The organism is Pseudooceanicola sp. NS-SX9, from assembly GCF_057380705.1.
Genome location: NZ_CM170818.1, coordinates 795,871 through 1,689,549 on the forward strand (window position 1 = coordinate 795,871; position 893,679 = coordinate 1,689,549).

General features: G+C 67.5%; 841 protein-coding genes, 9 tRNA genes and 11 pseudogenes (2 of these 861 cut by a window edge). 461 read left to right on the top strand and 400 right to left on the bottom strand.

The genetic code is table 11. The features are described 5' to 3' along the window. Together AC2ITM_RS03760 and AC2ITM_RS03765 are read left to right on the top strand one after the other, a co-directional pair. Positions 1–350, top strand: partial view of a TRAP transporter large permease gene (locus tag AC2ITM_RS03760; protein ID WP_486468494.1) — the 3' portion only. Its footprint begins 955 nt before the window's first position; 350 of the gene's 1,305 nt are visible here — the last part of the coding sequence; the start codon falls outside the window, past its left edge; it ends in the stop codon at positions 348–350. A gap of 36 nt (positions 351–386) precedes the next feature. Next, the gene (locus AC2ITM_RS03765; protein WP_486468495.1) at positions 387–1,193 is read left to right on the top strand and encodes a DeoR/GlpR family DNA-binding transcription regulator; all 807 of its coding nucleotides are present in this window, start codon (positions 387–389) and stop codon (positions 1,191–1,193) included. Between the two features lie 397 nt (positions 1,194–1,590). On the opposite strand, the gene AC2ITM_RS03770 is transcribed toward AC2ITM_RS03765, so the two are convergent. Beyond that, positions 1,591–1,917, bottom strand: a complete 327-nt coding sequence (locus AC2ITM_RS03770; protein ID WP_486468496.1) for a hypothetical protein — start codon at positions 1,915–1,917, stop codon at positions 1,591–1,593. Continuing rightward, the gene (locus AC2ITM_RS03775; RefSeq protein WP_486468497.1) at positions 1,914–2,852 is read right to left on the bottom strand and encodes a DnaJ C-terminal domain-containing protein; all 939 of its coding nucleotides are present in this window, start codon (positions 2,850–2,852) and stop codon (positions 1,914–1,916) included. Before AC2ITM_RS03775 ends, AC2ITM_RS03770 begins: the two co-directional genes overlap by 4 nt. Positions 2,853–3,102: 250 nt before the next feature. Between AC2ITM_RS03775 and AC2ITM_RS03780 the strand changes: the two genes are divergently transcribed. The 3 genes from AC2ITM_RS03780 (at position 3,103) to AC2ITM_RS03790 (ending at position 7,011) form a co-directional block, all read left to right on the top strand. Then, positions 3,103–4,701: an OpgD/OpgG family glucan biosynthesis protein gene (locus AC2ITM_RS03780; RefSeq protein ID WP_486468498.1), complete on the top strand. Its 1,599-nt coding sequence runs from the start codon at positions 3,103–3,105 to the stop codon at positions 4,699–4,701. A 180-nt stretch (positions 4,702–4,881) separates the two neighbouring features. Then, complete coding sequence (locus tag AC2ITM_RS03785) at positions 4,882–5,589, top strand: GntR family transcriptional regulator (protein ID WP_486468499.1); 708 nt, start codon at positions 4,882–4,884, stop codon at positions 5,587–5,589. Positions 5,590–5,610: 21 nt separating this feature from the next. Beyond that, entirely contained in the window at positions 5,611–7,011 is a 1,401-nt protein-coding gene (locus AC2ITM_RS03790) for a M20/M25/M40 family metallo-hydrolase (protein ID WP_486468500.1), read from the top strand. A 38-nt stretch (positions 7,012–7,049) separates the two neighbouring features. Here the strand turns inward: AC2ITM_RS03790 and AC2ITM_RS03795 are convergent, their stop codons facing one another. The 7 genes from AC2ITM_RS03795 to AC2ITM_RS03825 are packed head-to-tail and all read right to left on the bottom strand — an operon-like array spanning position 7,050 to position 14,778. Further along, the gene (locus AC2ITM_RS03795; protein ID WP_486468501.1) at positions 7,050–8,234 is read right to left on the bottom strand and encodes an aminotransferase class I/II-fold pyridoxal phosphate-dependent enzyme; all 1,185 of its coding nucleotides are present in this window, start codon (positions 8,232–8,234) and stop codon (positions 7,050–7,052) included. 16 nt (positions 8,235–8,250) lie between these two features. Next, positions 8,251–9,228 (bottom strand): ABC transporter ATP-binding protein, encoded by a 978-nt coding sequence (locus tag AC2ITM_RS03800; RefSeq protein WP_486468502.1) that lies wholly within the window; start codon positions 9,226–9,228, stop codon positions 8,251–8,253. Further along, on the bottom strand, positions 9,215–10,198 hold the full coding sequence (locus tag AC2ITM_RS03805; RefSeq protein WP_486468503.1) for an ABC transporter ATP-binding protein: 984 nt from the start codon (positions 10,196–10,198) through the stop codon (positions 9,215–9,217). Before AC2ITM_RS03805 ends, AC2ITM_RS03800 begins: the two co-directional genes overlap by 14 nt. After that, on the bottom strand, positions 10,195–11,088 hold the full coding sequence (locus AC2ITM_RS03810) for an ABC transporter permease (protein ID WP_486468504.1): 894 nt from the start codon (positions 11,086–11,088) through the stop codon (positions 10,195–10,197). Before AC2ITM_RS03810 ends, AC2ITM_RS03805 begins: the two co-directional genes overlap by 4 nt. Next, entirely contained in the window at positions 11,085–12,056 is a 972-nt protein-coding gene (locus AC2ITM_RS03815; protein ID WP_486468505.1) for an ABC transporter permease, read from the bottom strand. Before AC2ITM_RS03815 ends, AC2ITM_RS03810 begins: the two co-directional genes overlap by 4 nt. Continuing rightward, entirely contained in the window at positions 12,056–13,204 is a 1,149-nt protein-coding gene (gene argE, locus AC2ITM_RS03820) for an acetylornithine deacetylase (protein ID WP_486468506.1), read from the bottom strand. The genes AC2ITM_RS03815 and argE overlap by 1 nt, the downstream gene beginning before the upstream one ends. After that, complete coding sequence (locus AC2ITM_RS03825) at positions 13,201–14,778, bottom strand: ABC transporter substrate-binding protein (protein WP_486468507.1); 1,578 nt, start codon at positions 14,776–14,778, stop codon at positions 13,201–13,203. The genes argE and AC2ITM_RS03825 overlap by 4 nt, the downstream gene beginning before the upstream one ends. A gap of 273 nt (positions 14,779–15,051) precedes the next feature. Between AC2ITM_RS03825 and AC2ITM_RS03830 the strand changes: the two genes are divergently transcribed. The 9 genes from AC2ITM_RS03830 (at position 15,052) to AC2ITM_RS03870 (ending at position 25,751) form a co-directional block, all read left to right on the top strand. Then, a complete protein-coding gene (locus AC2ITM_RS03830) occupies positions 15,052–15,600 on the top strand; it encodes a DsbA family protein (protein WP_486468508.1) in 549 nt (182 codons plus the stop codon). A gap of 57 nt (positions 15,601–15,657) precedes the next feature. Then, positions 15,658–16,731, top strand: coding sequence for a tRNA 2-selenouridine(34) synthase MnmH (gene mnmH, locus AC2ITM_RS03835; RefSeq protein WP_486468509.1), 1,074 nt, complete (start codon positions 15,658–15,660; stop codon positions 16,729–16,731). Then, a complete protein-coding gene (selD, locus tag AC2ITM_RS03840) occupies positions 16,728–17,789 on the top strand; it encodes a selenide, water dikinase SelD (RefSeq protein WP_486468510.1) in 1,062 nt (353 codons plus the stop codon). Before mnmH ends, selD begins: the two co-directional genes overlap by 4 nt. Before the next feature lie 752 nt (positions 17,790–18,541). Next, the gene (locus AC2ITM_RS03845) at positions 18,542–19,798 is read left to right on the top strand and encodes a capsular polysaccharide export protein, LipB/KpsS family (protein ID WP_486468511.1); all 1,257 of its coding nucleotides are present in this window, start codon (positions 18,542–18,544) and stop codon (positions 19,796–19,798) included. Then, positions 19,795–20,937, top strand: coding sequence for a polysaccharide biosynthesis/export family protein (locus AC2ITM_RS03850; protein WP_486468512.1), 1,143 nt, complete (start codon positions 19,795–19,797; stop codon positions 20,935–20,937). Before AC2ITM_RS03845 ends, AC2ITM_RS03850 begins: the two co-directional genes overlap by 4 nt. 77 nt (positions 20,938–21,014) lie before the next feature. Further along, positions 21,015–23,087, top strand: coding sequence for a capsular polysaccharide biosynthesis protein (locus AC2ITM_RS03855; RefSeq protein ID WP_486468513.1), 2,073 nt, complete (start codon positions 21,015–21,017; stop codon positions 23,085–23,087). A gap of 4 nt (positions 23,088–23,091) precedes the next feature. Then, positions 23,092–24,306 (top strand): KpsE/RkpR family capsule polysaccharide export protein, encoded by a 1,215-nt coding sequence (locus tag AC2ITM_RS03860; protein ID WP_486468514.1) that lies wholly within the window; start codon positions 23,092–23,094, stop codon positions 24,304–24,306. Next, the gene (locus tag AC2ITM_RS03865) at positions 24,306–25,085 is read left to right on the top strand and encodes an ABC transporter permease (RefSeq protein WP_486468515.1); all 780 of its coding nucleotides are present in this window, start codon (positions 24,306–24,308) and stop codon (positions 25,083–25,085) included. Before AC2ITM_RS03860 ends, AC2ITM_RS03865 begins: the two co-directional genes overlap by 1 nt. 3 nt (positions 25,086–25,088) lie before the next feature. Continuing rightward, entirely contained in the window at positions 25,089–25,751 is a 663-nt protein-coding gene (locus AC2ITM_RS03870; RefSeq protein WP_486468516.1) for an ABC transporter ATP-binding protein, read from the top strand. A 4-nt stretch (positions 25,752–25,755) separates the two neighbouring features. Here the strand turns inward: AC2ITM_RS03870 and AC2ITM_RS03875 are convergent, their stop codons facing one another. The 9 genes from AC2ITM_RS03875 to AC2ITM_RS03915 form a co-directional block, all read right to left on the bottom strand. Continuing rightward, a complete protein-coding gene (locus tag AC2ITM_RS03875; RefSeq protein WP_486468517.1) occupies positions 25,756–26,226 on the bottom strand; it encodes a DMT family transporter in 471 nt (156 codons plus the stop codon). 172 nt (positions 26,227–26,398) lie between these two features. Beyond that, entirely contained in the window at positions 26,399–26,902 is a 504-nt protein-coding gene (locus tag AC2ITM_RS03880; RefSeq protein WP_486468518.1) for a CHAP domain-containing protein, read from the bottom strand. A 308-nt stretch (positions 26,903–27,210) separates the two neighbouring features. Continuing rightward, complete coding sequence (locus tag AC2ITM_RS03885) at positions 27,211–28,677, bottom strand: mannitol dehydrogenase family protein (RefSeq protein ID WP_486468519.1); 1,467 nt, start codon at positions 28,675–28,677, stop codon at positions 27,211–27,213. Between the two features lie 115 nt (positions 28,678–28,792). Beyond that, positions 28,793–29,797 (bottom strand): ABC transporter ATP-binding protein, encoded by a 1,005-nt coding sequence (locus AC2ITM_RS03890; protein ID WP_486468520.1) that lies wholly within the window; start codon positions 29,795–29,797, stop codon positions 28,793–28,795. A gap of 11 nt (positions 29,798–29,808) precedes the next feature. Further along, positions 29,809–30,639 carry a carbohydrate ABC transporter permease gene (locus AC2ITM_RS03895; RefSeq protein WP_486468521.1) on the bottom strand — a complete coding sequence of 277 codons (831 nt, stop codon included), beginning with the start codon at positions 30,637–30,639 and terminating at the stop codon, positions 29,809–29,811. 3 nt (positions 30,640–30,642) lie between these two features. Next, positions 30,643–31,515 (bottom strand): carbohydrate ABC transporter permease, encoded by an 873-nt coding sequence (locus tag AC2ITM_RS03900; RefSeq protein ID WP_486468522.1) that lies wholly within the window; start codon positions 31,513–31,515, stop codon positions 30,643–30,645. 75 nt (positions 31,516–31,590) lie between these two features. Next, complete coding sequence (locus AC2ITM_RS03905; RefSeq protein ID WP_486468523.1) at positions 31,591–32,904, bottom strand: ABC transporter substrate-binding protein; 1,314 nt, start codon at positions 32,902–32,904, stop codon at positions 31,591–31,593. 145 nt (positions 32,905–33,049) lie between these two features. Continuing rightward, entirely contained in the window at positions 33,050–34,009 is a 960-nt protein-coding gene (locus AC2ITM_RS03910; RefSeq protein ID WP_486469387.1) for a sugar-binding transcriptional regulator, read from the bottom strand. 1 nt (position 34,010) lies between these two features. Beyond that, entirely contained in the window at positions 34,011–34,715 is a 705-nt protein-coding gene (locus AC2ITM_RS03915; protein ID WP_486468524.1) for an HAD family hydrolase, read from the bottom strand. A 144-nt stretch (positions 34,716–34,859) separates the two neighbouring features. Between AC2ITM_RS03915 and AC2ITM_RS03920 the strand changes: the two genes are divergently transcribed. The 4 genes from AC2ITM_RS03920 (at position 34,860) to AC2ITM_RS03935 (ending at position 38,439) form a co-directional block, all read left to right on the top strand. Continuing rightward, the gene (locus AC2ITM_RS03920) at positions 34,860–35,129 is read left to right on the top strand and encodes a DksA/TraR family C4-type zinc finger protein (protein ID WP_486468525.1); all 270 of its coding nucleotides are present in this window, start codon (positions 34,860–34,862) and stop codon (positions 35,127–35,129) included. Between the two features lie 286 nt (positions 35,130–35,415). After that, on the top strand, positions 35,416–36,717 hold the full coding sequence (locus tag AC2ITM_RS03925; protein WP_486468526.1) for a DEAD/DEAH box helicase: 1,302 nt from the start codon (positions 35,416–35,418) through the stop codon (positions 36,715–36,717). A gap of 217 nt (positions 36,718–36,934) precedes the next feature. Further along, on the top strand, positions 36,935–37,615 hold the full coding sequence (locus AC2ITM_RS03930; protein ID WP_486468527.1) for a GntR family transcriptional regulator: 681 nt from the start codon (positions 36,935–36,937) through the stop codon (positions 37,613–37,615). Continuing rightward, positions 37,612–38,439, top strand: coding sequence for a GNAT family N-acetyltransferase (locus AC2ITM_RS03935; protein WP_486468528.1), 828 nt, complete (start codon positions 37,612–37,614; stop codon positions 38,437–38,439). The genes AC2ITM_RS03930 and AC2ITM_RS03935 overlap by 4 nt, the downstream gene beginning before the upstream one ends. Before the next feature lie 364 nt (positions 38,440–38,803). On the opposite strand, the gene AC2ITM_RS03940 is transcribed toward AC2ITM_RS03935, so the two are convergent. Beyond that, complete coding sequence (locus AC2ITM_RS03940; RefSeq protein ID WP_486468529.1) at positions 38,804–41,008, bottom strand: NADP-dependent isocitrate dehydrogenase; 2,205 nt, start codon at positions 41,006–41,008, stop codon at positions 38,804–38,806. A 229-nt stretch (positions 41,009–41,237) separates the two neighbouring features. Then, the gene (locus AC2ITM_RS03945) at positions 41,238–42,131 is read right to left on the bottom strand and encodes a LysR family transcriptional regulator (RefSeq protein WP_486468530.1); all 894 of its coding nucleotides are present in this window, start codon (positions 42,129–42,131) and stop codon (positions 41,238–41,240) included. Between the two features lie 185 nt (positions 42,132–42,316). Here AC2ITM_RS03945 and AC2ITM_RS03950 point away from each other — a divergent pair, with 185 nt between their 5' ends. The 4 genes from AC2ITM_RS03950 (at position 42,317) to AC2ITM_RS03965 (ending at position 46,487) form a co-directional block, all read left to right on the top strand. Then, positions 42,317–43,597, top strand: coding sequence for a gallate dioxygenase (locus AC2ITM_RS03950; RefSeq protein ID WP_486468531.1), 1,281 nt, complete (start codon positions 42,317–42,319; stop codon positions 43,595–43,597). Between the two features lie 100 nt (positions 43,598–43,697). Next, entirely contained in the window at positions 43,698–44,672 is a 975-nt protein-coding gene (locus AC2ITM_RS03955; RefSeq protein ID WP_486468532.1) for a TRAP transporter substrate-binding protein, read from the top strand. Beyond that, positions 44,669–45,190 (top strand): TRAP transporter small permease, encoded by a 522-nt coding sequence (locus AC2ITM_RS03960; protein WP_486468533.1) that lies wholly within the window; start codon positions 44,669–44,671, stop codon positions 45,188–45,190. The genes AC2ITM_RS03955 and AC2ITM_RS03960 overlap by 4 nt, the downstream gene beginning before the upstream one ends. Then, complete coding sequence (locus AC2ITM_RS03965) at positions 45,183–46,487, top strand: TRAP transporter large permease (protein ID WP_486468534.1); 1,305 nt, start codon at positions 45,183–45,185, stop codon at positions 46,485–46,487. Before AC2ITM_RS03960 ends, AC2ITM_RS03965 begins: the two co-directional genes overlap by 8 nt. A gap of 122 nt (positions 46,488–46,609) precedes the next feature. Here the strand turns inward: AC2ITM_RS03965 and AC2ITM_RS03970 are convergent, their stop codons facing one another. The 11 genes from AC2ITM_RS03970 to chvE form a co-directional block, all read right to left on the bottom strand. After that, positions 46,610–47,608: an aldose epimerase family protein gene (locus AC2ITM_RS03970; RefSeq protein ID WP_486468535.1), complete on the bottom strand. Its 999-nt coding sequence runs from the start codon at positions 47,606–47,608 to the stop codon at positions 46,610–46,612. 3 nt (positions 47,609–47,611) lie between these two features. Continuing rightward, complete coding sequence (locus AC2ITM_RS03975; RefSeq protein WP_486468536.1) at positions 47,612–48,478, bottom strand: SMP-30/gluconolactonase/LRE family protein; 867 nt, start codon at positions 48,476–48,478, stop codon at positions 47,612–47,614. Further along, on the bottom strand, positions 48,475–49,092 hold the full coding sequence (locus AC2ITM_RS03980; protein ID WP_486468537.1) for a 2-dehydro-3-deoxy-6-phosphogalactonate aldolase: 618 nt from the start codon (positions 49,090–49,092) through the stop codon (positions 48,475–48,477). Before AC2ITM_RS03980 ends, AC2ITM_RS03975 begins: the two co-directional genes overlap by 4 nt. Continuing rightward, a complete protein-coding gene (locus tag AC2ITM_RS03985) occupies positions 49,089–50,003 on the bottom strand; it encodes a 2-dehydro-3-deoxygalactonokinase (protein ID WP_486468538.1) in 915 nt (304 codons plus the stop codon). Before AC2ITM_RS03985 ends, AC2ITM_RS03980 begins: the two co-directional genes overlap by 4 nt. 3 nt (positions 50,004–50,006) lie before the next feature. Then, positions 50,007–51,530, bottom strand: a complete 1,524-nt coding sequence (locus AC2ITM_RS03990) for an aldehyde dehydrogenase (NADP(+)) (RefSeq protein WP_486468539.1) — start codon at positions 51,528–51,530, stop codon at positions 50,007–50,009. A 12-nt stretch (positions 51,531–51,542) separates the two neighbouring features. After that, the gene (locus tag AC2ITM_RS03995; protein ID WP_486468540.1) at positions 51,543–52,460 is read right to left on the bottom strand and encodes a dihydrodipicolinate synthase family protein; all 918 of its coding nucleotides are present in this window, start codon (positions 52,458–52,460) and stop codon (positions 51,543–51,545) included. A gap of 30 nt (positions 52,461–52,490) precedes the next feature. Then, positions 52,491–53,414 carry a Gfo/Idh/MocA family protein gene (locus AC2ITM_RS04000; RefSeq protein WP_486468541.1) on the bottom strand — a complete coding sequence of 308 codons (924 nt, stop codon included), beginning with the start codon at positions 53,412–53,414 and terminating at the stop codon, positions 52,491–52,493. Then, complete coding sequence (gene araD, locus AC2ITM_RS04005; RefSeq protein WP_486468542.1) at positions 53,414–55,159, bottom strand: L-arabinonate dehydratase; 1,746 nt, start codon at positions 55,157–55,159, stop codon at positions 53,414–53,416. The genes AC2ITM_RS04000 and araD overlap by 1 nt, the downstream gene beginning before the upstream one ends. Before the next feature lie 139 nt (positions 55,160–55,298). Further along, positions 55,299–56,495, bottom strand: a complete 1,197-nt coding sequence (gene mmsB / locus AC2ITM_RS04010; RefSeq protein ID WP_486468543.1) for a multiple monosaccharide ABC transporter permease — start codon at positions 56,493–56,495, stop codon at positions 55,299–55,301. Positions 56,496–56,508: 13 nt separating this feature from the next. Further along, the gene (gene mmsA / locus AC2ITM_RS04015) at positions 56,509–58,038 is read right to left on the bottom strand and encodes a multiple monosaccharide ABC transporter ATP-binding protein (protein ID WP_486468544.1); all 1,530 of its coding nucleotides are present in this window, start codon (positions 58,036–58,038) and stop codon (positions 56,509–56,511) included. Positions 58,039–58,101: 63 nt separating this feature from the next. Beyond that, entirely contained in the window at positions 58,102–59,157 is a 1,056-nt protein-coding gene (gene chvE / locus AC2ITM_RS04020) for a multiple monosaccharide ABC transporter substrate-binding protein (protein ID WP_486468545.1), read from the bottom strand. A 158-nt stretch (positions 59,158–59,315) separates the two neighbouring features. On the opposite strand from chvE, the gene AC2ITM_RS04025 reads away from it, so the two are divergent. Together AC2ITM_RS04025 and AC2ITM_RS04030 are read left to right on the top strand one after the other, a co-directional pair. After that, positions 59,316–60,233 carry a LysR family transcriptional regulator gene (locus tag AC2ITM_RS04025; RefSeq protein WP_486468546.1) on the top strand — a complete coding sequence of 306 codons (918 nt, stop codon included), beginning with the start codon at positions 59,316–59,318 and terminating at the stop codon, positions 60,231–60,233. A gap of 11 nt (positions 60,234–60,244) precedes the next feature. Further along, on the top strand, positions 60,245–61,066 hold the full coding sequence (locus AC2ITM_RS04030; RefSeq protein ID WP_486468547.1) for an HTD2 family dehydratase: 822 nt from the start codon (positions 60,245–60,247) through the stop codon (positions 61,064–61,066). 189 nt (positions 61,067–61,255) lie between these two features. Here AC2ITM_RS04030 and glpK read toward each other — a convergent pair whose 3' ends face one another. The 7 genes and pseudogenes from glpK to AC2ITM_RS04065 all read right to left on the bottom strand — a co-directional run. Beyond that, positions 61,256–62,740, bottom strand: a complete 1,485-nt coding sequence (gene glpK / locus AC2ITM_RS04035) for a glycerol kinase GlpK (RefSeq protein WP_486468548.1) — start codon at positions 62,738–62,740, stop codon at positions 61,256–61,258. A gap of 30 nt (positions 62,741–62,770) precedes the next feature. After that, positions 62,771–64,327 carry a glycerol-3-phosphate dehydrogenase gene (gene glpD, locus AC2ITM_RS04040; protein ID WP_486468549.1) on the bottom strand — a complete coding sequence of 519 codons (1,557 nt, stop codon included), beginning with the start codon at positions 64,325–64,327 and terminating at the stop codon, positions 62,771–62,773. Between the two features lie 81 nt (positions 64,328–64,408). Then, on the bottom strand, positions 64,409–65,053 hold the full coding sequence (gene gph / locus AC2ITM_RS04045) for a phosphoglycolate phosphatase (RefSeq protein WP_486468550.1): 645 nt from the start codon (positions 65,051–65,053) through the stop codon (positions 64,409–64,411). 142 nt (positions 65,054–65,195) lie between these two features. Further along, positions 65,196–66,041: an amidohydrolase family protein gene (locus tag AC2ITM_RS04050; RefSeq protein ID WP_486468551.1), complete on the bottom strand. Its 846-nt coding sequence runs from the start codon at positions 66,039–66,041 to the stop codon at positions 65,196–65,198. A gap of 40 nt (positions 66,042–66,081) precedes the next feature. Further along, on the bottom strand, positions 66,082–66,273 hold the full coding sequence (locus AC2ITM_RS04055; RefSeq protein WP_486468552.1) for a hypothetical protein: 192 nt from the start codon (positions 66,271–66,273) through the stop codon (positions 66,082–66,084). Continuing rightward, positions 66,270–67,031 (bottom strand): ABC transporter ATP-binding protein, encoded by a 762-nt coding sequence (locus tag AC2ITM_RS04060; RefSeq protein ID WP_486468553.1) that lies wholly within the window; start codon positions 67,029–67,031, stop codon positions 66,270–66,272. The genes AC2ITM_RS04055 and AC2ITM_RS04060 overlap by 4 nt, the downstream gene beginning before the upstream one ends. A gap of 151 nt (positions 67,032–67,182) precedes the next feature. After that, a pseudogene (locus AC2ITM_RS04065) lies at positions 67,183–67,389 on the bottom strand (ABC transporter permease); the annotation flags it as partial. Here AC2ITM_RS04065 and AC2ITM_RS04070 point away from each other — a divergent pair. Further along, positions 67,292–67,588: a hypothetical protein gene (locus AC2ITM_RS04070; RefSeq protein WP_486469460.1), complete on the top strand. Its 297-nt coding sequence runs from the start codon at positions 67,292–67,294 to the stop codon at positions 67,586–67,588. The pseudogene AC2ITM_RS04065 and the gene AC2ITM_RS04070 overlap by 98 nt on opposite strands. A gap of 249 nt (positions 67,589–67,837) precedes the next feature. Here AC2ITM_RS04070 and AC2ITM_RS04075 read toward each other — a convergent pair whose 3' ends face one another. From AC2ITM_RS04075 to AC2ITM_RS04105, 7 genes are all read right to left on the bottom strand, one after another. Continuing rightward, on the bottom strand, positions 67,838–68,086 hold the full coding sequence (locus AC2ITM_RS04075; protein ID WP_486468554.1) for a hypothetical protein: 249 nt from the start codon (positions 68,084–68,086) through the stop codon (positions 67,838–67,840). Next, complete coding sequence (locus AC2ITM_RS04080; RefSeq protein WP_486468555.1) at positions 68,083–68,235, bottom strand: hypothetical protein; 153 nt, start codon at positions 68,233–68,235, stop codon at positions 68,083–68,085. Before AC2ITM_RS04080 ends, AC2ITM_RS04075 begins: the two co-directional genes overlap by 4 nt. Before the next feature lie 26 nt (positions 68,236–68,261). Beyond that, positions 68,262–68,642, bottom strand: a complete 381-nt coding sequence (locus AC2ITM_RS04085) for a hypothetical protein (RefSeq protein WP_486468556.1) — start codon at positions 68,640–68,642, stop codon at positions 68,262–68,264. Further along, a complete protein-coding gene (locus AC2ITM_RS04090) occupies positions 68,585–69,565 on the bottom strand; it encodes an ABC transporter substrate-binding protein (RefSeq protein WP_486468557.1) in 981 nt (326 codons plus the stop codon). The genes AC2ITM_RS04085 and AC2ITM_RS04090 overlap by 58 nt, the downstream gene beginning before the upstream one ends. A gap of 72 nt (positions 69,566–69,637) precedes the next feature. Then, a complete protein-coding gene (locus AC2ITM_RS04095) occupies positions 69,638–69,763 on the bottom strand; it encodes a hypothetical protein (protein WP_486468558.1) in 126 nt (41 codons plus the stop codon). Between the two features lie 53 nt (positions 69,764–69,816). After that, positions 69,817–70,782: a LacI family DNA-binding transcriptional regulator gene (locus AC2ITM_RS04100; protein WP_486468559.1), complete on the bottom strand. Its 966-nt coding sequence runs from the start codon at positions 70,780–70,782 to the stop codon at positions 69,817–69,819. 126 nt (positions 70,783–70,908) lie between these two features. Next, positions 70,909–71,469, bottom strand: a complete 561-nt coding sequence (locus tag AC2ITM_RS04105) for a phosphatase domain-containing putative toxin (protein ID WP_486468560.1) — start codon at positions 71,467–71,469, stop codon at positions 70,909–70,911. A 117-nt stretch (positions 71,470–71,586) separates the two neighbouring features. Here AC2ITM_RS04105 and AC2ITM_RS04110 point away from each other — a divergent pair, with 117 nt between their 5' ends. Next, the gene (locus AC2ITM_RS04110) at positions 71,587–72,525 is read left to right on the top strand and encodes a LysR family transcriptional regulator (RefSeq protein ID WP_486468561.1); all 939 of its coding nucleotides are present in this window, start codon (positions 71,587–71,589) and stop codon (positions 72,523–72,525) included. On the opposite strand, the gene AC2ITM_RS04115 is transcribed toward AC2ITM_RS04110, so the two are convergent. The 4 genes from AC2ITM_RS04115 to AC2ITM_RS04130 form a co-directional block, all read right to left on the bottom strand. Next, complete coding sequence (locus tag AC2ITM_RS04115; RefSeq protein ID WP_486468562.1) at positions 72,519–73,448, bottom strand: NAD(P)-dependent oxidoreductase; 930 nt, start codon at positions 73,446–73,448, stop codon at positions 72,519–72,521. The two genes, AC2ITM_RS04110 and AC2ITM_RS04115, sit on opposite strands and share 7 nt — an antisense overlap. 101 nt (positions 73,449–73,549) lie before the next feature. After that, positions 73,550–75,115: an ABC transporter substrate-binding protein gene (locus AC2ITM_RS04120; protein ID WP_486468563.1), complete on the bottom strand. Its 1,566-nt coding sequence runs from the start codon at positions 75,113–75,115 to the stop codon at positions 73,550–73,552. Between the two features lie 76 nt (positions 75,116–75,191). Further along, entirely contained in the window at positions 75,192–76,637 is a 1,446-nt protein-coding gene (locus AC2ITM_RS04125; protein WP_486468564.1) for an amidase, read from the bottom strand. Further along, a complete protein-coding gene (locus tag AC2ITM_RS04130) occupies positions 76,634–77,962 on the bottom strand; it encodes an aspartate aminotransferase family protein (protein ID WP_486468565.1) in 1,329 nt (442 codons plus the stop codon). The genes AC2ITM_RS04125 and AC2ITM_RS04130 overlap by 4 nt, the downstream gene beginning before the upstream one ends. Before the next feature lie 414 nt (positions 77,963–78,376). Between AC2ITM_RS04130 and AC2ITM_RS04135 the strand changes: the two genes are divergently transcribed. From AC2ITM_RS04135 to AC2ITM_RS04150, 4 genes are all read left to right on the top strand, one after another. After that, positions 78,377–79,585 carry an ABC transporter substrate-binding protein gene (locus tag AC2ITM_RS04135; RefSeq protein WP_486469388.1) on the top strand — a complete coding sequence of 403 codons (1,209 nt, stop codon included), beginning with the start codon at positions 78,377–78,379 and terminating at the stop codon, positions 79,583–79,585. A gap of 78 nt (positions 79,586–79,663) precedes the next feature. Then, on the top strand, positions 79,664–81,562 hold the full coding sequence (locus AC2ITM_RS04140) for an ABC transporter permease (protein WP_486468566.1): 1,899 nt from the start codon (positions 79,664–79,666) through the stop codon (positions 81,560–81,562). Next, positions 81,546–82,322: an ABC transporter ATP-binding protein gene (locus tag AC2ITM_RS04145; RefSeq protein ID WP_486468567.1), complete on the top strand. Its 777-nt coding sequence runs from the start codon at positions 81,546–81,548 to the stop codon at positions 82,320–82,322. The genes AC2ITM_RS04140 and AC2ITM_RS04145 overlap by 17 nt, the downstream gene beginning before the upstream one ends. Further along, complete coding sequence (locus AC2ITM_RS04150) at positions 82,315–83,016, top strand: ABC transporter ATP-binding protein (RefSeq protein WP_486468568.1); 702 nt, start codon at positions 82,315–82,317, stop codon at positions 83,014–83,016. Before AC2ITM_RS04145 ends, AC2ITM_RS04150 begins: the two co-directional genes overlap by 8 nt. Positions 83,017–83,055: 39 nt before the next feature. On the opposite strand, the gene AC2ITM_RS04155 is transcribed toward AC2ITM_RS04150, so the two are convergent. Continuing rightward, positions 83,056–84,729 carry a tannase/feruloyl esterase family alpha/beta hydrolase gene (locus AC2ITM_RS04155; RefSeq protein WP_486468569.1) on the bottom strand — a complete coding sequence of 558 codons (1,674 nt, stop codon included), beginning with the start codon at positions 84,727–84,729 and terminating at the stop codon, positions 83,056–83,058. Between the two features lie 211 nt (positions 84,730–84,940). Then, positions 84,941–85,672, bottom strand: a complete 732-nt coding sequence (locus AC2ITM_RS04160; protein WP_486468570.1) for a sulfite exporter TauE/SafE family protein — start codon at positions 85,670–85,672, stop codon at positions 84,941–84,943. A 188-nt stretch (positions 85,673–85,860) separates the two neighbouring features. On the opposite strand from AC2ITM_RS04160, the gene AC2ITM_RS04165 reads away from it, so the two are divergent. The 7 genes and pseudogenes from AC2ITM_RS04165 to AC2ITM_RS04195 all read left to right on the top strand — a co-directional run bounded on the left by AC2ITM_RS04165 (position 85,861) and on the right by AC2ITM_RS04195 (position 91,805). Further along, positions 85,861–86,346: a MarR family winged helix-turn-helix transcriptional regulator gene (locus AC2ITM_RS04165; RefSeq protein WP_486468571.1), complete on the top strand. Its 486-nt coding sequence runs from the start codon at positions 85,861–85,863 to the stop codon at positions 86,344–86,346. Positions 86,347–86,522: 176 nt separating this feature from the next. Then, positions 86,523–87,593: an aromatic ring-hydroxylating dioxygenase subunit alpha gene (locus AC2ITM_RS04170; protein WP_486468572.1), complete on the top strand. Its 1,071-nt coding sequence runs from the start codon at positions 86,523–86,525 to the stop codon at positions 87,591–87,593. A 27-nt stretch (positions 87,594–87,620) separates the two neighbouring features. Then, the gene (locus tag AC2ITM_RS04175) at positions 87,621–88,676 is read left to right on the top strand and encodes a sugar phosphate isomerase/epimerase family protein (RefSeq protein WP_486468573.1); all 1,056 of its coding nucleotides are present in this window, start codon (positions 87,621–87,623) and stop codon (positions 88,674–88,676) included. Positions 88,677–89,047: 371 nt separating this feature from the next. Beyond that, on the top strand, positions 89,048–90,259 hold the full coding sequence (locus AC2ITM_RS04180; protein ID WP_486468574.1) for an ABC transporter substrate-binding protein: 1,212 nt from the start codon (positions 89,048–89,050) through the stop codon (positions 90,257–90,259). A 285-nt stretch (positions 90,260–90,544) separates the two neighbouring features. Next, positions 90,545–90,685 (top strand): annotated as a pseudogene (locus tag AC2ITM_RS04185) (IS481 family transposase); the annotation flags it as partial. Positions 90,686–90,735: 50 nt separating this feature from the next. Next, positions 90,736–91,479, top strand: a complete 744-nt coding sequence (locus tag AC2ITM_RS04190; RefSeq protein ID WP_486468575.1) for a hypothetical protein — start codon at positions 90,736–90,738, stop codon at positions 91,477–91,479. After that, positions 91,476–91,805, top strand: a complete 330-nt coding sequence (locus AC2ITM_RS04195; RefSeq protein WP_486468576.1) for a hypothetical protein — start codon at positions 91,476–91,478, stop codon at positions 91,803–91,805. Before AC2ITM_RS04190 ends, AC2ITM_RS04195 begins: the two co-directional genes overlap by 4 nt. A gap of 165 nt (positions 91,806–91,970) precedes the next feature. Here the strand turns inward: AC2ITM_RS04195 and AC2ITM_RS04200 are convergent, their stop codons facing one another. The 4 genes from AC2ITM_RS04200 to AC2ITM_RS04215 form a co-directional block, all read right to left on the bottom strand. Then, positions 91,971–92,321, bottom strand: coding sequence for a cupin domain-containing protein (locus AC2ITM_RS04200; protein WP_486468577.1), 351 nt, complete (start codon positions 92,319–92,321; stop codon positions 91,971–91,973). 374 nt (positions 92,322–92,695) lie between these two features. Next, positions 92,696–93,004 carry a hypothetical protein gene (locus AC2ITM_RS04205; RefSeq protein WP_486468578.1) on the bottom strand — a complete coding sequence of 103 codons (309 nt, stop codon included), beginning with the start codon at positions 93,002–93,004 and terminating at the stop codon, positions 92,696–92,698. Positions 93,005–93,195: 191 nt separating this feature from the next. Then, a tRNA-Gln gene (locus AC2ITM_RS04210) sits at positions 93,196–93,270 on the bottom strand. A 126-nt stretch (positions 93,271–93,396) separates the two neighbouring features. Then, positions 93,397–94,044: an SH3 domain-containing protein gene (locus tag AC2ITM_RS04215; RefSeq protein ID WP_486468579.1), complete on the bottom strand. Its 648-nt coding sequence runs from the start codon at positions 94,042–94,044 to the stop codon at positions 93,397–93,399. A 111-nt stretch (positions 94,045–94,155) separates the two neighbouring features. On the opposite strand from AC2ITM_RS04215, the gene AC2ITM_RS04220 reads away from it, so the two are divergent. Beyond that, entirely contained in the window at positions 94,156–95,145 is a 990-nt protein-coding gene (locus tag AC2ITM_RS04220) for a 2-hydroxyacid dehydrogenase (RefSeq protein WP_486468580.1), read from the top strand. A gap of 133 nt (positions 95,146–95,278) precedes the next feature. Here AC2ITM_RS04220 and AC2ITM_RS04225 read toward each other — a convergent pair whose 3' ends face one another. The 4 genes from AC2ITM_RS04225 to AC2ITM_RS04240 form a co-directional block, all read right to left on the bottom strand. After that, entirely contained in the window at positions 95,279–95,857 is a 579-nt protein-coding gene (locus tag AC2ITM_RS04225; protein ID WP_486468581.1) for a cob(I)yrinic acid a,c-diamide adenosyltransferase, read from the bottom strand. A gap of 3 nt (positions 95,858–95,860) precedes the next feature. Further along, positions 95,861–96,058, bottom strand: coding sequence for a twin transmembrane helix small protein (locus tag AC2ITM_RS04230; protein WP_486468582.1), 198 nt, complete (start codon positions 96,056–96,058; stop codon positions 95,861–95,863). Between the two features lie 70 nt (positions 96,059–96,128). Further along, a complete protein-coding gene (locus AC2ITM_RS04235; protein WP_486468583.1) occupies positions 96,129–96,968 on the bottom strand; it encodes an SDR family NAD(P)-dependent oxidoreductase in 840 nt (279 codons plus the stop codon). A gap of 54 nt (positions 96,969–97,022) precedes the next feature. Next, the gene (locus AC2ITM_RS04240) at positions 97,023–97,670 is read right to left on the bottom strand and encodes an SH3 domain-containing protein (RefSeq protein ID WP_486468584.1); all 648 of its coding nucleotides are present in this window, start codon (positions 97,668–97,670) and stop codon (positions 97,023–97,025) included. Positions 97,671–97,817: 147 nt separating this feature from the next. Between AC2ITM_RS04240 and AC2ITM_RS04245 the strand changes: the two genes are divergently transcribed. Continuing rightward, positions 97,818–100,142, top strand: a complete 2,325-nt coding sequence (locus AC2ITM_RS04245) for a DNA topoisomerase IV subunit A (protein ID WP_486468585.1) — start codon at positions 97,818–97,820, stop codon at positions 100,140–100,142. 130 nt (positions 100,143–100,272) lie between these two features. Here the strand turns inward: AC2ITM_RS04245 and AC2ITM_RS04250 are convergent, their stop codons facing one another. Continuing rightward, entirely contained in the window at positions 100,273–101,637 is a 1,365-nt protein-coding gene (locus AC2ITM_RS04250) for a cytochrome P450 (protein WP_486468586.1), read from the bottom strand. Between the two features lie 153 nt (positions 101,638–101,790). Here AC2ITM_RS04250 and AC2ITM_RS04255 point away from each other — a divergent pair, with 153 nt between their 5' ends. The 8 genes from AC2ITM_RS04255 (at position 101,791) to rplA (ending at position 107,556) form a co-directional block, all read left to right on the top strand. After that, positions 101,791–102,438, top strand: coding sequence for a hypothetical protein (locus AC2ITM_RS04255; RefSeq protein ID WP_486468587.1), 648 nt, complete (start codon positions 101,791–101,793; stop codon positions 102,436–102,438). 190 nt (positions 102,439–102,628) lie between these two features. Continuing rightward, positions 102,629–103,804 carry an elongation factor Tu gene (tuf, locus tag AC2ITM_RS04260; protein WP_486468588.1) on the top strand — a complete coding sequence of 392 codons (1,176 nt, stop codon included), beginning with the start codon at positions 102,629–102,631 and terminating at the stop codon, positions 103,802–103,804. A 115-nt stretch (positions 103,805–103,919) separates the two neighbouring features. Then, the gene (locus AC2ITM_RS04265; RefSeq protein WP_486468589.1) at positions 103,920–104,891 is read left to right on the top strand and encodes a zinc transporter ZntB; all 972 of its coding nucleotides are present in this window, start codon (positions 103,920–103,922) and stop codon (positions 104,889–104,891) included. Between the two features lie 186 nt (positions 104,892–105,077). Continuing rightward, positions 105,078–105,153, top strand: a tRNA-Trp gene (locus AC2ITM_RS04270). 156 nt (positions 105,154–105,309) lie between these two features. Further along, on the top strand, positions 105,310–105,501 hold the full coding sequence (secE, locus tag AC2ITM_RS04275; protein WP_486468590.1) for a preprotein translocase subunit SecE: 192 nt from the start codon (positions 105,310–105,312) through the stop codon (positions 105,499–105,501). Positions 105,502–105,728: 227 nt separating this feature from the next. Then, positions 105,729–106,262, top strand: coding sequence for a transcription termination/antitermination protein NusG (gene nusG / locus AC2ITM_RS04280; protein WP_486468591.1), 534 nt, complete (start codon positions 105,729–105,731; stop codon positions 106,260–106,262). Positions 106,263–106,432: 170 nt separating this feature from the next. Beyond that, a complete protein-coding gene (gene rplK, locus AC2ITM_RS04285; protein WP_486468592.1) occupies positions 106,433–106,858 on the top strand; it encodes a 50S ribosomal protein L11 in 426 nt (141 codons plus the stop codon). Then, positions 106,858–107,556 carry a 50S ribosomal protein L1 gene (gene rplA, locus AC2ITM_RS04290; RefSeq protein ID WP_486468593.1) on the top strand — a complete coding sequence of 233 codons (699 nt, stop codon included), beginning with the start codon at positions 106,858–106,860 and terminating at the stop codon, positions 107,554–107,556. The genes rplK and rplA overlap by 1 nt, the downstream gene beginning before the upstream one ends. Before the next feature lie 187 nt (positions 107,557–107,743). Here rplA and AC2ITM_RS04295 read toward each other — a convergent pair. Continuing rightward, positions 107,744–108,079: pseudogene (locus tag AC2ITM_RS04295) on the bottom strand (transposase domain-containing protein); the annotation flags it as partial. Between the two features lie 276 nt (positions 108,080–108,355). Beyond that, complete coding sequence (locus tag AC2ITM_RS04300) at positions 108,356–109,105, bottom strand: YkgJ family cysteine cluster protein (RefSeq protein WP_486468594.1); 750 nt, start codon at positions 109,103–109,105, stop codon at positions 108,356–108,358. 423 nt (positions 109,106–109,528) lie between these two features. Here AC2ITM_RS04300 and rplJ point away from each other — a divergent pair, with 423 nt between their 5' ends. The 14 genes from rplJ (at position 109,529) to AC2ITM_RS04370 (ending at position 127,918) form a co-directional block, all read left to right on the top strand. Beyond that, positions 109,529–110,053, top strand: coding sequence for a 50S ribosomal protein L10 (rplJ, locus tag AC2ITM_RS04305; RefSeq protein ID WP_486468595.1), 525 nt, complete (start codon positions 109,529–109,531; stop codon positions 110,051–110,053). A gap of 74 nt (positions 110,054–110,127) precedes the next feature. Next, positions 110,128–110,505, top strand: a complete 378-nt coding sequence (gene rplL / locus AC2ITM_RS04310) for a 50S ribosomal protein L7/L12 (RefSeq protein WP_486468596.1) — start codon at positions 110,128–110,130, stop codon at positions 110,503–110,505. Between the two features lie 244 nt (positions 110,506–110,749). Beyond that, complete coding sequence (gene rpoB / locus AC2ITM_RS04315) at positions 110,750–114,886, top strand: DNA-directed RNA polymerase subunit beta (protein WP_486468597.1); 4,137 nt, start codon at positions 110,750–110,752, stop codon at positions 114,884–114,886. A gap of 74 nt (positions 114,887–114,960) precedes the next feature. Beyond that, positions 114,961–119,193: a DNA-directed RNA polymerase subunit beta' gene (gene rpoC / locus AC2ITM_RS04320; RefSeq protein WP_486468598.1), complete on the top strand. Its 4,233-nt coding sequence runs from the start codon at positions 114,961–114,963 to the stop codon at positions 119,191–119,193. 137 nt (positions 119,194–119,330) lie between these two features. Then, positions 119,331–120,236, top strand: coding sequence for a DMT family transporter (locus tag AC2ITM_RS04325; protein WP_486468599.1), 906 nt, complete (start codon positions 119,331–119,333; stop codon positions 120,234–120,236). Continuing rightward, positions 120,233–121,066: a glycosyltransferase gene (locus AC2ITM_RS04330; protein WP_486468600.1), complete on the top strand. Its 834-nt coding sequence runs from the start codon at positions 120,233–120,235 to the stop codon at positions 121,064–121,066. The genes AC2ITM_RS04325 and AC2ITM_RS04330 overlap by 4 nt, the downstream gene beginning before the upstream one ends. Positions 121,067–121,461: 395 nt before the next feature. After that, positions 121,462–121,833: a 30S ribosomal protein S12 gene (gene rpsL / locus AC2ITM_RS04335; protein WP_160897199.1), complete on the top strand. Its 372-nt coding sequence runs from the start codon at positions 121,462–121,464 to the stop codon at positions 121,831–121,833. Positions 121,834–121,845: 12 nt separating this feature from the next. Further along, positions 121,846–122,316: a 30S ribosomal protein S7 gene (rpsG, locus tag AC2ITM_RS04340; protein ID WP_486468601.1), complete on the top strand. Its 471-nt coding sequence runs from the start codon at positions 121,846–121,848 to the stop codon at positions 122,314–122,316. 21 nt (positions 122,317–122,337) lie between these two features. Further along, complete coding sequence (gene fusA / locus AC2ITM_RS04345; protein WP_486468602.1) at positions 122,338–124,461, top strand: elongation factor G; 2,124 nt, start codon at positions 122,338–122,340, stop codon at positions 124,459–124,461. An 81-nt stretch (positions 124,462–124,542) separates the two neighbouring features. After that, a complete protein-coding gene (gene tuf, locus AC2ITM_RS04350) occupies positions 124,543–125,718 on the top strand; it encodes an elongation factor Tu (protein ID WP_486468588.1) in 1,176 nt (391 codons plus the stop codon). A gap of 247 nt (positions 125,719–125,965) precedes the next feature. Then, on the top strand, positions 125,966–126,271 hold the full coding sequence (gene rpsJ / locus AC2ITM_RS04355; RefSeq protein ID WP_486468603.1) for a 30S ribosomal protein S10: 306 nt from the start codon (positions 125,966–125,968) through the stop codon (positions 126,269–126,271). Between the two features lie 14 nt (positions 126,272–126,285). Next, entirely contained in the window at positions 126,286–127,011 is a 726-nt protein-coding gene (gene rplC / locus AC2ITM_RS04360; RefSeq protein WP_486468604.1) for a 50S ribosomal protein L3, read from the top strand. Further along, positions 127,008–127,625 carry a 50S ribosomal protein L4 gene (rplD, locus tag AC2ITM_RS04365; RefSeq protein ID WP_486468605.1) on the top strand — a complete coding sequence of 206 codons (618 nt, stop codon included), beginning with the start codon at positions 127,008–127,010 and terminating at the stop codon, positions 127,623–127,625. Before rplC ends, rplD begins: the two co-directional genes overlap by 4 nt. Next, entirely contained in the window at positions 127,622–127,918 is a 297-nt protein-coding gene (locus AC2ITM_RS04370) for a 50S ribosomal protein L23 (protein WP_486468606.1), read from the top strand. Before rplD ends, AC2ITM_RS04370 begins: the two co-directional genes overlap by 4 nt. Before the next feature lie 65 nt (positions 127,919–127,983). Here AC2ITM_RS04370 and AC2ITM_RS04375 read toward each other — a convergent pair whose 3' ends face one another. After that, positions 127,984–128,958 carry a hypothetical protein gene (locus AC2ITM_RS04375; RefSeq protein ID WP_486468607.1) on the bottom strand — a complete coding sequence of 325 codons (975 nt, stop codon included), beginning with the start codon at positions 128,956–128,958 and terminating at the stop codon, positions 127,984–127,986. A gap of 401 nt (positions 128,959–129,359) precedes the next feature. Between AC2ITM_RS04375 and rplB the strand changes: the two genes are divergently transcribed. The 30 genes from rplB (at position 129,360) to AC2ITM_RS04525 (ending at position 149,040) form a co-directional block, all read left to right on the top strand. After that, positions 129,360–130,199, top strand: a complete 840-nt coding sequence (rplB, locus tag AC2ITM_RS04380; protein WP_486468608.1) for a 50S ribosomal protein L2 — start codon at positions 129,360–129,362, stop codon at positions 130,197–130,199. A gap of 3 nt (positions 130,200–130,202) precedes the next feature. After that, on the top strand, positions 130,203–130,481 hold the full coding sequence (rpsS, locus tag AC2ITM_RS04385; RefSeq protein WP_160892467.1) for a 30S ribosomal protein S19: 279 nt from the start codon (positions 130,203–130,205) through the stop codon (positions 130,479–130,481). A gap of 3 nt (positions 130,482–130,484) precedes the next feature. Further along, positions 130,485–130,865, top strand: coding sequence for a 50S ribosomal protein L22 (rplV, locus tag AC2ITM_RS04390; RefSeq protein ID WP_486468609.1), 381 nt, complete (start codon positions 130,485–130,487; stop codon positions 130,863–130,865). Beyond that, positions 130,865–131,590, top strand: a complete 726-nt coding sequence (gene rpsC / locus AC2ITM_RS04395; protein ID WP_486468610.1) for a 30S ribosomal protein S3 — start codon at positions 130,865–130,867, stop codon at positions 131,588–131,590. Before rplV ends, rpsC begins: the two co-directional genes overlap by 1 nt. Positions 131,591–131,602: 12 nt before the next feature. Beyond that, entirely contained in the window at positions 131,603–132,016 is a 414-nt protein-coding gene (rplP, locus tag AC2ITM_RS04400; protein WP_486468611.1) for a 50S ribosomal protein L16, read from the top strand. Between the two features lie 734 nt (positions 132,017–132,750). Then, the gene (locus AC2ITM_RS04405; RefSeq protein WP_486468612.1) at positions 132,751–133,374 is read left to right on the top strand and encodes a 2OG-Fe(II) oxygenase family protein; all 624 of its coding nucleotides are present in this window, start codon (positions 132,751–132,753) and stop codon (positions 133,372–133,374) included. A gap of 117 nt (positions 133,375–133,491) precedes the next feature. Further along, entirely contained in the window at positions 133,492–133,965 is a 474-nt protein-coding gene (locus AC2ITM_RS04410; RefSeq protein WP_486468613.1) for an acyl-CoA thioesterase, read from the top strand. A 190-nt stretch (positions 133,966–134,155) separates the two neighbouring features. Beyond that, on the top strand, positions 134,156–134,938 hold the full coding sequence (locus AC2ITM_RS04415; protein WP_486468614.1) for a prephenate dehydrogenase/arogenate dehydrogenase family protein: 783 nt from the start codon (positions 134,156–134,158) through the stop codon (positions 134,936–134,938). A 132-nt stretch (positions 134,939–135,070) separates the two neighbouring features. After that, a complete protein-coding gene (gene rpmC / locus AC2ITM_RS04420) occupies positions 135,071–135,274 on the top strand; it encodes a 50S ribosomal protein L29 (protein WP_486468615.1) in 204 nt (67 codons plus the stop codon). 11 nt (positions 135,275–135,285) lie between these two features. After that, a complete protein-coding gene (rpsQ, locus tag AC2ITM_RS04425; protein WP_160892451.1) occupies positions 135,286–135,516 on the top strand; it encodes a 30S ribosomal protein S17 in 231 nt (76 codons plus the stop codon). A 113-nt stretch (positions 135,517–135,629) separates the two neighbouring features. After that, positions 135,630–135,998, top strand: coding sequence for a 50S ribosomal protein L14 (rplN, locus tag AC2ITM_RS04430; protein WP_009574016.1), 369 nt, complete (start codon positions 135,630–135,632; stop codon positions 135,996–135,998). Beyond that, a complete protein-coding gene (rplX, locus tag AC2ITM_RS04435; protein WP_486468616.1) occupies positions 135,998–136,309 on the top strand; it encodes a 50S ribosomal protein L24 in 312 nt (103 codons plus the stop codon). Before rplN ends, rplX begins: the two co-directional genes overlap by 1 nt. Continuing rightward, a complete protein-coding gene (gene rplE / locus AC2ITM_RS04440) occupies positions 136,302–136,865 on the top strand; it encodes a 50S ribosomal protein L5 (RefSeq protein WP_486468617.1) in 564 nt (187 codons plus the stop codon). Before rplX ends, rplE begins: the two co-directional genes overlap by 8 nt. Before the next feature lie 19 nt (positions 136,866–136,884). After that, the gene (rpsN, locus tag AC2ITM_RS04445; RefSeq protein WP_486468618.1) at positions 136,885–137,190 is read left to right on the top strand and encodes a 30S ribosomal protein S14; all 306 of its coding nucleotides are present in this window, start codon (positions 136,885–136,887) and stop codon (positions 137,188–137,190) included. Between the two features lie 13 nt (positions 137,191–137,203). Continuing rightward, positions 137,204–137,596: a 30S ribosomal protein S8 gene (rpsH, locus tag AC2ITM_RS04450; protein WP_486468619.1), complete on the top strand. Its 393-nt coding sequence runs from the start codon at positions 137,204–137,206 to the stop codon at positions 137,594–137,596. 11 nt (positions 137,597–137,607) lie between these two features. Beyond that, positions 137,608–138,141 (top strand): 50S ribosomal protein L6, encoded by a 534-nt coding sequence (gene rplF / locus AC2ITM_RS04455; protein ID WP_486468620.1) that lies wholly within the window; start codon positions 137,608–137,610, stop codon positions 138,139–138,141. Between the two features lie 11 nt (positions 138,142–138,152). After that, positions 138,153–138,512, top strand: coding sequence for a 50S ribosomal protein L18 (gene rplR / locus AC2ITM_RS04460; RefSeq protein ID WP_486468621.1), 360 nt, complete (start codon positions 138,153–138,155; stop codon positions 138,510–138,512). Positions 138,513–138,687: 175 nt separating this feature from the next. Beyond that, complete coding sequence (gene rpsE, locus AC2ITM_RS04465; RefSeq protein WP_486468622.1) at positions 138,688–139,260, top strand: 30S ribosomal protein S5; 573 nt, start codon at positions 138,688–138,690, stop codon at positions 139,258–139,260. 12 nt (positions 139,261–139,272) lie between these two features. Continuing rightward, entirely contained in the window at positions 139,273–139,458 is a 186-nt protein-coding gene (gene rpmD, locus AC2ITM_RS04470; RefSeq protein ID WP_486468623.1) for a 50S ribosomal protein L30, read from the top strand. A 540-nt stretch (positions 139,459–139,998) separates the two neighbouring features. After that, positions 139,999–140,748 carry a gamma-glutamylcyclotransferase gene (locus AC2ITM_RS04475; protein WP_486468624.1) on the top strand — a complete coding sequence of 250 codons (750 nt, stop codon included), beginning with the start codon at positions 139,999–140,001 and terminating at the stop codon, positions 140,746–140,748. Further along, a complete protein-coding gene (locus AC2ITM_RS04480; RefSeq protein ID WP_486468625.1) occupies positions 140,741–141,019 on the top strand; it encodes a hypothetical protein in 279 nt (92 codons plus the stop codon). Before AC2ITM_RS04475 ends, AC2ITM_RS04480 begins: the two co-directional genes overlap by 8 nt. 165 nt (positions 141,020–141,184) lie before the next feature. Further along, positions 141,185–141,655, top strand: coding sequence for a 50S ribosomal protein L15 (rplO, locus tag AC2ITM_RS04485; protein WP_486468626.1), 471 nt, complete (start codon positions 141,185–141,187; stop codon positions 141,653–141,655). 106 nt (positions 141,656–141,761) lie between these two features. Further along, positions 141,762–143,126: a preprotein translocase subunit SecY gene (gene secY, locus AC2ITM_RS04490; RefSeq protein ID WP_486468627.1), complete on the top strand. Its 1,365-nt coding sequence runs from the start codon at positions 141,762–141,764 to the stop codon at positions 143,124–143,126. Next, positions 143,123–143,764 carry an adenylate kinase gene (locus AC2ITM_RS04495; RefSeq protein ID WP_486468628.1) on the top strand — a complete coding sequence of 214 codons (642 nt, stop codon included), beginning with the start codon at positions 143,123–143,125 and terminating at the stop codon, positions 143,762–143,764. The genes secY and AC2ITM_RS04495 overlap by 4 nt, the downstream gene beginning before the upstream one ends. Positions 143,765–144,027: 263 nt before the next feature. After that, positions 144,028–144,396, top strand: coding sequence for a 30S ribosomal protein S13 (gene rpsM, locus AC2ITM_RS04500; RefSeq protein ID WP_486468629.1), 369 nt, complete (start codon positions 144,028–144,030; stop codon positions 144,394–144,396). 15 nt (positions 144,397–144,411) lie between these two features. Further along, positions 144,412–144,804, top strand: a complete 393-nt coding sequence (rpsK, locus tag AC2ITM_RS04505) for a 30S ribosomal protein S11 (RefSeq protein WP_486468630.1) — start codon at positions 144,412–144,414, stop codon at positions 144,802–144,804. 114 nt (positions 144,805–144,918) lie between these two features. Continuing rightward, a complete protein-coding gene (locus AC2ITM_RS04510) occupies positions 144,919–145,935 on the top strand; it encodes a DNA-directed RNA polymerase subunit alpha (protein WP_486468631.1) in 1,017 nt (338 codons plus the stop codon). Positions 145,936–146,201: 266 nt separating this feature from the next. Beyond that, entirely contained in the window at positions 146,202–146,624 is a 423-nt protein-coding gene (rplQ, locus tag AC2ITM_RS04515) for a 50S ribosomal protein L17 (RefSeq protein ID WP_486468632.1), read from the top strand. Positions 146,625–146,718: 94 nt separating this feature from the next. After that, complete coding sequence (gene map, locus AC2ITM_RS04520; RefSeq protein WP_486468633.1) at positions 146,719–147,471, top strand: type I methionyl aminopeptidase; 753 nt, start codon at positions 146,719–146,721, stop codon at positions 147,469–147,471. Between the two features lie 159 nt (positions 147,472–147,630). Further along, a complete protein-coding gene (locus tag AC2ITM_RS04525; RefSeq protein ID WP_486468634.1) occupies positions 147,631–149,040 on the top strand; it encodes a trypsin-like peptidase domain-containing protein in 1,410 nt (469 codons plus the stop codon). 116 nt (positions 149,041–149,156) lie between these two features. Here AC2ITM_RS04525 and AC2ITM_RS04530 read toward each other — a convergent pair whose 3' ends face one another. After that, positions 149,157–149,945 (bottom strand): hypothetical protein, encoded by a 789-nt coding sequence (locus tag AC2ITM_RS04530; protein ID WP_486468635.1) that lies wholly within the window; start codon positions 149,943–149,945, stop codon positions 149,157–149,159. Positions 149,946–150,154: 209 nt separating this feature from the next. Here AC2ITM_RS04530 and crcB point away from each other — a divergent pair, with 209 nt between their 5' ends. From crcB to AC2ITM_RS04570, 8 genes are all read left to right on the top strand, one after another. Further along, positions 150,155–150,541, top strand: coding sequence for a fluoride efflux transporter CrcB (crcB, locus tag AC2ITM_RS04535; protein WP_486468636.1), 387 nt, complete (start codon positions 150,155–150,157; stop codon positions 150,539–150,541). Beyond that, on the top strand, positions 150,538–151,590 hold the full coding sequence (locus tag AC2ITM_RS04540) for an RluA family pseudouridine synthase (protein WP_486468637.1): 1,053 nt from the start codon (positions 150,538–150,540) through the stop codon (positions 151,588–151,590). Before crcB ends, AC2ITM_RS04540 begins: the two co-directional genes overlap by 4 nt. Continuing rightward, a complete protein-coding gene (locus tag AC2ITM_RS04545) occupies positions 151,587–152,285 on the top strand; it encodes an HAD-IA family hydrolase (RefSeq protein WP_486468638.1) in 699 nt (232 codons plus the stop codon). The genes AC2ITM_RS04540 and AC2ITM_RS04545 overlap by 4 nt, the downstream gene beginning before the upstream one ends. A 32-nt stretch (positions 152,286–152,317) precedes the next feature. Next, positions 152,318–153,034 (top strand): ATP12 family chaperone protein, encoded by a 717-nt coding sequence (locus AC2ITM_RS04550; RefSeq protein WP_486468639.1) that lies wholly within the window; start codon positions 152,318–152,320, stop codon positions 153,032–153,034. Positions 153,035–153,266: 232 nt separating this feature from the next. After that, on the top strand, positions 153,267–154,286 hold the full coding sequence (locus AC2ITM_RS04555) for an amino acid ABC transporter substrate-binding protein (RefSeq protein ID WP_486468640.1): 1,020 nt from the start codon (positions 153,267–153,269) through the stop codon (positions 154,284–154,286). A gap of 129 nt (positions 154,287–154,415) precedes the next feature. Continuing rightward, a complete protein-coding gene (locus tag AC2ITM_RS04560) occupies positions 154,416–155,672 on the top strand; it encodes an amino acid ABC transporter permease (RefSeq protein WP_486468641.1) in 1,257 nt (418 codons plus the stop codon). Position 155,673: 1 nt separating this feature from the next. Next, positions 155,674–156,990, top strand: a complete 1,317-nt coding sequence (locus AC2ITM_RS04565; protein WP_486468642.1) for an amino acid ABC transporter permease — start codon at positions 155,674–155,676, stop codon at positions 156,988–156,990. A 13-nt stretch (positions 156,991–157,003) separates the two neighbouring features. Then, entirely contained in the window at positions 157,004–157,795 is a 792-nt protein-coding gene (locus AC2ITM_RS04570) for an amino acid ABC transporter ATP-binding protein (protein ID WP_486468643.1), read from the top strand. A gap of 80 nt (positions 157,796–157,875) precedes the next feature. On the opposite strand, the gene AC2ITM_RS04575 is transcribed toward AC2ITM_RS04570, so the two are convergent. From AC2ITM_RS04575 to argB, 3 genes are read right to left on the bottom strand one after another with little or no spacing between them, the layout of a single operon-like run. Further along, the gene (locus AC2ITM_RS04575) at positions 157,876–158,394 is read right to left on the bottom strand and encodes a SixA phosphatase family protein (RefSeq protein ID WP_486468644.1); all 519 of its coding nucleotides are present in this window, start codon (positions 158,392–158,394) and stop codon (positions 157,876–157,878) included. Then, on the bottom strand, positions 158,391–159,095 hold the full coding sequence (locus AC2ITM_RS04580) for a ferredoxin (protein ID WP_486468645.1): 705 nt from the start codon (positions 159,093–159,095) through the stop codon (positions 158,391–158,393). Before AC2ITM_RS04580 ends, AC2ITM_RS04575 begins: the two co-directional genes overlap by 4 nt. Then, the gene (gene argB / locus AC2ITM_RS04585) at positions 159,064–159,930 is read right to left on the bottom strand and encodes an acetylglutamate kinase (RefSeq protein ID WP_486468646.1); all 867 of its coding nucleotides are present in this window, start codon (positions 159,928–159,930) and stop codon (positions 159,064–159,066) included. Before argB ends, AC2ITM_RS04580 begins: the two co-directional genes overlap by 32 nt. 361 nt (positions 159,931–160,291) lie before the next feature. On the opposite strand from argB, the gene AC2ITM_RS04590 reads away from it, so the two are divergent. From AC2ITM_RS04590 to AC2ITM_RS04620, 7 genes are all read left to right on the top strand, one after another. Then, positions 160,292–160,882 (top strand): outer membrane protein, encoded by a 591-nt coding sequence (locus AC2ITM_RS04590; protein WP_486468647.1) that lies wholly within the window; start codon positions 160,292–160,294, stop codon positions 160,880–160,882. Between the two features lie 439 nt (positions 160,883–161,321). Then, a complete protein-coding gene (kdpF, locus tag AC2ITM_RS04595) occupies positions 161,322–161,408 on the top strand; it encodes a K(+)-transporting ATPase subunit F (RefSeq protein ID WP_486469389.1) in 87 nt (28 codons plus the stop codon). 11 nt (positions 161,409–161,419) lie between these two features. After that, the gene (gene kdpA, locus AC2ITM_RS04600) at positions 161,420–163,123 is read left to right on the top strand and encodes a potassium-transporting ATPase subunit KdpA (RefSeq protein ID WP_486468648.1); all 1,704 of its coding nucleotides are present in this window, start codon (positions 161,420–161,422) and stop codon (positions 163,121–163,123) included. A gap of 61 nt (positions 163,124–163,184) precedes the next feature. Beyond that, positions 163,185–165,206: a potassium-transporting ATPase subunit KdpB gene (kdpB, locus tag AC2ITM_RS04605; RefSeq protein ID WP_486468649.1), complete on the top strand. Its 2,022-nt coding sequence runs from the start codon at positions 163,185–163,187 to the stop codon at positions 165,204–165,206. 21 nt (positions 165,207–165,227) lie between these two features. Then, positions 165,228–165,818, top strand: coding sequence for a potassium-transporting ATPase subunit KdpC (gene kdpC, locus AC2ITM_RS04610; RefSeq protein ID WP_486468650.1), 591 nt, complete (start codon positions 165,228–165,230; stop codon positions 165,816–165,818). Then, positions 165,818–168,541, top strand: a complete 2,724-nt coding sequence (locus AC2ITM_RS04615; protein ID WP_486468651.1) for an ATP-binding protein — start codon at positions 165,818–165,820, stop codon at positions 168,539–168,541. The genes kdpC and AC2ITM_RS04615 overlap by 1 nt, the downstream gene beginning before the upstream one ends. Next, complete coding sequence (locus AC2ITM_RS04620; RefSeq protein WP_486468652.1) at positions 168,538–169,218, top strand: response regulator; 681 nt, start codon at positions 168,538–168,540, stop codon at positions 169,216–169,218. Before AC2ITM_RS04615 ends, AC2ITM_RS04620 begins: the two co-directional genes overlap by 4 nt. Positions 169,219–169,358: 140 nt before the next feature. Here AC2ITM_RS04620 and parE read toward each other — a convergent pair whose 3' ends face one another. After that, the gene (parE, locus tag AC2ITM_RS04625; protein WP_486468653.1) at positions 169,359–171,317 is read right to left on the bottom strand and encodes a DNA topoisomerase IV subunit B; all 1,959 of its coding nucleotides are present in this window, start codon (positions 171,315–171,317) and stop codon (positions 169,359–169,361) included. Between the two features lie 219 nt (positions 171,318–171,536). On the opposite strand from parE, the gene AC2ITM_RS04630 reads away from it, so the two are divergent. Continuing rightward, positions 171,537–172,946, top strand: coding sequence for an MATE family efflux transporter (locus AC2ITM_RS04630; RefSeq protein ID WP_486468654.1), 1,410 nt, complete (start codon positions 171,537–171,539; stop codon positions 172,944–172,946). 6 nt (positions 172,947–172,952) lie between these two features. Here AC2ITM_RS04630 and AC2ITM_RS04635 read toward each other — a convergent pair whose 3' ends face one another. Next, the gene (locus tag AC2ITM_RS04635) at positions 172,953–173,366 is read right to left on the bottom strand and encodes a hypothetical protein (RefSeq protein ID WP_486468655.1); all 414 of its coding nucleotides are present in this window, start codon (positions 173,364–173,366) and stop codon (positions 172,953–172,955) included. Between the two features lie 24 nt (positions 173,367–173,390). Further along, positions 173,391–174,593 carry a pyridoxal phosphate-dependent aminotransferase gene (locus tag AC2ITM_RS04640; RefSeq protein ID WP_486468656.1) on the bottom strand — a complete coding sequence of 401 codons (1,203 nt, stop codon included), beginning with the start codon at positions 174,591–174,593 and terminating at the stop codon, positions 173,391–173,393. Positions 174,594–174,688: 95 nt separating this feature from the next. On the opposite strand from AC2ITM_RS04640, the gene AC2ITM_RS04645 reads away from it, so the two are divergent. The 3 genes from AC2ITM_RS04645 to AC2ITM_RS04655 all read left to right on the top strand — a co-directional run bounded on the left by AC2ITM_RS04645 (position 174,689) and on the right by AC2ITM_RS04655 (position 175,992). Beyond that, positions 174,689–175,084 carry a helix-turn-helix domain-containing protein gene (locus AC2ITM_RS04645; protein WP_486468657.1) on the top strand — a complete coding sequence of 132 codons (396 nt, stop codon included), beginning with the start codon at positions 174,689–174,691 and terminating at the stop codon, positions 175,082–175,084. Then, on the top strand, positions 175,077–175,361 hold the full coding sequence (locus AC2ITM_RS04650; RefSeq protein WP_486468658.1) for a succinate dehydrogenase assembly factor 2: 285 nt from the start codon (positions 175,077–175,079) through the stop codon (positions 175,359–175,361). Before AC2ITM_RS04645 ends, AC2ITM_RS04650 begins: the two co-directional genes overlap by 8 nt. Positions 175,362–175,491: 130 nt before the next feature. Further along, complete coding sequence (locus tag AC2ITM_RS04655; RefSeq protein ID WP_486468659.1) at positions 175,492–175,992, top strand: MarR family winged helix-turn-helix transcriptional regulator; 501 nt, start codon at positions 175,492–175,494, stop codon at positions 175,990–175,992. 1,177 nt (positions 175,993–177,169) lie between these two features. Here the strand turns inward: AC2ITM_RS04655 and AC2ITM_RS04660 are convergent. Further along, positions 177,170–177,898, bottom strand: coding sequence for a DUF1194 domain-containing protein (locus AC2ITM_RS04660; RefSeq protein WP_486468660.1), 729 nt, complete (start codon positions 177,896–177,898; stop codon positions 177,170–177,172). Further along, entirely contained in the window at positions 177,892–178,320 is a 429-nt protein-coding gene (locus tag AC2ITM_RS04665) for a VOC family protein (protein ID WP_486468661.1), read from the bottom strand. Before AC2ITM_RS04665 ends, AC2ITM_RS04660 begins: the two co-directional genes overlap by 7 nt. A gap of 204 nt (positions 178,321–178,524) precedes the next feature. Here AC2ITM_RS04665 and thyX point away from each other — a divergent pair, with 204 nt between their 5' ends. From thyX to AC2ITM_RS04685, 4 genes are all read left to right on the top strand, one after another. Continuing rightward, positions 178,525–179,430, top strand: a complete 906-nt coding sequence (gene thyX / locus AC2ITM_RS04670; protein WP_486468662.1) for an FAD-dependent thymidylate synthase — start codon at positions 178,525–178,527, stop codon at positions 179,428–179,430. A 58-nt stretch (positions 179,431–179,488) separates the two neighbouring features. Continuing rightward, complete coding sequence (locus AC2ITM_RS04675; protein ID WP_486468663.1) at positions 179,489–179,692, top strand: type I restriction endonuclease; 204 nt, start codon at positions 179,489–179,491, stop codon at positions 179,690–179,692. 39 nt (positions 179,693–179,731) lie between these two features. Continuing rightward, a complete protein-coding gene (locus AC2ITM_RS04680) occupies positions 179,732–180,664 on the top strand; it encodes an IS5 family transposase (RefSeq protein WP_486468664.1) in 933 nt (310 codons plus the stop codon). A 212-nt stretch (positions 180,665–180,876) separates the two neighbouring features. Continuing rightward, on the top strand, positions 180,877–181,278 hold the full coding sequence (locus AC2ITM_RS04685; protein WP_486468665.1) for a DUF2177 family protein: 402 nt from the start codon (positions 180,877–180,879) through the stop codon (positions 181,276–181,278). 75 nt (positions 181,279–181,353) lie between these two features. Here AC2ITM_RS04685 and AC2ITM_RS04690 read toward each other — a convergent pair whose 3' ends face one another. After that, positions 181,354–181,560 (bottom strand): cold-shock protein, encoded by a 207-nt coding sequence (locus AC2ITM_RS04690; protein WP_097145690.1) that lies wholly within the window; start codon positions 181,558–181,560, stop codon positions 181,354–181,356. A gap of 195 nt (positions 181,561–181,755) precedes the next feature. On the opposite strand from AC2ITM_RS04690, the gene AC2ITM_RS04695 reads away from it, so the two are divergent. Together AC2ITM_RS04695 and AC2ITM_RS04700 are read left to right on the top strand one after the other, a co-directional pair. Beyond that, positions 181,756–182,070, top strand: coding sequence for an arsenate reductase family protein (locus tag AC2ITM_RS04695; protein WP_486468666.1), 315 nt, complete (start codon positions 181,756–181,758; stop codon positions 182,068–182,070). A 15-nt stretch (positions 182,071–182,085) separates the two neighbouring features. After that, a complete protein-coding gene (locus tag AC2ITM_RS04700; protein WP_486468667.1) occupies positions 182,086–182,454 on the top strand; it encodes a hypothetical protein in 369 nt (122 codons plus the stop codon). Here AC2ITM_RS04700 and AC2ITM_RS04705 read toward each other — a convergent pair. The 4 genes from AC2ITM_RS04705 to AC2ITM_RS04720 are packed head-to-tail and all read right to left on the bottom strand — an operon-like array spanning position 182,405 to position 184,959. Then, entirely contained in the window at positions 182,405–183,019 is a 615-nt protein-coding gene (locus tag AC2ITM_RS04705) for a DoxX family membrane protein (RefSeq protein WP_486468668.1), read from the bottom strand. The genes AC2ITM_RS04700 and AC2ITM_RS04705 overlap by 50 nt on opposite strands. Beyond that, complete coding sequence (locus AC2ITM_RS04710; RefSeq protein ID WP_486468669.1) at positions 183,016–183,759, bottom strand: HvfC/BufC family peptide modification chaperone; 744 nt, start codon at positions 183,757–183,759, stop codon at positions 183,016–183,018. The genes AC2ITM_RS04705 and AC2ITM_RS04710 overlap by 4 nt, the downstream gene beginning before the upstream one ends. Next, on the bottom strand, positions 183,756–184,604 hold the full coding sequence (gene bufB / locus AC2ITM_RS04715) for an MNIO family bufferin maturase (RefSeq protein WP_486468670.1): 849 nt from the start codon (positions 184,602–184,604) through the stop codon (positions 183,756–183,758). Before bufB ends, AC2ITM_RS04710 begins: the two co-directional genes overlap by 4 nt. Positions 184,605–184,653: 49 nt before the next feature. Then, positions 184,654–184,959 (bottom strand): BufA1 family periplasmic bufferin-type metallophore, encoded by a 306-nt coding sequence (locus AC2ITM_RS04720; protein ID WP_486468671.1) that lies wholly within the window; start codon positions 184,957–184,959, stop codon positions 184,654–184,656. A gap of 165 nt (positions 184,960–185,124) precedes the next feature. On the opposite strand from AC2ITM_RS04720, the gene AC2ITM_RS04725 reads away from it, so the two are divergent. From AC2ITM_RS04725 to AC2ITM_RS04735, 3 genes are read left to right on the top strand one after another with little or no spacing between them, the layout of a single operon-like run. Next, entirely contained in the window at positions 185,125–185,694 is a 570-nt protein-coding gene (locus AC2ITM_RS04725) for a sigma-70 family RNA polymerase sigma factor (RefSeq protein ID WP_486468672.1), read from the top strand. Then, positions 185,681–186,319, top strand: a complete 639-nt coding sequence (locus AC2ITM_RS04730; protein WP_486468673.1) for an NrsF family protein — start codon at positions 185,681–185,683, stop codon at positions 186,317–186,319. Before AC2ITM_RS04725 ends, AC2ITM_RS04730 begins: the two co-directional genes overlap by 14 nt. A gap of 52 nt (positions 186,320–186,371) precedes the next feature. Continuing rightward, positions 186,372–186,806 (top strand): EamA family transporter, encoded by a 435-nt coding sequence (locus AC2ITM_RS04735; RefSeq protein WP_486468674.1) that lies wholly within the window; start codon positions 186,372–186,374, stop codon positions 186,804–186,806. A gap of 167 nt (positions 186,807–186,973) precedes the next feature. Here the strand turns inward: AC2ITM_RS04735 and AC2ITM_RS04740 are convergent, their stop codons facing one another. Both AC2ITM_RS04740 and thrS read right to left on the bottom strand, forming a co-directional pair. Continuing rightward, positions 186,974–187,882 (bottom strand): DUF429 domain-containing protein, encoded by a 909-nt coding sequence (locus tag AC2ITM_RS04740; protein WP_486468675.1) that lies wholly within the window; start codon positions 187,880–187,882, stop codon positions 186,974–186,976. Between the two features lie 13 nt (positions 187,883–187,895). Beyond that, on the bottom strand, positions 187,896–189,842 hold the full coding sequence (thrS, locus tag AC2ITM_RS04745) for a threonine--tRNA ligase (protein ID WP_486468676.1): 1,947 nt from the start codon (positions 189,840–189,842) through the stop codon (positions 187,896–187,898). A 220-nt stretch (positions 189,843–190,062) separates the two neighbouring features. Between thrS and AC2ITM_RS04750 the strand changes: the two genes are divergently transcribed. Together AC2ITM_RS04750 and AC2ITM_RS04755 are read left to right on the top strand one after the other, a co-directional pair. Continuing rightward, positions 190,063–191,214 (top strand): MFS transporter, encoded by a 1,152-nt coding sequence (locus tag AC2ITM_RS04750; protein ID WP_486468677.1) that lies wholly within the window; start codon positions 190,063–190,065, stop codon positions 191,212–191,214. A gap of 102 nt (positions 191,215–191,316) precedes the next feature. Next, complete coding sequence (locus AC2ITM_RS04755; RefSeq protein WP_486468678.1) at positions 191,317–192,066, top strand: alpha/beta hydrolase; 750 nt, start codon at positions 191,317–191,319, stop codon at positions 192,064–192,066. 61 nt (positions 192,067–192,127) lie between these two features. On the opposite strand, the gene AC2ITM_RS04760 is transcribed toward AC2ITM_RS04755, so the two are convergent. The 4 genes from AC2ITM_RS04760 to fsa form a co-directional block, all read right to left on the bottom strand. Further along, on the bottom strand, positions 192,128–192,826 hold the full coding sequence (locus tag AC2ITM_RS04760; RefSeq protein ID WP_486468679.1) for a CDP-alcohol phosphatidyltransferase family protein: 699 nt from the start codon (positions 192,824–192,826) through the stop codon (positions 192,128–192,130). 51 nt (positions 192,827–192,877) lie between these two features. Beyond that, a complete protein-coding gene (locus AC2ITM_RS04765; protein ID WP_486468680.1) occupies positions 192,878–193,801 on the bottom strand; it encodes a tyrosine recombinase XerC in 924 nt (307 codons plus the stop codon). Then, on the bottom strand, positions 193,798–194,499 hold the full coding sequence (locus tag AC2ITM_RS04770) for a DUF484 family protein (RefSeq protein WP_486468681.1): 702 nt from the start codon (positions 194,497–194,499) through the stop codon (positions 193,798–193,800). Before AC2ITM_RS04770 ends, AC2ITM_RS04765 begins: the two co-directional genes overlap by 4 nt. Positions 194,500–194,645: 146 nt before the next feature. Then, a complete protein-coding gene (fsa, locus tag AC2ITM_RS04775) occupies positions 194,646–195,299 on the bottom strand; it encodes a fructose-6-phosphate aldolase (protein ID WP_486468682.1) in 654 nt (217 codons plus the stop codon). Between the two features lie 97 nt (positions 195,300–195,396). Here fsa and AC2ITM_RS04780 point away from each other — a divergent pair, with 97 nt between their 5' ends. From AC2ITM_RS04780 to AC2ITM_RS04795, 4 genes are all read left to right on the top strand, one after another. After that, positions 195,397–197,595 (top strand): primosomal protein N', encoded by a 2,199-nt coding sequence (locus tag AC2ITM_RS04780; protein ID WP_486468683.1) that lies wholly within the window; start codon positions 195,397–195,399, stop codon positions 197,593–197,595. 257 nt (positions 197,596–197,852) lie between these two features. After that, the gene (locus AC2ITM_RS04785; protein ID WP_486468684.1) at positions 197,853–198,047 is read left to right on the top strand and encodes a hypothetical protein; all 195 of its coding nucleotides are present in this window, start codon (positions 197,853–197,855) and stop codon (positions 198,045–198,047) included. Positions 198,048–198,202: 155 nt separating this feature from the next. Beyond that, the gene (locus tag AC2ITM_RS04790; RefSeq protein ID WP_486469390.1) at positions 198,203–199,438 is read left to right on the top strand and encodes an MFS transporter; all 1,236 of its coding nucleotides are present in this window, start codon (positions 198,203–198,205) and stop codon (positions 199,436–199,438) included. A 92-nt stretch (positions 199,439–199,530) separates the two neighbouring features. Beyond that, positions 199,531–200,406: a 50S ribosomal protein L11 methyltransferase gene (locus AC2ITM_RS04795; protein ID WP_486468685.1), complete on the top strand. Its 876-nt coding sequence runs from the start codon at positions 199,531–199,533 to the stop codon at positions 200,404–200,406. Between the two features lie 170 nt (positions 200,407–200,576). Here the strand turns inward: AC2ITM_RS04795 and AC2ITM_RS04800 are convergent, their stop codons facing one another. Beyond that, positions 200,577–200,774, bottom strand: coding sequence for a DUF1127 domain-containing protein (locus AC2ITM_RS04800; RefSeq protein ID WP_486468686.1), 198 nt, complete (start codon positions 200,772–200,774; stop codon positions 200,577–200,579). 332 nt (positions 200,775–201,106) lie between these two features. Here AC2ITM_RS04800 and ruvC point away from each other — a divergent pair, with 332 nt between their 5' ends. The 15 genes from ruvC to AC2ITM_RS04875 all read left to right on the top strand — a co-directional run bounded on the left by ruvC (position 201,107) and on the right by AC2ITM_RS04875 (position 215,019). Next, on the top strand, positions 201,107–201,604 hold the full coding sequence (gene ruvC, locus AC2ITM_RS04805; protein WP_486468687.1) for a crossover junction endodeoxyribonuclease RuvC: 498 nt from the start codon (positions 201,107–201,109) through the stop codon (positions 201,602–201,604). Next, positions 201,601–202,284: a Holliday junction branch migration protein RuvA gene (gene ruvA / locus AC2ITM_RS04810; protein ID WP_486468688.1), complete on the top strand. Its 684-nt coding sequence runs from the start codon at positions 201,601–201,603 to the stop codon at positions 202,282–202,284. The genes ruvC and ruvA overlap by 4 nt, the downstream gene beginning before the upstream one ends. 45 nt (positions 202,285–202,329) lie before the next feature. Continuing rightward, a complete protein-coding gene (gene ruvB / locus AC2ITM_RS04815) occupies positions 202,330–203,370 on the top strand; it encodes a Holliday junction branch migration DNA helicase RuvB (protein WP_486468689.1) in 1,041 nt (346 codons plus the stop codon). Between the two features lie 283 nt (positions 203,371–203,653). Beyond that, positions 203,654–204,301 carry a hypothetical protein gene (locus AC2ITM_RS04820; protein ID WP_486468690.1) on the top strand — a complete coding sequence of 216 codons (648 nt, stop codon included), beginning with the start codon at positions 203,654–203,656 and terminating at the stop codon, positions 204,299–204,301. A 243-nt stretch (positions 204,302–204,544) separates the two neighbouring features. Continuing rightward, positions 204,545–204,934: a tol-pal system-associated acyl-CoA thioesterase gene (gene ybgC, locus AC2ITM_RS04825; RefSeq protein ID WP_486468691.1), complete on the top strand. Its 390-nt coding sequence runs from the start codon at positions 204,545–204,547 to the stop codon at positions 204,932–204,934. Between the two features lie 124 nt (positions 204,935–205,058). Beyond that, the gene (tolQ, locus tag AC2ITM_RS04830) at positions 205,059–205,754 is read left to right on the top strand and encodes a protein TolQ (RefSeq protein ID WP_486468692.1); all 696 of its coding nucleotides are present in this window, start codon (positions 205,059–205,061) and stop codon (positions 205,752–205,754) included. A 1-nt stretch (position 205,755) separates the two neighbouring features. After that, a complete protein-coding gene (gene tolR, locus AC2ITM_RS04835; RefSeq protein WP_486468693.1) occupies positions 205,756–206,244 on the top strand; it encodes a protein TolR in 489 nt (162 codons plus the stop codon). Positions 206,245–206,251: 7 nt separating this feature from the next. Next, entirely contained in the window at positions 206,252–207,655 is a 1,404-nt protein-coding gene (locus tag AC2ITM_RS04840) for a hypothetical protein (RefSeq protein WP_486468694.1), read from the top strand. Continuing rightward, positions 207,652–208,998, top strand: coding sequence for a Tol-Pal system beta propeller repeat protein TolB (tolB, locus tag AC2ITM_RS04845; RefSeq protein ID WP_486468695.1), 1,347 nt, complete (start codon positions 207,652–207,654; stop codon positions 208,996–208,998). The genes AC2ITM_RS04840 and tolB overlap by 4 nt, the downstream gene beginning before the upstream one ends. 101 nt (positions 208,999–209,099) lie before the next feature. After that, positions 209,100–209,651: a peptidoglycan-associated lipoprotein Pal gene (pal, locus tag AC2ITM_RS04850; protein WP_486468696.1), complete on the top strand. Its 552-nt coding sequence runs from the start codon at positions 209,100–209,102 to the stop codon at positions 209,649–209,651. Between the two features lie 82 nt (positions 209,652–209,733). After that, entirely contained in the window at positions 209,734–210,636 is a 903-nt protein-coding gene (gene ybgF, locus AC2ITM_RS04855; protein WP_486468697.1) for a tol-pal system protein YbgF, read from the top strand. Then, positions 210,633–211,877 carry a tRNA lysidine(34) synthetase TilS gene (gene tilS, locus AC2ITM_RS04860; protein WP_486468698.1) on the top strand — a complete coding sequence of 415 codons (1,245 nt, stop codon included), beginning with the start codon at positions 210,633–210,635 and terminating at the stop codon, positions 211,875–211,877. The genes ybgF and tilS overlap by 4 nt, the downstream gene beginning before the upstream one ends. Before the next feature lie 79 nt (positions 211,878–211,956). Continuing rightward, positions 211,957–213,867, top strand: a complete 1,911-nt coding sequence (gene ftsH / locus AC2ITM_RS04865) for an ATP-dependent zinc metalloprotease FtsH (RefSeq protein ID WP_486468699.1) — start codon at positions 211,957–211,959, stop codon at positions 213,865–213,867. A 232-nt stretch (positions 213,868–214,099) separates the two neighbouring features. Beyond that, a complete protein-coding gene (locus AC2ITM_RS04870) occupies positions 214,100–214,705 on the top strand; it encodes an MOSC domain-containing protein (protein ID WP_486468700.1) in 606 nt (201 codons plus the stop codon). Beyond that, positions 214,702–215,019 (top strand): DnaJ family domain-containing protein, encoded by a 318-nt coding sequence (locus tag AC2ITM_RS04875; protein ID WP_486468701.1) that lies wholly within the window; start codon positions 214,702–214,704, stop codon positions 215,017–215,019. The genes AC2ITM_RS04870 and AC2ITM_RS04875 overlap by 4 nt, the downstream gene beginning before the upstream one ends. A 354-nt stretch (positions 215,020–215,373) precedes the next feature. Here the strand turns inward: AC2ITM_RS04875 and pdeM are convergent, their stop codons facing one another. The 3 genes from pdeM to AC2ITM_RS04890 are packed head-to-tail and all read right to left on the bottom strand — an operon-like array spanning position 215,374 to position 219,017. Then, entirely contained in the window at positions 215,374–216,024 is a 651-nt protein-coding gene (gene pdeM, locus AC2ITM_RS04880; protein ID WP_486468702.1) for a ligase-associated DNA damage response endonuclease PdeM, read from the bottom strand. After that, a complete protein-coding gene (locus tag AC2ITM_RS04885) occupies positions 216,021–218,426 on the bottom strand; it encodes a ligase-associated DNA damage response DEXH box helicase (protein ID WP_486468703.1) in 2,406 nt (801 codons plus the stop codon). The genes pdeM and AC2ITM_RS04885 overlap by 4 nt, the downstream gene beginning before the upstream one ends. Before the next feature lie 9 nt (positions 218,427–218,435). Further along, the gene (locus AC2ITM_RS04890; protein WP_486468704.1) at positions 218,436–219,017 is read right to left on the bottom strand and encodes a MarR family winged helix-turn-helix transcriptional regulator; all 582 of its coding nucleotides are present in this window, start codon (positions 219,015–219,017) and stop codon (positions 218,436–218,438) included. A 180-nt stretch (positions 219,018–219,197) separates the two neighbouring features. On the opposite strand from AC2ITM_RS04890, the gene AC2ITM_RS04895 reads away from it, so the two are divergent. Next, on the top strand, positions 219,198–220,742 hold the full coding sequence (locus AC2ITM_RS04895) for an MDR family MFS transporter (RefSeq protein ID WP_486468705.1): 1,545 nt from the start codon (positions 219,198–219,200) through the stop codon (positions 220,740–220,742). A gap of 80 nt (positions 220,743–220,822) precedes the next feature. Here AC2ITM_RS04895 and AC2ITM_RS04900 read toward each other — a convergent pair whose 3' ends face one another. From AC2ITM_RS04900 to tldD, 5 genes are all read right to left on the bottom strand, one after another. Further along, positions 220,823–221,446, bottom strand: coding sequence for a 3-oxoacid CoA-transferase subunit B (locus AC2ITM_RS04900; protein WP_486468706.1), 624 nt, complete (start codon positions 221,444–221,446; stop codon positions 220,823–220,825). Next, positions 221,446–222,150: a CoA transferase subunit A gene (locus tag AC2ITM_RS04905; RefSeq protein ID WP_486468707.1), complete on the bottom strand. Its 705-nt coding sequence runs from the start codon at positions 222,148–222,150 to the stop codon at positions 221,446–221,448. Before AC2ITM_RS04905 ends, AC2ITM_RS04900 begins: the two co-directional genes overlap by 1 nt. Positions 222,151–222,292: 142 nt before the next feature. After that, positions 222,293–224,977, bottom strand: coding sequence for a type I DNA topoisomerase (topA, locus tag AC2ITM_RS04910; RefSeq protein ID WP_486468708.1), 2,685 nt, complete (start codon positions 224,975–224,977; stop codon positions 222,293–222,295). 136 nt (positions 224,978–225,113) lie between these two features. Then, a complete protein-coding gene (dprA, locus tag AC2ITM_RS04915; protein WP_486468709.1) occupies positions 225,114–226,244 on the bottom strand; it encodes a DNA-processing protein DprA in 1,131 nt (376 codons plus the stop codon). A gap of 148 nt (positions 226,245–226,392) precedes the next feature. Further along, the gene (tldD, locus tag AC2ITM_RS04920) at positions 226,393–227,826 is read right to left on the bottom strand and encodes a metalloprotease TldD (RefSeq protein ID WP_486468710.1); all 1,434 of its coding nucleotides are present in this window, start codon (positions 227,824–227,826) and stop codon (positions 226,393–226,395) included. 218 nt (positions 227,827–228,044) lie between these two features. Here tldD and coxB point away from each other — a divergent pair, with 218 nt between their 5' ends. The 9 genes from coxB (at position 228,045) to AC2ITM_RS04965 (ending at position 235,494) form a co-directional block, all read left to right on the top strand. Next, the gene (gene coxB, locus AC2ITM_RS04925; protein WP_486468711.1) at positions 228,045–228,887 is read left to right on the top strand and encodes a cytochrome c oxidase subunit II; all 843 of its coding nucleotides are present in this window, start codon (positions 228,045–228,047) and stop codon (positions 228,885–228,887) included. Positions 228,888–228,970: 83 nt separating this feature from the next. Beyond that, on the top strand, positions 228,971–229,918 hold the full coding sequence (gene cyoE, locus AC2ITM_RS04930; RefSeq protein WP_486468712.1) for a heme o synthase: 948 nt from the start codon (positions 228,971–228,973) through the stop codon (positions 229,916–229,918). After that, positions 229,909–230,085 (top strand): cytochrome C oxidase assembly protein, encoded by a 177-nt coding sequence (locus tag AC2ITM_RS04935; protein WP_486468713.1) that lies wholly within the window; start codon positions 229,909–229,911, stop codon positions 230,083–230,085. The genes cyoE and AC2ITM_RS04935 overlap by 10 nt, the downstream gene beginning before the upstream one ends. Before the next feature lie 3 nt (positions 230,086–230,088). Further along, complete coding sequence (locus AC2ITM_RS04940) at positions 230,089–230,646, top strand: cytochrome c oxidase assembly protein (protein WP_486468714.1); 558 nt, start codon at positions 230,089–230,091, stop codon at positions 230,644–230,646. 22 nt (positions 230,647–230,668) lie between these two features. Continuing rightward, positions 230,669–231,469, top strand: coding sequence for a cytochrome c oxidase subunit 3 (locus AC2ITM_RS04945; protein WP_486468715.1), 801 nt, complete (start codon positions 230,669–230,671; stop codon positions 231,467–231,469). 113 nt (positions 231,470–231,582) lie between these two features. Beyond that, complete coding sequence (locus tag AC2ITM_RS04950) at positions 231,583–232,260, top strand: SURF1 family protein (protein ID WP_486468716.1); 678 nt, start codon at positions 231,583–231,585, stop codon at positions 232,258–232,260. Continuing rightward, positions 232,257–233,645, top strand: a complete 1,389-nt coding sequence (gene thrC / locus AC2ITM_RS04955; RefSeq protein WP_486468717.1) for a threonine synthase — start codon at positions 232,257–232,259, stop codon at positions 233,643–233,645. The genes AC2ITM_RS04950 and thrC overlap by 4 nt, the downstream gene beginning before the upstream one ends. Beyond that, positions 233,642–234,904 (top strand): M16 family metallopeptidase, encoded by a 1,263-nt coding sequence (locus tag AC2ITM_RS04960; protein WP_486468718.1) that lies wholly within the window; start codon positions 233,642–233,644, stop codon positions 234,902–234,904. The genes thrC and AC2ITM_RS04960 overlap by 4 nt, the downstream gene beginning before the upstream one ends. Continuing rightward, entirely contained in the window at positions 234,904–235,494 is a 591-nt protein-coding gene (locus tag AC2ITM_RS04965; protein WP_486468719.1) for a GNAT family N-acetyltransferase, read from the top strand. The genes AC2ITM_RS04960 and AC2ITM_RS04965 overlap by 1 nt, the downstream gene beginning before the upstream one ends. 85 nt (positions 235,495–235,579) lie before the next feature. On the opposite strand, the gene AC2ITM_RS04970 is transcribed toward AC2ITM_RS04965, so the two are convergent. Together AC2ITM_RS04970 and AC2ITM_RS04975 are read right to left on the bottom strand one after the other, a co-directional pair. Next, complete coding sequence (locus tag AC2ITM_RS04970) at positions 235,580–236,377, bottom strand: EcsC family protein (RefSeq protein ID WP_486468720.1); 798 nt, start codon at positions 236,375–236,377, stop codon at positions 235,580–235,582. A 185-nt stretch (positions 236,378–236,562) separates the two neighbouring features. Then, positions 236,563–237,048 carry a GNAT family N-acetyltransferase gene (locus AC2ITM_RS04975; protein ID WP_486468721.1) on the bottom strand — a complete coding sequence of 162 codons (486 nt, stop codon included), beginning with the start codon at positions 237,046–237,048 and terminating at the stop codon, positions 236,563–236,565. Between the two features lie 79 nt (positions 237,049–237,127). Here AC2ITM_RS04975 and AC2ITM_RS04980 point away from each other — a divergent pair, with 79 nt between their 5' ends. Continuing rightward, positions 237,128–237,733, top strand: a complete 606-nt coding sequence (locus tag AC2ITM_RS04980) for a flavin reductase family protein (protein ID WP_486468722.1) — start codon at positions 237,128–237,130, stop codon at positions 237,731–237,733. 30 nt (positions 237,734–237,763) lie between these two features. Here the strand turns inward: AC2ITM_RS04980 and AC2ITM_RS04985 are convergent, their stop codons facing one another. Then, the gene (locus tag AC2ITM_RS04985) at positions 237,764–239,374 is read right to left on the bottom strand and encodes a SulP family inorganic anion transporter (protein WP_486468723.1); all 1,611 of its coding nucleotides are present in this window, start codon (positions 239,372–239,374) and stop codon (positions 237,764–237,766) included. Positions 239,375–239,943: 569 nt separating this feature from the next. Between AC2ITM_RS04985 and AC2ITM_RS04990 the strand changes: the two genes are divergently transcribed. Then, a complete protein-coding gene (locus AC2ITM_RS04990) occupies positions 239,944–240,474 on the top strand; it encodes an adenine phosphoribosyltransferase (RefSeq protein ID WP_486468724.1) in 531 nt (176 codons plus the stop codon). Between the two features lie 273 nt (positions 240,475–240,747). Here AC2ITM_RS04990 and AC2ITM_RS04995 read toward each other — a convergent pair whose 3' ends face one another. The 10 genes from AC2ITM_RS04995 to betI form a co-directional block, all read right to left on the bottom strand. Then, the gene (locus AC2ITM_RS04995; RefSeq protein WP_486468725.1) at positions 240,748–242,163 is read right to left on the bottom strand and encodes an FAD-binding oxidoreductase; all 1,416 of its coding nucleotides are present in this window, start codon (positions 242,161–242,163) and stop codon (positions 240,748–240,750) included. A gap of 8 nt (positions 242,164–242,171) precedes the next feature. Beyond that, complete coding sequence (gene ptsP / locus AC2ITM_RS05000; RefSeq protein ID WP_486468726.1) at positions 242,172–244,415, bottom strand: phosphoenolpyruvate--protein phosphotransferase; 2,244 nt, start codon at positions 244,413–244,415, stop codon at positions 242,172–242,174. A gap of 240 nt (positions 244,416–244,655) precedes the next feature. After that, positions 244,656–245,894: an aspartate kinase gene (locus AC2ITM_RS05005; RefSeq protein WP_486468727.1), complete on the bottom strand. Its 1,239-nt coding sequence runs from the start codon at positions 245,892–245,894 to the stop codon at positions 244,656–244,658. Positions 245,895–246,012: 118 nt separating this feature from the next. Next, the gene (locus AC2ITM_RS05010; protein ID WP_486468728.1) at positions 246,013–246,660 is read right to left on the bottom strand and encodes an SDR family oxidoreductase; all 648 of its coding nucleotides are present in this window, start codon (positions 246,658–246,660) and stop codon (positions 246,013–246,015) included. 9 nt (positions 246,661–246,669) lie between these two features. Next, positions 246,670–247,083: a DUF1178 family protein gene (locus AC2ITM_RS05015; RefSeq protein WP_486468729.1), complete on the bottom strand. Its 414-nt coding sequence runs from the start codon at positions 247,081–247,083 to the stop codon at positions 246,670–246,672. Positions 247,084–247,170: 87 nt separating this feature from the next. Next, a complete protein-coding gene (locus AC2ITM_RS05020; RefSeq protein WP_486468730.1) occupies positions 247,171–247,659 on the bottom strand; it encodes an NUDIX hydrolase in 489 nt (162 codons plus the stop codon). Positions 247,660–247,887: 228 nt separating this feature from the next. Beyond that, positions 247,888–249,549 carry a choline dehydrogenase gene (gene betA, locus AC2ITM_RS05025; protein ID WP_486468731.1) on the bottom strand — a complete coding sequence of 554 codons (1,662 nt, stop codon included), beginning with the start codon at positions 249,547–249,549 and terminating at the stop codon, positions 247,888–247,890. Positions 249,550–249,559: 10 nt separating this feature from the next. Beyond that, the gene (gene betB, locus AC2ITM_RS05030; protein WP_486468732.1) at positions 249,560–251,014 is read right to left on the bottom strand and encodes a betaine-aldehyde dehydrogenase; all 1,455 of its coding nucleotides are present in this window, start codon (positions 251,012–251,014) and stop codon (positions 249,560–249,562) included. A 1-nt stretch (position 251,015) separates the two neighbouring features. Further along, on the bottom strand, positions 251,016–252,503 hold the full coding sequence (betC, locus tag AC2ITM_RS05035; RefSeq protein ID WP_486469391.1) for a choline-sulfatase: 1,488 nt from the start codon (positions 252,501–252,503) through the stop codon (positions 251,016–251,018). A gap of 19 nt (positions 252,504–252,522) precedes the next feature. After that, positions 252,523–253,116, bottom strand: coding sequence for a transcriptional regulator BetI (gene betI, locus AC2ITM_RS05040; protein WP_486468733.1), 594 nt, complete (start codon positions 253,114–253,116; stop codon positions 252,523–252,525). A 103-nt stretch (positions 253,117–253,219) separates the two neighbouring features. On the opposite strand from betI, the gene choX reads away from it, so the two are divergent. From choX to choV, 3 genes are read left to right on the top strand one after another with little or no spacing between them, the layout of a single operon-like run. Next, entirely contained in the window at positions 253,220–254,143 is a 924-nt protein-coding gene (gene choX, locus AC2ITM_RS05045; RefSeq protein ID WP_486468734.1) for a choline ABC transporter substrate-binding protein, read from the top strand. A gap of 57 nt (positions 254,144–254,200) precedes the next feature. After that, positions 254,201–255,037: a choline ABC transporter permease subunit gene (gene choW, locus AC2ITM_RS05050; RefSeq protein WP_486468735.1), complete on the top strand. Its 837-nt coding sequence runs from the start codon at positions 254,201–254,203 to the stop codon at positions 255,035–255,037. Further along, a complete protein-coding gene (choV, locus tag AC2ITM_RS05055; RefSeq protein ID WP_486468736.1) occupies positions 255,034–256,080 on the top strand; it encodes a choline ABC transporter ATP-binding protein in 1,047 nt (348 codons plus the stop codon). Before choW ends, choV begins: the two co-directional genes overlap by 4 nt. 89 nt (positions 256,081–256,169) lie before the next feature. Here the strand turns inward: choV and speB are convergent, their stop codons facing one another. Further along, positions 256,170–257,132 carry an agmatinase gene (speB, locus tag AC2ITM_RS05060; protein ID WP_486468737.1) on the bottom strand — a complete coding sequence of 321 codons (963 nt, stop codon included), beginning with the start codon at positions 257,130–257,132 and terminating at the stop codon, positions 256,170–256,172. A 343-nt stretch (positions 257,133–257,475) separates the two neighbouring features. Between speB and nadA the strand changes: the two genes are divergently transcribed. From nadA to nadC, 3 genes are read left to right on the top strand one after another with little or no spacing between them, the layout of a single operon-like run. Continuing rightward, complete coding sequence (gene nadA / locus AC2ITM_RS05065; RefSeq protein WP_486468738.1) at positions 257,476–258,528, top strand: quinolinate synthase NadA; 1,053 nt, start codon at positions 257,476–257,478, stop codon at positions 258,526–258,528. Beyond that, complete coding sequence (locus tag AC2ITM_RS05070; RefSeq protein WP_486469392.1) at positions 258,528–260,078, top strand: L-aspartate oxidase; 1,551 nt, start codon at positions 258,528–258,530, stop codon at positions 260,076–260,078. Before nadA ends, AC2ITM_RS05070 begins: the two co-directional genes overlap by 1 nt. 2 nt (positions 260,079–260,080) lie before the next feature. After that, positions 260,081–260,929, top strand: coding sequence for a carboxylating nicotinate-nucleotide diphosphorylase (nadC, locus tag AC2ITM_RS05075; RefSeq protein ID WP_486469393.1), 849 nt, complete (start codon positions 260,081–260,083; stop codon positions 260,927–260,929). 104 nt (positions 260,930–261,033) lie between these two features. Here the strand turns inward: nadC and AC2ITM_RS05080 are convergent, their stop codons facing one another. Both AC2ITM_RS05080 and AC2ITM_RS05085 read right to left on the bottom strand, forming a co-directional pair. Then, entirely contained in the window at positions 261,034–261,672 is a 639-nt protein-coding gene (locus AC2ITM_RS05080) for a GntR family transcriptional regulator (RefSeq protein WP_486468739.1), read from the bottom strand. 302 nt (positions 261,673–261,974) lie between these two features. Then, positions 261,975–263,168, bottom strand: a complete 1,194-nt coding sequence (locus AC2ITM_RS05085; protein WP_486468740.1) for an AGE family epimerase/isomerase — start codon at positions 263,166–263,168, stop codon at positions 261,975–261,977. A gap of 434 nt (positions 263,169–263,602) precedes the next feature. On the opposite strand from AC2ITM_RS05085, the gene AC2ITM_RS05090 reads away from it, so the two are divergent. Then, positions 263,603–264,658 carry a DUF475 domain-containing protein gene (locus AC2ITM_RS05090; RefSeq protein ID WP_486468741.1) on the top strand — a complete coding sequence of 352 codons (1,056 nt, stop codon included), beginning with the start codon at positions 263,603–263,605 and terminating at the stop codon, positions 264,656–264,658. A gap of 308 nt (positions 264,659–264,966) precedes the next feature. On the opposite strand, the gene AC2ITM_RS05095 is transcribed toward AC2ITM_RS05090, so the two are convergent. Next, positions 264,967–265,740, bottom strand: coding sequence for an IclR family transcriptional regulator (locus AC2ITM_RS05095; protein ID WP_486468742.1), 774 nt, complete (start codon positions 265,738–265,740; stop codon positions 264,967–264,969). A 565-nt stretch (positions 265,741–266,305) separates the two neighbouring features. On the opposite strand from AC2ITM_RS05095, the gene AC2ITM_RS05100 reads away from it, so the two are divergent. Beyond that, a complete protein-coding gene (locus tag AC2ITM_RS05100; protein WP_486468743.1) occupies positions 266,306–267,133 on the top strand; it encodes a sulfurtransferase in 828 nt (275 codons plus the stop codon). An 834-nt stretch (positions 267,134–267,967) separates the two neighbouring features. Here the strand turns inward: AC2ITM_RS05100 and AC2ITM_RS05105 are convergent. From AC2ITM_RS05105 to AC2ITM_RS05115, 3 genes are read right to left on the bottom strand one after another with little or no spacing between them, the layout of a single operon-like run. Next, a complete protein-coding gene (locus AC2ITM_RS05105; protein ID WP_486468744.1) occupies positions 267,968–269,692 on the bottom strand; it encodes a sensor histidine kinase in 1,725 nt (574 codons plus the stop codon). Between the two features lie 56 nt (positions 269,693–269,748). Beyond that, complete coding sequence (locus AC2ITM_RS05110; RefSeq protein ID WP_486468745.1) at positions 269,749–270,303, bottom strand: RNA polymerase sigma factor; 555 nt, start codon at positions 270,301–270,303, stop codon at positions 269,749–269,751. Next, on the bottom strand, positions 270,300–270,407 hold the full coding sequence (locus tag AC2ITM_RS05115) for a NepR family anti-sigma factor (protein ID WP_486468746.1): 108 nt from the start codon (positions 270,405–270,407) through the stop codon (positions 270,300–270,302). The genes AC2ITM_RS05110 and AC2ITM_RS05115 overlap by 4 nt, the downstream gene beginning before the upstream one ends. 155 nt (positions 270,408–270,562) lie before the next feature. On the opposite strand from AC2ITM_RS05115, the gene AC2ITM_RS05120 reads away from it, so the two are divergent. After that, positions 270,563–271,375 carry a response regulator gene (locus tag AC2ITM_RS05120; protein ID WP_486468747.1) on the top strand — a complete coding sequence of 271 codons (813 nt, stop codon included), beginning with the start codon at positions 270,563–270,565 and terminating at the stop codon, positions 271,373–271,375. A gap of 74 nt (positions 271,376–271,449) precedes the next feature. Here AC2ITM_RS05120 and AC2ITM_RS05125 read toward each other — a convergent pair whose 3' ends face one another. The 3 genes from AC2ITM_RS05125 to AC2ITM_RS05135 all read right to left on the bottom strand — a co-directional run bounded on the left by AC2ITM_RS05125 (position 271,450) and on the right by AC2ITM_RS05135 (position 273,591). Further along, complete coding sequence (locus AC2ITM_RS05125; RefSeq protein ID WP_486468748.1) at positions 271,450–271,653, bottom strand: DUF1328 domain-containing protein; 204 nt, start codon at positions 271,651–271,653, stop codon at positions 271,450–271,452. A 199-nt stretch (positions 271,654–271,852) separates the two neighbouring features. After that, positions 271,853–272,866 carry a 5-oxoprolinase subunit C family protein gene (locus AC2ITM_RS05130; protein WP_486468749.1) on the bottom strand — a complete coding sequence of 338 codons (1,014 nt, stop codon included), beginning with the start codon at positions 272,864–272,866 and terminating at the stop codon, positions 271,853–271,855. Next, positions 272,863–273,591, bottom strand: coding sequence for a 5-oxoprolinase subunit B family protein (locus AC2ITM_RS05135; protein ID WP_486468750.1), 729 nt, complete (start codon positions 273,589–273,591; stop codon positions 272,863–272,865). The genes AC2ITM_RS05130 and AC2ITM_RS05135 overlap by 4 nt, the downstream gene beginning before the upstream one ends. A gap of 224 nt (positions 273,592–273,815) precedes the next feature. Between AC2ITM_RS05135 and AC2ITM_RS05140 the strand changes: the two genes are divergently transcribed. The 4 genes from AC2ITM_RS05140 to AC2ITM_RS05155 all read left to right on the top strand — a co-directional run bounded on the left by AC2ITM_RS05140 (position 273,816) and on the right by AC2ITM_RS05155 (position 279,600). Beyond that, entirely contained in the window at positions 273,816–275,018 is a 1,203-nt protein-coding gene (locus tag AC2ITM_RS05140) for an N-acetylmuramoyl-L-alanine amidase (protein WP_486468751.1), read from the top strand. A gap of 193 nt (positions 275,019–275,211) precedes the next feature. Then, the gene (locus AC2ITM_RS05145; protein WP_486468752.1) at positions 275,212–277,734 is read left to right on the top strand and encodes a penicillin-binding protein 1A; all 2,523 of its coding nucleotides are present in this window, start codon (positions 275,212–275,214) and stop codon (positions 277,732–277,734) included. A 165-nt stretch (positions 277,735–277,899) separates the two neighbouring features. Then, positions 277,900–279,021: a peptide chain release factor 2 gene (prfB, locus tag AC2ITM_RS05150; RefSeq protein ID WP_486468753.1), complete on the top strand. Its 1,122-nt coding sequence runs from the start codon at positions 277,900–277,902 to the stop codon at positions 279,019–279,021. Positions 279,022–279,318: 297 nt separating this feature from the next. Next, on the top strand, positions 279,319–279,600 hold the full coding sequence (locus AC2ITM_RS05155) for a hypothetical protein (RefSeq protein ID WP_486468754.1): 282 nt from the start codon (positions 279,319–279,321) through the stop codon (positions 279,598–279,600). 129 nt (positions 279,601–279,729) lie between these two features. On the opposite strand, the gene AC2ITM_RS05160 is transcribed toward AC2ITM_RS05155, so the two are convergent. Both AC2ITM_RS05160 and AC2ITM_RS05165 read right to left on the bottom strand, forming a co-directional pair. Next, positions 279,730–283,881, bottom strand: a complete 4,152-nt coding sequence (locus AC2ITM_RS05160; RefSeq protein WP_486468755.1) for a translocation/assembly module TamB domain-containing protein — start codon at positions 283,879–283,881, stop codon at positions 279,730–279,732. Then, entirely contained in the window at positions 283,881–285,695 is a 1,815-nt protein-coding gene (locus tag AC2ITM_RS05165) for an autotransporter assembly complex protein TamA (protein ID WP_486468756.1), read from the bottom strand. The genes AC2ITM_RS05160 and AC2ITM_RS05165 overlap by 1 nt, the downstream gene beginning before the upstream one ends. 701 nt (positions 285,696–286,396) lie before the next feature. Between AC2ITM_RS05165 and AC2ITM_RS05170 the strand changes: the two genes are divergently transcribed. The 9 genes from AC2ITM_RS05170 (at position 286,397) to urtE (AC2ITM_RS05210) (ending at position 297,039) form a co-directional block, all read left to right on the top strand. Then, complete coding sequence (locus tag AC2ITM_RS05170) at positions 286,397–287,824, top strand: circularly permuted type 2 ATP-grasp protein (RefSeq protein WP_486468757.1); 1,428 nt, start codon at positions 286,397–286,399, stop codon at positions 287,822–287,824. 5 nt (positions 287,825–287,829) lie between these two features. Further along, positions 287,830–288,765: an alpha-E domain-containing protein gene (locus AC2ITM_RS05175; RefSeq protein WP_486468758.1), complete on the top strand. Its 936-nt coding sequence runs from the start codon at positions 287,830–287,832 to the stop codon at positions 288,763–288,765. A 4-nt stretch (positions 288,766–288,769) separates the two neighbouring features. Then, positions 288,770–289,573 (top strand): transglutaminase family protein, encoded by an 804-nt coding sequence (locus AC2ITM_RS05180; protein WP_486468759.1) that lies wholly within the window; start codon positions 288,770–288,772, stop codon positions 289,571–289,573. Between the two features lie 49 nt (positions 289,574–289,622). Then, positions 289,623–290,369 (top strand): proteasome-type protease, encoded by a 747-nt coding sequence (locus AC2ITM_RS05185; protein ID WP_486468760.1) that lies wholly within the window; start codon positions 289,623–289,625, stop codon positions 290,367–290,369. 601 nt (positions 290,370–290,970) lie between these two features. Next, on the top strand, positions 290,971–292,254 hold the full coding sequence (urtA, locus tag AC2ITM_RS05190) for an urea ABC transporter substrate-binding protein (RefSeq protein WP_486468761.1): 1,284 nt from the start codon (positions 290,971–290,973) through the stop codon (positions 292,252–292,254). A 72-nt stretch (positions 292,255–292,326) separates the two neighbouring features. Then, entirely contained in the window at positions 292,327–294,279 is a 1,953-nt protein-coding gene (gene urtB, locus AC2ITM_RS05195) for an urea ABC transporter permease subunit UrtB (RefSeq protein WP_486468762.1), read from the top strand. Positions 294,280–294,442: 163 nt separating this feature from the next. Continuing rightward, positions 294,443–295,603 carry an urea ABC transporter permease subunit UrtC gene (urtC, locus tag AC2ITM_RS05200; RefSeq protein WP_486468763.1) on the top strand — a complete coding sequence of 387 codons (1,161 nt, stop codon included), beginning with the start codon at positions 294,443–294,445 and terminating at the stop codon, positions 295,601–295,603. Then, positions 295,600–296,340 carry an urea ABC transporter ATP-binding protein UrtD gene (gene urtD / locus AC2ITM_RS05205; RefSeq protein ID WP_486468764.1) on the top strand — a complete coding sequence of 247 codons (741 nt, stop codon included), beginning with the start codon at positions 295,600–295,602 and terminating at the stop codon, positions 296,338–296,340. Before urtC (AC2ITM_RS05200) ends, urtD (AC2ITM_RS05205) begins: the two co-directional genes overlap by 4 nt. A 3-nt stretch (positions 296,341–296,343) precedes the next feature. After that, entirely contained in the window at positions 296,344–297,039 is a 696-nt protein-coding gene (gene urtE, locus AC2ITM_RS05210) for an urea ABC transporter ATP-binding subunit UrtE (RefSeq protein WP_486468765.1), read from the top strand. 104 nt (positions 297,040–297,143) lie between these two features. Here the strand turns inward: urtE (AC2ITM_RS05210) and AC2ITM_RS05215 are convergent, their stop codons facing one another. The 4 genes from AC2ITM_RS05215 to AC2ITM_RS05230 form a co-directional block, all read right to left on the bottom strand. Continuing rightward, entirely contained in the window at positions 297,144–298,196 is a 1,053-nt protein-coding gene (locus AC2ITM_RS05215) for an FUSC family protein (protein ID WP_486468766.1), read from the bottom strand. A gap of 52 nt (positions 298,197–298,248) precedes the next feature. After that, on the bottom strand, positions 298,249–298,686 hold the full coding sequence (gene dtd / locus AC2ITM_RS05220; RefSeq protein WP_486468767.1) for a D-aminoacyl-tRNA deacylase: 438 nt from the start codon (positions 298,684–298,686) through the stop codon (positions 298,249–298,251). 66 nt (positions 298,687–298,752) lie between these two features. Next, positions 298,753–299,712, bottom strand: coding sequence for a DUF2927 domain-containing protein (locus tag AC2ITM_RS05225; protein ID WP_486468768.1), 960 nt, complete (start codon positions 299,710–299,712; stop codon positions 298,753–298,755). 156 nt (positions 299,713–299,868) lie between these two features. Then, the gene (locus tag AC2ITM_RS05230) at positions 299,869–301,197 is read right to left on the bottom strand and encodes a pseudouridine synthase (RefSeq protein ID WP_486468769.1); all 1,329 of its coding nucleotides are present in this window, start codon (positions 301,195–301,197) and stop codon (positions 299,869–299,871) included. Between the two features lie 83 nt (positions 301,198–301,280). Here AC2ITM_RS05230 and AC2ITM_RS05235 point away from each other — a divergent pair, with 83 nt between their 5' ends. Beyond that, positions 301,281–301,730: a nucleoside deaminase gene (locus tag AC2ITM_RS05235; protein WP_486468770.1), complete on the top strand. Its 450-nt coding sequence runs from the start codon at positions 301,281–301,283 to the stop codon at positions 301,728–301,730. Between the two features lie 186 nt (positions 301,731–301,916). Here AC2ITM_RS05235 and AC2ITM_RS05240 read toward each other — a convergent pair whose 3' ends face one another. After that, a complete protein-coding gene (locus tag AC2ITM_RS05240; protein ID WP_486468771.1) occupies positions 301,917–302,933 on the bottom strand; it encodes a ribose-phosphate pyrophosphokinase in 1,017 nt (338 codons plus the stop codon). A 108-nt stretch (positions 302,934–303,041) separates the two neighbouring features. Here AC2ITM_RS05240 and AC2ITM_RS05245 point away from each other — a divergent pair, with 108 nt between their 5' ends. Both AC2ITM_RS05245 and AC2ITM_RS05250 read left to right on the top strand, forming a co-directional pair. Continuing rightward, positions 303,042–303,644: a DsbA family protein gene (locus tag AC2ITM_RS05245; RefSeq protein ID WP_486468772.1), complete on the top strand. Its 603-nt coding sequence runs from the start codon at positions 303,042–303,044 to the stop codon at positions 303,642–303,644. Beyond that, a complete protein-coding gene (locus AC2ITM_RS05250) occupies positions 303,644–304,459 on the top strand; it encodes an alpha/beta fold hydrolase (RefSeq protein ID WP_486468773.1) in 816 nt (271 codons plus the stop codon). The genes AC2ITM_RS05245 and AC2ITM_RS05250 overlap by 1 nt, the downstream gene beginning before the upstream one ends. A gap of 275 nt (positions 304,460–304,734) precedes the next feature. Here AC2ITM_RS05250 and AC2ITM_RS05255 read toward each other — a convergent pair whose 3' ends face one another. The 4 genes from AC2ITM_RS05255 to glyA are packed head-to-tail and all read right to left on the bottom strand — an operon-like array spanning position 304,735 to position 308,527. Then, the gene (locus AC2ITM_RS05255; RefSeq protein ID WP_486468774.1) at positions 304,735–305,772 is read right to left on the bottom strand and encodes a threonine aldolase family protein; all 1,038 of its coding nucleotides are present in this window, start codon (positions 305,770–305,772) and stop codon (positions 304,735–304,737) included. Further along, the gene (locus AC2ITM_RS05260) at positions 305,772–306,248 is read right to left on the bottom strand and encodes a YcgN family cysteine cluster protein (protein WP_486468775.1); all 477 of its coding nucleotides are present in this window, start codon (positions 306,246–306,248) and stop codon (positions 305,772–305,774) included. Before AC2ITM_RS05260 ends, AC2ITM_RS05255 begins: the two co-directional genes overlap by 1 nt. After that, positions 306,245–307,183 (bottom strand): bifunctional riboflavin kinase/FAD synthetase, encoded by a 939-nt coding sequence (locus AC2ITM_RS05265; RefSeq protein WP_486468776.1) that lies wholly within the window; start codon positions 307,181–307,183, stop codon positions 306,245–306,247. The genes AC2ITM_RS05260 and AC2ITM_RS05265 overlap by 4 nt, the downstream gene beginning before the upstream one ends. Positions 307,184–307,243: 60 nt before the next feature. Further along, positions 307,244–308,527, bottom strand: a complete 1,284-nt coding sequence (gene glyA / locus AC2ITM_RS05270; RefSeq protein WP_486468777.1) for a serine hydroxymethyltransferase — start codon at positions 308,525–308,527, stop codon at positions 307,244–307,246. A gap of 208 nt (positions 308,528–308,735) precedes the next feature. Between glyA and AC2ITM_RS05275 the strand changes: the two genes are divergently transcribed. Further along, entirely contained in the window at positions 308,736–309,491 is a 756-nt protein-coding gene (locus AC2ITM_RS05275) for an NAD kinase (protein WP_486468778.1), read from the top strand. 113 nt (positions 309,492–309,604) lie between these two features. Next, positions 309,605–309,802, top strand: coding sequence for a CsbD family protein (locus tag AC2ITM_RS05280; protein WP_486468779.1), 198 nt, complete (start codon positions 309,605–309,607; stop codon positions 309,800–309,802). Positions 309,803–310,334: 532 nt separating this feature from the next. Here the strand turns inward: AC2ITM_RS05280 and AC2ITM_RS05285 are convergent. Then, the gene (locus AC2ITM_RS05285) at positions 310,335–312,236 is read right to left on the bottom strand and encodes a propionyl-CoA synthetase (protein WP_486468780.1); all 1,902 of its coding nucleotides are present in this window, start codon (positions 312,234–312,236) and stop codon (positions 310,335–310,337) included. 314 nt (positions 312,237–312,550) lie between these two features. Here AC2ITM_RS05285 and AC2ITM_RS05290 point away from each other — a divergent pair, with 314 nt between their 5' ends. Beyond that, complete coding sequence (locus AC2ITM_RS05290) at positions 312,551–313,021, top strand: hypothetical protein (protein WP_486468781.1); 471 nt, start codon at positions 312,551–312,553, stop codon at positions 313,019–313,021. A 38-nt stretch (positions 313,022–313,059) separates the two neighbouring features. On the opposite strand, the gene AC2ITM_RS05295 is transcribed toward AC2ITM_RS05290, so the two are convergent. After that, complete coding sequence (locus tag AC2ITM_RS05295; protein ID WP_486468782.1) at positions 313,060–315,339, bottom strand: NADP-dependent malic enzyme; 2,280 nt, start codon at positions 315,337–315,339, stop codon at positions 313,060–313,062. A gap of 175 nt (positions 315,340–315,514) precedes the next feature. Here AC2ITM_RS05295 and AC2ITM_RS05300 point away from each other — a divergent pair, with 175 nt between their 5' ends. Genes AC2ITM_RS05300 through AC2ITM_RS05325 form a run of 6 tightly spaced genes read left to right on the top strand, consistent with a single transcriptional unit; the run spans position 315,515 to position 321,126 of the window. Next, positions 315,515–315,952, top strand: coding sequence for a cytidine deaminase (locus AC2ITM_RS05300; RefSeq protein ID WP_486469394.1), 438 nt, complete (start codon positions 315,515–315,517; stop codon positions 315,950–315,952). A 3-nt stretch (positions 315,953–315,955) separates the two neighbouring features. Beyond that, positions 315,956–317,260, top strand: a complete 1,305-nt coding sequence (locus AC2ITM_RS05305) for a thymidine phosphorylase (protein ID WP_486468783.1) — start codon at positions 315,956–315,958, stop codon at positions 317,258–317,260. Then, positions 317,257–318,462: a phosphopentomutase gene (locus tag AC2ITM_RS05310; RefSeq protein WP_486468784.1), complete on the top strand. Its 1,206-nt coding sequence runs from the start codon at positions 317,257–317,259 to the stop codon at positions 318,460–318,462. Before AC2ITM_RS05305 ends, AC2ITM_RS05310 begins: the two co-directional genes overlap by 4 nt. After that, positions 318,459–319,475, top strand: coding sequence for an adenosine deaminase (locus AC2ITM_RS05315; protein ID WP_486468785.1), 1,017 nt, complete (start codon positions 318,459–318,461; stop codon positions 319,473–319,475). Before AC2ITM_RS05310 ends, AC2ITM_RS05315 begins: the two co-directional genes overlap by 4 nt. Continuing rightward, the gene (gene upp, locus AC2ITM_RS05320; RefSeq protein ID WP_486468786.1) at positions 319,472–320,110 is read left to right on the top strand and encodes a uracil phosphoribosyltransferase; all 639 of its coding nucleotides are present in this window, start codon (positions 319,472–319,474) and stop codon (positions 320,108–320,110) included. The genes AC2ITM_RS05315 and upp overlap by 4 nt, the downstream gene beginning before the upstream one ends. Before the next feature lie 59 nt (positions 320,111–320,169). Further along, positions 320,170–321,126 (top strand): SPOR domain-containing protein, encoded by a 957-nt coding sequence (locus AC2ITM_RS05325; protein WP_486468787.1) that lies wholly within the window; start codon positions 320,170–320,172, stop codon positions 321,124–321,126. Between the two features lie 10 nt (positions 321,127–321,136). Here the strand turns inward: AC2ITM_RS05325 and AC2ITM_RS05330 are convergent, their stop codons facing one another. After that, a complete protein-coding gene (locus AC2ITM_RS05330; protein WP_486468788.1) occupies positions 321,137–322,165 on the bottom strand; it encodes a hypothetical protein in 1,029 nt (342 codons plus the stop codon). A gap of 141 nt (positions 322,166–322,306) precedes the next feature. Here AC2ITM_RS05330 and AC2ITM_RS05335 point away from each other — a divergent pair, with 141 nt between their 5' ends. Beyond that, the gene (locus AC2ITM_RS05335; protein ID WP_486468789.1) at positions 322,307–322,933 is read left to right on the top strand and encodes a sulfotransferase family 2 domain-containing protein; all 627 of its coding nucleotides are present in this window, start codon (positions 322,307–322,309) and stop codon (positions 322,931–322,933) included. A gap of 291 nt (positions 322,934–323,224) precedes the next feature. Then, positions 323,225–323,884 carry a TetR/AcrR family transcriptional regulator gene (locus AC2ITM_RS05340; RefSeq protein ID WP_486468790.1) on the top strand — a complete coding sequence of 220 codons (660 nt, stop codon included), beginning with the start codon at positions 323,225–323,227 and terminating at the stop codon, positions 323,882–323,884. Positions 323,885–323,939: 55 nt separating this feature from the next. On the opposite strand, the gene AC2ITM_RS05345 is transcribed toward AC2ITM_RS05340, so the two are convergent. The 6 genes from AC2ITM_RS05345 to AC2ITM_RS05370 all read right to left on the bottom strand — a co-directional run bounded on the left by AC2ITM_RS05345 (position 323,940) and on the right by AC2ITM_RS05370 (position 331,490). Next, on the bottom strand, positions 323,940–326,105 hold the full coding sequence (locus AC2ITM_RS05345) for a 3-hydroxyacyl-CoA dehydrogenase NAD-binding domain-containing protein (RefSeq protein ID WP_486468791.1): 2,166 nt from the start codon (positions 326,103–326,105) through the stop codon (positions 323,940–323,942). Between the two features lie 12 nt (positions 326,106–326,117). Next, positions 326,118–327,329, bottom strand: a complete 1,212-nt coding sequence (locus AC2ITM_RS05350) for an acetyl-CoA C-acetyltransferase (protein ID WP_486468792.1) — start codon at positions 327,327–327,329, stop codon at positions 326,118–326,120. Between the two features lie 106 nt (positions 327,330–327,435). Next, positions 327,436–328,065, bottom strand: coding sequence for a glutathione S-transferase family protein (locus AC2ITM_RS05355; protein ID WP_486468793.1), 630 nt, complete (start codon positions 328,063–328,065; stop codon positions 327,436–327,438). Positions 328,066–328,400: 335 nt separating this feature from the next. Next, the gene (locus AC2ITM_RS05360) at positions 328,401–330,179 is read right to left on the bottom strand and encodes an acyl-CoA dehydrogenase C-terminal domain-containing protein (protein ID WP_486468794.1); all 1,779 of its coding nucleotides are present in this window, start codon (positions 330,177–330,179) and stop codon (positions 328,401–328,403) included. Positions 330,180–330,228: 49 nt separating this feature from the next. Then, positions 330,229–330,636 (bottom strand): MerR family transcriptional regulator, encoded by a 408-nt coding sequence (locus AC2ITM_RS05365; protein WP_486468795.1) that lies wholly within the window; start codon positions 330,634–330,636, stop codon positions 330,229–330,231. Positions 330,637–331,115: 479 nt separating this feature from the next. After that, positions 331,116–331,490 carry a MerR family transcriptional regulator gene (locus tag AC2ITM_RS05370; RefSeq protein ID WP_486468796.1) on the bottom strand — a complete coding sequence of 125 codons (375 nt, stop codon included), beginning with the start codon at positions 331,488–331,490 and terminating at the stop codon, positions 331,116–331,118. A 96-nt stretch (positions 331,491–331,586) separates the two neighbouring features. On the opposite strand from AC2ITM_RS05370, the gene AC2ITM_RS05375 reads away from it, so the two are divergent. Genes AC2ITM_RS05375 through AC2ITM_RS05385 form a run of 3 tightly spaced genes read left to right on the top strand, consistent with a single transcriptional unit; the run spans position 331,587 to position 333,864 of the window. After that, positions 331,587–332,030, top strand: a complete 444-nt coding sequence (locus AC2ITM_RS05375; protein WP_486468797.1) for a PaaI family thioesterase — start codon at positions 331,587–331,589, stop codon at positions 332,028–332,030. Beyond that, a complete protein-coding gene (locus AC2ITM_RS05380; RefSeq protein ID WP_486468798.1) occupies positions 332,027–332,545 on the top strand; it encodes a PaaI family thioesterase in 519 nt (172 codons plus the stop codon). Before AC2ITM_RS05375 ends, AC2ITM_RS05380 begins: the two co-directional genes overlap by 4 nt. Before the next feature lie 2 nt (positions 332,546–332,547). Beyond that, entirely contained in the window at positions 332,548–333,864 is a 1,317-nt protein-coding gene (locus AC2ITM_RS05385; RefSeq protein ID WP_486469395.1) for an MATE family efflux transporter, read from the top strand. A gap of 124 nt (positions 333,865–333,988) precedes the next feature. On the opposite strand, the gene arsC is transcribed toward AC2ITM_RS05385, so the two are convergent. From arsC to AC2ITM_RS05400, 3 genes are read right to left on the bottom strand one after another with little or no spacing between them, the layout of a single operon-like run. Then, the gene (arsC, locus tag AC2ITM_RS05390; protein WP_486468799.1) at positions 333,989–334,330 is read right to left on the bottom strand and encodes an arsenate reductase (glutaredoxin); all 342 of its coding nucleotides are present in this window, start codon (positions 334,328–334,330) and stop codon (positions 333,989–333,991) included. Continuing rightward, the gene (locus tag AC2ITM_RS05395) at positions 334,327–335,379 is read right to left on the bottom strand and encodes a quinone-dependent dihydroorotate dehydrogenase (protein WP_486469396.1); all 1,053 of its coding nucleotides are present in this window, start codon (positions 335,377–335,379) and stop codon (positions 334,327–334,329) included. Before AC2ITM_RS05395 ends, arsC begins: the two co-directional genes overlap by 4 nt. A 38-nt stretch (positions 335,380–335,417) precedes the next feature. Continuing rightward, entirely contained in the window at positions 335,418–335,756 is a 339-nt protein-coding gene (locus AC2ITM_RS05400; protein ID WP_486468800.1) for a DUF952 domain-containing protein, read from the bottom strand. 265 nt (positions 335,757–336,021) lie between these two features. Between AC2ITM_RS05400 and AC2ITM_RS05405 the strand changes: the two genes are divergently transcribed. Further along, entirely contained in the window at positions 336,022–336,576 is a 555-nt protein-coding gene (locus AC2ITM_RS05405; RefSeq protein WP_486468801.1) for a MarR family winged helix-turn-helix transcriptional regulator, read from the top strand. A 181-nt stretch (positions 336,577–336,757) separates the two neighbouring features. Next, positions 336,758–338,155, top strand: a complete 1,398-nt coding sequence (gene murD, locus AC2ITM_RS05410; protein WP_486468802.1) for a UDP-N-acetylmuramoyl-L-alanine--D-glutamate ligase — start codon at positions 336,758–336,760, stop codon at positions 338,153–338,155. Between the two features lie 14 nt (positions 338,156–338,169). Here murD and AC2ITM_RS05415 read toward each other — a convergent pair whose 3' ends face one another. Together AC2ITM_RS05415 and AC2ITM_RS05420 are read right to left on the bottom strand one after the other, a co-directional pair. Continuing rightward, positions 338,170–339,348 carry a BaiN/RdsA family NAD(P)/FAD-dependent oxidoreductase gene (locus tag AC2ITM_RS05415; protein ID WP_486468803.1) on the bottom strand — a complete coding sequence of 393 codons (1,179 nt, stop codon included), beginning with the start codon at positions 339,346–339,348 and terminating at the stop codon, positions 338,170–338,172. 51 nt (positions 339,349–339,399) lie between these two features. Then, positions 339,400–339,915, bottom strand: a complete 516-nt coding sequence (locus AC2ITM_RS05420) for an SRPBCC domain-containing protein (RefSeq protein ID WP_486468804.1) — start codon at positions 339,913–339,915, stop codon at positions 339,400–339,402. A gap of 212 nt (positions 339,916–340,127) precedes the next feature. Between AC2ITM_RS05420 and ftsW the strand changes: the two genes are divergently transcribed. The 13 genes from ftsW to AC2ITM_RS05485 all read left to right on the top strand — a co-directional run bounded on the left by ftsW (position 340,128) and on the right by AC2ITM_RS05485 (position 356,682). Then, the gene (gene ftsW, locus AC2ITM_RS05425) at positions 340,128–341,306 is read left to right on the top strand and encodes a putative lipid II flippase FtsW (protein WP_486468805.1); all 1,179 of its coding nucleotides are present in this window, start codon (positions 340,128–340,130) and stop codon (positions 341,304–341,306) included. Continuing rightward, positions 341,303–342,415 carry an undecaprenyldiphospho-muramoylpentapeptide beta-N-acetylglucosaminyltransferase gene (murG, locus tag AC2ITM_RS05430; protein WP_486468806.1) on the top strand — a complete coding sequence of 371 codons (1,113 nt, stop codon included), beginning with the start codon at positions 341,303–341,305 and terminating at the stop codon, positions 342,413–342,415. The genes ftsW and murG overlap by 4 nt, the downstream gene beginning before the upstream one ends. A 1-nt stretch (position 342,416) precedes the next feature. After that, complete coding sequence (gene murC / locus AC2ITM_RS05435; RefSeq protein WP_486468807.1) at positions 342,417–343,832, top strand: UDP-N-acetylmuramate--L-alanine ligase; 1,416 nt, start codon at positions 342,417–342,419, stop codon at positions 343,830–343,832. A gap of 233 nt (positions 343,833–344,065) precedes the next feature. Next, on the top strand, positions 344,066–344,332 hold the full coding sequence (locus AC2ITM_RS05440) for a DUF2484 family protein (RefSeq protein WP_486468808.1): 267 nt from the start codon (positions 344,066–344,068) through the stop codon (positions 344,330–344,332). 84 nt (positions 344,333–344,416) lie between these two features. Then, positions 344,417–345,385 carry a UDP-N-acetylmuramate dehydrogenase gene (gene murB / locus AC2ITM_RS05445; RefSeq protein WP_486468809.1) on the top strand — a complete coding sequence of 323 codons (969 nt, stop codon included), beginning with the start codon at positions 344,417–344,419 and terminating at the stop codon, positions 345,383–345,385. A 116-nt stretch (positions 345,386–345,501) separates the two neighbouring features. After that, positions 345,502–346,416, top strand: coding sequence for a D-alanine--D-alanine ligase (locus tag AC2ITM_RS05450; protein WP_486469397.1), 915 nt, complete (start codon positions 345,502–345,504; stop codon positions 346,414–346,416). Continuing rightward, positions 346,404–347,300, top strand: coding sequence for a cell division protein FtsQ/DivIB (locus AC2ITM_RS05455; RefSeq protein WP_486468810.1), 897 nt, complete (start codon positions 346,404–346,406; stop codon positions 347,298–347,300). Before AC2ITM_RS05450 ends, AC2ITM_RS05455 begins: the two co-directional genes overlap by 13 nt. Positions 347,301–347,393: 93 nt before the next feature. Continuing rightward, on the top strand, positions 347,394–348,731 hold the full coding sequence (gene ftsA / locus AC2ITM_RS05460; RefSeq protein ID WP_486468811.1) for a cell division protein FtsA: 1,338 nt from the start codon (positions 347,394–347,396) through the stop codon (positions 348,729–348,731). A 174-nt stretch (positions 348,732–348,905) separates the two neighbouring features. After that, the gene (gene ftsZ / locus AC2ITM_RS05465; protein WP_486468812.1) at positions 348,906–350,705 is read left to right on the top strand and encodes a cell division protein FtsZ; all 1,800 of its coding nucleotides are present in this window, start codon (positions 348,906–348,908) and stop codon (positions 350,703–350,705) included. 398 nt (positions 350,706–351,103) lie between these two features. After that, complete coding sequence (gene lpxC / locus AC2ITM_RS05470; RefSeq protein ID WP_486468813.1) at positions 351,104–352,024, top strand: UDP-3-O-acyl-N-acetylglucosamine deacetylase; 921 nt, start codon at positions 351,104–351,106, stop codon at positions 352,022–352,024. Positions 352,025–352,183: 159 nt separating this feature from the next. After that, entirely contained in the window at positions 352,184–353,035 is an 852-nt protein-coding gene (locus AC2ITM_RS05475; protein WP_486468814.1) for an outer membrane protein assembly factor BamD, read from the top strand. Positions 353,036–353,105: 70 nt separating this feature from the next. Next, complete coding sequence (gene recN, locus AC2ITM_RS05480) at positions 353,106–354,758, top strand: DNA repair protein RecN (RefSeq protein WP_486468815.1); 1,653 nt, start codon at positions 353,106–353,108, stop codon at positions 354,756–354,758. Positions 354,759–354,993: 235 nt separating this feature from the next. Continuing rightward, positions 354,994–356,682, top strand: coding sequence for a chloride channel protein (locus AC2ITM_RS05485; RefSeq protein WP_486468816.1), 1,689 nt, complete (start codon positions 354,994–354,996; stop codon positions 356,680–356,682). A 184-nt stretch (positions 356,683–356,866) separates the two neighbouring features. Here the strand turns inward: AC2ITM_RS05485 and AC2ITM_RS05490 are convergent, their stop codons facing one another. The 8 genes from AC2ITM_RS05490 to AC2ITM_RS05525 all read right to left on the bottom strand — a co-directional run bounded on the left by AC2ITM_RS05490 (position 356,867) and on the right by AC2ITM_RS05525 (position 364,928). Then, positions 356,867–357,208, bottom strand: a complete 342-nt coding sequence (locus AC2ITM_RS05490) for a DUF427 domain-containing protein (protein ID WP_486468817.1) — start codon at positions 357,206–357,208, stop codon at positions 356,867–356,869. Positions 357,209–357,319: 111 nt separating this feature from the next. Continuing rightward, positions 357,320–359,131 (bottom strand): aminopeptidase P family protein, encoded by a 1,812-nt coding sequence (locus AC2ITM_RS05495; protein WP_486468818.1) that lies wholly within the window; start codon positions 359,129–359,131, stop codon positions 357,320–357,322. Positions 359,132–359,176: 45 nt separating this feature from the next. After that, positions 359,177–359,833 (bottom strand): class I SAM-dependent methyltransferase, encoded by a 657-nt coding sequence (locus AC2ITM_RS05500; protein WP_486468819.1) that lies wholly within the window; start codon positions 359,831–359,833, stop codon positions 359,177–359,179. Positions 359,834–359,857: 24 nt separating this feature from the next. Beyond that, a complete protein-coding gene (cobT, locus tag AC2ITM_RS05505; protein WP_486468820.1) occupies positions 359,858–361,729 on the bottom strand; it encodes a cobaltochelatase subunit CobT in 1,872 nt (623 codons plus the stop codon). A 76-nt stretch (positions 361,730–361,805) separates the two neighbouring features. Next, positions 361,806–362,279: a hypothetical protein gene (locus AC2ITM_RS05510; protein ID WP_486468821.1), complete on the bottom strand. Its 474-nt coding sequence runs from the start codon at positions 362,277–362,279 to the stop codon at positions 361,806–361,808. Continuing rightward, on the bottom strand, positions 362,276–362,656 hold the full coding sequence (locus tag AC2ITM_RS05515) for a hypothetical protein (RefSeq protein ID WP_486468822.1): 381 nt from the start codon (positions 362,654–362,656) through the stop codon (positions 362,276–362,278). Before AC2ITM_RS05515 ends, AC2ITM_RS05510 begins: the two co-directional genes overlap by 4 nt. 182 nt (positions 362,657–362,838) lie before the next feature. Beyond that, on the bottom strand, positions 362,839–363,822 hold the full coding sequence (gene cobS, locus AC2ITM_RS05520; protein ID WP_486468823.1) for a cobaltochelatase subunit CobS: 984 nt from the start codon (positions 363,820–363,822) through the stop codon (positions 362,839–362,841). Between the two features lie 473 nt (positions 363,823–364,295). Next, positions 364,296–364,928 (bottom strand): J domain-containing protein, encoded by a 633-nt coding sequence (locus tag AC2ITM_RS05525; RefSeq protein WP_486468824.1) that lies wholly within the window; start codon positions 364,926–364,928, stop codon positions 364,296–364,298. A 77-nt stretch (positions 364,929–365,005) separates the two neighbouring features. Between AC2ITM_RS05525 and AC2ITM_RS05530 the strand changes: the two genes are divergently transcribed. Beyond that, positions 365,006–365,263 (top strand): BolA family protein, encoded by a 258-nt coding sequence (locus AC2ITM_RS05530; protein ID WP_486468825.1) that lies wholly within the window; start codon positions 365,006–365,008, stop codon positions 365,261–365,263. 4 nt (positions 365,264–365,267) lie between these two features. On the opposite strand, the gene AC2ITM_RS05535 is transcribed toward AC2ITM_RS05530, so the two are convergent. Together AC2ITM_RS05535 and AC2ITM_RS05540 are read right to left on the bottom strand one after the other, a co-directional pair. After that, positions 365,268–365,702: a DUF4177 domain-containing protein gene (locus AC2ITM_RS05535; protein ID WP_486468826.1), complete on the bottom strand. Its 435-nt coding sequence runs from the start codon at positions 365,700–365,702 to the stop codon at positions 365,268–365,270. 102 nt (positions 365,703–365,804) lie between these two features. Continuing rightward, complete coding sequence (locus tag AC2ITM_RS05540) at positions 365,805–366,272, bottom strand: thioesterase family protein (protein WP_486468827.1); 468 nt, start codon at positions 366,270–366,272, stop codon at positions 365,805–365,807. 114 nt (positions 366,273–366,386) lie between these two features. Here AC2ITM_RS05540 and AC2ITM_RS05545 point away from each other — a divergent pair, with 114 nt between their 5' ends. Both AC2ITM_RS05545 and argC (AC2ITM_RS05550) read left to right on the top strand, forming a co-directional pair. Next, positions 366,387–367,274 carry a cation diffusion facilitator family transporter gene (locus tag AC2ITM_RS05545; RefSeq protein ID WP_486468828.1) on the top strand — a complete coding sequence of 296 codons (888 nt, stop codon included), beginning with the start codon at positions 366,387–366,389 and terminating at the stop codon, positions 367,272–367,274. Positions 367,275–367,344: 70 nt separating this feature from the next. Next, the gene (argC, locus tag AC2ITM_RS05550; RefSeq protein ID WP_486468829.1) at positions 367,345–368,262 is read left to right on the top strand and encodes an N-acetyl-gamma-glutamyl-phosphate reductase; all 918 of its coding nucleotides are present in this window, start codon (positions 367,345–367,347) and stop codon (positions 368,260–368,262) included. Between the two features lie 325 nt (positions 368,263–368,587). Here the strand turns inward: argC (AC2ITM_RS05550) and gatB are convergent, their stop codons facing one another. Together gatB and pepN are read right to left on the bottom strand one after the other, a co-directional pair. Further along, a complete protein-coding gene (gatB, locus tag AC2ITM_RS05555; protein ID WP_486468830.1) occupies positions 368,588–370,102 on the bottom strand; it encodes an Asp-tRNA(Asn)/Glu-tRNA(Gln) amidotransferase subunit GatB in 1,515 nt (504 codons plus the stop codon). A gap of 230 nt (positions 370,103–370,332) precedes the next feature. Continuing rightward, complete coding sequence (gene pepN / locus AC2ITM_RS05560) at positions 370,333–372,897, bottom strand: aminopeptidase N (RefSeq protein WP_486468831.1); 2,565 nt, start codon at positions 372,895–372,897, stop codon at positions 370,333–370,335. A 136-nt stretch (positions 372,898–373,033) separates the two neighbouring features. Between pepN and AC2ITM_RS05565 the strand changes: the two genes are divergently transcribed. The 6 genes from AC2ITM_RS05565 to AC2ITM_RS05590 all read left to right on the top strand — a co-directional run bounded on the left by AC2ITM_RS05565 (position 373,034) and on the right by AC2ITM_RS05590 (position 380,329). After that, complete coding sequence (locus AC2ITM_RS05565) at positions 373,034–373,237, top strand: hypothetical protein (protein WP_486468832.1); 204 nt, start codon at positions 373,034–373,036, stop codon at positions 373,235–373,237. A 137-nt stretch (positions 373,238–373,374) separates the two neighbouring features. Then, entirely contained in the window at positions 373,375–374,154 is a 780-nt protein-coding gene (locus AC2ITM_RS05570; RefSeq protein WP_486468833.1) for a gamma-glutamyl-gamma-aminobutyrate hydrolase family protein, read from the top strand. Between the two features lie 437 nt (positions 374,155–374,591). Continuing rightward, positions 374,592–376,166, top strand: a complete 1,575-nt coding sequence (locus AC2ITM_RS05575) for a Re/Si-specific NAD(P)(+) transhydrogenase subunit alpha (RefSeq protein WP_486468834.1) — start codon at positions 374,592–374,594, stop codon at positions 376,164–376,166. 13 nt (positions 376,167–376,179) lie between these two features. Then, positions 376,180–377,613, top strand: coding sequence for an NAD(P)(+) transhydrogenase (Re/Si-specific) subunit beta (locus AC2ITM_RS05580; RefSeq protein ID WP_486468835.1), 1,434 nt, complete (start codon positions 376,180–376,182; stop codon positions 377,611–377,613). Positions 377,614–377,799: 186 nt separating this feature from the next. After that, positions 377,800–379,074, top strand: a complete 1,275-nt coding sequence (locus tag AC2ITM_RS05585; protein ID WP_486468836.1) for a DUF3422 family protein — start codon at positions 377,800–377,802, stop codon at positions 379,072–379,074. A 91-nt stretch (positions 379,075–379,165) separates the two neighbouring features. Further along, the gene (locus AC2ITM_RS05590) at positions 379,166–380,329 is read left to right on the top strand and encodes a M20 aminoacylase family protein (protein WP_486468837.1); all 1,164 of its coding nucleotides are present in this window, start codon (positions 379,166–379,168) and stop codon (positions 380,327–380,329) included. A 189-nt stretch (positions 380,330–380,518) separates the two neighbouring features. On the opposite strand, the gene AC2ITM_RS05595 is transcribed toward AC2ITM_RS05590, so the two are convergent. The 6 genes from AC2ITM_RS05595 to glmU are packed head-to-tail and all read right to left on the bottom strand — an operon-like array spanning position 380,519 to position 387,852. Next, on the bottom strand, positions 380,519–381,562 hold the full coding sequence (locus tag AC2ITM_RS05595; RefSeq protein WP_486468838.1) for a glycosyltransferase family 4 protein: 1,044 nt from the start codon (positions 381,560–381,562) through the stop codon (positions 380,519–380,521). A 27-nt stretch (positions 381,563–381,589) separates the two neighbouring features. Beyond that, entirely contained in the window at positions 381,590–382,903 is a 1,314-nt protein-coding gene (locus tag AC2ITM_RS05600; protein ID WP_486468839.1) for a 3-deoxy-D-manno-octulosonic acid transferase, read from the bottom strand. After that, the gene (gene moaA / locus AC2ITM_RS05605) at positions 382,900–383,907 is read right to left on the bottom strand and encodes a GTP 3',8-cyclase MoaA (protein WP_486468840.1); all 1,008 of its coding nucleotides are present in this window, start codon (positions 383,905–383,907) and stop codon (positions 382,900–382,902) included. The genes AC2ITM_RS05600 and moaA overlap by 4 nt, the downstream gene beginning before the upstream one ends. Before the next feature lie 51 nt (positions 383,908–383,958). Beyond that, positions 383,959–384,636, bottom strand: coding sequence for a DNA alkylation repair protein (locus tag AC2ITM_RS05610; RefSeq protein WP_486468841.1), 678 nt, complete (start codon positions 384,634–384,636; stop codon positions 383,959–383,961). A 30-nt stretch (positions 384,637–384,666) separates the two neighbouring features. After that, entirely contained in the window at positions 384,667–386,490 is a 1,824-nt protein-coding gene (gene glmS / locus AC2ITM_RS05615; RefSeq protein ID WP_486468842.1) for a glutamine--fructose-6-phosphate transaminase (isomerizing), read from the bottom strand. A 15-nt stretch (positions 386,491–386,505) separates the two neighbouring features. Then, positions 386,506–387,852 (bottom strand): bifunctional UDP-N-acetylglucosamine diphosphorylase/glucosamine-1-phosphate N-acetyltransferase GlmU, encoded by a 1,347-nt coding sequence (glmU, locus tag AC2ITM_RS05620; protein ID WP_486468843.1) that lies wholly within the window; start codon positions 387,850–387,852, stop codon positions 386,506–386,508. A gap of 192 nt (positions 387,853–388,044) precedes the next feature. On the opposite strand from glmU, the gene AC2ITM_RS05625 reads away from it, so the two are divergent. The 27 genes and pseudogenes from AC2ITM_RS05625 to AC2ITM_RS05755 all read left to right on the top strand — a co-directional run bounded on the left by AC2ITM_RS05625 (position 388,045) and on the right by AC2ITM_RS05755 (position 412,031). Beyond that, on the top strand, positions 388,045–388,722 hold the full coding sequence (locus AC2ITM_RS05625; RefSeq protein WP_486468844.1) for an HAD-IA family hydrolase: 678 nt from the start codon (positions 388,045–388,047) through the stop codon (positions 388,720–388,722). 96 nt (positions 388,723–388,818) lie between these two features. Further along, positions 388,819–390,012 carry a DegT/DnrJ/EryC1/StrS family aminotransferase gene (locus AC2ITM_RS05630; protein ID WP_486468845.1) on the top strand — a complete coding sequence of 398 codons (1,194 nt, stop codon included), beginning with the start codon at positions 388,819–388,821 and terminating at the stop codon, positions 390,010–390,012. Continuing rightward, entirely contained in the window at positions 390,009–390,512 is a 504-nt protein-coding gene (locus AC2ITM_RS05635; RefSeq protein WP_486468846.1) for an O-acetyl-ADP-ribose deacetylase, read from the top strand. Before AC2ITM_RS05630 ends, AC2ITM_RS05635 begins: the two co-directional genes overlap by 4 nt. Positions 390,513–390,625: 113 nt before the next feature. Beyond that, entirely contained in the window at positions 390,626–391,318 is a 693-nt protein-coding gene (locus tag AC2ITM_RS05640; RefSeq protein WP_486468847.1) for a glutathione S-transferase family protein, read from the top strand. A gap of 350 nt (positions 391,319–391,668) precedes the next feature. Next, complete coding sequence (locus AC2ITM_RS05645; protein WP_486468848.1) at positions 391,669–392,034, top strand: NADH-quinone oxidoreductase subunit A; 366 nt, start codon at positions 391,669–391,671, stop codon at positions 392,032–392,034. Beyond that, on the top strand, positions 392,034–392,558 hold the full coding sequence (locus AC2ITM_RS05650) for a NuoB/complex I 20 kDa subunit family protein (protein ID WP_160892020.1): 525 nt from the start codon (positions 392,034–392,036) through the stop codon (positions 392,556–392,558). Before AC2ITM_RS05645 ends, AC2ITM_RS05650 begins: the two co-directional genes overlap by 1 nt. 12 nt (positions 392,559–392,570) lie before the next feature. Beyond that, positions 392,571–393,179: an NADH-quinone oxidoreductase subunit C gene (locus AC2ITM_RS05655; RefSeq protein ID WP_486468849.1), complete on the top strand. Its 609-nt coding sequence runs from the start codon at positions 392,571–392,573 to the stop codon at positions 393,177–393,179. Then, positions 393,179–394,393 (top strand): NADH-quinone oxidoreductase subunit D, encoded by a 1,215-nt coding sequence (locus AC2ITM_RS05660; RefSeq protein WP_486468850.1) that lies wholly within the window; start codon positions 393,179–393,181, stop codon positions 394,391–394,393. The genes AC2ITM_RS05655 and AC2ITM_RS05660 overlap by 1 nt, the downstream gene beginning before the upstream one ends. Next, complete coding sequence (locus AC2ITM_RS05665; protein ID WP_486468851.1) at positions 394,393–394,704, top strand: hypothetical protein; 312 nt, start codon at positions 394,393–394,395, stop codon at positions 394,702–394,704. Before AC2ITM_RS05660 ends, AC2ITM_RS05665 begins: the two co-directional genes overlap by 1 nt. Positions 394,705–394,833: 129 nt before the next feature. Beyond that, positions 394,834–395,538 (top strand): annotated as a pseudogene (gene nuoE, locus AC2ITM_RS05670) (NADH-quinone oxidoreductase subunit NuoE); the annotation flags it as partial. A gap of 106 nt (positions 395,539–395,644) precedes the next feature. Beyond that, a complete protein-coding gene (locus AC2ITM_RS05675) occupies positions 395,645–395,875 on the top strand; it encodes a DUF5337 domain-containing protein (protein ID WP_486468852.1) in 231 nt (76 codons plus the stop codon). Positions 395,876–395,878: 3 nt separating this feature from the next. After that, positions 395,879–397,183 carry an NADH-quinone oxidoreductase subunit NuoF gene (nuoF, locus tag AC2ITM_RS05680; protein ID WP_486468853.1) on the top strand — a complete coding sequence of 435 codons (1,305 nt, stop codon included), beginning with the start codon at positions 395,879–395,881 and terminating at the stop codon, positions 397,181–397,183. Between the two features lie 13 nt (positions 397,184–397,196). Continuing rightward, the gene (locus AC2ITM_RS05685) at positions 397,197–397,544 is read left to right on the top strand and encodes a hypothetical protein (protein WP_486468854.1); all 348 of its coding nucleotides are present in this window, start codon (positions 397,197–397,199) and stop codon (positions 397,542–397,544) included. Positions 397,545–397,615: 71 nt separating this feature from the next. After that, complete coding sequence (locus AC2ITM_RS05690; RefSeq protein ID WP_486468855.1) at positions 397,616–398,041, top strand: DUF5333 domain-containing protein; 426 nt, start codon at positions 397,616–397,618, stop codon at positions 398,039–398,041. Between the two features lie 6 nt (positions 398,042–398,047). Further along, positions 398,048–400,063 carry an NADH-quinone oxidoreductase subunit NuoG gene (gene nuoG, locus AC2ITM_RS05695; RefSeq protein ID WP_486468856.1) on the top strand — a complete coding sequence of 672 codons (2,016 nt, stop codon included), beginning with the start codon at positions 398,048–398,050 and terminating at the stop codon, positions 400,061–400,063. A 276-nt stretch (positions 400,064–400,339) separates the two neighbouring features. Next, a complete protein-coding gene (gene nuoH / locus AC2ITM_RS05700; RefSeq protein ID WP_486468857.1) occupies positions 400,340–401,380 on the top strand; it encodes an NADH-quinone oxidoreductase subunit NuoH in 1,041 nt (346 codons plus the stop codon). 3 nt (positions 401,381–401,383) lie between these two features. Next, positions 401,384–401,878 (top strand): NADH-quinone oxidoreductase subunit NuoI, encoded by a 495-nt coding sequence (gene nuoI, locus AC2ITM_RS05705; RefSeq protein ID WP_486468858.1) that lies wholly within the window; start codon positions 401,384–401,386, stop codon positions 401,876–401,878. Between the two features lie 9 nt (positions 401,879–401,887). Next, positions 401,888–402,307, top strand: a complete 420-nt coding sequence (locus AC2ITM_RS05710) for a hypothetical protein (RefSeq protein WP_486468859.1) — start codon at positions 401,888–401,890, stop codon at positions 402,305–402,307. After that, the gene (locus AC2ITM_RS05715) at positions 402,304–402,711 is read left to right on the top strand and encodes a carboxymuconolactone decarboxylase family protein (protein ID WP_486468860.1); all 408 of its coding nucleotides are present in this window, start codon (positions 402,304–402,306) and stop codon (positions 402,709–402,711) included. The genes AC2ITM_RS05710 and AC2ITM_RS05715 overlap by 4 nt, the downstream gene beginning before the upstream one ends. Further along, positions 402,708–403,316 (top strand): NADH-quinone oxidoreductase subunit J, encoded by a 609-nt coding sequence (locus AC2ITM_RS05720; protein WP_486468861.1) that lies wholly within the window; start codon positions 402,708–402,710, stop codon positions 403,314–403,316. The genes AC2ITM_RS05715 and AC2ITM_RS05720 overlap by 4 nt, the downstream gene beginning before the upstream one ends. Positions 403,317–403,448: 132 nt before the next feature. Next, positions 403,449–403,754 (top strand): NADH-quinone oxidoreductase subunit NuoK, encoded by a 306-nt coding sequence (gene nuoK / locus AC2ITM_RS05725; RefSeq protein ID WP_486468862.1) that lies wholly within the window; start codon positions 403,449–403,451, stop codon positions 403,752–403,754. 4 nt (positions 403,755–403,758) lie between these two features. After that, positions 403,759–405,756 (top strand): NADH-quinone oxidoreductase subunit L, encoded by a 1,998-nt coding sequence (gene nuoL / locus AC2ITM_RS05730; protein WP_486468863.1) that lies wholly within the window; start codon positions 403,759–403,761, stop codon positions 405,754–405,756. Beyond that, positions 405,756–407,321 carry an NADH-quinone oxidoreductase subunit M gene (locus AC2ITM_RS05735; protein WP_486468864.1) on the top strand — a complete coding sequence of 522 codons (1,566 nt, stop codon included), beginning with the start codon at positions 405,756–405,758 and terminating at the stop codon, positions 407,319–407,321. Before nuoL ends, AC2ITM_RS05735 begins: the two co-directional genes overlap by 1 nt. A gap of 20 nt (positions 407,322–407,341) precedes the next feature. After that, complete coding sequence (gene nuoN, locus AC2ITM_RS05740; RefSeq protein WP_486468865.1) at positions 407,342–408,781, top strand: NADH-quinone oxidoreductase subunit NuoN; 1,440 nt, start codon at positions 407,342–407,344, stop codon at positions 408,779–408,781. 11 nt (positions 408,782–408,792) lie between these two features. Beyond that, entirely contained in the window at positions 408,793–409,548 is a 756-nt protein-coding gene (locus tag AC2ITM_RS05745; RefSeq protein ID WP_486469398.1) for a biotin--[acetyl-CoA-carboxylase] ligase, read from the top strand. Between the two features lie 30 nt (positions 409,549–409,578). Further along, complete coding sequence (locus AC2ITM_RS05750) at positions 409,579–410,358, top strand: type III pantothenate kinase (RefSeq protein WP_486468866.1); 780 nt, start codon at positions 409,579–409,581, stop codon at positions 410,356–410,358. Next, positions 410,355–412,031: a ribonuclease J gene (locus tag AC2ITM_RS05755; RefSeq protein ID WP_486468867.1), complete on the top strand. Its 1,677-nt coding sequence runs from the start codon at positions 410,355–410,357 to the stop codon at positions 412,029–412,031. Before AC2ITM_RS05750 ends, AC2ITM_RS05755 begins: the two co-directional genes overlap by 4 nt. Here the strand turns inward: AC2ITM_RS05755 and AC2ITM_RS05760 are convergent. The 6 genes from AC2ITM_RS05760 to AC2ITM_RS05785 all read right to left on the bottom strand — a co-directional run bounded on the left by AC2ITM_RS05760 (position 411,971) and on the right by AC2ITM_RS05785 (position 420,107). Next, positions 411,971–412,363, bottom strand: a complete 393-nt coding sequence (locus AC2ITM_RS05760; RefSeq protein WP_486468868.1) for a PilZ domain-containing protein — start codon at positions 412,361–412,363, stop codon at positions 411,971–411,973. The two genes, AC2ITM_RS05755 and AC2ITM_RS05760, sit on opposite strands and share 61 nt — an antisense overlap. Positions 412,364–412,502: 139 nt before the next feature. Beyond that, positions 412,503–414,224 (bottom strand): DEAD/DEAH box helicase, encoded by a 1,722-nt coding sequence (locus AC2ITM_RS05765; RefSeq protein WP_486468869.1) that lies wholly within the window; start codon positions 414,222–414,224, stop codon positions 412,503–412,505. A 174-nt stretch (positions 414,225–414,398) separates the two neighbouring features. Next, positions 414,399–415,331: a glycosyltransferase family 2 protein gene (locus AC2ITM_RS05770; protein ID WP_486468870.1), complete on the bottom strand. Its 933-nt coding sequence runs from the start codon at positions 415,329–415,331 to the stop codon at positions 414,399–414,401. Further along, complete coding sequence (locus AC2ITM_RS05775; RefSeq protein WP_486468871.1) at positions 415,328–417,049, bottom strand: glycosyltransferase family 2 protein; 1,722 nt, start codon at positions 417,047–417,049, stop codon at positions 415,328–415,330. Before AC2ITM_RS05775 ends, AC2ITM_RS05770 begins: the two co-directional genes overlap by 4 nt. A 108-nt stretch (positions 417,050–417,157) precedes the next feature. After that, the gene (locus AC2ITM_RS05780; protein WP_486468872.1) at positions 417,158–418,765 is read right to left on the bottom strand and encodes a peptide chain release factor 3; all 1,608 of its coding nucleotides are present in this window, start codon (positions 418,763–418,765) and stop codon (positions 417,158–417,160) included. 355 nt (positions 418,766–419,120) lie between these two features. After that, positions 419,121–420,107, bottom strand: a complete 987-nt coding sequence (locus AC2ITM_RS05785) for a Hint domain-containing protein (protein WP_486468873.1) — start codon at positions 420,105–420,107, stop codon at positions 419,121–419,123. Positions 420,108–420,223: 116 nt separating this feature from the next. Here AC2ITM_RS05785 and AC2ITM_RS05790 point away from each other — a divergent pair, with 116 nt between their 5' ends. The 6 genes from AC2ITM_RS05790 (at position 420,224) to AC2ITM_RS05815 (ending at position 425,610) form a co-directional block, all read left to right on the top strand. Further along, complete coding sequence (locus AC2ITM_RS05790) at positions 420,224–421,003, top strand: SDR family oxidoreductase (RefSeq protein WP_486468874.1); 780 nt, start codon at positions 420,224–420,226, stop codon at positions 421,001–421,003. Positions 421,004–421,060: 57 nt separating this feature from the next. Continuing rightward, entirely contained in the window at positions 421,061–422,887 is a 1,827-nt protein-coding gene (locus tag AC2ITM_RS05795; RefSeq protein WP_486468875.1) for a hypothetical protein, read from the top strand. Between the two features lie 178 nt (positions 422,888–423,065). After that, entirely contained in the window at positions 423,066–423,281 is a 216-nt protein-coding gene (gene tatA, locus AC2ITM_RS05800) for a twin-arginine translocase TatA/TatE family subunit (RefSeq protein ID WP_486468876.1), read from the top strand. Positions 423,282–423,287: 6 nt separating this feature from the next. Continuing rightward, complete coding sequence (gene tatB, locus AC2ITM_RS05805) at positions 423,288–423,893, top strand: Sec-independent protein translocase protein TatB (protein ID WP_486468877.1); 606 nt, start codon at positions 423,288–423,290, stop codon at positions 423,891–423,893. A gap of 2 nt (positions 423,894–423,895) precedes the next feature. Next, a complete protein-coding gene (gene tatC, locus AC2ITM_RS05810; RefSeq protein WP_486468878.1) occupies positions 423,896–424,774 on the top strand; it encodes a twin-arginine translocase subunit TatC in 879 nt (292 codons plus the stop codon). Next, positions 424,771–425,610, top strand: a complete 840-nt coding sequence (locus tag AC2ITM_RS05815; RefSeq protein WP_486468879.1) for an ATP-binding protein — start codon at positions 424,771–424,773, stop codon at positions 425,608–425,610. Before tatC ends, AC2ITM_RS05815 begins: the two co-directional genes overlap by 4 nt. 150 nt (positions 425,611–425,760) lie before the next feature. On the opposite strand, the gene AC2ITM_RS05820 is transcribed toward AC2ITM_RS05815, so the two are convergent. The 24 genes from AC2ITM_RS05820 to AC2ITM_RS05935 all read right to left on the bottom strand — a co-directional run bounded on the left by AC2ITM_RS05820 (position 425,761) and on the right by AC2ITM_RS05935 (position 449,866). Then, complete coding sequence (locus AC2ITM_RS05820) at positions 425,761–427,026, bottom strand: peptidoglycan DD-metalloendopeptidase family protein (protein ID WP_486468880.1); 1,266 nt, start codon at positions 427,024–427,026, stop codon at positions 425,761–425,763. 67 nt (positions 427,027–427,093) lie between these two features. Next, positions 427,094–427,750: a protein-L-isoaspartate(D-aspartate) O-methyltransferase gene (locus AC2ITM_RS05825; protein WP_486468881.1), complete on the bottom strand. Its 657-nt coding sequence runs from the start codon at positions 427,748–427,750 to the stop codon at positions 427,094–427,096. 101 nt (positions 427,751–427,851) lie between these two features. Beyond that, positions 427,852–428,637, bottom strand: a complete 786-nt coding sequence (surE, locus tag AC2ITM_RS05830; protein WP_486468882.1) for a 5'/3'-nucleotidase SurE — start codon at positions 428,635–428,637, stop codon at positions 427,852–427,854. A gap of 96 nt (positions 428,638–428,733) precedes the next feature. Beyond that, positions 428,734–429,396, bottom strand: a complete 663-nt coding sequence (locus AC2ITM_RS05835) for an SDR family NAD(P)-dependent oxidoreductase (RefSeq protein WP_486468883.1) — start codon at positions 429,394–429,396, stop codon at positions 428,734–428,736. A gap of 31 nt (positions 429,397–429,427) precedes the next feature. Further along, on the bottom strand, positions 429,428–429,856 hold the full coding sequence (locus AC2ITM_RS05840) for an iron chaperone (RefSeq protein WP_486468884.1): 429 nt from the start codon (positions 429,854–429,856) through the stop codon (positions 429,428–429,430). A gap of 39 nt (positions 429,857–429,895) precedes the next feature. Beyond that, positions 429,896–430,165, bottom strand: a complete 270-nt coding sequence (locus AC2ITM_RS05845) for a hypothetical protein (RefSeq protein ID WP_486468885.1) — start codon at positions 430,163–430,165, stop codon at positions 429,896–429,898. Positions 430,166–430,297: 132 nt separating this feature from the next. Further along, positions 430,298–430,849, bottom strand: coding sequence for a DUF2199 domain-containing protein (locus tag AC2ITM_RS05850; protein WP_486468886.1), 552 nt, complete (start codon positions 430,847–430,849; stop codon positions 430,298–430,300). 83 nt (positions 430,850–430,932) lie between these two features. Then, a complete protein-coding gene (gene purF / locus AC2ITM_RS05855; protein WP_486468887.1) occupies positions 430,933–432,426 on the bottom strand; it encodes an amidophosphoribosyltransferase in 1,494 nt (497 codons plus the stop codon). Positions 432,427–432,669: 243 nt separating this feature from the next. Next, positions 432,670–433,248, bottom strand: a complete 579-nt coding sequence (locus tag AC2ITM_RS05860) for a CvpA family protein (protein ID WP_486468888.1) — start codon at positions 433,246–433,248, stop codon at positions 432,670–432,672. A gap of 29 nt (positions 433,249–433,277) precedes the next feature. Beyond that, on the bottom strand, positions 433,278–434,645 hold the full coding sequence (radA, locus tag AC2ITM_RS05865; RefSeq protein ID WP_486468889.1) for a DNA repair protein RadA: 1,368 nt from the start codon (positions 434,643–434,645) through the stop codon (positions 433,278–433,280). Positions 434,646–434,805: 160 nt separating this feature from the next. Further along, a complete protein-coding gene (locus tag AC2ITM_RS05870; RefSeq protein ID WP_486468890.1) occupies positions 434,806–435,585 on the bottom strand; it encodes a DNA repair protein in 780 nt (259 codons plus the stop codon). 170 nt (positions 435,586–435,755) lie between these two features. Continuing rightward, on the bottom strand, positions 435,756–436,103 hold the full coding sequence (locus AC2ITM_RS05875) for a hypothetical protein (protein WP_486468891.1): 348 nt from the start codon (positions 436,101–436,103) through the stop codon (positions 435,756–435,758). Continuing rightward, positions 436,100–436,846, bottom strand: a complete 747-nt coding sequence (locus AC2ITM_RS05880; protein ID WP_486468892.1) for an ABC transporter ATP-binding protein — start codon at positions 436,844–436,846, stop codon at positions 436,100–436,102. Before AC2ITM_RS05880 ends, AC2ITM_RS05875 begins: the two co-directional genes overlap by 4 nt. Next, on the bottom strand, positions 436,843–437,628 hold the full coding sequence (locus AC2ITM_RS05885; RefSeq protein ID WP_486468893.1) for an MlaE family ABC transporter permease: 786 nt from the start codon (positions 437,626–437,628) through the stop codon (positions 436,843–436,845). The genes AC2ITM_RS05880 and AC2ITM_RS05885 overlap by 4 nt, the downstream gene beginning before the upstream one ends. Continuing rightward, positions 437,628–438,671: an alanine racemase gene (gene alr, locus AC2ITM_RS05890; RefSeq protein WP_486468894.1), complete on the bottom strand. Its 1,044-nt coding sequence runs from the start codon at positions 438,669–438,671 to the stop codon at positions 437,628–437,630. Before alr ends, AC2ITM_RS05885 begins: the two co-directional genes overlap by 1 nt. A gap of 246 nt (positions 438,672–438,917) precedes the next feature. Then, positions 438,918–439,817 (bottom strand): DUF1194 domain-containing protein, encoded by a 900-nt coding sequence (locus AC2ITM_RS05895; RefSeq protein WP_486468895.1) that lies wholly within the window; start codon positions 439,815–439,817, stop codon positions 438,918–438,920. Positions 439,818–440,047: 230 nt separating this feature from the next. Beyond that, on the bottom strand, positions 440,048–441,532 hold the full coding sequence (locus tag AC2ITM_RS05900; RefSeq protein ID WP_486468896.1) for a replicative DNA helicase: 1,485 nt from the start codon (positions 441,530–441,532) through the stop codon (positions 440,048–440,050). A 279-nt stretch (positions 441,533–441,811) separates the two neighbouring features. Then, positions 441,812–442,489, bottom strand: coding sequence for an orotate phosphoribosyltransferase (locus tag AC2ITM_RS05905; RefSeq protein WP_486468897.1), 678 nt, complete (start codon positions 442,487–442,489; stop codon positions 441,812–441,814). Between the two features lie 138 nt (positions 442,490–442,627). Then, positions 442,628–443,665, bottom strand: a complete 1,038-nt coding sequence (gene pyrC / locus AC2ITM_RS05910) for a dihydroorotase (protein ID WP_486468898.1) — start codon at positions 443,663–443,665, stop codon at positions 442,628–442,630. 40 nt (positions 443,666–443,705) lie between these two features. After that, positions 443,706–444,647, bottom strand: coding sequence for a phosphoadenosine phosphosulfate reductase (locus tag AC2ITM_RS05915; protein ID WP_486468899.1), 942 nt, complete (start codon positions 444,645–444,647; stop codon positions 443,706–443,708). Between the two features lie 104 nt (positions 444,648–444,751). After that, the gene (locus AC2ITM_RS05920; protein WP_486468900.1) at positions 444,752–445,789 is read right to left on the bottom strand and encodes a glycosyltransferase family 2 protein; all 1,038 of its coding nucleotides are present in this window, start codon (positions 445,787–445,789) and stop codon (positions 444,752–444,754) included. Then, on the bottom strand, positions 445,789–448,182 hold the full coding sequence (locus tag AC2ITM_RS05925) for a glycosyltransferase family 2 protein (protein WP_486468901.1): 2,394 nt from the start codon (positions 448,180–448,182) through the stop codon (positions 445,789–445,791). Before AC2ITM_RS05925 ends, AC2ITM_RS05920 begins: the two co-directional genes overlap by 1 nt. Further along, positions 448,179–448,811, bottom strand: coding sequence for a sulfotransferase (locus AC2ITM_RS05930; RefSeq protein WP_486468902.1), 633 nt, complete (start codon positions 448,809–448,811; stop codon positions 448,179–448,181). Before AC2ITM_RS05930 ends, AC2ITM_RS05925 begins: the two co-directional genes overlap by 4 nt. Beyond that, positions 448,808–449,866: a glycosyltransferase family 2 protein gene (locus AC2ITM_RS05935; RefSeq protein ID WP_486468903.1), complete on the bottom strand. Its 1,059-nt coding sequence runs from the start codon at positions 449,864–449,866 to the stop codon at positions 448,808–448,810. Before AC2ITM_RS05935 ends, AC2ITM_RS05930 begins: the two co-directional genes overlap by 4 nt. Positions 449,867–449,999: 133 nt before the next feature. Here AC2ITM_RS05935 and AC2ITM_RS05940 point away from each other — a divergent pair, with 133 nt between their 5' ends. The 5 genes from AC2ITM_RS05940 to AC2ITM_RS05960 all read left to right on the top strand — a co-directional run bounded on the left by AC2ITM_RS05940 (position 450,000) and on the right by AC2ITM_RS05960 (position 456,492). Continuing rightward, a complete protein-coding gene (locus AC2ITM_RS05940; protein ID WP_486468904.1) occupies positions 450,000–450,908 on the top strand; it encodes an AAA family ATPase in 909 nt (302 codons plus the stop codon). A 144-nt stretch (positions 450,909–451,052) separates the two neighbouring features. Beyond that, a complete protein-coding gene (locus AC2ITM_RS05945; protein WP_486468905.1) occupies positions 451,053–452,321 on the top strand; it encodes a vWA domain-containing protein in 1,269 nt (422 codons plus the stop codon). A gap of 106 nt (positions 452,322–452,427) precedes the next feature. After that, positions 452,428–454,389 (top strand): OmpA family protein, encoded by a 1,962-nt coding sequence (locus tag AC2ITM_RS05950; RefSeq protein WP_486468906.1) that lies wholly within the window; start codon positions 452,428–452,430, stop codon positions 454,387–454,389. A gap of 118 nt (positions 454,390–454,507) precedes the next feature. Next, a complete protein-coding gene (locus AC2ITM_RS05955; protein ID WP_486468907.1) occupies positions 454,508–455,476 on the top strand; it encodes an XdhC family protein in 969 nt (322 codons plus the stop codon). Continuing rightward, entirely contained in the window at positions 455,473–456,492 is a 1,020-nt protein-coding gene (locus AC2ITM_RS05960) for a molybdopterin-binding protein (protein ID WP_486468908.1), read from the top strand. The genes AC2ITM_RS05955 and AC2ITM_RS05960 overlap by 4 nt, the downstream gene beginning before the upstream one ends. 367 nt (positions 456,493–456,859) lie before the next feature. Here AC2ITM_RS05960 and infC read toward each other — a convergent pair whose 3' ends face one another. From infC to AC2ITM_RS05995, 7 genes are all read right to left on the bottom strand, one after another. Beyond that, entirely contained in the window at positions 456,860–457,354 is a 495-nt protein-coding gene (gene infC / locus AC2ITM_RS05965; protein WP_486468909.1) for a translation initiation factor IF-3, read from the bottom strand. Positions 457,355–457,551: 197 nt separating this feature from the next. Further along, a complete protein-coding gene (locus AC2ITM_RS05970; protein ID WP_486468910.1) occupies positions 457,552–458,403 on the bottom strand; it encodes a ferredoxin--NADP reductase in 852 nt (283 codons plus the stop codon). A gap of 57 nt (positions 458,404–458,460) precedes the next feature. Further along, on the bottom strand, positions 458,461–458,844 hold the full coding sequence (locus AC2ITM_RS05975) for a DUF934 domain-containing protein (protein ID WP_486468911.1): 384 nt from the start codon (positions 458,842–458,844) through the stop codon (positions 458,461–458,463). After that, on the bottom strand, positions 458,841–459,602 hold the full coding sequence (locus tag AC2ITM_RS05980; RefSeq protein WP_486468912.1) for a phosphoadenylyl-sulfate reductase: 762 nt from the start codon (positions 459,600–459,602) through the stop codon (positions 458,841–458,843). The genes AC2ITM_RS05975 and AC2ITM_RS05980 overlap by 4 nt, the downstream gene beginning before the upstream one ends. After that, complete coding sequence (locus AC2ITM_RS05985; RefSeq protein WP_486468913.1) at positions 459,592–461,265, bottom strand: nitrite/sulfite reductase; 1,674 nt, start codon at positions 461,263–461,265, stop codon at positions 459,592–459,594. Before AC2ITM_RS05985 ends, AC2ITM_RS05980 begins: the two co-directional genes overlap by 11 nt. A gap of 4 nt (positions 461,266–461,269) precedes the next feature. Further along, positions 461,270–461,569: a DUF2849 domain-containing protein gene (locus AC2ITM_RS05990; RefSeq protein ID WP_486468914.1), complete on the bottom strand. Its 300-nt coding sequence runs from the start codon at positions 461,567–461,569 to the stop codon at positions 461,270–461,272. A 1-nt stretch (position 461,570) separates the two neighbouring features. Beyond that, on the bottom strand, positions 461,571–462,569 hold the full coding sequence (locus AC2ITM_RS05995) for an NAD(P)-dependent oxidoreductase (protein ID WP_486468915.1): 999 nt from the start codon (positions 462,567–462,569) through the stop codon (positions 461,571–461,573). 145 nt (positions 462,570–462,714) lie between these two features. Here AC2ITM_RS05995 and AC2ITM_RS06000 point away from each other — a divergent pair, with 145 nt between their 5' ends. After that, positions 462,715–463,176: an Lrp/AsnC family transcriptional regulator gene (locus AC2ITM_RS06000; RefSeq protein ID WP_486468916.1), complete on the top strand. Its 462-nt coding sequence runs from the start codon at positions 462,715–462,717 to the stop codon at positions 463,174–463,176. Positions 463,177–463,342: 166 nt separating this feature from the next. Here the strand turns inward: AC2ITM_RS06000 and AC2ITM_RS06005 are convergent, their stop codons facing one another. Continuing rightward, positions 463,343–464,527, bottom strand: a complete 1,185-nt coding sequence (locus AC2ITM_RS06005) for a cytochrome P450 (protein ID WP_486468917.1) — start codon at positions 464,525–464,527, stop codon at positions 463,343–463,345. Positions 464,528–464,598: 71 nt separating this feature from the next. Here AC2ITM_RS06005 and AC2ITM_RS06010 point away from each other — a divergent pair, with 71 nt between their 5' ends. The 5 genes from AC2ITM_RS06010 to AC2ITM_RS06030 all read left to right on the top strand — a co-directional run bounded on the left by AC2ITM_RS06010 (position 464,599) and on the right by AC2ITM_RS06030 (position 471,015). Beyond that, positions 464,599–466,362: a sensor histidine kinase gene (locus AC2ITM_RS06010; protein WP_486468918.1), complete on the top strand. Its 1,764-nt coding sequence runs from the start codon at positions 464,599–464,601 to the stop codon at positions 466,360–466,362. Positions 466,363–466,380: 18 nt separating this feature from the next. Beyond that, entirely contained in the window at positions 466,381–467,610 is a 1,230-nt protein-coding gene (locus tag AC2ITM_RS06015; protein ID WP_486468919.1) for a sigma-54-dependent transcriptional regulator, read from the top strand. Positions 467,611–467,843: 233 nt separating this feature from the next. After that, the gene (locus AC2ITM_RS06020; RefSeq protein ID WP_486468920.1) at positions 467,844–468,854 is read left to right on the top strand and encodes a DctP family TRAP transporter solute-binding subunit; all 1,011 of its coding nucleotides are present in this window, start codon (positions 467,844–467,846) and stop codon (positions 468,852–468,854) included. Positions 468,855–468,948: 94 nt separating this feature from the next. Continuing rightward, entirely contained in the window at positions 468,949–469,617 is a 669-nt protein-coding gene (locus AC2ITM_RS06025) for a TRAP transporter small permease (protein WP_486468921.1), read from the top strand. A gap of 3 nt (positions 469,618–469,620) precedes the next feature. After that, on the top strand, positions 469,621–471,015 hold the full coding sequence (locus tag AC2ITM_RS06030; RefSeq protein ID WP_486468922.1) for a TRAP transporter large permease: 1,395 nt from the start codon (positions 469,621–469,623) through the stop codon (positions 471,013–471,015). A gap of 121 nt (positions 471,016–471,136) precedes the next feature. On the opposite strand, the gene tpiA is transcribed toward AC2ITM_RS06030, so the two are convergent. The 4 genes from tpiA to AC2ITM_RS06050 all read right to left on the bottom strand — a co-directional run bounded on the left by tpiA (position 471,137) and on the right by AC2ITM_RS06050 (position 473,248). Beyond that, the gene (gene tpiA, locus AC2ITM_RS06035; RefSeq protein ID WP_486468923.1) at positions 471,137–471,886 is read right to left on the bottom strand and encodes a triose-phosphate isomerase; all 750 of its coding nucleotides are present in this window, start codon (positions 471,884–471,886) and stop codon (positions 471,137–471,139) included. 109 nt (positions 471,887–471,995) lie between these two features. After that, positions 471,996–472,376, bottom strand: coding sequence for a TfoX/Sxy family protein (locus AC2ITM_RS06040; protein ID WP_486468924.1), 381 nt, complete (start codon positions 472,374–472,376; stop codon positions 471,996–471,998). A gap of 14 nt (positions 472,377–472,390) precedes the next feature. Beyond that, positions 472,391–472,744, bottom strand: a complete 354-nt coding sequence (locus AC2ITM_RS06045; RefSeq protein WP_486468925.1) for a HesB/IscA family protein — start codon at positions 472,742–472,744, stop codon at positions 472,391–472,393. 141 nt (positions 472,745–472,885) lie between these two features. After that, positions 472,886–473,248: an SUF system Fe-S cluster assembly protein gene (locus AC2ITM_RS06050; protein ID WP_486468926.1), complete on the bottom strand. Its 363-nt coding sequence runs from the start codon at positions 473,246–473,248 to the stop codon at positions 472,886–472,888. Positions 473,249–473,450: 202 nt separating this feature from the next. Here AC2ITM_RS06050 and AC2ITM_RS06055 point away from each other — a divergent pair, with 202 nt between their 5' ends. Continuing rightward, positions 473,451–474,053, top strand: coding sequence for an OmpW/AlkL family protein (locus tag AC2ITM_RS06055; protein ID WP_486468927.1), 603 nt, complete (start codon positions 473,451–473,453; stop codon positions 474,051–474,053). A gap of 57 nt (positions 474,054–474,110) precedes the next feature. Here AC2ITM_RS06055 and tgt read toward each other — a convergent pair whose 3' ends face one another. Next, positions 474,111–475,241 (bottom strand): tRNA guanosine(34) transglycosylase Tgt, encoded by a 1,131-nt coding sequence (gene tgt, locus AC2ITM_RS06060; RefSeq protein WP_486468928.1) that lies wholly within the window; start codon positions 475,239–475,241, stop codon positions 474,111–474,113. Between the two features lie 443 nt (positions 475,242–475,684). On the opposite strand from tgt, the gene lon reads away from it, so the two are divergent. The 8 genes from lon to katG all read left to right on the top strand — a co-directional run bounded on the left by lon (position 475,685) and on the right by katG (position 483,850). Further along, positions 475,685–478,096, top strand: a complete 2,412-nt coding sequence (gene lon / locus AC2ITM_RS06065; protein ID WP_486468929.1) for an endopeptidase La — start codon at positions 475,685–475,687, stop codon at positions 478,094–478,096. 182 nt (positions 478,097–478,278) lie between these two features. Further along, positions 478,279–478,353 (top strand) — tRNA-Val (locus AC2ITM_RS06070). A gap of 81 nt (positions 478,354–478,434) precedes the next feature. Further along, positions 478,435–479,496 carry a lysine-2,3-aminomutase-like protein gene (locus AC2ITM_RS06075; RefSeq protein ID WP_486468930.1) on the top strand — a complete coding sequence of 354 codons (1,062 nt, stop codon included), beginning with the start codon at positions 478,435–478,437 and terminating at the stop codon, positions 479,494–479,496. Positions 479,497–479,574: 78 nt separating this feature from the next. Further along, positions 479,575–480,339, top strand: coding sequence for a peptidoglycan-binding protein (locus AC2ITM_RS06080; protein ID WP_486468931.1), 765 nt, complete (start codon positions 479,575–479,577; stop codon positions 480,337–480,339). Beyond that, the gene (locus AC2ITM_RS06085) at positions 480,336–480,527 is read left to right on the top strand and encodes a hypothetical protein (protein ID WP_486468932.1); all 192 of its coding nucleotides are present in this window, start codon (positions 480,336–480,338) and stop codon (positions 480,525–480,527) included. Before AC2ITM_RS06080 ends, AC2ITM_RS06085 begins: the two co-directional genes overlap by 4 nt. Further along, a complete protein-coding gene (locus tag AC2ITM_RS06090) occupies positions 480,524–480,892 on the top strand; it encodes a hypothetical protein (protein ID WP_486468933.1) in 369 nt (122 codons plus the stop codon). The genes AC2ITM_RS06085 and AC2ITM_RS06090 overlap by 4 nt, the downstream gene beginning before the upstream one ends. A 177-nt stretch (positions 480,893–481,069) precedes the next feature. Beyond that, entirely contained in the window at positions 481,070–481,381 is a 312-nt protein-coding gene (locus AC2ITM_RS06095) for a hypothetical protein (RefSeq protein ID WP_486468934.1), read from the top strand. Positions 481,382–481,678: 297 nt separating this feature from the next. Next, the gene (gene katG, locus AC2ITM_RS06100) at positions 481,679–483,850 is read left to right on the top strand and encodes a catalase/peroxidase HPI (RefSeq protein WP_486468935.1); all 2,172 of its coding nucleotides are present in this window, start codon (positions 481,679–481,681) and stop codon (positions 483,848–483,850) included. A gap of 388 nt (positions 483,851–484,238) precedes the next feature. On the opposite strand, the gene AC2ITM_RS06105 is transcribed toward katG, so the two are convergent. The 4 genes from AC2ITM_RS06105 to AC2ITM_RS06120 all read right to left on the bottom strand — a co-directional run bounded on the left by AC2ITM_RS06105 (position 484,239) and on the right by AC2ITM_RS06120 (position 488,433). Continuing rightward, the gene (locus AC2ITM_RS06105) at positions 484,239–484,961 is read right to left on the bottom strand and encodes an HAD-IA family hydrolase (protein WP_486468936.1); all 723 of its coding nucleotides are present in this window, start codon (positions 484,959–484,961) and stop codon (positions 484,239–484,241) included. A 123-nt stretch (positions 484,962–485,084) separates the two neighbouring features. Next, on the bottom strand, positions 485,085–486,572 hold the full coding sequence (gene ggpS / locus AC2ITM_RS06110; RefSeq protein WP_486468937.1) for a glucosylglycerol-phosphate synthase: 1,488 nt from the start codon (positions 486,570–486,572) through the stop codon (positions 485,085–485,087). 1 nt (position 486,573) lies between these two features. Next, on the bottom strand, positions 486,574–487,356 hold the full coding sequence (locus AC2ITM_RS06115; protein ID WP_486468938.1) for an HAD-IIB family hydrolase: 783 nt from the start codon (positions 487,354–487,356) through the stop codon (positions 486,574–486,576). A 3-nt stretch (positions 487,357–487,359) separates the two neighbouring features. Beyond that, positions 487,360–488,433: an NAD(P)H-dependent glycerol-3-phosphate dehydrogenase gene (locus tag AC2ITM_RS06120; protein ID WP_486469399.1), complete on the bottom strand. Its 1,074-nt coding sequence runs from the start codon at positions 488,431–488,433 to the stop codon at positions 487,360–487,362. A gap of 357 nt (positions 488,434–488,790) precedes the next feature. Between AC2ITM_RS06120 and AC2ITM_RS06125 the strand changes: the two genes are divergently transcribed. After that, the gene (locus AC2ITM_RS06125) at positions 488,791–491,295 is read left to right on the top strand and encodes a CHASE3 domain-containing protein (RefSeq protein ID WP_486468939.1); all 2,505 of its coding nucleotides are present in this window, start codon (positions 488,791–488,793) and stop codon (positions 491,293–491,295) included. Position 491,296: 1 nt separating this feature from the next. Here the strand turns inward: AC2ITM_RS06125 and AC2ITM_RS06130 are convergent, their stop codons facing one another. Next, on the bottom strand, positions 491,297–491,857 hold the full coding sequence (locus AC2ITM_RS06130; protein ID WP_486468940.1) for a nucleoside 2-deoxyribosyltransferase: 561 nt from the start codon (positions 491,855–491,857) through the stop codon (positions 491,297–491,299). 228 nt (positions 491,858–492,085) lie between these two features. On the opposite strand from AC2ITM_RS06130, the gene AC2ITM_RS06135 reads away from it, so the two are divergent. Then, positions 492,086–493,255, top strand: coding sequence for an amidohydrolase (locus tag AC2ITM_RS06135; protein WP_486468941.1), 1,170 nt, complete (start codon positions 492,086–492,088; stop codon positions 493,253–493,255). Between the two features lie 121 nt (positions 493,256–493,376). Here AC2ITM_RS06135 and AC2ITM_RS06140 read toward each other — a convergent pair whose 3' ends face one another. Together AC2ITM_RS06140 and AC2ITM_RS06145 are read right to left on the bottom strand one after the other, a co-directional pair. Next, positions 493,377–494,825, bottom strand: a complete 1,449-nt coding sequence (locus tag AC2ITM_RS06140; RefSeq protein WP_486468942.1) for a sensor histidine kinase — start codon at positions 494,823–494,825, stop codon at positions 493,377–493,379. A gap of 3 nt (positions 494,826–494,828) precedes the next feature. Continuing rightward, on the bottom strand, positions 494,829–495,554 hold the full coding sequence (locus AC2ITM_RS06145) for a response regulator transcription factor (protein WP_486468943.1): 726 nt from the start codon (positions 495,552–495,554) through the stop codon (positions 494,829–494,831). Positions 495,555–495,799: 245 nt separating this feature from the next. On the opposite strand from AC2ITM_RS06145, the pseudogene AC2ITM_RS06150 reads away from it, so the two are divergent. The 11 genes and pseudogenes from AC2ITM_RS06150 to modC form a co-directional block, all read left to right on the top strand. Then, positions 495,800–496,096 (top strand): annotated as a pseudogene (locus tag AC2ITM_RS06150) (IS110 family transposase); the annotation flags it as partial. Between the two features lie 423 nt (positions 496,097–496,519). Beyond that, entirely contained in the window at positions 496,520–497,767 is a 1,248-nt protein-coding gene (locus AC2ITM_RS06155; protein WP_486468944.1) for an ABC transporter substrate-binding protein, read from the top strand. 61 nt (positions 497,768–497,828) lie between these two features. Then, on the top strand, positions 497,829–498,701 hold the full coding sequence (locus tag AC2ITM_RS06160) for a carbohydrate ABC transporter permease (RefSeq protein WP_486468945.1): 873 nt from the start codon (positions 497,829–497,831) through the stop codon (positions 498,699–498,701). Further along, on the top strand, positions 498,694–499,602 hold the full coding sequence (locus AC2ITM_RS06165; RefSeq protein ID WP_486468946.1) for a carbohydrate ABC transporter permease: 909 nt from the start codon (positions 498,694–498,696) through the stop codon (positions 499,600–499,602). The genes AC2ITM_RS06160 and AC2ITM_RS06165 overlap by 8 nt, the downstream gene beginning before the upstream one ends. Positions 499,603–499,606: 4 nt before the next feature. Continuing rightward, a complete protein-coding gene (locus AC2ITM_RS06170; RefSeq protein ID WP_486468947.1) occupies positions 499,607–500,704 on the top strand; it encodes an ABC transporter ATP-binding protein in 1,098 nt (365 codons plus the stop codon). A 229-nt stretch (positions 500,705–500,933) separates the two neighbouring features. After that, entirely contained in the window at positions 500,934–501,827 is an 894-nt protein-coding gene (locus AC2ITM_RS06175; RefSeq protein ID WP_486468948.1) for a glucokinase, read from the top strand. A gap of 125 nt (positions 501,828–501,952) precedes the next feature. Further along, the gene (gene cysK / locus AC2ITM_RS06180; protein WP_486468949.1) at positions 501,953–503,023 is read left to right on the top strand and encodes a cysteine synthase A; all 1,071 of its coding nucleotides are present in this window, start codon (positions 501,953–501,955) and stop codon (positions 503,021–503,023) included. A 144-nt stretch (positions 503,024–503,167) separates the two neighbouring features. Next, on the top strand, positions 503,168–503,539 hold the full coding sequence (locus AC2ITM_RS06185) for a winged helix-turn-helix domain-containing protein (RefSeq protein ID WP_486468950.1): 372 nt from the start codon (positions 503,168–503,170) through the stop codon (positions 503,537–503,539). A 65-nt stretch (positions 503,540–503,604) separates the two neighbouring features. After that, positions 503,605–504,384 carry a molybdate ABC transporter substrate-binding protein gene (gene modA, locus AC2ITM_RS06190; RefSeq protein ID WP_486468951.1) on the top strand — a complete coding sequence of 260 codons (780 nt, stop codon included), beginning with the start codon at positions 503,605–503,607 and terminating at the stop codon, positions 504,382–504,384. Between the two features lie 6 nt (positions 504,385–504,390). After that, positions 504,391–505,083: a molybdate ABC transporter permease subunit gene (modB, locus tag AC2ITM_RS06195; RefSeq protein ID WP_486468952.1), complete on the top strand. Its 693-nt coding sequence runs from the start codon at positions 504,391–504,393 to the stop codon at positions 505,081–505,083. Next, positions 505,080–506,165, top strand: a complete 1,086-nt coding sequence (gene modC / locus AC2ITM_RS06200) for a molybdenum ABC transporter ATP-binding protein (protein ID WP_486468953.1) — start codon at positions 505,080–505,082, stop codon at positions 506,163–506,165. The genes modB and modC overlap by 4 nt, the downstream gene beginning before the upstream one ends. A 117-nt stretch (positions 506,166–506,282) precedes the next feature. Here modC and AC2ITM_RS06205 read toward each other — a convergent pair whose 3' ends face one another. Continuing rightward, on the bottom strand, positions 506,283–507,527 hold the full coding sequence (locus tag AC2ITM_RS06205) for a saccharopine dehydrogenase family protein (RefSeq protein WP_486468954.1): 1,245 nt from the start codon (positions 507,525–507,527) through the stop codon (positions 506,283–506,285). A 72-nt stretch (positions 507,528–507,599) separates the two neighbouring features. Next, positions 507,600–508,691 carry a carboxynorspermidine decarboxylase gene (locus AC2ITM_RS06210; protein WP_486469400.1) on the bottom strand — a complete coding sequence of 364 codons (1,092 nt, stop codon included), beginning with the start codon at positions 508,689–508,691 and terminating at the stop codon, positions 507,600–507,602. 208 nt (positions 508,692–508,899) lie between these two features. Between AC2ITM_RS06210 and AC2ITM_RS06215 the strand changes: the two genes are divergently transcribed. Beyond that, positions 508,900–509,781 (top strand): hypothetical protein, encoded by an 882-nt coding sequence (locus tag AC2ITM_RS06215; protein ID WP_486468955.1) that lies wholly within the window; start codon positions 508,900–508,902, stop codon positions 509,779–509,781. 96 nt (positions 509,782–509,877) lie between these two features. On the opposite strand, the gene AC2ITM_RS06220 is transcribed toward AC2ITM_RS06215, so the two are convergent. Genes AC2ITM_RS06220 through AC2ITM_RS06240 form a run of 5 tightly spaced genes read right to left on the bottom strand, consistent with a single transcriptional unit; the run spans position 509,878 to position 515,208 of the window. Beyond that, on the bottom strand, positions 509,878–511,569 hold the full coding sequence (locus tag AC2ITM_RS06220) for a glycosyltransferase (RefSeq protein ID WP_486468956.1): 1,692 nt from the start codon (positions 511,567–511,569) through the stop codon (positions 509,878–509,880). Further along, positions 511,520–512,539: a glycosyltransferase family 2 protein gene (locus AC2ITM_RS06225; protein WP_486468957.1), complete on the bottom strand. Its 1,020-nt coding sequence runs from the start codon at positions 512,537–512,539 to the stop codon at positions 511,520–511,522. The genes AC2ITM_RS06220 and AC2ITM_RS06225 overlap by 50 nt, the downstream gene beginning before the upstream one ends. Further along, a complete protein-coding gene (locus AC2ITM_RS06230) occupies positions 512,536–513,744 on the bottom strand; it encodes a KpsE/RkpR family capsule polysaccharide export protein (protein ID WP_486468958.1) in 1,209 nt (402 codons plus the stop codon). Before AC2ITM_RS06230 ends, AC2ITM_RS06225 begins: the two co-directional genes overlap by 4 nt. A 7-nt stretch (positions 513,745–513,751) precedes the next feature. Next, positions 513,752–514,444: an ABC transporter ATP-binding protein gene (locus AC2ITM_RS06235; protein ID WP_486468959.1), complete on the bottom strand. Its 693-nt coding sequence runs from the start codon at positions 514,442–514,444 to the stop codon at positions 513,752–513,754. Next, the gene (locus AC2ITM_RS06240) at positions 514,441–515,208 is read right to left on the bottom strand and encodes an ABC transporter permease (RefSeq protein ID WP_486468960.1); all 768 of its coding nucleotides are present in this window, start codon (positions 515,206–515,208) and stop codon (positions 514,441–514,443) included. The genes AC2ITM_RS06235 and AC2ITM_RS06240 overlap by 4 nt, the downstream gene beginning before the upstream one ends. Before the next feature lie 196 nt (positions 515,209–515,404). Here AC2ITM_RS06240 and AC2ITM_RS06245 point away from each other — a divergent pair, with 196 nt between their 5' ends. The 7 genes from AC2ITM_RS06245 (at position 515,405) to AC2ITM_RS06275 (ending at position 531,473) form a co-directional block, all read left to right on the top strand. Further along, on the top strand, positions 515,405–522,409 hold the full coding sequence (locus tag AC2ITM_RS06245; RefSeq protein ID WP_486468961.1) for an SDR family NAD(P)-dependent oxidoreductase: 7,005 nt from the start codon (positions 515,405–515,407) through the stop codon (positions 522,407–522,409). Then, positions 522,406–523,758, top strand: coding sequence for an aminotransferase class I/II-fold pyridoxal phosphate-dependent enzyme (locus AC2ITM_RS06250; RefSeq protein WP_486468962.1), 1,353 nt, complete (start codon positions 522,406–522,408; stop codon positions 523,756–523,758). Before AC2ITM_RS06245 ends, AC2ITM_RS06250 begins: the two co-directional genes overlap by 4 nt. Continuing rightward, positions 523,759–524,931: a UDP-galactopyranose/dTDP-fucopyranose mutase family protein gene (locus AC2ITM_RS06255; RefSeq protein WP_486468963.1), complete on the top strand. Its 1,173-nt coding sequence runs from the start codon at positions 523,759–523,761 to the stop codon at positions 524,929–524,931. Beyond that, complete coding sequence (locus AC2ITM_RS06260; RefSeq protein WP_486468964.1) at positions 524,928–526,793, top strand: glycosyltransferase; 1,866 nt, start codon at positions 524,928–524,930, stop codon at positions 526,791–526,793. Before AC2ITM_RS06255 ends, AC2ITM_RS06260 begins: the two co-directional genes overlap by 4 nt. Next, positions 526,790–528,847, top strand: a complete 2,058-nt coding sequence (locus AC2ITM_RS06265; protein WP_486468965.1) for an SDR family NAD(P)-dependent oxidoreductase — start codon at positions 526,790–526,792, stop codon at positions 528,845–528,847. Before AC2ITM_RS06260 ends, AC2ITM_RS06265 begins: the two co-directional genes overlap by 4 nt. Further along, positions 528,844–529,761 (top strand): hypothetical protein, encoded by a 918-nt coding sequence (locus AC2ITM_RS06270; RefSeq protein WP_486468966.1) that lies wholly within the window; start codon positions 528,844–528,846, stop codon positions 529,759–529,761. The genes AC2ITM_RS06265 and AC2ITM_RS06270 overlap by 4 nt, the downstream gene beginning before the upstream one ends. 140 nt (positions 529,762–529,901) lie before the next feature. Then, positions 529,902–531,473 (top strand): bifunctional metallophosphatase/5'-nucleotidase, encoded by a 1,572-nt coding sequence (locus AC2ITM_RS06275; RefSeq protein WP_486468967.1) that lies wholly within the window; start codon positions 529,902–529,904, stop codon positions 531,471–531,473. Between the two features lie 16 nt (positions 531,474–531,489). Here AC2ITM_RS06275 and AC2ITM_RS06280 read toward each other — a convergent pair whose 3' ends face one another. After that, positions 531,490–531,999, bottom strand: a complete 510-nt coding sequence (locus AC2ITM_RS06280) for a DUF4405 domain-containing protein (protein WP_486468968.1) — start codon at positions 531,997–531,999, stop codon at positions 531,490–531,492. Positions 532,000–532,159: 160 nt separating this feature from the next. On the opposite strand from AC2ITM_RS06280, the gene AC2ITM_RS06285 reads away from it, so the two are divergent. Genes AC2ITM_RS06285 through AC2ITM_RS06300 form a run of 4 tightly spaced genes read left to right on the top strand, consistent with a single transcriptional unit; the run spans position 532,160 to position 533,955 of the window. After that, the gene (locus tag AC2ITM_RS06285) at positions 532,160–532,468 is read left to right on the top strand and encodes a DnaJ family domain-containing protein (protein ID WP_486468969.1); all 309 of its coding nucleotides are present in this window, start codon (positions 532,160–532,162) and stop codon (positions 532,466–532,468) included. A 4-nt stretch (positions 532,469–532,472) separates the two neighbouring features. Then, entirely contained in the window at positions 532,473–533,180 is a 708-nt protein-coding gene (locus AC2ITM_RS06290; RefSeq protein WP_486468970.1) for an SOS response-associated peptidase, read from the top strand. Positions 533,181–533,220: 40 nt separating this feature from the next. Further along, positions 533,221–533,577: an ElaB/YgaM/YqjD family protein gene (locus tag AC2ITM_RS06295; RefSeq protein ID WP_486468971.1), complete on the top strand. Its 357-nt coding sequence runs from the start codon at positions 533,221–533,223 to the stop codon at positions 533,575–533,577. Positions 533,578–533,583: 6 nt separating this feature from the next. Beyond that, positions 533,584–533,955 carry a phage holin family protein gene (locus tag AC2ITM_RS06300; RefSeq protein ID WP_486468972.1) on the top strand — a complete coding sequence of 124 codons (372 nt, stop codon included), beginning with the start codon at positions 533,584–533,586 and terminating at the stop codon, positions 533,953–533,955. A 56-nt stretch (positions 533,956–534,011) separates the two neighbouring features. On the opposite strand, the gene AC2ITM_RS06305 is transcribed toward AC2ITM_RS06300, so the two are convergent. From AC2ITM_RS06305 to AC2ITM_RS06320, 4 genes are all read right to left on the bottom strand, one after another. After that, positions 534,012–534,085 (bottom strand) — tRNA-Gly (locus tag AC2ITM_RS06305). 113 nt (positions 534,086–534,198) lie between these two features. Further along, positions 534,199–535,497, bottom strand: a complete 1,299-nt coding sequence (locus AC2ITM_RS06310) for a TRAP transporter large permease (protein WP_486468973.1) — start codon at positions 535,495–535,497, stop codon at positions 534,199–534,201. Positions 535,498–535,513: 16 nt separating this feature from the next. Continuing rightward, positions 535,514–536,050: a TRAP transporter small permease gene (locus AC2ITM_RS06315; protein ID WP_486468974.1), complete on the bottom strand. Its 537-nt coding sequence runs from the start codon at positions 536,048–536,050 to the stop codon at positions 535,514–535,516. Then, positions 536,047–537,069, bottom strand: coding sequence for a TRAP transporter substrate-binding protein (locus tag AC2ITM_RS06320; protein ID WP_486468975.1), 1,023 nt, complete (start codon positions 537,067–537,069; stop codon positions 536,047–536,049). Before AC2ITM_RS06320 ends, AC2ITM_RS06315 begins: the two co-directional genes overlap by 4 nt. Before the next feature lie 161 nt (positions 537,070–537,230). Here AC2ITM_RS06320 and AC2ITM_RS06325 point away from each other — a divergent pair, with 161 nt between their 5' ends. Then, entirely contained in the window at positions 537,231–537,707 is a 477-nt protein-coding gene (locus AC2ITM_RS06325; protein WP_486468976.1) for a MarR family winged helix-turn-helix transcriptional regulator, read from the top strand. 5 nt (positions 537,708–537,712) lie between these two features. On the opposite strand, the gene AC2ITM_RS06330 is transcribed toward AC2ITM_RS06325, so the two are convergent. From AC2ITM_RS06330 to AC2ITM_RS06390, 13 genes are all read right to left on the bottom strand, one after another. Then, positions 537,713–538,210, bottom strand: coding sequence for a flavin reductase family protein (locus AC2ITM_RS06330; protein WP_486468977.1), 498 nt, complete (start codon positions 538,208–538,210; stop codon positions 537,713–537,715). Positions 538,211–538,212: 2 nt separating this feature from the next. Beyond that, positions 538,213–539,163, bottom strand: coding sequence for a PDR/VanB family oxidoreductase (locus tag AC2ITM_RS06335; RefSeq protein ID WP_486468978.1), 951 nt, complete (start codon positions 539,161–539,163; stop codon positions 538,213–538,215). 240 nt (positions 539,164–539,403) lie between these two features. Continuing rightward, on the bottom strand, positions 539,404–540,162 hold the full coding sequence (locus AC2ITM_RS06340) for an SDR family NAD(P)-dependent oxidoreductase (protein WP_486468979.1): 759 nt from the start codon (positions 540,160–540,162) through the stop codon (positions 539,404–539,406). Then, a complete protein-coding gene (locus tag AC2ITM_RS06345) occupies positions 540,162–540,656 on the bottom strand; it encodes an aromatic-ring-hydroxylating dioxygenase subunit beta (RefSeq protein ID WP_486468980.1) in 495 nt (164 codons plus the stop codon). The genes AC2ITM_RS06340 and AC2ITM_RS06345 overlap by 1 nt, the downstream gene beginning before the upstream one ends. Then, on the bottom strand, positions 540,653–541,930 hold the full coding sequence (locus AC2ITM_RS06350) for an aromatic ring-hydroxylating oxygenase subunit alpha (RefSeq protein WP_486468981.1): 1,278 nt from the start codon (positions 541,928–541,930) through the stop codon (positions 540,653–540,655). The genes AC2ITM_RS06345 and AC2ITM_RS06350 overlap by 4 nt, the downstream gene beginning before the upstream one ends. Before the next feature lie 9 nt (positions 541,931–541,939). Then, positions 541,940–542,467 carry a nuclear transport factor 2 family protein gene (locus AC2ITM_RS06355; protein WP_486468982.1) on the bottom strand — a complete coding sequence of 176 codons (528 nt, stop codon included), beginning with the start codon at positions 542,465–542,467 and terminating at the stop codon, positions 541,940–541,942. Positions 542,468–542,471: 4 nt separating this feature from the next. Beyond that, positions 542,472–542,831, bottom strand: a complete 360-nt coding sequence (locus tag AC2ITM_RS06360) for a hypothetical protein (protein ID WP_486468983.1) — start codon at positions 542,829–542,831, stop codon at positions 542,472–542,474. 93 nt (positions 542,832–542,924) lie between these two features. Then, positions 542,925–544,073 (bottom strand): acyl-CoA dehydrogenase family protein, encoded by a 1,149-nt coding sequence (locus AC2ITM_RS06365; RefSeq protein ID WP_486468984.1) that lies wholly within the window; start codon positions 544,071–544,073, stop codon positions 542,925–542,927. After that, positions 544,070–545,236, bottom strand: a complete 1,167-nt coding sequence (locus AC2ITM_RS06370) for an amidase (protein ID WP_486468985.1) — start codon at positions 545,234–545,236, stop codon at positions 544,070–544,072. The genes AC2ITM_RS06365 and AC2ITM_RS06370 overlap by 4 nt, the downstream gene beginning before the upstream one ends. A gap of 143 nt (positions 545,237–545,379) precedes the next feature. Continuing rightward, complete coding sequence (locus AC2ITM_RS06375) at positions 545,380–546,150, bottom strand: class II aldolase/adducin family protein (protein WP_486468986.1); 771 nt, start codon at positions 546,148–546,150, stop codon at positions 545,380–545,382. Beyond that, entirely contained in the window at positions 546,150–547,163 is a 1,014-nt protein-coding gene (locus tag AC2ITM_RS06380; protein ID WP_486468987.1) for a ketopantoate reductase family protein, read from the bottom strand. The genes AC2ITM_RS06375 and AC2ITM_RS06380 overlap by 1 nt, the downstream gene beginning before the upstream one ends. Positions 547,164–547,385: 222 nt before the next feature. Beyond that, complete coding sequence (locus AC2ITM_RS06385) at positions 547,386–550,721, bottom strand: molybdopterin cofactor-binding domain-containing protein (protein ID WP_486468988.1); 3,336 nt, start codon at positions 550,719–550,721, stop codon at positions 547,386–547,388. A gap of 87 nt (positions 550,722–550,808) precedes the next feature. Beyond that, positions 550,809–551,300, bottom strand: coding sequence for a (2Fe-2S)-binding protein (locus AC2ITM_RS06390; RefSeq protein ID WP_486468989.1), 492 nt, complete (start codon positions 551,298–551,300; stop codon positions 550,809–550,811). A 317-nt stretch (positions 551,301–551,617) separates the two neighbouring features. Between AC2ITM_RS06390 and AC2ITM_RS06395 the strand changes: the two genes are divergently transcribed. Further along, positions 551,618–553,417, top strand: coding sequence for an ABC transporter transmembrane domain-containing protein (locus AC2ITM_RS06395; RefSeq protein WP_486468990.1), 1,800 nt, complete (start codon positions 551,618–551,620; stop codon positions 553,415–553,417). A 246-nt stretch (positions 553,418–553,663) separates the two neighbouring features. Further along, complete coding sequence (locus AC2ITM_RS06400; RefSeq protein ID WP_486468991.1) at positions 553,664–555,553, top strand: acyl-CoA synthetase; 1,890 nt, start codon at positions 553,664–553,666, stop codon at positions 555,551–555,553. A gap of 628 nt (positions 555,554–556,181) precedes the next feature. Here AC2ITM_RS06400 and AC2ITM_RS06405 read toward each other — a convergent pair. The 3 genes from AC2ITM_RS06405 to ahpC all read right to left on the bottom strand — a co-directional run bounded on the left by AC2ITM_RS06405 (position 556,182) and on the right by ahpC (position 559,461). After that, positions 556,182–557,144 (bottom strand): LysR substrate-binding domain-containing protein, encoded by a 963-nt coding sequence (locus tag AC2ITM_RS06405; protein WP_486468992.1) that lies wholly within the window; start codon positions 557,142–557,144, stop codon positions 556,182–556,184. A 41-nt stretch (positions 557,145–557,185) separates the two neighbouring features. Further along, positions 557,186–558,763, bottom strand: a complete 1,578-nt coding sequence (ahpF, locus tag AC2ITM_RS06410) for an alkyl hydroperoxide reductase subunit F (protein ID WP_486468993.1) — start codon at positions 558,761–558,763, stop codon at positions 557,186–557,188. Positions 558,764–558,897: 134 nt separating this feature from the next. Then, positions 558,898–559,461 (bottom strand): alkyl hydroperoxide reductase subunit C, encoded by a 564-nt coding sequence (gene ahpC / locus AC2ITM_RS06415; protein WP_486468994.1) that lies wholly within the window; start codon positions 559,459–559,461, stop codon positions 558,898–558,900. A gap of 128 nt (positions 559,462–559,589) precedes the next feature. On the opposite strand from ahpC, the gene AC2ITM_RS06420 reads away from it, so the two are divergent. Further along, on the top strand, positions 559,590–560,075 hold the full coding sequence (locus AC2ITM_RS06420) for a GNAT family N-acetyltransferase (RefSeq protein WP_486468995.1): 486 nt from the start codon (positions 559,590–559,592) through the stop codon (positions 560,073–560,075). Here the strand turns inward: AC2ITM_RS06420 and AC2ITM_RS06425 are convergent. From AC2ITM_RS06425 to minC, 4 genes are all read right to left on the bottom strand, one after another. After that, the gene (locus AC2ITM_RS06425; protein WP_486468996.1) at positions 560,072–561,061 is read right to left on the bottom strand and encodes a sensor domain-containing diguanylate cyclase; all 990 of its coding nucleotides are present in this window, start codon (positions 561,059–561,061) and stop codon (positions 560,072–560,074) included. The two genes, AC2ITM_RS06420 and AC2ITM_RS06425, sit on opposite strands and share 4 nt — an antisense overlap. Positions 561,062–561,308: 247 nt before the next feature. After that, the gene (gene minE / locus AC2ITM_RS06430) at positions 561,309–561,617 is read right to left on the bottom strand and encodes a cell division topological specificity factor MinE (protein WP_486468997.1); all 309 of its coding nucleotides are present in this window, start codon (positions 561,615–561,617) and stop codon (positions 561,309–561,311) included. Continuing rightward, positions 561,614–562,465, bottom strand: a complete 852-nt coding sequence (gene minD, locus AC2ITM_RS06435) for a septum site-determining protein MinD (RefSeq protein ID WP_486468998.1) — start codon at positions 562,463–562,465, stop codon at positions 561,614–561,616. Before minD ends, minE begins: the two co-directional genes overlap by 4 nt. Continuing rightward, a complete protein-coding gene (minC, locus tag AC2ITM_RS06440; protein WP_486468999.1) occupies positions 562,462–563,175 on the bottom strand; it encodes a septum site-determining protein MinC in 714 nt (237 codons plus the stop codon). The genes minD and minC overlap by 4 nt, the downstream gene beginning before the upstream one ends. 467 nt (positions 563,176–563,642) lie before the next feature. On the opposite strand from minC, the gene AC2ITM_RS06445 reads away from it, so the two are divergent. Then, positions 563,643–564,074: a MarR family winged helix-turn-helix transcriptional regulator gene (locus tag AC2ITM_RS06445; RefSeq protein ID WP_486469000.1), complete on the top strand. Its 432-nt coding sequence runs from the start codon at positions 563,643–563,645 to the stop codon at positions 564,072–564,074. Between the two features lie 181 nt (positions 564,075–564,255). Here the strand turns inward: AC2ITM_RS06445 and AC2ITM_RS06450 are convergent, their stop codons facing one another. Beyond that, the gene (locus AC2ITM_RS06450; protein ID WP_486469001.1) at positions 564,256–564,873 is read right to left on the bottom strand and encodes a TetR/AcrR family transcriptional regulator; all 618 of its coding nucleotides are present in this window, start codon (positions 564,871–564,873) and stop codon (positions 564,256–564,258) included. A 263-nt stretch (positions 564,874–565,136) separates the two neighbouring features. On the opposite strand from AC2ITM_RS06450, the gene AC2ITM_RS06455 reads away from it, so the two are divergent. Together AC2ITM_RS06455 and AC2ITM_RS06460 are read left to right on the top strand one after the other, a co-directional pair. Beyond that, complete coding sequence (locus AC2ITM_RS06455) at positions 565,137–566,408, top strand: MFS transporter (RefSeq protein WP_486469002.1); 1,272 nt, start codon at positions 565,137–565,139, stop codon at positions 566,406–566,408. A 98-nt stretch (positions 566,409–566,506) separates the two neighbouring features. Beyond that, positions 566,507–568,987: a beta-glucosidase gene (locus tag AC2ITM_RS06460; protein WP_486469003.1), complete on the top strand. Its 2,481-nt coding sequence runs from the start codon at positions 566,507–566,509 to the stop codon at positions 568,985–568,987. Positions 568,988–569,162: 175 nt separating this feature from the next. On the opposite strand, the gene AC2ITM_RS06465 is transcribed toward AC2ITM_RS06460, so the two are convergent. Then, positions 569,163–570,464, bottom strand: coding sequence for an NAD(P)/FAD-dependent oxidoreductase (locus AC2ITM_RS06465; protein ID WP_486469004.1), 1,302 nt, complete (start codon positions 570,462–570,464; stop codon positions 569,163–569,165). Then, positions 570,464–571,813 (bottom strand): glutamine synthetase family protein, encoded by a 1,350-nt coding sequence (locus AC2ITM_RS06470; RefSeq protein ID WP_486469005.1) that lies wholly within the window; start codon positions 571,811–571,813, stop codon positions 570,464–570,466. The genes AC2ITM_RS06465 and AC2ITM_RS06470 overlap by 1 nt, the downstream gene beginning before the upstream one ends. 115 nt (positions 571,814–571,928) lie before the next feature. Here AC2ITM_RS06470 and AC2ITM_RS06475 point away from each other — a divergent pair, with 115 nt between their 5' ends. From AC2ITM_RS06475 to AC2ITM_RS06485, 3 genes are all read left to right on the top strand, one after another. Continuing rightward, a complete protein-coding gene (locus AC2ITM_RS06475) occupies positions 571,929–572,597 on the top strand; it encodes a GntR family transcriptional regulator (RefSeq protein WP_486469006.1) in 669 nt (222 codons plus the stop codon). A 108-nt stretch (positions 572,598–572,705) separates the two neighbouring features. Next, positions 572,706–576,116 carry a hybrid sensor histidine kinase/response regulator gene (locus AC2ITM_RS06480; RefSeq protein WP_486469007.1) on the top strand — a complete coding sequence of 1,137 codons (3,411 nt, stop codon included), beginning with the start codon at positions 572,706–572,708 and terminating at the stop codon, positions 576,114–576,116. Further along, positions 576,109–577,008 carry a response regulator gene (locus tag AC2ITM_RS06485; RefSeq protein ID WP_486469008.1) on the top strand — a complete coding sequence of 300 codons (900 nt, stop codon included), beginning with the start codon at positions 576,109–576,111 and terminating at the stop codon, positions 577,006–577,008. The genes AC2ITM_RS06480 and AC2ITM_RS06485 overlap by 8 nt, the downstream gene beginning before the upstream one ends. A gap of 146 nt (positions 577,009–577,154) precedes the next feature. Here the strand turns inward: AC2ITM_RS06485 and urtE (AC2ITM_RS06490) are convergent, their stop codons facing one another. The 6 genes from urtE (AC2ITM_RS06490) to AC2ITM_RS06515 form a co-directional block, all read right to left on the bottom strand. Then, positions 577,155–577,874, bottom strand: coding sequence for an urea ABC transporter ATP-binding subunit UrtE (gene urtE, locus AC2ITM_RS06490; protein ID WP_486469009.1), 720 nt, complete (start codon positions 577,872–577,874; stop codon positions 577,155–577,157). A gap of 4 nt (positions 577,875–577,878) precedes the next feature. Further along, positions 577,879–578,643, bottom strand: coding sequence for an urea ABC transporter ATP-binding protein UrtD (gene urtD, locus AC2ITM_RS06495; protein WP_486469010.1), 765 nt, complete (start codon positions 578,641–578,643; stop codon positions 577,879–577,881). Next, positions 578,640–579,707, bottom strand: coding sequence for an urea ABC transporter permease subunit UrtC (gene urtC, locus AC2ITM_RS06500; protein ID WP_486469011.1), 1,068 nt, complete (start codon positions 579,705–579,707; stop codon positions 578,640–578,642). The genes urtD (AC2ITM_RS06495) and urtC (AC2ITM_RS06500) overlap by 4 nt, the downstream gene beginning before the upstream one ends. Positions 579,708–579,711: 4 nt before the next feature. Next, a complete protein-coding gene (urtB, locus tag AC2ITM_RS06505; RefSeq protein ID WP_486469012.1) occupies positions 579,712–580,605 on the bottom strand; it encodes an urea ABC transporter permease subunit UrtB in 894 nt (297 codons plus the stop codon). Positions 580,606–580,682: 77 nt separating this feature from the next. Next, the gene (urtA, locus tag AC2ITM_RS06510) at positions 580,683–581,876 is read right to left on the bottom strand and encodes an urea ABC transporter substrate-binding protein (RefSeq protein ID WP_486469013.1); all 1,194 of its coding nucleotides are present in this window, start codon (positions 581,874–581,876) and stop codon (positions 580,683–580,685) included. A 138-nt stretch (positions 581,877–582,014) separates the two neighbouring features. Further along, positions 582,015–582,659, bottom strand: a complete 645-nt coding sequence (locus AC2ITM_RS06515; RefSeq protein WP_486469014.1) for a TetR/AcrR family transcriptional regulator — start codon at positions 582,657–582,659, stop codon at positions 582,015–582,017. A gap of 319 nt (positions 582,660–582,978) precedes the next feature. Between AC2ITM_RS06515 and AC2ITM_RS06520 the strand changes: the two genes are divergently transcribed. Then, positions 582,979–583,818 (top strand): aldo/keto reductase, encoded by an 840-nt coding sequence (locus AC2ITM_RS06520; protein ID WP_486469015.1) that lies wholly within the window; start codon positions 582,979–582,981, stop codon positions 583,816–583,818. Positions 583,819–583,879: 61 nt separating this feature from the next. Here AC2ITM_RS06520 and AC2ITM_RS06525 read toward each other — a convergent pair whose 3' ends face one another. After that, on the bottom strand, positions 583,880–584,236 hold the full coding sequence (locus AC2ITM_RS06525; protein WP_486469016.1) for a DMT family protein: 357 nt from the start codon (positions 584,234–584,236) through the stop codon (positions 583,880–583,882). Between the two features lie 502 nt (positions 584,237–584,738). Beyond that, complete coding sequence (locus AC2ITM_RS06530; protein ID WP_486469017.1) at positions 584,739–585,206, bottom strand: MarR family winged helix-turn-helix transcriptional regulator; 468 nt, start codon at positions 585,204–585,206, stop codon at positions 584,739–584,741. A 117-nt stretch (positions 585,207–585,323) separates the two neighbouring features. On the opposite strand from AC2ITM_RS06530, the gene AC2ITM_RS06535 reads away from it, so the two are divergent. Continuing rightward, a complete protein-coding gene (locus AC2ITM_RS06535) occupies positions 585,324–586,952 on the top strand; it encodes an MFS transporter (RefSeq protein WP_486469018.1) in 1,629 nt (542 codons plus the stop codon). Positions 586,953–587,005: 53 nt separating this feature from the next. Here the strand turns inward: AC2ITM_RS06535 and mntR are convergent, their stop codons facing one another. Then, a complete protein-coding gene (mntR, locus tag AC2ITM_RS06540) occupies positions 587,006–587,464 on the bottom strand; it encodes a manganese-binding transcriptional regulator MntR (protein WP_486469019.1) in 459 nt (152 codons plus the stop codon). A gap of 226 nt (positions 587,465–587,690) precedes the next feature. Here mntR and AC2ITM_RS06545 point away from each other — a divergent pair, with 226 nt between their 5' ends. From AC2ITM_RS06545 to AC2ITM_RS06565, 5 genes are all read left to right on the top strand, one after another. Further along, on the top strand, positions 587,691–589,001 hold the full coding sequence (locus AC2ITM_RS06545) for an Nramp family divalent metal transporter (protein ID WP_486469020.1): 1,311 nt from the start codon (positions 587,691–587,693) through the stop codon (positions 588,999–589,001). Positions 589,002–589,301: 300 nt separating this feature from the next. Beyond that, the gene (locus tag AC2ITM_RS06550) at positions 589,302–590,522 is read left to right on the top strand and encodes an MFS transporter (protein WP_486469021.1); all 1,221 of its coding nucleotides are present in this window, start codon (positions 589,302–589,304) and stop codon (positions 590,520–590,522) included. Between the two features lie 112 nt (positions 590,523–590,634). After that, positions 590,635–590,711, top strand: a tRNA-Asp gene (locus tag AC2ITM_RS06555). A gap of 179 nt (positions 590,712–590,890) precedes the next feature. Next, positions 590,891–590,967, top strand: a tRNA-Asp gene (locus tag AC2ITM_RS06560). Positions 590,968–591,130: 163 nt separating this feature from the next. Beyond that, positions 591,131–591,207 (top strand) — tRNA-Asp (locus AC2ITM_RS06565). A 181-nt stretch (positions 591,208–591,388) separates the two neighbouring features. Here AC2ITM_RS06565 and AC2ITM_RS06570 read toward each other — a convergent pair. Beyond that, a complete protein-coding gene (locus tag AC2ITM_RS06570; RefSeq protein ID WP_486469022.1) occupies positions 591,389–591,796 on the bottom strand; it encodes a hypothetical protein in 408 nt (135 codons plus the stop codon). A gap of 50 nt (positions 591,797–591,846) precedes the next feature. Then, on the bottom strand, positions 591,847–593,220 hold the full coding sequence (locus AC2ITM_RS06575; protein ID WP_486469023.1) for a M20/M25/M40 family metallo-hydrolase: 1,374 nt from the start codon (positions 593,218–593,220) through the stop codon (positions 591,847–591,849). A 605-nt stretch (positions 593,221–593,825) separates the two neighbouring features. On the opposite strand from AC2ITM_RS06575, the gene hemA reads away from it, so the two are divergent. From hemA to ispG, 3 genes are all read left to right on the top strand, one after another. Then, positions 593,826–595,049, top strand: a complete 1,224-nt coding sequence (gene hemA / locus AC2ITM_RS06580; protein ID WP_486469024.1) for a 5-aminolevulinate synthase — start codon at positions 593,826–593,828, stop codon at positions 595,047–595,049. Between the two features lie 389 nt (positions 595,050–595,438). Then, positions 595,439–596,716 (top strand): helix-turn-helix domain-containing protein, encoded by a 1,278-nt coding sequence (locus AC2ITM_RS06585; protein WP_486469025.1) that lies wholly within the window; start codon positions 595,439–595,441, stop codon positions 596,714–596,716. A gap of 148 nt (positions 596,717–596,864) precedes the next feature. Then, a complete protein-coding gene (gene ispG / locus AC2ITM_RS06590) occupies positions 596,865–597,995 on the top strand; it encodes a flavodoxin-dependent (E)-4-hydroxy-3-methylbut-2-enyl-diphosphate synthase (RefSeq protein WP_486469026.1) in 1,131 nt (376 codons plus the stop codon). Between the two features lie 542 nt (positions 597,996–598,537). On the opposite strand, the gene AC2ITM_RS06595 is transcribed toward ispG, so the two are convergent. Beyond that, positions 598,538–599,257 carry a thioredoxin domain-containing protein gene (locus AC2ITM_RS06595; RefSeq protein WP_486469027.1) on the bottom strand — a complete coding sequence of 240 codons (720 nt, stop codon included), beginning with the start codon at positions 599,255–599,257 and terminating at the stop codon, positions 598,538–598,540. 3 nt (positions 599,258–599,260) lie between these two features. Continuing rightward, positions 599,261–600,025 (bottom strand): DsbA family protein, encoded by a 765-nt coding sequence (locus tag AC2ITM_RS06600; RefSeq protein WP_486469028.1) that lies wholly within the window; start codon positions 600,023–600,025, stop codon positions 599,261–599,263. Positions 600,026–600,236: 211 nt separating this feature from the next. On the opposite strand from AC2ITM_RS06600, the gene AC2ITM_RS06605 reads away from it, so the two are divergent. Then, positions 600,237–601,388, top strand: coding sequence for a pyridoxal phosphate-dependent aminotransferase (locus AC2ITM_RS06605; protein ID WP_486469029.1), 1,152 nt, complete (start codon positions 600,237–600,239; stop codon positions 601,386–601,388). Here AC2ITM_RS06605 and AC2ITM_RS06610 read toward each other — a convergent pair. Further along, positions 601,363–602,172, bottom strand: coding sequence for a helix-turn-helix domain-containing protein (locus AC2ITM_RS06610; RefSeq protein WP_486469030.1), 810 nt, complete (start codon positions 602,170–602,172; stop codon positions 601,363–601,365). The two genes, AC2ITM_RS06605 and AC2ITM_RS06610, sit on opposite strands and share 26 nt — an antisense overlap. A gap of 242 nt (positions 602,173–602,414) precedes the next feature. Here AC2ITM_RS06610 and AC2ITM_RS06615 point away from each other — a divergent pair, with 242 nt between their 5' ends. Then, positions 602,415–602,828, top strand: coding sequence for a hypothetical protein (locus AC2ITM_RS06615; RefSeq protein ID WP_486469031.1), 414 nt, complete (start codon positions 602,415–602,417; stop codon positions 602,826–602,828). 104 nt (positions 602,829–602,932) lie between these two features. Here the strand turns inward: AC2ITM_RS06615 and ilvN are convergent, their stop codons facing one another. The 5 genes from ilvN to AC2ITM_RS06640 form a co-directional block, all read right to left on the bottom strand. Then, positions 602,933–603,496 carry an acetolactate synthase small subunit gene (ilvN, locus tag AC2ITM_RS06620; protein WP_486469032.1) on the bottom strand — a complete coding sequence of 188 codons (564 nt, stop codon included), beginning with the start codon at positions 603,494–603,496 and terminating at the stop codon, positions 602,933–602,935. Positions 603,497–603,820: 324 nt separating this feature from the next. After that, positions 603,821–605,575 (bottom strand): acetolactate synthase 3 large subunit, encoded by a 1,755-nt coding sequence (locus tag AC2ITM_RS06625; protein ID WP_486469033.1) that lies wholly within the window; start codon positions 605,573–605,575, stop codon positions 603,821–603,823. A gap of 394 nt (positions 605,576–605,969) precedes the next feature. Beyond that, on the bottom strand, positions 605,970–606,929 hold the full coding sequence (locus AC2ITM_RS06630; protein WP_486469034.1) for a delta-class carbonic anhydrase: 960 nt from the start codon (positions 606,927–606,929) through the stop codon (positions 605,970–605,972). Between the two features lie 126 nt (positions 606,930–607,055). Continuing rightward, the gene (locus tag AC2ITM_RS06635) at positions 607,056–607,706 is read right to left on the bottom strand and encodes a response regulator transcription factor (protein WP_486469035.1); all 651 of its coding nucleotides are present in this window, start codon (positions 607,704–607,706) and stop codon (positions 607,056–607,058) included. After that, positions 607,703–609,133 carry a cache domain-containing protein gene (locus AC2ITM_RS06640; protein WP_486469036.1) on the bottom strand — a complete coding sequence of 477 codons (1,431 nt, stop codon included), beginning with the start codon at positions 609,131–609,133 and terminating at the stop codon, positions 607,703–607,705. The genes AC2ITM_RS06635 and AC2ITM_RS06640 overlap by 4 nt, the downstream gene beginning before the upstream one ends. A 281-nt stretch (positions 609,134–609,414) precedes the next feature. Between AC2ITM_RS06640 and AC2ITM_RS06645 the strand changes: the two genes are divergently transcribed. The 3 genes from AC2ITM_RS06645 to AC2ITM_RS06655 all read left to right on the top strand — a co-directional run bounded on the left by AC2ITM_RS06645 (position 609,415) and on the right by AC2ITM_RS06655 (position 613,878). Next, a complete protein-coding gene (locus tag AC2ITM_RS06645) occupies positions 609,415–610,497 on the top strand; it encodes a TRAP transporter substrate-binding protein (protein ID WP_486469037.1) in 1,083 nt (360 codons plus the stop codon). 115 nt (positions 610,498–610,612) lie between these two features. After that, complete coding sequence (locus AC2ITM_RS06650; protein WP_486469038.1) at positions 610,613–611,506, top strand: TRAP transporter small permease subunit; 894 nt, start codon at positions 610,613–610,615, stop codon at positions 611,504–611,506. 14 nt (positions 611,507–611,520) lie between these two features. After that, positions 611,521–613,878 carry a TRAP transporter large permease gene (locus tag AC2ITM_RS06655; protein ID WP_486469039.1) on the top strand — a complete coding sequence of 786 codons (2,358 nt, stop codon included), beginning with the start codon at positions 611,521–611,523 and terminating at the stop codon, positions 613,876–613,878. Between the two features lie 82 nt (positions 613,879–613,960). Here AC2ITM_RS06655 and AC2ITM_RS06660 read toward each other — a convergent pair whose 3' ends face one another. The 11 genes from AC2ITM_RS06660 to edd form a co-directional block, all read right to left on the bottom strand. Continuing rightward, on the bottom strand, positions 613,961–614,401 hold the full coding sequence (locus AC2ITM_RS06660) for a DUF1236 domain-containing protein (protein WP_486469040.1): 441 nt from the start codon (positions 614,399–614,401) through the stop codon (positions 613,961–613,963). Between the two features lie 294 nt (positions 614,402–614,695). Beyond that, positions 614,696–615,514, bottom strand: coding sequence for an arginyltransferase (locus AC2ITM_RS06665; protein WP_486469041.1), 819 nt, complete (start codon positions 615,512–615,514; stop codon positions 614,696–614,698). Between the two features lie 101 nt (positions 615,515–615,615). Then, positions 615,616–616,077 carry an RDD family protein gene (locus AC2ITM_RS06670; RefSeq protein WP_486469042.1) on the bottom strand — a complete coding sequence of 154 codons (462 nt, stop codon included), beginning with the start codon at positions 616,075–616,077 and terminating at the stop codon, positions 615,616–615,618. A 66-nt stretch (positions 616,078–616,143) separates the two neighbouring features. Further along, positions 616,144–616,590, bottom strand: coding sequence for a DUF2852 domain-containing protein (locus tag AC2ITM_RS06675; protein ID WP_486469043.1), 447 nt, complete (start codon positions 616,588–616,590; stop codon positions 616,144–616,146). A gap of 107 nt (positions 616,591–616,697) precedes the next feature. After that, a complete protein-coding gene (locus AC2ITM_RS06680) occupies positions 616,698–617,165 on the bottom strand; it encodes a YbaK/EbsC family protein (protein ID WP_486469044.1) in 468 nt (155 codons plus the stop codon). A 59-nt stretch (positions 617,166–617,224) separates the two neighbouring features. Beyond that, positions 617,225–618,706: an inorganic phosphate transporter gene (locus tag AC2ITM_RS06685; protein WP_486469045.1), complete on the bottom strand. Its 1,482-nt coding sequence runs from the start codon at positions 618,704–618,706 to the stop codon at positions 617,225–617,227. A 30-nt stretch (positions 618,707–618,736) separates the two neighbouring features. Then, on the bottom strand, positions 618,737–619,246 hold the full coding sequence (locus AC2ITM_RS06690) for an NUDIX hydrolase (RefSeq protein ID WP_486469046.1): 510 nt from the start codon (positions 619,244–619,246) through the stop codon (positions 618,737–618,739). Between the two features lie 170 nt (positions 619,247–619,416). Further along, positions 619,417–619,683 carry a hypothetical protein gene (locus AC2ITM_RS06695; RefSeq protein ID WP_486469047.1) on the bottom strand — a complete coding sequence of 89 codons (267 nt, stop codon included), beginning with the start codon at positions 619,681–619,683 and terminating at the stop codon, positions 619,417–619,419. Next, positions 619,680–622,487 carry a [protein-PII] uridylyltransferase family protein gene (locus tag AC2ITM_RS06700; protein WP_486469048.1) on the bottom strand — a complete coding sequence of 936 codons (2,808 nt, stop codon included), beginning with the start codon at positions 622,485–622,487 and terminating at the stop codon, positions 619,680–619,682. The genes AC2ITM_RS06695 and AC2ITM_RS06700 overlap by 4 nt, the downstream gene beginning before the upstream one ends. Before the next feature lie 104 nt (positions 622,488–622,591). Then, the gene (gene eda / locus AC2ITM_RS06705; protein ID WP_486469049.1) at positions 622,592–623,236 is read right to left on the bottom strand and encodes a bifunctional 4-hydroxy-2-oxoglutarate aldolase/2-dehydro-3-deoxy-phosphogluconate aldolase; all 645 of its coding nucleotides are present in this window, start codon (positions 623,234–623,236) and stop codon (positions 622,592–622,594) included. Positions 623,237–623,248: 12 nt separating this feature from the next. Further along, positions 623,249–625,051: a phosphogluconate dehydratase gene (gene edd / locus AC2ITM_RS06710; protein ID WP_486469050.1), complete on the bottom strand. Its 1,803-nt coding sequence runs from the start codon at positions 625,049–625,051 to the stop codon at positions 623,249–623,251. A 218-nt stretch (positions 625,052–625,269) separates the two neighbouring features. Between edd and AC2ITM_RS06715 the strand changes: the two genes are divergently transcribed. From AC2ITM_RS06715 to AC2ITM_RS06725, 3 genes are all read left to right on the top strand, one after another. Further along, complete coding sequence (locus AC2ITM_RS06715) at positions 625,270–625,929, top strand: DUF6778 family protein (protein ID WP_486469051.1); 660 nt, start codon at positions 625,270–625,272, stop codon at positions 625,927–625,929. A gap of 331 nt (positions 625,930–626,260) precedes the next feature. After that, positions 626,261–627,469: an RSP_2647 family RNA methyltransferase gene (locus AC2ITM_RS06720; RefSeq protein ID WP_486469052.1), complete on the top strand. Its 1,209-nt coding sequence runs from the start codon at positions 626,261–626,263 to the stop codon at positions 627,467–627,469. Next, on the top strand, positions 627,466–628,020 hold the full coding sequence (locus AC2ITM_RS06725) for an RSP_2648 family PIN domain-containing protein (protein WP_486469053.1): 555 nt from the start codon (positions 627,466–627,468) through the stop codon (positions 628,018–628,020). Before AC2ITM_RS06720 ends, AC2ITM_RS06725 begins: the two co-directional genes overlap by 4 nt. Before the next feature lie 235 nt (positions 628,021–628,255). On the opposite strand, the gene AC2ITM_RS06730 is transcribed toward AC2ITM_RS06725, so the two are convergent. Beyond that, a complete protein-coding gene (locus AC2ITM_RS06730) occupies positions 628,256–629,275 on the bottom strand; it encodes an LLM class flavin-dependent oxidoreductase (RefSeq protein WP_486469054.1) in 1,020 nt (339 codons plus the stop codon). Continuing rightward, positions 629,272–629,976: a M48 family metalloprotease gene (locus AC2ITM_RS06735; RefSeq protein WP_486469401.1), complete on the bottom strand. Its 705-nt coding sequence runs from the start codon at positions 629,974–629,976 to the stop codon at positions 629,272–629,274. The genes AC2ITM_RS06730 and AC2ITM_RS06735 overlap by 4 nt, the downstream gene beginning before the upstream one ends. Positions 629,977–630,177: 201 nt before the next feature. Between AC2ITM_RS06735 and AC2ITM_RS06740 the strand changes: the two genes are divergently transcribed. Continuing rightward, positions 630,178–631,755, top strand: a complete 1,578-nt coding sequence (locus tag AC2ITM_RS06740; RefSeq protein WP_486469055.1) for a peroxidase family protein — start codon at positions 630,178–630,180, stop codon at positions 631,753–631,755. 99 nt (positions 631,756–631,854) lie between these two features. Here the strand turns inward: AC2ITM_RS06740 and AC2ITM_RS06745 are convergent, their stop codons facing one another. From AC2ITM_RS06745 to AC2ITM_RS06765, 5 genes are all read right to left on the bottom strand, one after another. Next, positions 631,855–632,280 (bottom strand): OsmC family protein, encoded by a 426-nt coding sequence (locus AC2ITM_RS06745; protein WP_486469056.1) that lies wholly within the window; start codon positions 632,278–632,280, stop codon positions 631,855–631,857. 65 nt (positions 632,281–632,345) lie between these two features. Then, a complete protein-coding gene (locus tag AC2ITM_RS06750) occupies positions 632,346–633,530 on the bottom strand; it encodes a vWA domain-containing protein (protein ID WP_486469057.1) in 1,185 nt (394 codons plus the stop codon). Between the two features lie 27 nt (positions 633,531–633,557). After that, the gene (locus tag AC2ITM_RS06755; RefSeq protein WP_486469058.1) at positions 633,558–633,725 is read right to left on the bottom strand and encodes a hypothetical protein; all 168 of its coding nucleotides are present in this window, start codon (positions 633,723–633,725) and stop codon (positions 633,558–633,560) included. A gap of 12 nt (positions 633,726–633,737) precedes the next feature. After that, complete coding sequence (locus tag AC2ITM_RS06760) at positions 633,738–635,183, bottom strand: DUF2927 domain-containing protein (protein ID WP_486469059.1); 1,446 nt, start codon at positions 635,181–635,183, stop codon at positions 633,738–633,740. 79 nt (positions 635,184–635,262) lie between these two features. Further along, positions 635,263–636,108, bottom strand: a complete 846-nt coding sequence (locus tag AC2ITM_RS06765) for an AAA family ATPase (RefSeq protein ID WP_486469402.1) — start codon at positions 636,106–636,108, stop codon at positions 635,263–635,265. 492 nt (positions 636,109–636,600) lie between these two features. Here AC2ITM_RS06765 and dksA point away from each other — a divergent pair, with 492 nt between their 5' ends. Further along, entirely contained in the window at positions 636,601–637,023 is a 423-nt protein-coding gene (gene dksA, locus AC2ITM_RS06770) for an RNA polymerase-binding protein DksA (protein ID WP_160891730.1), read from the top strand. Between the two features lie 168 nt (positions 637,024–637,191). Continuing rightward, positions 637,192–638,373, top strand: coding sequence for an FAD-dependent monooxygenase (locus AC2ITM_RS06775; RefSeq protein WP_486469403.1), 1,182 nt, complete (start codon positions 637,192–637,194; stop codon positions 638,371–638,373). A gap of 314 nt (positions 638,374–638,687) precedes the next feature. On the opposite strand, the gene xth is transcribed toward AC2ITM_RS06775, so the two are convergent. Next, the gene (gene xth / locus AC2ITM_RS06780; RefSeq protein ID WP_486469060.1) at positions 638,688–639,497 is read right to left on the bottom strand and encodes an exodeoxyribonuclease III; all 810 of its coding nucleotides are present in this window, start codon (positions 639,495–639,497) and stop codon (positions 638,688–638,690) included. 250 nt (positions 639,498–639,747) lie between these two features. Next, positions 639,748–640,065: a HesB/IscA family protein gene (locus tag AC2ITM_RS06785; RefSeq protein ID WP_486469061.1), complete on the bottom strand. Its 318-nt coding sequence runs from the start codon at positions 640,063–640,065 to the stop codon at positions 639,748–639,750. An 88-nt stretch (positions 640,066–640,153) separates the two neighbouring features. Here AC2ITM_RS06785 and AC2ITM_RS06790 point away from each other — a divergent pair, with 88 nt between their 5' ends. Both AC2ITM_RS06790 and gloA2 read left to right on the top strand, forming a co-directional pair. Then, entirely contained in the window at positions 640,154–641,383 is a 1,230-nt protein-coding gene (locus AC2ITM_RS06790) for a deoxyguanosinetriphosphate triphosphohydrolase (protein ID WP_486469404.1), read from the top strand. After that, positions 641,380–641,769: an SMU1112c/YaeR family gloxylase I-like metalloprotein gene (gloA2, locus tag AC2ITM_RS06795; protein ID WP_486469062.1), complete on the top strand. Its 390-nt coding sequence runs from the start codon at positions 641,380–641,382 to the stop codon at positions 641,767–641,769. The genes AC2ITM_RS06790 and gloA2 overlap by 4 nt, the downstream gene beginning before the upstream one ends. A gap of 51 nt (positions 641,770–641,820) precedes the next feature. Here gloA2 and AC2ITM_RS06800 read toward each other — a convergent pair whose 3' ends face one another. From AC2ITM_RS06800 to hisA, 4 genes are all read right to left on the bottom strand, one after another. Continuing rightward, a complete protein-coding gene (locus tag AC2ITM_RS06800; RefSeq protein ID WP_486469063.1) occupies positions 641,821–642,141 on the bottom strand; it encodes a phosphoribosyl-ATP diphosphatase in 321 nt (106 codons plus the stop codon). Continuing rightward, the gene (gene hisF / locus AC2ITM_RS06805) at positions 642,138–642,899 is read right to left on the bottom strand and encodes an imidazole glycerol phosphate synthase subunit HisF (RefSeq protein WP_486469064.1); all 762 of its coding nucleotides are present in this window, start codon (positions 642,897–642,899) and stop codon (positions 642,138–642,140) included. The genes AC2ITM_RS06800 and hisF overlap by 4 nt, the downstream gene beginning before the upstream one ends. Before the next feature lie 31 nt (positions 642,900–642,930). Beyond that, on the bottom strand, positions 642,931–643,413 hold the full coding sequence (locus tag AC2ITM_RS06810; RefSeq protein ID WP_486469065.1) for a DUF2867 domain-containing protein: 483 nt from the start codon (positions 643,411–643,413) through the stop codon (positions 642,931–642,933). 86 nt (positions 643,414–643,499) lie between these two features. Beyond that, positions 643,500–644,222 carry a 1-(5-phosphoribosyl)-5-[(5-phosphoribosylamino)methylideneamino]imidazole-4-carboxamide isomerase gene (gene hisA, locus AC2ITM_RS06815; RefSeq protein ID WP_486469066.1) on the bottom strand — a complete coding sequence of 241 codons (723 nt, stop codon included), beginning with the start codon at positions 644,220–644,222 and terminating at the stop codon, positions 643,500–643,502. A 154-nt stretch (positions 644,223–644,376) separates the two neighbouring features. On the opposite strand from hisA, the gene AC2ITM_RS06820 reads away from it, so the two are divergent. Beyond that, positions 644,377–644,790 (top strand): DUF2147 domain-containing protein, encoded by a 414-nt coding sequence (locus AC2ITM_RS06820; protein WP_486469067.1) that lies wholly within the window; start codon positions 644,377–644,379, stop codon positions 644,788–644,790. 91 nt (positions 644,791–644,881) lie between these two features. Here AC2ITM_RS06820 and hisH read toward each other — a convergent pair whose 3' ends face one another. The 3 genes from hisH to AC2ITM_RS06835 form a co-directional block, all read right to left on the bottom strand. Then, positions 644,882–645,526, bottom strand: a complete 645-nt coding sequence (gene hisH, locus AC2ITM_RS06825) for an imidazole glycerol phosphate synthase subunit HisH (protein ID WP_486469068.1) — start codon at positions 645,524–645,526, stop codon at positions 644,882–644,884. Between the two features lie 22 nt (positions 645,527–645,548). Further along, positions 645,549–646,136 (bottom strand): imidazoleglycerol-phosphate dehydratase HisB, encoded by a 588-nt coding sequence (hisB, locus tag AC2ITM_RS06830; RefSeq protein ID WP_486469069.1) that lies wholly within the window; start codon positions 646,134–646,136, stop codon positions 645,549–645,551. A gap of 76 nt (positions 646,137–646,212) precedes the next feature. Further along, the gene (locus tag AC2ITM_RS06835; protein WP_486469070.1) at positions 646,213–646,956 is read right to left on the bottom strand and encodes a sensor histidine kinase; all 744 of its coding nucleotides are present in this window, start codon (positions 646,954–646,956) and stop codon (positions 646,213–646,215) included. A 164-nt stretch (positions 646,957–647,120) separates the two neighbouring features. Here AC2ITM_RS06835 and AC2ITM_RS06840 point away from each other — a divergent pair, with 164 nt between their 5' ends. After that, positions 647,121–647,825 carry a response regulator gene (locus tag AC2ITM_RS06840; RefSeq protein ID WP_486469071.1) on the top strand — a complete coding sequence of 235 codons (705 nt, stop codon included), beginning with the start codon at positions 647,121–647,123 and terminating at the stop codon, positions 647,823–647,825. A gap of 568 nt (positions 647,826–648,393) precedes the next feature. Here the strand turns inward: AC2ITM_RS06840 and AC2ITM_RS06845 are convergent. After that, positions 648,394–648,807 carry a response regulator gene (locus AC2ITM_RS06845; RefSeq protein WP_486469072.1) on the bottom strand — a complete coding sequence of 138 codons (414 nt, stop codon included), beginning with the start codon at positions 648,805–648,807 and terminating at the stop codon, positions 648,394–648,396. Continuing rightward, on the bottom strand, positions 648,804–650,327 hold the full coding sequence (locus AC2ITM_RS06850; protein ID WP_486469073.1) for a sensor histidine kinase: 1,524 nt from the start codon (positions 650,325–650,327) through the stop codon (positions 648,804–648,806). The genes AC2ITM_RS06845 and AC2ITM_RS06850 overlap by 4 nt, the downstream gene beginning before the upstream one ends. Positions 650,328–650,587: 260 nt before the next feature. Between AC2ITM_RS06850 and phnC the strand changes: the two genes are divergently transcribed. From phnC to AC2ITM_RS06875, 5 genes are all read left to right on the top strand, one after another. Continuing rightward, positions 650,588–651,397 (top strand): phosphonate ABC transporter ATP-binding protein, encoded by an 810-nt coding sequence (gene phnC, locus AC2ITM_RS06855; protein ID WP_486469074.1) that lies wholly within the window; start codon positions 650,588–650,590, stop codon positions 651,395–651,397. 51 nt (positions 651,398–651,448) lie between these two features. Next, a complete protein-coding gene (gene phnD / locus AC2ITM_RS06860) occupies positions 651,449–652,354 on the top strand; it encodes a phosphonate ABC transporter substrate-binding protein (protein ID WP_486469075.1) in 906 nt (301 codons plus the stop codon). A gap of 69 nt (positions 652,355–652,423) precedes the next feature. Continuing rightward, positions 652,424–653,296 carry a phosphonate ABC transporter, permease protein PhnE gene (gene phnE, locus AC2ITM_RS06865; RefSeq protein ID WP_486469076.1) on the top strand — a complete coding sequence of 291 codons (873 nt, stop codon included), beginning with the start codon at positions 652,424–652,426 and terminating at the stop codon, positions 653,294–653,296. Then, positions 653,293–654,609 (top strand): phosphonate ABC transporter, permease protein PhnE, encoded by a 1,317-nt coding sequence (phnE, locus tag AC2ITM_RS06870; RefSeq protein WP_486469077.1) that lies wholly within the window; start codon positions 653,293–653,295, stop codon positions 654,607–654,609. Before phnE (AC2ITM_RS06865) ends, phnE (AC2ITM_RS06870) begins: the two co-directional genes overlap by 4 nt. Before the next feature lie 78 nt (positions 654,610–654,687). Beyond that, the gene (locus AC2ITM_RS06875; protein ID WP_486469078.1) at positions 654,688–655,305 is read left to right on the top strand and encodes an LbetaH domain-containing protein; all 618 of its coding nucleotides are present in this window, start codon (positions 654,688–654,690) and stop codon (positions 655,303–655,305) included. Positions 655,306–655,375: 70 nt separating this feature from the next. On the opposite strand, the gene AC2ITM_RS06880 is transcribed toward AC2ITM_RS06875, so the two are convergent. After that, positions 655,376–656,563: an alpha-D-ribose 1-methylphosphonate 5-triphosphate diphosphatase gene (locus tag AC2ITM_RS06880; RefSeq protein WP_486469079.1), complete on the bottom strand. Its 1,188-nt coding sequence runs from the start codon at positions 656,561–656,563 to the stop codon at positions 655,376–655,378. Positions 656,564–656,659: 96 nt separating this feature from the next. Continuing rightward, positions 656,660–657,382: a phosphonate metabolism transcriptional regulator PhnF gene (phnF, locus tag AC2ITM_RS06885; RefSeq protein WP_486469080.1), complete on the bottom strand. Its 723-nt coding sequence runs from the start codon at positions 657,380–657,382 to the stop codon at positions 656,660–656,662. Positions 657,383–657,511: 129 nt separating this feature from the next. Between phnF and phnG the strand changes: the two genes are divergently transcribed. From phnG to AC2ITM_RS06925, 8 genes are all read left to right on the top strand, one after another. Then, positions 657,512–657,928: a phosphonate C-P lyase system protein PhnG gene (gene phnG / locus AC2ITM_RS06890; protein WP_486469081.1), complete on the top strand. Its 417-nt coding sequence runs from the start codon at positions 657,512–657,514 to the stop codon at positions 657,926–657,928. Beyond that, positions 657,928–658,509 carry a phosphonate C-P lyase system protein PhnH gene (phnH, locus tag AC2ITM_RS06895; RefSeq protein ID WP_486469082.1) on the top strand — a complete coding sequence of 194 codons (582 nt, stop codon included), beginning with the start codon at positions 657,928–657,930 and terminating at the stop codon, positions 658,507–658,509. Before phnG ends, phnH begins: the two co-directional genes overlap by 1 nt. Next, positions 658,509–659,621 (top strand): carbon-phosphorus lyase complex subunit, encoded by a 1,113-nt coding sequence (locus AC2ITM_RS06900; protein WP_486469083.1) that lies wholly within the window; start codon positions 658,509–658,511, stop codon positions 659,619–659,621. The genes phnH and AC2ITM_RS06900 overlap by 1 nt, the downstream gene beginning before the upstream one ends. Positions 659,622–659,709: 88 nt before the next feature. Then, positions 659,710–660,564, top strand: a complete 855-nt coding sequence (locus tag AC2ITM_RS06905; protein ID WP_486469084.1) for an alpha-D-ribose 1-methylphosphonate 5-phosphate C-P-lyase PhnJ — start codon at positions 659,710–659,712, stop codon at positions 660,562–660,564. Beyond that, complete coding sequence (gene phnK / locus AC2ITM_RS06910) at positions 660,561–661,343, top strand: phosphonate C-P lyase system protein PhnK (protein ID WP_486469085.1); 783 nt, start codon at positions 660,561–660,563, stop codon at positions 661,341–661,343. The genes AC2ITM_RS06905 and phnK overlap by 4 nt, the downstream gene beginning before the upstream one ends. Positions 661,344–661,414: 71 nt before the next feature. Further along, positions 661,415–662,098: a phosphonate C-P lyase system protein PhnL gene (gene phnL, locus AC2ITM_RS06915; protein ID WP_486469086.1), complete on the top strand. Its 684-nt coding sequence runs from the start codon at positions 661,415–661,417 to the stop codon at positions 662,096–662,098. Beyond that, positions 662,095–662,640, top strand: coding sequence for a phosphonate metabolism protein/1,5-bisphosphokinase (PRPP-forming) PhnN (gene phnN / locus AC2ITM_RS06920; RefSeq protein ID WP_486469087.1), 546 nt, complete (start codon positions 662,095–662,097; stop codon positions 662,638–662,640). The genes phnL and phnN overlap by 4 nt, the downstream gene beginning before the upstream one ends. Positions 662,641–662,672: 32 nt before the next feature. Beyond that, entirely contained in the window at positions 662,673–663,845 is a 1,173-nt protein-coding gene (locus AC2ITM_RS06925) for an alpha-D-ribose 1-methylphosphonate 5-triphosphate diphosphatase (RefSeq protein WP_486469088.1), read from the top strand. A 101-nt stretch (positions 663,846–663,946) separates the two neighbouring features. Here AC2ITM_RS06925 and AC2ITM_RS06930 read toward each other — a convergent pair whose 3' ends face one another. Continuing rightward, positions 663,947–664,108, bottom strand: coding sequence for a hypothetical protein (locus AC2ITM_RS06930; protein ID WP_486469089.1), 162 nt, complete (start codon positions 664,106–664,108; stop codon positions 663,947–663,949). A gap of 152 nt (positions 664,109–664,260) precedes the next feature. Between AC2ITM_RS06930 and AC2ITM_RS06935 the strand changes: the two genes are divergently transcribed. Beyond that, positions 664,261–664,650 carry a carboxymuconolactone decarboxylase family protein gene (locus AC2ITM_RS06935; RefSeq protein ID WP_486469090.1) on the top strand — a complete coding sequence of 130 codons (390 nt, stop codon included), beginning with the start codon at positions 664,261–664,263 and terminating at the stop codon, positions 664,648–664,650. Between the two features lie 140 nt (positions 664,651–664,790). After that, the gene (locus AC2ITM_RS06940) at positions 664,791–665,360 is read left to right on the top strand and encodes a pseudouridine synthase (protein ID WP_486469091.1); all 570 of its coding nucleotides are present in this window, start codon (positions 664,791–664,793) and stop codon (positions 665,358–665,360) included. Between the two features lie 361 nt (positions 665,361–665,721). On the opposite strand, the gene AC2ITM_RS06945 is transcribed toward AC2ITM_RS06940, so the two are convergent. Beyond that, complete coding sequence (locus AC2ITM_RS06945) at positions 665,722–666,459, bottom strand: hypothetical protein (protein ID WP_486469092.1); 738 nt, start codon at positions 666,457–666,459, stop codon at positions 665,722–665,724. Further along, positions 666,456–666,893: an NUDIX hydrolase gene (locus tag AC2ITM_RS06950; protein WP_486469093.1), complete on the bottom strand. Its 438-nt coding sequence runs from the start codon at positions 666,891–666,893 to the stop codon at positions 666,456–666,458. Before AC2ITM_RS06950 ends, AC2ITM_RS06945 begins: the two co-directional genes overlap by 4 nt. 326 nt (positions 666,894–667,219) lie before the next feature. Between AC2ITM_RS06950 and AC2ITM_RS06955 the strand changes: the two genes are divergently transcribed. Beyond that, positions 667,220–667,894 (top strand): TetR/AcrR family transcriptional regulator, encoded by a 675-nt coding sequence (locus tag AC2ITM_RS06955; protein ID WP_486469094.1) that lies wholly within the window; start codon positions 667,220–667,222, stop codon positions 667,892–667,894. Between the two features lie 68 nt (positions 667,895–667,962). Here the strand turns inward: AC2ITM_RS06955 and AC2ITM_RS06960 are convergent, their stop codons facing one another. Further along, the gene (locus AC2ITM_RS06960; protein WP_486469095.1) at positions 667,963–668,745 is read right to left on the bottom strand and encodes an IclR family transcriptional regulator domain-containing protein; all 783 of its coding nucleotides are present in this window, start codon (positions 668,743–668,745) and stop codon (positions 667,963–667,965) included. Positions 668,746–668,843: 98 nt separating this feature from the next. Between AC2ITM_RS06960 and arsH the strand changes: the two genes are divergently transcribed. After that, positions 668,844–669,557: an arsenical resistance protein ArsH gene (gene arsH, locus AC2ITM_RS06965; protein ID WP_486469096.1), complete on the top strand. Its 714-nt coding sequence runs from the start codon at positions 668,844–668,846 to the stop codon at positions 669,555–669,557. Between the two features lie 129 nt (positions 669,558–669,686). Continuing rightward, a complete protein-coding gene (locus AC2ITM_RS06970) occupies positions 669,687–671,078 on the top strand; it encodes a phosphomannomutase (RefSeq protein ID WP_486469097.1) in 1,392 nt (463 codons plus the stop codon). Here AC2ITM_RS06970 and AC2ITM_RS06975 read toward each other — a convergent pair. The 4 genes and pseudogenes from AC2ITM_RS06975 to AC2ITM_RS06990 form a co-directional block, all read right to left on the bottom strand. Continuing rightward, complete coding sequence (locus AC2ITM_RS06975) at positions 671,045–671,911, bottom strand: metal ABC transporter permease (protein ID WP_486469098.1); 867 nt, start codon at positions 671,909–671,911, stop codon at positions 671,045–671,047. The genes AC2ITM_RS06970 and AC2ITM_RS06975 overlap by 34 nt on opposite strands. Then, a complete protein-coding gene (locus AC2ITM_RS06980; protein WP_486469099.1) occupies positions 671,908–672,753 on the bottom strand; it encodes a metal ABC transporter permease in 846 nt (281 codons plus the stop codon). Before AC2ITM_RS06980 ends, AC2ITM_RS06975 begins: the two co-directional genes overlap by 4 nt. A 469-nt stretch (positions 672,754–673,222) precedes the next feature. Continuing rightward, positions 673,223–673,985: pseudogene (locus AC2ITM_RS06985) on the bottom strand (manganese/iron ABC transporter ATP-binding protein); the annotation flags it as partial. Then, a complete protein-coding gene (locus AC2ITM_RS06990) occupies positions 673,982–674,866 on the bottom strand; it encodes a metal ABC transporter substrate-binding protein (RefSeq protein WP_486469100.1) in 885 nt (294 codons plus the stop codon). The pseudogene AC2ITM_RS06985 and the gene AC2ITM_RS06990, both read right to left, overlap by 4 nt. 124 nt (positions 674,867–674,990) lie before the next feature. On the opposite strand from AC2ITM_RS06990, the gene AC2ITM_RS06995 reads away from it, so the two are divergent. Continuing rightward, positions 674,991–675,416: a Fur family transcriptional regulator gene (locus AC2ITM_RS06995; protein WP_486469101.1), complete on the top strand. Its 426-nt coding sequence runs from the start codon at positions 674,991–674,993 to the stop codon at positions 675,414–675,416. Between the two features lie 12 nt (positions 675,417–675,428). Here AC2ITM_RS06995 and AC2ITM_RS07000 read toward each other — a convergent pair. Together AC2ITM_RS07000 and AC2ITM_RS07005 are read right to left on the bottom strand one after the other, a co-directional pair. Further along, a pseudogene (locus AC2ITM_RS07000) lies at positions 675,429–676,293 on the bottom strand (IS5 family transposase); the annotation flags it as partial. Between the two features lie 29 nt (positions 676,294–676,322). Further along, positions 676,323–676,529: a hypothetical protein gene (locus AC2ITM_RS07005; protein ID WP_486469102.1), complete on the bottom strand. Its 207-nt coding sequence runs from the start codon at positions 676,527–676,529 to the stop codon at positions 676,323–676,325. A gap of 157 nt (positions 676,530–676,686) precedes the next feature. Between AC2ITM_RS07005 and dusA the strand changes: the two genes are divergently transcribed. After that, complete coding sequence (gene dusA, locus AC2ITM_RS07010; RefSeq protein ID WP_486469103.1) at positions 676,687–677,700, top strand: tRNA dihydrouridine(20/20a) synthase DusA; 1,014 nt, start codon at positions 676,687–676,689, stop codon at positions 677,698–677,700. Positions 677,701–677,850: 150 nt separating this feature from the next. Here the strand turns inward: dusA and AC2ITM_RS07015 are convergent, their stop codons facing one another. From AC2ITM_RS07015 to AC2ITM_RS07035, 5 genes are all read right to left on the bottom strand, one after another. Continuing rightward, positions 677,851–679,359, bottom strand: coding sequence for an ABC transporter substrate-binding protein (locus AC2ITM_RS07015; protein ID WP_486469104.1), 1,509 nt, complete (start codon positions 679,357–679,359; stop codon positions 677,851–677,853). Between the two features lie 128 nt (positions 679,360–679,487). Continuing rightward, on the bottom strand, positions 679,488–681,134 hold the full coding sequence (locus AC2ITM_RS07020; protein ID WP_486469105.1) for a glycoside hydrolase family 3 protein: 1,647 nt from the start codon (positions 681,132–681,134) through the stop codon (positions 679,488–679,490). 57 nt (positions 681,135–681,191) lie between these two features. Beyond that, positions 681,192–682,028, bottom strand: a complete 837-nt coding sequence (locus AC2ITM_RS07025; RefSeq protein WP_486469106.1) for an ATP-binding cassette domain-containing protein — start codon at positions 682,026–682,028, stop codon at positions 681,192–681,194. Continuing rightward, complete coding sequence (locus tag AC2ITM_RS07030; RefSeq protein ID WP_486469107.1) at positions 682,025–683,791, bottom strand: dipeptide/oligopeptide/nickel ABC transporter permease/ATP-binding protein; 1,767 nt, start codon at positions 683,789–683,791, stop codon at positions 682,025–682,027. The genes AC2ITM_RS07025 and AC2ITM_RS07030 overlap by 4 nt, the downstream gene beginning before the upstream one ends. Beyond that, on the bottom strand, positions 683,788–684,729 hold the full coding sequence (locus tag AC2ITM_RS07035) for an ABC transporter permease (RefSeq protein ID WP_486469108.1): 942 nt from the start codon (positions 684,727–684,729) through the stop codon (positions 683,788–683,790). The genes AC2ITM_RS07030 and AC2ITM_RS07035 overlap by 4 nt, the downstream gene beginning before the upstream one ends. A 196-nt stretch (positions 684,730–684,925) precedes the next feature. Here AC2ITM_RS07035 and AC2ITM_RS07040 point away from each other — a divergent pair, with 196 nt between their 5' ends. From AC2ITM_RS07040 to AC2ITM_RS07060, 5 genes are all read left to right on the top strand, one after another. Then, the gene (locus AC2ITM_RS07040; RefSeq protein WP_486469109.1) at positions 684,926–685,873 is read left to right on the top strand and encodes a LysR family transcriptional regulator; all 948 of its coding nucleotides are present in this window, start codon (positions 684,926–684,928) and stop codon (positions 685,871–685,873) included. 105 nt (positions 685,874–685,978) lie between these two features. Beyond that, positions 685,979–687,532: a sulfatase family protein gene (locus AC2ITM_RS07045; protein ID WP_486469110.1), complete on the top strand. Its 1,554-nt coding sequence runs from the start codon at positions 685,979–685,981 to the stop codon at positions 687,530–687,532. A 587-nt stretch (positions 687,533–688,119) separates the two neighbouring features. Further along, positions 688,120–689,025 (top strand): sulfite exporter TauE/SafE family protein, encoded by a 906-nt coding sequence (locus AC2ITM_RS07050; protein ID WP_486469111.1) that lies wholly within the window; start codon positions 688,120–688,122, stop codon positions 689,023–689,025. After that, entirely contained in the window at positions 689,022–689,780 is a 759-nt protein-coding gene (locus AC2ITM_RS07055) for a TIGR02186 family protein (protein WP_486469112.1), read from the top strand. The genes AC2ITM_RS07050 and AC2ITM_RS07055 overlap by 4 nt, the downstream gene beginning before the upstream one ends. 5 nt (positions 689,781–689,785) lie before the next feature. Further along, positions 689,786–690,760, top strand: coding sequence for a formylglycine-generating enzyme family protein (locus tag AC2ITM_RS07060; protein ID WP_486469113.1), 975 nt, complete (start codon positions 689,786–689,788; stop codon positions 690,758–690,760). Positions 690,761–691,147: 387 nt separating this feature from the next. Here AC2ITM_RS07060 and AC2ITM_RS07065 read toward each other — a convergent pair whose 3' ends face one another. The 3 genes from AC2ITM_RS07065 to AC2ITM_RS07075 form a co-directional block, all read right to left on the bottom strand. Next, positions 691,148–692,761 (bottom strand): chemotaxis protein CheW, encoded by a 1,614-nt coding sequence (locus AC2ITM_RS07065; protein ID WP_486469114.1) that lies wholly within the window; start codon positions 692,759–692,761, stop codon positions 691,148–691,150. Next, positions 692,754–695,507, bottom strand: a complete 2,754-nt coding sequence (locus AC2ITM_RS07070) for a PAS domain S-box protein (RefSeq protein ID WP_486469115.1) — start codon at positions 695,505–695,507, stop codon at positions 692,754–692,756. The genes AC2ITM_RS07065 and AC2ITM_RS07070 overlap by 8 nt, the downstream gene beginning before the upstream one ends. A gap of 113 nt (positions 695,508–695,620) precedes the next feature. Then, positions 695,621–696,799, bottom strand: a complete 1,179-nt coding sequence (locus AC2ITM_RS07075; RefSeq protein WP_486469116.1) for a multidrug effflux MFS transporter — start codon at positions 696,797–696,799, stop codon at positions 695,621–695,623. A gap of 213 nt (positions 696,800–697,012) precedes the next feature. Between AC2ITM_RS07075 and AC2ITM_RS07080 the strand changes: the two genes are divergently transcribed. Further along, the gene (locus AC2ITM_RS07080; RefSeq protein WP_486469117.1) at positions 697,013–697,834 is read left to right on the top strand and encodes a sulfite exporter TauE/SafE family protein; all 822 of its coding nucleotides are present in this window, start codon (positions 697,013–697,015) and stop codon (positions 697,832–697,834) included. Here AC2ITM_RS07080 and AC2ITM_RS07085 read toward each other — a convergent pair whose 3' ends face one another. The 4 genes from AC2ITM_RS07085 to AC2ITM_RS07100 all read right to left on the bottom strand — a co-directional run bounded on the left by AC2ITM_RS07085 (position 697,835) and on the right by AC2ITM_RS07100 (position 700,420). After that, on the bottom strand, positions 697,835–698,080 hold the full coding sequence (locus AC2ITM_RS07085) for a DUF1289 domain-containing protein (RefSeq protein ID WP_486469118.1): 246 nt from the start codon (positions 698,078–698,080) through the stop codon (positions 697,835–697,837). It lies immediately after the preceding gene. Next, positions 698,077–698,547: a Holliday junction resolvase RuvX gene (gene ruvX, locus AC2ITM_RS07090; protein ID WP_486469119.1), complete on the bottom strand. Its 471-nt coding sequence runs from the start codon at positions 698,545–698,547 to the stop codon at positions 698,077–698,079. The genes AC2ITM_RS07085 and ruvX overlap by 4 nt, the downstream gene beginning before the upstream one ends. A gap of 14 nt (positions 698,548–698,561) precedes the next feature. After that, positions 698,562–699,821: a c-type cytochrome biogenesis protein CcmI gene (ccmI, locus tag AC2ITM_RS07095; protein WP_486469120.1), complete on the bottom strand. Its 1,260-nt coding sequence runs from the start codon at positions 699,819–699,821 to the stop codon at positions 698,562–698,564. A 152-nt stretch (positions 699,822–699,973) separates the two neighbouring features. Continuing rightward, positions 699,974–700,420 carry a hypothetical protein gene (locus AC2ITM_RS07100; protein ID WP_486469121.1) on the bottom strand — a complete coding sequence of 149 codons (447 nt, stop codon included), beginning with the start codon at positions 700,418–700,420 and terminating at the stop codon, positions 699,974–699,976. An 808-nt stretch (positions 700,421–701,228) separates the two neighbouring features. Between AC2ITM_RS07100 and AC2ITM_RS07105 the strand changes: the two genes are divergently transcribed. Then, the gene (locus tag AC2ITM_RS07105; protein WP_486469122.1) at positions 701,229–701,828 is read left to right on the top strand and encodes a superoxide dismutase; all 600 of its coding nucleotides are present in this window, start codon (positions 701,229–701,231) and stop codon (positions 701,826–701,828) included. Positions 701,829–702,379: 551 nt separating this feature from the next. Here the strand turns inward: AC2ITM_RS07105 and AC2ITM_RS07110 are convergent. Beyond that, entirely contained in the window at positions 702,380–702,931 is a 552-nt protein-coding gene (locus AC2ITM_RS07110) for an LOG family protein (RefSeq protein ID WP_486469123.1), read from the bottom strand. A 98-nt stretch (positions 702,932–703,029) separates the two neighbouring features. Here AC2ITM_RS07110 and AC2ITM_RS07115 point away from each other — a divergent pair, with 98 nt between their 5' ends. Then, complete coding sequence (locus AC2ITM_RS07115) at positions 703,030–704,166, top strand: LysM peptidoglycan-binding domain-containing protein (protein ID WP_486469124.1); 1,137 nt, start codon at positions 703,030–703,032, stop codon at positions 704,164–704,166. A 310-nt stretch (positions 704,167–704,476) separates the two neighbouring features. Here the strand turns inward: AC2ITM_RS07115 and AC2ITM_RS07120 are convergent, their stop codons facing one another. Continuing rightward, entirely contained in the window at positions 704,477–704,830 is a 354-nt protein-coding gene (locus AC2ITM_RS07120) for an ArsR/SmtB family transcription factor (protein WP_486469125.1), read from the bottom strand. An 80-nt stretch (positions 704,831–704,910) separates the two neighbouring features. Here AC2ITM_RS07120 and AC2ITM_RS07125 point away from each other — a divergent pair, with 80 nt between their 5' ends. The 5 genes from AC2ITM_RS07125 to der all read left to right on the top strand — a co-directional run bounded on the left by AC2ITM_RS07125 (position 704,911) and on the right by der (position 712,115). Next, on the top strand, positions 704,911–706,734 hold the full coding sequence (locus AC2ITM_RS07125; protein WP_486469126.1) for an ABCB family ABC transporter ATP-binding protein/permease: 1,824 nt from the start codon (positions 704,911–704,913) through the stop codon (positions 706,732–706,734). Positions 706,735–706,940: 206 nt separating this feature from the next. Continuing rightward, complete coding sequence (locus AC2ITM_RS07130; protein WP_486469127.1) at positions 706,941–708,029, top strand: hypothetical protein; 1,089 nt, start codon at positions 706,941–706,943, stop codon at positions 708,027–708,029. Between the two features lie 274 nt (positions 708,030–708,303). Then, entirely contained in the window at positions 708,304–708,966 is a 663-nt protein-coding gene (locus AC2ITM_RS07135; protein WP_486469128.1) for a hypothetical protein, read from the top strand. Positions 708,967–709,079: 113 nt separating this feature from the next. Continuing rightward, positions 709,080–710,471, top strand: a complete 1,392-nt coding sequence (locus AC2ITM_RS07140) for a PQQ-like beta-propeller repeat protein (RefSeq protein ID WP_486469129.1) — start codon at positions 709,080–709,082, stop codon at positions 710,469–710,471. A gap of 96 nt (positions 710,472–710,567) precedes the next feature. After that, complete coding sequence (gene der, locus AC2ITM_RS07145) at positions 710,568–712,115, top strand: ribosome biogenesis GTPase Der (RefSeq protein WP_486469130.1); 1,548 nt, start codon at positions 710,568–710,570, stop codon at positions 712,113–712,115. Between the two features lie 89 nt (positions 712,116–712,204). On the opposite strand, the gene AC2ITM_RS07150 is transcribed toward der, so the two are convergent. The 3 genes from AC2ITM_RS07150 to htpX form a co-directional block, all read right to left on the bottom strand. Next, positions 712,205–712,924 (bottom strand): hypothetical protein, encoded by a 720-nt coding sequence (locus AC2ITM_RS07150; RefSeq protein ID WP_486469131.1) that lies wholly within the window; start codon positions 712,922–712,924, stop codon positions 712,205–712,207. An 88-nt stretch (positions 712,925–713,012) separates the two neighbouring features. Continuing rightward, positions 713,013–714,305, bottom strand: a complete 1,293-nt coding sequence (gene serS / locus AC2ITM_RS07155; RefSeq protein ID WP_486469132.1) for a serine--tRNA ligase — start codon at positions 714,303–714,305, stop codon at positions 713,013–713,015. Positions 714,306–714,383: 78 nt separating this feature from the next. Then, a complete protein-coding gene (gene htpX / locus AC2ITM_RS07160) occupies positions 714,384–715,343 on the bottom strand; it encodes a zinc metalloprotease HtpX (RefSeq protein ID WP_486469133.1) in 960 nt (319 codons plus the stop codon). A gap of 329 nt (positions 715,344–715,672) precedes the next feature. Between htpX and yajC the strand changes: the two genes are divergently transcribed. The 9 genes from yajC to AC2ITM_RS07205 all read left to right on the top strand — a co-directional run bounded on the left by yajC (position 715,673) and on the right by AC2ITM_RS07205 (position 722,118). Continuing rightward, positions 715,673–715,966: a preprotein translocase subunit YajC gene (yajC, locus tag AC2ITM_RS07165; RefSeq protein WP_486469134.1), complete on the top strand. Its 294-nt coding sequence runs from the start codon at positions 715,673–715,675 to the stop codon at positions 715,964–715,966. A 36-nt stretch (positions 715,967–716,002) separates the two neighbouring features. After that, positions 716,003–717,655, top strand: a complete 1,653-nt coding sequence (gene secD / locus AC2ITM_RS07170) for a protein translocase subunit SecD (RefSeq protein WP_486469135.1) — start codon at positions 716,003–716,005, stop codon at positions 717,653–717,655. A 1-nt stretch (position 717,656) separates the two neighbouring features. Next, positions 717,657–718,619 (top strand): protein translocase subunit SecF, encoded by a 963-nt coding sequence (secF, locus tag AC2ITM_RS07175; RefSeq protein WP_486469136.1) that lies wholly within the window; start codon positions 717,657–717,659, stop codon positions 718,617–718,619. Between the two features lie 122 nt (positions 718,620–718,741). After that, on the top strand, positions 718,742–719,104 hold the full coding sequence (locus AC2ITM_RS07180) for an Mth938-like domain-containing protein (RefSeq protein ID WP_486469137.1): 363 nt from the start codon (positions 718,742–718,744) through the stop codon (positions 719,102–719,104). 271 nt (positions 719,105–719,375) lie between these two features. Continuing rightward, positions 719,376–719,993 (top strand): heme ABC exporter ATP-binding protein CcmA, encoded by a 618-nt coding sequence (gene ccmA, locus AC2ITM_RS07185; protein WP_486469138.1) that lies wholly within the window; start codon positions 719,376–719,378, stop codon positions 719,991–719,993. Beyond that, the gene (gene ccmB / locus AC2ITM_RS07190; RefSeq protein WP_486469139.1) at positions 719,990–720,646 is read left to right on the top strand and encodes a heme exporter protein CcmB; all 657 of its coding nucleotides are present in this window, start codon (positions 719,990–719,992) and stop codon (positions 720,644–720,646) included. Before ccmA ends, ccmB begins: the two co-directional genes overlap by 4 nt. 41 nt (positions 720,647–720,687) lie before the next feature. Then, positions 720,688–721,419 carry a heme ABC transporter permease gene (locus AC2ITM_RS07195; protein WP_486469140.1) on the top strand — a complete coding sequence of 244 codons (732 nt, stop codon included), beginning with the start codon at positions 720,688–720,690 and terminating at the stop codon, positions 721,417–721,419. Further along, complete coding sequence (gene ccmD / locus AC2ITM_RS07200; RefSeq protein WP_486469141.1) at positions 721,416–721,589, top strand: heme exporter protein CcmD; 174 nt, start codon at positions 721,416–721,418, stop codon at positions 721,587–721,589. The genes AC2ITM_RS07195 and ccmD overlap by 4 nt, the downstream gene beginning before the upstream one ends. Next, complete coding sequence (locus tag AC2ITM_RS07205) at positions 721,579–722,118, top strand: DsbE family thiol:disulfide interchange protein (protein ID WP_486469142.1); 540 nt, start codon at positions 721,579–721,581, stop codon at positions 722,116–722,118. The genes ccmD and AC2ITM_RS07205 overlap by 11 nt, the downstream gene beginning before the upstream one ends. Before the next feature lie 276 nt (positions 722,119–722,394). Here the strand turns inward: AC2ITM_RS07205 and acnA are convergent, their stop codons facing one another. Continuing rightward, complete coding sequence (gene acnA, locus AC2ITM_RS07210; protein ID WP_486469143.1) at positions 722,395–725,142, bottom strand: aconitate hydratase AcnA; 2,748 nt, start codon at positions 725,140–725,142, stop codon at positions 722,395–722,397. Positions 725,143–725,434: 292 nt separating this feature from the next. On the opposite strand from acnA, the gene AC2ITM_RS07215 reads away from it, so the two are divergent. Next, a complete protein-coding gene (locus tag AC2ITM_RS07215) occupies positions 725,435–726,301 on the top strand; it encodes a DUF1223 domain-containing protein (protein ID WP_486469144.1) in 867 nt (288 codons plus the stop codon). Positions 726,302–726,850: 549 nt separating this feature from the next. On the opposite strand, the gene AC2ITM_RS07220 is transcribed toward AC2ITM_RS07215, so the two are convergent. From AC2ITM_RS07220 to AC2ITM_RS07285, 14 genes and pseudogenes are all read right to left on the bottom strand, one after another. After that, the gene (locus AC2ITM_RS07220) at positions 726,851–727,741 is read right to left on the bottom strand and encodes a lysophospholipid acyltransferase family protein (RefSeq protein WP_486469145.1); all 891 of its coding nucleotides are present in this window, start codon (positions 727,739–727,741) and stop codon (positions 726,851–726,853) included. Positions 727,742–727,744: 3 nt separating this feature from the next. Further along, a complete protein-coding gene (locus AC2ITM_RS07225; protein WP_486469146.1) occupies positions 727,745–728,644 on the bottom strand; it encodes a DMT family transporter in 900 nt (299 codons plus the stop codon). Between the two features lie 94 nt (positions 728,645–728,738). Beyond that, positions 728,739–729,920, bottom strand: a complete 1,182-nt coding sequence (locus AC2ITM_RS07230) for an MFS transporter (RefSeq protein ID WP_486469147.1) — start codon at positions 729,918–729,920, stop codon at positions 728,739–728,741. Positions 729,921–730,120: 200 nt separating this feature from the next. After that, on the bottom strand, positions 730,121–730,429 hold the full coding sequence (locus AC2ITM_RS07235) for a hypothetical protein (protein ID WP_486469148.1): 309 nt from the start codon (positions 730,427–730,429) through the stop codon (positions 730,121–730,123). A 201-nt stretch (positions 730,430–730,630) separates the two neighbouring features. After that, positions 730,631–731,314 (bottom strand): aspartate/glutamate racemase family protein, encoded by a 684-nt coding sequence (locus AC2ITM_RS07240; RefSeq protein ID WP_486469149.1) that lies wholly within the window; start codon positions 731,312–731,314, stop codon positions 730,631–730,633. Next, positions 731,290–732,237 carry a hypothetical protein gene (locus tag AC2ITM_RS07245; RefSeq protein ID WP_486469150.1) on the bottom strand — a complete coding sequence of 316 codons (948 nt, stop codon included), beginning with the start codon at positions 732,235–732,237 and terminating at the stop codon, positions 731,290–731,292. The genes AC2ITM_RS07240 and AC2ITM_RS07245 overlap by 25 nt, the downstream gene beginning before the upstream one ends. Continuing rightward, positions 732,234–733,559, bottom strand: coding sequence for a TRAP transporter large permease (locus tag AC2ITM_RS07250; protein ID WP_486469405.1), 1,326 nt, complete (start codon positions 733,557–733,559; stop codon positions 732,234–732,236). The genes AC2ITM_RS07245 and AC2ITM_RS07250 overlap by 4 nt, the downstream gene beginning before the upstream one ends. A 138-nt stretch (positions 733,560–733,697) precedes the next feature. Then, positions 733,698–734,141 (bottom strand): annotated as a pseudogene (locus AC2ITM_RS07255) (TRAP transporter small permease); the annotation flags it as partial. 640 nt (positions 734,142–734,781) lie between these two features. Then, a complete protein-coding gene (locus AC2ITM_RS07260) occupies positions 734,782–735,753 on the bottom strand; it encodes a TRAP transporter substrate-binding protein (RefSeq protein ID WP_486469151.1) in 972 nt (323 codons plus the stop codon). A gap of 147 nt (positions 735,754–735,900) precedes the next feature. Continuing rightward, positions 735,901–737,547 carry a flavin monoamine oxidase family protein gene (locus AC2ITM_RS07265; protein ID WP_486469152.1) on the bottom strand — a complete coding sequence of 549 codons (1,647 nt, stop codon included), beginning with the start codon at positions 737,545–737,547 and terminating at the stop codon, positions 735,901–735,903. Between the two features lie 18 nt (positions 737,548–737,565). Beyond that, positions 737,566–738,978: a hypothetical protein gene (locus AC2ITM_RS07270; RefSeq protein WP_486469153.1), complete on the bottom strand. Its 1,413-nt coding sequence runs from the start codon at positions 738,976–738,978 to the stop codon at positions 737,566–737,568. A gap of 82 nt (positions 738,979–739,060) precedes the next feature. Continuing rightward, positions 739,061–740,290, bottom strand: a complete 1,230-nt coding sequence (locus AC2ITM_RS07275; protein WP_486469154.1) for a pyridoxal phosphate-dependent aminotransferase — start codon at positions 740,288–740,290, stop codon at positions 739,061–739,063. Positions 740,291–740,302: 12 nt separating this feature from the next. Then, positions 740,303–741,298, bottom strand: coding sequence for a D-2-hydroxyacid dehydrogenase (locus AC2ITM_RS07280; RefSeq protein WP_486469155.1), 996 nt, complete (start codon positions 741,296–741,298; stop codon positions 740,303–740,305). Between the two features lie 128 nt (positions 741,299–741,426). Next, the gene (locus tag AC2ITM_RS07285) at positions 741,427–742,845 is read right to left on the bottom strand and encodes an NAD(P)/FAD-dependent oxidoreductase (RefSeq protein WP_486469156.1); all 1,419 of its coding nucleotides are present in this window, start codon (positions 742,843–742,845) and stop codon (positions 741,427–741,429) included. Positions 742,846–743,047: 202 nt separating this feature from the next. On the opposite strand from AC2ITM_RS07285, the gene AC2ITM_RS07290 reads away from it, so the two are divergent. Then, positions 743,048–743,971: a LysR substrate-binding domain-containing protein gene (locus AC2ITM_RS07290; protein WP_486469157.1), complete on the top strand. Its 924-nt coding sequence runs from the start codon at positions 743,048–743,050 to the stop codon at positions 743,969–743,971. A 422-nt stretch (positions 743,972–744,393) separates the two neighbouring features. Here the strand turns inward: AC2ITM_RS07290 and AC2ITM_RS07295 are convergent, their stop codons facing one another. Next, positions 744,394–745,740: a glutamine synthetase family protein gene (locus tag AC2ITM_RS07295; RefSeq protein ID WP_486469158.1), complete on the bottom strand. Its 1,347-nt coding sequence runs from the start codon at positions 745,738–745,740 to the stop codon at positions 744,394–744,396. Between the two features lie 276 nt (positions 745,741–746,016). Between AC2ITM_RS07295 and AC2ITM_RS07300 the strand changes: the two genes are divergently transcribed. Beyond that, a complete protein-coding gene (locus AC2ITM_RS07300) occupies positions 746,017–746,340 on the top strand; it encodes a hypothetical protein (protein WP_486469159.1) in 324 nt (107 codons plus the stop codon). A 702-nt stretch (positions 746,341–747,042) separates the two neighbouring features. Here AC2ITM_RS07300 and AC2ITM_RS07305 read toward each other — a convergent pair. Further along, positions 747,043–747,792, bottom strand: a complete 750-nt coding sequence (locus AC2ITM_RS07305) for a class I SAM-dependent methyltransferase (protein ID WP_486469160.1) — start codon at positions 747,790–747,792, stop codon at positions 747,043–747,045. 123 nt (positions 747,793–747,915) lie between these two features. On the opposite strand from AC2ITM_RS07305, the gene AC2ITM_RS07310 reads away from it, so the two are divergent. From AC2ITM_RS07310 to AC2ITM_RS07320, 3 genes are read left to right on the top strand one after another with little or no spacing between them, the layout of a single operon-like run. Then, positions 747,916–749,046, top strand: a complete 1,131-nt coding sequence (locus tag AC2ITM_RS07310) for an ABC transporter substrate-binding protein (RefSeq protein ID WP_486469161.1) — start codon at positions 747,916–747,918, stop codon at positions 749,044–749,046. A gap of 54 nt (positions 749,047–749,100) precedes the next feature. Continuing rightward, on the top strand, positions 749,101–750,177 hold the full coding sequence (locus AC2ITM_RS07315; RefSeq protein ID WP_486469162.1) for a FecCD family ABC transporter permease: 1,077 nt from the start codon (positions 749,101–749,103) through the stop codon (positions 750,175–750,177). Then, positions 750,171–750,926: an ABC transporter ATP-binding protein gene (locus AC2ITM_RS07320; RefSeq protein WP_486469163.1), complete on the top strand. Its 756-nt coding sequence runs from the start codon at positions 750,171–750,173 to the stop codon at positions 750,924–750,926. The genes AC2ITM_RS07315 and AC2ITM_RS07320 overlap by 7 nt, the downstream gene beginning before the upstream one ends. Before the next feature lie 610 nt (positions 750,927–751,536). On the opposite strand, the gene AC2ITM_RS07325 is transcribed toward AC2ITM_RS07320, so the two are convergent. Continuing rightward, a tRNA-Leu gene (locus AC2ITM_RS07325) sits at positions 751,537–751,620 on the bottom strand. 80 nt (positions 751,621–751,700) lie between these two features. After that, positions 751,701–753,287, bottom strand: coding sequence for an NAD(P)H-hydrate dehydratase (locus AC2ITM_RS07330; RefSeq protein WP_486469164.1), 1,587 nt, complete (start codon positions 753,285–753,287; stop codon positions 751,701–751,703). 138 nt (positions 753,288–753,425) lie between these two features. Between AC2ITM_RS07330 and AC2ITM_RS07335 the strand changes: the two genes are divergently transcribed. Together AC2ITM_RS07335 and glnA are read left to right on the top strand one after the other, a co-directional pair. Next, a complete protein-coding gene (locus AC2ITM_RS07335; RefSeq protein WP_486469165.1) occupies positions 753,426–753,764 on the top strand; it encodes a P-II family nitrogen regulator in 339 nt (112 codons plus the stop codon). A gap of 60 nt (positions 753,765–753,824) precedes the next feature. Then, positions 753,825–755,231 (top strand): type I glutamate--ammonia ligase, encoded by a 1,407-nt coding sequence (glnA, locus tag AC2ITM_RS07340; protein WP_486469166.1) that lies wholly within the window; start codon positions 753,825–753,827, stop codon positions 755,229–755,231. A 52-nt stretch (positions 755,232–755,283) separates the two neighbouring features. Here glnA and AC2ITM_RS07345 read toward each other — a convergent pair whose 3' ends face one another. From AC2ITM_RS07345 to AC2ITM_RS07355, 3 genes are all read right to left on the bottom strand, one after another. Then, positions 755,284–756,018, bottom strand: a complete 735-nt coding sequence (locus AC2ITM_RS07345; protein WP_486469167.1) for a heme-dependent oxidative N-demethylase family protein — start codon at positions 756,016–756,018, stop codon at positions 755,284–755,286. Between the two features lie 123 nt (positions 756,019–756,141). Beyond that, positions 756,142–756,744: a biotin transporter BioY gene (locus tag AC2ITM_RS07350; RefSeq protein WP_486469168.1), complete on the bottom strand. Its 603-nt coding sequence runs from the start codon at positions 756,742–756,744 to the stop codon at positions 756,142–756,144. Positions 756,745–756,811: 67 nt separating this feature from the next. Further along, entirely contained in the window at positions 756,812–757,231 is a 420-nt protein-coding gene (locus AC2ITM_RS07355; protein WP_486469169.1) for a DUF6314 family protein, read from the bottom strand. Positions 757,232–757,361: 130 nt separating this feature from the next. Between AC2ITM_RS07355 and purB the strand changes: the two genes are divergently transcribed. The 5 genes and pseudogenes from purB to AC2ITM_RS07380 all read left to right on the top strand — a co-directional run. Continuing rightward, complete coding sequence (gene purB / locus AC2ITM_RS07360; RefSeq protein WP_486469170.1) at positions 757,362–758,669, top strand: adenylosuccinate lyase; 1,308 nt, start codon at positions 757,362–757,364, stop codon at positions 758,667–758,669. Between the two features lie 212 nt (positions 758,670–758,881). Next, the gene (locus AC2ITM_RS07365) at positions 758,882–759,943 is read left to right on the top strand and encodes a flagellar motor switch protein FliG (protein ID WP_486469171.1); all 1,062 of its coding nucleotides are present in this window, start codon (positions 758,882–758,884) and stop codon (positions 759,941–759,943) included. Between the two features lie 96 nt (positions 759,944–760,039). Next, positions 760,040–760,912 carry a type IV pili methyl-accepting chemotaxis transducer N-terminal domain-containing protein gene (locus tag AC2ITM_RS07370; RefSeq protein ID WP_486469172.1) on the top strand — a complete coding sequence of 291 codons (873 nt, stop codon included), beginning with the start codon at positions 760,040–760,042 and terminating at the stop codon, positions 760,910–760,912. Positions 760,913–761,095: 183 nt separating this feature from the next. Continuing rightward, complete coding sequence (gene tig, locus AC2ITM_RS07375) at positions 761,096–762,424, top strand: trigger factor (RefSeq protein ID WP_486469173.1); 1,329 nt, start codon at positions 761,096–761,098, stop codon at positions 762,422–762,424. Positions 762,425–762,575: 151 nt separating this feature from the next. Next, positions 762,576–762,722: pseudogene (locus AC2ITM_RS07380) on the top strand (IS5/IS1182 family transposase); the annotation flags it as partial. Positions 762,723–762,917: 195 nt separating this feature from the next. Here the strand turns inward: AC2ITM_RS07380 and AC2ITM_RS07385 are convergent. Further along, positions 762,918–763,386 (bottom strand): annotated as a pseudogene (locus tag AC2ITM_RS07385) (ATP-binding protein); the annotation flags it as partial. A gap of 197 nt (positions 763,387–763,583) precedes the next feature. Between AC2ITM_RS07385 and AC2ITM_RS07390 the strand changes: the two are divergent. Continuing rightward, complete coding sequence (locus AC2ITM_RS07390) at positions 763,584–764,396, top strand: glycosyltransferase (protein ID WP_486469174.1); 813 nt, start codon at positions 763,584–763,586, stop codon at positions 764,394–764,396. Positions 764,397–764,449: 53 nt separating this feature from the next. Here the strand turns inward: AC2ITM_RS07390 and rplI are convergent, their stop codons facing one another. From rplI to rpsF, 3 genes are read right to left on the bottom strand one after another with little or no spacing between them, the layout of a single operon-like run. Next, a complete protein-coding gene (gene rplI / locus AC2ITM_RS07395; RefSeq protein ID WP_486469175.1) occupies positions 764,450–765,040 on the bottom strand; it encodes a 50S ribosomal protein L9 in 591 nt (196 codons plus the stop codon). 11 nt (positions 765,041–765,051) lie between these two features. Continuing rightward, entirely contained in the window at positions 765,052–765,279 is a 228-nt protein-coding gene (gene rpsR, locus AC2ITM_RS07400; RefSeq protein ID WP_010139260.1) for a 30S ribosomal protein S18, read from the bottom strand. Between the two features lie 29 nt (positions 765,280–765,308). Next, positions 765,309–765,662, bottom strand: a complete 354-nt coding sequence (gene rpsF, locus AC2ITM_RS07405) for a 30S ribosomal protein S6 (RefSeq protein WP_160896951.1) — start codon at positions 765,660–765,662, stop codon at positions 765,309–765,311. Between the two features lie 296 nt (positions 765,663–765,958). Here rpsF and AC2ITM_RS07410 point away from each other — a divergent pair, with 296 nt between their 5' ends. Continuing rightward, positions 765,959–766,537 (top strand): YceI family protein, encoded by a 579-nt coding sequence (locus tag AC2ITM_RS07410; protein WP_486469176.1) that lies wholly within the window; start codon positions 765,959–765,961, stop codon positions 766,535–766,537. Between the two features lie 225 nt (positions 766,538–766,762). Here the strand turns inward: AC2ITM_RS07410 and AC2ITM_RS07415 are convergent, their stop codons facing one another. Further along, complete coding sequence (locus AC2ITM_RS07415) at positions 766,763–767,983, bottom strand: cytochrome b/b6 domain-containing protein (RefSeq protein WP_486469177.1); 1,221 nt, start codon at positions 767,981–767,983, stop codon at positions 766,763–766,765. 236 nt (positions 767,984–768,219) lie between these two features. On the opposite strand from AC2ITM_RS07415, the gene fabD reads away from it, so the two are divergent. From fabD to AC2ITM_RS07540, 25 genes are all read left to right on the top strand, one after another. Then, positions 768,220–769,161, top strand: a complete 942-nt coding sequence (gene fabD / locus AC2ITM_RS07420) for an ACP S-malonyltransferase (RefSeq protein WP_486469178.1) — start codon at positions 768,220–768,222, stop codon at positions 769,159–769,161. Positions 769,162–769,262: 101 nt separating this feature from the next. Continuing rightward, positions 769,263–770,000: a 3-oxoacyl-[acyl-carrier-protein] reductase gene (gene fabG, locus AC2ITM_RS07425; RefSeq protein WP_486469179.1), complete on the top strand. Its 738-nt coding sequence runs from the start codon at positions 769,263–769,265 to the stop codon at positions 769,998–770,000. Positions 770,001–770,285: 285 nt separating this feature from the next. Continuing rightward, complete coding sequence (locus AC2ITM_RS07430) at positions 770,286–770,519, top strand: acyl carrier protein (protein ID WP_119840776.1); 234 nt, start codon at positions 770,286–770,288, stop codon at positions 770,517–770,519. A 267-nt stretch (positions 770,520–770,786) separates the two neighbouring features. After that, the gene (gene fabF / locus AC2ITM_RS07435) at positions 770,787–772,046 is read left to right on the top strand and encodes a beta-ketoacyl-ACP synthase II (protein ID WP_486469180.1); all 1,260 of its coding nucleotides are present in this window, start codon (positions 770,787–770,789) and stop codon (positions 772,044–772,046) included. A gap of 1 nt (position 772,047) precedes the next feature. Beyond that, positions 772,048–773,202 carry an endolytic transglycosylase MltG gene (gene mltG, locus AC2ITM_RS07440; protein ID WP_486469181.1) on the top strand — a complete coding sequence of 385 codons (1,155 nt, stop codon included), beginning with the start codon at positions 772,048–772,050 and terminating at the stop codon, positions 773,200–773,202. A gap of 208 nt (positions 773,203–773,410) precedes the next feature. After that, positions 773,411–773,740 (top strand): hypothetical protein, encoded by a 330-nt coding sequence (locus AC2ITM_RS07445; RefSeq protein ID WP_486469461.1) that lies wholly within the window; start codon positions 773,411–773,413, stop codon positions 773,738–773,740. Continuing rightward, on the top strand, positions 773,622–775,016 hold the full coding sequence (locus AC2ITM_RS07450; protein ID WP_486469182.1) for a DNA-packaging protein: 1,395 nt from the start codon (positions 773,622–773,624) through the stop codon (positions 775,014–775,016). The genes AC2ITM_RS07445 and AC2ITM_RS07450 overlap by 119 nt, the downstream gene beginning before the upstream one ends. 118 nt (positions 775,017–775,134) lie before the next feature. Then, positions 775,135–776,328, top strand: a complete 1,194-nt coding sequence (locus AC2ITM_RS07455; RefSeq protein WP_486469183.1) for a phage portal protein — start codon at positions 775,135–775,137, stop codon at positions 776,326–776,328. Further along, the gene (locus AC2ITM_RS07460; protein ID WP_160896960.1) at positions 776,321–776,548 is read left to right on the top strand and encodes a GTA head formation protein, RCAP_rcc01685 family; all 228 of its coding nucleotides are present in this window, start codon (positions 776,321–776,323) and stop codon (positions 776,546–776,548) included. The genes AC2ITM_RS07455 and AC2ITM_RS07460 overlap by 8 nt, the downstream gene beginning before the upstream one ends. Before the next feature lie 15 nt (positions 776,549–776,563). After that, positions 776,564–777,136, top strand: coding sequence for an HK97 family phage prohead protease (locus AC2ITM_RS07465; RefSeq protein ID WP_486469184.1), 573 nt, complete (start codon positions 776,564–776,566; stop codon positions 777,134–777,136). Positions 777,137–777,168: 32 nt separating this feature from the next. Beyond that, positions 777,169–778,353, top strand: coding sequence for a phage major capsid protein (locus AC2ITM_RS07470; protein ID WP_486469185.1), 1,185 nt, complete (start codon positions 777,169–777,171; stop codon positions 778,351–778,353). Between the two features lie 169 nt (positions 778,354–778,522). Then, on the top strand, positions 778,523–779,122 hold the full coding sequence (locus AC2ITM_RS07475) for a head-tail connector protein (protein WP_486469186.1): 600 nt from the start codon (positions 778,523–778,525) through the stop codon (positions 779,120–779,122). Next, a complete protein-coding gene (locus AC2ITM_RS07480; protein WP_486469187.1) occupies positions 779,119–779,454 on the top strand; it encodes a head-tail adaptor protein in 336 nt (111 codons plus the stop codon). The genes AC2ITM_RS07475 and AC2ITM_RS07480 overlap by 4 nt, the downstream gene beginning before the upstream one ends. Continuing rightward, complete coding sequence (locus tag AC2ITM_RS07485; protein WP_486469188.1) at positions 779,451–779,855, top strand: DUF3168 domain-containing protein; 405 nt, start codon at positions 779,451–779,453, stop codon at positions 779,853–779,855. The genes AC2ITM_RS07480 and AC2ITM_RS07485 overlap by 4 nt, the downstream gene beginning before the upstream one ends. A gap of 21 nt (positions 779,856–779,876) precedes the next feature. Continuing rightward, positions 779,877–780,290: a phage major tail protein, TP901-1 family gene (locus AC2ITM_RS07490; RefSeq protein WP_486469189.1), complete on the top strand. Its 414-nt coding sequence runs from the start codon at positions 779,877–779,879 to the stop codon at positions 780,288–780,290. After that, positions 780,290–780,613: a gene transfer agent family protein gene (locus AC2ITM_RS07495; RefSeq protein WP_486469190.1), complete on the top strand. Its 324-nt coding sequence runs from the start codon at positions 780,290–780,292 to the stop codon at positions 780,611–780,613. The genes AC2ITM_RS07490 and AC2ITM_RS07495 overlap by 1 nt, the downstream gene beginning before the upstream one ends. Then, the gene (locus AC2ITM_RS07500) at positions 780,610–780,807 is read left to right on the top strand and encodes a rcc01693 family protein (RefSeq protein WP_486469191.1); all 198 of its coding nucleotides are present in this window, start codon (positions 780,610–780,612) and stop codon (positions 780,805–780,807) included. The genes AC2ITM_RS07495 and AC2ITM_RS07500 overlap by 4 nt, the downstream gene beginning before the upstream one ends. A gap of 30 nt (positions 780,808–780,837) precedes the next feature. Beyond that, complete coding sequence (locus tag AC2ITM_RS07505) at positions 780,838–781,458, top strand: phage tail tape measure protein (protein WP_486469192.1); 621 nt, start codon at positions 780,838–780,840, stop codon at positions 781,456–781,458. Positions 781,459–781,468: 10 nt separating this feature from the next. Then, the gene (locus AC2ITM_RS07510) at positions 781,469–782,098 is read left to right on the top strand and encodes a phage distal tail protein, Rcc01695 family (protein ID WP_486469193.1); all 630 of its coding nucleotides are present in this window, start codon (positions 781,469–781,471) and stop codon (positions 782,096–782,098) included. Continuing rightward, positions 782,098–782,982, top strand: a complete 885-nt coding sequence (locus tag AC2ITM_RS07515) for a DUF2163 domain-containing protein (RefSeq protein ID WP_486469194.1) — start codon at positions 782,098–782,100, stop codon at positions 782,980–782,982. Before AC2ITM_RS07510 ends, AC2ITM_RS07515 begins: the two co-directional genes overlap by 1 nt. Continuing rightward, on the top strand, positions 782,979–783,419 hold the full coding sequence (locus tag AC2ITM_RS07520) for a C40 family peptidase (RefSeq protein ID WP_486469195.1): 441 nt from the start codon (positions 782,979–782,981) through the stop codon (positions 783,417–783,419). The genes AC2ITM_RS07515 and AC2ITM_RS07520 overlap by 4 nt, the downstream gene beginning before the upstream one ends. Further along, positions 783,420–787,340, top strand: a complete 3,921-nt coding sequence (locus AC2ITM_RS07525) for a baseplate multidomain protein megatron (RefSeq protein ID WP_486469196.1) — start codon at positions 783,420–783,422, stop codon at positions 787,338–787,340. It begins immediately after the preceding gene. 94 nt (positions 787,341–787,434) lie between these two features. After that, positions 787,435–788,238: a serine O-acetyltransferase gene (gene cysE / locus AC2ITM_RS07530; protein ID WP_486469197.1), complete on the top strand. Its 804-nt coding sequence runs from the start codon at positions 787,435–787,437 to the stop codon at positions 788,236–788,238. 187 nt (positions 788,239–788,425) lie between these two features. Then, the gene (locus tag AC2ITM_RS07535) at positions 788,426–789,067 is read left to right on the top strand and encodes a hypothetical protein (protein WP_486469198.1); all 642 of its coding nucleotides are present in this window, start codon (positions 788,426–788,428) and stop codon (positions 789,065–789,067) included. A gap of 60 nt (positions 789,068–789,127) precedes the next feature. Continuing rightward, a complete protein-coding gene (locus tag AC2ITM_RS07540; protein WP_486469199.1) occupies positions 789,128–789,751 on the top strand; it encodes a hypothetical protein in 624 nt (207 codons plus the stop codon). A gap of 413 nt (positions 789,752–790,164) precedes the next feature. On the opposite strand, the gene AC2ITM_RS07545 is transcribed toward AC2ITM_RS07540, so the two are convergent. The 6 genes from AC2ITM_RS07545 to AC2ITM_RS07570 all read right to left on the bottom strand — a co-directional run bounded on the left by AC2ITM_RS07545 (position 790,165) and on the right by AC2ITM_RS07570 (position 796,920). Next, positions 790,165–791,484, bottom strand: coding sequence for a pyruvate dehydrogenase complex dihydrolipoamide acetyltransferase (locus tag AC2ITM_RS07545; RefSeq protein ID WP_486469200.1), 1,320 nt, complete (start codon positions 791,482–791,484; stop codon positions 790,165–790,167). Between the two features lie 14 nt (positions 791,485–791,498). After that, on the bottom strand, positions 791,499–792,872 hold the full coding sequence (locus tag AC2ITM_RS07550) for a pyruvate dehydrogenase complex E1 component subunit beta (RefSeq protein ID WP_486469201.1): 1,374 nt from the start codon (positions 792,870–792,872) through the stop codon (positions 791,499–791,501). Positions 792,873–792,886: 14 nt separating this feature from the next. Continuing rightward, complete coding sequence (pdhA, locus tag AC2ITM_RS07555; protein ID WP_486469202.1) at positions 792,887–793,903, bottom strand: pyruvate dehydrogenase (acetyl-transferring) E1 component subunit alpha; 1,017 nt, start codon at positions 793,901–793,903, stop codon at positions 792,887–792,889. A 280-nt stretch (positions 793,904–794,183) separates the two neighbouring features. Further along, the gene (locus tag AC2ITM_RS07560) at positions 794,184–794,483 is read right to left on the bottom strand and encodes an FtsB family cell division protein (RefSeq protein WP_486469203.1); all 300 of its coding nucleotides are present in this window, start codon (positions 794,481–794,483) and stop codon (positions 794,184–794,186) included. A gap of 206 nt (positions 794,484–794,689) precedes the next feature. After that, a complete protein-coding gene (locus AC2ITM_RS07565; RefSeq protein WP_486469406.1) occupies positions 794,690–795,604 on the bottom strand; it encodes a fructose bisphosphate aldolase in 915 nt (304 codons plus the stop codon). A gap of 146 nt (positions 795,605–795,750) precedes the next feature. Next, positions 795,751–796,920: a phosphoglycerate kinase gene (locus AC2ITM_RS07570; RefSeq protein ID WP_486469204.1), complete on the bottom strand. Its 1,170-nt coding sequence runs from the start codon at positions 796,918–796,920 to the stop codon at positions 795,751–795,753. 126 nt (positions 796,921–797,046) lie between these two features. On the opposite strand from AC2ITM_RS07570, the gene AC2ITM_RS07575 reads away from it, so the two are divergent. Together AC2ITM_RS07575 and AC2ITM_RS07580 are read left to right on the top strand one after the other, a co-directional pair. Beyond that, a complete protein-coding gene (locus AC2ITM_RS07575) occupies positions 797,047–797,553 on the top strand; it encodes a peptidylprolyl isomerase (RefSeq protein ID WP_486469205.1) in 507 nt (168 codons plus the stop codon). Next, a complete protein-coding gene (locus AC2ITM_RS07580) occupies positions 797,546–798,100 on the top strand; it encodes a peptidylprolyl isomerase (protein ID WP_486469206.1) in 555 nt (184 codons plus the stop codon). Before AC2ITM_RS07575 ends, AC2ITM_RS07580 begins: the two co-directional genes overlap by 8 nt. A gap of 280 nt (positions 798,101–798,380) precedes the next feature. On the opposite strand, the gene AC2ITM_RS07585 is transcribed toward AC2ITM_RS07580, so the two are convergent. Both AC2ITM_RS07585 and AC2ITM_RS07590 read right to left on the bottom strand, forming a co-directional pair. Next, positions 798,381–799,196 (bottom strand): TPM domain-containing protein, encoded by an 816-nt coding sequence (locus AC2ITM_RS07585; protein ID WP_486469207.1) that lies wholly within the window; start codon positions 799,194–799,196, stop codon positions 798,381–798,383. After that, positions 799,196–800,020, bottom strand: a complete 825-nt coding sequence (locus AC2ITM_RS07590; RefSeq protein ID WP_486469208.1) for an isocitrate lyase/PEP mutase family protein — start codon at positions 800,018–800,020, stop codon at positions 799,196–799,198. The genes AC2ITM_RS07585 and AC2ITM_RS07590 overlap by 1 nt, the downstream gene beginning before the upstream one ends. Before the next feature lie 105 nt (positions 800,021–800,125). Between AC2ITM_RS07590 and AC2ITM_RS07595 the strand changes: the two genes are divergently transcribed. From AC2ITM_RS07595 to AC2ITM_RS07615, 5 genes are all read left to right on the top strand, one after another. Next, complete coding sequence (locus tag AC2ITM_RS07595) at positions 800,126–800,905, top strand: metallophosphoesterase family protein (RefSeq protein WP_486469209.1); 780 nt, start codon at positions 800,126–800,128, stop codon at positions 800,903–800,905. Between the two features lie 223 nt (positions 800,906–801,128). After that, complete coding sequence (cysS, locus tag AC2ITM_RS07600) at positions 801,129–802,541, top strand: cysteine--tRNA ligase (protein WP_486469210.1); 1,413 nt, start codon at positions 801,129–801,131, stop codon at positions 802,539–802,541. Between the two features lie 136 nt (positions 802,542–802,677). Beyond that, positions 802,678–804,306: a citramalate synthase gene (gene cimA, locus AC2ITM_RS07605; protein WP_486469211.1), complete on the top strand. Its 1,629-nt coding sequence runs from the start codon at positions 802,678–802,680 to the stop codon at positions 804,304–804,306. A 9-nt stretch (positions 804,307–804,315) separates the two neighbouring features. Next, a complete protein-coding gene (locus tag AC2ITM_RS07610; protein WP_486469212.1) occupies positions 804,316–805,305 on the top strand; it encodes an alpha/beta hydrolase in 990 nt (329 codons plus the stop codon). Continuing rightward, positions 805,280–806,080 (top strand): squalene/phytoene synthase family protein, encoded by an 801-nt coding sequence (locus AC2ITM_RS07615; RefSeq protein ID WP_486469213.1) that lies wholly within the window; start codon positions 805,280–805,282, stop codon positions 806,078–806,080. Before AC2ITM_RS07610 ends, AC2ITM_RS07615 begins: the two co-directional genes overlap by 26 nt. Positions 806,081–806,084: 4 nt before the next feature. Here AC2ITM_RS07615 and cutA read toward each other — a convergent pair whose 3' ends face one another. The 4 genes from cutA to cobA form a co-directional block, all read right to left on the bottom strand. Beyond that, complete coding sequence (gene cutA / locus AC2ITM_RS07620; protein WP_486469214.1) at positions 806,085–806,399, bottom strand: divalent cation tolerance protein CutA; 315 nt, start codon at positions 806,397–806,399, stop codon at positions 806,085–806,087. Next, positions 806,396–807,622 carry an MFS transporter gene (locus AC2ITM_RS07625; RefSeq protein WP_486469215.1) on the bottom strand — a complete coding sequence of 409 codons (1,227 nt, stop codon included), beginning with the start codon at positions 807,620–807,622 and terminating at the stop codon, positions 806,396–806,398. Before AC2ITM_RS07625 ends, cutA begins: the two co-directional genes overlap by 4 nt. 147 nt (positions 807,623–807,769) lie before the next feature. Then, positions 807,770–809,059, bottom strand: a complete 1,290-nt coding sequence (locus AC2ITM_RS07630; protein WP_486469216.1) for a cobyrinic acid a,c-diamide synthase CobB — start codon at positions 809,057–809,059, stop codon at positions 807,770–807,772. Further along, on the bottom strand, positions 809,056–809,904 hold the full coding sequence (gene cobA / locus AC2ITM_RS07635) for a uroporphyrinogen-III C-methyltransferase (protein WP_486469217.1): 849 nt from the start codon (positions 809,902–809,904) through the stop codon (positions 809,056–809,058). The genes AC2ITM_RS07630 and cobA overlap by 4 nt, the downstream gene beginning before the upstream one ends. A 165-nt stretch (positions 809,905–810,069) precedes the next feature. Between cobA and AC2ITM_RS07640 the strand changes: the two genes are divergently transcribed. The 5 genes from AC2ITM_RS07640 to AC2ITM_RS07660 all read left to right on the top strand — a co-directional run bounded on the left by AC2ITM_RS07640 (position 810,070) and on the right by AC2ITM_RS07660 (position 813,806). Next, positions 810,070–811,107, top strand: a complete 1,038-nt coding sequence (locus tag AC2ITM_RS07640; protein ID WP_486469218.1) for a cobalt-precorrin-5B (C(1))-methyltransferase — start codon at positions 810,070–810,072, stop codon at positions 811,105–811,107. After that, positions 811,104–811,835 carry a precorrin-6A/cobalt-precorrin-6A reductase gene (locus tag AC2ITM_RS07645; RefSeq protein ID WP_486469219.1) on the top strand — a complete coding sequence of 244 codons (732 nt, stop codon included), beginning with the start codon at positions 811,104–811,106 and terminating at the stop codon, positions 811,833–811,835. Before AC2ITM_RS07640 ends, AC2ITM_RS07645 begins: the two co-directional genes overlap by 4 nt. Further along, positions 811,832–812,464, top strand: coding sequence for a DNA-3-methyladenine glycosylase family protein (locus AC2ITM_RS07650; RefSeq protein WP_486469220.1), 633 nt, complete (start codon positions 811,832–811,834; stop codon positions 812,462–812,464). The genes AC2ITM_RS07645 and AC2ITM_RS07650 overlap by 4 nt, the downstream gene beginning before the upstream one ends. Next, positions 812,461–813,126, top strand: a complete 666-nt coding sequence (locus tag AC2ITM_RS07655) for an alpha/beta hydrolase (protein WP_486469221.1) — start codon at positions 812,461–812,463, stop codon at positions 813,124–813,126. Before AC2ITM_RS07650 ends, AC2ITM_RS07655 begins: the two co-directional genes overlap by 4 nt. Positions 813,127–813,242: 116 nt before the next feature. After that, positions 813,243–813,806 carry a MarR family winged helix-turn-helix transcriptional regulator gene (locus AC2ITM_RS07660; protein WP_486469222.1) on the top strand — a complete coding sequence of 188 codons (564 nt, stop codon included), beginning with the start codon at positions 813,243–813,245 and terminating at the stop codon, positions 813,804–813,806. Here AC2ITM_RS07660 and AC2ITM_RS07665 read toward each other — a convergent pair. Beyond that, positions 813,737–814,165 carry a VOC family protein gene (locus AC2ITM_RS07665; RefSeq protein WP_486469223.1) on the bottom strand — a complete coding sequence of 143 codons (429 nt, stop codon included), beginning with the start codon at positions 814,163–814,165 and terminating at the stop codon, positions 813,737–813,739. The genes AC2ITM_RS07660 and AC2ITM_RS07665 overlap by 70 nt on opposite strands. 267 nt (positions 814,166–814,432) lie before the next feature. On the opposite strand from AC2ITM_RS07665, the gene AC2ITM_RS07670 reads away from it, so the two are divergent. Further along, positions 814,433–815,020, top strand: a complete 588-nt coding sequence (locus AC2ITM_RS07670) for an HNH endonuclease (protein ID WP_486469224.1) — start codon at positions 814,433–814,435, stop codon at positions 815,018–815,020. Between the two features lie 119 nt (positions 815,021–815,139). Then, a complete protein-coding gene (locus tag AC2ITM_RS07675) occupies positions 815,140–817,128 on the top strand; it encodes a PHA/PHB synthase family protein (protein WP_486469225.1) in 1,989 nt (662 codons plus the stop codon). Positions 817,129–817,493: 365 nt separating this feature from the next. On the opposite strand, the pseudogene AC2ITM_RS07680 reads toward AC2ITM_RS07675, so the two are convergent. The 6 genes and pseudogenes from AC2ITM_RS07680 to AC2ITM_RS07705 form a co-directional block, all read right to left on the bottom strand. Then, a pseudogene (locus AC2ITM_RS07680) lies at positions 817,494–817,625 on the bottom strand (transposase); the annotation flags it as partial. Between the two features lie 183 nt (positions 817,626–817,808). Continuing rightward, positions 817,809–818,354 carry an RES family NAD+ phosphorylase gene (locus AC2ITM_RS07685; RefSeq protein ID WP_486469226.1) on the bottom strand — a complete coding sequence of 182 codons (546 nt, stop codon included), beginning with the start codon at positions 818,352–818,354 and terminating at the stop codon, positions 817,809–817,811. A 46-nt stretch (positions 818,355–818,400) separates the two neighbouring features. Beyond that, a complete protein-coding gene (locus AC2ITM_RS07690; RefSeq protein WP_486469227.1) occupies positions 818,401–818,931 on the bottom strand; it encodes a bactofilin family protein in 531 nt (176 codons plus the stop codon). Continuing rightward, a complete protein-coding gene (locus AC2ITM_RS07695) occupies positions 818,921–820,249 on the bottom strand; it encodes a DUF5930 domain-containing protein (protein WP_486469228.1) in 1,329 nt (442 codons plus the stop codon). Before AC2ITM_RS07695 ends, AC2ITM_RS07690 begins: the two co-directional genes overlap by 11 nt. Positions 820,250–820,443: 194 nt before the next feature. Then, positions 820,444–821,283, bottom strand: coding sequence for a ferritin-like domain-containing protein (locus AC2ITM_RS07700; RefSeq protein WP_486469229.1), 840 nt, complete (start codon positions 821,281–821,283; stop codon positions 820,444–820,446). 98 nt (positions 821,284–821,381) lie between these two features. Beyond that, positions 821,382–821,843 (bottom strand): peroxiredoxin, encoded by a 462-nt coding sequence (locus AC2ITM_RS07705; RefSeq protein ID WP_486469230.1) that lies wholly within the window; start codon positions 821,841–821,843, stop codon positions 821,382–821,384. 130 nt (positions 821,844–821,973) lie between these two features. Between AC2ITM_RS07705 and AC2ITM_RS07710 the strand changes: the two genes are divergently transcribed. The 7 genes from AC2ITM_RS07710 (at position 821,974) to uvrA (ending at position 834,584) form a co-directional block, all read left to right on the top strand. Further along, on the top strand, positions 821,974–825,324 hold the full coding sequence (locus AC2ITM_RS07710) for a YhdP family protein (protein ID WP_486469231.1): 3,351 nt from the start codon (positions 821,974–821,976) through the stop codon (positions 825,322–825,324). Between the two features lie 60 nt (positions 825,325–825,384). Next, positions 825,385–826,431: a tRNA preQ1(34) S-adenosylmethionine ribosyltransferase-isomerase QueA gene (gene queA / locus AC2ITM_RS07715; RefSeq protein ID WP_486469232.1), complete on the top strand. Its 1,047-nt coding sequence runs from the start codon at positions 825,385–825,387 to the stop codon at positions 826,429–826,431. 78 nt (positions 826,432–826,509) lie between these two features. Beyond that, entirely contained in the window at positions 826,510–827,790 is a 1,281-nt protein-coding gene (locus AC2ITM_RS07720) for an MFS transporter (protein WP_486469233.1), read from the top strand. Between the two features lie 90 nt (positions 827,791–827,880). Beyond that, entirely contained in the window at positions 827,881–828,459 is a 579-nt protein-coding gene (locus AC2ITM_RS07725; RefSeq protein ID WP_486469234.1) for a DUF924 family protein, read from the top strand. Between the two features lie 299 nt (positions 828,460–828,758). After that, on the top strand, positions 828,759–830,153 hold the full coding sequence (lpdA, locus tag AC2ITM_RS07730; RefSeq protein WP_486469235.1) for a dihydrolipoyl dehydrogenase: 1,395 nt from the start codon (positions 828,759–828,761) through the stop codon (positions 830,151–830,153). Positions 830,154–830,360: 207 nt separating this feature from the next. Then, a complete protein-coding gene (locus AC2ITM_RS07735; RefSeq protein WP_486469236.1) occupies positions 830,361–831,563 on the top strand; it encodes an MFS transporter in 1,203 nt (400 codons plus the stop codon). A 165-nt stretch (positions 831,564–831,728) separates the two neighbouring features. Next, a complete protein-coding gene (gene uvrA, locus AC2ITM_RS07740) occupies positions 831,729–834,584 on the top strand; it encodes an excinuclease ABC subunit UvrA (protein ID WP_486469237.1) in 2,856 nt (951 codons plus the stop codon). On the opposite strand, the gene AC2ITM_RS07745 is transcribed toward uvrA, so the two are convergent. From AC2ITM_RS07745 to AC2ITM_RS07760, 4 genes are all read right to left on the bottom strand, one after another. Continuing rightward, positions 834,585–834,911 (bottom strand): hypothetical protein, encoded by a 327-nt coding sequence (locus tag AC2ITM_RS07745; RefSeq protein ID WP_486469238.1) that lies wholly within the window; start codon positions 834,909–834,911, stop codon positions 834,585–834,587. 51 nt (positions 834,912–834,962) lie between these two features. Next, the gene (locus tag AC2ITM_RS07750; RefSeq protein WP_486469239.1) at positions 834,963–835,349 is read right to left on the bottom strand and encodes a hypothetical protein; all 387 of its coding nucleotides are present in this window, start codon (positions 835,347–835,349) and stop codon (positions 834,963–834,965) included. Positions 835,350–835,461: 112 nt separating this feature from the next. Continuing rightward, positions 835,462–835,866, bottom strand: a complete 405-nt coding sequence (locus tag AC2ITM_RS07755; protein ID WP_486469240.1) for a hypothetical protein — start codon at positions 835,864–835,866, stop codon at positions 835,462–835,464. A gap of 250 nt (positions 835,867–836,116) precedes the next feature. Next, complete coding sequence (locus AC2ITM_RS07760; protein WP_486469241.1) at positions 836,117–837,616, bottom strand: CoA-acylating methylmalonate-semialdehyde dehydrogenase; 1,500 nt, start codon at positions 837,614–837,616, stop codon at positions 836,117–836,119. 91 nt (positions 837,617–837,707) lie between these two features. Here AC2ITM_RS07760 and AC2ITM_RS07765 point away from each other — a divergent pair, with 91 nt between their 5' ends. The 3 genes from AC2ITM_RS07765 (at position 837,708) to coaD (ending at position 840,006) form a co-directional block, all read left to right on the top strand. Beyond that, complete coding sequence (locus AC2ITM_RS07765; RefSeq protein WP_486469242.1) at positions 837,708–838,601, top strand: LysR family transcriptional regulator; 894 nt, start codon at positions 837,708–837,710, stop codon at positions 838,599–838,601. Between the two features lie 64 nt (positions 838,602–838,665). Continuing rightward, positions 838,666–839,100, top strand: coding sequence for a CBS domain-containing protein (locus AC2ITM_RS07770; protein ID WP_486469243.1), 435 nt, complete (start codon positions 838,666–838,668; stop codon positions 839,098–839,100). A gap of 405 nt (positions 839,101–839,505) precedes the next feature. After that, a complete protein-coding gene (gene coaD / locus AC2ITM_RS07775; RefSeq protein WP_486469244.1) occupies positions 839,506–840,006 on the top strand; it encodes a pantetheine-phosphate adenylyltransferase in 501 nt (166 codons plus the stop codon). 3 nt (positions 840,007–840,009) lie between these two features. Here coaD and AC2ITM_RS07780 read toward each other — a convergent pair whose 3' ends face one another. The 5 genes from AC2ITM_RS07780 to tkt all read right to left on the bottom strand — a co-directional run bounded on the left by AC2ITM_RS07780 (position 840,010) and on the right by tkt (position 845,874). After that, positions 840,010–840,945 carry an alpha/beta fold hydrolase gene (locus AC2ITM_RS07780; protein ID WP_486469245.1) on the bottom strand — a complete coding sequence of 312 codons (936 nt, stop codon included), beginning with the start codon at positions 840,943–840,945 and terminating at the stop codon, positions 840,010–840,012. Between the two features lie 13 nt (positions 840,946–840,958). Then, a complete protein-coding gene (locus tag AC2ITM_RS07785; protein ID WP_486469246.1) occupies positions 840,959–841,102 on the bottom strand; it encodes a hypothetical protein in 144 nt (47 codons plus the stop codon). Between the two features lie 94 nt (positions 841,103–841,196). Continuing rightward, on the bottom strand, positions 841,197–842,201 hold the full coding sequence (gap, locus tag AC2ITM_RS07790; RefSeq protein ID WP_486469247.1) for a type I glyceraldehyde-3-phosphate dehydrogenase: 1,005 nt from the start codon (positions 842,199–842,201) through the stop codon (positions 841,197–841,199). 238 nt (positions 842,202–842,439) lie between these two features. Next, the gene (gap, locus tag AC2ITM_RS07795; protein ID WP_486469248.1) at positions 842,440–843,444 is read right to left on the bottom strand and encodes a type I glyceraldehyde-3-phosphate dehydrogenase; all 1,005 of its coding nucleotides are present in this window, start codon (positions 843,442–843,444) and stop codon (positions 842,440–842,442) included. Between the two features lie 414 nt (positions 843,445–843,858). Then, a complete protein-coding gene (gene tkt, locus AC2ITM_RS07800; RefSeq protein ID WP_486469249.1) occupies positions 843,859–845,874 on the bottom strand; it encodes a transketolase in 2,016 nt (671 codons plus the stop codon). Positions 845,875–846,168: 294 nt separating this feature from the next. Between tkt and AC2ITM_RS07805 the strand changes: the two genes are divergently transcribed. The 3 genes from AC2ITM_RS07805 (at position 846,169) to AC2ITM_RS07815 (ending at position 848,113) form a co-directional block, all read left to right on the top strand. After that, positions 846,169–846,762 carry a hypothetical protein gene (locus AC2ITM_RS07805; RefSeq protein WP_486469250.1) on the top strand — a complete coding sequence of 198 codons (594 nt, stop codon included), beginning with the start codon at positions 846,169–846,171 and terminating at the stop codon, positions 846,760–846,762. Beyond that, a complete protein-coding gene (locus tag AC2ITM_RS07810) occupies positions 846,759–847,223 on the top strand; it encodes a cell division protein ZapA (RefSeq protein ID WP_486469251.1) in 465 nt (154 codons plus the stop codon). The genes AC2ITM_RS07805 and AC2ITM_RS07810 overlap by 4 nt, the downstream gene beginning before the upstream one ends. Positions 847,224–847,663: 440 nt before the next feature. Beyond that, a complete protein-coding gene (locus AC2ITM_RS07815; RefSeq protein WP_486469252.1) occupies positions 847,664–848,113 on the top strand; it encodes an MliC family protein in 450 nt (149 codons plus the stop codon). A 7-nt stretch (positions 848,114–848,120) separates the two neighbouring features. On the opposite strand, the gene grxD is transcribed toward AC2ITM_RS07815, so the two are convergent. From grxD to AC2ITM_RS07840, 5 genes are all read right to left on the bottom strand, one after another. Beyond that, a complete protein-coding gene (gene grxD, locus AC2ITM_RS07820; RefSeq protein WP_486469253.1) occupies positions 848,121–848,486 on the bottom strand; it encodes a Grx4 family monothiol glutaredoxin in 366 nt (121 codons plus the stop codon). A gap of 181 nt (positions 848,487–848,667) precedes the next feature. Continuing rightward, positions 848,668–848,904: a BolA/IbaG family iron-sulfur metabolism protein gene (locus AC2ITM_RS07825; protein ID WP_486469254.1), complete on the bottom strand. Its 237-nt coding sequence runs from the start codon at positions 848,902–848,904 to the stop codon at positions 848,668–848,670. A 117-nt stretch (positions 848,905–849,021) separates the two neighbouring features. Next, on the bottom strand, positions 849,022–851,181 hold the full coding sequence (purL, locus tag AC2ITM_RS07830; protein ID WP_486469255.1) for a phosphoribosylformylglycinamidine synthase subunit PurL: 2,160 nt from the start codon (positions 851,179–851,181) through the stop codon (positions 849,022–849,024). 153 nt (positions 851,182–851,334) lie between these two features. Continuing rightward, complete coding sequence (locus AC2ITM_RS07835; RefSeq protein ID WP_486469256.1) at positions 851,335–851,826, bottom strand: hypothetical protein; 492 nt, start codon at positions 851,824–851,826, stop codon at positions 851,335–851,337. Between the two features lie 391 nt (positions 851,827–852,217). Next, a complete protein-coding gene (locus AC2ITM_RS07840; protein WP_486469257.1) occupies positions 852,218–853,135 on the bottom strand; it encodes a LysR family transcriptional regulator in 918 nt (305 codons plus the stop codon). Between the two features lie 522 nt (positions 853,136–853,657). Here AC2ITM_RS07840 and AC2ITM_RS07845 point away from each other — a divergent pair. From AC2ITM_RS07845 to AC2ITM_RS07870, 6 genes are all read left to right on the top strand, one after another. Continuing rightward, entirely contained in the window at positions 853,658–854,470 is an 813-nt protein-coding gene (locus AC2ITM_RS07845) for a glutamate racemase (RefSeq protein ID WP_486469258.1), read from the top strand. A gap of 96 nt (positions 854,471–854,566) precedes the next feature. After that, on the top strand, positions 854,567–855,604 hold the full coding sequence (gene argC, locus AC2ITM_RS07850; RefSeq protein WP_486469259.1) for an N-acetyl-gamma-glutamyl-phosphate reductase: 1,038 nt from the start codon (positions 854,567–854,569) through the stop codon (positions 855,602–855,604). Positions 855,605–855,619: 15 nt separating this feature from the next. Then, complete coding sequence (gene ccmE / locus AC2ITM_RS07855) at positions 855,620–856,066, top strand: cytochrome c maturation protein CcmE (RefSeq protein WP_486469260.1); 447 nt, start codon at positions 855,620–855,622, stop codon at positions 856,064–856,066. Positions 856,067–856,259: 193 nt separating this feature from the next. Continuing rightward, on the top strand, positions 856,260–858,224 hold the full coding sequence (locus tag AC2ITM_RS07860) for a heme lyase CcmF/NrfE family subunit (protein WP_486469261.1): 1,965 nt from the start codon (positions 856,260–856,262) through the stop codon (positions 858,222–858,224). A 29-nt stretch (positions 858,225–858,253) separates the two neighbouring features. Next, positions 858,254–858,700 (top strand): cytochrome c-type biogenesis protein, encoded by a 447-nt coding sequence (locus tag AC2ITM_RS07865; RefSeq protein WP_486469407.1) that lies wholly within the window; start codon positions 858,254–858,256, stop codon positions 858,698–858,700. A 57-nt stretch (positions 858,701–858,757) separates the two neighbouring features. Then, entirely contained in the window at positions 858,758–859,531 is a 774-nt protein-coding gene (locus tag AC2ITM_RS07870; protein WP_486469262.1) for an enoyl-CoA hydratase-related protein, read from the top strand. Between the two features lie 316 nt (positions 859,532–859,847). Here AC2ITM_RS07870 and gltA read toward each other — a convergent pair whose 3' ends face one another. Next, positions 859,848–861,143 carry a citrate synthase gene (gene gltA, locus AC2ITM_RS07875; RefSeq protein WP_486469263.1) on the bottom strand — a complete coding sequence of 432 codons (1,296 nt, stop codon included), beginning with the start codon at positions 861,141–861,143 and terminating at the stop codon, positions 859,848–859,850. Between the two features lie 75 nt (positions 861,144–861,218). Then, on the bottom strand, positions 861,219–862,631 hold the full coding sequence (gltX, locus tag AC2ITM_RS07880; RefSeq protein ID WP_486469264.1) for a glutamate--tRNA ligase: 1,413 nt from the start codon (positions 862,629–862,631) through the stop codon (positions 861,219–861,221). Between the two features lie 79 nt (positions 862,632–862,710). Between gltX and AC2ITM_RS07885 the strand changes: the two genes are divergently transcribed. Next, a complete protein-coding gene (locus AC2ITM_RS07885) occupies positions 862,711–864,777 on the top strand; it encodes a ComEC/Rec2 family competence protein (RefSeq protein ID WP_486469265.1) in 2,067 nt (688 codons plus the stop codon). An 803-nt stretch (positions 864,778–865,580) separates the two neighbouring features. Here the strand turns inward: AC2ITM_RS07885 and lexA are convergent. The 6 genes from lexA to trpD form a co-directional block, all read right to left on the bottom strand. Further along, a complete protein-coding gene (gene lexA, locus AC2ITM_RS07890; protein ID WP_486469266.1) occupies positions 865,581–866,270 on the bottom strand; it encodes a transcriptional repressor LexA in 690 nt (229 codons plus the stop codon). Positions 866,271–866,353: 83 nt separating this feature from the next. Then, positions 866,354–867,532, bottom strand: a complete 1,179-nt coding sequence (locus tag AC2ITM_RS07895; RefSeq protein WP_486469267.1) for a molybdopterin molybdotransferase MoeA — start codon at positions 867,530–867,532, stop codon at positions 866,354–866,356. Then, positions 867,529–868,002, bottom strand: coding sequence for a cyclic pyranopterin monophosphate synthase MoaC (gene moaC / locus AC2ITM_RS07900; RefSeq protein ID WP_486469268.1), 474 nt, complete (start codon positions 868,000–868,002; stop codon positions 867,529–867,531). The genes AC2ITM_RS07895 and moaC overlap by 4 nt, the downstream gene beginning before the upstream one ends. 1 nt (position 868,003) lies before the next feature. After that, positions 868,004–868,816 (bottom strand): indole-3-glycerol phosphate synthase TrpC, encoded by an 813-nt coding sequence (gene trpC / locus AC2ITM_RS07905; RefSeq protein ID WP_486469269.1) that lies wholly within the window; start codon positions 868,814–868,816, stop codon positions 868,004–868,006. After that, on the bottom strand, positions 868,816–869,490 hold the full coding sequence (locus tag AC2ITM_RS07910; RefSeq protein WP_486469270.1) for a uracil-DNA glycosylase: 675 nt from the start codon (positions 869,488–869,490) through the stop codon (positions 868,816–868,818). Before AC2ITM_RS07910 ends, trpC begins: the two co-directional genes overlap by 1 nt. Beyond that, positions 869,487–870,503, bottom strand: coding sequence for an anthranilate phosphoribosyltransferase (trpD, locus tag AC2ITM_RS07915; protein WP_486469271.1), 1,017 nt, complete (start codon positions 870,501–870,503; stop codon positions 869,487–869,489). Before trpD ends, AC2ITM_RS07910 begins: the two co-directional genes overlap by 4 nt. Positions 870,504–870,695: 192 nt before the next feature. On the opposite strand from trpD, the gene AC2ITM_RS07920 reads away from it, so the two are divergent. Then, positions 870,696–872,159: a hypothetical protein gene (locus AC2ITM_RS07920; protein ID WP_486469272.1), complete on the top strand. Its 1,464-nt coding sequence runs from the start codon at positions 870,696–870,698 to the stop codon at positions 872,157–872,159. Positions 872,160–872,586: 427 nt separating this feature from the next. On the opposite strand, the gene AC2ITM_RS07925 is transcribed toward AC2ITM_RS07920, so the two are convergent. The 5 genes from AC2ITM_RS07925 to fabI form a co-directional block, all read right to left on the bottom strand. Continuing rightward, positions 872,587–874,443: a peptidyl-prolyl cis-trans isomerase gene (locus AC2ITM_RS07925; RefSeq protein WP_486469273.1), complete on the bottom strand. Its 1,857-nt coding sequence runs from the start codon at positions 874,441–874,443 to the stop codon at positions 872,587–872,589. 154 nt (positions 874,444–874,597) lie between these two features. Beyond that, a complete protein-coding gene (locus tag AC2ITM_RS07930) occupies positions 874,598–875,764 on the bottom strand; it encodes an aminotransferase (RefSeq protein WP_486469274.1) in 1,167 nt (388 codons plus the stop codon). Between the two features lie 261 nt (positions 875,765–876,025). Beyond that, positions 876,026–876,532, bottom strand: coding sequence for a xanthine phosphoribosyltransferase (gpt, locus tag AC2ITM_RS07935; protein ID WP_486469275.1), 507 nt, complete (start codon positions 876,530–876,532; stop codon positions 876,026–876,028). Positions 876,533–876,578: 46 nt separating this feature from the next. After that, the gene (locus tag AC2ITM_RS07940) at positions 876,579–877,211 is read right to left on the bottom strand and encodes a LysE family translocator (protein WP_486469276.1); all 633 of its coding nucleotides are present in this window, start codon (positions 877,209–877,211) and stop codon (positions 876,579–876,581) included. A gap of 107 nt (positions 877,212–877,318) precedes the next feature. Continuing rightward, a complete protein-coding gene (gene fabI, locus AC2ITM_RS07945) occupies positions 877,319–878,125 on the bottom strand; it encodes an enoyl-ACP reductase FabI (RefSeq protein WP_486469277.1) in 807 nt (268 codons plus the stop codon). A 131-nt stretch (positions 878,126–878,256) separates the two neighbouring features. On the opposite strand from fabI, the gene pdxH reads away from it, so the two are divergent. The 4 genes from pdxH to AC2ITM_RS07965 all read left to right on the top strand — a co-directional run bounded on the left by pdxH (position 878,257) and on the right by AC2ITM_RS07965 (position 880,166). After that, positions 878,257–878,862: a pyridoxamine 5'-phosphate oxidase gene (pdxH, locus tag AC2ITM_RS07950; RefSeq protein WP_486469278.1), complete on the top strand. Its 606-nt coding sequence runs from the start codon at positions 878,257–878,259 to the stop codon at positions 878,860–878,862. Between the two features lie 102 nt (positions 878,863–878,964). After that, the gene (locus AC2ITM_RS07955; protein WP_486469279.1) at positions 878,965–879,501 is read left to right on the top strand and encodes a cold-shock protein; all 537 of its coding nucleotides are present in this window, start codon (positions 878,965–878,967) and stop codon (positions 879,499–879,501) included. A 61-nt stretch (positions 879,502–879,562) separates the two neighbouring features. Continuing rightward, positions 879,563–880,036, top strand: a complete 474-nt coding sequence (locus AC2ITM_RS07960) for a DUF192 domain-containing protein (RefSeq protein WP_486469280.1) — start codon at positions 879,563–879,565, stop codon at positions 880,034–880,036. 53 nt (positions 880,037–880,089) lie between these two features. Continuing rightward, positions 880,090–880,166 (top strand) — tRNA-Pro (locus AC2ITM_RS07965). 71 nt (positions 880,167–880,237) lie between these two features. Here AC2ITM_RS07965 and AC2ITM_RS07970 read toward each other — a convergent pair. The 7 genes from AC2ITM_RS07970 to AC2ITM_RS08000 all read right to left on the bottom strand — a co-directional run bounded on the left by AC2ITM_RS07970 (position 880,238) and on the right by AC2ITM_RS08000 (position 883,560). Beyond that, a complete protein-coding gene (locus AC2ITM_RS07970) occupies positions 880,238–881,476 on the bottom strand; it encodes a recombinase (RefSeq protein WP_486469281.1) in 1,239 nt (412 codons plus the stop codon). Positions 881,477–881,508: 32 nt separating this feature from the next. Then, a complete protein-coding gene (locus AC2ITM_RS07975; protein WP_486469282.1) occupies positions 881,509–881,769 on the bottom strand; it encodes a hypothetical protein in 261 nt (86 codons plus the stop codon). Next, a complete protein-coding gene (locus AC2ITM_RS07980) occupies positions 881,762–881,893 on the bottom strand; it encodes a hypothetical protein (RefSeq protein WP_486469283.1) in 132 nt (43 codons plus the stop codon). Before AC2ITM_RS07980 ends, AC2ITM_RS07975 begins: the two co-directional genes overlap by 8 nt. Before the next feature lie 2 nt (positions 881,894–881,895). Continuing rightward, positions 881,896–882,045, bottom strand: a complete 150-nt coding sequence (locus tag AC2ITM_RS07985; protein ID WP_486469284.1) for a hypothetical protein — start codon at positions 882,043–882,045, stop codon at positions 881,896–881,898. A 231-nt stretch (positions 882,046–882,276) separates the two neighbouring features. After that, complete coding sequence (locus tag AC2ITM_RS07990; protein ID WP_486469285.1) at positions 882,277–882,621, bottom strand: hypothetical protein; 345 nt, start codon at positions 882,619–882,621, stop codon at positions 882,277–882,279. Between the two features lie 103 nt (positions 882,622–882,724). After that, positions 882,725–883,012: a hypothetical protein gene (locus AC2ITM_RS07995; RefSeq protein ID WP_486469286.1), complete on the bottom strand. Its 288-nt coding sequence runs from the start codon at positions 883,010–883,012 to the stop codon at positions 882,725–882,727. A 221-nt stretch (positions 883,013–883,233) separates the two neighbouring features. After that, positions 883,234–883,560: a helix-turn-helix domain-containing protein gene (locus AC2ITM_RS08000; protein WP_486469287.1), complete on the bottom strand. Its 327-nt coding sequence runs from the start codon at positions 883,558–883,560 to the stop codon at positions 883,234–883,236. Between the two features lie 68 nt (positions 883,561–883,628). Between AC2ITM_RS08000 and AC2ITM_RS08005 the strand changes: the two genes are divergently transcribed. The 12 genes from AC2ITM_RS08005 to AC2ITM_RS08060 form a co-directional block, all read left to right on the top strand. Next, positions 883,629–883,889 (top strand): hypothetical protein, encoded by a 261-nt coding sequence (locus AC2ITM_RS08005; protein ID WP_486469288.1) that lies wholly within the window; start codon positions 883,629–883,631, stop codon positions 883,887–883,889. A 75-nt stretch (positions 883,890–883,964) separates the two neighbouring features. Next, positions 883,965–884,435, top strand: a complete 471-nt coding sequence (locus AC2ITM_RS08010) for a hypothetical protein (RefSeq protein WP_486469289.1) — start codon at positions 883,965–883,967, stop codon at positions 884,433–884,435. Then, positions 884,425–884,934, top strand: a complete 510-nt coding sequence (locus AC2ITM_RS08015) for a DUF1937 family protein (protein WP_486469290.1) — start codon at positions 884,425–884,427, stop codon at positions 884,932–884,934. Before AC2ITM_RS08010 ends, AC2ITM_RS08015 begins: the two co-directional genes overlap by 11 nt. Continuing rightward, positions 884,931–885,701: a helix-turn-helix domain-containing protein gene (locus AC2ITM_RS08020; RefSeq protein ID WP_486469291.1), complete on the top strand. Its 771-nt coding sequence runs from the start codon at positions 884,931–884,933 to the stop codon at positions 885,699–885,701. The genes AC2ITM_RS08015 and AC2ITM_RS08020 overlap by 4 nt, the downstream gene beginning before the upstream one ends. 2 nt (positions 885,702–885,703) lie before the next feature. Beyond that, positions 885,704–886,282, top strand: a complete 579-nt coding sequence (locus AC2ITM_RS08025) for a hypothetical protein (protein ID WP_486469292.1) — start codon at positions 885,704–885,706, stop codon at positions 886,280–886,282. Further along, positions 886,279–887,160, top strand: coding sequence for a hypothetical protein (locus tag AC2ITM_RS08030; protein ID WP_486469293.1), 882 nt, complete (start codon positions 886,279–886,281; stop codon positions 887,158–887,160). Before AC2ITM_RS08025 ends, AC2ITM_RS08030 begins: the two co-directional genes overlap by 4 nt. 96 nt (positions 887,161–887,256) lie before the next feature. Continuing rightward, positions 887,257–887,988, top strand: a complete 732-nt coding sequence (locus tag AC2ITM_RS08035) for a hypothetical protein (RefSeq protein ID WP_486469294.1) — start codon at positions 887,257–887,259, stop codon at positions 887,986–887,988. Positions 887,989–888,130: 142 nt separating this feature from the next. Then, positions 888,131–888,736: a hypothetical protein gene (locus AC2ITM_RS08040; protein WP_486469295.1), complete on the top strand. Its 606-nt coding sequence runs from the start codon at positions 888,131–888,133 to the stop codon at positions 888,734–888,736. Beyond that, the gene (locus AC2ITM_RS08045; protein WP_486469296.1) at positions 888,736–890,763 is read left to right on the top strand and encodes a phage terminase large subunit family protein; all 2,028 of its coding nucleotides are present in this window, start codon (positions 888,736–888,738) and stop codon (positions 890,761–890,763) included. Before AC2ITM_RS08040 ends, AC2ITM_RS08045 begins: the two co-directional genes overlap by 1 nt. Beyond that, positions 890,763–890,972 carry a phage head-tail joining protein gene (locus AC2ITM_RS08050; protein ID WP_486469297.1) on the top strand — a complete coding sequence of 70 codons (210 nt, stop codon included), beginning with the start codon at positions 890,763–890,765 and terminating at the stop codon, positions 890,970–890,972. The genes AC2ITM_RS08045 and AC2ITM_RS08050 overlap by 1 nt, the downstream gene beginning before the upstream one ends. Continuing rightward, complete coding sequence (locus AC2ITM_RS08055) at positions 890,972–892,513, top strand: phage portal protein (RefSeq protein WP_486469298.1); 1,542 nt, start codon at positions 890,972–890,974, stop codon at positions 892,511–892,513. Before AC2ITM_RS08050 ends, AC2ITM_RS08055 begins: the two co-directional genes overlap by 1 nt. Beyond that, positions 892,503–893,679, top strand: partial view of a head maturation protease, ClpP-related gene (locus tag AC2ITM_RS08060; protein ID WP_486469299.1) — the 5' portion only. The gene runs 917 nt beyond the window's last position; 1,177 of the gene's 2,094 nt are visible here — the first part of the coding sequence; the start codon lies at positions 892,503–892,505; its stop codon lies off the right edge, out of view. Before AC2ITM_RS08055 ends, AC2ITM_RS08060 begins: the two co-directional genes overlap by 11 nt.

Genomic DNA, 893,679 nt, shown 5'->3' on the forward strand with positions numbered 1-893,679 from the left:
GGCTGTCGCCCTATGGGGTGCTGCTGATCCTGGCGCTGCTTTATGTTGTGCTGGGGATGTTCCTGGATGGCACCTCGATGACGGTGATGACGGTGCCGATTGCCGTGCCGCTGATCCAGCAGGCGGGGTTCGATCCGCTGTGGTTCGGCATCTATCTGGTCATCATGATCGAGATGAGCGCCCTGACGCCCCCCGTCGGGCTGAACCTTTACGTTCTGCAGGGGCTGACCGGGCGCACCCTGGGCCAGACCACCCGTGACGCCGCGCCCTTCTTCGGGCTGCTGTGCCTGGGCACGATCATCCTTGCGCTGTTCCCGCAGATCGTGTTGTGGCTGCCCGGCCTCCTGTAAATCCCCTGCGGGGCGCGGTGCCGAGAAGGACCTGAGATGACCGACCTGAACGAGTTCTCGAACGACGAAATGCTGCCCGCCGAGCGGCGCCAGCACCTGATCGAGTGGTTCAAGCTCAACCAGGCGGGGTCCAGCCAGGATCTGGCGCGGATGTTCGGGATCTCGGTCTCGACCATCCGGCGGGATCTGGATCTGCTGGCCTCCGAAGGATTGGTGCGGCGCACCCATGGCGGCGCGGTGGCGATTCGCTCGCGTGCCACATGGGAGCCCTCGACCGACCAGTCCCGCCGCACCGCGGTCGAGGAAAAGCAGGCCATCGTCGCCGAGGCGCTGAAGATGATCGAGCCGCACCAGTCGCTGCTGATCGACACCGGCGCCGTGGTCTGCCACATCCTGGCGGACGAGATCGCCCGGCTGGACATCCCCCTGACCGTGGTGTCGAACGACCTGCACGTGGCCAAGGCGCTGACCTACCGGGAAAACATCACGCTGATCGTGCCGGGGGGGGCGTGCCGGTTCGGTTCGTTCAGCCTGCTGGGGGAGCCGGGGCAGAGCTTTCTTCGGGATCTGCACTGCGACATCTTCTTCATGTCGGCGGCGGCGGTGGACGAGGCGGGCGTGTCGGAAACCCATCTGGAGCTGGTGCATCTGAAGCGCGCCATGATCGAGGCCGCGACCGAGGTCGTGCTGCTGGCCGACAGCAGCCGCTTCATGTCGCGGGCGCTGCACCGCACCGCGCCGATCGAGGCGATCTCGACCGTGATCACCGACAGCGGCCTGAGCGCCGAGGACCGCGCCCGCTTCCCGGTGCCGCGCCCCGCCTTCCGGCTGGCGCAGGTCTAGGGGGCGACGGGCGCGATCCCTTTGCGGGAGGGCCCGCAGGGCCGGGCCTGCATGGCCTGCAGACCGGCCGTTGTGCGGGGCGGGCCGGTGGCCCGCAGGCGGCTGGCCGTTGTACGCGGCAGGGCCGGTGGATCGCGGAAGGCTGGCCGTTGTGTGGGGCAGGGCCGTTGGATCACAGGCGGCAGGCCGTTGTGCGGGGCGGGGCCGTTGGGCTGCAGGAGGCTGGCCGTTGCACGAGGCAGGGCCGGTGGCCCGCAGGCGGCTGGCCGTTGTGTGGGGCAGGGCCGTTGGATCACAGGTGGCAGACCGTTGCACGAGGCAGGTCCGGTGGCCTGCAGGAAACGGGCCGTTGCCCCGGGGCGCGGGACATGACCTGATCCGGGCCTCCGGCGTGGCGTTACAGCCGGTCGAGGATGCGCGCGCGGATCTCTGCGGGTTCCTGGCCCAGGGCCTGCATCAGGGCGGCCAGATCTCCGCGGGTGCCGTGCAGCTGGTCGATCAGCTGCATCACCATCTCCAGCGCCTCGTCGGCCAGACCGAAATCGTCGCACAGGTCGCACAGCAGTTCGGCCCGGGCGATGTCGACGGGACGATAGACCGGGGCCGCGCCATCGCTGGCCGGGCGGATCATCCGGGCCGAGACGAAATGCGTCAGCCGCGTCTGATCCAGCCGCCCGACACGGGCGATGACCTCGGCTTCGGTGTAGGAACGGGTGCTGGTCATGCGCTGCCTGCCTTGCGGGGATCGTAGGGATGGGCCTTGGCCCAGCTTTCCATGAAGGTCTTCAGGTCGTCATCGACCTCTTTCGGCAGCACGACGCGCAGGGTGATGCGCTGGTCGCCCGCCGGGCGGTTCGCCGCCGCGATGCCCCGGCCGCGCAGCCGCAGCACCTGGCCGCTGGTCGCCCCCGGCGGCACCGCCACCTTGACCGGCCCGGCGATGGTCTGGGCCTCGATCCTGGCACCCAGCACCGCCTCGTAGAGGGTGACGGGCAGGGTGGTCTCGATATCGTCGCCGTCGCGGGTGAACTGGGGATGCGGCTGCACCTGCAGCGTCACATAGGCATCGCCCGCAGGCCCGCCGCCGATCCCCGCGCCGCCCTTGCCGCGCAGCCGCAGCACCTGGCCGTCGGGGGCGCCCTTGGGGATCTTCACCTCCAGATCGCCGGTGGGCAGGCTGATCCGCAGCGTGCCGCCATTCGCGGCCTCAAGGAAGGGGACCTGCAGCGTGTAATGGGCATCCTGCCCGCGGGCGCGGAAACCGCCCTGCGTGCCGCCGAAACCATCGCCAAAGCCGCGGGCCCCCTGGCGGCGCAGGAATTCGGCAAAGATGTCGGCCTCGTCGCCGCTGGCCTCGTAGCGGGTGTTCTGGCGGTAGGGGTTGCCGGGCGCATCGGCGTAATCGCGGTAGAAGGGGCGCTCGCGCGGGCGTTCCTGCCCCGTGGCGTCGATTTCACCGGCATCGAAGCGGGCGCGGGTCTCGGGGGATTTCAGCAGGTCGTAGGCGGCGCCTGCGGCCTTGAAGCGCGCCTCGGCCGCAGCATCGCCCGGATGCAGGTCCGGGTGGCTGTCCTTGGCGATCCGGCGATAGGCCTTCTTGATGTCATCCGCGCTGGCCGTCTTCGATACGCCCAGCACCTCATAGGGATCGTCGCTCATCGCCTGTGCCTTCCCGAGTCTTCGCGCGCAGTAGAGACCCATCGCCCCGCCGCCGCAACCGCCGCCCGCCCGACATCTTGACGCGGCCCGGCGGTGATCCGCCCGCCCCGCCGCGCGGGTGAGGCGGCATTGCACCGTCGGCGGGGATCCGTTCACGGCTTCGTGGGGAAGTCATTGAGGTTTCGGCGCGCCGTGCCATATCGTCGGCCCGACATCCCATTCCACAGGCACAGGCCCGGAACCGACCGAGATGATGAACAGACGAGCCCTTCTGCGCGGTGCGACCCTTCTGGCGGGGGGGCTGATGCTGCCCTCCCTGCCGCTGCGGGCGCAGGCCGCCGACCAGCCCTTCAGCTTCGATGCCCTGACCGAGCGCGCCCGTGCCATGGCCGGCGCCCCCTATGCCGCCCCGCTGCTGCCCGACCCCGAGATCGTCCAACAGATCACCTACCAACGCAAGGGCGAGCTGGTCTTCCGCACCTCGACCGCGCGGTTCTCGGGGCAGCCCGGCACCGGCGACATCAAGGGCTACCCGCTGGAGTTCTTCCCTCTGGGCATGTACGCCCCCAAGCGCGTGCGCATGTATGTGGTCGAGAACGGCAGCGCCTCGGAGGTGCATTACGACCCCTCGATCTTCGACATGCCCGAGGACAACCCCGCCCGCAAGCTGTCGGCCGATGCCGGTTTCGCGGGCTTCCGGTTGCAGGAATGGTACAGCCAGGACGACTGGGTGAAACAGGACTGGGTCGCCTTCCAGGGCGCCAGCTATTTCCGCGCGATCGGGGCGGATGGCCAGTACGGCCTGTCGGCCCGTGGCATCGTGATCAACGCAGCCCTGCCCGACGCCCCCGAAGAATTCCCCGATTTCAAGGAGTTCTACATCGAGGAACAGCCCGGCGCCACGCCCGACACCCCGGTCACGGTCTATGCGCTGCTGGACGGGCCCAGTGTCACTGGCGCCTACCGGATCCGCATGACCCGCGGCCTCGACCGCACCAAGGGCGTCCAGATGGAGGTCGAGGCCAAGGTCTTCCTGCGCGAGGACGTGGGCCGCCTTGGCCTGATGCCGATGACCTCGATGTTCTGGTTCGGCGAATACGGCCGCGAGCGGCTGACCGACTGGCGCCCCGAGGTCCACGACAGCGACGGTCTGGCGATGTGGGCGGGCTCGGGCGAGCGCATCTGGCGGCCGCTCAACAATCCCGACGGCACGCGGGTCTCGGCCTTCGGGGACGAGAACCCCAAGGGCTTTGGCCTGCTGCAGCGCGACCGCAACTTTGACCACTACCTGGACGGCGTCTATTACGACCGCCGGCCCTGCCTGTGGGCGGAACCCGTCAAGCCGCTGGGCAAGGGCGCCATCCAGCTGATGGAAATCCCCACCGACGACGAGATCAACGACAACATCGGTGCCTTCTGGGTCCCCGAGGGCAATGCCACCAAGGGCAGCAGCTACGACCTGCACTATCGCCTGTACTGGCAGAACACCGAACCCTTCGTGGCCACCAACATCGCCCAGACCCGCGCCACCCGGATCGGCCGCGGCGGCCAGCCCGGCCATGCGCGTCCGGCGGATGTCTACCACTTTGCCGTGGAATTCGACCGCCCCTCGGTGATGCAGCAGATCCCCTACGGCGTCTTCCCGAAGGTGATGGTGACGACCTCGGCCGGCGAGATCAGCCGCACCTTCTCGGTGCCGGTGCCCAACGGCAATGTCTGGCAGGCGAATTTCGACCTGGCGTTGCAGCCCGGCCAGCTGGCCGATCTGCGCATGTATCTGGAACTGGACGGCAAACCGCTGACCGAAACCTGGATGTACCAGTTCAAACCCGACTGGGCCTTCCGCTGATCCCGGCCCGCGCGGGGGGCCATCCCCCGCGCGGACGTCCAGAAATTCAGCAGCCCCGGGCCCTGCGGGCTGCAGAATGGGGCAGAATGATTGCCTGGGCGCGCGATCTGGACGTTTCCGTTTGATCAAAAGATCTTGGCCGGCAATCTGGTCGGACCGAAGCAGCCGACCGAGAGAGACATGCCCCTGGCCCCGGAATTCCGCCCTGTCAGCCAGCGCCACACCGTGCAGGACCAGGTTCATGCCCAGCTGCGCGAGGCGCTGATCAACGGCGTCTTCGGCGCCGGCCAGACCTTCACCATTGCCGCCCTGGCCGAGACCTTTGCCACCTCGCACATGCCCGTACGCGAGGCGCTGCGCCGTCTGGCGGCGCAGAATGCGCTGCGGATCTCGCCTTCGGGGACGGCCTATGTGCCCGATCTTGACCCCGACGAGCTGGCGCAGATCACCGAGGCCCGCCTGATCGTCGAACCCGCCACTGCGGAACTGGCCTTCGACCGGCTGAGCCGCCTCGACCGGGCCGAGCTGGAGGTGATCAACCTGCGCCATTCCGCCACTGCGGAAACCGGCGACATCACCGCCATGCTGCAGGCCAACCGCGACTTCCACTTCCGCCTCTATGCCGCCGCCGGCAACGACGTTCTGTTGTCGCAGATCGAGAACCTCTGGCTGCGCTCGGGCTGCTACGTGCGTTTCCTGTCGGACCGGATGAGCGAGCTTTTGAAGACCAGCTACCGCCACCACCTGAACGAACACCATACCGAGATGCTGGCGGCCTTCGATGCCGGTGACCGGGTGGGCTTTCGTGCGGCGATGGCTGGCGACATTTCCTCGACCCGTGACCTGCTGACGCGCTTCCTGCGCGCGGCCGAGACCGCGGATCGCTAAGCCCCCACGAAAGGCTCCCTGATGACTGTGCACCCCTCCGGGCGGCAGGCGGCGATTGCCGCTGCGCTGGACCAGATCGACAATGGCCGCTTCGAGGCCGACCTGGCGCGCCGCGTCGCCATGCCCACCGTCTCTCGCGAGCAGGCGCACTGGCCCGACCTGGACCGCTTCCTGACCGAAGAGATGATCCCGCTGTTTGACCGTCTGGGCTTCAGCAGCCGGGTGCTGCGCCACGAAGGCGCCCCGGGGCCCTTCCTGCTGGCCGAGCGGATCGAGGACCCCGCGCGCCCGACGGTGCTGATGTATGGCCATGGCGACGTGGTGACGGGCCTTGACGGTGCCTGGGCCGAGGGGCTGCACCCGTTCGAGATGACCCTGCGCGAGGGCCGCTGGTACGGTCGCGGCACCGCCGACAACAAGGGGCAGCTGTCGGTCAATCTTGGCGCGCTGGAGGCCGTGCTGCAGACCCGCGGCCACCTGGGCTTTAACCTGAAATACCTGGTCGAGATGGGCGAGGAATACGGCTCTCCCGCGCTGGATGCGATCTGCCGCGACAATGCCGATGCGCTGGCGGCCGACCTGCTGATCGCCTCGGACGGGCCGCGTATGGGGCTGGAGGAACCGACGGTCTTCCTGGGCTCGCGCGGGGGGATCAACATCCACCTGGAAATCACCGCCCGCGAGGGCTACCACCATTCCGGCAACTGGGGCGGTCTGATCGCCAACCCCGGGGTGGAACTGTCCCATGCCATCGCCAGCCTGATCGGGCCGACCGGCGAATGCCTGGTGCCGGAACTGACCCCGGGCACTATCCCCGAAAACGTCCGCGCCGCCCTGAAGGACTGCGTGATCGAACCCACCCCCGACGATCCGCCCCTTGATCCCTGGTGGGGCGCCCCGGGCCTGAGCGCCCCCGAGCGCGTCTATGCCTGGTCCACGCTTGAGGTGATGGAGATCGAGGTCGGCAATATCGCCAAGCCCCTCTATGCCATTCCGCCTTGGGCGAAATGCCGTCTGCAGCTGCGCCATCCGGTGGGGGTCGATACCGATGACGTGCTGCCCGCGGTGCGCCGCCATCTGGATGCCCATGGCTTTCAGCGGGTGCAGATCGTGCCGTCGCCCGATGCCTCTTTCCCGGCCAGCCGGGCCGATCTGGACGGGCCCTGGGTGCGCTTTGTCATCGGCTCGATGACGGAAACGGCAGGAAGGGCGCCGGTGGTGCTGCCCAATATCGGGGGCTCGCTGCCGAACTGGATCTTTACCGACCTCCTGAAGATGCCGACGATCTGGGTGCCGCATTCCTATCCCGGCTGCCGCCAGCATGGCGCCGATGAACACCTGCCGGTGTCGATCGCCCGCGAAGGGCTGGCGCTGATGGCGGGGATCTTCTGGGATCTGGGATCCGACAGGATCCCCGCCTGAAAGTAGGGTCCCCGCCTGACCGGCGGGGCCCCCCCTGATCACAGCGCCGCCAGCACCCGTTCGCAGGCGGTCTCGATCTTGTGGGTCTCGCGGGCGATGCACATGCGCACGTAGCCGCGGAAGGGCGCGCCGAACAGGCCGCCGGGCGCCAGGCCCACATGGGCCTCGGTGACCATCTTGGCACAGAAGGCGGTGGCGTCGGGCTCGTCCTCGATGCGGAAGAAGGCATACATGCCGCCGCCCGGTTTCGCGGGCAAAACGATGCGCTGCGACCGGCCGAGGATCTCGTAGGCGGCATCAAGGCCCGCGCGGCAGCGGTCGCGCACCGTGGCCACGGTCTCTTCGCCCTGTTCCAGTGCCGCAACCGCACCCGCCTGCACGAAGGGCGAGGTGCCCGAGTTCAGGTATTGCGTCATCGCCCGCACCGTGGGGGCGACGGATGCGGGATGGTTCAGCCAGCCGATCCGCCAGCCGGTCATCGCCCAGGCCTTCGAGAAGCCGTTGATGCACAAGGCCAGATCATCCGGCCCCGCCGATTGCAGCAGCGAGGGCGCGGCCTGGCCCGGCACCAGGCGGGCATAGACCTCGTCGCTGATGATCCAGATGCCGGTGCGGCGGGAAAACGCGACCAGCTCGTCGTAAAGCGCGCGGTCGGCCATCCAGCCGCAGGGGTTCGACGGAGACGAGAACACGATCGCCCGGGTCCGTGCATCGCAGGCATCGAAGACCTTCTGCAGGTCCAGCTGCCAGTTGCCCTCGACCATGTCCAGCGCCACGGGGCGGGCCTCGGCGCCGGTCATCAGGATCGCCTGACGGATGTTGGGCCATTGCGGTTCGACATAGACGGCGTTGGTGCCGGGCTCCAGCATCAGGGCCATGGCCAGGTGCACCGCCTGCATCCCGCCGGGGGTGACGGTGCTGCGCTCGGTCCCCAGGTCGATGCCGTGCAGGCGCGACTGGTAGGCCGACAGCGCCGCCGACAGGTCCGGGCGGCCCGCCATCTGCGGCACATAGAAGGTCTCGCCCCGGGTCAGGCTGTCGATGGCGGCCTGGCGGATGTGCAGGGGCGTCACCAGATCGCCCTCGCCATACCAGAGCTGGATCAGGTCATCGATGCCGGCGGCGCGTTCCGCCAGCAGGGCGATGTTCTCGGTCTCCAGGTCGACAAGGGCGCCGCGCACGCGGGCCAGGGCGCTGGCGGGATCAAGGTCGGATCGTTTCATGGGGTCTTCCTGAGGGTCAGAGGGGCGCCTGCGCGGCCCCGTCGGGGGCGCTCAGGTCCAGATCGTAATGGCAGCGCAGTTCGCGTCCGGCGTCGCGGCGCATGGTCGGGCGTTCCCGGGCGCACAGTTCGGTGGCGAAGGGGCAACGGGTGCGGAAGGTGCAGCCCGACGGCGGGTTCGAGGGATCGGGCAGATCGCCCGGGATCGGGAACAGCCGCCGGTCGCTGGCATCCAGATCCGGCGCCGCCCGGATCAGCAGCCGGGTATAGGGGTGGCGGGGGCTGGCAAAGATCTGCTCGGCCGGGGCCAGTTCGACCAGCTCGCCCAGATACATGACGCCGATGCGGTCGGCCATCAGCCGCACCACCGGCAGGTTGTGGGTGATGAAGAGCGAGGTCAGGTTCAGCCGCGTCTGCAGATCCTTCAGCAGCGTCAGGATCTGCGCCTGAACCGACACATCCAGCGCCGAGGTGGGCTCGTCCAAAATCAGGAAATCGGGTTCCCCCGCCAGCGCCCGCGCGATCGAGATCCGCTGCCGCTGGCCGCCGGAAAAGGCCTGCGGGAATTTCTCGGCATCGGCGGCCGAAAGGCCCACCTGTTCCAGCAGTTCCGCCACCCGGGCCGCGATCTGCGCGGGCGGGCGCAGGCGGTGGGTGCGGATGGGTTCGGCCACGATGTCGCGCACCCGCCAGCGCGGATTGAGCGACGAGAACGGATCCTGAAAGATCATCTGTTCGCGCAGGCCATCGGGGCCGCGGCCGATGTCGCCGCCCGAAGGGGGCATCAGCCCGGCGGCAATGCGCGCCAGCGTGGACTTGCCGCAGCCGCTTTCGCCGACCAGCCCCACGACTTCGCCGCGATGGATGGTCAGGCTGACGTCACGCACCGCGCGCAGGCCGGGGCGGGTCTGCCCGGTCAGCCGTTGCAACGCCGAGGCGCGGCCGCCGAAGGTCTTCGAGACCTCGTGCAGGACTAGGACTTCAGGCTGGCTCATGGCGGGCCTCCGGGCGGGGCAGGGGGTGAAGGCAGGCTGCGCCCTGCGACAGCTCGGGCCGGGTCAGGGCGCAGTCGGGGTGGGCATGGGCACAGCGGGGATGGAAGGCGCAGCCCGAGGGCAGGGCGCCAAGGCCGGGCATGGCGCCGGGGATGGCCTGCACCTGCATCCGCCCCCCGGGCCCTTCGGTGGGCGTCGCGGCCATCAGGCCCGCGGTATAGGGATGGGCGGGGGCGGCCATGACCTGCGCCGTCGGGCCGGTTTCCACCAGCCGCCCGGCATAGACCACCGCCACCCGGTCGGCCATCTTGGCAATGACCCCCAGGTCATGGGTGATCAGGATCATCGAGACGCCGGTTTCCCGGTGCAGATCGCGCAGCAGTTGCAGCATATGCGCCTGCACCGACACGTCGAGCGCGGTGGTCGGTTCGTCCGCGATGACCAGTTCCGGTTCCGCGCAGAGCGCAAGGGCGATGACGATGCGCTGGCGCTGGCCGCCCGACAGCTCGTGCGGGGCGGCGGCAAAGACGCGGGCGGGATCGGGCAGGCCCACCCGGGCGATCCAGGCAAGCGCCCGGGCCTTCGCCTCGGCCCGGGTCAGGGGCAGGTGGCGGCGCATGGTGTCGCACAATTGCCGCCCGATCGACAGCACCGGGTTCAGGCTGGTCATCGGGTCCTGGAAGATATAGCCGATGCGGCCGCCGCGGATCCGGCGCATCTCTTTCGGCGTCAGCGTGTCCAGCCGCGTGCCCGCCAGGGTGACGGTGCCGCCGCTGCGCCGGATCGGCGGCACGATCAGGTCGATCACGGCCGCACCGGTCATCGACTTGCCCGCGCCGCTTTCGCCGACGATGCCCAGCACCTCGCCCCGGTGCACGTCGAAGGAAACGTCGCTCAGGACCGGCAGGGCGGAGCCGTCGCGGGTCAGGGTGACAGAGAGGTTCCTGACCTCAAGCAGGGTATCGGTCATGCGCGCCCCCGGATCTTGGGGTTGAAATGGTCGCGCAGGTGGTCGCCCAGCACGTTGACCGAGATCACCAGCACCACCAGCACCAGGCAGGGCCAGGCCGAGATCCACCATTCCCCCGATTGCAGGAAGTCGTTGCCGTTGCGGATCAGCGCCCCGAGCGAGGGATAGGTGGGCGGAATGCCGATCCCCAGGAACGACAGCGTGGCCTCGGTGATGATGGCCAGGCCCAGGTTGATCGTGGCGATCACCAGCACCGGCGCCATGACGTTGGGCAGGATGTGGCGCAGCAGGATCGCGGTGCCCGAGCGCCCGGTGATGCGGGCGGCGGCCACATAGTCCTGTTCACGCTCGACCATGACCGAGGATCGGATGGTGCGGGCATATTGCACCCAGAAGGCGATGCCGATCGAGAAGACGACGATGGCGATGGCCACGCCCACGGGGCGTTGCTGGCCCATCACCGCCGAGGCCACGCCGTCGATCACCATGGCCAGCAGCAGCGCCGGATAGGCCAGCTGCACATCGGCCGCGCGCATGATCAGCGCGTCGATCCGGCCGCCGCGGAAGCCCGCGATCAGGCCAAGCGCACCGCCGATCACCAGCCCGATCGCGACCGAGGCAAAGCCCACCAGGATCGAGGTCCGCAGCCCGTAGGCCAGTGCCGAGACCATGTTGCGCCCCTGGTCATCGGCGCCCAGCGGCATTCCGGGCAGGGCATCGGCCATCCAGAAGGGCGGCGCGAAGGCGTTCAGGATCGACATGCCCGACAGCTGGAACGGATCGGCCATGACCAGCGGTGCGACCAGCGCATAGGCCACCAGCAGCAGCAGCAGGATCGCGGCGGCCTGCGGCCCGCGAGCGCCTTTCAGGGCGTCCAGAAGGGATCTCATGCGGATTTCCCCTTCAGGCGCGGGTCGATCAGCGGATAGGCCAGTTCGACCAGCAGGTTCAGGATCATGAAGACGGCCCCCACGAAGATCAGGTAGATGGCGATGACCGGAATGTCGGCGGCCTGCACGGATTGCAGGAACAGCGATCCGACGCCGGGCCAGGCAAAGACCCCCTCGGTCACGACGGAAAAGGCGATGACGTTGCCCAGTTGCAGCGCCAGCATGGTGACGGTGGGCAGCAGCGCGTTGCGCATGGCATAGCTGAACCAGACCTGGGTTTCCGACAGGCCGCGGGCGCGGGCAAAGCGGATGTGTTCGGACTGGCCGACCTCCATCAGCTGGGTGCGCAACATGCGGATGACGAAGGTGACCTGGAAGGCCGCCAGCGTGATCGCCGGCAGGATGATCGCGCGCCAGCCCGACAGCGTCAGCAGGCCGGTCTTCCAGCCGCCGATCATCACCGTGTCGCCGCGCCCGAACGAGGGCAGCCAGCCCAGCTGGGTCGAGAACACGGCGATCAGCAGGATGCCGACGACGAAGTTCGGCAGGGTGATCCCCGCGATCGAGGTCAGCATGACCCCGCGCGCGGCCCAGGACTGCGGTCGCACGCCGCACAGGATCCCCAGCGGGATGCCGATCAGGACGGTGATCACCAGGCTGGCCAGGGCCAGTTCGATGGTGGCGGGCAGGCGCTCGGCGATCATGGTGCCGACGTTTTCCTGCGTCCGGTAGGAAATGCCGAAATCGCCATGCAGCAGGCCCACCAGGAAATGCCAGAAGCGCAGCATCAGCGGCTGGTCCAGGGCCAGGCGGTGGATCATGTCCTGGCGTTCGGCCATGGTGGCATCGGGGGGCAGCAGCGTGCCCAGCGGATCGCCCAGCACCGCCACCAGAAGGAAGGCGATGAAGCTGATGATCAGCAGGACCACAAGGGTCTGCACGATCCGCTCGAGGGAATGAAAGAGCATCAGGTCAGTGTCTTGCAGAGGGAAAGAAGGAAGGCGCAGCAGGCGGCCATCTGGGCGGTGTCGATGCCCTCGTCCGGCTGGTGCGCGTCGCGGATGTCGCCGGGGCCGATGACCACCGAAGGGGTGCCGGCGGCGGCAAAGATCCCGGCCTCGGTCCCGTAAGAGACCGCGCGGGGGGCGTCCTGACCCAAAAGCGCCAGCAGCTCGGCCTCAAGGCTCGCATCTCCCGTGGGCCCCAGCGGCGGGATGCGGGCCAGGATCTCCAGGCGGATGCCGCAGGCGGGATCGACGGCCTTCATCGCGGGTTCCAGCGCGGCGATGCGCGCGCGCATCCGTTCCAGCACGGGGGCGTCGGTCTGGCCCGGGATCAGGCGCATTTCCCAGAAGAATTTCGCGTGTTCAGCCAAGATGTTGCCATGGCTGCCGCCCTGCATCTGGTTGACCTGCAGGGTGGAATGCGGCGGGGCGAGCGCATCAAAGACCGGCCCCGCCTGCATGTCGCGATAGGTCAGGGTCAGGTCGTGGATCAGCTCGGCCGCGATCATCACCGCATTGACCCCAAGCGCAGGCTGCGAGGAATGCCCCGGCTTGCCGGTGACATGGGTCCAGCCGATGCAGCCGCCCTTGTGGGCATTGACCAGCTGCATCGACGTGGCCTCGCCGATCACCGCAAGGCGCGGCGACAGGTGGGCGCCGACCCATTCGGCCATGGGGCCCACGCCGGTACAACCGACCTCTTCGTCATAGGAAAAGGCCAGGTGCAGCGGGCGCTTCAGTTCCAGCCGCGCGATCTGCGGCAGCACCGCCAGACAGCAGGCCAGAAAGCCCTTCATGTCGGTGGCGCCGCGCCCGGTCAGCCGGGTGCCGCTGTCGCGCAGCACCCAAGGGTCGCCGGTCCAGGTCTGGCCCTCGACCGGGACCACATCGGTATGCCCGGACAGCACGATGCCGCCCGGGGCCTCGGGGCCGACCGAGACCAGCACGCTGGCCTTCGTCCCCGAGGCATCGGTGAACCGCCGGACCCGCCCGCCCGCCTGCGCGGCCAGCCCTTCGACATGGGCCACCAGATCAAGGTTGCTGACCGCGCTGACCGAGGGAAAGGCCACCAGTTGCGCCAGGTGGCGGGTAAATTCCGGCTGATGCGTCATTTGTCGACCGAGAACCAGGCCAGCGGATAGGTCAGGTCGGCCTGCTGGACCACCTTCACCCCGTCGCGCACCCCCCACAGCGTCTGCAGCTGGTGAATGGGCAGGAAGGCGTAGTCGTTCTTGATCAGCGTCAGGGCCTGGGTCATCAGGGCCATGCGCTTGTCGGGATCGGTCTCGGCGCCGATTTCGTCGGTCAGCTTGTCGACCTCAGGGTTGGAATAGCCGCCGATGTTGAAGACGCCGCGCCCGGCCTTGGCATCGCGGGTGACGGCCAGACCCTGCAGGAACTGGTGCGCGTCATAGGTATTGGGCGAATAGCTGACCATCGTCAGAGAGGTGTTGTAGCCCGGCGGGTTGATCTGCGCCGCCCATTTCGAGGTCGTCTGGATGCGCGGCGTGATCTTGATGCCGATCTGGCCCAGGAAAGACCCGATCGCCATGCAGGTGGCCTCGTCGTTCATGAAGCGGTCCGAGGTACAGTCCAGCGTCACCTCGAAACCGTCTGGATAGCCCGCTTCCTTCATCAGTTCCTTGGCCTTGGCCAGGTCGGGGGTGATCGGGGTGTTCAGCGCCGGGGTGGATCCGGTGACCTCGTTGGCGATGGGCAGGCCCAGCGGCGTGGAATAGCCGCGCATGATGCGTTTCTGGATGGCCTTGGTGTCGATCACCAGCGCCATCGCCTCGCGGACGCGGACATCCTTGAAGGGATTGCCCTTGGCCTTGCCCCAGATCAGCTCGTCCCGGGCGACGTCGGGCTGCAGGTAGACCGCCCGCAGCGAGGGCGTGGCCACGACCGAGACCCCCTCGGCCTTCTCAAGCCGCTGGGTGTCCTGGGGCGGCACGTCGTCGATCATGTCGACCTCGCCCGACAGCAGCGCTGCCACCCGGGTCGAGGCATTGGCGATGACGTGGAAGGTGGCCTGGTCGATATTGCCGGTGCGATCGCCCCACCAGTCCTTGCGGGCGGTGAAGACGGTCTTCACGCCCGGGTCGCGGTCGGTGATCGTGTAGGCGCCGGTGCCCATGGCGTGGCGCGTGGCATAGCTTTCGGCGGAATTGTCGGCCTGGCCGGGATCGACGGCATTGTTGGCCTCGGCCCATTCCTTGTCCATGATCAGCCAGTTGACGATCTGGTTCGGCAGGATCGGGTTCACCTGCGGCGTGGTGATGCGCACGGTGTAGTCATCGACCTTCTCGATGGCGCTGGCCCCGGCAAGGTAGCTTTTCATGCCCCCCTTCTTGGCGCGCTCGAACGAGAAGACCACGTCGTCAGCATTGAACACATCGCCGTTCGAGAACGTCACGCCCTGGCGCAGCTTGAACTCCCAGTGGGTGGGGTCGACCTGGGACCATTCGGTCGCCAGACCCGGTTCCAGCTTCAGGTCGGGGCCGCGTTCCACCAGGCTGTCGTAGACGTTGTGCAGCAGCGCGAAGACCAGCGTGTTCGAGATCGCATGCGGGTCCAGCGTGTAGGCGTCGAGCGGTCCGGCAAAGTCGAAATCCGCCGCCGGGGCGGCCAGTGCCGTGCCGGCCAGAAGGGCTGCGGCCAGCGAAGTCGTCTTGAGGAATGTCATCGGAAGTCCCTGTCGTTGCCCCCGGCTCGGGGCCGGGTGTGATGTCGCCAGGGCAGGGACGCGTATTCGCACAGGGCGCGCAAGATCCTTTGATCAAATGAGCGAAGATATTTTAAGTTTGCAATAAATTCCTCCGCCCCGCGCGGTGTCCTGCCCAAAAATCAGCCGAGGCAGGCGCCGGAACGTGATCGCCGGGCGCTGGCCGCGGCCGGCCGGATGGCCCAGACTGGCCCGACGGCCCTGAACGGCAGCCGACATTGCAAAGGATCCGCCATGCACGCGCTTGAATACCCCGCCACCCTGCTGAGCCTCGGCCACGGCCCCCGGCTGCTGGAGGTTTTCCTGGAACCCACCTGTCCGCATTCCGGCCGCGCCCTGGCCAAGCTGCCGACCCTGCTGGAGGCCGCCGGGGCGGACCGGCTGACCATCCGGGTGCGGCTGCAGTCGCAGCCCTGGCACCTGTTCTCGGCCATTGTGTGCCGGGCGGTGGTGGCGGAATGCGCCCTGGGCGACGGGTTGGCGCTGATGCACAAGATCCATGAGCGGCGCGAGGAATTCGTCGCCGAGGACCATTGCAAGGGCCCGAACCTGGACCATGCGCCGCGGCAGGTGCTGGCGCGCCTCAGCGCCCTTGCCGGCCATGATCTGACCCCCGCCTTCGAGGCGGACGCGGTTACGAAGGTGCTGAAATGGCACGCCCGCTATGCCCGCCAAAACGGTATCCATGAATCGCCCACCTTCATGGTCGACGGCATGGTGAACCCGAAGATGGGCAGCCGGGACGAGATCGCCTCCTGGATCACGGCCATCGGCCTGGGCTGACCGGCCCGCGCCACCGAGACGCTTTCCGTAACGCGGCGGATCGGCTATCTGCGGGGCATGGTCTACACGCTTTCGTCCCTGTCCCAGCTTCTGGATCACGGCTTCGATGACATCATCGACGTCCGCACCCCGAACGAATTCGCCGAGGATCACCTGCCCGGCGCCATCAACCTGCCGGTCCTCGATCAGGAAGAGCACGCCCGCGTTGGCACGCTCTACAAGCAGGTCTCGCCGTTCTCGGCACGCAAGCTGGGGGCGGCGCTGGTGTCGCGCAATGCCGCGCGCCACCTTGAGGGGCCGCTGGCGGATCGTGACGGCGGCTGGAAACCCCTGGTCTACTGCTGGCGCGGCGGCCAGAGGTCGGGTTCGTTCGAGGTCATCCTGAAGATGATCGGCTGGCGGGTCGACCGGATCGATGGCGGCTACAAGCGGTTCCGCGGGCTGGTGGTCGATGCGCTCTATGACCGGCCCTTCCCGGCGCCGGTGGTGCTGCTGGACGGCAATACCGGATCTGCCAAGACCGACCTGCTGAAACGCCTGCCGGCCCTTGGGGTGCAGATGCTGGATCTTGAGGGGCTGGCCAACCACCGTGGATCGCTGTTCGGGGCGATGGGGGCGCAGCCGCAGCAGCGCGGCTTCGAGACCGCGCTGGCGATGGCGATGCAGCGCCTCGATCCCTCCCGCCCCGTGGTGGTCGAGGCCGAAAGCGCCAAGGTCGGCAATTGCCGCATCCCGCCCGCGCTGTGGAAGGCAATGCGCGACGCCCCCCGGATCGAGATCGCGGCCCCGCTGGATGCGCGCGCCGACTACCTGACCCGCGCCTATGCGGATGTCGCCGCCGATCCCGCCCGCCTGCACGACACGATCGACGCGCTGCGCCGCTACATCTCGGCCGAGCAGATCGCGCTTTGGCATGTGCAGGCCGATGCGGGGGACATGCGCCCGCTGGCGCGCTCCCTGATGGAGCTGCGCTATGACCCCACCTATACGCGCCACCGCGCCCGGATGGACCCGCAGCAGGTCACCGTGCTGCAGGCCGACAGCCTGTCCGAGGCCGCCCTGCCGGGGCTGGCCGCGCGCCTGGCCGAAACCGTCACCACCCTGACCCTGCCGGAAGGACCCCGCCCATGACCGATCGCCCGAAAGCCCCGCTGGAACCCCGCCTGACCTCGCTCAGCCATGGGGGCGGCTGCGGCTGCAAGATCGCGCCGGGCGTGCTGTCGGGCCTGCTGCAGGGCACCCGGGCGCTGCCTGTCCCGCCCGAGCTTCTGGTGGGCATCGGCAGTTCCGACGACGCGGCGGTCTACCGGCTGTCCGATGATCAGGCCATCGTCGCCACGACCGATTTCTTCATGCCGATCGTCGACAACCCCGAACATTTCGGCCGCATCGCCGCCACCAACGCGATTTCCGACGTCTATGCCATGGGCGGCACGCCGCTTTTCGCGCTGGCGGTGGTGGGGATGCCGGTCAACAGCCTGTCGCCCGAGACCATCGGCAAGATCCTGGAAGGCGGCGCCAGGGCTGCGGCCGATGCCGGCATTCCGGTGGCCGGCGGCCATACCATCGACTCGGTCGAGCCGATCTATGGCCTTGTCGCCATCGGCATCGTCGATCCCAAACGGATGAAGCAGAACGACAAGGCACAGGCGGGCGACGTGCTGATCCTGGGCAAGCCGCTGGGCGTCGGGATCTATTCCGCCGCGTTGAAGAAGGAACTGCTGGCGGCCGATCTTTACGACACGATGATCGACACGATGACCCGGCTGAACACGCCGGGCCCCGAACTGGCGCGCATCGAGGGTGTCCATGCGATCACCGACGTCACCGGTTTCGGCCTGGCGGGCCATACGCTGGAGGTCGCGCGGGGATCGGGCCTGCAGGCGGTGATCGACTGGTCGGACGTGCCGCTGCTGGCGCAGGTCCGCGAACTGGCAGGCGCGGGGCATATCACCGGTGCTTCGGGGCGCAACTGGGCCAGCTACGGCGCCGAGGTGGCCCTGGAGGGGCTTGACGATATCGACCGGGCGCTGGCCTGCGATCCGCAGACCAGTGGCGGGCTGCTGGTCGCCTGCGCCCCCGAGGCGGCCGAGGCCGTGCTGGCGGTCTTCCGGGCCCATGGCTTTGATGCGGCGGCGCAGGTGGGCGCAATGGTCGCGGGGCAGGGGGTGCGTCTGCGTTCGGCATGATGCCGCCCGTGCCGGGCTCTGCCACAGCGTGTAGGGAAACGGGGCGTGAAATAATCGGAAACAAATTTCGGACCTTCCCTGCACCGCCCCGCGGCCGGGGCAGCGGGGGTCAGATTGGTTAACCTTTGCCGCGCGGCGCAGGGGACGCCTCCATGCGAGATCTGCCCGTTTTCCGGGCATTCTCTCTGGGGGATCGGGGCGCCGGGGGGGTGTTTTGCGGGTCTGCGGGGGCCTTCGTGGCCGGATCTCGCGGCGCTCCGGGGCGTTTTCGATCCGAAAAGAGGCCCAGAGTCAGGCAATTGCCCTGAACGGGTCCGGGCCGGTCGGGACATTTCTTAATCAGGCTGCCTGTTGGGGGGCAAAACGACCCATCGGCGGGGCGGCCCCTTGCCCGCTGCCGGGTTCGGGGGCTAGAACCATGTCAACAGATCGTGAAAGATGCCCCGCAATCCAGGATTGTGCGGATGGGCCGGCCCGGGACCGGCCGGGGGGCGAAACCACGGCAGTCGCGGAGGTTCGCCTGCCCTTCCGGCGGCGAACTGCCGAGACAGGTGGTCGCAGGCGCGGGTTTCCTTGAGAACCATGGTGCAGTTCTCTAACTCTCTGCTGTCCGCCCAAGGCAGGCCAAGATCCCGCAGGGGACGAGCGAGCAACAGGAACCAAGAGTGGCAGAGCAACGGCTTAAGCAGAAAGACAGGGCCCCGGCAACGGTGTCTCGGGTCGGGGGCGACAGCACGGCGCGGCCGTCGCGCGTGTTGCTGCTGCAGGGGCCCGTCGGGCCCTTCTTCAAGCATCTTCAGGCGGCGCTGACCGCCGATGGCATCGAGACCTGGCGGGTCTGTTTCAACGTCGGCGACATGCTGTTCGCCGCGCGCCGCCGGATGATCCGTTTCTTCGGGGGTGCCGATGCCTGGAAGGACTGGCTGACGGCGCTGCTGGCGGATGGCCGCTTTGACACGGTGGTCCTGTTCGGCTCGGACCGACCGGCGCATCGCATCGCCCGACAGGTCTGCCGAGAGCTGGGCGTGCGGGTGATTTCCCTCGAAGAGGGCTATATCCGCCCCGGCTACATCACGGTGGAAGAGGGCGGCAACAATGCCACTTCGCCCCTGGCGGGGCACCTGCCGCCCCCGGGCGCCGAAATCCGCACCCCGGCCCCGGCGAAATCCGGCCCGAACCTGCGCCGCATGAGCCTGTTCGGCGCTGCCTATTACACCGTGCGCGGCCTGTGCGGCCTGGGCCCGCAACGCGAGCTGTACCACCGCCGCATGACGCTGCTGAGCGAGGCCTTTTTCTGGACCCGCAATGCGACGCGGCGGATCCTGAAGGGCGAATGCGATTTCCGCCGGATCGAGCAGCTGCTGGAACGCCATGACAACGGCTATTACATCGTGCCGTTGCAGGTGGCGGCGGACAGCAACATGGGCTCTGCGGCCTGCGGCTGGAACTCTCCGCGGCTGATCGCCGAGCTGATCCCCTCGTTCGCGCGCCGCGCGCCCGAGGACGCGATCCTGGTCTTCAAGACCCACCCGATGGAGCGCGGCCACAACTGCCTGACGCCGCTGATCCTGGACACGGCCGCAGCCTGCGGCGTCGAGGACCGGGTCTGCGTGATCGACACCGGATCGCTCGGGCTGCTGGCGCGCCACAGTGCCGGGATGATCACCATCAACTCGACCTCGGGGTTGTCGGCAATCGCCCATGGCCGGCCGCTGATGGTGCTGGGCCGTGCGGTCTATGCGCATCCGGCGCTGGCCACCTGCGCCCAGGGGCATCCCGATTTCGACCGCTGGTGGACCGGCGGTCACGTGGCCCCGGCACCGCTGCGCAAGCAGTTCCTGGCCTGGCTGAAGTCCGAAGCCCTGGCGCCCGGCGATTTCTACGCCCGTGCCGGGATGCAGGCGGCCTGTCACAGCGTTTGCCGGGCGGTCCGCACGCTGCCCCAGATCGAATTGCCCGCGGCCCGCGCCGCATCGGACTATGCACTCCCCCGGAAGGTCGGTACATGACGTCAACTGCGGCGCTGCGAGCGCTTTGCCTTGTCCTGTCGGTGGCCGGTTGCTCGACGCTGCCCGCCACCGGCCCCAGCAAGGTGGACCTGGCCCTGACCAATAATGACAATGCCCAGGCGCTGGCCCGGGATTTTGCCATGGTCACGCTGACGCCCGCGCTGGCCGACCAATTGGGCGAACCTGTGGCCCAGGCCCTGCCGCGTGCCTTCCAGGGCAATGCCCCCTCGCAATCGGCGCGGATCATCGGGGCGGGGGACCAGCTGTCGATCGCGGTCTGGGAAAGCTCTCCGGACGGGCTGTTCTCGACCACTGACAGCAAGAATGCGGCGATCACCACCACGGTGGGCAGCGATGGCACGATCTTCTTCCCCTATGTCGGGCAGATCAAGGTTGCCGGGCGCTCGGTCGGGGATGCCCGCAAGGCGATTGCCGACGGGCTGGCCGGCAAGGCGGTCGAACCCCAGGTCCAGGTCGAGCTGACCGGCAAGGTCGGCCGCGAGATGTCGGTCGAGGGCGACGTGACGCGCTCGGGGCGGTTCGAGGTGCCGGTGAACGGGATGCGGCTGCTGGATGCGGTGGCGCTGGCCGGTGGCCCGGCGCAGCCTGCCTTCGACACGGAACTGACGCTGCTGCGCCAGGGCCGGACCGCCGACATCCGGCTGGATTCGGTGGTGCGGCAGGCCTCGAACAACGTCTGGATCCATCCCGGCGACGTGGTGCAGGTGTCGAACCAGCCGCGCAGCTTCATGGCCTTCGGCGCGGTGCGCCAGCAAAGCCTGAACCAGCTGAAGACCCGCCATGTGACGCTGGCGCAGGCGCTGGCGCAGGTGGGGGGGCTGAACGACAACCTGGCCGATGCCGGGGGCGTCTTCCTGTTCCGCTATGAAACGCCGGCGCGGCTGAAGGCGGCGGGCATTGCGCTGCCTGCGCATTGGCCTGCGGCCGGGGTGCCGACGATCTACCAGATCGACTTCAGCTCGCCGAAGGCGTTCTTCCTGGCGGGCGATTTCGCCATGCAGGACCAGGACATGATCTATGTCGCCAACGCACCGGCGGCCGAGCTGCGCAAGTTCATGGACATCATCCTGTCGCCCTTCGTCACCGCGGCGGTCAAGGTCGACGATCTGAACAACTGAGCCATGCAGGACCCCGCCATGCCAGATCCGCTCTGCCCCTCGGGGGGCCGGGCGCTGCCTTTCCGAAGGCCCCCCGCATGAGCCGTGCGGCACTGATCCTGCGCCGCATCGGCGGCGCGGGGGTCTGGGCGGGTTCGCTCTGGCGGCGGCTGGGGGGGGACCGGCCAGCCCGCACCGCCACCTCGATCGAGCTCTGCCGGACGCCTGCCATGGCCGCCATCCTGGGGGCGCCGCCGCAGGTGCAGACCCGGCTGTGGCCGGGCCACCCCGAGGTGATCTATGGCTGGGGCCAGCGCCGCTCCGGCAGGCGGGCGCTGGCTGCGGCGCGGCGCTGCGGCGCGCAGGCCCTGCTGGTCGAGGACGGCTTTCTGCGCTCGGTCGGGCGGGGCGATCCGTCGGTGTCGCTGGTGTTCGACGATGCCGGGATCTACTACGACGCTGCGGCGCCCTCGCGGCTGGAACGGCTGATCGCGGCGCCCCTGTCATCGGCGGATCAGGCGCGGGGGCTGGCGCTGGCGCTGGCCTGGCGGCGGGCCGACGTGTCGAAATTCAACAGCGCCCGCGACTATGACGGCCCGCTGCCTGCGGATTACGTGCTGGTGGTCGACCAGGTGGCAGGTGATCTGTCGGTGCCAAGGGGCGGCGCCGGGCCGCAGGATTTCCAGGCCATGCTGCAGGCCGCGCTGGACGAAAACCCCGGCGCCGAGATCCTGGTCAAGGTGCATCCCGATGTCTTCACCCGCGCCCGCGCCGGGCAGTTCGACCTGACGGCGCTGCAGGCGCTGCCGCGGGTGCGGGTGATCGGCACGCCCTGCCATCCGGTGCGGCTGATCCGGCAGGCCCGCGCGGTCTATACCGTGACCTCTCAGATGGGGTTCGAGGCGCTGCTGCACGGCATTCCGGTGCGCTGCTTCGGCATGCCCTTCTATGCCGGCTGGGGCCTGACGCAGGATGCCAAACCCGCCCCCGACCGGCGCGCCGGCGGCGCCGGGCTGGCCCAGCTGGCCCATGCGGCCCTGGTCGCCTATCCCGCCTATGCCGACCCCGAGCGCGGCTGCCCGGCCGCCCCGGAAGAGGCGATCGCCCGCATGGCGCTGCAACGGCAGATGCGCACCGCCCTTGCCCCCCGCATATACGCCCTGGGCTTCAGCCCCTGGAAGCAGCCGGTGCTGCGCGATTTCCTGCAAGGGTCAGAGGTGATCCACCTGCGCGATCCGCACGCCGTGCCCGCGGGGGCGACGGTGGCGCTGTGGGGCAACCGCACGCCCGCGGGTCTGCCCGCGGATGCCCGCATCCTGCGGATCGAGGACGGCTTTCTGCGGTCCTCGGGGCTGGGGGCGGATCTGGTGCGGCCGCTGTCCTGGGCGGTGGATGACAGCGGGATCTACTATGATGCAACGCGCCCCTCGCGGCTTGAGGCGCTGATGCAGGCGGGCCCCGATCCGGCGCTGCTGCCGCGGGCGCGGGCGCTGCGCGCGGCCATCGTGCGGGCAGGGGTGACCAAGTACAACCTGGCCGCCCGTCCCTGGCGGCGTCCCGGCGGGCTGGTGCGGGTGATCCTGGTCCCCGGCCAGGTCGAGGCCGATGCCTCGCTGGAATATGGCGCCCCCGGCATCCGCCGCAACATCGAGCTGCTGCAGGCGGTGCGCGCCGCCCATCCCGAGGCCTATATCCTTTACAAGCCGCACCCGGACGTGGTGGCGGGGCTGCGCCGCTCGGGGCGGGGCGAGGACGCGGCGGCGCGCCATTGCGACGAGGTGCTGACCAGCGCCGATCTGGTGTCGCTGCTGGGCCAGGTGGACGAGGTGCACACAATGACCTCGCTCATCGGGTTCGAGGCGCTGCTGCGCGAGGTGCCGGTGACCTGCTACGGCCAGCCGTTCTATTCCGGCTGGGGGCTGACGCATGACATGGCTCCCAATCCCCGGCGCACCCGGCGCGGCACGCTGGAGGAGCTGGTCGCCGTTGCCCTGATCGCCTATCCCCGCTACATCAGCCGCACCACCGGCCAGTTCACCACGCCCGAACGCGCCGTCGAGGAACTGGTGGCATGGAAACAGGCCGGGTCGGCCCAGAACGGCCCCCTGCGCCGGGCCAAACGGGGGCTGCTTCAGCTGTGGCTGAAGTCCGGCCTCAAGAAGAACGGATGAGCCGATGGCCGAAAGCAAGGAAACCCAGCCCTCTGAGGCACCCGCGTCCAAGCCCGCATCCCAGGTCGTCGAGCTGACCAAGGCCCCGGGCACGGGCGGCAAGGCGCGCAGGCGTCCGCAGGCCCGCCGCAGGCTGTGGCTGGCGGCGTCCTTCGTGATCTGCGTGGTGATCCCGGGGCTGATCGGATCGGCCTACTATGCCTTCGTGGCCTCGGACCGCTATGTTTCGACAGCGGGCTTCTCGGTGCGCAGCATCGAGGGCGGCGTGTCGATGGATGGGCTGGGGGCGCTGACCGGGCTGGCCAGCGCCGGTTCGACGACCTCGGACAGCTATATCATCCTGCACTACCTCAAAAGCCGCGACCTGGTCGAACTGCTGCAAAAGGACCTGGGCCTGAAGGCGCTTTACCAGGCGCGCAGCATCGATCCGCTGTCGCGCCTGCCCGCCGATGCCCCAATCGAGGACGTCGTGCAGTACTGGGACAAGCGGATCACCACCAGCTACGACAATACCTCCAGCATGATCACCTTCCAGGTCCAGGCCTTCCGGCCGGGGGATGCCGACAAGATCGCCTCGACCATCCTGGGCCATGTGAAGGAGCTGGTGAACGACCTGTCGGAAAGCGCCCGGCAGGATGCGCTGCGCTTTGCCCAGAACGAGGTGACCCGCAACGAGGACCGGCTGCGCGACTCGATGTCGAAGATGCGCGCCTTCCGCGAGAAGGAGCGTTCCATAAACCCCACCGCCAGCGCCCAGATGGATATCGAGCTGCTGGGCAACCTGCAGGCCAAGCTGGTCGACATCCGTGCCCGCATCGCGGCCCTGGCCGGCGACGTGGAACCCGACGCCCCCTCGCTGCAGGCGCTGCGGCGGCAGGAGCAATCGCTGCAGGAACAGATCGACAAGTATTCCGGCGGCATCTCGGACGATCCGTCGGGCAAGAAGATGTCGGACCTGCTGGCGGAATATGAAACGCTGGAGGTCGACAAGACCTTCGCCGAGAAAAGCTATGCCTCGGCGCTCAGCTCGCTTGAGCAGGCGCGGATGGATGCCGACCGGCAGCAGCGCTACCTGGCGGTCTACAGCCAGCCTATGGTGGCGCAGCAGGCGATGTATCCGCGTCGCGGCCTCAGCATCGTGCTGCTGCTGTCGGTCCTTGCGGCGATCTGGGGCATCGGCGCGCTGATCGTCTATGCGGTGCGGGACCACCTGACCTGATGCGGATGACCACCGGCCAACTGCTGGCGCTGCAGGTCCGGGTGATCGGCGCGCTGGTGCTGCGCGAGACCCGGGCGACCTTCGGCTCGTCCCAGATCGGCTATCTGTGGGCGATCATCACGCCCGCGGCCAGCGTCGCGATCCTGGTCTTCATTTTCTCGCTGGTGGGGCGCAGCCCGCCCTTCGGCAACAGCTTTGCGCTGTTCTTCGCGACCGGCGTGCTGACGCTGGAATATTTCAACAAGATGACCGACGGGCTGATCGGGGCGCTTAGTGCCAACAAGGCGCTGCTGACCTATCCGGTGATCAAGGTCACCGACACGCTGTTTGCGCGCGCCATCCTGATCACCGCCACCTATATCCTGATCATGCTGGTGTTCTACGGCGGGCTGATCGCCCTTGGGATGGCGCAAAAGCCCGCCTATCCCGACCAGCTGATCGAAGCCGTGGCCGTCACCGGCTTTCTGGGCTTCGGCTTTGGCACGGTGAACGCGATCATCATCAGCCAGTGGGAAAGCTGGCGCCATATCGAAAAGATCCTGACGCGGCCGCTGCTGTTCGTCTCGGGGGTGTTCTACGTGCCGTCGCTGCTGCCGACCTCGGCGCAGTCGGTGCTGTGGTGGAACCCGGTGATGCATCTGGTCGAATGGTTCCGCAATGGCTACTACGGCAATTACAACAGCATGATCCTGGACGGCTGGTATCCCCTCGGGGTGGGGCTGGGGCTGGTGCTGCTGGGCCTTGGCAGCGAACGCCTGACCCGCAAGAGGCGCGACTGAGCGATGATCGAACTGGTCGATGTCTGCAAGGGCTATACCCAGAAGGGCGTGCGCAAGTCGCTGATCGAGGACCTGACCTTCACCTTCCCCGACGGCCGCAACGTCGCCATCATGGGCCATAACGGGGCGGGCAAATCGACCCTGATGCGGATGCTGGCGGGGACCGAACCGCCCGACAGCGGCCGCATCTACCGCTCTAGCCGGGTCAGCTGGCCGCTGGGCTTTTCCGGCGGGTTCAACGGCACCATGACCGGGATCGAGAACGTCCGCTTCCTGGCCCGCATCTACGGCGCCGATACCGAGGAGGTGCTGGAATTCGTCCAGGACTTCGCCGAGATCGGCGCCTCGATCCGGCTGCCGGTGCGGACCTATTCCAGCGGCATGAAGGCGCGGCTGGCCTTCGGCGTCTCGATGGCGATCGACTTTGACTGCTACCTGATCGACGAGATCACCGCCGTGGGCGACGAGAACTTTCGCCTGAAGTCGAAGAAGGTCTTCACCGAAAAGCTGGAGCACAGCAACATCATCATGATCTCGCATTCGGTGTCAGAGATCCGCACCTATTGCGACTGCGGGCTGTTCCTGACGCGCCAGGGCATCCGCTTTTACGAGGATGTCGAGGCGCTGATCGAGGATTACCGCAGCACCCTGCGCGAGGGGTTCTGAGGCGTCAGTTCCAGCTGCGCAGCAGCCGGTCGCCGAAGGTGAACAGCGCCAGCCCGCCCAGCATCACGCCAAGGCCCGCGAATTTCCACCACGGCAGGGCGCGCACGGGCATCTGGAACAGGCCCAGCCCGTCGATCAGCATACCCATCACCAGCTGGCCCACGATGAACAGGAACATCGCATTGGTGACCCCGACGCGCGGCGCCAGGAAGACCGAGGTGAAGACAAAGCAGGCGCCCAGCACGCCACCGCTGAAGCGCCACCAGCTTTGCTGTGGCAGGCCGCTGGCCACCGGTGCCCAGTCGGCCTTCAGCAGCGCGACGGCGCCCAGGAAGACGGTGCCGACGGCAAAGGACAGGAAGGCCGCGACGATGGGCTGTTGGCCCAGGTCGGCGCCCAGCCGGCCGTTGATGGCTGCCTGCACCGACAGCATGGCCCCGGCGCAAAGCGCCATCGCCAGGTAAAGGATGTTCATGGGGGCCTCCGGGGTCTTCTGGGATCGTCCGGCGGCACGCTGTCAGGGACGCGGGCGGGGGGCCAGTGCCCGCGCTGCATCCGCGCCTTTGCGCAAGACCTGCCGCAGGGGGGCAGCATGCGCAAACGCCCGGAAGCCGAGGGGCCTGCCGGGCGTCAGAAGGGGGATGGGATCAGCTGTTGGCCTGCTGGGGAAGGATGAAACCCTCGACCGGGTAGACCGAACCCAGTGCGCCGGGATTGCTTTCCAGCCGCACGGCGGTCCAGTCGTTGTTCTTGGACACGTCGACGACCTTCATGTTCATCGAGATCCGGTTCTTTTCCCAGTTGGCGTGATCCACCAGGATCTCGCGCTTGCTGATGACCTTGGAAACCACCGCAACATGGCCCAGCGGCAGGCGCTTCGTGGCCTTGAAGGTCATCACCGCACCGGTGACCGGCTTGTTGGCCTGCGGGAAGAAGGCGGCCTTCGCCTGTTTCCACCAGGTGCGCGCATCGCCGTGCAGGTCGATGCCGCTGATGTTGCGCGCGAAGGGCACGCACCAGACGCGCTGGCCCTTCGAATGCAGGTCACTGACCTCGGCAAAGGCCAGGGCCTTGCGATCCGGGTCGATCCCGGAAAAGCTCATTTCCTGGGCCGTCTGCGGTGCCGTGCAGGCGGCGGTGGCTAGTAGCATCACGCAGGCAACCGGCAGTCCAAACCGGCGCGCGTGGGCGCTTTTCACGCTCATTTAGTCCCTCGGTATTACTCGCTGTCCCGGCCCCGATTGTTATCCCCACGGGGTCCGAAGGCACCTTCCACGATCACTTGCCAGAAACAAAGCGTTCATTTTCGTGATCGGAGGAAACTTGCCGGTTTTCCCTGCGTCGCCGTATTGCCGAGCATGCGCCTGCCCCAACGGAAGCCGTGAAATGAAGGAATGCCCGGGCCTTACGGGCCGGGCATTCCAACGGTTGAGCAGCTTTCGAGGCAGGGAGGGAGGAGTCAGCTGCCCAAATATTGACGCAGTGCGGTGCTGAGGCCCTCTTTTTCGATCACGCCCATCCAGCGTTTGAAGGCATCCGCAAAGCGCGGCGCGTCCGCCAGATCGCCATAGAGGACGCGGTTTTCCAGCCAGACGCCCGGATCGGTCACGGCTTGCCGCGCGCGGGGCTGCAGATCGGCCCAGAACGGGTCATTGGGCTCGACCGTGGTGCCGTTCTCGCGGGTGCCGGTGCAGTAGCGCGCCCAGGCGGCGCTGACCAGCGCCAGGCCCTCGACCGGGGTGCCGGCGGCCAGGCCGTCCCGCACCGACGGCAGGATGAAACCGGGGTGCCGGGACGAGCCGTCGAAGGCCACGCGGCGGGTGGTGTCGACGATCTTCGGATTCGAGAACCGCGCATGGATCAGCGTCACGTAATCCGCGGGGGTGAATTCCGGCACCGCATGGACATGGGGCATGATCTCTTCGCGGTGCACCTTGTCCAGCAGCCCCGCGATCAGCGGATGCTCCATGCAGCCCGAGATCGATTCGACGCCCAGAACCTCGCCCGGATCGGCGATGACCTGGTGGCCGCCGTTCAGGATGCGGATCTTCATCGTCTCGTAGGCGTGCACGTCCTCCGAGAAGGTCGCCCCCGCACGGTCCCAGTCGGGGCGGCCGGCGCAGAAGGCATCCTCGATCACCCATTGGCGGAAGTTCTCGTGGGTGACGGGGGCGGCGTCCTCCAGGCCGAAGATCTTGACCAGCTCCAGCTCTTTCGGGCCGGTGGCGGGGACGATGCAGTCCACCATCGAGTTCGGGAAGGTGCAGTGGGTGTCGATCCAGTCGGCCAGATCCGGGTCCGACAGGCGTGCCAGCGACACGACGGTCTGGCGCAGGATGGCGCCGTTGCCCTGCAGGTTGTCGCAGCTTTGGCCCGTGAAGGGGCCGACACCGCGATCACGGCGCAGCTTCAGCGCCGCGATGATGGCGCCAAAGGCGGTGCGCGGCGTGCCGGGGTTGGCGGCATCATGCGCGATGTCGGGATGGCTGGCGTGAAAGCCCTTGGTGACGGGGTCGATGTAATAGCCGCCCTCGGTCACGGTCAGCGCGACGATGCGGATGGCGGGATCGGCCATCGCCTCGATCAGCGGGCCGTTGCCCTCCTCGATGGGCAGGTAGCCGATCATCGAACCGACGACCTCGGCCTTGCTGCCCTTGGGGTCCAGCTCGATCAGGGTGGTCAGGTAGTCCTGGGCGGCCAGCCGGTCACGCATGGCGGCATCATAGGGCCGCACGCCGGCGCCCAGGATGGCCCAGTCTTGGGCCAGGCCCTGCTGCATCAGGCGGTGCAGGTACCAGGACTGGTGCGCACGGTGGAAGTTGCCCAGACCGATGTGGACGATGCCGGGGGTCAGGGCGCTCCGGTCGTAGGACGGGCCCTCGATGCCTTCGGGCAGGTCCTTGAGGGTGGCATTGGACAGTTTCATTTCGGTGTCTTCCGTATGACGGGTTTATCTTCCGGGTGGCGGCCGCCCAGAGGGGCAGGCGACCCATCGGGCCGCACGGGGGCGGGGGTGGAGGATCCCCCGCGCCCCCGTGCCCTCAGGCGAGGCGCAGACCGTCCTGGCCGAAGCGGTGGATCTTGTCCGCATCCGGCGTCAGATAGACGGTGTCCCCGTGATGGAGCGAGAATTCACCGCCCACACGGACGGTCATCGCCTCGCACAGACCGGTGTCGTGCACATGCAGGAAGGTATCCGAGCCGAGGTGCTCCGACACGCCGACGCGGCCCTTCCACAGCCCCTCGGTGGCCGAGGCGGCAATGTGTTCGGGGCGCACGCCGATGGTGTGGGCGCCATGCTTGGCGGCCTCGGCGCCCTCGATGAAGTTCATCTTCGGAGAGCCGATGAAGCCCGCGACGAACTTGTTGCGCGGCGTTTGGTACAGTTCCAGCGGCGCACCGACCTGTTCGATGCGGCCCGCCTGCAGCACCACGATCTTGTCGGCCATGGTCATGGCTTCGACCTGGTCGTGGGTCACGTAGATCATCGTGGTCTTCAGGCGCGCGTGCAGTTCCGAGATTTCCAGCCGCATGCCGACGCGCAGCGCCGCATCGAGGTTCGAGAGCGGTTCGTCAAAGAGGAAGGCCGAAGGTTCGCGCACGATGGCACGGCCGATGGCGACCCGCTGGCGCTGGCCACCCGACAGCTGGCCCGGCTTGCGGTCCAGATAGTCGGTCAGGTTCAGCGCCTTGGCGGCGCCGGCGATGCGGCGTTCCTGTTCGTCCACCGGCAGGCCGGCCATCTTCATCGGGAAGGCGATGTTCTTCTTCACCGACATGTGGGGGTACAGAGCGTAGCTCTGGAACACCATGGCCAGTCCGCGCTTGGCGGGGGGCAGGGCGGTCGCGTCCTCGCCGTCGATGCGGATCTGGCCGCCGCTGACATCTTCAAGACCGGCGATCAGGCGCAGCAGGGTGGACTTGCCGCAGCCCGAGGGGCCGACGAAGACGACGAACTCGCCATCCTCGATGGTCAGGTCCAGCGGGGGGATGACCTCCACGGGGCCGAAGGTCTTCTGAACCTTGTCGAGAGTGATACGTCCCATAGTCGTCGTTCCTATTTCACCGCGCCGAAGGTCAGGCCGCGGACAAGTTGTTTCTGGCTGAACCAGCCCATGATCAGGATCGGCGCGATGGCCATGGTCGAGGCGGCCGAGAGCTTGGCGTAGAACAGGCCTTCGGGGCTGGAGTAGCTGGCGATGAAGGCCGTGAGCGGGGCCGCCTTCGAGGCGGTCAGGTTGAGGGTCCAGAAGGCTTCGTTCCAGGCCAGGATGACGTTCAGCAGCAGGGTCGAGGCGATGCCCGGAACCGCCATCGGGGTCAGGACGTGGAGGATCTCGTTGCGCAGGCTGGCGCCGTCCATCCGCGCGGCTTCCAGGATCTCGCCCGGGATTTCGCGGAAGTAGGTGTAGAGCATCCAGATGATGATCGGCAGGTTGATCAGCGTCAGGATGACCACCAGCGCGGTCTTGGTGTCCAGCAGGCCCAGGTTGCGGCAGATCAGGTACATCGGCACCAGAACGCCCACCGGCGGCAGCATCTTGGTGGACAGCATCCACATCAGCAGGTCCTTGGTCCGCTTGCCCGGCACGAAGGCCATGGCCCAGGCGGCGGGAACCGCGATGATCAGCCCCAGCACGGTCGAGCCCACCGACAGCACAACCGAGTTCCAGAAGTGCAGGAAGTAGTTCGAGCGCTCCTGGACGGTGACGTAGTTCTCCAGCGTCCAGTGGAAGTTGAACCACAGCGGCGGGTCGGCGATGGCGTCGGCCTCGGTCTTGAAGGACGTCAGGACGGTCCAGAAGATCGGGAAGAAGATCGCGAAGCCCAGCACCCAGGCCACGGCGGTGACCAGCACCTTGCGTTGGGTCGTGACAGCTCGTGCCATGGGTCAGGCCTCCAGGTTCTTGCCGATCATCCGCATCAGGAAGATCGCGACGATATTGGCGAGGATGATCGCGACGACACCACCGGCCGAACCGCCACCCACGTCGAACTGCAGCAGGGATTGCATGTAGATCAGGTAGGTCAGGTTGGTGGATGCCGTGCCGGGGCCGCCGTTGGTGGTCACCAGGATCTCGGCGAAGACCGACAGCAGGAAGATGGTCTGGATCAGGATCACCACGGTGATCGCCCGCGACAGGTGCGGCACCATGATGTGGATGAAACGCTTGATCCAGGGGGCACCGTCCATCTCGGCGGCCTCAAGCTGCTCCTGATCGAGCGATTGCAGCGCGGTCAGGATGATCAGCGTGGCGAAGGGCAGCCATTGCCAGCTGACGATGCCGATGATCGAGGCCAGCGGCGCCTGCGCCAGGAAATCGAAGGGTTGCAGCCCGAGGGCCTTGAACAGATGCGCGAACAGGCCGTTCACCGGGTTCATGAACATGTTCTTCCACACCAGTGCCGAAACCGTCGGCATGACGAAGAAGGGCGCGATCACCATGATCCGCACGATGCCCTGACCCCACATCGGCTGGTCCAGCAGCAGTGCAAACAGCGTGCCGCCAACGACGGTCACGATCAGCACGCCGACCACCAGCACCAGGGTGTTGATCAGGGCAGAGAAGAAGGCTGGATCGGTCAGGAAGTACTCGTAGTTGAGGAAGCCGGTCCATTGTTCCATCCCCGGCGACATCAGGTTGTAGCTGAGGAAGGAGAAATAAAGGGTCATCGCCAGCGGGATGATCATCCAGGCCAGCAGCAAGAGAACCGCCGGTGAGATCATGATCCGCGCGGCGGCACGGGAATGTTTCGTGGCCATCGGGTATCTCGGGAATTTTTCCGCGGAACAGACAGGCCCGGGTCGTCGCCCGGGCCTGCGAAGGGGCGGAGGGGGTTACTTGTAGTAGCCGGCTTTCTTCATCTCGCGCTCGGTCAGCGACTGCGCGTTCTTCAGAGCCTGGTCGGCCGTGATCTGGCCGGCAAGTGCGGCCGAGAACTGCTGGCCGACGGCCGTGCCGATGCCCTGGAATTCAGGGATGGCGACGAACTGCACGCCGACATAGGGCACGGGGTCCACGGTCGGCTTCTGCGGGTCGGCGGATTCGATCGCATCCAGCGTCATCTTGGCGAAGGGCGCGGCATCGAGGTACTTCTGGTTTTCATAGAGCGAGGTACGGGTGCCCGGAGGCACGTTCGCCCAGCCTTCCTTGGATGCGACCAGTTCGGTGTATTCCTTGGAAGTGGCCCATTCCACGAAGGTCTTGGCGGCTTCCGCGTGCTTGGTGCCGGCGGGGATGCCGAGGTTCCAGGCCCACAGCCAGTTGCCGCGCTTGCCCTTGCCGGCATCGGGGGGCATCGCATAGCCAACCTCGTCGGCGACCTGGCTGTCCTTGGGGTTGGTGATGAAGGATGCCGCGACGGTCGCGTCGATCCACATGCCGCACTTGCCGGTCTGGAACAGCGCCAGGTTCTCGTTGAAGCCGTTCGAAGACGCGCCGGGCGGGCCGTAGTTGTTCATCAGGTCCAGATAGAAGTCGAGCGTCTCTTTCCAGGGCGCGGTATCGAACTGGGGTTTCCAGTCCATGTCGAACCAGCGCGCGCCAAAGCTGTTGGACATGGCGGTCAGGAAGGCCATGTTCTCGCCCCAGCCGGCCTTGCCGCGCAGGCAGATGCCGTAGACCTCGTGTTCCTTGTCGGTCATCTTGGCCGCGGCTTCCTTGATGAAGTCCCAGGTGGGGGCTTCGGGCATGTCCAGCCCGGCCTTCTTCATCAGGTCCTTGCGGTACATCACCATCGAGCTTTCGCCGTAGAACGGCGCCGCATAGAGGTGGCCATCCATGGTCAGGCCGCTGCGGATCGCCGGCAGCAGGTCGTTGACGTCCCAGGATGCGGGCAGGTCGTCCAGCGGCATCAGCCAGCCGCGCTCGCCCCAGATCGGAACCTCGTAGGTGCCGATGGTCATGACGTCGAACTGGCCGCCCTTGGTCGCGATGTCCTGGGTGACGCGCTGGCGCAGGACGTTCTCTTCCAGGGTGACCCATTCGACCTTGATGTCGGGGTGCTTCGCCTCGAAGTCGTCCATCAGGCCCTGCATGCGGACCATGTCACCGTTGTTCACGGTCGCGACAGTGATGGTTTCGGCGTGGGCAGCAACGGCAAGCGCGGAAACGGCGCACGCCCCCATCAGGGCGCGAAGTGTGCTATTCATGATGTCCTCCCATGTCATGATGAGCAATTGCTCAACACGTGAGCCAATGCTCACTTAACTTTACGGAAGAGTCAACCCACTTCATGGTCGCGCGAGCGGCCGTGAGCGGAGTTTGTGGCGAGTGTTTTAATGAATGGTTAACGTTTTACGTGTGCAGCAGGGACCGCGCCGTCAGTTCGTCGACGAACAGCCCGTGCAGCAGATTGCCCTTCAGGGCGGCGCGCAGGCCAGGCATCTTGGTCTTGCCGCAGGCGACGGCGTAGATCGGCATCATCTGCGAGGACACCCGCACCCCGGTAACCCGCTGGTTGATCGGGTGTTCCAGATAGCGCCCCTCGGCATCGTAGACATGGCCGCAGATCTCTCCGACGGCACCGGCCTGTTGCAGGGCGGCCAGTTCCTCGGCGGTCAGGAAGCCGTCGACATGCAGCGGCGCGTCGTCGCCCATCTGGCCGATGCCGACGATCGCCAGATCGGCCGACTGCGCCAGCGCGCGCGCCGCGCGCACATGCGGCAACGAGCGGAACAGCTCCAGCTCCTCGCGGTTGCGGGCCGCGACGGGGATCGACATCGGGTAATGCTTGGCACCGGTGATCTCGGCAAAGCGCATGATCACCTCGAAGAACGAGGCCGAGCCGTCGGGCGCCACGTTGCCGATCAGCGACACCAGCCGGTTGTGGGCGCCTTCCAGGGGGCTCATCTGGTCGACGACCATGCGCAGGGTGCGCCCGGTGCCCAGGGCGAAGGTGCGCCCCGGCTCGCTGCAGAACATGCGTTCCAGCACCGGGGCGGCAAAGCGTGCCAGCCCCAGCATCGGGTCGGCCCCATCCCCCAGTGACGGCGACACCCAGGCCTGGGCCAGGTCAAATCGGGCCTTCAGCGCGCGTTCCAGCTCCAGGCATTCGGCAATCGGGTGTTCGATACGGACGCGAATCAGGCCCTCCTGACCGGCGCGCGCCACCAGCCGCTGCGCCCGCTGGCGGGAAATCCCCAGCTCGGCTGCGATCTGGTCCTGGGTCAGGCCGCCAACGAAGGACAGCCAGGCGGCGCGGGCGGCCAGGTCCCGGGCCGAGGTATCGCGGTCGTCGGGGGGCAGGTGGGTCATCTCAGGCATGCTCCGTCCGGGGGTGGGCGGGCCAGTCGTGGAAGGCGGCGAAATCGTCGAAGCGGCGGTGCGGCCGGACGTCCTCGGGCAGCGGCAGATCCAGGCCGCGCAGGTGGCTGGCACCGGTGAACTGCCAGACGGTCATCCCCGCCGCCAGGCCCGCGCGCAGGCCCGGCAGGCTGTCCTCGATCACCAGGCAGCGGGCCGGATCAACGCCCGCACGCGCCGCCGTATGCAGGAACAGATCCGGCGCGGGCTTGCCGTTGGCCACTTCGGACGCGGTGGTCCAGCGCCCCTCGAACAGCCCGTCCAGCCCGACGATCTGCAGCGATTTCTGCAACCTTCCGGGGCTGGAACTGGTGGCCAGCCTGTAGGGCAGGCCCAGCCCCTCGATCACCTCGCGCACGCCGGGGACGATCTTCAGTTCGGCCTCGAAGGCGGCAATCAGCGCGGCCCGGTAATCGGCTTCGAACTGCGGGGTCAGCGCCAGGCCGAAGTCGCGGCGGATCTGGTTCATCACCGTCGGATAGCTGCGGCCCAGGAAATGCCGGGCCACATAGGCCAGGTCGATCTGCACGCCGCGCTTGCCCAGTTCCGCCACCAGCATCCGCGCCGAGATCACCTCGCTGTCGATCAGCACGCCGTCGCAATCGAAGATCACGAGGTCGAAACCGGCAAGGGCGGGCGAGGGGGCGGCAGGGGTCATCTGGGGGATCCGGGGGTTTCGGGTCTGCCCAACCTACCGGCAAAGCCCGCGCTTGCAAAGGGCATCGACGGTCGTGATCCGGTGTCTGCCCCTTGTCGTGCGGGCGTTACGTGGCCATGTTAAACTGGTAAGGGAGGGCCCGCCATGGCCGGAGGCTGGTCGCGCGACGGCGCGGTGAACGAACAGATCGAGGCGTCCATCCAGGACGAGCTGCAGCGCCTGAAGGGCCGCCGCGCCCTGCAGGGCGACAGCCTGAGCCACTGTGCCGAATGCGATGAACCCATCCCCGAGGCCCGCCGCATCGCCCTGCCGGGGGTCAAGCTGTGCATCGACTGCCAGCAGGACCGCGATGCCCGGCCGCAGCTGCGCGGCGGGATCAACCGGCGCGGGTCCAAGGACAGCCAGCTGAAATAGTCATTTGCTTGACAGCGGCACGTTTTTGCTGCATCTCGCGACCATCTTTGCTGCCGCGTGAGGCAGCCGCGCGGCCGCATGACGGACCTGCGCACCTCACACTTCCCCAGTTTCCCCATCACGCAGGGCGGCTGACGCGGGCGCGCGCTGATGTCCCTCTCCCGGGTCGGGTTTCCGATCCATGGATGGCCAGGCCCCGTTGCAACCTTGCCGGTCCGTGGCGCGCCGCGACCTGCCGATCCCGTATTGCCGGCACAGGTCCGGGCGGGATCCGAAAGGATATGACGTGTCTTCATTCGACACCCTGGGGCTCTCTGATGCCCTGCTCAAGGCGCTGGCCGATGGCGGCTTCGAAACCCCGACCCCGATCCAGGAACGGGCGATTCCGCTGGCGATTGCCGGCCGCGACGTTCTGGGCCTGGCGCAGACCGGCACCGGCAAGACGCTGGCCTTTGGCCTGCCGCTGATCGACCGGATGCTGGCCCAGCCCGGCCGCCCGGCGCCGCGTACCGCCAAGGCGCTGGTGCTGGCACCGACGCGCGAACTGGTCAACCAGATCGCCGACAACCTGAAGGCCATTGCCGGCAAGACCCGCATCAAGGTCTCGACCGTGGTGGGCGGCCAGTCGCTGAACCGCCAGATCGCCATGCTGGAAAAGGGCACCGACATCCTGGTCGCCACCCCCGGCCGCCTGATCGACCTGATGGACCGCCGCGCGGTCGACCTGTCGAAGGTCGGCAACCTGGTGCTGGACGAGGCTGACCAGATGCTGGACATGGGCTTCATCCATGCGCTGCGCAAGATCGCCCCGGCGCTTGGCACGCCGCGTCAGACCATGCTGTTCTCGGCCACCATGCCGAAGCAGATGGAGGAACTGAGCCGCGCCTATCTCGATAACCCCGAGAAGGTTCAGGTCACGCCCCCCGGCAAGGCCGCCGACAAGGTCACCCAGTCGGTGCATTTCCTGTCCAAGGCCGACAAGCCCGCCATGCTGCGCGAGATCCTCGACAAGGAACCCGACGCGCTGACGCTGGTCTTCGGCCGCACCAAGCATGGCTCGGAAAAGCTCAAGCGCCAGCTGGAAAAGGACGGCTACAACGTCGCCTCGATCCACGGCAACAAGAGCCAGGGCCAGCGTGACCGCGCCATCGCGGGCTTCCGCTCGGGCGAGATCACCATCCTGGTCGCCACCGACGTTGCCGCCCGCGGCATCGACATCCCCGGCGTGGCCTATGTGATCAACTACGACCTGCCCGAGGTGCCCGAGAACTACGTCCACCGCATCGGCCGCACCGCGCGCGCCGGCCGCGAGGGCGAGGCGATCGCCTTCTGCACCGTCGAGGACGTCGACCTGCTGCGCCAGATCCAGCGCCTGATGAAGATCGACATCCCCGTGGCCTCGGGTCCGAACCTGCTGGGCCAGTCGCATGACGCGCCCTCGAAGGGGCGTTCGGGCAATGGCGGCAACGGTGGCGGGCGTCGTCGCGGCGGCGGCGGTGGCGGCAACGGGGCGGCCAAGCCCGATGCGCGCAGCCAGCCGCAGGCCAACCGCCGGCGCCGCCGGCCGCGTCGCGCACCGGCGGCCTGAACGGGCCCCCGGGCGCTGACCCGGGGCGCGCTGACGATGCGGCAGGGCTGGAGGGTGCTTGACCTCTCCGGCCCTCCGGGAAAAAGGTATCGCGAAAAGGGACTTGGACCGCGCTGCCTGCCCCGTCAGGGCCCGGTTCCGGAGGCGGCAGAACACGTCTCTTGAACGGAAAGGGCATCCCGGTCACTCTGGCTTGGCGGAAAGGGATGTGCGGCACATGACGGGTGAGACGCAGGAAGTCACCAGCGACAAGGTTGCGGGCGAGCTGGCGGATGCCATCCACGCCCATCGGCTGGCCCCCGGCACCAAGCTGAACGAGGACGAAGTCGGCGCCATTTTCGGCGTCAGCCGCACCGTGGCGCGGGCTGCCCTGCAAAGCCTGGCGCATATGCGGCTGGTCGACCGCCGTCCCAATCGCGGTGCCTTCGTGGCCCATCCCGACACAGACGAAGCGCTTGAGATCATGGAGGCGCGCGCCCTGCTGGAGGCCAGCATCGTGCGCACTGCCGCCCTGCGCACCACCCCCGAGGACGCCGCCCGCCTGCGCGCCCTGGTCGAGGACGAACACCGCGCCGAGCAGCAGGGCAAGCATGGCCATGGCGTCTATCTGTGCGGCCGCTTCCATGTCGAGATCGCCCGGATCTCGGGCAAGCGGACCCTGCAGGATCTGCTGGAGCCGCTGGTGGCGCGCTCGTCGCTGATCATGGCGCTTTATGGCCGGGGCGGCCGGGCGCCCTGTCTGAATGCTGCGCATCTGCGGCTGGTCGATGCGCTGGCCGCGCGCGATGCCGATCTGGCCGAGCGGCTGATGCTGGGCCATCTGGAGGTTCTGGTGGCCAGCCTGGACCTGGATCGTCGTACCCGTCCCTTCAGCCTGAAAGAGGCCCTGACCCTATGACCATGCCCCGCTTTCGCACCGCTTGTGCCCAGGATGTCGACTGGATGGTGGCGCGCGCCGCGGATGAGGGCTGGAACCCCGGGCTGGAGGATGCAGCAGCCTTCCATGCCGCCGATCCGCAGGGCTTTTTCCTGGCCGAGGTCGCGGGGCAGAAGGTGGCCTGCATCTCGGTCGTCACCCATTCCGCCGATTTCGCCTTTCTGGGGTTCTACGTCTGCCTGCCAGAGTGGCGGGGGCAGGGCATCGGCCGGGCGCTGTGGGATCATGCGCTGGCCCATGCGGGCGGGCGCACCGTGGGCCTGGACGGCGTGGCCGCCCAGGAGGCGAACTATGCCGCCTCGGGTTTCGTGCGGGCCGGGGCCACGTGCCGCTACGCGGGCGGGCTGACGGCCGTGGAGGATGCCGATATCCGCGATGTCGGGCCGGATGACCACGCGGCGCTGCTGCGGGTGGATCTGGCGGCCACCGGTGTGGCGCGCCCCGCCTTCCTGACGGCCTGGCTGACCCGCCACGAGACCCGCGCCAGCGTCATGCTGCCCGGGGCCGCGGGCTTTGCCACCATCCGCCGCTGCGGCGAGGGCGTGAAGATCGGCCCCATCGTGGCCCCCGACGTGGAACAGGCGCTGCGGCTGGCGCGTGCGGCGCTGGCCCGGATGCCCTCGGATCGCGTCTTTGTCGATGTGGCCCCCGGCAATGCCGCCCTGGCGCAGGCGCTGCGGGATCTGGGATTCGTGGAAACCTTCGCCACCGCCCGGATGTATCGCGGCCCGGCCCCGGTGACGGGGACGGGCCTGCAGGCCATCGCCTCGATGGAACTGGGCTGAGCGCCGAGGCAGTGGGGGCTGAATCGGTTGATCCGGCCCTGAGACACTGAGCAGAGCACGCCGGGTTGAAGACGCGCAGCCGGTCAATCTGGCCCAGAGACGCTGAACCGGGTGCGCCGGGTTGAAGACGCGGAACTGCTCGATCTGGCCCGGAGGCGGCGATCTGGGTGCGCCGGGCCGAGAAAGCCGAAGCGCGCGCAGGATGAAGGACATGAACAGAAGCTGCCGGGCCTGCCGGCCAGCCGACCCGCCCCGGGAGCGATCCGCAGATGCGGGGCCCTGAAATGCAGACCCGCCGCCGGATCGCTCCGGCGGCGGGTCGCGTTTGGGCGGAAGGGGCGGGGCGTGATCCCCGCCGCCTGCCTCAGCCGATGATGCCGTTCAGCGTGGCCGAGGGGCGCATGACCGCCGCGACCTTCTCGGGGTCGGCGTGGTAGTAGCCGCCCAGATCCGCGGGCTTGCCCTGCACGGCCTTGATCTCGGCCACGATGGTGGCCTCGTTCTCGGCCAGCGCCTTGGCGATGGGGGCGAAATGCGCCGCCAGTTCCGCATCGTCCGACTGCTCGGCCAGGGCCTTGGCCCAGTACATGGCAAAGTAGAAGTGGCTGTCGCGGTTGTCGGGCTCGCCCACCTTGCGCGAGGGCGAGCGGTCGAAGTCCAGGATGCCCTGCGTCGCGGCATCGACCGCGTTGCCCAGCACCTTGGCCTTGGCGTTGCCCTTGGCCGAGGCCAGGAACTTGAACGATTCGCCCAGGGCGCAGAATTCACCCAGAGAGTCCCACCGCAGGTGGTTCTCTTCCACCAGCTGCTGGACGTGCTTGGGGGCCGAGCCGCCGGCGCCGGTTTCGAACAGGCCGCCGCCCTGCATCAGCTTGACGATCGACAGCATCTTGGCCGAGGTCGCCAGTTCCAGGATCGGGAACAGGTCGGTCAGGTAGTCGCGCAGCACGTTGCCGGTGATGGCGATGGTGTTGCCGCCCTTGGTGATGGTTTCCAGCGAGGCGATGGTGGCTTCGCGGGGGGCCATGATCTCGAACTTGTCGGCAACGCCTTTCGCCTCGAGGATCGGCTGGACCATCTTGATCAGCTCGGCGTCATGGGCGCGGGCCGCATCCAGCCAGAAGATCGCGCGGTAGCCGGTGTCGGCCTGACGTTCGATGGCCAGGTTCACCCAGTCCTCGATCGGCGCCTTGCGGGCCGAGGCCGAGCGCCAGATGTCGCCCTTTTCGACGGTGTGCGAATGCAGCACGGTGCCGTCTTCCAGGATCATCTTGACCACGCCGTCGGCGGGGATCTCGAAGGTGGTGGGGTGGGAACCGTATTCCTCGGCCTTCTGCGCCATCAGGCCGATGTTCTGAACGGTGCCGGCGGTGGCGGGGTTCAGCTTGCCGTTGGCCTTGAAGAATTCGACCGCGGCGTCATAGACCGGCGCGTAGGAATTGTCGGGGATCACGCAGTTGGTGTCGTGTTCCTTGTTGTCCGGGCCCCAGCCCTTGCCGCCGGCGCGGATCAGCGCGGGCATCGAGGCGTCGATGATGACGTCCGAGGGGACGTGCAGGTTGGTGATGCCCTTGTCGGAATTCACCATGTACATCGGCGGACGCTCGGCAGAGCAGGCGTCGATGGCGGCCATGATCTCTGCATCGTCCTTGACGCGCGCCAGCAGGTCGCCCAGGCCCGAGTTCGGGTTGACGCCAAGTGCGGCCAGCTTGTCGCCGAAGGCTTCGAACACCGGGGCCAGCCAGGCCTTGACGGCGTGGCCGAAGATGATCGGGTCCGAGACCTTCATCATCGTCGCCTTCAGGTGGATCGAGAACAGCGTGCCCTCGGCCTTGGTGGCTTCGATCTGCTCGGCCAGGAAGGCATCCAGCGCCTTCGCGGACATGTAGGTCGCATCGACCACGGTGCCCGCGGGATAGGACACGCCGGCCTTCAGCACGGTTTCACCATCTGCGGTTTCCAGGACGATCTTGGCCTTGCCGGCAGCCGCCAGCGTCGCCGAAGTCTCGTTCGAGAAGAAGTCGCCGCCCGACATGGCCGACACGCGGGTCTTGGACGCGGCGGTCCATTCCCCCATGCGGTGCGGATGCGACATGGCGTAGTTCTTGACGGCGATGGCGGCGCGGCGGTCCGAGTTGCCTTCGCGCAGCACCGGGTTCACGGCCGAACCCTTGATGCCGTCATACTTGGCCTGGATCGCCTTTTCCTCGTCCGTCGCGGGGGCGGTCGGGTAGTCGGGCAGGGCATAGCCCTGGGCCTGCAGTTCCTTGATCGCGGCGACCAGCTGCGGCACCGAGGCCGAGATGTTCGGCAGCTTGATGACGTTGGCTTCGGGGGTCTTCACCAGATCGCCCAGCACGGCCAGGTCGTCGCTGATCTTCTGCGCGTCCGTCAGGCACTCGGGGAAGGTGGCGATGATGCGGCCCGCCAGCGAGATGTCCTTGGTGCCGATGGTCACACCGGCCGGAGCCGCGAAGGCGCGGATGATCGGCAGAAGCGAGGCCGAGGCGAGCTCGGGCGCTTCGTCTACCTTGGTATACACGATATCGGGCGTGTTCGAAGGAGCCATGTTGTTTTCCCCTTTTACGTCTTCGGAAAGGTTACGACCGCTGCACGCGGCCTCTCTGTTGGGCGGCGCCCCGTCCCGCAGGCAAACCTGCGGGCTGGCGGTGGCTTGGGTCCGCGTCCTCCTGCCAATCCACTAGAGGGGCTTTGCGGCGATATCAACAGCCAGAAGGCCGCGGTAGCGCGAACGGCACGGAATTGTCCGCCCCGGCGTCACTTGCGGGTTTTGCCGGTCATATCCGGCAGATGGTATCCAGGAACTCCAGGAAGGCGCGGACCTTGGGCGACATCAGCCGCCGCGTCGGATAGACCACCGACAGCTTCGAGATCTCGGGGTCGAAGGTGACATGCTGGCAGACCTCGACCAGTTCTCCGGCGCGCAGCTGCTGGTAGCAGTAGAATTCCGGCAGCACCGAGATCCCGGCGCCATGCTGCACCGCGCGCCGTACCGCCAGCGGATCGTTGACATGGGTGACGCCGCTGGCCAGGTCCAGCACCTCGGCATGGCCCTGGACCAGCACCGGCATCCGGCGGTGGCCATAGCGCTTTTCGCAGATCTGCACATGGCGCTCGATGGCGTGCAGGTCGGGGCCGATGTCATGGGTCTCCAGGTAGGCGGGACTGGTCACCCATCGCAGCGCCCCCGACACCAGCGTCTTCGAGATCATCTCGGAATCATCAAGGGGGCCGACCATGACGGCGGCGTCCAGCTGTTCGCGCACCAGATCGACATGCCGGCTGGTGATGATCAGCTCGAATTCCAGGTCCGGATAGCGGTTTCGGAAGCAGGCGAGATTCGGTGCCAGGATCTCCTGGCAGAAGGCCGGGGGCAGGGCGAGGGTCAGCCGCCCCGAGGGAACCGAGTTCAGCCCCGCCATGGCTGCGTCGGTTTCGCGCACCTGTTCGAGGATCAGCAGCGACTGGCGATAGAAGGTTTCGCCCTCGCTGGTGACGCGCAGGTTGCGGGAATTGCGGTCCAGCAGACGCAGGCCAAGCGCGGTTTCCAGCCGCGTAAGTGCCGCCGACACCGTGGATTTCGGCATGTCGAGGACCCTGGCCGCCGCCGTGATCCCGTTATGGTCGACCACCGCCACGAAGACGGGAACGTCGTCTATGTTCCATTTCAACTGGCACACCTCCGTTCATATTTCTGAACGCTTTGTCCATATCGGCCAAATTGTCCAACAGATAATCCCTTGTATAGTCACCGTTCACTAAGGACAGGAACAGGGTTCGTGCCCCCGAACCCCAAGGAAACGCCGCTTCGATACGTGCCCCGGCACGACACAGCCATTCGACTGAGGAGACGAACATGGCCCACATCATCGGAGGGATCGGCGCATCCCATTCCCCCACCATTGGCTTTGCCAAGGATACCAACAAGCAGAACGATCCGGCCTGGGCGCCGATCTTCGCCGGTTTCGCCGAAGTGCGCGACTGGGTGAAGCGCAAGGAGATCGACGTTCTGTTCATGATCTACAACGACCATATCACGTCGTTCTTCTTCGACCACTATTCGGCCTTCGCGCTTGGCATCGACGCGGAATACCTGCCCGCCGATGAAGGCGGCGGCCCGCGCGACGTGGCGCCGGCCAAGGGCCATCTGGGCCTGTCGCAGCACGTCGGCGCGGCGCTGGTCGCGGATGAATTCGACATGTCGTTCTTCCAGGGCAAGCCGCTGGATCACGGCTGCCTGTCGCCGCTGTCGATGATGGGCGACGAAAACGGCCCCTGGGGCGGTACCATCGTGCCGCTGCAGGTCGGCGTGCTGCAGTTCCCCGTCGTCTCGCCCAAACGCTGCTACAAGCTGGGCAAATCGCTGCGCAAGGCGATCCAGAGCTACCCCGAGGACCTGCGCGTCGCCATCGTCGCCACCGGCGGGCTGTCGCATCAGGTGCACGGCGAACGCGCGGGCTTCGTCAACGAGGCCTGGGACCAGGAATTCCTGGAGCTGATCGAGACCGCCCCGGAAAAGCTGGTCGAGAAGCGCCTGGCCGATTACGCCGTGCTGGGCGGCATGGAAGGCGCCGAGGTCATCATGTGGCTGATCATGCGCGGCGCGCTGTCGGACAAGGTGAACAAGGTGCATTCCCAGACCTATGCGCCGTCCGTCACCAACATCGCCACCGTGGTCTACGAGGACCTGGGCGATGCCCCCTCGGCGCAGGAGCTGGAAAGCTACCGCGCCCACATGGGCTATCAGCTGGCCGGCGCCGATGCGCTGGAAGGCACCTATCCGTTCACGCTGGAACGCAGTCAGCGCAACTTCCGGCTGAACGACTTCCTGCACCGGCTCATCGAACCCGCGCATCGGCACCGTTTCGTCACGGAATTTGAAACACTGGCTGATGAATACGACCTTCCCGAGGAAGATCGGGTTCTGGTAAGGGAACGTAACTGGATCGGCATGATCCGCCGTGGAGTCTCGTTCTTCGTGCTCGAGAAGATGGCCGCCGTGACCGGCGTTTCGAACCCCGAAGTCTATGCATCCATGCGCGGAGAAACGCTGGAGGAATTCCTCGCCACCCGGAAAGTCGCGATCACCTATTCGGTGGCCGGCAAGGACAAGGTGACCGAGATGGACAAGGCCTGACGACCAGGCCCGCCCGGGCTGCACCCGGGCAACAGGAGTGAAATCCGAAGGGGCGTTCCGGCCGGTCCGGGCCGCCCCGCAACTTACCCGGGAGGAAATAATGGGTATCTTCAAAAAGGTTACCGGTGCGGCTCTGGCGCTTGGTCTTTCCGTCGTGGCTGCCAATGCGGAAGAGCTGAAGTTCGCCAACTTCATGCCCGCCGGCCACCCCTATGTGGCGGGCACGTTCCAGCCCTTCGCGGACATGGTGAAAGAGAAATCCGGCGGCGACGTCACCGTGCGTCTCTACAATGGCGGCGAACTGGGCCCGGGCCCGGTCGAGCAGTACAGCCGCGCCCTGGACGGCGTGGCCGACATGTCGATCAGCCTGCCGGGCTACACTGCCAACACCTTCCCGCTGACCCTGGTCGCCGAACTGCCCGGCGTGCTGGACGAGGAAACCGGCACCAAGACGATCTGGGACAACATCGACCTGTTCAAGCCCGAATACCGCCGCGTCCAGCTGGTGGCGCTGTGGTCCTCGGCCAAGAACTACATCTTCGCCAACAAGCCCGTGCGCACCCTGGATGACGTCAAGGGCCTGAAGATCCGCGTGCCCTCGCGCAACACCGGCCTGATGGTCCAGGCCTGGGGCGCCACCCCGGTGTCGATGCCCGTCTCGGATGTCTACAATGCTCTGCAGACCGGCGTGATCGACGCCGCCATGATCGACGGCACCGGCGTCAACGCCTTCAAGCTGGGCGAAGTGTCGAAATACCTGACCGTGGGCATCGATTCGACCAACTCTCCGTTCTTCATCGTGATGAACCGCGATGCGTTCAAGGCGCTGTCCGACAAGGACCAGAAGGCCGTTCTGGACGCCGGCAAGGAAGCCTCGCAACTGGGGCAGGACACCCAGCTGAAGGTCGCCGCCGCCGGCATCAAGGCCTTCGCCGAAATGCCCGGCCACGAAGTCATCACCCCGGCGCCCGAAGCCGTTGCCGCCTTCAACAAGGCCTCCGAAAGCATCGTCCCCGGCGTGCTGAAAGAGGTGAAGGGTGGCCAGCAGCTCTATGACGCCCTGAAGGCCGAGTGAGCCCCGTGACCAACACCCGCCGCTTTGCAACCCTCTCGGTGATCACCGAGAGGGCCACGCACGTCCTGTCGATCATCTCCGGCATCCTGCTGCTGGCGATGGTGCTGGTCGTCGCCGTGGGCGTCATCATGCGCTTTGCCTTCGCCATGCCGATCCTCGGTCTGAACGAGATCGTCCAGCTGAACGCGGTTGCCCTGGCGATGCTGGCGCTGCCCTATGCCACCGCCTCGGGCGTGCATGTGCGCGCTGACATCTTCGACCCGGTGATCGGCCATTTCGGCCGCCTGTTCGGCGATCTGCTCACCCGCGTGCTCTCCTGCGTGGTGCTGTGGTACATGACCGGCCGCGCCTGGGCCAAGGCCATGGACGCCCTGGAATACCAGGACACCACCAACATGCTCTCTCTGCCGCTGTGGCCGTTCTACGCGCTGATGGCCTTCGGCATGGCGGTCTGCATCATCGTCTTCATCGTGCAGATCATCGACATCATCGCGAACGGAGGCGTGGCCGATGAGTGAACTTCAAATCGGCATCTCGGGCTTCGTCGTTCTGTTCCTGCTGATGATCCTGCGCACGCCGATCGCCTTCGCCATGCTGATGGTCGGCTTCTTCGGCACCTGGATCGTCGAGGGTCTGCACCGCTCGGGCGCCCTGATGCTGACGGAAAGCTATTCCGCCATCTCGAACTACAACCTGATCGTCGTGCCGATGTTCATCCTGCTGGGCAACGTCTCGTCCGAGGCAGGCTTCTCGCGCGGGCTTTATGACGCGGCCCATGCCTGGGTCGGTCGCTTCCGCGGCGGGCTGGCCACGGCCTCGGTCATCGGCTGCGCGGCGTTTTCCGCCGTGTCGGGCTCTTCGGTGGCGACCGCCGTCACCATCGGCAAGGTCGCCATCCCCGAGATGAAGCGCCTGGGCTACGGCAATGGCCTGGCAACCGGTTCGGTCGCCGCCGGCGGCACGCTGGGCTTCCTGATCCCGCCCTCGACCGGCTTCGTCATCTACGCCATCCTGACCGAGGAATCGATCGGCCGCCTCTTCATGGCCGGCATCCTGCCGGGCATGCTGATGATGCTGCTGTTCATCTGTGCGGTCTACATCGTCTCGGTCATGGACCCCAAGGCAGGTCCCCGCGGCCATGCCGTGCCCTTCGGCGAACGCTTCCAGCTGCTGGTCAAGTCGATGCCGTTGCTCCTGGTGATCCTGGTCTCGATCGGCGGCATCTACGTCGGCGTCTTCACCCCGGTCGAGGCCTCGGGCGTCGGCGCGGCGCTGACGGTGCTCTTGGCCTTCGGCACCCGGGCGATGGGCATGGCGGGCTTCAAGCGGGCGGTGATGGACACCGTGCGCACCTCGGCCATGCTCTACATGATCGTGATCGGCGCCAACGTGCTGAACCCGTTCCTGGCGCTGACCAACATCCCCGACGCCCTCGGCGACACGCTGGCGGCGCTTGGCCTTGGCAGCTACGGTACCCTGGCGATCATCCTGCTCAGCTACGTGGTGCTGGGGATGTTCCTTGATGGCCTGGCGATGCTGGTGATCACGGTGCCGATCTACTACCCGGTGATCAAGGCGCTCGGCTTCGACCCGATCTGGTTCGGCGTCATCGCCGTCATCGTGATCGAGATGGGCATGATCACGCCCCCCGTCGGCCTGAACGTCTTCGTGGTGCGCAACGTGGCGCAGAACGTGCCGCTCTCGACGGTGTTCCGCGGCGTCACGCCCTTCATCATCGCGATGCTGATCTGCCTGCTGCTGATCATCCTCTTCCCCGACATCGCGCTGCTGATCCCGAACTCGATGTACGGCTGATCCGGCCCCCGCTGAAAATCGCAAGGGCCCGCCTTTCCCAAGGCGGGCCCTCTGCTTTCATCTTTCCCCAAATATGTCGGGGGAGGCGCGCAGCGCCGGGGGCAGAGCCCCCCGCACCGCCCTCAGCCCGCCTGACGCAGCCCGTATCGCACCACATGGCGATAAACCTGGCCCGCCCGCAGCACGCTGCCCGGAAAATCCGGCCGGTTCGGCGCATCGGGCCAGCCCTGGGTCTCCAGCGCCAGGCCCGCCCGGGCATAAAGCCGGTCGCCGTCGCGCCCGTTCACCCGCACCCCGCCCAGATGGCCCGCATCATAGACCTGCAGCCCCGGCGCATCGCTTTCCACCACCAGCGACAGCCCCGTCCGCCCCGAGGCGATGGCCATCAGCCGCAGCAGCCCCTCCGAGGGCTCGAAGGCAAAGCAATGGTCGATCCCCTCGGTGCCGATCAGCCGCGGCCGGCGAAAATCGAACCGCGTGCCGGCGACCGGCGCAGGCGCCTCGGGCAGGGGGATGTTGCGGGCATCGACCGGCAGGTAGGCGGCGGCCGCCACATGCAGCCGGGTGCCCGCCACGTCGCCGCTGTCGTCCAGGCAGAAATACGAATGATGCGCCATGTTCACCGGCCCGTCGGCAGTGCCATGGGCGGTCATCTCGATCACCAGGGCGGTGTCTTCCAGCCGGTAGGTGACGCTGGCCTCCAGCGCGCCGGGAAAGCCCATGTGCCCCTCGGGTTCGTGCAGGGTGAAGGTGGCGCTTTCGGCCCCGGCCTCGGCCAGGGTCCACAGGCGATGCCCCATCCCTTCCGATCCGCCGTGCAGGCAGGTTTCGCCGCCCTCGTTGCGGTCCAGCGCGAACCGCTGCCCGTCGAGGGTGAAACCGCCGCCCGCGATCCGGTTGGCATAGCGCCCCACGGTGGCGCCGAAATGCACCATCGGGCCCAGGTAATCCTCCAGCCGTTCCGAGCCCAGCACCAGCGACGGCCCGGTGCCCGCCAGCCGCAGGTCCTGCAGCCGGGCGCCATGGGTCAGAAGGGTGGCCGTCAGCGCACCGGTGCCGATGCTCACCGCCTGCACGACCTCGCCCGAGGGCAGGGTGCCGAAATCCCGGATCCGGGGCATGTGTTACAGCCTCACTCTGTGTTCCGCCTGACCCTTGATACCGGTTTCCGCTACGTAGACCAGACCCTGATCGGCATCCGGTGCCGTGATGTTCTCCAGCGCGGTGGTGATGAACAGGGTTTCGAGCGAGGCTCCGCCGAACGCCGGGCAAGAGCTGTGCCGCCCGGCGGTTTCCACCACCCGCTCCAGCGTGCCGTCGGGACGATAGCGCGCCACCCGCCCGGCGCCCCATTGGGCGTTCCACAGGTGCCCCTCGGCGTCGATCACCGCGCCATCGGGGTTCAGCCCCTCGGCGCTCAGGTCCAGGAAGACCTCGGGGTCGCCCGCAGGCCAGCCCTCGGCATCGAGTGCAACGCGGAAGATCCGCCCCTGCACGGTGTCGGCGAAACAGGCGCTGCCGCCGTCGGGGGCAAAGCAGATCGCATTGGGGATCGTCAGGCCGGTGAAAAGCGTCCGCAGCGCTCCGTCGTAAAACCGGTGGATGGCGCCCAGCCCCGGTTCCGCTGCCTTGCCCATGGTGCTGACCCACAGGCCGCCTTGCGGGTCGGCGCGGCCGTCGTTGCTGCGGGTGCCGGGCTGGTCGGCCTGCAGCGCCACGATGCGTTCCCGGGCGCCGCTGGCGATGTCAAAGCGCCAGATCCCGGTTTCCGAGGCCAGCGCCAGCGTGTCCTCGTCCACCCAGCCCGCGACCGAGAAATGCTCGTCGAACTGCCAGTGCAGGGGGGTGTCGCCCTGGCGCGACAGCAGCCGCTTGTGGATGATGTCGAACCAGAACAGCTGCTGGCGCAGCGGGTGCCACAGTGGGCCCTCGCCCAGGAAACAGGGGCGGGCATCATGGACAGAGGCGGTCAGGCAGGGCGCAGAGGTCATGCGGATCTTTCACTGAAACAGGCATCGCAGGTGGCGACGATGGCCACCGCCCGCGCCGCCACCGTAGCGGGCGCATCCCCGGGACGGTAGAGGGCGGTGCCGATGCCGAAGCCATCCGCCCCAGCGGCCACCCAGTCGGCAAAGCTGTCGGGCCCGGCGCCGCCCACCGCATAGACCGGCACCGTGGCGGGGATCACCGCGCGCATGGCCTTCAGCCCGGCGGGGCCGATCTGGGCGCCCGGAAACAGCTTCAGCCCCGTGGCACCGGCGCGGATCGCCTGAAAGGCTTCGGTCGGGGTCATGAAGCCGGGCCAGCTGTGCAGCCCGCGCGCGACCGCCTCGGCGATGACCGGCAGATGGGTGTCGGGCGAGACGATCAGGCGGCCGCCCGCCCCGGCGACGGCGGCGACCTCGGCGGGCTCCAGCACGGTGCCCGCGCCGATCAGCGCGGCACTGCCGAAGGCGCGGGCCATGCGGCGGATCGAGACCAGAGGCTCGGGCGAATTCAACGGCACCTCGATGCGGGTGATGCCCGCCTCGATCAGCACTTCGGCCACGGACAGGGCATCATCCGGGGGCAGGCCGCGCAGGATGGCGATCAGGGGGCGGCTCATGTCGTTTCCTTTCGCGGATAGAGGCGGGCATGGGCGGCGCGCAGCCCGGCAAGGGCCAACGCCGGGGCAACGGGGGGATGCAGCCGGGCCCCCGCCGCCTGCAGCGCCTCGGCATAGCGGCGGGCGGGCCCGTCCGAGCCGATGATCGCCACCGGCAGGTCCTGCCACCAGGGCGCCGTGCCCGACAGTTCCGACCCGATCAGCAGCCCCGACAGCCGCGCGCGGGCCACGCCCGGGCCGGGCGCGCCCAGCAGCGCCGCCGGACGCAGGCCGAACAGATCGCCCAGCAGCCCCTCGGGGGCATGAAGGCCACGGGCCAGCGCGGCCTCGAATGCCGCATCGTCCCAGCCGTCATCCAGCGCGTGCCGCAGCACCGAGGCCGAGGACAGCAGCGCGAAGACCTCTCCGGTCATCACGGTGCGGAAGGCGGTGATGCGGCCGCCCGTCACCCGCACCCATTTGGTATGGGTGCCGGGCAGGCACAGCGTACCGTCAAAGCCCGGCTCCTGCGCCAGAAAGCCCGCGATCTGGGTTTCCTCGCCGCGCATGACATCGGGGGGATCGGTCTGGGCCACGCCGGGCAGGATCTGCACCGACAGGCGCGGGTCGCGGGTGGGGGCGGTGACGGGGGCCAGACCGCCAGGCGCGCAGGGGGTCATGGCATAGGGCGCCTCGGTCCAGCCCTGCCGGGCGCCCGCCATGCCGCAGACCAGCACCCGGGTGCGGCGGTCGGGCGCCAGCAGGTCGGCGCAAAGATCCAGCAGCGCGGCCTCGAACGCCTCGGGGGCTAGCCGCCCCATCCCCTGGTCCGAGCTCCGTTCCGCCCGCACCGTGCCATCGGCCGCCAGCGCCCACAGCCGCAGGTTCGAGGTGCCCCAGTCCACCGCAATCCACAGATCCGAGGGGCGCATCCCTCAGATCCCCTGCAGATCGCCGGGCAGGATCGCCCCGGGCAGGTTCTGATAGCAGACCGGTCGCAGGAAACGCCGGATCGCCAGCGTGCCGACCGAGGTGGCGCCGAAGTTGGTCGAGGCCGGGAACGGCCCACCATGGACCATCGCGTCGCAGACCTCGACCCCGGTGGGAAAGCCGTTGGCCATGACGCGCCCCGCCTTGCGTTCGAGGATCGGCATCAGCTGCCGGGCGGCATCGGTGTCGGCCTCGTCCATCATCAGCGTGGTGGTCAGCTGGCCGTGCAGGCTGCGCGCCACCGCCAGCATCTCTTGGAAATCGCGGACCACGATGGCGATGCCGGAGGGGCCGAACACCTCTTCCGAGAGCGCCGCGTTGGCCAGCCATTCGGCGCCGGTGGTGCGGAAGACATAAGGCGCCGCGTTGCGCAGGTCGCAGGTCGAGGTCATGACCGCCTGCACGCCGCTCTGCGCGGCAATGGCGGCGGTGCCCCGGCGGTAGGCATTGGCGATGCCCTCGGTCAGCATCGGCTGGGGGGCGACCTGTTGCAGGGCCTGGGCGGCGGTTTCAAGGAAGGTCTCGGTCTCCGGGCCCTCGATCATCACCAGCGCGCCGGGGTTGGTGCAGAACTGGCCTGCGCCCATGGTCAGCGATCCGGCCCAGCCCGTTGCCATGTCGGCGGCGCGGGTGGACATCGCAGCGGGCAGCAGGAACATCGGGTTGACCGAGCCCAGTTCCCCGAAGAAGGGGATCGGTTCGGGCCGCGCGACGCAAAGATCGAACAGCGCCTTGCCGCCCCGGTAAGAGCCGGTGAACCCCACCGCCCGGATCAGCGGATGCTGCACCAGCGCCGCGCCCACCGCGTGGCCCATGCCGCCGTGGATCATCGAGAAGACGCCCGGATGCAGGCCGCATGTCCTGATGGCGGCATGGATCGCCTCGGCGACGATCTCGGCGGTGCCGGGATGGGCCTCGTGACCCTTGACCACCACCGGGCAACCCGCCGCCAGCGCCGAGGCCGTGTCGCCCCCGGCGGTGGAAAACGCCAGCGGAAAGTTCGAGGCGCCAAAGACCGCGACCGGGCCGATGGGCCGTTCGATCATCCGCAGGTCGGGGCGGGGCAGGGGTGCCCGGTCGGGCAGCGCCGGATCGTGGCGGATGTCGAGGTAATCGCCCTTCAGGATGTGATCCGCGAACAGGCGCAGCTGGCCGGTGGTGCGGCCGCGTTCGCCTTCCAGCCGCGCGGCGGGCAGGCCGGTCTCGGCGCTGCCGATCTGGGTGATCAGGGGGCCGCGGGCCTCGATTTCCTCGGCGATGGCGGTCAGGAAGGCGGCGCGTTCGGCGCGGGTGGAATAGCCATAGGACCAGAAGGCATCCTCGGCCGCCTGCACCGCGCGGTCGATCAGATCGACCGTTCCGGCGGAAAACTCATGCGCCGGGCCGGTCACGGGGGCCGAGGCGAAACGGCTGTCGGTGGCCACCCAGTCACCGGCGATCAGGTGCTTGCCATGCGGTTCGAATGTCATGTGAAATCTCCCTTACTTGCCCCAGCGAAGCGCGATCAGGTCCAGTTCGCCCGCCAGTTGCAGCAGCCGGTCCTTCGTGCGCGGCGACAGCGGTTTCAGCGGATGGCGCACGGTATCCGATCCGATCACGCCGCCCGCCGCATAGACCGTCTTGCAGGCGCGCAGGCCGCATTGGCGGTTCTCGTGGTTGATCAGGGGCAGGCACAGCTTCCACTGTGCCAGGGCCGCGTCAACATTGCCGGCCAGATAATCTATGACGATGGGACGAATCCGTTCGGGGAACATCCCCGAGGTCATGGTACCGGTGCAGCCCGCATCCAGATCCGCCAGCAGCGTCACCGCTTCCTCGCCGTCGAAGGGGCCCAGGATGTGATCGCCGCCGGCCTCGATCAGGGTGGCCAGCTTGTCGGCGGCAAAGGGGGTCTCGATCTTGAAATAGCTGACCTGCTCCAGCTCCTGCGCCATGCGCACCAGCAGCGGCACCGGCAGGCTGACGCCCGACAAGGGCGCGTCCTGGATCATGATCGGGATGGTGATGGCCTGCGAGACGGCCGCGAAATGTTCAAAGATCGTCTCGGGGGCGGGGATCATGCCGACGCCGTGGTAGGGCGGCATCATCATCACCATGGAGGCGCCCAGGGCCTGGGCCTCGATCGCGCGTTTGACCACGATGTCGGTCGAAAAATGGCTGATGGTGACGATGATCGGCACCCGGCCCGCGCAATGTTCCAGGCTGGTGCGGGTCATCAGGGCGCGTTCCTCGTCCGACAGCACCATCTGTTCGGAATAGTTCGCCAGGATGCAGATCGCATCGACGCCCTGGTCGATCAGGCAGTCGATGACGCGGCGCATCCCCGGCACATCCAGCGTGCCATCGGCATGGAAGGGGGTGGGGGCGACAGGCAGGATCCCGGTCAGAGGGGTTTTCACGGCAACGGTCCTTTCGGTCTTGGCAGACGTTCAGAAATGGAAGGGGGCGGTGGTGTCCCGGCGCCCCAGAAGGAAGGCATCGGCGACATGGGTCATCGGGCGCAGGTCCATGTCCTGCCCGCCACGCTGCACCAGCGCCGCCATCTGCGCGTAAAGCCGGGGATATTCCCCCGAGAGGCCATCCTGCGACGCCCCCTGTTCGATCCCGTCGACGAACATCCGCGCGCCGCCATGGGTCAGCTGCAGGGTGCCCGCATCCGTCAGCGCCTCGATGGCCCAGGTCTGTTCGCCCTCCTGCCGGAAATCGAGGCTGGCCTGGACCTGCGCATGGGGGTGGAAGAACGTCACCTCGGCCGCGATCGGGGCCTGGCGGTTTTCCGGAAAGACCAGCGTGGCGTCGCGCACGTGGATCTCTTCGCGCAGGATATGGGTCACGATGGACAGCGCGTTGATGCCGGGATCAAAGACACCAAGGCCCCCGGGCGCAAAGATCCAGTCCTGGCCGGGATGCCAGCGGCGGACGTCCTCTTTCCAGGTGACGGTCAGCGATTTCAGCCGCTTGTCGGCCAGCCAGGCCTTGGCATCGGCCACCTTGTCGGCCTGCCGCGAATGCCAGGTGGCATAAAGCGACACGCCCTTGTCGGCGGCCATCCGCATCAGCGTGTGGCATTCCGCCAGCGTCGCCCCGGGGGGCTTTTCCAGCATCACGTGGCGCCCGGCGGCCAGCGCCTTCGCGGCGTAATCGAACCGCGGCACCGGCGGCAGGCACAGCGAGAGCACCCGGATATCGGGCCGCGTCGCCAGCAGGTCGTCGATGTCGGTGAAGGCGGGCACCCCCGCCACCGTGCCCGCGCGCGAGACGGTGGCGGCAAGCTCCCAGTCGGGAGAGGCGGCAATCGCCGGGACATGCTGGTCGAGGGCGATCTTGCCGATGCCGATGAGGGCGATCTGCATCAATGCGCGTCCTTTCCGACCGGGGAACCCCGGCACCCTTTCAGGAAATCCAGATCCGCCCCGGTATCGGCACCCTGCACATGCTGCTGGTGCAGCCAGGCATAGCCCGAGGGCGGGATCTCGTGGGTGGGGGCCCAGGCGGCCAGGCGTGCGGCCAGTTCCTCCTCCGGGATGTCCAGGTGGATGCGGCGGTTCGGCACGTCCAGCTCGATCATGTCGCCGTTCTTCACCACCGCCAGCGGACCACCGGCGGCGGCCTCGGGCGAGGTGTGCAGGACCACGGTGCCATAGGCCGTGCCCGACATGCGCGCGTCCGAGATCCGCACCATGTCGGTGATGCCCTTCTGCAGGACCTTGGGCGGCAGACCCATGTTGCCGACCTCGGACATGCCGGGATAGCCCTTCGGCCCGCAGTTTTTCAGCACCATCACGCAGGTCTCGTCGATATCCAGGTCGGGGTCCTCGATCCGGGCCTTGTAGTCGTCGATATCCTCGAAGACGACGGCGCGGCCGCGGTGTTGCAGCAGGTGTTCCGAGGCGGCCGAGGGTTTCAGAACCGCTCCGCCCGGCGCCAGATTGCCCTTCAGCACCGCGATGCCGCCATGGGCGGTCAGGGGGCGGTCGGCGGGCAGGATGACGTCCTCGTTCCAGTTCACGACATCCTTGACCTCGTCCCAGATCGTGTCGCCGGACACGGTCAGCGCGTCCCTGTGCAGCAGGCCCTGTTCGCCCAGCCGTTTCAGCACGACAGGCAGGCCGCCGGCATAGAAGAACTCTTCCATCAGGTACTTGCCCGAGGGCATCAGGTTGACGATGGTCGCCACGTCGCGGCCGCAGCGGTCCCAGTCGTCCAGGGTCAGATCGACGCCCTCCAGCCGCCCGGCGATGGCCAGCAGGTGAATGACCGCATTGGTCGATCCGCCGATGGCGCCGTTGGTGCGGATGGCGTTTTCAAAGGCCTGCTTGGTCAGGATGTCGCTGGGCTTCAGGTCGTCCTTGACCATCTGCACGATGCGCCGCCCCGACATCTGCGCCATGACGCGGCGCCGTGAATCCACCGCCGGGATCGCGGCATTGCCCGAAAGCGCCATGCCCAGGGCCTCGGCCATCGAGGCCATCGAGGAGGCCGTGCCCATGGTGTTGCAGGTCCCGGTCGAGCGCGACATGGATTGTTCGGCCTCAAGGAATTCGGCCTGAGTCATCTTGCCCGCCTTCACATCCTCCGAGAACTTCCACAGATGGGTGCCCGATCCGACGCGCTCGCCGCGGAAATAGCCGTTCAGCATCGGCCCGCCGGTCACCACGATCGAGGGCAGGTCGCAGCTGGCCGCCGCCATCAGCAGCGAAGGCGTGGTCTTGTCGCAGCCCACCATCAGCACGCAGCCGTCGATGGGCTGGCCGCGCATCTGTTCCTCGATCGACATGGCCGCCAGGTTGCGGAACATCATCGCGGTCGGGCGGAAGGTGTTTTCCGAGGCGCTGAACACCGGGACCTCGACCGGGAAACCGCCGGCCTCCCAGATGCCGGCCTTCACCTTTTCCGCCAGTTCGCGCAGGTGGCCGTTGCAGGGGGTCAGGTCGGACCAGGTGTTCATGATCCCGATGACCGGGCGCCCGTCGAACAGGTCATGCGGGTAGCCCTGGTTCTTCAGCCAGCCGCGATGGTAGATCGTGTCGCGAGAGGTGCCTCCGTACCATTCCTGCGAGCGCAGCTTGCGGGGCCATTCGGCGGGTTTGAACGTCATTTCCTTGAACCTTGTCCTGAGACGGGAGGCGCGCGGCGCCGGGACAGATGGCGCGCGGGCGCGCCGGGGCTCCGGGCGGCGGTCAGGCCGCCGCCCGGATCGGTGGTGGCGGGGGAGGGAGGCCCGCCCGGAGGAACCCTCAGCCCTTGTTCTTCTGGTAGACGTCGAAGAACACGGCGGCGAGCAGCACCAGGCCCTTGATGACCTGCTGGTAGTCGATGCCGATCCCCATGATCGACATGCCGTTGTTGAGCACACCCATGATGAAGGCGCCGATGACCGCGCCCATGATCTTGCCCGAGCCGCCCGACATCGACGCGCCGCCGATGAACACGGCCGCGATCACATCGAGTTCAAAGCCGAAGCCCGCCTTGGGCGTCGCGGTGTTCAGCCGGGCGGCAAAGATCATGCCCGCCAGCGCCGCCAGCAGCCCCATGTTGACGAAGGCCAGGAAGGTCAGCCGTTCGGTCTTGATGCCCGAAAGCTTCGCCGCCTTCTCGTTGCCGCCCAGGGCGTAGATCCGGCGGCCCAGCACGGTGTTTTCCGTGATGAAGGCGTAGATCACCGTCAGGATCGTCATCGAGATCATCACGTTGGGCAGCCCGCGGAAACCCGCCAGCTTGTACATGACATAGAACAGCGCGCCGCAGATCACCGCCGTGCGGATGGCAAAGAACATCGCCGGTTCCCCGTCCATGCCGTAGCGGGCATTGGCGGCACGCTTGCGCAGGCCCAGCCAGATCACCAGCATCACCGCGATTACGCCCGCCGCCAGCGCCGTGCCGTTCGGACGGCCAAGGCCGAAGACATCGGGGATGAAGCCCGTCGACAGCGACTGGAAGCTGCGGTCGAAGGGCCCGATCGACTGGCCTTCCAGCAGCCACAGCGACAGGCCGCGGAACACCAGCATCCCTGCCAGCGTCACGATGAAGGCCGGGATCTTCCAATAGGCCACCCAGTAGCCCTGCGCCGCCCCGATCACCACGCCGGTCAGCAGGCAGGCGGGGAAGGTCAGCCAGACCGGCCAGCCCCAATGCACCATCATCACCGCCGCCAGCGCGCCGACAAAGCCCATGACGGATCCCACCGACAGGTCGATATGGCCCGCCACGATGACGATCAGCATCCCGAGCGCCATGATGATGATGTAGCTGTTCTGCAGGAACAGGTTGGTGATGTTGACGGGTTTCAGCAGCGTGCCGCCCGTGACCACCTGGAAGAAGACCATGATCGCGATCAGCGCCACCAGCAGGCCGTAGTCGCGCAGGTGGGCCGCCAGATAGGGCCCGAGCCTCGGGCCGCCCTGGCCCGGATTGTTCTGTTCTGCCAATTCCAACTTCCTCACTCCCTCATTCCACGACTTCGGTCACGATCATCGACATGATGCGTTCCTGGCTGGCCTCGGCCGCCGTCAGCTCGCCCACCAGGGCGCCCTCGTTCATGACGTAGATCCGGTCGCACATGCCCAGCAGCTCCGGCATCTCGGACGAGATCATCACCACGCCCTTTCCCTGGGCCGACAGCTCGTTGATGATGCCGTAGATCTCGAATTTGGCGCCGACATCGATGCCGCGCGTCGGCTCGTCGAGGATCAGCACCTCGGGACCCGAGAACAGCCATTTCGACAGCACCACCTTCTGCTGGTTGCCGCCCGACAGGTTCATCACCTTCTGGAAGACCCCCGGCGTGCGGATGTGCATGGCGCGGCGGTACTGTTCGGCGATGCGGGTTTCCTCGGCCTCGTTGATGACGCCCGCCTTCGAGACCGCGCCCAGGTTCGCCAGCGTGGTGTTGCGCTGGATCGTTTCCTCTAGGATCAGGCCCAGCGACTTGCGGTCCTCGGTCACATAGGCCAGGCCCGCGTCGATGGCGCGCCCGACGCTGGAGGTATCGACCGGTTGCCCGTGCATCTTCACCTTGCCCGAGATGTTGCGCCCGTAGCTGTGGCCGAAGATCGACATCGCCAGTTCCGTCCGCCCCGAGCCCATCAGCCCCGCGATCCCCACCACCTCGCCGGCGCGCACGTTGAAGGCGGCGTTGCGGATCACCTGACGGGCCTTGTGTTCGGGGTGCCAGACGTTCCAGTCCGAGACCTCCATCAGCATCTCGCCCGCGCGGGGCGTGCGCGGCGGATAGCGGTCCGACATCGAACGGCCCACCATGTCGCGCACGATGCGGTCCTCGGTGATCTCGTCGGCATGGGTTGACATGGTGCTGACCGTGGCGCCGTCGCGGATCACCGTCACGCTGTCGGCGACGCGCTTCACCTCGTTCAGCTTGTGGGAAATGATGATCTGGGTGACGCCCTGGGCCTTCAGCTCCAGCATCAGGTCCAGCAGGGCCTGGCTGTCATGTTCCGACAGCGCCGCCGTCGGTTCATCGAGGATCAGCAGGCGCACGTCCTTGGACAGGGCCTTGGCGATTTCCACCATCTGCTGCTTGCCGACGCCCAGGCTTTCGATCTTTGTGCCGGGGGCCTCGTTCAGGCCGACGCGGGCCAGCAGATCCTCGGCGCGGCGGAAGGTGTCGCGCCAGTCCAGCACCCCGCGCGCGGCGCGTTCGTTGCCCAGAAAGATGTTCTCGGCGATCGACAGCAGCGGCACCAGCGCCAGTTCCTGGTGGATGATGATGATCCCCAGATCCTCGCTGTCGGTGATGCCCGCGAACTGCGCGAGGCGGCCGTCATAGTGGATCTCGCCGTCATAGCTGCCGGCCGGGTAGACCCCCGACAGCACCTTCATCAGGGTGGACTTGCCGGCGCCGTTTTCGCCGCAGATGGCGTGGATCTCGCCCTCGGTCACGGTCAGGTTGACGTTGTCGAGGGCCTTCACACCGGGGAATTCCTTGGTGATGGCGCGCATTTCAAGCAATGAAGCCATGGCCTTGCCCTTCTGCAATCGGGGAAGGGGACCGGAACGCGCAGGTTCCGGGCCCCCGCGGTTTCACTGGAAGTTCGACATGTCGTGGTAGCCGCTGTCGACCACCAGTTCCTTCCAGTTCGACTTGTCCACCAGCTTGGGCTGCAGCAGGTACGAGGGCACGACCTTGACACCGTTGTTGTAGGTGGTGGTGTCGTTGATCTCGGGTTCCTTCTTCTGCATCAGGGCGTTGACCATGTTGACGGCGACGCCTGCCAGTTCCCGGGTGTCCTTGAAGACGGTGGAATACTGCTCGCCCGCGATGATCGACTTGATCGAGGGGATCTCGGCGTCCTGGCCGGTGACGATGGGCATCGGCGTGTCGCCCGAACCATAGCCCACCCCCTTGAGCGAGCTGAGGATGCCGATCGACAGCCCGTCATAGGGCGAGAGCACGCCGTTCACATGCTTGTCGGTGTAATAGGCCGACAGCAGGTTATCCATGCGGGCCTGGGCCACGGCGCCGTCCCAGCGAAGGGTGCCGACCTTGTCCATGCCTTCCTGGCCCGACACCACGTCGACCGAACCGTTGTCGATCAGCGGCTGCAGCACCGACATGGCGCCGTTGTAGAAGAAGTAGGCGTTGTTGTCGTCCGGGCTGCCGCCGAACAGTTCGACGTTCCAGGGCTTGGTGTCGGGGAAGCGTTCCTTCAGCCCGTCCACCAGCGAGGTCGCCTGTTCGACCCCCACCTTGAAGTTGTCGAAGGTGGCGTAATAGCTGACATAGGGCGTGTCGCGGATCAGCCGGTCATAGGCGATGACGGGGATATTGGCGAAATGCGCGTTCTCAAGCGCATTCGACAGGGTGGTGCCGTCGATCGCCGCGACCACCAGCACGTCGACGCCGCGGGTGATCATGTTCTCGATCTGCGCGACCTGGTTGGGGATGTCGTCCTCGGCATATTGCAGGATGGTGTCATAGCCGGCGGCCTGCAGCTGCTTTTGCATGGAGTCCCCGTCCGAGATCCACCGCGCCGAAGATTTCGTCGGCATGGCGATGCCCACCAGACCGCCCGCCTGGGCGACACCGGCAGACAGCACGAAGGCGGCGGCCGCAAGGGCCGCGAATTTCCTGAACATCTAGATCTCCTCCACTCATGCCCCCGGGCGCTCTCCTGGCGTGGGGGATGTCCCTGGTTGTTCTCCTCAACCACCCGTGTGGGTAAACGTCCGTATCATACCTGTAAAATGCTATTTCTGATGAAATGCATATCGAATCTGGTATGATGTGGCGCAGCATGGACCTGTTTCGCCGCCTCAAACCCATTCACCTGCGCCTTCTGTCCGAGATCGCGCGCCGTCAGAAACTGCAACTGGCCGCCGAGGCGCTGGCGATGTCGCAGCCTGCCGCCAGCCGGATGCTGGCCGAGATCGAGGCCGATTGCGGCGCGCCGCTGTTCATCCGCCATCCCCGCTGGATGGAACCCACGCCGCTGGGCCGGGCCTTCCTGCGTCATGTCCGCGTCATCCTGTGGGAGATGGAAAGCCTGCAATCCGAGGTCGAGGGCATCACCAGCGGCCAGAAGGGCGAGGTGCGCGTGGGCGCCGTCACCGGCCCCGCGATGGGCTATCTGATGCCGGCGCTGCAACACATCAAGGAAACCGCGCCGCAGATCGAGGCCACGGTCGAGGTCAGCCCCTCGGTGCAGCTGGTGCGCGGGCTGGAGGAGGGGCATTTCGATTTCATCATCGCCCGTCTGCCCTCCGAACATGACCGGCGCGACCTGCACATCTACCCCGCGCGCTCCGAGGAGGTCGCGCTGCTGGTGCGCGATCTGCATCCGCTGGCGGGGCAGGCGCAGGTGCCGCTGGAGGCGCTGACACGTTACCCTTGGGTGGTGCAGGAGCGCGGCTCGCCCATCCGGCGCGCGGTCGAGGACGGCTTTCTGGGCACCGGCATCGACGTGCCGCGCAATGTCTACAACTCATCCTCGCTGCTGGTGGTGCTGTCGCTGCTGGCGGGCGGAGACGTGATTTCCCCGCAATCCCGCGAGGTGGCCGAGATCCTGACCGGCGATGCCCTGGGCGCCCGGCTGGTGGCGCTGGACGTGGCCTGCCGCTTCACCGTGTCGCCCTATTTCGTGATCACGAACCGCGGGCGGCAGTTGCCTCATGCCGCGCAGGTGGTACTCGAGGAAGTGTTGCGGCGGATCTGAAGGGGAAGGCGATGGAGATCACCGACTGGATCGGGCGTCGGGAAGAGGCCACGGATCATCTGGCCGCGGGGCCGCTGGTGCGGCTGTCGGCGCTGCTGGACCGCGATGATCCCCCGCCGTCCGAGGTGCCGCCGCTGGCGCATTGGTTCTGGTTCCTCGATGCCGCGCCGCAGGCCGGGCTTGGCCCCGACGGCCATGCCGCGCGCGGCGGCTTCCTGCCGCCCACCGGCGATCTGCCACGGCGGATGTGGGCGGGCAGCCGGCTGTGGTTCCCGGCGCCCCTGCGGCTGGATCAGGGGGCGCGCCGGGTCTCGACCATCGCCAACGTGGCGCGCAAGCAGGGCCGCACCGGGGCGCTGGTCTTCGTCACCGTGCGCCACGAGGTTTTCGATGCCGACGGCACGCTGTGCGTGGTGGACGAGCATGACATCGTCTACCGCGGCCTTGATGCCCCCGCCGGGCGGCCCATCGCGGCCCCCGGGCAGGCGCAGGTGTCGCGGGTGGTGATGCCCGATCCGGTGATGCTGTTCCGCTTCTCGGCGCTGACCTTCAACGGCCACCGCATCCATTACGACCGCGATTATGCCATGGGGGTCGAGGGCTATCCCGGCCTGATCGTCCACGGGCCGCTGATCGCGACGCTGCTGGCCGATCTGGTGCGCCGCACATACCCCGAGCGGATGCTGCGTTTCGCCTTCCGCGCCTTCACCCCCGTCTTCGAGGGCGACAGCGTGACGCTGAACGCGGCACGCGACGGCGATCAGGTGACGCTTTGGGCCAGCCGCGGTGACGGCGGCGTCGCCATGACCGCCGAGGCCGAGCTGGCCGGTTAGCCCCCGCCTTGCCACCCCCGCGGGCCCCTGTCCGGCGGGCCTGCGGGGGGCTGTCCGGGGGCCACCGGCGGTCTCCTGTCCGGCACGCCTGCGGAGGCCCTGCCCGGGGGCAATCCGGCAGTCTCCTGTCCGGCAGGGCCGGTCCCTTGCCCGGCGTCGGGCTGGGCCGGTCCTGTCAGCGCCCCGTGCCTAGTAGGCCTGGGCCGCTGCCACCGCGCGTTTCCACTTGGCGTAAAGCGCATCGGCCCGGGCGCGGTCCATGGCGGGGGTAAAGGTGCGCTCCAGCGCCCAGGCGCGGGCAAAGCCCTCGCGGTCGGGATAAAGGCCCGCCCGGTGTCCGGCCAGCCAGGCCGCGCCCAGGGCCGTGGTTTCCACCATCCGGGGGCGGTCGACCGGGGCGCCGGTGACATCCGCGAGGAACTGCATCGTCCAGTCCGAGGCGCTCATGCCGCCATCGACGCGCAGGGTGCGCGCCGCGCCTGCCGTCCAGTCGGCCTGCATCGCCTCCAGCAGGTCGCGGGTCTGGAAACCCACAGATTGCAGGGCGGCCCGGGCAAAGTCCTCGGGGCCCGAGTTGCGCGTCAGGCCAAAGACCGCGCCGCGGCAGTCGGGGTTCCAGTAGGGCGCGCCAAGGCCGGTGAAGGCGGGCACCAGGATGACGTCCTGGTCAGGACCGGCGGCCTGGGCCAGGCGCTGGCTGTCGCCGGCACGCCGGATCAGCCCCATGCCGTCGCGCAGCCATTGCACCACCGCGCCTGCCACGAAGATCGACCCTTCCAGCGCATAGGCGGTCTGCCCGTCCAGCCGGTAGGCAATGGTGGTCAGCAGCCGGTGCTGTGAGCGCACCGGCTGGTCGCCGGTGTTCAGCAGCGCAAAACATCCGGTGCCGTATGTGCTTTTGAGCATCCCCGGTTCGAAACAGGCCTGGCCGATGGTTGCGGCCTGCTGGTCGCCCGCGACGCCCAGGATCGGGATCTCTCGGCCGAACAGATCGGGGCGGGTGACGCCGAAATCATCGGCACAGTCGCGGATTTCGGGCAGCAGCGACATCGGGATGTCGAGGAGGGCGCACATCTCTTCCGACCAGGTGCCGGTGCGGATGTCGCACAGCATGGTGCGCGCGGCATTGGTGATGTCGGTCACATGGGTGGTGCCGCCGGTCAGCTTCCATATCAGGTAGCTGTCGACGGTGCCGAAGGCCAGATGGCCGTCGCGGGCCCGGGCGCGGGCGCCGTCGACCGTATCCAGCAGCCACTTCAGCTTGGTCCCCGAGAAATAGGGATCCAGCAGCAGGCCGGTGATCTCGGTCACGCGATCCTCGTGGCCGGCCGCGCGCAGGTCGTGGCACAGTTGCGCGGTGCGCCGGTCCTGCCAGACGATCGCGTTGTAAAGCGGCTTGCCGGTTTCGCGGTCCCACAGCACGACGGTCTCGCGCTGGTTGGTGATGCCGATGGCGCGGATCTGGTCGGGATGCAGGCCGGCTTTCTCGATGGCGGCCCGGCAGGTGGCGGCGGTCGAGGACCACAGGTCCGCGGGGTCATGTTCCACCCAGCCCGAGCGCGGGAAATGCTGCGGGAATTCCTGCTGGGCCGAGGCCGCGATCTGCATGTCGGCGTCGAACAGGATCGCCCGGCTGGATGTCGTGCCCTGGTCGATGGCAAGGATATGGGTCATGGGGCCTCCCGCGGGTTGCTGGCGCAAGGGTTATCTGGCGCGTTCCATCCGCGCTTCCAGCCGGGCGACCTGGGCGGCATCCAGCCGCAGTCCCAGCTTGGTGCGCCGCCAAAGGACATCCGCTGCCGTATGGGCGAATTCATGGGTGATCAGCCATTGCACCTCGGCCTCGGTCAGGCCGGCGCCATAGTCGGTGCCCAGGTCCTGCCAGCTGCGCGCGGATCCCAGGATCTGCCCGGCCTCCAGCCCGTAGTGGCGGAACATCCGGCGCGCCTGCTTCATGCCCAGGAACGGATAGGCCTGGCACAGCGCGGCAGTCCGCTGGGCGGTTTCCCCGACCGGGAAATCGCCGCCCGGCAGCGGCACGCCGGCGGTCCAGGGCTGATCCTGCTGGCCAAGGGCGGGGGAGATCTTTTGCATCGCATGTTCGGCCAGGCGCCGGTAGGTGGTGATCTTGCCGCCGAAGACCGACAGCAGCGGCGCGCCGTCGCGGTCCAGCTTCAGCACATAGTCGCGCGTCGCGGCCGAGGCGCTGGCCGCGCCGTCATCATAAAGCGGCCGCACCCCGGAATAGGTCCAGACCACATCCTGACGGCTGATGGGCCGCGCCAGGTAATCGTTGGCGAAGGCGATCAGGTAGTCGATCTCGGCCTCCGAGGCTTCGGGGCGCAGGTCGGGATCGGGGTGGTCGGCATCGGTGGTGCCGATCAGGGTAAAGTCGTCCTCGTAGGGGATGGCGAAGATGATCCGCCCATCGGCGCCTTGCAGGAAATAGCATTTCTCATGCGCAAAGAGGCGCCGGGTGACGATATGGCTGCCGCGCACCAGCCGGACCCGGGCGCGGGTCTGCAGATGCAGCGTGTCGGCCAGAACCTCGCCCACCCAGGGGCCGGCGGCATTGACCAGCAGCCGCGCGGTGACGCGCCGGCCGGATGACAGGGTCAGCGTCCAGCCGTCGGGGCGGCGTTCGGCGGCGGTGACGCGGGTGCGCGGCAGGATGGTGGCGCCGCGGGCGCGGGCGTCGCGGGCGTTCAGCACGGTCAGCCGGGCGTCCTGCACCCAGGCATCGGAATATTCGAAGGCGCGGGTGAAGGTGGGCTTCAGCCCGTCGCCCTCCGGGGTGCCTTGCAGCGACAGGTTGCGGGTGCCGGGCAGGGTGCTGCGGCCCCCCAGCCGGTCGTAGATCGCCAGCCCCAGCCGGATCAGCCAGGCCGGTCGGCGCCCCTTCATCCAGGGCATCAGCAGCCCCAGCAGCCGCGAGGTGGGCGTGTCGCTGGCAAAACGCATCTCCGGGTGCAGCGGCAGCACGAAGCGCATCGGCCACGAGATATGCGGCATGGCGCGCAGCAGGCGCTCGCGTTCGCTCAGGGATTCGCGGACCAGCCGCAGCTCCCAGTATTCCAGATAGCGCAGCCCGCCGTGGAACAGCTTGGTCGAGGCCGAGGACGTGGCGCCGCCCAGGTCGCCCATCTCGGCCAGGATCACCTTCAGGCCACGCCCGGCCGCGTCGCGGGCGATGCCGCAGCCGTTCACCCCGCCGCCGAGGATGAAGATGTCGCAATCATGCGCTGCGCCTGAGGGGGCCATGGGCTGTCCTTCCGGGCCGGGACCGTGATCCTGATAGGGCGCAGGAAACAGGCCCCGGCCCGGAATGTCAAAGACTTGCCGTCAGCCAAGCGCCGCGACCAGCCCGGGCAGGCGGGCGTAATCGGCAAAGGCGGCGTGCCAGCGCATGGCGGCCACGTCGCCCTTCCGGTAGCCCTCGGTGTAAAGCAGGAAGGGGATCTGCGCGGCCTCGGCGGTGGCGGCGTCGACCTCGCTGTCGCCGACATAGATCGAGGCCCCCTCGGGCAGGGCGGCGAAGGCGGCGTGCAACGGTTCGGGGGCGGGCTTGCGCTGCGGCAGGCTGTCGCCGCCGATCACCACGGCAAAGCGGTCCAGCAGCCCGAGGTGCTCCAGCACGGCGCGGGCGGGGGCCTGGGGCTTGTTGGTACAGATGCCCAGCACGTGACCGGCCTCGGCCAGCGCATCCAGGGCGGGCAGCACGCCCGGGTAGATCCGGGTCAGCCCGACGGCGCCTTCGTAGCGGGCCAGGAAGGCCTGCTCCAGCGCGGGGTGGCGGCTGGGTTCCATGTCGCGGGCGGCGATCATCTTGTGCAGGAAGGCCGGGGTCCCCTCGCCGATGAAGGCGCGCGTCTCGCGCATCGAGAGGGGCGGCAGGCCTTCGTCCTCCAGCAGGGTGTTGGCGATCTCGCGGATGTCGGCGGCACTGTCGATCAGCGTGCCGTCCAGGTCGAAGACGATTCGGGCCATGGTGGTTCCTTTCCTGGGGTCGCGCAGGGGAAAGGCACGCCCGCCCGAAGCCTAGCGGCCGGGGCGACGGAACGGAATGGCGCCGGGCGCTTTGGGTCCGGGGGCGTGGCGCGGCTGCCCCAGGGGCGGGCGGATCAGGCGATCACGCAGGTTTCCAGGATGGGGCCCTCGCAGACCACGACCAGGCCCTGTCGCTGAGGCGCGGACCGGCGTTGCAGGCCAGCGAGGCCCCGAAGGGCACCTTGAAGACCAGCGGCGGCGGCCAGTCGACCAGCACGTCGAGGCGGTCCCGCAGGGCGGTGAAGGCGGCAGCCCGTGGGACATCGCTGAGCAGACCGGCGCCGGGCAGGGCCAGATGCGCGACGACGGCGCCCCGGCAGCCACCGCCAGCCCGAGGGCATGGTCGCAAAGCCGCCTCGACGATGCTGGTGACGCGCGGATCGCCGTCCAGAAGCGGATGCATGGTCATCAGCTCGGCCGCGCCATGGGTGTCGGGGCGGGCCGGCCAGCGGTCGATGACCTTGGGGGGGAAACGGCTTTGTTCATAGCCCGGCACCGAGGGCACGCAGGTGGGCACCAGCAGCCGCAGCGGCAGGCCGCGGGCGATGCTGCAGGCGTGCCCCAGCCCGGTTTCGCCTGCGACATTGGTCTGCCCGTGCGGGTCCCACAGGGCGGTCGTCTGGCCGCGCGGCGCTATCGCCGCGGCATAATCCGGCGCCGTCACCATCGAGCTTTCGACATGCATATGCGTGTCGATGAAGCCCGGAACCACGGGGGCCGCCGCGGCCGTCGAGCACCTGCAGGGCGGCGCACTGCGGGGCGGGGGCAGCCCGACCATGCCGATATCGGCCCTCCGCAGCCGCCCGCTCACGATGTCCAGCAGCTGTGCGCCGGTGACCGGCAGGTCCAAGGGGGCCCGGCCAAGGGCCGCCCGGACCGCCCGCGCCCTGAGGCTGGGGGCGTTGAGATCGGCGGGAAAGGCCATCATGTCACCCAGTTCCGGTTCGCCCGGGGCGCGATAGGGAGGATCAGCCGACCAGCGGATGCGCGATGTCGTGCGGCAGGTCGAAGGCCGGGGGCACCGACGGCGATTTCCGGCAGGTGATGCTGGCGCGGGCATGGATCTGACCGATGCGGGCCCCGATCAGGTCGTCGCGGTGCGATCCGGCAAAACTGGAGGCCAGCACCCGGCCCTGATGCGGCCCGCGCCCCACCGTCACCGCAGCCGCCCGCCAGGCCAGGATCGGCGCCTCGGGGCGGTAGCCCAGGTCCAGTGTGCTTGCGGGGAAACCACCCGGTCGCCCTGAACGTGGAAGATGTGCTTGAAGCCTATGAACGCGGCCGCGAGGGCGGTGGCGGGGCGCGAACAAAGATCCGCCGGGGTGCCCAGCTGCGCGATCCGGCCCGGTTTCATCAGCACGATGCGGTCGGCCCGCGCCAGCGCCTCGGACGGGTCATGGGTGACAAAGACCATGGTGGCGCCGGTTTCCTTCTGCACGCGCTGCAGCGCGTTGCGCATTTCAAGGCGAAGGCGGGGGGCCAGGTTCGACAGCGGCTCGTCCAGCAGCGGCACCTTGGGGCGCATCACCAGGCTGCGGGCCAGAGCCACGCGCTGCTGCTGGCCGCCAGACATCTCGGCGGGCCAGCGCGCCTCAGGGCCCAGCAGGCCGGCGGTGGCCAGGGCGTCCTCGGGGCGGGTGTGGATCCGGGCGGCGGGCAGCTTTTGCGGGCGTAGGCCGAAGGCGACCTTCGCGCAGGCATTCAGATGCGGGAAGAGGGCACTGGGCTGCAACACCAGCCCGTTGTCGCGCTTGTTGGCGGGCACCGGCGTCACGTCGCGCCCGTTGATACGGATCCGCCCCGCAGCGGGCGCCAGCAGCCCGGCGATGGCGCGCATCGTGGTGGTCTTGCCGCAGCCCGACGGGCCCGGCAGCGCGATCAGCTCTGCCTTGCGGATCGACAGGTCCAGATCCGGCACCGTGATGTTTTTCCCTTAGGTCAGCGTCAGGTTCGACAGGTCCACCCAGGCATCGGACATAACGAGAGACCCCCGGTGCACGTTCGGCAAGGAAGACAATGGCCAGCGACAGCGCCGCCAGCAGGGCAGAGAGCGCCACGGCCGAAGGATCGAAGGTGGCCTCCATGTAGGCCAGCATGTCGAGGGGCAGGGTGTGGACGCCCGGTCCCGACAGGAACAGCGACACCGGCAGCTGGTTGAACGAGGTGACAAAGCCCAGGATGAAGGCCGCCAGCACGCCGCCGCGGATGTTCGGCCGCGCCACCCTGGCGAAGGCCTGCCAGCGGCAGCAACGCCGCAGTACGGCGGCTTCCTCCATGTCGGGTCGCGGGTTCGTCATGGACGCGGACACGACCCGCTCCGCTTTGGGCAGCACCAGCGCGGTATGGGTCAGCCGCAGCGCCAGCCGCACCGGCACGACCATGCAGCCCAGCAGCGCCGGCCCAACGATGATGCCCGGCAGGATGATCGGGGCGGCGACGATGGTATGGATGGTCTCGGCGCCGGGCAGGCGGTAGCGGTTCAGCACATAGGCCGCGCGCGCCCCATCAGCAGCGCCGCCCGCGTGCCGAAGACCGCCAGTTCCAGCGACAGCAGAAAGGAGCCGCAGAGGCTTTCGATGGTGAAGACCTTCAGATACCATTTCAGCGACAGCCCCTCGGGGGGAAGGCCGGCGTCGGCCCGGCCGAGGCGCCGGTGCGGAGGATGATCAGGAAGGGCCCAGGACGGTCAGGGTCAGGCCCGGGATGGCCCAGGGGCAAGGCGCTTCACGGCGATCCTCTCTGGGCGGTGGCGCTGCGCCTGAGCGCCAGGTTGGCCGGGAACGACATCACGATCACGCTGGCGGATGCCATGTCGTTGGACAGGTTGATCTTCTGGTGGGGCAGCGTCTTCGGCATCAGTACCTTCGAGCCGCCCCGGATCGCCGGGGTGGTATAGGCGGTCAACGCACCGGTGAAGACCAGCGTGCCGCCGATCACCAGCCCCTCGCGGGTCAGCGGCAGGATCACCTTCACGAAGACCGCCCGCCAGCTGGCACCAGGGCGGCGGGGATGACACCGCGGGGGCTGGTCTTCATCGCGGAGACGAGGGCGATGTTCATCAGCGGCAGGAACAGGTGCAGCAGCCCCAGGCAGACGGCGGTTTCGGTGAACAGCAGCTGCACGGGCCGGGGGCTCAGGCCCAGCCCCGTCAGCGCGTCGTTGACGATGCCGGTGCGCCCCGGAATGACGATCCAGGCGTGGGTGCGGGCACCGGAGAGATCATCAGCGGCAGCGCCACCAGCCCGAAGACCTGGCCACGCGCCCGGGCGCCAAGGCCGACGATGCAGAAGGCTGCCGCATAGCCGATCACCGCCGCACTGCCCGCGACCCGCGCGGCAAGCTTCAGCGAGCGCAGGAAGACGGGAACGTTCAGCCGGTCGGCGAAGAAGCCCGCATGGCCCACCCGCGACCAGCCGCCCTGGGGGCCCGTCCGCCCCGAGGGCAAAAGGATCGCCACCGGCACGGGAAAGATCAGCGCCGAGAAGATGGCCGCCGGCAGCCCCAGCCCCCGGCGGGTATTTCGGACCATCGGCAGGTCCTTCGGCGGCACGGGGGAAAGAAGGGACCGGGTGCCGCGAAGGGGCAGGCCGCACCCGGCAAGGTCACGCGCGGACAGGCGGCCGCGCGCGGCATGGCTTGCCTGATCACCCCGGCATTCCACCGGGGGCTCCAGTCGGCGCGGTGGTCGACGATGTCGGTGGCATCCATGATGTTCAGGCCGTTGACCGTTTCGGCGCCGCAGGTCAGCTTGTCGGCAGCCGCGGTTCTGACCTCGACCGTCTTGTCGGCGGGGCTGTCGATGCCCATCCGGGCCAGCTTCGACTGGACCACGGGGGACAGCCCGTACTCTATGAAATGAAAGCTCAGGGCCTCGTGGCCGCTGTCCCTGGTCAGCACCATCACGTTCATGCCGCCGGCCTGGCCTTCCCCGGGGGTGGCCCAGGCACGGGGCATGCTGCTTTCGGCAAAGCTGGCCCAGACATGGCGCCCGACGGGGGCGGCGATGACCTCCTGCTGGTTCATCCGCTGCACCTGGTCCGAGGTGCGGGAATAGAAGGGCACGATGTCATCCGCCTTCTGGCCGATGGCCGCGATCACCGGCGCCATGTCGCCATCGCCGCCCATCGCCTTGCCCGGCATCATCAGCGTCAGCGGCCCCTGGGTACCGGTGATGTTCGGCGGCGCCTGACCGGCCAGCTTGGGGGGCAGCAGGTCGTCCCAGCTGTTGATCGACACCAGATCCTTGCGGCAGACGATCGAGGGTCCGCAGAAGGTATGGCCCACCGTCATGTACTCCCCTAGCGGGTCCTGCGCGGCATCATACAGCTGGTCGAAATGCGACAGCCTGGCGGGGGCGATCGCCTGGGGCCTGCCCTTGCAAGCAGGCGCCCGCGCATCCTGGGTCGACAGCACCGCCCTTTCGATGACGGGGCGGGCGGCATTGGCCTCCATCTTGGCGGCACGCTCGACGCGGTTGCCGGTCTGGGCCGCCAGCCTGCAGCCACAGGCCGCCTCGAAGGGCTTCTAAAGCGCCTCGGCATCTTCATCCTGCGACAGCGCGCAGACCGAGATCGTCAGGGTCCTGTCCCGCGCCATCGCCTGGGTTGCCAGAACGCAGCCAAGCGCCAGCGCGGAGAGAGAGGTCTTCATCGGGGACACCATGTCGGAACGGCGTGAGGTCGTGAGGGCAGGGCCGCGCGGATCTAGCCGCGCCGTCCCATGGAGGCCGGCGCGGCCGAGCGGCGCTGGACCAGGTGCACCGGCATGGCGCGGGGTCCGGCCGGGTCGGGCGCGCCGGTGATGCGCGCCACCAGCACGTCCAGGGCGCGGGCGGCGATGGCGCCGACATCCTGCGCGATGGTGGTCAGCGCCGGGTGCATGACGCTGGCCAGCGGCAGATCGTCAAACCCCGTGAGGCTGACATCATCGGGCACGGCAAAGCCCGCGCGGCTCAGGGCCGACTGCACGCCAAGCGCCAGCAGGTCCGAGGTGGTCATCACCGCGGTGGCGCCACGGGCAACCTCGCCGACGACCTCCTCCAGCCCCGCGGGCCCCCACAGCATCAGGCAGCGGACCCCGGGGCCAAGGCCCGCCTGCATACCGCGGATGCGGTCGCCCTGCACCTCCGAGACCGCATCGCCCCCCAGCAGCACCACCCGGCGGTGGCCCAGCCGGGCAATGTGTTCGCCGATCAGCCGCCCGCCGCCATGGTGGTCCGAGGCGACCAGCGAATTCGGGTCCGAGGCGGTGTTGATGACGATCGCCGGGACCTCGGTCACGGTGGGAGAGGTGCCCTTTTGCGGCACGATCACCAGACCGTCGACGCCGCGGTCGACCAGCCGGGAAATCGTCTCGGACTGGCGGGCGGCATCGCCGCGGGAATCGCCGATCAGGATGCCCAGGCCGCGCTGCTCGGCGGCGATCGACAGCTGCTGGGCGATGCGCGGGAACAGCGGGTTCGTCAGGTCCGGCATCACCAGCCCCAGGATGCCGCTGTGCCCGCTTTTCAGGGCCCGCGCGGCGGTGCTGGGCCGGTAGCCCAGGGCCCTGGCATGGGCGCGGACCCGCTCGGCCAGATCCTCCGAGATGCGGCCCTTGCCGGTCAGCGCATTCGACACCGTGGCGGTCGACACGCCCAGATCCTGCGCGATCTTCTTGAGGCTGGCCATGAGCATCTCCTTTGATGAAACGATTAAGCTGGCTGGGAACCTTCGGTCAATTGCCGACTTAATCGATTAAGCAGGGAAAGCTGCGGCAGGGTGTCGGTGCCCGGGAAACGGGCAGCTGTCGTCGGATCAGCGGCGCGTGGCCGGGCAGCGGGCGATCCAGGCCTCCTGGGCGGGGGTCTCGATGGCGCCGGGGCGCAGGGCGCGGATCTGGGCGATGGCACGGGGGGCGGGCAGGCCCGCGCGGCACAGCAGCGCCGCCGCCAGGGTGCCGGTGCGCCCCAGGCCCGCGGCGCAGTGGATCACCGTGCGGCCCCCCGGTGCCAGCGCCGCCGCCAGCGCCGCGCGCTGGCGGACCAGCCCGGCGCGGAAGGCCCGGCCCGGCAGGCCGAAATCGGGGATCGGCAGGCGCAGCGCCGTCAGCCCGGCCGCGGCCAGGCGGTCGAAATAGTCGGGCACGCCCTGGGATGCGGGCTCGTGATCCTCCAGCAGCACGATCACCGCCCCGGCGCCCCAGCCCTGCAGCGCCGCCAGGTCGCAGGCGATGTCGCGCGCCCAGACCCGGCCGCGCCCGTCGGTCAGCCGTCGCCCCGGCATGTGCGACAACAGCAGCCGCGCGCCCTGCACCTCGATCTGCGCCGACAGGTCCAGCGGCGCGCCCCGGCGGTAGCTTTCGGATGGTGTGGTCATGCCTGTCTCCTGGCCGGGGCCGTGCCGGGCCATGCTAGCAGCCGCCGTCCCGCCGGGGGAGGGCTGGAACCCCGTGACGTTCCGTGAAATCCTGAAGACCCGCCCTCAGGACCCGCCATGCAGCCCTTGCCATCCCTCCAGCCCCAGGACATCCGCAACCTGCGCGTCTTCGTGGCGGTCGCCGAAGCCGGCGGCATGACCGCGGCGCAGGCCGGGCTGAACATGAACCTCTCGACCATCTCGACCAGCATCTCCTCGTTCGAGAAACGCTTCGGCATCACCCTGTGCCACCGCGGCCGGTCGGGGTTCGAACTGACCGAGCAAGGCCGGATGATGCGCCAGATCGCCCGAGACCTGCTGGCACGGCTGAACGTGGCGGAAAGCCAGATCGCGCATCTGGGCGGGCGGCTGGGCGGGCGGCTGACCATCGCCGGGCATGGCGGCGATTTCACCCATCCTGAATATCTGATCCCCGAGGCGGTGCACCGCTTTCTGTCGCGGCCGGGCAACCACGCCAGCCTCTGCATGGAGATGGGCTCGCAGAGCTTCATCGCCAAGGGCGTCATCACGGGCGAGATCGACATCGGCATCGGCAACTTTGCCCAAGCTCGTGAGGGGGTGCGGCGGATCCGCCTTTATGACGAGACATCAAGCCTTTACTGCGCCCGCACCCACCCTTTGCACGATCGCCGAGAGGTGGTGGACGCGCAGGTGCTGTCGCAGCACGATTTCGTCCTGCGCAGCGAGGCGACGCCGCTGCGTGACCAGATCCCGGGCCTGCGGATGCGCGCCATCGCCCCCACCCAGGAGGCCCGCGCGCTGATGATCCTGTCGGGGCATCTGATCGGCTTCCTGCCCGATCACGTGGCCCATCGCTGGGTGGCGCGCGGCCAGATGAAGCGGATCGGCGGCCCGGCCTTCAGCTATGCCACCGGGATGGAGATCATCACCCGCGACGGCGCCCGCAGCAATCCGCTGGTCGAGGCCTTCGTCGCGGATTACGCCGCTGCCGCGCTGGCGGCGACGGGGCGGGCGCTGGCGGACGTGCCTCAGTAACCCCGCGTCGGATCGTAGAGATGCCCGGGCAGATCGCCCCGGGCCAGCCGCGTCAGCCCCTCGGACAGCCGTTCCCACAGGGCGTCCTGCAGCTGGCCGCCGGACCAGGCGACATGGGGCGTCACCAGCACCTGCGGATGCGACAGCAGCGGATGGCCCGGCGGCAGCGGATCGGGCAGCGTCACGTCCAGCGTGGCGTAGGACAGCGCGCCTGTGTCCAGCGCCTCGGGCAGGGCGTCCTGGTCGATCATCTCGCCGCGCGAGATGTTGACCAGATGCAGCCCCGGCCGCGCGGCCAGCAGCCGCTCGCGGGTCAGCAGCAGCCGGGTCTGCGGGGTCAGCGGGGCGGCCAGCACCAGATGGTCGGCCCAGCCGGTCAGCTCCTCGATCCGGGTGACGCAGTCGATCCCTTCGGTCGTTCTGGCCGAGCGGCGCAGCACCCGGATCTGCATCCCGAAGGCCTGTGCGCGCTGCGCGACCTGCTGGCCGATGGCACCAAACCCCACCAGACCCAGCCGCTGGCCGCCGATCGTCCCCAGCAGGCGCTGGCCCTCGAGGCCGGTCTTCAGCGCCACCGCATCAAGCGGCTTGGCGCGGCGCAGGATCGCGGCCAGCACGTAATCGGCGATCTGCGGCGCGGTCAGCCCGCTGCCGGTCGAGACGGGCCGCCCCTCGATCAGCCAGCGGGGGTAGATGTCGGTGCCGGCGGACAGCAACTGGATCCAGCGCAGCCCGGCCACGGCTGCGGGCGCCTGCGCGGGGGCTTCGGCCCAGGCATGCAGGGCGCGGGTGACCAGGATATCGGTGCCCTCGGGGATGTCCCAGGGGGTGGCGGGTTCGGTTCGGGTCAGGACCTCGGGGGCGGTGGGATGGGCGGCAAGCCGGGCGCCCAGTTCGGCGCCGAGGTGGTTCAGGATGCGCATGGCGGGCCTTTCCAGGCAGGGCAGCCGCAGCGGGATCCTGCGGCCGGGCCGTGTTGGGGGGGGCGGGGCCGGGCAGGGGAACCAGGCCGCCCCCGGACCTATCACTTGCCGATCCAGGTGTCGCGCAGAGAGTTGCCGACGCCGTTTGCGGTGGTGATCACGTTATGGACCTTGCAGTCGTAGATCGTCGGAAAGCTCAGCTCTTGCAGCCAGGCGACCGGCACGTCGGTTTCCAGCTTGGTCTGGATCTGGTCGTACAGTTCCTGGCGCTTGCTGTCGGGCACGGCCACGGCGGCCTCGGCGAACAGCTTGTCGATCTCGGGGTTGGAATAGCCCTCGACGTTGTTGAAGGGGTTGCCCTTCTGGATCTGGCTCGAGATGTAGTTGCGCGCCACGCCGATCTCCGGGTCGCCGTTCTGCGCCACGAAGGTGAAGGCCAGGTCGTAATCCCATTGCGCGGTCTTCTGGTTCCAGCCCGCCACGTCGGTGGCTTCGCTTTCGACCGGGATGCCCACGTCCTTCAGGTTCTGCTTGACCACCTCGGCCCAGCGTTGCCAGGTCTCGCCGTAGGGCAGGGGCAGCAGGTGGATCGGCGTGCCGTCGTAGTGGATTTCCTTCAGCAGCGCCTTGGCCTTGGCCGGGTCATGCGTGTAGGTCGGGCCGGCCTCCGAGAAGAACGGCGTGGTCGAGGCGATCGGCCCCTTGGCGACCTTGCCGAAGCCGTTCCAGACCACCTTCAGCGCCTGTTCGCGGTTCAGCGCATACATGATCGCCTGACGGAACTTGGGGTTGTCCATCGGCGCCTTGCGGTTGTTGATCCACAGCCAGGCCATGGGCGAGGAATACTGCCACCCGCCCTGGTCGATGCAGGTGCCCTTTTCCTTCGACAGGCGCACGATGTCGAAGTTCTCGATCGTGCCGCCGGGCAGGACCTGCAGCTGGCCCTGTTCATAGGCGGTGGCGCGGGCGGCCGCATCGGGGATGATGTGGTAGACCACGCTGTCCAGATGCGGCAGGCCCTTGATCCAGTAGTCGGGGTTGCGCACCAGCTCGATGTACGAGCCATGCTCCCAGCGGCTGAACTTGAACGGGCCGGTGCCGATCGGGGTGGCGTTGGCGGGGTTGTTGCGGAAATCGGTGCCTTCGTAGATATGCGCCGGGATGATCGGCGCGGTCTTGTAGGCGAAGGCGCGGATGAAGGGGCCGAAGGCCTGCTTCAGCTTGAAGACTACGGTCAGGTCGTCGGGGGCCTCGACCGAGGCGACCTTGTCCATCAGTGCGCGGTGGCGCGGCTGCATCTCGGTCAGGAACTTGGTGAAGGTGAAGACAACGTCATGGGCGGTGAAGGGCTGGCCGTCGTGCCACTTGACGCCGTCCTGCAGGTGGAACGTGTAGGTCAGGCCGTCGGGCGAGATTTCCCAGCTTTTGGCCAGCGAGGGTTCGGAGTTCAGCTTCTGATCATAGCGCAGCAGGCCCTCGTAGATGCCGCCCGCCACCAGGTTGGTCGCCGCATTGGTGATGATGCCCAGCATCAGGCTGGAGGGTTCGGGCTGCACCAGCAGGTCGAGGCGGCCGCCGTCGACGGGGGTGGTGGTGTCCTGTGCCGCTGCGGCCGAGGCCAGGCAGATGCTGCCCAGCAGCGCGGCGGAAAGGCATTTCCGGATCATGTCGTGTTTCCCTGTTGCTGTCTTCTGTTGGAAACCCGGGGGTCTTGCTGCCCCCGAGGGTCGTGGTGCGGGGCGCTCAGCAGTGCGGCGGCAGGCGGTCCTTCCAGGGCCGGGCCAGCTCCAGCTGGCGGGCCAGGCGCAGCAGCAGCCCGTCCTGACCGGGGGCGGCGAAGAAGTGGCTGCCCAGCGGCAGGCCCTCGCGGCTCCAGGCCAGGGGGACGGACATGCCGGGGGCCCCCATGTGGTTCATCAGCGGCGTGTAGCTGAAATAGTCGCGCTGGCGGATGTGGACGGTCTGCGGGTCCTCGGTTTCGGCGTTCAGCCAGCCCAGGCGCGGCGGCCCGCCGGCGGCCATGGGCGACAGGAAGACATCGATGCCCTCGGCCTCTTGCCAGCGGGCGACCTGGGCGCAGGTGACCTGCAGCTTGTTCAGGCTGGCCAGGTAGTCGAAGGCGCTGACCGAGCGCGACTGTTCCCACAACAGCTGCACGTAGCGGCCGGCATCGGCGATGGCGCCGGGGCGGCCGCGGCGCTGGTCGATGCGGTGGATCGCGGTGCCGATGCTGACCGCCCAGTGCAGCCAGATCCGTTGCAGCGTCTCGGCATGGTTGATCGGCAGCTCGACCTCGACGATCTCGTGGCCGAGGCCCTCGCAGAGGGCGGCGGCATCTTCCAGCGCGGCGATGACCTGGGGATCGGGTTCGATATCGGCCAGCGGGCGGCGGATCAGGCCGATCTTCAGCGGGCCGGGCGCGACCTCAAGCCCCGCCAGCAGCGACACGCCCTGGTTCACCGCCGGGTACAGGGCCCCGGTCATCGGTGCGGACACCGCGTCCAGCATCGCGGCATTGTCACGCACCGAGACCGAGGTGAACCCCGAGGTCGTCGTGCCCCCGGGGCTTTCCAGCGGGTCCGGGCCCATCGGCACCAGCCCGCGGCTGGGCTTCAGCCCGAAGACCCCGTTGAAGGCCGCAGGCACCCGGATCGAGCCCGCACCGTCACCGGCATGTCCCGCCAGCACCATCCGTGCCGCAACCGCAGCCGACGCCCCGCCCGAGGACCCCCCGGTCGAGAACGCCGGGTTCCAGGGGTTGCGCGTGGCGCCGTAGCGCGCGGTGTCGGTCTCGAACATCGCGCCGAACTCGGCGCTGGAGGAGCGCGCCAGGATGGTCATGCCGGCGGCCTTCATGCGCGCCACCAGCGGCGCGTCATGGGCGGCGACATTGGCCTTCATCACGTTCGAGCCCTGCGTCATCTCCTGACCCGCGATCGGGGTCTGGGCATCCTTGACCATCACCGGCACGCCGCTGAAGGGGCCGGGGGGCAGGGGGGCGTCGGCCTCGGCCAGGGCCGCCTCGAAGAAGCGGATGGGGGCGGCGTTGCAGACCGGATCCAGCGCCTCGATCCGGGCGATGGTGGCTTCCAGCAGCTCGCGGCGCGAGATCGTCCCGGCGCGCAGCATCCCGGCCAGTTCAAGGCAATCGGCGGCGCCGAACAGCGGAGAGGTATCCTTGGGGGTCAAAACGCAGCTTCCTTGCACAGGTCATCGAGGACGGTCAGCAGTTCGGCACGCTCTTGCGGGCCATGCGCCAGCGACAACGAGCGCCGCCCGTTCGGCATCACGAAGATGCCCCGGTTCAGCAGCGCCCGGTCCAGCCGCTTGGCGCGGTCCAGATCGGCCTTCAGATGCTCCTCGTAGGTGGTGGGCTCCTGCCCGGCGAAGGTCACATGCCAGAACGAGGCCTCGCCGCCAACGGTGGCCTCGATGCCGTGGCGGTCGAAGATCGCCTGCATCTCGGTGCGCAGGGTCTGGCCGTTATGCGCCAGCGCCGGGTGGAAGGCCGGGCGGTCGATGTAATCGAGCGTCGCCAGCCCGCCGACGCAGGCCAGCACGTTGCCGTTGAACGTGCCCGAGGTCGCGACGGCGGTGCCGGGGGCGCGGGCGCCCGCATCGGCCATGTCCATCAGCGCGGCCGGGCCGGCCACGGCCCCGAGGGGCAGGCCGCCGCCGATGATCTTGCCATAGGCCGCAAGGTCCGGGCTCACGTCCCAGAAGGCCTGCGCGCCGCCGGGGGCCAGGCGGAAGCCGGTGACGACCTCGTCGAAGACCAGCAGCACGCCGTATTGATCGCACAGCGCCCGGAGGCCGCGCAGATAGGCGGGATCGGGTTTCAGCCAGCGTTGCAGCGGGTCGATCAGGATGCAGGCGATGCGGTCGCGATGGGTCTTCAGGCAGTCCTCGACCCGGGCCAGATCGCCGCGCGGCACGGCATGGACGGTGGCGGCGCTGCCCGCAGGCACGCCCGCCGCATCCGCCATCCCGCTGTTGCGCCCCGCGGGCGAGGTCATGCCCACCAGAGCCACGTCATTGGTGCCGTGATAGGCGCCGGTGAATTTCAGCACGTCCTCGCGGCCGGTGGCGGTGCGGGCGATGCGGATCGCCTGCTGGATCGCGTCGCTGCCGGTCGAGGTGTAGATCAGGCGCTCGGCCACGGGGATGGTGGCCTTCAGGCGGCGGGCGAATTCCAGCGCCGGGGCATGAAGGATCTGGTAGTAATGCGTGCCGCGCGCCACCTGGGCCTGCATCCGCGCCACCACCTGCGGTGCGCAATGCCCCAGGATCAGGGCGCTGCCGCCCATCACGAAGTCCAGCATTCGTGCCGGGCCGCCAGAGCCCTCGATGTCCAGCCAGGCGCCCGCGCCACCGCGGATCAGTATCGGGCAGAGCGCCCGCATCGCCGCATCGCTGGGGCCGATGCCGCCACCCGGAAAAAGCTGCCGCGCCAGATCGGCAAAGGAAAGGCCGGGCGCGGGGTCGGCAAGGCGAAGATAGTCCGTCGTGATCATGGGCAGGCTGGTCCGGTTCTTTGTTCAGGGCCAGATCACACCCGCTTCCGGTTCGGAAAAATTGCAAAGATGGCAAGTAAACTTCGGGATTGGAGAAGTGTCGGCCGGGACTCGGGGCAGAGGGGCGAACCGGGTGGCCGGGCGCGGCCTTGCCATGCATTCGCTTCGGCCCGCGCCGCATTTTCATGCACAGCCTGTCGCCGCATCGCAAAGCCCGCGCCGCCCGCGTGAAGGCAATTGACAGTGCGGGAGGGGGCTCAATACCGTTTGTGTGCAAATGACAAAACGGTCCAGCGGCCGTGGCCTTGTTTCAGGGCCTGCCCCCGGATCCGGTTGCCAGAACGGAAACCGCCAGCAAGGCGGAGCCAGAAAAATAAAGAATTCAACAGTTTGTGGATCGGAGGTCCTCCCATGATCAACAGAAGAACGCTGCTTTCCTCGATGGCTGCCCTGGGGGCCGTCAGCGCGCTGCCCGCCCGGCTGATGGCACAGGGTGCCACGATCAAGATCGGCGACATCAACTCTTACACGGCGCTGCCGGCCTTCACCGAGCCCTACAAGAAGGGCTGGACGCTGGCGATGGAGGACATCAACGCCAAGGGCGGCGTGCTGGGCAAGCAGATCGAGGTGATCAGCCGCGACGACACGGGCGATCCCTCGACCGCGATCCGCATCGCCGAGGAACTGGTCAGCAAGGACGGCGTGGCGATGCTGTTCGGCACCTACCTGTCGAACATCGGTCTGGCGGTGTCGGACTTTGCCAAGCAGAAAGAGGTGTTCTTCCTGGCGTCCGAACCCCTGACCGATGCGATCATCTGGTCCAAGGGCAACAAGTACACCTACCGGCTGCGTCCGGCGACCTACACCCAGTCCTCGATGCTGGCAGAGCAGGCGGCCAAGCTGGATGCCAAGAAATGGGCGACGGTGGCGCCGAACTATGCCTATGGCAAGGATGCGGTGGCGGCCTTCCAGGCGGCGCTGAAGAAGCTGCGTCCCGATGTCGAGTTCGTCGAGGAACAATGGCCGCCGGTCTTCAAGATCGACGCCGGTGCCACGGTGCGCGCGCTGGAAGCGGCCAAGCCCGATGCGATCTACAACGTCACCTTCGGCGCGGATCTGGCGAAATTCGTCCGCGAGGGGTCGCTGCGCGGCCTCTTCGATGATCGTTCCGTGGTGTCGCTGCTGACCGGTGAACCCGAATATCTGGATCCGCTGGGCGCCGAATGCCCCGAGGGCTGGATCGTCACCGGCTACCCGGCCGCCGACATCAAGACCCCCGAACACGAGGCCTTCGTCGCCGCCTATCAGAAGCGCTGGAACGAGATCCCCAAGACCGGCTCGATCGTCGGCTACAACTCTCTGTTGTCGGCCATCGCCGCCATCGAGAAGGCCGGGGCCACCGACACCGACAAGATGCTGTCGGCCATGGACGAGCTGCATGTGAAGGCGCCGAGCGGAGAGTTCTACTTCCGCGCCGCCGACCACCAGTCCACCATGGGCGCCTGGGTCGGCAAGACCGCCCTGGTCGACGGCAAGCCAAAGATGGTCGACTGGACCTACGAGGACGGCGCCAAGTACCTGCCCTCCGAGGAAGAGGCCGCCAAGCTGCGGCCCGCGACCTGATCCAGCGGTCCTGAGCGGCGGGGCGCCCCGGTCGGGTGCGCCCCGCCTTCCGACGTTCTTCCAGAAGGGAGACCCACCATGGGTTTCTATCTCGCGCAGCTCCTGACGGGGTTGGCCAATGCGTCCTCGCTGTTCCTGATTGCCTGCGGCCTGTCGATCATCTTCGGGGTGACGCGGATCGTGAACTTTGCCCACGGGTCCTTCTACATGCTGGGGGCCTATCTTTCGTACACGCTGGTCACGCATCTGAGCGGCCTTGGCGCGCTTGGCTTCTGGGGGGGCGTGCTGGTTTCGGCGCTGCTGGTGGGGGTCATCGGCCTGGTGATCGAGATGGTCGTGCTGCGGCGCATCTACCGCGCCCCCGAGATGTTCCAGCTGGTCGCGACCTTCGGCATCCTGCTGATCATCCAGGACGCGGCGCTGGCGATCTGGGGGGCACAGGACCTGCTGGGCCCGCGCGCGCCCGGCCTGTCGAAGGCGGTGCGCATCCTGGGCGAACCCATTCCGCAATATGACCTGGCGCTGATCTGCATCGGCCCGGTCGTGCTGGGGCTGATCTGGCTGATCTTCCACAAGACCCGCTGGGGCGTGCTGGTGCGCGCCGCCACCCAGGACCGCGAAATGGTTGGCGCCCTGGGCGTCAACCAGGCGCTGCTGTTCTCTTCGGCGTTCTTCCTGGGTTCTTTCATGGCCGGGCTGGGGGGCGCGCTGCAGATCCCGCGCGAGGCGGTGAACCTGAACATGGACCTTTCGGTCATCGGCGACGCCTTCGTCGTGGTGGTGATCGGCGGCATGGGCAGCGTCAGCGGCGCCTTCATCGCGGCGATCCTGATTTCGGTGCTGAATGCCTTCGCGGTGCTGGTCTTTCCGCAGATTTCCCAGGTGCTGCCCTTCATCGTCATGGCGCTGGTGCTGATCTTCCGCCCCTATGGCCTGCTGGGCAAACCCGGCAGCGAGACCGGCGCCCCCACGGCCGCCGATGCGCCGCTGAAGGCGCTGTCGCGTTCGGGCAAGCTGGCGATGGGCGCGCTGGTGGTGATCCTGGCGCTGGTGCCGCTGGTGTCGGCCGATTTCACCATGATCCTGCTGGTCGACATCCTGATCGCGGTGCTGTTCGCGGCCTCGTTGCATTTCATCATGGGGCTGGGGGGCATGGTGTCCTTCGGCCATGCCGCCTATTTCGGCGTCGGGGCCTATGCGGCGGCGCTGCTGGTCAAGTGGCTGGGCCTGCCGATGGTGCCCGCGATGATCGTGGGGCCGGTTGCGGCGGGGCTGTCGGCGCTGATCTTCGGCTGGTTCTGCGTGCGCCTGTCGGGCGTTTACCTCGCGATGCTGACCATGGCCGCCGCCCAGATCGTCTGGGGCGTCACCTACCAGTGGCAGGATGTGACCGGGGGCGACGACGGCATCATCGGCGTCTGGCCGGCCAAATGGGCCAGCTCGGAAACCGCCTATTACTACATCGCGCTGGTGCTGGTGGTGGCGGGGGTCTGGCTGCTGCGCCGCGCCGCCCATTCGCCCTTCGGCTACATGCTGCGCGGCATCCGCGACAGCGAAACCCGGGCCGAGGCGATCGGCATCGACACCCGGTTCCACCAGTGGATGGCCTTCACCCTGGCCGGTACGCTGGCGGGTCTGGCGGGGGTCGTGTCGGCCTTTGCCAAGGGCTCGGTCTTTCCGGACGTGCTGAACATCTCGAATTCGATCGACGCGCTGATCATGGTGCTGCTGGGCGGCATCCACGCGCTGGCAGGCCCGATCCTGGGCGCCTCGGTCTTCGTGCTGATCGAGAACTGGGTGACGCGCCTCGACTACTGGCGCTTCATCTTCGGCCTGATCATTCTGGCGGTGGTGCTGATCGCCCCCGATGGTCTGGCAGGGGCCCTGTCGCGGCTGGGCGCGGTCCTGCGCCGCCGCGGGGCCAAGGATACGGGCAAGGATACCGGGAAGGAGGCGCTGCATGAGCAACGTTCTTGAGGTCCGCAACCTGGCGAAAAGCTTTGGCGGCATCCAGGCGGTCAAGGAAGTCAGCTTTGACCTGAAACGGGGCGAGTTCCTGGCCCTGATCGGCCCGAACGGCGCCGGCAAGACCACCTGCTTCAACATGCTGAACGGCTATCTGCGGCCCGACCGTGGGTCGGTCAGGCTGCTGGGCAAGGAGCTGGTGGGGATGCGTCCGCGCAAGGTCTGGCGGATGGGTGTCGGCCGCACCTTCCAGATCACCGAGACCTTCCAGTCGATGACGGTGCTGGAAAACGTCCAGATGGCGCTGATCTCGCACCATCGCAAGGTCTACAACCTGTTCACCCGGGCGGCCGACATGTACGTGGCGGAATCGATGCAGCTGCTGGAGCTGATCGGCATGGCCGATCACGCCGCGCGGCCCTGTTCGGAACTGGCCTATGGCGACCTGAAGCAGCTGGAACTGGCGATCGCGCTGGCGCATGACCCGGACCTGCTGCTGATGGACGAACCCACCGCCGGCATGGCGCCCAGCGAACGCATCGCCCTGATGCAGCTGACCGCCGACATCGTGGCCAAGGGCCATGTCAGCGTGATCTTCACCGAACACGACATGGACGTGGTCTTTGCCCATTCCCACCGCATCCTGGTGCTGAACCGTGGCGCCCTGATCGCCGAAGGCACCGGAGACGAGATCCGCGCCAATGCCCTCGTTCAGGAGGTCTATCTGGGCGGCGGGTCCCTGTTCGAGGAAAAGGAGGCCGCCCGTGCTTGAGGTCCGCAACCTGAATTCGCGCTATGGCGGCGCGCATATCCTGCATGGCGTCTCGATGCGGCTGGAGCCGAACGAGGTCGTGGCCCTGCTGGGCCGCAACGGCGCGGGCAAGTCGACGACGATGAAATCCATCATGGGGATGGTGCGGCAGAAAAGCGGCTCGGTCAGCTATGAGGGGGTCGAGATCCTGGGCCGCCCCAGCCACGTCATCTGCCGCGCGGGCGTGGGGTATGTCCCTGAGGAACGCCGCATCTTCAAGGAACTGACGGTCGAGGAAAACCTCGAGGTCGGCCGCCGCGAGAAACGCGCGGGCGCCCCGGAATGGACGCTTGATCACCTCTACACGCTGTTCCCGAACCTGAAGGAGCGCCGCAAGAACCTGGGCAAGCACCTGTCGGGCGGCGAGCAGCAGATGCTGACCATCGCCCGCACGCTGATGGGCAACCCCAAGGTGGTGCTGCTGGACGAACCCTCTGAAGGCATCGCCCCCGTCATCGTCGAGCAGTTGGCCCATGTCATCGCGGAACTGAAACGAGAGGGGCTTTCGGTGCTGATCTCGGAGCAGAACCTGCACTTTGCGCGGCTGGTCTCGGATCGGGCCTATATCATCGAAAAGGGCCAGATGCGCTACGAGGGCACCTTTGCCGAGCTTGACGCCCAGCCCGAGGTCAGCGCGAAATACCTGGCCGTCTGACCGGCTGTCCCCGGGCGGCGCACCGCCCGGGGGCTGTCGCTACTGGGTGGGCTCGCCCGCCATGCGCATCCCGGCGGCAATGCCGACGCTGCCCATGTGCAGCAGCTCCTGCCCGCCAGAGCAGTGCCAGTTCGCCCCGTCCATCAGATCGCCGGTGCCGCTGTATTTCGCTTCGGCCGGATAGACGCAAAGCGGCATGGAGCGCGTGACCTCACCGGTCTTGGCGATCTTCTGCGCCATCAGGCTGTCGGGGGCGGTGCCGTCCTCGACCCAGGCCTGCAGGGCGGCCAGGGTGTTGAAGCTGTCGGGCCCGGATCCGCCGCCGCAATGCGACATGCCCGGCACCATGAACAGCCGCGCCGAGGCATCGAGCGCCTGATACCCGCCATCCCGCCGCGCCAGGTCATCGACAAAGCGCACGGTGCGGAAGGGCGACAGCGCATGGTCGCCCCAGCCGTGATACAGGATCATCTTGCCGCCGCCCTGCAGATAGGCCAGCGTCCGGCCCAGGTCGGATCCGTTGCCCGCCTCGGTCGCGGCGACGAATTCCTGCACGACCTTGGCGGGGATCGTGCCGTCGGCGCCGATGCCCAGCTTGCGCACATCGTACTGCGGGTCGTGCTTGACCATGTCCTGGATGATGTGATCCGAGAACGCCCATTCCAGCGGCGCGGGGGAATAGCCGCCATTGCCCCAGGGTTCGGCGGCGGTCACGTCGGTGGCCTTCTGCGCGCCGCCCTGGAACAGGGTGAAACCGTCCGACATCTCGACCGGGGCATAGCCCGGATAGACCAGCTGGCCGTCATCGGTATGCACGGCGGTGAAATAGGCGCGCAGGGCCCGGGCCTGGCCGGTGGTCAGGCAGCTGTCGGTCTCGGCGCCGGTGCAGATCATGCTTTCGGGCTGGAAGGTGCAGGCGGCGGGGTTCTGGATCAGCCCGTCCTTAACCCCGTCCAGCGCATCGCAATTGGCCAGCACCGCAGCATTGATCGCGGGCAGCTTGGCGGGCAGCAGCTGCGCATCGGCCGAGGCCAGCTGGTTGATCTGGAAATGCTGGATCTTCAGCATCGAGGAAATGTCCATGAAGGCCGCCCCCGAGATCACCCCGTCGAAATCCTTGGGGTAATGGGTCACCGCCACCTGCGCCATCCGCCCGCCGGTCGAGCATCCCGTCAGATAAGAGCGGTCCGGATCGCGGCCATAGACGGCGTGGCTGATGTCCTTTGCCAGCTGCGTCACGTCATGCGAGGCACGGTAGTAGTAATCCGCCAGCGCCGCCTGGTTGACGCTGCCATCGGCGTTCAGCGCGAAAGAGGCATCGAGGCCGCTTTTCGCGCTGTGCCCCAGGTCGGTCATCGCGGTGACATAGCCCGTTTGATCGGCATAGGCGACGTCGACCTTGTTGGCTGACACCGCGACGCTGCCTGCCAGCCCGCCGTTGCCCAGCATGGCGAAGCGGCCGTTCCAGCTGTCGGGCAGGCGGATGCGAAAGCCCGCCTGGCCATCGGGGGCGCCGTCGCCCGATGTGACCACCGTGCCGTCCACCAGGCAGGCGGGGGCGCCATCGGTGGCACGCGCCACCTGGGTCACGCTGACGCCTTTCAGACCCAGGGCGTTCACCGCCTGGGCCGTGCAATCCATCGCCTCGGCCGCCGTCCCGGAAAGGATCTGCACCCCCCCGAGCGAGGCCAGGACAAGCCATCGTTTCTTCATCTCGTTCTCCGGAAATATTCGATGTTTCAACAGGCTGCAAAGACCCACCCCGGGGCGGCAGGGCCTGTCCCGGGCACGCGCGAGGCCAGGCCCCCGTGCCAATGTGATCGTTTGCATGGAAACAATGTCCGGGCACCGGACCTCAGGGAATGAAAATGCGCGGCCCCAGGGTCAACTTTCCCCGGCCTGCCGCATTTTCGACCAGCGGTCCTCAGGCCATCAGGCCACGCAGGCCTGCCAGCACCGCCGAAACCAGCATCACCGCCAGGGCGACGTGGCGGTAATGCCCGGCCTGCATCCGCAGGAAGGCCTGTCCACCGATCCAGGTGCCGCCCAGCAGCGCCGGCAGGCACAGGGCGGTCAGGGCGATTTCGTGCCAGCCGATGGCGCCGGCCAGCGCCAGCCCCGGGGTGGCCATGACCGAGGTGACGAAGAAGAAGATCATCAGCGTCGCGCGGGCCAGCGCGGGGGCGGTCTCGGTCGCCAGCAGGTAGGCGATCGCGGGCGGCCCGGGCATCGCCGCCAGCCCCGAGAACACCCCCGACAGCGCCCCCACCGCCGCACTGCGCGCCCCGGATTGGCGCAGCGGGCGGTCGGGCTTGCGCAGCAGGAACAGCATCCCCAGCAGCACCACGGCGGCAATCGTCACCCGCGCCGTGTCGGGATCCAGCGTGGTGATCAGCCAGATGCCCACCGGCGTCCCCGCTAGCGCGCCCAGCGACATCCTCAGCACCATGGCGCGGTCGTACTGGCCATGCAGCCGCACCATGTCGCGCGCCCCGATCGCCAGTTGCAGCAGCACCGCCACCGTCACCGCCTGCACCGGCGTCAGCACCAGCGACAGCACCGGCACCGCCGCCAGTGCAAAGCCGAACCCCGTCAGCCCCCGGATGAAGGCCGAGGCCAGCACGGCCAACATGACAAGGATACCCGCTGCGATCATGACGTTCTCCGTTCGATATCTTCTCTATCGGGGGCAGGCAGGGCGCTGACACGGTCCAGATGCGCCCCTCTGATAGGTCCAGATCGGCGGGCCGCGCTATGTTGAACCCGCCGGGCCAGATCAGGTAAGGGTGGGGCGGTCCCGGGCCTGTGCCGGGGCCGGGCAGCCTCCGGAACGGGACGAGGGACATGGACGAACATTCCGGCGATCACGCGGGCGCCTTCGACGCCAAGGCCATCGCCGCCTACGATGCCCGCAACCATCCCGCGCAGCTGGTCCGCCGGGTCCACCAGCGCGGCGCGCAGCTGTTCATGCAGGGGGTGCTGGTGCCGAACCTGTCGGTGACCCAGTTCGTCGCCCTGGTCACGCTGCTGCGGGTCGGGCCGGTGGCGCAAAGCCAGCTGGGGCGGCTGACCTCGATGGATCCCTCGACGACGACGGTGGTGGTGCGCAAGCTGGAAAAGGACGCGCTGATCGTCAAGAGCCGCAGCACGGAGGACCAGCGGGCCTCGGTCATCGCGCTGACGCCGGCCGGCCGCGACCTGGCGCAGGCCCATATCCCCGTCAGCCTGCAGGCCGGGGCCGATCTGCTGGCCCCCCTGACCCCGATCGAGCAGACCCTGTTCCTGGAGCTGCTGCGCAAGGTCCTGTCCGCCCAGGACGAGGAGAAATAACTTCGTACTGAAATTTAAATGAGCCATCTGTCGGGGCCGTTTCCGACCGCGAAGCCCGTTTCCTGTGCGCCAATGGGAATATCCGGTATCTGAAAGCCATCTTTCCCGATTTCCCCTTGGGAGAATCATTCGAGTACGCACTAACTTTCCCAAAGCCATCCTGAGGGAGAGTGGAAATGACGACATTGGTCCGCAATGCCTGGTATGTCGCCGCATGGTCGTCCGAGGTCGATGATGCGCTGCGTCGCTTCGTCATCCTGGGGGATGCGGTGCTGCTGTTCCGGCGCAGCGACGGCACCGTCGCCGCCCTGCAGGACCGCTGCCCGCACCGGCTGCTGCCGCTGTCGAAGGGGCGCCGGATCGGCGATGCGGTGCAATGCGGCTATCACGGGCTGACCTTCGGGGCCGACGGCAAATGCGTCCGCGTGCCCGGGCAGGACATCATCCCGCCCGCCGCCTATGTCGAGGCCTACCCCGTGGTCGAGCGTCACGGCATCGTCTGGATCTGGATGGGCGATGCGCATCGCGCCGATCCGGACGCGATCTTTGATATGCCGCAGTTCACCGATCCCGGCTGGCACGCCCATCACGGCGACGCGCTGCACATCCATGCCAACTACCTGAACGTGGCGGAAAACCTGGTCGATCCGGCGCATGTCAGCTTTGTCCACCCGACCACCTTGGGCAATTCCGCCTCCGAGAACGTGCCGGTGCATGTCTCGACCGAGGGGCCCGCGATCACCGCCTGGCGCTGGATCCGCGATGCCGAACCGGTGGGTTTTTTCAAGGCCTTCGGCGATTTCACCGGCAATGTCGACCGCTGGCATTACTACCACCTTTACGCGCCCTCGATCGCGGTGATCGACTTCGGCTCGGCCGATGCCGCCCGCCAGATCCCCGAGGCGGACCGCGACAGCGGCAACCGCATCTTCGCGCTGCATTTCATGACCCCCGTGTCCGAGACCCACACGATCGACCGCTGGATGCACCTGCGCAACACCGCCATCGAGACCGAGGAGGCCTCGGAGCGCATCGACGCCATGTTCCGCATCGCCTTCGATGAGGACAAGGCGATCCTCGAGGCGATCCATGCCGAAGAGGCCGTGCCGCAGAAACGCCGCCCGATCCGCATCGCCATCGACCGCGGCCCGATGATCTATCGCAAGCGCATCACCGAGATGCTGGAGCGCGAACGCACCGAAGATGCCTCGGCCGCGCCCAACCCCTCGTTCGTGTATCACGACTGAGGCCGCGCGGGGCAGGAGGGCGCCACGATGAGATCCGTTCCGATCGGCTGCAACGGGCGGGGGGCGCAGGCGTCCTCGCCCGACAGGCCGGTGTCGTTCCGCGAACCGCCGCTGGAGGATCAGTTAGCCATGGTCGCCGGGGCCGGCGTCTTCGACTTCTTCGACCGCCTGCCGCTGGAGGGCGAGGTCGATGCCTTCCGCCGCCTCAGTGCCGCGCATGACCTGCCTGTCACCACCGCCAGCGGCGTCTATGCCCTGGGTCCGGGCTATCTGCCGGCGCTGCGGGCCAACATGCAGCGTGCGGTCGCGGTTGGTGCCCGGCTGCACAACATGATGCTTTTTCGCTGGCATTCCGAGGGCCGCTGGGCCACCGATACCGAGGTCATCCGCGCCTGGGCCGAGGCCTGGGAGATGGGCGAGGCTCTGGGGATTGAACCCTGCTTCGAGCTGCATGTGAACATGTGGAGCGAGGACCCCCGCCGCATCGCCGTGGTGGCCGGGGCCGCCGACCGCCTGGGCATCCCGTTCAACCTGACGCTCGATTATTCCCATGTCCTCTTCAAGATGGGCGACCCGCAGGAACTGGAGGTCTCGGGGATTGCCGGGGACGTGGCCGCGGGTCGGCTGATCCTCGATCCCTACGAGGACGGCAATCTGGTCGACGAATGGCTGGGGGCGGGGCTGGTGCGCTGGTTCCAGCTGCGCGCCGTGACGCCCGCGGGGCCGCGCAACCTGTGGTCCCGCCACGACAGCGCCAATGGCGCGGCGGCGGTGCCCGACGATCCCTGGCAACGCGCGCGCGAGGGGACGTTCGGGCGCGCGATCCTCTATCCCTTCACCCGGCCCGCGCCCGGCGAATGGCATTCCCCCTGGGAGGCCTGGCGGCTGGAGCCCTGCAAGCATGTCGCCCGCAAGGTGCTGCGCCACCACGCCGAACACCCCGACAGCCGGCTGGCGGTGATCACCACCGAGATGATCAACCTGACCGATTACGCCGACGGGGCCAAGTTTTCCCTGATCGGCCAGAACGCCGCCATCGCGGCCTTCCTGCGCGCCGAGATGGCGGCCCTGGGCCTCCCGTGAGGGGTCGGGGGCTGAGCGGCCGTCAGCGCCTTCCCTTCTGGCGCGGGGGGGCTTTGAGGGAAAAGTGGTTCGTGTTCGCAATGGAATCCCTGGATGGATGCAGCCGATGTGGGTCAGAATTTCAGCTTTGCAGTGGTGCGAAGTGACAGACATACGGGCCTGTTCCGCAAAGGTGGCGGAGAGGTCGGAAGGATCGTTGACAGGCTGAAATGGTCGAAATTACGATTTGAGTACGCATTAAAATCCGCGACACAGCGGAAGGCCGGGTGCCCCGATGGGGCGTCCCGATCAGGGAAGAAGCCGCCGGTCCGGGCGGCCCGAGATCACGACACCCAATGCCCATCCAACAGGTATCCGACTTGGAGATCCCCATGATCCACAGAAGAACGCTCATCTCTTCGCTGGCCGCGATGACGGCGGCCAGTGCCCTGCCGCGCCGCCTGATGGCGCAGACCGACACCATCCGCATCGGCGAGATCAATTCGTACTCGGCCTTGCCGGATCCGACGGGGGCCTACAAGAAGGGCTGGACCCAGGCCCTGGACGAGGTGAACGCCAGGGGCGGGGTGCTGGGCAAGCCGCTGGAATTCGTCAGCCGCGACGACACCGGCGATCCCGCCGCCGCCATCCGCATCGCCGAAGAGCTGGTCAGCAAGGACGGCGTGGTGATGCTGACCGGCACCTTCCTGTCGAACATCGGGCTGGCGGTCTCGGATTATGCCAAGCAGAAGCAGGTGTTCTACCTTGCTGCCGAACCGCTGACCGATGCGATGATCTGGTCCAAGGGCAACAGGTATACCTACCGGATGCGGGCCTCGACCTCGATGCAGGCCAAGATGCTGGCCGAGCAGGCCGCGCAGCTGAACGTCACGAAATGGGCCACGGTGGCGCCGAACTATGCCTATGGCAAGGACGGGGTCGAGGCCTTCAAAGCGGCGCTGAGCGCCCTGAAGCCCGAGGTCGAGTTCGTCGAGGAACAATGGCCCCCCGCCTTCAAGATCGACGCCGGCGCCACGGTGCGCGCGCTTGAGGCCTCGAAGCCCGAGGCGATCTACAACGTCACCTTCGGCACCGACCTGCTGAAATTCGTCCGCGAGGGGTCTTTGCGTGGCCTCTTCGACGACCGCCCCGTGGTATCGCTGCTGACCGGCGAGCCGGAATACCTGGATCCCCTGGGCGAGGAATGCCCCGACGGCTGGATCGTCACCGGCTATCCCAGCACCCAGATCAAGACGCCCGAACACGAGGCCTTCGCCAATGCCTATGTCGCCCGCTGGGGCGAGGCGCCCAAGATCGGCTCGCTGGTTGGCTACAATCTGGTGCTGTCGATTGTGGCGGCGCTGGAAAAGGCGGGCTCGACCCGGACCGACGCCATGTTGGGCGCGATGGAGGAGCTGCACGTCAAGGCCCCGAGTGGCGAGTTCTACTATCGCGCCGCCGACCACCAGTCGACGCTGGGGGCCTGGGTGGGCAAGACCGCCCTTGTTGACGGCAAGCCCGCGATGGTCGACTGGGCCTACAAGGACGGAGCCAACTACCTGCCGCCCGAGGCCGAGGCCGCCAAGCTGCGCCCGGCCGGCTGACCCGGTGCCGCCGGGCGCAGCCCGTCCGGCGGTATTGCGAAGCGTCTGGCAAGGGGCCGCCGCATACAACAAAGTCATTTCCCGCTTGCTATGCAGGAGCCATCGACACAGGACATTCTGCCAGGATAGCGCCCCTGGATGCGGCGGGAGCCGCACAGAGGGCAGAGAACCGACCTTCAATGTGGGTTCGGAGACGCAACTGGCCGCAGAGGCAAGCGACGTAGTGGTCCTAAAGTGTCCACTTAACCTTCTTTCCGTTCTATTTTGGGAAAGGAGGATCGGCTCATGGATCGGCCCTCGAAAGGAAAGACCCCGCGGAAGCGGGATGCGGATACCAAGCTTGCTCAGAACCGGCTGAGCGTCCTGGAGCTGGCGAAGGAGCTCGGCAATGTCGCCAAGGCCTGGCGGGATCAGGCAGCCTCGCGCTGATTGTCCGCAGCGTCGAGGCAACCCAGGACGGGCATTCGATCCTGCACATGGTGGATGAGACGGCCATCATCGACGAGCTGCTGGCCCAGGACCAGCTGCCCGCCTGGTCGGGCCGCGTCGGTGCCGAGATCGACGAGACCCTCTCGCAGCCTTCCGCACCGCGCTTCACCTCGGTTCGAACCACGTCCGGCCCGCTGGTCGACGTTCTGATCGAACCCGGCAGCGGCGTCATCGCGACGGCGCGGTACACGCTCTATCACCGGCGGCTGGGCGAAACCGCATGGTCCTCGCTGACCCTCCAGGCCGCGAGCGGCGGTGGCGCGATCAGCGGCTACGCCCTTGCCGACACGGTCGAGCTGCAGGCCGAGGCGGTGTCGCCTGCTGGCGTCACGGGCCCTGTGACGGCGGTGCTGTCCTTCGTGGTGGGCTCGGATCAGGCCGCGATCCCGGCCGCCCTCGATGTGACCTCGATCGACATCACACCGTTCCTCGGCGGCGCGCGGATCGAGGTCGGGACCGGAGGAGACAGCGCCACCGATCAGATCCAGATCTATCGCGCGCTGTCTTCGACGCTGGACCGCGAGACCGATGCCGTCGGCAAGCCGGTCTCGGTCTCGCGGTACTACAGCTGTTCGGTGACCCTTGGGGACATCACGCGCAAGGAGGTGATCTCGGGCGGTGACATGGCCAGCGCTGGTGACTGGACGGCCGAGGGCGGATGGACCATCGCCGAGGGGGCGCCCTGCACACCACAGGCAGCGCGGACAGCCTGTCGCAGGCGGTGGTCATGACATCCGGCCAGTTCTACCGCATCGCCTTCACTGTCAGCGATTGCACCACCGGCACCGTGACGCCCCGCCTGACGGGTGGATCGGTTCGGCCCGGAACGGCAGTCGGTACCGACGGCACGCATCGTGATCGTATCCAGGCGGTGACCGGCAATGACACGGTCGAGGTCCTGGCAAGCGCGGATTTCGACGGCGCGATCGACGACATCCAGGTCTACCTGGAAACCGACGCCTGCCTGGTTCGGGGGACACATTTCATCTGGATCGAGCCACAGAATGCCAATGGCGTTCCCGGCCCCGTCAGCGGGCCCTTCAGCGTAACGATTTGACGGAGGCCACGCCATGAGCGGTATTCGCAGCCCCAATCTGACAGAGATGCAACTGATCGACACGCTGGTCGGAAACCGGGACGCCGGACCGGTCCAGGTGTCCCTGGCGGATCTGACTACCCAGCAGCTGAACACCGCACCCCTGAAGGATCTGGTGAGCCGCACCTACGGATCCGTCAGCGACTTGCTGGTGAGCGACGAGGCCAAGCCATGCTGCATGACTTCGTCGAAGGTTGTGTGCGCGATGAAATCAAAATGCCCTGCGAGGATCGACGTCGATCCCCCGCCGCCCAACTTGATGATGCCTCCGGAACCTCCGAGCTCCCTCAGCTTATCATAGGCTGCAGCAGGCCCGTCCGGCGTTTCCGAGATCACCAGACTGTGGCCCGTCGGAAGCAGGGCGCAGTCGCCTGTGTTGATCATCACCGGCGGTTTCCCAGCCACGCGCAGCCATCCTGAACCGGACAGCAGCGCATAGGCGTAATTTTCCCGACCAGAGGCAATTTCTCTGATCAAAAAGGCAGAACTATCTGGTGCTTCTCAAAACGGAGGCGAGCTGCCCTTGCGGGATCGAACCTCCGAGGTCTTGCTCACCATGCGATCGCTCAACCAGCTGGTCCGAGATGCCACCCGCTCAATTGGTCTACGGAAGCTCGTGTCCATGTTCGACATCTGCCCAATGCTTGTTAACCGGCATACGGGCTGCCCGCTTTGCTATTTCTCCAATCTGGATCGGTCGAAAATCCCACTGGCCGACACCGACATTTATGCTGTTTCGCGAGCCTGCCCATTGCTCGTGAACGTGGCCGAACATCTGTAGGGCGCCCCTGCGTGCGCCGTTCCAAGTGATCTTCGGATGGTGGCACAGGACGAGGCTATGTTCGCCGTCCTTAATCGCGGCCATGTACTCTGTGCTGGCCCAGGGGGGGCGAGATGACTGCTTCGTCGTCGTGGTTGCCGATGATCAGATGCTTGCGACCAGGGAGGCTGTGAAACCAGCTCTCGAACTGTGCCGTATCATCAGCGCGGCCGAAGGCGAAATCTCCCAAGTTCCAGAGGTCATCATCGTGGGCGACGCAGGCCTGGAAGTTGGCGATCAGGGTCGCGTTCATCGCCGCGGTTGAGGCGAAGGCGCGCTTGCAGAAGTCGATGATGCGGTGATGGCCGAAGTGCAGGTCGGCCGAATACCAGTTGGCCATGCCTGTGCCCTCCGTGTTCGTTGTCCCTCAGTTTAGGGACGACATCATAAGGGAGCAAATGTCTGTCAGTTCAGAGGGATTCTGGACGGTGAGACGTTTGGAAAATTAGCAGATGCCAGTCTTGCCCGGGCAAGATGCCAAGTAGAACCGGATAGGTTCCAATCTTCGGCGAACGTCACAAGCGGAAGGAATGGCTGGGGCGGTAGGATTCGAACCTACGGTGCGCGGTACCAAAAACCGGTGCCTTACCACTTGGCTACGCCCCATCCGTGAGGCGTTCTCTAATGGTATGCTCCGGGGCACGCAAGTCCTAAATGACGGAAAATGCGACCTCTCGTTGGGTCAATCGAAGGGGGCCGCCGGGCTGCCTTCGATTGACCCGCAGGGCGGGGTCAGTTGCGGATCTCGTCCGCACCAGCGCCCCAGAACCCGCTCTTCGGAGCCCAGCCCCGGTAGCCGCTGACTGACAATTCGCACCAGTTCTGGCTGCAGGCGCCCAGGTCGGCGATCACGCCCTGCTGCAGCTTTGCCACCACGCGCGAGGTTTCGTCGGCACGGGCATGCAGCTCCAGCATGTCCTGTTCCACCAGTGCCGTGCGATTGCCCGAGATCAGCGCGTAATGCACCCAGCCGCCGGCACCGTCGTGGTCGCGAATCTGCCGCCAGTGGCCATATTCGGCGATCACTTCGACAGGCATGCCGCGGCGCAGGAACTGCCAGTCGATCTTGTTGGTGGTCGAAGGGCCGCGCCGCACGTTGGCCTCGCTCGATTTCATCGACACGAAGCGGGGCAGGGGCAGGCCGGTGACCGGGCCCACGTCCGGCGGCCGGGCCGCCTCGGGCAATTGCGCCGGGGCGGCTGCCGGCGGCGCGGGAGGGGGAAGGGTGCTGGTGTCGGTGCCAGCCGCCGCGAGTGCCGTGGCTGCGACATCTCCGCCCAGCCCCGCCTGTTCGGCATTGCTGGCTTCCTGCGCGGCAACACCGCCGACACCGCTCAGGAAAAGGAGAATGGCACCCGTGCGCCAATGCAGGAGTCTCATCTGCTCGTGCCTCATACTGCCTTGGGAAAGCGCCCCGGTTCTTGTGCCGGGCACCGCTTTGCGTCACCCTGCCGTCGTTCGCCCGGAAAGGGAAGCCGCAGGAGGATCCGCATGCCATCTCGTCGTCTGAGTGTTGTTGTCACGCGACGGCTGCCGGAGCGGGTGGAAACCCGCATGGCAGAGCTTTTTGACTGCCATTTCGGCCCCGCCGATGCCCAGATGAGCAGCGACGAGATCGCGGCCTTGTTACCGGGGGCGGACGTTTTGGTGCCGACCCTCAGGGACCGGATCGACCAGGCGCTGCTGGCGCGGGCAGGCGAGCGGCTGGGGCTGATCGCGAATTACGGCATGGGGGTCGACCATATCGACGTGGCAACGGCCCGCCTGCGCGGCATCCTCGTCTCCAACACGCCCGACGTGCTGACGGAAGACACCGCTGACATGACCATGGCGATGATTCTCGCGCTGCTGCGCCGGATGCCCGAAGGCATGGCGCTGATGAAAGGCGACGCCGCCTGGGAAGGCTGGAGCCCGACGGGCATGTGTGGCACCCGCATCGCCGGCAAGCGGCTGGGGATCCTGGGGATGGGCCGCATCGGCCAGGCGCTGGCGCGCCGTGCGCAGGCCTTCGGGATGCAGGTAAACTACCACAACCGCCGCCGCCTGCGCCCGGAAACGGAATCCGAGCTTAAGGCGCGTTACTGGGACAGCCTCGACCAGATGGTGGCGCGCGCCGACGTGCTGGCGATCACCTGTCCGCATACGCCCGCCACCTTCCACCTGATGAATGCCCGCCGCCTGCGCCTGATGAAGCCCGAAGCGGTCATCGTGAACACCTCCCGCGGCGAGGTCGTCGACCAGAACGCCCTGACCCGGATGCTGCGCGCGGGCGAAATCGCCGGCGCCGCCCTCGATGTCGTCACCCCCGAGGCCGAGGGCAACCCCCGCCTGCGCGAGCTCGACAATGTCATCTTGCTGCCGCACATGGCCTCGGCCACCCACGAGGCGCGCCTGGAAATGGGCGAGAAGGTGATCATCAACATCAAGACCTATGCCGACGGCCACCGTCCGCCGGATCTGGTCCTGCCGGGAATGCTGTAGAAATCGGCCTGTCGGCCGATGCCTCCGGCGGGAGTACTTATGGTCAGATGAAAGAACCGGTTCTTCATCATCTGACCGGAAATACTCCGGGGGAGTCTCCGTGAGGAGACGGGGGCAGAGCCCCCCGCCGCCGTCAGCCTTCCCGCGTGGCGCCGGGAACCCAGAGCACGTCGCCCGCGCCATTGCGGTTCGCGGCACGCGAGGCGACGAAAAACCAGTCAGACAGGCGGTTGAGGTAGCGCACCGCTTCGGGGTTGCAGCCCTCTTCCGCCTTCAGGGCCACCGCGAGGCGCTCGGCCCGGCGGCAGACGGTGCGGCACAGGTGCAGATGCGCCGCCAGGGCCGAGCCCCCGGGCAGCACGAAGCTGCGCAGCGGCGCGAGGTCGGCGTTCATCGTGTCGATTTCGGTTTCCAGGCGGCTGACCTGGGCCGCGATGATGCGCAGCGGCACGTAGGGCGCCTCGCCGTCGCGGTCCATGTTCGGGCGGCAGAGGTCGGCGCCGAGATCGAAGAGATCGTTTTGGATCCGCGCCAGGGCCGTGTCCATCTCGGCATCCGCCGACAGCCGTGCCAGCCCGATGGTGGCGTTGGTTTCATCGACCGTGCCGTAGGCCTCGACCCGGAGAGAGGGTTTCGGCACGCGCGAGCCGTCGCCAAGTGCTGTTTCGCCCGCATCGCCCGTGCGGGTGTAGATCTTCGACAGTACGACCATGGTTCAGTGTCCCCGGGTGATCATCGCAGCCAGCGCGATCAGCAGCACGGCGCCCAGCTGCGCCATGATGCGCCACTGCATCAGCTTGTTGGATTTGCGCGGATCGCCCGCCTTGGCGAAATTGGCGATGCCCTTCACCAGGATCACCGCCACGACCAGCACGGCCACGGTGGCGATGAAGAAGATCGGATTGCCGGTCATGATCGTACCTCCCTGCGCTTTGCTCCTGAATACGCCGAAAGCGCCGCGAAGGCGACTCCGGTTTCGGGCCTCAGCTGTTGCGCATCATGCGCTCGATCGCCCGGGCCGGGAACAGGCGGCGCATCGTGGCGGCCAGGTAGGTGGGCGTCGTGACGTAGTAGCGCGGCTTCGGGCGCGGGTCTTCCAGCGCGCGGATCAGCCTGGCCGTCACCGCCTCGGGGCCCAGTTCATAGCGCGCCTCCATGCCGCTGCGGGTGCCGCGCTTGTAGAGCTTGTCGAGCAGCCCGTTGCGGTAGTCCTCGACCCGGGCCGAGCGTTCCCAGTCCACCCAGGTTTCAAAGGCCTTGATGGCGTTCTTGCGGAAATCGGTGCGGATCGGCCCGGGTTCGATCAGGATCACGTCGATGCCGCTGCCGCGCAGCTCCATCCGAAGGGTGTCGCTCAGGCCTTCCATGGCGAATTTGGTGGCAACGTAGCTGCCGCGCCAGGGGGCGGCCACCAGCCCCAGCACCGAGGAACAGTTGACGATGCGCCCGAAGCCCTGCGCCCGCATCCGGGGCAGCACCGCGCGCGTCAGGGCATGGGGGCCGAAAAGGTTGGCCTCGAAATTGGCACGCAGGGCCTCTCGGGGGATGTCCTCGGTCGGGCCGGGGATGGCGAAGGCGCCGTTGTTGAAGATCGCGTCGATGCGCCCGCCGGTGGCCTGCAGCAGGGCAGCGACGGCGGTCTCGATGCTGGACTGGTCGGCATAGTCGAGATGCAGCGCCTCCAGCCCCTCGTCGCGCAGGCGCGCCACGTCGGCCGCCTGCCGGGCCGAGGCGAAGACGCGCCAGCCATGGGCCGTCAGGCCATGGGCGGCATCATGGCCGATGCCCGAGGAACAGCCGGTGATCAGGATCGAACGTGTCATGGTCCCGTTGTGGCGAAGGTGCGCGGCCCAGGCAATGGGCGACGTGCCCCCCCCTCAGTTCGAGGCAGTCACCAGCCCGGAATACATCCAGCCCGTGACGCTGCTGCCATCGGTGGTGCGCAGCTTCAGCCAGCCGCCCTTCTGGTCGACCACCTGCACGTGGGTGCCGCCGGTCAGCTGGTCGACGACGCCATAGCCCGTGCCCGGCCCCGAGCGCATGTTGACCAGCGCGCCCGCGACCTGACGCAGGTCCTGCGCATCGGCGTCGGTTGCGGGGCCCATGGCGCGGGCGATGGCCTGGCGTTCGGCCTGGCCCTGATCCTCGACGTTGCGCGACGCGGCCGAGCTGACCCGGGGCTGCGTGGCCGCAATGGCGATGTCGCCGTCCTGCGTCCGCAGTGCCGCCTGGCTGAGCGTCGCGATCGGCAGATCCTGCACCGAGGGGTCGATGGCGTCGCTGGCGGTCTCGGCCGAGGCCAGCTGCACTACCCCGCCCGCAGCCCGGGCGGACTGCTCGGCCTGGGCCTCGGTCTTCCGGGCGTCGGCCTGCTGCGCGACCACCTGTTCGGCGCCTTTGCGGGCAGCGGCATCGGCTTCGGCCATCTGCGTGCCCAGGGGTTTGAAATCGAATCCGCCGCTCATCTGGAAGAATGCCAGAAACAGCAGGAAACTGGTCGTCATGATGAAGATGAAGCGGAACATGGCTCTCCTCCGGGCGGGCATGGACAGATGGCTTGTCAATGCAACAGGGCAGGGCGGCCCCCGGTTCCCGGATTTCCGCCGATTTCCCGCCCGGCCTGCGCAAGCTGCCGCTTTACCGGGCGCCGGGGGGCGGCTATCACCTGATCCATGACGGACACGCCCGAAGATACCCCAGATCTCACGGCCGGCGGCACCCTGCTGGCCGAGCCCCTGCGCCGCGCGATAGGTGAGCGTTACCTGACCTACGCGCTTTCCACGATCATGAACCGCGCCCTGCCGGATGCCCGCGACGGGCTGAAGCCGGTGCACCGCCGCATCCTTTATGCGATGCGAGAGCTGCGCCTGGGCCCCAGTTCGCGGTTCCGCAAGTCCTCGAAGATCTCGGGCGACGTGATGGGCAACTACCACCCGCACGGCGACACGGCGATCTACGATGCCATGGCGCGCCTGGCGCAGGACTTCAACGTCCGCTACCCGCTGGTCGACGGGCAGGGCAACTTCGGCAATATCGACGGCGACAACCCGGCGGCCTCGCGCTACACCGAGGCGCGTTTGACCGCCGTGGCCGAGGCCATGATGGAAGGCCTGAACGAGAACGCCGTCGATTTCCGCGACAATTACGATGGCACGCTGCAGGAACCGATCGTGCTGCCGGCGGCCTTCCCGAACCTGCTGGCCAACGGCGCCTCGGGGATCGCGGTGGGCATGGCCACCAACATCGCGCCCCACAACATCGTCGAGCTGTGCAATGCCTGCCTGCATCTGATCAAGGCGCCCGATGCCGCGGATGACACGCTGCTGAAATACATCCCCGGCCCCGATTTCCCGACCGGCGGCGTGCTGGTGGAAAGCCCCGAGAACATCGCCCGCGCCTATGCGACGGGGCGCGGCGGCTTCCGCCTGCGCGCCAAATGGGCGGTCGAGGACCTGGGCCGCGGCACCTGGCAGATCGTTGTCACGGAAATCCCCTACCAGGTGCAGAAATCCAAGCTGGTCGAGCGCATCGCCGAGCTGATCCAGACCAAGAAGATCCCGATCCTGGCCGACATCCGCGACGAAAGCGCCGATGACATCCGCATGGTGCTGGAGCCGCGCTCGAAGAACGTGGATCCGGACGTGCTGATGAACATGCTGTTCCGCAACTCGGACCTCGAGGTCCGCTTTGCATTGAACATGAACGTGCTGATCGACGGCGTGACACCCAAGGTCTGCTCGCTGAAAGAGGTGCTGCGCGCCTTCCTCGACCACCGCCGCGAGGTTCTGGAACGTCGCTCGGTCTTCCGGCTGGAAAAGATCGACCACCGCCTTGAGGTGCTGGAAGGCCTGGTGATCGCCTTCCTCAACCTCGACCGGGTGATCGACATCATCCGCTATGACGAGGACCCGAAGGCGGCGCTGATGGCCGAGGACTGGTCCAGGAAGCGCCCGCGGGCCGCCACCGAGGCCGCCTATGTCTCGCCGATCGCCCAGGGCGATACCGGCGAGCTGACCGAGGTGCAGGCCGAATCGATCCTCAACATGCGGCTGCGCAGCTTGCGCCGCCTGGAGGAGATGGAGCTGCTGCGCGAACGCGACGCCCTGATGGAGGAACGCGCGGGCCTGCAGGATCTGCTGGCCCATCCCGAGCTGCAGTGGAACCGCGTCGCCGAACAGATCCGCGAGACCCGCAAGACCTTCGGCAAGGATTACGAGGGCGGCGCGCGCCGCACCCTGATCGAGGCCGCGGCCGAGGTCGAGGACGTGCCGCTGGAGGCGATGATCGAGCGCGAACCGGTGACGATCGTGTGCTCCAAGATGGGCTGGATCCGCGCGATGAAGGGCCATATCGACCTGAGCCAGGGCGACAAGCTCAAGTTCAAGGACGGGGACGAGGGCCGCTTCGCCTTCCATGCCGAGACGACCGACAAGATCCTGATCTTCGGCTCGAACGGGCGCTTCTACACGGTGCAGGCGGCGAACCTGCCGGGCGGGCGCGGCATGGGCGAACCGCTGCGCCTGATGGTCGATCTGCCCAACGAGGCCGAGATCATCGACATGCGCATCTACCGCGCCGGTGAAAAGCTGATCGTGGCCTCGGATGCGGGGGATGGCTTCATCGTCCCCGAGGACGAGGTGCTGGCGCAGACCCGCAGCGGCAAGCAGGTCCTCAACGTCAAGGACGAGGTCCGGGCGCTGCTGGTGAAACCGATCTGGGGCGATCACGTCGCCGTGGTGGGCGAGAACCGCAAGGTGCTGGTCTTCCCGATCGAGGAGCTGCCGGAAATGTCGCGCGGCAAGGGCGTGCGCCTGCAGAAGTTCAAGGACGGCGGTCTGTCCGATCTCACGACCTTCGCGCTGGCCGACGGCCTGTCCTGGCACGATCCCGCGGGCCGCACCCGTACGGAAAACAATCTGGAGGAATGGCTGGGCAAGCGCGCCTCGACGGGCCGCATGGCGCCTCGTGGCTTCCCCAGGGATAACAAGTTCAACTGAGGCCGACCGCCTTCATTTTCTTGTTCTGAAATACCTCCCGCGGAGCGTCGCCCCGGACCATCGGTCCGGGGCGATTTCGTTGCTGAGCAACGAAGCCTTCGGCGAAGGTATTTAAGAACAAGAAAATGAGCTAGGAAAGAGCCTCGGCCTGCAGCCAGATGCCACCTTCCGGACGCAGGGTCAGGATCATTACAGGGCGGGGCGCGTGGCCCTGAACCGCGGTGAAGCGGAAACGGGCCAGCAGTGTAGCCAGGAGGATGATCGCTTCCTGCATGGCGAAACTGGCGCCGATGCAGACCCGCGGGCCGTCGCCGAAGGGCAGGTAGCCGTAGCGCGGGATGCTGCGGCGATCCATGAAACGGTCTGGGTTGCAGGCGTCGGGGGCCTGCCACAGGAGCTGGTTCCGATGCAGGGCGTAGATAGGCAGGATCACCGTGTCGCCGGGGCGGATCTGGCGGCCGCAGAGCGTGTCGGGGCGACGGGCGGTGCGCGACAGGAGTGCGGCAGGCGGGTAGAGGCGCAGCGTCTCGTCGACCAGGCGGCGCAGGAACGGCAGATGCGGCAGATCGGCGGCCGTCGCCGTGCGGGTGCCGAGGAGCGCGCGGGCCTCGGCGCGGGCGCGCTCCTGCAGCGCCGTGTCGAAGGCGCACAGGTACAGGGCCCAGCCAAGCGTCAGTGCCGTGGTTTCGTGGCCGGCAACGATGAAGGCCAGCAGGTTGTCGGCGAGCTCGGCATCGTGCATCCGGCGGTGGCTTTCGGGGTCCGAGGCGGCAAGCAGCAGGTCCAGCAGGTCGGGGGCTATTCCACGTTGGCCATCGGCGCGGCGGGCGGCGATGGCATCGTCGGCCACTGCCTTCATGCGCCGGATCACCGGTCCCGAGCGCAGCCGTGCCGGGCGCGGCACCCAGTCCGGGGCGCCCAGCATGTCAAGGATCGAGACCCGGCCGGCCTCGGCGATGTAGCGGTCGATGGCGCGGTGCACGGCGGCGCGATCAAAGCTCTTGCCGCCCGAGAAGGTGACCTCGGAAATGACCTGGAACGTGGCGCGGGTCATTTCGTCGGCCATGTCGCGGGGGGCGCCGCCGGCGGCGGCCAGCCGGGCGCAGGCATGATCTGCCGCAGCGCTCATCACCGGGCCCAGGTCGCTTACGTGGCGGTGCGAGAAGACCGGCGCCGCCGCCCGCCGTTGCCAACGCCATTGGGCCCCCTCTGCGATGAACAGCGACCGGCCGATCACCGGGCGCAGCAGGGTCTTGGTGGCCAGGCTCTTGGGGTAGTCCTCGACCCGTTCCAGCAGTACCCGGCGGATCGCGTCGGGATCCATCAGCATGTGCCAGCGGATGCCCATCTTGCCCGAGACGATGGGTTGCTGCACGGCCAGTTCGGGCAGGATCTCCAGAAGGTTGCGGCGGGCGCGGCGCAGTGATCCCAGCAGGCCGACCGGCTGGCGGACCAGCGGTACGCGGACGGGCAGGGGGGCGGGATCGTTGGTCATCGGGGTCCGGCAGGCCTTTGGGACGCGGCAGGCGCATTGTGGGGATCATATCACTATGGGGTCCGGGCGAAACCCCGTGGCCTGCCCCCGGAATTGAAACGTGGCCCTGCTTCGGCTATCCGGGCGACACCCGGCCCGCCCGAAGGAGGCTCCATGACTGCCCTGACGACCCCGCGCCGCCTGGCGCCCGCCCTCGGGCTTACCGCGAGCCTGCTTCTGGCGGGCTGTGGCGCGCAAAAGCCCGAGGACAGCCATCCCGATCTGGGCCATTTCAAGCTGGGCTGGGACGTTGTCGTGGCCGAGAAGATGCAGCGCGGCCCGCTGTCGCGCGAGGCCAAGCCCGAGGAATTCGAGACCGCCCTGAAGGCGGCGGTGGAAAAGCGCCTGCGGCCCTATGACGGCGATCAGCTGTACCATCTGGGGATCTCGGTCGAGGGCTACGTGCTGGCGGCGCCCGGCATCCCGGTGCTGCTGGCGCCGAAATCGATCCTGATGGTCAAGGTCACCGTCTGGGACGATGCCAAGGGCGGCAAGATCAACGACGAGCCCAAGCTGCTGGTCGTGATGGAAAAACTGGGTGCCCACAGCATCATCGGATCGGGCTACACGATGACCCGCGAAGAGCAGATCACCGAGCTGTCCGAGCGCGCCGCCCAGAAGATCGAGGACTGGCTGGCCGAGAATCCGGCCTGGTTCGCCCAGCACGACCCTTCGGATATCGCGCAGAAACCGGCGGCGGCGGCGGGCGAAAAGGCCGTGGGCAAGACCGCGGCCAAGGCGCAATCCGGCCAGGGCAGCTGAGGCCCCGGCCGCAGCCCTTCGGGGCGGTGGATCTGCCGCTGCGTGACCCTTTCGTGACAAGGCGTTTCGCCGATGGCACAGGGGGGCGGTGTTGCCGAAGTGGCGCTTGATTTTCCCCTCCGGACAAAATAAATCGCGGCCCCAGTGAAATCGGGCCGCGAGGGCCCCCAAACCACAGAGGCGCCTGACGATGGCAAAGGAAAAGTTCGCGCGCGGCAAGCCGCACTGCAACATCGGCACGATCGGTCACGTTGACCACGGCAAGACGACGCTGACGGCTGCGATCACCAAGTACTTCGGTGAATTCAAAGCCTACGACCAGATCGACGGCGCGCCCGAAGAAAAAGCACGTGGCATCACGATCTCGACCGCACACGTGGAATACGAGACCGAAGCCCGTCACTACGCACACGTCGACTGCCCCGGCCACGCCGACTATGTGAAGAACATGATCACCGGTGCCGCCCAGATGGACGGCGCGATCCTGGTGGTGAACGCAGCTGACGGCCCGATGCCGCAGACCCGCGAACACATCCTGCTGGGCCGTCAGGTGGGTATCCCCGCCATGGTCGTGTTCATGAACAAAGTGGACCAGGTCGACGACGAAGAGCTCCTGGAGCTCGTCGAGATGGAAATCCGCGAACTGCTGTCGACCTACGACTTCCCCGGCGACGACATCCCCGTCATCGCAGGCTCGGCTCTGGCCGCGCTGGAAGGCCGTGACGCCAACATCGGCGAAGACAAGATCCGCGAGCTGATGGCCGCCGTTGACGCGTACATCCCCCAGCCCGCACGTGCGATCGACCAGCCCTTCCTGATGCCGATCGAAGACGTGTTCTCGATCTCGGGCCGCGGCACCGTGGTCACCGGCCGCGTGGAACGCGGTGTGGTCAACGTTGGCGACGAACTTGAAATCGTCGGCATCAAGGCCACCAAGAAAACCACCTGCACCGGCGTGGAAATGTTCCGCAAGCTGCTGGACCGTGGGGAAGCAGGCGACAACATCGGCGCCCTGCTGCGCGGCATCGACCGTGAAGGCGTGGAACGTGGCCAGGTGCTGTGCAAGCCCGGCTCCGTGAAGCCCCACACCAAGTTCGAAGCCGAAGCCTACATCCTGACGAAGGAAGAAGGCGGCCGTCACACGCCGTTCTTCGCGAACTACCGTCCGCAGTTCTACTTCCGCACGACCGACGTCACCGGCACCGTCCAGCTGCCCGAAGGCACCGAGATGGTCATGCCCGGCGACAACCTGAAGTTCACCGTCGAGCTGATCGCGCCGATCGCCATGGAAGAGAAGCTGCGCTTCGCTATCCGTGAAGGTGGCCGCACCGTCGGTTCGGGCGTCGTCTCGAAAATCCTCGAGTGATCCTTCGGGAATGCACGACAGGGTGACGCAAGTCATCGCGAACGGCGGGGATCTTCCCCGCCGTTTCCGTTTCCGGCGTCTGGATCTTTTCGCCCGCCCGCCTATCATCCCGGCCATGACGCACCCGATCCATTTCGCCTATGTTCTCGAAGGCCCCGCGCGCTGCCAGCGCCTGGCGGGCCACGAGGTGCAGGACATGCTGCTGTCGCCGACGCTGGCATGGGCGCATCTCGATGCCATGCACGACGATGCCCAGGACTGGGTGGCGCAGAACCTCTCCTATCTCGACGAGACCGTGACCGAGGCCCTCACCCAGGCCGAGACCCGCCCCCGCGCCACCGCCATCGGCGAGGGGCTGCTGGTGATCCTGCGCGGCGTCAACCTGAACCCCGGCAAGGATCGCGAGGACATGGTGGCCGTCCGCGTCTGGGCCGATGCCCACCGCATCGTCACGCTGTCGCGTCAGCGGGTGCGCGCGATCGACGACATCGCCGCCGAGATCGAGGCCGGCGAGGGCCCCCAAACCGCCGGCGACTTCATCGCCACCCTGGCGGACCGGCTGAGCGACCGGATCGAACCCTTCGTGACCGAGCTCGACAGCGATGTCGACGGCCTCGAATCCGAGATCATCCAGAGCCCCTCCAAGGAGCTGCGCCGCCGAATCGTCGCCCTGCGCCTGTCGGTGGTGGAACTGCGCCGCCACGTGCCGCCACAGCGCGAGGCGATGAAGCTGCTCGGCGCCTCGAAATCGCCGCTCTTCCAGGATCACGACCTGCGCCGCCTGCAGGAGAATCACGACCGCCTGATGCGCCTGGCGGAAAACCTGGACGAGCTGCGCGACAATCTCGGCGTCCTGCGCGACGAACTGGCCGGCCTGCTGGCCGATCAGCTGAACGGCCACATGTACGTGATCGCGATGATCTCAGGGATCTTCATGCCGCTGGGCTTCCTGACGGGGCTCCTGGGCATCAATGTGGGGGGGATTCCCGGGGCAGGGGACCCCTGGGCCTTCTGGACCTTCTGCGGCCTCCTGGCGGCCCTTGCCGGGGGCCTGCTGCTGGTCCTGCGGCGCCTCCGCTGGGTCTGAACGCGCCCGTTCCCTGTCATCTGGCCAAAAATACTCCGGGGGGGCCTTCCGCAGGAAGGCGGGGGCAGCGCCCCCCTGCGCCAGGACCACCCGGTCCTGCCCCATGGTCATGCGGAAAATTCGCGCCCTGCCGAAACTCGGCGCTTGATCTTCCCCGCGCCCTGCCATAATCACCCCTCACGGCATAGGGGTATAGCTCAGTTGGTAGAGCATCGGTCTCCAAAACCGAGGGTCGCGGGTTCGAGTCCTGCTGCCCCTGCCAGTTTCCATCACGACATCGCCAGCACGTCACGCCAGCCCGATTGGGATGGGCCCGACCTGCGCCGGGCGGGTTGAAAAACCCTTTCGTCCCGCGTAAGGGAGAGCACCCGCGGGCCTGACGGCCCGGCTCAGAGACATCCCAGGTGAGGATCCCGCCATGGCGAACCCGCTCCAGTTCATCCAGCAGACCCGCGCCGAGATCGGCAAGGTCGCCTGGCCCTCGCGTCGCGAAGTGGCCCTGACCACGGTCATGGTCCTCGTGATGGCGGCGCTGACATCCGTCTTCTTTGCCCTTGTGGATCTCGCGATCCGCTCGGGGCTGCAGGGCGTCCTCAGCCTGTTCAACTGACGGCGGGGGCAAAATGCCCCGGGGTCTTGCACATCGGGGCCGAGTTTTGTAACTCACGCCCCATTCCCCCTGATCTGGCGCGCGGCGATTCGGCCCCGCGCCGATTTTCTATGGGGGAGGGGCCTTTCGCGTTCCCCGGAACGGGCGAAACCCCTCAGGAATATCCGCCGCGACCGCCCGTTCGGGGCCCGCGGCACCAGAGTGGAACTAGCAAGGGTCGTTGCGACATGGCGAAACGGTGGTACTCGGTCTCGGTCCTCTCGAACTTCGAGAAGAAGATCGCCGAGCAGATCCGGCAGAGCGTCGAAGAGAAGGGTCTTCAGGACCAGATCGACGAAGTGCTCGTGCCGACCGAGGAAGTGATCGAGATCCGCCGCGGCAAGAAGGTCTCGACCGAACGGCGCTTCATGCCCGGCTACGTGCTGGTTCACATGGAGATGTCGGATCAGGGCTATCACCTGATCAACTCGATCAACCGGGTGACCGGTTTCCTGGGCCCGCAGGGGCGCCCGATGCCGATGCGCGACGCCGAGGTGAAGGGCATCCTGGGCCGCGTCCAGGAAGGCGAAGAAACGCCGCGCACGCTCATCCACTTCGAGGTGGGCGAGAAGGTCAAGGTCAACGACGGTCCGTTCGAGGACTTCGACGGCATGATCGAAGAGGTCGACGAGGACAACCAGCGCCTCAAGGTGTCGGTCTCGATCTTCGGCCGGGAAACCCCGGTCGAGCTGGAATTCACCCAGGTCACCAAACAGGTGTGATCCGGGTCACGCGCGCCGCAGGGCGCGTCCGCCGGGGCAGGGCCGGCATTCATTCGTGGGAGGCGAGGGGCGCGCGCGCACCGGACCACACCACGCAGACCGGCGGGCGCGACGCGTCGTGATCCGCCAGGGCACATCGCAGATGTGCCGGTGAACCAAGGAGAAGGCCAATGGCCAAGAAACTGATCGGCAGCCTGAAGCTGCAAGTCGCGGCTGGCAAAGCCACCCCGTCCCCGCCTGTCGGCCCGGCACTGGGTCAACGCGGCATCAACATCATGGAATTCTGCAAGGCGTTCAACGCCAAGACGCAGGACATGGAAGTTGGCGCACCCTGCCCGACCGTCATCACCTACTACCAGGACAAGTCCTTCACCATCGAGATCAAGACGCCCCCCGCGTCCTACTATCTCAAGAAGGCCGCGAACCTGAAGTCGGGCTCCAAGACCCCCGGCAAGGCCACCGCAGGTACGGTGACCGTTGCTCAGGTCAAGGAAATCGCGGAAGCGAAGATGAAAGATCTGAACGCCAACGATATCGAAGCGGCGATGCAGATCATCCTGGGCTCGGCCCGCTCCATGGGCATCGAGGTGAAGTGATGGCTAAGCTCGGTAAACGTACCCGCGCCGCCCGCGAAGCCTTCGCCGGCAAGGAAAACATCTCGGTCGAGGACGCCGTTTCGCTGATCAAGGCGAATGCCAAGGCCAAGTTCGACGAGACCGTCGAGATCGCCGTGAACCTGGGCGTCGACCCCCGCCACGCAGACCAGATGGTCCGCGGCGTGGTCGGCCTGCCGAACGGCACCGGCAAGGACGTGCGCGTTGCCGTCTTCGCCCGTGGCGCCAAGGCTGACGAAGCCAAGGCCGCCGGTGCGGACATCGTTGGCGCCGAAGACCTGATGGAATCCATCCAGGGCGGCAACATCGATTTCGACCGCTGCATCGCCACCCCGGACATGATGCCGATCGTCGGCCGTCTGGGCAAGATCCTGGGCCCGCGCAACCTGATGCCGAACCCCAAGGTCGGCACCGTGACCATGGACGTGAAAACGGCCGTGGAAGCAGCCAAGGGCGGCGAAGTCCAGTTCAAGGTCGAAAAAGCAGGCGTCGTGCACGCTGGCGTCGGCAAGGTCTCGTTCGACGAGGGCAAGCTGGTCGAGAACATCCGCGCCTTCGTGGAAGCGGTGTCCAAGGCCAAGCCGGCCGGTGCCAAGGGCACCTACATGAAAGGCATCTCGCTGAGCTCGACCATGGGCCCGGGCGTGTCGGTCGCCGTCGAAAGCGCAACCGGCAACTGAGCCGCGGACCGCTGGAAATTCTGAAAGGGGCGTGCCTTCTGGCGCGCCCCTTTTGCGTTTGGGGCTGGGGCCGAAGGGGCGGTGCCCCGGCCTTGCGGCTGCGGGCGCGGCAGCCTCGGGCGCGTGCCCGGATGGCGGCGCGCCCGCGCCCGGCCGACCGTAAGCGCTGTCTGCGCCCCATGGGGGATCAGGTTGACTTGGTGAAGTTCCAGAGAAGGAGCTCATCGATCCTGGAGTTCGGGTGGCCAGCTGCGATCGCCTCCAAGGTCGCTTTGAGATAAGCGAATGGCTCCACGCCGTTGATCTTCGCGGTCGCGATCAGGGAGGCGATGCGGGCCCAGGTGCGGCCGCCCTCGTCGTGGCCGGCGAAGAGTGCATTCTTTCGCGTCAGGTCAATCGGACGGATCAAGTTCTCGATGGAATTGGAGGCCATCTCGACATGGCCGTCGTGGAGGAAAGCCTGCGGCCCGCCCCACTGGCGGTGGATGTAGGTCAGCTTTTCGCCAAGGCGCGACTTGGCTGACGGGCTGCGCCCCGTCCCTCGGGGCGGCCGTGAAGACGGGCGGGCGGTGCGTCCGGGCTTTCTGTCGGGACCGGTGATTGCGCCCGATCCCGTGGCGGAGCGGTCGGGGCGGGACACTGGCCTGACGCGGCCTGCGGCCTTGGGGCCCGCGCTTGTCCTGCCGGCCCCCGCGCGCCTCGGACGGTGGGGTAATCCACCCGGCCTGGGCGAGCGTGATTGCCGTCCCGGCGAAGGCTGTCGCGCGCCCCGAAGGGCGCGTGGCCCGGCGCGCGCGCCTCAGGACGGAGAGTTGCCGATATCCTCGCAGGTCTCTTCCAGCTCGGAGGTCGGGTGGCGGGCGGCGGCCAGGGCGCCGTCCAGGTCGGCCCCGTCGCAGGCGGCCCGTGCCAGGGCCTCAAGGCTGTAGGTCTGCAGCAGGGCGGTGCCGCGCATCACCTCGCGCGACAGGGCCATCACCGTCAGGTAGTCGAGGTGGTTCCCCAGCATCCCCGATCCGTCCTCGTCGCCGCCCTCGGCATTCTCGCGGCAGGCCTCGACATCGACCGACAGGAAACTGCGGCAGACCATCGGGCGGGCGTCATAGACGCGGCACTGGCGCGTCGCGGGATCAAGCGCGGCACAGGCATGGGGGGTCCAGGCGCGGCCGTCGGGCTGGCCGGCCAGAGGCGCCAGCGCACCGTGCAGGGTGGTGGCCTCGGCCTCGGTGATCAGGCCGCCGTCTCCCTCCAGCAGGATGCAGCAAAAGGCGCAGCCAGGGGCGCAGACGGCCTCGACCAGGGCGGCCGGGCGTTCGGCACGGATCTGGGCGCCGGTGATCTCGGCGATCTCGCGGGCGGCATCGCCCGAGGCCAGGCGCGCCAGCGTGCGGGGCAGGGGGCGGCCCTCGGCCTCGGATGTGGCCAGCCAGGCATCCAGCAGACGGCGGCCGCGGTCCTCGAGGAAATCGGGCATGCCGCGGGCCCGCGCCTTGCCAAGCTTGCGGCGCAGGCCGGGGTAATCGCGCGTGTCGCGGGCAGTTCTGCTCATGGCTGGGATCTTTCGCTTCGATATTGACGGGACCACTGGCGTGAGGCCGGGTTCGAGAGTATAAGGAGGGCATAGTGACGTCCAGCAGGGCAGGGGCCCGGGCGGACGCGCGCAAAGGTCCGGCGTTTCGACGTGCGGCTCCTTCACGCATTTTTTGCACTTCACATCCGCTGAAAGAACGCTTAGAAGCCGTCTGGTCAGGCCGTCCGGATTCGGGTGGTCTCGACGATTCGTCCGAGACGGTGGGTGATCCCCTGGGGTCATAATTCCTGCCTGAGATGGGAAAGAACCAGATTTCTTCGGGCCCGCGCAAGCGGCTCCCCGGGGCGACCTTGGACGGACCCGTTACGGACCCGCTAGCCGGGACGTTCGTTCCGGCAGAACTGAGCCGGAGGGTCACACCTCCCTGATTGGAGTGAAACTGTGGATAGAGCCCAGAAAGAGAAAGTGGTCGAGGAACTCGGCCAGATCTTCGAAAGCTCTGGCGTTGTGGTGGTTGCCCACTACACCGGTCTCACGGTTGCTGACATGCAGTCTCTGCGCGCCAAGGCCTCTGCGGCCGGCGGTAGCGTGCGTGTCGCCAAGAACAGGCTCGCCAAGATCGCCCTGGAAGGCAAGCCCTGCGCAAGCATGGCCGATCTTCTGACGGGCATGACCGTGCTCACCTATTCCGAAGACCCTGTCGCTGCAGCCAAGGTCGCGGAAGATTTCGCCAAAGAGAACAAGAAGTTCGAAATTCTCGGCGGCGCAATGGGTGAAACCGCACTGGACCGAGCCGGTGTCGAAGCCGTGTCGAAGATGCCGTCGCGCGAAGAGCTTATCGCTCAGATCGTGTCGTGCATCGGCGCACCCGCCTCGAACATCGCCGGTGCCATTGGCGCGCCTGCTTCCAACATCGCCTCCATCCTGTCCACGATCGAAGAAAAGTTCGAGGACAAGGCGGCGTAAGCAACCTCGGGACCGATGTAGGGTCACAATCCCTCACGTTGGAACACATCTAGAGATACGGAAAGAGTCACAAAATGGCTGATCTGAAGAAACTGGCCGAAGAGATCGTCAACCTGACGCTGCTCGAAGCACAAGAACTGAAAACCATCCTGAAAGACGAATACGGCATCGAGCCCGCCGCTGGCGGCGCCGTCATGGTCGCAGGTCCGGCAGCTGCCGCTGGCGAAGCCGAAGAAGAGAAAACCGAGTTCGACGTCATCCTGAAGTCGGCCGGCGCTTCCAAAATCAACGTCATCAAAGAAGTCCGCGCCATCACCGGCCTGGGCCTCAAAGAAGCCAAAGAGCTGGTGGAAGCCGGCGGCAAGGCTGTCAAAGAAGGCGTGTCGAAAGACGAAGCAGAAGACATCAAGGGCAAGCTGGAAGCAGCTGGCGCCGAGATCGAAATCAAGTAATCCGGCGCTCCGGGTTACCCGGAAGCAAGGATTTCCAAGGCTGGACGCGGGGAGACCCGCGTTCAGCCGAACCTGTCTCAGAGAGGGCTTTTGCGAAAGCCCTGCCTAAGGCGAGGTTCGCGGATCGGGAGGTCACCATTGGGACGGTGGCCAGGCATGGATCCGAACCCCCCTGTCTCGAGTGGGCGTTGCGCCGGGGCCCGACGGCACGCGACCCGTAGAGAAACGAAAGGTGAGACCCGTCATGGCTCAGACCTACCTTGGTCAGAAACGTCTTCGCAAATATTTCGGCAAGATTCGCGAAGTCCTTGAAATGCCGAACCTCATCGAGGTTCAGAAGTCCTCCTACGAACTGTTCCTGAATTCCGGCGACGCAGCGGAACCCGCTGACGGCGAAGGCATCAAGGGTGTTTTCCAGTCGGTTTTCCCGATCAAGGATTTCAACGAGACCGCGGTTCTCGAGTTCGTCAAGTACGAGCTGGAGCGTCCGAAGTACGACGTTGACGAATGCATGCAGCGCGACATGACCTACAGCGCCCCGCTGAAGGTCACGCTGCGCCTGATCGTCTTCGATATTGATGAAGATACGGGTGCAAGATCCGTCAAGGACATCAAGGAGCAGGACGTCTTCATGGGCGACATGCCCCTGATGACGCCGAACGGCACCTTCATCGTCAACGGCACCGAACGGGTCATCGTGTCCCAGATGCACCGGTCTCCGGGTGTCTTCTTCGACCACGACAAGGGCAAGACGCACAGCTCGGGCAAGCTGCTCTTCGCCTGCCGTATCATTCCGTACCGTGGTTCGTGGCTCGATTTCGAATTCGACGCCAAGGACATCGTGTTCGCGCGCATCGACCGTCGCCGCAAGCTGCCGGTGACGACGCTTCTGTACGCCCTGGGCCTGGACCAGGAAGCGATCATGGACGCGTATTACAACACGGTGGACTACACCTACCGCAAGGGCCAGGGCTGGGTGACCAAGTTCTTCCCCGAGCGCGTCCGCGGCACCCGTCCGAACTTCGACCTGGTCGATGCGGATTCGGGCGAGATCATCGCCGAAGCCGGCAAGAAGGTGACCCCGCGCGCCGTCAAGAAGCTGATCGACGAAGGCACGGTGAAGAACCTGCTGGAGCCGTTCGAGCGCATCGTCGGCAAATATGTCGCCCGCGACATCATCAACGAAGATACCGGTGCGATCTATGTCGAAGCCGGTGACGAGCTGACGCTGGAATACGACAAGGGTGGCGACATCATCGGCGGCACCGTGAAGGAGCTGCTGGAAGCCGGCATCACCGACATTCCGGTCCTCGACATCGACAACATCACCGTCGGCGCCTACATGCGCAACACGATGGCGGCAGACAAGAACATGAACCGCGACACCGCGCTCATGGATATCTACCGCGTCATGCGCCCGGGCGAACCGCCGACCGTCGAGGCGGCCTCGTCGCTGTTCGACACGCTGTTCTTCGACAGCGAGCGTTACGACCTGTCGGCCGTCGGCCGCGTCAAGATGAACATGCGTCTCGACCTCGACAAGCCCGACACCCAGCGGACGCTGGACCGTGACGATATCGTCAAGTGCATCAAGGCGCTGGTCGAACTGCGTGACGGCAAGGGCGAAATCGACGACATCGACCACCTGGGCAATCGTCGCGTCCGCTCTGTCGGCGAACTGATGGAAAACCAGTACCGCGTCGGCCTGCTGCGCATGGAACGCGCGATCAAGGAACGCATGTCCAGTGTCGAAATCGACACCGTGATGCCGCAGGATCTGATCAACGCGAAACCGGCTGCTGCTGCCGTGCGTGAATTCTTCGGCTCGTCGCAGCTGTCGCAGTTCATGGACCAGACCAACCCGCTGTCCGAAGTGACGCACAAACGCCGTCTTTCGGCGCTTGGCCCGGGCGGTCTGACCCGCGAACGCGCAGGCTTCGAAGTGCGCGACGTTCACGCCACGCACTACGGCCGCATGTGCCCGATCGAAACGCCGGAAGGTCCGAACATCGGCCTGATCAACTCTCTGGCGACCTTCGCCCGGGTGAACAAGTACGGCTTCATCGAGACCCCCTACCGCACCGTCAAGGACAAGCAGGTGACCGATGAGGTCCACTATATGTCCGCGACCGAGGAACAGCGGCACGTCGTGGCCCAGGCCAACGCCGAGCTGGACGTGGACGGCAAGTTCGTCAACGAGATGGTCAACACCCGTCAGGCCGGCGAATACACCCTGACGCCCACCGAGGCCGTGGACCTGATCGACGTTTCGCCCAAGCAGCTGGTGTCGGTCGGCGCCTCGCTGATCCCGTTCCTGGAAAACGACGACGCCAACCGCGCCCTGATGGGTGCGAACATGCAGCGTCAGGCCGTTCCCCTGCTGCGCGCGGAAGCGCCTGTCGTGGGCACCGGCATCGAGGGCAAGGTCGCAATCGACTCGGGCGCTGCCATTCAGGCCAAGCGTGCCGGCATCATCGACCAGGTCGATGCCCAGCGTATCGTGATCCGCGCCACCTCCGACCTGGAGCTGGGCGACGCGGGCGTGGACATCTACCGTCTGCGCAAGTTCCAGCGCTCGAACCAGAACACCACCATCAACCAGAAGCCTCTGGTGAAGGTCGGTCAGACGGTCGGCAAGGGCGAAGTGATTGCCGATGGCCCCTCCACCGACATGGGGGAACTGGCGCTCGGCAAGAACATCATCGTCGCCTTCATGCCCTGGAACGGCTACAACTACGAAGACTCCATCCTGATCTCGGAACGCATCTCGCGTGACGACGTCTTCACCTCGATCCACATCGAGGAATTCGAAGTCGCCGCCCGTGACACCAAGCTGGGCCCGGAAGAGATCACCCGCGACATTCCGAACGTCGGTGAAGAAGCGCTGCGCAACCTCGACGAGGCTGGCATCGTCTACATCGGTGCGGATGTGGAACCGGGCGACATCCTGGTCGGCAAGATCACCCCGAAGGGCGAAAGCCCGATGACGCCGGAAGAAAAGCTTCTGCGCGCCATCTTCGGCGAAAAGGCATCGGACGTGCGCGACACCTCGCTGCGTGTGAAGCCGGGTGATTACGGTACCGTCGTCGAGGTCCGCGTCTTCAACCGCCATGGCGTGGAAAAAGACGAACGTGCCCTGCAGATCGAACGCGAAGAAGTCGAGCGCCTGTCGCGCGACCGCGACGACGAGCTGGCGATCCTGGACCGCAACATCTACGCCCGCCTGAAGGACATGATCCTGGGCAAGGTCGCGGTGAAGGGTCCGAAGGGCATCAAGGCCGGGTCGGAAATCACCGAAGAGCTGCTGGGCACGCTGTCGCGCGGCCAGTGGTGGCAGCTGGCGCTGGAAGACGACAAGGAATCCCAGATCGTCGAAGCCCTGAACGAGCAGTACGAGGCGCAGAAGCGCGCGCTCGATGCCCGTTTCGAGGACAAGGTCGAGAAGGTCCGTCGCGGCGACGATCTGCCTCCGGGTGTGATGAAGATGGTCAAGGTCTTCATCGCGGTGAAGCGCAAGCTGCAGCCGGGCGACAAGATGGCCGGCCGTCACGGCAACAAGGGTGTGGTGTCGCGCGTCGTTCCGATGGAAGACATGCCGTTCCTTGCCGATGGTACCCCGGTCGACTTCTGTCTGAACCCGCTGGGCGTGCCCTCGCGCATGAACGTCGGTCAGATCCTGGAAACCCACATGGGCTGGGCATCGCGCGGCCTGGGCATCAAGATCGACGAGGCCCTGCAGGACTACCGCCGCACCGGTGACATGACCCCGGTCCGCGAGGCCCTGCGCATCGCCTATGGTGACGAAGTCTATGAAGAGGGCTTTGTCGGCATGGACGAGGAGCACCTTCTGGAAGCGGCGGGCAACGTGACCCGCGGTGTCCCGATCGCGACCCCGGTCTTCGACGGTGCCAAGGAAGAGGACATCAACGAGGCGCTCAGCCGTGCAGGCTTTGACACCTCGGGTCAGTCGGTCCTGTATGATGGCCGCACCGGCGATCAGTTCTCGCGCAAGGTCACCGTGGGCTTCAAGTACCTGCTGAAGCTGCACCACCTGGTGGACGACAAGATCCACGCGCGCTCGACCGGCCCGTACTCGCTCGTCACGCAGCAGCCGCTGGGTGGTAAGGCGCAGTTCGGTGGTCAGCGCTTCGGGGAGATGGAGGTCTGGGCTCTGGAAGCTTACGGCGCCGCCTACACCCTGCAGGAAATGCTGACGGTGAAGTCGGATGACGTCGCCGGCCGGACCAAGGTCTACGAAAGCATCGTCAAGGGCGAGGACAACTTCGAAGCGGGCGTGCCCGAGAGCTTCAACGTGCTCGTGAAGGAAGTCCGCGGCCTCGGCCTGAACATGGAACTCCTGGACGCGGAGGAGGAGGAGTAAGCGCCCCCCGCTTGCTCCGGGGCGGCAGCGCGCCGCCCCAACCTCTCTCCCCGACCTGTCATTAGGAAATGAACATGAACCAGGAACTGACGAACAACCCGTTCAACCCGCTGACCCCGGCCAAGGCGTTTGACGAGATCAAGGTCTCTCTGGCGTCGCCCGAACGGATCCTTTCGTGGTCCTACGGCGAGATCAAGAAGCCCGAGACCATCAACTACCGCACCTACAAGCCCGAGCGGGACGGCCTGTTCTGCGCGCGCATCTTCGGTCCGATCAAGGACTACGAATGCCTGTGCGGCAAGTACAAGCGGATGAAGTATCGCGGCGTCGTCTGCGAGAAATGCGGCGTCGAAGTCACGCTGCAGAAGGTCCGCCGCGAGCGTATGGGCCATATCGAACTGGCGGCCCCCGTCGCCCACATCTGGTTCCTGAAATCGCTGCCCTCCCGCATCGGCCTGATGCTGGACATGACGCTGCGCGATCTGGAACGCGTCCTGTACTTTGAAAACTACGTCGTCATCGAGCCGGGTCTGACCGACCTGAAATACGGCCAGATGATGACCGAAGAAGAGTTCATGGATGCCCAGGACACCTTCGGCATGGACGCCTTCACGGCGAACATCGGTGCCGAGGCCATCCGCGAGATGCTGGCGCAGATCGATCTGGAATCCGAAGCCGAGAACCTGCGCGCCGAACTGGCCGAGGCGACCGGTGAACTGAAGCCGAAGAAGATCATCAAGCGCCTGAAGGTCGTGGAATCCTTCCTGGAATCCGGCAACCGCCCCGAGTGGATGATCATGACCGTGATCCCGGTCATCCCGCCGGAACTGCGTCCGCTGGTGCCGCTGGACGGTGGCCGCTTCGCGACCTCGGACCTGAACGACCTGTATCGCCGCGTGATCAACCGGAACAACCGCCTGAAGCGTCTGATCGACCTTCGCGCGCCGGACATCATCGTGCGCAACGAAAAGCGGATGCTGCAGGAATCCGTCGATGCGCTGTTCGACAACGGCCGTCGCGGCCGCGTCATCACCGGCGCCAACAAGCGCCCGCTGAAGTCGCTGTCGGACATGCTGAAGGGCAAGCACGGCCGCTTCCGTCAGAACCTTCTGGGCAAGCGCGTCGACTTCTCGGGCCGTTCGGTCATCGTGACCGGGCCGGAACTGAAGCTGCACCAGTGCGGCCTGCCCAAGAAGATGGCGCTCGAACTGTTCAAGCCCTTCATCTACTCGCGTCTGGAGGCCAAGGGCCTGTCCAGCACCGTGAAGCAGGCGAAGAAGCTGGTCGAAAAAGAGCGCCCCGAGGTCTGGGACATCCTGGACGAGGTGATCCGCGAACACCCCGTGCTGCTGAACCGCGCCCCCACGCTGCACCGTCTGGGCATCCAGGCGTTCGAACCGCAGCTGGTGGAAGGCAAGGCGATCCAGCTGCACCCGCTGGTGTGCTCGGCGTTCAACGCCGACTTCGACGGTGACCAGATGGCCGTGCACGTCCCGCTGAGCCTCGAGGCACAGCTGGAAGCGCGCGTGCTGATGATGTCGACGAACAACGTTCTGTCGCCGGCTAACGGCGCGCCGATCATCGTTCCGTCGCAGGATATGGTGCTGGGTCTCTACTACACCACCATCGAACGCGAAGGCATGAAGGGCGAGGGCATGACCTTTGCCTCGATCGACGAGGTGCAGTACGCCCTCGACGCGGGGATCGTGCACCTGCACGCCAAGATCACCGCGCGGATCCTGCAGATCGACGAGGAAGGCAACGAGGTCTACAAGCGTTACGACACGACCCCCGGTCGCGTGCGCCTGGGTGCCCTGCTGCCGATGAACGCCAAGGCCCCGTTCGAGCTGGTCAACACCCTGCTGCGCAAGAAGGACGTCCAGCGCGTCATCGACACCGTCTACCGCTACTGCGGCCAGAAGGAATCGGTCATCTTCTGCGACCAGATCATGTCGATGGGCTTCAAGGAGGCCTTCAAGGCAGGCATCTCGTTCGGCAAGGACGACATGGTGATCCCCGATAACAAGTGGACCATCGTCGACGAGACCAAGGAGCAGGTGAAGGACTTTGAACAGCAGTACATGGACGGCCTGATCACCCAGGGCGAAAAGTACAACAAGGTCGTGGACGCCTGGTCGAAGTGCAACGACAAGGTGACCGAGGCGATGATGTCGACCATTTCGGCCGTGCCGCGCAATGCGGATGGCTCGGAAGGCGAGATCAACTCGGTCTACATGATGGCGCACTCGGGTGCGCGTGGCTCGGTCACGCAGATGAAGCAGCTGGGCGGGATGCGCGGCCTGATGGCGAAGCCGAACGGCGACATCATCGAGACGCCGATCATCTCGAACTTCAAGGAAGGTCTGACCGTTCTTGAATACTTCAACTCGACCCACGGCGCCCGTAAGGGTCTGTCGGATACCGCACTGAAGACCGCGAACTCGGGCTATCTGACCCGTCGTCTGGTGGACGTGGCTCAGGACTGCATCGTGCGCGAGCCCGATTGCGGCACCGACCGCGCCATCACCGTGGGCAACGCCGTCAACGACGGTGAAGTCGTCGCCACCATCGGCGAGCGCATCCTGGGCCGTGTCGCGGCCGATGACGTGCTGCGCCCCGGCACCGACGAGATCCTGGTCAAGCGCGGCCAGCTGATCGACGAACGCATGGCGGATTCGATCCAGGACGCCAACGTCCAGTCGATGCGCATCCGTTCGCCGCTGACCTGTGAAGCGGACGACGGCGTCTGCGCGGCCTGCTACGGCCGTGACCTGGCCCGTGGTACGCAGGTCAACATCGGTGAAGCGGTCGGCATCATCGCCGCCCAGTCGATCGGTGAACCCGGCACCCAGCTGACGATGCGGACCTTCCACATCGGCGGCGTGGCGCAGGGTGGCCAGCAGTCCTTCCTGGAGGCTTCGGCCGACGGCACCATCGCCTTCGAGGCGACCAACCTGCTGGAAAACGCGGTTGGCGACGTGCTGGTCATGGGCCGCAACATGAAGCTGCGGATCATCGACGCCCATGGCGAGGAACGTGCCAGCCACAAGCTGGGCTACGGCACCAAGCTGTTCGTCAAGGAAGGCCAGCAGGTCAAACGTGGCGAGAAGCTGTTCGAATGGGACCCCTACACCCTGCCGATCATCGCCGAGAAGGCCGGTAAGGCCCGCCTGACCGACCTGATCACCGGTTTCTCGGTCCGCGAGGACACCGACGAAGCCACCGGCATGACCCAGAAGATCGTGTCCGACTGGCGCACCGCGCCCAAGGGCAACGAGCTGAAGCCCGAGATCTTCATCGTCGATGAAGACGGTGAACCGGTGCGCAACGATGCGGGCAACCCCGTCAGCTACCCGATGTCGGTGGACGCGATCCTTTCGGTGGATCACGACCAGGACGTGAAGGCCGGTGACGTGGTGGCGCGTATTCCGCGCGAAGGTGCCAAGACGAAGGACATCACCGGGGGTCTGCCGCGCGTGGCGGAACTCTTCGAAGCCCGTCGTCCGAAGGACCACGCCATCATCGCCGAGATCGACGGCTACGTGCGCTTCGGCCGCGACTACAAGAACAAGCGTCGCATCACGATCGAGCCGGCAGACGACACCCTGGAGCCCGTGGAATACATGGTGCCGAAGGGCAAGCACATCCCCGTGCAGGAAGGCGACTTCGTGCAGAAGGGCGACTACATCATGGACGGCAACCCCGCGCCGCATGACATCCTTGCCATCATGGGTGTCGAAGCGCTGGCGAACTACATGATCGACGAAGTCCAGGACGTGTACCGACTGCAGGGCGTGAAGATCAACGACAAGCACATCGAGGTGATCGTTCGCCAGATGCTGCAGAAGTGGGAGATCCTGGACTCGGGCCAGACCACGCTGCTGAAGGGCGAACATGTCGACAAGATCGAGTTCGACCAGGCGAACGAGAAGGCGGAAGCACGCGGCCAGCGTCCGGCAACGGGCCAGCCGATCCTGCTGGGGATCACCAAGGCCTCGCTGCAGACGCGTTCGTTCATCTCGGCCGCCTCCTTCCAGGAGACGACCCGCGTGCTGACCGAAGCGTCCGTGCAGGGCAAGCGCGACAAGCTGATCGGCCTGAAGGAAAACGTCATCGTGGGTCGCCTGATCCCCGCCGGTACGGGTGGTGCCACCGCCCGCGTCCGTCGGATCGCCGGCGATCGCGACAACGTGGTTCTGGAAGCCCGCCGCGACGAGGCGAATGCCGTGCTGGCGGCGCCGAAGGCCGACGACTTCGCAGCCGATGTCTTCGACAACCTGGTCGAGACCCCGGAAAACCGCGACTGATCCTGCCTCGGGCCGGAAAATGCGAAAGGGCTCCCCTCGGGGGGCCCTTTTTCGTTTCCGGGGCTGCAGAATTGCGCTCTGGTCAAAGCGGGCAGGGCGGGTCATCACAACGCCGTGTCTGCCGCAAGGAACGCATGATGACCGAGAATACCCGCGCCGCCGCCATCATGATGGGGGCGTTGCTGCTGCTGAGCTTCAGTGACGCCATGCTGAAGGCCCTGCTGGTGGTAGTACCCATGACCCAGGTGATCCCGATCCGAAACGGGCTGATCGCGCTGGTGCTTGTGCTGGTGCTGCTGCGGCGCCCCGGGGCCTGGCGGCTGCCGCGTCGCGACTGGGGGCTGATGGTGCTGCGCGCCATCTGCGAGGCGGGCGCGGCCTGGTTCTATCTGGTCGCGCTGATGAAGATGCCCTTCGGATCGCTGGTGGCGGTGCTGCAGTCGGCGCCGCTGGTGGTGACGCTGGCGGCGGCGCTGTTCCTGGACGAGGCCGTCGGCTGGCGGCGCCTGCTGGCGATCCTGGCGGGCTTTCTGGGCGTGCTGATGATCGTGCGGCCGGGCGGCGCCGGTTTCGACGCCTCGGCGCTTTATGCGCTGACCTCGGTGCTGTTCATCGCGGTGCGCGACATCACGACCCGGCGGCTGTCACGGCAGGTCTCGGCGCTGACGGTGACGGCGCTTTCGTCCTCCTTCGTGATGGTGCTTTTCGTGGTCGTCGGGCTGGATGTGCCCTGGGTGCCGCTCAGCGGGGTGCAGACGTCGATGATCCTGGCCTCGGCGGGGCTGGTGCTGGTCAGCTACATTGGCACTGTGCAGGCGATGCGGATCGGGGACGTCGCCTTCGTCTCGCCGTTCCGCTACACCAACCTGATCTGGGCGCTGATCCTGGGCCTGGTGCTGTTCGGCGAATGGCCGGTGCCGATGACCCTGGCGGGGGCGGGGGTGATCGTGGCCTCGGGCCTTTTCACCCTTTGGCGGGAAACCCGACTGGGCCGCCTGCCCAAGGTCGTGCCCGGCGCCCCGGACGAGGCGGGACCCGCATGACCTGCCGCGAGGGGATCCAGCTGCTGGGGTTGTGCCGGTTCTCTTACCCGACGGCCGGAGACGGCTTTCAGGACGCCGCCGAAGGGCTGCAGGCGAACCGAGACCGCCTGTACGATCCCGACCGGCTGGCGCTGCGCTTTTGGTGGTTCGAGCACCTCTGTCTGCCGACGCTGGCCGCGCAGGAGGATGGCGATTTCACCCTGCTGCTGGTGCATGACGCGGGCCTGCCGCAGCCCTGGGCGGACCGGCTGGCGGCGCTTTGTGCCCGGGTGCCGCAGATCCGCCGTCTGGCCGAACCGGCAGGGCAGGGGCACCGGGATCTGTGCCGCCGCCTGATGCAGGCGGCCCGCGATCCCCATGCCCGGGTGGTGGGGGAATTCACCCTGGATGACGACGACGGTCTGGCGCGCGATTTCACGGCCCGCACCCGGGCCGATTTCGCGCATCTGGGGGCGCTTTTCGCCGAAGGCGGCCGCGCCGCGCTGGATTACAGCGCCGGAATCGTCGTCGAGGGGACCCGCGCACTGGAGCTGATCGCGGTTCAGGCCCCGCAATGGGCCCCGGCGCTGACGGTGTTCTGTCGGCCGCGCTCCAGCCGCAGCGTGCAGGATTTCAATCACCGTCGCGTCTGGAGCCGGATTCCCACATTGACGCTGCCCGCCCCGGCGATGTACCTGCGCGGGGTGCACGGGACGAACGACAGCAGCGTCTCGGGCCTGCTGCCACGCGCCCTGCCCGGCAGGGAAAGCCCCCGCGATGCCGTGTCGCGGCGCTTCGGACTGGATCCGGACGGGTTGGAAAAGGCGTGGCACACCCGCCGGATACGCTGAAAAAGCCGGTTCCGGGCAAGCGGGGCAGGGGTCCGACGGGGCCCGCGCGTTCAGGGCTTGTTGACAACCCTCCCGACTCCCCCTATACGCGCCTGCAATCAGGCGAGGGGGCCGCCCCTTGGCCTTCCAGAATGAAGTGGTCAAGATCCGGGCTCGCGCCCCGATCCTCTGGAAAACCCACCGCGTCGATCCCCGTGTACGTGGGGTCGAGTGCGGTTTTTTACGTTGCGCGTTAGTGTGACGGACCATTCGGGGCCTCGGCCCCACACGAGATCCGCACCCATGGTGCGGGGAGCAACCGGGCCCGGCGGACGCGCCGAGGACCATTTGGAAGGAAACGCATGGGGACACGGCCCCTCATGCAACACTAGTGTTAGAGACGGGAATATAACCCTATGCCTACGATCCAGCAGCTGATCCGCAAGCCGCGGCAGCCCAAAGTAAAACGCTCGAAGTCGATGCACCTGGAGCAATGCCCGCAGAAACGCGGCGTTTGCACCCGCGTCTACACCACGACCCCGAAGAAGCCGAACTCCGCAATGCGGAAAGTTGCCAAGGTCCGCCTGACCAATGGCTTCGAGGTGATCTCCTACATCCCCGGTGAATCGCACAACCTTCAGGAACACTCCGTTGTCCTGATCCGCGGCGGCCGTGTGAAAGACCTTCCGGGTGTCCGTTACCACATCCTGCGCGGTGTGCTGGATACCCATGGCGTCAAAGATCGTAAGCAGCGCCGCTCCAAGTACGGCGCGAAGCGTCCGAAGTAAGAGGATACACAGATGTCTCGCCGTCACGCCGCCGAAAAGCGCGAAGTCCTGCCCGACGCCAAGTATGGCGATCGCGTGCTGACCAAGTTCATGAACAACCTGATGATCGACGGCAAAAAGTCGGTCGCAGAGAAAATCGTCTACAACGCCCTCGACCGGATCGAATCCAAGGTCAAGCGCGCCCCCGTGGAAATCTTCCACGAGGCTCTGGACAACATCAAACCGTCCGTCGAAGTGCGTTCGCGCCGCGTCGGTGGTGCCACCTACCAGGTGCCCGTCGAAGTGCGTCCCGAGCGTCGTGAAGCCCTGGCGATCCGCTGGCTGATCAACGCTTCGCGCAACCGCAACGAGAACACGATGGAAGAGCGCCTCGCAGGCGAGCTGCTCGACGCCGTGAACTCGCGTGGTTCCGCTGTCAAGAAGCGTGAAGACACCCACAAGATGGCCGACGCGAACAAAGCGTTCAGCCATTACCGCTGGTAATCTTTCAGGAAGGCAGGCCCAATGGCACGCGCATATCCGCTGACCCGGTATCGTAACTTCGGCATCATGGCTCACATCGATGCTGGCAAGACCACGACGACCGAGCGTATCCTCTACTACACCGGCAAGTCCCACAAGATCGGCGAAGTCCACGACGGCGCCGCTACCATGGACTGGATGGAGCAGGAGCAGGAACGCGGCATCACGATCACCTCGGCTGCCACGACCACTTTCTGGCAGCGCCAGGAAGATCCGACGCTCGAAGGGACCGATGAGACGAAGTTCCGCTTCAACATCATCGACACCCCCGGACACGTCGACTTCACCATCGAAGTCGAGCGCTCGCTGGCCGTTCTTGACGGCGCGGTCTGCCTTCTTGACGGTAACGCCGGTGTTGAGCCCCAGACGGAAACCGTCTGGCGCCAGGCCGACCGTTACAAAGTTCCGCGGATCGTGTTCGTCAACAAGATGGACAAGATCGGTGCTGACTTCTTCAACTGCGTGAAGATGATCAAGGACCGTACCGGCGCGACCCCGGTTCCGGTGGCTCTGCCCATCGGCGCGGAAGACAAGCTGGAAGGCATCATCGACCTCATCACCATGGAAGAGTGGGTGTGGAAGGGTGAAGACCTGGGCGCTGCCTGGGTGCGTCAGCCGATCCGCGAGGACCTGCAGGACCTGGCCGATGAATGGCGCGCAACCATGATCGAGAACGCCGTCGAAATGGACGACGCGGCCATGGAAGCATACCTGGAAGGCAACGAGCCCGACATCGACACCCTGCGGTCGCTGATCCGCAAGGGCTGCCTGACGCTGTCGTTCGTGCCCGTCCTGGCTGGCTCGGCCTTCAAGAACAAGGGCGTGCAGCCCCTGCTGAACGCCGTGATCGACTTCCTGCCGGGTCCGCTCGACGTTCCCGCGTACATGGGCTTCAAGCCCGGCGACGAAGAAGAAGTTCGTAACATTGCCCGTTCGGCAGATGACGCACAGCCCTTCGCCGGCCTGGCCTTCAAGATCATGAACGACCCGTTCGTCGGCTCGCTGACCTTCACGCGTCTCTACTCGGGCGTCCTGAAAAAGGGCGACACGATGATGAACTCGACGAAGGGCAAGCGCGAACGCGTCGGCCGGATGATGATGATGCACGCGATCAACCGCGAGGAGATCGAGGAAGCCTTTGCAGGCGACATCATCGCACTGGCAGGTCTGAAAGAAACCACCACGGGTGACACGCTGTGCGATGCCGCCAACCCGGTGGTTCTGGAAACCATGACCTTCCCGGAGCCGGTGATCGAGATCGCGATCGAGCCGAAGACCAAGAACGACCAGGAAAAGATGTCTGCAGGCCTGCAGCGTCTGGCGGCTGAAGACCCCTCCTTCCGCGTCGAGACCGACCTCGAGTCCGGTCAGACGATCATGAAGGGCATGGGCGAACTTCACCTCGACATCCTCGTCGACCGTCTGAAGCGCGAATTCAAGGTCGAGGCGAACATCGGTGCGCCGCAGGTGGCCTACCGCGAAACGATCGGCCACGAGATCGAGCACACCTACACCCACAAGAAACAGTCGGGTGGTTCGGGTCAGTACGCAGAAGTCAAGCTGGTCATCACCCCGACCGAGCCTGGCGAAGGCTACTCGTTCGCGTCGAAGATCGTTGGTGGTTCGGTTCCGAAGGAATACATCCCCGGCGTCGAAAAGGGCATCAAGTCGGTCATGGACTCCGGTCCGCTGGCAGGCTTCCCAGTGATCGACTTCAAGGTCGCGCTGATCGACGGTAAGTTCCACGACGTCGACTCCTCGGTCCTGGCATTCGAGATCGCTGCGCGTATGTGCATGCGTGAAGGTCTGCGCAAGGCCGGTGCGAAGCTGCTGGAACCGATGATGAAGGTCGAGGTCGTGACCCCGGAAGAATACACCGGTTCGATCATCGGCGACCTGACGTCGCGTCGTGGCCAGGTGTCCGGTCAGGACAACCGCGGCAACGCCGTTGCGATCCAGGCCTTCGTCCCGCTGGCGAACATGTTCGGCTACATCAACAACCTGCGCTCCATGTCCTCGGGCCGCGCGCAGTTCACGATGCAGTTCGACCACTACGATCCGGTGCCGTCGAACATCTCGGACGAGATCCAGGCGAAATACGCATAACCGCCAGGCGGGGGAGACCCCGCCGGCATTCCACGCTTGGCGGGCCCAATGCCCGCCGACCGCCAATGCAAGGAGGCCATCATGGCAAAGGAAAAGTTCGCGCGCGGCAAACCGCACTGCAACATCGGCACCATCGGTCACGTCGACCACGGCAAGACCACTCTGACGGCTGCAATCACCAAATACTTCGGTGAATTCAAAGCCTACGACCAGATCGACGGCGCGCCCGAAGAAAAAGCACGTGGCATCACGATCTCGACCGCACACGTGGAATACGAGACCGAAGCCCGTCACTACGCACACGTCGACTGCCCCGGCCACGCCGACTATGTGAAGAACATGATCACCGGTGCTGCCCAGATGGACGGCGCGATCCTGGTGGTGAACGCAGCTGACGGCCCGATGCCGCAGACCCGCGAACACATCCTGCTGGGCCGTCAGGTGGGTATCCCCGCCATGGTCGTGTTCATGAACAAAGTGGACCAGGTCGACGACGAAGAGCTCCTGGAGCTCGTCGAGATGGAAATCCGCGAACTGCTGTCGACCTACGACTTCCCCGGCGACGACATCCCCGTCATCGCAGGCTCGGCTCTGGCCGCGCTGGAAGGCCGTGACGCCAACATCGGCGAAGACAAGATCCGCGAGCTGATGGCCGCCGTTGACGCGTACATCCCCCAGCCCGCACGTGCGATCGACCAGCCCTTCCTGATGCCGATCGAAGACGTGTTCTCGATCTCGGGCCGCGGCACCGTGGTCACCGGCCGCGTGGAACGTGGTGTGGTCAACGTTGGCGACGAACTCGAAATCGTCGGCATCAAGGCCACCAAGAAAACCACCTGCACCGGCGTGGAAATGTTCCGCAAGCTGCTGGACCGTGGGGAAGCAGGCGACAACATCGGCGCCCTGCTGCGCGGCATCGACCGTGAAGGCGTGGAACGTGGCCAGGTGCTGTGCAAGCCCGGCTCCGTGAAGCCCCACACCAAGTTCGAAGCCGAAGCCTACATCCTGACGAAGGAAGAAGGCGGCCGTCACACGCCGTTCTTCGCGAACTACCGTCCGCAGTTCTACTTCCGCACGACCGACGTCACCGGCACCGTCCAGCTGCCCGAAGGCACCGAGATGGTCATGCCCGGCGACAACCTGAAGTTCACCGTCGAGCTGATCGCGCCGATCGCCATGGAAGAGAAGCTGCGCTTCGCTATCCGTGAAGGCGGCCGCACCGTCGGTTCGGGCGTCGTCTCGAAAATCCTCGAGTGATCCCCGCCAGGGCGCCGCAAGGGGCCCTGACAGGTCACCCGAAACGGGTTGGAACGGCCGGGGAAACCCGGCCGTCTCTCATCCCGCAGAAAGGGAAATTAGGGGCTGGACAACTGCGTCCGTCCCGAGTATCCCGCGCCAATTCCAAGACGGCGGGTTGCCCCTAGGGTCCGCCGCTGGGTTCGACGAGGGACAGAGGTGAGCTCTGTTCGTCCTATCAACTCCTACGCCGCGAAAGGCTGACACAATGAGCCAAACCATTCGCATCCGGCTGAAGGCATTTGATTACCGCGTGCTGGATGCCAGCACCCAGGAAATCCTCAACACGGCCAAGCGCACCGGCGCTCAGGTCCGTGGCCCGATCCCGCTGCCCAACAAGATCGAGAAGTTCACGGTTCTCCGTGGTCCTCACATCGACAAGAAATCCCGCGATCAGTTCGAGATCCGTACGCACAAGCGTCTGCTCGACATCGTCGACCCGACCCCGCAGACCGTGGACGCGCTGATGAAGCTCGACCTGGCCGCCGGTGTCGACGTCGAGATCAAGGTGTAAGGGAGGCAACGGATATGCTGCGTTCCGGTATCATCGCTAAAAAGGTCGGCATGACCCGTCTCTTCATGGAAGACGGCAAGCAGATCCCCGTGACCGTGCTGCAACTCGACAACCTGCAGGTTGTTGCTCAGCGCACCGTCGACGCCAATGGCTACACCGCCGTCCAGCTGGGCGCCGGCACTGCCAAGGCAAAACGCACCTCGAAAGCCATGCGCGGCCACTTCGCCGCTGCAAACGTCGAGCCCAAGCGCAAGGTCGCCGAATTCCGCGTCGACCCCGAAGCACTGATCGAAGTTGGCGCGGAAATCTCCGCTGACCACTACTTCGCAGGTCAGTACGTCGACGTCGCCGGTACCTCGATCGGTAAAGGCTTTGCCGGTGGCATGAAGCGCCACAACTTCGGCGGTCTGCGCGCCTCGCACGGTGTGTCGATCTCGCACCGTTCGCACGGTTCGACCGGCCAGTGCCAGGACCCGGGCAAGGTGTTCAAGGGCAAGAAGATGGCAGGCCACATGGGTGCCGTCCGCGTGACCACGCAAAACCTGCAGGTCGTCAAGACCGACGCAGAGCGCGGCCTGGTCTTCATCAAGGGCGCCGTCCCCGGCTCCAAGGGTGGCTGGGTCACCGTCAAGGATGCCGTCAAGAAGCCGTTCCCCGAGAACGCGGTTCTGCCGGCAGCTCTGAAAACCGCCGCCGCTGTTGAAGCGCCCGCGGCCGAGCAGAAGGAAGGCCAAGAATGAAACTCGACGTGATCAAACTGGACGGCTCCGCTGCCGATTCCGTCGATCTCGACGACGCGATCTTCGGCCTGGAACCCCGTGCAGACATCCTGCACCGCGTGGTCCGCTGGCAGCGTGCAAAGCTGCAGCAGGGTACCCACAAGGTCCTGACGAAGTCCGAGGTCTCCTACTCGACCAAGAAGATCTACCGCCAGAAGGGCACCGGTGGCGCACGTCACGGTTCCCGCAAGGCGCCGATCTTCCGCAAGGGTGGTGTCTACAAGGGCCCGACCCCGCGTTCGCACGAGCATGAGCTGACGAAGAAATTCCGCGCTCTGGGCCTCAAGCACGCGCTGTCGGCCAAGGCCAAGGCCGGTGCTCTCGTGATCATCGAGAACGCCGAGTCGGAAGGCAAGACCAACGCTCTGGCGAAACAGGTCAAGAACCTGGGCTGGAAGCGCGCACTCGTGATCGACGGCGCAGCCGTCAACGAGGGCTTTGCCCGCGCCGCTGCCAACATCGATGGTCTGGATATCCTGCCGTCGATCGGTGCAAACGTGTACGACATCCTGAAGCGTGACACCCTGGTGCTCACGAAGTCGGCTGTCGAAGCTCTGGAGGCTCGCCTGAAATGACCGCCAAGGCAGAACATTACGACGTGATCCGCAAGCCGATCATCACCGAGAAATCCACCATGGCTTCCGAAGCCAATGCCGTGGTTTTCGAAGTGTCGATCGAAGCCAACAAGCCGCAGATCAAGGAAGCCGTCGAGACCCTGTTCAACGTCAAGGTGAAGGCCGTGAACACGACCATCACCAAGGGCAAGGTCAAGCGTTTCCGCGGCATGCTGGGCAAGCGCAAGGACGTCAAGAAAGCCTACGTGACGCTCGAAGAGGGCAACACGATCGACGTCTCCACCGGTCTCTGATCGGCGGACGCATCAAGTAGCGGCAGGGCCCTCCGGTTTCCGGGGGGCCCTGTTGCATTCGGGGGTCAGCGTTTCGCCAGCCTGTCCCGCAGGGACGCGGCATCGGTCATGGTGGCATAGAAGATCTGTGTGCTGAGGGCCTCTTTCTGTGCCTGGGGCAGGGGGATCATTTCGCCGTCCGGACTGCCGAAGCTGCCCTGGTTTTCGTTGGCCCGGGCCATTTGCGCATAGGCGTCCAGGGCAATCTCTGTTTCCGCGCCGATTGACGTCGCAGTCTTGACCGAGCCTTTGATCGCCGCGGCAATCGCAGCCGAGACATTGCTATCGGCGAAATAGACCAGGTTCTTGGTGCTCATGGTCAGGGTGGCGATCTTTGTCCCGGCGGGCAGGGCGGTCAGGGTGCTTCCATAGGTTCCCGGGTCGATCAGCAGTTGGGATGTTTCCAGCCCGCCCACGATGACGACGCCGCTTTGCGCCTTTTCGCCGGCTGACTGCAGGCCGATGATGTCTCCGGCATTTCCGCTCGCCCCCGCCTTGGACGTGCTTGTCCAGCGGAAGACGAAGATATTCTCGCTGGCGGCCGTTGCCAGAAGGCCCTTCAGGTCTGACGTGATGGTCTGCGTGGCCGCGACGGTCTTTGCATTGTCGGCCGCCGTAGCGGCAGCGGTCACGGCGACCAGATTGGCGCTGAGGGCCTGGAGGTTGGTCTTGACCGCCAGCAATCGCTCGGTGCCGCCTTCATACGGGTATGTGCGCCGCAGCACCTCGGTGCCCGTTGCCGGCGGAGTTGCGAAGCATATCAGGGCGTTCGCGGGCCGGTTGCTGCTGGCCCAGCATGGCGAACCGACCGCGGGGACGGGCAGTTTGCCATTGATGGCGAGGATCCGGGTTTGGTGTGGATAGCTGAGATTGATCGGCTTTGACCACCAGCCGTCATTCGCGGTGCTGACGGTCAGATTGTCGAATGTATTGATCTCCTGCTGGCCACAGGCTGCTGTCAGCAGGGCCATGGCCATGGCAATTGCGCTGCGTCCCTTCATGTCGTCTCCCGTGTTGTCATTCGCTGAAATCACCCCAGGATTGTATGCTCGTGGGCCTGATGCCAGGCCCTGGAAATGCCGATGGGCCGGTCCTTTTCGGTACCTTTGACCGGATCCGGGCAACCGGTTCGCTAGGGGGCAATCGGGGGCGCTGCATGCCAGTTCCGGAAAGGCCGGAAGGGGCAACTGAAGGCTGGACGCTACGTAGCGGGGCTGCTATACGCGCCCAATCCCACAGGCCCCGGATTCGCTCCGGGGCCTGTGAGTATTGAGCCTGGGGACCTTCGGGGCCCTATAACACGGGTAGTCTGTCAGCGGCGGTTTTCCGGCCGTCCGGCAAATACCCTTCCATAGCGGCCTCCTGCTTTGAGGTCGCGCTTGCTAAACGGAAGACAGAAAGCATGGCACTCAAGTCGTACAAACCGACGACGCCGGGCCAGCGCGGGCTGGTGCTGATCGACCGTTCGGAGCTGTACAAAGGTCGCCCCGTCAAAGCCCTCACCGAGGGTCTGACGAAGTCGGGTGGCCGGAACAACACCGGACGGATCACCTCTCGCCGCCGTGGCGGTGGCGCGAAGCGTCTCTACCGGATCGTCGATTTCAAACGCACGAAGTTCGACGTTGAAGGCATCGTCCTGCGGATCGAATACGACCCGAACCGGACCGCCTTCATCGCCCTGATCCAATACGTCGATGGCGAAAAAGCCTACATCCTGGCACCGCAGCGTCTGGCTGTCGGCGACAAGGTCGTGGCTGCCGCCAAGGCAGACATCAAGCCCGGTAACGCAATGCCCTTCTCGGGCATGCCGATCGGCACGATCGTCCACAACATCGAGCTGAAGCCCGGCAAGGGCGGCCAGATCGCACGCGCAGCTGGCACCTATGCCCAGTTCGTCGGCCGCGACGGTGGCTACGCTCAGATCCGCCTTTCCTCCGGGGAACTGCGGATGGTTCGTCAGGAATGCATGGCCACCGTCGGTGCCGTGTCGAACCCCGACAACTCCAACCAGAACTACGGTAAAGCCGGTCGTATGCGCCACAAGGGCATCCGTCCGTCGGTCCGTGGTGTCGTCATGAACCCGATCGACCACCCCCATGGTGGTGGTGAAGGCCGTACCTCCGGTGGCCGTCACCCGGTTACCCCCTGGGGTAAACCCACCAAGGGCGCAAAAACCCGGCATAACAAGGCAACGGACAAGTACATCATCCGTAGCCGTCATGCGAAGAAGAAGGGTCGCTAACCTATGGCACGTTCTGTTTGGAAAGGCCCCTTCGTTGACGCTTACGTCCTGAAGAAGGCGGAAGCGGCTCGCGAATCCGGCCGTAATGAAGTCATCAAGATCTGGTCGCGCCGCTCGACGATCCTGCCCCAGTTCGTGGGTCTGACCTTCGGCGTCTACAACGGCCAGAAGCACATCCCCGTCAACGTCACCGAGGACATGATCGGTCAGAAGTTCGGTGAATACTCGCCGACCCGTACCTACTACGGGCACGCTGCCGACAAGAAAGCGAAGCGGAAGTAAGTCATGGGTCAGGAAAAGAATCCCCGCCGCGTGGCTGACAATGAAGCAATGGCAAAACTGCGCATGCTTCGCACCAGCCCGCAGAAGCTGAACCTTGTCGCGGCCCTGATCCGTGGCAAGAAAGTCGATCGCGCCCTGAACGACCTCACCTTCTCGAACAAGCGTGTGGCCCAGGACGTCAAGAAGTGCCTGCAGTCGGCCATCGCCAACGCTGAGAACAACCATGGTCTCGACGTCGACGATCTGATCGTTGCAGAAGCCTTCGTCGGCAAGAACCTGGTGATGAAACGTGGCCGTCCGCGGGCACGTGGTCGTTACGGCAAGATCATGAAGCCGTTCTCGGAAATCACCATCAAGGTGCGTCAGGTCGAGGAGCAAGCCTAATGGGTAACAAGGTCAATCCGATCGGCATGCGCCTCCAGGTCAACCGCACCTGGGATTCGCGTTGGTACGCCGACAGCAAGGATTACGGTGATCTTCTTCTGGAAGACATCAAGATCCGTGAATTCATCAAGACTGAGTGCAAGGCCGCCGGCGTTGCCCGCGTGATCATCGAGCGCCCCCACAAGAAGTGCCGTGTGACCATCCACACCGCACGTCCGGGCGTGATCATCGGCAAGAAAGGCGCGGACATCGAGGTGCTTCGCAAGAAGCTGGCCAAGATGACCGACAGCGAGCTGCACCTGAACATCGTCGAAGTCCGCAAGCCCGAGCTCGACTCGCAGCTGGTGGGCGAGTCGATCGCTCAGCAGCTGGAGCGCCGCGTGTCCTTCCGTCGTGCCATGAAGCGCGCCGTGCAGAACGCAATGCGCATGGGCGCCCTGGGCATCCGCGTCAACGTGTCCGGCCGTCTGGGCGGTGCAGAGATCGCGCGTACCGAATGGTACCGTGAAGGCCGCGTGCCGCTGCACACCCTGCGTGCCGACATCGACTACGCGCATGTCGAAGCCACCACTCCCTACGGGATCATCGGGATCAAGACCTGGATCTTCAAGGGCGAGATCATGGAGCACGATCCGCAGGCCCGTGACCGCAAGGCACAGGAACTGCAGGACGGTCCGGCTCCGCGTGGTGCAGGCGGCAACCGCCGCGGCGATCGCGACCGGTAAGGAGACAGAAAGATGCTTCAACCGAAACGCACGAAGTTCCGCAAGCAGTTCAAGGGCCGGATCAAGGGCGAGGCCAAAGGTGGCTCCGACCTGAACTTCGGTACCTTCGGCCTGAAGGCGACCCAGCCCGAGCGCGTCACCGCGCGCCAGATCGAGGCTGCTCGTCGTGCCCTGACGCGTCACATGAAGCGCCAGGGTCGTGTCTGGATCCGTATCTTCCCCGACGTTCCCGTCACCTCGAAGCCCACCGAAGTTCGTATGGGTAAAGGTAAGGGTTCCGTTGACTACTGGGCATGCAAGGTCAAACCCGGCCGCGTCATGTTCGAGATCGACGGCGTCGCAGAAGACATCGCCCGCGAGGCCCTGCGCCTGGCGTCGATGAAACTGCCGATCAAGACCCGCATCGTGGTCCGCGAAGACTGGTAATCGGGTCGGGCGGTTCCGCCGCCCAGCCTGGATATCGAAACCCCCGTCGGGCAACCGGCGGGGGTTTTCCGTTCGGGCGGGGGCAGGGGGCGCTGCCCCCTCTTGAGCCCGGGACGGGCTCAATTCACCCCCGAGGTATTTCGAACAAGAAAATGTGTCTTGGCCCATCTGAATCTGCTCATCTGAAAGCCTCGGCCGGCGTGGGCATGGCAAGAGCCTGGTGAGGGCGGAGGTTGTTGTAGAAAGCTGATCCAGTCCCCCATGAGGAGGGTCGCGTGTTGAAGGCAGTCGAAGTGATGGCGGTGCCGGTGGCCCAGGATCTGCTATCGTGTTGGCATCCGGGGCTTGGGGGGGCATCGGGAGCACGTGAGTGAGGGCAAACCGGGCGACAACAGTGGGCCGCGAGCCCGTGCCGTTATATGGTGTCCCCTGAGGCGCGCCCGGATGTGGCGCTGAGCACGGATCTGTCAATGCCGCGTGCCCGCCTGCTCCCTCCTGGCTGACAGGAGGAGTGCGCAATGCGCATCATTGGACTGGATACCCACGGCGTCTTTGCCGAGGCGGTGGTCCTTGAAGACGGAACAACGCGATGACTTGCATCTCCGTCGTAGCATGAGCAGGTTTTCACTGGTTTGATGCAAATGAACGGGAGAGGTGCGGCGGGATGGGGGCTTTCGCCGCGCGGGGGCGCGGGGTATTGGGGCGCGGAAACCCTTTCGTGACCGAGGTCCGCCATGTCCGCCGATATCCGTTCGCTGTTTGCCACCCGTCTCTACCGCGCCAAGCTGGACCTGTCCGGCGCGGTGATCGATGCCGATGAGCTGGAGGCATCGTGCTATTCCATCGCTGAGGATGACGAGGCGGGCCAGGAATGGTGCGAGGAGAACGGCTATCCGGGCTATACCTCCTATGCGTCGCTGACCGACCTGGCCTGGCGGTTCCCGATCTTTGCCGAGGTGGTCAAGCTGATCGACCAGCATGTCATGGCCTTTGCGAAGGATCTGGAGTTTGACCTGGGCGAGCGCGAGCTGAAGCTTGAGGATCTGTGGATCAACATCCTGCCCGAAGGCGGCACCCATTCCAGCCATATCCATCCGCATTCGGTGATTTCGGGGACGACCTATGTGGCGATGCCCGACGGGGCCTCGGCGCTGAAGCTGGAGGACCCGCGGCTGCCGATGATGATGGCGGCGCCGACCCGGGTGAAGGGCGCCCGAGAGGAGCTGAAGAGCTTTGTCTACGTGGCACCCGAGGTGGGCGACGTGCTGCTGTGGGAAAGCTGGCTGCGCCATGAGGTGCCGATGAACCAGTCCGAGGACGACCGCATCAGCGTCAGCTTCAACTATTCCTGGAACTGACGGCTTACCCGGTTGCGGTGCGTGCAAGGCCGCTATGTTGCGCATTCCGGTACTGGAAGGCGCGCCGCATCCGGTGTCTTACTGCGGTTTGACAAGACCCCCAAGGAGTGCCCCAGGATGGATCACCGCAAGCTGGAAATGACGGTTCTGATGACGCCCGACATGGCGAATTTCAGCGGCAAGGTGCATGGCGGCGCCCTGCTGAACCTGCTGGACCGGGTGGCGTTTTCCTGCGCTTCGCGGTTCTCGCAGCATTATGCCGTCACGCTGTCGGTGGATCAGGTGACCTTCAAGGAGCCGATCAACGTGGGTGAGCTGGTGACGTTCCGCGCCAGCGTCAACCATGCCGGGCGGACCTCGATGGAGATCGGCATCCGCGTCGAGGCGCAGGAGATCCGCTCGGGCAAGTCGCGGCATACCAACTCGTGCTACTTCACCATGGTGGCGGTGGATGAGGGCGGCACGCCGGTGCCGGTGCCGCGTCTGGACGTGCTGACCGCCGAGGAGGAACAGCGCGAGCGCGCCGCCCAGGCCCGCAAGAAGCTGCGCCGGGAATTCGCCGAGCAGATGCATCAGGCCAGCAACGGCTGAGGCTTGACCCGGGGGCGCGGCGGGCGTAGGCAGGCGTCATGACGTTGACCCGCCGCCCCCTTTTCGCACGGTATTATCCGCTGAGCTGATCAGCGGTCGCGTCTTCCCGTTCCCGCTGCCTTCCCTGCCAGCGGTCGAACGATCCCCCGATACCCGGACCCTGGCCTTATCTCCTTCCCAGGATCAGGACATGTCCGTTACTTCCTTCCCCGAGATTTCCCGCGCCGTGGCGCTGTTTGGCTTTGGTGCCTTCGGTCAGCTGGTGGCGCGCAGCCTGCTGCCGGACATGCCGGTGGTGGTCTGCGATCCCGATCCTGCCGCCCAGGCGCGGGCGCGGGCCCTGGGGGCGACCGTGTTGCCGCCCGAGGCCGCGGCGCGTGCCGGCATCGTTTTGCTGGCCGTGCCGGTGCCGCTGCTGGAGCGCGTCCTGCGCGACCTCGGCCCGCATCTGCGCCCCGGTCAGCTGGTGATCGAGACCTGCTCGGTCAAGGAGGAGCCCGCCCGGCTGCTGCGGGCGCTGCTGCCCGAGGGGGTGGAGGCGCTGGCGACCCATCCGATGTTCGGCCCCGCCAGTGCGGCGCGCGGGCTGAGGGGCTGCCAGATGGTGCTGTGCCCGCTGCGGGGGACCCGCTGGCGGCGCGTGGCGGCCTTCCTGCGGGCGCGTCACGGGCTGCGGCTGTTGCGCGCCACCCCCGAGGAGCACGACCGTCAGGCGGCGCTCAGCCAGGGGCTGACGCATCTTCTGGCCCATGCCATGGCGCGGCTGGGGCCGCAGCCCGCCATCCGCACCCGCAGCTACGAGCTGATGATGGAGGCCTTCGCCATGGTGGCCGACGATGCCCCCGAGGTCTACGAGGCGATCACCCGTCGCAACCCCCATGTGGCCCCCCTGAGCGAGGCCCTGGTGGCCGCGCTGCGGCACGAATCCGGCACCCGGACCGAGCCCGCGCCGAGCCTTGAAAATATGGGCTGAGGCACGCCTTTCCCCTGTTGACCGGTGGGGATTCCCCGTGTATTGGGAGCGCTCATTGTTCTGACATAACCCACCGGATTCGCAGGTCACCCCCAAAGGGGCCTCCCGGTGCCAGGAAGGAAAGGAAGCGCCATGAGCGCCAAAGAGCTTCGTGAGAAGACTCCGGACCAGCTTCGCGATGAGCTGGTCGAGCTGAAAAAAGCCCAATTCAACCTTCGTTTCCAGCAGGCCACCGGCCAGCTCGAGAACGCTGCCGAGATCCGCAAGGCCCGCCGTCAGGCCGCCCGCGTTCTCACCGTTCTGAACGAAAAAGCTGCTGCCGCAGCTGCTGAATAAGGAGCTTTTCGATGCCCAAACGTATCCTTCAAGGCGTCGTCTCCTCTGACGCCAACGCTCAGACCGTCACCGTCGTCGTGGAACGTCGTTTCACGCACCCGGTTCTGAAGAAGACCATCCGTAAGTCCAAGAAGTACCGGGCTCACGATGAGAACAACACCTTCAAAAAAGGTGATGAGGTCCGCATTCAGGAATGCGCACCCAAGTCGAAGACCAAACGCTGGGAAGTGATCGCCAGCTGATGGGGGCAGGGCGGTAACGCCCTTCCATTCAGCAGCCGGGCAACACGTCTCGGTTCAATCGAAACCGCGGCTTCGGGTTGATCATCCCGGGGCCATAGGTCGGGAGAAACCACATGATCCAGATGCAGACCAATCTGGATGTCGCTGACAACTCCGGCGCTCGCCGAGTTCAGTGCATCAAGGTCCTGGGTGGCTCGCACCGTCGCTATGCGTCGGTGGGCGACATCATCGTCGTCTCCGTCAAGGAAGCCATTCCGCGCGGTCGCGTGAAGAAGGGTGACGTCCGCAAGGCCGTTGTCGTTCGCACCGCCAAGGAAGTCCGTCGTGAAGATGGCACCGCGATCCGCTTTGATCGCAACGCCGCCGTCATCCTGAACAACAACAACGAGCCCGTCGGTACGCGTATCTTCGGCCCGGTTGTTCGCGAGCTGCGCGCCAAGAACTTCATGAAAATCATTTCGCTGGCGCCGGAGGTGCTCTGATGGCTGCGAAACTGAAAAAAGGTGACAAGGTCATCGTTCTGACCGGCAAAGACAAGGGCAAGACGGGTGAAATCACCCTCGTCGATCCCAAGGCCGGCAAGGCCGTCGTCGAAGGCCTGAACATGGCTCTGCGCCACACCCGCCAGACCCAGACCTCGCAGGGCGGCCGCCTGGCCAAAGCCATGCCGATCGCGCTGTCGAACCTCGCGTTCGTCGATGCAAACGGCAAGGCAACCCGCGTCGGCTTCAAGATTGAAGACGGCAAGAAGGTCCGCTTTGCGAAGACCACGGGGGACGTGATCGATGCTTGATACCTCGAACTACACCCCGCGTCTGAAGGCTCAGTATGTCGAGACGATCCGCGCTGCTCTGAAAGAAGAGTTCGCGTATAAGAACGACATGCAGATCCCGCGCCTGGACAAGATCGTCCTGAACATCGGCTGCGGTGCAGAAGCTGTTCGCGATTCCAAGAAGGCGAAGTCGGCCCAGGAAGACCTGAGCACGATCGCCGGCCAGAAAGCTGTCGTCACCAAGGCGAAGAAGTCCATTGCAGGCTTCCGCGTCCGTGAAGACATGCCGCTCGGCGCCAAGGTCACCCTCCGCGGCGACCGCATGTACGAATTCCTTGACCGTCTGATCACGGTTGCAATGCCCCGCATCCGCGACTTCCGCGGCGTGCCCGGCAAGTCGTTCGACGGCCGTGGCAACTATGCCATGGGCATCAAGGAACACATCGTTTTCCCCGAGATCAACTTCGACAAGGTCGATGAAGTCTGGGGCCTCGATATCGTCATCGCCACCACCGCGAAATCCGACGCAGAAGCCAAGGCGCTGTTGAAAGCATTCAACATGCCCTTCAACAGCTGATCGCGCGAGGGAGTTACCAATGGCTAAAAAATCCATGATCGAGCGCGAGAAAAAACGTGCGAAGCTGGTTGCCCAGCACGCCGCCAAACGCGCTGCCCTGAAAGAGGTCATCTACGACCAGGCCAAGCCGATGGAAGAGCGTTTCCGCGCTACCATGAAGCTGGCCGAACTGCCGCGGAACTCGTCCGCGACCCGTCTGCACAACCGTTGCCAGCTGACCGGCCGTCCCCACGCTTACTACCGTAAGCTGAAGGTTTCGCGGATCATGCTGCGTCAACTCGGCTCCAACGGCCAGATCCCTGGCCTGGTCAAGTCGAGCTGGTAAGGAGAGATACGAGATGAACGATCCCATCGGCGATATGCTCACCCGTATCCGCAACGCCTCCATGCGTGGCAAGTCGACCGTGTCGACCCCCGCTTCGAAGCTGCGCGCATGGGTCCTGGATGTTCTGGCTGACGAAGGCTACATCCGCGGCTACGAAAAAGGCACCGATGCCAACGGTCACCCGACCCTGGAAATCGGCCTGAAATACTACGAAGGCGCCCCCGTCATTCGCGAGCTGAAGCGTGTTTCCACGCCCGGCCGTCGTGTGTACATGGGCCGCGATGACATCCCGCAAGTCCGTCAGGGCCTGGGTGTGTCGATTGTCTCCACGTCGAAAGGCGTGATGTCGGATGCAGCAGCTCGTAGCCAGAACGTTGGCGGCGAAGTTCTCTGCACCGTCTTCTAAGGAGGTCTGGAATGTCTCGTATTGGTAAGAAACCGGTCGAGCTGCCCGCCGGCGTCACCGCGACGCTGACCGGTCAGACCATTGAAATGAAGGGCCCGAAAGGCACCCTGACTTTCACCGCGACGGATGACGTGACGATCGAAATCGGCGAATCGTCGGTTGCCATCACCCCCCGCGGCACCTCCAAGCGCGCCCGTCAGCAGTGGGGCATGTCCCGCTCGATGGTTGCGAACCTGGTGCAGGGCGTGACCACCGGCTTCAAGCGCGAGCTTGAGATCACCGGTGTGGGTTACCGGGCTGCAGCACAGGGCAGCACCCTGAAGCTGAACCTGGGCTACTCGCACGACGTGGACTTCGCGGTTCCGGCTGGCGTCACCGTCACCACCCCGAAGCCCACCGAAGTGATCATCGAGGGCATCGATCCGCAACTCGTCGGTCAGGTCGCGGCCAACATCCGCGAATGGCGCCGTCCCGAGCCCTACAAGGGCAAAGGGATCAAGTACAAAGGCGAGTTCATCTTCCGTAAGGAAGGTAAGAAGAAGTAAGGAACGCAAAAATGGCTACCAGCAAACGTACCCTGTTTCTGAAGCGCCGTATGCGCGTTCGGAACAAGCTGCGGTCGGTCAACGCCGGTCGTATGCGTCTCTCGGTTCACCGTTCGAACAAGAACATCAGCGTCCAGCTGATCGACGACGTCAACGGTGTCACCCTGGCTTCTGCCTCCTCGCTGGAGAAAGACCTGGGCTTCGTCGGCAAAAACAACGTCGAAGCGGCTGCAAAGGTCGGTGCGGCGATTGCCGAGCGCGCCAAGAAAGCCGGTGTGGAAGAAGCCTATTTCGACCGTGGCGGTTTCCTGTTCCACGGCTCGATCAAGGCCCTGGCAGACGCGGCCCGCGAAGCAGGCCTGAAGATCTGAGGCTTGGGGCGGGGGGCTTTCCCCCGCCCATCCTCGCCTCCGCCTCGGCGGAGATTGCGGGCCCGCAAGGGCCCCGATGATCCGGGAGCGTCCCGCCCGAACTTCGGTTCGACAGGGCCTCACCTGGATTGGATCCCCCCAAGGGCGTTCGCGCCCATGAGTGAAGGAAGCCAATATGGCAAGAGAAGAGAACCGGGGCCGTCGCGAACGCGAAGAAGCACCGGAATTCGCAGATCGCCTGGTCGCGATCAACCGCGTTTCCAAGACCGTCAAGGGTGGTAAACGCTTCGGCTTCGCAGCCCTCGTGGTCGTTGGCGACCAGAAGGGCCGCGTCGGCTTCGGCAAAGGCAAGGCGAAAGAGGTCCCCGAGGCCATTCGCAAAGCCACCGAGCAAGCCAAGCGCCAGATGATCCGCGTGCCGCTGCGCGAAGGCCGCACGCTGCACCACGACATCGAGGGCCGTCACGGCGCAGGCCGCGTCGTCATGCGCACTGCCCCCGGTGGTACCGGGATCATCGCGGGTGGCCCGATGCGTGCCGTCTTCGAGATGCTGGGCGTTCAGGACGTGGTCGCCAAGTCGATCGGTTCGCAGAACCCCTACAACATGATCCGCGCAACGCTGGACGGCCTGACCAAGGAAGCATCCCCGCGTCAGGTGGCACAGCGCCGCGGCAAGAAAGTGGCCGACATTCTGCCGAAGCGCGACGAGGCACCCGCCGAGTCGAGCCAAGTGGCCGAAGAGGCGTAAGGAGTCATTCTCATGGCAACCATCGTCGTCAAGCAGATCGGCTCGCCGATCCGTCGCCCCGCCAAGCAGCGCGCGACCCTCATCGGTCTGGGCCTGAACAAGATGCACCGCGAGCGTGAGCTCGAGGACACCCCCTCCGTTCGCGGCATGGTGAACTCGATCCCGCACCTGGTGAAGATCATCGAGGAGAAGGCGTAAGCCTTTTCCCCGGTCATCGGGACAGTGATGAACCCCCCGGTCTTCGCGACCGGGGGGTTTTTCGTTGCGCGGCGGGGGCCTGGCGGACATGCCTCGGAGACCGGAGACCGGAGACCGGAGACCGGAGACCGGAGACCGGAGACCGGAGACCGGAGACCGGAGACCGGAGACCGGAGACCGGAGACCGGGCTTCTCCCGTGGGAGTATCCCCCTCTCGCAGTAGAAGACCGAAGCCAGAACTGGGCGCACTGAAGAACGGGGGCTCGGTGGGGGGGCAGGTCAGGACCCTTGCCCCCTGGGGCCGCCGTCGGGCATCGGACCAGGCGGCGTCAGAGGGCGTGATGGTGCCTCCGTGCGGCAGGGCGTTCTGCCAACGGATCTGCAGGCGCTGCGGCACAGCTGCCGCCCCCGATAGCTGCCGGTTTTTACAGCAGGGTCGGGGGGCGTAATCTGTGCGGTCACGCACGGCCAGTGGCTTCGGCCGCGCCTTTCGTTCGCACGCGGGCAGGCGTAGCATCGGTCATCTCCCAAGAGGTCCCCATGCCGCTGTCTCCCGATGCCTTCCGTCACCACCCGCGCCTTGCCGCACAGATCCGTGACCCCGAGGGCTGTCTGTTCCGCCACATGCAGCCCTGTGACCACGATGCCCGGATGCAAGAGCTGGGCTATGGTCCCGACTGGCGCTACGACGATGCGACCCGCGATGCGATGTTGCAGCGGGCGCTTGCGGGGCGCTGCGACCGCGACCTGTGGGTCTTTGCCTATGGCTCGCTGATGTGGAACCCGGGGATCTATTTCTCCGAGGTGCGCCGCGCCCGGATCGAGGGGTTGCACCGCAGCTTTTGTCTGGTCGACGAGATGGGCGCGCGCGGCACGGTGGGGGCGCCGGGGCTGATGGCGGCGCTGGATCTGGGCGGGGCCTGCGACGGCCTGGCCTTCTGTATCCCCGCCTGTGATGTCGCGCGCGAGGCCGATCTGCTGTGGAAGCGCGAGATGATCGCGCCGGGCTATATCCCCGTCTTCGTCACCGCCGCCACCGATCTGGGCCCGGTCGAGGTGCTGACCTTCCGCGCCGATCACGATGTGGACAGCATGGATCCGACGCTCGATCACGCGACCAAGGTGCGCTACATTGCGACCGGCCAGGGGTTTCTGGGCACCAGTCGCGAATATCTGGAAAACGTCGTGGCCCATTGCCGGGACATGCGCATCGCCGACCCCGAGCTGGAGCGCCTGATGGCCGATGTGGCCGCCTATCCCGTCCCCCCACGAGAACGTGATCATGCCTGAAATGACCCGACCCCTCTGCCGCCTTCTGCCCCTGGGCCTGCTGATCGTGCTGCCTCTGGCGGCCTGCGCGCCGCCGCCGGCGTCGCAGTCGGGGCAGGGCGACAGCCCGAAGACCTCTGCGGTGCACGGTCAGGCGACCGTCGGCATGGCTTCGGGGCGGGGGGGCGCGCATGCCATCGCGGGCACCTCTGTCTGCACCGGCACCAGCAATTTCCGCCTCGGGATCGGGGTCTCGACGGGCTATGGCCGCCACCAGGATCCCGACTGCTGAGGCACAGCGCCAGCCGCGCCCTGAGGCGCCTGCAGGCAAGCCTTGCATCGCGGGGGGCGTTTGTCCTATACGCCCCCGGTGGCCTTGGGTCACGGAATCACAACCAAGAAAAGCCGTGTGCGTCCCAACCCGCTTCGGGGACGGTTCCGGCGATGGAGAAGCGACATGAAACTGAACGAACTGCGCGACAACCCCGGCGCCGCACCGAAACGTACCCGCGTTGCACGCGGTCCGGGTTCGGGCAAGGGCAAGACTGCCGGCCGCGGTATCAAGGGTCAGAAATCCCGCTCGGGCGTGGCCATCAAGGGCTACGAAGGCGGCCAGATGCCCCTGTACCAACGTCTGCCGAAGCGCGGCTTCAACAAGCCGAACCAGAAATCCTACGCTGTCATCAACCTGGGCCTGATCGCCAAGTTCGTTGAAGCCGGCAAGATCGACGCCTCCGCTGTCGTGACCGAGGACGTCCTGGTCGCATCCGGCCTGGTCCGCCGCAAGCTGGACGGCATCCGCGTCCTGGCAAAAGGCGAGATCGCAACCGCGATCAACCTGGAAGTCACCGGTGCTTCCGCTGCTGCCGTCGCGGCAGTCGAGAAAGCCGGCGGCTCGCTCAAGGTGGCAGCAGCCGCCGCGGAATAAGGTTGTCGGCGGCGGAAACGCCGCTTACACCCTTCCCAGAGTTATCCTGACGCCGCCGAAGCCGGGAATACGGCCCCGGCGGCGTTTTCGCATCAAGAGAGAGCCTATGGTATCTGCAGCAGAACAGATGGCGGCCAACACGTCTTGGGCCGCGCTGAGCAAGGCGACCGAGCTCCGCAAGCGCATCTTCTTCACCATCGGCCTGCTGATCATCTGTCGGCTCGGTACCTACATCCCGGTTCCCGGGATCGACGGCTCCGCGCTGCGTGACTTCATGCAGGGTGCCGGTCAGGGTATCGGCGGCATGCTGTCGATGTTCACCGGCGGTGCGCTCGGACGCATGGGGATCTTCGCCCTGGGCATCATGCCCTACATCTCCGCCTCGATCATCGTCCAGCTGATGACGGCCCTGGTGCCGGCGCTGGAAAACCTGAAGAAGGAAGGCGATGCGGGCCGCAAGAAGATCAACCAGTACACCCGTTACGGCACCGTGCTGCTGGCCGCGCTGCAGGCATATGGCCTGGCCGTGTCGCTGGAAGCCGGCGACCTGGTCTCCGATCCCGGCCTGTTCTTCCGCGTCGAATGCCTGATCACCCTGGTCGGCGGCACGATGTTCATGATGTGGCTGGGCGAACAGATCACCGCCCGCGGCATCGGCAACGGCATCTCGCTGATCATCTTCGTCGGCATCATCGCCGAGGTCCCGACCGCGCTGGCACAGTTCTTCGCCTCGGGCCGTTCGGGCGCGCTGAGCCCTGCGGTGATCATCGGCGTGATGGTCATGGTGATCCTGGTGATCGCCTTCGTGGTCTTCATGGAACGCGCGCTGCGCAAGATCCACATCCAGTACCCGCGCCGCCAGGTCGGCATGAAGATGTACGATGGCGGATCCTCGCACCTGCCGATCAAGGTCAACCCGGCGGGCGTGATCCCGGCGATCTTCGCCAGCTCGCTGCTGCTGCTGCCGACCACGATCTCGACCTTCTCGGGCGCCAGCACCGGCCCCGTCATGTCGACGATCCTGGCCTATTTCGGCCCCGGCCAGCCGCTCTACATCCTGTTCTTCGTCGCGATGATCGTCTTCTTTGCGTATTTCTACACGCATAACGTCGCCTTCAAGACCGAGGACGTGGCAGACAACCTGAAGAACCAGAACGGCTTTGTCCCCGGCATCCGCCCGGGCGCCAAGACCGCGCAGTACCTGGAATACGTGGTCAACCGCGTGCTGGTGCTGGGCGCCGCCTACCTGGCCGCCGTCTGCCTGATGCCCGAAATCCTGCGCAGCCAGTTCCAGATCCCGTTCTATTTCGGCGGGACCTCGGTGCTGATCGTCGTTTCCGTGACCATGGACACGATCCAGCAGGTGCAATCCCACCTTCTTGCGCACCAGTACGAAGGCCTCATTGAAAAATCCCAGCTGCGCGGCAAGGGTAAGCGGCGCACTCGCAAGGGAGGACCGTCTCGTCGATGAATATCATTCTGCTTGGCCCGCCGGGCGCCGGTAAAGGCACCCAGGCCCGCGTGCTCGTTGAAGAGCGCGACATGATCCAGCTTTCCACCGGTGACATGCTGCGCGAAGCGCGCAGCTCGGGCACCGAGATGGGCAAGATCGTTGCCGATGTCATGGACCGGGGCGATCTGGTCACCGACGAGATCGTCATCGGCCTGATCCGCGAAAAGCTGGAAGGCGACAAGAAGGGCGGCTTCATCTTCGACGGCTTCCCCCGCACGCTGGCCCAGGCCGACGCGCTGGAGGCCCTGCTGGCCGAAGAAGGCGAAAAGCTGGATGCCGTGATCGAACTGCGCGTCCGCGATGAGGTCCTGGTGGACCGCATCGTCGGCCGCTCGACCTGCGGCAGCTGCGGCGAGGTCTACCACGACAAGACCAAGCCGATCCCCGCGGATGGCCATTGCACCAACTGCGGCGGCACCGAGTTCAAGCGCCGGGCGGACGACAATGAGGACAGCCTCAAGAACCGCCTGATGGAGTACTACAAGAAGACCTCTCCGCTGCTGGGTTACTACCACGTCAAGGGCAACCTCAAGCGCGTGGACGGCCTGGCCGAGATGAAGGTCGTCAAGGCCTCGATCGCGGCGATCCTGGACTGATCCCGGGACGGTTGTTTCGACGAAGGGCGTGGCCGCTGGCTGCGCCCTTCGGCATTTCGGCGGGGCAGGGTGCCGGAACCGGGTAAAGAGGGGGTTGACGCCTGCGGGAAAGGCAAATACCCATCCCTATCTCGGTCGCGCGGTGATTCCGTCGCCCCGGCCGTGCCCACCGTAACTTTTGGCCCGCTGCAATGAGTGCTTCGGGTCAGATGTTGTGAAAAAAGGATCTGGTGCTACGGATCCGCAACTCAAGGAAGTGACCATTGGCACGTATCGCCGGCGTTAACATCCCGACCGCAAAACGGGTTCCCATCGCCCTCACCTACATCACCGGCATCGGTCCGGCCTCCGCAAAGGCAATTTGCGAAGCGCTGAACATCGAAGCCACCCGCCGCGTCAACGAACTGTCGGACGCCGACGTCCTCGCCATCCGCGAGCACATCGACGCCAACTACAGCGTCGAAGGCGACCTGCGTCGTGAAACGCAGATGAACATCAAGCGCCTGATGGACCTGGGCTGCTACCGTGGCCTGCGTCACCGTCGCAACCTGCCGGTTCGCGGTCAGCGCACCCATACCAACGCCCGTACCCGCAAGGGCCCGGCGAAGCCGATCGCCGGCAAGAAGAAGTAAGGGGAGCACTGAAACATGGCACGTGATACCCGCCGTACGCAGAAGAAAAAAGTTTCCAAGAACATCGCCGCTGGCGTTGCTCATGTGAACTCGTCCTTCAACAACACCAAGATCCTGATCTCGGATGTGCAAGGCAACGCGATCTCCTGGTCGTCCGCCGGCACCATGGGCTTCAAGGGCTCGCGCAAGTCGACCCCCTATGCCGCCCAGATGGCTGCCGAAGACGCAGGCCGCAAGGCACAGGAACATGGCGTGAAAACCCTGGAAGTCGAAGTGCAGGGCCCCGGTTCGGGCCGTGAATCGGCGCTGCGCGCGCTGGCTGCCATCGGCTTCAACATCACCTCGATCCGTGACGTGACGCCGATCGCCCACAACGGCTGCCGTCCGCCGAAACGTCGCCGGGTCTGATCCCCCGACGGTGCTACGAGAGGCTGCGCTTTGCGCGGCCTCTCTTTCGTCATTTAAACCTCGGGAGTTCCGCTCTTTGGACATGGGAACGGGACAAGCATTGAGGAGACACGCATGATCCACAAGAACTGGGCCGAACTGATCAAGCCCACGCAGCTTGAAGTGAAACCGGGCAATGATCCGGCACGTCAGGCGACCGTGGTCGCGGAACCGCTTGAACGCGGCTTCGGCCTGACGCTGGGCAACGCCCTGCGCCGCGTGCTGATGTCGTCGCTCCAGGGCGCTGCCATCACCTCGGTGCAGATCGACAATGTTCTTCACGAGTTCTCCTCGGTTGCCGGTGTGCGTGAAGACGTCACCGACATCGTTCTGAACCTGAAGGGCGTCGCGCTGCGCATGGATGTCGAAGGGCCGAAACGCCTGTCGGTTTCCGCCAAGGGCGCCGGTGCCGTCACCGCGGCCGATATCGCCGAGACCGCAGGCATCGAGGTCCTGAACAAGGATCACGTGATCTGCCACCTCGACGAAGGTGCGGAACTGTTCATGGAGCTGACCGTGAACACCGGCAAGGGCTATGTCCCCGCCGACAAGAACAAGCCCGAGGACGCCCCCATCGGCCTGATCCCGATCGACGCGATCTATTCGCCGATCAAGAAGGTCTCCTACGACGTGCAGCCCACCCGCGAGGGCCAGGTGCTGGACTATGACAAGCTGACCCTGAAGGTCGAGACCGACGGTTCCGTTTCGCCGGATGACGCCGTGGCCTATGCCGCGCGCATCCTGCAGGACCAGCTGTCGATCTTCGTCAACTTCGAAGAGCCCGAATCGGCCACCCGCCAGGACGAGGACGACGGTCTGGAATTCAACCCGCTCCTCCTCAAGAAGGTGGACGAGCTGGAGCTTTCGGTCCGTTCCGCGAACTGCCTCAAGAACGACAACATTGTCTACATCGGCGATCTGATCCAGAAGACCGAGGCAGAGATGCTGCGCACGCCGAACTTCGGCCGCAAGTCGCTCAACGAGATCAAGGAAGTGCTGTCGGGCATGGGCCTGCACCTGGGCATGGATGTCGAGGACTGGCCGCCGGACAACATCGAGGACCTGGCGAAGAAGTTCGAAGACCACTTCTGAGCCGATCCTTTACCGGACGAACGGGGGCAGGGCGCAAGCTCTGCCCCTTTTCCTTTGGGGGGCCTGTTTTTCAAGGCTGCGAGGGCCGAATCCCCTTGCGCGACGCCCCGTCCTCCCTTATGGACCCGCCATCGCGAACGGTCTCCGCCATCCCGGGGGCCGGGCGCGTGTTCCATGGGCATCCGCCCCAAGGAGAGCGGCCCGCATCCGAGGGTCGCCGGACAAAGCAAAACCGCCCGCAAAGGGCCACATCTGGAGATAGACCCATGCGTCACGCACGCGGCTACCGTCGTCTGAACCGCACCCACGAGCACCGCAAGGCGCTCTTCTCGAACATGGCCGGCTCGCTGATCGAGCACGAGCAGATCAAGACCACCCTGCCGAAGGCGAAGGAACTTCGCCCGATCATCGAAAAGATGATCACCCTGGCAAAGCGTGGCGAAGGCGATCTGCACGCCCGTCGTCAGGCCGCATCCAAGCTGAAGCAGGACGCTCTGGTCCAGAAGCTGTTCGACGTGCTGGGCCCGCGCTACAAGGACCGTCAGGGCGGCTATGTCCGTATCCTGAAAGCCGGCTTCCGCTATGGTGACATGGCGCCGATGGCGATCATCGAATTCGTCGACCGCGACGTTGCGGCCAAGGGCGCAGCCGACAAGGCCCGCGTCGCCGCCGAGGAAGCCGCAGAGTAATCTGCACCCTCGACGCTGCACGGCATCGACCAGACCCCTGTCCGCACCGCGGGCAGGGGTCTTTCGTTTCTGACACCCCCCGGGAGGGACCCCCATGACGATCACCCAGGAAGACGAGCTTCTGGCGATGAAAGAGATCGGCCGCATCGTCGCCAACACTCTGCGCGGCATGGCCAAGGCGATGGAGCCGGGCATGACCACGGCCGAGCTCGACGCCATCGGGCGCCAGTTCCTGGAACGCGAGGGGGCGGTCTCGGCGCCGGAATCGGTCTATGGCTTTCCGGGTGCCACCTGCATCAGCGTCAACGAAGAGGTCGCCCATGGCATCCCCGGCCCCCGCGTCCTGGCCGAGGGCGATCTGGTCAATATCGACGTTTCTGCCAGCAAGGGGGGCTATTTCGCCGATACCGGCGCCAGCTATCCGCTGGGGCGCAGCCGTGGCGGGATCGAGAAGCTGTGCAAGGATGGTCGCAAGGCGATGCAGCTGGGGGTCCGGCAGGTGGGCAGCGGCCGGCCTCTGGCGGGCATCGGCCAGGCCATCGGCCGCTTTGCCAGCCAGAACGGCTATACGCTGATCCGCAACCTGGCCAGCCACGGCGTCGGGCAATCGCTGCACGAATACCCCGAAGAAGTCCCCACCTGGCCCGAACGCAGCGAGCGTCGCCGGATCACCCGCGGGCTGGTGCTGACGGTGGAACCCTTCCTGTCGCAGGGCAGCGTCTGGGCCGATCAGGACGAAGATGACGGCTGGACCCTGCGTGGCGTGCCCTCGGCGCCCTGCGTGCAGTATGAACACACGGTCGTCGCGACCGACAACGGCCCGCTGATCCTGACCCTGCCGGGGTAGGGGGCGATTGTTACAGGGCGCTCGCGCGGGGCGCACGCGCGCTCCGGAAAAGGTGACAGCCCGTGCACGCTGGGGTGGTTGTGTGATTTTCCAAATGGTTCCATATCACAGGAGAACCGCAAGGTTCGGGATATTTCTTCCTGACAGGAAAGGCGTGTCATGCTCCCCAGCCCGCTTCGCTCTGCCCTTCTGGCCACCGTGGTGGCCGTCACGACGCTTGGTCCGGCTTGCGTCCTGGCGGATACGAAGGTTCCCCAGAGCGAGGCGGAAATATCCCTGGGCTTCGCGCCCGTCGTAAAGATGGCCGCCCCCGCGGTGGTCAACATCTATGCGAAGCGCATCGTCGAGACGCGAAGCTCTCCCTTTGCCAGCGACCCGTTCTTCTCGCAGTTCTTCAACTCGGTCGGGCCGACGCGCCCCGAGGTGCAGAACTCGCTCGGATCGGGCGTGATCCTGACGTCGGACGGCTACGTGGTATCGAACTACCACGTGGTCGGCGACGCGGATGAAATCCGCGTGGTCCTGAACGACCGCCGGGAATACAAGGCCAAGGTCCTGCTGGCCGACAAGCAGGCGGACCTGGCGATCCTGAAACTGGATGGCGCCAAGGACCTTGCCCATCTGGAGCTGCGCGACAGCGACAGCGTCCAGGTGGGCGAGCTGGCGCTGGCCATCGGCAACCCCTTCGGCGTCGGCCAGACCGTCAGTTCCGGGATCGTCTCGGGGCTGGCGCGCTCGGGCACGGCGGCGGGCAGCGAACGCGGCTACTTCATCCAGACCGATGCGCCGATCAACCCCGGCAACTCGGGCGGGGCGCTGATCGACGTGAACGGGCGGCTGATCGGGGTGAATACCTCGATCCTGACGCGCTCGGGCGGGTCGAACGGCATCGGCTTTGCCATCCCCGCCGCCATGGTCAAGCAGTTCCTGAGCGAGGCCGAGGCCGGCAAGACCCGGTTCGAGCGTCCCTGGGCCGGGCTGACCGGCCAGGCCGTCGATGCCGACATGGCGCAGGCGGTGGGCCTTTCGGTGCCGCAGGGCATGGTGATTTCCAACATCGACGCCAAGAGCCCCTTTGCCGCGGCGGGCTTCAAGCCCGGTGACGTGGTGCTGGCGGTCGACGGTGTGCCGGTGTCGGGCCCGGCCGAGGTGCTGTACCGGATGTCGATCACTGGGCTGGGCAAGACGGCCCAGGTCACCCGGCTGCGCGACGGCAAGCGGCAGGACATCACCGTCAGCATGATCGCCGCCCCCGAAGAGCCCGCGCGAAATCCCGTCACCACCGGCAAGGATTCGACCCTGCCGGGGCTGAACCTGATCACCGTGAACCCCGCCGTTGTGGCCGAAAAGCAGCTGCCGCTTGCAACCCAGGGCGCCATGATCGCCGACCCGGGCAGCCTGGGCAGCCGCGCCGGGCTGCAGGAAGGCGACGTGATCCTGTCGGTGAATGGCCGCGATACCGTGACCTCGGAAGATGCCGAGGACGCTTTGTCCAACCTCCAGGGCCACTCCCTCGAGCTGGTGGTGCTGCGTCAGGGCCGCACGCTCAACCTGCGCTACCGGCTGTGAGCCCGGAGGACAGGGTGGGCGTGTCCTGACGCGCCCATCCGGGACCGGCCAACCTCCAGTGGACCGTAAAAGCTGCCCCGGGCGTTCCGCGTCCGGGGCAGCGTCCCGTTCGGGCGTCACTCGGTCGCGGGCACCGTGGTCGCGGGGGCTTCGGTGGACGTGGCCGGAGGCATGGCGGGGGCCTCGGTCGTCGAGGTTTCCGTGGTGGTCGCGGGCTCGGCCGCAGTGGCTGTTGCCGTCGTTTCGGTGGTGGTCGTGGCTGCGGTTGCAGTGGCCGCCTTGGCCGTGGCGGTGATCTGGCCGATCAGGCCCAGGGTGGTGTCGCGCCCGGCGCCATGCGCCTTCAGCACGCCGTTCTGGATATAGAGGTCCTTGACCGCGTAATCCTGCGTCTTTCCGTCGGTGCCGGGGCTGCGCACGCTGACGCGGGCATCCTTGGCGCCGGTCGCGGTCGCGGGGGTGTAGACATAGCTGTTCGAAGGCGCGGTCACGGCGATGTCGCGCACGATGGCATCGACCTCGGCATAGTCGGTGACGCGCTTGCCCATGAAGTAGCAGGCGCCCTCGAAGGCGCTGGCGCCGACGGCGGTGACGGCGCCCGCGATCATCGCGGCGGGGGCGGTGATCACCGCGATGGCCGATCCCAGCATTCCCGTGGTCCCGGCCAGCTTGCGCGCCGATCCGACCGGATCCTGCGCCCAGGCCTGGGCGGTGACGGGCACGCCGGTGGTGGCGCTGACCAGGGTGTAGACGCCGGTGGACTTGGCGGCGCTGCCGGTTGTGGCCGCGGCCGAGGCGGCGGGCTTCAGCAGTTGGCTGGGCCGGTAATCGCAGGCCCCCGCATGGGCCTGCTGGGCAAGGACGGCAAGGGGAAGGCAAAGCGCAAGGCGACGGAAGGCGGACAAGGATGCACCTGTATGAAAGCGCCCCGGGATCGGGGCTCCGCCTTCGCTAGGCCGATTCCCGGCACTGTACAACGGGGCGTGCGGGTAGGGGGCTTTCGGCGCACGCTTCCGCCGGACAGGCCCCCCGGACCCCGCGAAACCGCACCCAGCAAGGGCTTTGAGGCCCGGCGTGACTTGACAGGCGGGCGCAGGGGGGCCACAGGACGGAGATGTTTCTGACCGTTCTCCAAGTTGCTGCGGGCGGGGCCATCGGGGCCACGCTGCGCTACCTGTCGGGTGTGGGCCTTGTCCGCATCTTCGGCTCTGGCCTGCCGATTCCCGTCGGCGTCATCTTCGTCAACATCCTGGGCTCTTTCCTGATGGGCTGCGCGGTGGTCCTGATCGGGGCGAAAAGCCTTGGCCACTGGAACCCGTTCATCGCGACCGGGATCCTGGGCGGCTTCACCACGTTCTCGTCCTTCTCTCTGGAAACGCTGACCCTTTGGGAACGCGGAGAGCCGGGTCTGGCCGCCACCTATGTGGCGATCAACGTGATCATCTCGCTCGCCGCGATCGTGGTGGGCACCTATGCAATGCGCGCGATGGTGGCAGCATGAGTGGCGTTCAGACCCTGACCGTAGGACCCGAAGACGCGGATGTGCGGCTGGACCGCTGGCTGCGCAAGATCTTCCCGCATCTGACCCAGGGCCGGATCGAGAAGATGTGCCGCAAGGGCGAGCTGCGCGTCGACGGCGCCCGGGTGAAAAGCAACCACCGCCTGGAGGCGGGCGTTTCGGTCCGCATCCCGCCGGTGCCCGCCCCTGGGACCGAACCCGAGCGTCCCCGCTATTCCCGCGTCAGCGAGGCGGATGCGAAGATGATCCAGGCCAGCGTCATCTACCGTGATGACGACATCATCGTGCTGAACAAGCCCGCGGGCCTGGCGGTGCAGGGCGGCTCGAAGCAGACGAAGCACGTCGACGGCCTGTCCGAGGCGCTGAAGTTCGGCTATGACGAAAAGCCCCGTCTGGTGCACCGCCTCGACAAGGACACCTCGGGCGTGCTGGTTCTGGCGCGCACCGCCGAGGCCGCGCGCAAGCTGACCGCCAGCTTCCGCCACCGCGAGACGCGCAAGATCTACTGGGCGCTGGTTGCCGGTGTGCCGCATCCCTACATGGGCACGGTCAAGTACGGTCTGGTGAAGGCGCCGGGCCATGGCAAGGACGGCGAGGGCGAGAAGATGTACTGCATCCATCCCCGCGATGTCGCCACCACCGAAGGTGCCAAGCGCGCCGAGACGAACTATTCCGTGCTGTGGCGCCTCGGGCAGCGCGCCGCCTGGGTGGGGCTGGAACCCATCACCGGGCGCACCCACCAGCTGCGCGCCCACATGGCGGAACTGGGCCACCCGATCATCGGCGATGGCAAGTACGGCGGCTCCAGCCAGGAGAACATGGGCGACGGCTGGGGCGCGCAGATCGGCGGCGACGTCTCGCGCAAGCTGCACCTGCATGCCCGCCTGCTGCGTCTGGAACACCCCGGCACCGGCCAGATCTTCGAGATCGAGGCGCCCTTGCCCGAGCACATGAAGCGCAGCTGGGAAAACTTCCAGTGGAACGAGAAGGACGTCCGCAAGGATCCCTTCGATCTGGAGGAACCGCTGTGAGCGCAGCGCCGGGCCCGGACGACCTGCGGCTGGTGATCTTCGACGTCGACGGCACCCTGTCGGACAGCCAGGCCGAGATCATGGCCGCGATGGAGGCGGGCTTTGCCGCCGCAGGCCAGCCCGCGCCCAGCCGCGCGGCGGTGAAATCCATCGTTGGCCTGTCGCTGGACATCGCCATCGCGCAGCTGGCGCCCGCGGCGGATGCCGCGGCGCAGGCGGCGATCGTGGCGGCCTACAAGGACGCCTACCGGACCCATCGCCTGGCCGCCGGTGCCAGCCATTCGCCGCTGTTTCCCGGCATGGCTGATCTGGTCGCCGAACTGGCCGCCCAGCCCGCGACGCTGGTGGCCATCGCCACCGGAAAATCCCGCCGGGGGCTGGATGCCTTGCTGCAAACCCACGGGATCGCAGGGCATTTCGTGACGACCCAGGTGGCCGACGATCACCCGTCCAAGCCGCATCCCTCGATGATCCTGACTGCGCTGGCCGAGACCGGCGTGGCGCCCGCCCGGGCGGTGATGATCGGCGACACGACCTTCGACATCGACATGGCGCAGGCCGCAGGCGTCGCCTCGGTCGCGGTCGACTGGGGGTTCCACCCCACGCAGACCCTGGCCCATGCCTCGCGAATGGTTTCGGATGTGGCGGGGCTGCGCGCCGCCATCGACCAGCTGCTGCCGCCCTGCGCGGCCTGATTTCCCAGACAGACAACCGACGGAGAGCATCCATGGCCGAGTGGAAGGCGAAGCGTTTCTGGAAGGCCGCGACCGTGGCCGAGGCCGAGGGCGGCCATACCGTGCTGCTGGACGGCCGCGCGGTAAAGACCCCCGCCAAGGCGCCTCTGGTGGTGCCAAGCCGCGCGCTGGCGCAGGCGCTTGCCAAAGAATGGGACGCCCAGACCGAGGTGGTGAACCCCGCCACCATGCCGGTGACGCGCACCGCCAATTCCGCCATCGACAAGGTGGCTCCGCAACATGCCGACGTGGCGCAGATGCTGGCCGATTACGGCGACAGCGACCTGCTGTGCTACCGCGCTACCCATCCGGCGGAACTGGTTGCGCGCCAGCAGGACGCCTGGGACCCGATGCTCGACTGGGCGGCCGAGGCGCTGGAGGCGCGGCTGGAACCGCGCTCGGGGCTGATCCACGCCGCACAGGATGCGGGCGCGCTGCGGGCGCTCAATCAGCGCGTGCATGCCCTGACGCCTTTCGAACTGGCGGCCTTCCACGATCTGGTCAGCCTGACCGGCTCTCTGGTGCTTGGTTTCGCGGCATTCCACGATGTCCACCCGCTGGAGCGCCTGTGGGAGATCTCGCGCATAGACGAGACCTGGCAAGAGGAACAATGGGGCGTTGACGACGAGGCACGTGCCGTTTCCGCGCTGAAAAGAGACGCCTTTGATCAAGCGGGACGGTTCATCCGCCTGCTGCACGCGACAGACTGATGCGGGGGCCCTTCGGGGCCCCTTCTTCTTTTGCCGTTCCTGATGGCGGGGCCGCGACCGTTTCGACCGAATGGTTCAGATTCCGTTATGATAGCCTTGACCGAACGCGATGAATCCGCTCAACCTTTGGGCATTGTTAAGGGGGAGCAACCCTGACACACCGCTTCGGCCCGTCACTCCGGGCTGACAAAACCGCCGACCGGAACCGGCGGACAATCAGGAAGAGGTAAACATGAAAAAAACCGTATTTCTTGGCGCGCTGACCGTCGCCGCGCTGGCGGCTGGCGCTGCCGGTGCCTCGACGCTGGACGACGTCAAGGCCCGCGGCAAGCTGAACTGCGGCGTGTCGACCGGCCTCGCAGGCTTCTCCTACCCGGATGCAAGCGGCGAATGGCAGGGCTTTGACGTTGCGATGTGCCGTGCTGTGGCCGCCGCTGTTCTGGGCGACCCGAAAGCCGTCGAATTCGTGCCGACCACCGGCAAGACCCGCTTTACCGCCCTCGCCTCGGGCGAGATCGACATGCTGGCGCGCAACACCACCTGGACGCTGTCGCGCGATGCCGACCTGAAGTTCACCTTCACCGGCGTGAACTACTATGACGGCCAGGGCTTCATGGTGCCGAAATCGCTGGGCGTGACCTCGGCCAAGGAACTGGACGGCGCCACCGTCTGCATCCAGACCGGCACCACCACCGAGCTGAACCTGGCCGACTTCTTCCGCTCCAACAACATGACCTACGAGCCGGTCCCGATCGAGACCAACGCCGAGGCCAATGCCCAGTTCCTGGCCGGCGCCTGCGACGTCTACACCACCGACGCCTCGGGCCTGGCCTCGACCCGCGCCACCTTCGAGAACCCGACGGATTACATCATCCTGCCGGAAATCATCTCGAAAGAGCCGCTGGGTCCGCTGGTCCGTCAGGGCGATGACCAATGGGCCGACATCGTGCGCTGGACCCTCTATGCGCTGGTCGGTGCCGAAGAGCTGAACATCACCTCGGCCAACGTCAAGGATCTGGCCGCGACCCCGGGCGACAACCCCGAGATCAACCGCATGCTGGGCACCGAGGGTGACCTGGGCGCGATGCTGGGCCTGTCGAAGGACTGGGCCGTCAACGCGATTGCCGCCGGCGGCAACTACGGTGAAGTCTTCGAGAAGAACATCGGCGAGAAGACCCCGATCGGCCTGGCGCGCGGTCTGAACGCGCTGTGGATCAACGGCGGCCTGCAGTATTCCCCGCCGTTCCGCTGACCCATCGGCGGAGGGCGCGGGAAACCCCCGTGCCCTCCTGCCATTCCCCGCGAAGCCGGGGACAATAATCAACCGGCCCCGCGCGCAGAAGACGCCTCAAGAACGGACCGGACCTAGGGGAACACATCCATGACCACCATTTCAGATCCGCCAGCGGAGTCCTTCAAGCTATCCATGCTTGTCTACGACACGCGCTATCGGGCGATCACCTTCCAGATCATCGCCCTGATCGCCTTCCTGTCGCTGTTCGGCTGGCTTTATTCCAACACCGCGCACAACCTGCACGAGCTGGGCAAGGATCCGTCCTTCGGCTTTCTGGAAATGCCGGCAGGTTACGACATCAACCAGTCGCTGATTGCCTACAACAACCAGGACACCCATCTGCGCGCGGCCTTCGTGGGCTTGCTGAACACGCTGCTGGTGGCCTTCATGGGCTGCGTCACCGCCACCATCATCGGTGTCATCGTGGGCGTGCTGCGCCTGTCGAAGAACTGGCTGGTGGCGCGTCTGATGACCGTCTACGTGGAAACCTTCCGCAACGTGCCCGTCCTGCTTTGGATCATCCTGTGCATGGCGATCCTGATCGGCGCGCTGCCGGCGCCCTCGGCCTTCCGTGGTGCCAACCCCGAGGCCAGCATGAAGCTGTTCGACAGCCTGGCCTTCACCAACCGCGGCATCTATATGCCCGAGCCGCTGTTCTCGCGTCCCTTGGGCAATATCAACGTCTTCGGCGCCTTCGAGATCAGCATTGAACTGCTGGCGATCCTCGTCGTGCTGGGCGTCTCGATCTGGGGCGCGCGCCGTCTGGGCCGCAGCGCCGATGCCAAGCAGAACGCCACCGGCGTCCGCCCGCGCACCTGGCCCGTCCAGCTGGCGGTGATCGTGCTGCCGACGGTGATCCTGCTGGCGGCGCTTGGCTTCCATCTGGGCTATCCGGCGCTCAAGGGCTTCAACTTTGCCGGCGGCATCTACATGCGCAACTCGCTGATCGCGCTGTGGCTGGCGCTGTCGCTTTATACCGCCGCCTTCATCGCCGAAAACGTGCGCGCCGGGATCCTGGCGATTTCCAAGGGCCAGACCGAGGCCGCATCGGCCCTGGGCCTGCGTCCGGCCAAGGTGATGCGCCTGGTGATCCTGCCGCAGGCGCTGCGCATCATCATCCCGCCGCTGATCTCGCAATACCTGAACCTGACCAAGAACTCGTCCCTGGCGATTGCCGTGGGCTACATGGACCTGACCGGCACGCTGATGGGGATCACCCTGAACCAGACCGGCCGCGAGCTGGAGACGGTGCTGCTGGGCATGATCGTCTACCTGACCATCTCGCTGCTGATCTCGGGCGTGATGAACGTCTACAACAACCGCGTCAAACTGGTGGAGCGCTGAGATGTCAGATACCCACGCAGAAACCGTGCTGTTCGTCCGCGACACCATGCTGCCCCAGCAGGAGCCGCCGGTTTCGACCACGGGCGCCCTGGGCTGGGCACGGCAGAACCTGTTCTCGGGCTGGCTGAACACGATCATCACGCTTGTCGTGGCGGTGTTCGTCGTCTCGCTGCTGGTGCATATCGTGCCCTGGTTCATCTCTCCGACCTGGAACGCCACATCGCTCAGCCAGTGCCGAGAGATGCTGACCGCTGCCGCCGGGCATACCGATGGCGCCTGCTGGGGCGTGCTGCATGAACGCTGGAAGCAGCTGCTGTTCGGCTTCTATCCGCCGGAACTGTACTGGCGCCCGGTGCTGGCGCTGATCCTGCTGTTCATCGCCATCGCGCCGGTGCTGTTCGCGCAGATGGTCAGCCGCAAGCTGCTGATCGTCACCGCAGCCTTCCCCTTCGTGATGCCCTGGCTGCTGTGGGGCGGCACGATCTGGACGCCGGTCATGGCCGCCTTCGGCTTCGTGCTGGCGGCCATCGTCTTCCGGGTCCTGGCGGCGCGCACCGCAGCGGGGCTGGCGGCGGTGGTCGCGGCGGTCGTTGCCATCGTCTGGTGGCTGCTGCTGTCGGGGCTGGTGGCCGATGCCTTCGCCTCGGTGCTGCCGCTGGCGCTGGAGCCGGTGCAGTCGCGCGCCTTCGGGGGCTTCATGCTGTCGATCACCATCGGCGTCGCGGCCATCGGCTGTTCGCTGCCCATCGGCATCCTGCTGGCGCTTGGCCGCCAGTCGAACCTGCCGCTGGTCAAGTACATGTGCGTCTGCTTCATCGAGTTCATCCGCGGCGTGCCGCTGATCACGCTGCTGTTCGTCGCCTCAACCCTGCTGAACATCTTCATGCCGCCGGGGACGAATTTCGACATCATCCTGCGCGTCATCATCATGGATACGCTCTTTGCCTCTGCCTACATGGCCGAGGTGGTGCGCGGGGGCCTCGCGGCCCTGCCCAAGGGCCAGTACGAGGGCGCGGATTCGCTGGGTCTGAACTACTGGCAGGCGCAGCGGCTGATCGTCATGCCGCAGGCGCTGAAGATCTCGATCCCGGGGATCGTGTCGACCTTCATCGGCGTCTTCAAGGACACCACGCTGGTGTCGATCATCTCGATGTACGACCCGATCGGCCTGTCGAACGCGATCCGCGCCAACCAGAGCTGGAACGGCGTCTACTGGGAGCTGTTCATCTTCATCGGGGCGATCTTCTTCGTCTTCTGCTTCTCGATGTCGCGCTACTCCATGTACCTCGAGAAGAAACTGCAAACCGGGCACCGCTGAGGAGGCCAATCCAATGACCGATACCGCATTCCACTCTGCGCCCGCGCCGTCTTCGCTGAAGGTTTCCGACGAGGTCGCGATCGAGATCGTCAACATGAACAAGTGGTACGGGAATTTCCACGTGCTGCGCGACATCAACCTGACCGTCAACCGCGGCGAGCGGATCGTCATCGCCGGGCCTTCGGGTTCGGGGAAATCGACGATGATCCGCTGCATCAACCGGCTGGAGGAACACCAGTCCGGCAAGATCATTGTCGATGGTACGGAACTGACCAGCGATCTTAAGAACATCGACAAGATCCGCTCCGAGGTCGGGATGTGCTTTCAGCACTTCAACCTGTTTCCGCATCTGACGATTCTGGAAAACTGCACGCTGGCGCCGATCTGGGTCCGCAAGATCCCCCGGAAAGAGGCCATCGATACCGCGATGCACTTCCTGGAAAAGGTGAAGATCCCCGATCAGGCCAACAAGTACCCGGGCCAGCTGTCGGGCGGCCAGCAGCAGCGGGTGGCCATCGCGCGTTCGCTGTGCATGAAGCCGCGGATCATGCTGTTTGACGAGCCGACCTCGGCGCTGGACCCCGAGATGATCAAGGAAGTGCTGGATACCATGATCCAGCTGGCCGAAGAGGGGATGACCATGCTGTGCGTCACCCACGAGATGGGCTTTGCCCGTCAGGTGGCGAACCGGGTGATCTTCATGGACCAGGGCCAGATCGTGGAACAGAACGAACCCGAGGAATTCTTCAACAACCCGCGCTCGGAACGCACCCGGCTGTTCCTCAGCCAGATTCTCGGGCACTGAAGGCGGCCCTTGCGGGCCCCGCGTAACGACAGCGAAACCGCCCGGCGCGATCACGCCGGGCGGTTTTCTGTTTCAACGGATCACGCGTTTCGCAGGGTCGCGTTGGTCTGCAGCTCTCGGGGGGTGGTGAAACCGGCGACGCTGCCGGTGCCGGGGCGGATCTGGGACCACAGATCGACATCGAAATCGCAGATCAGCGTCGCCCCGGTGGGGTAGTCGAAGAACCGCGGATGCGGTGGTGGCAGGCGCAGCAGGGCTTCGGCGAACTGGCCGATGCCGGGGTTGTGGCCGATCATCAGCAGGCTGCCGGCGGCGGGCGAGGCGCCCTGCAGCACCTGCAGCATGCGCGCGGCAGGGGCCTCGTAGAGGGTGGGCATCAGGGTGGGATTGGGCACCAGCCCCAGGCCTGCATAGGTCTCGCGGCAGCGCACCGCGCTGGAGACCAGCGCCTGGTCGATCTGCTGGCCGCTCAGGTGCAGCCAGTGGCCCAGCACCTGTGCCGCCTCAAGGCCGCGCCGGTTCAGTGGGCGTTCGTGATCGGTCAGGGCGGGGTTCGACCAGCTCGACTTCGCGTGGCGCATGAGGATCAGGCGTTTCATCGCACTTCCGGATCGGGGGGCCCGAGGAACTGGGCCATGTGATAGGCGGCATGCGCGGGCAGACGCGCGGCGGCGGGATTGGCGGGGCAGGCGCGGCGGGCCAGACAGCCCCGGGTCAGGCAGTCATGGCCCTTGGGGCTGCGCAGATGGCTGCGGCAGGACGCGACCTCGTAGCCCTCAGGCCCCAGGGCGGCGACGGGGCAGGTCGTCGCACAAGGTGCCGCGCAGGTGCTGCAGGGCGAGGGGGCAGGGGGCGGTACCGGCATGTCCTGGCGGAAGGCCAGCGCGCCCCGGAACGAGGTCCACAGGCCGGCATCGCGTCCCACCAGCATGCCGACCGGCGACCCATGCACCCGCCCCGAGGCCAGGGCCCAGCGGATGAAGGGGGCCCAGGGCGGGCCGCCAAAGGGAAAAAGCGCCGTCGCCCCATGGGTTTGCGCCAGCGCGCCCAGCACGCGGGCCGACCAGCGGTCGATCGGATCGGGCGCGCCGTCCTGCCATTCGGAAGAGGTGGTGAACTGTGGCCAGAAGGCCGGTTCGTCGGGCGAAAGCAGCCACAGGCTGCGGGTGCCTTCGGGCAGGCCGGGCATGTCCCGGCAGCCGCCCGCGTCCAGCCCGGCTGTGACGCGCAGCGCTGCGTCCTGCAGCGCTGCGGTCAGGATCGCGGCCTCAGGCCTTGCGGATGAGCGAGCCTGCGCCATGTTCGGTGAACAGCTCCAGCAGCACGGCATTGGGGGCGCGGCCGTCCAGGATCACCACGGCGCGCACGCCGCCTTCGATCGCATCCAGCGCGGTTTCGGTCTTGGGAATCATCCCGCCCGCGATGGTGCCGTCCTCGATCATGTCGCGGATCTGCTGCGAGCTGAGCGAGGTCAGCACATCGCCTTCCTTGTTCTTCACACCCGAAACATCGGTCAGCAGCAGCAGGCGGTCGGCCTTCAGCGCGGCGGCAATGGCACCGGCGGCGGTGTCGCCGTTGATGTTGAAGGTCTCGCCCTCGCGGCCCATGCCGATGGGCGCGATCACCGGGATGATCGAGCTGCGGAACAGCGAATGCAGGATCGTGGTGTCGATTTCGTCCGGGGTGCCGACCAGGCCCAGATCGGGATCGGTCTGCACGCAGGTCATCAGGTTGGCATCCTTGCCCGACAGGCCCACGGCCTTGCCGCCCTGGTCGTTCAGCGCCTGGACGATGCGTTTGTTGACCTGGCCCGACAGAACCATTTCAACGACTTCCATGGTCTTCTCGTCGGTGACGCGCTTGCCGCGGACGAACTCGCTCTTGACGTCGAGTTTCTGCAAAAGCTCGTTGATCATCGGCCCGCCACCGTGCACGATGACCGGGTTCACGCCAACCTGACGCATGAGCACGATATCGCGGGCAAAGGTTTCCATTGCTTCGCTGTCGCCCATGGCATGTCCGCCGAACTTCACGACGACGATCGCTCCTTCGTAGCGCTTCAGATAGGGAAGCGCCTCGGAGAGCGTGCGGGCGGTTGCGATCCAGTCTCGGTTCATGGCGGTCTGCTTCTTCATCGGCATGTCCTCTGTTCAGGAGGGTGATACGCGCTGACAGGGACCATGCCAAGCCCGCGTGCGGGATCGGGCCGGGAAACCGGCGTTCTTAAGGGTCCGTACAAAATTACAAGGGGGCCTGCTGTCACGTTTCGGGCATGTTTCAGTGTTTGGCAGAACGTCGCCGGTGATACGGGCCTTGGCAGGCGCCTTGCAGCCCATGCCGTCAGGGAACGCACATGACCGATGGAACTTTCCCCGGAAAAGATCAGTTGATGCATCGAACGCGACAATGATCGCGTTGCCAGTGTTCCGGTCCCGCCCGTGTCAGGCGGTCCCGGAGGTAGGGGCCGCAGCCCCGACTATAACGAAGGAGAGCATTATGCTTCGCAACAAACTGATCGCAGCAGCTGCCGTCGCATCCACCGCAGCCATCGCAGCCCCCGCCTTCGCAGGCAACCCGGCGCCCGCACCGGCTGATCCCATCATCACCGCACCGGCACCCGCTCCGGTCGTGATGGGCCATGACTGGACCGGCGCATATGCAGGTCTGAACCTGGGCTACGGCAAGTTCAAAGCCGCTGGCGACAAGGGCGACGGCACCATCTACGGCGTGCAAGCCGGCTACAACTACGACTTCGGCACCTTCGTGCTGGGCGGCGAAGTGGCATATGACGGCGCAGACGTCGACACCTTCTCGGGCATCGACATCGACCACACCGCCGCTCTGAAAGTCAAAGCCGGCTACGACCTGGGCTCGACCCTGGTGTACGCAACCGCCGGTGGCGAGCGCGTTGCAACCAACATCGGCGACGACACCGGCTGGGTTGCCGGCCTGGGCGTCGACCACATGATCACCGACAAAGTCTCGGTCGGCGCAGAGTACCTGCACCACCAGATCAAAGACTTCAACAGCACCGGCGAGAAACTGCAAGGTGACTCGATCGTCGCGAAAGTGGACTACCACTTCTGATACCGCAGCCCTTCGGGGCACGGTTTCTCGCGCGCTGATGGAAAGGCCCGGACAGTTGTCCGGGCCTTTTTCACGTTCACGGTCCAGAACGGGCAGGGGCCAGAGCGGGCGGGGGCCAGAGCGGGCGGGGGGGCCGGAAAGGGGGAGTGCGCGCGCGCCCCGGGTCGTGGCGGGGCCTGATCTTTACGCGGCCTTTACGCCTGGCGTGCGGCTTCCACATGGCGCCTTTACGCGCCCCGGCGGCAGACAGGGGGCATCCCGGAACTGGAGATGCCCATGACACATCCAATCCCGATCCTGCGCCCCGATGGGGTGTGGCCGATCCCGCACCCCAAGTGGGGGCGATCAATCCGGTGCCCCGAGCGGGCGCGATCGATCCCAGACATGTCCCCCCCAGCGTGGCAGCGGGTCCCGGCCCGTCGCCGCGACGGAGGCTGCCATGTTTGATGCGATCCTTGGCCTGGCGGTTGCCGCCGGCCTCTTCGTCTTCCTGGTCCTGGCGCTGCTGCGCCCGGACCGGTTCTGAGGGAGGCCCGCATGCGCATGACCGACCTGGCCGGGCTGGGCCTGTTGCTGGCGGTGCTGCTGGCGGGGTCGCTGGCCCTGGCGGCGCTGATGCAGCGCATCTACGCGGGGCAGCCGCCGCGCCTGCTGCGGCCCCTGGCGCCGCTTGAGGCGCTGCTGCTGCGCCCGCTGGGGGCCGCCGCCCGGATGCCGCAGGGCGCCCGGGCCTACGCCCTTTCGGTGCTGGCGTTCAATGCGGTGGGGGCGGTGCTGCTGTTTGCGCTGTTCCGCCTGCAGGGGCACCTGCCGCTCAATCCGCAGGGGCTGGGGCCGATGTCGCCGGCACTGGCCTTCAACACTGCCATCAGCTTTGTCACCAATACCGACTGGCAGGCCTATGCGGGGGAAACCGCGCTTAGTCCGCTGTCGCAGATGCTGGGGCTGACGGTGCAGAACTTTGCTTCGGCTGCCACCGGCATGGCGGTGGCCGTGGCGGTGATCCGCGGCTTTGCCGCGCCGGCCGGTCCGGCGGCATCCGCGGGGCTGGGGAACTTCTGGCAGGATCTGGTGCGCAGCATCGTCTACGTGCTGCTGCCGCTTTCGGTCGCGATGGCCCTGCTGCTGAGCGCCCAGGGCGTGCCGCAGAGCCTGGCGGCCCCGGTCCATGCCGTCACGCTGGAGGGCGCGACACAGCTGATCCCGCTGGGTGCCGTGGCATCCCAGGTGGCGATCCGGCAGCTGGGCACCAATGGCGGCGGCGTCTACGGCGTCAATGCCGCGCATCCGTTCGAAACCCCGACCATTGCCGCCGACCTGCTGCAGACCCTGGCCATCCTGTTGATTCCCATGGCCTTCTGCTTTCTCTTCGGGCGCATGGCAGGGGACCGCAGGCAGGGTCGGGCGATCTTTGCCGCCATGGCGGTGATGTTCCTGGCCGGTCTGGCCGTGATCCTCTGGGCCGAAACCCAGGGCAATCCGCTGCTGGGGCCGGGCGCCAATATGGAGGGCAAGGAACAGCGCCTGGGCGCGGTGCTTTCGGGGCTCTGGGCGGCGGCGACGACGGCGGCCTCGAACGGTTCGGTCAATGCCATGCACGACAGCTTCATGCCGCTGTCGGGGCTGGTGATGCTGGTCAACATGCAGGTCGGAGAGGTGATCTTTGGCGGTGTCGGTGCCGGGCTTTACGGCATGCTGCTTTACGTCGTGCTGGCGGTGTTCCTGGCCGGGCTGATGGTCGGGCGGACGCCGGAATACCTGGGCCGCAAGATCGAGGCCCGAGAGGTGACGCTGGCCATGCTGGCCTTTCTGGCGATGCCGCTGTGCCTGCTGGCGGGCGCCGCGCTGAGCGTCACCCTGCCCGCCGCCCGCACAGCGATCACCGCCGCCGGGCCGCATGGCCTCAGCCAGGTGATCTATGCCTATGCCTCGGCCACCGGCAACAACGGTTCGGCCTTCGCGGGTTTCGGGGCGGATCACCCCTGGCAAGAGATCGTCCTGGCCCTGCTGATGCTGCCCGGGCGCTACGCGGTGATCGTGCCGATGCTGGCGATCGCCGGTTCGCTGGCGGCCAAGCCGCGGCTGGCGCCCACCGCCGGCAGCTTCCCGACCCACGGTCCGCTTTTCGTGGTGCTGCTGGTGATGACCGTGCTGGTGCTGGGGGCGCTCAGTTATTTCCCGGTGCTGATGCTGGGACCGCTGGCCGAACAGGCGCAGCTGGCGGCCGGTCACGGCCTGTGATCCCCGGGTCGGCCCCGAAGGGGGCCGCGCCCTGCTTCCCTTTCCAAGCAAGGATACCGTGATGTTTCCTGTCCTGCGGGCCGACACCGGTCCCGTCATTCTGGCCCTGCGTCAGGCGCTGCGCAAATGCGATCCGCGCCGGCTGGTGGCCACCCCGGTGATCTTCGTCACCGCCATCGTTGCGCTGCTGACCAGCCTGCTGGCCCTGCGCGACCTGTGCCTGGGCGCGCCTCAGGCCGGGGTTTCGGTGCAGATCGCGCTGTGGCTGTGGATATGCGTGCTGTTCTCGAACTTCGCCGAAGCCCTGGCCGAGGGGCGTGGCAAGGCCCGGGCCGATACCCTGCGTGCCACCCGCAGCCGCACGATGGTCCGCCTGCTGGCCCATGAGGACGATCCCGAGCCGCGTCAGGTGGCCTCGGAAACGCTGCGCCCGGGCCAGCTGGTGCTGGTCACCGCCGGAGAGCTGGTGCCAACCGATGCCGAGGCGGTGCGCGGCGTCGCCTCGGTCGATGAAAGCGCGATCACCGGCGAAAGCGCCCCGGTGATCCGCGAGGCGGGCGGCGACCGCTCGGCGGTGACCGGGGGGACGCGGATCGTCTCCGACAGCCTGGTGCTGCGGATCACCGCCGAACCGGGACGCAGCTTTCTGGAACGCATGATCGCGCTGGTCGAAGGGTCGGCCCGGCAGAAGACCCCGAACGAGGTGGCGCTGAACATCCTGCTGGCCGGGCTTAGCCTGATCTTCCTGGTGGTGGTGGTGACGCTGGCGCCCTTCGCGCAGTTCGCCGGGGCGACGCTGCCGGTGGTGACGCTGGCGGCGCTTTATGTGACGCTGATCCCCACCACCATCGGCGGGCTGATGTCGGCGATCGGCATCGCCGGGATGGACCGTCTGGTGCAGGCCAATGTGGTGGCGCGTTCGGGGCGGGCGGTCGAGGCGGCGGGCGATGTCGATACGCTGCTGCTCGACAAGACGGGCACCATCACCTTCGGCAACCGCATGGCCGATGCCTTCCTGCCCGCGCCGGGCATCCCTGAACACCGCCTGCTGCAGGCCGCCCTGGGGGCCTCGCGCGCCGATGACACGCCAGAGGGGCGCTCGATCGTCGATCTGGCCCTGCGCCTGCTGTCCGATGCGGCGGCGCTGCCCGAAGGCGGCACGCCGGTGGCCTTTTCGGCGCAGACCCGGCTGTCGGGGATGGACCTGCCGGGCCGGCAGCTGCGCAAGGGGGCCGTCGATGCGGTCGAACGCCTGACCGGCCAGCCCCTGCAGGGCCCGCTGCGCAGCAGCGTCGAGGCCATCGCCCGGTCCGGCGGCACGCCGCTGCTGGTGGCCGAAAACTCGACCGTTCTGGGGGCCATCCACCTGCGCGACGTCATCAAGCCCGGCATCCGCGAGCGTTTCGCGGCGCTGCGCGCGATGGGCATCCGCACGGTCATGATCACCGGCGACAACCCCCTGACCGCCGCCGCCATCGCTGCCGAGGCGGGCGTCGACGACGTGCTGGCCGAAGCCACACCCGAGATGAAGCTGGACTATATCCGCCGCGAACAGGCGGGGGGGCGACTGGTGGCGATGTGCGGTGACGGCTCGAACGACGCGCCGGCGCTGGCACAGGCCGATGTCGGCGTGGCGATGAACACCGGCACCGCCGCCGCCAAGGAGGCGGCGAACCTGATCGATCTCGACAGCGATCCGACCAAGCTGATCGAGGTGGTGATGGTGGGCAAGCAGTTGCTGATCAGCCGCGGCGCCCTGACCACTTTTTCGATCGCCAATGACGTGGCCAAGTATTTCGCCGTCCTGCCGGCGCTGTTCGTGGGCGCCTTCCCGGGGCTGGCGCGGCTGGATGTGATCGGGCTGCATAGCGCCGGCAGTGCCATCCTGTCGGCGGTGATCTTCAACGCGCTGATCCTGGTGGCCCTGGTGCCGCTGGCGCTGCGCGGGGTGCGCTATCGTCCGGCCCCCGCCGGCGTGCTGCTGCGCCGCAACCTGCTGGTCTATGGCCTGGGAGGGCTGGTTGCCCCCTTCGTCGGGATCAAGCTGATCGACCTGGCCGTAACGGCCCTTGGCCTGGCCTGATGGCCGAAAAGGAGACCCCGCATGATTGCCTGTCTGCGACCCGCCCTTGTCCTGACCCTGATGCTTGGCCTGCTGACCGGGCTTGTCTATCCTCTGGCGCTGACCGGCGCCGCGCAGCTGCTGTGGCCGCAGGCCGCCGGTGGCAGCCTTCTGTCGCGCGATGGCCGGGTGGTGGGCTCGGCCTTGCTGGCGCAGGGCTTCGATGCGCCCGGCTACCTGCATCCGCGGCCCTCGGCCGGGGACTGGCAGACGCTGCCGGCTGCGGCCTCGAACCTGGCGCCGGGGGCTGCGCAGCTGCGCGCCGAGGTGGCCGGGCGGCGCCGCGCCTGGGCCGCGCAGAATGACGGCCCGGCGCCGGTCGATGCGCTGAGCACCTCGGCCTCGGGTCTGGATCCCGATGTCTCGCCCGCCAATGCCCGTGGTCAGGCGGCGCGCATCGCCCGCGCCCGCGGCCTGCCCGAAGCCCGGGTGCAGGCGCTGTTCGACCGGCTGCAGCAGGGCCGCTGGCTGGGCCTTTACGGTCAGGCCCGGGTCAATGTGCTGCGGGCCAACCTGGCCCTTGACGCGGCCTTCCCGGCCACGCCTGCTGCGGGCAGCGACGGAGGACATTGATGCCCGACCACTCCCGCCCCGACCCCGAGGCCCTGCTGCCCGAAGCGCGCCGCGAAGGCCGTGGCCGGCTGCGCATTTTCCTGGGCGCCGCCCCCGGCGTCGGCAAGACCTATGCCATGCTGGAGGCCGCGCGGGCGCGCGCGTCCACCGGGGCGGCGGTGCTGGCGGGCGTGGTGGAAACCCACGGCCGCCCGGAAACCGAGGCCCTGCTGCGCGATCTGCCGGTGCTGCCGCGCCGGCCTTTCTACCACCGTGGCCGCATCCTGCACGAAATGGACCTGGACGGGCTGATCGGTTCCCGCCCGGATCTGGCGCTGATCGACGAGCTGGCGCATTCGAATCTGTCGGGCACCCGGCACCAGAAACGCTGGCAGGATGTCGAGGAGGTCCTGGCCGCCGGCATCGACGTCTTCACCACGCTCAATGTGCAGCATCTTGAGACGCTGAACGACACCGTGGCGCGGATCACTGGCATCCGGGTCCGGGAAACCGTGCCCGACCGGGTGCTGGAGGCTGCGGACGAGATCACCCTGGTCGACCTGCCGCCGGACGAGCTGATTGCGCGTCTGCGTGCGGGCAAGGTCTATGTCCAGGACCAGGCCGCGCGGGCGGTGGCGAATTTCTTCGCCAAGGGCAATCTGACCGCCCTGCGGGAACTGGCGATGCGCACCGCCGCCGACCGGGTCGATGCCCAGCTGCGCGAACATATGGCGGTCCATGCCATCGAGGGGCCCTGGCCCACGCAAGAGCGCGTGCTGGTGCTGCTGCCCGAGGGCGCCGAGGGGCGCGATGCGGTGCGCATCGGCAAGCGTGCCGCCGACCGGGCGCGGGTCGAATGGCTGGCGCTGGGGCTGATGGCGCTGGATGGCGGGGGCCCGGGGCGCGACCCGGCCGCCGGGGCCGGGCGGCCGGCGGCGGCGCTGCGGCTGGCGCACCGGCTGGGCGCCGAAGTGGCCAGCCTGCAGGTCGATGACCGGCCGCTGGCCGACGTGCTGGCCTTTGCCCGGCAGCGCAATGTCCGGCGTATCGTGCTGCCGCGTCCACCCCGGCGCAGCCTGCCGCTGCGCTGGCTGCGCCCGCGCCCGCACGAGCGGCTGTTCCGCGATCTCTGCGCGGCTGCCCCGGGGTTCGAGCTGACGCTGGTCGATGACGGCCCGGCGCCCGCGCGGCCCGCCAGGGGCCCGGCGGCCGCGACCGGGCAGACGACCGGGCAGGTGGCGGCGCAGGCCTACTGGCTGCGTCCGGCGCTGTCGGTTCTGGCGGCAGTGGCGCTGACCACGCTGCTGGCGGGGCTGGTGGACCGGGCGCTGCCGGTGGTCAGCCTGTCGCTGCTCTATATGACGGCGGTGGTGGCCATCGCCGCGCGGCTGGGGCCGGTGGCCTCGGTTGCGGCGGCGGGGCTCAGCTTTGTCGTCTACAACTTCTTCTTCACCAGCCCGCGCCTGACGCTGCGGGTCTGGGACCGTGGCGAGATGCTGACGCTGATCCTGTTCCTGGTGGTCTCGATCGTGACCGGCAGCCTGGCGGCGCGGCTGCGTGGCCGGGTCATCGCGCAGCGGGCCATCACCGCGCGCACCGCCGGTCTATATGCCTTTGCGCGGCGTGCGGCCTCGGCGGCGACGGTGCATGACGTGGTGCGGGCGGCGAGGGATCACGTGGCGGCGGTGCTGGGCGCCGAGGCCCTGGTGCTGGTCCCCGACGAGGCCGGTCAGCTGATCGCGCCGGGGGGCGAGGCCGCGCCCGGCGGCCTGTCGGTGCGCGAGATGTCGGCGGCGCGCTATGCCTTCGAACATGGCGAGGCCGCGGGGCAGGGCTCGGGGACGCTGCCGGCGGCGCGCTGGCTGTTCCTGTCGCTGGGCGGTGCCGAGCGGCGCCTCGGCGTGCTGGGCATCGCCTATGCCGACGGCACCGCGCCCGCGCCGGACCTGCACAGCCTGCTGGAGGCGCTGGCCGACCAGGTGGCGCTGGCGCTGGAACGCATCCGCCTCTCCGAGGATCTGGCCCAGAGCCGCGTCGCGTCAGAGGCCGAACGGCTGCGTTCGGCGCTGCTGTCCTCGGTCAGCCATGACCTGCGCACGCCGCTGGTGACGATCCTGGGGGCGGCCGAGGGGCTGGAGCTGGCCGGCCTTGCGCCGCCGCAGCGGCAGGCCCTGACCGGCCTGATCCGCGAGGAAGGCGAACGGCTGGACCGCTACATCCAGAACCTTCTCGACATGTCGCGGCTGGGGCACGGAGCGCTGCGGCCGCGGGTGCTGCCCTGCGATCTGGCCGAGCTGATCGGGATGGCGCGCCACCGGCTGCGCGGGCCGCTGGCACGCGCGCATGTCGCGGTGACGCTGGCGCCGCAGTTGCCGCCGGTGCGGGTGGATCCGGTGCTGATCGAACAGGTGCTGGTCAACATCCTCGACAATGCGGTCAAGTTCGCCGGTCCCGAAGGGCGGATCACCCTGGGCGCGCGGCTGCAGGGCGCCGGGGCGCAGCTATGGGTCGAGGACAACGGGCCGGGCCTGCCGGAGGGGGCCGGGGACAGGGTTTTCGACATGTTCTGGCGGGCGGGGCAGGGCGATGGCAGCCGCGCGGGCACGGGCCTGGGTCTGGCCATCTGCCGCGGCATCGTCGAGGCCCATGGCGGCAGCATCCGCGCCAGCGGGCGGGCCGACGGTGGCCCTGGCACCCGGATCACGCTAGAACTGCCGCTGGACAACCCGGAGGCCCCCTTATGACCGCCCGCATCCTGATGATCGAGGACGAGGCCCCAATTCGCCGATTCCTGCGCGTGGCGCTGGAAAGCGAGGGCTACGGCGTGATCGAGGCCGCCTCTGTCCGCGAGGGGCTGGCCTGCGCCACCCGCGAGGATCCGGCGGCGGTGTTGCTGGATCTGGGCCTGCCCGACGGCAGCGGCATGGAGGTCCTGCGGACCCTGCGCGGCTGGTCGGCGGTGCCGGTGCTGATCCTGTCGGTGCGCGATGACGAGGCCGGCAAGGTCGCGGCGCTGGATGCCGGGGCGCAGGACTATGTGACCAAGCCCTTCTCGACGGCCGAACTGCTGGCCCGGCTGCGGGGCCTGCTGCGCGACCGCCCGGGCGAGGCGGGCCAGTCGCTGCGCCAGCTGGGCACGCTGCAGATCGACGCCGCCGCGCATCAGGCAAGCCTTGACGGGGTGCCGCTGGCCCTGACGCGGCGCGAATTCGACCTGTTGTGGCTGCTGGCCTGCCATCCGGGGCGGCTGCTGACCCAGGAGATGATCCTGAGCAGCCTGTGGGGCGCCGCGCATCTGGAGGACACCCAGTACCTGCGCGTCTACATCCGCCAGCTGCGCGCCAAGCTGGGCGACGATGCCAGCAACCCGCGCTGGATCTTCACCGAGCCCGGCATCGGCTACCGCATCGCCGCGCATTAACCCGCGCCCCCCGGCCTGCACCGGACAGCGCCCGCGGGCGCCTTTATCGGATCGCGCCATCGGACACCGCTATCAGGCCCTTTCAGGGGCCGCTTCACCAGACGGGGCCCGCAGGTGGGGCCGGGCCCCGGACTGCGGGATCAGATGTCCAGTTCTTCCACGAAACGGGCATTTTCCTGGATGTACTGGAAACGCAGCTCGGGCTTCTTGCCCATCAGCCGTTCCACCAGGTCGCCGGTCTCGCCGGGTTCGTCCTCGTCGATGGTGACGCGGATCAGCTTGCGCGTCGTCGGGTCCATCGTGGTTTCCTTCAGGTCCTTGGCGTCCATCTCGCCCAGGCCCTTGAAGCGGCTGACGTCGATCTTGCCCTTGCCGCCGATGCCCTTGGCGAGCCACTGGTCACGCTCTTCCTCGGTCTGGACATAGAGTCGATGCGCGCCCTGCGTCAGGCGGAACAGCGGCGGGCAGGCCAGATACAGGTGCCCGCGGTCGATCATCGGCCGCATCTGGGTGAAGAAGAAGGTCATCAGCAGGGATGCGATATGGGCGCCGTCCACGTCGGCATCGGTCATGATGATGACCTTGTCATAGCGCAGGTCGTCGACGTTGAACTTGGTCCCCATGCCGACGCCAAGCGCCTGGCACATGTCGGCGATTTCCTGGTTGCCGCCGATCTTGCCCGAGGCCGCGCCCAGAACGTTCAGGATCTTGCCGCGCAGGGGCAACAGGGCCTGGGTCTTGCGGTTGCGGGCCATCTTGGCAGAACCACCGGCCGAGTCGCCCTCGACCAGGAACAGCTCGGTGCCATCGCGGGAATTGTTGGAACAATCCGCCAGCTTGCCGGGCAGGCGCAGCCGCTTGGTGGCGGACTTGCGCTGCGTTTCCTTCTCGGCGCGGCGGCGCAGGCGTTCCTCGGCGCGCAGCACCAGGAAATCCAGGATGGACCCCGCGGATTTCGTGTCCGAGGCCAGCCAGTTGTCGAAGCGGTCACGCACCGCGCCTTCGACCAGACGCTGCGCCTCGACCGTGGCCAGGCGGTCCTTGGTCTGGCCGACGAATTCGGGTTCGCGGATGAAGCACGACACCAGCGCGCAGCCCCCCGTCACCAGGTCGTCGCGGGTGATGTTGGCGGCCTTCTTGTTGTTCACCAGCTCGCCATAGGCGCGGATGCCCTTCAGGATCGCCGCCCAGAAGCCTGCCTCGTGCGTGCCGCCTTCGGGGGTGGGCACGGTGTTGCAATAGGACTGGATGAAGCCATCGCGCGAGGGCGTCCAGTTGATCGCCCATTCGACGCGGCCCGGCACGCCAAAGCGTTCCTGGAATTCCACCTTGCCGGAAAACGGCTGATCGGCATAGGTCGAGGCCTTTTCCAGCGTTTCCGTCAGATAGTCCGACAGGCCGCCGGGGAAGTGGAACACGGCTTCGGTCGGCGTTTCGCCATCGTCGATTGCGGTCTTCCAGCGGATTTCCACGCCCGAGAACAGATAGGCCTTCGAGCGGATCGACTTGAACATCCGCGCCGGCTTGAACTTGTGGCTGCCGAAGATTTCCGGGTCGGCATGGAAGGTGGTCGAGGTGCCGCGCCGGTTCGGTGCCGCGCCGATTTCCTGCACCGGCCCCTGCGGCACGCCGCGGGAAAACCGCTGTTCCACCAGCTTGCGGTCGCGCGCCACCTGCACCACCATGGAATCCGACAGCGCGTTCACCACGGATGCGCCGACGCCATGCAGGCCGCCCGAGGTCTCGTAGGCCTTGCCGCTGAACTTGCCGCCCGCGTGCAGGGTGCAAAGGATCACCTCAAGCGCGGATTTGCCGGGGAACTTGGGGTGCGGATCAAAGGGCATCCCGCGGCCGTTGTCGCGGATGGTGACGGAATAGTCCGCGTGCAGCTCGACCTCGATGCGGTTGGCGTGGCCGGCGACGGCCTCGTCCATCGAGTTGTCGAGGATCTCGGCCACCATGTGGTGCAGCGCGCGCTCGTCCGTGCCGCCGATATACATGCCGGGGCGCTTGCGGACCGGCTCCAGCCCTTCCAGCACCTCGATCGAGGACGCGTCGTAGGTCTGCGGTTCGGTGCCGTTCAGAAGGTCATCTGCCATGTGGTGCGGACTGCTCTTATCTTTTCTATGATCGGGGCATTATGGCATCGCGCGCGGCCCGGGAAAAGGCCCGAGCCGGGGCAGCGGCGGCGGCCTGCGAGGCCATGCTGTAGCATACATGCCGCGAGGTGCGGTTTTCCGTAGCGGTGTCAAGGAATTGCTCTCAGCCGTCTTGCCCGGTGCCGCGCTGCGCAGTATGCGCTAACAATGATCCCTCGCATGACATATCGCCAGCATCTGCGGGCCATCCTGGTGCTGGGCCTGCCGCTGGCGGGTTCGCAGCTGGCTCAGATGTCGCTGAGCCTGGTCGATGCGGTCATGCTGGGTTGGTACGACACCACCGCCTTTGCTGCCGAAACGCTGGGCGGATCGCTGTTCATGGTGCTGTTTCTGGCCTGCACGGGCTTTGCTGCGGCGCTGACGCCACTGGTGTCGGCGGCGGAAGGGCGGGGCGAACACACCACCGCCCGCCGCGTCACCCGCATGAGCCTGTGGCTGTCGTTGCTGGCAGGCGCCGCCTGCATGCCGATCCTGCTGAATGCCGAGCCGATCTTTCTGGCGCTCGGCCAAAAGCCCGAGATCGCGAAGCTGGCGGGCGAATACCTGCAGATCCTGTCCTGGAGCGTCTTTCCCGGCCTGACCAGCATGGTGCTGCGCAGCCATCTGGCCGCGCTGGAGCGCACCCGCGTGGTGCTGGCCGCGATGCTGGTGGCGGTGCTGGTGAACGGGGCGGGCAACTATCTGCTGATCTTCGGCCATTTCGGCCTGCCGGAACTGGGGATCCGGGGGGCTGCCATCGCCTCGCTGGTGATGCATTTCGCCACGATGATCTTCCTGGTGGTCTATATCCAGAAGACCCTGCCGGAACACGAGCTGTTCGTGCGCATCTGGCGCCCCGACTGGGAGGCCTTCTTTGAGGTGTTCCGCCTGGGCTGGCCGATCGGGCTGACGCTGGTGGCCGAGGTGGGGCTGTTCTCGGCCACCTCGGTGATGATGGGCTGGGTGGGGGAAACCGCGCTGGTGGCCCATGGCATCGCGCTGCAGATCACCTCCTTCACCTTCATGGTGCATCTCGGGCTCAGCCAGGCGGCGGCGGTGCGGGCGGGGCGGGCGCATGGCCGTGGCACCATGACCGATCTGAAGCGCGGCGCCCGCATGGCGCTGGTGCTGTCGGTGCTGACGGTGGCGGTGACGGTGGTGGCCTTCGTCACCCTGCCGGAGGATCTGATCGGCCTGTTCCTGGATCCCGACGACCCGGCGCGCGATGCGGTGATCGCGGTGGGCCGGGTGCTGCTGCTGGCCTCGGCGGTGTTCCAGCTGGCGGATGCCATGCAGGTGATGGCGCTTGGCCTGCTGCGCGGGCTGCACGACACCCAGCGGCCGATGCTCTATGCGGCGTTCAGCTACTGGTGCGTCGGCGTGCCCTGTTCGTATTTCCTGGGCATCGTGCACCACTGGGGCGGCGTCGGCATCTGGCTGGGGCTGGCCCTGGGGCTGGCGCTGGCCGCGACGCTGATGATGCGGCGCCTGTGGTGGTCCGTCATCCCGCGCATCACCTCCGAGGTCTATGCCCGGCTGGGCCTGAACCACATGATCCCCGCGTCCGAGCGCAGCCGCCGCCAGTCCTGAGCGCCCTCAGCCATCGCCCCGCCGCGCCATCAGCTGATCGGCCCGGCGCCGCACCAGCGTGGTGCGCAGGTCATGCATGGCCAGCAGCAGGGCATCGGTGACGGCATCGGCCTCGGGGCCCTCGGCGCGGGCCTGGGCCCATTGGGCGGCGATGTTCAGCTGATCGACGGTGCGCCAGATGTCGTCCATCTCGCGCCTGGCCAGCAGTGCCCGGCGGTCTTCCATCCAGGCGGCGATGGCGGTCTGGTCGTCTTCGGACAGGATTTCGTCGCCATGCGGCTTCACGCTGCCGTTTCTCAGGTTCACCGTGGCGATCTGGGCCATGGCGATGCGGCGCTGGCGGTCTTCCGTGTCCACGCGAAAGACGAAAGCGCCATTGTCGCGGACACGGAAAAAATACGGGGGTAGCTGGTCAGACATGGGGGCCCTCCTGGGCCCCCGGTCTTACTTCAAACCCTTGCAGAATTCCTGAATGCGCTTGCAGGCTTCCGTCAGGATTTCCTCGGAGGTGGCGTAGGAGATGCGGAAGTAGGGCGACAGGCCGAAGGCCTCGCCGAAGACCACGGCTACGTTCTGCTCTTCCAGCAGGGCGGTGGCGAAGGTCGCGTCATTGTCGATCAGCGTGCCCGCAGCCGAGGTCTTGCCGATCAGCCCCGCGATCGAGGGGTAGACGTAGAAGGCGCCATCGGGGACGGGGCAGGTGACGCCCTCGATCTCGTTCAGCATCGACACGACCAGATCGCGGCGGCGCACGAACAGTTCGTTGTTGGGCGCGATGAAGTCCTGCGTGCCGTTCAGCGCCTCGACCGAGGCCCATTGCGAGATCGTGCAGGGGTTCGAGGTCGATTGCGACTGGATCTTGCGCATCGCGCCGATCAGGTTTTCCGGGCCCGCCGCATAGCCGATCCGCCAGCCGGTCATCGCATAGGCCTTCGACACGCCGTTGACCGTCAGCGTGCGGTCATAAAGCGCCGGTTCGACCTGCGCGGGCGTGCAGAACTTGAAGTCGCCATAGGCCAGGTGTTCGTACATGTCATCCGACAGGATGTAGACATGCGGATGGCGCAGCAGCACGTCGGTCAGCGCCTTCAGCTGGTCCCAGCTGTAGCCCGCACCGGTGGGGTTCGAGGGGCTGTTGAAGATCAGCCACTTGGTCTTCGGCGTGATCGCGGCCTCAAGCGCCTCGGGGGTCAGGCGGAAACCGGTTTCCAGGCCCGCCTCGACGGTGACGGGGGTGCCGCCTGCCAGCAGCACCATGTCGGGGTAGCTGACCCAGTAGGGCGCGGGCACGATGACCTCGTCGCCGGGGTTCAGAGTCGCCATCAGCGCATTGTAAAGGACCTGCTTGCCGCCGGTGCCGACGGTGACCTGGCTGGGCTTGTAGCTCAGGCCGTTGTCACGGGCGAACTTGGCGCAGATCGCCTGTTTCAGTTCGGGCATCCCGTCGGGGGCGGTGTATTTCGTCTTGCCCGCCTCGATCGCGGCGATGGCCGCGGCCTTGATGTTGTCGGGGGTGTCGAAGTCGGGTTCACCCGCGCTCAGGCCGATGACGTCACGGCCCTGGGCCTTCAGCTCCTGCGCCTTGGTGGTCATCATGATCGTCGGAGAGGGTTTCACACGGGCCAGCGTGTCAGAGAGGAAAGCCATGGGACCGGGTCCTTGGTTTGTCATTTCACGCGGACCGTCTTAGGCTTGACCCAAGGACGTCGCAAGGCGGATCGGAGCCGCGAAAGGATTGCCCCATGACGGATGACTGGTACAGTGCCGAAAGTGCCACCTTCGGAGACCGCATCGAGGCCGCGCGCTTGGCTGCGGGCATGACCCAGGGCCAGCTGGCCAAGCGGCTGGGGGTCAAGCTGGGCACCCTGCGCGGCTGGGAGGAAGACCTGGCCGAACCCCGCGCCAACCGGTTGCAGATGCTGTCGGGAATGCTGGGGGTGTCGCTGCCCTGGCTGCTGACCGGCGAGGGCGAGGGCGTCGCCCCCCCCGATGACGACAGCCCCGCGCCCGATCCCGGCGTTCTTGCGGCATTGCAGGAAATGCGCCAGATCCGCACCCAGATGGCTGGCATGGCGGACCGGCTGGCGCTATTGGAGAAGCGCCTGAGAAGTGCCCTCAAGGAGCCCCAGAATGAGTGAACCTATCCCCACCGGCGAAGCCCGCCCCGTCCGCCTGAAACGTCTGCACATGCGGTCGATGCGCCGTGGCATCAAGGAGATGGACATCATCCTGATGCGCTTCGCGGCGCTCGAGATGGAAAAACTGACGGATGCCGAGCTGGACCTTTACGACGCCGTGCTGTCGAACAATGACCAGGACCTGTACCAGTGGGTCTCGGGGCAGCAGCAGCCGCCCGCCGCGCTGGCGCCGATGATCACCCGCATCGCCGAGGTCAATGACCGCGCGCTGGAGTGATCCTCCATACGGTCCCGTTGTGATTAACGGGGCCGTTAACCACAGGGACGATCTATCCATTTGGAATTAACCTGATTTTCGGGAATTTGGCTCAATTCTCCGGTCCATCAAGGAATGGACGGAGAACGGGATGAGCATTCAGAGAGCCATCGGTGCCAAGGCCGCGCCGGAAGAGTTCATGGCAGGCTATCTAGATGCGCTGGCGCTGGTCGAGCGGCTGCACAGGCTGCTTCTGGATGTCATCAAGGATGAATTCGAACGCGTCGGTGTGCTGGAAATCAATGCGGTTCAGGCGCTGCTGCTGTTCAACATCGGCGAGAACGAGGTGACCGCGGGCGAACTGAAGTCGCGCGGCTATTACCAGGGCAGCAATGTCAGCTACAACCTGAAGAAGCTGGTCGAGATGGGCTACATGCACCATGAGCGCTGCGAGATCGACCGCCGCTCGGTCCGGGTGCGGCTGACGCCCAAGGGACGCGAGATCCGCGGCGTGGTTTCGGGGCTGTTTGCCCGCCATGCGGAAGGGCTGCAGGGCCGCGACGTGCTGGATCTGCACGGTCTGGCCGATGTCACTTCGGTGCTGCGTCGGGTTGAACGTTTCTGGAGCGACCAGATCCGCTACATCTACTGACCGGGCCGCCCCCGGGGCGGGTGATCTAGTGCCTGTCGCGGGTTCCGGGTGCGGGACGCGGAGGCCATCTGACCCGGTGGTTGGTGGCTGGAAAGCGTGCGGTGCTGGCAAACGGACGGGTGGCCTGATGGCGGACCGGACCTCGCCCGGTGATTGGGTGAGCCCTGGGAGGCAGTTTTCTGAGGTCAGGTCCTGTGGATTGGCCGACAGGACAGTTTTAACACTGGGCGGATGCGTCGACCAACCGGGGGAGGCCGGGCGGGAGGGCGTCCTTACAGGCCGGGGCCAAGCTTTCCCGCCAAGGCCTTGGGCTGGTCGAGGGGGCTGTCGCGCAGCCGGCGGTTTCCGTGCTGTTCTTCGCGCGGGTCGTGCCAGCTGGCGCGCGGCTGGCATCATGCATTCATCGGGTGCAAAAACGCCAGTCGTTCCGGGCGCCGCCGCCCGGGCTGGGGCGAGGGTGTGATCCCCGTGTTTAAAGTCGGTTTGAAAGGGGCGTGCTGCCTGGCTGGGCTGGAAGCTGTATTTTGCCCTTGCCGTCAGATAGATGCTTGGGACACTTTTCGTCGGCACGTCGGCACGTCGGCACGTCGGCACGTCGGCACGTCGGCACGTCGGCACGTCGGCACGTCGGCACGTCGGCACGTCGGCACGTCGGCACGTCGGCACGTCGGCACGTCGGCACGTCGGCACGTCGGCACGTCGGCACGTCGGCACGTCGGCACGTCGGCACGTCGGCACGTCGGCACGTCGGCACGTCGGCACGTCGGCACGTCGGCACGTCGGCACGTCGGCACGTCGGCACGTCGGCACGTCGGCACGTCGGCACGTCGGCACGTCGGCACGTCGGCACGTCGGCACGTCGGCACGTCGGCACGTCGGCACGTCGGCACGTCGGCACGTCGGCACGTCGGCACGTCGGCACGTCGGCACGTCGGCACGTCGGCACGTCGGCACGTCGGCACGTCGGCACGTCGGCACGTCGGCACGTCGGCACGTCGGCACGTCGGCACGTCGGCACGTCGGCACGTCGGCACGTCGGCACGTCGGCACGTCGGCACGTCGGCACGTCGGCACGTCGGCACGTCGGTCCGGGGCGCGCCAAAACCTGCCGGGCGGTTCGGCGGCAGACCTTGCCCGGCCGCCTTGCAGTCGCATCCGCACCTGGCTCTGTCACCCGTCAGCCGGCATCCTCGGGGCGCTGGGGCAGGGCTCCCAGCTGCATGTCGTTGGTTTCCCGATACAGCTTCATCGTCATGGCGCGCAGGAAGTCCTCGAACCCCTGGGCGATCTCGACGAAGGCACCGGGGCCATGGCGGACCTCGGTCTGGTAGAAATGCAGCACGCCCTGGTCCGGGCCCAGGATCGCCAGCCCATTCACCGTGATGTCGTCAAAGGGAAAGTTCTGGTAGGCCAGCTGTGGCCCGAAGCCCTCGTTGTTGATGCCGTCGCCCGAGACGTCGATGACCTTGCGCAGGCAGGGCGGCGCCTGTTGCATCATCCCCGCGCCATAGCCCAGGCCATAGCCTGCGGCGGTCGGAAAGCCCACGTTCACCCGGTGGCTGCGGGCGATGGTCGCCACCGCGGCATCCAGCGCCGCGGGGCTGTCGATCAGGATCCAGGGCAGGATCACCGCCTGCTGCTGCCGGCCGCTCCATTCATAGGCCCCCAGGGCCACCGGCCCGCTGCCCTCCAGGATCGCCCGGCGCACGTCCGGATCCATCAGCGCCGCCGCCGTGCCGTCGCGCTGCAGCTGGTATTCCTGCGCATCGACCGAGGCCGAGACATCCATCGCCAGCAGCAGCGCCAGACGGCAGGTCTGGTCCTGGGCCTGCGCCGGCAGGCCCAGCCCGAGGGCCAGCGCCCCCGTCAGCGCCGCGAAGGCGCCACGGAGGCCGCCCCTCACCAATGCCCGGTATTTTCCATGCTGGCCCAGGGCTCCTGCGGCGGCAGAGAGTCTCCGGCCTGCAGCAGCTCGATCGAGACATTGTCGGGCGAGCGCACGAAGGCCATGTGACCGTCGCGCGGCGGCCGGTTGATCGTCACGCCCGCCTCCATCAGCGCCTGGCAGGTGGCGTAGATGTCGTCGACCGCATAGGCCAGGTGGCCGAAATGTCGGCTGTCCGACGGCAGCCCCGCGTCGCCGTCCCAGTTGTAGGTCAGTTCGATCGGGCATTCGGGCTGGCCCTCGGGGGCCATGAAGACCAGGGTGAAACGGCCGCCCTCGTGGTCGATCCGGCGGGTCTCCTTCAGGCCCAGCAGGGCATAGAAGGCCATCGAGGCCTCAAGGTCCTTCACCCGGACCATGGTGTGCAGGTAGCGCAAAGTCATCACGTCGTCCTTCCTTCCGGCGGGCCCGTGCCGGCGGCGCGGACCCCTGTTGCGGGAAAGGGTAGCAGCCCCGTGCCGCATGTCGATCCCCCATCTTCCGGGGGCCGATGCAGAAATCGCGTGGACCGTCCCCGGAAGGGGATGAAAGCCCGCCCCCGTGGTTGTAAAGGAGAGACCGAACCAGATCTTCCGAGAGGACCCCCCATGCCCCTGTCCCCCGACCAACAGGCCGAGATCGCCGAGCTGCGCTCGGCCCCCCAGCAGACCCTGCGGGCGACCGTTCCCGGCATGGAGGCGCATCTCTACAAGGCCTATCCGGTGCTGGACCACGGTTTCGTGCGGGTCATCGACTACATGGGCGACGACGCCGCGATCTGCCAGGCGGCGCGGGTGTCCTATGGGCGCGGCACCAAGTCGGTGCAGAATGACGAGGGGCTGATCCGCTACCTGATGCGGCACTGGCACTCGACCCCGTTCGAGATGTGCGAGCTGAAGCTGCACGTCAAGCTGCCGGTCTTCGTGGCGCGCCAGTGGATCCGCCACCGCACGGCGAACGTCAACGAATACTCGGCCCGCTATTCGATCCTGGACCGGGAATTCTATATCCCCGCGCCGGAAAACCTGGCGGCGCAGTCGCAGATCAACAACCAGGGCCGCGGAGAGCTGCTGGAAGGCGCCGAAGCCGCCCGCGTGCTGGAGTTGCTGAAGGCCGATTCCATGCGCGCCTACGACCATTACCAGGACATGATCAGCCAGGATGGCCAGCAGGGTCTGGCGCGCGAACTGGCGCGGATGAACCTGCCGGCGAACATCTACACCCAGTGGTACTGGAAGGTGGATCTGCACAACCTGCTGCATTTCCTGCGCCTGCGCGCCGATGCCCATGCGCAATACGAAATCCGCGTCTACGCCGAGGCGATGTGCAAGCTGGTCGCCGACTGGGTGCCCTTCGCCTACAAGGCCTTCGAAGATTACCGCCTGGGCGCGGTCACCATGTCGGCGCAGATGGTCGACTGCCTGCGCCGGATGCTGGCGGGCGAAGAGGTGACCGAGGAAAACTGCGGCATGAGCAAACGCGAATGGCGCGAATTCCAGGGCGTGCTCTCGTAATCGGAATTCCTTGACAGCGGCCACCCTAATTCGCCTCATGGTGGAAAAGGGGGTGGTCATGTCCAACTTGGAAATGTCGATGCGGGCGCTGGCAAAGCGCGTCGAGGATTACTCGGAAACGATACAGACGGAGGAGGCAGTGAAGACCTCCGTCATCCTGCCGTTCCTTCAGGCGCTTGGGTACGACGTCTTCAATCCCGCCGAGGTGGTGCCCGAGTTCACCGCCGATGCCGTGGGCGTTGTTGCAGAACTCAGCCGGTGAAGGATTCACATCGGGAATCCATGCGGTTAGACGCGCTGCATGAGCAAGCCCAAGCCCGCCCGCTACCACACGACAAACTGGTCTACCTACAACGATGCGCTCAGGAAGCGCGGGTCACTGCTGATCTGGCTGAACAAGGAGATGGCCTGGCACGCGCCGCATGAGGGACGCCCAGGGCGCCCGCCAGTTTTCTTGGATGCCGCGATCCAGTTCTGCCTGTCGATCAAGGTGCTGTTCAAACTGCCGCTCAGACAGACAGCCGGGATGGTCGCGAGCCTCCTGCGGCTCGCAGGACTGGACTGGCCCATTCCCGACTACTCGACGCTGTGCCGTAGGCAGAAGACCCTCAAGGTGCAGATCCCCTATCGTCGTGCCGACGGGCCGCTGAATCTGCTGGTGGACAGCACCGGCATCAAGTTTCTTGGCGACGGCGAATGGCAGGCCCGCAAGCATGGTGTTCAGGGTCGTCGCCAATGGCGCAAGGTGCATCTGGCAATGGACACTACCACTTCGGATATCCGGGCCGTTGAGTTCACCCCCAGCCGGGAAGGCGACAGCCCCATCCTGCCAGACCTGTTGGGCCAGATCCCCGAGGACGAGGACATCGGCACCGTGACTGCGGATGGCGCCTACGATACCCGCCGATGTCACAGCGCCATCATCGCACGCGGCGGCTCGGCAATCATACCGATCCGAAGGAACGGTCGGGCTTGGAAAGAGGACTGCCCGGCTGCCAAGGCGCGCAACGAACCCCTGCGCGCCACACGTCACTACGGCCGGGCGTTCTGGAAACGGTGGACCGGATACCACGCTCGCAGCCGCGTGGAGGCCAAGATGCGCTGCATCAAGTCCTTCGGCGAGCGCATCGCTGCAAGGGACCCCGATCGCCAAACCGCCGAAATCCACATCCGCGTCGCTCTTATCAATCGCTTCAACGCGCTCGGCACCGCCGAGGTTGTTCGCGTGGCCTGAGCCTGAACGGGAAAGGGGCACTCACGTCTCAGGCCGCCTTTCTGCAACAACGCCGGCGATGCCGAGGAGCGCATGGAAATCGCGACGCTGGACGACATGTTCGACTTTCGCGAGCGTATCCTGGCCACGGCATCAAAGTACTGAAGCATTGAACGACTGATCCACCGGGCTCCGGGGGACGTATTCCCCGGTGGATATCGCCCGGAGGCCCCATGCAGACCGTCACGCTTTACCTTGTCACCGCCGTCGTCTTCCTGGGCCTTGATGCCGTGATGCTGAAGACCGTGATGCGGCCGCTGTTCGAGACCCGGCTGGCGGAGCAGCTGCTCGACACGCCGCGGATGGGGCCGGCGGCGCTGTTCTACCTGTTCTACGTGGGGGCGCTGTTGTGGTTCGTCTCGGTGCCGGCGCTGGCGCAGGGGGGGGCGATGCGGGCCTTGCTGAACGGCGCGCTGCTGGGCGCGCTGGCCTATGGCACCTATGAATTCACCAACTACGCCACCCTCAGGGCCTGGTCGCCGCTGATGGTCGCCATCGACCTGGGCTGGGGCACGCTGCTGACCGGGATCTCGGCCGCGGCGGGCGTGGCACTGGTGCAGCGCATCTGGGGATAATACCCCGACAGGAGAACCCGGAAACCGCGGTCCCCGGGTTGGTTCTGGCATTTCGAAATGTCGTGGAACAGGCTATCAGAGAAGTTTCAGATCGCCCGCCATCTTGCGACCGTCACGGCCTTCGGTCAGCTCGTAGCCGACCTTCTGGTTGTCCGCGAGCCCCGTCAGCCCGGAACGTTCCACCGCGGAGATATGGACGAAAACGTCCTTGCCGCCCTCCTCGGGTTCGATGAACCCGTAGCCCTTCGTCGTATTGAACCATTTTACGGTGCCTACAGGCATTCCGTCTCTCCTCTTGCCGTTCCCGCCCCGCAAACGAGGCCTTCGCTGCACGGCGCCCCTGTTCCGGAACTTACGGTGCGTAAACGCCCTGCGACCCTTCAAGGATTGCATTGCCTCTGTAAAAAGCAAGCAAAACACGTTTCATGCTGCACCACAGCACAGCATTTGAGCGATTGGCCACGAAAGGGGGCACCCATGCGCGTCTACGGAATCAAGACCTGCGACACCTGCCGCAAGGCACTGAAAGATCTTCCTGAATCTGATCTTTTCGATATTCGGAACGATGGCCTGCCGGAAGACGTTCTGCGCCGCGCTGCCGAAACATTCGGCAATGCGCTTATGAATACGCGCTCGACCACATGGCGGGGATTGCCCGAGGCCGAGCGTGAAAAGGACATGCTGACGCTGTTGCGCGATCATCCGCTGTTGATGAAGCGGCCCCTTATCGAAGCGGGGGATGCGCTCTATCTGGGATGGGGAAAGGACGTGCAGGCAAAGCTTCTGGGCTGAGCCGGAGGAGAGGCAATGCGCAACGCGGCAATGATACTGGGGCTGATCGGCGGGCTGATGGCGCTGGTGGTGGGGCTGGGGGCCTATGGCTACACGGCGGCGATTTCCACCTGGGGCGAGGTCGACGGGCTGTTCCTGCAGGTCCAGGACCCGGACCGGGTGCGTCTGACGGCGCTGGTGGTGCCGATCCTGGCGCTGGCCGGCGCCGGCATGAGCCGCGCCCGCGCGCTGTGGGGCGGTCTGCTGATGCTGGCCTCGGCGGTGGGGTTCTACCTGGGCTACGGGGTGAATTTCTTTACCCTGTTCCCGATGGCCTTCATCGGGGCGGCGGGCGTCATGGCGCTGGCGGCCGGACGCCCGGACGAGGAAAAGGCGCATTTCTGAAGGTCAGCCGGTCCAGCGACAGCGGACCGGCGCCCTTCACCGCCAGCACCAGCAGCAGGAAGACCCAAAGCGCGCGCTGATCGGCGATCAGCCCGTCGGGGGCGCGGTCGAACCAGCGGCCGACGGTGTCGGGCTGGTGGATCAGGCCATGGCCGAAAAGATCGGTCAGGGTCTGCACCGCGACAAAGCCGGTCATCGCCAGGGCTGCGGGGCGGGTCAGCAGCCCCAGCACCAGCAGCGCCGGCAGGGTGAATTCCGCGCCCGTGCCCGCCAGCACCACCAGCCGCGCCAGCAGGCCCATGCGGTCGGGGTCATAGCCTGCGGCCTCGAAGGCGCGGGGGAAGATCTGCGCCCAGGCCCCGGCCGAGGGCTGCCAGGGCGCAGGCCCCAGCTTGGTCAGCGCCGAGGTCCAGAAATACCTCAGCAGGATGGCGGCAAACAGCAGCCGTGCCAGCAGGGGCAGCAGCGAGTCCAGACGGTCCGGCGTCTGCCGGAAGGGGGCCAGAAGGGTTGGGGCCAGCCGGGCAAGGGGCAGCCGGGCAAGGCGGCGTGTCGGATCGGTCATGCGTCCTCCGGGGCGGTCAGGGCCTGCAAGGACAGAAGGCGGCCCAGCAGGCGGGGCAGGTCAAAGGCAGGGGCTTCGGACAGGGCGGCGTCCAGGGCGGTTCCGGCGGTCTGGCCGTGCCGCAGGGCCGCCAGGAAGGCCGCATCGCCCGGCGCCAGGGCCTCGCACAGGGGATCGTAGCCGGGGCGGGCGATCAGCACGTCCTGGGGCCCGGCACCGGGGGGCGGGCCATCGTGATGCGCCAGCTGCCAGATCCCGTGCAGCGGCCAGTCCGAGCGGATCACCTGCACCGCGGGCGCAAGCCCCAGCCGCAGCTGCGGCAGCGCGTCCTGCGGCAGCAGCGCCAGCGCATCGGCGCTCAGCGGCGGGGCATCGGCGGCGTGGTAGGCGCGGCGCAGCGCCAGGTCCAGCCGCGCGACATCGGGCAGATAGCCCATCGGCGCCAGCGCCTCGATCCCGGCGATGAAACCGGGCAGGGCCGCGCCATATTGCACCAGCAGGGGGGATCGCGGCGGATGTGCTGCGATGAACATCCGGGCCAGCCGCTGCAGGCTGCCCGCGCCCAGCAGCGCCCCCAGCGTTGGGAACCCCGCGATCACCGCTTCGCTCAGCGAGACGGCGACGTTGTTGCGATAGACGGCAAAGCGCCGCGGCGCGGGCCGGCCGCGGCCGTCGTGCAGCCCGGCGGGCAGCGGCGCGTCGGGATCGCGCAGGGCGTCCAGGAAGGCGGCTTCGGTCATCGCACGGCCTCCAGCGCGCGGGTGGCGCGGGTGGCCTCGGCGCGCAGGACCGGCCAGTCGGGCACGTCGGTGTCCCATTCGATCAGCACCGGGCGCGGCCCCGACAGCGCCAGCACGTGGTCCAGCAGCGCCCAGACGGGATCGGCCACCGGGCAGCCGTGGCTGTCGATCAGCAGCGGCCGGCCGGCCTCGTCTTGGTCGGTGTCATGGCCGCCCAGGTGGATCTCGGCCACCAGCGACAGGGGTAGGGCCTCGACATAGGCGCGGGGGTCATGGCCAAGGTTCGTGGCCGAGACGAAGACGTTGTTCACATCCAGCAGCAGCCCGCAGCCGGTGCGGCGGGCGACCTCGGTCAGAAAGGCGTTCTCGGGCATCTCGCTTTCCGAGAACGCCAGGTAGGACGAGGGGTTTTCCAGCAGCATCCGACGGCCCAGGGTCTGCTGCACCTCGTCGATGTGATCACAGACCCGGGCAAGGGTGCGCGCGGTATAGGGCAGCGGCAGCAGGTCGTTCAGGAAGGCGCCTTCGTGGGTCGACCAGGCCAGGTGTTCGGAAAAACTGGCGGGCCGCAGCCCGTCGCAGAGCTGTCTCAGGCGGTGCAGATGTTCGGCGTCCAGCGGCGCCGCACCGCCGATCGACAGGCCCACGCCATGCACTGACAGGGCAAAGCGTTCGGCAAGGGCCGCCAGCTGCGCACGGGGGCGGCCGCCGGCGCCCATGTAGTTCTCGGCGTGGATCTCCAGCCAGCGGACGGGGCCGGGGTCCTGCATCAGGGCCTCGAAATGCTGCGGCTTGAAGCCGGTGCCTGCGGCCAGCGGCAGGCGGGGAAGTGGGGCGTCGAACATGGGGCTCTCCGGGTTGGGCCGGGCGCGCACCGGGCGCGCCCGGGGGGCGTCACTTCATCGGCAGGTCACGCTCCAGCGCGCTCAGAGAGCCCATGCGCGGCGTGCCGTCGGCGGCCGCGGGCAGCTTGATCATCGTGCACTTGCCCTCTTCGACGAAGCTCCAGGAATTGCCCTGGTAATCGACCTTCGAGGTCCCGGCGCAGGTGGTGCCGGGGCCGGCCGCGCAGTCGTTCTTGCCGGCCATGGCGACGCCAAAGCATTTCTCCTGCCCGGCGGCGGCAGCGGGGACGGCCTGGGCGGTCAGGGCGGCGGCAAGGGCGGTGGCCAGGGTCAGGGCGGTGGTGGTCTTGGTCATGGGATCCTCCCGGGGGGTTGCGGGCGCCGTCATGGCGTCCCGATGCCTGTCCCTTCGCGGCGGCAGGTCCCTTCGTTACGCCGCTCACGAACTGGTGATCGGGGGGCAGAATTTCCTCGGCTTGGGTGTAACGTTTTGCCATTCTGCAGCGAACGGAGGGGCAGGATGACGGACAGGCACATGCATTGGGGCGACTTGCTGCGCCGCGCGCGGCGCGGTGACCAGGCGGCCTATGCGCGCTTCCTGACCGAGGCCACGCCGGTCATCCGCACCATCGCCCGGTCCCGTGCCCGCGGCGATGATGCCGCGGTCGAGGATATCGTCCAGGAGGTTCTGCTGGGCCTGCATGCCAAGCGCCACACCTGGCAGGAAGACATGCCCGTGACGCCCTGGCTATATGCCATCGCGCGCTACAAGGCGGCGGATGCGGTGCGCCGCCGCCGCCGCGCCCCGGCCGAACCGCTGGAGGATCACGCCGATCACCTGGCGGACGACCGGGCGGGCGACGTGACGGCGGCGCGCGACCTGGGGCGGCTGCTGGACGGCATCGACAGCCGCTCGGCCGGGATCGTGCGGGCGGTGGGCCTTGAGGGCGAGACCGCCGGAGAGGTCGGCGCGCGTCTGGGGCTAAGCGAGGGCGCGGTGCGGGTGGCCTATCACCGGGCGATGGGGCGGCTGCGGGCGCTGGTGGCGCCGGGGCATTTGCCGAAGGATGGACGTGATGAAGACAGATGACCTGATTGCCCGGCTGGCACAGCAGCCCGTCCCGGCCGAGGGCGGTGTCGAGGCGCGCCTGACGCCTTTTCTGGTGCTGGGGCTGATGGTCTCGGTGGCGGGGTATTTCGCGGTGCTGGGGCCGCGGCCCGACCTGTGGCAGGTGGTGCAGGCGCCGGTGGTGGCCGCCAAGACCGCGTTGCCGCTGGTGCTGGCGCCGATGGCGCTGGTGCTGGCGCGGCGGGCGGCCCGGCCGGGGGCGCGGCCCCGGGCGATGGGGCGGATGATCTGGGTAATTCCGTTGGCCGCCGTGGCGCTGTTCGTGGCGGCTTATGCCACGACCGATCCGATCCTGCGCTTTGGCCTGTTCATGGGCCATTCGATCCCGGTCTGCATGCCGGCGATCACCGCGCTGTCGCTGCCGATGCTGGTGGCGCTGCTGCTGGCGCTGCGCCGGGGCGCGCCCGAGCATCCGGCCCGCTGCGGCGCCTGGGCGGGGCTGGCGGCGGCGGCGCTGGCCACCGTGGTCTACTCGACCTTCTGCACCGAGGATTCACCGCTGTTCTACAGCGTCTGGTATTCGGCAGGCATCCTGATCGCCACGGGCATTGGCGCATTGGCGGGCGCGCGGGTCCTGCGCTGGTAGGGGCGGGGCTGGCGGGCTAGGGTGCTTTCGACACAAGGGAGACCTCATCCTCATGGCGGCACTGGCGGCAAGCTGGCAACTCTGGGCTATTCTGGCGGCGGTCTTCGCGGCGCTGACGGCAGTCTTCGGCAAGATCGGCGTCAGCCGCATCGACAGCGACTATGCGACCTTCCTGCGGACCTGCGTGGTGCTGGTGGTGCTGGGCGTGATCCTGGCGGTGACCCGCAAATTCGAGCCCCTGCGCACGATCCCGCCGCGCAGCGCGCTGTTTCTGGTGCTGTCGGGGCTGGCGACGGGGGCGTCGTGGGTCTGCTATTACCGGGCGCTGCAGATGGGGCAGGCCTCTCAGGTGGCGCCGGTCGACAAGCTGAGCGTCGTGCTGGTGGCGATCTTCGGCGTGGTCTTCCTTGGGGAACATCTGTCCACCACCGGCTGGATCGGCGTCGCGCTGGTCGGCGCGGGGGCGGTGCTGATGACGCTGGGCTAGGCTGGGCTGTCCGCTGTCACGGGGCTGCGGATGGGATGCCGGCCTCTGCCTGCAGGGCGGGGCCGGACCTGCGCGCAGCCTTTGGCGTACCGCCGGACGGCCACAGGGATGGCGCCGCAGATCCTGACATCGGGGGACCGCCCGCCAGCGCCAGTGCATCAGGGCGTCTAGGGTTGCTGGCCCAGGATCCAGCCTTCCCAGCGGTGGACCTGCGCCAGGTCGGGCGCGCCTTCGGGCAGATGGCCCTGCACCACGTCCAGCATGGCGCAAAGGCCCGCAAGGGCGTCGAACTGGTCCTCGCCCTCGGGGCCACTGGCGAAACCTGCCTCGATCCCGGCCCGCAGCGCCGGGGTCATGGCGTGGCCACGCCGGGCGATCCAGCCCAGCAACGGGCCGCTGGCATGGGGGCGGCGGTGGTCCCGGTTCCGCTTGCTCCACCGGCGGGTCTTGGTGATGCCGATGCGGGCATAGGCTTCGGCGGGGTAGGTTTCGGCCACCACTGTATCATGACGGGCCAGCAGGTCGTGCAGGCGGCCCTGAAAGGGCCAGAGGCCGAGGCGCGGCAGGTTCGGCTGCAGCACCTCCTGCCAGCCGGTGATCGCGCCCTTGCCCACCTGGTTGCCGCCCAGCGTCCAGAACAGGGCGCAGGCGGCGGCGCGGGTGGGGGTCCTGCGGTCGCAAAGCCGCAGCAGGGCGTCAAAGTCGGGCATGTCCAGGCCGGCCGCCAAGTGGTCGCGTTTCCGCCCGCCCGGCGCGTGGGGATAGAAGGGGCGGCGCAGGGAAATCTGCGACCTGTCGCGGCAGACGGAGAACCAGTCCGCCCAGTCCCCCGACCCGAACCCCGCCAGCGCCGAGGGGAAATCCGCAAAGCCCGTCCGGGCGCCATAGGCGGCTGGAAGGCCGATGGGAAAGTCGAACCCCAGCAGCAGCGGGCCGCAGCCCCGCATCCGCGCCAGCAGCGTCGCGGTGTCGCCCACCGGTTCCGGGGCGCCCAAAAGGTAACGGCCGCCCCTTGGCAGGGCGGCCGTCATCCAGCGTTTCCTCGGATGCAGGCTCCAGTCGCAATGCACGATCACCGGAGCCCTCATCTTACAGCAGGTCGGGGGCCGTGGCCTCCAGCGCCAGCTGGGCGACGATCTCGTCCAGGGTCTGGGTCTTCGTCTGCTTCTCGCCCAGGCGACGGGTGCTGACGGTGCGGTCCTCGACCTCTTTCATGCCGCAGGCCAGGATATAGGGCACCTTGCCGACGGAATGTTCGCGGACCTTGTAGTTGATCTTCTCGTTGCGCAGGTCGGCCTCGGCGCGCACGCCCCGGGCCTTCAGCGCCTCGACGACCTCAAGGCAGTAGTCATCGGCATCCGAGACGATGGCCGCGACGACCACCTGGCGCGGCGCCAGCCACACCGGCAGCTTGCCTTCCGAGTTCTCGATCAGGATGCCGATGAAGCGCTCGAAGCTGCCCAGCACGGCGCGGTGCAGCATGATCGGCATGTGCTTTTCGCCGTCCTGGCCGATGTAGCCCGCGCCCAGGCGCTCGGGCAGGTTCGGGTCCACCTGCAGCGTGCCGCATTGCCATTCGCGGCCGATCGCGTCGGTCAGCGTGAATTCCAGCTTGGGTGCGTAGAAGGCGCCTTCGCCCTCGAGGATCTCGTAGTCGTAGCCCGCCGCGTGGCAGGCATTGCCAAGCGCGGCCTCCATCCGGTCCCAGCTTTCCTCGCTGCCCACGCGCTTTTCGGGGCGGGTCGACAGCTTGATCGTCCAGTCGGTAAAGCCCAGATCGGCGTAGATTTCGGCCAGGAAGGCGATGAAGGTCTTGGTCTCTTCCTCGATCTGCTCGAAGGTGCAGAAGATATGTGCGTCATCCTGGGTGAAGCCGCGCACCCGCATGATGCCGTGCAGCGCGCCCGAGGGCTCATAGCGGTTGCAGGACCCGAATTCGGCCATGCGCAGCGGCAGGTCGCGGTAGGACTTCAGGCCCTGGTTGAACACCTGCACGTGGCAGGGGCAGTTCATCGGCTTCAGCGCGTTGATGGTTTTCTCGCGGGCATGATCCTCGTCCACTTCGACGATGAACATGTTCTCGCGGTAGTTGCCCCAGTGCCCCGAGGCTTCCCACAGCTTGCGGTTCACCACCTGGGGGGTGTTGACCTCGACATAGCCGCCGCGGCGCTGCTTGCGGCGCATGTAGTCCTGCAGCGTGGTGTAGATGGTCCAGCCGTTCGGATGCCAGAAGACCTGACCGGGCGCTTCCTCCTGCATGTGGAACAGCGCCATCTCGCGGCCCAGCTTGCGGTGGTCGCGCTTGGCGGCCTCCTCCATCATGGTTTCCCAGGCCTTCAGTTCCTGACGGTTCTTGAAGGCCACGCCGTAGATGCGCTGCAGCATCGGGCGGGTGGAATCACCCAGCCAGTAGGCGCCGGCCACATGGGTCAGCTTGAAGGCATCGGCGGGCACCTGGCCGGTGCTTTGCAGGTGCGGGCCGCGGCACAGATCCTGCCAGTCGCCGTGCCAGTACATGCGCAAAGGCTCATCCCCGGGAATGCGGTTGACAAGCTCGATCTTGTAGGGTTCGCCGCGTTCTTCGTAGTAGCGCAGCGCATCCTCGCGCGACCAGACCTCGGTGCGGACGGGATCGTTGGCGTTGATGATTTCCTTCATCTTCGCCTCGATGGCGCCCAGATCCTCGGGGGTGAAGGGTTCTGCGCGGTCGAAATCGTAGAACCAGCCCTTGTCGCGGACCGGACCGATGGTGACCTTCACGTCCGGCCAGATCGCCTGCACCGCGCGTGCCATAATATGCGCAAGGTCGTGGCGAATCAGCTCATAGGCCTGCGCATCGTCTTTCATCGTGTGAATCTCGACGGTGGCGTCCTCGGTCAGGGGCCATTGCAGGTCCCAGTGCTGTCCATTGACCGTCGCGCTGATGCTTTTTTTGGCAAGTGAACTGGAAATCTCGGCTGCGACATCAGCGCAGGTGATCCCTTCGGCGAATTTTCGCTGACTGCCGTCGGGGAAAGTGAGGGTAATCAATGACATAGGTCCTTCTCGTCGGTTTGGCGCCCACGGAACGCCCGGTTGCGGGTTTTGTGCAATGCGTTAATTGGTTGAAGCAGTGTAACTAGTCAAGGCGGTGTGGCCTATGTCCGTAGCTGACAACTACGCATCGAAACCTGTACCCGTCGGTCAGGTTTCGGGCGGTAAATCGTATTCTCAAACCGAAGATCGCAACCACGCGAAGCTTGTCGCGGCCCTGTCGATGAGCCGGATCAGCGACAGCCTGCTGGAGCCCAAGCTGGTGCTCAGCTGGCTGCTGACCGGGCTGGGGGCGCCGGGCTGGATGATCGGCGCGCTGGTCCCGATCCGCGAGGCCGGGTCGCTGCTGCCGCAAAACGGCATGGCCAACCTGATGGAGCGCCTGGCGCGCCGCAAGTGGATGTGGGTGGCCGGATCGGTCGTGCAGGGCGTGACGACGCTGGCCATCGCGGCCAGCGGGGTCGCGCTGGACGGCTGGATGGCGGGCGGGGCAATCTGCCTGGCGCTGCTGCTGCTGGCAATCGCGCGCGCCGCCTGCGTCGTGTCCTTCAACGAGGTCCAGGAAAAGCAGGGGCGCGGCGTGCGGCGTGGCACGGTGGGGCCGCTGTGGACGATCGCGGTGGCGGTCTTTGCCGGGATCCTGATGACCGGCCTGTTGGAAGACCGCCTGGCGATCGGGCTGGGTGTCGGCCTGTCGGGGCTGCTTTCGATCCTGGCCGCGGTGACCTTCGCCGGTCTTGAAGAGGCACCCAGCGAAGAGGGCGAGCCCCTGGGCATCGACTTCCGCCGGATCTGGGGCGAGGACTGGCTGCTGCGGCGCTTCATCGTGGTGCGCGGGCTGCTGGCCTCGACCACGCTGGCGCCGCCATTCCTGGTGATGCTGGCGACGCGGCAGGGCGAAGGCACGCTGCAGGTGCTGGGGGCGATGCTGCTGTCGGCGGCGGCGGCGGCGCTGCTGGGGCCCTATGCCTGGGCGCGGCTGGCCGATCGTTCGGCCCGTCTGGTGCTGGGGATGGCCGGTCTGCTGGGGGCGCTGAGCATGGCGGCCATGGTCGCGGTGGCGGTGCTGGCCCCGAATTCGCTGGCATGGACGGCTCCGGTGATCCTGTTCGCCCTGATGCTGGCCTATCACGGCGAGGCCCAGGCCCGCGGCATCTACCTGGTCGGCATGGCGCCGAAGGACTTCCTGGGCAATTACGCGGTGATCGCCAATATCTCGGTCGGCATTGCGCTGTGCCTGATCGGTGCCCTGGGTGCGGTTCTGGTGATGCTGGCCCCCGAGGTCGCGCTGGTCGCCCTGGCGGCGCTGTCGCTGCTGGGGGCGGTGATGGCCTCGACGCTGTACTCGGCCGAAAGGGCTGCCGAGGGCCAATGATCTGGGACCAATGATCTGGCGCCCGTGATCAAGGGCCAGTGATGTTGCGCCTGCGGGCGGCCCGTGCCAAGCAGCAGGGGCCGCATCGCACAGGAGACCCCCATGACCGACCGCTTTACCTCGCCGCAGGGCCGCAGCCTGGCCTATCACCAAAGCACGGGCGCGGGGGATGGCCGACCCGGGGTGGTGTTCCTGGGGGGCTTCAAGTCCGACATGGGCGGCACCAAGGCGGTCTGGCTGGAAGACTGGTGCAAAGCGCAGGGGCTGGCGTTCCTGCGCTTTGACTATTCCGGGCATGGCGAAAGCTCGGAACCTTTCACGGCGGGCTGCATCGGTGACTGGGCCGAGGACGCCCAGGCGCTGATCAGCGCGCTGACCGAGGGGCCGCAGATCCTTGTGGGCTCGTCCATGGGCGGGTGGATCTCGTTGCTGATGACGCAGCGGCTGGGGGCGAAGGTGGCGGGTCTGGTGACCATCGCCGCGGCGCCCGATTTCACCGAGGACAGCATGTGGGCCAGCTTTGACGCGGCCCAGCGGGCCGAACTGGCCTCGGGGCAGGTCGCCCTGCCGTCGGACTATGGCGAACCCTATATCATCACGAAACGCCTGATCGAGGACGGCCGCAGCCACCTGCTGCTGCGCGATCCGATCCCGCTGGGCTTCCCGGTGCGCTTCCTGCACGGCACGGCGGATGCCGATGTGGCGCTGTCGGTGGCGCTGCGGCTGATGGAGCGGGCCGAGGGGCCGGACATCCAGCTGCGGCTGGTCAAGGGCGCGGATCACCGGTTCTCGAGCCCCGAATGCCTGGCGCTGATCGGCACCTCCATCACCGAGGTCCTGGCGGCACTGTAACGGCGCCGAAACGATAAAGGCCGCCCCGGGGGCGGCCTTTTGCATGGGCATGCGCGCGGTGTCAGGCGCGGCGGTCGGGGATGATCTGCTGGGCGATGCCCACGAACAGCAGGTAGAGGCTGACGATGATCAGCAGCACCTCGGCCACGCCCGGCAGGTTGAACCTGGTCAGCGTCGCCCAGAGCGCCAGCAGCACCCAGATCCCCGCCATCGGCAGCGACAGCTTGCGCCAGCGCTTGGTGCGCACGGGGTGGATGAACTTCAGCGGCACGAACATGGCGATGGTCAGCAGCGCGATCATCAGGACCATGGTTGCGGGCGCGGGCTGCACCGCGAAGAAGACCAGCACGACCATGTTCCAGCAGCCCGGGAAGCCGGAAAAGCTTTTGTCGGCGGTCTTCATCCGGGTGTCGGCGAAATAGATCGACGAGGCGAAGGCGATCAGCAGCACGCCGAACCAGCCCCACCAGCCCGGCAGCAGCCCCGACTGGTAGAGGGCATAGGCGGGGATGAAGACATAGGTCAGATAGTCGATGATCAGGTCCAGCAGCACGCCGTCGATCTCGGCGGCATGTTTCTGCACATCGAACTTGCGGGCCAGGGGGCCGTCAAGCCCATCGACGGCGAAGGCCACAACCAGCCACAGGTACATGCCTTCCCAGTGCTGCTGGGCTGCGGCGATGATCGCCAGCATGGAGAAGATGGCCCCCGTCGCCGTCAGCAGATGGACGGAGAGGGCTCGGATACGCTCTATTTTCATTGTGCAACCTAGGCATGAGAAAGGCGGGGCGGCAAGATCCCTGAGGGGAGTTCAGCCACGCGGATGCGCCTTTCGGTAGACTTCCATCAGCCGTGCCTGATCCACAGCCGTATAGGTCTGGGTGGTGGCAAGGCTGGCGTGACCCAGCAGCTCCTGGATGGCGCGCAGGTCGCCTCCGGCGTTCAGCAGATGGGTGGCGAAAGAGTGCCGCAGCGCGTGCGGTGTCGCGGTCGAGGGCAGGCCCATCTGGGCGCGCGCCGCAGCCATGGCCTTCTGGATGCCGCCCGGGCCCAGCGGACCGCCCTTGATGCCGCGAAAGATCGGCTGGCCGGATTCCATCGGGTGGGGGCAAAGCTCCAGATAGGTTTCCACCGCCTGGCGGGCGGGCGCGATCACCGGGACCACGCGTTCCTTCTTGCCCTTGCCGTGGATGCGCAGGCTGCTGCCCAGCGGCAGGTCATCCGCGGTGATCGAGAGCGCCTCGGAAATCCGCAGCCCGCAGCCGTAAAGCAGCGTCACCACGGCGGTATCGCGGGCGGAAACCCAGGCGCGGTCATCCTGTTCGCCCACCTGTTCCAGCATCCTTGCCGCGTCGACCTCGGAGAGGGGGCGGGGCAGCTTGCGCTGGAAACGGGGGCTGCGGGTCGACAGCACGGCGGTCGGATCAAAGCCTTCGCGTTCGGCCAGCCAGCGATAGAAGCTCTTGACCGACGAAAGCCTGCGCGCCAGCGACCGCGCGCTGACGCCGCGGGCGCGCTGGTTCGCCATCCAGCTGCGCATGTCGGCCACATCGACCGAGGCAATGGCGCCCAGCCCCTGGCTTTCGCCCTTGTGCAGGGTGATGAAGGTCAGGAATTCCACCAGATCGGCCCGGTAGGCCTCGATCGTGCGGTCGGATCGGTCCAGCACGCTGGCCAGCCCGTCCAGCCAGCGCCCCATCGCGTCGCGCGCGGCCTCCGACAGTGCCAGGCTCATGCCAGCCAGCGCCGCATGGCGCGTTCGAAGACACCGGCGAAGAAGGCCAGCAGGTCGGTGGCGTGCTGGGCGGTGAACTGGTCGGCCTCTTCCGAGCCCAGCAGCAGCATCCCGGGCAGGCGGCCGGGGCCGAAATCCAGCCGCAGGCAGGCCTCGGAGGCGATCTGCGGCGCCTGCGGGCCATAGAAGTAGTCGGGCGCATAGCCATCGGTGCGACGCAGGATGACGCTGCGCGGCGTGCCGGTGCGCCCGGCCTCCATGTAATGCGCCACGGCGCCCGGATCGACGATGGCCAGCAGATGGCCGAAGCGTTCCAGCACCGGATCGTCCTGTTCCTGCGCGGTTTCCAGCACCAGCCGCAGCCGGTCCACGCCCAGGATGTCCGAAACCTCGCCGCCCAGGTCGCGCAGGAAATCGTCGAATTTCTCGGCATCCAGCAGCCGCAGCACCGCGCGGTGGATCTGGTTGGTGCCCGCAAGGTTGTCGTAGGCGGTGGCGATGACCGTCTTGTGGGTGTCTTCCAGCCGGTCGAGGCGTTCCTCCAGCCGGGCCATGGCGATGCCGCGCAGGTCCACCACGTTCGATCCCATCGCCTGCGCATTGGCGGCGATCAGGATTTCCATCAGGGCGGTGTCCTCGAGGATCACGTCGGGCTGCGCGATGATCTTTTCGCGCAGGGTACTGTCCAGTCCGGGCATTCTGCTCTCTCTGCCTCTGTATGGATATGTATGTTTTTCCATACAGTAACAGAAAACGAGGAAGCCCCGCAGCGATTTTCCGGAAAAAACCGCAAACGGGGCTTCGGGTGTGTCCTGGTCGCGCGCGGGGCGCGCTCAGGGCCGGATCAGAGGATCTTGATGCCGGCGTCGGCGATGTCCTTCAGGAAGGCCTCAAGGCCCTTGTCGGTCAGCGGGTGGCTGGCCAGCGCCTTGATGACCGAGGGCGGCGCGGTGATCACGTCGGCGCCGATGCGGGCGCTTTCGGCGACGTGGTTCGCGGTGCGGATCGAGGCCGCCAGGATCTCGGTCTCGAAGTTGTAGTTGTCGTAGACGGTGCGGATGTCCTCGATCAGCTGCATGCCGTCCAGGTTGATGTCATCCAGGCGCCCGATGAAGGGGCTGATGAAGGTCGCACCGGCCTTGGCGGCCAGCAGTGCCTGGTTGGCGCTGAAGCACAGCGTCACGTTGACCATCTTGCCCTCGTCCGACAGGACCTTGCAGGCCTTCAGCCCGTCCCAGGTCAGCGGCACCTTGACGGCGATGTTCGGCGCGATCTCGGCCAGCTTGCGGCCCTCGGCGATCATCTGCTGGGCTTCGGTGGCGACCACCTCGGCCGAAACCGGGCCCTCGACCAGCTCGCAGATTTCCTTGATCACTTCCAGGATGTCGCGGCCCGACTTCTTGATCAGAGTGGGGTTGGTGGTCACGCCATCGACCATGCCCAGCTCGTTCAGCTCGGCGATGGCGGCGACGTCGGCGGTATCGACGAAGAATTTCATGGGGGCCTCCGGGGCGGATGATAGCGTTAGCGTTTTCCTGCCCCGATTTAGCCGATAGAGTGGCGCTCCGAAACCCCGATCCGACGCGGAGAGGCATTTGGCAGATCTGCCCGACCACTATCCCGAAGGCACCCTTGTTGCGGTGCAGACCGCGCAGCCCATCGACCGCACGCTGGACTATCGCGCCCCCGAAGGCGGCTGTTACCTTGGCGCCTACGTGCAGGTGCCGCTGGGGCCGCGCCAGGTGCTGGGCGTGGTCTGGGGGCCGGGGCTGGGCGGCTTCGACCTGAAGAAGGCGCGCCACATCGTCAAGGTCTTCGACGTGCCGCCGATGCGCGCCGAAATGCGCAGTTTCCTTGAGAAGATGGGCGATTACACCCTGACGCCGATGACCGCGATGATGCGGCTGGCGACCCGGGTGCCGGGGCTGTCGGACCCGCCCTCGATGCGCAGGATCTACCGGCTGGGGCAGGCCGAACCGGACCGGCTGACCGATGCCCGCACCCGCGTCCTTGAGGTGCTGAAGGACTACGGCGGTCTGGCCTTCACCCTGAAGGAGCTGTCGGATACCGCGGGCGTGTCGGCCTCGGTCGTCAAGGGGCTGGTGCAGCAGGGCGTGGTGATCGAGGAAACGACGCCCCGCGATCTGCCCTTCCCGCATCTGGACCCCGATCTGCCGGGCAAGCCGCTGGCGGGGGGGCAGATCAGTGCCGCCGAAAGCCTGCGCGAGGGGGTGCGTTCGGGGCGCTACGGCACCACGCTGCTGCGCGGCATCACCGGATCCGGCAAGACCGAGGTCTATCTGGAAGCCGTGGCCGAATGCCTGAAACAGGGCCGTCAGGCGCTGGTGCTGCTGCCCGAGATCGCCTTGTCGGCGGAATTCCTGACCCGGGTGCAAAAGCGCTTTGGCGCGAAGCCCGCCGAATGGCATTCCGGCGTCACCATGACGGAACGCCGCCGCACCTGGAAGATGGTCGCCACCGGCGAGGCGCAGCTGGTGGTGGGCGCCCGTTCGGCGCTGTTCCTGCCGTTCCGCGACATGGGTCTGGTGGTCGTGGACGAGGAACACGACAGTTCCTACAAGCAGGAGGACGGGGTTCTTTACAATGCCCGCGACATGGCGGTGCTGCGGGCCTCGATCGCGGGGGCGCAGGTGGTGCTGGCCTCGGCCACGCCCAGTCTGGAAAGCTGGGTGAACGCTCAGGCGGGCAAGTACCGGCGCCTCGATCTGGTGGAACGCTTCGGCACTGCCGTCCTGCCCGAGATGCGCGCCATCGACATGCGCGCCGAGGACATGCTGGCGGGCACCTGGATCTCGCCCAGGCTGCAGGATGCGGTGCGCGCCCGGGTCGAGGCGGGCGAACAGGCGCTCTTGTTCCTGAACCGGCGCGGCTATGCCCCGGTGACGCTGTGCCGGGCCTGCGGCAAGCAGCTGGAATGCAGCCATTGCGACGCCCGGCTGGTCGAACACCGCTTTCTGAAACGGCTGGTCTGCCACCAGTGCGGCGACGAACAGCCCATCCCCGAGGCCTGCCCCCATTGCGGGGTCGAGGGCAAGCTGGCGGCCATCGGCCCCGGTGTCGAACGCCTGACCGAGGAAGCCCAGGCGGTGTTCCCCGATGCGCGCATCGCGACGCTGTCGTCGGATCTGTTCACCTCGGCGCGGGCGCTGAAACAGGCGGTCGAGACCATTGCCTCGGGCGGGGCGGACATCGTGATCGGCACCCAGCTGGTGGCCAAGGGGCACAACTTTCCGCTGCTGACGCTGGTGGGGGTGATCGACGCCGATCTGGGGCTGCACGGATCCGACATGCGCGCGGCCGAGAAGACCTTTCAGCTGATGCGCCAGGTGGCGGGGCGGGCAGGGCGCGCCGACCGCCCCGGCGAGGCGTTGATGCAGACCTTCCAGCCCGAACACCCGGTGATCCGCGCCATCCTGTCGGGCGACGAGGAGGATTTCTGGAACGCCGAGGCCGCCGCGCGCGAACAGGCGGGGATGCCGCCCTTTGGCCGGATGGCGGGGATCATCCTGGCCTCGGAGCGCGAGGGCGAGGCGATGGCGGCGGGCAATGCGCTGGCACGCGCCGACGGGCCGATCCGCGCCGCGGGGGCGATGGTCTATGGCCCGGCCCAGGCGCCCATCGCACGGATTCGCGGCTGGCACCGGGTGCGGCTGCTGGTGAAGGCGCCCAAGGGCGTCATGCTGCAACGTGCGGTTGCGGACTGGATCGCCGGTGTCACCCTGCCGCGCGGGCTGCGCCTGTCGATCGACATCGATCCGCAGACCTTCTTCTGATCCGCCCAAATCCGACCGTTTCCGAGGGAAAACGCCAACCCCTGTCTTTGCAGGGGTTTGGCTTTTTCCGACTGTTTCGCTTGGTTGGAATTAGTCTAGAAAAACAGTCAAGTATTTGATTTTATTTAAAAAAGTTCTTGAAACCCCAAGGCGCGCGCGCCATATTCAGATCCAAGCGACGCCAGCCAGACAGGCAGCCACCGGCCACCGATCCAGCCCGCCCGCATTTGAGACACTTCACAATCAAGGAGCGCCCCATGTCCGCGACCTGCAAAGCCTGCGCCTTCTACGAAGACCACCATTCGAACAGCACCGCGGAACTGTCGGCAGCCGGCCTGTGCCGTGCCAACCCGCCGGTGAACCAGTCCGCTCCCGACACCCGTGGCCTGTGGCCGTTGGTGAAATCGGACGACTGGTGCGGCAAGTTCGCCACCGTCTTCCCGGCCGAGTGATCGGCCCCACGCCCTGACCCGGTCCCCCTCGGGCCCTCATGAGGGGGAGAACGGTTCCAGACGCAGCCCGCCGGCATGAAAATGCACGGCGGGTTGTTCGTTCCGGCAGGCAGAAAACATGTCGCGTTTTCGTGAGGTCGGGATAAAGCATGATCATGACACGCATCATGCCCCTTTCCCAAGCTGCCCATCTGCCGGTCTGGCGTCGCCCTGCGGCGCTGCTGCTGCTGACGGCCGCCGCCCAACCCGTTGCCTATGCCACCTGGCAGGCTTTGCTGAACAACTTCGTCATCGAGGCCGCGGGCTTTGACGGCCATGACATCGGCTGGCTGCATACCGTGCGCGAGATCCCCGGTTTCCTGTCGGTGGGCGTCATCGCGCTGGTGCTTTTGATCCGCGAACAGGTGGTGGGGCTGGTGGCGCTGCTGCTGCTGGGCGTGTCGACCGCGATCACGGCGTATTTCCCCAGCATGGGCGGCATCCTGACGATCACCATGCTCAGCTCGATCGGGTTCCATTACTACGAGGCGGTGAACCAGTCGCTGCAGCTGCAATGGCTGACGCGCGAGGAGGCGCCGAAGATGCTGGGCCGGCTGCTGGGGGCAGGGGCCGGGGCGACGCTGGTGTGCTACGGGCTGATCGTCGTGCTGTGGGAGCCGCTGCATCTGACCTACACGATGGTCTTTCTGGCTTCGGGCGGGTTCGCGGCGTTCTGCGCGCTGCTGGCGCTGGCGATCTTCCCGCATTTCGAGGCCCCGCATCCGCAGCGCCGCCGGATCGTGCTGCGCCGGCGCTACTGGCTGTATTACCTGCTGCAGTTCTTCTCGGGGGCGCGGCGGCAGATCTTCGTGGTCTTCGCGGGCTTCATGATGGTCGAACGCTTCGGCTTCGACGTGCACGAGGTGACATCTCTGTTCCTGATCACGCTGGTGCTGAACATGGTCACCGGGCCGCTGATCGGGCGGGGCGTCGCGGCCTTCGGGGAACGGCGGGTGCTGCTGTTCGAATACCTGATGCTGACCGGCGTCTTCAGCCTGTATGGCGGCATCTACTATTTCGGCTGGGGCGTGGTGCTGGCCTCGGGGCTCTATATCCTCGACAATGTGCTCTTCGCGCTGTCGATGTCGCTGAAGACCTATATCCAGAAGATCGCCGATCCGCAGGACATCGGGCCGACCTCGGCGGTGGCCTTCACGATCAACCACATCGCGGCGGTCTTCCTGCCGGCGGTGCTGGGCTACATCTGGCTGTATTCGCCGGGGCTGGTCTTTGGCCTGGCGGCGGGGCTGGCTGTGTGTTCCTTCCTGGCGGCGCTGATGGTGCCGCGCCACCCCGGCCCGGGAAACGAGACGATCTTTACCCGGATGGCGGCGCCGCAGCCTGCGGAATAAGGCCCGCGGATAAATGCGGGGCGGCACGGGGCGCGCTTGACGGGGCGGGGGGAAGGCCTTACGCCCCCTGCAACCTGAAACGCGAGGATCCCATGGCCACCTGGACCGCCCTGACCACCCTTTCCACCAAGGCCGATGCAGAGGCGCTTGGCGCCGCGATGGAGGATCTGATCCCCGAACCCACCGGCGTCGGCGTCTTCGAGATGGAAGACGGCTCGGGCCTGTGGGAGGTCGGCGTCTATTTCGAGGAAAAGCCCGATATCGCGGCCCTCGAACTGCTGGCGGCGATCAACCATGCCAAGCCCTTCGCCGTCTCGGAACTGCCCGAGACCGACTGGGTGGCGCATGTGAAGCGCGAACTGGCCCCCGTCGTGGCCGGCCGCTTCTTCCTCTATGGCTCGCATGATGCCGACAAGGTGCCCGCCGAGGGCGTCGTGCCGCTGCTGATCGAGGCCGCCATGGCCTTCGGCACCGGCCACCACGGCACCACTTCGGGCTGCCTGAAGGCGCTGGACCGGCTGGACAACGAAGGCTTCCGCACCGAGCGCACCGCCGATATCGGCTGCGGCACCGCGGTGCTGGCGATGGCGGCCGCGCAGATCTGGCCGGGCACGCCGGTTGCTTCGGACATCGACCCGGTGGCGGTGGACGTGGCCGTGGCGAACCTGGCGGCCAATGACATGGCCGGCCGCGTCACCTGCCTTGAGGCCACCGGTTTCGACCATCCGGTGCTGCATGACGGCGCGCCCTACGGGCTGATCTTTGCCAATATCCTGATGGGGCCGCTGATCGCGCTGGCGCCCGACGTCGCGGCCCACCTGGCGCCCGGCGGCTACACCATCCTGTCGGGTCTGCTGAACGAGCAGGCCGACGACGTGCGCGCCGCCTACGAGGCCCAGGGCCTGACCCTGCATTACGCGGAACAGATCCGCGAATGGACCACCCTGACGCTGCACAAGCCCGCCTGAGCAGGGCCCGTCTGAAGCCGCCTGTCGGATGGATCTGAAGGAAGCCGGAGCAATCCGGCTTTTTTCATGCCCGGCGGTCCGCAAACCCATGTGCCGGATACGAAAAAGGCGCCCCGAAAGGGACGCCTGTCTCGCTTCGCCGGATGCCGCATCAACCTGCGGCGAAGGGGTCAGCGGCGGGCAACGGCCTCGATGTCGCCGCGGTTCAGACCGATGTCGGCCAGTTCGCGGTCGTCCAGACGGGACAGGGCCTTGCGCGTTGCGCGGGCATCGTTCCAGTCGGTGATGGCGGTCAGCAGGTGGGTGATGGCCCAGGCAAAGGCCGGCATGTGGGGAGCGGAGTTGTGACGTGCGTCATAGGCGTTCATGGTCGTTTTCCTTGAATTGGCGTAGCGGGACAGGCCCGATTTCTGTAGTCGCAGGTAAAGTTTTCAAAGCGCCCAAACAATCACCATTTAGGCATGGAATGTATGCGCCCATTGCATGGCTCTTCTGCTTTGGTCAAAAAATGACGGAATGATGAAAAATTGACTTGCGAGGTGCCGCGATTTGGTGTGCGGACGTCGCTTTTCGTCTGTGGCGGCCCCGTCTGACGGCAGGATCTGCCGTGCCGTTGGCTTTGCGCATGTTCTCCTTTCGTGCTAGCCATGGGAAAAGCCCCGCCGAAACAGGGGCGCAGAGGCATCCCGAGGGGCGGAAAATGCGAATTCTGGGAATCGATCCGGGGCTTCAGAACCTCGGCTGGGGCGTGATTCGCGTCGAGGGCAACAAGATCAGCCATGTCGCGAACGGAATCTGTCACGGCACGGGCGAGGGGCTGCCGGAACGTCTGCTGACGCTCTACAGGGGCCTGACACAGGTGATCGAGGCCCATGCCCCCGACGAGGCCGCGGTGGAACATGTCTTCGTCAACCGCGACGGGGCGGGCACGCTGAAGCTGGGGCAGGCGCGCGGCATCGCGCTGCTGGTGCCGGCGCAGTTCGGCCTGCCGGTGGGCGAATATGCCCCCAACAAGATCAAGAAGACGGTCGTCGGCGTCGGGCATGCGGAAAAGCAGCAGATCCAGCACATGGTCAGGCTGCAGCTGCCGGGGGTGGACCTCGCGGGTCCCGACGCGGCGGATGCACTGGCGGCGGCGCTGTGCCACGCCCATTACAGAAGCTCGGGCCTGGCCCGCGCAATGCGGAGCATCGCATGATCGGCAAGATTTCCGGACGGGTCGACTACAAGGCCCTGGACCATGTTCTGGTGGACGTGCGGGGGGTGGGCTATCTGGTCTATTGTTCCGACCGGACGCTGGCCACGCTGCCCGGCCCCGGCGAGGCGGTGGCGCTATATACCGACATGCTGGTGCGCGAGGACCTGCTGCAGCTTTTCGGCTTCACCTCCCTGGAAGAGAAAGAGTGGTACCGCCTGCTGCTGAGCGTGCAGGGCGTGGGGGCGAAGGCCGCCCTGGCGATCCTGTCGGCGCTTGGTCCCGACGGGGTGGGGCGCGCCATCGCCCTGGGCGACTGGAACGCGGTGAAGGCCGCCAAGGGCATCGGCCCCAAGACCGCGCAGCGCGTGGTGAACGAACTGAAGGACAAGGCGCCCAGCGTCATGGCCATGGGCGCGACCCCGGCCGCCCGCCCTGATCCCGACGCCCTGATCGAGGACACGCCCGTCCCCGCGCCCGTCCGCAACAGCCGCGCCAAGGCCGATCCCGGCCCCAGGGTCGATGCGGCGGCGCGCGCCGATGCGCTTTCGGCGCTGACCAACCTGGGCTATCAGCCCTCCGAGGCGATGCAGGCCGTCGCCCAGGCGCTGGATGAAACCCCCGATGCCACGACCTCGGCGCTGATCCGCGCCGCCCTGCGCCGCCTTGCCCCCAAGGACTAAGCCGCGCATCCTGCCCAAGATCCAAGGCCCGCCAAGGAGCCCGCAATGACCAGCCCCGATCCGACGCTTCGCCCCGATCCCCTGCCCGAGGACGTGGCCGAGGACACCCGTGCCCTGCGCCCGCAGACCCTTGATGCCTTCATCGGCCAGGCCGAGGCGCGCGCCAACCTGAGGGTCTTCATCCAGTCCGCCCGCCAGCGCGGCGAGGCGATGGACCACACGCTGTTCCACGGGCCGCCGGGCCTTGGCAAGACGACGCTGGCGCAGATCATGGCGCGCGAGCTTGGGGTGAACTTCCGCATGACCTCGGGGCCGGTGCTGGCCAAGGCGGGGGACCTTGCCGCGATCCTGACCAACCTGGAGGCCCGCGACGTTCTGTTCATCGACGAGATCCACCGCATGAATGCCGCCGTCGAAGAGGTCCTTTACCCCGCGATGGAGGATTTCGAGCTGGACCTGGTGATCGGCGAAGGCCCCGCCGCGCGCACCGTGCGGATCGAGCTTCAGCCCTTTACCCTGGTCGGCGCCACAACGCGGCTGGGCCTGCTGACGACGCCGCTGCGCGACCGCTTCGGCATTCCGACCCGGCTGCAGTTCTACACCGTCGAGGAGCTGCACGAGATCGTCACCCGCAACGCCCGCCTGATGGGGGCGCCCGCCGATCATGACGGCGCGATGGAAATCGCCCGCCGCGCCCGCGGCACGCCGCGCATCGCCGGCCGCCTGCTGCGCCGGGTGGTCGATTTCGCCGTGGTCGAGGGCGACGGCCGCATCACCCGCGAGCTGGCCGACAGTTCGCTGACCCGGCTGGGGGTCGATGCGATGGGCCTCGATTCCGCCGACCGGCGCTACATGCGGCTGATCGGCGAGGGCTATGGCGGCGGCCCGGTGGGGATCGAGACCATGGCCGCCGCGCTGTCGGAAAGCCGCGACGCGCTGGAAGAGGTGATCGAGCCCTACCTGCTGCAGCAGACCCTGATCCAGCGCACGCCGCGGGGCCGGATGCTGACGCAGCGCGCCTGGGACCACCTGGGCCTGAACCCGCCGCGCGAGCGTGGCGAGATGCCGGACCTGTTCGGCAACTGACCCCTGATCAGGGCATACGGTCGGCGCCGGTCCCTCGGGTGGCGTCAGTCCTTTGGGGGGCGGTCTTTCGGGCAGGGCCGGTCTTTCGGGTAGGGCAGGTCTTTCGGGCAGGGCAGGTCCTTTGGGCGGCGCTGGTCCCTCGGGCAAGGCCGGTCCCTCGGGTGGGGCTGCTCCCTCAGGCGCAGCGGTCCTTCGGGGCCAGGGCATTCGGGCTTGCCATTGGCGGCGGAAGTTGAAAAGGACGGTCCCCGATCAATCTGCCGTCTGCCGAAAGGGGATCCACATGGCCAGCCATGCGCCCGATGCCGAGGAAATCACCCGCCTGTTCACCGATGAAGAGGGGCGGTTCCGCTTTGCCCGCTGGTCCCGGCCGATCGTGCCGGTGATCTTCGGCGTCTCGGAAACCTCTCTGCCGGTGCTGAAGGGCGCCATCGAGACGGTGGTGCTGACCGCCGGTCACAAGCTGTCGGATATGGATCCCGAACTGGGCGCCAACCTGATGATCTTCTTCCTGCGCGACTGGCAGGAACTGGCGGCGGTCGAGAACATGGACCAGCTGGTCCCCGAACTGCCCGAACTGCTGCCCCGGCTGGAGCAGGCGAAGGCCGACCAGTACCGCTTTTTCCGCTTCGAGCCCGACAATTCGATCCGCGCGGCCTTCATCTTTCTGAAGATGCGCGGCGCGCTGGCGCAGATGCCCGCGGCCGATCTGGGGATCGAGCAGATGGTCAAGACGATGCTTCTTTGGGCGCCGCGTGCCTTTGCCGCACAATCGCCGCTGGCGCTGGCGGCAGACGGGCAGGGGGCGGTGTTGCGGCCCGACATCTCGGCGCTGCTGTCGGCGGCCTATGACCCGGTGCTGCCCGACCATTCCGAAGACCCCGCGCTGGCGCTGCGGCTGATGGCGCGGGCGGGCCAGTTCTTTAACTGAGGCGGTCGTTCCCGTCGGGCGCCCGGCGCGGTGCGTCGCGGGGCCGGATCGCCGTTGCCCGGCCCGAAGGGGCGGGGCCTTGCAGATCGCCCATCGCGTGTTTCAGTCCGTGTCAGTCGCGTGAAGCGACGCGAGCGGGCGGTGAAAATGCGCGTATTCCGGGCAGTTGCCTTGCGCGGGTCGGGCTGCGGTGATCATCTGCGGCCCGTCCCGGTCCCGCACCCCCCCACCCAGGAGAGCCCGATGGAGCACCATTTCACCTGCCGCGTCTATTACGAGGACACCGACATGGCAGGCATCGTCTACCATGCCAACTACCTTAAATTCATAGAGCGCGCGCGCTCTGAATGGGTGCGTTCGCTGGGCATCGACCAGCTGGCGATGAAGCGCGACGAGGGGCTTGCCTTTGCCGTGCGCCACATGGAGATCGACTTTGCCGCCCCCGCCCGCTTCGAGGACCAGCTGGACATCACCACCCGCACCGAGTCCGTCACCGGCGCCCGGCTGACCCTGATGCAGGTGGTCCGGCGCGGTGAAGAGGTGCTTTTTACCGCCCGCGTGGTGCTGGTGACCCTGTCGGACACCGGCCATCCGGTCCGGCTTCCGCATAAACTGCGCCTGCAGCTTCACTAAGCCGTCAGCCTGCGCGGTTTCACGCCGTATCATTGGTCACGGCCCTTGATATGCGCTATTTTCCCAGCCAAGCAGGCCGCCAAAGAGACGGTCCTCGTCACGAGACAGGCAAGAGAGCAGACCTATGGAATCAGAAACGCTCGCAGCGGCGCAGGGGATCGATTTCTCCATGCTTGGGCTCTTCACCCATGCATCCGTGACCGTGAAGCTGGTGATCATCCTCCTGATCCTCGCATCCTTCTGGAGCTGGTCGATCATCATCCAGAAACATATCGCCTTCAAATCCGCCCGCCGCGAGGCCGCGCAGTTCGACCGGGCCTTCTGGTCTGGCGAACCCCTGGACGAGCTTTACGACGAGGTGGGCCCCGAACCCCGCGGCCGGTCCAGCCGGATCTTTGCCGCCGGCATGACGGAATGGCGGCGCTCGCATCGCACCGACGGGGCGCTGATCCCCGGGGCGCAGGCGCGCATCGACCGGGCGATGGATGTGGCGATCGGCAAGGGATCGGCATCGCTGCAATCGGGGCTGCAGGTGCTGGCGACCATCGGTTCGACCGCGCCCTTCGTCGGCCTGTTCGGGACGGTCTGGGGGATCATGCATTCCTTCATCGGCATCGCCCAGCAGCAGAACACCAACCTGGCGGTCGTTGCCCCCGGCATCGCCGAGGCGCTGTTTGCCACCGCGCTTGGCCTGGTGGCGGCCATCCCGGCGGTGATCTTCTACAACAAGCTGTCGGGCGACAGCGACCAGATCGTGTCGGGCTACGAATCCTTCGCGGACGAATTCTCGACCATCCTCAGCCGCCAACTGGAGAGCTGAGATGGGCGCGGGCGTCATCCAGAAGGGCGGCGGCGGCGGTCGCCGCAACCGGCGTCGTGGCGGGCGGTCCCGCCCGATGGCCGAGATCAACATCACGCCGATGGTCGACGTCATGCTGGTGCTGCTGATCATCTTCATGGTCGCATCGCCCATGATGGTCGTCGGCATCCCGGTGGAACTGCCCAAGACGCAAGCCAGCGCGCTGCCCTCCGAACAGGAGGAACCGCTGGCGGTGACGGTGGATTCCGAGGGCAAGATCTCGATCCAGAACACCGAGGTGCCGCAGGACCAGCTGCTGGACAAGCTGCGCGCCATCGCCTCCGAACGCAAGTCGGACCGCATCTACCTGCGCGCCGACGGCAACGTGCCCTACCAGACCGTCGTCCAGGTCATGGGCATGATGAGCTCGGGCGGGTTCCCCAACATCAGCCTGGTCACCGACAGCGGGGCCCAGGGCCGCGATACCGTCTCGAACGGCGGGTCGCAGTAAGGCGGTCATGAACAAGGGCCATGTCATATCCGGCGCCGGCCATGTCGCACTGATCGGCTGGCTGCTCTTCGGGGGACTGCTGGAACGCAAGCCCCCCGAGGTGCAGGTCACGCCTGTCTCGGTCGTGACCGAGGAACAGTTCGAACAGCTTCAGGCTCAGACGCGGCCGCCGGGGGTGGAGACGAATGTCGATACGCCCGACAGCCCGCCCGCGCCCGCCGAAGCCCCCCCCGAGGTCGCCCAGAGCGCGCCCGCGTCTTCCGCACGGCCGCCGCAGGCCCCGCCGCCGCCCGCCCCCAAGGCCGAGGCCGCCGATACGGCGCCTGCAAAGCCCGTGCAGCCGGTGAAGCCGCCTGCGCAGGTCGCCTCGAAGGCGCCGCCGCCGCCCGAGGCCTCGCAGCCCGAGAAACAGAACGACGTGGCAGCCCTGCTGCCCGAGACGCCCGTGGTGCCGAAGGCGGATGCAACGCCCCGACAGGCGCCGCGCATTGCCCCCGATCCGGTCGAGAAGCCCGACAAGGACACGCCGGTCGACATCAGCAAGCGTCCGCAGCTGGCGCCCAGCCCGAAACCCGTCGAAAAGCCCAAGCCCGAGGAAAAGGCCACCCAGGCGCCCGCCAGCACGACCCAGATCGTCACCGAAGCCGACAAGCCCAAGCCGCTCGCGCCCAGCCAGGCCGTGCGCCCGCAGCCGCGTCCGCAGCGCGTGGCCGAAGCGCCGCCCGCCCCCGAGGCGGCCCCCAAGCCCGTCGAGCCCCCGGTCGAGAAGCCCAAGCCCGAGCCGAAGCCGGAACCGAAGCCGGAGCCGAAACCCGAGCCCAAGGCCGAACCCAAGCCCGAGACCGCGCCGAAAGTCGCGCAAAAGCCGAAGGCACCGCCCGTGCCCAAGCCCGCGCCCGATGCGAAGGCCGATGCCAAGGCCGATGCCAAGGACAGCAAGCCGGATGCGAAACCAGAGGCCAAACCGGCGGCCAAGCCCTCGACCAAGCCGAAGACCGACAGCAACCTGATCGACCAGGCGCTGGCCGAGGCCCTGAAGGGCGCCGGCAGCACCCCCGATGCACCGGCCCAGCAGTCCGCCCCCCGTGGCGCCCCGCTGACCCAGGGCGAGCAGGATTCGCTGCGCCTGGCGGTGTCGCAATGCTGGTCGGTCGATCCCGGCTCGGCCGCGTCGGAAGTGACGGTGGTGGTGGCCTTCTCGATGGACCGCGACGGCAAGGTGGTGCCCGGCTCGATCAAGCTGAAGTCGGCGACCGGCGGCGACGCGGCAGCGCAGCGCAGTGCCTTCGGGGCCGCGCAACGTGCCATCGCACGCTGCCAGCAGGGCGGCTATGACATGCCGGCGGCCAAGTACGACCAGTGGCGCAACGTCGAAATGACCTTCAATCCGGAGAAGATGCGGAACCTATGATGAGACAAGTCCAAAGGCTCACCCTTCTTGCCGCGGTCCTGGCCGCGATCGGCACCCTGCTTGCAGGCCCCGGACCGGCCATGGCGCAGTCCGGGCCGCTGAAGCTGACCGTCACGGAGGGCGTCGTTGAACCGATGCCCTTCGCCGCCCCCACCTTCGTCCCCGAAACCGGCCAGTCCCAGGATCTGGCGGCCAAGATCACCCAGGTGGTCGTCGCGGATCTGGTGAACACCGGCCTGTTCCGGGAAATCCCGCAAAGCGCGCAGATCGGCCGCATCACCTCGTTCAACAGCCCGGTGCAATATGCCGACTGGAAGGCGATCAATGCCGAGGCGCTGATCACCGGCGCCGTCGCCGTGCAGGGCAACCAGCTGAACGTCAAGTTCCGCCTGCATGACGTCTTTGCCGGCCAGGAAATCGGCCAGGGCATGCAGTTCAACGGCACTGCCGACGGCTGGCGCCGGATGGCCCACAAGGTTGCCGACCAGGTCTATTCCCGCATCACCGGCGAGAAACCCTATTTCGACAGCCGTGTCGTCTTCGTGTCCGAGACCGGGCCCAAGGAAAAGCGCCTGAAGCGTCTGGCGATCATGGATTATGACGGCGCCAACGTGCAGTATCTGACCGACAGCTCCAGCCTTGTGCTGGCGCCGCGGTTCTCGAACGACGGGCGGCGCGTGCTGTTCACCAGCTTCGCCACCGGCAGCCCGCGCATCTACATGCTGGATGTCGGATCGCCGTCGCTGCGCGAGATCACCACCGGGGCCGGGGACATGGCGTTCTCGCCGCGGTTCTCGCCCGATGGCAGCTCGATCCTCTATTCGCTGACCCAGGGCGCCAATACCGACATCTACCGCATGAGCCTGGGCGGCGGCGCCTCGACCCGGCTGACCTCGGCCCCCTCGATCGAGACCGCCCCCAGCTATTCGCCCGACGGCTCGAAGATCGTGTTCGAAAGCGACCGCTCGGGGTCCCAGCAGCTGTACATCATGTCCGCCAATGGCGGCGAGCCGCAGCGGATCTCGTTCGGGGATGGCAAGTATTCCACCCCGGTCTGGTCGCCGCGCGGCGACATGATCGCCTTCACCAAGCAGAACAAGGGCCGCTTCCACATCGGCGTCATGCGCGTCGATGGCTCGGGCGAGCGCCTGCTGACGGCCTCGTTCCTGGATGAAAGCCCGACCTGGGCGCCGAACGGCCGCGTCATCATGTTCACCCGCGAGACCCCCGGCGCTACCGGCACCTCGTCGCTTTACTCCGTCGATGTGACGGGGCGGAACCTGCAGCGCGTGCAGACGCCGACCGGCGCCTCGGATCCCAGCTGGGGCCCGCTGCAGAAATGATCCCGGTTCCGGTCCTTCCGCGGAAGGGCCGGGATCTTTGACCCGCTGGCTTGCTGGCCGCCGGGCGACCCACTAACTTCCATGTAAAAGGGGCACTGAACATGAGCACTCTGGCAAAGGCGGCGGTCGTCCTCGCCGTTCTGGGCCTCGCGGCCTGTACCAACGGCAACCGCTTTGGCAACCTTGGCGGCGCGAACGGCGGCTATGGCGCCAACGGCGCGGGCGGCTATGGCGCGAACGGTTATGGCGCCGGTGGCGCGATCACCTCGGGCGGCCTGAACGACCCGAAATCGCCCGCCTACTTCCAGCAGACCGTCGGCGACCGCGTCCACTTCCTGGTCGACCAGTCCACCATCAACCCGGAGGCCCGCCAGATCCTGGACGGCCAGATCCGCTGGCTGAACGCCAACCCCGACTTCAACGCCACGATCGAAGGCCATGCCGACGAACAGGGCACCCGGGAATACAACCTTGCCCTGGGCGCGCGTCGTGCCGAAGCGGTCAAGGACTACCTGGTCGCCGGTGGCGTCCGTCCGAACCGCCTGAACACCATCAGCTACGGCAAGGAACGCCCGATCGCGCTGTGCTCGGACGAAAGCTGCTATGCGCAGAACCGTCGCGCCGTCACGGTGCTGAAGGCCCCGGGGATGTAATCCCCGCCCGTCACGACCTGACCGGGGCGCCCCTAGGGGCGCCCCTCTCTTCTAAGCCCCTCTCTTCCAAGGAGGAAAGCCCTTGCGCCCGTCCCTGACCATCGCCCCCCGCCGTGTGGCCCTTGCCCTTGCGATGGCGGCCTGCCTGCCGCTTGCGCCCGTGGCCGTTCCCATGGCCCTTGCGCAAAGCGCCCCCGCCGCCGCGCCGGACAAGGAAACCCTGGCCGATGTGCGCCAGCAGCTGACCGTCCTCTACGTCGAGATCCAGGACCTGAAGCGGCAGCTGTCGACCACCGGTTCGGCCGGGCAGATCAACGGCGCGGGCTCGATGCTGGACCGGCTTGACGGGCTGGACCAGGAGGTCCGCCGCCTGACCGACAAGACCGAGGAGATGGACCACCACATTTCCGAGGTCGTCAAGGACGGCACCAACCGCATCGGCGATCTGGAATTCCAGCTGGTGCAGCTGGAAGGCGGCGATACCTCCAAGCTGGGCACCACCACCACCCTGGGCGAGAAGGACCCGGGCGGCAACCTGGCGCAGGCCGACAAGACTGCCGCCGCCGTCACCGCCCCCCCCAGCGACAGCGATCAGCAGCTGGCCGTGGGCGAGCAGGGCGATTTCCAGGCCGCCCAGAAGATGCTGGACAACAAGGATTATGCCGGCGCCGCCAAGGCCTTCGACACGTTCAAGTCGAACTACCCCGGCAGCCCTCTGGCGCCTGCCGCCGATCTGGGCAAGGGCCGCGCGCTGGAAGGGCAGGGTGACATCAAGACCGCCGCGCGCGCCTATCTCGACAGTTTCTCGGCCGCGCCCAAGGACAAGACCGCGCCGGTCGCGCTGTATCGTCTGGGCCGCCTGCTGAACCAGCTGGGCCAGAAGTCCGAGGCCTGCACCACCCTGAACGAGGTTGGCCGCCGCTTCCCGCAATCGAGCGCCGCCGTGCAGGCGTCGAAGGACATGCAGGGCATGGGCTGCTCGTGATCCGGGGGGCGCTGGCGGCCCGCATCGCCGCGCAGCTTCATCCCTCAGAGCGCCGTCTGGGCGTCGCGGTGTCGGGCGGGGGAGATTCCCTCGCCCTTCTGCATCTGCTGCAGGGGCTGGCGCCGGTGCTTGGGCTGGATCTGCATGTCGTCACCGTCGATCACGGCCTGCGCCCCGAGGCCCGCGCCGAGGCGCAGGAGGTCGCGCGGATCAGCGCCGCGATGGGCCTGCCGCATGACATCCTGACCTGGCAGGGGGGCAAAGGCCCCGGCAACCTGCAGGACCGGGCGCGCCGGGCCCGCTATGGGCTGATCGCCGCCTGGGCGCGGGATCTGCGCCTCGATGCGGTGGCGGTGGGCCATACCGCCGATGATCTGGCGGAGACCTTCCTGATGCGGCTGGCGCGCTCGGCCGGCACCGACGGGCTGGCGGCGATGCGGGGCCGCTGGACGGTCGAGGGCCAGACCTTCCTGCGCCCCATGCTGGATCTGACCCGGCAGGACCTGCGCGCCCATCTGCGCGCCGCCGGGATGACCTGGGCCGAGGATCCCTCGAACCAGGATCGCGGCTATGCGCGGGTGCGGGCGCGGGATGCGCTGGCGGCGCTGGCGCCCCTTGGGGCGACGCCCCGCGCCATTGCCGAAACTGCCCGCAACCTCTCGGCCGCCCGCCAGGCGCTTGGCCATTACGCCCATCAGGAGGCCCGCCGCATCGTCACGATCGAGGCGGGCGACCTGAGGATTGATCGCGCGGGCTTTGCCGCCCTGCCGCCCGAGATCGCCCGCCGCATCCTGCAGGCCGGGCTGATGTGGATCGCGGGGGGCGACTATGCGCCGCGCCGCGCGCCCCTGGCGCAGGCGGTGGCGGCGCTGGCGGCGGGACAGGCGATGACGCTGCATGGCTGCGCGCTGCTGGCGGGCGGCACCCATGCCCGGCTGACCCGCGAGGCCGCGGTGACAGCCCCCCTGCGCGCCGCCCCCGGCACGGCCTGGGATGGCCGCTGGCGGCTTTCGGGCCCCGACGCCCTTGGCTGCCAGATCCGCGCCCTTGGCCTCCGGGGCGCGCGGATCTGCCGCGCGCGCGGCGCCGCCGGCCTGCCGATGGTGGCGCTTGCCGCCTGTCCATCGGTCTGGCGCGGTGATATGCTGGTCGCGGCCCCCGTCGGGGGCTGGCCCTCCGGCTGGCGGGCCGAGCTGCTCCGGGAGGGAGAGGCGTTCTTTTCGGCGTTGCTTTTGGATTGAATGCGCGGCGAGGAACCTTATTTTATCCCGGACGCCACTGTGTTACCCGCATTGGCACAAGATTGATGGGAGAGCTCTTGTGGGCACCGCAAAAAACCTCGCTTTCTGGGCCGTGCTGCTGCTGCTGATCGTGGCGCTGTTCAACCTGTTCAGCGGGTCGGGCAACACGCTGCAAAGCACCAACCGGCCGTACTCGCAATTCGTGCAGGAGGTGAACGACGGCTTCGTGCAATCCGTGACCCTGGATGGCGAAAAGGTTCTGTACCGGGGCTCGGACGGCAAGGATTACATGGCGATCAAGCCGCAGGATGCGGAAGTGACCCAGCTGTTGCTGTCGAAGAACATCCCCGTCTCGGCGAAAAGCCAGGAGGAGAGCGGGTTCCAGGCCTTCATCATCTCGCTGCTGCCGATCCTGCTGCTGATCGGCGTCTGGATCTACTTCATGAACCGGATGCAGGGCGGCGGGAAGGGCGGCGCGATGGGCTTTGGCAAGTCGCGCGCCAAGCTGCTGACCGAAAAGCATGGCCGAGTGACCTTTGACGACGTGGCCGGCATCGACGAGGCCAAGGAAGAGCTGGAAGAGATCGTCGAATTCCTGCGCAACCCGCAGAAATTCAGCCGCCTGGGCGGCAAGATCCCGAAAGGCGCGCTGCTGGTCGGCCCTCCGGGCACCGGTAAGACGCTGCTGGCGCGCGCGATCGCGGGCGAGGCGGGCGTGCCCTTCTTCACCATCTCGGGGTCCGATTTCGTCGAGATGTTCGTGGGTGTCGGTGCCTCTCGCGTGCGCGACATGTTCGAACAGGCCAAGAAGAACGCCCCCTGCATCGTCTTCATCGACGAGATCGACGCCGTGGGCCGCCATCGTGGCGCCGGTTACGGCGGCGGCAATGACGAGCGCGAACAGACCCTCAACCAGCTGCTGGTCGAGATGGACGGCTTCGAGGCCAACGAGGGCGTGATCATCGTCGCGGCCACCAACCGCCGCGATGTTCTGGACCCCGCGCTGCTGCGCCCGGGCCGTTTCGACCGTCAGGTGACGGTGCCCAACCCCGATGTGAAGGGCCGCGAGAAGATCCTGAACGTCCATGCTCGCAAGACGCCGCTGGGCCCCGATGTGGACCTGCGCATCATCGCGCGCGGCTGCCCGGGCTTCTCGGGGGCGGATCTGGCGAACCTGGTGAACGAGGCGGCGCTGATGGCCGCCCGAGTCGGCCGCCGCTTTGTCACGATGATCGATTTCGAGAACGCCAAGGACAAGATCATGATGGGCGCCGAGCGCCGCTCGATGGTCATGACGCCTGCGCAGAAGGAAATGACCGCCTATCACGAGGCCGGCCACGCCATCGTCGGCATGACGCTGCCGAAATGCGACCCGGTCTACAAGGCCACCATCATTCCCCGCGGCCAGGCCCTGGGCATGGTGATGTCGCTGCCGGAAATGGACCAGCTGAACTATTTCAAGGACGAGCTGGAACAGAAGATCGCCATGACCATGGCGGGCAAGGCGGCCGAGATCATGAAATGGGGCGAAGGTGCCGTGTCGAACGGTCCCTCGGGCGATATCATGCAGGCGTCGAACCTGGCGCGGGCCATGGTGATGCGGTGGGGCATGTCCGACAAGGTCGGCAACATCGACTACCAGGAGGCCGCCGAAGCGTTCCGCGGGGGCGGGGCCGGGGGGTTCTCGATCTCGGCGCATACGAAGGAGCTGATCGAGGAAGAGGTCAAGCGGATCATCGACGAGGGCTACCGCGAGGCCTACCGCATCCTGAGCGAACGCCAGGCGGAATGGGAGCTGCTGGCCCAGGGCCTGCTGGAATACGAAACCCTGACCGGCGCCGAGATCGAGCGCGTGGTGCGTGGCGAGCCGCCGCATTCCTCGCCGGATGGCGACGACAAGACCGATGCGGGCAATGCGGCCTCGGTCACGTCGATCCCGAAGACCAAGCCGCGCAGCAAACCCGGCATGGAGCCGGAACCCCAGGCCTGAGGCCCGGAAAGCCGAGCCCGGAAAACAGAGCCCGGAAAACAGAGAACGTGCGTCGGGGTCCCCTTGGGGGCCCCGGTTTCGTTTCGGCGGGCGGTGCGGGGGGCGCTGCCCCCGTCCCCTGCGGGGACTCCCCCGGAGTATTTGGGGCCAGATGACGGGGAACCGGGGCGGCGAGGCTTGTCGCGGGGGGAGGGCTGCGGCAGGGTAGATGCGGGTTTGACGGAGGGATGCGATGGCGGCGCTGGAGGCGGCGGAGTGCGTGGGGCGGATCACCTGGCTGGGTCGGGTGGCGGATCGCGGGGCGGCGCTGGCCTCGGGGGGCGTGTCGCGGCTGGAGGTTGGGTTCGACGGGCCCGTGGGCGAGGCGCATGGCGGGCTGACGCGGCCGGCCTGCAGCCGGGTGCGGGCGCTTTACCCGGCGGGGGCTGAGATCCGCAATGTCAGGCAACTGAGCATCCTGTCGGCGGAGGAGCTGGCAGGGATTGCCGCGCGCATGGGGCTGGAGGAACTGGATCCGGCGTTGCTGGGGGCCAGCATGGTGGTCGAGGGGATCCCCGATTTCACCCATCTGCCGCCCTCGAGCCGGTTGCAGGCCGAGGGGGGCGCGACCCTGACCATCGACATGGAGAACCTGCCCTGCCAGCTGCCCGCGCGCGAGATCGAGGCGGTGCATCCGGGGCTGGGCAAGGGGTTCCGCCGGGCGGCGAAGGCGCGGCGCGGCGTCACGGCCTGGGTCGAGCGTCCGGGGGTGCTGGAGCTGGGAGCGCAGTTGCGGCTGTTCGTGCCGGTACAACGGCCCTGGGCGCCGGGGCTGCCGTTCCTGGAGGGCGCGGGATGAAGACCGGAGACATGGCCGAGCGGCAAATCCTGAAAGCGCAGGCCGAGGGGCAGTTCGACAAGCTGGAGGGGGCGGGCAAGCCCCTGGCGGCGGCGCAGGATGGCGGCAGTGCCGAGGCGGTGGGATTCCGCATCATGGCCGAAGCGGGTGCCCTGCCGCGCGAGATCGAACTGAAAAAGGCCGTGGCGGCGCAGGCGAAGGTTCTGGCCGGGACGGTCGAGCCGGCGGCGCGTAAGCGCGAGATGGCCAAACTGGCGGATCTGCAGCTGCGACTGGCGATCGAGGAAGAGGCGCGCCGGCGGTTCTTTCGCTGAAAGGGCCCGCCCCGAAGGACGGACCCGATGGGCCGTAACGGGCCCGGTACTGGTTACACAACCGGTTCGGTCGGGTTCATGCGAAGATCAGGCATGCGACCACGAGGGTGGCGGCAAAACTTGCATGGAACACAAGGGCGGCAGCGCTCATGACAGTCTCCTACAGGCAGGGATTATCTTGCGTCTGCAGGATCAACGATCCGGGCGGGGGATGGTTCCCTGGGCTCGAAGGCTTGGTTTTGGGCGCGACCTTTTTGGGACAGGATATGGGATGTTTCCCGGGGCGAACAGGGGGCGGGGCACAGGGGCGGGATTGCGGCGGTCTCCTGTCTGGCGAGTCAACAGTGGGGCGGATCAGCGGCGGGGCATCGGGATGACCGGGGCGCCGGGGCCGGTCAGCAGGGCGCGGGCGTCGGGGCGCATCAGGCGGGACAGCACCGGGGCGTGGCTGGCCAGCCCACCGGTATAGGTGCCGAAGGCGGGAAGGATCAGCCGGTCCGCATCCAGCAGGAAGGCAGGGCGGGCGCGGCCGCGCAGCACGGCCTTCGGATGGTAATGCCCCGAGACCTCGGCCCGGGCGGCGGGGTCGGCGATGTGGCGGAAGCTGAGTGGCCCCAGGGTAAGGTCGGGTAGGGATTCGCCTCCGGGGCCGGGGGCGGCGGGGTCGTGGTTGCCCTCGATCCAGATCCAGCGGCGGCCCCGTTGCAGCCGCGCCAGCGTCGCGCGGTCCGCGTCGGGCAGGGCGCGGGCGGCGGCGGCATCGTCAAAGCTGTCGCCCAGGCACAGGACGGTGGTGGCAGTGGTTTCGGTCAGGGCCTGGTCGAGCCGGGCGAGGGTATCGGTGATCTCGTAGGGGGGCAGGACGGGGCCGCCGCGGCGGGCCTGACGTTCCGCCTTGCCAAAGTGCAGGTCCGAAACGCACAGCAGCCCCTGCGCGGGCCAGTGCAGCGCCCCCGAGGCCAGCGCCCGCAGATCCGCACCGGCCAGGGTGATCTGATGGGTCACGAGAGGCCCGCCGCCTGCATCAGTCGCTGGGCCTCCTGTGCATCGAGGCGCGCGCGGCCCTCGCCCTCGACGGGCACGCGGCCGCGTTCCAGAAACAGCGGTGCCGCCAGCGGGCTGACGCGCGACAGGCGCAGGTGGTCGATGCGGCCGGCGATGCGGGTGGTCATGTCCTGCAGGCGGGCAAAGTCGATCAGGCCGCGCATCGCCTCTTCGCGGGTGATCTGCAGCATCAGGTGGCCCGGGTCGTAGCGCAGCAGCGTGTCATAGAGGATGTCCGAGGAAAACGTCGCCTGCCGCCCGGTCTTGCGCGCCTGAGGCGTGTTGCGGGTGATCAGCCCGGCGATGGTGGCCGAGGCGCGGAAGCTGCGCTTCATCACCGCATTGCCCGCCAGCCAGCCCTCAAGCCCTTCGCGCAGGGCGGCGGGGGCGAAAAGCGGCGCGGGGTCGGGCACGGTTTCCAGCCCCCAGATCAGCGTCGCGTAATCGGTGGCGACAAAACCCAGCGGCGCAAGGCCCGCGTCCTCCATCCGCTTGGTCAGCAGCAGGCCCAGCGTCTGCATGGCGTTGCGCCCGGCGAAACCGTAGACGCAAAGATGTTCGCGCCCGTCATGGGGAAAGCTTTCCACCAGCAGCCGCCCCGGTTGCGGCAAGCGCGAGACCTGCCGCTGCAGCGCCAGCCAGTCGGCGGTATGGGCGGGCAGTTCGGGCCAGTCGGGCTGCTGGAACATCCGCAGGATGCGCTGCGACAGCTGGGTCGAGGTGGCGAACTTGGTCCCGGAAAAGACTGCGATCTTCGGCTTGCGGCCGGGATCGCGGGTGACTTCGACGGTCATCTCGCGCAGGCCCTCGTAGCGCACGATGCGGCCGCCGATCAGGAAGGTGTCGCCGGGGGTCAGGCTGGCGGCAAAGGATTCCTCGATCTCGCCCAGGGGTTTGCCGCCGCCGCGCTTCAGGCGCACCTTCAGCCGGTCGCTGTCCTGGATCGTGCCGATGTTCATCCGGATCAGCCGGGCGGCGCGCGGATCGCGCAGCTGCCAGCGCCCGTCGGGGGCCTGTTTCAGCCGTTGCCACTGGTCATAGGCGCGCAGCGCATAGCCGCCGGTGGCGACGAAATCCAGGCAGGCGTCGAAGGCCGCACGCGCCAGCGTCGCATAGGGCCCGGCGCCGCGGATTTCCTCGAACAGGGCATCGGCCGTGAAGGGCCCGGCACAGGCGGCGATCAGGATCTGCTGGCACAGCACGTCGCGGGGCCCGGGGCCGCGGGGCTCTCCGTCCAGGTCATTGTCGCGCACGGCCTCGAGCGCGGCCTCGCATTCGACGACCTCGAAGCGGTTGGCGGGCACCAGCAGCGCCTTCGAGGGGGCGTTGTAGCGGTGATTGGCGCGCCCGATCCGCTGCACCAGCCGCTTGACGTTCTTGGGCGCACCGATCTGGATCACCAGATCCACATCCCCCCAGTCAAGGCCCAGGTCCAGGCTGCCGGTGCAGACCACGGCGCGCAGGCGGCCCTGGACCATGGCGCGTTCGACCCGCTCGCGCTGCACCCGGTCGAGGCTGCCATGGTGGATGCCGATCGGCAGGCCGTCCTCGTTGGCCATCCACAGGGCGTGGAAGAACAGCTCGGCCTGGGCGCGGGTGTTGTGGAAGATCAGCGTGATGCGGTGGCGGCGGACCTGCTCCAGCACCTCTTCGACGGCATGAAGGGCGCCATTGCCGGACCAGGGCGGCAGGGCGCGGGTGTGCAGCATGGCGATGTCGGGGGGCGGGCCGGGATCGGCCTGCTGGATCGCGCAGGGGGCGGGATGGGGGGCGAAGAACTGCGCCAGCGCGGCCGGGTCCTCGACCGTGGCAGAGAGGCCCACGCGGCGCAGCCCGGGGCAGAGCGTTTCCAGCCGCGCCAGCGCCAGCATCAGCTGGTCGCCCCGCTTGCTTTCCGCCAGCGCGTGCACCTCGTCCACGACGACGCGCGACAGGCCGCGAAAGATCCGCGGCGCGTCCTCGTAGCTGAGGAGCAACGCCAGGCTTTCGGGGGTGGTCAGCAGGATCTGCGGCGGGTCGGCGCGCTGGCGGCGCTTTTGCGCGGAGGAGGTGTCGCCGGTGCGGTCCTCGACCCGGATCGGCAGGCCCATCTGGGCGATCGGGGTGTCCAGGTTGCGCCGGATGTCCGCCGCCAGCGCCTTCAGCGGCGAGACATAGAGCGTGTGCAGCCCGGTGTGCCCCTCTGCCATTTCCACCAGCGAGGGCAGGAAGCCCGCCAGCGTCTTGCCACCGCCGGTGGGGGCGATCAGCAGGCGGGCGGCATCGCCTGCATGGTCCAGCATCTGCTGCTGGTGCGGATGGATCTGCCAGCCGCGGGTGCGGAACCAGTCCTGCAGGAAGGCGGGCAGGGGGCGGGGGGGCACGGCCGGGCGCTAGTCCTGCGCCGCCGCCTGTCCAAGCGTCTCGCGCAGGCGCGAGATCGTCGGCGCGTAGGAGGTCGTGCCCTTGTCATGCGCCTCTTCGGACCAGGTGGCGAAGCGGTCCAGAAGCGGCAGGAAGGTGGTCACCTCGTCCTCGGACCAGCCTTTCAGGAAATCGCCCAGGATCAGGAACTTGATGGTGCGGACGGCCTCGACCACGGCCTCGCCGCGGGGGGTCAGCTCGACGATGGTGCGCCGGGCATCCTGCTGCGAGACCCCCCGCCGCACCAGCCCCTGGCCGATCAGGTCGCTGACCAGCCGCGAGGCCCGCGACGGGTCGATGCCCAGCCGCGTCGCGATGGTCGAGACCATGGTTTCCGCGTCCGGTTCGCCGAATTCGTTGACCGGCGCCCAGGCCGCCACCAGCACGTCAAGCTTTGGCAGATCCAGATCCAGACCCAGTTCCTGCAGCGCCATGCGCCCCAGTTCCCGGCGGGAAAACCGCCGCCGCCAGTCCTGCAGGATCGCGTCGATCGCCAGCGCCTGCTGGGTCACCCCCTCGGGGATGCCGGCGGCCGACAGAAAGGCTGCCATCTGGTCGTCCCTCTTTGCCATACCTGTTCTACCTTCTACCCGTGCTTCAGGCAATTACATGCTGTTGACATGTTTTTGAGGCCTGCACATATTCTGTAGCAGTCACGGTATCAAGATGCGGCCAGGCTTGCCATGGCGCGGTTCCGCCGCAGGGCGGAACAGACGAAAGTTTGAGAGCAGATGCGTAACGACACTTCACCGGGCCCGGGTCCGGCGCAGGAGGCCGCGCAGGGCCCCGATCCGGCCGTCGTGCGGGTGATCCTGATCACCGTCTGCCTGACGTTGTTCCTGGCCTCGACGGGGCAGTCGATCGTCTCGACCGCGCTGCCGCAGATCGTCAGCGATCTGGGCGGGCTGTCCTATATCACCTGGGTGGTGACGGCCTATCTGGTGGCCTCGACCATCGCGGCGCCCATCGCGGGCAAGCTGGGCGACATGTACGGCCGCAAGATCGTGCTGCAATTCGGCATCGGGATCTTTCTGGTGGGCGGCTGGATCGCCGGGATGGCCTGGTCGATGCCGGTGCTGATCCTGGGGCGGATCGTGCAGGGCCTTGGGGGTGGGACGCTGATCGTGGTGTCGATGGCGGTTGTGGCCGACGTGCTGCCGCCCCGCGAAAGAGCACGGGCGCAGGGGGCGCTGTCGGGGGTCTTCGGGATCTCGACGGTGCTGGGGCCGCTGGTGGGCGGCCTGCTGGTGCAATCGGTGGGCTGGCACTGGATCTTCTTCGTCAACATCCCCTTCGGCATCGCCGCCTTCGTGGTCCTGAGCCGCAGCCTGAAGCGCCCAGAGGCCCCGGTGCCGCACCGGATGGACTACCTAGGCGCGGGGCTTCTGATGCTGCTGATCAGCGCGCTGGTGCTGGTGGCGAACCTGGCGGGCAGCGTGCTGCCCTGGCGGTCGGCGCCGGTGATCGTGCTGGGGGCGGTGGTCGTGCTGGCGCTGGCGGGCTTCATCCGCACCGAACGCCGCGCCGCCGAACCGGTGCTGCCGCTGCCGCTGTTCGGGGTGCGCAACTTTCAGGTGGCCAACGGGGTCAACCTGCTGGTGGGCATGGCGATGTTCGGCACGATTTCCTTCATGCCGATGTATCTGCAGGTGGTGCAGGGGGTGGCGCCGGCGCAAAGCGGCATCTACCTGATCGCGATGATGGCCGGGCTGATCGGCGGGTCCTTCAGCGCCGGCCGCATCATGACCGCCACCGGCCGCTACAAGATCCTGCCGCCGCTGGCCACCGGCCTTCTGACGCTGGCGCTGCTGGCGCTGACCACCATCGGCCCGGAAACCCCGCTGTGGCGCATCGCCTGCAACCTGGCGCTGGTGGGGCTGGGCATCGGCCCGAACCTGAGCGTCGGCGTGGTGTCGATCCAGACCTCGATCCCGCGGCAGCATCTGGGGGTGGGGACGGCCTCGGCCAACATGTTCCGGCTGATCGGCGGATCCATCGGGACCTCGATCTTCGGGGCGGTGTTCAACACCGGGCTGGCGCATCACGTGGCGCCGCTCTTGCCGCAGGTCGGCAATGTGCGCGAACTGACCACCGATATCGTCGCCCATCTGGAGCCCGCGCTGCGCGCCTCGGTGCTGGAGGGGTTCTCGGCGGCGCTGCATCCGCTGTTCCTGTGCGGGGCGGCGGGCGCGGCGCTGGCCTTCGTGATCTCGCTTCGGCTGATCGAGACCCCGCTGGAGGGCACCCCCGGCCGCGTCGCCCGCGCCGCCGAATAGCGGCCTGCGATGTGGCCCGGTCGGGCGCCGTTTCGGAGGGCCGTCACGGCCCCCCGAAGATGGTCTGGGGTCGACGGGACCTAGAGGATGGTGCCTTCGGTCGCGGCGCGCATCTCGGCCTCCGAGACATCGGGGGCCAGTTCGACGATCTGCAGGCCGCCCTCGACCACCTTCAGCACCCCGAGGTTCGAGATGATCAGATCGACCACCCCCTTGCCGGTCAGCGGCAGGGTGCAGGCCTTCAGCACCTTCGATTCCCCGGCCTTGTTCTGGTGGTCCATCACCACGATGACGCGGCCGACGCCCGCCACCAGGTCCATGGCGCCGCCCATGCCCTTGACCAGCTTGCCGGGGATCATCCAGTTCGCCAGATCGCCGTTTTCGGCCACTTCCATCGCGCCCAGCACCGCGGCCGCGATCTTGCCACCGCGGATCATCCCGAAAGAGGTCGCACTGTCGAAATAGGCGGTCTTCGGCAGTTCGGTGATGGTCTGCTTGCCGGCGTTGATCAGGTCGGGGTCCTCTTCGCCTTCATAGGGGAAGGGGCCCATGCCCAGCATGCCGTTTTCGGATTGCAGCGTGATGTCCTTGTCGCCGACATAGTTCGCCACCAGCGTCGGGATCCCGATGCCGAGGTTCACGTACATGCCGTCTTCCAGTTCCTGCGCCGCGCGGGCGGCCATCTGGTTGCGGTCCCAGGGCATCAGACGTTCTCCTTCTGGCGGGTGGTGCGCTGCTCGATGCGCTTTTCGTGGTCGCCCTGGATGATGCGGTGCACGTAGATGCCGGGCAGGTGGATGTGATCGGGATCCAGTGCGCCGGGTTCGACGATCTCCTCGACCTCCATGACGCAGACCTTGCCGCACATGGCGGCGGGCGGGTTGAAGTTGCGCGCCGTCTTGCGAAAGATCGCATTGCCGGTGGTGTCGGCCTTCCAGGCCTTCACGATCGACAGATCGGCAAAGATCCCCGTCTCCATGATATAGGTCTGACCGTCGAAGTCCTTGTGTTCCTTGCCTTCCGCGATGACCGTGCCGACGCCGGTCTTGGTGTAGAAGCCCGGGATGCCGCAGCCCCCCGCCCGCATCCGTTCCGCCAGCGTGCCTTGGGGATTGAATTCCAGCTCCAGTTCTCCGCCCAGGTACTGGCGCATGAATTCCTTGTTCTCGCCCACGTAGGAGGAAATCATCTTCTTGACCTGCCGCGTCGTCAGCAGCTTGCCGATGCCAAAGTCATCCACCCCCGCATTGTTCGAGGCAAAGGTCAGATCCTTCGTGCCCGCGTCCTTGATGGCTTCGATCAGCAGTTCCGGAATGCCGCAAAGCCCGAAGCCGCCGGCGGCAATCAGCATACCGTCGAACAGCAGCCCATCGAGCGCCTCGGCGGCCGAGGCGTAAACCTTCTTCATGGAAACCCTCCTCTGGTGTTTCTTGGGCCCAGATGACCCCGCGACAGCCGGGAAGTCAATTTCCCGCTGCGTCGCAGCGGCAGTGCCGCAATGCAAAACGGCGCCCCGGGGGGCGCCGTTTCAGCAGGTTTTCGGGACCGGATCAGTCCTCGTCGATCAGCGGATCGCTGTCAGAGGCAGCCTTGGCCGACTTGGCGGGGGCCTTCTTGGCCGCCGTCTTCTTGGCCGCGGGCTTTTTCGCGGCGGCCTTCTTGGGGGCTGCGCCATCGGCCTTCTTGGCGGCGGTCTTCTTCGGCGCCTTCTTGGCCGCGACCTTCTTGCCGGACTTGGCGGCGCGTTCGGCGATCAGTTCCACCGCGCGGGCCATGGTCAGGGTCTCGGGATCATCCTGTTCGCCCAGGGTGGCGTTGATCTTGTCCCATTTCACGTAGGGCCCGTACTTGCCTTCCATGATCTGGACCGGGCCGCCGGCCTCGGGGTGTTCGCCCAGCTCTTTCAGGGCCTTGGCCGCGGCCCCGCCGCGGCGCGAGGCGACCTTTTCCGCCAGCAGCTGCACCGCATGGTTCATGCCGACGGTCCAGACGTCCTCCAGACCCGGCAGGTTGGCATTGGTGCCCCCCCGGTTCGAGGTCGTGTCGGCATGTTTCAGATAGGGCCCGTAGCGCCCGATATTGGCCCAGACATTCACGCCATCCTCGGGGTGGCTGCCGATCAGCCGCGGCAGTTGCAGCAGCTTGACGCCCTGTTCCAGGGTCAGATCCTCGGGGGTCCAGGCCTCGGGGACGGACTGGCGCGGCGGCTTGGGGTTCTCGGTCGTCGCCTCGCCACGCTGCACATAGGGGCCGAAGCGGCCCTTGAAGACGCGGATCTGGTCGCCCGCATCCTCGCCCAGCAGCTTGCCGTCGGGGGGGATGGCGCTGGCCTCGGCCTCGGGGTCGGGGGGGCCGAAGGGACGGGTATAGCGGCATTCCGGGTAGTTCGAGCAGCCGATGAACGCGCCCCCGGAGCGCGCGGTGCGCATCGACAGCCGCCCCTGGCCGCAGTTCGGGCACAGCCGCGGATCGGTGCCGTCGCCGGTCGGCGGGAACAGATGCGGCTCCAGCACCTCGTTGATCTTGTCGAGCACATCGGTGATGCGCAGTTCGGACGTTTCTTCCACGGCGGCGTGGAAATCGCGCCAGAAGCGCGCCAGCACATCCTTGTAGTCGCGTTCGCCCGCCGAGACGTCATCCAGTTCCTCTTCCAGCCCGGCGGTGAAATCGTATTCCACGTAGCGCTTGAAGTAGTTCTCAAGGAAGGCGGTCACCAGACGGCCCTTGTCCTCGGGGATCAGGCGGTTCTTGTCCTTGCGCACATAGCCGCGGTCCTGGATCGTCGTGACGATGCTGGCATAGGTCGAGGGACGGCCGATGCCCAGCTCTTCCATGCGCTTGACCAGCGTTGCCTCGGTGTAGCGCGGCGGCGGCTGGGTAAAGTGCTGCTCGGGGGTGATGTCCTTCTTGGCGGCGGCCTCGCCCTGGTGGATCTGCGGCAGGCGCTTGTCGTCATCGCCCTCGACGTCGTCGCGGCCTTCCTCGTAGATCCGCAGGAAGCCGTCGAACAGCACCACCTGGCCGGTGGCGCGCAGTTCGACCTGGCCGTCCTGGCTGCCGATGTCGACGGTGGTGCGTTCCAGCCGGGCGCCTTCCATCTGGCAGGCGAGCGTCCGCTTCCAGATCAGGTCGTAAAGCTTGGCCTGGTCATCCGACAGCTTCAGCGCGGCGGCGTCCTTGGTCATGTCGGTGGGCCGGATGCATTCGTGTGCTTCCTGCGCGTTCTTGGCCTTGTTCTTGTAGGTGCGGGGGCTGGCAGGCACGTATTCCTTGCCGAAACGGTCGGCAATCGCGTCGCGGCAGGCGGCCACGGCCTCGGGGGCCATGTCGATGCCGTCGGTCCGCATGTAGGTGATGTGGCCGGCCTCGTAGAGGCGCTGCGCGGTGTTCATTGTCGCCCGCGCCCCCATCGAGAACTTGCGCGACGCTTCCTGCTGCAGGGTCGAGGTCATGAAGGGCGGCGAGGGGTTGCGCGAGGCGGGCTTGGCCTCGACCGACTTGACGCTGAGCGCCCGCGAGGTGATCGCCTGCACCGCCAGTTCCGCCTGGGTGGCGTTCTCGATCGAGAACTTGTCCAGCTTCTTGCCCGCCAGCAGCGTCAGGCGGGCCTCGTAATCCTGGCCGCGCGGCGTCGTCAGAATAGCCTTCACGGTCCAGTATTCGCGCGCCTTGAAGACCTCGATCTCCATCTCGCGCTCGACGATCAGGCGCAGGCAGACCGATTGCACGCGGCCCGCGGATTTCGCGCCGGGCAGCTTGCGCCACAGCACCGGCGACAGGTTGAAGCCCACCAGGTAATCCAGCGCGCGGCGGGCCAGATAGGCCTCGACCAGGGGCGCATCGACCTGGCGGGGGTTCTTCATCGCCTCGGTGACGGCGGATTTGGTGATCGCGTTGAACACCACGCGGCTGACCGGCGTGTCCTTCTTGATCGCCTTGCGGTCGCGCAGGGCTTCCTCAAGGTGCCAGGAAATCGCCTCGCCCTCGCGATCAGGGTCGGTGGCGAGGATCAGCGCATTGTCCTCTTTCAGCGCGTCGGCAATCGCCTTGACGTGCTTTTTGCTGTCCGCGGCGATCTCCCACTTCATGTCGAATTCGTGGTCCGTGTCCACCGATCCGTCCTTCGCGGGAAGGTCGCGGACATGCCCGTAGGAGGCCAGAACAGTGTAGTCGGAACCCAGGTATTTGTTGATTGTCTTGGCCTTGGCCGGGGATTCGACAACGACGACGGGCATACGGATTCCTTTCGCGACGGGGGGCGACTCTGGGGTCACACCTTGGCGGCGGAAGATGTGGGCACTCTGCCCCGGTTGTCAATGGAGGGCAGGAAAGCCCATGCCGCAATGCGGCAACTGCTCGCGGTGGGGAAAATCACGGCAGACGCAGGATCCGGCCGCCTGGTTGCCTTTCTATCAGGCCGTCCAGTTCCAGTTCCGTCAGGGCGGGGCCGATATCCTGGGCGGGGGCGGCGACCTCGCGGATCAGGCGGTCTTCCTCGATGGGCGAGGGGCCCAGCCGGTCCAGGATCTGCCGGTGCAGCAGCGCGGTTTCGCGCAGGGTCCGGCGGGGGCGGGCGGGTTCGGGCAGGGGCAGCTCCGCGGCCAGCGGCGGCACCGCGCTGCCCAGGGTTTCCAGCACGTCGGCCGCGCCACGCACCAGCGTCGCGCCGTCGCGCAGCAGCAGGTTGCCCCCGGCCGAGCGCGGATCGAACGGGTGGCCGGGCACCGCCATGACCTCCCGGCCCTGGTCGAGTGCATCGCGCGCGGTGATCAGCGAACCGGATTTGGCGGCGGCCTCGACCACCACCAGCGCGCGCGACAGCCCCGAGATGATGCGATTGCGCTGCGGGAAATGCCGCGCCGCGGGGGGCTGGCCCACGGGCTGTTCCGACAACCGCAGGCCCAGATCGGCGATGCGATGGGCAAGCTCTGCGTTTTCACGGGGATAGAGGGTGTCGATGCCGCCCGCCTGCACCGCGATGGTGCCGGTGATCAGGCTGCCTTCGTGGACGGCCGCGTCGATGCCGCGCGCTAGTCCCGACACGGTGACATAGCCCGCAGCCCCCAGATCGGCGGCCAGCTTGCGCCCCATGCGGATCGCCAGCGACGAGGCGTTGCGCGCCCCCACCAGCCCGATCGCCGGGCGGCGCAGCAGCGCCAGATCGCCAAGCGCCCACAGCAGGGGCGGCGCATCCGCCACGTCCATCAGTGCCTGGGGGTAATCGGATGTGCCATGGACCAGCAGACGGGCGCCCAGCTTTTCGCCGGCGCGCAGTTCCTGTTCGGCCACGGACACGGGACAGGGGGCATAGCGGTCCAGCCCGGCTTCGCGGGCGACCTGCGGCAGCACCTCTAGGGCCGCTGCCGCATTACCATGCTCACTCATTAACCTGAAATAGGTCGCCGCACCAACACGGTGCGAACGCAAGAGACGGAGGCACGAAAGCCGAGCATCTTCCGTGGTGGGTGGGAGTGGGGGGTGAGTGGAAGGATGTGTTCCCACGACCGTCGTGACTCCGCCTGCTTGCAGAATCGAACCTAGGTCTGCCCGGTTAATTATCGGTAAAGATTATTCTTAATGAGATCTTAAGTTTTGGGCGCCCCCTCGCGCCGGGGTTGCAAGGGGACGCTTCAGGATTGCGAAAGTCCCCTCAGGTGGCGGAGCCGCCCACCGTCAGACCGCCAATCAGAACAGTGGGCTGGCCCACGCCCACCGGCACCCATTGCCCGGCCTTGCCGCAGTTGCCCATGCCCGGATCCAGCGCCATGTCGTTGCCAAGCGCGCGGATCTTCTTCATCGCCGCCGGGCCGTCACCGATCAGGGTGGCGCCCTTTACCGGGGCGACGCGCTGGCCGTTCTTCACCAGATAGGCCTCGGTGCAGGAGAAGACGAACTTGCCGTTGGTGATGTCCACCTGACCGCCGCCAAAGCCCACGGCATGGATGCCGTCCTTCATCTCGGCCACGATGTCGGCGGGATCGGCATCGCCGCCCAGCATGTAGGTGTTGGTCATCCGCGGCATCGGCGCATGGGCATAGCTTTCGCGCCGCCCGTTGCCGGTGGGCTCGACCCCCATCAGGCGCGCGTTCTGCCGGTCCTGCATGTAACCCACCAGGATGCCGTCCTCGATCAGCACGTTGCGCTGCGAGGGCGTGCCTTCGTCGTCGATGGTGATCGAGCCGCGCCGGTCGGGGATCGTGCCGTCGTCCAGCACGGTGACGCCCCGGGCCGCAACCTGCTGGCCGATCAGCCCGGAAAACGCCGAAGAGCCCTTGCGGTTGAAATCGCCCTCAAGGCCATGGCCCACCGCCTCGTGCAGCATGACGCCCGGCCAGCCGTTGCCCAGCACCACGTCCATGATGCCGGCGGGGGCGGGGATGGCTTCCAGGTTGACCAGCGCGACGCGCAGTGCCTCGCGGGCCTTGGCCTGCCAGTCGCGCGGGGCCAGCAGCCCGTCCAGGGCGATTCGCCCGCCGCCCCCGGCGGTGCCGGTCTGACGCTGGCCCTTGTCCTCGACGATGACCGAGACATTGACCCGCGTCATCGGACGCACGTCGCGCACGATGCCGCCCTCGGGGCGCAGGATCTCGATCTCCTGGCAGGAGGCGGCGATGGTGGCGCTGACCTGCACCACCCGGGGATCCAGGTCGCGGCAGAAGGCGTCGATCTCGCGCAGCGTGTCGACCTTCACCGGAAAGCTGTGCCCGGCGATCGGGTCCAGTTCCGCATAGAGGTGCCGGTTGGTGGCGCGCGGCGCGGGCGCCATGATGCCGCCACCGTCGCCCACCGCCAGCCGCGCGGTGGCGACCGCACGCTTCAGCGAGGATTCCGAGATCTCGGTCGAATGGGCATAGCCCGCGACCTCGCCCTTCACGGCGCGCAGGCCAAAGCCCTCGGAGGCGTCATACGAGGCGGTGCGGATGCGCCCGTCATCGAAATGCAGCACCTCGCCGCGCTGGCGTTCCAGGAACAGCTCTCCGTCGTCGGCGCCCGCGACGGCCTCTCTCAGCAGGGCCAGGGCGCGGCCCTCGTCCAGCATGGTCTCGAACGGGCGGAAGGGGGTTTCCGGTGCGTTTCCAGTCATTTAGCAGCCTCTTTTTCCCGCTATGCGTGTTCTACCCAAGGGCGAAAGTTCAAATTTTTCAACGCAGAAGACGAGGATTGTCTTGATCTGAATCGAAAAAAGCGGCTGTCATGGCCAGCACAGCGATTGTTGTCGTCCAGGAGAGGATAGGGGCTCGCGCGGGAGGAAACAACGGGGCCCACCCGTTGAGGAGCGCGACCGCCCCGCGGGGAGGAGACATGCGTCATCGGAAATACCTTGCGGCCCTTGCGGCCGCCCTGCCTGCCGTGCCGGTCCGCGCCGAGGACCTGCCGGTGATCGGCAAGCCCCTGTCGGGGCACATCGGCTTTCAGCCCGCCGCGACGGAACTGGCCCGTGATGTGCATTGGCTGGAGGGCATGATCCTGTGGATCATCGCGGCGGTGGTGGTGCTGGTCTGCGCCCTGTTGCTGATCTGCATCTTCCGGTTCAATCGCCGCGCGAATCCCGAACCGCGCAGCTTTACCCACAATTCCCCGCTCGAGATCACCTGGACCCTGGTTCCGGTCCTGATTTTGCTGTTCATCGGGGCGTTTTCGCTGCCGGTGCTGTTCAAGCAGCAGGTGATCCCGGAAGGCGACATCCACATCAAGGTCACCGGCTACCAATGGTACTGGGGATATGAATATACGGATGCGGAGGCCGACGGATTGGCGTATGAGGGGTTCCTGTTACCGCGCGAGGAACTGGCCTCCTACGGTTACAACGACGATGAATATCTTCTGGCGACCGACACTGCCGTTGTGGTGCCGGTCGGCAAGACCGTGGTCATGACCGTGACCGGCGCCGATGTGATCCATTCCTGGACGGTGCCGGCCTTCGGCGTGAAGCAGGACGCCGTGCCCGGCCGGTTCGCCCAGCTCTGGTTCAAGCCCGAGCGCGAGGGGATCTACTTTGGCCAGTGTTCCGAGCTTTGCGGCAAGGATCACGCCTACATGCCGGTCACCGTCAAGGTGGTCGCGCAGGAGACCTACGACGCCTGGATGGCGGCGAGCAGGACAGCAGGACGGTTCGTGCCGCTCTCGGATCTGCCCGCGGCCTAGGGCAGATCCTGCCCCTCTGCCGGGGCCGTAAGACGCGGGTTCCCGTCGGGTGGGCGGGCCGTGGCATGTGAAAGAGACGAGACATGACCGACGCAAGCATTGATCCGCAGGTGCGGGAGGGGGACGCCAGCTTTGGCGATTACATTGCCCTCCTGAAGCCGCGGGTGATGTCCCTGGTGGTCTTCACCGCCCTGGTGGGCCTGGTGGCGGCCCCGGTGCACGTGCATCCCTTCATCGCCTTCTGCGCCATTCTCTTTATCGCGGTGGGCGGCGGGGCCTCGGGCGCGCTGAACATGTGGTACGATGCCGATATCGACGCGGTGATGAAACGCACCGCCAAGCGGCCGATCCCGGCGGGCAAGGTCAGCCCGGAAGAGGCCCTTGGCCTGGGGCTGGCGCTGTCGGGCTTCTCCTGCGTGATGCTGGCGCTGGCGACGAACCTGTTCTCGGGTCTGTTCCTGGCCTTCACCATCTTCTTCTACGCCGTGATCTACACCATGTGGCTGAAGCGCTGGACGCCACAGAACATCGTCATCGGTGGCGCGGCGGGTGCCTTCCCTCCGATGATCGGCTGGGCGGTGGCGACCGGGGGCATCAGCCTCGAATCGGTGCTGATGTTCCTGCTGATCTTCATGTGGACGCCGCCGCACTTCTGGGCGCTGGCGCTGTTCATGAAGGGCGATTACGACAAGGCCGGCGTGCCGATGCTGACCGTCACCCATGGCCGCCCGGCAACGCGCCGCCACATCGTGATCTACACGCTGCTGCTGGTGCCGCTGGCGATCGGGGCCGGGCTGACCTCGATCGGGGGGCCGATCTACATGAGCGTCGCGGTGGTGCTGAACGCGCTCTTCCTGTGGGGCGCGGTGCGCATCTGGAAGCGCGACGAGGACACCGCCATCGCCGACAACTACAAGGTCGAGCGCTGGTTCTTCAAACTGTCGCTGCTGTATCTGTTCCTGCATTTCGCCGCCATCATGGCCGAGGCGCTGCTGAAGCCCTGGGGCTACGGGGGATGGGGATGGCTCTGACCCGCGAACACGAGCTGCACCGCCGCCGCAGGGGCCGCAACCTGGGCTTGGGCGGCGTGCTGGCCGCGTTCTGCCTGCTGATCTTTGTGCTGACCTTCGTCAAGGTCGAGACGCAGGACATCCGCTTCCCTCCCGGCGCTGCATCCGTGGACAGCGGAGGGAACTGAGCCATGGCCATGGACCGCAAGGTGCGAACCGTCTGGCAGATGATCGGGGTGATCGTCGTCATGGGGTCTCTCGCCTGGGTGGCGGTCCCGGCCTACAGCTACTTCTGCGCGGTCACCGGCTTTGGCGGCGTCACCCAGCGGGCCGAGGCCGCCCCCGACCATGTGCTGGATCGCACCATCAAGGTCCGCTTCGAGGCCGCAACCGACCGCGCCATGCCCTGGACCTTCCGGCCCCTGCAGCGCGAGATGGAGCTGCGCATCGGCGAGACGGGCCTGGCCTTCTACGAGGCCACCAACCCCACCGACCGGGTGATCGCCGGTCAGGCCAGCTATAACGTCACCCCCTACGAGGCGGGCGGCTTTTTCACCAAGATCGCCTGCTTTTGCTTCACCGAGCAGGTCCTGCAGCCCGGCGAGAGCGTGCAGATGCCGGTGACCTTCTATGTCGATCCCGCCATGGTCGAGGATCGCGACGCCAAATACGTCTCCTCAATCACCCTTGGATATACCTTCTACGAGATCGACCTGCCGCAGCCTGCGGCCGGGGGAAAGCTGAACTGACGCGCACGGGAGGGCCTGCCAGATGGCGCATGAGAAGAACCACGACTACCATATTCTGACCCCTTCGGTGTATCCGTTCCTGGCGGCGGTGGGGACCTTCCTGCTGCTGTTCGGGGCGGTCCAGCTGATGACCGAGGGGCGGTTCTGGATCTTCCTGGTGGGGCTGGTCATCGTGATCTACACGATGTTCGGCTGGTGGCGCGACACCGTGCTGGAGAACGCCGCCGGAGATCACACGCCGGTGGTGCGGATCGGTCTGCGCTACGGCTTCATCCTGTTCATCATGTCCGAGGTGATGTTCTTCGGCGCCTGGTTCTGGACCTTCTTCAAACATGCGCTCTACCCGATGGGGCCCGACAGCCCCGCGGTCGACGGCCAGTGGCCGCCCGCCGGCATCGAGACCTTCGACCCCTGGCACCTGCCGCTGATCAACACGCTGATCCTGCTGTGTTCTGGGGCGGCGGCGACCTGGGCGCATCATGCCCTGGTGCACGAGAACAACCGCAAGGACCTGCAGGCGGGGTTGCTGATCGCCATCGTGCTGGGGCTGCTGTTCACCGGCTTCCAGGCCTATGAATACAGCCACGCCGCCTTCGGCTTTGGCGGCAATATCTACGGCGCCACCTTCTTCATGGCGACCGGTTTCCACGGGGCGCATGTGATCATCGGGACGATCTTCCTGCTGGTCTGCCTGCTGCGGGCGCGGGCCGGACATTTCACCCCCGACAACCACATCGGCTTTGAGGCTGCGGCCTGGTACTGGCATTTCGTCGACGTGGTGTGGCTGTTCCTGTTCGCCTCGATCTACATCTGGGGGCAGTAGGCTGCGGGAATGCCGCGCAGGCGCGGCAGCCTGCGGCGCGCATATTTGGGGAAAGATGAAATCCGGGGCGCGGCAGGAGGAGGCCGGGCCCCTTTTTCGCGGGGGGAAGGGACATGAGGGCGGTTTGGGGGGCGGTGGCGATCGGGCTGGGCGGGGCTGCGGTGCTGGCGGGGCTGGGCGACTGGCAACTGCGGCGCCTGGCCTGGAAGGAAGACCTGCTGGCGCGGATCGAGGCGCGGATCGCGGCAGACCCCGCAGCCGTGCCGCGGGCGCCCGATCCGGTGGCGGACCAGTACCTGTCGGTGGCGGCCGAGGGCGTCTTTGTCGGGCCGGTGCTGCGGGTGCAGTCGGCGCGCGACGGGCAGGGGGCGGGATGGCGGCTGGTGCAGGGCCTTGACACCGGTGCCCGGCGGATCCTGGTGGACCGGGGCTTTGTGCCCCAGGGGGCGGCTCTGCCCGGGGCCGAGGGGGGGCGGGTCACCGGCAACCTGCTCTGGCCTGACGAGGTGGATGCGATGACCCCCCGGCCCGATCTGCAGGCGGGGCTGTTCTATGGCCGCGACATCGCCACCATGGCCGAGGTGCTGGGCACCGAACCGGTGCTGCTGGTGCGGCGCAGCGGCGCGGGGGGCGGCGGCGCGCTGCAGGCGGTGCCGGTGGGAACGGGGGGAATTCGCAACGATCACCGCCAATATGCCCTCACCTGGTTCGCCCTTGCGGTGGTTTGGCTGGCCATGACCGCCTATCTGATTTATCGGATGCGGAAACAGGTAGAAGGCGAGACGTCGTGAAATACATTTCCACCCGGGGGAAGGCCCCTGAACTGACCTTCCGCGATGCCATGCTGACGGGCCTGGCACGGGACGGTGGCCTTTACGTTCCCTCCGAGATCCCGACGCTGAGCGCCGACGAGATCCGCGCCCTGGGCGGTCTGAGCTATGAGGAAACCTGCTTTCGCGTGATGTGGCCCTTCCTGGGCGGCACCTTCAGCGAAGAGGAATTCCGTGGCTGCATCGCGCGCGCCTACGAGGGCTTTGGCCACGCGGCCCGCGCGCCGCTGGTGCAACTGGCCCCGAACCATTTCCTGCTGGAGTTGTTCCACGGCCCGACCTTGGCCTTCAAGGACTTCGCCATGCAGCTGATCGGCCAGCTGTTCCAGACCGCGCTGGCCAAGACCGGGGAACGCATCACCATCGTCGGCGCGACCTCGGGCGATACCGGCTCGGCCGCGATCGAGGCGTTCCGGGGCCTCGACAACGTGGACGTGTTCATCCTGTTCCCGCATGGCCGCGTCAGCGACGTGCAGCGCCGCCAGATGACCACCCCCGAGGACGCCAATGTCCATGCCCTGGCGGTTGATGGCGATTTCGACACCTGCCAGGCGCGGGTGAAGGACATGTTCAACGACTTCGCCTTCCGCGACGAGGTCGGGCTGGCGGGAGTCAACTCGATCAACTGGGCGCGGGTGCTGGCGCAGGTCGTCTACTACTTCTCTTCGGCGGTGTCGCTGGGCGCGCCCGACCGCAAGATCAGCTTTACCGTGCCGACCGGCAATTTCGGCGACATCTTCGCGGGCTACATCGCGCAGAAGATGGGCCTGCCGATCGAGACGCTGGTGGTTGCCACCAACCAGAACGACATCCTGCACCGCTGCCTGACCACCGGCGAATACCGGCCCGATGGTGTCGTGCCCTCGATCAGCCCGTCGATGGACATCCAGGTCAGCTCGAATTTCGAGCGCGCGCTGTTCGATGCCCTGGGCCGCGACGGCGCCGCCGTCAGCCAGCTGATGGACGAGCTGAAGGCGGGCGGCTTCACGGTGCCCCAGGGCGCGCTGCAGGCCCTGCAGGAACTGTTCCTGTCCGGCCGCTGCTCGGAAGATGAAACCAAGGCCACCATCGCCGCGCTGCGCGCCACGACGGGCGAACTGCTGTGCCCGCATTCCGCCGTTGCGGTGAAGGTGGCACAGGACCTGCGCGATCCGGCGGTGCCGATGATCACCCTGGCCACCGCCCATCCGGCCAAGTTCCCCGATGCGGTGGACGCGGCCAGCGGTGTGCGCCCCGGCCTGCCGCCGCGCATGGCGGATCTTTTCGACAAGGACGAACGCGTGACCCGCGTCGCCGATGACCTGGCCGCCATCGAGGCCCTGGTCCGTGACCGGAGGCGCGCATGAGCGTTCAACTGACGACCCTGAAGAACGGCTTCCGCATCGTTTCGGAAACCATGCCCGGCTTGCAATCGGCCTCGATCGGGATCTGGGTGGGGGCCGGTGGCCGCCACGAGCGCCCCGAGCAGAACGGCATTGCCCATTTCCTGGAACACATGGCCTTCAAGGGCACCAACACCCGCAACGCGCTGCAGATCGCCGAGGTGATCGAGGACGTGGGCGGCTACATCAACGCCTATACCTCGCGCGAGGTGACGGCCTATTACGCCCGCGTGCTGAAGGCCGACGTGCCGCTGGCGCTGGAAGTGATCGCCGACATCCTGCGCGACAGCATCTTCGATGCCCGCGAGATCGAGATGGAACGCGGCGTGATCCTGTCGGAAATCGGCCAGTCGCTCGATACGCCCGATGACGTGATCTTTGACTGGCTGCAGGAACAGGCCTATCCCGAACAGCCGCTGGGCCGCACCATCCTGGGCCCGGAAGAGCGCGTGCGCGCTTTCACCCGCGAAGACCTCTCGGGCTTCGTGGCGGAACATTACGGCCCCGGCCAGATGATCCTGTCGGCGGCGGGGGCGGTCGATCACGACCAGATCGTCGCCATGGCCGAACGCCTCTTCGGCGACATGGTGGCGCGCACCCAGCCCGGCCTGGTGCCCGCCCGCTTCGTCGGCGGCGACCTGCGCAAGGTCAAGAAGCTGGAACAGGCCCATGTGACCTTCGGCTTCGAAAGCCCCGACTACCGCCATCCCGATGCCTATGCGGCGCAGATCTATGCCGGGGCGCTGGGCGGCGGCATGTCCTCGCGGCTGTTCCAGGAAGCGCGCGAGAAGCGCGGCCTGTGCTACACGATCTTCGCCCAGGCCGGCGCCTATGCCGACAGCGGCATGACGACGATCTACGCGGGCACCTCGGGCGACAAGGTGGCCGAGCTTTCCGGGCTGATCGTGGACGAGATGAAGCGCGCCGCCGAAGGGCTGACCCAGGCGGAAACCGACCGTGCCCGGGCGCAGATGAAGGCGGGGCTGCTGATGGGCCTCGAAGGTTGCTCGGCGCGGGCCGAACGCCTGGCCCGCATGATCGAGATCTGGGGCCGCGTGCCGGCGCTGAACGAGGTGGTCGAGCGCATCGATGCCGTCACCCCTGACGACCTGCGCCGCCATGCCGAACAGATGGCGGTCGCGGCACCGATGGCGCTGGCCCTCTATGGACCGGTCAAGGGCGCGCCCGCCTTTGCCGGCCTCCAGGCGCGCCGGGCCGCCTGATGCTGCCGGGCCGGCGGAAGGTCCAGATCGAGAGCGACCGGCTGACCCTGCGTCCGCCGAGCCACTCCGACTTTCGTCCCTGGACCAACCTGCGCGACGACAGCCGCGATTTCCTGACGCCCTGGGAACCCACCTGGGCGTCAGACCACCTGACCCGGCGCAGCTTCACCAACCGCGTCTACTGGGCGCAGCGCTCGATTTCGGGGGGGACGGCGCTGCCGCTCTTCCTGATCCGCCGCGAGGACCAGATGCTGCTGGGGGCGATCACCCTCGACAACATCCGCCGGGGGCCTTCACTGTCAGGAACGCTGGGCTACTGGATCGGCCAGCGCTATGCCCGCCAGGGCTTCATGCGCGAGGCGATCCATGCCGTCGTCCACCACGCCTGGCACCGCATGGACCTGAGCCGCATCGAGGCTGCCTGCCTGCCGGAAAACACCCCCTCGCGGCGCCTCCTTGAAAGCTGCGGCTTCAAATACGAGGGCGTGGCGCAAAGCTACCTGCAGATCGACGGCCGCTGGCGCACCCATGTCCTTTATGCGGCCCTGCGGATGGACCGCCGCGGCCGCACCGACGCCGGCATCGCCTGAGGCCCCGCCTTTCATCTTTCCGGAAATATGCCGGGGATGAATTGCGCCGCAGGCGCAAGAAGGGGCAGCGCCCCTTGGCCCGGTTTCAGTCCCGGGCGATCGGCTTGCGGGTCAGCTCGGCCCTGAGCGCCTCGACCAGATCGCCATGCGGCTGCCCGGCCTCGATCGCCAGCTGGCGCAGGCCGAACTGCACATGGGCCATGTCGCGATAGTATTTCGCATAGGCGAAATTGGTGGCCGCCCCCGCAGCCGCCCCCAGCAGCGGCACCGTCTGGGTCGCCAGTTTCCGCCCGAGCGCCACCGCGAGTTTCGGCGCCACCCGCGTCAGCATGGCATTGAGCGCCGGCCCCGTCAGCGTCATCCGCGCCGCCAGGAACCCCGTGTCGGCGCCATCGTCGCCCGACAGCGGCCCGGCGGCGGCCAGCACCTGGATCGAATCGAACTGCACGTTCTGCGCCTTGGGGTCGAAACCGTATTCGGCAGCCACCCCCTGCACCGAGCGCAGCAGCATCGTCGTGGTCACCGGCAGCTCGGCCAGCGCCGAGGGCAGCCCGCCCAGCCCGCCGACGGCCCCCAGCCCCGTGGCCACGGCCCGGTCGACCCAGCCCGGCTGGTCCTTCACCAGCTCGCGCGAGCGTTCGGCGGCGCGCACCGCGCTGAAGAGCGCGGTTTCGGTGGCCCGGCCAAGGCGGTCGCGCACCGGCTGGGGCAACCGCTCGAGCAGTGTCTCGGCGCGGCCGCCCAGCAGGTTCAAAACCCGGATGCCGGGGCCGGAGGCGTCGCGGTAACGGGTGGCGAGGGCCTCGATGCGGGTGGCGATCTGGGCCTCGGTCAGGGGGGTGATGCGGGCGGGCGGGAGAACCCGGATGTCGATCTCTGCCATGGGTCAAAGATGGGGGCGCGGGGGGCGGAAGGGAAGAGGCGGTGCGGCAGAAGGCGCGGAACCGGAGATCGGTCGCGCAGGGGGGCATTGGGCAGAGACTGTGAGGGGGGAAGGGGGCGCTGCCCCCTCTTGCGCCTGCGGCGCAATTCACCCCCGAGGTATTTGGAACAAGAAAATGGGCAGGGTCAGTCGGCGCGGGTGACCTTGCCGTGGATGCCGTGCCAGCCGTCGAGGATCAGCGGGCGTCCGAGGATCCGGTCGGGGTTGGTGGGCGGCGGCATTTCCACGCCCTCGAGCTTTTCGAAGCCGAAGCGGCGATAGTAGGGATAATCGCCCACCAGCAGGGCGCGGGTCCAGCCCTGGGCCGTGGCCTCGTCAAGGGAGGACTGGATGAGCAGGGCGCCGAGGCCCTCGCCCTGGTGGGTGGGGTGGACCGCCACGGGGCCCAGCAGCAGCGTGCGGTGGCGTCCGACCATCACCGGCCAGTAGCGGATTGCGCCGCCCACCGTGCCGTCGCTGTCGCGGGCGATCATGCACAGACCCTTCACCGGATCGATGCCGTCGCGCAGCCGGTAGGAGCTGAGCGCGGTGCGTCCGGGGGCGAAACAGAGGTCGTAAAGGGCCTCGACTTCCCACCAGTCCTCGCTGGTTTCGGGCGCAATCGTGAACATCGCTGGCGTCGCCTCTCTTTCAGTGTTGGAATGGCAGGTAGCACGGGTGACCCCGAGCTTCAAACCCAAGGAAACCGTCATGTTCTATCGTCCCGCCGAAGGCCATCCGCTGCCACACAACCCGATCAAGGCCATCATTTCGCCGCGGCCGATCGGCTGGATTTCGACCAGGGGGGCGATGGGGGACAATCTGGCGCCCTATTCCTTCTTCAATGGAATCGCCGATACGCCGCCGCAGGTGATGTTCGCCTCGACCGGTGCGAAGCCTGACCGCGCCTATGCCAAGGACAGCCTGTTCCAGGCGCGCGAAAGCGGGGTTTTCTGCGTCAACATCGTCTCGGAGGGGCTGAAGGATCAGATGAACCTGTCGACCACCGCCCTGCCTGCAGGGGAGGACGAGTTCCTGTATGCCGGGCTGGCAAAGGCCGAGTGCGAGGAGATCGACTGCCCGCGGGTGGCGGCGGCGCCCGCCAGCCTGGAATGCCGGGTGCTGCAGGTGATCGACCTGAAGGGCGAGGACAACCACATGGTCATCGGGGAAGTCGTGGGGGTGCACATCCATCCCGATGCGCTGGTCGATGGCCGATACGAGGTCACCAAGGTGCGGAACCTGTCGCGGCTGGGCTACCGCGACTATGCGGCGGTGAGCGAGGTGTTCTCGCTGTTGCGGCCCGGTCAGAAGTGAGGCCGGGGGGCGTCTTGCCCCCCGTTCCGGTCAGCCCAGCGGGCCGGTGCGCACCTTGTAGTCGGTGGCGACGCCGTAATCGGGGTCATTGTCGCTGTCGATGACCAGATGGCCGGCGCGGCGCAGCAGGCGGTGGCAGTCGCGGCTGAGGTGGCGCAGCTGCAGGTCCTTGCCGGCGGCCTCGTATTTCTCGGCCAGGCTTTCGATGGCCTGCAGGGCGGACTGGTCGACGACCCGGCTGTCGTCGAAATCGACGATCACCTTTTCGGGATCCGCCGCGACGGTGAACACTTCGGCAAAGCCGTCGGTCGAGCCGAAGAAGAGCGGCCCGTGGATCTTGTAGATCTTGGCGCCCTCGGCGTCGGTTTCGGTCGAGGCATGGATGCGGCGGGCGTTGTTCCAGGCATAGGCCAGCGCCGAGATGATCACGCCCACGATCACCGCCGTGGCGAGGTCGGTCAGCACCGTCACCACGGTGACGATGATGATCACGGCCGCGTCGGTGCGCGGTGCCTTGGCGATGATCTTGAAGGAATTCCAGGCGAAGGTCTCGATCACCACGATCAGCATGACGCCGACCAGGGCGGCCAGGGGGATCATCTCGATCAGCTTCGAGGCCACGAGGATGTAGCTGAGCACGAAGAGCGCCGCCACCACGCCCGCGATCCGGGTCCGCCCGCCAGAGCGGATGTTGATCATCGACTGTCCGATCATGGCGCAGCCGCCCATGCCGGTGAAGGCGCCGGCGACGATGTTGGCCGTGCCCTGGGCCACGCAGTCCTGGCTGGCGCCGCCGCGCTGGCCGGTGATCTCGCCCACCAGGTTGAGGGTCAGCAGGCTTTCGATCAGGCCGACGGCGGCCATGATGACGGCATAGGGCAGGATGATCTTCAGCGTCTCGAAGGTGAAGGGCACCATCGGGATGTGGAACGGTGGCAGAACGCCCTTGATATGGGCCATGTCGCCGACATCGGGCACGTTCAGCCCGAAGCCCAGAACGATGGCGGCGGTGACGATGATCGCGGCCAGCGGCGCGGGCACCAGTTTCGTCAGCCGCGGCATCAGGTGGGTGACCGCCATGGTCAGCACCACGAGGCCCAGCATGATCCACAGCGTCGGGCCGCTGATCCATTGTGTCGGGCCCGGATCATGCGCCGTGCCGGGGACGTGGAATTGTTCCAGCTGCGCCAGGAAGATGATGATCGCCAGACCATTGACGAAGCCCAGCATCACCGGATGCGGCACCAGGCGGATGAACTTGCCCCATCGCATCAGTCCGACAAAGATCTGGATCACCCCGGCCAGCATCACTGCGGCAAAGAGGTATTCGATCCCGTATTGCGCGACCAGCGACACCAGCACCACCGCAGTCGAACCCGCCGCCCCCGAGATCACCCCGGGCCGCCCGCCCAGGATCGCGGTGATCAGGCACAGGAAGACCGCCCCATAGAGGCCATTGACCGGGTTCACCCCCAGCACGAAGGCGAAGGCCACGACTTCGGGCACCAGCGCGAGCGAGGTGGTCAGCCCGGCCAGGAACTCGATCCTCAGGCGGTCCAGCGACAGCCCCTCGGTCGGAGAGATCCGCAGATCGGGCAGGGTGATGCGCTTGGCAAACGCCCCGAATTCGGTCTTGGGCATGTGGCGGTCTTTCGTTCTGTCTGGTCTGGGTCCCGGGTTAGCGGCTTTGCCCCTGGGCGACAAGGCGCGGGCGGGCGATGCCTGAGGTTGCGCAGCCTTTGTGACAGGGATTGCCGGTGCTTGCAGCGCCCGGGCCGGATGTGATGCGGGGTGTTGGCGCGGCGGCCGGCCGCCCGCGCCTCGGGCCGTGTCAGGCCGAAAGCCAGCCGCATCGGCGTCGTTCCGGCCCCGGGCTGCAATGGCGGACCTTGCGGGACTGCTCAGGCGGTCTGGACAGGCAGGCGGTCCGCGCAGGCAGCGCGCCATGTCCGGGCTGCCGGAAGGCCCGGCGGCCTTCTCGGCAGGTGGGCTATCGGCAGTGCGGCCCGCCCAAACGAGCGCAGGCCAGGGCGTGGCCCTCTGTGGCGGCTGCGCCCGAGGCGCGCACCCTGCGTCGGTCGTCGGATCCCGGCGCGATGGCTTTGCTAGATCGGGCCCTTGCCTCTGGCCGAAAGGCTGACTTGGCGGCGGGCTTGCAGCGCCCGCGCCTTTGCGTCATCACGCATGGGTTTTTCGGAAAAGGGCCCCTCATGAAGACCGTCAAGGACTACATCCGCACGATCCCGGATTTCCCGCACGAAGGCATCATGTTCCGCGATGTGACCACGCTGTTCGCCGATCCGCGCGGCCTGCGCCTGGCGGTGGACCAGCTGCTGGATCCCTTCGTCGGCGGGTGCATCGACAAGGTCGTGGGGCTTGAGGCGCGCGGCTTCATCCTGGGTGGCGCGATCGCGCACCAGCTCTCGATCGGCTTCGTGCCGGTGCGCAAGAAGGGCAAGCTGCCGGGGGCCACGCTGGGGGAGAGCTATACGCTGGAATACGGCCAGGCCGAGGTCGAGATCCACAAGGACGCCCTGCAGTCGGGCGAGCGGGTACTGATCGTCGATGACCTTCTGGCCACCGGCGGCACGGCGGCCGCGGGCATCACGCTGGTGCAGCGCCTCGGCGCCCAGGTCGCCGGCTGCGCCTTCGTCATCGATCTGCCCGAGCTTGGCGGCCGCGCCCGCCTGGAGGCGCTCGGCATGACCGTCCATGCCCTGTGCGCCTTCGACGGCACCTGACATCCGTCAACACTTTGGCAACCAACCGGCGCTATCCCTGCCTTGCCGGTCGGGAGCCGGCACTGCTTGCGAAGGATCCTCCCCCGGATCCGGGCGCGCCCTGTCCGTCCCCCGGCAGGGCGCGTTTTCGCAAGGATTTCGCCGCCTGCGGCGACGAAGCCTCCGGCGGGCATATTTACCGGAAAGATGAAAGAAGGCCGGGTTCCCTGTCATCTGACTGGAAATACTCCGGGGGAGGCGCGGCGCAGCCGCGGCGGGGGCAGAGCCCCCTCTTCAGCGCAGCAGCGCGCCGGGGTTCAGGATGCCCGCGGGATCGAACAGCGTCTTGATGCCGCGCATCATTTCCAGCTTCAGCGGATTGCCGTAGCGTTCCAGGTCATCGACCTTCAGGCGGCCAACGCCGTGTTCGGCACTGAAGGCGCCGCCGTGTTTGGCCACAAGGTCATGGATCATCCGCATGAACTCGTACTTGCGGGGCAGGTAGGCGTCGCGGGTTTCGCCCTCGGGGGGGAAGACGTTGTAATGCAGGTTGCCGTCGCCCAGATGGCCGAAGCAGTTCAGCCGGAACGGGCCCATCTGCGCCAGCCGCGCGCGGCCTTCCTCGATGAAGGCGGGCAGTTCCGACAGCGGCAGCGACACGTCATGCGAGGAGATCGCGCCGGTCAGCCGGTTTCCCTCGGGGATGGTTTCGCGCATGGTCCAGAACTCGGCCGCCTGGGCCTCGTTCTGGGCGATCAGGCCGTCGCTGGTCAGATCCGCCTCCAGGGCTGCGGCGAAGATCTCTTCCAGCTGGGCGGCGGGGTCGATACCTGCGCTGGTGCCCAGCTCGGTCAGCACCATCCAGTCGGGCGAGGGATCGAAGGGGCGGCGGATCTGCGGCAGGTGGGTGCGCAGGAATTCCAGACCCTGGCCCGAGATCAGCTCGAACCCGGAAATCGTTTCGCCGGCAATGTCGCGGGCCAGCGCCAGCAGGTCCAGGGCGGCGGCGGGCGAGGGCACCACCATCACCGCCGTCGCGTGGCGGGCGGGGCGCGGGAAAAGCTTCATCGCGGCGCCGGTGATCACCCCCAGCGTCCCTTCCGAGCCCACCATCAGGTCGCGCAGGTCGTAGCCGGTGTTGTCCTTGCGCAGGCGTTTGAGCAGATCCATCACCCGGCCGTCGGCCAGCACGACCTCCAACCCCAGGCACAGCTCTCGGGTGGTGCCGTAGCGCAGCACGTTCAGCCCGCCCGCATTGGTCGCCAGGCTGCCGCCGATCCGGGCCGAGCCCTGCGCCCCGAAGCTGAGCGGGAAGACCCGGTTCACCTCGTCCGCGGCGCGGTGCAGGTCCTCGACCAGCACGCCCGCATCGGTGACGATGACGTTCTCCTGTGGCAGGACCTGGCGGATGCGGTTCATGCGTTCCAGCGACAGCACCACCGGCGCGGGCCCCTCAGGCATGACCTGGCCGCCCACCAGTCCGGTGCCGCCGCCATAGGGCACCACCGGCACCCGGGCCGCGTGGCAGGCCGCCATCACCAGCGAGACCTCCGCCGTCGAGCCCGGCGCCACCACCACCCCCGCTTGCGCCTTCCAGGTGCCGCGAGGCTCGCTCAGGTAGGGGGTGGGGTCGTCGCGAAAGGCCATTTCGGGCAGCAGCGTGCGCAGGTGGCGGACAAAGGCGTCATCCGCCGGGGACAGGTCTTGCATGGCAGGTCTCAGGTTGTGGAGCGCAGGTGGTCCAGCACCGCGCGGCGGACGGATTGTTCGCCGCGTTCGGCCGCGTCGTCGATCACCTCGCGCAGCTGCGACAGGTCGGTGCGCAGCAGCAGCGATTTCACCGGCCCGATCGAAGCGGGGCGCATCGACAGCGCCCGAAGGCCCATCGCCGCCAGACAAACGGCCTCGAGCGGGCGGCCGGCGTCTTCGCCGCAGAACGACAGGGGCGTGCCGGTTTCCTCGCAGCGTTCGACGATGCGGCGCAGGAAGTTCAGGAAGCTGACGTTCAGCGTGTCGTAGCGGCGGCGCACGCGCTCGTTCTCGCGGTCGGCGGCGAAGAAGAACTGCTTGAGGTCATTGCCGCCGATCGACAGGAAATCCACCTCTTCGAAGAAGCGGCGCGGCGCGAAGGCCAGCGAAGGCGTTTCCAGCATCGCGCCCACCTCCAGCTTGCAGGGCACCGGATGACCCAGGATGCGTTCGCGCTCCAGGGCCTTGTCCATCTCGGCGCGGGCGGCTAGGTATTCCTCGTACTGGGCGATGAAGGGGAACATCACCGTCAGCGGCCGGCCATCGGCGGCGCGGATCAGCGCCTGCAGCTGCATCCGCAGCACGCCGGGCTTGTCCAGACCCACCCGGATCGCCCGCCAGCCAAGCGCGGGGTTGGGTTCGTCATTGGGCTTCATGTAGCTCAGGACCTTGTCCGAGCCGATGTCGAGGGTGCGGAAGGCCACGCGCCGACCCTTGGCCGAGTTCAGCACATGGGCATAGAGGCTGGAGAGTTCCGAGCGCTTGGGCATCTGGTTGCGCACCAGGAACTGCAGTTCGGTACGGAACAGGCCGACGCCCTCGGCGCCGGAATTTTCCAGGCTGGGCAGATCGGCCATCAGGCCTGCGTTCATCGTCAGCGTCATGCGGGTGCCGCAGGGCGTGATCGCGGGCACGTCGCGGATCGAGGCATAGCGTTCCTGCGCCTTGGCCTGCATGGCGATCTTGTCGCGGAAGGCATGCGAAACGGTATCCTCGGGGCGCAGGTGAGCGATGCCCTGGTCGCCATCGACCATGATGTAATCGCCGTTCAGCGCCTCGGTGGTGATGTCCTTGGCATGGATCACCAGCGGGATCGCCAGCGCGCGGGCCACAACCGCGGCATGGCTGCCGACGGATCCCTGTTCCAGCACGATGCCGCGCAGCGAACGGCCGTAGTCCAGCAGTTCCGCCGGGCCGATGTTGCGGGCCACCAGGATCGGATCCACCGGCATCTCGGCGCCGGTTTCGGTGCCCTGGCCGGTCAGGATGCGCAGCAGCCGGTTCGACAGGTCGTCCAGATCGTGCAGGCGCTCGCGCAGATAGGCGTCGGTGGCGCTGGTCAGCCGGGCGCGGGCGGCGGTCTGTTCCTTTTCCACCGCCGCCTCGGCCGACAGGCCACGGCCGATGTCGGCCTCCATCCGGCGCATCCAGCCCTTGGAATTGGCGAACATCCGGTAGGCCTCAAGGACCTCCAGCTGTTCGGCATCGCCGGTCTGGGCGCCGGCCAGCATCCGGTCGACGCCGACGCGCAGCTGTTCGACCGCCTCGTGCAGGCGGGCGCTTTCGCGTTCGGGATCGTCGGCGATCGGGTTGGTGATGACGACGCGGGGCTCGTGCAGCCAGACGTGGCCCTCGGCCGCGCCTTCCTGGCCCGAAGTGCCGCGGAACATCACCGGCTTGGTGTGGCGCTTGGTCAGCGCCGCGCTGTCGCCGATGAAGGCGCCCAGCTCGGCCATCTCGGCCAGCACCATGGCGACGACCTCAAGGGCGTAGATCTCGTCCTCGGAATACTTGCGGACCTGCTTGGACTGCACCACCAGCACGCCCAGGGTTTCCCCCAGCCGCTGGATCGGCACCCCCGCGAACGAGGAATAGATCTCTTCGCCGGTCTCGGGCATGTAGCGAAAGCCCGCTTCCTTCGGCGCATCCGCGGTGTTGACCAGCTGCCCGGTGCGCGCCACGCGGCCCACCAGGCCCTCGCCCAGGCGCATCCGGGTCTTGTGCACCGCCTCGGGCTTCAGCCCCTCGGTCGCGCACAGTTCCAGCGTGTCGGCATCACGGAACAGATAGACCGAGCATACCTCGGTCCGCATCGATCCGGCGATCAGCCGGGTGATCTTGTCCAGCCGCGCCTGCCCGAGGGCATCCTCGGCCATGACTTCGCGCAGGCGGCCCAGCATCTGCCGACTGTCGGTCTTGAAGTCTTCGCTCATCTCTCGGGCTGCCCCTCGCCTCCGGGTCCAGAGTGAATAGACCACAGAGTGTCTGAAAGCGAAATGGGCAAAACTTGCCGCAGGTGCGAAATCGCCCAGTTCCGCTGAAATTTAAAGAATGATTTCAATTAATTGAATGTCACAAGACAGTCTGTCCCAGGGGGGCTTTCCGCCGATTGTGCAATTAAAAAGCGCGCCCCGGGGGGCGCGCTCAAGATCTTGGCGCTGTTGCCCCGAAGGTCAGGCGGCCTTTTCCAGGCCAAAGGCGTCGTGCAGGGTCTGCACGGCCAGTTCCAGGTACTTGCGGTCGACCAGCACGGAAATCTTGATTTCCGAGGTCGCGATGACCTTGATGTTGATGCCTTCATCCGACAGCGTCTTGAACATCTTGGCCGCGACGCCCGATTGCGAACGCATGCCGATGCCCACGGCCGAGACCTTGCAGACCTCGGTATCGGCGACCAGATCGTCGAATTCGATCAGGCCGGCCTCCTTGGCGTCGAACAGCGCCTTCTCGGCACGTTTCACCTGATCGATCGGGCAGGAGAAGGTCATGTCCGTCACGCCCTCTTCCGAGACGTTCTGGATGATCATGTCGACGTTGACGCCGGCTTCGGACAGCGGGCCAAAGATGGCGGCCGCGACGCCGGGCTTGTCGACGATGGTCACGAGGGTCATCTTCGCTTCTTCACGCGAGAAGGCGATGCCGTTGACGACGTTGGATTCCATGATGTCCTCCTCGGCACAGACCAGGGTGCCTGCGGTGTCGGATTGTTCCTCGAAGCTCGAGAGAACGCGAAGCTTGACGTTGTAGCGCATGGCCAGCTCGACCGAGCGGGTCTGCAGGACCTTGGCGCCCAGCGAGGCCAGCTCCAGCATCTCCTCGAAGGCGATGCGGTCAAGCTTGCGGGCCTTTTTGCAGACGCGCGGATCGGTCGTGTAGACGCCGTCGACATCGGTGTAGATGTCGCAGCGTTCCGCATCGAAGGCGGCGGCGAAAGCCACGGCCGTCGTGTCCGAGCCGCCCCGGCCCAGCGTGGTGATCCGCCCCTCGGGGCTGATCCCCTGGAAGCCCGCGACAACCGCCACCTTCATGCCTTCGGCAAACTTGGCGGTGATGTTGTCGGTCGGGATTTCCTCGATCCGGGCCTGGGAATGGGCGCTGTTGGTTTTCAGCGGCACCTGCCAGCCCTGCCAGGAACGGGCGGGGATGTCCATTTCCTGCAGGGTCAGGGCCATCAGGCCGGCGGTGACGTTTTCACCCGAGCTGACGACGGCGTCATATTCGCGCGCGTCGTACATCGGCGAGGTCTCGTTGACCCAGCCGACCAGCTCGTTCGTCTTGCCGGACATGGCAGAGACGATGACGATGACGTCATAGCCCTTGGCAACTTCCACCGACACCCGCTGCGCGGCGTGCCGGATACGTTCGAGGTTGGCGACGGATGTGCCGCCGAATTTCATCACGAGAACAGGCATGTCAGTCTATCGGCCCCGTCCTTTCAGGCAAAGTCGGCGTGGTTTACGCGTGGAACGCCTGTGACGCAAGGCGGAAACGCTTGCGCCCGATTTCCCGTCGCCGGGTGGGGGCGGGGGGTTAGAAGGGGATGGGATCGCCTTCCCAGGTCTCGAACCGGCCCGAGGTCTCGGGGGTCAGGGCATCCATCCGCGCGATCAGCCCGGCGGCACTGTCGTGGGGCCGCAGCGAGGCTTGGGCGCCGCCCATGTCGGTGCGCACCCAGCCGGGGTGATAGATGCCGACGCTGATGCCCTCGGGCTCCAGATCCACGGCCAGGTTGCGCCCCAGATTCAGCAGCGCCGCCTTCGAGGCCCGGTAGGCATAGGCGCCGCCCGGCGCGCGTTCATCGCTGGCCATGGCCGAGGCCACCAGGCAGATCCGCGCCCCCGGCGCTGCCCGCAGGTTCGCCAGCAGCGCCTGCACGCACAGGAAGGCGCCGGTGACGTTGACGGCAAAGCTTTGCGCCCATTTGGCGGCGTCAAAGCCGGTTTCCAGCCGGTCGCCCTTGTCCAGATAGACCCCCGCATTGCACACCAGCCGGTCCAGCGGCGCGCCCTGCAGGCTGTCGGCCAGCGCCCGCACCTGCGCGGGATCGGTGACGTCAAGCGCCCTCAGCCCCGGCCCGCCCGCGGTCGAGGTGCCGGTCACCCGGTCGCCGCGGCGGGCATGAAGCCCCGCCAGTTCCGCGCCGATCCCGCGGCTTGCTCCGGTGATCAGCACATGCATGGGCGGTCCTCAGTTGGTCTTGCGGCCGGTGGAAAAGGGCAGGGGCAGCACCGGCACGCCGTCTTCCAGCAGGGCGCGGGCCTCTTCGGGGCGGGCCTCGCCGTAGATCGGGCGGTCGGGTTTGTCGCCCTCGTGGATGGCGCGGGCCTCGGCGGCAAAGTTGCCGCCCACGTAGGTGGCGTTTTCCTCGACCCGGCGGCGCAGTTCGGCGATGGCCTGTTCGGCTTCGCTGGCGGGCTGGGTCAGGGGTTTGTCGCGGCCGGTCCGCACGCGCGGCGCCATCAGCGCCTTTTCCACCTGCGTGCTGCCGCAGACCGAACAGGCCACCATCCCCGAGGCGGAAAGCTTCTCGTAGGCATCGGAGGACTGGAACCAGCTTTCAAAGCTGTGTCCCTGGTCGCATTTGAGCGCGAAGTGAATCATGCCGGTCCCGGTCACAAAACTGATATCTTCAGTTAAGCAATGCCCGGAAAGATGCAAGGTTCCATGAAGAGACGCCGCAGGGCTGCGTCAGAAATGCAATTCCGACGGATCGAAGCGGCGCAGCAGGCGCGCCAGTTCCGGTTCGTCCACGCGCGCGGCGGCCTTCTTGCGGCCCACCCAGTCGCGCTTGCGCTGGCCGGCCTCGCGGAAATCCGACATCAGCGCATGGACATGCACCGGATAGACCATCGCCATGCAGGGGGCGTTGCGGCCGTCCTCCAGCTTCTTGGTGTAGCTGTAGTAGCCGATCGGATGCGGCGCGACGCGGCCCAGCACGCCGGCTTCCTCCCAGGCTTCCTGCAGGGCGGATTCGGCGGGGCCGCGGTCTTCCATCGGCCAGCCCTTGGGCAGGATCCAGCGTTTCGTCCCGCGCGAGGTCACCAGCAGGATCTGCGGCTTGTCCTTGACGATCCGGTAGCACAGCGCCGCGCATTGCACGTTGATGCCGGCCAGGCCGGCCGGGCTGACACGCAGCGCCGTCGGCATCTGCGCGGTGATGGTATGTGTCTGGATCACTGCCACCTCGTCTTGCGGGGCCGGGATGTCCCGGGGTCGATTGCCTCGATCTGGGCCGAGTTTACCGCAGTATGTTGAGAATCCGTTAACACATGGAAGGGGGAGGCCGGTGAAAACCCGGTGATCGGGGGGGATCGGAGAAAAAACGATGGCCCGGCGCCCGATCCATGGGCAAGTCCCTGCGGCACCGGGAAAACCCCGCCCCCTTGGAGGGGGCGGGGAAGGCGATCAGCGGTCGCTGTCGCGCCAGCGCGGGTTGATCCAGGGTTCGGCATTTTCCGGTGCCAGGGGCGCCCGGCCCAGGATGTGATCACTGGCCTTCTCGCCCACCATGATCGAGGGGGCATTGAGGTTGCCGTTGGTGATCCGCGGAAAGACCGAGCTGTCGGCCAGGCGCAGCCCCTCGACGCCGATCACCCGGCATTCGGGATCGACCACCGCCATCGGATCGTCGCGCCGGCCCATGCGGGCGGTGCCGCAGGGGTGGAAGGCGCTTTCGGCATGGGCGCGGATGTGGCCGTCAAGCTCATCGTCGGTTTGCAGGTGGTCGCCCGGCAGGATCTCTTTGCCGCGGTAGGGATCAAAGGCCTGCTGGCCAAAGATCTGACGGGTGATGCGGATGCAGTGCCGGAAATCCGCCCAGTCGTCGGGATGCGACATGTAGTTGAAGAAGATCTTCGGCGCGTCCTTCGGATCTGCCGATTTCAGCGTCACCGCACCGCGCGACTTGGACCGCATCGGACCCACATGCGCCTGCCAGCCATGGCCTTCGGCCGCTGCCTTGCCGTCGTAGCGCACGGCGATGGGCAGGAAGTGGAACTGGATGTCGGGATAATCCACCCCCGCCTTCGAGCGGATGAAGGCCGCGCTTTCGAACTGGTTCGAGGCGCCCAGACCCTGCTTGGTCAGCAGCCACTGCGCCCCCGCAATCGCCTTGCCCCAGAGGTTCCAGTGCTTGTAGAGCGTGATCGGCTGGATGCTGGCCTGCTGGATGTAAAGCTCCAGATGGTCCTGCAGGTTCTGGCCGACGCCGGGGCGATCGGCCACGACCTCGATGCCGTGTTCCTTCAGATGGGCGGCAGGGCCCACGCCCGACAGCATCAGGATCTTGGGCGAATTGATCGAGGAGGCGGCGATGATCACCTCGCGGCGGGCGGTCACGACCTCGATCTTGCCGGCACGTTCGATCTCGACGCCGGTGGCGCGGCCGTTCTCGATGATGACGCGGCGGGCGTAGCAGCGGATCAGCTGAAGGTTGGGGCGTTGCAGGGCGGGTTTCAGATAGGCATTGGCGGTGGACCAGCGCCGGCCCTGCCAGACCGTCTGTTCCATCGGGCCAAAGCCCTCCTGCTTCTGGCCGTTGTAATCGTCGGTCAGCTCGAATCCCGCCTGGGCGCCGGCATCGACGAAGGCCTGGTAGAGCGGGTTGGCACGCGGCCCGCGCGTGACGTGCAGCGGACCGTCCTTGCCGCGCCAGTCGGCATCGCCGCCATGGCCGCCGTCATGCCAGTGCTCGGCCCGTTTGAAATAGGGCAGCACATCGGCATAGGACCAGCCCTGCGCCCCGCTTTCGGCCCAGTGGTCGAAATCGCGGGCATGGCCGCGCACATAGACCATGCCGTTGATCGACGAGGACCCCCCAACGACCTTGCCGCGCGGCGTCACCAGTTGCCGCCCGCCCAGACCGGGTTCGGGTTCGCTCATGAAGCCCCAGTCGTAGCGCTTCATGTTCATAGGGTAGGACAGCGCCGCGGGCATCTGGATGAAGGGCCCGGCATCGGTGCCGCCGAATTCCAGCACCAGCACCTTGTGGCGGCCGTCTTCCGACAGCCGCGAGGCCATGACGGATCCGGCCGAGCCGGAGCCGATGATGACGAAATCTGCGTCCATGATCCCCCCTTCAGAATGCCGATGCGACATCGCCGATGGCGACGTAGACGGATTTGACCTGGCTGTAGTGCTCGATCGCGGCCTTGGAGTTCTCGCGGCCGACGCCGGATTTCTTGATGCCGCCGAAGGGCGTCTCGACCGGGGTCAGGTTGTACTGGTTGATCCAGCAGGTCCCTGCCTGCAATTGCGCCACGACCCGGTGGGCGCGGGCGAAATCGCGGGTGAAGAGGCCCGCCGCCAGGCCGAATTCGGTGGCATTGGCGCGCGCGATCACCTCGGCCTCGTCGCGGAAGGTCAGGATCGACATGACGGGGCCGAAGATTTCCTCGCGGGCGATGGTCATGTCGTCGGTGACGCCGGTGAAGACGGTGGGTTCGATGAACCAGCCGTCGCGGTCCGGGCAGCCGCCGCCGATGGCCAGTGTCGCGCCTTCCTGCTGGCCGATGCGGATGTAGTTCAGCACCTTCTGGCGCTGGGCATCGGTGATCATCGGGCCGATCTGGGTCTCGGGGTCCAGCGGATCGCCGATGATGGCGGTCTTCGTGCGCTCGACCAGACGGGCGGTGAAGGCTTCGGCGATGTCTTCATGCACGAAGACCCGCGTCCCGTTCGAGCAGATCTGACCGGTGGAATAGAAGTTGCCGTTGATCGCCGCGCTGATGGCGTTTTCGATGTCGGCATCCTCGAAGACGATCAGCGGGGACTTGCCGCCCAGCTCCATCGTGACATGGCGGATGCCCTCGGCGGCGGCGGCATAGACCTTCTGGCCGGTGGGCACCGACCCCGTCAGCGACACCTTGTCGACGCGCGGATCACCGATCAGCGCCGCGCCCACGTCGCCATAGCCGTTCACCACGTTGAAGAGGCCCGCAGGCGCGCCTGCCTCGATATAGATCTCGGCCAGCTTCAGCGCGCAAAGTGGCGTCACCTCGGAGGGCTTAAAGATCATGGCATTGCCGCAGGCCAGCGCCGGCGCGGATTTCCAGCAGGCGATCTGGGTCGGATAGTTCCAGGCGCCGATGCCCACGCAGACGCCCAGCGGCTCGCGGATCGTGTAGACGAAATCACCGCCCAGGGGCATCGTCTCGCCGGTCAGGGTGGCGGCCAGGCCGCCGAAATATTCCAGCGAATCCGCCCCCGAGGTCGCATCCGCGATGGTGGTTTCCTGGATCGGCTTGCCGGTGTCGATGGATTCGAGCTCTGACAGCTCCTGATTGCGGTCGCGCAGGATGTCGGCCACGCGGCGCAGGACGCGGCCGCGGGCGACGGGGGCAAGGGCGGCCCATTCCGCCTGCGCGCGCCGGGCCGAGGCCAGCGCCTGTTCGATCACCGCGGGCGTTGCGGAATGCAGGGTCGCCACGACCTCGCCGGTGGCGGCGTAGATGCAGGGGATCTCGCGGCCGGAAGTGTCTTCTGCGTAGGCGCCGTCGATGAAGTGGCTGCCCTTCGGCTGGACGTTTTTCATGTCACTCTCCTCGGGGGTAACGCTGGTTCGATTCCAGCACGTTCAGGTCCATGTGGTTGCGCATGTAGCGCTCGGAGGCTTGCTGCAGCGGCTCGAAATCCCAGGGGAAATAGTCGCCGTTCCTGAGCGCCTCGTAGACGATCAGGCGGCGGGCCTGGCTTTCGCGGACCTCGCCGTCATAGGCGGGCATATCCCAGTAGCCGTCGGCCATGGCGCGGAACCGCGCCAGCGTTTCGGCATGGGCCGGGTCTTCGGCCAGATTGGTCAGTTCGTTCGGGTCGGCCGCGATGTCGAACAGCAGGTCCGGGTCCAGCGCGCAGCGGATGTATTTCCAGTTGTCCTGACGCAGCCCGACCAGCGGCGCATAAGAGCCCTCGGCCGCGTATTCCATCCGCACCGGCGTCGCGCGCGGCGTGCCATTGGCCAGCGGCAGCAGGGATTCGCCATCGGTCCAGGGGGCGATTTCGCCCAGTTCGATCCCGGCCAGATCGGCCAGCGTCGGGGTCACGTCGATGGTCGAGACGGGCGTGTCGATCCGGCCTGCGGGCATCTGCGGCGCGCTGATCATCAGCGGCACGCGGGCCGAGCCCTCGAAGAAGTTCATCTTGAACCACAGGCCCTTGTTGCCCAGCATGTCGCCATGGTCCGAGACGAACAGGATGATCGTGTTGTCGATCTGCCGGGTGCCCTGCAGCGCCTCCATGATCTCTCCGAGCTTGTCGTCGAGATAGGAGATGTTGGCGAAATAGGCGCGACGCGAGCGTTTCACGTCGTCTTCGGTGATGTCGAAATTGCGCCAGTCGTTGGCGTCGAAGATGCGCTGCGAATGCGGGTCCAGATCGTCATAGGGGATCGGCGCGACCTCGGGCAGCAGGTGTTCGCAGTCCTCGTAGAGGTCCCAGTACTTCTGCCGCGCCACATAGGGGTCGTGCGGATGGGTGAAGCTGACGGTCATCATCCAGGGGCGATCGTCCAGGCGGCGGCCCAGCTGATAGACCTTCTGACGGGCCTGGAAGGCGACCTCGTCGTCATATTCCATCTGGTTGGTGATCTCGGCCACGCCTGCGCCGGTGACCGATCCCATGTTGTGATACCACCAGTCGATTCGCTCGCCGGGCTTGCGATAGTCCGGGGTCCAGCCGAAATCGGCCGGATAGATGTCAGTTGTCAGGCGCTTCTCGAAACCGTGAAGCTGGTCGGGGCCGACGAAATGCATCTTGCCCGACAGGTAGGTCTGGTAGCCGGCGCGGCGCAGATGGTGGGCATAGGTGGGGATGTCGCTGCCGAATTCCGCAGCATTGTCATAGACCTTGGTGCGGCGCGGAAGCTGCCCCGACATATAGGCAGCCCGCCCCGGCGCGCAGAGCGGAGAGCCGGTGTAGCTGTTGGCGAATCGCGTCGACCGCGCCGCCAGCGCCTTGATGTGGGGGGCGTGCAGCCAGTCGGCAGGCCCATCCGGGAAAAGCGTGCCGTTGAGCTGATCCACCATGAAAATCAGGATGTTGGGCTTAGTTGCCACGCTGTTTCCTTTCCAGCCAGAGTGTCAGATAGTCGTTCACCATCGCCTTGATCCGGTCCCGGTCGGGGACCGCCTCCTGCAGGGCGGAGCGGACGTAGAAACCGTCGATCAGCGATGACAACCCTTGCGCGATCTCTTCGGCCGTCGCAGGGTCGAAGAGCTTCTTCAGATCGTGCATGAGGTTCGAATGAAGCCTGCGCGCATAGACCTCCAGCAGCCTGCGCGTCTCGTCCGAGCGCAGGGCGCGAACGTAGAAGTTCAGCCAAGCGGCGATGACTTCTCGTTCGAACTGACTGGAATCAAAAGAGGAATCCGTGATAGCGCGGATCCGTTGCTCGGGCGTTTCGGCATGTGCCAGACGCGCGCGCACGGCCTCTCCGTAAGCGCGCATGACGTAGCGCATCGTCGCCAGGAACATCTGGTCCTTGGAGCCGAAATAGTGATGCGCCAATGCCGAGGACATACCCGCCCGCCGTGCAATCTGGCTCACGGTCACGTCAAGGGTCCCCGCCTCGCCGATCTCTGCGATCGTGGCGAGGATGAGTGCCTTCTTTCGAACCGGTTCCATCCCGACCTTGGGCATTTGGCTTGTCCTCCCGACGGAGTGCTTTACTTTTCGAAGCTCTTCGTTTTTGATTAACTCATCAATCAAGAAAAACGCAAGACACCGACACAGAGGAAACGTGATGACCAAGACCAGGCTTGCGCTGACCAGCGCCATTGCCCTTTCGCTGACCGCCGGCGCCGCTTTTGCCGATTGTGGCAAGGTATCCTTCTCGGATGTTGGCTGGACCGACATCACCTCGACCACCTCCGCGACCAAGCAGGTCCTGGAGGCACTGGGCTACAAGGTGGACGTGAAGGTGCTGTCGGTCCCCGTGACCTTCGCCTCGCTGGAAAGCGATGACGTGGACATCTTCTTGGGCAACTGGATGCCCTCGCAGACCGCGGCGATCAAACCCTACCTCGACAAGGGCGAGATCGACACCGTGGGCACCAACCTGGAAGGCACGAAATACACCCTCGCCGTGCCCGAATACACCTATGACAAGGGCCTGCACACCTATGCCGACATCCACAAGTTCGGCAAGGAACTGGATGACAAGATCTACGGCATCGAGCCGGGCAACGAAGGCAACGCCTATCTGATTGGCCTGACCAAGGACAACAAGGACGACCTGGGCAAGTTCAAGGTGGTCGAAAGCAGCGAGCAGGGGATGCTGTCGATGGTGCGCCGCGCCTATGACAAGCAGAAGGATATCGTCTTCCTGGGCTGGGAACCGCATCCGATGAACTCGAGCTTCAAGCTGAAGTACCTGACCGGCGGCGAGGACTTCTTTGGCGGCGAGGGCGTGGTGAACACCGTCACCCGCAAGGGCTATGCCGAGGAATGCCCGAATGTCGGCAAGTTCCTGAAACAGCTCAAGTTCACTCTGCCCATGGAGAACGAGATCATGGGCAAGATCCTGGACGACAAGGAAGATCCCGACAAGGCATCGCTTGAATGGATGAAGGCCCACCCCGAGGTCGTCTCGGCCTGGGTCGACGGCGTGACCACTGCGGATGGCGGTGACGGCGCGGCGGCCGTGAAGAAGGCCTTCGGCCTGTAAACCCCTGAACCCCGGATGGCCCGGCATTCGGCCGGGCCCTCTTCAGAGGAGGTCGCCTTGAAGTGGCTTACTGATTACAAGATCCCGGTCGGAGACTGGGCAGCCGATTTCTTTGATTGGCTAAGCAATAATTTCCAGTCCGTTGTCGACATGCTGGCCGCCGGGGCCGAGCATCTCATCAACGGGTTGCTGTGGGTGCTGCAGACGCCCAACCCGCTGGTGATCATCGCGGTCTTCGTGGCGCTGACATGGGTGCTGCAACGCAACTGGAAGACCTGCCTGTTCGTGGCGGTGGGCTTTCTGTTCATCATCAACCAGGGCTACTGGGAGGAAACCACCGAAAGCCTGACGCTGGTGGTGTCCTCGTGCATCGTGTGCATGGCCATCGGGGTGCCGATCGGCATCGCCGCGGCACACCGGCCGCGCCTGTACCACGTGCTGCAGCCGATCCTGGACCTGATGCAGACGCTGCCCACCTTCGTCTACCTGATCCCCGCCATCGTCTTCTTCGGCATCGGCATGGTGCCCGGGCTGATCGCGACGGTGATCTTCGTGGTGCCGGCGCCGATCCGGCTGACCTACCTGGGCGTCTCATCGACGCCGAAGGCGCTGCTGGAGGCCTCCGAGGCCTTCGGGGGCACGAAATCCCAGACCCTGACCAAGGTCGAACTGCCCTTCGCCCTGCCGCAGATCATGGCGGGGCTGAACCAGACCATCATGCTGTCTCTCTCGATGGTGGTGGTCGCGGCGCTGGTGGGCGCGGATGGCCTGGGCGTGCCGGTGGTGCGGGCGCTGAACCAGGTGAACACCGCCCTGGGCTTTGAATCCGGTTTCGTCATCGTCGTGGTGGCCATCATCCTGGACCGCATGCTTCGCATCGGAGGACGTAAATGAACGCAGCGACTTCCATTCCCGCAGTCGAATTCGACAATGTCTCGATCGTCTTCGGCGACCGCCCGGCCAAGGCGCTGCCGCTGATGGACGACATGAAGGACCGCGCCGAGATCCAGAAGGAAACCGGCCAGGTCCTGGGGGTGCACGACTGTTCCCTGACCGTCGAGCAGGGCGAGATCCTGGTGCTGATGGGGCTGTCGGGCTCGGGCAAGTCGACGCTGCTGCGCGCGGTCAACGGGCTGAACCCGGTGGTGCGCGGCAACCTGCGCGTCCATGCCCAGGGCTGGACCTGCGATCCGACCGCCTGCAGCAAGGACGACCTGCTGCGCCTGCGCCGCAAGAGCGTCGCCATGGTGTTCCAGCAGTTCGGCCTGCTGCCCTGGCGCAATGTCCTCGACAATGTGTCGCTTGGCCTGGAACTGTCGGGCATGTCCAAGAAGGAACGCGAGGACAAGGCGCGCGCCCAGCTGGATCTGGTCGGCCTGACCGACTGGGCCGAGAACAAGGTGGGCGAGTTGTCGGGCGGGATGCAGCAGCGCGTGGGTCTGGCCCGCGCCTTCGCGACCGAGGCGCCGATCCTGCTGATGGACGAACCCTTCAGCGCGCTCGACCCGCTGATCCGCTCGCGGCTGCAGGACGAACTGCTGGAGCTTCAGGCCAAGCTGAAGCGCACCATCATCTTCGTCAGCCACGACCTGGACGAGGCCTTCAAGATCGGCAACCGCATCGCCATCATGGAGGGCGGCCGGATCGTGCAATGCGGCACCCCGCAGCAGATCATCGCCAACCCGGCCGACGATTACGTCGAGGATTTCGTCACCCACATGAACCCGCTGGGCGTGCTGGTGGCCGAGGACGTGATGTCGAACGTGCCCGCCCCCGAGGCCGCCCACCAGGTCGCCCCCTCGACGCCCGTCGCGCAGATCATCCAGGCGCTGTCGGAAGGCGCGCCGATCGTCGGTGTGCTGGGCGAGGACGGGCCGATGGGATCCGTCACCAACCACGACATCATCCGGGCGCTGCACGCCAAGACGCCGGGCTGACCGGGGCTGCGGTCGGCCGCACCGGGCCGGTCCGGGCCCCCGGAAGGATCTGCGAAAGGGGCCGTCCCGCGGGGCGGCCCCCTGCCGTTTCAGCCCTCGGTCCCGCGGGCGTGCAGGATGCGGCCGATGACGTTCAGCAGCAATTGCGCCGCCAGGATCGAGGTCACGCCGGCGCTGTCGTGATCGGGCGCCACCTCGACCAGATCCATGCCGACGATCTCTCCGCGCTGCGCCAGCCCCGCCAGCAGTTCCAGCACCTCGTAATACTGAAAGCCGCCGTGGCTGGGCGTGCCGGTGCCGGGCGCGATCGAGGGGTCAAAGCCGTCGATGTCGATGGTCACGTAGTACCGCACCCCCGCCGGGATCCGCGCCAGCATCGCCTCGGTACCCATCCGGCGCAGCTGCCGGACCGACACGATGTCCGATCCCATCGCCCGCGCCGCCTCGTAGCCGTCCTTGGCGGTCGAGCTGACATTGCGGATGCCGATCTGGCTGAGCCCCGTCACCCAGGGCTTTTCCGCCGCCCGCCGCATCGGGTTGCCATGGCCGAACCGGACGCCGTGGCGTTCGTCGACGAAATCCAGATGCGCGTCGATCTGCACCAGATGGATCGGCTCTTCTTCGGAAAAGGCATTGATGCAGGGGATGTTGATCGAATGATCGCCGCCCAGCACCACGGGCAGGGCGCCCGCCGCCAGGATCTTGCGCACGCCGTATTCGATATTGGCGTGGCTTTGCGTCGTGTCGGTGTGGATGATGTCGGCATCCCCGATATCGACGATGCTGACCTTGGCGGGCTCCAGATAGGTGACGTCATCCTCGTGGTCATAGGCGCCGGCATGGCCGAAGGCGAAAAGGGTCGAGGCCTCGCGGATCCCGCGCGGGCCCATGCGCGCGCCGGCCCGCCACTGGGCGCCGAAATCGAAGGGCGCCCCCAGGATCGCCACATCGGCGTCGATGGCATCCCAGTCCTCGACATAGGGATATTTGCCGAAGGTGCAGATGCCGACGAAGGGCAGGTTCAGGCGGCCGGTGTCGTAGCCGTGGCTCATGCGGGGTGGCCCGGGCAGGGGCGGCGGGAAACGGGGGGCATCGGCCTCTCCTTCTGGATCTGGTCGCGGCAGCCTGCCGGAAAGCCCCCCGCATGGCAAACCCGGCGATCACGTTGCCGTGGATTCGGGGGGCCTGCCGCATGCGCGACGCCGCGAAATGACGCGCGCTTTCAGCGCCTTGCGGGGTGCCGGGGCAGGGTTAACGGATCGTTGAAATACCCGCTTGCACGCGATGCCCTTACGGCATAGACCCGGGCAGCCATGCTAAGTGCTTGGTATAAAATGGAATTTTGTTTTCATGCAAACAATGGGGCCGCCCGGCCCCGTTGCGAGGAGGCATGGCATGATCAGAATGACGCCGCTGCACGCGGAACTCTCGCGGCATTACGACCTGGCGCCGAACCCGGCGCTGGCGGCTGAAATGGGCGCGATCTACGACCGTATGAAGCGCGTGGTCGATCCGGTGGACTGGGCCGTGCACGCGCCCTACGTGGCGGCGATCAACGCGCTGAAGGTGCAGCGCAATGCCGTGATCCTGGCGCATAACTACATGACGCCGCAGATCTATCACGGGATTGCCGATGTCGTGGGCGACAGTCTGCAGCTGGCCATCAAGGCGACCGAGGTCGAGGCCGATGTCATCGTGCAATGCGGCGTGCATTTCATGGCCGAGACCTCGAAGATCCTGAACCCCGGCAAGACCGTGCTGATCCCGGACATGGAGGCCGGCTGTTCCCTGGCCGACAGCATCACCCCCGAGGGCATCGCCCAGATGCGCCGCCGCTATCCCGGCGCGCCGGTCGTCACCTATGTCAACACCACTGCCGAGGTGAAGGCGGCCTCGGACATCTGCTGCACCTCGTCGAATGCGGCGCAGATCGTGGCGGGGCTGCCGCAGCAGACGATCATCATGGCCCCCGACCAGTATCTGGCCAAGAACATCGCGGCCCAGGTGCCGCAGAAGACCATCGTCTGGTGGGAAGGCGCCTGCGAGGTGCATGAACAATATACCGCCCAGGACCTGATCGACTTTCGTGATTGGAACCCCGGCACCCGCATCATCGCCCATCCCGAATGCCCCCCCGAAGTGGTGGCCGAGGCGGATTATTCGGGCTCGACCTCGGGGATCATCGACTACGTGACCCGCGAACAGCCCGAACGCGCGATGCTGGTCACCGAATGCTCGATGGCGTCGAATATCTCGGATGCGCTGCCGGGGGTGGACTTCATCGGGCCCTGCAACATGTGCCCGCATATGAAGCGGATCACGCTGGAAAAGGTGCTGTGGTCGCTGCACACGATGGAGGGCGCGGTCGAGGTCGATCCCGCCGTCGCCGCCCGTGCCCGCATCGCGGTCGAGCGCATGATCGAGCTGTCGCGCAAGATGGCCGCGTGATGATCCGGACCGGGCGGGTGGTGATCCTGGGGGCGGGTCTGGCCGCGCTCTCGGCGGCGCTGGAACTGGCGCCGCGGCCCGTGCTGCTGGTCTCGCCGGAACCGTTGGGGCAGGGGGCCAGTTCGGCCTGGGCGCAGGGGGGGGTGGCGGCTGCCATGGCGCTGCCCGACACCCCCGAGGCCCATGCCCGCGATACCGTTCAGGCCGGGGCCGGGCTGGTCGACCGCGCGGTCGCGGCCTTCGTCACCGCCGAGGCGCGCGAGCGCATCCTGGCGCTGGCGGATCTGGGCGCGCCCTTCGACCGTGACGCGCAGGGCGGTTTCGTGCAATCGCGCGAGGCGGCGCATTCCTTTGCCCGCGTGGTGCGGGTGGGGGGCGACAGGGCCGGGGCGGCGATCATGGCGGCGCTTGTCGCGCAGGTCCGCGCCACGCCCTCGGTGCAGGTGCTGGAGGGCGTCAGCGCCACCGCCCTGCGGGTCGAGAACGGCCAGGTCACCGGCGTTTCACTGGCGCCCGAGGGGTTTGCGCCCATTGATCTGCACGCGCCCGCCGTGCTGCTGGCCGCCGGCGGCGCGGGCGGTCTTTATGCGCTGACCACCAATCCGGCGCGGATCCGGGGGCAGGGGCTGGGGCTGGCGGCCAGGGCCGGGGCGGTCATCGCAGATGCCGAATTCGTCCAGTTCCACCCCACCGCCATCGCCACCGGTGCCGATCCCGCCCCCCTTGCCACCGAGGCCCTGCGCGGCGAAGGCGCGATCCTGCTGAACGCCTGTGGCGCGCGGTTCCTGCAAGGCGTGCACCCGGATCTGGAACTGGCGCCGCGCGACGTGGTGGCGCGCGCGGTCTTTGCCCAGACCCGGGCGGGGCTGCAACCGGTGCTCGATACCCGGGCGGTGCTGGGCGACCGCATCCTGACCGATTTCCCGGCCGTGGCCGCCGCCTGCACTGCCGCCGGGATCGATCCGGTCAGCCAGCCCATCCCGGTTGCTGCCGCCGCGCATTACCACATGGGCGGCGTCGCGGTGGACGGGCGGGGGCGGACCTCGCTGCCCGGGCTCTGGGCCTGCGGAGAGGTCTCTTGCACGGGGCTGCACGGCGCCAACCGTCTGGCCTCGAACGGGCTGCTGGAGGCGCTGGTCTACGGCCGCCGGGCCGCCATGGATATCGCGCGGGGGGTCCCCGCGGGGCCGCTGCCGCCGGTCGAACTGCCGGAAGCCGCGCCCATGCCCGCCCCCGATGCCGCGCTGGTGGCCGATCTGCGCCGCGCCATGACCGACCACGTGGGCGTCATCCGCGACGAGGCCGGGCTGCGGCAGGCGCTGGCCACCTTTGAACGGATCGACGCCGCCAGCGCCGATCCGCATCTGGCCAACATGACCGCCGCCGCAACGCTGATTGCAGCGGCCGCCCTTCTGCGGCAGGAGAGCCGCGGCGGGCACCACCGTTCCGACTATCCCACGGCCGATGGCCCGACCGGCCAGCGCCGGCACATGACCCTTCCCCTGGCACGCGCCTGCCGCGCCGCCGCAGCGACGGACCTTCTTCGATGACGATGACCCTTCCTCCGATGCCCGACATGATCCTGGATCCGCTGGTGCGCGCCGCCCTGATGGAGGATCTGGGCGCCAATGGCGACATCACCACCCGCACCGTCATTCCCGCCGGGCGTGTCTGCACGGCGCAGCTGCGCGCGCGCGAGGCGGGCGTGGCCTCGGGGCTGCAGATCGCCGCCATGGCCTTCCGGCTGGTCGATCCGGGCCTGAAGCTGACCACGCACGCCCGCGACGGAGAGGCCATCGCCCCCGGCGAGGTGCTGATGCAAATCGAGGGCGAGGCGGCCTCGGTGCTGTCGGCGGAACGGGTGGCGCTGAACTTTGCCGGGCGGCTGTCGGGCATCGCGACGCTGACTGCGGCCTTCGTGGCGCAGACCCGCGGCACCGCGACCCGCATCACCTGCACCCGCAAGACCACGCCGGGGCTGCGGCTGGTGGAAAAGCAGGCGGTGCTGCATGGCGGCGGCTTTGCGCACCGGTTCTCGCTGTCGGATGCGATCCTGATCAAGGACAACCACATCGCCGCCGCCGGGGGCATCCGTCCGGTGCTGCAGGCGGTGAAGGCGCGGGCCTCGCATATGGTCCGGGTCGAGATCGAGGTGGATCGCCTCGATCAGCTCTCGGAGGTGCTGGACGAGGGCGGTGCCGATGTGGTGCTGCTCGACAACATGGACACCGGCCAGCTGCGCGAGGCTGTGGCGATGACCGGGCGCCGGCTGGTGCTGGAGGCTTCGGGCAACATGACGCTGGAGCGCATCGCCGAGGTCGCGGCGACCGGTGTCGATTACATCTCGGCCGGGGCGCTGACGCATTCGGCGCGGACGCTGGATCTGGGTCTGGATTTCTGAGGCCGGATCCCCGCTGCCCCGACGGGCGCGTCCGGTCAAGGCGGGAAGGACGGGCCGGGTGCTGCCATTGCGGCCACCCGGCACGGGCCCCGGGGGGCTTTGCGTCAGGCGGTGCGGCTATCCTGGGCCTGCAGGCAGGTGACCACGGCCTCGGTCAGCGTGTCGATCGAGGTTTCGATCACCGCGCGGGCGGCATCGGTGTCGCGGGCGCGCAGCGCCTCCAGCAAGGCGTGGTAGGGCGGGGTTTCGATCCGGCCGCCATTGTTGACGAAGACCAGATTGTAGCCCGGCCCGGCGCGCAGCCACAGCGTCTCGATCACGTCGAGCAGCGTTGGCATGCCGGCCATTTCGTAGAAGGCGAAGCGCAGCTGGTGATTGGCCTGCAGCGCGGCATGTGGATCCCAGTCGGCGCAGCGATCCGCAAGGCGCTGAAGCAGCCCGTCCAGTGTTTCGATCTGCGCATCGGTGATTTTCTCCGAGGCAATTTCCGCCGCCAGGCCCTCGACCCTTTTGCGGATCACCGAAAGCTCGCGGTAGCGGGCTTCGTCCAGGTAGGGTACCCGGAACGAGGCCGCCGGTTCGGCAGACAGCACGCCCGAGGCGACGAAGCGCACCAGCGCCTCGCGGGCCGGGGTGATGCTGACATCCAGCGAGGCGGCCAGATCCTTGGTGACAAGGCGGGTTCCCGGCGCAAGACGTCCCTCGATCAGGGCATCCCTGATCTGGGTTTCCACGTGTGACACGAGGCTTTTCCGGGGGGCGGCATTGAAGGACGGAATCGACAAGTCTGTTCTCACGCTCTGCTCCAAGGGGGGACGTGGCTCTCATCCGGCTGGCCTGCGGCTTTTGGCGGGCACTCATTCCCAATAGGGAATGTTTTCCTTCCTGGCACGCGACTCGTCGGATGGATGGCGATCCCCTTGAACCGGTTCTATTACGATACCCTGTTTGCCAAATTATGTTCCGAAAATCCATTCGGATTTGCAAGCGGCCTGCAATTCCGAATAAGAGATAAATTCGTTGCAAATGGGGCTTTGTCCATTTGTCACCCCTTTGGGTCCGTATCACCCGCGAAGGTGGTCACCAGGGCGGTCAGTGCATGGTATATGTCGGGTTTTCCTGGAAAGATGGTTTCCAGCGGGTGACCCTGGGCATCGACCTGATGGATCCAGCCGCCGTTGTCATGATCGATCAGCAGGCGGTCCGCGTGACGCCATAGCCTGCCTGCCCATTGGGCGAAATATGCATCTTTGGTGCGTCTTTCCAGGGTCAGGGCCGCGGCGATGGCTTCGGCGCAGGGCCACCAGAAGCGCCAGTCGCGGGACACCTGGCCGTTCCAGTCCAGCGTATAGGCCAGGCCTCCCTCGGGCAGCCAGGCCTCGGACAGGGCGCGACGGAACAGCGCTTCGGCGGCTTCGGGCAGCCAGGCGGGGGGCTGGGGCAGGGCGGCTTCCAGTTCCAGCAGCAGGCGCGCCCATTCCACCGCATGGCCCGGCGTCGTCCCCGAGGGGCGGAACATCGCATCGCCGTCATAGGCGCGGTCGATCTGCCAGTCCGGGGTGAAATGCTCGGCCACGACCCAGTCGCAGGCGCGGGCATGGGTGTTGATGATCAGCTCGGCAATGCCCAGGGCGCGCTGCAGATCCTGCGGATCGCCCCAGGCGGCGTAAGAGGCCAGCAGCGCCTCGGTCAGGTGCATGTTGGCATTCTGGCCGCGATAATCGGGGCAATCCGTCCAGTCGGCGGCAAAGCTGTCGCGCACTGCGCCGGGGGCCGTTTCCCAGAAGTGGCCGAAAAGGGCGTCGCGGGCGGCGTCGCGCAGGGCGATGGCCTGCGGATGGCCGATCCGGGCGGCGCCGGCCGCCGCCAACAGCACAAAGGCATGGCCATAGGCCTGCTTGCTGGTATCGAGCGGGCCCTTATCGTCAAAGCTCCAGTAGAAGCCGCCGTGGACGGGATCGCGGTGCTGCCCGAGCAGGGCGCGGATGCCGTGATCGACGATGGCACCTGCACCGGGGTGGCCCAGGTCCTGGCCGATGGCATAGGCATGGACCATGCGGCAGGTCTCGTGCAGGGGGCGGGCGGGGCCGGCACCGCGGGGGCCTGCCATCTGCGGGCGGCCCAGCCGGTCGGGCGCGGCAAAGCCGCCACCGGGCAGGCTCATGCCGCCATGGAAGGCAAGAAGCCGCAGGGCCTGGGCCCGGGCCCAGGACGAATCGTAATGGTCTGGCTGTGTCATCGGCCCCTCCTGCCGGCGGCGCCTCCTCCGGGCCGCATCCCCTTGACCCGAGCTTTGGACGACCCGGCGGTGGGATGCAAGCGCCGCTCCGCTAGGCCCCCCTGGGGCGCGATGCCAATCCGTCGAGCCCCGGAACGGGCATCCGCACCCTTGCGCCCGCAGGGCTGGGGCGGCATGCGCGGGGCCTTCTCTTTCCCGGTCCGAAGCAGTAGACTCAGGCCAGCCTTGAGAGAGTGCCGCGCTGCGGCCCCTTCCGGGCACATCGGACCGCCCGCGCACGGGCGATCCTGCGACCGGGCCCCTCTGGCAAGCGTCTTGCGGCACGCTTGTGATGTCGGCGCATCCTGTTCATAGCCGCATGGACAGGAGCCCCGCATGCGCCAGGCCTGTTATCCCGTGGGGCGTGCCCCTGCCGTTTCCGATCGGGGAACCGCATGAGCCGCCTTCCCCTTTTCACCTATTTCCGCTGGGCGGTGATCGTCACCGTGCTGGGACTGCTGCTGGGCGGCGCTGTCGGCTGGTTCTACGACGGCACCTGGGAAGGCGTCGCCCGGGCCTTCTTTATCTGCGGTGTCCTGGCGGTGCTGGAAATCTCGCTGTCGTTCGACAATGCCATCGTCAATGCGAACAAGCTGAAGGACATGGCGCCGGTCTGGCAAAAGCGTTTCCTGACCTGGGGGATCGCCATCGCGGTTTTCGGGATGCGCATCCTGTTCCCGTTGCTGGTCATCGTGCTGGCGGCCCATGTCACGCCCTGGGCGGCGGTGAAGATGGCAGTGACCGATCCCGATGCCTATGCCCGGGTCCTGCACCATGCGCATCTGCCGATCGCGGCCTTTGGGGGCACCTTCCTGATGATGGTGGCGCTGAACTACTTCTGCGACCGTGACAAGGCCGATCACTGGTTCAACTGGCTGGAGGTCCGCCTGTCCGCCGCCGCTGCCGCCCGCGGGATCGAGATCGCCCTGGTGCTGGCCGTGGCGCTGATCGCCTCGAAGCTGCTGGGCCCCGAGGCCGGGCCGCGCTTTTTCCGGGCGGCGATCTGGGGGCTGCTGACCTATCTTCTGGTCGATGGCGGCGGTGCCTTCCTGGATGCCCGGCTGGGCGAGGGGGCCGGGTCGCAGGCCACGGCCACTGTGGCACGTGGCGGGCTGGGGGCCTTTTTGTACCTTGAGATGCTGGATGCCTCGTTCAGCTTCGACGGGGTGATCGGGGCCTTTGCGCTGTCGCACAACCTGTTCATCATCGCCATCGGGCTGGGGATCGGGGCGATGTACGTGCGCTCGATGACCGTCATGATGGTCGAGCGCAAGGTGCTGGCCGAATACCGTTACCTGGAACACGGCGCCTTCTATGCCATCCTGGTGCTGTCGCTGATCATGTATGTGCAGGTCTTCGTGCACATCCCCGAGGTCGTCACCGGCTGTGTCGGCGCCGGGCTGATCGCGCTGGCCTTCCGCGCCTCGCTGCGTGACGGCGCCCAGACCTGACACCAAAGGGCGGATCTGCTGCCACGGGACCCGGGCCAAAGGGCCCGGTTTTCCGTTGCAGTGTCGGTTGCTTTGCATTTTGGGGGGGCGGGCGCGGTGGGTTGCGCCCCGCGCTGTGGCCTCCGACGTGCCGGTTGTCACCTGCCTTGGGGGCCTGGGAAAGTCCGGTTGTCCTGGCCCTGAGGCGCCTGGAGGGACGTGTTGTCCTGCGCCCTGAAGCGTCTGGGACAAACCGGCTGCCACGCGCTCTGAGGCGCCCGGAGCAGGCAGGCTGCCCTGCGCCCTGAGGGCGCAAGGCGGGGGGCGTTTCAGACGGCGGCGCGGGCGGGGGCCGCGAGGTTGCGCAGCAGGCTGCGGACCCGGCGGGCGTTCTCGTGCAGCTCGGCCTCGGACATCGCCATGTCCGGCGCGATGACCGAGATCGCGGCCTCGCAGCCCGGCAGCGCCAGGTCGAGCACCGGGAAAGCGATGCAGACATGGGCGAAATGCTGACCCCGGCGGCGCCCGGTGGCATAGCCGTTCATGTGGTAGCTTTCGATCTCGCGCAGGATTTGCTGGCCATTCATGCCGGCGGCCTCGCTCTGGCCGGCATTGGCGCGCAGGATCTGGTCGCGGGTGGGCAGGTCCAGCTGGCCCAGCAACGCGATGCCGCCGACGCCCACGCCCAGCGGCACCCGGCCGCCGATGCCGTCGATCATCGCCGCCGCCATGACCCGGCCGGGCTGCATGTCGATGCAGATCGAATCCAGACCCGCCCGCATCATCAGGAAACTCGACAGGCCGGTTTCCGCGGTGATCGCCAGCAGCTTGGGGCGCACCAGCCCGACCAGCTCGGGCACGGAAGGGGTGCGATGCGCCAGCGCATAGACGGCCGGACCCAGAAAGTAGTTGCCGCGGCGCACCTTCTGGGTGACGAAGCCGCTTTCCCCCATCGAGATCAGGGCCCGGTGGATCGAGGGCTTGGCATCGCCGATCACCTCCGCCAGGGCCGACAGGGACATGCCGTCCCGTCCCGCACTGCCCAGGGCCAGCATGATGCGGGTGGCGCGCGTGACGTTGTTCGAACCGTTCTTCATCTGCATTTTCATTTTCCTGCGGCCTCGAAAGCCGCTGACTTTTAAAGCTTCGGCGACGCCACGATCGCCCAGAAAAGATATATTCGGAACTCGACTTTATCGAGCCCGCAAGGCCTGCCTGACCCCCTAGCCTGCGGCATGGGCCAGCCTGTCCGGTCGAATTCCGCAGGGAGAGAGGGCTGCGGCGGGCCGCATCTTTGGCGGCGGGCGTCCCATCACGCGTGCACGCGCGCGCAGGACCTTTGGGATCCCGGGCTAAAGACTTTCCGTCCCGGTTGCAATGGACGATATATCATCCCTTTTCCGGGACGGGAGGATTGTGCCGAAAGCGTTGTTTTACGGCGACTCTGTTGTGCCGTTGTTCTGCCGGGCAAAACCCGGGGTGCGACAACCGGAAGCCCGTGTGGCCCGTTCACGGATAGTTGAGATTGCGCCGCGCAGGCGGCATACAGGCCGCATCAGCGGGCAGGCGCGGCCGCCGTGCCGGGCCCGCAGCGGAAGGGTGTCTCGTGGTGTTGTGTGTTCTTATATCATGGCTCTTGCCTTCGTGTCTTGCAGGGGGCGGACGGCCATGGGCCTGATAACGGTGGCGGATCTTCAGGCAGAACGGATTGCCGGCCGGGTGCTGTGCGTCGATTTGCGGCCCCAGACGCTTTGGGCGCGGCAGACGATCCAGGGGGCGGCCTGTCTGGATCTGGGCGCGCCGCTGCCTGGTGAAAGCACCGAAGGGTGGCTGCGGGCGCTGGTGGCGGGGCTGGAAACGGCCTTTCGGGCCCTTGGTCCGGCGCCGCAGCTGGTGTTCTTCGGCAGCCAGGACGGCATCGGAGCGGCGCGGGCGCTGTGGCTGCACCGGCTGTGCGGCCTGAACGGCGCGCGGGTGCTGGAAGGCGGGCTGGCCGCCTGGCGGGCCGTCGGCGGGGCGCTGGCGCCGGGGCAGGGCCGGCCGGTGGTCTTTGGCCCCGGTGAGCCGGCCCTGGCGGGGACCTTCTGCCGGGCGCTGGCGGCCACCACGGCCGATGTGCTGATGCGCGACAGGGCCACCCGGCTGGTCGATGTGCGCCGGCCCTCGGAATATGCCGGGCAGTTTGTCCATGCCTGCTGTCCGCGCGCCGGGCGCATCGCCGGGGCGCTGTCGCTGCCGGTGGCCGAGCTGTTCGAGGGCGGCCGCTTCCGCCCCGCAGCCGAGGTCCGCGGCATTGCGCTGGCGGCGGGGCTGGACCCGTCGGACGAGGCGATCCTTTATTGTCATCGTGGCGCCCGGTCGGCCGCGGCCTGGCTGGCGCTGCGGCGGGCGGGCTTTGCCCGGCTGCGGGTCTACGCGGGGGCCTGGCACGCCTGGGCGCAGAACCCGACCCTGCCGGTCGAGGCGTGCGACCTGATGGAGGCCCGCCGGCCCTGAGGCGCGGGCCGGGGGCGCAGGCGACAGCAGGGCATAAGACGCGCGATCCGCTGGCGGATTTGGCCGCGCGATCAGGATCGGGTGTCGGGACAGGGAAACGCCGGAGAAGGGGGAAGCTTCTCCGGCGCCGGGACCGCCACGAGGTTTCACGGTCCGAGTCCGATGCTGGGGATGTCCGGGACAGACGCATCGGTCATCTGGTTAACGCCCGCTCGGCGACAGTGGTTCCCACCGGGTTCACTTTTTCTTCACGGCGTCGTTTCGCTGGGCATCCGGGCACCGACCGGGGGCTGCACCTGCCCTTTGTGCCGGGCGCGGGCGGCTGCGACCGGGCACCGACATTGCGGCGCATCAGCGGCGGTTGCGGGGATTGCCTGACAGGGCAGGGGTCGACGAAGGGGTGCGTGCGGCGACAGATCACGCTGCGCCGCAGCAGGGCCAAGGCGATGGGGCCGGACCAAGGGCAGGGGGCATCGGCGGTGATCCGGGCGTCCCCCCCGTGGCCCGGCAGCAGCCCCCGTTCCGTTGCCATGCCTCCGATGGCGCGGACCTGTGGCGGATGGTCGGAGGCGAAAGGGAGAGGTTCCACTTCTTTCGGGGGGAAGCGGCGTGCCGGATGCCAGGCGTCCCTTTCCGTGCCATGGCGGGCCCTCAGTTGCCGACGGCCGGGGGCCGTCTGGCCCCTCGCGTGTCACTGGTCCGGCGACCCGGCGGGCCAGATCCGGGGGGCACGGCCCCTGGTCAGACCACCAGCCCCCCGCCGGCCGTATCCCGCAGCCTGGGCAGGAAGACATAGCATATAGTGGGGGCGGCATCGGCGGTCTTGTCCGCGGTTCAGTAGTCCAGCACCTCGGGCTGGAAGTTCATCACCTCGAAGTCGATCACCACATGGTATTCGGTGTCGCTGTCCGAGACCTCGATCCGGCTGCCCAGCTGCGTGGCGAAGGCGCGGATCAGCTGCTTGCCCAGGCCCGTGCTCTCGCCCTCGGGATCCAGGTGATGGGTGCTGCCCTTGGAATTCGCCATCTCCAGCGTGGCGCGGTTGCCGTCCTGGCGCAGCGACAGCTTCATCCAGGGGTTGCCCTTGTCAGAGCCCGCGTATTTCGCCGCATTGGCAATCAGCTCTGAAGTCAGCAGCGACAGCGGCACAGCCTGGTCGGGATAGAGGATGACGTTTTCGACATTCAGGTCCGTGCGCATGTGCAGCCCGCCGGTGGCGGTGGCCTGCAGCGTCTGGTTGGCGATCTCGCGGACCAGCTGGCCGACGTTGACCTGGCCCTGGCTTTCGACCTCGTGCAGGTTGCGGTGGATCGAGGCCATCGCCAGCACCCGGTCCTGCACCCGGGTTAGGATCACCTTGGTTTCCGGCGAATGGGCCTTGCGGATGTTCATGTTGATGATCGAGGAAATCAGCTGGAGGTTGTTCTTCACCCGGTGGTGGACCTCCTTCAGCAGCACGTTGCGCTGGCGCACGGCGTTTTCCAGCTCGGCCTGGTCGTGCAGGATGGTTTCCGCCATCAGGATGAAATCCTGCTCCATGTTCTTCATCTCTTCCGAGGCATGCGACATGGTGCGGTGGTCCTCGAAGGTGCGGACCCGTTCGAACCGGCGCATCCGGCGCGACAGCATGCGGATGTGGCGGCCCGCCATGCGGTCGATGGCGATGAAACCCACCACGACCGAGGCGATCCACATCAGCAGCGGGAACAGGATCACCGGCGCCTCGACCGCATCGGTCATGTTGCTGACCGAGGGCCAGATGCCAAGCGCAAAGACCTGGTCCTCGACGATGGGCACAACGACGTAAAGCTGGTCCTTGCCGCCCTTGCTCTGCCCTGAAAAGACCATCGGCGCCAGGCCCGCCATGTCCTGCAGCGACGAACGGATCGGCAGGATGTTGTCGGTATCCTTGCCTGCGGTGGTGCTGGTCAGCACGTCGCCCGAGGCGTTGAAGGTCAGGATGTCGTCCGGGGCCGCGCCAAAGCCCTGGGCATGGCCCAGATCCAGGTTCGCATGCGGCACCGAGATCGCGACATAACCCCTGTAGACGCCGTTCACCACCACCGGGTTCGACACCACCAGCACCGAGGTCTTGCTGATCGCGCCCTGTTCCACCATCGAGACGCTGGGCTCTTTCACCTGCACGCGGGTGATGTGGGCGGGCTTGTCGGACACGTCGGTGCCATTGCCGGAAGAGGCGCAGTCGATCTGGCCATCGGCCGGCACGAAAGCCGCCAGGCTGATCGAGGGGGTCTCGTCGTGGAACCCCTTCATGATCGCCCGGCACTGGTCCTGGGTGACCTGATTGCCCACCGCCTCCATGGTGCGCGCCAGCGCCGCCGCCGCCCCGAAGGCCTGCTGCAGCACGCCGCGCTCGCGCTCCACGCCCTGCTGCGTCAGGGCGAGGAGCGACAGCCGGGTGACTTCCTCGGCCTGCGAGGACACCTGGTTGGTCTGGTAGATGGCAATGGAGCCGATGGGCACGAGGGCCAGGGACAGGATCCCTGCAATCCGGAAACTCAGACTGCGGATCCAGGGCGTGTTGGCGGAATGGGGCATGGCCCTCGACATTATGATGCGATGCGTCGTTGGTTCGTCAGGGCTGCCCGGCCGCCTTAGCGGGCGGTCATCGGCCGGGAACTGACCACGGCCATGGTCGCCGGGTCGGTCAGCTCCATGGCTTCGTTCTCGTTGATCTGAAGCAATTCGGCAAGCTTGGCGCGCCCGCGGTTGGCGCGGCTCTTGATGGTGCCGACCGCGACGCCACAGGTGGCGGCCGCTTCCTCGTAAGAGGCCCCAAGCGCGCCGACCAGCACCAGCGCCTCGCGCTGTTCGTCGGGCAGCTGGTTGAAGGCGCGCTTGAAGTCGGCCATCTGCAACCGGCCGTCATGGGCGGGCTTTTCCGACAGGGTGGCCGCGAACACGCCATCCACATCGGCCACCTCGCGGCGCGTCTTGCGCAGACTGCTGTAATAGGTGTTGCGCAGGATGGTGAACAGCCAGGCCCGCAGGTTGGTGCCGGCCTCGAACTTGTCGATATTGGTCCAGGCCTTGACGATGGAATCCTGCACCAGGTCGTCGGCCGTCGCGCTGTTGCGCGTCAGACCAAGGGCAAAGGCCCTGAGGGCCGGCAGATGGTCGACAAGCTCGTCACGGGGATGCACGCTCATTTGCGGCTCTCCTCGTCGCCGGCGACCGATTCCTGGTCCTTCAGCTGCTTCAGAAGGTCCTTGAAGCGGTCGGGGATGTCTTCATCCAGAGTCGTCTGGAACACCTTCTTGAGGTTTGCATCGATCTCACCTCTCGGACTTGATTTCGAGTGACCCAATGTCATGATCCCTTTCCGACTTCGGATAATTCTTGCTGCTGGCGGAACCCAACGCGACCCGGCGGCGTTGGGTTCCCGAAAAAAGGACAAAAGGGAATAAAATGTCAGTCTCTTCCGGCACCACGGATCTTGCGTCTCTGATCGGCTCCCACCTTCCTTACCTGCGCCGCTACGCGCGCGCGCTGACCGGTTCCCAGACCTCCGGCGATGCCTATGCGGCCGCGACGCTCGAGGCGATCTTGCAGGACCGCTCGGTCTTCCAGTCGGGCCTGGCCGAGAAGGTCGCCCTGTTCAAGGTCTTCCACACCATCTGGGCCAGTTCCGGTGCGCCCGTCGCCATCGAGGCCGCGGGCCTTGAGGCACGCGCCCAGCAGCACATGGCCAAGCTCAGCCCGAACACCCGCGAGGCGCTGCTGCTGCATTCGATCGAGGATTTCAACACCACCGAAGTGGCTCAGATCATGGGCACCGACGTGGCCGAGGTCGAAACGCTGCTGTCCACCGCCCGCCAGGAGATGGAGGACGCCATCGCCGGCCGCATCCTGATCATCGAGGACGAGCCGATCATCGCCATGGACCTTGAAACGCTCGTGGCCGAGATGGGCCACCGCATCACCGGCGTGGCGCGCACCCACAAGGAAGCCGTCGCCATCGGGTCCGCCGAAAAGCCTGACCTGATCATGGCCGACATCCAGCTGGCCGACAATTCCAGCGGCATCGACGCGGTCAACGACCTGCTGGCGCAGTTCGGCGATATGCCGGTGATCTTCATCACCGCCTTCCCGGAACGGCTGCTGACCGGCGAACGCCCGGAACCGGCCTTCCTGATCTCCAAGCCCTACCGCGAGGACCAGGTGCGCAGTGCCGTCAGCCAGGCGATGTTCTTTGCCTCGACCGAGACGCTGAAGGGCTGATCGCGCCGTCATTCCAGGTTCCTTTTTCCCAAGGTGCAGGACGCCCCGCCGGATCTTTCCGGTGGGGCGTTTCGTCATTTGGCGCCATGTTCGGCGCCATCGGGTGTCTTCCAGTGCTGCCCTGCTACATGCATCACGAGGGTGGCAGCCCCCAGTGCGGCGAAAAGCACGAACAGGAACTGCGCAATCCCGGCCGAAACCGTCGCGATGCCACCAAAGGCGAACGCGGCCGTGACCAGAGCGACACCGAAGAAGACGATGGGCCAGATGAGGGGCATGGCTGTCTCCTTTCCGTTGCCGCGTCCCCGTTGCGGGGACTGTGCAATGGAAACGTGACAGCGGGGGCGCGGTTCCGGCATGGCAGCCCTGCGCGCCGCGATGTGACAGCTTCGGCAACAACCTGTCGCTTTCCGTGATCGGCGCCGGCAGGGCCTTGCCGGGGCCGGGACGGGGCGGGAACCCGCCGTCGGGCGCGGCCTAGTCGGCGGGATCCAGATCATCTCCGGCGGTGACGCCGCCGATCAGCTGGTAGGACAGCAGGTCGGGGATGGTCGCGGGATCGCGCACCAGCGCCGAGACCGCGCCGCGTGCCCGCGCCAGCAGGGCCTCGGGGGATGTCGGGGCGGCAACCGGCCCCTCGGGCCAGCGGAACCGCAGCGGCATGCCCGCGGCTGCCTGGGCGAGTTTCGGCAGATCGGCCGGATGCACCGATCCGATCCGGGGATAGCCGCCTATGGTCTGGCATTCCGCCAGCAGCACGTAGGGGGTGCCGTCGCCGGTGATCTGGATGTCGCCCGCCTGGATCGGTTCCGATGCCATCCCCCCCGAGGCGTGGAACCAGACGGGCGGCGCCTGGGTCAGCAGCTGCATCGCCTGCCGGTTCGACCGGCTGCCACGGCTGAAGGCGGCGGCGGCGAAGGCCTGGCGCTGATCTTCGCTGAAAAGGGCGGTCTGGGGGCCGGGCAGCAGGCGGATCTCGCCACCGGCAAAGCGCGGTTCGGGGCGGATGCGGCGGGCGGGGCGGGGGCTGTCGGGGCCAAGCGGCAGGCGATCGCCCGCGGTCAGCAGGCGTCCGATGCCCGCTGCCAGATGGGTGCTGCGGCTGCCCATCCAGGGGGCGGTGGCGATGCCGCCGCCGAAGGACAGATAGCCCGTGGTGCCTGCCTCGACCGGGCCGATGCGCAGGCTTTCCCCGGGCGCCAGGCTGTGGGCTGCGTGCCAGGCCAGCGGGGTGCCGTCGCGGCTGGCGCGCATCGGCGCCCCGGTCAGGGCAAAGCGCACCGGGGCGGTGACGGTGAACAGCCCGCCCAGGCCCGGCATCTCGATCGCGGCATCGGGGGCGGGGCGGGCCAGCAGGGCGGCGGCCTCCAGCAGGGCCAGCGGATCCAGCGCGCCGCCGCGCGACAGGCCCTGCGCCGCCAGCCCCGGGCGGCCCATGTCCTGCAGGGTCAGGCCGAGGCCGGCCTCCTGGATCGTCAGCAGGGTCGTCATGCCAGAACCTCCAGCCGGGCGCCGCCCATCGGGTCATCCGACAGGGCCGCGACCTCGGCGGTGCTGGTGCGGTGAAAGCGGATCTCGTCCCCGGCGCGCAGCGGCATGGGGGTGTCGGATTGCGGCTGGAAGGGGCGGAAGGCAGTGCGCCCGGCCTGCAGCCAGCCGGTGGGCGAAGCGTTCGAGAACAGCACCAGCTGCCGGATCGCCACCACCAGCGCGCCCTGCGGCACCTGCATCAGCTGCGGCTGGCGGGGAAAGTCCCAATTGCCGGGCAGCAGGCCCAGATAGGGCTGGCCGGGGGCAAAGCCCAGGGCCAGCACCCGCGGCGCCGCCGCCAGGATCTGCGCCACGGCCTGCGGTTCGGAACAGCCCGCCAGCGCAGCGATCTGCGGCAGCGAGGGGGCATCGGGGGCCTCGAAGCTGACGGGCAGATGCCAGCGCCGGGTGGGCGCGGTCTCGGGCAGGGCCCTCCAGTCGCGTTCGGCCAGCAGCTGTGCCAGCGCCGCCCGCAGCGCTTCGGGCGCGGTGCGGCCGGGATCGAAGCGCACCAGAACCGAGGCCAGCGCCGGCACCACCTCGGTCACGCCGGGCAGGGTCAGGGCCCGGGCGCCGGCCTGGCGGGCGGCGCGGTTGGCGGCCGGGCTGAACGTGTCGGAAAAGCGCAGCAGGAACCCGTCGAGGCCGAGGGGCAGCAGGGCGGGACGGGGCTGCGGCTGGGTCATGCCTTGGTCCTGGGGCAGGGGGCGAGGGGTCTGCCGACCCGGATTGCAAAGCCTCACTGGAATGTCAACGCGGTGCCGCCCCGGTGGGGGGCGCTGCCCGGGCGGAAGGCCGGGGCGGGGCGGCCCTGCTGGCGTCGAAGTGAGCGCGCGGGACCGCGCGTCGGGCTTTGCCGCCCCGGGCCGGGCCGTTAGGATGCCGCGATGCGGAACGGGAAGGTGGCGGAATGCGGGTGATCGGGGCTTGGGTCTGTCTGGTGGCGCTGCTGTGGGCGGGGATGGCGGCAGCCGGGCAGCCCTCGGTCGTGTTGCCGCAAAGCCATGTGAAGAACCGCTGGCGGGGCCTCGATATCGCGATCACCCTCAGCCAGGGGGTGCCGTGGCGGCTCTATACGCTGGCGAACCCCGATCGCGTCGTGCTGGACCTGAAGGGGGTGGACTGGCCGGGGGATCCTGCGGGGATGCTGAGGAAGGGCCGGGTCAGCAGCCTGCGCCTGGCCCCGGCGCGGCCCGGCTGGACCCGGCTGGAGATGCTGCTGCGCCAGCCGCTGGTCCTGCAGGATGCCAGTATGCACACCGATGCCGCAACCGGGCAGGCGGTGATCGCGGCGCGTTTCGGCAAGACGTCCGAGGCAGCCTTTGCGAAGGCGGCGGGGGCACCGGCGGATGTGGCGGTGTCGGACGACAGTCCCGATCCGCTCGGCCCGCCCGAGGCCGGGCCCCGGCCGCTGCGCATCCTGCTGGATCCGGGCCATGGCGGCATCGACCCGGGCGCCGAGCGCGCCGGGCTGCGCGAGGCCGACCTGATGCTGCGGCTGGCATTGGAATTGCAGCAGGTGCTGCGCCGTACCGGGGCCGAGGTCTTTCTGACCCGCAGCACCGATACCTTCGTGTCGCTGGAGGGGCGGGTGCAGATGGCCCATGCGCTGCATGCCGACCTGATGATCTCGCTTCATGCCGATGCCCTGGCCGAGGGCGAGGGCAGTGCCGAGGGGATCACGCTGCACACGCTGGCGCGCTCGGCTTCGGACCGGGCGTCGGAACTGCTGGCCGAGCGGCACGGCCGCGGCGACATCCTGGCGGGGGTGGACCTGAGCCACAGCGATGACCAGGTGGCGGGCGTGCTGATGGATCTGGCGCGCCAGGAAACCCAGCCGCGCAGCGAGGCGCTGGCGGGGGCGCTGGTGAATGCGCTGCGCCGCGAGGGGCTGCCGCTGAATGCCCAGCCGCGGCGGTCCGCCGCATATGCGGTGCTGAAGGCCGCCGACGTGCCCGCCGTGCTGATCGAGAACGGTTTCCTGTCGAGCGACCGTGACCGCGAGAACCTGCAGGACCCGCTGTTCCGGGCCCATCTGGAGGAGGCGATCCGCGACGGCATCCTGTCCTGGGAGCATTCCGACGCGGCGCTGGCGCCCCTGCGGCGCAAGTAGGGGGGCGCTGCCCCCGTCCCCTGCGGGGACTCCCCCGGAGTATTTTGGGTCAGATGACAGGGAAGCCGCGGCGGAAAGGTGCCGGGTTCCCCCGCGACGGGGCAAGATCGCTTGGCCTTCGTGATGGGCTTGTGTTTTGACCCCCATGGGGGAGCGCACTATAACCCAGGTTCAGTCAGAGAGGCCCGCGCGCGTGATCAGATTCGTACTTTCCTTCCTTGGTGGCATCTTCACGCTGGTGACGCTGGGTCTTGCCATGATCGCGTTGTCGGTGGGGGCGGTGTTCTGGATCTACGGCCGGGACCTGCCCAGCCACGAGACCCTGGCCCAGTACCAGCCCAAGACGATCAGCCGCATCTACAACGGCGAGGGCCAGCTGATCGACGAATTCGCCAAGGAACGGCGCCTTTACACCCCCGCGGACGAGATCCCGGCGCTGGTCAAGGATGCCTTCATCTCGGCCGAGGACAAGAATTTCTACACCCACCAGGGCTATGATCCGCGCGGCATCGCGGCGGCCATCCTGGAGGCCATTACCACCGGCGGGCGCACCGTGCGTGGCGCCTCGACCATCCCGCAGCAGGTGGCGAAGAACCTGTTCCTGACCGGCGACCGCAAGATCGAGCGCAAGGTCAAGGAGATCATCCTGGCCTCGCGGCTGGTGGATTCGATGTCCAAGGACAAGATCCTGGAGATCTACCTGAACGAGATCTTCCTGGGCCAGAACTCCTACGGGGTGGCGGCGGCGGCGCAGACCTATTTCAACAAGACCCTGAACCAGCTGGATCCGGCCGAGGCGGCGATTCTGGCGTCGATGCCGAAGGCGCCCTCGGACTACCATCCGGTGCGCAACCACGACCGCCTGCTGGCGCGGCGCAACTACGTGCTGCAGCAGATGAACGAGAACGGCTATATCGACGACGCCACCTACAAGAAAAGCCTGGCCGAGCCGATCCGCACCGTGCAGGGCGGCGATTTCCCCGCCTTCCGCACCAACCTGCCGCCGCGCGATTACTTCACCGACGAGATCCGCCGCCAGCTGAGCCGCGATTTCGGGCAGGAGGAATTCTTTACCGGCGGCTTCTCGGTCCGGGCGACGGAAGATCCCGAGATGCAGGACGTCGCCGCCATCGCGCTGCGCCATGCGCTGCAGAAGATGGACCGCCAGCTGGGCAAGTGGCGCGGCACCGGCAAGACCATCCCCGCCGCCGATCTGGCCGACGAGGCGAAATGGCGCGCAGCCCTGTCTTCCACCAACGTGGCGCGCGACATCGTCGTCGATGGCCCCTGGCATCCGGCCGTGGTGCTGAAAGTCGACAGCCAGAGCCTCGCCGTGGGCATCGAGGGGGTCGACCTGGACGACCCGCGCGGCAACAGCGTGCCGCGTTCGGACATCAAGTGGATGCGCGGTGGTTTCTCCGACAACTTCAAGCCCGGCGACGTGATCTACGTCGAGGAAGAGAAGAGCGGCGGCAAGTTCGACCACTGGTCGGTGCGCCAGGTCCCCGAGGTCGAGGGCGCCTTCATGGCGATGGACGTCAACAACGGCCGCGTGATCGCGATGCAGGGCGGCTTCTCGTACCAGTCTTCGGTCTTCAACCGCGCCACCCAGGCGAACCGCCAGCCCGGCTCCTCGTTCAAGCCCTTCGTCTATGCGGCGGCGCTCGACAGCGGCTACACGCCCGCCACCATGGTGGTCGATGCCCCGATCGAGGTGAACACCGCCGCCGGCGTCTGGCGCCCGACCAACTCCGAGAACAAATACTACGGCCCGACGCCGCTGCGCATCGGCATCGAGATGTCGCGGAACCTGATGACCATCCGCCTGGCGCAGGAGGTCGGCATGGACACCATCGCAGGCTATGCCGAACGCTTCGGGGTCTATGACCACATGGGCCGCTACCTGGCCAATGCGCTCGGGTCCGAGGAAACCACCCTCTACAAGATGGTGGCGGCCTACGCGATGTTCGCCAATGGCGGCGAGCGCGTCGAACCCACGCTGGTTGACCGCGTCCAGGATCGCTACGGCCGCACCATCTACCGCCACGATCAGCGCAGCTGCGAGGATTGCGGCCCGCAGAACCTGCCCCAGGGCCAGGGCCCCCGGATCCTGTCGAACCGCCAGCGGGTGATGAACGCCATCACCGCCTACCAGCTGACCTCGATGATGGAAGGCGTGGTCCAGCGCGGCACCGCCTCGCGCGCGGTCCATCTGCCGGTGCCGATCGCCGGCAAGACCGGCACCACCAACGGCGCCAAGGATGCCTGGTTCATCGGCTTCTCCTCGAACATCGTGGCGGGCTGCTACATCGGCTATGACACGCCGCGCCCGATGCTGGGTGGCCATGGCTACGGCGCCAGCCTCTGCGGCCCCGTCTTCCAGGAGTTCATGACCCAGGCCATCAAGAAATACGGTGGCACCGCCTTCAAGGTCCCGCCGGGCGGCCATTTCATCAACATCAACCGCTATACTGGCGCGCGCCTGCCCGACGATGCCTCCGGCCCCGATGTCCAGGCGGAATACTTCCGCGACGGCGAGGATCCGATCTTCGGCGTCACCTATGACGGCGGCTTCGCCATGGGCCAGGATCTGCCGCTCTACGAGGAAGCCTCGAAGGCCAAGCAGGGCCAGCAGGTCACCACCTCGACGGGCGAGACCACGACGATCGGTCCCAGGGCGGGCTTCGGCACGCTGTCCTCAGGCGGTCTCTACTGAGGCGCCGCCGCCCTCCCCATTTTCTTGTCGAAAATACCTTGGGGGAGGGCGGCGCAGCCGACCGGGGGCAAAGCCCCCCGCACCCCAGGCCACCAAGGCCCGCCCTTGCCCAGAGGCGGGCCTTGGTCTATCAGGCGGCTCTAACCTGCAAGAGGAATTTGGCCCATGCGCGCCGAGACCCAGAACATCGTTGCCGAGATCGAAAAGTCCCTGGCCCTTCTGCGCCAGCGCATGGACTGGGAAACCGCTGGCCACCGCATGGAAGAATTCAATGCGCGGGTCGAGGATCCGAACCTCTGGGACGATCCGGCCAAGGCCCAGGCGCTGATGCGTGATCGCCAGTCGCTGCTCGACGCCTTCGAGACCCACAATACCCTCAAGCAGGATCTTCAGGACAATATCGACCTGATCGAGCTGGGCGAGATGGAAGAGGATGACGAGGTCGTCGCCGAAGCCGAGGCCGCGCTGAAGGCCCTGCGCGAGAAGGCCGCCGAGAAGGAACTCGAAGCGCTGCTCGATGGCGAGGCCGACAGCAACGACACCTTCCTGGAAATCAACGCCGGCGCCGGCGGCACCGAGGCCTGCGACTGGGCCTCGATGCTGCAACGGATGTATGTCCGCTGGGCGGAAAAGCGCGGCTACAAGGTGGAACTGCAATCCGAGGAAGCCGGCGCCGAAGCCGGCACCAAATCCTGCGCCTACAAGATCTCGGGCCACAATGCCTATGGCTGGCTGAAATCGGAATCCGGCGTCCACCGCCTGGTCCGCATCAGCCCCTTCGGCAAGGGCACGCGCGAGACCTCGTTCGCCTCGGTCTGGGTCTACCCGGTGGTCGACGACAATATCGAGATCGAGGTCAACCCCTCGGACATCCGCATCGACACCTACCGTTCGTCCGGTGCCGGTGGTCAGCACGTCAACACCACCGACTCGGCGGTGCGGATCACCCACCACCCGACCGGCATCGTCGTGACCTCGTCCGAGAAGTCGCAGCACCAGAACCGCGACATCGCCATGAAGGCCCTGAAGTCGCGCCTCTACCAGCTGGAACTCGACAAGCGGAACGCCGCGATCAACGAAGCGCACGAGAACAAGGGCTCGGCCGGCTGGGGCAACCAGATCCGCTCCTATGTGCTGCAGCCCTATCAGATGGTGAAAGACCTGCGCACCCAGCACGAGACCTCTGACACTTCGGGTGTGCTGGATGGCGATCTGGACGGCTTCATGGCCGCCACCCTGGCGCAGCAGGTTGCGGGCAAAAGCCGCGCCGAGGCCTCGGCCGACTGATCCTTCGGGTGATTCCTGCTGCCGGGCCGTGCGGCCCGGTATGCACCGTGCGGTGGTGTATGCCGCTTGAAAATCCAACATTTATTGGCGTCTATCGGCATGCATCGGTATGCCGTTCCGTTACAACGCCTGTTAAAAGCCTCCAAAACATCGGAATTACGATATCCGTACTTCACGGCATGGTTATCTTCTGCTTACGCTGTGTACAGGGCACGCGTCGTGCGGCCTGACAGGGTAGAGGTATAGCCACATTTCGTTGCAGTTCCGCGCTGCAATGGGTGAGCGAAGGGGTATCCGATGTCGAACTACATGAAGTCGGGCCAGCACCAGTCCACGCAGAACGATGCGGGCTGGACGCGGTCTTTTCCCAGCGGCTCCGTCGGAGGAACGGGGTGGGTGCTGGACGTTCTGGAAGACCTGGAGGGGTTCGCAAAGCACCGCGGCCTGCCAGAGGTCGAGGCACGCCTGTCGGCTGCCCGAATGGATGTGGCACGGGCGCTTTGGCGCGCCCTGGGCGAAGATCCGTTCCTGAAGACGACGGAGCGGCGTGGACCGCGCGGGGGACTGCCCCGCGACTGATCCGATCCGCAAACGTATATGAAAGGCCCGCCGCTCTGCCGCGGCGGGCCTTTTCATGTCTGCAAGGGGCAAAGCCCGGGGGGGCGCGTCTGCGGCGGACAGGCGGGCAGGGGCCCAAGGCCCCCGCCGTCAGTAATCCTTCTCGAAGAACAGCCCCAGGCCGGTGCTGCCGCTGGTGCTGACCGATCCCTTGGCCTTCAAGGTGTTGGTCAGGTCCAGGTTGATCGACAGGCTGGTGTCGCCGTCGCTGCCGACCTCGGTTTCGGTATAGAGCTTTTCGTTGATGTACTTGCCCGCCGAAACCGTGGTTTCCCCATCGGCCGAGGTTGACACGTCCAGATCGTCCAGCCCCGTCTTGGCACGCAGCTTGTCCAGCACGCCGCCATTGCCCGACCCCGTCAGTGTCGCCACCGCCGAGGCCAGCTGGGCCGCCTGAAGCGGCGACAGGCTGGAGATCGAGCGCTCGAAGAACAGCTGCGACAGGATCTCGTCCTGGGGCAGCGAGGGGTTCGACGAGAAGGTGACCTCGGGTTTCGAAGCGGTGCCGTCGATGGCGATGGTGATCGCGTAGCTGCCCGAGGTCGAGGTCGCCTTGAAATGCAGCAAGGGCTCGAAGCCGCCGGCCATGGTGACCGTGCCTTCGTCCAGATCCAGCCGCTTGGTCAGGATCGACAGCCGCCCCCGCACCAGCGAGAACTGCCCCACCGGCACCGGGTTGGCGGTGGTGCCACCCAGCTTCAGATCGCCGCGCAGTTCCGCATCCAGCCCGCGGCCGCGGATGAAGATCGAACTGTCGGTGCCGATCTCAAGGTTCAGCTTCAGCCCCGAAGAGCCGCCCGACCCGCCCGATCCGTTCCCGCTGTCATCCTGCACCAGCCCTGCACGCGCGCGCGTGGCCCGGCTGGCGGCGGATTCGTCGACATGGGTGATGTCGGGAATGGCCTCCTGGCTGCCGAGGCCGGTCGAGGCCAGGCGGATCTCGGTATCGCTCAGGCCGATGCGTCCGGCGATGGTACCGCCGCCGGTCAGCCCGCCTTCCAGCTTGACGGTGCCGTTCAGCGTGGTGGTGGCGAAATCGCCCTGCTTGACCTTCACCTTGGCCAGCGCGACCGACAGGCCGGCCGTATAGGGGGCCGACAGCGCCACCGGGCCGGTGATACTGATCTGCCCGCCTTCGGACGGGGTCGCCGCCAGTTTCAGCGTCGCCTTGCCGCCCGACAGGCCCACGGTGCCCGCGATGCCGTCGATGACCTGGTTGTAGGCGGGCGCGATGAACCGGCCGCCCGACAGGCGCACCGTGCCGGTCAGCGCCGGAAGGCCGGGCTGGCCCTTCATCGCCAGATCAAAGCTGGCCTTGCCGGCCAGAGACTGCGGCGCGATGAAGGCATTGGCCAGGCCCAGGGGGGCGGCACCGGTGATCTTCAGATCGACGCCGCCGTCGGCCATGGCCACCAGCCCGTCGACCTTCGCCTGCGCCCCCGAGGGGCCCGCGGCAGTAACCGCCAGCCGGGTGCCGTCGGCCGCGCCCCGCGCGGTGCCCTCGACCGTCAGCGGCCCGTTCAGCCCGCTGACCAGCCGCCCCAGATTGTCGAGCCGCGCCTTGTAATCGACGCTGGGCTTGCCATCCTTGACGGTGCCACTGGCCGAGGCGCCAAGGGCGGTGGATTTCACCTCGGCCTTCTCGATACGGATGGTGCCATCGGCGGCGGTGCTGACCACCGCGTCCAGCGTGCTGGCTCCGGCAAACAGCGCGTCGATCTGCGGATTGCCGATCCCGATCGAGCTGCCCTTGCCCGAGGCGGTGATGCGGTAGCCGCCATCGGCCGCGCCGATATGGGCGTCGAGCGCCAGCGGACCGGCCTTGGCGCCCATGGGGGCGGCGGAATTCGGCAGGTTCAGCGCCAGATCCACGTCCGGCGCGCCGTTGTTGACGGTGCCCGAGGCGGTCAGGGTCAGCCCCGGCGTCTTCACATGCACGTCCGACAGGGTGATCAGCCCGTCCTTCGACAGCACGTCGGCGGTGATGTCGGTGGCGCCCAGCAGCGCGTCGGCCTGGGCGATGCCGGTGCGAATGTCGTCTCCGCCACCCTTCAGCAGGGCGTGGATCGTGCCGTCGGCTTCGGTGCGCACGGTGCCGGTCAGGGCCAGCGGGCCGGCCTGGCCACCGGTGAAGACGGCGGAATTGGCCAGTTTCGCATCCAGGTCCAGCGACATCGCCTTGGGATCAAGGGACCCCTTGGCCGACAGGTTCAGGCCCTGGCTGTGCACCTCGGCGCGTTCCAGCACCGGGGCGCCGCCTTTTGGCGACAGCACCGAGGCATCGACGGTGATGCCGCCCTTCAGCAGCCCGTCAACCGAGGGCACGCCCAGAACCAGGTCCTGGCCGCCGCCCTTGGCGGTGACGCGCAGCCCCTCGGGGCCCTGGGTGATGGCGCCCGACAGGTCGGCGGGGCCCGCATGGGTGCCGGTCAGCAGCCCGGCATCCGCCAGATGCAGGTCATAGCTGATCTGCCCGGCGCTGCTGCCGATCTGGCCCGAGCCGGTCAGCTTCAGCGCATCGGTGCCGATGTCCATCTGGTGCAGGGTGATGCCGTTGGCGGCGCGCTCGACATCCAGGTCGATCTTGGCGGGGCTGTTCAGCAGCCCGTCGACGGCGGAAATGCCGGTGGCCAGGTTCTCGCCGTCGCCGGTGACCTTCAGCCGGGCGGTGCCGGCGGGCAGGGTCATGTCCAGATCCAGCCCCAGGTTGGCATTGCCCGCCAGCTTCAGCCCCGACAGCGTCGAAAACGCCCCCAGGTTCGACACGCTGGTCTGGGCGCTGACCTTGATCTGGCCCTGGTCGTCGGTCTTCTGGAAGCTGGCGTTGCCGGCCAGCGTCAGCGCGGGCCCGGAAAGCTTCAGGTCGTCGATGCTGATCGGACCATCGCCGAAATGCACCACGGCCGAGCCCTTGACCTGATCGCCAAGCGCCTGGGCGACGCCCGGATCCTGGGCCGACAGCCCCGCGGCATCAAAGTCGAGCGTCAGCGCCGAGGCGCCGCTGGTCTTCAGCGGCCCCGAGATGTTCAGCGCCACGTTTTCGGCCGAGAACCCCTGAGCGGCCAGCGACTTGGCCACGATCTGGCCCGAGACGTCCTCGGATTTGGCGCGGTCGAAGGTCAGATTCACATCGGCCGAGGCCAGCGACACGCCATCGGCGAAGGGCAGGTCCAGCCGGTCGGCGCCGCTGGGCGAGGCCATGCGGCCCTTGACGTCAAAGCTGCTGGGATGGCCCGAGGCGTCGATGGCGACCTTGCCTTCAAGGTTCAGCGCGGCGGATTTGATGCGCAGCAGCTGCAGGTCCAGCGCGCCGTCCTTCGCTTGGGTACCGGTGGCGGCGATGCCGATGTCGGTGCCCAGGAAGTCGCGGTATTGCGGCGCGGCCAGCGCGGTCAGATCGCCGCCAGCCTGCACGGTGAATTCCCGCCCGCCGTCATCGCGCCCGCGCAGCGTCACATTGCCCTTCAGCCGCTGCTGGCCATCGGTCAGCAGCAGCATGTCGGCACTGTAATTGTCGAGCGGCCCGGTGCCCGCCACGGTCAGATCGACCGAGGGCAGCCCCGGCAGGTTCATCAGGCTGGCCAGCAGGCCGCCCTGGGGTTCCTGGACCTTCAGGTCGACGGCGACGTTCTTGGCATCGGGCGCATAGGCGGCCTTCAGATCGATGGTGCCGTCCTTGTCCTGCCGCTGGATGGCCAGCGCCGTGTCCAGCGCGCCCCCCGCCAGCGAGGCATGGCCCGTCACGCCCAGCACGGCGGCCTGGCCCATCACCGGCTGCTTCAGGTCGACCTTGGCAATGTCGAGCTGGCCGATGTTGATCGACACCGGCAGCTTGGGAATGGAAAAGCCCGGCGCTTCGGCCGAGGGGGTCGAACTGGCCTGGCTTTCGGGCAGCCGATAAAGGGTCACGCTGTCCGCAGACAGCTTGTTGACCTGCACCTTGCCGGTCAGCAGCGCCAGCCGCGACCAGTCCAGCTCGGCATTGTCCAGTTCAAGCCACACGCCCTTGTCGTCGGCGATGGTCATCTTGGCCAGCGTCGCCTTCGACGACAGCGCGCCGGTAAAGCCGGTGATCTTGACCTCGCGCCCGGCGCCCGACAGCGCGTTCTGCAGCGTCCGGCTTAGGAAATTCTGGCCGTCGTCGCTGTCTTCGGCAAAGGCATGCGGGCCAAGGGCGCAGGTCATCACCAGCGCGCAGCACAGCATCAGGAAACGGGAAAGAACCTTGGAACGGGTCTGCATCAGAAGGCCTGTCCTATGCCGACGTAAACGGAGAAAGAGTTGCTGCTGTCGGTGGTCGGCACCGCCAGATCCAGCCGGATCGGGCCGATGCCGGTAAAGTAGCGCACGCCGATGCCGGCGCCGCCCTGCCATTCACCGCCCGTGAAGCTGCTGGAGCCCGACACATAGCCGTAATCCACGAAGGCCACGGCGCCCCAGTTGTCGCCGATGCGGCCGCGCAGTTCGGTGCTGATCGCCGAATAGCTGAGGCCGCCGGTCTCGGCGCCGGCGGCATAGGTGCCCAGCGACTGGTAGCCCTGGCCGCGCACCGATCCGCCGCCGCCCGACCAGAACAGCCAGTCCGAAGGCGTTTCCTCGATCGAGGGGCCCTGGATGTTGCCCAGCTGGACCCGGCCCGCCAGCGACAGCCTGGGCGTGCCCAGTTGCTGGTAGCCGCGCAGGTCTGCGGTGGTCATCAGCCCCGAGGTGGTGCCCCCCAGCCCCAGGAAGGGGGTGGCGGCGACCTCGGCATAGGCGCCCTTGGTGGGGTCGACCTTGTTGTTGCGATTGTCCCAGGTCAGCCCGGTCTTGAAGGTCACGTGCCGGAAGCTGCGGGTCCCGAGGTTGTCGTCGGTATGCGAATAGCGCAGCCCCAGACGCAGGTTCTCGGTCAGCCGGTCGGTCAGGTAGCGGTCCAACCCGATCGAGGCCTCGGCCACGTCCGAGATGTATTCATCCTCGTTATTGTGCTCCAGGTCGATGCCATAGACCAGGTCCATGTCGGGGTTCTTGAAGGCGGGCCGGGTCAGCGTGGTGGTCAGGCTGTAGTCCATGCCGCCGCCGGTGGTGCCGCCGATCCCCGAGGCCGAGCCGTCGATGCGCAGCCGTTCGCCACCACCGAAGACGTTGCGGTCCAGCCAGTAGCCGGTCAGCGTGGCGCCTTCGTCGGTGGTGTATTCGGCGCCAAAGCCCAAGCGGTGCTTCTTGGCATCCACCACGTCGATGGTGCTGGCCAGGGTGTCATTCGGGCCGATGTCGTCGGCCTCGGACACGGTGGCCGAGGAAAAGGCGCCGGCGCGGCGCAGGCGGGTCTCGGCACGGGTGACTTCGTCGGAACTGTAGGTCTCGCCCACGGGCAGGCCGGCGATGGCGATGATGCGCTTGGCGCGGACCTTGCTTTTCTGGCTGCGCTCGGACAGGGCCACGGGGCCGAAGGTCAGCTTGGGGCCGGGGGCGATGTGGAACCGCGCGGCGATGGTGTCGGTTTCATGGTTGGCGGTGATCTGCTGGTCGTCGACATGCGCCTTGCCGTGGCCGCGCTTGGCCCAGTCCTTGACGCCCGCCGCTGCCGCCTTGCGCATCACCCCGGTCGAGGCCGTGTCGCCCTTGGCAAAGCCGTCATAGGGCTTGGCGCCCTCGGGCAGGGGGGTGACCTCGGCCGCCGAGAAGGTGAACTTGGGGCCCGGCGTGACCTTGATGGCGATTTTGCCGATCTTGGCATTGTCGCCCAGCACCGGCACGCCCGAGGCCTCCTTGCCATCGACCTGGATCGACACCACCGGGCTGAAATAGCCCGCATCATACAGCGCCGCGATCAGCCGCTGGTAGTCCGCCTTGGCATCCGCGATCAGTTCCTGCGGATCGGTGACCTTGTCGTCATTGATCGCCGAAACCGACAGCGAGGCCGCCTTCAGCGTCTTGGTCAGGTCCTTGTCGCCGCCGGCATCCAGCGACACCTCGGCGGCAAGGGCCTGGGTGGCGGGAAGGGGCGCAAGCACAAGAGCCAGGCCAACGGCAGTGGCGGCGGCACGGGCGGCGGAAGGGCGCGACGTCATGGGGGCGCGGTACCTCTTCTGAACTTTCAACATCCCGACGGCCGGGTGACCGGCGGGTCCTTGCCGACAAGCTAGATCGCGGTCTCGCGATTGGCCACCCGGCAGGGGCACAAAACCGGGCGTCACGGCGGAAACCCGCGGGGTCACGGTTGCCGTTCCGCCGATGCGCTCTGCCTGAGGTGGAAGCGCTGCTGCGCGCTGCGCGCAAAGGTCATTGTCCCGCCGGAAAACGGCCCGCAAGGGGCTGGTAAGATGTATCCTATAGCTGGGCGGGCTGCCTGCGGCAGGGCCCGGGCGGAACCCATCGCCGTTGTCGGGCCTTGCCCCGCAGGCCGGGGCGCTGCGTCGCGGGCATGGTTGCCGCGCCGCCGCGCAGCCCTAATGCCGCGATGCAGCGGGCTGACCGGTGAGGCATTTTCGCCAGCCTGCGAAATGCCGCTCCTAACCCCTTGACGCAAGGTCCGAAAATTCGCCATTCGATTAACGGAACGGTCACAGGTGGACAGGGGCATGCCCTAGGGTTGCAGTTTGAAACCCCGGCTCTCTCATTTGGCTGACCGGTTGATCAAAAAATGGGCATTTGCCCGGAAAAGAGACCGCATACCCTGCGGAAGACGGGGGGGTGGCCTCGCACAAGCAGGACGCCTCTGTAACCTTCGGGAGGCGGATGCCACAGGTTGGGGGGAACTCAGAGGGTGGACATGACTGATCGAAAGTTCTTCGACGAGATGATGCTGGAGGGAGGCGATCCCCGGCACCCTTATTCCGGATATGCCGAATGGTTCTCCGGGGAAGATCCCAAGGCGCTTCTGAAGAAATCCGCCGAGGCCGAAGCCTTCTTCCGCCGCATCGGGATCACCTTCAACGTCTACGGCCAGAAGGAGGCGCAGGAGCGCCTGATCCCCTTCGACATCGTGCCGCGGATCATCGCCGCCAAGGAATGGCGGACGCTGGAGAAGGGCATCGAGCAGCGCGTGCGCGCGCTGAACGCCTTCCTGGCCGATATCTACAACAAGCAGGAAATCCTGAAGGCGGGCCGCCTGCCGGAACACATCATTTCCCAGAACGAGGCCTTCCTGCCGCAGATGATCGGGATGATGCCGCCGGGCGGCGTCTATACCCATATCGTCGGCACCGACCTGGTGCGCACCGGCGAGAACGAATTCTACGTGCTGGAAGACAACGCCCGCACGCCCTCTGGCGTCAGCTACATGCTGGAAAACCGGGAAACCATGCTGCACATGTTCCCGGAACTGTTCACCCGGATGAAGGTGCGGCCGGTGTCGTCCTATCCGGCCGAACTGCGCCGGTCGCTGTCGGAATGCGCACCGCCGAATTTCGACGGGGTCAAGCCCACGGTCGCGGTGCTGACGCCCGGCATCCACAACTCGGCCTATTTCGAGCACAGCTTCCTGGCCGATCAGATGGGCGCCGAGCTGGTCGAGGCGGGCGATCTGAAGGTGGTCGACGGCAAGGTGCAGATGCGCACCACCAAGGGCTACAAGGCCATCGACGTGGTCTATCGCCGGGTCGATGACGCCTATCTGGATCCGCTGACCTTCAACCCCGAAAGCATGCTGGGCGTGCCGGGGATCATGGATGTCTACCGCGCCGGCAACATCACCATCGCCAATGCGCCCGGCACCGGCATCGCCGACGACAAGGCGCTGTATTCCTACATGCCCGACATCGTGGAATTCTACACCGGCGAAAAGGCGATCCTGCAGAACGTGCCGACCTGGCGCTGCTCGGAAGCGGAAAGCCTGTCCTATGTGCTTGATCACCTGTCGGAACTGGTGGTCAAGGAGGTGCATGGCTCGGGCGGTTACGGGATGCTGGTGGGGCCTGCGGCCTCGAAAAAGGAACTGTCGGCCTTCGCGGCCAAGCTGAAGGCCAAGCCCGACAACTATGTCGCGCAGCCGACGCTGGCGCTGTCGACCGTGCCGATCATGACCAAGAAGGGCCTGGCGCCGCGCCATGTGGACCTGCGGCCCTTCGTGCTGGTCAGCCCGAACCGCGTGCACATCACCGCGGGCGGCCTGACGCGGGTGGCGCTGAAGGAGGGCTCGCTGGTGGTGAACTCTTCCCAGGGCGGCGGAACGAAAGATACCTGGGTACTGGGGGACTGAAGACCATGCTTGGACGGACGGCCGGCGGCCTTTTCTGGATGTTCCGCTACCTGGAGCGGAGCGAGAACACGGCACGCCTTCTGGACACCGGGCTGAGGATCGCCCTCACCGGTGCGCAGGCGAATGAAAGCGAATGGGAAAGCATCGCCACCACGGCGGGGGTGCGCACCGCCTACCTGGAGAAATACGACACTTTCGACCAGGCCAATGTGACGAACTACCTGCTGCGCGACCTCGACAATGCCTCTTCGGTGCTTTCGTGCATCGAGGCGGCGCGCTCGAACGCGCGGATGGTGCGCACGGCGCTGTCGTCCGAGGTCTGGGAGGCCGTGAACGAGGCCTGGATGACCCTGAAGGAAGAGCTGAAGCGCCCGGTCTCGGTCAAGAACCTGGCCGAGGTGATCAGCTCGATCCGGCAGCATTCCAGCCTGGTGCGCGGCGCGCTGCACGGCACGATGCTGAGGAACGACATCTTCGATTTCTGCCGCCTCGGCACCTTCATCGAACGGGCCGACAACACGGCGCGGATCCTTGATGTGAAGTACTACGTGCTGCTGCCTTCGGCCGCCTATGTGGGCAGTTCGATGGACAACATGCAGTGGGAAACCATCCTGCGCTCGGTCTCGGCCTTCCGCAGCTTCCGCTGGCTGAACGAGGGCGACGCCACGCCCAAGTCGATCGCGGATTTCCTGATCCTGGACAAGCGGATGCCGCGCAGCCTGGCGTTCTGCTACGCCAAGATCGCCGGCAACCTCAGCTTCCTGTCGGAAGGCGAGGCGCTGCCCTGCGTGGGGCTGGCCGAACAGATCAATGCCCGGCTGAACGGGCGCAACATCGACGATATCTTCGACGAGGGCCTGCACGAGTTCCTGAAATCCGCCATCGGTGACACCGGGCGGCTGGCGGCGCAGATCCAGGAAGACTTCCGGTTCTACGGGTGACGACATGCGGCTGAAGATCACGCACAAGACGACCTACAGCTATGACCGGCCGGTGCATTACGCGCTGCTGCAACTGCGGCTGAGCCCGCGGACCTCCTGCGGGCAGACGGTGCTATCGTGGTCCAGCACGGTCGAGGGCGGCTCGGTGCAATGCGGCTACCTCGATCATTTCCGCAACAGCGTGCAGCTGGTGCAGATGGACGAGGGCGCCGAGGCGCTGCACATCACCTCGGAAGGTGAGGTCGAGGTCGAGAACCTGAACGGCGTCATCGGCAAGGGCGAGGGGGTGGCGCCGCTGTGGCTGTACCGCGCGGCCACCCCCGTGACCACCGCGGGCCCGGTGATCCGCAAGCTGGCGGGCGGGCTGAAGAAGAAGGTCGAGGCCAATCCGCTGGACGGCGTGCACCAGCTGTCGGGCGCCGTGGCCGAGGCCGTCGCCTACACCAAGGGCGCGACCCATGCCGCCACCACCGCCGAGGACGCGGCCCAGGCGGGGCAGGGCGTCTGTCAGGACCAGGCCCATGTGATGATCGCCGCGGCGCGTCACCTGGGGCTGCCGGCGCGCTATGTCTCGGGCTATCTGCTGCTGGAGGGCACCACCGAGCAGGAGGCCAGCCATGGCTGGGCCGAGGTCTGGATCGACGCCCTGGGCTGGGTGGGTTTCGACGTGGCGAACGCGGTCTGCCCGGACGAACGCTATGTCCGGCTGGCTGTCGGCCGCGACTATGCCGAGGCCGCCCCCGTGCACGGCCTGCGCCAGGGCGAGGCGCAAGAAGAGCTTTGCGTTTCGCTGCAAGTTCAGCAATAGACTGCCGCGGTCCCGCGCCGGGACGAGTCTTAAGCGGAGCGCGAGCAGGATGACGTATTGTGTGGGGATGCAGCTGGACCGCGGCATCATCTTCATGTCCGACACCCGGACCAACGCGGGTGTCGACAACATCTCGACCTTCCGCAAGATGTTCCACTTTGAGGTCCCGGGCGAGCGCTGCCTGACGCTGATGACGGCCGGCAACCTGGCCACCACCCAGGCGGTGGTCAGCGTGCTGCAGGAGCGCTCGAAATCCGCCGATCAGCGCAGCCCCGACATCGAGCACCTGCCGACGATGTTCCAGATCGCCCGGCTGGTCGGCCAGACCCTGCGCGAGGTCATCGCCGAACACGAAGGCAGCGGCCCCACCGCCAGTTCCGCCTTCAACGCGACGATCCTGCTGGGCGGCCAGATCAAGGGCGGCGCGCCGCGGCTGTTCCTGATCTACCCGGAAGGCAATTTCATCGAGGCGGGCACCGACACCCCCTATTTCCAGATCGGCGAAACCAAGTACGGCCGCCCGATCCTGGTGCGCGCCTACGATCCCTCGATGCGCTTCGAGGAGGCGATGAAGCTGCTGCTGGTGTCCTTCGATTCGACGATCAAGGCCAACCTGTCGGTGGCGCTGCCGCTGGATTTCCACATCTACGAGGCCGACAGCCTGTCGATGGGCCGCACCGGCCGCATCCATGCCGAAGACCCCTATTTCCAGGAGATCTCCTCGGGCTGGGGCGTGGCGCTGCGCGAGGCCTTCGCGGGCCTGCCGGACTTCCGCTTCGACGACCACCAGGGCTAGGGCGCACCGCAGGGCGTCTGGGGACAGGCCGCGCCTTCTGGCACCGGAGACCCCTGGGGCGCCAGGCCCCGATGGGCAAAGGCGACAACCGGCGTGCTGCACGGGGCCATTATGCGCCCTTGCCCCCGGCAGGCGGCGCTTTATGCCCTATCCTGTCTGATTGGCCGACCGTTTCAGGTTTTCATTTCAGCCGGTTGTTTGATTCTGCCCGGCACCGTGGCGGTCGGGCGGCCGCGGGACCAAGCCCCGACTGGCGCGATCACGCGGGTGTCACCGCCGCGTTCTTCTTTCGCTTAAGAGTTGATCAACCTTTTCGGGAAACGCCCTGTATACCGGCATCCCCTGCAGGTTGATCCGAAAATCGTACCCGACCCTTGCCGTAACGGTAGGCAGTCTGCGCAACAGCGGCTTTGCTGAGGTGCACCCGGTCAACCGGGGCAAGAGGGAAGGTGCGGCGGCTCCGTTCTGGCGGTTCGGGCACCACCGCACCAAACGCAACTGTAAAGCTGCTGGGGACGACAGTCGGGGAGGAGATGCGGCCTGTAAAGGCCCGACCCTTCACGTTTTCTCGATGCAGCGACATGGAAGGGACAACCACCATATGTCGCAATTTCTGAACAAGCTGCTGGGGGCCGGGGTGGCCACGCTGGTGCTGACGGGCGGCGCCTGGGCCGAGGGGGACACCATCAAGGTGGGCGTGCTGCATTCGCTGTCGGGCACGATGGCGATCTCGGAAACCACGCTGAAGGACACTGTCCTGATGCTGATCGACCAGCAGAACGCCAAGGGCGGGGTCAACGGCAAGATGCTGGAAGCGGTCGTGGTCGATCCGGCGTCCGACTGGCCGCTGTTCGCGGAAAAGGCGCGGGAACTGCTGACGGTCTCGAAGGTCGATGTGATGTTCGGCTGCTGGACCTCGGTGTCGCGCAAATCCGTGCTGCCGGTCATCGAGGAACTGAACGGCCTGCTGTTCTACCCGGTGCAATACGAGGGCGAGGAATCCTCGTACAACGTCTTCTACACCGGCGCCGCACCGAACCAGCAGGCGATCCCGGCGACGGATTACTTCCTGGATGAGCTGGGCGTGCAGAAATTCGCGCTGCTGGGCACCGACTACGTCTATCCCCGCACCACCAACAACATCCTCGAGGCCTATCTGAAGGACAAGGGCATCGCGCAGGAAGACATCTTCGTCAACTACACCCCCTTCGGCCATTCCGACTGGTCCAAGATCGTCTCGGACGTGAAGGCGCTTGGCGCGGACGGCAAGAAGGTGGGCGTCATTTCCACCATCAACGGCGATGCCAATATCGGCTTCTACAAGGAACTGGCGGCGCAGGGCGTGTCGGCCGATGACATCCCCGTCGTCGCGTTCTCCGTCGGCGAAGAGGAGCTTTCGGGCCTCGATACCTCGAACCTGGTGGGGCACCTGGCGGCCTGGAACTATTTCGAAAGCGCCGACACCCCGGCGAATGCCGCCTTCATCAAGGAATGGAAGGCCCGGATGGGTGAAAACCGCGTCACCAACGACCCGATGGAGGCCACCTATATCGGCTTCAACATGTGGGTGAACGCGGTCGAGCAGGCCAAGACCACCGATGTGGACACGGTCATCAAGACCATGGTCGGCCAGGAATTCCCGAACCTGACCGGCGGCACCGCCACCATGCTGCCGAACCACCACCTGACCAAGCCGGTGCTGATCGGAGAGATCAAGGCGGATGGCCAGTTTGACATCATCTCGGAAACCGATCCGGTACCGGGCGATGCCTGGACGGACTACCTGCCGGAATCCGCGGTGCTGAAATCCGACTGGCCGGGCCTCGACTGCGGCATGTACAACACCCAGACCAATACCTGCGTGCAGAAGAAGTCGAACTACTGATCCTTGCGATCTCCGGCGGGGCAGGGATGCCCCGCCACCGGTCCGCGTCCTCTTCTTCCGCCACGGGGTTTCATGCTGATACGCCTTCTCGCGGCGCTGGCCTGCCTGCTGCTGCCGCCCGCGCTTCATGCCCAGCAGGGCCCGATGCAGAGCGTGCTGCAGGCGCAGGCGCCGCTGCTGCTGCAAAGTTCCCGCAAGACGATCCAGCCGGCGATCGACGCCATTGCCGCATCGGGCCTGCCGCAGGTGCCACAGGTCCTGTCGACCTGGGCCGCGCGCGAGATGTGGCAAAGGACCTCGGACGGGCTGTTCTTCCGCGCCGAACCGGCGGCGGGCGGGCAGTACGACCTGATCGATTTCGACACCGGCCAGCGCGTGGCGACGCTGCCCCGCGACCAGCTGACCCAGCTGAAGCCCAACACCGGCATCCAGGCGCTGATCGGCGCGGCGCTGGTGCGCTTCCAGCTGTCGGACCCCGATCCCGCGGTGCGCAGGGCGGCGCTCGATGCCATCGACCGCGCCGCCGAACCGGGTCACCTCGCGCCCCTGCGCGCCTCGCTGGGCGATGAACCCGATCCCGCCCTGCGCGCCCGCAAGCTGCGCCTGCTGACCCTGCTGACCATCCGCTTCGCCGAGGACCCCCAGACCCGCGTGGCCGCGATCCGCAGCGTTGCGGGCGATACCGGCGTCGATGTGCGCGCGGCGCTGAACCCTCTGCTGGCCACCACCCGCCATGCCGCCCCGGCGCTGCCCGAAGGCGCCAATATCGCCGCCCGACTGACGCCGGGCAGCGATGCCCTGCCGCGCGACGCCGCCTATGACCTGCTGGTCGCGGCCCATCTGGCGCCGCCCCGCCTGACCCCCCAGACCCTGCGCGACACCCTTGCCGCCCATATCGAGCAGGGCCAGGTCGGCGGCGTGCCGCTGCACCAGCTCTCGGATCCCGCGGCCCGCGCGCGCGCCCATGCGGCGCTGGTGCAGGCGGGCCTGGCCCCCGCCGCCGCCGACCCGGACCAGATCGACCAGGCCCTGGCCGCCCATGCCTTCTGGGACCAGTACACCGAACCCTCTGCCGCCGTCACCGATGCCGCCCGCGCGGCCCTGGCCCGCACCGGCCGGATCGTCGGGCTGATGCAGGCGCTCGATCTGTCGCTTGATGCGCTGTCGCTGGGCTCGATCTACTTCCTGGCGGCGATCGGCCTGGCGATCACCTTCGGCGTCATGGGGGTGATAAACATGGCCCATGGCGAATTCATCATGATGGGCGCCTATACCGGCTATGTCGTCCAGCAGCTGATCCCCGATTACACCGTCTCGATTCTGGTGGCGATCCCGCTCGCTTTCCTCGTCACCTTCGCGGCCGGCATCGCGATGGAGCGCCTGGTCATCCGCCACCTCTACGCCCGGCCGCTGGAAACGCTGCTTGCCACCTTCGGCATCTCGATCGCCCTGCAGCAGATCGCCAAGACGATCTTCGGCACCCAGGCCCGGCCCCTCACCGCGCCCGCCTGGCTCGACGGTTCCTGGGTGCTCAACGACATCGTCGGCATCTCCTACATCCGCATCGCCATCTTCGGCCTGGCGCTGCTGTTCCTGGGCTTCTTCCTGCTGCTGATGAAGCACACCCGCCTCGGCCTCGAAACCCGCGCCGTCACCCAGAACCCCCGGATGGCGGCCTCGATGGGGATCAACCCCGACCGGGTCAACATGCTGACCTTCGGCCTCGGCTCCGGCATCGCGGGCATCGCCGGCGTCGCCATCGGACTCTACGCCCAGGTCACCTCGGAAATCGGCCAGCAGTACATCGTCCAAAGCTTCATGACCGTGGTGGTGGGCGGCGTCGGCAACATCTGGGGCGCGCTCCTTGGCGCCGCGATGATCGGCACGCTGCAAAAGGGGATCGAGTGGTTCAACCCCTCCAACACCCTCGCCGCCCAGACCTACATGATCATCTTCATCATCATCTTCATCCAGTTCCGGCCGCGGGGCATCATCGCCCTCAGGGGCCGCGCCGCAGGAGACTGAGCCATGATCCCCAAGGGCACCCCCGCCAATCTCGACCGCCGCCCCGTGCCGCCCCCTCCGGGAGCCCCCGCATGACCCATTTTCTTGTTCCAAATACCTCGGGGGAATCGGCGCAGCCGATGGGGGCAGAGCCCCCCATCCCCCCCGCCACCGGATCGCCGGCATGACCCGCAGCCTCTTCGCCCGCCACCCCTCGATCCTCCTCTTCCTGGCCTGCCTCGCGGTCTTCACCCTGGGCGTGACGATGCTGGCGCCGGTGACCGGCAGCGGCCTCGTCTCGACCTCCTTCGTCAAGACGCTGGGCAAGACGCTGTGCCTGTGCCTGGCGGCCCTCGCCATGGATCTGGTCTGGGGCTACTGCGGGATCCTGTCGCTTGGCCATTTCGCCTTCTTCGGCCTCGGAGGCTACATGATCGGCATGTGGCTGATGTATGCCCGCACGCAGATCATCGTCGTCGAAAGCCTCTCGAACGCGCCGATCCCGCCCACCCCGGCCGAGATCCGCGACGCCATCGGCAGCCAGATCTTCGGCGTCGTCGGATCGTCGGATTTTCCGCCCGTCTGGGCCTTTGCCCACAGCCTGACGGCGCAGCTGATCCTGGTGCTGCTGGTGCCGGGGCTGCTGGCGCTGGTCTTCGGCTGGCTGGCGTTCCGCTCGCGCGTCACCGGCGTGTATCTCTCGATCCTGACCCAGGCGATGACGCTGGCGCTCTCGCTCTATCTCTTCCAGAACGAAAGCGGGCTGCGCGGCAACAACGGTCTCTCGGGGCTGCAGAACCTGCCCGGGGTCGGTGCCTCGCAGGATCTGGTGTCGCTGTGGTTCCTCTGGGGCTCGGCGCTGGCTCTGGCGATGGGCTATGTGCTCTGCGCCTGGGTGGTCTCGGGCAAGTTCGGCTCGGTGGTGCGCGGCATCCGCGACGACGAGGCCCGCGTGCGCTTCCTGGGCTACCCGGTCGAGGGCTACAAGCTGTTCGTCTTCACCTTCAGCGCGCTGCTCGCCGCCGTCGCGGGGGCGCTTTACTACCCTCAGGCGGGCATCATCAACCCCGGTGAAATGGCGCCCATCGCCTCGATCTACCTGGCGGTCTGGGTGGCGATCGGCGGGCGCGGCAGGCTCTATGGGGCGGTGATCGGCGCGGCCGTCGTCAGCCTTGTCTCGACCTGGTTCACCGGCGGGCTGGTGCCGCCGCTGCGCCTCGGGGGGTATACGCTGAACTGGGTCGACTGGTGGCAGGTGCTGCTGGGCCTCAGCTTCGTGCTGGTGACGCTGCTGGCGCCCCGGGGCATCGGGGGCCTGTTCGACCTGCGCCGGGGCCGCCCATGAGCGCGCTTCTGGAGGTTTCCGGCGTCTCGGTCAGCTTCGACGGCTTCCGCGCCATCAACAACCTGTCGTTCCAGATCGGCCCGGCCGAGCTGCGCGCCATCATCGGTCCGAACGGTGCTGGCAAGACCACCTTCATGGATATCGTCACCGGCAAGACCCGCCCCGACGCGGGCCGGGTCCTCTGGGGGGAAAGATCGGTCAACCTGCTGAAGCTGCGCGAGGCGCAGATCGCCCGGGCGGGGCTTGGCCGCAAGTTCCAGAAACCCACCGTCTTCGAAACCCAGTCGGTACACGACAACCTGCTGATGGCGCTGAAGAACCCGCGTGGCGCCTTCGCCTGCCTCTTCTACCGTCCAACACGGGCCGACCGCACCCGCGTCGCCGAACTGGCCGCCGAGGTGGGCCTGGGCGACGCGCTGGCACGCATCGCCGGAGAGCTGTCGCATGGCCAGAAGCAATGGCTTGAGATCGCGATGCTGCTGGCGCAGGAGCCGCGGCTGATGCTGATCGACGAACCCGCCGCCGGCATGACGCTGGCCGAGCGGGAACACACGACCGCCCTGCTGGTGGGGCTGGCAAAGACCCGCGCGGTGGTTGTGGTCGAGCATGACATGGACTTTGTCCGGCGCCTGGGCTGCAAGGTCACGGTGCTGCACGAGGGGTCGGTGCTGGCCGAGGGGTCGCTGGATCATGTCACCGCCGATCCGAAGGTCATCGAGGTTTACCTGGGGCGCTGAGAGATGCTGGAAATCAAGGGTCTGACCCTGCATTACGGACAAAGCCAGATCCTGCACGGGATCGACCTGCAGGCGCGCAAGGGCGAGGTGACCTGCATCATGGGCACCAACGGGGTGGGCAAGACCTCGCTTCTGAAGGCGATCTCGGGGACGCATCCGCGATCCGGCGGCGAGATGCGGCTGGATGGCGAGGACCTGGGCCGGTTGCCGGCGCATCTGCTGGCCAGAAAGGGCGTGGGCTACGTGCCGCAGGGGCGGATGATCTTTCCGCTGCTGAGCGTGCAGGAGAACATGGAGACCGCCTATGCCTGCCTGCCCCGGTCCGAGCATCACATCCCCGACGAGATCTATGAACTGTTCCCGATCCTGAGGGACTTCCTGCACCGGCGGGGGGGCGATCTGTCGGGGGGCCAACAGCAGCAGCTGGCGATTGCGCGGGCGATGCTGACCAAGCCGAAGCTCTTGCTGCTGGACGAGCCGACGGAGGGCATCCAGCCCAACATCATCCAGCAGATCGGCCGGGTGATCGAATATCTGCGGGATCGGGGCGACATGGCGATCGTGCTGGTCGAGCAGTATTTCGACTTTGCCTATGCGCTGGCGGACCGGTTCTGCGTGATGCGGCGGGGCCGGGTGACGGCGGCAGGTGACAAGGCCGGGATCAGCCGGGCGGCGCTGATGGCAGAGGTATCGGTCTGAGCGACGGCCTTGGGAGGCGGTGAAGAAGGGGGGGCGCTGCCCCCATCGCGCGTGCCGCGCGATTCCCCCGGAGTATTTATGGTCAGATGACAGGGAACGGGGCGCTATTCCTTCGGGTCGGGGGGATGGGGGCGGGCGTTGGCGTGAAAGAGCGGTGCGAGGCGGCCCACCATCCAGCTGACCGCGAAGGCGAGGCCCCCGCCAAGGGCTGTGGCATAGAGGCGGGTTTCGGCGTTCTCGACCAGGCCTCCGGTGGCCATCGAGATCATCAGGATCAGCGTCGCCGTCAGGAAGGCGATGAAGTAGCGGAACTGCTGGCCGTTCACCAGGGCGGTGGCCATGGCCGACAGCACGAAGAGCGCGTACCAGGTGATCTGGCTTGGTGGCAGGATCAGCATGGCGAGCGTCGGCAGGGCGCAGCCGACCAGCGTCCAGAGCGAGCGCATGAGGACGCGGCTGAGGGTCTCCATGTAGTCGGGGCGCAGTGCCAGGACCGCCGCCATCGGCGCCCAATAGGCGCGCTGCAGGCCAAGGGCCGTGGCGGCGAAATACGAAAGCGCCACCGTCAGCGCCGAGATGAACGCCAGTCGCAGGAGCATCGCCCGGCCCGGGTTTGACAGCACCGCGCGGGCATCGAGCAGCGTGGCGCGCGGCTCGCGGGCGCTGATCGGCCGGCGCAGGAGCCGCGGCAGGTCGAGGATCATGACCATGAAGCCCGCCCCCGCCAGCGCCAGCCCCGCCGCGCCCAGCGGATCGTCGATGCGTCCCGACAGCAGGCCGCCGATGCCGAAGAAGACGAAGCTTTGCACGCTGACCCACCAGAGCCCCCGGTGTGTCAGCGTCAGCGACCCGATGCCTGCCGCCGCCAGCACCAGGCAGGGCATCAGCAGCGTCATGTCGGTGCCCGGCAGCGCGATGCCCGCGGCCCAGTAGCCCGTCAGCAGGCCGAAGGACTTACCCATGAGGTCGATGCCGACGATCGGCCAGCGCCGCCCGGCCAGTTCCCACCGGGCACCGGTCGAGGTGGCGAAGGCTGCGCCGAACATCGGCAGGCGCTGGGCGGCCGACAGGCCAAGCGCCTGGTCAAGCGCGATCAGCAGCGCCAGGGCCAGGCCCACCCGCAGGGCCAGGCCGATGTTGAGGGAAGCAAGGGTCATGCGGTTTTCCGGTCTGGTGTGGCAGATCGGCCGTTGGCCGGATGGCGAGGGCTCAGGCTTCGATCCAGATGGTGACCGGGCCGTCGTTGGTGAGGGAGACCTTCATGTCGGCGCCGAAGCGGCCGGTCTGGGTCGGGATGCCCTCGGCGGCGAGGGCCGTGGCGAAGGTCTCATAAAGGGCGCGGCCCTCTTCGGGGCGGGCGGCGGCGGAAAAGCCGGGGCGATTGCCGCGGCTGGTGTCGGCGGCCAGGGTGAACTGGCTGATCACCAGGGCGCTGCCGCCGATGTCGCGGACCGAGAGGTTCATCTTGTCGGCCTCGTCGCGGAAGATACGCTGCTTGGCGATGCGCTGTGCCAGTTTCTGCGCGTTTTCTGGGCCATCGCCCTGCATGGCGCAGACCAGGATCATCAGGCCTTGGCCGCACTGGCCGATCAGCTCTCCGTCGACCCGGACCTCGGCCCCGGTCACCCTTTGCAGCAAGGCGCGCATCTTCTGTCCTTTCCTTGACCTCTGACCCCCAGACCTAGCGGGGTGCGCGCGCGGGGGCGAGAGGGATCAGCCGCCGGTCGCGATCTCTTGCGCGATCTGTTGCACCAGGGGGGTGGCCTGGGCGCGGGTCATGCCGGCGTGCAGGCGCGGATCGTAGAGAATGCGCAGCAGGGTTTCGTCCAGGGGTGTCAGCAGGGCCTGGGCATCGTCGTCGTTGAAGATCGAGGGCGCGGCCTCGGGGCTGTCGCTGGCCAGCCCCAGGCCTTGGGCGATTTCCTCGTGCAGGCAGGCGTGGCGCAGCAGGGGGGGATGTTCGTCGCGCACCAGTGCCACCGCACGGGCATAGCCGGGGCCGCGGGCGGGGTCGGCATAGCCCAGCACCAGGCAGCGCACGCTTTCGGGCAGGTAGGTCAGGCGCGCCACGCCCGAGGGCGGCAGGTCGGGGATCTGGTGGCGCAGGTGGGCGACGGCGGCCGCGCGGTCGTCTTCGCCTGCGATCAGCAGCAGGAAGCGGCCGTCTTTTGGCACCAGGCGGATGTCGTGGCGCGTCACGGCCGAGAGCCGCGCCAGATAGGCCGCGATAAAGCGGCGGTCAGCGATGCGGCGGTCGGGTGGCACGCGGGCGCCGAAGTCGATCTGCAGCGTCACTGGCTGGTCCCAGCGGTGCAGGACACCGCCCGAGGGGCCGTATTCCGAACGGAACGCCAGATCGAGGAAGATCCGCGCGCTGTCTTCCGGGCCGGAGGGCGGATCCCGGGCGGCATCGGTGCGCAACAGACCTGCATCCAGCAAGCGGTCCTGATCCGCCAGCAGACGGGCCCGCAGGGCGCGCGAGGCCGCCGAGGGGGCGGGCGACGGCACCGGTGCGGGCAGCACCGGACGCAGGCTGCTGGAAGGAGCGTCATGGCCCCCGGGAAGCAGCCCGCAGCCCGCCACCAGCCCCAGAAGGGCGGGCAGGGCGAGGCTGCGGACCCTGCCGCGCCGGACCTGCGGCAGGGATCCGGCGGCGGGGGAGCTTGCGCGCATCGCGGGACCTGCACCGGGAAACCTGTCCGAAAGGCTAGGGCGGCAGGGGCCTGCCGTCACCGCCACAGGGTCCTGACAGGGGCAATTTCGGCAGGGATCTGCCGGGAACGGGCAGGACGGCCCCCGAGAATGCCCAGGGATTGATCCTCGCAGGGATCAGGGGCGGCGGGGCTTGCCACGCGGCCCGCCGGTGCGGGGGCCGTCACTGCGCGGTCCTTCCTTGCGGGGCCCATCCGTGCGGGCATTCGTACGCGGGCCATCGTTGCGCGGCCCCCCCTTGCGGGGGGCCTCGCCCCGGGGCGAGGCGCCGGGTTTGCCAGCACGTGCACCCTGGGGCTTGCCACGGGCCGGACGTTCGGTGCGCTCGGGACGGCTGTCGGTCTCGGCGCCGCGACGGCTGTCAGAGGCCGGGCCCGCGGTGCGGCGGGCGGGCTTGGCGTCAGCATCGGCCGCAAAGCGGCGCGGCGGACGGCCCTCGGTGTCCTGGGTGCCGAAGCGGCGGGGGCCGCGGCCCTCGGCTTCGCCGCTGCGACGGGGGGGACGGCTGTCGGCCTCGCCCCGGCGCGGCGGGCGGGTATCCAGATCGCTGGCGGTGCGGCGCGGGCCCGCGGGCTTGCCGCGCTTCAGCGGGGCTTCGGGGGCGGGGCGGGCAGCCTTCGGGGCGGGACGTGGCCGGGCGGGACGGCGGCCGGTGGGTTCCTCGGGCTCGTCCAGTTCGATCCCCAGCTGTTCGCGCAGCACGCGGGGGCGCAGTTCCTGCACTTCTCCGGGCTTCAGCGTGCCCAGCTGGAAGGGACCGTAGGACACCCGGATCAGCCGGTTCACCACCAGGCCGATGCTTTCCATGGCGCGGCGGATCTCGCGGTTCTTGCCCTCGCGCAGGCCGATGGTCAGCCAGGCATTGGCGCCCTGCTGACGGTCCAGGCTGACCGCCATCGGCTGGAATTTCTCCTGATCGACGACGACGCCCTCGCGCAGCGGCGCCAGGGTGGCGTCCACGGGGTTGCCCTTGACGCGGACGCGGTACTTGCGCACCCAGCCGGTCGAGGGCAGCTCCAGCTTGCGCTTCAGCTCGCCGTCATTGGTCAGCAGCAACAGCCCTTCGGAGTTCAGGTCGAGGCGCCCGACGCTCATCACCCGGGGCAGTTCGGGCGGCAGGTCGTCATAGATGGTGGCGCGGCCCTGCTCGTCCTTGGTGGTGGTCACCAGGCCGGTGGGCTTGTGATACAGCCACACACGCGAGGGTTCCGGCGTCGCAATCGGCTTGCCGTCGACCAGGATGCGGTCAGCGGACGTGACGTTCAGCGCCGGGCTGTCGATGCGCTTGCCGTTGACCGAGACCTGGCCCGCCTCGATCATCCGCTCGGCCTCGCGGCGGCTGGCCACGCCTGCGCGGGCCAGCACCTTGGCAATGCGCTCGCCCTCGGGGGCGGCGGCGGCGGTCTGATCCTTGGGGTGCGGGCGGGGCGTGGGCTTGCGTGTCATGTACCAGCCTCTAGCGCGGATCCGCGGCCCGGGGAAGGGGCTGCGATCTTGCCAGCCCGCGCGGCGCAGGGCAGAGAGGGCGTATGAGCTTTACCTCGCACATGGATCTGGCCCTGGCCGAGGCCCGCGCCGCCGCAGCGCGCGGCGAAGTGCCCGTGGGGGCGGTGCTGCTGGACCCGCAGGGCCGGGTGGTGGCGCAGGCCGGCAACCGCACGCGCGAACTGAACGACCCCTCGGCCCATGCCGAGGTCCTGGTGATCCGCACCGCCTGTGCCGCCGCCGGATCCGAGCGCCTGCCGGGCCACAGCCTCTATGTCACGCTGGAGCCTTGCCCGTTCTGCGCCGCGCTGATCTCGGCGGCGCGGATCGCGCGGCTTTATTACGGGGCGGCGGATCCCAAATCGGGTGGGGTCGCGCAGGGGCCACGGGTCTTCTGTCATCCTCAGGCGCATCATGTCCCCGAAGTCTACGATGGCCTGGCCGAGGCCGAGGCGGCTGCGCTGCTGAAGGGGTTCTTTGCTGGCAGGCGGTAGTGCGGATAGGGGACGGGCGTGGGGGGGCTCTGCCCCCGTCTCCTGCGGAGACTCCCCCGAGGTATTTTAGACAAGAAAATGAAGAAGGGGCCCGCGTCGGGGCCCCTCGGTGGTTCTTTATCATCTGGCCGGAAATACTCCGGGGGAGCGCCGAAAGGCGCGGGGGCAGAGCCCCCCGCACCGCTCTCAGCCGCGGAAATAGCCTTCGTAGATGGGCTCCAGCGTGCCGGTCTCGAAGAGCGAGGAGACCGAGGTGCCGTTCCAGATGTTCAGGATCGCCTGGGCGAACATCGGCGCCGTTGGCAGGATGCGGATCTTGGAGCAGGCCTGCACGGCTTTGTTGGCGGCGATCGAGTCGGTGATCACCAGGTTTTCCATGACCGAGTTCGAGATGCGCTCGACCGCGGGGCCCGAGAGGACGCCGTGCGAGATGTAGGAATGGACCTCGGTCGCGCCGTAATCGAGCAGCAGTTCCGCCGCCTTGCAGAGGGTGCCGGCCGTGTCGCAGATGTCGTCGACGATGATGCAGATCTTGTCCTTGACCTCGCCGATGACGGTCATTTCGGCAATCTCGCCGGGCTTTTCACGGCGTTTGTCGACGATCGAGAGCGGCGCGTTGATGCGCTTGGCCAGTTCGCGGGCGCGGGCCACGCCGCCGACGTCCGGAGAGACGACCATGACGTCCTGCATCCGATCCTTGAACTTTTCCTTGATGTCCATCGCGAAGATCGGCGAGGCGTAGAGGTTGTCGACGGGGATGTCGAAGAAGCCCTGGATCTGGGCGGCGTGCAGGTCCATCGTCAGCACGCGCTCGACGCCGGCCTCGACCAGCATGTTGGCGACCAGCTTGGCGGTGATCGGCGTGCGGGCCTTGGTGCGGCGGTCCTGGCGGGCATAGCCGAAATAGGGGATCACCGCGGTGATGCGCATCGCCGAGGAGCGGCGCAGCGCGTCCGCCATGATCAGCAGTTCCATCAGGTTGTCATTTGCCGGGTTCGAGGTCGGCTGGATGACGAACATGTCCTCGCCGCGGACGTTCTCGAAGACCTCGACGAAGATTTCCCCGTCGTTGAAGCGTTCGACGCGGGCATCGACCAGGTCGACGTTCATGCCGCGGTGCATGGACATGCGGCGGGCGATGGCCTGGGCGAGCGGCATGTTGGCATTGCCCGCGATCAGCTTGGGCTCGATGATATTCGGCATGGGGGTAGGCTCCGGCAGCGGCGCGTAAGACAGATTCGTGACGTTGAACACGCCTTAGCACCCCGGTACGGTCTTGCCAAATCACCCCGGACCCCGGAGGCGGCGCAGATGGCGCGACATATTGATTACTATTTCACCACCTTTTCCCCGTTCAGCTACCTGGCCGGCGACCGGCTGGAGCAGATCGCGGCCGCGACCGGCGCCCGGATCCGCTACAAGCCCGTTGATCTTGGACGGATTTTTGCCGCAACCGGCGGGGTGAAGCCGCAGGACCGTTCCCTGCCGCGCCAGCAATACCGCTTGCAGGAGCTGAAGCGCGCCCGCACGAAATCCGGTCTGCCGATGCAGCTGGAGCCGATATATTTTCCTGCCAACCCGATGCCGTCCAGCTACGCCATCATCGCCGCCGACCAGGCGGGGGGCGGTGACACCGGCGCATTGGTGCGCTATTTCCTGCGCGCCTGCTGGGCCGAGAACCGTAATGTCGCCGAGGATGAGGTGGTGCGCGCGGGCCTTGCGGCCTGCGGCTTTGACCCGGAGCTTGCGGACCGTGGCCTGCTGAGCGGCGCCGAGACTCTGATGCGCTACACCGACGAGGCGCTGGCGGCGGGCGTCTTCGGGGCGCCCTTCTACATCGTCGATGGGGCGGAACGCTTTTGGGGTCATGACCGGCTGGACGATCTGCAGGCGCATCTGGAAGGGCGGTTGTGATGCTGCATTCGAGCTTCAAGGGCACCGAGACCGCCTGGCGCGAATGGGGCGAGGCGGGGCCGAAGATCCTGATGATCCACTGCTCGCTGGCGCATTCCGGTGCCTGGCAGGGCGTTGCGCTGCGGTTGCAGCGCCAGGCCCAGATGCGGGCCTTTGACCAGCCCGGCCATGGCGGCAGCGGTCCCTGGCATCCCGACCAGGTGTTCCAGGACCAGGCGATGGAAATGGCCCTGGGCCTGATCGCCATGTGGGGCGACGAACCGGTGCATCTGGTGGGGCACAGCTTTGGCGGCACGGTGGCGCTGCGGCTGGCGGTCGAGCATCCGCAGCTGGTGCGCTCGGTCACGCTGTACGAGCCGGTGCTGTTCACCGCCGGTTTTCGCGCCTTCCCGGGGCTTGAGGCCGAGCATGACGCCGTCATGGCGCCCTATGCCCGGGCATGGGAGCGGGGCGATGCGGAAGGGGCGGCGCGGGAATTCATGGCGGTCTGGGGCGATGGCCGCGACTGGGATCGCCTGCCCGAGGCACAGCGCCAGGGCTTTGCCGCGCGCATCGGGCTGATCGATGCCATCCGCGAGACCAATTACGGGGATCCCGGCGGCATGTTGCAGCGGGGACGGGTGGCCGCGCTGCCGATGCCGGTGATGCTGATGGAGGGCGCCCAGAGCCCGGTCTTTGCCGCGCGCATCAACGATGCGCTGGCGGCGCTGATCCCTGGCGCCCGGCGCGAGGTGCTGGCAGGGGCGGCGCATATGGGGCCGATCACCCATGCGGCCGTGGTGGCCGACACGCTGCGTGATTTCATCGGGATCTGACGGTGGGCAGGCGGCCAGGGGGCAACGGGTGACGGCCCTGCAAGGTCGGGGACCACGATCTGCCGAAACCCCTGGGGCGGGTGGCTGGCCATGATGGCGCCGCCTGGGGCGGTGCGCTTTGACGGCTGATGGCCTGCGGGGCAGTGCCGGTTGCGGCGGCCGGGATCTGATACTGCAGCCAGCGGGATCCACGGGTATCGGTGCAGCAGCGACGATCCGCCAGTGCCAGTGCCAAGGATCAGCGGCGGCAGGGCCGGGCCTGCCGCCGGGAGGACTCAGCCCGCCGCGATGTGCAGGAACTGGTCGATATCCGCCGTGGGAATGGACCAGTCGCAGACGAAGCGCGCCAGCACCGGTTCCGCCGGATCCGAGGCCGAGGCGCTGCTGACCGAATAGCGCGCGCCCGACTGCTGCAGCCGGGCATGCATGGCGCGCGGCAGGTAGGCGAACAGGATGTTGGCCTGCGGCTCGGCCAGGAATTCCAGGCCCAGATCCCGCATCCCGTCGGCCAGCATCGAGAGGTTGGCATTCGCCGCCCCCGCCATGTCCAGCCACAGGTCATCCGCCAGATAGGCCTGCATCTGCGCCGACAGGTAGCGGTGCTTGGAGAAGAGATGCGCGCCCCGCTTGCGGCGCAGCTCGAATTCCCAGGCTTTTTCGGGGTCGAAGAGGATCACCGCCTCGACGCCCAGGCAGCCGTTCTTGGTGCCCCCGAAGCTGAGCGCATCAATGCCCGCCCGCCAGGTCATGTCGGCGGGCGCGACATTCATCGCCGCGATCGCATTGGCAAAGCGCGCCCCGTCCATGTGCACCGGCAGCCCGAAGGCATGGGACATGGTGCACAGCTCGGTGATCTCGTCGATGGTGTAAAGGCGGCCCTTCTCGGTCACCTGGGTGATCGACAGCGGCCCGGGCTGGGCGGAATGCACGGCGCGCTGCGGCCCGCCATCCAGCGCCGCCGCCAGATCATCAAGGGTGATCTTGTCGCCGAAGCCGATCGGCGTCAGCTTGCCGCCGCCCATGTAGAATTCGGGCGCGTTGCATTCGTCTTCCTGGATATGGGCGACGGGGCTGCAATAGACGGTCTGCCAGGGCTGGGCCAGGGTCGACAGCGCCAGCACGTTCGCGGCGGTGCCGGTGGCAACCAGATAGACGGCGGCCTCGGGGGCCTCGAACAGGTCGCGGATGGTGTCCTGCACGCCTTCCATGATCTCGTCTGCGCCATAGGACATGGCATAGCCGGTGTTGGCGTCCAGAACCGCCTGCAGGATGGCGGGATGCGCCATGCCCGCATTGTCCGAGCTGAAGTGCATCAGATGGGCTCCTCGATGATGTAGTCTTCCCAGTCCTCTTCCGGGACTTCGAATTCCGGCACGGTGATGTCCTGGACCGAAACCCCCGCATCATGCACCGACTGCGCATCCCCCGAGATCAGCGGATGCCAGTGATAGAGCGGACGGCCTTCCCACAGCAGCCGGTAGGCGCAGGTCTGCGGCATCCAGTACATGTGCTGGTCAAGGTTCTGCATCCGCAGGGAAATGCATTCGGGCACGAACTGGTGGCGGATCGGATATTGCGCGCAGCGGCAGGAATGGCCGTCCAGCAGCCGGCAGGCGACGCGGGTCAGGGCGACCTCGCCGGTCTCCTCGTCCTCAAGCTTGTTCAGGCAGCACTTGCCGCAGCCGTCGCACAGCGCCTCCCATTCGGCCTGGGTCATCTTTTTCAGCGGCACGGTTTCCCAGAAGCGGGGGCGCAGGCCGGAACGGTCGATGGGATCTCGGGGGGTCATAGCGCGTCCAGGATGCGGCGGGCCTCGGTGCAGTCGCGGTCCATCTGTTCGATCAGGGCGGGCAGCCCGTCGAACTTCATTTCCGGGCGCAGGTAGTCGACCAGGCCGATGGACAGGATGCAGCCGTAGATATCGGCGCGGAAATCGAAGATGAAGGTTTCGAGGTTCGGTTCCTCGCCGTCGAACATCGGCCGCATCCCCAGGGATGCCGCGCCGTGGTAGCGGCCCTGGTTGGGCCCGGTCAGGATGTCGACCAGCACCGCATAGACGCCGAATTTCGGCTTCAGCAGCCCGTCCAGCGACATGTTCGCAGTGGGAAAGCCCAGCTCGCGACCGCGCTGGAAGCCCGAGATGACCTCGCCCTCGATGCGGTGCCAGTGGCCCAGCATGGCGGCGGCCTCGCGGGGCTGGCCGTCGCGCAGGGCGGCCCGGATCGCGGTCGAAGAGATCTCGGTGTCGGATTTCTCGACCAGCTCGGCGACGGTGACGTCAAAGCCCAGCTCGGCGCCGAAGGCCCGCAGCGTCTCGACGGTGCCGGCGCGGCCCTTGCCGAAACAGAAATCGCTGCCCACCACCACATGGCGCACGCCCAGACCCTGGACCAGCACCTTTTCGGCGAAATCGCGGGGCGTCAGCCCCGAGAGGGCCGGGTTGAAGGCCAGCTCGTACAGCACATCGACCCCCAGCTTGCCCAGACGGCTGGCGCGCGCGGCCGAACCGGTCAGGCGAAAGTCGGGCCCGTCGGGCACGAAGACCTGGCGCGGATGGGGTTCGAAGGTGATCACGCCCAGGGGGGCGCCGATCCGCTTGGCCTCGGCACGGGCGATGTCCAGCACCGCCTGGTGCCCGAGGTGCACGCCATCGAAATTGCCGATCGCGGCGACGGAGCCGCGGGCGTTTTCGGTGACGAACTGGTAATCCCGGACGATCTGCATGGGCGCTTGCGTAGCGCCCATGCAAGGAAGAGGCAAGGCTGCCTCCGAGGTATAGGGGTCTCAGAGACCTTCGTAGAGCGGGAAGCGGGCACAGAGCGCCGCAACTTCGCCACGGACCTTGGCTTCGACCTCGGCATTGCCGTCTTCACCATTGGCGGCAAGGCCATCGACGACCTCGACGATCCAGTCGGCGATCTGGCGGAACTCGGCCTCGCCGAAGCCGCGGGTGGTGCCGGCGGGGGTGCCCAGACGCACGCCCGAGGTCACCATCGGCTTTTCCGGGTCGAAGGGGATGCCGTTCTTGTTGCAGGTGATGTGGGCGCGGCCCAGGGCCTTTTCGGTCGCGTTGCCCTTGACGCCTTTCGGGCGCAGGTCGACCAGCATGACATGGGTGTCGGTGCCGCCGGTGACGATGTCGAGGCCGCCCTTCATCAGCTGATCCGCCAGCGCCACGGCATTGGCACGGACCTGCTTGATGTAGTCCTTGAACTCGGGGCGCAGGGCCTCGCCGAAGGCCACGGCCTTGCCGGCGATGACATGCATCAGCGGGCCGCCCTGGATGCCGGGGAAGATGGCCGAGTTGACCTTCTTGGCGATCGCTTCGTCATTGGTCAGGATCATGCCGCCACGGGGACCGCGCAGGGTCTTGTGGGTGGTGGTGGTCACCACGTCGGCATGGGGGAAGGGCGAGGGGTGCTCGCCTGCCGCGACCAGACCGGCAAAGTGCGCCATGTCGACCATCAGGAAGGCACCGACGCTGTCGGCGATCTCGCGCATCTTGACGAAATCCACCTGACGCGGGATGGCCGAGCCACCCGCGATGATCAGCTTCGGCTTGTGCTCGTTCGCCAGCTCCTGGATCTGTTCGTAGTCGATCAGGCTGTCTTGCTTGCGCACGCCGTACTGGATGGCGTTGAACCACTTGCCCGACTGGTTCGGCTTGGCGCCGTGGGTCAGGTGGCCGCCGGCGTCCAGCGACATGCCCAGGATGGTGTCGCCCGGCTGCAGAAGGGCGGTGAACACGCCCTGGTTCGCCTGCGACCCCGAGTTCGGCTGCACGTTGACGAATTCGCAGCCGAACAGCTGCTTGGCGCGCTCGATCGCCAGATCTTCGGCGATGTCGACGAACTGGCAGCCGCCGTAGTAGCGCTTGCCCGGGTAGCCCTCGGCATATTTGTTGGTCATGACGGAGCCTTGGGCCTCCATCACGGCGCGGCTCACGATGTTCTCCGAGGCAATCAGCTCGATCTCGTCGCGCTGGCGGCCAAGCTCCTTGCCGATGGCGTCGAAGATCTCGGGATCACGGGAGGAGAGGGACTCGGTGAAAAAGCCGGTATCGGTCATAGGCGAAACTCCGTCAGCAGGGTTTGCGCGCTTCCTACAAGGAACCCGGTGGGGGGTGAAGTCTCCAAATCGTCATGATGAACATGAAAAGCGGCGGGGTCTGGCACATTCGGGAGGATTGTGCTTGTTTCGGACCGAAATGACGGCCTTCGGAAACCTTGTCCACGCGGCGGAACACGACAGGCCTGTTGCAGAAAGGTCGGAACGGATGAAGCTCGCTTTTACCGCCAGCCGGGGGCCCGCGGCCCAGGCGGCGCGGAAAAGCCTGGTCGAGCGCTATGGCTCGGTGCCCGAGGCTGAAGCGGATGTGATCGTGGCGTTGGGCGGAGACGGCTTCATGCTGGCGACGCTGCACCGCACCAAGGGCCTGAGCGCGCCGGTCTACGGCATGAATCGCGGCACCATCGGTTTCCTGATGAACCGCTATGACGAGGACAACCTGGACCGCCGCGTCGGCTGGGCCGAGGAAGAGGTGATCAACCCGCTGTCGATGCGCGCCACCCGCGCCGACGGCAAGGTCCACGAGGCGCTGGCCATCAACGAGGTCTCGCTGCTGCGCGCGGGGCCGCAGGCGGCCAAGCTGCGCATCAGCGTCGATGGCCGGGTGCGGATGCCGGAACTGGTCTGCGACGGGGCGCTGGTGGCAACGCCCGCCGGGTCCACCGCCTACAACTATTCCGCCCATGGTCCGATCCTGCCGATCGGTGCCGATGTGCTGGCGCTGACCGCAATCGCGCCGTTCCGGCCCCGGCGCTGGCGCGGCGCGCTGCTGCGCAAGACGGCCTCGATCCAGTTCGACGTGCTGGAGCCGGAAAAGCGCCCCGTGATGGCCGATGCCGATTCCCGCTCGGTCACCAACGTGCTGTCGGTCGAGGTCCATTCCGAACCGGGGATCGAGCACCGTATCCTGTTCGATCCGGGCCACGGCCTGGAGGAAAGGCTGATCCAGGAGCAGTTTGCCTGATCCGTTGGCGACCCCTCGCCGACGTGATTTGCGCATGGAACTACGTGGGCTTATCAACCGTTTATCGGATGACGGACGCAAGGACGTCCGGTATCCGAGAAGGAGACGAGACCATGAACTGGGATCAGATTCAGGGTAACTGGAAGCAACTGAAGGGCAGCGCCCGCACCCAATGGGGCAAGCTGACCGATGATGACCTGGAAGTCGCCGCTGGCAAGCGCGACAAGCTGGTCGGCAAGATTCAGGAACGCTACGGCCTCGCCAAGGAAGAGGCCGAGCGTCAAGTGGACGAGTTCGTCCGCAAGCATTGACGGGGACTTACCTCGTACCCAAGACCTCCGGATATGCGGAGCGGCGGTCCCCTTTCGGGGGCCGCCGTCTTTTGTTGGCGGGTCGGAATGGGGGCGCTGCGAGGGGCGGGGGCCGTCAGGCTCTGCCGGCCGGATCATGCCCGGGCCGGGTTCGGCCGAGGGTCCTGAAGCCCGGGGGACTTCATCCCGGGGGCCTGCGGCGGGCCGGTCGATTGGCGGCGCGGGGGAGGGGCCTTGCGGTCCCGCGCGGCTTTTGGGCCTTGCGGCTGTCGGGCCGTTGCTGAAGGCTTCCTGGTCCCCTGGTCCCCTGGTCCCCTGGTCCCCTGGTCCCCTGGTCCCCTGGTCCCCTGGTCCCCTGGTCCCCTGGTCCCCTGGTCCCCTGGTCCCCTGGTCCCCTGGTCCCCTGGTCCCCTGGTCCCCTGGTCCCCTGGTCCCCTGGTCCCCTGGGGCTGGCGGTGGCCGGGGCAGATGACGTCCCCGTCGCCGCGCGCCCCGGGGTCGGCAGATCCCGGGGCCGCGGGGGCGTCAGCCGTCAGACCTTGTGGGACTGGCGGGCGTAACCGATGGTTTCCAGGGCGGTGCGGATCTCGTCCAGGACCTCGGGGTCGTCGATGGTGGCGGGCATCTTGAAGGGCTGCCCGTCGGCGATCTTGACCATTGTCGCCCGCAGGATCTTGCCCGAGCGCGTCTTGGGCAGCCGGTCCACCACCACGGCGGTCTTGAAGGCGGCGACCGGGCCGATCTTGTCGCGCACCAGCGCCACGCATTCGCGCACGATATCGGCCTCGTCGCGCTCGACCCCCTTGGACAGGCACAGGAAGCCCACCGGGCTTTGCCCCTTCAGATCGTCCGCCGCCCCGATCACCGCGCATTCGGCAACATCGGGGTGGCTGGCCAGGACCTCTTCCATCTGGCCGGTCGACAGCCGGTGTCCCGCGACGTTGATCACGTCATCGGTGCGCGCCATGATGTAAAGATAGCCGTCCTCGTCCACCAGGCCCGCATCGCCCGTCTCGTAATAGCCGGGGAAGGTGGTCAGATAGCTTTTGCGGAACCGCTCATCCGCGTTCCACAGCGTCGGCAGGCAGCCGGGGGGCAGGGGCAGCTTGATCGCGATGGCGCCCAGCTCGCCCGGTTTCAGCGGATGGCCGTCCTCGCCCAGGATCTGCACGTCGTAGCCCGGCATCGGCACGCAGGCGGATCCGGCCTTCTGCGGCAGCAGTTCGATCCCCAGGGGGTTGCCCGCGATGGCCCAGCCGGTTTCCGTCTGCCACCAGTGGTCGATCACCGGCACGCCAAAGTGCTTTTCCGCCCAGGCGATGGTGTCGGGATCGGCGCGTTCGCCGGCCAGGAAGATCGCCTGCAGGTCATGCTGGGCATAGCGTTTCACCCAGAGGCCATCCGGGTCCTCGCGCTTGATGGCGCGCAGGGCGGTGGGGGCGGTGAAAAAGCTCTTGATGCGGTTGTTCTGGATCACCCGCCAGAAGACGCCGGGATGCGGGGTGCCGACGGGCTTGCCCTCGTAGACGACGGTGGTGGCGCCCGCCAGCAGCGGCCCGTAGCAGATATAGCTGTGGCCCACGACCCAGCCCACGTCCGAAGCCGCCCAGAACCGGTCGCCCGCGCTGATGTTGTAGATGTTCTGCATCGTCCAGTTCAGCGCCACCAGATGCCCGGCGGTCGGCCGCACGACACCCTTGGGCTGGCCGGTGGTGCCCGAGGTGTAAAGGATATAGGCGGGGTGGGTGCCCTCGACCGGGACGCAATCGGCGGGTTTCACGCCGTACTGGAAGCCCAGCCAGTTGAAATCGCGGCCCGGCACCAGCTTGGCCACCTCCTGCTCGCGCTGGAAGATGACGCAGAATTCGGGCTTGTGGCGGGCTTGCTCGATCGCGGCATCAAGGAGCGGCTTGTAATGGACCACGCGGTTCGGCTCCAGCCCGCAGGAGGCCGCAAGGATCGCCTTGGGGGTGCAGTCGTCGATGCGCACCGCCAGTTCATTGGCGGCAAAGCCGCCGAAGACCACCGAATGGATCGCCCCCAGCCGTGCGCAGGCCAGCATGGCGACCAGCGCCTCGGGGATCATCGGCATGTAGACGATCACCCGGTCGCCCTTTTCCACGCCGCGCATCTTCAGCGCCCCCGCCAGCGAGGCGACGCGGGTCTGCAGGTCCTTGTAGGTGATGCCCTTGGTGGAATGGGTGATCGGGCTTTCGTGCTGGATGGCGATCTGGTCGCCGCGGCCGGCCTCGACATGGCGGTCGACGGCGTTCCAGCAGGTGTTCACCAGCCCGTCGGCAAACCATTCGTAGGGGGCGGTCGCGTCGGTCAGCGCGCGCGCAGGCGGCCTGATCCAGTCGATGGCCTGCGCCTGTTCCATCCAGAACCCCTCGGGGTCCTGCTGCCATGCGGAATAGACCTCGCGGTATCCCATCGCCTCTCCTCCCTCAGCTTTGCGCCCCGATCATAGCAGGGTTGCACCCGAGGAGTAATCAGCGCCTTTCGTAGCGGGCAAGATGCGAAGTGACGCGGGGCCGGTTTCGCGTAAAGAAATTTGCAGAATCGGGGCCGATTGACCTGCAAATCTTTGCAAATACGGCGAAAATTACCGATTTTTGGCAAATTTGATGGGATTTTGCAAACTTCCTGCGACTCGGGGCAGGTGGGCTGCGATGCGGCGGGCCGTTGACGAGTCTCGGGGAAGGTCCTTAATCTTCCGTAACGTCAGATCTGTCCGGAGGGCATGTCATGGAACGACGACTGCTGCTGCTTGGGGCGCTGGCCGCAGGCATCCTGCCGGGCCTGGCCCGGGCGAAAACCCAGGTTCACCTGAGCGAGCTGATCGCCCTGTCGAAGAAGGCGCGCAACAACGATGTGGCCTCGTTGCCGGTGCTGGCGGGCAAGGCCGCGCCGCTGGGCTGGATCAGCCCGCAAAGCGCCCAGCAGATGCACTGGCGCGGCAAGTGGACCATCCACACCTACAAGGGCGAAAAGGCCGGGGTCGAGATCCGCTCGGGCCGCAAGGCGGTGCCGCTGGCGGGATCGAAGCTGTGGTTCACGGAATGGGACGTGCTGGCCAAGAAGGGATCGCCCGTGCTGCTGGTGCTGACCGATGGCAAGAAAAAGGTCTACTACCAGTATTTCGAGCGCCCGGGCGTGGTGTTCCTGTCGAACTACGCGAACCGTCAGCAGTACATGACCCTGACGATGGTCAGCTAGGGGCGCAGGCAGGGCCCGAAGGCCCTGCCGCAGAGGTGTCAGCCGTAATGGGCGACCGGGGTGCCGGCGATGGCGGCCATGTTCAGCAGGCCGCGCGCCGTGGTCGAGGCACTGACGATATGCGCGCAGTTGCGCATGCCCATCAGGATCGGACCGACTTCCAGGCCATTACCCTTCATCTTCAGGATGTTGCGCACGCCCGATGCGGTGTCGGCATGGGCGAAGACCAGCACGTTCGCGGGGCCTTCAAAGCGGCTTTCCGGGAAGACGGCGGCGCGCAGCTTGGGATCCAGCGCAGTGTCCACGTTCATCTCGCCTTCATAGCTGAAGTCGCGCGGCGCGCTGTCGAGGATCCTGAGCGCCTCGCGCAGGCGCAGGGCGCTTTCGGTGTCCTGGTTGCCGAACTGCGAGCGTGAGCACAGCGCGATCTTCGGCGTCAGGCCAAAGCGGCGCACGTGACGGGCCGCCCCGATGGTGACGCGGGCGATCTGCTCGGGGGTGGGATCGGCATGGATATGGGTGTCGGCCAGGAACAGCGGGCCGTCTTCCATGATCATCAGCGACAGGGCGCCGTCGGGCTGACGGGTCGGCCCGCCCAGGATCTGTTCGACATAGCTGAGATGCCAGCGGTATTCGCCATAGGTGCCGCAGATCAGGCTGTCGGCCTCTTCGCGGTAGACCATGGTGGCGCCGATGGCGGTGGTGTTGGTGCGCATGATGGCGCGCGCCATGTCCGGGGTGACGCCGCGGCGCGCCATCAGCTTGTGATAGGTCTGCCAGTAGTCGCGGTAGCGGGGGTCGTTTTCCGGGTTCACCACCTGGAAGTCAACGCCGGGGCGGATGGTCAGGCCGTTGCGCTCGCAGCGGTGCTCGATCACCTCGGGGCGGCCGATCAGGATCGGCTTTTCGGTGGTCTCTTCCAGCATCATCTGGGCGGTACGCAGCACACGCTCGTCCTCGCCCTCGGCGAAGGCGATGCGGCGGGCGGCGGTGCGGGCGGCGTCGAAGACCGGACGCATCAGCAGCGCCGACTTGAACACCGAGGAGTTCAGCTTGGCCTTGTAGGCGGCGATGTCCTCAAGCGGGCGGGTGGCGACACCGGATTCCATCGCGGCCTTGGCCACGGCCACCGACACGACGCCCGACAGGCGCGGATCGAAGGGTTTCGGGATCAGGTAATCGGCGCCGAAGGTCAGGGTTTCGCCCTGATAGGCGGCGGCGGCCTCGGCCGAGGTGGTGGCGCGTGCCAGCGCCGCGATGCCTTCGATGCAGGCGATCTTCATCTCGTCGTTGATGTCGGTGGCGCCGACATCCAGCGCACCCCGGAAGATGAAGGGGAAGCACAGCACGTTGTTGACCTGGTTCGGGAAATCCGAACGGCCGGTGGCGATGATCGCGTCCGGCTTCACCTTGCGGACCTCGTCCGGCATGATTTCCGGGGTCGGGTTGGCCAGGGCGAAGACGATCGGACGGTCCGACATCTTGGCGACCATCTCGGGCTTCAGCACGCCGGGGCCCGACAGGCCAAGGAACATGTCGGCGCCCTCGATCACCTCGTCCAGGGTGCGCAGGTCGCTGTCCTGGGCGTATTCTTCCTTCTGGGCGGTCATGCCCTCGTTCCGGCCCTTCCAGACCAGCCCGTCAAGGTCGCACAGCCAGACGTTTTCACGCTTCACGCCCAGCTTCAGCAGCATGTTCAGGCAGGCGATGCCCGCCGCGCCGCCACCGGTCGAGACGATCTTGACGTCCTCGAATTTCTTGCCGGCCACCAGCAGCGCGTTGGTTGCTGCGGCGCCCACCACGATGGCGGTGCCGTGCTGGTCGTCGTGGAAGACGGGGATGTTCATCTTCTCGCGGCAGATCTGTTCCACCACGAAGCAGTCGGGGGCCTTGATGTCCTCAAGGTTGATGGCGCCGAAGGTCGGCTCCAGCGCGCAGACGATCTCGGCCAGCTTCTCGGGGTTGCTCTCGTTCAGCTCGATGTCGAAACAGTCGATATTGGCGAATTTCTTGAAGAGGACGGCCTTGCCCTCCATCACCGGCTTCGAGGCCAGCGCACCGATGTTGCCAAGGCCCAGCACGGCGGTGCCGTTCGAGACGACCGCCACCAGGTTCCCGCGCGAGGTATAACGCGAGGCATTCGCGGGATCGGCCTTGATCTCGATGCAGGCCTCGGCCACGCCCGGGGAATACGCAAGCGACAGGTCACGGCCGTTGGCCAGAGGCTTGGTCGCGCGGACCTCGAGCTTACCGGGCTTGGGGTTTTCGTGGTAGGCGAGGGCGGCGCCACGCAGCGTTGCCTTTTCTGTGTCGGACATTGGGATGCCTCATCCTGGAAAATTAGTTCAGCGTTAAACCAAATGCGCGGCCGGGGAAAGATGCCCATGCCGCAGAGCAGCGTCCCGGCCTGTGCAGGCGGGATTGCGCCGCGCGTGATTGCCCTTGCCAAGGAACCTGCAGAACTTGACACTATGGTCAGGGTCCGGCGACAGTCTGGTCCCTGATCATGACCAAAGCATTCACGCAGGGAGATTGGCAATGGATCTGCTGCAGGCGGCCCGGGCCGTGCGCGAAAACGCCTATGCGCCGTATTCGAACTTTAAGGTGGGGGCGGCAGTGCGCGGCGCCTCGGGGACCATCTATTCCGGCTGCAACGTCGAGAATATCGCCTATCCCGAAGGCACCTGCGCCGAGGCTGGCGCCATCGCCGCCATGGTCGCGGCCGGCGAAACCCGCCTGACCGAGGTGCTGGTGATCGCCGACAGCCCGACGCCGACGCCGCCCTGTGGCGGCTGCCGCCAGAAGTTGGTGGAATTCGGCGCCCCCGAAACGCCGCTGACCATGATCACCCTGGAAGGCAACAAGATCGAGACCACCCTGGCCGAGATCCTGCCGGGCCGGTTCGACGCGGGCCACATGTCGCGGAGCTGAGGCATGGATGCGCGGGGGATCATTGCCTGCATCCGCGATGGCAGGACGCCCTCGCGCGATGAAATCGCGTGGTTTGCCAATGGCCTGGCCAGTGGGCAGGTCAGTGATGCCCAGGCCGGGGCCTTTGCCATGGCGGTGGTGCTGCGCGGCCTGTCGGCCGAGGGCCGCGTGGCGCTGACGCTGGCGATGCGCGACAGCGGCGACCGGCTGCACTGGGATCTGCCGGGGCCGGTTCTGGACAAGCATTCGACCGGCGGGGTGGGCGATTGCACCAGCCTGGTGCTGGCGCCCGCGCTGGCGGCCTGCGGGGCCTATGTGCCGATGATCTCGGGGCGGGGGCTGGGGCATACCGGCGGCACCCTTGACAAGATCGAGGCGATCCCGGGCGTCGATACGCAACTGCCCGAGGCCGCCTTTCGCCGGGTGGTCGCGGGGGCGGGCTGTGCCATCGTCTCGGCCTCGGGGGATATCGCGCCCGCCGACCGGCGCCTTTACGCGGTGCGCGATGTCAGCGCCACGGTCGAGAGCCTCGATCTGATCACCGCCTCGATCCTGTCGAAGAAGCTGGCGGCGGGGCTGCAGGGGCTGGTGCTGGATGTGAAATGCGGCTCGGGGGCGTTCATGAAGACGGCGGCGCAGGCGCGCGATCTGGCGCGGGCGCTGGTCGATACCGCCAATGCCGCGGGCTGCCCGACCGAGGCGCTGATCACGGACATGTCACAGCCGCTGGCGGCCGATCTGGGCAATGCGCTGGAGGTCGATTCGGCCATGCGCGTGCTGACGGGGCTGGAAAAGGGTCGGCTGTGGGATCTGTCGGTGGCGCTTGGCGCGGGGCTTCTGGTGCAGGGCGGTCTGGCGGATACCCGGGCGGGCGCGGCCGGGATGCTGGAAGCTGCCATTGCGTCGGGCGCCGCGGCGGAACACTTTGCCCGCATGGTGGCGGAGATGGGCGGGCCGGGGGATTTCGCCGAAAGCTGGGCGCGGCTGTTGCCGCGGGCGCCGGTGATCCTCGACGTCCCCGCGCCCTGCGACGGCGTGATTGCCGCCATCGACGGCGAGGCCCTTGGGCTGGCGGTGGTCGCCCTGGGCGGTGGCCGCCGGGTCGAGGGCGACCGGATCGACCCCTCGGTCGGGCTGTCGCAGGTGCTGCGGCTGGGCCAGCCGGTGACGGCCGGGCAGCCCATGGCGCGGATCCACGCGGCGGATGAGGCCGCAGCCCGGGCCGCGCTGCGCACAGTCGGGCAGGCCATCACCCTGGGCGCCGCGCCGCCCCACACCCCTTTGGTGATCGAGAGGATCAGCGCATGACCCGCGCCTTTCTGGTGGTTCTGGACAGCGTCGGCATCGGCGCGGCCCCGGATGCCGCGGCCTATTTCAGCGGCGGCCGCCCCGATACCGGCGCCAACACCCTGGGCCATATCGCGCAGGCCTGTGCGGCGGGGCAGGCCGAGGAGGGGCGCCATGGCCCGCTGCGCCTGCCGCATATGGATGCGCTTGGCCTGGGGGCGGCGCTGGCGCAGGTCAGCGGCCCGGCGCCGGGTCTGGGGGCAACTCCGCAGGGCCGCTGGGGCGCGGTGTCGGAACTCAGCCGCGGCAAGGACACCCCCTCGGGGCATTGGGAACTGGCGGGCGTGCCGGTACCCTGGGACTGGCATTATTTCCCCGACACGCAGCCCGCCTTCCCCGATACGCTGGTGCAGGCCGTCTGCCGCGCCGCCGGGACCGAGGGCATCCTGGGCAATTGCCATGCCAGCGGCACGACGATCCTTGAGGATCTGGGCGAGGCGCATCTGCGGACCGGCTGGCCGATCTGCTACACCTCGGTCGACTCGGTCTTTCAGGTCGCCGCGCACGAGGACACCTTTGGCAACGACCGCCTGCAGGGGCTCTGCCGGGAGATCGCGCCGATGCTGCACGCGATGAAGGTGGGGCGGGTGATCTCTCGGCCGTTCACGGGCCGGCCGGGCGCCTTCATCCGCACCACGGGGCGGCGCGATTATGCCATGCCGCTGCCGGCGCCGTCGCTGTGCGACTGGGCGCAGGCGGCGGGGCGGCGGGTTCATGCGGTGGGCAAGATCGGCGACATCTTCTCGATGCAGGGGATCGACGACGTGGTGAAGGGGACCGATGCGCAGCTGATGGATCACCTCGACCGGCTGGTCGCCACCGCCGAAGACGGCAGCCTGACCTTCGCCAACTTCGTCGAATTCGACAGCCTCTATGGACATCGGCGCGACATTTCGGGATATGCCCGGGCGCTTGAATGGTTCGACGGGCGGATCGGCGCGGTGATCGCCGCGCTGCGCCCGGGCGACCTTCTGGTGCTGACGGCCGACCACGGCAACGACCCCAGCTGGGCGGGCACGGAACACACCCGCGAACAGGTGCCGGTGCTGATGGCGGGCCGCGGCGCGGGCCCCTTGCGGGCGGGCCGGTTCAGCGATGTCGCGGCCTCGGTCGCGGACCACCTGCAGATCCCGGCGCAGGGCCCGGGAAGGAGCCTTCTATGAGAGACGACGAGGACCAGCGCCGCAGCGAGATGGCCAGCCTGCCCAAGCTGGAGCTGCACCTGCACCACGAGGGCGCGGCCCCCCCCGGCCTGATCCGCCAGCTGGCGCATGAAAAGCGCATCGACCTGCACAAGATCTTCGACGCGCGCGGCAACTATGTCTACGAGGGCTTCGCGCAGTTCCTGCAGGTCTACGAGGCCGCGACCGAGGTGCTGAAAAGCCCCGAGGATTTCGCCCGCCTGACCACGGCCGTGCTGGAACAGAGCGCCTCTCATGGGGTGATCTACTCGGAAACCTTCCTCAGCCCGGATTTCTGCGGCGGCTCGGATCTGGGGGCCTGGCGGGAATACCTGCATGCCATGCAGGAGGCCGCCGCCCGCGCCGAACGCGACTGGGGCATCACCCTGCGCGGCGTCGTCACCTGCATCCGCCATTTCGGCCCCGAGAAGGCCAAGCGCGCCGCCCTGTGCGCCGCCGAGACCGCCGGTGACTGGATCGTGGGCTTTGGCATCGGCGGAGATGAAAACATGGGCAAGCCCAAGGATTTCGCTTGGAGCTTCGACATGGCCCGCGAGGCGGGGCTGAAGCTGACAGCCCATGCGGGCGAATGGGGCGGGCCGAAGGCCATCCGCGAGACGCTGGATGATCTGCGCGTCGCCCGTCTGGGCCATGGCGTGCGCGTCATCGAGGATCTGGAACTGGTGGACCGGATCGCCGAAGAGGGCATCGTGCTCGAGGTCTGCCCGGGCTCGAACGTGGCGCTTGGCGTCTATCCGGACCTGGCGCGCCACCCGATCGAACGGCTGCGCGAACGCGAGGTCAGGCTGACCGTCTCGACCGATGATCCGCCGTTCTTCCACACCACCATGTCGAAGGAATACGAGGATCTGAACCGTACCTTCGGCTGGGACGAGGAGATTTTTGGCGGGATTGCGGCCATTGCGCTTGATGCGGCATTCTGCGACGCAACCACCAAGGAATCCCTGCGCAAGAAACTGGAGGCCGCGGCATGAGCGACACCGACCACCTGACAATCGTCACCCATCCGCTGGTGCAGCACAAGCTGACCCTGATGCGCGAAAAGGAGACCTCGACCGCCAAGTTCCGGCAACTGCTGCGCGAGATTTCCCAGCTGCTGGCCTATGAGGTCACGCGCAACATGGAGATGACCTCGAAGACGATCGAGACGCCGCTGTGCGAAATGGAGGCGCCGCTGCTGGATGGCAAGAAGCTGGCGCTGATCTCGATCCTGCGGGCGGGCAACGGGCTGCTGGACGGCATCCTGGAACTGGTGCCGGCGGCGCGGGTGGGCTTTGTGGGCCTCTACCGTGACGAGGAAACCCTGCAGCCGGTGCAATACTACTTCAAGGTGCCGGACAATCTGGGCGACCGTCTGGTGATCGCGGTCGATCCGATGCTGGCCACGGGCAACAGCTCGGCCGCGGCGATCGACCTGCTGAAGCAGGCGGGGGCCACCAACATCCGCTTCCTGTGCCTGCTGGCCGCCCCCGAGGGCGTGGCGCGCATGAAGGAAGCCCACCCGGACGTGCCGATCGTCACCGCCTCGCTCGACAGCCATCTGAACGAGAAGGGCTATATCGTGCCGGGTCTGGGCGATGCGGGCGACCGGATGTTCGGAACCAAGTAAGACTCTCGCGCTAGAAAAGGGGCGGTGCCCGTCGTGGCACCGCCGGTAGGGGGGCGACGATGGGACGATGGGGCAGGGCCCTTGCGGGCGTGATGGCGGTGCTGGTGCCGCTTGGTCCGGCTGCGTTGACGGCGCAGACCCTGGCGCAGTCCCGTGGCCCCGCCGAACCCCCGCCCGAAGGCTATGCCGCGCGGCAATATGTCGACAGCCGCGGCTGCGTCTTCCTGCGCGCGGGCATCGACGGGCGCACCGTCTGGGTGCCACGGGTGAACCGCGACCGGACGCTGATCTGCGGCGCGGTGCCCTCGGTCGTGCCGGCGGCGCCTGCACCGGTGGCGCAGCCCCGGGCGGCGATGCGCCTTTCGGCCCCCGATCCGGCAGAGGGCGCGCCGCACAGGCTGCCGCCCGAGGTGGAGAACCGCCGCGACCGCAGCCTGCTGGGGGTTTCCGTGCCCGATGGCTATCAGCAAGCGTTCCGCGATGGCCGTCTGAACCCGGCACGTGGTCAACGTTCGGCGGCGGGCGAGGCCGCGATGGGCCAGATCTGGAGCCCGACCGTGCCCAGCCAGCTGAGCGACGCGCCGCTGCCCGATGCGCCGCCGGCCTTGGCCCGGGGGGCGGGGCCCTCCGGCATGCCGCTGACCGCGGTGGCGCCTGCTGTGGCCCCGGCGGGGCCCGGGACGGCGCTGCCGCCTGCCGTGCCCGAGGGAACCGGCGGGGGGACTGAGGGGCTGGCCAAGGACCCTGATGCGGGTGCCGAGCCGCCGCTGCTGCAACGCAAGGACACTGCCAACCGCTTCGTGCAGATCGCCACCTTTGACACCACGGCCAGGGCGGCGGCGGTGCAGGCGGGGCTGATCGCGCGTGGCCTGCCGTCGGAACTGCGGCTGTGGCGGTCGAACGGGCGCAGCTACCGGGTGGTGCTGGTGGGCCCCTATCCCTCGGAAGACGAGCTGACGCTGGCTCTGGAGGCCGCGCGGGCACAGGGCTATCCGGATGCCTTCATCCGGCGCTGACGCCCGGGGATCAGTCTTCGCAGATCTGCTGCAGGCGCAGCCAGTCGCCATCCGACATGATCGGATCCTTGGCGCCGTCGGGATAGGGATCGCCCGAGATCAGCGCATCGACCCGCGGATCGGCCGCGGGAAGCGTCCGGGCATAGGGCTGGCTTTGCAGGCCGGCGGCATCGAAGGCGGTCAGCAGCTGGCCGCTCGACAGCGGCACGGGCGTCTGCAGCAGCATGGCGCGCGCATAGCTGCGCAGGCTGGAGGCTGGCAGGCTGCCGGTGGTCAGCAGCCGCACCACCGAGACCGTCCCCGACGCCGTCAGCAGCCCCGCCATCGGATTGCTGGCCCGCGCCTGCAGCATCCCGGCCAGGATGATGCCGGCGGCGGCCTCGGGGTCCTCGACGTTTTCCAGGATCTGGCTGTCGATCAGCAACAGCCCGCCGGGCACGGCCAGCGTGCCGCGGATGCCGCCCTTGACGACGCGCAGCTCCATCGGTGCCTGGGCCGCAGGTTCCAGCCGGGCCGACAGCCGGGCCAGGGCCTCGGCGCCGCCGGGGGCCGAACAGGGCGGGCCGGTGACGGGGCGCAGGTCGGCCACGATGTCATGGGCGATCTCGGCGCGCTTGCCGGGGGGCAGCACATGCAGCGCCTGCTGTTGCAGCGCGCCCGGCAGCCACAATGCGGCCGCAGCCACGGCGCCGGCCAGGATCATCAGCCCGATCCCCATCCGCAGCCGTCCGCTGCTGGGGCGCCGACGTTCGACCGCGCCAACCAGCGTGTCCAGGCAGTCGATCATCTCGGCCTCGGCGGCGGCGATCTCCAGCATCTCGGCCGGATCGCCGTCGGGGGTGAAGCGCGCGGGCATCTGGCCGGGATTGGCGCGGGTCAGCGCCCCGATGGACCAGTGCGTCAGCGGCATGCCGTTGCCGTCGGAAATCGTCAGCGTCGCCTTGCCGATGGAGATCACCACGGCCTGCGGATCGCTCTCGGCGTCCGCGCGCCACAGCGCCCCGGCTTCCAGCCGCTGGTACTTGTCCAATGCCGTCATGCAGACCTGCTTCTCGCCGGCGTTTCCGCCTGTTGCCGGCGGACCCTACATGGCTTGGCCGCGCGCTGCAATCTGCCCCGGGGCCGGCCATGCCCTGCGCGCGGGCTTTCGCGGGGGCAGGTCAGGCGCTAGCCTTGTGCCATGATCCTGTCGCGCGGCCGCCGCTATCTGTTCATCCACATCCCGAAGACCGGCGGCACCTCGATGGCGCTGGCGCTGGAGGGGCGGGCGCTGCGTGACGACCTGATGCTGGGCGACACCCCGAAGGCCAAGGCAAGGCGGCACCGGCTGCGGGACGTCCCCGCGCGCGGGCGCCTGTGGAAGCATTCCACCCTGGCCGACCTGGAGGGGCTGGTGACGCCAGAGGAGCTGCCGCAGCTTTTCGTCTTTACCCTGGTGCGCCATCCGGTCGCGCGGGTGATCAGCTATTATCACTGGCTGCGGCAGCAGCGCTTTGACCACCCGGCCGTGACCCGGGCCCGGGCCCTGCCGCTGGAGGGCTTCATCGAGGACCCGCTGATCCGGCACAGCCTGACGGCGCATCCCTATCCCAGCTACCTGCGCGGCAGCGACAGCGCCGAGGTGCCCGCGCTTTACATCCGCCTGGAGGCCTTTGCGACCGAGGCCGAGCCGCTGTGGCAGCACCTGGGGTTCCGGCTGAACCTGCCGCATGTCAATGCCTCAGGGGGGACCGAGGCGGTGCCTGCCGCGCTGCGCGGGCGGATCGCGCAGCTGTGCGATGCGGACATGACCCGTTTCGGGTACTGACCTGCCCGATAGCGCAGTCTTGCGGGCTGCATCTTTTGCGTGCATCATTGTGGCACACACTCTGCGCCAAGGTGTCACGGGTCGGCTGCGGGGGCGGACAGGGGACCGCCCACGGGGCAGGATGGGCGCCGTCAGGGACGCGACCGGGGTCGCGTCAGGGCCATGCCGGACGATGACGTATGGAGCGCTTTTCCCGGGCGCCGCAGCAGTTCCGCCAATCGGTCGAATCTCGGATCCGGCCAATAATATAAAACGCTTGCGTGGTATATTCCCCCCATGAAACATCCCGGCATGATGAAGAACAGCGATACGGAACGTCTCGGGAAGGCACCGCGCAAGGCCGGTCGTCCGCCCGTCCTGACCGAGGAGGCCCGGCGTGCGGCCCTCCTCGAGGCGGCCTATGGCGTCTTCGTGCGGGATGGCTTTGCCGGTGCCACGGTCGAGGCTATTGCCCAGGAAGCGGGCATGTCCAAACGCACGCTGTACCGGTTCTTCAAGGACAAGAAACAACTGCTGCATGCGCTGGTGCGGGCGCATCAGATGGACTGCCCCGAAGACACGGCCGTGCCTTCGGGCCTGACCCCGGCAGAAGAGATTCGTACCCTGCTGATTTCGGTCCTGGGCAGCCTGCTGGATCCGCGCCAGGTGGCGCTGCTGCGGCTGGTGATTTCCGAAACGCCGAATGCCTCGGACGTGACCGAGGAATACCTGCGGGTCAATCTGGCGGGAATTTTCGGCACGCTGAACACCCGGTTCGCGGCACTGAAGGAGGCGGGCGCGCTCCGCATGGCCGACCCGGAGGAGACCGCCGGGCTGATGCTGAGCGCCGCGCTCGGCCCGCTGCTGTGGCAGGCGTTGACGACCGGAACGGGGCAGGCCGCCCCGGAGCAGGCGATTGCAGATCAGGTCGACCGGGTCCTGGCGATCTTTACCCCCACCCTGATGCCCTGAGGGGACGCGGCCCGCAGGCCGCATCCCCGGTTCAGGTGCCGCTGTCGGCCCCGGTTCAGGCGGCGCGAAAGCCGCGGCTGCCGCGGGCCAGATCGCGCAACAGCGCCGGGCAGGCAAAGCGGTCGCCATGGGCGGCCTGCAGCCGGTCGCAGGTTTCCGCCGCATAGGGCGCCCCCAGCAGATCCAGCCACGAGAACGGCCCCCCCGACCAGGGGGCAAACCCCCATCCCAGGATCGCTGCCACATCGCCTTCGCGCATGTCGGTCAGCACGCCTTCCTCCAGCGCGCGGACGGCCTCCAGGACCTGAACGAACATCAGCCGCAGCTGGATCTCGTGCAGGTCGGGCAGGGGATCCGTGGCCGGGTAGCGTTCGGCCAGCCCGGGCCACAGGCCGCTGCGCCGGCCGCGTTCGTCATAGTCGTAAAAGCCCGCGCCCGCCTTGCGGCCCAGCCGCCCGGCCTCGGCCATCGCCTGCATCAGCGCATCGACCGGCGCCATGTCGGTGGGATAGGCGGGCCCCATCGCGGCGCGGGTGGCGCTGGCGATCTTCAGCGCCAGCGTGATCGAGGTCTCGTCGATCAGCTGCAGCGGCCCGACCGGAAAGCCCAGCATCCGCGCGGCATGTTCCACCAGCTGCGGCGGCACCCCTTCGGTGACCATCCGCGCGCCCTCGTTCAGATAGGGGATGATGCAGCGGTTGGCATAGAAGAAGCGCGCGTCGTTGACGACGATGGGGGTCTTGCGGATCTGGCGGACGAAATCCAGCGCCTTGGCCACGGCGCGGTCCTGGGTCTGCTTGCCTCGGATGATCTCGACCAGGGCCATCTTTTCGACCGGCGAAAAGAAATGGATGCCGATGAACTGGCCGGGGCGGGTGCTGGCCTGCGCCAGGCCGGTGATCGGCAGGGTCGAGGTGTTCGAGGCATAGATCGCATCGGGCGGCATCGCGGCCTCGGCCAGGGCGGTGACCTGGGCCTTGACCTTGGGGTCCTCGAAGACCGCCTCGATCACCAGGTCGACATCGGCAAGCGCGCCGTAATCGGTGGTGGCGGTGATCCGCGCCAGCGTCGCGTCGCGCTGGTCCGGGGTCGTCTTGCCCAGCTTCACCCCCTTGTCCAGATACGCCTGCGTATGGGCCTTGCCGCGCTCGGCCGCGTTCTGGTCCTGGTCGATCAGCACCACGTCAATACCTGCGCGCGCGGCGGTCAGGGCGATGCCCGCGCCCATCATGCCCGCGCCCAGGACGCCCAGGCGACGCACGCTCTGGTCCGGGGCCTCGGGGCGGTTCGCGCCCTTCTCCAGCGCCTCCTTGTCGAGGAACAGCGACCGGATCATCGCGGCGGACGAGGGCTCCATCAGGATATGGGTGAACCAGCGGGCCTCGATGCGCAGGGCGGTGTCGAAGGGCACCAGCAGCCCCTCGTAGACGGCCGACAGCATCGCCTTGGGGGCGGGATAGGCGCCCCAGGTCTGGCCCGCGATCATCGCATTGGCGCCGACGAAGGTCGGGAAGCCCTGCGGCGAATAGGGCGCGCCACCCGGCACCTTGTAGCCCTTGGCGTCCCAGGGTTTCACCAGATCGGCATCCTTCGCCGCCAGCACCCAGGCACGGGCGGCGGCGATGGGATCTGCGGCTACCTCGTCGATGATCCCGGCCGCCTGCGCGGCCCGGGGATCCGACAGCTTGCCCTGCAGCAGGAAGGGCGAGGCGCCCATAACGCCCAGCTTGCGCACCAGTCGCGTGGTGCCGCCCGCGCCGGGGAAGATGCCCACAAGGATCTCGGGCAGGCCAATCTTGGCCCGGGGATTGTCGGCGGCAAAGATCCGGTGGCAGGCCAGCGGCAGTTCCAGCCCGATGCCAAGGGCAGTGCCGGGCAGGGCCGCGGCAATGGGCTTGCCGCCCTTCAGTGTCTTCGGGTCCATCCCGGCGCGCTCGATCTGCCGCAGCAGGGTGTGCAGCGACATGACGGCATCAAAGGTGCCCTGCGCGCCCTCGGTCTGCATCCCCGCCAGCACGTTCAGATCCATCCCCGCGGCAAAGCTGTCCTTGGCCGAGGTGATCACCACGCCGCGGATGGCGTCATCGGCCAGGGCGTCCTCGATCAGCGCGCCCAGTTCGGCCGCGCCCGCAAGGCTCAGCACATTCATCGACTTTCCCGGTACGTCCCAGGTGATCGTCGCGACACCGTCGGCATCGCGGGCCATCGTGAAATCGGTCATCTGCCCTCTCCCTCAGATCCGTTCGATGATGGTCGCGGCACCCATCCCGGAGGCCACGCAGAGCGTCGCCAGGCCGGTGCCCTTGCCGGTGCGCTCCAGCTCGTCCAGCAGGGTGCCGATGATGATGGCGCCTGAGGCCCCCAGCGGGTGCCCCATGGCGATGGCGCCGCCGCAGACGTTGACGCGGTCATGATCGACGCCGAAGGCCTGCATGAAGCGCAGCACCACCGAGGAGAACGCCTCGTTCACCTCGAACAGGTCGATGTCGGCGATGGACATGCCGGCGGCCTGCAGGGCGCGCTCGGTCGCGGGGACCGGGCCGGTCAGCATGATCGTCGGATCCGATCCGACCCGGGAGGTGGCGCGGATGCGGGCGCGCGGCGTCAGGCCATGGGCCTCGCCGAAGGCCTTCGAGCCGATCAGCAGCGCTGCCGCCCCGTCGACGATGCCCGAGGAATTGCCGGCATGGTGGACATGTTCGATCCGTTCCAGTTCCGGGTATTTCAGCAGCGCCACCTTGTCGAACCCGGGCATCGCCTCGCCCATCTCCCTGAAGGCGGGGCGCAGGGCGGCCAGCGCCTGCAGATCGGTGCCGGGGCGCATCGCCTCGTCATGATCGAGGATCGTCAGGCCGTTGATGTCGGTGACGGGCACGATGGAGCGGGCAAAGCGTCCCTCGGCCCAGGCGGTGGCGGCGCGTTGCTGCGAGGCAACCGCATAGGCATCGACATCGGCGCGGCTGAAGCCATGGCGGGTGGCGATGATGTCGGCGCTGATGCCCTGGGGCACGAAGTGATGCGTCATGGCGACGCTCGGGTCGACGGCCACGGCCGCGCCGTCACTGCCCATGGCGACCCGCGACATGCATTCGACGCCACCCGCGACATAGGCCTGACCGGCGCCGCCCTTCACCTGGTTCGCGGCCAGGTTCACGGCCTCCATCCCCGAGGCGCAGAAGCGGTTGATCGACAGGCCCGGGATCGCCTGGTCCAGATCCGAGGCCAGCACGGTGGTGCGCGCCAGGCAGCCGCCCTGCTCGAAGGCCTGAGTGGCATTGCCCCAGATGACATCCTCGATCACCGGGCCGGACAGGTCGCTGCGGTCCCGGATGGCGTTCAGCATCTGTCGCCCCAGGGCGACGGCAGTGACTTCATGCAGGGCGCCGTCGGGGCGTCCGCGCCCGCGCGGACTGCGCAGGGCGTCATAGATATAGGCTTCGGTCATGGTCTCCTCGCGATCCTGCGTCTTCCGCGTTCCGGGAAACGCGGCCTCCTCCGGTGTCATCATGACCTTGGGTCACGGGAAATCCACAAGGACGTTGCGTAGGGTCCTAAAGGCCCCGGTCCGAAGGGTGCCCAGGCATGAGATCATAGGGATGGGCCCAGCCGGGTTGTTCGGCCAGCCGCGCCAGCCAGGCGGCGATGGCGGGATAGGTTTCGGCGTCATAGCCGAAGGGCTCGGGGTAATAGAGGTATCCGGCACAGGCGCAATCCGCGAGGGTAGGCACATCCGAGGCCACCCAGTCGCGCCCTGTCAGATGCCGGTCCAGAACCGTCAGCGCCGCGTCTACGCGCCCCGAGAGCCAGGCGATGGCCTCGGCCGGGCGTTTCTCTTCCGGCAGGAAGTTCCGCATGAACCGCAAGGAGCCCTGCTGGCCCGATCCCTTCTGCGCATCCCAGAACATCCAGCGCAGGATCTCGGCCCGGTCGCCCTGCAGCAGCTGGCCCGTGCGTTCGGCCACATGCAGCTGGATCACGCAGGACTGGGTCAGCCTCTGCGCGCCCTCGACGAAGACCGGTGCTTCGCCCATTTCGTTGAGGGACAGGAAGTCGGGCTGGCGCTGGGCGCCGTGGAAGAAATCGACCCAGACCGGTTCCCAGTCATATCCCGTCAGTTGCAGGGTGAGGGCCGCCTTATAGGCGTTGCCGCTTTCTCCGAAGCAATGGAGCTGTGCCGTCATGATGCCTCCCTTGGCTGGCGGGGTAGGGCGGGGGTTTCACACCCCCGCACCCCCGTGGAGTACTTATGGTCAGATGACAGGGAACGGGTCACCTGTTTTTAACCTTGGTGCGGGATGCTGAAGGGGCGTTACAGGCTGGAGAGCCGATGGACGTGTCAGGTGACGCTCCGCCACCGATATATCTGGTAGCCAACCCGGTGAGGCGGGGCGGAGCGGAACCACTTTCGACCCTGCGGGTCCAAAGCACAGCGGTTCTTTATCATCTGACCAGAAATACTCCCGCCGGAGGCGTCGGGCCGTCCGCAGCCAGCGGGCGGCCCCTGCTTTTGAGCGGATCAGAAACTTTCGGGCGGCAGTGACATCACGGGGGCGGCACCCGACAGGATGCGCTGCAGATGCATGGCCGTCGCAGGCAGCCGTCGGGCCATGTAGTAACGCCCTGTGGCCAGCTTGGCGTGGTGGAAATCGGGATGCGGGGTGCCTTCCTGCAGAGACTTCTGCGCAGCCACGGCCATCCGCGTCCAGAGGTAGCCCAGGCAGACATGGCCGAAGAGGTGCAGGAAATCGTTGGATCCTGCCAGCGCCTCGTTCGGATCCTTCATCCCCTTCTCCATGAAGAACATCGCGGCCTGCTGCAGCTGTTTCGAGGCCTGCTTCAGCGGTTCGGCGAAATCGCGGGCGATGTCCGGATCCGCAGAGGCCTCCTTGCAGAAGTCCTTCAGCATCGAGAAAAGCGCCATCGCGGGCTGTCCGCCCTGGGCGGCCAGCTTGCGGCCCACCAGGTCCAGGGCCTGCACGCCGTTCGCCCCTTCGTAGATCATCGTGATCCGGGCGTCGCGGACGAATTGCGACATGCCGTGATCCTCGATGTAGCCATGGCCGCCGAAGACTTGCTGGGCCTGGACCGTGGCCTCGAAGCCCAGATCCGTCATGAAGCCCTTCATTACCGGCGTCAGCAGCGAGATCAGCCCCTCGGCCGCCGGATCGCCCGTCCGGCGCGCCCGGTCGATCAGCGTGCCGCCCCAGAGGCCGAAGGCGCGCGCCCCCTCGATGAAGCTTTTCTGGTCCATCAGCATCCGCCGCACGTCAGGATGCGAGATCAGCGGATCGGCCGGGTCTTCGGGATGGGTGGCGCCGGTCACGGCGCGGCCCTGGCGGCGCTCTTTCGCATAGATCACCGCGTTCTGGTAGGCGGCGACGGCCTGCGACAGGCCCTGCATGGCGACGCCCAGGCGGGCCTCGTTCATCATGGTGAACATGGCGCGCATGCCCTTGTGGGCCTCGCCCAGCAGGTATCCGGTGGCGCCGTCGTACTGCATCACGCAGGTGGCATTGCCGTGGATGCCCATCTTGTCTTCCAGCTTGCCGACCGAGACCGCGTTGCGCGCGCCCAGACTGCCGTCCGCATTCACCAGCACCTTCGGCACGATGAAGAGCGACACGCCCTTGATGCCCTCGGGGGCGCCGGGGATCCGCGCCAGCACCAGATGGATGATGTTCGGGGCAAGGTCATGATCGCCCGCCGAGATGAAGATCTTTTCGCCGCTGATCCGGTAGCTGCCGTCGTCCTGGGGCAGGGCCTTCGTGCGCATCAGGCCCAGATCGGTGCCGCAATGGGGCTCGGTCAGGTTCATCGTGCCGGTCCAGTGGCAGGACACCAGGTTCGGCAGGTAAAGCGCCTTCTGTGCCTCTGTCCCGTGGGCATGGATCGCCGAATAGGCGCCATGGGTCAGGCCGGGATACATGAAGAAAGCCTGGTTCGCCGCCGAGAACATCTCTCCGGTCGCCACCGACAGCACATGCGGCATGCCCTGGCCGCCATAGGCCGGGTCACAGTCGAGGCCCGTCCAGCCGCCGTCCTTCACTGTTTCGAAAGCTTGTCTGAAGCCTGCGGGCGTGTGCACCACGCCATCCACCAGCTTCGCCCCGCTGCGGTCGCCGGGCGCATTCAACGGTGCCAGTACCTCCGAGGCGATCCTTGCCGCCTCTCCCATTACTGCACCGGTGAAATCACGCTCCAGCTCCGCATAGCCGGGAATGTCCTGTTCAGAGACCCTCAGCACCTCGTGCAGCACGAATTGCAGATCGTCTACCGGACCGGAATAAGTCGGCATTCTCTACCCCTCCCAAGGCTACACGCGCGCCCCGGGTGGGATGCGCGCGTCACTCGGCGGCGTCACGCGTCGCGTTGGTCGAGGCGAGCACGTTGGCCACCCATTCCATCTGCTCTTTCAGCTCGGACATCGCTGCCTCAAGCTCGGCCTTCTCGGCTTCCATCTCCTCCAGACGGCGCTGCGCCACCTCGTAGGTCCGGGTCAGCTGCGTCTGCTGCTGGTCGCCCAGATCATAGAGGTCGAGCAGCTGCCGGATCTCTTCCAGGCTGATGCCAAAGCGCTTGCCGCGCAGAATCAGCTTCAGCCGGGCCCGGTCGCGCCGCGTGAACAGCCGCTTCTGGCCTTCACGGATCGGAAAGAGCAGTTCTTTCGCTTCGTAGAACCGCAGCGTACGGGGCGTCACATTGAACGCGTCGCACATCTCGCGGATCGTCATCACTTCTGCAGTGTCCGTCATCACTCACCCACATCGATTGTTTTTCTTTTCGACCGGGGAGCAATGCCGTTCACTTCAGACGGATACAACGCAGAAGCGGTTTTGCGTTAGCGCTACGTCACGTCATTTCCAAGTTGACGTAAGATAAGTGCGAACGTCCCGCGTCAGGGCGCAATTTCATTTCCTTGATACATGCTATTTCACGCTGTGTTGCAGCATTTTTCAGACCCTGCGTCAGCCTCTGATTCGGCCGAGGTGCTCCGTGCCCGTATCGGCGGGCGACTTATCCCCAGAGTGTTAATTTACAGGGATTCGATTGCACATCTGCGTGAGCTATCCAGAAAACCTGTTGCGAAATCTGAAGGGCACCTTGGACCCTTTGGGAGGATATATTGCGATATATTCCGCGACGCAGCATGATTGTATGCCGAAAAACCGCCCATCCGGCAGGCAAGCGCCGGTTTCCCGGGCAGCGTCCTGTCGCGGTGCGGCAGGGCGGATCACTCCAGCCCGAGGTCCCGCGCGGTCGAGTCGCGCAGGCTTTTCAGATCGACCATGGCGTCGTCGATCTGCCGGCGCTGTTCGGCCAGCGCGCCCAGCTGGCGGTCGGCCATCTCGACCCAGGTGCGCATCTGCTCGGCCGAGCCCTGCCGGTCGCGCATCTCCAGCCACTGCCGGATCTCCTCCAGCGAAAAGCCGAAGCGGCGGCCGCGCATGATCAGCGTCATGCGGGCGATCTCGCGCGGGCCATAGAAGCGGGCGCGGCCCTCGCGCTCGGGCGCGAGGAGTTCAATGTACTCGTAATACCGCAAGGTGCGCGGCGTCACATCGAAGCGCGCGCACATTTCCTTGAAGCCGAGCTTCGTTTCAGACATGTCCTGACACAGCCCTTGTTTCCTTGCCGCGACCCTAGGGCGCGCGGCCCGGGAGAGCAACCGTGGCACGCGGCCCCGGCCGGGAAGGATGACAGCATGACCGACAGCCCCCGGGCCGATTTTGCCCGCTATTTCACCCAGAACCTACCGCAGGGACAGGCCATCGGCCTGGTGGTGGAAGAGGCCGAGGCGGGCAGGGCCAGCGCCTGGATCCCCTATGATGCCCGGCTGGTGGGCGATCCGGAAACCGGGGTGATGGCGGGGGGCACGGTGTTCACGCTGCTGGATACGACCTGCGGGGCGGCGGTGGTGTCGCATCCGCTGTCGGGGGGCGTGACGGCGACGCTGGACCTGCGGGTCGACTACATGCGCTCGGCCACGCCCGGCCAGCGCATCCGGGCGCGGGCGGAATGCTACCACGTGACCCGCTCGGTCGCCTTCGTGCGCGCCGTGGCGCTGGATGATGACGAGGCGCATCCGGTGGCCTCGGCGGCGGGCGCCTTCACCTTCACGCCCCGCACCCCGGAGGATCCCGCATGAGCCGCCCCGCCCCCGAACCCGTCCAGGTCGTCAAGCAGCGCCGCGATGCCGCGCTGAAGGCGCTGGTCGGCCACATTCCCTATTACCAGTTCCTGGGGCTGCGCTTCGACCGCCTGGGAGACGAGCTGACGGCGATCCTGCCCTATGACGACAAGCTGATCGGCAACCCGGCGCTGCCGGCGATCCACGGCGGCGTCACCGCGGCCTTCCTGGAGGCAACCGCGGTCATCGGCCTGGCTTGGTCGGTGCTGTGGGAGGACCTGGAAAGCGGGCGCCTGGATCCGGCGGCGGTGGCGGCGGGGGCCTTGCCCCGGATGCCGAAGACCATCGACTTTACCGTTGATTACCTGCGCACGGGCCTGCCGCGGGATGCCTATGCGCGGGCGCGGGTGACGCGCTCGGGGCGGCGCTATGCCTCGGTGCGGGCCGAGGCCTGGCAGGACAACCGCGACCGCCCCATCGCCGAGGCCATGGGCCATTTCCGCATGCCCGAGCCTGAGGAGCTGATCCGTTGAGCCTGGCCGAACCGTTGCCCGCGCTGTCGCATCTGCGGGTGCTGCGCATTGCCCTGCCGGTGATGCTGTCGGGGGCCGCGGTGCCGATGCTGGGCGCGGTCGATACCGGGGTGGTGGGGCAGCTGGGCCAGGCGGCGCCGATCGGCGCGGTGGGCATCGGGTCCGTCGTGCTCTCAAGCCTCTACTGGATCTTCGGTTTCCTCAGGATGGGCACCACGGGCCTGGCGGCCAATGCCCTGGGGGCGGGCGACCGGGCCGAGGTCGCGGCGCTGTTCACCCGGGCAATGCTGGCGGGGTTGACGGCGGGGCTGGCGCTGGTGCTGCTGCAGGGGCCGCTTTTCTGGCTGGCGTTCCGCCTGTCGCCCGCCTCGGCCGAGGTCGAGGCGCTGGCGCGCGGCTATATGGGGATCCGGATCTTCTCGGCGCCGGCGGCGATTGCGCTTTACGGGCTGACCGGCTGGCTGATCGCGCAGGAGCGCACGCTGGCGGTGCTGGTGATCCAGCTGGGGATGACGGCGCTGAACCTGGTGCTGGACCTGCTGTTCGTGCTGCATCTCGACTGGGGGCTGAAGGGCGTTGCCTGGGCCAGTTTCGTGGCGGAATGGGGGGCGCTGCTGGCGGGACTGTGGCTGTGTCGGCAGGTGATCGTGGACCGCGCTGCGCACGACTGGGGGCGGGTCCTGGACCGGCTGAAGCTGCGCCGGATGGCGCAGGTCAACCGCGACATCATGCTGCGCTCGCTGATGCTGCAGGCGATGACGGTCAGCTTCATGTTCCTGGGGGCGCGGTTCGGCGACACCCAGCTGGCCGCCAACCAGCTGCTGATGCAGTTCATGATGATCATCGCAGCGGCGCTCGACGGCTTTGCCTTCGCCGCCGAGGCAATGGTGGGGCATGCCATGGGCCGTCGCGACCGGGCCGGGCTGCGGCGTGCGGTGGGGCTAAGCGCGCTCTGGGGGGCGCTGACCTCGGTGGTGCTGGCGCTGGCCTTCGCGGCCGCCGGCGGCGCGATCATCGACCTGATGAGCACGGCCCCTGCGGTGCGCGAGGCCGCGCGCCATTTCCTGCCCTGGATCGTGGCGCTGCCGCTGGCCGGCGTCGGGGCCTTCATGATGGACGGTGTCTTCGTGGGCGCGACCCGGGCCAATGACATGCGCAACATGATGGCGGTCAGCCTGGTGATCTACCTGGTGGCGCTGCTGCTGGTGCCGCCCTTCGGAAATCACGGCCTCTGGGCGGCCTACGTGATCAGCTTCCTGGCGCGGGCCGTGACGCTGGCCTTGCGATACCCCTCGCTGGAGGCCGGGGCGCAGGGCTGAGAGGGGGTGGGGGCGCTGCCCCCGTCTTCCTGCGGAAGCCTCCCCCGGAGTATTTGGGGCCAGATGACAGGGAACCCGGCCCCTGCTTTCATCTTTCCCCAAATATGCACCGTCGTGACGCTGCTCAGAGGATCGACAGCACAGCCTCGGGCGGGCGGCCGAGAACGGCGCGACCGTCCTTGATCGCCACCGGCCGCTCGATCAGGCGGGGATGGGCGGCCATCGCCTCAAGCAGCGTGTCGGGGCTGTCGTGGCGGGACAGACCCAGTTCCGAGAACAGGGCCTCCTTGGGGCGCATCATGGCGATGGGTTCGAGGCCCAGAAGGGTCTGCAGCGCCTGCAGTTCGGCGCGCGAGGGCGCGTCCTCAAGGTAGCGGCGGACCTGCAGCTCTTCGCCGGTGGCCTCCAGCAGCGCCAGGGCCTCGCGGGATTTCGAGCAGCGCGGATTGTGCCAGATCGTGATCACAGCCAGTCCCCGCGGCCGGTGCCCACGGCCTGGGCCACGTTCGTGAAACCGTCACGCGCCAGCAGCGCGTCCAGTTCGGCGGCGATGCGCGGCACCAGCGACAGCCCCCCGTAGACCAGCGCCGAGTAGAGCTGCACCGCCGAGGCGCCGGCGCGGATCTTCTCGTAGGCCTGCGCCCCCGAGGCAATGCCGCCCACGCCCACCAGCGGCACGCGACCGTCGGTCAGCTGCGACAGGCGCGCCAGCACGCGGGTGGATTTCTCGAAGAGGGGCGCGCCCGAGAGGCCGCCGGCCTCCTGCGCCTGCGGATCATGGAGGCCGCTGCGGTCGAGCGTCGTGTTGGTGGCGATCACCGCGTCGATGCCGCTTGCCAGGGCCACGGCGGCTATGTCCTCGAGGCCCTCGGCATCAAGATCCGGTGCGATCTTCAGGAAGACGGGGATGCGGCGCGCGAGGCCCTCGCGGGCTTCCAGTACGCCCGCCAGAAGCGCCGAGAGCGCCGCCTTGCCCTGCAGGTCACGCAGCTTTTCGGTGTTCGGCGACGAGACGTTGACGGTGGCGAAATCCAGATGCGCGCCACAATGCGCCAGCACCCGGCGGAAATCGTCGGCGCGCTCGGCGCTGTCCTTGTTGGCGCCGAGGTTCAGCCCGATCACCGCGTCGCGCGGCCGTTGCGCAAGGCGGGCGCCGATGGCCTCCATCCCTTCGTTGTTAAAGCCGAAGCGGTTGATCACCGCGCGGTCGCCGGTCAGGCGGAAGAGGCGGGGCTTGGGGTTGCCGGGCTGCGGGCGGGGCGTCGCGGCGCCGACCTCGACAAAGCCGAAGCCCGCGCGGGCGAGCGGCGCCAGCGCCTCGGCGTTCTTGTCGAACCCCGCAGCCAGGCCCACCGGGTTCGGCAGGGCGATCCCCGCCAGCGTGGTGGCCAGACGGTCTGACGTCACCCGCCCCGGCAGCGGCACCACCCCTGCCCGCAGGGCGCGGATCGACAGGCCATGCGCCGTCTCGGGATCACAGCGGTGCAGGGCCGCGAGGCCCGTGCGCTCGATCATGCGGGCGAGGGGGCCGGTGCGGGGCAGGGCGGGATGTGTCACAGGATACCGTCCGGGAACTGGTGGCGACCGCCGTCCAGCGGCAGGTCCCAGTGGGTCTGAACCTCGTCGCGCAGCAGGGCGCGGTAGAGATGCGGGAAGAGGGCGCCGCCGCGTGAGGGCTCCCAGACCAGGTCCTGGCCCAGGGGCGCGGGATCACAGGCCGCCAGCACCAGGTCGGACTGGGTGGCGAAATGCTTGGCGGCGGTCTCGGCCACCTGGGCGGCGGTCGAAAAATGAATGTAGCCGTCCTGCAGGTCGACGGGCGCGCCCAGGGTTTCGCCCCTGGAGCAGAGGTCGTCCCATTCGGCGCGGCGGAAGATCTTGTAGATGGTCATGACGGTGCTGTGCCTCCTCTCCGACCCATGGTCAATGGAAAAGAGCGGCCCGTCATGGCCTGGGGGGCAGGCCAGAGGGCAGGGCCCGCGGGCAGGCTGACGCCCGGGCAGCGGCGCAATGGGGTTTATAACCCGGCCCCTGCGCATTACATGTGGCCCTGCACCCACGCCCGGCAGCCGATTTCCGCGCGACTTCGCGCTTTGTTTGACACGTCAAGCACTCGCGGCTAGCCTGAACCTGCCGCGAGTTCAGGATAAAACCACGATGCCCAAGAGCCAACTGTACTGGCCCATGCCTGCCTTCCTCGACGATACGCGCGAGGGGCCTGCCTACGACATGATGAGCCACGAGGATTACCTGACCTACCGGGTGGCCATGCTGGCGGGAGAGTTCAACCGCAACATCACACGCTATTTTGCGCGCTATTACGACCTGACTTTTGCCGAGGGGCGGGTGCTGGCGCGGCTGGTGAATTCAGGTCCGCTGTCCTATGGCGAGATCTGCGAGAAGCTGCTGCTGGACGGGGCGCAGATCAGCCGGGCGGCAGCGGCGCTGGTCGAGCGCGGTTTCCTGCGCAAGGCGACCGATCCCAAGGACGCGCGCCGCGCCATCTTCGAGCTGACCGACGAGGGCCGACGCATCGGCGAGGAGGTGCTGCACGTCGGCCGCGCCCGGCAGAAGTTCCTGCTGGAGAAGCTGACGGCGGGTGAGCGCAAGACGATGTACAAGGCGCTGTCCAAGCTGATGACGGTGATGACCGAACTGAATGCCGATGGCGTGCTGCTGGGCGAGGCGGCTTTGCGCGACCCTGCGCCTTGAGGCGCGGCGGGGAGGGGGCTCTGCCCCCGTCTTCCTGCGGAAGACTCCCCCGGAGTATTTATGGTCAGATGACGGGGAACCGTCGGTGGCTTTCATCTTTCTCCAAATATGCCCGCCGGAGGCGGTTGCAACCGGCGCTTGGCCGGGGTCAGTGTCGGGCGCGCTGAGAAGGAGAGCAGGCATGATTCCGGTCCGGGGTTTCGAAGGTCATGTGGTTGGGGTCCTGGGGCTGGGGCGGTCGGGCCTGGCGGCCATCCGGGCGCTGAAGGCCGGAGGCGCCACGGTGGTGGCCTGGGATGACGGTCCGCGGGCCGCAGCCCTGACCGAGGCCGAGGGGGTCGATCTGCGGGATTTCGCGCGTGCGGGGGGCTGCGCCGATCTGTCCTGCCTGGTGACATCGCCCGGTATTGCGCATCTTTATCCGGCGCCGCATCCGGCGATTGCCGCCGCGCTGGAGGCGGGCGTGCCGGTCGACAACGACATCGGGCTGTTCTTCCGCTCGCTGGCCGATGACGACTGGGCGATGATGGACCAGCCGCCGAAGGTGGTGGCGGTGACGGGCTCGAACGGGAAATCCACCACATCGGCGCTGATCGCGCATGTCTTGCGCGCGGCGGGCCGCGAGGTGCAGCTGGCGGGCAATATCGGGCGCGGGGTGCTGGACATCGACCCGCCGGGCGATGGCGGCATCGTGGTGCTGGAGCTGTCGTCCTACCAGACCGAGCTGGCGCGGGCGCTGACGCCGGATGTGGCGGTCTTCACCAATCTGTCGCCGGATCATCTGGACCGGCATGGCGGCCCGGGGGGCTATTTCGCGGCCAAGCGGCGGCTGTTCGCAGAGGGCGGGCCGGACCGTTGCGTCATCGGGGTGGATGAGGTCGAGGGGCGTTTCCTGGCCAACCAACTGTCGGTGGGGCCCGCTGATGACCGGGTGATCCGGGTGTCCTCGGCGGGCAAGCTGTCGGGGCCGGGCTGGCTGGTCTTCGCGAAGAAGGGTTTCCTGGCGGAATATCGCAAGGGCCGTCAGGTGGGCGCGATCGACCTGAGAGAGATCAGCGGCCTGCCCGGTGCGCACAACCATCAGAACGCCTGCGCGGCCTATGCGGTGGCGCGCAGCCTGGGGATGGGGCCGCGCCAGATCGAGGATGGCCTGAAGAGCTTTGGCGGCTTGCCGCATCGCAGCCAGAAGATCGCCGAGATCGCCGGCGTGTCCTATGTCAACGACAGCAAGGCCACCAATGTCGACAGCGCCCGGCAGGCCCTGCGGGCCTTCCACAGGATCCGCTGGATCTGCGGCGGGCTGGAGAAGGAAGGCGGCGTGGCGCCGCTGTTGCCCGATGTCGGCGAGGTGCTGAAGGCCTATGTCATCGGTCGCGAGGCCGAACATTTCGCCATGCAGCTGAAGGGCGTCGAGGTCGAGATCTGCCGCGACATGGCGACCGCCGTTGCCCGCGCCCATGCCGAGGCGCAGCCCGGTGAGACGGTGCTGCTGGCGCCCGCGACGGCCAGCTTCGACCAGTACGACAGCTTTGAAAAGCGCGGCGAGGATTTCGTCGCGCGGGTGCAGGCGCTGGCCTGAGCGAAAGGGGGGCGTCAGCCCCCCTGGATCGCCCGGGCGCAGGCCATGGCCGAGGCCCAGGCCCATTGGAAGTTGTAGCCGCCAAGCCAGCCCGTGACATCGACGCATTCGCCGATGAAATGCAGGCCCGGCAGGGATTTGGCCTCCATCGACTGGGAGTTGAGGCCATCGGTGTCGACGCCGCCCAGGGTGACCTCGGCGGTGCGGTAGCCTTCGGATCCGGCGGGCGTCAGCTGCCAGCCGGTCAGCCGGTCCGACAGATCCTGCAGGGCGCGGTCGGACTGGTCGCCGAGGTTCCCCTTCAGCCCCCATTCCGCCGCCAGCAGATCCGACAGGCGGCCGGGCAGCAGCGCGTCGAGGCTGCGGTGCAGGCTCTTGCGGCCTGCCTCCTGCCGCTGGGCGCGCAGGCGGGTGAAGGGGGCGGTGCCCGGCGAAAGGTTCACCGTGATCGCCTCGCCCTCGCGCCAGTAGGAGGAGGCCTGCAGGATCGCCGGGCCCGAGAGGCCGCGGTGGGTGAACAGCAGCGCCTCGGGGAAGGCGGGGCCGTCGGCCTGCACGCGCACTGGCAGCGCCACGCCCGAGATCGCCGCGAAACGGCCTTCGGGGAAGGTCAGGGGGACCAGGCCCGGGCGCGTGTCGGTCACCTTCAGCCCGAAGCTGCGGGCGATGTCGTAGGCCAGCCCCGTCGCACCCATCTTCGGGATCGACTTGCCGCCGGTGGCCACCACGAGGCGCGGGGTCGAGAGCGTCTCCTGGCGCCCTGCGCGCAGCAGCGTCATCGCATAGCCCCCGGCCGTGGCGCGAATGTCCTGAACGGTGCTTTCCAGTGCCAGTTCGGCCCCGGCGCGTTGCAGAAGGCCGGTCAGCATCTGCACGATCTGCACCGCCTTGTCGTCGCAGAACAGCTGCCCCAGCGTCTTTTCATGCCAGGCGATGCCGTGGTCGGACACCAGCGAGACGAAGTCCCACGGGGTGTAGCGCGCCAGTGCCGACTTGGCGAAATGCGGATTGGCCGAGAGGAAGTTCTTGGGTTCGGTGCCGGTGTTGGTGAAGTTGCACCGCCCCCCGCCCGAGATGCGGATCTTTTCGCCGGGATGTTTCGCATGGTCGATGACCAGCACGCGGCCGCCGCAATGCGCCGCGCACATCAGGCCCGCGGCCCCGGCACCAAGGATGATCGTGTCGAATGTCATGGCCCTGCCATGGGGCAGGGCGCAGGTTTGTGCAAGCGAAACCGCCGGGCGTCAGGCGGCGCGGGCCAGATCGTCGAGCAGCGCCTGCAGACGGGACAGCGCGGCCTCCTGCACCTCGGCCATGTCCGAGCTCAGGACGGCATCGCGGGCCTCTTCGCTGCTGTACCAGAATTCCTGGGTCAGCAGGCTGCCGTCCTTCCAGGGCAGGATCAGCGTGGTGACCAGCACCGGGCCGCCGGTGATGTCGGTGTCGTGGATTTCGGAATGCACGGTGCGGCCGGGGCGGTCGACATCCTGATAGGTCAGGGTCAGGCCCTGCGCCGCGCCGTCGCGCGTCCAGGCCAGTCGGGCGGTGCCGCCGGGATGCAGGGCGACGCTGCATTCGCTGAGCGGGCTTTCGGGGCTGCCGCGCCACTGCGGCATTCGGGCGCCGTCGTGGAAGGCGTCGAACAGCAGATCCCGGCCGACCGGGAAGCGGCGATACAGGCGCAGCCGGTTCAGGCTGAAGGGATGCAGCGCCAGGGGGCCGGTCGCATGTTCGTCGGGGGCCGGCGGGTCGATGGGCATGGGGGCCTCGTGAAATCCATGGTGATCAAATTTGCGCGGGTTCGGGCCCGCCAGGGTCATGGTTACAGGGTTCCGGCGAATGCTCAATGCCGTGTTAACGTATTCTTGCTGGCCGAAAGGGGGGATCTGAGCTAGTCTTTCCGGCAGATCCCGAAAAAGGGGCATCCCGGTCAGGCAACCGGGGCAGATGAGGCACATCAGGCGGACGATCAATGACAGAGATGGTTTACGGCGCCATCGCGTCTCGGGATGGCGAACCCGTCATTCCGAAGTGGTGGCGGACGGTCGACAAGGTGACACTGGGCTGCGTGCTGGGGCTGTTCGGCATGGGGCTGCTGCTGGGTTTTGCGGCCTCGCCGCCGCTGGCGGAACGCAATGGCCTTCCCCCCTTCTACTATGTCGAACGTCAGGCGATGTTCGGCGTGCTGGGGCTGATCGCGCTGATCGGGTCCTCGATGATGTCGCCGGACCGGGTGCGGCGCTTTGGCGTGCTGGGGTTCCTGGTGACCTTCGTGGCACTGGCGATGCTGCCGCTGCTGGGCACCGACTTTGGCAAGGGGGCAATCCGGTGGTATTCGCTGGGTGTTGCCTCGGTGCAGCCGTCGGAATTCATGAAGCCGATGTTCATCATCACCGCCGCCTGGCTGATGGCCGCCTCGCAAGAGATCAACGGGCCGCCGGGTAAGATGTTCTCGTTCGGGATGATGGTGATCATCGTCGGCATCCTGGTCATGCAGCCCGACTTCGGTCAGGCCAGCCTGATCCTGTTCGGCTGGGGGGTGATGTATTTCGTCGCCGGCGCGCCGATGCTGCTGCTGGTGGTGATCGCCGGGCTGGTCGTCACGGGCGGCATGTTCGCCTATGAATTCTCGGACCACTTCGCGGGCCGCATCGACGGCTTCCTGTCGCCCGAGGTCGATCCCCGCACCCAGCTGGGCTATGCCGCGAACGCGATCCGCGAAGGCGGGTTCTTCGGCGTGGGCGTGGGCGAGGGGACGGTCAAGATGAACCTGCCCGATGCCCATACCGACTTTATCATCGCGGTCGCGGCCGAGGAATACGGCCTGGTGCTGGTGCTGATCATCATCGCGCTCTATGCCTCGGTGGTGCTGCGCAGCTTCTCGCGGCTGATGAAGGAACGCGATCCGTTCATCCGGCTGGCGGGGACGGGGCTGGCCTCGGTTTTTGGGGTGCAGGCGATGATCAACATGGGCGTGGCGGTGCGGTTGCTGCCCGCCAAGGGGATGACGCTGCCCTTCGTGTCCTACGGCGGCTCGTCGCTGATCGCGGGCGGGCTGGTCGTGGGGATGTTGCTGGCCTTCACCCGGTCGCGGCCGCAGAATGAAATCGGCCAGATCCTGTCGGGTCGCGCACGCGAGGGACGGTCATGAACCACAATGCACCGCTTCTGGTGATCGCGGCCGGGGGCACCGGCGGCCACATGTTCCCGGCGCAAAGCCTGGCCGAGCAGATGCTGGCCCGGGGCTGGCGGGTGCGCCTGTCGACGGATGCGCGCGGCGCGCGCTACGCAGGCGGCTTTCCCGCCGCGGTCGAGGTCGAGGAACTGTCCAGCGCCACATTCGCGCGGGGCGGGCTGCTGGCCAAGGCCGGCGTGCCGCTGCGGATCCTGGGCGGTGTTGCCGCCGCGGTGGCAAGGATGCTGCGCGAACGGCCCGCGGCGGTGGTGGGCTTTGGCGGCTATCCGGCGATCCCGGCGATGGCGGCCTCGACCCTGCTGAAGATCCCGCGGATGATCCACGAACAAAACGGCGTGCTGGGGCGGGTCAACGAACGCTTTGCCCGCAAGGTCGACCGCATCGCCTGCGGCACCTGGCCCACGACCCTGCCCAGCGGCGTCGAGGGCGTGCCCACCGGCAACCCGGTGCGCGCGGCCGTGCATGAACGCGCGGGCGCGGCCTACATCAGCCCCGGCGCCTATCCGATGTCGCTGCTGGTCATGGGCGGCAGCCAGGGCGCGCGCATCCTGTCGGATGTCGTGCCCCAGGCCATCGCCGCCCTGCCGCCCGAGCTGCTGCAATATGTCCGCGTCAGCCATCAGGCCCGCCCCGAGGATCTGGAGCGCGTCACCGCCTTCTACGATGAAAAGGGCATTCCCGCCGACGTGCAGCCCTTCTTCCATGACGTGCCCGCCCGCCTGTCCGAGGCGCAGCTGGTGATCACCCGCTCCGGTGCCTCGACGGTGGCGGATCTGTCGGTGATCGGGCGGCCCTCGATCCTGGTGCCCTTCGCGGCTGCCACCGCCGACCACCAGACCGCCAATGCCCGCGGCCTGGTCGAGGCCGGCGCCGCCATCCTGATCCCGGAAAATGATCTGACGCCGGAAACCCTGGCCACGCAGATCGCGTTGGTACTGGACAATCCCGAAGGCGCAGAGCAGATGGCGCGGGCCGCGCTGTCGCAGGGCCGCCCCGACGCGGCCGAAACCCTCGCCGACATGGTCGAGGCCCTTGCCCACCACACGACCCAGAAGGACACCTGACGTGAACGCTGCCGCAACCAAGCTGCCCGGAGACGTGGGCCCCATCCATTTCGTGGGCATCGGGGGCATCGGCATGTCCGGCATCGCCGAAGTGCTGCTGAACCACGGCTATGCGGTGCAGGGGTCCGACCTGAAACGCTCGCCCATCACCGACCGCCTGGCGGGCCTGGGCGCCGAGATCTTCGAGGGCCAGCGCGCCGAGAACCTGGAAAACGCGCAGGTGGTCGTGATCTCGTCCGCCATCAAGCCCGGCAACCCCGAGCTGGACGAGGCGCGCCGCCGTGGCCTGCCCGTCGTGCGCCGCGCCGAGATGCTGGCCGAGCTGATGCGCCTGAAATCCAACGTCGCCATTGCCGGGACCCACGGCAAGACCACCACCACGACGATGGTGGCGACGCTGCTGGATGCGGGCAATTTCGACCCCACCGTGGTCAACGGCGGCATCATCCATGCCTATGGCTCGAACGCGCGGGTGGGTCTGGGCGAATGGATGGTGGTCGAGGCCGATGAAAGCGACGGCACCTTCAACCGTCTGCCCGCCACCATCGCCATCGTCACCAATATCGATCCCGAACACATGGATCACTGGGGCGATTTCGACCGCCTGCGCAAGGGCTTCCTGGAGTTCGTCTCGAACATCCCGTTCTATGGCATCGCGGTCTGCTGCACCGACCATGCCGAGGTCCAGGCGCTGGTCGGCAAGATCACCGACCGCCGCGTGGTGACCTATGGCTTCAACGCTCAGGCCGATGTGCGGGCGCTGAACCTGCGCTATGAAAAGGGCATCGCGCATTTCGACGTGGCGCTGCAGACCGAGGGCCTGGTGATCGAGGGCTGCACCCTGCCGATGCCGGGCGACCACAATGTCTCGAACGCGCTGGCGGCGGTCGCCGTGGCGCGTCACCTGGGCATGAAGGCCGAGGAAATCCGCACCGCGCTGGCCAATTTCGGCGGCGTCAAGCGGCGCTTTACCCGCGTGGGCGAGGTGAACGGCGTCACCATCATCGACGATTACGGCCACCATCCGGTGGAAATCGCCGCCGTGCTGAAGGCTGCCCGTCAGGCGACCGAGGGCCGGGTGATCGCCGTGCACCAGCCGCACCGCTATTCGCGCCTGCATTCGCTGTTCGACGACTTCTGCGCCTGCTTCAACGAGGCCGACGTGGTGGCCATCGCCGAGGTCTATTCCGCCGGCGAGGACCCGATCGAGGGCGCGAGCCGCGATGATCTGGTCGCCGGGCTGATCCGTCACGGCCACCGCCACGCCCGCGCCCTGACCTGCGAGGAAGACCTGGAACGGCTGGTGCGCGAACAGGCGCATCCCGGCGATATGGTGGTTTGCCTCGGGGCGGGGACGATTTCGGCCTGGGCGAATCGACTGCCCGAGCGGCTGGCTCCGGTGAAGGCCGCCGAATAGATTTGACCAGCGCAAAGGGGCGGCGTTTCCTGCAAGGGCCGCCCTGCGCTGCGCGGTGGGCCGGACCGCTGGATTTTATCCGAGCTTGTTACATATCCACAGAAAATCTGTTGTAGCACAGGCGAGATACCGCTAGCCTGTGCAAAAGGGCAACAGGTTACCGATAACCTGGACGCACCAGGGCAAAAGACCTTTTTGGCAGGCATTCGGGTAGTTTGGAGGCTGGGCGAGCAATGGAATCCTTCCTGATTATCCTGCTCTGGGTAATCGTCGGCAGTTGTGTGATGGCGGTGCCTGTGCAGCGGCATGCCGAGATCTGCCGCCTTGCGCTGATTGCCCTGGGCATTCCGTCCCTTGGTTTCATCACCTTGCAGCATGGCCCCTGGATGGGTCTTGCGGCGCTGCTGCTGGGCGCGCTTGTGCTGCGCTTTCCGGCCACGCGCCTGAGCCGCCGCGTGCGTGAACGCGAGGCGACCGAAGCCGCAACCTCTTCCGTCTGAGCGCGCAAAGCCTTGCCGATGCTCCGGGGCCTTGCTTGGCACCCGGGGGCCGACTAGCTATGCCGGCGCAATGAAGGAGAGATCATGCCACGTCCTGACCAGATCGCCATCAGGGGCCGCCTGACCGCCGAGAAAGAGCTTTCTGCCCTGACCTGGCTGCGCGTTGGCGGCCCGGCGCAATGGCTGTTCCAGCCCGAGGACGAGGCCGATCTGGTGCAGTTCCTGGCCGCGCTCGATCCCGATGTGGCGGTATTTCCGATGGGTGTGGGTTCGAACCTGATCGTGCGCGATGGCGGTCTGCGCGGCGTGGTGATCCGGCTGGGGCGCGGCTTCAACGGGATCTCGGTCGCGGGCAGGCGCGTCACGGCCGGGGCGGCGGCGCTTGATTCCCACGTGGCCCGCAAGGCGGCCGAGGCCGGGGTCGATCTGACCTTTCTGCGCACCATCCCGGGGTCCGTGGGCGGTGCGCTGCGGATGAACGCGGGCTGCTACGGCAGCTATACGGCGGATGTCTTTGTCGAGGCCCGCGCCGTTACCCGCAGCGGCCAGATTGTCACGCTGACCGCGCAGGATCTGGATTTTGCCTATCGCCACAGTACCTTGCCCGAAGGCTGGGTGCTGACCCAGGCGGTGTTCGAAGGACCCGCAGGCGATCCCGCGACGCTGGCCGCCCGGATGGAGGCCCAGCTGGCGCGACGCGATGAAACCCAGCCCGTGCGTGATCGCTCTGCCGGGTCGACCTTCCGCAACCCGGCCGGGTTCTCCTCGACCGGGCGGGCGGATGATGTCCATGACCTGAAGGCCTGGAAGCTGATCGACGATGCCGGATTACGCGGCGCGCGCCTCGGGGGTGCGCAGATGAGCGAGAAGCATTCGAATTTTCTCATCAACACCGGCACTGCGACCGCGGCAGATCTTGAAGGCCTCGGCGAAACGGTGCGAAAAAAGGTTTATGGCAACAGCGGAATTGAGCTACAGTGGGAAATCATGCGCCTAGGGGACCCGGTGCCGACGGAAACGGCCCTTGACCCCGCGCAGGATGGTACCAGTTAGGACGGAAGGCCGGCACTCAGCGGCCGGAACTCCGAAAGACGCTCAAGGATCGGTACAGGTCCGGGCATATAATGGTGGGGGCTGCAGGGCCCCGAGAAGAGGCAGTGATCGTGGGCATGTCGGGCAGGACATCCCCGAAGGTGGTGGTGCTAATGGGTGGCCCCTCGGCGGAACGCGAGGTGTCACTGGCCAGTGGGCGTGAATGCGCCGCCGCTCTGAGGGACGAAGGATACGAGGTCGTCACGCTGGACGCGGGGCCGGACCTTGCGCAGCGACTCATCGAAATTGCACCGGATGTCGTCTTCAACGCGCTGCATGGCCGCTGGGGCGAGGACGGCTGTGTCCAGGGCATCCTGGAATGGCTGAAGATCCCCTATACGCATTCCGGCGTGCTGGCGTCCTCGATGGCGATGGACAAGGAACGTTCGAAGGTGCTGTTCCGGGCGGCCGGCCTGCCGGTGGCCGACAGCCTGATCGCCGACAAGGCGCAGATCATGGCAGCCCATGTGATGGCGCCGCCCTATGTGATCAAGCCCTATAACGAGGGGTCCTCGGTCGGGGTCTACATCGTCACCGAAGGGTCGAACGGCCCGCCCGAACTGGCCCCCGAGATGCCCGAGCAGCTGATGGTCGAGGCCTATCTGCCGGGGCGCGAGCTGACGGTTTCGGTGATGGGCGACAGGCCGCTGTGCGTGACCGAGATCTTCACCACCGGCTGGTACGACTATACCGCGAAATATGCCCCCGGCGGATCCACCCATGTCTGCCCGGCCCAGATCCCCGAGGAGATCACCGAGGCCTGCCTGGACTATGCCCGCCGCGCGCATGAGGTCCTGGGCTGCCGCGGCGTCTCGCGCACCGATTTCCGCTGGGACGAGGGCAGGGGGGTGGCAGGGCTTTTCGTGCTGGAGGTCAACACCCAGCCCGGCATGACCCCCACATCGCTGGCGCCTGAACATGCGGCGGCCTGTGGCATAGGCTTCGGGCCGCTGTGCAGGTGGCTGGTGGAGGACGCCTCGTGCGAACGGTGACGCCGCTGACCGCCAGCCGCCGCAAGCCGCGGCATGATCCGGCGCCTTCGCGCTGGAGCTGGCGGATGCAGCGGCTGATGCTCAGCCCGGCGTTCCGGTTCTTCCTGCGGTTCCTGCTGCCGCTGCTGGTGGTCGCGCTGATCGCCGGCATCTGGCTGGCCAGCGAGACCCGCCGACAGGCGCTGCTGGATCAGTACGCGGCCCTGCGTCAGTCCTTCGAGGACCGCCCCCAGTTCATGATCCACGATCTGCGCATCACCGGGGCCTCCGAGGCGACCGGGGCGCTGGTGCGGGCGGCTGTCGGGCTCGACAAGCCGGTGTCGTCCTTCAACCTCGACCTTGATGCGCTGCGGGCTCGGATCGAGGCCCTGCCGCCCGTCGCCAGTGCCGCGCTGCACCGCTCCAGTGGCGGGATTTTGGACATTGCCGTGACCGAGCGCGTGCCGGTGGCGGTCTGGAAGACCCGAGGTGGCCTGTCGTCGATCGACGATGCGGGCGTGGTCACCGGCAGCCTGAAGCTGCGCACCGACCGCACCGACCTGCCGCTGATCGCCGGCAATGGCGCCAACAAGGCCGTGCCCGAGGCGCTGGCGATCCTGCGGGCCGCCCAGCCGATCAAGGCGCGCATCCGTGGCATCGAGCGCGTCGGCGAACGCCGCTGGGATCTGGTGCTGGACCGCGACCAGCGCATCCTGCTGCCCGAGACCAATCCGGTGCAGGCGCTGGAGCGTGTCCTGGCACTGAACCAGGCACAGGACCTTCTGGCGCGCGACATCACCATTGTCGACATGCGCCTGCCGTCCCGGCCCACGATCCGCGTGGCGCCCGAGGCGCTGGACGAATGGAACAGCATCCGCAATCCGAAGAAATCGGGAAGCAAGTAAGCAGCAAGGGACGGTCGTGGTTACAGGCCCACGGCCGGCAGTCAGCAAACAGGCAGGTGTCCGGCAAGGACCAAGGGGAACAGGGGCAGGCAGATGGATCTTTACCAAAGCCAAAGGGCGATGCGGAACATGCGCAAGGCGGCACTGCAGCGCGGTGTCGTGGCGGTGCTCGACGTGGGGACGTCCAAGATCGCCTGCCTTGTCCTGCGTTTCGATCCCTCGATGCAGCAGCACGCCGAGCTGAACGACGGCGTCGGGTCTTTGGCGGGGCAGGCCGGGTTCCGGGTGATCGGCGTGGCGACCACGCGCTCGCGCGGGGTCCGCTTCGGCGAGATCGATTCGATGCCCGAGACCGAGCGTGCGATCCGCACCGTGCTGCAGAATGCCCAGAAGATGGCCAAGGTCCGTGTCGACCACGTGATTGCCTGCTTTGCAGGCGCAGGTCCGCGCAGCTACGGGCTGACCGGCGCGGTTGATGTCGTGGGCGATGTGGTCAGTGAACAGGATGTCGGCCGGGTGCTGGCGGCCTGCGACATGCCCGACTATGGCGAGGGCCGCGAGGTGCTGCATGCCCATCCGGTGAACTTTGCGCTGGATCACCGCTCGGGGTTGACGGATCCGCGCGGCCAGATCGGCAGCCAGCTGGCCACCGACGTGCACCTGCTGACGGTCGATGCCTCGACGGTGCAGAACCTGGCGCATTGCGTGAACCGCTGCGACCTGGAGCTGGCAGGCGTTGCCTCTTCTCCCTATGTGACCGGGATCTCGTGCCTGGTCGAGGATGAACAGGAACTGGGCGCGGCCTGCATCGACATGGGTGGCGGCACAACCAGCCTGTCGATCTTCATGAAGAAGCACATGATCTATGCCGATACCGTGCGGATGGGCGGCGACCACGTGACGGGCGACATCTCGATGGCGCTGAAGATCCCGATGGCCAATGCCGAGCGTCTGAAAACCTTCTACGGCGGCGTCGTCGCCACCGGCATGGATGACCGCGAGCGCATCGAGATCGGCGGCGAGACCGGCGATTACGAGCATGACCGCCGCACCGTCACCCGCGCCGAGCTGATCGGCGTCATGCGCCCCCGGGTCGAGGAGATCCTGGAAGAGGTGCGCCACTGCCTGGATGCCGCGGGGTTCGAGCATATGCCGAACCAGCAGATCGTGCTGACGGGCGGTGCCAGCCAGATCCCGGGCCTGGATGGCCTGGCCAGCCGGATCCTGGGCCAGCAGGTGCGCCTGGGCCGTCCGCTGCGGGTCCATGGCCTGCCGCAGGCGGCGACGGGACCGGCCTTTGCCTCGGCGGTGGGGATGTGCCTCTACGCGGCGCATCCGCAGGACGAATGGTGGGACTTCGACCTGCCGGCCGACCGCTATCCGGCGCGGTCGCTGAAGCGGGCGGTTCGCTGGTTCAAGGACAACTGGTGAACGCAAGATGCGGTAGGGTCGGCGGAATGCTGCGGACCCCGCTGAATACCCTTCCAGATCTGGTGTTTTTCAGATGGGACGGGGTGACGAAACAGGGCAAACGCGCTACACTTTATGGCGATAGGCAGAAAAGTCCCCGGTAAAGCAGGGACAGGATCACAGGCGGACAATTCGATGACATTGAACCTCAGCGTCCCCGGTCAGGGAGAAGAGCTCAAACCCCGCATCACCGTCTTCGGTGTTGGTGGGGCTGGCGGCAACGCCGTCAACAACATGATCGAGAAGCAGCTTGAAGGCGTCGAGTTCGTGGTCGCGAACACCGATGCCCAGGCGCTTCAGCAAAGCCGGGCCGAAGCCCGCGTCCAGCTGGGCGTGAAGGTGACCGAAGGCCTGGGCGCAGGGGCCCGTCCCTCGGTGGGCGCTGCCGCTGCCGAAGAAAGCATCGAGCAGATCGTCGACCATCTGGCCGGCGCGCACATGTGCTTCATCACTGCCGGCATGGGCGGTGGCACCGGCACCGGCGCCGCCCCGATCATCGCACAGGCCGCCCGCGAGCTGGGCGTGCTGACCGTCGGCGTCGTGACCAAGCCCTTCCAGTTCGAAGGCGCCAAGCGGATGCGCCAGGCCGAGGCTGGCGTCGAGGCCCTGCAAAAGATGGTCGATACGCTGATCATCATCCCGAACCAGAACCTGTTCCGTCTGGCCAACGAAAAGACCACCTTCACCGAGGCCTTCAGCCTGGCCGATGACGTGCTGTACCAGGGCGTCAAGGGCGTGACCGACCTGATGGTGCGCCCGGGCCTGATCAACCTCGACTTCGCGGACGTGCGCGCCGTGATGGACGAGATGGGCAAGGCCATGATGGGCACCGGCGAGGCCGACGGCGAAACCCGCGCCCTGCAGGCCGCCGAGAAGGCGATCGCCAACCCGCTGCTGGACGAGATCAGCCTGAAAGGCGCCAAGGGCGTGCTGATCAACATCACCGGTGGTCACGACCTGACGCTGTTCGAACTGGACGAAGCGGCCAACCGCATCCGCGAGGAAGTGGACCCGGACGCCAACATCATCGTCGGCTCGACGCTGGACGAGACGATGGAAGGCCGGATGCGCGTTTCGGTCGTCGCGACCGGCATCGACGCCATCGACAACACCCAGCCCGCGCCGCAGCCGCGCCGCTCGCTGGCAGAGCCGCTGCGTTCGGCCGAAGAGGTCGAGCAGAGCGTCGGTCACCGTCAGCCCGCGCCGAGCGCCCCCGTGCAGCAGCCGGTGATGTCCTCGCGCACCCTGTCGATGCCGGTGCAGCAGCAGCCGGTGCCGCGTCAGCCTGCACCGCAGCAGGCCGCCCGTCCGGCGCAGCGCGCGATGCACCAGGAAGAGGATCTGGACAATGCGCCGAACCTCTTCGGGGGCGAGGTGCCGCAGAACTCGGTCACGGCGAATGTCTTTGCCTCGCGTGCCCAGGCGCCGCAGCAGCCCGTCCGTGGCGCCGCCCGCGCCGAGGACATGCCGCCGCCGGCCTACCAGCCGCGCCCGGCCGCCCGCGTCGAGATCGAGCCCCAGCAGCAGCCCGTCCCCGGCATCGCCCGCCGTCCCGGCGAGCCCAGCCCCGAGACGATGGCCCGCCTGAAGGCCGCTATCGGCAAGACCAACCAGGAAGTGCAGGACCGCGCCCAGCATCTGCAGGCCAACCCCCGTGGTGGTGCAGCGGCCCCGCAGCCGGCGCCTGAAAAGTCGCGCTTCGGCATCAACTCTCTGATCAACCGCATGACGGGTCATTCCGACAACGGCCAGCAGGCCGCGCGCAACCCGCAGCCCGCCCCCGCCGCACCGCGCGCCAAGGTCGAGCCGCCGCGCGCCCCGCAAGGCGGTTATCAGGATCCGCAGGCCCAGACGGCACGCCGTGCCGCCCCGGCCCAGGATGCCGATCAGGACCGGATCGAGATCCCCGCTTTCCTGCGTCGTCAGGCAAACTGATCCCGCGCGACTTCGGTCGCCCGGAAAATATACTCTGAGAAATCACGTAAATGGCCGCCTTCGGGCGGCCATTTCGCGTTTTGCGCCCGTTATGTGACTCAATGTTACAACGGCTCGCAGCATCTCGCCCAGATCGGGCGGGCTGTCGTAAAACGTTGCAAACCGTGAGTTGTGATCCCGGGCTGACGCCTTTACCTAAAGGGCAAGTTAACGCGCAACCAATTTTGCGCGATCACTCCGAAGCCCGCCGCCTGCCTGTCGCCTCCGGCTTTCCTTCGGAACACCACCGGGTCGTCCGCGTTTTGTCAGCGTAGCATGGCCCAGACGGAACGAAAGGTTGGCCCGGGTATTAGCGGTCGACCGCAAGGTCCGCGAGGACCCGAATGGGAAGTAACGCGATGCAATATACGATCAAGGCGCCTGTGACGTTCAACGGGACCGGTCTGCACTCCGGTCTTCCGGCCAACCTGACCCTGCGCCCGGCCCCCGCCGGCACGGGCATCCGCTTCCGCCGCACCGACATCGCGCTTGGCGACGCCGTCCTGCCTGCCCGCTGGGACCTTGTCGAGCGCACGCCGCTGTGCACCCGCCTGATCAATGCCGCCGGGGCCTCGGTCTCGACGGTGGAACATGTGATGGCCGCGCTGTCGGGCTGCGGCATCACCAACGTCATCGCCGAGATCGACGGACCCGAGGTCCCGATCCTCGACGGCTCGGCCGCGCCCTTCGTGCGCGGGATCCTGGCGCGCGGCCTCTCTGCCCAGACGGGCGCCCGCCAGGCGATCGAGATCCTGCGCGAGGTCGAGGTGTCCAACGGGCCTGCCATTGCCCGTCTGAAACCCGCCCCGATGCTGGAAATCGCTTTCGAGATCGATTTCGACGATGCCGCCATCGGCCACCAGGCCCGCACGCTGACGATGAAGAACGGCGCCTTCGTGCGCGAGCTTTGCGACAGCCGCACCTTCTGCCGCAACTGGGAGGTCGACGCGCTGCGCCAGCAGGGCCTGGCCCTGGGCGGCACGCTGGAAAATGCCGTGGTGGTAGACGGGGACCAGATCCTGACCCCCGGCGGCCTGCGCCATTCCGACGAACCGGTGCGCCACAAGATGCTGGACGCGCTTGGCGATCTCTACATGGCGGGGGCGCCGATCCTGGGCCGCTACGAAGGCATCCGGGCCGGCCATTCGCTGACCAACACGCTGCTGCGGGCGCTGTTCGCGGATCCGGCGAACTATCGCTACGTCACCATCGACCGTGCCCAGGCCGCGCTGCTGCCCGGTGCCGGCGTCACCCCGGATGAAATCCCGGCCGTCGCGTAAGCGCCTGTTCCCGCAAGGGCGTATGGGCGGCACCTTGCCGCCCTCGTGAAGCGGGGCGGTCGTTAAGACGTTTTGCCCCGGAAATATCTGTGCTAGGACCTGCGGGCGGAGCAGGGCATCCTGGCCGCGCAGGCAAGACCACAAGGGGTGAGATCACGCATGACAGGCTTCGGGTTTCGATCGGGGCTGACCGGTGCGGTCCTGTTGGCCATGACCCTTGGGGCATGCACCGACAAGACGCCGGGCATCGACAATATCAAGACCCCCATGGAAAATTTCACCGCGGATCAGATCTATGAGCGCGGCGAATACGAGGTCACGAACCACCGTTATGCCAAGGGGGCGGCCTATTTCCAGGAGATCGAGCGCCTCTATCCCTATTCCGACTGGGCCAAGCGCGGCCTGATCATGACCGCCTTTGCCCAGCACAAGGCGCGCAATTACGATGAAAGCCGCGCGGCTGCGCAGCGGTTCCTCGATTTCTATCCGTCGGATGAAGATGCGGCCTATGCCCAGTACCTGCTGGCGCTGTCCTATTATGACCAGATCGACGAGGTCGGCCGCGACCAGGGCCTGACCTTCAAGGCGCTGCAGGCGCTGCGTCAGGTGATCGAGAAATACCCCGACAGCCCCTATGCCAAATCGGCGATGCTGAAGTTCGACATGGCCTTCGATCACCTTGCCGGCAAGGAGATGGAGGTCGGGCGCTATTACCTGAAGCACCAGCATTACGCTGCCGCCATCAACCGGTTCCGCACCGTGGTCGAGCAGTTCCAGACCACCAGCCAGACGCCTGAGGCGCTGGAACGTCTGGTCGAGGCCTATCTGTCGCTGGGGCTGACGGACGAGGCGCAGACGGCCGGGGCGATCCTGGGGCACAACTTCCAGTCCACCGACTGGTATGCCCGGGCCTACAAGCTGCTGACCAGCAAGGGCCTGTCGATGAAGTCGTCGGGCGACAACTGGCTGAGCGCAATCTATCGCCAAACCGTTAAGGGTCAGTGGCTTTAGGTCACGCTTCGTTCTATTCTTCGGGCGAAGCATCCCTGCGGGGATGCCCCCCCGAGCGGAGAATTTGCCCGTGCTGCGTGGTCTCGACATTCGCGACCTTCTGATCATCGACCGGCTGGAACTGGATTTCCGGCCGGGTCTTAACGTGCTCACCGGGGAAACCGGGGCGGGCAAGTCTATCCTTCTGGATTCGCTGGGCTTCGTGCTGGGCTGGCGGGGCAGGGCCGATCTGGTCCGCGAAGGCGCCGAGCAGGGCGAGGTCACCGCCTGGTTCGACCTGCCGCCCGGCCATCCCGCCCATCAGGTGCTGGACGATGCGGGCCTGCCCGGCGGCCCCGAGCTGATCCTGCGCCGCGTCAATGCGCGCGACGGCCGCAAGACCGCCTGGATCAACGACCGTCGCGCCTCGGGCGAGGTGCTGCGGCGGCTCTCGGACACGCTTGTCGAACTGCATGGCCAGCATGACGACCGCGGGCTGCTGAATGCCTCTGGCCACCGGGCGATCCTGGATGCCTTCGGGGATCTGGGCGCCCTCCGGCAGGAGGTGCGCGAGGCCTGGCGCAGCCGCACCTCGGCGGAAAAGCAGCTGGATGCGGCGCGCGCGGCGCTGAAACGCGCGGGCGAGGAAGAGGATTTCCTGCGCCATTCGATGGTCGAGCTGGACAAGCTGGGCCCGGCGCCCGGCGAAGAGGCCGAGCTGGATGCGAAGCGCCGCATGATGCAGGGCGCCGAGCGCGTCCGCGAGGACATCGCGCGCGCGCTTCAGGCGCTTGGCCATGACGGTGCCGAGGGGGCGATGGGCGATGCCTCGCGCTGGCTCGATGGCGCGGCCGAGGGCACATCGGGGCGGCTTGACGCGCCGATTGCCGCCCTGGGGCGGGCGATGAACGAACTGGCCGAGGCCGTCGATGGCGTCGAACGCTGCCTTGAGGCGCTGGATTTCGACCCGTTCGAACTGGAAGCCACCGAAGAGCGCCTGTTTGCCCTGCGGGGGCTGGCGCGCAAGCATGGCGTGCTGGCCGATGACCTGGCAACGCTGGCCTTCGACATGCGCACGCGGCTCGATGCGATCGACAGCGGCGAGGCGCAGATCGAGGAACTGGAACGCGCCGCCCGTGCCGCCGATGCCGCCTATGCCGAGGTCGCCGGCCGTCTGACCGCCGCGCGCCGCACCCATGCGCTGCAGCTGGACCGGGCGGTTGAATCCGAACTGGCGCCGCTCAAGATGGAACGCGCCCGCTTCACCACCCTGGTCGATCCCGCCGAGGCCGGACCCGACGGCCGGGACGAGGTGTCCTTCACCGTTGCCACCAACCTCGGTGCGCCCTCGGGGCCGTTGGCCAAGATCGCCTCGGGGGGCGAGCTGTCGCGTTTCCTGCTGGCGCTGAAGGTCTGCCTGACCCGCGATGCCTCCTCGATGACGATGATCTTCGACGAGATCGACCGCGGCGTCGGCGGTGCCACCGCCGATGCGGTGGGGCGCAGGCTGGCGGATCTGGCGGCGCAGGGGCAGGTGCTGGTCGTCACCCATTCGCCGCAGGTGGCGGCGCGGGGGGCGCATCACTGGCAGGTCTCGAAGCGGGTCGAGGGCGGGCGGACGCTGTCGACGGTGCAGGCGCTGTCGATGGATCAGCGGGTGGACGAGCTGGCGCGGATGATCTCGGGCGATGCGATCACCGAAGAGGCCCGCGCGGCGGCCCGTCGCCTGATCACCGCCGACTAGCCTGTCATCGGGGCCCTTGTGGGGGCCTTGTCGGGGGCCTTGTCGGGGCCTGTCATCCGGGCCTTTGCTGAGCGACTGTCATTCGGGACTGTCATCTGGGCCTGTCCTGACGGCCCGCGACCGGCTTCTGTCACCCGGGGGCCGCAATCGGGGTCCGATCCCGCGCGGGGCCTTTTCCCTGCGCGGGTCCTGCCCTAAGAGGGACGCGACGCAGCCACCACCCCGGAGAGCCCCCATGGCAGATCTACGCCGTAACCTGGTCCTTGACCGTGGGGCGGTGGGCGGAGGCACGTTGCGCGCCTGGTGGCACCTGCTGCGCCGCCGGGGCCCGAACCAAGCGCAATTCTGGCTGATCGCCCTGGCCATCGGCTTTGCCGCCGGGGGGGCGACGCTGCTGTTGCGCAAGTCCATCGCCGGGTTGCAGACCCTGGCCTATGGCACCCATGACATCCACCGCCTGCACAGCTTTGCCGGGGAAATGCCCTGGTATCTGGTGCTGTTCATCCCGATGCTGGGCGGGCTGGTCGTCGGGCTGATCCTGCATCATTTCACCCCCGATGGCCGGGCGCGGTCGGTGGCCGACGTGATCGAGGGCGCGGCGCTGAACAATGGCCGGGTCGAGGGCAAGGCCGGGCTGGCCTCGGCGCTGGCCTCGCTGATCACGCTGGGCACGGGGGGATCCTCGGGGCGCGAGGGGCCGGCGGTACACCTGGCGGCGGTGATCTCCAGCTGGGTGCTGACCAAGCTGCGCGCCGACGGGCTCACGGGGCGCGACCTGCTGGGCTGTGCGGTGGCGGCGGCGGTCTCGGCCTCGTTCAACGCGCCGATCTCGGGGGCGCTGTTCGCGATGGAGGTGGTGCTGCGCCACTTCGCCATCCATGCTTTCGCGCCGATCACCATCGCCTCGGTCGCGGGCGCGGTGGTGGCCCGCTGGGAATTCGGCGATGTGACCGAATTCGTGCTGCCGACGGCCACGATCCTGCAATTCTACGAGGAGCTGCCCGCCTTCCTGCTGCTGGGGGCGGTCTGTGGCGTGGTGGCGGGGCTGCTGATGCGTTCGGTCTTCCTGGCGGATCGGGTGGCGGCCCGGATGCAGGCGCGCACCGGCCTGCCGCGCTGGATGCGCCCCACCGTCGCGGGGCTGATGCTGGGCATCATCGCGGTCTTCTTCCCCCATGTCATCGGCGTCGGCTACGAGACCACGGTGCGCGCCTTGTCGGGGGATCTGGACCTGAAGGCGGCGATCCTGTTCGCGGTGGTCAAGGCGGTCGCGGTGGCGATCACCCTGGGCGGGCGGATGGGGGGCGGCATCTTCTCGCCCTCGATGATGATGGGGGCGCTGACGGGGCTGGCGTTCGGGCTGATCGCAACCGGCATCTTCCCCGACATCTCGGGGACGCCGCGGCTTTATGCGCTGGCGGGGCTGGGGGGGGTTGCGGCCGCCGTGCTGGGGGCGCCGATTTCCACCACGTTGATCGTGTTCGAGCTGACCGGAGACTGGGCCGTGGCGCTGAACGTCATGGTGACGGTGTCGATCTCGACCGCGATCGGGTCGAAGATGGTCGACCGCAGCTTCTTCCTGACACAGCTGGAAAAGCGCGGTGCGCATCTGGCGCAGGGGCCGCAGCAATACCTGATGGAGATGATCCCGGTGCGCGCCGTCATGCACCTGCCGGGAGAGCCCGGTGGCCCCGCGCCGGAACGCCTGCAGGCGCTGGTCGAGGAAGGCCGCACGGTCGAGATCCACGACCGGCTGGAGGCCGTCTTTGCCGCCTTCGAGGCACAGGAGGGTCAGACCTTCCTGCCGGTGGTGGCCCGTCCCGCGGGCGAGCCGGTGAAGGTGGTGGGATCGGTCTACTACGTGGATGCGCTGCGCGCCTATTCCAAGGCTCTGGCGGCGACCGCGGCGGAAGAGCACAGCTGACGGGCAGGGGACCGCCGCGCTGCGGCGGTGCCTCCGGCGGGCATATTTTCGGAAAGATGAAAGCCTTTGGGCGGCGGGGGCCGGCCGGTCCGGGTCAAGTCGGTCTGGTTCGGGCCCGGCTGTCAGGTAAGCAAAGGGCCCGGGCCTGGCGCGGGCCCTTGCGGGCTTGCAGATGTGGGGCTGGTCAGATGCGCTCGACCGTGACGCGGTCGGAGGGCTGGAAGGCGATGTGGCCGGCCAGGCGGAGGCCGTCGGGAGCCGGGGTCTCGTAGCTCCAGGCGGCATTTTCCAGCGTCGTGCTTTTGGTGACGATCGAGAAATAGTGCGCGTCGCCCAGCACGGGGTTGTTGCTGCTGCGCGAACCGGGGTCGAGGAAGGCCATCGCGATGTCCTCGCGCGGGAAGTAGATCACCTCGGGCAGGTTGCCCTGGGTCAGTTCAAGGGCGTTGCGGCTTTCCGCGAGGACGGCGCCGCCGGCGCGGACAGTCCAGGTGCCCTGTGCGGCACGGATCGAGAGGTCGGTCATGAGATGTGTTCCTGGCATGGTCTCCTTTCTGTCCTGCGGATGTGTCGTTTTCATGTCATTGGCAGGACAGCGCGCCGCCCCCGGACAGGGGCGGGCGATGGGGTATCGGTTTCAGAGTGGGGCCGTGACGCGATCCAACCACAGGGCGGTGCTGTCGTCCAGTCGCGGGCGCACCTTTTCGCGGCATTTGGCGTGATAATCATCGATCCAGGCGCGCTCCGTCGGGGCAAGCAGGGTGGTGTCGATCAGCCGCCGTTCCAGCGGCACCCAGGTGATCGTCTCGAACGAGAGCATGCTGCGGGCATCGGCGCCGGGCAGGTCCGGGGCGGGCTGGACGACGATCAGGTTCTCGATGCGGATGCCGAAGGCGCCCTCTCGGTAGTAGCCGGGTTCGTTAGACAGGATCATGCCGGGGCGGAACGGCACGTCGGAAACCCGCGACAGCCGCTGCGGCCCCTCGTGGACGCACAGGTAGCTGCCGACGCCATGGCCGGTGCCGTGGTCGAAATCCATCCCCGCCAGCCACAGCGGATAGCGCGCCAGCGCATCCAGGTGCTGACCGGCCAGCCCCTGCGGGAAGCGCAGCCGGGAAATCGCGATCATGCCTTGCAGGACCCGGGTGTAGGCGGCCTTTTCCTGCGCGCCGGCGCTGTCGCCCACCAGCAGGGTGCGGGTGATGTCGGTCGTGCCGTCCAGGTACTGGCCGCCGCTGTCGAGGACCACCAGATCGCCCGGCGCCAACCGCCGGCTGCTTTCGCCCGAGACATGGTAATGCGGCAGCGCGCCGTTGGGACCGGCGCCTGCGATGGTGTCAAAGCTGATCTCCATCAGGGCGTTGGTTTCACGGCGGAAGATTTCCAGCCGGGTGACCAGGTCGATTTCGGTCAGGGTGGGCTGGTTGGCGGCGTCGAACCAGGCCAGAAAGTTGCACATGGCGGCGGCGTCGCGCAGATGCGCCTCGCGGGTGCCCGCGAGTTCGGTGTCGTTCTTGCAGGCCTTGGGCAGGGTGCAGGGGTCGCCCTCCCAGGCAAGAGCCGCGCCCGCCAGCTGCGCCTCGACCCAGACCGGGCAGCTGCCGGGATCCAGGCGGATGGCGCCCTGGGCGTCGCGCGCCAGTGCCTTCAGCAGGGCGCCGAAGGCCGAGGGCGATTCCACCGTCACCGTCGGGCCCAGGTGCTCGATCAGCAGGTCATCGCATTTGTCGTCCTGGGCAAACAGCGTCACCTCGCCCGAGGCCTGCAGGATGGCGAAGGCATGGGGGATCGGGTTGCGGGGAATGTCCGAGCCGCGGATGTTCAGCAGCCAGGCGATGGAATCGGGCAGGGTCAGCACGGCGGCGCATTGGCCGGCGGCGGCCAGCATCCGCCCCAGGCGGGCGCATTTCGCCTCATGCGGCTCGCCTGCATATTCCAGCGGCTGCGGCACGATGCGGCCCCGGGGCGGCGCCGGGCGGTCGGTCCAGATCGCGTCCAGGGGGTTGCTGTCCAGCGCCACCAGCCGGATGCCCGCGGGGCGCAGGGTGGTGCTCAGGCGGGCGATCTCGGCATGGCTGTGCAGCCAGGGGTCATAGGCCAGGGTGGCGCCCTTCGGCAGGGCGTCGCGGGCCCAGTCGCCGACGGTGGTGGCGGGCCAGGCGATCTTTTCGAAATCGGCGGCGGTCTGGGCACGGACCTGCACGGTGTAGCGGCCATCGGCAAAGACGGCGGCGCGGTCGGCGGTCACCAGGCAAAAGCCCGCAGAGCCGGTGAAGCCCGTCAGCCAGGCCAGCCGTTCATCGCAGGGCGCCACGTATTCGCCCTGGTGGGCATCGGCGCGCGGCACCAGAAAGGCATCGAGGCCCCGGGCCGCCAGTTCGGCGCGCAGCGCGGCCAGGCGCGGCGGGCCCTGTTCGGGGGTGGCCGAGGTTTCGAAGCTCTGGAACATCGGGGGGTCCTTTCGGTAGGCGTCGGCAGGGCGTGCGGCGGTCTGTCAGCGAAAGCGGAACAGGCAGACAAAGCGCGGCTGGCCCCGGGCCGAACAAAGGGGCTCGGCCCGGGCTTCCAGCAGGAAGGGGGCCAGCGAAAACGGCGGCTGCGCCAGGTTGATCGGGTAGAACCCCCAGCCGTCAATGGGCAGGTAGGGGTTCAGGGCCTCGTTTTCCGGCATCCCCAGAAAGCTGGTCGCGATCAGGAACCGCGTGGTGCGGCGCAGCCGCGACAGCACCCGCAGCGCCATCTCCTGCGGCAGGTGGAACAGCACGTCGCGGATGATCACCAGATCGGTCTGGGGGAAGGGCTCGGTCGTCAGGTCGCCCAGGCGAAAGCGGATCTGCGGGGTGGCGAACTGCGCCTGAAGCTGATCGACCAGATCGGCGCTGGCTTCCCAGCCGGTATAGCGCAGCTGCTGGCCGCCGATCTGCGGCAGGCCCATGTGGCGCATCCAGTTCCAGTCGCCGCAGCCCAGATCCAGCACCGAGGTGATGCCCTGTTCGGGGATCACCCGGGCCAGCATCTCCATCGTGGGGCGGGCGGCCTCCAGCGCCGATCCGGGCCCCGAGGCGCTTTCGCGGCGCCCGGCGGCCTGTTCCGACAGGCCGAAGGCCACGAAGGCACGGGCGGCGTCGAGGTTGCTGTCCTTTTCTGCCATCTCCGCGGCCCTCCCGCGCCGGGTTCACATCGCCTTGCGGATACCCACCATCCGGGCCCGCGCCCGCGGATCATTGTCGAACAGCGAGGCCAGCTGTTCGGTCATCGCGCCCGCCAGCTGGTCGACATCAGTGATCGTCACCGCACGCTGGTAGTAGCGCGTCACGTCATGGCCGATGCCGATGGCGATCAGTTCGACCGCCTTCTTCTTCTCGATCATCGAGATCACGTCGCGCAGGTGCTTTTCCAGGAAGTTGGCGGGGTTCACCGACAGCGTGCTGTCATCCACCGGCGCCCCGTCCGAGATCACCATCAGGATGCGGCGCGCCTCGCGGCGGGCCATCATGCGCTTGTGCGCCCATTCCAGCGCCTCGCCGTCGATGTTTTCCTTCAGCAGGCCTTCCTTCATCATCAGGCCGAGGTTTTCCCGGCTACGGCGCCAGGGCGCATCGGCCTGCTTGTAGATGATGTGGCGCAGGTCGTTCAGGCGACCGGGCTGCACGGGGCGACCATCGGCCAGCCATTTCTCGCGGCTCTGGCCGCCTTTCCAGGCGCGGGTGGTAAAGCCCAGGATCTCGACCTTGACCGAGCAGCGTTCCAGCGTCCGTGCCAGCACGTCGGCGCAGATCGCCGCAATGCTGATCGGACGCCCCCGCATCGAGCCCGAGTTGTCCAGAAGCAGCGTCACCACGGTGTCGCGGAACTCCATGTCCTTCTCGACCTTGAACGACAGCGGCGTGGTGGGGTTCGCCACGACACGCGCCAGACGCCCGGCATCCAGCACGCCCTCTTCCTTGTCGAAATCCCAGCTGCGGTTCTGCTGCGCCTGAAGGCGGCGTTGCAGCTTGTTGGCCAGACGGCCGACGGCGCCCTTCAGCGGGTCCAGCTGCTGGTCCAGATAGGCGCGCAGGCGCTCCAGCTCGGCCGGGTCGGCCAGGTCCTGTGCCAGGACTTCCTCATCGAATTCCGAGACATAGACCTTGTAGTTCGGATCCGCCTCGGAGGCGGGCGAGGGCTGCGGCGGCTCGGTCGGGGCCTCGCCGTCGGGCATCTCGGCCTCGTCGGTGGCCTCGTCATCGGCCATGTCCTCGGCGCTGACCTGCGCCTCGGAGGGGTCCTGCTGCTGTTCCTGGGTCTGGTCGGGGGTGGCCTCGGGCTGATCTTCGGAATCGTCCTGGCCGGTCGATTCCGGTTCCTGATCGTCCTCGTTCTGCTCGGCGTCGTCCTGCGCTTCCTCGTCGTCCTGCTCGGGGTCCTCGCCCAGCTGGTCGCCATAGCCCAGGTCGCTGATGATCTGCCGGGCGAACCGGGCGAAATCCTTCTGGTCGGCAAGGCGCGCCTGCAGGTCCTCAAGCGTGGTGCCCGCCTTGTCGAGGAAATGGTCCTTCCACAGGTCCATGACGTGCTGGGCGCCCTCGGGCATGTCGCGGCCGGTGGCCAGGTGGCGGATCAGGTAGCCGGCGGCCACGGGCAGGGGGGCCTCGGCGCGGGTCTTGATGCCGGCATAGCCGCCGCGGCGGGCTTCGGCGGCGATCTTGTGGTCGATGTTGCCCGCGGTGCCGGGCATGTCGCGCGCGCCCATGGCCTCGCAGCGGGCGGTTTCCATCGCCTCGTAGATCTCGCGCGCCATCTGGCCGGGCGGCGCAAAGCGGTTGTGGGTGCCCGCGTCGTGATAGCGGTGATGCAGCGCCAGCGCGTCGGCGGTGCCCCGGGCCAGCAGAACCTCGTCCCTGGTCAGGCGTCGGCTGATCTGGGGCAGGCGGACCATGTCGCCCATCTTGCCCGAAGGATCGACCGTGTATTGCACGTTCAGGTCGTGATCGTTCGCCATGACCTTCGTGGCCTCGGCGAGCGCCTTCTTGAACGGATCTGCGGGGTTGTCGCTGGACTTGCTCATGCGCCCGTTAGAGCACTCTGCCGCGGCACGAACAAGCGGTCTTTGCGTGCGCTGGCACGGGTTTGAGGGGGAACGCTCAGCCCAGTGGCAGCGCCAGGCAGCGCGCCCTTGCGCCTTCGGCGCGCAGGGTGGCACGGCGGGCCTCGGCGGGGTCGCGGGCGGTCGCGGCGCGCTGGCGCAGCAGGCCCTGGGCCGTACGCGCATCCAGGCGCAGCGACAGGACCTCGGCGGCGCGGGCGGGGGGCATCACGGCCTCCAGCAGCGATTGCAGGGCAACCTGTCCGTGCCGCGTTTCGGCCGCGGCGGTGGGGTCGGACTGGCCGTCGAATTCGGCCTCGGCGGCAAGGCGGCCCAGGCAGTCGGCCAGAAGCCGGGTGGGATCGGCGTCCCTGGCGCAGGCGGGCCCCGAGAGGGCCGTCAGCACCAGGACAGGCAGGAGGCGGGACAGCAGGCGCATGGTCCTGACTGTGGCGCGGTGTCGCAGGCGGTCCAGCAGCGGGGCACCGGCGTCGGCTGCAACGGCGGCCTTGCGGCGGGGCTGCGCGCTCATTCCCCGAGCAGGGCCGTGCAGTCGGCGATCTGGCGGGCGGCGAGGGTCGCCGCGCGGCGCGCGTCGGAGGCATCGGGGTTGAAGGTGGCGCGGCGGAACAGCCGGTGCTGGGCCTGCTTGGCCTCCAGCCGGCGGGCCATCAGCGCGCTGTCGCGCGGGTCGGCCAGCGCCGCCAGCAGGTCTGCCATGCGGGTGCGGCGGTCTTCGGGCAGGGCGCTGGCGGCGGGGGTCATCAGCCAGGACTGTTCGACCGCGGCCGAAAGCCGCCCGGTGCAGGCGGCGAACCGCAGCGCCAGCCCGCCATCGGCGGGGCCTGCCAGCAGCGGCGCGGGGCCGAGCAGCAGAAGGCAGGACAGGAGGGGCGACAGCCTGGGCATGGCGGACCTTCGCGGCGGTGCGGGGCCGGTGCGGCGCCCGCAATGGCTCAAGGCTGCCGGGAAATCCTTGCCAAGGGGTGGAATCGCGGAACGGTTCCGATCCGAAGGTTAATGCGAGGTGACCAAATGCAAACGGCGCCCTTCCGGGGGGAAGGACGCCGTTCGGGTCGCTCGGGGGGGCCTCAGCTGGCGGAGGCCGCCGCGCTTTCGGGCAGTTCCTCGTCGAAGCAGCGCTGGTAGAACTCGGCCACGGTCTGGCGTTCCAGTTCATCGCATTTGTTGAGGAAGGTCAGGCGGAAGGCGTAACCCACGTTGCGGAAGATCTCGGCGTTCTGGGACCAGTTGATCACCGTGCGGGGGCTCATGACGGTCGAGAGGTCGCCGTTCATGAAGGCGGTGCGGGTCAGGCCCGCCAGCGTCACCATCTGGCTGACGGTCTTGCGGCCGGCGGCGGTGTTGTAATGCGGCGCCTTCGACAGCACGATCGCGGTTTCCGCATCATGGCTGAGGTAGTTCAGCGTGGCGACCAGCGACCAGCGGTCCATCTGGGCCTGGTTGATTTGCTGGGTGCCGTGATAAAGGCCCGTGGTGTCGCCCAGGCCCACCGTGTTCGAGGTGGCGAAGAGGCGGAAGAACTTGTTCGGGCGGATGACCTCGTTCTGGTCCAGAAGGGTCAGCGCGCCGTCGGTTTCCAGCACCCGCTGGATCACGAACATCACGTCGGCGCGGCCGGCGTCATATTCGTCGAAGACGATGGCGGTGGGGTTGCGGAGCGCCCAGGGCAGGATGCCCTCGTGGAACTCGGTGACCTGCTTGCCGTCCTTGAGCTTGATCGCATCCTTGCCGATCAGGTCGATCCGGGAGATGTGGCTGTCGAGGTTGACGCGCACGCAGGGCCAGTTCAGCCGGGCGGCGACCTGTTCGATATGGGTCGATTTGCCGGTGCCGTGATAGCCCTGGACCATGACGCGGCGGTTGTGGCTGAAGCCCGCCAGGATCGCCAGCGTGGTGTCGGGGTCGAAGCGGTAGGTGGGGTCGGTTTCCGGCACGCGGTCCGTGGGGGCCTCGAAGCCCTTCACGATCATGTCGGTATCGATGCCGAAGACCTCGCGGACCGAGATCTCCTCGGTGGGCTTGGCGTTGATGTCGAGCGCTCCGTCGGCCATGTGGGTCGTCCCTTCGTCGTGAATTTGCAGCGGCACCGCGGCCCGGTCGGGCGGCAGGTGCGGGCGTCATCGGGCACCATATCGAACCTTGGGGCGAGGGAAAGGGCAAAACGCCTGTCCTGTCGTGGTGCCGTATCGGGCTGCCCGTTTCGCAGGATCCGCGCCTGCGGCGCGGGCCTCCGGCGGGCATATTTTGGGGAAGATGAAAGGGATGGGGGCGTGGGACGGGCGGGTCCCCGTGGCGGAGGGCGCGCGCGGGGGGGCAGGGCGCCTCCGGCGGGCATATTTGGGGAAAGATGAAAGGATGGGCGCGCGGGGGTCGGGAGGGCCCCCGCGGCGGCCGCAGTTGGGGACCCGCGGCGGCCGCAGTTGGGGAAAGGGGGGGAGGGGATGCGGAAAGGCGCGCCCCCTTGGGGCGCGCCTGGGAGAGGTGCCGCGTGTCGGGCAGGCTGGGGCCTGCTTGAAGTTGGGGCCTATTTGAAGTTGCGGCTGTCCTTGATCTGGTCCCAGGCCCAGACCACCTGCTGCAGCTGTTCCTCCTGGCTGCGGTCGCCGCCGTTCATGTCGGGGTGCAGCACCTTGATCAGCTTCTTGTAGGCCTTGCGGACCTCGGCCTTGGTCCAACTGTCCTTGGCCTCCAGGATGTCGATCGCCTTGCGCTCGGTCGGCGGCAGGCGGCGGGTCGCGCCGGTGGTGGTGGCGTTGCGGCCGGGGTTCTGGGTGGCGTTCTCGCCCAGGACCTGGTGCGGGTCCTCGATGCCGAGGCGGGCCCAGGCGCGGGCCTCCGGGTCGCCCAGGGGGCGTGTCTTGCGCTCCCAGACCTTGTCCTTGGACATCTGGGCGTTCATCTCGGCCTCGGTCTGGCCCTGGAAGAAGTTCCACTGGTTGTTGTATTCGCGGATGTGTTCCTTGCAGAACCACAGATATTCGTCGAGCACGTCGGGCGCCCTTGGGGCACGATACTTGCCGGGCTGCTGGCAGCCCTCGTGTTCGCAGACGCGCGTCGATGTCTCGGATGCACCGGACATGCCGCGGCGGCCGCGATTCTGTTTCTTCTTTGCAGAAGAGATGGACATATCGAAACCGAAGGGGTCAGGCTTTGGCATGGATCGCAGTCCTTTCCGAGTCAGGCCGTGCAGTTTAGACTGTCGGACAAAGTTTTGAAGAGGCGAGAGGAAAAATAATGAGCCGTGAAGCGGAGATTCGCAGCCGTCTGGAAGCGCAGTTCAGCCCCGAGCACCTGGAGGTCCTGGACGAGAGCGAGGGGCACCGCGGTCATGCCGGTCACCAGGAGGGCGGCGAGAGCCATTTCCGGGTGCGCATGAAGGCGGCCGCCCTGGCCGGTCAGAGCCGCATCGCCCGGCACCGGGCCGTCCATGCCGCCATCGGGTCGGACCTGATGGGACAGATCCACGCCCTGGCCCTGGAGCTGGAGGCCTGAGCCGCTAGCGTTCGGCGCGCAGGCCCTGGGGACGGGGCGGCGTGTCGGGCTCGGGGGCGGGCTTGTCGTCCGAGCGGCTTGCCGTGAGCGAGGGTCGCGCCGTGCCGTCCGGGGCTGCCTGGCTCTGGGCGGAGGCCTGGACCGGGGGCTGCGGTTGCGGCATGCCGGCCTGGGGTTCGGCGCGAGTCGTGCCGCGCGGCGCGCTGGCCAGCAGCCGGCGGAACACCAGCAGGTTGCGGTAGGTGGTGGAGGACCCGGTCAGGCCCGAGCGTTCCTCTTGCGGCAGGGTTTCGGCGCGCTGGTATTCCCAGCCCTGCAGGGCCAGTTCGTTCATCAGCTCTTCGAGGGCGGCGGCAAAGCGCGCCTCGCCGGTCTTCAGGCCCTTCGCGCGGCCGGCCTTCACCGGGGCGGGCACGACCTTGTATTCGTATCGGTTCATCGGGCGCACTCCTTCCTGCCGGGGGGTGCCCCTATCTGGGGGCTGGCGGGCGGAAGGGCAAGAGGGATTGCGGGCGCCGTCGCGGCGCGGGCGGGGGCCTGCCTAGCGGCGCAGCCCCATCGGCGCGCCGACCCAGTCGGGCACGGGGGTGTCGGCGTGATCCTGTTGCGCGGCCTGCAGGGCGCGGCGCACGGCCTCGGGCCAGGGGGCGACGCGGGGGCCCGCGCGGTCGATATGCAGGGACACGCCTTCGCCGGTGGCGGCCAGCCAGCCGTCCTCGTGCCGCAGTTCCTGGGCATAGTGATAGGCCTTGTCACTGACAGCGAGGACCCGCACCGTGCAGTGCACCCGCGCGCCCAGATGCAGTTCGCGCCGGTAGCGGATGCGGAATTCGGCCGTGTAGGTCGTGTGGGCCTGTGTCTGCACATAGTCCGGCCCCAGCCCCGCGGCTTCCTGGAAGGGATCCAGGCCCAGGTCCATCAGCACCGCGTAGTACGCCATGTTAAGGTGGCCGTTGTAATCGATCCATTCGGGACGCAGGTCCATCGGCGGGGACAGGTAAAGCGGCATCGGACCCTCGGGGTGGCGGTTTCGGTCGCGTCAGCGCGGAACTTTGCCGCCGTGGCGTTGCGATCCAGACCGTTTTGGACCAAGAGCGGGTCACGCACAAGCAGGGGGATTCCCATGACGGAGACGATCAAGATCGCACTCGGCAGCATCCTCGTGGGGATCGTGGTGCTGGGGCTGAAGACGCTGGCCTGGTGGATGACGGGTTCGCTGGCGCTGATGTCGGATGCGCTGGAAAGCACGGTCAACGTGGCCACGGCCTTTGCCGCGCTGATCGCCATCAAGGTGGCCGCGCGGCCGGCCGATCACAACCACCCCTATGGCCACCACAAGGCGGAATTCTTCAGCGCCGTGCTGGAAGGCGTGATGATCATCGTCGCCGCCCTGCTGATCCTGAAAGAGGCCTGGGGCGGCCTGCTGCACCCCACCGCCATCGACGCGCCCTTCGAGGGGCTGGCGATCAACGCCGGGGCCTCGGTGCTGAACGCGGTCTGGTGCTGGGTGCTGATCCGGCGCGGCCGGGCCCTGGGATCGCCCGCGCTGGTGGCGGATGGCCATCATTTGCTGACCGACGTGTTTTCCTCTCTGGGGGTGGCGATTGGCGTGCTGCTGGCGGTGGCCACGGGCTGGGCGATCCTCGACCCCGTGCTGGCCGTGCTGGTGGCGCTGAACATCCTTTGGGCCGGGTTCCGCGTGGTGGCGCGGTCCCTTTCTGGCCTGATGGACGAGGCCGTCAGCGAGGACACGCTGGAGGAAATCCGCAATGTGATCTCGGAATCGGCCGATGGCGCGCTGGAGGTCCACGACCTGCGCACCCGCCATGCCGGCCCGAAGACCTTCATAGACTTCCACATGGTGGTCGATGGTCAGACCACGGTGACCGATGCCCATGCGATCTGCGACCGGGTCGAACGCGCCCTGATCAAGGCGCTGCCCGAGGCGCAGATCACCATCCATGTCGAACCCGAGAACAAGGCCAAGCATTCCGGCGTTCTGGTCCTGTAAGGGCGGCCGCGCGGTTGCGGGGGCGCGCGCTTTTGGATAGCCCGTGGGCAGCAACAGCAGGCAGGACCCCATGACACACAAGGTATTCATCGACGGCGACGTCGGCACCACCGGTCTCCAGATCCGGGAACGGCTGCTGAAACGCGCGGATATCGAGCTGGTCTCGATCGACCCGGACAAGCGCAAGGACATCGACGCGCGTCTGGCGTGCCTGCTGGCCGCCGACGTGGGCATCCTGTGCCTGCCCGATGCCGCCGCCAAGGAAATCGCCCTGGCCGCGCAGGGCACCGATGCCCGGATGATCGACGCCAGCACCGCCCACCGGATCGACCCGGATTGGGTCTTTGGCTTTGCGGAACTGGATCCGGCGCGGCGTGCGGCGATTGCCGGGGCGCAGCGGGTGTCGAACCCGGGCTGCTATTCCACCTGCGCCATCGCGCTGCTGCACCCGCTGACCAGCGCGGGGCTGCTGGACGGCGCCACGCCCCTCGCGATCAACGCGGTCAGCGGCTATACCGGTGGCGGCAAGGCCATGGTCGAGGAATTCGAAAGCGGCACCAGCGACGGCTTCTTCGTCTATGCGGCGGCGCAAAAGCACAAGCACATCCCCGAGATGATGCGCTTTGGCGGCCTGACCCGGCGGCCGATCTTCGTGCCCTCGGTCGGGGATTTCGACCAGGGGATGCTGGCGCAGATCCCGCTGATCGGTTTCGACGCCGCCCGCGTCGCCGAGGTCGAGGCCGCCCTCCGGGCCCATTACGAGGGCAGCAGCTTCGTCAAGGTGGTCGACGTGGATCACTGGGGTGCGCGCATCGACCCGCGCCGCCTGAACGGCACCAACATGCTGGAGCTTTCGGTCCAGGGCGATCCCGAGACCGGCTGCGTGGTGCTGATGGCGATGCTCGACAACCTGGGCAAGGGGGCCTCGGGGGCCGCGGTGCAGAACCTCAACATCATGCTGGGGCTGGACGAGGGCCTCGGGCTCTGAGCAGCAGAGGGGCGCCCCAAGCCGGCGCCCCCTGACGGCGCCTGACGTCACCCCGGCAAGCCGCGCCCCCTTGGGGCGACGCTGCGAAACAGCGATCCGCCGGGGCCATGTTATTGGGGGGGCAACGAAGCCGGGACGATGTCCCGCTGGGGCAATTTTGCTGGGGCCATGTTCCTGCGGGTAATATAGCCGGAGCCATGCCCCTGCGGGACTATGAAGTCTGGGTCATGCCCCTGCGGGACTATGAGATTGGAGCCATGTCCCTTCGGGGCAATGAAAAAGGGCGGGGAAATTCCCCGCCCTTCGCATGTCCGGCTGCCGGGGATTACAGCCCCAGCTTGGCCGCCACGATGTCGTTCACGGCCTTCGGGTTGGCCTTGCCGCCGGTCAGCTTCATGACCTGGCCGACGAACCAGCCCGCCAGCTTGGGGTTCTGCTTGGCCTTCTCGACCTGCGCGGGGTTGGCGGCGATCACCTCGTCCACGGCGGTCTCGATGGCGCCGGTGTCGGTCACCTGCTTCAGGCCCTTGGCCTCGACGATCTGGGCCGCGTCACCGCCTTCGGTGAACAGGATCTCGAACACGTCCTTGCCGATCTTGCCCGAGATCTCGTCCGCCTTGATCAGCCGGATCAGGCCGCCCAGCTGCGCCGGGCTGACGGGGCTTTCGGTGATCTCCAGGTCGTCCTTCTTCAGCCGGCCGAACAGCTCGTTGATGACCCAGTTGGCGGCCAGCTTGCCGTCGCCCGCAACACCCACGGTGGCCTCGAAATACTGCGCGTTGGGCACCTCGGCCGTCAGCACCGAGGCATCATATTCCGACAGGCCGAAGTCCTTGACGAAACGGGCCTTCTTCTCGTCCGGCAGCTCGGGCAGGGTGGCCTTGATGCCATCGACCCAGGCCTGCTCGATCTCCAGCGGCAGCAGGTCGGGATCGGGGAAGTAGCGGTAGTCATGCGCCTCTTCCTTGGACCGCATCGAGCGCGTCTCGTTCTTGTCGGCATCATACAGGCGAGTTTCCTGCACGATCTCGCCGCCGGCTTCCAGGATCTGGATCTGGCGGCGCGCCTCATAGTCGATGGCCAGCTGGATGAAGCGCATGGAGTTCATGTTCTTCAGTTCGCAGCGCGTGCCCAGATGGCTGAAATCGCCGGTGGCGGCGAATTTCTCATACTGGCCGACACGGCAGACCGACACGTTCACGTCGGCGCGCATGTTGCCGTTCTGCATGTTGCCATCGCAGGTGCCGAGGTAGCGCAGGATCTGCCGCAACTTGGTCAGATAGGCGGCGGCTTCTTCGGGGCCGCGGATGTCGGGACGGCTGACGATCTCCATCAGGGCGACGCCGGTACGGTTGAAGTCGACGAAGGACATGTTCGGATCCATGTCATGGATCGACTTGCCGGCGTCCTGTTCCAGGTGGATGCGCTCGACCCGGACCAGCCGCGCGACGCCCGGGCCCATGTCGACCAGGATCTCGCCCTCGCCCACGATGGGATGGTAGAGCTGGCTGATCTGGTAGCCCTGGGGCAGGTCGGGGTAGAAGTAGTTCTTGCGGTCGAAGGCAGAGACCAGGTTGATCTTGGCCTTCAGGCCCAGACCCGTGCGCACCGCCTGCTCGACGCAGAATTCGTTGATGACGGGCAGCATCCCCGGCATCGCCGCATCCACGAAGGCCACGTTCGAGTTCGGCTCGGCGCCGAACAGGGTCGAGCCGCCCGAGAACAGCTTTGCATTCGAGGAGACCTGGGCATGGACCTCCATGCCGATGACCAGTTCCCAGTCATGTTTGGCGCCCGCGATCACCTTGGGCTTGGGGGTCTCGTAGGTGAGATCCAGCATGATCCGTCCTTTCCGCGAATGGCTTGGGGATGCGTTCTAGGGCAGGCGGTTTCGGGGGGCAAGGGGCAGGCGGTGCGGGAAACGCGGTCGGAAGGGGGCTCTGCCCCCGCCGCGGCTGCGCCGCGACTCCCCCGGAGTATTTCCGGTCAGATGATGAAGAACCCGGTTCCCTGTCATCTGGCCATAAATACTCCCGCCGGAGGCATCACCCCCGGCGGGGAAGCGGGACGTCAGCCGTTGAGGATGCGGCCCACCATCTCGGAGGTGTCGCGCGACAGGCCGTCCTGGGCCAGGATGCCTTCGAGGGCCGCCCGGATCATCGCCTGCCGGTCACTGTCGTAGCGTTTCCAGGTTTCGAAGGCCGAGCACATCCGGGCTGTGGTTTGCGGGTTCAGCGGGTCGAGCCGCTTCAGCCAGTCCGCCAGCAGTGCATAGCCTTTGCCGGAGGCATGGTGGAAGCCTGCGGGGGTCATCGCCAGCGCGCCGAAGGTGGCGCGGAAGCGGTTCGGGTTCTTCATGGTGAAGTCCGGATGCGCCGCCAGGCGTTCCGCCGTTGCAGCAGCGGCATCGGGGCGCGCGAGGCCCACCTGCAGCGAGAACCACTTGTCGATCACCAGCCGGTCATGCTGCCATTGCTGGTAGAAGGCCTGCAGCTCCGCCTCGCCCGCCCCGATCGAGAGCAGGCAGGAGAGCGCCGCCAGCTGCTGGGTCATGTTGTCGGCCGCGCCGTATTGCGCGCGCGCCCGGGCACCGTCGTCGCGGCGGCTGAGCAGGGCCAGCGCGGCGTTTGCCAGGGCACGGTCTGCGGCGGGGCCGGCCTCGGGGCTGTAGGGGCCGCTGAGCTGATGTGTTTCGTAGAGCCGCGCCAGCAGGTCGGGCATGTGGCCCGCCATGGCGTCGCGCATCGCCTCTCGCTTGTCCCAGATGCGCTGCGGGTCGGGCGTGGTGCCGGCCTCGAAGAGGGTCAGCGCCAGGTCGTCCTCGGAGGGGAGCGCCATCGCCAGCGCCCGGAAGGCCGGGTCCAGCGTGTCGTCCGACAGCAGCGTCTTCAGCGCGTCGAGATAACCGGTATCGGGCGCGGCGCCTTCGGCGATCATCTTCAGCAGGGCGTTCTTGGCCAGGCTGCGGCCCGCTTCCCAGCGGTTGTAGGGATCGGTGTCATGGGCCAGCAGGAAGGCGCGTTCGGCATTGTCGGTTTCGCGGTGCAGGATCACCGGGGCCGAGAAACCGCGCAGGATCGAGGGCACCGGGCGGGCGCCCAGACCTTCGAAGGCAAAGCTTTGTTCCGCTTCGGTCATTTCCAGCAGCGTGGTTTCCAGCACCTCGTCGCCATTCGGGCCCAGCAGGCCCACGGCAATGGGCAGCACCTGGGGCAGCTTGTCGGGCTGGCCGGGGGTGGCGGGCGTCTCCTGGCGGAAATGCAGGGTGAAGGTGCCGTTGTCCCAGCTTTCGCTGACATGCAGGCGGGGGGTGCCGGCCTGGGAATACCAGCGCTTGAACTGGGTCAGGTCACGGCCCGTCGCGTCCTGGAAGACCTGCAGCCAGTCCTCGATCGTGCAGGCCTGGCCGTCGTGGCGGGTGAAATACAGATCGAGCGCGCGGAAATAGGCCTCGTCGCCCACCAGGCGTTTCAGCATCCCGATCACCTCGGCGCCTTTTTCATAGACGGTCGCGGTGTAGAAGTTGTTGATCTCCTGGAAGCTTTCGGGGCGGACCGGATGGGCGAGGGGGCCGTTGTCCTCGCGGAACTGGCGGCCGCGCAGGTCGATCACGTCGGAAATCCGCTTGACCGGTTCAGACCGCATGTCGGCGGTGAAGGAGGCGTCGCGGAACACCGTCAGCCCTTCCTTCAGGCACAGCTGGAACCAGTCGCGGCAGGTGATCCGGTCGCCGGTCCAGTTGTGGAAATATTCGTGGGCGATGATCGCCTCAATGCGTTCGAAATTGGCATCTGTGCTTGTTTCGGGCGATGCCAGCACGCAGGAGGAGTTGAAGATGTTCAGCCCCTTGTTCTCCATCGCGCCCATGTTGAAGTCATCGACGGCGACGATGTTGAACAGGTCCAGGTCATATTCCCGGCCATAGACATCCTCGTCCCATTTCATCGACTTCTTCAGGGCCTCCATCCCGAAGGCGCATTTGTCCTGATCGCCGGGGCGGACCCAGATGTTCAGTTCCACCTTGCGGCCCGACATCGTGGTGAAGCTGTCGGGGTGGTTCACCAGATCGCCCGCCACCAGCGCGAACAGGTACGAAGGTTTCGGCCAGGGATCGTGCCATTCCACCCAGCCTTCGCCCTGCGCCACCGGGTTGCCGTTCGACAGCATCACCGGCAGGTCGCTTTCGATGCGCACGTGGAAGGTCGCCATCACGTCGGGACGGTCGGGGTAGTAGGTGATCTTGCGAAAGCCCTCGGCCTCGCATTGCGTGCAATACATGCCGTTCGACATGTAGAGCCCTTCAAGGGCAAAGTTCTGCGCGGGCGCGATCTCGACCTCGGCCTCCCAGGTGAAGGGGCCGTCGGGGACGGCGCAGGTCAGGCCTTCGGGCGTCACCTCGGGGGTGACGGGGGTGCTGTCGATGGCGGCAGAAATCAGCACCAGCTGTTCGCCATGCAGGAAGAAGCGGTCCTGCGTCCCTTCCGGGTTCGGCGCGAAGCGGATGCGCGACAGGACGCGCGTTGCCTCGGGCGCAAGGCGGAAGGTCAAAGAGACATCCTCGACAAGCCAGCCCGGCGGGGTGTAATCGCTAAGGTAGATCGTCTGGCCCGTTTGGGCGGCGGCTGCATCCTTCATGGGGCATCCTTTCATGTGCTTGCCCCGATCTTCGCTTCGCGAGACCGGAATGCAAGGGGGCAGCCGCGGGAACATCCGGGCTGGCCGGCGCGTTGACCGGAAGGGACAGGCCGCCCGCGGCGGCCAGGATAGAGACATGTTCGACACAGCCAAGAACAGCAAGGACACCCAGGACCGCCTGCGCGAGGCCGAGGCCCGCGCCGCCCTGGACCGCACCGGAGAGCCCGCGCGGCCGATCTGGCGCCTGATGGTGCTGGCCCTCGTGCTGGTGCTGCTGGGGGTGACGCAGGTCCTCGACATGGCCGACGGCGCCGTCCAGGCCGTGGCAGGCGCGGATTAGGCCGCCTTTCTGCCCGGTTCTGCTGCACAGCCCTGCGGCGATGCGGCGTGGTGCACCGCTGCACAGCCAACGGCGTTTCCTTCATCTGTCTGTCATATTAGGTTGCAACCCGTAGCCTGACACAGCCAGAGCCAGCCATGAAACGCCCCCTCATCGGTATCATCTCGAACCTTCACGTCATCGACGGCGCCTATCGCACCCATGCCGGCGGCGTGATGAACTGCGAGGCCGTGGCCGAGGTCTGCAACTGCATTCCCGCCCTGATCCCTGCCGATCCGCGCTATGTCTCGGTCGAGGAACTGCTGGACACCTACGACGGCTTCGTGCTGACCGGCGGGCGGCCCAATGTGCACCCTTCGGAATATGGCGAAGACGAGACCGCCGCCCATGGCACCTTCGACCGCGCCCGCGACGCGATCACCCTGCCGCTGGTCAGGGCCTGCGTGCAGCGCGGCCAGCCCTTCCTGGGGATCTGCCGCGGCTTCCAGGAGGTCGCCGTGGCCATGGGATCGACCCTGCACCCTGAAATCCGCGATCTGCCGGGCCGGATGAACCACCGGATGCCGCCCGACGGCACCCAGGAGGAAAAGTTCGCCCTGCGCCACAAGGTCACCTTCACCGAGGGCGGCGTCTTTCACCGGCTGATGGGCGCGCCTGCGGTGATGACCAACACCCTGCACGGGCAGGGGGTGATCCGCGCGGGCAAGCGGTTCGTCATCGACGGCACCGCCCCCGATGGCACCCCCGAGGCCGCCTATGTCGAAGGGGCGCCGGGCTACACCCTGGCGGTGCAATGGCACCCCGAATACCGCGCCGCCGAGGATCCGGTGTCGCGGCCGTTGTTCGAGGGGCTGGGGGATGCGGCGCGTGCCTGGGCCACCGACCGTTCGGCCTGGCCGGTCGCCCGGCGGGCCTGAAATCCGCAATTGTCCGGCATACGGAAGTATGCCGTAACAGTGCGAACTTGATGGCGCTAACACATTGCGATGGTTGCAAAAATGACGCGGCAGATGCGTCAAATGCCTATTCCATGACCCGCCTTTATCCTGCAAAGCTGCGTTAAGGTCTGCGGTGCCGGTTCCCGGTGGCGCTGGCTCACGGGCTTGTTATGCTCGCCCGGCGAGAGAGGAGACGGAGTAGGGATTTGAAAGGTCGCGCTCACCCATAGGTCGTGATCCCGCAGGAGGTGGGGTCGGTGCCAGCCCGGCGGTGTGTCGCTGCGGCAAGCCAGACGACAGTCGTAGGCGAAAATCTCGACAGGGGGTTGCGCAATATTCTTGCGCACGTTTTTGTGCTCGTTCCGGGGAACCCCGGAGCCATTCATTCAGCGTTGTTCAGAAGGGGGACGACACAGGTGAAAATCGGAACGCCAAGGGAAGTGTTCGAGGGAGAGGCGCGCGTCGCGATGACCCCGGATTCGGCTCTGCAACTGCAGAAGCTGGGTCATGAGTGCATCATCGAGACGGGGGCAGGCGAAAAGGCCGGATTCTCGGATACCGCCTACAAGGTCGCCGGCGTCGAGGTCGCGGACAGCCGCGAGGCGCTCTTTGCTGCCGCCGACGTGATTGCCAAGGTGCGTGCACCGACCGAGGAGGAAGCCCAGCTGCTGCGTGCGGACCAGACGCTGATCAGCTTCTTCAACCCGGCCGGCAATGCCGAGCTGCTGGATCTGTGCAAGGATCAGGGCGCGACCGTCCTGGCCATGGAGATGATCCCGCGCATCAGCCGCGCGCAGAAGATGGATGCGCTGTCGTCCATGGCCAATATCGCGGGCTATCGCGCGGTGATCGAGGCGGGCAACAACTATGGCCGCTTCTTCACCGGGCAGATCACCGCCGCCGGCAAGGTGCCGCCCGCCAAGGTGCTGATCCTGGGGGCGGGCGTTGCGGGCCTGGCCGCGATCGGCACCGCGACGTCCCTGGGGGCGATCACCTATGCCTTCGACGTGCGCCCCGAAGTGGCCGAGCAGGTCGAATCCATGGGCGCCGAATTCGTCTATCTGGACTTCGAGGAAGCCCAGCAGGACGGTGCCGCGACCGGTGGCTATGCCTCGGTCTCCTCGCCCGAGTTCCGCGAGGCCCAGCTGGCCAAGTTCCGAGAGCTTGCGCCCGACATGGACATCGTGATCACCACCGCGCTGATCCCCAACCGCCCGGCGCCCAAGCTGTGGCTTGAGGACATGATCGCCAGCATGAAGCCCGGCTCGGTCATCATCGACCTGGCGGCGGAACGCGGCGGCAATGCCGAGGGCACGGTGATGGACGAACGTGTCGTCACCGACAACGGCGTCATCATCATCGGCTATACCGATTTCCCCAGCCGGATGGCGGCGCAGGCCTCCAGCCTCTATTCCACCAACATCCGCCACCTGCTGAGCGACCTGACGCCGGGCAAGGACGGGGTCATCAACCACAACATGGAAGATGACGTGATCCGGTCTGCCACGGTGACGCGCGAAGGCGCGATCACCTTCCCGCCGCCGCCGCTGAAGGTGGCCGCCATCGCCGCGCAAAAGCCGAAAGCCAAGGCGCCCGAGATCACGCCCGAGGAAAAGCGCGCGCAGGAAGTTGCCGCCTTCAAGAAGCAGACCCGCACCCAGGCCGGCCTGATCGTGCTGGGCGCGGTGCTGCTGCTGGCCGTGGGCCTGGTGGCGCCCGCCAGCTTCATGCAGCACTTCATCGTCTTCGTGCTGTCGGTCTTCATCGGCTTCCAGGTGATCTGGAACGTGTCGCATTCGCTGCACACGCCGCTGATGGCCGTGACCAACGCGATCTCCTCGATCATCATCCTGGGCGCGCTGATGCAGATCGGTTCGGGCAGCTGGATCGTGATCGTGCTGGGGGCGCTGTCGGTCTTCATGGCCGGGATCAACATCTTCGGCGGTTTCCTCGTCACGCGTCGCATGCTCGCGATGTTCCAGAAGTCGTAAGGAGCAGGGACACATGGAATTCGGTTTCACGACGGCGGCCTATGTCGTCTCCGCTGTCCTCATCATCCTGTCGCTGGGCGGCCTTTCGGGGCAGGAAAGCGCCAAGCGCGCCGTGTGGTACGGCATTTCCGGCATGGCGCTGGCGATTGTCGCCACGCTGATCGGCCCCGGTCAGGGCCTGTGGCTGCTGTCGGTCATCCTGATCGCGGCCGGTGGCCTGATCGGCTGGTACGTCGCCAAGAAGGTCGAAATGACCGAGATGCCGCAGCTGGTTGCCGCGATGCATTCGCTGGTCGGTCTGGCGGCGGTCTTCGTCGGCTACAACGCGCATTTCGAACTGGGCCACGTGCTGGCCATGGACGAGGGCCAGCGCGCCGCGCTGAAGGGCTTTGGCGCGATCCTGGCGCACAAGACCCCGGTCGAGCAGAACATCCTGCGGGTCGAGCTGTTCCTTGGCATCTTCATCGGGGCCGTCACCTTCACCGGGTCGGTCATTGCCTATGGCAAGCTGGCGGGCAAGGTGGGCTCGAAGGCCACCAAGCTGCCGGGCGGCCACCTGCTGAACGCCACCGCGGCGCTGATCGCGGTGCTGTGCCTGGTGTGGTACTTTACCTCGGGCGGCTTCTTGCCGCTGTTCCTGATGACGCTGGCGGCGCTGTTCATCGGCTACCACCTGATCATGGGCATCGGCGGCGCGGACATGCCCGTCGTGGTGTCGATGCTGAACAGCTACTCGGGCTGGGCGGCGGCGGCCATCGGCTTCAGCCTGGGCAATGACCTGCTGATCGTGGTGGGGGCGCTGGTGGGCTCGTCCGGGGCGATCTTGTCCTACATCATGTGCAAGGCGATGAACCGCAGCTTCGTCTCGGTGATCCTGGGGGGCTTCGGCACCACCACCGGTCCCGCGATGGAGGTCGAGGGCGAACAGAAGCCCATCGATGTCGACGGCGTGGCGCAGGCGCTGGATGATGCCGACAGCGTCATCATCGTGCCGGGCTACGGCATGGCGGTCGCGCAGGCGCAGCAGCACGTTGCCGAACTGACGCGCAAGCTGCGGGCCAAGGGCAAGAACGTGCGCTTTGCCATCCACCCCGTTGCCGGCCGTCTGCCCGGGCACATGAACGTGCTGCTGGCCGAGGCCAAGGTGCCCTATGACATCGTGATGGAGATGGACGAGATCAACCACGACTTCCCCGATACGGACGTCGTGATCGTCATCGGCTCGAACGACATCGTGAACCCCGCCGCACAGGAAGACCCAAACAGCCCGATCGCCGGTATGCCGGTGCTGGAGGTCTGGAAGGCCAAGACCGTCTTCGTGTCCAAGCGCGGCCAGGGTACGGGCTATTCCGGCATCGAGAACCCGCTGTTCTACAAGGAAAATACCATGATGTACTATGGTGATGCGAAATCCTCGATCGGGGATCTGGTTTCCAAGGTCGGCTGAGGTCAGTCGGCTGACGCTTCAGGGGGCTCCGGGTGACCGGGGCCCCCTTTTTCCTGCCCAGGCGGTGGGCAGGGCGGAAAGTATGCCGAAGTATTCCGCCAAATAATTGATTTGAAAGGACAAATGTACTTTCATCGGAGGCTGCCGCTGGCTATCTCTCGGGGATCTCCCTGAAAGACGAAGGCCATGACCCTGCCGGACCATCCCCTGCGCTACATGCTTGCCAACGAGCTGCACGCGCGTCCTTTCCCGACCCTTTCGGCGCCCTGCAGCGTGGCCTTCCTGGCGGTCATGCCGCCCCAGGACACCCCCCGCGACCGCGATGCGGAACGCGCGCACCTGCTGGATCTGCTGGACCGCCACGGCGCCAGCCACCCCGGCCCCGAGGCCACCCACTGGTCCGGCCAGCTGGGGCGCCACGTGCTGAAATGGGAAAGCCATACCGAGTTCGTCACCTACACCATGTTCACCCCCGGGCTGCCCGCGCGGGCCTTCGATCCGGCGGAATTCGAGGTCTTTCCGCCCGACTGGCTGGCGGCCGTGCCGGGCCAGCGTGTCACCTCGGCGCTGCTGCGGGTGGCGCCGCTGCCGCCCGAGGACGAGGTGCACCGCCTGCTGGATGCCTGGTTCGTCGGCGAAAGCCTGGCCACGGCGCATGTGCTGGAAGGTGGCGGCGTGGTGGCGGGGGATTTCCGCATCGACGCGGCCGGGCACATGCGCTTTGCCGTCTTCACCGATCCCGGCATCGGCGCGCAGCGCATCGGCCGGCTGGTGCAGCGCCTCTGCGAGGTCGAGACCTACAAGGCGCTGTCGATGCTGGGGCTGGCCTGCGTGCGTGCCATGGGGCCGGAGCTGTCGCGCATCGACCTGCGGCTGACCGCGCTGATCGCCGCCATGCGCGAAGAGGCGACCCGCCCCGAGGTGACGCTGGCCGATCTGCTGTCGGTCTCGGCCGAGCTGGAGGACCACGCCGCCCGCAGCGCCTACCGGCTGGCGGCCACCAAGGCCTATGCGGCGATCGTCCATGAACGGGTGGGGATGCTGCGCGAACAGCGCTTTCGCGGCCGGCAGACCTTTGGCGAATTCATGATGCGCCGCTACGAGCCCGCGATGCGCACCGTGGTCGCCGCCGAGGCGCGTCTGGCGGCGATGTCGGAACGCGCTGTGCGTGCGGCCGAACTGCTGCGCACCCGCGTCGACGTGGAACGCAGCGCGCAAAGCCAGGCGGTGCTGGCCTCGATGGACCGGCGGGCGGATCTGCAGCTGCGGTTGCAGGAAACCGTCGAGGGGCTCTCGGTGGTGGCGATCAGCTATTACGCGGTGTCGCTGGCGGGCTATCTGACCTATCCGCTGGCCGAGGCGCTGGATGTGTCGAAGGGGCTGCTGCTGGCGGGGCTGACGCCTGTCGTCGTGGCAGGCGTCTGGGCCATGGTGCGCCGAATCCGGGCGCGGATGCACTAGGGGCGGTTTGACAATCCCCCGCGGCCCTCGCTAGCCTCGGGCGATTGTTCCGGCGGGGGCCTGGGCCCCCGTCCATTTCCGGGGAAAGACCATGCCCATCAAGAACCGCCTTGCCGAACTGCAACCCGAGATCGCCGGCTGGCGCCAGGACCTGCACGCCCATCCCGAGATCCTGTTCGAGGTCCACCGCACCGCCGGGTTCGTGGCCGAAAAGCTGCGCGCCTTCGGCTGTGACGAGGTCGTCGCGGGGCTGGGCCGCACCGGCGTGGTGGCGGTGATCCGCGGCCGCGAAAGTGGCTCGGGGCGGGTGATCGGGCTGCGCGCCGACATGGACGCGCTGCCGATCCTCGAGGAAACCGGGCTGGACTATGCCTCGAAGACGCCCGGCGCGATGCATGCCTGCGGCCATGACGGCCATACGGCGATGCTGCTGGGGGCGGCGAAATACCTCTCCGAGACGCGCAATTTCGACGGCACGGCGGTGGTGATCTTCCAGCCCGCCGAAGAGGGCGGCGGCGGTGGCCGCGAAATGTGCGAGGACGGGCTGATGGCGCGCTTCGGCATCCAGGAGGTTTACGGGATGCACAACTGGCCGGGGGTGCCGCTGGGGCAGTTCGCGATCCGCCCGGGCGCCTTCTTTGCCTCGACCGACCAGTTCGAGATCGTCGTGAAAGGCCATGGCGGCCATGCCGCCAAGCCGCATCTGACCGCCGATCCGGTGGTGGCGGCGGGCCAGCTGGTCGTCGCGCTGCAAAGCATCGCCAGCCGCAATGCCGATCCGGTGGCGCAGGTGGTGGTGTCGGTGACTTCGGTGGAAAGTTCCTCGAAGGCGTTCAACGTGATCCCGGCGGCAGTGACGCTGCGCGGCACGGTGCGCACCATGAGCGCCGAAAGCCGCGCCATGGCCGAGGCGCGGCTGAAGGCAATCGGGGAAACCGTGCCCGCCGCCATGGGCTGCGAGGGGGCCGTGCGCTGGCTGCCGGGCTATCCGACGATGGTCAATTCCGAGGCCGAGACGGCGTTTGCCGCCGAGGTGGCGCGCAAGGTCGCGGGCGGCTGCGCCGAGGCGCCGATGACCATGGGGGGCGAGGATTTCGCCTACATGCTGGAAGAGCGCCCCGGCGCCTATATCCTGGTCGGCAACGGCGACAGCGCCGAGGTCCACAACCCCGCCTACAATTTCAACGACGAGGCGATCCCGGCGGGCTGTTCCTACTGGGCCGAGCTGGTCGAGACGCGGATGCCCGTGGCCTGAGGGGGTGTGGACTGACGGGGTGTAGCCTTAGGGGGCTGTCTGGCGGGGTGAGGCCTGAAACGGGGAAGGGGGCGCCTGGTGGAGGGCGCCTCCGGCGGCCGTATTTGGGGAAAGATGAAAGGGGGGCGCCCCCCTTTCCTTGTTGCGCGGGCTGCCCTGTTGCCGTGCATATTTGCGGAAAGATGAAACCTAGGGCCGCGCCAGCAGGTCGCGGTAGATCCGGTTGAGGGCGGCGGCTTCCTGTTCGATGCGGCAGTGGGCTTGCACATGGGCGCGGGCGGCGGCGGCGAAGCGGGCGCGTTTTTCCGGGTCATCCAGCAGCGAGGCGGTGGCGGTTTCCATCGCGTCGAGGTCCTCGATGTCGGTGATGTGGCCGGCGATGCCGTCGGGGATGAAATCTTCGAAGGCGCCGGCGCGGGTGGCGATGACGGGCACGCCGCAGGCCATGGCCTCCATCGGGGTCAGGCCGAAGCCCTCCCAACGTTGCGGGGCGATGTAGAGGTCGAGGGCGCGGAACCAGCGCGAGATGTCCCAGTGCGGATCCTCGGGGAGGAAGAGGAAGCGGTCCGAGAGGCCGGCGGCGGTGACCTTGGCCTTCTGTGCCTCGTGGAAGGCGCGGTGCTTGTCGGCGACGCCGCCCATCATCACGGCGGTGACATCGGGCCGGGTCCGCATCAGCCGCAGCATCAGGTCGGTGAAGAGGTCATTGCCTTTCTGGGGCCGGATGCGGCCGAAGCAGCCGACCAGGATCTGGTCCTGCGGCAGGTTCAGTTCGGCGCGCAGGGGGGCCTTGTCTTCGGCGGGGCGGAAGAGGTCGGCGTCGATGCCGTGGTGGATGACCTGAGAGGGCACCTGCAGGAAGCCCGCGGAGCGCGCCGAGGTCGCCACCACCGCATCCATCTGGCGGATCATCCACTTGGTCAGGCCCTTGTGGTCGCGCTGCGCGGCCGAGGTGAACAGCAGCTTCAGATCCTTGCCGAGCAGGCGTTTGAGCGCGATGCCCGCCAGCATCTCGTTGTTGCGGCGGGCGTGCCAGACGCGGCGGCGGCGCGACAGGCCGGCCAGCGCCGAGACCGGGATCTGCGGCACATCCGCGGGCACCGTCGGGCCGCAGGCGGCGATCGCGATGTCGCGGGCCTGGATCGGCACCAGCCGGTAGACGGTCGAGGTCACCCCGGACATGCGTTTCTTGAAGTTCGGCGCGATCACGTCGAGCGTCTTCGGATCGGTCATCGGGGCCTCCTGGTCTGCGGGACCGGCTTACACCGGGGCGGCGGGGGCGGGAAGAGGCAGGGCCAAATCGTGCAGAAGCGCGTGCGCGAGGTCATCAAGGGCGCTCTGGTTGGCCTGGGCCAGGCTGCGTGCGGCCTGGCCCATCGTGGCGCGAGCCGCGTCGTCCAGCAGCAGATCGACCAGGGCGCGGGCCAGGGCCGGGGCATCGGCGACCTGCCGTGCGGCGCCTTCGGTGTCGAACCGGGCGTAGGTTTCGGCGAAATTGGCGAAATGGGGGCCGTGCAGGATCGGGGTGCCGAAGAGGGCGGGTTCCCACGGGGTATGGCCACCGGCGGGGCCGAAGCTGCCGGCAAGGAAGGTCAGCGGCGACAGCGCATACCACAGCCCCGTCTCGCCCATCGTGTCGGCCAGGTAGACCTCGGCCTGACCCGGGTCCTCGCCTGCGGCGCGTTGCGCCAGCGACAGGCCGCGGGCCTCGATCAGGGGGCGGATCTGGGCGGCGCGGGCCGGGTGGCGGGGCACCAGGATCAGCCGCAGACCGGGGATGCGGTCGCGCGCCAGAAGATGGGCGTCAAGGATCGCCTCTTCCTCGCCCTCGTGGGTCGAGACGGCGGACCAGAAGGGGCCGGGGAAGGCGGCGCGCATCTGCGCCAGCGTTGCATCGTCGACGGGGGGCGGGGTGATCAGCGCCTTCAGGTTCGGCCCTTCGGCGAGGCGCGCGGGATCAGCGCCCAGATCCAGCAGCCCCGCATAGGTCGCGTGGTCCTGGGTGCGGATCCGGGTGAAGCGGCCCAGCAGAAAGCGGAAGGTATCGCCGAAGCGGCCCCAGTTGCGCAGCGTGCCCTTCGACATGCGTGCGTTCACCAGCGCCAGCGGGATGCCCTGGGCGGCGCTGCGCACCAGCATCTGCGGCCAGATCTCGCTTTCGACGAAGATCGCGGCCTGGGGGGACCAATGCGCCAGAAAGCGTTTCAGCGGACCCGCGGCATCGAGGGGGGCGAACTGGTGGCGGGCGCGGGACGGCAGGCGCTGCGCCAGCACCCGGGCCGAGGTCGCGGTGCCGGATGTCACCAGCACGGAAAGGCCCGGCGACAGATCCAGCATCCGCCCGACCAGCGCCAGCACCGAGACGCTTTCGCCGACGCTGGCGGCATGGACCCACAGCAGCGGGCCTTCGGGGCGCGACAGCGAGGCATGGCCCCAGCGTTCGCGGGCGCGTTCCGCGGGCAGGCCCTCGGCGGTGATCTTGGCGGTGATCCGGCGGCGCAGCACGGGCGCCAGCGCATTCGAGACCAGGCAGTAGAACAGGTAGAAGGGCGTCGCGCCCACAGGGGTCGTCATCCGCCGGTATGGCTCATGTGGCGCGAGACCTGGCCATCGGCGCGCTGGCGGGAATAGTCGAAATCATGGCCCTTGGGTTTCAGGCCGATGGCGGCGCGGATCGCCTGTTCCAGCGGCGCATCGTTCAGCGGGTGATTGCGCAGGGCGGGGCGCAGATCCGCCATGTCCTCCTGGCCGAGGCACATGTAAAGCTCGCCCGTGCAGGTCATCCGCACCCGGTTGCAGCTTTCGCAGAAATTATGCGACAGCGGCGTGATGAAGCCGATCTTCTGGCCGGTCTCGGCCAGACGGACATAGCGCGCCGGGCCGCCGGTGCTTTCGGGCAGGTCGATCAGCGTATAGTGCTGCGCCAGCCGCGCCCGCACGTCGTTCAGCGACCAGTATTGGCCCACGCGGTCCTCGTTGCCGATATCGCCCATGGGCATGACCTCGATCCAGGTCAGGTCCATGTCGCGGGCGGCGCAGAATTCCGCCAGCGTGATCAGCTCGTCCTCGTTGAAGCCCTTCAGCGCCACGGCGTTGATCTTGATCTTCAGCCCCGCCGCCTGCGCCGCATCGAGCCCCCGCAGCACCTGCGGCAGGCGGCCCCAGCGGGTGACGCGGGCGAATTTCGCCTCGTCCAGGGTGTCGATCGAGACATTGATCCGCCGCACCCCCGCCGCTGCCAGATCGGCGGCATAGCGTTCCAGCTGGCTGCCATTGGTGGTCAGCGTCAGCTCTTTCAGGGCGCCGCTCTCCAGGTGCCGGGACATGGCGTTGAAAAAGCTCAGGATATTGCGGCGCACCAGGGGTTCACCCCCGGTGATGCGCAGCTTTTCCACCCCCATGCGGATGAAGGCCGAACACATCCGGTCCAGTTCTTCCAGCGTCAGCAGGTCCTTCTTGGGCAGGAAGGTCATGTTCTCGGCCATGCAGTAGACACAGCGAAAGTCGCAGCGGTCGGTGACCGATACGCGCAGATAGCTGATGGCACGCTGGAAAGGATCTACGAGGGGCGCTGTCATGGGCAGAAAATAAGGGCCCCGGGCCTGCGGGGCAAGGGACCTTGGCATCGCTTACAGGAAGCGCGCGGCATCCTTGCGGGCAAAGCCCTTCATCTGCGCGCCATGCGCCTCCAGGAAGGCGCGGGCGCGGTCAGGATCATGCTTGGACAGATCGCGGACCCACCAGGAGACCGATTTCTGGATGAACCAGTCGCGGTCCTCGACATAGCCCGCGGCCCAGCCCAGCACGCGGTCGCGGGCGGCGGCCTCGGCTGCGGTGGGGTGGTTCGATTTCGTCAGTCCCAATGTGATCACAAGTGCGGCGCGTTTCGTCCACAGATGGTCCGAGGTCGTCCAGGCCTCGATCTCGTCCAGCCGCGACAGGTCGGCCATGACGCGCTTTTGCCCGGCGATGCAGGCGTGATCGGCAATCGCCCAAGCGTCGAACTGCGGCACCCAGGCACAGATCATCGCCCAGACGGCGGCATCGTCGGGGCGGATGCGCGCCTGGGTCAGCAGCTTGGCGGCGGCGATGCGGGCCTCGTGGATGTCGGTGTCCCACAGGGCTTGCGCCAGCGCCAGCCGGTCCTGCAGGGGCAGCGCGCGGCGCCAGTCCATCGCCAGATCGTTGATCGCCGGGTTCGGCGTGCCAAGGTAGCGCCGCGCGGCCTTGTGATAGGCGGCGGCGCTTTCGGCCCGGCCGGGTTCGGCTGCGGCAGTCAGGGCGCCGAGGGCGGTTTCAAGGTCCATGGGGGCTCTCCGGTGGTTCGCCCCCAGCCCTTACTCTACCGTGACCGACTTGGCGAGGTTGCGCGGCTGGTCGACGTCGGTGCCCTTGGCGACGGCGGTGTGATAGGCCATCAGCTGCGCTGGCAGCGCGTAAAGGATCGGGGACAGCACCGGATCCACCCGCGGCATCTCGATCGAGCGCCAGATGCCTTCGCCGGCTTCCTCGATCCCCTTGCTGTCCGAGATCAGCAGCACGCGACCGCCACGGGCCATGACCTCCTGCATGTTGGAAACCGTCTTGTCGAACAGCCCGTCGCGCGGCGCCATGACGACCACGGGGACGTGCTTGTCGATCAGCGCGATGGGGCCGTGCTTCAGCTCGCCGCTGGCATAGGCCTCGGCGTGGATATAGCTGATTTCCTTCATCTTCAGCGCGCCTTCCAGGGCCAGCGGGTACATCACGCCGCGGCCCAGGAACAGGATGTCCTGCGCTTCCGCCAGTTGCAGCGACAGCGTTTCGGCCACCGCGTTGCGATCCAGCGCGCCGCCGAAGACCGCAGGCAGCGCCCGCAGCGCGCTGACCAGCGACTGGTAGCGGTCGTCGTCGATCGTGCCCTTCTGCCGCGCCGCCTGCAGCGTCAGCAGCAGCAGCACCGTCAGCTGGCATGAGAACGCCTTGGTCGAGGCGACGCCGATCTCGGTGCCCGCCAGGATCGGCAGCGCCAGGTCGCTTTCCCGCGCGATGCTGCTTTCGGGCGCGTTGACCACCGCGACGATCCGGTCGGCCTTGCCGGCGCAATAGCGCAGCGCCGCCAGCGTGTCGGCGGTTTCCCCCGACTGCGAGACGAACAGCGCCACCGTGCCCGGGGTGACGGGCGGCTCGCGGTAGCGGAATTCCGAGGCCACATCGACCTCGACCGGGATGCGGGCGATCTGCTCGAACCAGTATTTCGCGGTCAGGCAGGCGTAATAGGCGGTGCCGCAGGCGACCATGACCAGACGTTCGACCCGGGTGAAATCCAGGCCCGCGCCGGGCAGGGTGATGGTGGCGCCGCTTTCGCCCAGGTAATGCTTGATCGCATCGCCGATGACCTGCGGCTGCTCGGCGATCTCCTTGGCCATGAAGTGCTTGTGGCCGGCCTTGTCGACGCGGGCATTGTCCAGCGTCACCACCTTGACGGGGCGGTTGACCAGACGGTCGGCCTTGTCGAAGATCTGCACGCTTTCGCGGGTGACGACGGCCCAGTCGCCCTCTTCCAGATAGACCACGCGGTCAGTCAGCGGTGCCAGCGCCAGCGCGTCCGAACCGACAAAGTTCTCGCCCTCGCCCAGACCCACCGCCAGCGGGGACCCCTTGCGGGCGGCGATCATCAGGTCGTCCTCGCCCTCGAACAGGAACAGCAGCGCAAAGGCGCCCTCCAGCTGGTGCAGGCACTTGCGCACCGCCTCGACCGGGGTCAGCCCGTCGTCCAGATAGGCTGCGGCCAGCATGGCGACGACTTCGGTGTCGGTGTCCGACACGGCGGTGACGCCGCGCTTGGCCAGTTCGCCGCGCAGTTCGCGGAAATTCTCGATGATGCCGTTGTGCACCACCGCCACGCGACCGGCGCGATGGGGGTGGGCGTTCTTCTCGTTCGGCTCGCCATGGGTGGCCCAGCGGGTGTGGCCGATGCCCGACTTGCCCGCCAGCGGGGTGTGCACCAGCACGTCCGACAGGTTCACCAGCTTGCCGACCGCACGGCGGCGGTCCAGCACGCCGCCGTTCACCGTGGCGATGCCGGCGGAATCATAGCCGCGATATTCGAGCCGCTTCAGCGCCTCGACCAGAAAGGGCGCCGCTTCGTGCCTGCCCAGATAGCCGATGATTCCGCACATGCCTCGTCCTACTCTCTACTCGGGTTTCTGCGCCTTCTTCGAACGCAGGTATTCCATCAGCTTGGTTGCCATGCCGGGCTTTGTCACCTGCCGCGCACGGCCGATGGCCATGGCGCCCGGTTCCACGTCCTGCGTGATCACCGAGCCCGAGCCCGTCATCGCCCCCGCCCCCACGGTGACCGGCGCCACCAGCATCGTGTTCGAGCCGATGAAGGCGCGGGCGCCGATCTCGGTCCGGTGCTTGAAGACGCCGTCGTAGTTGCAGGTGATCGTGCCCGCGCCGATGTTGGTTTCCTCGCCCACATGGGCATCGCCGATATAGGTGAGGTGGTTGATCTTTGCACGCTGGTCGATCTGCGCGGCCTTCACCTCGACGAAGTTGCCGATGTGGACATCCTCGGCCAGCTCGGCGCCGGGGCGCAGGCGGGCATAGGGGCCGATCAGGCCGCCGCGGCTGACATGGCAGCCCTCAAGATGGCTGAAGGCGCGGATGCGGCAGCCGCTTTCGATGGTGACTTCGGGGCCGAAGACGACATTCGGTTCGATCACCGTGTCGCGGCCGATCACCGTGTCATGGGCGAAATGCACGGTCGAGGGATCGACCAGCGTCACGCCGTTCTCCATCGCCTCGTCGCGGGCCCGGGCCTGGAACAGCGCCTCGGCGCGGGCCAGCTCCTGACGCGAATTCACGCCCAGCGTCTCGGATTCGGGGCAGGTGACGGCGCCCGCGGACAGGCCCGCCTGATCCGCCAGCGCAACGATGTCGGTCAGATAGTATTCGCCTGCGGCATTTTCGTTGCCGATCTTCGCCACCAGATCGAACAGCACCTCGCGGTCGGCGCAGATCACGCCCGAGTTGCACAGGGTGATGGCGCGTTCGGCCTCGGTCGCGTCCTTGAATTCGACGATGCGCTCCAGCCGGTCGCCGTCCATCACCAGCCGGCCGTAGCGGCCGGGGACCTCGGCCTCGAAGCCCAGCACCACCACGTCGTGACGGTCGCGCGCGGCCTTCATCGCGGCCAGGGTCTCGGTGCGGATAAAGGGGGTGTCGCCGTAAAGGACGATCACGTCGCCGTCGAATTTCTTCAATGCCGTCGCAGCCTTGGAGACCGCGTGCCCGGTGCCCTTCTGTTCGGCCTGGATGACGATCCTTGCCCCCTCGAAGGCGGCATTGGCCGCCTGAGAGACCTCCTTGGCGCCATGGCCCGCGACCACGATCACCTCTTCGGGCTCCAGCGACAGCCCCGAGGCGATGGCGTGGTGCAGCATCGGCGCCCCGGCGATCTCGTGCAGGACCTTCGGAAGGTCGGAATTCATCCTGGTGCCCATGCCTGCGGCCAGAACGATCAGCGCGGTGCTCATGACAACCTCGTCATCTTTTTGTTTTCTGGGGCCTATTGGACCGGGCGGGCGGGACGTGAAAGGGCATTGTGTCCTTTTCCCGGTCGTTTTAATCGGATGTGACCGCGGCGCAAGGGCGGCAGCCTGCGGGTCGGATCAACTTGGGTTTCGGGGCGCAACATGTCCCGCGGAATTTCGCCGAAAGGAACTGACATGCGGACGGTCGTCTTCGATCTGGATGGAACGCTTGCCGATACCAGCGGCGATCTGCTGGAGGCCGCGAACTGCTGCTTCCGCGACATCGGCGCGGGCGATGTGCTGACGGCCGCGGATGCCGGGACCGCGCTGCGTGGCGGCCGGGCGATGCTGCGGCTGGGCTTTGACCGGCTGGGCCGGGCCGCCGATACGGCCGAGATCGACCGCCTGTACCCGCTGCTGCTGAAGGCCTATGAGCGCGACCTCTCCAGCCGCACCGTGCTGTTTCCGGGCGCGATGGAGGCCGTCGAGGCGCTGAAGGACGCAGGCCACCCGGTCGCCATCTGCACCAACAAGCCCGAGGGGCTGGCGCGGATGCTGCTGGAGGAACTGGGGATCCTGGGCGCCTTCGGGGCGCTGGTGGGCGCCGATACGCTGCCGGTGCGCAAGCCCGATCCCGCCCCCCTGGTCGAGGCCGCCCGGCGCGCCGGGGGCGATCCGGCCTTTTGCTGCCTGGTGGGCGACAGCGACACCGACCGCCACACCGCGCGCGCCGCCGGCGTGCCCTCGATCCTGGTGACCTTCGGCCCCTCGGGCGAGGACATGGCGGCGCTGGAACCCGAGGTGCTGCTGGACCATTTCGACATGCTGCCCTGCATCGTGGCGGGGCTGGGGCCGCGACGCATCGCCGTATGATCCCGGCATGATCCTGCCGGGCGCTTGACCTTCCCGCGCCGGGGCGCCGTTATGGCCCCGGCCCCCCATGGGGGCGTCAGGCAGGAAGGACAGCCCATGGCCGAGGTCTTCACCGGCAGTTTCACCCAGCAGGAACCGATCCCCGAGGACGCCATCGCCGCCGCCGTCGCGGTGATGCGCCACGGCCGCCTGCACCGCTACAACACCGCCCCCGGCGAAGAGGCCGAGACCGCGCTGCTGGAGGCCGAGTTCGCCGCGCTGACGGGCGCGCGCTTTGCGCTGGCGCTGGCCTCGGGGGGACATGCGATCTCGACTGCGCTCAGGGCGGCGGGGGTGCGGCCGGGGGACCGGGTGCTGACCAATGTCTTCACTCTGGCGCCGGTGCCCGGCGCGATTGCCGCCGTCGGCGCCACGCCGGTCTATGTCGGCGTCACCGAGGGGCTGGTGATCGACCTTGACGATCTGGCGGCAAAGCTGGGGCAGGCGCGGGTGCTGCTGCTCAGCCACATGCGCGGCCATATCTGCGACATGGAGCGCCTGATGGCGCTGTGCGACGGCGCCGGGGTCACGGTGATCGAGGATTGCGCCCATACCATGGGCGCCGCCTGGAACGGTGTGCCCAGCGGCCGCCACGGGCTGGCGGGCTGCTATTCGACCCAGACCTACAAGCATGTCAATTCCGGCGAGGGCGGCCTGCTGATCACCGACGACCCCGAGGTCGCCGCCCGCGCGGTGATGCTGTCGGGCAGCTACATGCTGTTTGACCGGCACCTCGCGGCCCCCCCGCCCGAGGCCTTCGCGCAGGTGAAATACGACACGCCCAATATCTCGGGGCGGATGGACAACCTGCGTGCGGCGATCCTGCGGCCGCAACTGCGGCGTCTGCCCGAACACTGCGCCGCCTGGAACGACCGCTACCGCCGGGTCGAGGCCGCGCTGCGCGGCACCCCCGGCCTGACGCTGATCGACCGCCCCGCGGCCGAGGCTTTCGTCGGCTCGTCGATCCAGATGCTGCTGCCCGACTGGCCCGAGGCCGCGATCGGGGCCCTGCTGGCGCGCTGCGCTGCCCGCGGGGTCGAGCTGAAATGGTTCGGCGAGGCCGAGCCGCGCGGCTTTACCTCGCGCCATGACAGCTGGCGCTATGCGCCGGCCCAAAGCCTGCCCGACAGCGACCGCATTCTGAAGGGGCTGATCGACATGCGCCTGCCGCTGACGTTCTCGCTGCCGGACTGCGACCTGATCGCGCGGATCATCCGGCAGGAGGTCCTGGCCGCGGGCGTTCCGGCATGAGCGCGATCACCGTCCGGGCGGGCGACATCACCACCTTTGCCGTCGATGCCATCGTCAATGCCGCCAATACGTCTCTGCTGGGTGGTGGCGGGGTGGATGGCGCGATCCACCGGGCGGCGGGGCCGGGGCTGCTGGCGGAATGCCGGGCCCTGGGCGGCTGTCCCCCCGGCGAGGCGCGGATCACCGGTGCCCACGACCTGCCCGCGCGCCACGTGATCCATACCGTCGGGCCGGTCTGGCACGGTGGCCTCAAGGGCGAGGCCGCGCTGCTGGCCGCCTGCTACCGCAACGCGATGGATCTGGCGGCGCAGGCGGGGGACCGGGTGGTGGCCTTTCCGGCGATCTCGACCGGGATCTACGGCTATCCGGCCGACAGGGCGGCCGCCATCGCGGTGGCCACGCTGCGCGGCTGGCTGGCGGATCATCCGGGCTTCCAGGTGGTGCTGGCCGCCTTCGATGCCCGGCAGCAGGCGCTGCTGGGCGCCGCCCTGCAAGGCTGATCCGAAGCCCGCTTGCCGTCCCCGCCCGCCTGCGCCATGTTTCCCGGCATGAGCGCCGATCCCAGCCGCCCCGCCTTCGCCCCGCCGCCCCCCGTCCCCGGGAGGGGCCACGGATGAGCCGGATCGTCCTGCATCACTGCGCCGGCAGCCGCTCGATGCGGGTGCTGTGGCTGCTCAACGAGCTGGGCGTGCCCTTCGAACTGGTGGGCCATGCCTTCGACGCCTCACTGGAAGGCCCCGAACATCTGGTGCGCTCGCCCGCCGGGCGGGTGCCGGCGCTGCAGATGGACGGAGAGAATCATTTCGAAAGCCTGGCGATCCTGCAGATCCTGTGCGAACGCTTCCGTGCACAGGCGCTTGGCCGGTTCGAGGGCGATTTCGACCGTCCCGACTGGCTGATCTGGCTGCAGTTCTCCGAGACGATTTCGCAGCATGTGTCGGGGCTGGCCTTTCAGCGGCTGCGCCTGCCCGAGGCCGAGCGCTCGTTGCCCACGATGCAGCACGAACGGGCGGCGCTGCGCCGTTGCCTGGAGGCCATCGAGGGCCGCCTGTCGACCCCGGTGGAAAACCGCGCCTACCTGCTGACCTCGGGGTTTTCGGCGGCCGATATCGCGGTGGGGCAGGCGGTCTGGATGGCGCGGCATTTCGTGACCCTGGACGGGCTGCCGGAAACCCGCGCCTGGTTCGATCTGATCACCGCCCGCCCGGCCTTCCGCTTATGCCTGCCGGGGCCGGGGCAGGGACAGTTCCCCGACCCCTTCTATCCGATTGCCGCGCCGGGTGCGGAACCGGCCGCTGCGGGCTGAACGGCATCGCGGCGGCGGCGCCGGAAGGGGGACCGCGTTCCGTTTCCCCAGTGTCACGGCGGCCGTCGCCAACCGTCGCGCCGGTCCTTCGCGCGGGCCTTAATCCGAGTGATTCCGTCATCTATTCCTGACCGAATCTCTTGGGTATTTCCGTTGCGTCGGAAACTCTCCGTTAACCGCAATCTTCACGGGCAAAACCTTGGTATTCAATTGTTTACCAAAGCCGACGCATCACCGTGAGAGGGGGCGAAAACGCCCCGCGTCGGTTGACCACGCCGGGGGGGCAGAGTAAACCCGGAACAGCCCTGCGGGGCCCCTCCGGACCCCGCCGCCCATGAAAGGAGCCATTCGTGGAAGAGATGCTGCGGGAATATCTTCCCATCCTCATCTTTCTGGCAGTCGCAGTTGCCCTGGGTCTGTTCTTTATCTTCTCCGCCATGCTGATCGCGGTCCGCAACCCGGATCCCGAGAAGGTCAGTGCCTACGAATGCGGTTTCAACGCCTTCGATGACGCGCGGATGAAATTCGATGTCCGCTTCTACCTCGTCTCGATCCTGTTCATCATCTTCGACCTCGAGATCGCGATGCTGTTCCCCTGGGCGGTGGCCTTCAAGGACATTTCGATGACCGGGTTCTGGTCGATGATGGTCTTCCTGGCCGTGCTGACCGTGGGCTTTCTGTATGAATGGAAGAAGGGAGCCCTGGAATGGGAGTGATGGCCGGATCCAACACCGCAGGTGCCGACCGTGAGGTCGCGACCCAGGCGCTGAACCGCGAACTGCAGGACAAGGGCTTTCTGCTGACCACCTCCGAAGACCTGATCACCTGGGCGCGCACCGGCTCGCTGCACTGGATGACCTTCGGCCTGGCCTGCTGCGCGGTCGAGATGATGCATACCTCGATGCCGCATTACGACGCGGAACGGTATGGCATCGCGCCGCGCGCCTCGCCGCGCCAGTCGGACGTGATGATCGTCGCGGGCACGCTGACCAACAAGATGGCGCCGGCGCTGCGCAAGGTCTACGACCAGATGCCGGAACCGCGCTACGTGATCTCGATGGGGTCCTGCGCCAATGGCGGCGGCTACTACCACTACAGCTATTCGGTGGTGCGCGGCTGCGACCGCATCGTGCCCGTGGACATCTACGTGCCCGGCTGCCCCCCCACCGCCGAGGCGCTGCTGTACGGCATCCTGCAGCTGGCGCGGAAGATCCGTCGCACCGGCACCCTGGTCCGCTGAGGAGGAGCCACGATGAGCGAAGCCCTGAAAGAACTTGGCGCCTATATCGAAGGCAAGCACCCCGAAGCCGTCTCTGGCTGGGAGGTCGCCTTTGGTGAACTGACCCTGGACGTCATCCCCTCGGCCATCGTGGCCTTCGTGGAATTCCTGCGCACGGATCCGTCGTGCCGGTTCTCGTCGTTGGTGGACATCACCGCCATCGACTGGCCGGAACGTCCCAAGCGGTTCGACGTGGTCTACCACTTCCTGTCGATGTACCAGAACCAGCGCATCCGCCTGCGCGCCGCGATCCGCGAGGACGAGCTGGTCCCCTCGATCACCGCCGTGCACCCCTCGGCCAACTGGTTCGAGCGCGAAGTCTTCGACATGTTCGGCATCCTGTTCTCGGGTCACCCGGACCTGCGGCGCCTGCTGACCGACTACGGCTTCCGTGGCCACCCGCTGCGCAAGGACTTCCCGACCTCGGGCTATACCGAGGTCCGCTATGACGAGACCGCCAAGCGCGTCGTCTACGAACCGATCAAGCTGGTGCAGGAATACCGCCAGTTCGACTTCATGTCGCCCTGGGAGGGCGCCGAGTACATCCTGCCCGGCGACGAGAAGAAAGCGGAGGCGAAATGATGGACGGGTCCAAAGGCTTCGAGGACGCCCTGACCGGCGAACAGAAGATCCGCAACTTCAACATCAACTTCGGGCCCCAGCACCCGGCAGCGCACGGCGTGCTGCGCATGGTGCTGGAACTTGACGGCGAGATCGTCGAGCGCGCCGATCCGCATATCGGCCTGCTGCACCGCGGCACCGAAAAGCTGATGGAAAGCCGCACCTACCTGCAGAACCTGCCGTATTTCGACCGCCTCGACTACGTGGCGCCGATGAACCAGGAACATGCCTGGTGCCTGGCCATCGAAAAGCTGACCGGCACCGAGATCACCAAGCGTGCCTCGCTGATCCGGGTGCTGTTCTGCGAGATCGGCCGCGTGCTGAACCACCTGCTGAACGTCACGACCCAAGCCATGGACGTGGGCGCGCTGACGCCGCCGCTCTGGGGCTTTGTCGAGCGTGAAAAGCTGGTGATGTTCTACGAACGGGCCTCGGGGGCACGTTTCCACGCCGCCTATTTCCGCCCCGGCGGCGTCCACCAGGACCTGACCGACAAGCTGATCGACGATATCGAGGAATGGGCGATCGAATTCCCGCCCAAGCTGGATGACATCGACGAACTGCTGACGGAAAACCGCATCTTCAAGCAGCGCAACGTCAACATCGGTCTGGTGACCGAGGAAGACATCCTGCAGCGCGGCTTCTCGGGCGTGATGGCGCGGGGCACCGGCCTTGCGTGGGACCTGCGCCGTGCGCAGCCCTACGAATGCTATGACGAGTTCGAGTTCCAGGTGCCCGTGGGCACCAATGGCGACTGCTACGACCGCTATCTGTGCCGCATGGCCGAGATGCGCGAATCGACCAAGATCATCCGTCAGGCCCTGGTCAAGCTGCGCGAGACCCCCGGCGACGTGCTGGTGCGCGGCAAGCTGACGCCGCCGAAACGGCGCGACATGAAGACCTCGATGGAAAGCCTGATCCACCACTTCAAGCTGTACACCGAAGGCTTCCACGTTCCCGAAGGTCAGGTCTACGCGGCCGTCGAGGCGCCGAAGGGCGAATTCGGCGTCTATCTGGTGGCGGATGGCAGCAACAAGCCCTACCGCGCCAAGATCCGGGCTCCGGGGTATCTGCACCTGCAGGCGATGGATCACGTGGCCAAGGGGCACCAGCTGGCCGACGTGGCGGCGATCATCGGCTCGATGGACATCGTCTTCGGCGAGGTCGACCGCTGATGGCGGCGCGTGCCCTGCACGGTCTGGCCCTTTGCCTCTGCGGGGCAGGGGCGCTGGCCGTTTCGGCCTGTGCCATGCGTCCGATGGATGTGACCGAGGCCCAGGGCGCCGCCTTCGACGCCGCCGTCGCCTCGGTCGGCTGCGAGCTGCGGACGGAACGCGACTACCTGCCGGTCGAACTGCAGACCGGCCTCAGCCGGGATCAGGCGATTGCGCTGGCGCAGTACCGGATGGCCACCAAGCAGGCCGTGGGCCTGGAGGGCGGCGGTGTCCGCCTGGTCACCGGCGCCTGCGCCCCGAAGGCCAAGTAAGGACCGCAGGCGCCCCAGGGGGTGCCGCGGTGCTGCCCCCCGGGGCACAAGGAATGAAGGCCCCGAAGGGGCAAGCGGGGTCCCGATCCCCGCGGTCAGAGACACGAGAGAAGGACGGGACCTGAGCCGATGCTGAGACGCCTGCACCACGAACAGCCCGCTAGCTTTGCCTTCACCGAGGCGAACCTGGCCTGGGCCAAGACGCAGATCGCCAAATTCCCGGAAGGCCGCCAGGCCAGTGCCTGCATCTCGCTGCTGTGGCGGGCACAGGAACAGGAAGGCTGGCTGACCAAGCCCGCGATCGAGACCGTGGCCGACATGCTGGGCATGGCCTATATCCGGGTCCTCGAGGTCGCGACCTTCTACTTCATGTTCCAGCTGCAACCCGTTGGCAGCGTTGCGCATATCCAGGTCTGCGGCACCACGACCTGCATGATCTGCGGCGCCGAGGACCTGATCGCCGTCTGCAAGCAGAAGATCGCCCCGAAACCCATGACGCTGTCCGCGGACGGCAAGTTCTCGTGGGAAGAGGTCGAGTGCATGGGGGCGTGCTCGAACGCGCCGATGGCGGCGATCGGCAAGGACTATTACGAGGACCTGACGGTCGAGGGCTTTGCGGCCATTCTCGACAAGCTTGCAGCGGGCGAAGTTCCGGTGCCGGGTCCGCAGAACGGCCGCTATGCCGCCGAGCCGCTGGGCGGCCCGAAGGTGCTGACCGATTTCGACCCGGCCGAGCGCGCGCCGCACAACGCCAGCGCGCAGCGTGCCGTCGACATCGGCGAGACCATCAAGCGCATCGACGGGACCGAGGTTCCGATCGTCGCGCCCTGGATGCGCTGAGGCGCCTCCGACGACACCAGCCGGTGCGGCCCGGACGCGGGCCCTGCCGGGCAAGTTGACCCCGAAGGCGGGTGTGCACCCCGCCGGATGAGGACCGCAGATGACGGGAAACCGTACTCGGGAGACCGACCTGGCCCGCAGGGGCCGCCGGACCGGCATCGTCATTGCGGTGACGATGTTGTCCTGGATGGCGCTCCAGGTCGTCGGGGGTAAGATGGGGCTGCCGGTACGGTACGCCTTCCTGTTGGATTTCGCGGCCATATGCGTCCTTCTGTGGGCGCTGGTGGAGGCGACACGGATCTGGCGCGCGCGCCGGGATGACAAAGGGTAAGACATGCTCCAGGATCAGGACCGTATCTTCACGAACCTCTACGGGATGAAGGACCGCTCCCTGAAAGGCGCGCAGGCGCGCGGCCTTTGGGACAACACCGGCGGCATCCTTGCCAACGGGCGCGACTGGATCATCCAGCAGGTCAAGGACTCGGGTCTGCGCGGCCGCGGCGGCGCCGGCTTCCCGACCGGCCTGAAATGGTCCTTCATGCCGAAGGAAACCGATGGTCGCCCCTCCTATCTGGTGATCAACGCCGACGAATCCGAACCCGCGACCTGCAAGGACCGCGAGATCATGCGCCACGACCCCCACCACCTGGTGGAGGGCGCGCTGATCGCCAGCTTTGCGATGGGGGCCCATGCCGCCTACATCTACATCCGCGGCGAATACATCCGCGAACGCGAAGCCCTGCAGACCGCCATCAACGAGGCCTATGACGCGGGCTTCCTGGGCGACAATGCCTGCGGTTCGGGGTGGAAGTTCGACCTCTACCTGACCCACGGGGCAGGGGCCTACATCTGTGGCGAGGAAACCGCCCTGCTGGAAAGCCTGGAAGGCAAGAAGGGCATGCCCCGGATGAAGCCGCCGTTCCCGGCGGGTGCGGGCCTGTATGGCTGCCCGACCACGGTGAACAACGTGGAATCGATTTCCGTGGTGCCGACGATCATCCGTCGCGGTGCGGAATGGTTCAGCAGCTTCGGGCGTCCGAACAACGTCGGCACCAAGCTGATGGCGCTGACCGGCCATGTGAACACCCCCTGTGTCTTCGAGGAACAGATGGGCCTGTCGGTCCGCGAGATCATCGAAAAGCACGGCGGCGGCATCCGGGGCGGCTGGGACAACCTCAAGGCCATCATCCCGGGCGGTGCGTCCTGCCCCGTCCTGCCGCGCGACAAGCTGGAAGACGCGATCTTCGATTTCGACTGGATGCGTCAGAACCAGTCCAGCTTTGGCACCGGCTGCATGATCGTGATGGACAACAACACCGACGTGGTAAAGGCCGTCTGGCGTCTGGCCAAGTTCTTCAAGCATGAGAGCTGCGGCCAGTGCACGCCCTGCCGCGAAGGCACCGGCTGGATGAGCCGCGTCATGGACCGCCTGGTCACGGGCGAGGCCGAGGTCGAGGAAATCGACATGCTGCTGTCGGTGACCAAGCAGGTCGAGGGCCATACGATCTGTGCCCTGGGCGATGCGGCCGCCTGGCCGATCCAGGGCCTGGTGCGCCACTTCCGCGGCGAAATCGAAGACCGCATCAAGAAGCAGAAGACCGGCCGGTCGGCTTCGATCCTGATGCCGAAAGCGAGCTGATACGGTGCTGCGGATGAAGCGACATAGCCTGCTGAAGGGTCTCGCGCTTGGCGCACTGGTTCTGGGGGTTGCCTCCTGCACCAGCATGGCCAATTCCGGCGTGCCGGCGTTCGACGGCAAGTATTTCAAGGCCAAGGCCGAAGCGGACCCGGCGATGCGCCAGCAGTTCGTGGTGACGGTCAAGGATGCGCCGCAAAGCCTGAAGGGCGCCCGCGCGGCGGCCGACTATCAGGCGGTGGCCTATTGCATCGGCGCCTTCGGCAATTCCGATCACAGCTGGCTGCCCGGATCGACCGAAACTGATCCGCCGCAGATGCAGGGCACCGTGATGGTCCTGCACGGGCTCTGCGCCGGATGGTGATCTGCCCGGCATATCCCCGCGCGCCGCAGGGCCGCCCGCGGTCCGGCCTGCGTGGCCGGGTGCAGGCGTTCATGCGGCACAGGCGCCGCTGGCTTGCCGCCGCGGTCCTGGGCGGGGTGATGGCCGCCACGGGGCTGGCGGCACAGGCCGACGGGCGGCTGCCGCTGCGCGAGGTCGCCTCGCTCGACCGGCCGATGCTGTGGGTCGGCATCGCCATCGAGATCGGCAAGCGCTGCGACCAGATCGAACCGCGCACCATCAAGGGTCTGCTGTTCCTCAATGAACTGAAGAACCAGGCGCTTGAGATGGGTTACACGACCGCGGAAATCAAGGAATACGTCACCAGCAAGGCGGAAAAGGCCCGTATCCGCAAGCTGGGCGAAAGTTACGTCAAATCCCAGGGGCTGGACCCGGACAAGGACGCTGACCTGTGCACCCTCGGCAAGCGCGAGATCGCACGGAACAGCCAGATCGGTGTCCTTCTGAGAGAAAAGTGAGCATCCATGTCTGACCTTCGCAAGATCATCATCGACGACCGCGAGATCGAGGTCGATCCGGCCCTGACCCTGCTGCAGGCCTGCGAGCAGGCCGCCGTCGAAGTGCCCCGCTTCTGCTACCACGAGCGTCTGTCGATCGCCGGCAACTGCCGCATGTGCCTGGTCGAGGTCGTCGGCGGCCCGCCCAAGCCCACGGCCTCCTGCGCGATGCAGGTCAAGGACCTGCGGCCGGGCCCCGATGGCGCCCCGCCGGTGGTCAAGACCAACTCTCCCATGGTGAAGAAGGCCCGCGAAGGGGTGATGGAGTTCCTGCTCATCAACCACCCGCTGGATTGCCCGATCTGCGACCAGGGCGGCGAATGCGACCTGCAGGACCAGGCGATGGCCTATGGCGTCGATTTCTCGCGCTACCGCGAGGCCAAGCGCGCCTCTGATGACCTGAACCTGGGCCCGCTGGTCGAAACCCACATGACGCGCTGCATTTCCTGCACGCGCTGCGTCCGCTTCACCACCGAGGTCGCGGGCAGCACCCAGATGGGCCAGACCGGCCGCGGCGAGGATGCCGAGATCACCAGCTATCTGAACCAGACGCTGGCTTCGAACCTGCAGGGCAACATCATCGACCTGTGCCCGGTCGGTGCGCTGACCTCGAAACCCTATGCCTTCACCGCCCGCCCGTGGGAACTGACCAAGACCGAGACCATCGATGTCATGGACGCGATGGGCGCCAATATCCGGGTCGATACCAAGGGCCGCGAAGTCAAACGTATCATGCCGCGCAACCATGACGGCGTGAACGAGGAATGGATTTCCGACAAGACGCGCTTCATCTGGGACGGCCTGCGCCGCCAGCGCCTGGACACGCCCTATGTCCGCATCGACGGCAAGCTGAAGCCCGCGACCTGGGCCCAGGCGCTGGCTGCCGTCAAGGCCGCCGTTGCCGGCAAATCCGTCGCCGGTCTGGTCGGTGACCTGATGCCGGTCGAGGCCGCCTATGCGCTGAAGACCCTGATCGAGGGTCTGGGCGGCGTGGTCGAGGCGCGCACCGACGGCGCCAAGCTGCCCGCGGGCAACCGTTCGGCCTATGTCGGCACCGCCACGATCGAGGACCTGGACACCGCCAAGGCGATCTTCATCATCGGCGCCAACCCGGCGACCGAGATGCCGGTGCTGAACGCCCGCATCCGCAAGGCCTGGCTGAAGGGCGCCGAGGTCACGCTGGTGGGCGAAGCCGCCGAGCTGACCTATGAGCACACCCATTTCGGCGCCGACCGCTCGGATCTGCTGCGCCTGATGGAGCAGGACTTTGCCGCGCTGGAGGGCAAGCCTTCGGTGGTGATCCTGGGGCAGGGGGCGCTGACCGGCCCCGATGGCGCCGCGGTGCTGGCGGCCGCGCAATACCTGGCCGAAAAGGCCGGTGCCGGCTTCCTGGTGCTGCACACCGCCGCCGGCCGTGTCGGCGCTCTGGACGTGGGCGCGGTCTGCGAGGGCGGCATCGCCGCCGCGCTGCAGGCCGAGGTGATCTACAACATGGGTGCCGACGAGATCGACATCCCCGCCGGTCCCTTCGTGATCTATCAGGGCAGCCATGGTGACCGCGGTGCGCATCGCGCCGACGTGATCCTGCCCGGCGCCGCCTACACCGAGGAAAACGGCCTGTTCGTGAACACCGAAGGCCGTCCCCAGCTGGCCATGCGCGCGGCCTATGCCCCGGGCGAGGCCAAGGAAAACTGGGCGATCCTGCGGGCGCTTTCGGCTGAACTGGGCCAGACCCTGCCCTGGGACAGCCTGGCGCAGCTGCGCCGCAAGATGATCGCGGCGCATCCGCTGCTGGCCCAGCTGGATCTGGTGCCCGAAAACACCTGGAAGGCCGAGCCCGCGGGCACCGTCTTCGAGGGTCCCTTCGCCAAGCCGGTTGCCGACTTCTACCTGACGAATCCCATCGCACGGGCCTCGCAGGTGATGGCGGAGCTGTCGCGGCTGGCTGCCGAACGGGCGGCCCGTCCGCTGGCGGCAGAGTGAGCGCCCCGGTGGCCCTGACGCTGCGGATCAACCGCCGGGCAGGGGGCACCCGAGGGGTGTTCCCGGCCTGCGCGTGTGCGGTCCGGCAGCCGGTAGGGAACGGGGAAAAAATTGCAAGATTTCCGCGAGGAATTATCCGCGATGGCTCTGGTGTCCGCGCGTCAGATGCGGTTTATACCGCACTGACAGCACGGCCCAAAGGCAAACGGATGATCCGGAGGGGGATCATCTCCGCGCAAAGCGCGGGACAACGGAATACCGACGGTGTGAGGACATATGGCTGAGTTTTTCACCACCAACCCGCTAGGCATCCTGCTGCTCATCATCGGACAGGTGCTACTGGTTGTCGTGCCGCTGCTGGTGGCGCTGGCCTTCCTTCTATACGGTGACCGCAAGGTCTGGGCTGCGGTCCAGCTGCGCAAGGGCCCGAACGTGGTGGGCGTCTTCGGCCTGCTGCAAAGCTTTGCCGACTTCGGCAAATACATCACCAAGGAAATCGTGGTGCCCGCGGGCGCCGACCGGTTCGTCTTCTTCCTGGCGCCGATGCTCAGCTTCACGCTGGCGATGATCGCCTGGGCGGTGATCCCGTTCAACGACGGCTGGGTCGTCTCGAACATCAACGTGGCGATCCTCTATGTCTTCGCGATCTCCTCGCTTGAGGTCTACGGCGTGATCATGGGCGGCTGGGCGTCGAACTCGAAGTACCCGTTCCTGGGGTCGCTTCGCTCGGCGGCACAGATGATCTCCTACGAGGTCTCGATCGGCCTGATCATCATCGGCGTGATCATCTCGACCGGCTCGATGAACTTCACCGACATCGTTCATGCGCAGGAAGGCCGCTACGGCCTGTTCAGCTGGTACTGGCTGCCGCACCTGCCGATGGTCTTCCTGTTCCTGATCTCGGCCCTGGCCGAGACCAACCGCCCCCCCTTCGATCTTCCCGAGGCTGAATCGGAACTGGTGGCGGGCTATCAGGTGGAATATTCCTCGACGCCCTTCCTGCTGTTCATGATCGGCGAATACGTGGCCATCGTGCTGATGTGCGCGCTGATGACGACGCTGTTCTTCGGCGGCTGGCTGTCGCCCATTCCGGGCCTGCCCGACGGCGTGCTGTGGTTCATCGGCAAATGCGTCCTGGTGTTCTTCGTCTTCGCCATGGTGAAGGCCATCACCCCGCGCTACCGCTACGACCAGCTGATGCGGATCGGCTGGAAGGTCTTCCTGCCGATGTCGCTGGGCTGGGTCGTTCTGGTGGCATTCCTCGCGAAATTCGAGCTGTTCGGCGGTGCTTGGGCCCGCTGGGTGATTGGAGGCTGATCCATGGCAAGCGTCGACTATACCCGCGCGGCCAAGTACTTTCTGCTGGTCGATTTCTTCAAGGGCTTCAAGCTGGGCTTCAAGTACTTCTTCACGCCCAAGCCCACGCTGGATTACCCGCATGAAAAGGGGCGGCTGTCGCCCCGCTTCCGCGGCGAACACGCGCTGCGCCGCTATCCCAACGGCGAGGAACGCTGCATCGCCTGCAAGCTGTGCGAGGCGATCTGCCCCGCGCAGGCCATCACCATCGACGCCGAACCGCGCGAGGACGGCTCGCGCCGCACCACGCGCTACGACATCGACATGACGAAATGCATCTACTGCGGCTTCTGCCAGGAAGCCTGCCCGGTGGATGCCATCGTCGAGGGACCGAACTTCGAGTTCTCGACCGAGACCCGCGAAGAACTGTACTACGACAAGGCCAAGCTTCTGGACAACGGCGCCCGCTGGGAAGCCGAGATCGCCCGCAACCTGGAGCTGGACGCTCCCTACCGCTGAGGACCGATCATGGGCTGGGACATCGGCATCTACGACACCGACACCGCGCAAGAGCTGCTCTCTGGCGTGGCCGAGGTCGGCGTGCCGGTGATCCAGGAAATCCTGGCGGTCTGCGACGACGCCTGGGCCGAGGACGACTTTACCGACAGCGAGCTTGAGGATGCCTTTGCCATCCTGGGGATCGTGGCGGGTGTCCTGGACCCGGCGGCGCCGGATGCCACCCAGACCCGCGAGGCCCTGCCTGCGGCCATCCAGGCCGAGATCCGCGACCTGCCGCGCGCACCCCTGCTGCGGCTGGCGCAGATGGTGGGGCTGCGCGCCCCCGAGCTGCTGGAAGGCACCGGACAGGAGGCCGACTGGATCGCCGGTTACATGGCGGTGCTTTCGGCGCTGACAGCGGCGCTTTCGGCAGGGGGGCAGGCGGCGTGAGCGATCCCAAATCCCCGTTTGAATTCTTCATGGCCCAGGCGCAGGACATGGCGAAGGCCATGAACCCCGCCCTGGAAAACTTCACCCCCAAGGGCTTTGAAACCCTTTGGCCGGTGATGCCCCGGGACTGGATGGAGATGGCCTTTGGCAAGGCCTTCAACAAGGATGGGCTGGACGCCAAGACCCGCCTGTTCCTGACCCTTGCGGGTCTGACGATGCATGGTGCGCAGGCCGAAGGCCAGCTGCGCCTCACCGTGCGCCACCTGCTTGAGGCCGGTGCCACGAAACAGGAAATCGCCGAGGCCATCGCACAGATGTCGATGTTCGCCGGCATACCCGCCATGACCCGGGCCGCCGCGCTCGCCAAGGAAGTCATGGACGAACCAGAGGATGATGAGTCATGACCGTCGCCGCTTTCTCCTTCTACCTCTTCGCGCTCTGCGCGATTGCAGGTGGCCTCTTCACGGTGATCTCCCGGAACCCGGTCCACTCGGTGCTCTGGATGATCCTGACGTTCCTTTCTGCGGCGGGGCTTTTCGTTCTGCTGGGGGCGGAATTCGTCGCCATGCTGCTGATCATCGTCTATGTCGGCGCCGTCATGGTGCTGTTCCTGTTCGTGGTCATGATGCTGGACGTCGACTTCGCCGAGCTGAAGGCGGGAATGGCCAAGTACATGCCGCTGGCGCTGCTGATCGGTCTGATCCTGCTGATGCAGTTCGGTCTGGCCTATGGCTCCTGGCACGAGGCCTCGACGGCCGAGGCCGCCCGGACCGCCGTGACGCCCGAGAACGTGCACAACACCAACGCCCTGGGGATGCTGATCTTTGATCGCTACTTCCTGCCGTTCCAACTGGCGGGCATGGTCCTGCTGGTCGCGATGATCGGGGCCATCGTGCTGACCCTGCGCCATCGCAAGGACATCAAGCGCCAGAACGTGCTGGAGCAGATGTGGCGCGATCCGAAGGTGCAGCTGAAGATGAAGGACGTGAAACCGGGGCAGGGGCTGTGATGCCGGTCGCAAGGATCGCCACACCCGCCCGAGCGCCGCAGCTGCGGCAGATGACAACTAGCCGGATGGCCCCGGCAGACCCCCGAACGGGGCGCCCGGCCAACCGCAGCGACAAGTGAGGGACCGAGGGACATGATCGGAATCGAACATTACCTGACGGTGGCGGCCGTGCTGTTCGTCATCGGGATTTTCGGGATCTTCCTGAACCGGAAGAACGTCATCATCCTGCTGATGAGCATCGAGCTCATCCTGCTGTCGGTGAACATCAACCTCGTCACCTTCTCCAGCTTCCTGGGGGATCTTGCGGGGCAGGTCTTCACGCTCTTCGTGCTGACGGTGGCTGCCGCCGAGGCGGCGATCGGCCTGGCCATCCTCGTCTGCTTCTTCCGCAACCGCGGCACGATTGCCGTGGAAGACGTCAACGTGATGAAAGGCTGAGCCCATGGTCCCCATCATCCTCCTGCTGCCCCTGGCATCGGCGATCATCGCGGGCTTCGGCTGGCGCGTGATCTCGGTGAAGGGCGCGCAGTACCTCGCGACCGGGGTCCTGTTCTTCTGCTGCCTGCTGAGCTGGATCGCCTTCTTCACCACCCCCGAGACCACCCAGCACATCGAGATCCTGCGCTGGATCCAGAGCGGCACGCTCGATACCTCCTGGGGTGTCCGCGTTGACCGGCTGACGACGATCATGCTGATCGTGGTCACCACGGTTTCGGCCTTCGTGCACCTCTACTCGATCGGCTACATGGCGCATGACGAGAACTTCGGCCCGGCCGAGGAATACCGTCCGCGCTTCTTCGCCTATCTGTCGCTCTTCACCTTCGCGATGCTGGCGCTGGTCACCTCGGACAACCTGGTGCAGATGTTCTTCGGCTGGGAAGGCGTGGGCCTGGTGTCCTATCTGCTGATCGGCTTCTACTACAAGAAGCCCTCGGCGGGGGCGGCGGCCATCAAGGCCTTCGTGGTCAACCGGGTCGGCGACTTTGGCTTCCTGCTGGGGATCCTGGGCCTGTACTTCCTGGCGGATTCCACCAGCTTCGACACCATCTTCAACCAGGTTCCGAAGATCGCCGGCACCGAGCTGCATTTCCTGTGGCGCGACTGGAACGCGGCGAACCTGCTGGCCTTCCTGCTGTTCGTCGGCGCGGCCGGCAAATCGGCACAGCTGTTCCTGCACACCTGGCTGGCGGACGCCATGGAAGGCCCGACCCCGGTGTCGGCGCTGATCCACGCCGCCACCATGGTGACCGCCGGTGTCTTCCTGGTCTGCCGCATGTCGCCCCTGATGGAGAGCGCGCATGAGACCATGGCCTTCATCACCTTCCTGGGCGCCACCACGGCCTTCGTCGCGGCGACCATCGGCCTGGTGCAGAACGACATCAAGCGCGTCATCGCCTATTCGACCTGCTCGCAGCTGGGCTACATGTTCGCGGCCGCGGGTGTCGGCGCCTACGGCCCGGCGATGTTCCACCTGCTGACCCACGCCTTCTTCAAGGCGCTGCTGTTCCTTTCGGCGGGCTCGGTCATCACGGCGATGCACCACGAACAGGACATGCGCAACTACGGCGGCCTGAAGGACAAGATCCCGATGACCTTCTGGGCGATGGTGATCGGCACCCTGGCCATCACCGGCGTCGGCATCCCCTTCACCCACATCGGTTTCGCGGGCTTCCTGTCCAAGGATGCCATCATCGAGAGCGTCTGGGCCGGCACCAACGGCGGCTATGCCTTCTGGATGCTGGTGATCGCGGCGCTGTTCACCGCCTTCTACTCCTGGCGGCTGATCTTCATGACCTTCTTCGGCAAGCCCCGCGGCGACAAGCACGCGCATGAACATGCGCATGAAAGCCCGATGGTCATGCTGATCCCGCTGGCGGTCCTGTCGGTCGGCGCGGTACTGGCGGGCATGGTCTGGTACGGCTCGTTCTTCGGCGATCTGGACAAGATGGCGGCGTTCTTCCGGATGCCCGGCCATGACGCGGCAGGGGCCATGGGCGCCATCTACATGTCGCCCCATAACGAGGTCATCGAGACCGCCCACCACGCACCCGCCTGGGTCAAGGTCAGCCCGTTCATCGCCATGGCGATCGGCTTCCTGATTGCCTGGGTGATGTACGTCAAGGACACCTCGCTGCCCAAGCGGCTGGCCGATGCCAACCGTCCGCTGTACCTGTTCCTGCTGAACAAGTGGTACTTCGACGAGATCTACGACTTCCTCTTCGTGCGTCCGTCCTTCGCTGTCGGCCGTCTGTTCTGGAAACGCGGTGACGGCACCATCATCGACGGCACCGTCAACGGCGTTGCCCTCGGGCTGGTCCCCGCCTTCGTGCGCCTGATCGGTCGCTGGCAGAGCGGTTACATCTTTACCTATGCATTCACGATGGTGATCGGCATCGCGGCCCTTGTGACCTGGATGACGCTCATCGGAGGGGCACACTAATGAACAACCTTCTGTCCATCGTCACCTTCATGCCGTCCATCGCGGCGCTGATCCTGGCGATTTTCCTGCGGGGCGAGGACCGGGCGTCGCAGCGCAATGCCAAGTGGGTGGCGCTGATCGCCACCACGCTGACCTTCCTGGTGTCGCTGTTCATCCTGTTCCAGTTCGACGGCTCGAACACCGGCTTCCAGATGGTCGAGGACCGTCCCTGGCTGGGTGGCCTGCGCTACAAGATGGGCGTCGACGGGATCTCGGTCCTGTTCGTGATGCTGACGACCTTCATGATGCCGATCACCATCGCCGCCTCCTGGCGGGTGAAGCGGCGGGTGAAGGAATACATGATCGCCTTCCTGATCCTGGAAACGCTGATGCTGGGCGTGTTCATGTCGCTGGACCTGATCCTGTTCTACGTCTTCTTCGAGGCAGGCCTGATCCCGATGTTCCTGATCATCGGCATCTGGGGCGGCCCGAACCGGATCTACGCGACCTTCAAGTTCTTCCTCTACACCTTCCTCGGCTCGGTCATGATGCTGATCTCGATGATCGTCATCTACGAGCACGCCCACACGACCGACATCGTCGCCCTGATGAAGTACGACTTTAGCTCGGATCCGATCACGCTGTTCGGCTTCGTGATCCCGGGCGGTCTGCAGACGCTGCTGTTCTTCGGCTTCTTCGTGGGCTTCGCCGTCAAGACGCCGATGTGGCCGGTGCACACCTGGCTGCCTGACGCCCACGTTCAGGCGCCGACGGCCGGGTCCGTCGACCTTGCGGCCATCCTGCTGAAGATGGGCGGCTACGGCTTCCTGCGGTTCTCGCTGCCGATGTTCCCGGTGGGGGCGGACGTGCTGACGCCCTTCGTGCTGTGGCTGTCGGTCATTGCCATCGTCTATACCTCGCTGGTGGCGCTGGTGCAGACCGACATGAAAAAGCTGATCGCCTATTCGTCGGTTGCGCACATGGGCTTTGTCACCATGGGGATCTTCGCGGTGAACCAGCAGGGCATGGACGGCGCGATGTTCCAGATGCTGTCGCACGGCTTCATCTCGGCCGGCCTCTTCCTGTCGGTGGGCTTCATCTACGACCGCATGCACACGCGTGAGATCGAGGCCTACGGCGGCCTGGTGAACCGGATGCCCGCCTATGCGCTGATCTTCATGTTCTTCACCATGGCGAACGTCGGCCTGCCGGGCACCTCGGGCTTCATCGGTGAATTCCTCACCATGGTCGGCATCTTCCAGGTCAACACCTGGATCGCGATGGTCGCGGCCACCGGCGTCATCCTGTCGGCGGCCTATGCGCTGTACCTTTACCGCCGCGTGGTCATGGGCCCGCTGCTGAAGGAAAGCCTGAAGACCATCAAGGACCTCGACCTGCGCGAAAAGCTCATCATGGGCCCGCTGGTCGCCATGACCCTGTTCCTTGGCGTCTACCCCAGCTTCGTGACCGACCGCGTCGGCCCCACGATCGGCGCCCTTGTCGAGCATAACCAGACCGCGCTGAAAGAGGCGGGCCGCATCCCTGCGGCCACCGCCGAGACCGCCGCGCCGGCCGCATCGCACTGAACCCGGAGGATCCTTTCAACATGCTTCAGTCCGACCTGAACATCATCCTCCCGGAGATCGTCCTGGCGATCTACGCGATGGTGGCCCTGGTCCTGGGGGTCTACCTGGGCAAGGACAAGATCGCGGGTATCCTCAGCTGGGTCACCGCCGCCGTCTTCGTCCTGCTGGGCCTGTGGATTTCGATCCGGCCCACCGGGATGACCGCCTTCCACGGCATGTACAATGCCGATGGCTTCTCGCAATATGCCCAGGTGGGCATCCTGTTCTCGGCCGCGGCCGTGCTGGTGATGGGCCTCGAACACATGGCGCGCCGCAAGGTGCTGCTGTTCGAATTCCCGATCCTGATCGCGCTTGCGGTGCTGGGGATGCTGGTCATGGTCTCGGCCGGAGACCTGATCACCCTCTACATGGGCGTCGAACTTCAGTCGCTGGCGCTTTACGTGCTGGCCTCGATCCGCCGCGATTTCCTGAAGTCGACGGAATCGGGCCTGAAGTATTTCATCCTGGGCTCGCTGTCGTCGGGGATGCTGCTGTACGGCGCCTCGCTGGTCTATGGCTTCTCGGGGACCACGCTGTTCTCGGGCATCCTGGAGGCCGCGGGTCATGGCCATGCGCCGGTCGGCCTGCTGTTCGGCATTGTCTTCATGATCTCGGGCCTGGCGTTCAAGGTCTCGGCCGTGCCGTTCCACATGTGGACGCCGGACGTCTACGAGGGCTCGCCCACGCCGGTCACCGCCTTCTTCGCCACGGCGCCGAAATTCGCCGCCATGGGCCTGTTTGCCCGCGTCCTCTATGATGCCTTCGGTGGCGTCGTGGGCGACTGGCAGCAGGTCACGGCGATGATCGCCTTCCTGTCGATGGTGGTGGGTTCGGTCGCGGCGATCGGTCAGACCAACATCAAGCGCCTGATGTCCTATTCGTCGATCGCCCACATGGGCTATGCGCTGATGGGCCTGTCGGCGGGCACCGTGCTGGGCGTGCAGTCCATGCTGCTGTACCTGTCGATCTACGTGACGATGAACATCGGCGCCTTCGCCTTCATCATGTCGATGGAACGCGACGGGCAACCGGTGACCGACATCCGCTCGCTGAACGTGTACGCCTCGGCGGCACCGGGCCGTGCGCTGGCGCTGCTGCTGCTGCTGTTCTCGATGGCGGGCGTGCCGCCCTTCATCGGCTTCTTCGCCAAGATCTACGTGCTGCGCGCGGCCTATGAAGGCGGCATGGCGTGGCTAGCGATCATGGCGGTGCTGGCCTCGGTGGTGGGCGCGTTCTACTACCTGCGCGTGGTCTACTTCATGTACTTCGGCAAATCCTCGGAAGAGCCGTTGGACGAATCGAAGAACCCCGTGCTGCTGGCGTTCCTGACGGTGTCGGCCGCGATCATGCTGATCGGTGTGGTCAACCTGTTCGGTCTGGAAGACGTGGCGAAGGCCGCCGCCGTCTCGCTGGTGAAGTGAGCTTGGCGCCGCTGCCCGAAGGCTGGCCCGGCGGCTATGGCCGCCTGGCCCTGGCGCAGGTGGACAGCACCCTGGACGAGGGTGCGCGACAGTTCGATACGCTGCCGGGCCCCCTCTGGATCTCGGCCGCGCAGCAGACCAAGGCCAGGGGCCGCCGCGGGCGGCCCTGGGCGAACCCGGTGGGCAATTTCGCCGCCACGCTGGTCCTGCCGCTGGCGGATGAAACCCCCGACCGGATCGCGCTGCGCAGCTTCGTCGCGGCGCTGGCGCTTTATGACGCGCTGGTCATGGTCACCGGCCGCACCGCCCCCTTCGCGCTGAAATGGCCCAATGACGTGCTGCTGAACGGTGGCAAGCTGGCGGGCATCCTGCTGGAAAGCGTCCTGCGGCGGAACCGCATCGAAGGCCTGATGATCGGCATCGGTGTCAACCTGGCCGAAGCCCCCCCGCCCGAGCAGGTCGAGGCCCGCGCCCTGCGGCCCGTGGCGCTGCTGCCCGAGGTGGGCGTTCAGATCCCCCCCGAAGACTTTCTGACGGCGCTGGCTGCGGCCTATGCGGCGCAGGAGGACACCTTCCGCACCCGCGGTTTCGCCCCGATCCGCACTGCCTGGCTGGACCGCGCCACGCGCCTGGGCCAGGAGATCACGGCGCGCTTCGGCAATACCGCCCTGACCGGCCGGTTCGAGACCATCGACGAAAACGGACATCTTGTCCTGACGGCGGGCGGCACGCGACATGCGATCGCGGCGGCCGACGTCTTCTTCTAGCCTCACGACCCCGGAGGAGGGGGCCCCGTCATGCTGCTGGCCATTGATTGCGGCAACACCAACACCGTCTTCTCGGTCTGGGACGGCACCGAGTTCCTGTGCACGCTGCGCACCTCGACCGACCACCAGCGCACCGCTGACCAGTATTACGTCTGGCTGTCGACGCTGCTGACGCATCACAAGATACCCGTCGACATCGATGCGGTGATCATTTCCTCGACCGTGCCGCGGGTGGTGTTCAACCTGCGGGTGCTGGCGGATCGCTATTTCAACTGTCGTCCCTATGTGGTGGGCAAGCCCGAATGCGCCCTGCCGAAGGCGCCGCGCGTCGATGCCGGCACCCAGGTGGGCCCGGACCGGCTGGTCAACACCGCCGGCGCCTTCGAGCGTTACGGCGGCGACCTGATCGTGGTGGATTTCGGCACTGCCACCACCTTTGACGTGGTGGCCGAGGACGGCGCCTACGTGGGCGGCGTCATCGCGCCGGGGGTCAACCTGTCGCTGCAGGCGCTGCACGAAAGCGCCGCCGCCCTGCCGCACGTGGATGTGACGCGGCCCGCGCAGGTGATCGGCACCAATACCGTGGCCTGCATGCAAAGCGGCGTTTTCTGGGGCTATGTGGGCCTTGTCCGGGAAATCTGTGGCCAGATCCGCAGCGAATACGCGCGCCCCATGCGAATTATCTCGACCGGGGGGCTTGCGCCCCTCTTCGGACAGGGCGATACGCTGTTCGACCATTTCGACGAATTCCTGACCATTCACGGTCTCAGGATCATCTATGACCACAACCAGATGCTAGGGGCTACATGACAACGGATCGGCTCATCTACCTTCCGCTCGGCGGTGCCGGGGAAATCGGGATGAATGCCTATGTCTACGGGTACGGACCGGCCGGAAACGAGCGGCTGATCCTCGTGGATCTGGGCGTCGCCTTCCCCGACATGGAGACGACGCCGGGGGTGGATCTGATCTTTGCCGACATCACCTGGCTGAAAGAGAACCGCAACCGGCTGGAAGCGGTGTTCATCACCCATGCCCACGAAGATCACGTGGGCGCGGTGGGGCACCTTTACGAACGCCTGGGCGCCCCGATCATCTATGCGCGCGCCTTCACGGCGAATATCGCGCGCGGCAAGCTGGGCGAATACGGGCTGGGCGATCATGTCGTCACCACCGTCAGCGCCTGGCCGGAAACCGTCAAGGCGGGCCCGTTCAAGGTGGGCTTCCTGCCGATGTCGCATTCGATCCCCGAAAGCAGCGCGCTGGTGATCGACACGCCGGCGGGGCGGATCATCCACTCGGGCGACTTCAAGCTGGACACCAACCCGATCGTCGGCGAACCCTTCGACGAGGCGCTGTGGCGCGATGTTTCGAAGGGCGGCGTGCGGGCGCTGATCTGCGACTCGACCAACGTCTTCTCGCCCAATCCCGGCCGCTCGGAATCCGAGGTCGAGCCTGAGGTCGAGAAACTGGTCGCCTCCTGCGATACCGGCATCTTCGTGGCGACGACCTTTGCGTCGAACATCGCGCGGGTGAAATCGCTGGCGGTGGCGGGCGACAAGGCGGGCCGGTCGGTCTGCCTGCTGGGCCGCGCCATGCGCCGGATGATCGAGGCGGGTCAGGAAACCGGCATCCTGTCGGGCTTCCCCAAGGTGATCAGCATCGAGGACGCCCGCGAGATCCCGCGCGAGAACCTGATGATGATCGTCACCGGCAGCCAGGGCGAACGCCGCGCGGCGGCCGCGCAGCTGGCCCGCGGCAAGCACCACGGCATCACGCTGGGCGAGGGGGATACCTTCCTGTTCTCGTCCAAGACCATCCCGGGCAACGAAAAGTCGGTGATCTCGATCATCAACAATTTCAGCCAGATGGGCGTTGACGTGATCGACGACCATGCCGGGCGCTACCACGTGTCGGGCCACGCCAACCGCCCGGATCTGGAGCGTCTGCAGGACATCGTGAACCCGCAGATCGTCATCCCGATGCACGGCGAACACCGTCACCTGCGCGAACATGCCAAGATCAGCATGGCGAAGGGCCGCGGCTCTTTCGTCTGCGTCAACGGCATGATGATCGAACTGTCGGGCAATGCCCCCAAGGTCGTCGAATACATCGAGACCGGCCGCACCTATCTGGATGGCTCGATCCAGATCGGCGCGCTGGACGGCATCGTGCGTGACCGGATCCGCATGGCGCTGAACGGCCATGTCACCGTCACCGCCGTCATCGACGAGGATGACGAGCCGCTGGGCGATCCCTGGTGCGATCTGATGGGCCTGCCGGAAACCGGCAAGTCCGGCGTGTCGCTGGTGGACATCCTGGAAGCCGACCTGAGCCAGTTCCTGGGCCGGGCGGATGCCAAGACCATGCGCGATGACGACAAGCTGGAAGAGGCCCTGCGGCGCGTCGTGCGCAACTCGGCTCAGGGAGAGATCGGCAAGAAGCCCGAGGTGACGGTGGTCATTTCGCGACTGTCGGCCTGATCCCGACGCTCCAGTTCCGTAAGCAATGACATCAGCGCGCCCGATTGGCGCGCTGATTGCGCATCAAACTGCAGGCCGATGCGATGGTGGGCCGTCCAGCGCAGGTCCGAGCGCAGGTTGCAGATCTGCGGCAGACGAAAGCGCATCCGCCCCATGGGCCCGTAATTGCTGGCCGCTAGCGGCAGCTGCAGACCCGCCCCCCCCAGCGAGATGTCGACCAGCGTGGCCGTCATCACCTTGTCTTCAAAGATCAGCTCGCAACTGCGGCGCAACGCATAGCGCGTGTGGCGGCGACGGTTGGCATATTGGTTCGGCGGGATGACGACCTGCATGGCTCTGGCCCCTGTGACGACAGCGGGTGCTGACAGGGGCAGGCTAGGGGACCAGAGATTTCAAAAGCTTGAACGAAAAGGGCGGGGATGACGCCAGATCGCGTCATCCCCGCCCTTTTTTACGTTCCGTCCCGAAGGATCAGCCGGCGCGGCGTTGATCGAACGACAGCGCGATAAAGCTGGGCATGTGGTCGCCCATGCCGACCACCACGCGGTCGTTGCCACGGCCCTTGCCACCGGTGTTGCCGCCATTGCCACGCTCGCGCGGGGCGCCGCTGCGCTTGTCGGTGCGCTCCGATTTCTCGGGCTTCTCGACGGGCTCGGGCTTTTCGGCGCGGGCCGGCTTTTCAGCGGGCTTTTCGGTGGGCTTTTCGGCAGCGGCGGGCCGTTCGGCGCGCGCCGGTTTCGGGGCCTTCTCGACCGGCTTTTCTGCCTTGGCGACGGGGGCCTCGACCGGGGCCTCGACGGGGGCCGCGACAGGCGCCTCGGCGGGCTTTTCAGCGGGCTTTTCGGCCTTCGGGGCGCGCGGCGCCTTGGCGGGTTTCGGTGCCTTCACCTCGGCTGCGACAGGGGCCTCGACTGCCTCGGGGGCCTCGGCGGTGACCTCGGCCTTGGGGGCCTTGGGCTTGCGGGTCCGGGTGCGGCGGGGCTTCTCGTCGGTCTTGGCGGCGGGGGCCTCGGCTGCGGCTGCGCCCTCGGGCTCGGCGGATTTCAGGCCCGGCAGTTCCAGGCGCGGGATCTCTTTCGCCACCAGTTTCTCGATGTCGGCCAGGTTCTTTTCGTCGCGCGGCACGCAGATCATGATCGTCTTGCCCTTGCGCCCGGCCCGGCCGGTGCGGCCGATGCGGTGCACGTAGTCTTCGGAATGGGTCGGCACGTCGAAGTTGAAGACATGGCTGACCGAGGGAACGTCCAGACCGCGCGCGGCCACATCCGAGGCCACCAGGATCTTCAGCGAGCCTTCGCGGAAGCCGTCCAGCGTCTTCATGCGGGTCGACTGGTCCAGGTCGCCATGGATGGGCGCTGCGTCATAGCCGTATTTCTTCAGCGACTTGGCGGTGACATCGACATCGGTCTTGCGGTTGCAGAAGACGATGGCGTTGGTCAGGCTGTCGCCTTCCATGTCGATCAGCTGACGCAGGATGCGGCGTTTTTCCGACCCCTCGCGGTCCTTGCGGGATGCCTTGAACATGACGACGCTCTGTTCGATGTTCTCGCCGGTGGTGGCCTGGCGGGCGATCTCGATGCGTTCGGGGTTCGACAGGAAGGTATTGGTGATGCGTTCGATCTCGGGCGCCATGGTGGCCGAGAAGAACAGCGTCTGGCGGGTGAACGGCGTCAGGCTGAAGATGCGTTCGATATCCGGGATGAACCCCATGTCGAGCATCCGGTCGGCCTCGTCCACCACCATGATCTGCACGCCGGTCAGCAGCAGCTTGCCGCGCTCGAAATGGTCCAGCAGACGGCCGGGCGTGGCGATCAGCACGTCGACGCCGCGGTCGATCAGCGCCTCTTGTTCCTTGAAGCTGACGCCGCCGATCAGCAGCGCCTTCGTCAGCTTCATGTGCTTGGTATAGGTGTCGAAGTTCTCGGCGACCTGGGCGGCCAGTTCGCGGGTCGGGCACAGCACAAGCGACCGCGGCATCCGCGCGCGGGCACGGCCCTTGGCCAGCCGCGTGATCATCGGCAGCGTAAAGCTGGCGGTCTTGCCGGTGCCCGTCTGGGCGATGCCCAGCACGTCCCTGCCAGCCAGCGCGTGCGGAATGGCGCCTGCCTGGATGGGCGTCGGCGATTCATAACCGGCTTCGGCGATGGCTTTGAGGACCTTGGGGTCCAGGTCGAGATCAGAAAACTTGGTCATGTGCATCCGTGGGTTTACGGACACATCTTGGCCCGTAGCGTATCCGTGAAGGGCCAGACAGGCCCGGGCGTGCAGAACGGCCGCCGCCTCATGGAAGGGGCTCTTACTAGAGACTTGCAAAAAGGTCAATCCAAACGGGCAAATGCGCTGTTTTCGGGCCCTGGAGGGGGGATTTCAGGGGCTGACGTCGGGAAAATGGCGGCTGCGCAGCGCCGTCAGGTCCATTTCACGGCTGACCAGCAGCCCCTCGGCCGCGAGTCGTTTTCGCAACCCAGGGCTGTCGGCGCAGACCTCGGCATGGAAACGGCGCAGCCCCGCCTCGCCCTCGCGGGCTTCCAGGGCTGCCAGATGGGCGTGCAGAGTGGGGGTGTCGGGCGCGGCGGGCTTCAGCTCGCTCCGGTACGAGCCCTGGTCGTGGCGAAAGCGGTACTGGGCCAGCCAGGCCTCGACGGGGCCGGCGTGAAAATGCGCCAGCGGGCAGGGCAGGGTGGTCTCTCCGGGATTGCGGCCCGAGGGGGTCAGCAGGTTGTGGATGCGGAATTCGGCCTGGGGCAGGCCGGGGCGGGCAAAGATCTTGCCATTGGCATGGCTCAGCAGGCCGCCGTTCAGCCAGGGGCCGAATTCGGGGTTGATCCGCGCGGTTTGCGCGCGCCGCGTCGCGGGATCCAGTGAAAAGCTGCGGAAATGGTAAAGCGGCCCGGGGCCTGCCAGCGCCTCGACCGGGCGCAGGCGGGCGGTGTGACAGGTCGCAGGCAGCGCCGACAGCATCTGCGCCACCGGCTGATCGGGCAGCAGGAATTCGTCAACGTCTATGTGCAGCAGCCAGTCGAGGCGGCATTTGTGCACATAGCAATGGGTGGCATTGACGGTCTGCCGGGCCTGGTGGCGTTTCGGCCGAAAGCCCTTGGTGCGCTTCCACCAGCCGCTGTCGCAGGCGACGGTGCGGATCTTCGGATGCGGCTTCAGCAGGGCGATCGCCGGATCGGCGGGGTCGTCGAAATGCAGATGCAGCCGGGTCGCGCCCAGCTCCAGATGCCAGGCGGCAAAGTCCAGCACCTTTTCGGCCGGCGCCCGGATGGTCGAGACGATGCCCCAGCTGGTGCTCATGCGGTGGCCTCCTGCGGCAGGCGGCCGAAGACCTGGCGGACGCGGGCCTCAAGATCCAGTTCCGGGGCCAGCAGCATCCCCTGCGCCTGCAGGCGGTCGCGCAGGGCGGGGCTGTCGGCCAGCACCTCGTCCCGCAAGAGCGCCAGCGCGTCCTCGCCCTCGGTGGCCAGCAGGTATTCCAGCAGATCGCCGGGGCCGAAGCGGTCGCGGCCGCGGGGATAGTGACCGTCAGAGATGCGGGCGGGCAGCGTGGCGAGAAACCCGGGCCAGTCGGCGGCGAGGCTGCGGCCGCAATGGCCGGCAGTCCACAGCGCCCGGTTCGGCGCAGGCTGGCTGCGGTGGATCAGGTAATGCAGCCCCAGCCGGCAATCGGCAATGCCGGTACGCACCGCCGGACGGCCCTGCGGTGCCCCCACCAGCCCCTGCGGCAGATGCAGCCCGAAGGTGGGGTAGACGGCGGCCAGGGCGGCCTCTCCGGCCTGATCGGCGGGAACGGGGCGGCGAAAGGCGGGGGCGGGACCCAGCAGGCGTTCGGCCGGGGGCAAGTCCAGCACGGCGATGCCGTCGGGCAGGGCGCCCAGCACGGCGGCCAGCGGGCGCTCGGGCAGCAGCAGGTCGCCGCCGTCCAGATGCACCAGCCAGTCCAGGTCGCTGTCGTGGTAGCTGAGCGTGGCATTGCGCGCCTGCCGGCGGGCAAGCGCATCGGGGCGCTGGCCCAGGCGGTCCCAGTGGGCCTGGTCGCAGGGGATCACCCGGACCAGCGGATGGTCCGCAAAGAACGCCTGCGCGGCACCGTCGGGACGGTCCAGGTACAGATCCAGCCGGTCGGCCCCCTCGATCAGGTGGTGGGCGGCAAAGCGGGCGATCTGCGGCAGCTCCGCATCCAGCGTCGCCACGATCCCCCAGCGAAGGCGCGCCGGATCGGGCCGGGCCCGGGCGCTGAGCGCGGGCTGCGCGCCCTCGGGCAGGGGCAGCGGGGCAAAGCCTGCCTCGGCAGGGGGCGGGATCTCGTCGTCGCGCATCAAGGCCAGGCGGCGGAACACGGTGCGCGGATCGGCATCGAGCAACCCCAGCAGATGCCGCGCCAGCGGGGCCAGCACCGGATCCGCGCCCGCCTCTTGCCACAGCCGCCCCAGCAGGTTGACATCAAGCCCCCCCGACATCAGCGCATAGGGCGCCATGTCGAGCGGCAGCCGCCGCCGTTTCTTGGGCCCGGCAAAGGGCTGCTCGGGCGCCAGGCCCGCATGCAGCCGTTCGCTTTCATACAGTTTCACCATGCCGAAAAGGGTGGTCAGCGCCAGCCCCGCCTGCCGCTGCGCCGGGGTGTCACCGTGATCGCCAAAGGTCGTCACCGCCGAGACCAGCCAGCGCGGCGACAGCCGGTCGATCAGGAAGGCGGCTTCCTCGCGCCACAGGCGCAGGAACAGCGGCGCGGTCTGGGCGGGCTGGTCGCGGCGGCGCAGATGGGCGATCAGCAGGCCATGCAGGTGCAGGATCTGCGGCTGGCCCAGGAATTCCTCGGCCAGTTCGCGGGCCTTGCGCGCATGGCCCGCGCGCGCCGGCCCATCGGGCAGGCGGGTGGGGGCGGATTTCAGCGGCTGCAGGTCGATGTCGAGGGGTGGCAGCGCCTGGCCCGGCTCGAAGGCCAGGGGCTCCTGCCGGGCTTCCATCCGGGCAAGAAGGCTGTCGAAACCGCCATAGGTGCTGTCGCGCATCATGGCGGCAGGATGCGACAGGGCAGGCGTGCAGGCAAGCACCCGCACACGTCAGGGTGGAAATTCCCTTTCCGGGGACATGAAAAAGGCGGCCCCGCAGGGCCGCCCGGATCAGACCATCATTTCCTTGGTAGCCGACAGCGTCACCTCGGGGTAGTCGCGCACCACCCGGTCGATGTCCCATTGCAGCCGCGTCAGGAAGACGATGTCGCCGTCGTGGTCATAGCCGATGTGCTGCTTGTTGGCATTCACCAGCTTCTCGACCGCCAGCTTCGGCCCCGAAACCCAGCGGGCCGAGGTGAACTGCGAGGGTTCGAAGCGCACCGGCAGGCCGTATTCCAGCTCGATCCGGGAACCCAGGACCTCGAACTGAAGGGCGCCGACGACGCCGACGATGAAGCCCGAGCCGATCGAGGGCTTGAAGACCTTGGCGGCGCCTTCCTCGGCGAATTGCATCAGCGCCTTTTCCAGGTGCTTGGCCTTCATCGGATCGCCCGCGCGCACGCCCTGCAGCAGTTCCGGCGCAAAGCTGGGGATGCCGGTGACGCGCAGCGTCTCGCCCTCGGTCAGGGTGTCGCCGATGCGCAGCTGGCCGTGGTTCGGAATGCCGATGATGTCGCCGGCCCAGGCCTCTTCCGCCAGTTCCCGGTCCGAGGCCAGGAACAGCACCGGGTTCGACACTGCCATCGGTTTCTTCGAGCGCACGTGCTGCAGCTTCATGCCGCGCTTGAAATGCCCCGAGGCCAGGCGCACGAAGGCCACCCGGTCGCGGTGCTTGGGGTCCATGTTGGCCTGCACCTTGAAGACAAAGCCCGCAACCTTGTCCTCTTCCGGGGCGATCTGGCGCGGTTCGGCCTGCTGAGGCTGCGGTTCGGGGCCGAATTCACCGATGCCGGTCATCAGTTCCTTGACGCCGAAGCTGTTGATCGCCGAGCCGAACCAGATCGGCGTCATCGTCCCCTCCAGCAGCGCCTGACGGTCGAAGGCGGGCAGCAGCTCGCGGGCCATCTCGACCTCTTCGCGCAGCTTGGCCAGCTGCCCGGCGGGGATATGCTCGGCCATCTTCGGATCGTCGAGGCCGTCCAGCTTGATCGATTCCGCGACCCGGTTGCGGTCGGCGCGGTCCATCAGCTCCAGCCGGTCGTGCAGCATGTCGTAGCAGCCCAGGAAATCCCGGCCGACGCCGATGGGCCAGGAGGCGGGCGTCACGTCGATGGCCAGGTTCTCCTGGATCTCGTCGATGATGTCGAAGACCTCGCGGCTTTCGCGGTCCATCTTGTTGCAGAAGGTCAGGATCGGCAGGTCGCGCAGGCGGCAGACCTCGAACAGCTTCTGGGTCTGGCTTTCGACGCCCTTCGCGCCGTCGATCACCATGATCGCCGCATCCACCGCCGTGAGCGTCCGATAGGTGTCCTCGGAAAAGTCCGAGTGGCCGGGGGTGTCGACCAGGTTGAAGCGGAACTTGCCGAAATCGAAGCTCATTGCCGAGGCGGACACCGAGATGCCGCGGTCCTTCTCCATCTGCATGAAGTCCGAGCGCGTGCGCCGCGCCTCGCCCTTGGCGCGCACCTGGCCGGCCATCTGGATGGCCCCCCCGAAGAGGAGGAATTTTTCGGTCAGCGTCGTCTTGCCCGCGTCCGGGTGCGAGATGATCGCGAAGGTACGCCGGCGGGCGATCTCAGGCGGCAGGGCGGGGCGGTTGGAGGCGGTGTCGAGCATGTCGCGGCGTATAGCACCCCATGGAAAAAGGGCAAGCCTCGGCGCGGGGCCTTGCAGGGCAGGGATGCGCCGCCACACGCCGCCGCCCCCGGGGCGGTGACTGGCGCGTTGATCCAGGACAGCCGTCAGGGTGGCTGTCGTTGCAGGGGGCGCTGCCCCCACGGGCCTGCGGCCCGTTCCCCCGAGGTATTTGGAACAAGAAAATGAAGGGGTATTTTCGAATTCATCTTTCTAAAAATATGGATGGTGCACCGGTGGCCGGAGGCTGGCGCGCAGATCCTTTCATCTTTCCATAAATATGCATCTTGCTGCCGCATCCGCAGGCGGTCCGCCCCGGGGCGAGGGTGATCCGTTTTCAGGCGCGGCGCAGCAGATCGAGGGTCCCGGGGCGGCGGAGATCTTCGCCCAACAGTTCGAAATGGCGATGCGGCGCGGGGGCGTGGCCGGGCAGATCGGCCAGCGCTTCGGGAAGGGCCGGCCGACTGCGGGCGTCGAGCAGCAAGGATTCCGCCGCAATGCCTTCGGCGTAGATGATCTGGTGGCTGTCGAACAGCAGCTGATAGTAGTCGATGTAGCCGCCCTCGGCGCGGATGACGTTCTCGCCATCGACGAGGTGGCGGGCGCGGACCAGGAGTTCCTTGCGGCCGACGCCAAGGCGGTCTTCACGCTGGTAGAAGAACAGCCGGTGCTCGGGCGACAGCCACAGGTCGGCCGTGTTGGCCAGCACGCCCGCGCGGATCAGCACCGGGGCCATGGCGCCGGTGGCGCGCTGCAGGTTGTGGCCGATCCAGCGCACCGCCTGGGCGCCGGCGTCGCGGGTCAGCACCCGGTCTCCGGGTCCGAGGTTTTCGATGGGGACCTGGGCGCCCGAGGCCAGGGTGATCCGCGTGCCCCTGGCGAAGGACACGCAGCCCAGCTGCGCGAAATGCCGGGCCGCACCTTCGGTGTCGATGCCCACCAGCCTCAGGTCCCGGCCCTGGGCCAGATCCCCCAGAGGCAGCGCATAGATCGCGGCCGCGTTGCCTGCGGGGTCGAGCTCGACCAGAACGAGGACCTCGGCGATGGCGGCATCGGGGCTCATGAAGGTCAGCAGGCTGTCGAGGACCAGCCGGGCGCCGGGGGTGCCCCGATCCGATCCTTCCGCCAGTTCCAGCTGGCCGTCGTCATCGGCGCGCACCATCAGCCGCAGCCGCTCGGCCATGCCGCGACGATAGAGGTCGTCCGGCACCAGTTCGGCCGCGAAGGAGAGGGCGTCGCCCTCGTTCACGCCCTGCACGACCTCAAGGGCCGAGGCCGGCAGAACCGCGATGGCGCTGACCTGCATGTTGGTGCTCTTGTGCATCTGGCCTCGGAATGCTCTTTTCGCGCGGGATATGGGGGCTCAGCATGGACCGGCGGCGGTTAAGTCCGCGTTACGGCGGCTGCGGCCCCTGCGATGCAAGGAAAAAGGAGACCCCGATGGATCTGGGAATCAAGGGCAAGCGGGCGCTGGTGACGGCCTCGTCCAAGGGGCTGGGCCGCGGCTGCGCCGAGGCGCTGGCCGAGGCGGGCGTGAACCTGGTGCTGAATGCCCGCGGGGCCGAGGCGCTGGAGGCCACGGCGGCCGCGATCCGCGACACCTACGGCGTCGAGGTCACGGCGGTGGCGGCCGACATCGTCAGCGAAGAGGGCCGCGCCCGGGTGCTGGAGGCCGCGGGCCAGGTCGACATCCTGGTCACCAATGCCGGCGGCCCGCCCCCCGGCATGTGGACCGACTGGGAGCGCGAGGATTTCCTGAAGGCGCTCGATGCGAACATGCTGACGCCGATCGCGCTGATGAAGGCGCAGCTGCCGGGGATGATCGCGCAGGGCTGGGGCCGGGTGGTCAACATCACCTCGCAATCCGTGAAATCGCCCATCGGGGTGCTGGGGCTGTCGAATTCGGCCCGCGCCGGTCTGACGGGCTATGTCGCGGGCACCGCGCGCCAGGTGGCGCCCCATGGCGTGGTGATCAACAACCTGCTGCCGGGCATTCACGACACCGACCGGGCGTTCTCGCTCGATACCGGGGTGGCGAAGCAGAAGGGCATCACGCTGGAGGAGGCCCGCGCCGCGCGCGAGGCCAGCATTCCGACGCATACCTATGGCACGGCCCGGGGCTTTGGCCAGACCTGCGCCTTCATGTGCTCTCAGCATGCGGCCTTCATGGTCGGGCAGAACGTGCTGCTGGACGGCGGCGCCTTCCAGAGCACCCTGTAACCGCCTGCCGCGCGAGGCCCCGAGGCCTCGCGTTTCCCGCCGGCGCGAGAGGTCCCGATGCCCGCGATCCGTTTCGCCCTGCGTGCGGCGCTGCAACTGGCGCTGCTGGTCCTGATGCTGTGGCTGCTGCCGGGGCTGCCGGTCTGGGGGCTGGTGCTGGCGGTGCCGCTGCTGGCGCTTGGGCCCGCGCAGGCGGCGGGTGCGATGCTGGCGCTGCGGCGGGCGCACCGGCTGGACCGGCTGGATCCCGGCGGCCGGCTGCACCGGCTGGGGGCGGGGATCAGCCTGCGGGTGCTGCTGTCGCTGGGTGCCGCCATGGCGCTGGTGACGCTGGCGCTGCCGCAGGTGATGCTGTTCCGGCCGCTCGACTGGGGGCTGTTCCTGCTGGCCTTTCCGCTGCTGTGGCTGTTGCGTGCCCTCTTTGCCCGGATGTTGGGGCCGGAGCTGGCCGCACCCTTCCGCACCGCGCTGCCGATCGTCTGGGCCGGGCTGGTGACGGGGCTGTTGCTGGTGCTGCTGCCGCTGGTGCTGCATCTGGCGGGGCTGGCGGCGGCGCCCTTCGTCACCTCGGGCCAGCTGGGGCAGGTCGCGGGCGCCCCGGTGCGCAGCGCCGCGCTGGAGCAGATGCTGTCCGCCGCGCGCCTGGCCGAGAATATCCGCGGCTACGTGCTGGGCCAGGTCGAGGGGCAGGGCGGCAACCGGTTGCTGGGCGCGCTGCTGGCCTATGGGCTGGGCGGCGGCGCGGTGGCGGGGCTGGCGGTCGCGATGGCGGTGGCGGCGGCCCTGCCGCGCGATCTGGCGGCGCGCGCCCTGCGGCGTGCCGCGCTGCGCGATCCGGCGGCCCCCCGCGCCTCTGAAACTGCCCTGCTGGCGGCCCTGCTGACGGTGCTGCTGGGTTTCCTGTGGCTGCCGCTGATGGCGGTCTGCGATGCGCGGCTGGCGCAGATCTCGGCCCCAGATCGGCCGGTGCCGGTCGCGGCCCGCGACCTGCAGCTGATCGTCCTGCAGGTCGAGCAGATCGGCGCCGATTACTATGCCCCCGGCACCATCGCCGCGTTGCAGGCCGCGGCGCGTGCCGATCTGGACCGCGCCAGCGCCGCGCAGCGCCAGGCCTTGCAGGTCGCTATCGACAGCGCGGCCGCGGCGATGACCGCCAATGTCGATCCGTTCCTGGATCGCTACTACAGCCTGCCCGCCGATTACGCCCGGCTGGGGCTGATGCTGATGGGCCGGCTGGAGGGCAGCCTGGGTCGTCAGCTGACGCAGGCGTTGCAGCAGGGCGATCCGACCGCACCGCTGGAACAGCTTCTGGCGCAGGCCGATCCCGACGCGATCCTGCAGGGGCAGGCCGCCGCGCGGCTGGCGCAATACCGCGCGCTGATGGCCGCCCATCGCCTGACCCCGCCCGAAGGCGCCACGCTGGAGCTGACGCAAAGCTGCACCGCCGCGCCCTGCCTGGACCTGGCGGCCCTCGCCCGCGCCCGGACCGAGGGCCTTTCGGCGCGTCTGGCGCTGAGCGGCGGGGCGGGCGGCGCGGCCGGTCTGGTCGCGGGGCTGGTGGTGAAAAAGCTGGTCGCCAAGGGTGTGCTTAAAATTGCGGCAAAGGCGGTGGTCAAGGTGGTGACGTCGAAATCGGCCTCGGGGCTGGGGGGGGCTGCGGCCGGGGGCGCGGCGGGGGCTGCGGCAGGCAGCGTGGTGCCGGGCCTGGGGACGGCGATCGGCGGCGCCCTGGGCATGGCCGTGGGCGCAGGCGTCGGGATCGGCACGGATTACCTGCTGCTGAAGCTGGAAGAGGTGCAGGACCGTGCCGCCTTCCGGGCCCAGATCACCGGCGCCATCGACGCCTGGGCCGCCGACACCCGCGCCCTGCTGACCACCCCCTGATCCCGCTGCCGCGCCCCTAAGGCGCAGGCTGTCAAGCGGCCTTACGCCCATCGGTTGATCAAAAAATCGGGGGGCCGGTGCTTTGGTCCTTTTCCACGGGGCAGCGAGCCTTTAGATACGCATTGACTTGAAGAGGTGGGCTTTGGGAACGGACCCACCGTTGCAGGAGAGAGCTGCTATGCTGAACAACATCGGTCCGATGGGCCTTCTTCTGATCGCTGTCGTGGTCCTCGTCCTGTTCGGACGCGGCAAGATCTCGAACCTGATGGGCGAGGTCGGCAAGGGCATCACCGCCTTCAAGAAGGGCGTGAACGACGGCGAGAAGGAACTCGAGGACGACAAGGCCGCGAAAGCGCGCGACGTCAGCCCGGAAGAGACCAAGGACAAGGTCTGATCTCCCATGTTCGGTATGGGGTGGACGGAGATCCTGCTGATCGGGATCGTGGCCTTGATCGTGGTCGGGCCCAAGGAACTGCCGAACCTGTTCCGCACTGTCGGACAGTTCGTCGGCAAGGCACGCGGCATGGCGCGGGAATTCACCCGCGCGATGGAGGACGCGGCTGACCAGTCGGGCATGAAAGAGACCAACCAGATGCTCAAGGGCCTGTCGAACCCGAAGAAATTCGGGCTCGACAAGGTGCGCGAGGCCGCTGACACCCTGACCCGGCCGATGACATCCGCGACGACGACGCCGCCCGCGTCCACGATGACGCCCGAGCGCGAAGAGGCCGCCCGCAAGATCCAGGAGGCCACCGCCAAGGCCGCCGAGGATCGCCTGGCCGCCGATGCCGAGGCCGCCGCGGACGAGGTCGAATATGCCCTCTCCGTGCCCGACGTGGTGCTGCCGCCGAAACGCGCCGTGGACGCCGCGCCTGCGCCCACGCCCGCCGCCGCCCCGGCGCTGCGCCGCACCGCCGCGCAGCTCGCGAGCGGCGGACGCCCGGCGCGTCTGCCCGCCCGTGGCCGCGCCGCCCGCTCCAGCCGGCTGCCCAGCAGGAAGAACTGAGAATGAACGAGACGGACGAGCTGGAGGACAGCTCCGCCCCCCTGATCGAACACCTGGCCGAGCTGCGCACGCGGCTGATCCACTGCATCGCCGCCTTCATGGTCGGCATGCTGATCTGCTTCACGGTCTGGAACCCGATCTTCAACTTCCTGACCGAACCGCTGTGCACCGCGCGCAGCGCCATGGGCGAGGATTGCGGCCTGATCCTGATCAAGCTGCAGGAAGGCTTCTTCGTCGCCGTCTCGATCTCGATGCTGGGGGGGCTGGTGCTGTCGTTCCCCTACATCTCCTACCAGATGTGGCGCTTCGTGGCGCCGGGTCTCTACAAGTCGGAAAAGAACGCCTTCCTGCCCTTCATGATCGCCTCGCCGTTCATGTTCATCCTGGGTGCGGCCTTCGCCTTCTACGTCATCACCCCGATGGCCTTCGACTTCTTCCTGGGCTTCCAGCAGCCCGGCACCCTGACCGGGGACGTGCCGGTCGACCACAAGGTCGCCTCGATCGCCTTCCAGGGCTCGGCTCAGGCCTATCTGTCGCTGACCATCAAGTTCATCGTGGCCTTCGGCCTGTGCTTCCAGCTGCCGGTGCTGCTGACGCTGATGGGCAAGGCCGGGCTGGTGACGGCCGAGGGCCTGGCGGCCGTGCGCAAATATGCCGTGGTGGCGATCCTGATCCTGGCCGCGGTGGTGACACCGCCGGATGTCGTCAGCCAGATCATCCTCTTCGTCGTGGTCTACGGCCTCTACGAGGTCTCGATCTGGCTGGTGCGCCGGGTTGATCGCCAGCGCGAGGCGCAACTGCGCGCCGAAGGCTATTACGATGACGAGGACGAGGAAAAGGGCGCCGCGCCCGCAAAGACCCCCGCAAAGACCGACGAATGACCCAAGCTCTGACCCGCATCGCCGCCGCCCTTGAACGCATGGCGCCCGCGCCCCTGGATGCGCCCGATTTCGACAGCGCCCAGGCCTTCGTCTGGCAGACCGGCCCGGAACGGCTGACCCCGATCACGAAGGTCAGCCGGGTCGACGTCGGCCTGCTGGTGGGGGTGGACCGCGCGCGCGATACGCTGCTGGCCAACACGCTGCAATTCGCCCGCGGCCACGGCGCCAACAACGCGCTTCTGTGGGGCGCCCGCGGCATGGGGAAATCCTCGCTGGTCAAGGCGATCCACGCCGAGGTCCTGCGCCAGGGCCTGCCCCTCAAGATCGTCGAGCTTCAGCGCGAGGACCTGCCCACCGTGGCGCGCCTCATGCAGCTTCTGGGCGCCAGCCAGCACCGCTTCCTGCTGTTCTGCGACGACCTGTCGTTCAGCCATGATGACCAGCACTACAAGTCCCTGAAGGCGGTCCTCGACGGCGGCATTGCCGGGCGGCCCGACAACGTGCTGTTCTACGCCACCTCGAACCGGCGCCACCTGATGCCCCGCGACATGATCGAGAACGAACGCTCCTCCGCCATCAACCCCGCCGAGGCGGTCGAGGAAAAGGTCTCGCTCTCGGATCGCTTCGGCCTCTGGCTGGGCTTCCACCCCTGTTCGCAGGACGACTACCTGGCGATGATCGACGGCTACTGCGCCGCCCATGGCCTGGTGATCGACCCCGACACCCTGCGCGCCGAGGCGATCGAATGGCAGGCCACGCGCGGTTCCCGCTCGGGCCGCGTCGCCTGGCAGTTCTTCACCGATCTGGCGGGGCGCCACGGCGTGGCCCTGGCCTGACCACCGCGGCAGTGCAACAAGAAAGGCCGGTGCCCCAGGGGCCCCGGCCTTTGTCTTTTCGGTTCCCTGTCATCTGGCCACAAATACTCCGGGGTGAATTGGGGGCCCGCAGGGCCCGCAAGAGGGGCAGCGCCCCTCCTGCGGCCGATCTCACTGCGACAGGTATTGCATCGGATCGACCGTCTCCAGGCCCTTCCTGACCTCGAAATGCAGGAACGGCGTGCCACCCGAAGCCACATCGGCGATCTGCTGGCCGCGCTCGACCTTCTCGCCCTTGCTGACCACGATGTTCGCGACGTTCGAATAAAGCGTCAGCAGCGTGCCGGTATGCTTGATGACGATGACGCTCTGGTTGTCGGTATCCTGCAGGATGGCCGCCACGGTGCCACCGGCGGCCGCCTTGACGGGCGATCCGGCATCCGCCGACAGGTCGATGCCGTCGCTCTTGCCCTTCTGATAGGCGCGGATGATGCTGCCCCGCACCGGATAGCCCATCTGCGCGGCCGAGGGCGCCTGTTCCTTTGACAGATCCGGCACGGCGGCGGCGGCGGTCTTCTTCTCGGCCTTGGTGGGCGGCGCGCTGATCGCCTCGGGCTTGTCCTTCGGCAGCGGCTGCGCGGCCGAGGGCGGCGCCGGGGTGGGCGAGGGCCGGCCCGGTGGCGTGGTGCTGCTGGCGGCCAGTCCGGCCTGGGCGCGGGCGGTGCTGCTTTCGCTTTGCTGGTTGACCAGCGGGATCAGCAGGTACTGTCCGTCACGGATGGTGAAATTGCTGTCCAGCCCGTTCCAGTCCGCCAGCGAACGCACCGACACGCCATAGAGGCGGGCAATGGAATAGGCGGTCTCGCCGCGCTGGACCTTGTGGCGGATCGGCTCGTGGCCGACCTGAACGGCGGCTTTGCCGGGGCTGGCAGGTGGCAGCGTGGTGACCGAGACCTCGTTGTCGGCGGCGCGGTTGATCGCATCCCCCGCCATCGTCGCCAGGCTCGAATCATCCGGCGAGATGATCGGCCCGGATGCGGGCGCGCCGGTGGCGGGCGAGGGCTCCATCACCCGGCCCGGCAGCGACAGCACCTCGCCTTCGCGCAGTGTGTCGCCGGGCTGCAGCCCGTTGAAGGCCGCCAGCCGCTGTGGATCCATCGCGATGCGCTGCGCGATCGAGGCGACGCTGTCGCCGCGCCGGGCCACCGCCACCTGGTAGTTCGGATAAGAGATGATGCCGCGGTTGTCGGGCATCGGGCGCTGCGCGGTCACCGCGCGGGCCGCATCGGCGGTCGAGAACTGCCCGAAACCGCCCCTCAGGTCGGTGTCGATATTGCCGCAGGCGGCAAGGCTGGCCAGCAGGCTGGCGCCCAGCAGCATCTGTACGCGGGGGCGCGGCTTCGGGGCCGCGGGCCGCGCTCTCGTCATCTCGGTCATCTGTTCGATCCTCATCCGCAAGTGGCCGCGGTCTGGGCACGGCACGCCCGGTCTGGTGCCGGGGTTGTCAGCTCTCCCGCCCCATGCCTTCGAGCAGTGGCACGAAACGCACGGGACAGAGCTCGTCATATTCAAGTCCGGTTTCGGTCTTGTGCACCCGGATCAGGTGCTGGACGGTATCGGACTGCCCGACGGGCAGCACCATGATACCGCCGGTCTTCAGCTGCGCCAAGAGCGGCCCCGGAGGGTCTTCTGCCGCAGCCGTCACGAGGATGCGATCAAAAGGCGCCTGTTCCGGTAACCCGAAGGATCCGTCGGCTGCAAAGGTGGTGACGTTGGAATAGCCTTCCGCATCCAGCACCGCGCGGGCTTCGCGCACCAGTTCGCGGTGGCGGTCCATGGTGTAGACGCGGCGCGCAAGCTGGCTCAGGACGGCGGCCTGGTAGCCCGATCCGGTGCCGATCTCCAGCACCTTGTCGCGCGGCTGGACCTCCAGCGCCTGGGTCATCAGCCCGACGATCGAGGGCTGGGAAATCGTCTGCCCGCAGGCGATCGGCAGCGGCGTGTCCTCATAGGCGCGCTCCGAGAACAGGCCCTTGATGAAGGCGCCCCGGTCGACGCGCTCCATGGCGTCCAGCACACGGCTATCGGTCACCCCCGCGCTGCGCAGGGCATAAAGGAACTGCATCTTGCGTTCCGCGAGGGTCACGTCGTCGCTGTTCATCAGGCCTTTGCAAGATCCGGGAACGGGGAAGGGCGGCGGGTCATCCCCGGCAGGATTGCGCAATCCATGCCGCTAGGGAAGGGGGCAAACGGTGCCGGGGCCTATTCCAGCCCTTTCAGACCGGCAAGCAGGTCATGGGCGGTCAGATCCGCCCGCATCGGCGTCACCGAGATGTAGTTCTCAAGGTTCGCGGCCACGTCCGAACCGGGCAGGGCGGCCGATTGCTGGTTGCCGCTGCGCGCCCACAGGAAGCGCCGCCCCGAGGGCACCACCTGCGGCGAGACGGCAAAGCTGAAATCGGTGCGCAGGCCCTGCGGCGTGACCTTGCGGCCCTTGACGGCCGCCGCCGGGCAGGCCGGGAAGTTGACGTTGTAGAAGGTGGTGTATTCGGTGTCGCCCGCCGGGCGGTGCAGCGCCAGGATCTCTTTGACCAGGGCCGCGCCATGGGCGGCGGCGGCTTCGAACGGGTCGGCCAGATCGCGGTTGCCGTCGCCGAAATACTGCGACAGGGCGATGGCCGGCAGGCCCTGCAGCGCGCCTTCCATGGCGCCGCCCAGGGTGCCGGAATAGACCGCGTTCTCGCCCGAGTTGTTGCCGCGGTTCACCCCCGACAGGATCAGGTCGATCTGCTGGCCGGCCAGCACGTCATGCACCCCCGCCAGCACGCAATCCGCCGGAGACCCCTCGGCCGCGAAGCGGCGCGGGCCCATCTGCGAGATCATCGTGGGATGGGTGTAGGAAATGCAATGCGCCACGCCCGATTGTTCGAAGGCGGGGGCGACCACCCAGACCTCGCCCTCGGGGCCGGCAACCTGGGCTGCGATGGCCTCCAGGGTGGCAAGGCCCGGGGCGTTGATGCCGTCGTCATTGGTCAGCAGAATGCGCATGGAAATGTCCTTCGAACTGTCCCCCCCTGCATAGGCGAGGCGTCCCGATGGGGCAAGGCGCCCGCCCTGCGGGGCAGGCTTCCGCAACGGCAGGGGTCAGCCCAGGCTTGCCAGCAGCCGCTGCGCCTCGTCCTGAACGGGTGTCAGGGCGGCGCGGTCCTCGCCGGGGTGGAAGCGGGCGCGGGTGGCGGTGGGCATCGGGCGCGGCGACAGGATATGCACCTTCGGCCCCGTGCGCACCGTTTCCGCCGCCCAGGACCGCACCATGGCGATCTGCGCGGCCTTCGTCGCCCCGTAAGAGCTGGCGAATTTCGCCCCCGTCATGTCGTCATCGGCAAAGAACAGCGCCTGGCCGTGGCGGCCCAGCAGCGGCGCCACATAGGGCACCAGATGGCCCATGGCGGTGACATTGGTGGCCACCGATTTGCCCCAGTCCTTGGCATCGACATGGGCGGCGGGCGTCAGCGGCGCCACATGCACCGCCGTATGGATCCACAGCCGGATGCCGCCCCAGCGGTCATGGATCGAACGGCACAGCTGCGCCATCGCCTCGGGGAGGGTGATGTCCATGGGGGCCAGCGTCGCGCTGCCGCCCCGGGCGCGCAGGCGGTCGTCCAGTTCCTCAAGGCCGCCGACGGTGCGGGCGACGGCCACGATGTGATGATCCTGCGCCAGTTCCAGCGCCAGCGCGGCCCCCAGGCCGCGGGAGGCGCCGGTGATCAGCGCAACGGGGCGGGTCGTCAGGTCTTGATCGCTCATGCGTCGGGTGTGCGGCCTTTTCAGGGACCGGTCAAGCGTCGCTCCAGCCTGGCAGGTGGTCGCTTTGCCGCAGGGGCTGGGTGCGCTTGCGACGCCGGGCGTACAGGTTGCGGATCTGCCCCAGCCGGGTTTCCAGCATGCGGTTCAGGATCGCGTCGGGCAGCCGTTGCCCGGCCTGGAAATGCAGCGCGCCCATGCTGTGCGGCCAGCCCTCCAGCACGTCCTCGATCTCGGGGAAGACCGAGAGCGAGAAGGGATAGAGCGCCATGTGCCCCGTCCAGGAGGCAAAGCCTGCCACGAAATGGCCTCCGGCGATCTGGAAGGCGGGAAAGCGGTGGGCCGACATGACCTCGGCCGCGCCGGGCAGGCGGTCGCGCAGGCGCATCCTCAGGTCCCCCAGGGCCTGTCGGTGGTCGATCGGGCAGGCCGCAAGATAAACGTCATGGGGAGACTCGCTCATGCCCGCAGCATGGGGGCTGCGGCGGGCGCCGTCCAGCGTTCAGGTGCCCGCGATGGCAAGAACCTGTTCGTCGCCGCCCCGCGCCAGCCGGATCTGCCCGGTGGTGATGGCGGTGACGCGGTAGCCCTCCAGCGTGTCGCCGGGGCCAACGCGAGAGATATCGCCCCGCCCGCTGCGCACCAGCGCCGAGGCGCCCTGCGCATTGACCCGCGTCCCCAGCAACGTCAGCCCGTTCAGCGGCATCGCGTCGGACTGGGTCGCCTGCTGGGCCACGATGGCGGGGGTGGGGGTGGTGCGGTGTTCGGTCATGGGGCGGGCGCTCCTGCGGGTGGCAAGGGCGCGTGATGCCATGAAAGCGGCCCCCGCGACAGGGGGCGCACGCAGCCGTGAAGGCCGATGGGCAGCCGCCCGCCGGTCAGGGTCGGCGGACGTGCGGGGCGTTCAACCCAGATGCGGGCGGATGTCGTCGCCGGCTTCGGCATAAAGGTCCAGCAGATCGTCGAAGGGCAGGCCGTCGGCGCAGGCCTGGGCCAGCGCGCCGCCCGCGGGCGCGAACCGCGGCCGCTCGCCGTCCTCGCCGCCCGACAGGGTGCCGGTGATGCCGCCGCCGAAGCCCGGCAGCGCATTCGCCAGCCGCGCCTTGCAGCCCGCAAAGGCCGCCCCGGTGTCGAGGCTGTCGAGGAAGGTGTAGAAGTCATCCGGCGCGATCTCGACCCAGGGGGCGAACCAGAAGACCTCGTCCTCGGTGCCGCGCAGCACCAGCGGGATGACGCAGCGCAGGAACCGCTTGTCGTCCATCCGGCACAGCTCGGAGGACAGGCGGTGCTGGCCGACCTCGATCACCTCGTCGCCCTCGGGGGTGGCATGGGGCCAGGCATCGGGGGCCTCGAAACCCAGGTCGTAGACCCCGGTGAAGCGCCGCCCGTCAATCGGGCTGCGGTAGTCGGGGTCGGTGAAACGGCGCCAGCGCGCGTCCAGTTGCAGCAGGTTCATCGGTCATCTTCCCTTCGGCGGATGTGCAAACGCCAGCCCGAGGGGGGCTGGCGTGTCAAGTCGTTTGGGCCTGAAGGCCGGGCTTATTCCGCCGCTTTCAGCTGGAAGCCCTTTTCGATCATGTCGCTGGGTGCCACCGGATATTCCCCCGAGAAGCACGCATCGCAATACTGCGGGCAGGATTTCGAGCGCCCGTCGGCCTCGCCCACGGCGCGGTACAGCCCGTCGAGCGAGATGAACTTGAGGCTGTCGACCTGCAGGTAGTCGCGCATCTCGTCCTCGGACATGTTGGCGGCCAGCAGCTTTTCGCGCTGCGGCGTGTCGACGCCGTAGAAGCAGGGCCAGGCGGTCGGCGGAGAGGCGATGCGGAAGTGCACCTCGGCCGCGCCCGCGTCCAGGATCATCTGCTTGATCTTGCGCGAGGTCGTGCCCCGCACGACCGAGTCGTCGACCAGGATGACGCGCTTGCCGCGAATGAGGGCGCGGTTGACGTTCAGCTTCAGCCGCACGCCCATGTTGCGGATCTGCTCGGTCGGCTCGATGAAGGTGCGGCCCATGTACTGGTTGCGGGTGATCCCAAGCGCGAAGGGAATGCCGCTTTCCTGGCTGAAACCGATGGCCGCGGGCGTGCCGCTGTCGGGGACGGGGCAGACCAGATCGGCCTCCACGGGCGCCTCGCGGGCCAGTTCCACACCGATCTGGCGGCGGCTTTCATAGACCGACCGCCCGCCGATGATGCTGTCGGGCCGCGAGAAATAGACATGTTCGAAGATGCAGAACTTGGACGGCTGCTGGCGGAACGGGAAGCTGCTTTCGACGCCCTTGTCCGAGATCACGACCATCTCGCCCGGCTTGATCTCGCGGACGAATTCGGCGCCGATGATGTCAAGCGCGCAGGTTTCCGAGGACAGTACCCAGCCATCCGCGACCTTGCCCAGCACCAGCGGACGCACGCCCAGCGGGTCGCGCACCCCGATCAGCTTGGACCGGGTCATGGCGATGACCGAGAACGCGCCTTCGACACGGCGCAGCGCGTCTTCCAGGCGGTCGGCGATGCCCTTCTGCAGGGACCGCGCCATCAGGTGGATGATGCATTCCGAGTCGGAGGAGGACTGGAAGATCGAGCCGCGCTCGATCAGTTCCTTGCGCAGGGCCTCGGCATTGGTGATGTTGCCGTTATGCGCGATCGCCGCGCCGCCCATCGAGAATTCCCCGAAGAAGGGCTGCACGTCGCGGATCACCGCCGCCTTCGAGCCGGCGGTGGAGTAACGCACGTGGCCGATGGCGATCGGGCCCGGCAGGGTCTTCATGATGTCCTGCGACGTGAAGTTGTCGCGCACATAGCCAAAGCGGCGGGCCGAGTTGAAGCCGTGTTCGGGATGGTGGCAGACGATCCCGCCGGCTTCCTGGCCGCGGTGCTGCAGGGCATGCAGGCCAAGCGCGACGAAGTTGGCGGCATCGGTGACGCCGATCACGCCGAAAATGCCGCATTCCTCCTTCAGCTTGTCGTCATCGAAGGGGTGGGCAAGGAAACGCGGAGCGTCCTTGAGGGAGCGTGCGGGCGCGGCGCTGGTCATGTCGTGAGGGGCCTGACTTGGTTGCAGGGACGGCTGGTCTGGGTGCTGGCTGGGCAAGGGCGTTGCTCCGAATCCGGTCATGTCCGACGCGCATCTCATACGCGCATGGGCGGCAAGTGTCACGAAAGGATCACAAGAAAGCCAAAGCCGCGCTTTCCGCAGGAAGGCGGGGCGCGGCAGGTGCTGGTTTCCGTGGATCCATGCCCGCTAGATGGACGATCCGGGGCCGGGGTTCAAGGGGGGTCAGCCGTTGGTCGGGGTGGTCGCGGGCGCCGGGCAGTAGCCGGTCAGGTTCTCGTATTGCTGGGTGACCCAGCCGAGGGCGCGCTCGGGGTTCTCGTCCTTGATCTTCTGCGAAAGGTTGGCAAAGACCACGGCGGAACGGGATTTCTCGACCAGTTCGATGTCCTGATCGGGCAGGATGGTGTTGTAGACAAAGAAGGCGATGGCCACCAGCAGGATGCCCCGGGCGATGCCGAAGACAAAGCCCGCCGCCTGGTCAAGCCCGCCCACCACCGAACGCTGCACCGCCGAGGAAAACAGCGGCACGAACAGCGACACGATGGCCAGCACCACGGCGAACAGCAGACCGAAGGCCGCGATCACCGACAGCTCGCAGCTGCCCGCCAGCATGTCGCCCAGCACCGGGATCTCCTTGACCAGGGGCACGACCTCGGGGGCGAAGATGAAGGCGACGATGGCGGCCGCCACCCAGCCGACGATCGCCAGGACCTCGCGCAGGAAGCCGCGGGCATAGGCCAGGATGGCGGAAAGGAAGATGACCGCCGCGACGATCGCGTCGATGATGGTGAAGCCGTCCATATGGTGCGTTGCTCCGTTTTGCTATGGCGCTAGCCTGCGCCGAAGATTTCGCCCACGAAGCTTGTCAGATCCGCCATGCGGGTCAGCTTCAGCCCCGCCCCGGCGCCGGGTTTTCCACCGGCCGGGGCGATCGCGGATGAGAAACCAAGTTTCGCCGCCTCTTTCAACCTGTTTTCCGTCTGGCCCACGGGCCTGAGAGCACCCGAGAGCGAAATCTCTCCGAAGACGACGCATTCGGCGGGCAGCGCGGTATCCTCGCGGGCAGAGAGCAGGGCGGCTGCAACCGCAAGGTCAGCGGCGGGTTCGCTGATCTTCATGCCGCCCGCCACGTTCAGATAGACGTCGAGCCCGGCGAAAGGAATGCCGCAGCGCGCCTCGAGTACCGCCATGATCATCGCCAGCCGCCCGCCGTCCCATCCCACGGTGGACCGGCGCGGCTGCGACAGCGGCGAGGGCGCGACCAGGGCCTGGATCTCGCACAGGACGGGCCGGGTGCCCTCGATGCCCGCAAAGACCACCGAGCCGGGGCTGGGTTGCCCGCGTTCCGACAGGAACAGCGCCGAGGGGTTCGACACCTGGGCCAGGCCCATGCCGGTCATCTCGAAGACGCCGATCTCGTCCGCGGGGCCGAAGCGGTTCTTGACGGCGCGCAGGATGCGGAACTGGTGGCCACGCTCGCCCTCGAAATAAAGCACGGTGTCGACCATGTGTTCGACGACGCGGGGGCCGGCGATCTGGCCTTCCTTGGTGACATGGCCCACCAGGATCACGGCCGAGCCGCGGCGCTTGGCGAAGGTCGTCAGCTCATGCGCGGCGGCGCGGACCTGGCTGACCGAACCCGGCGCGCTGTCGACGGTATCCGACCACATGGTCTGGATCGAATCGATGATCACCAGATCGGGGCGTTCCTCGTCCAGGGTCGTCAGGATGTCCCGCAGCGCAGTATCGGCGCCCAGTTTCACCGGCGCGCTGTCGAGGCCCAGCCGCTGGGCGCGCATCCGGACCTGGGCCGAGGCCTCTTCGCCCGAGATGTAAAAGGTCTTGAGGCCGCGGTTCGCGAAGGCGGCGGCGGCCTGCAGCAGCAGGGTCGACTTGCCGATGCCGGGATCGCCCCCCACCAGCACCGCCGAGGCCGGAACCAGCCCGCCGCCCAGCACGCGGTCAAGCTCGTCCAGCCCCGAGGCGGTGCGCGGCGGCGGGGTTTCCCGGGAGCCGAGATCGGTCAGCGCCACCTTGCGGCCGCGCGCGGCCCCCAGGCTGCGCCCCGCGGGGCCCGAGGACAGTGGCACGTCCTCGGAGATCGAATTCCAGGCGCCGCAGGCGTCGCAGCGCCCGGACCATTTGTTGAAGGAGGCGCCGCATTCGGCGCAGGAGAAGGAGGTGACGGGCTTGGCCATGCGGGCGTTGTGCCCGAGCGGCGGGGGGGCGTCAAAGGGTTTGCGGGGGGGCGCGGGAGGAGAGGCGGGCGCGGGACCGGAGAGGGCGTCAGGGGGCGCTGCCCCCGTCGCTGCGCGACCCCCCCGGCATATTTGTGGAAAGATGAAGCGGGGGGCCGCGTCATTCGGCGGGCACGCGGTTCAGGCTGGCGCGGCTGAGGCGCGGGTCGAGCGGTTGCACCGTGAGGCCGCGCGCGGCCAGTTCGGGCAGGATCTCGGCGAGTTCGGCGCGCAGGCGGGCGACCTGGGCCTGAGCCACGCTTTCGTCCAGGGCGACGGCCTCGGTGTAGCGGCGCAGTTCCTCGGTGCGGGCCTTTGCCTCGGACAGGCGGGTTTCGAAGGTTGCCATCTCTTGCTGGCGTTCGCGCAGGAAGGCATGGGCGCGGGCCATGGTGGCGTCGGAATAGACCTCGGCCAGGTCCTGGGAAACCTGCGACATCTGGGCGGCGGCCTCGAGGATGTCGGGCTCCAGCGCGCCAAGGTCGGGGTGGCTGCGCAGCCAGACCAGCCGCTCGCGCACCGCATCATACTGTTCCGTCATGGTGAAGTTGCCGGCCCGGTCGGCGGCGTGGGCGGCCACATAGGCGCGCTGTATGTCACGCATCGACAGGGCAAAGCGGCGGTGCGAGGTTTCCAGCACCAGGATGCGGGCGCTGGCCGGGATATAGGCGCAAAGCGCCACCGCCAGCACCGTCAGGCCGATCTGCAGGGCCGGTCCGGCCTGCAGCGTCTGCGTGCCGTAGCCCAGGGTCAGCGCCGGCCAGGGCAGCAGGCCGAAGGCCGCGAGCAGCGTCGCGGCCGTCAGCCCGAGCGCCAGCAGAGCCAGCAGGGCCGTCGCCAGCATCTGGGCGGAAGTGACGAAGACGGTCCTGCCGGACGAAAGGGGGACGGATCGGGTCATGACGGCTCCTCTGCGGCGGGGGCGGCGGGTTTCCGCCGCGGCTAAGAGCAAACGGGGCAGAAGACCGCCGGGTTCCGGCCCGGAGCGATTTCCGCTTACCTAAGGTCATCATACACCGAAGCGGACGCGACTCAGCGTAGATTTTGAGCGGAATGGGGAAAGTGTGGCCGTCAGGCCGCGATCCAGCCGGCGACCAGGGTGGCGGCCAGCACCGCGCCCAGGGCGAAAACGGCGAAATCGGGGGCGCGCCAGTGATCGCCATGCAGCGAGCGTTGCCAGTCCCAGAGCGTCAGCGCAAAGAGCACGAGGCCCGCAAGGCGGGGGCCGGCGGTGGTCAGCGGATCGGGGATCAGCTGGGTGGCGGCCGCCAGCGAGAAGCCCAGCCAGACCAGCGCCGCGAACAGCCCCGGCCGGGGATGCGGGCCCAGGCGCACCAGAAGGGCCACCCCGGCCATCACCGGGATGAGCCAGACCGCGAAAAGCTGCACCATGGCGATCATGGGCAGGGGGGTGCTCACCTGACGGCCTCGATCGGGCCCTCGGCCGAGCCCGAGATGAACTGGCTGACATAGGGGTCGCCCGAAGTATCGAGCTGCGACACCGGGCCGGTCCAGCGGATCTTGCCGCCGTGCAGCATCGCCACGTTGTCGGCAATCGCCCGCACCGAGGTCATGTCATGGGTGATGGTCATGGCGGTGGCGCCCATCTCGGTCACGATCTCGCGGATCAGGTCGTTGATCACCCCCGACATGATCGGATCGAGGCCGGTGGTGGGCTCGTCGAAAAAGATGATCTCGGGGTCGGCGGCGATGGCGCGCGCCAGGCCCACGCGTTTCTGCATGCCGCCCGACAGTTCGGCCGGAAGGCGGTCGGCGACATCGGGCTTCAGACCGACGCGGCGCAGCTTTTCGATCGCGATCTCTCGCGCTTCGGCCTTGGGCCGCTTGAGGCTGCCGCGCAGCAGGCGGAAGGCCACATTCTGCCAGACGGGCAGCGAATCAAACAGCGCTGCGCCCTGGAACAGCATCCCGAAGCGTGCCAGGAAGGCATCGCGGTCGCCCTTGTCGGTGTCGCTGCCATCGACGGTGATGCGGCCCGCGTCGGGCTGCACCAGCCCCAGAACGCATTTCAGCAGCACCGATTTCCCGGTGCCCGAGCCGCCGATGATCACCATCGAGGTGCCCTTGGCGATCTCCAGGTCGACGCCGCGCAGCACGGCATTGGACCCGAAGGTCTTTTCCACTTTTTCCAGCCTGATCATGCCGAGAAGAACGCCCCCGTGAGCAGGAAGTTGGTGGCGAGGATCAGCACGGAGGCGGCCTCGACCGAGGATTTCGTCGCTTCGCCCACACCCTGCGCGCCACGCCCCGAGTTCATGCCCGAGTAGCAGCCGATGGTGGTGGCGATGACGCCGAAGGCCGCGCCCTTGACGAGCGACGAGATGATGTCGAGCGGTTCCAGGAAGTTGACGGTGTTCTGCACGAAGACCGCCGGGTTGAAGCCCAGCGTTTTCACCGCCACCGTGAAGCCGCCCAGGATGCCGACGATATCGCCCAGCCCCACCAGCAGCGGCACGGTGATCAGCCCGGCCAGCACCCTCGGCACCGTCAGGTATTTCATCGGGTTGGTGGACAGGGTGACCAGCGCGTCGATCTGTTCGGTCACCTTCATCGTCGCGATTTCCGCCGCGATCGAAGAGGTCACGCGGGCGGCGATCATCAGCCCGACCAGGACGGGGCCCAGTTCGCGCACCATGCCGATGGCGACGATCTGCGGCACCACGGCCTGGGCGTCGAACCGCGCGCCGCCGGCATAGATCTGCAGCGTCAGCGCGCCGCCGGTGAAGATGGCGGTCAGGAAGACCACCGGCAGCGACAGCCAGCCGACCTGGAACAGCGCCGAGACGAACTCCCGCCCATAGAAGGGCGGGCGCACCAGATGCGAAAGCGTTTCGGCAAGGAACGAGACCACACGCCCCACCAGGGCGAGAAAGCTCAGCGTAGCATGGCCGAGGCCGCCAAGGAGGCGCAGTGGCAGGGTCATCAGCCGAGGTAGCTCCTCTTGTAGCGGTTGCCGAGGTCCACCAGCAGCTCGTAGCCGATGGTGCCCGCGGTATCGGCCAGCACGTCGATGCCCTGCTGGTCGCCCAGCAGCGTCAGCGCGGCCGGCACCTCGAAGGGCAGGTCGGTCACGTCGACGGTGATCAGGTCCATCGAGATCCGCCCGATCAGCGGGCAGGCATATTCGCCGGCCCACAGCACGGTGTCACGGGCGATGGCGCGGTGGATGCCGTCGGCATAGCCCGCCGCCAGCGTCGCCACCAGCGAGGGGCGCTCGGCCGTCCAGGCATTGCCGTAGCCCACGGTCTCGCCGGCATCGACCTCGCGGGTCTGGATCACCGGCAGATCAAGGCGGACCACCGTCGCGGCCTGTTCGAACGGGCGGCCGCCGTAAAGGCCGATGCCCGGACGGGTCACGTTGCAGTGGTACTCCGGCCCCAGCAGGATGCCACCCGTCGCCGACAGCGACAGCGGCACGGCGGTGCCGGCGGTCATCTCGCGGAAGGTGCGCAGCTGGTGCGGGTTCATCGGGTGGTCGGGCTCGTCCGCGCAGGCGAGGTGCGACATGATCAGCGTCGGGTTCTGTGCCAGCGCGATGTCGCGCAGCGCCGACCATTCGCCGAATTCCATCCCGAGCCGGTTCATCCCGGTATCGAGCTGGACGCCGAACGGCTGCCCCGGCAGCGATTCGAGCTGCCGCAGCAGCTGGTCGGCCGAGTTGATCATCGGCGTCAGCTGGGCTTCGGCGATCAGCTTGGTATCGCCCTCCATGTGACCGGAGAGGATGTTGATTTCAGGTCCCGGGCCAAGGGCGCGGCGCAGGATCACGCCTTCCTCGGATGCGGCGACGAAGAAGCGGCGGGCGCCTTCGGCGGCCAGTCGCGTGGCGACACGTGCGACGCCAAGCCCGTAGGCATTGGCCTTCACCACGGCGCCCGTCTCGACAGTGTCGGACGAGGCCTGGTCAAGAGCGCGCCAGTTGGCGGCGATGGCGTCAAGGTCGATGGAGAGGAATGCGGTGCTCATGCTGCTTTTTGGGAGTCGTCTGTGCCTTGTGCAAGCACAATACGAAAGCACGCGGCCCGGTGCCACCCCGTTCCCGGCGGTCCGCCGCCGGGGCAGGCCCGTCTTTGGTCGGTCACGGCCCGGATTTTGCCCCGGCCCGGGTCAAAGGCCGGGGCAAAAGCGGGGCCGGGGCTGCGCGGGCAGCCGTCCGGGCGGGGGCAGGTCGCGGTCATGTGACCGGCGGTGCCGTGCCGGGGTCTGCCCGGATCAGGGTTCCCAGGCCTGGCGGAAGCTGTCCCAGGTCTTTTCGCCGACCAAGCAATCATAGCTTTCCTGCGGCGCGGTGCCGGCGATGGGAAGAAGGCGCGCCTCGGCCGGCGGGGGGGGGAAACCTGCGGGCCTGGCGGGCGAAGAGTCCTGGCCCGGCGATTGGGGAGGGGGCGCTTGCGGGCCAAGATCGGCGATTTCCATCACCAGCTTGCGGCGCACCGCATGGGCGAATTCGTTCCAGTCATGCACCGCGACCACAAAGGCGCCCTGGCCGCCGATCACGCAGTCGCGGTAATAGGCGTCCAGATCGGTGATGGTCCAGCGGCTGCCGACGCCCTCATCCGTCATCAGCGGCAGGCCGTTGATGGTGATACCCTGGGCCAGCAGCCGGTTGCGCGCGGGCGTCACCGGATCGCCCGAATTGTTGGGCCCGTCGCCCGACACGTCCACCACCTTGCGCAGCCCTTCGTAGGCATTGCGGGCAATGGTCTGCCCGGCATAGTCCAGCGCCGAGGAAATCGAGGTCCGCTGCATGCCGTAGGGGCGGCTGTTCATCAGCGTCAGCGCCACCTGCTGCGCCTCGTCCCGGGTGCCGATGGTGGTCCAGTCGACGACAACCCGCTGGCTGCCCGGCCCCGCCCATTCGACGTAGCTGACCGCGATCCGCCCCAGCAGACCCTGCCCGATGACCGAGATCACCTCGTCCGAGGTCAGGGCGGCGGCATAGCCGTGGCGCTGGATCTCAAGCTCGTTCGCGGTCATCGACCGCGACACGTCCACCATCAGCGCCAGTTCCACATCGACCTCGACCTTGGTCGGGTCATAGCTGAAATCGGCCGTCTGGGCGGCCACCGGCAGGGGGGAAAGCAGAAGCAGGGACAGTACGATATGTCGCATGAGGCAAGTGTCCGGTCGCTGTGGCAGGGCTGGTCAGCGCATGTGCTGCGCTGCAGCAGTCCCCGGTCAGGGACCGCCAGAGATGCTCAAGGAACTAGCCATTTTAGCTTAACGCGAGATTTCGATTTCGTCCATTCACCGTATTTCCGGTGAAATCGCGGAAAACGGACAAAGGCGCCTGCCCGTTTTTCGGGCGGCGCCTTTGCTGCAACTGCGAAACGATGGGGGACTCAGTAGTCCGGCTGGTCGTTCTGCCAGGGTTTGACCAGGTTGCCGAAGCGGGTGAAGCGGCCCTCGAAGGACAGTTCGACCGTGCCGATCGGCCCGTGACGCTGCTTGCCGATGATCACCTCGGCCTTGCCATGCAGGCGCTCCATGCGCTGCTGCCAGGCGGCCATCTCGTCCAGCCGGTCATCCGAGGGCTTTTCGCGTTCGACGTAATATTCCTCGCGGAACACGAACATCACCACGTCGGCATCCTGTTCGATCGAGCCCGATTCCCGCAGGTCCGACAGTTGCGGCCGCTTGTCCTCGCGGCTTTCGACCGAACGCGACAGCTGCGACAGGGCGATGACGGGGATGTTCAGTTCCTTGGCGACGGCCTTCAGGCCCATGGAAATTTCTGCAATCTCCTGCACGCGGTTCTCGGCGGTGCCGCGGCACAGCTGCAGGTAGTCGACGATCAGCAGGTCCAGCCCATGGGTCCGCTTCAGCCGCCGTGCCCGCGCCGCCAGCTGGGAAATCGGCAGGGCAGGCGTGTCGTCGATGTAAAGCGGGCAGGCTTCCAGCTGCTTGGCGGCCTCGACGAAGCGGCGGAATTCCTCTTCGGTCATGTCGCCCTTGCGGATCTGCTCCGAGGGCACCTCGGCCGCTTCCGACAGGATACGCGCCGCCAGCTGCTCGGCGCTCATCTCCAGCGAGTAAAAGCCCACGACGCCGCCGTCGATGGCGCCTTCGGTGCCGTCATGCTTGATGCCGCGCTTGTAGGCCTTGGCAACGTTGAAGGCGATGTTGGTGGCCAGCGAGGTCTTGCCCATCGAGGGACGCCCGGCGAGGATCAGAAGGTCAGACGGGTGCAGGCCGCCCAGCTTGCGGTCCATGTCCATGAGGCCGGTCGAGACACCGGCCAGCCCGCCCTCGCGCTGGTAGGCGGCATTGGCGACGTTCACCGCATCGGTCACGGCCTTCAGGAACGACACGAAGCCCGATTCCGACTGGCCCTGTTCCGACAGCTTGTAAAGGCGCTGTTCGGCCTGGACGATCTGCTCCTTGGGATCGTTTTCCACCGCGACCCGGCTTGCCTGGTCGGCAATGTCGCGGCCCAGCTTCATCAGCTCGCGCCGCACCGCCAGGTCATAGATCATCTGCGCATAGTCACGCGCCGCGTAGGACGACACCGCAGCCCCCGCCAGCTTCGCCAGATAGGCCGGTCCGCCCAGTTCCTTCAGGCCCTCGTCATCGGCCAGGAAGGCCTTCAGCGTCACCGGAGAGGCCAGGTTGTTGCGCGCGATCCGGGCGGCCGCGACCTCAAAGATGCGGGCATGGACCGGGTCGTAGAAATGCTTGGCGTTGATGATCTGCGCGATGCGGTCGTAGATGTCGTTGTTGGTCAGGATGGCGCCCAGCAGCTGCTGTTCGGCCTCGACCGAATGCGGCATCGCCTCGGTGATATCGGTGGTTTCGCCCGTGGCGTTGAAAGTCGTGATCTCGTTCATGCCATCCCCGATCTGCCTGCCGGCCCGCTCTTGTCTTTTCGGACGAAGGCTGCCTGACGCCCTGCGACAGGCCCCCAGACCCGCGCTGTCCGTGATCGCCCGGTTCTACAGAAGCCCGGGCGCGCGGCCAATGTATAAATCTCTGTGGATAACCTGTGGAGAACCGCGCCGCCCCACATTCTGTGGGCAGGTCCCGCTTCGGGTCAAGATCTGCGCGGGCCCCGGGGGAAGACCGGGGGCCCGGCAGCAAATTTTCGCTATCTGCCCTGCGGGCCGGGATCAGCCCTTGCGGGCGTCCTGCCAGGCGCGCGGCGCGTTCAGGAACTTTTCGACCTCGTCGAGGGTCGCAGCGCTGAAGGCCTCGCGTTCGCGGGCGACGGCCAGCACGTCCCACCAGGTGCACAGGTGGTGCAGCTCGACGCCGTGCTCGCGCAGGTTCTCGCGGGTGCCGTCGAAGATGTCGTAGAAGAAGATCACTGCCGTGTGGCCGCATTCGGCGCCGGTGTCACGGATGGCATCGACGAAGGACAGCTTGGAGCCGCCATCGGTGGTCAGATCCTCGACCAGCAGGACGCGCTGGCCCTCGGTCATGGCGCCCTCGATGCGGGCATTGCGGCCATAACCTTTGGGCTTCTTGCGCACATAGGTCATCGGTAGAGCCATGCGCTCGGCCACGAGGGCGGCGAAGGGAATGCCCGCGGTTTCGCCACCGGCGATGTTGTCGAAGGCCTCAAGACCGGCGCCGCGCATCACGGTGCAGGCCAGGAAATCCATCAGCGTCGAGCGGATGCGCGGGAAGGAGATCAGCTTGCGGCAGTCGATATAGGTGGGCGAGGGCAGGCCCGAGGCCAGGGTGAAGGGCTCGTCGGCGTTGAAATGCACGGCCTTGATGTCCAGCAGCATGCCGGCGGTCAGGCGCGCGATTTCTTCCTTGCTCGGGTAGGCGCTGGGGATCATGTCATGTCCTCTCGATGGTCTGTTTCATCTTTCCAAAAATATGCCCGCCGGAGGCGTTCCCGGGCCCTTGGCCCGGGGATTGGGCCGCGCGCTGCGCGTCCCAGCCTCCGGCGGAGGTATTTGGAACAAGAAAATGGGTCAGTCGGCCACGTGCCAGGCCGGGGTGAAGCCCGGATCGAAGACGGTGACGGGGCCGTCGCCGCTGTGGATCTTGGCGGGATAGTCCTTGGGCGCGCGCAGCAGGGTGATGGTGTCCTGGTTCACCGGCAGGCGGTAAAAGGCCGGGCCGTTGAGCGAGGTGAAGCCTTCGAGGCGGTCGAGGGCGTTCTCTTCCTCGAAGACATGCGCCAGGATCGCCATGGTGTTGGTGGCGGTGAAGCAGCCGGCGCAGCCGCAGGCGCATTCCTTGGCCGGGTCCACATGCGGCGCGCTGTCGGTGCCCAGGAAGAAGCGCGCATCGCCCGAGGTCGCGGCCTTGCGCAGCGCCTGCTGATGGGTGGCGCGTTTTGCGACCGGCAGGCAGTAGTAATGGGGCTTGATGCCGCCCACCAGGATGTGGTTGCGGTTGATCACCAGGTGGTGCGTGGTGATCGTGGCGCCGAGGTTGCCCGTCGAGGCGCGCACGTAATCCGCCGCATCCGAGGTGGTGATATGTTCCATGACCACGCGCAGCTCGGGGATTTCCCGGCGCAGGGGATCGAGGACGGTGTCGATGAAGACGGCCTCGCGGTCGAAGATGTCGACCTCGGGGGTGGTGACTTCGCCATGGGTGCACAGCGGCAGGCCGACCTCGGCCATCTTTTCCAGCACCGGGATCACCTTGCGGAAATCGCGCACGCCCGAATGGCTGTTGGTGGTGGCGCCTGCCGGGTAGAGCTTGACCGCCTTCACCAGGCCCGACTGTGCCGCGGCCGCGACATCGGCGGGATCGGTGTCCTCGGTCAGGTAGAGCGTCATCAGGGGCTCGAAGGTCATGCCTTCGGGCAGGGCCGCCAGGATGCGCTCGCGGTAGGCGGCGGCCTGGGCGCCGGTGACGACGGGCGGCACCAGGTTCGGCATGATGATGGCACGGGCGAAATGACGCGCGGTTTCGGGCAGGACGGCCCCAAGCATCGCGCCGTCGCGCAGGTGCAGGTGCCAGTCATCGGGGCGGCGGAGGGTGAGGCTCTGGGTCATGGCGCCGCTTTACGGCAAAGCGGCGTGAAGCGGAAGAGATTTACTCGGCCAGGCGCTGGCGCAGCGGGCGCGGCCGTTCGGCGCGGGCACGAAAGCGCGGCAGGTCGAGGCGGCGCGCCACGTTGGCTGCCACCACGTCGGCGCGGGCGGTATGGCCGGCCTCGTCCAGGCGCGCCATCAGGCGGCGCAGGTAGGGCACATGGTTGCGCCGCAGCCGGAAGGCCCGGGCAAAGCCGCGCGGCGTCAGGCTGCCCTCGGCCGCGGCCAGCAGCAGCGGATGCAGCAGTTCCATCGACAAGAGCGCCCCCTGCAGCGCGTCGCCCATGTGGCGCAGGCGCAGTTCCGTGACATGCGGCCGGGCAAAGAGCGCGGCATGCATCGCATCGAGCGCCTCGTCGGGGTCATAGAGCAGGAAGGCGCGTTCGGCCGCCTCCAGCATCTGCGGGGCATAGCCGTAGCGATGGGTGAAATCGAGGCGCCGGGCCTCGGGAAAGCGGTCGTCCCAGCCGGCGCGGGCGGGGCTGAGCGTGGCCTGCGGCTGGATCGCCAGAACGGTCGCGGCGGGGCTGGCGGCGGAATAGGCGCAGGCGGCATAGCCGCAGGGCCCGGCGCCGTGGAACAGCACCGTGTCGAACTGGTCGAAAAAGCCGTCCTCTTCCAGCGTGTCGAAGAAATCCGCGATCTCGGGGGCGCGGAACCAGGTGTCGTGCTCGGCGCCAAGGCACAGGTGCGACCAGCCCGATTCCTCGACCAGGTGCCAGCCCAGCGGCTGCGCACGCTCGCCCAGCGAGCGCATGGCCGGCACCGTTTCGAAGCTGACCAGAAGGGTGCGGCCGCCGATCAGGAAGCTGGCGAAATGCCGGGGCCCCAGCGGATGGAAAAAGCCCCGGCGGCGCGACACCGCCGCGACCTCGCGCAGCCAGGCGCCGGGTGGCAGCCCCGCCAGGGAAGGAAGCCTTGCGCTGTCAGTCTCCGGGGCCATCCGATCCTCCGCCGATCCGGGCCGCGGGCTGCGGCCCTGTCATCTCGCCCAAACAACCTTAACCAGATGTTTCCGAAATCGGCAGGGGATGAGAAAAATTTTCGTCACTCGGATGCGCCCAGGGCGTGGTGCAGCATCAGGCGGGCCTGGTCCGGGGTCAGAGCGCGACTGGGGGGCGTCATCAGAAGCCGCGTGAAGAGCGCCCGGTAAGGTTCCTGTTTCATGAGGGTTTCATAGCGCGCGTGGCGCCAGGCGACGGCCGCGTCATGCAGGCTTTGCAGGGCCGGATCGGCGGCAAGGCGGGCGCGTTCCACCGCAACCTGCGGGCCGAGGGCGTTGATGGAGGCATCCTCCTCTTGGTTGAGATTTCGTTCCACCCAGTAATCCATGCCCAGCAGATCGCCGCTGTGGACGGCGCGGCCGCGGTCGACCTTCAGCAGGTAGCTTTCCAGCGCGCCAAGGGGGTAGTGGTTCAGCTGCGCCAGACCGTGATTGTCGCGCCCATAGGGCGAAAAGATGCGCTCGCGCGCGTAGCTGTCGGGCAGGCGGCGGCCGTGGCCATCCCACCATTGCACCTGCGGCAGGCGGGCGGGATCGGGGGCGCGGGGGCGGTGGATGCCGGGTTTGCGATAGCTGCCGTCGTTGCGGTAGAGCGTCTTGAACATCGCCAGCCGCCAGGGCCAGTGGATGATCCGGGGCGCGGCGCGGCGGAACTGCTGCGGCACGGGGCGGTCTTCGTAGGCGATGACCCCGGCATTGCCGAAGACGCGCCAGGTCAGCGGGATGGCGGTGGCCTGCGGCAGCGCGGCGATCAGCGCGGGCAGGGTGTGGTCGCCGGTGTGGACATTGACGAATTCGTCGATGTCGAGCGGCAGGATCCAGTCGGCCGCCTGCAGCAGCGGGTCCTGCGCCGCGCGGTTCATCGCGGTGAACTGGATGCCGCGGCGGTCCCAGGGGGCGGGGTTCGGGCAGTGGCGCAGCAGGCCCAGGGCCTGCAGGCGATCGGCCATGGCATCGGTGCCGTCGGTGCAGTCATTGGTGAAGACCAGCAGATCGGTCAGGCCTGCGGCGCGGTGATGGGCCAGCCAGTCCAGCAGGAAGGCGCCCTCGTTCTTCAGGCACAGGATCCCCAGGATGCGCATCAGTGGCCCATGGCCACCGGGGCGGAATGGCCGGTCTGCTCGACCGTCAGGGCGAAGGCGGCGCGTTCGGTGGCGGTCAGCTTCAGCTTCAGCGCCTCTTCGTACAGCTGGTGGAATTCCGGGATGCCATGCAGTTCCTCGACCTTGGCGCGGTGCCAGGCAAAGCCCGCCTGGTGCAGCGCTGCCAGCGTCGTGTCGGCCTTCAGCCGGTCCAGTTCCGCCTGCAGGCGCGGCAGGTTGCGCATGATGGTGATGTCGCGGTGGTCGTTCCAGTCCATCCGCAGCCAGTAGGAATAGCCGATCGAGCGGTCGACATGCAGCGCGCGCCCCCGCTGGCGCTTGACCAGGAAACTTTCGGCCGAGCGCAGCGCGTAGTGGTTCAGTTGCAGCAGGTCATACCCGACCGAGGCCTTGGAATTGCGCCAGCCGTTGCGCAGCGCCTCGGGCATGGGCTGGCCCGATCCGTTGACCCAGTGGACCTGCGGCGCGCGGCCTTCGTCCAGCTTGTTGGGCCGGTGGCAGGACAGCTTCTGATAGGCGCCGATGTTGCGGTACATGGTCTTGAACCCCCACGAGGTATGGGGCTTGGGGCAGTATTTCGGCGCACAGCTGGCGAATTGCGCGATGACGGGGCGGTCCTCCAGCAGGGTCACGCCGTCATGGCCGAACAGGCGCCAGGTCATGGCGATGTTGGTGGCCTCGGGGACGCGCGACAGGAAATCGTCCAGCGTGCCGTTGCCGCAGCGGATGTTGACGAATTCGTCGACGTCGAAATGCGCGATCCAGTCGGCATTGCGGATCACCGGTTCCTCAAGCGCGCGGTCCAGCGCCCATTGCTGGGGCGAATTGCCCTGCCAGCCGTCGTTGTTGCGGTGCTGCAGGATGCCCATCTGCTGCAACCGGTCCAGGATCTGCGTCGTGCCGTCGGAACAGTCGTTGGAAAAGATCAGGAAATCGTCAAAGCCGATCGCCCGGTGATAGGCCACCCATTCCAGGATGTAGGGCGCTTCGTTCTTCATGCAGGCGACGACGACGCGGCCGGTGCGCCCGGGCGCCCGGCGGCGCGGCGGCAGGGCGGTGAAGGGGGGTGCCTCGGCATCCTCCTGAACCGAGCCCAGCCGGTCATGCGGGGCGAAGGGGCCGGTGCGCAGGTGGTGAAAGCGGGTGATCGCCTCGGGGGGCAGGATGCGGCGGGCGGTCTCGCTCAGGGCGCTGTCGTCGGCGGGGGCGGGGCCGGGGGCGGTTTCGGCGCCCGACAGATAGGCCTCGGCCTCGGCGGCCTTGTTGTCCTGGTCGGCATGGTCGATGTGCCAGCGGAAGGCCAGCAGGTATTGCGAGGCGCGGAAACCGCGGGTGGGTTCTGGTTCCTCCCAGGGGCCGTCGTCCTCGGGGGGCGGGGGCGGGATCAGCACCCGCGCCAGATCCGGCCAGCGCGACAGCAGCGCGGCATTGCCGGCACCGAAACGCGCGCAAAGCGGCGCCAGCGTCCCGGGATCAAGGGCGGGGCCCGGCACCGACAGTTCCCCCAGCAGCCGCATCCACAGCTGCCGCGGCAGGATCCGGCGGTTGCGTTCCAGATACAGCGCCAGCAGCGCGTTCATCCGCCGCGCCCGGGTCAGTGTGGCGGCGGCCAGCGTCACCGGCGGCGCGCTGATCGGCCCCTGGCCCAGATCGCCCGTCAGCCCGAAGCCGTCGCGCAGTTCCTCGGCCACGCGGGGGGAATGAATGATCGCCGGGTCATAGGGGCGCAGCACCATGCTGCCCGCGCCAAAGACCGCCTCCCAGCTTTCGACCAGCCGCGGATAGTCCAGCCAGAACAACGGCGCCTGGGTGCGGGCAAAGCGGGCGGCAAAGGGGTTGGCCTCGGGCAGGTCCTGCAGGCAGGCCTCGCGCCAGTCCTCGTCGGGGCCGATGGCGTGTTCGCGCTCAAGCGAGGTGGTGCGCCCCTCCAGCACCTGCGCCGCCCAGGCCCGCGCCATCATCCGCGCCTGGTGATCGACATGGGCCAGCACGGTGATCTGATCCGACAGTGGCGCCAGCAGCGCCTTCAGCCGCGCCAGTTCGCCCGGATGCATCAGCCCCGTCAGCAGCTGGCCCGCCGACAGGATCAACAGTTCGGGCTGGCGCGTCTCGACCTCGCGCTTCAGATCGGCCGAGACCTCCTGCAGCAGGCCCGCCTGGGCGCCGGGCATCATGTAGCCGCGCGCCAGCCGCAGCGGGTCGATGTTGTGCGGATCCGTCACGGCCATGTAGAGGCGGGTGTGGTTCTTGGCCCCGGGGCTGCGGGCATAAAGCACCCCCTGCGACAGCAGCGCATCGCGGCGCGTGGCCAGCGCGTTCTGCAGCGCCTGGGCGCCGGCGCAATCGGGGCCGATGTGCAGGATGATCCTCATGCGTCCTCCGCCGGGCGGCGATCATTGCGGTTGGCAGTGCCCCACCAGGGCAGGTCGCGCTCCAGAAAGCCCGCGAGGCGCGCCTGCGCATCGGCGGCCGCGACATCCAGTTCCAGGAACTGCGGCGATCCGGCGAAAAGCGCGCGCAGATGGGCATGGTGCCCCTCGATCCAGCGCCTCAGCTGGGCCTCGTCGCTGCCGAACCCGTTGGGCAGGCCGGGCAGGTTGGCGTCCTCCAGCCGGGTCGCCATGTTGGTCCAGCGCATCATCGAGCCCGCCAGCGCCGCCGGATCGCGCCAGGTGGCGACAAAGCGCACCTGCGGATGCAGGTCGCGGATCGCCTGGATCAGCGCGAAATCCATCTGCGGCCAGGCCGAGCGCCCGGCATTCAGGAACGAACATTCCGCCACCGCGTCGAATTCGCCCAGCCCTTGCAGCGGATCGCCCGAGCCGTAGAAGCCGCGGTACATCACCAGCCCGACAAAGTTGCGCCACAGGGCCGCATCCACCGTCTGGCCGCGCCGGATCCGGTGATCGGCGACCGTCAGCCCCGCAGCCTTCATCGCCTCGGCAAAGCTGGTGGTGCCGGATTTCGGCAGACCGAGGTTGACCACCTGCATCCGGCTCATGGCAGGGTCCCTGCGGTGACCTGCGCCTGGCTCACGCCCAGGGCCTCCAGCAGGTCGGTTTCGGCGGCGGGCAGGCGGGGGGCGGCGCGCAGCTGGTCGCGCAGCGCCGCATAGCCCGCCTGCTGCAGCAGCGCCTGCGCGCGGTCGCGGTGCCAGGCACAGGCGGCCTCGTGCAGCGCGGCTACCCCGGGCAGGGCCTTCAGCGCGGCGATCCCGGCCTCCAGCCCCGGCAGGTTGCGCAGGACCGAGCGGTCGCGCCAGTCGGTATCGGCACGCTCGCGCCAGTAGCTGTCGTCGAAGGCGCGGTTGTCGCGGTTCACATCGCCGCGGTCGTTCTTCACCAGATAGCTTTCAAGCGAGCGCAGCGCATAATGGTTCAGCGTCGCGTGATCGCGCGCGCCCCGGGCCGGAAAGCGGCGGATGCGGCGTTCATTGGCGGCCACCAGGAACTTGTGCGGCACCGCGCGGCCCGATCCGTCGGTCCAGCGCGGGCGCTTCTCCGGCGCCAGCGTCTTGCCGAAGAAGGGCCGGTGGGCGCCATAGTAACGCAGCGGGAAATCGTTGCGCACCAGGGTCTTGACCTCGATCGCCAGCTGGCCGTTCCAGACGTCGGGATTGTGGCAGCGGGTGAACTGGGCGATCACGGGGCGGTCCTCGTAGGCCTCGATCCCGTCATTGCCGAAGAACTGGAAATGCAGGCTGATCGCCTGGGGATCGCCACAGGCCGCGATCAGCGCCGGGATCGTGTGATCGCCCGCGTGGATGTTCAGGAACTCGTCCACATCGGCAATCCACAGCCAGCGCGCCGTCTTCACCACGGCCTCGTCGCGGCAGGCCTTCAGCGCTTCCATCTGGTAGTTGCGCCCCTCGGCGGGGTTGGGGCGGTGCTGCACGATGCCGGCCTGCGCCAGCGCCTCCAGCAGGGCCTCGGTGCCGTCGGCGCAGTCGTTCCAGTAGAACAGCTGGTCCGTCACCCCGATCAGCCGGTTCCAGGCGATCCATTCCAGCAGGAAGGGCCCCTCGTTCTTGACGCAGGTCACGGCGGTGATGCGCATGCGCTCTCCGGTTTCCCTCATAAGGCGTGTTTCATCATGGATCGTGCCGCATAAGGTGTCCTTCGGTCAATCCATCCCTTGACCTTGGCCGCGCCCGGTGCAGGCTGAAACAGCATCCCGCCGGAGGACCCCCATGCCGATGCCCGCCTCGATCGACGATACCGCGACACTGCTGGCGGGGCAGGGCTATGTCGCGGCCCGGCCGCTGGCGACGGTCTGCTTCCTGGCGCTGCGCCTGGGCCGGCCCTTGCTGCTGGAAGGCGCCCCCGGCACCGGCAAGACCGAGATCGCCAAGGCGCTGGCCGCGGCCCTGGGCCGGCGGCTGATCCGGCTGCAATGCTACGAGGGGCTCGATGCGGCCTCGGCGGTCTGTGACTGGAACTTTGCCGCCCAGATGATCGCCATCCGCACCGCCGAGGCCACCGGCACCGCCGACCCCGACCGCCTGCAGCGCGACCTCTTCGGCCCGGATTTCCTGGTCGAACGCCCGCTGCTGCAGGCCATGCGCCCGCATCCCGAAGGCCCGCCCGTGCTTCTGGTGGACGAGCTTGACCGCACCGACGACCCGTTCGAGGCCTTCCTGCTGGAAGCCCTCTCTGACTTCCAGCTCACCATCCCCGAGCTGGGCACGATCCGCGCCCCCGAACCGCCCATCGTCATCCTGACCTCGAACCGCACCCGAGAGATCCACGATGCGCTGAAACGGCGCTGCCTGTATCACTGGGTCGACTACCCCGATGCCGCGCAAGAGCTGCAGGTCCTTGCCGCCCGCGCCCCCGAGGCCCCCGAAACGCTGTCGCGTCAGGTGGTGGCTTTCGTGCAGCGCCTGCGCACGGAAGACCTGTTCAAGCAGCCGGGCGTCGCCGAAACCATCGACTGGGCGAAATGCCTGCTGGCGCTCGACGTGATCGCCCTCACCCCGGAGGTGATCTCGGACACGCTGGGGGCGCTCCTGAAATACCAGGACGACATCGCCCGGATCGAGGGCGCCGGGGCCCGCCGCCTGCTGGACGAAATCCGCGCCAGCCTGCCGTCCGCCTGACATGTGCCTTCATCTTTCCGCAAATATGCTGCAGGGGGTCGGGGGGATGCAAAATCCCCCCGTCGCAGCGCGTCCCCCCGTCGCAGCGCGTCCCCCCGTCGCAGCGCGTCCCCCCGTCGCAGCGCGTCCCCCCGTCGCACCGCCATGACCGAAGCCTTGCCCTTCCCGCTGCCAGACCGGCCGCGCCTTGCTGCCAACATCGTGCATTTCGCCCGCGCCCTGCGCCGCGCGGGCCTGCCCATCGGCCCGGGCCGCGTCCTGCAGGCGATCCGCGCGGTCGAGGCCGCGGGCCTGTCGGAGCGCCGCGATTTCTACTGGACGCTGCATGCCTGCCTGGTCTCGCGCCCCGAAGAGACCGCCGTCTTCGACCAGCTCTTTCGGCTGTTCTGGCGCGACCCGCGCTTCATGGAACAGATGATGTCGCTGATGCTGCCCTCACTGCGCGGCACCACCGCCCCCCACACGCCTGCGGCCGCCGAACGCCGCGCCGCCGAGGCGCTGACGGGCGACGCCCCACCACCCGACCTGCCGCCCCCCGAACCGGCCGAGGCCCTGCGCATCGACGCCAGCCTGACCGGATCGGCCCGCGAACGGCTGCGGCATCTCGATTTCGAACAGATGAGCACCGACGAGCTGGCGCAGGCGCGGCGGATGCTGGCGCGGCTGGCGCTGCCGGTGCCGCCGCTACCGGACCGCCGGGCCCGGCCCGCACCGCGCGGCCGCCCTGATCCCCGCGCCAGCCTGCGCGCCGCGCTGCGCCAGGGCGGCGAACTGCTGCACCCGGCCTGGAAGGCGCCGGGCACCCGGGCGCCCGATCTGGTGGTGCTGTGCGACATTTCCGGCTCGATGAGCCTCTATTCCCGGATGGTGCTGCAGTTCCTGCATGCGGTGGCCAATCGCCCGCACCGGCGCGGGGCCGGGGGCGGCACCGGCTGGAACCGGGTCCAGGCCTTCACCTTCGGCACCAGGCTGACCTGTATCACCCGCCACCTCGCGACCCGCGATGTCGACGCAGCCCTTGCCGCCGCCGGCGCCGAGGCGCAGGACTGGGAGGGCGGCACCCGGATCGGTGACTGCCTGCAGGCCTTCAACCGCGACTGGTCCCGGCGGGTGCTGTCGCGGGGCGCGGTGGTGCTGCTGGTCTCTGATGGCCTTGACCGGGGCGATCCCGGGCAGCTGGGGCGCGCAGCCGAACGCCTTCAGCTGTCGTGCCGCCAGCTGATCTGGCTGAACCCGCTGCTGCGCTACGCGGGCTTTGCGCCCAAGGCACGCGGCATCGCGGCCCTGCTGCCGCATGTCGACAGCCTGCGCACGGTGCATTCCCTGGCCTCGCTGGAGGCCCTGGCCCTGGCCCTGTCGCAGCCCGCCGATACCGGCGAGAAGGCGCGCCTGATGTGTCTGCTGCGTGAGTGATATGGCGGGAATCCGCTGCCCTCCTGCAACGCAGCATTGAACCGGAATGTGTTCTCGGAAGTTGTAGGCCCTGAAACCGTCAAAACCGACGGAAGAGAGGAAGACGATGACCAAGACCCTGCTGAAGAGCACCACGGCCCTGGTGATGAGCATTGCCCTTGCCATTCCCACCACGGGTTTCTCGCAGTCGAATGACGGCGGGAAGGAGGCTCAGAAACCGCGCCAGGAGGCATGCGCCCCGAGCCAGGACTGCAAGGCCCACGATCAGTCCAAAGGCCAGCAGCGCAAGGCCGAACCCGCGCCTCAGCCCGAGAAAAAGGCCCCCGCACCCCAGGCTGAGAAGAAGGCCGGCAATGCCGATGCCGCCCCGAAGGCGCCCGAGAAATCCGTGACGCCCGAGGCCCGCAAGAACAACCCGGCGCCCGAGAAATCCTCGAAGCCGCAGGCCAAGCCTGAGGGGGCTCAGGAGGCACCTGCCTCTTCCGCCAAGCCGCAGGCCCGCGAAGACAAACCCGCTGCCGCTCCGAATGCGCAGAAAAAGCCCGCCGAACCCGCTGCGAAGATGGGTGGCAAAGCCGATGACAAGGCCCCCGCCAAGGCCGATGCGCCTGCGAAGGGCGATGCCCCTGATGCTGACGCGCTGAAGAAGAAGCTCTCGGACCAACAGGGCGGCCCGAAGGCCGAAGACAAGGCCCCCGCCAAGGCCGATGCGCCTGTGAAGGGCGATGCCCCCGATGGCGATACGCTGAAGAAGAAGCTCTCGGATCAACAGGGTGGCCCGAAGATGGACGACAAGGCCCCCGCCAGGGCCGACGGTGCGCCGGACCAGCAGCCGCGCCGTGACGCGGACAAAGGCGATGCGCCGAAGGACGCCCCCAAACAGGTGGCCCCCGAGGAGCTGAAGAAGGAAACCGCCGCCGCCGAGAACCCCGGTGTCCGCCAGGACGCCCGTCAGCAGGCCGAACAGCAGGCCAAGCGCGAGGCGGACCGCCAGGATCGCCGCCGGGACGTCGCCGCCGCCGGCAATGGCAAGGCCGCCGATGTCGAGGACGACAAGGTGACCAAGTCCGAGATGCGCACCTCGGGCGAGGAATTCCGCACCCGTCCCGGCGATACGCAGCGCCCGGGTGACAAGGCAGGTGACAAGGCGCCCGCCCCCTCGGGCCGTGAGGCCAAGAAGGACGGCAACGACTTCTTCGATGCCATTGCCAAGGCCGCCATCGTGGGGGTCGGCGCCTATGCCGTGGGCAGCATGCTCAATAACGGCGACAAGGTGGTGTCGAACACCGGTGACCGGGTGGTCGTGCTGAACGACGGCCAGTACCGCGTGCTGAAGGACGACAACGTCCTGCTGCGCCAGCCGGGCAACGACCTGCGCACCGAAACCTTCTCGGACGGCTCGACCCGCACCACGGTCGTGCGTCAGGACGGCACCCGGATCGAGACCATCCGCGCCGCCGACGGCACGGTGCTGCAACGCTCGCGCGTGCTTGATAATGGCGACCGGGTGGTGCTGTTCGATGACACCCGCAGCTACAAGCGGGTGAACGTGGCCGACCTGCCGAAGCCTCGCAACCAGGTGATCGAATACAGCAATTCGGATTCCTCCGCGCTGGAACGCGCCCTGCGCAATGAGCAGGTCAAGGTGGGTCGGACCTTCTCGCTGGGGCAGATCCGCGACATCTCGGCCGTGCGCAAGCTGGTCCCCGAGATCTCGCTGGATGACATCACCTTTGCCACCAATTCGGCGGTGATCCAGCCTGAAGAGGCACAGCACCTGGCGGCGCTGGGCAAGGCGATGGCCGACATGATCCAGGCGAATCCCGCCGAGGTCTTTCTGGTCGAGGGCCATACCGATGCGGTGGGCAATGCGGCTGCCAACCTGGCGCTGTCGGACCGCCGCGCCGAGAGCCTGGCGCTGGCGCTCACCGAATATTTCGACGTCCCGCCCGAGAACATGGTCGTCCAGGGCTATGGCGAGAGCGACCTGAAGGTGCAGACCGCCTCGGACAACCGTGACAACCGTCGCGCCGCCGTGCGCCGGATCACGCCACTGCTGCAGCAATAAGCGGCACGACGGCAGTGCTACGCCGGGGAAGGGCCATGCGAAAGCGTGGCCCTTTCGCCGTTTCGACCCTAGATTGACGGCATCGGGACCTGTGCGCCCCGGCTGACAGGAGACGGCCATGGACCTTTTCGACGATATCCCCGAACGCGCCCTGGCGTGGTACCGCGCCGGGCGCGGTGCGGCGCTGGCCACCGTGGTCGAAACCTGGGGCAGCGCGCCGCGCCGGGTGGGCAGCCTGCTGGCGATTTCCGGTGATGGCGAGATCGCAGGTTCGGTCTCGGGCGGCTGCGTCGAGGGCGCGGTGGTGGTCGAGGCGCTGGAGGCGATGGAGGACGGCGCGCCCCGGCTGCTGGACTACGGCGTCAGCGATGGCGATGCCTTCGCGGTGGGGCTGGCCTGCGGCGGGCGGATCCGGGTGCTGGTGCAGCCTGTGGGTGATGCCTTTCCCGACGTGGCGCTGGCTGAACTGGTCGAACGCCGCGCGAGCCGGGCGCGGGTGGCGGTGGTCTCGGACGCCGAAGGCCGGGTCGAGCGGCTGGCGCAGGAGGGGTTCGAGGACCGTTTCCGCATGGACCGCTCGGGGTTCGAGGACGACGGGCGGTTTGTGCTGATCCAGAATCCGCCGCTGCGGCTGATCGTGATCGGGGCGGTGCATATCGCCCAGGCGCTGGTGCCGATGGCGCGGATCGCGGGGTTCGATCCGGTGATCGTCGATCCACGGGAAAGCTTCGGCTCGGCCGCGCGGTTCCCCGGCGAACGGGTGCTGAACGACTGGCCGGACGAGGCGCTGCGGGCGGTGGGGCTGGACGCGCGCACGGCGGTGGTGCTGCTGACCCATGATCCCAAGCTTGACGATCCGGCGCTGATCGAGGCGCTGCGGTCCGATGTCTTTTACATCGGCGCACTGGGCTCTAGCCGGACGGGGGCGCGGCGGCTGGAACGGATGCAGGCGGCGGGCTTTACCGAGCTGGATCTGGCGCGCATCCACGGGCCGGTGGGGCTGGACATCGGCGCGGCCGGCCCGGCCGAGATCGCGGTCTCGGTCCTGGCCGAGATGGTCCAGGTGCTGCGCAAGGGGCAGGCATGAAATTCGGCCCCGTGCCGGTGTCCGGGGCGCTGGGGGCGGTGCTGGCGCATTCGCTGACGCTGCCCGATGGCCGGATGCGCAAGGGCAAGCTGCTGGAGGCCGCCGATCTGCTGCGGCTGCAGGCGGCGGGGGTGCAGGAGGTCGTCGCGGCCCGGCTGGAGGCCGGTGACGTGCCCGAGGACGCCGCCGCCCTGCAGCTGGCGCAGGCGCTGGTGCCCGATCCCGCGGGCGTCGGGCTGCGGCTGGGGGCGGCGGCGACGGGGCGGGTCAATATCCATGCCGCGGGACCCGGCGTGCTGGAGGTCGGGGCCGGGCGGATCCATGCGCTGAACCGGATCGATCCGATGATTTCCGTGGCCACGGTGCCCGAATGGCAGCGCTGCGCCGAGCGGACCATGGTGGCGACGGTCAAGATCATCTCTTACGCGGTGCCCGGCGCGGCCCTGCAGGCCGCCTGTGCGGCGGGCCAGGAGGCCTTGCGGCTGCATCCGCCGGTGCGCCGCCGGGTGGCCCTGCTGCGCAGCTACGTTGGCGGCAGCGATCCGCAGGAGGACATTTCCGCGATCGGGCGCCGGCTGGCGCGGCTGGAGGCGGCGCTGGAGGCCGACATCGCCGTGCCGCACCGCACCGGGGCGCTGGCCGAAGGTCTGGCGCAGCTGGCGGCGGGCGCGCCCGAGATGATCCTGATCCTGACCGGCTCGGCCACCTCGGATCCGCGCGACGTGGCGCCCGAGGCCCTGCGCCGGGCGGGCGGGACGGTGACGCGCTTCGGGATGCCGGTCGATCCGGGGAACCTGCTGTTCTTTGGCGCCCTGGGGGATGTGCCGGTGATCGGACTGCCGGGATGCGCGCGCAGCCCGGCGCTGAACGGCGCCGACTGGGTGCTGGAGCGGATGCTGTGCGGGCTGCGCCCCGAGAGCGACGATATCGCGCGGATGGGGGTTGGTGGGTTGTTGAAGGAAATTCCCAGCCGGCCGCAGCCGCGTGAGCCCAGGACAAGGCCGGGCGCGGGCTGAGGGCGCCTCCGGCGGGCATATTTGGGGAAAGATGAAAGCCGGTGGGCGCCAGGGGCAGAGGCCCGTGCAGGCGGCTGGGATGGGGGCCTGTGTGGGGGCGGGCTGTCCCGGTTCGCTTTGTCGTGTCGGAAGGCCGCTTGACGCGGCGCGGGGGCGGAAGGGGCGGTTGCGGGCGGACGAGGCGGGGTGTTGGCGTGCGCTTCCCGGGGGCTGCGGGCGGGGGAGGCGCTGCGCGCCTGCCTCCGGCGGCCGTATTTTTCGGAAAGATGACAGGCCGGGATGCCGGGGGGCCTGAGGTGGGGGCTTGCGGGATGTGAAAACGCCCTCCGGTCGGGGAGGGCGTTTGCAGTGTCGGAAGCGGGATGGATCAGCGCGCCATCGGGCCGATCATCATGACCATCTGGCGGCCTTCCATCTTCGGCATGTTTTCGACCTTGCCGAGTTCTTTGACGTCTTCCGCCACGCGTTCCAGCAGGTCACGGCCCAGGTTCTGGTGCGCCATCTCGCGGCCGCGGAACCGCAGGGTGACCTTTACCTTGTCGCCGTTCTCCAGGAACTTGACGACGTTGCGCATCTTGACGTCGTAATCGTGCACATCGGTGTTCGGGCGGAATTTGACTTCCTTGACCTCGATCACCTTCTGCTTCTTCCGGGCTTCGGATTCGCGCTTCTGCTGTTCATACTTGAACTTGCCGAAGTCCATGATCTTGCAGACCGGAGGCGTTGCGTTCGGCGAAATCTCGACGAGATCGAGGCTGGCTTCCTCGGCCAGTGCCATCGCCCGCTGGGGCGTCACCACGCCAAGGTTCTCGCCTTCGGCGCCGATCAGGCGGACTTCGGGGCAGCGGATACGGTCATTCACGCGGGGGCCGGTTTCACGGGTCGGCGGCGCGTTGTGGGGTCTGCGAGCTATGGTTTTGTTCCTTTGATCGTTGGAAGAATTGAGGCGGGAAAATAAGCCCGGGAAGGCTGGTTTTCAAGCGGCTTTTCGCCAGATGCGGCCATGCAGAAGGGCAGCGGGGGTGCCGCTGCCCTGATTTCTGCCCGTCAAGGGGGATATCAGTCGACGAAGGCCTTCTCGACCACGTAGTGCTTGGGGTCGGAATTGGCGCCCTCTTCCAGGCCGTAGCCTTCGAGAAGTTCCTTGATCTCGATGTTGAAGGCGAGGTTGCCGCAGACCATGCCACGGTCGGTTTCCGGGTTGATCGGCGCGATGTCCAGATCCGCGAACACCTCGCCCGAGCGCATCAGATCGGTGATGCGGCCCATCTTGGGGCTGTCTTCGCGGGTGGTGGTGGGATAGTAGCGGATCTTCTTCCAGAAGCCTTCGCCGATCAGCTCGTTCAGCAGCTCGTCGGTTTTCAGGCTTTCGATCAGCTCGGCGCCATAGGTCAGCTCGCCCAGGGTGCGGCAGGTGTGGGTGATCACCACCTCGTCGTAATCCTCGTAGGTCTGCGGTTCGCGCAGCAGCGAGGCGAAGGGGGCGAACCCGGTGCCGGTGGCGAAGAACCACAGCCGCTTGCCCGGCAGCAGCGCGTCATGCACCAGCGTGCCCACGGGTTTGGGGCGCAGGATGATCTGGTCGCCGACCTCGATCTTCTGCAGCCGCGAGGTCAGCGGACCGTCCGGCACCTTGATCGAGTAGAATTCCAGTTCCTCGTCCCAGGAGGGGGAGGCGATGGAATAGGCGCGCAGGATCGGTTTCTGGCGGCCGGTCTTTTCGTCAGGATCGCCCATCAGGCCGATCATCACGAATTCGCCCGAGCGGAAGCGCAGCGAGGCGGGCCGCGAAACGCGGAAGCTGAACAGCCGGTCCGTCCAGTGCTTGACGAATGTCACGGTCTGGGCGTCGGGCAGGGCGGGGGTTGCCTTCTGGGCGGGAGCGGTATCGGTCACGGCTGTCTGATTCATTTGTACACAAAGGATCTCTCGACCCTTCCTACCTCGGAAATCCTGAATTCGAAAGCTTTAGGCGCGGCGCAGGCGCGACTGATAGTCGTTCGCCGTCCAGTTTGCCCGAAACTTCCACTGATCTTCCGGCTGGCGCGCGGCAAGGTCGTCGCTGATCTCGACCTCGTCAAAGCCCGACCGGCGGGCCATCGCATATTGGTCGGCGATGACATGACCCGCGGCCCGCAGCTTGCCGGTATAGCCCTTTTGCCGCAGGACGCGGGCAATGGTAAAGCCCCGGCCGTCCGCGAAAGAGGGAAATTCGACCTTCACCAGCGTCGCAGTGCCGGCATCCGCCGTCTGCGGATCGGTGTCGGAGGTCAGCACCACCACATCCGTTTCCGGCAGGTCGGCGGCCCAGTCCTGGGCCGAGAAGCCCTCGTCGGTCACGATAATGCTCATGCTTTCGGTCCTCTCACGATCTTGCCATCCACGACGTGGATGCCGCATTCCGTCTTGTCCTGTCCGCGCCAGCGTCCGGCGCGGGGGTCTTCGCCCGGCTTGACCGGGCTGGTGCAGGGCGCACAGCCGATGGAAGGGTAGCCCTTTGCCACCAGCGGATGCTTGGGCAGGCGGTTTTCCTCCATGTAGTTGCGCACGTCCTCGGCTGTCCAGTGGGCCAGCGGGTTGACCTTGATGCGGTCCTCGCCATCGGCCTCAAAGAACTCCAGCGCGGCGCGGGTGCTGCTTTGGAAGCGCTTGCGGCCGGTGATCCAGCCGTCGAACTGGCCCAGCACCTGCTGCAGCGGGCGCGTCTTGCGCAGGTCGCAGCAGGCGTCAGTGTCGAAGAGGTGCAGCGTGTCGTCCGGGTCTTCCTTGGCCAGCGTCGCGGGCGCGGGGCGGATGATGCGCATGTTCTTCAGGCCCAGCCGTTCGGCGACCTCGACCTGATAGTCGAGGGTCTCTTGGAACAGCATCAGCGTGTCGATGAAATAGACCGGAACCGCCCGGTCCACCATCGAGACAAGGTGCAGCAGCGCCACCGATTCCGCCCCGAAGGAACTGACCATGGCAAGGTTGCCGACGTCATGATCCTTCAGCGCGGCCTCCAGCACCGAGGTGGCGCCGTGGTGGCGATAGCGCGCGTTCAGGGCAGCCACCCGTGCCGCCACATCGGGCGAGGGCGGGGCCCCGAAATCCATGGCTGCTTCAGGCGGCATCGGCCTTCCTTTCGGCTTTCTCGGGATAGAGCGCGTCCTTGAAGGGCTGCGCACCGACCCGGCGATAGGCGGCCAGGAAGGTCTCTTCGGGGCTTTCGCGCAGGCCGAGGTAGGTCTTGACGATGGTCTCGATCGCACCGGTGATCTCGTCATAGGCAAAGCCCGGACCGGTGCGTTCGCCAAGCGCCGCATCCTCGGAGCCGTCGCCGCCCAGGGTGATCTGGTAGTTCTCGACGCCCGCGCGATCCAGGCCCAGGATGCCGATATGGCCGACGTGGTGATGCCCGCAGGCGTTGATGCAGCCCGAGATCTTGATCTTCAGGGGGCCGACCTCGTGCTCCAGCTTCAGTTCCTCGAAGCGGGTGGCGATCTCCTGCGCGACGGGGATCGAGCGCGCGGTCGCCAGCGCGCAGTAGTCCATGCCGGGGCAGGCGATGATGTCCGACACCAGCCCGACATTCGCGGTCGCCAGACCGGCCGGTTTCAGCGCCTCGTAAAGCGCGGGCAGGTCGGACTTGTGGACATGCGGCAGGATGACGTTCTGCTCGTGGCTGATGCGGATGTCGTCATGGCCGTATTTCTCGGCCAGATCGGCCAGCAGGCGCATCTGCTCGGCGGTGGCATCGCCGGGGGTCTCGCCGTGCTTTTTCAGCGAGACGGTGACGATGGCGTAACCCTCCTGCTTGTGGGCCGACAGGTTGGTGTCGGTCCAGGCGCGGAAGGCGGGGTTGGCGTCACGCGCGGCCTCATAGCCGTCAAGGGGCGCATTGCGGAAGGCGGGCGGCGCGAACATCTGCCGGATCCCGGCCAGCATCTGCTGGTCGACGCCTTCGAAGAGGGGCTTGAGCACGGCAAAGCGGGCCTCGGCCTTTTCGCGCAGCGTGTCGAGGCCGTTCTCGTTCACGGTGATCTTGATGCGGGCCTTGTACTTGTTGTCGCGGCGGCCAAGCGTGTTGTAGACCGACACGATCGCTTCCAGGTAGGGCAGCATGTCTGCTTCCGGCAGGAAGTCCTTGATGACCTTGCCGATGACCGGCGTGCGGCCCAGGCCGCCGCCGACAAAGACGCGCACGCCGCGCTGGCCGTCCTGTTCCACCAGCTGGATGCCGATGTCATGGGCGCGCAGCACCGCGCGGTCATGTTCGGCGCCCGACACGGCCAGCTTGAACTTGCGCGGCAGGAACTGGAATTCCGGGTGGTCGGTGGACCACTGGCGCAGCAGTTCGGCCACGGGGCGGGGATCGGCCAGCTCATCCGCGGCGGCGCCGGCGAAATGGTCGGCGGTCACGTTGCGGATGGTGTTGCCCGAGGTCTGGATGGCGTGCAGCTGCACCTCGCCAAGCGCGTCCAGGATATCCGGCACGTCGGGCAGCTTGGGCCAGTTGTACTGGATGTTCTGACGGGTGGTGAAGTGGCCATAGCCCTTGTCCCACTTCTCGGCGATGGTCGCCAGCATCCGCATCTGTTCGCCGCGCAGCGTGCCATAGGGGATGGCGACGCGCAGCATATAGGCGTGCAGCTGCAGGTAGAGGCCGTTCATCAGGCGCAGCGGGCGGAACTCGTCCTCGGTCAGCGCACCGTCGATGCGGCGTTCCACCTGCTGGCGGAACTGGGCATTGCGTTCCGCCAGGAAGGCGCGGTCGAAGTCGTTGTACTGGTACATGGGCTCAGGCCTCCGCTTGCTTGCCGTGGAAGTAGTTCGAGGGGCCGGTGCGGCGGAAATCCTCGCGGAAATGGGTGGGTTCGGGGCCGGCCTCGCCATCCTTCATGTCGGTCAGATAGGCGCCGACGATCTGGCTTTGCTGTTTGGCTGCGACCTTCAGGCGGGCGTCGGCGGTGTCTTCATCGCGCAGCATCTGGGCCTCGGAGAGGTGCCGGGTCCAGGTGTCGGCGGCGGTGAAATAGACGACATCCCCTTCCAGAAGGGCATTGGCGGTGACGACCTTGGGCGTGAACGGACGGGGCATGTCAGGCGGTTTCCTTCAGTTGCGCGGCCTCTCGGGCTGCGATGCCGGGAATGGTGTCGACGGTGACGCCGCTGCGGCGGCAGGCCGCCGCGAGGGAACGCGGCAGCGGATCGGCGGCGATGTAAAGCACATGGGCGCCGTTGTCAGCCTCCAGCGACAGAAGCTGATGCAGCGGCGGAATGCGGTTCGGCCCCGAGGCCAGACGGATGAAACGCGCCTCGCGGCGGGCCAGTTCGAGGATCGCAGGCGCAATGTCGGCATCGTGAACCACGACATCGGCCGCATCCAGCGCCTTGCGGGCCTTCAGCGTCATCATGTCCGGGTCATCGCTGCCGGTGAAGGTCAGGGTGATGCGCGATTGGGCGCCCGGGGCGGTCAGGTGGCGCGCCAGCAGGTCCTGCAGCGCCTGATCCAGCGGCTGGCCGCGGTCATGGGCGGCGGGGCCGTGGCTGTCGAACCACTCGGCCCAGAAGGCGCGGCGGGCGCGGCCGTGGGGCACGGCCTCGGCCGCCGGGCGGAACGCTTGGGCGGCGCGGGCCAGATCGGCGGTGGCCAGGGGCAGGCGGTCTTCCAGCTCGCGCTTGAGGGCGCGGGCCAGCATGGGGGCGGCGCCCTCGGTGCCGATGGCGATGGTCAGGGGGGCGCGGTCGACCATGGCGGGGGTGATGAAGTCCGAGCCGTCCAGATCGTCGACGATATTGCCCAGCACGCCCGCGGCACGGGCGATGGCCATGGTTTCGGCATCGTGGGCGGGGTCCTCGTCGGCGGCATAGACCAGCGTCGCGCCGGCGATGGCCGTGGCGCTGAGCGGCGCCCCGGTCAGCTCCAGCCGGCCGTTGCGGGCCAGGTCGCGCAGCTCGGGGGCGGGGTGTTCGGCATGGACCACGATACGGGCACGGGTCTTCAGCAGCAGACGCAGTTTCGCCAGCGCCGCATCGCCGCCGCCCGAGACGTGCACGCGGGCGCGGTCCATGTCGAGGAAGATCGGGAAGTGTCGCATCGCAGGGCTTTCATGGCGTCGTTGACTTGCCCCTATAATAGGAAATAATCCTGTGTCCGTGCCACTGGGGCCGGGAAATAAGGAATTTCGTTTCTCGGTGCCGGGGCGCATCGATAAATGTTCCAAACCCGGTGGAGAAGCGGGAATGAGTGTCCGCCTGGACGAGACTGACCGGAAAATCCTTTTGCAACTGCAGACGGACGCCGCGCAATCGCTGGATGATATTGCCCGCAAGGTGGGGTCGTCGAAGACCCCGGTGTGGAACCGCATCCGCAAGATGAAGGAGGCCGGGATCATCGGCCCGCAGGTCGCGGTGCTGGATCCGGAAGCGCTTGGTTTCGACGCCTGCTTCTTCGTGCTGATCCGCACCAGCGAGCACGAGGCCGACTGGCAGGCGGCCTTCCTGAAGGCGCTGAAGGACCGCCCCGAGGTGCAGGAGGCGCACCGCCTGGCGGGTGATATCGATTATATCCTGAAAGTGCGGGTGAAGAATGCGCGCGCGTATGATGCCTTCTACCAGGCGTTGATCTCTGAGGTGAAGGTCCACAACGTCACGGCGTTGCTGTCGATGGAAGAGATCAAATCGACCACGGCGCTGCCCCTTTAGCGGGGCGACAGCGGGGGATTTTGCATCCCCCGGCCCCCTGCAGAGTATTTTCGGTCAGATGATGGAACCGGACAGGGGGCAGGGGGTGGTCCCCGCGTCCTTTTTCGGGACGGCGGGACGCGTCGCGGTACTTGCGATGCCGGGGGTGACGGCGCCGCGTGCGGGCTCAGACGGTGACCATCAGGTCCTTCAGCCCGTGGAAGTGGTAGAGATCGGCATATTCGGGCGACTCGGTCAGGCGCAGATCGGGGCAGCGATCGAACAGCACGGGCAGTGCGATCTTCAGCTCCAGCCGCGCCAGCGGCGCGCCGATGCAGAAATGCGCCCCGGCGCCGAAGGCGACATTCGTCTTCACCGGGCGGGACGGATCGAAGACATCGGGGGCCTCCCAGGCCTGGGGATCGCGATTCGCCGATCCCAGCAGGCAGGCCACACGCGCCCCGCGACGGAAGAAGTGGCCTGCGACCTCGGCATCCTCCAGCGCATAGCGCGAGAAGAGGTGCAGCGGCGGGTCGTAGCGCAGGACTTCTTCGATCGTGCCGTCGACACGTTCGGGCGACAGCCAGTGTTGCGGATTGCCGTGGTTCAGCAGCAGCGGCACCGCATTGCCCAGCGTGTTCACCGTCGCCTCGTGGCCCGCGTTCAGCAGCAGGATGCAGGTGCCGATCAGCTCGTCCATCGAGAGCTTCTCTCCGGCTTCCTCGGCATTCAGCAGTTCGGTGATCAGGTCGTCCGCGGGGTGCTTGCGGCGCTCTTCGGCATAGCTGCGGATATAGTCGTGGAACTCCGTCGCGGCGCGGTCGGCTTCTTCCTCGATCCGGGTGTCGCGGCGGGCCTGGTACATCGCGACCATGGTGTTCGACCAGAACAGCAGCTGCGGCGCCATTTCCTCGGGCACGCCCAGCAGGCGGGCGATGACGATCACCGGCACATGCATCGCATAGGCCGACAGCAGGTCGAAGGGCTGGTCGGTGGGGAAATCGTCGATCAGCCTATGGCACAGCGCCTCGATCTCGGGGGCCATGCCGTTGATCCGGCGCGAGGTGAAGGCGCGCAGCACCAGACCGCGCAGGCGCTTGTGAGCCTCGCCCTCCTGCGCCAGCATCGAGCGGTCCTCGACCCGGAAGAAGCCCTGCAGGTGGTCGGGCCGGGGCGGGGCCAGGTCCTCGGGGCAGGTGGTGCCGAAGCGGCGGTCGCGCAGCAGGGCACTGACCAGCGCATGGCTGAAGGCGGCGGGGACGCCGTAATCCGTCCATTCCAGCAGCGGCCCCATGGCGCGGGCCCGGTCGTAGAACGGGTAGGGGTTCTGGACGAAGGCCGCGTCCGTCGGGGATTGCGAGATCTGGATCATGCCCGGCATTTTGCGGGTTGCGCTTTCCAAGGCAAGAGGCGCCCGGCTATCTAGGCAGGGGAGGTTACGCGATGTCACGCAGGCTGCGCATGTTGGCCGGGCTGGTGGCCCTTGTGGCACTGGTCGCGGTGCTGGTCTTTCAGGCAGGCTACCGGCAGTCGCTGCGGGCGCTGGCGCAGCGTGGCCAGTCGGACCTGTCGTTGGCTGCCGACCGGCTGAGCGGCCAGTTGCAGCGCTACCGCGACCTGGCGGTGCTGCTGAAAGACCATCCGCTGCTGCAGGCGCTGCCCGCCGACCGGCCCGCGGCCGAGGCCCTGCTGCTGGGCACAGCCGATCGTACCGGCCTGCTGAACCTGGCCTATCTGGATGCTGGGGGGCTGCTGCTTGCCCAGGCCAAGCCCGGCGCCGTGCCCGCGACCGATTACGTGGCCCGGGCCCTGGCGCGGGCCCGTCAGGGCGCGCTGGGGCAGGGCCATGGCCATGATCCGGCCACCGGCCTGCGCGTCTATGTCTACGCGGCGCCGGTCTTTGGCGCCGATGGCCAGGTCGCGGCGGTGCTGCTGGTCACCGTCAACATCGAGCTGCTGGAGCAGGAATGGCGCGGCGGCCGCCCGGCAGTTCTGTTCACCGATGCGGACGGAGAGGTCTTCATTTCGAACCGGTCCGAGCTGCTGGGCTGGCGGCGGGTAGCCTCGGGGGGAGGTTTCGCGCCTCCGGGTGCGCAGGATGTGCGGGTGCGCGAAAGCCATCCCGCGGGTCTTGACCTGTGGCGCATCGACTGGAGCCCCTACCTGCCGCGTCTGGCGCTGCATATCAGTCGCGACCTGCCGCAGATCGGCATGCGCGGCGAGGCGCTGGTCGATGCCGCCCCCGCCCAGGGGCTGGCGCGGCTGCAGGCGGCGCTGGTGGGGCTGGTGCTGCTGGGGCTGGGTCTGGCGCTGATGGCCGTGGCCGAGCGTCGCCGCGTGCTGGCCCAGGCCAATGCCCGGCTGGAATCCCGCGTTGCCGCCCGCACCGCCCAGCTGTCGGGCGCCAACGCCCGCCTGCGCCGCGAGGTGGCCGAACGTCAGGAGGCCGAGGCCCGCCTGAAACGCGCCCAGGACGAGCTGGTCCAGGCCGGCCGGCTGTCGGCGCTTGGGCAGATGTCGGCGGGGCTCAGCCATGAACTGAACCAGCCGCTGATGGCGATCCGGCAATTCGCCGAAAACGGCGCCCTGTTCGTCGAACGGGGCAAGCCGGAGCGCGCCGCGCAGAACCTGACCCGTATCGCCGATCTGGCCGAGCGCATGGGCCGCATCATCCGCAACCTGCGCGCCTTTGCCCGGCAGGAAAGCGAACCGGTGCGCCGCATCGACATGCGCGCCGTCACCCTGACCGCGATCGAGATGACCGCGGCTCGGATGCAGGCCGAGGGCGTGCGGCTGAACTGGACCCCGCCCGAGGCCCCGGTCTGGGCCATGGGCGGCGAGGTCCGGCTGGGTCAGGTGCTGGTGAACCTGATCTCGAACGCGATCGACGCCATGGCGGGGGGCGAACGCCGGGTGCTGACGATCACGCTGACCGATGGCGCCCGGCCCCGGCTGACGGTGCGCGACACCGGCCCCGGCATCCGCGACCCGGAACGGATCTTCGATCCCTTCTATTCCACCAAGGAGGTGGGCGCGGCCAAGGGCATGGGGCTGGGGCTGTCGATCTCTTACGGGCTGGTGCAGGGCTTTGGCGGTGCGATCCGCGGCCGCAGCCATCCCGACGGCGGCGCGGAATTCACGGTCGAACTGCCCGGAGCGGGGGATGCGCCCCCTCGCATCGGGGCGGGGCAGGGGCTATCTGGGTGAAAACGGCAGGAGGGTGCGATGACGCGGCAGGTTCTGGTGGTCGATGATGATGCGGCCGTGCGCGAGGCGCTGGCGCAGACGCTGGAGCTGGCGGATCTGGAGCCCCTGACCGCCGGGTCCTTCGTGGCTGCCAAGGACCGCATCACCCCCGATTTCAACGGCATCATCCTGTCGGACATCCGCATGCCCGGCCGCGACGGCTTCTTCCTGCTGGACCATACGCTGAAACTGGATCCCGAACTGCCGGTGATCCTGCTGACCGGCGAGGGCGACATCCCGATGGCGGTCGATGCGATGAAGCGCGGCGCCTTCGGGTTTCTGGAAAAGCCCTGCGCCAGCGCCGAGCTGCTGCCGATCCTGGAACGCGCGTTGAAGACGCGCGAGCTGGTGCTGGAGAACCGCCGCCTGAAGGCGCAGCTGGAAAGCGGCGATCCGGCGGCGCGGATGATCTTTGGCCGCTCGGAACAGTCCGAGGCGCTGCGCCGGCGCATCCGCCAGCTGGCCCGCCTGACCGGCGAGGTGCTGGTGACGGGCGCGCCGGGGGCCGGGATCTCGAAGGTGGCCGAGGTGATCCACCTGTCCTCGCCGCTTGCCCAGCGGCCCTTCGTCAAGCGCGCCGCCGCCGGCCTGACCCCCGAGGCGCTGGCCACAGCCTTTCAGGAGGCTGCCGGAGGGTCGCTCTATCTCGATGAAATCGCGGGGCTTTCCCATGAGGGGCAGTTTGCCCTTGCGGAAAGCCTGGAACAGGATCCCTGTGCCCGGCTGATCGCGGGATGCAGCAGCGCCCTGCAACAGGCGGTCGAGGAAGGGCGCTTCAGCGCTGATCTTTATTACCGGCTGGAGGCGCTGAGCGTGCACACCCCGGCGCTGAAGGAACGCCCCGAGGACATCCCGGTGATGTTCCGCCAGTATGTCGCCCAGGCGGCCGAGCAGTCCGGCATGGCCGCCCCCGAGGTCACCCCCGAGGTGATCGCCGCCCTGATGACCCGCGACTGGCCCGGCAATGCGCGGTCGCTGATGAGCGCGGCCATGCGCTTTGTGCTGTCGGGCGGCGGCGCCGAAGAAGAGCGCCCCTCGGATCTGGGGCTGGCCGAACAGATGGCGCAGATCGAGAAAAGCCTGCTGGCGGCGGCGCTGAAACGCCATGGCGGCCAGGCCTCGGCCGCGGCCGAAGCGCTGAAGCTGCCGCGCAAGACCTTCTACGACAAGCTGGCCAAGCATGGGCTGAAGCCCGACTCGTTCCGCTAGGGCTTGTGTGGGATTCCGCACAAAATGACGGAAACCCTGTGCGGGATTCCGCACGCGCCATGCATGTCGGATATGTGCATGGCGCATACCTTACCCACATCCCTCTGAATTCCCTTCGAAAAACGAATTCACCTCACGGTTGATCAGTTTTTCTTGAGCGCAGTCCCGCTGTTGCGGATTTTGGCATCACGCGGGCCCGGCCCGTTCGACTGCACTCTCGGGAGGAGATAGAGATGAAGGTCCTGACCACTGCTGCCACCGCGCTGGCGCTTGCCGCCCTTGCCCCCGCCGCCTTCGCCAACCCGGCCGGCTGCGATGCGGGCGAGATGGTGATCAAATTCAGCCATGTCACCAATACCGACAAGCACCCCAAGGGCATCGCCGCCGAACTGCTGAAGACCCGCGTCAACGAGCAGATGGACGGCAAGGCCTGCATGGAGGTCTATCCGAACTCGACCCTCTACGACGACGACAAGCTGCTGGAGGCGATGCTGCAGGGCGACGTGCAGCTGGGCGCCCCCTCGCTGTCGAAATTCGAGACCTTCACCAAGGTCTTCCGCATCTTCGACCTGCCCTTCATGTTCAAGAACATGGAAGCGGTCGATGCCTTCCAGTCCTCGGACAATGGTCAGGCGATGATGTCCTCGATGGAACGCCGCGGCCTGGCGGGCCTGGGCTTCTGGCACAACGGGCTGAAGCAGTTCTCGGCCAACAAGCCCCTGCTGGAGCCCGAGGATGCCAAGGGCCTGAAATTCCGCGTCCAGCCCAGCGACGTGCTGGTGGCGCAGATGGAGGCGCTTGGCGCCTCGCCGCAGAAGATGGCGTTCTCTGAGGTCTACGGCGCGCTGCAGCAGGGCGTCGTCGATGGCCAGGAGAACACCTGGTCGAACATCCTGGGCCAGAAGTACTACGAGGTGCAGGACGGCATCACCGAGACCAACCACGGCGTCCTCGACTACATGGTTGTGGCTTCGGTCGACTGGCTGGACAGCATGGATGAAGCTACCCGCGACCAGTTCCTGGAGATCCTGGACGGCGTGACCAAGGAACGCAACGCGGCCATCGGCCAGGTCGATGCCGAGGCGCGCCAGGGCGTGCTGGATGCCGGCGGCACGATCCGAGAGCTGACGCCCGAACAGCGCGCCGACTGGGTCAAGGCGATGAAGCCGGTCTGGGACAAGTTCACCGATGATGTCGGCCAGGACAACATCGACGCCGCCCAGGCGATCAACGCCAAGTACTGACCGGCCCCGCACCGGACCCGGAAGGGCGCAGGCCGGACCCTGCGCCCTTCTGCACAAGCCCCCTCACAACACTCGGACAGGAAAGGGAACGGGCATGCATCCTGCACCCGGTGAAAGCGTCATCGACCGGATCGAGGAAACCCTGATCGCGGCCATCCTGGGCGCCATGACGCTCATCACCTTCGCCAATGTGGTGATGCGCTACGTCTTCAACTCGAACATCCTGTGGGCGCTGGAGGGCACGGTCTTCCTGTTCGGCTGGCTGGTGCTGCTGGGGGCCTCCTATGCGGTCAAGAAGAACGCCCATCTGGGGGTCGATGCGATCCTCGAGATCTGCCCCCGCCCGGTGCGCCGGGTGCTGGCGCTGATCGCCATTGCCGCCTGCCTGGTCTATGCCTGCCTGATGCTGAAGGGCGCCTGGGACTACTGGGCCAATTTCGCCGGCCTGCCGCAGACCGAAGGCCGCTGGTTCCCGCTGGGCCTGCAGGAGAAGTTCCGTTCGAAATCCTGGTACGAGGTCAACGACATCCCGTTCCCCGCCTTCCTGGGCTTCATCGAGACCACGCTGAACGGTGGCGAACCCTACGAGAAACTGCCGCGCTTCATCCCCTATGCGGTGCTGCCGCTGTCGATGGCGCTGCTGCTGTTCCGCTTTCTTCAGGTCGCGGTGCAGGTCTGGACGGGCAAGCTGGACCGGATCGTCGCCAGCCATGAAGTCGAAGATGAAATCGCCGAAGTCGCGGAACGCCGCGGGGAGAACTGAGCCATGACCGTCGTCATCCTTTTCGGCCTGGTGGTGGGCTTCATGCTGATCGGCGTGCCGATCGCGGTGTCGCTGGGCCTGTCGTCGATCCTGTTCCTGCTGTGGTTCGGGGATACCTCGCTGGCGTCGATCGCGCAGACGCTGATGCAGGCCTTCGTGGGCCATTTCACCCTGCTGGCGATCCCGTTCTTCATCCTGGCCTCCAGCTTCATGTCGACGGGGGGCGTGGCCAAGCGGATCATCCGGTTCTCGATTGCCTGTGTCGGGCATCTGCGGGGCGGGCTTGCCATCGCGGGGGTCTTTGCCTGCATGATCTTTGCCGCGCTGTCGGGGTCGTCGCCGGCCACCGTGGTGGCCATCGGCTCGATCGTCATCGGGGCGATGACCAAGGCGGGCTATACCAAGGACTTTGCCGCGGGCGTGATCTGCAATGCGGGCACGCTGGGCATCCTGATCCCGCCCTCGATCGTGATGGTGGTCTATGCGACGGCCGTCGACGTGTCGGTGGGGCGGATGTTCCTGGCGGGGGTCATCCCGGGGCTGCTGGCGGGCATCATGCTGATGGTCGCGATCTGGATCATGGCCCGCGTCCGCAACATGCCCAAGGGCGAGTTCGCCGGCATGGGAGAAGTCTGGTCGAGCTTCCGCGAAGCCTTCTGGGGCCTGATGCTGATCGTCATCATCATGGTGGGCATCTACGGCATCCCGGGCATCACGGGGGCGATCTTCACGCCGACCGAAGCGGCGGCGGTGGCCTCGGTCTATGCCTTCATCGCGGCGGTCTTCATCTATCGCGACATGGGCCCGCTGAAGGGCCGCGAGGGCGGCCGCAACCTGGCGCTGTGGGAAAAGCCCGTGGCCCTGGTCACCGCCTGGTTCCACCGCGACACCCGGCGCACTCTGTTCGAGGCCGGCAAGCTGACCGTGACGCTGATGTTCGTCATCGCCAATGCGCTGATCCTGAAGCATGTGCTGACGGATGAACAGGTGCCCCAGCATGTCGCCGAGGCGATGCTGTCGGCGGGCTTCGGGCCGGTGATGTTCCTAGTGGTGGTCAACGTGATCCTGCTGATCGGCGGCCAGTTCATGGAACCCTCGGGGCTGCTGGTGATCGTGGCGCCGCTGGTCTTTCCCATCGCCATCGAGCTGGGCATCGACCCGATCCACCTGGGCATCATCATGGTGGTCAACATGGAAATCGGGATGATCACGCCGCCGGTCGGGCTGAACCTGTTCGTCACCTCGGGCGTGGCAGGGATGTCGATGATGCGGGTGGTGAAGGCGGCGCTGCCGTTCCTGGCGGTCCTGTTCGTCTTCCTGATCCTGGTGACCTATGTGCCGATGCTGTCGACGCTGCTGCCGAATGCGGTCATGGGCCCCGAGATCGTCACCAAGTGAGGGGGCAGGGCGGCGTCCCGGCGGGGCGCCGTCTGGCATCTGGAGACCGAAAAACCGCCGCTTGCGCGGCGGTTTGCCTCCGGCGGGAGTATTTTCGGCCAGATGAAAGAACCGGGCGCGCTCAGGCCCGTTCGAGGGCGCTGACGATGGGGGTGAAATCCTCGGCGCTCAGGGAGGCGCCGCCGACCAGCGCGCCGTCGACATTGGAGATCGAGAAGATCTCTTGTGCGTTCGAGCCCTTGACCGAGCCGCCGTAGAGCAGGCGGACGGATTTGCCGACGCCGTAGCCGAAGCGGTGTTCGAGGCGGGCGCGCATGAAATCGTGAACCTCGCCGATCTCGTCGCGGGTGGGGGTGAGGCCCGAGCCGATGGCCCAGATCGGTTCATAGGCGACGACCAGGTTTTCGCCCGTGGAGCTGTCGGGGATCGACAGGGAAAGCTGCGCGCCGATGATGTCGAGCGTGTTGGTCGACTGGCGCTGGAACAGGCTTTCGCCGACGCAGACCACCGCCATCAGCCCGGCCGCCTGGGCGGTCTTGGCCAGCAGGCGCACGTCTTCGGAGCTTTCCTCGTGATCCTCGCGGCGTTCGGAATGGCCCAGGATCACCGCGGTGGCGCCGGCGTCCTTCAGCATGGTGGCCGAGATGTCGCCGGTATGGGCGCCCGCCAGCCGGTCATGGCAGGTCTGGCCGCCGATGCGGATGCCGGTGCCCTGGCAGATTTCGGCGGCCTGGGCGATCAGCGTCGCGGGCGGGCAGATCAGCACGTCGCAGGCGGGATCGGGATGGGCCCGGGCGAGGGCCTCGATCTCGGCCAGAGAGCTTTTCAGGCCGTTCATCTTCCAGTTGCCCGCGGCTAGTTTCCTGCGCATTTAGTCTCCCTTCCCGGTTTTGCCGGTCTTGTCCTCGGGCGCATTCTTACCTGCAGGCCGGAGAGGTCAAGCCGTTGATAGCGCACACATAGCCCAGGATGGCCTGACGTCAGCCCCGGGCGGCACGACGCCGGGCGCGCTGCCTCTTTTGCAGCGCTGCCGCCCGCGCCGGAGGCAGGGCGAGGCGCGCCCAGCTCAGCGCCTCCTCGGGATCGTCGAGGGTGCTGTCGGGCAGGGACATCAGGGAGGCCACAGTGCGGCGCCCGTCCTTGCGTGCATAGCTGAAAGGGTGGGACCCCGCGGCAAGGAAGGCCGCCTGGGTCGCGGCATCGGCCTTCATGCAGACCGTGCCGTCGGGGGTGATCATGGCGATCATCGCATCCCCCTCGGCGTAAAGTGCCGCGCCCGAGAACATCCGTCCGGTGCGCAGGGGCCCGATCCCCGAGAAGAGATCGGTCAGCCAGGCGAGGAATTCGGGATCCGCAGCCATCGGATCCGCGCCGCTCACATGCCGGCGAACTTGATCGATTCGCCGCAGCCGCAGGCCTCGACCACGTTCGGGTTGCGGAACTTGAAGCCCGATTCCAGCAGCGAGGTCTCGTAGTCGATCTCGGTGCCGAAGAGGAACATCTGGGCCATCGGCGCGATCATCACCCGGGCGCCGTCCTGTTCGACGACCTCGTCCATGCGGTCGACGGAATCGACGTATTCCATGGTGTATTCCATGCCGGCGCAGCCGCCCTTCTTGACGCCGATACGCAGTCCGGCGCTCTGGCCATCCTTCTGCATCAGCTTGACGATCTGCGAGGCTGCGCGGGGCGTGATGGTCACGGCCTGCTTGCCGGGAATGCTGAACATGGGCTGTCTCCTTGTTCCAGAAAAATAGGCCTTCCGGGTGCGCTTGCCAAGGTCCGGCGGGGTGCGGGACATGCAAGGGTGCCATGACCGCAGGCGAGGGCCGGAAACGAACGGGCCTCCCGCAGGGGAGGCCCGGGGGTCTTACATGAAGCCCAGCTCCAGGCGGGCTTCGTCGCTCATCATGTCCATGCCCCACGGCGGATCCCAGGTCAGGTCGACATCGACCTGCTTGACGCCCTCGACCGGTTCGACGGCGTCGATGACCCAGCCGGGCATGTCGCCGGCCACCGGGCAGCCCGGCGCGGTCAGGGTCATGATGATGCTCACCTCGTTCTCCGGGGTGATGGCGATCGTGTAGATCAGCCCGAGGTCGTAGATGTTCACCGGGATTTCCGGGTCATAGACCGTCCGGCAGGCCTCGGCCACCTTGTCATAGAGCGGGTGATCGATGCTGGAGGGCGCGATGAGCGGTTCGCCTTCCTTGGGCTCGGTGATGTCGGTCATGTCAAATCCGTCCTGTTCCTGAGCGATTATATAGGAAATCGTCGCGCAAGGGTCCAGAGGGCAGGGCAAGGTGCCTTGTGCCCCGCGGGGGCGCGGCGGTCCGTCGCAGGGGGCGGGAAACCCACGCGGATTTGATGCAGATCAAGGGTTTGTCACCGCGCCGGGCGCAAAGAGCGCGCATCTGATTTCAAGAGGACCTGACATGAAAACGCGCGCGATTCTCCTTTCCGCTGCCGCAATTGTGGCGCTTGCAGCGACCGGCGCGGCCGCTCAGCAGCGCGGTGACATCACCGTCGGCGTCGGTATCGGCAACGTGAACCCGAAAAGCGACAACGGCACCGTCGCCGGCAGCAAGCTGACCCTGAGCGATGACACCCAGCTGACCCTGACGCTGGAATACTTCCTCAGCGATCGCCTGGGTCTCGAAGTTCTGGCGGCGACCCCCTTCACCCATGACATCAAGCTGGGTGGCGCCAAGGTCGGGACCGTCAAAGAGCTGCCGCCGACGGTGTCGCTGAACTATCACTTCGTGAACCCGACGCGGCTGACCCCCTTCGCCGGCGTGGGCCTGAACTATACTCATGCGTTGGATGTGGACTCGCCGCTTGGCAACCTGACGCTGGATGACAGCTGGGGCGTGGCGCTGCATGCGGGCTTTGACTACGCGATCAGCCCGCGCGGTGCGATCCGGGCCGATGTGCGCTGGATGGACATTGACATGAAGGCCAAGCTGGACGGCGTTGATATCGGCACCGCCGAGGTCGATCCGGTCGTGCTGGGTGTGTCCTACATCATGTCCTTCTGATCCCGCCCGGGGACCAGGAAAGGGGGCGTCCTGCGCAGGCAGGGCGCCCCTTCGCGTTTACAGCCGCTCGATGTCGCCTTCGGCACGCTGCGCATGGAAATCGGCCTCGAATTCGGCAAATCTGCCTTCGGCGATGGCATCGCGCATGCCCTGCATCAGCTCCTGGAAGTAATGCAGGTTGTGCCAGGTCAGCAGCATCCCCGAGATCATCTCCTGCGCGCGGAACACATGGTGCAGATAGGCGCGGGAATAGTTGCGGCAGGCCGGGCAGGTGCAGTGCTCATCAAGCGGACGCGGATCGTCGGCATGGCGGGCGTTCTTGATGTTGACCTGGCCGCGCCGCGTCCAGGCCTGGCCCGTGCGCCCCGAACGCGACGGCAGCACGCAGTCCATCATGTCGACGCCGCGCTTGACGGCGCCCAGGATATCGTCGGGCTTGCCGACGCCCATCAGGTAACGCGGCTTGTCGGCGGGCAGCTGGTCGGGGGCGTAATCGAGCACGCCGAACATCGCCTCCTGGCCCTCGCCCACGGCCAGGCCGCCGATCGCGTAGCCGTCAAAGCCGATGGACTTCAGTGCCTCGGCGCTTTCGCCGCGCAGGTGCTCGGTCACGCCGCCCTGCTGGATGCCGAACAGCGCATGTCCCGGCCGGTCCCCGAAGGCATCGCGCGAGCGCTGCGCCCATCGCATCGACAGGCGCATCGCCTCGGCGACGCGCTCCTCGGTGGCGGGCAGGGCGGGGCATTCGTCGAAGCACATCACGATGTCCGAGCCCAGCAGCTTCTGGATCTCCATCGAGCGTTCCGGGCTCAGGAAATGCCGGGAGCCGTCGACATGGCTGCGGAAGGTCACGCCCTCCTCGGTCATCTTGCGCAGCTCGGCGAGGCTCATCACCTGGAAGCCGCCGGAATCGGTCAGGATGGGTTTCGACCAGTTCATGAACCTGTGCAGCCCGCCCAGCCGGTCGATGCGCTCGGCGGTGGGGCGCAGCATCAGGTGGTAGGTGTTGCCAAGCAGGATGTCGGCGCCGGTTGCGGCGACGCTTTCGGGCATCATCGCCTTCACGGTGGCGGCGGTGCCCACGGGCATGAAGGCGGGCGTCCGGATCTGGCCGCGGGGCGTGTCGATCACGCCGAGTCGGGCCTTGCCGTCGGTGGCCTTGAGGGTGAAGGAAAAGCGCTGTGTCATCCTCGCGCGATACCGCGTTCCCTCCCCGAGCGCCAGTCCCGTGACAGGTCGATCGACATGCATATTTGGGGAAAGATGAAAGGACCAGTGGCCCGCCCCTGACAACTGCTGCGCCATCCGTATTTGAGGAAAGATGAAGCCAGAAGCAACGCTCCTTTCATTTTCTTGTTCAAAATACCTCGGGGGAGCGGGCCGCAGGCCCGTGGGGGCAGAGCCCCCTGCGCCCTCCGGGCCGGGGGATGCCACGTCAGGTGGGGCGGGCGCGTTTCCCGACAGCTGCAATGCGGACCATATCGCGCTTGCCGGGGCCGGACGGCAGGGGCACACTGGCAGGCAGTCGGTTGCATTCGCGGGGCCCAGCCCCCAGATGTTGACAAGAAACGGAGAGGGCGCCCGGGTTGCCGAAACGGGACCCCGCCCCCTGCCCAAGACAAGGATAGAGCATGCAAGAGCCTCTGAACCCCTCCTACGCCGTGCTTCCGCTGCGCGATATCGTGGTCTTCCCGCACATGATCGTCCCGCTTTTCGTGGGCCGCGACAAATCCGTGCGCGCGCTGGAAGAGGTGATGGCCGACAACAAGCAGATCCTGCTCGCCAGCCAGATCGACCCGGCCGAGGATGATCCTTCGGCCGATGGCATCCACAAGGCGGGTGTGCTGGCCAATGTGCTGCAGCTGCTGAAGCTGCCCGACGGCACCGTCAAGGTGCTGGTCGAAGGCACGACGCGCGTCCGCATCACCGGCTACATGGAAAACGACGCCTTCTTCGAGGCTACTGCCGAGTACCTCGAAGAGACGCCCGGCGACGAGGAAGCCACCCGCGCCCTGCTGCGCACCGTGGGTCAGGAATTCGAACGCTACGCCAAGATCAAGAAGAACATCCCCGAAGAGGCGCTCTCGGCCGTGGCCGAAAGCAGCGATCCCTCGCGGCTGGCGGATCTGGTGGCGGGTCATCTGGGCATCAGCGTCGACCAGAAGCAGGACCTGCTGGAAACGCTGCCGGTGTCGGAGCGGCTGGAGAAGGTCTATGGCCTGATGCAGGGCGAGATGTCGGTCCTGCAGGTCGAGAAAAAAATCAAGACCCGCGTCAAGTCCCAGATGGAACGCACGCAGCGCGAATATTACCTGAATGAGCAGATGAAGGCCATTCAGAAGGAGCTGGGCGACGGCGAGGATGGCGAGGGCGAGATCGCCGAGCTGGAGGCGCGCATCAACGAGACCAAGCTGTCGAAGGAAGCCCGTGAAAAGGCCGATGCCGAGATCAAGAAGCTGAAGTCGATGTCTCCGATGTCGGCCGAGGCGACGGTGGTGCGCAACTACCTCGACTGGATGCTGTCGATCCCGTGGAACACCAAGTCCCGCGTCAAGAAGGATCTTCATGCCGCGCAGGAGGTCCTGGACAAGGATCACTACGGCCTTGAGAAGGTGAAGGAACGGATCGTCGAATATCTGGCGGTGCAGCAGCGCTCGGCCAAGCTGAAGGGGCCGATCCTGTGCCTCGTCGGCCCTCCGGGTGTCGGCAAGACCTCGCTGGGCAAGTCGGTCGCCAAGGCCACGGGGCGCGAGTTCATCCGCATTTCCCTGGGCGGGGTGCGTGACGAATCCGAGATCCGCGGCCACCGTCGGACCTACATCGGCTCGATGCCGGGCAAGATCATCCAGGCGCTGAAAAAGGCCAAGACGACCAACCCGCTGATCCTGCTCGATGAGATTGACAAGATGGGGCAGGACTTCCGGGGTGATCCGGCCTCTGCCATGCTGGAGGTGCTGGATCCGGAACAGAACGGCACCTTCGTCGATCACTACCTGGAGGTCGAATATGACCTCTCGAACGTGATGTTCCTGACCACGGCGAATTCCTACAACATGCCGGGGCCGCTGCTGGACCGGATGGAGATCATCAGTCTTGCGGGCTATACCGAGGACGAGAAGCTCGAGATCGCGCGCCATCACCTGATTGCCGAGGAAATCAAGAACCACGGTCTGAAGGCGGGTGAGTTCGAGGTGACCGATGGCGCCCTGACCGAGATGATCCAGCGCTACACCCGGGAAGCCGGCGTGCGGAACCTCAAGCGCGAGATCGCCAAGCTGGCGCGCAAGGCCGTGACGATGATCGTCAAGGGCGAGGCGAAGACCGTGACCGTCACCGAGGACAACCTGGATGATTTCCTGGGCGTGAAGAAGTTCCGCTATGGCCTGGCCGAGAAAGAGGACCAGATCGGCGTGGTGACGGGTCTGGCCTGGACCAGCGTCGGCGGCGACCTGCTGCAGATCGAGGCGCTGCGCCTGCCGGGCAAGGGCCGGATGAAGACCACGGGCAAGCTGGGCGACGTGATGAAGGAGTCGATCGATGCGGCGTCCTCCTACGTCCGCTCCATCGCGCCCGAGATCGGCGTCAAGCCACCGCGCTTTGATCGCTGGGACATCCACGTCCACGTGCCCGATGGTGCGACGCCCAAGGATGGCCCTTCAGCGGGTCTGGCGATGGTGACCTCGATCGTGTCGGTGCTGACGCAGATCCCGGTGCGCAAGGACATCGCCATGACCGGCGAGGTTTCTCTGCGCGGCAATGCGATGCCCATCGGCGGCCTGAAAGAGAAACTGCTGGCCGCGCTGCGGGGCGGCATCACCACGGTCTTCATTCCCGAAGAGAATGAGAAGGACCTGGCCGATATCCCCGACAACGTGAAGCAGGGGCTTAAGATCATCCCCGTGACCCATGTCCGCCAGGTGCTGGAGCAGGCGCTGGTGCGCCAGCCGGAACCCGTGGAATGGGACGAGGAGGCCGAGGAAGCCGCAGCGGCCGCCCGTGCCAAGCTGGCCGAGACCGAGGGCCCCGCAGCCACCGCGCACTGAGCCCACCGCGGATCGCATATCATCAGGGCGTCCCATCGGGGCGCCCTTTCCGTTTTTCGGGGGGGGCTTAGTCCCGGTTTTCAGGGGCTTTTCAGGGTGCCGCAGGGTCGTGCGAAAAACTGTGCGAAAAAACGAAAGAGGAGCTTGCAGACCCCCGCGCGCTTCGTTAGAAGCCCCCTCACGGGTGATTAGCTCAGTGGTAGAGCGCTTCGTTCACATCGAAGATGTCAGGGGTTCAAATCCCTTATCACCCACCACATTCCTGAAAAGCCTCGGTTTTGACCGAGGCTTTTTCATTTGGAGCCCGGGTCTGTACGGGCGTGGACAGGAGCGGGACCATGGCCGGCCAGACGAAGGGCGCGCGGACGCTGCAGGATCTCTCGGATCGGGGGCTGATCGAGGGGCCGGTGACGGCGGCGCTGGCGCAGGTGGCAGAGCGCTATGCGATCTCGGTCACCGAGGGGCTGGCAGAGGCGATGGAGCAGGGCGCGGGGCCCGGACTGCGGCTGCAGTACCTGCCTTCCGTCGCGGAACTGCAGGAGCGCCCGGAGGAACTGGACGATCCCATCGGCGATGCGGCCCATGCGCCGGTGCCGGGGATCGTGCACCGTTACGACGACCGGGTGCTGTTGAACCTGCTGAAAACCTGTGCCGTCTACTGCCGCTTCTGTTTCCGCCGCGAGATGGTTGGTCCGGGTGCGCGGGGGCTGGATGTGGCGCAGCTGGAGACGGCGCTTGGCTACATCCGCAACACCCCGGCCATCTGGGAGGTGATCCTGAGCGGGGGCGATCCGCTGACCCTTTCGGCGCGCCGCATCCGGGCGGTGACCGAAGAGCTGGGCCGGATCGACCATGTCGGCATTGTGCGGTTCCACACCCGGGTGCCGGTCGTGGCACCTGAGATGATCTCGGATGAACTGCTGGGGGCGCTGCGGGCCGGGCCCACGCCCTATGTGGTGGTGCATGTGAACCACCCGGACGAGCTGACGGAGCCGGTGCGCGCGGCGCTGGCCCGATTGGCCGATCATGGCATTCCTCTGCTGAGCCAGAGCGTGCTGCTGAAGGGCGTCAACAACTCGGCCGAGGTGCTGGGGCGCCTGTTCCGCGAGCTGCTGCGCAACCGGGTCAAGCCCTACTACCTGCATCATCTGGACCTGGCGCGGGGCACGGGGCATTTCCGGACCTCGATCGCCGAGGGGCAGCGCATCGTCGAGCAGATCCGTGCCACCCATTCGGGCCTGTGCAATCCGCATTACGTGTTGGATCTGCCGGGCGGCGCGGGCAAGGTGCCGCTGTCCGACAGCTTTGTCTGCCGCCACGAGGGGGCGGATTACGTGCTGCGCGACCGTTTCGGCGCCGAACACGCCTATCGCGACCTGGCTGCGGATCCCTCCGACTGAGCCGCCAGCGTACGCTGGTGTGACCGCTTCTTCAGGGTCGGGGCGCATACCGGAATTTCCCAAGGGGAGAATTCCGAGATGACACTGATGGATGCATCGACACTGGCGCGGATTGCGGGCGGCACCGGCACCCCGGAGAACATGGCCTCGGTCGCGGCGGGGCTGGAGGCGCGGGGGCGCTCGCTGGGGCTGGATCGGCCGCACCGGCTGGCCTGCTATCTGGGCCAGATCCTGCACGAGAGCGGCGGCTTCCGCTATGACCGCGAGATCTGGGGCCCGACCGCCGCCCAGGCGCGTTATGACAGCCGCACCGATCTGGGCAACACCCCCGAGAGCGACGGCGACGGCTACCTGTATCGCGGGCGGGGGGCGATCCAGATCACCGGCAAGGCCAATTACCGCGCCTTCCGCGACTGGGCCCGCGCCACCTACCGCCGCGCCCCAGATTTCGTGGCCGAACCCGACGCCGTGCTGCTGGACCCCTGGGAGGGGCTGGTGCCGCTATGGTTCTGGGAAAGCCGCGATCTGGGCCGCTATGCCGAGACCGGCGATATGGAGATGATCACCCGCCGCATCAATGGCGGGCTGAACGGCTATGACCACCGGCTGGCCTGCTACATGCGCGCGGGGCTGGTGCTGGCGGGCTATAACCCCTCGGACGTGCTGCGTTTTCAGCAGGATGCCGGGCTGGTGCAGGACGGCATCGCCGGGCCCAAGACACGCGCGGCGCTGCATGGCCGGCTGCTGAAACTGCCTGCCCGCGGGGCTGAGGCGGGCAGCGGCGACATGGTCTCGGGGTTTCTGGCGGTGCTCGGGACCCTGCTGGGGAGGAAATTCGCATGACATTGGTGATGGCTCGGATTTTGTTGCGCTACCTGGCGGGAGCGTTGGTGTCTTACGGGCTGATGGCGCCCGACATGGGGATGTCGCTGGCGCATGACCCGGATCTGATTGCCCTGGCCGGGGCGCTGCTGGCGGCAGTGACCGAGGGCGCCTATGCGCTGGCCCGCCGCCACGGCTGGGCGACATGAACCTGCTGACCCGGGTTGCGGGGCTGGTTGCCGGAGGGCTGGGGCAGGCCCTGGCCCAGGCCTACCAGAACCGCCAGGACGCTCGTACCGAGCAGGAACGCATCGCCGCCGAGGTCGAGATCGCCCGCCTGCATGAACGCCAGGCCAACCGGGCCCTGGGTGGACGGCTGACCGCGATGATGCAGGCAGGCTGGGCGGCGCCCTTCATGGTCTACGACTGGAAGCTTCTGGTCTGGGACAAGGTGCTGGCCCAGGGCGCGACCGATTCCCTGTCGCCCAGCCTGCTGGAGATGCAGCTGCGCATCGCGACCTTCTATTTCGGCGGTGCGGCCGTGATCGGAACGGTGAAGGCGCTGCGCCGATAGGCGCCTTCCGTATCGACTATCGGAATGGTTCGGAAATTTCGCATGATTTGCCGGAAAAACCATCGACCACCGGCAAGAGGATGCTCATAATACGTATAGGTGATCATTTGTTCTTTATACGTATTAATTGCGCGTTAGCGTCGAGTCGTTGTTAGTACCTTCCTGGTGGAGAACAAGATGCTCAAGTTCAAGTTCGTGCGAATGGGTTGCCTCGCCTCGTCGCTGTTCCTTGCTGCGGTGCCCGCGGCCCATGCGGTGGGGGCGGGCGTGATCGGCGCCGCCGCCGCCGGCAATGCCGCCGGCAGCCATGGCTTGGCAGCCGCGATCAATGGCGTGATTCAGACGGCCTATCATGCCGGGCTCAACAATGTGTCGGTCCTGTCGGCCAAGGCCGTGGGGGGCGGGGTCTTTGCGGTGACCGTCCTGGGGACGAATTCTACAGGGTCCACGGTGACCAGCACCTTCAACACCACTGTCGGCAAAAACTGACAGGTTCCCATAACCTTCCGGGGCCGCTCCCGCTCCTGAAGGACAAACGCCGGGTGATCCGGCGTTCGGTGCCGGTCTGACAGACCGGCACCTTTTTCGCGCCCGGCCACATGTAGTACGATAATTCTAGACTATAGATATCGTAAAAAATACCAATTTCAATTTATGAAATCCTGCGACTAAGTTGTCGCCAGGGAGGACAGTTCTACGTCAGCGGGGGATCCGGCCGAGACCCGAGGGGGTCCGGCGGGTGCTCCTTCTTCCCCAGATACCAACGCACCAAGTCCGGAGGCGAAAATGGACGGAAACGATATGCCGCAGGCAGGCAAATGCCCCGTGATGCACGGGGGCATGACCTCGACCAAGAATTCGGTGACCAGCTGGTGGCCGAATGCGCTGAACCTCGACATCCTGCACCAGCACGACCGCAAGACGCAGCCCTTCGCGCCCGGATTCGATTACCGCGAGGAGCTGAAGTCGCTGGATGTCGAGGCGTTGAAGCAGGATCTGCGGGAGCTGATGAAGACCAGCCAGGACTGGTGGCCGGCCGACTGGGGCAGCTATGTCGGCATGTTCGCCCGCGTCGCCTGGCACTCGGCCGGGTCCTACCGTCTGTCGGACGGGCGCGGCGGGGGCGGCACCGGCAACCAGCGCTTTGCGCCGCTGAATTCCTGGCCCGACAACGTCAACACCGACAAGGGCCGCCGGCTGCTGTGGCCGATCAAGAAGAAATACGGCAACCGCGTGTCCTGGGCCGACCTGATGATCCTTGCGGGCACCGTCGCCTACGAGGTCGCGGGGCTGAAGACCTATGGCTTTGCCTTCGGGCGGGAAGACATCTGGCATCCCGAGAAGGACACCTACTGGGGCGCCGAGAAGGAATGGCTGGCGCCCTCGGACAATCGCTATGGTGACGTGGCCAAGCCCGAAACCATGGAGAACCCGCTGGCCGCCGTGCAGATGGGTCTGATCTACGTGAACCCCGAAGGCGTGAACGGCCAGCCCGATCCGATGGCCACCGCCGCCCAGGTGCGCGAGACCTTCGCCCGCATGGCGATGAACGACGAGGAAACCGCAGCGCTGACCGCAGGCGGCCATACCATCGGCAAGAGCCACGGCAACGGCAGCGCCGAGAACCTCTCGGCCGATCCCGAAGCTGCGGATGTCGAATTCCAGGGCATCGGCTGGATGAACACCAAGGGCCGTGGCATCGGCCGCGACACCGTCGTTTCCGGCATCGAGGGCGCCTGGACCAAGAACCCCACCCAATGGGACATGGGCTGGTTCGAGATGCTCTTCGGCCATGAGTGGGAGCTGACGAAATCCCCCGCCGGCGCCTGGCAGTGGAAGCCCGTCGACATTCGCGAAGAAGACATGCCCGTCGATGTGGAAGACCCCTCGATCAAGTGCATGCCGATGATGACCGATGCCGACATGGCGATGAAGGTGGATCCGGTCTACAACGCCATCTGCCAGAAATTCATGGCGGATCCGCAGTATTTCTCGGACACTTTCGCGCGTGCCTGGTTCAAGCTGACGCACCGCGACATGGGACCGAAGGCGCGCTACATCGGCCCGGATGTGCCCTCCGAAGACCTGATCTGGCAGGATCCGATCCCGGCCGGTCCGGTGCAGTACGACATCGGCCATCTGAAGGCGCAGATCGCCGCCTCGGGTCTGTCGGTGGCCGATCTGGTCTCGACCGCGTGGGACAGCGCGCGGACCTATCGCGGGTCGGACATGCGGGGCGGGGCCAATGGCGCGCGCATCCGTCTGGCGCCGCAGAAAGACTGGGCCGGCAACGAGCCCGCGCGTCTGGCAAAGGTCCTGGCCGTGCTGGAACCGCTGGCGGCCGCCGCCGGGGCCTCGGTGGCCGATACCATCGTGCTGGCGGGCAATGTGGGGGTCGAGCAGGCGGCGAAGGCCGCAGGCCATGACATCACCGTGCCCTTCACCCCGGGCCGGGGCGACGCCACGCCCGAGATGACCGATGCCGACAGCTTCGACGCGCTGGAGCCGCTGGCCGATGGCTTCCGCAACTGGCTGAAGCAGGATTACGCGGTTTCGGCCGAGGAAATGCTGCTGGACCGCGCCCAGCTGATGGGCCTGACCGCCCCCGAGATGACCGTTCTGCTGGGGGGCATGCGGGCCATGGGCACCAACCATGGCGGCAGCATGACGGGCGTCTTCACCGACCGTCCCGGCGCGCTGACGACGGACTTCTTCGTCAACCTGACCGACATGGCCTGCAGCTGGCATCCGGTCGGGGGCGGCTATGAAATCCGCGACCGTCGCACCGGTGCGGTGAAATGGACCGCGAGCCGCGTGGATCTGGTGTTCGGCTCGAACTCGATCCTGCGCGCCTATGCCGAGATCCACGCCCAGGATGGTGCCGAGGCGGCCTTTGTCGCGGCCTTCGTCGCCGCCTGGACCAAGGTCATGGAGGCCGACCGCTTCGACGTGAAGTGATCCGGTCCACACAGCATCAAGGGCCCGCGGTGATTGCCGCGGGCCCTTTTGCATGTCCGGGCGGCGGGCATCGCGATGCTTCTTCTCGCGGTTGCGGACGAGACGCGCCGCGCTGGGGCTTGCGCCGGCAGTAAGGTCCTGGAACGACAGGGCCTTTGGGGGGGCAGGGTGCCGTGGTCCTTTGTGCCGATGTGACGAGGCAGGCGTGATCTGTAAAACGCCGTCCCGGGCCTGACCGCATCCGCCGGGGGCAGGCTTGTCAGAGCTGCGCCCGACCTTCGGAGGGGACTGGGGCCCCCCCCGGCAGCTGCGGTCAGGCGGTCCACGGACCGCGCGGCTTGCCCCCTGCCGGTCTGCCATGCCGCCCCGGCGGCAGCGCTACGGGCTGTCAGGCCGGCACCACCGCCTCGACCGCATCGGCAAGACCGCCGAGCGAGGTGAAATGGTAATCGGGTACCGTCACCTGCGCGGGATCGGGCGAGGCGCCAAAGCCCGCCTGTCCGGCGCGGCGTTCGATCCAGCAGGTGGTGTAGCCAAGCGCCTTCGACACGCCGATGTCATGGTACTGGCTTTGCGCGACGTGCAGGTAGTCGGCGCGGGCAAAGCCCTTGTCGAACATCAGCCCCCGGACGAAGCCCCAGACCTGGGGATCGGGCTTGCAGGCCTCGGCCTTTTCGGCGGTGACCAGCACGTCGAAGGGGTGTTCCAGCGTCGCGTCGAAATGGTCCAGCGCCCAGTTGTCGGAATTGGTCATCGCGACCAGGGTGAAATGCTGCCCCAGCCGCTTCAGCGCGGCGATGCTGTCGGGGAAGGCGGGCCAGCGGGGGATCGACAGCCGCAGCCCTTCGCGCAGCTCGGGGGTGTCGGGCAGGTCGAATTCGGCGGCGATGGCCGCGTAGATCGGCGCCAGCATCGGCGGGAAGGGGATGCCGGGCGTGCGGTGATGTTCGGCATCCTCGGCCCGGCCATAGGCGGCCAGGACCGCCTCGCCATCCATCTCGCGGCCGAGGGCGGCGAAGATCGGGGCGAAATAGTCAAGGATGCCGGTCTCGAAGTCGATCAGCGTGCCGACGACATCGAAGGTCAGGATCTTGTGGTCTTGAAGGGACATGTCTGTTCACTTGCTGAAGGGGCAACCGGGCAAGTTGGGCCCGGGCAAGTCGGGCCTGTCCAGACAAATGCGCCCCCGGGCCCGGGGACCGGGCCGGGGGCGGCGGGATTTCGGGCAAAAGCCTCAGGCGAGGGCGGGCGCGGGGGCGGTGAAATGCTGCATCTGGTCCTCGGCCCAGAAGCGGATGTCCTGCTTCAGCACCATCTCGCGCATGCTTTTCATGCGGCCGCGGCGCTCGTCCTCGGGCATGTTGAGGGCGAATTCGATCCCGGTGTCCATCGAGCGGTACGAGAACGGGTTGGTCGGCACCGCCGCCGCCAGTTCCACCGCCGCCCCGGCGAATTCCGACAGCACCAGCACCCCGTCGCCATCGGTGCGCGCGGCGCAGTATTCCTTGCACACCAGGTTCATCCCATCGGCCAGCGGCGTGATCCAGGCCACGTCCGCCACCCGGTAATAGGCCACCAGATCGCGGAACGGCACGGGCCGCGAGATCAGCGCCACCGGCTGCCATTCGAAGCTGCCATATAGCCCGTTGATCCGGCCCGCCAGCGCCTCCAGGTCATGCTGGATCTCTTCATAGGCGACCATGTTGGCATTGGCCGCGACCGAGACATGCATCAGCCGCACCTTGCCGCGCAGGTCGGGACGGGCGGCCAGCAACCGTTCAAAGCTTTGCAGCTGCTCGATGCCGCCCTTGGTGTAATCGGTGCGCCCAACCGACAGGATCAGCTTGGCCTTGCCCAGCTCTTCGCGGATGGCGGCCTCGCGACGGGCGGTCTCGGGGGTTTCCGAAACCGCCTCGATATAGTCCACGTCGACGCCCACGGGGCTGGCCTGCAACGCGATCACCCGGTCCTCGAAGCCCAGTTCCGTCACCACGCTTTGTTCCGACAGCGCCGAGGTCTGGGCGGAAAGCTCGGGCTTGACCTTCTGGCGCTTCAGGATCTCGACCTCCAGCAGCGATTGCGCGGCCGAGACGAAGTTGTTGACGTAGCGCGGCACATGGAAGCCCACGACATCGCAGGCCAGCAGGCTTTCCAGGATCTCGCGGCGCCAGGGCAGCACGTTGAACATGTCGGCCGAGGGGAAGGGCGTGTGGTGGAAGAAGCTGATCTTCACGTCAGGGCGCAGCGTGCGCAGGTAGCCCGGCACCAGCCACAGATTGTAGTCATGCACCCAGACGACGGCGCCCGGGGCGGCCTCGGCGGCGGCGGCCTCGGCGAAGGCCCAGTTCACCTCGCGGAAGGTCGGCCAGTCCACGGGGTCGTAATTGTAGCGTTCCTTGAACCCGTGCAGGATCGGCCAGAACGCCTCTTTCGAGGAGATGTGGTAGAAGCTGGTCACCTGTTCCGGCGTCAGCGGCAACCGCGAGACGGTGTATTTGCCATAGGCATCGTCGATCTCGATCACCCGGTCGAAATCGGGATTGTTCGGATCCTCGGCGTGCTTCCAGGCGATCCAGGCGCCCTTCTCGAACCGGCCGAAGAAGCTTTTCAGCGTCGGCACGATGCCGTTGGGGCTCTTGTTTTCGCGGTATTCGATGCGTCCGTCGACCTCGACCTCCTCGTAGGGCTGGCGGTGGTAGACGATCACGAGGTTCGAGGGCATCTCAGTCTCCTTTCGGGCTGTCGTGCAGGTCGAGGGCGGCAATGGCTTCCAGGATCCCGGCGGCGCCCTGGGCACGGGCGCGGTAGACGCTGCCGATCCCTTCAAGGCGCGCCAGCAGGGCGGCTTCGGCATTGCCGACGGCCACCGCGGGCAGGCCCGAGACCAGCATGGAATAGTCGTTCAGCGTGTCCCCGGCGCACAGCACCCGGTCTTCGGGGATGCCGAGGTGGCTGACCAGCCGCCGGATCGAGGGGCCCTTCGACACGCCCTTGGGCAGCACGTCGAAAAAGCGGTTGTCCGAGATCAGCCAGTCAAGGCCCAGATCCTCGACCCGGGTCTTGGCGGCGGGATCGAAGGCCCGGGCCTGCAGGTCATAGCTGACGCGGTAGCGAAAGCGCGTCGGTTGCAGCGTCAGGCCGGGATGGTCCTGCAGCGCCGCGCGCACCCGCTCGCCGCTGTCGTTCCAGCGGGCGGCAATGTCGTCCTCCAGCGGTTCGATCGGGGCGATGCGGCCTTCGGGGGTGACTTCGGCGATGGTGGTACCCACATCGCCCACCACGTATTCCGGCCAGGGCAGGCCGCGCTCTCGGCACATCTCGATGATGAATTCGGGGTCGCGGCCGGTGACGAAGATCAGCCCCACGCTGTCGCGGTTGGCCTCGATCCAGTCATAAAGCGTGGCGCGCTGCGCCTCGGTGCCGCCCAGGAAGGTGCCGTCCAGATCGGTGGCAAGGGTGAAGCGGCGGGTGGCGATGTCGGGGCGGGGCGTGCTGTGCAGGGTCATGTCTCAGTCGGCCTTGAACTGGATCGGCAGGGAATCGGAGGGATGCTCCAGCGAGAAGTCGAGCAGGAAGGGCTCGGCCTCCAGCGGACGCGCCCAGAGGGCGTTGAAGGCGTCGCGTAGGTCGGCGCCCTTGTGCAGGATCGCGTTCACCGTCTCGCAGATCGGCATCTGGACCCCGATGCGCGCTGCCAGATCGGTGACCGAGACCGCGTTGACCTCGCCCTCGACCACGACATTGCGGCCCTCGAAGCAGGAGGGGCGGGGGATGCCCTGGCCCAGCTGGTGGCCCAGCGACATGTTGCGCGAGGTCGTGGACGAGCAGGTCAGCGTCAGATCGCCCGCCCCCGACAGCCCGGTCACGGTTTCGCGGCGCCCGCCAAGGGCCTGGGCCAGCAGCTTCATTTCATCCGTGCCGCGGGTGATCAGGGCGGCGCGGGTGTTTTCGGCAAAGCCCGCGCCCGACATCATGCCGCAGGCGATGGCGATGACGTTCTTGACCGCGCCGCCGACCTCGACCCCCACCAGATCGTCCGAGACATAGGGCCGGAAGGCGCCCCCCGACAGCGACAGCGCCATCCGCGCGGCGGGGCTGGATTGCGGGTCCAGCCGGTCGCTGTAGCGGAACGGGAAGGCCACCGTTGCGGCGGTCGGGAAATCAAGCGCGGTTTCGCGCGCGAAGGTCGGCCCCGAGACCGCCCCCACCGGATGGCCCGGCAGTTCCTCGGCCACGACCTCGGACAGCAGATAGCCCGAGCGTTTCTCGACGCCCTTGCACGACAGCGCCAGCGGGATGTCCGGCGGCAGATGCGGCCGGATCGCCTGGCAGATCCGGCGCAGGGTGGCACTGGGGGTGACCAGCAGCACGGCCTCGGTGTCTTGCAGCGCCTGTGCAAGATCCGCCGTGGCGGTGATGCCGGGGGGCAGGTCGATGCCCTCCAGGTAGGCGTCGTTGCGGCCGGTGGCGGTGATCGCTGCGGCGCGCTCGGGGTTGCGGGCCCACAGGCGCACCTCGACGCCCGCCCGGGCGGCGACGCAGGCCAGCGCGGTGCCCCAGCTGCCGGCCCCCAGGACGGTCAGGCGGGCATAGGGCGCGGGGCGGGGGGAAACATGGTCCTTGATGGCGGGATCCTCCGGGATCTGGATCGGTTCGGTTCGGCCGAAGGACCCGGGGTCGACGCGGCGCGCAAACGTCGTGCCGGTCCGGGAAACCCCGGCCCGCGACCCGCTATGATCCTTCGGAACTCATTGAAAATGTTAGGGTTGATTGGCCGGACGTCAACCACCCTTTGCTGCAGGGCAGCGTAAAGTTCTGAAATGTTTCGTGAATTTTAGCTTGTTCCGCCGGGGGGTCGCGGCGAATGCCTCGGCCGTTGACGGCTTGGTCACTTCTGTGGGCCAGTCTGCGCCCGGACATGAGGTGAATGGGGGAAGACCGTGCCGCTGACGAGGTTCGAGGACCTGCCGACCAAGGCAAAGATCCTGCGGGTGAATGCCGCGCCGCTGGTGCTGATGCTGTGCATCGGCCTGCTGGGTATCGGGGCGCTGCTGTTCACCTCGCAAAGCGTGCGCCGGGTCAGCCATTCGCAATCCGTGCTTCTGGATGCCCAGGCGGTGATCGGTGCCGCCACCGACATGGAAACCGGGGTGCGCGGCTATCTGCTGGCCGGGCAGGATGCCTTCCTGAAACCCTACAAGGACGGCGAGGCGCGGATCTTTGGTACGCTGAACGACCTGCGCGGGCTGGTCGCGGACAATCCCGAACAGGTCGCCCGGCTGAAAGAGGCCGAGGAGATCATCCGCCAGTGGCAGAAGGAGGTCGTCTCGAAGCAGATCACCCTGCGCCAGGAGATCGGCGATGCCGAGACGATGAACGATATTGCCCGCCTGGTCGGCGAGGCACGTGGCCAGACCTATTTCAACATTTTCCGCGCCCGTATCGACGGCTTCCTGTCGAACGAGCAAAAGACGCTCGAGGATCACCGCGCCGCCTTCGAGGCGATCCTGTCGAACGGCTTTGCCAGCCGCAATGCCACCCGCGCGGCGATCGAGGACGTCACCCACAGTTCCGAGGTGATGGAGCAGGCGCGGGCGCTTTATCTGGCGGCGGTGAACATGGAGGCGGGGATGCGCGGCTACCTGCTGGCCGGTGACCGGCAATTCCTGGCGCCCTACGATGCGGGGGGGCTGGAATTCCAGCGCGCGCTGGTGGGCTTGTCGGCGATGATCTTCGACAGCCCCGAACAGATGGCGCTGCTGGAAGAGATGCGCACCGCGATCGACGACTGGACCCGCGAGGTCGCCGTGCCGATGATCGAGCTGCGCCGCCGGATCGGCCATTCCAGCACGATGGACGACATGGCAGCGCTGATCCGGCAGGCCCATGGCAAGGTCTTCTTCGACCGGTTCCGGTCGGTCATGGCCAGTTTCGAGGAAGAGGAACGTGCCTTGATGTCGGCGCGCGCTGCCACCCGGATCTGGACCGAGCGTGGTGCCATGGCGGCCATCGGGCTGTTCATGGCGGGGGCACTGCTGAGCGGGCTGTTGCTGTCACGGCGTGCCGGCGACAATATCTCGGCCCCGATCACCCAGATCGTCGCCGCGATGCGTCAGATCATCGATGGCGAAACCGAGGTCGAGATTGCCGGCCAGGATCGTGGCGACGAGGTCGGCGAGATCGCCCGCGCCACCCAGGTCTTCAAGGAGAACTCGCAGCGGGTCGTCGATCTGGCACGGGCGGATGCGGAAAACGCCCGCAAGCTGGAGGAAAGCGCAAAGCGCACCGTGGAAGAGGCCGAACGCGCTGCGGCCCGTGAAAAGCGCGACCGGGCCGAGGCCGAACGCCGGCGCCTGCAGGTGGACCGGCTGCAGCAGGCGATCTCGATCGTGGTGCGGGGTGCCGTGCAGGGGGATTTTTCCGGGCGCATCCACGACAGTTTCGAGGATGACGACCTGGGCACGCTGGCCGCCCGCGTGAACGAGCTGATGGTCGTCGTGCAGGAGGGGCTGGACGGGACCATGGCGGTGCTGCGGCAATTCTCGGACGGGGTGCTTTCCGTGCGGATGGAGGGCGCCTATGCCGGTGCTTTCGGCGATCTGCGCGACAATCTGAACACCACCATCGCCCGGTTCGAAGACATGGTCCGCCAGCTGTCGCAGACCGGCCGCACCGTGATGGCCAGCGCCAGTTCGATCAGTCGGGCGGCGGGCGATCTGTCGGGCCGGTCGGCCGCCCAGGCCTCGGCGCTGGCGCAGACCGCCGTCTCGGTCGAGGAGATCGGCGCCACCATCAAGAGCACCGCCGCCAATGCCCGTGAGGCGCAGGAAATCAGCACGCGGTCCTCGGACAAGGCCGAAGAGGGGGTGGGCGTGGTGCGCCGCGCCGTCGAGGCCATGTCGGCCATCGAAAAAAGCGCCGCCGAGATGCGTCACATCGTCGACATGATCGAGGAAATCTCCTCGCAGACCAACCTGTTGTCGCTGAACGCCTCGGTCGAGGCAGCGCGGGCGGGCGAGGCGGGCAAGGGGTTCTCTGTGGTGGCCTCCGAGGTGCGCGGCCTGGCACAGCGCTCGGCCGGGGCTTCGACCAAGATCCGCCAGCTGATCGAGGACAGCCGGCGGTCGATCTCGCACGGGGTAACACTGATCAATGGCGCCGGCACCACCCTGGACGAGCTGAGCGCGGCCGTGAACCGGGTTTCGGGCTTTGTCAACGATATCACCCTTGCGACCTCGGAACAGGCCACCGGCATAGGAGAGATCGTCGCCGCCGTCGCCGATATCGACCGGATGACCCAGGAAAATGCCGCCATGGCCGAAGAAAGCGCCGATGCGGCGAAGGCGATGATCGACAGCTCGGACGAGCTGGAAGACCGCCTGGCCTTTTTCGTGACGGAAAGGTCGCCCGGCCCTGCGCCCCAGGCGGGCCGGCGCCGGGCCTGACTCAGCGCGCGGCGAGCAGCTTCAGGCAGTCGCCGAAGGCCGTCAGGTCGCTGTAAAGCGCTTCGGGGTCAACGTCGCAGGCCACCAGCTTGCCGCCGCGTGCCTCGATCCCGCCGTGCAGCATCAGGTTGTCGGCCATGTCGAAATGCTCGACGGCAAGGCCATCGTCGCCGCGCAGGCCGCCGTCATCGTCCTGCATCATCTGGCCGTCGTAATAGTTCAGCAGCCTCTCGAAATGGTTGGCAGCGACATTCGTATAGCCATAGACGATCTTGCCGCGCCCACACATGTAGCCCAGTTCATAGACCGTGCCCGGGTCGGCGCCGACGCCGCGGAAGGGCGTCAGGTTGGCGATGATCGCGTCGGCCGCGTTCATCAGCCCTTCGTTCTTCAGGCTGATCCGCAGACCCTTTTCAAAGCGCGTTTCGCCGTCGGGGCCTGCATCCAGGTCGCCCGGCGCCAGCGGGATCAGGCCGGCGGCCCGGGTCATTTCGATCTTGCGATCCAGCACCTCCCGCGCATTGGGAAGGAAAACCTCCGGTCCGGCCAGGTAGACCCGCATGTGCATGCCCTTTCAATCGGTTCCAACGTTGCGACAGGATCACGCACCGCGCGCCTTCGCAAGACGCCGCCCGGCGTCAGCGCGCTGGAGAAGGCTGAAAAACGGCAGGCCCGCCCGCGCGCGTCGCACAGACCCGGCCGCCCTTGCCAAGACCGCCCCCATGGGCGAGGGTCCCCGCCAAAAGGGTCCAGCCGCCGCCCGACCCGTTCCCGAAGCGAAAGACCTCCCATGTCCCAGATCTCCCAGATCCTGGCCGCCCGCCAGGATGCCTATGCGACGCTGCGCCGCGACATCCATGCCCACCCCGAGATCGGTTTCGAAGAGCACCGCACCGCAGCCCTCGTGGCCGAGCGCCTGCGCGCCGCGGGCTTCGAGGTCGCCACGGGCCTTGCGGGCACGGGCGTGGTCGGCACGCTGACGTGCGGCGAGGGCCCGGTGATCGGGCTGCGCGCCGACATGGATGCGCTGCCGATGGACGAACAGACCAACCTGCCGCATGCCTCGAAGACGCCGGGGGTGTTCCATGGCTGCGGCCATGACGGCCATACGGTCTCGTTGCTGGCCACCGCGGAAACCCTGGCCGAACAGGGTGGCTTCTCGGGCACGCTGCGGGTGATTTTCCAGCCTGCCGAGGAAGGTCTCGCCGGTGGCCGGAAGATGGTCGAAGAGGGCCTGTTCGAGCGCTTCCCCTGTGACCGCATCTTCGGTTTCCACAATGAGCCGCGTTTGCCCTTCGGAACGGCCAGCACCCGGCCCGGGCCGCAGATGGCGTCGGCCGACGGCTTCATCCTGCGCTTCACCGGCAAGGGCGGACATGCCGCCACGCCACACATGACCCGCGACTGCGCCCTGCTGGTTTCGGAAATCACCGTGGCGCTGCAAGGGCTTGTTGCGCGCGGCCTTGATCCGCTGCACGCAGCTGTCGTCTCGGTCACGCAGATCCATGTCGGCACTGCCCATAACGTCATCGCCGGCGACGGCTGGATGAGCGGTACCGTCCGATGCCTGCATCCCGAAGATCGCGCCTTCCTCGAGGCCGGCATCCGGCGCATCACCCGCACCCATGCCGAGGCCCGAGAAATCGAGGCCGAGGTCGAATGGATCCGGGGCTACCCGCCGCTGAGCAACGATCCTGCCGCTGCCGCCGCCGCCCGCGCCGTACTGGAGGGCGCCGCGCCCGTGACCTTCACGGACATGCCCCCGATCCTCGCCGCCGAGGATTTCGCCTACATGCTGAACGCCCGCCCCGGCGCCTACATCTTCTTCGGCATGGCGCGCGAGGGCAGGGACTGTCCAATGGTGCACAGCCCGTTCTACGATTTCGACGACGGGCTGATCGCGGTGATCGCGGAAAGCATGGTTGCACTGGTGCGCGCCGAACTGCCGCCGCGCCCCTGATCCGCGTCGGGCCGCCTCCGGCGGGAGTATTTGGGGTCAGATGATGAAGAACCGACCCTGTTCATTTTCTTGTTCCTAAATACCTCCCGCGGAGCGTCGGGCGCATCAGCGCCCGATCCCGTCACTGTCGGCTGATCTGCAGCTGCGCCCGGATGCCCTGGCGCCCGTCGGCAAAGCTCAGGCTGCCGCCATGCTGTTCCGCCACCGCCGTTACGATGGTCAGGCCCAGGCCAAAGCCCTGCACCTGGCCGACATTGCCGCCGCGGCGGAAGGGTTCGCGTAGGGTTTCGATCTGGGCGGCACGGTGGTCCGAGCCCGCATCCTCGATCACGATACAGGCGGTTTCCGAGGTCGACTGCAGTTCCACCGTCGCGTGGCGGCCGTATTTCAGCGCATTGTCGATCAGGTTTTCGATGGCGCGCTGCAGGGCGATGGGGCGGGCGATGACCAGGACGGGGCTGGTGTCCGGCAGGGGCGTGGTGCCGCGCCGGGTTGCGAAAAGCGAGGGCGCGGCCTCGGCCGGGATCGCGGGGCGGGCGGGGAAATCGACCGGGCGGCCGGTGTCCTGGTAATCCGCCACGATCGCCTCCAGTAGCGACGACAGGGAAATCTGCCGCGGTGCCTCGTCCGAGAGTTCCGAGCGCGTATAGGTCAGCACGCCCTCGATCATGCCGGTCATGCGGTCGATGTCGTGGTCGAACTTGTCCCGCAGGGCGTCGTCCTCGATCAGTGCGGTGCGCAGGCGCAGGCGGGTGGCGGGGGTGCCCAGATCATGCGACACCCCCGACAGCACCGTGGCGCGGCGCGCAAGCTGGGCGCGCTCGGCCTCCAGATAGGCGTTCAGCGCATCGACGATGGCATGCAGTTCGGCCGGGCCCTCGACCCGGTACGAGGCCGGGCCCCCGAGGCGGCGGCGTGATTTCAGCGCCTCGGCGAAGGCGGTGAAGCGCGCGGTGCTGGCGCCGATCTTGGTCCAGATGGCCGCCAGCGACAGCAGCACCACCAGGATCGCCGGCAGCCGCAGGTCGCGGGGGGCCGCCGCGCAGCCCCAGACCGGGCGGCCGTCGACGCGCAGCCAGGGCTGGTCGCCCACCTGGGCAAAGACGATCGGCCGCGAGCAGTAGGTGGCCAGCAGCCGCGTCACCGCGCCCAGCTTTTCCGGTGCCGTGCGGGCCTGGCCGCTTTCGATCCGCGCCACCTCGTAGCGCAGCCCGTCCGAGACGATGGCAAGCCGGATCATCCGCCCGCCGAAGGTGTCGGCCAGCGTGTCGTGGATCGAGGCCTGGGTCACGTAGGCGGGCGTCGGCAGCCCGGACAGGGCGGCGAAATCGCCCTGGCTGACCGCCTGCTGGCCCTCGAAGGGAACCGGTGTCACGCGCACGCCCGCCGGGGGCAGGGTGCCGCGGGTCAGGCTGTCATAGAGCGTCACCCCTGCTACGTAGGCCTGGTCCAGGTAGGCCTGCCAGGCCGCGCGCGAGCCCATCCACATGGCCGTGCCCAGAAGCCCCGTCAGGAAGGCCAGCACCATCCACAACGTGCCGAGCCGGCGCAGGCTGATCGGCCCGCGCATCGCTCAGGCCTGTTCGACGGTGACATCCGCCGACAACACGTAGCCGGTGCCGCGCAGCGTCTTCAGGATCTCGGGGTCGCGGGGATTGCGTTCGATCTTGGTGCGCAGGCGCCCCACCAGCACGTCGATCGCGCGCCCCGAGGCCTCGGATTCATCGCCCATGTCGAGGGCGGCGGCGATCTCGTCCCGGGTCAGGGGGATGTGCGGATTGGCCAGCAGTACCTTCAGCAGCTCGGTCTCGCGCCGCGACAACGCCACCTGGAACCCCTGGGGAGAGCGGGCCTCGTTCTTCTTGCCGTCATAGTGCCAGCCGGCAAAGCGGTAGGCCTCGCTGCGGCGGCGATAGGCCAGCGAGGGGGTGCGCCGCGCCCGGTTCAGCACCGCGCGCACCCGCGCCAGCAGCAGCGCCGGGTTGAAGGGCTTGGCGATGTAGTCGTCGGCGCCCATCTCGTAGCCCGCCATGCGCTGGTGATCGGCCGACAGCGCCGAGACCAGGATGATCGGCATGTCGTGATCGCGCCGCAGGGCGCCGCAGATCTCGACCCCGCTTTCGTCGCCCAGCATCACGTCCAGCAGGATCAGGTCGATGCGGCCCTGGGTCAGGTGGGCCTCGATCTCGTCGCGGCTGGCGGCGGGCAGCACGAAAAAGCCCGAGCGGCGCAGGAAGTCCGTCAGCATGTCCCGCATCTCGGCATCGTCATCCACGACCAGAAGGCGCGCGATGGTCATGGGCTCTCCCTGAAAACGCTCTCCCTTTTATCAGTTTAACGGCGCGGGCTGGGGGCGGCAATCGGGAAGCGAGAGGCCGGAAGCGGGGGGCGTTGCAACAACGAAAGCAGATGGGGGATGGCTCCCGCTCCCGGTGTCGCGATGCGCCATAGTGCTGGTGCCCGCAACTGCGATTGAGAGGAGCCACCCCATGCAGGTTACCACTGTCGGCCTTGATCCGCTGACCGGCAGGTGAATGCGCAGCAATCGCCGGGAGGTTGGCCAAGAACATCTTCCACGTCCACGGCGTTACCGATACCGGAGAGGCCGCCTTCAACCGGCCTTTGCGCCGGGCGCAGGTGCTGGCGTTCTTCGAGGGGCTGTTGCCCTGCCGCATCGGCATCGAAGCCTGCACATCGAGCCACCACTGGGGCCGCGCGCTTATGACGCTCGGTCATACTGTCCGGCTGATGCCGCCGATGTACGTCAAACCCTACGTGCAACGGGGCAAGGCCGACGATGTGATGGTGTACCCTTCAGCCGCAACGATCAGGACGCTCCGGCGAATGTCCCGGGCGCAATTGCCCGCAAAGCAGATAGGAACCTGATCTGTGGATCCCATCCGCTGCCCGGCAGGGCATGTTTACATGTGAGGGAGGGAGGGCCAGCGGCGTGAACCGCGCAAACAGGCCGGACACAAGACCGCTTCTGAAAAGGTACACGAGATCATTTGCGACTTGCTATGCGAGAGCCATCCACACAGGGGGCTTTGAGGGCGAAAACCTGAACTGTGGTAGGGATAGCGATAACGCCGCGATGCGGCGATATTCTTGACGTAACAACGTGTAACAGGGGGCGGGAAAAACTGTGGCGGGGGTCGATCACGGCAGTTGCCAGCCGGGTGCCGGAATTGTGAATATGCCGGAGCAGCCGCCCGCCCCTCCGGAGACAGGGGCAGGGCGGTCGAAATCTCGGGAGGATTTTGCATGACCGTTAGACATGTTTTCGCGGCCTCGACCGCATTGGCCCTGCTTGCGCTGCCGGCGCTGGCCGAGCCCAAGGCGGAGGTCCTGCACTGGTGGACCAGCGGTGGCGAGGCCAAGTCGGTGGCCGTCCTGCAGGACGAATTCAAGGAACGCGGCGGCACCTGGACCGACATGCCCGTGGCGGGCGGCGGCGGCGACGCGGCGATGACGGCGCTGCGGGCGCGCGTTCTGTCGGGCAACCCGCCGACCGCCGTGCAGCTGAAGGGCCCGGCGATCCAGGAATGGTACGAAGAGGGCGTTCTGGCCGACATTTCCGACGTGGCCGAGGAACAGCACTGGGCCGACGTGCTGCCCGCCCAGATCGCCGCGCATATGAAATGCGACGGCCACTGGTGCGCGGCGCCGGTGAACGTGCACCGCGTCAACTGGATCTGGGGAAACAAGAAGATCCTGGACGAGAACGGCATCGCGATGCCCGCCACCTGGGATGAATTCAACGCCGCCGCCGAAAAGCTGAAAGCCAAGGGCATCACCCCGCTGGCCCATGGCGGCCAGAACTGGCAGGACGCCACGATCTTCGAGACCGTCGTGCTGGGCATCGGCGGCCCCGATTTCTACCAGAAGGCGCTGGTCGATCTGGACATGGACGCGCTCGGCTCGGACACGATGAAGAAGGTCTTCGACGAGATGCGCATCCTCCACGGTTTCGTGGACGAGAACTATCCGGGGCGGGACTGGAACCTGGCGACCGCCATGGTCATGAACGGCGAGGCCGCCTTCCAGATCATGGGCGACTGGGCGAAGGGTGAATTCCTGGCCGCAGGCAAGGTGCCGGGCGTCGATTTCACCTGCGCCCCGACGCCGGGCCACGGCTTCCTCTACAACGTCGACAGCTTTGCCATGTTCGACGTCGGCGACGATGCCGACAAGGTGGCCGGTCAGAAGCTGCTGGCCGAGCTGATCGTCGGCCCCTCGTTCCAGGAGACGTTCAACCTGAACAAGGGCTCGATCCCGGTGCGCACCGATGTGTCGCTCGACAAGTTCGATGAATGTGCCCACAAGTCCGCCGCCGACATGAAGGCCGATGGCGCCGATGGCTCGCTGCTGCCCAGCATGGCGCATGGCATGGCCCTGCGCGGGGAACCGGCCGGTGCGATCGTCGATGTGGTGACCGCGCATTTCAACTCGGACATGTCCTCGGACGAGGCCGTCAAGCAACTGAAGGAAGCCGTCGCCAACGCGATGTGAGCCCCTTGACCCGACGCGCGGTCACACCCGGCCGCGCGTCTTCTTTTTCCGGGAGCAATCGATGTCCAACCTGCTGGAAAGGTGGGTCCCGAAGGTGGTCCTGGCACCGACCTTCGTGGCCGTCCTGATCTTCGTCTACGGCTTCATCGGCTGGACGGCGTGGATCTCTCTGACGAAATCCAGGCTGATGCCGAACTACACCTTCGACGGTGTCGGCCAGTACCACAAGCTGTTCGCCACCCCGCGGTGGGATACGGCGATGAACAACCTTTATATCTTCGGCGGCCTCTTCATCGTGATCTCGATGGTGCTGGGGCTGATGCTGGCGATCTTCCTGGATCAGAAGATCCGCACCGAAGGGGTGATCCGCACGATCTACCTCTATCCGATGGCGCTTTCGATGATCGTCACCGGCACGGCGTGGAAATGGATCCTGAACCCGCAGCACGGCATCGAGGCCATGGTCAAGGGCTGGGGCTTTGCCGGCTTCCGCTTCGACTGGCTGGTGAACCCCGACATGGCGATCTACACGATCGTGCTGGCGGGCGTCTGGCAAAGCTCGGGCTTCGTGATGGCGCTGTTCCTGGCCGGTCTGCGGTCTGTCGATGGCGAGATCATCAAGGCCGCCCAGGTCGACGGCATCCCCAACTGGCGGATCTACACCGCGATCATCATCCCCTCGATGGCGCCCATCTTCCTGTCGGCCTTCATCGTGCTGTCGCACCTCGCCATCAAGAGCTTCGACCTGGTCGTGGCGCTGACCGGGGGCGGTCCGGGCTATGCCACCGACCTGCCGGCCACCTACATGTACGCCATGGCGTTTTCGCGCGGCAACCTGGGCCAGGCGGCGTCTTCGGCGATGATCATGATGGCCGTCGTCTTCGCCATCGTCGTGCCCTACCTCTATTCGGAACTGAGGGCGAAACATGACTGACGCAACCTACGTTTCCCCGCTGGCCGGACGGCGCTCGACCTCGGCGCGCTATGGCCGGATCGCGCTGCGCGCGGGCCTTTACGCGATGCTGATCCTGTTCGCGCTGTGGTATCTGATGCCGCTGTTCGTGATGGTCACCACCTCGCTGAAATCGCTGGATGAAATCCGCACCGGAAGCCTGGTGGCACTGCCCCGCGAAGTCACCTTCGAACCCTGGCGCATCGCCTGGTCCGAGGCCTGCACCGGCACCCAATGCGAAGGCCTGAGGCCCTACATGTGGAACTCGGTCATCATCGCGGTGCCGGGGGTGCTGATCTCGACCATCATCGGGGCGCTCAACGGCTATGTCTTCGCCCAGTGGCGTTTCCGCGGCGCGAACATCTTCTTCGCGATGCTGCTGTTCGGCTGCTTCATCCCCTTCCAGGTGGTGCTGCTGCCGATGGCCAAGATGCTGGGGATCTTCCACCTGGCGGGCACCATCCCGGGGCTGATCCTGGTCCACACGATCTACGGGCTGGGCTTCACCACGCTGTTCTTCCGCAACTACTACGTGACGATCCCGATGGAACTGGTGCGCGCCGCCAAGATCGACGGGGCCGGCTTCTTCCGCATCTTCTGGTCGATCTTCCTGCCGCTGTCGCTGCCGATCATCGTCGTCTCGGTCATCTGGCAATTCACGCAGATCTGGAACGACTTCCTGTTCGGCGTCAGCTTCTCGGGGCCCGGCACCCAGCCGGTGACCGTCGCGCTCAACAACATCGTCAACTCCACCACCGGCGTAAAGGCCTACAACGTGGACATGGCCTCGGCGATCATCGCGGCCCTTCCCACGCTGCTGGTCTACATCGTCGCCGGCAAGTATTTCATCCGCGGCCTGACCGCCGGCTCTGTGAAGGGGTAAGAACATGGCACCCATTCTCGATATCAAGCACCTGCGCAAATCCTACGGCCCGGTGGACATCCTCAAGGACATCAACGTGGCGATCGAGCCCGGCGATTTCCTGGTCCTGGTCGGCCCTTCGGGCTGCGGCAAGTCCACCCTGCTGAACTGCATCGCCGGGCTGGAGCCGATCACCGGCGGCAGCCTGCAGATCGCGGGGCAGGACATGACCCATGTCAGCCCCAAGGACCGCAACATCGCCATGGTCTTCCAAAGCTACGCTTTGTATCCCACCATGTCGGTCGCCAAGAACATCACCTTCGGCATGAAGGTGCGCGGCGTCGACCAGGCGAAACAGCAGGCCAAGCTCAAGGAGGTGGCCGAGCTGCTGCAGATCGACCACCTGCTGAACCGCAAGCCCGGGCAGCTCTCGGGGGGCCAGCGTCAGCGCGTCGCCATGGGCCGCGCCCTGGTGCGCGAGCCTGCGCTCTTCCTCTTCGACGAGCCGCTGTCGAACCTCGACGCCAAGCTGCGCGTCGAAATGCGGACCGAGATCAAGAAGCTGCACCAGACCCTGAACGCCTCGATCGTCTACGTCACCCATGACCAGATCGAGGCGATGACGCTGGCCACCAAGATCGTCGTGATGAAGGGCGGGGTGATCCAGCAGATCGGCACCCCGGCGGAAATCTACAACCACCCCGCCAACCTCTTCGTGGCCGATTTCATGGGCTCTCCGGCGATGAACCTGATCCCCGCCCGCGTCAGCCGCGACGGCGGAACCCACCGGATCGAGATCGCCCGTGCGGGCGCCGCGCCGCTGATCCTCGCGGATCCGCGCCAGCTCGACCTGCCCTCCGATGTCATCATGGGCCTGCGCCCCGAAGACATCGCCGAAGCAGGCTTCCGCGCCGGTGCCCAGGTCCAGGAGGCCAGCTGCATGGTCGACATGGTCGAACCCGCCGGCGCTGACACCTACGTGGTCTCGGAACTGGGCGGCAAGGCGGTGACGGCGCGGCTGCATGCCGAAACCTCGGCCCGCGCCGGCCAGCCGCTGAACCTGGCCTTCGACCTGGCCAAGGTCTCCTACTTCGCCCCCCAGACCGGCGAACGGCTGAACTGAGGCGCTTCGGACAGGGCCCCGCGCGGGCCCTGTTCCCCGTCATCTGGCCATAAATACTCCGGGGGAATCGCGCGGAACGCGCGATGGGGGCAGCGCCCCCTGCGCCCTTTGCAGGCGGGCCCCCGGGATGCAGCGGCGCATTTTCCCGCTGCCGCACCAAGCGCCATTGGTTTTACCGCTAACATTGTTTAAGGCTCGGTCCGAGTTTCGAAACAGCAAGGCATTGGTCATGAAACTGGTAGCTGATGTGGGCGGCACCAACGTGCGCTTCGCACTCGCCGAAGGGGCGGTTGTCCTGCCCGAGACGATCCGGTCGTTCCGCAACGACGATTTCCCCACCTTCGATGAGGTGGCCGAGATCTACGTCCGCGACGCGGCCCCCGAAAGCCTGCAAAGCATGTGCGTCGCCGTCGCGGGCCCGGTGAACGAAACCCGGGCGCGGCTGACCAACCGCGACTGGCATTTCGACACGCTGGCGCTCGGCGCGAAATTCGGCGTCACCGCCAAGCTGATCAACGACCTCGAGGCGCTCGGCTATTCGGTGCCCTCGCTGGGGCAGGGCGGCATCAAGACGATCACCGAAGGCTTTGCACCGCGCGGCCATCAGGCGTTGGTGGCGGGCATCGGCACTGGCTTCAACGTCTCGCCCGTGGTGCTGACGCCGCATGGTCCGGTGGTCCCCAAGGCCGAGCAGGGCCATGTGCAGATCTCCTGGCGGATCCGCGCCGCGATCGAAGATCGCCTCGGCACCACCGATCACGGCTACGACTCGATCGAGCATGTCTTCTCGGGCCGCGGCTTCGAGAAGATGTTCCGCCTGGCCACCGGTGAGGCCCGCAAACCGGCCGAACTGATGGCCGAAAAGGACCCCCGCGTGCTGGAGTTCATGGCCTTTTACGCCGGGCTGATGGCGCTGCTGGCGCAGGATCTGACGCTGGGCTTCCTGCCGGGGCGGGGGCTGTTGTTCTCGGGCGGGGTGGCACGGGCCGTGCTGCTGGGCGGCGGCGCCGAGGCTTTCCGCGACGCCTATGCCGCACCGCTGGCGCTGGATACTGCGGCCCATGTGCCGGTCTCGGTGATCCTCGACGATACCGCCGCGCTGGCGGGCTGCGCCGCCGCCTGAGGAAGCCGTGCAACACCCCGGCGGGCCTGTGACCTGCCGGGGCGTGCATTGCCGCGGCGTTTGCGCCATCATGCGCGCCGATGGCACCGCGCGCCCCCGCGTGGGTGACCGCGACGGAGGGTAAGATGACGGATGGTTTTTCGACCTCGGGCCGGGGCAGGCTCTATGACAGCGTCACCGAGACGGTGGGCGACACGCCGGTGATCCGCCTCGGGAACCTCTCGCCGCCGGGTGTCACCGTCTGCGTCAAGGTCGAGGCCTTCAATCCCGCCGCCTCGGTCAAGGACCGGCTGGCGCTGTCGATCATCGAACAGGCCGAACGCTCGGGCGCGCTGAAGCCCGGGCAGACCGTGGTCGAGGCGACCTCGGGCAACACCGGCATCGGGCTGGCGATGGTCTGCGCCGCGCGCGGCTACCCGCTGGTCATCACCATGGTCGAGACCTTCTCGGTCGAGCGCCGCCGCCTGATGCGGATGCTGGGGGCCAAGGTGATCCTGACGCCGAAGGCGGAAAAGGGATCGGGCATGGTGAAGAAGGCGCAGGAGCTGGCGCAGGCCCATGGCTGGTTCTTCGCCCGCCAGTTCGAGACCGAGGCCAATGCCGCCATCCACGAGGCCACCACCGGGCCCGAGATCCTGGCCGATTTCGCGGGCCAGAGGCTGGATGCGGTCGTGACGGGATATGGCACGGGCGGCACCTTCACCGGCATTTCGCGGGTGCTGCGCCGCGCCCGTCCCGAGGTGAAGATCTATCTGGCCGAGCCTGAGAACGTGCCGCTGGTCGCCTCGGGCGAGGTGCAGCCCAGGAATGCCGATGGCTCGGCTTCGGTCAGTCATCCGCGGGCGCAGGCGCATCCGATCCAGGGCTGGACGCCGGATTTCATTCCGGCGGTGCTGCAGGACGGGCTGGACCACACGCCGCCCGATGCGGTGATCCCGGTGACCGGGGCGGAAGGCATGGACTGGGCCCGCCGGCTGGCGGCGCGCGAGGGCATCCTGTGCGGCATCTCGGGCGGGGCGACGCTGGCGGTGGCGATGAAGCTGGCCGGCAAGGCGGCGAAGGGATCGGTGATCCTGGCGATGCTGCCGGATACGGGCGAGCGCTATCTGTCAACGCCGCTTTTCGAGGCGATCGAGGCGGAGATGACCGAGGAGGAGCGCGAGATCATGCGCTCGACCCCCTCGGTACAGATGTGAGGATGCGGTTGGTGCCTGCGGATCGGGCGGTGGCGGGGGGCTCTGCCCCCGTCGCGGCTGCGCCGCGCCTCCCCCGGAGTATTTCCGGCCAGATGATGAAGAACCGGGCTGGGCCGGGCAGATGGCGGCGGGCAAGGCGGGCGCATGGACAGTGACCAACACGATACCGGGCTGCGGCTGCGGGTGGTCTTTGGCCCCGGCGGGCGGATGATGGGGCCCGGCAAGGCAGAGCTGCTGGAGCGCATCGGGCGGACGGGTTCGATCGCGGCGGCGGGGCGCGAGATGGGTATGAGCTACAAGCGCGCCTGGCAGCTGGTCGAGCGGATGAACGCGATGTTTGCGGCGCCGGTCGTGACCTCGGTCCGGGGCGGGGCGAAGGGCGGCGGGGCGCAGGTGACGGAGGCCGGGCAGGCGCTGCTGGCCGCCTACCGGGGGCTGGAGGAGGCGGCGCGCAGCGCAGGGGCTGCGCAGCTTGCGGCCATGCAGGCCATGCTGGCGTCTTCCTCTGAGGATTGAGGCTTGCCCCGGGAAGACAGCCTGCGATATGCCCGAGTAAACATATCGATTCCGGGAGTGGAAAGATGAGTGTCGTGACACGGACGTGGCAGGGGATCGGCGCGGCGGCGCTGCTGGCGCTGGCGGGCACCGCGGCGCAGGCGGGCGAGCTGACGGTCTTTGCCGCGGCCAGCCTGAAGAACGCGATGGACGAGATCGCCACCCAGTACAAGGCCGAGACCGGCAATACGCTGCATGTGTCGCTGGCGGGCTCTTCGGCGCTGGCGCGGCAGATCCAGCAGGGCGCCCCGGCGGATATCTTCATCTCGGCCAACGAGGACTGGATGGACACGCTGGAGAAGGCGGGCCAGATCAATTCCGACAGCCGCTACGACCTGCTGGCCAACGAGATCGTGCTGGTGACCGCGAAGGCGGATGCCAAGGATGTCGACATCGCGCCGAATTTCGACCTGAAGGGGATGCTGGGGGCGGACGGGCACCTGGCGATGGCGTTGGTGGATTCGGTGCCCGCGGGCGTCTACGGCAAGGCCTCGCTTGAGGCCCTGGGGGTCTGGGACAGCGTCAAGGATCAGGTGGCGCAGGCCGACAACGTGCGCGCGGCGCTGGCGCTTGTGTCCTCGGGCGAGGCGCCCTATGGCATCGTCTACGCGACCGATGCGGCGGCCGACAAGAGCGTCAAGATCATCGGCACCTTCCCCGATGACAGCCACCCGCCGATCATCTATCCGGCGGCCTCGGTCGCGGCCAGCCAGAACCCGCTCGACGATGATTTCCTGGGCTGGCTGCAGGGGGATGCCGCCACCGATGCCTTCGAGGCGCAGGGCTTTACGGTTCTGGGCGACTGACGGGGGATGGGCGGACTGGGCCCCCAGGAATGGCAGGCGGTGGCGCTGTCGCTGAAGGTGTCGTCGCTGGCGACGCTGGTCAGCCTGCCTCTGGGGGTGCTGTGCGCCTATGCCCTGGCCCGCTGGCGCTTTCCGGGGCGCCAGCTGCTGAACGGGATCGTGCACCTGCCGCTGATCCTGCCGCCCGTGGTCACCGGCTACCTGCTGCTGCTGACCATGGGCACGCAGGGGCCGGTGGGCAGCGTCCTGAAACAGCTGGGCATCGTCTTTGCCTTCCGCTGGACCGGGGCAGCGTTGGCGGCGGGTACCATGGCCTTTCCGCTGATGGTCCGCGCCATCCGCCTGTCGATCGAGGCCGTCGATCCGAAGCTGGAAGAGGCCGCACGCACCCTTGGCGCCCCGCGCCCTTGGGTCTTTGCCACCGTCACCCTGCCGATGATCCTGCCGGGCATCATCGCCGGCGCCATCCTGGCCTTCGCCAAGGCGATGGGGGAATTCGGCGCCACCATCACCTTCGTGTCCAACATTCCCGGCCAGACCCAGACGCTGCCCTCGGCCATCTACAGCTTTCTGCAGATCCCCGGCGCCGAGGGCTCGGCGCTGCGACTGGTCTGCATTTCCGTTGCCATCGCCATGACCGCCCTGCTGCTGAGCGAGCTTCTGGCGCAGCGGATCGCGAAACGGGTGGCGGGCCGATGACGCTTTCGGTGCAGCTGCAACATGGCTTCGGCGGCTTCGCCCTGGACGTGGCCTTCGAGGCGCCCCCGGGGCTGACGGTGCTGTTCGGGCGCTCGGGCTCGGGCAAGACGACGGTGATCAACGCGGTCTCGGGGCTGCTGAGGCCCGACCGGGGGCTGATCCGCGTCGACGGCGTGACGCTGCTGGACACCCAGGCGCGGCGCAACGTGCCGGTGCACCGGCGGCGGCTGGGCTACATCTTCCAGGATGCCCGGCTGTTCCCGCATCTGACGGTGCGGCAGAACCTGGGCTACGGGCGCTTCTTCGCCCCGAAGGGCCCCGGCCCCGACGCCGCCCGCGTGATCGAGATGCTGGGCATCGGTGCCCTTCTGGATCGCCGCCCCGGTGCGCTGTCGGGGGGCGAAAAGGCCCGCGTCGGCATCGGCCGCGCGCTGCTGGCCCGGCCCCGGATCATCCTGGCCGACGAACCCCTTGCCGCCCTCGACGAGGCCCGCAAGGCCGAGATCCTGCCCTATTTCGAACGTCTGCGCGACGAGGTGCAGATCCCGATCCTCTACGTCAGCCATTCCGCGACCGAGGTCGCCCGCCTGGCCACCACCATCGTCGCCCTGAAGGGCGGCCGGGTCGAACGCGCGGGCCCCGCCGCGGAACTCCTCTCGGATCCGGCCTTCACCCCCACGGGCATCCGCGACGCCGGCGCCATCCTGACCGCGCGCATCCTTGCCCATCACGACGACGGGCTCAGCGAACTGGACGCCGGCGGTCAGAGCCTGCTTTTGCCGCGTGTCCCCCAGCCGCCGGGCCAGACCCTGCGCATCCGCATCGCCGCCCAGGACGTGATCCTGTCGCGCACCCGCCCCGAGGGGCTCTCGGCGCTGAACATCCTGTCGGGCACCATCGCCACGATCCGCCAGGGCGAGGGGCCGGGCGCGCTGGTCTCGCTCGACACGCCCGCGGGGATGATCCTGGCGCGCCTCACCCGCCGCTCGCTCGAACGGCTGGGCCTGGCACCGGGCCAGCCCTGCCACGCCATCATGAAGACCGTCGCCATCGCCCCCGAGGCCGTCGGCCCCGCGCGCTGACCCCTTCCATTTTCTTGTTCCAAATACCTCCGCCGGAGGCGGCACCACGCCGGCCATGAAAAACCCCCGCAGGCAATGCCCCGGGGGTTTCCACATGCGTCATTCCGGGGCGCGCGCTCAGGCGTCCCAGGCGCGGTCCTCGCCGCCCAGGCCACCGATCTGCACGCGGGTCGGCAGGCCCATCACGTCCAGCAGGCGGAAGAAGGGCTTGGGGTCCAGCTCCTCGACGTTCTTCATCGTGCCGGCATCCCATTCGCCGCTCGCCACCAGCATGGCGGCCGCCACCGGGGGCACGCCGGCGGTGTAGGAAATCCCCTGGCTGCCGACCTCGGCCCAGGCTTCCTCGTGATCGGCGACATTGTAGACGAAGATCTCGACGTCCTTGCCGTCCTTCACGCCCTTCACCAGATCGCCGATGCAGGTCTTGCCGGTGTAATTCTCGGCCAGCGACGCCGGATCGGGCAACACCGCCTTCACCAGCTTCAGCGGCACCACTTCCTGGCCCTCGGCGGTGACCACCGGCTGTTCCGACAGCAGGCCGAGGTTCTTCAGCACCGTGAAGACGTTGATGTAGTGATCGCCAAAGCCCATCCAGAAGCGCACATCGGCCTGCGGATAGTTCGCCGCCAGCGAATGCACCTCGTCATGACCCGACTGGTAGGCCTTCTGCATCCCCACCACCGGCAGATCCCATTCGCGGCCCGAGGCGAACATGCTGGTTTCCTTCCACGTCTGGTCTTCCCAGTAGTAGACGGTGCCGGTGAATTCGCGGAAGTTGATCTCGGGGTCGAAATTCGTGGCGAAATACTTGCCGTGGCTGCCCGCATTGATGTCGACGATGTCGATGGATTTCACCTCGTCCATCTGGTCGATGGCAAAGCGCGCAAAGGCATTCACCACGCCCGGGTCAAAGCCCGCGCCCAGGATCGCCGTCACGCCCTTTTGCGCGCACAGGTCGCGCTTTTTCCATTCGTAGTTGCCGTACCACGGCGGCGCCTCGCAGATCTTCGCCGGATCCTCGTGGATTGCAGTGTCGATATAGGCCACGCCCGTCTCGATGCAGGCATCCATGACGGTCATGTTGACGAAGGCAGATCCCACGTTGATGACGATCTCCACGCCGGTCTCGCGGATCAGGGCGGCGACGGCTGCGCTGTCCATGGCATCGACGGCATGGGCCTTCAGCACGCCCTCTTGCTTCATCGCGGCCTTGTCACGGACCGACTCAAGGATCGCTTCACATTTGGCAAGCGTCCGGCTGGCGATATGGATCTCGCCCAGCACATCGTTGTTCTGCGCGCATTTATGCGCCACGACCTGAGCGACGCCACCGGCGCCGATGATGAGAACGTTTCGTTTCAACTGTAGGGACCTCCTTAGTCTCCTGTTGAGGGGATATGTGTCAGGCGCATGCGACGCCCTTAAGACAGCGCCTTACGACAGGGCGCTGGCGAAATCGTCATAGCCGAAATCGCGCACCAGCCGTTCGCTGCCGTCCAGTTCGCGGATGGCGATGGCGGGCATCTTGACGCCGTTGAACCAGTTCTTCTTGACCATCGTATAGCCCGCCGCGTCCTGGATCGACAGCCGGTCGCCGGGTTTCAGCGCATGGTCGAACTTGAACTCGCCAAAGATGTCGCCAGCGAGGCACGACTTGCCGCAGACCATCCAGTCCTGGTCGCCCGCCTCGGCCATCTTGGCAGGCTCGCGGTAGATCAGCAGATCCAGCATATGCGCCTCGATCGAGCTGTCGACGATGGCCAGGTTCTTGCCGTTGTGCAGCGTGTCCAGCACCGTCACTTCCAGCGTGGTCGTCTTGGTGATCGCGGCCTCGCCGGGTTCCAGATAGACTTGGACCTCGTTCTCTCCTGCAAAGCGCTTCAGCCGTTCCGCCAGCCTTTCAAGGGGATAGCCCTCTCCGGTAAAGTGGATGCCGCCGCCCAGCGACACCCAGTCCATGCGGCGGATCAGATGGCCGAAACGCTGCTGGATGATGCCCAGCATGGCGTCGAAACGCTCGAAATCGGCGTTTTCGCAGTTGTTGTGGAACATGAAACCGCTGATCAGATCGGCGACGGGCTCGATATCCTCGGGGGTATGTTCGCCCAGCCGCGAAAACGGCCGCGCCGGATCGGCCAGATCGAAGCCGCTGGTCGACACGCCCGGGTTCACCCGCAGCCCGCGTACATGGCCCCGGCTTTCGGCTTCGAAACGCCGCAGCTGGTTGGCGGTGTTGAAGATGATCTTGTCGGAATTGGCCAGAACCTCGGCCATCTCGTCATCTTTCCAGGCGACGGAATAGGCATGGGTCTCGCCGGGGAATTTCTCGCGCCCCAGCTTGACCTCGTAGAGCGAGGAAGAGGTCGTGCCATCCATATACTCGCTCATCAGGTCGAAGACCGACCAGGTGGCAAAGCACTTGAGCGCCAGCAGCGCCTTCGCGCCCGAGGCCGCGCGCAGGGTGGCGATCTTCTCCATGTTGCGCAGCAGATGCGCCTTGTCGATCAGGTAATAGGGAGTCTGGATCATCTTGCCTGCCTTCACCTAGGTCTGCGGGGGCGCCCCGGCGGGGGCGCGGTTCAGCTTCCTGCACTCGCCCATAGGGGCGGCACAGGCAAGGGGAAATATCCCTTCGGCCGGGGGCGTCCCGTCGCGAGAGGCGGCGTTTACCACTTGTTTAGCCTGCTTCGGAGATAACCCGAAGGGAGGATGCGGAAAGGGGGGCGGATCGGTGGTGGCCAGGCGGTTGTTCTTTGTCCATGTGCCGAAATGCGCAGGGACCTCGCTGATGCTGGCGCTCAAGCGCGCGCTGCCCGAGGCCGCCTTCTATCAAAGCACCTCGTTGATTGCCAACCTGCGTGAGGGGCGCCCGGAATTCCTGGAAATGCCGAACCCCCAGGCGCTGCGCGCGGTGATCGGCCATTGGCTGCACGAGGCGATGCTGCCCTACATGGCGGGCGAGATCCGCTTTGCCACCGCGCTGCGTGACCCGGTGGAGCGGGTCAAAAGCCAGTACCGCTTCGACATGGGGCTGCGGGCGGAAGGCTGGCAGCCGCCCTCGGCCGAGGCTTTCCTGGCGCGTTCGGGCAACGTGATCTGCAACTTTCTGACGGCGCCGTTCCCCAGCCTGCGCACCGAAGGCCAGTCCCGGCTGCAGGCCGCCAAGCTGGTGCTGCAGGGGATGGACACGGTCTTTGACGTGGCGCGGGCCAGCCCGGCGCAGGCGGCGCTGCTGGCGGATCTGGGTCTGGATCCCGCAGGCCTTCGGGCCGAGAACACCTCGGCCCAAACCGGCATCGACTGGCCCGGCGCGGATCAGGAAATCCGCGCGGCCCTGGGCGACGATCTGGCGCTGTACGACTGGTTCCGCGCCGCCCCGCTGCCCGAGGATCCGCTGGCCAACCCGGTCTTCGATCCCGCGGCGCGCGCCCGGCTGGAAGACCTGCGCACCCTGCCGCGCCGCCCGCATCTGCTGGCGGGCTACGTGGCGCGCAAGCTGGCCAACGAGATCTACGTCGAGGCGCCGAACCCGGTGGCGATGGAAACCCGCCTGTGGCGGCGCCGCATCCAGGCCCGCGCCCTGCACGAGGCCTTTCGCGAACGTTGCGCCGACTAGGGGGGCCGCATTCGCTGTCCTGACCGGGGCAGAGGGCTCCGGGGTCCTTTGCACGGGCCGATGGCATCCGCAGCGTGCGAGCCGTTGCCGCGGTCTTCAGGCCATCGCCATGTCCACATGCAGCGCCGCACTGTCGAGATAGGCAAAGGCATAGCTGTCGCCAAAGCGCGCCAGCTGGGCTTCGGTGGTGCGCAGGTGCCGGGCGAAGGCCACCGGCAGCCCGGCCGAGCGGTCGCAGCCCGCCAGCGCCTGCGACCCGAAGACCTTGCGCATCAGCGCCCACAGCTCGGCCCCGCCTTCCAGCACGGCGGGCGCAAGGTCGGGGCGGATGGTCTGCAGCGTCCAGTGCAGCGTGTTGAAGAACGACACCGCGACGGGGTCGAAACGCTCCCAGCCCTCGGCCACGGCGCGGCGCAGGATCAGGCGGTACATCTCGAGGCTGTAGAGCATCCTTTCGTCGCCCGCCCGGATGTCCTGCCCGGGATGCTGGCGGTAGTGATAGCGCAGGTCGTCGCGCGCCGGGATCATCCCCGCATGGCGGCACGAGACGATCTGGAACAGCAGGTCGTCGAAGGCACGGATATGTTCGGGGAACCAGATGTCGCGGGCATCGAGGAAATCGCGCCGATAGATGCGCCGCCAGATCGTCGGCTGGCCGGTCACCGCGGCTTCCCAGGGCAGGGGATACCACTGGGCCTCGCCGAAGGGCTGGCGGGGCATCTCGGCATGGGGTTCGGGCGGCGGGGCGAAACGGGGCCCTTCGGGGCTGTCCTCGAACGGGGCAAAGCTGCCCTGCACGATGGGGGCGCCGCTGTAGCGGGCGAGCTCCAGCAGGCGGGCGAAGAAATCGCGGTCCATCGTGTCATCGGCATCGACGAAGGCGATATGAGCGGCATCCGACTGCATCCGCCCGAAATTGCGCGCCGAGGCACAGCCGCCGTTGGCCTTCTGCAGCAGCACCACGCGCGGATCGCCCGCATAGGCCGCGCGCACCACCCGGGCGCTGTCATCGACCGATCCGTCATCGACCACCAGCGCGCGGATGTCGGGGCGCCCCTCGGACAGGATCGCGTCGACGCAGGGGCGGATGGTGGCCGCCGCATTGTACATCGCCACCACCACGTCCAGCCCGGGCCTGAGGCCCGGCGGCGGCGGGCTCTGCTGCAGGCGGAAGGGGCTGCCTGCCAGCGGCACATGCACCAGGCTGCCGGTGGGCAGTCCGGTGGTGGGCGGTGCGCTCCAGCTTTCGCCGATCAGCAGGGCGGGCGGGGCGTCGGCCAGCGCCTGCAGCAGGGCGCTTTCGTGGCCGGGACAGGTGAATTTCACCAGCGCTGGGCGCAGACCGGCCACGGTTTCGAAGGGCAGCGCGGCACAGTCGAGGGGCGGCAGATCCTGCCAGGGCGGCTGGTCCGCGGCGCAAAAGCCGGGTTTTTCGGGATCGTGGCGCAGCCGCCCGGGCCCCGGCAGCAGGGCGGCGTTGATGGCCGTCACGCGGGATTGCAGGCCCAGGGCCTCGATATTGCGCAAAAGCGCCGCGTGGCTGGGGGCATGGGGCTCGTAGCAGGTGATCTGCCAGCCGGGGAAGGCGCAGGCGAAGGGCAGGGCGAAGGCGCCAAAGCCCGCCCCCACATCCACCGCCCGGCCCGTGGCGGGCAGGGGGCTGCGGGCGATGGCGGGCTCGTAGATCTCGCGCAGTCGCCAGAGGCTGTCGTGCAGCAGGAACCCTTCGGTGCCGGGATCAAGCCAGACGCTGTGGCCAAAGGCGGTGCAGCAGACCGGGTTTGCCATGAGGGACCTCCTGTGGGCGCGAGGGCAGGCGCGGATCGGCCAGCAGATCCGCCATCCAGCGGTGCAGATCGGCCTGTTCCGACAGCGCGGGCGGCAAGGGCGGCAGCTGCCGCCAGAGCGGATCCGACAGCGCGAAGGTCGCGGCCGTCAGGCTGCGGAAGGCACTGCGGTGGTGATGTGACAGCACGCTTTCGCACCAGCGGATCAGCCGGGCGCAGGACAGCAGCACGGCCAGGCGGAACAGCGGATCGCGGGCCTGCGGCAGGCTTTGTTGCAGGGTCATCCGCGTGACGGCCAGGATGTCGAAGCGCTTGGCATCGCCGACGCCGGTGATCTGCGCATGGCCGTGACGTCGATAGTAGGTAAAGCAGGGCGCGGCGCAGACGGCGATGCGCGGCGCCAGTGCCACGGCGCGGGTGTGGAACAGGATGTCCTCGAAGAAATGGCCGTTCGGAAAGCGCAGCCGGTGACGGTCCACCAGATCGCGGCGGATCAGCTTGTTGGCGCATTGCGGCTCGGCCAGCTGGGCCAGGGCGCGGGCCAGCGGGTCGCCCTCGGGCAGGGTCTGCAGCCGGTCCAGCAGGGCGCGGTCGTAGAAGGGATGCAGGCTGTCGTCGGGTTCCGACAGATGGCCCTGCGCCAGCACCAGATCGGCGCCCCGGGCTGCCTCTAGCAGCGCGCGGAAGGCCCAGGGCGGGCGGGTGTCGTCGCCATCAAGGAAGCAGATCCAGTCGCCCTTCGCATGGCCAAGCGCCCTGTTGCGCGCCGAGGACAGCCCGTCATTGGCCTGCGGCAGCCGACGGATCCGCGGATCGTCGATCCCGTCCGCCATGGCGCGCGTCGCGGCATCGGCGCCGTCGAGAACCAGCAAAAGCTCGAAATCCGGCATGTCCTGGGCCAGCAGCGATGCCAGCGTGCGCGCCAGCAGCGCCCCCTCGCGGTGGCAGGGGGTGATGGCGGTGATCTTCATGCGGCATGTTCCCGCACGATGTAGACCCCCATGACGGTGATCGCCCAGGCCAGCAGCGCCACCACCGTCACCAGCAGCACCGACAGCACCCGGCGGGGATAGAGCGGTTCCTGCGGTAGTTCCGGGGCCACGAAGGTTGCCAGGTAGCGCTGCTGACGGTCGGCCTCGATCCGGGCGGCCTCCAGCGCTGCCAACGCCGAGACATAGCTGCGCTGCAGGAATTCCAGATCCACCGAGAGCGCCTCGTAGGTCGAGACGCGGTCGGTGAAGGTGTCGCCCGCCGCATCCGCCCGGCCGGTGCCCAAGCGAGCCTTCTGCGCCTCAAGCTCCTGCTCGACCGAGGCGATCTGACCGTCGCGGATCTTGACCGGCGGGGCATCGGGGCGCACGAAGCGCAGCAGCGTGTCGCGTTCGGCGCGCAGCTGCGCCAGCTGGCCTTCCAGATGGCTCAGCAGACCCTGCTGCGCCCCGGCCGAGGCGGTGGGGTCAATGTCCTGCTCGCTCTGGCGGAAGCGCGCGAGTTCGGCGCGATGGCTGCGCAATTCGCCCTCGACCCGGGCGACCTCGGCCTCGGCGGCGCGCATGGTGTCGAGGCGCGCGCGTTCCGAGATGTCGTTGACCAGCCGCGCCACCAGATCCAGCAACCCCTGGGAGACCTTCAGCGCGTCGTCGGGGGTGAAGGCCTGCACCTCGACCGTCAGGACCTGGCTGCCGGTGTCCAGATAGACGGTGCGGAACCACCAGAAATGACGGCGGAAATCCTCGAACGAGGCGTCAGGGTCGATGCGCGCCAGCGGGTCGGCAAGTGGCGAGGCATAGATCGCGCGCAGGTCCATCTGCCGGTCCAGCGCCCGCAGCGCGGCGCCGCTGTCGATGTAATCTTCGACCATGTAGCTGTCGAGCAGCGTCGATCCGGCCGAGGCCATCCCCGTCATCACCCCCAGCATGTCGGCGGGTGCATAGCCCGAGGGCGAGCGGACCGAGAACTTCATCTCGACCGCATAGCGATCGGCGGCGACGAAGCCGTAGTACCAGATCGCCAGCAGCACCGGCAGCACCACGCAGGGCAGCGCCGACAGCCAGACCCAGCGGCGCCGGCGGGCCTGGGCGCGCCATTGGCCGGGATCGGGCGGGGGCACCGGCAGCACCCGCGGCGTGGCGGGGCCCGGAGCGGGGGGGCGGGGGATCTGCCGGGGCGTGCTCATCTTGTGCTCATGATCTGCTCAGCGAGGGTTCGGGAACGGGCCGGGCGGTGCCGTTGACCTGCTCGTACCGGGCGATGCCTTCCTCGAGATCGGGGAAGAAGGTTAAGGTTCCGTTGTCGAGGACCAGTGCCGCCTCGCAGAATTCGCGCAGCATCGGCATCGAATGGGACACCATGACCAGCTGCGCCTCGGCGGCACGGGCGCGGAAGGCCTGCCGGCATTTCGCCTGGAAATGGCTGTCGCCGGCGCCCAGGACCTCGTCCACCAGATAGAGGCGGAAGGGGATGGCCATCGACAGCCCGAACGCCAGTCGCCCCAGCATCCCCGTCGAATAGGCCTTGACCGGCTGGTCGAAGAACGGCCCCAGCTCGGCGAAATCGCGGACGAAGGCGGTGACGTATTCGGTGTTCTGCCGGTAGATGCGGGCGACGAAGCGGACGTTTTCGGCGCCGCTCAGCTGGCGGTGGAACGAGCCGCGGAACCCGATGGGCCAGGACACCGGACCGGTGCAGTCGATGCGGCCGCGGTCGGGTTTCTCGATCCCGGCGACCATGCGTAGCAGGGTGGATTTGCCCTGGCCATTGCGCCCAAGCACCGCCAGGTTGCAGGGCGGGATCTGCAGGCTGACCTGTTGCAGGATGGGCCTTTGCCGGCCCTGCGACAGCGGATAGTGCTTCGAGACCTCGCGCAGCGTGATCATGCGGGCTTCTTTCCGAAGGTCAGCGTCAGCGTCAGCCCCAGCACCACCGATCCGGCGGCGAACCAGCCCAGGTAGGCCAGGTCCAGTTCCGGCGCCCGGTAACCCGCCAGATAGCCCGATCGCACCCCTTCCACGATATGGATCAACGGGTTCCACACCAGCACCGCCCGCGCCCCGGGCGGCATCGCATGCAGCGAGAAGAAGATCCCCGACAACAGGAACGCCGGTCCCATCAGCACTCCGTACAGATGGCCGAGCGCGGGCAGCCATTCGCGCACCGTCGCCAGACACATCGCCATGCCGAAGCCCAGTCCCGTGGCCATCCCCAGCACGCCCAGGATCTGCAGCGGATGGGCGGGCAGGGGCGCCCGCAGCCAGGCGATCTGGGCGCCGAAGACCAGCGCCATCACGACCAGCGCCGTCGCGGCCTCCAGCAGGACGCGGGCGATCACCGCGTCTACGGGCTGCACGGGGGGATAATGGAACAGCGGCCGGTTCGCCTCAAGCGCGCCCGAGCCGTACTGGCTGGCGCTGCGGAACAGGTTGAAGGGCAGCACGCCCGTCGCGAAGAACAGCGCAAAGTCATGCCCCGCGATCCCGTCCGAACGGAACTGCCGGAACACCAGCGTCAGGAACAGGATCAGCGCGACGGGCTCGATCACCGCCCAGGCATAGCCCAGCCGCGAGCGCCCGTGCCGCACCCGCGCCTCGCGCAGAAGGATGGCAAGGACGACGCGCCCCTGGCTGTCCACCGCCGTCATCATCTTCGTGAAGCCCCCCTTGCGTCATCAATCCTTTGTTAATCGGACTCGTCTTTTGTGACACCCGAAGCATCGGCACCCATCGTTAAGGTTGTCCTAACACTTGCCGGTCCGGGACCCAGAACGGGCGTCCGGGGGCGCCGATGGCGGGGGACCCAGAAACGGAGCAGCCCTGCCTCCGGCAGCGAAAGGCTATGGCATGATCAGATTCGCGGGACGCGCCTGCAGGCTACCGATGGCGCCTTCGGTTCAGGCCTTCTCGGAGCTGATATACGGCGGGCGCTGCGCCGTGACCGAGATCCCCGAGACGCGCTGGCGCAAGGCGCTGTTCCACCACCCGGTGCCCGGCACCCAGGGGCGGACCTACAGCTTTGCCGCCGGCGTGATCGACGATCCCGAGATCTTCGACCCCACCGTCTTCGGCATTTCCCCGCGCGAGGTGCTGAACATGGACCCCCAGCAGCGGCTGATGCTGCAGGTGGTCTGGGAGGCGCTGGAGGACGCCTGCCTGAAGCCATCGGAGCTGGCGGGGGAACGCATCGGCGTCTTTGCCGGGGCCTCGATGACGGATTACGGCCAGGTGCTGTCGAATGATCCCGGCACCTCGGACGGCTATGTCATGAGCGGCAATGCCCTGTCGGTGATCGCCAACCGGGTCAGCCATGTCTTCGACTGGCACGGGCCCTCGCTGACGGTGGACACGGCCTGTTCGTCCTCGCTGTTCGCGCTGAAGGCCGCGCAGGAGGCGCTGCTGCGCGAAGAGGTCGAGATCGCGGTGGTGGGCGCCACCAACCTGCTGATGCTGCCCAGCCAGTTCGTGGGCTTTGCCGCGGCGCGGATGCTGTCGCCGCGGGGGCTGTGCCAGGCGTTTTCGGCGCAGGCCGATGGCTATGTGCGCGCCGAGGGGGCGGTGGCCTTCGTGCTGACGCGCGACGATGCGGCGATCCGCTCGCCGCGCGATCACGGGCGGCTGGTGCATGTGGGCACCAACACCAGCGGCGCGACGCTGAACATCGCGCTGCCCTCGGCCGAGGCGCAGCTGGCGCTGCTGCGCGATGCCTATCGCGACGCCGGGATCGACCCCGACGCGCTGGCCTTCGTCGAGGCCCATGGCACCGGCACTGCCGCCGGCGATCCGGTCGAGGCCCGCGCGCTGGGCGAGGCGCTGGGCCAGCGACGCGGCCGGCCCCTGCCCATCGGCTCGGTCAAGACCAACATTGGCCACCTGGAGCCCGCCGCCGGTTGCGCGGGCCTTTTGAAGGCGCAGCTGGCACTGCAGACGGGCCGCCTTGCGCCATCGCTGCACGCAGACCGGCTGAACCCCGACATCCCCTTTGAAACGCTGAACCTTTCCGTCACGAGAGAGGTGCTGGACCTGCCTTCGGAGGCCTCCCTTGCGGGCGTCAGCTCGTTCGGGTTCGGCGGTGCCAATGCCCATGCGATCCTGGCCGCGCCCGCTCCCGTGCAGGCCCCGGCCCAGGCCCCCCCGGCGCGGCTTTACGTCGCCACGGCCTTCTGCCGCCAGGCGCTGGCGCAGACCGTCGCGGCTCATCAGGACGCACTTTCAGGCCCCGATGCGCCGCGCCTGATGGCCGAGGCGCTGCATCTGCGCGACCTGCATCCCGAACGGCTGGCGATCCTGGCTGACGACCCCGACCAGCTGTCCCAGGCGCTGGCCGCGCAGCGCTCGGGCCAGCCGCATCCCGCCGTGATCGAGACCCGCAGCCGCTTCCGTCAGGCGGCCACCGCCTTTCTCTTTTCCGGCAATGGCGCGCAGTACCCGGGCATGAGTCTGGCCGCGCTCGACAGTGACCCGGACTATGCCCGGGCCCATGCGCAGGTCGATGCCGCCTGGCAGGCTGCCCAGGGCTGGTCGCTGCGCACGGCGCTGAACGCGCCCGACCTTGAGGCGCGGCTGAAGGTCGCGACCACCTCGCAGCCGCTTCTGTTTGCCGATCAGGTGGCGATGGCGCGGGCGCTGATGGCGCGGGGCGCGCGGCCCTCGGGGCTGCTGGGCCATAGCGCCGGAGAGGTCGCGGCCGCCCATGTCGCAGGTATCCTCGATCTGGCGCAGGCGGTGCATCTGGTGGCCACCCGCAGCCAGGCGCAGCAGGCGCTGGCGGGGCAGGGCACCATGGCCGCCCTGCAGCTGCCCGAGGACGAGGCCCGTGACATCCTGCAGGACTGGGGCGATCCGCAGATCGAGATCGCCGCCGACAACAGCCCCCGCAGTGTCACGCTGGTCGGCCCCCCCGCCGCGCTCGAGGCCTTTCGCCGCCACGCCCGCAAGGCGCTGCGGCTGGCCTGCGTGCCGATCCGCGTCGACTATCCCTATCATTCCTCGCTGCAGGCCCCGCTTCAGGAAGACGTGCTGCAGGCGCTTTCGGGGCTGCAGCCCGAGGCCGGCCGCATCCCGCTTTATTCCACCGTCACCGGCGGCCGGATCGAGGGGCAGGCGATGGGCGCCGCGCATTGGTGGGCCAACATGCGCCAGCCGGTGCTGTTCCGCAGCGCGCTGGAACAGGCGGCTGCCGACGGGCTGCGCCTGTTTCAAGAGATCGGGCCGGACCCGGTGCTGCAGGCCTATGCCCGCGACACGCTGCGGGCCTGCCAGCACGAGGCCGAGGTTCTGCACAGCGCCGCCCGCAGCGATACCGCCCGGCCAGGTCCGGTGGCGCTGTCGGCGGCGCGGCTTTACCTCTCGGGTGGCGCCATCCCACCCGAGGCCTTTGCGCCCCACCCCGAGGGGCCGGCGCAGCTTCTGGGGCATTATCCCTGGCAGGGGACGCTCTATCGCGCCAGCGACACGCCGGCGCTGAACCGCGTCCTTGGCCGCGATGCCGACTGGCATCCGCTGCTGGGCACCGGCCAGCCGGGGCCGCTGTGGCGGACCGAGATGGACCTGCACCTGCAACCCTTCTACGCCGATCACCGCATTGCCGGGCGCAGCCTGATGCCGGGGCTGGCGCTGGCGGAAATGGCGCTGGCAGCCGGGCGCCGGGCCCTCGACGGTGCCGTGGTGCTGAGCGATTTCGACCTGCTCTCGGCCATTCCGCTCGGGGCCCGCGACCTGCGCGAGGTGCAAACGCGCCTCGATCCGGTGTCGGGGCGCTGCAGCATCCGGTCGCGCCCGCGCGCGACCGAGGATCCCTGGCAGATGCACGCCCAGGGCACCCTGCTGCCCGAGCCGCCCGAGGCCACTGCTTTCACCGCCCCGCAGCCCGGCGCCGATGTCCGCCCCGGCTGGCTGATCTACCGTCAGGGCGCCGAGGTGGGCCTCGACTATGGCCCCGCCTTCGCGCTGGTCGCGCAGTGGCGCCTTGATGGGGCGTGGACCGAGGTCTGGCTGCGCCCCGACCGCCCCGAAGGTTACACGGTCGAGGGGCTTGACGTGATCGGTGCCGATGCGGTGCTGCACGGGCTGATCGGCCAGTTGCAGAAGGGCCGCTTTGCCGATGAGGCCTTGGGCTTTGTCCCCGTGCGCCTGGCCCGGCTGGATCTGCTGCGGCCCGGCGGGCTGGTCGCCAGCGGCCGGCTGAGGCTGATCGCCACGGGCACCCGCAGCCTGACCGCCGAGGTGCATTTGTTCGATGCCGAAGGCCAGGCGCTGGCGGTGCTGGCGGGGCTGCGGCTGAAGGCGCTGCGGCTGGCGCCGCAGGTGGATTTCGCCCGCCACGCCTTCGGGATGGAACGGGTGCCTCTGGTGCCCGTGGCCCCCGGCTGGCCCGCGCCGCAAAAGCTGGCGCAAACCCTGCGCGCCAGCCTGCCACCCGCGACCGACGAGGCGCTGTTGCTGGATGCGCTGGCAGGCCAGGTCACCGATCCCGCCCCCGATCTGCCGCCCGTGCCCGAGATGCTGGCGGGCCTCATGGCGGAATGTCCGCATCTGGGGTCCGAACTGACGGTGCTGGCGGGTCCCGAGGATCCGCAGGGCCTGCCATCGGGCCATTTCCGCGACCGCCGCGAGGACTGGCTGCTGGCGCAGCTGGCACCGCTGGTGGCGGCTGCGCCCCGCCGGCTGCGGGTGGTGGAACTATGCGCGGGGCCCGCGCGGCTGCTGCCGCGGCTGGATGGCGCGATCGCGCCGGAACGCTGGACCTGCGATCCCGCGGCCACCCAGCACCGGCCGCCGCTGACCGGCGAGGATACCGGCAGCCTCGATCCCGCACATCCGCAGGCAAGCGGTGTGATCGATCTGCTGCTGGGGGCGACGCCGGGGCTCGCTTCGGCCGCGGTGCTGGCGGATCTGCGCACAACGCTGGCGCCCGGGGCGCTGGTGGTGCTGGCGGAACCGCGCGCGCGTCCTTTCGCCACCTGCCTTGCCGGGCCGCTTGCCCGGGATGAGGCGGATCTTCACGAACGCGCCCGGGCCGCCGGTTTCGAGGATATCGCGACGCTTGAGGCCCCCGAAGTCTTCGGCGGCCTTCTGGTGCTGCTGGCCCGGATGCCGCAGCAGGACGCCCCGGACACCACGCCGCAGGCTGCCGATCTGCACACCGCATGGCAGGCCTTGCGCGGCGCCCCGGTGCTGCAGCAGCCGCTGGAAGACGGGGCGCTGGTGCGTATCTCTCCTGCCAGCGGGGACGGCCCCGTGGTGCTTCTGGCGCCTTCCCGGCCCGGCCCGGACGAGGCTGCGGATACCCGTCTGATCACCCGCCTGCTGCTGGTGTCCGATCAGCTGCGCCAGCTGGCTGCGACCCCCGCCCGGCCGCTCTGGCTGATCTGTCCGCAAGGCGCCTCGCACGAGGGGGCGGTGCCCGATCCGCATCAGGCGGCGCTCTGGGCGGCGCTCAGGACCGCCAAGAACGAATATCCTGCGCTGCAGATCCATGCGGTCGATCCCGGACCGGAGCTGCCCGAAGGCCCGGGTGCCGCCACCCTGGCACAGCTGATCGACACAGGCACCCCCGAGACCGAGATCGCGCTGACCGCCGAGGGGCCCGTTGCGCTGCGCGTGCGCCCGGGGCTTCGGGCCGCGCCCGAACCCTTTGCCGCCACGTTGCGGCTGTTCGAGGATCCGGCCGGGGGCCTGGACCAGTTGGCCTGGCGCGCCGTGCCAAAGCCCGATCCCGGCCCGGGACAGGTCCGCCTGCGGGTCGCGGCCACGGGGCTGAACTATCGCGACGTGATGTGGGCGATGGGCCTTTTGCCGGAAGAGGCGCTGGAGGCGGGTTTTGCGGGTCCCGCCCTGGGCCTGGAATGCGCCGGGGTGGTCGAGGCCTGCGGTCCCGGTGTCACCGGCATCTCGCCGGGCCAGCAGGTGGTGGCCTTCGGATCCGCCTGCCTTGCCAGCCATGTCCTGGCCGAGGCCCGCTGCACCGCCCCGCTGCCGGAGGGGCTGACCATGGACGAGGCCGCGACCCTGCCGGTGGCCTGTTTCACCGCGCTCTATGCGCTTGAGAGCCTCGCCGAACTGTCCGAGGGAGAGACGGTGCTGATCCACGGCGGGGCAGGCGGCGTGGGTCTTGCTGCGCTGCGCATCGCCCGTGCCAAGGGGGCCCGCGTCATTGCCACGGCCGGAACGCCCGCCAAGCGGGCGCTGCTGCAGGCGCTTGGCGCGGATCTGGTGCTGTCCTCGCGCGGGGGGGATTTCGCCCGCGCGATCCGCGCCGCACAGGGGGGCGTCGACGTGGTGCTGAACGCGCTTTCGGGGCGGGGCATGGAACAAAGCCTGGCTCTGCTGAACCCCGGCGGCCGTTTCCTGGAGCTGGGCAAGGTCGATTTCTACGCCGGCAGCCGGATCGGTCTGCGGGCGCTGAAGGACAACATCGCCTATCACGGCATCGACGTCGACAGCCTGCTGCGGCACCGCCCGGCGCTGGCGCAGCGGCTTTTTGCCCGCGTCATGGCCGGCATCGCCGAGGGCTGGCTGGCGCCCCTGCCGCATCGCCGCATCGCCGGTGCCGCCGCCGCCGAGGCCTTCCGCGAGATGCAGCGCTCGGCCCATGTCGGCAAGCTGGTGATCGCCCCCCCCGATCCCGCTGGCCACCGCCCGGCGCCTGCGCGCCGCATCTACCACCCGGATCCCGACCGGCTGACGGTGATCGCGGGGGGCGGGCGCGGTCTGGGTCTGGCGCTGGCGGAACGCTACCTGCGCGACGGCGCCCGCGCCATCGCCCTGCTGGGCCGCACCGACACGCCCCCGCCCGAGGCACAGGCGCTGATCGACCGGGCCCGTGCCCTGGGGGCCGAAATCCGCTATCTGCGCTGCGACATCACCTGCCGCCCCGAGGTCGATCATTGCCTGGACCACTTGCGCGACTGGCGCCCGATCGAGCTGATCGTGAACGCGGCCCTGGTGCTGCAGGACATGCGCCTGGCGGATCTTTCCGCGCCGGTGCTGCGCCGCGTGCTGGCGGCCAAGATCGCCGGGACGCGCAACCTGGATGCGGCCAGTCGCGGGGATGATCTGCGTGATTTCGTGGTCTTCACCTCGGTCGCGACGCTGATCGGCAACCATGGCCAGGCGGCCTATGTCGCCGCCAATGCCTGGGCCGAGGCGCTGATCCGGCGCCGCCGTGCCGCCGGTCTGCCGGGGCTTGCCCTGGGTTGGGGCGCCATCGAGGACACCGGCTATCTGGCGCGCGAGGCCGGCACGGCCGAGCTGATCCGCCGGGTCAGCGGCGGTGTCAGCTTTACCGCGCGCCAGGCTTTGCGGGCGATGGACCAGCTGTGCGGGCGCGGCGCGGCGCTGGCCGATCCGGTGGTCTGGATCAGCCCGATGTCCTGGGCGGGACCGGTGGCGAACCTCAGGGCGCTGTCGGGGCCGACCCATGCGGTGCTGGCCGCGCGCGCCGGTGAAACCGCCCAGCTGCGCGAGGGCGAGGACCTGCGCGCCCAGATCGCCAGCCTGCCCGAGGCCGCCGCCCATAAGCGCCTGAGCGCCTTCCTGATGGCCGAGATCGCCCGCATCCTGCGGGTCCCCGAGGGCACGCTGTCGGCCGCGACGCCGGTGTCGGATCTGGGCGTCGACAGCCTGATGGGGGTCGAACTGGGCCTGGCCGCGCAGCAGGCGCTTGGCGATGACATCCCGCTGGCGGCGATCTCGGGGCAGTTGCCGACCGAGGAGATCGCGCGCCGGATCGTCGCCCATGTGCAGGGCGGCGGTGGCGCGGCGAACCCGCTGGCGGCGATTGCCGCGCAACATGCGGGGGCGGCGCGCAGCGATTGGCCCCGCGATGGCAAGATGGAGGCTGCGGAATGACCCGACCCGGGCTGAAACGCGGTCTCGATCCCTCCATTCGTGACCGTATGCTGGCGCGCGGCGCGGCGGTGGCGCAGACCGCCCCGGTGGCGCAGGCGCCGGCCGCGCCGCTGCAGGGCCTCGACCGGCTGGAGGCCGTGCGGCAGGGCCGGGCGCTGGATCAGGCGCTGCAGATGCTGGGGCTGGAGCGGCCCTATTTCCGCCTGCACGAGGGGCACGCCACCACCACCACCCGCATCGACGGGACAGACTGCCTGAACTTTGCCACCTACGACTACCTGGGCCTGAACGCCGATCCGCGCCCTGCGGCGGCGGCCCAGCAGGCCATTGCGCGCTACGGGGTTTCGGCGGGCGGCAGCCGGCTGGTCTCGGGCGAGCGTCCGGTGCACCGCGATCTGGAGGCCGCGCTGGCGCAGGTCTATGGCGCCGAGGGCGCGCTTTGCTTTGTCAGCGGCCATGCCACCAATGTCAGCCTGATCGCCGCGGTGACGGGGCCGGGCGATCTGATCGTGCATGACGCCTATATCCACAACAGCGTGCGCACCGGGGCGGCGCTGTCGGGGGCCTCGGTACGCAGCTTTCCGCACAACGATCTGGCGGCGCTGGCGCGCATACTGGAACACAACCGGCCGCTCTGCCGCAACCTGCTGATCGTGGTCGAGGGGCTTTATTCCATGGATGGCGACCTGCCGGACCTGGCGGGCCTGCTGGCGCTGCGCGATGCCCATGACGCCTGGCTGATGGTGGACGAGGCCCATGCCCTGGGCTGCCTGGGCGCGACCGGGCGGGGGCTGGCGGACCATGCGGGGATCGACCCGGCGCGGGTCGACATCTGGATGGGGACGCTGTCGAAGACGCTCGCGTCCACCGGCGGCTACGTGGCGGGGCCGCAGGCGCTGATCGAGCTGCTGAAATACGAGGCCGCGGGCCATGTCTATTCGGTGGCGCTGCCGCCGGCGCTGGCGGCCTCGGCGCTGGAGGCGCTGCGGATCCTTGAGGCGGAACCTTGGCGCTGCGCCCGGCTGCGCGCCAATGGCGCCCATTTCGCCGACCGCGCCCGCAGCCTGGGCCTGATCACCGACCCCGGCGCGGGCTTTGGGGTGATGCCGGTGATGGTGGGGGCCTCGGCGGTGGCGGTGAAGCTGTCGGAACGGCTGCTGGCGCAGGGCATCAACGTCGCCCCCGTGACCTTCCCGGGGGTGGCGATGAACGCCGCACGGCTGCGGTTCTTCCTGTCGGCGGATCACGAGGCCGCGCAGATCGACCGGGCGCTGCAGATCACGCGGCAGGAACTCGACCGGCTGGAGGACGAGGGCTTCGTCCGGCTGGTCTCGGGGATGGAGAGCTAGATGGACGGATCGGGACTTCGCGTGGCGCCGCGGGTGGTGCGCGTGGTGGGGGCGGGGCTGTCGGGCGCAGTTGTCGCCCGCGCGCTGGCCGAGGCCGGGCACCATGTCACCGTGCAGGATGAACGCAACCATGTCGCGGGCAATTGCCACACGATGCGCGATCCGGCGACGGGGGGGATGTTGCATGTCTACGGGCCGCACATCTTCCACACCGCCTCGGCCGAGGTCTGGGCCTATGTCACCCGCTTTGCGGAGATGGTGCCGTTCCGCCACCGGGTCAAGGCGGTGGCGCAGGGCCGGGTCTATTCGCTGCCGATCAACCTGCACACGCTGAACCAGCTGTTCGACCGCGCCATGGACCCGGCCGAGGCCCGCGCCTTTCTGGCCTGCCTGTGCAACACCGGCGAGGACACTCCCCGCAGCTTCGAGGACCAGGCCCTGAGGCTGGTGGGCGAACGCATCTACCGCACCTTCTTTCATGGCTACACGCGCAAGCAATGGGGGGTGGAACCCAGCCAGCTTCCGGCCTCGATCCTCAAGCGGTTGCCGCTGCGCTTCGATTACGAGGACAGCTATTTCGACCATCCCTGGCAGGCGCTGCCGCGGCAGGGCTACACGGCGATGGTGCAGGCGATCCTGGACCATCCGCGCATCGCGGTGCAGCTGGGCCGGCCCTTTCACGGCCGCAAGCCCGCCGGGGTCGATCATTTGGTCTATTCCGGGCCGCTCGACCGGTATTTCGGCCAGGACCTGGGGCCGCTGGGCTACCGGACGCTGGATTTCGAACGGATCGAGGGGCCGGGGCAGGGCACCGCCGTGGTCAACTACTGTGACGAGGACATCCCCTGGACCCGCATCACCGAGCCCGCCTATTTCACCCCCTGGGAGGACCCCGCGCCGGGGCCGCGGCTGGCGTTCCGCGAATACAGCCGCGCCTGCGGGGCGGGCGACATCCCCTATTACCCGCTGCGGCTGCTCGATGACCGGCGCCGCCTTGGCCAGTATTCCGAACGCGCCGCCGCCGAGCCGGGCGTCACCTTCGTCGGGCGCCTTGGGACCTATGCCTATCTCGACATGGATCGCGCCATCGAACGGGCGCTTGATACTGCCCGGGCGATGAACCTGGCCTGGGCGCAGGAGGGAAGGCCCGCCGCCTTCGTACATGCCCCATGAGCCGCCCCGAACGCCTTTCCGACACCGGCCTGCACCATCTGCAGGCGCTGCTGATGCCGCTGCCGGACCGCCCGGCCGAGCTGTATCTGAAGACCCGCGGCACCGCGACCGACAGCCCCGACGGGCTGGTCTGCGCGGCCGGGACAAGGCTGGATTTTGGCACCTGGTTCAATGCCTTCTACCTTGGTTTCTGGGCCGCGCACGGGGCCATGGGGCCGCTGGGCCTGCGGCTGGCGCTGCGCGGCCGGTTCGAGGTCCTGGTGGAATGGCGTGCGGGTCCCGATCCGCTGGCACCCGCCACGGCCCGGCCGGGCGCGCGCGATATCCCCTCGGGCGACGGGGTGCACGGGCCGCTGCCGGCGCTGGAACGCCGGGTGCTGCTGTCGCGCACCCTCGAGGGCAACGGCACCCCGGTGCTGCTGCCGCTGCATGACCTGCCCGAGCATGGCCATCTGGCGCTGATGCTGCGCGCGGTCAGCTCTGGCACGGTGGTGGGGGCTGCGTGGATGACGCTGGCCGATCCCGTCCCGGTGCGCCTGTCGATCGGCATCTGCACCTTCCGCCGCGAACCGCGCCTGCGGGCCCTGCTGCAAAGCCTCGAGGGGCATCTGCCGCCGGGCACACGGCTGCGCATCGTCAACCAGGGGCCGCGGCTGTCGGATCCGGGGCTGCGGGCGGTGATGGAACGGCTGGGCGCCTTCTGTCACGACCAGCCGAACCTGGGCGGGGCGGGGGGCTTTGCGCGCTCGATGGCCGAGGCGCTGGAGGATCCGGCGCGCCCCACCCATCACCTGCTTATGGATGACGACGTGATGATCGACCCGCGGCTGATCCGGCGGCTGGTGCAGTCGCTGTCGTTCCTGCGGCCGGACCGGGCGCTTGGCGGCGCCATGCTCGAGGCCGAGCACCCCCGCCGCCTGCACGAGGCCGGGGCGGATCTGCTGCCGATGTGGCTGGTGCGCTCGCACGGGCGGGGGCGCGACCTGGGCCGGGCCGAGACGTTGCAGCTGTTCGACCGGACGCCGCCGGTCAGCTACAACGCCTGGTGGTTCTGCTGCCTGCCGCTGAGCGGCCTGCGCCGGGCGGGTCTGCCGCAGCCGCTGTTCATCCGCGGCGACGACATCGAATACGGCTGCCGGCTGGCGCGCGCCGGGGTGCTGTCGGTCAGCCTGCCGGGGATGGGGGTCTGGCACGACAGCTTCCAGGGCAAGGCCGCGCCCTGGCTGGCCTTCTACGACTACCGCAACCTGCTGATCAGCGCCGCCCGCTACCCCGAGGTCGCCCGCCCGCCCACGCCGCTTGATGTGCTAGGGGCGCTGTTCTTCCGGCTGCTGGCACATGACTATGTGCGGGCGGATGCGGTGATGCGGGCGGTCAGCGATTACCTGACCGGCCCCGAGGCGCTGACCCGCCGCACCCCGGGCGCCCTGCATGCGGATCTGAGCGCGGCCCTGTCCGAAGACGGCGCCACACCCTGGATCCCGCCCGATGGCCACTGGCCGCCGCGCGGGCAGGATCGGCCCCTGCCGCCGCATGTGCCGGGGATCGTGCTGGCGCTGGTGCTGCGGTTCTGCGCGATCTCGGCCGGGCGGGGGCGGCGGGCGCCGCTGGCGGCCTTTGTCCAGCATTCCATCCACCCCGGCAGCGTCGGGCCCGGGCCCTATCTGCGCTGCCTCGACCCCGAGGGGCAGCGCTTTGCGCGGGTGGCGCCCTCGCGCCGGGCGCTCTGGCCGCGCAGTGCCCGGGCGCTGGCGCTGGCGCTGCGCTACCAGGTGCATCACCGACGTGTCGCGGCCCGCTGGCAGGCGGCGGGGGGGAGCCTTGCCAGCCGCGCCGCCTGGGAAGACAGGTTTCGCCGATGAGCCCCGGTGCCGCCACCGCCCGTCCCCCTGCCGCCGCGCGGCATGTCCTGATCCTGCAGGGGCCGCCCTCGGGTTTTGCGCGGCGACTGGGGGCGGCACTGCGGGCGCGGGGCTGCCGGGTGCAGCGCGTCAACCTCAGCCTCGGCGACTGGCTGTTCTGGCCGGGTGCGGGCGGTCGCAGCTATCGCGGACGGCTTTCGGACTGGGAGGGCTGGCTGCGCCGCGACATCGCCCGCGAGGGCTGGACCGACATCGTCTATTTCGCCGATTGCACCCCCTATCACCGCATCGCCCGCCGCGTGGCCGAGGATCTGGGCCTGCGCGTCACCGCCTATGAATACGGCTATCTGCGCCCCGACTGGATCGCGGCGGAACCGGGCGGGCAGTCGGCCTTCTCGAGCCTGACCCGCGATCCCGCCCGCCTGGGCCGGGCCGCAGCCGCGCTGCCCGCCCCGGACCTGGCCCGCCGACACCCGCCCTTTCGTCGCGCCGAGGCCGTGGGCGATGTCGTCTATCACCTAGCCAACTATCTGGGGGCGCTGGCCTATCCCCGCTACTGCCGGGACCGCGTGTTCAACCCTGTGCTGGAATACCTGTCGTACCTGCCGCGCGGCTGGCGGGCGCGGGCGGGCGCACGGGCGGCCCCGGCGCTGCTGCACCGCCTGCAGGGGCGCTTTCACCTGGCGCTGCTGCAGATGGAGAACGACTATCAGATCCGCGCCAATTCCCCCTATGCCGGACAGGCCGAATACCTGGAGGAGCTGCTGCAGTCTTTCGCCGCCCATGCACCTGCCGAGCTGTCGCTGGTGGTCCGGCTGCATCCTTTCGACAACGGCCGCATCGACTGGGCGCGGCAGCTGCGCGACAGGGCGCGGGATCTGGGGATCGGCGGGCGGGTGCATCTGCTGGATGGCGGCCCGCTGGAGGACTGGCTGCAGGCCTGCCGGGGGGTGGTGACGGTGAATTCCACCGCCGGTCTTGCGGCGCTGATCGCCGGGCGGCCGGTGATCTGCCGGGGCGTTGCGGTCTATGACCTGCCGGGGCTGTGCCACCAGGGGCCGCTCGGGACGTTCTGGGGCGAGGCCCGGCCGCCCGATCCGAAGGGGCTTGACGATCTGCTGCGGGTGCTGGCGGCGCATGTTCATGTGCGGGGCGATTTCTACGGGGCTGTCGGGGCCGAAGCGCTGGCCGACCGCATCCTGTCGCCTGTGCCCGAGGTGTTCGACCCGGCGCCGCCCCGGCTGCGCGACAATCCCAAATACGCGCCGCGGCCCCGGCGGCTGCCCGGCCTGCGGCACGTGGCGATCGCGGGCGCCTCGGGTGCGATCGGGGGCGCATTGGTGCGGGCGCTGGCCGAACCGGGGCGCCACCTGACGCTGGGCGGGCGTGACATGGCCGCCCTGCAGGCCATTGCGCAGGCGGCCCGTGCCCGCGGCGCCACGGTCGAGGTCGAACCGCTGGATCTGGCGCAGCCCGGCGCCGACTGGCCCGCGCAGGTGCCGGATCTGCTGATCTGCGCGGCGGGACTGTTCAGTGGCCGCAGCCGCCCCGGCAGTGCCGAACCCGAAGCCGCCATGCGCCGCCTGGTCGAGGTCAACCTGTCGGGCACCATGGCGCTGGCGCAGCGGGCGGCGCAAAGGATGCGGGGGCGGGGCGGGCGGATCGTGCTGGTGGGCTCGCTCGCCGCGCTCGGGCCGCTGCCGGATGCGCCGGGCTATTCCGCCAGCAAGGCGGGGCTGGCGGCCTTTGCCCGGGCGCTGCGGGCCGATCTGCTGGGCCGGGACGTGCAGGTGATGCTGGTGCAGCCGGGCCATGTCGCCAGCGCCCAGACCGATTGCCATCGCGGCCCGCTGCCCTTCCTGATGACGCCCGAGGCCGCCGCCGAACGCATCCTGCGGGGACTTGAGGCCGGGCGCACGCGGCTTGATTTCCCCCGCCGGGCGGCCTGGCTGCTGCGGGCGGCGGCGCTGCTGCCCTGGCCCTGGCGCGCCCGGATCGAACGCGGTCAGGCCTTTACCGTCGCCCTGCCGCTGGAGGAGGCGGACCAGCCATGACCCGACCGCGCCTGATCGTGCATGTGGGCACGCACAAGACGGGCTCCAGCGCGATCCAGAACTGGCTGGCGGCGCAGGGTCCGGCGCTGGCGGGGATCGGCGCGCATTACGGCGCCACGGGCCGGCCGCCCAATGCCCGGCTGCGCAAGCACACCAGCCTTTTTGCCGCGCTGGCCGGGCATGGCGCCACGCCCGGGGCCGAGATCGCCGCGATCCGCGCGGATTTCGCGGCCTCGGGGCAATCGACGCTGATCCTGTCGGAAGAGGGGCTGAGCGTGCCTCATTTCATCAAGTTCCAGGCGATTGCCCCGCTGTTCCAGGGCTTTGACGTGAGCGTGGTGATGTTGCTGCGCCGCCAGGACCTGTTCCTGGAATCCTTCTGGAACCAGATGAGCAAGGAGGGCGTGAACCGGCTGGACCTGGCGGATTACGCGCACAGGCCCTGGAACCGGCGGCGGCTGGACTATGCGAAGATCGTGCGGTTCTGGCAGCGGTTCGGCGATGTCGAGGCGCGGGCCTATGCGCCTGCCGCGCCCGGGGGCTCGGTCGGGCAGTTCCTGCAGGCGGCGGGGCTGGCGCTGCCGCCGCCCGAACCCGCATGGGAAAACGCCAGCCCCTCGATGAACTGCGCGGCGGTCTTCGTGCGGCTGAACCGGGCGCGGCTGTCGGTGCTGAACCCGGTGGTGCAGCTGGCACTGTCGCGCGACCGCCGCCGCCACGGCCTGGGCCGTCACCTGCGCGCCGAGATCCTGCGCGAGGCGGCCGAGGGCAATGCCTGGCTGGAGGCGCAGCACGGGGTCCGCTTCGACATGCACCTGCCCGACGAACCCGCAGCCCCGATGGAGGGGCCCGATCCAGCGGCGCTGCGGCGGGCGCTGTGGCTGCGCCCTGCGGCCCGCCGGGAAACCGCCTGACGTTTCGGTCGGGTTTTCGGGCAGTCGGCCGCTTCGATACCCTGACAATCACGGATGCGTGAAGATCGGCTTTGACAGGCCGGGCGGGGCCGGGGCAGCCTCGGCGCCAGCTTTTGCATTGCACGAGGGGGATACTCGCGATGGCTTACCGTCTTCTGGCTTCGGCCGCGATCCTGGCGCTGAGCACCAGCGGCGCGATGGCCGACTATGCCCTGACCATCCTGCACACCAACGATTTCCATTCCCGGTTCGAGCCGATCTCGAAATACGACAGCACCTGCGGGCCCGAGGACGACACGGCGGGCAAGTGCTTTGGCGGTTCGGGGCGGCTGGTGACGGCGATCCGAGAGGCCCGGGCGCGGGCCGGAAATTCGCTGCTGGTGGATGGCGGGGACCAGTTCCAGGGCACGCTGTTCTACACCTACTACAAGGGCAAGCTGGCGGCCGAGATGATGAATGCCGAAGGCTATGACGCGATGACGGTGGGCAACCACGAATTCGACGACGGCCCCGAGGTGCTGCGTGGTTTCATGGATGCGGTGCATTTCCCGGTGCTGATGTCGAATGCGGATGTCAGCGGGGAGCCGCTGCTGTCGGACAAGCTGAAGAAATCCACCGTGCTTGAGGTCGGCGGCGAGAAGATCGGCCTGATCGGCCTGACCCCCGAGGACACCCATGACCTGTCGAGCCCCGGCCCCGGCGTGCAGTTCACCGATCCCGTCGCCGCCGTGCAGGCCGAGGTCGACCGCCTGACCGCCGAAGGCGTCAACAAGATCGTCGTGCTGTCGCATTCGGGCTACAATGTCGACAAGCGCGTGGCGGCGGGCACCACCGGGGTCGACGTGATCGTCGGCGGCCATACCAACACCCTGCTGGGCGAGATGAAGGGCGCCGAGGGCCCCTATCCGACGATGGTGAACGGGGTGGCGATCGTCTCGGCCTATGCCTATGGCAAGTTCCTGGGCGAGCTGAACGTGACCTTCGACGATGCCGGGCAGATCGTCTCCGCCACCGGCGCGCCGCTGCTGATGGACGCGGCCGTGGTGCAGGACAGCCCCACCATGGCGCGTATCGCCGAGGCCGCCAGGCCCCTGGACGAGATCCGGGCCAAGGTGGTGGCGCAGGCGGCCGCGGCCATCGACGGCTCGAAGGACAGCTGCCGGGCGGGGGAATGCGCCATGGGCAATCTGGTGGCCGATGCGCTGCTGGCGGCGACGGCGAAAGAGGGCGCGACGATCGCCATCACCAATGGCGGCGGGCTGCGGGCCTCGATCGACGCGGGCGAGGTGACGATGGGCGAGGTGCTGACCGTGCTGCCGTTCCAGAACACCGTGGCGACCTTTGACGTGACGGGGGCGCAGCTGGTCGCAGCGCTGGAAAACGGTGTCAGCCAGGTGGCCGACGGGGCGGGGCGGTTCCCTCAGGTTTCGGGGATGAAATTCTCGTTCGATCTGCGGCAGCCGCCGGGGGCGCGGGTGTCCGGGGTGATGGTGAAGGCGGACGAGGCCTGGGTGCCGGTCGATCCCGCCGCCACCTACCGCGCGGCGACCAACAATTTCGTCCGCAGGGGCGGCGATGGCTATGACATGTTCGTGGATGCGGCCAATGCCTATGACTATGGGCCGGACATGGCGGACACGACCGCGGCCTATCTGGCCGCGAATGCCCCCTACACGCCCTATACCGATGGCCGCATCGCCGAGGTGAAATGACCTTGGCCGGGCGGCGTCAATGCGCGCCGCCCGTACCCAGCGACAGACCCAGGATGGTGTTGCGTGCGGCGGTGTCGCCGCCCGACAGCTGGGCGACCGTGGCCTGGGCGGTGGCATCCGCAAAGCCCGCGGCCTGCAGTTTCGCGACCAGCGTGTCGGCCGGTACGCCCGCGATCTGCGCCAGCGCCGAGACCGGCGCCCGCCCGAGCGCCCCGAAGAGCATCCCGGGATTGACGCCCGGGGCCTGGCTGGCGGGGGCGAAGCTGACCGAGGTGGCAAGGGTGACGACGACACCCGCCAGCAGGATCGCAGCGGCGAGGGGCTTCTTCAGATAGGCCTTGGCGGGGCGCCAGTTGGTGGCAATGTGGAAGAAGGCCACGGCGAAGACGCCGAAGCCGATCCAGATATGGGCCCAGCGGGACCAGCTGCCGCCGGCGTGGAAATAGAGCACGACCCCGGTCACGGCGGTGACGAGGAAGGTGGCGGCGGTCAGCGGGGTTGCCCATTTGCGCAATGCGAGGGTCATGTCGGGGTCTCCTGGCGGAATGATGGCTGTGACACGCTCACGAAGCCGTGTTCCGTCGCGATGTCATGGGCAAAAGACCGGATGCGGCGGCCTGTCGCGGCTGTTGTGTCATGCATATTTGTGGAAAGATGAAAGCAGGACTTGGGGGCAGGAGGCGCCGATGGATCATCCTCTGATCGATCTGATCAATGCGCGGATCGCCGCGGCCGAGGCCGAGGGGGCATTTGACAACCTGCCTGGGGCGGGGCGGCCCTTGCCGGAGGTCGACGACCCGGAGAATGCGTTGCTGAACCGGCTGGTCCGCGAGGCGGGCGGGGTGCCCGAGGCGGTGTCGCTGACGCGCGAGCTGGCGCGGATGCGCGAAGAGCTGCGCGAGGAGGGCGACAGGACCCGGCGCCGGGCGCTGATGCAGGAGATGTCGATGATGGAGGTGCGCATCGCCATGGCCCGCAAGGCCTGGGAGAGGTAGCGCCATGTGCGGGCGATTTGCCACCACGCTGCCTCAGGATGCGATGGCGCGGCTGTTTGCAGCGGCGCCCGACAACGATCTGCCGCCGGTGCCCGATTTCAATGTCTGCCCGACGGTGCAGATCGCCGTGGTGCGGGCCGGAACGGGCGGGCGGCGGCTGGTGTCGATGCGGTGGGGGTTCGTGCCCGGGTGGTACAAGGCGCTGTCGGGCGGGCCGCTGCTGATCAATGCCCGCGCCGAGACCATCGCCGAAAAGCCCGCCTTTGCCGAGGCCTGCCGGACGCGGCGCTGCCTGATCCCGGTGGCGGGCTTCTACGAATGGCACCGCGAGGGCGCGGCGCGGCTGCCCTGGTTCCTGCGGCGGCGCGACGGGGCGCCTCTGGTCATGGCGGGGATCTGGCAGGACTGGCAGGGGGGCGCGACCTGCGCCATCGTCACCTGTGCGGCCAACGGGGTGCTGGCGCCGATCCATCACCGGATGCCCGTGATCCTGGAGGAAGGCGACTGGGGCAAGTGGCTGGGCGAGGCGGGCCATGGCGCGGCGCGGCTGATGCGGCCCGCCGGGGACCCGGTGCTGGAGGCCTGGCGGGTGGGGCAGGCGGTCAATTCCAACCGCGCCTCGGGGGCCGGGCTGATGGCGCCTCTGGTCGAACAGGCGGGAACATCCGGCGATCTGCCGCGTTGCATCGGTGACGGTCCTGCGGTTCAGTGAACCTGACGCGGGGCAGCACCACTCAGACCAGGAGGGTATCATGGCAACGGCAAACGGTTCGGCAGCCAATGGCAAGGCAACGGCGGCCAAGGCAGCGGCAGAGGTGGAAAGCATGACGATCCAGGAACAGCTCGAGATCCTGCGCAAGGACGTGGCGGCGCTGAGCCAGTCTCTGGGCGCCTACAGCAAGGCACAGACCGAGGCGGCCGCGGCCACCGCGCGTTCGAAGGCGGAGGAGCTGCGGGCCGAGGCCGAGGCGGGCCTGCACGAGGTCGAGGAGCGCGCCCGCCGTGCCTATGCTGGGGCCGAGGCGAAGGTCCAGGAAAATCCCGGTGCCGCGGTGGCGATCGCCGGCGGCGTGGGCTTTCTGATCGGCCTTCTGATGTCGCGCCGCTGAGGTCTCATGTTCGGATCCCTGCGCTATTCCATCGACCGGGCGCTACGGCGCGCGGGCTATTCCATCGGCGGGATCGTCTTTCTGCTGGTGGGGCTGGTGTTCCTGACCATCGCGGCCTGGATGTTCCTGTCGCAGCTGCGTGACACGCTGTTCGCGGCGCTGGTCATCGGCTGCGTCTATGCGGGGATCGGTCTGATCCTGCTGTTCCTGGGCAGCCGCGGGCGGCCGGTGCCGATGGCCCATCCGGTGGGCGCGCCGCCGCCTTCGGCTGCTAGCATGGCGGGGCTGATCACGGCGCTGATGCAGGGCGTGGGCGCGGGCATGGCCGCGGGGGCCGCGAAACGGGGGGCGAAAGAGCCGCCGCCGCCGCCGTGCTGACGGACAGCAGAACGCGCCTTCGGGCGCGTTTTTCGTCTGCGGCTGGGGGAGAGACCTGGAGCGGGTAGACGGAATCGAACCGACATAACCTGCTTGGAAGGCAGGGGCTTTACCATTAAGCTATACCCGCTCGGGTAGGCAGAGGGATAGGCGAGGCGGGGATCAAGGTCAACCGGATTCGCGGCCCCCCGAAACGGAAAAAGGCCCGCCGGTTGGCGGGCCTTTTCGTGTCAGGCGGGGCGCTTACATGGAATTGGGCAGCACCAGCACCAGCCACGGCACGAAGATCAGCAGGGCGATGCGCACCACGTCCATGGCGATGAACGGCGTCAGCCCCGAGAAGATCGTCTTCAGTTCCACGTCCTTGACGACCGAGCGTAGCACGAAGGCGTTCATCCCCACCGGCGGCGTGATGTACGAGATCTCGGTGATCACGACGACGAAGATGCCGAACCAGATCAGGTCGAACCCCTGGGCGGCGACGACCGGGTAGAAGATCGGCACCGTCAGGGTGATCATCGACAGCCCCTCCAGCACGCAGCCCAGCACCAGGTAGATGACCAGCACGGTCAGGATGGTGGCATAGGGCGAGGTGCCGAAGTAGTTGATGAAGGCCTGCATGTCCGCCGTCATCCCCGAAAGGTTGACGTAGTTGGTGAAGGTCAGCGCCCCGAACAGGATGAAGAACATCATGGCGGTGGTCTTGGCGGCGTCGAACAGGGTGCGGAAGGTCGAACTGATGCTGAACTTGCCCGACAGGATCGTCAGCAGCAGCGCGCCACCCGCCCCCATGCCCGCACTTTCGGTGGGGGTGAAGACGCCAAGGTAGATGCCGCCCATCACGAAGACGAACAGGATCAGCGCCCCCAGCGTGCCCTTCAGCGCGGCCAGGCGTTCGGACAGGGGCAGCTTTTCCTCGACCGGCATTTCCAGGCCCTTCAGGCGGACGCTGATCACCACGGCGATGGTATAGCCGATGATGCCGATGATGCCGGGGATGATGCCCGCCAGGAACAGCTTGCCGATGTCCTGCTGGGTCATGATGCCGTAGAACACCAGGATGACCGAGGGCGGGATCAGGATGCCCAGCGTGCCCCCCGCCGCGATCGAGGCCGTCGACAGATCATCCGGGTAGCCGAACTTGCGCATCGAGGGCAGCGAGATGCGGCTCATGGTGGCGGCGGTGGCCATCGACGATCCGCAGACCGAGGAGAACCCGCCGCAGGCGATCACCGTGGCCAGCGCCAGCCCACCCTTGCGGTGGCGTAGCCAGGCATGGGCGGCATTGTAGAGGTCCTGCGCGATGCCCGATTGCACCACGAAGTTGCCCATCATCAGGAACAGCGGCAGCACCGACAGCGAATAGCTGCGCCCCTGGTCGAAGAAGGTGGTGCCCAGCAGCGACAGGGCGGGCGTCCAGCCGATGATCGACACGGTGCCCAGCACCCCGATCAGCGTCAGCGCGATCGAGATCGGCAGGCCGATCAGCAGCAGGGCGAACATCACGACGATGCCAACGGGCCAGGAAGAGAGAATGTCCATGGGAAAGGTCGTCCTGTCAGGAACGCAGCGCGCGCTTGAGGTCGCGCACCGCCACGTAGAGCGTGATCGCGATCGACACCGCCGCACAGACCGAACACAGCCAGGCGAAGGGCGCGACCGGGATCCGCAGCGAGTTGGTGACGCCGTGATAGCTTGCGATCTGGTCTCCGTAGACCCAGACGCGCCAGGTGATCAGCCCGATCACCCCGGCCGAGACCAGCGCCAGCACCGCCTTGCGGATCGGATGGATCCAGTCGGGCATGTGCGAGGTCAGCAGATCGACGGTGACATGTTCATCATCCAGGCACACCGCCGGCAGGCCGATGTAGATGACCGACACCAGCAGCATCTCGGTCAGTTCGGTGGCGCCGATCAGCGGGTGGTCGAAGATGTAGCGGCCGATGACGTCGATCACGGTCAGCGACATCATCACCAGCAGCAGTACCCCGCAGACCGCCGCCAGCGCGCGGCGGGGCCAACGGGCATGTCCGGGACCCGGAGACGTAGACGCCTCCGGGCCGCGGGCGAAATGATCCGCGGGTTGCGGTTTCATTCCTGCTCGGCCTCGACCTTGGCCACTTCCGACTTCATCATGTCGTAGGCGGCCTGGGCATCGACGCCCGTTTCAGAGACTTCCTTCAGTTTCGCATCGACCACCGGCTGCAGCTCCTTGGTCCAGGCGGCCATCTGGGCGTCGGTGGCGGGGTGGATGGTGATCTTGCCTTCCATCGCCTTCTTGCCCTTGGCGTCCTGGGCATCCCACATCTTGCCGGCCATGCGGGCCAGGGCCTCGCCGGTGACGCCGTCGATTTCCTTCTGCTCTTCCGGGGTCAGCGCATCCCACTTGGCCTTGTTCATCACCACGTAGAACGAGGTGTTGTAAAGGCCGCCGGGCACGTCCACCGCATCGGTCAGCTGCGGGATCAGGCCGAAGAAGTTCACCGATTCATAGGGGAAGAAGATCCCGTCGGCGACACCCTGGCTGAGCAGTTCGTAAGCCTTGGACGAGGGGCCTTCCACCGGCACCGCGCCCAGCGTTTCCGCGATGGTGTTGATGATGCCGCCGCCGACGCGCATCTTGGTGCCCTGCAGCAGGTCGGTCGAGGCCGGGTCCTTGCCCTTGACGAAGATCTCGCCCGGGCCATGGGTGAAGACGCCCAGCACATGCACCTTGTCGTATTCGCCGGCGTTCTTCAGCATGGCGTCCCAGGTCCGCCAGTACGCGACCGAGATCGATTCCGCGCTGTGGCCCAGGAAGGGCAGCTCGGCGATGTTGGTGGTCTTGAAGCGGCCGGGCGTATAGCCCTGCACGCCGAAGGTGATGTCGGCGACACCGTTGACGGCAAAGTCGAAATGCGCCGCCGGCGGCCCCAGGGGGGCGGGCAGCAGGCTGGGGACGACCTCGCCGTGGGTGGCTTCCTTGATCTGGTTGATCATCGGCACGATCACGTCCGAGACCAGCGGGTGCGAGGGCGGCAGCCAGTTGGCGACGGTCAGCTTGGTTTCGGCCGAGACCGGCGCGGCCAGCACGAGGCCCGCCACTGCCGCGAGGGTCAGTTTCTTCATCAGCATGTGAGTTCCCTGTCGTATGGTGGTTTGGTGATCAGTTGAGAGAGATTGTGCGACTCTTCACGTGAACTTTCTTATTTTTCTCTGGCTCGTGATAGCCCCGTCATCCAGAACTTGAAACATCAGGCACAGAACCTGCTGCGATGGACGAGAAAAGAGGCAAGATGACCGACAGTCCCGAAAAGGACGCCGACGCGGCGGAAATGGAGGCGCGATTCCGCAAGCAGGACTGGCCTTACTACTGGATCACGCGGACCTCGGCGCGTTATTTCCTGGCGATGGAAAAGCGGCTGAAACCCATCGGCCTGGACGTGCCGCGCTACCGGGTGCTGATGTCGCTTTTCGAGGACGACCACCTGTCGGTCAGCGAGATCGCGGATTTCTGCATCATCAAGCTGAACACGGCGACGAAGATCATCCAGCGCATGGTGGCCGACGGTCTGGTGACGACCCGCCCGCGCCCGACGGATGCCCGCGTGACCGAGGTGACGCTGACGCCGAAGGGGGACGCGCAGCGCAAGAAGGCGCGGGCGATCGCCTCGATGGTCTTCGAGCACAGCTTTCCCGATCTGACCATGGACGAGCAGCAGGTGATGAACGACCTGCTGGAGCGCGTCTTCAACCGGCTTGGGGAACTCTGACCGCATCAGCCCGCCTTCAGGGGATGGCATGCCCTTCCGAACCAAATGAGTGTTTCCGCGGCGCCGTTTTGGAGGTCCATGGCGCGGACCTGGCAGAAGATGACGGTGTGGGATCCGACCTCGGCGGTTTCGGTGATCTCGCAGTCGAAGGCGACGGGGGCATCGTCGAGGACCGGGGCGCCGGTGGCCAGCGTCTTCCAGCGGGCGGCGGCAAAGCGGGCGTCCATCTCGCCCTTGGCGAAGGCTGTCGACAGGGGCTGGTGGCGCTCGGCCAGCAGGTTCACCGCGATGCGGCCATTTTCCAGGAAAGCGCCATGCGCGCGCGCCGCGCGGTTGACGCAGACCAGCAGCGTCGGCGGCTGGTCGGTGACCGAACTGACCGCCGAAGCCGTCATTCCGAAGCGCCCGGCGGGCCCGTCGGTGGTCAGCACCGTGATTGCGGCGCCAAGGCGCGCCATGCCTTCGCGGAAGGTGGCGATGTCGGGGGAAAGATCCTGGGTCATGGTCACAGGTCCAGCACCAGTTTTGCGGAACAGGCACGCGAGCAGCACAGGCACATCTCGGTGTTGTCGGCCTTTTCTTCGTCAGTCAGGAAGTGGTCTCGGTGATCGGGGGTGCCCTCCAGCACGTCGGTCACGCAGGTGCCGCAGATGCCTTCCTCGCATTTGACCTCGATCTTGATACCCTCGCGGGCCAGGGCCGCGACGATGGTTTCCTCGGGGGCGACCGTCACCGTGACGCCGGATTGCGCGCATTCGACCTGGAAGCTGGCGCCGGTCACGTCGACCTCGGCCGAGAAGTATTCGCGGTGCACATTCGCGCCCGTATGGCCCATGGCGGTGGCGGCGGCGATGAAGTGCTCCATAAAGCCCTCGGGGCCGCAGATGTAAAGATGGGTGCCGGCGGCCGGGGCGGGCAGCAGCGCCGCCGGGTCCAGGCTGCGGACGCCGTGGTGCAGATGCACGTGACCGGCGAAGGGCGGCTTGTCCAGCAGATCGGTGAAGGCGGTGCAGTCGGGCGCGCGGGTGCAATAGTGCAGCTCCCAGTCGGCGCCGGAGGCCGACAGCTCATGCGCCATGGCCAGCATCGGCGTGACCCCCACGCCGCCGCCCAGCAGCACGGTTTTCGCCGCCGGAACAAGGGCAAAGTGGTTGCGCGGGCCGGTGATCTGCACCTTGTCGCCAACCTTCAGCCGGGCATGCAGCGCCTCGGATCCGCCGCGCGAGGCCGGGTCCTTCAGGATCCCCAGCTGCCAGGCGGACCGGTCGGCGGGATCGCCCGCCAGGGAATATTGCCGCCACAGCGCGTCGGTGCCGGGCACCAGGATGTCGATATGGGCACCGGCGGTGACGGCGGGCAGGGGCGCGCCCGTGGGGTCGGCCAGGGTCAGCTGCAGGATGTCGCCGCGGTCGTCCCGGCGCGCGCTGACGGTGAGAGAGAGAGGGGTCTCGGTCATCTTGGTCCTTCGCGCCCGGAGGGCGCAATTTTCGGGCGCGCCGGAGGCGCAATGTTCGGGCGCGCCGGGGGCGCGGTGTTTGGGCACGCCGGGAGGGCGCAAGTGTCAGCTGCCTCCGAAGCGACGCGTGGGTCGGACCGCCGGAGGCGCCCTGGGTCGTCACACCCGCAGGGGGCAGGGCGGGCAGGGTCGTCACGCCCGCGGGACGGGGCCGAGGCATTCGCCCCCGTATGGATCCCTTCAGCGCATGTAGAGGCCGCCGTTGTAATCCCAGCAGGCGCCGTTGACGAAGGCCGCGGCGGGCGAGGCCAGCATCGCCACCATCTGCCCGACAAAGCCCGGATCGCCCAGCCGCCCGACGGGGATGTTCTTCAGCATCTGCGGCATGTTCTCGCCCACCAGCGCATGCACCATCGGGCTGTCGAGCGGCCCGGGAGAGAGGCAGTTGCAGGTGATGCCGTATTGCGCCAGATCGCGGGCAAAGACCTTGGTCAGGGTCATGATGGCGCCTTTCGAGGCCGCGTAATGCGCCCCCGTGGTGGTGCCGCCGTTCTGGCCGGCAAGGCTGGCCATGTTGATGATCCGCCCGTAGCCCCGTTCGATGAAGTGGCGGGCAAAGATCTGGCTGCCGGCAAAGACGCCGCCCGCATTGATCCCCATGACGGCGTTGAAATCCGCCGGATCGATCTGCATCAGCGGCTGGGCGCGGGTGACGGCGGCATTGTTGACCAGCACCTCGACCGAGCCCCAGCGATCCACGACCTTGTCCAGAACCTCCTGGAAATCCGAAGGTTTCGACACGTCGAGCGTCGCCGTCAGCGCCAGTTCGGACGCCAGGTCCAGCTCTTCGGCCAGGCGGTAGGTGGCATCGCTGTCGATGTCGGTCAGGATGACCCGGAAGCCCGCGCCATGCAGCGCGCGGGCGATCTCGGCCCCGACGCCGTTGCCGGCGCCGGTGATCACGGCCGTCTGGGTCTGCAGCGGAAGCGGCGCGGCCATCAGAACAGGTAGCTGATCGAGGTCAGCATCCCATCGGCATTGAGCAGCCGCACCACCTTGCCGGCGATCTTCAGCCCGTCTTCGGTGGCCACCAGATCATGGGTGACATTGGCGGCAAACAGGCGCTGGCGGCCGAACTTGTCCTCGACCACGTGCATGGCGTGGCGCAGGGTGATGCGGCCCGGCGCCTGGTCGGTGATCACGAAGCGCGACAGGGTGCGGATGCATTGCGCGGGCGGCGCGGCCGAGATCGAAAAGCCCCCCGACAGGCGTGCCGCGCGCATCTTCCGCATCTCGGCATTGTCGTAGACGATGTTGAGGGAATTGGCGAAATCCTCGGTCTGCACGTCGGTGGGGATGACGTACATGCCGTCCTCGGTCCACAGCGGCAGCCAGGCCTGGTAGTCGTGGCGATCCAGGATGTCGGCCTCGGCCCACAGGAACTGTACCGCCTGGTCCAGGGTGATCTCGGTATCGGTCATGACGTCCTTCATGCCATCATCTCCTTCCACTTGGCATAGGCCGCGCGCATCCCGGTCTCGGCCGAGATATCGCCCACGGGCAGGCCGTTCTTGCTGTCCTTTTCCAGGCCCAGGCCGCGGTGGACCATGACGTCCAGATCGCCGCCGCCGGCCGAGCCGCGCTGCACGCGTTCCCAGACCTCGGCATCATCGGGGCTGCCAAAGCCCATCGGGCCCTGGAAATGCTCGTGCAGGCGCATCCGCATCTGGTTGGCCTCGGCCGGGCCGCCGTCCATGCCGAGGGCGACGTGGCGGATCTCGGTCTCGGTGACGGAGACGGGGCGCAGCACGCGGAAGAACGACAGCGAGCAGCCGACATTGGGGAAGAGGTTCAGGTTGAAGCCGCAGCCGCCGACCGCGCGGACGATCTTGCGCACCTGCGCGTCGTCATAGCCCTGGGCCGCGATGCTTTCGGCCAGATCCCTGAAGCGTTCGGGGATCGGCGCATCAAGATTTTCATCCAGATCAATCAGTTCCGGCATCATCACCATGACCGAATGGCCATTGCCCAGATCCTCGACATAGCCGTCGTCGTCATCCATGAAGGAGAACGTCTCGTTCGCCTCGCCATCGAGGGACTGCAGGAAGGACTTGTGGACGATCGGGAAGTGGTAGGCGTCGGTGGTGTTTTCCAGCTGGATCTTCCAGTTCATCGGCACCTTGAACTGATGCTCGCCCAGCACCTTCACCGGGAAGCCGCCGCCCTGTTTCATGAACAGCTCGATCCAGGGTTTCGCGTTGCCCAGGAAGTCTTCCAGCGGTTCGACGTCGAAGTTGAACGAGGCAAAGATCATGCCGCAGAAGATGCCGACCTTCAGGGGTTTCAGGCCCATCTGGGACTTGTCGAACTCGCCCGAGTAGCCCTCGGGGTAGGGGATGGCGCGCAGGCTGCCATCGAGCGCATAGCCCCAGCCGTGGTAGGGGCACTGGAAGGACGAGGTCTTGCCCTTCTTCACCTCGCAGACGGTGGCAGCGCGGTGGCGGCAGCGGTTGACGAAGACATGGACCTCGCCCTTGCGGTCGCGCGAGATGATGACGGGCTGCTGGCCCACCCAGGAGAGCTTGAAGTTGCCCTTGCCGGGGACCTCGCTTTCATGGCCGACCCAGACCCAGGTCGACTGGAAGATCTTCGTCATCTCCTCGTCGAAGATCGCCGGATCCTCATAAAGCGGCGTCGCAACGCGGTCGCCCTTCGCAAGATCGCTGTAATCGGGGGCGGGCCCGGTCGGAAAGGTTTCTAGGGGCATCTTGGCTCCTCAGGTCAGGGCGGTGGCGGCGGGTTGCGGGATCTGGACCGGCTGGTTCCAGGCGCCAACGGGCCGGGCATAGAGGTTCTCGGTCTGGAAGACAGCCATGCGCCACAGGCCCTCTTCCTGCTCGAAGCGGATGGTCAGGCGGGCGGCCATGACAAAGCTTTGCCCGTCGTGGAAAGTGGGCGTCTGCAGCATGATCCAGCGGCCCTCGCAGGCGGTGCCGTCCCAGGTCAGCGCCTCGGAGGTCAGGAAATGCGCGTTCGAGGCGAAATGCGGCGGGCTGGTGCAGAAGCGGCCCAGCCAGTCGGTGATGGCCCGGCGCCCGTGATGGGCGCCGAAGTCCTTCGCATAGCGGTCGCCCGCGCCGCCCCAGACCGCGCCTTCGGTGAAGAGCGCGCCCAGGGCGTCGAGGTCGGTCGCGCCATCGAGCCGGTCGCAGATGTCCATGTAGTCGGACAGGCAGCGGCGGATCCGGGCTTCGGCCTCGAGCCGGTCGAGGCGGGCCAGGATGTCGGGGATCGCCTCGGTCATCGGATCACAGGTCCGGGATTTCGAGCGCGCGGCCCATGCGGGCCTCGACGGTCATGTATTTCCACAGCCGGTCGTTGCCTTCGCCGACGACGATGGTGCGCAGCAGGTTGCAGGCGGCCTGGACGGTTTCGCGGTTGGGGAAATCGGCCATGATGTACCAGGTGAAGGGGAAGCCCTGCGAGGCACCGACAAAGGTCTGGTCATCGTCGAAGGTGCCGACGATCTGCACGCCGTCCAGCTTGGCGATGCCCGACATCAGTTCCTGCGTGGCCTTCCAGACCGGGCCGATCTGGTCGAAGGGCAGCTGGAAGAAGGCGGCGTGGTTGTTGAAGCACAAGAGCGTGCGGAGGGGGGGCTGAGACATGGGTTTGGTCCTGTTCCTTGGGGCGGGGGTGGGGGCGCTGCCCCCCTTGGCCTGCGGCCAATTCCCCCCGGCATATTTGGGGAAAGATGAAGGTTACGGGTAGCCGGGCGGGGTGGGCTGGGCGAACATGCCGGCGCCGGCGGCGGTCCAGGTGCCGGAGTTCATGAAGGCGTGCTGGGCGACGCAGGCGGCATCGACCATGCAGCGGCCCAGCGGATGGCCCGCCATCATCGCGCCCGAGCCGCCTATGACGAAGGCCATGCGGGCGGCCTCGGCCGCCTGGTGGGCGGCCTGGGTGGCGACCAGGCGCAGGCGGATGCGGGTGTCGGGGGTGACATCGCCCGCGGTCTGCATCTGGTGCCAGGCGTCCTCGATCACGTCGTAGAAATGCGCGCGGGCACCGCCCAGGATCGCTTCGGCCTTCGCGAGGTCGCTCTGGATGTAGGGGCGCTGGCCGGGGTTCGGTGCGCCGGTGATCGAGGCCTTCTGGGCGGCGTCGGATTTCACCCAGTCGAGCGCTTCGCGGGCGGTGCCAAGGCCCACGACCGCCAGCACCTGCGCGGCCAGGGCCATTGCCGGGTAGCGGAAGATCGCGTCATCCATCTGCGGGGCCGAGCCGCGCACGAAGGTCCAGTCCATGTCGACCAGCTTGTCCTCGACCACCACGTCATGAGAGCCGGTGGCGCGCAGGCCGATGGTGTCCCAGGTCTGGTCGATGGTGACCTGATCGGCGGGGAAGATGGCGGATCGGGGCAGCGGCGTGGCCTCGCCCTCGATCCTGATGCCGACGCCGATCAGCGAGGCCCCCATCGAGCCCGAGCACCAGGGCCAACGTCCCGAGACGCGCAGCCGGTCGCCTTCCTGCGTGGCCTTCTGGGGCGGGAACATGGCGCCGGCGAAGACGGTGTTCGGATCGCGGCCGTAGATCGCCTTGAAGGTGGCGGGCGGCAGGGCGGCCAGATAGGTCGAGGAGACGCCGAAGCTGGCCACCCAGCCGGTCGAGGCATCGGCGGCCGAGATCGTCTCGATCAGGCGGCAGAAGGCGGCGGGCGACAGGGCATCGCCGCCGAAGCGTTCGGGCACGAAGGCGCGGTAGCAGCCGACGGCCTGCAGTTTCGCCACCATGTTGCGGGGCACATGGGCCAGGTCGTGGAAATCGGCGCGGCGGGCGCGGATCTCGGCCAGCACGGCATCAAGCGTGACGGCCGGGCTTTCGGCCGGGATATCGGCGAGGGCGGTCATGCGGTCTCCTTTTCGGACAGGCGCAGGGCGATCCATTCGGCCAGGGCGCACAGCATCGCGTCGCTGCCCTTGGGGCCCACCAGCTGCAGGCCTGCGGGCAGGCCCGAGCGGGTCAGGATCGGAACGGTGAGGGCCGGGTGGCCGGTGAGGTTGAAGGGCCGCACGTAACGCGACAGCGGCAGGATGTTCATCGGGTCCTGCGCCTCGTCCCAGGTGGGGGGCACGACCGGAAGGGTGGGGGTGATCAGCGCGTCGCAGCCGGCAAGGGCGGCATCGGTTTCGGCGGTGAAGGCCCGGCGGGTGGCTTCGGCTTCGGCGATCTGGGCCGGGGTCGTCTCGCGCGCTTTCAGGATACGGGCGCGGACATCGGCCCCGAGGCTGGCGTTCGACAGGGCAAGGGCGCCCAGTTCGGTCGCCATCTCGGCGTTCATCAGGGTCATGCCGGCGGCAAAGGCCTGGGCGAGGCCCGGCAGGGTGATCTGGACGAAGGGGCCAAGGGCGGTGACGGCATCTGTGACGGCCTGGGCGATCTCGGGGGTGGTGGCGGGATCGCTGACCAGGGTCAGGCGCGGCGCGGTGGGGCGCGGCGCGGTGCGGAAGGTCGGGTCCATCGCCGCCATGGCGCGGGTCAGCAGGGGGGCGCTGGCGGCCAGCGGCCCCACGCAGTCGATCGAGGACCCGACCGGCAGCGCGCCGTCGCGCGGGATCCGCCCGAAGCTGGGCTTCAGCCCGAAGACACCGCAGCAGGCGGCGGGCTGGCGCACCGATCCGCCGGTATCCGTGCCGATGGCGAAATCGACCGTGCCACTTGCCACCAGCGCCGCACAGCCCGAAGAGGATCCGCCGGGGATGCGCGCGGGCCAGCGCGGGTTTTCGGGCGTGCCGGTATGGGCATTGGCGCCGGTCATGCCGAAGGCCAGCTCATGCATGTTGGCCTGCCCGATGATGTGGCAGCCGGCCTCCAGCACCTGCTCCACCACGGCGGCATGGGCGCTGGCGGGCGGCGCCTCCTCAAAGGCGGCCGAGCCCGCTCGGATCGGCAACCCTTTGATGGCCAAGCATTCCTTGACGGCGACGCGCAGTCCGTCGGCTGGGCCCAGGTCCAGATCGCGGGTCATGGCAGCAGCGGCACTCGGGGTCAGCGGGGAAGAGTCGCGGGGCATGGGGCGCATCCTTATTTGCGTGAATATTACCGCAATATCCCGCCAAGCCTCAGGGAAAACCGACGAGGCGGGGCGGAAAAACGTGCCTTGGCACGTTTTTTGCGCATCTCCGGGCCTCGATGGCCCGGGGATGCGCTCTTCCCTCAGGCCGAGGCGCCCACGTAGTTCGGATCGCGCTTCATCTTGCGGACCATGGCGTCGAACAGCAGCGTGGCGAAGCCGGCATTGTCCTTCAGGCGCTGCGCATCGGCGGCGCATTTCGCCTTGATCTCTTCCGGCAGGATCGAGTTCGGACCCGGGATCGAGGATGCCGCACACTGGATCTCGGCGGCGCGCTGCACGGTCCACAGCAGGAAGAAGGTCAGCGGAATGTCGGCCTCGCAGACGGCGATGCCGTGGTTGCGCAGCACCAGAACGTGTTTTTCACCCAGGCTCTCCAGCATCCGCGCCCGCTCGTCGTCGTAGATCGTGATGCCTTCGAAGGTGTGATAGGCCACGCGCCCGTACAGCTGCGCGCCATAGAAGCTGTCGTGGTCGATGCCGAAGCCCTTCATGGTGATCGCGGAAATCGGCGTCGTATGCGTGTGGGCCACGCAGCCCACATCGGGGCGATGCTCGTGGATCACGCCATGCAGGGCGAAACCGGCGGGGTTCGGTTTGTATTCACTTTCACGTTTCAGCTTGCCGTCAACACCCACCACCAGCAGGTTTTCGGGGGTCACCTCATCGTAATGCAGCCCCATCGGGTTCACCAGATAGGCATGCTCCTGGCCGGGAATGCGCACCGAGATGTGGTTAAAGATCAGCTCGGTCCAGCCAAGGTAGCTAACCAGGTGGTAGAAATCCGCAAGCTGCACGCGCAGCGCGTCTTCCGTCATGCCGGCAAGCGGGTCGGTCTTGGTTTGCACGTTCATCACAGGACTCCTTGGAAGGGGGATGACTTGGGGGCGGCCGGGCGGGCCTGCAGATCGGCTTCCAGCTCGGCCACCAGTCGGGTGGTTTCGGGCATGGCGATGGCGCGGGCGCGGGCCAGTTCCAGCGGCGCATGGGCAATGGGGGCCAGTTCCAGCGGGCGCCCGGCCAGCCGGTCCTGCAGCATCGAGGTCCGGAAGGCGCCCGCACGCGCCATGGCGGTGGGCAGTTTCGCGGCCACGTCGATCTCGCAGCCCCAGGCGCGGGCCAGGGTCTCGGTCTCGGCGGCGACAGCCACCGCGCGGGCGCACAGGTTGGGATCGGCGGCAAGATCGGCCAGCGTATGGCCGGTCAGGGCCGACAGGGTGTTGGTCGACAGGTTGATCGCCAGCTTTTCCCAGACCAGCGGGCGGATGTGGTCGGCGCGGTCCAGCGCGATGCCGGCGGCGGTCAGCTCGTCCGCCAGATCGACCGGGCGGGGGCCGTTCGGCGTGGTCGGCCCAAGCGCCAGCTTGTGCGGGATGGTCGAAACCACCGTGCCGTCCTCGTCAAAGCCCGCGGTCATCATGGTGACGGATCCGACGATCTGGTCAAAGGGCACCATCTCGAACAGCCGACCCTCGGGATCGACGGCATGGATCGGGTGGCCCAGATCATCGAAGAACCACCACGGAATGCCGTTGACCAGCGGCACCACGCGGGTCTCTGGGCCCATGCCGGCCAGGTTCTGCCGCAGCGCCGGCTCGATCGCCTGGCCCTTGACGCAGACGAACAGCACCGACACCGGCGCCTCCAGCCGATCCGTCACCCGCAGGTCCTGCGGCACGCCCAGGGTGAAGGCGCCGCCCAGATCGCGGCAGGCCAGCCCGTCCTTTTGCAACTGCGCCAGCCGCGCGCCACGCGCCACCAGCGTCACGTCCGATCCGGCGCGGGCCAGCAGCCCCGCCAGCATCGAGCCGATGGCCCCGGCGCCGAGGATCGCGATGGCAGGTCTCTGGGGCAGGGCTTGGGGCATGGGGCTGCTCCTGTTGGCGTCCCGCGACGGGGGCTTCATTAGGTGATTTTGAAGATAAATCCGACTCGCACCTTCCCCGCAATCTTAGCCTTGCCCCCGGGGCGGCAAGATAGGGGAAAAATCCCGTATTGACGAAAATACAGGCGAAGGCGGCCCGGCCGCGCCCTGCGGCTGCCCAAGGATCGGGCAGCCGGGCGGGATCGGCAGCGGGTCAGGCGGGGATCAGGGCCAGACGGGCAGGTCGGGGGCGTAGCGGGCGCGCAGGGCGCGTGCCAGCGCCGCGATGTCGCTGGAGGACAGCTCGGCGGCAAAGCCCGGCATGTCGCGCAGGTTGGTGCCAAGGGGCGGCCTCAGGCCGTCGCGGATGACCTTTTCCGCCGTCTCGGAGGTCGGCGCGCGCAGCGCCGGGCTGAGGCTCAGCGGCGCGCGGGCCGCGCTTTCCATGCCCTCGAAGGCCGGTTCGTGGCAGCTGGCGCAGGCGCTGTCGAAGATCCGGCTCATCCGGGTGGCGGGGGCGGCGGCGGGCACGGGGGCCGGGGCCGGCGCCTGCGTGGACAGCGTCGCCAGGTAGGCGGCCATGGCCTTGCGGTCGGCCTCGGGCAGCTGCGCGGTGCCCGCGATGACCTCGGCCATGGGCCCCGAGGCCGAGGCATGGCCCGCAGCCGTGCCGCTTGCCAGATAGGTTTCCAGCGCCTCGGTCGTCCAGGCGGTGGCGGTGTCGCCCGCCAGCGCCGGGGCGTACCAGCCGTTCACCGTCGCCCCCGCCAGCGCCGTCGTTTCGGCGCCCAGGGCATTGCGGGGGCTGTGGCAGGCGCTGCAATGGCCCACGCCGTCGACCAGATACTTGCCACGTGCCAGCAGGTCCTGCGGCACCTCGGCCGTCGTCGCGGCAGGCCGGTAGAGCGCATTCCACGCGCCAAGGGCGGCGCGCGGCACCGGGATCTGCGCCTTGGGCGTTTCGGCTCGCACGGGATCGAGGGTGCGCACATAGGCATAAAGCGCGCTCAGGTCCGAGGGGGCCATCTTCGCGAAGGAGGTATAGGGGAAGGCGGGAAAGAGGTTGTGGCCGTCGCGGCTGATGCCGCGGGTCATGGCGCGGACAAAGGCGGCTTCGGACCAGCGGCCCAGCCCGGTTTCGGGATCGGCGGTCAGGTTGGTGGACCAGACGGTGCCGAAGGGCGTTTCGATGGGCTTGCCGCCCGCATTGGGCGCGCCGCCGGGCGCGGTATGGCACGAGGCGCAGTTGCCAAGCGCAAAAAGCGCCTGACCGCGCGCCAGCACCTGCGGATCGGCGCTGACCGGGGTGGCGCCCGCGGGCAGGGCGCGGTGCAGCGGCAGGGCGATGGCGCCCAGGCCCAGGGTCGCGGCCAGCCCCAGACCGGCGGCCAGCCAGCCCTTGCGGGGCGCGCGCGGCCGCGACGGCGGCAGGGCGGGCGGCGGCGCGGCGTGGCCCAGTTCCGCGCGCAGCTTTTCGGGGCTGAAGGGGACCTGCCGCATCCGCACGCCCGTCGCATCGAAGATCGCGCTGGCGATGGCGGCGGCAGCGGGGACGGCGGCGCTTTCGCCGACGCCCAGCGGCGGGTCCTCGGGCCGGGCGATCAGCATCGTCTCGATCGGCGGCACCTCGGGGAAGGTGGCGATCGGGTAGTCGGCCCAGCTTTCGGTGGTCACGCGGATCTCGTCGAAGGAAACCTCTTCCTTCAGCACCCGGCTGGCGGTCTGGATGACATTGCCGTGGATCTGGTGGCGCACGCCCTCGGGGTTGATCGCCAGCCCCTGATCCTGACCGACGAAGACGCGGGTCAGGGCGACCTCTCCGGTGTCGGTATCGACGCTGACATCGACCACCCAGGCGGCCGAGGCGGCAGCGGTGCCGGGGAAGGGCCCGTGCACATAGGTGGCAAAGGCAAAGCCGCGGCCATAGGCCATGCGACCGGCGCGTTTCATCCGCGGCGCGGTGGCGGGCTGCCATCCGGCCTGGTCGGCGGTCTTGCGGATCAGCTCGGCCTGGCGGGGATCGTCGATGTGGCGCAGGCGGAAGGCCACGGGGTCCTCGCCGGCCTCAAGCGCCAGCTCGTCGATGAAGCTTTCATGGGCGAAGGTGTTGGGCAGGGCCGAGACCCCGCGCATCCACGAGGCGCGCAGGATCGGTGCCATGTCGTGGACGGTGATGTCCTTGTGGGGGATCCGGTAGGGCGGCACGATGGTGCGGTCGCCCATGTCGGCGGGGCGCGGTTCGGGGGTGATGCGCCGGGTCAGCAGCAGCGCCAGGTTTGGCCCCCGGTTCGAGGGATACCAGCTGTCATAGCGATAGGCGTGGAAGCTGTCGTCCTTCAGCCCGCCGGTCACTTCCATCAGCTGGGCGGCGCCTTTCGGTTCCCACAGCGTCTCCTGCGCGCGGGTCAGCTGGACGCGGACCGGACGGCCGGTGGCGCGCGCCAGCAGCAGCGCATCGCCCGCCACGTCATCGGCACAGTTGCGCCCGTAGCAGCCCGCGGCCTGGTGGCGGCGGATCTCGATCTGCTCGGGGGGCAGGCCCACCAGCAGCGCCAGGTCGCCGCGCAGCATGTGGGGGTTCTGAGTGCCGGACCAGACGACGGGGCGGCCTTCGTGCCAGTCGGCCACCGCGCAGGACGGCCCGATCGAGCCATGCAGCTGCCAGGGCCAGCTATAGCGCCGCGTCAGCACGGTGTCGGAGGCGGCAAGGCCCGCCTCGATATCGCCGCTCTGGTCGAGGCGCCGGGGCGTCGAGGGCTGGGATTTCAGCCCCTCCGCCAGATCCGAGACATCGGGCAGCGCGGGCGGCAGGCGCCAGTCGACGGGCAGGGCCTCGGCGATGGCGCGGGCCTGGGCCGCGGTTTCGGCCAGCACCGCAAGAAAGTCGCCCTCTTGGTGCAGGCCGAGGTAGCCGGGCATCTGCGCGACGGCGGTTTCATCCCAGGACAGCAGGCTGTGGCCGATGAACGCGCCCGAGTCGCGTCCCGCATAGGGCGGCCGGATGACATGGCCGTGGATCATCCCCGGCAGGTCGACATCCTGGATGTAGACATGGGTGCCGGTCAGCTTGGCGGTCAGGTCGACCCGGGGGGCGTGGTGGCCGACGATGCGGTACTGCGCGGGGTCCTTGACCGGGGTCGCGGGATCCAGATCCAGCGTGACGGCGGCGCCCGACAGCAGCGCCGCATAGGGCAGGGCGGTGCCGTTGAGGTGTGCTGCACCTTCGGCCGTGGTGATGTGCCCGGGCGCGGTGTTGAGGCGCAGGGCCGCGGCCGCGACCAGCCAGGCGCGGGCCTGGGCTGCGGCCTGGCGCAGGGGCCGGGCGGCGATCTGGATCGTCTCGGAGGCGATGGTGGGGCCCTGGTCGGGGGTGCGCGCCGTATCGCCCAGCACGATGGTGACAGAGGCGAGGGGCAGGTCCAGTTCCTCGGCGACGATCTGGGTGAGGGCGGTCTCGATCCCGGTGCCAAGGTCGACGTGGCCGTTGTAGCCGGTGGCATGGCCTTCGGGGGAAAGTGTCAGGTAGGGCGTGCCGCCCTGCTGGATGGTCAGGGCGGTCATCGGCGGGTCCGGTGGAGAGGGGGGCAGGGGGCGCTGCCCCCCGCGGCCCGTGGCCGCGTCCCCCGGCATATTTGGGGAAAGATGAAATCAGTCACCCCGGGCCTCCTGCAGGCGGCGGGCGGCGAGGGTGGCTGCCGCCAGGATCTCCTGATGGGTGCCGCAGCGGCAGAGGTTGTGGCGCAGCGCGGCGCGGATCTGCGGTTCGGTGGCGTCGGGGTGGCGTTCGAGAAGCGCCGTGACGGTCATCACCATGCCGTTCAGGCAGTAGCCGCATTGCGCGCCCTCGGCGTCGCGGAAGGCCTGCTGGACGGGGTGCAGGGCGCGGGTCTGCGGATCGGCGAGGCCTTCGAGGGTGCGGATCGGCTTGTCCTGCACCTGGCCCAGCCGCAGGGTGCAGGCGCGGGCGGGAAGGTCGTTCACCAGCACCGTGCAGGCGCCGCATTGCGCCATGCCGCAGCCGTATTTCGCGGCCCTGAGGCCCAGGTCATCGCGCAGCACGTCCAGCAGAAGGCGGTCGGGGTCGGTCAGCAGGCGGCGGGGCTGGCCATTGACCTGAAGCTGGATTTCGCGGGCAGTCACGGGCGTCTCACGCACAGTTGTTCTTTCGGGCGGGCCGGGCGCGGAACCGCGCGGCCGGGGCTGGTCGGGCCAGTCTGGCGTGCCGGGGGCGGTGTTTCCAGCCCCGTTGAGGCCCGGGAAAGCCGTTGCGGGGCAATCTTTCGCGGGATCGGGGGCGGCTGCGCAAGGAACGGGCAGATTGTTTGTGTAGAAGTGATCTTGCGGTGGTTGTCCCGGCGTCATGATCTTCTGCAGGGAGAGTGCCGGGCGGGTTGACCGCGCGGGGTTGTATATGCATGAAGCCCCTGCCCATTCGGGGCCCTGAGGAGGTGGCGCAATTGGCCCGCAGACCCAAGACTGATCCCGCAGCCCTTGATCGCGAAAGCTCCCGCCGGGTGCGCGCGCTGGCGGAGCTGTGGCCGTTCCTGAAACCCTACCGTCTGCTGATGGCGGGGGCGTTGCTGGCGCTGATCCTGACGGCTTCGGTGTCGCTGGTGCTGCCGGTGGCGGTGCGCCGGGTGGTCGATCACTTCGATGCCGATACGGTGGCGATCCTGGACCAGTATTTCGGCGCCGCGATCGGCATTGCCGCGCTGCTGGCGATCGGCACCGGGCTGCGCTATGGGCTGGTGACGGTGCTGGGCGACCGGGTGGTGGCCGACATCCGCAAGGCGGTCTTTGGGCGCGTCATCGCCATGAGCCCCGCCTTCTACGAGCGCACCATGACCGGCGAGGTGCTGAGCCGGATCACCACCGACACCACGCTGATCCAGTCGGTGATCGGGTCTTCGGTGTCGATCGCGCTGCGCAACACGCTGATCTTCTTTGGCGGCTTCGCGATGATGCTGCTGACCTCGGCCAAGCTGACGGGGCTGGCGCTGCTGATCGTGCCGCTGGTGGTGGTGCCGATCCTGACGCTGGGGCGGCGGCTGCGCAAGCTGAGCCGCGAGAACCAGGACTGGATCGCCGAAAGCTCGGGCAATGCGAGCGAGGCGCTCTTGTCGGTGCAGACGGTGCAGGCCTTCACCCACGAGGGGCTGAGCCGGGCGGCCTTCGACAAGGTGACCGAGCGCAGCTACGATTCCGCCGTGCGGCGGATTCGGACGCGGGCGGTGATGACGGTGATCGTGATCTTCCTGGTCTTTGCCGGGGTGGTGGGCGTGCTGTGGATCGGCGCCCATGACGTGCGCGCGGGCGGCATGAGCACCGGGGCGCTGCTGCAGTTCGTGATCTATTCGGTGATGGTGTCGGGCTCCGTCGGGGCGCTGAGCGAGATCTGGGGCGAGCTGCAGCGCGCAGCCGGCGCCACCGAACGCCTGGTCGAGCTGCTGACCATCGAGGACAGCGTGCAGGATCCGGTCGAGGCGCTGCCGGTGCCGTCGCCGGTGACCGGCGAGATCCGCTTCGAGGACGTGACCTTCTTCTATCCCTCGCGGCCCTCGGCGCCGGCGCTGCACGAGATCAACCTGACGATCCGGCCCGGCGAGACGGTGGCGGTTGTCGGCCCTTCGGGGGCGGGCAAGTCGACGCTGATCCAGCTGATGCTGCGGTTCTATGATCCGGTGGCGGGGCGGGTGACGTTGGATGGCGTGGCGCTGGACCAGATGGCGCGGAGCGATTTCCGCCGTTCGGTGGCGCTGGTGCCGCAGGATCCGGTGATCTTTGCCGACAGCGCGCGGGGCAACATCCGCTTTGGCTGGCCGGGGGCGTCGGATGCCGATGTGGAGGCCGCGGCAAAGGCGGCGGCGGCGCACGGGTTCATTTCCGCGCTGCCCGAGGGCTATGACAGCCCGCTGGGGGAACGCGGCGTGATGCTGTCGGGCGGCCAGAAGCAGCGGATCGCCATTGCGCGGGCCATCCTGCGCGATGCGCCGGTGCTGCTGCTGGATGAGGCGACAAGTGCGCTGGATGCCGAGAGCGAGCGCGCGGTGCAGGGGGCCATCGACACCCTGGCCGAGGGTCGCACGACGATCATCATCGCGCACCGTCTGGCGACCGTGAAGAAGGCCGATCGGATCGTGGTGATGGAAGCCGGCCGCATCGTGGCGCAGGGCACCCACGAGGAGCTGGTGGCCGAGGGCGGGCTGTATGCCCGGCTGGCGCGGATGCAGTTCACCGACGGATCCGTCGCGGGCTGAAATGGCTGGCCGGGGGGCGGGCCTTGCTCGGGCCCCTTGCGGGGCCGTCGCGCGGCCCTGCCCGTCCCCTTGGGGGACGGGCATCGCCCCGCCGGTCCCGTGGGGCTGGTGACGGCAGGTGTTTCCTTTTCATCGCGGCCTGTTAAGGTGGTTCTGCACGGCAGGGTTGTGGGGTGTTTCCCCGGGGCCTTCCGGGCCGGCCGGCCTTGTCCGTCCGACATGGGGAGGACATGAAAGGGAGGAGTCATGACCTTTTCAGGTGTGCCTGACGCGATCAGGCTGACCGCCGAGATGCCCTGGGCGGAGCGCGACGTGCCATCCACGCTGCACCGGATGCTGGCCGCCACGGCGCAGGCCTTTCCGGCGCACAAGGCGGTGTCGTTCCAGCTGCAGTCCGGGCCGAAGGATCGGATCCACACGCTGAGCTGGGCCGAGCTGCATGACCGCGCGGTGCAGGCGGCGAACCTGTTCCGCAGCCTGGGTGTGGGCCCTGACGACACGGTGGCGCTGATCCTGCCGAACTGCCTTGAGACGGTGGTGGCGACGCTGGGCGGGATGATCGCGGGCCGCGTCAGCCCGATCAACCCGCTGCTGGAGCCCGAACACATCGCCGCCATCCTGCGCGAGAACGAGGCCCGCGTCGTCGTCACGCTGAAAAGCTTTCCAAAGGCCGACGTGGCGCAGAAGGCGGCCGAGGCGGTGCGCCATGCGCCCTGCGTGCAGACCGTGCTGGAGGTTGACCTGATGGGCTATCTCTCGCCGCCGAAAAGCTGGATCGCGGGGCTGATGCGGCCCGGGCCCGGCCCCGATCACCATGCCGATATCCGCGCCTTCGGGGCGGAACTGGACCGGCGCGGCCGGCGGCTGGATTTCGACGACCCCGAGGAGGACCGCATCGTCGCCCTGTTCCATACCGGGGGCACCACCGGCGTGCCGAAGGTGGCGCGGCATCTGGCCTCGGGGGTGGTCTACAACGCCTGGATCGGCACGACGCTGCTGTTTGACGAGAACGACAGCATCATGTGCCCGCTGCCGCTGTTCCATGTCTTCGCCTGCCAGGTGATGCTGATGGGGGCCTGCATGTCGGGGGCGCATATCGTCTTCCCGACCCCTGCGGGCTATCGCGGAGAGGGCGTCTGCGACAACCTGTGGAAGCTGTGCGAACGCTACGGGACGACCTTCCTGATCGCGGTCCCGACGGCGATCTCGGCGCTGATGCAGCGGCCGGTGAATGCCGATCTGTCGGCGCTCAAGCTGGCGTTCTCGGGGTCGGCGCCGCTGCCGAAGGAGCTGTTCCGCCGCTTCGAGGAGGCGACCGGCGTCACCATCCTGGAAGGCTACGGCCTGACCGAGGCCACCTGCCTGGTGTCGTGCAACCCCGACGAGGGGCCGCGCAAGCATGGCTCGGTCGGGGTGCCCTTCCCCTATACCGAGGTGCGCATCTTTGACCACGACAGCGACAGCCTGCGCGAATGCGGCCCCGACGAGGTCGGAGAGATCTGCATCGCCAGCCCCGGGGTCTATCCCGGCTCGACCTATACGGAGGCGGCGAAGAACCTTGGCCTGTTCCATCAGGAGCGGTTCCTGCGGACGGGCGATCTGGGGCGGCTTGATCCCGAGGGCTACCTGTTCATCACCGGCCGCAAGAAGGACCTGATCATCCGCGGCGGCCACAATATCGACCCGGCCGAGATCGAGGAGGCGCTGCTGGCGCATCCGGCCGTCGCCTTCGCGGGGGCCATCGGCCAGCCCGATGCGCGGGCGGGCGAACTGCCCTGCGCCTATGTGGAACTGGTTCGCGATGCCACCGTCACCCCCGAGGATCTGATGGCGCATTGCGCGCGCCACGTCCACGAACGCGCGGCCCGTCCCAAGCATGTCGAGATCCTGCCCGCCCTGCCGAAGACCGCCGTGGGCAAGGTCTTCAAGCCGGGGCTGCGGCAGATGGCGATTGCCCGGGTGCTGAATGCCGAGCTGTCGAAGGCGGGCATTGCCGCGCAGGTGACGGCGGTGGTCGATGACCGCAGGCAGGGGCTGACGGCGCTGGTCGCCCCCGCGCCCGGTGCCGACGAGGCCGCGATGGCCGCGCTGCTGGGCCAGTTCGCCGTGCCCTGGCGCCGCGCGGTGGCGGTGTAGCCGCCGGGCCGGTGCCGCACCCCGGGGGCAGGGCCACCGCGGAAGGGGCTGCAGCAAGGGGCGGAAGCCGCCCTGGAAGGGCGCGCTGCGCGGGCGCCGGAAGCCACCGCGGAAAGGGCCCGAAGCCAGCCCGTCGCCGAGGCCCCCGGGACCTTCGGTCGTGCTGCAGCCTGTGCTTCGGTCTGTGACCGGCAGAGCGGTGATGCGGAAGGGGCCAGGCCCCGGCGGTACGGGGCGCGCAGGGCGGGCCTTGGGCCGGAATGGGGGCAAGGACGGGGCGCGCCCCGTGCCGGGCGGACCTGGGGACGGATTGCCGCGCAGGACCTCGGGCGGACAAATGAGGCGGGCGCCGGGCCGCAAGGCAAAGCGCGATCCCGGGGTGAAGGACAGGGCCCTGCGGAAAGCCGGAAGGCCTGAGGACACGAGGGACGATTTCCCCGTCCGGCTGCCCTTGGCTGCCAGACCAGGAACAGGGCGTCCCGGGAGTGCCGAAGGGCGAACACTGTTCCCGGTCCGGCCAAGTCCGATGGGGGTGTCACGCGGCCCCCCCCGGCAGCGGCATCAGGTCCTGCCCGGCGCCCGAGGACCCGGGGCGATGGGCGTCGGGCAGGGGGCCAGAGGGGGCCCCTCAGCCGCAGGCGGGGCAGTCCTGCAGCAGCGCGCGCGGCACGTCGCGGGCGATGCGGGCGACCTGACGCAGCAGCGGCACCATCGCCGAAGTCCGCCGCCAGACCAGCCCGATGTGCCGCCCGGGATTCGGATCATCGGCAAAGCGCAGCAGGCGCAGGTTGCTGTTGGCCGCCAGCGGCCCCCGCGTCGCCAGCGCCGGCAGCAGGGTGATCCCCATGCCGGCGGCCACCATCTGGCGCAGGGTCTCGAGGCTGGTGGCGCGGAAATCTTCGGTCTCGGCGGCGCCGAAGCGGCGGCACAGGTTCATCGTCTGGTCGCGCAGGCAATGGCCGTCCTCCAGCAACATCAGGTGATGCGCGCCAAGGTCATGCAGCAGCAGCGGCGCCTGGGCGGCCAGTGCATGGCCCTCGGGAACGGCCAGCAGGAAGGGTTCCTCGAACAGTTCCGTCACCTGCAGGCTGTCGTCCTCGACCGGGAGCGCCAGCAGCGCCGCATCCAGCTGGCCGTTGCGCACCATCGTCACCAGCTGCTGGGATTTCTCCTCGACCAGCTGGATCTGCAACTGCGGGAACTGGCGGCCAAGTTCGGGCAGCAGGGCGGGCAGCAGGTAGGGGCCCAGCGTCGGGAAGGCGCCAAGGCGCAGGCGGCCGGTGTCGGGGGCCTGGTTGCGGGCGGCGATCTCGCGGATGTCGCGGGCCTCGTGCAGGATCTTCTGGGCGCGGGCGACGATTTCCTCGCCCACCGGGGTCAGCAGGACCTTGCGGCGGTTGCGCTCGATCAGCTGGACGCCAAGGCTTTCCTCCAGCTTGCGGATCTGGGTCGAAAGCGTCGGCTGGCTGACGTTGCACACTTCGGCCGCGCGGTGGAAATTGCGCAGCCGGGCCAGTTCGACAAGGTATTGCAGTTCGCGCAGGGTCATGTCGCCGGGGTGCGGCGAAACCGGCGGAAAGTAAAGCGTCAAAGGGCCGCCCCGGGCGGGGGCGGCCGGTCGCTGCCTGCGGATCAGGCGGCCTTTTCGGTGGCCTCGGCCGGGGCCGAGCTGCGGATCAGGTGATCGAAGGCCGCAAGCGAGGCGGTCGCGCCCGATCCCATGGCGATGACGATCTGCTTGTAGGGCGCGGTGGTGCAGTCACCGGCCGCGAAGACCCCTGCCATCGAGGTCGCGCCATGGGCATCCACCACGATCTCGCCGCGCGGGGTCAGATCGATGCTGCCCTTCAGGAAATCGGTGTTGGGCAGCAGGCCGATCTGCACGAAGATCCCCTCGAGCGGGATGGTATGCGCAGCCCCCGACACGCGGTCGGTATAGTTCAGACCGGTCACTTTCTGGCCGTCGCCGGTCACTTCGGTCGAGCGCCCGTTCACCACGATCGACACGTTCGGCAGGCTTTTCAGCTTGCGCTGCAGCACCGCGTCGGCGCGCAGCTGGCTGTCGAATTCCACCAGCGTCACATGGGCCACGATGCCCGCCAGATCAATCGCCGCCTCGACGCCCGAATTGCCGCCGCCGATCACCGCCACGCGCTTGCCCTTGAAGAGGGGGCCATCGCAATGCGGGCAGTAGGTGACGCCGCGGTTGCGGTACTCTTCCTCGCCCGGCACCCCCATCGAGCGCCAGCGGGCGCCAGTCGACAGGATCAGCGTCTTGGAACGCAGCGTCGCGCCGTTTTCCAGCGTCACCTCCAGCAGATCGCCCGCCCGCGCGATGGCGGTGGCGGTCTGCAGGTTCATGATGTCGACGTCATATTCCCTGACGTGGGTTTCCAGCGCCGTCGCCAGACGCGGCCCTTCGGTATGCGGCACCGAGATCAGGTTCTCGATCGACATGGTGTCCAGCACCTGGCCGCCGAAACGCTGTGCCGCGACACCGGTGCGGATGCCCTTGCGCGCCGCATAGATGGCGGCTGCGGCACCGGCGGGGCCACCGCCCACCACCAGCACGTCGAAGGCGTCCTTGGCGTTCAGCTTGTCCAGCTGGCGGTCGGCGCCCGAGGTGTCGATCTTCTGGACGATCTCGGCCAGCTCCATCCGGCCCTGACCGAAGACCTGGCCGTTCAGGTAGACGGTCGGCACGCTCATCACCTGGCGGGTTTCGACCTCGGACTGGAAATCGGATCCGTCGATGGCAACGTGGCGCAGGTTGGGGTTCAGCACCGCCATCAGGTTCAGCGCCTGCACCACGTCGGGGCAGTTCTGGCAGGACTGGCTGAAATAGGTCTCGAAGGTGAAATCGCCCTGGATGCCCTTGATCTGCTCGATCAGCTCGGCCTCGACCTTGGGCGGGTAGCCGCCCGTCTGCAGCAGCGCCAGCACCAGCGAGGTGAATTCATGCCCCATCGGCAGGCCGGCAAAGCGCAGCGAAATGTCCTGCCCGGGCGAGGTCAGCGCGAAGGACGGACGGCGTGCATCGGTGCCGCCGGTTTCCACCGTCACCTTGTCGGACAGGGCCGCGATCTCGGTCACCAGTTCCAGCATCTGGGCCGAGCGGGCGCTGTCGTCGGCCGAGGTGACGATGACGACCGGGCGCACCAGCCGTTCCAGATAGGCGGCAAGTTGGGTCTTCAGGGAAGCGTCGAGCATGGGGAGGTCTCCTGATCGGACATGGCTGTTCCGGCCGCTGGCCGGGAGGGGGCCATCGGGAGGATTCGGATGAAAGGTCTTTGGGGGAATTGGGGGGGCTGCCCCCGGCCGGTGCCGGGGACAGCGGGCCGGGATCAGATCTTGCCGACCAGTTCCAGCGACGGCGCCAGGGTCTCGGCGCCTTCTTTCCACTTGGCGGGGCAGACCTCGCCGGGGTGCGAGCGGACGTATTGCGCGGCCTTGATCTTGTTGACCAGGGTCGAGGCGTCGCGGCCGATGCCCTCGGCGGTGATTTCCATCGCCTGGATGACGCCATCGGGGTCGACGACGAAGGTGGCGCGGTCGGCCAGACCTTCGGCTTCGCGCATCACGTCGAAGTTGCGGGTGATCATGCCGACCGGGTCGCCGATCATGGCATAGTTGATCTTGCCGATGGTGTCCGAGCTGTCGTGCCAGGCCTTGTGGGTGAAATGCGTGTCGGTCGAGACCGAGAACACCTCGACGCCCAGGCCCGTCAGCTCGTCATGGTAATCCGCCAGGTCGCCCAGCTCGGTCGGGCAGACGAAGGTGAAATCGGCGGGGTAGAAGAAGAAGATCGCCCATTTGCCGGCAATGTCGGCATCGGAGACGTCGATGAAGCTGCCCTGCTTGTAGGCCTTGGCCTGGAAGGGTTTGATCTTCGTGTTGATGAGCGCCATGGAACTGTCCTCGGTAGCGTTGGGAGACCGGGTCTGGGAGGGACCCGGGGGGGCCGAAGCCTCTGGGGACACAATGACAAATCGGGATGGATACAGGAAATTGATTGGATCTGAAAGTTTGATAGCCAATGTCTATCACTGATGCCAAGCCCCGCCTCAGGCCCGCCCGGCCCGGTGATGCGGCGGATCTGGCCGGGGTGCTGCACGAGGCGGTGCAGCGCGGCACCTGCGCCTTCTACGACGCCGCGCAGCGCGCCGCCTGGAGCCCGGCGCCGATGGAGACCGCGCGGATGCAGGCACGCATGGCGGCCCGGCAGGTGCAGGTGGCGGTGGATGAAGACGACCGGCCCCTGGCCTTCATCGAGCTGATGCCCGGCGGCCATATCGACTGTTTCTACTGCCGCCCCGAGGCCGCCGGGCGGGGCCTGGGCCGGGCGCTGCTGGCCGCGATCGAGGCGCTGGCGCGCGACCAGGGCCTTGAACGGCTGGATGTGGACGTCAGCCTTGCGGCCGAACCGATGTTCCGCCGTGCGGGCTATGTGGTGCGGTACCGTCATCTGGTCGAACGCCGCGGCCAGAGCCTGCCCAACGCGCGGATGGAAAAGGCCCTCTAGGCCACGCGGCAGAGGTTGCGCCCCTCGGTCTTGGCCCGGTAGAGCAGCGCATCGGCGGTGCTTAACCAGTCCTCGACGCCGGTGATCGTGTCCGACAGGGCGCTGACGCCGAAGCTTGCCGTGACATGCAGCAGCCCGGTGCTGTCGCTGGGGCGGATCAGCCGCTGGGCAATGGCCGCACGCAGCCTTTCGGCGACTTCGGCCGCGCCCCGGGCATCGGTATGGGGCAGAAGGACGGCGAATTCCTCGCCGCCGACGCGGGCCATCAGGTCGCTGTCGCGCAGCGTGGCAAAGCAGGTCTGCGAAACCTCGCACAGCACCAGGTCGCCGGTGGCATGGCCATGGGTGTCGTTGATGCGCTTGAAATGGTCGATGTCCATCAGCACCAGCGCGGCGGGCATGCCTTCGGCGCGGGTCTGGGCGATCTCGCGCTCGACCATCTCCATCCAGCCGCGGCGGGTCATGGCACCGGTCAGCGCGTCGCTCATGGCGATCTGGCGCAGCTCCAGCTCTTTCATGACCAGTTTGGCAAAGCCCTGCAGCGTCGCGATATCGGTGGCGGAAAACGCATGTGCAGTGGTGTCGAGGGCGCAAAGCGCGCCGATCGCGTAACCATCCGCGCTGACCAGCGGAATGCCCAGATAGGCGCGCAGCCCGACCGGGCCGGTGACGGCCTCGAGCCCGGCAAAGCGCGGGTCGAGCGTCGCATCGGGCACCACCAGGGGTTCGTAGCTCTGGACGGTATGGGTGCAGAAGGACTGGTTGCGGGGCGCGCCGCGCATCGCCAGGCCCACCACAGATTTCAGCCAGACCCGGTCCTTGTCGACCAGGCTGACATGGGCGATGGGCACCCCCAGCACGGTGCGGACCAGTTCGGTGATGCGGTCGAAGGGTTCTTCGGGCGGGGTGTCCAGGATCGCGGTCCGTCGCAGGGCCGCAAGGCGCCCGGCCTCGTCCGTCAGTTTGCGTCTGTCGTCACTACCCATGGCGTGTCCCCGTCACGGCGGCTTCGTCTGTTCCGGGGGGAAGGAGGGACCGACCCGGGACACCGGACCGAAACCTTCGAGCGAAAGGGGGGGGCGATACCGGCGGCTGGCTGCCGCTTCTGATCCGTGCCGGTCCCTGCGGGCGGGGCCCGCGCTCGTCGTCTTCTGTCGCGCCGGCGAAGCGCGGCGCATGGAGTCACTCGTCAGATACCATGCGCCGCGTCACCAGATCAACGCGCGGCGGTCGTCAGGACTTGGCCGTTTCGGCCTTTGTCGCGGATTTCACCTCGTCCTTGGCCTTGGTGGCCGGGACTTCGATATTGATTTCCAGGCTGGACAGTTCGCTGCCGCGTTCCATGCGGATCTCGACATCGTCCTGTTCGACCTGGATGTACTTCTTCACGACCTCGATGATGTCGCGCTGAAGCTGAGGCAGGTAATCGGGGGCGCCGCTGCCGGCCGAACGCTCGTGCGCCAGCAGGATCTGCAGCCGGTCCTTTGCCGTTTCGGCGGAACCTTTCTTGCGGGGCTTGAAGCTGAATCCGAATAGACTCATGCCGTGCGCCCGAACAGTCGGCTGAACAGACCGGGGCGACGCTCGGCCTCTACACGCATATCCACCTTCTTGCCCGTCAGACGCGCCACGGCATCTTCATAGGCCGATTTCGCCGAAGAGGAATCCTCCAGCAGCGTAATCGGAGAGCCGACGTTCGAGGCCCGCAGAACCGCCTGGCTTTCCGGGATGATGCCCAGCAGCGGCACCGCCAGGATCTCCAGCACGTCCTCGACGGTCATCATCTCGCCCTTGTCGATGCGGCCCTGGTCATGGCGGGTCAGCAGGACCTGCGCCTTGACGGCATCCTTGCCGGCCTCGGCCCGGGCGGTGCGCGACGACAGCAGCCCCAGCATCCGGTCGCTGTCACGCACCGAGGACACCTCGGGGTTGGTGACGATGACGGCCTCGTCGGCGAAATACATCGCCATCTGCGCGCCGCGTTCGATGCCCGCGGGGCTGTCGCAGATGATGTAGTCGAATTCTTCCTTCAGCTCGTTCAGGACCTTTTCGACGCCTTCCTGGGTCAGCGCATCCTTGTCGCGGGTCTGCGAGGTCGGCAGGATGAACAGGTTCTCGTCGCGCTTGTCCTTGATCAGCGCCTGCTTCAGCCGCGCATCACCCTGGATGACGTTGATAAAGTCGAAGACCACCCGACGTTCGCAGCCCATGATCATGTCGAGGTTGCGCAGGCCGACGTCAAAGTCGATGACCACCGTCTTGTGGCCAAGCTTTGCCAGCCCCGCCGAGATCGCCGCGGCCGAGGTCGTCTTGCCGACCCCGCCCTTGCCGGAGGTGATCACGATGACCTTCCCCAGAGGCGTCTTCTTGTCTTCTTTGTCCTTCGTCATCCGAGCGCCTCCATGCGCAGTCTGTCATCTTCGAGGAACACCTGCACCGCGCGTTTGCGCAGCGCGGCATCGATCGTGTCGCTGGTCCGGTAGAGGCCGGCAATCGCCAGCAGTTCCGCATCAAGGTGCTGGCAGAAGATGCGCGCGCTCTCGTCGCCGTGCACGCCTGCCATCGCCCGGCCACGCAGGGGGCCGTAGACGTGGATGTTGCCGGCTGCAACCAGTTCCGCCCCCGAGGCCACCGAGCCCAGGATCGTCAGGTCGCCATGTTCCGCCACCACCGTCTGCCCCGAACGCACGGGGGCGGTGATCAGCTTGTTCTCGGTCGCCGGGCGCGGCGCCTGGGCGGGATCGGCCGGGCTGGCAGGGGCGGCGCCCCGGCGTTCGGGGATCGGCGCCTCGCGGCCTGCGGGAATGGCGATCAGCCCCAGCTGGGCGGCGGCCTGCAGCTGTTCGGCATTGGCGCTCTGGACGCCAAAGACCATCAGCTTGCGACGGCGCAGCTGCTCGACCAGGATGCGGATCTGGGCCGCCTGGGTGAACCCGGGCGCCTTCTCGAAATCCAGCACCATGGGGGCTTCGGGGAAGAACTGCGGGGTCTGCTGAAGCTGCGTGTCCAGCGTGCTGTAGAAGGCGGCGTCGGCGCGGTCGGTCTCGATCCGCAGCGCGATCGCGGTCAGGAAACGTCCACGGACCTGGAAGGGCCTCACGCCCGCAGCGGAGGAAGTGTCGCTGTCCCTCGCGTCATGTGTTGGCACTGTTTAACTGTGCTCCTGCTCTCGTACTGCGCCCCGGTGGACCCGTGGCTTGTCATATATTGTCGACTCGCATGGTGCGGCGCCGATGCCGCATTGAAAACACGTTCATGTCAGAATGGGCAACATCCTGCCAAACGGCTCCCCGCTCTCTGATGGCCTGTCGCCGGAAATCATGCAATCCCCTGACGCATTGAAGCGGGTCGGCATGGCGAAGTGGTGCTTATGTGCCCTGGCGGACCGCGCCGGGTGCCGGGATGGCACCCGTGGCGCATGTCCCTCGACTCCTCCTGAGGTTGAGCTTATCCCCGTCAGGCTGCTGCTGTCGACTGCGCTCGTGCGGGTGCGCAGGGTTTACTCTTGCGGGCGGCTTCACTATCCCGCCGGGGTCGCCCCCACCGCCCATCGCGAAAGGAACCTGCATGAAGAGCATCGGCCTGCAGATGCACGAGGCCGCCAGCCTTCTGAAGCGCGAGTTCGAGCGCGAAGCGAAGCCCTACAAGCTGACGCTGCTGCAATGGCGCGTGCTGGCGGCGCTGTGCGAGCGCGACAGCCAGACCCAGACCAGCCTGGGCGCCGCGCTGAAGGCGGGCGCGATGACCATCAGCGACGTGGTCGAGCGGCTGGAGGGCATCGGCCTGGTCCGTCGCGAGGTCGATCCCAGCGACAGCCGCGCCAAGCTGGTGCATATCTCGGACGAGGGCAAGCTGCTGCGCGCGAAGATGCGCGACAAGGCCGAGCAGGTCTATGGCCATGCCCTGCAGGGCATCCCGCCCGAACACCTGGCGCTGACCGAGGGCGTGCTGCGCCAGATCATCGAGAACCTTCAGGCCGGCCGCAAGCCCCGCCGCTGAGGGCCCCGCGCGCGGGCCTCCGCTCGATCAAGACCCGACAGTGCTGGCCGGTTGAAGGGGGGCGCCCGGGCCACCGCCGTCGCGCGGCAGGCCCCCCAAGGCTGCCCCCGCCGGAACCCGCGTCAGGGCGCCGCCCGACATGGCATCAGGGTCACGCGCGCCGGTGCGGCCGGGCGGGGGCTCAGCAGCGGCGGTCTGCGATCAGCCGGTCGACATAGGCGGCGAAGATGCCGCTCATGTCAAAATCGCCCGTCGCGCGCAGCCATTGCTCTTGCAGCCCGTCCATGATCGCCATCACCTCCGAGGCCAGGGCGCCGGGATCACTGCCGGGCTTCAGCGTGCCCTCGGCCAGGCCGGTGCGGAAGGCGTGGGCGATCATTTCGCGGGTTTCGTCGGTGCGCTCCTGGAACCAGTCGGCGGCCGGGTGATCCTCGGTCAGGCTTTCCACCGACAACAGCGCGAAGGCACGCACCACGCCGGGGATCGTCTCGTTGTGGCGGGCGACCAGGATCAGCGCCTTCAGCGTCGCCTGCCAGTCGTGCCCGGCCACCGGAAAGAGGGCGCGCATGTCCTCGTCGCGCTTTTCCAGCACCGCCACCAGCAGGTCGACCTTACGCGGAAAGTGGTGCAGCAGCCCCGGCAGGGTCAGGCCGACATCCTCGGCCACGGCCGCGAAAGAGGCATTCTGATAGCCCGATTTGCCAAAGATGCGCAGCGCCGCCGAGACGATCTCGGTCCGGCGCTTTAGCCCCTTGCGATAGCTGCCGCGCGGGCCCGTCGTCGTCTGTTTCGCTGTCATTTCCGTCCCTTCCTGCCTGGCCCGCGCAGGGCCGCGCCGGTCGGGCAGTGTCCCGTAGGGGGTCGCAAAGGTCAACCGGGGCGGTTCGGCGGGCAGGCTGGCCACGACGCAACGTCCGTTCAAACTCCCTTTACATGAAAACCTACCGCTCTATAGGTTTTGGCAGGGCGGAGGCCGTTGCGGCGGCTGACTCGGGCACACGGGTCAGCCGCCGGAGCGGGGTGCCTCTGCATGTTAGAGAGCATCCGATAGGGAGGAGCATCATGAGCGTTTACGAAGAGACCATCAGTCCGGGCGCCCCGGCCGAGGTGCCGGTACAAGAGGTCAGCGGCTTTTTCATCCTGCGGTATTTCCTGGCCTATATCGGCGTCTACCTGGTGCTGATGACGCCGCCGGCGATGACGCTGGCGGTCCGTGTGGGCGAAATCGCCCCGGCGACGAAGGGCTCGGCATTGGGGTCGATCCTGGGGCTGGGGGCGCTGATGGCGCTGATCGCCAACCCGTTGTTCGGGCGGCTGTCGGACATGACCCGCTCGCGCTTTGGCCGGCGCAAGCCCTGGATGGTGCTGGGCATCGTCGGCGGCACGCTGGCGACGCTGGTGATTTCGCAGACCGACAGCCTGTTCGTCATCGGCCTCTGCTGGGCGCTGGCGCAGGGCCTTTACAACGCGGCGCTGGCGGCGATCATCGCGGTGGTGCCCGACTGCGTGCCCGAACACCAGCGCGGCCGGGTGTCGTCGCTGGCGGGGATGGCGATCTACATCGCGCTGATGCTGGGCAGCTGGATCTTCTCGGTCACCGGCACCGGCGCCATCATCTTTACCGGCCCGGCGATCATCGGCCTGGCGGCGGTCATGCTGTTCGTGCTGACCTACCGCGACGCGCCCAGCGATCATGTCGCGCGGCCCGACAATGCGCTGGCGGGGCTTCTGGGCTCGTTCTGGGTGAACCCGCGCAAGGCGCCCGATTTCGCCTGGGCCTGGGGCAGCCGCTTCATGGTGCTGTTCGGCTTCGCCGTGCTGATGACCTATCAGGTCTACTTCCTGACCGACGTGCTGAAGGTCGAGCAGGCCCGGATCGGTGGCATCATGTTCAACTCCATGCTGACCACGGCGATCTGCGTGATCCTGTCGTCCTACCTGGCGGGCTGGGCCTCGGACCGGATGAAGCGGCGCAAGCCCTTCGTCATCGGCTCTTCGGTGATCTATGCGCTTGGCATTGCCATCCTGATCGTCGCCGATGCGCTGCCGATGTTCTACCTGGCGATTGGCGTTTCGGCGGTGGGGCTGGGGATCTACCTGGCGGTCGACCAGGCGCTGGTCGTCGATGTGCTGCCCAACCGGGAAACCGATGCCGCCAAGGACCTTGGCGTCTTCAACATCGCCAATGCGGTGCCGCAGGCGCTGGCGCCTGCCATCGCGCCGATCTTCCTCAGCGTTGGCGCCGGCAACAACTACAGCCTGCTTTATACCGTGGCGGCCATTGCGGCCTTCCTCGGCGCCGTCTTCATCCTGCCGGTGCGCGGCGTGCGCTGACGGCCCGGCCCGGGGCGCGCCAGGCCGCCCTGCCTGCGGCGCGGCGCACCGGGCCATCCACCGGGTCAGACCCGGTTCCTGAACAACAAGAGGTTCCCATGAGCAAGGATTTCTCTGCCTCCTCCCCCGTGGACATCGAGGCACTGCTGGATGCGCTGACGCCAGAGGAGCAGGTCTCGCTGCTGGCCGGCGCCGATTTCTGGACCACCGTCCCGGTCGAGCGTCTGGGCATTCCCCGCGTCAAGGTTTCCGACGGGCCGAACGGCGCGCGCGGTGCCGGCGGCCTGACCAATGGCACCAAGGCCGCAGCCTTCCCCTGCGCGATCTCGGTCGGGGCGTCCTGGAACACCGAAGCCGCGGCCGAGATGGGCGCGGAGCTGGCGGCCGAGGCGCGCTCGAAGGGCGCGCGGGTGCTGCTGGCGCCGACGGTGAACATCCACCGCTCGGGTCTGAACGGGCGCAACTTCGAATGCTATTCCGAGGACCCGATGCTGACCGGCGCCCTGGCGGTGGCCTATATCGAGGGTCTGCAGGCGCAGGGCGTTGGCGCCACGATCAAGCATTTCGTCGCCAATGACTCCGAGATCCAGCGCCAGACGATTTCCTCGGACGTGGATGAACGCACCCTGCGCGAGATCTACCTGGCGCCCTTCGAGGCGGCGGTGAAGAAGGCGGGCGTCTGGGCGGTGATGACCGGCTACAACCGGCTGAACGGCACCCATATGGACAGCCACGCCTGGGCCATGACCGATGTGGCGCGCGGCGACTGGGGCTATGACGGCATCTTCATGTCGGACTGGTTCGGCACCAATTCCACGGCCGAGTCCATCAATGCCGGGCACGACCTGGAAATGCCGGGCCCGGCGCGTTTCCGTGGTGCCAAGCTGCTGGAAGCCGTGCAGGCGGGCGAAGTTGCGCCTGAAACCATCCGTGCCGCCTGCGGCCGTTTGCTGAAGCTCTTCGAGCGCGTCGGCGCCTTCGAAAGTGCGGGCCCCGAGGCCGAGACCACCCGCGACGATCCCGCCACCGGCGCGCTGATCCGGCGGCTGGGCGCGGATGGCGCGGTGCTGCTGAAGAACGACGGCATCCTGCCGCTGGCGGGCACGCCCTCGGTCGCGGCGATCGGGCCCAATGCGGCGGTGGCGCGGATCATGGGCGGGGGCTCGGCGCAGATCAATGCGCCTTACCGGATCAGCCCGCTGGACGGTCTGACGGCGGCGCTTGGCGCGGACAAGGTGGCCCATGCGACGGGGTGCTCGAACAACCGGCTGATCGAGGTGCTGAAGGGCAAGCTGACGCTATCGTTCTTCCAGGGCCGCCGGTTCGAAGGCGCGCCGATGCATGTGATGACCGAGGAGGAAGCGAACTTCTTCTGGTTCGACCTGCCGGTGAAGGATTTCGACCAGGACAATTTCTCGGTCCGCATCGAGGCCGAATTCACGCCCGACGAAAGCGGCACCTGGCGGGCGGGCCTGCTGAACGCGGGCTTTGCGCGCGCCTATCTGGACGGGGCCGAGATCATCGACGGCGAGACCGGCTGGCAGAAGGGCATGAACTTCTTCGGGCTGGCCAATGACGAACGCCATGCCGACGTGACGCTTGAAGCGGGCCGCACTTACCGGCTGCGCATCGACTACTATTCCCCCGACCATCCCGATGACGGCATCACCGTGCGGGCGCTGCGTTTCGGCATCGAAAAGCCGATGGGTGCCGAGGACATCGCCGCTGCCGCGGCGCTGGCGGCGCGTCAGGACGTGGCGCTGGTCTTTGTCGGCCGGAACGAGGAATGGGACAGCGAAGGCCATGACCTGCCGCATATGGAGCTGCCGGGTGATCAGGTGGCGCTGATCGAGGCGGTGGCGGCCGCCAACCCGCAGACCGTCGTGGTGCTGCAGACCGGCGGCCCGATCGAGATGCCCTGGCTGGACAAGGTCCGTGGCGTGCTGCAGTTCTGGTATCCCGGCCAGGAGGTTGGCCATGCCATGGCGGATGTGCTGCTGGGCCGGGTGGCCCCGGGTGGCCGCCTGCCGCAGACCTTCCCTGTGGCGATGAAGGACAATTCCGCCTGGAGCGACGAGGCGATTTCCTATCCCGGCGCGGATGGCCATGTGCGCTATGACGAGGGGGTCTTCGTGGGGTATCGTTTCCACGATGGCAAGAACGCCCCGGTGCTGTTCCCCTTCGGCTACGGGCTGAGCTACACGGCCTTCGACTGGGGCACGGCCGAGGTGTCGGCGTCCCGGATGACCGAGGCGGGCGTGACGCTGCGGGTGCCGGTGACCAATGCGGGCGCGTGCAGGGGGGCCGAGGTGGTGCAGGTCTACGTCGTGCCGGCCGAGGCGCCGGTGGCGCGTCCGGTGAAAGAGCTGAAGGGCTTTGCCAAGCTGGCGCTGGACCCGGGCGAGACGGGGCTGGCCGAGATCACCGTGACGCTGCGGGACCTGGCCTATTACGACGTGGCCCGCAGCGGCTGGGTGGCCCCGGCCGGGCGCTATGCGCTGGTCGCGGCGGCGAGTGCCGCCGAGGAAAAGGCGCGACTGGAGGTCGTGCTGGAGACCGAGTGGTTCGGCAAGCCGTGACGTCTGACGTGATGTGAAGGCGTCGCAATCTGGAAGGCGCGATGAAGGCGCCATCTGAAAGGGAAAGGCCCGTCGGAGCGATCCGGCGGGCCTTTTTGCGGGCGGGCAGGGGGCGCTGCCCCCATCGGCCTGCGGCCGATCCCCCCGAGGTATTTGAAACAAGAAAATGAGCGGCTCAGAGGCCCAGCCTGTCGCGCAGCATGTACCACCAGGCGCCCATGACCGTGTAGGGGACGCGGAAGGTGCGCCCGCCCGGGAAGGGGATCCAGGGCAGGGCCGCGAAAGTGTCGAAACGGGTGGTGTCGCCGTGGATCGCCTCGGCCAGGATGCGGCCGTACATGTGCGATCCGGTGATGCCGTGGCCGCTGTAGCCTTGTGCGAAATAGGTGGCGGGGCCGAGGCGGCCCATCTGCGGTACCCGGCTGAACGAGAGCGCGAAATTGCCGGACCAGGCGTGGTCGATCTGCACGTCGGCCAGCTGGGGGAAGACGCGGGCGAGGTTGCCGATCAGGCTTTTGCGGATGTCGGCCGGGTCGCGGCCACCGTAGACCACGCCGCCGCCGAAGAGCAGCCGATGGTCGGCCGACATGCGGTAGTAGTCGAGGACATAGCGCAGGTCCTCGACGCAGGTGTCGGCGGGCATGAGTTCGCGCGCGAGCGCCTCGCCCAGGGGTTTGGTGGCCATGACCTGGGTCGAGACCGGCATGACGCGGTTTTCGAGCTGGGGCACCACGGAGCCGAGGTAGGCATTGCCGGTCAGCACCAGGATGCGGGCGGTGACCTGGCCTTGGGCGGTGCGGATCACCGGGCGGGGGGCCTCGGTATCGACGGCGATCACGGGGGAATGTTCGTGGATCGTGCCGCCGAGGGATTCGAGCGCCGCGGCCTCGCCCAGGGCGAGGTTCAGCGGGTGCATGTGGCCGCCCATGTGGTCGATCATGCCGCCGGTGTAGAGATCGCTTTTGACGTGCTGGGCGAGGGCTTTGCGGTCGAGCATCTGCAGGCAGTCGAGGCCGTATCCCTGCCAGAGCGCAAGCATCTCCTCCAGCTCTTTCATGTGCTTGCCGTTCATCGCGGTGAAGACGTTGCCGGGCTTCAGATCGCACTGGATGGCGTAGGTGGCGACGCGCTCGCGGATGATGGTGCCGCCTTCCAGCGCCAGGCCCGCCACGAAGCGCGCGGTGTCGGCGCCGTAGCGGCGCCCGATGGTCTGCAGGCTGGCGTTCAGCCCGTTGACGATCTGGCCGCCGTTGCGCCCCGAGGCGCCCCAGCCGACGCGGGCGCCTTCCAGCAGCGTCACCTGATAGCCCTTTTCCGCCAGGTGCAGCGCCGTCGACAGGCCCGAATAGCCCGCGCCCACGACGCAGATGTCGGCCTGAACTGCGCCTTTCAGGGCGGGGCGTTCGGGCGAGGGGTTGGCGGAGGCGGCGTAGTAGCTGCCGGTATGTGCGCCGTCTCCGGCGTAGCTGCTGGCCATCAGACGGACTCCAGATAGCTGTGGTATTCGAAATCGGTGACGTGGCGGGTGAAGCGGCCCAGTTCCTGCTGCTTGCACTGCACGAACATCCGTTGCAGGCGGCGGGCATAGATCTGGCCGACCAGCTGGCCGCGCGCGAAGCTTTCGATGGCCGAGGCCCAGTCCGGGGGCAGGTGGTCGAGATCCTGCGAATAGGCATCGCCGATGACGGGGGGCGGCGGCACCATCTGGCGTTCGATGCCCACCAGCGCGCCGCCCAGGATCGAGGCCAGCACCAGGTAGGGATTGGCATCGGCCCCGGCGACGCGGTGTTCGATCCGCCGCGCCTTGGGGCTGCCGCCGGGGATGCGGATTGCGGTGGTGCGGTTTTCATAGCCCCAGGCGATGGCCGAAGGCGCATGGGCCCCGGGCAGCAGCCGCCGGAACGAGTTTTCATGCGGCGCCCAGACCAGGGTGTTCTCGTGCATCGTCGCCAGCAGCCCCGCCACCGCATTCAGCAGCAGCGGGCTGCCGTCGGTGCCGCCATTGTCGAAGACGTTGCGCCCGGTGTCGTCCTGCAACGAGAAATGGACATGCATCCCGCTGCCGGCGCGTTCGCCATAGGGTTTCGCCATGAAGGTGGCGGCAAAGCCGTGACGGCGCGCGATGCCGCGCACCAGCCGCTTGAAGAGGACCGCGTCATCGGCGGCCTCCATCGCGTCGGCGACATGCAGCAGGTTGATCTCGAACTGGCCGGCGCCGTTTTCGCTGATCGCGGCATCGGCGGGGATGCCCTGGGCGCGGCAGGCATCGTAGACCTCGTTCAGGAAAGCGTCGAAATGCTGCAATTCGTCCAGCGACAGGGCGCCGTCGCTGTCCAGCCGCTTGCCCGTCACCGGCGAGCGCGGCGGCTGCGGTGCGGCATTCGACGGGTCGCAGACGTAGAATTCCAGTTCCGTGGCCACCACCGGCGTCAGCCCAAGGGCCTTGTAGCGCGCCACGATGTCGGCCAGCGCCCGGCGCGGATCACCGGCGAAGGGCGTGCCGTCCTCTTGCCGCATCCACAGCTGGGCAAAGGCCGCGGGCCGCGACGTCCAGTCGACCGGCGACAGCGAGCGGCCGGTGAAATCGCACAGCCCGTCGGCGTCGCCCGTGTCGAAGACCAGGTCGTTGCCCTCGATATCCTCGCCCCAGACATCCATCGACAGCAGCGACAGCGGCATCCGCAGGCTGCCCTCGACGATCTTGTCGATCTGTTCCGCCGGCACCCGCTTGCCGCGCATCACCCCGTTCAGATCGCAGATGCAGGCGAAGATCGTCTCGATCTCCGGGCGTTCTGCCAGCCAGCGCTCGGCTTCGGCCTTGTCCATTTTCAACTCCCCGGGGTCATTTTGTGATAGCTTTTTTCAGTATGTGATAGCATTTTGAATCGAGTCAAGCGCGCCCTCGATGGCGCATATCCTCGCCGCGTGAGGTGAACAGAAAATGAGCCAGATCCCCGAGGTGCCCCATGATGCGGGGCTGACGGTGCAGGACCATGCCTATGCAAGGCTGCGCAACGCGATCCTGCTGGGGGCCTTGCCGCCGGGGCGGGGGCTGACCTTCCGTGGTCTGGCCGAGGCGCTGTCGCTCAGCCCGACGCCGGTGCGCGAGGCGGTGCGGCGGCTGCATTCCGAACAGGCCATCGACGTGTTGGGCAACCGCCGCCTGCAGGTGCCGGTGATGGATGCCGCGCGCTTCGAGGAACTGGTGCGCCTGCGCCTGACGCTGGAGGTCCACGCGGCCGAGCGCGCCTTTCCCTGGCTGACGGATGTGGTGATCGACGAACTGACGCAGACCGACCTGCAGATGGATGCGGCGGTGGCGGCGGGCGATCTGGATGCGCTGACGCGGCTGAACCAGGCCTTTCACAAGCGGCTTTACGGGCTGAACCCGGCCCAACCCGCCCTGCCGATGATCGAAAGCATCTGGCTGCAGCTGGGCCCGTTCCAGCGCCAGGTGCTGAACGGTTTCGACGCGCTGAACGCCGAGGATCACCACAAGCGGATGCTGGCGGCGATGCGGACGCGCGACCTGGCGGCGCTGACGGATGCGCTGAGGGATGACATCCGCGATGGCTCGCTGGATGCCGGGCTGAAGCTGCTGAAGGGCTGACCTTCGTCGCGGCAGGGCAGGGTTTCCGCCCCGCCCGCCATTGAGGCCCGCCCCCGGTCAGTGCCACAATGGGCCCCGGCGCCAGGCGCCGCAGGGGACAGGATTTACATGAGCCATATCCAGCGCATCGCGGTCGAGCGGCGCAGCTACAACCAATGGGCGGCGAACGAGACGCTGGAGGATTTCGCCCTGCGCTTCACCGCCAGCCGGGTGCGGCTGCGGCCTGCGCGGGTGGCGCAGACGGCGCTAGGCGCGCTGGCCTTCCTGGCCTGCGAGGCGATCGGGGGATCGCTGACGCTGGGCTACGGGACGGCCAACGCGCTGGTGGCGATTGCCGCGCTGATGGTGCTGGCCTTTGCCATCGGCTTGCCCATTGCCATCCAGGCAGCGAAATCGGGCCTGGATATCGACCTGCTGACGCGGGCGGCGGGGTTCGGCTATATCGGCTCGACCGTGACATCGCTGGTCTATGCCAGCTTCACCTTCGTCCTTTTCTCGATCGAGGCCAGCATCATGTCGGTGGCGCTGGCGATGGTGCTGGGGTTGCCGCTGTGGCTGGCGCATATGGTCTCGGCGCTGGTGGTGATCCCGGTGGCGGCCTTCGGGATCAAGCGGATTTCCTCGTTGCAACTGGCGACGCAGCCGGTGTGGATCGTGCTGCAGGTGGCGCCGCTGCTGATCGTGGCGCTGATGGGCACCGACCAGCTGCCGGGCTGGCTGGGGCATCCGGGCACCGGGGGCACGGGGCGGATCGACCCGTTGCTGGTGGGGGCGGGGCTGTCGCTGTTGATGTCGCTGCTGCCGCAGATCGGCGAACAGGTCGACTATCTGCGCTTCATGTCGGTCGAGCGCGGCCGCGGCTGGTGGGCGGCGCTGCTGCTGGCGGGGCCGGGCTGGGTGTTCATCGCCGGGGGCAAGCTGGTGCTGGGCTCCTTCCTGGCCTACATGGCGCTCAGCCACGGGCTGGCGCCCGAGCGCGCCGCCCAGCCGGCCGAGATCTACAACATGGCCTTCGCCCAGATCCTGGGCAACCCGACGGCGGCGCTGGTGCTGACGGGGGTCTTCGTCTGCATCTGCCAGGTCAAGATCAACGTCACCAATGCCTATTCGGGCTCGATCGCGTGGTCGAACTTCTTTTCGCGGCTGACCCACAACCACCCCGGCCGGGTGGTCTGGCTGGTCTTCAACTGCCTGCTGGCGCTGATGCTGATGGAATTCGGCGTCTTCCGCGCGATCGAGAGCATCCTGGACCTGTATTCCATGCTGGCGGTCGGCTGGCTGGGCGCCATCGCCGGGGATCTGGTGATCGCCAAGCCGCTGAAGCTGTCGCCGCCGGTGCTGGAATTCAAGCGCGCGCATCTTTACGATATCAACCCCGTGGGCTGCGGCGCCATGGCGCTGTCGGTCAGCGTGGCGATGCTGTGTTTCCTGGGGGCCTTCGGGGCGCTGGCGCAGGCCTATTGCGTGGTCGTGGGGCTGGTCATCGCCTTCCTGTCCGCGCCCGCCATCGCCTGGGCCACGGGGGGCAGGTTCTATCTGGCGCGCGAAAGCCATGTCGCGCCGGGGGCGGATGGCCTCTGCCAATGCGGCATCTGCGAGAACCGCTTCGATCCCGTCGACATGGCGCAATGCCCGGCCTATGGCGTGCCGATCTGTTCGCTGTGCTGCTCGTTAGAGGGGCGCTGCCGGGACCTGTGCAAGACCAATGCGCGGGCCTCGCAGCAGGCGGCGCGGCTGGCGGACCGGCTGCTGACGCCCCGGATCGCGGCGCGCACCCGGTCGCGGATCGGGCAGGTGGCGGGGCTGACGCTGCTGTTCGGGCTGATCATCGCGGGGCTTTACGGCGCGGTGCTGCACCAGATGGCCCCCGATTACACGCCCGCGCAGGAACAGGCGGTCACCGGTGCGCTCTGGGTCAGTTATCTGGCGCTTCTGATCCTGTCGGGCCTGACCGCCTGGTTCCTGGTGCTGGCGCATGAAAACCGCCGCAAGATCGAGGATGAATTCCAGCGCCAGGCCGAGCAGCTGATGGAAGAGGCCGCCGCCCGCGAAAAGGCCGAGGCCGCCGCCCAGAAGGCCCGGGCCAGCGCCGAATCCGCCAATGTCGCCAAGTCGCGCTTTCTGACCGGCCTCAGCCACGAGGTCCGCACGCCGCTCAATTCCATCTACGGCTATGCCCAGCTGATGGAGCGCGACGGCACGGGCCCCGCCAATGCCGTCAACGTCATCCGCCGCTCGGCCGAGCATCTGACCGATCTGGTCGATGCGCTGCAGGACATCTCGCGGATCGAGAGCGGCACCATGGTGCTGTCGCGCGACCGCATCGCGCTGCCGGAACTGCTGGAGCAGCTGGCCGACATGTTCCGCCTGCAGGCCGGGCAGAAGGGGATCGAATTCACCTATGAGCGCACCGGCCGCCTGCCGCGTCAGGTGCTGGCCGACCGCAAGCGCTTTCGGCAGGTGCTGATCAACCTGCTGACCAACGCCGTCAAGTTCACCGAAGCGGGCCGGGTGGGGATGCGCGTGCAATACCGCGATCCGATGCTGCTGGTCGAGGTCCACGACACCGGCATCGGCATCGCCCCGCAGGATCAGGAGCGGATCTTTCAGCCCTTCGACCGCGGCACCGGCGCCAAGGCGCAGGCGATCCCGGGCTCGGGGCTGGGGCTGACCATCACCAAGCTGCTGGTCGAGATCATGGGCGGCCGCATCCGCGTCGACAGCGCCCCCGGCCAGGGCACCCGCATGACGGTCGAGATGCTGATGTTCGAGGCCGAGGCCCCGGTGCCGCGCCAGCCCGAGGACCTGCCCGTCACCGGCTACCTTGGTCCGCGCCGCCGGGTGCTGCTGGTCGACAACGATCCGCTGCATCTGGATCTGGGGCGGCAGGTGCTGGCGCCTCTGGGGTTCCTGGTGACCACCGCGACCAGCGGGGCCGAGGCGCTGCAACGGCTGGACCCGGCGCCCGACATCGCGCTTTTGGACATTGCCATGCCCGGGATGGACGGCTGGACGCTGGCGGCCAAGCTGCGCGCGCGCCTGCCGGATCTGGCGATCATGATGGTCTCGGGCAATGCGCAGGACGGCCGGGCGCTGGCCGCCCGCGACGGGGGCGCCGATCACGATGCCTTCCTGGCGAAACCCTATGATGTGCGGGTGCTGGAGGAACGGGTGGGCGAGCTGCTGCGCCTCGACTGGATCCGGGGCACGCCCGCGCCGGTTGTCCCGCCGCCCGGCGCCTCTGCGCCTGCCGTCACCGGATCCGGCGGGCAGGACGGTGCCGCCCCGAAGGCCCGCCCCGCGCCGGAAACCGCCCCACCTGCCGCGCCTGCGGGTCCGGACACCGCAGCTCTGCGCGCCGCCGCCGAAATCGGCCACCGCCGCGGCGTGCTGACGGCGCTTGACGCGCTGGAAGGCACCGCCGATCCCGATCTGATCGCCCGCTGGCGCGCCATGGCGCAGCGCTTTGACCTGCCCGCGATCCTGGCCAGCCTGAACGAGGACACCCCCGATGCCTGATCTTGGTGATACCGTCCTGATCGTCGATGACAGCCCCGAGGCGCTCGGCCTGCTGACCGACACGCTGGAGGCCGAGGGGCTGACGGTGCTGGTGGCGACTTCGGGCCCCCGGGCGCTGGCGCTGCTGGAAAAGGTCGCCCCCGACGTGATCCTGATGGATGGGGTGATGCCCGGCCTCGATGGGTTCCAGACCACCCGCGCCATCAAGGCGATGCCGGGGCGCGACCATATCCCGGTGATCTTCATGACCGGCCTGACCGAAACCCACCATGTCGTCGCGGGGCTGGCGGCGGGCGGTGTCGATTACGTCACCAAGCCCATCAAGCTGGAAGAGATGATCGCCCGCATCCGCGTCCACATGGCCAACGCCCGTCTGGCCGAGGGCGCGCGGGCGGCGCTGGATGCCACCGGGCGCAGCCTTCTGTCGCTGTCCGAGGATGGCGCGCTCTTGTGGTGCACGCCGCGCGCCGAAGAGATGCTGTCGCCGCTGATCAGTGCCGGCCGGCTGAGCCTTGGCGACACGCTGAGCGCGCAATTGCTGGCGGCGCGCGGATCGGCCGGGGGGGCGGTGCGGCTGTCGCTGGGGCAGGGGGCGGTGGATTTCACCTACCTCAACCCGGTGCGGCCGGGCGAATACCTTTACCGCGTGACCGAGGACCTGCCGGGCCTGCGCGAGGCGCTGCTGCGCGACCGCTTTGCCCTGACGCAGCGCGAGGCCGAGGTACTGGTCTGGCTGGCGGCGGGGAAATCGAACCTGGATATCGCCGAGATCCTCGGCAATTCCGCCGCCACGGTGAAAAAGCACCTGTTGCAGATCTATGCGAAACTGGGCGCCGAGAACCGCGCCACCGCCGCCGCCATGGCGGTGCAGGTGCTGGCCGAGCGCGGCTAGCATCCGCGGCTGCCCGGCGGGGGCAGGTCATCCGACCGCCCTTTGCCCGCATCCGCCGCTCCGGCGGCTTGGCGCCCTGCCTCCGGGGCTCTGCCTTCGGGGCCTGCCTTTGGGACCTGAGCGCCCCGGGGCGCGGGCCTCCCGGATCAGACGTTCACCAGATGCGCCACGTCGGCGGCGCTTTCCTGCGCGGTGCGGCCCTGGCGGACGGTGCGCCCGCGCATCAGCACGCAATAGTCATCCGCAAAGGACCAGGCGAAATCGAGGTATTGTTCCACGATCACGATGGTCACGCCCAGTTCGCTGCGCACGCGGCGCAGGGCGTCCTCGATCTGCTGGACGACGTTGGGCTGGATGCCCTCGGTCGGCTCATCAAGCAGCAGCAGCTTGGGCTGCCCCGCCAGCGCCCGCCCGATGGCCAGCTGCTGCTGTTCGCCGCCCGACAGCACACCGGCCTTGCGGTGTTTGATCTGCAGCAGCTTCGGGAAAAGGTCGTAGATGTGATCGGGAATGCCCTTGCCAATCAGACCCTTGCCGCGCCCGGTCAGCGCCGACAGACCCGATTGCAGGTTCTCCTCCACCGTCAGGTGGGGAAAGACATGGCGCCCCTGCGGCACGAAACCGATGCCCGCGCGAGAGCGTTCGTGGGGCTTGGCTTCGGTCACGTCGGCGCCGTCGAACTGCACCCGGCCCTTCGTGGTCTTCTGCACGCCCATGATGGTGCGCAGCAGCGTGGTCTTGCCGACGCCATTGCGCCCGATCAGCGCCAGCGCCCCGCCGCGTTCCACGTCCAGGTCGATGTCCCACAGCACCTGGCTTTGCCCGTAGGCGGCGCAGACCTTGTCCATCTTCAGAAGCGTTTCCATCAGCTTACTCCTTTGCCCGGCCCAGATAGACGGCGGCCACTTCGGGATCGGCGCGCACCTCGGCGACGCTGCCCTGTTTCAGGAACTTGCCCTGGTGCATGACCGTGACCTTGCCGCCCAGCTCCTCGACGAAGGTCATGTCGTGGTCGATCACCAGCACCGCGTGCTTGCCCAAAAGCGAATGGATCAGTTTCGCGGTCTTCGAGGTCTCGTTCGGGCCCATCCCGGCGGTCGGTTCATCCAGCAGCAGCAGGTCGGCCTCGGTGGCGACGACCATGCCGATTTCCAGCCACTGCTTTTCGCCATGGGCCAGATCCGCGGCCAGCGTATCGGCACGGTCCGTCAGGCCGATCTGCTCAAGGATGTCGTCGACCTTGCGGGCCTCGGCGGCCTTGGCGCCCACCCGGAAGGCGGTCCACCAGCGGCGGTCACGCTGCGCGGCCACCGCCAGATTGTCGCGCACCGTCAGCGAGGGCAGAACCCCCGGCGTCTGGAACTTGCGGCAGATGCCGCGGCGGACGATCTCGAACTCGGGGCGGTTGGTGATGTTCTCGCCGTTGAAGGTGACGGTTCCCGAGGCGGAATGGACCCGCCCGATGATCGTGTCGCAGAGCGTCGATTTCCCGGCGCCGTTGGGCCCGATCAGCACCCGCAGCTGGCCACGTTCCAGCGTCATCGAGAAGTTGTCGATGGCCTTGAAGCCGTCGAAATCCACGGTGATGCCATCGACCTTGAGGATCGGATCGGCAGGGACGGCGGCTGTGTTCATTTGCCTTCCTCCACGAGGGTGCCCTTGGGGGCGCCGGGGCGGCGCGAGCGCGCCAGGATGTCCTCGACCAGACCGGCCAGGCCGTTGGGCAGGTAGGTGACGACCAGGATGAAGATCAGGCCCAGGATGTAAAGCCAGGCCTCGGGCAGGGCCGAGCTGATGATATCCTTGGCAAAGTTGACGATCAGCGCGCCTGCAACGGCGCCCCACAGGGATTTGCGCCCGCCGACGGCGACCCAGACGATCATCTCGATCGAGGGGACGACGCCCACGAAGGCGGGCGAGACCACGCCGGCGTGCAGGGTGAAGAGCGCGCCGCCGATGCTGGCGAAGACGGCCGCCAGGGTGAAGGCCACGACCTTGTAGGGGGTGGTGTTGTAGCCCAGGAAGCGCACGCGGTTCTCGCCGTCGCGGGTGGCGCGCAGCAGGGTGCCGTAGCGGGTCGACATCATCCATTTCGAGCCCGCGAAGACGACGGCCAGCAGCGCCAGGGTGATCCAGTAGAGGACCTTGTTGGCGTGATCCGTGCCCAGTTGCAGGCCGAAGATTTCGGTGAACCCGGTCAGGCCGTTGTAGCCGCCGGTGGTGCTTTGCTGGCTGGTCAGCAGGGTGGCGAAGGTCAGCGCGACGGCCTGGGTGATCAGGGCAAAGTAGACCCCCGCGATGCGGCGCCGGAACATCGCCCAGGCAAAGATCCCGGCAAAGACCGCGGGCACCACGATGATCGCCAGCAGCGACAGCAGGCCCGAGCGGAACGGCAGCCAGAACCACGGCAGCGCCGAGACGCCCGACCATTCCATGAAATCGGGCAGCGATCCCGCGGGCAGGCTGGCCAGTTTCATGTACATGGCGATGGAATAGCCGCCCAGGCCAAAGAACACGCCCTGGCCCAGGGTCAGGATGCCCGCTTCGCCCCAGATCACCACGATGCCCACCGCAAGGATGGCCATCGACAGGAAGCGGCCCAGCAGGTTCAGGTTGTAGGACGAGACGAACATCGGCGCCAGCACGGCAATCGCCAGCACGACGATCCAAGCGTGGCGGAGGGGGGAGGTTTGGCTCATCGGTTCAGTCCTCCAGCGCGCGGGAACGGGTGGCGATCACGCCCTGCGGGCGGAACTGCAGGAAGAGGATGACGGCAAGCAGCATCAGCACCTGGCTCATCGAGACATCGACGAAGATCTGGCTGAGCGCCGAGACAAGCCCGAGGATGATCGCCGCGATGGTGGTGCCCACCAGCGATCCCAGCCCCCCCATCACGACCACCAGGAAGGCGGGGATGATGTAGCTTTGCCCGACCGAGGGGGTGACGGGACCCAGCAGCGACAGCACGACGCCCGCCAGCCCGGCGATCCCGGTGCCCAGGCAGAAGACCGCCAGATCGACCCGGCGCACGTTGATGCCCGAGGCCGCGGCCATCATCCGGTCCTGGTTGACGGCGCGCACCAGCAGGCCAAGGCGGGTGCGGGCGATCAGCAGGCCAAGCGCCACCAGCACGACGACCGCGACGCCCAGGATGAAGATCCGGGTCGAGGGGAAATAGATGCCCGCGAGGGTAAAGCCGGTGTTCAGCCAGTCGGGCGCCGTGACGCCCACGCCGATGGCGCCAAAGATCGACCGCGCGCCCTGCTGCAGGATCAGGCTGACGCCCCAGGTGGCCAGCAGCGTGTCCAGCGGACGCGCCGACAGCTTGCGGATGACGGTGATTTCCAGCACCGCGCCCAGCAGCGCCGCACCCAGAAAGGCCACGGGCATGGCGACCAGGATGGCGATGGGGCCGGGGACGATCATGTAGGTCAGGTAGGCCAGGTAACCGCCCAGCATCAGCATCTCGCCATGGGCCATGTTGATGACCCGCATCAGCCCGAAGCTGAGGGCAAGGCCAAGCGCGGCCAGCACGAACAGCGAGGCGACGCTGAACCCGTTAAAGACCTGACCCCCAAGGAGGGCTGCGTCGAGCATGGGACTGTCCTTCTTCTTGTTGTGTGTCAGCAAAAAGGCCGCCCCCGGGGGAGCGCAGGGGGCGGCCGAAGGGCAGATCAGTTGGTGACCGGGTTGCAGGTCTTGCCGGGGAAGGCGACGGGATCATAGGGATCGGGCTGGATCGGCGCGTCGGATTTCCAGATGATCTTGAACTGGCCCTTGTCGTCCAGCTGGCCGACATAGGCGGTCTGCACCAGGCTCTGGTTCGCGGCGAACGAGGTCTCGCCCAGGGGCGTGTCGAAGGTCAGGCCGACGGCTGCCTTGCGCACGGCATCGGTGTCGAAGGAACCGGCCTTCTCGACGGCGGCCTTCCAGGCGTAGACATCCAGATAGCCGTGCACCATCGGGTCGGTGATCGCGGCATCGGCGCCGAATTTCGACTGGTAGTCGGCGACGAACTTCTGGTTCGCCGGGGTGTCGAGCGACTGGAAGTAGTTCCAGGCCGCGTAGGAGCCTTCCACCAGCGACGGGCCCATGGCCTTGGCTTCCTGTTCGGCAATCGAGAAGCTCATCACCGGCAGTTTTTCCGGGGTCATGCCGGCGGCGGCCATCTGCTTGAAGAACGACACGTTGCTGTCGCCGTTCAGCGTGTTGAAGATGACATCAGGCTTCGCCGCGCGGATCTTCGAGATCACGGCCGAGAAATCGGTGCCGCCCAGGGGCACGTATTCCTCGCCCGCCAGCTTCAGGCCGTCCTTCTCGATGTGCTTCTTGGCGATCAGGTTCGCGGTGCGCGGGAAGACATAGTCCGAGCCCAGCAGGAAGATGCTCTTGTAGCCCTGCGCCTTGGCCCAGTCATAGGCGGGCAGCAGCTGCTGGTTGGGCTGGGCGCCGGAATACATGATGTCGGCCGAGCATTCGTTGCCCTCGAACTGGACCGGGTACCACAGCAGCGAATGCTCGCGTTCGAAGACCGGCAGCATCGCCTTGCGCGACGCCGAGGTCCAGCCGCCGAAGACGGTGACGGCCTTGTCGCTCTGGATCAGCTTGGTGGCCTTCTGGGCGAAGATCGCAGGGTCGGAGGCACCGTCCTCGACCACGGCCTTGATCTGGTGGCCCATCACGCCGCCCTCGGCGTTGATCTCGTCGATGGCCATCATCTCGGCGTTTTTCACGGTGACTTCGGAAATCGCCATGGTGCCCGAAAGCGACTGCAGCACGCCGACGGTCACGCTGTCTTCGGCGTGGGCGGCGGTGCCGAAGCCGAAGGCCACGGCCAGTGCGATGGCGCTGATGGAGGAAGTGTTCATCCGGTCCGTCCTTTTCTCATCCCTGTTGAGCGGCGCCCGGTGGGGCGTCTGGTCATCAGGGTGTCAGGAGCGGCGCGGCAGGGGTATGCACCGTTTGGGGTATGGCGCCGGGTGCGGCCTTGGCGTTAAGGGGCGGCGTCAGCGGCCGCAGGTCACGCCGCAGCCCGCCAGGAAGACCTTCAGCCGCATGGCGATCTCGGTCCTGTGGCGGTTGATGTCGGGGGGGCCGGCCTTGCGGCGGCGCGGTTGCAGGGCCCCGAACACCAGATCCAGCAGCATCCCCGCACAGGAGCCCGCGACCGCAGGGTCGAAGTCGATCTTGCCCAGGGCGCGCTGTTCCAGCAGCCAGGTTTCCAGCGGTTCGCGCATCTGCAGCACGCCGCTGTCGTAAAGGAAGGTGTTCAGCTCGGGGAAGACCAGCCCCTCGCGCAGCACCAGGTCCATCATGCGGATGCGGTCGATCTGCTCGGCCTCGGGCAGGTCCAGCAGGAAGACCTGCGCCAGGCCTTCCTCGATCGGCAGGTCCTCGCCCTCGGGGCGGGGCAGGGCCAGGAACATCGGCCGCGAGCGCGCGATGACGGCGGCGAAGATGTCCTGCTTGCTGTCGAAGTGATCATAGATCGTGCGCTTGGACACCCGGGCCCGCTTGGCGATCAGTGTCGTGCTGGCGGCAGCATACCCCATTTCCAGAAAGATCTCGCGGGCGGTGGCCAGAAGGCTGTCGACGCGGTCTTCGGGGGTCATCAGGGGGGGGCGGCCGCGGCGGGGCGCAGGCGTGTTCATGCGGCGTCCCCGGGGCGGGGGGCGTCGGAACGGGCGAAGAAAGAGGTTCGGGTTCGTATCATCACTGTCTTTGGAATGTGTCGCGTCGGCGCGATGCTGGCAAGGGGGCACGCGGGTGGGGTGGCGCAAAGCGGCCATTGCCGCTGCCTCTTGCAGGTCCGGGCGTGATGACATCGCGGTCACGCTTTCGCGGTCCGGGTCTGGCGAAGCGGGGATGGCGCGATTAGCTATGGGGGGCGAAGTCTTCGCAATTGAGATTGCTGCGGTGCCCCTTCGGGAGGAAGCGGCGCCGCCCCCTTTCGGACAGAAGGATATTTTCATGACCACGACACTCGAGAAAGCGCCGGTGACGCTGCTGTCGAACGGCGTCGAGATGCCGAAGCTGGGCCTGGGCACCTGGCCAATGGATGATGCCGAAGCCGCCCGCGCCGTGGAGGCGGCCATCGGGCTGGGGTACCGGCTGGTCGATACGGCCGAGAATTATGGCAACGAAGCGGGGGTGGGTCAGGGCATCCGTGCCTCGGGCGTGGCCCGGGACGAGATCTTCGTGACCACCAAGTTCAACAAGAAATGGCATTCCGCGGAAGGCCCCCGCCAGGCCTGCGAGGCCAGCCTGGACCGTCTGGGGCTGGATTATGTCGACCTGCTGCTGATCCATTGGCCGAACCCCGGCCAGGGCCGCTATGTCGAGGCCTTCGAAGGGCTGATGGCGGTGATGGAGGCAGGCCTGGTGCGCGCGGTAGGCGTATCGAACTTCAAGGTCAGCCACCTGCAGGATCTGCTGGGGCGGGGCCTGGTGCCGCATGTCAACCAGATCCAGCTGGATCCGTTCCACCGCCGCGACGACATCGTGGCGCTGCACGAGAGCCACGGCATCATCACCGAAAGCTGGAGCCCGCTGGGCCGCGGCGGTGCGCTGCTGTCGGATCCGCGCGTCACTGCCCCGGCCGAGCGTCTGGGGGTCACGCCGGGCCAGGTGGTGCTGCGCTGGCACGTCCAGCAGGGCTATCTGCCGGTGCCGAAATCCGCCAACCCCGAGCGCCTGGCGCAGAACCTCGACGTTTTCGGCTTCAGCCTGACCGAGGCCGAGATGACGGCGCTGAACGGCATGGACCGGCCTGACCCGGACATGGCGGATTCGGACGTCTTCGGGCACTGAGCCCCCGCGCGCCCCCCGGAGCTTGCCTCCGGGGGGCGCGCCTTGTCGGCCTGGCGAGGGGTCAGAAGGGCTTGGCGAACAGCACCCAGGCGCCGCAGGCGATCAGGGCAAAGCCCGCGACATGGCTCCAGGTCACGCTTTCGCCCAGGTAGATCGCGGCGAACAGGGTGAAGACGATCAGGGTGATGACTTCCTGCATGGTTTTCAGCTGGGCCGCCGACCATACGGTCGAACCGATCCGGTTCGCCGGGACCGCCAGGCAGTATTCCAGCAGCGCAAAGCCCCAGCTGATCAGGATGACCTTCCACAGGGCCAGCTGGTGATACTTGAGGTGCCAGTACCAGGCGATGGTCATGAAGATGTTGGAACCGCACAGTAGCAGCACCGGCGCGATGGCCGGCCAGAGGGACGTGGGCATGGGCGTTCTCCCGCAGGATCGACCGAAGGTAGCGGCGCGGGCGGGAACGGCAAGGGCAGGCGGGGCCTGGGCCCCGCGCGCAGAGGGCCGCCAAGCGCAGCGGGGCTGCCGCTGCAGGCCAACGGAGCCGCCAGAGCAGGGCAGGTGGGCGCAGGTCCCGGGTCCCGGCAGGGGCTGGACGAAGGATGCGCCGCGCGCCTGGGCCCCGTTGGCCTGGGTGGGCACGTCAATGTCGGTCGCCTGTCGTTCGGGCAGATGCCGGTGCAAGGTGGCTGGCGATGGCCGGGCTGTGCTGTGGTTCCGCCGGGCGGATTCCAGGGGGCGGCTGCGGGCAGATGCAGACACCAAGGGGCCAGCGATGGACGGGTTGTGGCAGATCCCGCCGAACGGGGCTGCGGTTCCGCCGGTTGAATGACAGGGGTGGCTGCGGGCGGATGCCGGTGCGGATGCTTTGGCGAGGGGGCGGACCCCGGGGCAACGGTGGCCGGGCGGGCCGTTGCGATCAGCCGCCCTTCAGCACCTGCGCCCCCTCCGAGGCCAGCATCGCCGCGTTGAAGCAGTCCACCAGCCGGGCGAATTCGGCGCGCTCGGCCTCGGGCCAGTCCGCCAGCATCTCGGCCAGGCGTTGCTGGCGCAGGGCCTGCATCTCGTCCTGGCGGCGCAGGCCAGAGGCGGTTGCCGCGATGACCACGCCGCGGCCGTCACGGGGATTGCGGCGGCGTTCGATCAGGCCCTGGCGGGCCATGGCGGCGATCTGCCGGGTGATCGTCGATTGATCGAGCGACAGCGCGCTGGCCAGGGCGCCGCTGGTCACAGGGCCGTCGCGCAGCTGCATCATCACCAAATAATGCGCCCGCTCCATCGGGTAGCCGCGCCGCCGGTGAATGCCTTCCAGCCCACGGATCATGAAGGCGATCGCGGGTTCCATCCGTGCGACAGAGGCGGGTATGCGGGAGAACGGGTCGCTCATCGCCGGCTCCGGTTGTTTTATTGTATCGTACAACTTGATTCACCCAAGGGCCAGGACTATCCCTAAGGTCAACGGGGCGCCGGGTCCGCCGGAGTCCACAGCATCCGAAGGCTTTCCATGTCGACCAATTCCGGGGGCGCGACCGGAGCGTCCCAGACATCTTCCGGTTTCCTCGATCAGCCACGGGCGGTCTGGGCCACGGCCTTCGCCTGCGTGGTGGGCTTCATGTCGATCGGTCTGGTGGACCCGATCCTGACCTCGATCGCGGCAGGGCTGCACGCCAGCGCCGCGCAGGTGTCGCTGCTGTTCACCTCGTATTTCTTCGTCACCTCGGTGATGATGCTGATCACCGGCTTCGTCAGCTCTCGCCTCGGGGCGCGGCTGACGCTGCTGCTGGGGGCGGTGCTGATCGTGGCGTTTTCAGCGCTGGCGGGCACGTCGCATTCGGTGGCCGAGCTGGTGGGCTTTCGCGCCGGATGGGGCCTGGGCAATGCCTTCTTCGTGGTGACCGCGCTGTCGGTGCTGGTGGCGGTGGCACGGGGCGGCACGGGCCGCGCGGTGCTGATCTACGAGGCGGCGATGGGCCTTGGCCTGTCGGCCGGGCCGCTGATCGGGGCGATCCTGGGATCCTTCAGCTGGCGCTATCCGTTCTTCGGCACCGCGACGCTGATGGCGGTGGGCTTTGTTGCCATCGCGATCTTCCTGCCGTCGCTGCCGAAGCCCGCGCAGAAGATATCGCTGAGCGCGCCGGTGCGGGCGCTTGGCCATCCGGGCCTGTTCACCGTGTCGCTGGCGGCCTTCTTCTACTACTTCGCCTTCTTCACCGTGCTGGCCTTTGCCCCCTTCGTGCTGGACCTGCCGGCCTATGCGGTGGGCGGGATCTTCTTTGGCTGGGGCGTGATGCTGGCGGTGTTCTCGGTCTTCGTGGCACCGCGCGCCGAGGCCCGGCTGGGCCTGCTGCCGGTGACGACGCTGTGCCTGGTGACGCTTGCAGTGCTGCTTTTGGTGATGGGGGCGGGCAGCAAGACCGCCATCGCCCTGTGCATCATCGCCAGCGGCGCCGTCATGGGCGTCTGCAACACCCTCTTCACCGAGCTGGCGCTGGAAGTGTCGGACGTGCCGCGCCCCGTCGCCTCGGCGGGCTATAATTTTCTGCGCTGGTTCGCGGGTGTCATCGCGCCCTTTGCCGTGCCCACCATTGCCGAACATACCAGCGTGATGACCGCCTTTGCCGTGGCCTGCATCGCGGCCCTGCTGGCGCCCGCGATCCTGATCGCCCGGCGGCGGTCCATTGCGCGCAATGTCTATGTGCCCGCGCCCGGGCCCCAGCCGGTCTATGTGGCGCTGGACGGATCGGGGCGCGACGCGGATCTTCTGGACCGTGCCATCGCCCTGGCCCATGCGGCCGGCGATGCCCCCGTCGTTGCCCTGCATGTCCGCATGAGAGAGGCGCTCGATGGCCAGGATATCGCCCTGGAAACCCGCGAGAAAGCCGAAGAGATCGCCGCCCAGGCCCATGCCCGCATCGAGGCCGACGGCCTGTCTGCCCGCGAGGAAATCATCGAGGTGCCCGCCGGTCAGGCCGCCCAGAGCGTCGTCGGCCGGGCCCGAGAGGGCCATGCGCTGCGCCTGGTGATCGGCACGCCCGAGGGCGGTCTTGAGGATCGCGTGCACGGCAGCTTTGCCCGCGCCGCCGGGGTGGCTGCCCGTCAGGGGCCGAAGGTCAAGCTGACGGTGGTCAAGTAACATCCCGGGGGCCCGCCGCACCACATTCAGGGCAGGCGGCGCCGTCGCCGGGGTCAGTCCCTGCGGCGGGGGGCGGCCTTCAGGAAGGCCTCGAAGGCGGCAAGGGTGATGTCCGAGACGTGATGTTCCATCCCCTCGGCATCAAGTTCGGCGTTTTCTTCGGGGACGCCGACGGCCACCAGGAAATCCACCACCGTGCGGTGCCGCGCCCGCACCCGTTCCGCCAGCGCCGCGCCGGCCTCGGTCAGGAAGACGCCGCGATAGGGGCGCGAGACCGCCAGCCCCTCGCGTTTCAGCCGCGCCACGGCCTTGGTCGCGGTGGGGTGGGTGACCCCCATGCGGGCGGCGATATCGGTGATGCGGGCCTCGCCCAGGTCCTCGATCAGGTCGCCGATCATCTCGGCATAGTCTTCCAGGACGGCATTGGCCTGCGCCGCGCGGGCCTGGGTAAAGCGTTCCACGGGCAGGCCGCAGGGGTCGTCGATGGGGGGCGTGTCTTCTGTCTCGGACATCATTCCTGCCTTTGCACTGGGCGCCCGGGATACGCAGGGAACGACCTGTCTGCAAGCCGGGTTTCATTCTGGAGCGCAGCCTGGATGTGTTGCCGGGCAAACCTGGGCCGGACCGCAGCTGTGATCACATCAAGGCGCGTCTTCTGTTTGTACCCTATTGACCTATTTGTAGCCTAGGCTTTATTTTCCCGATGTTCCGATCCCTCCCCTTTGCGGACGACAAGGCATGACGATGACAGACAACTCCTCCGGCAATTCCACCGGGCGCACGCGCCAGGCGATCGCGGATGTGCTGGATGGCAAGCTGCACGGGCCGAAGACGGCGCTGCTGTTCGCGGGCCCGGCCATCGTGGCCTCGGTGGCCTATATGGATCCGGGCAATTACGCGACCAACATCCAGGCGGGGGCGGGCTATGGCTATACGCTGCTGTGGGTGGTGCTGGGGGCGAACCTGATCGCCATGCTGTTTCAGGCGCTGTCGGCGCGGCTGGGCATCGTGACGGGGCGCAACCTGGCGGAGCTGTGCCGAGATCACTTCCCGCGGCCCGTCGTCTGGCTGATGTGGGCGGTGTCCGAGGTCGCGGCCATGGCCACCGACCTTGCCGAATTCCTGGGCGGCGCCATCGGCCTGGCGCTGCTGTTCAACATGCCGCTGATGGCGGGCATGGTGGTCACGGCCATCGTCACCTACGCGATCCTGATGTTCGACCACGGCGGTTTCCGCCCGATGGAGAAGATCATTGGCGCCTTCGTCGGCATCATTGGCCTGTCCTACCTGGCCGAGGTCTTTATCGCGCCGATCGACTGGGGGCAGACCGCGACCGGGCTGGTCACGCCGCAACTGCCCGATGCCATGGCGCTGACCATCGCCGTGGGGATCATCGGCGCCACCGTCATGCCCCATGCGATCTATCTGCATTCCGGCCTGTCGCAGAACCGCGCCCAGGTGCGTAACGATGCCGACCGGCGCAAGCTGCTGACCTTCTCGAACCGCGAGGTCGTCATTGCACTGGCCGGCGCCGGGCTGGTCAACATGGCGATGGTGATGATGGCGGCCTCGGCCTTCCACACCGGCCATTCCGACGTGGCCGAGATCGAAACCGCCTATCACACCCTGACACCGTTGCTGGGGGGCGCCGCGGCGGCGTTCTTCCTGACCTCGCTGATCGCGTCGGGTGTGTCGTCCTCGGTGGTGGGGACGATGGCGGGGCAGATGATCATGCAGGGCTTCCTGCGCCGCCGGGTGCCGGTCTGGCTGCGCCGGCTGGTGACGATGGCACCCGCCTTCGTGGTGGTGGCCATGGGGGTCGATGCGACGCGGGCGCTGGTGCTCAGCCAGGTGGTGCTGTCGATCGCGCTGCCGGTGCCGATGGTGGCGCTGATCGTCTTCGTCAGCCGCCGCGACATCATGGGCGCCTTCCGGCTGGGGCTGGGCTGGCGGGTCCTGGCCTGGCTCGGGGCGGCGGTGGTCCTTGGCCTGAACATGGTGCTGCTGGCCCAGGCCTTTGGTCTGCCGGTGCCGTTCCTGGCCGACTAGCCCTGCACCTTTTCGTGATGCCGCCTGAACGGGCCCTGCAGCCAGGCTGCGGGGCCGTTCTTTTTCCGCTGAAACGACGGTTTGCGCCACGATGTGACGCAACGTGCGCCGTCTGCACCCTTGAATCCACGAACTGGGACATTGCGGGCGCGCCGCCAAAGCGCGACGCTGCCGGTACAGACGCCCCGAGGAGAGAGCAGGGCGTCCGGAGGAAAGCCACAGCGACCGCGCCTCGGGGCCAGACCCGCGCCTTTGCGCGGGCCGGGGGCTTTGGCGCCGTCCGTCCGGGGAGGAACGAAAATGCCACACTTATTCCACGCGGCCTGGCCGCGCATTCTGGTCATCTATGCCCTTGGGGTCATGGGGGCGATGGCGGTCAGCACGCCGGTGACCCAGCTGGGGGCCATCGCGGGCGAATTCCACCCCCGCAGCCCGGCCCAGATCGGCCTGATCATGACGCTGCCGGCGCTGGTGGTGGCGCTTGGTGCGCTGCTGGCGGGGATCGTGGTCGATCGCCGCGGAGACCGCCCGATCCTGTTCCTGGGCGTGCTGGTCATGACGCTGGGCGACCTGGGCGTGACCGCTGCCCCAACCCTGAGCTGGCTGCTGGCGGCGCGGGGGCTGACCGGGGTGGGCTATGTGATGGTCTCGGTCGCGGCGATCACCGCGCTGATCCGCACCACCGATGGGCGCCGGCGCAGCCTGGCGCTGGCGCTGTGGTCGACCTTCGTGCCGGTCAGCTTCCTGCTGCCCTTCGTCTTCTCGGGGCTGATCGCCGAGGCGGGCACCTGGCGGGCGGCCTTCTGGCTGCATGGCGCGCTGACGGTGGCGCTGGCGCTGCTGGCCTGGCCGCTGATTCCGCCGCGGGTCTCGGTGCTGTCGGGGCCCAGCCGGGCGCGGGGGCTGGGGGCGGTGCTGCGCTCGCCGCTGCCCTACCTGCTGGGGCTGGCCTTCGCGGCGGATGCCTTCCAGACCAGCGGCATGGTCTCGACGCTGGCGCCGATGCTGCACCAGCGCTTCGGCGTGGCCGAGGTCGAGACCGAGCACTGGAACGCCTTCGGGACGCTGTGCAATGCCTGCGGCTGCCTGCTGGTGGGGGTGCTGATGGGGCGGGGCGTGCGCTCGGCCCGGCTGGCGTTCGCGGGGCTGGCGCTGGCGCTGGCGGGCGGCGTGGTGCTGTTCTTCCTGGCGCCGGGATTCACCGTGTCTCTGGGGGCCTCCTGGCTGCTGCTGTTCGGCAGTGGTCTGCTGTCGGGGATGTGGACCCTGGTGCCGGTGGCGGCGCCCAGCCTGGAAAGCGCGGGCGCAACCAGTGGCCTGGTGACCCAGTTGACGCTTGTGGGCGTCCTGCTGGGCTCGCCTAGTTACCTCAGCGCGATTTCGGCGCCGGGGCGGCTGCCGGTGCTGGGGATCTTCCTGGTGGCCCTGGCGCTGTCGGCCCTGCGTCTGCCGGTCTGTCGCCGCGCCGACGCCCGCAGCGGCGCGGAAAGTGCCCCGGCGCCGCATCTGAGCGAGGCCTGAAAAGGGTTCCGCGACAGGGGGTTGCAGGGGATTTGAAAATTCTTCGGGAAAAGCGAAAATCCCGCTTGACGGCTTCGGTCGCTGCCAATAGAACGCCCTCCACGGCAGCTGCGCGGTTGTAGCTCAGTTGGTTAGAGTACCGGCCTGTCACGCCGGGGGTCGCGGGTTCGAGCCCCGTCAACCGCGCCACTGCCGTTTATGAAAAGCGCCCCCTTGTGGGGCGCTTTTTCGTTTTGCGCCATCGGCTTGGGGGCTGTGGCGGGGGTTGTAACGGCAATCGGAAAAAACGATCATTGGCGTCGAAACGCGCTTTGATCCCTCTTGACCGCCCCGGCGCCTGCCCATAGAAGCCATTTCACGGCAGCTGCGCGGTTGTAGCTCAGTTGGTTAGAGTACCGGCCTGTCACGCCGGGGGTCGCGGGTTCGAGCCCCGTCAACCGCGCCACTGCCGTTCATGAAAAGCGCCCCTTTGCGGGGCGCTTTTTCGTTTTCCGGCAATGGCTTGAAGGTCGTTTCTGGGTGACGTCGGGACGGGTGCGAAATTCACAGACCGGGTGATTTTTGCCGTTGACGGCCCCGGCGCAGTCCCTTAGATCACCCTTCATAGCGCGGTTGTAGCTCAGTTGGTTAGAGTACCGGCCTGTCACGCCGGGGGTCGCGGGTTCGAGCCCCGTCAACCGCGCCACTTCTTCGAAAAGCCCTCCCTTGTGGAGGGCTTTTTCGTTTGGCGGCCGGGCAGGGGGCGCTGCCCCCGTCGCTGCGCGACTCCCCCGGAGTATTTTCGGTCAGATGATGAAGAACCGGTTCTTTCATCTGACCATAAATACTCCCGCCGGAGGCGGAAATGCGTCTGCGAGCACGCCCTGTCAGGGGCGCGAGTGGACATCCGCGTAGGTATAGCCGTCGGGCCAGATGCCGATCCAGAGCCAGCGCTTGCGGTGGCTCAGCTGCATCGCCAGGTGATCGAGATGCGCGATGTCGAGCCAGAGCCGGATCGTCCGGTCGGCTTCCTTGTAATAGGGCGCGCGCAGTTCCGAGGCGGGGCGAAAGCGGATGATGCCGCGAGACACCTGAGAGGAGGGGGTTGCCATGCCATAGACCTCGATCTGGGCGAGGCCGCGGACGGGCGAGAGGGCCTCGGCCCCGGTGGTGTGGACGGCTTCGGTGATGAAGAGGATCTCGCGGCGCACGGCATGGCTGCCGGAGGAAGCCTGCGGTTCGGCCTCCATGGCGGCGATGCGGGCGTCGATCTCTTCCTCGATGTTCAGGACCATGGCGGGCTCCTCCTTCCCGGGGGCCCGCCATGATCGGTATCAGCCTGGCCTCAGCGGGTCAGGGCATCCAGGACGCGGGCCCAGCTTCTGATTCCTCTATGGAAGGAATTAAGATCGTATTTCTCGTTCGGAGAATGCAGCCCGTCGTCATCCTTGCCGAAGCCGATCAGCATCGAATCCATGCCCAGGATCTTCTTGAAATGCCCCGAGATCGGGATCGAGCCGCCGCAGCCCACATAGGCGGCCGCGCGCGGCCATTCATCCGAGAGCGCCTGGCGGGCCTTCTCGAAGGCGGGATCGGCGGTTTCCATCTGCGAGGCGAAGGAGGCGCCGTGGGTCTTGAAGGTGACCTTGACGTCGGCGGGCAGCAGATCCGTCACCATCTTGCGGAAGTTTTCGCGGATCTTGTGGGGATCCTGCTGGCCGACCAGCCGGAACGAGATCTTGGCATGGGCTTCGGCGGGCAGCACGGTCTTGAAGCCCGCACCGGTGTAGCCGCCCCAGATGCCGTTCACCTCGCAGGTGGGGCGCGACCAGATCATCTCCAGCCCGGTGCGGTCCTGTTCGCCCGCGGGCACCGAAAGGCCGACCTCGCCCAGGAAGGCGGCCTCGTCGAAGCCGAGGGCGGTCCATTGCGCCATGATCTCGGGGTCGATCTCGGGGACGCCCTCGTAGAAGTCGGGGATGGTGATGCGGCCTTCGTCGTCATGCAGCGCCGCCAGCACCTTGGACAGCACCCGGATCGGGTTCATCGCGATGCCGCCGTACATGCCCGAATGCAGGTCGCGGTCGGGGCCGGTGATGGTGATCTCGTCGCTCATCATGCCGCGCAGCATGGTGACGATGGCGGGGGTTTCCTCGCCGAAAAGGCCGGTGTCGCAGATCAGCGCGATGTCGGATTTCAGCTCGTCCGCATTGTCCTTCATGAAGGGCACGAGAGAGGGGGAACCCGATTCCTCTTCGCCCTCGAAGAAGAAGGTGATCTTGCAGGGCAGGGTGCCGTGGATCTTCTTCCAGGCGCGGCAGGCCTCGACAAAGGTCATCAGCTGGCCCTTGTCATCGGCGGTGCCGCGGCCGCGGATCACCTTGCCCTTCGGCGTGTCCTGAACTTCGGGATCGAACGGATCGCGGTCCCACAGGTTCAGCGGATCGACCGGCTGGACGTCGTAATGGCCGTAAAACAGCAGGTGCGGGCCTTCGCCCTCGACATGGCCGACGACCATCGGATGGCCCGGGGTGGGGCGCTTGGTGGCGTTGATGCCGATCGAGGTCAGGTCCGCCACCAGCCAGTCCGCGGCCGTCTCGCAATCGCCCTTGTAGGCGGGATCGGTCGAGATCGAGGGGATGCGCAGCAGTTCCATCAGCCGGTCGGTGGCGGCGGGAAGCTCCTGGTCGATGAGGGCGAGGACGGGGTCGAGAGACATGTGTGCTCCTGTCGTACGGGTCGGGCGGGACCGTACCACCCGCAGAGGCCTTGTCCAGAGACGGGGCGCCGCGGCTGCCGTCACCGGATTGTGACGACATCTCGTCGCAGCCCTGATGTGCAAACCGGCCCTGAGCATCCTGCATGGCTGCAGAGCCGTGCCGTCTGGACAGGCCATGACGGGGGCGGGGGCTGCGGGGTGGCGCATGAAAAAAGGCCCTGCCACCCGGATGGGGGGCAGGGCCTGGTATGAATGACTAGGTGTCTGAAAGATCGATTAAAAGTTTTGAAATCTAATAACCCTCCTATGGCCCGGAATCGGGTAGGACGTAAAGGTATGATAAGCCGGAATGCTGCATTTTTTTTGAAGTGATCGCGCATTGGGCGGAAAATCATGTTAGCGGTCACTTTCTTGTGCGGCGCTTGACTCAGGTCAAGGTGGGCGGGCGCGGCGATCTGTAGCCTGCGGCAAAAGGGGGATGTGGATTTATTTCCATTCCAAACAGACAGGGGGGGTGGTACACCTGACCCGCCTGCGCAAGCAGAAGAAGACCGGTCCTCCGCTAATCTCCGGGCCGGCCCCGACGAGAAGAAGAGAGTAGCCACGTGACGTACGAAGCTCAACTGGACCTGGCCATCGGCAAACTGCACGAGGAAGGTCGTTACCGGACTTTCATCGACATCGTTCGCCACAAGGGCAACTTCCCCCATGCAACCTGGCGCCGTCCCGACGGGACCGAGCGGCCGGTGACCGTATGGTGCGGCAACGACTATCTGGGCATGGGGCAGCATCCGGTGGTGCTGGAGGCCATGCATCAGGCGCTGAACGATGTGGGTGCGGGTTCGGGCGGCACGCGCAACATCTCGGGGACGACGCTGTATCACAAGGCGCTGGAGGCCGAGCTGGCCGACCTGCACGGCAAGGAAGCAGCGCTGGTCTTCTCTTCTGCCTATATTGCCAATGACGCGACGCTTTCGACCCTGCCGACACTGTTCCCCGGCCTGATCATCTATTCGGACGAGCTGAACCATGCCTCGATGATCGAGGGGATCCGCCGCAACGGTGGTGCCAAGCGGATCTTCCGTCACAATGATCTGGCCCATCTGCGCCAGCTGCTGGAAGCCGACGATCCCAAGGCGCCCAAGCTGATCGCATTCGAATCCGTCTATTCCATGGACGGCGATTTCGGCCCGCTGGAGCAGCTGTGCGACCTGGCCGAGGAATTCAACGCCCTGACCTACCTGGACGAGGTCCACGCGGTCGGCATGTACGGTCCCCGCGGTGGCGGCGTCAGCGAACGTGACAACCTGGCGCATCGCATCGACATGATCAACGGCACGCTGGGCAAGGCCTTTGGCGTCTTCGGCGGCTATGTCGCGGCCTCGGCCAAGATGTGCGACGCCATCCGCTCCTATGCGCCGGGCTTTATTTTCACCACCTCGCTGCCGCCCGTTGTGGCGGCGGGGGCGGCGGCCTCGATCCGGCATCTGAAGGGCGACCAGGCGCTGCGCGACCTGCACCAGGAACGCGCCAGCGTCATGAAGACCCGGCTGAAGGGCCTGGGTCTGCCGCTGATCGACCATGGCAGCCATATCGTTCCGGTGATCGTCGGCAATCCGGTGCATACCAAGATGCTGTCGGACATGCTGCTGGAAGATCACGGCATCTACGTCCAGCCGATCAACTATCCGACGGTCAAGCGCGGCACCGAGCGTCTGCGCTTTACCCCCTCGCCGGTGCATGGCCCGCAGGAGCTGGACAAGCTGGTCCGCGCCATGGACCAGCTGTGGTCGCATTGCGCGCTGAACCGCCAGGATCTGGCCGGCTGACATCGCGGCCACTGCAGATTTTGACGCCTGGCCCCTGTGTGGGTCGGGCGTCTGCCGTTCCGGGCGCCGCGCGAAAAGTCCTGACGCCGACCCAGACCCGTTAACGATTTATTCAGGCACCTCACGCAATGTTGCGAAAGGGTACGTTCCCGTGGAACCTTGAGCGTGTTTTAAGGGTTCGACTCCCCAGTAAAGGCGCAATGCCTCCGGAGCATTTCCCGGAGGGACCCAACTCTTAGTCCCCGTGCGCGGTCACACGCCGAAATCTTGGTGTGGGGCCGGCAAGTCGCCCAATTTGCCTTGAATCATGTTAGTCTCGCGTCAACAAAGAGCGTGACTCGAATCGGGGCTGATCAACGGGTCATGGGGAATTCAACGGGGCAGAAACCATGCGGCGGAAGGCAAAGCCTGGCGGGGATCAGGCTGTTCGGCAGCCACTCGGCTATGATGATTTCGAGGTCACTCTGGGCGACGTGATGCGTGGCGAACGCGCCACGCTGGGCAAGTCGCTTCTGGATGTGCAGCGCGAACTGCGGATCAAGGCGAACTACATCTCGGCGATCGAGAACTGCGATCCCACGGCCTTCGACACGCCCGGGTTCATCTCGGGCTACGTGCGCTCCTATGCGCGCTACCTCGGCATGGAGCCCGAGGCGACCTTCCGCCAGTTCTGCAAGGAAAGCGGCTTTGCCCCGGCGCATGGCATGGCGGCCGAGGCCTCCTCGCGGCCGCGCAATGTCGAGCCGCTGCGCAAGCCCACCCCGCGCGATCCCTTCCTGGCCCCCGAGACCCCTTTCATCCCCGCCGGCGAAAGCTGGTTCAGCCGGATCGAACCTGCGGCCATCGGCTCGGCGCTGGTGCTGATCGCGCTGATCTGCGGTCTGGGCTACGGCGGCTATGCCGTGCTGAACGAGGTCCAGCGGGTCAAGTTCGCCCCGGTGGAAAACACGCCCGACGTGCTGGCCGATCTGGATCCGCTGCAGGCCGCCACCCATCCGACCGAAGATCCGGTGGCCGATGGTCAGGCCACGGCCGGCGTTACCGTCACCCCGGGCGACGCGACCGACCGGCTGTACCGTCCGCAGGCGCTGGACCTGCCGGTCGTGGCTTCGCGCGATGCGCCGATCGCCACGCTGAACCCGGCGCAGATCGGCACCTTCATCAACGATCCCTCGACCACGGCCGACGTGGCCGCCAATGCCGCCGCCAACCCCCAGTCCCCCGAGGATCTGGCCGCCGCCGCCGCCCTGGGCGTGACGGCGCAGGGTGCCGATGGCAAGCCGCTGCCGCAGCCGCAGGTCGTGGCCGCCGCAAAGCCCGGCGTGACGCTGGTCGCGGTGCGCCCGGCCTGGGTGCGCGTGACCGCCGCCAACGGCACCGTGCTGCTGGAAAAGACCATGGCCTCGGGCGAGAGTTTCGCCCTGCCCACAACCGAGGAACCCGCCCATCTGCGCGCCGGCATGGCCGGTTCGATCTATTTCGCAGTGAACGGCAGCTACTACGGTCCGGCGGGCAAGGGCTCCAGCGTGGTGAAGAACGTCGCGCTTTCCGCGGATGATCTGGAAAAATCCTACAAGGTCGCGGATCTTTCCGCCGATCCGACCGCCAAGAAGGTGATCTCGGTCGTGGCCGAGGCCGATCTGCCGCAGGACAAGCAGCCGGACTAAGCGCTGCGTGAGCGACCTGTCTGACGCGCCCGGGATCCCAGCGGTTCCGGGCGCGTTGCGTTGCGGGACCCTGCCAAGCAACCCGCCATGCGATTGCACCTGCGGTGGGGAAGGTTTATCTCTGCCCCGAGCCGGAAGAGGATCTCTCATGTCGCATAATCCCGTTCGCCCCTGGCGCAACATCGACCGCCGGAAAAGCCGCCAGATCATGGTGGGCAATGTGCCGGTGGGGGGTGATGCGCCGATTTCGGTCCAGACGATGACCAACACCGTCACCACCGACATTGCGGGCACCATCGCGCAGGTGCAGCGGGCGGCCGAAGCGGGCGCCGACATCGTGCGCGTGTCCGTCCCCGACGAGGCCTCGGCCCGCGCCCTGAAAGAGATCGTCCGGGAAAGCCCGGTGCCGATCGTGGCGGACATCCATTTCCACTACAAGCGCGGCATCGAGGCCGCCGAGGCGGGCGCTGCCTGTCTGCGCATCAACCCCGGCAATATCGGCGATGAAAAGCGCGTGGCCGAGGTGATCCGCGCCGCGCGCGACCACAATTGCTCGATCCGGATCGGGGTGAACGCGGGCAGCCTGGAAAAGCACCTTTTGGAAAAATACGGTGAACCCTGCCCGGATGCGATGGTGGAATCCGGTCTGGATCACATCAAGATCCTGCAGGACCACGATTTCCACGAATTCAAGATCAGCGTGAAGGCCTCCGATGTCTTCATGGCTGCGACCGCCTACCAGATCCTGGCCGAGCAGACCGATGCGCCCATTCACCTTGGCATCACCGAGGCCGGCGGGCTGATGTCGGGCACCATCAAGAGCGCCATCGGCCTGGGCAACCTGCTGTGGATGGGCATTGGCGACACGATCCGCGTGTCCCTGTCGGCCGATCCGGTGGAAGAGGTCAAGGTCGGCTATGAGATCCTGAAATCGCTGGGCCTGCGGCACCGGGGCGTCAACATCATCTCGTGCCCCAGCTGCGCGCGTCAGGGGTTCGACGTGATCAAGACGGTCGAGGCGCTGGAAAAGCGCCTGGAGCACATCAAGACGCCGATGTCGCTGTCGATCATCGGCTGCGTGGTCAACGGCCCGGGCGAGGCGCTGATGACCGATGTGGGCTTTACCGGCGGCGGGGCCGGCAGCGGCATGGTCTATCTGGCGGGCAAAGCCAGCCACAAGATGTCGAACGACCAGATGATCGATCATATCGTCGAAGAGGTCGAGAAACGCGCCGCCGCCATCGAGGACGCGCAGGTGGATCCGCAACCGGCCGAATAGGCTGCGCGGCACGATCTTTGGGAAGGGACGGGGCGGGGGCAATCCCGCCCCTTTTCGCTCCCGGAGAGGGCGGGCAGAGAGGCCATGAGCGTTCCTGTGCATCATCCGGGCCGCGCAGTGGTGGCGCGGGATCTGTGGTCAGGGCGCATTCTGCCGGCCGCAGCATGGCCCTCCAGCTTTGGCCGGACGCACGGCTTTCGGTGCGACGGTGGATATCGGGGCCTGCGGGAATGATGCTTTCGGGCCGCGGTTGCGACGCCCGGCTTTGGGGCTTGCGATAGCGATGCTTTCGGGTGGCTTCTGCGCCTGCGATGCTGTGACGGTCGTTATCGGGGGCTGCGGTGCCGTTGCCTTCGGGCCCTGGTCAGGGCGGTTGCTTCAGCGGATTGCGACGGGGCGGGTTTGGGGGAACGGCTGGCACCGGATCGGGCAGCAGCCGAAACGGGCCCGAGGCGCCCCCCGCCATGGCTTGGGCAGGCCCTCCGCCTTCGCTGCAGCCGGGATCGTCGCCAGGGGCGGTGCGATGAGGCCGGGCGGACCGGCTATTTCAGGTAGCGTTGCAGTACCACCGTCGGCATGGCGCCACGGATCAGCCGGTCGTTCATCACGTAGGAGGGCACGGTATCCAGGCCCAGCTCTCCGAACAGGTCGGCCTGACGGCCCACCGTGTCGACGATGGGCTGGCTTTCGGCGCGCTGGCGCAGGGCGGCCGCATCGACCTTTTCCGCCGCCAGCAGCGCATCCGGGGTCTTGCCCTGCAGCAGCCCGGCGCGGAAGCGGCGGGCGGCCAGCGGACCCTTCTCCTGCGCCAGCACCATGGCCAGGCGGTCGTCGGGGCTGGCATGGGCGCTGCGGATCTCGACCCGAAGGCCAGGATGGGCGGCGGCGATCTGCGCCAGCTCGGCCTCGGCGCGGGGGCAGGCGGGGCAGTCGGCGGCAGTGAAAAGGGTGATCTTCGCCTCGCCCTTGGCGCCATAGCCCTGGGGTGTCGGGCCGAACAGGTCGGCCTCGTGCAGGGTGATGCGCTGCAGGTCGGTGTCGATCTCGGCCTGCAGGGGGGACCAGACGGCGGCGCGCAGGCGGGCCTCGCCGCGTTGCAGGGCGTTCTGGATCAGGTCGGGCTGATCGCGCAGGATGCCGCGCAGTTCCTCGTTGAAAAGGAAGGGGTTGCTGTCCATCGCCTTCTGCCAGGCGGTATCCGCCAGGGTCGGAAGGGGCGCCAGCAGCAGAGCGGCCAGCAACAGGGGGCGAAGCGCGCGCATCGGTCAGTCGGCCCGAACGTCGGCCACCACCTGGCGCATCCCCTCAAGCGGCAGGTAGCCCCGCAGCATGGTGCCCGGCAGCACGAAGGTCGGCGTCCCCTGGACCTGCAGCTTCTGCGCCAGGGCGTGGTTCTCGGCGATCTCGTCGTTGACGGCATCGCTGTCCATCGCCGCCAGGATCGGCTTGGCCTGCAGGCCCAGCCCCGAGGCAAGCCGCCCCAGCCCGGTGTCGTCATAGGGTCCGTCAAAGCTCATCAGCGCGTCATGCACCTGCTTGTACGCCTCGGGGCCGGCGGTGAGGCGGGTGGCAATGGCAAACTTCGAGGCCGTCATGCTGTCGGGCCCGAGGATCGGGAATTCCTTCAGCACAAAGCGGATCCGGCCGTCGGATTTGATCAGGTTCTCGACATCCTCATAGGCGCGGCGGCAGTAGCCGCAGCGGTAGTCCATGAATTCGACCAGGGTGACATCGCCATCGGGATTGCCGCCGGACCAGCTGTAGCCGTCGTGGAAGATGGCCTGCTGGTTGTCCTTGACCAGCGTCTTGTCCGAGGCCTGGGCATTCTGTTCCTGCTGGTCCTTGTAGGCCTGCACGGCCTCGAAGATGACCTCGGGGTGTTCCATCAGGTAGTCGCGGACCTCGGCGCGGAAATCCTCGCGCTCGTCCTCGGTCATGCCGGCCTGGGTGGCGGCCATCGGCGCCGAGGGCACCAGGGCGATCGCCGTGGAGCTGGCCAGGAACAGGGTGCGGAGGAATTTCAGCGTCATGTCACGTCCTTCCGAAGCGGGGTCGAGAGGGCAGGCGCCCGGTGAATTCTGACCACGGGGGCAAGGGTTTGCCCGCGTTTTGCCCAACAGCAAGAGCACATTGGGCGGCTTTTGCCAAGCCGCAGCCACCGCCCCGGGCCGCCGCCATGTTGACCTATCGCGCGGGTCCTGTTGAAACGGCGTTAACTGGAATGCACCATCGGAGATGCTCATGCGTGTTTCAACCCGGGGATCCGTCGATCCGTTCATCGTGATGGATGTCATGAGCCGCGCGGCCGAATGGGAGGCGCAGGGCCGCCGGATTATCCACATGGAGGTGGGCCAGCCCTCGACCCCCGCGCCCGCCGCCGCGCGCGAGGCGCTGAAGCAGGCGCTGGACCGGCAATCGCTGGGCTATTCGCTGTCGCTGGGCATCACCCCCCTGCGCGAACGCATCGCGGCGCTTTACGGGCAATGGTACGATGTCGATCTGGATCCGAACCGCGTGGTGGTGACGACCGGCTCTTCCGGGGCCTTCCTGCTGAGCTTTGCCGCGCTGTTCGATGCGGGCGACCGGGTGGGGATCGGCGCGCCGGGCTATCCGTCCTACCTGCAGCTGCTGAAGGCGTCGAACCTGGATCCCGTGGTGATCGAGACCGCCGCCGAGGCGCGCTTTCAGCCCCGCCCCGAAGATATCGCCCACCGGCGCCTTGCCGGGCTGATGGTGGCCTCGCCCGGGAACCCCTCGGGGACGATGCTGTCGAAGCCCGCGCTGACGGATCTGATGGAGGCCGCGCGCGAACACGGCATCTCGTTGATCTCGGACGAGATCTATCACGGCCTGCATTACGAGGATCGCGCGGTTTCGGCGCTGGAGATCGGGGATGACTGCTATGTCATCAACTCTTTCTCCAAGTATTTCTCGATGACGGGCTGGCGGGTCGGCTGGATGGTGGTGCCGCAGGATCATGTGCGGGTGGTGGAACGGCTGTCGCAGCACATGTTCATCTGCCCGCCCACCGCCAGCCAGGTGGCGGCGCTGGCCGCCCTTGATGCCACCCAGGAGCTGGAGGCGAACCGTGCCGTCTATGCCGCCAACCGCGCGCTGCTGCTGCGCGAGCTGCCGAAGGTGGGCTTTGCCAAGATCGCGCCGCCCGACGGCGGTTTCTACATCTATGCCGATGTCAGCGACATGACCGACGATTCCCGCGCCTTCGCCCGCGAGATCCTGGACGAGGCCGGCGTTGCCGTGACCCCGGGGCTGGATTTCGACAAGGCGCGCGGGCAGGGGACGCTGCGGTTCTCTTACGCCGGTTCGACCGACGACATGCAAGAGGCGATCAGCCGCCTGGGCGCCTTCATGCAGGCGCGGGCTGCGCAGTGAGGGCCAACAGGATGCCGCGGTAGAAGCGCGGCAGGGTGCGGGGCTCTAGCAGGCCGGTGCGGCGTCCGCCGCGCAGGCCGCGCGACAGCGCCGTGCCCAGGTATTCATAAAGGATCGGCTGGCTGACCGGATCGCCGCCCTGAGGGGGCTGGCGGATCACACAGCCGGTCCACAGACCCCGGTCGACATCCGGCAGCGCCGCGTTGACGAAGCAGAAGGTGCTGGTGCCCGCGACCCGACGCGACAGCATGATGCCCACGCCGTTGGACTGCCGGAACACCGAGCCGCGGAATTCCCGGGCCGGTCCGGTCAGCGGCAGGCCCAGGTGGCGTTGCAGCGCTTTCGGCTGGTAGCCGCGCACGAAGGTCTGGCCGTCGCGGCGATAGACCTGCGCCAGCAGTCCCAGGATGCAGCCACAGTCGGTCAACCCGGGGGTCAGGGCGCGGTAAAAGCCGTTCGGAAACACCTCGGGCGGCACGTCGAGGCGCCCGTCATCCAGAAAGCCTGCGACTTCGGGGTGGTTCAGCAGCGCGGTCTGCGGGCGTTCCAGCCGGGCGAGGGGCTCCAGCAGGATGCGGGCATCGGTGCCGAAGAAGGCGCAGATCTTTTCCAGCACCTCGGGGCGCGGATAGCTTTCGCCTGACAGGTAGCGGTTGAACTGCGTCCGGTTGATCCCCAGGTCCCGGCACAGCCCCGAGACCGAGTCGTGCCGGTTGGTCAGCGTCCGCAGGTTGTCGCCGAAGACGGTGCGCAGCGCCTCGGCCCGGCTGTCGTCGTTCGTCATCGCGAAACGGCCCTCCGCGTCGAGAAGACGCAGCTTGTGGCAGCGTACTCACCATTCACCATTGAAAAATACCCGCATTGGACCTTTACTTGGAACAGGCCCTGATCCGAGATCCGGAACAGCCTTAAGAAATATCATATGTTTGATCTGGATCACTGACAACTCGGCAATGGGGCTTCTAAGCTGAATGTGCGATCTACACGTGCTCGGGGGAGGAACGGCGGATGGTGATACGGAATTCGATGCTTGGGATTGTTCTTTGGGTGACGCCAGGACTGAAAACGGCTGTGCTGTGGTGCGAGGATCAGGGGGATCTGGCCTATCTGCAACTAAGCCGCGAGGCGAATGGCACGGATGGGGTCCTGGCAGCCGAACGGCTGGATGCCGGGGATCTGGTGCATTTCGACTTGGTTGTTGAAGGAAATCTTAGGGTTGCGCGGAATGCCCGATTGATCTCGGGCGACTATTCTCCGCAGATCGCGCGGCAGTTGCGCGAGGCGGGCCAGTCGGGCGTCAGCCTGGCGCCTGCTTCGGCCGAACCCTGTCGTATTGCCGACCGGCACGAGGGGCGCGGCAATCCGGCGGTCCGTCGCGCCTGTGCCGATGCCCGGCGCCGCTGGAAGATGGCCCCGGAGGATCGCGTTCTGGTATGCTGAACATATCGCAGGCCGGTGCCGGGGGACGGCGCGGGTCTGCGATGGGCATGAAAAAGGCCGCCCTCCGGATCAGAGGGCGGCCTTTGTCCTTTTTGCCGGAACGCTCAGACTTCGCCGCGCGACAGGGCGGCAACGCCGGTGCGGGCGATCTCGCTCAGGCCGAGGGGGCGCATCAGCTCGGCGAAGGCGTCGATCTTGTCCGGTGCGCCGGTCAGTTCGAAGACAAAGCTTTCCAGCGTCGAATCCACCACCTTGGCGCGGAAGATGTCCGCCAGCCGCAGCGCCTCGACCCGCTTGTCGCCCCCGCCCGAGACCTTGATCAGCGCCAGTTCACGCTCGACCGAGGGGCCCTCGACCGTCAGGTCGTTGACCTGGTGCACGGGGATGATGCGGCCCAGCTGCGCCTTGATCTGTTCGATCACCAGCGGCGTGCCGCGGGTCACGATGGTGATGCGGCTCCGCTTGCCGGTGTGGTCCACCTCGGCGACGGTCAGGCTTTCGATGTTATAGCCGCGACCTGAGAACAGCCCGATGACCCGGGCTAGAACCCCTGCTTCGTTGTCGACCAGCACTGCCAGAGTGTGCTGTTCCACCGCGTCGCCATAGGTCGGACGCAGGTTGTAGGCGGAATGGCTGGTTGCGCCCTTCTTGATATGGAGTGCGTTCATGTTCTTTACCTTAAGATTAAGATGTCAGCCGTCTGCGGGCTGTCTTAAGTTGATCTTCGGTGAAAAGGGCCCGCCACTCGGGTTGCTGAACCAAGGCTTCGACTGTCAGATCCTTACGGTTCTTCAGGGCAAGTTGAGTGAAGCCTTCAGAGACTGCCGTTGGCTTGCTGTCCAAGAGATATCGCGCTGTCGCCAGCCCGCCCCGTGTCTGAACCATCTGAAGGAAACGGGTTGCCGTGTAGCCAGTTTCAGACTTTGCCAGATGATAGATTTCCACCATGGCAGTATGAAATCGTTTCTCGAGTTCAGCGGTCCCCATCTTCCTTACACCAGCACCGCGCCGTCCGACTGGATCGCGCCCTCGGTCGAGGCATCGCCCAGCAGCATCTCGTTATGCGCCTTGCCCGACGGGATCATCGGGAAGCAGTTCTCGTGCTTCTCGACCAGGCAATCAAAGATCACCGGCCCGTCGTAATTGATCATCTCCATGATCGCGTCATCCAGATCCGCGGGATCCGAGCACTGGATGCCCTTGGCACCGAAGGCCTCGGCCAGCTTGACGAAATCGGGCAGCGATTCCGACCAGCTGGAGGAATAGCGCTCGCCGTGCAGCAGCTGCTGCCACTGGCGCACCATGCCCAGGCGTTCGTTGTTCAGGATGAACTGCTTGACCGGCAGACGGTACTGCATCGCCGTGCCCATCTCCTGCATGTTCATCAGCCACGAGGCCTCGCCCGCGACGTTGATCACCAGCGCCTCGGGGTGGGCCTGCTGGACGCCGACGGAGGCCGGGAAGCCATAGCCCATCGTGCCCAGGCCACCCGAGGTCATCCAGCGGTGCGGTTCCTCGAAATGCAGGAACTGCGCGGCCCACATCTGGTGCTGGCCCACTTCGGTGGTGATGTAGCGATCCATCCCCTTGGTCAGCGCTTCCAGACGCTCAAGCGCGTACTGCGGCTTGATGATCTTGTCGGAATTCTTGTAGGTCAGGCACTTGACCTCTTTCCAGCCGTCGATCTTCTTCCACCACTTGGCCAGGGCCTCGCGGTCCATCTTGCGGCCGCGCGCCTTCCAGACCTTCAGCATGTCTTCCAGCACATGGGCCACGTCGCCGATGATCGGGTAATCCACGCGGATGACCTTGTTGATCGACGAGGGGTCGATGTCGATATGGACCTTCTTCGATTTCGGGCTGAAGGCATCGGTGCGGCCGGTGATGCGGTCATCGAAACGGGCACCGATGCAGATCATCAGGTCGCAGTCATGCATGGCCATGTTGGCCTCGTAAAGGCCATGCATCCCCAGCATCCCCAGCCACTTGTCGCCCGAGGCCGGGTAGGCGCCCAGACCCATCAGCGTCGAGGTGATCGGCGCGCCGGTGGCCTCGACCAGCTCGCGCAGCAGCTGGCTGGCGGCAGGACCCGAGTTGATGACGCCGCCACCGGTGTAGAAGACCGGGCGCTTGGCGGTTTCCAGCGCCGCGATGACCTCGGTGATCTCTTCCAGGTCGCCCTTCAGCTGCGGCTGGTAGCGGTATTCGGTCTTTTTCGGCGGCGCGATATAGGTGCCGGTGGCGAACTGCACGTCCTTCGGAATGTCCAGCAGCACCGGACCCGGACGGCCCGAGGTCGCGACATGGAAGGCCTGATGCATCAGGCGCGGCAGGTCGTCGGTCTCGCGGACCAGCCAGTTGTGCTTGGTGCAGGGGCGGGTGATGCCAACGGTATCAGCCTCCTGGAAGCCATCGGTGCCGATCATGAAGGTCGGAACCTGGCCCGACAGCACGACCAGCGGGATCGAGTCGAGCAGCGCATCGGTCAGCCCGGTGACGGCGTTCGTCGCCCCCGGCCCCGAGGTCACCAGCGCGACGCCCGGCTTGCCGGTCGAGCGGGCATAGCCCTCGGCTGCGTGCAGCGCCGCCTGTTCGTGCCGCACCAGGATGTGACGGATGTCGTTCTGCTGGAAGATCTCGTCATAGATCGGCAGAACGGCGCCGCCGGGATAGCCGAAAATCGTGTCCACGCCCTGATCCTTCAGAGCCTGGACAATCATCTTCGCCCCAGTCATCTGCCGTGCCATCATCTTCTCCTCGTGTCGCGCCGTGGCGCTCTCAACTCATATTCGGGTACGAAAAAGCCCCCGGCGGGATCGACCGGGGGCGCATGGGGTCCTGAACGGGTTTCCGGTGATTACCGGCCCATGCGCCTTTCCTCTACGATAATTACTAGGGTCATCATGACGCCCGGGCTCCTTCGTTGGTACAGGGGTGATATGGGTTGACCTCCCAAAGGTCAACCGCCTTTTCCACGTAAAAATGTCGCGGCGAGCATATTTTCTTTTCGAAAGTTGCGTGAAATTGCCGTTCTCTTTTCGGAAAACCCGAAAGGGGACGAAAGTCGCGCCGAATCCCAGGAAAACAAGGCCGGGCGGCGTGGTGCCGCCCGGGTTCAAGATCCGGTGACGGCTGTCCCGTTCACTCGATCATCGGGGCCAGAAGTTCGGGGGCGGTGACCAGTTCACGCACGCCGTGGGAATGGTCTTCCTGAAAGACATTGCCCTGCGCCGCCCAGTTGTAGAGCGAGCTGATGTCCAGTCGGGCGCAGCGCGGGCGCACCGACCAGGTGACCTGCAGCGGAGAGCACACGGCCTGGGTATAGTTCGGCCCGGTGGTCGAGCCACGGAAGGTCACCGGCGTGCCGGTATCAAGCGGCAGCGCCTTGGGCTGCGGCCGGCCGCCCGCCATGTGGCCGCCATAGGTGAAATTGGCGAAGTTCAGGGCGAAGGGATCGTTGACGACAAGGAAGACCTGGGATTCGACCCGCAGCGTCGGGTTCGAGCAGCTCTCGGACAGGCAGGCCCCCAGCCCCTTGCCGGGCTGCACGTCGCAGGAGGAATAGACCCAGTGGACCTCGATCGTGTCGCCGGGCTTGACGCCATGGAACGGCCCGTGGCCGAAGGCGGGGTCTTTCAGTTCGGCCGCGCTCAGATGATCCGACCCCTCGCATTTGTAGCCGCCCGCCTCGGGGTCCGGCGAGCGGATCGAGAACCCCGGCCCCTTGTGTTCGGCATTGGTATGGGTGTGGATGTTGCACAGGTTCATCAGCTGCGGCGGCGGGGCCAGCGGGAAGAACTGGCTGTTGCTACCGCCCCGCATGGCGATGTCGCGCGGGGTCTGCGGCCCGAAGCCCCGGCAGATCCCGCCGTCGGGCGAGGGCGGCGGCGCATGCGCGGGGGCGGCGTCATGGGTTGCGGGGGCCGGCGCGGCATGGGCCGCAGGGGCTGGTGCGGCGTGGGCCGCGGGGGGCGGCGCTGCCGCATGGCTGTCGGCGGCATGATCGGTCGAGGCCAGCGCGCTGGCGGGCAGGGCCAGGGCCAGCAGCAGCGCCAGGCGGGCCGGCACGAGAGAGGTCGGGGCAGGACGGGTCGGGAACATGGCGCCTCCGGGAACGGGAACCCCACCTGAATAGGCCCGCGACCTTTCCCACCCCTTGCCACCCGCCGGTATTTGTACCCCAAGGTTAATGGGATCAATTGTGCCCCGCAACGCCCTGTCAGGACGTCAGAATTTCCGCCCCGTTCCCTGTAGGACGCCATGCTGCATGGCATATTGCGTCAGCCCCGCGGTCGAGGAAATCCCCAGCTTTTGCCGCAAGTTCTTGCGATGCGTCTCGACCGTGCGCACCGAGATGTCGAGCTCGATCGCCACTTCCTTGTTGCTCTTGCCCTGCGCGAGGGCCAGCAGGATGGTCTGTTCGCGGTTGGTCAGGTGGCCGCCCTCGCGCCGCGGCGCCAGGGACCCCTGCGCCCCGGTGCACAGGTAGCGTTCCCCCTGCATGACGGCATCGATGGCGCGCTTGATCTCGTCCGTGGGCACGTCCTTCAGCACATAGCCCTGGGCGCCATGGTCCAGCGCGGTCTGGATGTATTCGGGGCTGTCGTGCATCGACAGGATCAGGATGCGCAGCTCGGGATGGGTTTCCAGCAGGATCTCGCAGGCGGTCAGGCCGCCCATCTCGGGCATGTTCAGATCCAGCAGGATCACGTCGGGCGCGATCCCCGAGACCGCCTCGATGATGGCGCGGCCAGTGCCGTAGGTGCCCACGACCTCGATATCGTCGAAGCTTTCCAGGATCGCCTCGATGCCTTCGGCGACCATCGGGTGGTCGTCGACGATGGCCACGCGGGTGGGCGGGCGGCTGTCTGGGGTCATGCGCTTTCCTTTCGCGGGGCGGTCCCGTCCGAGGCGGCGGAAGGGGCCTTGATCTGCGACAGCGGCAGCGTCACCTCGATCTGGGTGCCGCTGCGCGAGGTGGTGATCTTCAGCGCGCCGTCCATCTGGTCGACGCGCTCTTGCATGTTGCGCAGGCCGATGCCGGTGCGGCCGGTGCGCGGGCGTTCCGCGCGGATGCCCTGGCCGTTGTCGCCGATGCGTAGCGTGACGCCGGTGCGGTGGCCGCGCAGATCCATCGTGACCTCGGTCGCGCCGGCGTGGCGTTCGACATTGGTCAGCGCCTCCTGGGCGATGCGATACAGCGCGATCTTGGCATTGTCGTCCAGCCGGTTGCGGAACACCACGGTCGAGAAGACGCAGCTGATGCCGGTGCGGGCCTGGAAATCCTCGACCAGGGTCTTCAGCGCCGGGCCAAGGCCCAGATCGTCCAGCACGCCCGGGCGCAGGTCGCGGCTGATCCGGCGGACCTCCTGGATGGCATCGCCCAGGCCCGACATGGCGCGTTCCAGCGTCTCGCGGCCGCGCGCATCGCCCGCATCAATGCGCCGCTTGGCACTGTCGAGGCCATAGCGCACCCCCACCAGAAGCTGGGAAATCCCGTCGTGCAATTCGCGCGCGACGCGGCCGCGTTCCTCTTCCTGGGCATCGAAGACACGCTGCGTCAGCTCTTTCAGCTTGGCATCGGCCAGGCGCCGTTCACGCAGGTTCATCAGCAACCCCGAGGCAAAGACCAGCAGCAGCGCGCCGCCGGTGATGGCCCCGATGTACAGGAAGGTCCGCCGCACCCGCTGTTCCACATCCGCCCGGGCCGCCGCGGTCGATGCCAGGATGTCGTCGATGAAGACCCCGGTGCCCATCGCCCATTTCCACGAATGCAGCGCGGTGACATAGCTGACCATCATCGCCTCGCGCCCGGTCGAGGGCTTGGGCCACAGATGCGTCACATAGCCGGTCCCCTCGCGGGCGGTGTCGATGAACTCCTGCACCACCGGTTCGCCATTGCCGTCGCGCAGGTCCCACCAGTTGCGGTTGATCATCCAGGTCTGGCGCGGCGACACCAGGTTGGTGCCGTTGTAATCGTAGACGAAGAAAAAGCCGTCCTCGCCATAGGTCATGGCCGACAGGATCTGCTTGACCTCTTCCTTGGCGGCCACATCATCGGGCCCGGCCATGCCGTAGATCCGGTTAAAGCCGTTGCGGGCCTGGGTGACATAGTTGCGCAGTTCGGCCTTCTTGGCCTCGATCATCTGGTGTTCCAGCGCGGCGATCTCGCGCTCGGACAGGGCGCGGGCCTGTTCCACCACCAGCCAGGAAATCGCCGCCACCGCCAGGATGAGGGGCAGCGTCGCCAGAAGAAAGATCTTCTGGCCGTAGCTGGGGCGGACATGGCGCAACAACCTGTGCATGAATTTGCCTTACCCGGGCCGTCAGGGTGATTCCCAGCATCGCGGTTTTTTCGTCACGTCACATGCGACCATTCACCCGGACAGTTTCGCACATCCGGGCTTGACCTTTTGCGGCATCTCGGGGGGTGCGCGATTTGCCCGGTATTTTTCAACAAGAAACCGTGCCATCTACGCAATCCTTGGTATTTCACCGTTTCGTGAGCTTCGCTAGCGTCCGCCCTATTGCAACGACGCGCCCCGCCGGAGGAGGCAGGGGCGCCGGTAAGGGGAGGAGAAGACCCATGGATCGCCGTTCTTTTCTGAGGACCTCGGCCTTCGGGGGCACCGCAGCCGCAGCCGCCTCGCTGGCCGCACCCGCCATCGCGCAGGGCAACGTCAAGCTGACCATGGTCACCACCTGGCCGCGGGGCCTGGCGGGCGTGTGGGATTCGGTCGAGCGTTTCAGCAATTCCGTCAACGAGATGTCGGGCGGTTCGATCACCATCGAGGCGAAGGCCGCAGGCGAGCTGGTCGGCGCGCTTGAGGTCTTCGATGCCGTCACCTCGGGGCAGGCGGACATGTATCACGGGGCGGATTACTATTTCGTCGGCCAGCATCCGGCCTTCGCCTATTTCACCACCGTGCCCTTCGGCATGACCGCCCCCGAGATGATGACCTGGTACTATGCCAACGGCGGCATGAAGCTGCACCACGAGCTGGGCGAAGTCTTTGGCCTGAAAAGCTTTATCGCGGGCCAGACCGGCGCGCAGGGTGGCGGCTGGTTCCGCAATCCGATCAAGTCTGCCGATGACTTCAAGGGGCTGAAGTTCCGCATGCCGGGTCTGGGCGGGCAGGCGCTGGCCAAGCTTGGCGCCTCGGTGCAGGTGCTGCCCGGCGGCGAGATCTACCAGGCGCTGTCGACCGGGGCGCTGGACGGCACGGAATGGATCGGCCCCTGGTCGGACGAAAAGCTGGGCCTGCAGGAAGTCTGCAAGAACTACTATCCCGCCGGCTTCCACGAACCGGGCGCCGCGCTGTCGGTCGCCTGCAACCTGGAGGTCTTCAACGGCCTGACCGCCGCCCAGCAGAAGATCATCGAGATCGCCGCCGGCGAGGCGCATCAGAACAACTATGCGCTGTTCATCGCCAACAACGGCCCGGCGCTGAAGCGTCTGCAGTCCTCGGGCGTGCAGGTGCAGGAATTCCCCGATGACGTGTGGGATGCCTTCGGCGCCGCCTCGAAAGAGGTTCTCGACGGGTTCATGGGCGACAGCATGTTCGCCGATATCCGCAAGAGCGCCGAGGAATCGATGACCGCCACCGCCGCATGGACCTCGGTTTCGGACGCCGCCTACGTGGCGCAGCGGACCCGCGTCGACGGCTGATCGCGGGGGCGATCCCCATCACCACGGCTGACGGGCTGCGCATCCGGGGATGCGCGGCCCTTTCCAGACTTGCGCCCATTGGGGCGCACCATTTGCAACAGGGGGGAGGGACGCGATGCTGGGTGCATTCGTCTGGCTCGTCGCGCAGCTGGGCCTTGGCTTCTACCACATCGGCTATGCCGTCACCCATCCGGGGCTGTGGCTGAACTGGTCCGACCGCGAGGCGCTGATCCGTTTCATCTATTATGGTGGCTCGAAAGAGCTGCTCTTTGCCTTCATCGACATTTTCCTGGTGGTCACCATCATCGGGTTGATCTGGCGCGGCTTCATGTGGGGCTGCGTGCGGGTGCTCGAGGGGCTGGCCAATGCTGTCGGCCGCACCGCCGCCTGGGCCGGGCTGATCATGGTCGGCCAGCAGATCATCATCGTCTTCGTGCAGTCGATCTTCCGCAAGGGAGAGATCGTCATCGCCCCCTTCGGCATGGGCTTTGCCCAGTCGCTGACCTGGTATGCCGAAAGCCTCAAGTTCTGGAACGCCGCCGTGGTGGCGCTGTGCGTGGCCTATACCTTCGTGCAGGGCGGCCATGTGCGGGTCGACCTGATCTATGCCCCGATCGGCCACCGCGCCAAGCGGGCGGTCGACATGTTCGGGTCGCTGTTCTTCATGATCCCGGTGGCGATGCTGACCTGGATGTATTCGTGGTTCTTCCTGTGGCGGCATCTGGTCACGCCCAAGGTCTCGGCCACCGACAAGCTGGAGCTGATGCTGAAGAAGGCCCGGATCGTGAAATGGAACGTCGAGACGATCGGTTTCAGCCCGGACGGGTTCAACGCCTATTTCCTCTTCAAGATCCTCATCCTGTGCTTCATTGGCCTCGTCGTCCTGCAGGCGGTCAGCTTCTTCTACCGCTCGCTGCTGGAATTCCGCGAGGGCCCCGAAAGCATCGACCGTTACCGCGACCGCGACACGCTGGGCGCGGGCGAAGAAGCCTATGAAGGCACGCATTAAGGGGCTGACACACCATGCTTTTCGGACTTGATGGCGTCGAGATCGGCCTGATCATCGTCTTCCTTTCCCTGTTTGCCGGGATCCTGTCGGGCTTCCCGGTGGCCTTTGCCATTCCCGGCGCGGGGCTGTTTGCCTTCGCGATCATCGCCTATCTGGATGCCAACGGGCTGCTGGTGCACCAGGCCATCGACACCGGATCAGAGGCCTACCGGGCGCTGCTGGCCACCGGCGTCAATGCCGATCACGTCACGGCCTTCCGCTACCCGGACCTGCCGACCCTGGCGCAGCCGCTGTTCGAGCGCGGCTGGGACACCGCCATGGACCGCAACATCTCGTTCATCGTGAACCGCATGAACGAACGCGTCTTCGCCGGCCAGTCGATCGAGACCCTGCTGGCGGTGCTGATGTTCGTCATGATGGGCATCGTGCTGGAGCGCTCGAAGATCGCCAATGACCTGCTGACCACCATGGCGCGCGTCTTCGGGCCGCTGCCGGGGGGGCTTGCGGTGTCGGTCGTGGTGGTGGGCGCCTTCCTTGCGGCCTCGACCGGGATCGTCGGCGCGACGGTGGTGACGATGGGCCTGCTGTCGCTGCCCACCATGCTGCGCAACGGCTATTCGGCGGAACTGTCGACCGGCGTCATCGCGGCCTCGGGGACGCTGGGGCAGATCATCCCGCCCTCGATCGTGATCGTGCTGCTGGGGACGCTGGCGGGCGATCTCTATTCCTCCTCGCAGGAGGCCCGCGCCCAGGCTCTGGGCTGCACCGATGCGCTGACCTACCTCGGCAAGCCCGCGGTGGTCTCGGTCGGGACGCTGTTCCAGTCGGCGATGCTGCCGGGGATCCTGCTGGCGGTGCTCTATGCCGCCTATGCCTTCGGCTATGCGGTGCTGAACCCGAAGAAGGCGCCCGCCGTGCGCGTGCCGGCCGCGTCCAGCGGCGATGTGATCACCCGTGGCGAAGGCCTGACCTGGTTCCTGGCGGTGCCGCTGCTGATCGTCGCCGTGACCTTCCTGCTGATGCAGGTGCATGTCGTGGGCTCTCAGGACCTGACGGTGTCGAACTTCAGCGCCGCCGGTCAGGATGCGATCCTGCGCACCAATGTCTCTGACAGCTGCAAGAGCGCGATGATCGCCCTGCACGGACAGGAGACCTGGGACCTTGCCGTCCAGCAGGCCAAGCAGATCGCGGCCTCGGGCGGGGTCGAGCAGTCGCATCGCCTGAGCGCCGAAGAGATCGCCGCCGCCGTCACCGCCAAGGCCGAGGCCGCGGCCCCCATCGGCACCGGTCTTGCGGTGATCATCGTGCTGCTGGGGATCACGCTGGCCGCGGCGCGCGGCGCGCGTCCCACCGACAACCCGCTGCCGCTGATCATCGGGGCCTGCGGCCTGGCGGTCGCGGCGCTGCTGGACATCGTCTTCCTGCCGGCCACGGCCAGCGCGGGGGTCTGGGTGCTGGTGCTGGCGCTGCCGCTGCTGGTCGCCCTCTGGGGCGTCAAGCACGCCGCCCTGCGTCTGGCGCAGAACGAACTGGTTCGCGTGGTCTTCCCGCCGCTGATGCTGATCGTGGCGGTGCTGGGCTCGATCCTGGGGGGCATCACCAACCCGACGCCGGCGGCGGCCCTTGGGGCAGGGGGCGCCATCATGCTGGCCGCCTACCGCAAGCTGGAACAGGAGGGCAGCTCTCGCCGGGTGATCCTGTGGGCCACGTTCGCGCTGATCGGGATGATCCTGCTGGGCGCCAATTTCGACCTGCGGATCAACCAGGATGTCGTGCCGCTGCAAAGCTGGGTGGCCTATATCGCGGCCTTCGCCTGCTACATCATGGCGGGCATCGGGCTGATCTACTCGGGCTGGGTGCTGTGGCGCACCGGCGTGCTGAAGCCGGTGGTGCGCGAAACCGCCAAGGTCACCTCGATGGTCTTCACCATCCTGGTGGGCTCGCAGCTGCTGAACCTGGTGATCATCTCGTTCGGCGGGGAGCATTACATCCAGGACTTCCTGAAAAGCTTCGACAGCGAATTCCAGGTCTTCCTGATCGTGATGCTGGTGCTCTTCGTGCTGGGCTTCGTGCTCGACTTCCTCGAGATCATCTACATCGTGATCCCGATCGTCGGCCCGGTGATCTATGGCGGCACCTTCGATCCGAAATGGGTGACGATCATGATCGCGGTGAACCTGCAGACCAGCTTCCTGACACCACCCTTCGGCTTTGCGCTGTTCTACCTGCGCGGCGTGGCGCCCGCCAGCGTCACCACCGGCGACATCTACCGCGGCGTGGTGCCCTTCGTGCTGATCCAGGTGGCGGGGCTGATGCTTCTGTGGTTCGTGCCGCAGATCGTCACCGTGGTCCCGGACCTGCTGGGCCGCTGAGGCGCCCCGTCGCAAACGACAACGGCCGCAGGGAACCCTGCGGCCGTTGCGCTTTCCGATGACCGAAGTCCGGTCAGACGGATCAGTCGATCACATGCACGATGGTGCGGTTGTGGGCATCGACGATGACCGGCTGCTGCTGCTGGTCATAGACATAGGCGTACTGGGGCTGATCGGGCACCGGGGTCAGCGTCACGGTCTGCGGGATCACGGCGCCGGTGCGCACTTCGCCGGGGATGGTCACGGTCTGCACCGGATGCGCCTGGGCATAGGTCACCACTTCCTTCTGATCGGGCGTCAGCGTGTTGCCGCCCCAGGCACCGATTGCGGCACCGACCACGGCACCCACGGGGCCACCGACAGCGGCACCGGTGGCGGCACCGGCAACCAGGCCTGCGGTCGCATTGTCATGCTTCTCGGCCGAATTGTCGGTCTTGGTGATGATGGTGGTGTCGGCGAAAGCGGCGCCCGAAGCGATCAGGGTTGCGATACCGGCGGCGGCAAAAACGGTTTTCTTGAACATGGTATTTCCTTCCACATCAATGGCTTGCTGAGGCTGGCTAAGATCTTGCCCCTGCTATGACGACACAACACCGCCGCCCCGCCATTCGATCCCACCCAAGGCCCCGGACGGCCGCCATCGGCACGTTTCCGCGCTTTCATGCCGGTTTTCGGATGTGTCTCTCGGCGGGTTCCCGCCTTGCCGCAGGGTCGGGGCCGAAAAGCGCCCCGTTCCCTGTCATCTGGCCGAAAATACTCCGGGGGGAGCGCGCCTTGCGCGCGGGGGGCAGCGCCCCCCTGACCCGGTCGCCGCCCCTCAGCGCCGCGGCGCGCGGGTATCGGGCAGGGTGATGTTGGCGACCTGCTCGGCGATCGGATCGCTTTTCAGCGGATGGGTCGTCGCATCGTAATCCGCCGGATCCGTCATCTCTTCCCAGCGGCCGCAGTGATACAGCTCCAGCCCGGAGAACTTGGCCTTGTAGCCCATCTTCGGCGATCCCGGCACCCAGTAACCCAGGTAGACAAAGGGCAGCCCAGCCTGGCGGGCGATCTCGACATGATCGAGGATCAGGTAGGTGCCCAGCGACTGGCGCTCCATCGCCGGATCGTAGAACGAATAGACCATCGACACGCCGTCATCCAGCACATCGGTCAGAGATGCCGCCTTCAGACCGCTTTCGGGATCGACATATTCGATGACGCGCGACCGGATCGGGGTTTCCTCGATCATGGCGGCGAATTCGAAGACATCCATGTCGGCCATGCCGCCATCGGCATGACGGCTGTCCAGATAGCGGCGGAACAGGGAAAACTGCTCTTCGGTTGCCCAGGGCGAGGTCGCCCGCCGTTCCAGATGCGCATTGCGGTTGATCGTGCGCCGCTGCGAGCGCGACGGCCTGAAATCCGCCACCCGGATGCGCGCCGACAGGCAGGCGGCGCAATCGGCGCAGGACGGGCGATACAGCACGTTCTGCGACCGCCGGAAGCCCTGCTTGGACAGCGAATTGTTCAGTTGCTCGGCCGCATCGCCCTGAAGGGACGTGAACAGCTTCCGCTCCATCCGGCCCTCAAGATAGGGGCAGGGCTGCGGGGCGGTCACGTAGAATTGCGGCGCAAGGGGAAGGGAATGACGCATGGCAACCGTTACGGGATGGGGACATTGGGACGGCGGATGCCGCGCTTGCCCCGACGATAGCGCGCGATTCCCTCATCGCCAAGCCCCGTGGACGGTACGGATCAGCGCAGGCGCCGGTTCACGGCCGTGGTCCCCAGAATCTGGTCGCTCAGACCCTGTCCGAAGGGCGTCGCCGCCATCATGATGACCGAAATCACCTGCAGCACCGGCACTGCCCAGCAGATCGTGTAGCCCAGCGTGTGCAGCACCGCCTGCTCGCCGCTCAGCCGGGAACCGTTGAGGGTGCGCAGCTCGATCCCCATCAGCCGCATCCCCCAGGTGGCTGATCCCATGCCAATGGTCAGCATCCGGTAGAAGAACCCCACCCCCAGCAGCAGCGCCGGGAAAAAGAAGATGCCGGTGAAGGCGGTGAAGGGCAGGATCATCATCGACAGGATCAGCGTGATCACCGCGTCAAAGCCCCAGGCCAGGGCACGCCGCGGCGCCACGCCCGCGGTCCAGCTGGGCGGCGGGCCCAGAGGGCGGTCATCAAAGTCGCGATAGTCGGGGTCGGGACGGTACATCGGTCGGGCTCCGGAAGGGCAGGGCGGATCGGAAACGGCCCCCGAGGGGGCCGTCCGGGCGGGGGCTCAGGCCTCCTCGCGGCTTTCGGCTGCGGCCTTGCGGGCGCGTTCATCCATGAACTGGTCGAACTCGGCCTTGTCCTTGGCGGCGCGCAGGCGGTCCAGGAAGCTTTCGAAGGCGTGCTGTTCCTCTTCCAGGCGGCGCAGGGTGTCCTGCTTGTAGCTGTCGAAGGCCGTGTTGCCGCTGGGTTTCATCGCGGCGTAACCGGCGCGGTAGGCGGCGGGCCCACGGCCCTCCATGCGGCGGCGGCAATTGGATCCGAACATCTTTTTCCCCCAGATCATGTAGAAGAGAAGTGCGAGGCCGGCCGGCCAGAAGAAGACAAAGCCCATGACCATCGCGGTCATCCAGGCCCATTTGCCCCTGCTGTCCATCCAGTCCTCCGTCTTGCCGAGCCACGACCGCTCGCGCAGCGGGCGGTCGGCGGTGTCGTATGCGGTGGCGGAAGTCATTTCTCTCTCCGTGTGGTGACGATGTGAATGCTTTTCACATTGCCTAGATCGGCACGGCGGGGCGCTCTCGCAAGAGGGGATGTGAAGTATATTTACATTATTTTAATTCAGGACGTGAAATCAGCAGGTTGCGCGCCGGTAATACGGGGAAGCTCGGCCGGGTCGATGCCGAAGAGGTGCCGCGGCGTGCCGCCGGCGGCCCAGATCCGGGGGAACTCCAGCAGGCGGGGATCCAGGAAGGCGCGGATCGGGTTCAGATGGCCCACCGGCGACACGCCCCCGATGGCAAAGCCGGTCTGGGCGCGGATCAGCGCCGCATCGGCCTTGCCAAGGGCCTCTCCGGCGACCTCGGAGGCCTTGGCGTCATCGACGCGGTTGCCGCCCGCGGTGATGAACAGGATCGCTTGCCCCGAGGCCTCGCCGCGAAAGATGATGGATTTGGCGATCTGGTCCAGATCGCAGCCGACCACGTCGGCGGCCTGCTGGGCGGTGCGGGCCTCGCCCACCTCCTGCAGATCGGCGGGCACGCCCGCGTCTTCCAGCGCGCGGGCGACCCGTTTCAGGCTCTTGCTCATGTGCTCTCTCCTGCCATGTCGGCCAGAGCCTGCCAGAGGGCAGGAGAGAGGAAAAGACCTCAGGCGCCGAAGAGCGACAGCACCCAGAAGCAGGCGGCCGACAGGGCGGCGGCGGCCGGAACGGTGATCACCCAGGCGGCGATGATGGTCATGAAATGCGAGCGGCGCACCAGTTTGCGGCGCTTGCGTTCCTCGGTCGGCAGGGTCGTGCGCGGCCGTTCCAGCGCCAGCTTGCGGGCCCGGCGTTCGACATACCATTCGCGGTAGAAGCCGACGCCAAAGACGCCGCCCACCGCGATATGGGTCGAGCTGACAGGAAGCCCAAGCGCCGAGGCCACGATCACCGTCAGCGCGGCCGCCAGCGCCACGCAATAGGCGCGCATCGGGTTCAGCTTGGTGATCTGGTTGCCGACCATGCCGATCAGCTTGGGCCCGAAGACCGCCAGCCCCAGAGAGATCCCGACCGCCCCGATCACCATCACCCAAAGGGGGATTTCCACCTGCGATGCGGTGGCGGCGGTCTTCTGGGCATAGACGACGGCGGCCAGCGGCCCGACGGCATTGGCGACGTCATTGGCGCCATGGGCGAACGACAGCAGCGCAGCCGAGATCACCAGCGGCAGGCGGAACATCACCTTGAGCGAGCGGTTGCGGTTTTCCAGCCCCTGCGACTGGGCGCGGATCAGCGGCACCGACAGCCCGCCCAGCAGGATCCCCGAGAAGGCGCCGATCAGCATCGCGTCGGGCAGGGTGATCTTGACCAGGTGGTTCAGCCCCTTCATCGCGATATAGGCGGCGAAGGCGGCGGACATGATGCCGATCAGCACCGGCACCCAGGTGCGGGCGGCGGCGATCTTGTCCTCGACGTAAAGGATGCGCCACTTGATGAAGGCCAGCATCCCGGCCGCGATGATGCCGCCCAGCAGGGGCGAAATCACCCAGCTGGCGGCGATCGCGCCCATGGTGGACCAGCTGACGGCGCCAAGGCCCGCCGCGGTGATGCCCGCGCCCATCACGCCGCCCACCACCGAATGCGTGGTCGAGACCGGCGCGCCGATCCAGGTGGCCAGGTTGACCCAGATCGCCGCCGACAGCAGCGCCGACATCATCGCCCAGACGAAGGTCTGCGATGACCCCAGGCTGGCCGGATCGACGATCCCCTTCGAGATGGTCGACACCACGTCGCCCCCCGCCAGCAGCGCGCCCGCAGTTTCCGCGACAGCGGCGATGGCGATGGCGCCCAGCATCGACAGCGCATTGGCGCCCACGGCGGGGCCCATGTTGTTGGCGACATCATTGGCGCCGATGTTCAGCGCCATATAGGCGCCGAAGGCGGCGGCGACGATCACCACCAGATCGCCCGGGTTGTGGCCGCCGGTCAGCAGGCCCGCCGCCAGCGCCGCGAGCGCGACAAAGATCATCGACAGCCCGACACCCACCAGCGGGCGCGAGGCATACATGGAAGCGGCCTCGAGCCGCGAAAAACGGTTCAGGTCGCGGTCGAGCGTGTTCCACTCGAAGGCGTTGTCATCGTTGCTCATGCTGTCCTGTCCGGCCGCCTTTTGGGCGGGTCAGCCTTTGTTGGGCGCGTCGTCCTGTCGAAGCGGCGCGTCCGGGGTGGACGGCAGCGCAGGCAGCTGACGCAGCAATGTCTTGAGGTCGGCCTCGGCCACCAGTTCGGCGGCTTCGAGGGGCGATTTCCAGTGCCGCTGGCGCTCGTCCTTCTCGGGGAAGTCGTCGAAGAGACGCAGCACCTCGATGGCATAGACGTCGACGTCCGTCACCACCGGAAGGCCCCCGGTCAGCCGCTTGTGATAGCGGTAGCGGCCGATCTTCAGCGGATCGCGCGGCGCGGGTTTCACCCCGGCCTCTTCCCAGGCTTCCTCGACCGCCGTGCCGCCACCGGAACGCCCCGACTTGGGCCAGCCCTTGGGCAGGATCCAGCGCCCGGTATCGCGCGAGGTGATCATCAGAATTTCGGGTTGGCCCGCGGTCATGCGATAGCACAGCGCCGCCACCTGGTAGCGGGCCGGACGGCGCATCAAAGGCGCCACGAAATCATTCAGGAAGCGCGAGAACACGAAATCCCTCCGGTTGTGGCCGCCCCCGGGGATCGGGGTGCGGGCCTCTTATCGTTACAATGCTGCATACATCAATGGCTTCACGCCAATTTGGGGCATTTTGTGCCGGAATCCAGCGATTCCGGTCCTACAGCCGGATCAGGACCCCGAGAGGGCCCCGAAAGGCGCGTTCAGGCGCGCCGGCCGCGCCATCCACCGCGCCGGCCGGTGGATTCGGCATGTCCCAGCCCCTCCAGCAGCAGCGGCGTCATCGGATGGTCGGGCGCCGGATCGCCATGGCGCTGCAGCAGCACCTTCAGCGCCGCCGCCTGCGACTGCTCCTCGGGCAGGCTCAGCGCCCAGTCCATCAGGATCGAGCGGCATTCCGCATCGGTGATGCCCTCGATCCGGTAGGCTTCTGCGATCAGTGCCTTGGGGTCTGCCTTGTCGCCTTTCATGGGGATGCTCCTTCGCTGTCCTGCGGTGCCGCTTCGCGCCCGAGGATCGTGTCGATGATCCCGGCCGCCGTGGCGGTGGCTGTCTCAAGCCGGGTCCGGAGGCCCTCAATGCTCTGTTCCCCGGCATCGCGCAAGAGCAGCGCCCGCCCGCCCTCGCCGATGGTGTCGGGATCCAGCGTCCGGTCGCTCAGCAGCTTGCCGACCTGGCCCACCGACCAAAGCAGCCGGTAGGTGGCGGTCAGGGCCTCGCATTCGGCAGGCTGCATCCAGCCCGAACTGACCGCCAGCCGCAGCCCGTCGCCCACCCAGCCCTCCGGGTCGCCGGCGATCAGGCCGCCTGATTGCGCCAGCAGCTCGATCTCCTGGTTGCGGCCGGGGCCCACCTTGACGTCCCAGACCGAGGCCGGGCCGCGCGCGGCGGCGATGCGGGCGCGCATCTCGGCCACGTCGCGCAGCACCGGGGGGGCAGGGCGGCCGCGGGTCAGCAGCGTGTTGCGGAAGGCCATCACATCCTGCGCCAGATCGACCGGCCCCGCGATCACCCGCGCCCGCGTCAGCGCCAGATGTTCCCAGGTCCAGGCATGGCCTTCCTGGTAATCCCGGTAGGCCGCAAGCGAGGTCGCCACCGGCCCCTGGTTGCCCGAGGGGCGCAGCCGCATGTCGACCTCGTAGAGGCGACCCTCGGCGGTCGGCGCCGACAGCGCCGTCACCAGCGCCTGGGTCAGCCGGGCGTAATAGCTGCGCGCGGGCAGCGGGCGGGGGCCATCCGACGCCTCGGCCCCGGCAGGATCGTAGATCACGATCAGATCCAGGTCCGAGCGCGCATTCAGCCGTCCCGCCCCCATGGATCCCATGCCGATCACCACCGCGCCGCGCCCCGGGGGGGCACCGTGGCGGGCGGCGAAATTGGCCTGCACCGTGGGCCACAGGGCGCTGACCACGGCCTCGGCCAGCTGGGCATATTCGCGGCCCGCCTCGGGCGGGGCGACCAGCCCGCGCAGGTGATGCACGCCGATGCGGAAATGCCATTCCTTCTGCCAGCGCCGCGCGGCATCCAGCTGGGCCTCGTAATCGGCTTCCTGGGCGATGACCGCGCGCAGCTCTTCCCTCAGGCTGTCGAGGCCCGGCCAGTCGGAAAAGAAGCGCCCGCCGATCACCGCGTCGAAGACCCCGGAATTGCGGCTGAGATACATCGCCAGATCATGCGAGGTCCCCACGATGTCGCCCAGCAGGTCGATCAGATGGGGGTTGGCCTCGAACAGCGCGAACAGCTGCACGCCCGCAGGCAGGCCGCGCAGGAAGCCGTCGAAGGCCTGCAGCGCCTCTTCGGGTTTCGCGGCGCGCGCCAGCGCATCCAGCAGCTGCGGCCTGAGCCGGGCAAAGATTTCCCGCGCCCGCCCCGACGACAGCGCCGGATAGCTGCGCCAGCGGCTGACGATTTCCTCGTCGAACTCGATATGCGGGGCGGGTTCGGCACCGCCGTTCTCGGGGGCAAAGAAGGCCTCGGTGACATCGTGGACCTCTTCGAGGCGGGCGGTGATGTCGGCGGCCAGCTGCGCCTCGTCCAGCCCCATCAGCGCGGCCAGCCGCCCCAGCCCCTCGGGGCCTGCGGGCAGGGCATGGGTCTGGGCGTCGTTCAGCATCTGGATGCGGTGCTCGACCTCGCGGTGGGCGCGGTAGTGGCGCGACAGCACATCGGCGGTCCCGGCCGGGATCCAGCCCTGTTCGGCCAGCCGCTGCAGCGCCGGAACCGTCTGGCGGATCCGCAGCGACGGATCACGCCCGCCGGCGATCAGCTGGTGGAACTGGGCGAAGAACTCGATTTCCCGGATGCCGCCGCGGCCCAGCTTCATGTCGTGCCCCGCCAGCACCAAGGGGCCGAAAAAGCCCTTGTTCTCGCGGATGGCAAGGCGCACCGCATGGGCGTCCTGGATGGCGGCGTAATCCAGGTGGCGGCGCCAGACGAAGGGGCGCAGCTCGTCCAGGAAGGCAGCCCCCGCCGCCAGATCGCCCGCCGCGGGACGGGCCTTGATATAGGCGGCGCGCTCCCATGTGCGCCCGAGGCTTTCGTAATAGCGTTCCGCCGCCGCCATGCCGACACAGACCGGGGTGACCGAAGGGTCGGGCCGCAGCCGCAGGTCGGTGCGGAAGACATAGCCGTCGCCGGTGATGTCCGACAGCATCGCCGCCATCTTGCGGGTGGCGCGGATCAGGGCGGGGCGGGCCTCCTGCACGTCCTCAAAGCGGTGTTCGTCGTAAAGCGCGATCAGGTCGATGTCCGAGGAATAGTTCAGCTCGTGCGCGCCCATCTTGCCCATTGCCAGCAGCACCATGCCGCAGCCGGTCTGCAGGTCGTCCTCGGTCATGCCGGGCAGCTTCTTGCGGCGGATCTCGGCATGCAGGGCGGCGCGCAGGGCAAGGCCCGCGGCCAGATCGCCGAAATCGGTCAGCGCGCCCGTCACCTGTTCCAGCGGCCAGGCGCCCGACAGGTCACACAGCGCGATCAGCAGCGCCAGGCGGCGCTTGGCGCGGCGCAGTTCGGTTGCCATCTGGTCGGGGGGGATGGTGGCCAGCCGGGCGGCCTCGGCCGAGAAGGCCGCAAGCGGAGTTTCCAGCGCGCCCGAGGTCATCAGCCAGTCGGCCTCGCGGGCGATCAGCCCGGCAAGGTAGGGCGAACAGCCGGCGGTGCCGGTGATCAGCCGGGCCGGATCGCCAGAGAGGCCCGGCAGGTGCGACAGGGCCACGGCCCCCAGATCGGGGTCGTAGGGACGGGGCAGGCGGGTGATCGAGAGCGCGTCTTGCATGGCCAGAGCCTGCGTCGGCGCCCGCACGGCGTCAACGGGCATCTGGGACGCAGGCAGCACAAAGGGCGCCGCAGGGGCGCCCTTTCGCCTGATGGAACAGGGGCTTACTTGCCGAGTTGCGAGGCCTCGCGGGCCAGTTCCTCGATGCCTTTCCAGTCCTTCGCGTCAATGAGGGACTGCGGGCAGACCCAGGAGCCGCCGACGCAGACGATGTTCTTCAGCGACAGGTAGTCCATGGCGTTCTTCGGGCTGACGCCGCCGGTCGGGCAGAAGGTGACACCGGGAATGGGCGCACCAATGGCCTTGATGGCGGCGGCACCACCGGCGATCTCGGCGGGGAAGAACTTTTGCATGGTGTAGCCGCGTTCCAGCAGCTTCATCACTTCCGAGGCGGTGGCGGCGCCGGGCAGCATCGGCAGGTCGGCCGCTTCGGCCGCGTCCAGCACCTTGTCGGTGGAGCCCGGCGAGACGCCGAATTTCGCGCCCGCATCGACGACCTGGGACACCATCTCCGGCGTCAGGATCGAGCCCGCGCCGACCACGCCGCCCTCGACCTGCGCCATCTCGCGGATCACGTCGAGCGCCGCGGGGGTGCGCAGGGTCACTTCCAGCGCGGGCAGGCCACCGGCGACCAGCGCCTCGGCCAGGGGGCGGGCGATGGCGGCGTCATGCACCACCAGCACCGGGATCACGGGCGCCAGGTTGGCAATCTTCAGGGCCTGCTGCGAGGCGTATTCTGCGGTGATCATCGGTTTCTCCGGTTAGACGACGTTGGAGGCGCCTTCGCGCGCGGGCGAGGCGTTGCGGCGGAAGGTCTCGAACAGTTCGCGGCCGATGCCGAAGCTGTTGGCCGAGAGGTCGGGCGTGACCGGGGTGCGGGACGCCAGATCGGCCTCGGTGGTGATCGTACCGGTAACGGCGTCGATGCGCACCACGTCGCCATCCTGCAGGCGCGCGATCCAGCCGCCATCTGCCGCCTCGGGCGACAGGTGGATGGCGGCGGGCACCTTGCCGGAGGCGCCCGACATGCGCCCGTCGGTCAGCAGCGCCACCTTCAGCCCGCGGTCCAGCAGCACCGACAGGGTGGGCGTCAGCGAATGCAGTTCCGGCATCCCGTTGGCCTTCGGCCCCTGGAAGCGCACGACGACGATGGTGTCCGAGGTGAATTCGCCCTTCTTGAAGGCCTCTTTCACGTCATGCTGGTCATGGAAGATGCGCACCGGGGCCTCGACCACGTGATGCTCGGGCTTGACGGCCGAGACCTTCATGATGGCGTTGCCCAGCGGGCCGGTCAGGCTTTTCAGGCCGCCGGTCTTCTGGAACGGATCGCTGGCGGGGCGCACGATCTTGTCGTTCAGGCTTTCGCGGGCGCCGGCCTCGTAGACGACGCGGCCGTCCTTCAGCTTGGGCTCGTGGGTGTAGCGTTCCAGCCCGTCACCGGCGACGGTCTTGGTGTCGGGATGCAAGAGGCCCGCGTTCAGCAGCTGGTCGATCAGGTAGCCAAGGCCGCCCGCCGCGTGGAAGTGGTTCACGTCCGCCAGCCCGTTCGGATAGACCTTTGCCAGAAGCGGCGTGACCGAGGAGATCGCGTCGAAATCCTCAGGGTCGAGGATGATGCCCGCGGCACGCGCCATGGCGGGCATGTGCAGCACCAGGTTGGTCGAGCCACCGGTGGCCATCAGCCCGACGATGCCGTTGACGAAGGCTTTCTCGTCCAGGATCTCGCCTGCGGGGCGGTAGTCATTGCCAAGCGCGGTGATTTCCAGTGCCCGTTCGGTGCCCGCGATGGTCAGCGCGTCGCGCAGCGGCGTGTTGGGGTTGACGAAGGACGAACCCGGCAGGTGCAGGCCCATGAACTCCATCAGCATCTGGTTGGTGTTGGCGGTGCCGTAGAAGGTGCAGGTGCCGGGCGAGTGATACGAGGCCATCTCGGCCTCCATCAGCTTGTCGCGGCCGACTTCGCCTGCGGCATATTGCTGGCGCACCTTGGCCTTCTGGTCGTTCGGCAGGCCCGAGGGCATGGGCCCTGCGGGCAGGAACACCGCCGGGATATGGCCGAAGGTCGCCGCCGCCATCACCAGACCGGGGACGATCTTGTCGCAGACCCCCATGTAGAGCGCCGCGTCAAAGCAGTTGTGCGACAGCGCGATGCCCGCCGCCATGGCGATCACATCGCGCGAGAACAGCGACAGCTCCATCCCGGGCTGGCCCTGGGTCACGCCATCGCACATCGCCGGAACCCCGCCCGCGACCTGTGCCGTGGCGCCCTTCTTGCGGACGGCGGCGCGGATCAGCTCGGGGTAGCGTTCATAGGGCTGGTGCGCCGACAGCATGTCGTTGTAGGCGGTCACGATGCCGATGTTCGGCGCCCGGCCCTTGGCCAGCGCGTCCTGGTCGGCGGGCATCCCGGCATAGGCATGGGCCTGGTTGCCGCAGGTCAGGTGGGCCCGCACGGGGCCGGCGGCCGCAGCCGCGCCGACACGGGCCAGATAGGCCTCTCGGCCCTTGTGGGACCGCTCGATGATCTTGTCGGTCACGTCGGAAAGGGTCTGGTTCAGGGACATGTCGAGGCCTCCAATCTGGCTTCGGAGCTGGTCTCAGCTACAATCTCGCTCCGCGCGGTTTAGCGCTAACAGGGCGATCTTGCCAGCCCCGTGATGCAACGGGTCTGACAAAAACGGTCTTGATGCGGCAAGCGCAGGCCCGTGAAGGCGCAATATTCTCTTGCCACGCGAAAGATGATCCCGCGATACTACTTCAGGTCGCATGGGGAGGAAATGCGATGGACCTGTTGAAAATGGGCCTTTCCCTGCTGGCAGCATTGGCCTTGGCCGGCTGTGCGGGGCTCGGAGAAATAAACGATAACCAGAAACTCGACCTGTCGCAGTGCACGAAGACGTCATCTGCGGCCATAAGTCGGTACGATGTCAAGGGGATCGTCGTCCGCGTGCCGCGTGCGCTGAAGGCGACCGAAGCCGATGGCTATTATCCCGACGCCCAGATCGTCTGGCACGGCGATCCGCCCGGCGACCGGCATGAACAGGTCTACCGGATCATGTCGGATGCCGCGAAAGAGGCCTTTGCGCGTTCGAACGGGGGCACGCCCGCGGTGGTGACGCTGCAGGTCAGCTATTTCCATGCGCTCTCGAACCGGGCGCGGCGGCTGACCGGGGGCTGGCACACGATCCATTTCTGGGTGACGCTGAGCGATCCGAAGACCGGCGCGATCCTGGTGCCGCCCTACGAGGTGCGCACCCAGATCGACGCCTATGGCGGGGCCGAGGCGCAGGCGGCCGAAAGCCGGGGCGAGACGCAGAAATACCGCATCACCCGGCGGCTGGTCGACGTGATGGGGCTGGATGTGCTGGGGCTGTGCCCGCTGCCGCATCCGCCGCCGCTGCCGCCGCCGCCGGAACTGGCGGCGCCGCTGCAGAAGATCTGACCTGAGAGGATCCGAATGGCGGCAAGGGCGGGGCCGGGAGGGTCGGGGCCGCCATTGCCGGATCCGGTCAGGGCCGGGGCCATGGCAGGGCCATGTCGGATGCCGCCCCGACAGCCGGGGCCCGTGCGGGTGTGACAAGTGCGGGTGCGACGAGCGCCCGAAGGATCCATGCCCGAGAGACCAGTGCGCACAGGACCAGAGCGGGCGCGACCCGTGCCCGAGGCCCCGTGCCCACCGGGCACGTGTGCGCAGGGGCGCTGCGGGTGCGGTTTCGCTGTGGCACGCAGATCCCGTCTTCCCGGCGCGGCCGGGCGCGTGTAATGGAAGGCACATGAGCACCCCCGATCTTCCCGTCCTCCGCCTGAAACCCAAGACCGATGCCCGCCGGATCCGGCACGGGCATCCGTGGGTCTTTGCCAATGAAGCGGTCACCGACCGCCGCACCAAGGCCCTGCCGCCGGGCACCATCGCCCAGCTGCAGGACGAGGAGCGCACCCCCATCGCGACCGTCGCGCTGAACCCCGAAAGCCGGATCATCGGCCGGGTGCTGGATGTGGCGGGGGCGGGCGTGCCCGATCAGGCCTGGTTCGCCAAACGCCTGTCACGGGCGCTGCGGATGCGCGAGCGGATCTATCCCGCGCCCTTCTACCGGCTGGTCCATGCCGAGGCCGACGGTCTGCCCGGCGTGATCATCGACCGTTTCGGCGACACCTGCGTGATCCAGCCCAACGCCGCCTGGGCCGAAGCGCTGCTGGAGCCGCTTGCCGCCGCTCTGGCCGAGGTGACGGGCGTCGCCAATATCCTCAAGAACGCCTCGGGGCGCGCGCGCGGGCTGGAAGGCCTGGACGACGTGTCGGGCGTGCTGCTGGGCGCGGCGCCCGATGCGCCGGTGCCGGTGCAGATGAACGGCGCCACCTACATGGCGGATCTGACGGGGGGCCAGAAGACCGGCCTCTTCTACGACCAGCGGCCGAACCACGCCTTTGCGGCGGGGCTGTCGCAGGGCGCACGGGTGCTTGATGTCTTCAGCCATGTCGGCGGCTTCGGCCTGGCGGCGCTGGCGGGGGGCGCGGTCTCGGCGCTGGCGGTCGACGGCTCGGCCCCGGCGCTGGAGCTGGCCTCTGGGGGCGCCGCGGCCATGGGGGCGGCGGATCGTTTCACCACCCGCCAGGGCGATGCCTTCGACACGCTGGAGGCGCTGGCCGCTGAAGGCGCGCGGTTCGACGTGGTGATCTGCGACCCGCCCGCCTTTGCCCCGAACAAGCAGGCGCTGGAGGCCGGTCTGCGCGCCTATGAGCGCATCGCGCGGCTGGCCGCACCGCTGGTCGCGGAGGGCGGCTATCTGGGCCTGTGTTCCTGTTCCCATGCGGCAGAGCTGGCAAAGTTCCGTCAGGCCTCGATCCGGGGCATCGGCCGCGGGCTGGCGGGGACGGGGCGTGACTATGCGCTGATCCACACCGGTTTTGCCGGGCCCGATCACCCGATGCATCCCCAGCTGGCCGAGAGCGGCTATCTGAAGGCGCTGTTCTTCCGGCTATGAGGGCGGTTCTGGACGCCTGCGTCCTCTATCCCACGGTGATGCGCGAGATGCTGATGGGCGCGGCCGAGGCGGGCCTGTTCGAGCCCGTCTGGTCTGCCCGCATCCTGGAGGAATGGGCGCGGGCGGCGATCAAGCTGGGCCCCGCGGGCGAGGCGCAGGCGCGCGCCGAGGTGGCGCTGCTGCGCGCCGCCTGGCCGGGCGCCGAGCGTGCCGTGCCGCAGGGGCTGGAGCGGCGGCTGTGGCTGCCCGACGACAATGACCTGCATGTGCTGGCGCTGGCGGTCGGATCGTCGTGCGATGTCATCGTGACGGTCAATGCGAAGGATTTCCCGCGTCACGTGCTGGCCGAGGAAGGCCTGTCGCGCGCCGATCCCGACGGGTTGCTGGCGGGCTTTGCCGCCGGATCCCCCGAGGCGATGGGCGAGGTCGGAAGCCGCGTGCTGGCGCAGGCGCGGACGCTGTCGGGGGCCGACTGGACGATCCGCTCGCTGATGCGCAAGGCGCGGCTGCCGCGTCTGGGCAAGGCGCTGGAGGCCGCGGGGGTCGTCTGAGAGGGCGTCGCGGGGCGGAAGGCCGAGCCCGATGCTGGGGGGCTGCCGGATGCGCGGGCCCGTGACCTGCCGTTGGGGTGGGGTTTGCGGGGGAAGGGTCGGCCCTTAGGCGTGCCTTGCACGGGGAAGGGAACCGAGCTTTGCGGGCGGGGGCGCTTTTTCGGGAAGGGAACCGGCCCTTGCGGGCCGGTGCCTCCGGCGGGAGTACTTTCGGTCAGATGAAAGAACCGCGGCGCTAGCGGGCGGCCAGCGCCCGAGGGCTGCTTTCGGCGCCGAGGGCGCGCAGCGCTTCGGCCGCATAGGTGATCGAGCGGATGCGCGCGTCGGGATCGTGCATGTTGCCGCCGATCATCACCTCGTCCGGCTGGTAGGTGTCGAGCAGCGTCTTGATCTGCGCCGGAATCGTGTCGGGCGTGCCGGTGGCCGAGACCGTGAAGGCGCGGTTGACCTGCGACAGCATGGCGGCGGGGACGTGATCCTCGATCCGGTCGACGGGGCGGGGCAGCTTGCCGGGACGCCCGGTGCGCAGGGCCACGAACTGCAGCTGCTGCGAGGATTTGAGGCGCAGCGCCTCGGCCTCGGTCTCGGCGGCGAAGACGTTCATCGCCATCATGAAATGCGGCGCGTCGAGGAAGCGTGAGGGGCGGAAGGTGCGGCGGTAGACCTCGGCCGCCTGGGCCAGCGCGTCGGGGGCGAAATGCGAGGCGAAGGCATAGGGCAGCCCGGCCTGGGCGGCAAGCTGCGCGCCGAAGAGCGAGGAGCCGAGGATCCAGACCGGGACCTTGGTGCCCTCGCCGGGGATGGCGTGCAGGGTCTGGCCCTCGGAGGGGTCATCGAGCAGCGCGATCAGTTCGCCCACGTCCTGGGGAAAGTTTTCCGCCGCCATGTGGTTGCGGCGCAGCGCCCGCATGGTGCCCTGATCGGTACCGGGGGCGCGGCCGAGGCCCAGGTCGATGCGGTTCGGATAGAGCGTGGCCAGCGTGCCGAACTGTTCCGCGATCACCAGCGGCGAATGGTTCGGCAGCATGATCCCGCCCGAGCCCACGCGCATGGTCCGCGTCGCCGCCGCGATATGGCCGATCATGATCGAGGTCGCCGAAGAGGCGATGCCGGGCATGTTGTGGTGTTCGGCCAGCCAGTAGCGGTGATAGCCGAGGCCCTCGGCCGCCTGCGCCAGGCGCACGGAATTGGCGATCGACTGGCCCACGTCAGAGCCTTCGGGAACGGGGGCGAGATCGAGGAGAGAGTATTTCATGGCGCATCCTTTCGGGACCGGTCCTGCCAGCCGGCATCCAGCCGGGCGATGGCCGTCACGCGGTCCTTAGTGCGGGGGTGGCTGAGCAGCCAGGCGGGTGTGCCGGACCCGCCGCTGCCGGTGAGGGTTTCGAGTTTCTGCAAAAGCCGCATCTGCGGCGCGGTGCCGATCCCGGCCTTGGTCAGCAGGGCTGCGGCATAGGCGTCGGCCTCGTATTCGTCGCGCCGCGACAGCCGGGCCGCCAGAAGCGAGGTAAGGCCATTGGCGATCAGCGGTCCCAGTCCCGGCACCAGCCGCCCCAGCACCATCGTGATCCCCATCCTTAGTGCGTTTTGCCCCGAGAAATCGATCATCCGGCGCCGGGAATGGCCCAGGGCGACATGGCCCAGTTCATGGGCGATGACCGAGGCGAGCTCTTCGCCGGTGACGCGGCCGGCGTGGTAGGCCTCAAGGAAACCACGGGTCAGGAAGATCCGCCCGTCGGGGGCCGCCAGGCCGTTGATGGCGGGGATGTCGTAGAGGTGGACCTGGATCGCGGGCAGGTCGAGGGCGCGCGCCAGCCGTGCGATCAGCCGGTCCATCCCCGGTTCCTCCAGCGGGCGCGCGCGGCGGTCCAGCTCGGCCTTCAGGCGCCAGGCCGAGAAGCGCCAGGCGACAAGGGCATAGGCAAGGGCCAGGAGGAGGGGCGTCAGCTTCAGCATGGCCCAGATATGGTCGGCGTTCCCCATGCGCACAAGAGACCGGAACAGACAGCCGTGATTGCCCGGGATTGCATCGGGAAAATGCATGCCAGGGTGGTATTTTGGAAAATGACTCGCCCTGTTTTCCGGGCGGTCTCAATCCTGTCTCATGCGTCGCTTGTCGCATCAAAGAGTCGATTATGGGAATTGGGGAGGATTGACATGTCACATCACGGATGGATTCACACCGAGGACGGGGCGTTCCACAAGGAAGAAGCCTGGCGTTTTCCCTTCGCGCGGCTGATGCCCGCGGCCAATCACGTCTACGGCAGCCACGAAGTGGCGTTGCTGGCCGGGGTGTTCGGGCCGATGCATGAAAGGCCGGACGTTGCCAACCTGGCCGCGGTGAAACCTGCGCTGCCCAGCGGCTACACGTTTCTGGGCCAGTTCATCGACCACGACCTGACCGAGCTGGTGGTCCTTCAGGACGATCTGGCCCAGCTGCCCAATACCGCGACGATCGGGCGGCGCCATGCGGTGCCGGGGGATGGCGTGGCGCCGACCTGCCGCAACGGGCGCTATGGCCTGCTGGATCTGGATTCGGTCTATGGGCTGGAAGGCGCCACGAATGCCAATCTGTTCGAGGCGGATGGCACCTTTCGGATGTCTGACGACAAGGCCGATATCGACCGGAAAAACGGCGTGCGCTGCATCGCGGACCCCCGCAATGACGAGAACCAGCTGGTGGTGCAGATCCACCTGCTGTTCGAGCATCTGCACAATGCGCTGGTGAAAGCCCAGCTTGGCGGTTCGGCGCCCTTCCTGTCGCCGGCCTTCCTGAACGTGCGCAGGCAGGTGGTGGCGGCCTACCATCGCATCGTCCTGTGCGATTACCTGCCTCGGCTGGTCCAGGACAGCCATCTTGCGGCCGTGCTGGCGGCGTTGCGGAAGGGCACTGCGCTTTACAGCGGAATGCGGCGCCGGGTCCGGGCGCAGGTCGTCAAGGAGGGATATGACTTTGACAAGGTGGTCTATCCGATGCCGGTGGAATTTGCCCATGCGGTGTTCCGGCTGGGGCACAGCCAGCTGCGCGATCATTACCAGCTGAATGCCGGCAGTGGTCCCGTGCCCCTGTTCTTTACGGGGGCAGCAATGCCCGCCGCGATGCCCAGGGATCTGCGGGGCAATACGCCGATCGTGCCGGGCCAGAACCAGGTGGACTGGTCCTATTTCTTCGACTTCGGGGATGGTCTGGTGGTGGATGGACGGCCGCTGGACGGTGGCTTGCCGGCTTCGCTCTACCGGTTGCCGCCGCCTGCCATTGCCGATGCGCCCATCGCCCTGGGTGAACGCAACATACGTCGGGGTATTGATTTCGGTCTGCCCTCGGGGCCGCAGGCCTATCTGGCGCTGTATCAGATCTATGGCGGGGTCATGGGACCGGCCCTGACGCAGGACCAGCTGTGGCCGCAGGCCATCCGCAGTCAGTATCCCGAGGTCGTTCCCGATGCGCCTGCGGCGGAACGGCTGAACCTGCAGGCGCCGCTGTGGCTTTATATCCTGCTGGAGGCCGGCGCCCATGCAGGCAGCGCCCATCTGGGGGATGTCGGCGGGCTGATCGTCGCCGAAACGATCCTGGGGGCATTGCTGCAGGGCTATCTGGACGACGGGCAGGGTGATGCCTTCGATGCCATGGTCACGGGCTGCGAAACGGCCGACAAGACCACGCTGGATGTCCCGGTGGACCAGATCTGCACCATGCCTCAGCTGGTCCGCTACGTGGCAAGCGCTGCGCTGTAACAGGGTCTGACATGCGACGGGGTCAGGACCGTTGCGGCCCCTATGGCCCGGGCGCGGGGATCAGGGCAGGAGACGCCCTGACCCCCTGCCGCCATGGCGTCAGCCCAGCTTTGCATCCATGGTGATCTCGCACGACAGCAGTTTCGAGATCGGGCAGCCGGCCTTGGCGGCGGCGGCGGCCTTGGCGAAGGCCTCCGGCGTGGCGCCGGGGACCTGGGCCGTCACGTCCAGATGCACCGACTGGATCGCATAGCCGTCGGCCTCCTTGTCCATCTTCACCGTTGCCGTGGTCTCGATCCGGTCGGGGGTCAGGTCCGACTGGCCCAGGATCATCGACAGCGCCATCGAAAAGCAGCTGGCATGGGCGGCGCCGATCAGCTCTTCGGGGTTGGTGCCGGGCTTGTCCTCGAAGCGGGTGTTGAAGCCGTAGGGCTGGGCCAGCAGCGCACCGGACTGGGTCGAGACCTCGCCCTTGCCCTCGGTCAGCGTGCCCGACCATTTGGCGGAACCGCGTTTCTTGATCATGGCTTTGTCCTTTCCTTTTCTGCGAGGTCAACGGATGGAAGGCGCGCCTTGTTCCGAAAGGGCGGTTAGCGCACCAGCGCCCGCATCCCGCGGTCCAGCCCCTCAAGGGTCATCGGCACCATGGCCTCGGGGAAGATCTGGCGGATCAGGGCGATCGACTGGGTGTACTGCCAGTAGCGTTCCGGCACCGGGTTGATCCACAGATGCGAGGGCCATTGCGCGCGGGCACGGTTCAGCCAGACATGGCCGGCCTCGGGGTTCCAGTGTTCGTTGGCGCCGCCGGGATGGGTGATCTCGTAGGGGCTCATCGAGGCATCGCCGACGAAGATGCACTTGTAGTCGGGGCCATAGCGGTTCAGCACCTCGGCCGTGGGGGTCACGTCGTCCCAGCGGCGGGCATTGTCCTTCCAGACGCCTTCGTAGAGGCAGTTGTGGAAGTAGAAATGTTCCAGATGCTTGAATTCGCCCCGCGCCGCCGAGAACAGCTCTTCGACCACCCGGACGTGATCGTCCATCGAGCCGCCGACATCCAGAAACAGCAGCACCTTCACGGCGTTGCGCCGCTCGGGGCGGGTCTGGACATCCAGCCAGCCATGTTCCGCAGTCGAGCGGATCGTGCCGTCCAGGTCCAGCTCGTCCGCGGCGCCCTCGCGGACCCATTTGCGCAGCCGCTTCAGCGCGACCTTGATGTTGCGCGTGCCCAGTTCCACCCCGTCGTCAAGGTTGCGGAACTCGCGCCGGTCCCAGACCTTGACGGCGCGGCGGTGGCGGGACCTGTCCTGCCCGATGCGGATGCCTTCGGGGTTGTAGCCATCCGCCCCGAAGGGCGAGGTGCCGCCGGTGCCGATCCACTTGTTGCCGCCCTGATGGCGGCCCTTCTGTTCGGCCAGGCGGTCCTTCAGCGTCTCCATCAGCTTCTCGAAGCCACCAAGCGCCTCGATCTCGGCCTTTTCCTCGGCGCTCAGGTGGCGTTCGGCCATCGAGCGCAGCCAGTCTGCGGGCACCTGCACGGCATCCATGACGGCCTCGGGGGGGATGGCCTCCAGCCCCTCGAAACTGGCGGCAAAGGCCTGGTCGAAGCGGTCGATCAGGCGTTCGTCCTTTACCAGTGCAGTGCGCGCCAGATAGTAGAACCCTTCGGGATCGTATGTGACCAGCCCGGCCTTCAGCGCCTGCAGAAAGGTCAGGTATTCGCGGATCGAGACCTTGACGCCATGGCGGCGCAGGGTGTCGAAGAAGGGCAGGAACATCGGCGCCTCCGGCAAGGGGGCGGGCGTTCAGCCGAGGACGCGCGCCAGAAGGATCGTGGCAAACAGCCCGATCAGCGCGAAAAGCATGGCATGGACAAGCCCGTATTGCCAGAGGTCGCGCCGGTCGCCGCCGCGCCGTTTCGCCCGCAGGGCGCCGAAGACGGCCCCGATGATCAGTCCTGCGACAACCAGCATGTCCGGCCCCCCTCAGCCTGCGCCCGCATCGGTGCCGGGCAGGCTGCCCAGGCCATCGACCTGCGCCAGCTGCGCGCGCACCGCCGCGGATGAGCCAAAGCCGTAGCGTGCCCAGCCCAGGCTGTCCAGCCGCAGGGCGCGGGCCTGCGCCGGGTGGCCCAGCAGCAGCTCGCTGCGCGCCTGCAGCATCCGGATCGAGGCCAGCAGCGCCGCGTTCTGATAGCGCAGCGCCACCGCGTCCCGCCCCTTCAGCAGCGCGGCGGCGGTCTGCGGATCATCGGCGGCCAGGGCAAAGACCGCCAGCTGGGTGGCGGTGGTCGCCTCGTGCAGGCGGGTGTCGGGCAGGCGGGCATAGATCGCATGGGCGCGCAGCAGGTCGGCAAAGGCGGCCTCGGGGCTGCGGTCCTGTTCCAGCCGGGCGCGGGTATACAGGGCGAAGGCCAGGCGGGTGTCGTCCCAGCCGGCGGCCTGGGCCATCTCGACCGCCTGCTGGGCGGCGCGGCGGCGGGTCGCCAGGCTGCCCGTGCCGATCGCGGCCGAGATCGCCTCGCGCCATTCCGGGGGGCTTTCGGGGGTGTTGCGGGCGGGCAGCCGTTCGCCTGCGGGGTTCAGCCGCTTCAGGATCGCGGGCAGCGCCGCGCCGACCTGATCGCGGGTCATGCCGCTGTGCAGTTCGGGGGCGTAGGTCACGCGCAGCACCAGCATGTCGTAACCGGTCAGGATCGAATGGATGTTGTCGTCGTTGAAGGTGCTGTCGGGCAGCCGGTAGAGGTCATCAAGCGGGCCCAGCGACTGTGCCAGTTCCTCGTTCAGGCAATCGCGCAGTTCCTGCGGGGGCTGGTTGCCGGGCACCGCGATCAGGATATGGCGCCGCTGGTCCAGGCGCGTCCAGTCGGTCAGCCCCTGGCGTTCCGCGGCGCGGTACTGCGACAGATCCGAGATCCCCGGCACGACAAAGCAGGCGGCACCGGGCAGCTGGCGCTGGATGTCCTGGTTGCTGATCACCTGGATCACCACGTTGCCGGTCTGCCCGGGCGTCTGCAGCGCGATGTCAAGGCCCGCCTCGTGGTGCAGCCGGTCGATCACCTGGGCCAGGTCATGGCGCAGGGTGGTGGGGGGCGTGCCCTTCAGCGACACCCGGATGGGGCCTTCGAAACGGGTGAAAACGGGCAGGGGCCGGCCCGATTCCAGCTGCATCGTCAGGTCCAGCACATCGCGCGCAAGATCGGCATTGGCAATCTGCGGCGGCACCGCATGCACCGCTGCGAACAGCCGGGGCGGCGGCAGCGGGCCGTCATCGGTGGCGGGGGCCTGGGGGCGCAGCGCATGGGCGGGCGGGGCCTGCGGCGGGGTCGCGGGGGGCTGAGGCCGGCCGCAGGCCGCCATCGCCAGCGTCAGCAGGACCAGCGCGCTGGCACAGGGCCACCGGTGCTTGCGGGACGCTCTGGGTCGGGTCACGAAGAGGGTGCCTCCTGGTTGCCGGGTCGTCGGGCGGCGCCGGCCCGGTCCAGGGCGCGGCGTGGCCAAGGGGGCGATCCTACCGGCCCCGGGGATTGCGGGCCATGAAGGCCAGCCGTTCGAACAGATGCACGTCCTGCTCGTTCTTCAGCAGCGCACCGTGCAGTTTCGGCAGGGCATTGGCGCCGTCGCGCTTCAGGTCTTCGGGGCTCAGGTCCTCGGCCAGCAGCAGCTTCAGCCAGTCCAGCACCTCCGAGGTCGAGGGTTTTTTCTTCAGGCCCGGCGTCTCGCGCAGCTCGTAGAACTGGGTCAGCGCGGCGGTCAGCAGCGCGGCCTTGATGCCGGGGTGATGCGCCTCGACGATGGCGCGCATGGTATCCATGTCGGGAAAGCGGATGTAGTGGAAGAAGCAGCGGCGCAGGAAGGCGTCGGGCAGCTCTTTCTCGTTGTTCGAGGTGATGATGACGATCGGGCGCTGACGGGCGCGGATGGTTTCCCCGGTCTCGTAGACGTGGAATTCCATCCGGTCGAGTTCCTGCAACAGGTCGTTCGGGAATTCGATGTCGGCCTTGTCGATCTCGTCGATCAGCAGGACCACGCGGCCGGGGGCGTCAAAGGCCTGCCACAGCTTGCCGCGCCGGATGTAATTCGCCACGTCGTCGACGCCCTCGGCCCCCAGCTGGCTGTCGCGCAGCCGCGATACGGCGTCGTATTCATAAAGCCCTTGCTGGGCGCGGGTGGTCGACTTGATGGTCCATTCGATCATCGGCAGGTCCAGCGCCTGCGCCACCTGACGGGCCAGTTCGGTCTTGCCGGTGCCCGGCTCGCCCTTGACCAGCAGCGGGCGCTCCAGCGCGATGGCGGCGTTCACGGCGACCGACAGGTCTTCGGTCGCGATGTAGCTTTGGGTGCCGTCGAAACTGATGCTCATGCTGTTCTCCGCTGGGGCGGACCCGCGCAGGGCCATCGCCGGGACTGTCACCGGGGTACGTGCGGGGCGGGGCCTTGTCCAGCCCCCGTGGCGGCGCGTCGCGGCCGGCGGCGGGGCTGGCCAGCGGCTGAAAAGCCGCGTTTTTCAGCAGATTGATTAACTATGCAGTCATCTAATTCAGGAAATGTTTAACAACTCCAACCTCTCTCCCAAGGGTTGTGCGATCAGCCCGGGGGCGGGGAAGGGAGGGCCTTCGACCCTTTAAATGCTGGGGGCCGGCGACCCTGCGTCACGTCCACGAGAGGCTGCCCTGCAGTTGAGCATGTGCTGAACGATAGGGCATCCCGACCCCCGCCGAGCGGTTATTGTGTAGTGACAACGCAGGGTGAACCGGTTAATCCCCAGCGTCAGGGGACCCTGCCGCCCGGCAAGGCAAGCGCACGTAGCACGAGCATCCCGGGCCAAGGACTAGTTTGGGAGCCTGTGATGAAAGCAGAAACTTTCCTTGAAGACGATTACCGCCCTGCCGAGGACGAACCGTTCATGAACGATCGGCAGCTCGAATACTTCCGTCGGAAGCTGCTCACATGGAAAGAGGAGATCCTGGAGGATTCGCGCGACACGATCGAGGGGATGAAGGATTCCACGCGCAACATTCCCGACATCGCCGACCGCGCGAGCGAGGAAACCGATCGCGCCCTTGAACTGCGGACCCGGGACCGGCAGCGCAAGCTGGTGGCCAAGATCGACGCTGCATTGCGGCGGATCGACGAGGGCGAATATGGCTATTGTGAAGTGACCGGCGAGCCGATCAGCCTCAAGCGGCTCGACGCGCGCCCCATCGCCACCATGAGCCTGGAGGCGCAAGAGCGCCACGAGCGCCGCGAGCGGGTGCACCGGGACGACTGATCGTTCACCCGGAGGGATATCAAATCTTGGGACGCCGGGGCAAAAGCTCCGGCGTTCCTGCTTGCAAAAGGGACGGTGGCGGGTCCATATCTCGGCCGCATGCCTCTGGTCGGGTTGCGAAACTCGGGCCCCGGGCCTGTCTGACAGGAGTGTCCCTTGGATCTGCACTTGGATCTGAACAGCGCGAAGATCACCGTCATCGGCGCCGGGATCGGCGGGCTGGCTGCGGCGCGCGCCCTGGCGCTGCGCGGCGCGGACGTGACCGTGCTGGAACAGGCCGAGGCGATCCGCGAGGTCGGTGCCGGGTTGCAGATCAGCCCGAACGGGGCGGCGGTGCTGCGCGGGCTGGGGCTGGATCCGGCGGCGGTCGGCCAGCGGGCCCAGGCGGTTTGCCTGAAGGACCGGACGGGGGCGCAGGTTCTGCGCATGGACCTTGCCGCGCTTGGGGCGGATCAGGGCTATTACTTCTGTCACCGTCACGACATCGTGGAACATCTGGCCGAGGCGGCGCGGGCCGCCGGCGTCAAGATCCGCCTGCTGCAGCGCGTCGATGAGGTCGACACCGCCCCCGATCCGGTGGTGCGGATCTGCAATTCCTCGGTCATGCGGCCGGATCTGGTGATCGGCGCCGATGGGCTGCATTCGCGGCTGCGCGCGGCCATCCTGGGCGAGGCCCGCCCGCGTTTCACCGGCCAGGTCGCCTGGCGCGCCGTGGTGCCCGTCCCCGAGGCCGAGGCGGTCGCAGCCGAGGCCCGCATCTACATGGGCCCGGGCCGTCATCTGGTCACCTATCCGCTGCGCGGCGGGCGGATGCGCAATATCGTCGCCGTCGAGGAGCGCCGCGCCTGGGTGCCGGACTCTTGGTCTCATGCCGATGCGCCCGAGAACCTGCGCCGCGCCTTTGCGGGCTTCGGCCCCGAGGTCCGCAACCTGCTGGAGGGCGTCGATACGGTGCATCTGTGGGGCCTGCATCGCCATGCGGTGGCGCCGCTCTGGCATCAGGGGCGCACGGCGCTGCTGGGGGATGCGGCGCATCCGACGTTGCCTTTCATGGCGCAGGGGGCGAACCTGGCGCTGGAAGATGCCTGGGTGCTGGCGGCCTGTCTGGCCAAGGACCTGCCGCTGGGCGCCGCGCTGGAACGCTATCAGGCGCTGCGCCGTCCGCGCGTGGCGCGCGCGATTGCCACGGCCAACCGCAATGCCTGGAAATACCACCTGCGCTTCCCGCCGCTGCGGTTCGCCGCCCATGCCGCGCTGCGGCTGGGTGACCGGCTGGCAGCCGACCGCATCCTGCATCAGTTCGACTGGCTTTATGCGGCGGATGTGACCGAAGGCGAACGGCTGGCCTGAGGGCGGCAGGCCAATCCGAAACCGGCGCCCTCCAGAGACCGGCCCGGGCTATCCGAGGCCCGGGCCCCGATGCCACGGGCATCGGAGGGCGCGGGCGCGCCGGATCCTGCGCCGGTTCGACAGGTGGCATGCGGCCCGGGCCAGCGAAGGGGACCGGCTGGGCCGTGGTCTGGCGGCTGGCCGGGCAGGGCGCTGGTTGGCGCCATGTCGGTTTGCACCGTGTCGGGGGCGCCATCAGGGCGCGGGGGGCTGCTTTCGGCCCTCCGCATGCCGTTCAGGGGATCATGTGCCGCAGCCGGTGCGCCCGGCCCGGATCACAGGTCAATCTCGGCCCAGAGCGGCACGTGGTCCGAGGGTTTCTCGCGGCCACGGATCCCGGCGTCGATGCCGCAATCGGTGACCAGATCGGCGCATTGCGGGGTCATCAGCATGTGGTCGATGCGGATGCCGTCGTTCTTCTGCCAGGCGCCGGCCTGGTAATCCCAGAAGGTGTAATGGCCGGGCGCCGCGAAACGGGTGCGGAAGATTTCCGTGTAGCCCAGGTTCAGGATCCGGCGATAGGCGGCGCGGCTTTCAGGGCGAAACAGCGCGTCCTCCAGCCATTTCTTCGGGCTTGCGGCATCTTCGGCCTGGGGGATGATGTTGTAATCGCCCAGGAAAACCGCCGGTTCCTCGGCGGCCATCAGCTCTTGGGCGCGCGCCTTCAGACGCTCCATCCAGGCCAGCTTGTAGGCGTATTTTCCGCCCTCGACGGGGCGGCCCGCCTCATCCAGCTCGACCGGGTTGCCGTTCGGCAGGTAAAGGCCGCAGATCCGCAGCGCGTTCTTCGCCCCGATCACCGTCGCCTCGATATAGCGCGCCTGTTCGTCGCTGTCGTCGCCGGGCAGCCCGCGGGAAATGTCCTCCAGCGGCAGTTTCGACAGGATCGCCACCCCGTTAAAGCTTTTCTGGCCGTGGGTTTCCACCTGATAGCCCTTTTCCTCGAACAGCTCGCGCGGGAAGGCCTCGTCGACGGACTTGATCTCCTGCAGGACGGCGACGTCGGGCTGGGCCTCGTCCAGCCAGTCCGACAGCGCATTCACCCGGGCCTTGATGCCGTTGATGTTGAAGGTCGCGATCTTCATCCGAGGGGCCCTTTCCGGTGACGCTGTGCCCCCCCTTTCAAACCGCGAAACAGGGTGGGTGCAAGGGCTTCCTTGGGGCGAGGGGGCGCAGGGGATTTTGTATCCTGTATCGGGACAAAGGGCGTGGCCCGCCCCAATTGTCCATATTTTGGATATTATTTACCTTTGATCCCACAACTGTCTCCAATCCGGAAACGAAAATGCCCGCCACCGGGCGCGCCGGTCGCGGGCATCGGGGCCATGGGGTCGCTTACATCGAGAAGGACGTGCCGCAGCCGCAAGACGAGCTGGCGTTCGGGTTCTCGATCACGAAGCGGGCGCCGATCAGCTCTTCGGTGAAATCAATGGTGGCGCCGGCCAGGAACGGCAGCGAGGTCGCATCGACCACCACCTTCTGGCCCTGGCCTTCCAGCACCAGGTCGTCCTCGGCCACGTCGTCGAGGCGGATGTCGTACTGGAAGCCCGAGCAGCCGCCGCCTTCGACAGCGATGCGCAGCGCCTTGTCGCCGGCTTCGATTTCAGCCAGCCGGGCGAAGGCGCGGTCGGTCACGATGGGGGGCAGGTTCATTTGAAACTCTCCTGACATTTTGCATGTCGTTCCCCCGCAATATATGAATTGTGGAAAAAGGCGACAAGAAGCCGAAGGGACACCCATGATGAGAGCCATCTATGCCTCCGACCCCGCGCAATCGCGCGGCCGTCTCTACCCCGAAGAAGAAAGCGCGTTCCGCTCGTGTTTTCAAAGGGATCGCGATCGCATCATTCATGCCTCCGCGTTCCGGCGCCTGAAACACAAAACCCAGGTTTTCATTGAGCACGAGGGCGATTATTTCCGCACCCGCCTGACCCATTCCATCGAGGTGGCGCAGGTGGCGCGCACCATCGCCGGTGCCCTGGGCCTGAATCAGGAGCTGACCGAGGCCGTCGCGCTGGCCCATGACCTGGGCCACACGCCCTTCGGCCATACTGGCGAAGATGCCATGCACGAGCTGATGGCGCCCTACGGCGGCTTCGACCATAACGCTCAGGCGATTCGCATCGTCACCAATCTGGAACGCACCTATGCCGAATGGGACGGGCTGAACCTGACCTGGGAGACGCTGGAAGGCATCGCCAAGCACAACGGCCCCGTCACCGGCCGCATTCCCTATGCGCTGGCCGAATACAACGCCCGCCACGATCTGGAGCTGCACACCCATGCCAGCGCCGAGGCCCAGGTGGCGGCGCTGTCCGATGACATCGCCTATAACAACCACGATCTGCACGACGGTCTGCGGGCGGAACTCTTCTCGACCGATGAGCTGTCAGAGCTGCCGATCCTGCAGGATTGTTTCGCAGAGGTGGACGGTCTTTACCCCGGCCTGAACTATTACCGCCGCCGGCACGAGGCGCTGCGGCGTTTCTTCGGCGTGCTGGTCAGCGACGTGATCGATGTCAGCCGCGCCAACCTGACCGACCTGAACCCGCAGAACGTCACCGACATCCGCAATGCGGGCCGCATGATGGTGCAGTTCTCGCCCATGGTCTGGGCCGATCTGAAGGTGATCCGGGAATTCCTGTTCCACCGCATGTACCGCGCCCCCGAGGTCGTCGTCATGCGCCGCAAGGTCACCGATATCGTGAAAGAGCTGTTCCCGCTCTTCATGCAGCACCCCGACCGCCTGCCCAAGCAATGGCGCAAGGATGTCGAGGAGGTCGGCGATGACGAACTGAAGCTGGCGCGCATCGTCTGCGACTACATCAGCGGCATGACCGACCGCTTCGCCATCGTCGAACATGCCCGCCTGACGGGCCGCGACCCGGAACCGGGGCTGCGGGCCTCGGGCCCCGGGCACATCCGCTACGCCGACCGCGTCGAGGAGCATGAACAGGAGGCAGGCCTGTGATCGGCCTGCAGCGCATCCATCATGTCGCGGTGATCTGCAGCGATTACGAACGGTCCAAGGCGTTCTACCGCGATGTGCTGGGGCTGCGCGTGCTGGCGGAAAACCACCGCGCCGCCCGCGACAGCTGGAAGCTGGACCTGGCGCTGCCCGACGGCGGCCAGATCGAGCTGTTCAGCTTTCCGGGCGCGCCCGCGCGGGTGTCGCGCCCCGAGGCGCAGGGGCTGCGGCACCTGTGCTTTGCCGTGGCTGATGTGGCGGCGGCCAAGCGGGCGCTGGAGGGGCAGGGGATCGCGGTCGAGGACATCCGCACCGATGAATACACCGGCAAGCGCTATACCTTCTTCCCCGATCCCGACGATCTGCCGATCGAGCTTTACGAGGCCTGAGCGGCAGGGCCCGAGGGCCCCGCTTCCGGCAGTGTCACCGTCCCCGGGGGATCAGCCCTTGGGGCGGGCGGCCTTTTCGGCAATGCCCGAGGTGCCTTCGCGCGCGTCCAGCACCGCCATCACCGCCGACAGCGGCACGTCGCGCGCCGCCAGCATCACCAGCATGTGGTAAAGCGCATCGGCGCATTCCGAGGCCAGCTTCTCGGGGTCGTTGCGCACGGCCTCGATGATGGCCTCGACGGCCTCCTCGCCGAATTTCTCGGCGCATTTCTCGGGTCCCTTGGACAGCAGCTTGGCCGTCCAGGAACTGTCGGGGGACGCGCCCTTGCGGGATTCGATGGTGGCGTAAAGACGGGAGAGGGTATCGCTCATTGCAGCCTCATGGGGATGCCCGCGGCGGCCATGTGTTCCTTGGCCTCGCGGATGGTGTAATCGCCGAAGTGGAAGATCGAGGCCGCCAGCACCGCCGAGGCCCCGCCCTTGGTCACGCCTTCGACCAGGTGATCCAGGTTGCCCACCCCGCCCGAGGCGATGACCGGGACCTCGACCGCGTCGGAAATCGCGCGCGTCAGCGGCAGGTTGAAGCCCGAGCGCGTGCCGTCACGGTCCATCGAGGTCAGCAGGATTTCCCCCGCGCCCTTCGATGCGACCAGGCGCGCGAATTCCACCGCGTCGATGCCGGTGGGCTTGCGGCCGCCATGGGTGAAGATCTCCCATTTGCCGGGGGCGACGGTCTTGGCGTCGATGGCGCAGACGATGCACTGGCTGCCGAAATGGTCGGCCGCGCGGGCGATCACGTCCGGGTCCGCCACCGCGGCCGAGTTGAACGACACCTTGTCGGCGCCCGCCAGCAGCAGGTTGCGAACGTCCTGCACGGTGCGCACGCCGCCGCCCACGGTCAGCGGGATATAGCACTGCTCGGCGGTGCGGGTCACGACGTCGAACATGGTGCCACGGTTTTCATGGGTGGCATGGATGTCGAGGAAGCACAGCTCGTCCGCGCCGGCGGCATCATAGGCGCGGGCGGCATCGACGGGATCGCCGGCATCGCGCAGATCGACGAAGTTGACGCCCTTGACCACGCGGCCGTCGGCCACGTCGAGGCAGGGGATGATGCGGGTCTTCAGCATGCGGGCCTCCCGGGTAAGCTATGTGCTTCCCCTACGCGGCCCGGCCCCCGGATGCAACGTGAGACGGCGCCCGGGCGATGCGGCGGACGCTGTCCTTCACGATCAGCACGTGGAACGGCATGATCACCGCCAGATAGGCCCGGCCGAAGATGTTGTGCGGATGCACCCAGGTCGAGAAATAAACCTTCCCCGCCCGTGCCATCACCGTGATGCGGAAATCCAGGTGCCGGTCGTCGAAGCCCAGCAGCACCTCGTCCGGGGTTTCCTTGAGGATCGGGAACAGCCCCAGCCGGGGGCCCTTCGGCGCCTCGGTGCGCAGGCCGAAGGGGCGCACGGCGGCATTGCGGATCTTCAGCAGCAGCCGTGCCCAGCCCGGCACGCTCAGGCCAAGGCGCATCGCCTCGGGCGCCGGCAGGTCCGAGGCCGTGGCGTAGCAGTCCAGGAAATCACCCTTGCGGACAAGGGCATGGACCTCGGCGCCCGGGGGCAGGGCGGCGGAAAAGATGCGGGGCATGGGCGCGTCCTTTGCGGCGGAACCCGGGCATCTTGGCGCGGGTTCCGTGGAAGGCGATGCGGTGTCTTGCCCCGGGGCGTGGACTCTTACGCCTTCAGGACCTTCAGCGCCTCTTTCAGGTCGATCGCGCCGTCATAGAGCGCCCGCCCCGAGATCGCGCCGTTCAGCGCCGCGCCGCAGTCTTTCAGCGCCTGCAGATCCGCCACCGACGACACCCCGCCCGAGGCGATCACCGGGATCGAGACCGCATTGGCCAGCGCCGCCGTGGATTCGATGTTCGGGCCCTGCATGGCGCCGTCACGGTTGATGTCGGTGTAGATGATGGCGGCAACGCCCGCGTCTTCAAAGCTGCGGGCAAGGTCGGTCACCATGACATCGGTTTCGGTCGCCCAGCCCTTGGTGGCGACGCGGCCGTTGCGCGCGTCGATGCCGACGGCGACCTGGCCGGGGAAGGCACGGGCCGCCTCGCGCACCAGCGCGGGGTTCTCGACCGCGACGGTGCCCAGGATGACGCGCGCCAGGCCCTTCGACAGCCAGCGCTCGATTGTGGCCATGTCGCGGATGCCGCCGCCCAGCTGGGCGGGAACCTTGGTGCGTTGCAGGATCGCCTCGACGGGGGCGGCGTTCACCGGCTCGCCGGCGAAGGCGCCGTTCAGATCCACCAGATGCAGCCATTCGCAGCCTGCCTCGACGAATTCCATCGCCTGGGCGGCGGGATCCTCGTTGAAGACGGTGGCCTTGTCCATGTCGCCCTTGTAGAGGCGCACGGCATGGCCGTCCTTCAGGTCGATGGCGGGATAGAGGATCATCGGATTTCCTTTCGCAAGCACGGGCCGGCCGGGACGGGCAGGGGTGAGCGGGCTTTTGCACGCATGGGGCCGGATTGCAATCTCAGACCCGCTGGACAGCAGCGCCCGCCCGCGCGCCGTGCTAGGCTTCAGGCAAAACGAAAGGGAGGCAGGCATGAAACATCGGCTGACGGGGGTCGCACTGGCGCTGCTGGTGGCGCTGGCCGGACCGGTTGCGGCGCAGCAGCCGCCCCGCGCGGATCCGCTGGAGGGGCTGTGGCTGTCGCCGCCCGCCCCCAACGGAATGCGCGGCCGGGTGCTGATCCGCCCCTGCGAGGCGGGGCTGTGCGGCACCGTGGCGGCGCTGCTGGGCCCCGACGGGCGGGTGGTGCCCAGCGACGCGGTGGGCCAGCGCATCGCCTGGGGGCTGCGGCCCATCGGCTTTGCGGCCTATGGCGGCTTGGTCTACGTGCCGGGGCTGGACCAGACGGTCGAGGCGCGGCTGGATCTGGCGGGGGATCGCCTGCAGGTGCAGGGCTGCCTGAACATGGTCGTCTGCGACGTCCAGATGTGGCAGCGCCTGCGCTAGCCGGGCGGCGCCCTGATCACTGGCGCCCTGATCACCGGGGGGGCAGGTTCCGGGGCGCAGGTCGTGGGGGCCCTGACTGCGGGCCCCCGGGTTACGGGGTCCAGGTCAGGAAGTTGGCAATCAGGCGCAGGCCGGTGGCCTGGCTTTTCTCGGGGTGGAACTGGGTGCCGATCATGGTGTCGCGGCCGACGATGGCGGTGACCGGGTGGCCATAGTCGACATGCGCCAGCAGCTGCGATTTCGTCGCCACCTGCATGTGGTAGGAATGGACGAAATAGGCGTGCTGGCCGGTCTCGATCCCCGCCAGAACCGGGTGCGGCTGGTCGATCACCAGGTCGTTCCAGCCCATATGCGGCACCTTCAGGGCCGGGTCGTCGGGGGTGATGCGGTGCACCTCGCCGTCGATCCAGCCCAGGCCCGGGGTCTCTTCGTATTCGAAGCCGGTCTTCGCCATCAGCTGCATCCCGACGCAGATCCCCAGGAAGGGACGGCCGCGGGTTTCCACGGCCTCGGTCAGCGCCTCCAGGACGGATCCCGCACCGGCGCCGGCCAGCGCGTGGCGGCAGGCCGGAAAGGCGCCGTCACCGGGTAGCACGATGCGGTCGGCGCGGGCCACGTCCTCGGCGCGCGACGACACGAGGATCTCGCCCGCGTCCACCTCCTGCGCCATGCGCTGGAAGGATTTCGCGGCAGAGTGCAGGTTGCCGCTCTCGTAATCGATGAGGACGGTCAGCATCGGGGCTTCCTTTCCGGCGGGCTCAGAGCGCGCCCTTGGTCGAGGGGATGGCATCGGACTTGCGCGGATCCGTTTCGACGGCATTGCGCAGGGCCCGGGCGACGGCCTTGAAGGCGGCCTCGGCGATGTGGTGCGAATTGATCCCGTGCAGCCGGTCGACATGCAGGGTGATCCCGCCATGGGTCGAGAACGCCTGGAAGAATTCGCGCACCAGCTCGGTGTCGAAGGTGCCGATTTTCTGGGTGGGGAAATCGACGTTCCAGACCAGATAGGGGCGGGCCGACAGGTCAAGGGCGGCGCGCAGCAGGCTGTCGTCCATCGCCAGGTGGCAATCGCCGTAGCGGCGGATGCCGCGCTTGTCGCCCAGGGCCTGGCTCAGCGCCTGGCCCAGCGCGATGCCCACGTCCTCGACCGTGTGGTGGTCATCGATATGCAGGTCGCCCTTGCAGGTGACGGTGATGTCGATCAGCGAATGGCGCGCCAGCTGGTCCAGCATGTGATCGAAGAAGCCAACGCCGGTGCGGCAGTCGTAGGTGCCGGTGCCGTCAAGGTCGATGGCCACGTGGATGTCGGTTTCGGCCGTGGTCCGGGTGATCTGGGCGCTGCGCATGTCTGCCTCCGATGCGGGATGCCGGGCTTATAGGCCGGGGCCACGCGAAGGCCAAGGGGCGCCAGGGCGCCCGGGGTCAGTTCAGCCGCACTGCCGCATGGCCGGGCAGGGTCATCACCACCGAGGTGCCGCGGGCATCGCCGCCATCCATCACCTCGATTTCGCCGCCGAGGCTGCGCAGGATCTTGCGCGCGATGGTCAGCCCCATGCCGGACCCCTCGCAGTCATCGCGGGGCTTGAGGGTGCGCAGGGGGATAAAGACCGCTTCGCGGAAGCGGGGCGGAATGCCGGGACCATCATCGGCGAAGACCACCCGCCGCATCGGCCCCGCGCCGCTGATTGTCACCACGATCCGGCCATGGTCGCGGTCGTGATGGCGCACCGCATTTGACAGCAGGATGGCAAACAGCTGCACCAGCTCGTTGCCGGGGCCGGTGAAGACACCGTCGCCCTCAACCTCCAGCGAGAAGCCGGGGGGCAGGGGCGCGCGGGCCTCGGCCGCCTGCAGGATGTCGTCGACCGGGTGCTCGGCATGGGCATCGGCCATCCGGCCGACACGGGAATAGTCGCGCAGGTCCAGCAGCATCCGGTTGCAGCGCTGGGCCTGGGTCTTGAGCATCGCCAGATGATCCTCGACCAGGGCGCGGCGCTCGGCAGGCAGGGGGCCCATGTCCTCGCGGATCCAGTCGGGGATGGTGTCGAAGGCGCGGAAGCCCGCGCGCAGGTCGTGGGTCACGATGTACAGGAATTCCTCCAGCGCGCTGTCCGGGGTGGCGGGCGCGGGCGAGGGGCTGTCGGGGGGGCTGTCGGGCACGGGCATGGCGGCAGGCTGGCGCGGAACCTGCAAATGCGGACTTAACGGCGGCCCGCCCGGCGCTGGAAAGCGGATAAAATGCGAGGCGTTTGGAAAGGGCTTGTTAACGGGCTGGCAAGGGCACGGACGGATCCTGAGGCGAAAGGAACGCCGCCAGAGGAGGATCGCAGATGGATGTGCAGACCGAACGGGTGCCCCCCGTACCGCAACTTGCGCCTCGTCCCGAGGCATCAGTGCTGCCCGACGGCCCCGAGGTTGCCACGATCGACGTGCTGGTGCTGGACGACAGCCGCTTCGACGCGATGACGCTGCAACGCGAATGCCGGTCGATCGACCTGCCGGTGCGGGTGACGATCGCCTCGAACATGCAGGAATTCCGCCAGCACCTGGAGGCGCGGCATTTCCACCTGGTCTTCATCGACTACCTGCTGCCCGATGGCGATGGCCTTGCGGCGCAGCAGCTGCTGCGTTCGGTCGGGCGCAGTGCGGATTCGCCCGTGGTCATGATCAGCGGCGAGGCCCGGCTGGACGTGGCGGTGCAAGCGATGAAGGATGGCTGCATCGATTACAAGCCGAAGGACCAGCTGGATCGTGAGATGCTGAAATCGCTGATCCTGCGCGCGCTGGAGGCTGGCGGCCGGGTCGCCCAGGCCAATCTGGAGGCCGCATTGGAGGCCCATCGCCGAGAGATCGTCGAGACCATGCGCGATCTGCTGCGCGAGGAACTGCGCAAGCTGCTGCCGGACGGTACCCAGGGCCGAGAGGCGATGCAGGAGGTGCTGCGCAGCCACGGCCTGATCGCTGAAGAGCGCGAGCACGACTGGAGCGATCTTCTGGACGACGCAGACAGGACCTTTGTCTTCTACAAGAATTGAGGGTCAGGTCCGCGCTGGGTCTCGGGGAGGGCTGTTCTGTCTTTTGTGCAAGGGCGGATGCCTGCTCTGGGGCCCTTTTGCCTGAGCAGTCAGGTATTTTCGATTGCACGAAGATTTCCTGTTGATCGCGGAAAGCCAGAATTTATTTTCGCTGGTCGCTGGTCGCTGGTCGCTGGTCGCTGGTCGCTGGTCGCTGGTCGCTGGTCGCTGGTCGCTGGTCGCTGGTCGCTGGTCGCTGGTCGCTGGTCGCTGGTCGCTGGTCGCTGGTCGCTGGTCGCTGGTCGCTGGTCGCTGGTCGCTGGTCGCTGGTCGCTGGTCGCTGGTCGCTGGTCGCTGGTCGCTGGTCGCTGGTCGCTGGTCGCTGGTCGCTGGTCGCTGGTCGCTGGTCTCAAACGCCACTCTGTCCGGCGCGCTGATGACAAGAGCAGGCAGAGCCAAGACGGCCGTCCCACGGCAAAGCCAATCAGCAGTCACTGGCCCGCGGGCCGGGCAGGGGCCGCCGAAAGTGGGCTGTGCCGGTCCTTGGCGCCCGAGCTGCCTTAGCCCGGCCCGTGCCAGGCCTTGGGCGTCAGATCAGGCCGGCGCCCCGGTAGGTTTCTAGGATCTCGGCAATGGCGGCATCATCCAGCGGCTTGGTGAAGAAATGCTGCACGATGCCCATGGCCGAAGACCGCTCGATGTCACGCTCGTTGTCCGAGGAGGAAAACACCGCCACCACCTGCTGGCCACCACCGCCGGGCATCGCATCCAGCTTGCCGCGCAGCAGGTCCAGTGTCTCGAAACCCGACAGTTCCGGCATGTTGATGTCCATCAGGATCAGCGGCGGCAGGTCGCGGCCCTCGGGGGACGCAAAATACAGATCGAGGAATTCGGCACCGCCCGGCGCCTCTTGCACGGGGCTGAACAGCCCGGTCTTCGACAGCCGGCGCCGCGCGATGTAACGATCGGATTCAACATCGTCGACGATAAAGGTTGGGATCAAGGCAGGACCTCCATGTCATCGAAACTCAGGATCACGTCGGTGCCCTCCGGGCCGCTCGACAGGCTGACCAGACCGCCCAGCCGGCGGACGTGCTTCATCACCAGGGCCAGGCCCAGCCCGTGGCCCTGGCTGCGGGCCGAGCGGCGGAACAGTTCGAACACCCGGGGCTGTTCGGCCTCGGGGATGCCCAGGCCGTTGTCGCTGACGCAGATCGAGACCTTGCGTGCCCGGGTCCGGATCCGCACTGAAACCCAGGGGGCGGCCTTTGCCGGGTCGTGAAAGCGCAGTGCGTTGCTCAGCAGGTTTTCGATCGCGGTCAGCAGGGTGCGTCGCTCGGTCATCAGCGTCACCGGCCCGTCGCAGTCGATGACGAACCCCGGCGGGCTGGCCATTTGCAGGATCAGGCTGTGCCAGCAACGGGCGATGGTCTCGTCCAGGGCGACGCGCTCGATCGGGGTGTCATGGGTGCCGGCACGGGCCAGGGTCAGAACCGCCTCGACCTTGTGGATGTTGCGGTGGCTGGTGTCGAGCGCGGCCTTGATGTTGCGGCGGCATTCCTCCAGCTCGCCGGCATCGAGATCCTCAAGGCACAGGTCCAGCAGGCCGTTGATCGTCGCCAGCGGCGCCCGAAGGTCATGGCTGGCGGAATAGGCGAACTGGGTCAGCTCTTCGTTCAGGGCGGCCAGGCGGTCGGCGCGGCTTTTCAGCTCCTGCTCATGGACATGACTTTCCGTCAGATCGAACAGGGTGGCCACGACACGGGGGCCGGTCTCGGTCTCGACGGGATGCAGGGCGATATTGACCGGGCGCTCGACCCCGTCCAGGCCGATCACCGTCAGGGTGCGGTTCATCGCCATCCGGCGGGTGGTGGCGGCGCTGTGGTAATTCGCCCGGTGCACCCGGTGGCCCGCCTGCAGGTCCGGCGGCAGGAACTGATCGACGTTGAGGCCCAGCAGGCCGTCTTCCTCGGCGCCCAGCAGGCGGCAGGCGGCCGTGTTGACCAGGCGCATCTGGCCGCTTTCGTCCACCATGATCATGGCCGAGGCCGAGGCGTTCAGCACATCGCGCAGCCGCCGTTCGGCATGGCGCCGCGCCGAGGTGTCGATGAAGGTGGTGAAGGTCAGCGCCCGGCCATTGGCCTCGACCGGTTCCAGCAGGATCTCGACCGGGGCCAGGCTGCCATCGGCGCGCAGCGCCATGACCTCGGAACCGCCGTTCATGCTGCGCTTGCGGGGCATGCGGTGGAAGGCCCGCATCAGATCCGCATGCTGGGCACGCAGGTCCGCGGGCAGAAGGTCGTCGGTGCGGCGGCCGACCAGCTGCCCTTCGGCATGGCCCATCAGCTGGTGCAGAGAGGGGTTGGCGGCCAGGATCCGCCCTGAAATGTCGCACAGCAGCGCCGGTACCGGGCACAGCTGCACCGCCAGGCTGTAATGCCCCAGATTGGCGCCACGGCTGTCGGGCGGCAGGGGCGGGCCGAGAGGGCCGCGGGACGGCCCCGCCGGTGGTTCAAGTCGCATCGAAGGCCTCCGTGGGAAAGCGACGGCTGGGGGGGTATTTCTGCCCCGGCTGGCCCCTTCCTGCGGTCGGGTGCCGAAACGGGCACGCCGGGACCTGCGGACAGACAGCGATCACGGTCTGACCCTAGGCAAGATCCGTTGCGTTTCTCTTAAGACCCGCCGGCGCCCGCCCGGCTGCGGCGTTACAAAAGTTTCGCCGAACCGAGACATTTCCTTTGAGGCCCAGCCCTATCCCCCCTGCAGAACCGAAGGGGGCCGACGTGCTGCAGATCGAGCAACTGACCAAGCAATTCGGCCGCAACATCGCGGTAGAGCGCGCCACGCTGACCATCGAGCGTCCGATGATGATCGGTGTGATCGGGCGGTCGGGGGCGGGCAAGTCGACGCTGCTGCGGATGCTGAACCGGCTGGAGGACGCCAGTGCCGGGCGGATCGTGTTCCGCGGGCAGGATGTCACCCATCTGCAGGGTCGGGCCAGGCGCGCCTGGCAGGCGCAATGCGCGATGATCTTTCAGCAGTTCAACCTGGTGCCGCGGATGGATGTGGTGTCGAACGTGCTGCATGGCACGCTGAACCGGCGCTCGACGCTGGCGGCGCTGTTCAACCTGTATCCTGCGGCCGACATCCACCGCGCCATCGACATTCTGGACCGCCTCGGGATCGCCGAGCACGCCCCCAAGCGCGCCGAGGCACTGTCGGGCGGGCAGCAGCAGCGCGTCGCCATCGCCCGCGCCCTGATGCAGGATCCGCGGATCATCCTGGCCGATGAACCGATTGCCAGCCTCGACCCGATGAATGCCCAGGTGGTCATGCAGACCCTGCGCCGCATCCACGAGGAAGACGGCCGCATGGTCATCGCCAACCTGCACACCCTTGATACCGCACGACGCTACTGTGACCGCGTCGTGGGGATGCGCGACGGGCGGATCGTCTTCGACGGCACGCCCGCGCAGCTGACGACCTCCATCGCGCGCGAGATCTACGGCGCCGATGCGAGTTTCTCGGAAGAGGCGACCTCGACCGAAATCGCGGCGCTGGAACGCGGGGCCCATGCCCGGGTTCCCGCCTGACCCCAACACCAGGCCCCGACCGGACCCGGGGCCGCACCGGGAGCTGACACCATGAACAAACTGATCGCGGCCGCCCTGGCCACCACCGTCCTGGCCGGCGCCGCCAGCGCCCAGGACATCAAGGAATTCCGCATCGGCATCCTGGGCGGCGAAAACGCCCAGGACCGCATCGCCAACAACCAGTGCCTGGTGAATTACACCGAAAAGGCCCTGGGCGTGCCGGTCAAGGTCTTCACCCCCGCCGATTACGACGGCGTCATCCAGGGCCTGCTGGGCGGCACCATCGACATGGCTGTCCTGGGGGCCTCGGGCTTTGCCAAGATCTACCTGGAAGACCCCGATGCCGTGACCCCGGTGCTGACCACGGAAAACCCCGACGGCTCCACCGGCTATTATTCCATCGGCTTTGCCCGCAAGGACAGCGGCGTCAAATCGGTGATGGACCTGCAGGGCAAGAAGTTCGGCTTTGGCGATCCGAACTCGACCTCGGGCTATCTGATCCCCTCGATCGAGATCCCCGAGGTGACCGGCCATTCGATGCAGGATGGCGATTTCTTCGGCAAGGTCGTCTTCACCGGCGGGCATGAGCAGACCATCGTCGCGGTCAACAACGGCGATGTCGACGCGGGCGTCACCTGGGCCGACGGCATGGGCAACTGGGAAGATGGCTTTAACAACGGCGCGCTGCGCAAGGCCGTGGATGCGGGCCTGGTTGACATGAACGACCTGGTCGAGATCTGGCGCTCCAAGCTGATCCCGAACGGCCCCGTGGTGCTGCGCAACGCGCTGCCGCAGGACGTGCGCGCCAAGATGACCGACATGATGGACAAGCTCTACGAGACCGACGCGGATTGCGCCTATGGCGTCGTCGGCGGCGACAGCAAGGGCTTCACGCCGATCACGCTGGATGGCTACCGTTCGATCATCGCCGCCCGCAAGTCGAAGATCGGCAGCTGATCCGACGCCCCCCGCAAAGGCGGCCCGACCCCGGGCCGCCTTTCGCCTTTCCGCCGACCGGGAGTGCCCATGTCCGACCCCATCCCCCATACCCTGCTGCTGCGCGCCGATTATCTGGCGATGACCCGGCGCAAGCGGCTTTATTCCGCCATGATGCTGGCGCTGTTCGTGGCGCTGATGGCCTCGGGCTTTGCGGTGGCCGACGGGCGCAATGCGGGCGGGTTCTGGGGCGGCCTGCACCGGTTGGGCGATTTTCCCGCCTCGGTCCTGTCCGAGGCCTGGGACAAGCGCGCCGCCCTGCCGGGGCTTTTGCTGCACTATCTGCCGACCCTGCTTGAGACGCTGAACATCGCGGCGGTCTCGACGCTGGCGGGGGCGGGCCTGGGCCTGCTGCTGTCGATGCTGGCCACCGAAGGCCTGGCCCCCTGGCCGCGCCTGATCCCGCTGTTCCGCCGGATCATGGACGTGATGCGGGCCATGCCGGAAATCGTCATCGCGCTGGTGCTGATCTTCGTGCTGGGCGGCGGTCCGGTGCCGGCGATGCTGGCCATTGCCTTCCACACCGTCGGCGCCCTCGGCAAGCTCTTCTCCGAGGTGAACGAGAACGCCTCGGCCAAACCGGTCGAGGGGCTGACCTCGGTCGGGGCCTCCTGGCCGCAGCGGATGCTGCTGGGGGTGGTGCCGCAGGTGGCGCCGAACTACCTCAGCTATGCGCTGATCCGGTTCGAGATCAACATCCGCGCCTCGGCGATCCTGGGCTTTGTCGGGGCCGGTGGCATCGGCTACGAGCTGAAGAACGCCATCGCCTGGGGGCAGGGGCGTTTCGATGCGGCGGCGGCGATCTTCCTGCTGCTGTTTCTGACCATCGTCGCGGTGGACCAGCTGTCGGGGCTGCTGCGCGACCGGCTGACCCATGGCCGCCAGACGGGACTTTTCGCATGACCATGACAAGCCTTGCCGCCGATCCCCGCCCGCAGGTGCTGCGGCTGTTGCGCCGCAAGCGCCTGACGGCACTGGCCGTGCCGGTGCTGCTGCTGGCCTATCTGTGCTATGCGGCCGCCGCCTTCCAGCTGCCGCAGCTGCTGGCCTCGGCCAACTGGGCCAATGGCGCGACGCTGGTGCGCGACGTCTACAGCTACAAGACCCATGCCACCCGCGACAACCGCACGGGCGCCGTCAGCTTCGCCATCGAGGGCGAACGCAAGGGCCAGTATCCCGAGGGCCAGCTGCCCGCCTGGGCCAGCCAGGCCGACGGGGTGACCACGATCTCGCTGCCGCAGGGAACCCGGGTGCGCTATTTCCCCGACCATGTGACGGTCGATCTGCCGGGCTATGGCACCCTCTCGGCCAGTCCCGGCACCCAGGGTGTGCAGGCCCGCTTCCCCGAGGGGCCGATGCCCGACACCATCAGCGCGACCCGCAATCGCCTGGCCATCACCGCGCCCGACGGCCGCATCACCATCACCCGCGCCCGCACCGAGGTCTTTCGCTATTCCCTCGGATGGGAGATGTTCTTCTTCACCCTCGACAGCCCCTACCACGGCCTGTCGCCGTTCCAGCTTGCAACGCGCGCGCTGCATGGCGAGGCACCGCAGATCTGGCACGCCTTCTGGTCGAACGCGGTCTGGCACCATGCCGATGTCGCCTGGGCGCTGTTCGAAACCGTGCTGATGGCTTTCCTCGGCACCTTCGGCGCGGCCCTGGTGGCGCTGCCGCTGGCCTTTCTGGCGGCGCGCAACTTCACGCCGCTCATGCTGCTGCGCCAGGGCTGCCGGCGGCTCTTCGACCTGTGCCGCGGGGTTGATGCGCTGATCTGGACGATCGTTCTGGCCCGCGCCTTTGGCCCCGGACCGCTGACCGGGGCGCTGGCGATCCTGTTGACCGATACCGGATCCTTCGGCAAGCTCTTCTCCGAGGCGCTCGAAAACGTCGACGAAAAGCAGATCGAGGGCATTCGCGCCACCGGTGCCGGCCCGCTGCAGCGCTACCGGTTCGGGGTGATCCCGCAGATCACGCCGGTGCTGCTCAGCCAGGTGCTCTACTTCCTGGAAAGCAACACACGCAGTGCCACGGTGATCGGCGCCATCACCGGCGGCGGCATCGGCCTGCTGCTGACCCAGGCGATGCTGACCACCAAGGACTGGGAGGAAGTCGCCTATTACATCGTCCTGGTGATCCTGACGGTCTTCGCCATGGACGCGCTCTCGGGCTGGCTGCGCCGCCGACTGATCCGCGGCACCCCGGCCGGGAATTGAGGCCTCGCGCCTGCCATTTTCTTGTTTCAAATACCTCCGCCGGAGGCGTCGACCCACTGGCCACAGGAGCGCCCCCTCATGCCCCGCCTCACGCCCGAAGCCCCCTTTCTGCATCCCGACGTCGCGCTGACCGAGGTCACTTTCGGTGCCTTTTGCGAGGTCGGCCAGGGCAGCCGCCTGCAGTATGTGCAGCTGGGCGATTACAGCTATTGCGACCGCTATGCCGATCTTGCCAATGCGCGGATCGGCAAATGCGCCAATATCGCTGCCTTCGTGCGGATCGGCGCCACGGATCACCCGCTGGAAACCGCGGCCTGCCATCATTTCCTCTACCGTTCGGCCGATTACTGGGACGATGCTGAGGACGACGCGGCCTTCTTCGCGCGCCGTCGCGCGCGACAGGCGGTGATCGGCCATGACAGTTGGATCGGCCATGCGGCAATGGTGAAGCCCGGCGTCACGCTGGGTCATGGCGCGGTGGTGGCTTCCGGGGCTGTGGTGACCGGGGACGTGGGCCCCTATGAGATCGTCGCAGGGGTTCCCGCCCGGCTGCTGCGCCGCCGCCAACCCGCGCCGGTGGCCGAACGGCTGATGGCACTGGCCTGGTGGGACTGGGATCACGCGCGGCTGCGCGGGGCGCTGGAGGATTTCCGGGCCCTGTCGGCCGAGGCGTTCCTGGAGAAACATGGCGGGTGAGGGGGCTCTGCCCCCGTCAGCCTGCGGCTGCCTCCCCCGAGGTATTTGAGAACAAGAAAATGGGCAGGCGTCACTCTGCCGCGAGGGTGCGGGGCGAGGGCGCGGCCAGCAGCCGGGCGGCGAGGGGGCCGGCAAGATGGGTGAAGCGGCCGTGGCTGATCGTGGCTTCGATCCGGCGCGTGGCAGCATCGAGGATCACCAGGTCGGCGCGCAGACCCTGCGCGATCCGGCCGCGGTCCTGCAGGCCGAGGATGCGGGCCGGGCCCGTCGAGATCAGCGCCCAGGCCCGGGCCAGCGGCAAGAGCCCGTCATCGACCAGGCGGAAGGCGGCGCGCGGCAGGGCGGGGTAATAGTAATCCGACACCAGCGCATCGCACAGGCCCGCTCGGATCAGTTCGGCCGCAGCGATATTGCCGGCCTGGGAGCCGCCACGCAGCATGTTTGGGGCTCCCATCAGGATCGGGTCTCCGACGGCATGGGCCAGCGCGGCGGCGGCCCGCGCGGTGGGGAATTCGCAGATCTTGGCGCCGATCATCGAGTAGGTCTCGCGGGTTTCGCCATCCGGGTCGTCATGGGAGCCGTAGGTGATTCCCATTCCGTCGAAGGCCTGGGCCAGCCGGCACAGGTAGCGCGGCACCTCGCGGGCCTGGCGGCGGGCCTGTTGCAGACGGTGCAGGTGTTCCTGCGGGCTGCGGCCGGCCTTGGCGGCGCAGTGCAGCAGCTGATCGGGATGGGCGGCGGCGAGGCCGGCCTCGTCGAGGTGGTTGTTGAAGATGACGTAATCGATGGCATGGCGCCTGAGCGCGGCCAGAAGGCGGTCCTCGGTCTCGACGGTGTGGGTCTCGCAGCGGATCTGCAGGCGCAGGTCTGTGCGGGCCTGTGGGCGGTAGGCCTGGAGCGCGGCCATCAGCGCCTCGGCGGCCTCGGGGCTGCGGGGGCCGCCTTCCCAGCTCCAGCTTTGCGCCAGCCAGGCGGTGGTGATGCCGTTGGCGGCGGCCTCGGCATCGGTGGCCGCGAGGGCGGTGGCTAGCGGGAAGGGGGCGCTTGGGCGCGGGGTGGCGTGGCGTTCGAAGGCGTCGCCGTGCAGATCGACGATGCCGGGAAGCACCAGGTAGCCGGTCAGATCGACCGAGGGCAGTGGCGCGTCGGTCAGCAGGCCGCAGGCGAAACCGATACTGCCCGGGGCCAGCTGGCCGTCGCGCAGGATCTGGGCGCCGGTCAGGCGCAGGGCAGGCTGGGAGGGATCGGTGCTGGGCATCTGCGGCTCTTGTGGGGTGATGCAGGGATAGCGTGCCAGTATGTCGGCCGCGTGACGCCGCCTGCCGGTCGCGGCCGGTCTGGGGGGCGTCCGGGGTCAGGGATCGCCCAGGGTCAGGGTGACACGGTCGCCGGCGAACCAGGTGCAGCCGTATTCCACCGGCAGGCCCTGCGGATCGACGTTGAGCGAGGTGGTGCGCAGCAGCGCGTCCCCCTCGCGCAGCTGCAGGTGCAGCGCCTGGGTGGCATCCGCCAGGCGGGCCTCGGCGCGGGTCCAGGCGCGGGTGTAATCGGCCACCCCATGGGCCTGCAGCGCCGTCGTGATCGAGGGGATCCGGGCCAGGCTCTGCGCGAGCCCGGGGAACCGCGCGGCCGGGAAAACCGAACGGAACAGGGCGATCGGCTGGCCATCGGCGAGAGAGATCCCTTCGGTCACCAGAACCGGATCGCCGGGGGCGATGCCGAGGGCCGTGGCCTCGGTCGCGTCGGCCTTTCGGGTCTCGGTGCGCAGCAGCCTGCGCGAGGGCAGGCGACCGGCAGCGCGGATGTTCTGGTGAAAGCGCACCCGGGGGCCCAGCGGATAATCCGTCGGCCGCAGCGCCACGAAGACCCCGGCGCCACGGCGCGCATGGACCAGGCCCTGATCGGCCAGCGCGGCCAGGGCGCGGCGAACCGTGTGGCGGTTGACGCCAAAGCGGGCCGAGAGGGCGGCCTCGGTCGGCAGCTGGTCGCCCGGGTGATAGTGGCCGCTGGCGATGTCATCCTGAAGGGCGGTGGCGATGGATTGCCACAGGGGCGTCTTGCGGGGGGCGTCTGTCATGGAAATTTCACCTGTCGGGGTGTTGTGCGACTCGGGTCCGGTCGGTAATGATTTGTCTAGTTGTATAGTTGAATAGACAAATCGGTCAAGGTGTCGGCAATGGCGGAACGGGCGGAACGACAGGCGTGGATGAGCCTTCTGGCAAAGGCCCCGGCGGCCGAGCTGAAGCAGCTGTGGGCGGGCGCGGGGGAGGCCCGGGGGGCGATCTCGTGGCTGCGTGCGCCCGAGGTCGGCACGGTGATGGTGCGGGGGCGGTCGGGTGGCACCGGCGCGCCGTTCAATCTGGGCGAGATGACGGTGACGCGCTGTGCCCTGCAGCTGGAGGATGGCCGGGTGGGCCATGCGATGGTGCAGGGGCGCGACCGCGAGAAGGCCGAGATCGCCGCGCGGATCGATGCGCTGATGCAGGGGCCGGGGGCCGGGGCGCTGCGCCGGGCGGTGCTGGCGCCGCTGGCGGCGGCGGCCGAAGCACGGGCGCGGGCGCGGGCCGGGCGGGCGGCGGGCACGCGGGTCGAGTTCTTCACCATGGTCCGGGGAGAGGATTGATGGCTTTGGCAACCGAGGCCCTGACGGGCGGTTTCACCGATCCCTCGCGGCAGGCGGCGCGGGCGTTCCGCGCGGCGCTGGAGGCCATGGCGCGGCCTGGCCGGGTTTTCCATCCACAGGATCTGGCGCAGGCGCCGGCGCCGGTCAGCCCGGCCGCGGCGACGCTGCTGCTGGTGCTGTGCGATCCAGAGACGCCTGTGCATCTGGCGGGGGCGCATGACTGCGCCGGGGTGCGCGACTGGCTGCGGTTCCATACGGGGGCGCCTGTTGTCGGGCGCGACGCGGCGATGTTCGCGCTTGGCCACTACGAGGCGCTGCTGCCGCTGGAGGATTTCGCGGCGGGCGTGCCGGAATACCCCGACCGCTCGGCGACGCTGATCGTCGACGGCGGCGGTCGGGCGGTGCCGGTGACCCTGCGCGGCCCTGGCATCCGCGACGTGCAGCCGGCGCGGCTGCCGGATCCGGCGGTGTTCCGTGCCAATGCGGCGCGCTTTCCGCTGGGCTGGGATTGCTATTTCACCGAAGGGGCGGCGCTTTGGGCGCTGCCGCGCTCGACCCGGATCACGGAAGGGGATGCCTGATGTATGTTGCCGTCAAAGGGGGCGAGAGGGCCATCGATGCGGCCCATGACTGGCTGGCCGAGGCGCGGCGGGGCGATCCTGCGGTGGCCGAGCTGTCGGTGCCGCAGATCCGCGAACAGCTGGCGCTGGCGGTGAACCGGGTGATGGCCGAAGGGTCGCTTTATGATCCCGATCTGGCGGCGCTGGCGATCAAGCAGGCGCGGGGCGATCTGATCGAGGCGGTCTTTCTGATCCGCGCCTATCGCACCACGTTGCCGCGGTTCGGGGCCTCGGTTCCGGTCGAGACCGGGGCGATGGCCTGCGACCGGCGGATCTCGGCCACCTACAAGGATCTGCCGGGCGGGCAGGTGCTGGGGCCGACCTTCGACTATACCCACCGGTTGCTGGATTTCGCGCTGGAGGCCGAGGGGCTGGCGCGGCCTGCCCCCCCGCCCGAGGCCGAGGCCGAGCCGCCGCAGATGCCGCGGGTCACCGGGTTTCTGGACCGCGAGGGGCTGATCCAGCCCGAGCCGCCTTCGGAGGCGGTGCCGGGCGATCTGACGCGCACGCCGCTGGCGCTGCCGGCGGACCGGGCGCTGCGGCTGCAGGCGCTGGCGCGCGGCGATGAAGGGTTCGTGCTGTCGATGGCCTATTCCACGCAGCGCGGCTACGCCAAGAACCACCCCTTCGTGGGCGAGCTGCGCATCGGCCGCGTGCAGGTCGAGGCCGAGATCCCCGAGCTGGGCTTTGCCATCGAGATCGGCGAGCTGGAGCTGACGGAATGCGAGACGGTGAACCAGTTCACCGGATCGAAGACCGAGCCGGCGCAGTTCACCCGCGGCTACGGGCTGGTCTTCGGTCAGAGCGAGCGCAAGGCGATTTCCATGGCGCTGGTCGACCGGGCACTGCGCTGGCGCGAGCTGGGCGAGGACTGGAAGGGGGCGCCGGCGCAGGACGAGGAATTCGTGCTGTCGCATTGCGACAACATCCAGGCGACGGGGTTTCTGGAGCATATCAAGCTGCCGCATTACGTCGATTTCCAGTCCGAGCTGGAGCTGGTGCGCAAGATGCGCCGGGCGGCTGCGGCGGCGACGGGGCCGTCCGGTGACCTGCGCCCGGAGGCGGCGGAATGAAACCGGTGCGTGCCGCACCGGTGCCTCCGGCGGAGGTATTTGGAACAAGAAAATGGGGCGGGTGGCGCCCGCAGACGGAGGGCACGGCATGACGGCCTACAACTTTGCCTATCTGGACGAGCAGACCAAGCGGATGATCCGGCGGGCGCTGCTGAAGGCGCTGGCGGTGCCGGGATACCAGGTGCCCTTTGCCAGCCGCGAGATGCCGATGCCCTATGGCTGGGGCACCGGGGGGGTGCAGGTGAGTGCGGCCGTGATGGTGCCCGAGGATGTCTTCAAGGTGATCGACCAGGGGGCGGATGACACGACCAACGCGGTTTCGATCCGGCGGTTCTTCCAGACGGTGGCGGATGTTGCGGTGACGGAGGCCGTGGCGGAGGCGACGGTGATCCAGACCCGGCACCGGATCCCCGAGCGGGCGCTGGAGGAGGGGCAGATCCTGGTCTACCAGGTGCCGATCCCGGAGCCGCTGCGCTTTCTGGAGCCCTCGGAAATCGAGACGCGGAAGATACATGCGCTGGAGGAATACGGGCTGATGCATGTGAAGCTGTACGAGGATATCGCGCGGCATGGCGAGATCGCCACCAGCTATGCCTATCCGGTGCGGGTCGGGGGGCGTTACGTGATGGATCCCTCGCCCATTCCGAAGTTCGACAATCCCAAGCTGTCAATGGCGGCGATCCAGCTGTTCGGTGCCGGGCGCGAACAGCGGATCTATGCGCTGCCGCCCTATGCGCAGGTGGTGAGCCTGGATTTCGAGGATCACCCCTTTGAGGCGATGAAGGCCGATCATGCCTGCGACCTGTGCGGCGCCGGCGACAGCTATCTGGACGAGGTGATCACCGATGATGCGGGCGGGCGGATGTTCGTGTGCTCGGACACCGATTTCTGTGGTGGACGGCGGGCTGCGGGCCATGCCGGGCGACTGGGAGGTGCAGCATGAAGGATCTGGGCGCGGGGCCGCTGTTGCGGGTCGAGGGGCTGGAGAAGCGCTATGGCGCAAGGCTGGGCTGCGGCGGGGTCAGTTTCGATCTGTGGCCGGGCGAGGTGATGGGGATCGTCGGGGAGAGCGGCTCGGGGAAGACGACGCTGCTGAACTGCCTGGCGGGGCAGCTGGCCCCCGATGCGGGGCGGGTCCTTTATGATCTGGACGGAGAGATGGTCGATACCGTGACCATGGGCGAGCCGGAGCGGCGGCGGCTGAAGCGCTCGGACTGGGCCTTTGTGCATCAGCATGCCCATGAGGGGCTGCGGATGAATGTCAGTGCCGGCGGCAATGTCGGCGAGCGGCTGATGGGCAACGGGGCGCGCCATTACGGTGCGATCCGGGCCGGGGCGCTGGACTGGCTGGGCCGGGTCGAGATTGCCGCGGATCGGATCGACGACCGGCCGGCGGCGTTTTCGGGCGGCATGCGGCAACGTCTGCAGATCGCGCGCAACCTGGTGACGGGGCCGCGGCTGGTGTTCATGGACGAACCCACCGGGGGGCTGGATGTCAGCGTCCAGGCGCGGCTGCTGGACCTGCTGCGGGGGCTGGTGCGCGAGATGGGCCTGTCGGTCCTGATCGTGACCCATGATCTGGCGGTGGTGCGGCTGCTGGCGGACCGGCTGATGGTGATGCAGGGCGGGCGCGTGGTGGAAAGCGGGCTGACTGACCAGGTGCTGGACGATCCGCAGCATGGCTATACGCAGCTGCTGGTCAGTTCGGTTCTGCAGGTCTGAAAGCGGGGCGGGGGCGCTGCCCCCATCGCGGCGGGGCCGCGATCCCCCCGGCATATTTGGGGAAAGATGAAATGATCAAGGTCGAGGATGTCTCGAAGCGGTTCGTGCTGCACAATCAGGGCGGGGCCGTGATCCCGGTGATGCAGGGGGCCTGCCTGACGGTGGCGCGGGGGGAATGCGTGGCGCTGGTGGGGTCTTCGGGGGCGGGGAAATCCACCCTGATGCGGATGATCCAGGGCAATTATCTGGCCGATGGCGGCAGCATCCGGGTCGGCGGCTGCGAGGTGGTCGGGGCCCCGGCGCGCGAGGTGCTGCGGCTGCGGCGCGAGGTGATGGGCCATGTCAGCCAGTTCCTGCGGGTGGTGCCGCGGGTGCCGACGCTGCAGGTTGTGGCGGAACCCCTGCTGCTGCGCGGTGTGCCGGGGGATCAGGCGCGGGAGCGGGCGGCGGCGCTGCTGCGGCGGCTGAACATTCCCGAGCGTCTGTGGCCGCTCAGCCCGACGACGTTTTCGGGGGGCGAGCAGCAGCGGGTCAACATCGCCCGCGGCTTCATTCATGACTATCCGGTGCTGCTGCTGGACGAGCCGACGGCCAGCCTTGACGCGGTGAACCGCGAGGAGGTGCTGTGCCTGATCGAGGCGGCGCGGGCCCGGGGCGCGGCGATCCTGGGGATCTTCCACGATCTGGAGGCGCGCGCGCGGCTCTGCGACCGCGAGGTCGACGTGACGGCCTTTACACCTGGATGCGCGGCATGACGGGACGGCTGATCGGCGTGGTGGGGCCTTCGGGTGTCGGCAAGGACAGCGTGATGCGGGCGGTGGCGGCGCGGCGGCCCGGAACGGTTCTGGTGCGCCGGGTGATCACCCGCTCTGCCGATGCCGGCGGCGAGGTCTTCGAGGCGGTCAGCCAGGGCACGTTCCTGGCGCGCGAGGCGGCGGGCGATTTCCTGCTGTCCTGGCAGGCGCACGGGCTGCATTACGGCATTCCGGACGACGTGGGCGATGCGCTGGCCGCCGGACAGGATGCGCTGGTCAACCTGTCGCGCGGGGTGCTGGCCCAGGCCCGTGCCCGGGTGCCGGGTTTCCTGTGCCTCAGGCTCAGCGCGCCGGTGCCGGTGCTGGCGGCGCGCCTGGCTGCCCGCGGGCGCGAGGATCCCGCAGATATCGCGCGCCGCCTGGCGCGGGCGGATTTCGCTCTGCCGCCGGGCATTCCTGCCACCGAAGTGGACAATTCCGGGCCCCTCGACGCCACCGTGGCGCGGGTGCTGGCCCTTCTCGAAGACATGCCCGCGCAATGATGCGACAAGGGTTCAGGAACGGAGTGAGGACGATGGACGGAGCAATCCCCGGGATCGCGTCGCAGGAGGCCGAGCAGGTGCTGGGCAATGCGCGGATCGTGCTGCCGCAGGAGGTGATCCATGGCCACCTGGTGCTGCGCGCGGGCCGCATCGCCGAGATCGGCACCGGTGCCGTGCCGCGCGGTGCGCTGGACTGTGCGGGCGATTACCTCGCCCCCGGCCTGGTCGAGCTGCATACCGACAACCTGGAGCGCCACCTGCTGCCGCGTCCCAAGGCGCACTGGCCGCACAATGCCGCCATCGTCGCCCATGACGCCGAGCTCTGCGGCTGCGGTATCACCACGGTCTTCGATGCGATCCGGGTAGGCTCGATCGTCGAGGGGCCGCGTGGTGACTACCGCCGCTATGCCCGCCCCATGGCGGACGAGATCCTGGCCATGCGCCGCCAGGGGGCGCTGCGCATCGACCACCGGCTGCACCTGCGCGCCGAGACCTGTTCGGAGACCCTGATCGACGAGCTGTCGGAATTCGGCCCCGACGACGGCGTAGGTATCGTCAGCCTGATGGATCACACGCCCGGTCAGCGGCAGTTTTCGGACATCGGCAAGTTCCGGGACTATGTTTGCGGCAAGCACGGCCTGTCGCAGGCGGGCTTCGACGATTACGTGCAGTTCCTCTACGATCTCCATGGCCGTCTCGGCGCCCGCCACGAGGCCGCCGCGGTCGAGGCCGCCGGCCGCTATGGCGCGGTGCTGGCCAGCCATGACGACACCACGCGCGCCCAGGTTGCGACCAGCCACGCCTACGGCATCCGCCTGGCCGAATTCCCGACCACCGTCGAGGCCGCCCGTGCCTGCCACGAGGCCGGCATCGCGGTGATCATGGGGGCGCCCAACCTGGTGCGCGGCGGCTCGCATTCCGGCAATGTCTCGGCGCTGGAGCTTGCGGATCTGGGGCTGCTCGACATCCTCAGTTCGGATTACGTGCCGGCGGCGCTGCTGCAGGCGGCGGTGCAACTGGGGCAGCACTGGGGCGACATGTCACGTGGCATGGCGACGGTGGCGGCGGCGCCCGCAGCGGCGGCGGGCCTTGCGGACCGCGGCCGGATCGCTCCGGGACTGCGTGCCGATCTGGTGCGTTTCGCCCTTCTGGGCGGCGTGCCGGTCACCCGCGGCACCTGGGTCGCGGGACGCCGTGTCGGCTAGACGCGGGGGGGCCTGTCATCTGACCGTAAATACTCCGGGGGAATCGCTTCGCAGAAGCGATGGGGGCGGCGCCCCCCGCCTCGGCCGGGGTGTCCGGGGCCTCAGACCCGGGCCATGCGCCCCGGTGTCAGGAAACCGCCATGGGTCGCGGGGCCGCGGGCGCGCCACAGCCGGGCGCGGATCATCAGCCGCTCGCAGATCCCGCCGCGCCGCGGCGCCAGCAGGCAGTCGAGGACGAAGGACAGGGGATCGATCTCGGTCATCATCACCTCCGGGGATCACTGCCGCAGCCTTAGCCCGGTCCGGTAACGCTGCCGTGACGTCCGCTGTCCCGTGTCGTCACGCAGGGTCACCCAGGGCTTGCCCCGGCCATTTCGGCCCGACACTGTGCCCGCGCAACAAGCGGAGAGACGACATGAGCCTGTTCGACGAAGACCTGTTCCTGAAGGGCGTGGCGCAGCGCAAGGGCACTCTGGGCGCGGACTATGTGCAGCAAAGCCTCGACAAGGCGGACGATTTCACCCGTCCCTTTCAGGAGGCGATGACCGCCTGGTGCTGGGGATTCGGCTGGGGCGACGACGTGATCGAGCCGAAGACGCGTTCGATGATGAACCTCGCCATGTTGGGGGCGCTCGGCAAGATGCACGAATGGGAGCTGCACTGCAAAGGCGCGCTCAACAACGGCGTCACGGTCGAGGAGATCCGGGCGATCGTCCATGTGGTGGCGATCTACTGCGGCGTGCCGCAGGGGGTGGAATGCTTCCGCGCGGCCCGCAAGGTGCTGGAGGCCGAGGGGCGGCTGTGATTGCATCGGATCCTGGGCGGGGTCGGACCTTGGGCGGGGTCGGATTTAGGTGAGGTCGGGTTTCGGGTGGAGCGTGCCTGAGACAGGTTCGCAGACCGGTCAGGACTGGATCTTGGGCGGGGCGGCGGCTATGCGGGGGAATGACCCGCGTGATCCTCTTCAACAAGCCCTTCGACGTGCTGCCGCAGTTCACCGACCGCGGCACCGAAGGCACGCCCCGCCGCACCCTTTCGGATTTCATCGACGTGCCGGGGGTCTATCCGGCCGGACGGCTTGATCGCGACAGCGAGGGGCTGATGGTGCTGACCGACGATGGCGCGCTGCAGGCCCGCATCACCCATCCGAAGCACAAGCTGCCCAAGACCTACTGGGTGCAGGTCGAGGGGATCCCCGATGAGGCTGCCCTGCAGGCGCTGCGCCAGGGGGTTGAGCTGAAAGATGGACTGACCCGGCCCGCGAAGGCGCGCCGGATGGAGGCGCCCGAGGCGCTCTGGCCGCGCGACCCGCCGATCCGGGTGCGCAAATCCGTGCCCGACAGCTGGCTGGAACTGCGGATCACCGAAGGCCGCAACCGGCAGGTGCGACGGATGGTGGCGCATGTCGGGCATCCCTGCCTGCGGCTGATCCGGGCAGCGATCGGCGACTGGCGGCTGGATGGGCTGACCTTGGGTGCCTGGCGGGAGGGCGAGGTGCCGGTGCGGCAGCGCTGAGGGGGCTCTGCCCCCGTCTTCCTGCGGAAGACTCCCCCGGAGTATTTCGGGCCAGATGATGAAGAACCGGTCCTGTCGGGGGAAAACGCCCTGGCTGGGGTATTGAGCTGCGTTCTGCTGGCTGGGTGATCATCCCTGGCGAGCGGCGTGGCCTTCCTGGCGAAGCGTTCGAGAGAGGGTGGGCTGGCGATCTGGCTTGCTGGCCCTCTGTGGCACCGATGTATCCTGTCCCGCGCCAGTGCGCAAGTGGAAAATTCAGTCTTTTCAAATGGTTGACTGTTTCTGTCAGGAGTTCTGCCGGGGGCCTTTGCTGCCCTGCGGGGGGGGCGGCAAGCGGTTGAAAAGCGGCAGGTTTCGCAGATCAGCCCTGCAGGCGGGCCGGCAGGTCGGGGCTGTGCGGATCGAGATAGTCGATGGCCACCGGGGCGCCGGTCAGCTGGGCATGGGCGCGGAACACGGCTTCGGGGATGTCGAGGCCGGGCAGGAATGTCGCCAGAGTCGCCGGCAGTCCGGCACAGAGCGTCCGGCCGCGGGGGTGACAGGCCTGGAAGCGGCGCAGGCCATGCGGCCCGGCCAGCAGGCTGCTGAGACCCTCGGGTGCAGGGCCGTGCAGCAAGATGTTGGCGCAGCCCTGGCCGCGCAGCGTCTCCAGCGTTCGGGGCAGGGCGGCGTCGCAGGCGCCCAGCCAGCGGGCCTGGGCCTCGGAAAGTGTCAGCAGGCTGGTCAGCGGCAGCAGCGCCTCGCGTAGCGGCGTCGTCGTGTCGGCGGTCTCGTCTCCGAGGCCCGGATCCAGCAGCAATGGCGTGCCGTCCAGGCGCGTCAGCAGCCGGGCGGCCAGGCGGATGGCCCCGGGGCCCGGCAGATCCGACAGCTTGATCACGTCGTAGGGGCCACGGGCCAGGGCCGAAGAGAGTTCGGCGGCGAGCAGGTCGAGGGGCTGCGGCAGCAGCGCCGGTGCAGCGCCGGGCAGATGCAGGATGCGGGCCGTCAAGACGGTTTCGACGGTGAGGCTGGTCAGATGCGGCAGGTCGGCCTGCAGGCCCAGGGCGCCGGTCGGATCCGACGCGCCGATCAGCAGGATCCGCGGCCGGGCCGTCATGCCGGGCAGGTCCCGAGGACCCGGGCCGCCAGGGCGATCACGCCTTCGGACAGGGGCAGGCTGCCGGAGGCGAGTTCGGGCGCGGTGACCCAGCGGGCCTCAAGCGCATCGTCGGCGGCCACGGGCATGCCGGCCTGCCAGTCGCAGCGCACCGCCACCAGCACGAAGTGGAACCGCAGCGCCGTGCCGTCGTGATCCAGGATGTCCGTGGCGCCCAGGACCTGATGCGCGCGGGCGCGGACACCGGTTTCCTCCAGCAATTCGCGCTCAGCCGCCTGGAACAGGGTTTCGCCCAGTTCCTGCTTGCCGCCGGGAAAGCCCCAGAGGCCGGCGTCGGGCGGATTGGCGCGGCGCACCAGCAGGACCGATTCGTGCCGGGAGACGACGGCAATCACCGCCGGGACGGGCGCGCAGGCGCGAGGGCTGTCGGACATGGTCGGGTCTGTCCTGCGTCGATGCGGGGGAAGGCGGCGGAGCGGGTCCGCGACACTCACCCGGATTGTGATCAATTGCCTTGATCTATGACAAGTCCGAAGCCCGGAAGTCCATGGTGCAAAAGCGTTGTTGCGTATTTTCCCAGCAGTCCCCGGGGTCTGGTCGCTAATCGTTCCAATGCGTAAGATCATATATTCGGATTGGAATGGAAGAGCCGCATCCGGAGTCCGGCCCGGCGCCGCAGGCCTGGACCGATACTTTTGGATAGGCGCCAAGGTATTGCAAAATCTGGATTTACTGGCGTTTCTCGGATAGGGTGTGCGGTATGACACTAGACAAGTTCCGCGATACCTCTCCCGTGCGCCGGCCAGGACGGCCGGCGCGAATCTCGCGCGATGCGATTGCCCGCGCCGCCCTGCAGATCGGCTTTGATGAGGCCACGGTGACCAATGTCGCCGGTCAGCTGGGGGTCGACCATTCGTCCCTCTATCGCCATGTGAAGGGTCGCGACGAGGTGATCCGTGCCGCCGCCGAACTGGCACTGTCGGGGCTGGCCTATACCGATCCCGACCGCGGCTGGCGGGCCACGCTGGAGGCCCTGTGCGACGCGCTGTGGGACCTTTACCAACGCCATCCGGGGCTGGCGGCGGCGCTGCGGAGCATGGAGGTGCAGCCCGAGGCCGGCATCCTGGCTTTCGCCGAGGCGGCCGAGCGCGCCACCCGGCAGGGTGTGCCGCCGGCCCTGGCGGTGCTGGCGGTCGATGCCCTGGCCGAGATGACGGCCGATGCCTTTCTGGGCTGGCGCGGCCTGCGCAGCACCGATGCGGCGGGGCAGGCGCGGATGCTGCGCATGATGGCGCCCTGGCAGGGGCTGAGCCTGCAGCACCCGGGCCTGAGCGGGACGCTGGGCCAGGCGATGGCGGTGATGCAGGGCGATCCGCGCGATGGCTGGCTGCGGAAACGGGCGCTGCTGCTGGATGGTCTGGCGGCACAGCTTTAGCGGCGCGGTGCAGACGGGGCGGCCTGCGGCCACAGGACATGTGCCCAAGCGGGCCGTCTGGTGCAGCGCTAGTGCAGCACCGGGGCCAGCGCCGCCTGGACCGAAAGGAAGGCCGGCAGGTATTCGCGGGCCAGATCGGCGGGATCGGCATGCAGGGCGGGCAGGCCGGTGTTCAGCGCCGCCACCACCTTGCCCCGGGCATTGTGCAGCGGCACGGCGATCGAGCGCAGGCCGGTCTCGACCTCCTGATCGTTGATCGCATAGCCCTGGGCCCGGACCTGGGCCAGCCGGGCCAGGATCGCTTCGGGGTCGGTCAGGGTGCCGGGGGTGCGGGCTTCCAGCCGGGACCGTTCCAGCAGGGCGCGGGCCTCGGTTTCGGGCAGGGCCGCCAGCAGGACCCGCCCCATCGAGGTGCAGTAGGCCGGCAGGCGCGATCCGGGCATCAGGCTGATCGACATCACCCGGCGCTGCGCGGCGCGGGCGACATAGACGATCTCGGTTTCGTCCAGGATCGAGACGGAACAGGACTGGCCGATGCGCGCCGAAAGCTCCTCCAGCCAGGGTTGCACGATGCGCGCCAGCGGCATTCCGGCCAGCGCCCCCATGCCCAGCCGCATCACCCGCGGCGTCAGCTGGAAGAACTTGCCGTCATGTTCGGCATAGCCCAGTTCGGCCAGCGTCAGCAGGCAGCGCCGCGCGGTGGCGCGGTCCAGCCCGGTGGCGGCCGAAACCTGGCTGATCGACAGCCGCGCCGCCTCGGCCCCGAAACATTCGAGGACCTGAAGGCCTTTCGCGAAACTGGCGATGAAATCGGTCTGCTTGAGTGGCATGGACGCAGTGTAGTGCAACATGTGAACTTTGGTCAAATGCCGAACGAACTGCCCTGCGGCGGTGCATTGCGCTGCGTCCCGTCTCTGCTAGGTCTGGGGCAGCCCCGCAAGGACCTGTCATGACCGATACGCCGAACCTGCAGGACGACCTGTTCCACCCCGTCACCGCCGACAGCCTGACCGCGCCGGCGCGCAGCAGCCATCCGCCGCGCATCCTGATCCTGTACGGCTCGCTGCGCGAACGCAGCTTTTCGCGGCTGGCCGCCGAAGAGGCCGCCCGCCTGCTGCAACGCCACGGCTGCGAGGTGCGCTTTTTCCACCCCCATGATCTGCCGCTGGCCGATGCCGCCCCTGTCGATCATCCGAAAGTGGCCGAACTGCGCGATCTGGTCTCGTGGTGCGAGGGGATGGTCTGGTCCAGCCCCGAACGCCACGGCGCGATGACCGGGCTGATGAAGACCCAGATCGACTGGATCCCGCTGTCGCTGGGCAGCGTGCGGCCGACCCAGGGCAAGACCCTGGCGGTGATGCAGGTCTGCGGCGGCTCGCAAAGCTTCAACACCGTCAACCAGCTGCGCATCCTGGGGCGCTGGATGCGGCTTCTGACGATCCCCAACCAGTCCTCGGTGCCGAAGGCCTGGGATGAATTCGACGCCGATGGCCGGATGAAGCCCTCGGCCTATTACGACCGCATCGCCGACGTGATGGAGGAGCTGGTCCGCTTTACCCTGTTGACCCGCGACATCCGCGACCAGCTGGTCGACCGCTATTCCGAGCGGGTCGAAAGCCATGCGGCGCTGTCGGCACGGGTCAACCAGCCCCGGGCCACCTGAGCACCAGCCCCCCTCTGCGTGATTGTCCGGTGGGCAAAATCCGGGGGGCGGGCGGGGCAATGCGTCTTCCGGCTTGTCCATTTCGGCACCGCCGGGCACAACTGCGACATCATTAGAAGGAAATCCATTATGGCTCCGAAATTTGGGACCAGCGGCCTGCGTGGCCTGGTGGTCGAACTGACACCCGAACTTGTTTCCGATTACACCCGTGCCTTTCTGGCGGCCTGCCCGTCGGGCGGTGCGGTGCATGTGGGCTGGGACCTGCGGCCCTCTTCGCCGGGGATTGCCCAGGTCGTGATGGACACCATCGCGGCCGAAGGCGTGCCGGTGATGAACTGTGGGGCCCTGCCGACCCCGGCGCTGGCGCTGGATGCGATGGCGGCAGGCCATGCTGCGGTGATGGTCACCGGCAGCCACATTCCCGCCGACCGCAACGGCCTGAAGTTCTATGTCCCCGGCGGCGAGATCTCGAAGGCCGACGAAGAGGGGATCAACGCCAATCTCGGCCGCGCGCCCCGGGACGGCGCTGCGGCCGCCATCGTTGCCGCCCCCGCAGCGCTGCCTGCCTATGTCGAGCGCTATGTCGACGGGTTCGGCACCCAGGCGCTGCAGGGTCTGAAGATCGGCGTCTACCAGCACAGCTCGGTCGCGCGCGAGGCGATGGTCGAGGTCGTCACCGGCCTTGGCGCCGAAGCGGTGATCCTGGCGCCCTCCGATGTCTTCATCCCCGTCGATACCGAGGCGCTGGATGCCGAAACCCGCCAGATGCTGGCGGGCTGGTGCAGTGAGCACGGTCTGGATGCGGTGATCTCGACCGATGGCGATGCCGATCGGCCGATGGTGGCGGATGCCACCGGGCGCATCGTGCCGGGCGACGTGCTGGGGGCGCTGACCGCCAAGGCGCTTGGCGCCCGCGTCATCTGCACGCCGGTGTCTTCGAACACGCTGGTGCAGCAGATGGGCTTTGAGACGGTGGAAAGCACCCGCATCGGCTCGCCCTTCGTGATCGCCGCGATGGAGGCCGCGCTGGCCGCTGATCCCGCCGCCGCGGTGGTGGGCTATGAGGCCAACGGCGGCTTCCTGCTGGGCTTTGCCGCCCAGGGCCCCGCAGGCAAGCTGGCGCCGCTGATGACCCGCGACTGCCTGCTGCCGATCCTGACGCCGCTGGCCGCCGCCAGGGCCGAGGGCAAGACCCTGGCCGCGCTGGTCGCGGCCCTGCCGCCGCGCTTTACCGCCGCCGACCGCATCGCGGGGATCGAGACCGACGTCTCGAAGGCCTTCATCGCCAGGCTGACCCAGGATGCCTCTGCCCGGGCGGGATTCTTTGCCGACATGGGCGACGAGGCGGCGCTGGATCTGACCGACGGGCTGCGGCTGTCGTTCGAAAGCGGCGACGTGGTGCATCTGCGGCCCTCGGGCAATGCGCCCGAGTTCCGCTGCTACGCCGAGGCGTCTTCGGCCAACCGTGCCGAAGAGCTGGTCACCGGCTATCTGGGCAAGCTGGGCCGCGAACTGGCCTGATCCCTTTGGATGGCGCGTCCCCGGGGGCGCGCCATCCGCAGGCCCAGGGCCAGCAGGAAGACCGCCGTCAGGATCAGCACGATCGTGGGGGCGGGGGCGCTGTCCAGCCAGAATGACAGCCACAGCCCGGCCAGGCTCGACACCAGTTGCACCGCCACCGCGACCCGCAGCATGGCGCCAAAACGCCGGGTCAGCAGGAAGGCGATGGCGCCGGGGGCAATCAGGCAGGCCACCGACAGGATGATGCCCACCGCCGACAGCATCGCCACGATCACCGCCGACAGCATCACCAGCAATCCGTAATGCAAAAGCCCCACCGGCAGGCCGATCATCCGTGCCTGCACCGGGTCAAAGGCATGGGCCAGCAGGTCGCGCCCCCGGGTCAGCAGCGCCAGCGTCACCGCGATGCAGATCGCGCCGGTGGTCCACAGATCGCCCGGGCCCAGCCCCAGCATGTTGCCGAACAGGATGTGATCCAGGTGCACGTCGCTTTCGATCCGGGTGTAAAGCAGCACGCCCAGCCCGAACATTCCCGAAAAGACCACCCCCATCACGCTGTCGGCCCTGACCCGGGAGCGCGCATCGATGACCCCCGTCAGCAGCGCGCAGCCCAGGCCCGCCACGAAGGCCCCCAGGATCAGCGGCAGCCCCGCCGCATAGGCCAGCACCACCCCCGGCAGCACCGCATGAGAGGTCGCATCCCCCAGCAGGGACCAACCCTTCAGCACCAGAAAACAACTGAGCATCGCCGCCGCAGGTGCGATCAGCAGCAGGATCAGCGCCGCGTCGCGCATGAAGGCGAACTGGAACGGGGTCAGCGCGAGGTCCGTCATGGCTGGGCCTTTCGCGCAGCCCGGCGATGCGCCAGCAGCCCGTGGCGCGGCGCCAGCACGAAGGCCAGGGCGAACAGCCCCGTCTGCAGGCAGACGATCAGCGCCCCCGTGGCGCCATCCAGGAAATAGCTGGCATAGGCGCCCACCGCACAGCTGAGCGCGCCGATGGCGACCGACAGGGCCAGCAGGCGCGGGAAACGGTCGCTCAGCAGATAGGCGGTGGCGCCGGGGGTGACCACCAGCGCGATCACCAGAAAGGCGCCCACCGTCTGCATCGCCGCCACCGTGCAACCCGCCAGCAGGGTGAAGAACAGCAGCTTCAGCGCCGCCACGTTCAGCCCGATCGAACGCGCGTGCCCCTCGTCGAAGAAGACCGCCAGCAGGTCGCGCCATTTCGCCACCAGGATGACCAGAGACAGACCTCCGATCAGGGCCAGCTGCAGGGTGTCGCCGGGGGTGATCGCCAGGATGTTGCCCATGATGATGGTCTGCACCGACACGGCCATCGGGTTCAGCGACACCATGAACAGCCCCAGCCCGAAGAAGGCCGAGAAGACCAGGCCGATCACCACGTCCTCTTTCAGGCCAGAGCGCGTGCGCAGGAACAGCATGGCCAGCGCCGCCAGCCCCCCCGACAGGAAGGCGCCAAGCGCGAAGGGCAGGCCCAGCAGCGCCGCCCCCGCCACCCCCGGCACCACCGCATGGCTCAGCGCGTCTCCGATCAGCGCCCAGCCCTTCAGCATCAGATAGGCCGAGAGGAAGGCGCAGACGCCCCCCACCAGGGCCGACACCCAGATCGCCGTGGTCATGTAATGGTATCCGAAGGGTTCCAGCAGGATCATCGCGCGGCCTTTTCGGGCAGGGTGCGGCCGTCCCGGGGCGTGTCGGGACGGGGCGTGTCGGGATGGGGCGCCTCGGGACGGGCGGTGCTGACTGGGCCCGTGCTGACTGGGCCCGTGCTGACTGGGGCCATGGTGACTGGGGCCATGGTGACCGGAGCCGGATCGACTGAGGCCGGATCGACGTGGGCCGGATCGACGTGGGGTGGATTGGTGCGGGGCGGGGCATCCGGGGGCCTGTCAAACGCAGGGTCGGCGTTCAGCGCCCGGGCATGGACAGGCTGTGCATCGACAGGCCATGTATCGGCGGGCCGGGCATCGGCAAGCTTGGGATCGGCCGGCCGGGCATCGACGGGCCAGCCATCCGCAGGCTGTGCATCGACAGGATGGGTGGCCGTGGCGCGCACATCAAAGGGATGGGCATCGATGGGCGGAGGCTCGGCAGCACGGGCGGCGGCCTCAGGCATCATGACATGGCGCAGCACGCCACCGAAGGCCGCATGAAGGTTGGCATGGCTAAAGACCTGATCCGTCGGGCCATGGGCCAGCACCGTGCCGCGCACCAGCACCACGCGGTCGCAGAAATCCGGCACCGAGCCCAGATTGTGGGTGGCCACCAGCATCACCCGCCCCTCGGCGCGCAGATCGCGCAGCAGGGCGATGATCTGGTCCTCGGTGGTGACATCGACGCCGGTGAAGGGTTCGTCCAGCAGGATCACCCGAGCATCCTGCGCCAGCGCCCGCGCCAGGAAGACGCGCTTTTTCTGCCCGCCCGACAGCTCTCCGATCTGGCGGTGGCGGAAGGCGGTCATGCCGACGCGGGCCAGCGCCGCCTCCACTGCCGCCCGATCCGCCGGACGGCTCCGCCGCAGCCAGCCCATGTGGCCGTAGCGGCCCATCATCACCACGTCCTCGACCAGCACGGGAAAGGACCAGTCGACCTCCTCGGCCTGGGGGACATAGGCCACGGCCTGCGCCTTGCGCACCGCCCGCACCGGCTGCCCCAGCAGGGTGATCCGGCCGCGCGTGAGCGGAACAAAGCCCATCAGCGCCTTGAACAGTGTCGATTTTCCGGCCCCGTTCACCCCCAGCAGCGCGCAGATCGTGCCGGTGGGCAGCGCGAAACTGGCGTCCAGCAGCGCGGTATGGCCATTGCGGTAGGTGACGGTGACGCCCTCGGCGCAGATCCCGCCCGTCAGCTCGCCCGTCAGCCCGTCAGTCAGGTCGGCGGTCATGGCGACAGCCCCGCCAGAATGGTTTCCGAGGTCACCCTCAGCAGGTCCAGATAGCTGGGCACCGGCCCCTTGGCGTCGCTCAGGCTGTCGACATAAAGGACCCCGCCATAGGTCGCCCCGGTTTCCCGCGCCACCTGGCGGGCGGGCTTGTCGGACACCGTGCTTTCCGAGAACACCGCCGGAATGGCATGGGCGCGCACCGTGTCGATCACCGCGCGCACCTGCTGCGGCGTGCCCTGGGCATCGGCATTGATCGGCCAGAGGTAGGCCTCGGTCAGGTCAAAGTCGCGCGCCAGGTAGGAAAACGCCCCCTCCGAAGTCACCAGCCAGCGCCGCCCCTCGGGCAGGGCGCGGGCGGCGTCGCGCAGGGGTCCGATGGTGGCGGTGACCTGCGCCGCATAGGCCCGGGCATTGGCGGCATAGGTTCCGGCATGGTCCGGGTCGGCCGCCGACAGGGCGGCGCGGATGTTGTCGATATAGACCAGCGCCGAGCTGAGCGCCATCCAGGCATGGGGATTGGGCTTGCCGTCATAATCGCCGCCCGCAATCGCCATCGGCGTGATGCCGGTGCTGACCACTGCGGCCGGCACATCGCCCAGGCCCTCCAGGAAGGGTTCGAACCAGCGCTCCAGCCCCAGCCCGTTCCACAGCACCAGATCCGCCCCCTGCGCGCGCACCAGATCGCGCGGCGTCGGCTGATAGCCGTGGATCTCGGCCCCGGGCCGGGTGATCGAGGTGACCTCGGCCGCATCGCCCGCCACGTTGCGCGCCATGTCGGCGATCACGGTGAAGGTCGTCACCACCTTCAGCCGCTCGGCCGCCGCAAGCGGCGTGGCCAGCAGCGCCAGCGCCAGTGTCAGAACCGCACGTCTTGCGGGCATCGTCCTCTCCCTTTCGTGATCCTGTGGCCACCTTCTTGCAAATCATTCGCAACTGTCAACCTTGTTGCGAAGCATTCGCAACTGGATCTTGATCGTGCCGCCGCAATCGCCCATCACTGCGGACATGAGACCCGAGGACCGTACCCGCACCCTGACGGATGCCCTGCGCCGCGCCGGTGTGCGCATCACCCGCCAGCGCGCCGCGCTGCTGGATGTGCTGGCCCATGCCGAGGATCACCCCGAGGCCGCCGAGCTGCTGCGCCGCGCCACGGCCGAGGTGCCGGGGATCTCGCTCTCGACGGTCTATCGCACCTTGACCGCACTGGAGGCGCAGGGCGTGATCATCCGCCATCAGTTCGAAGGCGCTCCGGCGCGGTTCGAACATGCCGAGACGGCGCATCACGACCACATGATCGACGTCGAGACCGGCGAGGTGCTGGAATTCCGCTCGGAGCTGATCGAGCGTCTGCAGGCCCAGATCGCGCGCGAGATGGGCTATGAGATCGTGCACCACCGGCTGGAGCTTTATGTGCGCCGCAAAGGCAGCTAGGCTCAGGATCCATAACCACAACAGCACAGTAGCGGCGAGAGCGACGGCAGAGAGAAGGACCTTCGGGCCTCTGTCGTAGCGGCTCGCCAGTCCCTGAACCTGCCGAACATGATCTTGATCCGGTTGCGTCGTTTGCAGCGGCGCTTGTCGTATTTGATGGGGCCCCTGAGCGTCTTGCGGCCTGGAATACAGGCCCTGATCCCCTGTCCTGCAAGGCTTCGCGGAACCAATCTGCATCATGGCCTCGGTCAGCAAGTCGCCACTGCGCAGCCGGCAGATCGCCCAGAAGGGCTGCCGCGCCAGTGTAATCGCCAACCTGACCGGCAGACATAACGAACCTGATCGGGCGTCCCTTCGTGTCGGCCGCCGCGTGGCGTTTGGTGTTCATCCCGCCCTTGGTACGACCCCTCTCGGGACAGTGCTTTGCAATGCCCTGCCGGGCAACGGATCAGGCGCCCGCACCCCCCTTTTTACGCCGCAGGCTTGAGGCCATGCGGTGTGCTTTCAGGTACTTGCGCAGGCTCACTCGAACGCATGGCGTTCGCCTGCTCACGTCGATCATGATCGTCGTCGGCTCCACCGCCTCTGCCGCCAGCCCCTCAAATATTCGGGCGAATACCCCCCAACTCGCTCCAACGCTTCCAGCGGTTGCAGAGCGTCTTTGGGGGGACCTTATTCCTTCGGTGCGTCGCTCCAGCGCAACCCATTGCGATTGATGAAGGTTCGTCGGGAGAACGTTTCACTGGATCGTTTTCTGATCCGCCTCACTGCCGCTCAGAACATGACGATCATCGACCCGTGGGCGGCCATGGCTCTTCGGAAAAAACGGCTCGGGCCATGCCATCTGCTCGTCGCTCAGCCAGAAAAGATTGCTCACCACACGCTCCTATAGTTGGAGAGCCTGAATCACGCCGACAGCGGCGCCGCAAGCCGATGAATGGATCCTGACCCTAGGCCTTTTTGCCTGGTCTTCAGTGCGAACGGGTTGTCGCCGGCCTTGCTGAGTTCCTTCTCACGCTTGGCAGCCCAAGAGGCCGCCGTGCTGCGCCGGTCGAAAGTGCGGGCTTCTCGAAAGGTGGGCTTACCCTTTCTTGCAATGATGATCTTTACCATATAGGCGGTCGAGCCGTCCTTACGGACCCGTTCTCGGACCGTGGCCATAGGTTATGACATCCCAACTTGAGTTATGACTCCTGTCATGACCATAGGCCAAAACGGGCAGAAAAAGGCAATATTCGTGCTATGTTCCACGTGCTGAGGTGTGGTTGATATGAAAGATAATAAAGCAAAATCAGATATTTGGGGTTCTGCTCGTCTTTCCGTCGCACCCATGATGGACTGGACCGACCGGCATTGCCGCTACCTGCACCGGCTGCTCAGCCGCAAGGCGCTGCTTTACACCGAGATGGTCACCGCACCGGCACTGGTGCGCGGCGGCGCGCTGCATCTGCTGGATCACGATGTCTCGGAACATCCGGTGGCGCTGCAACTGGGGGGCTCGGACCCGGCAGAGCTGGCGCAGGCCGCGCGTCTGGGCGCCGAGGCGGGCTATGACGAGATCAACCTGAACTGCGGCTGCCCCTCGGACCGGGTCCAGTCGGGGACCTTTGGCGCGGTGCTGATGCAACATGCCGATCTGGTCGCCCGCTGCGTCGAGGCCATGCGCGCCGCGGTCGAGACAGAGATCACCGTGAAATGCCGCATCGGCGTCGATGACCAGGACCCGGAAACCGTACTGCCCGCCTTCCTGCAGACGGTGTCCGATGCGGGCTGCCGGCGATTCACCATCCATGCCAGAAAGGCCTGGCTGCAGGGGCTCTCGCCCAAGGAAAACCGCGATATCCCGCCGCTCGATTACGATCTGGTGCGGCGGATGCGGGCGCGGTTCCCGGATCTGCACCTGTCGGTCAACGGCGGCATCACCTCGCTTGAGGCGGTCGAGGGCTTTCTGGCCGATGGGCTGGACGGGGTGATGATCGGGCGTGCCGCCTATCACGATCCGGCCAGCATCCTGTGCGGCGCCGACCGGCGGATCTATGGCGCCGAAACCGATGCCCTGGGCCCCGAAGAGGCCGTCATTGCCATGCTGCCCTATATCGAGGCCCATCTGGTCGCGGGGGGCAAGCTGGGGCAGGTGACGCGCCACATGCTGGGCCTGTTCCAGGGCCGCCCCGGCGCCCGCAGCTGGCGCCGCATCCTGTCGGAGGGCGCGCATCGCAAGGGCGCGGGCCCGGCGCTGGTGGAAGAGGCGCTGCTGGCCTTCCGCAACAACGCCGCCGCCTGAAGCCTGCCCCTTGGGCCGCCGCCGCGCCGCCGCCTGAAGGCCGCCCGTTGGGCCGCACCAGCGCCGCCGCCCGAAGGCTGTCCCTTCCGCATATGCAAACGGCCCGCGGGGATCCCCGCGGGCCGTTGCCGTTCCGCCGTCAGGCGGGCCTCAGTTCCCGGTCTTCTTGAAGTCGCGCAGGAAGGGCGTGACGTTCCAGATCGGCATGCTGACCGAGACGCTCTTGTTGGTCATGTAGACCGAATCCGCCAGGTACCAGGGGGCGAACCAGGCGTTCTTGACCAGGTAATCGGTGATGGCGCGGTATTTCGCGTCATCCTGGCCGGGCTGCACCTGCTTGGCGGCGGCGATCAGCGCGTCCAGCTCGGGCGTCTGGGATTTCGCGGTGTTCCAGGGGGCGGTGGGGGCGATGTATTTCACCACGTCACCCCAGGCCGACACCGTGCCCAGGCGGAACAGGAACAGCGGGAACTTGCCCGACAGCAGTTCCGGGATGGTCGTCGCGGGCGACACCTTCACCCAGTCGATCTTGATGCCGATGGCGTTCAGCTGCTGCTCGATGATCGGGTTGAAGGCCGACATGGAGGCGATGTCGGGCATCTGCACGGTAAAGCCCGCGCCAAAGCCCGCCTCTTCCATCAGCTTCTTCGCGGCCTTGGGATCGTATTTGTAGCTGCCTTCCAGCGCCGGATCATACAGCGGGCTGGGGTCCACCACGGGTTCATCCGTCAGCTTGCCCATGCCGCCATCGACGAACTTCAGGATCGAGGCCCGGTCCATTGCCATGTTGATCGCCTGGCGCACCTTCACATTGCCAAGCGCGGGCACCATCTTGCCGTCGCGGTCGGCGATGAACAGGCCGAAGAAATCGGTCGGACGGCTGTAGATCTGCAGGCCCGCGGCCTTGGCCTCGTTGACGATGCGCGGCTCGCCGCTGGCGGCGTCGATCTGCCCCGAGCGCAGCGCGTTCAGCCGGGCCGAGATCTCGGTGATGGGCGTGATCGAGATCCGGTCGAACGGATAGGCGTCCTTGTTCCAGTAGTCCGGGTTGCGGGTGTAGACATATTGCCGCCCCGTCACCGTGTCCTTGGTGTCGAAGATGTAGGGGCCCGAGCCCACCGGATGCGACTTGCCCTCTTCTGTGCCCAGCGTCGAGGGCAGCGCCACCGCGCCGCCGACCGTCGTCAGCCCGTAAAGCAGCGCCGGGTTCGGCTCGGCCAGGTGCAGCGTCAGCTGGGTGGCCGAGACGACGGTGATCTGATCGACCCCGGCCAGCATCCACTTGTTCTGCCCGGCGCTGTTCATCAGGTAGTCCATGTTGGCCTTGACGGCCGCGGCATCGACGGGGGTGCCGTCGGTGAAGGTGACGCCCGGGCGCAGGTCCAGCGTCAGCGTGCTGCCATCGGCGGACCAGCTGTAAGATTGCGCCAGGTTCGGATGGATGCCGCCATCGGGATCAGCATAAAGCAGCGTGTCGAAGACGGGCTGCCAGTAGCTCAGCCAGTGGCTGTCGGTCAGCAGCGCGCGGTCGAAGGTCCGGTTGTCGCGGAAGGCACCGATGGCGAGCGTATCCGCATCATTGGGGATCTCGGCCAGCACGGGCGCCGCCAGGCCGAGGCCCAGGGCCAGCGCCACCGCGGCACAGGTAGACTTGAGCATGTATTCCTCCCAGAGAGTGGCCCCCGGGATCGCGGGGGCCGGGTCGTGTCCCTGCCTTCTGTTAGCCCAGCCGGGGATGCGCAGGGAGTGCAAAGACAGCAACAGGCGATGCCTGCAGGTTATCGCTGCTACAGGCGGGCATCCGGGGCGCCGTCGAAGGGATCGACGGGATTGCTGCCGGGGAAGGGCGCGCGGCCCATCAGCGCCTCCAGCACGGCGGCCTGCATGGCCTCGTGGGTGGAATAGGCGTTGATGTAGGTGGGCACGCGGGGCGCGTCGTAAAGGTAGTAGGGATAGCCGAAGCTGATCATCACCACCGGCAGGTCATGCCAGGGCCGCGCCATGGCGGTGCGGAAATGGCCATGCAGCGCCCGCCAGTCCAGGAAGATCCGCGACCGGGTCAGCAGGGTTTCCTCGCCGAAAAGATACAGCACCAGGTCCTGCCCGCTGATGTCGAGCGGCTGGCCATAGGGCGCCACCGTCACCTCGAAGCCCTCGGCGCGCAGCATGTCGGGCAGGGCAAAGGGGATCTGGGCATTGGCCATGGGCTCGATGATGCCGGGGGTCAGCACCAGCAGCCGCGGCGTGCGCCCGGGCGACAGCGGCAGCGTCGCGTTGCGGTCCTTGACCAGCGTCGGGGCGGCGGCAAAGGCGCGGGCGGTCAGATCGGCGTGCCGGGGCAGGGCGGCATCGGTCGGTGCGCCCCGGTCGCGGTGCAGCCCCAGCGAGGCCTTCAGCGCCAGCACCCGCAGCCCGGCCTCGCGCAGGCGTTCGGCGGGCAGGCGGCCCTCGGCCACGGCATCGCGCAGGGCGGTGATCTCGGCCTCGGGGTCGGACGAGAACAGCACCATGTCGCAGCCCGCCGCGATGATCTGCAGCTTGGCCTCGGCCGGTGGCAGGACCGAGGTCAGCCCCGCCATCTCGGAGGCATCCGAGACGATGACGCCGTTAAAGCCCAGATCGCGGCGCAGCAGCCCCTGGTTCAGCGCCCCCCGCACCGAGGCCGGCAGATAGCGTTCGGCCTCCGGGGCGTCGGGATCATAGGCGGGCAGGGCGATATGGGCCGACATGACGGCGCGGGCCCCGGCGTCGATCGCGGCGCGGTAAAGGACGCCGAAGCTGGCGTGCCAGTCCTCCATCGACAGCGGGTTGATCGTGGTCACCAGATGCTGGTCGCGGTCGTCATACCCTTCGCCGGGCCAGTGCTTGACCGTGGCGGCAAGGCCTGCGGCCTCGAATTCCTGAAGCTGGGCAAGGGCATGGCGGGCGATGCGCGCAGGATCCGAGCCATAGCCGCGGGTTGCCACGATGGCGCTGCGGGCGGCCGCGTTGATGTCGAGGACCGGGGTGAAGGACCAGTTGACGCCGATGGCGCGGGCCTCGGCCGCCATGACGCGCGACACCTCGCGGGTCAGCGCCTCGTCATCGGCGGCGGCCAGCGCCAGCGGGTTCGGCACCGGCGTGCCGAACGGCAGGCTCATGCGAGAGCCCTCCAGATCGGCCGAGACCAGCAGCGGCACCGCGGCATCGCCCTGCAGATCCGCCAGCGCCTGGCGTTCCGCGGCGCCGTCGGGGCCGAAAAAGCGCGTGACGCCGCCCGGTTGCAGCCGCGCCAGCCGCGCGCGTTCCGCCGCATCCACCGGCCCGCGCGAGTTCAGGTTGAAAAGCTGCGCCGCCTTCTGCAGGTCATCCAGGCCCTCCCAGGTGCGCAGCACCCAGTCCAGCGCCTCCGGGTCCAGGTTGAAGGGCGGGCGCATCAGGTCTTGGGGCTGCATGGGGGTCTTTCCGGCAAGGGGGGGGACCGCGGCGACAGGCCGCCGCGGCAGGGGCGTTCAGCTGTCGGCGTCCAGCGCCAGGAAGGCGGCGCGGCGTTCGGCCTGACGCTGCGGATCGGCAACGGGGGCGGCCAGCAGCAGGCGCTGCGTATAGGGATGCGCGGGACGGGCCGTCACCTGGTCGCAGTCGCCGAATTCGACGATCCGCCCCGAGCGCATCACCGCCACCCGGTGCGAGATATGCCGCACCACCGCAAGGTCATGGCTGACGAACAGATAGGCCACGCCGGTGCGTTCCTGGATCTCGATGAACAGGTCCATGACGCGGGCCTGGGTCGACAGGTCCAGCGCCGAGACGGGCTCGTCGCAGACGATCAGCCGCGGCGACAGCGCCAGCGCCCGGGCGATCGCCACCCGCTGCCGCTGCCCGCCCGAGAATTCCCGCGGATAGCGGTGGGCGGCATCGGTGGGCAGGTTCACCTGCTCCAGCAGGTCGCGCACCCGCGCCTTGGCCTCGCGCGCCGTGGCGATGCGGCGGGCGATCATCGGTTCGGTCAGGATCTCTTCGATGGTCATCGCCGGGTTGAGCGAGGTGTAGGGATCCTGGAACACCGCCTGGATGCGGGCGGCATCATCCCGGCGCGCGCGGGGCGGCTGGTTGGCGATGTCGGCGCCCTCGAACAGGATGCGGCCGCTGTTGACATGGCAGATCCCCAGGATCGCCCGCCCCAGCGTCGTCTTGCCCGAGCCGCTTTCGCCCACCAGCCCCACGGTTTCGCCGGGGCGGATGGTCAGGTTCACGTCCTTGAGGACATGCAGCGGGCCGAAGTGGATGTTGACATCCTGCGCATCGACCAGCGGCGCTTCGGTGGTCAGGGGGGGCTGGGGGCTCATGCGGCATCCTCCGGAAGGCGGGCGGGGGCGCGGTAGCTGCGCACGCAGGTGTCATCCAGGACCGATCCCAGCAGCATCCGCGTATAGGGGTGCTGCGGCGCACCGAAGAGGGCGCCGATGGCGTTTTCCTCGACGATCTCGCCCTTCTTCATCACGGCCACGCGGTCGCAGATGTCGGCCACCACGCCGAAGTTGTGGGTGACCATGACGACGGTCATGTTGAATTCGGCCCGCAGGTCGCGCAGCAGCTCCAGCACCTCGGCCTGAACGGTGACGTCCAGCGCGGTGGTGGGTTCATCCGCGATCAGCAGGTCGGGGGACGAGGCCACCGCCCCCGCGATCAGCACCCGCTGCGCCATGCCGCCCGAAACCTGGTGCGGATAGGCGTTGAAGGTGCGTTCGGGGTCGGGCAGGCCGACGCGGGCCAGCATCGCCAGCACGCGGGCCTTGGCCTCGGCCTTCGACAGGCCCAGCACGGTGCGCAGCGGCTCGACCATCTGGGCGCCGATGCGGAACGACGGATCCAGGTTCGACATCGGCTCTTGCGGGACATAGGCGATGCGGCGGCCGCGCAGGGCACGCATCTGGGCCTCGGTCTTGCGGGTCAGGTCCTCGCCGTCGAAGGTGATCGAGCCCGACAGAACGCGGCCGCCGGTCGACAGCAGGTCAAGCACGGCAAAGGCGGTCTGCGTCTTGCCCGAGCCGCTTTCCCCCACCAGCCCCACGACATCGCCGCGGCGCACCTGCAGGGTCACGCCATGGACGACCTCGCGCCAGCCGGCGCCATCGGGATAGCCCACCACCAGGTCGCGGATGTCCAGCAGCACATCGGCCGCGGGCACCGGCGCGGGCCGGGGGCTGCGGTACTTGTCGGGCAGCGCGGGGCTGCGGCGGGTGCGCGGGGCGCCCGTCTGCAGCGCATCGCGCAGCGCATTGGCGAACAGCACCAGCGCCGCCACCGTGACCGAGATCGCCAGCCCCGGCCACAGGATGCCGAGGGGGGCGTTGTACATGTTCTGAAAGCCGTTCTGCAGGATCCCGCCCCAGGTGGGGGTGGCCGGATCGCCCAGGCCCAGGAACTCCAGCCCGGCCTGGATGACGATGGCGATGCCCGCCACGATCGAGGTCTGGATGACCACCGGCGCGCGCACCACCAGCAGGATGTGGCGCACGATGATGCGCAGATCCCCCAGGCCCGACACCCGGGCGGCATCGATGTAAAGCTCGTTCTTGACGCCCTTCACCAGGGTGCGGGTCAGCCGGTAGAACCCGGGGCTGAGCATGACGCCGAAGATCGCCATCGACAGGTACACCGAGGCGCCCAGCGACTGGTAGAAGGCCAGCAGCACGATCAGCGCCGGCAGCGCCATCAGCGCATCCGAGACCCAGCCCGAGGCGACCTCGAACCACTTGCCGAAATAGCCCGCGAAAAGGCCCGCGGCGACGCCGATCCCCCCCGAGACCGCGACCGCGATGGCGGCCCCGATCAGGGTGTTGCGGGCGCCGAAGACCAGGCGGCTGAAGATGTCGCGCCCCGAGCCGTCTCCGCCCAGCCAGTAGCCGTCGCCGGGGGGCACGTTGACCTTGAAGATCTGCACCTCGGTCGGGTCATGGGGCGCGATGAGGGGGGCGAAAAGCGCGGTCAGCAGCACCAGCACGATCAGCACGGCTGCCAGCAGCCCCAGCGGGTTGCGCAGCACCAGCGCGCTGACGCTGCTGCGTTGCGGGGCGGCCTGGGGAAGGGTCACTTGGGTGTCGGTCATTGCAGGCGCACCTTCGGATTGGCCCAGGCATTCAGGATGTCGATCAGGATGTTCAGGATCACCACGGTGATGATCAGCGTGACCACCACGCCCATCAGCACCGGCACGTCCCCCTGCAGCGCCGCATCGACGGTCAGAGAGCCGAGGCCGGGAATGGCGAAGACCTGTTCGATGATGGCGGCCCCGCCCAGCAGGGCGATGAACTGCACCGACAGCACCGTCAGCGCCGCCGGCAGCGCATTGCGCAGCGCATGGCGGTACAGGACCGAGGCCGGGCTGACGCCTCGGGCGCGCAGGGTGCGCACATAGTCCTGGTTCAGCGCGTCGATCACCGCGCCGCGCACCTGCTGGCTGGCCGAGGCGATCCCCGAGAACACCAGCGCCGCCACCGGCAGCACCAGCGATGCCGCCCAGGCGGCGGGATCGGCCATGAAGGACACATAGCCGGTCGGCGGCAGCCATTGCAGGCGCACCGCGAACAGCAGCACCAGCAGCAGCCCCAGCCAGAAGTTCGGCATCGCAAAGCCCACCACGCTGATCACCTGGATCACCTGGTCCGCCAGCCCCCGCCGCACCGCCGCCGTGATCCCCAGCACCGCCGAGATCGCCGCCATGATCGCGACCGAGATCGCGACGATCGACAGCGTCACCGGAAAGCGGCTGGCCAGCGCCGGGCCCACCCGCTGGTTGCGCGTCCAGCTGTTGCCCAGATCGCCCCGCAGCGCATGGCCCGCCCAGCTGGCGAACTGCACCGGCAGCGGCCGGTCCAGGCCCAGCTCGTGGTTTTTCTGCGCGATGTCGGCGGCGGTGGCACTGTCGCCCAGGATGTTGCGCGCCACGTTGCCGGTGCCGCCGTAGATCAGCGCGAAGGTCACGGTCGAGACCAGCGCCAGCAGGATGATCCCGGCGCCGATGCGTTTCAGAAGATAACCTAGCATGGGCAGCAGGCCCCGGGCATGGCGGGCTGGCCCGGGGAAACGGGCAGGGCCGCGAAAAGCGGATGGGTCAACTTGTCCTCCCAAGTGTCAGAACGGCGCCCGGGCGCGGCAGGGGGCAGACCCCGCCCTGCGGCCTCCGGCGTTTCCGGTACGGGCACAGGGCTAGCAGTTGCGCCCATGCACGGACAATGAAAAGATGCGCGGAACCGATGCTTCAAGGTTATCGCTCGACATGCTGGACCAGATCACCCACCTGTTTCGCCTGCAGGCCATCTTCGAAGAGGGCAGCCTGCGCTCGGCGGCGAACCGGCTGAACATCACCCAGCCGGCGCTGTCGCGCTCGCTGGCGCAGCTGGAGAAGTACTTTGGCCATCCGCTGCTGGAACGCCATGCCCGTGGTGTCCGCCCCACCCCCTTCGGAGAGCGCGTCCTGAGCGAGGCCCTGCGGATGCAGCGCCAGTGGCAGCTGGCCGAACAGTCGCTGCGCCATGACCCGGCCCTGGGCCAGACCCGGCTGCGCATCGGCGCGGGGCCGGTCTGGCGCGCGGCGGTGGTGCCGGGCTATGTGCTGGCGCTGGAACGGCGCTTTCCCGACATCGCCTTCGAGATGCGCAACACCCGTTATGCCCAGGCCATCACCGACCTGCGCGAGGGGCGCCTGGACGTGCTGTTCACCGGCAGCCCGATGACCGAACCCGACGAGCAGCGCCTGGTCTGCCGCCCCTTCGCCACCGTCACCGATCAGGTGGTGGCGCGGGCGGGCCATCCGATCTTTGCCCATCCCGGCCCGAACGGAGAGATCCCCGCCGAACGGCTGCTGGATTACCCCTGGGTCGTCTATTCCGAGATCCCCGCCTATCACGAAACCGCCCGCACCGCCCTGTTCGAACGCCTGGGCCAGGAACCCCGCATCGCCGTGCTGTGCGAAAGCCTGCTGTCGGCGCTGACGGTGCTGCAACGCTCGGATCACCTGTCGATCCTGCCCGATGTCGCCATGGGGGCCTTCCTGCAGGGATCGCTGCAACCGGTGCGCACGGGGCTGCGGTCGCGCACCACCCGCGCCAACATGGTCTACCGTCAGGAGATGGAGGGCTGGCCGCCGCTGGCGGCGCTGATCGCGCTGACCATGCCCGAGGCTCAGTGATGCCATTTGCGCATCGCTTGCCGGGGTAATTGCATTATCCCGTCATAGCGTCGCCGCCTATGGTCCCCGCAGCGCTGCCCAGCAGCCCGGACGAGGAGGACCAGCTTGCGCCCCAACATCATCTTCATCATGGCGGACGACCATGCCAGCCGGGCGATCTCGGCCTATGGCGCGGGGATCAACCGGACCCCGAACCTCGACCGGCTGGCGGCCGAGGGGCTGCGCCATGATGCGACCTATGTCACCAATTCGATCTGCACGCCGTCGCGCGCGGCGATCCTGACGGGCACCCACAATCATGTGAACCAGGTGACGACGCTGGTCACCCATCTGGACAACCGCTTTCCCACCGTCGCGGGTCTGCTGCGCAGCTCGGGCTACAAGACCGCGATCTACGGCAAGTGGCACCTGGGCGAGGGGCCGCAGCACGAACCCAAGGGGTTCGACGACTGGGCCGTGGTGCCGGGGCAGGGCGATTACTGGGACCCGGCCTTTATCTTTCCCGAAGGCCGCCGCCGGGTGCCGGGCTATGCCACCGACATCATCACCGACATGTCCATCGACTTCATTCGCAAGAACCAGGACCGGCCGTTCTTCCTGATGTGCCACCACAAGGCGCCGCACCGCAGCTTTGAACCCCATCCCCGCCATGCGCACCTCTGGGCGGACGAGGACGTGCCGCTGCCCGAGACCTTCAACGACGACTATTCCAACCGTGCCGCCGCCGCCGCCGCCGCCAAGATGCGGGTGCGCTCGGATCTGACCTGGGAGGACATCGCGCTGGTGCAGCCCATCGGCCCCGAGGCCGTGGCGGGCGAACTGGTCGTCGACTTCCTGAAGATGCGCAAGGTCCCCGATCTGGCCCCGGGCGACACCATCAGCGTCATCTGCGCCGAGACCGGCGCCCGTTTCACCTTCGACGATCCCCAGGCCTTCGCGGAATTCAAGTACCAGCGCTTCATGAAGCGTTACCTGCGCACCGTGCAGTCGATCGACGACGGGGTGGGGCGGATGCTGGACACGCTGGACGAGCTGGGGCTGACCGAGAACACGCTGGTCATCTACACCTCGGACCAGGGGTTCTTCCTGGGCGAGCACGGCTGGTTCGACAAGCGCTACATGTACGAGGAAAGCCTGCAGATGCCCTTCCTGGTGCGCTATCCGGCGGCGATCCCGGCGGGCACGACCAGCCGCGACATCTGCTGCAACGTCGATTTCGCGCCGACCTTCCTGGACTATGCGGGGGTGAAGGTGCCCAGTTTCATGCAAGGCACCTCGCTGCGCCCGATGCTGGAAGGCAACACCCCCGACGACTGGGAGCAGCTGGCCTATCACCGCTATTGGATGCACAACGATGCCTTCCACGGCGCCTGGGCGCATTACGGCGTGCGCGGTCCGCGCTACAAGCTGATCCACTGGTACAACAAGCCCCTGGGCCAGATCGGCGCGCGCCCCAACGACGCCCAGCCCGAATGGGAGCTGTTCGACTGCGACACCGACCCGTTCGAGCTGACCAACCTGGCCCATGATCCCGCCCATGCCGGCGTCTTTGCCGAGATGCTGGCGCTGATGGATGCCAAGATGGCCGAGATCGGCGATCTGCCCGAACATGTCAGCGCCGATGTGCTGGCCGGGCTGAAGCTGCCCGAACCCGCCTGAGGCCCCCCGCCTGCGGCCGCCGCCCGTGGCGGCCGCAGGTCAGCCCGTGGCCCAAGGGTCGTTGAGAGGCCCGGACCGTCCACAGGCCGGCCCACGGCACCGGACAGCGCACCCCGCCGGGGGCTGGGCCGCTGACCCCTTTGCGGGCCTGATGGGGGCCAAACCTCTGGCGGCCCTCTGGCCGCTGACCCTCCTGCGGTCCGATGGCTGCCAAACCTCCGGCGGCCCTCTGGCCGCTGACCTCTCTGCGGGTCCGATGGCTGCCAAACCTCCGGCGGCCCTCTGGCCGCTGACCCTCCTGCGGTCCGATGGCTGCCAAACCTCCGGTGGCCTTCCGGCCGCTGACCCCTCTGCGGGCCTGATGGCTGCCAAACCGCTGGTGGCCTTGCGGCCGCCGATCCCTCTGCGGCCCGATGGCCGCCAAACCGCCAGCGGCCCTCTCTGGCCGCCGACCTGCCTGCAGCCCGATGGCTGCCAACCTGCCCGTGGCCCAAGGGTCGCGGATCCCTGCGCCCGCGCCGCCCGTGCCCCCAGCCCAAGGGGCGCGGTGCCCCGCGTGGCGCGGCGCCAGCTTCGGAACCTGTGACGTGATCTATCTTCCCATAGCCGAGGTCTCGGTCAACGCCTGGGCGATCCTGGGCCTCGGCGGCATCGTGGGCTTCCTGTCGGGGCTCTTCGGCGTCGGCGGAGGCTTCCTGCTGACGCCGCTGCTGTTCTTTGCGGGCATTCCGCCGGCGGTGGCGGTCTCGACCCAGGCGAACCAGATCGTCGCCTCGTCCTTCTCGGGGACGCTGGCGCATCTGAAACGCGGCACGCTGGACCTGAAGATGGGGGGGATGCTGCTGGCGGGGGGGCTGGCGGGATCGGCGGTGGGGGTCTGGATCTTCAACCTGCTCAGCCGCATCGGCCAGGTCGACCTGATGGTGCAGCTGTTCTACGTGGTCTTCCTGGGCGGCATCGGAGCGATGATGTTCGCCGAAAGCCTGCGCGCCCTGCTGCGCCGCAGCCCGCCGCCGCGTCGCCGGACCCGGGGACTGGTGGCACGGATGCCGCTGCGGATGCGGTTCCGCACCTCGGGCCTTTATATCTCGGTGATCCCGGTGCTGGCCATCGGGTTCCTCTGCGGGGTGCTGGCGGCGATCATGGGGGTGGGGGGCGGCTTTGTCATGCTGCCGGCGATGATCTACCTGCTGAAGATGCCCACCAAGGTGGTCGTCGGGACCTCGCTGTTCCAGATCATGTTCACCTCGGCCTTCACCACGGTGCTGCATGCCGCGACCGATCACAGCGTCGATGTGCTGCTGGCGCTGCTGCTCAGCATCGGGGGGGTGCTGGGGGCACAGCTGGGGGCGCGCTTCGGCACCCGACTGCGGGGCGAGCAGCTGCGCATCCTGCTGTCGGTGCTGGTGCTGGTGGTCTGCTTCAAGGTGGCGCTCGACCTGGTGCTGGCGCCCGCCGATCCGTTCTCGATGACGCTGGAGATGATGCCATGAGGCGCCTGCTTGCGGTCCTTTTGCTGCTGGCGGGGCCCGCCCATGCCGAACGCGCGGTCTTCGAGCTGTCGCAGCAGGAGGTCTCGATCACCTCGACCTTCAGCGGCACCGAGCTGACGGTCTATGGCGCGGTGCGCCCCGATCCCGGGCAGGCGCTGCCCGACACAGCCCCCGGCGTCATCGTCACCATCGCCGGTCCCGAGGGCACCGCCATCATCCGCCGCAAGGCCCGGCAGGCGGGGATCTGGATCAATTCCGACATGGCCAGCTATGCGCCGGTGCCGGGGTTCTATGCGGTGGCGGCCTCGGGGCGGCTGCAGCAGATGCTGGGCCCGGGGCAGGATGCGGCCTTTGCGATCTCGGTCGCGGCGCAGACGCGGGCGGTGACGGCGCGCGCGCCCGATCACGATCCGCAGGCCTTTGCCGATGCGCTGCAGCGGCTGGGGGAACGCGCGGGCCGGTTCCGCAGTCGGGACGGCGCGGTGCGGCTGGCGCAGGGGGCGCTGTTCGATGCGCATTTCGCGCTGCCCTCGACGACCTCGCAGGGGGATTACGTGGTGCGCGTCTTTCTGGTGCGCGACGGCCGGGTGATCGACGCGGCGCGGCGGGTCTTCCAGGTCCGCAAGGCGCCGCTGGAACGCTACGTGTTCCGGTTTGCACAGGCCAACGGGACGCTCTACGGATGTATCGCGGTGCTGATCGCCATTGCCACCGGCTGGCTGGCCTCGGTGATCTTCCGCAAGGACCGGAGGTAGGACGGATGGCACAGGGCAGTTGCTGCGGCGGCACCGGGCGCGGGGCACAGGCGCCGGATCGGGACACGGCATTCCTGCAGGCGGCGCTGGCCGTTCCGCGCGCGGATCCGGCCGAACAGGCCCAGCTGCGGGCCGAGCTGCTGCCCATTCCCGGCGGCATCTTCGAGATGGGCACCCGCAAGTCGACCTATCCGCAGGACCTCGACAGCCCGCGGCGCAAGGTCAAGGTCTCGGCCTTCCGCATTGGCGCCACCACCGTCACCAATGCGCAATACGCCCGCTTCATCGCTGCCACCGGCTATCGCACCGTCGCCGAGCGCGAAGGCTGGAGCTATGTCTTCCACCTGCTGCTGGCCGATCCCGCCACCCATCCCGTCAGCCCGCCGGGGCTGCGCTGGTGGCGGCAGGTCCATGGCGCCCACTGGGCGGCCCCCGAAGGCCCCGGCAGCGACTGGCAGGCGGGGCGCGCCGATCATCCGGCGGTGCAGCTGTGCTGGTACGATGCGCTGGCCTATGTCACCTGGGCCGGGCTGCGCCTGCCGCGCGAGGCCGAATGGGAACGCGCCGCCCGTGGCGGCCAGGCGCGGCAGAAATTCCCCTGGGGCAATGCGCTGGTGCCGGCTGCGGGCCATGCGATGAACACCTGGCAGGGCGATTTCCCCGATCACAACAGCGCCGAGGACGGCTTTGTCGGCACTGCGCCCGCGCGCAGCTACGCGCCGAATGGCTATGGTCTTTACAATTGCACCGGCAATGTCTGGGAATGGGTCGCGGACCGCTACGGCCCCCGTGCCGCCCCGGGAACCCTGCCCGAGGTCGATCCGACCGGCCCCGCCGAAGGCCTGGCCCGGATCCAGCGCGGCGGATCCTTCCTGTGCCACGTCAGCTATTGCGACCGGTACCATGTGCATTCGCGTACCCGCAACGATCCCGACAGCGCGACCTCGAACGCGGGCTTCCGGGTGGCGGCGGACGCCTGATCCGCCTCCTGCCGGACCGGCCCGTTCGGCCCCGGGCCTGTTCCCGAACCCCTTTGCGGTTCGTGTCCCGGCCCGTCCGGTTGCCCTGGCGGGGCCCGAGGCGCAGGGCGGCAGCCGTGCCATATCCCTTTCGCGCGGCCCCTTGATCCGCTGCAAGGCGACCCTGCGAGCTGTTGCAAGGCCCGGTGTCCTGGCCCTTTCGGGCGCCATGGCGGGGCCGGAGGCGGCGCAGGGCCCGACCCGCACCCACTTGCCCAGACCTGGCCGCGACCGGGGCGCCCGCGGATCGTCCCCGGGTGCCTTGCGCCGCTTGCCGTGTTGCGCAGGTCCCCCGCCGGGGCGGCACCGGATGGGACAGGATCCCAGGGGCGCGCCTTGTCGCTGCCCTCAGAACAGATCCAGCGTCCCGGTTGCCGCCAGCGCCAGCGCATCGGGTTTCAGCAGCTGCCACAGCGCGTGGTCCTCGTCGAGCGGCCGTTGCAGGATCGCCCCCGCGACCCCGGGCTGCCCCGAGATCACGTCGAGCGTCTCGATGGCGCAGATTTCCTCGACCACCAGGCCAACCGGGGTGCCGTGGTGGCGCATCAGCACCAGTGCCGCCCGCGGCTTTGTGCCATTGGCGGCATGACCGTACAGCGCCGCCAACGAGAATACCGGCAGCAGCGTGCGGTCGCGTGCGGCGATGCTGCCCAGAAAGACCTCGTGGCCGAGGCCGCGTTGCAGATGCTCGGGCAGGGACAGGATTTCCTCGACCTCCTCCAGGGCGAAGGCGCAGTGGATGCCGGATTTGACCAGCAGGACGGCCTGGCGCGGGAACACCGGGCGAGGCTTGTCGGGGCGGCCGCGCTGATCGCCCTTGCGGTCCTTGCGATGGGCGACACGGGACAGTTCCCCCAGCATCGGATCAGACAGGAGTGCGGCGGAATCAAGAATATAGAGGGTCTCTCCGTCCTCGGCCACGCAGGCGCCATAGATCAGGTCGGGCCGCGCGCAAAGCATGGGCGGCATTGCCCCCACCGCCTGTCGGCGCAGGCTGCGGATGTCGCGGACCCGTTCCGCACGCAGCGCCAGCGACCCCTTGTCGGGAAACGGCAGCACCACCGAAGACGCCCGGGGCGGATGCATGCCGCCATTGGCAGGCGACAGGCCCAGGAAGGGCAGAAGGTCCAGCACCGCGCGTTCCGTGCCGTGATGGGTGACGCTGCCGTCGCAGGGCCCCGAAGCCAGGACCGAGGCGTCGATTTCGGCCTCGGGCAGGGTGGTCTCGATCGCGCTCAGCGACAGGCAAAAGGCGATGCCGCCGGTCTCGAACAGCAGGTAATGGTCGGCGGCATCGCGCACCGGCAGCTGCGCCCGCTGGCTGCGCGACAGCGGCACGCCAAGCCCGGGCAGAACGGATGCGTCCAGCACCCCGATGGCCTGGCCGTCGATCAGCACCAGCCGCGGCAGCAGCCGGTCGCACAGATCGGTCTCGTCGGTGGTGATGGCCTGTTCGGCGACATCGCGCAGCGGCACGATCTGACGGGCGGTGCGGGCATAGATGCCGTAGACCTCCTCGGCGCCGCCGACGATCACGACAACCCCGCCGACCTCGGAGGGGTAGAGGGGGGGCTGGCCCAGCAGCGGTGACAGATCGACCACCGGGATCACCTGGCCGCGCAGCGCCACGCAGCCGATCACCCCGGGCCGGGTAGAGCGCAGCGGCTGCAGCTGCGCCGGCGCCACCATGACCTCGCGCAGGTCATGAACCTCGATCGCGATGGTCATCACGCCAAGGTCGATCAGCGCCAGCGGGCCGCGTCCGGTCGTCCCCCCGGCCGCCGGCGCCGGGTCTTCGCCTGCGGGCAGAGGCGCGGGCGCGGCATCGGCGCCGTCCGCGTCGGGGGGGGATCCACAGGCGGTGGGCTCTGGGGGCGTCTCCGGCCCGCCTTCGCACGGGGTCATCGCGGCACCGTCCCCGTCGCGGCCGGCCTCTGCCGCGGGCAGGGGGGCGTCATTCATCCCCGGTGACCTTCGCAAGGGTCGAGATCAGCGAGACCACGTCGCGCGACACTTCCTTCTGCTTGTCGACCGATGTCGAGATTTCCTCCACCGCGCCGCCGGTCTGGATGACGCATTGCACGATCCGTTCAAAGGCCGCCCGCGCGGTGTTCGAGCGCGTCTTGCCCATGTCCACCTGTGCCGCGCTTTCGGCGACCAGCCGGGTGATTTCCTGCGCCGCATTCGAGCTGCGCTCGGCCAGCTTGCGCACCTCGTCCGCCACGACCGAGAAACCGACGCCGAATTCCCCCGCCCGCGCGGCCTCGATGGCGGCGTTGAAGGCCAGCAGGTTGGTCTGGTTGGCGATGTCGCTGATCACCCGCGCCATTTCCGTGACCGAGCCCGAGGTCTTGGCGATCATGCCGATGACCTCGATGGCGCCGTTCAGCTCGTCGAAGCCGCCCGAGGCGGCGTCCTTGGTGTTGTGCGACACCTCGATGGTCGAGGTCGTCGCCTGGTCAATGCGCGAGATCGACACCTGCAGCAGGTCGACCATCTCCTGCATGGCGCGGGCCTTGTCGCGGATCAGCTGCTCCATCTCGACCTGGGCGGTGATGTCATGGGCATATTTGATCACGCCCACCGGCTGGCCATGCATGTCCAAAAGCGGCGCATAGGTGGCCTGGATCCAAAAATCGCGGTCGAACTTGGCCAGCCGGTGGAACCGGCCGTCCTGTTCCTGACCCTTGCGCAGCGCGATCCAGAAATCGCGGTATTGCTGCGACTTGATGTGATCGGGGGTGCAGAACATCGAATGGTGCTGGCCCTGCAGTTCCCGCATGGAATAGCCCGAGACGCGCAGGAAGTTCTCGTTCGCGGTCAGGATATTGCCTTCCATGTCGAACTGGATGACGGCCTGGGCGCGGTCGATGGCGTTGAACTTTGATTCGAATTCCGCGTTGCGCCGGCGCTGCGCGGTGATGTCGGTGGCGAATTTGATCACCTTCACCGGCTGCCCGTCGAGATCGAAGATCGGGTTGTAGCTGGCCTGGATATAGACCTCCTGGCCGGAGCGCGTCAGCCGCGCGAATTCGCCGGTCTCGAATTCCCCACGCCCCAGCTTTTCCCAAAAGGCGCGGTAGCCTTCCGAGGTGGCGTAATCGGGCTTGCAGAAGATCCGGTGGTGCTGACCGATGATCTGATCCGCCTTGTAGCCCATCAGATTCAGGAAGTTTTCGTTCGCGGTCAGGATCTTGCCGTCCATGTCGAATTCGATCACCGCCTGGGCGCGGTTGATGGCGGCGACCGTGCCCTTGAATTCCAGGTTGCGGTTCGACTGTTCGGTGATGTCGCGGCTCAGCTCGATGATGCGCTCGACCCGGCCGTCGAGGCCACGGATCGGCGTGAAGGTCGAGAAGACGAAGAAATCCCGCCCCCGGGCACCGAAGCGGCGGAAGCTGTCCTGCCGCGTCTCGCCATTCGCCAGCGCCGCCCAGAAGCGCTGGAATTCGCGGGTTTCCTCGCCATCGCGGTTCCACAGGATGGCGCCGGAGGCATTGCGGATCTGCTCGTCTGTCAGCCCGGCCAGGTCCATATAGGCGGCATTCATCGACAGGATATGTCCGTCGGGGGCGAATTCCGCCACCAGGAGCGAGTTGTTGACGGCCTCCATCCGGCCGCGGATCTCGTTGGCGGCATTGCGTTCGAAGGTGACGTCCAGCGCCGCCTTGGTGATCTTGATCACCTCGCCCGAGGGCGAGAGGACCGGCGTGTAGCTGGCGCGGATCCAGATGCTGTCGCCGGATTTGGTGCGGCGCTCGAATTCACCTGTATTGGCGTGCCCCTCGCGCAGGCGGGCCCAGAATTCGCGGTATTGCGACGTGCTGACATAGGCCGCGTCGCAGAACATCGAGTGGTTGTGGCCCAGCACCTCGTCCTCGGTATAGCCGGTCAGGGTCAGGAAGTTCTGGTTGGCGGCGGTCACCTGGCCGTCGATGTCGAATTCGATCATCGCGATGGCCTGGTGGACGGCAGAAAGGCGCCCCTCGGTCTCGGCGCGTTCCAGCTTGGCGGCGGTCACGTCCATGGCGAATTTGACCACCCGGGCGACCTTGCCGTCGGGCCCCATGATCGGGTTGTAATTGGCGCGGATCCAAACCGAGTGGCCGTCCTTGCGCAGGCGCTCGAACTCTCCGTCCAGCACCTTGCCCGAGGCCAGTTCCTTCCACATCCGGCCGTAATCCTTCGATTCGGCAAAGGCGGGTCGGCAGAAGATCCGGTGCGGCTGGCCGCGCAGTTCCTCCAGCGTGTAGCCCATCAGATCCAGAAAGATCGGATTGGCGGTCAGCACCGTGCCGTCAATGTCGAATTCGATCACCGCCTGTACACGTTCGACCGCGTCGATTTTCGAATGCGTCTCGCTGTCGAAGGGCACAAGGCGGCCCTCGACCAGAACGGCGGCCGCCCCGTCGGGCGCCGAGGACGCGACGCCGAAGAAGGTGACTGTGGCCTTTTCATCCGCCAGATGGACGTGGAATTCCACCGGATCCTTGCCCTTTGCGGCGCGCATCAGGCAGTCGCCGACAAAGCCCGCCTCGCGGAAGAACGACGGGAAATGCCGCCCCACGGGGGTGTTGTTGCCGCCCCCCACCAGACGCACCGCGCCCCGGTTGGCCGTCTGCACCTCGTGCTCGGCCGTGCCGATGCGCAGCAACATGCTGGTCTGGACAAGGATCTTCTTCGCCGCCTCGATATCGAGGTCGTCCATGTCTGCGCCCATATCCCCGGCTGCCTCCTTGCTGTGGTTGTGCAATGAGGGATAGCGCCCGGGGACTTAACACCGGGTGACGGGATTTTTTCAATTTTCTCGAATTGAAACGATCAGGCGGTCAGGGCGCGGGGGCGGGTGGCGTAGCTGCCAAGCGCCAGTGCTGCGACGCCGCAGACCGCGATGGTGGCGACCATCGGCAGGGCTGTGCCGTCGAAGAACGGCCCCGACAGCGCCACCATGCCGCCCGCGGTCAGCAGCTGCATCGTGCCCGCCAGCGACGAGGCCAGCCCCGCATGACGCCCGTGCGCATCCATCGCCAGCACCATGGCCGAGGGGATCACCAGCCCCAGGCAGGCATTGCCGCAGACCAGGCAGGCCCCCAGGATCACGGCCGAGGCATGGCCGCCCGCCACCACCACCAGCAACAGCATGGTGAAAAAGCTGAATCCCATGACCGCCCGGCGCACCATCCGCACCATGCCCATGCGTTCGGCGATCCGCGCCGCCATCTGGCTGGCCCCGAAAAAGCCCGCCGCATTGACCGCGAAAGCCAGCGAGAACTGCGTCGGCGTCAGCCCGAAGCCGTCGATGTAGACGAAGCTGGCCGAGGACAGGAAGACGAAGAAACTGGCCATGCCGAAGCCTCCGGTCAGCACCAGCGCGACAAAGCGGCGGTCCGACAGCAGCTGTCCGGCGGTGCGCAGCAGGGGGCGGGGCGACAGCGGCTGGCGGCGCTCGGCGGGCATCGTCTCGGGCAGCGCGAAAAGGGTCAGTACCACCCCCACGATCCCCAGCACCGAAATCGCCAGGAAGATCTCTCGCCAGGCGCCGAAGGTCAGCACCAGCGTGCCGAACAGCGGCGCCAGCATCGGCGAGACCGACACCACCAGCATCACCATCGCCATCAGCCGCGTGGCCTGGGGGCCGGTGTAGCGGTCGCGCACCACCGCGCGCGGGATCACCATCATCGCCGCACCCCCCAGCCCCTGCAGCGCCCGCCAGCCCACCAGCGCCGGCAGGCTGGGCGCCATCGAGGCCCCGATCGCCGCCAGGGTGAACAGCACCAGCCCGATCAGCAGCGGCCGCCTGCGCCCGATGGCATCCGCGAGCGGCCCGTAGAACAGCTGCCCCAGCCCGAAGGGGATGAAATAGGCAATCAGCGTCGCCTGGACCGCCGCCTGGCTGGCGTCGAAGTCCCGGGTGATCTGCGGCAGCGCCGGCAGGTACATGTCGATGGCAAGCGGGCTGGTCAGAGACAGCACGCCCAGCACGAGGGCAAAGCGGAACATCCGGGATACCGATCTGTTGGAGAGACCCGCGGCAGGCGGGGAAGGGGCAGACATAACGATCCCGCAGCGGTTGCGAAAGCCTGAGCGGCGCACAAACATGCATGGATCATGCAATCATGCCGTTGCAGCGACGGAACCCGGTTCCCCGGCCTTGCATCCCGGGAAAGAACTTGCTTCTGCTCCGGCCGACCAACGAACGACAGCGGGGACGACATGGATTTCGGAACGATTGCAGGGCTGCTGGCGCTGCTGGTGGCCATCGGGGCGCTGGCAGGGGTGCTGGCGGGGCTTCTGGGCGTGGGGGGCGGTATCGTGCTGGTGCCGGCGTTCTTCTACACCTTCCAGGGCCTGGGCTATGGCGGCCCCGAGATGATGCAGGTCTGCCTGGGCACCTCGCTGGCGACGATCATCGTGACCTCGATGCGCTCGCTGGCCTCGCATAACAAGAAGGGCGCGGTCGACTGGACGATCCTGAAGACCTGGGCGCCGGGCATCTGCATCGGCGCGCTGGTGGGGGTGCTGGTGGTCTCGGGGCTGAAGACGAAAGAGCTGCAGGTGCTGTTCGGCTGCCTGGGCCTTTGCATCGGGCTGTACATGGCCTTCGGCAAGCACAGCTGGAAGATCCGCGACGACATGCCGGGGGGCTGGCGGCTGGCGGTGATCTCGCCTGTGGTGGGGTTCCTGTCGGTGCTGATGGGCATCGGCGGCGGCAGCTTCGGCGTGCCGATCATGACGCTGTGCGGCCGGCCGATCCACCGCGCGGTGGCCACCGCTGCGGGCTTTGGCCTGCTGATCGCGCTGCCCTCGTCGCTGGCCTTCCTGTTCGTGCACATCCCCGAGGGGTCGCATCCGCCCTACACGGTGGGCGCCGTCAATATCCCCGCCTTCCTGGTGGTGATCTGCATGACCACGCTGACCGCGCCGCTGGGCGCGAAGCTGGCCCATGCCACCGATCCGAAGAAGCTGAAGAAGATCTTCGCCTTCTTCCTGATGCTGGTGGCCCTCAATATGCTGAGGAAAGCCCTGCTGGGCTGATCAGTCGCGCGCCAGACGCCCCCGCCGCCCGCCGCGGCGGGTGGCCTTCAGCGGCCCGCGGCCGGGCAGTTCGGCCATGATCGCGCGGCGCTCGTCCTCGGTCATCTGCGACCAGCCGGTGATTTCCTCGATCGAGCGCAGGCAGCCGGTGCACAGCCGCGCCTGGGGGTGGATCACGCAGACATTGATGCAGGGCGAACTGACGGCCTCGCGCTGCCAGACATCGCGGCCGTGATCGTCGCTCATGCCTTCAGCACCCGCAGCCGGTCCAGCGCGCCTTGCAGGATGTAGCCCGCGGCGACGTGGTCGATCACCTCGGCCCGGCGGCGGCGCGAGGTGTCGGCCTCCAGCAGCGCGCGTTCGGCGGCCACCGTCGACAGCCGTTCATCCCAGTAGGTGATCGGCAGATCGGTCAGCGGCAGCAGGTTGCGCGCAAAGGCCCGGGTCTTCTGGCAGCGCGGCCCCTCGGTGCCGTCCATGTTGCGCGGCAGGCCCAGCACGATGCCGCCGATCTGGCGCGCGGCGAGGATCTTCATCAGCGCCTCGGCATCCAGGGTGAACTTCTTGCGCTTGATCGTCTCCAGCGGCGTCGCGATGCTCTGGAACGTGTCCGAGACCGCGACCCCGATGGTCTTGTCGCCGAAATCGAGGCCCGCAAGGGCGCGGAACCCCGGCAGGGCGGCGGCAAAGTCGGCGATGTCTTCGTGGATCACGGGGCGGGCTCCGGTCAGTTCTGCGCGGGGGTGTGTTCGACCCCGGCGGTGGTGGCTGCCTGGTCCAGTAGCACCAGTGCCTCGGGCTGGCCAGCAAAGGTCTGCTGCGCCTCGGCATAGATCTTGGCGGCACGGTCGGTCTGGCCCAGCACCCCCAGCGAGGTGATCAGCCGCGCCCATTCCCCGGCGCTGCCGCCTTCGCTGGCCAGCCGCTGCGACAGCCCGTCGACCATGTCCTGGATGCGCGCGGCGCGGTCCTGCGGCGACAGCTTCTGCATCGCGGCGATGTCGTCCTGGCTGGGGGTGGGTGCGCTGTCATCGGTGGTTTCGGGAGGCAGCTGGTAGCGGCTCTGGCCGGCCATTTCCGCCAGTTGCGGCAGCCGGGCGCGGATCGAGGGCACCCAGGGCGCATCCTTGTCCGAGCGCCGCAGCAGCCCGTCCCACAGCTGGAAGGCAATGTCGGGGCGGCCGGTCTGGGCCATCAGCAGGCCGGTGTAATAGGTCGCCGTGCCGTTCGAGGGATCGCGTTTGAGCGCATCCTGCAGCGCCTGGCTGGCCTCGGACGAGATGATGCCGCCCGCCGCCAGGATCATCATGTCGGCATATTCGGCATAGTCCTGGCCGCTGGCCCTGGCGCCCTCCAGCCGGATCACCTGGGCCTGCGCCTTGCGCGCCGCCGAGAAATTGCCCAGCGAGGCCTCGTTGCGCGCCAGCAGCTGCTGGCCGCGCAGATCGTCGGGGTTCTGCGCCACGGCGCTGCGCAGTTTGTCCATCAGCTGCAGGTAATCCTGCGACACATCCGGTTTCGGCGTCGAGATCGTGTCGCCCCCGGTCTTTTCCGCCGCCTCCTGCGCGGGCAGGCTGTCAAGCGCCTGCTTGGCGGCGGCGATGCGTGCGGCGCGCGGCATGTCGGGATAGCCCGGCACGCCGATCCAGATGTAAAACGCGAATGCCGTCAGCAGGATCACCACGGCGCCAAAGATCGTCCAGCCGCGCCCCGGGCCGCCTGCGCCCAGTGCAGCCGTGCCCTTGCGCAGCGCCGCATCGGCGGCCAGCACCCGGCGCGAGACCTCGGTGCGCACGCGCTCGGCCTCGGAGGCGGGCAGGGCGCCGCGGGCCAGGTCACGGTCCACCTCGGCCAGCTGGGCACGGTAGACCTCCAGCTCCAGCGCGGCGGCGGGCCGCTGCGGGGCGCTGCGGCCGACCAGGGCCGCCCGGGCCAGGATCGCCACCACGGCAAGAGCAAGAGCAAGGGCGACGAGCCAGAAAACCATCGGGCGGGACCTTTCAGAGGGGAAGGAACGCGCCGGGGCGCGAGCGTGCCGGGCCTTGGTCTATCCCGGCGCGCGCGCGCAAAAAAGGGGCAAAAGCCCGCATCCGCCGTCCTGACCCGGGGTCCGGGATCAAACCGGGGTGAGCGGCAGGCCTATTGCGCGGCCAGCGGCTGGTCGTCCTGCGGCCGGCCGGGCGGCAGGCGGGCGGCCTCGATGGCGCGCAGGGCGCGCTGGCGGCGGTTGATCGGGGCGCGGTGCAGCCGGCCCAGGGTTTCGACCAGGCGGTCGCCATCGGCCCCGGGCGGCACGGGCGCCACGGCGGTCAGCACCAGCCCCTCGCGCAGGGCCTGGGCGAATTCGGGGCGCTGCGGCAGCTGGCGGCGCAGGTTGGCATCGGCATGGCCGAAGGCCAGGGGGCGGGGCGCCTCGCCGGGGCGGGCACCCATCAGCACGAAAAGGCCGGGCGCCTCGGGCAGGGCGGCCAGCGGATCGATGACGGCAAAACGCAGCAGGCGGCGGCGCGCCGGGGCGCCATGCAGGCTCAGCAGCGGTGCCGCGGCCTCCAGCGGGAAGTCCAGGAATTCGGTCATGGTCGTCACTCTCCTTTCCTGAGCCCGCCGGACGGGGCGCCGCAGCGCCGGACCGGGGGCCTGGCATGTGCCCGGCGTGCAAGAGGCGCCGGTCGTCGGGGGTGGCGGGCGGCCCGGGGGCCTCCGCAAGGAAAAGCTAGCACAGAATATTGTGGGGTCGTTAACGCAACCACGCCAAAGGCTGTGGTAACGGGCGGATCGGGCGGTGCTGCGCCCAATCCCTTGGCGGAACGCGTGCAAAATCCGCAGGGTTCCGGGGAAAGCGGTGAAAGTTTACGCGGGGGAAGGTATGCGCGGACGCCTGCGCGGGAACTGCCCGCAAAACCGGCGATCTGACTGGCTTGCGAGTCGTTTTCGGGCAGTTCGTGAACGCAGTGGCGCGCGGGGGCAGGCGGGGCGGGTATGCCGGGGTATTGACCCCATGGAACCGGGCGGCTTTGCGCCGCGTTACGTCATCACTGCCTGGAAGAAGACAGGCCCGCCCGGATGGCTGCACATCCCCCCCCCGGATCCCGTCCCCAAGGCGGGATCCGACCGGCGCGGTTCCCGGCTGCACGGCCGTGAACGACGCGCGCCCCGGGGTCGGGATCACCTGCCCGGTCGCGCCTGGTTTCATCCTGTCCCTTACCTGTCCAACTGGGCCGGGCGCCATGTGCGTCCGGCCTTTTTTCCGCATCCCGCCGGGGCGGGCGGGGCGCGAATGCTCCGGGCAAAGACCGATGTGCAGTCCGGCACAGGCTAAGCCCTTGACCTTCGGGCGCGCGGGATACCATCTAGGCCCGCAAGAATAGCTGAACTCCGAAAAAGGAGGCCCGAAATGGCTTTTGAACTTCCCGATCTCCCCTACGCCCACGACGCCCTTGAATCCCTGGGCATGTCGAAGGAGACGCTGGAGTATCACCACGACATCCACCACAAGGCCTATGTCGACAACGGCAACAAGGCGATTGCCGGCACCGAGTGGGAAGGCAAGTCCGTCGAAGAGATCATCAAGGGCACCTACAACCCGACCGCGGTGGCCCAGAACGGCATCTTCAACAACGCCTCGCAATTCTGGAACCACAACCAGTTCTGGGAAATGATGGGCCCGGCGCAGACCGGCATGCCCGGCGAGCTGGAAAAAGCCCTGGTCGAAGCCTTCGGCTCGGTCGATGAGTTCAAGTCGCAGTTCGCCGCGGCCGGCGCCGGCCAGTTCGGTTCGGGCTGGGCCTGGCTGGTCAAGGACACCGATGGCGCGCTGAAGATCACCAAGACCGAAAACGGCGTCAACCCGCTGTGCTTCGGCCAGACCGCGCTGCTGGGCTGCGACGTGTGGGAACACTCCTACTACATCGACTTCCGCAACAAGCGTCCGGCCTACCTGACCAACTTCCTCGACAAGCTGGTCAACTGGGAAAACGTCGCCTCGCGCATGTAAGCGGGTCCGATCCCTTGCCCCCTCGGGGGCGGCAGACGCGCTCCGGGCCTGGCCCGGGGCGCGTTTTGCATTCCGGGCGGCCGGATCCGGCCGGGCACGAATCAATATATCGGCGGATTTCGGCCCAAATTCATTTTGTTCGGAACAGTTGCATTGCGGACACGTTGCCTTTTCGTGCAACCAGAAGACGGAGGCATGACCGGGCGGATCCGCTACCCCCGGAAGGGCCGGAAGGCGCGACACCACCGATGTTGCGAAGCGCGCGCCTTTCAGCGGCGGATCTGCCCCCTCGTCCCGGGCGCCTTGGCGCGGGACCGCCCGTACCGGCCGGGCCGCCGATGACACCGGCGGCTGCGTGCGGGGAGGGCGGCTTACCCTGCGTCCCGGTTCCCCCCGGGGCACTGACGGTCCGGATGGTCCGTGCGTTCCGGCCTGCCGCCGCCGCCTCCTGCCCGGGGTGGCGCGGCGGCCGGAGCGCCCGCGATCCGGGTGCCGCCCCGTCCGAGAGCGGGGCAGCCCACCCGGCCGGACCCTGGCCGAGTTGTTGCGCCTCAGGCCAGCGCGGCGCCGAGGAAGACTGCGGCTTCCTCGGCGCTGTCGGCCATGTGGAAGAAGCCCCGCGCCGAAGCCTCGGCAAAGCCTTCCCCGATCAGGCTGTCGAACAGCGCCGCCAGCGGATCCCAGTAGCCTTCGGTATTGACCAGCACGATGGGCTTGTCGTGCAGACCCAGCTGGCGCCAGGTCAGGACCTCGAAGAACTCGTCCAGGGTTCCGGCGCCGCCGGGCAGCACGACGATGGCGTCGGCATTCATGAACATGACCTTCTTGCGTTCGTGCATGGTCTCGGTGATCACCAGGCTGGAGAGGTCGCGCTTGCCCACTTCGCGCTGCATCAGGTGGGTGGGAATGACGCCGAAGGTCTCGGCCCCGGCGCCCTGGGCTGCGCGGGCCACTTCGCCCATCAGCCCGACGTTCCCGGCGCCATAGACCAGTCGCCAGCCCCGCTGGGCGATCTGCTGGCCAAAGGCGCGCGCGGCCTCGGCATAGGCGGGTCGGGCCCCGTCACGTGAGCCGCAATAGACACAGATCGAAAGTTTCTTCATCGGAGGCGCTCCTTGTTCCGCACCGCGTTTTGACCGGTGTGCCGCAGCTTGGTAAGACGTTTCAAGGGATCGTGAACGGACCTCGAGGGGATGCGCAGGTGCCGCTGGGACAAGGAACAAGAGGGGCCGGACTGGCCGTCGCGGCGCTGGCCGTGGCGGGCGGGATCGCGGTGCTGATCTGGGTGGGACCCGGTCGGCAGACGGCCCCCGCGCCGGCGAAGCTGCCCATGCCGGCGCCCGCGACCTTGCCTGACACTGCCCCCGCGTCCTTACCCGCCACGGCCACGGCCACTGCGCCGGCCACGGCCACCGCCCCGGCTGCGCCTCAGGCCCCCGAGGTGCCCCGTTTCGACGTGGTGCGCGTCGAACCAGACGGCACCGCGCTGGTGGCCGGCCAGGCCGCCCCCGGTGCGCAGCTGTCGATCCGGCTGGATGACGCGGAAACCGATGCGCCGGTGGCGGGCGAGGACGGCCGCTTCGTCAGCTTCCTGTCGCTGGGGCAAAGCGACCGCGCGCGGGTGCTGTCGCTCTATGCCACCGCCCCGGGAGAGGCGACGGCGCGGCGTGCCGAGGCCGATGTCATCATCGCCCCCGCGCCCCCCGGGTCTGATGCGGCATCTGCGACGTCCGCCGGTCCCGCGCCGGATGCGGCCCCCACGACGCCGAAGGCGGCCGATGCCGAACCCGAAGAGCCCCCGGCCGCGCCCACCGTCATCGTCAGCGATGCGGCGGGGGTGAAGGTGTTGCAGGGGCAGGCGGATGTGCCCGACGACGGTCTGGCGCTGGATGCGATCACCTATGATGCGCAGGGCGCGGTGTCGCTGTCAGGGCGCGGCACGCCCGGCGCCTATGCCCGCGTCTATCTGGACGGCACCCCCGCCGCCACCGCCGAGGTCGGCGACAGCGGCGACTGGACCACGGGCCTTCAGGACGTGGGGGCGGGCCTCTACGATCTGCGCGTGGATGAGGTGGACCCCGCAGGCAAGGTCAAGGACCGCCTGCAGACCCCCTTCCGGCGCGAGGCCCCCGAAGTCGCCGCCCAGGCGATGGCCGCGCCCGCGACGCAGGTCACGGTGCAGAAGGGCAACACGCTCTGGGCCATTGCCCGGCAGCGCTATGGCGAGGGGCTGCTGTACGTGCAGGTCTTCCATGCCAACAAGGGGCTGATCCGCAATCCCGACCTGATCTATCCCGGCCAGATCTTTTCCCTGCCAGAGCTGGATCCAAAGCCCTGATCCCCTTGTGGGCCCGATCCCCGGCGAAGGGGGGGCGGGGGTATAGAGTGTTCCGGGCGGGCCGATCAGTTGGCGAACGGGGTGATCCCCTTGTGGGCCCGATCCCCCACGAAGGGGGGCGGGGGCAAAGTGCGTTCCTGGCGGACCGGTCGGTCCCCCCCCCCTCGGCTGGGCAGGTCGATCCGGCGGCTGCGGCGCGTGGCCTGATCCCCGGGCCGAGCGGGGCGGTTCGAACCCGGCCGAAGGACAGGCGCAAGAGGGATCCGGGGATGGGGGCGCCTTGGCCTTGGCGTCCGGTGCCGCGGGCCCCTCAATCCCCCGGCAGGCGAAAGCTGCGCCCCGACCACAGGCAGCACGACCGCACCATGTCGTCGCGCGCGCAGCAGTCGTTCAGCAGGTAGCCGATCAGCCCGCCCATGGTGCGCCGGTCGGCGGCGTAGAAGATCTGCCGCCCCTGGCGCATCGCATGGACCAGCCCGGCGGCCTCCAGCGCCGCCAGGTGGAACGACAGCCGGGAAGCGGGCGCCGCCAGCCGGTCGCCGATGGCACCGGCGGGCAGGCCCTCGGGGCCGCGGGCGATCAGCAGGCGCAGGATCTCCAGCCGGGTTTCATGCGACAGCGCCGACAGGCAGGTCAGGGCGGCGCTCTGGTCCATCCGATCCATGGCTACATCCGATTGTTCAAGTGTCGTTGAACTGTCGGGGGGATAGTCTATAACCGCCCCCGAGACAAGGAGCCGCCGCCATGAGTCCCAGACATTCCACCATCACCTCGACCGAGCTGCCGAAGAATTCCGGCCGGATCGTTGCCCGGGTGCTGCCTTACCTCTGGCCAAGGGACCATGCCTGGGTGCGGCATCGGGTGATCTGGGCGCTGGCGGTGCTGGTGCTGGCCAAGGTGGTGTCGGTCGGCACGCCGTTCCTCTACAAGGCGGCGGTGGACGGGCTGTCGGACCATGCACAGGGGCCAGGCTGGATGCTGGGCGCGGGCGCGGTGGGGCTGACCATGGCCTATGGCATGGCGCGGCTGATGGCGGTGATCTTCCAACAGCTGCGCGACGCGATCTTTGCCCGCGTCGGCCAGCGAGCGCTGCGGGCGCTGGCGCTGGAAACCTTCGTCCATATCCACCGCCTGTCGATGCGCTATCACCTGACCCGCAAGACCGGCGCCCTGAGCCGGGTGATCGAACGCGGCGTCAAGGGGGTCGAGTTCCTGCTGCGCTTCCTGCTGTTTTCGATCGGGCCGCTGGTGCTGGAACTGGCGATGATCGCGGTGGTGCTGTGGTGGGTCTTCGGCTTTGCCTATGTGGTGGTGGTGGGCGTGGTCATCGCGCTTTACACCGTCTTCACCTTCAAGGTCACCGAATGGCGGGTCAAGCTGCGCAAGCAGATGAACGACCAGGACCAGGATGCCAACCAGAAGGCCGTCGACAGCCTGCTGAACTTTGAAACCGTCAAGTATTTCGGCGCCGAGGCGCGCGAGGCGCGCCGCTATGACCATGCCATGGCGGGCTATCAGGAGGCGGCGGTCAAGACCGCCTATTCGCTGGCCTATCTGAACTTTGGCCAGGGTCTGGTGATCACCGCCGGTCTGGTGGCGGTGATGGTGATGGCGGCGATCGGGGTGCAGAAGGGCACGCTGACGGTGGGGGATTTCGTGCTGGTCAACAGCTACATGATCCAGATCACCGTGCCGCTGAACATGCTGGGTACCGTCTACCGGGAAATCCGCCAGGCGCTGGTCGACATGGGGGAAATGTTCACGCTGCTCGACCAGCCGGCCGAGGTGATCGACGCCCCCGATGCGACACGGCTGGTGGTTACCGGCGCGGCGCTCGAATTCGATGCCGTGCGGTTCTCGTATGACCCGGACCGCGAGATCCTGAAGGGCGTGTCGTTCCGCGTCGCCCCGGGGCAGAAGGTGGCGCTGGTGGGCTCGTCCGGGTCGGGCAAGTCGACCATCGGGCGGCTGCTGTTCCGCTTCTACGATGTCAAGGGCGGCGCCATCCGCATCGACGGCCAGGATCTGCGCCATGTCACCCAAGGCAGCCTGCACCATGCCATCGGCGTGGTGCCGCAGGACACGGTGCTGTTCAACGACACCATCGGCTACAACATCGCCTATGGCCGCGACGATGCCACCCATGACCAGGTGGTCGAGGCCGCCCGCGCCGCGCAGATCCACGATTTCATCATGTCCCTGCCGCTGGGCTACGACACGGCGGTGGGCGAGCGCGGGCTGAAGCTGTCGGGGGGCGAAAAGCAGCGGGTGGGCATCGCGCGCACCCTGCTGAAGAACCCGCCCGTACTGCTGCTGGACGAGGCGACCTCGGCCCTTGATACCGACACCGAGCAGGAGATCCAGGCGGCGCTGAACCGCGCGGGCGAGGGGCGCACGGTGCTGGTGATCGCGCACCGTTTGTCGACCATCGCCGATGCCGACCGCATCGTCGTGCTGGAAAAGGGCGAGGTGGTCGAGGAAGGCACCCATGCCGACCTGCTGGCGCGCGGCGGCCGCTATGCCTCGCTGTGGCAAAAGCAGTCCGCCGAGGCCCAGGAGGCCGCCTGACACCAGCCGGGCCAGAGGCCGATTTTTCTGGCATCTTCCGGCAGTTGTGTCTTGAACGAATGTGTAAACTCTGTGTTGCAGCCAAGCTGCCTTCTGGCGCCGGGACGGTCTGACTAGGCTGTCCGGACTGGCAGCTGCCCGTCGGCCAAGGAAGAGGAGCCCGGCCGGCCCCCCCACGCAGCGCCAGCTGAAACGGGAGGACACCAATGCAGATGAACACGCTGATCGCCTCGGCGATGGGCCTGGCGGCGCTGTGCGCCGCAGGCATGGCCCAGGCCGAGGACTGGCCCGCCGGACCGATGAGTGCCGAGAAGCGGCTGGGCCTGTATTTCGGCGCCAGCGGGCTGTTGTCGGAATGGGGCAACAATGAAACCTTTGGCCTGGTGCAGGGGCGCGTCAACCAGGGCCGCGCGCAGATGGCGGCGGTGGCGGCGGGCGGGCCCACGACGGGCTACCAGGACGGCACGACGACGCTGACCATGCCGCTGGGGCTGCTGCACCAGATCGGCAACACGGATTCCTTCCTGCGCATCAACATCCTGGGCAACCAGTCCTGGGGGCAGGAGAACCTGACCTATTCCAACAGCACCACCGGCACGCTGCGCCTGCAATATCTGAACATGGCCAGCGACATGACCGCCTGGGGCCTGGGGCTGGTGGGCGAGCGGTCCTCGACCGACCTCAAGCACAACAGCGGCAGCGTCGAGGCCAGCGCCCTGGGCCTGCGCGCCGACATCCTGCAGCGCTTTGACAAGACCTGGGGCTTTGTCGGCCGGGCGACCTGGCTGGATGGCACGGGGGAAACCAAGATCCCGCTGGGCGGGGGCTCGACGCTGACCACCAACCAGGACAACACGCGCCTCTATCTGCAGGGCAACCTGATCGGCACCTTCCGCAAGGACCAGCTGCCCTTCCTGCCCGAAGCCTGGCAAATGCAGGCCAATTTCGAGACCGTCTGGCAGCGCACCGAGCTAAAGGAGGGCACCAACAGCTTTGGCGCAACGGTCGCTGCCGACCGGCTGGATTACGGCTATGTCGCCGCCACCGCGCGCTTTGAGCGCCCCTCGTTCAAGCCCGGTGTCTGGGCGCCCGCCTTCGAGGCCGGGCTGCAGCATGAATTCGTCAACGATGCCGGCGCCTATGTCGACGAGGACAACTATCTTTACACCAAGATCGGCACATCGGTGGGCTTTGCCAATGGCGCCCGGCTGGAGGTGTCCTATGCGCGCTCGGACGGGCTGAAGGGCAACCGCCGCACCCAGGGCGTCACGGTGCTGATGACGGCGAACTTCTGATCCCGCGCGCCCCACGGGGGAAGGATCCCGGCGTCCTGTCCCTTCGGGGGGCAGGGCGCCCTGCCATTGACCCGGGGCCTCTTGGCCCCCTGCTGCGGGCCCAGGCCCCGTTGCCCCATGCCGTTGGCCCGGCCCCTTCGCTCCCTGCCGGGTGCCCCCGGTTCGGCATGTCGCGGCTTCACGACCCGGCGAGGCGCCCGCTGCCGCCGCTGCCGCCCTTGGCAGGCCGCGGACCCTGCGCTAAGGAGGGGCCGAACGTCCCGAGGAGAAAGCCGTGAGCGAGAGCGACAGTTTCATCGACGAGGTCACCGACGAAGTCCGCCGCGACCGTCTTTTTGCGCTGATGAAGCGGTTTGGCTGGATCGTGATCCTGGCCATCGTGGTGCTGGTCGGCGTCGCCGCCTGGCTGGAAATCAAGGGCAGCCGCACCAATGCCCAGGCCCAGGCCTTCGGCGATGCGATCCTGTCGGCGCTGGATGAAAAGGACAGCGCCGCCCGCGTCAAGGCGCTGCAGGCGGTACCTGCCGCGAACGGCGACCAGAAGGCGCTGTTGCAGATGCTGGCCGCCTCCGAGGCCGACAAGATCCCCGATACCGGCGCTGCCGAAGGTGAAAAGCTGCTGGGCGAGGTGCCCTCGGACGGGGCGGACCCGATCTATGGCCAGATCGCCGCCTTCAAGAAGATCCTGATGGCGCCCGGCATGTCGGCAGAGGATCGCCGCACGGCCTTCAGCCAGCTTGCGGCCCCGGGCTCTGCGCTCTACCTGCTTGCGCAGGAACAGGTTGCACTGACCTATGTCGAGCAGGGCAATTCCCAGAAGGCGATCGAGACGCTGAAGGGGATCACCGACGACGCCAATGTCACCTCGGGCTTGCGTCAGCGTGCAAGTCAGTTGATTGTGGCGCTTGGCGGCTCGATCGGGGACAAGGACAGCTGATCCCATTCCCGGGGGCGGGGCGGCCACAGGCCCAGCCGCCCACCGGTACAGCAAGGCCGCTCGGCGTCGCGTGAGGCGGCGCTGCGTAACAGAAGACAGGGCAAGGGCAGGCAATGGCGAAAGCGGAAACGGCTTCGGAACTTCGGGGCGGTGCGGATACGCGGAAACGGCAGCTTTCCGGCCGCGCGACCATGGGGCTGACACTGCTGGCAGTCCTGGGCATGAGCGCCTGCTCGGAGCCCAAGACCTATCTGCAGGGCACCCGTCTGCCGCCGCGTGCGGTGATGACCGATCTGGTGCCGGGCGACATTCCCGAAAAACCGGTGAACCAGGTGCGCGCGATCAGCCTGCCGAAGGCGGTCGTGAATGCTGACTGGACGCAGGACAGCGGTTCGCCTGCGACGCGCACGACCAACCCGGCGCTGGCGGCCCATCCGCAGCTGGCCTGGAGCGCCCAGATCGGCGCCGGCCAGACCCGCAAGACCCGCATCACCGGCCGCCCGGTGGTGGTGGGCAACGTTATCTTCACTCAGGATGCCCTGGGGCAGGTGGTCGCCACCTCGACCGCGGGCGCGCGGCTGTGGCAGGCCTCGGTCGCGCCGGCGGGCGTCGATCCGATGAAGGGCTCGGGCGGGGCGCTGGCCTATGGCGACGGCAAGCTGTTCGCGACCTCGGGCTTTGGCACGCTGACCGCGATGGATCCGGCGACCGGCCGCCAGCTGTGGCAGCAAAAGCTGCTGGCCTCGGCCACGGGGGCGCCGAGCATCGCCGGCAAGCTGGTCTATGTCACCGCAGGGGAAGACGAGGCCTGGGCCATCAACACCGATGACGGCCGCGTCGAATGGACCGTCTCGGCCACCCCCGATCCCGACAATTTCGCCGGTGCGCCGGCGGCGGCGGTCAATGACCAATACGCGGTCTTCGGCTTTGGCTCGGGCCAGGTCGAGGGCGTCTTCCGCAAGGGCGGCATGCGGCTGTGGAACACCCCGGTTTCGGGGCGGCGCAACGGCTTTGCCCGGGCCAACATGTCCGACATCACCGGCGCCCCGGTGATCGAGGGCAACACCGTCTACGTCGGCAACCAGGCCGGCCGCATGGTGGCGCTGAACCTGACCGACGGCAGCCGCAAATGGACGGCTGACGAAGGCCCGATGAACCCGGCCTGGGTGGCGGGCGGTTCGGTCTTCATCACCACCGACATGAACGAGCTGGTGCGCCTGGATGCCGCCACCGGCAAGCGGATCTGGGGCGTGCAGCTGCCCTTCTACGTGCCCGAGAAGAAGGCCAAGAAGATCGACGCGATCTATGCCCAGTTCGGTCCGGTTCTGGCGGGCGGCCATCTGGTGGTGGCGTCCTCGGGCGGCGATCTGCGCTTCTTCGATCCGACCTCGGGGGCGCTGCTGTACACGGTGGCCATTCCCGGTGGTGCCGCCAGCGCGCCGGTGGTGGCGGGGGGCACGCTTTACCTCCTGTCCAAGGACGGCACCCTGCTGGCCTATCGCTAAGCCGGAACATCCTTGCGATCTGCTGAACGGCCCCCCTTTCCGGGGGCCGTTGTTTCGTGTATCGGGGGCGTTCGAAACCGCAGCCGGAGCAGCCCGATGTCCTTCACCCTAGCCATTGTCGGCCGCCCGAACGTCGGCAAGTCGACCCTTTTCAACCGGCTGGTCGGCAAGCGTCTGGCGCTGGTGGACGACCAGCCGGGCGTCACCCGCGACCTGCGCGAAGGCGATGCCAAGCTGGGCGATATCCGCTTTACCGTGATCGACACCGCGGGCCTGGAAGAGGCCACGGACGAAAGCCTGCAGGGCCGGATGCGCAAGCTGACGGAACGCGCGGTGGACATGGCGGATGTGTGCCTGTTCATGATCGACGCCCGCGCCGGTGTCACCTCGACCGACCAGGTCTTTGCCGAGATCCTGCGCAAGCGCGCCGCCCGCGTGCTGCTGGCCGCCAACAAGTCCGAGGGCGCGGCCGCGGATGCGGGTGTGCTGGAGGCCTATGGCCTGGGCCTGGGCGAGCCGCTGCGCATCTCGGCCGAACATGGCGAGGGCATGAGCGAGCTTTACAGCGCGCTGATGCCGATTGCCGATGAATTCGAGGAAAAGGCCTCGGAGGTCGAGACCCTCGCCCCGGAGATGGATATCGACCTGCCCGAGGAAGACGGCGAGGAGGAAGCCGGCGAAGCGGCCTGGCTGCCCTCGGATGAGCGTCCGCTGCAGGTTGCGGTGGTGGGCCGTCCGAATGCCGGGAAATCGACGCTGATCAACAAGATCCTGGGCGAGGACCGGCTGCTGACCGGCCCCGAGGCCGGGATCACGCGCGACTCGATCTCGTTGCGGGTGGACTGGGACGGCGTGCCGGTGAAGATCTTCGACACCGCAGGCATGCGCAAGAAGGCCAAGGTGCAGGACAAGGTCGAGAAGCTTTCCGTGTCTGACGGTCTGCGCGCGGTCAAGTTTGCCGAGGTCGTGGTGGTGCTGCTGGATGCGGCCATCCCGTTCGAGCAGCAGGACCTGCGGATCGCCGACCTGGCCGAGCGCGAGGGCCGCGCGGTGGTCGTGGCGGTCAACAAGTGGGACATCGAGGACGAGAAGCAGGAAAAGCTGAAGGCGCTGAAAGAGGCCTTCGAGCGTCTGCTGCCGCAGCTGCGCGGGGCGCCGCTGGTGACGGTTTCGGCGAAGACGGGGCGCGGCCTTGACCGGCTGCGCGAGGCGATCCTGCGCGCCCATGCGACCTGGAACCGCCGGGTGTCGACCGGCCAGCTGAACCGCTGGCTGGCGGTGATGCTGGAGCAGCACCCGCCGCCCGCCCCCCAGGGCCGCCGCATCCGCCTGCGCTACATGACCCAGGCCAAGACCCGGCCGCCGCAGTTCGTGGTGATGTGCAGCCATCCCGACAAGCTGCCCGACAGCTATTCGCGCTATCTGGTGAACGGGCTGCGCAGCGATTTCGACATGCCGGGGACGCCGATCCGTCTGTTCATGCGCGGGCAGGGTGACAAGAACCCCTATCAGGCGAAGAAGAAATCGACGCCCTCGCGGCTGCGCAAGCACCTGGGCAAACCGCCGGCGGATACCAAGCCCACCCGGCAGGGGCGCCGTCCGTCGGGGGGCCGTCCGCTGGGGCGCAAGCCGCCGAAACCCTGATCCCGTTCACGGGCGGGGAAGGGGGGCGCTGCCCCCCCGGTGCTGCGCACCTCCCCCCCGGAGTATTTTTGGTCAGATGAGAGAACCTGTCAGCCGCGGAAGCGGCTGATTTCGCGTGCGGTGAGGGTGGCAAGAAGCGCCAGCATCGCCAGCGACAGGGCCGCGAAGGCAAGCCGGCCGGCTTCGGCATTGGCGGTCAGGATGCCGAGCGCGGCCCAGAGCATGGCGCCCAGGTAGAAGGGCCGCGGCGAGGCGCTGAAGCGCAGCGTGGCCAGGGTGAGGAGGGCTGCGAGCGCCAGGAAGGCGGCGTGGATCGGCTGGACCGGCGTGCCGCCGTAGCCCGTGACCACCACCGCCGTTGCCACCGGTGAGGCCGCCGTCAGCCAGCCCGCGTAGAGCCCGAGCGGCGCCTGCAGCAGGAAGCGGTCGGTGAGGGGGGCATGGGCCAGCGCCTTGAGCGCGGTGGCCAGCATGATCCAGATCATCACCGTGGCCGCTATGGGCGAGACATTGGCGACCGGGATCCAGGCGGCTCCGATCACCAGCGAGGCCAGCAGCCAGCCGCGCGGCGCGTCCCAGGCCGGATCCTGCGCGCGTTTCAGCAGGCCGAAGACCGCCATCACCAGCAGCCAGCCGTAGATCAGGGTCCAGATCACCGCGAAGGTCAGCCCGATGGGCTGGATCGGCGGGCTGTTCTGCGGCACCGGGAACTGTTCCGGGGTGAAGCCTGCAAAGCCCGGCGACAGCACGGGCGAGAGGATGAAGGCTGCGGTGGCCAGCAGGATCAGCAGGGCTTTGAGGCGAGGCATGGGGACTCCGGGTCTTTGCGGGGGGATACGCAAACGGCCCCGGCGTGGATCACCGGGGCCGCGTTTCGCGCGTCTGCGACGGGGGGCGTCAGGCCAGCTGGCCCTCGGCCGTCAGCGTCAGCTTGCCGCCAAGGTAGCGCGACAGGACCTCGGGCAGCTTGACCGAGCCGTCTTCCTGCTGGCCGTTTTCCAGCACTGCGATCAGGCAGCGCCCGACCGCCAGCCCCGAGCCGTTCAGCGTGTGGACGAATTCGGGCTTGCCGCCGCCTGCGGGCTTGAAGCGGGCATTCATCCGGCGGGCCTGGAAATCGCCGCAGACCGAGACCGAGGAGATCTCTCGGTAGGTGTTCTGACCGGGCAGCCAGACCTCGATGTCATGGGTGCGGCGGGCGCCAAAGCCCATGTCGCCGGTGCACAAAGCCACGGTGCGGTAGGCCAGCCCGAGGCGTTCCAGGATGCCCTGGGCGCATTCGGTCATCCGGTCGAGTTCGGCGCGCGAGGCGTCGGGATGGGTGATCGAGACCATCTCGACCTTTTCGAACTGGTGCTGGCGCAGCATGCCGGCGGTGTCGCGACCGGCCGAGCCTGCCTCGGAGCGGAAGCACTGGGTATGGGCGACCATGCGTTTCGGCAGGGCGGCTTCGTCCAGCGTGTCGCCGTTCACCGTGTTGGTCAGCGTCACCTCGGCGGTGGGCACCAGCCACCAGCCCTCGCGGGTCTGATAGCTGTCCTCGCCGAATTTCGGCAGCTGGCCGGTGCCGTACATCATCTCCTCCAGCACCAGGACCGGGGTCCAGGTTTCGGTCAGGCCGTTGTCGTCCACATGGGTGTCCAGCATGAACTGCGCCAGCGCCCGGTGGATGCGCGCCACGGCACCTTGCAGCACGACGAACCGCGCGCCCGAGAGTTTCGCGGCGGTCTCGAAATCCATGCCCGGAAGGACGCCGGGGATCTGGTAATGTTCCCTGGGCGCGAAGGACAGCGCGGGCGGGGTGCCCCAGCGGCGGATCTCGACATTGTCGTTTTCATCCTTGCCGTCGGGCACGTCGTCGAAGGGCAGGTTGGGGATGCCCATCAGCAGATCGGTCAGCTGGGCGTCAAGCTCCTTGGCTTCGGCCTGCATGGCGGCAACGGCGGATTTCTTTTCCGCCACCAGCGCGCGCAGGCGCTCGAACTCGGCCTCGTCGCCCTTGGCCTTGGCGGCGCCCACCAGCTTGGAGGCGGCGTTCTGTTCGGCCTGCGCGGTTTCCGCCTCGCGGATCTTGGTGCGGCGCGCCTCGTCGAGGGCCAGAACCTCCGACGACATGCCCGAGGCTCCGCGGCGGGACAGGGCGGCGTCGAAGGCGGCCGGGTTGTCGCGGATGGTACGGATGTCATGCATGTCGGGCACTCCAGATTACGATTCGTGCCCGACTTATGCCGGATTTGAACGCCCAGTGTAACCGCGCTTGGCGTGCGGTCAGTTCCAGGGGGTGCGGCGGTTCGACCGGCCTGTTTTCGGGATGTCCGCAAGGCCCCGCTTGCCGCTGCGCGGGATCGAACTGGGGCTGACTTCATCGGCGGGACGGGGGGCGGGACGGCGCGCCATGCCCTCGGCCATCTTGACCAGTTCGGCGACGCGGTTCTCGGTCGCGGGGTGGGTGGCAAAGAGGTTGTCGCGGCCGCCGCCGTGCAGCGGGTTGATGATGAACATATGGGCGGTGGCGGGGTGGCGTTCGGCGGCCGCGTTGTCGACATGGGCGGCGCCTTCCTGGATGCGCTCCAGCGCCGAGGCCAGCCACAGCGGGTTGCCGCAGATTTCCGCCCCCGCCCGGTCGGCCGCATATTCGCGCGTGCGCGAGATCGCCATCTGCACCAGTGCCGCCGCGATCGGCGCCAGGATCATCATCGCCAGGCTGCCCAGAAGGCCCATGCGTTCGCGCGAGCCGCCGAAGAACAGCGCGAAATTCGCCAGCATCGAGATCGCCCCGGCGAAGGTCGCCGTCACCGTCATGATCAGCGTGTCGCGGTTGCGGATATGCGCCAGCTCATGCGCGATGACGCCCGAGAGTTCCTCTCGGGACAGGCGGCGCACCAGGCCCGCGGTCATGGCGACGGCGGCCTTGTCGGGGGACCGGCCGGTGGCAAAGGCATTGGGCTGGTCAGTGTCGATCATGTAGACGGCGGGCACAGGCAGCCCGGCATTGGCGGCCAGCTGCGCCACCAGATCATGCAGCCCCTGGGCATCGCGGGGCGCGATCGGGCGGGCATTGTGCATCTTCAGCACCATGCTGTCCGAGTTCCACCAGGTGAACAGGTTCATCATCGCGGCCACCACCAGCGCCACCACCATGCCGCCGCTGCCGCCCATCAGATAGCCCAGGCCCATGAAAAGCGCGGTCATCGCCGCCATCAGCAGGGCCGTCTTGAAATAACCCATGGTCCGTTCCTTTGGTTGGGGCCCCGCTTGGGGGGGGCCGGATCCGATATAGGCGGCCGGGCGCGGCGTGCAACCGCGCAGCGCCCGGGCATCCACACCGGGCTGTGAAGTTTCGTCATCGCCCGCAGGCCTTTCGCATGCCGCCACGGCACCTGGCGAAAAGATGCGTAAACGCTGGATAGGAAGGGGTCGCGCACCATCTGGGGCAGGGCGTGGCATCTCGGCATCACAGCTTGCAATCCCCGGGCACCGCACATAGGTTCCGGCCAATTTCGCGGGGGTTCCCCGTGGCCCATAACGACAGCCAAACCTGACAGAAGGACGCCCCCATGCAAGGCAACGCAATTGCGCAGTTTCTGCCGCTGATCCTGATCTTCGCGATCATGTATTTCCTGCTGATCCGCCCGCAGCAGAAGAAGATGAAGGATCACCGCAACATGGTGGAAAACGTGCGCCGCGGTGATCAGGTCGTCACGCAGGGCGGCATCATCGGCAAGGTCGCCAAGGTCAAGGAAGACGGCGAGATCGAGGTCGAGATCGCCGAGGGCGTCAAGGTCCGCATCCTGAAAAGCACGCTCGCAAGCGTGATTTCCAAGACCGAGCCCGCGGCCGAAGCCAAGTAATACCGCCGTCAGGCGCACAGGAAAGGGCAGGTCCATATGCTGCACATCGAGACGTGGAAACGGGTCCTGATCTGGGGGCTTGTCGCCCTTGGTCTGCTGCTGGCCCTGCCCAATGCCTTCTACGGGCGCGTGGAAGGCTACAACACCCAGGTGCAGGCCGCCGAAAAGGCCGGCACCGATCCCAAGGCCGCCACCGGCTGGGTCGGCTGGCTGCCGCATGGCCTGGTGAACCTGGGCCTTGACCTGCGGGGCGGCGCGCATCTGCTGGCCGAGGTTCGCACTGCGGATGTCTACAAGACCCGGATGGAGGCCCTCTGGCCCGAGGTCCGCGACCTGCTGCGCACCCACCGCGACGAGGTCGGCACCATCCGCCTGCAACCCACCACCGACGGTACGCTGAAGATCCGCATCGGCAATGCCGATGGCATGGACAAGGCGATCGCCTATGTGAAGACGCTGGCGCAGCCCGTCAGCAGCCTGACCGCAGCAGGTGCCAGCGATCTGGCCGTCACCGGCGCGGGCGACGTGCTGACCGTGCAGCTGTCGGAGGCCGAGAAGGCCGCAACCGATGACCGCACCGTCAAGCAGAGCCTTGAAATCATTCGCCGCCGCATCGACGAGGTCGGCACCCGCGAACCCACCATTCAGCGCGAGGGCACCGACCGCATCCTGATCGAGGTCCCCGGCCTTGGCTCCGCGCAGGAGCTGAAGGATATCATCGGCACCACCGCGCAGCTGACCTTCCAGCCGGTCGTCAGCCGCACCACCGACAAGGATACCGCCGTCGAGGCCGGGCAGGAACTGCTGCCGGCGGAAGACGAGAAGGGCATCTACTACCTGCTGGAAAGCGCCCCCGTGGTCTCGGGCGAGGATCTGACCGACGCCCAGCCCACCTTCGACCAGAACGGTGCGCCTGCGGTCAGCTTCCGCTTCAACCCCTCGGGCGCGCGCCGCTTCGGCGACTATACCGCCGCCAACATCGGCAGCCCCTTCGCCATCGTGCTGGACGGCAAGGTGATTTCCGCCCCCGTCATCCAGGCGCATATCGCCGGCGGCTCGGGCATCATCACCGGCAACTTCTCGGTCGAGCAGAGCACCAACCTGGCGGTTCTGCTGAGGGCGGGCGCGCTGCCGGCGGGCCTGGATTTCCTGGAAGAACGCACCATCGGTCCCGAGCTTGGCGCCGATTCGATCAACGCCGGCAAGATCGCCTCGATCGTTGCGGCGGTCTGCGTGCTGGGCTTCATGACCGCCTCCTACGGGCTGTTCGGGATCTTCGCCAACATCGCGCTGATCATCAACATCGGCCTGATCCTGGGCATCCTGTCGACCATCGGCGCGACGCTGACGCTGCCCGGCATCGCCGGGATCGTGCTGACCATCGGTACCGCGGTCGACGCCAACGTGCTGATCTTCGAACGCATCCGCGAAGAGCTGAAGACCGCCAAGGGTCCCGCCCGCGCCATCGAGCTGGGCTATGACCGGGCGCTGTCGGCCATCGTCGATGCCAACATCACCACCTTCATCATCGCGGTAATCCTCTTCGTGCTGGGCACCGGCTCGGTCCAGGGCTTTGCCGTGACGCTGGCAATCGGCATCGTGACCTCGGTCTTCACCGCGGTCTATGTCACCCGGCTCTTGATGGTCATGTGGTTCGAACGGGTCCGCCCCAAGACGATCGAGGTGTAAGATGCGCAAACTGAAACTGGTACCCGAAGTCACCAACTACGACTTCTTCAAGCTGCGCAGCGTGACCTTCGGGGTCTCGGTCGTGGCGGTGATCGCCTCGATCATCCTGTGGGCCACGCTGGGGCTGAATTTCGGCATCGACTTCCGCGGCGGCTCGACCATCCGGACGCAGTCGGAACAGGCGGTGGACGTGGGCAAGTACCGCGCCGCCATCGATCCGCTGGGCCTGGGCGACGTGGTCATTTCCGAGGTCTTCGGCACTTCGGCTCACGTGGCCTCGGTGCGCATCCAGGTGCAGAAGGGCCAGCAGAGCGTCACCCCCGAGACCGTCGACAAGGTCGAGAAGGCGCTGCAGGGCGTCGATCCCTCGATCAAGTTCACCTCGGTCGACTCGGTCGGGCCGAAGGTTTCGGGCGAGCTGGTGAAGACCGCCTTCCTGGCGGTGGGCACCTCTCTGATCGCGATCCTGCTCTATGTGTGGCTGCGCTTCGAATGGCAGTTCGCGGTGGGCGCCGTGGTGGCGCTGTTCCATGATGTGCTGGTGACCATCGGCATCTTCGCGCTGTTCCAGATCAAGTTCGACCTGACCACCATCGCGGCGCTGCTGACCATCATCGGCTATTCGATCAACGACACGGTGGTGATCTTCGACCGGCTGCGGGAAAACCTGCGCAAGTACAAGACCAAGCCGCTGATCGACGTGATGAACCTCTCGGTCAACGAAACGCTGTCGCGCACGGTGATGACCTCGGGGACGACGCTGCTGGCGCTGATCCCGCTGCTGGTGCTGGGGGGCGACGTGATCCGTGGCTTCGTCTTCGCCATCACCTGGGGCGTGATCGTGGGGACCTATTCCTCGGTCTATGTGGCCAAGAACATCGTGCTGTGGCTGGGCGTGAAACGCGACTGGTCGAAGAAGTCGAACGGCGGCAAGGGCAACCAGTTCGCCAATATCGACGCCTGACCGGCAACCGGATGTGATCACCAAGGGCCGTCGCGGCATCCCCGCGGCGGCCCTTGCACGTCTGGCCATCCCGATGGTGCGCGGCTAGTCTGGGGGCCCATCCGCACGAAAGGTCCCCCGAGATGCGCCTGACCGAGATCGATTACGACAACGCGCGCCCCATCGACGGCTACGGCCCCGGCTTCTTCCGGGTGGCGGGACATGCGCATCACGGTGCTGTCCTGGTCACCGCCAACGAGGTCCTGCCCTGGCAGGGTCTTTCCGACATCGGGCTGCTGCTGGAATATGCCGGCCAGCTCGACGTGTTGTTTGTCGGCACCGGCGCCGAGATCGCCCATGTGCCCACAGCCTTCCGCGAGGCGCTGGAGGCGGCGGGCATCGGTGTCGAACCCATGGCGTCTCCGGCGGCCTGCCGGACCTTCAACGTGCTCCTCTCGGAGGGCCGGCGTGTCGCTGCAGCGCTTCTGCCGGTCGCTGCGCCCTGAACGGCCGTTGTGGCGGTGGCTGCGTGGCGATGCCTCCGGCGGGAGTATTTGAGGCCAGATGACAGGGAACGCGGCGTGCCTATCGCGCCCGGCGCTGTTTCTTCGAAAGGCAACCGCCTGCCGGCAGGGCGCGACGTGGTTCTCTCATCTGGCCATAAATACTCCCGCCGGAGGCGGACCTGCGGCGACGCTGCGGCATCCTGGCCGCGGGATGCGGGGGCCATGTCCCATGCCTCTTCCTCCCGGGGAGCGGCTGGGATAAGGCTCGGCCATGGAATGTCGTATCCAGGATCTGTCTGTCGCCCGAGGAGGCGTGCCGCTCCTTGAGGGGGTATCGTTTTCCGTTTCGGCCGGAGAGGCGCTGGTGCTGCGCGGTCCGAACGGCGCGGGCAAGACCACGCTGCTGCGGGTTCTGGCCGGGCTGCAGCCTGCGCTCTCGGGGAAGGTGAATCTGCCTGAGGAGGGTGTCGCCTATGCCAGCCATGCCGACGGCCTGAAAACCCAGCTGAGTGTCACCGAGAACCTGCGATTCTGGGCTGCGGTCCATGGCTCTGGCGACATAGCCGAGGCGCTGGCCCGCTTCGATCTGGATGCGCTGCGCGATCGGCAGGCGGGCAACCTGTCGGCCGGGCAGAAGCGGCGGCTGGGGCTGGCGCGGCTGCTGGTGACCGGGCGGCCGCTGTGGCTGCTGGATGAGCCGACAGTGTCGCTCGATGCGGCTTCCGTGGGCCTCTTTGCGGGGGTGGTGCGGGATCATCTGGCGCGTGGTGGCGCTGCGATCATTGCCACCCATATCGACCTCGGCCTGCCCGAAGCCCGCGTGCTGGATCTTGGTGCCTGCCGGGCAAGGCGGCCTCAGCTTGATGATTTCGACGAGGCCTTCCTGTGATTGCCCTTCTGCTTCGTGACCTGAAACTGGCGATCCGGGCGGGCGGAGGCTTTGGTCTGGGGCTGGCGTTCTTCCTGATCCTGGTGGCGCTGGTGCCCTTCGGGGTCGGTCCCGAAACCGAGCTGCTGTCACGCATTGCCCCCGGCATCCTGTGGATCGGCGCGCTTTTGGCCTGCCTTCTGTCCCTGGACCGCATCTTTGCGCTGGACCGCGAGGATGGCAGCCTGGATCTGCTGGCCACCGCGCCACTGCCGCTGGAGGGGATCGTCTTCGTCAAGGCCCTCGCGCATTGGCTGACCACCGGCGTGCCGCTGGTGCTGGTGGCACCCGTTCTCGGGCTGTTGCTGAACCTGCCCTGGCCCGGGCATCTGTGGCTGGTGGTCAGCCTTGCGCTTGGCACGCCCGCGCTCAGCATGATCGGCACCTTCGGAGCAGCGTTGACGGTGGGGCTGAAACGCGGCGGCCTGCTCCTCAGCCTGCTGGTGCTGCCGCTTTACGTGCCGACGCTGATCTTCGGCGCCGAGGTGGCGCGGCGCGGGGCCGAGGGCCAGCCGCTGGAAACGCCGCTGTTGATGCTGGCGGGGGTGTCGCTGGGCACGGTGGCGCTGCTGCCCTTCGCCGCAGCTGCCGTCCTGCGCGTCAACCTGCGATGATGTGATTGTCAGCCGCTCGGCTGAGGCGGTAGGAGAGGGCCATGAACTCGATCTGGGAATACGCGAACCCGCGCAAATTCATCGCCACGGCTGACCGGGTGCTGCCCTGGGTGACCGGGCTGGCCATCCTTGCCCTGGCCGGAGGCCTGGTCTGGGGCTTCTTCCTGACGCCCGACGATTACCGGCAGGGCTCGACCGTCAAGATCATCTACCTGCATGTGCCGGCGGCGATCATGGCGATCAACGCCTGGTTCATGATGCTGTTCGCCTCGCTGATCTGGTTGGTCCGGCGGCATCACGTCAGCGCGCTTGCTGCACGCGCCGCCGCGCCGGTGGGCGCGGTGATGACAGTGATCGCGCTGATCACCGGGGCGATCTGGGGGCAGCCGATGTGGGGCACCTGGTGGGCCTGGGACCCGCGGCTGACATCCTTCCTGATCCTGTTTCTGTTCTACCTGGGCTACATTGCCCTCTGGGCCGCGATCGAGGATGACGACACCGCAGCCGACCTGACCGCCATCCTGTGCATCGTCGGATCGGTCTTCGCGGTGCTCAGCCGTTACGCGGTGAACTTCTGGAACCAGGGGCTGCATCAGGGGGCGTCGCTGTCGCTGGACGGGCCGCAGCACGTGGCCAATGTCTTCTACTACCCGCTGATCACCTGCATCGGCGGCTTCATGGCGCTGTTCTTGGCGCTGGTGCTGGTGCGCACCAAGACCGAGATCCGGGCCCGCCGGATGCGCGCCCTGCTGACAAGAGAGCGGATGGGATGATGCCAGATCTGGGGAAATACGAGGCCTCGGTGCTGTCGGCCTATGCCGTGGCGCTGGTGCTGCTGGCGGGGCTGGTGGCGATCAGCCTGCTGCGGGCGCGCCATGTCCGCCGCCGCCTGGACGAAGTCGAAAGCCGCGGCCGCGCCGCCCGGAGGCAAGATGCGCGTTAGACCCCTGATGATCCTGCCGCCGCTGATCTTTGCGGCGCTGGCGGGCGTGTTCCTGTGGGGCATGAACCGCAAGGACCCCGAAGCGCTGCCATCGATGATCGTCGGCAAGGAGGCCCCCGGGGTCCAGCTCAGCCAACTTGGCGACGGGGCGCCCTTCGATGACGCGACGCTGCGCGACGGCCAGGTCAAGCTGGTGAACTTCTTCGCCAGCTGGTGCGCCCCCTGCCGGGTCGAGCATCCCAACCTCGAAGCCATTGCCGAACGCGGCGAAGTGCCGATTTACGGCGTGAATTACAAGGATGATCCGACAAAAGCCACGGCCTTCCTGAAAGAGCTGGGCAACCCCTATATGGCGCTCGGAGCGGATCCGGAAGGTCGCATGGCCATCAACTGGGGCCTCTACGGCGTGCCGGAAACCTACGTGATCGACGGCAAGGGCAAGGTGCTGCTGCGCTTTGCCGGACCGATCACCGAACGGGTGCTGAAGGAAACGATCGAACCTGCCATCGCCAAGGCCAAGGCCGACTGAACATTCGGCCCGCGCAAGCGCGTCCCGACCCTCCGGGGGGAGTATTTGGGGTCAGATGAAAGAACCTTTGGTCCTTTGGTGCCAAAGACGCTGCCAGGAGAAGGCTGGGGCGTTTCATGTTGCGGGACCGGGTTCCCTGTCATCTGACCGGAAATACTCCGGGGGGTGAACTGGCCGCAGGCCAGGAGGGGGGCAGCGCCCCCCCTTGCTACGCCCGCCGCAGGCGCAACGAAAAGGGGCCCCGCGGGGCCCCTTTGATGTCTCGGGCGGCCGGCCTCAGGAGGCTTTCGCCAGGTCCCGCAGCACGTAGTGCAGCACGCCGCCGTGCTCGACATATTCTTTCTCGATCGCGGTATCGATCCGGCATTTCAGCGTGATCGTCTTTTCGCTGCCGTCGCCGTAGGTGATCGTGCAGGGCACTTCCGCCAGTGGCGTCACCGTGTCGAGCCCTGTGATCGAGACCGTCTCGTCGCCCTTCAGCCCAAGCGTCTTGCGGGTGTCGCCGCCGGTGAACTCGAACGGGATGACGCCCATGCCGACCAGGTTGGATCGGTGGATGCGCTCGAAGCTTTCCGCGATCACCGCCTTGACGCCCAGCAGGTTGGTGCCCTTCGCCGCCCAGTCGCGCGAGGAGCCCGCGCCGTATTGTTCGCCGCCGAAGATCACCAGAGGCGTGCCCGCATCCATGTATTCCATGGCCGCGTCGTAGATCGAGGTCTGTTCGCCGTCCGGCCCCTTGGTATAGCCGCCCTCGACGCCGTCCAGCATCTCGTTCTTGATGCGGATGTTGGCGAAGGTGCCGCGCATCATCACCTCGTGGTTGCCGCGCCGCGAGCCGTAGGAGTTGAACTCTCGCACGGGGACCTGGTGCTCCAGCAGGTACTTGCCGGCGGGGGTCGTGTCCTTGAAAGAGCCCGCGGGCGAGATGTGGTCGGTGGTGATCATGTCGCCCAGGATCGCCAGCACCTTGGCGCCTTCGAGGTTGCTGATCGTGCCGGCTTCCTTGCCCATGCCCTGGAAATAGGGCGGGTTCTGGATATAGGTCGAGGTCGGCGGCCAGTCATAGGTTTCCCCGCCCGAGACCTCGACGCCCTGCCATTTCTCGTCGCCCTTGAAGACATCGGCGTATTTCTCGATGAAGGCTTCGCGGGTGACGACCTTCTGGACCAGTTCGGCGATCTCGGCATCCGAGGGCCAGATGTCCTTCAGGTACACGTCCTTGCCGTCCGGCGTCTGGGCGATGGGATCATTCGCCAGGTCGATGTTCATGTCGCCGGCCAGCGCATAGGCCACCACGAGGGGCGGCGAGGCCAGGTAGTTGGCGCGCACGTCGGGGGAAATCCGGCCCTCGAAGTTGCGGTTGCCCGACAGCACGGCCGTGGCGATCAGGTCGGCATCGTTGATGGCCTTGCTGATCTCGGGTTGCAGGGGGCCCGAGTTGCCGATGCAGGTGGTGCAGCCGTAGCCCACCAGGTTGAAGCCCACGGCATCAAGGTGTTCCTGAAGGCCTGCGGCCTCGAGGTATTCCGTCACCACCTGGGATCCCGGCGCCAGCGAGGTCTTGACCCAGGGCTTGCGGTTCAGGCCCAGCTCATGCGCCTTCTTGGCCACCAGACCCGCGCCGATCAGCACATAGGGGTTCGAGGTGTTGGTGCAGGACGTGATCGAGGCGATCACCACCGAGCCGTCGTTCAGTTTGTAGTCCTCGCCCTCGACCGAGGTCGATTTCAGGCCCGGGCGCGCCAGCGTCGCCACGTCGCCCTCGGCGGCCATGTCCTCGGCCGCGGCCGAGGCATCGCCACCGCGGAAGCCCGCGACGACCTTCTTGAAGGCGCCGGCGGCGGTGTCCAGCGCCAGGTAATCCTGCGGCCGTTTCGGCCCCGAGATCGCCGGCACGATGGTGCCCATGTCCAGTTCCAGCGTCGAGCTGTAGATCGGATCGTAATCCGTGCCGCGCCAGAAGCCGTTTTCCTTGGCATAGGCCTCGACCAGGGCGATACGGTCCTTGTCGCGGCCCGTCTGTTCCAGATAGCGCAGGGTTTCCGCGTCGATCGGGAAGAAGCCGCAGGTGGCGCCGTATTCGGGGGCCATGTTGGCAATGGTGGCGCGCTGCGCCAGCGGCAGGTTGTCGAGGCCATCGCCGTAGAATTCGACGAACTTGCCCACCACGCCGTGCTTGCGCAGCATCTCGACGACCTTCAGCACCAGGTCGGTGCCGGTGGTGCCCTCGACCATGGCGCCGGTCAGCTTGAAGCCCACGACCTCGGGGATCAGCATCGACACGGGCTGGCCCAGCATGGCGGCCTCGGCCTCGATCCCGCCGACGCCCCAGCCCAGCACGGCCGCGCCGTTGACCATGGTGGTGTGGCTGTCGGTGCCGACCAGCGTATCGGGATAGGCCACCGGATCGCCGTTCTGGTCGGTGTCGGTCCAGACGGTCTGCGCCAGGTATTCCAGGTTCACCTGGTGGCAGATGCCGGTGCCCGGGGGCACGACGCGGAAGTTCTCGAACGCGGTCTGGCCCCATTTCAGGAACTGGTAGCGTTCCATGTTGCGTTCATATTCGCGGTCCACGTTCATCTGGAAGGCGCGCGGATTGCCGAATTCGTCGATCATGACGGAGTGGTCGATCACCAGGTCGACGGGCACCAGCGGGTTGATCTTCTTGGCGTCACCGCCCAGGCCCAGGATGCCGTCGCGCATCGCGGCCAGGTCGACCACGGCCGGAACGCCGGTGAAGTCCTGCATCAGCACGCGGGCCGGGCGATAGGCGATCTCGACCGGGTTCTGGCCGCCCTTCTTGCCCCAGTCGGAAAACGCCTTGATGTCGTCGACGGAAACGGTCTTGCCGTCCTCGAAACGCAGCATGTTCTCCAGCACGACCTTGAGGGCCGCGGGCAGCTTGGCGAATTCGCCAAGTCCGGCCGCCTCGGCCGCGGGGATCGAATAATAGGCAAAGCTCTTGTCACCGACGGTCAGCGTCTTGCGCGTGCCCGAGGTGTCCTGTCCGACTACGATGGTCATGGAGATGGCTCCCTTCCAACATGATTGAGAGGTTCGTGCTGTGCAAAGATGTGGCGCAACACCCCCGATGGATCAAGGGCCGTTCCGGAAAATTTGTATACCTTTGTGCACTAAAGGTGGAAACATGGAGGCCGCAGGGCGCTTTGGGACCGGCTGCGGGCATTTGTCGCTGCGGGCGTTACCGCAAGATCACGCGAGCGCATCGCGTGGCACTCTCGCAAAACGTTGATTGGCGGGAGACCGCTCAAGAGGGTAGGTATCCTGCGATCGGAACGACCGGAGATCCCTTCCCATGACGATGCGACGCGGGGCAGTCCTTATGCTGGCAGGGGCCATTCTGGCGGTTTCCCTTGGGGGGATCGGCCCGGCCCATGCCCAGGGGGCCCCGGGGCCGGGGATGGGCGGACCCGGCGGGCCGGGGGTGCGGCATCCGATCGGCGGCGGCGCGGGCTTTTCCGGGGTCGGACTGTCGTTCGGCGTCACCCCGGGCAGCCTGCCGGTACCGTCGAAATCAGGACATTCCCCTGTCGTGGTCGAGCTTTATACCTCGCAGGGGTGTTCGGCCTGTCCGCCGGCAGACAAGCTGATGCAGCAGCTGGCCGACCGGCCCGATGTGCTGCCGCTGGCACTGCATGTCGATTACTGGGATTATCTGGGCTGGAAGGATGACTTTGCCCAGGCGGCCTTTACCCAGCGGCAAAAGGATTATGCCGCGGCCCATGGCAAGCGGATGATCTACACGCCGCAGATGGTCGTCGATGGCACCACCTTCGTGAAGGGCGCGCGCCCCATGGCCCTGGCCGAGAACATCGCCAGCGCCATGACCCTGCCGCAGCACTACAGCCTGAGCGTCGCCAAGCTGCCGAACGGCCATTATCAGGTGCAGGCCCAGGCGCTTGGCACTGACGGGCCCAAGGGCGGCCTGGTGCTGGAGCTGGTGCATTACATGCCGCGCCAGAGCGTCAGCATCCTGCGCGGCGAGAATGCCGGGACCGAGCTCGATTACGTCAACGTGGTGACCTATTGGGGCCCGGTGACCGAATGGGATGGCAGCAGCCCGCTGAATGTCGAGGTGACGCCGCAGAAGGACATGCCCGGGGCGGTGCTGCTGCAGCGCGACGGCATGGGCGCGATCGAGGCCGCAGCGCGCTTGCCGTAAGGGCCTGCCTTCGCGCCCGCGCTACCGGTTCATTGGCCTTAGGCGGTGACCGGACTCAAGGGGCGTCAGGATCGGAAGACGCCTGTCTGTCTTGGGGCTTGCCCATGGCCGGTGCCGCCCTTGGCCGCGCCATCGGGTCAGGGAAACCGGCCCGGATCAACACCCGCAGGGATCAGAAAAGGGCCTGTCTGCTCTGGTGCCAGCCGCGTGCCAACCACCCGTCGACCGAAGGGATCCGGCCCGGGGCACGAGGGCCGCCGGGATCGTCAGGCGCTTGGCTGTCTTGGGGCTTGCCCGCGTCCCGTGCCGCAAACCTGCGGTTTCGGGACATCGTCACGGGTCCGGCGCGCCCCGGGCGCCGGACAAGAGGCCGGGGCCGACAGGCGCATGCAGGTCACCTGAGGCCTGGGTCATGGCATCCCGTGACGCCTGACCCCGCCAAATGGTCTGCTCGGGGGGGCCGCATGGGCGTGATCCGGGGGGGCGGGGGCGCCCGCATGGGCCTGATCCCGGTGCGCCGCCCTGGTTTCGGGGCCCTTCGCGGCGCGTCTAGCGCGCGCCGTCGGCCTTCCAGCGGCGGTGGATCCAGAACCATTGCTCGGGATGGGCGCGGACCTGCGCCTCAAGGGAATCGGTCATCGCCTGGGTCATGGTCTGGGCATCGGTGACGGGGATCGGCTTTTCCATGTGCAGCTCAAAGCTCAGCCCGTCGGGCTGGCGGATGCCGTAGCCGGGCATCAGCAGGGCATCGTATTTCAGCGCCATTTCGGCGGCCGACTGGGCGGTCTTGACCCGGTGGCCGAAGAAGGTGCCATCCACCCCTTGGGCAAAATGCTGGTCGTGCAGGATGGCGATCATGTTGCCTTCGCGCAGGAAACGCACCATCTCTGCCAGCCCCCGGCGCGAGCGCGGGAAGATCGGTGCCGAAATCCCGTTCAGCGCTGCCGACCAGTGGCGTTCGGAATAAAGGTTGTTGAGCGGCCGGTAGATCGCCCCCACCGGTCCGAACCGCTGCGCCACGGCCGAGCGCGTCGCATCCCAGTTGCCGAAATGACCCGAGACGAAGACCACGGGGCGGCGCGCGGCGCGGGCCTCTTCCAGATGCGGAACCCCCGGGCCGGTCAGCGGCGTGTCGCGCAGGTGCCGCGCCAGGTCGGGCCCCGAGTAGATCTCGGCGAAGGTGCGGCCGAAATGCTCGGGCACGGCATGGGTCAGGCGGGTGACCTCGGCCTCGGGCAGCTCGGGCCAGGCATGGGCCAGGTTGCGGCGGATGCGGCTGCGCCAGCCCGCCAGCGGCGCGGCGGCGGACAGGAAATGCCCCATCATCGGCACGCGGCGCTCATAGGGCAGGGCCCGCGCGACACGCAGCGCCACGTCCAGCGGCAGGTTGAGCAGGTACTGTCCGGCGCGGGTGCGCAGCGGCAGGTCGCTTGGGTCCATGGGTCAGAGCCCTTCCGGTGGCATCTTCACTTCGGCCGCGGACGAGGGGCGCAGTCCGCGGGTTTCTCGATGCCAGACATAGACGCCAGCCGCCACGACGACAAGCGCACCGACCATGGTCCAGTGATCCGGCAGTTCCCCGAAGATCACGAACCCGATGATCGTGGCATTGATCAGGCCCACATAGCTGAAGGGCGCCAGCATCGCGGCCTCGCCCAGGGTCAGGGCGCGGATCATGAAAAGCTGCCCCAGCGTGCCCAGGGCCGCGATCATCAGCATCAGCGCCGCCCCCTTTGCCGAGGGCATCTGCCAGTGGAAGGGCGCCAGCACCGTCATCACGATGGTGCCCAGCAGCGCCGCGTAGAACAGTGAGGTCCAGGGATCCTCGCGGTGGCCGATGAAGCGCGTGGCCAGCGCAAATCCCGCATAGCATCCCGCCGCCCCCAGCGGCAGCAGCGCCTCAAGCGAGATCACGCCGGCGCCGGGCCGGATGATGATCAGCGCGCCGCACAGGCCCGCCGCGATGCCCGCCAGGCGGCGCGGGCCCAGCCGTTCGCCCAGCACCAGCGCCGCGCCCAGGGTGATCAGCACGGGGTTGATGTCCATGATGGCGGTGTTCTCGGCCAGCCCCAGCACGGTCAGGCCGGTGAAGAACAGCGTCGTCGCCCCCAGCTGGAAGGCCGAGCGCATCGCCTGCAGTTTCGGGAAATTCGTCCGCGCGACCTGAGGCAGCCGACGCGGGCCCACCAGCGCGATCACCACCAGCGCCTGGCCGGTGTAGCGCGCCCAGAGCGCCATATAGGGGCTGCTTTCCGCCGCCAGGGCCTTGGCGGTGGCATCCATCGACGACATGCACAGCACGGCCAGGATCATCATCAGGATGGCGCGGCTTTGCTGCGGCATGGTCCTCTCTCCGGGCCCGGCATGGGCCGGAGGGCGACGCTAGGGGGCCCCCCGGCCTGCGTCCAGAGGACGAGCCCGCAAGGGCGCCCTCGCGTTATTGGCGCGTGCGGCGCCACAGCACCAGCATCGCCAGCAGCGACAGTGCGGCACCGGCCAGGAAGGGGGCGGCGGGCCCGGCGCCGGTCCACAGGGCCCCGGCGGCCAGGTTTCCGGCCATCATCACCAGCCCGCTGACCAGGTTGAAGGTGCCAAAGGCGGTGCCCTGCCGGTCATCGGGCACCGTGCGGGCCAGCATCGAGCCCAGCAACCCCTGGGAAAAGCCCATGTGCAGCCCCCACAGCACCGTGCCCAGCACGAAGACCGCGACGGATCCGTTCAGCGCCAGGCACAGATGCGCCAGCGCCAGGAACCCCAGGCTGATCAGCAGCAGCCCGCGCGGGCCCCGGCGGTCCGACAGCCGTCCCACCGGATAGGCCGCCGCGCCATAGGCCAGATGCAGCACCACCAGCGCCAGCGGCACCAGCACCGGCGACAGCCCGGCATCCAGGGCGCGCAGCAGCAGGAAGGCCTCGCTGAAGCGCGCCAGCAGGATCAGCACGGCCAGCGCGATGACCCGGCGCGCGGCGGCGGGCAGCTCGCGCGCGGCGCTCAGGCGCAAGCGCGCCTTTGGGCGCCGTGGCGCCGGGGCGGCATCGCGCAGCCCGAAGATCAGCAGCAGCACTGCCGCGATCCCCGGCAGCACCGCCAGCCAGAACACCAGCCGGATCTGCCCGCCGCTCAGCGCCATGGCGGCGACGGCCAGCAGCGGCCCGGCAAAGCCGCCGACGGTATCAAGCGCCTTGCGCAGGCCGAAGGCTGCGCCGCGGATCTGGGGCGGGGTGGCGGCGGCGATCATCGCATCACGCGGCGCGCCGCGAATGCCCTTGCCGACCCGGTCGGTGGCCCGCGCCAGCACCACCCAGTCAAGGCTGGCCGCCATCGGCAGCAGCAGCCTTGAGGCCGCCGACAGCCCGTAGCCCAGGATCGCCAGCCGTCGCGGCCGCCCGGCATGGTCGGCCCAAAGCCCCGAGAGGTAGCGCACCAGCGTCGCCACGGCGACCGACAGCCCCTCGATGGCGCCAATGCTGAGGACCGAGGCCCCCAGTTCGGTGGCCAGAAACAGCGGCATCAGGCTGAGCGTCAGTTCGGACGACACATCGGTCAGCAGGCTGACAAAGCCCAGCACCCAGACGGGGGCGGGGATCTTCGGGCGGGCGGCGGAACGGGAGGGCGGCATGTCGGGCATCGGGTCCTGGGCCAGGGGGGCGGGGCCACAGAACCATGTCGCAGGGCGCTGCGCCAGCGCGAGGTGACGCACAAAACGCGAAACCCCCCGTGGTCCGGCTCCGGCCAGGGATGCCTGGCGCGGAAGGGGACCCCGGGGGGTTACGTCAGGGGCGGCGCGATCCTGCGGAGATCGCGGGGCCCGGTCGGATCTTAGCGTTCGTCAGCCGCGTTGATCGAGGTCGCGACGCTGGGATATTGCGTCAGCGTGAAGTGATCGGCGGCGCTCAGGCCACGTGCGGCGCGTTCGGTCGTGGGCAGCAGGGCTGCGGAACGGGTTTCCACGGTGCCGGTGGTCAGCGAGACTTTCTCGCTCACGATGCCTTCCGAGGCGGGCTGAGCATAGATCACCGAGGCGGGAACCTGCACGGTGGTGTAGGCGGCGGCATCGGTGTTGGCGAAAGCGGCGCCGGCGGTCAGGGTGACGAGAGCGGCGGTCAGTGCGGTTGCTGCGAGTTTCATGATCTTATCCTTCGGTTTCTTATGTGACGCTTCAGTCTGCGTCTTGTGAGGGTCAGATAGACCCGCCCGCCGCCGGGGATTAGTCGCGATTTGTCGATTTCAAAGTTCGAGAAAACAGAACTTTTACATTCAACCTCGGGTTATCTGTGCAAAATCGCACCATTCCACCCCTTGAAACGGTTCGCGCTCCGGTGGTGGGGCCTATCCCGGATGCACCAGCCGCGCCGCATCCAGGATCGAGACCACCGGCCGCCCCGTGGCACGGGCGATTGCGGCGGCATAGGGGGGCAGGTTGCCGCATTCCAGCAGCAGCACCGCGACCTCGGGGGCGCGGGCGATCAGGGCGCGGGCGGCGGCGGTGACCTCGGCCTCCATCGCGGCCGGGTCAAAGGCCTGGTTCTGTGCGCAGCGCGGGCTCAGGAAGGTGCCGGCGAACAGCGCGCTGTCCTGCAGGCCCTGGATGCGGACCTGGTCGGGCGGCGTGCGGGCGGCGGCCAGGGCCTGCGCGCCAAGGGCGGTGGCGCTGGCGGTCAGGATGCCGACCGGGCGGCCCGCGCACATCAGCGTCAGGCTGGGCAGCAGGCACAGCCCCGACAGCACCACCGGCACCGGCAGCGCCGCCGCGATCTCCTCCTGGACCGAGATCAGGAAGCCGCAGGTCGAGGTGATCAGGCAGGCGCCCTCGTCCACCAGCGTGCGGGCGGCCTGCAGAAAGCCTTCGACCAGCGCCGGGTCGGGGCGGCCGTTGCGCACGATCCTGGGGCTGTCGGCGCCCTGCACGACACGCACGCGGGCGGGCAGGTGGTAGCTGCCCGGATGGCCCGCATCGCCCGGAATGCGGGGAAAGCGGGTGTCGAGGCTCAGGATTCCGATGAAGGGCTGCATGGGCGTCGGGGCCTTTCGGCAAAGGAGAACACGAGGGGCGTCGCATAGACCGGGCATTGCAGCGCCGCGACGAAGAGGGTCAGCGTCGGATCGAAGGGCAACGAGGCCAGCACGATCGAGACATTGCGGTTGCCGAAGACCAGCCCCAGGGCACGGGCGGCGGGGCCGGGCAGCAGCGGCCGCGACAGGGCGCGGATCATCAGGTTGCCGCCGTAGTTCAGCACCAGCGCCAGCCCCAGCAGCCCGAGCGCCAGATGCGGCTGCTGCGCCACCGTCCCCCGGGTGCCCGCCAGCAGCGGAAACAGGAACGAGATCATCGCCAGCGCCGCCAGGCCGTTCAGGATCTCGGGGTTGCGGGCGATGCGGTCCTGGCCGGCGATGCGCTGGATCGCCAGCCCCAGCACGATGCCGCCCGCCAGCATCCCCAGCACCTTCAGCGCCACCTGACCGACCGAGGCCTCGAAGCTGAGGCCCGAGATGGCCAGCGCCAGCGGCATCAGCACCGGCGCGAGCAGCGTGCCCAGCAGCGTCAGCCGCAGCGCCAGGGTGAAATCATAGCCCAGCATCAGCGCCAGGTTCGGCGCGGAACTGAGCGGCGAGGCCGCGCAGAAGGCGACGATCAGCACCAGGACCTCGGGGTTCAGGCCGAAGGCCCGGCCCAGCGTCACCGCCAGCAGCGCCAGCCCCACCTGGCACAGCGCCAGCCAGCCCGCCATGACCAGCGTCGCGCGGGGGGCAAAGACGCGGGCCAGGGTGGCACGGTCGGTGGGCTGGCGCGCGGCGCCAAGCGCCGTCACCAGCACCACCAGCCAGGGCAGCAGGGGCCTCAGCTGATCGGCGCCCACCGGCAGGAAGGGCACCACCACGAAGCCCAGCACCAGCAGCGCCGAGGCATGGCGGCCCAGCCAGACCAGCACGCTCACTGGTGCGCCTGCACGACATGGGGCAGCCAGGTCGCGATCCCGGGGAAGGCCACCAGGATGCCCACCATCAGCACCATGATCAGGAACATCGGCAGCGCGGTGCGCGCGATATAGGCCATGTCGTGGCGGGTCATGCTTTGCAGCACGAACAGGTTGAAGCCCACCGGCGGGGTGATCTGCGCCATCTCGACCACGACGACGATGAAGATGCCGAACCAGATCAGGTCGATGCCGGCGGCGCGGATCATCGGGTCGATGATCGCCATGGTCAGCACCACGGCGGAAATCCCGTCCAGGAACATGCCGATGATGATGTAGAACACCGTCAGCGCCGCGATCAGCATCACCGGCGACAGATGCATCCCGGCGATCACCTGCGCCAGCGCCCGCGGCACCCCGGTAAAGCCCATGGCCAGGGTCAGGAAGCTGGCGCCCATCAGGATCAGCGCGATCATCGCCGAGGTCCGCGTGGCACCCAGCAGGCTTTCCTTCAGCGCCGTCCGCGTCAGTGACCCCTGCAGCCCTGCCAGCAGCAGCGCGCCCAGCACGCCGAAGGCGGCGGCCTCGGTCGCGGTGGCAAGGCCCAGATACATCGAGCCGATGACCACCGTGATCAGCACGATCACCGGGATCAGCAGCAGCGAGGCACGCAGCTTCTCCCTCAGGCTCATCCGGGCGTCGGGTTCGGGCACTTGTTCGGGGCGCAGGATCGACCAGCCGGCGATGTAGCTCATGAACAGCAGGGCCAGAACGATGCCGGGGATGATGCCGGCCATGAACAGGCTGGTGATGCTTTGCTGGACGGTGACGCCATAGACGATCAGCGTCATCGAGGGCGGGATCATCAGCCCCAGCGTGGCCGCACCCGCCAGGGTGCCGACGATCATGTGTTCGGGATAGCCGCGGCGGCGCAGCTCGGGGATCGACATCTTGCCGACCGTGGTCAGCGTTGCGGCCGATGACCCCGAGACGGCGGCGAAGACCGTGCAGCCCACCACGTTGGAATGCAGCAGCCCCCCGGGAAAGCGTCCCAGCCATGGCGCCAGGCCCTTGAACATGTCCTCGGACAGGCGGGTGCGGTACAGGATTTCCCCCATCCAGATGAACAGCGGCAACGAGGTCAGCGTCCAGCTGGAAGCCGAGGACCACACCGTGATCGACATCGAGCTGCCGGGATTGCGCGGCGTGAAGCCGATCATGCCCATGTAGGCCACCCCCATCAGCGCCAGCCCGACCCACAGGCCGGTGCCCAGCAGGAAGAACATGACGAACAGGAAGACGCCGATCTTCAGCCCCGTGGCATTGCGGTCAAAGCCCGTCATCAGATGGACGGCGGCATAGATCGCCAGCGCGCAGGCCAGCGCCACCAGCACCCGCAGTTTCCGTGAGGCCAGCAGGTCCTTCACGATCGGTTCGCGCGGGGTGTCGATGCCGTAGCTTTGGGTGAACAGCACCTGCAGCAGCTGGTCGATGACCGCCAGCGCCAGCAGCGCGGCCCCGACCGCCATGGCGATCTGCGGGATCCACAGCGGCGTGCCGTCCTGGCCCTGGCTGACATCGTGGATCTTGTGGCTGAGGATCGGCGCCTGGATCGCATACCAGGCAAAGAACAGCGCCACGATGGCGGCCAGGGTGTAGACCCAGATCTCCAGCGCGCGGCGCAGGCGGGTGGTGCGTTCAACCAGCATGCCGACGCGGATGTGCTCGTTGTGGCGGAAGGTGTCGGCCAGCGCCAGGAAAGAGGCGGTGGCCATGGCATAGCCGGCATAGTTGGCGCCGCCGGGGAACAGGATGCCCAGCCAGCGGCTGACCATCTGGGCCACCACCAGGCACAGGATTGCGACCAGCGCGACGGCGGCCAGGCGCCCGGACAGGGCATAGAAAAAATCGAGAGGGCGGCGCATGAGGGCTCCGATCCGGAAGGGCGGGTTTCGGGCGGACGGCGGGCCGGGACGGGCCGGGCCGGGGCCGTGGCGGGGCAGGTCCGGGGCGGGACCTTGGGGGTGGCGGGACCGGGGCGGGCGGTCCGGGCTGGGGCGCCGCCAGGGCGGGCACCGGTGGGCGTGCGGCCCGTCCGGGACGGGACCGGTGAAGCGGCGCCGGCAAGGGCGGGGCGCCGGTGCGACCGGTGCCGAAGGCCGGGCGGCTGGGGGGGTGCCCACGGGGGGCTGGCCGCCTGTCCGTCGGGACGCAGAGTGATGAGGCGGGCGCCGGTTAGGGCGGGGAGCCGGTTCAGGTTGGGCGCCGGATTGGGCGGGGTGTCGGATGAGGTGAGGCGCGGGGCGAAGTGAGGTGCCGGTTTGGGCGGGGTGCCGGTGTGGCCTGTGCCTCTGACACGGGGCGGTTGTGGGGCTGGTCGGGACAGGGCGGCTGTGACGGGGCAATTGCGGCGGGGCAAATGCGGCGGGGCGGTTGTGACGGGCGGGTCCTGACGCGGCCGCCCGATGGGGCGCCCGTGCCGCCGGGACGTCTCGGGCGGGCCTCGGTGCAGGCCGGGCCTGCGCGCTCCGGTGTGATCCAAAGCGCGCGCGGCGGTGGGCCGGTTTACTTGGCCTGGTAGGCGTCGACGATCGCCGTGCCGTCCGCGCCGGTGCTGGCCAGCCATTCCTTGGTCATGGTTTCACCCACGTCCTTCAGCTTGGCGGCGACCTCGGGGGTGGGATCGCCGACGGTCATGCCGTGCTCGGCCAGGGTCTTGACGAAGCCATCAGCCAGCTCTTCGGCCATCTGGGTGCCGCGGGTCTGGGCCTTGGCGGCTTCGGAGGTGACGCAGTCCTGATCCTTGGCGGGCAGCGCCTTGAAGGCGTCGGTATTGGCAAAGATCGTGTTGCGCGGCAGCCAGGCCTTGACGTCGTAGAAGTTCGTCATGTTTTCCCAGACGCTTTCATCCACACCCGTCGAGCCCGAGGAGATCATCGCCGAGACCACGCCGGTGGCCAGCGCCTGCTTCAGGTCGGCGGCCTCGATCTGGGTGGGGACCATGCCGGTCAGCTCGGCCACGCGGGCGGTGGTGGCGTTGTAGGCGCGGAACTTGACGCCCTTCATGTCGTCGGGCGTCGCCACCGGCTTGGAGAAATACAGCCCCTGCGCCGGCCAGGGCACGGAATAGAGCAGCGTCAGGTTCTGCTTGCCCAGCACCTTGCCCAGCACCGGTGCGGCGGCCTCGGCCAGCTTTTCGGAGGCCTCGAAGGAGGTCGCCAGGAACGGCACGCTGTCATAGGCAAAGATCGGGTTTTCGTTCGCATGGGCCGACAGCAGGCGTTCGCCGATCTGCGCCTCGCCCAGCTGGACGGCGCGCTTGATCTCGTCGCCCTTGAAGAGCGAGCCATTGGCATGAATCGTGATCGTCAGGTCGCCGCCGGTGCAGACCTTGACGGCATCGGCGAATTTCTGGGCGTTCTCGGTGTGATAGTTGGATTCAGGATAGGCCGTCGGCATGTCCCAGTTGGTTGCGGCCATGGCCTGGCCCGACATCATCGTCGCCACGGCGAGGACGGAAGCAGCGGTGCGTTTCATCATTTTGTCATTCCCTCTCTGCAGTTTGGCAGTGGATCTGCCGTTGTTGTGCGGGCCGGGCCCACAGGTCTTGCGAAAAGCCTTCCAGGGGTCGGACCAGGGCGGAACGGGGCGATGGTGATCCTGCCCTGATCCCCAGTCATGCCCTCAGGCGTCGGGCAGGGCAATGGGCCCGTGGGTCGGATAAAGGTCCCCGGGCCCGGGATTGTCTGCCGCGCAGGCACCGCCCAGATGCGTCATGATCCCCCAGACCGCATTCAGCGCCGTCTGCACCGCGCCCTCGACCCAGGCGGGGGTCCAGCTGACACCATCGCCCGCCAGGAACAGGCCGCGTTCGTGTTCGGGCATGTCGCCTTGCATGAAATGGCCGAAGATGCGGTGGTTGTAGCGGTAATGCCCCGGCAGCGCGCCCTTGAAGGCCCCAAGGAAGTTCTCGTCCGCCTCCCAGCTGACGCAGACCGGCGCGCCGCGGATATGCGAGGCGATGTCGACATCGGGATAGATCTTGGCCAGCGCGTTCAGCGCCAGCTCGACCCGCTTTTCATCCGCCAGCGGCAGCACCTTCAGCGCGTCGGTCATCCACGAATAGCTGAGGCAGATCACCCCGGGCCGGTCGTCGCCATTGTCAAAGAAATAGGTGCCCCGCGTCAGCCGGTCGGTCAGCGTCATCGACAGCAGCGGCCGGCCGGTTTCGGGGTTGATGTCCTTCCAGAACGGGCGGTCGACCATGACGAAGGTCTTGGCCGCCTGCATGTAGCGCGTCCGGTCGAGGGCCATCCACAGCTTTTGGTCAAAGAGCGATTCCTCGACGTCGATGGCGGTGGTCAGCAGGTGGGTCTGGCAGGTGGCCAGCACCGCCGGATAGCTTGCCTCGTTGCCCCACTGGTCGCGCACGGTGATCAGATCGCCCGCCCGGCGCAGCGCGGTGACGCGGCTGCGGGTGGCGCCGCCGTTCAGCGTGGCAAGCGAGGTGCCCTCGGGCCAGTGGGCGCAGGCGGGGGCCAGGGCCCACAGCCGGTGCAGCATCTGTTCGACCCCGCCGACAACGAAGCGCTGTTCGTCATCAAGGCCCAGCAGGTTCACCCGCAGGATTTCCAGCATCGAGTTCGGGAAATCGCTGTCCCAGCCGCCGGTGCCGAAACCCACCTGGCCAAAGACCTCTCGGTGGCGGAACGACAGGGCGGCGAAGGCATCGGAATGGGCGACGAAATCGTAGAAGGTCCGTTCGTCCCAGTTGGCGACCAGCGGGTCCCAGATCTGCTTGATGCGGGCGATGTCGCGCTCGCGCACGGCCTGCTGCAGATCGGGAAAGCTGGCCTGCGCGGCCAGCGCCCGGTCATAGGCCTGCGCGATCTCGGCGTAGATCGGCGGCAGGTCGGCGAGGGTGCGGGCGAAATGCGTCTCGCCCTCCAGGTCGATGACGGTGGATCCGGCGGCGGGCGTCAGCGGGTTCGGAAAGGGGCGGGTCTCGCAGCCGGTCAGGCCGAGGTAGTGATAGAACCCCGCCGAGGAGACCGGAAAGCGCATGCCGCCCAGTTCGGCGACGATGCCGTCGGTGCCCTCGAAGGGGCGCGAGCGCAGCCGGCCGCCGAATTCGCCGGATTCGTAGACCACCGGCCGCAGGCCCATCTTCATCAGCTCGAAGGCGGCGATGATGCCCGCCGCCCCCGCGCCGATGATCGCGACCGATGCGCCCAGGCTGGCCTGCGGAAGGGTGCCGGTGCCGGAGGGGTGGGTGATCCAGCCTTCGTAATCGAAGGGAAAGTCGGGGCCGAAGGCGGTCAGTCGGGGCATCGGTCTCTCCTTGCGGGCTTAGTGGCCCAGGGCGTAGGTCAGGCTGATCAGGGCGGCGGACACCACCAGCACCAGCGCAATGAAGCGGGTATTCCAGCGGTGCGCAACACGCGAAGCGGGCACGTCGCTGAAGCGCGCGACGATCAGGTTCATGGCGCTGATCGGGTTGACGCAGATCGCCGCCGCCCAGCCGGTGCACAGCATCAGCCCCAGCGACAGCGGGTGGTCCAGCCCCAGCGGCGTCGGGCCCAGCACCTGTGCCACCAGCACCAGCATGACGCTGTTGGGCAGATAGAGCGCCGCCGCCAGCGGGATGGCCAGCAGGCAGATCAGCACCACCGGCAGGCTGCCGAAGCTGCCCGACGACAGCACCGGCCACAGTGGGCTGTCCTGGATCGCCAGCGACAGCGCGGCGCCGATGACATTGGCCGACAGGAACAGCGCCCCCTCCGAGCGCAGATCCGCCATGGCGCCAAGCGCCCCGGTCAGGCGGGTCCCGAAGGAGGCGCCTTGACCCGTTTCCAGCGCCAGCCACACCACCGAGAACACCGGCAGCACCGTGACCGAGCACAGCGTAAAGCCAAGCCCCGTCGCCCGGTGCAGCCCCATGGTCAGCGCCAGCAGCAGCGCAGAGGCCGCCAGCACCTGCCATACCGCCTGCACGCGGCCGCGGCGGGCGGGCGTTGCCTCGGGGGCGGTGTCGGGGATGTCTTCCGGGACATGGGCTTCGGCGGGCAGCATCGGCACCCGGGCCGAGATCGCCAGCAGCCCCATGGTCATCACGAAGGCCAGGCCGATCAGCGCCAGCGCATCGACCCCCGGCAGCGCCGAGGTGACGATGGCAAAGCCCAGCGACATCGGCGACCAGATCGTCACCAGTGCCGCGCCGCGCATCGCAGCCAGCACCACGGCGCGGCGCGCCGGGTCATGGCGCATGTCGCGGCCGTCCTGGGGCTGGGTCAGGTCGCCCACCATGGCGATGATGCCGACGTTGAACATCAGCGCCATGAACTGGCCGCCCGCCAGCAGCCCGCCGTAGCGGTGCCGGGGCGGCAGCGACAGCAGGTACTCGGCGGCGTCGCGCGTCACGGGCGCGCGCTTGACAGGCTGGCGCAGCAGCCCCAGCACCATCATCAGCGCCGCAAAGCCCGTGCCCTGCACGGTCGCGGCCACCAGCTTTGGCGCCGATCCCGGCAGCAGCACCAGTGCGCCCAGAAAGCTGACCAGCCCCAGGGCAAAGAACAGCCGCCCCAGCGGGATCAGCTTTGGCCATTGCAGCGCGATCCACAGCACGCACAGCAGCGCCGCGCCCTGCTGCAGCACCGGCGCCTTCGCCAGCGCGCCCGCGATCAGCAGCACGATCAGCGCGCATTGCAGCATCACGCCGGGGGCCAGCCGCAGCCGCGGCATCGGATCGCTGAGGCTGCTCATGCGGGCACCCCCAGGGTGGCGCAGGCGCGGGCAGGCTGCGCCATTGCCCTGCCCAGCCCGGCGCGCAAGGGACGGAAGGGGATCATGCGGGCATCTCCAGCGTGGCGCAGGCGCGGGCCAGGCGGTCCATTGCCTCGCGCAGTTCGGCCTCGGAGGTGGCGTAGGAGATGCGGAAATAGGGCTGCAGGCCGAAGGCCGCGCCGGGGACCATGGCGACGAAGGCGGTATCCAGCACCCAGGCGCAGAAATCGCGGTCGCTTTGCAGCACCTGGCCCTGGGGCGTGCGGGCGCCAAGGATCCCCGCGCAGCTGGCGAAGGCGTAGAAGGCGCCCTCGGGGCGGCGGCAGGCGAGGCCGGGGATGGCGTTCAGCGCCCCGACCACCAGATCGCGGCGCGCCTGAAAGCTGTCGCGGCGTGGCGCCAGATAGTCCTGCGGCCCCTCCAGCGCCTCCAGCGCCGCCGCCTGGGCGACCGAACAGGCATTCGAGGTCGACTGGCTTTGCACCACGGTCATCGCGCGGATCAGCGCCTCGGGGGCGGCGCCGTAGCCGATCCGCCAGCCGGTCATCGCATAGGCCTTGGAGACGCCGTTGACGATCAGCGTGCGGGCCCGCATCGCGGCCGACACCGCCGCCGGGCTGACCAGCCGGAAGCCGTCGTAGACGATGTGTTCATAGATCTCGTCCGACAGCAGCCAGACATGGGGGTGACGCTCCAGCACGGCGACCAGGGCGCGGATCTCGGCCTCGGAATAGGCAGCACCCGTCGGGTTCGAGGGCGCGTTCAGCATCAGCCAGCGGGTCCGGGGGGTGATCGCGGCCGCAAGCTGATCGGGGGTCAGCTTGAACCCCGCCGCGCCCGAGGTCGTCACGGTGACGGGATGGCCGCCGCAGATGTCGACCATGGCGGAATAGGTGGTCCAGTAGGGGGTCGGGATCACCACCTCGTCGCCGGGGTTCAGCGTCGCCATGAAGGCGTTGAAGATCACCTGCTTGGCACCCGAGGTCACGATGACCTCGGAGGGTTTGTAATCAAGGCCGTTCTCGCGGGCGAATTTCCGGGCCACCGCGGCGCGCAGCTCGGGGGTCCCGGCCAGCGGCGTATAGGTGGTCTGACCGGCAAGCGCTGCGCGGTGGGCGGCCTCGATGACGTTGGGGGGCGTCGGAAAGTCGGGCTCTCCGGCGCCCAGCACGATGACCGGATGACCCGCGGCACGCAATTCGCCCGCGCGGGCGCCGATGGCCAGGATCTCGGAGACCTTCTGGTTGGCCAGACGGTCGGCAGGGCGGAAGGCGGGGGGCAGGTCCAGCATGACGGTTCGGCCTCAGACGATACGGTTGACCAGGGCGTCCTCGCCGGCCCAGAGGCGGTCGAGGTTCTGGCTGAGAAGACTGAGCACATTGCGCTCGTAGCGGCGGGTTTCACCGGCGGCATGGGGCGTCAGCACGACGTTTTCCATCGACCACAGCGGGCTTTCGGCAGGCAAGGGTTCGGTCGCGGTGACGTCGAGACCGGCGCCCGCAATCTGCCCCGATGCCAGTGCTTCGATCAGTGCGGGTTCATCCACGCAGGCGCCGCGGGCGACGTTGACCAGGAAGGCGGTGGGTTTCATCAGCGACAGCGCCTCGGCGTCGATGATGTTGCGGGTGTCCTCGGTCAGGGGGCAGGACAGCACCACGACATCGGCCTGCGGCAGCACGGCCTTCAGGTCGTGGAAGGAATGCATCTGGTCGGCGCCGTCATGGCCCTTGGCGGGATCGCGGCGCACCCCGATCACGGTCATCCCGAGCGCCTTTGCCAGCCGGATGATGCGGGCGCCGATGCCGCCGGTGCCGACGATCACCATGGTCTTGCCGGGCAGCTCGTCCTCGCGCTGCATCGGGTCGGTCTGTTCGCTGCGCCAGAGGCCGGCCTTCTGGTTGTCGCGGGCCAGCGCCAGGCGGCGGGTCAGCGACAGCATCAGCCCCAGGGCATGTTCCGACACCGCGTTCTTGTTGACCCCCTGGCCCGAGGCCAGCCGGATGCCGCGCGCCTTGAAGGCCTCCAGGTCGTACTGGTTGAAACCGGCGCTGACGGACTGGATGTATTTCAGCCGCGGCGCGTGCTCCAGCAGGTCGTTCTTCCACAGGCCCGAGACGACCAGCACGTCGGCCTCGGGCAGGGCGTCTTTCAGCGCGTCATAGGTGGATACCTGGGTGGTGGCGATGCCGTGCCCTTCGGCGTCGAAGATCGGTTTCATGTCATAGGCGCCATGGGCAAAGAGGATGCGCAGATCCGTGCGGGCGGGCAGGGCGGAAAGGATGGGGGACTGGTCCGTCATGTCAGGTCTCCGTCGACTGGATGCAGGGGGTCGGGCCGCGTCCCGGGGTGGGGCGCAGCAGGTGGGATGGGGCGCGTCCCGGGGCGCCGGGGCGCAGCGGGTCGGATGGGGTCGGCCGTCCCGGCCGGTCAGCCGAACCGCGCGGCAGAGAACGGGGCCGGATCGACAAGGGGCGCACGCCCCGCGATCAGGTCGGCCACGAGCTGGCCGGTGATGGGACCGGCGTTGAGGCCCACATGCCCGTGCCCGAAGGCGCAGATCACGTCGGGCGCAAGACGGGTGGGGCCGATCACCGGCAACCCGTCGGGGGTGGAGGGGCGGTTGCCCTGCCATTGCGCAGGGGGGGCACCGGTGCCGGCCCTGTCGGGAAAGCCCCCGTCGGACAAGAGCCCGTCGGACAAGAGCCCGTCGGACAAGGGCCCGTCGGGCAGGGTTCCATCCGTCAGGGCCCCGTTGGTTAAGCCCCTATCGGGCAAGGGTCCATCGGCCAGCGCCCCGTCGGCCAGGGCCATGTCGGGAAAGCACTGGCCCAGCTTGTCGCGCAGGATCCGGGCGCGCCGCCAGTCGGGGGCGGCGTCGGCGCTGGCCAGTTCGACCTGCCCCGCGACGCGCAGGCCGCCCTCGGTGCGCAGGATCGCCACCTTCAGGTCCTGCGGCATGATCGGCAGGCTGCCGTGGTCGGGGGCGTCGGGGATCTCGATGTGATAGCCGCGCTCGGCCTCCAGCGGGATGCGGCTGCCGCAGGTGCGGGCCAGCGGTGCGGAATGGGCACCGGCGGCGATCACCACCGCGTCGCAGGGGATCAGCCCCTCTTCGGTGCGCACGCCCGAGACCTTCGCCCCCTGCAGCGCGATGCCGGTGGCGCGGGTCTGGCGGCGGATCATCCCCAGGGTCTCGCAATGCGCCACCAGCGCTGCCACATAGCGGCCCGGGCTGGTGCAGTGGCGCCCCTCGGTCACCATCACGCCGAAGCGGTAGCGCGCCGAGAGGCCCGGGACACGGGCCGCGATCTCCTCGGCGGGGACCTCGCGGGAACTGACGCCGCAGAGGCGGCGCAGCTTCCACGCCAGCGCTTCGGCCTGGAAGGCGGCGCGGTCGGGATAGAGATACAGCAGCCCCTCGTGCCGGATCATCTGCGCCACGCCCGCGCGTGCGGCAAGCGCGGCGTGGCGTTCGGGGGCATCGTGCAGCAGGGTGTCCAGGGCGCGGGCGGTGCGGGTGACGCGGGCCTCGGTGAAGCCGGCCAGCAGGAACCGGGTCAGCCAGGGCAGCAGCCGCGGCAGGTAGGGCCAGCGGATGGTCAGCGGCCCGGTACGGTCCAGCAGATAGCCCGGCACCTGCTTCCACAGCCCCGGCATCGACATCGGCACGACCGAAGCCGGGCTGATGAAGGCGCCGTTGCCATAGCTTGCAGCCTGGTCGCCGCCCGGTTCCGCAGCCTCGATCAGGGTGACGCGGTGACCGTCGCGCAGCAGCGCCTCGGCCACGCAGGCGCCGATGATGCCGCCGCCGATCACCGCCACATGCCGTTTGCCCTGGTGCTGCATGGTCGTCTCCGTTCCGGTGCAGGCATGCGCGATCCCCTGCGGTTCAGGCGCTGCCTGTCCGTCACGCGATGCGTTCATGTAATGCCTGAAAAAGCGTCAGTTGCCGTCTTGGCCCTGTTTCCCCAGTGATGCCAGAACTGGTGGCGCCGGCGAACTGCTGAAATGCTCAGAGGCGGATGACTTTTATTCATGCGAAGGCCCCATGCGTCGCTTCATGCCCAGTCACTCGGCCCTGCTGGCCTTTGAATCCGCCGCCCGGCACATGAACTTCACCAAGGCGGCCGAGGATCTGTCGATCACCCAAAGCGGCGTCAGCCGGCAGATCAGCAACCTTGAGGGGATGCTGGGGGTCAAGCTGTTCGAGCGCGTCGGATCGCGGCTGGTGCTGACCGAGGCCGCCCGCAGCTACCTGCGCGAGGTGACAGCGGGGCTGGACCAGATCGAGCGCGCCTCGGTCAATGCGGTGCGGGGGCGGACGCTGGAAGAGGCGCTGGTGGTCTGCGTGCATCCGACGCTGGCCGCGCGCTGGGTGACGCCGCGCCTCAGCACCTATATCGCCGCTGCGCCCGATGTGATGGTCGAGATGGTGACGACCACCCAGGACATCGACTTTGCCGATACGCGCATCGATGCCGCGATCCTGCGGGGGCGGGGATCCTGGCCCGGGGCCCGCACGCACGAGCTGTTCCCGGAAGAGCTGGTGGTGGTCTGCGCGCCGGACCTTGATCCCGGCATCGCGGCTGGGGCGGAGCTTGACTTTGGCCGCCTGCGCACGTTGCAGAATGCCAGCCGCCCGGACCTGTGGCTGACCTGGCTGCGCGGCGCGCGGCGCAGCCACCGCGGCGCCATCCGTGGCCCGCGCTTTCCCCACAGCGAACTGCTGATCGCGGCGGCGAAAAGCGGGCTGGGTCTGGCGGTGGTGCCCTTGCCCTATGTCGAGGCCGAGCTGACCTCGGGGGCGCTGGTGATGCCGTTGGGCGGGCCGGTGCGCACCCGCGACAGCTACTGGCTGGTCCAGCCCGAGCGCAGTTCCGACCGCCCCGAGGCCCGTGTCTTTGCCGCCTGGCTGCTGGGCGAGGCCCGCCGGTTCCGCCGCCTTGCGGGCGGGCTGGCGCCGGCGGCCTGAGAGATCGCGGCGGGGCGCTCCGGGGAACCGTCGCCCGGGCACCGGGCGGATACGATCAGGCCACCCTGCCTGCCGGGGCGGGCGGGGCTGCTTGTCATGGGGTCGCGCAAGGCGCTGCCGGGCATGCGGGGCAGTGCCTGTTGGGGCGGTGGCAGCTGGGCCCCTTCCGGGGCTGTGCTTCGCCATAAGGCATAGATCCGCGCGATGGGCTGTCAGGGGCGGGCTTGCGGTGCCGGGTATGCGCGGCAGGTCCTGTTCCTGCGGCGGCAGGTGGGGCCCATTCGGGGGCTGTCCTTTGCCATACGGTACCGAACCGCGCGATGCGCTGTCGGGGCCGTGCGGCTGGTCTATCCTTGCGGTCGCAGGTCGGCATTCGGTGTGGCCGCCTGAAGCGGGCCCGGTGACCCGGACCCGGAGCGCCGTCAGACCGCGCCGCGATAGGTGGCGAATTCGAAGGCGGTGATGCGCTCGGCGAAAACGGCGTATTCCTGGCGTTTGCAGGCGGTCAGGAAGTGGCGCAGCTCGGGCGTCAGCAGGCGGGCGACCAGATCCGAGCGGCCAAAGCGCGCGATGGCGCTGGGCCAGTCGGGGCACAGCGTCGGGGCCTCGGCGTCATAGGCATTGCCGGTGACGGGGGCGGGCGGCGTCAGCCTGCGGGTCATCCCGTCCAGCGCCCCGGAGAGGATCGCCGCCAGCACCAGATAGGGGTTCGCATCGGCCCCGGCGACGCGGTGTTCGAACCGGCGGGCGGCGCTGGGGCCACCGGGCACGCGGATCGCGGCGGTGCGGTTTTCATAGCCCCAGGCGGCGGTGGTGGGCGCCAGCGTTCCCGGCACCAGCCGCCGGTAGGAGTTCAGATGCGGCGCGAAGGCCAGCGTCATGTCGGGCATCGCATTCACCAGGCCTGCGATCGCGTGGTGCAGCGCGGGCGTGCCCTGGTCCGAGCCGTCATCGAAGATGTTGGCCCCCGCCCGGTCCAGCACCGAGCAATGCACATGCAGCCCGTTGCCCGACCGCCCGGCATGGGGTTTCGCCATGAAGCAGGCCTGCATCCCGTGGCCTGCCGCGACCGAGCGCAGGATCTGTTTCAGCAGCAGCGTGTCATCGGCGGCCTTCAGCGCGTCGGGCTGGTAGCGCAGGGTGACCTCGTACTGGCGCGGTCCGCCCTCGGCGATGGTGGATTCAAGGGGGATGTCGCAGCGTTCGGCCAGGGCGTGGACCTCGTCGAAAAGGGCGGCGGCGGCGGTGATCTCCTGCACGGAATAGATGTTGTCGAAATCGCCCGGGGCGGCATCGGGGCCCAGACCTGCGGGGCGGGCCTCCTTGGCGGCGGGGTCCAGCAGGTGGAACTCCAGCTCGGTCGAGGCGGCGGGGGTCAGGCCCTGTTCGGCATAGCCCTTCAGCACATGCGCCAGCACCTGCCGCGCATCCGAGAAGAACGGCCGGCCGTCCTCGCGGAACATCCACAGCGGCACCAGCGGCGCGCCGCCCGGCAGCACCGGCAGGGTGCCGCGCCCGGTCGGGCGGCACAGCCCGTCTGTATCGCCCTGTTCCAGCGTCAGCCCGCTGCCCACCGCATCGCTGCCCCAGATATCGACCCCGACCGAGGACATCGGCATCCGCAGCCCGTCACGGGTCAGCTTTTCGGGCTGCGCGCCCGGCAGGCGCTTGCCGCGGAAGATGCCGTTCAGGTCACAGACGGCGGCGATGGTGCCGGGGCGTCCCTCGGGGGGGATGACCTGGCCGAGGATGCGGTCCTGGGGGTGCATGGGGGCTCCTTCCTGGGGCGTCGTGGGCCCCTCCCTCTGGCGGTATCCAAGCAAATCGCCCCCCGGGGCTGCCAGAGGCAAAACCGCGCCGTTGGGCCGGTGCGGGGCCGACGCTGGGTCATTCGCGGGCAGACGCGCAAGTTTTGCGCTTGGGTGGGGGATTGGGGTGTGAACATTGTGTGAACATCTGATATGGCCGGGAACCGTGGCGCGCTACGGGGGCTTTGGCTGATGCCGGCAGGGACCGGTACGTGTCAGACCGAAGGGGACAGGCCGATGTACGGACAGATCTTCAAGACCGCGCTGCAATGGCAGGCGGCAAGCCTCAGCGCGATGCAGATGCAGATGGCGGCGGCCACGGTGATCCAGGTGCGGGTCATGCAGATGGCGCTGGGGCAGATGAAACCGGAAGAGGCCGTGCGCATGGTGATGGAAAAGCCCGCCGCCTTCCTGCGCGCGGCCGAGCTGTCGGGGCGTGCGCTGGCGGGCAACCGCGGTTATGCGGCGGCCACCGTGGCCGGGCTGGCGCCGATCCGGCGGGCCACCCAGGGCAATGCGAAACGGCTGGCGGGACCGCGCGGCGCGCGGAAGCGGCGCTAGGAGGGCCCGGGGGGCAGTTGCAGGCCCCGGGCAGGCCCCGACCATCAGGGCCTGCGATCAGCCGATGACCATCAGCCGATGACCACGGGGCCCTGGACATCGCGGCCAGCTGTCGGCGGGAGGGACCGAGCGCCGCGCCAAAGTGCAGGCGGTACGGATCGGGGTCCGCTGACGTGTCAGGGGGCCGTGCACCGGGTCGGCACCGTGCCAAAGAGCAGGCGGCACGGGAGCCGTATCGCCCTGACGCGCCAGAGCGCAGCGCGCCACGCTTCCGCCAGGCGGCGTGGAGAAGAGGTCAGCGGGCAGTGTCACGGGCATCTTCCAGCGAGCATAGCCACGGTGCATTTTGCCGTGAACTGCGTCCTGTTGCGGGCGGCCCTGCGTGGGTGCGGCTGGACACCGCCTACATAGGGCGGTGAGCAGTACGATAGTGCGGGCGGCAACGCCCCGGCGTCAGTGACCGGCACCACAATGCAGGTACCGGCGTGCATGGGGCGTGAGGGGGCCTGCGTCGAAAGGCCAGCGCCCCAGGGTCAGCGTCCGAAGGCCAGTTGGCAATGGACAAGGGTCAGCGTCCAAAGGCCAGTGGGCAAGGGTCAGCGTCCGAAGGCCAGTTGGCAGCGGACAAGGGGCAGCGTCCAAAGGCCAGTGGGCAAGGGGCAGTGGGCCGGGCCTGTGTCGGGCGCGAGCGCGCGGGGGGCCTCAGGGCTTGCGGGCGCTGATGGCGTAGCGGTGTTCGGACCGGCGGATCAGCGACTTGCGCCAGCCCAGCTGCGCCGCCTGCGCCCGGTGGATCGGCCCCAGCCGGGTGTCGATCCGCAGATCCACAAAGCCCGCCTTCTGCAGCAGCCCGGCCACTTCGGGCGCCCGCGCCCCGCCCGAGAAATGCACCTGCGACAGGATCCGCCGGTGGGTGCGCGCGGCGTCGTCCTGCGGAGGCTTGCGGAACCGCCCCAGCAGACGCCCCAGCAGGCCCGGGGTCACGAAGTCTCCGTCGATGACCAGGATCCGGCCGCCGGGCGCCAGCACGCGGAACCATTCGGCAAAGGCCGCCTGCGGATCGACCAGCGTCCAGACCAGGTGCCGCGTCATGATCACGTCCTGGCTGGCCGAGGGCAGCATGGTGCGTTCGGCATCGGCCTGCAGGAAGGTCACGCCCGGCATCTTGGCGCGCGCGCGCTCCAGCATCGGCTCGGACCAATCGAGGCCCGTCACCCGGAACCCCAGGCCGTCACACAGCCGCGCGATCTCTCCGGTGCCGGAGGCCAGATCCAGCAGCCGCCGCCCCTCGGCAGGCCCCAGGTGCCGCAGCACCAGCGCCTGCCAGGCGGCAAGCTCGGCCCCGTCATGGATGCGGTGGCCGGGTGCGGCGTCGAAACCGGCGGCCCGCAGGGACCAGTAGTCACGGATGTCGTCACGCAGGTCTCGGTTGGTCAGGGGGGAAGGGGGCATCTGGCTCTCGGGTTGGCTGTCTTTTGGTCATCTCTTGGCTGACTGTTTTTGTCAACTTTCGTGATTGACGGAAGCGTGACTCAACTTTAGGGCTAAGGGCAACTGACAACCAGAGGTTCATCCATGACCCTTCGTGCTCTGCTCGGCGCTGCGGCGCTGGGCCTGTTCACCGCCAGCCTCGTGCAAGCCGATCCCATCACCCTGACCGATATCGCCGGTCGCGAGGTCATGGTCGAAGCCCCCGTGCGGCACGTGATCCTGGGCGAAGGGCGGCAGATCTTCTTTGCGGCCGTGCTGGACCGCGACGATCCGTTCCGGCGCATTGTCGGCTGGCGCGACGACCTGCTGCAGGCGGCCCCCGAAAGCTATGAAGCCTATGCCGAGAAATTCCCGCAGCTGAAGGACATCCCCACCTTCGGCGGCTTCAAGGACGGCACCTTCGACATCGAGCAGGCGGTTTCCCTGCAGCCCGACGTGATGATTATGAACCTGGAATCAAAGGCCGCCACCGAAGAGGCCGGTTACGACAAGAAGCTGGCCAAGGTCGGCATTCCGATCGTCTACATCGACTTCCGCGAAAAGCCCTTTGAGAACACCCAGAAATCCATGGCGCTGATCGGAGAGCTGTTCGGCAAGCAAGATCGCGCGGCCGAGTTCAACGCCTTCTACGATGCCCAGCTGGCGCGTGTGACCGATGTCATCGCCGCCCATCCCGACCTGCACCGTCCCGTCACCTTCGTCGACCGCGCCGGCGGCTATACCGAGGATTGCTGCATGTCCTTCGGCGACGGCAACTTTGGTCATTTCGTCGAGATCGCGGGCGGCACCAACATGGCGACCCCCTTCATTCCCGGCACCTTCGGCACCGTCAACGCCGAGCAGGTGATCGCCTCGGACCCGGAACAGGTCGTGGTGACGGGCGGCAACTGGGAGGCCTACGTGCCGGGCGGTGCCTGGATCGGTGTCGGGCCGGGCTCTGACATGGCGGAAGCAAAGCGCAAGCTTGAGGCGCTGATGCAGCGGCCCGCCTATACCGGCGTCAGGGCGGTGAAGACCGGCCAGGTCCATGCGATCTGGCACCAGTTCTACAACAACCCCTACAGCTTTGTCGCCGTGCAGCGCCTGGCCAGCTGGCTGCACCCCGAGCTGTTCGCGGATCTCGATCCCGAAGCCACCCTGAAAGAGCTGCATCAGCGCTTCCTGCCCGTCGACTACCGCCCGGGCTACTGGGTGTCGCTGGACAGCGACAGCTGATCCGCTGACCCAGGAAGGGCGGTGCCGGACCCGGCGCCGCCCGTTCGAGGTATCATGACCATCGTGACCCAAGACCCCGCCGTCGCCCCTCCCGTTTCCCATGCCCGCGCCTATCGCGGGCTTGTCGCGCGTCGCGTGCTGATCCTTGCGGGTCTGGCGGCGCTTCTTGTCCTGAGCGTCGCGGTGGACGTGTCGCTGGGCCCGGCGCGCTATGCGCTGCCCGACGTGCTGCGGACGCTGTTCGCGCCGGGGGCGGCCGATCTGCAGATGCGGGTGGTGATCTGGGACATCCGCATGCCGATGGCGGCACTGGCGGTCACGGTGGGGGCCAGCCTGTCGCTGGCGGGCGCCCAGATGCAGACCATCCTGGCCAATCCGCTGGCCAGTCCCTTCACCCTGGGCCTGTCGGCGGCGGCCAGTTTCGGCGCCGCACTGGCGATGGTGCTGGGGGTGGCGATCCTGCCCGGCGCGCTGACGCTGATGGTGCCGATCAATGCCTTTGCCATGGCGATGGCGGCGGCGCTGCTGATCTTCGGCCTGTCGACGCTGCGGGGGGTGACGGTGGAAACCATCGTGCTGCTGGGCATCGCGCTGGTCTTTTCCTTCAACGCGGCGCTGGCGCTGCTGCAGTATTTCGCCTCGGAACAGGCGCTGTCGGCGGTGGTGTTCTGGACCATGGGCAGCCTGACCAAGGCCACCTGGGGCAAGGTGGCGATCACTGCGGGGGTCCTGGCGGTCTGCACGCCGCTGTTTGCCCGCCGCGCCTGGGCACTGACCGCCATCCGCCTGGGCGAGACCCGCGCCGCCGCCATGGGCGTGCCGGTGCGCCGCCTGCGGCTGGAGGCGCTGGTGCTGGTGTCGCTGCTGGCGGCCGTTCCGGTGTCCTTCGTCGGCACCATCGGTTTCATCGGCATCGTCGGGCCGCATGTGGCGCGCCTGCTGCTGGGCGAGGACCAGCGGTTCTTCCTGCCGGGGGCGATGCTGTCGGGGGCGGTGATCCTGTCGGCGACATCGGTGCTGTCGAAGGCGCTTCTGCCGGGGGCGGTGCTGCCCATCGGCATCATCACCGCGCTGGTGGGCGTGCCGTTCTTCGCAGCGCTGATCCTGACGAAGGGACGCAAGGCATGGTAAGCCTGACACTGCAGGGGGTGGGCGCGCGCTATGGCCGCCGCGACATCCTGACCGATGCCACGACGCCTGCGATCCCGGGCGGCGGGCTGACAGCGCTGGTGGGGGCCAATGCCGCGGGCAAGTCCACGCTGTTCCGCCGCATCGCCGGCCAGCTGCGCGGCACCGGCCAGGTCCGGCTGCAGGGCGCAACCCCCGCCGATCTGCGCTACATGCCGCAGGACACCGGCATGAGCGCGGCGCTGACGGTCTACGAATCCATTATCCTGGCGCTGAAGCAGGGACAGGGCGGCTGGCGCCTGTCCGAGGCCGAGCTGGCGCAGGTCGATGCGGTTCTGGCGCGCTTCGGCATCCGCCACCTGGCCGAGCGTCAGCTGCCGGAACTGTCGGGGGGGCAGCGGCAGTCGGTCTCGATCGCGCAGACGCTGGTCAGCGGCCCGAAGGTGGTGCTGATGGACGAGCCGACCTCGGCGCTGGATCTGGCCCGCCAGTACGAGGTGCTGGAGGCGCTGCGCCTTTATGCCCGGGACACCGGCGCGGTTGTCATCCTGGCGCTGCACGACCTGAACCAGGTGATGCGCGCCTGCACGACGACGGTGGCGCTGGCGCAGGGCCGGATCCTGGCCACCGGTCCGACGCTTGAGGTGCTGACGCCCACGCTGATCCGCAGCCTCTACGGCATCGAGACCCGGGTCGAGGCCTGCTCGCGCGGGTGTCCGATGATGATCGTCGACGGGCCCGCAGCGCGCTGAGGCAGGGGGCCTGCTGCCAGAGGCGGCTGCGCCCGACCAATGTTCCGATCCGCAGAGCCGAAAGCGCTGATGCCTGCGGCCTTTGTGCTTGGCGGGGGATCTGTTGAAGGCTGGCCCGAGGGGCCATGAGGTCGCCCGAGCCTGTCCAGGAGCAGACGGGCTGAAGGATCGAGGTTCACTGCCCCCGGCAGTTGCGCACCTGCCTGAAATCGCTGGGCAGAGCGGCCAGCACATCATGGCGAAGTCACCACCACAGCCGGTCGGCAGCCGTCATGTTCAAAAGGCCATCGAAGATGCACGCAAGGCAACTGGAGTGTTCCAGGGCGAGGATCGCCTTGTGCCTTATGGGTGGCGCTACACTGCGGTCAAGGAGCCAGCCGACGCGGGTGTCGACATCTCCGGCATTAAAGCTGTCACCGGAAAGCTGTCACCGGGCGCCAGACACTTGAAATGGCGCAAAATATGCCTCCGGCGCGGAGCAGCAGAAGGCATCTGAACGGGCCCAGCGGAAGCGGGAACGCAGCAGGGGCAAATCGGGAAAGCGCGAAACCACTCTTGGATCGCAGCGTCTCGGAAATGAGATCCCAAGGAATGCTCAATGATTTCAAAATGGTGCGGGTGAAGGGACTCGAACCCCCACGCCTAAGGCGCCAGAACCTAAATCTGGTGCGTCTACCAATTCCGCCACACCCGCAACCGACGCGACAGGGCCGGAACGCCCGGGCCGCGTGACGCGGTTAGTAGCAAAGCGCGGGCGCGCCGTGAAGCGCAAAATCATCTCTTGGGGGCGCGCCCTGCAAGTGCCCCAAGGACGCCCGGCAGATGTTCGGAAAGATCCTCGGCAACCAGTCCGGGGCCCGCTGCGCGGGCGGCTTCGACATGCAGCCAGGCGGCATCGCAGGCGGCCTCGAAGGGCGGCCAGCCGCGGGCCAGAAGGCCGGTTGCCAGGCCCGAAAGGACGTCTCCGGCGCCGGCAGTGGCCAGCCAGGGGGCCGACCGGTCGCGCAGCGCGGCGTGAATCGCCGCCCGCCCGTCAGGGGCCGCGATCACAGTGTCGGCGCCCTTCAGCAGCACGCAGCAGCCCGCCCGCGCCGCGGCCTGTCGGGTCACGTCCAGCTTTGAGATCGCTGGCCCGGTTTGCGGCACCTGGCGCAACATCTCGGCCAGATCGGGGAAGAGGCGGGCGAATTCTCCGCCATGGGGTGTCAGCAGGGTCTGCGTGCCCCGGGTCAGGGCGAACAGCGCCTCCGGGTCCCCGGCCCAGCAGCCAAGCGCGTCGGCATCAAGGACCTGCCGCCGCCCGGTGGGCAATGCCTGGCGCAACAGCAGCCGTGTCGCCGCCCCGGCCCCCAGCCCCGGCCCGAGGCACAGCGCGACATGGCGCGGATCCCGCAGCAGCGCCGCCAGATCCTGGGGGCCGTCCATCCGGCGCAGCATCAGCGCGGTGATGCTGGCGGCGATCTCGGGGTGGGCGGCCGAGGGGGCGGCAAGCGTCACCAGCCCGGCCCCCACCCGCAGCGCGGCGCGGGCGGCCAGGCGGGCGGCGCCGCTGCGTCCGGCCCCGCCACTGGCGACCAGCGCATGGCCGTGGCTGTACTTGTGACCCGAAGGGGCCTTGTCGGCGGTGGCAAAGGGGGCGGTGACCAGATGTGCCACGGGGCCGGCTTCGGGCGGAACGGACGCCCCGGCGGGAAGGCCGATGTCGGCAATCACCAGCCGACGGGTGGCGACAGCGCCCTCGGCCAGCATGTGGCCGGCCTTGGCGCGGTGGAAGGTGACGGTCAGGTCAACCGGCGGCAGAGCGGGGGCGCGGCCCAGCCAGCGCCCGCTGTCGGCGCAGATCCCCGACACGATGTCGACCGCGACACTGTGACGGCTGCGCGCCAGCGCGCCTTCCAGAAGGGCCCGGGCGACCCCTTCAAGCGGCCGGCGCAGGCCGGTCCCGAATAGCGCATCCACCACCAGAGCGGGGCGGGGCAGGGCGCGGGCAACTGCCTCAGGATCAGGCGGCAGCAGTCCGCCGCTCGCCCTCCAGAGGTGGCAATTTCGCGCCGCATCGCCCGAAAGCTGTCCCGGATCGCCCAGCAGGCAGACCGAAACGCTTGCCCCTAGGGCGGCCAGAAGGCGAGCGATGACGAATCCGTCCCCACCGTTGTTGCCGGGGCCGCACAGAATCAGAACCTGCCCGCCGGACCGGGTGTAAATATCTGGCCAGACTGCAGAAATCTCTTCGACCACGCGGGTGCCGGCGGTCTCCATCAGGGTTGTGCCGCAGGCCTCGCCGCGGGCCATTACGGCGCGTTCCAGGGCCTGCATCTGGCCTCCGGTCAGCACCGGAACCGTGGTTTTTTCATTTTGCATAAAATTTAATCACACCGCTCGGATTTTCGCGAGATATCGGCGCTGGCTCTGGCCTCTCCCCCCGCTTTTACATTAGGCAATTGAGGGCGCTTCGGGAAAGTGTTCTGACCGGATCGACGTTACTGCGAGGAGTTTCCGATGAAGAAAATTGAAGCGGTCATCAAGCCGTTCAAGCTTGATGAGGTCAAGGAGGCGCTTCAGGACGTTGGCGTGCAGGGTCTCTCCGTCATCGAAGTGAAGGGGTTCGGCCGTCAGAAGGGCCACACGGAGCTCTATCGTGGTGCCGAATACGTCGTCGACTTCCTGCCCAAGGTGAAGATCGAGGCGGTGCTGGACGACGACCAGGTCGACAGCGCCATCGAGGCGATCATCACCGCAGCCAAAACCGAGAAGATCGGTGACGGCAAGATCTTCGTGTCCCCCGTCGAGCAGGCGATCCGCATCCGGACCGGCGAGACGGGCTCCGACGCGCTGTAACAGTCGTGCCCCGCATCGGGCACGTCATGTAAAAAGACTCAAAACCGAAGGGAAAAGGGAATGAGCAAGGAAAGCGTTCTCAAGCTGATCGAAGAAGAGGATGTCGCATATGTCGACATTCGTTTCACCGATCCGCGCGGCAAACTGCAGCACGTGACGGTCGTCGCCGATCTGGTCGATGAGGACTTCCTCGAAGAAGGCTTCATGTTCGACGGTTCCTCCATCGCTGGCTGGAAATCGATCGAAGCTTCCGACATGAAGCTGATGCCCGACACCGAGTCGGCCTACCTGGACCCGTTCTACGCCGAAAAGACGCTGTGCATTCACTGCAACGTCGTCGAGCCCGACACCAACGAGCCCTACGAGCGTGACCCCCGCGGCACCGCGCTGAAAGCCGAAGCCTACCTGAAGGCAACCGGCATCGGCGACGCGGCCTACATGGGCCCGGAAGCGGAATTCTTCCTGTTCGACAACGTGAAATACGCTGTCTCGATGCAGAAGGTTTCCTACGAGGTCGACGCGCTGGACGCCTCCTGGAACACCGACACCGACTACGAGATGGGCAACACCGGCCACCGTCCGGGCATCAAGGGCGGCTACTTCCCGGTGAACCCCGTCGATGACGGCCAGGACATCCGTGCCGAAATGCTCTCGACCATGAAGAAGATGGGCATGAAGGTGGACAAGCACCACCACGAGGTCGCGTCCTGCCAGCACGAACTGGGCCTGATCTTCTCGACCCTGACCAAGCAGGCCGACGAGATCCTGAAGTACAAGTACGTCATCCACAACGTGGCGCAGGCCTACGGCAAGTCGGCAACCTTCATGCCGAAGCCGATCAAGGGCGACAACGGCACCGGCATGCACGTCAACATGTCGATCTGGAAAGATGGCAAGCCCGTCTTCGCCGGCGACAAATACGCGGACCTGTCGGACGAGGCCCTGTACTTCATCGGCGGCATCCTGAAGCACGCGAAAGCGCTGAACGCCTTCACCAACCCGGGCACCAACTCGTACAAGCGTCTGATCCCGGGCTTCGAAGCCCCCGTTCTGCGCGCGTATTCGGCCCGCAACCGTTCGGGCTGCGTCCGTATTCCGTGGACCGAATCGCCCAAGGCAAAACGCGTCGAAGCCCGCTTCCCCGACCCCTCGGCGAACCCCTACCTGTGCTTCGCAGCGCTCCTGATGGCCGGCATCGACGGCATCAAGAACAAGATCAACCCCGGCGAAGCCATGGACAAGAACCTCTACGATCTTCCCCCGGAAGAGCTGGCAGAGATCCCGACCGTCTGCGGTTCGCTGCGTGAAGCTCTGGAAGAGCTGAACAAGGACATGGACTTCCTGCTGGCAGGCGACGTGTTCACCAAGGACCAGATCGACGGCTACGTCGCGCTGAAGATGGAAGAGCTGGAGCTGTACGAACACACTCCGCACCCCGTCGAATACGCGATGTACTACTCCTGCTGATCCCTTTCGGGACGGTGGATCGGGGCGCCTTCGGGCGCCCCTTTTCGTTTCCTCAGACGGGTTTGCGGATGACGTAGGTGTGGATGCCAAAGACCACGGCGCGGGTTTCGGGCAGCCGCCACAGGCTTTGGCGTTCGCTGCGCAGATAGGCGCCGCCGACCGGATGGCGTTCGCTGCGCGGCCGGGTTTCCGAGGCCGGCGCGAACAGCGAGGGATCGTCGTAATCCACCCAGTTCGCCCGCCACAGCGGCTTGCCCGGCTGGATGCCGTCGAACAGGCGCTGCACGCGCTTGGCCAGCGCGTCGTCATATTGCGGCACGGGGATGTGGATGGCGATCAGCGGGCGCATGAATTTCTCGGCCAGGGTCCAGGTGGCGGGAAAGCACAGGGTACCGCCGGTCAGGACATGTTCACCCGCCTCGGGGTCATATTCCATCAGCAGCATGTCCTGCTGCACCAGCCGGGCCAGCACCGGCAGGGGCGCATCGGGATCAAGGGGAACCCGCACGCCATCGGGGCGCAGCACGGCCTCGGGGGTGACGGTGTAGTCGGGACGCAGCGACAGCTGCGCCAGCACCGTGGCCAGCAGTTCCTCCAGCGCCGGGCGGGCCGAGGGTGCCAGGCACATCACGTCGTCGGGACGCGTCGCGACAAGGCTGTCGCGCAGCGCCATTTGGGGGGCGAAGGCCTCGTCCACGAGGATCCAGTCTTCGGGGGCGAGGGGGGCCATGCCGGGCAGGCGCTGCGGCGGGCCATAGGGGATGGAATCGTGCAGGATCATGGTCATGGCGCAGCGTAATCCGGCCCCGATCCCGGGCCGAAGCAGAACCTGCGCCGGTCCCTGCGAAATCGTTCTAACCTGCGGGGAAACGGACGGAAAAAGGGCGCCCGCAGGCGCCCTTGCCGGGCCTTAGCCGCGGGCGCGGCCGACCATCCTCCAGGCGGCGGGCAGCAGCATCGCCGCCAGCGCCAGCTTCAGCGCGTCGCCCAGCAGGAAGGGGGTCAGCCCCCAGGCCAGGATCGGCTTGTCCCAGCCGTACAGGATCCCCAGCCACAGCAGCCCCGGCACATAAAGCACGACATTGCCAAGCGCCATCGCCGCCGCCATCTTCGGTACCGAGCGGTCCCAGCCGCGCTGCGCCAGCGCCCCCAGAAGGATGGTGGCCAGCACATAGCCCAGCAGGTAGCCGCCGGTGCCGCCCATCATGTAGCGGATCCCGTGCAGATCGGCGGTCGAGTTCTGGAACACGTCAAAGCCCAGCATCCCCACGATCATGTAGCCCAGGATCGTCGCCAGCCCCAGCCGGGCGCCATAGGCCGCCCCCAGCGTCAGCACGGCAAAAGTGCCCATCGACACCGCCACCGGCGATCCCGGCACGGCAATCTTGATCTTGGCCATCACGGCCAGCAGCGCGATCCCGGCCAGCACAAGGGCGGCCTGTTTCAGCCTGCGCGCTATTCCCTCTGAAGGTCCGAAGGTCTCGCTCAGCACGCGGGCGGTGGTCTGTGTCATGGTTTCCATCTCCTCAACTCCCGATGTGGCGCCGGTTGTTGCACGCCAAAGGAGAGTCGGGCAAGCATCATGCTGCGTCGCGGAAATACCGAGAGACCATCCGATAGTCCTTCATCGGCCCGATCACCCGCCAGTCGGCCTGCCAGTCGGGCCAGCGGGCAAAGCTGTAGCTGACGGTGTAATGGTCGCGCAGGCACAGGTGGGTGGCTTCGCTGTGGTCCTGCGCGGGACAGAAATCATGGAAGGGGCGGCCGTCCTCGAATTGGACATGGATGCCGGCCTGACCCTCGGACCACAGATAGCGCCGGGTGGCGCGCACCGGCAGCGCCGCGCCCAGCCTCAGAAACCCCCGTTCGTCCCAGATCCACTGCCCGGTCTCGTCCTGACGCAGTTCCGCCGTGCCGCGGAATTCGCCGACCTGCGGGGTGCGCTGGTCGTGGATCTGGCGCTCGATCATCCAGGTGCCCGTGAAATCGCACAGTTTCATGCGCCCTGCCTCCCTTCGGGTCAGGGGGCTGCCCTTGCCCGCCCACGCTCTAGCAAGTAAAGACCGCGCGAGTTCGCGTAAACCCCGGTCTTACGCATATCACAAGCCGCGCCGCGCAAGGAGCCCGCCGATGATCCCTCGCTATGCCCGCCCCGAGATGACCGCCATCTGGGACCCCGCCACCAAGTTCAAGATCTGGTACGAGATCGAGGCCCATGCCTGCGATGCCCAGGCCGCCCTTGGCGTGATCCCGAAGGAAAACGCGGAAGCCGTCTGGAAGGCGAAGGACGTGGAATTCGACGTCGCCCGCATCGACGAGATCGAGGCCGTCACCAAGCATGACGTGATCGCCTTCCTGACCCACCTGGCCGAGCACGTGGGCAGTGAGGAGGCGCGCTTTGTCCACCAGGGCATGACCTCGTCGGACGTGCTGGACACCTGCCTGAACGTGCAGCTGGTGCGCGCCGCCGACATCCTTCTGGCCGATGTCGACAAGGTGCTGGCCGCGCTGAAGAAACGCGCCTTCGAGCACAAGGACACCGTGCGCGTGGGCCGCAGCCACGGCATCCACGCCGAACCCACCACCATGGGCCTGACCTTCGCCCGCTTCTACGCCGAGATGGACCGCAACAAGGCCCGCCTGCAGGCGGCACGTGCGGAAATCGCGACCGGCGCGATCTCGGGCGCGGTCGGCACCTTCGCCAATATCGACCCCGCGGTCGAGGAACATGTCTGCGCCAAGCTGGGCCTGACCCCCGAGCCGATCAGCACCCAGGTGATCCCGCGCGACCGCCACGCGATGTTCTTTGCCACTCTGGGCGTCATCGCCTCGTCGATCGAGAACGTCGCGATCGAGATCCGCCACATGCAGCGCACCGAGGTGCTGGAAGGGGCGGAATTCTTCTCGATGGGCCAGAAGGGCTCCTCGGCGATGCCGCACAAGAAGAACCCGGTGCTGACGGAGAACCTGACGGGCCTGGCGCGGCTGGTGCGCATGACGGTGATCCCGGCGATGGAGAACGTGGCGCTCTGGCACGAGCGCGACATCTCGCATTCCTCGGTGGAACGCGGCATTGCGCCCGACGCGACCATTACGCTGGACTTTGCGCTGAACCGCCTGGCGGGCGTCATCGACAAGATGCTGGTCTTCCCGCAGAACATGCTGGACAACATGAACAAGTTCCCGGGCCTGGTGATGTCGCAGCGGGTGCTGCTGGCCCTGACCCAGGCAGGCGTGTCGCGCGAGGACGCCTATTCCATGGTTCAGCGTAACGCGCTGAAGGTCTGGGAAGAGCGCCTCGATTTCCGCGAATTGCTGCTGGCGGACGAAGAGGTGGTGAAGGCGCTTGGCGTCGAGGGCATCAACGCCAAGTTCGACATGGACTATCACACCAAGCATGTCGACACGATCTTTGCCCGGGTCTTCGGCAAGGCCTGATCTTCATCTTTCCCCCAAATATGCCCGCCGGAGGCACGGTGCTTCGCCAGAAGCGCCGTTTCCCGGCGGGGCCCGTTTGAAGGCCCTGCGGGCCTTGCCTCCGGCGGGAGTATTTTTGGTCAGATGAAAGAACCGCGTTCCACACCGGGGCGCGGTTCAGTCTTTCTTCACGTGGCGGTGGTTAGCTTCCCCGGACTTTGGACGAGGGGAAGATGGGACAACTCACGCCTCTGGCGCAGCTTGCGCTTCCGCCGCTGCCGGTGCGCGGCCAGCTGACACGCAAACACAAGGCGGCCGTCATCGTGCGGCTGCTGCTGAATCACGGTCTGGATGTTCCCCTGAAGGAGCTGCCGGACGAGATGCAGGCCGAGCTGACGATGCTGCTGGGCCATATGCGCCATATCGACCGCGGCACGCTGGCCAATGTGGTCGAGGAATTCATCGAGGAGCTGGAGGCCCTTGGCCTGACCTTCCCGAAGGGGATCGCCGGGGCGCTGGCAGCGCTTGACGGCAAGATCAGCCCCCACACCGCCGCGCGTCTGCGCAAGGAGGCCGGGGTGCGCCAGTCCGGCGATCCGTGGGAGCGGGTCAGGGCGCTGGATGTCAAGAAACTGCTGCCCATCGCCGAGAACGAAAGCACCGAGATTGCTGCGGTGATGCTGTCGAAGCTCGATACTTCGAAGGCGGCGAAGCTGCTGGCGCTGCTACCGGGGCCACGCGCGCGGCGGATCACCTATGCGGTGTCGCTGACCAGCGGCATAACCCCGGAGGCGCTGGACCGGATCGGCCTTTCGCTGGCGGCGCAGCTTGATGCGCAGCCGATCTCGGTCTTTGACAAGGACCCGGTAGAGCGGGTGGGGGCGATTCTGAACTATTCCACCGCGGCGACCCGGGATGATGTGCTGGAAGGGCTGGATGAAACCGATTCCGAATTTGCGGACAAGGTTCGGAAGGCGATCTTCACCTATGTGAACATCCCCGAGCGGATCGCGCCGCGCGATATTCCGAAGGTGGTGCGGCAGTTGGATCCGGCGGTTCTGGTGACGGCGCTGGCGGCATCGACCGATCCCGAGCAGCAGAAGACGGCGGAATACATCCTTGGCAATATGTCGGCGCGCCTGGCCGACAGCCTGAAGGAAGAGGTCAACGACAAGGGCAAGGTCAAGGCCAAGGATGGCGAGGAGGCGATGAACACCGTCATCAACGAGATCCGTGCCCTGGAGGCTGCGGGAGAGTTGCTGTTGCTGGCCGGGGACGAGGAAGATGATGAATAGCGGTCTGGACGCATCACTGAATTCGAGAAGTCGGCAGAGGCGCCTGGTTCTGACGCTGGCATCCGGCGCCGTCCCCCGAAAAGGAGCACCCTTCTGATGATGGTCCTGTTGCGGCTGCTGTTGGCAGCGATTGTGCTGGTGGTCCCGGTCGAGGGGTCCTGGCCCATGGCCCAGGCGGCCCGGGCGGACGAGGTGATGAAGCACAGGATAAACGTTGCGGGGCGGCAGCGCATGCTGGCACAGCGCATGGCGATGCTGACCTGCATGGCCGGTGCCGGGGTGCAGACCGACAGCGCGCTGAGCCGGGCTTCGGCAGCGGCAACGCTGTTCGACAAGACCCTCAAGGGGTTGCGGTTCGGCGACCCCGCCGCCGACATGCCGGCCGAGGCCGATGACCGGATCGCTGACACTCTGTTCGAGGTTCAGGATCTGTGGGACGGCTATCGCGGCGCGGTCAGCCGCTATGTCGATGCACGTCAGCAGGTGGATTTGCGGGCGATCCATGGCCGGGCTGACCCGCTGCTGATCACGATGAACAGTGCCGTCGTGAAAATGGAAAGGACCTACGCCAAGGATCTTCCGTCCGGGGGCATTGCCACGGCGATCAACCTTGCCGGTGCCCAGCGGATGCTGCTGATGAAGGCGGTGAAGGAGGCCTGCATGGTCGCTCAGGGCTTTGATCCGGGGGCGGACCGGGCCCTGCTGGGCAAGACGGTTGCCCTGTTCGGCCAGCGCATGACGATGCTGCGCGATGGCGACAGCAAGGCGGGGGTCCCGCCGCCGCCGTCCTTCGAAATCGAGATGCAGCTGGAACTGGTGCAGGTGATCTGGGACTGGATGGCCAAGCGGTTGCAGGCTGTTGCCGCGGGGGGAACGCCGACCCCGGAAGATCTGTCGCAGCTGCTCTACCATTCAGAGGTGGCCCTGCGTGAGATGAACGCCGGGGTCGGCCTTTACGAAGCCTATTGAGGGCGCCGCCGGATGAGCGTCGCCAGGGGCGGGAGGTAGGTACATTTTCGCGGGAAATCGCCTTGTCTGACGGGGGCGGGCGCGCGTTTCACCTTGCAAGACGACAGGGCTGCTCATAGAAGGACGCTTGATTTCGAAGGCCGGTCGAGCGACGCGGCCCCCGGTATGGAAGGACAAGCGACGATGCAGGTCACCGAGACCCTGAAAGAGGGCCTGAAACGCGGCTACACGATCACCGTCAGCGCCGCCGAGCTGGACGGCAAGGTGAGCGAGAAGCTGGCAGAGGCTCAGCCCGAGATCGAACTGAAGGGCTTCCGCAAGGGCAAGGTGCCGATGGCGCTCCTGAAGAAGCAGTTCGGTCAGCGGATGCTGGGCGAAGCGATGCAGGAAAGCATCGACGGCGCCATGAATGAGCATTTCGAGGCCACCGGCGAACGCCCGGCGATGCAGCCGAAGGTCGACATGGTCGACGGCGAGACCTGGAAAGAGGGCGACGACGTCGTCGTCAACCTGTCCTACGAAGCGCTGCCCGCGATCCCCGAGGTCGACTTCTCGGCCATCGCGCTGGAAAAGCTGGTCGCCAAGGCCGATGACGCTGCCGTCGAGGAAGCGCTGACCAACCTCGCAGAGACCGTCAAGGACTTCGAGGACAAGGACGGCGAAGCCGAGGAAGGCGATCAGGTCGTCTTCGATTTCGTCGGCAAGGTCGACGGTGAAGCCTTCGAGGGCGGCTCGGCGGAAGATTACCCGCTGGTGCTGGGCTCGAACGCCTTCATCCCCGGCTTTGAAGATGGCCTGAAAGGCGTCAAGGCTGGCGACAGCAAGGACGTCGAGGTTACCTTCCCCGAGGAATACGGTGCCGAGCATCTGGCCGGCAAACCCGCCGTCTTCGAATGCACCGTCAAAGCCGTGAAGGCGCCCAAGGCGGCCGAGATCGACGACGAGCTGGCGAAGAAATTCGGCGCCGAGGACCTGGCTGCGCTGAAAGGTCAGATCGCCGAGCGTCTGGAAGCCGAATATGCCGGTGCTGCCCGCGCCGTCATGAAGCGCTCGCTGCTGGACAAGCTGGACGAGGTCGTGACCTTCGACCTGCCGCCGAGCCTGGTGGAAGCCGAGGCCAGCCAGATCGCGCACCAGCTGTGGCATGAAGAGAACCCCGAGGTTCACGACCACAACCACGGTTCGGTCGAGCCCACCGAAGAGCACAACAAGCTGGCCGTCCGCCGCGTCAAGCTGGGCCTGCTGCTGGCCGAGCTGGGCCAGAAAGCCGAGGTCGAAGTGACCGACGCCGAGATGACCCAGGCCATCCTGAACCAGGCACGCCAGTACCCGGGCCAGGAACGTCAGTTCTTCGAATTCGTTCAGCAGAACGCCCAGATGCAGCAGCAACTGCGCGCGCCGATCTTCGAAGACAAGGTCGTCGACCACGTCTTCGCCCAGGCGCAGGTCTCCGAAAAGGAAACCTCGAAGGACGATCTGCAGAAAGCCGTCGAGGCTCTGGAAGTCGAGTGATCCCGGCGGCGCTGTCGCGCTGACGGATCCGGACGGGTCGCCCCTTGGGCGGCCCGTTTTCATATGTGCCGTTCGTCCCTGATCTGTCGGACGGGGCGCCGGGCGGTGCATTCGTTGCCCAAGCGGGCGCCCTTCTGGAAGGCCGCCGGGCCTGACCGACCCCGATGCCCGCGCCATGGCGACCCGCGCCCGACACGGCGGCATGGTTGGTTGCAACGTCCAGACCGCTGTTGATGCCGAGAGCCACATCATCGTCGCGCACGAGGTCACGTCCCAAGGCTTTGGCCGCGAACAGCTCGGTGCGAAGAGAGATCTGATGCCGCCATGCCGGGCGGCGGGGCTAGGCACCCTCTGACAGGCCCTGAAACCGGGTTTTTGCAGGGCCTGGCCCGGGGCGCCGTGAAAACGCAGATTTCCAGAATGTTGATTTCCACCCAGAACTGACCCGGGTTTTCCATCGAGAAGTGACCCACCTTGGATTATGCTGAGCGGGTCATGTTTGGGTCAAGGCATGGCTTTCCTCCCTCTTTTTCCGCGTTGCTGCAGCCGCGCTGTCCTTGAAACGGAAGCTGTCGTTTCCGGTCTCAAGGATGTGGCAGCGATGTGTCAGCCGATCGAGGAGCGCGGTGGTCATCTTGGCATCCATTGCCCGGCAGTGCTTTGCGCAGCAAAGTCACGAGAGGGGCCGAACACTGTGGCCCACTCGCTGAAGCTGAGGTTCGTGGTGATGATCACGCTGGTGCGCTCGTAGAGCTTGCTCAGAAGAGCAAGGCGCCTCCTGAAGCGCTGAACGGCAGGTATCCGAGCTCGTCCAGGATCACCAGGTCGAGGCGGGTGAGAGGCTCCGCCATGTGTCCGGCTTTTCCCTTGGCCTTCTCCTGCTCGCGAGCGTCGACGAGTTCGATGGTCGAGAAGAAGTGCACTCTCCTGCGATGATGCTCGATGGCATGCCCGACCGCGGTTTGCACAACCTCGGTCGCGATCTGCCGGGCGTTCTTCTGCGCTGCCGGGTCGCGGTTGGCATCTGAATGCCGGCCGGGCAGGCGGTGGCGGCCCTGCCAACGGTTGGATCAAGGCATTCGGCCAGGTGCTTGATTTGCACAAAAAACGTCTTAAGGTTGATTTAAAGATCTCTCAGGCAGCCAGAAGGGGAGCCCCGATGCAGATCCTGTTCCAGACCCGGTTCTCGTTCTGGGGGCAGTCCGGGTGGCGTTCGGCCGCCAGCAAGGACCCGGGCCTGCTGTTCAACCCGGACCGCCTGGCCGACCGGCTGCGGATCTTCGAAACCATCACCCTGCCATCCCTGCGTGACCAGCAGGCCCCGGCCTTCACGCTGCTGGTGCTGACCTCCAGCCACATGCCCGCGCCCGAGCTGTCGCGTCTGCGCCAGATCTGCGGGGATATCCTGGGCGAGCGGGCGCATGTGCTGGCGGAACCGCGCGGCTCGGCCTCGCCGCCGCTGCTGGCGTTCCAGAAGGCGCGCTTTCCGGCGTCGGAATGGGTGCTGCAATGCGTGCTGGACGATGACGATGCGGTGGCGTCGGATTTCACCCAGGTCCTGGCCCGAGAGGCCCGCGCGGCGCGCGCCTGTCTGGATGGCAGCACGCAGCAGGTGTTCCTGTCCTTCCCGCGCGGCTGCAGCCTGCTGCTGGACGAGGGGCAGCTGCCGCGGATGTTCCGGCGTAACGTGCCTTTCACCAATCTGGGGCTGACGCTGATGGCCCCCGCCGCGACCCGCTTCACGCCCTTCACCGTGGCGCACAAGAAGGTCAACCGCCGCTTTGTGACCCGGGTGATCGACGACCTGAAGCCCTATTACCTGCGCACCGTCCACGCCCATAACGACAGCCGCGGCATGTTCGATACCTCGGCCGAGCTTGCCCCCGACGACATTGCCGCGCTGCATGCGCGCTTTCCGCTGCTGTCGGGGCTTTATGCCCAGCCGCAGCCGGTGCGGCGCAGCGCCCCCTGAAACGCAAAAACCGCGCCCGAGGGCGCGGTTTCCGTAAGCGGTGGCAGAGAGAATTACTTCTCTTCGCCGGCTTCGTCTTCGTCCGACGCGGCCGAACCCAGATCGTCGAACAGTTCCGAGATCTCGAACTCGGCTGCGGCTTCTTCTTCCGCGGCCAGTTCCTGGATCGACTTGCCCTGTGCCTGGATCTCGGCTTCTTCCGGCGAACGTGCGACGTTCAGGATCACCGTGACCTCGACTTCGGGGTGCAGGGTGACCTTGGCTTCGTGCAGGCCCAGTTCCTTGATCGGATCGGGGATGATCACCTGCTTGCGCTCGACGGTGAAGCCGTTCTCGGTGGCGACGATGGCGACGTCACGCGGAGACACGGAACCGTAGAGGTTGCCACCATCGGAAGCAGCGCGAATCACGACGAACTTCTGGCCGTCCAGCTTTTCGCCCAGGGCCTCGGCTTCCTTGCGGGTCTCGAGGTTGTTGGCTTCCAGCTGCGCCTTCTGGGTTTCGAACTGCGCGATGTTTTCCTTGGAGGCGGTCAGGGCCTTGCCCTGTGCCAGCAGGTAGTTGCGGGCGTAGCCGGGCTTGACGGAGACGACGTCCCCCATCTGGCCGAGCTTGGCGACGCGTTCGAGAAGGATCACTTGCATTGGTCAGCTCCTCACTTCACGGCGTAGGGGAGCAGGGCGAGGAAGCGGGCGCGCTTGATGGCGCGGGCCAGTTCACGCTGCTTCTTTGCCGAGACGGCGGTGATGCGGGACGGAACGATCTTGCCGCGCTCGGAAACGTAGCGCTGCAGCAGACGGGTGTCCTTGTAGTCGATCTTCGGCGCGTTCTCGCCCGAGAACGGGCAGACCTTGCGACGACGGAAAAACGGTTTTGCGGCCATGATTTATGTCCTTTCCTGAAACCGGGAGATCAGCGACGCGAACGGCGCTCTTCGCGCTCGTCCTTTTTCTGCATCTGGACCGAGGGGCCTTCCTCGTGCGTGTCGACCTTGATGGTCAGGACGCGCATCACGTCGTCGTGCAGACGCATCAGGCGTTCCATTTCCTGGACGGCGGAGGCGGGAGCGTCCGACTTCAGGAAGGCGTAGTGGCCCTTGCGGTTCTTGTTGATCTTGTAGGCCATCGTCTTGACGCCCCAGTACTCGGATTCAACCAGCTTGCCGCCGTTGTCCGAGAGGACGGTGCCAAAATGTTCGATGAGACCTTCGGCCTGCGCGTTGGAAAGGTCCTGGCGCGAGATGAAGACATGCTCGTAGAGAGGCATGTGCACTCCTGTTTATGTCGAGGCGCATTTCATAGGACGGGCGAACCTTCCGCATCCCGTCCACGAGAGGCTGCGCGGTTGATGGCTTTGCAGCGGAAGGAAGCCTGCCCTTAGACCATTTCGCCCGCCCGCACAAGGGCGCGCGGGACGGGCAGGGGCAAATGGGCAGTGTTCGGATTTCCACATATTCTGTGGAGCCATCGCCAATTGAGCGCACGCTTTCGTGAGTTCACCTAAGGGATATGCGACGACCCGCATGACCGCATCATGCATCCATTTGAAAAGGATTGGTAAAGATGAAATCCCTCGTGATGGCCGCCGCCCTGGCCCTGGCCGCTCCGGCCGCTTTCGCCGCCCCTGAAACCTATACGCTGGACGGCGGGCATTCGCAGATCGTGTTCAGCTACAACCACCTCGGCTTCTCGACCGGAACGGGGATGTTCTCGGGGTTCGACGGCACGATCCAGTTCGACCAGGAAGACCCGGCGAAAAGCACGGTCGAGGTCAGCTTCCCGGTGCGCTCGATGATCACCGGCTTCGAGCCGCGCTTCGAGCATTTCATGTCGGATGACTTCTTTGCCGCGCCCGACGGTTCGGAAAAGATGGTGACCTTCAAGTCCACGGGCATCGAGGTGACGGGCGAGAAGACCGCGCTGATCACCGGCGACCTGACGCTGAACGGCGTGACCAAGCCCGTCGTGCTGGACGCGGTGCTGAACCAGGCCGGCGAGCACCCGATGGAAGGCAAGCCCTGGGCGGGCTTCAGCGCCACCACCACGCTGATCCGCTCGGACTACAACCTCGGCATGTACGCGCCCTATGTCAGCGACGAGGTCAAGCTGGCGATCTCGATCGAGGCCATGAAGGCCGAGTGATCCCTGGCGCTGGAAGGAAAGAGGGCGGTCCCGCGGGGCCGCCCTTTGTCATGTCCGTGTGCGGGTGTTGGTCGGGTCGGGGGCTCTGCCCCCGCAGGCCTGTGGCCTGCTCCCCCGAGGTATTTCAGGACAAGAAAATGAAAGGAACCGGTTGCGCCGTGGGGCGGGGCAGGTTCTTTCATCTGGCTATAAATACTCCCGCCGGAGGCGGACCCGGCGATGGGTTCAGACGCCGGCGGCGTGTTTGGCGGTGAGGTCGAAGCGGATCTTGACGGGGAAGGACACGGTCTTTTCGTCTGGCATGCTGTCGCCGATCCCGAAGGCACGGCGATCTAGGGCGAAGCTGGCGCTGGCCCGGGCTGTGGTGCCGTCGATGGCAAGGGTGAAGGGGAAGGCAAGCGGCACGTCCTGACCGCGCAGGGTGAGGGTGCCTTCGGCACGAGGGCCTTCGGCCGTGTTCAGCAATTCGGCATCGAAGACGGCCGTCGGATGGTGGCTGCCATCGAGGAAGTTAGCTTCGAGCGCTTGTTTCGTCACCGATCCGAGCGTCAGCGAAGGGATCGCGATGGTGACGGTGACATGGCCGGCGGGGCCCTGCGTCACGCTGGCGTCCCAGGTGATGCGCGCGGTCCAGTCGGCGAAGCTGCCGGCGACGGTCTTGCCGAACTGGGTGACCGAGAGGCCGAGGGTGCCTTCGGTGACCTGCCAGTCGCTCTCGACCCGGGCCAGTTGCGGGGCCGCGGCGGGGCGGGCCTCGGGCGGGCGGTCCAGAATTGCGATGCCGGTGGCGAGGAGCAGGACAAAAGCAGTGCCGAGAGCGGGCAGCAGGGGGCCGGGTTGTTGCGGGGCGCTGGCGGCCGGGGTTCCGCGCCACATCCGGCGCAGGGTCGCGTCACGGTCCAGAAGGTGATGCTTCAGGGCGCCGGCGACGTGCAGGGCCAGGACAATCAGCAGCAACCAGGTGAACGTGGCATGCAGGCTGGAGAAGAGGGTCGAGACCGCTTCGGATTGCGGCACGAAGGGCAGGTGCTGGCCGAAGGGCCAGAGAATCGGCGCAAAGCCCGATGTGGCGGCATGGTGGAGCCAGCCGGTGAGCGGCACGGCGATCAGGCAGACATAAAGCAGCCAGTGCACCAGCTGGGCGGCCCGCGCCTGGGCGCGGTGCCCTGTGTCGACCAGGCCGGGGCGGTTTTGTGTCAGGGCCCAGAGGATGCGCAGCAGCGAGAGCGCGAGCACCGCGACGCCAAGGGTCTTGTGAACCGAAAACAGCAGGGCGGTGCGACCGACGAGGGCGGCCTGGTCGGCGGCTTCGGCCGAGGAGAGGCGTTCGGACAGGCTGTGGGCATAAAGCCCGAGGGGCCAGTCGACGAGGATGAGAAGGGCGCTAAGCCAGTGGATCGTGCGGGTGACGGGGCCATAGCGGTCGGGGCTGTCGGTCAGGGGCATGGGATGTCCTTGGCTGGCAGAGGGCTGGGTCTGCTGAGGTGCGGGGAAGGCGGCATGTGCCCGGACAGGATACGGCGGTGGGCGGGGGGCTCAATCCGGGGGCAGCGCGCAGGGTCTGTGCGCGGGTGCTGCAACCGCAGCGCGCAGGCGAGCGGATTGCCTTGCGGGGCGGCATTGGCTATGCCCGCGCAAAGGCCGTCCGAAGGGGCGGCGCAGAGGATCTGAAGGAGGCCGCGATGAGCCGCGCATTCGTCTTCCCGGGCCAGGGTGCCCAGACCATTGGCATGGGCCGCGCCCTGGCTGATGCCTATCCGGCGGCGAAGGCCGTCTTCGATGAGGTCGATGACGCGCTTGGCGAGAAGCTGAGTGCGCTGATCTGGGAGGGCGAGCAGGAGACGCTGACGCTGACGCAGAACGCGCAGCCGGCGCTGATGGCGACTTCGCTGGCGGCGATGCGTGCGCTGGAGGCCGAGGGCGTGGCGATCACCGCCGCCGATTACGTCGCGGGCCATTCCTTGGGCGAATATTCCGCGCTGGCGGCGGCCGGTGCGCTGAGCATTGCCGATGCGGCGCGCCTGCTGCGCACCCGCGGGCGGGCGATGCAGGAGGCCGTGCCGGTGGGCGTGGGCGCGATGGCCGCGCTGCTGGGGCTGGGCTTTGAGGCGGCGATGGAAGTGGCCAAGGAGGCCGCGCAGGGCGAGGTCTGCCAGGCCGCGAACGACAATGATCCCGGTCAGGTGGTGGTGTCGGGGCACAAGGCCGCGGTGGAACGCGCGGTCGAGATCGCCAAGGCGCGCGGTGCCAAGCGCGCGGTGATGCTGCCGGTGTCGGCCCCCTTCCACTGCGCGCTGATGCAGCCCGCGGCCGAGGTGATGGCCGAGGCGCTGGCGGCGGTCGCGTTCCGGGCGCCCGTGGTGCCGGTGGTGGCCAACGTGCGGGCCGAGGCGGTGAGCGATCCCGAGGCGCTGAAGGCGCTGCTGGTCGAGCAGGTGACCGGATCGGTGCGTTGGCGCGAGAGCATCGCCTGGATGGCGGTGCGCGGTGTCGATGCGGTCTGGGAGATCGGCGCCGGCAAGGCGCTGTCGGGCATGGTGCGGCGGATCGAGAAATCCGTGGCCTGCGCGCAGGTCGGCACGCCCGAGGACGTGGTGGTGGCGGCCGAGGCCCTGAAGGGCTGAGGCCGGCTGCCGGTGGTGAGGCCGGGGGCTGTCTGCCCCCGGACCCCCGAAGGTATTTGGAACAAGAAAATGGCAGGGCGACCTGCCGACGGGAGAGACCTATGTTCGATCTGACGGGCAAGACGGCGCTGGTGACCGGCGCGAGCGGTGGCATCGGTGGGGCGATTGCCAAGGCGCTTCATGCCGCCGGTGCGACGGTGGGGCTGTCGGGCACCCGGGTGGAGCCTCTGGAGGCGCTGGCCGCGGAACTGGGCGAGCGCGCCCATGTGCTGCCGTGCAACCTGGGCGATCCGGAGGCGGTCGAGGCGCTGCCGAAGGCGGCGATCGCCGCCATGGGGAGCCTCGACATTCTGGTGAACAATGCGGGCATCACCCGCGACCAGCTGTTCATGCGGATGAGCGACGAGGACTGGGCCAGCGTCATCGACGTCAACCTGACCGCCACCATGCGGCTGTGCCGCGGCGTGATGCGGCCGATGATGAAGGCCCGCTGGGGGCGGATCATCAACATCTCGTCCATTGTCGGCGCGACCGGCAACCCGGGCCAGGTGAACTATGCGGCCGCCAAGGCGGGCATGGTCGGCATGACCAAATCCATCGCCTATGAGGTGGCCAGCCGGGGAATCACGGCGAATTGCGTGGCGCCCGGTTTCATCGCGACCGCGATGACCGACAAGCTGAATGACGAGCAGAAGGCCAAGATCAACGTGCAGATCCCCGCCGCGCGCATGGGCACGCCCGAGGAGATCGCGGCCGCCGTGCTGTATCTGGCGAGCCCCGAGGCGGGTTACGTGACGGGCAGCACGCTGCATGTGAACGGCGGGATGGCCATGCTGTAAGCCTTCGGGCCCAGCAGATTTGCCGCGCTGCCGCATGAAAACAAGGGGCGGCGCGGCGCAAAGGACGCTGTCGCACCTTGCAATTTCCGGGGCGAGGGGGCAGGTCTCGAAAGCGTTTGCGTCGTGTGAAGCATGTGCTATAGGCGGCGCAGATCAGCGGGGGTCGCAAGGCCTGTCCCGCGCCTCGCTCTGCGGGGAGACCGGGATCGCGAGATCCCATCAATCGGCCCCGCAAGGGGTGAGGCAAGAACCGGGCCGCTGGCCCACCTGACAGAGGGAAAACCTATGAGCGATGTCGCAGAGCGCGTGAAGAAAATCGTTGTCGAGCATCTCGGCGTGGAAGAAGAGAAAGTGACCGAGAACGCTTCCTTCATCGACGACCTGGGCGCAGACAGCCTCGACACCGTCGAGCTGGTCATGGCGTTCGAAGAAGAGTTCGGCATCGAGATCCCGGACGACGCTGCAGAAAACATCCAGACCTTCGGCGACGCGGTGAAGTTCATCTCGGAAGCTGCATGATCTGAGCCGTCTTCGGACGGCGCCGGATGCACCCGGATGGGTGAGAACCCCCTGCCGTTGCGGCAGGGGGTTTGCTTTTGTGTCGGGGCGCCCCATCTGGGGCAGGGGGCGCTGCCCCCGCCGTGCTGCGCCTGCGCGCCCTGCCTATTTTCGGAAAGATGAAGATATTGCGGTGGCGGAGGGTTGCGGGCGGGACGGCCGAGGCTTGCCCCTTGGGGGCGGCCTCGGGTATGAGCGGCAGTGAAGAAAATTTTGGGGGCGGATTACATGCGTCGTGTCGTTGTCACCGGGCTGGGGCTGGTTACGCCCCTGGCCGTCGGGGTCGAGGAAAGCTGGAGCCGGATTCTGGCCGGCAAATCGGGTGCGGGTCCGATCACGCAGTTCGATACCGAGGGGCTGGTTACGACCTACGCCTGCGAAGTGCCGCGCGGTGACGGCACCGATGGCACCTGGAATGCCGATCTGTGGATGGAGCCGAAGGAACAGCGCAAGGTCGACACCTTCATCCAGTTCGGCATTGCGGCCGCCGACATGGCGGTGGCCGACAGCGGCTGGGCACCCACCAGCCCCGAGGATCAGGAGCGCACCGGCGTGCTGATCGGGTCGGGCATCGGGGGGCTGAACTCGATCGCCAATACCGCCATCCTGATGGCCGAGAAGGGCCCCCGCCGGGTGTCTCCGTTCTTTGTGCCGGGCGCGCTGATCAACCTGATTTCCGGTCAGGTCAGCATCAAGCATGGCTTCAAGGGGCCGAACCATTCGGTGGTGACCGCCTGTTCCACGGGCGCGCATGCCATCGGCGATGCGGCACGCCTGATCCAGTGGGGCGATGCGGATGTGATGATCGCGGGCGGCGCCGAAGCCGCCATCTGCAAGATCGGCATCGCGGGCTTCAACGCCTGCAAGGCGCTGTCCACCAAGCGCGCCGATGATCCGCAGAAGGCCAGCCGGCCCTATGACGCGGACCGCGACGGCTTCGTCATGGGCGAGGGCGCGGGCATCGTGGTGCTGGAAGAATACGAACATGCCGTCGCGCGGGGCGCCAAGATCTATGGCGAATACCTGGGCTATGGCCTGTCGGGCGACGCCTATCACATCACCGCCCCGTCGGAAGACGGCGACGGCGCGCGCCGCTGCATGGAAATGGCGCTGAAGCGCGCCGGGCTGACGCCGGCGGATGTGGATTACGTCAATGCGCATGGCACCTCGACCATGGCCGACACGATCGAGCTGGCGGCGGTGGAACGCCTGATGGGCGATCATGCGCCCAATGTCACCATGTCCTCGACCAAGTCGGCGACCGGGCACCTGCTGGGGGCTGCGGGCGCGATCGAGGCGATCTTCTCGATCCTGGCGATCCGCGATCAGGTGGCCCCGCCCACGATCAACCTGGACAACCCGGCGGTCGAGACCAAGATGGACCTGGCGCCCAACGCCAAGCGGGAACGCAAGATCGACGTGGCCCTGTCGAACTCGTTCGGGTTCGGTGGCACCAACGCGAGCCTCGTGTTCGGGAAAGTGCGCTGAGATGTGGCGATCCATCGCCTCGAACGGGCTGACGCTGCTGATCGTGGGTGCGATGCTTCTGGGCGGCGCCATCATGTGGGGCAAGCAGAGATATGCCGCGCCGGGTCCCCTGGCGCAGGGCATGTGCCTGCGCGTCAAGCAGGGCGAGACGATGCGGGGCCTCAGCGAGGACCTGGACAAGGCCGGTGCCGTCTCGAGCGGGATGCTGTTCCGCATCGGTGCCGATTACGCCGACAAGTCCGCGCAGCTCAAGGCGGGGGCCTTCCTGGTGCCCGCCTCGGCCTCGATGGCCGATATCGTGGATCTGGTGACGCGCGGCGGCGCCAGCACCTGCGGCACCGAGATCCTGTACCGGGTCGGCGTGCGGCAGTCTGACGTGCTGGTGCGCTCGGTCGATCCGGCGACTTCGCAATATGTCGAGGAAGCCCGCTATGTGCCCGGCACCGACAAGGTTCCCGATGTCGTGGCCGAGGTCGAGAAAGAGCCCGACACGCGCTATCGCATCGCCCTGGCCGAGGGCGTCACCGCCTGGCAGGTGGTGCAGATGCTCAACAATGTCGATGTGCTGAAGGGCGATATCGGCGATCTGCCGAAAGAGGGCACGCTGGCGCCCGACAGCTACGAGTTCTCGAAAGGGGATGCGCGGTCGGGTCTGATCAAGCGGATGCAGGACGAGCAGATGCAGATCCTGGATGCCGCCTGGGCGCAGAAGGCCGACGGCATTCCGCTGAAGACCCCCGAGGACGCGCTGATCATGGCCTCGATCATCGAGAAGGAAACCGGTGTTCCCGATGAACGCCGCGTCGTCGCCTCGGTCTTCGAGAACCGGCTGGAACAGGGGATGCGGCTGCAGACCGACCCGTCGGTGATCTACGGCATCACCAAGGGCAAGGGCATCCTGGACCGTGGCATCCGCGCCAGCGAGCTGAAGGCCAACAATGCCTACAACACCTATGTGGTGGACGGGCTGCCGCCGACGCCGATCGCCAACCCCGGCCGGGCCTCGATCGAGGCGGCGGTGAACCCCGAGAAGACGAACTACCTGTATTTCGTCGCCGACGGGTCGGGCGGTCACGCCTTTGCCGCCACCCTGGACGAGCACAACCGGAACGTCGCCAAATGGCGCCAGATCGAAGCCGAGAAGGGCAATAACTGATCGGTTTCAATCGGTTGCATGAACGGGGAAGGCGGGGCGTTAACAAGGCGTTCCGCCTTCGTCCTTTGGGGGGCCTTGACCCACCGAACGGTTTCCCGTATAGGTTGTGACATGCTGGAACACATGGGCAAACGGCCTGGGGGAAACCCTTGGGCCGTTTTTTCGTGCTGCGCGTCGGAGGGACAACGATAACGCACGAGGCAAAAAAATGAAAACTCGGTCCGACAGAGACGAGACCCGGCTGCGGGACACTATCGACAGGCTCGACCGCCAAATCGGCGACATCACCAGGGATCTGGAGGCGCTGCAGGACAGGGTGCGCGCCGGCGATGTCGCGGCGGTCGGGGAGACCACCAAGATGTGTCAGGAGATCCGCAAATGGATCGGTTTTGCTATGGAAATGGAGGCGAAGCTTGAAGATGGAAGACAGGGACATCGGCCAGGCGGAGACATCGACATCGGGGCCGCAAGGGCTTCGATCGGGTGCCGCCTGGATCGCCTCCGCAGGTGCGGACATCCAGAACGCATTCCTGGATGACCTTGATGAGGGAGAGCTTCGCGCTCTCCCTTTTTTGTTTGAATTCTGGGCCTTGCCGCATCAGCTGCCGCCAGATGGCAATTGGCGCAGCTGGGTCATCATGGGCGGGCGCGGCGCGGGGAAATCGCGGGCGGGATCCGAATGGGTGCGGACACAGGTCGAGGGCAACCTGCCGCTGGAGCCGGGGCGCTGCAGGCGCCTTGCGCTGGTGGGCGAGACCTTTGACCAGGTGCGCGACGTGATGATCTTTGGCGAAAGCGGCATCATGGCCTGTTCGCCCCCCGATCGCCGTCCGCTGTGGAAGGCGAGCGAGCGCAAGCTGATCTGGCCCAACGGGGCCGAGGCGCAGGCGTTTTCCGCCAGTGAGCCCGAGGCGCTGCGGGGCCCGCAGTTCGACGGCGCCTGGCTGGACGAGCTGGCCAAGTGGAAGAAGGCGCAGGACACCTGGGACATGCTGCAGTTCGCGCTGCGGCTGGGCGAGGATCCCCGCGTCTGCGTCACCACCACGCCGCGCAACGTGGGCGTGCTGAAGAAGCTGCTCGAAAGCCCGTCGACGGTCGTGACCCATGCGCCGACCGAGGCGAACCGCGCCAACCTTGCCGACAGTTTCCTTGAGGAGGTGCGGGCGCGCTACGCGGGCACAAGGCTGGGCCGGCAGGAGCTGGACGGTATCCTGATGGCCGATGCGGAAGGGGCGCTCTGGACCGAGGCGATGCTGCAGGCGGCGCAGGTCAGGGACATTCCGCCGCTGGATCGCATCGTGGTGGCGATCGACCCGCCGGTCACCGGCCACGAGGGGTCGGACGAATGCGGCATCATCGTCGCGGGCGTTGTGCAGAAGGGGCCCTTGGGCGACTGGCAGGCCTATGTGCTGGAGGATGCCTCGGTGCGGGCGGCGTCACCGCTGCAATGGGCCGAGGCCGCGATTGCCGCCATGGCGCGGCACGGTGCTGACCGGATCGTGGCCGAGGTCAACCAGGGCGGCGATCTGGTGGAAAGCGTGCTGCGGCAGGTCGATCCGCTGGTGCCTTTGAAGACGGTGCGGGCGACACGCGGGAAGGCCGCGCGGGCCGAGCCGGTGGCGATGCTTTACGAGCGCGGCCGGGTGCATCACGCCCGGGGTCTGGGCGCGCTGGAGGATCAGCTGGCGCAGATGACGACGCGCGGCTGGGAAGGCCGCGGCAGCCCCGACCGGCTGGATGCGCTGGTCTGGGCGCTGCACGAGCTGGTGCTGGCACAGCGCCCGGCGGTGCGGCCGCAACTTCGGGTCCTGTGACCCACCGCACGGTGGTCTGAGGTGAATTTAATCCATTTCCAGCACATTCCTCGCACGGCCCGGGACGACCCCGGCCACCGCCCCGAGGGCGGGACGCGACGCAAGCAAGGAGAGACGCATGGGGGTCATCGACTATTTCCGCAAGGATGCCGGGTCGTCCGTGAAGGGCGCGCCGGAGCGGAAGGCCTCGGCCACGGGGCGCATCGTTGCCTATGCCAGCGGCGGTCGCGTCGCCTGGTCCGCGCGCGATACCGCAAGCCTGACGCGCACCGGTTTCACCGCCAACCCGGTGGTGTTCCGCGCGGTGAAACTGGTGGCCGAGGCCGCGGCCTCGCTGCCGCTGATCCTGCAGGACGAGGCGCGCCGCTATGACCAGCACCCGGTGCTGTCGCTGCTGCGCAACCCCAACCCGATGCAGGGCCGGGCCGAGCTGTTCGAGGCGCTCTATGGCCAGATGCTGCTGACCGGGAACGCCTATCTGGAGGCCGTCGCCGCCGAGGAAGGCACGCCGGTCGAGCTGTACGTGCTGCGTTCGGACCGGATGAGCCTGGTGCCCGGCACTGATGGCTGGCCGGTGGCTTTCGATTACACGGTGAATTCCAGCAAGGTGCGCTTTGACGTGTCGGGGCCGCGCTCGCCCATCCTGCATCTGAAGACCTTCCATCCGCAGGATGATCACTACGGCCTGTCGCCCCTGCAGGCGGCGGCGCAGGCGCTTGATGTACACAATTCGGCCTCGCGCTGGTCGAAGGCGCTTCTGGACAATGCTGCGCGGCCCTCAGGGGCGATCGTCTACAAGGGCGGGGATGGCGAAAGCACCATGAGCCCCGACCAGTTCGACCGCCTGGTGGCCGAGATGGAGATGTATCATCAGGGCGCTGCCAATGCCGGCCGGCCGATGCTGCTGGAGGGGGGGCTTGACTGGAAGCCCATGGGCTTCAGCCCCTCGGACATGGAATTCCACAAGACCAAGGAGGCCGCCGCGCGCGAGATCGCGATTGCTCTGGGCGTGCCGCCCATGTTGCTGGGCATCCCCGGAGAGGCCACCTATGCCAATTACCAGGAGGCCCACCGCGCCTTCTTCCGCCTGACGGTGCTGCCGCTGGCGACCCGCGTCACCGCCGCCGTGGCCGAATGGCTGGAACGCTTCAGCGGTGAACAGCTGGAGCTGCGCCCGGACCTGGACCGCGTGCCCGCCCTGTCGGCGGAACGCGACAGCCAGTGGAAGCGCATCGGCGAGGCGGATTTCCTGACCCGCGCCGAGAAGCGCGCCGCCCTTGGCCTGCCGCCTCTGGAGGATGGCGATGCCTGATCCGCGTCCCGTCTACGAGGATTTCGAATGCGGCCCCTCGCTGCGGCTGCAATCGCACGAGAAGGTCTCGAAGTTGCAAAACGATGCGCTGCACGAGCGGATCGCGCGGCTGGAGGCCCTGGTCGAGCGGCTGGAAAAGCGCCTGTGGCTGACCGTCTTCGGCATCGTCGGCGCGATCCTTGCCCAGGCCTTCCAGTCCATCCTGGACCAGCTTCCCTGATCGGAGACCATGACCATGTACGAACAGATGAAAGAGGCGGCCTCGGGGCTGGAGCAGAAGTTCTGCCGCTTTGACGAGGACCTGACGGTGCAGTCCGACGGGCTGACCATCGAGGGCTATGCCTCGCGGTTCGGGGCCTGCGACCAGGGCGGCGACATCGTGCAGGCAGGCGCCTACACGGCCAGCCTGTCGCGTCTGGCGGCCGAGGGGCGGCGGGTCAAGATGCTGTGGCAGCACGATCCCGCCCAGCCCATCGGCATCTGGGACGAGATCCGCGAGGACACCACGGGCCTGTGGGTCAAGGGGCGCCTGCTGGAAGGCGTCGCCCGGGGCCGCGAGGCCGCCGAGCTGATCCGTGCCGGGGCCATCGACGGGCTGTCGATCGGCTATCGCACGAAGCGGGCGGCCAAGGATGACGGGGGCCGCAGGCTCCTGACGGAACTGGAGCTGTGGGAGGTGTCGCTGGTGACCTTCCCGATGCTGCCCAGTGCGCGTGTGGCCGCCAAGGGGATGGATCCCCTGGAGGAGCCGCTGCGCGAATTGGCAGCGGCCCTGAGGGCCGCGGGGGCCGAGTTGGGCGGCCGCTAGGGCGCTCTCATCTTCCAATCGAGAGGTAGTCGATGGGTATGACCGAGAAGAGTTCTCGGGCCGGAGAGATCGTGTCTCCGGTCGCCGAGGTGAAATCTGCGATCACGGATTTCGTGCGGGAGTTCAAGGACTTCCAGTTCGACATCAAGGAACGACTTCAACAACAGGAAAGCCGACTGACCATGCTTGACCGCAAATCCCTGTCCGCCGCGCGCCCGGCGCTTGCCGCCTCTGCCGACATCGCGGCCCCCCATCAGAAGGCCTTCAACGCCTATCTGCGCAATGGCGACGACGATGGCCTGCGTGGCCTGGAGCTGGAAGGCAAGGCGATCTCGACCGTGTCGGGCGACGGCGGCTATCTGGTGGATCCGGTGACCTCGGCCAGCGTCGGCACCGTCCTGCGCAGCGCCGCCTCGCTGCGTCAGGTCGCCAATGTGGTGACCGTCAACGCGACCTCCTACGACGTGCTGATCGATACCTCCGACATCGGCTCGGGCTGGAGCAACGAGAGCTCGGTCTCGGAGACCACCACGCCCTCGATCGACCGCATCTCGATCCCGCTCTATGAGCTGTCGGCACTGCCGAAGGCCTCGCAGCGGCTGCTGGACGACAGCGCTTTCGACATCGAGGGCTGGCTGGCCGAGCGTATTGCCGACAAGTTCTCGCGCGCCGAGGCGGCCGCGTTCGTCTCGGGCGATGGTGCCGACAAGCCGACCGGTTTCCTGATCAACACCAAGGTCGCCAATGCGTCCTGGAGCTGGGGCAATCTGGGCTATGTCGCAACCGGGACCTCGGGCGATTTCGACCCGACCGAGCCGGCAGATGCGATCATCGACCTGGTCTATGCCCTGGGCGCACGCTACCGCGCCAACGGCACCTTCGTGATGAACTCGAAAACCGCGGGTTCGGTGCGCAAGCTGAAGGATGCCGACGGCCGTTTCCTGTGGTCGGACGGCCTGGCCGCGGGCGAGCCCGCACGCCTGATGGGCTATCCGGTGCTGGTGGCCGAGGACATGCCCGACATTGCGGCCGGCAGCTATTCGGTCGCCTTCGGCGATTTCCATTCCGGCTATACCATCGCCGAGCGCCCCGACCTGCGCGTGCTGCGCGATCCGTTCAGCGCCAAGCCGCATGTGCTGTTCTACGCGACCAAGCGCGTGGGCGGTGATGTCAGCGATTTCGCGGCGATCAAGCTGCTGAAATTCGCCGCTTCGTAAGGGCGGCGGGTCGGCGGGGCCGGGTCTGTGGCCCCGCCGGGCGCGTGTCTCCTGCATGCGTTGTCCAGCTGCTCCCTCCGTCCGAGCAACGTTGGGAGACACGCGCCGGGGGGACCCCTCCGGCGTGGGATGAGGGCGGGCAGAGGCCCGGGATCACGGGAGAAATTTGATGTTGCTAGTCGAAACGAACCAGGTCGCGGCCGCTGTGCTGCCGATTGCGGCCTTCCGCGATCACCTGCGGCTGGGATCGGGCTTTGCCGAGGACGATCTGCAGGACGGCGTGCTGGAAGCCTATCTGCGTGCCGCCATCGCGGCGCTGGAGGGGCGCACCGGTCAGGTCTTCCTGCAGCGCGACTTCATCTGGACGCTGGAGGAATGGTCTGATCCCGAGGGCGTGCGCGTCCCGGTGACCCCGATCCGCTTCCTGCAGGAGGTCCGCATCTACGAGGACGACACCAGCTATACCTCGATCACCGGGGATGAGTTCCGCATCACCGCTGATTCCTATTTCCCGGTCTTCCGCCGGGTGTCGGGGCTGCTGCCGACGATCCCCGACGCTGGCAAGGCCGAGGTCCTGATGACGGCGGGCGCGGCCACGGAATGGGCGGTGCTGCCGGCGGATCTGGCGCAGGCGGTGCTGCTGCTGGCGGCGCATTACTATGAATACCGCAACGATCCGGGCCTGTCGCGGGGCTGCATGCCCTTCGGCGTCACCGCCCTGATCGAACGCTACCGCCCGATCCGGCTGGGCAAGGGGATCCGCGCATGAGCCCCCGGCTGAACCGCCGGCTGACCCTTGAGGCGCTGAGCCACCTGGCCGATGGCGCGGGCGGCAGCACCGCAAGCTGGCAGGCGCTCGGGACGCTCTGGGGTGAGGTGGCGCCGCGCAGCGGCGGGGTGACGGATCTGGCCGACCAGCCGGTTCATGCGCAGCGTGTCGCGATCACCGTGCGGGGGGCGCCGGTCGGGGCCTCGAACCGGCCGGTGCCGGGCGAGCGGTTCCTGTGCGGCAGCCGCATCTACCTGATCGACGCCGTCACCGAGGCCGATGCGACAGGTCTTTACCTGACCTGCCTCGCCCACGAGGAGCTTGCCCCATGAGCTATGCGGTTTCCGCCGCGCTGCAGAGCGCGATCTACGAGGCGCTGAGCGCCGATGCCACGCTGCTGTCGCTGGTGGGGGACGCGATCTTTGACGCGCCGCCCCAGGGTACGCCGCCGGCGCTTTGGGTGGCGCTTGGCCCCGAGACGGCGCGCGATGCCTCCGACAAGAGCGGCGCGGGCGCGCTGCACGAGGTGGTGATCTCGGTCGTGGCGGGGCAGGACGGCTTCCACGCGGCCAAGGCCGTGGCGGGGGCGGTGTCGGATGCCCTGGCGGCGGGTGTGCCTGCGCTGACGCGCGGCAGCCTGATCTATCTGAATTTCCTGAAGGCGCGGGCCCGCAGGGAGGGGCGGCTGCGCCGCATCGACCTGACCTTCCGCGCCCGCGTGCAAGACAGCTGATCCCTGGACGGAGAGACGAACATGGTGGCCCAGAACGGCAAGGACCTTCTGATCAAGGTGGACATGACGGGCGGGGGCTCGTTCCAGACGCTGGCGGGGCTGCGGGCCTCGCGGCTGAGCTTCAACGCCGAAAGCGTCGATGTAACGAGCCTCGACAGCACCGGTGGCTGGCGCGAGCTGCTGGCGGGGGCGGGCGTGCGCTCGGCCGGGCTGAGCGGCTCGGGCGTCTTCCGCGACGAAGCCAGCGACGAACGCGCCCGGCAGATCTTTTTCGAGGGCGAGACGCCGGCCTTTCAGGTGATCATCCCCGATTTCGGCATCGTGCAGGGGCCGTTCCTGATCACCTCGATCGAATATGCCGGCGCCCATGACGGCGAGGCGACCTACGAGCTGGCGCTGGCCTCGGCCGGGGCGCTGACGTTCACGGCGCTGTGATGGCAAATCCGCTGGCAGGCGAGGTCGCGCTGGTCGTCGATGGCGAGCGGCGCGTGATGAAGCTGACCCTGGGCGCGCTGGCCGAGCTGGAGGCGGGGCTGGAAAGCCGGTCGCTGGCGGCGCTGGTCGAGCGTTTCGAGGAGGGCGCCTTCACCACCCGCGACGTGCTGGCGCTGATCGTGGCGGGGCTGCGGGGCGGGGGCTGGAACGGTACCGCCCGCGACCTGCTGAGCGCCGAGATCGCGGGCGGGCCGCTAGAGGCCTCGCGTCGGGCGGCGGAACTTCTGGCCCGCGCCTTCGTGCTGCCGGGGGACACGGGATGAGCGGGCTGGACTGGCCCGCGCTGATGCGGGCGGGGATCTGCGGGCTGCGCCTGCTGCCGCGCGAGTTCTGGCAGCTGACCCCGGCCGAGCTGCGGCTGATGCTGGGGGATCTGCCGGGGGCCGCGCCGGTCTTCGGCAAGGGGCGGCTGCAGGAACTGCTGGCGGCCTTCCCCGATACCACGCCAGAGGAATGACGACCGGGTGCGCCCGGCAGGAGGGTTGAGATGGCGGATTTGAACGGGGTCACGGACCTTCAGGCGCAGGTCGACGGCCTGGATGAAAGCCTGGGCAATGCGGCCGAGGTGGCGGCGGGTTTCGGCGCCGAGCTGCAGCGGATGCGCGCGGCGATGGAGGACACCGGCAAGGACATGCAGACGCTGGAGCGTGGCCTGTCGCGCGGTCTGCGCAAGGCGCTGGACGGGGTGCTGTTCAACGGCGCCTCGGCGGGCGAGGCGCTGCAGGGGGTCGCGAGCACGGCCAGCCGTGTCGCCTATTCCGCGGCATCCCGTCCGATCACCGACCGTTTCGGCGGGCTGATCGCGCAAGGCCTGGGGGCGCTGATGCAAAGCGCCACGCCCTTTGCTCAGGGTGGCGTGGTGAATGCGCCGACCTATTTCCCGATGCGCGGCGGCACTGGCCTGATGGGCGAAGCCGGCCCCGAGGCCATCGTGCCGCTGTCGCGCGGCGCCGACGGCCAACTGGGCATCCGCAGCGAGGGCGGCGGCCGCGCGGTGCAGGTGGTCATGCATGTCTCGACCCCCGATGCCGAAGGCTTCCGCCGTTCGACATCCCAGATCGCCGCCCAGATGGGCCGCGCCATTGCCCGCGGCCAGCGCAACCGCTGAGGAGACGACCATGAGCTTTCACGAGATCCGGTTCCCCACCACGCTCTCCTTCGGCTCGACCGGCGGGCCGGAGCGGCGCACAGACGTGGTGACGCTGGCCAATGGCTACGAGGAGCGCAACTCGCGCTGGCAGCATTCCCGGCGGCGCTACGACGCGGGTGTGGCGATGCGTTCGCTTGATGATCTGGAGGCGCTGATCGCCTTCTTCGAGGCCCGCCGCGGCCAGCTTTATGGCTTTCGCTGGAAGGACTGGTCCGACTACAAGTCCTGCGCCCCCAGTGCCCAGATCACCGCCCAGGACCAGCTGATCGGCACCGGCGACGGCGCGACGACGGTCTTCGTGCTGGCCAAGCTTTATGCCTCTGGCAATGCAAGCTACCTGCGGCCGGTGACGAAACCCGTGATGGGCACGCTGCGCGCGGCCGTCAGCAGCACCGAAAAGACCGAAGGCCCCGATTTCACGGTGGATTACGGCACAGGAGAGATCACCTTCGCAACCCCGCCCGGCACCGGCGCCGCGGTGACGGCGGGCTTTGAATTCGACGTGCCGGTCCGCTTCGACACCGACCGCATCCATGTGTCGGTCGCGTCCTTCCAGGCGGGGGATGTCCCCAGTGTCCCCGTGGTGGAGGTGCGCTGATGGCCTTCGATCCCGAACTTGCGGCCCATCTGGCGGGCGGCATCACCACCACCTGCAATGCCTGGGCGATCACCCGGCACGATGGTGCTGTGCTGGGCTTTACCGACCATGACGTCGATCTGACCTTCGAGGGGATCGCCTTTCGCGCGGATACCGGGCTGACGGCCTCGGCGCTGCAGCAGGGCACGGGCGTTTCGGTCGACAATACCGAGGCGATGGGTGCGCTGAGCGATGCGGCGATCTCGGATACCGACATTGCGGCGGGGCGCTTCGATGGCGCCGAGGTCCGCGCCTGGCTGGTGAACTGGCAGGATGTGACAGCGCGGCAGATGATTTTCCGCGGCACCATCGGAGAGATCACCCGCGCGGGCGGCGCCTTCAAGGCCGAGCTGCGCGGCCTGACCGAGGCGCTGAACCAGCCCGTCGGCCGATCCTACCAGACGCCCTGCGCGGCGATCCTGGGCGATGGCGCCTGCGGGGTCGACCTGAGCGATCCCGCCTTCCGCGCCGAAGCCACGGCCACGTCGGTCACGGGCGCGCGGGTGTTCCGGATCGAGGGGCTGACGGGCTACGAGGCGGGCTGGTTTGCCCGCGGGATGCTGCATGTCCTCGATGGGGCGGCGGCGGGCGTTTCGGTGCCGGTCAAGCGCGACTGGGCAGAGGGCAGCACCCGGGTGATCGAGCTCTGGATGCCGCTGCCGGTCGAACCCGGTGCGACGCCCGCGCTGCGGCTGGAGGCGGGCTGCGACAAGCGGCTCGCCACCTGCCAGGAGAAATTCGCCAATGCGGTGAACTTCCGCGGCTTTCCGGACATCCCGGGCGACGACTGGCTGATGGTGGTGCCGGCGCGCGCCGGGCAATCCTCGGGCGGGAGCCTGAGATGAGCCAGCGCATCGTCCTGGCTGCCCGGGGCTGGATCGGCACACCCTATGTCCACCAGGCCTCGGTGCGGGGGGCGGGGACGGATTGCCTGGGGCTGCTGCGCGGCCTTTGGCGCGAGCTTTACGGCCAGGAACCCGAACCCGTCCCCCCCTATACCGCCGACTGGTCCGAGCCGCAGCGCCAGGAGCGCCTGTGGCAGGCCGCCGCCCGACACCTGGTGGAGAAGCCACCGGGTTCCGAAGACCCCGGTGACGTGCTGCTGTTTCGCATGCGCGCCGGCGGGGTCGCCAAGCACCTCGGGATTGCCGGTGAAACCGGCGCCCGGGCCAGCTTCATCCACGCCTATTCCCGCCACGCGGTCGTCGAAAGTCCGCTGAGTGCCCCCTGGCGCCGCCGCATCGTCGCCCGTTTCGCCTTTCCGCCGCAGGAGGAGATCTGAATGGCCACCCTTATCCTGTCTGCCGCCGGCGCGGCCATCGGCGGCTCTGTCGGGGGCACGGCGCTTGGCCTGTCCTCGGTTGCCATCGGCCGCTTCATCGGTGCCGCCATCGGCCAGTCGATCGACCAGCGCATTCTGGGCGGGGGTTCGGATGCGGTCGAAAGCGGCCGGGTCGAACGGTTCCGGCTGTCGAACGCAGGCGAGGGCGATGCGGTTGCGCGCCTTTACGGGCGGATGCGGATCGCGGGGCAGGTCATCTGGGCCTCGCAATTCACCGAGACCGCCACCACCACCGGCGGCGGCAAGGGAACCTCGGCGCCGCAGAGCACCCAGTACGGCTATACCGTGAACCTGGCGGTGGCGCTGTGCGAGGGCGAAATCTCGGGCGTGGCGCGGATCTGGGCGGATGGGGCTGAAGTGGCGCCCGATGCGCTGAACATGCGCCTTTATGTCGGATCCGAGGACCAGCTGCCCGACCCCCGCATGGAGGCGATCGAGGGGGCGGGTTCCGTGCCGGCCTATCGCGGCACCGCCTATGTCGTCTTCGAGGACCTGGACCTGACGCTGTTCGGCAACCGGGTGCCGCAGTTCACCTTCGAGGTTCTGCGGCCCGCGCCTCTGTCGCTGGCGGGCGCCGCAACCGAACCCGCCCATGCGATCCGCGGCGTCGCGATGATGCCCGGTAGCGGCGAATATGCCCTGGCCACGACGCCTGTGCGCCACGATTACGGCGCCGGCAGCGGCAAGCTGCAGAACGTCAACACCCCCTCGGGCAAGAGCGACGTGGAAACCTCGCTCGATCAGCTGGAGGCCGCGCTGCCCAACAACGGCGCGGTCTCGCTGATCGTCAGCTGGTTCGGCAACGACCTGCGCTGCGGTGATTGCGAGATCCGCCCCAAGGTCGAGCAGGCCGAGTTCGACGGCGCCGAGATGCCATGGTCGGTCAGTGGCCTGACGCGCGCGACCGCGCAGATCGTGTCGGGCGATGGTTCGGACCGGCCGATCTATGGCGGCACACCGGCGGATGCCTCGGTGATCGAGGCCATCCGCGAGATGACCGCGCGCGGTCAGGCGGTCATGTTCTATCCCTTCATGCTGATGGACCAGACCGAGGGCAACAGCCTGCCCGACCCCTGGAGCGATGCCACCACCCAGCCCGCGCTGCCCTGGCGCGGCCGGATCACCTGTTCCGAGGCCCCCGGCCGCGCCGGATCCCCCGATGGCACCGCCACCGCCGCAACCGAAGTCGCGGCCTTCTTCGGCACGGCTCAGGCCAGTGATTTCACCGTCGCGGGGGATACCGTCAGCTATGCGGGCCCCGACGAATGGCGCTATCGGCGTTTCGTGCTGCATTGCGCGGCTCTGTGCAAGGCCGCGGGTGGCGTCGACAGCTTCTGCATCGGCTCCGAGATGGTCGGTCTGACCCAGATCCGCGGCAGCGCCGGCAGCTTCCCGGCGGTTGCCGCGCTGCGGGCGCTTGCCGCCGAGGTGCGCGCCATTCTGGGGGCTTCGGTCAAGCTGGGCTATGCCGCCGACTGGAGCGAATATTTCGGTTACCAGCCCGCCGATGGGTCGGGCGACCGGCTGTTCCACCTCGATCCGCTCTGGGCCGATGCCGAGATCGACTTTGTCGGCATCGACAACTACATGCCGCTGTCGGACTGGCGTTCGGGGATAGAGCATCTGGACGCCGAGACGGTGAAGACGATCTATGATGCCGATTACCTGGCCTCGAATGTCGAGGGGGGCGAACTTTACGACTGGTACTATGCCTCGCAGGAAGATCGCGATGCCCAGATCCGCACGCCCATCACCGATGGTCAGGGCGAGGCTTGGATCTGGCGCGTCAAGGACATCCGCAACTGGTGGTCGAATGCCCATCACGAGCGCATTGGCGGGGTGCGTCAGGCCTCGGCCACCGCCTGGGTGCCGCAGTCGAAACCGATCTGGTTCACCGAACTGGGCTGCGCCGCCATCGACAAGGGCACCAACCAGCCAAACAAGTTCCTCGATCCGAAAAGCTCGGAATCCGCGCTGCCGTTCTATTCCGACGGCCAGCGCGACGAGCTGATGCAGCAATGCTACCTGTCGGTGATGCACGGCTACTGGAACGATGCGGCGAAGAACCCGGTGTCCGCGGTCTATGGCGGGCCGATGATCGACATGTCGCGCGCCTTCGTCTGGGCCTGGGACGCGCGGCCCTTCCCGTATTTTCCCGGTAACACCGACCTCTGGAGCGATGGCGATAACTACACCGCCGGGCACTGGATCACCGGGCGCGTGGGCGGCCGGTCGCTGGCGCGTGTGGTCGAGGAAATCTGCCGCGATGCCGGCGTGACCGAGGTCGAGACATCGGGGCTTTACGGCTATGTCGGCGGCTTCCTGGTGGACGAGGTGACGGCGCCGCGCGCCGCGCTGCAGTCGCTGATGCTGCGCTACGGCTTCGATGTGGTCGAACGCGAGGGCGTGCTGAGCTTCCGGATGCGGACCGGCCGGGCGGATGCGGTCATCACCCCCGAGGGGCTGGCCGTGGTCGAGGATCTGGAGGCCGATCTGGAACACAGCCGCGCCCCCGAGGCCGAGATCGCCGGCCGCATGAGGCTGCGCTTCATCGAGGCGGATGCCGATTACGATGCGATCACCGAAGAGGCGATCCTGCCGGGCGACACCAGCCGCGTCGTCGCCGGCAGCGAGCTGTCGCTGTCGATGAGCCGCACCGAGGCCCGCCAGGTCCTGGAACGCTGGCTGGGGGAAACCCGCGTGGCCCGCGACACCCTGCGCTTTGCCCTGCCGCCGTCGCGCCGTGACGTGGGGCCGGGCGATGTGGTGGCCTATCGCGATGGCGAGGACGAGGCGTTCTACCGCATCGACCGGGCCGAATTCGCCGAGGCCGCGATCTGTGACGCGACACGGGTCGAACCCGACATCTACCTGCGCGCGGCGCTGGCGGAAGAGGCGCCGCGCAGCCCTGTCTATGCGGCCCCCGTGCCGGTCTTCCCGCTGTTCCTCGACCTGCCGCTGATGCGCGGCGACGAGGTCCCCCATGCGCCCCATATCGCCGTCACCGCCGATCCCTGGAGCGGCGGCGCGGCGCTCTATGCCTCGGCCAGCGATGCAGGATACCAGCTGGACCGCGTGCTGTCGGCGCGCTCGGTCATCGGGATCACCACGTCAGAACTGCCGCGCGCCGCCCTGGGCCGGGTCGATCGCGGCGAGGGGCTGGGCGTCAGCCTGACCGCCGGGGCGCTTTCGTCCACGGACGAGGCCGGGCTGCTGGCCGGCGCCAACCTGATGGCGATCGGTGACGGCACGCCGGGCAAGTGGGAGCTGTTCCAGTTCCGCGACGCCGAGGTGACGGGGGTGCGCTCCTACAGCCTCGGCCACCGGCTGCGCGGCCAGGCGGGCAGCGACGCGGTGATGCCCGACATCTGGCCGGTGGGATCCTACGTGGTGCTGATGAACGGCGTGCCCGAGCAGATCTCGCTCGCGCCCAGCCAGCGGCGGCTGGAACGGCACTACAGGGTGGGCCCGGCGCTGAAGGCGGTCGATGACCCGAGCTATCGCCACTATGCGCTGGCCTTCGACGGCAACGGCTTGCGGCCCTATGCGCCCTGCCACCTGGCGGTGACGGAACAGGGGACGGGGGGGCTTGATTTCAGCTGGATCCGCCGCAGCCGCATCGAGGGCGATCCCTGGGACCTGTCCGAGATCCCCTTGGGCGAGGACAGCCTGGCCTTCCGCCTGCGCCTGCGCAGCGGCGGCACGGTCTTCCGCGAGGTCGAGGTGACGGAGGCGGGCTGGAGCTACACCGCCGCCCAGCAGGCCAGCGACGGCATCAGCGGTGCCGTCACGCTGGAGGTGGCGCAGCTTTCGGCCAGCTACGGGGCAGGGGGAACGGCGACGCTGGCCTTCAGCCTGTAAACCATTCCGTTTCGTGAACCGGCCCCGGACGGCTTTGCATTTTCCAAGCGCGGCCCCATCTGCTAACCTGACCGCCAAACTTGGGATAAGCGCCATGGCCAACACGCAAGCAAAGCTCGCCGAGCTGGACCCCGTCTGGGACCGCATCACCCGCGAGGCAAAAGTCGCCATCGCGGATGAGCCCCTGCTCGGCGGGATGGTTCATTCGACGATCCTTCACCACGCCTCGTTCGAGCGTGCCCTGTCCTACCGCATTGCGATGAAGCTGGCCTCGGACGACATGCCGGGCCAGCTTCTGCGCGAGATCTGCGACGAGGCGATCCAGGCCGATCCCGCCATCGCCGAGGCCGCGCGGGCCGATATCGTGGCGATCTATGATCGCGACCCGGCCTGCCACCGCTTCCTGCAGCCGCTGCTGTATTTCAAGGGCTACCAGGCGGTGCAGTCCTATCGCATCGGCCACTGGCTGTGGACGCAGAAGCGGGTCGATCTGGCCTATTTCTTCCAGATGCGCTCATCCGAGGTGTTCGGCGTCGACATTCACCCGGCTGCGACCATCGGCAAGGGGATCATGATCGACCATGCGCATTCCATCGTGGTGGGGGAAACCGCGGTGGTGGGCGACAATGTCTCGATGCTGCATTCGGTGACGCTGGGCGGCACCGGCAAGGAAGAGGAAGACCGCCATCCCAAGATCGGCAACGGCGTGCTGATCGGCGCGGGTGCCAAGGTGCTGGGCAATATCCGCGTCGGGCATTGCTCGCGCATTGCGGCGGGGTCGGTGGTGCTGCACGAGGTGCCGCCCTGCACAACCGTCGCCGGCGTTCCGGCCCGCATCGTCGGAGAGGCCGGCTGTGATCAGCCCTCGGTCAGCATGGACCAGATCCACGGCGTCTGAGCCGTTTTCCAGATGTTTCAGGGCCCCGTCTCCGACTGGAGGCGGGGTTTTCGTTTTTCGGCGCGGGTGCAGAACTTTTTAGAAAGTTTTTTACCAATTTGCCCGCAAATCTCTGTCTATCGAGAGGACATGCTGAAAGGCAAATCGAGCAATGAATAAGATTTGGGATCAAGAGTCGGAACGTACCGTGATCGAAATCTCCCTGAAGCGCCCCGAGGGAAGTGGGGACTGGTATCTGGACTGGATGAAGGTGAAATGGCAGGGGGTCAGCAACGTGATACGCTGCGACGAGCCCGTGCCAGTGTCGCAGGCGTTCGCGCCGGGCTTCATGAGGATCATCCGCGACTACCTGCCGCCCGCCAAGGCCACGCCAGCTGTTCTGGCCGCCGCCGGGCCTTTTGATTTCGGGCCGTTGCAGCTGGCCCAAATGCGGGTTTTGATGTCCAAGGCCCGGGATCGGGTCGAGCACATGATGCTGCGCTTTCAGCATGCGCTCGGGCCGGTGATGTCGATCCTTGCGCCGCGACTGCGTACCGAGAGCACCGGGACCAACCAGATGGAGGCGCAGGCGGCACGCATGCTGGTGGATCTGATGGGCCCCTGCCTGAACCTGGCGGCGCTGGATGCATCGCAGCCACTGAAGGCGGATCAGGCGCGGGCGGTGGCGGCCCAGTTGAAGGAATTGCGCGACCGTCATGACGAAATGAGCTTTTTCTCGCACCTGCTGCGCCGCTTCCTATGCCATGGGCCGCAGGCCTTCGGTCGGGTGAACGAACCGCATGTCATGGAAGACCTGCCGCCGCGACAGATGCGCGAACTGCAGATGTGAAGATCATCGTTCATCCTTGATCCATCTTCCTGTCGGATCCTTGCGGCAGGAGGATGCATCATGGGCCTGACTTCGATGACTGCGGCGTTCGGGGCTCTTGGCTGGCAGGCGGGCAGGGTGCGCGATGTCGTGGCTGTCAGTTTTTCGCGCGGTTCCCGGCACAATGGGGCCGAGATCACCTCGGCCTCAATCCGGGCCCCGCCCGGCGGAGCGGCGCTGATCCGGGATCTGACGATCGGTGCGGTGCCGTCTGCCGGGGATGCGGCCCCCTCCCGGCTGACGGGCGGGATGCGGGACGTGTATGTGCGCGCGGCCATTGCCGGGCAGGTCGATGCGCAATTGGCCGCCGAGGCGGTCCTGCAACAGGCCAATGGCACGCGCAGCCAGGCCATGCTGTCGCTGTTCGGGGCCGGGGACACCACCGCGCCGGACAAGCTGAGGACGCTTGGCCAAGAGGCGGCGCGGGTTGGCCGGCGTCAGAAGATGATCCGTGAGATGACCCGGGGCGTGGCCCGCGGAGAGATCCTGGTTTCGGTCTCGACAAAGACGGTTTGGGCGGATGCACCAACGGTGGTGCAGGCGGGCCAGGGCAGCATCGTCAGTGTTTTTGCCACCGAACGGTTCCAGCTGGCGACGGCGGCCGTGGCGGCTTCGGCCAGGCTGACGATTGATCGGCGTCGCTGAACCTTGGCCAAGCACCAGGGGGCCTCGCATGGAACGATCTGCGGCGAACCCATCGGACCGTGGTCGGGACGGCTTGCCGAGTGATATCGGGATGCGGCCCGCCTTCGCCCGCCCCCCTGAATGAGTTGGCCAATGGTGCTGCAACGGCTGCCGGTGAGGGGCGCGACCGGGGGATGAGGGGGCTGTCGTGGTGTGGCGCCGGAGACCGGGATGCACGGACGAAGGGGACCACGGCGACGGCGCGGCGCTGCCTGGGATCGCGACGGAATGACAGCTGCTGTCGGGCTGCGGCCCGATGTTGCCATGGGCCGGGATGGATCGACCGTCGGAGGCGGCGGGGGATCGGGACGGGGCGAGCCAACATGAAAAGGCCCGCTCAGAGGAGCGGGCCTTTGCCTTGCTGCGATGCCGGATCAGGCCAGCATCATCATCGGGTTTTCCAGGTTCTCGACGATGACCTTCAGCAGGTCGGCGCCGAGCGCCCCGTCGATCACGCGGTGGTCGACCGACATGGTCACCGACATCACCGTTGCGACCTCGATCTCGCCGGCGTCGTTGACGACGGCCTTCTTGACGCCCGAGCCGACGGCCAGGATGCCTGCATGCGGCGGGTTCACGATGGCGTCGAAATTGTCGATGCCGAACATGCCGAGGTTGGAGATCGCGAAGGAACCGCCCTGGTATTCATGCGGCGCGAGCTTGCGGTCGCGGGCGCGTTTCGCCAGGTCCTTCATCTCGGCCGAGAGGGCCGAGAGGGATTTCATGTCCGCATCCTTCAGCACCGGGGTGAACAGGCCACCCTCGATCGCCACGGCGACGGCCACGTCGGAGGGCTTGAGCTGCAGCACACGATCACCCGCCCAGACCGCGTTGGCGGTGGGCACGGCCTGCAGCGCCAGCGCCACGGCCTTGATGATGAAGTCGTTGACCGACAGCTTCACGCCGCGCCCTTCGAGCTGCTTGTTCAGCTGCGAGCGGAACTTGAGCAGCGCGTCGAGCTTGATGTCGCGACGCAGGTAGAAGTGCGGAATGGTCTGCTTGGCTTCCGACAGGCGCGCCGCGATGGTCTTGCGCATCCCGTCGAGCTTGACCGCCTGGAAGTCGCGACCCTCGTACATCTTGATGACCTGCTCGGCCGAGGGGCCGGCGGGGGCGGCCTTGGCGACCGGTGCGGCCTCGGCCTTGGCAGCGGGGGCTGCGGCGGCGGGGGCTGCGGCGGGTTTCGCCACGGCGTTTTCCACGTCGGCCTTGACGATGCGGCCATGCGGGCCGGAGCCCGTCAGCGTCGCAAGGTCGAGGCCCTTCTGGGCGGCGATGCGGCGGGCCAGCGGCGAGGCGAAGATGCGCCCGCCATCAGCTGCCTTCGGGGCGGCCGGAGCCGCGGAGCCCCCTGCGGGGGCCGCCTTGGCACCGGCGTCGGCGGCAGGCGCCGCCTCCGGCGCAGCGGCAGCGGCGGGCGCGGGGGCCTTGCCGAGGTCTGCCGCGGATTCGCCGTCCTCCAGCAGGATGGCGATCGGTGCGTTGACCTTCACGCCTTCCGTCCCGGCGGGGATCAGGATCTTGCCGACGACGCCTTCATCGACGGCTTCGAATTCCATCGTCGCCTTGTCGGTCTCGATCTCGGCCAGCAGGTCACCGGCGGCGACGGTGTCGCCTTCCTTGACCAGCCATTTCGCCAGCGTGCCTTCCTCCATGGTCGGAGAGAGGGCAGGCATCAGGATTTCCGTGGGCATGTCTCTCTCTTCCCTTACCGGTAGGTGACTTTCTTCACCGCTTCGATGACTTCGGCGGTGGTGGTCAGCGCCAGCTTTTCAAGGTTGGCGGCATAGGGCATCGGCACGTCCTTGCCGGTGCAGTTGATCACGGGCGCATCGAGGTAATCGAAGGCGTTTTCCATGATGTAGGCCGACAGGTGGTTGCCGATGGAGCCGACGGGGAAGCCTTCCTCGATCGTGACGACGCGGTTGGTCTTCATCACCGAGGCGAGGATCGAGTCGTAGTCGATCGGGCGCAGTGTCCGCAGGTCGAGGACCTCGGCCGAGATGCCTTCCTCGGCCAGCTTGTCCGCGGCTTCCAGCGCATATTTCATGCCGACGCCGAAGGAGATCAGCGTGACATCGGTGCCTTCGCGCCAGATCCGGGCCTTGCCGAAGGGAATGGTGAAATCTTCCAGGTCGGGGACCTCGAACGATTGCCCGTAGAGCAGTTCGTTTTCCAGGAAGATGACCGGGTTCGGGTCGCGGATCGCGGACTTCAGCAGGCCCTTCGCGTCAGCGGCGGAATAGGGCATGACGACCTTCAGGCCGGGGATCATCGCGTACCAGGCGGCGTAGTCCTGGCTGTGCTGCGCGCCCACGCGGGCGGCGGCACCGTTCGGACCACGGAAGACCATCGGCGCACCCATCTGGCCACCGGACATGTAGAGCGTCTTGGCGGCCGAGTTGATGATGTGGTCGATCGCCTGCATGGCGAAGTTGAAGGTCATGAACTCGACGATGGGCTTCAGCGTGCCGAAGGCGGCGCCGACGGCGATGCCGGCAAAGCCGTGTTCGGTGATCGGGGTGTCGATCACCCGCTTGGCGCCGAATTCGTCCAGCAGGCCCTGGGACACCTTGTAGGCGCCCTGGTATTCGGCGACTTCCTCGCCCATCAGGAAGACCGTCTCGTCCGAGCGCATTTCCTCGGCCATCGCGTCGCGCAGGGCTTCGCGGACCGTCTGGGTCTTCATCGGGGTGCCTTCGGGGAAATCGGGGCTGGCCTTCGATTTCGGCGCGGCAGGGGCGGGCGCTGCGGCCTGGGCGGCCACGGGCGCTTCGGCCTTGGGGGCTTCGGCGACGGGGGCGGCCGCGGGGGCGGCGCCGATGTCGTCGGCCGATTCACCTTCTTCCAGCAGCACGGCGATCGGTTCGTTGACCTTCACGCCTTCGGTGCCGGCCGCGATCAGGATCTTGCCGACGACGCCTTCGTCGACGGCTTCGAATTCCATCGTCGCCTTGTCGGTCTCGATCTCGGCCAGGATGTCACCGGCAGAGACGGTGTCGCCTTCCTTGACGAGCCACTTCGCGAGGGTGCCTTCCTCCATGGTCGGAGAGAGGGCGGGCATCAGGATTTCGGTGGGCATTCTTGTCGTCTCCCTCAGGCGTCTTGCTCTTGCGGCGCCAGTTCGGCGTAGATGTCGGTCCAGAGCTGGTCGAGCGACGGTTCCGGGCTTTCCTTCGAGAACTCGGCGGCCTTGTTGACGATCTCCTTGATGGTCTTGTCGATCGCCTTCAGGTCATCCTCGGTCGCGTGTTCGCCGGTCAGCAGCATCTGGCGGACGCCCTCGATCGGGTCGTGCTTTTCGCGCATGTTCTGCACTTCCTCGCGGGTCCGGTATTTCGCCGGGTCCGACATGGAGTGGCCGCGGTAGCGGTAGGTCTTGACCTCGAGGATATAGGGGCCTTCGCCGGCGCGGCAGTGCTCGACCGCCTTTTCACCGGCAGCCTTGACGGCCAGCACGTCCATGCCGTCCACCTGCTCGCCGGGGATGCCATAGGCCTCGCCACGCTTGTAAAGCTCGGCCGAGGAGGTCGAGCGCTTCTGCGCGGTGCCCATGGCGTATTGGTTGTTCTCGATCACGAAGATCACCGGCAGCTTCCACAGGGCCGCCATGTTGAAGGTCTCGTAGACCTGGCCCTGGTTGGCGGCGCCGTCGCCGAAATAGGCGAAGGTCACGCGGTCGTTGCCCAGGTACTTGTCGGCAAAGGCCAGACCCGCGCCGATCGGCACCTGCGCGCCGACGATGCCGTGGCCACCATAGAAATGCTTCTCTTTCGAGAACATGTGCATGGAGCCGCCCTTGCCCTTGGAATAGCCGCCTTCGCGGCCCGTGAGCTCGGCCATGACGCCATCGGGGTCCATGCCGCAGGCCAGCATGTGGCCGTGGTCACGGTACGAGGTGACGCGCTTGTCACCTTCGCTGGCTGCGGCTTCAAGGCCGACCACAACGGCTTCCTGGCCGATGTAGAGGTGGCAGAAGCCACCGATCAGACCCATGCCGTAAAGCTGCCCGGCCTTCTCTTCGAAGCGGCGAATGAGCAGCATGTCGTGGTAGTACTTCTTCAGCTCATCGGCCGAGATGTTCGGCTTGGCTGCAGATTTGCGGGTCGCCATCAGGTGTCCTCCCCGTATTGACCGTGGAATCGGTAAGCGATCTTGGGATAGTTTAGTATTAAACTATCCCCTACAGCAATTCCCCGCGGGATGCGAGGGCGAATTTGACGCAAGTGGCAGCCTAGGCGTGCTTTCCCGTTCCGCAAGAGGGATTTGCATGGAATGCAGCCGTCGGCAGCGCGCCGCGGAATTGCCGCGTTGCAGCGGAAATGACCGTGCAGATGCAGAAAAGGCCCGGCAATGCCGGGCCCCGGGGCGCGGGAATGCGCAAAGGCGGTGATTACTGAAGGACGAATTCGTCGCCGCGGATCTGGCCCAGCATGTCGCGGGCCTGCTGATCCAGCAGATCGAGATCCAGATAGCCGTCGGTCAGCCGGTGGCTGCGGTTGTCGATGACGTCGATCTGCTGTTGCAGCGCGGCCAGACGGTTGCGCAGCTGGGCGGTGTCGGCCTCGACCTCGGCGCGGGCGAAGATGCCGAATTCCCCCTGGATGGCGGCAAAGGCAAAGTAGAGCCCCAGCATCAGCACGATGCTGAAATAGATGAACATCCCGAACCCGGGGCGTGACTGCGCGCTCATGGCCTCAACTCCTTGTGCGCCCCGAGGGGGCGCCTTTGGAGGCGTCCCTTGGGGGCCCGTCTCGGGCGGACGGTGCCTGGGTAATATGGCACAGCCGATTCGACAGGGGAATCCCTTTCGCACCGGCAAAAGAAAAGGGGGCGACAAGTCGCCCCCTGTCCGGACTGTCCCGCAAGGGACCCGGAAGTCGTTCTGCAGCCGGGGCCTCAGCCCGCGACCGATGCCTGGTAGATGCCGTCGATGGTGGCGGCCAGGGTGGCGTCGAAATCGGCATCCGACTGCTGGGCCGAAAGGCCTTCGGTCAGCGCCCGCGAGAAGGAGGCGATCATGCCGGTCTGGCGCGACAGGCGGTCGTTGGCCTCTTCGCGCGAATAGCCGCCCGACAGCGCCACGACCTTCATGACCTTCGGGTGATCGACCAGGGGCTTGTACTGGTTGTCGACCTCGGGGATCGTCAGTTTCAGCATGACCTCGATGCCTTCGGGCAGGGCGTCCAGCGCCGCCAGCAGCGCGTCGCGCAGCAGGTCTTCGGCCTCGGCCTTGTCGGCGATGGTGATGGTCACCTCGGGCTCGATGATCGGGATCAGGCCATAGGACAGGATCTTCTTGCCGACTTCGAACTGCTGTTCGACCACCTTGTTGATGCCCACCGGGTTCGCCGCATCGACGACCGAACGCATCTTGGTGCCGAAGATGCCCTTCGACACGGCCTTGGCCAGCAGGGCGTCGATCTCGGGCATGGGCTTCATCAGCTTGACGCCGTCCTCGGCATCATCAAGGCCCTTGTCGACCTTCAGGAAGGGAACGACCTGGGTTTCCTTCCACAGGTATTCGGCGGTGGGCAGGCCGTCGATCTCGCCGTCCATGGTGCGTTCGAACAGGATCGCGCCGATCACCTTCTCGCCGTTGAAGGCGGGGGACTTGATGATGCGCGCGCGCATGTCGTGCATCAGCTGGAACATTTCCTCTTCCGAGGAATAGGCGTCTTCCTCGATGCCATAGAGCTTCAGCGCCTTCGGGGTCGAGCCGCCGCTCTGGTCGAGGGCGGCAATGAAGCCGTCGCCGCTGCGGATCTGCTCGGCCATCGCCGGATCGGTCTTGACCATTTCGGCCTGCATCATGTCGCTCATATCAATCGCCTGAAATTAAGGGGTTCATGAAAAGGCGGGGCTCTCCTCCGCCCGCTTACCCCTGTCTAGGCGACAGGGGTAGACACTTCAATCGGGGTTGCGCTAACGCGCCGGGACGGGGGGCGATTTCCGGCCCCTCAGCCCTCCAGCGCCGCAACGCCGGGCAGGGTCTTGCCCTCCATCCATTCCAGGAAGGCGCCGCCCGCGGTCGAGATATAGGTGAAATCGGCCGCCGCACCGCTGGCATTCAGCGCCGCCACCGTGTCACCGCCCCCCGCGACCGAGGTCAGCTGGCCCGCCTTGGTCAGCGCGGCCGCCTGCAGCGCCGCAGCATTGGTCGCGGTGTCGAAGGGCTCGATCTCGAAGGCGCCAAGGGGGCCGTTCCAGATCAGCGTCTTCGCCTCGGCAAAGGCTTCGGCGATGCGGGCCACGGCCTCGGGGCCTGCGTCGAGGATCATCGCATCCTCGGGGCATTCGCCCGCGCCCACGGTCTCGCAGGCGGCACCGGCCTTGAATTCGCGCGCCACCACCACGTCCGAGGGCAGGATGATCTCGCAGCCGATGTCCTGGGCCTTCAGCATGATCTTCTGGGCGGTGTCGGCCATGTCGACCTCGGCCAGGGACTTGCCGATGGGCAGGTGCTGGGCCACCAGGAAGGTGTTGGCCATGCCGCCGCCGATGACCAGCTTGTCGACCTTCTCGATCAGGTTCTCCAAAAGGTCGAGCTTGGTCGACACCTTGGCGCCGCCGACGACCGCGATCACCGGGCGCACGGGCGTGCCAAGGGCGCCTTCCAGCGCCTCCAGCTCGGCCTGCATCAGCCGGCCGGCGCAGGCGGGCAGTTCACGCGCCAGGGCCTCGGTGCTGGCATGGGCACGGTGGGCGGCGGAAAATGCATCGTTGCAATAGATGTCGCCAAGCGCCGCGATCTGCTTGGCGAAGGCGGGGTCGTTCTTTTCTTCGCCGGGGTAGAAGCGGATGTTCTCCAGCAGCACGACGGGGGCGTCGATGGTGTCGAGTGCCGCGAAATCCTCGGCAAAGGCCACGTCCTGGCCCAGGGCCGTTTCCAGCGCGGGCAGGGTGATTTTCAGGCTCATCTCGGGGACGACCTTGCCCTTGGGACGGCCGAAATGGGCGATCAGCAGTGCCCGGCCGCCCTTGGCCACGATGTCCTGCACGGTGGGGACGATTCGCTCGATCCGCGTGGCATCGGTGACACGGCCATCTTCGACCGGCACGTTGATGTCGACGCGCACCAGCACGCGCTTGCCCGAAAGATCCATGTCATCAAGGGTTTTCCAGCCCATGAGGCAATCTCCTTTAACCAATTTGCGAGATTTCTCGCCTGCCCCGGGACGGGGGTCAACAGGCTGTGCTTGGCAATCGGTGCATCAGTCAATATTGCTGGCGCAAACATGTGGAAGGAGAGGCAAATGGCCGAAATCAAGGATCCCGAGAACACGATCCTCATGGAGCTGAAGAACGGCACCGTCGTGATCGAGCTCCTGCCGGACGTGGCGCCCAAGCACTCGGAACGGATGAAGGAACTCGCGCGGGCGGGTCTTTATGACGGGGTGGTCTTCCACCGCGTGATCGAAGGCTTCATGGCGCAGACCGGCGACGTGGCCAATGGCAACAAGACCGGCGATTTCAACCTGCGCATGGCGGGCACGGGCGGTTCCGACCTGCCGAACCTGCCGGCGGAATTCTCGCGTCTGCCGCATGACCGCGGCACCCTGGGCGCGGCACGCAGCCAGAACCCGAATTCGGCCAACAGCCAGTTCTTCATCAACTTCAACGACAACCACTTCCTGAACGGGCAGTACACGGTCTATGGCCGCGTGATCTCGGGCATGGAACATGTGGATGCGATCGTGCGCGGCGAGCCGCCGGCAGATCCCGACATGATGATCACGGTCAAGGTTGCCGCGGATGCGTGAGCTTCTGATGGCCGTTGCGTGCGTGGCGGGGCTTGCGGGCCCGGCTGCGGCGACCGGTCTGGACATAGAGATCGCGGGCGAGGCCAACGGCACCGTCCATATCGACCTCTATGACAAGAAGGCACCCAAGAACGTGGCGCAGGTGGTCGAGCTGGCGAAGGAAGGGGCGTATAACGACGTCTACTTCCACCGCGTGATCGACGGCTTCATGGCACAGACCGGCGACGTGCAATACGGCAAGGTGGGCGGCGATCTGCGCATGGCAGGTCGCGGCGGTTCGCATCTGCCGGATGTGCCGGCGGAATTCAGCGACATTCCCTTCAAGCGGGGCACCGTGGGCATGGCGCGCAGCCAGGACCCGAACTCGGCCAATTCGCAGTTCTTCATCATGTTCGCGCCGGGCGATTTCCTGAATGGCCAGTACACGGTCATCGGCGAAGTCACCAAGGGCATGGATGTGGTCGACAAGATCAAGCGCGGCATGGGCCAGAACGGCTCGGTCATCGGCGAGCCCGACCGCATGGTCAAAGTCACCGTCACCCCCTGAGGCGACGGTTGATCCTTAAGGATCGGAGCGGGCGGGGTTTTCCCCGCCCGTTGCCATTTGCGGGGCCGGGTTGGCGGGGGCTGTGGAACCGGCACGTTTGGCGGCTTGCCATGGCCGCCAGGGCACGGTTGCCGTTGCCGTTGCCGTTGCCGTTGCCGTTGCCGTTGCCGTTGCCGTTGCCGTTGCCGTTGCCGTTGCCGTTGCCGGGGATCAGGGCCACGGGACCGGACGGGCCGCTATGGCGGACGTTTCACTCCCGGCGGGGCGCAACTTGGCGCGTTCAGGGGTGGTCCGGGGCGGTGTCGTGGGCCTGTGCAAGGCGGCCACCGGGTTCGGGCAGCACGATCTGGCGCCGGTCGTGGTAGCTGCAATAAAGGCACCAGGTGTCCTGCAGGGCGCGGCCAGGCAGGCGCGGTACCGGGCGCAGCACCATCCGACGGGCCCGGCGCAGGCCACCGCGGCGGTGGCACTGCGGGCAGGCGCTGGCCACCAGCCGCAGGCTGGCCGCCCGCCGGTAAAGCAGTGCCCCAAGAAACGCCAGCGTGAAGACCGCAAGCCCCGTCAGATGCAACGCCCGGTGGCTGCCTGCGGGGGGCAGGCCCTCGGCATGGGGCCGGGCGATGCGGTCACGGGTGGCCAGGGCGGCCTGCGTCAGCGCCGGGGCAAAAGCCCCCTGGCGCAGGTCGGGTTGCAGGGTGCCTTCCAGGATCTCGCGGGCGATGCGGTCCCAGCGGGGGCCATAGCCCGCGCCCAGCTCGATCCGGGCACGGCGCTCGCTGGCGATGAGCAGCACCAGGATGCCGTCCTTGCGCCGCACATCGCCGATCGCCCAGTCGGTGAACAGCCGCTGGCTGAACGCCTCCAGGGTCTCGCCGGGGCGAAAGTAGCGGGTGTCGGGCAGGGTGACGATGTCGATCTGCGGGCCCAGCTGGCGCCGGGCCTGCTGCAGCGCATGGTTCAGCGTCTGCGCCTGATCCGGGGGCAGCAGGCCAGCCAGGTCGCTGACGTAGCCGCACTGGCGCGCGGGCAGGTCCTGCGCGGCCAGCGGACCCGCGCAGACCAGCACCAGGCAGGCCGCCGCGCGCAGGCCCCGCATCAGCCCCGCGCCGCGCCGGTTTCCAGCATGTGGTCGATGGCCGGCCCCGCGACGGATTTCTTCAGCCGCGAGAAGGATCCGTCCTCGTAGACCTCGTTCATCGCGTCCAGGATCGCCCGGTGCGTCACCCGCGCCAGCGCCGATCCAAGCGAGATCCGCGCCACCCCGATGCGGGCGAAATCGGCGCGGGCATAGCTGGCGAGCGTGCCCATCGCGATGGCGTTCACCGGCACCGAGACATGCGTCACGACGCGCTCCAGGTCCTCGAAGCTGGCAAGGCCCGGGACATAGACGCAATCGGCGCCGGCCTCCTCGAAGGCCTTGATGCGCGCCAGCGCCTCTTCCAGGTCGTAATGGCCGTGCACCAGCCCGTCGGCGCGCGCCACCAGCACCATGTCGCGGGGCAGGGCGCGCATGGCGGCGGCGGCCGCGGCGATGCGTTCGACCGCCAGGGCATGATCATAGGCCGCAGCCCCGCCGCGGGTCACATCCTCGATCGAGAGGCCGGCCAGCCCGGTATCCGCCGCCAGCCGCAGGGTTTCGGCCACCGTGTCGGGATCATCGCCAAAGCCGTTCTCAAGATCCGCCGAGACCGGCAGGTCGGTGGCCGCGACCATGGCCGCGGCATGGGTCAGGGCCTCGTCGCGGGTAACCTGACCGTCGGGCTTGCCGATGGTAAAGCCGAAGGCCGCGGAAGAGGTGCCGATGGCCTGGGCGCCCATCGCGGCCAGCATCCGGGCCGATCCCACGTCCCAGGCATTGGCCAGCACAAAGGGGTGGCCGGGCTGGTGCAGCGCGCGGAACGCGGGACCTGGATCGTGCATCTTTCGCCTCCTGGACATTCTGTTGCGGAAGGGTTTCGCAGATCCCGGCGTGTTGCAAGGGGTTTGGGCTTGCCAGAATGCCGCGGAACGGCAAGGCTCCGCGACATGAGGACGCTTGCCGCAAGAAGACTGGCGCCGCTCGGGGGGCGCTTTGCCGTGATGGCCGACATCCACGGCAACGGCGATGCTTTGCGCGCCGTGCTGGCCGATATCGACCACTTCGCCCCCGGCGAGATCCTGGTGCTGGGCGATCACTTCAGCGGGCCCCTGGATGCGGCGGCGGCGGCCGACCAGCTGCTGGGGCGGCCCTTCATCGCGCTGCGCGGCAATCATGACCGCTATCTGCTGGACCAGCCGCAGGCCGATCTGGCGCCATCGGACCGGGCGGCGCGCGACGTGCTGGATCCCTGTGCGATGGCCTGGCTGGCCGATCTGCCCGAGGTGCTGGATTTCGGCGATGTCTGGGCCTGCCACGCGATGCCCTGGGACGACAACCGCTACTGGACCCATGCCGTGCAGCCCGACGGCAGCGTCGTGCTGCGCCATGTCGACGATATCGCGGCCGAGGTCGCGCAGGCCGGCATCACGGCCTCGCTGATCCTGTGTGCCCATACCCATCTGCCGGTGACCATGCGCCTGCCCGGCGGGCAGATCCTGCTGAACCCCGGATCGGTCGGCTGCCCGGCCTATCGCGACGACCTGCCGGTGCCGCATGTGATCGAGACCGGCCATGCCCATGCCGCCTGGGCCCTGGTCGAGCGCCGCGAGGGCCACTGGTCGATCAGCCAGCGCTTCGTGCCCTACGACACCACGGCCATGGTCGGACGCGCCCGCGCCCATGCCCGCTGGGACTGGGCCCGCGCGGTCGAGACCGGATTCCTCTGACGCACATCGCTGTGACAATTGAAGGCTTGGCAGGCGCGGGGGGCTTCGCTATGAACGCCCCCATGACGAAGCGCTGCATCATTACCGGCTGCATTATTCCCTGCTGAGAGTTTTCTCGCGGGCCGCTTCCTCGTTTCCCTGTCGCAAAGGATCCTGAAAGCCGCCCGCGGGCGACGTGCCTTCAGGACAGCCCGGTGCCGAGGTGGCCCCACAGGAGCGAGACATGACCGAGATCAAGCTGCACAACGCCCGCACCCGGAAGAAGGAGGTCTTTGCTCCGATTACCGAAGACAACGTGCGGATGTATGTCTGCGGGCCGACGGTCTATGACCGCGCGCATCTGGGCAATGCGCGCCCCGTGGTGGTCTTCGACACGCTCTACCGGCTGCTGCGGCATGTCTACGGGCCGGATCACGTGACCTATGTGCGCAATTTCACCGATGTCGACGACAAGATCAACGCGACGGCGCTGGCGCGCAAGGAGGCGGGCGCCCCCGGCACGCTGGAGGAGCTGATCGCCGAGCGCACCGAAGAGACGATCGCCTGGTATCATCAGGACATGGATGCGCTTGGCACGTTGCGCCCCGATCACGAGCCCCGCGCCACCGCCTTCATCGGCCAGATGATCGCGATGATCGAGGGGCTGATCGCGGGCGGTCATGCCTATGCGGCCGAGGGCCATGTGCTGTTCTCGGTGGCCAGCTACAAGAATTACGGCGCGCTGTCGGGGCGTTCGGTCGAGGACATGATCGCGGGCGCCCGGGTCGAGGTCGCGCCCTACAAGCGCGATCCGATGGATTTCGTGCTGTGGAAGCCCTCGTCGGACGATCTTCCGGGCTGGAACAGCCCCTGGGGCCGCGGGCGTCCGGGCTGGCACATCGAATGCTCGGCCATGAGCTATGAACTGCTGGGGGCGAGTTTTGACATCCATGGCGGCGGCATCGACCTGCAGTTCCCGCACCACGAGAACGAGATCGCGCAAAGCTGCTGTGCCCATCCCGAGGCCGATTTCGCGCGTTTCTGGCTGCACAACGAGATGCTGCAGGTCGAGGGCAAGAAGATGTCCAAGAGCCTGGGCAATTTCTTCACCGTGCGCGATCTGCTGGACCAGGGCGTGCCGGGCGAGGTGATCCGCATGGTCTTCCTTGGCACCCATTACGGCAAGCCGATGGACTGGACAGAGAAGAAGCGCCAGGAAGCTGAGAAGACGCTGCGCAAGTGGCGCGCTCAGTTGCAAGGGGTTGAAAGCACGGCCAGGCCTGCCGTTGGTCCGGAGTCTGTTCTGGCGGCTTTGGCGGATGATCTGAATACTCCGCTGGCGATGGCGCGTCTTCACAAGCTTTCGGCCGATGGTGATCTGAAGCAGCTCTTTGCCAACCTGAAGCTGATGGGGCTTGGAGAGGGTTGGGAGGATGGCCTCAAGGTGGATGTCGGGGCGGTCGTGGTGCTCCACCCCTACAAGGAATTGTTGAGCGCGGTGCGCGCGGCGGCGATGGAGAGCAAGGATTTCTCGGAGGTGGACCGGCTGAAGCAGGCGCTGGTCGCGGCCGGTGTCGAGGTGCGGATGTCGAAGGCGGGGGTCGAGCTGATCCCGGGGCCGGGGTTCGACGCGGGCAAGCTGGAGGGGCTGGCGTGACGCATCCGGCAGGCCGGGTCAGGGGGCTGTCTGCCCCCTCTGGCGCGCGGGCGCGCGCCATTCACCCCCGAAGGTATTTCGGACAAGAAAATGATCAGGGACGGGGCGCTGCGGCGGCCCCGGCGGGAGGAGCCTGATGGAACGTCTTTATCTTTATGACACCACGCTGCGCGATGGGCAGCAGACCCAGGGCGTGCAGTTTTCCACGCCCGAGAAGATCCGCATCGCGGCGATGCTGGACCTGCTGGGGGTCGATTACATCGAGGGCGGCTGGCCGGGGGCGAACCCCACTGACAGCGCCTTTTTCGAGGCGGCGCCTGCGACGCGGGCGCAGATGACGGCCTTTGGCATGACCAAGCGGGCCGGTGTTTCGGCAGAGAACGACGACGTGCTGGCGGCGGTGGTGAATGCCGGGACCGGGGCTGTGTGCCTGGTGGGCAAGACCCATGATTTTCATGTCACCACGGCGCTTGGCATTTCGCTGGCGGAGAATGTCGAGAACATCGCGCGCTCGGTCGGCTACCTGGTGTCGCTGGGGCGCGAGGCGCTGTTCGATGCCGAGCATTTCTTTGACGGCTGGAAGGCCAACCGGGACTATGCGCTGGAGTGCATCCGGGCGGCGCTGGCGGCGGGGGCGCGCTGGATCGTGCTGTGCGACACCAATGGCGGCACGCTGCCCGTCGAGACCGGAGAGATCGTGCGCGAGGTGATCGCGGCCGGCATCCCGGGCGAGCGGCTGGGCATCCACACCCATAATGACACCGCCAATGCGGTGGCCTGCTCGCTGGCGGCCGTCGATGCCGGGGTGCGCCAGATCCAGGGCACGCTGAATGGCCTGGGCGAGCGCTGCGGCAACGCCAACCTGATCACCCTGATCCCGACGCTGCTGCTGAAGGAGCCCTATGCCAGCCGCTATGAAACCGGCGTCCCGCGTTCGGCGCTGGCCAGCCTGGTGACGGTGTCGCGGCAGCTGGATGACATCCTGAACCGGGTGCCGGTGAAACAGGCGCCCTATGTGGGGGCCTCGGCCTTTGCGCATAAGGCGGGGCTGCACGCGAGCGCGATCCTGAAGGATCCCTCGACCTATGAACATGTCGATCCGGCGATCGTCGGCAACGAACGGGTCATCCCGATGTCGAACCAGGCCGGCCAGTCGAACCTGCGGCGGCGGCTGGCGGATGCCGGGCTGGCGGTGGAAAAGGGCCATCCCGCCCTGGCCGAAATCCTGACCGAGGTGAAGGCGCGCGAGGATCAGGGCTATACCTACGACAGCGCCCAGGCCAGTTTCGAACTGCTGGCGCGGCGTCAACTGGGCCAGCTGCCCACCTTCTTCGAGGTCGAGCGCTACCGCGTCACCATCGAGCGGCGCAAGAATGACAAGGGCCAGGTGATCAGCGTCTCGGAGGCGGTGGTCGTGGTCCATGTCGAGGGCGAGAAGATCCTGTCGGTCTCGGAAAGCCTCGATGCGCAGGGCAATGACCGGGGCCCCGTGAACGCGCTGTCGAAGGCGCTGGCGAAGGATCTGGGCAAGTACCAATGCGTCATCGACGACATGCGGCTGGTCGATTTCAAGGTGCGCATCACCCAAGGCGGGACCGAGGCCGTGACCCGCGTCATCATCGACAGTATGGATGGCGAGGGGCGGCGGTGGTCCACCGTGGGGGTGTCGGCCAACATCGTCGATGCCTCGTTCGAGGCGCTGGTCGATGCCGTCACCTGGAAGCTGCTGCATGCCCAGCAGGCCCGGGTGCCGGCCGAGGTCTGAGGCGGGGGGATGAGCCTCGACGGGATTTCGGACACGGTGATGCGGGTGGCGGTGGTCGGCGTGGTGCTGCCCGCCGCGCTGATCCTGTCGCAGTGGCGCTGGCGGATGCCGGGGCGGGGCGGGCTGAACTTTGACCGGCTGGCCGGGCCGCTGCGCCCGCCGCTGCCGGTGGGCCGGATTGCCCTGCGCGACGGGCTGGAGCTGCCGGTGCGCCGCCTGATAGGCCCGGAGGACGGGCCGCTGGTGATCCTGCTGCACGGCCCCGGCTGGCATGGCGGCCAGTTCGACGGGCTGGCCCATGCGCTGGCCGATCATGCCGATGTGGTGGTGCCGGACCTGCGCGGCCATGGGGCGGCGCCGGGGCGGCGGGGCGATGTCGATCACGCCGGCCAGCTGGAAGAGGATATCGTCGATCTGATCGGCGCCTGTGCCCGGCCCGGCCAGAAGGTCGTGCTGCTGGGGCACAGCGCCGGCGGCGGGCTGGCAGTGCGCTTTGCCGGCGGCACCTTCGGAGAGCGCATCCATGCCGCCGTCCTGCTGGCGCCGGATCTGGGGCTGCGGGCGCCGACGGCGCGGCCGGGCGTGTCCAGCTGGGCGCGGGTGCTGCGCCGCCGGATGGCGGGGCTGCGGCTGCTGAACGCGATGCGCGTCCATGCTTTCGACCGGCTGACCGTGCTGCAGTTCGACCTGCCCCGGCGCCTGCTGGAAGGTCCCGAGGGCGCCCTGCGCCGCACCGCCTATTCCTGGCGCATGGTGCAATCTCTGACGCCGCGCCGCGACTGGACGCGCGATGTCGCCGCGCTGCCGCGGTTCCTTCTGCTGGTGGGCGAAAAGGACGAGGCCTTCCGCCCCGGCCTTTATGCCCCTGCCATGTCCGCCGTCACCCGGCGCGGCGATTATCACCTGCTGCCGGAGATCGGGCATCTCGACCTGGTCGATGCTCCTTCGGTCGCGCAACTGGTCGGAGAGTTCCTTGACCGCACCCGAGACGACGACTGACTGGTCCGATGACCTGACCGCCTGCGCCGCCCTGGTCGAGCGCGGCGACCCCGAGCGATTCCGTGCGGTGATGGCGGCCCCGGTGCCCGTGCGCGCGGTGCTGTTCCCGCTCTATGCCTTCAACATCGAGGTCAGCCGCGCCCCTTGGGTCACCCAGGAGCCGATGATCGCCGAGATGCGCCTGCAATGGTGGCGTGACGCGCTGGAAGAGATCGGCCGTGGCACCGGCATCCGGCGTCATGACGTGGTGACGCCGCTGTCGCAGCATCTGGATGCGACCGGTGCACATCTGCTGGACCGGCTGGTGGCGGCGCGCCGCTGGGATGTCTGGAAGGACCCGTTCGAGGACGAGGACGCCTTCCGAGACTACCTGGATGCGACCTCGGGGCATCTGCTGCGGGCGGGGGCGGGGATGCTGAGGGCCGACCTGCCCGAGACTGCCGCCCGCCAGGCGGGGCTGGTGCTGGGGCTGGCGAATTGGTTCCGCGCAGTGCCGGCGCTGGAGGGCTCGGGGCGGCAGCCGCTGGTCGATGGCCGGGCCGAACGGGTGGCGGCACTGGCGCAGGAGGGGCTTGCGGCGCTGGCGGATCTGCGGCGCGCGCGGGGAAGCGTCGACCGCGCGGCGGCGCCGCTGCTTTATGGTCTGCCGATGGCGGAAGCGGTGCTGAAGCTGGCGGCGGCGACACCGGCGCGGGTCAAGGACGGGGCACTGGACGTGGCGCCCTTCGCGCAGCGCTTTGGCCTGCTGAAGGCGGGGCTGTTCGGGCGCTGGTAGGGGGTCAGGGGGCGCGGGTCTCGGTGCGGACCCAGGCCTCGTGATCGGCATTGGTCGAAACCTCCCATCGCTGCAGCGCCGGAATGGCGTGGGAATGCAGGCGGCGGATGACGGCTTCGACCTCGGGTGCCAGTTCGGGGCGGGTCAGCAGGGTCAGGGGGAATTCCTCTTCCTGCACGATCCGGCCGTCGCGGCGAAAGACCGTCGCCTGGGCCGCCGCGCGCGAGGCCTGGGCGATCAGGCGCTCTTGCAGCAGGGTCGAGGCGATCCGGTCGGCCTCTTGCACGGAGGCGCAGAAGAGGGTGATTTCCAGGATCATTGCGTCGGGGCCTCCCTTGGGCGCAGCACCAGCCAGATCAGCGCGGCCCCCGCCAGCACGATCAGCGGCGCCATCGCCAGGCTGACCGCATCCCAGCCTGCCTTGGGACTGCCGCCCGAGCAGTTCATCAGCCCGCCCGAGGCGAGCGAGGCCAGCGTCACGCCGCCGAAGACGATCAGGTCGTTCAGCCCCTGCATCCGGCCGCGTTCCTCGGGGGCATGGGCCGAGGCGAGCATGGTCGTGGCGCCGATGAAGCCGAAGTTCCAGCCGATCCCCAGCAGGATCAGCGCCCCGAAGAAATTGCCCAGGTGTACGCCGCTCAGCGCGACGATGCCGGCACCGGCCAGGATCAGCAGGCCCAGGCCCATGATGCGTTCGACCCCGAAGCGGGCGATCAGCGCGCCGGTGAAGAAGCTGGGGACATACATCGCCAGCACATGCGAGGTCACGATGTCGGCGGCATTGCCGCGGGTATAGCCGCAGCCCACCACCGCCAGCGGCGTCGAGGTCATCATCAGGTTCATCAGCGCATAGGAGACCGTGGCGCAGATCACCGCGACGGCGATGCGCGGGGTGGTGATCAGCTGCCGCCGACTGCGGCCGCGGGGCGCATCGGCATGGGGTGCGGGCGGGCGCGGAATGTCGAGGAACAGGAACAGCCCCGCTCCCAGCAGGTTGATCACCACGATGGTCAGGTAGGTCCCGAGGAACGGCACCACCATCGCATCCGAGGTCAGCTTGACCAGCTGTGGCCCGATCACCGCGGCGGCCAGCCCCCCGGCCATCACGTAGGAGATCGCCTTGGGCCGGAACCCTTCGGAGGCGGTATCGGTGGCGGCGAAGCGGTAGAAGCCCTGCGCCGACATGTAGACCCCGGTCAGCAGCGAGCCCAGCAGGAAGATCGGGAAGGAGGCAAGGTACAGCCCCGTCGCTCCCACCAGCGCCCCCGCGGTGCCGCAGGTGACGCCGGTCCAGAAGCCCGCGCGGCGGCCGTAGCGCTGCATCAGCGCGGAAACCGGGGTGGCTGCCAGCATCGAGCCCAGCACGATCAGCGAGATCGGCAGGGTGGCAAAGCAGGGATTTCCGGCCAGGCTTTGCCCGGCCAGGCCGCCGATGGTGAAGATCATCGGCATCTGGGCGCCCAGCACGGCCTGTGCCAGCACCAGGACGGTCACGTTGCGCCGGGCGCGGCGGTCATCGGGGAGGAGGGCTGTGTCGCTCATGGGGCAGCGGTAGCTTGCGCTGCGTCAGGCGACAAGAGTCTGTTACCGCCGGTGCGGCATTGCGGCGCGGGGATCTGAGGCGCTGCGCGCCTCAGGCCTCCGGCGGGAGTATTTTGGGCCAGATGAAAGAACCGCGTGGTGCGGGGATCAGGCGCGGTCGATCAGGTGGGCGAAGCTGCCCATGGCATGGCCCTGGATGAGGCCCATGGGCGGCAGGGGCGTGCCTTCGGCATCGGTGGCGGTGAAGAGGGGTGTGCCCTCGGCCCGCAGCGTGGTGGCATAGTGGAATTCATGTCCCCGCCAGGGGCCGGTGAAGGGGGGCGTGGCGGTTTGCAGATGCCGGTAGCCGAGGTGAAGGCGGCGTTTTGCAAAGCTGGTGTCGAGGCGCAGCAGGCCCGCCATGCGGTGGGTGGTGCCCTCGGCATCGGTGAGGGTGTCGCCCATCATCATGTAGCCGCCGCATTCGCCGTAGACCGGGTTGTGGGCGGCATGGGCGCGCAGGCTGTCGAGGGTGCGGGTGTTGGCGGCCAGGCGGCCGGCATGCAGTTCTGGGTAGCCTCCGGGCAGGAAGAGGAAATCGGCCCGGGGCGCGGGTTCGTTCGCGAGGGGCGAGAAGAAGCTGATCTGGGCACCGGCTGCGCGCCATTGCTGCAGCAGATGCGGATAGGTGAAGGCGAAGGCCGCGTCCCGGGCGATGCCGATATGCTGGGCGGGGGGCGGCAGGGGCCGTGCGGCGGGACTGTCGGGCAGCGGCCGGGCCAGCGCCAGCAGCCTTTCGGTGTCGAAGGGGGTATCGCCTTCGGTGCCGCGGGCCAGGGCATCTGCCGCGCGGTCGAGGAAGGCGGAGAGATCGGCGGTTTCCTCGGCCTGGACAAGGCCCAGGTGGCGCGAGGGCAGGGCCAGATCGGTGCGCCGGGGCAGGGTGCCCAGCACCGGCAGGCCGAGGGGTGCAAGGGCCCGGCGCAGCATGGTGACATGGCGCAGAGAGCCGGTGCGGTTCAGGATCACGCCCGCTATGCAAACCGAAGGGTCGTGGTTTGCAAAGCCTGCGACCAGCGGGGCGATGCTGTGGGCCATGCGGCCTGCATCGACCACCAGCACCACCGGCAGGTTCAATTGGCGCGCCAGATCGGCGGCGGCGCCGCGGCCATCGGGGGGGGCGCCGTCGAACAGGCCCATGGCGCCTTCGATGACCAGCAGGTCGGCAGGGGCCGAGCGGGCCAGGGTGGCGATGCGGTCGGGGGCCATCGCCCAGGCGTCGAGGTTCAGCGAGGGGGTGCCGGTGGCGGCCTCGTGAAAGCGCGGATCGATGTAGTCGGGGCCGGACTTGGCGCCGCGGACGGCCTGGCCCTGACGGGCCAGCAGCCGCAGCAGGGCCAGCGTCAGGGTGGTCTTGCCCGCGCCCGAGGAGGGCGCGGCGAGGATCAGCCCCTTCACGGGGTCTCGGCCGGCAGGCCCCGGCCCAGCGGGTCGAGGTTGCGCGGTGCGGCCCCTGCGGCCAGGGCCTGCCAGTCCAGCACCTGCCGCATCAGCACCGAGCGGCCGATGCACAGGATCGCCGGTGGTTCCAGCCCCGAGGCGTCGATGTCGTCGGCCAGCCGTCCCAGGGTCGTTTCCAGCACCTGCTGGTCGGGGGTGGTGGCGTTGCAGACCACGGCTGCCGGTTCGTCGGCCGGGCGGCCTGCGGCGATCAGTTCATCGGCGATGCGGCGGGCGTGCTTCATGCCCATGTAGATCACCAGAACCTGGGCGCCCTCGGCGATGGCGCGCCAGTTGAGCGATCCGGGCGTTTCGCCCGACTGGTCATGGCCGGTGACGAAGGTCACCGACTGGTTGACGTCGCGGTGCGTCACCGGGATGCCGGCATAGGCCAGGCCACCGATGCCCGCGGAAATGCCGGGAATGATGCGGAAGGGCACACCATGCTGGATCAGGGTCTGGGCCTCTTCTCCGCCGCGGCCGAAGACGAAGGGATCGCCGCCCTTGAGGCGCAGCACGCGCTTGCCCTCTTTCGCCATGTCGACGAGGCGCAGCGAGATGTCGCGCTGCTTGGCCGAGGGTTTGCCGCCGCGCTTGCCGGCATAGACATGTTCGGCCTGGGGCGCCCAGGAGAGGATCTCTTCGGCGACGAGGGCGTCGTAGATCACCACATCCGCCTGGCGCAGGGCATTGAGCGCATGCAGCGTCAGCAGGCCCGGATCACCGGGACCGGCACCGCAGAGCCAGACCCAGCCGGGCTCGAGAACCGGCCAGGCGCCGGAGGGAAGCATCGAGTCGTTCATGGGGGGCATTATGCCCCCGGGCGGCGGCGACGGGAAGGTGGTGCGGCCAATAAGTCCGGGTGGTTTCCGGGGCTTGGGCTGTGCGGAACGGTGTTCGTCGGGGCAGGGGCTGTGCGGGGCAGATTTCCGTGGCGCAGGGCGCGGGCGGGCCTATGATCCCGCCGCATGAGCCGGATCCCCGATACCCCCCTGCGCCGTGGCTGGACCACGGGCGCCTGTGCCACCGCCGCGCTGAAGGCCGCCTTGCTGGCGCTGTGGAAGGCGCCGGTCGACACCGTGCAGATCCGCCTGCCGCGCGGCGAGGAACCGGTGTTCCAGGTGTCCGAACAGCGCCGGGGCGCGGGCTGGGCCGAGGCGGGGGTGATCAAGGATGCGGGCGATGATCCGGATGTGACCCATGGCGCGCTGATCCGGGTGCGGGTGTGTCCGGGCGGCGAGGGCATCCGCTTTGTCGCGGGCGAGGGCGTGGGGACGGTGACGCGGCCCGGCCTGCCGCTGCCGGTGGGCGCGGCCGCGATCAACCCGGTGCCGCGGCAGATGATGGAGGAGGTGCTGCGCGATCTTTGTGCGCAGACCGGGCACGAGATGGATGCCGAGATCACGGTTTCGATTCCCGGGGGGGCGGCGCTGGCCGGCAAGACCTGGAACCCGCGGCTGGGGATCCTGGGGGGGCTTTCGGTGCTGGGGACGACCGGCATCGTGCGGCCGTTTTCCTGCGCGGCCTGGATTGCCTCGATCCACCGGGGGGTGGATGTGGCGCGGGCCGGGGGGCTGGAGCATGTGGCGGGATGCACCGGGGCCACGTCCGAGCGGGTGGTGCAGGCGCTGCATGGCCTGCCCGAAATGGCGATGCTCGACATGGGGGATTTCGCGGGGGGGCTGCTGAAATATGTCTCGGCCCATCCGGTGGCGCGGGTGACGATCGGTGGCGGCGTGGGCAAGCTGGTGAAGCTGGCACAGGGGGCGGGGGATCTGCATTCCGGCCGCAGCCAGGTGGATTTCGCGCGTCTGGCCGAAGAGCTGGGGCGGCCCGAGGTCGAAATGATGCGCACCGCGCTGCAGGTGCTGGAGACGGTGCCGGGCTTTGGGGACTACGTGGCACAGGGGGCGCTGGTCGAGGTGCGGCGCCGGCTGGCGCCGGGGATCGCGGCGGATGTGGTGGTGATCGACCGGGCCGGGACCATCGTGGGGCGGGCGCAATGACGCTGCTGCTGCTGGGGGGCACGGCCGAGGCCCGGGTTCTGGGGGGCAAGCTTGCCGAGGCGGGCAGGCCCGCCGTCGTCTCGCTTGCGGGGGCGGTGCGCAGCCCCGCCCCCCAGCCCCTGCCCATGCGTCTGGGCGGGTTCGGCAGTGATGCGGGCTTTGCCGACTACCTGGCGCGCGCGGGGATCACCCGGGTGCTGGATGCGACCCATCCCTTTGCCGCGCGGATCACCGGACGGGCGGTTCGGATCTGTGCGGGTCTGGGCCTGCCCTATGCGCGTCTGTCGCGGCCGGGCTGGCAGGCGGGGTCGGGGGACCACTGGCACCGGATCGATACGCCCGACGAGGCGGCGGCGATCATCCCCGTCGGCGCGCATGTCTTCATGGCCTCGGGGCGGCAGGCGCTGGCCGATTTCGCCTGTCTGGCCGACCGCCGCCTGATCGTGCGGGTGGTCGAGGACCGGGGCGATCCCTTTCCCCATCCCGGCGGGCGCTGGCTGGTGGCGCGGCCGCCCTTTGCCCAGGGCGCGGAAGAGGCGCTGTTTCGTGCCCTGCAGGTCCATTGGATCCTGGCCAAGGATTCCGGCGGGCCGGGGCGGGCCAAGCTGGATGCGGCGCGGACCCTCGGGCTGGGCGTCGTGCTGCTGAGCCGCCCCGCCGAGCCCGTAGGCGTGCCGGTCTTCGACAGCGTGGCCGCCGCGCTGCCCTGGGCCTTGCAGGTCCCATGACCCGGATCTCGACCCGGATCGACACCCCCGCGGATCTGCAGCGCGGCATGGCCTGGCTGGCCGCCCGCGATGCCGGTCTGGCCCGCGTCGTCGACACCCTGCCGATGCCGCCGCTGCGCCGCCGTCCGCCGGGCTATGCGGCAATCTTGCACATCATCACCGGCCAGCAGGTCTCGACCGCCAGTGCCGCGGCGATCTGGGCCCGGCTGGAGGCCGCGGGCCTGACCACCCCCGAGGCGGTGCGCGCGGGCGGCGAGGATGCGCTGCGCGCCTGCGGCCTGTCGCGCCCCAAGATCCGCTATGCCCTGGCGATTGCCGACCGCGCCGGGGATCTCGACGCGCTTGCGGGTCCGCCCGACGCCGCCATCGCGCAGCTGATCGCGCTGCCCGGGATCGGGCGCTGGTCGGCCGAGATCTATGCCCTGACCGCCCTGGGTCACGCGGATGTCCTACCGGCGGGCGATCTGGCCTTGCAGGAGGCCACGCGCCTCCTCTACGGATTGGACGCGCGGCCCACCGAGGCCTCATTGCGCGACAGGGGCGCTGCCTGGGCCCCCTGGCGCAGTGTCGCGGCCCGCCTGCTGTGGCAGTGGTATCGCGCGGAAACGAAAAGAGAAGGGCTGCAATGACACGGGTTCTGAACGCGGAACGACGCGAGGCACTTTCGGGAGAGACACGGTCTGTCGTCGTCTTCCTGCATGGCTACGGGGCCAATGGTGCCGACCTGCTGGGCCTGGCGGATCCGCTGGCCGAACATCTGCCCGACACGATGTTCATCGCCCCCGACGCCCCCGAAAGCGTGCCGGGCGCGCCCTTCGGCTATCAGTGGTTCCCGATCCCCTGGATCGACGGCTCGTCCGAGGAAGAGGCCGAGCGCGGCCTGATGGCGGCGACCGAAGACCTGGACGCCTTCCTGGATGCGCTGATGGTGGACGAGGACCTGCTGCCCGAACAGGTGGCGCTGGTGGGCTTTTCGCAGGGCACGATGATGTCGCTGCACGTGGCGCCGCGCCGCGAGGACCCCTTTGCCGGTGTCGTCGGCTTCTCGGGGCGGCTGCTGCGCTCCGAGCTGCTGGAGGACGAGGTGCAGTGCACCTTCCCGGTGCTGCTGGTGCATGGCGACATGGACGAGGTGGTGCCGCCGCAAAGCCTTCCGGCCGCCGCCGAGGCGCTGCAGGGCGCGGGCTTCAAGGAGGTCTTCGCCCATGTCATGAAGGGCACCGGCCACGGCATCGCCCCCGACGGGCTGTCGGTGGCGCTGGCCTTCCTGCGCGACAAGTGCGGCTTCTGACACCGGGCGCATGATCCCCTGAGGGGCGCCCGGCCAGAGGCGGCGCGGCGGGCTGCGGCGAAACGCGCAGCCTGCCCTCCGTTGCGCGGATATTCGCCGCAGGGTAGGTCTCGGACATGACGGTGAACCTCGAACAGATCATCTATCGCTGGATCAACAATGTCGGCTTCCAGTCCCGGAAGCGGATGGCCGAGCTGTTTCTGGCCCATGGCCATGATGTCACCCACGAGGAATGGGTCTATCTGCTGATCCTGTCTGGGCACGGCGCCATGACGGCCAGCGAACTGTCGCAGGAAACCGCCCGTGACCGCACCACGGTGACGCGGATCATCGACGGGCTGGTGCGCAAGGGGCGGGTGCAGCGCCATGCCGATCCCGACGATCGCCGCCGCACGCTGGTCCAGCTGACACCGCAGGGCACCACCGACATGGCGGAACTGGTCCGCCTGGCGCTCTATCTGGATGTGCTGACCATGCGCGGCGTGCCGCCCGAGGATATCGAGGTCACCACCCGCACGCTGCGCCACATGACGCTGAACCTGATCGACCCGGCGATGAGCGCGCTGCTGCAAAAAAGCGCCATGACCGATGTCATCGGCCTGCCGCCGCTTCAGGCCTCGGGGAACCAGAGCCGGGGCTCTGAGAATTCCAGCGAATTGCCCGCCGGGTCGCGGAAATAGATCGAGCGCGCGCCGTTCGGCCAGTGGAAATCAGCCTCGATGGCGATGTTGCAGGCGCGCAGCCGCTCGGCCCAGGCCTGGATGCAGGCGGCCGAGGCCGAAAAGCACAGATGCCCCTCGCCGGTGGCCCCATGCGGCGGCACCGGCAGCGACAGATCGGCGCTGCCCAGCAGCGTTGCCTCGGCGCGGAAGATCAGCAGCATCGTCTGGCCCAGCCGGAAAAAGACATGCCGGCCCTCGGCCCGGCTGACCCGTTCCAGCCCCAGGACGGTGCCGTAGAAATTTTCGGCCGCGCCCAGGTCGTCGGCATAAAGCGCCGCTTCCAGCAGCGCCGCCGGAGCACTGATCCCCTCGGTCATGAAACCGCCTCCTGTCCTTGCTGCGACATTTCCGGGACCGGTCCCGCCGGACCCGCAGATGATCTAGGGCGCGGCCGCGCGCCGTCAGCCCCCCGGGAACGAAACGTTTGTCATTTGTGCGTTACGCTGAGGCGGTAGGCCTTTCCATGAACATCTATATATCATGAGGCTTGCCTGGGTGACGCCGCGATATATAGTAAGTTGACGCTGGGGCGGGTTCCCCGCTCTGGTGCCGAACGGGCAGTCAGGGCAGGAACGGAGTCGCAGATGGACGGAGATTTCAGAACGGAATTCGTGAGAGAGCCAGCGGCCCTCAAGCAGCACCCGGCCTTGGTGCTGAACGCGGATTACCGCCCCCTGTCATATTACCCCCTGTCGCTGTGGCCCTGGCAGGAGGCGATCAAGGCGGCCTGGCTGAACCGGGTCGACATCGTCGCCGAATACGACGCCTGGGTCCGAAGCCCCAGTACCGAGATACGGATCCCCTCGGTCGTTGTGCTGAAAGATTTCGTCCAACCCAGAAAGCGCGTGGCCTTCACGCGCTTTAATCTTTTCCTCAGGGACGAATTCCGCTGCCAGTACTGCGGATCGAAGGGCGATCTGACCTTTGACCATGTGGTGCCGCGCGCCTCGGGGGGGGTGACCAGCTGGGAAAACGTCGTGGCGGCCTGCGCGCCGTGCAACCTGAAGAAGGGGTCAAAAAGCCTGCGCCGGGCGGGCATGTCGCTGTGCAAACCGCCGCGCGCCCCGGTGGCCGAGGAACTGCGCAACCAGGGCCGCAAGTTCCCGCCGAACCATCTGCATGAAAGCTGGATGGACTACCTCTACTGGGATGCCGAGCTGGAACAGGACTAAGCCCCGCATCTGCGGGTTTGCGCCGGCGGGGGCCTCTTCGCCATGCCAGCCTTGATCTGGGTCAAGTCCCGGATCCAGGATTGCCTCCAGACTTTCGCCTCGTAACGGTGGAGGACAGGATGCCCGACGGACGACATGACGACAGTGCAGGTTTCGGGCCGGCGCCGGGGGCACCGGGCGCCGCGCAGGATCCGGGCCTTTCTTCCACCGCCGATCCGGTGGTGCCCGCGCCGGGCGAGGCTTCGGCATCCGGTCAGGCCGGGGCTGCCGCGCCCGGGCAGGGGAAGGATCGTTCCGCCGCCGCCCCGACCGGTGACCCCGCCGCTGATCCGGCCCGTGATCCCGCCTCTGTCCCGATGTGTGACCCCGCCGCCGCCGCGACAGACGTTCCTGCCGTCGATCCGGCCGAGATCCTCGACCGTCAGGCGCGCGCGATGATCGCGCAGGCGACGATGGGTCTGTCCCCCTGGTCCTTCGGCCAGGCCGTGGCGGACTGGATGGTGCACACCGCCCGCGCCCCCGGCCGCCAGTCCGATCTGGCCCTTCACGCCATGACCAACGGCGTCCGGCTGATGACCCATGCTGCCGCCAGCCTGCGCGGCGCCGAGGCGCCTGCGCCCTTCCACCCCGCCCATACCGATCACCGCTTCACCCACGAAGGCTGGTCGCGCGCGCCCTTCAGCCTGTGGCAGCAGGGCTTCCTGGCGGCGCAGGACTGGTGCAACTACGCCACCCGGGAATTCCGCGGCCTGCGTCCCCAGGATGGCGAGCGGATGCAGTTCCTGTTCCGCCAGATGCTGGACCTGGTGTCGCCGTCGAATTTCCCGGCGCTGAACCCCGAGATCCAGGAGGCAACGCGCCGGACGGCGGGCCTCAATCTGGTGCAGGGCTGGGCGCATTGGCTGGATGACCTGGCGCATCTGCTGACCGATGATCACCGCCCGCCGCCGAAAGGGTTCGAGGTCGGGGTGGACCTGGCCGTCACCCCCGGCAAGGTGGTCTTCCGCAACGATCTGTTCGAGCTGATCCAGTACAGCCCGCAGACCCCGCAGGTGCATGCCGATCCGGTGCTGATCGTGCCGGCCTGGATCATGAAATACTATGTCCTGGACCTGTCGCCGCACAATTCGATGATCCGCTATCTGGTCGAGGCGGGCTTTACCGTCTTCGCGGTCTCGTGGTGCAACCCGGGGCGCGATCAGGCGGAGCTGTCGCTGGAGGATTACCGCCAGCGCGGCGTCATGGCGGCGCTGGATGCGATCAGCTCCATCGTTCCGGGGCGCAAGATCCACGTCAACGGCTATTGCCTGGGCGGCACGATGATGGCGCTGGCGGCGGCGACCATGGCGCGCGACGGCGACGACCGGCTGGCCAGCCTGACGCTGATGGCCGCCCAGGTCGATTTCACCGAAGCCGGAGAACTGCTGCTGTTCGTCGATGAAAGCCAGGTGGCGCTGCTGGAAGACATGATGTGGGCGCAGGGCTATCTGGACCGGCCACAGATGGCGCGCACCTTCGCGGTGATGCGGACCGAGGACCTGATCTATTCCCGCGCCGTGCGCCGCTACTTCCTGGGCCAGGACGACCTGGCCGATGACCTGGGCGTCTGGGCGGCCGACACCACCCGGATGCCGGCGCGGATGCATGGCGAATACCTGCGCGGCCTGTTCCTAGAGAACCGCCTGACCGCGGGCCGCTTTGCCGTTGGCGGTGAGGTCATCGCCCTCAAGGACATCACCGCCCCCGCCTTTGTCGTCGCCACCGAGACCGACCACATCGCGCCCTGGAAATCGGTCTGCAAGACCAGCCTGTTCACGACGAACGACATGGTGATGGTGCTGACCAACGGCGGCCACAACACCGGCATCCTGAGCGAGCCCGGGCATCCCCACCGCCACTATCGGATCAGCCACCGGGCGCCCGGCGACGGCTATCTGGCGCCCGAGGACTGGATCGCGCAAACCCCGGTGCAGGCGGGCTCGTGGTGGGAGCCCTGGCTGGACTGGCTGAAGGCGCAGGCGCCCGACATGGCCGCACCCCCCGGCATGGGGGCGGCCGCCTATCCGGTGCTCTGCGAGGCACCGGGGACCTACGTCCACCAGAGCTAGGGACCCGCTGATCCCGTCGCCCTGACGCGGGCGGCGGGGCATCCGGGGGCTGTGCGCCCTGCAGCGTGGGGGCGGGGCATCCGGGTGGGGTGCAGTGCGAACCGGGCGGGGCATGATCTGTGCTCTGGCCCGTGCCACACGGGCCCGCACCGCCGTTCGGTGCGGCTGCCGCGCAGGGCCGCCGCCACCCCGGAACGGCCCAGGCGCCGGATCTTGACAGTTGCCCTGAGACTGCTGCTCAGTGCTCAGTGCTCAGTGCTCAGTGCTCAGTGCTCAGTGCTCAGTGCTCAGTGCTCAGTGCTCAGTGCTCAGGGCTCAGGGCTCAGGGCTCAGGGCTCAGGGCTCAGGGCTCAGTGCTCAGGGCTCAGCCATCGTGTCGGTATCGACAAGCCAATCCCCAGATCCTCCGTGATCTCCCGCCGCGTCCGGCGGCTGCTCAGTGCCAGCCGCACCGCCTCACGACGAAACTCCGGCATCGGTCTGTTCCCATTGCCCATAGAACACCTCCTGGCTCCTCAGTTGGGGCTCTCCGCATTTTCCGGGCAAGTCCATGGAACCCCTTCTGCTTTCTCAGTCGGGCTTGCTGCTTTTGCCGGGCAAGTCCAGCGTGAGGCTGTGGCACCCCTCGGGCGCCGGATCCGCATGATCCCCGCGCGCGCTTCAAGGACCGCCCCGGACGATCAGGGCATCGGTGCGGGATCGTCCGGTCCCGAAGTCCCGTCGCCGGACAGCGGATAGGGCAGGCTGTGGCCGGTCAGCTGCGCGCCGTTCCAGCGGAACAGCACCAGATGCCAGCGCAGGGGCGCACTGCGGGCGGTGTAGATCATGCCGTCGGCGCCATGGCGGCGCGCCAGATCCGACAGCTGCCAGCTGCTGGCCGGGCGTCCGGCGGCGCGCTCGGGCAGCCAGGGCACGGCGCCCAGGGCCGGATCAGCGCCCAGGGCCGCGCATTGCACTGCATTGCGCAGGTCCAGCACCCGCAGCGGCGGCAGCGATATTTCGTAGATGCGTCTTGGCGCATCCTCCGGGCGCACATAGGCCGCGATCGCATGGCAGGCCCAGCCCGGCCTGGGCGACATGTAAAGCGTCGCTTCGCCATCATGATGAAAGCGCCCCTCGGGGCTGCGCGCGGGCGCGAGCACCTGATCGCCATGGGCCTCGGGCTGGATACGCCAGAACCGTCCTTCGATCTGCGACAGCATGTTCACCTTCCGGGGGGCGGGCATGAAAAAGCCCCGCCGAAGCGGGGCCTGAACGCGGTCCGGCCGGGGATCAGACCCCCGAGGGCGTGTCGACGGGGGCGGCTGCCGCAGTCGAGGGAACCGAGGTCGTGGTGCCCTTCGGCGCCGCCGACAGCGGGTCTTCCTGACGCTGGACCGAGCCCTCGAAATGGGCGCCGCTTTCGATCGCGATGGTCTTGTGGATGATGTCGCCTTCGACCTTGGCGGTCGAGGTCAGCCGCACCTTCAGGCCACGCACGCGGCCGACGATGCGGCCGTTGATCACCACGTCATCGGCGGTCAGCTCGCCGCGGATCGTGGCGCTTTCGCCAACGGTCAGCAGATGGGCGCGGATGTCGCCCTCGACCGTGCCCTCGATCTGGATGTCGCCGGTGGTCTTGATGTTGCCGGTGATGTGCAGGTCCGACGACAGAACCGAGGCGGGCGGCTTGGCCTTGGGCGCAACCGGCTTGTAATCCGCAGGCGCTGCGGCCTTGGGGGCTGCGTCGGGCTTGGGGGCTGCCGGGGTGTTGCTTTCCGCGGCCTTCTGGCCGGAATCGTTGATCTTGCTCTTAGAAAACATCTTGTGCCGCCTTAATGTAGGTCATCGGATCCACGGGTTTTCCGTCCACGCGCACCTCGTAATGAACGTGCGGGCCGGTCACTCGTCCACTCACGCCAATATCACCGATACGGTCCCCGCGCGAGACTCTTTGTCCGACCTTCACCCGAATGCGAGACATGTGACCGTAACGGGTCTCGATGCCGAAATCGTGCTGGATCTTGACCAGCCGGCCATAGCCGGTGGACCAGCCCGCATAGGTCACCACGCCGTCGCCGGTGGAATAGATCGGCGTGCCGATGGGGGCGGCCATGTCGACACCGTAATGGTGCCGCAGGGTGCCGTTCTTCGGATCATGGCGCACCCCGAAGGGGGAACTGTAGCGAAAGGTGTTCTCCAGCGGGATCGCGAAGGGCGCCTTGGTGGCGGCGATGCGGTACAGGTTCAGCCTGTCCAGATCCGACAGGATGGCATTGGCGCGGGCGATCTCGGGGGCGTTCATGAAATTGCCCGAGGTGGTGAAGGCGATGGGTTCCAGCGGGCCGCCCGCGCCTGAATAGCCGCGCTTGACCTCCTTCAGCAGGCTGTCGGGGTTCAGACCGGCGGCGCGGAACATCTTTTTCAGCGGATCCATCGAGACGGTCATCGCATCCTCCAGCTGGTGGAAGATCGCATCATCCTGGTCCTGCATCAGCGCGATGCGGTTCTGCATCTCGTCGGCCTGGCGGATGGCGCGGGCGGCCTCCGCGTCCTTGTCGTCGCGCTCGGTCGCGGTCTGCGTCAGGGCGCTGCTCAGGTAGCCCAGGGTGTCGCGGGCGTAATCGGGCAGGGCGGGCGGACCCGACGCCGCCGCCCCCGCCTGCGCCGAGGCCAGCTCGGCGCGCGCCGCATCGCGTTCCTTCAGCGTCCGCCGCAGGGTCTTCTGGATGACGTCGATGCCGGTTTCCAGCTCGCGACGCCGCGCCTCGGATTGCAGCAGTTCGGTCTGCATGTCCGACACCCGGTCCAGCGCGGTGTTAAAGCGTTTCTGCGCCGCCAGCGCCTCGACCTCGCGGGAATCGCGTTCCTCGGCCATGGCATCCAGGCTCTGGCGATAGGTGGTCTGGTCGCGCATCGCCTGGCTGCGGTAATTGCCCGCGCCGATGGAATCCATCATCAGGATGGCGGTGGCGATGATCGTCCAGGCAAAGACCGCAGCCCCCCCCGCCAGTCCCAGGAACTGCACGCCGGGCTTCAGCCGGATAAAGCGGGTCTCGGTGTCAGAGCGCAGGAACAATCGGCGTTCGGGGAAATGCCGCTCAAGCAGCAGGTGCAGGCCAAAGCCGGTGCGTCGTTTCACGTTGTCGTTCCCTTGGTCCCGTCGTCTATCGGGCCGCCTGCTGTCCCCACACCGGACGGCCCCGGACCTGTTAGCGGCAGGGATGCAAGCGGGCAACAGTTTCGCGCCCGACCGGCGGCAGGCTGCCCGTGGCACGGGAATTTGGGCGAGATCCTGCCGCTACGGGCGATTCCCGCCCCAGTGTCGGGCCGCGCTCAGCGCAGCGCGGCGGGCACCTGGTCGGCAATCTCCTCGGCCAGCGGCCAGTAGAAATCCGGCGGCAGCCCGGCATCGGCGCGCTTTTCCTCGTTGAAGGGCGGCTTCAGGCGGCCATGGAAATAGTGCCGCACCAGCGCGTGGAACACGGGCTTGGGATCCTTGCCCTCGCGCCCGCACAGGAAATGGAACCATTTCGAGCCATAGGCCACATGGCCCACCTCCTCGGCATAGATCGTCTCCAGCGCCGCCACCGCCTGGCTCACCTCGGCCTTGCGGAACACCTCGATCATGCCCGGCGTCACGTCCAGCCCGCGCGCCTCCAGCACCATCGGCACCACCGCCAGCCGGCCAAAGAAGTCGTCCACCGTGTCCTCGGCCGCACGCCACATCCCGGCATGGGCGGGCAGGGCGCCGTAATGGCTGCCAAGGCTCTCCAGGCAGTCGCACATCAGGTTGAAATGCTTGCTTTCCTCGTCCGCGGCCTTGACCCAGTCGTCGTAGAATCCCATCGGCATCGGCACATCGGTGAACCGCGCGATGATGTCCCAATGCAGATCGACCGCGTTCAGCTCGATATGCGCCACCGCATGCAGCAGCGCGATGCGGCCATGCGGGCTGCCGGGGCGGCGCTTGGGCATCTCGCGCGGATCCTTCAGCTCGGGCCGCTCGGGACGCGCGGGCCGCAGCGGCGGGCGCGCCGATCCGATCGGGATCTCCTCTCCCGCCGCCCGTGCCGCGAACCAGCGCGCCGCATGGGCATGGCTCAGCGCCGTCTTCTCGCGGCCATCGGCGCAGTTCAGCACCTCGACCGCCATCTCGCTCAGGCTCTGCCCCATCTGTCCCTCGTCATTTTCTTGTTCCAAATACCTCGGGGGAGGCGGCGCAGCCGCCGGGGGCAGAGCCCCCCGAACCACCTCCGCCCCCCGCACGCCGCCTACAGGCTGCGCACCGCCGCCAGCACCTCTTCGGCATGGCCCGCGACCTTCACCTTGGGCCAGGCCCGCGCCACCACCCCGTCGGGGCCGATCAGGAAGGTCGACCGCTCGATCCCCAGGAAGGTCTTGCCGTACATCTTCTTTTCCTTCCACACGCCGTAGCGCTCGCAGACATCGCCCTCGGCATCCGACAGCAGCTCGGCTGCCAGGGCGTGCTTCTCGATGAATTTACCGTGCTTGGCCAGCGTGTCCTTCGACACCCCCAAAAGCTGCGCTCCGGCGGCCTCGAACTCCGCGGCCAGCGCCGAGAAATCCTTGTTTTCCGTGGTGCAGCCGGGGGTGTCGTCCTTGGGGTAGAAATACAGCACCACCTTGGCCGGGCGCAGTGCCGACAGGGTGACGTCGCGGCCCGAGGCCGCGGGCAGGCTGAAGTCCGGGGCGAGCTCGCCTTCGATGGGCATGATCTTGCGTCTCCGTCAGGGATATCCGGCTTCCATCTTACGAAGCCTCGGGCAAGAATGCATCATCTCCTCCGACACCTGCCGCGACGCCAGGACGGGCGGGACGGCAGGCAGGCACGAACGGGGCAAGATGGACAGGCAAGACAGCAGCGAGGCGGCACCGCCGCCGCGCGCCCCCGGGCGCGTCCGGATCTGCCTTCTGGGGGGCGCCAGGCTGTGCCTTTTCCTGGGCACGGTCGCGGTGCTGGGCGGCGCGGGCGCCCTGGTCACGCGCGACCGCACCTTCGAGGTCCCCGCCTGGCTGCGCCAGCAGATCGAGGCCCGCATCGACGCCCAGCTGCCCGACCTGTCGATCGGCTTTGACCGGCTGACCGTGACCTTCGGCCATTCCTGGCATCCGCTGATCCAGATGGGCGACGTGCATCTGGCGGCCGATGGCGGCGTGATGCAGCTGTCGGTCGACCGGCTCTCGGCCGATTTCTCGCGCCGGCCGCTGCTGGGGCTGAAACTGGTGCCGAAGACGGTGCAGGTGGCGGGGGTGCGCATCCGGCTGCGGCGCCTGGCCGACGGCAGCTTTGATCTGCTGTCGCAATCCCCCGGCGCCACCCCCAGCCCGCAGCAGGCCGGCCGCGAGGCCGATGCCGCCATGGCCGAATTCAAGCGCCTGCTGCAATCGCCCGGTCTGAACCACCTGACCGAGGTCGAAACCACCGACATGACCGTCACCTATGACGACCTGCGCGCGGCGCGCCACTGGACGGTCGACGGCGGCCAGCTGGGCATGACGCGCCATGGCCGCAAGCTGACCTTCAGCGGCAATTTCAGCCTGTTGGGGGGGCATGACTATGCCACCACCGTGCAGACCAGCTACACCACCACCCTGACCAGCCCCGCCGCGCAGTTCCAGCTGAACATCGAGGACGCCCCCTCGCGCGATCTGGCCACCCAAAGCCCGGCGCTGGCCTGGCTGGGGCTGGTCGATGCGCCGCTCTCGGGGGCGCTGCGGCTGGCCATTGATGCCCGGGGCGGGGTCGGGCCGCTGCATGCGACGCTCAGCAGCGGCAAGGGGGTGCTGCGCCCTTCGGAGGCCGCGAAACCCATCCCCTTTGACAGCGCCAGCGCCTATTTCGCCTATGATCCCGCCACCGCGCAGATCAGTTTTTCGCAGCTTTCCGTCGACAGCCCGGCGCTGAAGGCCACGGCCGAGGGCGCGGCGCGGCTGTCGGACCTGACGCGGGGGCCGCTGTCGATGGTGGGCCAGTTGCGCCTGACCAGCCTCGAGGCCAACCCGGGCGATGTCTTTGCCCAGAAGCTGCGCCTTGACGGTGCGGAACTGGACATGAAGCTGCAGCTGGATCCCTTCCGCCTGACGCTGGGCAGCCTGACGCTGCACAACCAGGGGCTGGACCTGCATCTGCAGGGCGGGCTGCGCACCGACCAGAAGGGCTGGGCGCTGACCCTTGCGGGCGGCGCCAGCGACATGAGCGCCCAGACCCTGCTGACCTACTGGCCCGAGGTCCTGGCCACCAAGACCCGCGACTGGGTGGCCCAGAACATCGACAGCGCCCGCCTGCGCGACCTGCAATTCGCCCTGCGCGCCCATGAAGGGGCCGCGCCCGACATCTACCTGTCCTGGGGCTTTGACGATCTGACCGCGACGCTGGTGCCGGCGCTGCCGCCCGCGACGCAGGCCAGCGGCGCCGCGACGCTGATGGACGACCGCTTTACCATCCGCGCCGACAGCGGCCGGATGCAGATGCCGGGGGGCGGGGTGCTGGACGTGTCGGGCACGCAGTTCCAGGTGCCCGACATCCACCAGAAACCCGCGACCGCGCAGCTGGATCTGAAGGTGGCGGGGGCGGTGCCGGATCTGCTGGCGGCGCTTGATGTCGATCCCTGGCGGTTCCTCAGCAAGGCCGGGCGCAGCCCCGATCTGGCGCAGGGCCAGGTGACGGGTGAGGCACAGCTGTCCTGGCCGATGAAGAAACCCATCGCGCCCGAGGAAATCTCGGCCCGCTACAGCGCCCGCCTGCGCGATGTGGCCAGCGACGCGCTGGTGCCGGGCCGCAAGCTGGCCGCGCCCGCGCTGGATCTGGACGGCGACGACCACGGCCTGCGGGTCAGCGGTGCGGGGGCGGTCGATGGCGTGCCCTTCGACGGCACCTTCACGCTGCCCTTCGGCCAGGACAGCGGCCCCTCGACGCTGCAGGCGCAGTTGCGGCTGACGCCGGGCGGGGTGCAGGCCTTCGGGATCGCGCTGCCTGCGGATGCGCTCTCGGGGCAGACGACGGCCGATTTCGCGCTCAGCCTGCCGAAGACCGGCGGCGGCGGGCAGTTCACCCTGCGCTCGGATCTGAAGGGGTTGGGGCTGCGGCTGGACAGCCTGGGCTGGGTGCTGCCTGCGGGCACCACCGGATCGCTGCTGCTGGAGGGCACGCTGGGGCCGCCCGCGCAGATCGGCAAGCTGGTGCTGAAGGGCCCGGGCCTTGAGGCCGAGGGGACGGTGACGCTGAATGCCGACGGTACGCTGAAGGTGGCGCATTTCGCGCGCCTGGTGGCGGGCGACTGGATGGATGCCACGGTCGAGCTGCGCGGCCGCGGCCGCAATGTCCCGCCCGAGGTCGTGGTGACGCGCGGCTGGATCGACGTGTCGAAACTGCCGCAGACCAAGAGCGATGACCAGGGCGGCCCCGTGCGCGTCACCTTGGGAGAGCTGCGCATCACCCCCACGCTGAAGCTGACTGCCTTCCATGGCCGCTTCAACGGCAAGGGCGGGCTGAACGGCACCTTCCGCGGCCAGCTGAACGGCGGCCCCGAGGTCACGGGCCAGCTGGCCGCGGTGGCGAAGGGCAGCCAGATCCTGCTGCAGGCGCTGGATGCGGGGGCGGTTCTGAAGGCGGCGGGGCTGTTCCAGAACGCCCGTGGCGGCACGCTGGGGCTGCTGCTGAACCCGCTGGGGCCGAAGGGCAGCTACGACGGCCATGCACAGCTGCGCGACATCTCGGTGATGAACGCCCCGGCGATGGCGGACCTGCTGAGCGCGGTCTCGGTCGTCGGCCTGTTCGAGCAGATGGCCGGGCAGGGCCTGCATTTCGACGAGGCCGACGCCTATTTCCGCCTGACCCCCGATGCGCTGGTGCTGCGGCGTTCCAGCGCCACCGGGGCCTCGATCGGGATCTCGCTGGACGGGACCTACCGGATGGCCGACAAGGTGCTGGACATGCAGGGGGTGCTGTCGCCCTTCTACCTGCTCAATGGCATCGGCAGTTTCATGACCCGCAAGGGCGAGGGGGTGATGGGCGTCAGCTTTACCCTGACCGGGCCCGCCACCCAGCCCAAGGTCAAGGTGAACCCGCTGTCGATCCTGCTGCCGGGCTTCCTGCGGGAGCTGTTCCGCAAGCCCGCGCCCACCCTGCCGGTGCCCGCCGCCCCCGATGCCGAGGCGTCGGAGACCGAGGCGCCCGGGGCCGTGAGCCGGTGATGCTTGCGCATCCGGCCCTGCGGGTGTAGCGGCGGGGCCTGATCTGACCAGGAGCCCGTCATGCAGCTCTCCGATTTCGATTTCGACCTGCCCGAAGGGCTGATCGCCACCCGTCCCGCCCGCCCGCGGTCTTCCGCGCGGCTGCTGGTGGCGGGGCCCGATGCGATCACGGATGCCATCGTGCGCGACCTGGGCGATTTCCTGCGCCCCGGCGACCGGCTGGTGCTGAACGACACCAAGGTGATCCCGGCGCGGCTGTCGGGGGTGCGGGCGCGCAGTTCGGCGCAGGGCGACACCGAGGCCCATATCGAGGTCACCCTGCTGGAGCCGCGCGCCGAGGGCACCTGGGCTGCGCTGCTGAAGCCGCTGAAGAAGGTGAAGGAGGGCGAGGTCATCCGCTTTTCCGACCGGCTCTGGGCGAGGCTTGAGGCCAAGGAGGACGGGCAGGGTCTGCTGCGCTTCGAGGCGGTGGGCGATTTCGACGATGCGCTGGCCGAGGCGGGCAACATGCCGCTGCCGCCCTACATCGCCGCGTTGCGCGCCCCCGACGAGCAGGACAAGCAGGACTACCAGACCGTCTGGGCCGAGAAATCCGGCGCCGTCGCCGCGCCCACCGCATCGCTGCATTTCGACGCCGAGCTGCTGGCGCGGCTTGAGGCGCGCGGCATCGCCTTCACCAAGGTGACGCTGCATGTGGGCGCGGGCACCTTCCTGCCGGTCAAGGTCGAGGACGTGACGACCCACAGGATGCACGCCGAATGGGGCAATGTCAGCGCCGAGGCCGCGGCCGAGATCGCCGCCACCAAGGCCGCCGGCGGCCGGGTGATCCCGGTCGGCACCACCGCGCTGCGGGTGCTGGAAAGCGCGGCCCGCGCCACTGGCGCCATCGCCCCCTGGCAGGGCGAGACCGACATCTTCATCTACCCCGGCTTCGACTTTCACGTCGCCGACGGGCTGATGACCAATTTCCACCTGCCGAAGTCGACGCTGATGATGCTGGTCTCGGCGCTGATGGGCGCCGATCGCATCCGGCAGATCTATGCCCATGCCCTTGAGGAAAAATACCGGTTTTTCTCTTACGGAGATGCCTCGCTGTTGATCCCCTGAGCGGGACATGACAGGCAGGACGCAACCGGGGGCCGCGCGCCCTTGCCCCTTGACGGACGACAAACGGGAGAGACGCGGATGATGCAGGTTCTCGGAACCTCTTGGGCCCTTTTGCTGGGCCTGATGCTGCTCATGCTGGGCAATGGCCTGCAGGGCACCCTTCTGGGGGTGCGCGGCGAGATCGAGGGCTTTTCGACCTTCCAGATGTCGGTGGTGATGTCGGCCTATTTCGCGGGCTTCCTGGGCGGGTCGCGCCTGGCGCCCGAGATGATCCGCCGGGTGGGCCATGTGCGGGTCTTTGCCGCGCTCGCCAGCTTCATCTCGGCGGTGCTGATCCTCTATCCCTCCTATGCCGAGCCCTGGGCCTGGACGGTCGAGCGGATGCTGATCGGTTTCTGCTTCTCGGGGGTCTACGTGACCGCGGAAAGCTGGCTGAACAATTCCGCCACCAACGAGACCCGCGGCCAGGCGCTGTCGCTTTACATGTTCGTGCAGGTGATCGGCATCATGGCGGCGCAGGGCGTGCTGCTGCTGGGGGATCCGGCGGGCTATGTGCTGTTCATCGTGCCCTCGGTGCTGGTGTCGATCTCTTTCGCGCCGATCCTGCTGTCGGTGGCGCCGACCCCGGCCTTTGCCACCACCAAGCCGATGTCGCTGGTGGCGCTGTTCCGCGCCTCGCCTTTGTCGATCGTCGGCGTCTTCCTGATTGGCGGGGCCTATTCGGCGCAGTTCGGCATGGCGGCGGTGTTCGGGTCGAAGGCAGGGCTGACGCTGCCGCAGATCTCGTTGTTCATCTCGATGTTCTATGTCGGTGCGGTGGTGACGCTGTATCCGCTGGGCTGGCTGTCGGACCGCATGGACCGGCGGATGCTGATCGCGCTGGAGGCCGCGGTGGGCGGCGCGGGCGCGCTGCTGGGGCTGGTCTTTGGCGACAGCTACGTGGCGCTGCTGGTCTCGGCGCTGATCGTCGGCGGCATGACCAACCCGCTTTATTCGCTGCTGCTGGCCTATCTGAACGACTATCTGGCGACCGAGCAGATGGCGGCGGGCAGTTCCGGCATGCTGTTCGTCAACGGGCTGGGTTCCATCGGCGGGCCGCTGCTGACCGGCTGGGTGATGACCACCACCGGATCGGGGGGCTTCTTCACCTTCATCGCAGCCCTGCTGTTCATCATGTCCGCCTATGCGGTCTACCGGATGACCCGTCGCCCGACCGCCATCGCGGTTCAGGATACCGGTCCCTTTGCCCCCGTGCTGATGTCGGCCACCCCCGTGGCCGTCGAAGCGGCGCAGGAATGGGCACAGGAAGCCGCCGAGGATGCGACAAAAGATGGCGAACCGGACACAACGCGCACGTAACACCTAAGGTGTGCGAAAGCATCATTTCCACAACCCACATCCTCTGTCAGGCTGAAACAAGGTGCACTGGCAGATAGAGAGGAGACCGCCATGATTGCCCCCGAGGAGTTGCTGACGTTCTGGCTGGACGAAGTTGGCCCGGCCGGCTGGTACAGCACGAGCGATGCGCTCGACCAGGAGATCCGCGACCGGTTCGCGGCGGCCTGGGAACACGCTTGCGAAGGCGGCTACGGCCTGTGGCTGACCTATCCCAGCGGGGCTCTGGCCTATATCATCCTGATGGACCAGTTGCCGCGGAACATGTTCCGTGGCCAGGGCCGCGCCTTCGACAGCGACCGCATGGCGCTGGCGGCGGCCAAGCTGGCGATCACCCAAGGATGGGACATGCGCATCGACGAGCCTGCGCGGCAGTTCTTCTACATGCCGATGATGCATTCCGAGAACCTGTGCGACCAGGAACGCTGCGTGCGCCTGATGGTCGAGCGGATGCCCGAGACCGGCCGGTCGAACCTGCTGCATGCCCAGGCGCATCGCGAGGTGATCCGCAAGTTCGGCCGCTTCCCCTACCGCAATGCCGCGCTCTCGCGGCGCCCGACGGGCCCCGAGGAAAGCTATATGCAGGCGGGCGGCTATGGCGAGACGGTGCGGGCACTGACCCCGGCGGAGTGAAGGCGGCAACCCGGGGAGAGAGGGGGCGCTGCCCCCGCAGGCCTGTGGCCTGCTCCCCCGAGGTATTTGGAACAAGAAAATGGGACGGGCCGGCGAGGAGGAGCGCCGGCCCGTTTTCATGTCCGATTGCGGGTTTTACAATGGCGCGGGGGCGGGGCATGGTGCCGGCGGGAGGACGTGACTGCGGGGAAGGCGCCGGGCGCGACATCGCGCGGCAGGCAGGCTTGCTTTGTTGAAGCCTTTCGAAAAGTAGTTTAACGTCAAACTATCTTGCAATTCAGCTTCCGGCGGAGGGGCACATGTCTGCCAAATCTTTCGACTTCATCGTCATCGGGGCCGGTCCCGGCGGTTACGTTGCCGCGATTCGCGCGGCGCAGCTGGGCCTGAAGGCCGCCGTCGTCGAACGCGAGCACCTGGGGGGCATCTGCCTGAACTGGGGCTGCATTCCGACCAAGGCGCTGCTGCGTTCGTCCGAGATCTTCCATTTCATGGAACGCGCCAAGGATTACGGTCTGAGCGCCGAGAAGATCGGTTTCGACCTGGGCGCGGTGGTCAAACGCTCGCGCGGGGTGGCCAAGCAGATGGAAGGCGGCGTGAAGCACCTTCTGAAGAAGAACAAGGTCGAGGTCATCATGGGGACCGCTTCGCTGCCGGCGAAGGGCAAGGTGTCGGTGAAGACCGAAGCTGGCACCGAGGAGCTGACCGCCAAGACCATCGTCGTGGCGACCGGGGCACGGGCGCGCGAGCTGCCGGGCCTTGAGGCCGACGGTGATCTGGTCTGGACCTACAAACATGCGCTGAACCCGGTGCGGATGCCGAAGAAGCTGCTGGTCATCGGGTCGGGCGCGATCGGCATCGAATTTGCCAACTTCTACAACACGCTGGGCGCCGATACGACCGTGGTCGAGGTGATGGACCGCGTGCTGCCGGTGGAAGATGCGGAAATCTCGGCCTTTGCGAAGAAGCAGTTCGAGAAGCAGGGCATGAAGATCATGGAGAAATCCGGGGTCAAGAAACTGGACCGCGGCAAGGGCAAGGTGGTCGCCCATATCGAGACCGGCGGCAAGATCATCACCGAGGAATTCGACACGGTGATTTCGGCCGTGGGCATCGTCGGCAACGTCGAGGGGCTGGGCCTGGAAGGGCTGGGCGTGAAGATCGACCGCACCCATGTGGTGACGGACGAGTTCTGCCGCACCGGGGTCGAGGGCCTTTATGCCATCGGCGATATCGCGGGCGCGCCCTGGCTGGCGCATAAGGCCAGCCATGAGGGCGTCATGGTGGCCGAACTGGCCGCAGGCAAGCATGCGCATCCGATCAAGCCGGGCTCGATCGCGGGCTGCACCTATTGCCATCCGCAGGTGGCCTCGGTCGGGATGACCGAAGCCAAGGCCAAGGAAGCGGGCTACAAGGTCAAGGTCGGTAAGTTCCCCTTCATCGGCAACGGCAAGGCCGTGGCGCTTGGCGAACCCGAGGGTCTGATCAAGACCGTCTTCGATGCCGAAACGGGCGAGCTGCTGGGCGCGCACATGGTCGGCGCGGAAGTGACCGAGCTGATCCAGGGCTATGTTGTCGGCCGCCAGCTGGAGACCACCGAAGAGGATCTGATGCAGACCGTCTTCCCGCACCCGACCCTGTCGGAGATGCTGCACGAGTCGGTTCTGAACGCCTACGGCCGCGCGATCCACATCTGATCGGGCGCCTTCGGACAGGGATCTGAACGATCCATCCGGGTAGATGACTTTTCACATAAACTTGTGAGGGGCGGCCTTGTGGGTCGCCCTTTTCTTGTGGTCTCAAAGGAAAGTCACGCAATGCCGATGTGACCGGTCCGTTGAGGACACCGCGCTCTCTCGTGGTGTGGGCCGGTCTTTCCGGCAAGCCTGGGAGGAACTGCAATCGTGTCTGAACGATCGAATACCCATTTTGGAATCGTGCTGGTGGTCTGGCTGGCGGGGCTTGCCTCGGCCGCACAGTTCGGTGAAGTCGCCGTGATCATGGAGAAGCTCGGCGCCGTTTACCCCAATGCAAACCTTGGGCTGATGGAATCCATCGTCGGCCTGGCGGGCGTCTTCTTCGGCGCCACGGCGGGGTTGCTGGCCAACCGGCTGGGCTATCGCCGGGTGATCTGCACGGGGCTGGCGGTGGGGGCCGTCTTCTCGCTGATCGAATCGAGCCTGCCGGCCTATCTGCCGATGATGCTGCTGCGGATCCTGGAAGGGTTCTGCCAGATGGCCATCGTCGTCGTCGCCCCGGTGCTGATGAGCATCCATTCCGCCAAGCGCCACCACGGTTTCGTGCTGTCGCTCTGGGCCAGCTTCATGGGCGTGGGCTTTGCCGTCTCGGGCTGGGCGATGCCCTGGCTGACCGGCATGGCGGGGCCTGCGGGCATGTTCATCGGCCATGCGCTGGTGATGGCGGTGCTGGCGGTGGTGCTGTGGATCATGTTGCCGAAGGATCAGCGGGTGGCGTCCTCGACGGGGCGCAACACCTCGTTCCTGCAGCAGCATATCGACCTTTACCGCTCGGCGCGCATTGCCGCGCCGCCGCTGGGCTTTCTGTTCTACACCATCCAGTACGTGGCTCTGTTCAGCGTCCTGCCGCTGATGGTCGAGGAACCGGCCCGCGCCTGGGTGGCGACGGTGCTGCCGATGACCTCGATCGTGCTGTCGCTGGTGCTGGCGGTGTTGCTGCTGAAGGTGATGCCGGCGATCCGGCTGGTGCAGCTGTCGTTTGCCGTGACCCTGGTGGGCGCGGTGGTGCTGTGGATGGTCTGGGGCCAGACCGGCCCCGAGAAGATCCTGATGCTGATCGTCGCCACCGCCTTGGGCGTGGTGCAAAGCGCCAGCTTTGCCGCCATTCCGCAGTTGAACCCCGATGCGGGGGACCAGGGGCTGGCCTCGGGGGCGATGTCGCAGTTGGGGAACCTCGGCACCACCATCGGCACGCCGATCCTGGTGGCGGCCACCCAGGGCTTTGGCGTCGCGGGCCTTGTGGTCTTTGCGCTGCCGTTCAGCCTGCTGGGGGTGCTGGTGCACAGCTGGATGGCCGCCCGCCGCCGCGCCGACGATCGCGCCCCGGTTCTCGAAGGCTACCGGGCCTGATCTGAAAGCGGGCGCCCCTGTGGCGCCCGTTCCATTTGCGGGACCAGCCCTGCGTCCGGCGCTGCCGCTGCGAAAAGTTCCGTGAATGTTCTTACTTTCCCCTTGGACCTGCCGTCACGCCCCTCTATCTTAACGAAGTGTTTTGCCGGCCATCGGGGGGCCTCCATGCCTGAGCTGAAGAAGATCGAGATCCGCGGTGCGCGGGAGCATAACCTCAAGGGCATCGACGTCGATATCCCCCGCGACCAGTTCGTGGTGATCACCGGGCTGTCAGGGTCGGGCAAGTCGAGCCTGGCTTTCGACACGATCTATGCCGAAGGCCAGCGGCGCTATGTCGAAAGCCTGTCGGCCTATGCGCGGCAGTTCCTGGACATGATGGAAAAGCCCGATGTCGATCACATCAGCGGCCTGTCGCCGGCGATTTCCATCGAGCAGAAGACCACCAGCAAGAACCCCCGCTCGACCGTCGGCACGGTGACCGAGATCTACGACTACCTGCGGCTGCTGTTTGCCCGCGCCGGCACCCCCTACAGCCCCGCGACCGGCCTGCCGATCGAGGCGCAGCAGGTGCAGGACATGGTGGACCGCGTGATGGCCCTGCAAGAGGGCACGCGCGGCTATCTGCTGGCCCCCATCGTGCGCGACCGCAAGGGCGAATACCGCAAGGAATTCCAGGAGCTGCAGAAGCAGGGCTTCCAGCGCGTCAAGGTCGACGGCACCTTCCATGAGATCGCCGAGGTCCCCGCCCTCGACAAGAAGTTCCGCCACAACATCGACGTGGTGGTCGACCGGATCGTGGTGCGCGAGGGGATGGAGACGCGGCTGGCCGACAGCTTCCGCACCGCGCTCGACCTGGCCGAGGGCATCGCCATCCTGGAGACCGCCCCGAAGGAGGGCGAGGCGGAGCGTCTGACCTTCTCCGAGAAGTTCTCTTGCCCGGTGAGCGGCTTTTCGATCCCCGAAATCGAGCCGCGGCTGTTCTCCTTCAACGCGCCCGATGGGGCCTGCCCGCATTGCGACGGGCTGGGGGTCGAGCTGTTCTTTGACGAACGCCTGGTGGTGCCCGATGCCCAGCTGAAGATCGGCGACGGCGCGCTGGCCCCCTGGCGCAAGGGCAAGAGCCCCTATTTCCAGCAGACCATCGAATCCCTCGGGCGGCATTACGGCTTTGATCCCGATACCCGCTGGAAGGACCTGCCGAAGAAGATCCAGAAGGTGTTCCTGTACGGGTCGGGCGACGAGGAAATCCCCTTCCGCTACGACGAGGGCGGCCGCGTCTACAACGTCACCCGCACCTTCGAGGGCGTCATCCCCAATATGGAACGCCGCTACCGCGAGACCGACAGTAACTGGGTCCGCGAGGAATTCGAGAACTACCAGAACAACCGTCCCTGCGGCCAGTGCAACGGCTACCGGCTGAAGCCCGAACCGCTGGCGGTGAAGATCGCCCAGCTGCACATCGGTCAGGTCACCGCCATGTCGATCCGCGAAAGCTATGCCTGGATCGACACAGTGATGGAGGCGCTCTCGACCCAGAAGGCGACCATCGCCCGCACCATCGTCAAGGAAATCCGAGAGCGTCTTGGTTTCCTGAATAACGTGGGTCTTGAATACCTTACGCTCGCACGTTCAAGTGGTACATTAAGTGGCGGCGAGAGCCAGAGGATCCGTCTGGCCAGCCAGATCGGCTCGGGGCTGACGGGGGTCCTCTATGTGCTGGACGAACCCTCCATCGGACTGCACCAGCGCGACAACGGGCGGCTGCTGTCGACGCTGAAGAACCTGCGCGATCAGGGCAACTCGGTCCTGGTGGTCGAACATGACGAGGAAGCCATCCGCGAGGCCGATTACGTCTTCGACATCGGCCCCGGCGCCGGGGTGCATGGCGGCAACGTGGTGGCCAAGGGCACGCCGGCGGAAATCGCCGCCGATCCCGCCAGCCTGACGGGGCAGTACCTGTCGGGCAAGCGCGCCATCGAGGTCCCCGACACCCGCCGCGCCGGCAGCGGCAAGGCGATCCGCATCGAGAAGGCCAGCGGCAACAACCTGCATGACGTGACCGTCGATTTCCCGCTGGGCAAGTTCGTCTGCGTGACCGGCGTGTCGGGCGGTGGCAAGTCGACCCTGACCATCGAGACGCTGTTCAAGACCGCCTCGATGCGGCTGAACGGCGCCCGCCAGACGCCCGCCCCCTGCGAGACGATCAAGGGCCTCGAACATCTGGACAAGGTGATCGACATCGACCAGCGCCCGATCGGGCGAACGCCGCGGTCGAACCCGGCGACCTACACGGGTGCCTTCACCCCGATCCGCGACTGGTTCGCGGGGCTGCCGGAATCCAAGGCGCGCGGCTACAAGCCCGGGCGCTTCAGCTTCAACATCAAGGGCGGCCGCTGCGAGGCCTGCCAGGGCGATGGCGTCATCAAGATCGAGATGCACTTCCTGTCGGACGTCTACGTGGAATGCGAGACCTGCAAGGGCCAGCGCTACAACCGCGAGACGCTGGAGGTGAAGTTCAAGGGCAAGTCCATTGCCGATGTCCTCGACATGACGGTGGAAGAGGCACAGGAGTTCTTCCAGGCCGTGCCCTCGATCCGGGAAAAGATGGATGCGCTGATGCAGGTGGGGCTGGGCTACATCAAGGTGGGCCAGCAGGCGACGACGCTGTCGGGCGGCGAGGCGCAGCGGGTCAAGCTGTCGAAGGAGCTGTCGCGGCGCGCCACCGGCCGCACGCTCTATATCCTGGACGAACCGACCACCGGCCTGCATTTCGAGGACGTCCGCAAGCTGCTGGAAGTGCTGCATGAACTGGTCGAGCAGGGCAATTCCGTGGTGGTGATCGAACACAATCTGGACGTGATCAAGACCGCCGACTGGATCATCGACATCGGCCCCGAGGGCGGCGATGGCGGGGGCCGGGTGGTGGCCGAGGGCACGCCCGAGGCGGTCTCGGAGGTCGAGGCCAGCCATACCGGGCGCTACCTTGTCGATATGCTCAGGCCGCGCGCCGCGGCCGAGTGATCAGCGGATCATCATGGTCTTGCCATTCCGGGTCACCTTTCCGATGACCTCTCGGGTGGCAAGATCGGCCTTCACCACCTGGCCGTCGACATCGAAATAGACCCAGCCGTCCTCGGGGTGCGGCAGGCCGCGGCGCTCGGTGTTCAGCAGCACCATGTATTTCATCGGCAGCACGTCGCCCGGGGCCACGCCCTGAACGATCTTCGGCCCCGTCAGGGCCGCGTCGCCCCCCGAGACGGGCAGGATCTGCGCCTGCTGGGCCAGGGCGGGAAGGGCGAAAAGGTTAAGGCCGGCCGCAAGGACCAGGCCCGCTGACAGATGAGTCATCGGGGTCTCCGTGAAATGGATCTTGGGAAAAAGGCGCCCGGGGGGGCGGGATCAGTTCAGCACGTCGCGGACGGCATCCATCAGGCGAAGGATCTTCATCGTGTCGCCATCGACCAGCGCGATGCGGTCGCCGACGCGGTAATAGGTGCGGTGGCGGTCCAGCCCGTAGATGGTCGGATCGCGGACGATCACCACGCCGTCGCGGCGCGGATCCAGCCGGTCACCCACCGCATAGGGCGCCATCTTCTTGGCAAGGCCCGGCGGCACGCAGGCGGGCGATTTCTTGGCCAGCCCCGGCGGGCAGCCGTTCGATGACACCTGCAGCAGATCGGCCTCGTAGATATCGTCGGGGGCGAAAGCGGCAGCGGGCTGGGGCAGGACGGCGCCAAGCCCCAGAAGGGCGCTCAGCGACAGGACAAGGGGGATTTGACGCGACATGGCATCCTCCGGAAGGTCTGGCCGTGGCAGGCTGTTTTCTGCCTAGTAAACGCGAAACCGCCCCGGAAGGTTCCGGGGCGGTTCACGAATTCGTCAGATCCTGGGTGCGGGATCAGTTGTTGGCGATCGCCGTCAGTGCGGCGAACAGGCCGATGGCTGCGATGATCTCGCCCGAGCTGTCGCGCACCTTCACCACGCGGTCGCCGTCACGACGGTAGCTGTAGCCCTTGGGCAGCGGCGGCAGCTTCTTGTAGCGGCCGCCCTCGATGCGGGGCAGGTCGCGGCCATTGTCATGGTGGCCCGAGGTCTTTTTCGCGGCCGGCGCCGGTGCGCGGTTGGTGTGGCGTTCGCCCTGGTCCTTGTGGTCGTCCGAGCGTTTGGGCCCCGAACAATGGCTGTCACGGCCACAATCGGCCCCCCCCTGTGCCGAAGCGATGCCGGGAACGGCAACCATGCCCAGGCACAGAGAAGCGATCAGGGCGGCGCTGAGCGGGCGGCGAAGACGGTTGGATTGCATCGGTGCATCCTCCTGTTAATCGGTGTTCGAGGATAAAACGCACGGGATGGGCGATTCCGTTCCCGATATTTTTTCATTCCCTCGCGTCAGCGTGATTTGGCCGATGATCGGCTAACGGGATGAATATATTCGCGAAATGCACCTTCCGCGTGTGCTTTCATGATCCTGTATGCCTGAGTTTTCAAGAAGATGAAAAAAGGCGGCCCCCCTTGGGGGACCGCCTCTGCAAGACCGGACTTCGGGGGGAGGGTCAGTCCATGGCCTTGAAGTTGAACTCGCCGCCGTCCTTGATGCCCGAGAACCAGCGCGCGGTGACGGTCTTGGTGCGGGTGTAGAAGCGGAAGGCGTCGGGGCCGTACTGGTTCAGGTCGCCGAAGGCCGATTTCTTCCAGCCGCCGAAGGTGAAGTACGACAGCGGCACCGGGATCGGGAAGTTGATGCCGACCATGCCGACGTTCACGCGGCTGGCGAAATCGCGGGCCACGTCGCCATCGGCGGTGTAGATCGCGGTGCCGTTGCCGTATTCGTTGTTCATCGTCAGCTGCAGGGCTTCTTCATAGCTGTCGGTGCGGACCTGGCTCAGGACCGGGCCGAAGATCTCCTGCTTGTAGATCTCCATGTCGGGGGTGACGTTGTCGAACAGCGTCGGGCCGACGAAGAAGCCGTTTTCATAGCCCTGCAGGCTGAAGTCGCGGCCGTCGCGCACCAGCGTTGCGCCCTGTTCCACGCCCGAGGTGATCAGGCCCTTGATCTTGTCCTGCGATGCCTTGGTGATGACGGGGCCGTAATCCACGTCTTCGCCGGCGGTGTAGGGGCCGACCTTCAGCTTTTCGATGCGCGGCAGCAGCTTTTCGATCAGCGTGTCGGCGGTCTTCTTGCCCACCGGCACCGCGACCGAGATCGCCATGCAGCGTTCGCCCGCCGCACCATAGCCCGCACCCACCAGCGCGTCGGCGGCCTTGTCCATGTCCGCGTCGGGCATGATGATCATGTGGTTCTTCGCACCGCCGAAGCACTGCGCGCGCTTGCCGGTCGCGGTGGCACGGCCGTAGATGTACTGCGCGATCGGCGTCGAGCCGACAAAGCCCACGGCCTGGATCACGTCGCTGTCCAGCAGCGCGTCAACGGCTTCCTTGTCGCCGTTCACCACCTGCAGCACGCCATCGGGCAGGCCGGCTTCCTGGATCAGTTCGGCCAGGCGCAGCGCGCAAGAGGGGGTGCGCTCGGACGGCTTGAGGATCATCGCGTTGCCGCAGACCAGCGCCGGGGCCATCTTCCACAGCGGGATCATCGCGGGGAAGTTGAAGGGGGTGATGCCGGCCACGACGCCAAGCGCCTGACGCATCGAGTAAAGGTCGATGCCCGGGCCGCCGTTGTCCATGAACTCGCCCTTCAGCATGTGCGGGGCGCCCATGCAGACCTCGACCACTTCCAGGCCGCGCTGCACGTCGCCGCGGGCATCGGGGATGGTCTTGCCGTGCTCTTTCGAGATCAGCTCGGCCAGCTCGTCCATGTGCTCGTTGATGAGCGCACCGAACTTCATCATCACCCGGGCGCGGCGCTGCGGGTTGGTGGCGGCCCATTTGACCTGCGCTTCGGCAGCCGAGGCAATGGCGGCCTCGATCTCGGCCACGCTGGCCAGCGGCAGCTTGGCGATGACTTCGCCGGTTGCCGGGTTCGAAACGTCGGTAAAGCGGCCCGAGGTGCCCTTGACGTGGGCGCCGTTGATGAAATGGGTCAGTTCCTGCATTGGATCCTCCTGTCTTTGGATGTGACGTTACTATTGCAATTTTGCGTGGGGAACCGGAAATAACACAAAGGAGCTTTGCGGGAATGCATGTATGAACTGGGATGACCTGAGGTGTTTCCTGTCCGTCGGCCGGTTGGAGAGCCTTTCGGCGGCGGCGCGGCAGCTGCGCATCGACCCGGCCACGGTGGGCCGGCGGATTGGCCGTCTGGAAGAGGATATCGGGGCGGCGCTGTTTGCCAAGTCGCCCCAGGGCTATGCCCTGACCGAGGCGGGTCAGCGCCTGATGGGCCATGCCGCGCGCGCCGAGGCGGCGCTGGCCGCGGGCGAGGCCGAGGTCGCGGGCCAGGGGGCTGCGGGCCTGTCGGGGCAGATCCGCATCGGGGCGCCGGACGGGGTGGCGAATTTCCTGCTGCCGCAGGTCTGTGCCTCGATCGTCGAGGACAATCCCGATCTTGAGGTGCAGATCATCGCCCTGCCGCGCCTCTTTAACCTGACCAAGCGCGAGGCCGATGTGGCGATCACGGTGTCGGCGCCGACGGCGGGGCGGCTGATGGTCAAGAAGATCTCGGACTACCACCTGCATCTGGCGGCCACGAAGGATTATCTGGCGCGCACGCCGCCGATCCGCGACGTGATGGACCTGCGCCACCACCGGCTGGTGGGCTATATCCCCGACATGATCTTTGACAAGGAACTGGATTATCTGGGCGAGGTCGGCGCCGAACGGGTGCCGCTGGCGTCGAATTCGGTCTCGGTGCAGTTCAACTGGATCGCCGCCGGGTCGGGGGTGGGGATCATCCACGATTTCTCGCTGCCGCATCAGCCCAATCTGGTGCGGGTGCTGCCCGACCGGATCAGCCTGCGGCGCAGTTTCTACCTGGTGCGCCATGCCGATGACACCCGGCTGGAACGGATGAACCGCTTTGCCACGCTGCTATCCGAAAGATTGCGTGGCGAGATCCAGCGTCGCGAAGCCTTTTCTTGACACGACAGGCTATTGTCATCGACCCTTGAGGCTGGAGGAGTTGTTCAGAACAGGGAGGAATCGGATGCTTGTGCAGCAGATTCTGAAGGCAAAGGGCAGTGGCGCGGTGATCACCGTGACGCCGGATACCCCGGTGCGCGAGGTGGCCGAGCTGCTGAAGGCGCATCGTATCGGCGGGGTGGTGATCAGCTATACCGGCAAGCATGCGGATGGCATCCTGTCGGAACGCGACCTGGTGCGGGGCCTGGCCTCGCGCGGGGCGGCGATCCTGGATCTGCCGGCCGAGGCGCTGATGACGCGCAATCCGCAATGCGGCACCCCGGACACCCAGGTGATCGAGGTGCTGACCCGCATGACCGAGGGGCGCTTTCGCCACATGCCGATCCTCGAGGACGGCGAGCTGGTCGGTATCGTCACCATCGGCGATGCGGTGAAGGCGCGGCTGGATCAGCTGTCGATGGAGAAGGACGCCCTTGAAGGCATGATCATGGGCTACTAGGTGCCTCAGGTTGCCCGGGTCCAAGGGCCCGGACATCCGAAAGCCGTGACCGGATGCGGCTTTCGGATCGGCAGGGCGGTCCGACTACGCTGGGGAGCCATCTGAGATGGATGCGGGGCCGTCCTGTCACATGCCCCGGCCCGCCAGGCCGCATCCCGCTGCCTGGCGGGCCGGGGCACGTCCCTTTCGCTGACGCGGCGTCCTTGTCCCGTCATCTGTCTTCGCTGTCATCGAAATTTCACCACCCAGACGAAATCCCTGCACTGCAAGGCCTTGCGGCCTGATGTGAAGGGCTGCGGACGGCGGATGCCCCTGGGGCGAATGCCCGCATTGCGTCCTGCGGGGCTTGCAAACGGCGGCGTGATATTGTTGCGTGCGCCTCGGACGCAACCCGAGGAGGCCCCCATGCGTATCGGTCTATACCCCGGCACTTTCGATCCGATCACCCTTGGGCACCTGGACATCATCCGGCGTGCCTCGGCCCTGGTGGACCGGCTGGTGATCGGTGTCGCGATCAATCGCGACAAGGGGCCCTTGTTCTCGCTGGAGGAGCGGGTCGAGATGATCGAGGCCGAATGCGGCCATCTTTCCAAAGAGATGGGCATCGAGATCGTCGCCCATCCCTTCGAGAACCTGCTGATTCACTGCGCCCATGACGTTGGTGCATCGATCATCGTGCGCGGCCTGCGGGCGGTGACGGATTTCGAATATGAATTCCAGATGGTCGGCATGAACCGGATGCTCGACAATTCGATCGAGACGGTCTTCCTGATGGCCGACACCCATCACCAGGCGATTGCCTCGAAACTGGTGAAGGAGATCGCGCGGCTGCAGGGCGACGTGTCGAACTTTGTCACCCCCGCGGTGGCGCAGCGGCTGATCACACGGCTGGCGCGCCAGGGCTAGGGGTCAGGCACGCGCCAGGTCCCGGATCAGCCCGGCACAGGTTTCGGGCTGGGTCATAGGCAGCATGTGCCCGCCGGGCACAAGCTGCAGCCGGACCTTCGGATGGGCCTCGCGGAAGGCCTTCCCGTGAACCTGTGAATCCAGCACCTGATCCCCCGTTCCGAACAGGATCGAGATCGGCATAGGAAGTTCATCCATCACCTTAGCTATGGCATTCAACCCTTTGGTTGAGCTTCGATAATCCTTGCTTGTGTGATAGAAGTGCAGGGGCCTTAGACCCAGCAGCGCACCGCCCTGGACTGCAGCGTCGAAGGGCGGCGCCTCGGGGCCGTAGAGCACCTTCAGAAGCTGTTTCGTGCCATAGAGCGCACCCGGCGTGGCGAAGGTCCAGGCATAAAGCCAGCGCAGCAGGTCAAGCCGGATGTTCAGGTTGTCGAAGATAGGCGCGGCGGGTTGGCCGGGGGTCGTCAGCGGGGCGATCAGCGCCAGGCCCCGGATACGCTCGGGCGCCTGCACCGCCATCGACAGGGCAATCGCGCCGCCCAGAGAATGGCCGACGACCAGCGGGCGCTCGATCTTCAGGACCTCCATCAGCTCCAGCATCTGCGCCGCGTGGTCGGCCGGCGTGGCCGGGGCCGCCAGCGGCCGTTCGGACCAGCCCATGCCCGGCCGGTCGGGCACGATCACCCGATGGTCGCGGGCCAGGATGTCGATCAGCCCCATATCGAAATTGCCCAGCTGTCCGCCCAGCCCGTGTACCATCACGATGGCAGGGCCGGTGCCGCGCTCGACGTAATGCAGCCGGCCGGTGGACAGGGTGGTGAAGCGCCCCCTTGGCGGCACCAGGCCTTCGGCCCGACGTTTCCACAGCCAGCTGTTGCCGACCAGCCCGCCCAGGCCCAGCAGCACCGCCGTGCCCAGGATTTCCAACCCCAACATCTCAGATTGCTCCTTAGCGCCAGAAGGCGATCCACCACAGGAAGTCGGCCAATTTGCGCAGCAGGAACAGCGCCGCCCGGCCATCATTGAACAGATGGTCCCAGCCCAGGACACCCAGGATGATCAGCCCCAGAATGATCGCCAGCCTGTTCGACATCTTCACCCTCCGGCTGCCGATCCTGCCAAAGCAAAGGGGGCCGTTCAAGATCCTCTCCCGAACAGCCCCCCAATTTTACAAACGGAAACGTTTCCTAGAGCAGCTTGCCCATGTGCGCGGCCATGTCCGACATGCGGTTCGAGAAGCCCCATTCGTTGTCGTACCAGCTGAGGATCCGCACCATCGTGCCATCCAGCACCTTGGTTTGATCCAGCGCCATGGTCGAGCTATGCGCGTCGTGGTTCAGGTCGACCGAAACCAGCGGCTCGGTCGTGTAGCCCAGGATGCCCTTCAGCGGGCCATCGGCGGCGGCGACGATGGCGGCGTTGATTTCCTCGGCGGTGGTTTCACGGCCGGCGGTAAAGGTCAGGTCGACGCAGGAGACGTTCGGCGTCGGCACGCGGATCGCGGTGCCGTCCAGCTTGCCTTTCAGTTCCGGCAGCACCAGGCCCACGGCCTTGGCCGCACCGGTCGAGGTCGGGATCATCGACATCGCCGCGGCGCGGGCGCGATACAGGTCCTTGTGGGTGCGGTCCAGCGTCGGCTGGTCGCCGGTGTAGGAATGGATGGTGGTCATGAAGCCCGACTTGATGCCGACCAGATCGTTCAGCACCTTGGCAACGGGGCTGAGGCAGTTCGTCGTGCAGGAGGCGTTCGAGACGACCATGTGCTCGGGCTTGAGGGTCAGGTGGTTGACGCCGAAGACGGCCGTGGCATCCGCCCCGGAGCAGGGCGCCGAGACCAGCACCCGGCCCGAGCCGTTCGCCAGGTGCCGCGCGGCGGCATCACGGGTGACGAAAAGGCCGGTGCATTCCAGGGCGATGTCGACGTCCCCCCAGGGCAGGTCTTCGGGGTTGCGGATCGCGGTGACCTTGATCTTGTTGCCGGTGCCGACATCCATCCAGTCTTCGCCGGTCGTCACCTCGCCTGCGAAGCGGCCATGGACGCTGTCGTAGCGGAAGAGGTGGGCATTGGTGTCCACGGGCGCCAGGTCGTTGACGGCGACGACTTCGACATCGGTACGGCCGCTTTCGGCAATGGCGCGCAGCACGTTGCGCCCGATGCGTCCGAACCCGTTGATCGCGACAGTGGTGGCCATGTGAGATCCTCCGGCACCGCCTGTGCGGTGCAATTTCAGTTGCAGCGTCATCCCCCGCGAACGGGGAGGTCGCCGCCTTGATACCGCTAGCGCTAACAGTTTGTCCAGAGGCACTTCTGAATTGAAGGATCGGCGCAGAAGGGACAAACGAAAGACCCCCGGAGGCGCAATTCGCGCGCTCCGGGGGTCACATGCCCTCCCTGGCATGCCGCGCCGCCCTGCGGCGGCGCGAGATATCTTACTTCTGCAGACGGCCGAGGGCGGCGGCCACGTCGGCCATGCGGCAGGAGAAGCCCCATTCGTTGTCATACCAGGCCAGCACGCGCACCAGACGCTTGCCCATGACCTTGGTCTGGTCGGGGGCAAAGATCGAGGATTGCTCGGTATGGGTGAAGTCGATCGAGACCTTGGGCTCGGGGTCGTAGCCCAGCACGTGGCCCATATGGCCAGCGGCGGCTTCGCGGACGACTTCGTTCACGTCATCGACGGTGACGTCCTTCTTGGCCACGAAGGTCAGGTCGACACAGGACACGTTCGGGGTCGGTACGCGGATGGCCGACCCGTCCAGCTTGCCCGCCAGTTCCGGCAGCACCAGGCCCAGGGCCTTGGCGGCACCGGTCGAGGTGGGGATCTGGCTCATGGCGGCGGCGCGGGCGCGGTAGAGGTCCTTGTGGCGACGGTCCAGCGTCGGCTGGTCGCCGGTGTAGGAATGGATCGTGGTCATGATGCCCGACTCGATGCCGATCGCATCGTTCAGCACCTTCGCCAGCGGGGCCAGGCAGTTGGTCGTGCACGACCCGTTCGAGATCATCGTGTCGCCTTCCACCAGGTCGCGGTGGTTGACGCCGTAGACGATGGTCTTCTGGACGTTCTTGGCAGGGGCCGAGATCAGCACCGACTTGGCGCCGCGCGCCATGTGCATCTTGGCCTTTTCGCCGTCATTGAACTTGCCGGTGCATTCCAGGACGACATCGACGCCTTCCCAGTCCAGCTCGTCGGGATTGTAGGTCGAGAACACCTCCATCGGGCCGCGGCCGATGTCCATGGTGTTGCCGGCGATCTTGACCTCGTTGCCGAAACGGCCCTGAACGCTGTCGTATTTCAGCAGATGGGCATTGGTCTCGATCGGGCCGGTGGCGTTGATCTTGACGACCTGCACGTCATTGCGCGCGGCCTCTGCGATATGCGCAAGGGTGCAGCGGCCGATCCGACCGAAACCGTTGATTGCCAGAGTGACCGTCATGTCCCGTGTCTCCTGCTAACGAACCTGAGGGTTAGATAGTCCAAAGGCTGTGGCCGGGTAAGGGGAAAATCCATTTCCTGACAATATGTTAGCGAAAACATTTACCCACTGCCCATGGTTGCGCTAACCTTTGCGCTGCCGGTGGCGCTAACTCGTGCTGCAGGGCAGCATCGTTTGTCGATGACTGAGAATCGGAGGGTGGAAGGCGGTGCAGGGGGCTCCGCCCCCGCCGCGCGTGCCGCGCGCCTCCCCCGAGGTATTTGGGAACAAGAAAATGGGCAGGAAGGGCCGGGGCCCGGGTGCGCCCGGTTCTTTCATCTGGCCATAAATACTCCCGCCGGAGGCTTCGCCCCGGAGGGGCGAAATGCGAAGGGGCCGGCGCGGCGGCCGGCCCCCTGCAGGATCCGATGCGGGTCAGAGAAGCGACTTGACCTTGGCTGCGACGGCCTCGGCGGTGATGCCGAACTTCTCGTAGAGGACTTCGGCCGGGGCCGAGGCGCCGAAGCTTTCCATGCCGACGAAGCCTGCCTTGGCTTCGCGGCCACGTTCGCCCAGCAGCCATTGGTCCCAGCCCATGCGGGCACCGGCTTCGACCGCGACGCGGACGGGGCCGGCGGGCAGCACGCGTTTGCGGATCGCCTCGTCCTGCTGCGCGAAGAGCTCGAAGCAGGGCATGGAGACGACGCGGGTGCCGATGCCTTCGGCCTCCAGCAGGGCCTTCGCCTCCATCGCGATGGCAACTTCGGAACCGGTGGCCAGAAGGATCGCCTGGCGCTTGCCCTCGGCTTCGGCCAGCACGTAGGCGCCCTGGGCGACCATGTTCTTGGCCTTGAACTCGGTCCGCAGGGTCGGCAGGTTCTGGCGGGTCAGCGACAGCACCGAGGGGGTCGATTTCTGCGTCAGCGCGATTTCCCAGGCCTCGGCGGTTTCCACGGCATCGGCCGGGCGGAACACCAGGGTGTTGGGGGTGGCGCGGCACATCGCCAGATGCTCGACCGGCTGGTGGGTCGGGCCGTCTTCGCCAAGGCCGATCGAATCGTGCGTCATGACGTAGACCGGGGCGACCTGCATCAGCGCCGACAGGCGCATCGCCGGGCGGGCGTAGTCGGTGAAGCAGAAGAACGTGCCCGAGTAGGGCTTGAGGCCGCCATGCAGCGCCATGCCGTTCATCGCTGCCGCCATGCCGTGTTCACGGATGCCCCAGTGGACGAAGCGGCCCTTCTGGTTGTCGGTGTCGAAGATGCCCAGATCGCCGGTCTTGGTGTTGTTGGACCCCGTCAGGTCGGCCGAGCCGCCGATGGTTTCCGGCAGCACCGGGTTGATGACTTCCAGCGCCAGTTCGGACGCCTTGCGGGTCGCCACGTTCGGCAGCGCTTCGGAGTGCTGCTTTTTCAGCGCGCGCACGACGGCTGCGAGCTTGGCGGGCACTTCGCCGTCGATGCGGCGGGTGATCTCGGCCTGCTTGCGCTCCGAGAGGGCGGCAAAGCGCTCGTCCCAGGCGAAGCGTTCGGCGGCGCCGCGGCGGCCGATCTCTTCCCAGGCGGACTTGATGTCGGCGGGGATCTCGAAGGCGGGGGCGGTCCAGCCCCAGGCGGCCTTGGCGGCGGCGTTCTGATCCTTGTTGGTCAGCGCACCGTGGCCTTTGGACGTGTCCTGTGCCGCGTGGCCAAGCGCGATATGCGTCTTGCAGGCGATCATCGAGGGCTTGCCGGATTTCTTCGCCGCAACGATTGCCGCGTCGATGGCGACCGGATCATGGCCGTCGATTTCCTGCACGTGCCAGCCGTTCGCCTTGAAGCGCGCAACCTGGTCGGTGCGCGACGACAGCTCCACGGTGCCGTCGATGGTGATGTTATTGTTGTCCCAGAAGACCACCAGCTTTTCCAGCTCGTGGCGGCCGGCGATCGAGATCGCCTCTTCCGAGACACCTTCCATCAGGCAGCCGTCGCCGGCGATGACATAGGTGTAGTGGTCCACCACCTTCTTGCCCAGCTGCGCGCGCAGCATGGCTTCGGCCATGGCAAAGCCCACCGACATCGCCAGGCCCTGACCCAGCGGGCCGGTCGTGGTCTCGATGCCATTGGCCAGGAAGTTCTCGGGGTGGCCGGCGGTGCGGGCGCCCCACTGGCGGAAGTTCTTGACCTCTTCGAGGGGGAACTGCTCGTAACCGGTCAGGTGCAGCAGGGAGTAGAGCAGCATCGAACCGTGGCCGGCCGACAGGATGAAGCGGTCGCGGTCGAACCAGTTCGGGGCCGAGGCATCGAACTTCAGGTGCTTTTCGAACAGCACGGTGGCGACGTCTGCCATGCCGATCGGCATGCCGGAATGGCCGGAATTCGCGGCGGCGACGGCATCGAGCGTCAGCACGCGGATCGCGGCGGCCTTGGACCAGTGTTCGGGATGTGCGTTGCGCAGGGCCTCGATATCCACTTGGGTCTCCCTTCGAGGGTGGCGGAAAGGTGGCGCGGGCGGGTGCCCGTCGGTGTTAGCGCTCATACCAGCCAAGGCGTGAAACGCAAGCGCAGCACGGGTGCAATGGGGGATGAATGGCCGAATTTGGCCCCCGTTTGGGATTTCTCAGGGGTTTAGACTAGGATCAGGGGAACAGGCAGGGGCGCGCGATTCGGCCCATGGCGTCACGAAACGGCGCAAGGGGCGTTCCGGGTTGCGCGCGGACAGGATAAGGTCGGTGAGGTAAAGATTGAACCGCAGTGAAGAGAGCACATGAAAGAGCTGGATGAAGTGCAGGGACGTATCCTGGCGGCGCTCGACCGGATCGAGGCGGGCTTTGATGCCTGGCCGGTCCAGGTGGCCGCCGCGGCGCCCCGGGCCGATGCGGAGGCCGAGGCGGCGCTGAGGGACGAGGTGGCGCGCCTGCAGGGCAGCCGCACCGCCATGGAGACCGAGCTGGCCCGCGCCCAGGACCGCAAGGCCGCCCTGAACCGCGAACTGGAGCGCGCCCAGGCCGAGCGCGCGGCCCTTGAAGCCCGCGTGGCCGAGCTGGAGGCCGCGATCGCCACCAGCCCCGCCGCCGAGACCGAGCCCGAGGTCCAGGTGCCCGCCGAGGCGCTGGAAGCCCTGGCCATCGTCGAGGAAGAGCTGGGCCGCCTGCGCGCGGTCAACGACCAGCTGCGGGCCAACAACCGTGCCCTGCGCGAGGCCCACGAGGCCGCGGGCGCCGAACTGCTGGCCGAAGGGGTGCTGGCGGAACTTGAATCGCTGCGGGCCGATCACGCGGCGGCCCGCGCCGAAGCCGCCTCGGTGATGGCGGTGTTGCGGCCGATGCTGGCCCGGGACGAGGCGAGGGGAGAGGCATGATGCCCAACGTGACGGTGATGATCGGCGGCCGCGGCTTCGACGTGGCCTGCGAGGCCGGGCAGGAGGATTTCCTGCGGCGCGCGGCAGCGCAGCTGGACCAGGAGGCCCAGGCGCTGCTGGCGGCGACGGGGCGCATTCCGGAACCGACGATGCTGCTGATGTCGGGGCTGATGCTGGCCGACCGGACGGGCCGTGGCGAGGAACGCATCGCCACGCTGGAGCACGAGATCGAGGCTCTGCGCGAGGAGATCACCAACCTGCGCAACCAGCCCGCGCCCCAGCCCGAGCAGATCGAGGTGATCAAGGAGGTTCAGGTCGAGGTGGTCCGCGAGATCGTGCCACCCTCGGTCCGCCAGGCGCTGGTGGAACTGGCCGAGCGTGCCGAATACCTGGCCATGCAGGTCGAGGCCAAGGCCGGAGCACCGGAAGACGACGGCGAGGCCCTGGCCGACGAGGCCTGAGGGGTGGCGTGCGGGACGTTCGGGGACCGGGCATCGGCCCCGCTACTGTCCGGCGGGCGGTTGCGGAACCGGATGTGGCTGTTGGGCGGCCCGTGGTTACTGCGCCTGGCAATCGCGGGGCGGGTCGGGCGGCCGCGCCGCTGGCGAATGGCATTGCGCGGCTCTGGCAGCAGCTCTGTCGTCCGGCCCGGGTCGGCCTTTGGGGCCTCCGGGCCATGAGGGGCTGGCATCGCTTGCATTTGGCGCAGGGCGCATCGGTGGGCCGGTCTACGGGGATCGGTGCGCCATGGCCGGTGGCCGTCGCCCTGCGTATGGCGCAATTCTGTCGTCCGGCGCGGGTCGGCCTTTGGACCATCCGGGCCATAAGGCGCTGGTCCTGCGTGCCCTTGCCGGAGGGCGCATCGCTGCGCCGGGCTGCCGGGCCCCGTGCGTCATGGCCGATGGCCGCCCTGCGCGAAACGCAGCTGGGCTGCAAGGTGCGGGCGAGAGCGGCGGTGCGCGGGGGGATCCCGGCGTTTCCCGGGCGGCTGCGGCCTGGCGGTCCGGCGCTGAGGTCCCTGGGGGTGATCGCCGGGCTGTTGACGGGGCTGGCGCCTGCACAGGCGGGGCAGGTGATCCAGGCGCTTTATACCTGCGAGCGCGGCGTGCAGATCCCCGCGAGCTACATCAACACGTCGGACGGCAATTACGTGGTGCTGCAGGCCGAGGGGCAGCAGATCGTCCTGGCGCAAGCGGTGTCGGGATCGGGCGCACGCTATGGCGGGGCGGCGGGCTACCAGTGGTGGTCCAAGGGCCGGTCGGCGCGGCTGTCGTGGTTCGATCCCGCGGCCGGCGAAAAGGAAAAAGGCGAAGAGGTCACCCTCTTCGCCTTCTGCGAAACCGCAAAGTGATCGCGGATCAGCTGTTGGCCGAGCGGATCTTGTCCGCAGCGTCCTTGGAATAGGCCACGCCCGACTGGTCGAACAGCGTGTCCAGCTCGCCCGACAGGGTCATCTCGGTGATGATGTCGCAGCCGCCGACGAACTCGCCCTTGACGTAGAGCTGGGGAATGGTCGGCCAATCGGAATAGTCCTTGATGCCCTGGCGGATCTCGGGATCGGCGAGGACGTTCACGTCGACGAAATCGACACCCATGTAGTTCAGCACGCCCGCCACGCGCGAGGAGAAGCCGCACTGCGGCATTTCCTTGGTGCCCTTCATGTAGAGCACCACGTCATTGGCTTTTACGGTATCTTCGATACGGCTCTTTGCGTCGGTGGTCATTGTCGCCTCCTTGCGGCGGAATTCGAAAAGTCCCTTTGGTCGCTGGATACAGCGAACCGGCGCCGGAATCCAGCACAAGCGATACATCATACCCGAAGCGGGGTGCACAGCCGGGCATGAAGCCCTGCGCCCGCGCCTTGGTCGCGCGGTGCAAGGTGTTGACGCTGAAGGGAAAAGAGGATCAGTCCGGGGCGCGGGTGGTCAGCGCCAGAGCATGAAGTTCGCCATGCGCACCGTCCATCTTGCCCTTCAGCGCCGCATAGACCGCGCGCTGTTGCTGGACCCGGTTCTTGCCCCGAAAGCTTTCGTCCTCGACCATCGCCGAGAAATGCTGGCCGTCGTCACCCTGGACCTCGATCTTGGCATCGGGGAAGCTTTCGCGGATCAGGGCGGCGATATCGTGGGCCTCAAGGGACATGGGGGTCTCCGTCATTTTCTTTCAATCTAGGCGAGGGCGCGTGGGCCCGCAAGCGCCACGCATGACAACGCGCGAAGCCCGGGGGCTCCGCGCGCGGTCGGTCATCGGTCCGGGGCCTCAGGCGAAGGTGGCGCCGAAGGTCGAACGGAAGGTCTGCGACAGCTCGGCCAGCGGGGCCGAAGCGCCGCCAAGGCTGACCTCGGTGCCGCCGAACTTGCCAACGGTGGCGACCGGGACGCCCGCCTTGCCGGCGGCAACCATCAGGGCCTCGGCCTCGTCAAAGTTGCAGGCCACGAGGTAGCGCGCCTGGTCCTCGCCGAAAAGTTCCGCCTGATCTGCGGTTTCAAGGCTGACGCCCACGCCGGCGGATTCCGCCATCTCGAAGGCCGCAAGCGCCAGGCCGCCATCGCCCAGATCGGTGCAGGCCTTGATCAGCGCGGTATTGGCGCGGATGAAGTCACCATGCAGCTTCTCGGTGGCCAGGTCCACGGCGGGGGCATCGCCCTCGGTGCGGTTGAACACCTCGGCCAGCAGGGCCGACTGGCCCAGATGCGCGCCGGGTTGACCCACCAGCAGGGCCACGTGGCCATCGCGCACCGCGCCGGTGATGGCGGTTGCGGCATCGGCGATCAGGCCCACGGCGCCGATGGTCGGCGTCGGCAGGATCGCGCGGCCGTCGGTCTCGTTGTAAAGCGAGACGTTGCCCGACACGATCGGCATGTCGAGGGCGGCAACCGCCGCGCCGATGCCTTTGATCGCGCCGACGAACTGGCCCATGATCTCGGGCTTTTCGGGGTTGCCGAAGTTCAGGTTGTCGGTCGTGGCCAGCGGCAGGGCGCCCTTGGCGGTCAGGTTGCGATAGGCTTCGGCGACGGCCTGCTTGCCGCCCTCGAAGGGGTTCGCCTTGACATAGCGCGGGGTCACGTCGCTGGTGAAGGCCAGCACCTTGTCGGTGCCGTGCACGCGCAGCAGACCCGCACCCAGGCCCGGGCCCGCGGTGGTGTCGGCCATGACCATGGTGTCGTACTGTTCGTAGACCCACTGTTTCGACGCATAGTTCGGCGCGCCGATCAGCGCCTTCAGGCCGTCGATCGGATCGACCGCGGGCACATCGCCCAAGGGTGCGGCGGGCGCGGTTTCCACGAAGGGACGGTCGTATTCAGGGGCCGAGGACGACAGTTTCGACAGCGGCAGATCCGCCCAGACCTTGCCGCCATGCTCGATGATGAAGCGGTCCTCGGCGATGGTCTCGCCGACGATGGCGAAATCCAGGTCCCATTTCTCGAAGACGGCGCGGGCTTCGGCTTCAAGCTCGGGCTTGAGGACCATCAGCATCCGTTCCTGGGATTCCGACAGCATCATCTCGTAGGCGGTCATGCCCACTTCGCGCTGCGGCACGTCATCAAGGCGCAGATGCACGCCTAGGCCGCCCTTGTCGCCCATTTCCACGGCCGAGCAGGTCAGACCCGCCGCACCCATGTCCTGGATCGAGATCACGGCGCCGGTCGCCATCAGCTCCAGCGTGGCTTCCATCAGGCGCTTTTCGGTGAACGGGTCGCCGACCTGGACGGTGGGGCGCTTCTCTTCGATGGTGTCATCGAATTCGGCCGAGGCCATGGTGGCGCCGCCGACGCCGTCGCGGCCGGTTTTTGCCCCCAGATAGACGACGGGCATCCCGACGCCGCTGGCGGCCGAATAGAAGATCTTGTCCGCATCCGCGAGGCCCGCCGCGAAGGCGTTCACCAGGCAGTTGCCGTTGTAGGCCGGGTCAAAGCGCACTTCGCCGCCCACGGTCGGCACGCCAAAGCAGTTGCCGTAGCCGCCGACGCCTGCCACGACGCCATGCACCAGCTGTTTCGTCTTCGCCAGCGCCGGATCCCCGAACGAGAGCGAGTTCATCGCCGCGATGGGGCGCGCGCCCATGGTGAAGACGTCCCGAAGGATGCCGCCGACGCCTGTCGCCGCGCCCTGGTAGGGTTCGATGTAGGACGGGTGGTTGTGGCTTTCCATCTTGAAGACGACAGCCTGGCCGTCGCCGATGTCGATGATGCCGGCGTTTTCGCCCGGGCCGCAGATGACCTGCGGACCTTCGGTCGGCAGGGTGCGCAGCCAGCGCTTCGAGGACTTGTAAGAGCAGTGCTCGTTCCACATGGCCGAGAAGATGCCGAGTTCGGTGAACGTGGGTTCCCGGTTCAGGATCTTGAGGATCTCGGCATATTCCTCGGGCTTGATCCCGTGGCTCGCGATCAGGTCTTCGGTGATGGCGGGTTCTTGCATCTGGATCCCCTGTGCTGATTGCGGCCCGATTTACGCGAGAGCCGCCCGCTGGGGAAGGGGCTGCGGCGGAAAAACCGGTGCAGTGTCCCCTGCGGCAAGCGAAAAGGGGCGCGGATTGCTCCGCGCCCCTTCGGGCAGGGGATGGTGCAGGGATCAGCTGGGCTGTTCTGCGGGGGTCGGGTTCGGCAGCTCTTCCATGTCCGGAATCAGCGCCTGGCGGATTTCCGACTGGGTGCCTTCCATCAGCAGCTGACCGCCCTTGGTCATGTGCTCGATCGGCATCAGGAACTTGCCCTTGTAGGTGGACTGGTCCTCGTAGGTGTCGACCATCGCATAGTCGGGACCGGCGGGCATGTCGTAGACGTCGGTGACATAGCCCACGACCTGGTTGTCGGTGCTCAGGACGTTGGTGCGGTCAAGCGGCGAGTCGATCTTGCGGGCGCCCGCCAGGAAGGCCTTGAAGTCGGCTTCTTTGGTCTTCAGCTTGGCGGGTTCCATCGCCGGACGCGACACGATGACGGCTTCGGGGGTATCGGCACGGCCCGACTTGATGTCGGTCATCGACTGACTGTCCAGCGCCATGGCGGACAGCGGCAGGATCGCGGCAAGGGCCGCACCGGAGACGATTTTACCAAAGGTTTTCATGGTCTTTCCTTTCATGTGGCCGAGTGTCTCTTCGCAGGAACAATGATCGGGCAGGGGGAAAGGTTCCGACAGCCGGGGCATTTTTTCAGCGCCCCCGGCGACGACGGCCCCCCGCGAGGGGGAGGCGTCAGGCAGACCGGGCGTCGGGCCAAAAAAAAGGCCGGACACAAGGTCCGGCCAGGTCCAACAGGGAGGTTGAAGATGATGTGCCGCTAAGCAGCATCACCGTCGATTGCCGAAATATGCGCCGATGTTTGAACGATCAAGCCCCAATTTACCGCAATCGCCGCATTGCAGCTATGCATCAGTTGCAAATCCCGCCGAATCACGGGGCGACTCGGGGTCATTTCCGGGGGGATTGATTCGCGACGGCGGGCGCCGACGGGACGGATCACTCCGTCTCGTCGCGCTCGCGCAGTTCGCGGATGGTGCGGCGGTGCAGCAGGATTTCCTCCTGCACGAAGTCGCGGAAGGCCGCCACGCGCTTGGAATGGCGCAGCTCTTCGGGATAGGCCAGGAACACCGGCACTTCGGTGCTTTCCACATCGGGGAAGATCCGCTGCAGGGTCGGGAATTCCTCGATCAGGTAGTCGGGCAGCACGCCGATTCCCAGATCATGCACCACCGCCTGCAGCACGCCGAAATAGTTGTTCACCGTCAGGGTCGAGCGCACGTCATGCGACATCAGCTGGCTGACCAGCATCGCGCCCCCCGTCACCTGAGGCGAGGCCGGCGTCTGGCAGATCAGCCGGTGCTGGTTCAGATCCTCGGGTTTTTCCGGGCGGCCGTAGCGTTCCAGATAGCCGGTCGAGGCATAGCAGCGCATGCGGATCGACATGATCTTCTTGCGGATCAGGTCGGCCTGGCTGGGTTCCTTCATGCGCACGGCCACGTCGGCCTCGCGCATCGGCAGGTCCAGCACGCGCTCTTCCAGCATCAGGTCGATCTTCAGATCGGGATACTGTTCGTAAAGCTTGGGCAGGCGCGGGGCCAGCCACAGGGTGCCAAAGCCGATGGCCGTGGTCACGCGCAGTTCGCCGAACACCTCTTCCTCGCTGTCGCGGATCCGCGCGGTGGCGGTTTCCAGGCGCTTGGCCATGGCGCGCGTGGCGTCGAACAGCAGTTCGCCCTGTTCCGTCAGGATCAGGCCGCGGGCATGGCGGTGGAAGAGGGTGGTGTTCAGGCTTTCCTCAAGCCCGCGGATCTGGCGCGAGACCGCGGATTGGGAAAGGTGAAGGGCATCGCCCGCGTGCGTAAGGCTGCCCGCATCGGCGACAGCGTGGAAAATTCTAAGTTTGTCCCAGTCCATCTGAAAGCAATCTGCCGATCTTGTTGCGATAATCCGGTCTTATGGGTGTACCGGGGTTTGTCGCCGGTCTCTTAATCGGCATGATAGCCGAAGGACAGGTGGTTGCGGGAATTTTCTGCGCCCGCAGCCGGATCCGCGCCAAGCTGTGACTTTCGGAAGACGAGCGTGCCGGGATGCGCAGGCGGCCCCGCCGGTCGCAGGGCCCGGGCAGGCAGGGGTTTGGCGCCCATGCGGGGGGATGGGCGGGGCCGGTCGGGATCCGCGCGGGGCCGGACGTCAGAGGGATGGCGCGCCGCGCGGTCTGACGCAGAAGTGAACGGGCAGGGCAGGCTGGCGCGCGGGGGGCACTGGGCCTAGACTGACGGCCGGTACCGCCTGCAATCCCGCTGCCGCGGCGGCGCGGGCGAAAGCGGCGATGGATTTCCCGCCCCGACCGACGTAAGAGCGGGCGGCAAGGCCCCGGCCCGGCGCTTTGGGCGCGGTCGGCACGGGCGGCAGGACACGGATAACCGGGATACGGACATGGCGGTTGGGATTTTCGATTCGGGATTGGGCGGGCTGACGGTGCTGGATGCCTGCGCCAAGCGGCTGCCGCAGGTGCCCTTCGTCTATTATGGCGACAACTGCCACGCGCCCTATGGCGTGCGCACCGCGGATGACATCTACAATCTGACGAAGATCGGCGTGCAGCGGCTGTTCGATGCCGGCTGCGACCTGGTGATCCTGGCCTGCAACACCGCCAGCGCTGCCGCGCTGCGGCGGATGCAGGAAACCTGGCTGACCCCCGACAAGCGCGTGCTGGGCGTCTTCGTGCCGCTGATCGAGGCGCTGACCGAACGCCAGTGGGGCGATAATTCCGCCCCGCGCGAGGTCGCGGTCAAGCATGTGGCCCTGTTCGCCACTCCGGCCACCGTTGCCAGCCGCGCCTTCCAGCGCGAACTGGCCTTCCGCGCCATCGGTGTCGATGTCGAGGCTCAGGCCTGCGGTGGTCTGGTCGATGCGATCGAGGACGGCGACATGATCCTGGCCGAGGCGCTGGTGCGCAGCCATGTCGAGGCGCTGAAGCGCAAGATGCCGCATCCGCAGGCCGCGATCCTGGGCTGCACCCATTATCCGCTGATGGAACCCACCTTCCGCGAGGCCCTGGGCCCCGAGGTGCAGGTCTATTCGCAGGCCAATCTGGTTGCCGCCTCGCTGGAGGATTACCTCAACCGCCATCCCGACAAGCGCGGCCCGGGCGAGGTGTCGATGTTCCTGACGACGGGCGATCCGGCGCGGGTGTCGACCCATGCGACGCAGGCGCTGAAGCGGCGGATCGATTTCCACGCCGCCTGACCCGGCGCCCGTCGCGGGCATTTGATCCCCGTCAGGTTGCGGCAGGGCGGGATACGGTACAAAAGCGCGGGCCGCTGCAGTGTCGAAAGGGCAGGAATGGCTGAGAACAGGAAGCAGATCGCGATCATCGGCGCCTCGGGCTATACCGGGGCCGAACTGATCCGCCTGATCGCCACCCATCCGGGGATGCAGATCGCGGCACTGGCCGCCAATGCCAAGGCCGGCCAGCCGATGGCGCAGGTCTATCCGCATCTGCGCCACCTTGATCTGCCGGATCTCGTGACGGTCGATCAGATCGACTTTGCTGCCATCGACCTGGCGTTCTGCGCCCTGCCGCACAAGACCAGCCAGCAGGTGATCCGGGACCTGCCGCGCGACCTGAAGATCGTCGATCTGTCGGCGGATTTCCGGCTGGCCGATCCCGATGAATACCAGAAATGGTACGGCAATGCCCATGCCGCCATCGCGCTGCAGGCCGAGGCCGTCTATGGGCTGACCGAATTCTACCGCGCGCAGATTGCGGCGGCGCGGCTGGTCGCGGGCACGGGCTGCAATGCCGCCACCGGACAATATGTGCTGCGGCCGCTGATCGGGGCCGGGGTGATCGGGCTTGATGACATCATCCTCGACATGAAATGCGCCGTGTCGGGGGCGGGTCGGGCACTGAAGGAAAACCTGCTGCATGCCGAGATGTCGGAAGGCGCCAATGCCTATGCGGTCGGCGGCCAGCACCGGCACCTGGGTGAATTCGACCAGGAATTCAGTGCCCTGGCGGGGCGGCCCGTCCAGGTGCAGTTCACCCCCCACCTGATCCCGGCGAACCGTGGCATCCTGTGCACCGCCTATGTCAGCGGCGATGCGCAGGCGATCCATGCCACGCTTGCGGCCGCCTATGCGGCCGAGCCCTTCCTGCAGGTGCTGCCCTTCGGCGAGACCCCTTCGACCCATCATGTGCGGGGCTCGAATTTCGTGCATCTGGGGGTGACGGGGGATCGCATCGCGGGCCGCGCCATCGTGGTGTGCGCCCTCGACAACCTGTGCAAGGGGTCGTCCGGTCAGGCGATCCAGAATGCCAACCTGATGCTGGGCCTGCCCGAGACCGATGGTCTGATGCTGGCCCCGCTGTTTCCCTGAACCGCGGGAGGTCCGATGAAAGGGCTGAAGAAGAAACGCCGGATCCAGATCATCGCCGCCGCCTTCGTGGCGCTGGCGGTGGCCACGGGTCTGATCGGATATTCCCTGCGGGATGGGATCAACTACTTCCGCTCGCCCTCTCAGGTGCTGGCCGAGAACCCGCCCGCCTCGGAAACCTTCCGGCTGGGCGGGCTGGTCGAGAAGGGGACGCTCGACAAGACGGGGGGCGATACGGTCAAGTTCACCGTGACCGATGGCGGGGCCTCGGTGCCGGTGGTCTACACGGGGATCCTGCCGGATCTGTTCGGCGAGGGGCAGGGCATGATCGGCACCGGCACCTATGCCGGCGGCGTCTTCCATGCCAAGGAAATCCTGGCCAAGCATGACGAGAACTACATGCCCAAGGAACTGAAGGACGCGCTGAAGGAACAGGGCGTCTACGAGGGCGCCGACAAGGGGTGAACGGCAGGTCTGATCGGCGCGGGCCGGTCGGTCGTCAGCACTGCAAGGGGCCCGCGGGCGCGGGCCTTCCGCCTCCGGCGGGCATATTTTTGGAAAGATGAAAGGGGGGTGCGTCAGGCGCCTGGCGATCGGGTTTCGGCTGTGGCGGGGATTTGAATTGGCGGGCGGGGGGCTGCATCCTATAAACGGTGCCATGTTGAACGAGCTCGGTCATTTCGCCCTCATCCTGGCCATGGTGGTGGCTTTCGTGCAGGCCACCGTGCCCCAGATCGGCGCCGCGCGCCGCTGGAACGGCTGGATCGCCGTGGCCGAACCCGCGGCGCTGATCCAGTTCCTGCTGGTGGGGTTCTCGTTCGCGGTGCTGGTGCGCGCCTTCGTGGTGTCGGATTTCTCGTTGCAGCTGGTGTGGGAGAATTCCAACATCGACCAGCCGATGCTGTACAAGCTGACCGGGATCTGGGGCAACCACGAGGGCTCGATGCTGCTGTGGATCCTGATCCTGGCGCTGTTCGGGGCGGCGGCGGCGCTGTTCGGGGGCAACCTGCCGGCGGCCTTCCGGGCCCGGGTGCTGGCGGTGCAGGGGCTGATCGGCTTCGCCTTCCTGGTGTTCGAGATCTTCACCTCGAACCCGTTCCTGCGCCTGGCGGTGCCGCCCTTCAACGGCCAGTCGCTGAACCCGCTGCTGCAGGACCCCGGCCTGGCCTTCCATCCGCCGTTCCTTTACACCGGCTATGTCGGCCTTTCGATGAGCTTTTCCTTCGCCGTCGCCGCCCTGATCGAGGGCCGCGTCGATGCTGCCTGGGCCCGCTGGGTGCGGCCCTGGACGCTGGCGGCCTGGCTGTTCCTGACGGTGGGCATCGCCATGGGCTCTATGTGGGCCTATTACGAGCTGGGCTGGGGCGGCTTCTGGTTCTGGGATCCGGTCGAGAATGCCTCGTTCATGCCCTGGCTGGTGGCGGCGGCGCTGCTGCATTCGGCCGTGGTGGTGGAAAAGCGCGAAAGCCTGAAAAGCTGGTGCGTGCTGCTGGCGATCCTGGCGTTCGGGTTTTCGCTGGTGGGGGCGTTCATCACCCGCTCGGGTGTGATCACATCGGTGCATGCCTTTGCCAGTGACCCGACCCGGGGCGCGGCGCTGCTGATCCTGATCGCGATCTTCATGGGCGGCGCGCTGACGCTTTATGCCGCGCGCGGCGATGTGCTGGCCTCGAAGGGGGTGTTCGGCACGGTCAGCCGGGAATCGGTGCTGGTGCTGAACAACATCCTGCTGGTGGTCGCGGCCTTCGTGGTCTTTACCGGTACGCTCTGGCCGCTGGTGGCCGAGATGGTGCTGGGCAAGAAGCTGTCGGTCGGCGCGCCCTTCTTCAACCTGGCCTTCACCCCGTTCATGGCGCTGCTTGGCGTGGTGCTGCCGGTGGGGTCCATGCTGCCGTGGAAGCGCGCGAAGACGGGCCGCATCCTGCGCCTGCTGGTGCCGGCCTTCGTGCTGGCGCTGGCGGTGGGGGCGCTGGTCTGGGCGATGCAGAGCGGGCGCTCGGCGCTTGGGCCGCTGGGGATGCTGCTGGGGACCTGGCTGGTGGCCGGGGCACTGACGGATCTTTATGCGCGCACCGGATCGGGCGGGCCGGGGCGGCTGCTGCGGCTGCCGCGCTCGGACTGGGGGCGGGTTGTGGCCCATGCGGGGCTGGGGATCAGCATCATGGGGATCTGCGGCATGCTGGCCTGGCAGAGCGAGGACATCCGTGTCGTCAAGGCCGGCGACAGCGTGCATCTGTCGGGCTATACGATCACGCTGCAGGGCGTGTCAGACGTGCAGGGGCCGAACTATGCCGCCACCCGCGCCGAGGTCGACATCACCCGCAACGGCCGCCAGGTCGCCCATGTCTACCCCGAGAAACGTTTCTATCCCGTGGCCGGGATGCCGACGACCGAGGCCGCGATCACAAATGGCGTGTTGCGCGACATCTATGTGGTGATCGGGGATGCGCAGCAGGGCGGCGGCTGGGCGATGCGCAGCTACGTCAAGCCGCTGGCGAACTGGATCTGGGGCGGCGCGCTGCTGATGGCCTTCGGTGGCCTGCTGAGCCTGTCGGACCGGCGCTTCCGCGTCGCGGCGGGCGCGGCCAAGGCCCGCAAGGGTGCGGAGGTCGCGGCAGAATGAGACAGAGTGCGATGAAGGCCCTGCTGGGGCTGCAGCTGGCGGCGCTGGCACTGGTGATGCTGACGGCGCCCGCCCGCGCGGTGCAGCCCGACGAGATGCTGAAGGATCCGGGGCTTGAGGCCCGCGCGCGCCAGATCTCGGAAGGGATCCGCTGCCTGGTCTGCCGCAACGAGAACATCGACGATTCCAATGCCTCGCTGGCGCATGACCTGCGGGTGCTGGTACGCGAGCGGCTGGAGGCGGGGGATACCAACCAGCAGGTGGTCGATTACCTGGTGGCACGCTATGGCGAATACGTGCTGCTGAAGCCACGGCTGGAAGGCGCGAACTGGGTCCTTTGGGGGGCAGGGCCGCTGATGCTGCTGGCGGGGCTGGGGCTGGCCGGGGTCTATATCCGGCGCCGCGGTGCCCGTCCCGAGGACGACAGCCTGAGCGCCGAGGAAAAGGCGCGGCTGAAGGACATCCTGAAGGGCTGAGGCCCGGCTTGACGGCGCGGGCCGGGGCCGCTCTGCTGCCCTAGGGAGGACCGCGCCATGACCGAGACCATTCAACTGGAGATCACCGGGCCGGTGGCCGTGCTGCGGCTGCACCGGCCCGAGGTGCTGAACGCGCTGAATGCCCCGATGCGGGCCGCGATCACGGCCGCGGTGACCGGGCTGCCCGATACGGTGCGGGTGCTGGTGATCACCGGAACCGGGCGGGCCTTCTGCTCGGGGCAGGATCTGGGGGATGGCGGTGATCTGGCGGGGCCGGATCTGCAGCGCATCCTGCAAGAGGAATACCTGCCGATGATCCGCGCGATCCGAGAGACTCCGCGGCCGGTGATCGCGGCGCTGAACGGGGCGGCGGCGGGCGCAGGGGCGAGCCTTGCGCTGGCCGCCGACGTGGTGATTGCCGCCGAGAGCGCCTGGCTGAGCCTGGCCTTTGCGGGCATCGGGCTAGTGCCGGATGCCGGGGTCAGCTGGGTCCTGCCGCGGCAGGTGGGGTTGGCGCGGGCGATGGGGGCCGCGCTTTTTGCCGAGCGCATCCCGGCCCGGCAGGCGGTCGACTGGGGGATGATCTGGGAGGCGGTGCCGGATGCCGCGTTCGAGGCCTGCTGGCAGGCCCGGGCCGAGACCCTGGCGCGGGGGCCGACGCAGGCCTATCTGCAGATCCGGGCGCTGATGCGGGACAGCCTGTCGCGGGATATGGAGGCGCAGATGGCGGCCGAGGCGCGTGCCCAGGGGATCTGTGGCGATACGGAGGATTTCCGCGAGGGGCTGCGGGCCTTTCTGGGAAAACGCCCGCCGCGTTTTGAAGGGCGCTGAGACGCTGCGTCGCCGGGCAGGCGATGTGCCTGCTGCCCGGGTTCGGGCCAGCAGGGCGAGCGGCGGTCAACCAAGGGGCCGACGGCTCTGGCCCGTGGTGGGGGACATGCCAGCGCGGTCGGCCGGAACATGAAATGCAGACATATGGGCGGCCGACACGGGAACGTCCGACATGCGAGCGGCCGGAATGCGAGCCGCAGTAATGCGAGCGGCCGGAATGCGAGCCGCAGTAATGAGAGCGGCCGGAATGCGAAAAGGGCGGCGCATCGAGCGCCGCCCTTTCCGGTCAGGCCACCGCTGCGCGGAGGCCTTCCGGTCAGCGGTTTTCCACGTCGACGTAGTCGCGCAGCGTCTCGCCGATGTAGAGCTGGCGGGGACGACCGATGCGCATGCCGGGCTCTTCGATCATCTCTTTCCACTGCGAGATCCAGCCGATGGTGCGCGACAGCGCGAAGATCGGGGTGAACATCGAGGTCGGGAAGCCCATGGCCTCCAGGATGATGCCCGAGTAGAAGTCGACGTTCGGGAACAGCTTCTTCTCTGCAAAGTAGGGGTCCGCCAGGGCCTGGCGTTCCAGTTCCTGCGCGACCTGCAGGGTGGGGTTGTTTTCCACGCCCAGCAGTTCCAGCACTTCTTTCGCGGACTCGGCCATCACCTTGGCGCGCGGGTCGAAGTTCTTGTAGACGCGGTGGCCAAAGCCCATCAGGCGGAACGGATCGTTCTTGTCCTTGGCGCGGGCGATGAACTCGGGGATGCGATCCACGGTGCCGATTTCGCGCAGCATTTCCAGGCAGGCCTGGTTGGCGCCGCCGTGGGCCGGGCCCCAGAGGCAGGCGATGCCGGCCGCGATGCAGGCGAAGGGGTTCGCCCCCGAGGAGGACGCCAGGCGCACGGTCGAGGTCGAGGCGTTCTGCTCGTGATCGGCGTGCAGGGTGAAGATGCGGTCCATGGCGCGCGCCAGGATCGGGTTCACCTGGTATTCCTCGGCCGGGACGGCAAAGCACATGCGCAGGAAGTTCGACGCATAGTCGAGGTCATTGCGCGGGTACACGAAGGGCTGGCCGATCGTGTACTTGTAGGCCATGGCGGCGATCGTCGGCATCTTGGCGATCAGGCGGATCGAGGCGACCTCGCGCTGCCAGGGATCGTTGATGTCGGTGCTGTCGTGGTAGAAGGCGGACATCGCCCCCACGGTACCGACCATGATCGCCATCGGGTGGGCGTCGCGGCGGTAGCCGGTGAAGAAGCGGTGCATCTGCTCGTGGACCATCGTGTGGGTGGTCACGCGGCTTTCGAAATCTTCCAGCTCGGCGGCGTTCGGCAGCGCGCCGTAGAGCAGCAGGTAGCAGACTTCGAGGTAGTGGGATTTCGACGCCAGCTGGTCGATCGGGTAGCCCCGGTGCAGCAGCTCGCCCTTTTCACCGTCGATATAGGTGATGGCGCTGTCGCAGGACGCGGTCGAGGTGAAGCTCGGGTCGTAGGTGAACATGCCGGTGGTGGCATAGAGCTTGCGGATATCGATCACGTCCGGGCCCACGGAGGGGGACAGAACCGGGAACTCGTAGCTCTGCTCGCCGAGCGTGATCTTCGCAGTCTTGTTCGTTTCAGACATTCGTGGATTTCCCTTCCTCTTTTCCCGCACCGGGCGCACCGGTGCCCTGATTATTTCGGGCGTCTCAACGAGGAGTTAAGACGCTCCGGTCCCTGTGGTGTCCCCGAGGCGAAGGATCGTCTCCTCGCGGCCGAGAACCAGCATCATGTCGATGACACTCGGAGTGGCGCTGCGTCCAGCCAACGCGGCGCGGAGAGGTGCGGCCAGCTGACCGAATTTGATCTCCCGCGCTTCGGCGAAAGCATTCAGAACACCCTCCAACTCTTGTCGGGTCCAGCTAGCACTTTGCAGATGCGGCGTCAATTCACCCAGTATACCGCGGGATACACTATCGAGGGCAGCGGCCGCCTTGTCGTCACATTCTATGGGCCGGGAGGCCAGGCAGAAATGTGCTTTATCAATTAGTTCCGGGAAAGTCTTCGCGCGTTCCTTGAGGAATGGCATAGCCGCTTCCAGCAAAGAAATTTTTGCCTGACCCGGGTCCGGCTGATGGGTCGCAGAGAGGAACGCCTGCAGTTCATGCAGCAGCGCAGAGTCCCCGGTTGCGGCAATGTGCTGGCCGCAGATATTGGCCAGTTTCTTGAAATCGAACCGCGCCGGAGACTTGCCCATGCCCGCGAAGCCGAACCATTCCTGCGCCTGGGCGTCGCTGAAGAATTCGTCGTCGCCATGGCTCCAGCCCAGCCGCGCGAGGTAATTGCGCATCCCCGCCGCCGGATAGCCCATGTCGCGGTATTCCTCGACACCCAGGGCGCCGTGACGCTTCGACAGCTTCTTGCCGTCGGGGCCGTGGATCAGCGGGATGTGGGCATAGGTCGGCAGATCCCACCCCATGGCGGTGTAGATGCCCATCTGGCGCGCGGCGTTGTTCAGGTGGTCGTCGCCCCGGATCACCGTGTTGACGCCCATGTCGTGGTCATCGACCACCACCGCCAGCATGTAGACCGGCGTGCCGTCCGAGCGCAGCAGCACCATGTCGTCCAGCTGGTCGTTGCGGATCGTCACCTCGCCCTGGACCTCGTCGCGGATGGCGGTGACGCCTTCCTCGGGGGTCTTCAGGCGGATCACGTAGGGCGCGTCGGGGTAGGTCGCCGGATCGGCATCGCGCCAGGGCGAGCGGAACAGGGTCGAGCGTTTCTCTTCCCGGGCCTTCTCGCGGAAGGCCTCGATTTCCTCCTGGGTCGAGAAGCACTTGTAGGCCATGCCGCGCGACATCATCTCCAGCGCGACCTCGCGGTGGCGCGGCGCGCGGTCGAACTGGCTGACGATCTCTCCGTCATGGTCGAGGCCCAGCCATTGCAGGCCCTCGATGATCGCCTGGGTGGCCTCCGGGGTCGAGCGCGCGCGGTCGGTGTCCTCGATCCGCAGCAGGAACTTGCCGCCGCGGCCGCGGGCATAAAGCCAGTTGAACAGGGCGGTACGCGCGCCGCCGATATGCAGGTAGCCGGTGGGCGAGGGGGCGAAACGGGTGACGACCTGTCCAGTCACGGGGTAATCCTAACTTTTGCTTAACCAAGCGCCGAGTAGCGTTCGGACCTTGAATAAAGGCGGGCCGGAGGGGAGACAAGTGCGCCGGACAGCTGCCGTGATGGCCGGAGCCCTGCTGGAACAGCGCGGACACCTGTTTTGCTGGGTTCCGGTGGCCCTGGGGACCGGGATCGGGATCTTCTTTGCCCTGCCGCAAGAGCCGCGCCTGGGTCCCCTGATCCTGCTGGCGGCGCTTGCGGTGCTGCTGGTGGCGGTGTCGGTGCGGCTGCCGCTGGCGGTGCAACCGCTGGTGCTGGGGCTGGCGCTGGTGCTGTGCGGCGGGCTGCTGGCGGCCTGGCGGGCCGATCGGGTGGCGGGCCCGGTGCTGGGATTTCGCTATTACGGCCCGGTCGAGGGGCGCATCATTGCCATCGACCGTTCGGCCTCGGATGCGGTGCGGCTGACGCTGGACCGGGTGCGGCTGGACCGGATGGATCCCGCGCGCACGCCCGCGCGGGTGCGGATTTCCTTGCATGGGCCCGAGGGCACGCAGCCCCTGCCGGGCGCGCTGGTGATGACCACGGCGCATCTTTCCGCCCCCGCCGGCCCGGCCGAGCCCGGCGGCTTTGATTTCCAGCGCCACGCCTGGTTCCAGCGCCTGGGGGGTGTCGGCTATACCTCGGTGCCGCTGATGCTGCTTGAACCGCCCGAGCCGGGGGCGCTGCGGCTGTTCCGGCTGCGCATGGCGTTGGCGGAACGCTTCCGCGCCGGTCTGCCGGGCGAGGCGGGGGCCTTTGCCGCGGCGGTGGTGGCGGGGGATCGCTCGGGGATGGGGCAGCAGACGCTGCTGGCGCTGCGGGTGTCGAACCTGGCGCATCTGCTGGCGATCTCGGGGCTGCACATGGGGCTGCTGGCGGGGTTCGTCTTCATGGCGGCGCGCCGGCTTCTGGTGCTGTCGCGGCGCATCGCGCTTTATGCACCGGTGAAGCCGCTGGCGGCGGGTCTGGCGCTGGTGGCCGCCACCGGCTACCTGATGCTGTCGGGCGGGGCCATCGCGACGGAACGCGCCTATGTCATGGTGGCGATGGCGCTGGTGGGGGTGATGGCGCTGCGCCGGGCGATCTCGATGCGGGGGGTGGCGCTGGCGGCGGTGGTGGTGCTGCTGATGCGCCCCGAGGCGCTGCTGTCGCCGGGCTTTCAGATGTCCTTCGCGGCCACCATCGCGCTGGTGGCGATCTTCGGCGCCTTCCGGGATCTGGCCTGGCAGTTCCGCGGCTGGCGGGGCCGGGCGCTGACGCTGGTTTTGTCCTCGGGGGTGGCGGGGCTGGCGACGGCGCCGGTGGCCGCCGCTCAGTTCAACCAGATCGCCCATTACGGGCTGGTGGCGAACCTGCTGTCGGTGCCGGTGATGGGAACGGTGGTGATCCCGGCGGGCTTTGTTTCTGTGCTGCTGATGCCGCTGGGGCTGGAGGCGCCGGCAATGTGGGTCATGGGGCTGGGCCTCGACTGGATCCTGGGGGTGGCGCATTGGGTCGCGGGGCTGAAGGGCGCGCGCGGCATGGTGATGGCGCCGCCGGGGCTGGTGCTGCCGGTGATGGTGCTGGGGGCCCTCTGGGCGGTGCTGTGGCGGGGCCGGGCGCGGTTTCTGGGGGTCGGGCCGGTGGCGGCGGCCTTCCTGCTGTGGACCCAGGCGGACCGCCCGCCGGTGCTGATCTCGGACACGGGCGGGCTGGTGGGGATCCTGACGCCTGCGGGCCGGGGCCTCAGCCGCGAGCGTTCGGAAAGCTTCGTCGCCGCGATCTGGCTGGAGAACGACGCAGATCCCGCCCCGCAGGCCGAGGCCGCCCTGCGCTGGCCTGCCGATCCGCCGGTGCGCCACGCCACGGGCAAGCGCGCCGCTGCCGCCGAGGGGCCCTGCCACGCCGGAGAACTGCTGGTGCTGAACGTTCCGGCGGCATTGGCGACGGGGGCCGAGGGCTGCACGATCCTCGATCCCGCGCAGCTGAGGACGACCGGCGCCATCGCCTACTGGCCCGAGACCCACCGCCTGGAGACGGTGCGCGAACGGGCGGGCAGGCGGATGTGGAACAGCCCCGATCTGCCGGGGCTGGCGGTGCAGGTGGCGGACCTGAGGTGGGGGCGCAGCACGCGGGCGGCGGCGCAGTAAAGGCCCCTGCTGTGGCGCAGGGTGACCGCTGATCGGCCCTCGCGATGGCGGGCGGCCCCGGGGGGGCAGGCTCCGGGGGGCCGGATCGCCCGGCATCGGCTTGTGCGGTTTTCGCAGGCGGCGGACCGGCGCTGACCTGCCGCCCCTGAGGTCCGGATCCCGGCAAGGCCTTCGCCCGGGATGAGGCCTTCGGGCGTGTCAGGCCGCCATGAGAGGCGCGGGGGGGGGGGATCAGGCGGGGCGCGCGCGGCCAGCCTGTCAGATGGGGCTTGCGCGCGGCCGGCAGAACGGATTGCCCCATCGGGCACCTGGATCGGGCACCTGGATCGGGCACCTGGATCGGGCATAGGGGGCGGGCCGGTTCTATAGGAGCCGGAGGCGGACGAGCGGGGCGCGGCGCGGGAGAGAAAAGTTGGGGATGAGCCTTGCGGCGGGTGGCAGAACAAGGCTTCTCGGCCCTGTCGGCCCTGTCGGCCCTGTCGGCCCTGTCGGCCCTGTCGGCCCTGTCGGCCCTGTCGGCCCTGTCGGCCCTGTCGGCCCTGTCGGCCCTGTCGGCCCTGTCGGCCCTGTCGGCCCTGTCGGCCCTGTCGGCCCTGTCGGCCCTGTCGGCCCTGTCGGCCCTGTCGGCCCTGTCGGCCCTGTCGGCTCCGGGCTTCCGGCCGGGCGGGACGTTCCGGTGGGCCGAAGGGGCTAGGGCGCGCGCGGATTTCCAGGGGGCGCCGGTCCCGATGACCGGTCGGATCCCCGCGCGGAAGGGCCACAGGAAAACGGCCGGGCAATCCGCCCGGCCGCAACCGTTGTCTTCAGTAGGTGCGGATCAGCCCGACCAGGCGACCCTGCACGCGGACCTTGTCGGCGGGCAGGATGCGGGTCTCGTAGGCGGGGTTGGCGGCCACCAGCTCCACCTTGCCGGACCGGCGGTAGAGCCGCTTCAGCGTCGCTTCCTGGTCCTCGACCAGCGCCACCACGATGTCACCGTCATTGGCGCTGGAGGTCTCGCGGATGATCACCACGTCGCCGTCGTTGATCCCGGCCTCGACCATCGAGTCCCCCGATACTTCCAGCGCGAAATGGGTGCCGTTGCGCGACAGCATCGAGCCCGGCACCGCGACATGGCGCGCCACCTCGCTGATGGCGGCAATCGGCACGCCGGCGGCGATGCGGCCCATCACCGGCAGCTCAAGTGCTGCGGCGTCCTCGAAGCGGGGTTCGGGGGCGGCGGGCTGGGGGGGCTCGGCCTTGGCGGCTTCTGCCTTGGCAGCGGCCTTGTTGCCCAGGGCCTCGGGCAGTTTGATGATCTCGATCGCGCGGGCGCGGTGCGCCAGGCGGCGGATGAAGCCGCGTTCCTCGAGCGCCGTGATCAGCCGGTGGATGCCGGATTTCGAGCGCAGGTCCAGTGCCTCTTTCATCTCGTCGAAGGAGGGCGGCACGCCGTCCTGCTGCATCCGCTCGTGGATGAATTCCAGCAGGTCGAGCTGTTTCCGTGTAAGCATCCGCCACTCCTTGTTTTGCTTGGGGATGTTCTACCGCCGTTCCTGTTTTGTGTCAACGGGATAGCGTCTTGTTCCGCAAGCGTTCAGAAGGCGATCCAGTCGACCTCGGCGCCGGGGGGCAGCGCGGGGGCGCCGGGCGGGCGCACAGCCAGGGCATTGGCCTGGGCCAGCAGCGTCAGGAGCGAGCTGTCCTGACTGGGGAAGATGGTGATCGCGCCGCCCTCGACGCGGGCACGCATGTAATGTTCGCGCGGGCCGTTGGCGGGCAGGTCATGGGTCAGCCGGGCGGTCATCCGGGGGCGGGCGGCGGGCGACAGGCCCTGCATCGCCTCCAGCACCGGGGCAACGAAGATCGTGCCGCAGACCATGGCCGAGACCGGATTGCCGGGCAACCCGATCATCATCGGCCCGTCCGCGCCCATGCGCCCCGCCATCAGCGGTTTGCCGGGCCGCATGGCGACCTTGTAGAAGCTTTGTTCCAGGCCCAGTTCGGCGGCCACCGGGGCCACCAGATCATGATCGCCCACCGAGGCGCCACCGATGGTGACGATCAGATCGGCATCGCGGGCCAGATCGAACGTGGCGCGCAGGCTGTCGCGGGTGTCGCGCGCGATGGGCAGCATCCGCGGCACGGCGCCCGCGGCGCGGAACAGCGCATCCAGCCCGAAGGTGTTCGACACGATGATCTGGTCGGGGCCGGGGGTGTCGCCGGGCAGGACCAGCTCGTCCCCCGTCGACATCAGCGCCACCTGCGGCGCGCGCGCCACCCGGACCTGCGGAATGTTCATCGAGGCCAGCAGCGCCACGTCGCGCGGCGTCAGGCGGCGCGGCGCGGCCAGGCGGTCGCCGATGCGGAAATCGCCGCCCGCGGGGCGGATGTTGGTGCCCTCGCCCAGGCGGTCGGTGATGGTGATGCGGTCCCCGTCGCGCGCGACATCTTCCTGGATCACCACATGGCCCGCGCCCTGCGGCACCGGGGCGCCGGTGAAGATGCGCACCGCCTGACCCGGACCCAGCCTGCCCGTGAACCGGTGCCCGGCGGCGCTTTCGCCGATCACGGTCAGGGTGGTGCCGGGGCGGGCATCTTCGGAGCGCACCGCATAGCCATCCATGGCCGAGCCGTCGAAGGGCGGTTGGTCGCGGCGCGCCACCGCATCCTCGGCCAGCACGCGGCCGGCGGCCTGACGCAGGGGGATGACCTCGGTGCCCAGGGGGCGGGCCAGATCCATCAGCGCGGCAAGGGCTTCGGCGACGGCGATCACGGGGCTTCGTAGCGGCCGGACTTGCCGCCGTCCTTCAGCAGCACCCGCAGGCCGCCGATCTCCATGCCGCGATCTGCGGCCTTCACCATATCGTAGACCGTCAGCGCCGCGGTCGAGGCCGCGGTCAGCGCCTCCATCTCGACGCCGGTCTGGCCGGTGGTCTTGACGGTGGCCTCGATCCGCAGGCCCGGCAGGTCGGGATCGGGGGTGATCTGCACCGTGACCTTGGAAATCGGCAGCGGATGGCACAGCGGGATCAGATCCGAGGTCTTCTTGGCCCCCATGATCCCCGCCAGCCGCGCAACCCCCGCCACGTCGCCCTTCTTGGCCTCGCCCGAGGTGATCAGCGCCAGCGTCTCGGGCAGCATACGGACCCATGCGGCGGCAGTGGCGATGCGCGCCGTCACGGGTTTCTCCGAGACGTCGACCATGTGGGCATCGCCCTTGCCGTCGAAATGGGTCAGCGCCATCCTACATCACCCGCCCGGCCGAGGCATCGCGCAGCAGGTCGCGGGTGGCCTGTTCGACATCCGCCTGCCGCATCAGGCTTTCGCCGATCAGGAAGCAGCGCGCGCCATACAGCGCCATGTCGGCCAGGTCCTGCGGCGTGTAAAGACCGCTTTCCGAGACGATGATCCGGTCCTCGGGCACCATCCGCGCCAGCCGGCGGGTGTTGTCGAGAGAGGTCTCGAAGGTCTTCAGATCGCGGTTGTTCACCCCGATCAACCGGCTTTCCAGCGCCGAGGCGCGCTCCAGCTCTTCCTCGTTATGGACCTCGATCAGGGCATCCATCTTCCAGGTCTGGGCGCAATGCTCCAGCTCGCGGGCCTGGGCATCGCTGACCGAGGCCATGATGATCAGGATGCAGTCGGCGCCAAGGGCACGGGCCTCGGTGACCTGATAGGGGTCGTACATGAAATCCTTGCGCAGCACGGGCAGGGCGCAGGCCTCGCGCGCCTCGACCAGGAACTGCTTGTCGCCCTGGAACGAGGGCGTGTCGGTCAGCACCGACAGGCAGGTCGCGCCACCGGCCTCGTAGGCGGCGGCAATGGTGGCGGGATCGAAATCGGGCCGGATCAGACCCTTGGAAGGCGAGGCCTTCTTGACCTCGGCGATCAGGCCGTAGCCGGTCTTCGACGCCTCCAGCAGGGCCTTGGCGAAGGGGCGGACGTGATCTGCGGCGCGGGCGGCGTCCTCGACCTCCGACAGGGGCGTCTTGTCCTTGTCGGCGGCAACCTCCTCAAGCTTGTAGGCCTTGATGCGGTCCAGAACCGTTTCGCTCATCAGCGTCCTCCGGGGTGCGTCCAGTTGATCGGCGTGTCACCCCCTGCCTTAAGCCACTCGTTGACCTTTGAAAATGGTCGTGAGCCGAAAAAACCCCGCCGCGCCGAGAGGGGCGAGGGATGGGCGCAAGTCAGGATCAGGTGATCGCGATCACCATTTAGGGCGCGAATGTGTTTCGCAAAGCCCTGCGCGGGCTTGCCCCACAGCACGAAGGCGCGCGGCCGGTCCGAGAGGCGCTCCAGCACCTGCGCGGTCAGTTTCGACCAGCCCAGTTTCGCGTGCGCCCCGGCCTCGCCCGCCGGAACCGACAGCGCCGTGTTCAGCAGCAAGACGCCCTGTTCGGCCCAGAAATGCAGGTCCGCATCGGGCGGACAGGCGCCCAGATCCGCCTGCATCTCCTTGTAGATATTGCCCAGAGAGCGCGGCAGAGGCCGCACATCGGCCTCGGCCGAAAAGGCCAGCCCATGGGCATGGCCGGGCGTCGGATAGGGGTCCTGGCCCAGGATCACCACCCGCACGTCATCGGGTGCGGCCGCCTGCAGCGCGGCAAAGCGCTGGTGGGCGGGGGGCAGGATCTGCCGGGTTTCGGCGGCAAGGGCGGCGGCGATCGCGGGGTAATCCTCGGCGAAAAACGGCAGGGCGGACCATGCGTCAGGCGGCAGGGGTTCGCTCACGCTGCGGTCACGCGGGCGAGGGCCTCGATGCAGGCCATGGCCTTGCCGCTGTCGATGGACTGGGCAGCCATGGCGGCGGCCTCCTTCAGGTCAAGGGTGCGGCCCGCAACGACGATCGCGGCGGCCGAATTCAGGATCACCGCGTCGCGATAGGCAGAGTGTTCGCCCTGCATCAGGCGGCGCATGGCCTGGCCGTTCTCGGCCGGAGTGCCGCCGACGATGGCTTCGAACGGATGCACGGGCAGGCCCGCATCCTCGGGGTGCAGCTCGAACTCGCGGACCTGGCCGTCTTCCTCCAGCGCGGCGATCCAGCTGATGCCGGTGATCGTCAGCTCGTCCGTGCCGTCCGAGCCATGCACCAGCCAGGCCTTTTCCGAGCCGAGCTTGCCCAGCGTTTCCGCCATCGGCCGGATGACCTGGGCGTTGAAGGCGCCGGTCAGCTGGCGCTTGACGCCCGCGGGGTTGGTCAGCGGCCCCAGGATGTTGAAGATCGTCCGGGTGCCCAGTTCGACCCGGGCGGGGCCGACATGGGCCATCGCCGGGTGGTGCATCGGGGCCATCATGAAGGCGATGCCGGCCTCGGCAAAGGCGCGCTCGACCACCTCGGGGCCGACCATGACGTTGACGCCCATCTGGCCAAGCGCATCCGCGGATCCCGATTTCGACGACAGGTTGCGGTTGCCGTGCTTGGCCACCGGCACGCCCGCGCCCGCCACCACGAAGGCCGTCGCGGTCGAGATGTTCAGCGTGCCCTTGCCGTCGCCGCCGGTGCCCACGATGTCGATGGCGCCCGCGGGGGCCGTGACCTTCTTGCACTTGCGCCGCATCACGGCGGCGGCGGCGGCATATTCGTCGACCGTCTCGCCGCGGGTGCGCAGCGCCATCAGCAGCCCGCCGATCTGTGCGGGGGTTGCTTCGCCCTCGAACAGGATGGTGAAGGCCTGCTCGGCCTCGGCGGCGCTCAGCGGGCGGTCCGCGGCGGCGGCGATCAGCGGCTTGATGGCATCGGACATCTGTCTTCCTTCCCTGTCTCGGGTGGGGGCCTCTTTTTCCGGGCGGATAAGGTGTTATAGTTTTCCGACCCCGCAGCGCAGGCCGCGGTCGGCCGGCTGCGGGGCATTGATCCCGCGCCAGCCCGGCAGCGTCAAGAGGCGCTGACGGCAGGGAAGGCAGGACCCGGGCCGCGAGGCCCCGGGCAGAGAGGTATGACAGGGATGGCCAGCGGGTTCAGCGCCGGGTTTCGCAGCGGTTTGGGATGGGGCACGCTGCTGGGCGTGGCGGTGCTGGCCGGAGGGCTGAGCGGCATGCCCCAGGTGGGCTACATCCGGCGCGGTATCGAGAGCGCCGTGGCGGCCCATGCCGGGCCCGATGGCGCGGGGCCGCAGCCTGGCGTCGCAGCCAGGCCCGCCCCCGAAGCGTCCCCCGTGGTTTCCCCCGTGACGCCCCCCAAGGCCCCGGGCGTGGCAGCGCCGAACCCCGTCGCCGTGACGGACGGAACCGGGCCCGGGACCGCCGGGCCGGACAAGGTGGTTCTGGCGCCCGAGGCACCGCCCTCGGGCCTTGCGGCGGCGCGGGCAGCGGCGCCGGGGGCGACCATTGCCGTCACCCCCGACCAGATCGAGACGACGGCCCCCGTGCAGGCCCCGGCCGTGCCGCAGCCCGGTACGGATACTCCGGTGCTGGCGGCCCGTCCGGCCGCGCCCCCCGCGCCCCAGGCCCTGCCGCGCAGCGTGCCGGGGCTGCGCATCGCCGCTCCGGCGGCTTTGGCCACGGGGTCAGATACGGGGACGGACGTGGAGCAAGGCAAAGGGCCCGCGGTTGCGCAGGCAGCGCCGGTCCAGCCGGCCGCTGGCGCCGGGGCTGCGCGGCTCGCGGGCCTTTCGGCCCCCCCGGCCGAGGCGGCGCTGCCCCGCGCCGCGCCCCAGACAAGCCTGTCGGAGGCCGCGACCCCGGCCCAGCCGCTGCCGCCCGCCCCGAAGGCCGCCCTGCGCCCCGATGTGGCGCTGCCGTCGCTGCCCGGGCCCGGCACACCTCCGAGCCCCGCCGACCCCCTGCCGCAGCTGGCCGCCGATCGTCCCGTCGCACCCCCCGCCTGGCAGGCCAATGCCGCGCCCCATGTCGCCCCGGACGGGCGTCCGATGCTGGCGCTGCTGCTGGTCGCGGGGCCTGGTGCGCCCGATCTGAACGCCCTGCGCGCCTTCCCCGGACCGCTGTCCGTGGCCCTGTCGCCAGGCACGCCCGGGCCGATGCAGCTGGCCCGGCAGATCGGGCTGGAGGTCGTCATCCGGGCGCCGAAGACGGACGGGGATCCCCTTGAGGCCTTCCGCGGCTGGCGCAGCGCGCTGCCCGCCGCCGTCGCCCTGGCCGAGGCCGCGCCGGGCGATCTGCCCTCGGGCCTGGCGGATCTGCTGGCGGCCAGTGGCCATGGGCTGCTGTGGTCCCAGGAGGATGCGCTGGCGCAGGCGGCGCGGGCGGGGCATCTGCCGCAAGCCCGCATGGAACGCGCCTCGGACCCGGCCGGAGCGGCGGCGCTGGCCGGTGCGGCGGGTACGGTGGTGCAGCTGCCCCTTGACGGGGAAACGCTGGCGGCGCTGCTGGCCTGGGGGCTGTCGCCCGCCGCAAGGGCCGTCCAGCTGGTTCCGGTGTCGCAGCTTCTGGCGCGGCCCTAGGCGCGGCTCGGGCAGGCGCGCAGCCTTCTGAAAGCAAGGGGGGCGCGAAAGCCACGTCCTGACGCAAGCCATGTCCTGATGCTGTGGGGCGTCCCCTTGCAGGCGCGCTGATCTGGACCGCGTTCCGGGCCGCAGCCCGGACCGGAACGCTGCCTTACGCGGCGCGGCCCCCCCGGTGAAGCGGACGTTTCGATGCTCTCACCCCCGCGCAGGACCCATGCAGGGCGCCATAGCAGCGCAGCCGCCACACCCTTCGCCTGTGCGGACCCATGGTGGATATCGATCCCCGGTGACACGCCGAAAACCCTGGCCGTCCGAGTGCTGCAGGGCGGCAGCGACCGCAACGGCCGCAGGAACGGTCACCGGGTTCCAATGAAAAAGGCCGGCTGCGAGGCAGCCGGCCTTTCCTGTTCGAACGCGGCGCGGATCAGCGGAAACGGCCGTTCACCGCCTTCACCGCATCTTCGTTGATCTTCACGTCGACGCGGTTGCGCACGTCGGTGACATAGGCCTGGTACAGATCCTGCGCCAGCGAGCTGGACACCTGGCTGTCGATCGAGGCCACCATCTGCTGGGCATCGGGATCGGTCTCGGCGGGCTCGGCCACGCTGTCGAGGCGGATGATCAGCACCCGCTCGTCATCGTCGAGGACCTTGTATGCGCCCTTCTTCATGGCGAAGACGGCAGCGTTGAAGCCATCGGGCGTGCCCGCGACCGAGCCGTTGCGCGCCACGTCGGTTTCGGTGGCCAGCTGCAGCCCCGAGGCATCCAGCGTCAGGCTGCCCGCCGTCATCTGCTTGACCATGTCCTGGGCCTGGGCATCCAGCGCCTTCATCGTCTGGGCCTTGGTCCAGGCGGCGGCGACCTTGGTCTTCACGTCGTCGAAGGGCTGGGCTGCGGCGGGCACGTCCTTGTCGAGGCGCATCGCGTAGATCGAGCCGTCATCCAGCGTCTTGATCTCGGGGTAGTCGTCCTTGGTCAGCTTGGCGGCCTCGGTGCCGAAGCCCGAATAGGCCGCGATGCCGTCGGTCATGCCCTTGTACCAGTCGATCGACTGCAGCTGCATCTTGCTGTCCTTGGCCAGGTCCTCCAGCGTCGCGCCCCCGGCCAGGTCGTCTTCCAGGGTGCTTTGCTTGGCGGCGACGGCACGGCGGGCGGCGTCCTGGGCCAGTTCCTCGCGGATCTGCTTGTCGGCCTCGGCGCGCGGCGTGGTGTCGGCCGCCAGGATGCCGTTGATGCGGAACAGCGCCGGCCCCAGGCCCGTCTGCACCGGGCCCACGACGCTGTCGGACTTGGCGGCAAAGACCGCATCGCCCGCCGCCTTGGTGGTCAGCTGGTCCTTGGTCACGTCGCCCATGTCGATATCCGACAGCTGCAGGCCACGGTCCTTGACCAGCGCGTCGAAATCGGCGCTGCCGTCATCCAGTTTCGCCTTGGCCGCCTGGGCCGAGGCCGCATCGGGGAAGACCAGCCGTTCGACCAGACGGCGTTCGGGCTTTTCGAACTCGTCCTTGCGCTTGTCGTATTCGGCATCGATGTTGGCCTGGTCGACATGGACCTCGTCCAGCAGGCTGTCGGGCGACAGCATCACATAGGTGATGCGCTTTTTCTCGGGATCGGTGAAATCGGCGATGTGGTCCTTGTAATAGGCCTGCAGCTGATCATCCGTGGGCGAGGGCACGGTGGCCTTCAGATCCTCGGAGGTCAGCACGCCATAGGTCACCGCGCGGGTCTGGCCGATGTAGCTGGCCAGCGTCTTGGCGTAGGTCTCGGGCATCTTGGCCGAGGTCACGATGGCACTTTGCAGGATCGAGCGGGCGCTTTCGTCACGCAGGTCGGATTCGAAATCCGCCTGCTTCAGCCCGACGCGCTTGAGCGCCTCGTTGTAATTGTCGCGGCTGAACTTGCCGTCGAGGCCGTGGAACGCCTGGATCTGTTCGATCTGCTTGGCGACATTGGCATCGCCCACCGACAGGCCGACCTTTTCGGCCTCGACATCCAGGGCGCGCTGTTCGACCAGCTGCGTGATCGCGGCATTGGGGATGCCGAACATCTGTGCCTGCTGGAAGGTCAGCTGGTTGCCCATCTGCTGGCCGATGCTGTTCATCTGGCTCTGCACGGCGTTGACATAGGCCGAGGCGCGGATCGGCTTGTCGCCGACCTTGCCGATATTGGTGACCGTGCCGCTGAAATTGGTCGCGCCAAAGCCACCCAGGCCGACGATCAGCAACAGCATCAGCGCCCAGACCAGGGTGGTGGACTTCGACTTCTTCTTGGCCGCCATGCGGTTTCCTCCGCTTGTGTCGCGGCCCGCGGGGGTCCGCCGGAGGCCGCCTGTATGGTTGCGCCGGGGCGGGGGCCCCGGCGAGGTCGGCTCTTGTTAAAGCCTGAGGCAGGAGGGGGCAAGCGGCCCGGGTCCTGCCGGTTTCACGATCCGCTCAGGCGGTCAGGCGCGCGACGAAGGCTTCGATGCCCGCGACATCGAGATTGGCGAAGGCCACCCGCATCTGGGCCGCGCCCGCGGCATCGTCCGCGGGGTTGAACATGGTGCCGGGCAGCATCAGGATGCCCTTCTCGCGCACCAGCGCCGGGGCCAGATCGGCCGAGGAAACACCGGCGCGGCCATGCGAGAGATAGGCGAAATAGGCGCCCGCCCCATGCAGGGTCCAGCCGGCATCCGCCAGCCGGTCGCGGGCGGCCAGCACGGCGGCGCGGCGCGACAGGATCTCGGCTCGTTCGCCGGCAAGCCATTGCGAGAGGTTCTCCATCCCCCAGAGGGCGGCGCGCTGGCCGAAGGTGGGGGCGCAGATCGCCACGCAGTCCTGGAAGCGCTCGATCTCGGCCAGCAGGGCGGGGTTGGCGATGATGGCGCCGGTGCGGTGGCCGGTCAGCCGGTAGGCCTTGGAGAAGGAATAGAGCTGGATCAGCACGTCATCCCAGTCGGGATCGGCAAAGAGGTCATGCGGGGCGCCGGGTTCGGAATGGAAGTCGCGATAGGTTTCATCGACGATCAGCCGCAGGCCGCGGGCGCGGGTCAGGTCGCGGAAGGCGGCGATCAGGTCGGGCGGATATTCGGCGCCGGTGGGGTTGTTGGGGGTTACGAGGACGATGGCGCGGGTGCGATCGGTGATCAGGGCGGCGGCGGCTTCGGGATCGGGCAGCATGTCGGCACCCGTTGCCAGAGGCACGGCGCGGACGCCCGACATGTCGAGCCACATCTTGTGGTTGAAATACCACGGCGTCGGCAGGATGACCTCGTCGCCTTCCCGGGTCAGGGCAAAGATCGTGGCGCAGAAGGCCTGGTTGCAGCCTGCCGTGACGGCGACCTGATCGGGGGCGATCTGCCCGCCATAGGCGGCGGACCAGTCGGAGGCGATGCGCGCGCGCAGGGCCGGAAGACCCAGGACCGGCCCGTAGAGATGGGTTTCGGTGTCTTCGAGGAAGCCCGCCATGGCGGCGCGCAGGGCGGGCGGCGGGGCGGCCACGGGGGCGGCCTGGCTGACGTTGATGAGCGGGCGGTCCCCCGGGAAGGTGAGGCCTGCGATCCAGCGGCGGGCCTCCATCACCGGGGGGGCAAAGGTGGCGGCGGTACGGGTGGGGGTCATGGCGCTCTCCGGGGATATTCGGGCGTGAGGCTAGCAGCGGGGGCGCGGCGCCGGAAGAGGCGCGGCGGTGGCGCGGGGCGGGGCGACGTGGCGGAAGGGCGGTGATATGGGCGGGTCGTGCCGGGGGGGCAGTGTGGGGGGCTTGGGCGGTGTGGGGGCTCTGCCCCCGGCGGCTGCGCCGCCTCCCCCGAGGTATTTGGGACAAGAAAATGAACAGGGCGCCGCCGGAGACCGGGGCGCCCTGATGCGGGAGGCGGCGTGTCAGACGGTGCCGCGGAAGGGTTCGACGTATTGCAGCGCCATGTCCCAGGGGAAGAAGATCCAGGTGTCCTGCGACACTTCGGTGATGTAGCTGTCGACCTGGGGCTTGCCCTTGGGTTTCGCGTAGACGGTGGCGAAATGTGCCTTCGGGTAGATCGAGCGCACCAGTTCCAGCGTGCGGCCCGAGTCGACCAGATCGTCGATCACCAGGATGCCGGTGCCGTCGCCCATGATCGCCGCGTCGGGGCTTTTGAGCACATGGGCGGCCGACTGGGTCTGGTGGTCGTAGCTTTTGACCGAGATCGTGTCGACGGTGCGGATGTCGAGTTCGCGCGAGATGATCATCGCCGGCGCCATGCCGCCGCGGGTGATGGCGACCACGGCCTTCCAGGCGCCGCCTTCCAGCGGGCCCTGGCCGTCGAGGCGCCAGGCAAGGGCGCGGGCGTCGCGGTGGATCTGGTCCCAGGAGACATGGAAGCCCTTCTCGTGGGGCAGGCGGTCGGTCATGGCGGTCTCTCTTCTTTTTCTTGCGTTTGGTCTTGCGGGCCGGTGGTCAGAAGGCGGCGATCTTCAGGCCGAGGCCGGCCAGAAGCGTGCCCAGGACGCGGTCGATCGGGGACTTGAGACGTGTATAACCTGCACGGGTGCGTTCAAGCGAGAAAATCCTTGCCACGAGCAGGTTCCAGGCGACCTCGTTGGCGAAGACCACCGCGAGGATCGCGGCAAAAAGGCCCGCGGAGGCGTCATGCGGCACCAGAGTGACGAAGACGGCGCCGAAGAAGATCGCCCCCTTGGGGTTGGAAAGCTGGGTGAGGACGGCGCGCAGGGTGCAGCGCAGCAGGGCGCGGGGGCCGGCCGGGGTGGCCGTTGCCGCCGCTTCGGTGGCGCTGATCTGCAGCGGCCGGGCGGCGCCGCGCCACATCTTCCAGGCCATGTGCAGCAGGTAGAGCGCGCCGATCAGCCGCAGCGCGATCAGCACTTTGGGCGCGATCTGGAACAGCGTGGCCAGCCCCAGCACCGCCGCTGCCGCCCAGATCACCGCGCCGATGCCGATGCCCACGGCATGGGCCGCGCCACGGCGCATCCCTCCGGTCATCGCGGTGCGCATGGTCATCAGCACGGCCGGTCCGGGCGAGATCGCGGCCAGCAGGTGGACGGCAAAGACAGTGAGCAGGATCTGGGTCATCTGGGGGCTCTTGAGGGGAGGGGGCAGACGGCAAAGGGGCCGCCCGGCGGGTCTGCCGGGCGGCCCCGTGTCTGCGATGGCGCCGGGTCGCGGACCCGGTCGCGGGGTCAGCTCTTGTCGATATCGGGGGCGTCGACGGCCTTCATGCCGACGATGTGATAGCCCGAATCGACGTGCAGGTTCTCGCCGGTGACGCCCGATGCGAGGTCCGACAGCAGATAGAGGGCCGACTTGCCGACATCGGTCGTGGTCACGTTGCGGCGCAGCGGCGAGTTCAGCTCGTTCCATTTCAGGATGTAGCGGAAATCGCCGATGCCCGAGGCCGCCAGCGTCTTGATCGGGCCGGCCGAGATCGCGTTGACGCGGATGCCGTCCTTGCCCAGGTCTTCGGCCAGGTATTTGACCGACGCTTCCAGCGCGGCCTTGGCGATGCCCATGACGTTGTAATGCGGCATCACCTGTTCGGCGCCGTAATAGGTCAGCGTCAGCATCGAGCCACCGTTCGGCATCAGCTTCTCGGCGCGCTGTGCGACGGCCGTGAAGGAATAGACCGAGATGTCCATCGTCATGTTGAAATTGGCCCGCGAGGTATCGACATAGCGGCCGCGCAGCTCGTTCTTGTCGGAGAAGCCGATCGCGTGCACGATGAAGTCGATGCTGCCCCAGTCGGCCTTGATCGCTTCGAAGCAGGCGTCGATCGACTGTTCCGAAGAGACGTCGCAATCGTACAGCTTGTCCACGCCCAGCTGCTCTGCCAGCGGCAGGACGCGCTTTTTGAACTGGTCGCCCATGTAGCTGAAGGCCAGTTCGGCGCCTGCATCGGCGAGCGCCTGCGCGATGCCCCAGGCAATCGATTTGTCATTGGCCAGGCCCATGATCAGGCCGCGTTTGCCAGCCATGAGGGTGTTTGCCATTGTCGCGCTCTCCGCCCTGTAACTTTCGGTCAAACTCCCTTAAGCGATAGGCTGGGGCGCTTCAAGCCTGCCTTAGCGGGCGGCAGGGCCGCCGGTCCGGCGCCCCGGTGACATTATCGGGAGTACCACAGATGTCGGACCGCAGCGGGATTTTCGCCGGCGAGGATCCGTTCCGCCTGGCGCAGACGTGGCTGGACGAAGCCACCCAGAGCGAAGTCAACGATCCCAACGCCATCGCCCTTGCAACCGTGGATGGCAATGGCCTGCCGAATGTGCGCATGGTCTTGATGAAGGAAATTACAGCAAGTAGTTTCATCTTTTACACAAATTATGAAAGCGCCAAGGCTGGCGAGCTTGACCTGAGCGGCAAAGCGGCGTTTGTGATGCATTGGAAGAGTTTGCGCCGTCAGATTCGCGTTCGGGGACAGGTAACGCGGTTTGATGGCAAAGAGGCCGATGCCTATTTCGCATCGCGCTCGCTCAAGTCCCGTTTGGGCGCCTGGGCGTCGCAGCAGTCCCGTCCGCTGGAATCCCGGGCGGCGCTGATGGCGGAAGTGGCCAAGGTTACGGCTCAGAAGGGTTTGGCGCCCATGCGTCCGCCGTTCTGGGGTGGGTATGAGTTGGTACCCGTCGAGATCGAATTCTGGGCGGACGGTGCGTTCCGGTTGCATGACCGGTTCCGTTGGACTCGGGAGGAGACCTCGGCGGATTGGAAGATTAGTCGCCTCAACCCCTGAAACCGCAATTGTCGCGGCGTTGGGGGAGGGGCTAGCCGCGTTTGCGGCCTGTATTTGGGCAGGGGGAGGCGCGTCGGGACAGCGGGCCGCCCTCTGAAAATTATGGAGTTGGGTGTGATTATGCACGACCAGGATGCCCGGACCGTGACCGGCCGCGTGAAGTGGTTCGATCCGGCGAGGGGCTTCGGATTCGTGGTGGCCGAGGAGGGCGGTCCGGATATCTTGCTGCACGCGAATGTGCTGCGGAATTTCGGACAAAGCACGGTGGCCGACGGCGCGAGGGTAGAGCTCGTTTCTCAGGTGACGCCGCGGGGGGTGCAGGCGATCGAGGTGATCGAGATCCTTCCGCCAGAGAATTCGGACAAGGCGGCGCTGGAGGACTTCAGGGCGCTGGACCAGGATCAGATCCGATCGGTGCCGCTGATGCCGGCACGGGTCAAATGGTTCGACAAGGCGAAGGGTTTCGGCTTTGCGAACATCTTTGGACGAGACGAGGACATCTTCGTCCATGTCGAGGTTCTGCGGGCCTCGGGGCTGGGGGATCTGTCGCCGGGCGAGGCCGTGGCCCTGCGGATCATCGACGGCAAGCGTGGCCTGATGGCGACCGAGATCTGCGCCTGGGAAACCGCGACCCATTGACCTTTTCCCGCTGGATGCCACCTTGGCGTCCGGCGGGTTGGTCCCGCGGGAGTTTCTGAACATGTGGAAGATCGGTGCCGCAGCCCTTGTGCTGGCGGTTCTGGCGGGAACGGCGGGTGCGGCCTGCCGTGCGGACCGGGTCGAGCTGAAGGGCCCGGGCGGCGTCATGCGCTTTTCGGTCGAGGTCGCGGACAGTCCCGAAGCGCGCGCCCATGGCCTGATGGAGCGCCCCCACCTGGATGCCGGGGCGGGGATGTTGTTCGTCTACGACCGGCCGCAGCCGGTGATTGCCTTCTGGATGAAGAACACGCTGATTCCCCTGGATATCATTTTCCTGGATCCGGCGGGGACGGTGCGTTCGATCGCCAAGCGGGCGCGTCCGGGCGACGAGACCAATCTGATGGGTGCGCCTGGCAGCCAGTATGTGCTGGAAATCAACGGCGGGCTGGCGGACCGGATGGGGATTGCGCCCGGCACGGTAATGCGCAGCCCGCTGCTGGATCAGAAGGTGGCGGCCTGGCGTTGCGACGGCTGACGCAGCTTCGCTCTTTTCAATCCCGTTTTGCTTCGTTAGAGGAGGGAATGGTCCGGGGCGTAGCGCAGTCTGGTAGCGCACCTGTTTTGGGTACAGGGGGTCGTGAGTTCGAATCTCGCCGCCCCGACCATAAATCAAAGACTTACGGAAGCTTCCGTTGTGACATTTGGTGCCGTTGTGACGGCCGTTGTGACGAAAGCGTCAGCTGCCGCTGCGCAGCTTCACCACCTTGGCAATCGACTCGCTTCGACCACGGGCATAGCGGTCGGTGGTCGAGACGTGCAGATGCTGTCCGGCGTCCCGCAGAATGAACGGATCCACCCCCAGGTTCTTGGCCTCGGTCAGCGCGCCGGCGCGGGTATCCATCACCGTCAGCTCCTTCGGCAGGCCCAGATCGTCGCGGATGCGCCGGTAGACCTGGCTCCAGCCATAGCGGGTATAGGGCAGGCCGGTGCGTTCGCTGGTGATCACCGGCCCGCTGCGGCCGCGCAGCGCCAGGATCGACAGGCGGGCGCGAATCTCGGGCGTGTCTGTCAGGGCAAAGCGGATCGGGTCGGGCATGGATTTCGCGGTCTTGGAAATCACCTTCTCGAAACAGGTCAGCCCGGGGTCCAGCATGTCCCAGGTCAGCCCGTCCTGCCAGCGTTCGTGGCTGTCGGGCAGGTGCCGGTTCTTGCGGTCGCGCGGGCGCTTGCGGACGATGCCGGGGGCATCCGCATCGCATTCCAGCCACTGGCCGCGCACATCGACCGCGCGCAGGCAGAAGACCCACTGGATCAGCAGCCCGGTCGCAAAACCGAACAGGCCCCGGGCGTCGGCCTCGTCCACGATGGCGCGGATCTGCGCGCGGGTGGGCGTGACCGAGCGCCGCGGCGCCGACTGAAAGCGCATGTCGCCCAGGATCTCGGACACCTCGCGGGCCGGGGCGTATTTCACCAACTTGCCGTATTTGGCGACCGTCCGCAGCCGGTCGAACATCCTTGAGACATAGCCGTCGTTCCTGCCCTTCGCCTTCATCGCGTCGCGCAGGTCGCAGATCATCACGTAATCGGTCTTCGACACCAGCACATGGCCAAGGACCGCATCCCAGCGATCCAGCGCCCAGAGATACCCCTCGCGGGTGTTCTGCTTGACCCCGTGAATCGGGCTGTGCCGGTCGGTCTTGTAGCGGTGGATCAGCCAGCCCCAGGTGCCCGGTTCGTGCTTGTCGATGGAGACGCCGAAAAAGGCCAGCATCTCTCGGGTCAGCTCGCGGCATTCGCGGGCGCGCAGCAGGTCCTGGCCGTCACCGTGTTCGCCGGTCAGCCGCACCGAGGTCTTGGGGTAGCCCATCTGGCGGAACTTGCCGCTGGGCTTCCAGTACCAGTAGTTGCGGCCCCTGACCGCACCCGGGGCATAGGACGGGTCGGACCCGTCCCACAGGGCTTCCTTGTAAGCCATTGGTTCACTTTCGTTCTGAAGAAATGCGCAGGTCAGAGCGCGCCGAGGTTGAGGCGGGGTCTTTCGCCGTCCTGGGGCATCTTGTCGCCGTCCCGGATGCGGCGGCGGGTCTCAAGCCAGGCCATGACATCGGCCTTGATGTACAGTTTCAGCAGCGGGTCGGGCTGGGGAAAGCCCTTGGCCTCCAGCGTCCGGCGCCGGTCCGAGAAGGCGCCCGGGCTGAGCCCCAGGAACTGCGCCGCCCATTTGGAACTGCCGCAGGCGGCCTCGGCAGTCAGCGAGTGATCAGCCATGTGCGCCCCCGAGCCCGGTCGCGGCGGCAATGAGCGCGGCGGCGAGGAAGGCGAAGAGCACGGCGATCCCGGGGGTCAGGTCGCGGCGGGCTTCGGGGCCTTGGGGGTCTTCGTTGCGGTGCATCCTCAGAACTCCCGTTTCATGTCGCGCAGCATCTTGCGCATTTCGATGGCGAGGGCGGTGCAGACCCGGCGGACGTGGCGGTTGTCGCTTTCGTCGGCCAGCTGCTGGGCCTGGTCCTTGGCGGTCTTGAGGCGGGTGTATTCGTCGAACATCTTCGAGCCTTTCTGCCGGGGCTGCCGGCGTGCGGAAGGGGCCATGGCGGGTCAGGCGGCCTGGTGCAGGGCGTGGTCGCCCCATTGGCGGGCGGCGGCATCGGCCGTGCGGCGCATCGTGCCGCTGGTCTCGCAGCCGATCAGGATCTTCATGGGGTATCTCCGGGCATGGGGCGGCCGCCGCCCGGCCGCATCCGCGGGGGCGTTGTCGGGCGGCGGGGCCGGCGTGGATCAGGCGGGGGTGTAGGTCAGCGCAACGCCATCGCGGCAGAGCGTCACCCGGGCGGGAAAGCTGCGCCCGGCATGGGGATGATGGCCGGTGGTGGTGATCGAAACATCGGTGTCATGGTGCACCAGCGCCCGGGCGCGGTCCGCCCAGCGGGCGACGGCCTGGGGCCGGGTCCGGCCGTGGGCGCGCACGCCCAGCAGGTCGATGCGGAAGCTGCCGAGGGCGCCTTCGGCGAAGGTGCCGCCGGTCTCGATGGCGGCATTCGCCAGCGTGTCGTCGCGTTCCGAGGCCGACCGGCCGTCGAGGCTGCGCAGCAGCTGGGCGAGGGGATCGTGCAGAGGGGTCATGGCAGCGCCTCGATCTGGTAATCGACCAGGCCCTTGTCGCGGGCGGTGCGGAAGGCCTCGGGCGTATCGCAGCAGCGCCACCAGCGGCCGGTCTTGCAGCAGGTCAGCAGCATGTCGGCGCCCCGCTCAGGCCGCGGCGGGCCATGATCTCGCGCACGCGCAGCAGGGCGCGTTGGGCATGGGGTTCGATCTGGTCGGCCAGGGTGCCGGGGCGGGTGGGGGCATCGATCAGGTGGGCCGGAGCCAGCCGGGTCAGACGCTCCGGCGTGATCGCCTGGCCACGCGCCGCCTTGGCGCTGGACCAGGCGGCGAGGGCGATCCGGGGGCAATCCGCCACCAGCTCAGGGGTGCCGAGCAGGGCGCGGCAGTCGAGGGGATCGGGCAGGGGCATGGGCGTCTCCATCGGGGGTGATGGTCGCATCATTTGTGGAAGAAACTTCCACAGTCAACACATAAATGGAAAAAACGCCCATTGCATTCCTGCTACAGAATCGGGCAAAAGGTCTCGGTTCATTTTTTGTTCTTGAGGGGCGGAATGCGGAGGGGGTATGGGCTGGAGGAGAGGCTGCTTTTTCTGGCAGCAAATTTCTTGGGAGTGTCGATCGACGCGGTTTACCGCTTCTGGCCCGGGCGACTAGCCATGAGGGCTTCTGCCATCCTGTGTGGCAAATCCGTCAGGCGCCCCCGATAGAGGAAGTCCATAGAGGCGCCCCACCTTTCAGATATGGCGTAAGCCATTTCAGCCTTTAGAGGTTTAGAGCCCCGCTCGATTTTCGAGTAGCTGGAACGGTCGATTCCGACCGAGTCGGCAAACTCTCCCTGGTTCAGGTCCAGATATTCGCGCAGGCGCACGAGACGCTTTCCGACTTCTTCGGGGTCGAAGGTGTTCATGTGGTCACTCATGCTCGTGTGGGAGAGTGCCTGCATCATCGGGCTCATGGGAAAATCTTCCATTGAAGATATTTCCATCCTTGACGCATGGAAGAAACGTCCATTAACGAAGCGTTATGGAAGATTTGTCCACGTTTCGTGATGTCATCGGCCTTTGGCCCTCGCGGTCGGACTTCGCGTCCGACCTCGGGGTGAGTTTGGTGCGCGTGCACAAGTGGGCCGCGCCCGCGGGCAAGATCCGGGCCGAATTCTTCCTTGCCATTCTGAGCGCCGCCGGTCGTCGGAGCATCCCATTGCAGGCAGAAGACCTCTGCCGGGTGGCTGCCGCCGATGCGGGCGGCGCCCCTGTGGGAGCGACCCATGCCCTGTCCCCGTGATCTGCGCGCCATGCCGCCTCCCTTGGAACCGTCTTCGGTTCCACTGGTCAAAACTTGAAGAAAAAGAGCTTTCTCATGCCACACGACCTGTTTTCGCACATGTTCAAGAGCCTGGTGCAGCAGCTGGGCGGGGTGGATGCCGCGCAGGCGGCGATCTCGGCCGCCGTTGGTCATCAGGTCAGCATCGGCACCGTGTCGAAGATCGCCAATGGCCATGCTGAGGTCCCTCTGTCCTGGGCCTATGCCTTGGAGGATGCCACCGGCAACCGCTGTTTCCACGCCTTCCGCGCCCGCGCCGTGGCCCATGCCCAGGCCGAGGCCGGGGTGGGCAGTCACCTCGACCACCTGCGCGAGGCGACCGAGATGGTCGAGGCGATGGCCCATGCCGAAACCGGCCCGACGCGCGAGACGCTGATCCGCGCCCGCAAGGAAACCGCCGATGTGGTGGACCGGGCGGGGCGGGCCCTGGCGGCCTATGACGCCATGCTGGCGCAGATGACCGGCGCGGTGGTGCTGCATCCCCGGGGGCTGCGCGATGGGGCTTGAGCTGAGCCGCGGCGCACCGCCCGATTGGGCGGGGCTTTGCGAAAGGGCGCTCGGGTCCGGGCTGCTGATCGCGGCGCCGCTGGATGTGGCGGCTGCGCATCTGCGGGGCCGGGTGGCCTATCTGGCAACGCCCGGCCGCCCCGGCGATCCGGCGGAGGAGGCGACGCTCTGGTGCGGCCTCTGTGCCGCCCGGGGCATCACCGCGCTGTCGCCCCTGACCATGGCCGCGGCGATGACCGCCGCCCCCGGGCCGCTGGCCGAGATCCCCCGGCACCCCGCCTTCTGGTCGGCCTGGTCTCTGCGCCTCTTGCTCGCCAGTGCCGCGGTTGTCGTGCCGCAGGTCGCGGGCTGGCGCCGCTCGGCCGAGGTCTGGGGCGTCGCCGCCTGGGCCATCCGCCACAACCTGACGCTTGCGCTGCTGTCCTCGGACCCGGCGCCTTTCCCCTTGCGGACCGGCCACGGCCAGGCCGCCCCAGACCATCGGGACCCCCAAGCATGAGTATCGAGGCAATGAACTGGGCCTTCGCCCAGCGGGATCTGAAACCGGCGACCAAGCTGGTGCTGGTCTTCCTGGCCAACTGCCACAACCAGTACACCCGCCGCTGCGACCCCTCGCAGCAGACCCTGGCGGAGGAGTGCTGCATCAGCCGTTCGACGGTCAACGTACACCTGAACGAGCTGGAACGCCTGGACCTGATCCGCCGGGTGCAGCGCTCGGACAAGCAGACGCGCAAGCAGCTCTCCAGCCTCTATCTGCTGGGCTGTGATTTCCAGGAGGAGGCCGCCGCGCAGCCCGTGTCCGAAATCCGGACAGGGGCCGAGGCGGACCAAACCCCCGTGTCCGGAAATCGGACAGGGGAAGAGGGCGATGCCGTGTCCGAAAACCGGACACGGAAAAACAAGGGAAAAGCGGCCCCCGTGTCCGAAATCCGGACACGGAAAACGGGCCGAGCCGTGTCCGGAAAACGGGCAAAGCCGTGTCCGGATTTTGGCCAATCCCGTGTCCGGACGGTCGGACACGAACCTGAATATAACCCGAAGGGAACCTTGCGCGCCCCCGCGCGGGCCCGCGCACCCGCGAGGGGCCCCGGGTTCTTCACCGCCGATGAACGCGCCGAGGCCCAGGACATCGCCCGCCACATCCGCCAGGGCGGCGCGATCCGCCCCGAGGCGGTCTCGGGCCGGGTGCGCGCCTGCCTGCGGGCCGAAGGACATCTGCCGGATCCCGAGCTGCGGGCTCATGGCCTGATCGAGGAAAGGGGCTGAGAATGGACGCACACACCCAACCCGAGACGAACCGCGCCCGCGTGCGCCGCCTGTTGCTGGTGCCGCTGGCCGAGATGGGCTTTCGCTTTCCGAAGGCCACCGCGGCCGAGGACGGGCAAAAGCGCCTCGACCGAATTGCCGACGACCTGGCCTATCTGAGCGACGCGAACCTCACGCGCCTCTGCGAGGCCCTGCGCGACAAGGGCGAGGGCAGCGCCCGCCGCTTCTGGCCGGTGCACGCGACCTTCGTGGCCTTTGCCCAGCTCGCGCAGCCGCGCCCCCTGCACGAGCTGCCGGGGCTGGCCAGCTGGTTTGGCAGCCTGGCCGGCCGGCAGGCCCTGGTCGAGGGACGCCTGGTGGCCGAGTACCGCTTCTGGCTGCGCCACCACCGGCCGCCGATGAACGACCCCGAACGCCGCCGCATCGCCGACCAGTCCCGCGACGCCGCCGACCGCCTGGCACGGCTGCGCGACAAGCAGGCCCGCGGCTGGCGCCTCGATGCCGCCGACCTCGCCTGGCTTGACGCCTACACCCGCGACGACGCCCGCGCCCGCACCCTGATCCCGGAGACCCGCCCATGAGCATCCGCCCCTCCTTCCCCCGCCGCCCCGGCATCGGCCCGACCCGCACGGTCTACGTCGATGCCCGCCAGACCGCCTGGGTCGACACCTGGCCCGCGAGCTTTGCCGCCGACCGGATCCGCACCTCGGACCGCGTGGTGGCCGAGATCCTCTCCCGCGCCACCCCGCCCGCAGCCTGCGGCCCCGAGATCCCCGTCGCCCCCGCCCGCGGCCCGATGATCGCCGTCCAGCCGGTGCGGATGGAGGCCGAGCCCGACGGCCGCTTCACCCGCCACGCCGCCGGTCACGACGGCCACCGCGCCGCCCGCACCGCCGATGCCTTCGATCTGATGGAAGCCCAGGCGCTGCGCGCGCATCCCCGCAAGGTGAAGCTGGCGCGGGAGGCCCACGCGCAGGCGGTTGCGGAAGGGCAGGCGGCGGGTCGCAGGGACTTCGTTGCCCCGGCGTTTGTGCCGCCGTTCTCGGTCGGGCAGGTTGCGGTCGCGCGGGACTATGCCGCGCTGACCGAACGCTGTGCCGCCAGCGGCGTGCGCTGTTCCTCCTTCGAGACCCTGAGCCGTTCCGGCGGGACGGCCGGGGACCGCGAGGCGGCGATCTTCCGGGATTTCGAACAGCTTAGGCTCTGGCACCGCCGCATCGGCCCGGGTCTGGCGAAGGAGGTCCGCCGGATCCGCCCCGCGGGGCGCAAGCGCGGTGCGATCTATGCCCGGCGGCTGGTCGACCAGGTTTGCATCGGCGGCCTGACCCTGACCGAGGTGCTGGACGCCCACGGCTGGGAAAAGTCCGGCAAGGCGGTCGAGGGCCTTAGGGTGGCCCTGGGGGCGGCGCTGGACCGGATGCAGGGGTTTGATCTGGTGCCCCCTCAGAAAGGGGGTTGACGGTTAGATCACCCCGGAGGCATAGAAGGATCATCATCACCAATTGCGCCCGGAGCGAACCCTCGCTGCCGGGCGTTTTTGTGTCCGGAGGGTGCCGTGTTCAAAGTCTCGCTGAAGCTGGACGCATCGCAATTCCTGACCGGGGTCGATGCGCTGGCCAAGAAGGATCTGGACAAGGCGGCAGCCTATGCGCTGACCGATACGGCGCAGGATGTACTGGCGCATGTCCAGGCGCGGATGGACGTCGTCTTCGACAAGCCCACGCGGTTCACCAAGAATGCCCTGATGGTCTGGCGGGCGACACCGCAGAAGCTGGAAGCCGGCGTAATCGAACGCCCCTCGGTGGGCAGGCGCCATTACCTGAAGATCCAGGAGACGGGCGGCACCCGCGGTCAGACCGGGCTGGAGAAGATGCTCGACAGCCGCCTCGCCTATGCGGGCCAGCTGCGCAGCGTGATCCCGGCGAGCGGCGCCAAGCTCAACGCCTATGGCAACTGGCAGGTGGGGGAACGCAACCAGGCGCTCTCGGCGGTGCAGGCGCAGCGGGACAGCACGGCGAACACGACCGAGGCGGCGCGCAAGCGCAACCGCAAGCGCGCGGGCTTCTTCGTGCCCCGTGCGGGGTCGAAGCTGTCGGCCGGGATCTGGAAGCGGGACGGCAAGGGCACCCTCACCAAGGTGGTGCATTTCACCGCGCTCGCGCCGCATTACGACCGCCGCCTGGGGTTCCTGGACGGCGCCGAGGAGGTCCGCGCGGCGCGTCTGCCGGTGCACCTGCGCCGAACCCTGGCGAAGGCGGCCGAGAAGGCGGGCCGGGCAGGGGGCTGAGGGCCCCCGGGCCTTCGTGGGTCCTTCCCCGCAAGGCCCGTGTCGGGGGTAATTCGCACCCCGGGGGTCGCGCCCCGCTTAACCCGGATTGCAGCCTTAACTTGGAGCCTTAACGCAGGGGCTTAACGAACCGGAGGGGACGATGCAGGTGACCGCCGCTGAACTGGCCGAGCGGATGGAGGTCTCGCGCCCGCGGGTCACGCAATGGGTCCGCGCCGGTGTCCTCGATGGCTGTTTCACCGGCGAGGGGCGCGGCCGACGCTTTGACCTGGGCCGGGCGATGGCGGCGCTCGGGCGCAACCTCGATCCGGCGCAGATGCTGGGCAATGGCGCCAGGACCCGGCGGGTGCTGCGCGCGGGGGAAAGCACGCCTGCGGACCTGCCCAAGCCCGAGCGGGGTCTGCCGGCGAAGGAACCCGACCGCTACGAGCTGGCGCGGATCCTGAACGCCGAGGAGGATCTTCGCCGCAAGCGGCGCGACAATGAACGCGAGGAGGGCCGTTGGATCCTTGCGGAGGCCGCCGAACGCAGCGCCTCCGCGCTGGTCGCCCGCGAGATCGGCCAGTTCGAGGCCGCGCTGCGCGATGGAGCCCGCAAGATCGCCGATACCGAGAACCTGGACTACCGCTCGGTCCGGGCCGTGCTGCTGGGTGTCTGGCGCGACCATCGGGCCGCCCGGGCCCGCGCCCTGGCACGTGCCGCCGAGCTGGCGGAGCTGAGCGATGCAGAACGCGAGGAAGACGGCTGATGGGATTCCTGTCTTCGGCAGAGGCGGCAGTGCTGCGCGGGATTGCCCGCGCCATGAAGCCGCCGCCGCCGCCCGACATCACCGCCTGGTGCGAACGCAACATCCGGTTCGACGAACGCTCGCCCTTCCCGGGCCAGTTCCAGATCGAACGCTTCCCCTTCCTGCGCCGCATCCACGAGGTGCTCTCGCCCGAACATCCCGCGCGTGAGGTGACGATCCGCGGCTCGGCGCAATGGGGCAAGACGGTCTCGATCATCAATCCGACGGTGGCGGCCTGGCACGAATACGGCCCCCTCGACAGCCTGGTGGTGCATCCGACCTCCTCCTCGGCCACGGAATGGGTGCGGGCGAAGTGGATGCCGCTGCGCCGCGAGGCCGAGGGGCTGCGGGTGATCTTTGGTGATGGGCTGGGCAGCGGGGCCGGGCAGACCGACACGCTGCACAACCAGGAGACCCTGCGCCGCGACGGCACGCTCAAGGTCACCAGCGCCGGCTCGCCCGATGACCTGGCGGGCACGACGCGGCGGCTGGTGCTGCTGGATGACGTGTCGAAGTTCGAGATGACGCCGAAGGGCGATCCGGAGATGATGGCGGTGAGCCGTGCGGCGGGGTTCGAGGATGCCAAGATCGGCCGCGTATCCACGCCGCAGATCGTCGGCACCTGCCGGGTGACGCGGGCCTTCACGCGCTCCACGCAGGAGTTCTACCACGTGCCCTGTCCCCATTGCGGGACGCTGGCGCCGCTGACCTGGGAGAACTTCCGCCGCAACCTCGACCCCGAACGCCTGCGGGCCGCGCATTTTACCTGCGAGACCTGCGGCGGCGTGATCGGGCATGAACACAAGGTCGCCATGGTCGCCGCCGGGCGGTGGGTGGCGCACAACCCGAACGGGGACCACCCCGGGTTTCACCTCTGGCGGGCCTATGTGCCGCAGCGGGACTGGGCCTCGATCGCGCTGGAATACGCCCAGGTCATGGGCTGGACCGGGCGGGTCGAGGTCAGCACCGACACGGCAGAGACCCCGGAGAGCGTCGCCGATGCCCAGACCGAACAGACGTTTTACAACGATGTTCTGGGGCTGCCCTATGAACAGGCCAGCCGCGGCCCGGACTGGGAGAAGCTGCGTGATCGGGTGGAGAAGGCCGACCCGGAGGTCGCCGAGCCGCTGCCGCGCGGGATGCTGCCCGATTGCGGCTTCATCTTCTCGGCGGGCGTCGATTGCCAGGGCGACCGGACCGAGGTGCACTTCGTGGCCTTCGGGCGCAACTACCGCCGCTGGGCCATCGACTACCAGGTGATCCCGCATCACATCAGCACCGCCGAGTGCCGCGCGGCGCTGAACCAGATCCTCAAATCCACCTGGCGCACCCGGGCCGGGCGGCGCTTTGGCCTGGATGTGCTGGCGATCGACACCGGCGCCTATACCGAGGATGTCTGGGACTGGGCGATGCGCCATCCCTACACCCGGGTCATGGCGATCAAGGGCGGCACCAGCGCCTCGGCCCCGGCGCTCAAGCGCATGGAGTTCGACCGTCGCTCCGACCGGATGGCCCGGCGCAAGCGCCAGCAGGGCTTCGTGGTCGGGGTCAGCCAGCTGAAGGCGGACTTCTACAGCTGGCTCGAGAAGGCCGATCCGGCGGAACGTGGCCATGTCGCCTTCGCCACCGGGCTGGGGGACGAGTATTACCGCCAGATCACCTCGGAGGTGCGGGTGCTGAAGCGGGCCAGTTCCGGCGCCATGGTCAGCCGCTGGATCATCGCCGAGGCGGGGCGCAGGAACGAGGGCCTTGATACCATGCTTTATGCCGAGGCGGGCGCGCGGTTCAAGCAATGGACCTACCTCTCGGACGGGGCCTGGGACCGGCTGGACGGCGAACGCGGCGGCCCGCCCGAAGGCGCCCAGCCCGACCTCTTCGATGTGGCGGTGCCCATCGTGCCCGAGGGTCCGGCGCCGCAGGCCCCGGTGCAGATGCCGCCGCGCCGCAAGCGCCCGGCGCAGAAGATCAATTTCCTACGGAGGGACTGATGTCCGTCGATCGAGCGACCCAGCTGGCGCGTCTGCGGACCGCCAGAGCCCTTGGCGTGACCCAGCTGTCCGAAGACGGGCGGACGATCTCCTATCGCTCGCTCGCTGAGATGGACCGGATCATTGCCGATCTTGAGGCAGAACTCGCCGGGCGCAGCCGTCGCCCGGCGCTGCGCCAGGCGACGCCGCGCACCAACCGGGGGCTCTGATGGCACGCAAGACCGACACCGGGTTCCGGCCCAGCCTGCTGGACCGGACCATCGCCCATGTGCTGCCGGAACGCGGCCTGCGCAGGATCCGCGCCAAGGCGCAGCTCTCGGTGATGATGAACTATGATGCCGCCAGCCGGGGCCGGCGCACCAGCGGCTGGCGTGCGCCGCTCAGCTCGGCAGATGCCGCCGGCTGGCACGCCGGGGCGCGGGCGCAGCTGCGCAACCTGTCGCGGGACTTCGTGCGCAACCGTCCCTTCGCGGCCCGGGCGGTGTCGGTGATCACCGGCAACGTGGTGGGATCGGGCATCCTGCCGTCGATCTCGCATGATGATCCGGACCGCAAGGCGCGGGTTGATCAGCTGGTCCGCGACCACCTGCTGACGGTCGCCATCGACGCCATGGGCCAGCATGCCCTGCCGGGCCTTCAGCGCGCCGCGATGAACGCCGTGGTCGAGGATGGCGAGGTGCTGGTGCGGCGGCGCTGGCGGGTCGGGCCCTACGGGGCCGGGCTGGCGCTGCCGTTCCAGGTGGAGCTTCTGGAGGCGGATTACCTTGACCAGGCGAAGGTCGCCAATGGTCAGAACGAGATCGTCGAGGGCGTGGAATACGGGCCCACCGGCGCGGTCGTTGCCTATCACATCCTGCGTCAGCACCCCGGCGCCGCCAGCCGGCGCCTGGCGCTGGACTCGGTGCGGGTGCCGGCGGCGGATGTGCTGCATATCCGCCGCGCCGACCGGCCCGGCCAGGTGCGCGGCATCAGCTGGTTCGCCCCGGTCATGCTGACCTTGGGCGACATGAGCGACTACCAGGAAGGCGAGATCCTGAAGCAGAAGATCGCGGCTTTGCTTGCGGCCTTCGTCTCCAGCGAGGAACCGATTGCGGGCGATGCGCTCGACCCCGACCAGGGGGCCCGGGACCTCGGCCTGGGCGAGATGGGGCCAGGCACGATCACCGAACTGCCGCCCGGGCGCAGCGTCTCGTTCACCACGCCGCCGCAGGTGCCCGGCGGCTATGACCAGTTCATGCGCCAGAACCTCTCGGCGGTCGCGATGGGGCTGGGGCTGACCTATGAATCCCTCGCCGGGGACCTGAGCAGGGTGAACTTCTCCTCGGCCCGCATGGGCCGGATGGAGATGGACCGCAATATCGAGACCTGGCAGCAGCTGCTGATGATCGACCAGTTCTGCCGCGGCATCGAGCGCTGGCTGCGCGAGGCCTGGACCATGCGGCCCCGGCTGGGCCCGGCGGATTTTGCAGTGACCTGGACGGCGCCGCGCCGCGCGCTGATCGACCCGACCAAGGAGGTCCCGGCGCTGGTCGCGGAGATGGAGGCGGGCATCACCAGCCGCCAGCGGGTGCAGCGCCAGCTGGGCCTCGATCCTGCCGTGGTGCTGCGCGAGCGCGTCGAGGACGCCCAGGCCCAGGCCGGCCAGCCGGTCAACCTGACCAATGATGAGGCCGCCCCCGGGGACGCGATGCGCGCGCTCTCCGGGATCGCCGCCGCAGAGGCAATCGAAGGAGCAGAAGATGCCGATTGAGGACGACGCGGGCCGCGCGCCCCGTCCGGTGCCCGCCGTGGTGGAGGGCATCCTGGCCCTGGAAGGGACCCTCGTTCCCGAGGATTACATCGCCCAGTACGGCCCCGGGGCCTTCAGCGCCGCCCAGGTGCGCACGGCATTGCAGGGGGCGACGGGCGATCTGACGGTGCGGGTCAACTCGCCCGGGGGCGACCCGCGCGAGGGCGAGGCGATCCGCGTCATGCTGGCGGAATACCCTGGCCGGATCACCGTGCAGGTGGTGGGGCAGGCCTGTTCCGCCGCCTCGCTGATGATCATGTCGGCGGATCGGATCGAGATGAGCTCGGGTTCGGTCATGATGATCCATGACCCCAGCAGCTACACCTTCGGCACCGTGGCCGATCATGAACAGGCGATGCTGGTGCTGAACGCGCTCGCCGATGCCTATGCCGCGGTCTACGCGGCCAAGGCCGGAAGGAGCGTCCCGGCGATGCGCCAGATCATGCGCGAAGAGCTGTGGATGGACGCGCAGCGCGCGGTCTCCGAGGGCTTTGCCGACGGGATCATGGCAATCGATCTGCCGGATCTGCCCGGGGTCGCCATGGCCTCGGCCCGCGCGGCCTGGGCGCAGAGGATGCAGGCCTTCCAGGCTGTCGCGATGACGGTGCCGGTGGCGCCGCAAGGGGGCGTTCCCGGCGCCCCGCAACTGGCCATGATGGCCGCAATCGAGGAGGCAGAGATGCCCGAACAGACCCAGGCCCCCGTGCCCCCCGTGCCCCCCGTGCCGCCCGCTGCGCCCGTGACCCCGCCGGTGCCCAGCATGCAGGACGGCATCGCCGCCGAACGCCAGCGTATCGTCGCGATCCAGATGGCGGCGCGCACGCACCTGGCCAGCGGCGCCCTCAGCCAGGACATGGTGGACGGGCTGATCACCGAGGGGCTCAGCATGGAGGCCGCCTCGGTGCGCATGCTCCAGGCGCTCTCGGCGGCGCCGGGGCAGGGCAATGTCCAGATGGGCGGGGCGCGCAGCCGGATCCTGCGCGATGACCGTGAGACCCGCGTCATCGGCATGACCGAGGCGCTGACCGCGCGGTTCACCGGCCAGGCCCCCGCCGACGATCGCGCGCGGCCCTATGCGGGCCTGGCCATGCACGAGCTGGCGGCGCTGACCATGGGGCGCGAACGCC

Bases quoted from the DNA above. Each gene is read 5' to 3' on its own strand.
- AC2ITM_RS03765 (WP_486468495.1), top strand. From the start codon at position 387: ATGACCGACCTGAACGAGTTCTCGAACGACGAAATGCTGCCCGCCGAG.
- AC2ITM_RS03770 (WP_486468496.1), bottom strand. From the start codon at position 1,917: ATGACCAGCACCCGTTCCTACACCGAAGCCGAGGTCATCGCCCGTGTC.
- AC2ITM_RS03775 (WP_486468497.1), bottom strand. From the start codon at position 2,852: ATGAGCGACGATCCCTATGAGGTGCTGGGCGTATCGAAGACGGCCAGC.
- AC2ITM_RS03780 (WP_486468498.1), top strand. From the start codon at position 3,103: ATGATGAACAGACGAGCCCTTCTGCGCGGTGCGACCCTTCTGGCGGGG.
- AC2ITM_RS03785 (WP_486468499.1), top strand. From the start codon at position 4,882: ATGCCCCTGGCCCCGGAATTCCGCCCTGTCAGCCAGCGCCACACCGTG.
- AC2ITM_RS03790 (WP_486468500.1), top strand. From the start codon at position 5,611: ATGACTGTGCACCCCTCCGGGCGGCAGGCGGCGATTGCCGCTGCGCTG.
- AC2ITM_RS03795 (WP_486468501.1), bottom strand. From the start codon at position 8,234: ATGAAACGATCCGACCTTGATCCCGCCAGCGCCCTGGCCCGCGTGCGC.
- AC2ITM_RS03800 (WP_486468502.1), bottom strand. From the start codon at position 9,228: ATGAGCCAGCCTGAAGTCCTAGTCCTGCACGAGGTCTCGAAGACCTTC.
- AC2ITM_RS03805 (WP_486468503.1), bottom strand. From the start codon at position 10,198: ATGACCGATACCCTGCTTGAGGTCAGGAACCTCTCTGTCACCCTGACC.
- AC2ITM_RS03810 (WP_486468504.1), bottom strand. From the start codon at position 11,088: ATGAGATCCCTTCTGGACGCCCTGAAAGGCGCTCGCGGGCCGCAGGCC.
- AC2ITM_RS03815 (WP_486468505.1), bottom strand. From the start codon at position 12,056: ATGCTCTTTCATTCCCTCGAGCGGATCGTGCAGACCCTTGTGGTCCTG.
- argE (WP_486468506.1), bottom strand. From the start codon at position 13,204: ATGACGCATCAGCCGGAATTTACCCGCCACCTGGCGCAACTGGTGGCC.
- AC2ITM_RS03825 (WP_486468507.1), bottom strand. From the start codon at position 14,778: ATGACATTCCTCAAGACGACTTCGCTGGCCGCAGCCCTTCTGGCCGGC.
- AC2ITM_RS03830 (WP_486468508.1), top strand. From the start codon at position 15,052: ATGCACGCGCTTGAATACCCCGCCACCCTGCTGAGCCTCGGCCACGGC.
- mnmH (WP_486468509.1), top strand. From the start codon at position 15,658: ATGGTCTACACGCTTTCGTCCCTGTCCCAGCTTCTGGATCACGGCTTC.
- selD (WP_486468510.1), top strand. From the start codon at position 16,728: ATGACCGATCGCCCGAAAGCCCCGCTGGAACCCCGCCTGACCTCGCTC.
- AC2ITM_RS03850 (WP_486468512.1), top strand. From the start codon at position 19,795: ATGACGTCAACTGCGGCGCTGCGAGCGCTTTGCCTTGTCCTGTCGGTG.
- AC2ITM_RS03855 (WP_486468513.1), top strand. From the start codon at position 21,015: ATGAGCCGTGCGGCACTGATCCTGCGCCGCATCGGCGGCGCGGGGGTC.
- AC2ITM_RS03860 (WP_486468514.1), top strand. From the start codon at position 23,092: ATGGCCGAAAGCAAGGAAACCCAGCCCTCTGAGGCACCCGCGTCCAAG.
- AC2ITM_RS03865 (WP_486468515.1), top strand. From the start codon at position 24,306: ATGCGGATGACCACCGGCCAACTGCTGGCGCTGCAGGTCCGGGTGATC.
- AC2ITM_RS03870 (WP_486468516.1), top strand. From the start codon at position 25,089: ATGATCGAACTGGTCGATGTCTGCAAGGGCTATACCCAGAAGGGCGTG.
- AC2ITM_RS03875 (WP_486468517.1), bottom strand. From the start codon at position 26,226: ATGAACATCCTTTACCTGGCGATGGCGCTTTGCGCCGGGGCCATGCTG.
- AC2ITM_RS03880 (WP_486468518.1), bottom strand. From the start codon at position 26,902: ATGCTACTAGCCACCGCCGCCTGCACGGCACCGCAGACGGCCCAGGAA.
- AC2ITM_RS03885 (WP_486468519.1), bottom strand. From the start codon at position 28,677: ATGAAACTGTCCAATGCCACCCTCAAGGACCTGCCCGAAGGCATCGAG.
- AC2ITM_RS03890 (WP_486468520.1), bottom strand. From the start codon at position 29,797: ATGGGACGTATCACTCTCGACAAGGTTCAGAAGACCTTCGGCCCCGTG.
- AC2ITM_RS03895 (WP_486468521.1), bottom strand. From the start codon at position 30,639: ATGGCACGAGCTGTCACGACCCAACGCAAGGTGCTGGTCACCGCCGTG.
- AC2ITM_RS03900 (WP_486468522.1), bottom strand. From the start codon at position 31,515: ATGGCCACGAAACATTCCCGTGCCGCCGCGCGGATCATGATCTCACCG.
- AC2ITM_RS03905 (WP_486468523.1), bottom strand. From the start codon at position 32,904: ATGAATAGCACACTTCGCGCCCTGATGGGGGCGTGCGCCGTTTCCGCG.
- AC2ITM_RS03910 (WP_486469387.1), bottom strand. From the start codon at position 34,009: ATGACCCACCTGCCCCCCGACGACCGCGATACCTCGGCCCGGGACCTG.
- AC2ITM_RS03915 (WP_486468524.1), bottom strand. From the start codon at position 34,715: ATGACCCCTGCCGCCCCCTCGCCCGCCCTTGCCGGTTTCGACCTCGTG.
- AC2ITM_RS03920 (WP_486468525.1), top strand. From the start codon at position 34,860: ATGGCCGGAGGCTGGTCGCGCGACGGCGCGGTGAACGAACAGATCGAG.
- AC2ITM_RS03930 (WP_486468527.1), top strand. From the start codon at position 36,935: ATGACGGGTGAGACGCAGGAAGTCACCAGCGACAAGGTTGCGGGCGAG.
- AC2ITM_RS03935 (WP_486468528.1), top strand. From the start codon at position 37,612: ATGACCATGCCCCGCTTTCGCACCGCTTGTGCCCAGGATGTCGACTGG.
- AC2ITM_RS03940 (WP_486468529.1), bottom strand. From the start codon at position 41,008: ATGGCTCCTTCGAACACGCCCGATATCGTGTATACCAAGGTAGACGAA.
- AC2ITM_RS03950 (WP_486468531.1), top strand. From the start codon at position 42,317: ATGGCCCACATCATCGGAGGGATCGGCGCATCCCATTCCCCCACCATT.
- AC2ITM_RS03955 (WP_486468532.1), top strand. From the start codon at position 43,698: ATGGGTATCTTCAAAAAGGTTACCGGTGCGGCTCTGGCGCTTGGTCTT.
- AC2ITM_RS03965 (WP_486468534.1), top strand. From the start codon at position 45,183: ATGAGTGAACTTCAAATCGGCATCTCGGGCTTCGTCGTTCTGTTCCTG.
- AC2ITM_RS03970 (WP_486468535.1), bottom strand. From the start codon at position 47,608: ATGCCCCGGATCCGGGATTTCGGCACCCTGCCCTCGGGCGAGGTCGTG.
- AC2ITM_RS03975 (WP_486468536.1), bottom strand. From the start codon at position 48,478: ATGACCTCTGCGCCCTGCCTGACCGCCTCTGTCCATGATGCCCGCCCC.
- AC2ITM_RS03980 (WP_486468537.1), bottom strand. From the start codon at position 49,092: ATGAGCCGCCCCCTGATCGCCATCCTGCGCGGCCTGCCCCCGGATGAT.
- AC2ITM_RS03985 (WP_486468538.1), bottom strand. From the start codon at position 50,003: ATGCGCCCCTCGGATCTGTGGATTGCGGTGGACTGGGGCACCTCGAAC.
- AC2ITM_RS03990 (WP_486468539.1), bottom strand. From the start codon at position 51,530: ATGACATTCGAACCGCATGGCAAGCACCTGATCGCCGGTGACTGGGTG.
- AC2ITM_RS04000 (WP_486468541.1), bottom strand. From the start codon at position 53,414: ATGCAGATCGCCCTCATCGGCATCGGCAAGATCGCCCTCGACCAGCAT.
- araD (WP_486468542.1), bottom strand. From the start codon at position 55,159: ATGACGTTCAAACCCGCCGAATGGCCCCGCAAGCTGCGCTCGCAGGAA.
- mmsA (WP_486468544.1), bottom strand. From the start codon at position 58,038: ATGGCTTCATTGCTTGAAATGCGCGCCATCACCAAGGAATTCCCCGGT.
- chvE (WP_486468545.1), bottom strand. From the start codon at position 59,157: ATGTTCAGGAAATTCGCGGCCCTTGCGGCCGCCGCCTTCGTGCTGTCT.
- AC2ITM_RS04025 (WP_486468546.1), top strand. From the start codon at position 59,316: ATGGACCTGTTTCGCCGCCTCAAACCCATTCACCTGCGCCTTCTGTCC.
- AC2ITM_RS04030 (WP_486468547.1), top strand. From the start codon at position 60,245: ATGGAGATCACCGACTGGATCGGGCGTCGGGAAGAGGCCACGGATCAT.
- glpK (WP_486468548.1), bottom strand. From the start codon at position 62,740: ATGACCCATATCCTTGCCATCGACCAGGGCACGACATCCAGCCGGGCG.
- glpD (WP_486468549.1), bottom strand. From the start codon at position 64,327: ATGGCCCCCTCAGGCGCAGCGCATGATTGCGACATCTTCATCCTCGGC.
- gph (WP_486468550.1), bottom strand. From the start codon at position 65,053: ATGGCCCGAATCGTCTTCGACCTGGACGGCACGCTGATCGACAGTGCC.
- AC2ITM_RS04050 (WP_486468551.1), bottom strand. From the start codon at position 66,041: ATGATGGCCTTTCCCGCCGATCTCAACGCCCCCAGCCTCAGGGCGCGG.
- AC2ITM_RS04070 (WP_486469460.1), top strand. From the start codon at position 67,292: ATGAAGGCCGCCAGCACGCCGCCGCGGATGTTCGGCCGCGCCACCCTG.
- AC2ITM_RS04085 (WP_486468556.1), bottom strand. From the start codon at position 68,642: ATGGTCCGAAATACCCGCCGGGGGCTGGGGCTGCCGGCGGCCATCTTC.
- AC2ITM_RS04090 (WP_486468557.1), bottom strand. From the start codon at position 69,565: ATGGAGGCCAATGCCGCCCGCCCCGTCATCGAAAGGGCGGTGCTGTCG.
- AC2ITM_RS04095 (WP_486468558.1), bottom strand. From the start codon at position 69,763: ATGAAGACCTCTCTCTCCGCGCTGGCGCTTGGCTGCGTTCTGGCAACC.
- AC2ITM_RS04100 (WP_486468559.1), bottom strand. From the start codon at position 70,782: ATGGCCAGCCTCAAGAAGATCGCGCAGGATCTGGGCGTGTCGACCGCC.
- AC2ITM_RS04105 (WP_486468560.1), bottom strand. From the start codon at position 71,469: ATGACCACACCATCCGAAAGCTACCGCCGGGGCGCGCCGCTGGACCTG.
- AC2ITM_RS04110 (WP_486468561.1), top strand. From the start codon at position 71,587: ATGCAGCCCTTGCCATCCCTCCAGCCCCAGGACATCCGCAACCTGCGC.
- AC2ITM_RS04115 (WP_486468562.1), bottom strand. From the start codon at position 73,448: ATGCGCATCCTGAACCACCTCGGCGCCGAACTGGGCGCCCGGCTTGCC.
- AC2ITM_RS04120 (WP_486468563.1), bottom strand. From the start codon at position 75,115: ATGATCCGGAAATGCCTTTCCGCCGCGCTGCTGGGCAGCATCTGCCTG.
- AC2ITM_RS04130 (WP_486468565.1), bottom strand. From the start codon at position 77,962: ATGATCACGACGGACTATCTTCGCCTTGCCGACCCCGCGCCCGGCCTT.
- AC2ITM_RS04140 (WP_486468566.1), top strand. From the start codon at position 79,664: ATGGGTTTCTATCTCGCGCAGCTCCTGACGGGGTTGGCCAATGCGTCC.
- AC2ITM_RS04145 (WP_486468567.1), top strand. From the start codon at position 81,546: ATGAGCAACGTTCTTGAGGTCCGCAACCTGGCGAAAAGCTTTGGCGGC.
- AC2ITM_RS04155 (WP_486468569.1), bottom strand. From the start codon at position 84,729: ATGAAGAAACGATGGCTTGTCCTGGCCTCGCTCGGGGGGGTGCAGATC.
- AC2ITM_RS04160 (WP_486468570.1), bottom strand. From the start codon at position 85,672: ATGATCGCAGCGGGTATCCTTGTCATGTTGGCCGTGCTGGCCTCGGCC.
- AC2ITM_RS04165 (WP_486468571.1), top strand. From the start codon at position 85,861: ATGGACGAACATTCCGGCGATCACGCGGGCGCCTTCGACGCCAAGGCC.
- AC2ITM_RS04170 (WP_486468572.1), top strand. From the start codon at position 86,523: ATGACGACATTGGTCCGCAATGCCTGGTATGTCGCCGCATGGTCGTCC.
- AC2ITM_RS04175 (WP_486468573.1), top strand. From the start codon at position 87,621: ATGAGATCCGTTCCGATCGGCTGCAACGGGCGGGGGGCGCAGGCGTCC.
- AC2ITM_RS04180 (WP_486468574.1), top strand. From the start codon at position 89,048: ATGATCCACAGAAGAACGCTCATCTCTTCGCTGGCCGCGATGACGGCG.
- AC2ITM_RS04190 (WP_486468575.1), top strand. From the start codon at position 90,736: ATGGTGGATGAGACGGCCATCATCGACGAGCTGCTGGCCCAGGACCAG.
- AC2ITM_RS04195 (WP_486468576.1), top strand. From the start codon at position 91,476: ATGACATCCGGCCAGTTCTACCGCATCGCCTTCACTGTCAGCGATTGC.
- AC2ITM_RS04205 (WP_486468578.1), bottom strand. From the start codon at position 93,004: ATGGCCAACTGGTATTCGGCCGACCTGCACTTCGGCCATCACCGCATC.
- AC2ITM_RS04215 (WP_486468579.1), bottom strand. From the start codon at position 94,044: ATGAGACTCCTGCATTGGCGCACGGGTGCCATTCTCCTTTTCCTGAGC.
- AC2ITM_RS04220 (WP_486468580.1), top strand. From the start codon at position 94,156: ATGCCATCTCGTCGTCTGAGTGTTGTTGTCACGCGACGGCTGCCGGAG.
- AC2ITM_RS04225 (WP_486468581.1), bottom strand. From the start codon at position 95,857: ATGGTCGTACTGTCGAAGATCTACACCCGCACGGGCGATGCGGGCGAA.
- AC2ITM_RS04230 (WP_486468582.1), bottom strand. From the start codon at position 96,058: ATGACCGGCAATCCGATCTTCTTCATCGCCACCGTGGCCGTGCTGGTC.
- AC2ITM_RS04235 (WP_486468583.1), bottom strand. From the start codon at position 96,968: ATGACACGTTCGATCCTGATCACCGGCTGTTCCTCGGGCATCGGCCAT.
- AC2ITM_RS04240 (WP_486468584.1), bottom strand. From the start codon at position 97,670: ATGTTCCGCTTCATCTTCATCATGACGACCAGTTTCCTGCTGTTTCTG.
- AC2ITM_RS04245 (WP_486468585.1), top strand. From the start codon at position 97,818: ATGACGGACACGCCCGAAGATACCCCAGATCTCACGGCCGGCGGCACC.
- AC2ITM_RS04250 (WP_486468586.1), bottom strand. From the start codon at position 101,637: ATGACCAACGATCCCGCCCCCCTGCCCGTCCGCGTACCGCTGGTCCGC.
- AC2ITM_RS04255 (WP_486468587.1), top strand. From the start codon at position 101,791: ATGACTGCCCTGACGACCCCGCGCCGCCTGGCGCCCGCCCTCGGGCTT.
- tuf (WP_486468588.1), top strand. From the start codon at position 102,629: ATGGCAAAGGAAAAGTTCGCGCGCGGCAAGCCGCACTGCAACATCGGC.
- AC2ITM_RS04265 (WP_486468589.1), top strand. From the start codon at position 103,920: ATGACGCACCCGATCCATTTCGCCTATGTTCTCGAAGGCCCCGCGCGC.
- secE (WP_486468590.1), top strand. From the start codon at position 105,310: ATGGCGAACCCGCTCCAGTTCATCCAGCAGACCCGCGCCGAGATCGGC.
- nusG (WP_486468591.1), top strand. From the start codon at position 105,729: ATGGCGAAACGGTGGTACTCGGTCTCGGTCCTCTCGAACTTCGAGAAG.
- rplK (WP_486468592.1), top strand. From the start codon at position 106,433: ATGGCCAAGAAACTGATCGGCAGCCTGAAGCTGCAAGTCGCGGCTGGC.
- rplA (WP_486468593.1), top strand. From the start codon at position 106,858: ATGGCTAAGCTCGGTAAACGTACCCGCGCCGCCCGCGAAGCCTTCGCC.
- AC2ITM_RS04300 (WP_486468594.1), bottom strand. From the start codon at position 109,105: ATGAGCAGAACTGCCCGCGACACGCGCGATTACCCCGGCCTGCGCCGC.
- rplL (WP_486468596.1), top strand. From the start codon at position 110,128: ATGGCTGATCTGAAGAAACTGGCCGAAGAGATCGTCAACCTGACGCTG.
- rpoB (WP_486468597.1), top strand. From the start codon at position 110,750: ATGGCTCAGACCTACCTTGGTCAGAAACGTCTTCGCAAATATTTCGGC.
- rpoC (WP_486468598.1), top strand. From the start codon at position 114,961: ATGAACCAGGAACTGACGAACAACCCGTTCAACCCGCTGACCCCGGCC.
- AC2ITM_RS04325 (WP_486468599.1), top strand. From the start codon at position 119,331: ATGACCGAGAATACCCGCGCCGCCGCCATCATGATGGGGGCGTTGCTG.
- AC2ITM_RS04330 (WP_486468600.1), top strand. From the start codon at position 120,233: ATGACCTGCCGCGAGGGGATCCAGCTGCTGGGGTTGTGCCGGTTCTCT.
- rpsL (WP_160897199.1), top strand. From the start codon at position 121,462: ATGCCTACGATCCAGCAGCTGATCCGCAAGCCGCGGCAGCCCAAAGTA.
- rpsG (WP_486468601.1), top strand. From the start codon at position 121,846: ATGTCTCGCCGTCACGCCGCCGAAAAGCGCGAAGTCCTGCCCGACGCC.
- fusA (WP_486468602.1), top strand. From the start codon at position 122,338: ATGGCACGCGCATATCCGCTGACCCGGTATCGTAACTTCGGCATCATG.
- tuf (WP_486468588.1), top strand. From the start codon at position 124,543: ATGGCAAAGGAAAAGTTCGCGCGCGGCAAACCGCACTGCAACATCGGC.
- rpsJ (WP_486468603.1), top strand. From the start codon at position 125,966: ATGAGCCAAACCATTCGCATCCGGCTGAAGGCATTTGATTACCGCGTG.
- rplC (WP_486468604.1), top strand. From the start codon at position 126,286: ATGCTGCGTTCCGGTATCATCGCTAAAAAGGTCGGCATGACCCGTCTC.
- rplD (WP_486468605.1), top strand. From the start codon at position 127,008: ATGAAACTCGACGTGATCAAACTGGACGGCTCCGCTGCCGATTCCGTC.
- AC2ITM_RS04370 (WP_486468606.1), top strand. From the start codon at position 127,622: ATGACCGCCAAGGCAGAACATTACGACGTGATCCGCAAGCCGATCATC.
- AC2ITM_RS04375 (WP_486468607.1), bottom strand. From the start codon at position 128,958: ATGAAGGGACGCAGCGCAATTGCCATGGCCATGGCCCTGCTGACAGCA.
- rplB (WP_486468608.1), top strand. From the start codon at position 129,360: ATGGCACTCAAGTCGTACAAACCGACGACGCCGGGCCAGCGCGGGCTG.
- rpsS (WP_160892467.1), top strand. From the start codon at position 130,203: ATGGCACGTTCTGTTTGGAAAGGCCCCTTCGTTGACGCTTACGTCCTG.
- rplV (WP_486468609.1), top strand. From the start codon at position 130,485: ATGGGTCAGGAAAAGAATCCCCGCCGCGTGGCTGACAATGAAGCAATG.
- rpsC (WP_486468610.1), top strand. From the start codon at position 130,865: ATGGGTAACAAGGTCAATCCGATCGGCATGCGCCTCCAGGTCAACCGC.
- rplP (WP_486468611.1), top strand. From the start codon at position 131,603: ATGCTTCAACCGAAACGCACGAAGTTCCGCAAGCAGTTCAAGGGCCGG.
- AC2ITM_RS04405 (WP_486468612.1), top strand. From the start codon at position 132,751: ATGTCCGCCGATATCCGTTCGCTGTTTGCCACCCGTCTCTACCGCGCC.
- AC2ITM_RS04410 (WP_486468613.1), top strand. From the start codon at position 133,492: ATGGATCACCGCAAGCTGGAAATGACGGTTCTGATGACGCCCGACATG.
- AC2ITM_RS04415 (WP_486468614.1), top strand. From the start codon at position 134,156: ATGTCCGTTACTTCCTTCCCCGAGATTTCCCGCGCCGTGGCGCTGTTT.
- rpmC (WP_486468615.1), top strand. From the start codon at position 135,071: ATGAGCGCCAAAGAGCTTCGTGAGAAGACTCCGGACCAGCTTCGCGAT.
- rpsQ (WP_160892451.1), top strand. From the start codon at position 135,286: ATGCCCAAACGTATCCTTCAAGGCGTCGTCTCCTCTGACGCCAACGCT.
- rplN (WP_009574016.1), top strand. From the start codon at position 135,630: ATGATCCAGATGCAGACCAATCTGGATGTCGCTGACAACTCCGGCGCT.
- rplX (WP_486468616.1), top strand. From the start codon at position 135,998: ATGGCTGCGAAACTGAAAAAAGGTGACAAGGTCATCGTTCTGACCGGC.
- rplE (WP_486468617.1), top strand. From the start codon at position 136,302: ATGCTTGATACCTCGAACTACACCCCGCGTCTGAAGGCTCAGTATGTC.
- rpsN (WP_486468618.1), top strand. From the start codon at position 136,885: ATGGCTAAAAAATCCATGATCGAGCGCGAGAAAAAACGTGCGAAGCTG.
- rpsH (WP_486468619.1), top strand. From the start codon at position 137,204: ATGAACGATCCCATCGGCGATATGCTCACCCGTATCCGCAACGCCTCC.
- rplF (WP_486468620.1), top strand. From the start codon at position 137,608: ATGTCTCGTATTGGTAAGAAACCGGTCGAGCTGCCCGCCGGCGTCACC.
- rplR (WP_486468621.1), top strand. From the start codon at position 138,153: ATGGCTACCAGCAAACGTACCCTGTTTCTGAAGCGCCGTATGCGCGTT.
- rpsE (WP_486468622.1), top strand. From the start codon at position 138,688: ATGGCAAGAGAAGAGAACCGGGGCCGTCGCGAACGCGAAGAAGCACCG.
- rpmD (WP_486468623.1), top strand. From the start codon at position 139,273: ATGGCAACCATCGTCGTCAAGCAGATCGGCTCGCCGATCCGTCGCCCC.
- AC2ITM_RS04475 (WP_486468624.1), top strand. From the start codon at position 139,999: ATGCCGCTGTCTCCCGATGCCTTCCGTCACCACCCGCGCCTTGCCGCA.
- AC2ITM_RS04480 (WP_486468625.1), top strand. From the start codon at position 140,741: ATGCCTGAAATGACCCGACCCCTCTGCCGCCTTCTGCCCCTGGGCCTG.
- rplO (WP_486468626.1), top strand. From the start codon at position 141,185: ATGAAACTGAACGAACTGCGCGACAACCCCGGCGCCGCACCGAAACGT.
- secY (WP_486468627.1), top strand. From the start codon at position 141,762: ATGGTATCTGCAGCAGAACAGATGGCGGCCAACACGTCTTGGGCCGCG.
- AC2ITM_RS04495 (WP_486468628.1), top strand. From the start codon at position 143,123: ATGAATATCATTCTGCTTGGCCCGCCGGGCGCCGGTAAAGGCACCCAG.
- rpsK (WP_486468630.1), top strand. From the start codon at position 144,412: ATGGCACGTGATACCCGCCGTACGCAGAAGAAAAAAGTTTCCAAGAAC.
- AC2ITM_RS04510 (WP_486468631.1), top strand. From the start codon at position 144,919: ATGATCCACAAGAACTGGGCCGAACTGATCAAGCCCACGCAGCTTGAA.
- rplQ (WP_486468632.1), top strand. From the start codon at position 146,202: ATGCGTCACGCACGCGGCTACCGTCGTCTGAACCGCACCCACGAGCAC.
- map (WP_486468633.1), top strand. From the start codon at position 146,719: ATGACGATCACCCAGGAAGACGAGCTTCTGGCGATGAAAGAGATCGGC.
- AC2ITM_RS04525 (WP_486468634.1), top strand. From the start codon at position 147,631: ATGCTCCCCAGCCCGCTTCGCTCTGCCCTTCTGGCCACCGTGGTGGCC.
- crcB (WP_486468636.1), top strand. From the start codon at position 150,155: ATGTTTCTGACCGTTCTCCAAGTTGCTGCGGGCGGGGCCATCGGGGCC.
- AC2ITM_RS04540 (WP_486468637.1), top strand. From the start codon at position 150,538: ATGAGTGGCGTTCAGACCCTGACCGTAGGACCCGAAGACGCGGATGTG.
- AC2ITM_RS04550 (WP_486468639.1), top strand. From the start codon at position 152,318: ATGGCCGAGTGGAAGGCGAAGCGTTTCTGGAAGGCCGCGACCGTGGCC.
- AC2ITM_RS04555 (WP_486468640.1), top strand. From the start codon at position 153,267: ATGAAAAAAACCGTATTTCTTGGCGCGCTGACCGTCGCCGCGCTGGCG.
- AC2ITM_RS04560 (WP_486468641.1), top strand. From the start codon at position 154,416: ATGACCACCATTTCAGATCCGCCAGCGGAGTCCTTCAAGCTATCCATG.
- AC2ITM_RS04565 (WP_486468642.1), top strand. From the start codon at position 155,674: ATGTCAGATACCCACGCAGAAACCGTGCTGTTCGTCCGCGACACCATG.
- AC2ITM_RS04570 (WP_486468643.1), top strand. From the start codon at position 157,004: ATGACCGATACCGCATTCCACTCTGCGCCCGCGCCGTCTTCGCTGAAG.
- AC2ITM_RS04575 (WP_486468644.1), bottom strand. From the start codon at position 158,394: ATGAAACGCCTGATCCTCATGCGCCACGCGAAGTCGAGCTGGTCGAAC.
- AC2ITM_RS04580 (WP_486468645.1), bottom strand. From the start codon at position 159,095: ATGGCGCAGGCTCGCTCATCCGCAAGGCCTGAGGCCGCGATCCTGACC.
- argB (WP_486468646.1), bottom strand. From the start codon at position 159,930: ATGAAGAAGCAGACCGCCATGAACCGAGACTGGATCGCAACCGCCCGC.
- AC2ITM_RS04590 (WP_486468647.1), top strand. From the start codon at position 160,292: ATGCTTCGCAACAAACTGATCGCAGCAGCTGCCGTCGCATCCACCGCA.
- kdpF (WP_486469389.1), top strand. From the start codon at position 161,322: ATGTTTGATGCGATCCTTGGCCTGGCGGTTGCCGCCGGCCTCTTCGTC.
- kdpA (WP_486468648.1), top strand. From the start codon at position 161,420: ATGCGCATGACCGACCTGGCCGGGCTGGGCCTGTTGCTGGCGGTGCTG.
- kdpB (WP_486468649.1), top strand. From the start codon at position 163,185: ATGTTTCCTGTCCTGCGGGCCGACACCGGTCCCGTCATTCTGGCCCTG.
- kdpC (WP_486468650.1), top strand. From the start codon at position 165,228: ATGATTGCCTGTCTGCGACCCGCCCTTGTCCTGACCCTGATGCTTGGC.
- AC2ITM_RS04615 (WP_486468651.1), top strand. From the start codon at position 165,818: ATGCCCGACCACTCCCGCCCCGACCCCGAGGCCCTGCTGCCCGAAGCG.
- AC2ITM_RS04620 (WP_486468652.1), top strand. From the start codon at position 168,538: ATGACCGCCCGCATCCTGATGATCGAGGACGAGGCCCCAATTCGCCGA.
- parE (WP_486468653.1), bottom strand. From the start codon at position 171,317: ATGGCAGATGACCTTCTGAACGGCACCGAACCGCAGACCTACGACGCG.
- AC2ITM_RS04630 (WP_486468654.1), top strand. From the start codon at position 171,537: ATGACATATCGCCAGCATCTGCGGGCCATCCTGGTGCTGGGCCTGCCG.
- AC2ITM_RS04635 (WP_486468655.1), bottom strand. From the start codon at position 173,366: ATGTCTGACCAGCTACCCCCGTATTTTTTCCGTGTCCGCGACAATGGC.
- AC2ITM_RS04640 (WP_486468656.1), bottom strand. From the start codon at position 174,593: ATGGCTTTCCTCTCTGACACGCTGGCCCGTGTGAAACCCTCTCCGACG.
- AC2ITM_RS04645 (WP_486468657.1), top strand. From the start codon at position 174,689: ATGACGGATGACTGGTACAGTGCCGAAAGTGCCACCTTCGGAGACCGC.
- AC2ITM_RS04650 (WP_486468658.1), top strand. From the start codon at position 175,077: ATGAGTGAACCTATCCCCACCGGCGAAGCCCGCCCCGTCCGCCTGAAA.
- AC2ITM_RS04655 (WP_486468659.1), top strand. From the start codon at position 175,492: ATGAGCATTCAGAGAGCCATCGGTGCCAAGGCCGCGCCGGAAGAGTTC.
- AC2ITM_RS04665 (WP_486468661.1), bottom strand. From the start codon at position 178,320: ATGACTTTGCGCTACCTGCACACCATGGTCCGGGTGAAGGACCTTGAG.
- thyX (WP_486468662.1), top strand. From the start codon at position 178,525: ATGCCCCTGTCCCCCGACCAACAGGCCGAGATCGCCGAGCTGCGCTCG.
- AC2ITM_RS04675 (WP_486468663.1), top strand. From the start codon at position 179,489: ATGTCCAACTTGGAAATGTCGATGCGGGCGCTGGCAAAGCGCGTCGAG.
- AC2ITM_RS04680 (WP_486468664.1), top strand. From the start codon at position 179,732: ATGAGCAAGCCCAAGCCCGCCCGCTACCACACGACAAACTGGTCTACC.
- AC2ITM_RS04685 (WP_486468665.1), top strand. From the start codon at position 180,877: ATGCAGACCGTCACGCTTTACCTTGTCACCGCCGTCGTCTTCCTGGGC.
- AC2ITM_RS04690 (WP_097145690.1), bottom strand. From the start codon at position 181,560: ATGCCTGTAGGCACCGTAAAATGGTTCAATACGACGAAGGGCTACGGG.
- AC2ITM_RS04695 (WP_486468666.1), top strand. From the start codon at position 181,756: ATGCGCGTCTACGGAATCAAGACCTGCGACACCTGCCGCAAGGCACTG.
- AC2ITM_RS04700 (WP_486468667.1), top strand. From the start codon at position 182,086: ATGCGCAACGCGGCAATGATACTGGGGCTGATCGGCGGGCTGATGGCG.
- AC2ITM_RS04705 (WP_486468668.1), bottom strand. From the start codon at position 183,019: ATGACCGATCCGACACGCCGCCTTGCCCGGCTGCCCCTTGCCCGGCTG.
- AC2ITM_RS04710 (WP_486468669.1), bottom strand. From the start codon at position 183,759: ATGACCGAAGCCGCCTTCCTGGACGCCCTGCGCGATCCCGACGCGCCG.
- bufB (WP_486468670.1), bottom strand. From the start codon at position 184,604: ATGTTCGACGCCCCACTTCCCCGCCTGCCGCTGGCCGCAGGCACCGGC.
- AC2ITM_RS04720 (WP_486468671.1), bottom strand. From the start codon at position 184,959: ATGACCAAGACCACCACCGCCCTGACCCTGGCCACCGCCCTTGCCGCC.
- AC2ITM_RS04725 (WP_486468672.1), top strand. From the start codon at position 185,125: ATGACGGACAGGCACATGCATTGGGGCGACTTGCTGCGCCGCGCGCGG.
- AC2ITM_RS04730 (WP_486468673.1), top strand. From the start codon at position 185,681: ATGAAGACAGATGACCTGATTGCCCGGCTGGCACAGCAGCCCGTCCCG.
- AC2ITM_RS04735 (WP_486468674.1), top strand. From the start codon at position 186,372: ATGGCGGCACTGGCGGCAAGCTGGCAACTCTGGGCTATTCTGGCGGCG.
- thrS (WP_486468676.1), bottom strand. From the start codon at position 189,842: ATGTCATTGATTACCCTCACTTTCCCCGACGGCAGTCAGCGAAAATTC.
- AC2ITM_RS04750 (WP_486468677.1), top strand. From the start codon at position 190,063: ATGAGCCGGATCAGCGACAGCCTGCTGGAGCCCAAGCTGGTGCTCAGC.
- AC2ITM_RS04755 (WP_486468678.1), top strand. From the start codon at position 191,317: ATGACCGACCGCTTTACCTCGCCGCAGGGCCGCAGCCTGGCCTATCAC.
- AC2ITM_RS04760 (WP_486468679.1), bottom strand. From the start codon at position 192,826: ATGAAAATAGAGCGTATCCGAGCCCTCTCCGTCCATCTGCTGACGGCG.
- AC2ITM_RS04765 (WP_486468680.1), bottom strand. From the start codon at position 193,801: ATGAGCCTGGCACTGTCGGAGGCCGCGCGCGACGCGATGGGGCGCTGG.
- AC2ITM_RS04770 (WP_486468681.1), bottom strand. From the start codon at position 194,499: ATGCCCGGACTGGACAGTACCCTGCGCGAAAAGATCATCGCGCAGCCC.
- fsa (WP_486468682.1), bottom strand. From the start codon at position 195,299: ATGAAATTCTTCGTCGATACCGCCGACGTCGCCGCCATCGCCGAGCTG.
- AC2ITM_RS04785 (WP_486468684.1), top strand. From the start codon at position 197,853: ATGTCCGCGACCTGCAAAGCCTGCGCCTTCTACGAAGACCACCATTCG.
- AC2ITM_RS04790 (WP_486469390.1), top strand. From the start codon at position 198,203: ATGACACGCATCATGCCCCTTTCCCAAGCTGCCCATCTGCCGGTCTGG.
- AC2ITM_RS04795 (WP_486468685.1), top strand. From the start codon at position 199,531: ATGGCCACCTGGACCGCCCTGACCACCCTTTCCACCAAGGCCGATGCA.
- AC2ITM_RS04800 (WP_486468686.1), bottom strand. From the start codon at position 200,774: ATGAACGCCTATGACGCACGTCACAACTCCGCTCCCCACATGCCGGCC.
- ruvC (WP_486468687.1), top strand. From the start codon at position 201,107: ATGCGAATTCTGGGAATCGATCCGGGGCTTCAGAACCTCGGCTGGGGC.
- ruvA (WP_486468688.1), top strand. From the start codon at position 201,601: ATGATCGGCAAGATTTCCGGACGGGTCGACTACAAGGCCCTGGACCAT.
- ruvB (WP_486468689.1), top strand. From the start codon at position 202,330: ATGACCAGCCCCGATCCGACGCTTCGCCCCGATCCCCTGCCCGAGGAC.
- AC2ITM_RS04820 (WP_486468690.1), top strand. From the start codon at position 203,654: ATGGCCAGCCATGCGCCCGATGCCGAGGAAATCACCCGCCTGTTCACC.
- ybgC (WP_486468691.1), top strand. From the start codon at position 204,545: ATGGAGCACCATTTCACCTGCCGCGTCTATTACGAGGACACCGACATG.
- tolQ (WP_486468692.1), top strand. From the start codon at position 205,059: ATGGAATCAGAAACGCTCGCAGCGGCGCAGGGGATCGATTTCTCCATG.
- tolR (WP_486468693.1), top strand. From the start codon at position 205,756: ATGGGCGCGGGCGTCATCCAGAAGGGCGGCGGCGGCGGTCGCCGCAAC.
- AC2ITM_RS04840 (WP_486468694.1), top strand. From the start codon at position 206,252: ATGAACAAGGGCCATGTCATATCCGGCGCCGGCCATGTCGCACTGATC.
- tolB (WP_486468695.1), top strand. From the start codon at position 207,652: ATGATGAGACAAGTCCAAAGGCTCACCCTTCTTGCCGCGGTCCTGGCC.
- pal (WP_486468696.1), top strand. From the start codon at position 209,100: ATGAGCACTCTGGCAAAGGCGGCGGTCGTCCTCGCCGTTCTGGGCCTC.
- AC2ITM_RS04870 (WP_486468700.1), top strand. From the start codon at position 214,100: ATGGCGGCGCTGGAGGCGGCGGAGTGCGTGGGGCGGATCACCTGGCTG.
- AC2ITM_RS04875 (WP_486468701.1), top strand. From the start codon at position 214,702: ATGAAGACCGGAGACATGGCCGAGCGGCAAATCCTGAAAGCGCAGGCC.
- AC2ITM_RS04890 (WP_486468704.1), bottom strand. From the start codon at position 219,017: ATGGCAGCCTTTCTGTCGGCCGCCGGCATCCCCGAGGGGGTGACCCAG.
- AC2ITM_RS04895 (WP_486468705.1), top strand. From the start codon at position 219,198: ATGCGTAACGACACTTCACCGGGCCCGGGTCCGGCGCAGGAGGCCGCG.
- AC2ITM_RS04900 (WP_486468706.1), bottom strand. From the start codon at position 221,446: ATGCCCTGGGACCGCAACCAGATGGCCGCCCGCGCGGCGCAGGAACTG.
- AC2ITM_RS04905 (WP_486468707.1), bottom strand. From the start codon at position 222,150: ATGAAGAAGGTTTACGCCTCGGCCGCCGAGGCGCTCGATGGGCTGCTG.
- topA (WP_486468708.1), bottom strand. From the start codon at position 224,977: ATGCCCGTCGTCGTTGTCGAATCCCCGGCCAAGGCCAAGACAATCAAC.
- tldD (WP_486468710.1), bottom strand. From the start codon at position 227,826: ATGACTGGAAACGCACCGGAAACCCCCTTCCGCCCGTTCGAGACCATG.
- coxB (WP_486468711.1), top strand. From the start codon at position 228,045: ATGCGTCATCGGAAATACCTTGCGGCCCTTGCGGCCGCCCTGCCTGCC.
- cyoE (WP_486468712.1), top strand. From the start codon at position 228,971: ATGACCGACGCAAGCATTGATCCGCAGGTGCGGGAGGGGGACGCCAGC.
- AC2ITM_RS04935 (WP_486468713.1), top strand. From the start codon at position 229,909: ATGGCTCTGACCCGCGAACACGAGCTGCACCGCCGCCGCAGGGGCCGC.
- AC2ITM_RS04940 (WP_486468714.1), top strand. From the start codon at position 230,089: ATGGCCATGGACCGCAAGGTGCGAACCGTCTGGCAGATGATCGGGGTG.
- AC2ITM_RS04945 (WP_486468715.1), top strand. From the start codon at position 230,669: ATGGCGCATGAGAAGAACCACGACTACCATATTCTGACCCCTTCGGTG.
- AC2ITM_RS04950 (WP_486468716.1), top strand. From the start codon at position 231,583: ATGAGGGCGGTTTGGGGGGCGGTGGCGATCGGGCTGGGCGGGGCTGCG.
- AC2ITM_RS04960 (WP_486468718.1), top strand. From the start codon at position 233,642: ATGAGCGTTCAACTGACGACCCTGAAGAACGGCTTCCGCATCGTTTCG.
- AC2ITM_RS04965 (WP_486468719.1), top strand. From the start codon at position 234,904: ATGCTGCCGGGCCGGCGGAAGGTCCAGATCGAGAGCGACCGGCTGACC.
- AC2ITM_RS04970 (WP_486468720.1), bottom strand. From the start codon at position 236,377: ATGGCAGAGATCGACATCCGGGTTCTCCCGCCCGCCCGCATCACCCCC.
- AC2ITM_RS04975 (WP_486468721.1), bottom strand. From the start codon at position 237,048: ATGTTCACGATTGCGCCCGAAACCAGCGAGGACTGGTGGGAAGTCGAG.
- AC2ITM_RS04980 (WP_486468722.1), top strand. From the start codon at position 237,128: ATGTTCTATCGTCCCGCCGAAGGCCATCCGCTGCCACACAACCCGATC.
- AC2ITM_RS04985 (WP_486468723.1), bottom strand. From the start codon at position 239,374: ATGCCCAAGACCGAATTCGGGGCGTTTGCCAAGCGCATCACCCTGCCC.
- AC2ITM_RS04990 (WP_486468724.1), top strand. From the start codon at position 239,944: ATGAAGACCGTCAAGGACTACATCCGCACGATCCCGGATTTCCCGCAC.
- AC2ITM_RS04995 (WP_486468725.1), bottom strand. From the start codon at position 242,163: ATGCAAGACCTGTCCCCGGCGGATGACGCCTTTGTCCGCCACCTGCGC.
- ptsP (WP_486468726.1), bottom strand. From the start codon at position 244,415: ATGAGCGAAGACTTCAAGACCGACAGTCGGCAGATGCTGGGCCGCCTG.
- AC2ITM_RS05005 (WP_486468727.1), bottom strand. From the start codon at position 245,894: ATGCCTGTTCTCGTGATGAAATTCGGCGGCACATCCGTCGCCAACCTC.
- AC2ITM_RS05010 (WP_486468728.1), bottom strand. From the start codon at position 246,660: ATGCATGTGCTGATCACCGGAGCAAGCCGCGGGATCGGCGCGGAACTG.
- AC2ITM_RS05015 (WP_486468729.1), bottom strand. From the start codon at position 247,083: ATGATTCACTTCGCGCTCAAATGCGACCAGGGACACAGCTTTGAAAGC.
- betA (WP_486468731.1), bottom strand. From the start codon at position 249,549: ATGGACGCAGATTTCGTCATCATCGGCTCCGGCTCGGCCGGATCCGTC.
- betB (WP_486468732.1), bottom strand. From the start codon at position 251,014: ATGAAAAACGTCCAGCCGAAGGGCAGCCACTTCATCGACGGCGCCTAC.
- betC (WP_486469391.1), bottom strand. From the start codon at position 252,503: ATGGTGGATCAGCTCAACGGCACGCTTTTCCCGGATGGGCCTGCCGAC.
- betI (WP_486468733.1), bottom strand. From the start codon at position 253,116: ATGCCCAAGGTCGGGATGGAACCGGTTCGAAAGAAGGCACTCATCCTC.
- choX (WP_486468734.1), top strand. From the start codon at position 253,220: ATGACCAAGACCAGGCTTGCGCTGACCAGCGCCATTGCCCTTTCGCTG.
- choV (WP_486468736.1), top strand. From the start codon at position 255,034: ATGAACGCAGCGACTTCCATTCCCGCAGTCGAATTCGACAATGTCTCG.
- speB (WP_486468737.1), bottom strand. From the start codon at position 257,132: ATGAGCCACGGCTACGACACCGGCCGCCTGAACCTGCCCTTCGTCGGC.
- nadA (WP_486468738.1), top strand. From the start codon at position 257,476: ATGATCAGAATGACGCCGCTGCACGCGGAACTCTCGCGGCATTACGAC.
- AC2ITM_RS05070 (WP_486469392.1), top strand. From the start codon at position 258,528: ATGATCCGGACCGGGCGGGTGGTGATCCTGGGGGCGGGTCTGGCCGCG.
- nadC (WP_486469393.1), top strand. From the start codon at position 260,081: ATGACCCTTCCTCCGATGCCCGACATGATCCTGGATCCGCTGGTGCGC.
- AC2ITM_RS05085 (WP_486468740.1), bottom strand. From the start codon at position 263,168: ATGACACAGCCAGACCATTACGATTCGTCCTGGGCCCGGGCCCAGGCC.
- AC2ITM_RS05090 (WP_486468741.1), top strand. From the start codon at position 263,603: ATGAGCCGCCTTCCCCTTTTCACCTATTTCCGCTGGGCGGTGATCGTC.
- AC2ITM_RS05095 (WP_486468742.1), bottom strand. From the start codon at position 265,740: ATGCAGATGAAGAACGGTTCGAACAACGTCACGCGCGCCACCCGCATC.
- AC2ITM_RS05100 (WP_486468743.1), top strand. From the start codon at position 266,306: ATGGGCCTGATAACGGTGGCGGATCTTCAGGCAGAACGGATTGCCGGC.
- AC2ITM_RS05105 (WP_486468744.1), bottom strand. From the start codon at position 269,692: ATGCCCCATTCCGCCAACACGCCCTGGATCCGCAGTCTGAGTTTCCGG.
- AC2ITM_RS05110 (WP_486468745.1), bottom strand. From the start codon at position 270,303: ATGAGCGTGCATCCCCGTGACGAGCTTGTCGACCATCTGCCGGCCCTC.
- AC2ITM_RS05120 (WP_486468747.1), top strand. From the start codon at position 270,563: ATGTCAGTCTCTTCCGGCACCACGGATCTTGCGTCTCTGATCGGCTCC.
- AC2ITM_RS05125 (WP_486468748.1), bottom strand. From the start codon at position 271,653: ATGCCCCTCATCTGGCCCATCGTCTTCTTCGGTGTCGCTCTGGTCACG.
- AC2ITM_RS05130 (WP_486468749.1), bottom strand. From the start codon at position 272,866: ATGACGACCCTGCTGACGATCCAGGAGGCCGGCCTCGGCCTGACCCTG.
- AC2ITM_RS05135 (WP_486468750.1), bottom strand. From the start codon at position 273,591: ATGACCCAGCCGCAGCCCCGTCCCGCCCTGCTGCCCCTCGGCCTCGAC.
- AC2ITM_RS05140 (WP_486468751.1), top strand. From the start codon at position 273,816: ATGCGGGTGATCGGGGCTTGGGTCTGTCTGGTGGCGCTGCTGTGGGCG.
- prfB (WP_486468753.1), top strand. From the start codon at position 277,900: ATGCGCGCCGAGACCCAGAACATCGTTGCCGAGATCGAAAAGTCCCTG.
- AC2ITM_RS05155 (WP_486468754.1), top strand. From the start codon at position 279,319: ATGTCGAACTACATGAAGTCGGGCCAGCACCAGTCCACGCAGAACGAT.
- AC2ITM_RS05160 (WP_486468755.1), bottom strand. From the start codon at position 283,881: ATGCAGACCCGTTCCAAGGTTCTTTCCCGTTTCCTGATGCTGTGCTGC.
- AC2ITM_RS05165 (WP_486468756.1), bottom strand. From the start codon at position 285,695: ATGACGTCGCGCCCTTCCGCCGCCCGTGCCGCCGCCACTGCCGTTGGC.
- AC2ITM_RS05170 (WP_486468757.1), top strand. From the start codon at position 286,397: ATGACTGATCGAAAGTTCTTCGACGAGATGATGCTGGAGGGAGGCGAT.
- AC2ITM_RS05175 (WP_486468758.1), top strand. From the start codon at position 287,830: ATGCTTGGACGGACGGCCGGCGGCCTTTTCTGGATGTTCCGCTACCTG.
- AC2ITM_RS05180 (WP_486468759.1), top strand. From the start codon at position 288,770: ATGCGGCTGAAGATCACGCACAAGACGACCTACAGCTATGACCGGCCG.
- AC2ITM_RS05185 (WP_486468760.1), top strand. From the start codon at position 289,623: ATGACGTATTGTGTGGGGATGCAGCTGGACCGCGGCATCATCTTCATG.
- urtA (WP_486468761.1), top strand. From the start codon at position 290,971: ATGTCGCAATTTCTGAACAAGCTGCTGGGGGCCGGGGTGGCCACGCTG.
- urtB (WP_486468762.1), top strand. From the start codon at position 292,327: ATGCTGATACGCCTTCTCGCGGCGCTGGCCTGCCTGCTGCTGCCGCCC.
- urtC (WP_486468763.1), top strand. From the start codon at position 294,443: ATGACCCGCAGCCTCTTCGCCCGCCACCCCTCGATCCTCCTCTTCCTG.
- urtD (WP_486468764.1), top strand. From the start codon at position 295,600: ATGAGCGCGCTTCTGGAGGTTTCCGGCGTCTCGGTCAGCTTCGACGGC.
- urtE (WP_486468765.1), top strand. From the start codon at position 296,344: ATGCTGGAAATCAAGGGTCTGACCCTGCATTACGGACAAAGCCAGATC.
- AC2ITM_RS05215 (WP_486468766.1), bottom strand. From the start codon at position 298,196: ATGACCCTTGCTTCCCTCAACATCGGCCTGGCCCTGCGGGTGGGCCTG.
- dtd (WP_486468767.1), bottom strand. From the start codon at position 298,686: ATGCGCGCCTTGCTGCAAAGGGTGACCGGGGCCGAGGTCCGGGTCGAC.
- AC2ITM_RS05225 (WP_486468768.1), bottom strand. From the start codon at position 299,712: ATGCGCGCAAGCTCCCCCGCCGCCGGATCCCTGCCGCAGGTCCGGCGC.
- AC2ITM_RS05230 (WP_486468769.1), bottom strand. From the start codon at position 301,197: ATGACACGCAAGCCCACGCCCCGCCCGCACCCCAAGGATCAGACCGCC.
- AC2ITM_RS05235 (WP_486468770.1), top strand. From the start codon at position 301,281: ATGAGCTTTACCTCGCACATGGATCTGGCCCTGGCCGAGGCCCGCGCC.
- AC2ITM_RS05240 (WP_486468771.1), bottom strand. From the start codon at position 302,933: ATGCCGAATATCATCGAGCCCAAGCTGATCGCGGGCAATGCCAACATG.
- AC2ITM_RS05245 (WP_486468772.1), top strand. From the start codon at position 303,042: ATGGCGCGACATATTGATTACTATTTCACCACCTTTTCCCCGTTCAGC.
- AC2ITM_RS05250 (WP_486468773.1), top strand. From the start codon at position 303,644: ATGCTGCATTCGAGCTTCAAGGGCACCGAGACCGCCTGGCGCGAATGG.
- AC2ITM_RS05255 (WP_486468774.1), bottom strand. From the start codon at position 305,772: ATGCACTTCAGCTCGGACAATGCGGGCATGGCGCATCCCGCCATCCTG.
- AC2ITM_RS05260 (WP_486468775.1), bottom strand. From the start codon at position 306,248: ATGACCCCCCGAGATCCCATCGACCGTTCCGGCCTGCGCCCCCGCTTC.
- AC2ITM_RS05265 (WP_486468776.1), bottom strand. From the start codon at position 307,183: ATGCAGATCGTCCGGGATTACCAGTTCGTCACCGAAAACGCCCGCGGC.
- glyA (WP_486468777.1), bottom strand. From the start codon at position 308,527: ATGACCGATACCGGCTTTTTCACCGAGTCCCTCTCCTCCCGTGATCCC.
- AC2ITM_RS05275 (WP_486468778.1), top strand. From the start codon at position 308,736: ATGAAGCTCGCTTTTACCGCCAGCCGGGGGCCCGCGGCCCAGGCGGCG.
- AC2ITM_RS05280 (WP_486468779.1), top strand. From the start codon at position 309,605: ATGAACTGGGATCAGATTCAGGGTAACTGGAAGCAACTGAAGGGCAGC.
- AC2ITM_RS05285 (WP_486468780.1), bottom strand. From the start codon at position 312,236: ATGGGATACCGCGAGGTCTATTCCGCATGGCAGCAGGACCCCGAGGGG.
- AC2ITM_RS05290 (WP_486468781.1), top strand. From the start codon at position 312,551: ATGGAACGACGACTGCTGCTGCTTGGGGCGCTGGCCGCAGGCATCCTG.
- AC2ITM_RS05295 (WP_486468782.1), bottom strand. From the start codon at position 315,339: ATGTCCGACACAGAAAAGGCAACGCTGCGTGGCGCCGCCCTCGCCTAC.
- AC2ITM_RS05305 (WP_486468783.1), top strand. From the start codon at position 315,956: ATGGATGCGCGGGGGATCATTGCCTGCATCCGCGATGGCAGGACGCCC.
- AC2ITM_RS05310 (WP_486468784.1), top strand. From the start codon at position 317,257: ATGACCCGCGCCTTTCTGGTGGTTCTGGACAGCGTCGGCATCGGCGCG.
- AC2ITM_RS05315 (WP_486468785.1), top strand. From the start codon at position 318,459: ATGAGAGACGACGAGGACCAGCGCCGCAGCGAGATGGCCAGCCTGCCC.
- upp (WP_486468786.1), top strand. From the start codon at position 319,472: ATGAGCGACACCGACCACCTGACAATCGTCACCCATCCGCTGGTGCAG.
- AC2ITM_RS05325 (WP_486468787.1), top strand. From the start codon at position 320,170: ATGGGACGATGGGGCAGGGCCCTTGCGGGCGTGATGGCGGTGCTGGTG.
- AC2ITM_RS05330 (WP_486468788.1), bottom strand. From the start codon at position 322,165: ATGACGGCATTGGACAAGTACCAGCGGCTGGAAGCCGGGGCGCTGTGG.
- AC2ITM_RS05335 (WP_486468789.1), top strand. From the start codon at position 322,307: ATGATCCTGTCGCGCGGCCGCCGCTATCTGTTCATCCACATCCCGAAG.
- AC2ITM_RS05340 (WP_486468790.1), top strand. From the start codon at position 323,225: ATGATGAAGAACAGCGATACGGAACGTCTCGGGAAGGCACCGCGCAAG.
- AC2ITM_RS05345 (WP_486468791.1), bottom strand. From the start codon at position 326,105: ATGACCGATTTCACGATGGCCCGCGATGCCGACGGTGTCGCGACGATC.
- AC2ITM_RS05350 (WP_486468792.1), bottom strand. From the start codon at position 327,329: ATGACCGAAGCCTATATCTATGACGCCCTGCGCAGTCCGCGCGGGCGC.
- AC2ITM_RS05355 (WP_486468793.1), bottom strand. From the start codon at position 328,065: ATGACGGCACAGCTCCATTGCTTCGGAGAAAGCGGCAACGCCTATAAG.
- AC2ITM_RS05360 (WP_486468794.1), bottom strand. From the start codon at position 330,179: ATGCCGACTTATTCCGGTCCGGTAGACGATCTGCAATTCGTGCTGCAC.
- AC2ITM_RS05365 (WP_486468795.1), bottom strand. From the start codon at position 330,636: ATGACGGACACTGCAGAAGTGATGACGATCCGCGAGATGTGCGACGCG.
- AC2ITM_RS05370 (WP_486468796.1), bottom strand. From the start codon at position 331,490: ATGTCTGAAACGAAGCTCGGCTTCAAGGAAATGTGCGCGCGCTTCGAT.
- AC2ITM_RS05375 (WP_486468797.1), top strand. From the start codon at position 331,587: ATGACCGACAGCCCCCGGGCCGATTTTGCCCGCTATTTCACCCAGAAC.
- AC2ITM_RS05380 (WP_486468798.1), top strand. From the start codon at position 332,027: ATGAGCCGCCCCGCCCCCGAACCCGTCCAGGTCGTCAAGCAGCGCCGC.
- AC2ITM_RS05395 (WP_486469396.1), bottom strand. From the start codon at position 335,379: ATGATCGAGCGCACGGGCCTCGCGGCCCTGCACCGCTGTGATCCCGAG.
- AC2ITM_RS05400 (WP_486468800.1), bottom strand. From the start codon at position 335,756: ATGACCATCTACAAGATCTTCCGCCGCGCCGAATGGGACGACCTCTGC.
- AC2ITM_RS05405 (WP_486468801.1), top strand. From the start codon at position 336,022: ATGCCCAAGAGCCAACTGTACTGGCCCATGCCTGCCTTCCTCGACGAT.
- murD (WP_486468802.1), top strand. From the start codon at position 336,758: ATGATTCCGGTCCGGGGTTTCGAAGGTCATGTGGTTGGGGTCCTGGGG.
- AC2ITM_RS05415 (WP_486468803.1), bottom strand. From the start codon at position 339,348: ATGACATTCGACACGATCATCCTTGGTGCCGGGGCCGCGGGCCTGATG.
- AC2ITM_RS05420 (WP_486468804.1), bottom strand. From the start codon at position 339,915: ATGCCCATCGACCCGCCGGCCCCCGACGAACATGCGACCGGCCCCCTG.
- ftsW (WP_486468805.1), top strand. From the start codon at position 340,128: ATGACAGAGATGGTTTACGGCGCCATCGCGTCTCGGGATGGCGAACCC.
- murG (WP_486468806.1), top strand. From the start codon at position 341,303: ATGAACCACAATGCACCGCTTCTGGTGATCGCGGCCGGGGGCACCGGC.
- AC2ITM_RS05440 (WP_486468808.1), top strand. From the start codon at position 344,066: ATGGAATCCTTCCTGATTATCCTGCTCTGGGTAATCGTCGGCAGTTGT.
- murB (WP_486468809.1), top strand. From the start codon at position 344,417: ATGCCACGTCCTGACCAGATCGCCATCAGGGGCCGCCTGACCGCCGAG.
- AC2ITM_RS05450 (WP_486469397.1), top strand. From the start codon at position 345,502: ATGTCGGGCAGGACATCCCCGAAGGTGGTGGTGCTAATGGGTGGCCCC.
- ftsA (WP_486468811.1), top strand. From the start codon at position 347,394: ATGGATCTTTACCAAAGCCAAAGGGCGATGCGGAACATGCGCAAGGCG.
- ftsZ (WP_486468812.1), top strand. From the start codon at position 348,906: ATGACATTGAACCTCAGCGTCCCCGGTCAGGGAGAAGAGCTCAAACCC.
- lpxC (WP_486468813.1), top strand. From the start codon at position 351,104: ATGCAATATACGATCAAGGCGCCTGTGACGTTCAACGGGACCGGTCTG.
- AC2ITM_RS05475 (WP_486468814.1), top strand. From the start codon at position 352,184: ATGACAGGCTTCGGGTTTCGATCGGGGCTGACCGGTGCGGTCCTGTTG.
- AC2ITM_RS05485 (WP_486468816.1), top strand. From the start codon at position 354,994: ATGGCAGATCTACGCCGTAACCTGGTCCTTGACCGTGGGGCGGTGGGC.
- AC2ITM_RS05490 (WP_486468817.1), bottom strand. From the start codon at position 357,208: ATGACCGACCTCTCGATCCGTGCCGCACAGGGCACCTGGACTGTCCGC.
- AC2ITM_RS05495 (WP_486468818.1), bottom strand. From the start codon at position 359,131: ATGTTCCAGAGCTTCGAAACCTCGGCCACCCCCGAACAGGGCCCGCCG.
- AC2ITM_RS05500 (WP_486468819.1), bottom strand. From the start codon at position 359,833: ATGGCAGAAAAGGACAGCAACCTCGACGCCGCCCGTGCCTTCGTGGCC.
- cobT (WP_486468820.1), bottom strand. From the start codon at position 361,729: ATGAGCAAGTCCAGCGACAACCCCGCAGATCCGTTCAAGAAGGCGCTC.
- AC2ITM_RS05510 (WP_486468821.1), bottom strand. From the start codon at position 362,279: ATGAGCGCGCAGCCCCGCCGCAAGGCCGCCGTTGCAGCCGACGCCGGT.
- AC2ITM_RS05515 (WP_486468822.1), bottom strand. From the start codon at position 362,656: ATGCCCAGGCTGTCGCCCCTCCTGTCCTGCCTTCTGCTGCTCGGCCCC.
- cobS (WP_486468823.1), bottom strand. From the start codon at position 363,822: ATGGCCGACGGAGCGCTCGACATCAACGCCAAGCCCACCGAGGAGATC.
- AC2ITM_RS05525 (WP_486468824.1), bottom strand. From the start codon at position 364,928: ATGCCAAAGCCTGACCCCTTCGGTTTCGATATGTCCATCTCTTCTGCA.
- AC2ITM_RS05530 (WP_486468825.1), top strand. From the start codon at position 365,006: ATGAGCCGTGAAGCGGAGATTCGCAGCCGTCTGGAAGCGCAGTTCAGC.
- AC2ITM_RS05535 (WP_486468826.1), bottom strand. From the start codon at position 365,702: ATGAACCGATACGAATACAAGGTCGTGCCCGCCCCGGTGAAGGCCGGC.
- AC2ITM_RS05540 (WP_486468827.1), bottom strand. From the start codon at position 366,272: ATGCCGCTTTACCTGTCCCCGCCGATGGACCTGCGTCCCGAATGGATC.
- AC2ITM_RS05545 (WP_486468828.1), top strand. From the start codon at position 366,387: ATGACGGAGACGATCAAGATCGCACTCGGCAGCATCCTCGTGGGGATC.
- argC (WP_486468829.1), top strand. From the start codon at position 367,345: ATGACACACAAGGTATTCATCGACGGCGACGTCGGCACCACCGGTCTC.
- gatB (WP_486468830.1), bottom strand. From the start codon at position 370,102: ATGCTGGATCTCACCTACGAGACCCCCAAGCCCAAGGTGATCGCGGGC.
- pepN (WP_486468831.1), bottom strand. From the start codon at position 372,897: ATGAAGGATGCAGCCGCCGCCCAAACGGGCCAGACGATCTACCTTAGC.
- AC2ITM_RS05565 (WP_486468832.1), top strand. From the start codon at position 373,034: ATGTTCGACACAGCCAAGAACAGCAAGGACACCCAGGACCGCCTGCGC.
- AC2ITM_RS05570 (WP_486468833.1), top strand. From the start codon at position 373,375: ATGAAACGCCCCCTCATCGGTATCATCTCGAACCTTCACGTCATCGAC.
- AC2ITM_RS05580 (WP_486468835.1), top strand. From the start codon at position 376,180: ATGGAATTCGGTTTCACGACGGCGGCCTATGTCGTCTCCGCTGTCCTC.
- AC2ITM_RS05585 (WP_486468836.1), top strand. From the start codon at position 377,800: ATGACCCTGCCGGACCATCCCCTGCGCTACATGCTTGCCAACGAGCTG.
- AC2ITM_RS05590 (WP_486468837.1), top strand. From the start codon at position 379,166: ATGCCCATCAAGAACCGCCTTGCCGAACTGCAACCCGAGATCGCCGGC.
- AC2ITM_RS05595 (WP_486468838.1), bottom strand. From the start codon at position 381,562: ATGACCGATCCGAAGACGCTCGACGTGATCGCGCCGAACTTCAAGAAA.
- AC2ITM_RS05600 (WP_486468839.1), bottom strand. From the start codon at position 382,903: ATGACGACCCCTGTGGGCGCGACGCCCTTCTACCTGTTCTACTGCCTG.
- moaA (WP_486468840.1), bottom strand. From the start codon at position 383,907: ATGACAGCGCCCCTCGTAGATCCTTTCCAGCGTGCCATCAGCTATCTG.
- AC2ITM_RS05610 (WP_486468841.1), bottom strand. From the start codon at position 384,636: ATGGACCTTGAAACCGCCCTCGGCGCCCTGACTGCCGCAGCCGAACCC.
- glmS (WP_486468842.1), bottom strand. From the start codon at position 386,490: ATGTGCGGAATCATCGGCTATCTGGGCAGGCACGAAGCGGCGCCCTTT.
- glmU (WP_486468843.1), bottom strand. From the start codon at position 387,852: ATGAGCACCGCGCTGATCGTTCTGGCCGCAGGCATGGGCACCAGGATG.
- AC2ITM_RS05625 (WP_486468844.1), top strand. From the start codon at position 388,045: ATGCGGACGGTCGTCTTCGATCTGGATGGAACGCTTGCCGATACCAGC.
- AC2ITM_RS05630 (WP_486468845.1), top strand. From the start codon at position 388,819: ATGGCCGAGGTCTTCACCGGCAGTTTCACCCAGCAGGAACCGATCCCC.
- AC2ITM_RS05635 (WP_486468846.1), top strand. From the start codon at position 390,009: ATGAGCGCGATCACCGTCCGGGCGGGCGACATCACCACCTTTGCCGTC.
- AC2ITM_RS05640 (WP_486468847.1), top strand. From the start codon at position 390,626: ATGAGCCGGATCGTCCTGCATCACTGCGCCGGCAGCCGCTCGATGCGG.
- AC2ITM_RS05650 (WP_160892020.1), top strand. From the start codon at position 392,034: ATGGCCGGATCCAACACCGCAGGTGCCGACCGTGAGGTCGCGACCCAG.
- AC2ITM_RS05655 (WP_486468849.1), top strand. From the start codon at position 392,571: ATGAGCGAAGCCCTGAAAGAACTTGGCGCCTATATCGAAGGCAAGCAC.
- AC2ITM_RS05660 (WP_486468850.1), top strand. From the start codon at position 393,179: ATGGACGGGTCCAAAGGCTTCGAGGACGCCCTGACCGGCGAACAGAAG.
- AC2ITM_RS05665 (WP_486468851.1), top strand. From the start codon at position 394,393: ATGGCGGCGCGTGCCCTGCACGGTCTGGCCCTTTGCCTCTGCGGGGCA.
- AC2ITM_RS05675 (WP_486468852.1), top strand. From the start codon at position 395,645: ATGACGGGAAACCGTACTCGGGAGACCGACCTGGCCCGCAGGGGCCGC.
- nuoF (WP_486468853.1), top strand. From the start codon at position 395,879: ATGCTCCAGGATCAGGACCGTATCTTCACGAACCTCTACGGGATGAAG.
- AC2ITM_RS05685 (WP_486468854.1), top strand. From the start codon at position 397,197: ATGAAGCGACATAGCCTGCTGAAGGGTCTCGCGCTTGGCGCACTGGTT.
- AC2ITM_RS05690 (WP_486468855.1), top strand. From the start codon at position 397,616: ATGCGGCACAGGCGCCGCTGGCTTGCCGCCGCGGTCCTGGGCGGGGTG.
- nuoG (WP_486468856.1), top strand. From the start codon at position 398,048: ATGTCTGACCTTCGCAAGATCATCATCGACGACCGCGAGATCGAGGTC.
- nuoH (WP_486468857.1), top strand. From the start codon at position 400,340: ATGGCTGAGTTTTTCACCACCAACCCGCTAGGCATCCTGCTGCTCATC.
- nuoI (WP_486468858.1), top strand. From the start codon at position 401,384: ATGGCAAGCGTCGACTATACCCGCGCGGCCAAGTACTTTCTGCTGGTC.
- AC2ITM_RS05710 (WP_486468859.1), top strand. From the start codon at position 401,888: ATGGGCTGGGACATCGGCATCTACGACACCGACACCGCGCAAGAGCTG.
- AC2ITM_RS05720 (WP_486468861.1), top strand. From the start codon at position 402,708: ATGACCGTCGCCGCTTTCTCCTTCTACCTCTTCGCGCTCTGCGCGATT.
- nuoK (WP_486468862.1), top strand. From the start codon at position 403,449: ATGATCGGAATCGAACATTACCTGACGGTGGCGGCCGTGCTGTTCGTC.
- nuoL (WP_486468863.1), top strand. From the start codon at position 403,759: ATGGTCCCCATCATCCTCCTGCTGCCCCTGGCATCGGCGATCATCGCG.
- AC2ITM_RS05735 (WP_486468864.1), top strand. From the start codon at position 405,756: ATGAACAACCTTCTGTCCATCGTCACCTTCATGCCGTCCATCGCGGCG.
- nuoN (WP_486468865.1), top strand. From the start codon at position 407,342: ATGCTTCAGTCCGACCTGAACATCATCCTCCCGGAGATCGTCCTGGCG.
- AC2ITM_RS05750 (WP_486468866.1), top strand. From the start codon at position 409,579: ATGCTGCTGGCCATTGATTGCGGCAACACCAACACCGTCTTCTCGGTC.
- AC2ITM_RS05755 (WP_486468867.1), top strand. From the start codon at position 410,355: ATGACAACGGATCGGCTCATCTACCTTCCGCTCGGCGGTGCCGGGGAA.
- AC2ITM_RS05760 (WP_486468868.1), bottom strand. From the start codon at position 412,363: ATGCAGGTCGTCATCCCGCCGAACCAATATGCCAACCGTCGCCGCCAC.
- AC2ITM_RS05765 (WP_486468869.1), bottom strand. From the start codon at position 414,224: ATGACCAAGTTTTCTGATCTCGACCTGGACCCCAAGGTCCTCAAAGCC.
- AC2ITM_RS05770 (WP_486468870.1), bottom strand. From the start codon at position 415,331: ATGAGCACCAGCTGGGGCATCGTCTCGACCATCCGGGCGCCGGCCGAA.
- AC2ITM_RS05775 (WP_486468871.1), bottom strand. From the start codon at position 417,049: ATGATGCGCGACAGCACCTATGGCGGTTTCGACAGCCTTCTTGCCCGG.
- AC2ITM_RS05780 (WP_486468872.1), bottom strand. From the start codon at position 418,765: ATGCTCGACACCGCCTCCAACCGCCCCGCCCTGCCGCCTGAGATCGCC.
- AC2ITM_RS05785 (WP_486468873.1), bottom strand. From the start codon at position 420,107: ATGCACAAGAGCACCAACATGCAGGTCAGCGCCATCGCGGTTCTGCCG.
- AC2ITM_RS05790 (WP_486468874.1), top strand. From the start codon at position 420,224: ATGGATCTGGGAATCAAGGGCAAGCGGGCGCTGGTGACGGCCTCGTCC.
- AC2ITM_RS05795 (WP_486468875.1), top strand. From the start codon at position 421,061: ATGCCCGCGATCCGTTTCGCCCTGCGTGCGGCGCTGCAACTGGCGCTG.
- tatA (WP_486468876.1), top strand. From the start codon at position 423,066: ATGCTGAACAACATCGGTCCGATGGGCCTTCTTCTGATCGCTGTCGTG.
- tatB (WP_486468877.1), top strand. From the start codon at position 423,288: ATGTTCGGTATGGGGTGGACGGAGATCCTGCTGATCGGGATCGTGGCC.
- tatC (WP_486468878.1), top strand. From the start codon at position 423,896: ATGAACGAGACGGACGAGCTGGAGGACAGCTCCGCCCCCCTGATCGAA.
- AC2ITM_RS05815 (WP_486468879.1), top strand. From the start codon at position 424,771: ATGACCCAAGCTCTGACCCGCATCGCCGCCGCCCTTGAACGCATGGCG.
- AC2ITM_RS05820 (WP_486468880.1), bottom strand. From the start codon at position 427,026: ATGACCGAGATGACGAGAGCGCGGCCCGCGGCCCCGAAGCCGCGCCCC.
- AC2ITM_RS05825 (WP_486468881.1), bottom strand. From the start codon at position 427,750: ATGAACAGCGACGACGTGACCCTCGCGGAACGCAAGATGCAGTTCCTT.
- surE (WP_486468882.1), bottom strand. From the start codon at position 428,637: ATGCGCATTCTGCTGACCAATGACGACGGCATCAACGCCCCGGGCCTT.
- AC2ITM_RS05835 (WP_486468883.1), bottom strand. From the start codon at position 429,396: ATGAGCGATCAAGACCTGACGACCCGCCCCGTTGCGCTGATCACCGGC.
- AC2ITM_RS05840 (WP_486468884.1), bottom strand. From the start codon at position 429,856: ATGAGCGAGTCTCCCCATGACGTTTATCTTGCGGCCTGCCCGATCGAC.
- AC2ITM_RS05845 (WP_486468885.1), bottom strand. From the start codon at position 430,165: ATGACCGAACACCGCACCACCCCCACCCCCGCCATCGTGGCCCAGCAG.
- AC2ITM_RS05850 (WP_486468886.1), bottom strand. From the start codon at position 430,849: ATGAACCTGCTGCAACTGGACGCGCGCTGGCGCCGTTTCACCGACCCC.
- purF (WP_486468887.1), bottom strand. From the start codon at position 432,426: ATGACCAGCGCCGCGCCCGCACGCTCCCTCAAGGACGCTCCGCGTTTC.
- AC2ITM_RS05860 (WP_486468888.1), bottom strand. From the start codon at position 433,248: ATGGACGGCTTCACCATCATCGACGCGATCGTCGCGGCGGTCATCTTC.
- radA (WP_486468889.1), bottom strand. From the start codon at position 434,645: ATGGCCAAGCCCGTCACCTCCTTCTCCTGCGCCGAATGCGGCGCCTCC.
- AC2ITM_RS05870 (WP_486468890.1), bottom strand. From the start codon at position 435,585: ATGACCCGATCCGTCCCCCTTTCGTCCGGCAGGACCGTCTTCGTCACT.
- AC2ITM_RS05880 (WP_486468892.1), bottom strand. From the start codon at position 436,846: ATGATCAGGCTGGAAAAAGTGGAAAAGACCTTCGGGTCCAATGCCGTG.
- AC2ITM_RS05885 (WP_486468893.1), bottom strand. From the start codon at position 437,628: ATGACCCTGCCACTGCGCCTCCTTGGCGGCCTCGGCCATGCTACGCTG.
- alr (WP_486468894.1), bottom strand. From the start codon at position 438,671: ATGAGCACCGCATTCCTCTCCATCGACCTTGACGCCATCGCCGCCAAC.
- AC2ITM_RS05895 (WP_486468895.1), bottom strand. From the start codon at position 439,817: ATGCGACATATCGTACTGTCCCTGCTTCTGCTTTCCCCCCTGCCGGTG.
- AC2ITM_RS05900 (WP_486468896.1), bottom strand. From the start codon at position 441,532: ATGAACGAGATCACGACTTTCAACGCCACGGGCGAAACCACCGATATC.
- AC2ITM_RS05905 (WP_486468897.1), bottom strand. From the start codon at position 442,489: ATGATCCCCAGCGCCTACCCGAGCAAGGAAGAAATCGCGCGCCTGACC.
- pyrC (WP_486468898.1), bottom strand. From the start codon at position 443,665: ATGACCCAGAGCCTCACCCTCCGCCGCCCCGATGACTGGCACCTGCAC.
- AC2ITM_RS05915 (WP_486468899.1), bottom strand. From the start codon at position 444,647: ATGGCCCCGGAGACTGACAGCGCAAGGCTTCCTTCCCTGGCGGGGCTG.
- AC2ITM_RS05920 (WP_486468900.1), bottom strand. From the start codon at position 445,789: ATGCGCATCCTGGGGATCCTGTGCCTGAAGAACGAGGGCGCCTTCCTG.
- AC2ITM_RS05925 (WP_486468901.1), bottom strand. From the start codon at position 448,182: ATGAGGATCATCCTGCACATCGGCCCCGATTGCGCCGGCGCCCAGGCG.
- AC2ITM_RS05930 (WP_486468902.1), bottom strand. From the start codon at position 448,811: ATGAGCCGGATGCAGGTGGTCAACCTCGGTCTGCCGAAATCCGGCACC.
- AC2ITM_RS05935 (WP_486468903.1), bottom strand. From the start codon at position 449,866: ATGCGCATCACCGCCGTGACCTGCGTCAAGAACGAGGGGCCCTTCCTG.
- AC2ITM_RS05940 (WP_486468904.1), top strand. From the start codon at position 450,000: ATGCCGATGCCCGCCTCGATCGACGATACCGCGACACTGCTGGCGGGG.
- AC2ITM_RS05945 (WP_486468905.1), top strand. From the start codon at position 451,053: ATGACCGAAGCCTTGCCCTTCCCGCTGCCAGACCGGCCGCGCCTTGCT.
- AC2ITM_RS05950 (WP_486468906.1), top strand. From the start codon at position 452,428: ATGACCAAGACCCTGCTGAAGAGCACCACGGCCCTGGTGATGAGCATT.
- AC2ITM_RS05955 (WP_486468907.1), top strand. From the start codon at position 454,508: ATGGACCTTTTCGACGATATCCCCGAACGCGCCCTGGCGTGGTACCGC.
- AC2ITM_RS05960 (WP_486468908.1), top strand. From the start codon at position 455,473: ATGAAATTCGGCCCCGTGCCGGTGTCCGGGGCGCTGGGGGCGGTGCTG.
- AC2ITM_RS05970 (WP_486468910.1), bottom strand. From the start codon at position 458,403: ATGAATCAGACAGCCGTGACCGATACCGCTCCCGCCCAGAAGGCAACC.
- AC2ITM_RS05975 (WP_486468911.1), bottom strand. From the start codon at position 458,844: ATGAGCATTATCGTGACCGACGAGGGCTTCTCGGCCCAGGACTGGGCC.
- AC2ITM_RS05980 (WP_486468912.1), bottom strand. From the start codon at position 459,602: ATGCCGCCTGAAGCAGCCATGGATTTCGGGGCCCCGCCCTCGCCCGAT.
- AC2ITM_RS05985 (WP_486468913.1), bottom strand. From the start codon at position 461,265: ATGTACCAGTACAACGACTTCGACCGCGCCTTCCTGGCGGAACGCAAT.
- AC2ITM_RS05990 (WP_486468914.1), bottom strand. From the start codon at position 461,569: ATGCCCCGTCCGTTCACGCCCAAGGTCGTCACCGCCAATGCCCTTCTG.
- AC2ITM_RS05995 (WP_486468915.1), bottom strand. From the start codon at position 462,569: ATGCGACACTTCCCGATCTTCCTCGACATGGACCGCGCCCGCGTGCAC.
- AC2ITM_RS06000 (WP_486468916.1), top strand. From the start codon at position 462,715: ATGAGTGTCCGCCTGGACGAGACTGACCGGAAAATCCTTTTGCAACTG.
- AC2ITM_RS06005 (WP_486468917.1), bottom strand. From the start codon at position 464,527: ATGATCCAGATCTCGCAATCCCCGACGGACGCGGCCTTCGTCCAGAAC.
- AC2ITM_RS06010 (WP_486468918.1), top strand. From the start codon at position 464,599: ATGTCACGCAGGCTGCGCATGTTGGCCGGGCTGGTGGCCCTTGTGGCA.
- AC2ITM_RS06015 (WP_486468919.1), top strand. From the start codon at position 466,381: ATGACGCGGCAGGTTCTGGTGGTCGATGATGATGCGGCCGTGCGCGAG.
- AC2ITM_RS06020 (WP_486468920.1), top strand. From the start codon at position 467,844: ATGAAGGTCCTGACCACTGCTGCCACCGCGCTGGCGCTTGCCGCCCTT.
- AC2ITM_RS06025 (WP_486468921.1), top strand. From the start codon at position 468,949: ATGCATCCTGCACCCGGTGAAAGCGTCATCGACCGGATCGAGGAAACC.
- AC2ITM_RS06030 (WP_486468922.1), top strand. From the start codon at position 469,621: ATGACCGTCGTCATCCTTTTCGGCCTGGTGGTGGGCTTCATGCTGATC.
- tpiA (WP_486468923.1), bottom strand. From the start codon at position 471,886: ATGCGCAGGAAACTAGCCGCGGGCAACTGGAAGATGAACGGCCTGAAA.
- AC2ITM_RS06040 (WP_486468924.1), bottom strand. From the start codon at position 472,376: ATGGCTGCGGATCCCGAATTCCTCGCCTGGCTGACCGATCTCTTCTCG.
- AC2ITM_RS06045 (WP_486468925.1), bottom strand. From the start codon at position 472,744: ATGTTCAGCATTCCCGGCAAGCAGGCCGTGACCATCACGCCCCGCGCA.
- AC2ITM_RS06050 (WP_486468926.1), bottom strand. From the start codon at position 473,248: ATGACCGACATCACCGAGCCCAAGGAAGGCGAACCGCTCATCGCGCCC.
- AC2ITM_RS06055 (WP_486468927.1), top strand. From the start codon at position 473,451: ATGAAAACGCGCGCGATTCTCCTTTCCGCTGCCGCAATTGTGGCGCTT.
- tgt (WP_486468928.1), bottom strand. From the start codon at position 475,241: ATGACACAGCGCTTTTCCTTCACCCTCAAGGCCACCGACGGCAAGGCC.
- lon (WP_486468929.1), top strand. From the start codon at position 475,685: ATGCAAGAGCCTCTGAACCCCTCCTACGCCGTGCTTCCGCTGCGCGAT.
- AC2ITM_RS06075 (WP_486468930.1), top strand. From the start codon at position 478,435: ATGGCCGGCCAGACGAAGGGCGCGCGGACGCTGCAGGATCTCTCGGAT.
- AC2ITM_RS06080 (WP_486468931.1), top strand. From the start codon at position 479,575: ATGACACTGATGGATGCATCGACACTGGCGCGGATTGCGGGCGGCACC.
- AC2ITM_RS06085 (WP_486468932.1), top strand. From the start codon at position 480,336: ATGACATTGGTGATGGCTCGGATTTTGTTGCGCTACCTGGCGGGAGCG.
- AC2ITM_RS06090 (WP_486468933.1), top strand. From the start codon at position 480,524: ATGAACCTGCTGACCCGGGTTGCGGGGCTGGTTGCCGGAGGGCTGGGG.
- AC2ITM_RS06095 (WP_486468934.1), top strand. From the start codon at position 481,070: ATGCTCAAGTTCAAGTTCGTGCGAATGGGTTGCCTCGCCTCGTCGCTG.
- katG (WP_486468935.1), top strand. From the start codon at position 481,679: ATGGACGGAAACGATATGCCGCAGGCAGGCAAATGCCCCGTGATGCAC.
- AC2ITM_RS06105 (WP_486468936.1), bottom strand. From the start codon at position 484,961: ATGTCCCTTCAAGACCACAAGATCCTGACCTTCGATGTCGTCGGCACG.
- ggpS (WP_486468937.1), bottom strand. From the start codon at position 486,572: ATGCCCTCGAACCTCGTGATCGTCTACCACCGCCAGCCCTACGAGGAG.
- AC2ITM_RS06115 (WP_486468938.1), bottom strand. From the start codon at position 487,356: ATGACCCTGCACAGCACGCCCCGCCCCGACATCGCCACCCGCCGCTTC.
- AC2ITM_RS06130 (WP_486468940.1), bottom strand. From the start codon at position 491,857: ATGCGGGTCTACCTGGCCGGACCGGAGGTTTTCCTTCCCAATGCGCGG.
- AC2ITM_RS06135 (WP_486468941.1), top strand. From the start codon at position 492,086: ATGTCCCAGATCTCCCAGATCCTGGCCGCCCGCCAGGATGCCTATGCG.
- AC2ITM_RS06140 (WP_486468942.1), bottom strand. From the start codon at position 494,825: ATGCGCGGGCCGATCAGCCTGCGCCGGCTCGGCACGTTGTGGATGGTG.
- AC2ITM_RS06145 (WP_486468943.1), bottom strand. From the start codon at position 495,554: ATGACCATCGCGCGCCTTCTGGTCGTGGATGACGATGCCGAGATGCGG.
- AC2ITM_RS06155 (WP_486468944.1), top strand. From the start codon at position 496,520: ATGACCGTTAGACATGTTTTCGCGGCCTCGACCGCATTGGCCCTGCTT.
- AC2ITM_RS06160 (WP_486468945.1), top strand. From the start codon at position 497,829: ATGTCCAACCTGCTGGAAAGGTGGGTCCCGAAGGTGGTCCTGGCACCG.
- AC2ITM_RS06165 (WP_486468946.1), top strand. From the start codon at position 498,694: ATGACTGACGCAACCTACGTTTCCCCGCTGGCCGGACGGCGCTCGACC.
- AC2ITM_RS06170 (WP_486468947.1), top strand. From the start codon at position 499,607: ATGGCACCCATTCTCGATATCAAGCACCTGCGCAAATCCTACGGCCCG.
- AC2ITM_RS06175 (WP_486468948.1), top strand. From the start codon at position 500,934: ATGAAACTGGTAGCTGATGTGGGCGGCACCAACGTGCGCTTCGCACTC.
- cysK (WP_486468949.1), top strand. From the start codon at position 501,953: ATGACGGATGGTTTTTCGACCTCGGGCCGGGGCAGGCTCTATGACAGC.
- AC2ITM_RS06185 (WP_486468950.1), top strand. From the start codon at position 503,168: ATGGACAGTGACCAACACGATACCGGGCTGCGGCTGCGGGTGGTCTTT.
- modA (WP_486468951.1), top strand. From the start codon at position 503,605: ATGAGTGTCGTGACACGGACGTGGCAGGGGATCGGCGCGGCGGCGCTG.
- modB (WP_486468952.1), top strand. From the start codon at position 504,391: ATGGGCGGACTGGGCCCCCAGGAATGGCAGGCGGTGGCGCTGTCGCTG.
- modC (WP_486468953.1), top strand. From the start codon at position 505,080: ATGACGCTTTCGGTGCAGCTGCAACATGGCTTCGGCGGCTTCGCCCTG.
- AC2ITM_RS06220 (WP_486468956.1), bottom strand. From the start codon at position 511,569: ATGGCAAACCCGGTCTGCTGCACCGCCTTTGGCCACAGCGTCTGGCTT.
- AC2ITM_RS06225 (WP_486468957.1), bottom strand. From the start codon at position 512,539: ATGAAGATCACCGCCATCACCCCCTGCCACCGCGAGGGGGCGCTGCTG.
- AC2ITM_RS06230 (WP_486468958.1), bottom strand. From the start codon at position 513,744: ATGAGCACGCCCCGGCAGATCCCCCGCCCCCCCGCTCCGGGCCCCGCC.
- AC2ITM_RS06235 (WP_486468959.1), bottom strand. From the start codon at position 514,444: ATGATCACGCTGCGCGAGGTCTCGAAGCACTATCCGCTGTCGCAGGGC.
- AC2ITM_RS06240 (WP_486468960.1), bottom strand. From the start codon at position 515,208: ATGATGACGGCGGTGGACAGCCAGGGGCGCGTCGTCCTTGCCATCCTT.
- AC2ITM_RS06245 (WP_486468961.1), top strand. From the start codon at position 515,405: ATGATCAGATTCGCGGGACGCGCCTGCAGGCTACCGATGGCGCCTTCG.
- AC2ITM_RS06250 (WP_486468962.1), top strand. From the start codon at position 522,406: ATGACCCGACCCGGGCTGAAACGCGGTCTCGATCCCTCCATTCGTGAC.
- AC2ITM_RS06255 (WP_486468963.1), top strand. From the start codon at position 523,759: ATGGACGGATCGGGACTTCGCGTGGCGCCGCGGGTGGTGCGCGTGGTG.
- AC2ITM_RS06260 (WP_486468964.1), top strand. From the start codon at position 524,928: ATGAGCCGCCCCGAACGCCTTTCCGACACCGGCCTGCACCATCTGCAG.
- AC2ITM_RS06265 (WP_486468965.1), top strand. From the start codon at position 526,790: ATGAGCCCCGGTGCCGCCACCGCCCGTCCCCCTGCCGCCGCGCGGCAT.
- AC2ITM_RS06270 (WP_486468966.1), top strand. From the start codon at position 528,844: ATGACCCGACCGCGCCTGATCGTGCATGTGGGCACGCACAAGACGGGC.
- AC2ITM_RS06275 (WP_486468967.1), top strand. From the start codon at position 529,902: ATGGCTTACCGTCTTCTGGCTTCGGCCGCGATCCTGGCGCTGAGCACC.
- AC2ITM_RS06280 (WP_486468968.1), bottom strand. From the start codon at position 531,999: ATGACCCTCGCATTGCGCAAATGGGCAACCCCGCTGACCGCCGCCACC.
- AC2ITM_RS06285 (WP_486468969.1), top strand. From the start codon at position 532,160: ATGGATCATCCTCTGATCGATCTGATCAATGCGCGGATCGCCGCGGCC.
- AC2ITM_RS06290 (WP_486468970.1), top strand. From the start codon at position 532,473: ATGTGCGGGCGATTTGCCACCACGCTGCCTCAGGATGCGATGGCGCGG.
- AC2ITM_RS06295 (WP_486468971.1), top strand. From the start codon at position 533,221: ATGGCAACGGCAAACGGTTCGGCAGCCAATGGCAAGGCAACGGCGGCC.
- AC2ITM_RS06300 (WP_486468972.1), top strand. From the start codon at position 533,584: ATGTTCGGATCCCTGCGCTATTCCATCGACCGGGCGCTACGGCGCGCG.
- AC2ITM_RS06310 (WP_486468973.1), bottom strand. From the start codon at position 535,497: ATGGACATTCTCTCTTCCTGGCCCGTTGGCATCGTCGTGATGTTCGCC.
- AC2ITM_RS06315 (WP_486468974.1), bottom strand. From the start codon at position 536,050: ATGAAACCGCAACCCGCGGATCATTTCGCCCGCGGCCCGGAGGCGTCT.
- AC2ITM_RS06320 (WP_486468975.1), bottom strand. From the start codon at position 537,069: ATGCTGATGAAGAAACTGACCCTCGCGGCAGTGGCGGGCCTCGTGCTG.
- AC2ITM_RS06325 (WP_486468976.1), top strand. From the start codon at position 537,231: ATGACCGACAGTCCCGAAAAGGACGCCGACGCGGCGGAAATGGAGGCG.
- AC2ITM_RS06330 (WP_486468977.1), bottom strand. From the start codon at position 538,210: ATGACCCAGGATCTTTCCCCCGACATCGCCACCTTCCGCGAAGGCATG.
- AC2ITM_RS06335 (WP_486468978.1), bottom strand. From the start codon at position 539,163: ATGACCGAGACCCCTCTCTCTCTCACCGTCAGCGCGCGCCGGGACGAC.
- AC2ITM_RS06340 (WP_486468979.1), bottom strand. From the start codon at position 540,162: ATGGCCGCGCCGCTTCCGCTGCAGACCCAGACGGCCGTGATCACCGGC.
- AC2ITM_RS06345 (WP_486468980.1), bottom strand. From the start codon at position 540,656: ATGAAGGACGTCATGACCGATACCGAGATCACCCTGGACCAGGCGGTA.
- AC2ITM_RS06350 (WP_486468981.1), bottom strand. From the start codon at position 541,930: ATGCCCCTAGAAACCTTTCCGACCGGGCCCGCCCCCGATTACAGCGAT.
- AC2ITM_RS06355 (WP_486468982.1), bottom strand. From the start codon at position 542,467: ATGACCGAGGCGATCCCCGACATCCTGGCCCGCCTCGACCGGCTCGAG.
- AC2ITM_RS06360 (WP_486468983.1), bottom strand. From the start codon at position 542,831: ATGTCTCAGCCCCCCCTCCGCACGCTCTTGTGCTTCAACAACCACGCC.
- AC2ITM_RS06365 (WP_486468984.1), bottom strand. From the start codon at position 544,073: ATGACCGCCCTCGCCGATATCCCGGCCGAAAGCCCGGCCGTCACGCTT.
- AC2ITM_RS06370 (WP_486468985.1), bottom strand. From the start codon at position 545,236: ATGCCCCGCGACTCTTCCCCGCTGACCCCGAGTGCCGCTGCTGCCATG.
- AC2ITM_RS06375 (WP_486468986.1), bottom strand. From the start codon at position 546,150: ATGAACGTGCAAACCAAGACCGACCCGCTTGCCGGCATGACGGAAGAC.
- AC2ITM_RS06380 (WP_486468987.1), bottom strand. From the start codon at position 547,163: ATGCCCCAAGCCCTGCCCCAGAGACCTGCCATCGCGATCCTCGGCGCC.
- AC2ITM_RS06385 (WP_486468988.1), bottom strand. From the start codon at position 550,721: ATGACCGCCCTGACCATCCAGCAGGGCGGCACGCCCTACCTGACACTT.
- AC2ITM_RS06400 (WP_486468991.1), top strand. From the start codon at position 553,664: ATGACCTTTTCAGGTGTGCCTGACGCGATCAGGCTGACCGCCGAGATG.
- ahpF (WP_486468993.1), bottom strand. From the start codon at position 558,763: ATGCTCGACGCTTCCCTGAAGACCCAACTTGCCGCCTATCTGGAACGG.
- ahpC (WP_486468994.1), bottom strand. From the start codon at position 559,461: ATGGCGCTCATCAACACGAAGATCAAACCCTTCCAGGCCAAGGCCTAC.
- AC2ITM_RS06420 (WP_486468995.1), top strand. From the start codon at position 559,590: ATGTCTATCACTGATGCCAAGCCCCGCCTCAGGCCCGCCCGGCCCGGT.
- AC2ITM_RS06425 (WP_486468996.1), bottom strand. From the start codon at position 561,061: ATGGGTAGTGACGACAGACGCAAACTGACGGACGAGGCCGGGCGCCTT.
- minE (WP_486468997.1), bottom strand. From the start codon at position 561,617: ATGAGTCTATTCGGATTCAGCTTCAAGCCCCGCAAGAAAGGTTCCGCC.
- minD (WP_486468998.1), bottom strand. From the start codon at position 562,465: ATGACGAAGGACAAAGAAGACAAGAAGACGCCTCTGGGGAAGGTCATC.
- AC2ITM_RS06445 (WP_486469000.1), top strand. From the start codon at position 563,643: ATGAAGAGCATCGGCCTGCAGATGCACGAGGCCGCCAGCCTTCTGAAG.
- AC2ITM_RS06450 (WP_486469001.1), bottom strand. From the start codon at position 564,873: ATGACAGCGAAACAGACGACGACGGGCCCGCGCGGCAGCTATCGCAAG.
- AC2ITM_RS06455 (WP_486469002.1), top strand. From the start codon at position 565,137: ATGAGCGTTTACGAAGAGACCATCAGTCCGGGCGCCCCGGCCGAGGTG.
- AC2ITM_RS06460 (WP_486469003.1), top strand. From the start codon at position 566,507: ATGAGCAAGGATTTCTCTGCCTCCTCCCCCGTGGACATCGAGGCACTG.
- AC2ITM_RS06465 (WP_486469004.1), bottom strand. From the start codon at position 570,464: ATGGCCAGCAGCTACGCCGGAGACGGCGCACATACCGGCAGCTACTAC.
- AC2ITM_RS06470 (WP_486469005.1), bottom strand. From the start codon at position 571,813: ATGGACAAGGCCGAAGCCGAGCGCTGGCTGGCAGAACGCCCGGAGATC.
- AC2ITM_RS06475 (WP_486469006.1), top strand. From the start codon at position 571,929: ATGAGCCAGATCCCCGAGGTGCCCCATGATGCGGGGCTGACGGTGCAG.
- AC2ITM_RS06480 (WP_486469007.1), top strand. From the start codon at position 572,706: ATGAGCCATATCCAGCGCATCGCGGTCGAGCGGCGCAGCTACAACCAA.
- AC2ITM_RS06485 (WP_486469008.1), top strand. From the start codon at position 576,109: ATGCCTGATCTTGGTGATACCGTCCTGATCGTCGATGACAGCCCCGAG.
- urtE (WP_486469009.1), bottom strand. From the start codon at position 577,874: ATGGAAACGCTTCTGAAGATGGACAAGGTCTGCGCCGCCTACGGGCAA.
- urtD (WP_486469010.1), bottom strand. From the start codon at position 578,643: ATGAACACAGCCGCCGTCCCTGCCGATCCGATCCTCAAGGTCGATGGC.
- urtC (WP_486469011.1), bottom strand. From the start codon at position 579,707: ATGAGCCAAACCTCCCCCCTCCGCCACGCTTGGATCGTCGTGCTGGCG.
- urtB (WP_486469012.1), bottom strand. From the start codon at position 580,605: ATGCTCGACGCAGCCCTCCTTGGGGGTCAGGTCTTTAACGGGTTCAGC.
- urtA (WP_486469013.1), bottom strand. From the start codon at position 581,876: ATGAACACTTCCTCCATCAGCGCCATCGCACTGGCCGTGGCCTTCGGC.
- AC2ITM_RS06515 (WP_486469014.1), bottom strand. From the start codon at position 582,659: ATGAACACGCCTGCGCCCCGCCGCGGCCGCCCCCCCCTGATGACCCCC.
- AC2ITM_RS06520 (WP_486469015.1), top strand. From the start codon at position 582,979: ATGACCACGACACTCGAGAAAGCGCCGGTGACGCTGCTGTCGAACGGC.
- AC2ITM_RS06525 (WP_486469016.1), bottom strand. From the start codon at position 584,236: ATGCCCACGTCCCTCTGGCCGGCCATCGCGCCGGTGCTGCTACTGTGC.
- AC2ITM_RS06530 (WP_486469017.1), bottom strand. From the start codon at position 585,206: ATGAGCGACCCGTTCTCCCGCATACCCGCCTCTGTCGCACGGATGGAA.
- AC2ITM_RS06535 (WP_486469018.1), top strand. From the start codon at position 585,324: ATGTCGACCAATTCCGGGGGCGCGACCGGAGCGTCCCAGACATCTTCC.
- mntR (WP_486469019.1), bottom strand. From the start codon at position 587,464: ATGTCCGAGACAGAAGACACGCCCCCCATCGACGACCCCTGCGGCCTG.
- AC2ITM_RS06545 (WP_486469020.1), top strand. From the start codon at position 587,691: ATGACGATGACAGACAACTCCTCCGGCAATTCCACCGGGCGCACGCGC.
- AC2ITM_RS06550 (WP_486469021.1), top strand. From the start codon at position 589,302: ATGCCACACTTATTCCACGCGGCCTGGCCGCGCATTCTGGTCATCTAT.
- AC2ITM_RS06570 (WP_486469022.1), bottom strand. From the start codon at position 591,796: ATGGTCCTGAACATCGAGGAAGAGATCGACGCCCGCATCGCCGCCATG.
- AC2ITM_RS06575 (WP_486469023.1), bottom strand. From the start codon at position 593,220: ATGTCTCTCGACCCCGTCCTCGCCCTCATCGACCAGGAGCTTCCCGCC.
- AC2ITM_RS06585 (WP_486469025.1), top strand. From the start codon at position 595,439: ATGCGGCGGAAGGCAAAGCCTGGCGGGGATCAGGCTGTTCGGCAGCCA.
- ispG (WP_486469026.1), top strand. From the start codon at position 596,865: ATGTCGCATAATCCCGTTCGCCCCTGGCGCAACATCGACCGCCGGAAA.
- AC2ITM_RS06595 (WP_486469027.1), bottom strand. From the start codon at position 599,257: ATGCGCGCGCTTCGCCCCCTGTTGCTGGCCGCTCTGCTGCTGGCGCCC.
- AC2ITM_RS06600 (WP_486469028.1), bottom strand. From the start codon at position 600,025: ATGACGCTGAAATTCCTCCGCACCCTGTTCCTGGCCAGCTCCACGGCG.
- AC2ITM_RS06605 (WP_486469029.1), top strand. From the start codon at position 600,237: ATGCGTGTTTCAACCCGGGGATCCGTCGATCCGTTCATCGTGATGGAT.
- AC2ITM_RS06610 (WP_486469030.1), bottom strand. From the start codon at position 602,172: ATGACGAACGACGACAGCCGGGCCGAGGCGCTGCGCACCGTCTTCGGC.
- AC2ITM_RS06615 (WP_486469031.1), top strand. From the start codon at position 602,415: ATGCTTGGGATTGTTCTTTGGGTGACGCCAGGACTGAAAACGGCTGTG.
- ilvN (WP_486469032.1), bottom strand. From the start codon at position 603,496: ATGAACGCACTCCATATCAAGAAGGGCGCAACCAGCCATTCCGCCTAC.
- AC2ITM_RS06625 (WP_486469033.1), bottom strand. From the start codon at position 605,575: ATGGCACGGCAGATGACTGGGGCGAAGATGATTGTCCAGGCTCTGAAG.
- AC2ITM_RS06630 (WP_486469034.1), bottom strand. From the start codon at position 606,929: ATGTTCCCGACCCGTCCTGCCCCGACCTCTCTCGTGCCGGCCCGCCTG.
- AC2ITM_RS06635 (WP_486469035.1), bottom strand. From the start codon at position 607,706: ATGACCCCAGACAGCCGCCCGCCCACCCGCGTGGCCATCGTCGACGAC.
- AC2ITM_RS06640 (WP_486469036.1), bottom strand. From the start codon at position 609,133: ATGCACAGGTTGTTGCGCCATGTCCGCCCCAGCTACGGCCAGAAGATC.
- AC2ITM_RS06645 (WP_486469037.1), top strand. From the start codon at position 609,415: ATGGATCGCCGTTCTTTTCTGAGGACCTCGGCCTTCGGGGGCACCGCA.
- AC2ITM_RS06650 (WP_486469038.1), top strand. From the start codon at position 610,613: ATGCTGGGTGCATTCGTCTGGCTCGTCGCGCAGCTGGGCCTTGGCTTC.
- AC2ITM_RS06655 (WP_486469039.1), top strand. From the start codon at position 611,521: ATGCTTTTCGGACTTGATGGCGTCGAGATCGGCCTGATCATCGTCTTC.
- AC2ITM_RS06660 (WP_486469040.1), bottom strand. From the start codon at position 614,401: ATGTTCAAGAAAACCGTTTTTGCCGCCGCCGGTATCGCAACCCTGATC.
- AC2ITM_RS06665 (WP_486469041.1), bottom strand. From the start codon at position 615,514: ATGCGTCATTCCCTTCCCCTTGCGCCGCAATTCTACGTGACCGCCCCG.
- AC2ITM_RS06670 (WP_486469042.1), bottom strand. From the start codon at position 616,077: ATGTACCGTCCCGACCCCGACTATCGCGACTTTGATGACCGCCCTCTG.
- AC2ITM_RS06675 (WP_486469043.1), bottom strand. From the start codon at position 616,590: ATGACTTCCGCCACCGCATACGACACCGCCGACCGCCCGCTGCGCGAG.
- AC2ITM_RS06680 (WP_486469044.1), bottom strand. From the start codon at position 617,165: ATGAGCAAGAGCCTGAAACGGGTCGCCCGCGCGCTGGAAGACGCGGGC.
- AC2ITM_RS06685 (WP_486469045.1), bottom strand. From the start codon at position 618,706: ATGAGCAACGATGACAACGCCTTCGAGTGGAACACGCTCGACCGCGAC.
- AC2ITM_RS06695 (WP_486469047.1), bottom strand. From the start codon at position 619,683: ATGAAAGGCGACAAGGCAGACCCCAAGGCACTGATCGCAGAAGCCTAC.
- AC2ITM_RS06700 (WP_486469048.1), bottom strand. From the start codon at position 622,487: ATGCAAGACGCGCTCTCGATCACCCGCCTGCCCCGTCCCTACGACCCC.
- eda (WP_486469049.1), bottom strand. From the start codon at position 623,236: ATGATCACCGCAGAATACGCCTCGCAGCAGGCCCTGAAGATTGCCAAC.
- edd (WP_486469050.1), bottom strand. From the start codon at position 625,051: ATGTCCCTGAACCAGACCCTTTCCGACGTGACCGACAAGATCATCGAG.
- AC2ITM_RS06715 (WP_486469051.1), top strand. From the start codon at position 625,270: ATGGACCTGTTGAAAATGGGCCTTTCCCTGCTGGCAGCATTGGCCTTG.
- AC2ITM_RS06720 (WP_486469052.1), top strand. From the start codon at position 626,261: ATGAGCACCCCCGATCTTCCCGTCCTCCGCCTGAAACCCAAGACCGAT.
- AC2ITM_RS06725 (WP_486469053.1), top strand. From the start codon at position 627,466: ATGAGGGCGGTTCTGGACGCCTGCGTCCTCTATCCCACGGTGATGCGC.
- AC2ITM_RS06730 (WP_486469054.1), bottom strand. From the start codon at position 629,275: ATGAAATACTCTCTCCTCGATCTCGCCCCCGTTCCCGAAGGCTCTGAC.
- AC2ITM_RS06735 (WP_486469401.1), bottom strand. From the start codon at position 629,976: ATGCTGAAGCTGACGCCCCTCCTCCTGGCCCTTGCCTATGCCCTTGTC.
- AC2ITM_RS06740 (WP_486469055.1), top strand. From the start codon at position 630,178: ATGTCACATCACGGATGGATTCACACCGAGGACGGGGCGTTCCACAAG.
- AC2ITM_RS06745 (WP_486469056.1), bottom strand. From the start codon at position 632,280: ATGATCAAGAAACGCGGTTCCGCCAAATGGTCGGGCACGCTGACCGAG.
- AC2ITM_RS06750 (WP_486469057.1), bottom strand. From the start codon at position 633,530: ATGTTCCTGCCCTTCTTCGACACCCTGCGCCGCCATGGCGTCAAGGTC.
- AC2ITM_RS06755 (WP_486469058.1), bottom strand. From the start codon at position 633,725: ATGCTGGTTGTCGCAGGACTGATCATCGGGGCCGTCTTCGGCGCCCTG.
- dksA (WP_160891730.1), top strand. From the start codon at position 636,601: ATGAAAGCAGAAACTTTCCTTGAAGACGATTACCGCCCTGCCGAGGAC.
- xth (WP_486469060.1), bottom strand. From the start codon at position 639,497: ATGAAGATCGCGACCTTCAACATCAACGGCATCAAGGCCCGGGTGAAT.
- AC2ITM_RS06785 (WP_486469061.1), bottom strand. From the start codon at position 640,065: ATGAACCTGCCCCCCATCGTGACCGACCGCGCCTTCGCCCGGCTGGCT.
- AC2ITM_RS06790 (WP_486469404.1), top strand. From the start codon at position 640,154: ATGAGAGCCATCTATGCCTCCGACCCCGCGCAATCGCGCGGCCGTCTC.
- AC2ITM_RS06800 (WP_486469063.1), bottom strand. From the start codon at position 642,141: ATGAGCGATACCCTCTCCCGTCTTTACGCCACCATCGAATCCCGCAAG.
- hisF (WP_486469064.1), bottom strand. From the start codon at position 642,899: ATGCTGAAGACCCGCATCATCCCCTGCCTCGACGTGGCCGACGGCCGC.
- AC2ITM_RS06810 (WP_486469065.1), bottom strand. From the start codon at position 643,413: ATGCCCCGCATCTTTTCCGCCGCCCTGCCCCCGGGCGCCGAGGTCCAT.
- hisA (WP_486469066.1), bottom strand. From the start codon at position 644,222: ATGATCCTCTATCCCGCCATCGACCTGAAGGACGGCCATGCCGTGCGC.
- AC2ITM_RS06820 (WP_486469067.1), top strand. From the start codon at position 644,377: ATGAAACATCGGCTGACGGGGGTCGCACTGGCGCTGCTGGTGGCGCTG.
- hisH (WP_486469068.1), bottom strand. From the start codon at position 645,526: ATGCTGACCGTCCTCATCGATTACGAGAGCGGCAACCTGCACTCTGCC.
- hisB (WP_486469069.1), bottom strand. From the start codon at position 646,136: ATGCGCAGCGCCCAGATCACCCGGACCACGGCCGAAACCGACATCCAC.
- AC2ITM_RS06835 (WP_486469070.1), bottom strand. From the start codon at position 646,956: ATGCCCGTGCCCGACAGCCCCCCCGACAGCCCCTCGCCCGCGCCCGCC.
- AC2ITM_RS06840 (WP_486469071.1), top strand. From the start codon at position 647,121: ATGGATGTGCAGACCGAACGGGTGCCCCCCGTACCGCAACTTGCGCCT.
- AC2ITM_RS06850 (WP_486469073.1), bottom strand. From the start codon at position 650,327: ATGCGACTTGAACCACCGGCGGGGCCGTCCCGCGGCCCTCTCGGCCCG.
- phnD (WP_486469075.1), top strand. From the start codon at position 651,449: ATGAACAAACTGATCGCGGCCGCCCTGGCCACCACCGTCCTGGCCGGC.
- phnE (WP_486469076.1), top strand. From the start codon at position 652,424: ATGTCCGACCCCATCCCCCATACCCTGCTGCTGCGCGCCGATTATCTG.
- phnE (WP_486469077.1), top strand. From the start codon at position 653,293: ATGACCATGACAAGCCTTGCCGCCGATCCCCGCCCGCAGGTGCTGCGG.
- AC2ITM_RS06875 (WP_486469078.1), top strand. From the start codon at position 654,688: ATGCCCCGCCTCACGCCCGAAGCCCCCTTTCTGCATCCCGACGTCGCG.
- AC2ITM_RS06880 (WP_486469079.1), bottom strand. From the start codon at position 656,563: ATGCCCAGCACCGATCCCTCCCAGCCTGCCCTGCGCCTGACCGGCGCC.
- phnF (WP_486469080.1), bottom strand. From the start codon at position 657,382: ATGACAGACGCCCCCCGCAAGACGCCCCTGTGGCAATCCATCGCCACC.
- phnG (WP_486469081.1), top strand. From the start codon at position 657,512: ATGAGCCTTCTGGCAAAGGCCCCGGCGGCCGAGCTGAAGCAGCTGTGG.
- phnH (WP_486469082.1), top strand. From the start codon at position 657,928: ATGGCTTTGGCAACCGAGGCCCTGACGGGCGGTTTCACCGATCCCTCG.
- AC2ITM_RS06900 (WP_486469083.1), top strand. From the start codon at position 658,509: ATGTATGTTGCCGTCAAAGGGGGCGAGAGGGCCATCGATGCGGCCCAT.
- AC2ITM_RS06905 (WP_486469084.1), top strand. From the start codon at position 659,710: ATGACGGCCTACAACTTTGCCTATCTGGACGAGCAGACCAAGCGGATG.
- phnK (WP_486469085.1), top strand. From the start codon at position 660,561: ATGAAGGATCTGGGCGCGGGGCCGCTGTTGCGGGTCGAGGGGCTGGAG.
- phnL (WP_486469086.1), top strand. From the start codon at position 661,415: ATGATCAAGGTCGAGGATGTCTCGAAGCGGTTCGTGCTGCACAATCAG.
- phnN (WP_486469087.1), top strand. From the start codon at position 662,095: ATGACGGGACGGCTGATCGGCGTGGTGGGGCCTTCGGGTGTCGGCAAG.
- AC2ITM_RS06925 (WP_486469088.1), top strand. From the start codon at position 662,673: ATGGACGGAGCAATCCCCGGGATCGCGTCGCAGGAGGCCGAGCAGGTG.
- AC2ITM_RS06930 (WP_486469089.1), bottom strand. From the start codon at position 664,108: ATGACCGAGATCGATCCCCTGTCCTTCGTCCTCGACTGCCTGCTGGCG.
- AC2ITM_RS06935 (WP_486469090.1), top strand. From the start codon at position 664,261: ATGAGCCTGTTCGACGAAGACCTGTTCCTGAAGGGCGTGGCGCAGCGC.
- AC2ITM_RS06940 (WP_486469091.1), top strand. From the start codon at position 664,791: ATGACCCGCGTGATCCTCTTCAACAAGCCCTTCGACGTGCTGCCGCAG.
- AC2ITM_RS06945 (WP_486469092.1), bottom strand. From the start codon at position 666,459: ATGACGGCCCGGCCGCGGATCCTGCTGATCGGCGCGTCGGATCCGACC.
- AC2ITM_RS06950 (WP_486469093.1), bottom strand. From the start codon at position 666,893: ATGTCCGACAGCCCTCGCGCCTGCGCGCCCGTCCCGGCGGTGATTGCC.
- AC2ITM_RS06955 (WP_486469094.1), top strand. From the start codon at position 667,220: ATGACACTAGACAAGTTCCGCGATACCTCTCCCGTGCGCCGGCCAGGA.
- AC2ITM_RS06960 (WP_486469095.1), bottom strand. From the start codon at position 668,745: ATGTTGCACTACACTGCGTCCATGCCACTCAAGCAGACCGATTTCATC.
- arsH (WP_486469096.1), top strand. From the start codon at position 668,844: ATGACCGATACGCCGAACCTGCAGGACGACCTGTTCCACCCCGTCACC.
- AC2ITM_RS06970 (WP_486469097.1), top strand. From the start codon at position 669,687: ATGGCTCCGAAATTTGGGACCAGCGGCCTGCGTGGCCTGGTGGTCGAA.
- AC2ITM_RS06975 (WP_486469098.1), bottom strand. From the start codon at position 671,911: ATGACGGACCTCGCGCTGACCCCGTTCCAGTTCGCCTTCATGCGCGAC.
- AC2ITM_RS06980 (WP_486469099.1), bottom strand. From the start codon at position 672,753: ATGATCCTGCTGGAACCCTTCGGATACCATTACATGACCACGGCGATC.
- AC2ITM_RS06990 (WP_486469100.1), bottom strand. From the start codon at position 674,866: ATGCCCGCAAGACGTGCGGTTCTGACACTGGCGCTGGCGCTGCTGGCC.
- AC2ITM_RS06995 (WP_486469101.1), top strand. From the start codon at position 674,991: ATGAGACCCGAGGACCGTACCCGCACCCTGACGGATGCCCTGCGCCGC.
- AC2ITM_RS07005 (WP_486469102.1), bottom strand. From the start codon at position 676,529: ATGGTAAAGATCATCATTGCAAGAAAGGGTAAGCCCACCTTTCGAGAA.
- dusA (WP_486469103.1), top strand. From the start codon at position 676,687: ATGAAAGATAATAAAGCAAAATCAGATATTTGGGGTTCTGCTCGTCTT.
- AC2ITM_RS07015 (WP_486469104.1), bottom strand. From the start codon at position 679,359: ATGCTCAAGTCTACCTGTGCCGCGGTGGCGCTGGCCCTGGGCCTCGGC.
- AC2ITM_RS07020 (WP_486469105.1), bottom strand. From the start codon at position 681,134: ATGCAGCCCCAAGACCTGATGCGCCCGCCCTTCAACCTGGACCCGGAG.
- AC2ITM_RS07025 (WP_486469106.1), bottom strand. From the start codon at position 682,028: ATGAGCCCCCAGCCCCCCCTGACCACCGAAGCGCCGCTGGTCGATGCG.
- AC2ITM_RS07030 (WP_486469107.1), bottom strand. From the start codon at position 683,791: ATGACCGACACCCAAGTGACCCTTCCCCAGGCCGCCCCGCAACGCAGC.
- AC2ITM_RS07035 (WP_486469108.1), bottom strand. From the start codon at position 684,729: ATGCTAGGTTATCTTCTGAAACGCATCGGCGCCGGGATCATCCTGCTG.
- AC2ITM_RS07040 (WP_486469109.1), top strand. From the start codon at position 684,926: ATGCGCGGAACCGATGCTTCAAGGTTATCGCTCGACATGCTGGACCAG.
- AC2ITM_RS07055 (WP_486469112.1), top strand. From the start codon at position 689,022: ATGAGGCGCCTGCTTGCGGTCCTTTTGCTGCTGGCGGGGCCCGCCCAT.
- AC2ITM_RS07060 (WP_486469113.1), top strand. From the start codon at position 689,786: ATGGCACAGGGCAGTTGCTGCGGCGGCACCGGGCGCGGGGCACAGGCG.
- AC2ITM_RS07065 (WP_486469114.1), bottom strand. From the start codon at position 692,761: ATGAATGACGCCCCCCTGCCCGCGGCAGAGGCCGGCCGCGACGGGGAC.
- AC2ITM_RS07070 (WP_486469115.1), bottom strand. From the start codon at position 695,507: ATGGACGACCTCGATATCGAGGCGGCGAAGAAGATCCTTGTCCAGACC.
- AC2ITM_RS07075 (WP_486469116.1), bottom strand. From the start codon at position 696,799: ATGTTCCGCTTTGCCCTCGTGCTGGGCGTGCTGTCTCTGACCAGCCCG.
- AC2ITM_RS07080 (WP_486469117.1), top strand. From the start codon at position 697,013: ATGGATTTCGGAACGATTGCAGGGCTGCTGGCGCTGCTGGTGGCCATC.
- AC2ITM_RS07085 (WP_486469118.1), bottom strand. From the start codon at position 698,080: ATGAGCGACGATCACGGCCGCGATGTCTGGCAGCGCGAGGCCGTCAGT.
- ccmI (WP_486469120.1), bottom strand. From the start codon at position 699,821: ATGGTTTTCTGGCTCGTCGCCCTTGCTCTTGCTCTTGCCGTGGTGGCG.
- AC2ITM_RS07105 (WP_486469122.1), top strand. From the start codon at position 701,229: ATGGCTTTTGAACTTCCCGATCTCCCCTACGCCCACGACGCCCTTGAA.
- AC2ITM_RS07110 (WP_486469123.1), bottom strand. From the start codon at position 702,931: ATGAAGAAACTTTCGATCTGTGTCTATTGCGGCTCACGTGACGGGGCC.
- AC2ITM_RS07120 (WP_486469125.1), bottom strand. From the start codon at position 704,830: ATGGATCGGATGGACCAGAGCGCCGCCCTGACCTGCCTGTCGGCGCTG.
- AC2ITM_RS07125 (WP_486469126.1), top strand. From the start codon at position 704,911: ATGAGTCCCAGACATTCCACCATCACCTCGACCGAGCTGCCGAAGAAT.
- AC2ITM_RS07130 (WP_486469127.1), top strand. From the start codon at position 706,941: ATGCAGATGAACACGCTGATCGCCTCGGCGATGGGCCTGGCGGCGCTG.
- AC2ITM_RS07140 (WP_486469129.1), top strand. From the start codon at position 709,080: ATGGCGAAAGCGGAAACGGCTTCGGAACTTCGGGGCGGTGCGGATACG.
- der (WP_486469130.1), top strand. From the start codon at position 710,568: ATGTCCTTCACCCTAGCCATTGTCGGCCGCCCGAACGTCGGCAAGTCG.
- AC2ITM_RS07150 (WP_486469131.1), bottom strand. From the start codon at position 712,924: ATGCCTCGCCTCAAAGCCCTGCTGATCCTGCTGGCCACCGCAGCCTTC.
- serS (WP_486469132.1), bottom strand. From the start codon at position 714,305: ATGCATGACATCCGTACCATCCGCGACAACCCGGCCGCCTTCGACGCC.
- htpX (WP_486469133.1), bottom strand. From the start codon at position 715,343: ATGGGTTATTTCAAGACGGCCCTGCTGATGGCGGCGATGACCGCGCTT.
- yajC (WP_486469134.1), top strand. From the start codon at position 715,673: ATGCAAGGCAACGCAATTGCGCAGTTTCTGCCGCTGATCCTGATCTTC.
- secD (WP_486469135.1), top strand. From the start codon at position 716,003: ATGCTGCACATCGAGACGTGGAAACGGGTCCTGATCTGGGGGCTTGTC.
- secF (WP_486469136.1), top strand. From the start codon at position 717,657: ATGCGCAAACTGAAACTGGTACCCGAAGTCACCAACTACGACTTCTTC.
- AC2ITM_RS07180 (WP_486469137.1), top strand. From the start codon at position 718,742: ATGCGCCTGACCGAGATCGATTACGACAACGCGCGCCCCATCGACGGC.
- ccmA (WP_486469138.1), top strand. From the start codon at position 719,376: ATGGAATGTCGTATCCAGGATCTGTCTGTCGCCCGAGGAGGCGTGCCG.
- AC2ITM_RS07195 (WP_486469140.1), top strand. From the start codon at position 720,688: ATGAACTCGATCTGGGAATACGCGAACCCGCGCAAATTCATCGCCACG.
- ccmD (WP_486469141.1), top strand. From the start codon at position 721,416: ATGATGCCAGATCTGGGGAAATACGAGGCCTCGGTGCTGTCGGCCTAT.
- AC2ITM_RS07205 (WP_486469142.1), top strand. From the start codon at position 721,579: ATGCGCGTTAGACCCCTGATGATCCTGCCGCCGCTGATCTTTGCGGCG.
- acnA (WP_486469143.1), bottom strand. From the start codon at position 725,142: ATGACCATCGTAGTCGGACAGGACACCTCGGGCACGCGCAAGACGCTG.
- AC2ITM_RS07215 (WP_486469144.1), top strand. From the start codon at position 725,435: ATGACGATGCGACGCGGGGCAGTCCTTATGCTGGCAGGGGCCATTCTG.
- AC2ITM_RS07220 (WP_486469145.1), bottom strand. From the start codon at position 727,741: ATGGACCCAAGCGACCTGCCGCTGCGCACCCGCGCCGGACAGTACCTG.
- AC2ITM_RS07225 (WP_486469146.1), bottom strand. From the start codon at position 728,644: ATGCCGCAGCAAAGCCGCGCCATCCTGATGATGATCCTGGCCGTGCTG.
- AC2ITM_RS07230 (WP_486469147.1), bottom strand. From the start codon at position 729,920: ATGCCGCCCTCCCGTTCCGCCGCCCGCCCGAAGATCCCCGCCCCCGTC.
- AC2ITM_RS07235 (WP_486469148.1), bottom strand. From the start codon at position 730,429: ATGAAACTCGCAGCAACCGCACTGACCGCCGCTCTCGTCACCCTGACC.
- AC2ITM_RS07240 (WP_486469149.1), bottom strand. From the start codon at position 731,314: ATGCAGCCCTTCATCGGAATCCTGAGCCTCGACACCCGCTTTCCCCGC.
- AC2ITM_RS07250 (WP_486469405.1), bottom strand. From the start codon at position 733,559: ATGACGGGCTTTGACCGCAATGCCACGGGGCTGAAGATCGGCGTCTTC.
- AC2ITM_RS07260 (WP_486469151.1), bottom strand. From the start codon at position 735,753: ATGAAACGCACCGCTGCTTCCGTCCTCGCCGTGGCGACGATGATGTCG.
- AC2ITM_RS07265 (WP_486469152.1), bottom strand. From the start codon at position 737,547: ATGCCCCGACTGACCGCCTTCGGCCCCGACTTTCCCTTCGATTACGAA.
- AC2ITM_RS07270 (WP_486469153.1), bottom strand. From the start codon at position 738,978: ATGAGCAGCCTCAGCGATCCGATGCCGCGGCTGCGGCTGGCCCCCGGC.
- AC2ITM_RS07275 (WP_486469154.1), bottom strand. From the start codon at position 740,290: ATGCTGGACCTGCCCCCCGCCTTCCGCCCTGCCGACCGTCTGGCCAAC.
- AC2ITM_RS07280 (WP_486469155.1), bottom strand. From the start codon at position 741,298: ATGACGGACCAGTCCCCCATCCTTTCCGCCCTGCCCGCCCGCACGGAT.
- AC2ITM_RS07285 (WP_486469156.1), bottom strand. From the start codon at position 742,845: ATGCAGCACCAGGGCAAACGGCATGTGGCGGTGATCGGCGGCGGCATC.
- AC2ITM_RS07290 (WP_486469157.1), top strand. From the start codon at position 743,048: ATGCGTCGCTTCATGCCCAGTCACTCGGCCCTGCTGGCCTTTGAATCC.
- AC2ITM_RS07295 (WP_486469158.1), bottom strand. From the start codon at position 745,740: ATGCACCCCCAGGACCGCATCCTCGGCCAGGTCATCCCCCCCGAGGGA.
- AC2ITM_RS07300 (WP_486469159.1), top strand. From the start codon at position 746,017: ATGTACGGACAGATCTTCAAGACCGCGCTGCAATGGCAGGCGGCAAGC.
- AC2ITM_RS07305 (WP_486469160.1), bottom strand. From the start codon at position 747,792: ATGCCCCCTTCCCCCCTGACCAACCGAGACCTGCGTGACGACATCCGT.
- AC2ITM_RS07310 (WP_486469161.1), top strand. From the start codon at position 747,916: ATGACCCTTCGTGCTCTGCTCGGCGCTGCGGCGCTGGGCCTGTTCACC.
- AC2ITM_RS07315 (WP_486469162.1), top strand. From the start codon at position 749,101: ATGACCATCGTGACCCAAGACCCCGCCGTCGCCCCTCCCGTTTCCCAT.
- AC2ITM_RS07320 (WP_486469163.1), top strand. From the start codon at position 750,171: ATGGTAAGCCTGACACTGCAGGGGGTGGGCGCGCGCTATGGCCGCCGC.
- AC2ITM_RS07330 (WP_486469164.1), bottom strand. From the start codon at position 753,287: ATGCAAAATGAAAAAACCACGGTTCCGGTGCTGACCGGAGGCCAGATG.
- AC2ITM_RS07335 (WP_486469165.1), top strand. From the start codon at position 753,426: ATGAAGAAAATTGAAGCGGTCATCAAGCCGTTCAAGCTTGATGAGGTC.
- glnA (WP_486469166.1), top strand. From the start codon at position 753,825: ATGAGCAAGGAAAGCGTTCTCAAGCTGATCGAAGAAGAGGATGTCGCA.
- AC2ITM_RS07345 (WP_486469167.1), bottom strand. From the start codon at position 756,018: ATGACCATGATCCTGCACGATTCCATCCCCTATGGCCCGCCGCAGCGC.
- AC2ITM_RS07350 (WP_486469168.1), bottom strand. From the start codon at position 756,744: ATGACACAGACCACCGCCCGCGTGCTGAGCGAGACCTTCGGACCTTCA.
- AC2ITM_RS07355 (WP_486469169.1), bottom strand. From the start codon at position 757,231: ATGAAACTGTGCGATTTCACGGGCACCTGGATGATCGAGCGCCAGATC.
- purB (WP_486469170.1), top strand. From the start codon at position 757,362: ATGATCCCTCGCTATGCCCGCCCCGAGATGACCGCCATCTGGGACCCC.
- AC2ITM_RS07365 (WP_486469171.1), top strand. From the start codon at position 758,882: ATGGGACAACTCACGCCTCTGGCGCAGCTTGCGCTTCCGCCGCTGCCG.
- AC2ITM_RS07370 (WP_486469172.1), top strand. From the start codon at position 760,040: ATGATGGTCCTGTTGCGGCTGCTGTTGGCAGCGATTGTGCTGGTGGTC.
- tig (WP_486469173.1), top strand. From the start codon at position 761,096: ATGCAGGTCACCGAGACCCTGAAAGAGGGCCTGAAACGCGGCTACACG.
- AC2ITM_RS07390 (WP_486469174.1), top strand. From the start codon at position 763,584: ATGCAGATCCTGTTCCAGACCCGGTTCTCGTTCTGGGGGCAGTCCGGG.
- rplI (WP_486469175.1), bottom strand. From the start codon at position 765,040: ATGCAAGTGATCCTTCTCGAACGCGTCGCCAAGCTCGGCCAGATGGGG.
- rpsR (WP_010139260.1), bottom strand. From the start codon at position 765,279: ATGGCCGCAAAACCGTTTTTCCGTCGTCGCAAGGTCTGCCCGTTCTCG.
- rpsF (WP_160896951.1), bottom strand. From the start codon at position 765,662: ATGCCTCTCTACGAGCATGTCTTCATCTCGCGCCAGGACCTTTCCAAC.
- AC2ITM_RS07410 (WP_486469176.1), top strand. From the start codon at position 765,959: ATGAAATCCCTCGTGATGGCCGCCGCCCTGGCCCTGGCCGCTCCGGCC.
- AC2ITM_RS07415 (WP_486469177.1), bottom strand. From the start codon at position 767,983: ATGCCCCTGACCGACAGCCCCGACCGCTATGGCCCCGTCACCCGCACG.
- fabD (WP_486469178.1), top strand. From the start codon at position 768,220: ATGAGCCGCGCATTCGTCTTCCCGGGCCAGGGTGCCCAGACCATTGGC.
- fabG (WP_486469179.1), top strand. From the start codon at position 769,263: ATGTTCGATCTGACGGGCAAGACGGCGCTGGTGACCGGCGCGAGCGGT.
- AC2ITM_RS07430 (WP_119840776.1), top strand. From the start codon at position 770,286: ATGAGCGATGTCGCAGAGCGCGTGAAGAAAATCGTTGTCGAGCATCTC.
- fabF (WP_486469180.1), top strand. From the start codon at position 770,787: ATGCGTCGTGTCGTTGTCACCGGGCTGGGGCTGGTTACGCCCCTGGCC.
- mltG (WP_486469181.1), top strand. From the start codon at position 772,048: ATGTGGCGATCCATCGCCTCGAACGGGCTGACGCTGCTGATCGTGGGT.
- AC2ITM_RS07445 (WP_486469461.1), top strand. From the start codon at position 773,411: ATGAAAACTCGGTCCGACAGAGACGAGACCCGGCTGCGGGACACTATC.
- AC2ITM_RS07450 (WP_486469182.1), top strand. From the start codon at position 773,622: ATGGAAGACAGGGACATCGGCCAGGCGGAGACATCGACATCGGGGCCG.
- AC2ITM_RS07455 (WP_486469183.1), top strand. From the start codon at position 775,135: ATGGGGGTCATCGACTATTTCCGCAAGGATGCCGGGTCGTCCGTGAAG.
- AC2ITM_RS07460 (WP_160896960.1), top strand. From the start codon at position 776,321: ATGCCTGATCCGCGTCCCGTCTACGAGGATTTCGAATGCGGCCCCTCG.
- AC2ITM_RS07465 (WP_486469184.1), top strand. From the start codon at position 776,564: ATGTACGAACAGATGAAAGAGGCGGCCTCGGGGCTGGAGCAGAAGTTC.
- AC2ITM_RS07470 (WP_486469185.1), top strand. From the start codon at position 777,169: ATGGGTATGACCGAGAAGAGTTCTCGGGCCGGAGAGATCGTGTCTCCG.
- AC2ITM_RS07475 (WP_486469186.1), top strand. From the start codon at position 778,523: ATGTTGCTAGTCGAAACGAACCAGGTCGCGGCCGCTGTGCTGCCGATT.
- AC2ITM_RS07480 (WP_486469187.1), top strand. From the start codon at position 779,119: ATGAGCCCCCGGCTGAACCGCCGGCTGACCCTTGAGGCGCTGAGCCAC.
- AC2ITM_RS07485 (WP_486469188.1), top strand. From the start codon at position 779,451: ATGAGCTATGCGGTTTCCGCCGCGCTGCAGAGCGCGATCTACGAGGCG.
- AC2ITM_RS07490 (WP_486469189.1), top strand. From the start codon at position 779,877: ATGGTGGCCCAGAACGGCAAGGACCTTCTGATCAAGGTGGACATGACG.
- AC2ITM_RS07495 (WP_486469190.1), top strand. From the start codon at position 780,290: ATGGCAAATCCGCTGGCAGGCGAGGTCGCGCTGGTCGTCGATGGCGAG.
- AC2ITM_RS07500 (WP_486469191.1), top strand. From the start codon at position 780,610: ATGAGCGGGCTGGACTGGCCCGCGCTGATGCGGGCGGGGATCTGCGGG.
- AC2ITM_RS07505 (WP_486469192.1), top strand. From the start codon at position 780,838: ATGGCGGATTTGAACGGGGTCACGGACCTTCAGGCGCAGGTCGACGGC.
- AC2ITM_RS07510 (WP_486469193.1), top strand. From the start codon at position 781,469: ATGAGCTTTCACGAGATCCGGTTCCCCACCACGCTCTCCTTCGGCTCG.
- AC2ITM_RS07515 (WP_486469194.1), top strand. From the start codon at position 782,098: ATGGCCTTCGATCCCGAACTTGCGGCCCATCTGGCGGGCGGCATCACC.
- AC2ITM_RS07520 (WP_486469195.1), top strand. From the start codon at position 782,979: ATGAGCCAGCGCATCGTCCTGGCTGCCCGGGGCTGGATCGGCACACCC.
- AC2ITM_RS07525 (WP_486469196.1), top strand. From the start codon at position 783,420: ATGGCCACCCTTATCCTGTCTGCCGCCGGCGCGGCCATCGGCGGCTCT.
- cysE (WP_486469197.1), top strand. From the start codon at position 787,435: ATGGCCAACACGCAAGCAAAGCTCGCCGAGCTGGACCCCGTCTGGGAC.
- AC2ITM_RS07540 (WP_486469199.1), top strand. From the start codon at position 789,128: ATGGGCCTGACTTCGATGACTGCGGCGTTCGGGGCTCTTGGCTGGCAG.
- AC2ITM_RS07545 (WP_486469200.1), bottom strand. From the start codon at position 791,484: ATGCCCACGGAAATCCTGATGCCTGCCCTCTCTCCGACCATGGAGGAA.
- AC2ITM_RS07550 (WP_486469201.1), bottom strand. From the start codon at position 792,872: ATGCCCACCGAAATCCTGATGCCCGCCCTCTCTCCGACCATGGAGGAA.
- pdhA (WP_486469202.1), bottom strand. From the start codon at position 793,903: ATGGCGACCCGCAAATCTGCAGCCAAGCCGAACATCTCGGCCGATGAG.
- AC2ITM_RS07560 (WP_486469203.1), bottom strand. From the start codon at position 794,483: ATGAGCGCGCAGTCACGCCCCGGGTTCGGGATGTTCATCTATTTCAGC.
- AC2ITM_RS07565 (WP_486469406.1), bottom strand. From the start codon at position 795,604: ATGATGCAGGCCGAAATGGTCAAGACCGATCCGGCGATGGCCGAGCAG.
- AC2ITM_RS07570 (WP_486469204.1), bottom strand. From the start codon at position 796,920: ATGGGCTGGAAAACCCTTGATGACATGGATCTTTCGGGCAAGCGCGTG.
- AC2ITM_RS07575 (WP_486469205.1), top strand. From the start codon at position 797,047: ATGGCCGAAATCAAGGATCCCGAGAACACGATCCTCATGGAGCTGAAG.
- AC2ITM_RS07580 (WP_486469206.1), top strand. From the start codon at position 797,546: ATGCGTGAGCTTCTGATGGCCGTTGCGTGCGTGGCGGGGCTTGCGGGC.
- AC2ITM_RS07585 (WP_486469207.1), bottom strand. From the start codon at position 799,196: ATGCGGGGCCTGCGCGCGGCGGCCTGCCTGGTGCTGGTCTGCGCGGGT.
- AC2ITM_RS07590 (WP_486469208.1), bottom strand. From the start codon at position 800,020: ATGCACGATCCAGGTCCCGCGTTCCGCGCGCTGCACCAGCCCGGCCAC.
- AC2ITM_RS07595 (WP_486469209.1), top strand. From the start codon at position 800,126: ATGAGGACGCTTGCCGCAAGAAGACTGGCGCCGCTCGGGGGGCGCTTT.
- cysS (WP_486469210.1), top strand. From the start codon at position 801,129: ATGACCGAGATCAAGCTGCACAACGCCCGCACCCGGAAGAAGGAGGTC.
- cimA (WP_486469211.1), top strand. From the start codon at position 802,678: ATGGAACGTCTTTATCTTTATGACACCACGCTGCGCGATGGGCAGCAG.
- AC2ITM_RS07610 (WP_486469212.1), top strand. From the start codon at position 804,316: ATGAGCCTCGACGGGATTTCGGACACGGTGATGCGGGTGGCGGTGGTC.
- cutA (WP_486469214.1), bottom strand. From the start codon at position 806,399: ATGATCCTGGAAATCACCCTCTTCTGCGCCTCCGTGCAAGAGGCCGAC.
- AC2ITM_RS07625 (WP_486469215.1), bottom strand. From the start codon at position 807,622: ATGAGCGACACAGCCCTCCTCCCCGATGACCGCCGCGCCCGGCGCAAC.
- cobA (WP_486469217.1), bottom strand. From the start codon at position 809,904: ATGAACGACTCGATGCTTCCCTCCGGCGCCTGGCCGGTTCTCGAGCCC.
- AC2ITM_RS07640 (WP_486469218.1), top strand. From the start codon at position 810,070: ATGAGCCGGATCCCCGATACCCCCCTGCGCCGTGGCTGGACCACGGGC.
- AC2ITM_RS07645 (WP_486469219.1), top strand. From the start codon at position 811,104: ATGACGCTGCTGCTGCTGGGGGGCACGGCCGAGGCCCGGGTTCTGGGG.
- AC2ITM_RS07650 (WP_486469220.1), top strand. From the start codon at position 811,832: ATGACCCGGATCTCGACCCGGATCGACACCCCCGCGGATCTGCAGCGC.
- AC2ITM_RS07655 (WP_486469221.1), top strand. From the start codon at position 812,461: ATGACACGGGTTCTGAACGCGGAACGACGCGAGGCACTTTCGGGAGAG.
- AC2ITM_RS07660 (WP_486469222.1), top strand. From the start codon at position 813,243: ATGACGGTGAACCTCGAACAGATCATCTATCGCTGGATCAACAATGTC.
- AC2ITM_RS07665 (WP_486469223.1), bottom strand. From the start codon at position 814,165: ATGACCGAGGGGATCAGTGCTCCGGCGGCGCTGCTGGAAGCGGCGCTT.
- AC2ITM_RS07670 (WP_486469224.1), top strand. From the start codon at position 814,433: ATGGACGGAGATTTCAGAACGGAATTCGTGAGAGAGCCAGCGGCCCTC.
- AC2ITM_RS07675 (WP_486469225.1), top strand. From the start codon at position 815,140: ATGCCCGACGGACGACATGACGACAGTGCAGGTTTCGGGCCGGCGCCG.
- AC2ITM_RS07685 (WP_486469226.1), bottom strand. From the start codon at position 818,354: ATGCCCGCCCCCCGGAAGGTGAACATGCTGTCGCAGATCGAAGGACGG.
- AC2ITM_RS07690 (WP_486469227.1), bottom strand. From the start codon at position 818,931: ATGTTTTCTAAGAGCAAGATCAACGATTCCGGCCAGAAGGCCGCGGAA.
- AC2ITM_RS07700 (WP_486469229.1), bottom strand. From the start codon at position 821,283: ATGGGGCAGAGCCTGAGCGAGATGGCGGTCGAGGTGCTGAACTGCGCC.
- AC2ITM_RS07705 (WP_486469230.1), bottom strand. From the start codon at position 821,843: ATGCCCATCGAAGGCGAGCTCGCCCCGGACTTCAGCCTGCCCGCGGCC.
- AC2ITM_RS07710 (WP_486469231.1), top strand. From the start codon at position 821,974: ATGGACAGGCAAGACAGCAGCGAGGCGGCACCGCCGCCGCGCGCCCCC.
- queA (WP_486469232.1), top strand. From the start codon at position 825,385: ATGCAGCTCTCCGATTTCGATTTCGACCTGCCCGAAGGGCTGATCGCC.
- AC2ITM_RS07720 (WP_486469233.1), top strand. From the start codon at position 826,510: ATGATGCAGGTTCTCGGAACCTCTTGGGCCCTTTTGCTGGGCCTGATG.
- AC2ITM_RS07725 (WP_486469234.1), top strand. From the start codon at position 827,881: ATGATTGCCCCCGAGGAGTTGCTGACGTTCTGGCTGGACGAAGTTGGC.
- lpdA (WP_486469235.1), top strand. From the start codon at position 828,759: ATGTCTGCCAAATCTTTCGACTTCATCGTCATCGGGGCCGGTCCCGGC.
- uvrA (WP_486469237.1), top strand. From the start codon at position 831,729: ATGCCTGAGCTGAAGAAGATCGAGATCCGCGGTGCGCGGGAGCATAAC.
- AC2ITM_RS07745 (WP_486469238.1), bottom strand. From the start codon at position 834,911: ATGACTCATCTGTCAGCGGGCCTGGTCCTTGCGGCCGGCCTTAACCTT.
- AC2ITM_RS07750 (WP_486469239.1), bottom strand. From the start codon at position 835,349: ATGTCGCGTCAAATCCCCCTTGTCCTGTCGCTGAGCGCCCTTCTGGGG.
- AC2ITM_RS07755 (WP_486469240.1), bottom strand. From the start codon at position 835,866: ATGCAATCCAACCGTCTTCGCCGCCCGCTCAGCGCCGCCCTGATCGCT.
- AC2ITM_RS07760 (WP_486469241.1), bottom strand. From the start codon at position 837,616: ATGCAGGAACTGACCCATTTCATCAACGGCGCCCACGTCAAGGGCACC.
- AC2ITM_RS07765 (WP_486469242.1), top strand. From the start codon at position 837,708: ATGAACTGGGATGACCTGAGGTGTTTCCTGTCCGTCGGCCGGTTGGAG.
- AC2ITM_RS07770 (WP_486469243.1), top strand. From the start codon at position 838,666: ATGCTTGTGCAGCAGATTCTGAAGGCAAAGGGCAGTGGCGCGGTGATC.
- coaD (WP_486469244.1), top strand. From the start codon at position 839,506: ATGCGTATCGGTCTATACCCCGGCACTTTCGATCCGATCACCCTTGGG.
- AC2ITM_RS07780 (WP_486469245.1), bottom strand. From the start codon at position 840,945: ATGTTGGGGTTGGAAATCCTGGGCACGGCGGTGCTGCTGGGCCTGGGC.
- AC2ITM_RS07785 (WP_486469246.1), bottom strand. From the start codon at position 841,102: ATGTCGAACAGGCTGGCGATCATTCTGGGGCTGATCATCCTGGGTGTC.
- gap (WP_486469247.1), bottom strand. From the start codon at position 842,201: ATGGCCACCACTGTCGCGATCAACGGGTTCGGACGCATCGGGCGCAAC.
- gap (WP_486469248.1), bottom strand. From the start codon at position 843,444: ATGACGGTCACTCTGGCAATCAACGGTTTCGGTCGGATCGGCCGCTGC.
- AC2ITM_RS07805 (WP_486469250.1), top strand. From the start codon at position 846,169: ATGAAAGAGCTGGATGAAGTGCAGGGACGTATCCTGGCGGCGCTCGAC.
- AC2ITM_RS07810 (WP_486469251.1), top strand. From the start codon at position 846,759: ATGATGCCCAACGTGACGGTGATGATCGGCGGCCGCGGCTTCGACGTG.
- AC2ITM_RS07815 (WP_486469252.1), top strand. From the start codon at position 847,664: ATGGCCGCCCTGCGCGAAACGCAGCTGGGCTGCAAGGTGCGGGCGAGA.
- grxD (WP_486469253.1), bottom strand. From the start codon at position 848,486: ATGACCACCGACGCAAAGAGCCGTATCGAAGATACCGTAAAAGCCAAT.
- AC2ITM_RS07825 (WP_486469254.1), bottom strand. From the start codon at position 848,904: ATGTCCCTTGAGGCCCACGATATCGCCGCCCTGATCCGCGAAAGCTTC.
- purL (WP_486469255.1), bottom strand. From the start codon at position 851,181: ATGCAAGAACCCGCCATCACCGAAGACCTGATCGCGAGCCACGGGATC.
- AC2ITM_RS07835 (WP_486469256.1), bottom strand. From the start codon at position 851,826: ATGAAAACCTTTGGTAAAATCGTCTCCGGTGCGGCCCTTGCCGCGATC.
- AC2ITM_RS07840 (WP_486469257.1), bottom strand. From the start codon at position 853,135: ATGGACTGGGACAAACTTAGAATTTTCCACGCTGTCGCCGATGCGGGC.
- AC2ITM_RS07845 (WP_486469258.1), top strand. From the start codon at position 853,658: ATGGCGGTTGGGATTTTCGATTCGGGATTGGGCGGGCTGACGGTGCTG.
- argC (WP_486469259.1), top strand. From the start codon at position 854,567: ATGGCTGAGAACAGGAAGCAGATCGCGATCATCGGCGCCTCGGGCTAT.
- ccmE (WP_486469260.1), top strand. From the start codon at position 855,620: ATGAAAGGGCTGAAGAAGAAACGCCGGATCCAGATCATCGCCGCCGCC.
- AC2ITM_RS07860 (WP_486469261.1), top strand. From the start codon at position 856,260: ATGTTGAACGAGCTCGGTCATTTCGCCCTCATCCTGGCCATGGTGGTG.
- AC2ITM_RS07870 (WP_486469262.1), top strand. From the start codon at position 858,758: ATGACCGAGACCATTCAACTGGAGATCACCGGGCCGGTGGCCGTGCTG.
- gltA (WP_486469263.1), bottom strand. From the start codon at position 861,143: ATGTCTGAAACGAACAAGACTGCGAAGATCACGCTCGGCGAGCAGAGC.
- lexA (WP_486469266.1), bottom strand. From the start codon at position 866,270: ATGCTTACACGGAAACAGCTCGACCTGCTGGAATTCATCCACGAGCGG.
- moaC (WP_486469268.1), bottom strand. From the start codon at position 868,002: ATGGCGCTGACCCATTTCGACGGCAAGGGCGATGCCCACATGGTCGAC.
- trpC (WP_486469269.1), bottom strand. From the start codon at position 868,816: ATGAGCGAAACGGTTCTGGACCGCATCAAGGCCTACAAGCTTGAGGAG.
- trpD (WP_486469271.1), bottom strand. From the start codon at position 870,503: ATGTCCGATGCCATCAAGCCGCTGATCGCCGCCGCCGCGGACCGCCCG.
- AC2ITM_RS07920 (WP_486469272.1), top strand. From the start codon at position 870,696: ATGACAGGGATGGCCAGCGGGTTCAGCGCCGGGTTTCGCAGCGGTTTG.
- AC2ITM_RS07925 (WP_486469273.1), bottom strand. From the start codon at position 874,443: ATGGCGGCCAAGAAGAAGTCGAAGTCCACCACCCTGGTCTGGGCGCTG.
- AC2ITM_RS07930 (WP_486469274.1), bottom strand. From the start codon at position 875,764: ATGACCCCCACCCGTACCGCCGCCACCTTTGCCCCCCCGGTGATGGAG.
- gpt (WP_486469275.1), bottom strand. From the start codon at position 876,532: ATGACCGACCGCCTGCCCCACGAGAAGGGCTTCCATGTCTCCTGGGAC.
- AC2ITM_RS07940 (WP_486469276.1), bottom strand. From the start codon at position 877,211: ATGACCCAGATCCTGCTCACTGTCTTTGCCGTCCACCTGCTGGCCGCG.
- fabI (WP_486469277.1), bottom strand. From the start codon at position 878,125: ATGGCAAACACCCTCATGGCTGGCAAACGCGGCCTGATCATGGGCCTG.
- pdxH (WP_486469278.1), top strand. From the start codon at position 878,257: ATGTCGGACCGCAGCGGGATTTTCGCCGGCGAGGATCCGTTCCGCCTG.
- AC2ITM_RS07955 (WP_486469279.1), top strand. From the start codon at position 878,965: ATGGAGTTGGGTGTGATTATGCACGACCAGGATGCCCGGACCGTGACC.
- AC2ITM_RS07960 (WP_486469280.1), top strand. From the start codon at position 879,563: ATGTGGAAGATCGGTGCCGCAGCCCTTGTGCTGGCGGTTCTGGCGGGA.
- AC2ITM_RS07970 (WP_486469281.1), bottom strand. From the start codon at position 881,476: ATGGCTTACAAGGAAGCCCTGTGGGACGGGTCCGACCCGTCCTATGCC.
- AC2ITM_RS07975 (WP_486469282.1), bottom strand. From the start codon at position 881,769: ATGGCTGATCACTCGCTGACTGCCGAGGCCGCCTGCGGCAGTTCCAAA.
- AC2ITM_RS07980 (WP_486469283.1), bottom strand. From the start codon at position 881,893: ATGCACCGCAACGAAGACCCCCAAGGCCCCGAAGCCCGCCGCGACCTG.
- AC2ITM_RS07985 (WP_486469284.1), bottom strand. From the start codon at position 882,045: ATGTTCGACGAATACACCCGCCTCAAGACCGCCAAGGACCAGGCCCAG.
- AC2ITM_RS07990 (WP_486469285.1), bottom strand. From the start codon at position 882,621: ATGACCCCTCTGCACGATCCCCTCGCCCAGCTGCTGCGCAGCCTCGAC.
- AC2ITM_RS07995 (WP_486469286.1), bottom strand. From the start codon at position 883,012: ATGCCCCTGCCCGATCCCCTCGACTGCCGCGCCCTGCTCGGCACCCCT.
- AC2ITM_RS08000 (WP_486469287.1), bottom strand. From the start codon at position 883,560: ATGAGCCCGATGATGCAGGCACTCTCCCACACGAGCATGAGTGACCAC.
- AC2ITM_RS08005 (WP_486469288.1), top strand. From the start codon at position 883,629: ATGGAAGATTTGTCCACGTTTCGTGATGTCATCGGCCTTTGGCCCTCG.
- AC2ITM_RS08010 (WP_486469289.1), top strand. From the start codon at position 883,965: ATGCCACACGACCTGTTTTCGCACATGTTCAAGAGCCTGGTGCAGCAG.
- AC2ITM_RS08015 (WP_486469290.1), top strand. From the start codon at position 884,425: ATGGGGCTTGAGCTGAGCCGCGGCGCACCGCCCGATTGGGCGGGGCTT.
- AC2ITM_RS08020 (WP_486469291.1), top strand. From the start codon at position 884,931: ATGAGTATCGAGGCAATGAACTGGGCCTTCGCCCAGCGGGATCTGAAA.
- AC2ITM_RS08025 (WP_486469292.1), top strand. From the start codon at position 885,704: ATGGACGCACACACCCAACCCGAGACGAACCGCGCCCGCGTGCGCCGC.
- AC2ITM_RS08030 (WP_486469293.1), top strand. From the start codon at position 886,279: ATGAGCATCCGCCCCTCCTTCCCCCGCCGCCCCGGCATCGGCCCGACC.
- AC2ITM_RS08040 (WP_486469295.1), top strand. From the start codon at position 888,131: ATGCAGGTGACCGCCGCTGAACTGGCCGAGCGGATGGAGGTCTCGCGC.
- AC2ITM_RS08045 (WP_486469296.1), top strand. From the start codon at position 888,736: ATGGGATTCCTGTCTTCGGCAGAGGCGGCAGTGCTGCGCGGGATTGCC.
- AC2ITM_RS08050 (WP_486469297.1), top strand. From the start codon at position 890,763: ATGTCCGTCGATCGAGCGACCCAGCTGGCGCGTCTGCGGACCGCCAGA.
- AC2ITM_RS08055 (WP_486469298.1), top strand. From the start codon at position 890,972: ATGGCACGCAAGACCGACACCGGGTTCCGGCCCAGCCTGCTGGACCGG.